At 66.6% G+C, this 922746-nt stretch carries 799 protein-coding genes, 7 tRNA genes, 5 pseudogenes and 5 riboswitches (2 of these 816 only partly in view); of the genes and pseudogenes, 362 read left to right on the top strand and 449 right to left on the bottom strand.

Going from position 1 to position 922746, the window contains the following annotated elements:
• The 9 genes from msbA to LF63_RS07265 all read right to left on the bottom strand — a co-directional run.
• A protein-coding gene (msbA, locus tag LF63_RS07305) for a lipid A export permease/ATP-binding protein MsbA (RefSeq protein ID WP_052394825.1) crosses the window boundary here: on the bottom strand, positions 1-1292 show its 5' portion. The gene continues 496 nt to the left of window position 1, outside the view; only the first 1292 of its 1788 coding nucleotides appear in the window; its start codon is at positions 1290-1292; its stop codon lies beyond the left edge, outside the window.
• Complete coding sequence (locus LF63_RS07300) at positions 1289-1720, bottom strand: ExbD/TolR family protein (RefSeq protein WP_043100676.1); 432 nt, start codon at positions 1718-1720, stop codon at positions 1289-1291. The genes msbA and LF63_RS07300 overlap by 4 nt, the downstream gene beginning before the upstream one ends.
• A gap of 9 nt (positions 1721-1729) precedes the next feature.
• Positions 1730-2395, bottom strand: coding sequence for a MotA/TolQ/ExbB proton channel family protein (locus LF63_RS07295; RefSeq protein ID WP_152569361.1), 666 nt, complete (start codon positions 2393-2395; stop codon positions 1730-1732).
• A gap of 107 nt (positions 2396-2502) precedes the next feature.
• Positions 2503-4752, bottom strand: a complete 2250-nt coding sequence (locus tag LF63_RS07290; RefSeq protein ID WP_161782331.1) for a DNA internalization-related competence protein ComEC/Rec2 — start codon at positions 4750-4752, stop codon at positions 2503-2505.
• A gap of 164 nt (positions 4753-4916) precedes the next feature.
• Positions 4917-5633, bottom strand: coding sequence for a lipoprotein-releasing ABC transporter ATP-binding protein LolD (gene lolD / locus LF63_RS07285; RefSeq protein WP_043100675.1), 717 nt, complete (start codon positions 5631-5633; stop codon positions 4917-4919).
• Positions 5634-5646: 13 nt separating this feature from the next.
• Entirely contained in the window at positions 5647-6888 is a 1242-nt protein-coding gene (locus LF63_RS07280) for a lipoprotein-releasing ABC transporter permease subunit (protein ID WP_043100673.1), read from the bottom strand.
• Positions 6889-6984: 96 nt separating this feature from the next.
• On the bottom strand, positions 6985-7347 hold the full coding sequence (locus LF63_RS07275; RefSeq protein WP_152569281.1) for a hypothetical protein: 363 nt from the start codon (positions 7345-7347) through the stop codon (positions 6985-6987).
• 31 nt (positions 7348-7378) lie between these two features.
• Positions 7379-7627 carry an FAD assembly factor SdhE gene (locus LF63_RS07270; protein WP_043100669.1) on the bottom strand — a complete coding sequence of 83 codons (249 nt, stop codon included), beginning with the start codon at positions 7625-7627 and terminating at the stop codon, positions 7379-7381.
• Positions 7628-8204: 577 nt separating this feature from the next.
• Positions 8205-10511 (bottom strand): GH92 family glycosyl hydrolase, encoded by a 2307-nt coding sequence (locus LF63_RS07265; protein WP_043103403.1) that lies wholly within the window; start codon positions 10509-10511, stop codon positions 8205-8207.
• Positions 10512-10772: 261 nt separating this feature from the next.
• Here LF63_RS07265 and LF63_RS07260 point away from each other — a divergent pair, with 261 nt between their 5' ends.
• The 7 genes and pseudogenes from LF63_RS07260 to LF63_RS07235 all read left to right on the top strand — a co-directional run bounded on the left by LF63_RS07260 (position 10773) and on the right by LF63_RS07235 (position 18843).
• Positions 10773-11795 (top strand): LacI family DNA-binding transcriptional regulator, encoded by a 1023-nt coding sequence (locus LF63_RS07260; protein ID WP_043100668.1) that lies wholly within the window; start codon positions 10773-10775, stop codon positions 11793-11795.
• A gap of 17 nt (positions 11796-11812) precedes the next feature.
• The gene (locus LF63_RS07255; protein ID WP_043100666.1) at positions 11813-13162 is read left to right on the top strand and encodes a sugar MFS transporter; all 1350 of its coding nucleotides are present in this window, start codon (positions 11813-11815) and stop codon (positions 13160-13162) included.
• Between the two features lie 13 nt (positions 13163-13175).
• Positions 13176-14156, top strand: coding sequence for a carbohydrate kinase family protein (locus LF63_RS07250; RefSeq protein WP_043100664.1), 981 nt, complete (start codon positions 13176-13178; stop codon positions 14154-14156).
• Positions 14153-14968, top strand: a pseudogene (locus LF63_RS16410) (AGE family epimerase/isomerase); the annotation flags it as partial. The gene LF63_RS07250 and the pseudogene LF63_RS16410, both read left to right, overlap by 4 nt.
• Positions 14969-15136: 168 nt before the next feature.
• A pseudogene (locus tag LF63_RS16405) lies at positions 15137-15520 on the top strand (AGE family epimerase/isomerase); the annotation flags it as partial.
• An 82-nt stretch (positions 15521-15602) separates the two neighbouring features.
• Positions 15603-18002, top strand: coding sequence for a GH92 family glycosyl hydrolase (locus LF63_RS07240; protein WP_043100660.1), 2400 nt, complete (start codon positions 15603-15605; stop codon positions 18000-18002).
• Positions 18003-18060: 58 nt separating this feature from the next.
• On the top strand, positions 18061-18843 hold the full coding sequence (locus tag LF63_RS07235; RefSeq protein WP_043103402.1) for a class I SAM-dependent methyltransferase: 783 nt from the start codon (positions 18061-18063) through the stop codon (positions 18841-18843).
• Between the two features lie 70 nt (positions 18844-18913).
• Here the strand turns inward: LF63_RS07235 and LF63_RS07230 are convergent, their stop codons facing one another.
• The 7 genes from LF63_RS07230 to LF63_RS15505 all read right to left on the bottom strand — a co-directional run bounded on the left by LF63_RS07230 (position 18914) and on the right by LF63_RS15505 (position 26752).
• Entirely contained in the window at positions 18914-19390 is a 477-nt protein-coding gene (locus LF63_RS07230; RefSeq protein ID WP_152569280.1) for a hypothetical protein, read from the bottom strand.
• 174 nt (positions 19391-19564) lie between these two features.
• Complete coding sequence (locus tag LF63_RS07225) at positions 19565-22957, bottom strand: GH92 family glycosyl hydrolase (RefSeq protein ID WP_081945257.1); 3393 nt, start codon at positions 22955-22957, stop codon at positions 19565-19567.
• A gap of 184 nt (positions 22958-23141) precedes the next feature.
• Entirely contained in the window at positions 23142-23927 is a 786-nt protein-coding gene (locus LF63_RS07220) for a succinate dehydrogenase iron-sulfur subunit (RefSeq protein WP_043100654.1), read from the bottom strand.
• A gap of 21 nt (positions 23928-23948) precedes the next feature.
• The gene (gene sdhA / locus LF63_RS07215) at positions 23949-25736 is read right to left on the bottom strand and encodes a succinate dehydrogenase flavoprotein subunit (protein ID WP_043100651.1); all 1788 of its coding nucleotides are present in this window, start codon (positions 25734-25736) and stop codon (positions 23949-23951) included.
• A gap of 10 nt (positions 25737-25746) precedes the next feature.
• Positions 25747-26130 carry a succinate dehydrogenase, hydrophobic membrane anchor protein gene (gene sdhD / locus LF63_RS07210; RefSeq protein WP_043100650.1) on the bottom strand — a complete coding sequence of 128 codons (384 nt, stop codon included), beginning with the start codon at positions 26128-26130 and terminating at the stop codon, positions 25747-25749.
• Entirely contained in the window at positions 26127-26519 is a 393-nt protein-coding gene (gene sdhC / locus LF63_RS07205; protein ID WP_043100647.1) for a succinate dehydrogenase, cytochrome b556 subunit, read from the bottom strand. The genes sdhD and sdhC overlap by 4 nt, the downstream gene beginning before the upstream one ends.
• A 65-nt stretch (positions 26520-26584) precedes the next feature.
• A complete protein-coding gene (locus LF63_RS15505) occupies positions 26585-26752 on the bottom strand; it encodes a DUF1674 domain-containing protein (RefSeq protein ID WP_081945132.1) in 168 nt (55 codons plus the stop codon).
• 111 nt (positions 26753-26863) lie between these two features.
• Between LF63_RS15505 and ygfZ the strand changes: the two genes are divergently transcribed.
• Complete coding sequence (ygfZ, locus tag LF63_RS07195) at positions 26864-27682, top strand: CAF17-like 4Fe-4S cluster assembly/insertion protein YgfZ (RefSeq protein ID WP_052394818.1); 819 nt, start codon at positions 26864-26866, stop codon at positions 27680-27682.
• A gap of 452 nt (positions 27683-28134) precedes the next feature.
• Positions 28135-28569, top strand: a complete 435-nt coding sequence (locus LF63_RS07190) for a cell wall hydrolase (protein ID WP_043100643.1) — start codon at positions 28135-28137, stop codon at positions 28567-28569.
• An 85-nt stretch (positions 28570-28654) separates the two neighbouring features.
• On the opposite strand, the gene LF63_RS07185 is transcribed toward LF63_RS07190, so the two are convergent.
• A complete protein-coding gene (locus LF63_RS07185; RefSeq protein WP_235205287.1) occupies positions 28655-29167 on the bottom strand; it encodes an outer membrane lipoprotein in 513 nt (170 codons plus the stop codon).
• Positions 29168-29233: 66 nt separating this feature from the next.
• Positions 29234-29773, bottom strand: coding sequence for a glycine zipper 2TM domain-containing protein (locus tag LF63_RS07180; protein ID WP_043100642.1), 540 nt, complete (start codon positions 29771-29773; stop codon positions 29234-29236).
• 185 nt (positions 29774-29958) lie between these two features.
• Here LF63_RS07180 and LF63_RS07175 point away from each other — a divergent pair, with 185 nt between their 5' ends.
• The 5 genes from LF63_RS07175 to LF63_RS07155 all read left to right on the top strand — a co-directional run bounded on the left by LF63_RS07175 (position 29959) and on the right by LF63_RS07155 (position 35684).
• Complete coding sequence (locus LF63_RS07175) at positions 29959-30750, top strand: TatD family hydrolase (RefSeq protein ID WP_184655027.1); 792 nt, start codon at positions 29959-29961, stop codon at positions 30748-30750.
• A 151-nt stretch (positions 30751-30901) separates the two neighbouring features.
• Entirely contained in the window at positions 30902-31393 is a 492-nt protein-coding gene (locus LF63_RS07170; RefSeq protein ID WP_161782330.1) for a MarR family transcriptional regulator, read from the top strand.
• A gap of 5 nt (positions 31394-31398) precedes the next feature.
• A complete protein-coding gene (locus LF63_RS07165; RefSeq protein ID WP_043100638.1) occupies positions 31399-32880 on the top strand; it encodes an efflux transporter outer membrane subunit in 1482 nt (493 codons plus the stop codon).
• Positions 32877-34067 (top strand): HlyD/EmrA/EmrK family protein, encoded by a 1191-nt coding sequence (locus LF63_RS07160; protein WP_043100636.1) that lies wholly within the window; start codon positions 32877-32879, stop codon positions 34065-34067. Before LF63_RS07165 ends, LF63_RS07160 begins: the two co-directional genes overlap by 4 nt.
• 69 nt (positions 34068-34136) lie before the next feature.
• Entirely contained in the window at positions 34137-35684 is a 1548-nt protein-coding gene (locus LF63_RS07155) for a DHA2 family efflux MFS transporter permease subunit (protein WP_043100635.1), read from the top strand.
• 59 nt (positions 35685-35743) lie between these two features.
• Here LF63_RS07155 and LF63_RS15500 read toward each other — a convergent pair whose 3' ends face one another.
• From LF63_RS15500 to rlmE, 5 genes are all read right to left on the bottom strand, one after another.
• Positions 35744-36373 carry an ATP-binding cassette domain-containing protein gene (locus LF63_RS15500; protein ID WP_081945131.1) on the bottom strand — a complete coding sequence of 210 codons (630 nt, stop codon included), beginning with the start codon at positions 36371-36373 and terminating at the stop codon, positions 35744-35746.
• On the bottom strand, positions 36370-37584 hold the full coding sequence (locus LF63_RS07145; protein WP_043100630.1) for a DUF6136 family protein: 1215 nt from the start codon (positions 37582-37584) through the stop codon (positions 36370-36372). Before LF63_RS07145 ends, LF63_RS15500 begins: the two co-directional genes overlap by 4 nt.
• Before the next feature lie 834 nt (positions 37585-38418).
• A complete protein-coding gene (locus LF63_RS07140; RefSeq protein WP_043100629.1) occupies positions 38419-41142 on the bottom strand; it encodes a coiled-coil domain-containing protein in 2724 nt (907 codons plus the stop codon).
• A 748-nt stretch (positions 41143-41890) separates the two neighbouring features.
• Positions 41891-43828, bottom strand: a complete 1938-nt coding sequence (ftsH, locus tag LF63_RS07135; RefSeq protein WP_184655029.1) for an ATP-dependent zinc metalloprotease FtsH — start codon at positions 43826-43828, stop codon at positions 41891-41893.
• A gap of 13 nt (positions 43829-43841) precedes the next feature.
• Positions 43842-44474 carry a 23S rRNA (uridine(2552)-2'-O)-methyltransferase RlmE gene (gene rlmE, locus LF63_RS07130; RefSeq protein ID WP_043100628.1) on the bottom strand — a complete coding sequence of 211 codons (633 nt, stop codon included), beginning with the start codon at positions 44472-44474 and terminating at the stop codon, positions 43842-43844.
• Positions 44475-44555: 81 nt separating this feature from the next.
• Here rlmE and LF63_RS07125 point away from each other — a divergent pair, with 81 nt between their 5' ends.
• Together LF63_RS07125 and LF63_RS07120 are read left to right on the top strand one after the other, a co-directional pair.
• Positions 44556-44885 (top strand): YhbY family RNA-binding protein, encoded by a 330-nt coding sequence (locus LF63_RS07125; protein ID WP_052394814.1) that lies wholly within the window; start codon positions 44556-44558, stop codon positions 44883-44885.
• A 34-nt stretch (positions 44886-44919) separates the two neighbouring features.
• The gene (locus tag LF63_RS07120; RefSeq protein ID WP_043100627.1) at positions 44920-45294 is read left to right on the top strand and encodes an Mth938-like domain-containing protein; all 375 of its coding nucleotides are present in this window, start codon (positions 44920-44922) and stop codon (positions 45292-45294) included.
• Positions 45295-45306: 12 nt separating this feature from the next.
• Here LF63_RS07120 and LF63_RS07115 read toward each other — a convergent pair whose 3' ends face one another.
• Both LF63_RS07115 and LF63_RS07110 read right to left on the bottom strand, forming a co-directional pair.
• A complete protein-coding gene (locus LF63_RS07115; RefSeq protein WP_235205286.1) occupies positions 45307-45933 on the bottom strand; it encodes a DUF998 domain-containing protein in 627 nt (208 codons plus the stop codon).
• Positions 45930-46850, bottom strand: coding sequence for a LysR family transcriptional regulator (locus LF63_RS07110; protein WP_043103385.1), 921 nt, complete (start codon positions 46848-46850; stop codon positions 45930-45932). Before LF63_RS07110 ends, LF63_RS07115 begins: the two co-directional genes overlap by 4 nt.
• A 107-nt stretch (positions 46851-46957) precedes the next feature.
• Here LF63_RS07110 and LF63_RS07105 point away from each other — a divergent pair, with 107 nt between their 5' ends.
• A complete protein-coding gene (locus LF63_RS07105) occupies positions 46958-47995 on the top strand; it encodes an aldo/keto reductase (protein WP_200877540.1) in 1038 nt (345 codons plus the stop codon).
• A 47-nt stretch (positions 47996-48042) separates the two neighbouring features.
• Here LF63_RS07105 and LF63_RS07100 read toward each other — a convergent pair whose 3' ends face one another.
• Complete coding sequence (locus LF63_RS07100; RefSeq protein WP_052394813.1) at positions 48043-48699, bottom strand: flavin reductase family protein; 657 nt, start codon at positions 48697-48699, stop codon at positions 48043-48045.
• Positions 48696-49400 (bottom strand): hypothetical protein, encoded by a 705-nt coding sequence (locus LF63_RS07095; protein ID WP_043100623.1) that lies wholly within the window; start codon positions 49398-49400, stop codon positions 48696-48698. The genes LF63_RS07100 and LF63_RS07095 overlap by 4 nt, the downstream gene beginning before the upstream one ends.
• A 190-nt stretch (positions 49401-49590) precedes the next feature.
• Between LF63_RS07095 and LF63_RS07090 the strand changes: the two genes are divergently transcribed.
• The 5 genes from LF63_RS07090 (at position 49591) to LF63_RS07070 (ending at position 56035) form a co-directional block, all read left to right on the top strand.
• Positions 49591-50586, top strand: a complete 996-nt coding sequence (locus tag LF63_RS07090; protein WP_043100622.1) for an LLM class flavin-dependent oxidoreductase — start codon at positions 49591-49593, stop codon at positions 50584-50586.
• 113 nt (positions 50587-50699) lie between these two features.
• Positions 50700-52319, top strand: a complete 1620-nt coding sequence (locus LF63_RS07085; protein WP_043100619.1) for a carboxylesterase/lipase family protein — start codon at positions 50700-50702, stop codon at positions 52317-52319.
• A 151-nt stretch (positions 52320-52470) separates the two neighbouring features.
• Positions 52471-53727 carry an HD-GYP domain-containing protein gene (locus LF63_RS07080; RefSeq protein WP_043100617.1) on the top strand — a complete coding sequence of 419 codons (1257 nt, stop codon included), beginning with the start codon at positions 52471-52473 and terminating at the stop codon, positions 53725-53727.
• Between the two features lie 7 nt (positions 53728-53734).
• Positions 53735-55066, top strand: a complete 1332-nt coding sequence (locus tag LF63_RS07075) for a putative bifunctional diguanylate cyclase/phosphodiesterase (RefSeq protein WP_043100615.1) — start codon at positions 53735-53737, stop codon at positions 55064-55066.
• Positions 55067-55282: 216 nt separating this feature from the next.
• Positions 55283-56035 (top strand): DNA/RNA non-specific endonuclease, encoded by a 753-nt coding sequence (locus tag LF63_RS07070; protein ID WP_043100613.1) that lies wholly within the window; start codon positions 55283-55285, stop codon positions 56033-56035.
• Between the two features lie 70 nt (positions 56036-56105).
• On the opposite strand, the gene LF63_RS07065 is transcribed toward LF63_RS07070, so the two are convergent.
• Entirely contained in the window at positions 56106-56561 is a 456-nt protein-coding gene (locus tag LF63_RS07065; protein ID WP_052394811.1) for an FKBP-type peptidyl-prolyl cis-trans isomerase, read from the bottom strand.
• Positions 56562-56767: 206 nt separating this feature from the next.
• Between LF63_RS07065 and LF63_RS07060 the strand changes: the two genes are divergently transcribed.
• Both LF63_RS07060 and LF63_RS07055 read left to right on the top strand, forming a co-directional pair.
• Positions 56768-58228, top strand: coding sequence for an alanine/glycine:cation symporter family protein (locus LF63_RS07060; RefSeq protein ID WP_043100611.1), 1461 nt, complete (start codon positions 56768-56770; stop codon positions 58226-58228).
• Positions 58229-58280: 52 nt separating this feature from the next.
• Positions 58281-59258 carry a zinc transporter ZntB gene (locus LF63_RS07055; RefSeq protein ID WP_043100610.1) on the top strand — a complete coding sequence of 326 codons (978 nt, stop codon included), beginning with the start codon at positions 58281-58283 and terminating at the stop codon, positions 59256-59258.
• A 45-nt stretch (positions 59259-59303) separates the two neighbouring features.
• Here LF63_RS07055 and LF63_RS07050 read toward each other — a convergent pair whose 3' ends face one another.
• Positions 59304-59768 (bottom strand): fasciclin domain-containing protein, encoded by a 465-nt coding sequence (locus tag LF63_RS07050; RefSeq protein ID WP_235205285.1) that lies wholly within the window; start codon positions 59766-59768, stop codon positions 59304-59306.
• A 308-nt stretch (positions 59769-60076) separates the two neighbouring features.
• Between LF63_RS07050 and LF63_RS07045 the strand changes: the two genes are divergently transcribed.
• Complete coding sequence (locus tag LF63_RS07045; RefSeq protein ID WP_043100606.1) at positions 60077-60934, top strand: UDP-2,3-diacylglucosamine diphosphatase; 858 nt, start codon at positions 60077-60079, stop codon at positions 60932-60934.
• A 59-nt stretch (positions 60935-60993) separates the two neighbouring features.
• Here LF63_RS07045 and LF63_RS07040 read toward each other — a convergent pair whose 3' ends face one another.
• The 4 genes from LF63_RS07040 to LF63_RS15820 form a co-directional block, all read right to left on the bottom strand.
• Positions 60994-61587, bottom strand: a complete 594-nt coding sequence (locus tag LF63_RS07040; RefSeq protein WP_052394809.1) for a hypothetical protein — start codon at positions 61585-61587, stop codon at positions 60994-60996.
• 76 nt (positions 61588-61663) lie between these two features.
• Positions 61664-62533, bottom strand: a complete 870-nt coding sequence (locus LF63_RS07035) for an alpha/beta hydrolase (protein ID WP_052394808.1) — start codon at positions 62531-62533, stop codon at positions 61664-61666.
• Between the two features lie 62 nt (positions 62534-62595).
• Positions 62596-63102, bottom strand: coding sequence for a GNAT family N-acetyltransferase (locus LF63_RS07030; protein ID WP_043100605.1), 507 nt, complete (start codon positions 63100-63102; stop codon positions 62596-62598).
• Positions 63103-63385: 283 nt separating this feature from the next.
• Entirely contained in the window at positions 63386-63940 is a 555-nt protein-coding gene (locus LF63_RS15820; RefSeq protein ID WP_152569279.1) for a hypothetical protein, read from the bottom strand.
• Between the two features lie 230 nt (positions 63941-64170).
• On the opposite strand from LF63_RS15820, the gene LF63_RS07025 reads away from it, so the two are divergent.
• Together LF63_RS07025 and LF63_RS07020 are read left to right on the top strand one after the other, a co-directional pair.
• Positions 64171-64632, top strand: coding sequence for a hypothetical protein (locus LF63_RS07025; RefSeq protein ID WP_043100603.1), 462 nt, complete (start codon positions 64171-64173; stop codon positions 64630-64632).
• A gap of 116 nt (positions 64633-64748) precedes the next feature.
• A complete protein-coding gene (locus LF63_RS07020; protein WP_200877539.1) occupies positions 64749-65687 on the top strand; it encodes an SGNH/GDSL hydrolase family protein in 939 nt (312 codons plus the stop codon).
• Positions 65688-65843: 156 nt separating this feature from the next.
• Here the strand turns inward: LF63_RS07020 and LF63_RS15245 are convergent, their stop codons facing one another.
• The gene (locus tag LF63_RS15245) at positions 65844-66302 is read right to left on the bottom strand and encodes a hypothetical protein (protein ID WP_152569278.1); all 459 of its coding nucleotides are present in this window, start codon (positions 66300-66302) and stop codon (positions 65844-65846) included.
• Between LF63_RS15245 and LF63_RS15815 the strand changes: the two genes are divergently transcribed.
• The gene (locus tag LF63_RS15815) at positions 66301-66516 is read left to right on the top strand and encodes a hypothetical protein (RefSeq protein ID WP_152569277.1); all 216 of its coding nucleotides are present in this window, start codon (positions 66301-66303) and stop codon (positions 66514-66516) included. The genes LF63_RS15245 and LF63_RS15815 overlap by 2 nt on opposite strands.
• Before the next feature lie 94 nt (positions 66517-66610).
• Here the strand turns inward: LF63_RS15815 and LF63_RS07010 are convergent, their stop codons facing one another.
• Complete coding sequence (locus LF63_RS07010) at positions 66611-68266, bottom strand: S8 family serine peptidase (protein WP_043100601.1); 1656 nt, start codon at positions 68264-68266, stop codon at positions 66611-66613.
• 323 nt (positions 68267-68589) lie between these two features.
• The gene (locus tag LF63_RS07005; protein WP_043100599.1) at positions 68590-68976 is read right to left on the bottom strand and encodes a YkgJ family cysteine cluster protein; all 387 of its coding nucleotides are present in this window, start codon (positions 68974-68976) and stop codon (positions 68590-68592) included.
• Positions 68977-69152: 176 nt separating this feature from the next.
• Between LF63_RS07005 and LF63_RS15240 the strand changes: the two genes are divergently transcribed.
• A complete protein-coding gene (locus tag LF63_RS15240; protein WP_052394805.1) occupies positions 69153-70280 on the top strand; it encodes a GGDEF domain-containing protein in 1128 nt (375 codons plus the stop codon).
• A 19-nt stretch (positions 70281-70299) separates the two neighbouring features.
• Here the strand turns inward: LF63_RS15240 and LF63_RS06995 are convergent, their stop codons facing one another.
• Positions 70300-71058 carry an endonuclease/exonuclease/phosphatase family protein gene (locus tag LF63_RS06995; RefSeq protein ID WP_152569359.1) on the bottom strand — a complete coding sequence of 253 codons (759 nt, stop codon included), beginning with the start codon at positions 71056-71058 and terminating at the stop codon, positions 70300-70302.
• A 600-nt stretch (positions 71059-71658) separates the two neighbouring features.
• Between LF63_RS06995 and bglX the strand changes: the two genes are divergently transcribed.
• Together bglX and LF63_RS06985 are read left to right on the top strand one after the other, a co-directional pair.
• Positions 71659-74061 (top strand): beta-glucosidase BglX, encoded by a 2403-nt coding sequence (gene bglX, locus LF63_RS06990; RefSeq protein ID WP_043100595.1) that lies wholly within the window; start codon positions 71659-71661, stop codon positions 74059-74061.
• Between the two features lie 112 nt (positions 74062-74173).
• On the top strand, positions 74174-74926 hold the full coding sequence (locus tag LF63_RS06985) for an alpha/beta fold hydrolase domain-containing protein (RefSeq protein WP_043100593.1): 753 nt from the start codon (positions 74174-74176) through the stop codon (positions 74924-74926).
• A gap of 108 nt (positions 74927-75034) precedes the next feature.
• Here the strand turns inward: LF63_RS06985 and LF63_RS15235 are convergent, their stop codons facing one another.
• Together LF63_RS15235 and LF63_RS15810 are read right to left on the bottom strand one after the other, a co-directional pair.
• Positions 75035-76144 (bottom strand): MvdC/MvdD family ATP grasp protein, encoded by a 1110-nt coding sequence (locus LF63_RS15235; RefSeq protein WP_152569276.1) that lies wholly within the window; start codon positions 76142-76144, stop codon positions 75035-75037.
• Positions 76145-76262: 118 nt separating this feature from the next.
• Entirely contained in the window at positions 76263-76523 is a 261-nt protein-coding gene (locus tag LF63_RS15810) for a hypothetical protein (RefSeq protein ID WP_152569275.1), read from the bottom strand.
• A gap of 407 nt (positions 76524-76930) precedes the next feature.
• Here LF63_RS15810 and LF63_RS06975 point away from each other — a divergent pair, with 407 nt between their 5' ends.
• The 3 genes from LF63_RS06975 to LF63_RS06965 all read left to right on the top strand — a co-directional run bounded on the left by LF63_RS06975 (position 76931) and on the right by LF63_RS06965 (position 79010).
• Positions 76931-78004 carry a hypothetical protein gene (locus LF63_RS06975; RefSeq protein ID WP_235205284.1) on the top strand — a complete coding sequence of 358 codons (1074 nt, stop codon included), beginning with the start codon at positions 76931-76933 and terminating at the stop codon, positions 78002-78004.
• The gene (locus LF63_RS06970; protein WP_043100589.1) at positions 77964-78389 is read left to right on the top strand and encodes a hypothetical protein; all 426 of its coding nucleotides are present in this window, start codon (positions 77964-77966) and stop codon (positions 78387-78389) included. The genes LF63_RS06975 and LF63_RS06970 overlap by 41 nt, the downstream gene beginning before the upstream one ends.
• Before the next feature lie 96 nt (positions 78390-78485).
• Positions 78486-79010: a protein tyrosine phosphatase family protein gene (locus LF63_RS06965; protein ID WP_235205283.1), complete on the top strand. Its 525-nt coding sequence runs from the start codon at positions 78486-78488 to the stop codon at positions 79008-79010.
• Between the two features lie 101 nt (positions 79011-79111).
• Here the strand turns inward: LF63_RS06965 and LF63_RS06960 are convergent, their stop codons facing one another.
• The 3 genes from LF63_RS06960 to soxR form a co-directional block, all read right to left on the bottom strand.
• Positions 79112-80035: a M14 family metallopeptidase gene (locus LF63_RS06960; protein ID WP_043100588.1), complete on the bottom strand. Its 924-nt coding sequence runs from the start codon at positions 80033-80035 to the stop codon at positions 79112-79114.
• Between the two features lie 96 nt (positions 80036-80131).
• Positions 80132-82261, bottom strand: coding sequence for a sulfatase-like hydrolase/transferase (locus LF63_RS06955; RefSeq protein WP_200877538.1), 2130 nt, complete (start codon positions 82259-82261; stop codon positions 80132-80134).
• 150 nt (positions 82262-82411) lie between these two features.
• Positions 82412-82870 carry a redox-sensitive transcriptional activator SoxR gene (gene soxR, locus LF63_RS06950; protein ID WP_043100586.1) on the bottom strand — a complete coding sequence of 153 codons (459 nt, stop codon included), beginning with the start codon at positions 82868-82870 and terminating at the stop codon, positions 82412-82414.
• Between the two features lie 97 nt (positions 82871-82967).
• On the opposite strand from soxR, the gene LF63_RS06945 reads away from it, so the two are divergent.
• From LF63_RS06945 to LF63_RS06935, 3 genes are all read left to right on the top strand, one after another.
• Positions 82968-83372, top strand: a complete 405-nt coding sequence (locus LF63_RS06945) for a hypothetical protein (RefSeq protein ID WP_152569273.1) — start codon at positions 82968-82970, stop codon at positions 83370-83372.
• A gap of 201 nt (positions 83373-83573) precedes the next feature.
• Positions 83574-84005: a hypothetical protein gene (locus LF63_RS06940; protein WP_043100584.1), complete on the top strand. Its 432-nt coding sequence runs from the start codon at positions 83574-83576 to the stop codon at positions 84003-84005.
• Positions 83995-84231, top strand: a complete 237-nt coding sequence (locus tag LF63_RS06935) for a helix-turn-helix transcriptional regulator (RefSeq protein WP_425477040.1) — start codon at positions 83995-83997, stop codon at positions 84229-84231. The genes LF63_RS06940 and LF63_RS06935 overlap by 11 nt, the downstream gene beginning before the upstream one ends.
• 19 nt (positions 84232-84250) lie before the next feature.
• Here LF63_RS06935 and LF63_RS06930 read toward each other — a convergent pair whose 3' ends face one another.
• From LF63_RS06930 to LF63_RS16040, 5 genes are all read right to left on the bottom strand, one after another.
• Complete coding sequence (locus tag LF63_RS06930; RefSeq protein WP_043100581.1) at positions 84251-85525, bottom strand: FAD-dependent oxidoreductase; 1275 nt, start codon at positions 85523-85525, stop codon at positions 84251-84253.
• Between the two features lie 102 nt (positions 85526-85627).
• Entirely contained in the window at positions 85628-87577 is a 1950-nt protein-coding gene (locus LF63_RS06925) for a M61 family metallopeptidase (protein ID WP_052394802.1), read from the bottom strand.
• 240 nt (positions 87578-87817) lie between these two features.
• Positions 87818-88381 (bottom strand): hypothetical protein, encoded by a 564-nt coding sequence (locus tag LF63_RS06920; RefSeq protein WP_043100580.1) that lies wholly within the window; start codon positions 88379-88381, stop codon positions 87818-87820.
• A 389-nt stretch (positions 88382-88770) separates the two neighbouring features.
• On the bottom strand, positions 88771-90183 hold the full coding sequence (locus tag LF63_RS06915; protein ID WP_043100578.1) for a serine hydrolase: 1413 nt from the start codon (positions 90181-90183) through the stop codon (positions 88771-88773).
• 19 nt (positions 90184-90202) lie between these two features.
• Positions 90203-90487: a hypothetical protein gene (locus LF63_RS16040; protein WP_161782329.1), complete on the bottom strand. Its 285-nt coding sequence runs from the start codon at positions 90485-90487 to the stop codon at positions 90203-90205.
• Between the two features lie 218 nt (positions 90488-90705).
• On the opposite strand from LF63_RS16040, the gene LF63_RS06910 reads away from it, so the two are divergent.
• The gene (locus tag LF63_RS06910; protein WP_152569271.1) at positions 90706-91458 is read left to right on the top strand and encodes an energy transducer TonB; all 753 of its coding nucleotides are present in this window, start codon (positions 90706-90708) and stop codon (positions 91456-91458) included.
• Positions 91459-91537: 79 nt separating this feature from the next.
• On the opposite strand, the gene LF63_RS06905 is transcribed toward LF63_RS06910, so the two are convergent.
• Positions 91538-92269, bottom strand: coding sequence for a DUF2884 family protein (locus LF63_RS06905; RefSeq protein ID WP_043100576.1), 732 nt, complete (start codon positions 92267-92269; stop codon positions 91538-91540).
• A 196-nt stretch (positions 92270-92465) separates the two neighbouring features.
• Here LF63_RS06905 and LF63_RS06900 point away from each other — a divergent pair, with 196 nt between their 5' ends.
• Entirely contained in the window at positions 92466-94775 is a 2310-nt protein-coding gene (locus LF63_RS06900) for a Tex family protein (protein ID WP_043100574.1), read from the top strand.
• A gap of 92 nt (positions 94776-94867) precedes the next feature.
• Here LF63_RS06900 and LF63_RS06895 read toward each other — a convergent pair whose 3' ends face one another.
• Positions 94868-96082, bottom strand: a complete 1215-nt coding sequence (locus LF63_RS06895) for a GAF domain-containing sensor histidine kinase (RefSeq protein ID WP_043100572.1) — start codon at positions 96080-96082, stop codon at positions 94868-94870.
• Between the two features lie 307 nt (positions 96083-96389).
• Between LF63_RS06895 and trxC the strand changes: the two genes are divergently transcribed.
• Together trxC and LF63_RS15960 are read left to right on the top strand one after the other, a co-directional pair.
• Positions 96390-96827, top strand: coding sequence for a thioredoxin TrxC (trxC, locus tag LF63_RS06890; protein WP_043100571.1), 438 nt, complete (start codon positions 96390-96392; stop codon positions 96825-96827).
• A gap of 65 nt (positions 96828-96892) precedes the next feature.
• Positions 96893-97039, top strand: a complete 147-nt coding sequence (locus tag LF63_RS15960) for a hypothetical protein (RefSeq protein ID WP_154662672.1) — start codon at positions 96893-96895, stop codon at positions 97037-97039.
• 118 nt (positions 97040-97157) lie between these two features.
• On the opposite strand, the gene LF63_RS06885 is transcribed toward LF63_RS15960, so the two are convergent.
• From LF63_RS06885 to LF63_RS06870, 4 genes are all read right to left on the bottom strand, one after another.
• Positions 97158-98297, bottom strand: coding sequence for a serine hydrolase domain-containing protein (locus LF63_RS06885; RefSeq protein ID WP_161782328.1), 1140 nt, complete (start codon positions 98295-98297; stop codon positions 97158-97160).
• 139 nt (positions 98298-98436) lie between these two features.
• Complete coding sequence (locus LF63_RS06880) at positions 98437-100002, bottom strand: M56 family metallopeptidase (protein WP_043100570.1); 1566 nt, start codon at positions 100000-100002, stop codon at positions 98437-98439.
• Positions 99999-100376: a BlaI/MecI/CopY family transcriptional regulator gene (locus LF63_RS06875; protein ID WP_043100569.1), complete on the bottom strand. Its 378-nt coding sequence runs from the start codon at positions 100374-100376 to the stop codon at positions 99999-100001. The genes LF63_RS06880 and LF63_RS06875 overlap by 4 nt, the downstream gene beginning before the upstream one ends.
• A 66-nt stretch (positions 100377-100442) precedes the next feature.
• Positions 100443-101387, bottom strand: a complete 945-nt coding sequence (locus tag LF63_RS06870) for a LysR family transcriptional regulator (RefSeq protein ID WP_043100568.1) — start codon at positions 101385-101387, stop codon at positions 100443-100445.
• 62 nt (positions 101388-101449) lie between these two features.
• On the opposite strand from LF63_RS06870, the gene LF63_RS06865 reads away from it, so the two are divergent.
• The gene (locus LF63_RS06865) at positions 101450-102229 is read left to right on the top strand and encodes an SDR family oxidoreductase (RefSeq protein ID WP_338047227.1); all 780 of its coding nucleotides are present in this window, start codon (positions 101450-101452) and stop codon (positions 102227-102229) included.
• Positions 102230-102492: 263 nt separating this feature from the next.
• Here the strand turns inward: LF63_RS06865 and LF63_RS06860 are convergent, their stop codons facing one another.
• Entirely contained in the window at positions 102493-103080 is a 588-nt protein-coding gene (locus LF63_RS06860) for a TetR/AcrR family transcriptional regulator (protein ID WP_043100566.1), read from the bottom strand.
• A gap of 84 nt (positions 103081-103164) precedes the next feature.
• Here LF63_RS06860 and LF63_RS06855 point away from each other — a divergent pair, with 84 nt between their 5' ends.
• Positions 103165-103920: an SDR family oxidoreductase gene (locus LF63_RS06855; RefSeq protein WP_043100564.1), complete on the top strand. Its 756-nt coding sequence runs from the start codon at positions 103165-103167 to the stop codon at positions 103918-103920.
• Positions 103921-104013: 93 nt separating this feature from the next.
• On the opposite strand, the gene LF63_RS06850 is transcribed toward LF63_RS06855, so the two are convergent.
• A complete protein-coding gene (locus LF63_RS06850) occupies positions 104014-105480 on the bottom strand; it encodes an MbnB/TglH/ChrH family RiPP precursor modification enzyme (RefSeq protein ID WP_052394794.1) in 1467 nt (488 codons plus the stop codon).
• Complete coding sequence (locus tag LF63_RS16035) at positions 105477-105713, bottom strand: hypothetical protein (protein WP_043100563.1); 237 nt, start codon at positions 105711-105713, stop codon at positions 105477-105479. The genes LF63_RS06850 and LF63_RS16035 overlap by 4 nt, the downstream gene beginning before the upstream one ends.
• Positions 105714-106113: 400 nt before the next feature.
• Between LF63_RS16035 and LF63_RS06840 the strand changes: the two genes are divergently transcribed.
• Positions 106114-108054, top strand: a complete 1941-nt coding sequence (locus LF63_RS06840) for a CocE/NonD family hydrolase (RefSeq protein ID WP_043100561.1) — start codon at positions 106114-106116, stop codon at positions 108052-108054.
• Positions 108055-108250: 196 nt separating this feature from the next.
• The gene (locus LF63_RS06835) at positions 108251-109006 is read left to right on the top strand and encodes a M90 family metallopeptidase (protein ID WP_043100559.1); all 756 of its coding nucleotides are present in this window, start codon (positions 108251-108253) and stop codon (positions 109004-109006) included.
• Between the two features lie 246 nt (positions 109007-109252).
• On the opposite strand, the gene LF63_RS15800 is transcribed toward LF63_RS06835, so the two are convergent.
• Complete coding sequence (locus tag LF63_RS15800) at positions 109253-110734, bottom strand: hypothetical protein (protein WP_152569181.1); 1482 nt, start codon at positions 110732-110734, stop codon at positions 109253-109255.
• 335 nt (positions 110735-111069) lie between these two features.
• On the opposite strand from LF63_RS15800, the gene LF63_RS06830 reads away from it, so the two are divergent.
• From LF63_RS06830 to LF63_RS15955, 4 genes are all read left to right on the top strand, one after another.
• Positions 111070-111378, top strand: coding sequence for a zinc-dependent peptidase (locus LF63_RS06830; protein ID WP_081945125.1), 309 nt, complete (start codon positions 111070-111072; stop codon positions 111376-111378).
• Positions 111378-111632: a DUF2256 domain-containing protein gene (locus LF63_RS16480; protein ID WP_425477061.1), complete on the top strand. Its 255-nt coding sequence runs from the start codon at positions 111378-111380 to the stop codon at positions 111630-111632. The genes LF63_RS06830 and LF63_RS16480 overlap by 1 nt, the downstream gene beginning before the upstream one ends.
• A 179-nt stretch (positions 111633-111811) precedes the next feature.
• Positions 111812-112138 carry a PadR family transcriptional regulator gene (locus tag LF63_RS06825; RefSeq protein WP_152569269.1) on the top strand — a complete coding sequence of 109 codons (327 nt, stop codon included), beginning with the start codon at positions 111812-111814 and terminating at the stop codon, positions 112136-112138.
• A gap of 62 nt (positions 112139-112200) precedes the next feature.
• Positions 112201-112371 (top strand): hypothetical protein, encoded by a 171-nt coding sequence (locus LF63_RS15955; protein ID WP_154662671.1) that lies wholly within the window; start codon positions 112201-112203, stop codon positions 112369-112371.
• A gap of 341 nt (positions 112372-112712) precedes the next feature.
• Here LF63_RS15955 and LF63_RS06820 read toward each other — a convergent pair whose 3' ends face one another.
• Entirely contained in the window at positions 112713-112907 is a 195-nt protein-coding gene (locus LF63_RS06820) for a hypothetical protein (protein ID WP_043100555.1), read from the bottom strand.
• A 366-nt stretch (positions 112908-113273) separates the two neighbouring features.
• Between LF63_RS06820 and LF63_RS06815 the strand changes: the two genes are divergently transcribed.
• Positions 113274-113696: an ankyrin repeat domain-containing protein gene (locus LF63_RS06815; RefSeq protein ID WP_043100553.1), complete on the top strand. Its 423-nt coding sequence runs from the start codon at positions 113274-113276 to the stop codon at positions 113694-113696.
• 457 nt (positions 113697-114153) lie between these two features.
• Here the strand turns inward: LF63_RS06815 and LF63_RS06810 are convergent, their stop codons facing one another.
• From LF63_RS06810 to LF63_RS06800, 3 genes are all read right to left on the bottom strand, one after another.
• Positions 114154-115212, bottom strand: coding sequence for a hypothetical protein (locus LF63_RS06810; protein ID WP_043100552.1), 1059 nt, complete (start codon positions 115210-115212; stop codon positions 114154-114156).
• A gap of 157 nt (positions 115213-115369) precedes the next feature.
• Positions 115370-116662, bottom strand: a complete 1293-nt coding sequence (locus LF63_RS06805) for an MFS transporter (protein WP_235205282.1) — start codon at positions 116660-116662, stop codon at positions 115370-115372.
• A gap of 813 nt (positions 116663-117475) precedes the next feature.
• Positions 117476-118612 (bottom strand): FG-GAP repeat domain-containing protein, encoded by a 1137-nt coding sequence (locus LF63_RS06800; protein WP_235205281.1) that lies wholly within the window; start codon positions 118610-118612, stop codon positions 117476-117478.
• A 500-nt stretch (positions 118613-119112) separates the two neighbouring features.
• Between LF63_RS06800 and LF63_RS16345 the strand changes: the two genes are divergently transcribed.
• Positions 119113-119823, top strand: coding sequence for an ESPR domain-containing protein (locus LF63_RS16345; RefSeq protein ID WP_052394792.1), 711 nt, complete (start codon positions 119113-119115; stop codon positions 119821-119823).
• A 151-nt stretch (positions 119824-119974) separates the two neighbouring features.
• Here the strand turns inward: LF63_RS16345 and LF63_RS16125 are convergent, their stop codons facing one another.
• On the bottom strand, positions 119975-120556 hold the full coding sequence (locus LF63_RS16125) for a hypothetical protein (RefSeq protein WP_184655163.1): 582 nt from the start codon (positions 120554-120556) through the stop codon (positions 119975-119977).
• A gap of 38 nt (positions 120557-120594) precedes the next feature.
• Between LF63_RS16125 and LF63_RS15795 the strand changes: the two genes are divergently transcribed.
• Both LF63_RS15795 and LF63_RS16120 read left to right on the top strand, forming a co-directional pair.
• Positions 120595-121521 carry a hypothetical protein gene (locus LF63_RS15795; protein ID WP_152569267.1) on the top strand — a complete coding sequence of 309 codons (927 nt, stop codon included), beginning with the start codon at positions 120595-120597 and terminating at the stop codon, positions 121519-121521.
• A complete protein-coding gene (locus LF63_RS16120) occupies positions 121503-121916 on the top strand; it encodes a hypothetical protein (RefSeq protein WP_043100549.1) in 414 nt (137 codons plus the stop codon). Before LF63_RS15795 ends, LF63_RS16120 begins: the two co-directional genes overlap by 19 nt.
• A 167-nt stretch (positions 121917-122083) precedes the next feature.
• On the opposite strand, the gene LF63_RS06785 is transcribed toward LF63_RS16120, so the two are convergent.
• The 3 genes from LF63_RS06785 to LF63_RS06775 form a co-directional block, all read right to left on the bottom strand.
• Positions 122084-123481 (bottom strand): serine hydrolase domain-containing protein, encoded by a 1398-nt coding sequence (locus LF63_RS06785; RefSeq protein ID WP_200877537.1) that lies wholly within the window; start codon positions 123479-123481, stop codon positions 122084-122086.
• 172 nt (positions 123482-123653) lie between these two features.
• The gene (locus tag LF63_RS06780) at positions 123654-124577 is read right to left on the bottom strand and encodes a hypothetical protein (protein WP_043100547.1); all 924 of its coding nucleotides are present in this window, start codon (positions 124575-124577) and stop codon (positions 123654-123656) included.
• A 405-nt stretch (positions 124578-124982) separates the two neighbouring features.
• A complete protein-coding gene (locus LF63_RS06775; protein ID WP_043100546.1) occupies positions 124983-126422 on the bottom strand; it encodes a hypothetical protein in 1440 nt (479 codons plus the stop codon).
• 482 nt (positions 126423-126904) lie between these two features.
• Here LF63_RS06775 and LF63_RS16115 point away from each other — a divergent pair, with 482 nt between their 5' ends.
• Together LF63_RS16115 and LF63_RS06770 are read left to right on the top strand one after the other, a co-directional pair.
• A complete protein-coding gene (locus tag LF63_RS16115) occupies positions 126905-127054 on the top strand; it encodes a hypothetical protein (protein WP_184655033.1) in 150 nt (49 codons plus the stop codon).
• Positions 127055-127265: 211 nt separating this feature from the next.
• Positions 127266-127703, top strand: a complete 438-nt coding sequence (locus LF63_RS06770; RefSeq protein WP_043100545.1) for a nuclear transport factor 2 family protein — start codon at positions 127266-127268, stop codon at positions 127701-127703.
• A gap of 28 nt (positions 127704-127731) precedes the next feature.
• On the opposite strand, the gene LF63_RS06765 is transcribed toward LF63_RS06770, so the two are convergent.
• The 7 genes from LF63_RS06765 to LF63_RS06750 all read right to left on the bottom strand — a co-directional run bounded on the left by LF63_RS06765 (position 127732) and on the right by LF63_RS06750 (position 136571).
• Positions 127732-128430 carry a transposase gene (locus LF63_RS06765; protein WP_043103345.1) on the bottom strand — a complete coding sequence of 233 codons (699 nt, stop codon included), beginning with the start codon at positions 128428-128430 and terminating at the stop codon, positions 127732-127734.
• Positions 128431-129464: 1034 nt separating this feature from the next.
• Positions 129465-129863 carry a hypothetical protein gene (locus LF63_RS15785; RefSeq protein ID WP_152569266.1) on the bottom strand — a complete coding sequence of 133 codons (399 nt, stop codon included), beginning with the start codon at positions 129861-129863 and terminating at the stop codon, positions 129465-129467.
• A 228-nt stretch (positions 129864-130091) separates the two neighbouring features.
• Complete coding sequence (locus LF63_RS15780) at positions 130092-130433, bottom strand: hypothetical protein (RefSeq protein WP_152569265.1); 342 nt, start codon at positions 130431-130433, stop codon at positions 130092-130094.
• A gap of 125 nt (positions 130434-130558) precedes the next feature.
• Positions 130559-131257 carry a hypothetical protein gene (locus tag LF63_RS15775; protein WP_152569264.1) on the bottom strand — a complete coding sequence of 233 codons (699 nt, stop codon included), beginning with the start codon at positions 131255-131257 and terminating at the stop codon, positions 130559-130561.
• A 202-nt stretch (positions 131258-131459) separates the two neighbouring features.
• Positions 131460-132071, bottom strand: coding sequence for a hypothetical protein (locus LF63_RS15770; RefSeq protein ID WP_152569263.1), 612 nt, complete (start codon positions 132069-132071; stop codon positions 131460-131462).
• A gap of 12 nt (positions 132072-132083) precedes the next feature.
• Entirely contained in the window at positions 132084-133034 is a 951-nt protein-coding gene (locus LF63_RS15765) for a hypothetical protein (protein ID WP_152569262.1), read from the bottom strand.
• Positions 133035-133097: 63 nt separating this feature from the next.
• Positions 133098-136571 (bottom strand): methylmalonyl-CoA mutase family protein, encoded by a 3474-nt coding sequence (locus tag LF63_RS06750; protein WP_043100539.1) that lies wholly within the window; start codon positions 136569-136571, stop codon positions 133098-133100.
• Between the two features lie 538 nt (positions 136572-137109).
• On the opposite strand from LF63_RS06750, the gene LF63_RS06745 reads away from it, so the two are divergent.
• The 3 genes from LF63_RS06745 (at position 137110) to LF63_RS06735 (ending at position 140001) form a co-directional block, all read left to right on the top strand.
• The gene (locus tag LF63_RS06745; protein WP_043100538.1) at positions 137110-137916 is read left to right on the top strand and encodes a M48 family metallopeptidase; all 807 of its coding nucleotides are present in this window, start codon (positions 137110-137112) and stop codon (positions 137914-137916) included.
• A gap of 201 nt (positions 137917-138117) precedes the next feature.
• Entirely contained in the window at positions 138118-138600 is a 483-nt protein-coding gene (locus tag LF63_RS16110) for a YXWGXW repeat-containing protein (RefSeq protein ID WP_043100536.1), read from the top strand.
• 297 nt (positions 138601-138897) lie between these two features.
• Positions 138898-140001, top strand: coding sequence for a Glu/Leu/Phe/Val dehydrogenase dimerization domain-containing protein (locus LF63_RS06735; RefSeq protein WP_043100534.1), 1104 nt, complete (start codon positions 138898-138900; stop codon positions 139999-140001).
• Positions 140002-140141: 140 nt separating this feature from the next.
• Here LF63_RS06735 and LF63_RS06730 read toward each other — a convergent pair whose 3' ends face one another.
• Together LF63_RS06730 and LF63_RS06725 are read right to left on the bottom strand one after the other, a co-directional pair.
• Positions 140142-140726, bottom strand: coding sequence for a hypothetical protein (locus tag LF63_RS06730; RefSeq protein ID WP_043100532.1), 585 nt, complete (start codon positions 140724-140726; stop codon positions 140142-140144).
• Between the two features lie 22 nt (positions 140727-140748).
• On the bottom strand, positions 140749-141477 hold the full coding sequence (locus tag LF63_RS06725) for a hypothetical protein (protein ID WP_052394787.1): 729 nt from the start codon (positions 141475-141477) through the stop codon (positions 140749-140751).
• Positions 141478-141749: 272 nt separating this feature from the next.
• On the opposite strand from LF63_RS06725, the gene yccS reads away from it, so the two are divergent.
• A complete protein-coding gene (gene yccS / locus LF63_RS06720) occupies positions 141750-143906 on the top strand; it encodes a YccS family putative transporter (RefSeq protein WP_043100531.1) in 2157 nt (718 codons plus the stop codon).
• 78 nt (positions 143907-143984) lie between these two features.
• A complete protein-coding gene (locus tag LF63_RS06715) occupies positions 143985-145142 on the top strand; it encodes an isovaleryl-CoA dehydrogenase (RefSeq protein ID WP_043100530.1) in 1158 nt (385 codons plus the stop codon).
• A gap of 180 nt (positions 145143-145322) precedes the next feature.
• Here LF63_RS06715 and LF63_RS06710 read toward each other — a convergent pair whose 3' ends face one another.
• Complete coding sequence (locus LF63_RS06710; protein ID WP_043100528.1) at positions 145323-148208, bottom strand: autotransporter serine protease; 2886 nt, start codon at positions 148206-148208, stop codon at positions 145323-145325.
• Positions 148209-148460: 252 nt separating this feature from the next.
• On the opposite strand from LF63_RS06710, the gene LF63_RS06705 reads away from it, so the two are divergent.
• Positions 148461-149636: a thiolase family protein gene (locus tag LF63_RS06705; protein WP_043100527.1), complete on the top strand. Its 1176-nt coding sequence runs from the start codon at positions 148461-148463 to the stop codon at positions 149634-149636.
• 137 nt (positions 149637-149773) lie between these two features.
• Positions 149774-150160: a hypothetical protein gene (locus tag LF63_RS06700; protein WP_043100526.1), complete on the top strand. Its 387-nt coding sequence runs from the start codon at positions 149774-149776 to the stop codon at positions 150158-150160.
• Between the two features lie 187 nt (positions 150161-150347).
• On the opposite strand, the gene LF63_RS06695 is transcribed toward LF63_RS06700, so the two are convergent.
• Entirely contained in the window at positions 150348-150605 is a 258-nt protein-coding gene (locus LF63_RS06695; RefSeq protein ID WP_043100525.1) for a hypothetical protein, read from the bottom strand.
• A gap of 178 nt (positions 150606-150783) precedes the next feature.
• On the opposite strand from LF63_RS06695, the gene LF63_RS06690 reads away from it, so the two are divergent.
• The 8 genes from LF63_RS06690 to LF63_RS06655 all read left to right on the top strand — a co-directional run bounded on the left by LF63_RS06690 (position 150784) and on the right by LF63_RS06655 (position 163276).
• Positions 150784-152391 (top strand): carboxyl transferase domain-containing protein, encoded by a 1608-nt coding sequence (locus LF63_RS06690; RefSeq protein WP_043100523.1) that lies wholly within the window; start codon positions 150784-150786, stop codon positions 152389-152391.
• Positions 152392-152430: 39 nt separating this feature from the next.
• Positions 152431-154119: an Hsp70 family protein gene (locus LF63_RS06685; RefSeq protein ID WP_043100521.1), complete on the top strand. Its 1689-nt coding sequence runs from the start codon at positions 152431-152433 to the stop codon at positions 154117-154119.
• Positions 154116-155579, top strand: coding sequence for a J domain-containing protein (locus LF63_RS06680; protein WP_043100519.1), 1464 nt, complete (start codon positions 154116-154118; stop codon positions 155577-155579). The genes LF63_RS06685 and LF63_RS06680 overlap by 4 nt, the downstream gene beginning before the upstream one ends.
• A 102-nt stretch (positions 155580-155681) precedes the next feature.
• On the top strand, positions 155682-157034 hold the full coding sequence (locus tag LF63_RS06675) for a TolC family protein (protein WP_235205280.1): 1353 nt from the start codon (positions 155682-155684) through the stop codon (positions 157032-157034).
• Positions 157031-158080 (top strand): efflux RND transporter periplasmic adaptor subunit, encoded by a 1050-nt coding sequence (locus LF63_RS06670; protein ID WP_043100518.1) that lies wholly within the window; start codon positions 157031-157033, stop codon positions 158078-158080. Before LF63_RS06675 ends, LF63_RS06670 begins: the two co-directional genes overlap by 4 nt.
• Positions 158077-161118, top strand: a complete 3042-nt coding sequence (locus LF63_RS06665) for an efflux RND transporter permease subunit (RefSeq protein WP_043100516.1) — start codon at positions 158077-158079, stop codon at positions 161116-161118. Before LF63_RS06670 ends, LF63_RS06665 begins: the two co-directional genes overlap by 4 nt.
• Positions 161119-161196: 78 nt before the next feature.
• Positions 161197-162366, top strand: coding sequence for a glycosyltransferase family 9 protein (locus tag LF63_RS06660; protein ID WP_081945123.1), 1170 nt, complete (start codon positions 161197-161199; stop codon positions 162364-162366).
• A 271-nt stretch (positions 162367-162637) separates the two neighbouring features.
• On the top strand, positions 162638-163276 hold the full coding sequence (locus LF63_RS06655) for a phosphatase PAP2 family protein (protein ID WP_052394783.1): 639 nt from the start codon (positions 162638-162640) through the stop codon (positions 163274-163276).
• Here LF63_RS06655 and LF63_RS06650 read toward each other — a convergent pair.
• From LF63_RS06650 to LF63_RS06625, 6 genes are all read right to left on the bottom strand, one after another.
• Complete coding sequence (locus tag LF63_RS06650; protein WP_043100515.1) at positions 163245-164675, bottom strand: sensor histidine kinase; 1431 nt, start codon at positions 164673-164675, stop codon at positions 163245-163247. The two genes, LF63_RS06655 and LF63_RS06650, sit on opposite strands and share 32 nt — an antisense overlap.
• On the bottom strand, positions 164672-165337 hold the full coding sequence (locus tag LF63_RS06645) for a response regulator transcription factor (protein ID WP_043100513.1): 666 nt from the start codon (positions 165335-165337) through the stop codon (positions 164672-164674). Before LF63_RS06645 ends, LF63_RS06650 begins: the two co-directional genes overlap by 4 nt.
• A 131-nt stretch (positions 165338-165468) precedes the next feature.
• Positions 165469-166356: a protease HtpX gene (htpX, locus tag LF63_RS06640; protein WP_043100511.1), complete on the bottom strand. Its 888-nt coding sequence runs from the start codon at positions 166354-166356 to the stop codon at positions 165469-165471.
• Between the two features lie 106 nt (positions 166357-166462).
• Complete coding sequence (locus LF63_RS06635; protein WP_043100509.1) at positions 166463-166771, bottom strand: DUF6587 family protein; 309 nt, start codon at positions 166769-166771, stop codon at positions 166463-166465.
• Entirely contained in the window at positions 166768-168615 is a 1848-nt protein-coding gene (gene feoB, locus LF63_RS06630) for a ferrous iron transporter B (protein ID WP_043100507.1), read from the bottom strand. The genes LF63_RS06635 and feoB overlap by 4 nt, the downstream gene beginning before the upstream one ends.
• Positions 168612-168857: a FeoA family protein gene (locus LF63_RS06625; protein WP_043103335.1), complete on the bottom strand. Its 246-nt coding sequence runs from the start codon at positions 168855-168857 to the stop codon at positions 168612-168614. Before LF63_RS06625 ends, feoB begins: the two co-directional genes overlap by 4 nt.
• 204 nt (positions 168858-169061) lie before the next feature.
• Here LF63_RS06625 and LF63_RS06620 point away from each other — a divergent pair, with 204 nt between their 5' ends.
• The 5 genes from LF63_RS06620 (at position 169062) to LF63_RS06600 (ending at position 175414) form a co-directional block, all read left to right on the top strand.
• Entirely contained in the window at positions 169062-169865 is an 804-nt protein-coding gene (locus LF63_RS06620) for an enoyl-CoA hydratase-related protein (protein WP_043100505.1), read from the top strand.
• 26 nt (positions 169866-169891) lie between these two features.
• Positions 169892-170389, top strand: a complete 498-nt coding sequence (locus LF63_RS06615; RefSeq protein ID WP_043103334.1) for a cupin domain-containing protein — start codon at positions 169892-169894, stop codon at positions 170387-170389.
• Complete coding sequence (locus tag LF63_RS06610; protein WP_043100504.1) at positions 170390-172393, top strand: acetyl/propionyl/methylcrotonyl-CoA carboxylase subunit alpha; 2004 nt, start codon at positions 170390-170392, stop codon at positions 172391-172393.
• Positions 172394-172611: 218 nt separating this feature from the next.
• Positions 172612-173514 (top strand): hydroxymethylglutaryl-CoA lyase, encoded by a 903-nt coding sequence (locus LF63_RS06605; RefSeq protein WP_043100503.1) that lies wholly within the window; start codon positions 172612-172614, stop codon positions 173512-173514.
• Between the two features lie 109 nt (positions 173515-173623).
• A complete protein-coding gene (locus tag LF63_RS06600; RefSeq protein WP_052394781.1) occupies positions 173624-175414 on the top strand; it encodes a putative bifunctional diguanylate cyclase/phosphodiesterase in 1791 nt (596 codons plus the stop codon).
• A gap of 39 nt (positions 175415-175453) precedes the next feature.
• On the opposite strand, the gene LF63_RS06595 is transcribed toward LF63_RS06600, so the two are convergent.
• The 3 genes from LF63_RS06595 to LF63_RS06585 form a co-directional block, all read right to left on the bottom strand.
• Complete coding sequence (locus LF63_RS06595) at positions 175454-177097, bottom strand: ShlB/FhaC/HecB family hemolysin secretion/activation protein (RefSeq protein WP_161782327.1); 1644 nt, start codon at positions 177095-177097, stop codon at positions 175454-175456.
• Positions 177098-177108: 11 nt separating this feature from the next.
• The gene (locus tag LF63_RS06590) at positions 177109-194421 is read right to left on the bottom strand and encodes a leukotoxin LktA family filamentous adhesin (RefSeq protein WP_081945121.1); all 17313 of its coding nucleotides are present in this window, start codon (positions 194419-194421) and stop codon (positions 177109-177111) included.
• 87 nt (positions 194422-194508) lie between these two features.
• Entirely contained in the window at positions 194509-195255 is a 747-nt protein-coding gene (locus tag LF63_RS06585) for a SapC family protein (protein ID WP_043100498.1), read from the bottom strand.
• Positions 195256-195473: 218 nt separating this feature from the next.
• Between LF63_RS06585 and LF63_RS06580 the strand changes: the two genes are divergently transcribed.
• The 7 genes from LF63_RS06580 (at position 195474) to LF63_RS06550 (ending at position 204234) form a co-directional block, all read left to right on the top strand.
• Complete coding sequence (locus tag LF63_RS06580) at positions 195474-196241, top strand: SDR family oxidoreductase (RefSeq protein WP_043100495.1); 768 nt, start codon at positions 195474-195476, stop codon at positions 196239-196241.
• 104 nt (positions 196242-196345) lie between these two features.
• Positions 196346-196909 (top strand): elongation factor P-like protein EfpL, encoded by a 564-nt coding sequence (efpL, locus tag LF63_RS06575; RefSeq protein WP_043100493.1) that lies wholly within the window; start codon positions 196346-196348, stop codon positions 196907-196909.
• Positions 196910-197031: 122 nt separating this feature from the next.
• Complete coding sequence (locus LF63_RS06570) at positions 197032-199092, top strand: FUSC family protein (RefSeq protein ID WP_043100491.1); 2061 nt, start codon at positions 197032-197034, stop codon at positions 199090-199092.
• 52 nt (positions 199093-199144) lie between these two features.
• Positions 199145-200167 (top strand): amidohydrolase family protein, encoded by a 1023-nt coding sequence (locus LF63_RS06565; protein WP_043100489.1) that lies wholly within the window; start codon positions 199145-199147, stop codon positions 200165-200167.
• 38 nt (positions 200168-200205) lie between these two features.
• Complete coding sequence (gene kynU / locus LF63_RS06560; protein WP_043100487.1) at positions 200206-201486, top strand: kynureninase; 1281 nt, start codon at positions 200206-200208, stop codon at positions 201484-201486.
• 119 nt (positions 201487-201605) lie between these two features.
• Positions 201606-203378, top strand: coding sequence for a gamma-glutamyltransferase (gene ggt, locus LF63_RS06555; RefSeq protein ID WP_043100486.1), 1773 nt, complete (start codon positions 201606-201608; stop codon positions 203376-203378).
• Positions 203379-203646: 268 nt separating this feature from the next.
• A complete protein-coding gene (locus tag LF63_RS06550; RefSeq protein ID WP_043100484.1) occupies positions 203647-204234 on the top strand; it encodes a hypothetical protein in 588 nt (195 codons plus the stop codon).
• A gap of 24 nt (positions 204235-204258) precedes the next feature.
• Here LF63_RS06550 and LF63_RS06545 read toward each other — a convergent pair whose 3' ends face one another.
• The 3 genes from LF63_RS06545 to LF63_RS06535 form a co-directional block, all read right to left on the bottom strand.
• Positions 204259-204717, bottom strand: coding sequence for a TspO/MBR family protein (locus LF63_RS06545; protein ID WP_043100483.1), 459 nt, complete (start codon positions 204715-204717; stop codon positions 204259-204261).
• 34 nt (positions 204718-204751) lie between these two features.
• Positions 204752-205273, bottom strand: coding sequence for a gluconokinase (locus LF63_RS06540; RefSeq protein ID WP_043100481.1), 522 nt, complete (start codon positions 205271-205273; stop codon positions 204752-204754).
• Between the two features lie 351 nt (positions 205274-205624).
• On the bottom strand, positions 205625-205858 hold the full coding sequence (locus LF63_RS06535; RefSeq protein ID WP_043100479.1) for a hypothetical protein: 234 nt from the start codon (positions 205856-205858) through the stop codon (positions 205625-205627).
• A 471-nt stretch (positions 205859-206329) separates the two neighbouring features.
• On the opposite strand from LF63_RS06535, the gene LF63_RS06530 reads away from it, so the two are divergent.
• The 4 genes and pseudogenes from LF63_RS06530 (at position 206330) to LF63_RS06515 (ending at position 209847) form a co-directional block, all read left to right on the top strand.
• Positions 206330-207310: an aldo/keto reductase gene (locus tag LF63_RS06530; protein WP_043100477.1), complete on the top strand. Its 981-nt coding sequence runs from the start codon at positions 206330-206332 to the stop codon at positions 207308-207310.
• 876 nt (positions 207311-208186) lie between these two features.
• Positions 208187-208294, top strand: a pseudogene (locus LF63_RS15485) (HU family DNA-binding protein); the annotation flags it as partial.
• A gap of 174 nt (positions 208295-208468) precedes the next feature.
• Positions 208469-208867, top strand: a complete 399-nt coding sequence (locus LF63_RS06520; protein WP_043100473.1) for a GFA family protein — start codon at positions 208469-208471, stop codon at positions 208865-208867.
• Positions 208868-208893: 26 nt separating this feature from the next.
• The gene (locus LF63_RS06515) at positions 208894-209847 is read left to right on the top strand and encodes an IS110 family RNA-guided transposase (protein ID WP_235205279.1); all 954 of its coding nucleotides are present in this window, start codon (positions 208894-208896) and stop codon (positions 209845-209847) included.
• Positions 209848-210321: 474 nt separating this feature from the next.
• Here the strand turns inward: LF63_RS06515 and LF63_RS15760 are convergent, their stop codons facing one another.
• From LF63_RS15760 to LF63_RS06450, 13 genes are all read right to left on the bottom strand, one after another.
• Positions 210322-210645, bottom strand: coding sequence for a hypothetical protein (locus tag LF63_RS15760; RefSeq protein WP_152569261.1), 324 nt, complete (start codon positions 210643-210645; stop codon positions 210322-210324).
• 577 nt (positions 210646-211222) lie between these two features.
• The gene (locus tag LF63_RS06510) at positions 211223-212494 is read right to left on the bottom strand and encodes a glutamate-5-semialdehyde dehydrogenase (protein ID WP_043100471.1); all 1272 of its coding nucleotides are present in this window, start codon (positions 212492-212494) and stop codon (positions 211223-211225) included.
• Entirely contained in the window at positions 212491-213666 is a 1176-nt protein-coding gene (gene proB / locus LF63_RS06505; protein ID WP_052394778.1) for a glutamate 5-kinase, read from the bottom strand. The genes LF63_RS06510 and proB overlap by 4 nt, the downstream gene beginning before the upstream one ends.
• A gap of 20 nt (positions 213667-213686) precedes the next feature.
• On the bottom strand, positions 213687-215000 hold the full coding sequence (gene argH, locus LF63_RS06500) for an argininosuccinate lyase (RefSeq protein ID WP_043100469.1): 1314 nt from the start codon (positions 214998-215000) through the stop codon (positions 213687-213689).
• 44 nt (positions 215001-215044) lie between these two features.
• Entirely contained in the window at positions 215045-215989 is a 945-nt protein-coding gene (gene argC / locus LF63_RS06495) for an N-acetyl-gamma-glutamyl-phosphate reductase (protein ID WP_043100467.1), read from the bottom strand.
• Positions 215986-216585, bottom strand: a complete 600-nt coding sequence (locus LF63_RS06490) for a GNAT family N-acetyltransferase (RefSeq protein ID WP_043100465.1) — start codon at positions 216583-216585, stop codon at positions 215986-215988. Before LF63_RS06490 ends, argC begins: the two co-directional genes overlap by 4 nt.
• On the bottom strand, positions 216582-217907 hold the full coding sequence (locus tag LF63_RS06485; RefSeq protein WP_043103325.1) for an acetylglutamate kinase: 1326 nt from the start codon (positions 217905-217907) through the stop codon (positions 216582-216584). Before LF63_RS06485 ends, LF63_RS06490 begins: the two co-directional genes overlap by 4 nt.
• 7 nt (positions 217908-217914) lie before the next feature.
• Positions 217915-219012, bottom strand: coding sequence for an acetylornithine deacetylase (locus LF63_RS06480; protein ID WP_043100463.1), 1098 nt, complete (start codon positions 219010-219012; stop codon positions 217915-217917).
• A 202-nt stretch (positions 219013-219214) separates the two neighbouring features.
• Positions 219215-220417, bottom strand: coding sequence for an argininosuccinate synthase (locus LF63_RS06475; protein ID WP_043100461.1), 1203 nt, complete (start codon positions 220415-220417; stop codon positions 219215-219217).
• A gap of 23 nt (positions 220418-220440) precedes the next feature.
• Positions 220441-220920 (bottom strand): OsmC family protein, encoded by a 480-nt coding sequence (locus LF63_RS06470; RefSeq protein WP_043100460.1) that lies wholly within the window; start codon positions 220918-220920, stop codon positions 220441-220443.
• On the bottom strand, positions 220917-221549 hold the full coding sequence (locus LF63_RS06465; protein ID WP_043100458.1) for an FMN-binding negative transcriptional regulator: 633 nt from the start codon (positions 221547-221549) through the stop codon (positions 220917-220919). Before LF63_RS06465 ends, LF63_RS06470 begins: the two co-directional genes overlap by 4 nt.
• Positions 221550-221556: 7 nt before the next feature.
• Complete coding sequence (locus LF63_RS06460; protein WP_043100456.1) at positions 221557-222570, bottom strand: N-acetylornithine carbamoyltransferase; 1014 nt, start codon at positions 222568-222570, stop codon at positions 221557-221559.
• A 359-nt stretch (positions 222571-222929) separates the two neighbouring features.
• The gene (locus LF63_RS06450; protein ID WP_043100452.1) at positions 222930-223457 is read right to left on the bottom strand and encodes a glycine zipper 2TM domain-containing protein; all 528 of its coding nucleotides are present in this window, start codon (positions 223455-223457) and stop codon (positions 222930-222932) included.
• A gap of 180 nt (positions 223458-223637) precedes the next feature.
• Between LF63_RS06450 and cysS the strand changes: the two genes are divergently transcribed.
• Complete coding sequence (cysS, locus tag LF63_RS06445; RefSeq protein WP_043103323.1) at positions 223638-225020, top strand: cysteine--tRNA ligase; 1383 nt, start codon at positions 223638-223640, stop codon at positions 225018-225020.
• Positions 225021-225062: 42 nt separating this feature from the next.
• The gene (locus LF63_RS06440; RefSeq protein WP_043100450.1) at positions 225063-225500 is read left to right on the top strand and encodes a SufE family protein; all 438 of its coding nucleotides are present in this window, start codon (positions 225063-225065) and stop codon (positions 225498-225500) included.
• A 90-nt stretch (positions 225501-225590) separates the two neighbouring features.
• Here LF63_RS06440 and dksA read toward each other — a convergent pair whose 3' ends face one another.
• Entirely contained in the window at positions 225591-226715 is a 1125-nt protein-coding gene (gene dksA / locus LF63_RS16475; RefSeq protein ID WP_081945120.1) for an RNA polymerase-binding protein DksA, read from the bottom strand.
• 110 nt (positions 226716-226825) lie between these two features.
• Here dksA and yidD point away from each other — a divergent pair, with 110 nt between their 5' ends.
• The gene (gene yidD / locus LF63_RS06425; RefSeq protein WP_184655115.1) at positions 226826-227086 is read left to right on the top strand and encodes a membrane protein insertion efficiency factor YidD; all 261 of its coding nucleotides are present in this window, start codon (positions 226826-226828) and stop codon (positions 227084-227086) included.
• A complete protein-coding gene (locus LF63_RS06420; protein WP_081945119.1) occupies positions 227083-227964 on the top strand; it encodes a M23 family metallopeptidase in 882 nt (293 codons plus the stop codon). Before yidD ends, LF63_RS06420 begins: the two co-directional genes overlap by 4 nt.
• Before the next feature lie 12 nt (positions 227965-227976).
• Here LF63_RS06420 and LF63_RS06415 read toward each other — a convergent pair whose 3' ends face one another.
• The 3 genes from LF63_RS06415 to LF63_RS06405 all read right to left on the bottom strand — a co-directional run bounded on the left by LF63_RS06415 (position 227977) and on the right by LF63_RS06405 (position 234743).
• Positions 227977-228861 carry a 5'-nucleotidase gene (locus LF63_RS06415; RefSeq protein ID WP_184655117.1) on the bottom strand — a complete coding sequence of 295 codons (885 nt, stop codon included), beginning with the start codon at positions 228859-228861 and terminating at the stop codon, positions 227977-227979.
• Between the two features lie 223 nt (positions 228862-229084).
• The gene (locus LF63_RS06410) at positions 229085-229843 is read right to left on the bottom strand and encodes an NAD kinase (protein WP_043103316.1); all 759 of its coding nucleotides are present in this window, start codon (positions 229841-229843) and stop codon (positions 229085-229087) included.
• Between the two features lie 40 nt (positions 229844-229883).
• Entirely contained in the window at positions 229884-234743 is a 4860-nt protein-coding gene (locus tag LF63_RS06405) for an NAD-glutamate dehydrogenase (protein WP_043100445.1), read from the bottom strand.
• A 422-nt stretch (positions 234744-235165) separates the two neighbouring features.
• On the opposite strand from LF63_RS06405, the gene LF63_RS06400 reads away from it, so the two are divergent.
• The 3 genes from LF63_RS06400 to LF63_RS06390 all read left to right on the top strand — a co-directional run bounded on the left by LF63_RS06400 (position 235166) and on the right by LF63_RS06390 (position 241490).
• Positions 235166-236917, top strand: a complete 1752-nt coding sequence (locus LF63_RS06400) for a sensor domain-containing diguanylate cyclase (RefSeq protein WP_052394775.1) — start codon at positions 235166-235168, stop codon at positions 236915-236917.
• Positions 236918-237125: 208 nt separating this feature from the next.
• Positions 237126-238307 (top strand): efflux RND transporter periplasmic adaptor subunit, encoded by a 1182-nt coding sequence (locus LF63_RS06395; protein ID WP_052394773.1) that lies wholly within the window; start codon positions 237126-237128, stop codon positions 238305-238307.
• A gap of 9 nt (positions 238308-238316) precedes the next feature.
• Positions 238317-241490 carry a multidrug efflux RND transporter permease subunit gene (locus LF63_RS06390; protein ID WP_043100443.1) on the top strand — a complete coding sequence of 1058 codons (3174 nt, stop codon included), beginning with the start codon at positions 238317-238319 and terminating at the stop codon, positions 241488-241490.
• Between the two features lie 79 nt (positions 241491-241569).
• Here the strand turns inward: LF63_RS06390 and fabG are convergent, their stop codons facing one another.
• The 5 genes from fabG to LF63_RS06365 form a co-directional block, all read right to left on the bottom strand.
• Positions 241570-242313 carry a 3-oxoacyl-ACP reductase FabG gene (fabG, locus tag LF63_RS06385; RefSeq protein ID WP_043100441.1) on the bottom strand — a complete coding sequence of 248 codons (744 nt, stop codon included), beginning with the start codon at positions 242311-242313 and terminating at the stop codon, positions 241570-241572.
• A gap of 49 nt (positions 242314-242362) precedes the next feature.
• Complete coding sequence (gene fabD / locus LF63_RS06380; protein WP_043100439.1) at positions 242363-243310, bottom strand: ACP S-malonyltransferase; 948 nt, start codon at positions 243308-243310, stop codon at positions 242363-242365.
• A 168-nt stretch (positions 243311-243478) separates the two neighbouring features.
• Positions 243479-244462, bottom strand: a complete 984-nt coding sequence (locus LF63_RS06375) for a beta-ketoacyl-ACP synthase III (RefSeq protein ID WP_043100437.1) — start codon at positions 244460-244462, stop codon at positions 243479-243481.
• 140 nt (positions 244463-244602) lie between these two features.
• Positions 244603-244797, bottom strand: a complete 195-nt coding sequence (gene rpmF / locus LF63_RS06370; protein WP_043100436.1) for a 50S ribosomal protein L32 — start codon at positions 244795-244797, stop codon at positions 244603-244605.
• 18 nt (positions 244798-244815) lie between these two features.
• Entirely contained in the window at positions 244816-245334 is a 519-nt protein-coding gene (locus LF63_RS06365) for a YceD family protein (protein WP_043100434.1), read from the bottom strand.
• A 115-nt stretch (positions 245335-245449) separates the two neighbouring features.
• On the opposite strand from LF63_RS06365, the gene LF63_RS06360 reads away from it, so the two are divergent.
• Both LF63_RS06360 and LF63_RS06355 read left to right on the top strand, forming a co-directional pair.
• Positions 245450-245908, top strand: coding sequence for a hypothetical protein (locus tag LF63_RS06360; RefSeq protein ID WP_043100431.1), 459 nt, complete (start codon positions 245450-245452; stop codon positions 245906-245908).
• Positions 245905-246498 carry a Maf family protein gene (locus tag LF63_RS06355; protein ID WP_043100429.1) on the top strand — a complete coding sequence of 198 codons (594 nt, stop codon included), beginning with the start codon at positions 245905-245907 and terminating at the stop codon, positions 246496-246498. Before LF63_RS06360 ends, LF63_RS06355 begins: the two co-directional genes overlap by 4 nt.
• A 16-nt stretch (positions 246499-246514) precedes the next feature.
• Here LF63_RS06355 and LF63_RS06350 read toward each other — a convergent pair whose 3' ends face one another.
• Positions 246515-248134 (bottom strand): glycosyltransferase family 39 protein, encoded by a 1620-nt coding sequence (locus LF63_RS06350; RefSeq protein ID WP_052394771.1) that lies wholly within the window; start codon positions 248132-248134, stop codon positions 246515-246517.
• A 41-nt stretch (positions 248135-248175) separates the two neighbouring features.
• On the opposite strand from LF63_RS06350, the gene LF63_RS06345 reads away from it, so the two are divergent.
• From LF63_RS06345 to LF63_RS06330, 4 genes are read left to right on the top strand one after another with little or no spacing between them, the layout of a single operon-like run.
• The gene (locus tag LF63_RS06345; RefSeq protein ID WP_043100427.1) at positions 248176-249117 is read left to right on the top strand and encodes an AAA family ATPase; all 942 of its coding nucleotides are present in this window, start codon (positions 248176-248178) and stop codon (positions 249115-249117) included.
• Positions 249118-249140: 23 nt separating this feature from the next.
• Entirely contained in the window at positions 249141-250100 is a 960-nt protein-coding gene (locus LF63_RS06340) for a DUF58 domain-containing protein (RefSeq protein WP_043103309.1), read from the top strand.
• Positions 250097-252103 (top strand): transglutaminase TgpA family protein, encoded by a 2007-nt coding sequence (locus LF63_RS06335; RefSeq protein WP_043100425.1) that lies wholly within the window; start codon positions 250097-250099, stop codon positions 252101-252103. The genes LF63_RS06340 and LF63_RS06335 overlap by 4 nt, the downstream gene beginning before the upstream one ends.
• A gap of 55 nt (positions 252104-252158) precedes the next feature.
• Complete coding sequence (locus LF63_RS06330; protein ID WP_052394768.1) at positions 252159-252758, top strand: Slp family lipoprotein; 600 nt, start codon at positions 252159-252161, stop codon at positions 252756-252758.
• A 74-nt stretch (positions 252759-252832) separates the two neighbouring features.
• Here the strand turns inward: LF63_RS06330 and LF63_RS06325 are convergent, their stop codons facing one another.
• From LF63_RS06325 to efp, 11 genes are all read right to left on the bottom strand, one after another.
• Complete coding sequence (locus LF63_RS06325) at positions 252833-255100, bottom strand: thiamine pyrophosphate-dependent enzyme (protein ID WP_043100423.1); 2268 nt, start codon at positions 255098-255100, stop codon at positions 252833-252835.
• Between the two features lie 39 nt (positions 255101-255139).
• The gene (locus LF63_RS06320; protein ID WP_043100421.1) at positions 255140-255742 is read right to left on the bottom strand and encodes a glutathione S-transferase family protein; all 603 of its coding nucleotides are present in this window, start codon (positions 255740-255742) and stop codon (positions 255140-255142) included.
• 62 nt (positions 255743-255804) lie between these two features.
• The gene (locus LF63_RS06315) at positions 255805-256350 is read right to left on the bottom strand and encodes a GNAT family N-acetyltransferase (protein WP_043100419.1); all 546 of its coding nucleotides are present in this window, start codon (positions 256348-256350) and stop codon (positions 255805-255807) included.
• Positions 256351-256357: 7 nt separating this feature from the next.
• Complete coding sequence (locus LF63_RS06310) at positions 256358-257527, bottom strand: acyl-CoA dehydrogenase family protein (protein ID WP_043100417.1); 1170 nt, start codon at positions 257525-257527, stop codon at positions 256358-256360.
• A gap of 71 nt (positions 257528-257598) precedes the next feature.
• A complete protein-coding gene (gene folE2, locus LF63_RS06305) occupies positions 257599-258555 on the bottom strand; it encodes a GTP cyclohydrolase FolE2 (RefSeq protein ID WP_043100416.1) in 957 nt (318 codons plus the stop codon).
• A gap of 119 nt (positions 258556-258674) precedes the next feature.
• Entirely contained in the window at positions 258675-259517 is an 843-nt protein-coding gene (locus LF63_RS06300) for an isoprenoid biosynthesis enzyme family protein (protein WP_043100414.1), read from the bottom strand.
• A complete protein-coding gene (gph, locus tag LF63_RS06295) occupies positions 259514-260191 on the bottom strand; it encodes a phosphoglycolate phosphatase (RefSeq protein ID WP_043100412.1) in 678 nt (225 codons plus the stop codon). The genes LF63_RS06300 and gph overlap by 4 nt, the downstream gene beginning before the upstream one ends.
• A complete protein-coding gene (gene ubiG / locus LF63_RS06290) occupies positions 260188-260892 on the bottom strand; it encodes a bifunctional 2-polyprenyl-6-hydroxyphenol methylase/3-demethylubiquinol 3-O-methyltransferase UbiG (protein ID WP_043100411.1) in 705 nt (234 codons plus the stop codon). Before ubiG ends, gph begins: the two co-directional genes overlap by 4 nt.
• Positions 260893-260926: 34 nt before the next feature.
• A complete protein-coding gene (locus LF63_RS06285) occupies positions 260927-261181 on the bottom strand; it encodes a YciI family protein (RefSeq protein ID WP_043100410.1) in 255 nt (84 codons plus the stop codon).
• Between the two features lie 11 nt (positions 261182-261192).
• Positions 261193-262524 carry a TRZ/ATZ family hydrolase gene (locus tag LF63_RS06280; protein ID WP_043100408.1) on the bottom strand — a complete coding sequence of 444 codons (1332 nt, stop codon included), beginning with the start codon at positions 262522-262524 and terminating at the stop codon, positions 261193-261195.
• A gap of 190 nt (positions 262525-262714) precedes the next feature.
• Positions 262715-263281, bottom strand: coding sequence for an elongation factor P (efp, locus tag LF63_RS06275; protein ID WP_043100407.1), 567 nt, complete (start codon positions 263279-263281; stop codon positions 262715-262717).
• 89 nt (positions 263282-263370) lie between these two features.
• Here efp and epmB point away from each other — a divergent pair, with 89 nt between their 5' ends.
• The 4 genes from epmB (at position 263371) to LF63_RS06255 (ending at position 268365) form a co-directional block, all read left to right on the top strand.
• The gene (epmB, locus tag LF63_RS06270; RefSeq protein WP_043100405.1) at positions 263371-264390 is read left to right on the top strand and encodes an EF-P beta-lysylation protein EpmB; all 1020 of its coding nucleotides are present in this window, start codon (positions 263371-263373) and stop codon (positions 264388-264390) included.
• Between the two features lie 137 nt (positions 264391-264527).
• Positions 264528-266585 (top strand): GGDEF/EAL domain-containing response regulator, encoded by a 2058-nt coding sequence (locus LF63_RS06265; protein WP_043100402.1) that lies wholly within the window; start codon positions 264528-264530, stop codon positions 266583-266585.
• Between the two features lie 158 nt (positions 266586-266743).
• Positions 266744-267130 (top strand): BlaI/MecI/CopY family transcriptional regulator, encoded by a 387-nt coding sequence (locus LF63_RS06260; RefSeq protein WP_043100400.1) that lies wholly within the window; start codon positions 266744-266746, stop codon positions 267128-267130.
• Positions 267127-268365: a M56 family metallopeptidase gene (locus LF63_RS06255; RefSeq protein WP_052394766.1), complete on the top strand. Its 1239-nt coding sequence runs from the start codon at positions 267127-267129 to the stop codon at positions 268363-268365. Before LF63_RS06260 ends, LF63_RS06255 begins: the two co-directional genes overlap by 4 nt.
• Before the next feature lie 130 nt (positions 268366-268495).
• On the opposite strand, the gene rplS is transcribed toward LF63_RS06255, so the two are convergent.
• The 8 genes from rplS to LF63_RS06215 form a co-directional block, all read right to left on the bottom strand.
• Complete coding sequence (gene rplS, locus LF63_RS06250) at positions 268496-268906, bottom strand: 50S ribosomal protein L19 (protein WP_043100398.1); 411 nt, start codon at positions 268904-268906, stop codon at positions 268496-268498.
• An 18-nt stretch (positions 268907-268924) separates the two neighbouring features.
• Positions 268925-269701, bottom strand: coding sequence for a tRNA (guanosine(37)-N1)-methyltransferase TrmD (gene trmD, locus LF63_RS06245; protein ID WP_043100396.1), 777 nt, complete (start codon positions 269699-269701; stop codon positions 268925-268927).
• Between the two features lie 81 nt (positions 269702-269782).
• The gene (gene rimM / locus LF63_RS06240; RefSeq protein WP_043100394.1) at positions 269783-270298 is read right to left on the bottom strand and encodes a ribosome maturation factor RimM; all 516 of its coding nucleotides are present in this window, start codon (positions 270296-270298) and stop codon (positions 269783-269785) included.
• Between the two features lie 2 nt (positions 270299-270300).
• Complete coding sequence (rpsP, locus tag LF63_RS06235; RefSeq protein ID WP_043100392.1) at positions 270301-270558, bottom strand: 30S ribosomal protein S16; 258 nt, start codon at positions 270556-270558, stop codon at positions 270301-270303.
• Between the two features lie 206 nt (positions 270559-270764).
• Positions 270765-271226 carry a GNAT family N-acetyltransferase gene (locus tag LF63_RS06230; RefSeq protein WP_043100391.1) on the bottom strand — a complete coding sequence of 154 codons (462 nt, stop codon included), beginning with the start codon at positions 271224-271226 and terminating at the stop codon, positions 270765-270767.
• Positions 271227-271245: 19 nt separating this feature from the next.
• Positions 271246-272619 carry a signal recognition particle protein gene (gene ffh / locus LF63_RS06225; protein ID WP_043100390.1) on the bottom strand — a complete coding sequence of 458 codons (1374 nt, stop codon included), beginning with the start codon at positions 272617-272619 and terminating at the stop codon, positions 271246-271248.
• A gap of 92 nt (positions 272620-272711) precedes the next feature.
• Positions 272712-273311 carry a response regulator gene (locus LF63_RS06220; protein WP_043100389.1) on the bottom strand — a complete coding sequence of 200 codons (600 nt, stop codon included), beginning with the start codon at positions 273309-273311 and terminating at the stop codon, positions 272712-272714.
• Between the two features lie 81 nt (positions 273312-273392).
• Positions 273393-273782 (bottom strand): RNA-binding S4 domain-containing protein, encoded by a 390-nt coding sequence (locus LF63_RS06215; RefSeq protein ID WP_043100388.1) that lies wholly within the window; start codon positions 273780-273782, stop codon positions 273393-273395.
• 44 nt (positions 273783-273826) lie between these two features.
• Between LF63_RS06215 and LF63_RS06210 the strand changes: the two genes are divergently transcribed.
• On the top strand, positions 273827-274252 hold the full coding sequence (locus tag LF63_RS06210) for a hypothetical protein (protein ID WP_043100387.1): 426 nt from the start codon (positions 273827-273829) through the stop codon (positions 274250-274252).
• A gap of 3 nt (positions 274253-274255) precedes the next feature.
• Here LF63_RS06210 and LF63_RS06205 read toward each other — a convergent pair whose 3' ends face one another.
• On the bottom strand, positions 274256-275158 hold the full coding sequence (locus LF63_RS06205; RefSeq protein WP_184655035.1) for an AEC family transporter: 903 nt from the start codon (positions 275156-275158) through the stop codon (positions 274256-274258).
• Positions 275159-275310: 152 nt separating this feature from the next.
• Positions 275311-276315: a YadA-like family protein gene (locus LF63_RS15210; protein WP_052394762.1), complete on the bottom strand. Its 1005-nt coding sequence runs from the start codon at positions 276313-276315 to the stop codon at positions 275311-275313.
• Positions 276316-276622: 307 nt separating this feature from the next.
• Here LF63_RS15210 and LF63_RS06195 point away from each other — a divergent pair, with 307 nt between their 5' ends.
• The 3 genes from LF63_RS06195 to pnuC all read left to right on the top strand — a co-directional run bounded on the left by LF63_RS06195 (position 276623) and on the right by pnuC (position 280681).
• Positions 276623-277738, top strand: a complete 1116-nt coding sequence (locus LF63_RS06195) for a phosphotransferase enzyme family protein (protein ID WP_043100386.1) — start codon at positions 276623-276625, stop codon at positions 277736-277738.
• Positions 277739-277783: 45 nt separating this feature from the next.
• Positions 277784-277881: riboswitch (TPP riboswitch) on the top strand.
• 56 nt (positions 277882-277937) lie between these two features.
• The gene (locus tag LF63_RS06190; RefSeq protein WP_043100384.1) at positions 277938-280103 is read left to right on the top strand and encodes a TonB-dependent siderophore receptor; all 2166 of its coding nucleotides are present in this window, start codon (positions 277938-277940) and stop codon (positions 280101-280103) included.
• Positions 280104-280105: 2 nt separating this feature from the next.
• Positions 280106-280681: a nicotinamide riboside transporter PnuC gene (gene pnuC / locus LF63_RS06185; RefSeq protein WP_043100383.1), complete on the top strand. Its 576-nt coding sequence runs from the start codon at positions 280106-280108 to the stop codon at positions 280679-280681.
• A 106-nt stretch (positions 280682-280787) separates the two neighbouring features.
• Here the strand turns inward: pnuC and LF63_RS06180 are convergent, their stop codons facing one another.
• Positions 280788-281357: an NUDIX hydrolase gene (locus LF63_RS06180; protein WP_043100381.1), complete on the bottom strand. Its 570-nt coding sequence runs from the start codon at positions 281355-281357 to the stop codon at positions 280788-280790.
• A gap of 152 nt (positions 281358-281509) precedes the next feature.
• Between LF63_RS06180 and LF63_RS06175 the strand changes: the two genes are divergently transcribed.
• Together LF63_RS06175 and LF63_RS06170 are read left to right on the top strand one after the other, a co-directional pair.
• On the top strand, positions 281510-283015 hold the full coding sequence (locus tag LF63_RS06175; protein WP_052394760.1) for an amino acid permease: 1506 nt from the start codon (positions 281510-281512) through the stop codon (positions 283013-283015).
• A gap of 63 nt (positions 283016-283078) precedes the next feature.
• A complete protein-coding gene (locus LF63_RS06170) occupies positions 283079-284539 on the top strand; it encodes an amino acid permease (RefSeq protein WP_043103297.1) in 1461 nt (486 codons plus the stop codon).
• Positions 284540-284966: 427 nt separating this feature from the next.
• On the opposite strand, the gene LF63_RS06165 is transcribed toward LF63_RS06170, so the two are convergent.
• Positions 284967-285302 carry a high-potential iron-sulfur protein gene (locus tag LF63_RS06165; RefSeq protein ID WP_200877536.1) on the bottom strand — a complete coding sequence of 112 codons (336 nt, stop codon included), beginning with the start codon at positions 285300-285302 and terminating at the stop codon, positions 284967-284969.
• 179 nt (positions 285303-285481) lie between these two features.
• Between LF63_RS06165 and LF63_RS06160 the strand changes: the two genes are divergently transcribed.
• The 6 genes from LF63_RS06160 (at position 285482) to LF63_RS06135 (ending at position 289523) form a co-directional block, all read left to right on the top strand.
• On the top strand, positions 285482-286123 hold the full coding sequence (locus tag LF63_RS06160; RefSeq protein ID WP_043100375.1) for a methylthioribulose 1-phosphate dehydratase: 642 nt from the start codon (positions 285482-285484) through the stop codon (positions 286121-286123).
• On the top strand, positions 286120-286683 hold the full coding sequence (locus tag LF63_RS06155; RefSeq protein WP_043100374.1) for a 1,2-dihydroxy-3-keto-5-methylthiopentene dioxygenase: 564 nt from the start codon (positions 286120-286122) through the stop codon (positions 286681-286683). Before LF63_RS06160 ends, LF63_RS06155 begins: the two co-directional genes overlap by 4 nt.
• Before the next feature lie 69 nt (positions 286684-286752).
• Entirely contained in the window at positions 286753-287439 is a 687-nt protein-coding gene (mtnC, locus tag LF63_RS06150) for an acireductone synthase (protein WP_043100373.1), read from the top strand.
• Between the two features lie 7 nt (positions 287440-287446).
• The gene (locus tag LF63_RS06145; protein WP_081945254.1) at positions 287447-288424 is read left to right on the top strand and encodes a C13 family peptidase; all 978 of its coding nucleotides are present in this window, start codon (positions 287447-287449) and stop codon (positions 288422-288424) included.
• 79 nt (positions 288425-288503) lie between these two features.
• Positions 288504-288908, top strand: a complete 405-nt coding sequence (locus LF63_RS06140) for a YidH family protein (RefSeq protein WP_052394758.1) — start codon at positions 288504-288506, stop codon at positions 288906-288908.
• A gap of 9 nt (positions 288909-288917) precedes the next feature.
• Positions 288918-289523, top strand: a complete 606-nt coding sequence (locus LF63_RS06135) for a glutathione S-transferase N-terminal domain-containing protein (RefSeq protein WP_043100368.1) — start codon at positions 288918-288920, stop codon at positions 289521-289523.
• 21 nt (positions 289524-289544) lie between these two features.
• Here LF63_RS06135 and LF63_RS06130 read toward each other — a convergent pair whose 3' ends face one another.
• The 11 genes from LF63_RS06130 to LF63_RS06080 all read right to left on the bottom strand — a co-directional run bounded on the left by LF63_RS06130 (position 289545) and on the right by LF63_RS06080 (position 298905).
• Positions 289545-290609 carry an NAD(P)H-dependent flavin oxidoreductase gene (locus tag LF63_RS06130; RefSeq protein WP_043100365.1) on the bottom strand — a complete coding sequence of 355 codons (1065 nt, stop codon included), beginning with the start codon at positions 290607-290609 and terminating at the stop codon, positions 289545-289547.
• 156 nt (positions 290610-290765) lie between these two features.
• Positions 290766-291323 (bottom strand): methyltransferase family protein, encoded by a 558-nt coding sequence (locus tag LF63_RS06125; protein ID WP_043100364.1) that lies wholly within the window; start codon positions 291321-291323, stop codon positions 290766-290768.
• Between the two features lie 88 nt (positions 291324-291411).
• Positions 291412-292041 (bottom strand): bifunctional phosphoribosyl-AMP cyclohydrolase/phosphoribosyl-ATP diphosphatase HisIE, encoded by a 630-nt coding sequence (gene hisIE, locus LF63_RS06120; RefSeq protein WP_043100362.1) that lies wholly within the window; start codon positions 292039-292041, stop codon positions 291412-291414.
• Positions 292042-292153: 112 nt separating this feature from the next.
• Positions 292154-292939 (bottom strand): imidazole glycerol phosphate synthase subunit HisF, encoded by a 786-nt coding sequence (gene hisF, locus LF63_RS06115; RefSeq protein ID WP_043100360.1) that lies wholly within the window; start codon positions 292937-292939, stop codon positions 292154-292156.
• Positions 292933-293661: a 1-(5-phosphoribosyl)-5-[(5-phosphoribosylamino)methylideneamino]imidazole-4-carboxamide isomerase gene (locus tag LF63_RS06110; protein ID WP_043100358.1), complete on the bottom strand. Its 729-nt coding sequence runs from the start codon at positions 293659-293661 to the stop codon at positions 292933-292935. The genes hisF and LF63_RS06110 overlap by 7 nt, the downstream gene beginning before the upstream one ends.
• A complete protein-coding gene (hisH, locus tag LF63_RS06105; RefSeq protein ID WP_043100356.1) occupies positions 293658-294251 on the bottom strand; it encodes an imidazole glycerol phosphate synthase subunit HisH in 594 nt (197 codons plus the stop codon). The genes LF63_RS06110 and hisH overlap by 4 nt, the downstream gene beginning before the upstream one ends.
• Positions 294251-295315 (bottom strand): bifunctional histidinol-phosphatase/imidazoleglycerol-phosphate dehydratase HisB, encoded by a 1065-nt coding sequence (hisB, locus tag LF63_RS06100; protein ID WP_043100354.1) that lies wholly within the window; start codon positions 295313-295315, stop codon positions 294251-294253. The genes hisH and hisB overlap by 1 nt, the downstream gene beginning before the upstream one ends.
• Positions 295312-296379, bottom strand: a complete 1068-nt coding sequence (gene hisC, locus LF63_RS06095) for a histidinol-phosphate transaminase (RefSeq protein ID WP_043100352.1) — start codon at positions 296377-296379, stop codon at positions 295312-295314. Before hisC ends, hisB begins: the two co-directional genes overlap by 4 nt.
• On the bottom strand, positions 296376-297683 hold the full coding sequence (gene hisD / locus LF63_RS06090; RefSeq protein ID WP_043100350.1) for a histidinol dehydrogenase: 1308 nt from the start codon (positions 297681-297683) through the stop codon (positions 296376-296378). The genes hisC and hisD overlap by 4 nt, the downstream gene beginning before the upstream one ends.
• Entirely contained in the window at positions 297680-298570 is an 891-nt protein-coding gene (gene hisG / locus LF63_RS06085; protein ID WP_043100349.1) for an ATP phosphoribosyltransferase, read from the bottom strand. The genes hisD and hisG overlap by 4 nt, the downstream gene beginning before the upstream one ends.
• Positions 298567-298905, bottom strand: coding sequence for a YerC/YecD family TrpR-related protein (locus LF63_RS06080; RefSeq protein WP_043100347.1), 339 nt, complete (start codon positions 298903-298905; stop codon positions 298567-298569). Before LF63_RS06080 ends, hisG begins: the two co-directional genes overlap by 4 nt.
• A gap of 595 nt (positions 298906-299500) precedes the next feature.
• Here LF63_RS06080 and LF63_RS06075 point away from each other — a divergent pair.
• A complete protein-coding gene (locus LF63_RS06075; protein WP_043100345.1) occupies positions 299501-300628 on the top strand; it encodes an FUSC family protein in 1128 nt (375 codons plus the stop codon).
• 114 nt (positions 300629-300742) lie between these two features.
• Here the strand turns inward: LF63_RS06075 and LF63_RS06070 are convergent, their stop codons facing one another.
• Positions 300743-302632: an HAL/PAL/TAL family ammonia-lyase gene (locus tag LF63_RS06070; RefSeq protein ID WP_043100342.1), complete on the bottom strand. Its 1890-nt coding sequence runs from the start codon at positions 302630-302632 to the stop codon at positions 300743-300745.
• 22 nt (positions 302633-302654) lie between these two features.
• Entirely contained in the window at positions 302655-304040 is a 1386-nt protein-coding gene (gene hisS, locus LF63_RS06065) for a histidine--tRNA ligase (RefSeq protein WP_043100340.1), read from the bottom strand.
• 156 nt (positions 304041-304196) lie between these two features.
• On the opposite strand from hisS, the gene LF63_RS06060 reads away from it, so the two are divergent.
• Positions 304197-304273, top strand: a tRNA-Pro gene (locus LF63_RS06060).
• An 88-nt stretch (positions 304274-304361) separates the two neighbouring features.
• Here the strand turns inward: LF63_RS06060 and LF63_RS06055 are convergent.
• From LF63_RS06055 to LF63_RS06010, 10 genes are all read right to left on the bottom strand, one after another.
• Positions 304362-304718, bottom strand: coding sequence for a PilZ domain-containing protein (locus LF63_RS06055; protein ID WP_043100338.1), 357 nt, complete (start codon positions 304716-304718; stop codon positions 304362-304364).
• 80 nt (positions 304719-304798) lie between these two features.
• The gene (locus tag LF63_RS06050) at positions 304799-305746 is read right to left on the bottom strand and encodes a PIG-L deacetylase family protein (RefSeq protein ID WP_052394756.1); all 948 of its coding nucleotides are present in this window, start codon (positions 305744-305746) and stop codon (positions 304799-304801) included.
• A gap of 19 nt (positions 305747-305765) precedes the next feature.
• Positions 305766-306701: a DNA polymerase III subunit delta' gene (gene holB, locus LF63_RS06045; protein ID WP_043103290.1), complete on the bottom strand. Its 936-nt coding sequence runs from the start codon at positions 306699-306701 to the stop codon at positions 305766-305768.
• Positions 306701-307336 carry a dTMP kinase gene (tmk, locus tag LF63_RS06040; protein ID WP_043100335.1) on the bottom strand — a complete coding sequence of 212 codons (636 nt, stop codon included), beginning with the start codon at positions 307334-307336 and terminating at the stop codon, positions 306701-306703. Before tmk ends, holB begins: the two co-directional genes overlap by 1 nt.
• Positions 307333-308379, bottom strand: coding sequence for an endolytic transglycosylase MltG (mltG, locus tag LF63_RS06035; protein WP_043100334.1), 1047 nt, complete (start codon positions 308377-308379; stop codon positions 307333-307335). The genes tmk and mltG overlap by 4 nt, the downstream gene beginning before the upstream one ends.
• Entirely contained in the window at positions 308376-309194 is an 819-nt protein-coding gene (gene pabC / locus LF63_RS06030; RefSeq protein ID WP_043100332.1) for an aminodeoxychorismate lyase, read from the bottom strand. Before pabC ends, mltG begins: the two co-directional genes overlap by 4 nt.
• On the bottom strand, positions 309191-310573 hold the full coding sequence (locus LF63_RS06025; protein WP_268746041.1) for an aminodeoxychorismate synthase component I: 1383 nt from the start codon (positions 310571-310573) through the stop codon (positions 309191-309193). Before LF63_RS06025 ends, pabC begins: the two co-directional genes overlap by 4 nt.
• A 158-nt stretch (positions 310574-310731) precedes the next feature.
• Positions 310732-311970, bottom strand: a complete 1239-nt coding sequence (gene fabF, locus LF63_RS06020) for a beta-ketoacyl-ACP synthase II (protein WP_043100330.1) — start codon at positions 311968-311970, stop codon at positions 310732-310734.
• A gap of 163 nt (positions 311971-312133) precedes the next feature.
• Complete coding sequence (gene acpP, locus LF63_RS06015; RefSeq protein ID WP_043100328.1) at positions 312134-312373, bottom strand: acyl carrier protein; 240 nt, start codon at positions 312371-312373, stop codon at positions 312134-312136.
• 181 nt (positions 312374-312554) lie between these two features.
• A complete protein-coding gene (locus LF63_RS06010) occupies positions 312555-313718 on the bottom strand; it encodes an acyl-CoA dehydrogenase family protein (RefSeq protein WP_043100326.1) in 1164 nt (387 codons plus the stop codon).
• Positions 313719-313923: 205 nt separating this feature from the next.
• On the opposite strand from LF63_RS06010, the gene LF63_RS06005 reads away from it, so the two are divergent.
• From LF63_RS06005 to metH, 3 genes are all read left to right on the top strand, one after another.
• Positions 313924-314850 (top strand): ArsR/SmtB family transcription factor, encoded by a 927-nt coding sequence (locus LF63_RS06005; protein ID WP_043100325.1) that lies wholly within the window; start codon positions 313924-313926, stop codon positions 314848-314850.
• A gap of 164 nt (positions 314851-315014) precedes the next feature.
• The gene (locus tag LF63_RS15755; protein WP_043100323.1) at positions 315015-316094 is read left to right on the top strand and encodes a homocysteine S-methyltransferase family protein; all 1080 of its coding nucleotides are present in this window, start codon (positions 315015-315017) and stop codon (positions 316092-316094) included.
• On the top strand, positions 316091-318775 hold the full coding sequence (gene metH, locus LF63_RS05995) for a methionine synthase (RefSeq protein WP_043100322.1): 2685 nt from the start codon (positions 316091-316093) through the stop codon (positions 318773-318775). Before LF63_RS15755 ends, metH begins: the two co-directional genes overlap by 4 nt.
• On the opposite strand, the gene LF63_RS05990 is transcribed toward metH, so the two are convergent.
• On the bottom strand, positions 318760-319116 hold the full coding sequence (locus LF63_RS05990; RefSeq protein WP_043100319.1) for a lipid-A-disaccharide synthase N-terminal domain-containing protein: 357 nt from the start codon (positions 319114-319116) through the stop codon (positions 318760-318762). The genes metH and LF63_RS05990 overlap by 16 nt on opposite strands.
• Before the next feature lie 136 nt (positions 319117-319252).
• On the opposite strand from LF63_RS05990, the gene LF63_RS05985 reads away from it, so the two are divergent.
• Positions 319253-319327: transfer RNA gene (locus tag LF63_RS05985), tRNA-Val, on the top strand.
• Between the two features lie 62 nt (positions 319328-319389).
• Here the strand turns inward: LF63_RS05985 and LF63_RS05980 are convergent.
• The 14 genes from LF63_RS05980 to murJ all read right to left on the bottom strand — a co-directional run bounded on the left by LF63_RS05980 (position 319390) and on the right by murJ (position 338362).
• Positions 319390-320739 (bottom strand): hypothetical protein, encoded by a 1350-nt coding sequence (locus LF63_RS05980; RefSeq protein ID WP_043100318.1) that lies wholly within the window; start codon positions 320737-320739, stop codon positions 319390-319392.
• A gap of 289 nt (positions 320740-321028) precedes the next feature.
• A complete protein-coding gene (locus LF63_RS05975) occupies positions 321029-323242 on the bottom strand; it encodes an LTA synthase family protein (RefSeq protein WP_043100317.1) in 2214 nt (737 codons plus the stop codon).
• 203 nt (positions 323243-323445) lie between these two features.
• Positions 323446-323934: a type IV pilin protein gene (locus tag LF63_RS05970; protein ID WP_152569260.1), complete on the bottom strand. Its 489-nt coding sequence runs from the start codon at positions 323932-323934 to the stop codon at positions 323446-323448.
• 12 nt (positions 323935-323946) lie between these two features.
• Positions 323947-327756: a pilus assembly protein gene (locus tag LF63_RS05965; protein ID WP_043100316.1), complete on the bottom strand. Its 3810-nt coding sequence runs from the start codon at positions 327754-327756 to the stop codon at positions 323947-323949.
• A 55-nt stretch (positions 327757-327811) separates the two neighbouring features.
• A complete protein-coding gene (locus LF63_RS05960; RefSeq protein WP_043100315.1) occupies positions 327812-328354 on the bottom strand; it encodes a pilus assembly PilX family protein in 543 nt (180 codons plus the stop codon).
• Between the two features lie 109 nt (positions 328355-328463).
• Entirely contained in the window at positions 328464-329540 is a 1077-nt protein-coding gene (locus LF63_RS05955; RefSeq protein ID WP_081945115.1) for a prepilin-type N-terminal cleavage/methylation domain-containing protein, read from the bottom strand.
• The gene (pilV, locus tag LF63_RS05950; protein WP_184655119.1) at positions 329537-330034 is read right to left on the bottom strand and encodes a type IV pilus modification protein PilV; all 498 of its coding nucleotides are present in this window, start codon (positions 330032-330034) and stop codon (positions 329537-329539) included. Before pilV ends, LF63_RS05955 begins: the two co-directional genes overlap by 4 nt.
• Positions 330034-330708, bottom strand: coding sequence for a GspH/FimT family pseudopilin (locus LF63_RS05945; RefSeq protein ID WP_235205276.1), 675 nt, complete (start codon positions 330706-330708; stop codon positions 330034-330036). Before LF63_RS05945 ends, pilV begins: the two co-directional genes overlap by 1 nt.
• Positions 330709-330889: 181 nt before the next feature.
• Positions 330890-330965, bottom strand: a tRNA-Thr gene (locus tag LF63_RS05940).
• Positions 330966-331041: 76 nt separating this feature from the next.
• Positions 331042-331986 carry a 4-hydroxy-3-methylbut-2-enyl diphosphate reductase gene (gene ispH, locus LF63_RS05935; protein WP_043100310.1) on the bottom strand — a complete coding sequence of 315 codons (945 nt, stop codon included), beginning with the start codon at positions 331984-331986 and terminating at the stop codon, positions 331042-331044.
• Positions 331987-332098: 112 nt separating this feature from the next.
• The gene (gene lspA / locus LF63_RS05930; RefSeq protein ID WP_043100308.1) at positions 332099-332599 is read right to left on the bottom strand and encodes a signal peptidase II; all 501 of its coding nucleotides are present in this window, start codon (positions 332597-332599) and stop codon (positions 332099-332101) included.
• A 133-nt stretch (positions 332600-332732) separates the two neighbouring features.
• Positions 332733-335597 carry an isoleucine--tRNA ligase gene (gene ileS, locus LF63_RS05925; protein ID WP_043100306.1) on the bottom strand — a complete coding sequence of 955 codons (2865 nt, stop codon included), beginning with the start codon at positions 335595-335597 and terminating at the stop codon, positions 332733-332735.
• Positions 335598-335732: 135 nt separating this feature from the next.
• A complete protein-coding gene (locus LF63_RS05920; protein ID WP_043100304.1) occupies positions 335733-336683 on the bottom strand; it encodes a bifunctional riboflavin kinase/FAD synthetase in 951 nt (316 codons plus the stop codon).
• 71 nt (positions 336684-336754) lie between these two features.
• Positions 336755-338362: a murein biosynthesis integral membrane protein MurJ gene (gene murJ / locus LF63_RS05915; RefSeq protein WP_043100302.1), complete on the bottom strand. Its 1608-nt coding sequence runs from the start codon at positions 338360-338362 to the stop codon at positions 336755-336757.
• A gap of 113 nt (positions 338363-338475) precedes the next feature.
• Between murJ and rpsT the strand changes: the two genes are divergently transcribed.
• Positions 338476-338739 carry a 30S ribosomal protein S20 gene (rpsT, locus tag LF63_RS05910; protein WP_043100300.1) on the top strand — a complete coding sequence of 88 codons (264 nt, stop codon included), beginning with the start codon at positions 338476-338478 and terminating at the stop codon, positions 338737-338739.
• A 98-nt stretch (positions 338740-338837) separates the two neighbouring features.
• Here the strand turns inward: rpsT and cgtA are convergent, their stop codons facing one another.
• The 4 genes from cgtA to LF63_RS05890 all read right to left on the bottom strand — a co-directional run bounded on the left by cgtA (position 338838) and on the right by LF63_RS05890 (position 341489).
• Positions 338838-339923 (bottom strand): Obg family GTPase CgtA, encoded by a 1086-nt coding sequence (cgtA, locus tag LF63_RS05905; RefSeq protein WP_043100298.1) that lies wholly within the window; start codon positions 339921-339923, stop codon positions 338838-338840.
• 276 nt (positions 339924-340199) lie between these two features.
• Positions 340200-340457, bottom strand: a complete 258-nt coding sequence (rpmA, locus tag LF63_RS05900) for a 50S ribosomal protein L27 (RefSeq protein ID WP_043100296.1) — start codon at positions 340455-340457, stop codon at positions 340200-340202.
• Between the two features lie 15 nt (positions 340458-340472).
• Positions 340473-340793 (bottom strand): 50S ribosomal protein L21, encoded by a 321-nt coding sequence (gene rplU / locus LF63_RS05895; protein ID WP_043100295.1) that lies wholly within the window; start codon positions 340791-340793, stop codon positions 340473-340475.
• A gap of 174 nt (positions 340794-340967) precedes the next feature.
• Positions 340968-341489, bottom strand: coding sequence for a DUF2059 domain-containing protein (locus LF63_RS05890; RefSeq protein ID WP_043100293.1), 522 nt, complete (start codon positions 341487-341489; stop codon positions 340968-340970).
• A 128-nt stretch (positions 341490-341617) separates the two neighbouring features.
• Here LF63_RS05890 and uvrA point away from each other — a divergent pair, with 128 nt between their 5' ends.
• The 5 genes from uvrA (at position 341618) to LF63_RS05865 (ending at position 347949) form a co-directional block, all read left to right on the top strand.
• On the top strand, positions 341618-344494 hold the full coding sequence (uvrA, locus tag LF63_RS05885) for an excinuclease ABC subunit UvrA (protein WP_043100292.1): 2877 nt from the start codon (positions 341618-341620) through the stop codon (positions 344492-344494).
• The gene (locus tag LF63_RS05880) at positions 344491-344907 is read left to right on the top strand and encodes an acyl-CoA thioesterase (protein WP_043100291.1); all 417 of its coding nucleotides are present in this window, start codon (positions 344491-344493) and stop codon (positions 344905-344907) included. The genes uvrA and LF63_RS05880 overlap by 4 nt, the downstream gene beginning before the upstream one ends.
• Positions 344908-344920: 13 nt before the next feature.
• The gene (locus LF63_RS15205) at positions 344921-345643 is read left to right on the top strand and encodes a GOLPH3/VPS74 family protein (protein WP_052394752.1); all 723 of its coding nucleotides are present in this window, start codon (positions 344921-344923) and stop codon (positions 345641-345643) included.
• A 73-nt stretch (positions 345644-345716) separates the two neighbouring features.
• A complete protein-coding gene (locus LF63_RS05870; protein ID WP_043100290.1) occupies positions 345717-347162 on the top strand; it encodes a DUF4139 domain-containing protein in 1446 nt (481 codons plus the stop codon).
• A 31-nt stretch (positions 347163-347193) separates the two neighbouring features.
• Positions 347194-347949: an enoyl-CoA hydratase/isomerase family protein gene (locus LF63_RS05865; RefSeq protein WP_043100289.1), complete on the top strand. Its 756-nt coding sequence runs from the start codon at positions 347194-347196 to the stop codon at positions 347947-347949.
• 72 nt (positions 347950-348021) lie between these two features.
• On the opposite strand, the gene LF63_RS05860 is transcribed toward LF63_RS05865, so the two are convergent.
• The 4 genes from LF63_RS05860 to LF63_RS05845 are packed head-to-tail and all read right to left on the bottom strand — an operon-like array spanning position 348022 to position 350430.
• On the bottom strand, positions 348022-348870 hold the full coding sequence (locus LF63_RS05860; protein ID WP_043100288.1) for a sulfurtransferase: 849 nt from the start codon (positions 348868-348870) through the stop codon (positions 348022-348024).
• Positions 348867-349475, bottom strand: coding sequence for a CoA pyrophosphatase (locus LF63_RS05855; RefSeq protein WP_043100287.1), 609 nt, complete (start codon positions 349473-349475; stop codon positions 348867-348869). Before LF63_RS05855 ends, LF63_RS05860 begins: the two co-directional genes overlap by 4 nt.
• The gene (locus tag LF63_RS16240) at positions 349475-349669 is read right to left on the bottom strand and encodes a DUF1289 domain-containing protein (protein WP_043100285.1); all 195 of its coding nucleotides are present in this window, start codon (positions 349667-349669) and stop codon (positions 349475-349477) included. The genes LF63_RS05855 and LF63_RS16240 overlap by 1 nt, the downstream gene beginning before the upstream one ends.
• 44 nt (positions 349670-349713) lie before the next feature.
• Complete coding sequence (locus LF63_RS05845) at positions 349714-350430, bottom strand: FKBP-type peptidyl-prolyl cis-trans isomerase (protein WP_043100284.1); 717 nt, start codon at positions 350428-350430, stop codon at positions 349714-349716.
• 156 nt (positions 350431-350586) lie between these two features.
• Here LF63_RS05845 and LF63_RS05840 point away from each other — a divergent pair, with 156 nt between their 5' ends.
• Positions 350587-351369, top strand: a complete 783-nt coding sequence (locus LF63_RS05840) for an enoyl-CoA hydratase-related protein (RefSeq protein WP_043100283.1) — start codon at positions 350587-350589, stop codon at positions 351367-351369.
• A 58-nt stretch (positions 351370-351427) separates the two neighbouring features.
• On the opposite strand, the gene LF63_RS05835 is transcribed toward LF63_RS05840, so the two are convergent.
• From LF63_RS05835 to LF63_RS05810, 6 genes are all read right to left on the bottom strand, one after another.
• Entirely contained in the window at positions 351428-352039 is a 612-nt protein-coding gene (locus LF63_RS05835) for a class I SAM-dependent methyltransferase (RefSeq protein ID WP_043100282.1), read from the bottom strand.
• A gap of 19 nt (positions 352040-352058) precedes the next feature.
• Positions 352059-352952 carry a DUF1684 domain-containing protein gene (locus LF63_RS05830; protein ID WP_043100280.1) on the bottom strand — a complete coding sequence of 298 codons (894 nt, stop codon included), beginning with the start codon at positions 352950-352952 and terminating at the stop codon, positions 352059-352061.
• 61 nt (positions 352953-353013) lie between these two features.
• Positions 353014-354852: a DNA mismatch repair endonuclease MutL gene (gene mutL / locus LF63_RS05825; RefSeq protein ID WP_043100278.1), complete on the bottom strand. Its 1839-nt coding sequence runs from the start codon at positions 354850-354852 to the stop codon at positions 353014-353016.
• 61 nt (positions 354853-354913) lie between these two features.
• Positions 354914-356209 carry an N-acetylmuramoyl-L-alanine amidase gene (locus LF63_RS05820; RefSeq protein WP_235205275.1) on the bottom strand — a complete coding sequence of 432 codons (1296 nt, stop codon included), beginning with the start codon at positions 356207-356209 and terminating at the stop codon, positions 354914-354916.
• A 245-nt stretch (positions 356210-356454) separates the two neighbouring features.
• Positions 356455-356934: a tRNA (adenosine(37)-N6)-threonylcarbamoyltransferase complex ATPase subunit type 1 TsaE gene (gene tsaE / locus LF63_RS05815; RefSeq protein ID WP_043100276.1), complete on the bottom strand. Its 480-nt coding sequence runs from the start codon at positions 356932-356934 to the stop codon at positions 356455-356457.
• Positions 356918-358393: a bifunctional ADP-dependent NAD(P)H-hydrate dehydratase/NAD(P)H-hydrate epimerase gene (locus LF63_RS05810; protein WP_043100275.1), complete on the bottom strand. Its 1476-nt coding sequence runs from the start codon at positions 358391-358393 to the stop codon at positions 356918-356920. Before LF63_RS05810 ends, tsaE begins: the two co-directional genes overlap by 17 nt.
• Positions 358394-358483: 90 nt before the next feature.
• Here LF63_RS05810 and queG point away from each other — a divergent pair, with 90 nt between their 5' ends.
• A complete protein-coding gene (gene queG, locus LF63_RS05805; protein ID WP_152569259.1) occupies positions 358484-359578 on the top strand; it encodes a tRNA epoxyqueuosine(34) reductase QueG in 1095 nt (364 codons plus the stop codon).
• Between the two features lies 1 nt (position 359579).
• On the opposite strand, the gene LF63_RS05800 is transcribed toward queG, so the two are convergent.
• The 6 genes from LF63_RS05800 to pcnB form a co-directional block, all read right to left on the bottom strand.
• Positions 359580-359918: a hypothetical protein gene (locus LF63_RS05800; protein ID WP_043100273.1), complete on the bottom strand. Its 339-nt coding sequence runs from the start codon at positions 359916-359918 to the stop codon at positions 359580-359582.
• Between the two features lie 101 nt (positions 359919-360019).
• On the bottom strand, positions 360020-360400 hold the full coding sequence (panD, locus tag LF63_RS05795; protein ID WP_043100272.1) for an aspartate 1-decarboxylase: 381 nt from the start codon (positions 360398-360400) through the stop codon (positions 360020-360022).
• A gap of 83 nt (positions 360401-360483) precedes the next feature.
• Complete coding sequence (panC, locus tag LF63_RS05790; protein ID WP_043100269.1) at positions 360484-361329, bottom strand: pantoate--beta-alanine ligase; 846 nt, start codon at positions 361327-361329, stop codon at positions 360484-360486.
• A 14-nt stretch (positions 361330-361343) separates the two neighbouring features.
• Positions 361344-362174, bottom strand: a complete 831-nt coding sequence (panB, locus tag LF63_RS05785) for a 3-methyl-2-oxobutanoate hydroxymethyltransferase (RefSeq protein WP_043100268.1) — start codon at positions 362172-362174, stop codon at positions 361344-361346.
• A gap of 89 nt (positions 362175-362263) precedes the next feature.
• Positions 362264-362758: a 2-amino-4-hydroxy-6-hydroxymethyldihydropteridine diphosphokinase gene (gene folK / locus LF63_RS05780; protein WP_043100266.1), complete on the bottom strand. Its 495-nt coding sequence runs from the start codon at positions 362756-362758 to the stop codon at positions 362264-362266.
• Positions 362755-364110 carry a polynucleotide adenylyltransferase PcnB gene (pcnB, locus tag LF63_RS05775; protein ID WP_043100264.1) on the bottom strand — a complete coding sequence of 452 codons (1356 nt, stop codon included), beginning with the start codon at positions 364108-364110 and terminating at the stop codon, positions 362755-362757. Before pcnB ends, folK begins: the two co-directional genes overlap by 4 nt.
• A gap of 82 nt (positions 364111-364192) precedes the next feature.
• Here pcnB and LF63_RS05770 point away from each other — a divergent pair.
• Positions 364193-364268: transfer RNA gene (locus tag LF63_RS05770), tRNA-Glu, on the top strand.
• A 150-nt stretch (positions 364269-364418) separates the two neighbouring features.
• A complete protein-coding gene (gene fdxA, locus LF63_RS05765) occupies positions 364419-364742 on the top strand; it encodes a ferredoxin FdxA (RefSeq protein WP_043100263.1) in 324 nt (107 codons plus the stop codon).
• Between the two features lie 59 nt (positions 364743-364801).
• On the opposite strand, the gene LF63_RS15200 is transcribed toward fdxA, so the two are convergent.
• Positions 364802-365368 carry a hypothetical protein gene (locus LF63_RS15200; RefSeq protein WP_052394751.1) on the bottom strand — a complete coding sequence of 189 codons (567 nt, stop codon included), beginning with the start codon at positions 365366-365368 and terminating at the stop codon, positions 364802-364804.
• Between the two features lie 23 nt (positions 365369-365391).
• Positions 365392-366285, bottom strand: coding sequence for a 4-hydroxy-tetrahydrodipicolinate synthase (dapA, locus tag LF63_RS05755; RefSeq protein ID WP_043103280.1), 894 nt, complete (start codon positions 366283-366285; stop codon positions 365392-365394).
• 143 nt (positions 366286-366428) lie between these two features.
• On the opposite strand from dapA, the gene LF63_RS05750 reads away from it, so the two are divergent.
• From LF63_RS05750 to LF63_RS05720, 7 genes are all read left to right on the top strand, one after another.
• Positions 366429-366998: a glycine cleavage system transcriptional repressor gene (locus tag LF63_RS05750; RefSeq protein ID WP_184655121.1), complete on the top strand. Its 570-nt coding sequence runs from the start codon at positions 366429-366431 to the stop codon at positions 366996-366998.
• Positions 366999-367027: 29 nt separating this feature from the next.
• On the top strand, positions 367028-367489 hold the full coding sequence (locus tag LF63_RS05745) for a peroxiredoxin (protein WP_043100261.1): 462 nt from the start codon (positions 367028-367030) through the stop codon (positions 367487-367489).
• Positions 367490-367583: 94 nt separating this feature from the next.
• Positions 367584-368963 (top strand): PhoH family protein, encoded by a 1380-nt coding sequence (locus tag LF63_RS05740; protein WP_043100259.1) that lies wholly within the window; start codon positions 367584-367586, stop codon positions 368961-368963.
• A gap of 258 nt (positions 368964-369221) precedes the next feature.
• The gene (locus tag LF63_RS05735; protein WP_043100257.1) at positions 369222-370151 is read left to right on the top strand and encodes an aspartyl/asparaginyl beta-hydroxylase domain-containing protein; all 930 of its coding nucleotides are present in this window, start codon (positions 369222-369224) and stop codon (positions 370149-370151) included.
• Positions 370136-370579 (top strand): VOC family protein, encoded by a 444-nt coding sequence (locus LF63_RS05730; RefSeq protein WP_235205274.1) that lies wholly within the window; start codon positions 370136-370138, stop codon positions 370577-370579. The genes LF63_RS05735 and LF63_RS05730 overlap by 16 nt, the downstream gene beginning before the upstream one ends.
• Entirely contained in the window at positions 370576-371040 is a 465-nt protein-coding gene (locus LF63_RS05725; protein ID WP_043100255.1) for a hypothetical protein, read from the top strand. The genes LF63_RS05730 and LF63_RS05725 overlap by 4 nt, the downstream gene beginning before the upstream one ends.
• A 139-nt stretch (positions 371041-371179) precedes the next feature.
• Complete coding sequence (locus LF63_RS05720) at positions 371180-372076, top strand: SPFH domain-containing protein (protein WP_043100253.1); 897 nt, start codon at positions 371180-371182, stop codon at positions 372074-372076.
• A 253-nt stretch (positions 372077-372329) separates the two neighbouring features.
• On the opposite strand, the gene LF63_RS05715 is transcribed toward LF63_RS05720, so the two are convergent.
• Positions 372330-373376, bottom strand: a complete 1047-nt coding sequence (locus LF63_RS05715) for an SDR family oxidoreductase (protein ID WP_043100251.1) — start codon at positions 373374-373376, stop codon at positions 372330-372332.
• A gap of 109 nt (positions 373377-373485) precedes the next feature.
• On the opposite strand from LF63_RS05715, the gene LF63_RS05710 reads away from it, so the two are divergent.
• The 3 genes from LF63_RS05710 to LF63_RS05700 all read left to right on the top strand — a co-directional run bounded on the left by LF63_RS05710 (position 373486) and on the right by LF63_RS05700 (position 375384).
• Positions 373486-374082, top strand: coding sequence for a TetR/AcrR family transcriptional regulator (locus tag LF63_RS05710; protein ID WP_043100249.1), 597 nt, complete (start codon positions 373486-373488; stop codon positions 374080-374082).
• A 425-nt stretch (positions 374083-374507) separates the two neighbouring features.
• Entirely contained in the window at positions 374508-374906 is a 399-nt protein-coding gene (locus tag LF63_RS05705) for an ArsR/SmtB family transcription factor (protein ID WP_200877535.1), read from the top strand.
• A 10-nt stretch (positions 374907-374916) separates the two neighbouring features.
• Positions 374917-375384 carry an SRPBCC family protein gene (locus LF63_RS05700; protein WP_200877534.1) on the top strand — a complete coding sequence of 156 codons (468 nt, stop codon included), beginning with the start codon at positions 374917-374919 and terminating at the stop codon, positions 375382-375384.
• Positions 375385-375510: 126 nt separating this feature from the next.
• Here the strand turns inward: LF63_RS05700 and LF63_RS05695 are convergent, their stop codons facing one another.
• The 3 genes from LF63_RS05695 to grxC all read right to left on the bottom strand — a co-directional run bounded on the left by LF63_RS05695 (position 375511) and on the right by grxC (position 377279).
• The gene (locus tag LF63_RS05695) at positions 375511-376521 is read right to left on the bottom strand and encodes an isocitrate dehydrogenase (RefSeq protein ID WP_043100244.1); all 1011 of its coding nucleotides are present in this window, start codon (positions 376519-376521) and stop codon (positions 375511-375513) included.
• Positions 376522-376662: 141 nt separating this feature from the next.
• Positions 376663-377019: a carboxymuconolactone decarboxylase family protein gene (locus tag LF63_RS05690; protein ID WP_043100242.1), complete on the bottom strand. Its 357-nt coding sequence runs from the start codon at positions 377017-377019 to the stop codon at positions 376663-376665.
• The gene (grxC, locus tag LF63_RS05685; protein WP_043100240.1) at positions 377016-377279 is read right to left on the bottom strand and encodes a glutaredoxin 3; all 264 of its coding nucleotides are present in this window, start codon (positions 377277-377279) and stop codon (positions 377016-377018) included. Before grxC ends, LF63_RS05690 begins: the two co-directional genes overlap by 4 nt.
• Positions 377280-377465: 186 nt before the next feature.
• Between grxC and LF63_RS05680 the strand changes: the two genes are divergently transcribed.
• The 9 genes from LF63_RS05680 (at position 377466) to LF63_RS05640 (ending at position 387801) form a co-directional block, all read left to right on the top strand.
• Positions 377466-379145: a beta-barrel assembly-enhancing protease gene (locus LF63_RS05680; RefSeq protein ID WP_052394749.1), complete on the top strand. Its 1680-nt coding sequence runs from the start codon at positions 377466-377468 to the stop codon at positions 379143-379145.
• 76 nt (positions 379146-379221) lie between these two features.
• Positions 379222-379911 carry a phosphate regulon transcriptional regulator PhoB gene (gene phoB, locus LF63_RS05675; RefSeq protein ID WP_043100238.1) on the top strand — a complete coding sequence of 230 codons (690 nt, stop codon included), beginning with the start codon at positions 379222-379224 and terminating at the stop codon, positions 379909-379911.
• An 8-nt stretch (positions 379912-379919) separates the two neighbouring features.
• Positions 379920-381173, top strand: a complete 1254-nt coding sequence (phoR, locus tag LF63_RS05670; protein ID WP_043100236.1) for a phosphate regulon sensor histidine kinase PhoR — start codon at positions 379920-379922, stop codon at positions 381171-381173.
• A gap of 38 nt (positions 381174-381211) precedes the next feature.
• Positions 381212-383338: a polyphosphate kinase 1 gene (ppk1, locus tag LF63_RS05665; RefSeq protein ID WP_043103272.1), complete on the top strand. Its 2127-nt coding sequence runs from the start codon at positions 381212-381214 to the stop codon at positions 383336-383338.
• Positions 383339-383347: 9 nt separating this feature from the next.
• Positions 383348-384919 (top strand): Ppx/GppA phosphatase family protein, encoded by a 1572-nt coding sequence (locus tag LF63_RS05660; protein WP_081945111.1) that lies wholly within the window; start codon positions 383348-383350, stop codon positions 384917-384919.
• Positions 384920-385003: 84 nt separating this feature from the next.
• A complete protein-coding gene (locus tag LF63_RS05655) occupies positions 385004-385723 on the top strand; it encodes a peptidylprolyl isomerase (protein ID WP_043100234.1) in 720 nt (239 codons plus the stop codon).
• Complete coding sequence (locus LF63_RS05650; RefSeq protein WP_043100232.1) at positions 385720-386451, top strand: UDP-2,3-diacylglucosamine diphosphatase; 732 nt, start codon at positions 385720-385722, stop codon at positions 386449-386451. The genes LF63_RS05655 and LF63_RS05650 overlap by 4 nt, the downstream gene beginning before the upstream one ends.
• 10 nt (positions 386452-386461) lie before the next feature.
• Positions 386462-386926 (top strand): YaiI/YqxD family protein, encoded by a 465-nt coding sequence (locus tag LF63_RS05645; RefSeq protein WP_043100229.1) that lies wholly within the window; start codon positions 386462-386464, stop codon positions 386924-386926.
• A 281-nt stretch (positions 386927-387207) separates the two neighbouring features.
• Positions 387208-387801, top strand: coding sequence for a YdeI/OmpD-associated family protein (locus LF63_RS05640; RefSeq protein ID WP_043100227.1), 594 nt, complete (start codon positions 387208-387210; stop codon positions 387799-387801).
• Between the two features lie 317 nt (positions 387802-388118).
• Here the strand turns inward: LF63_RS05640 and LF63_RS16470 are convergent, their stop codons facing one another.
• The 7 genes from LF63_RS16470 to folC all read right to left on the bottom strand — a co-directional run bounded on the left by LF63_RS16470 (position 388119) and on the right by folC (position 395828).
• The gene (locus LF63_RS16470) at positions 388119-388616 is read right to left on the bottom strand and encodes an HNH endonuclease (protein WP_081945110.1); all 498 of its coding nucleotides are present in this window, start codon (positions 388614-388616) and stop codon (positions 388119-388121) included.
• Between the two features lie 211 nt (positions 388617-388827).
• On the bottom strand, positions 388828-389433 hold the full coding sequence (locus LF63_RS15745) for a hypothetical protein (RefSeq protein ID WP_152569258.1): 606 nt from the start codon (positions 389431-389433) through the stop codon (positions 388828-388830).
• Positions 389434-390229: 796 nt separating this feature from the next.
• Positions 390230-391027: a ferritin-like domain-containing protein gene (locus LF63_RS05635; RefSeq protein ID WP_043100225.1), complete on the bottom strand. Its 798-nt coding sequence runs from the start codon at positions 391025-391027 to the stop codon at positions 390230-390232.
• A gap of 190 nt (positions 391028-391217) precedes the next feature.
• Positions 391218-392693, bottom strand: a complete 1476-nt coding sequence (purF, locus tag LF63_RS05630; RefSeq protein WP_043100223.1) for an amidophosphoribosyltransferase — start codon at positions 392691-392693, stop codon at positions 391218-391220.
• 189 nt (positions 392694-392882) lie between these two features.
• Positions 392883-393521, bottom strand: a complete 639-nt coding sequence (locus LF63_RS05625) for a CvpA family protein (RefSeq protein WP_043103268.1) — start codon at positions 393519-393521, stop codon at positions 392883-392885.
• 19 nt (positions 393522-393540) lie between these two features.
• Positions 393541-394506 carry an SPOR domain-containing protein gene (locus LF63_RS05620; protein ID WP_235205273.1) on the bottom strand — a complete coding sequence of 322 codons (966 nt, stop codon included), beginning with the start codon at positions 394504-394506 and terminating at the stop codon, positions 393541-393543.
• 50 nt (positions 394507-394556) lie between these two features.
• Positions 394557-395828, bottom strand: coding sequence for a bifunctional tetrahydrofolate synthase/dihydrofolate synthase (gene folC / locus LF63_RS05615; RefSeq protein ID WP_043103264.1), 1272 nt, complete (start codon positions 395826-395828; stop codon positions 394557-394559).
• Between the two features lie 82 nt (positions 395829-395910).
• Between folC and LF63_RS05610 the strand changes: the two genes are divergently transcribed.
• From LF63_RS05610 to LF63_RS16465, 4 genes are all read left to right on the top strand, one after another.
• A complete protein-coding gene (locus LF63_RS05610; protein WP_043100221.1) occupies positions 395911-396348 on the top strand; it encodes a nucleoside deaminase in 438 nt (145 codons plus the stop codon).
• 509 nt (positions 396349-396857) lie between these two features.
• Entirely contained in the window at positions 396858-397247 is a 390-nt protein-coding gene (locus tag LF63_RS05605; RefSeq protein WP_043100219.1) for a hypothetical protein, read from the top strand.
• Between the two features lie 111 nt (positions 397248-397358).
• On the top strand, positions 397359-398168 hold the full coding sequence (locus tag LF63_RS05600; protein ID WP_161782326.1) for a DUF4365 domain-containing protein: 810 nt from the start codon (positions 397359-397361) through the stop codon (positions 398166-398168).
• A 217-nt stretch (positions 398169-398385) separates the two neighbouring features.
• Positions 398386-399120 carry a DUF6988 family protein gene (locus LF63_RS16465; RefSeq protein ID WP_425477039.1) on the top strand — a complete coding sequence of 245 codons (735 nt, stop codon included), beginning with the start codon at positions 398386-398388 and terminating at the stop codon, positions 399118-399120.
• Between the two features lie 119 nt (positions 399121-399239).
• On the opposite strand, the gene LF63_RS05595 is transcribed toward LF63_RS16465, so the two are convergent.
• The 4 genes from LF63_RS05595 to LF63_RS05580 all read right to left on the bottom strand — a co-directional run bounded on the left by LF63_RS05595 (position 399240) and on the right by LF63_RS05580 (position 403684).
• Positions 399240-401759, bottom strand: a complete 2520-nt coding sequence (locus LF63_RS05595) for a heavy metal translocating P-type ATPase (protein ID WP_052394747.1) — start codon at positions 401757-401759, stop codon at positions 399240-399242.
• Positions 401756-402181: a heavy metal-responsive transcriptional regulator gene (locus LF63_RS05590; protein ID WP_043100216.1), complete on the bottom strand. Its 426-nt coding sequence runs from the start codon at positions 402179-402181 to the stop codon at positions 401756-401758. The genes LF63_RS05595 and LF63_RS05590 overlap by 4 nt, the downstream gene beginning before the upstream one ends.
• A gap of 55 nt (positions 402182-402236) precedes the next feature.
• Positions 402237-402434, bottom strand: a complete 198-nt coding sequence (locus LF63_RS05585) for a CsbD family protein (protein ID WP_043100214.1) — start codon at positions 402432-402434, stop codon at positions 402237-402239.
• 137 nt (positions 402435-402571) lie between these two features.
• Positions 402572-403684 carry an SLC13 family permease gene (locus LF63_RS05580; RefSeq protein ID WP_043103258.1) on the bottom strand — a complete coding sequence of 371 codons (1113 nt, stop codon included), beginning with the start codon at positions 403682-403684 and terminating at the stop codon, positions 402572-402574.
• A 107-nt stretch (positions 403685-403791) separates the two neighbouring features.
• Between LF63_RS05580 and LF63_RS05575 the strand changes: the two genes are divergently transcribed.
• Positions 403792-404802, top strand: coding sequence for a cation diffusion facilitator family transporter (locus LF63_RS05575; RefSeq protein WP_043100212.1), 1011 nt, complete (start codon positions 403792-403794; stop codon positions 404800-404802).
• Positions 404803-404832: 30 nt separating this feature from the next.
• On the opposite strand, the gene LF63_RS05570 is transcribed toward LF63_RS05575, so the two are convergent.
• From LF63_RS05570 to LF63_RS05555, 4 genes are all read right to left on the bottom strand, one after another.
• Positions 404833-405441, bottom strand: coding sequence for a c-type cytochrome (locus tag LF63_RS05570; protein ID WP_081945109.1), 609 nt, complete (start codon positions 405439-405441; stop codon positions 404833-404835).
• Between the two features lie 16 nt (positions 405442-405457).
• Positions 405458-406525, bottom strand: coding sequence for a copper resistance protein B (locus LF63_RS05565; RefSeq protein WP_152569257.1), 1068 nt, complete (start codon positions 406523-406525; stop codon positions 405458-405460).
• Complete coding sequence (locus tag LF63_RS05560) at positions 406522-408252, bottom strand: copper resistance system multicopper oxidase (RefSeq protein ID WP_043100210.1); 1731 nt, start codon at positions 408250-408252, stop codon at positions 406522-406524. The genes LF63_RS05565 and LF63_RS05560 overlap by 4 nt, the downstream gene beginning before the upstream one ends.
• Positions 408253-408342: 90 nt before the next feature.
• Positions 408343-408720 carry a hypothetical protein gene (locus LF63_RS05555; protein ID WP_184655037.1) on the bottom strand — a complete coding sequence of 126 codons (378 nt, stop codon included), beginning with the start codon at positions 408718-408720 and terminating at the stop codon, positions 408343-408345.
• 75 nt (positions 408721-408795) lie between these two features.
• Here LF63_RS05555 and LF63_RS05550 point away from each other — a divergent pair, with 75 nt between their 5' ends.
• Together LF63_RS05550 and LF63_RS05545 are read left to right on the top strand one after the other, a co-directional pair.
• Positions 408796-409644 (top strand): 23S rRNA (adenine(2030)-N(6))-methyltransferase RlmJ, encoded by an 849-nt coding sequence (locus tag LF63_RS05550; RefSeq protein WP_043100206.1) that lies wholly within the window; start codon positions 408796-408798, stop codon positions 409642-409644.
• Positions 409645-409708: 64 nt separating this feature from the next.
• Positions 409709-410260 (top strand): Slp family lipoprotein, encoded by a 552-nt coding sequence (locus tag LF63_RS05545; protein WP_052394743.1) that lies wholly within the window; start codon positions 409709-409711, stop codon positions 410258-410260.
• 4 nt (positions 410261-410264) lie between these two features.
• Here the strand turns inward: LF63_RS05545 and LF63_RS05540 are convergent, their stop codons facing one another.
• Entirely contained in the window at positions 410265-411173 is a 909-nt protein-coding gene (locus LF63_RS05540) for a cation diffusion facilitator family transporter (RefSeq protein WP_043100205.1), read from the bottom strand.
• A gap of 185 nt (positions 411174-411358) precedes the next feature.
• Between LF63_RS05540 and ccoN the strand changes: the two genes are divergently transcribed.
• The 10 genes from ccoN to LF63_RS05500 are packed head-to-tail and all read left to right on the top strand — an operon-like array spanning position 411359 to position 419651.
• Entirely contained in the window at positions 411359-412783 is a 1425-nt protein-coding gene (gene ccoN / locus LF63_RS05535; RefSeq protein WP_043100204.1) for a cytochrome-c oxidase, cbb3-type subunit I, read from the top strand.
• 10 nt (positions 412784-412793) lie between these two features.
• The gene (ccoO, locus tag LF63_RS05530) at positions 412794-413408 is read left to right on the top strand and encodes a cytochrome-c oxidase, cbb3-type subunit II (RefSeq protein WP_043100203.1); all 615 of its coding nucleotides are present in this window, start codon (positions 412794-412796) and stop codon (positions 413406-413408) included.
• Positions 413405-413557, top strand: coding sequence for a cbb3-type cytochrome oxidase subunit 3 (locus LF63_RS15740; protein WP_152569255.1), 153 nt, complete (start codon positions 413405-413407; stop codon positions 413555-413557). The genes ccoO and LF63_RS15740 overlap by 4 nt, the downstream gene beginning before the upstream one ends.
• Positions 413554-414459 (top strand): cytochrome-c oxidase, cbb3-type subunit III, encoded by a 906-nt coding sequence (ccoP, locus tag LF63_RS05525; RefSeq protein ID WP_043100202.1) that lies wholly within the window; start codon positions 413554-413556, stop codon positions 414457-414459. Before LF63_RS15740 ends, ccoP begins: the two co-directional genes overlap by 4 nt.
• Positions 414456-414749, top strand: coding sequence for a hypothetical protein (locus LF63_RS05520; protein WP_052394742.1), 294 nt, complete (start codon positions 414456-414458; stop codon positions 414747-414749). Before ccoP ends, LF63_RS05520 begins: the two co-directional genes overlap by 4 nt.
• Complete coding sequence (gene ccoG, locus LF63_RS05515; protein WP_052394740.1) at positions 414746-416179, top strand: cytochrome c oxidase accessory protein CcoG; 1434 nt, start codon at positions 414746-414748, stop codon at positions 416177-416179. The genes LF63_RS05520 and ccoG overlap by 4 nt, the downstream gene beginning before the upstream one ends.
• A complete protein-coding gene (locus LF63_RS15950) occupies positions 416176-416343 on the top strand; it encodes a hypothetical protein (RefSeq protein ID WP_154662670.1) in 168 nt (55 codons plus the stop codon). Before ccoG ends, LF63_RS15950 begins: the two co-directional genes overlap by 4 nt.
• A gap of 1 nt (position 416344) precedes the next feature.
• The gene (locus LF63_RS05510; RefSeq protein WP_052394738.1) at positions 416345-418768 is read left to right on the top strand and encodes a heavy metal translocating P-type ATPase; all 2424 of its coding nucleotides are present in this window, start codon (positions 416345-416347) and stop codon (positions 418766-418768) included.
• On the top strand, positions 418765-418929 hold the full coding sequence (gene ccoS / locus LF63_RS05505; RefSeq protein ID WP_043100201.1) for a cbb3-type cytochrome oxidase assembly protein CcoS: 165 nt from the start codon (positions 418765-418767) through the stop codon (positions 418927-418929). The genes LF63_RS05510 and ccoS overlap by 4 nt, the downstream gene beginning before the upstream one ends.
• On the top strand, positions 418926-419651 hold the full coding sequence (locus LF63_RS05500) for a sulfite exporter TauE/SafE family protein (protein ID WP_043100200.1): 726 nt from the start codon (positions 418926-418928) through the stop codon (positions 419649-419651). Before ccoS ends, LF63_RS05500 begins: the two co-directional genes overlap by 4 nt.
• A gap of 4 nt (positions 419652-419655) precedes the next feature.
• Here LF63_RS05500 and fnr read toward each other — a convergent pair whose 3' ends face one another.
• Positions 419656-420420, bottom strand: coding sequence for a fumarate/nitrate reduction transcriptional regulator Fnr (gene fnr / locus LF63_RS05495; RefSeq protein WP_043103243.1), 765 nt, complete (start codon positions 420418-420420; stop codon positions 419656-419658).
• Between the two features lie 145 nt (positions 420421-420565).
• Between fnr and LF63_RS05490 the strand changes: the two genes are divergently transcribed.
• From LF63_RS05490 to LF63_RS05465, 6 genes are all read left to right on the top strand, one after another.
• Positions 420566-421195: a GNAT family N-acetyltransferase gene (locus tag LF63_RS05490; RefSeq protein WP_235205272.1), complete on the top strand. Its 630-nt coding sequence runs from the start codon at positions 420566-420568 to the stop codon at positions 421193-421195.
• A 105-nt stretch (positions 421196-421300) separates the two neighbouring features.
• The gene (gene mfd / locus LF63_RS05485) at positions 421301-424762 is read left to right on the top strand and encodes a transcription-repair coupling factor (protein ID WP_043100198.1); all 3462 of its coding nucleotides are present in this window, start codon (positions 421301-421303) and stop codon (positions 424760-424762) included.
• 147 nt (positions 424763-424909) lie between these two features.
• A complete protein-coding gene (locus tag LF63_RS15195; protein ID WP_152569254.1) occupies positions 424910-425287 on the top strand; it encodes an EF-hand domain-containing protein in 378 nt (125 codons plus the stop codon).
• A 309-nt stretch (positions 425288-425596) separates the two neighbouring features.
• Complete coding sequence (locus LF63_RS05475) at positions 425597-426286, top strand: DUF4396 domain-containing protein (protein WP_043100197.1); 690 nt, start codon at positions 425597-425599, stop codon at positions 426284-426286.
• Between the two features lie 48 nt (positions 426287-426334).
• Positions 426335-426823: a GFA family protein gene (locus tag LF63_RS05470; protein ID WP_043100196.1), complete on the top strand. Its 489-nt coding sequence runs from the start codon at positions 426335-426337 to the stop codon at positions 426821-426823.
• A gap of 190 nt (positions 426824-427013) precedes the next feature.
• A complete protein-coding gene (locus tag LF63_RS05465) occupies positions 427014-428570 on the top strand; it encodes a M4 family metallopeptidase (protein WP_043100195.1) in 1557 nt (518 codons plus the stop codon).
• Between the two features lie 78 nt (positions 428571-428648).
• Here LF63_RS05465 and egtD read toward each other — a convergent pair whose 3' ends face one another.
• Positions 428649-429620 (bottom strand): L-histidine N(alpha)-methyltransferase, encoded by a 972-nt coding sequence (gene egtD / locus LF63_RS05460; protein ID WP_043100192.1) that lies wholly within the window; start codon positions 429618-429620, stop codon positions 428649-428651.
• Complete coding sequence (gene egtB / locus LF63_RS05455; protein WP_052394735.1) at positions 429617-430891, bottom strand: ergothioneine biosynthesis protein EgtB; 1275 nt, start codon at positions 430889-430891, stop codon at positions 429617-429619. Before egtB ends, egtD begins: the two co-directional genes overlap by 4 nt.
• Positions 430892-431043: 152 nt before the next feature.
• Here egtB and LF63_RS05450 point away from each other — a divergent pair, with 152 nt between their 5' ends.
• The gene (locus tag LF63_RS05450) at positions 431044-431508 is read left to right on the top strand and encodes a GNAT family N-acetyltransferase (RefSeq protein ID WP_043100190.1); all 465 of its coding nucleotides are present in this window, start codon (positions 431044-431046) and stop codon (positions 431506-431508) included.
• Positions 431509-431580: 72 nt separating this feature from the next.
• Here the strand turns inward: LF63_RS05450 and LF63_RS05445 are convergent, their stop codons facing one another.
• The 3 genes from LF63_RS05445 to LF63_RS05435 form a co-directional block, all read right to left on the bottom strand.
• Entirely contained in the window at positions 431581-431994 is a 414-nt protein-coding gene (locus LF63_RS05445) for a hypothetical protein (protein WP_043100188.1), read from the bottom strand.
• A gap of 72 nt (positions 431995-432066) precedes the next feature.
• On the bottom strand, positions 432067-434196 hold the full coding sequence (rlmKL, locus tag LF63_RS05440; protein ID WP_043100186.1) for a bifunctional 23S rRNA (guanine(2069)-N(7))-methyltransferase RlmK/23S rRNA (guanine(2445)-N(2))-methyltransferase RlmL: 2130 nt from the start codon (positions 434194-434196) through the stop codon (positions 432067-432069).
• A complete protein-coding gene (locus LF63_RS05435) occupies positions 434193-434714 on the bottom strand; it encodes an alpha/beta hydrolase (RefSeq protein ID WP_043100184.1) in 522 nt (173 codons plus the stop codon). The genes rlmKL and LF63_RS05435 overlap by 4 nt, the downstream gene beginning before the upstream one ends.
• A gap of 87 nt (positions 434715-434801) precedes the next feature.
• Here LF63_RS05435 and LF63_RS05430 point away from each other — a divergent pair, with 87 nt between their 5' ends.
• The 4 genes from LF63_RS05430 to LF63_RS05415 all read left to right on the top strand — a co-directional run bounded on the left by LF63_RS05430 (position 434802) and on the right by LF63_RS05415 (position 437493).
• Positions 434802-435368 carry an N-acetylmuramoyl-L-alanine amidase gene (locus tag LF63_RS05430; RefSeq protein WP_043103239.1) on the top strand — a complete coding sequence of 189 codons (567 nt, stop codon included), beginning with the start codon at positions 434802-434804 and terminating at the stop codon, positions 435366-435368.
• 51 nt (positions 435369-435419) lie between these two features.
• Positions 435420-436292 carry an acyl-CoA thioesterase gene (locus tag LF63_RS05425; protein WP_043100183.1) on the top strand — a complete coding sequence of 291 codons (873 nt, stop codon included), beginning with the start codon at positions 435420-435422 and terminating at the stop codon, positions 436290-436292.
• 21 nt (positions 436293-436313) lie between these two features.
• Positions 436314-436715, top strand: coding sequence for a putative signal transducing protein (locus tag LF63_RS05420; protein WP_043100181.1), 402 nt, complete (start codon positions 436314-436316; stop codon positions 436713-436715).
• Between the two features lie 70 nt (positions 436716-436785).
• Complete coding sequence (locus tag LF63_RS05415; protein ID WP_043100180.1) at positions 436786-437493, top strand: arginyltransferase; 708 nt, start codon at positions 436786-436788, stop codon at positions 437491-437493.
• A gap of 9 nt (positions 437494-437502) precedes the next feature.
• Here LF63_RS05415 and purT read toward each other — a convergent pair whose 3' ends face one another.
• Both purT and LF63_RS05405 read right to left on the bottom strand, forming a co-directional pair.
• A complete protein-coding gene (gene purT / locus LF63_RS05410) occupies positions 437503-438684 on the bottom strand; it encodes a formate-dependent phosphoribosylglycinamide formyltransferase (RefSeq protein WP_043100178.1) in 1182 nt (393 codons plus the stop codon).
• 58 nt (positions 438685-438742) lie between these two features.
• The gene (locus tag LF63_RS05405) at positions 438743-439120 is read right to left on the bottom strand and encodes a DUF423 domain-containing protein (protein WP_043100176.1); all 378 of its coding nucleotides are present in this window, start codon (positions 439118-439120) and stop codon (positions 438743-438745) included.
• Between the two features lie 52 nt (positions 439121-439172).
• Between LF63_RS05405 and LF63_RS05400 the strand changes: the two genes are divergently transcribed.
• Both LF63_RS05400 and LF63_RS05395 read left to right on the top strand, forming a co-directional pair.
• Complete coding sequence (locus tag LF63_RS05400; RefSeq protein ID WP_043100173.1) at positions 439173-439799, top strand: SCO family protein; 627 nt, start codon at positions 439173-439175, stop codon at positions 439797-439799.
• Between the two features lie 5 nt (positions 439800-439804).
• Complete coding sequence (locus LF63_RS05395) at positions 439805-440263, top strand: copper chaperone PCu(A)C (protein WP_043100171.1); 459 nt, start codon at positions 439805-439807, stop codon at positions 440261-440263.
• On the opposite strand, the gene LF63_RS05390 is transcribed toward LF63_RS05395, so the two are convergent.
• The 7 genes from LF63_RS05390 to LF63_RS05360 all read right to left on the bottom strand — a co-directional run bounded on the left by LF63_RS05390 (position 440253) and on the right by LF63_RS05360 (position 448445).
• Complete coding sequence (locus tag LF63_RS05390; RefSeq protein WP_043100169.1) at positions 440253-441098, bottom strand: cytochrome c oxidase assembly protein; 846 nt, start codon at positions 441096-441098, stop codon at positions 440253-440255. The two genes, LF63_RS05395 and LF63_RS05390, sit on opposite strands and share 11 nt — an antisense overlap.
• 59 nt (positions 441099-441157) lie before the next feature.
• Positions 441158-443002: a GldG family protein gene (locus LF63_RS05385; RefSeq protein ID WP_052394734.1), complete on the bottom strand. Its 1845-nt coding sequence runs from the start codon at positions 443000-443002 to the stop codon at positions 441158-441160.
• 2 nt (positions 443003-443004) lie between these two features.
• Complete coding sequence (locus tag LF63_RS05380; RefSeq protein WP_043100168.1) at positions 443005-443739, bottom strand: ABC transporter permease subunit; 735 nt, start codon at positions 443737-443739, stop codon at positions 443005-443007.
• Complete coding sequence (locus LF63_RS05375; RefSeq protein ID WP_043100166.1) at positions 443736-444671, bottom strand: ABC transporter ATP-binding protein; 936 nt, start codon at positions 444669-444671, stop codon at positions 443736-443738. Before LF63_RS05375 ends, LF63_RS05380 begins: the two co-directional genes overlap by 4 nt.
• A gap of 184 nt (positions 444672-444855) precedes the next feature.
• The gene (locus LF63_RS05370) at positions 444856-446340 is read right to left on the bottom strand and encodes an SRPBCC family protein (RefSeq protein WP_043100164.1); all 1485 of its coding nucleotides are present in this window, start codon (positions 446338-446340) and stop codon (positions 444856-444858) included.
• Positions 446341-446530: 190 nt separating this feature from the next.
• Entirely contained in the window at positions 446531-447172 is a 642-nt protein-coding gene (locus LF63_RS05365) for a response regulator (RefSeq protein ID WP_043100162.1), read from the bottom strand.
• A 52-nt stretch (positions 447173-447224) separates the two neighbouring features.
• Positions 447225-448445, bottom strand: a complete 1221-nt coding sequence (locus tag LF63_RS05360; protein WP_081945250.1) for a sensor histidine kinase — start codon at positions 448443-448445, stop codon at positions 447225-447227.
• Positions 448446-448693: 248 nt separating this feature from the next.
• Here LF63_RS05360 and LF63_RS05355 point away from each other — a divergent pair, with 248 nt between their 5' ends.
• Genes LF63_RS05355 through LF63_RS05335 form a run of 5 tightly spaced genes read left to right on the top strand, consistent with a single transcriptional unit; the run spans position 448694 to position 451707 of the window.
• Entirely contained in the window at positions 448694-449308 is a 615-nt protein-coding gene (locus LF63_RS05355) for a GNAT family N-acetyltransferase (protein ID WP_043100160.1), read from the top strand.
• Positions 449305-450075, top strand: a complete 771-nt coding sequence (gene minC / locus LF63_RS05350; RefSeq protein WP_043100158.1) for a septum site-determining protein MinC — start codon at positions 449305-449307, stop codon at positions 450073-450075. Before LF63_RS05355 ends, minC begins: the two co-directional genes overlap by 4 nt.
• Positions 450076-450126: 51 nt before the next feature.
• Positions 450127-450939 (top strand): septum site-determining protein MinD, encoded by an 813-nt coding sequence (gene minD, locus LF63_RS05345; RefSeq protein WP_043100156.1) that lies wholly within the window; start codon positions 450127-450129, stop codon positions 450937-450939.
• 2 nt (positions 450940-450941) lie between these two features.
• The gene (gene minE, locus LF63_RS05340) at positions 450942-451208 is read left to right on the top strand and encodes a cell division topological specificity factor MinE (RefSeq protein ID WP_043100154.1); all 267 of its coding nucleotides are present in this window, start codon (positions 450942-450944) and stop codon (positions 451206-451208) included.
• Positions 451195-451707, top strand: coding sequence for a hypothetical protein (locus LF63_RS05335; protein ID WP_043100152.1), 513 nt, complete (start codon positions 451195-451197; stop codon positions 451705-451707). The genes minE and LF63_RS05335 overlap by 14 nt, the downstream gene beginning before the upstream one ends.
• Before the next feature lie 22 nt (positions 451708-451729).
• Here the strand turns inward: LF63_RS05335 and LF63_RS05330 are convergent, their stop codons facing one another.
• On the bottom strand, positions 451730-452989 hold the full coding sequence (locus LF63_RS05330) for a multidrug effflux MFS transporter (RefSeq protein WP_052394730.1): 1260 nt from the start codon (positions 452987-452989) through the stop codon (positions 451730-451732).
• A gap of 110 nt (positions 452990-453099) precedes the next feature.
• Positions 453100-453175: riboswitch (Fluoride riboswitch) on the top strand.
• Between the two features lie 60 nt (positions 453176-453235).
• Here LF63_RS05330 and crcB point away from each other — a divergent pair.
• The 10 genes from crcB (at position 453236) to LF63_RS05280 (ending at position 463586) form a co-directional block, all read left to right on the top strand.
• A complete protein-coding gene (gene crcB / locus LF63_RS05325; RefSeq protein ID WP_043100150.1) occupies positions 453236-453622 on the top strand; it encodes a fluoride efflux transporter CrcB in 387 nt (128 codons plus the stop codon).
• A gap of 15 nt (positions 453623-453637) precedes the next feature.
• Positions 453638-453988 carry a DUF190 domain-containing protein gene (locus LF63_RS05320; protein ID WP_043103231.1) on the top strand — a complete coding sequence of 117 codons (351 nt, stop codon included), beginning with the start codon at positions 453638-453640 and terminating at the stop codon, positions 453986-453988.
• A 92-nt stretch (positions 453989-454080) separates the two neighbouring features.
• Positions 454081-455199 (top strand): cyclopropane fatty acyl phospholipid synthase, encoded by a 1119-nt coding sequence (gene cfa, locus LF63_RS05315; protein ID WP_043100148.1) that lies wholly within the window; start codon positions 454081-454083, stop codon positions 455197-455199.
• A gap of 67 nt (positions 455200-455266) precedes the next feature.
• Positions 455267-456148 carry a TraB/GumN family protein gene (locus LF63_RS05310; protein ID WP_043100147.1) on the top strand — a complete coding sequence of 294 codons (882 nt, stop codon included), beginning with the start codon at positions 455267-455269 and terminating at the stop codon, positions 456146-456148.
• A 63-nt stretch (positions 456149-456211) separates the two neighbouring features.
• On the top strand, positions 456212-458452 hold the full coding sequence (gene parC / locus LF63_RS05305) for a DNA topoisomerase IV subunit A (RefSeq protein WP_043100146.1): 2241 nt from the start codon (positions 456212-456214) through the stop codon (positions 458450-458452).
• Between the two features lie 170 nt (positions 458453-458622).
• Entirely contained in the window at positions 458623-461001 is a 2379-nt protein-coding gene (locus LF63_RS05300; RefSeq protein ID WP_043100144.1) for a penicillin acylase family protein, read from the top strand.
• Positions 461002-461503: 502 nt separating this feature from the next.
• Entirely contained in the window at positions 461504-461899 is a 396-nt protein-coding gene (locus tag LF63_RS05295; RefSeq protein WP_043100143.1) for a VOC family protein, read from the top strand.
• A gap of 257 nt (positions 461900-462156) precedes the next feature.
• On the top strand, positions 462157-462915 hold the full coding sequence (locus LF63_RS05290) for a hypothetical protein (protein WP_152569253.1): 759 nt from the start codon (positions 462157-462159) through the stop codon (positions 462913-462915).
• A gap of 72 nt (positions 462916-462987) precedes the next feature.
• Positions 462988-463239 (top strand): WYL domain-containing protein, encoded by a 252-nt coding sequence (locus LF63_RS05285; protein WP_043100139.1) that lies wholly within the window; start codon positions 462988-462990, stop codon positions 463237-463239.
• Positions 463240-463313: 74 nt separating this feature from the next.
• Positions 463314-463586: a hypothetical protein gene (locus tag LF63_RS05280; protein ID WP_043100137.1), complete on the top strand. Its 273-nt coding sequence runs from the start codon at positions 463314-463316 to the stop codon at positions 463584-463586.
• A gap of 492 nt (positions 463587-464078) precedes the next feature.
• Here LF63_RS05280 and LF63_RS05275 read toward each other — a convergent pair whose 3' ends face one another.
• Positions 464079-464735, bottom strand: a complete 657-nt coding sequence (locus LF63_RS05275) for a hypothetical protein (protein WP_043100135.1) — start codon at positions 464733-464735, stop codon at positions 464079-464081.
• A gap of 1 nt (position 464736) precedes the next feature.
• Positions 464737-465318, bottom strand: a complete 582-nt coding sequence (locus LF63_RS05270; protein ID WP_043100133.1) for a C39 family peptidase — start codon at positions 465316-465318, stop codon at positions 464737-464739.
• A 647-nt stretch (positions 465319-465965) separates the two neighbouring features.
• Between LF63_RS05270 and dbpA the strand changes: the two genes are divergently transcribed.
• Positions 465966-467360, top strand: coding sequence for an ATP-dependent RNA helicase DbpA (gene dbpA / locus LF63_RS05265; RefSeq protein ID WP_043100132.1), 1395 nt, complete (start codon positions 465966-465968; stop codon positions 467358-467360).
• A gap of 339 nt (positions 467361-467699) precedes the next feature.
• Here dbpA and LF63_RS05260 read toward each other — a convergent pair whose 3' ends face one another.
• Positions 467700-468188: an NUDIX hydrolase gene (locus tag LF63_RS05260; RefSeq protein ID WP_043100130.1), complete on the bottom strand. Its 489-nt coding sequence runs from the start codon at positions 468186-468188 to the stop codon at positions 467700-467702.
• A gap of 116 nt (positions 468189-468304) precedes the next feature.
• On the opposite strand from LF63_RS05260, the gene LF63_RS05255 reads away from it, so the two are divergent.
• The 4 genes from LF63_RS05255 (at position 468305) to dsbG (ending at position 473109) form a co-directional block, all read left to right on the top strand.
• Positions 468305-469117, top strand: coding sequence for a phosphodiester glycosidase family protein (locus LF63_RS05255; RefSeq protein WP_052394729.1), 813 nt, complete (start codon positions 468305-468307; stop codon positions 469115-469117).
• A 111-nt stretch (positions 469118-469228) separates the two neighbouring features.
• The gene (locus tag LF63_RS05250) at positions 469229-471202 is read left to right on the top strand and encodes a CocE/NonD family hydrolase (protein WP_235205271.1); all 1974 of its coding nucleotides are present in this window, start codon (positions 469229-469231) and stop codon (positions 471200-471202) included.
• Positions 471203-471496: 294 nt separating this feature from the next.
• Entirely contained in the window at positions 471497-472333 is an 837-nt protein-coding gene (locus LF63_RS05245; RefSeq protein ID WP_052394727.1) for a TlpA disulfide reductase family protein, read from the top strand.
• Positions 472330-473109 (top strand): thiol:disulfide interchange protein DsbG, encoded by a 780-nt coding sequence (gene dsbG / locus LF63_RS05240; protein ID WP_043100128.1) that lies wholly within the window; start codon positions 472330-472332, stop codon positions 473107-473109. The genes LF63_RS05245 and dsbG overlap by 4 nt, the downstream gene beginning before the upstream one ends.
• 12 nt (positions 473110-473121) lie before the next feature.
• Here dsbG and LF63_RS05235 read toward each other — a convergent pair whose 3' ends face one another.
• Both LF63_RS05235 and LF63_RS05230 read right to left on the bottom strand, forming a co-directional pair.
• Positions 473122-473919: an RsiV family protein gene (locus LF63_RS05235; protein WP_161782325.1), complete on the bottom strand. Its 798-nt coding sequence runs from the start codon at positions 473917-473919 to the stop codon at positions 473122-473124.
• 32 nt (positions 473920-473951) lie between these two features.
• Positions 473952-474728 (bottom strand): alpha/beta hydrolase, encoded by a 777-nt coding sequence (locus LF63_RS05230; protein ID WP_052394725.1) that lies wholly within the window; start codon positions 474726-474728, stop codon positions 473952-473954.
• Between the two features lie 222 nt (positions 474729-474950).
• Between LF63_RS05230 and LF63_RS05225 the strand changes: the two genes are divergently transcribed.
• Together LF63_RS05225 and LF63_RS05220 are read left to right on the top strand one after the other, a co-directional pair.
• A complete protein-coding gene (locus LF63_RS05225; RefSeq protein WP_043100123.1) occupies positions 474951-477128 on the top strand; it encodes a DUF1631 family protein in 2178 nt (725 codons plus the stop codon).
• Positions 477128-477487: a PilZ domain-containing protein gene (locus tag LF63_RS05220; RefSeq protein WP_043100121.1), complete on the top strand. Its 360-nt coding sequence runs from the start codon at positions 477128-477130 to the stop codon at positions 477485-477487. Before LF63_RS05225 ends, LF63_RS05220 begins: the two co-directional genes overlap by 1 nt.
• Positions 477488-477616: 129 nt before the next feature.
• On the opposite strand, the gene dapE is transcribed toward LF63_RS05220, so the two are convergent.
• From dapE to map, 8 genes are all read right to left on the bottom strand, one after another.
• On the bottom strand, positions 477617-478750 hold the full coding sequence (dapE, locus tag LF63_RS05215; protein WP_043100119.1) for a succinyl-diaminopimelate desuccinylase: 1134 nt from the start codon (positions 478748-478750) through the stop codon (positions 477617-477619).
• Positions 478751-478819: 69 nt separating this feature from the next.
• Complete coding sequence (locus tag LF63_RS05210) at positions 478820-479305, bottom strand: AAA family ATPase (RefSeq protein WP_081945102.1); 486 nt, start codon at positions 479303-479305, stop codon at positions 478820-478822.
• A 102-nt stretch (positions 479306-479407) separates the two neighbouring features.
• Positions 479408-480466, bottom strand: coding sequence for a VIT1/CCC1 transporter family protein (locus LF63_RS05205; RefSeq protein WP_043100117.1), 1059 nt, complete (start codon positions 480464-480466; stop codon positions 479408-479410).
• A gap of 3 nt (positions 480467-480469) precedes the next feature.
• Positions 480470-480826 (bottom strand): Spx/MgsR family RNA polymerase-binding regulatory protein, encoded by a 357-nt coding sequence (locus LF63_RS05200; protein WP_043100115.1) that lies wholly within the window; start codon positions 480824-480826, stop codon positions 480470-480472.
• On the bottom strand, positions 480823-481650 hold the full coding sequence (gene dapD / locus LF63_RS05195; protein WP_043100112.1) for a 2,3,4,5-tetrahydropyridine-2,6-dicarboxylate N-succinyltransferase: 828 nt from the start codon (positions 481648-481650) through the stop codon (positions 480823-480825). Before dapD ends, LF63_RS05200 begins: the two co-directional genes overlap by 4 nt.
• A gap of 135 nt (positions 481651-481785) precedes the next feature.
• Positions 481786-482391, bottom strand: a complete 606-nt coding sequence (locus tag LF63_RS05190) for a DsrE family protein (protein WP_043100110.1) — start codon at positions 482389-482391, stop codon at positions 481786-481788.
• An 82-nt stretch (positions 482392-482473) separates the two neighbouring features.
• On the bottom strand, positions 482474-485134 hold the full coding sequence (gene glnD, locus LF63_RS05185) for a [protein-PII] uridylyltransferase (protein ID WP_235205270.1): 2661 nt from the start codon (positions 485132-485134) through the stop codon (positions 482474-482476).
• Between the two features lie 88 nt (positions 485135-485222).
• Entirely contained in the window at positions 485223-485987 is a 765-nt protein-coding gene (gene map / locus LF63_RS05180; protein WP_043100105.1) for a type I methionyl aminopeptidase, read from the bottom strand.
• 346 nt (positions 485988-486333) lie between these two features.
• Between map and rpsB the strand changes: the two genes are divergently transcribed.
• From rpsB to LF63_RS05085, 19 genes are all read left to right on the top strand, one after another.
• The gene (gene rpsB / locus LF63_RS05175; RefSeq protein ID WP_043100103.1) at positions 486334-487203 is read left to right on the top strand and encodes a 30S ribosomal protein S2; all 870 of its coding nucleotides are present in this window, start codon (positions 486334-486336) and stop codon (positions 487201-487203) included.
• A 60-nt stretch (positions 487204-487263) separates the two neighbouring features.
• Positions 487264-488145, top strand: coding sequence for a translation elongation factor Ts (tsf, locus tag LF63_RS05170; protein ID WP_043100101.1), 882 nt, complete (start codon positions 487264-487266; stop codon positions 488143-488145).
• A gap of 152 nt (positions 488146-488297) precedes the next feature.
• Positions 488298-489023, top strand: a complete 726-nt coding sequence (pyrH, locus tag LF63_RS05165; protein WP_043100099.1) for a UMP kinase — start codon at positions 488298-488300, stop codon at positions 489021-489023.
• A gap of 97 nt (positions 489024-489120) precedes the next feature.
• Positions 489121-489678, top strand: a complete 558-nt coding sequence (gene frr / locus LF63_RS05160; RefSeq protein ID WP_043100097.1) for a ribosome recycling factor — start codon at positions 489121-489123, stop codon at positions 489676-489678.
• A 27-nt stretch (positions 489679-489705) separates the two neighbouring features.
• Complete coding sequence (gene uppS, locus LF63_RS05155; RefSeq protein WP_043100094.1) at positions 489706-490449, top strand: polyprenyl diphosphate synthase; 744 nt, start codon at positions 489706-489708, stop codon at positions 490447-490449.
• 20 nt (positions 490450-490469) lie between these two features.
• Positions 490470-491291, top strand: coding sequence for a phosphatidate cytidylyltransferase (locus LF63_RS05150; RefSeq protein WP_043100092.1), 822 nt, complete (start codon positions 490470-490472; stop codon positions 491289-491291).
• Positions 491292-491328: 37 nt separating this feature from the next.
• Complete coding sequence (locus LF63_RS05145) at positions 491329-492504, top strand: 1-deoxy-D-xylulose-5-phosphate reductoisomerase (protein WP_043100090.1); 1176 nt, start codon at positions 491329-491331, stop codon at positions 492502-492504.
• 69 nt (positions 492505-492573) lie between these two features.
• Complete coding sequence (rseP, locus tag LF63_RS05140; protein WP_043100089.1) at positions 492574-493920, top strand: RIP metalloprotease RseP; 1347 nt, start codon at positions 492574-492576, stop codon at positions 493918-493920.
• A 64-nt stretch (positions 493921-493984) separates the two neighbouring features.
• Positions 493985-496297, top strand: a complete 2313-nt coding sequence (gene bamA, locus LF63_RS05135) for an outer membrane protein assembly factor BamA (protein ID WP_043100087.1) — start codon at positions 493985-493987, stop codon at positions 496295-496297.
• 201 nt (positions 496298-496498) lie between these two features.
• Positions 496499-497518, top strand: a complete 1020-nt coding sequence (gene lpxD, locus LF63_RS05130) for a UDP-3-O-(3-hydroxymyristoyl)glucosamine N-acyltransferase (protein WP_043100085.1) — start codon at positions 496499-496501, stop codon at positions 497516-497518.
• On the top strand, positions 497511-497969 hold the full coding sequence (gene fabZ, locus LF63_RS05125; protein WP_043100083.1) for a 3-hydroxyacyl-ACP dehydratase FabZ: 459 nt from the start codon (positions 497511-497513) through the stop codon (positions 497967-497969). Before lpxD ends, fabZ begins: the two co-directional genes overlap by 8 nt.
• 10 nt (positions 497970-497979) lie before the next feature.
• Positions 497980-498753: an acyl-ACP--UDP-N-acetylglucosamine O-acyltransferase gene (gene lpxA, locus LF63_RS05120; protein ID WP_043103218.1), complete on the top strand. Its 774-nt coding sequence runs from the start codon at positions 497980-497982 to the stop codon at positions 498751-498753.
• 98 nt (positions 498754-498851) lie between these two features.
• A complete protein-coding gene (lpxB, locus tag LF63_RS05115; RefSeq protein WP_043100080.1) occupies positions 498852-500051 on the top strand; it encodes a lipid-A-disaccharide synthase in 1200 nt (399 codons plus the stop codon).
• 1 nt (position 500052) lies between these two features.
• Positions 500053-500676, top strand: coding sequence for a ribonuclease HII (rnhB, locus tag LF63_RS05110; RefSeq protein ID WP_052394722.1), 624 nt, complete (start codon positions 500053-500055; stop codon positions 500674-500676).
• 122 nt (positions 500677-500798) lie between these two features.
• On the top strand, positions 500799-501200 hold the full coding sequence (locus LF63_RS05105) for a hypothetical protein (protein ID WP_043100078.1): 402 nt from the start codon (positions 500799-500801) through the stop codon (positions 501198-501200).
• 165 nt (positions 501201-501365) lie between these two features.
• The gene (gene dnaE, locus LF63_RS05100; RefSeq protein WP_043100076.1) at positions 501366-504911 is read left to right on the top strand and encodes a DNA polymerase III subunit alpha; all 3546 of its coding nucleotides are present in this window, start codon (positions 501366-501368) and stop codon (positions 504909-504911) included.
• Between the two features lie 85 nt (positions 504912-504996).
• Positions 504997-505956: an acetyl-CoA carboxylase carboxyltransferase subunit alpha gene (locus LF63_RS05095; RefSeq protein WP_043100075.1), complete on the top strand. Its 960-nt coding sequence runs from the start codon at positions 504997-504999 to the stop codon at positions 505954-505956.
• A gap of 264 nt (positions 505957-506220) precedes the next feature.
• Positions 506221-507393: a hypothetical protein gene (locus LF63_RS05090; protein ID WP_043100073.1), complete on the top strand. Its 1173-nt coding sequence runs from the start codon at positions 506221-506223 to the stop codon at positions 507391-507393.
• A gap of 44 nt (positions 507394-507437) precedes the next feature.
• Positions 507438-508175, top strand: a complete 738-nt coding sequence (locus tag LF63_RS05085; RefSeq protein WP_043100071.1) for an NYN domain-containing protein — start codon at positions 507438-507440, stop codon at positions 508173-508175.
• 3 nt (positions 508176-508178) lie between these two features.
• Here LF63_RS05085 and LF63_RS05080 read toward each other — a convergent pair whose 3' ends face one another.
• Both LF63_RS05080 and LF63_RS05075 read right to left on the bottom strand, forming a co-directional pair.
• On the bottom strand, positions 508179-509771 hold the full coding sequence (locus tag LF63_RS05080) for a multicopper oxidase family protein (RefSeq protein WP_052394720.1): 1593 nt from the start codon (positions 509769-509771) through the stop codon (positions 508179-508181).
• 80 nt (positions 509772-509851) lie between these two features.
• Positions 509852-511519, bottom strand: coding sequence for a phospholipase C (locus LF63_RS05075; RefSeq protein WP_081945101.1), 1668 nt, complete (start codon positions 511517-511519; stop codon positions 509852-509854).
• A gap of 177 nt (positions 511520-511696) precedes the next feature.
• Between LF63_RS05075 and tilS the strand changes: the two genes are divergently transcribed.
• The 4 genes from tilS to ispA all read left to right on the top strand — a co-directional run bounded on the left by tilS (position 511697) and on the right by ispA (position 514765).
• A complete protein-coding gene (gene tilS / locus LF63_RS05070; RefSeq protein WP_043100070.1) occupies positions 511697-513004 on the top strand; it encodes a tRNA lysidine(34) synthetase TilS in 1308 nt (435 codons plus the stop codon).
• An 88-nt stretch (positions 513005-513092) separates the two neighbouring features.
• The gene (locus tag LF63_RS15190; protein ID WP_052394717.1) at positions 513093-513524 is read left to right on the top strand and encodes a hypothetical protein; all 432 of its coding nucleotides are present in this window, start codon (positions 513093-513095) and stop codon (positions 513522-513524) included.
• A gap of 91 nt (positions 513525-513615) precedes the next feature.
• A complete protein-coding gene (locus LF63_RS05060; RefSeq protein WP_043100068.1) occupies positions 513616-513882 on the top strand; it encodes an exodeoxyribonuclease VII small subunit in 267 nt (88 codons plus the stop codon).
• Positions 513863-514765, top strand: a complete 903-nt coding sequence (gene ispA / locus LF63_RS05055) for a (2E,6E)-farnesyl diphosphate synthase (RefSeq protein ID WP_043100066.1) — start codon at positions 513863-513865, stop codon at positions 514763-514765. Before LF63_RS05060 ends, ispA begins: the two co-directional genes overlap by 20 nt.
• A gap of 29 nt (positions 514766-514794) precedes the next feature.
• Here the strand turns inward: ispA and LF63_RS05050 are convergent, their stop codons facing one another.
• Positions 514795-515223, bottom strand: coding sequence for a DUF4870 domain-containing protein (locus LF63_RS05050; protein WP_043100064.1), 429 nt, complete (start codon positions 515221-515223; stop codon positions 514795-514797).
• A gap of 86 nt (positions 515224-515309) precedes the next feature.
• Positions 515310-516656, bottom strand: a complete 1347-nt coding sequence (gene pmbA / locus LF63_RS05045; RefSeq protein ID WP_043100063.1) for a metalloprotease PmbA — start codon at positions 516654-516656, stop codon at positions 515310-515312.
• A gap of 96 nt (positions 516657-516752) precedes the next feature.
• On the opposite strand from pmbA, the gene yjgA reads away from it, so the two are divergent.
• Complete coding sequence (gene yjgA, locus LF63_RS05040) at positions 516753-517283, top strand: ribosome biogenesis factor YjgA (RefSeq protein ID WP_043100062.1); 531 nt, start codon at positions 516753-516755, stop codon at positions 517281-517283.
• A 110-nt stretch (positions 517284-517393) separates the two neighbouring features.
• On the opposite strand, the gene LF63_RS05035 is transcribed toward yjgA, so the two are convergent.
• From LF63_RS05035 to LF63_RS05010, 6 genes are all read right to left on the bottom strand, one after another.
• Positions 517394-519010 carry a S53 family peptidase gene (locus LF63_RS05035; RefSeq protein ID WP_081945099.1) on the bottom strand — a complete coding sequence of 539 codons (1617 nt, stop codon included), beginning with the start codon at positions 519008-519010 and terminating at the stop codon, positions 517394-517396.
• A gap of 448 nt (positions 519011-519458) precedes the next feature.
• Entirely contained in the window at positions 519459-521039 is a 1581-nt protein-coding gene (locus LF63_RS05030) for a S53 family peptidase (RefSeq protein ID WP_081945098.1), read from the bottom strand.
• Between the two features lie 366 nt (positions 521040-521405).
• A complete protein-coding gene (tldD, locus tag LF63_RS05025; protein WP_043103202.1) occupies positions 521406-522851 on the bottom strand; it encodes a metalloprotease TldD in 1446 nt (481 codons plus the stop codon).
• Between the two features lie 102 nt (positions 522852-522953).
• On the bottom strand, positions 522954-526946 hold the full coding sequence (locus tag LF63_RS05020) for a YhdP family protein (protein WP_081945097.1): 3993 nt from the start codon (positions 526944-526946) through the stop codon (positions 522954-522956).
• 45 nt (positions 526947-526991) lie between these two features.
• Positions 526992-528482 (bottom strand): ribonuclease G, encoded by a 1491-nt coding sequence (gene rng / locus LF63_RS05015; protein WP_043100059.1) that lies wholly within the window; start codon positions 528480-528482, stop codon positions 526992-526994.
• A 152-nt stretch (positions 528483-528634) separates the two neighbouring features.
• Positions 528635-529216 carry a Maf family protein gene (locus LF63_RS05010; RefSeq protein WP_043100058.1) on the bottom strand — a complete coding sequence of 194 codons (582 nt, stop codon included), beginning with the start codon at positions 529214-529216 and terminating at the stop codon, positions 528635-528637.
• A 105-nt stretch (positions 529217-529321) separates the two neighbouring features.
• Between LF63_RS05010 and LF63_RS05005 the strand changes: the two genes are divergently transcribed.
• On the top strand, positions 529322-529558 hold the full coding sequence (locus tag LF63_RS05005; protein WP_152569251.1) for a hypothetical protein: 237 nt from the start codon (positions 529322-529324) through the stop codon (positions 529556-529558).
• A gap of 14 nt (positions 529559-529572) precedes the next feature.
• On the opposite strand, the gene rlmH is transcribed toward LF63_RS05005, so the two are convergent.
• The 6 genes from rlmH to leuS form a co-directional block, all read right to left on the bottom strand.
• Positions 529573-530043: a 23S rRNA (pseudouridine(1915)-N(3))-methyltransferase RlmH gene (gene rlmH, locus LF63_RS05000; protein WP_043100055.1), complete on the bottom strand. Its 471-nt coding sequence runs from the start codon at positions 530041-530043 to the stop codon at positions 529573-529575.
• Positions 530044-530166: 123 nt separating this feature from the next.
• Positions 530167-530583, bottom strand: coding sequence for a ribosome silencing factor (gene rsfS / locus LF63_RS04995; protein WP_200877533.1), 417 nt, complete (start codon positions 530581-530583; stop codon positions 530167-530169).
• A 76-nt stretch (positions 530584-530659) separates the two neighbouring features.
• A complete protein-coding gene (gene nadD, locus LF63_RS04990) occupies positions 530660-531295 on the bottom strand; it encodes a nicotinate-nucleotide adenylyltransferase (RefSeq protein ID WP_043100053.1) in 636 nt (211 codons plus the stop codon).
• Complete coding sequence (gene holA, locus LF63_RS04985) at positions 531292-532308, bottom strand: DNA polymerase III subunit delta (RefSeq protein ID WP_043100051.1); 1017 nt, start codon at positions 532306-532308, stop codon at positions 531292-531294. The genes nadD and holA overlap by 4 nt, the downstream gene beginning before the upstream one ends.
• Positions 532309-532320: 12 nt before the next feature.
• Positions 532321-532863, bottom strand: a complete 543-nt coding sequence (locus LF63_RS04980) for an LPS-assembly lipoprotein LptE (RefSeq protein ID WP_235205269.1) — start codon at positions 532861-532863, stop codon at positions 532321-532323.
• A 2-nt stretch (positions 532864-532865) separates the two neighbouring features.
• Positions 532866-535586, bottom strand: coding sequence for a leucine--tRNA ligase (gene leuS / locus LF63_RS04975; RefSeq protein ID WP_043100047.1), 2721 nt, complete (start codon positions 535584-535586; stop codon positions 532866-532868).
• A gap of 238 nt (positions 535587-535824) precedes the next feature.
• On the opposite strand from leuS, the gene LF63_RS04970 reads away from it, so the two are divergent.
• Both LF63_RS04970 and LF63_RS04965 read left to right on the top strand, forming a co-directional pair.
• Positions 535825-536682 carry an ATP-binding cassette domain-containing protein gene (locus LF63_RS04970; protein ID WP_235205268.1) on the top strand — a complete coding sequence of 286 codons (858 nt, stop codon included), beginning with the start codon at positions 535825-535827 and terminating at the stop codon, positions 536680-536682.
• Positions 536679-537452: an ABC transporter permease gene (locus LF63_RS04965; protein ID WP_043100042.1), complete on the top strand. Its 774-nt coding sequence runs from the start codon at positions 536679-536681 to the stop codon at positions 537450-537452. Before LF63_RS04970 ends, LF63_RS04965 begins: the two co-directional genes overlap by 4 nt.
• Positions 537453-537468: 16 nt before the next feature.
• On the opposite strand, the gene LF63_RS04960 is transcribed toward LF63_RS04965, so the two are convergent.
• Genes LF63_RS04960 through LF63_RS04945 form a run of 4 tightly spaced genes read right to left on the bottom strand, consistent with a single transcriptional unit; the run spans position 537469 to position 541013 of the window.
• A complete protein-coding gene (locus LF63_RS04960; protein WP_052394711.1) occupies positions 537469-538083 on the bottom strand; it encodes a PqiC family protein in 615 nt (204 codons plus the stop codon).
• Positions 538080-539756: a PqiB family protein gene (locus LF63_RS04955; protein WP_043100039.1), complete on the bottom strand. Its 1677-nt coding sequence runs from the start codon at positions 539754-539756 to the stop codon at positions 538080-538082. Before LF63_RS04955 ends, LF63_RS04960 begins: the two co-directional genes overlap by 4 nt.
• Positions 539749-540402, bottom strand: a complete 654-nt coding sequence (locus LF63_RS04950; protein WP_043100038.1) for a paraquat-inducible protein A — start codon at positions 540400-540402, stop codon at positions 539749-539751. Before LF63_RS04950 ends, LF63_RS04955 begins: the two co-directional genes overlap by 8 nt.
• Positions 540399-541013 carry a paraquat-inducible protein A gene (locus tag LF63_RS04945; protein ID WP_043100037.1) on the bottom strand — a complete coding sequence of 205 codons (615 nt, stop codon included), beginning with the start codon at positions 541011-541013 and terminating at the stop codon, positions 540399-540401. The genes LF63_RS04950 and LF63_RS04945 overlap by 4 nt, the downstream gene beginning before the upstream one ends.
• 131 nt (positions 541014-541144) lie before the next feature.
• Between LF63_RS04945 and trxA the strand changes: the two genes are divergently transcribed.
• Together trxA and LF63_RS04935 are read left to right on the top strand one after the other, a co-directional pair.
• Positions 541145-542017, top strand: coding sequence for a thioredoxin (gene trxA, locus LF63_RS04940; RefSeq protein ID WP_043100036.1), 873 nt, complete (start codon positions 541145-541147; stop codon positions 542015-542017).
• 187 nt (positions 542018-542204) lie between these two features.
• A complete protein-coding gene (locus LF63_RS04935; RefSeq protein ID WP_052394709.1) occupies positions 542205-542696 on the top strand; it encodes a DUF4442 domain-containing protein in 492 nt (163 codons plus the stop codon).
• Here the strand turns inward: LF63_RS04935 and LF63_RS04930 are convergent.
• Both LF63_RS04930 and LF63_RS04925 read right to left on the bottom strand, forming a co-directional pair.
• Positions 542693-543337 carry a hypothetical protein gene (locus tag LF63_RS04930; protein WP_043103194.1) on the bottom strand — a complete coding sequence of 215 codons (645 nt, stop codon included), beginning with the start codon at positions 543335-543337 and terminating at the stop codon, positions 542693-542695. The genes LF63_RS04935 and LF63_RS04930 overlap by 4 nt on opposite strands.
• Before the next feature lie 2 nt (positions 543338-543339).
• Positions 543340-543867, bottom strand: coding sequence for an RNA polymerase sigma factor (locus tag LF63_RS04925; RefSeq protein ID WP_043100035.1), 528 nt, complete (start codon positions 543865-543867; stop codon positions 543340-543342).
• 134 nt (positions 543868-544001) lie between these two features.
• Here LF63_RS04925 and LF63_RS04920 point away from each other — a divergent pair, with 134 nt between their 5' ends.
• The 5 genes from LF63_RS04920 to rapA all read left to right on the top strand — a co-directional run bounded on the left by LF63_RS04920 (position 544002) and on the right by rapA (position 553417).
• Entirely contained in the window at positions 544002-544688 is a 687-nt protein-coding gene (locus LF63_RS04920) for a DUF502 domain-containing protein (protein WP_043100034.1), read from the top strand.
• Between the two features lie 178 nt (positions 544689-544866).
• Complete coding sequence (locus LF63_RS04915; protein WP_043100033.1) at positions 544867-547002, top strand: M13 family metallopeptidase; 2136 nt, start codon at positions 544867-544869, stop codon at positions 547000-547002.
• 347 nt (positions 547003-547349) lie between these two features.
• Positions 547350-549707 carry a catecholate siderophore receptor Fiu gene (locus LF63_RS04910; RefSeq protein WP_043100032.1) on the top strand — a complete coding sequence of 786 codons (2358 nt, stop codon included), beginning with the start codon at positions 547350-547352 and terminating at the stop codon, positions 549705-549707.
• A gap of 15 nt (positions 549708-549722) precedes the next feature.
• Complete coding sequence (locus LF63_RS04905) at positions 549723-550400, top strand: Fe2+-dependent dioxygenase (protein ID WP_043100031.1); 678 nt, start codon at positions 549723-549725, stop codon at positions 550398-550400.
• Between the two features lie 176 nt (positions 550401-550576).
• The gene (gene rapA / locus LF63_RS04900) at positions 550577-553417 is read left to right on the top strand and encodes an RNA polymerase-associated protein RapA (RefSeq protein ID WP_043103191.1); all 2841 of its coding nucleotides are present in this window, start codon (positions 550577-550579) and stop codon (positions 553415-553417) included.
• A 75-nt stretch (positions 553418-553492) separates the two neighbouring features.
• On the opposite strand, the gene LF63_RS15185 is transcribed toward rapA, so the two are convergent.
• Together LF63_RS15185 and LF63_RS04890 are read right to left on the bottom strand one after the other, a co-directional pair.
• Entirely contained in the window at positions 553493-554101 is a 609-nt protein-coding gene (locus tag LF63_RS15185; protein ID WP_052394706.1) for a helix-turn-helix transcriptional regulator, read from the bottom strand.
• Between the two features lie 138 nt (positions 554102-554239).
• Positions 554240-554905, bottom strand: coding sequence for a rhomboid family intramembrane serine protease (locus LF63_RS04890; RefSeq protein ID WP_043100030.1), 666 nt, complete (start codon positions 554903-554905; stop codon positions 554240-554242).
• An 82-nt stretch (positions 554906-554987) separates the two neighbouring features.
• Between LF63_RS04890 and LF63_RS04885 the strand changes: the two genes are divergently transcribed.
• The gene (locus LF63_RS04885; protein ID WP_043100029.1) at positions 554988-555605 is read left to right on the top strand and encodes a 2OG-Fe(II) oxygenase; all 618 of its coding nucleotides are present in this window, start codon (positions 554988-554990) and stop codon (positions 555603-555605) included.
• Positions 555606-555701: 96 nt separating this feature from the next.
• Here the strand turns inward: LF63_RS04885 and LF63_RS04880 are convergent, their stop codons facing one another.
• Together LF63_RS04880 and LF63_RS04875 are read right to left on the bottom strand one after the other, a co-directional pair.
• Positions 555702-556397 (bottom strand): YggS family pyridoxal phosphate-dependent enzyme, encoded by a 696-nt coding sequence (locus LF63_RS04880; RefSeq protein ID WP_043100028.1) that lies wholly within the window; start codon positions 556395-556397, stop codon positions 555702-555704.
• 6 nt (positions 556398-556403) lie between these two features.
• Entirely contained in the window at positions 556404-557822 is a 1419-nt protein-coding gene (locus LF63_RS04875; RefSeq protein ID WP_043100027.1) for a M20 family metallopeptidase, read from the bottom strand.
• A gap of 220 nt (positions 557823-558042) precedes the next feature.
• Here LF63_RS04875 and LF63_RS04870 point away from each other — a divergent pair, with 220 nt between their 5' ends.
• From LF63_RS04870 to LF63_RS04860, 3 genes are all read left to right on the top strand, one after another.
• Positions 558043-558315, top strand: coding sequence for a ComEA family DNA-binding protein (locus LF63_RS04870; RefSeq protein WP_052394704.1), 273 nt, complete (start codon positions 558043-558045; stop codon positions 558313-558315).
• A 177-nt stretch (positions 558316-558492) separates the two neighbouring features.
• On the top strand, positions 558493-558954 hold the full coding sequence (locus tag LF63_RS04865; RefSeq protein ID WP_043100026.1) for an SET domain-containing protein: 462 nt from the start codon (positions 558493-558495) through the stop codon (positions 558952-558954).
• Positions 558955-558957: 3 nt separating this feature from the next.
• Entirely contained in the window at positions 558958-559497 is a 540-nt protein-coding gene (locus LF63_RS04860; RefSeq protein WP_043100025.1) for a GNAT family N-acetyltransferase, read from the top strand.
• A gap of 73 nt (positions 559498-559570) precedes the next feature.
• Here LF63_RS04860 and LF63_RS04855 read toward each other — a convergent pair whose 3' ends face one another.
• The 3 genes from LF63_RS04855 to LF63_RS16235 all read right to left on the bottom strand — a co-directional run bounded on the left by LF63_RS04855 (position 559571) and on the right by LF63_RS16235 (position 563111).
• Positions 559571-560473: a hypothetical protein gene (locus tag LF63_RS04855; protein WP_052394701.1), complete on the bottom strand. Its 903-nt coding sequence runs from the start codon at positions 560471-560473 to the stop codon at positions 559571-559573.
• A gap of 2 nt (positions 560474-560475) precedes the next feature.
• Positions 560476-562554 carry a M1 family metallopeptidase gene (locus tag LF63_RS04850; RefSeq protein WP_338047212.1) on the bottom strand — a complete coding sequence of 693 codons (2079 nt, stop codon included), beginning with the start codon at positions 562552-562554 and terminating at the stop codon, positions 560476-560478.
• Positions 562555-562937: 383 nt separating this feature from the next.
• Entirely contained in the window at positions 562938-563111 is a 174-nt protein-coding gene (locus LF63_RS16235) for a hypothetical protein (RefSeq protein WP_235205379.1), read from the bottom strand.
• Between LF63_RS16235 and LF63_RS04845 the strand changes: the two genes are divergently transcribed.
• The 10 genes from LF63_RS04845 to LF63_RS04800 all read left to right on the top strand — a co-directional run bounded on the left by LF63_RS04845 (position 563028) and on the right by LF63_RS04800 (position 572236).
• A complete protein-coding gene (locus LF63_RS04845) occupies positions 563028-563669 on the top strand; it encodes a response regulator (RefSeq protein ID WP_235205351.1) in 642 nt (213 codons plus the stop codon). The genes LF63_RS16235 and LF63_RS04845 overlap by 84 nt on opposite strands.
• A gap of 86 nt (positions 563670-563755) precedes the next feature.
• Positions 563756-565090 (top strand): sensor histidine kinase, encoded by a 1335-nt coding sequence (locus LF63_RS04840; protein WP_081945245.1) that lies wholly within the window; start codon positions 563756-563758, stop codon positions 565088-565090.
• 47 nt (positions 565091-565137) lie between these two features.
• On the top strand, positions 565138-566547 hold the full coding sequence (locus LF63_RS04835) for an efflux transporter outer membrane subunit (RefSeq protein WP_052394700.1): 1410 nt from the start codon (positions 565138-565140) through the stop codon (positions 566545-566547).
• Positions 566547-567677 (top strand): ABC transporter permease, encoded by a 1131-nt coding sequence (locus tag LF63_RS04830; RefSeq protein WP_043100021.1) that lies wholly within the window; start codon positions 566547-566549, stop codon positions 567675-567677. The genes LF63_RS04835 and LF63_RS04830 overlap by 1 nt, the downstream gene beginning before the upstream one ends.
• Before the next feature lie 4 nt (positions 567678-567681).
• The gene (locus LF63_RS04825; protein ID WP_043100018.1) at positions 567682-568419 is read left to right on the top strand and encodes an ABC transporter ATP-binding protein; all 738 of its coding nucleotides are present in this window, start codon (positions 567682-567684) and stop codon (positions 568417-568419) included.
• Positions 568416-569348, top strand: a complete 933-nt coding sequence (locus LF63_RS04820; protein ID WP_043100016.1) for an efflux RND transporter periplasmic adaptor subunit — start codon at positions 568416-568418, stop codon at positions 569346-569348. Before LF63_RS04825 ends, LF63_RS04820 begins: the two co-directional genes overlap by 4 nt.
• An 87-nt stretch (positions 569349-569435) precedes the next feature.
• The gene (locus LF63_RS04815; protein ID WP_043100014.1) at positions 569436-570278 is read left to right on the top strand and encodes an alpha/beta hydrolase; all 843 of its coding nucleotides are present in this window, start codon (positions 569436-569438) and stop codon (positions 570276-570278) included.
• 14 nt (positions 570279-570292) lie between these two features.
• Entirely contained in the window at positions 570293-570652 is a 360-nt protein-coding gene (locus LF63_RS04810; RefSeq protein ID WP_043100013.1) for a DMT family transporter, read from the top strand.
• On the top strand, positions 570649-571029 hold the full coding sequence (locus tag LF63_RS04805) for an EamA family transporter (RefSeq protein WP_043100011.1): 381 nt from the start codon (positions 570649-570651) through the stop codon (positions 571027-571029). Before LF63_RS04810 ends, LF63_RS04805 begins: the two co-directional genes overlap by 4 nt.
• Positions 571013-572236, top strand: coding sequence for an aminotransferase class I/II-fold pyridoxal phosphate-dependent enzyme (locus tag LF63_RS04800; RefSeq protein WP_043100009.1), 1224 nt, complete (start codon positions 571013-571015; stop codon positions 572234-572236). Before LF63_RS04805 ends, LF63_RS04800 begins: the two co-directional genes overlap by 17 nt.
• 7 nt (positions 572237-572243) lie before the next feature.
• Here LF63_RS04800 and LF63_RS04795 read toward each other — a convergent pair whose 3' ends face one another.
• Together LF63_RS04795 and LF63_RS04790 are read right to left on the bottom strand one after the other, a co-directional pair.
• Positions 572244-573116: an arginase family protein gene (locus LF63_RS04795; RefSeq protein WP_043100007.1), complete on the bottom strand. Its 873-nt coding sequence runs from the start codon at positions 573114-573116 to the stop codon at positions 572244-572246.
• On the bottom strand, positions 573097-574176 hold the full coding sequence (locus LF63_RS04790) for a peptidogalycan biosysnthesis protein (RefSeq protein WP_043100006.1): 1080 nt from the start codon (positions 574174-574176) through the stop codon (positions 573097-573099). Before LF63_RS04790 ends, LF63_RS04795 begins: the two co-directional genes overlap by 20 nt.
• Before the next feature lie 108 nt (positions 574177-574284).
• On the opposite strand from LF63_RS04790, the gene LF63_RS04785 reads away from it, so the two are divergent.
• Both LF63_RS04785 and LF63_RS04780 read left to right on the top strand, forming a co-directional pair.
• Positions 574285-574554 carry an acyl carrier protein gene (locus tag LF63_RS04785; RefSeq protein WP_043100004.1) on the top strand — a complete coding sequence of 90 codons (270 nt, stop codon included), beginning with the start codon at positions 574285-574287 and terminating at the stop codon, positions 574552-574554.
• Between the two features lie 41 nt (positions 574555-574595).
• Positions 574596-575816, top strand: coding sequence for a beta-ketoacyl-[acyl-carrier-protein] synthase family protein (locus tag LF63_RS04780; RefSeq protein WP_043100000.1), 1221 nt, complete (start codon positions 574596-574598; stop codon positions 575814-575816).
• Between the two features lie 90 nt (positions 575817-575906).
• On the opposite strand, the gene LF63_RS04775 is transcribed toward LF63_RS04780, so the two are convergent.
• The 13 genes from LF63_RS04775 to LF63_RS04715 form a co-directional block, all read right to left on the bottom strand.
• Positions 575907-577304 (bottom strand): aspartate aminotransferase family protein, encoded by a 1398-nt coding sequence (locus tag LF63_RS04775; protein WP_043099999.1) that lies wholly within the window; start codon positions 577302-577304, stop codon positions 575907-575909.
• Positions 577305-577315: 11 nt separating this feature from the next.
• A complete protein-coding gene (locus LF63_RS04770; protein WP_043099998.1) occupies positions 577316-578005 on the bottom strand; it encodes an MtnX-like HAD-IB family phosphatase in 690 nt (229 codons plus the stop codon).
• Positions 578006-578239: 234 nt separating this feature from the next.
• Complete coding sequence (locus LF63_RS04765; protein WP_043099996.1) at positions 578240-578560, bottom strand: non-heme iron oxygenase ferredoxin subunit; 321 nt, start codon at positions 578558-578560, stop codon at positions 578240-578242.
• On the bottom strand, positions 578557-579108 hold the full coding sequence (locus LF63_RS04760) for a GNAT family N-acetyltransferase (RefSeq protein ID WP_081945096.1): 552 nt from the start codon (positions 579106-579108) through the stop codon (positions 578557-578559). Before LF63_RS04760 ends, LF63_RS04765 begins: the two co-directional genes overlap by 4 nt.
• A gap of 52 nt (positions 579109-579160) precedes the next feature.
• A complete protein-coding gene (locus LF63_RS04755) occupies positions 579161-580945 on the bottom strand; it encodes an amidase (protein ID WP_043099992.1) in 1785 nt (594 codons plus the stop codon).
• A 159-nt stretch (positions 580946-581104) separates the two neighbouring features.
• Positions 581105-582349, bottom strand: coding sequence for a cysteine desulfurase (locus LF63_RS04750; RefSeq protein ID WP_043099991.1), 1245 nt, complete (start codon positions 582347-582349; stop codon positions 581105-581107).
• Positions 582346-582741 (bottom strand): cupin domain-containing protein, encoded by a 396-nt coding sequence (locus tag LF63_RS04745; protein ID WP_235205266.1) that lies wholly within the window; start codon positions 582739-582741, stop codon positions 582346-582348. Before LF63_RS04745 ends, LF63_RS04750 begins: the two co-directional genes overlap by 4 nt.
• The gene (gene sufD / locus LF63_RS04740; protein WP_081945095.1) at positions 582738-584063 is read right to left on the bottom strand and encodes a Fe-S cluster assembly protein SufD; all 1326 of its coding nucleotides are present in this window, start codon (positions 584061-584063) and stop codon (positions 582738-582740) included. The genes LF63_RS04745 and sufD overlap by 4 nt, the downstream gene beginning before the upstream one ends.
• A complete protein-coding gene (sufC, locus tag LF63_RS04735) occupies positions 584063-584827 on the bottom strand; it encodes a Fe-S cluster assembly ATPase SufC (RefSeq protein WP_043099990.1) in 765 nt (254 codons plus the stop codon). The genes sufD and sufC overlap by 1 nt, the downstream gene beginning before the upstream one ends.
• A 37-nt stretch (positions 584828-584864) precedes the next feature.
• Positions 584865-585509 (bottom strand): lysozyme inhibitor LprI family protein, encoded by a 645-nt coding sequence (locus LF63_RS15180; RefSeq protein WP_184655041.1) that lies wholly within the window; start codon positions 585507-585509, stop codon positions 584865-584867.
• Between the two features lie 23 nt (positions 585510-585532).
• Positions 585533-585883 (bottom strand): DUF3147 family protein, encoded by a 351-nt coding sequence (locus tag LF63_RS04725; protein ID WP_043099988.1) that lies wholly within the window; start codon positions 585881-585883, stop codon positions 585533-585535.
• Position 585884: 1 nt separating this feature from the next.
• A complete protein-coding gene (sufB, locus tag LF63_RS04720) occupies positions 585885-587357 on the bottom strand; it encodes a Fe-S cluster assembly protein SufB (RefSeq protein WP_043099986.1) in 1473 nt (490 codons plus the stop codon).
• Positions 587354-587812, bottom strand: coding sequence for an SUF system Fe-S cluster assembly regulator (locus LF63_RS04715; RefSeq protein ID WP_043099983.1), 459 nt, complete (start codon positions 587810-587812; stop codon positions 587354-587356). Before LF63_RS04715 ends, sufB begins: the two co-directional genes overlap by 4 nt.
• 232 nt (positions 587813-588044) lie before the next feature.
• On the opposite strand from LF63_RS04715, the gene LF63_RS04710 reads away from it, so the two are divergent.
• Both LF63_RS04710 and LF63_RS04705 read left to right on the top strand, forming a co-directional pair.
• The gene (locus LF63_RS04710) at positions 588045-588383 is read left to right on the top strand and encodes a P-II family nitrogen regulator (protein ID WP_043099981.1); all 339 of its coding nucleotides are present in this window, start codon (positions 588045-588047) and stop codon (positions 588381-588383) included.
• 20 nt (positions 588384-588403) lie between these two features.
• A complete protein-coding gene (locus LF63_RS04705) occupies positions 588404-589735 on the top strand; it encodes an ammonium transporter (RefSeq protein ID WP_043099979.1) in 1332 nt (443 codons plus the stop codon).
• A gap of 343 nt (positions 589736-590078) precedes the next feature.
• Here the strand turns inward: LF63_RS04705 and LF63_RS04700 are convergent, their stop codons facing one another.
• The 8 genes from LF63_RS04700 to LF63_RS04670 form a co-directional block, all read right to left on the bottom strand.
• Positions 590079-590441 (bottom strand): hypothetical protein, encoded by a 363-nt coding sequence (locus LF63_RS04700; protein ID WP_152569248.1) that lies wholly within the window; start codon positions 590439-590441, stop codon positions 590079-590081.
• 1345 nt (positions 590442-591786) lie between these two features.
• Positions 591787-592466, bottom strand: a 680-nt coding sequence (locus LF63_RS16460; protein ID WP_425477060.1) for a hemagglutinin repeat-containing protein, incomplete at its 3' end; no start/stop codon positions are given.
• Positions 592467-592521: 55 nt separating this feature from the next.
• A complete protein-coding gene (locus LF63_RS15470; RefSeq protein WP_081945093.1) occupies positions 592522-592971 on the bottom strand; it encodes a contact-dependent growth inhibition system immunity protein in 450 nt (149 codons plus the stop codon).
• A 2-nt stretch (positions 592972-592973) separates the two neighbouring features.
• Positions 592974-593381, bottom strand: coding sequence for an endonuclease toxin domain-containing protein (locus tag LF63_RS16455; protein WP_425477059.1), 408 nt, complete (start codon positions 593379-593381; stop codon positions 592974-592976).
• 1403 nt (positions 593382-594784) lie between these two features.
• Positions 594785-604329: hemagglutinin repeat-containing protein (locus LF63_RS16450; protein ID WP_425477058.1), on the bottom strand; the 9545-nt coding region annotated here is incomplete at its 3' end.
• A 218-nt stretch (positions 604330-604547) separates the two neighbouring features.
• Complete coding sequence (locus LF63_RS04680; RefSeq protein ID WP_161782324.1) at positions 604548-606197, bottom strand: ShlB/FhaC/HecB family hemolysin secretion/activation protein; 1650 nt, start codon at positions 606195-606197, stop codon at positions 604548-604550.
• A 334-nt stretch (positions 606198-606531) separates the two neighbouring features.
• Entirely contained in the window at positions 606532-607944 is a 1413-nt protein-coding gene (locus LF63_RS04675; RefSeq protein ID WP_043099967.1) for a mannose-1-phosphate guanylyltransferase/mannose-6-phosphate isomerase, read from the bottom strand.
• A 31-nt stretch (positions 607945-607975) separates the two neighbouring features.
• Positions 607976-609253, bottom strand: a complete 1278-nt coding sequence (locus LF63_RS04670; RefSeq protein WP_043099966.1) for a nucleotide sugar dehydrogenase — start codon at positions 609251-609253, stop codon at positions 607976-607978.
• A gap of 123 nt (positions 609254-609376) precedes the next feature.
• Here LF63_RS04670 and LF63_RS04665 point away from each other — a divergent pair, with 123 nt between their 5' ends.
• Complete coding sequence (locus tag LF63_RS04665; protein WP_043099965.1) at positions 609377-610417, top strand: aminoglycoside phosphotransferase family protein; 1041 nt, start codon at positions 609377-609379, stop codon at positions 610415-610417.
• A gap of 1 nt (position 610418) precedes the next feature.
• Positions 610419-611120 (top strand): N-acetylmuramate alpha-1-phosphate uridylyltransferase MurU, encoded by a 702-nt coding sequence (gene murU / locus LF63_RS04660; RefSeq protein WP_043099964.1) that lies wholly within the window; start codon positions 610419-610421, stop codon positions 611118-611120.
• A 1-nt stretch (position 611121) separates the two neighbouring features.
• Here the strand turns inward: murU and LF63_RS04655 are convergent, their stop codons facing one another.
• The 4 genes from LF63_RS04655 to wecB are packed head-to-tail and all read right to left on the bottom strand — an operon-like array spanning position 611122 to position 618365.
• On the bottom strand, positions 611122-612084 hold the full coding sequence (locus LF63_RS04655) for a DUF4434 domain-containing protein (RefSeq protein ID WP_052394694.1): 963 nt from the start codon (positions 612082-612084) through the stop codon (positions 611122-611124).
• Positions 612081-614999 (bottom strand): NfrA family protein, encoded by a 2919-nt coding sequence (locus LF63_RS04650; protein ID WP_152569246.1) that lies wholly within the window; start codon positions 614997-614999, stop codon positions 612081-612083. Before LF63_RS04650 ends, LF63_RS04655 begins: the two co-directional genes overlap by 4 nt.
• A gap of 2 nt (positions 615000-615001) precedes the next feature.
• Complete coding sequence (gene nfrB, locus LF63_RS04645) at positions 615002-617227, bottom strand: cyclic di-3',5'-guanylate-activated glycosyltransferase NfrB (RefSeq protein WP_043099959.1); 2226 nt, start codon at positions 617225-617227, stop codon at positions 615002-615004.
• 19 nt (positions 617228-617246) lie between these two features.
• Entirely contained in the window at positions 617247-618365 is a 1119-nt protein-coding gene (gene wecB / locus LF63_RS04640; RefSeq protein WP_043099957.1) for a non-hydrolyzing UDP-N-acetylglucosamine 2-epimerase, read from the bottom strand.
• 343 nt (positions 618366-618708) lie between these two features.
• On the opposite strand from wecB, the gene LF63_RS04635 reads away from it, so the two are divergent.
• Both LF63_RS04635 and LF63_RS04630 read left to right on the top strand, forming a co-directional pair.
• Positions 618709-620547 carry a DUF2334 domain-containing protein gene (locus LF63_RS04635; protein ID WP_221265667.1) on the top strand — a complete coding sequence of 613 codons (1839 nt, stop codon included), beginning with the start codon at positions 618709-618711 and terminating at the stop codon, positions 620545-620547.
• 127 nt (positions 620548-620674) lie between these two features.
• Positions 620675-621598 carry a 2OG-Fe(II) oxygenase gene (locus tag LF63_RS04630; protein ID WP_043099956.1) on the top strand — a complete coding sequence of 308 codons (924 nt, stop codon included), beginning with the start codon at positions 620675-620677 and terminating at the stop codon, positions 621596-621598.
• A gap of 107 nt (positions 621599-621705) precedes the next feature.
• Here the strand turns inward: LF63_RS04630 and secF are convergent, their stop codons facing one another.
• From secF to LF63_RS04585, 9 genes are all read right to left on the bottom strand, one after another.
• Positions 621706-622671, bottom strand: coding sequence for a protein translocase subunit SecF (secF, locus tag LF63_RS04625; RefSeq protein ID WP_043099954.1), 966 nt, complete (start codon positions 622669-622671; stop codon positions 621706-621708).
• 15 nt (positions 622672-622686) lie between these two features.
• Complete coding sequence (gene secD, locus LF63_RS04620) at positions 622687-624576, bottom strand: protein translocase subunit SecD (protein ID WP_043099953.1); 1890 nt, start codon at positions 624574-624576, stop codon at positions 622687-622689.
• Positions 624577-624651: 75 nt separating this feature from the next.
• Complete coding sequence (gene yajC, locus LF63_RS04615) at positions 624652-624996, bottom strand: preprotein translocase subunit YajC (RefSeq protein WP_052394693.1); 345 nt, start codon at positions 624994-624996, stop codon at positions 624652-624654.
• A 166-nt stretch (positions 624997-625162) separates the two neighbouring features.
• Positions 625163-626287 (bottom strand): tRNA guanosine(34) transglycosylase Tgt, encoded by a 1125-nt coding sequence (gene tgt, locus LF63_RS04610; RefSeq protein WP_043099952.1) that lies wholly within the window; start codon positions 626285-626287, stop codon positions 625163-625165.
• 854 nt (positions 626288-627141) lie between these two features.
• Positions 627142-628173, bottom strand: a complete 1032-nt coding sequence (gene queA, locus LF63_RS04605) for a tRNA preQ1(34) S-adenosylmethionine ribosyltransferase-isomerase QueA (RefSeq protein ID WP_043099950.1) — start codon at positions 628171-628173, stop codon at positions 627142-627144.
• Positions 628174-628509: 336 nt separating this feature from the next.
• Positions 628510-629112, bottom strand: coding sequence for a response regulator transcription factor (locus LF63_RS04600; RefSeq protein ID WP_043103164.1), 603 nt, complete (start codon positions 629110-629112; stop codon positions 628510-628512).
• Entirely contained in the window at positions 629109-630302 is a 1194-nt protein-coding gene (locus LF63_RS04595) for a sensor histidine kinase (protein WP_235205265.1), read from the bottom strand. The genes LF63_RS04600 and LF63_RS04595 overlap by 4 nt, the downstream gene beginning before the upstream one ends.
• Before the next feature lie 36 nt (positions 630303-630338).
• Positions 630339-631127: an ABC transporter permease gene (locus LF63_RS04590; protein WP_043099948.1), complete on the bottom strand. Its 789-nt coding sequence runs from the start codon at positions 631125-631127 to the stop codon at positions 630339-630341.
• Between the two features lies 1 nt (position 631128).
• Positions 631129-632058, bottom strand: a complete 930-nt coding sequence (locus LF63_RS04585) for an ABC transporter ATP-binding protein (protein ID WP_043103159.1) — start codon at positions 632056-632058, stop codon at positions 631129-631131.
• 216 nt (positions 632059-632274) lie between these two features.
• On the opposite strand from LF63_RS04585, the gene LF63_RS04580 reads away from it, so the two are divergent.
• From LF63_RS04580 to LF63_RS04565, 4 genes are all read left to right on the top strand, one after another.
• Positions 632275-633777, top strand: a complete 1503-nt coding sequence (locus LF63_RS04580) for an aminotransferase class III-fold pyridoxal phosphate-dependent enzyme (protein ID WP_043099946.1) — start codon at positions 632275-632277, stop codon at positions 633775-633777.
• Between the two features lie 145 nt (positions 633778-633922).
• On the top strand, positions 633923-634570 hold the full coding sequence (gene upp, locus LF63_RS04575) for a uracil phosphoribosyltransferase (protein WP_043099944.1): 648 nt from the start codon (positions 633923-633925) through the stop codon (positions 634568-634570).
• 113 nt (positions 634571-634683) lie between these two features.
• Positions 634684-637491, top strand: a complete 2808-nt coding sequence (locus tag LF63_RS04570) for a lamin tail domain-containing protein (RefSeq protein ID WP_081945089.1) — start codon at positions 634684-634686, stop codon at positions 637489-637491.
• Between the two features lie 206 nt (positions 637492-637697).
• On the top strand, positions 637698-637919 hold the full coding sequence (locus LF63_RS04565) for a hypothetical protein (RefSeq protein ID WP_043099942.1): 222 nt from the start codon (positions 637698-637700) through the stop codon (positions 637917-637919).
• 496 nt (positions 637920-638415) lie between these two features.
• Here LF63_RS04565 and pip read toward each other — a convergent pair whose 3' ends face one another.
• Positions 638416-639369: a prolyl aminopeptidase gene (gene pip / locus LF63_RS04560; protein WP_043099940.1), complete on the bottom strand. Its 954-nt coding sequence runs from the start codon at positions 639367-639369 to the stop codon at positions 638416-638418.
• A gap of 468 nt (positions 639370-639837) precedes the next feature.
• On the opposite strand from pip, the gene LF63_RS04555 reads away from it, so the two are divergent.
• Entirely contained in the window at positions 639838-640338 is a 501-nt protein-coding gene (locus LF63_RS04555; RefSeq protein ID WP_043099938.1) for a hypothetical protein, read from the top strand.
• A gap of 204 nt (positions 640339-640542) precedes the next feature.
• On the opposite strand, the gene LF63_RS04550 is transcribed toward LF63_RS04555, so the two are convergent.
• Positions 640543-641928 carry an FAD-binding oxidoreductase gene (locus LF63_RS04550; RefSeq protein ID WP_043103153.1) on the bottom strand — a complete coding sequence of 462 codons (1386 nt, stop codon included), beginning with the start codon at positions 641926-641928 and terminating at the stop codon, positions 640543-640545.
• A gap of 136 nt (positions 641929-642064) precedes the next feature.
• Between LF63_RS04550 and serA the strand changes: the two genes are divergently transcribed.
• The 4 genes from serA to LF63_RS04530 all read left to right on the top strand — a co-directional run bounded on the left by serA (position 642065) and on the right by LF63_RS04530 (position 648409).
• Positions 642065-643300, top strand: coding sequence for a phosphoglycerate dehydrogenase (serA, locus tag LF63_RS04545; RefSeq protein WP_043099936.1), 1236 nt, complete (start codon positions 642065-642067; stop codon positions 643298-643300).
• A gap of 31 nt (positions 643301-643331) precedes the next feature.
• Entirely contained in the window at positions 643332-643697 is a 366-nt protein-coding gene (locus LF63_RS04540) for a cupin domain-containing protein (RefSeq protein WP_043099935.1), read from the top strand.
• Between the two features lie 419 nt (positions 643698-644116).
• Positions 644117-647353, top strand: coding sequence for a response regulator (locus tag LF63_RS04535; protein WP_161782323.1), 3237 nt, complete (start codon positions 644117-644119; stop codon positions 647351-647353).
• A 3-nt stretch (positions 647354-647356) separates the two neighbouring features.
• The gene (locus tag LF63_RS04530) at positions 647357-648409 is read left to right on the top strand and encodes a response regulator (protein ID WP_052394689.1); all 1053 of its coding nucleotides are present in this window, start codon (positions 647357-647359) and stop codon (positions 648407-648409) included.
• A 103-nt stretch (positions 648410-648512) separates the two neighbouring features.
• Here the strand turns inward: LF63_RS04530 and LF63_RS04525 are convergent.
• The 14 genes and pseudogenes from LF63_RS04525 to LF63_RS04460 form a co-directional block, all read right to left on the bottom strand.
• A tRNA-Pro gene (locus LF63_RS04525) sits at positions 648513-648589 on the bottom strand.
• Positions 648590-648651: 62 nt separating this feature from the next.
• On the bottom strand, positions 648652-649008 hold the full coding sequence (locus tag LF63_RS04520) for a MerR family transcriptional regulator (RefSeq protein WP_043099933.1): 357 nt from the start codon (positions 649006-649008) through the stop codon (positions 648652-648654).
• Positions 648989-649288: an integration host factor subunit alpha gene (locus LF63_RS04515; RefSeq protein ID WP_043099931.1), complete on the bottom strand. Its 300-nt coding sequence runs from the start codon at positions 649286-649288 to the stop codon at positions 648989-648991. The genes LF63_RS04520 and LF63_RS04515 overlap by 20 nt, the downstream gene beginning before the upstream one ends.
• A 1-nt stretch (position 649289) precedes the next feature.
• Complete coding sequence (pheT, locus tag LF63_RS04510; protein WP_043099929.1) at positions 649290-651671, bottom strand: phenylalanine--tRNA ligase subunit beta; 2382 nt, start codon at positions 651669-651671, stop codon at positions 649290-649292.
• A gap of 88 nt (positions 651672-651759) precedes the next feature.
• Positions 651760-652755, bottom strand: a complete 996-nt coding sequence (pheS, locus tag LF63_RS04505) for a phenylalanine--tRNA ligase subunit alpha (protein WP_043099927.1) — start codon at positions 652753-652755, stop codon at positions 651760-651762.
• A gap of 131 nt (positions 652756-652886) precedes the next feature.
• Entirely contained in the window at positions 652887-653132 is a 246-nt protein-coding gene (locus LF63_RS16230) for a helix-hairpin-helix domain-containing protein (protein ID WP_268746050.1), read from the bottom strand.
• Positions 653133-653207: 75 nt separating this feature from the next.
• A pseudogene (gene rplT / locus LF63_RS16225) lies at positions 653208-653558 on the bottom strand (50S ribosomal protein L20); the annotation flags it as partial.
• A 19-nt stretch (positions 653559-653577) separates the two neighbouring features.
• Positions 653578-653775: a 50S ribosomal protein L35 gene (gene rpmI, locus LF63_RS04490; protein ID WP_043099924.1), complete on the bottom strand. Its 198-nt coding sequence runs from the start codon at positions 653773-653775 to the stop codon at positions 653578-653580.
• Positions 653776-653980: 205 nt separating this feature from the next.
• Positions 653981-654508 carry a translation initiation factor IF-3 gene (gene infC, locus LF63_RS04485; RefSeq protein WP_081945087.1) on the bottom strand — a complete coding sequence of 176 codons (528 nt, stop codon included), beginning with the start codon at positions 654506-654508 and terminating at the stop codon, positions 653981-653983.
• Positions 654509-654549: 41 nt separating this feature from the next.
• Positions 654550-656451, bottom strand: a complete 1902-nt coding sequence (thrS, locus tag LF63_RS04480; RefSeq protein WP_043099920.1) for a threonine--tRNA ligase — start codon at positions 656449-656451, stop codon at positions 654550-654552.
• A gap of 495 nt (positions 656452-656946) precedes the next feature.
• A complete protein-coding gene (locus tag LF63_RS04475; RefSeq protein WP_043099919.1) occupies positions 656947-658314 on the bottom strand; it encodes a porin family protein in 1368 nt (455 codons plus the stop codon).
• A gap of 74 nt (positions 658315-658388) precedes the next feature.
• Entirely contained in the window at positions 658389-659354 is a 966-nt protein-coding gene (locus LF63_RS04470) for a glycine betaine ABC transporter substrate-binding protein (RefSeq protein WP_043099918.1), read from the bottom strand.
• A gap of 36 nt (positions 659355-659390) precedes the next feature.
• Positions 659391-660242, bottom strand: coding sequence for an ABC transporter permease (locus LF63_RS04465; protein WP_043099917.1), 852 nt, complete (start codon positions 660240-660242; stop codon positions 659391-659393).
• Positions 660239-661453 (bottom strand): quaternary amine ABC transporter ATP-binding protein, encoded by a 1215-nt coding sequence (locus tag LF63_RS04460; protein ID WP_043099916.1) that lies wholly within the window; start codon positions 661451-661453, stop codon positions 660239-660241. The genes LF63_RS04465 and LF63_RS04460 overlap by 4 nt, the downstream gene beginning before the upstream one ends.
• 279 nt (positions 661454-661732) lie before the next feature.
• On the opposite strand from LF63_RS04460, the gene LF63_RS04455 reads away from it, so the two are divergent.
• Positions 661733-662737, top strand: a complete 1005-nt coding sequence (locus LF63_RS04455; RefSeq protein ID WP_043099915.1) for an NAD-dependent epimerase — start codon at positions 661733-661735, stop codon at positions 662735-662737.
• Positions 662738-662752: 15 nt separating this feature from the next.
• On the opposite strand, the gene recD is transcribed toward LF63_RS04455, so the two are convergent.
• The 3 genes from recD to recC are packed head-to-tail and all read right to left on the bottom strand — an operon-like array spanning position 662753 to position 671450.
• Entirely contained in the window at positions 662753-664603 is a 1851-nt protein-coding gene (recD, locus tag LF63_RS04450; protein ID WP_043099914.1) for an exodeoxyribonuclease V subunit alpha, read from the bottom strand.
• The gene (recB, locus tag LF63_RS04445; RefSeq protein ID WP_052394687.1) at positions 664600-668169 is read right to left on the bottom strand and encodes an exodeoxyribonuclease V subunit beta; all 3570 of its coding nucleotides are present in this window, start codon (positions 668167-668169) and stop codon (positions 664600-664602) included. Before recB ends, recD begins: the two co-directional genes overlap by 4 nt.
• The gene (recC, locus tag LF63_RS04440) at positions 668166-671450 is read right to left on the bottom strand and encodes an exodeoxyribonuclease V subunit gamma (protein WP_052394685.1); all 3285 of its coding nucleotides are present in this window, start codon (positions 671448-671450) and stop codon (positions 668166-668168) included. The genes recB and recC overlap by 4 nt, the downstream gene beginning before the upstream one ends.
• A 213-nt stretch (positions 671451-671663) precedes the next feature.
• Between recC and LF63_RS04435 the strand changes: the two genes are divergently transcribed.
• From LF63_RS04435 to cysK, 4 genes are all read left to right on the top strand, one after another.
• The gene (locus LF63_RS04435) at positions 671664-673457 is read left to right on the top strand and encodes an assimilatory sulfite reductase (NADPH) flavoprotein subunit (RefSeq protein WP_043099913.1); all 1794 of its coding nucleotides are present in this window, start codon (positions 671664-671666) and stop codon (positions 673455-673457) included.
• A gap of 15 nt (positions 673458-673472) precedes the next feature.
• Positions 673473-675164: an assimilatory sulfite reductase (NADPH) hemoprotein subunit gene (gene cysI, locus LF63_RS04430; protein WP_043099912.1), complete on the top strand. Its 1692-nt coding sequence runs from the start codon at positions 673473-673475 to the stop codon at positions 675162-675164.
• Positions 675161-675868 carry a phosphoadenylyl-sulfate reductase gene (locus LF63_RS04425; protein WP_043099911.1) on the top strand — a complete coding sequence of 236 codons (708 nt, stop codon included), beginning with the start codon at positions 675161-675163 and terminating at the stop codon, positions 675866-675868. The genes cysI and LF63_RS04425 overlap by 4 nt, the downstream gene beginning before the upstream one ends.
• Positions 675869-676030: 162 nt before the next feature.
• Complete coding sequence (gene cysK, locus LF63_RS04420) at positions 676031-676987, top strand: cysteine synthase A (RefSeq protein WP_043099910.1); 957 nt, start codon at positions 676031-676033, stop codon at positions 676985-676987.
• A gap of 19 nt (positions 676988-677006) precedes the next feature.
• Here cysK and LF63_RS04415 read toward each other — a convergent pair whose 3' ends face one another.
• From LF63_RS04415 to LF63_RS04385, 7 genes are all read right to left on the bottom strand, one after another.
• Positions 677007-679472 carry a cation-translocating P-type ATPase gene (locus tag LF63_RS04415; protein ID WP_052394683.1) on the bottom strand — a complete coding sequence of 822 codons (2466 nt, stop codon included), beginning with the start codon at positions 679470-679472 and terminating at the stop codon, positions 677007-677009.
• A gap of 327 nt (positions 679473-679799) precedes the next feature.
• The gene (gene cydC, locus LF63_RS04410) at positions 679800-681539 is read right to left on the bottom strand and encodes a thiol reductant ABC exporter subunit CydC (protein ID WP_043099909.1); all 1740 of its coding nucleotides are present in this window, start codon (positions 681537-681539) and stop codon (positions 679800-679802) included.
• Positions 681536-683269 carry a thiol reductant ABC exporter subunit CydD gene (cydD, locus tag LF63_RS04405; protein ID WP_161782321.1) on the bottom strand — a complete coding sequence of 578 codons (1734 nt, stop codon included), beginning with the start codon at positions 683267-683269 and terminating at the stop codon, positions 681536-681538. Before cydD ends, cydC begins: the two co-directional genes overlap by 4 nt.
• 70 nt (positions 683270-683339) lie before the next feature.
• Positions 683340-683546, bottom strand: coding sequence for a hypothetical protein (locus tag LF63_RS04400; protein WP_043099908.1), 207 nt, complete (start codon positions 683544-683546; stop codon positions 683340-683342).
• A 13-nt stretch (positions 683547-683559) separates the two neighbouring features.
• Complete coding sequence (gene cydB / locus LF63_RS04395) at positions 683560-684693, bottom strand: cytochrome d ubiquinol oxidase subunit II (RefSeq protein WP_043099907.1); 1134 nt, start codon at positions 684691-684693, stop codon at positions 683560-683562.
• A gap of 3 nt (positions 684694-684696) precedes the next feature.
• On the bottom strand, positions 684697-686265 hold the full coding sequence (locus LF63_RS04390; protein ID WP_043099906.1) for a cytochrome ubiquinol oxidase subunit I: 1569 nt from the start codon (positions 686263-686265) through the stop codon (positions 684697-684699).
• 254 nt (positions 686266-686519) lie between these two features.
• Positions 686520-687521: a LysR substrate-binding domain-containing protein gene (locus LF63_RS04385; RefSeq protein ID WP_043099905.1), complete on the bottom strand. Its 1002-nt coding sequence runs from the start codon at positions 687519-687521 to the stop codon at positions 686520-686522.
• Between the two features lie 360 nt (positions 687522-687881).
• On the opposite strand from LF63_RS04385, the gene cysG reads away from it, so the two are divergent.
• From cysG to LF63_RS04350, 7 genes are all read left to right on the top strand, one after another.
• Positions 687882-689303, top strand: coding sequence for a siroheme synthase CysG (gene cysG, locus LF63_RS04380; RefSeq protein ID WP_043099903.1), 1422 nt, complete (start codon positions 687882-687884; stop codon positions 689301-689303).
• 46 nt (positions 689304-689349) lie between these two features.
• Positions 689350-689985: a peroxiredoxin gene (locus LF63_RS04375; protein WP_043099902.1), complete on the top strand. Its 636-nt coding sequence runs from the start codon at positions 689350-689352 to the stop codon at positions 689983-689985.
• A 77-nt stretch (positions 689986-690062) separates the two neighbouring features.
• Entirely contained in the window at positions 690063-691115 is a 1053-nt protein-coding gene (locus LF63_RS04370) for a cysteine synthase A (RefSeq protein ID WP_043103133.1), read from the top strand.
• 101 nt (positions 691116-691216) lie between these two features.
• On the top strand, positions 691217-691552 hold the full coding sequence (locus LF63_RS04365) for a DUF2790 domain-containing protein (RefSeq protein WP_043099901.1): 336 nt from the start codon (positions 691217-691219) through the stop codon (positions 691550-691552).
• A 94-nt stretch (positions 691553-691646) separates the two neighbouring features.
• Positions 691647-692687 carry a dihydroorotase gene (pyrC, locus tag LF63_RS04360; protein ID WP_043103132.1) on the top strand — a complete coding sequence of 347 codons (1041 nt, stop codon included), beginning with the start codon at positions 691647-691649 and terminating at the stop codon, positions 692685-692687.
• Positions 692680-693927, top strand: a complete 1248-nt coding sequence (locus LF63_RS04355; protein WP_081945083.1) for a carbohydrate porin — start codon at positions 692680-692682, stop codon at positions 693925-693927. Before pyrC ends, LF63_RS04355 begins: the two co-directional genes overlap by 8 nt.
• Before the next feature lie 150 nt (positions 693928-694077).
• Positions 694078-698832 carry an EAL domain-containing protein gene (locus LF63_RS04350; RefSeq protein ID WP_043099897.1) on the top strand — a complete coding sequence of 1585 codons (4755 nt, stop codon included), beginning with the start codon at positions 694078-694080 and terminating at the stop codon, positions 698830-698832.
• Positions 698833-698893: 61 nt separating this feature from the next.
• On the opposite strand, the gene LF63_RS04345 is transcribed toward LF63_RS04350, so the two are convergent.
• A tRNA-Val gene (locus tag LF63_RS04345) sits at positions 698894-698968 on the bottom strand.
• A 46-nt stretch (positions 698969-699014) separates the two neighbouring features.
• On the bottom strand, positions 699015-701033 hold the full coding sequence (uvrB, locus tag LF63_RS04340) for an excinuclease ABC subunit UvrB (protein ID WP_043099895.1): 2019 nt from the start codon (positions 701031-701033) through the stop codon (positions 699015-699017).
• 148 nt (positions 701034-701181) lie between these two features.
• On the opposite strand from uvrB, the gene LF63_RS04335 reads away from it, so the two are divergent.
• Positions 701182-701712 carry a GspH/FimT family pseudopilin gene (locus LF63_RS04335; protein WP_052394679.1) on the top strand — a complete coding sequence of 177 codons (531 nt, stop codon included), beginning with the start codon at positions 701182-701184 and terminating at the stop codon, positions 701710-701712.
• A gap of 183 nt (positions 701713-701895) precedes the next feature.
• Here the strand turns inward: LF63_RS04335 and LF63_RS04330 are convergent.
• The 7 genes from LF63_RS04330 to grxD all read right to left on the bottom strand — a co-directional run bounded on the left by LF63_RS04330 (position 701896) and on the right by grxD (position 710771).
• Positions 701896-701972: transfer RNA gene (locus tag LF63_RS04330), tRNA-Asn, on the bottom strand.
• Positions 701973-702009: 37 nt separating this feature from the next.
• Positions 702010-703425: a nucleotide 5'-monophosphate nucleosidase PpnN gene (gene ppnN / locus LF63_RS04325; protein ID WP_043099893.1), complete on the bottom strand. Its 1416-nt coding sequence runs from the start codon at positions 703423-703425 to the stop codon at positions 702010-702012.
• Between the two features lie 187 nt (positions 703426-703612).
• On the bottom strand, positions 703613-706855 hold the full coding sequence (locus tag LF63_RS04320) for a TonB-dependent receptor (protein WP_043099891.1): 3243 nt from the start codon (positions 706853-706855) through the stop codon (positions 703613-703615).
• Positions 706856-707076: 221 nt separating this feature from the next.
• Complete coding sequence (gene olsF, locus LF63_RS04315) at positions 707077-708789, bottom strand: bifunctional ornithine lipid synthase OlsF (protein WP_043099889.1); 1713 nt, start codon at positions 708787-708789, stop codon at positions 707077-707079.
• 156 nt (positions 708790-708945) lie between these two features.
• Positions 708946-709545 (bottom strand): YhgN family NAAT transporter, encoded by a 600-nt coding sequence (locus LF63_RS04310; protein WP_043099888.1) that lies wholly within the window; start codon positions 709543-709545, stop codon positions 708946-708948.
• Between the two features lie 96 nt (positions 709546-709641).
• Positions 709642-710433: an SDR family NAD(P)-dependent oxidoreductase gene (locus tag LF63_RS04305; RefSeq protein ID WP_043099887.1), complete on the bottom strand. Its 792-nt coding sequence runs from the start codon at positions 710431-710433 to the stop codon at positions 709642-709644.
• On the bottom strand, positions 710430-710771 hold the full coding sequence (gene grxD, locus LF63_RS04300) for a Grx4 family monothiol glutaredoxin (RefSeq protein WP_043099886.1): 342 nt from the start codon (positions 710769-710771) through the stop codon (positions 710430-710432). The genes LF63_RS04305 and grxD overlap by 4 nt, the downstream gene beginning before the upstream one ends.
• A gap of 131 nt (positions 710772-710902) precedes the next feature.
• Between grxD and LF63_RS04295 the strand changes: the two genes are divergently transcribed.
• On the top strand, positions 710903-711481 hold the full coding sequence (locus LF63_RS04295) for a superoxide dismutase (RefSeq protein WP_043099885.1): 579 nt from the start codon (positions 710903-710905) through the stop codon (positions 711479-711481).
• An 80-nt stretch (positions 711482-711561) separates the two neighbouring features.
• On the opposite strand, the gene LF63_RS04290 is transcribed toward LF63_RS04295, so the two are convergent.
• The gene (locus LF63_RS04290) at positions 711562-712716 is read right to left on the bottom strand and encodes a 5-(carboxyamino)imidazole ribonucleotide synthase (RefSeq protein ID WP_043099884.1); all 1155 of its coding nucleotides are present in this window, start codon (positions 712714-712716) and stop codon (positions 711562-711564) included.
• On the bottom strand, positions 712713-713219 hold the full coding sequence (gene purE / locus LF63_RS04285) for a 5-(carboxyamino)imidazole ribonucleotide mutase (RefSeq protein ID WP_043099883.1): 507 nt from the start codon (positions 713217-713219) through the stop codon (positions 712713-712715). Before purE ends, LF63_RS04290 begins: the two co-directional genes overlap by 4 nt.
• Positions 713220-713253: 34 nt before the next feature.
• Here purE and LF63_RS04280 point away from each other — a divergent pair, with 34 nt between their 5' ends.
• From LF63_RS04280 to LF63_RS04265, 4 genes are all read left to right on the top strand, one after another.
• Positions 713254-713517 carry a Trm112 family protein gene (locus LF63_RS04280; RefSeq protein WP_043099882.1) on the top strand — a complete coding sequence of 88 codons (264 nt, stop codon included), beginning with the start codon at positions 713254-713256 and terminating at the stop codon, positions 713515-713517.
• A gap of 116 nt (positions 713518-713633) precedes the next feature.
• Positions 713634-715955 (top strand): DUF1631 domain-containing protein, encoded by a 2322-nt coding sequence (locus LF63_RS04275; protein ID WP_043099881.1) that lies wholly within the window; start codon positions 713634-713636, stop codon positions 715953-715955.
• Positions 715952-716842, top strand: coding sequence for a carboxylating nicotinate-nucleotide diphosphorylase (gene nadC, locus LF63_RS04270; protein WP_043099880.1), 891 nt, complete (start codon positions 715952-715954; stop codon positions 716840-716842). The genes LF63_RS04275 and nadC overlap by 4 nt, the downstream gene beginning before the upstream one ends.
• Positions 716843-716871: 29 nt before the next feature.
• Positions 716872-717240 (top strand): DUF3301 domain-containing protein, encoded by a 369-nt coding sequence (locus LF63_RS04265; RefSeq protein WP_052394678.1) that lies wholly within the window; start codon positions 716872-716874, stop codon positions 717238-717240.
• 46 nt (positions 717241-717286) lie between these two features.
• On the opposite strand, the gene LF63_RS04260 is transcribed toward LF63_RS04265, so the two are convergent.
• The 5 genes from LF63_RS04260 to petA form a co-directional block, all read right to left on the bottom strand.
• Positions 717287-717718 carry a ClpXP protease specificity-enhancing factor gene (locus tag LF63_RS04260; protein ID WP_043103127.1) on the bottom strand — a complete coding sequence of 144 codons (432 nt, stop codon included), beginning with the start codon at positions 717716-717718 and terminating at the stop codon, positions 717287-717289.
• A gap of 31 nt (positions 717719-717749) precedes the next feature.
• The gene (locus LF63_RS04255) at positions 717750-718373 is read right to left on the bottom strand and encodes a glutathione S-transferase N-terminal domain-containing protein (protein WP_043099879.1); all 624 of its coding nucleotides are present in this window, start codon (positions 718371-718373) and stop codon (positions 717750-717752) included.
• Between the two features lie 65 nt (positions 718374-718438).
• Entirely contained in the window at positions 718439-719182 is a 744-nt protein-coding gene (locus tag LF63_RS04250) for a cytochrome c1 (protein WP_043099878.1), read from the bottom strand.
• Positions 719175-720467 (bottom strand): cytochrome b, encoded by a 1293-nt coding sequence (locus tag LF63_RS04245; RefSeq protein ID WP_043099877.1) that lies wholly within the window; start codon positions 720465-720467, stop codon positions 719175-719177. Before LF63_RS04245 ends, LF63_RS04250 begins: the two co-directional genes overlap by 8 nt.
• Positions 720467-721072 carry a ubiquinol-cytochrome c reductase iron-sulfur subunit gene (gene petA / locus LF63_RS04240; RefSeq protein WP_043099876.1) on the bottom strand — a complete coding sequence of 202 codons (606 nt, stop codon included), beginning with the start codon at positions 721070-721072 and terminating at the stop codon, positions 720467-720469. The genes LF63_RS04245 and petA overlap by 1 nt, the downstream gene beginning before the upstream one ends.
• A gap of 187 nt (positions 721073-721259) precedes the next feature.
• Here petA and LF63_RS04235 point away from each other — a divergent pair, with 187 nt between their 5' ends.
• A complete protein-coding gene (locus tag LF63_RS04235) occupies positions 721260-722495 on the top strand; it encodes a S1C family serine protease (RefSeq protein WP_043099875.1) in 1236 nt (411 codons plus the stop codon).
• Positions 722496-722502: 7 nt separating this feature from the next.
• Here LF63_RS04235 and LF63_RS04230 read toward each other — a convergent pair whose 3' ends face one another.
• Positions 722503-723489: a lytic transglycosylase domain-containing protein gene (locus LF63_RS04230; RefSeq protein WP_052395172.1), complete on the bottom strand. Its 987-nt coding sequence runs from the start codon at positions 723487-723489 to the stop codon at positions 722503-722505.
• 168 nt (positions 723490-723657) lie between these two features.
• On the opposite strand from LF63_RS04230, the gene miaB reads away from it, so the two are divergent.
• Positions 723658-725004, top strand: coding sequence for a tRNA (N6-isopentenyl adenosine(37)-C2)-methylthiotransferase MiaB (gene miaB / locus LF63_RS04225; RefSeq protein ID WP_043099872.1), 1347 nt, complete (start codon positions 723658-723660; stop codon positions 725002-725004).
• A 149-nt stretch (positions 725005-725153) separates the two neighbouring features.
• Here the strand turns inward: miaB and LF63_RS04220 are convergent, their stop codons facing one another.
• The 4 genes from LF63_RS04220 to LF63_RS04205 are packed head-to-tail and all read right to left on the bottom strand — an operon-like array spanning position 725154 to position 728870.
• Positions 725154-726266 carry an ABC transporter permease gene (locus LF63_RS04220; RefSeq protein ID WP_043099870.1) on the bottom strand — a complete coding sequence of 371 codons (1113 nt, stop codon included), beginning with the start codon at positions 726264-726266 and terminating at the stop codon, positions 725154-725156.
• A complete protein-coding gene (locus tag LF63_RS04215) occupies positions 726263-727210 on the bottom strand; it encodes an ABC transporter ATP-binding protein (protein WP_043103125.1) in 948 nt (315 codons plus the stop codon). Before LF63_RS04215 ends, LF63_RS04220 begins: the two co-directional genes overlap by 4 nt.
• 20 nt (positions 727211-727230) lie before the next feature.
• Positions 727231-728199, bottom strand: a complete 969-nt coding sequence (locus tag LF63_RS04210) for an HlyD family secretion protein (RefSeq protein ID WP_043099867.1) — start codon at positions 728197-728199, stop codon at positions 727231-727233.
• A complete protein-coding gene (locus LF63_RS04205) occupies positions 728196-728870 on the bottom strand; it encodes a TetR/AcrR family transcriptional regulator (RefSeq protein ID WP_043099864.1) in 675 nt (224 codons plus the stop codon). Before LF63_RS04205 ends, LF63_RS04210 begins: the two co-directional genes overlap by 4 nt.
• A gap of 108 nt (positions 728871-728978) precedes the next feature.
• Between LF63_RS04205 and LF63_RS04200 the strand changes: the two genes are divergently transcribed.
• From LF63_RS04200 to corA, 6 genes are all read left to right on the top strand, one after another.
• A complete protein-coding gene (locus LF63_RS04200; RefSeq protein WP_043099862.1) occupies positions 728979-729962 on the top strand; it encodes a PhoH family protein in 984 nt (327 codons plus the stop codon).
• 6 nt (positions 729963-729968) lie between these two features.
• Complete coding sequence (gene ybeY / locus LF63_RS04195; protein WP_043099860.1) at positions 729969-730445, top strand: rRNA maturation RNase YbeY; 477 nt, start codon at positions 729969-729971, stop codon at positions 730443-730445.
• A gap of 80 nt (positions 730446-730525) precedes the next feature.
• A complete protein-coding gene (locus LF63_RS04190; RefSeq protein ID WP_043099857.1) occupies positions 730526-731851 on the top strand; it encodes a hypothetical protein in 1326 nt (441 codons plus the stop codon).
• A gap of 105 nt (positions 731852-731956) precedes the next feature.
• Positions 731957-732811: a CorC family transporter gene (locus LF63_RS04185; protein WP_043099855.1), complete on the top strand. Its 855-nt coding sequence runs from the start codon at positions 731957-731959 to the stop codon at positions 732809-732811.
• Positions 732812-732818: 7 nt separating this feature from the next.
• On the top strand, positions 732819-734060 hold the full coding sequence (locus LF63_RS04180; protein ID WP_052394676.1) for a lipoprotein N-acyltransferase Lnb domain-containing protein: 1242 nt from the start codon (positions 732819-732821) through the stop codon (positions 734058-734060).
• Between the two features lie 179 nt (positions 734061-734239).
• Positions 734240-735274 (top strand): magnesium/cobalt transporter CorA, encoded by a 1035-nt coding sequence (corA, locus tag LF63_RS04175; protein WP_081945081.1) that lies wholly within the window; start codon positions 734240-734242, stop codon positions 735272-735274.
• Positions 735275-735913: 639 nt separating this feature from the next.
• Here the strand turns inward: corA and tsaB are convergent.
• Together tsaB and LF63_RS04165 are read right to left on the bottom strand one after the other, a co-directional pair.
• Positions 735914-736609 (bottom strand): tRNA (adenosine(37)-N6)-threonylcarbamoyltransferase complex dimerization subunit type 1 TsaB, encoded by a 696-nt coding sequence (gene tsaB, locus LF63_RS04170; protein WP_043099854.1) that lies wholly within the window; start codon positions 736607-736609, stop codon positions 735914-735916.
• A gap of 81 nt (positions 736610-736690) precedes the next feature.
• Positions 736691-737065, bottom strand: a complete 375-nt coding sequence (locus LF63_RS04165) for a VOC family protein (RefSeq protein ID WP_043099851.1) — start codon at positions 737063-737065, stop codon at positions 736691-736693.
• Positions 737066-737169: 104 nt separating this feature from the next.
• Here LF63_RS04165 and LF63_RS04160 point away from each other — a divergent pair, with 104 nt between their 5' ends.
• On the top strand, positions 737170-737835 hold the full coding sequence (locus LF63_RS04160) for an O-methyltransferase (RefSeq protein WP_043099850.1): 666 nt from the start codon (positions 737170-737172) through the stop codon (positions 737833-737835).
• A gap of 7 nt (positions 737836-737842) precedes the next feature.
• On the opposite strand, the gene yoaA is transcribed toward LF63_RS04160, so the two are convergent.
• Positions 737843-739756, bottom strand: coding sequence for a DNA repair helicase YoaA (gene yoaA / locus LF63_RS04155; protein ID WP_043099848.1), 1914 nt, complete (start codon positions 739754-739756; stop codon positions 737843-737845).
• 46 nt (positions 739757-739802) lie between these two features.
• Positions 739803-740090: pseudogene (locus tag LF63_RS15465) on the bottom strand (tyrosine-type recombinase/integrase); the annotation flags it as partial.
• Positions 740091-740413: 323 nt separating this feature from the next.
• On the opposite strand from LF63_RS15465, the gene LF63_RS04150 reads away from it, so the two are divergent.
• The 5 genes from LF63_RS04150 to LF63_RS04125 all read left to right on the top strand — a co-directional run bounded on the left by LF63_RS04150 (position 740414) and on the right by LF63_RS04125 (position 743323).
• Entirely contained in the window at positions 740414-740833 is a 420-nt protein-coding gene (locus tag LF63_RS04150; protein ID WP_081945080.1) for a hypothetical protein, read from the top strand.
• A 380-nt stretch (positions 740834-741213) separates the two neighbouring features.
• On the top strand, positions 741214-741492 hold the full coding sequence (locus tag LF63_RS04140) for a hypothetical protein (protein WP_043099844.1): 279 nt from the start codon (positions 741214-741216) through the stop codon (positions 741490-741492).
• Positions 741493-741574: 82 nt separating this feature from the next.
• Positions 741575-741946 (top strand): hypothetical protein, encoded by a 372-nt coding sequence (locus tag LF63_RS04135; protein WP_043099842.1) that lies wholly within the window; start codon positions 741575-741577, stop codon positions 741944-741946.
• A gap of 281 nt (positions 741947-742227) precedes the next feature.
• The gene (locus tag LF63_RS04130; protein ID WP_043099840.1) at positions 742228-742716 is read left to right on the top strand and encodes a VOC family protein; all 489 of its coding nucleotides are present in this window, start codon (positions 742228-742230) and stop codon (positions 742714-742716) included.
• A gap of 121 nt (positions 742717-742837) precedes the next feature.
• A complete protein-coding gene (locus LF63_RS04125) occupies positions 742838-743323 on the top strand; it encodes a hypothetical protein (protein WP_052394675.1) in 486 nt (161 codons plus the stop codon).
• A 19-nt stretch (positions 743324-743342) separates the two neighbouring features.
• Here the strand turns inward: LF63_RS04125 and LF63_RS04120 are convergent, their stop codons facing one another.
• Together LF63_RS04120 and mrcB are read right to left on the bottom strand one after the other, a co-directional pair.
• Complete coding sequence (locus LF63_RS04120) at positions 743343-743864, bottom strand: tetratricopeptide repeat protein (RefSeq protein WP_052394670.1); 522 nt, start codon at positions 743862-743864, stop codon at positions 743343-743345.
• Complete coding sequence (gene mrcB, locus LF63_RS04115; RefSeq protein ID WP_043099835.1) at positions 743864-746182, bottom strand: penicillin-binding protein 1B; 2319 nt, start codon at positions 746180-746182, stop codon at positions 743864-743866. Before mrcB ends, LF63_RS04120 begins: the two co-directional genes overlap by 1 nt.
• A gap of 186 nt (positions 746183-746368) precedes the next feature.
• Between mrcB and LF63_RS04110 the strand changes: the two genes are divergently transcribed.
• Together LF63_RS04110 and LF63_RS04105 are read left to right on the top strand one after the other, a co-directional pair.
• Positions 746369-748480, top strand: coding sequence for a glycosyltransferase (locus LF63_RS04110; protein ID WP_081945079.1), 2112 nt, complete (start codon positions 746369-746371; stop codon positions 748478-748480).
• Positions 748481-748504: 24 nt separating this feature from the next.
• Positions 748505-749236 (top strand): 16S rRNA (uracil(1498)-N(3))-methyltransferase, encoded by a 732-nt coding sequence (locus LF63_RS04105; protein WP_043099833.1) that lies wholly within the window; start codon positions 748505-748507, stop codon positions 749234-749236.
• A gap of 14 nt (positions 749237-749250) precedes the next feature.
• On the opposite strand, the gene LF63_RS04100 is transcribed toward LF63_RS04105, so the two are convergent.
• The 7 genes from LF63_RS04100 to LF63_RS04070 all read right to left on the bottom strand — a co-directional run bounded on the left by LF63_RS04100 (position 749251) and on the right by LF63_RS04070 (position 761275).
• On the bottom strand, positions 749251-749721 hold the full coding sequence (locus LF63_RS04100) for a chemotaxis protein CheW (RefSeq protein ID WP_043099831.1): 471 nt from the start codon (positions 749719-749721) through the stop codon (positions 749251-749253).
• Positions 749718-751643: a chemotaxis protein CheB gene (locus LF63_RS04095; protein ID WP_043099830.1), complete on the bottom strand. Its 1926-nt coding sequence runs from the start codon at positions 751641-751643 to the stop codon at positions 749718-749720. The genes LF63_RS04100 and LF63_RS04095 overlap by 4 nt, the downstream gene beginning before the upstream one ends.
• 7 nt (positions 751644-751650) lie before the next feature.
• The gene (locus LF63_RS04090) at positions 751651-757722 is read right to left on the bottom strand and encodes a hybrid sensor histidine kinase/response regulator (RefSeq protein WP_043099828.1); all 6072 of its coding nucleotides are present in this window, start codon (positions 757720-757722) and stop codon (positions 751651-751653) included.
• A 188-nt stretch (positions 757723-757910) separates the two neighbouring features.
• Positions 757911-759935, bottom strand: coding sequence for a methyl-accepting chemotaxis protein (locus tag LF63_RS04085; protein WP_043099826.1), 2025 nt, complete (start codon positions 759933-759935; stop codon positions 757911-757913).
• A 34-nt stretch (positions 759936-759969) separates the two neighbouring features.
• Positions 759970-760512, bottom strand: a complete 543-nt coding sequence (locus LF63_RS04080) for a chemotaxis protein CheW (protein WP_043103109.1) — start codon at positions 760510-760512, stop codon at positions 759970-759972.
• 12 nt (positions 760513-760524) lie between these two features.
• Positions 760525-760890 carry a response regulator gene (locus LF63_RS04075; RefSeq protein WP_043099825.1) on the bottom strand — a complete coding sequence of 122 codons (366 nt, stop codon included), beginning with the start codon at positions 760888-760890 and terminating at the stop codon, positions 760525-760527.
• Between the two features lie 28 nt (positions 760891-760918).
• Positions 760919-761275, bottom strand: coding sequence for a response regulator (locus LF63_RS04070; protein ID WP_043099824.1), 357 nt, complete (start codon positions 761273-761275; stop codon positions 760919-760921).
• A 471-nt stretch (positions 761276-761746) separates the two neighbouring features.
• Between LF63_RS04070 and gshB the strand changes: the two genes are divergently transcribed.
• The 6 genes from gshB to LF63_RS04040 all read left to right on the top strand — a co-directional run bounded on the left by gshB (position 761747) and on the right by LF63_RS04040 (position 767577).
• Positions 761747-762694, top strand: coding sequence for a glutathione synthase (gshB, locus tag LF63_RS04065; protein WP_043099822.1), 948 nt, complete (start codon positions 761747-761749; stop codon positions 762692-762694).
• Positions 762691-763560 carry a cell envelope integrity TolA family protein gene (locus LF63_RS04060; protein WP_043099821.1) on the top strand — a complete coding sequence of 290 codons (870 nt, stop codon included), beginning with the start codon at positions 762691-762693 and terminating at the stop codon, positions 763558-763560. Before gshB ends, LF63_RS04060 begins: the two co-directional genes overlap by 4 nt.
• A gap of 68 nt (positions 763561-763628) precedes the next feature.
• Positions 763629-764192 (top strand): YqgE/AlgH family protein, encoded by a 564-nt coding sequence (locus tag LF63_RS04055; RefSeq protein ID WP_043099820.1) that lies wholly within the window; start codon positions 763629-763631, stop codon positions 764190-764192.
• Positions 764189-764617 (top strand): Holliday junction resolvase RuvX, encoded by a 429-nt coding sequence (gene ruvX / locus LF63_RS04050; protein ID WP_043099819.1) that lies wholly within the window; start codon positions 764189-764191, stop codon positions 764615-764617. The genes LF63_RS04055 and ruvX overlap by 4 nt, the downstream gene beginning before the upstream one ends.
• 190 nt (positions 764618-764807) lie before the next feature.
• Complete coding sequence (locus LF63_RS04045) at positions 764808-765734, top strand: aspartate carbamoyltransferase catalytic subunit (protein ID WP_043099818.1); 927 nt, start codon at positions 764808-764810, stop codon at positions 765732-765734.
• A 112-nt stretch (positions 765735-765846) separates the two neighbouring features.
• Positions 765847-767577 (top strand): hypothetical protein, encoded by a 1731-nt coding sequence (locus LF63_RS04040; RefSeq protein ID WP_043099817.1) that lies wholly within the window; start codon positions 765847-765849, stop codon positions 767575-767577.
• Between the two features lie 108 nt (positions 767578-767685).
• Here the strand turns inward: LF63_RS04040 and LF63_RS04035 are convergent, their stop codons facing one another.
• The gene (locus LF63_RS04035; RefSeq protein ID WP_043099815.1) at positions 767686-768837 is read right to left on the bottom strand and encodes a PilT/PilU family type 4a pilus ATPase; all 1152 of its coding nucleotides are present in this window, start codon (positions 768835-768837) and stop codon (positions 767686-767688) included.
• A gap of 154 nt (positions 768838-768991) precedes the next feature.
• Positions 768992-770029 carry a type IV pilus twitching motility protein PilT gene (locus LF63_RS04030; protein ID WP_043099812.1) on the bottom strand — a complete coding sequence of 346 codons (1038 nt, stop codon included), beginning with the start codon at positions 770027-770029 and terminating at the stop codon, positions 768992-768994.
• A gap of 263 nt (positions 770030-770292) precedes the next feature.
• Here LF63_RS04030 and proC point away from each other — a divergent pair, with 263 nt between their 5' ends.
• From proC to LF63_RS04015, 3 genes are all read left to right on the top strand, one after another.
• A complete protein-coding gene (proC, locus tag LF63_RS04025; protein WP_043099810.1) occupies positions 770293-771108 on the top strand; it encodes a pyrroline-5-carboxylate reductase in 816 nt (271 codons plus the stop codon).
• Positions 771109-771129: 21 nt separating this feature from the next.
• Complete coding sequence (locus tag LF63_RS04020; RefSeq protein WP_043099807.1) at positions 771130-771708, top strand: YggT family protein; 579 nt, start codon at positions 771130-771132, stop codon at positions 771706-771708.
• A gap of 61 nt (positions 771709-771769) precedes the next feature.
• Positions 771770-772216: a DUF4426 domain-containing protein gene (locus LF63_RS04015; RefSeq protein WP_043099805.1), complete on the top strand. Its 447-nt coding sequence runs from the start codon at positions 771770-771772 to the stop codon at positions 772214-772216.
• Between the two features lie 11 nt (positions 772217-772227).
• Here LF63_RS04015 and LF63_RS04010 read toward each other — a convergent pair whose 3' ends face one another.
• Positions 772228-773031, bottom strand: coding sequence for an ABC transporter substrate-binding protein (locus LF63_RS04010; RefSeq protein ID WP_081945077.1), 804 nt, complete (start codon positions 773029-773031; stop codon positions 772228-772230).
• Positions 773028-773615: a pyridoxamine 5'-phosphate oxidase gene (pdxH, locus tag LF63_RS04005; protein WP_043099801.1), complete on the bottom strand. Its 588-nt coding sequence runs from the start codon at positions 773613-773615 to the stop codon at positions 773028-773030. Before pdxH ends, LF63_RS04010 begins: the two co-directional genes overlap by 4 nt.
• A gap of 65 nt (positions 773616-773680) precedes the next feature.
• On the opposite strand from pdxH, the gene LF63_RS04000 reads away from it, so the two are divergent.
• Positions 773681-774535, top strand: coding sequence for a kinase (locus LF63_RS04000; protein ID WP_043099800.1), 855 nt, complete (start codon positions 773681-773683; stop codon positions 774533-774535).
• Between the two features lie 254 nt (positions 774536-774789).
• On the opposite strand, the gene LF63_RS03995 is transcribed toward LF63_RS04000, so the two are convergent.
• Both LF63_RS03995 and LF63_RS03990 read right to left on the bottom strand, forming a co-directional pair.
• On the bottom strand, positions 774790-774993 hold the full coding sequence (locus LF63_RS03995) for a dodecin family protein (protein ID WP_043099799.1): 204 nt from the start codon (positions 774991-774993) through the stop codon (positions 774790-774792).
• Positions 774994-775069: 76 nt separating this feature from the next.
• Positions 775070-775918 carry an SDR family oxidoreductase gene (locus LF63_RS03990; RefSeq protein ID WP_043099798.1) on the bottom strand — a complete coding sequence of 283 codons (849 nt, stop codon included), beginning with the start codon at positions 775916-775918 and terminating at the stop codon, positions 775070-775072.
• A 30-nt stretch (positions 775919-775948) separates the two neighbouring features.
• On the opposite strand from LF63_RS03990, the gene LF63_RS03985 reads away from it, so the two are divergent.
• The 7 genes from LF63_RS03985 (at position 775949) to LF63_RS16100 (ending at position 783087) form a co-directional block, all read left to right on the top strand.
• Positions 775949-776494: a shikimate kinase gene (locus LF63_RS03985; protein ID WP_043099797.1), complete on the top strand. Its 546-nt coding sequence runs from the start codon at positions 775949-775951 to the stop codon at positions 776492-776494.
• Positions 776491-777576, top strand: coding sequence for a 3-dehydroquinate synthase (aroB, locus tag LF63_RS03980; RefSeq protein WP_043099796.1), 1086 nt, complete (start codon positions 776491-776493; stop codon positions 777574-777576). The genes LF63_RS03985 and aroB overlap by 4 nt, the downstream gene beginning before the upstream one ends.
• A gap of 100 nt (positions 777577-777676) precedes the next feature.
• Entirely contained in the window at positions 777677-777922 is a 246-nt protein-coding gene (locus LF63_RS03975; protein WP_043103106.1) for a WGR domain-containing protein, read from the top strand.
• A 22-nt stretch (positions 777923-777944) separates the two neighbouring features.
• Complete coding sequence (gene hemE, locus LF63_RS03970; protein ID WP_043099794.1) at positions 777945-779009, top strand: uroporphyrinogen decarboxylase; 1065 nt, start codon at positions 777945-777947, stop codon at positions 779007-779009.
• A gap of 47 nt (positions 779010-779056) precedes the next feature.
• A complete protein-coding gene (locus LF63_RS15175; RefSeq protein WP_052394669.1) occupies positions 779057-779761 on the top strand; it encodes a DUF4328 domain-containing protein in 705 nt (234 codons plus the stop codon).
• Between the two features lie 102 nt (positions 779762-779863).
• A complete protein-coding gene (locus LF63_RS03960) occupies positions 779864-782782 on the top strand; it encodes a valine--tRNA ligase (RefSeq protein ID WP_043099792.1) in 2919 nt (972 codons plus the stop codon).
• A gap of 125 nt (positions 782783-782907) precedes the next feature.
• A complete protein-coding gene (locus tag LF63_RS16100; protein WP_200877532.1) occupies positions 782908-783087 on the top strand; it encodes a hypothetical protein in 180 nt (59 codons plus the stop codon).
• 54 nt (positions 783088-783141) lie between these two features.
• Here LF63_RS16100 and rimI read toward each other — a convergent pair whose 3' ends face one another.
• The 3 genes from rimI to pssA are packed head-to-tail and all read right to left on the bottom strand — an operon-like array spanning position 783142 to position 784982.
• Entirely contained in the window at positions 783142-783642 is a 501-nt protein-coding gene (rimI, locus tag LF63_RS03950) for a ribosomal protein S18-alanine N-acetyltransferase (protein WP_043099790.1), read from the bottom strand.
• A 54-nt stretch (positions 783643-783696) separates the two neighbouring features.
• Complete coding sequence (locus tag LF63_RS03945) at positions 783697-784185, bottom strand: hypothetical protein (RefSeq protein ID WP_043103103.1); 489 nt, start codon at positions 784183-784185, stop codon at positions 783697-783699.
• A gap of 8 nt (positions 784186-784193) precedes the next feature.
• Positions 784194-784982: a CDP-diacylglycerol--serine O-phosphatidyltransferase gene (gene pssA, locus LF63_RS03940; protein WP_043099788.1), complete on the bottom strand. Its 789-nt coding sequence runs from the start codon at positions 784980-784982 to the stop codon at positions 784194-784196.
• A gap of 258 nt (positions 784983-785240) precedes the next feature.
• Here pssA and LF63_RS15170 point away from each other — a divergent pair, with 258 nt between their 5' ends.
• The 3 genes from LF63_RS15170 to LF63_RS03925 all read left to right on the top strand — a co-directional run bounded on the left by LF63_RS15170 (position 785241) and on the right by LF63_RS03925 (position 788150).
• Positions 785241-785669, top strand: coding sequence for a DUF4124 domain-containing protein (locus LF63_RS15170; RefSeq protein WP_052394668.1), 429 nt, complete (start codon positions 785241-785243; stop codon positions 785667-785669).
• A 164-nt stretch (positions 785670-785833) separates the two neighbouring features.
• Positions 785834-787537 carry a proline--tRNA ligase gene (locus LF63_RS03930; RefSeq protein WP_043099786.1) on the top strand — a complete coding sequence of 568 codons (1704 nt, stop codon included), beginning with the start codon at positions 785834-785836 and terminating at the stop codon, positions 787535-787537.
• A gap of 280 nt (positions 787538-787817) precedes the next feature.
• Complete coding sequence (locus LF63_RS03925; protein ID WP_043099784.1) at positions 787818-788150, top strand: H-NS histone family protein; 333 nt, start codon at positions 787818-787820, stop codon at positions 788148-788150.
• Positions 788151-788241: 91 nt separating this feature from the next.
• Here the strand turns inward: LF63_RS03925 and LF63_RS03920 are convergent, their stop codons facing one another.
• The 20 genes from LF63_RS03920 to LF63_RS03825 form a co-directional block, all read right to left on the bottom strand.
• Positions 788242-789498, bottom strand: coding sequence for a threonine/serine exporter family protein (locus tag LF63_RS03920; RefSeq protein ID WP_043099783.1), 1257 nt, complete (start codon positions 789496-789498; stop codon positions 788242-788244).
• A 182-nt stretch (positions 789499-789680) separates the two neighbouring features.
• On the bottom strand, positions 789681-791057 hold the full coding sequence (locus LF63_RS03915) for a sensor histidine kinase (protein WP_043099781.1): 1377 nt from the start codon (positions 791055-791057) through the stop codon (positions 789681-789683).
• A gap of 28 nt (positions 791058-791085) precedes the next feature.
• Positions 791086-792426: a sigma-54-dependent transcriptional regulator gene (locus LF63_RS03910; protein WP_043099779.1), complete on the bottom strand. Its 1341-nt coding sequence runs from the start codon at positions 792424-792426 to the stop codon at positions 791086-791088.
• Positions 792427-792480: 54 nt separating this feature from the next.
• Positions 792481-793677 (bottom strand): alpha/beta fold hydrolase, encoded by a 1197-nt coding sequence (locus LF63_RS03905; RefSeq protein WP_235205264.1) that lies wholly within the window; start codon positions 793675-793677, stop codon positions 792481-792483.
• Between the two features lie 95 nt (positions 793678-793772).
• Positions 793773-795041 (bottom strand): ABC transporter permease, encoded by a 1269-nt coding sequence (locus LF63_RS03900; protein ID WP_052394659.1) that lies wholly within the window; start codon positions 795039-795041, stop codon positions 793773-793775.
• Between the two features lie 9 nt (positions 795042-795050).
• Complete coding sequence (locus LF63_RS03895; protein ID WP_043099774.1) at positions 795051-796352, bottom strand: ABC transporter permease; 1302 nt, start codon at positions 796350-796352, stop codon at positions 795051-795053.
• A 103-nt stretch (positions 796353-796455) separates the two neighbouring features.
• Entirely contained in the window at positions 796456-797694 is a 1239-nt protein-coding gene (locus LF63_RS15165) for an ABC transporter permease (RefSeq protein WP_052394657.1), read from the bottom strand.
• An 8-nt stretch (positions 797695-797702) separates the two neighbouring features.
• Positions 797703-799004 carry an ABC transporter permease gene (locus LF63_RS03885; protein WP_043099771.1) on the bottom strand — a complete coding sequence of 434 codons (1302 nt, stop codon included), beginning with the start codon at positions 799002-799004 and terminating at the stop codon, positions 797703-797705.
• Positions 799005-799007: 3 nt separating this feature from the next.
• Positions 799008-800207 (bottom strand): ABC transporter permease, encoded by a 1200-nt coding sequence (locus LF63_RS03880; protein WP_043103094.1) that lies wholly within the window; start codon positions 800205-800207, stop codon positions 799008-799010.
• An 8-nt stretch (positions 800208-800215) separates the two neighbouring features.
• Entirely contained in the window at positions 800216-801532 is a 1317-nt protein-coding gene (locus tag LF63_RS03875; RefSeq protein WP_043099769.1) for an ABC transporter permease, read from the bottom strand.
• 105 nt (positions 801533-801637) lie between these two features.
• Complete coding sequence (locus LF63_RS03870) at positions 801638-802870, bottom strand: ABC transporter permease (protein WP_043099767.1); 1233 nt, start codon at positions 802868-802870, stop codon at positions 801638-801640.
• 8 nt (positions 802871-802878) lie between these two features.
• A complete protein-coding gene (locus tag LF63_RS03865) occupies positions 802879-804198 on the bottom strand; it encodes an ABC transporter permease (protein WP_043099765.1) in 1320 nt (439 codons plus the stop codon).
• A gap of 25 nt (positions 804199-804223) precedes the next feature.
• Positions 804224-805435 (bottom strand): ABC transporter permease, encoded by a 1212-nt coding sequence (locus tag LF63_RS03860; RefSeq protein WP_043099763.1) that lies wholly within the window; start codon positions 805433-805435, stop codon positions 804224-804226.
• Positions 805436-805446: 11 nt separating this feature from the next.
• The gene (locus tag LF63_RS03855) at positions 805447-806757 is read right to left on the bottom strand and encodes an ABC transporter permease (protein WP_043098757.1); all 1311 of its coding nucleotides are present in this window, start codon (positions 806755-806757) and stop codon (positions 805447-805449) included.
• Positions 806758-806774: 17 nt separating this feature from the next.
• A complete protein-coding gene (locus tag LF63_RS03850; RefSeq protein ID WP_043099762.1) occupies positions 806775-808001 on the bottom strand; it encodes an ABC transporter permease in 1227 nt (408 codons plus the stop codon).
• Between the two features lies 1 nt (position 808002).
• Positions 808003-809301 carry an ABC transporter permease gene (locus LF63_RS03845; RefSeq protein ID WP_043099761.1) on the bottom strand — a complete coding sequence of 433 codons (1299 nt, stop codon included), beginning with the start codon at positions 809299-809301 and terminating at the stop codon, positions 808003-808005.
• A 112-nt stretch (positions 809302-809413) separates the two neighbouring features.
• Positions 809414-810637 carry an ABC transporter permease gene (locus LF63_RS03840; protein WP_043099759.1) on the bottom strand — a complete coding sequence of 408 codons (1224 nt, stop codon included), beginning with the start codon at positions 810635-810637 and terminating at the stop codon, positions 809414-809416.
• 16 nt (positions 810638-810653) lie between these two features.
• Positions 810654-811967 (bottom strand): ABC transporter permease, encoded by a 1314-nt coding sequence (locus LF63_RS03835; RefSeq protein ID WP_043099757.1) that lies wholly within the window; start codon positions 811965-811967, stop codon positions 810654-810656.
• A gap of 41 nt (positions 811968-812008) precedes the next feature.
• Positions 812009-812722, bottom strand: coding sequence for an ABC transporter ATP-binding protein (locus tag LF63_RS03830; RefSeq protein WP_043099756.1), 714 nt, complete (start codon positions 812720-812722; stop codon positions 812009-812011).
• Between the two features lie 59 nt (positions 812723-812781).
• A complete protein-coding gene (locus tag LF63_RS03825) occupies positions 812782-814050 on the bottom strand; it encodes an efflux RND transporter periplasmic adaptor subunit (RefSeq protein WP_043099754.1) in 1269 nt (422 codons plus the stop codon).
• 225 nt (positions 814051-814275) lie between these two features.
• Here LF63_RS03825 and LF63_RS03820 point away from each other — a divergent pair, with 225 nt between their 5' ends.
• From LF63_RS03820 to LF63_RS03810, 3 genes are read left to right on the top strand one after another with little or no spacing between them, the layout of a single operon-like run.
• Positions 814276-814866, top strand: a complete 591-nt coding sequence (locus LF63_RS03820) for an RNA polymerase sigma factor (protein WP_052394654.1) — start codon at positions 814276-814278, stop codon at positions 814864-814866.
• Positions 814863-815495 (top strand): hypothetical protein, encoded by a 633-nt coding sequence (locus LF63_RS03815; RefSeq protein ID WP_043099752.1) that lies wholly within the window; start codon positions 814863-814865, stop codon positions 815493-815495. The genes LF63_RS03820 and LF63_RS03815 overlap by 4 nt, the downstream gene beginning before the upstream one ends.
• A gap of 17 nt (positions 815496-815512) precedes the next feature.
• Positions 815513-816583 carry a PDZ domain-containing protein gene (locus LF63_RS03810; RefSeq protein ID WP_043099750.1) on the top strand — a complete coding sequence of 357 codons (1071 nt, stop codon included), beginning with the start codon at positions 815513-815515 and terminating at the stop codon, positions 816581-816583.
• 33 nt (positions 816584-816616) lie between these two features.
• Here the strand turns inward: LF63_RS03810 and LF63_RS15725 are convergent, their stop codons facing one another.
• From LF63_RS15725 to LF63_RS03795, 3 genes are all read right to left on the bottom strand, one after another.
• Positions 816617-817270, bottom strand: coding sequence for a hypothetical protein (locus tag LF63_RS15725; RefSeq protein WP_152569242.1), 654 nt, complete (start codon positions 817268-817270; stop codon positions 816617-816619).
• Between the two features lie 111 nt (positions 817271-817381).
• Complete coding sequence (gene hemP / locus LF63_RS03800) at positions 817382-817525, bottom strand: hemin uptake protein HemP (protein WP_235205349.1); 144 nt, start codon at positions 817523-817525, stop codon at positions 817382-817384.
• Between the two features lie 114 nt (positions 817526-817639).
• Positions 817640-818608, bottom strand: coding sequence for a potassium channel beta subunit family protein (locus tag LF63_RS03795; RefSeq protein WP_043099744.1), 969 nt, complete (start codon positions 818606-818608; stop codon positions 817640-817642).
• Positions 818609-818713: 105 nt separating this feature from the next.
• A riboswitch (yybP-ykoY riboswitch) is annotated at positions 818714-818822 on the top strand.
• Between the two features lie 88 nt (positions 818823-818910).
• Between LF63_RS03795 and LF63_RS03790 the strand changes: the two genes are divergently transcribed.
• Positions 818911-819480 (top strand): TMEM165/GDT1 family protein, encoded by a 570-nt coding sequence (locus LF63_RS03790; protein ID WP_043099742.1) that lies wholly within the window; start codon positions 818911-818913, stop codon positions 819478-819480.
• Positions 819481-819490: 10 nt separating this feature from the next.
• On the opposite strand, the gene LF63_RS03785 is transcribed toward LF63_RS03790, so the two are convergent.
• The 7 genes from LF63_RS03785 to LF63_RS03755 all read right to left on the bottom strand — a co-directional run bounded on the left by LF63_RS03785 (position 819491) and on the right by LF63_RS03755 (position 824776).
• Positions 819491-819991 carry a phosphatidylglycerophosphatase A family protein gene (locus LF63_RS03785; protein WP_043099740.1) on the bottom strand — a complete coding sequence of 167 codons (501 nt, stop codon included), beginning with the start codon at positions 819989-819991 and terminating at the stop codon, positions 819491-819493.
• The gene (thiL, locus tag LF63_RS03780) at positions 819988-820968 is read right to left on the bottom strand and encodes a thiamine-phosphate kinase (RefSeq protein ID WP_043099738.1); all 981 of its coding nucleotides are present in this window, start codon (positions 820966-820968) and stop codon (positions 819988-819990) included. Before thiL ends, LF63_RS03785 begins: the two co-directional genes overlap by 4 nt.
• 22 nt (positions 820969-820990) lie before the next feature.
• Positions 820991-821437, bottom strand: a complete 447-nt coding sequence (gene nusB / locus LF63_RS03775) for a transcription antitermination factor NusB (RefSeq protein WP_043099735.1) — start codon at positions 821435-821437, stop codon at positions 820991-820993.
• A gap of 5 nt (positions 821438-821442) precedes the next feature.
• Complete coding sequence (gene ribH, locus LF63_RS03770; protein ID WP_043099733.1) at positions 821443-821904, bottom strand: 6,7-dimethyl-8-ribityllumazine synthase; 462 nt, start codon at positions 821902-821904, stop codon at positions 821443-821445.
• A gap of 59 nt (positions 821905-821963) precedes the next feature.
• Positions 821964-822920, bottom strand: a complete 957-nt coding sequence (ldcA, locus tag LF63_RS03765) for a muramoyltetrapeptide carboxypeptidase (RefSeq protein ID WP_043099731.1) — start codon at positions 822918-822920, stop codon at positions 821964-821966.
• Positions 822921-823016: 96 nt separating this feature from the next.
• Complete coding sequence (gene ribBA / locus LF63_RS03760) at positions 823017-824108, bottom strand: bifunctional 3,4-dihydroxy-2-butanone-4-phosphate synthase/GTP cyclohydrolase II (protein WP_043099729.1); 1092 nt, start codon at positions 824106-824108, stop codon at positions 823017-823019.
• Between the two features lie 26 nt (positions 824109-824134).
• Positions 824135-824776: a riboflavin synthase gene (locus tag LF63_RS03755; protein WP_043099728.1), complete on the bottom strand. Its 642-nt coding sequence runs from the start codon at positions 824774-824776 to the stop codon at positions 824135-824137.
• Between the two features lie 132 nt (positions 824777-824908).
• Positions 824909-825053, bottom strand: a riboswitch (FMN riboswitch).
• A gap of 501 nt (positions 825054-825554) precedes the next feature.
• Between LF63_RS03755 and LF63_RS03750 the strand changes: the two genes are divergently transcribed.
• Both LF63_RS03750 and LF63_RS03740 read left to right on the top strand, forming a co-directional pair.
• Positions 825555-826472, top strand: coding sequence for a LytTR family DNA-binding domain-containing protein (locus tag LF63_RS03750; protein ID WP_081945073.1), 918 nt, complete (start codon positions 825555-825557; stop codon positions 826470-826472).
• 105 nt (positions 826473-826577) lie between these two features.
• Entirely contained in the window at positions 826578-828944 is a 2367-nt protein-coding gene (locus tag LF63_RS03740) for a CocE/NonD family hydrolase (protein ID WP_081945072.1), read from the top strand.
• A gap of 22 nt (positions 828945-828966) precedes the next feature.
• Here the strand turns inward: LF63_RS03740 and ribD are convergent, their stop codons facing one another.
• The 4 genes from ribD to glyA all read right to left on the bottom strand — a co-directional run bounded on the left by ribD (position 828967) and on the right by glyA (position 832270).
• Entirely contained in the window at positions 828967-830022 is a 1056-nt protein-coding gene (gene ribD / locus LF63_RS03735) for a bifunctional diaminohydroxyphosphoribosylaminopyrimidine deaminase/5-amino-6-(5-phosphoribosylamino)uracil reductase RibD (protein ID WP_043103085.1), read from the bottom strand.
• Positions 830023-830048: 26 nt separating this feature from the next.
• Positions 830049-830396: an antibiotic biosynthesis monooxygenase family protein gene (locus LF63_RS03730; protein WP_043099725.1), complete on the bottom strand. Its 348-nt coding sequence runs from the start codon at positions 830394-830396 to the stop codon at positions 830049-830051.
• The gene (nrdR, locus tag LF63_RS03725) at positions 830393-830911 is read right to left on the bottom strand and encodes a transcriptional regulator NrdR (RefSeq protein WP_043099724.1); all 519 of its coding nucleotides are present in this window, start codon (positions 830909-830911) and stop codon (positions 830393-830395) included. Before nrdR ends, LF63_RS03730 begins: the two co-directional genes overlap by 4 nt.
• A gap of 105 nt (positions 830912-831016) precedes the next feature.
• Complete coding sequence (glyA, locus tag LF63_RS03720) at positions 831017-832270, bottom strand: serine hydroxymethyltransferase (protein ID WP_043099723.1); 1254 nt, start codon at positions 832268-832270, stop codon at positions 831017-831019.
• A 162-nt stretch (positions 832271-832432) separates the two neighbouring features.
• Between glyA and LF63_RS03715 the strand changes: the two genes are divergently transcribed.
• The 6 genes from LF63_RS03715 (at position 832433) to pyrF (ending at position 838681) form a co-directional block, all read left to right on the top strand.
• Positions 832433-833431 (top strand): aldo/keto reductase, encoded by a 999-nt coding sequence (locus LF63_RS03715; RefSeq protein ID WP_043099722.1) that lies wholly within the window; start codon positions 832433-832435, stop codon positions 833429-833431.
• A 5-nt stretch (positions 833432-833436) separates the two neighbouring features.
• Positions 833437-834018: a TetR family transcriptional regulator gene (locus LF63_RS03710; protein WP_043099720.1), complete on the top strand. Its 582-nt coding sequence runs from the start codon at positions 833437-833439 to the stop codon at positions 834016-834018.
• A 161-nt stretch (positions 834019-834179) separates the two neighbouring features.
• Entirely contained in the window at positions 834180-835247 is a 1068-nt protein-coding gene (locus LF63_RS03705) for an alpha/beta hydrolase family protein (protein WP_043099718.1), read from the top strand.
• Between the two features lies 1 nt (position 835248).
• Complete coding sequence (locus LF63_RS03700; RefSeq protein WP_043099717.1) at positions 835249-835851, top strand: TetR/AcrR family transcriptional regulator; 603 nt, start codon at positions 835249-835251, stop codon at positions 835849-835851.
• Between the two features lie 133 nt (positions 835852-835984).
• Complete coding sequence (gene ettA / locus LF63_RS03695; RefSeq protein WP_043099716.1) at positions 835985-837646, top strand: energy-dependent translational throttle protein EttA; 1662 nt, start codon at positions 835985-835987, stop codon at positions 837644-837646.
• Between the two features lie 213 nt (positions 837647-837859).
• Entirely contained in the window at positions 837860-838681 is an 822-nt protein-coding gene (gene pyrF, locus LF63_RS03690; protein ID WP_043103082.1) for an orotidine-5'-phosphate decarboxylase, read from the top strand.
• Between the two features lie 32 nt (positions 838682-838713).
• On the opposite strand, the gene LF63_RS03685 is transcribed toward pyrF, so the two are convergent.
• The 15 genes from LF63_RS03685 to xerD form a co-directional block, all read right to left on the bottom strand.
• The gene (locus tag LF63_RS03685) at positions 838714-839712 is read right to left on the bottom strand and encodes a type II secretion system minor pseudopilin (protein WP_081945071.1); all 999 of its coding nucleotides are present in this window, start codon (positions 839710-839712) and stop codon (positions 838714-838716) included.
• Positions 839709-840392, bottom strand: a complete 684-nt coding sequence (locus tag LF63_RS03680) for a prepilin-type N-terminal cleavage/methylation domain-containing protein (RefSeq protein ID WP_043099715.1) — start codon at positions 840390-840392, stop codon at positions 839709-839711. The genes LF63_RS03685 and LF63_RS03680 overlap by 4 nt, the downstream gene beginning before the upstream one ends.
• Positions 840392-840808 carry a prepilin-type N-terminal cleavage/methylation domain-containing protein gene (locus LF63_RS03675; protein WP_052394649.1) on the bottom strand — a complete coding sequence of 139 codons (417 nt, stop codon included), beginning with the start codon at positions 840806-840808 and terminating at the stop codon, positions 840392-840394. The genes LF63_RS03680 and LF63_RS03675 overlap by 1 nt, the downstream gene beginning before the upstream one ends.
• Before the next feature lie 2 nt (positions 840809-840810).
• Complete coding sequence (locus LF63_RS03670) at positions 840811-841293, bottom strand: GspH/FimT family pseudopilin (protein ID WP_043099714.1); 483 nt, start codon at positions 841291-841293, stop codon at positions 840811-840813.
• A gap of 47 nt (positions 841294-841340) precedes the next feature.
• The gene (gene gspG / locus LF63_RS03665; RefSeq protein WP_268746035.1) at positions 841341-841781 is read right to left on the bottom strand and encodes a type II secretion system major pseudopilin GspG; all 441 of its coding nucleotides are present in this window, start codon (positions 841779-841781) and stop codon (positions 841341-841343) included.
• Positions 841782-841811: 30 nt separating this feature from the next.
• Positions 841812-843029, bottom strand: a complete 1218-nt coding sequence (gspF, locus tag LF63_RS03660) for a type II secretion system inner membrane protein GspF (RefSeq protein WP_043099713.1) — start codon at positions 843027-843029, stop codon at positions 841812-841814.
• 1 nt (position 843030) lies between these two features.
• Positions 843031-844770, bottom strand: coding sequence for a type II secretion system ATPase GspE (gene gspE / locus LF63_RS03655; protein WP_043099712.1), 1740 nt, complete (start codon positions 844768-844770; stop codon positions 843031-843033).
• 158 nt (positions 844771-844928) lie between these two features.
• The gene (gene def / locus LF63_RS03650; RefSeq protein WP_043099711.1) at positions 844929-845462 is read right to left on the bottom strand and encodes a peptide deformylase; all 534 of its coding nucleotides are present in this window, start codon (positions 845460-845462) and stop codon (positions 844929-844931) included.
• A 311-nt stretch (positions 845463-845773) separates the two neighbouring features.
• Complete coding sequence (locus tag LF63_RS03640) at positions 845774-848653, bottom strand: type 2 lanthipeptide synthetase LanM family protein (RefSeq protein WP_161782320.1); 2880 nt, start codon at positions 848651-848653, stop codon at positions 845774-845776.
• A gap of 146 nt (positions 848654-848799) precedes the next feature.
• Entirely contained in the window at positions 848800-848997 is a 198-nt protein-coding gene (locus LF63_RS03635; RefSeq protein WP_043099709.1) for a DUF6229 family protein, read from the bottom strand.
• A gap of 292 nt (positions 848998-849289) precedes the next feature.
• On the bottom strand, positions 849290-850093 hold the full coding sequence (locus tag LF63_RS03630) for a DUF4197 domain-containing protein (RefSeq protein WP_043099706.1): 804 nt from the start codon (positions 850091-850093) through the stop codon (positions 849290-849292).
• Positions 850094-850142: 49 nt separating this feature from the next.
• A complete protein-coding gene (locus LF63_RS03625) occupies positions 850143-851024 on the bottom strand; it encodes a glycosyltransferase family 2 protein (protein ID WP_043099704.1) in 882 nt (293 codons plus the stop codon).
• A gap of 145 nt (positions 851025-851169) precedes the next feature.
• On the bottom strand, positions 851170-855039 hold the full coding sequence (purL, locus tag LF63_RS03620) for a phosphoribosylformylglycinamidine synthase (protein ID WP_043099702.1): 3870 nt from the start codon (positions 855037-855039) through the stop codon (positions 851170-851172).
• A gap of 100 nt (positions 855040-855139) precedes the next feature.
• Positions 855140-855940, bottom strand: a complete 801-nt coding sequence (locus tag LF63_RS03615; RefSeq protein ID WP_052394646.1) for a thioredoxin fold domain-containing protein — start codon at positions 855938-855940, stop codon at positions 855140-855142.
• A gap of 297 nt (positions 855941-856237) precedes the next feature.
• Positions 856238-857149 carry a site-specific tyrosine recombinase XerD gene (gene xerD, locus LF63_RS03610; RefSeq protein ID WP_043103068.1) on the bottom strand — a complete coding sequence of 304 codons (912 nt, stop codon included), beginning with the start codon at positions 857147-857149 and terminating at the stop codon, positions 856238-856240.
• A 40-nt stretch (positions 857150-857189) separates the two neighbouring features.
• Between xerD and LF63_RS03605 the strand changes: the two genes are divergently transcribed.
• Positions 857190-857687 (top strand): RDD family protein, encoded by a 498-nt coding sequence (locus LF63_RS03605; protein ID WP_043099699.1) that lies wholly within the window; start codon positions 857190-857192, stop codon positions 857685-857687.
• A gap of 275 nt (positions 857688-857962) precedes the next feature.
• Here the strand turns inward: LF63_RS03605 and lptG are convergent, their stop codons facing one another.
• Both lptG and lptF read right to left on the bottom strand, forming a co-directional pair.
• The gene (lptG, locus tag LF63_RS03600) at positions 857963-859069 is read right to left on the bottom strand and encodes an LPS export ABC transporter permease LptG (RefSeq protein WP_425477032.1); all 1107 of its coding nucleotides are present in this window, start codon (positions 859067-859069) and stop codon (positions 857963-857965) included.
• A complete protein-coding gene (gene lptF, locus LF63_RS03595) occupies positions 859066-860178 on the bottom strand; it encodes an LPS export ABC transporter permease LptF (protein WP_043099697.1) in 1113 nt (370 codons plus the stop codon). The genes lptG and lptF overlap by 4 nt, the downstream gene beginning before the upstream one ends.
• A gap of 188 nt (positions 860179-860366) precedes the next feature.
• On the opposite strand from lptF, the gene LF63_RS03590 reads away from it, so the two are divergent.
• From LF63_RS03590 to LF63_RS03580, 3 genes are all read left to right on the top strand, one after another.
• Entirely contained in the window at positions 860367-861848 is a 1482-nt protein-coding gene (locus LF63_RS03590; RefSeq protein ID WP_043099695.1) for a leucyl aminopeptidase, read from the top strand.
• 118 nt (positions 861849-861966) lie between these two features.
• Entirely contained in the window at positions 861967-862389 is a 423-nt protein-coding gene (locus LF63_RS03585) for a DNA polymerase III subunit chi (RefSeq protein ID WP_043099694.1), read from the top strand.
• A 19-nt stretch (positions 862390-862408) separates the two neighbouring features.
• Positions 862409-862660, top strand: a complete 252-nt coding sequence (locus tag LF63_RS03580; protein ID WP_152569241.1) for a hypothetical protein — start codon at positions 862409-862411, stop codon at positions 862658-862660.
• Between the two features lie 16 nt (positions 862661-862676).
• Here the strand turns inward: LF63_RS03580 and LF63_RS03575 are convergent, their stop codons facing one another.
• On the bottom strand, positions 862677-866111 hold the full coding sequence (locus LF63_RS03575) for a hybrid sensor histidine kinase/response regulator (RefSeq protein ID WP_052394645.1): 3435 nt from the start codon (positions 866109-866111) through the stop codon (positions 862677-862679).
• Between the two features lie 239 nt (positions 866112-866350).
• Here LF63_RS03575 and LF63_RS03570 point away from each other — a divergent pair, with 239 nt between their 5' ends.
• Genes LF63_RS03570 through LF63_RS03550 form a run of 5 tightly spaced genes read left to right on the top strand, consistent with a single transcriptional unit; the run spans position 866351 to position 870977 of the window.
• Complete coding sequence (locus LF63_RS03570; RefSeq protein WP_043099689.1) at positions 866351-867820, top strand: GTPase domain-containing protein; 1470 nt, start codon at positions 866351-866353, stop codon at positions 867818-867820.
• Complete coding sequence (locus LF63_RS03565; RefSeq protein ID WP_235205263.1) at positions 867817-868515, top strand: YceI family protein; 699 nt, start codon at positions 867817-867819, stop codon at positions 868513-868515. The genes LF63_RS03570 and LF63_RS03565 overlap by 4 nt, the downstream gene beginning before the upstream one ends.
• A complete protein-coding gene (locus LF63_RS03560) occupies positions 868499-869074 on the top strand; it encodes a cytochrome b (protein WP_043099687.1) in 576 nt (191 codons plus the stop codon). The genes LF63_RS03565 and LF63_RS03560 overlap by 17 nt, the downstream gene beginning before the upstream one ends.
• Positions 869071-869619 carry a YceI family protein gene (locus tag LF63_RS03555; protein ID WP_043099684.1) on the top strand — a complete coding sequence of 183 codons (549 nt, stop codon included), beginning with the start codon at positions 869071-869073 and terminating at the stop codon, positions 869617-869619. The genes LF63_RS03560 and LF63_RS03555 overlap by 4 nt, the downstream gene beginning before the upstream one ends.
• A gap of 2 nt (positions 869620-869621) precedes the next feature.
• Positions 869622-870977 carry a GTP-binding protein gene (locus LF63_RS03550; protein ID WP_043103061.1) on the top strand — a complete coding sequence of 452 codons (1356 nt, stop codon included), beginning with the start codon at positions 869622-869624 and terminating at the stop codon, positions 870975-870977.
• A 690-nt stretch (positions 870978-871667) separates the two neighbouring features.
• On the opposite strand, the gene LF63_RS03545 is transcribed toward LF63_RS03550, so the two are convergent.
• Positions 871668-871901 (bottom strand): glutaredoxin family protein, encoded by a 234-nt coding sequence (locus LF63_RS03545; RefSeq protein WP_043103059.1) that lies wholly within the window; start codon positions 871899-871901, stop codon positions 871668-871670.
• Between the two features lie 66 nt (positions 871902-871967).
• Here LF63_RS03545 and LF63_RS03540 point away from each other — a divergent pair, with 66 nt between their 5' ends.
• Positions 871968-873350, top strand: a complete 1383-nt coding sequence (locus tag LF63_RS03540) for an L-serine ammonia-lyase (RefSeq protein ID WP_043099681.1) — start codon at positions 871968-871970, stop codon at positions 873348-873350.
• 120 nt (positions 873351-873470) lie between these two features.
• Here LF63_RS03540 and LF63_RS03535 read toward each other — a convergent pair whose 3' ends face one another.
• Positions 873471-876398: a ligand-binding sensor domain-containing diguanylate cyclase gene (locus LF63_RS03535; protein ID WP_161782319.1), complete on the bottom strand. Its 2928-nt coding sequence runs from the start codon at positions 876396-876398 to the stop codon at positions 873471-873473.
• Positions 876399-876621: 223 nt separating this feature from the next.
• Between LF63_RS03535 and LF63_RS03530 the strand changes: the two genes are divergently transcribed.
• Positions 876622-878292, top strand: a complete 1671-nt coding sequence (locus LF63_RS03530) for an APC family permease (protein WP_043099677.1) — start codon at positions 876622-876624, stop codon at positions 878290-878292.
• Positions 878293-878335: 43 nt separating this feature from the next.
• On the opposite strand, the gene LF63_RS03525 is transcribed toward LF63_RS03530, so the two are convergent.
• The 5 genes from LF63_RS03525 to metX form a co-directional block, all read right to left on the bottom strand.
• The gene (locus tag LF63_RS03525) at positions 878336-881308 is read right to left on the bottom strand and encodes a type 2 lanthipeptide synthetase LanM family protein (protein ID WP_081945066.1); all 2973 of its coding nucleotides are present in this window, start codon (positions 881306-881308) and stop codon (positions 878336-878338) included.
• A 6-nt stretch (positions 881309-881314) separates the two neighbouring features.
• Positions 881315-881503 (bottom strand): DUF6229 family protein, encoded by a 189-nt coding sequence (locus LF63_RS03520; RefSeq protein WP_043099676.1) that lies wholly within the window; start codon positions 881501-881503, stop codon positions 881315-881317.
• Positions 881504-881772: 269 nt separating this feature from the next.
• Entirely contained in the window at positions 881773-882864 is a 1092-nt protein-coding gene (locus tag LF63_RS03515; protein ID WP_043099674.1) for a homoserine dehydrogenase family protein, read from the bottom strand.
• The gene (gene metB / locus LF63_RS03510) at positions 882861-884051 is read right to left on the bottom strand and encodes a cystathionine gamma-synthase (RefSeq protein ID WP_043099672.1); all 1191 of its coding nucleotides are present in this window, start codon (positions 884049-884051) and stop codon (positions 882861-882863) included. Before metB ends, LF63_RS03515 begins: the two co-directional genes overlap by 4 nt.
• 1 nt (position 884052) lies before the next feature.
• Entirely contained in the window at positions 884053-885087 is a 1035-nt protein-coding gene (gene metX / locus LF63_RS03505) for a homoserine O-succinyltransferase MetX (RefSeq protein ID WP_043099670.1), read from the bottom strand.
• An 84-nt stretch (positions 885088-885171) separates the two neighbouring features.
• Positions 885172-885291: riboswitch (SAM riboswitch) on the bottom strand.
• 205 nt (positions 885292-885496) lie between these two features.
• Between metX and LF63_RS03500 the strand changes: the two genes are divergently transcribed.
• The 4 genes from LF63_RS03500 to LF63_RS03485 all read left to right on the top strand — a co-directional run bounded on the left by LF63_RS03500 (position 885497) and on the right by LF63_RS03485 (position 890289).
• Positions 885497-886630, top strand: coding sequence for a fatty acid desaturase family protein (locus tag LF63_RS03500; RefSeq protein WP_052394644.1), 1134 nt, complete (start codon positions 885497-885499; stop codon positions 886628-886630).
• 118 nt (positions 886631-886748) lie between these two features.
• A complete protein-coding gene (locus LF63_RS03495; RefSeq protein WP_043099669.1) occupies positions 886749-888356 on the top strand; it encodes a peptide chain release factor 3 in 1608 nt (535 codons plus the stop codon).
• A gap of 71 nt (positions 888357-888427) precedes the next feature.
• Complete coding sequence (locus LF63_RS03490; RefSeq protein ID WP_043099668.1) at positions 888428-889345, top strand: CPBP family intramembrane glutamic endopeptidase; 918 nt, start codon at positions 888428-888430, stop codon at positions 889343-889345.
• Between the two features lie 11 nt (positions 889346-889356).
• A complete protein-coding gene (locus LF63_RS03485) occupies positions 889357-890289 on the top strand; it encodes a CPBP family intramembrane glutamic endopeptidase (protein WP_043099667.1) in 933 nt (310 codons plus the stop codon).
• A 71-nt stretch (positions 890290-890360) separates the two neighbouring features.
• On the opposite strand, the gene LF63_RS03480 is transcribed toward LF63_RS03485, so the two are convergent.
• Entirely contained in the window at positions 890361-892847 is a 2487-nt protein-coding gene (locus tag LF63_RS03480; RefSeq protein ID WP_043099666.1) for an acyl-CoA dehydrogenase, read from the bottom strand.
• Positions 892848-892929: 82 nt separating this feature from the next.
• Complete coding sequence (locus LF63_RS03475) at positions 892930-893835, bottom strand: alpha/beta fold hydrolase (RefSeq protein ID WP_043099664.1); 906 nt, start codon at positions 893833-893835, stop codon at positions 892930-892932.
• 125 nt (positions 893836-893960) lie between these two features.
• On the opposite strand from LF63_RS03475, the gene LF63_RS03470 reads away from it, so the two are divergent.
• From LF63_RS03470 to LF63_RS03450, 5 genes are all read left to right on the top strand, one after another.
• Positions 893961-894539 (top strand): TetR/AcrR family transcriptional regulator, encoded by a 579-nt coding sequence (locus LF63_RS03470; RefSeq protein ID WP_043099661.1) that lies wholly within the window; start codon positions 893961-893963, stop codon positions 894537-894539.
• A gap of 141 nt (positions 894540-894680) precedes the next feature.
• Entirely contained in the window at positions 894681-896468 is a 1788-nt protein-coding gene (locus LF63_RS03465) for a phosphoenolpyruvate carboxykinase (GTP) (protein ID WP_043099659.1), read from the top strand.
• A gap of 107 nt (positions 896469-896575) precedes the next feature.
• Positions 896576-897124 (top strand): RNA polymerase sigma factor, encoded by a 549-nt coding sequence (locus tag LF63_RS03460; RefSeq protein WP_043099657.1) that lies wholly within the window; start codon positions 896576-896578, stop codon positions 897122-897124.
• Positions 897121-897546, top strand: a complete 426-nt coding sequence (locus tag LF63_RS03455; RefSeq protein ID WP_043099655.1) for a hypothetical protein — start codon at positions 897121-897123, stop codon at positions 897544-897546. The genes LF63_RS03460 and LF63_RS03455 overlap by 4 nt, the downstream gene beginning before the upstream one ends.
• Before the next feature lie 45 nt (positions 897547-897591).
• Positions 897592-898488, top strand: a complete 897-nt coding sequence (locus LF63_RS03450) for a DUF4097 family beta strand repeat-containing protein (protein WP_043099653.1) — start codon at positions 897592-897594, stop codon at positions 898486-898488.
• Between the two features lie 33 nt (positions 898489-898521).
• On the opposite strand, the gene LF63_RS03445 is transcribed toward LF63_RS03450, so the two are convergent.
• On the bottom strand, positions 898522-899505 hold the full coding sequence (locus tag LF63_RS03445; RefSeq protein WP_043099651.1) for a porin family protein: 984 nt from the start codon (positions 899503-899505) through the stop codon (positions 898522-898524).
• 245 nt (positions 899506-899750) lie between these two features.
• Between LF63_RS03445 and LF63_RS03440 the strand changes: the two genes are divergently transcribed.
• Entirely contained in the window at positions 899751-902642 is a 2892-nt protein-coding gene (locus tag LF63_RS03440) for a bifunctional diguanylate cyclase/phosphodiesterase (RefSeq protein ID WP_043099649.1), read from the top strand.
• Positions 902643-902651: 9 nt separating this feature from the next.
• Here the strand turns inward: LF63_RS03440 and hslO are convergent, their stop codons facing one another.
• Positions 902652-903551, bottom strand: coding sequence for an Hsp33 family molecular chaperone HslO (gene hslO, locus LF63_RS03435; RefSeq protein WP_043099647.1), 900 nt, complete (start codon positions 903549-903551; stop codon positions 902652-902654).
• A 114-nt stretch (positions 903552-903665) separates the two neighbouring features.
• On the opposite strand from hslO, the gene mtgA reads away from it, so the two are divergent.
• The 3 genes from mtgA (at position 903666) to LF63_RS03420 (ending at position 905910) form a co-directional block, all read left to right on the top strand.
• Positions 903666-904409, top strand: a complete 744-nt coding sequence (mtgA, locus tag LF63_RS03430; protein WP_043099646.1) for a monofunctional biosynthetic peptidoglycan transglycosylase — start codon at positions 903666-903668, stop codon at positions 904407-904409.
• Positions 904410-904446: 37 nt separating this feature from the next.
• Positions 904447-905418, top strand: a complete 972-nt coding sequence (locus tag LF63_RS03425; RefSeq protein WP_052394642.1) for a glycosyltransferase family 2 protein — start codon at positions 904447-904449, stop codon at positions 905416-905418.
• Between the two features lie 63 nt (positions 905419-905481).
• On the top strand, positions 905482-905910 hold the full coding sequence (locus tag LF63_RS03420; RefSeq protein ID WP_043099644.1) for a CBS domain-containing protein: 429 nt from the start codon (positions 905482-905484) through the stop codon (positions 905908-905910).
• Positions 905911-906149: 239 nt separating this feature from the next.
• Here the strand turns inward: LF63_RS03420 and LF63_RS03415 are convergent, their stop codons facing one another.
• The 3 genes from LF63_RS03415 to LF63_RS03405 are packed head-to-tail and all read right to left on the bottom strand — an operon-like array spanning position 906150 to position 910098.
• Complete coding sequence (locus tag LF63_RS03415) at positions 906150-907454, bottom strand: NTP/NDP exchange transporter (protein ID WP_161782318.1); 1305 nt, start codon at positions 907452-907454, stop codon at positions 906150-906152.
• Positions 907455-907470: 16 nt separating this feature from the next.
• Positions 907471-909465, bottom strand: coding sequence for a M48 family metallopeptidase (locus LF63_RS03410; protein ID WP_052394641.1), 1995 nt, complete (start codon positions 909463-909465; stop codon positions 907471-907473).
• A gap of 45 nt (positions 909466-909510) precedes the next feature.
• Complete coding sequence (locus LF63_RS03405) at positions 909511-910098, bottom strand: LemA family protein (protein WP_043099642.1); 588 nt, start codon at positions 910096-910098, stop codon at positions 909511-909513.
• A 51-nt stretch (positions 910099-910149) separates the two neighbouring features.
• On the opposite strand from LF63_RS03405, the gene LF63_RS03400 reads away from it, so the two are divergent.
• The gene (locus tag LF63_RS03400) at positions 910150-911385 is read left to right on the top strand and encodes a serine hydrolase domain-containing protein (protein ID WP_052394639.1); all 1236 of its coding nucleotides are present in this window, start codon (positions 910150-910152) and stop codon (positions 911383-911385) included.
• Positions 911386-911441: 56 nt separating this feature from the next.
• Here LF63_RS03400 and LF63_RS03395 read toward each other — a convergent pair whose 3' ends face one another.
• The 6 genes from LF63_RS03395 to LF63_RS03370 form a co-directional block, all read right to left on the bottom strand.
• A complete protein-coding gene (locus tag LF63_RS03395) occupies positions 911442-912461 on the bottom strand; it encodes an energy transducer TonB (RefSeq protein ID WP_043099640.1) in 1020 nt (339 codons plus the stop codon).
• 285 nt (positions 912462-912746) lie between these two features.
• Positions 912747-913529 (bottom strand): met regulon transcriptional regulator MetJ, encoded by a 783-nt coding sequence (gene metJ / locus LF63_RS16435; protein ID WP_081945243.1) that lies wholly within the window; start codon positions 913527-913529, stop codon positions 912747-912749.
• 373 nt (positions 913530-913902) lie between these two features.
• On the bottom strand, positions 913903-914298 hold the full coding sequence (gene gcvH / locus LF63_RS03385; RefSeq protein WP_043099638.1) for a glycine cleavage system protein GcvH: 396 nt from the start codon (positions 914296-914298) through the stop codon (positions 913903-913905).
• Positions 914299-914364: 66 nt separating this feature from the next.
• Entirely contained in the window at positions 914365-915465 is a 1101-nt protein-coding gene (gene gcvT, locus LF63_RS03380) for a glycine cleavage system aminomethyltransferase GcvT (protein WP_043099637.1), read from the bottom strand.
• A gap of 68 nt (positions 915466-915533) precedes the next feature.
• The gene (locus tag LF63_RS03375) at positions 915534-916145 is read right to left on the bottom strand and encodes an alpha-ketoglutarate-dependent dioxygenase AlkB family protein (protein WP_052394635.1); all 612 of its coding nucleotides are present in this window, start codon (positions 916143-916145) and stop codon (positions 915534-915536) included.
• Positions 916146-916160: 15 nt separating this feature from the next.
• Positions 916161-917573 (bottom strand): amidase, encoded by a 1413-nt coding sequence (locus LF63_RS03370; protein WP_043099635.1) that lies wholly within the window; start codon positions 917571-917573, stop codon positions 916161-916163.
• Positions 917574-917753: 180 nt separating this feature from the next.
• Between LF63_RS03370 and LF63_RS03365 the strand changes: the two genes are divergently transcribed.
• The 4 genes from LF63_RS03365 to LF63_RS03350 form a co-directional block, all read left to right on the top strand.
• Positions 917754-919370 (top strand): electron transfer flavoprotein-ubiquinone oxidoreductase, encoded by a 1617-nt coding sequence (locus tag LF63_RS03365; RefSeq protein WP_043099634.1) that lies wholly within the window; start codon positions 917754-917756, stop codon positions 919368-919370.
• 319 nt (positions 919371-919689) lie between these two features.
• Positions 919690-921777, top strand: a complete 2088-nt coding sequence (locus LF63_RS03360) for a glycoside hydrolase family 99-like domain-containing protein (RefSeq protein WP_043099632.1) — start codon at positions 919690-919692, stop codon at positions 921775-921777.
• A 118-nt stretch (positions 921778-921895) separates the two neighbouring features.
• On the top strand, positions 921896-922642 hold the full coding sequence (locus LF63_RS03355) for an electron transfer flavoprotein subunit beta/FixA family protein (RefSeq protein ID WP_043099630.1): 747 nt from the start codon (positions 921896-921898) through the stop codon (positions 922640-922642).
• Positions 922643-922730: 88 nt separating this feature from the next.
• On the top strand, positions 922731-922746 hold the 5' end (the start) of the coding sequence (locus tag LF63_RS03350) for an electron transfer flavoprotein subunit alpha/FixB family protein (protein WP_043099628.1). 929 nt of this gene lie beyond the right edge of the window; only the first 16 of its 945 coding nucleotides appear in the window; it begins with the start codon at positions 922731-922733; its stop codon lies beyond the right edge, outside the window.

Raw genomic sequence — 922746 nt, 5'->3', positions numbered from 1 at the left:
ACCACGCTCTGACCGACCCAGGCGATCTGCCGACGCAGCGACATCAGCGCGTAGTCGGCCAGCGGATGGCCGTCGAGCAGGACACGGCCGGCGTTCGGCTCGTAGAAGCGCGGCAGCAGGCTCACCAGCGTCGACTTGCCGCTGCCGGAGCGACCGACCAGCGCGGTCACCTTGCCGGCCGGGCAATGCAGCCGGATACCCTGCAGTGCCGATGCCGACGAGCCCGGGTAGTGCATGACCACGTCGTCGAACATCAGCTCGCCCTGGCTGCGCTCCACGGTACGTTGACCGTGATCGCTCTCGGGCGGCAGGTCCATCACCGCGAAAAGCTCCTCCGCCGCGGCCACGCCGCGCTGGATGTCCGACTGTACGTTGGTCAGCCGCTTCAGCGACGGCAGAATCGCGCCCATGGCGATGAGAAGCGTGGTGAAGGCGCCCGGCGTCAGGCTGTCGATGATGCCCGGACGCGTCGCCATGAACACGATCAACGCCAGCGACATCGCCGCCACGGTCTGCACGGTCGCGGACGACAGCGCGCTGGTCGAGGCCACTTTCAGATTCAACCGCCGCGCCGCCTGGGTGACCTGCTCGAAGCGATTGCGCTCGCGGGTCTGGCCGCCGTAGATCTTCACTTCGCGCTGACCGCCGACGACCTCGTCGACGGTGCCCGTGACCGAACCCATCACGTTCTGCACACGCCGCCCGATACGGCGATAGCGACGGCTGATGTAGGTCACCAGCAGCGCCACGAACGGCACCAGCACGAACAACGCCAGCGTCAGATAGGCGCTGGTCCACAGCATCAGGCCGACCATACCGATCACCGTCAGGCCGTCGGTGACGGCAACCTTGACCGCATTGGTGGACGCGTTGGCGACCTGTTCGGAGGTGTAGGTGATGCGCGCGATCTGATGCCCGGACGGTTCGCGATTGAAGAACGCCGAGGTCATGCGCAGGTAGGTATTGAAGATGTCCATGCGGATCTGCTGGACCACGTTGCGACCCACCACGGCGGTACCGTAATTCTCCATGTACGCACCGAAACCGCGCACCAGGAAGATCAGCACGATCCAGATCGGCATCCAGAAGATCGTGTGCGGGTCCTTCAGCGTGAACAGGTTGTCCAGCATCGGCTTGATGAGCTTGGTGAACAGCGTCAGACAGCCGGCGTCGATGACCATGCCGACAAGGCCCACGCTCGCCATGCCCCAATGTTGGCGCACGTAGCCCAGCAATCGCTTGTAGGTCGCCCAGGTACTCACTTCGGACGATGTGTCGGAACGGCTACTCACTGCGAATCGGACCCCTGATCTGGCGTAGTGGCGATGGACAGGCGCGTGAAGCCGAGCTGGCCCAGCGCATCCATCGCGGTGACTACGGCCTGATGTGGGGTCATGGCGTCGGCACGCAAGGTGACCGGCTGGTCGCGCTCGGAACCGGCGACGCTGCCGATGGCGCGCTTGAGCGCGTCCACGCCGGAGCCGAGCACCTGATTGCTGCCGACGTAGAAGTGTCCCTCGCGGTCGATGACCACGACCAGCGGATGCAACTGCGCCGTGGCGGTATCGGCGCTGGCCTTGGGCAGCGTGACCTGCATGCGCGAGTGGCGCACGAAGGTCGTGGTCAGCACGAAGAACATCAACAGCGTCAGCAGCACATCGATCAGCGGCACCACGCTGATCTCGAACTCGTCCCGCTTGCGGTCGCTAGCGATATGCACGACGAGGCCTCAGCGCGTAGCGCGCGCGGGGCGCGGCGTGGCCGTCGGAGCGGCGGCGGCGGCGCGAGGCGCACCGGCAGCGGGGCGCGGCGGCGTGGACAGGGTGTCCAGCAGCGCCGTCGCCTCGCGCTCCATGTCCATGCAGTAACCAGTCACGCGGCCACGGAAATAGCGATGCAGGATGTAGGCGGGAATCGCCACGATCAGGCCGGAAGCCGTGCAGATCAGCGCTTCGCCGATGCCGCCGGCCATCTTCATCGGATCGCCCACGCCACTGACCATCACCGCCAGGAACATGCGGATCAGGCCGATCACGGTGCCCAGCAGACCCAGCAGCGGACCGATCAGGGCAATGGTGCCGAGCGTGTTGAGGAACCGCTCCATGCGATGCGCGACGTGGCGGCCGGTGTCTTCCAGGCGCTCCTTGATCTCGTCGCGCGAACGGTTGCGCACCGCCAGCGCGGCCGCCAGCAACTCGCCCAGGGGCGAATTTTCGGCCAGGCTGCGCAGGTGAGTGGCGTCCAGCGAACGCGACTGCGCCCACTTGCGCACCTCGTCGCCAAGCCCCGGCGGCATCACCGTGCTGCGGCGCAGGCTCCAGAAACGTTCCAGGATGATCGCCAGGGCGATCGCCGAACACACCAGGATGGGCAGCATCCCCCAGCCGCCGGCCATGACAATATCGAGCACGGGGTCGATCTCCAGACACGAAAGTCGATGATCGCGCATCATAACAGCGACACGCCCCGGCCCTGTGAACCGGTTCATCGCTTTCGCAACGCCTATTCGCGCCAGTACGGGTGACGGTCCAGACGCCAGCGATGCGTGACCGTGGGCGTCCCCGCTGCGGGAAACCGCAACACCACGGCGCCGCTGCGCGCCGTGTTCAGGACCGGTACGCCGGCCTTCCGGTAGCGCGCCAGGACCTTGGGCCGCGGATGACCGAAGCGGTTCAGCCAGCCGGCCGAGACCACGGCCAGCTGTGGCCGCAGCGCGGCAAGGAAGGCCGCGGACGACGAGGTATTGCTGCCGTGATGCGGCACCACCAGCACCAGCGGCGCCCCCTTGTCGATCTGCCGCGCCACCAGCGGTTCCATGCGGCGCGTGATGTCGCCCGTCAGCAGCAGCCGCCCGCCGCGCCCCTCGATCAGCAGCACGCAGGAGCGATCATTGCCATGCAACAGCAACGGCCGCAATCGCGCGGGCGGACTCAGTACACGCATGCGCACGCCATCCCAGTGCCAGCGCTGGCCGGCTTGGCATGCCGGCATCGGCACCGGCATGCGATCCGGCTCGCCGCTGAGACGACGCGCATGCGGAAACGCCCGCACCACGGCGCGCGCACCGCCGGCATGGTCGTTGTCGCCGTGACTGATGACGACACGGTCGACCGGCCCGGCGCCATCGGCGCGGATGGCCGGCAGCACCGCCGCATCACCGAAGTTGAAACCCGAGGGATAGCGCGCACCGGTGTCGTAAACCAGCAGATGATGCCGGGTGCGCACCAGCACCGACAGTCCCTGCCCCACATCCAGCACCGTGGCGCGGAATGCACCGTCCGCGGGCGCGTGCAAGGCGGGCCAAGCCAGCGGCAGCCACAGCGCCAGACCCAGCCAGCGTCCGGGCACGCCGCGCGGGGCGAACAGCCACAACGCGCCGATACAGGCCAGCGCCAGCGCGCCGGCCGAGACCGCCGGCAGGTACCAGTGCGCGCCCGGCCATTGCGCCATCGCGGCGAGCACGCCCCACAGACGCCGCATGACCATGGAGGCCACCCGCCACAGAAATCCCGCAGCCGGCGGCGATACGGGCCACAGCGCCATGCCGGCCAGCGTCAACGGCACCGCCAGCGCACTGACCACCGGAATCGCGAACAGATTCGCCAGCAATCCCCACGGCGCGCCCTGCCCGAAGAACCAGGCTGTCAGCGGCAGCAAGGCGACGGTCATCAGCACCTGCGCCCGGCCCGTGCTGTGCAGCCAACCGCGAAGTCCCCGCGTGCGGCGGCGATCGAGCACGGAAAGCAGCAGCGCCACGGCGGCGAAGGACAGCCAGAATCCCGCCGAGAGCACCGACAGCGGGTCGAACAGCAGCACCGCCGCCAGCGCCAATGACCACGCCTGCAACGGATGCACGTAGCGACGACTGGCGCGCGCTGCCGCCAGCACCACGATCATCACCAGCGCACGCTGCGTCGGCAGCCCCAGGCCGGCCAGCGCGGCGTAGATCGCGGCCAGCACCATCGCCACCGCAGCCGCCGCGACGGGGCGCGGACATCGTCGGCCCAGCGCGGGCCACAGCCGCCAGAGTCCCTGCACCAGCGCCGCGCCCAGCAGGGCCGCGACCCCGATGTGGAAACCGGAGATCGCCAGCAGATGCGACACGCCATTCGCGCGCGCGATACGCCAGTCGCGATCCTTCAGCGCACGCTTGTCGCCGACACCCAGCGCACGCAACAGTCGCGCACCTCGCTGCGGACCGACGGCCGCGTCGATGGCCTGTGCGAAACGCGCTCGCAACCCGTCGATGCAAAGAGCACGACGACCGATCGCGCGATTCGGCCCACCGGCCCGCACGTAGCCCACGGCGGCGATGCGCGCCAGCAACGCCTGACGCTCGCCGTCGAAGGCGCCCGGATCGATGAAACCCCGCGGCCGCCGCAGTCGCACGCGAAGCCGCCAGCGCAAGCAAGGCTGCGCGGCAGTCGCAGGGGCGCGGTACCACGCCAGACGCAATCGTCCGTGCAGCGCGACCGGTGCACCGTGCAGTCGCGCCTTTTCGACCTGCAGCACAAAGCGGTCCGCGTCGGCGCGCACCTGCGGTAGACCCTCGACCACACCGACGACCTCGAAGTCCTGGCGTTCGAGCCGGCTCGGCAGACGTTGTTGCAGGACATGGCCGGCCCGCCACGCGCCATAGACGAAGGCCAGCACGATCCAGCAAGGACCGCGACACGCCGGCCATCGCCACAACACGAAGCCGGCCGCGATGGCGAGTCCGAGCAGACACCACACCGGCGGCAGCGCAGACATACACGCCACGAGCGTCGTACCGAACAGGAGACCCCACGCCAACGGAAGCGCGGCCAGCGCACGCGCGCACGGTGTCAGAATGTCGCGTCGGACATGCATCGCCCCTCCCTGGGCGTCTGCGCGCGGCGCGTCCTGCTCCGCTCAGCGCATCGAATGTCTGCGGATCAGGCGGCCTGGTTCGTCAGGGCGTGCATGCGACCGCCGGACAGCTCCAGTACCCGGTCCATGCGTGCCGCCAGACGACGGTCGTGGGTCACCAGCACGAAACTGGTGCCGATCTCGCGATTGAGTTCCAGCATCAGGTCGTAGACCTGGGCCGCGTTGTGCTCGTCGAGGTTGCCGGTCGGCTCGTCGCCGAGAATGCACGCCGGCTTGGTGACCAGCGCGCGCGCCACGGCACAGCGCTGGCGTTCGCCGCCGGACAGTTCGCCCGGCTTGTGTTCCATCCGCTGCGCCAGCCCGACACGATCCAGCAGGTAGCTGGCCCGTTCGCGGGCTTCGTCGATCGGCGTGTCGCGCACCAGCAACGGCATGCACACGTTTTCCAGCGCCGTGAATTCGGGCAGCAGATGATGGAACTGGTAGATGAAGCCCAGCGAGCGGTTGCGCAGATGGCCGCGCTGCGCATCCGACAGCGTGGACATCAGATGACCGTCGATCTCGACCTCGCCGCGCGTGAGCGTGTCCAGTCCGCCGACGATGTGCAGCAAGGTGCTCTTGCCCGCGCCGGACGCGCCGACGATGGCCAGCGTCTCGCCGCGACGGACTTCAAACGTCACGTCCTCGAGCACGTCGGCGCGCAGTGTGCCTTCCTTGTAGGTCTTGGCCACGTGCCGGGCCGCGACCACGATCTTGTGCGTATCCGCCTGGGGCGTCGTCATCGTCGTCTCCTGCTCATTCATAGCGCAGCGCCTGCGCCGGTTGCGTGCGCGACGCGCGCCACGCCGGATACAGGGTCGCCAACAGCGACAGCACGAAGGCAATGCCGGCGACCCAACCGACGTCGCTCCACTGCAGCCGGCTCGGCAACTCGCTGATGTAGTACACGTCCGGCGCCAGGAACTGCACGTGGAAGGTGTGCTCGATCCATTCGGCGATGGCCGGCAGATTCAGCGACAGGGTGACGCCGCAGACCACGCCAACCAGAATGCCCATCACGCCGACGAACAGTCCCTGCACCATGAACACGCCCATTACCGTGCGCGGCGTGATGCCCAGCGTGCGCAGGATGGCGATGTCGGACTGCTTGTCGGTCACCAGCATCACCAGCATCGACACCAGGTTGATCACCGCCACCAGCACGATCAGCGACAGGATCAGGAACATCACCTTCTTTTCCATCGCGATGGCCTTGAACAGGTTCGCGTTGGTCTGCATCCAGGTTTCGACGCGATAGACGCCGCCGAACTCGTCGCTGAGGTGTCGCGCCACGGCGCCGGCATGGAACAGATTGTCCAGATGCAGACGGATGCCGGTCGGCCCGCTCAAGCCGTACAGTTTCTCCGCGTCCTGCATGTTCATCAGCGCGAGACCGGAGTCGTACTGCTGCATGCCCAGCGCGAAGATGCCGCTGACGCGGAACGCGCGCAGCGTCGGCATCGCGCCCATCGGACCGCCGCGGTAGCGCGGCGCGAAGACGATCACCTTGTCGCCCACCGTCACGCCCAGCATCATCGCCAGTTCGTCGCCGATCACGATGTTCCACTTGCCCGGCTGCAGCGTGTCCAGCGAGCCATCGCGCATGTGCTTGTTGAAGTCGGACACCTGCGGTTCCAGCGAGGGCACGATGCCGCGCACGATGGCGCCGCTGGAACCGGCGCCCTGCACCAGCGCCTGCTGCTCGACGTAGGGGGCGGCGCCCTTCACGCGCGGATCGGCCTTGGCGATCTTCAACGCATGCGGCCAGTCCTGGATGCTGCTGCCGACGCCGGAAATCGTGGCCTGCGACACGGCGCCGAGAATGCGCGCGCGCAGCTGATAATCGAAACCGTTCATCACCGACATCACCGTGATCAGCGCGGTCACGCTCAGCGTCAGACCGATGATCGACACGCCGGAGATGAAGGAGATGAAATGATTGCGGCGTTTGGCGCGGCTGTAGCGCAGGCCGATGAACAGGGACAGCGGTCGGAACATGGGTATCCAGGAATAGGTGCGCGGCGAGTTCGATCAGACCGCGAAGATTCGGCAGAGTGCCCGAAAGCGGCAACCGGCGGCAAGCCGGCGAGCGCGTCAATGTTTGTCGGATTCAGCGGACAGACGTATCCGCAATCGCCGACGCGTGTCGGCATCCAGGTTGTCCGGCAGCAGCAAAAGCGCCTGCCGACGACGCGACGCCCAGCCGAGTCGGAGCACCAGCGAGCCGCCCAGCACACGCATGCCGAGCAGGCGCGCTTCCACGTCGCTGTCGTCAGCCAGCGCCAGCCGCCAACCGCCGTCGGCGCGCCACTGCACGCGACGCACCATCGGGCGCATCACTTCGAGGCATGCGCGCGCCGAATAAACCGCGATCAGCATCGTCAGCACAAGGCGCAGCCACCACATGGCGCCGCTGTCCAGCACCGCTACCACCGAAAGCAGGCTCAGTGCGGCCATCGCGCGCACGGGCCAGCGCGATGGCCGGTAGTCAAAGCCGATGCTGGGCGCGGATGACATCGATGATGGCCCGCCAGTCCGCCCGCGGCGCTTCACCGCGGCCGATGGTCCAGTCCCACAAATCCGGGTCCTGCACGTCGAGCAGTTCCTCGAACGCCTGCTGCGTGTCGGCATCGGCGTCGGGATAGCGGTTTTCCAGCCACCAGCCGTACAGCGCGTCCAGTTCCTTGGTGCCGCGGCGGCAGCGCCAGCGCAGGCGCGCCAGGGGCGTATTGCTCATGAGGGTCGATCCGGATGACGAACGATGGGTAAAGGATAGCGGCGCGACGGCGGGCTGTCGCAGTCGTCTTCGGTCGCATCGCTGTGTCGTCCGATGGCGACAGGATTCTGTGCGTGCATGCCGCCGGTCGTGTCTTCGACGCATGCCGGGCGTCACGAAAGGCGCTGGGTGCCTGCTTCCGCAGGCATGACGGAGAGGGGAAATGACGCGCTGTGTCGTGCCTTGCTGCCTTGCTGCCTTGCTGCCTTGCTGCCTGTTACCTGTTACCTGTTACCTGTTACCTGTTACCTGTTACCTGCTGCCTGTTACCTGCTGCCTGTTGCCTGATGTCTTGGGCCCTAATGCACATGGTGCGAACCATGTTTCCCGGCGCCCGAGATTCGCTTGTTCCGCGAACCTGCATATTCCGCCTGCGTACCACGCATCCACTTCCGTCATCTTTCGCCGACCAGCACGTTTCGCCTGCGCACCACGCACACCCTCGGCCGTCATCCCGGCGAAAGCCGGGACCCCGAGTCTTCCACGCAACCGGCCGGTACATCCCGGCCGTGCCTCATTTTCATGCGTAAAACGCCGGCTAGCGCGACGGATACGGTGTCATCGAATACGGACGCGCGGCGTCGGATGTCGCCCACTGCGTATTCGGCTTCGCCTGCATCTCGAAGGTCAACGTGCCGCCGGCAAGAATCTGTCCGTGTTCGATGTAGCTGCGTTCGAGCGGCTTGCCGTCGAGCAGCACCTTGCCGACGTACGGATGCGCGTCGTCCAGATGCCGGGCGACGATGGTGAAGGTCTTGCCGTTGGGCAGGTGCAAGACGGCCTTGTCCACGAACGGCCGCCCGATCACGTACTGGTTGCTGGCCGGCGCCACCGGATAGAAGCCCATCGCGGTGAAGAGGTACCAGGCCGACATCTGCCCCAGGTCGTCGTTGCCGGCCAGGCCGGTCGGCGTCGGCGCGTACTGGGTGTCCATGATCTGCTTGAGTCGCTGCTGCGTCTTCCACGGCGCGCCGGCGTAGTCGTACAGGTAGGCGATGTGATGGCTGGGCTCGTTGCCGTGCGCGTAGTAGCCGATCAGGCCGGAGATGTCCTCGACGTGCGCGAACTCCTTCGGATCGACCTTGGCCTCGAACACGTGGTCGAGCTTGGCGATCAGCTTGTCGTCGCCGCCAAGCACCGAGATCAGGCCGCCGATGTCCTGCGGCTCGTACCACGAGTACTGCCAGGCGTTGCCTTCGGTGTAGTCGCTGCCGTAGCCGGCCGCCGCCGGATCGAACGGCGTGCGGAAGTCGCCGTCGCTCTTGCGGGCGCGCAGGAAGCCGGTCTTGGGGTCGAACGAGTTGCGCCAGTAGCCGGCGCGCTTGGCGAAGCGCTTCTGCAACGCCTCGTCGCCCATCGCTCCGGCCATGCGCGAAATCGTCCAGTCGTCGAACGCGTACTCGACCGTCTTCGACGCCGCTTCCGGCACCTTGTCGATGGGCACGTAGCCGAGCTTCATGTACCAGCCCAGCCCGCCGTACGGCTTGTAGGTGGCGCTGGCGACCATCGCTTTCAGCGCGGCCTTGGTGTCGAAGCCGCGAATGCCCTTCATGTAGGCATCGGCGATCACCGGTACCGCGTGGTAGCCGATCATGCACCAGGTCTCCAGCCCCTGGTACGCCCACACCGGCAGGATGCCGAACGGGCTCGATTCCTGCGCCGCGACCAGCGACTGCACGAAGTTCGCCACGCGCTTGTTCGGCTGGATCAGCGTCATCAGCGGCTGCTGCGCGCGGTAGACGTCCCACAGCGACCAGGTCGAGTAGAAGGTGAAATCCTTGGCCTGATGGATGCCGTGGTCGGGACCGCGGTACTGGCCGTTGACGTCCATCGCCAGATTCGGCGCGATCATCGCGTGGTACATCGCGGTGTAGAAGTTCTTGCGCGTGGCCGCCGGCGCATCGACGTCGATGGCCGACAGCGCCTGTTCCCAGTCCTTGCGCGCTTCGGCGCGGCGGGCGTCGAAGTCCCAGCCCTTGCCGTCGACGTCCAGATTGGCGATGGCGTTGGCCTCGCTGACGGTGGAGATCGCCACCTTGACGATTAGCGGCTGCTCCAGCGTGCCGAAGTCGAACACGCCTTCCAGCGCGCGGCCGTCCACGGCATCGGTGTCGGCCGGCGAGTCGCCCGGCCCCTTGAAGCCCTTGTAGACGACATCCTGCTCGCGGTTCATCAGCTCGTGCGAGGTCATCGGGTGCGAGAAGCGGATGGCGAAGAACAGCTGCCGCCCCGGCGCCCAGCCGCGCGTCTCGCGCATGCCGGTGACGGTGCCGTCGGCGCGCACGCGCAGCCGTGCCCAGGACACCTTGCCCGGGTAGTCGTAGATGCTCGGGCGCAGGTCCAGCAGCACGTGCGCCGGTTCGCCCTTGTCGAAGGTGTAGCGATGCCAGCCGACGCGCTGGCCGGCCGTCAGTTCGACGCGGACATGATTGTCCGGCAGCGTCACGGCGTAGTAGCCGGCCTGCGCCGTCTCGGTGTCATGGCTGAAGCGCGAGCGGTAGCCGCTGCCGGGCTTGCCCGCCTCGCCGGCATCCAGCCGCACCTTGCCGCCGATCGGCATCAGCAGCACGTCACCCAGATCGGAGTGGCCGCTGCCGGAAAAGTGCGTATGCGAGAAACCGCGGATGGTCGTGTCGTCGTAGCGATAGCCCGCCGCCCATTTGTAGGCGTGCTTGAAGTCCGGCATTGCCGTGTCCGGACTGAGCTGGATCATGCCGAACGGCACCGTGGCGCCAGGGAAGGTATGCCCGTCGCCTCCCGTGCCGATCATCGGATCGACCTGCTTCCAGGCCGCCTGGCCCGGCGTGGACGTCATGCCCGGGGTCGTCATCAATATTCCTCCCATCAGCAGCCCGGCGCCCACGAAACGGACGCATCGACGAAAACGGTGCATACACGGCATGGCAACGGCCCCTTTTGTATCGTTCTAAATGCGACGCAAAGTAGCATGACGTTGCGTCTGCGACATGTTGCATTGCATGATGTCACGCGGACCTGTAAACGATATCAGCCGCAGGCCATTCAATCGTTCCAAACACCTTGTCGAACCTGTCATGCCCATTTCGTTCGTCCCACCGGTCGGCGCCGCCGCTCGCGACGGTGCCGCATGAACCAGCGTCGCGTCACGCTGGCCGACATCGCGCGTGGCTGCAAGGTCTCGCGCGCGACGGTGTCGCTGGTGTTGCGCAACAGTCCGCTGGTCGCCGCCGAGACGCGCAAGAAGGTCGAGGCTGAACTCAAGCGACAGGGCTACGTCTACAACCGCGCGGCGGCGAACCTGCGCCAACGCACGTCCTCCAGCGTGGCGCTGGTGGTCAACGATCTGTCCAATCCGTTCTTCGCCGAATTCGCCGCCGGCGTCGACGAAGCGCTCGGCGCGGCCGGCTTCGTCACCCTGCTCGGCAGCACCGGCGAGTCCACCGAACGCCAGCGCAAGGTCCTGGCCTCGCTGAGCGAACACGCACCGGCCGGCATCATCCTGTCGCCGGCCGAGCACAGCGACGGCAACGAGCTGCTGAAGATCGTCGGCACGCACACGCCGGTGCTGGTGTTCAACCGCAAGCTGCCGCACGCCCGCTGGGACTTCCTGGCGCTGGACAACCGCCGCGGCGCGCGGCTGGCGACCGAACACCTGCTGCAACTCGGCCATCGGCGCATCGCGTTCTTCGGCGGTCATGCCGATTCCAGCTCCTGCCGCGAACGTCGTCAGGGGCACGCGGACGCCATGCAGGCCGCCGGCATCGCCGTCGAGCCGCCATGGCTGATCGAGAGCGCGCCGACCCGCCTGCAGGCCGCCGCCCAGACCAGTGCGCTGTTCGTGCGCGATCCGGCGCCGACCGCCGCGGTCTGCTACAACGACGCCGTCGCGCTCGGCCTGATGCTGGGACTCCACGCCCGCGGCCGCCGCCCCGGACACGACTTCGCGGTGACCGGCTTCGACGACATCCCCGAAGCCGCCGTCTGCCTGCCGCCACTGACCACCGTCGCCACCGATCCGCGCGGCCGCGGACGCCAGGCGGCCGAGCGCATCCTGCAACGCGTTCGCCTCCCCGACACCACGCCCAGCGAACTGCACGCCGCCGCCGAACTGGTGGTGCGTGGCAGCACCTGCAAGCCACCTCATTCCTGACCGCAAGGTACCGATCGATGGCCTCCTTCTCGCCCGCTCCCACATCCGCACCGTCCGGCGCTCCCGGCGACAAGCGCTACACCTACTTCCCGGCCGCGCTGACCGTGCTGACCCTGGTCTTCTTCATGTGGGGTTTCCTGACCGCGCTGAACGACAGCCTGATCCCGCATCTGAAGGCCGCGTTCGAGCTCAGCTACACCAAGGTCATGCTGGTGCAGTTCACCTTCTTCGGCACCTACTTCCTGATGTCGCTGCCCAGCGGCTGGCTGGTCGAGCGTCTGGGCTTCAAGCTGGGCATCGTCACCGGACTGGGCATTGCCGGCGTCGGCGCGCTGGGCTTTCTGCCGGCGGCGCAATGGCACAACTATCCGGTCTTTCTCGGCGCGCTGTTCGTGCTGGCCAGCGGTATCACCGTGCTGCAGGTGGCCGCCAATCCCTACGTCACCCTGCTCGGCCCCGCGCGCACCGGCTCCAGTCGCCTGACGCTGGCGCAGACGCTGAATTCGCTGGGCACTACCCTGGCGCCGATCTTCGGCGGCTATCTGATTCTTTCGCATGCGGTGAAGAAGGCCAGCGAAGTGGCCACGATGTCCGCCACCGATCAGCTGCTCTACCGCAGCGAACAGGCACAGTCGGTGCAGATGCCCTACCTGGGCCTGGCGGCGGCGCTGTTCCTGCTGGCCGGCTTCGTGTGGCTGTTCCACCTGCCGACACTCAGCGACAACACCGGCCAGACCTCGTCGAGCAAGCAGGCGCTGCGCGAAACCCTGCGCGGCCTTGGCGAAGCACTGCGCATTCCGCATGTCGCCTTCGGCGTACTGGCGATCTTTTTCTACGTCGGCGCCGAGGTTTCCATCGGCAGCTTCATGATCAACTACATCTCGCGCCCGGACATCGGCAACATCAGCGAACAGACCGCTTCGCACTACGTGTCGTTCTACTGGGGCGGCGCGATGGTCGGCCGCTTCTTCGGCTCGTTTCTGCTGGCCTGGATCAATCCGCGCAAGATGCTGTCGTTCTTCGCCATCGTCGCCGGCGCGCTGCTGGTCACCACGATGCTGACCCATGGCGACGTCGCCATGATCAGCGTGATCGCCATCGGCCTGTTCAACTCGATCATGTTCCCGACCATTTTCGCGCTCGGCATCGAACGGCTGGGACCGCTGACCGACAAGGCATCGAGCCTGCTGATCATGGCCATCGTCGGCGGCGCGCTGGTGCCGCTGGGACAGGGATTCCTGGCCGACCGCTTCGGACTGCAGATTTCCTTCGTGCTGCCGTTGGTATGCTACGTCTACATCCTGTTCTACGGCCTCCGCGGATCCAGGATCCGCCAGGTTCCCGAAACCGCAACGCCCGCTCCATGACCCTCGGACAAGGATGACCATGCGCCCGATTCTCTGCTTCGGCGAGGCCCTGATCGACTTCCATCCGGAAGGCACGGACGACCATGGCTTCAGCCGCGCGTATGTGCCGTTCGCCGGCGGCGGCCAGGCCAATGTCGCCGTGGCCGTGGCGCGCCTGGGCGGGGCGGCGCAGTTCTGCGGCATGCTCAGCGAGGATCGTTTCGGCGACTTCCTGCTCGACTGTCTGCAGCGCGCCGGCGTGGATACCCGGCAGGTCGTGCGCACGGCCGACGCGCCGACCGCTCTGGCCTTCGTGCAACTGGACGCCCATGGCGAGCGCAGCTTCTCGTTCTACCGCCCGCCGTCGGCGGACATGCTGTTCCGCAGCGAGCACTTTCGCGACGACGCCTTCGACGACATCGCCCTGCTGCATGTCTGCTCGCTGAGCATGAGCGAACCCGAACTGGCCGAAGCCACCCGCGAAGGCATGCGACGCGCCGCGGCGACCCATGCGCTGGTGAGTTTCGACCTGAACCTGCGTCCCGCGCGCTGGGATCATCACGACGATCCGCGCCCGGTGATGTGGAGCGGCCTCGATCTGGCCGACGTGATCAAGCTCAGCGCCGAGGAGCTGGACTACCTCGCCGTCGATGGCGAAGAAGCCTTCCTCGAGCGTCTCTGGCAGGGCCGTCCGCGACTGCTGGTGGTGACCGACGGCGCCGCGCCGTTGCGCTGGTTCGCACGCGACGCGGAAGGCGAGTTGCCAGTCTTCGACAGCACGGTCGTCGACAGCACCGCCGCCGGCGATGCGTTCGTCGCCGGGCTGCTGCAGCGGCTGGTCGATCAGGACATCGATGCGCGAAACTTCGATGCGTTCATCACGGCATTGCCACAACTGCATGCAACACTTCGCTACGCCGCGGCGTGCGGCGCCATCACCGTCACACGCAGAGGTTCGTTCGCGGCCATGCCCACGGCACAAGAAGTTGAGACCTACATGGACGTGAGGCCATGACGCCCAAGCTGCCAGCAACGCCCGTACCGGATTTCCGTTCGCGCGAATTCCTGCGCCGCCACATCGCCGACACCATGGATTTCTACTATCCGCGATGCATCGATCCCGTGGGCGGCTACTTCCAGTACTTCCGCGACGACGGCAGCATCTACAACACGCGTCACCGGCACCTGGTCAGCAGCACACGCTTCGTCTTCAACTTCGCGATGGCCGCGCGCCACTTCGGCAGCACGCGCTTCGCCGAGGCCGCACGCCACGGCCTGAACTACCTGCGCGAAGTGCATCGCGACACCACCACCGGCGGCTACGTGTGGACGCTGTTCGACGGCCTGGCCGAAGACCGCACCAATCACTGCTACGGCGTCGCCTTCGTGATGCTGGCCTACGCCACCGCGCACAAGGCCGGTTCCGAACAGGCCGCCGAATGGATGGACGAGACCTGGCAGCTGCTGGAAGAGCGTTTCTGGGACGCCGACGCCGGTCTGTACCGCGACGAGGCCGACGCCGACTGGCACTTCTCCGCCTACCGCGGACAGAACGCCAACATGCACATGTGCGAGGCCATGCTGTGCGCCTACGAGGCCACCGGCCAGGCGCGCTACCTGGATCGCGCGCTGCTGCTCGCCGAGCACATGACCCAGCGTCAGGCCAAGCAAACCAACGGCCTGATCTGGGAACACTACGACGCCGACTGGAATGTCGACTGGGACTACAACCGCGACAATCCCAAGCACCTGTTCCGTCCGTGGGGCTTCCAGCCCGGTCATCAGACCGAATGGGCCAAGCTGCTGCTGATCCTGGATCGCTACTGCCACCGCCCGGCTTCCGAGCGCGGCCAGCCGGTCACGGTGCCCGGCTGGAACGAATCGCGGGTCGCGCGCGCCGACGCCAGTTCCATGCGATTCGAGTCGATGCGCGGCCCGGTGCTCGACCCGGTCGCCGACCGCGCCGCCGCGCCCAGGCCCGCCTACCCCGGCCTCGACTGGCTGCTGCCGACCGCGCGCCGCCTGTTCGACACCGCCGTTGCATTGGCCTGGGACAAGCAGTACGGCGGCCTGTGCTACGGCTTCGACCCGGACGGCAACATCTGCGACGACGACAAGTACTTCTGGGTCCAGGCCGAGACGCTGACCACCGCCGCGCTGCTGGCGCACCGCACCGACATGGACGCGTACTGGCTCTGGTACGAGCGCATCTGGACGTACGCCTGGCAGCACATGGTCGACCACCGCTACGGCGGCTGGTACCGCATTCTCGACCGCATGAACCAGAAGTACGACAACGAGAAAAGCCCGGCCGGCAAGACCGACTACCACACCATGGGCGCCTGCTACGAGGTGCTCAACGTGATCGGACCGCGCTGAATCCCTGCACGCGACGCCCTTCGGATCAGTCTTTCCGTTCAATTTTAGATCGATACAAATCGCTTCACGACGAGGTTCCGCCATGCAACGACTTCGCTCCCGCCTGCTTGTTTCCGCCATCGCCGCCCTGGCGCTCGCGAGCGGCGCCACGCTGGCCGCACCGGCCGCCACCACGCCGGCCGACGCGGTGCATCCGCTGATCGGCAGCCGCAACGGCGGCAACACCTTTCCCGGCGCGACCCTGCCCTTCGGCATGCTGCAGTGGAGCCCGGAGAACACGCGTGGCCACCATGTGCGCACCGCCGCGCCGGGCGGCTATCAGTACGACGCCACGCGCATCCGCGGTTTCAGCCTGACCCACCTGTCCGGCACCGGCTGCGCGGGCGCCAGCGGCGACGTGCCGTTCATGCCGATCACCGTGCCGGTGACCACCTCGCCCTCGGCCGACGCCAAGGACGCGCGCTACGCCAGCGACTTCCGGCACGCGGACGAGACCGCGCGCGCTGGCGACTACCGCGTGAAGCTCGCCAACGGCGTCGCCGTCGAACTCGCCGCTGCGCCGCGCAGCGGCATCGCGCGTTTCCGCTTTCCGGCCGGCAAGCCGGCCAACCTGCTGATCCGCGTCTCCGATTCGGAAGTCGGCAGCAGCGACGCGCAGGCCAAGATCGATCCGCGTACGCGCACCGTCAGCGGCTCGGTCACCAGCGGCAACTTCTGCGGCTACCTGGCCAAGGCCGACCAGCGCAGTTACTACACGCTGTACTTCGTGGCCCGCTTCGACCGCGCCTTCGCCGCTACCGGCACCTGGCGCGATGGCGCGGTGCATGCCGGCAGCACTTCCGCATCAGGCGGTACCACCTACGGTGCCAAGGGCTGGCCGCCGGTCGGCAAGGGTTCCGGCGCGTGGGTCGGCTTCGCCGGCAAGGGCGCGCGCGACGTGACCGTGCGTGTCGGCATTTCCTACGTCAGCCTGGCCAACGCGCGCGCCAATCTCGCCGCCGAGATCCCGCACGGAAGCAGCCTCGCGCAGGTGCGCGGCATGGCCCGCGACGCCTGGAACCGCGCGCTGGGCCGCATCGCCATCCAGGGCGGCACGCCGGCGCAACGCAGCGTGTTCTACACCGCGCTGTATCACGTCATGATGCATCCGAACCTGTACAGCGACGTCAACGGCGAATACCGCGGCTTCGATCAGATGACCCATCGTGTGCACGGCGCGCAGCAGGCGCAGTACGCGAATTTCTCCGGTTGGGACATCTACCGCTCACATCTGCAGTTGGTCACGCTGCTGGAACCGAAGCGCGCCAGCGACATCGCGCAGTCGCTGTTCAACCAGGCCCGGCAGAACCACGGCAAGTGGGATCGCTGGACCCACAACTCCGGCGGCACACACGTGATGAGCGGCGATCCGTCCGCGCCGGCCGTGGCCGACATCGTCGCCTTCGGCGGACGCGACTTCGACGTGAAGGCCGCCTACGCCTCGCTGAAGCACGCCGCCACCACGGTCACCGCACAGGATCTCAGCGACGCCGGCTGCAACGTCGAATGCGTCGGCCAGCGCCCCTCGCTGGACCAGTGGCTGAAGCTGCACTACATCGCCGCCAAGTCGCACGCCTGGGGCGGCGCGGGCGAAACGCTGGAAGACGCCACCGCCGACTTCGCGCTGTCGCAGCTCGCGGCGTACACGGGCGACGCCGAAGGTCACGCCAATTTCCTCACGCGGGCCGGCTACTGGCGCAACCTGTTCAACCCGCACGCCACGCCGGAAGGCGGCTACATCCAGAATCGCAACGCCGACGGCAGCTGGCCGGCCTTCACGCCGAGCACCGACGATGGCTTCGTCGAGGGCAGCGCGGCGGTCTATCTGTGGATGGTGCCGTTCGACGTGCACGGTCTGTTCGACGCGCTGGGCGGCAAGGCCGCCGCGACCCGTCGTCTGGACGCCTTCTTCCATCACAAGGACGGCCGCTGGGCGCTGACCGACGCCGGCCCGCTGCATGCCGAGCTCAACAACGAACCGTCGGTGGAAACGCCTTGGCTGTACGGCTACGCCGGCCAGCCATGGAAGACACAGGAAGCCGTGCGCATCGTCGAGAACACGCTGTGGAAGGATGCGCCGGACGGCATCCCCGGCAACGACGATCTGGGCGAGATGTCGTCCTGGTACGTGTGGGCCGCGCTGGGCATGTATCCGGAGATTCCCGGCCGTGCCGAACTCGTGCTCGGCAGCCCGCTGTTTCCTCATGCGGTCATCCATCGCCCGGGCGGCGACATCGTCATCGACGCGCCGCAGGCCGCGACGAACGCGCCCTACGTGCAGGCGCTGAAGGTCGACGGCGTCGCTCACGACAAACCGTGGCTGCCGGCCGACTTCGTGCAGCACGGCGGCCGGCTCGACTACACCCTCGGCACGCAACCGGACACGCGCTGGGGCAGCGCCGCGGACGCCGCGCCGCCGTCGTTTCAGCCACCGCGCAGCTAGGTCAGACGTTGGGTGGCATCGACGCATCGTGCAGGCGCATACTGCCTGCATGATGCGCATGAATCGATGGCTCACCCCCGCTCTCGTGGCCGGCTTCGCGCTGTGCCTGTCCCTCTCCACGCCCGTGCGCGCCGATCGCGGCCAGCCCGCCACGATCAAGGTGCCGGCCTACATCGCCAAGGCGCTGGCCGACCCGGCCCGCGCCAAGGACCAGGCCAACGACGACCGCCGCCGTCCCGGCCCAATCCTCGCGTTCGCCGGCGTCAAACCCGGTGACACCGTGATCGAACTCGTGCCCGGCGGCGGCTACTGGACGCGCATACTCAGCCAGATCGTCGGTCCCAAGGGCCACGTCTACACGGTGACGCCGTCGGAGTTCCTCAAGGTCTTCCCGACCGCCGCCGACAAGAGCAAGGCGCTCGCCGCCGACCCGCACTACGCCAACGTCACCGCGCTGGTGCAGCCGGCCGCCGGCATGAAGCTGCCGCACCGGGCCGATCTCGTGTTCACCGCCGAGAACGTGCACGACTACAACAACGCCTCGTTCGGCAGCCTGCCGCCGAAAGCCCTGGCCACCGAGATACGCGGCCTGCTGAAGTCCGGCGGCATCTTCCTGGTCAACGACCACGTGGCGCCGAAGGGTTCAGGGCTGTCCGACACCGACACGCTGCACCGCATCGATCCGGCCATCGTGAAGAAGCAGGTCACGGAAGCCGGCTTCACCTTCGTCGGCGCCAGCGACGTGCTGCGCAATCCCAAGGATCCGCACGACATCAAGGTCTTCGACCCGTCCATCCGCGGACACACCGACCAGTTCGTGTACAAGTTCCGCAAGCCCTGACGCGACCTGACCGCCCATGAAAAAGGCCCGCCGATGTGCGGGCCTTTTTCATGTCTGCGCATCCTGGCGATCAGCTGCGCGATGCCGCCTGCGAATGCTGCGCACTCCAGACTTCGCGCGAATGCGTCAGCATCGCCTGCACCTCGCCGACCGGCACCAGCGAGCGCTGCGCGAAACCGTCGGGGCCGCGACGCAGCACCGAACCGACCGCACGGATGTGCATCACGCCGTCGGTGTCGGGCACGAAGCGGAAATGCAGCGTCAGTTCGGGGGTGTACGGTCCGCGCTCCGCCTTGGTCGCTTCCGCCAGATAGGACGCCGGCGCACCGTCGACGCGCTTGCGGCAAGCCACCGAAGTGAGCGAGTCGTGCACGATGCCGAAACCATGCTGCTTGCAGTACTGCATCAGCACGTGATGCGCCTGCAGCCGCGACATGCCGTCGACGCTTTCATGCGCGATCATCGTCTGCGCGCCTGCCGCATGCGCGACGCCCGCACCCAGCGTGACCGCGGCCAGCGCCGCCAGGGCCATCCTTCTTCCGTACATGCCTCGTCCTCCATCCTGAGTGAGCTTGATGACGGTCAACGACGTGCGGATGCGACCGTCGCCACCATCATGACCATCATGCACCGATGACGGCCATCGCTCCAGTACGACCCGAGTCCTACATGGTCGGCACGTGCATCAACGTGTGCGCATGGCCCATGCATCGTCAGTGCTTCATGGTCGACCCAGCAACTCGATCTGCGACAGCGATGTCGGCTGGCCCGCCGCCGAACGCGCGAAACGCCAGCGGTAATACGTATAGGCGCCGACGTCGCTGACGCCGAACGTGCGCGTCTGCTGCGGCCATGCGAAGCGCTGTCGTTCGCGCGCATCGATGCGCACCCAATGCCGGCCGTCGCGAGAGCCGAACAGCTGCCACGAAACCGGCGCTTCCTGCGCATGCGAAGCCGAGGTCAGCGTGTACATGCGCACGCGTTGCGGATGGGCGAACCGCGCCTCCACGTCGCCGGAGCCGAGCTCGACATGCGTCTGCGAGGTGTTGTCGATCAACGCATGCGCCTGCGCGACATCGCCATCGAGCGTCACGGTGACGTGTCCGGCATCGAGCCGATCGACCAGCGGTTGCGGGCGCGCCGAACCGTGCGTGATCGACGGCAGCGCCTCGTCCGCCGCGGTGCCCCAACGCGACGGCTTCGGTCCCATGCGAAAATCCAGCACCGCGCCGTCGGCCAGATCGGCATGACGCAGCCAGGTCTTTGCGTATGGTTTGCCGTCGAGCGTGAGCGACTGGATGTAGCGGTTTTTGTCGCTGACGTTCGGCGCGTTGATGACGATGCGTTTGCCGTTCTCCAGATGGATGATCATCTTCGGAAAGTACGGCGCGCCGATGGCGTAAGTCGGCGTGCCCACGCGCAGCGGATAGAAACCGGCGACGCTGAACACGTACCAGGCCGACATCTCGCCGTTGTCCTCGTCGCCGGGATAGCCCTGACCGATGGCGCTGCCGTTGTACAGACGCGACAGCGCGTCGCGCACCTTGTCCTGGGTCTTCCACGGTTGGCCGGCGACGTCGTACATGTACAGGATGGCGTGCGCGGGCTGATTGCTGTGCGCGTACTGGCCCATGCGCACTTCGTGCGCCTCGCGCATCTCGTGAATGACGCCGCCGTAGGCGCCGACGTGGTAGATCGTCGGTGCGTCGAAGAACGCGTCCAGCTTCTTCGCCAGCCCGGCGCGACCGCCGTAGAGATTGGCCAGCCCCTGCCCGTCCTGCACCGCGTCGAAAGCCATGCCCCAGGCGTTGGTCTCGGTGTAGTCGCCGCCCCAGGCGTAGGGATCGAAATGCGCGGCATCGATACGCCAGTCGCCATCGGGTTTGCGTCCGACGAAGAAACCGGCCGCCTTGTCGAACAGATGCACGTAGCCCAGCGCGCGGCTCTCGAAGTAGCGCGCATCGTCGGCATAGTGCGCCGCGTACGGATCGTTCCTCGGCGGATGCGCGGCGAGATTCCGAGCCAGTTCGGCCAAACCGAAGTCGTTGAGGTAGCCGGCCATCGACCACGAAAAGCCTTCGTCGACGTCGTTCGCGGTGTAGCCGGTGAAGATGGAGCGGGCCAGCCCCTTGCGCCCGGCGCCCGGGATCGGGCTGACCACCGTCGCATCCTTCAGCGCGGCCCGATAGAAGCTGCGCACATCGAAGTTGTGCACGCCCTTGTTCCAGGCGTCGGCGAACGCCACGTCGGCACTGGTGCCGACCATCAGATCGGCATAACCCGGCGAGGACCAGCGCGCGATCCAACCGCCATCGCGGTACTGTTGCACGAAGCCGTCGATCATCTGCCCGGCCTCGTGCGGCGTCAGCAGCGCGTAGGCCGGCCAGGCCGTGCGGTAGGTGTCCCAGAAACCGTTGTTGACGTACGGCCGCCCCTTCACGATGCGCGCGCCAGTGTGCGTCGGGGTGTTCTTGCCCACCGGCGGCGAAAACGGGCTGGCGTAGCGCTCGTCGGGATGCGCCGCGGTGCCGACGTTCTCGAAAGCCTGGTTCGGATACAGGAACAGGCGGTAGAGGTTGGAATACAGCGTGACCTTGTCGCGGTAGGACGCGCCCGGCACTTCGATGCGGCCGAGCAAGGCATCCCAGCGCTGGCGTGCGGCGGCCTGTACCTGCGCGAAGTCGGTACCCGGGGGAATCTCGCGATCGAGGTTGCGTCGGGCCTGCGCGACGCTGATCAGCGAGGTACCGATGCGCATGGTCACCGTGCGCGAATCGTCCAGCGCGAAGCCGTACCAGGCAGCCACGTGATCGCGGCCATGCCCGGTCAGCCGTCCGCTCGCGCGCACCGGGCGGTCGAACGTGGCGTAGAAGAACAGGCGCGTGGCGCCGGTGGAGAGCCGACTGGCGACATCGGAGAAACCCTGGATCGTGCGCTGCTTCGGATCCAGCGTGATGCCGCCGTGATCGTTGACGTTGTCGAATACCAGTTGCGCGTGGTGGCCAGGAAAGCGGAAGCGCATCATCGCGGCATGGTCGCTCGGCGTCATCGCCGCGACGATGCCGTCGTCGAAGCGCACGCGGTACAGATACGGCCTGGCCGTCTCGTGATCGTGATCGAACGCCAGCGCGCGCGCCTTGCGATCCAGCGGCGGCGCGCCGTGCGCGACCATCGCCGGCATGACCTGGAAGGTCTGCCGGTCGCCCATCCACGGGCTGGGTTCGTGACTCAGCGAGAAGGCCTGGATGTGCGGGCGGTTTTGCGCGTCGTTACTCTCCTGATACTGGTAGATCCAGTTGGAGCCGGCATTCGTGGTCGGCGTCCAGAAATTGAAACCATGCGGCACGGCCGTAGCCGGGAAGGTGTTGCCGCGCGAGAAGTTGTAGTTGGCGTTGCTGCCGCGGCGGGTGTCGACGTAGCCGCTGGGCGAAGAAGGATGTGGTTCGCGAGCGGGACCGATGCGGATATCGTCGATGTAGCCATGGAAAGCCGCATGGCCGGCCGGCGGCTGCGCCACCAGCTCGATGTCCGTGATGACCTTGCCGTGGGCCACCGCGCCGAGATCGATGTCCAGCGCATTCCACTGGTCCTGGTACAAGGTGCGCGACGCGCCCTCGCCTCGTGCCGTGTAGGCCACCCGATGCTGATCGCGCGCGCCCAGTGCCGACAGCCGCGAACCGTCGGCGAAGCGCAGATCGACGATGACGTGCATCGCCGGCTGCGGATCCGGCGCATCGGCGTGTACCGGGAACAGCTTCCACGACAGATGCGTGTCTTGGGCCACCGCCACGCGTACGCGAAACAAGGTCCGCTCAGCGGCACGCCCCTCGGCCTGCTCCCGCCCTTCGTAGCGCAGCGCATGCGTGCCGGTGAATCCGGCTTCCGGCTTGGCCGTCAGCACTTCCGACGCACTCGGACCGCTTACGCGCCGTACGGACCACCCCGTCTGACGGGATCCCGCACCGGATGCGAGCGCGTCGGGTTTCTCGAAAGAAGTGTAAAAAACACTTTCAGTTGGCTGATTCGTATGGCAAAAAGCGGTCGGGACCAGCCCGAGGCTCGCAACCAGGAGTACTCCCGGTATCGCCCATGTACGCCATGGTCGCCGCCCCATGTCGACCGATGCGCGTGACCAGCGGGAGAAAATCGGATGGCTGTGCATGCGGTGTTCCTCCTTGGGCGGTGCCGGACAGGTGGCACAACACGAACTTGGATCGATCTAAATTACACCGAATAAAAAAGCGCGCAACCGCCCGAAGCGGTTCGCGCGCCGTGACACGACGCGCGAACCGACACGTTCAGGCGGAGCGACGCTCGACGATCAGCTTCTTGATCTCGGCGATCGCCTTGGCCGGGTTCAGCCCCTTCGGGCAGGTCCGCGCGCAGTTCATGATGGTGTGGCAGCGGTACAGCTTGAACGGATCTTCCAGATCATCCAGACGCTCGCCGGTGTCCTCGTCGCGCGAATCGGCGATCCAGCGGTAGGCCTGCAGCAGGATGGCCGGACCGAGGTACTTGTCGCCGTTCCACCAGTAGCTCGGGCAACTGGTCGAGCAACACGCGCACAGGATGCACTCGTACAGACCGTCCAGTTTCTTGCGATCCTCCGGCGACTGCAGACGCTCGGCGTCGGACGGCGCCGGACTCTGCGTGCGCAGCCACGGCTTGATCGAGGCGAACTGCGCGTAGAAATGCGTCAGGTCGGGCACCAGATCCTTGACCACCGGCATGTGCGGCAGCGGGTAGATGCTGACTTCCCCACCCTTGCAGTCGTCGATGGCCTTGGTGCAGGCCAGCGTGTTGGTGCCGTCGATGTTCATCGCGCAGCTGCCGCAGATGCCCTCGCGGCACGAACGGCGCAGGGTCAGCGTGGAGTCGATCTCGTTCTTGATCTTCAGCAGCGCGTCCAGAACCATCGGGCCGCAGCTCGCCATGTCCACCTCGAAGGTGTCCATGCGCGGGTTCTGGCCGTCGTCCGGACTCCAGCGGTAGATCTTGAAGGTACGCGGCTTCTTCGCGTCCTTCGCCGGATGATGCTTGCCGGGTTGAATCTTGGAATTCTTCGGTAGCGTGAACTCTGCCACGTTGCTTCTCCAGTCCGAAACTCAGTAGACGCGCTTCTTCGGCGGGACGGTCTCGACCTCGTCGCTGAGCGTATTCATGTGCACGGGGCGGAAGTCGAAGCTGGGCTTGCCCTTCTCGTCCACCGACACCAGCGTGTGCTTCATCCAGTGCTCGTCGTCGCGATCGGGGAAGTCCTCGCGCGCATGCGCGCCGCGCGACTCCTTGCGCTGCTCGGCCGAGTACATCGTGGCCACGGCCTGATCGAGCAGGTTGGACAGCTCCAGCGTCTCGACCAGATCCGAGTTCCACACCATCGAACGATCGCTGACGCGCACGTCCTCGAACGAAGCGTGAACCTGGGAAATCTTGTCGCAGCCTTCCTGCAGCGTTTCCTGCGTGCGGTACACCGCGGCGTCGCTCTGCATGGTCTTCTGCATCTTCATGCGGATATCCGCGGTCGCGGTGCCGCCGTTGGCATGACGCAGCTTGTCGAAGCGCGACAGCGCCTTGTCCAGCGCGCTGGACGGCAAGTCCTTGTGCGCGGCGCCGGGCTGGATGATCTCGGCACAGCGATGCGCCGCGGCGCGACCGAACACCACCAGGTCGAGCAGCGAGTTGGAACCCAGGCGATTGGCGCCGTGCACCGACACGCAGCCGGCTTCGCCGATGGCGAACAGGCCCGGCACCACGGCATCGGGATCGTCGCCCTTCTTGTGCACGACTTCGCCGTGATAGTTGGTCGGGATGCCGCCCATGTTGTAGTGCACGGTCGGCAGCACCGGGATCGGTTCCTTGGTCACGTCGACGCCAGCGAAGATGCGCGCGGTCTCGGCGATGCCCGGCAGGCGCTCGTGGATGACCTCGGGACCGAGGTGCATCAGGTTGAGGTAGGTGTGATCGGCGTTCTCGCCGACGCCGCGACCCTCGCGGATCTCGATGGTCTCGGCGCGCGACACCACGTCGCGCGAAGCCAGGTCCTTGGCGCTGGGCGCGTAGCGCTCCATGAAGCGCTCGCCCTTGGAGTTGGTCAGGTAGCCGCCCTCGCCGCGCACGCCTTCGGTGATCAGGCAGCCGGCGCCGTAGATGCCGGTCGGATGGAACTGCACGAATTCCAGATCCTGCAGCGGCAGGCCAGCGCGCAGCACCATGCCGCCGCCGTCGCCCGTGCAGGTATGCGCCGAGGTGCACGAGAAGTACGCACGGCCGTAACCGCCGGTCGCCAGCACCACCGCGTGACCGCGGAACACGTGCAGCGTGCCCTCGTTGAGATCGAGCGCCATGACGCCGCGACACACGCCTTCGTCGTCGAAGATCAGGTCGGTAGCGAAATACTCGATGAAGAACTGCGCATCGTGCGCCAGCGACTGCTGATACAGCGTGTGCAGGATCGCGTGGCCGGTACGGTCGGCCGCGGCGCAGGTGCGCTGTGCGGTGCCCTTGCCGTAATGCGTGGTCATGCCGCCGAACGGACGCTGGTAGATCTTGCCTTCCTCGGTGCGCGAGAACGGCACGCCGTAGTGCTCCAGCTCGATCACCGCTTCCGGCGCGTGCTTGCACATGTACTCGATCGCATCCTGGTCGCCGAGCCAGTCGCCGCCCTTGATGGTGTCGTAGAAGTGGAAGCGCCAGTCGTCCTCGCCCATGTTGCCCAGCGCGGCGGCGATGCCGCCCTGCGCCGCCACCGTGTGCGAGCGCGTCGGGAAGACCTTGGTCACGCAGGCCGCCTTGAGGCCTTTCTGCGCCAGACCGAACGTCGCGCGGAGACCGGCGCCGCCGGCGCCGACCACGATCACGTCGAACTTGTGTTGCTGAATCTTGTAGCTTTCCATGAATCTTCCTTTAGCCGGCGAGCGCGACGCGCAGGACCGCCAGCGCGCAGGCGAGCGCGAACAGGACGGCGAGAAGCTTGACCAGCACCATCAGGCTGACCTCGAGCCAGCGCGTGTGCACGTAGTCCTCGATCACCACCTGCAGACCGAGCTGCGCATGCCAGAACATGCTGGTGGTGAAGGCGATCATCAGCACCGCGTTCCACGGCTTGGCCAGCATCGCGTGGGCCGTGGCGAAATCGGCGTGCAGCATCGACAGCAGCGTCAGGACGAACCAGATCGACAGCACCACCAGCGCGACGGCCGTCATGCGCTGCATCCACCAGTGGCCGACGCCGGACTTGGCCGAGCCCAGACCGCGTGCACGTTGCAGAGGGTTGCGCAGATCGCTCACAGGACACCTCCAGCCATCAGGTATGCCCAGATCGCGACGGTCAGCAGCAGACTGACGACCACCGCCAGCCAGCTCGAACGCACGAACTGCGGAATCTCGTAGCCCATGCCGGCGTCCTGCAGCAGATGCCGCACGCCGTTGCACAGGTGGAACATCAGCGCCCAGGTCCAGCCCAGCAGCAGGATCAGACCGAACACGCTGCCGGTGAAGCCGGTGAAGCAACTCCAGGCGTCCGGCCCCGCGGCCAGCGCCGTCAGGCCCCACAACACCAGCAGCGCGCCGGCGACCAGGGCAATGCCGGTCGCGCGATGCAGAATCGAAGTCACCATCTGCACCTGCCAGCGGTAGATGCCGAGGTGCGGTGAAAGAGGTCGCCCGCTCTGTGCCATCGTGGCTATCCTTGTGTAAAGGGAATCGCTTGCGCGCCCATCGAAGCGACGCCGACGCGGAACATTCAGAAGTCGATGCAACGGCCGTTCTTCTCCCAGTCGCCGTAGCGGACAGGATCGGGACGGGGTTGCTCGTGCTTCGTGGGATCCGATGCCGGCACGACCTTCGCCGCTCCAGACGGCTTTGGCGTGGAGTCGCGGGAATCGGTCGGCGTGGGAGTCGTGTCGTTCATGGGCTTGGAAATGATCCTTAAAATCCTAATACCTGGCATGAACCAGCACAAGCTGAACACGCACGGCCGCGCTGCTCGAAGCGCGCACCATCCGCAGGAAACCACGCGCACATGACGCTTCACGAACCCGCTCCACTGCATACTTCCCTGCTCCGCATCGCGGGCGTCGACGCTTTGCGCTTCGCGCATGCGCAGTTCACCAGCCACGTGTCCTCGCTGGCCGTCGGCGCATGGCAATGGAGCGCATGGCTGGATGCACGCGGCCGGGTGCAGCAGTTGTTCCACCTGCTGCGTATCGACGAACACACCCTCCTGCTGGCGCTGCGCGGCGGCGACGCCGGAGCGATGGCCTCGCAACTGCAGCGTTTCGTGTTCCGCGACAAAGTGACGCTGGAAGCGCTGCCCTCGCGTTCGCTGCAGGCCGGCGCCGCCCTGCCCGCCGGCAGCGTGCAGTCCGTCGACGATGCACTGCATCTCGGGTTCGGCGATCGACGCCTTTGCCTGCTGCCGACGGAGGCGTCGCATGACACCACCTGGCGACGACAGGCCATCGCAAACGGCGAACCCTGGCTGCCGGATGCCGTGATCGGCACGCTGCTGCCGCCCGCGCTCAGCCTGCGCCGCCTGGGCGCTTTGAGTCTCGACAAGGGCTGCTTCCCGGGCCAGGAAATCGCCGCGCGCCTGCACTATCGCGGCGGCCACAAGCAGGTGCTGCTGCACGTGCAGCTTGCCGCGCCATGCGTGCCGGGAGACCGCGTATCCCTCGATGCGGGCGCGCCAGAAGCATCGGACGATGCATCGCTGCGGGTGCTCGACTGCATCGGTCGCGACGCGCTTGTCCTTGCACACGAACGCACGCAGATGCGACTCGAAAGCGAAGCGGCAACGCATGACGATGCGCCGCACATCGTGCGCGCATTCGGTGCATGAAACGTGATGCGCTACACGCAGCACCGTTAACTCAACATGAATATGACCGCCCTCGTGATTGACTCGATGCGGTCACTGAAGATAAATTTGCGTTATTCGATGACGTGATGGTGACAGTTTGCTTCGTCATCGAAGTGTGCGCGACGAACCGGATGATTCCGGATTGGCGCGACCCGGCAGCATGTTTCGCCGGCATGTAACGTTCGCATCGACGCGAACACCGATGTGCGGAGCCACCCATTCGCTCCCGCCATATGCCGTGCATCGGTACAAAGACTCCAACAACGTATGAATTCGGATCGGCGCTGCGCAGGAACGCGGCGTTCGTTTTGCGATGTGTGTGTGTGCACGTCGCGAAATCGGTAACGATCGGCAGACCGAACGAAACGGCTGCCGCTCAAGCGCGCGCATGGCCTGTACGGCATGACCGCACCTCTGAGGAGAATGCAACGATGAAACTCGCCTGGTTGCTGTGGATGACCTCCATGCTTCCGCAACCGCTCGCGGACCAGACTTGTCTGGCCACGACCGTGTACCTGGAAGCCCGCAGCGAATCGACGATCGGACAGTTTGCCGTCGCCGAGGTGGCCCTGCGCCGCCGCGAACGCGGCTACTACGGCAAGACCGTATGCGACGTGGTGCGCGCACCGCGTCAGTTCGCCCTTTCCACCACGCCCGAAAGCTTCCAGGTCACCAACCTGAAGGCCTTCACCAAAGCCTGGAAGATCGCCGGCGAAAGCATGGCCATCTGGAAACTTCCGCGGGCCGACCGCGTGATGGTGGTGCCCGGCGCGGATCACTTCGCCACCACCAGCATCTCGCCCAAGTGGGCCACACAGGCACCCTTGCGCACCATCGGCGAGCACGCGTTCTACGCGGCCAACTGATCGACCCGACCCGGTTCATGGGGAAAGAAAAAGCCCTCCCGAAAACGGGAGGGCTTTTTTGTGTCGCCACGTGCGTGAAACGCGATCAACGCATGTAGACGCGACCGTCGCTGATCTGCACGTAGTCGCCGTTGCGCACGCGCGGATCCTCGCGTTGGGTAACGGTCGCGGTACGACCGTCGTCCAGACGCACCACGACGCGATACGCCGGCACGTCGCCGCTGTTGCGCTTGGCCACCTCGTTGCCGACGGCGCCGCCGGCCACGGCACCGGCCACGGTGGCCGCCTTGCGGCCGTCACCCTTGCCGACCTGGTTGCCCAGCGCCGCACCCGCCACCGCGCCGATGATCGTGCCCAGCACGTGAGACTGATTGCCGCCAGACACATAGACCCGGCTCACGTCCTCGACCACGCCGCACTGATTGCTCGGGCAGCTGCGGCTGTTGCGGTAACCGTTACCGCCGCTGTAGCTCGTGCCGTATCCGGCACCGTTGCCGCCGGAGTTGTACGGCCCCGTGGCGCAACCGGCCAGCGCGAGCATGGACGTCGCCAGCGCAACGGGGATGAAGCGTCGCAAAGTACTCATCTTGATGGACATGAAACCTCCTTGGTGGGGATACCTTGGCGGTGGGGACGAATCGTCGATCCGTCGGCGATCACGCGATCAGTTGGACGAGACCACCGTGGTGCCCTGCTTGATCTCGACCGTGTCGCCCGGATTGTGGTCCATGCGGGTCGAATGCACCGTGCCGTCCGGCAGCTGGTACTTCACGTTGTAGCCGACCACGGTCGTCGACGGATTGTTGACCGTCTCGCACTTCTGCTCCTGCGTGGTGTAGGTGGCGTTCTCCTGATGATTCTCCTGCACCTTCTTGCCGGCGTAACCGCCAGCCACGGCGCCGGCGACGGTCGCCAGGGTCTTGCCCTTGCCGCCACCGACCTGATGGCCGAGCAGACCGCCCGCCACGGCGCCGATGGCCGTACCGGCGATCTGATGCTGATCCTTGACCGGCTTGTGATGCGTCACGGTCTCCTCGTGGCAGACCTGACGGGGATTGTTCGTGGTCTTCTTGATCGGCGTCGCGCTGACCACCTTGGCGTACTGCGGGCCTTCCGCACTGGCGTTGCGGTTGCATGCGGTCAAACCGCCCGCGGTGGCGATGGCGATGCCCGTGACGAGCGCCTTGGTAACGAACTTGTTCATCTCTAGCCTCCTGTTTTCATCCACGTGGAATGGATGCCTGATTGTTATGTGTTCAAATTCAAGCACTGCGGAACTGAACAACTCATAAGGTCCGCGTTAAATCCTGCAGCGAGGCATGCCTTCGCCGTACCCGCCTGCACGTGCCATTGGCCATAATGCCCGTGGTTACGCGACAGCGAGCGTACATGAACGGGACCGCAATCACGCTTTTCGACAGCCATACGCATCTGGACGACGCCGCGTTCGACGGCGATCGCTCCGCCATGCTGCAGCGGGCCGCCGCCGCTGGCGTCGTCGACATGCTCGTGGCTGCAACCGCGGCCAGGCACTGGCCGCGGTTGCGCGACCTCTGTGCGGCGTGCGAACACGGCGTCCGCCTGCATGCGGCCTATGGCCTGCATCCGATGTTCATGGCCGAACATCGGGACGAGGACCTCGCCTCCCTGGAACGCTGGCTGCGCGACGCATCGCCGGCCGCCGTCGGCGAATGCGGACTCGATTTCCAGGTCGGCATCGAACCCGAGCGTCAGCGCCGCTTCTTCGGTCATCAGATCGGCCTGGCGCGCGAACTCGATCTGCCGCTGGTCATTCATGCGCGCAAGGCGGTCGAAGAAGTCATCCTCACGCTGCGCCGCGAAGGTCCCGTGCGCGGCGTCGTGCACAGCTACGGCGGCAGTATCGAACAGGCGCGGCAGCTCTGGGATCTGGGCATCCACCTGGGACTCGGCGGACCGGTCACGCATGATCGCGCGCGCAAGCTGCACCGCCTGGCGGCAACGATGCCGCTGCAACAACTGCTGCTGGAAACCGACGCGCCCGATCAGCCCGGCGCCGCCCACCGGCAGCAGCGCAACGAACCGGCCTATCTGGTCGAAGTGCTCGACAGCATCGCAGCACTACGCGAAATGCCGCGCGAGGCTATCGCCCAGGCCACGCGCGACAACGCGCTGCGCCTGTTCGGCACCGCGCCAGCCTGACCATCTCCCCGCGAACCAGCCTTCCGGGTATCCGGAAGCGACGCCTCCATTCTTCCGGCTTGTAAACCAGTCAGCACACTTGTTAGGCTAATAGTTCACTAATGAACTATTCATTTCGGACATGAGCACCTTGCTCGACTCCTGCCAATCCATGAAAGCCGCCGTCTGCCGCGTCGCCGAACGCGTGCCCGACCTGCCGATCGACGACATCGTCCTGCTGCGGATGCTGCACATCGTCAACGCCGGCCTCGACCAGTCCGAGGAGCGCTGGCTGAAGCCCTACCAGCTCGGCAACAGCGAATTCCGCACGCTGATGATGCTGTTCAGCAGCCCGGAGCAGCAGGCGCATCCGTCCGACCTGTGCCAGTGGGCGTCACAGAAGCCGACCAACATGACACGCATCGTCGACACGCTGCTCGAACGCGGTCTGGTCACCCGTCGCTCCAGCGACGCGGATCGCCGCCGCATCATTCTCCAGGTGACGCCGGAAGGCTCGCAGTTGGTCCGCACCCTGCTGCCGAAACTGCAGCCGAACCTGAAAGCCCTGTTCTCCGCATTCACCCGGAGCGAATCCCGGCAGATGACCGTTCTGCTGGAAAAGCTGCTCCGCAACCTCGACGCCATGGATACCGTCCAGGAATGAACCCGATGACTCCCCCACGCGTATTCGCCGTCGCGCTCGCGACTTTGCTGCTGGGCGCCTGCGTCGGGGTGCCCGACAAGATCCGGCACACCGATCTGCGCACGCAGGCCCCGCTGGCTGGCCTGCCCGTCTCCGGATCGCAGAGCGCCTGGCCCGATGCCGACTGGTGGAAGCGCTACCGCGACCCGCAGCTCGACCGCCTGATCGACGACGCGCTGCGGGACGCCACCAGCCTCGCCGCCGCGCGCAGCCGCGTCAGCGCCGCGCGCGCCTCGGCCAAGCTGACCGCGGCGCAAGTCGGCCTGCGCATCAACGGCAACGTCCAGGTCGCCCGCCAGCGCCTCAGCGAGAACGGCCTGATCCCCTCGAAGTTCCTCGGCTTCACCTGGTACAACCAGGGCGACGTCGGCGTGCAGGGCAGCTACGACTTCGATCTGTGGGGCGGCAATCGCGCCGCGGTGCAGGCCGCCATCGGCCAGGTGCGCGCCGCAGCCGCCGAGCGCAGCGCCGCCGCGCTGGCGCTGCAGGTCGGCATCACCCGCACCTACTTCGGCTGGCAGGCCGATCAACATCGCCTGCAACTGGCCGAACAACTGGTGCGTGATCAGACCCGCCTGGTTCACGTGCTGGATGTACGCGTCAAGGCCGGTCTGGAACCGAACGACCGTCTGCAGCAGGCGCGCGCCAGCGTGGCCGCCGCACGGCAGCAAGTCGCGGCGCTGCGTGGCAGCGCGCAGATCCGTCGCGCCGTACTCGCCGCACTGATCGGCATCGCGCCGAAGCAGCTGCCCGAGCTCAAGGTACGTCCGCTGCCCGCGGCCAACACGACCCTGCCGGCCGACGCCGGCCTGGATCTGATCGCACGCCGCCCCGACATCGCCGCACGCCGCTGGCAAGTCGAGTCCGCGCTGCGCCAGACCGACGCGGCACGCGCCCAGTTCTTCCCGGACTTCAGCCTCAGCGCGATGGCCGGTTTCTCCAGCATCGACCTGGGCAAACTGCTGCACCCGGAAAGCCGCGTATTCGCGCTGACGCCCGCCCTGCACCTGCCGATCTTTGAAGGCGGCCTGCTGCGCGCAGGCTACGGCGTGTCCAAGGCGCAGTTGCAGGCGGCGGTTGCGCAGTACAACGACGCCGTGGTCAACGCCGCGCGCGAAGTCTCCACCCAGGTGCTGGACCTGCAGCGTCTGCGTGCCCAGCGTCACGAGCAACAGGCGCAATTGCAGGCCGTCAGCGCGTTGCAAGGCAATGCCGAAGCACGCCAGCGCCAGGGCCTCACCGACATCCAGCCCGTCCTGCAGGCCCGTGCGCAGGTGCTGCAGCAGCGCGATGCGCGCCTGCAGCTCACCGCCCAGGTCCTCGACGCCGATGTCGGTCTGATCCAGGCCCTCGGCGGCGGCTACCACCTCGAACACGCTCCGGCGACGGCCGATGACACGACCGCCCCGGCTCCTGCCACCTCTTCCGCGCGGAAACCGACCCTATGAGCGCCCAAGACGACAAGACGACCGACGCCAAGAACAACGGCGACGAGAACGCCGCCGGCAACGGCAAGCGCAAACGCATCCTGCTGATCATCGGCGGCGTGTTCGTACTGGCCGGCCTGATCTGGTTCCTGCTGTGGCTATTCGTGTTCTCGCAGCGTGAAGTCACCGACGACGCCTACGTCAAAGGCAACCAGGTCACGGTCAGCTCGCAGATTCCCGGCACGGTGGTCGCGGTGATGGCTGACGACACCGATCTGGTCCACGCCGGCCAGACGCTGGTCAAGCTCGACCGCACCGACACCGACGTCAACCTGGCCAAGGCGCGCAGCGCGCTGGCCGAAGCCGTGCGCCGCGTGCGTCAGGCCTTCGCCAACGCCGCCCAGGCCGACGCCGCCGTCGACGCGCGCAAGGTCGAACTGAGTCTGGCCCGCGCCGACCTCAAGCGCCGCGAGCCGCTGCTCAAGCAGCAGGCCGTGGCCCCCGAGGAAATGGCGCACCTGCGCGACCGTGTGCGCACCGCGCAGAGCGCGCTCGAAGTCGCCCAGCGCAACGCCACCGCCGCGCATGCCGCCATCGACGGCACCGACATCGAGCACAACCCGGCGGTGATGCAGGCGCGTGCCGCATTCCGCTCCGCGTGGCTCGCCGCGCATCGCACCGCCATCGTCGCGCCGGTCGACGGTTACGTCGCCCAGCGCAGCGTGCAGGTCGGCCAGCAGGTGCAGCCGGGCGCGCCGCTGATGCAGGTGATTCCGCTCAATAATCTGTGGGTCGAGGCCAACTTCAAGGAAGTGCAGCTGGCCCACATCCGCATCGGCCAGCCGGTCGAGATCAAGCCGGACATCTACGACGGTCTGGCCTTCCACGGCAAAGTCGTCGGCCTCGGCGCCGGCACCGGCAGCGCGTTCGCCCTGCTGCCGCCGCAGAATGCGTCGGGCAACTGGATCAAGGTGGTGCAGCGTGTGCCGGTGCGCATCTCGATCGACCCGAAGGAACTGCGCGAGCATCCGCTGCGCGTCGGCCTGTCCACCGAGGTCAACGTCGACACGCACAACCGCGACGGCCGCGTGCTGGCCCAGCAGCCGACGGATCAGGCGGTCTCGAAGACCGGCGTCTACGACCGCGATCTGACCGAAGCCAAGCGCGAGGCCGACGCCATCATCCAGGCCAATCTCGGCACCAAGTAACCGCGCCCCTCGCCTGCCGAACCACGGCGCGGCCACGGTCGCGCCGACTCACCGGGAACTCCGAACGCGATGTCCTCGAACGCACCAGCGCCGAACAAACCGCTGCATGGCACCCCGTTGGTGCTGCTCACGATCGCGATCTCCTTCGCCACCTTCATGGAGATTCTCGATCTGACCATCGTCAACGTCGCGGTGCCGCACATCGCCGGCGCGCTGGCGGTGAGTCCGCAGGAAGGCACCTGGGCGATCAGTTCCTACGCGCTGGCCAGCGCCATCATGCAGCCGCTGACCGGCTGGATCGCCAAACGCTTCGGCGAAGTGCGCACCTTCGTCACCGCGCTGTTGCTGTTCGTGACGTTCTCCATGCTCTGCGGCATGGCCACCAGCATGCCGATGCTGGTGATCTTCCGCCTGCTGCAGGGTGCCGGCTCCGGTCCGATGGTAGCGCTCTCGCTGGCTCTGCTGCTGGCCGCCTACCCGGTCGAACGCAAGGGCATGGCGCTGGCGATGTGGGCCATGACCGTGGTCATCGCGCCGATCTTCGGCCCCATCCTCGGCGGCTACATCACCGACAACCTGTCGTGGCCGTGGATCTTCTTCATCAACGTGCCAGTGGGCTTGCTGGCCGGCGCGGTGGTGTGGGGCATCATGCGCAAGCGCGAGACCAAGACGATCAAGGTGCCTATCGACATCGTCGGCCTGGGTCTGCTGGTGGTCGGCGTGGGCTGTCTGCAGTTCATGCTCGACAACGGCAACGACAAGGACTGGTTCTCCTCGCCGCTGATCACGACCCTGGGCATCATCGCGCTGGTCTGCCTGACCTTCCTGGTCGCCTGGGAACTGATGGCCAAGCACCCGATTGTCGACCTGTCGCTGTTCCGCAAGCGCAACTTCACCGTCGGCGTGATCGCCCTGGCGCTGGGCATGATGGCCTTCTTCGGCATCAACGTGGTGTTCCCGCTGTGGCTGCAGGTCAACCTCGACTACACCGCCACCTGGGCCGGTCTGGCGACGGCGCCGGTCGGCATCCTCGCCTTCTTGTTGTCACCGGTGATCGGCCGCAACATCGACCGGCTGGAACTGCGCGCGGTAGTGACGTTTTCGTTCGCCGTGTTCGCGATCACCTCGTACTGGTTCTCCACCTTCAACAACGACGCCTCGTTCGGCAGCCTCATCATGCCGCGCTTCGTCATGGGCCTGGCGATCCCCTGCTTCTTCATTCCGCTGAACCAGATCATTCTGTCGGGCCTGAAGGACCACGAAGTCGCCACCGCCTCGGGCCTGGCCAACTTCTTCCGCACCATGGCGTCGAGCGTATCCACGGCCGTCACCGTGACCCTGTGGCAACACCGCGCCGACTATCACCAGGCCATGCTCACCGAGCACGTCAACCACGCCAACCCGGCCGCGGAAAGCTACCTGCAAACCCTGCATGCCGGCGGCATCACCGGCGAACGCGCCTGGGCCGTGGTCGAACGCGTCATCACCCGCGAAGCGCTGACGCTGTCGGTCAATGACGTGTTCTGGTGCTGCGCCGTGCTGTTCGTATGCCTGATCCCGGTGCTGTGGTTCGCCAAGCCGCCGTTCGCCAGTGGTGGGGCGGAGACGATGCATTGAGTGGTGGCTTACGCGACCTAGAACCTGATGGGCTTTCTTTGTCAGCCCAACCTGCGAACCTAGGACACCGAAGGTACGCCAGTTTCACCTAATGTCAGCATACTGGCGGCCATCTCCCGAAAAGGAGCCACATGATGCGTCGAGACCAGCATGATCCGGTCGCGTTGATAATCTGCCAGCAGGGTCAGCAGCGCATCGCGTGACGCGGCGTCGATCTCGTTGATCGGTTCGTCGAACAGCATGACCGACGGTGCCGCGATCAGGGTCGCCGCCAGCAGAATTTTCTTGGCCATGCCGGCCGAAAGCGTCCCGAGCGGTGCATCGACAGCGTGACTCAGCTGCAGTTGCTCCAGCACGTGAGTCCGATATTCGAGTGAACGGCGACTCGACGGATACAGCGAAGTCACGAAGTCGATCAGCATGCCCGCACGCAGCCAGGGAATGGCAGGAGGCGCGCCCGGAGCCAGCAATACGCGATCTGAATGCCGCTTCATGGGTACATCGCCCAGGCGAATCACTCCGGTCATTGGCGACAACGCTCCGGCAATGGCTCGCAGCAGCGACGTCTTGCCAATTCCGTTGGGACCCACGACCAGATGCAGTCCTAAGCCGAACGTGCGTGTAAGCGCCCTCACCTGCCCGAACGGCAACGTCAGTTCATGCAAGCCAAGCGATTCGATGGAATTCATGAAAGCGCCGCCGTCAGAAAAATCAGTGTGAGTACGACATGCGCCGTCGGCATCAGCCACCGCATCGTGTCGCGCGTCCAGTTCGCGCTGAATGCGCCCAGTGCAAACAGTCCCGCATAGCCGAGCAGCGGATAACTAGGCAGAGCCGCATGAGACGTTCCAGGAGGCAACGCGCGGACCGCAGTCTGCCAGTACGCGCTCATGCAGAGCGAGAAAAGCACCACCGGCGGCAGTACGGCAAACCAAGTAACGCGCCTTCGGAATGCGCAGTGGCCTGCCAGGAAGTCCAGCCGCTCCAGCATCATGCCGCGCACAAGCACCGGCAATCGATACAACGCAGCCGACGCGATCGCCATCAAGCCGATCAGAAGCGCCGTGGCGAGACCGACGCTCGGCGCATGGCCTGCGAGCAGGGTCATCGCCAGCGCCCACGCACCAAGCAGATAGCCTCCTCGAACCACCAGCGACTCGCGTAAGGCATGCAAAGACACAGGCATGACCAGCGCGCTCGCCAGTGCGATACGCTCGAAGATCGCACGTGACCGGCCCGTTGATCGAAGCGCCTGAAACCGTGCCCGCCGTGGGCGAAAAGCGAACGTCATGGCGATAGCCGCTGTAACAAGCATGGCGACAGCACCGAGCACACTTTGCGGCCGGAACACCATCAACACAAGCATGGGTAAAACCATCACGGCAGCGCGACGATAGGCGTTGCGCAACAACAACACGTTTAACACCATGCCTGCGCCGACCATCACCAAGTACGACACGCTCGCCGACACCGCCTGCAGCGACGGACCCTGACTCCATAGCATGTAGAGCAGCCATATCAGCGGCAGCCAGAGCACCGAATAACATTGCATGACGATGCGCAAATCGGCGCGCCAGACGGCAGCATCGGGAATGGGCAACGCCGCAAGGAACGGCTCCGCATCACGCATGAAGATTGCCCCGTGCAGCAGCCACAACAACTCCAGTGTCACGCACTGCCAGCCAAGCAGAATGCCCAGCCGCTCGACCACTCCCACATGCGCGTGCATCAGCGCCATCAGACCATCGGCCAGAACGACCATCAAGCTAGCGATGGCAAACACGCCCGCACTACCGAAAAACCCCATGCCCACGACGGCGGTCTTTGCCATGCCGCGGAAGCGCTCGGCGAGCGATCTGCGGAAATGCAACTGGCGCAAGCGCGCGTAGCTCAGACTCATCCATGGCTCCGGAGATGCGATGTCCTCTCAGGTGAGGACCGGGAAAACATGCCCAGGTTCACTCCCGCCATGCCATCACACCATTTCTGGTCCACGACCACCGTGAAAATGGTTCCTGACAGCATTTTCGCCATTTTCGGGTAGGTGTTGGTGACTGCTTCGGGTCGCTCTCGGCTAATCGGATCATCCTCGGGTACTATCATGGCCGCGAGGGCGGCCCACGGCCAGAAGCGGCCGGTCGGTGGAGGAAATCACTCTCCACTCCACGCAAATCAAACGGTTGTCAGTGAACCTGGTCCCGTTCGTCTAAGCGCGACTTCGGATGATCGTCCCGGCGGTCGCAGACCGGAACGAGGTTGGCTCCAAGCCTGTGACTCTGAATGGCCTCGCCTGCCGGCCATCACGTAGCAGGCAGGACCGCACGCGGACCGAGCCACGAAGGGTTGGGACGAAAGAACCCGTGATTCTGTGTAGTGCAAGCGCGCACCTGGACGAATCCCGCGTTGACCGACGGGCACCTCCCCGGCAACAAGGAGACGGGCGTTTATGGCTCTATTGACGGGGCGGCGAAATGGTGACCCCGTCCTCGGCACAGTCAACGTCCAGTGGTGACGAGATTGCTTCTTGATGACCTTCAAGACCGCCGCTGAGGGCTAGCACACGCCATCGGTATCATTCTGCGCCGGACCCGCACCATATTAGGATCATGTAATGCGTCGGCCGGCGATGTTCGACCGTGCAGCACAACCATGCAGGCACCTGAATCAAACGCTTGCCTCAATGGCTGCTCCCGGGGATGCCGCTCTGGCGGCATCCCCGGGAGCTTGCTGCTGCTCAATACTGCTTGGCGTACACGATGCGGTAGCGCACCTTGGACGTTGCTTCCCAGTTGCGATTGGTCCTCAGTTCATCCACGGCATCTCTTTCCGCCCTGTCAGTCGATGTTCCGAAGCCCAAGCCGTAGAGGCGAATCGTGGCGCCTTTGTCGTCCTTGCCGTCCCATTCGATCACGACCAGCGCGCCAATCTGGTTTTCTCCATTGTGCATGCAGTGAGGAGTGCCGCTGTGCTCGGCGCCATACCTCTGGCGTGCCAGTTTGTCGGCTTTCAACGATGTGATGTGCGGGTCGTAGGCGTAGTAGTAAGCAACGTCGGTCGGGGTATTGTTGGCATTGCGCTCCGTAGCCACACAGACCGCGGCGCCACCGGGACCATCCGCGGAGGGGCGGGCTCCGGGCGCGGAGGTTGCCGGCGATGCCGTGCCAGCGCCAACTAGTGAGCCGGCGATGGTCGTGCTGCGCGGGTTCGCCAGGCGGTCGGTTTTGGCTTGGGCCTGGGCGATGGCACCCTGGAAGCCGAGGCGATTGGGTATCTTGCCGCCCGTATAGACCTTGGTATGCGCGGTCGTGTCGAGCGACTGCGACGGCATGGCGACCGGGACAATCATCTTGGTCTGAGGTGCGCTCATGACCGGCTTGGAGTTGGAGAAATAGGCTTGGTTGCGTGCCTTGACGTCCGCAATCTGGGCTTCAACAGCCTCGCGGCTTTCCCTCATGCTGCGTGCTATTGAGGCGGTTTCTGCCCGCCTGGCGGCGAGGTCCGCTTGCATCGAGGAATGCAGTCTGCTCATGAGCTGCGACATGGCCATTTGTTGGTTGTACTGCCGCTTGGCCTCCTGCACGCGACCAGCCATGTTGCGGATCTCTTTGGTGCGTTCGATGGCCTGGTTGTAATAGGTGTCGTCCAGCTGCTTCATAGAGGAGGAAAGGTCGTTATGGAATGTATCCAACGCTGACACCAGTTGTGCCATGCGTGCCGGGTCCGGCTGGCAGACACTGTTCTTCACATCTTTATAGCGCTTGAGGGCAGTCAGTCGTTGCCCGACATCCTCTTTCATCTTGACCAGATCATCCCAGACCTTATTCTGGAAATCCCACTCTGGCGTACTGTGGTGCGAATTCCTGATGAATTCGTCAACGGCCTCACCCAGGTCGGCCCAATCCCGTTGGTACCTGCGTTCGTAGTCTGCGAGGCGACCGTCGATATTTGGGTTGAAACGCAGCGCATCTTCCGCATTGCTGACCGCCGCAGTCATCTTGTCACAGACCTGCTGGTCACGGCCTTGGGTGGCAAAGGCAATCATTTTTTCTGAAAAGGGATCTTCACCCGTCCTCAGGGCGACGAGTGTGGCGGCCGGATCAACTGTCTTGCTCACCATGAAAGCATCAACATTCCAACGGTAAAAGTCCTGCTTGGGGAACTGGCCGCCAGTGAGCAGATAGCTGCTGCGGCGATTGATGTCCGACCAGACATTGATGGTGTACTGGTTATCGGACACCTGCGTCATCACGGTCAGCGGGAACACCGGCGCGGCCGGGTCACACTGGCCCGTCAGCACCACGATGCCTTCGGTCTTGCCCATGCACTGCCGGTTCGCGGGGAGCTGGCCGTTGATGACGATGTCCTTCAGGGAGGGTAGCGTCAGCACCGGTGTTGTCGAGAAGGTCTTCGAGTAAGGCACCAGATAGGTTTTTCCGGTCTCTGCGCTGTAGAGGAACGCCGATTCTCCGTCATTGACATGGGAACGAATGTGCAATTTATCGCCTAGCATCCTGGAAAAGTTATTTTTTTCCTTGATGGGATTGAAGGGCTTCAGTAGCAGGTGGTCCGGGTTGATTTTTCGCTCACGCAGAAGGTCTGCCAGCGAATAGGCGCGGGTGAACAGGAACCGGTTATTTTTCCCGCCATGGCCCCAGCCCCATGAATCAAGCGCGATCATGCGTGCGGGATGTGGCAGTAAAAATTCGAACTGGGGCAAACCGGAACCAAGGGTTTTGGTTCCGTTCTGGTTTGAAATTATGCGATCGGTTACCGCCCAGCGGGCCTCGTAACTATCCGGAGCATATTGAAGGGAATCGTACCAATAGTGGTTGATCAGATAATGCTTCCAGATCAACTTCCCAGAGGACTCCCTGGCCTCGGACATGCCCTCCACGAACAAGCCTAAATTACTGGGGTTTTGGCCAAACAGCTTTGACTTGTAAATCGTCGATCCAAACATTCCGGAAAAAACCCGCACGTCGCCATCTTCGGCCTGGACTTTTAAGCGCCCGACGTATGGCACTGGATCGCGCTTGCGCTTTTTCCAGCGCAGCATGTATCCGCTGAATTCTGCTTGGTTCCAGTCCGACCAAGGGTTGGTCTCAGTTTTATTCCTGACAAACGAATAAAGGTTCGACCGGGTGTTTAGCTCATGAATGCCGGCCCATCCCATCGCAGGCAGCGAGTAAGGGTGCCCGGGTTTGGTGAGCAATAGGTCAAATTCGCCTCTGTGCGCAATCAACAGAAGGCCATCGCCAGCGCTCTTGTACTGCGACAGGTCGACATCGTTAAGCGGCCGGTAGAGCGAGTCGACATCCCCGGCGGTCTTTTGCGGTGCGCTTGCAGAGTCGGCTTGCACCAGGCGATTCTCACTTGCGGTCCTGGACTGGGCTGTTGCGCAAAAGGCCAGCAGAATACAGACGAGTGCGGCGAGCGCTGGTCGAATCTGAATGAGCATGATCGATTATCCGTAAGTGTGCGTAATCAAGTGCCAGATCAGAGATCAGGCAAGGGTGCCAGCCGTAGGTGACAAGCACGGGGACCGACTGCAAAGGAGGCTTGAAGTCTGGTCGCCTTTCGCGAAGTCGACTCAGCTCACACAACGAGTACATCCCGAACCCCGCATACCAGACCTGACCCCAATGGTGTGCAGGCAGGTCGGAGTGGAGTTCGAAGCTGAACGTGTTGTTTCCCCTTTTCGCATCGGTGCCGACGCGTTTCCCCGTGCTCCGCGCAATCCGCACAGTGGGACTTGTGTCCGAAACCGCGCACCTTATGGAGCAATCTAAACAACTACCATGACATCGTCGTGGTTTCAAACGACTCATGTATGCTGATGAGCAACCTCGTGGAGGGGTGGGTCTTGCAGCCGATTCCACGCTCGGTCGACAGGGCGCTCAGTCAGGATCACTCTCCGCTGTTTTGTGTTCCATGCGTGATCTTGAAGTCGGCACCGCGAGCCAAGCGCTTACCCATGCTCATGGCTGATCACGTCAGGCAGACGCTCCAATGCATCCAGGTGAACAAGCCAGTGCGAGCAGCTCCAAATAAGAACGGAGCAAATAAAATAGGTTCGCCATGATCGACCGCTTCGGGTCGTAAGCCGTCTCCCAATGTCGAGCCACATGGTCTTCCCGGATTCATCCGCACACAAAAAAGGCGGCCAGAAGGCCGCCTTTTTTGTTTGTAGAGCAATCCCGCTGCACTCAACTCTGCGGTGCGGGATCACCGACCGGCTTGGTGCTGGCGCCAGCATCGCCGCCGCGCGGTGCGTTCGGGCGCTTGTCGTTGTCGGTGCCGCCCCAGTCGGCGGGCGGGCCCGGACGACGGCCTTCCATGATCTCGTTGATCTGATGGGCGTCGATGGTCTCGTACTGCAGCAGCGCCTCGGCCATCAGGTGCAGCTTGTCGAGATTATCGGTCAGCAGCTTGGTCGAGGTTTCGTAGGCGGTGTCGAGAATGTTGCGCACGACTTCGTCGATCTTGCGCGAAGTCTCGTCGGACACGCTCTTGTGCTGGGTGACGGAACGGCCCAGGAACACCTCGTCCTCGTCCTCGGCGTAGGTCACCGGACCCAGCTCGTCGGACAGACCCCACTTGGTGACCATGTTGCGAGCCATCTTGGTGGCGCGCTCGATGTCGTTGGAGGCGCCGGTGGTGACCTTGTCGCGACCGAAGATCAGTTCCTCGGCGACGCGGCCGCCGTACAGCGAGCACAGCTGCGAGCGGATGGCGACCTTGTTGATGCTGTAGCGGTCGCCTTCCGGCAGGTACATGGTCACGCCCAGCGCGCGACCGCGCGGGATGATGGTGACCTTGTAGACCGGATCGTGCTCGGGCACCAGACGGCCGACGATGGCGTGACCGGCCTCGTGGTAGGCAGTGAGCTTCTTCTCGTCCTCGCTCATCACCATCGAGCGGCGCTCAGCGCCCATCAGGATCTTGTCCTTGGCCTTCTCCATGTGGCTCATGCGCACTTCGCGCGCGTTCTCGCGCGCGGCGAACAGCGCCGCCTCGTTGACCAGGTTGGCCAGGTCCGCGCCGGAGAAGCCCGGCGTGCCGCGCGCGATCAGCATCGCGTCGACATCGGTGTGCAGCGGCACCTTGCGCAGATGCACCTTGAGGATCTGCTCGCGGCCCTTCACGTCCGGCAGGCCGACCACGACCTGACGGTCGAAGCGGCCCGGACGCAGCAGCGCGGGATCGAGCACATCGGGACGGTTGGTCGCGGCGATCACGATCACGCCCTCGCCGCCCTCGAAGCCGTCCATCTCGACCAGCAGCTGGTTGAGGGTCTGCTCGCGCTCGTCGTGACCGCCGCCCAGACCGGCGCCGCGATGGCGACCGACGGCATCGATCTCGTCGATGAAGATGATGCACGGCGCGTGCTTCTTGGCCTGCTCGAACATATCGCGCACGCGGCTGGCGCCGACGCCGACGAACATCTCGACGAAGTCGGAACCGGAAATCGAGAAGAACGGCACCTTGGCTTCGCCGGCGATGGCCTTGGCCAGCAGCGTCTTGCCGGTGCCGGGCTGGCCGACCATCAGCACGCCGCGCGGAATCTTGCCGCCCAGCTTCTGGAACTTGGAGGGATCGCGCAGGAACTCGACCAGCTCGCCGACCTCTTCCTTGGCCTCTTCGCAACCGGCCACGTCGGCGAAGGTCACCTTGACCTGGTCCTCGCCCTGCAGCTTGGCGCGCGACTTGCCGAAGCTCATCGCCCCGCGCGCACCGCCGCCCGACTGCATCTGGCGCATGAACCAGATCATGATGCCGATGAAGATGATGATCGGCAGCCAGTTGAGCAGCAGCGAGAACAGCGAGAAGCCGTTGTCGGACGGCTGCTGCTTCACACTGGCGCCGTTCTTGGTCAGGGTCTTGAGCAGATCGCTGCTGGTGATGCCGATCAGCGGCACCACCGTGGTGAACTGGCTGCCGTCCTTGAGCTTGCCCTTGACCACCGGCGGCGTGTCCGAACTGATCGTGGCCTCGGTAATGTTGTTGTTGTCCACCTGCTGGATGAACGCGGAGTAGCTGATCTGCTCGGTCCGGGCGGCGTTGTGGCTGAAGCTCTGGAACACGAGCACCAGGACTACGGCGATGATCAGCCAGAACAGCAGATTTTTGACCATTTCGTTCATGCGCATGTCTCGTTCAGTGGCCGGCCCGGGCGCGATGTCCCGTAGCCAGTGCATAGACTTCGCGCGAGCGCGCACGGGAAGCCTTCGGTTTTCGCATCGTCACGCGGTCAAAGCTGCCGCGCAAGTCTCTTAGGTAATCGTCGAAGCCCGCGCCCTGGAACAGCTTGATCAGGAACGCGCCGTCGGGTTTGAGCCAGTGCCGACAGAAGTCCAGCGCCAGCTCGGCCAGATCCATCGCCCGAATCTGGTCGGCGACAGCTACACCACTCATATTGGGGGCCATATCCGACAGCACAAGATCGACCGGATGACCGTCGAGTCGGCGTTCGAGTTCGGCCAGCACCGCGGCCTCGCGGAAATCGCCCTCGATGAAGTCCACGCCGCCGATGCCCTGCATCGGCAGGATGTCCAGCGCGATGATGCGACCGCTGTCGCCGAGCCGACGCTGCACCAGCTGCGACCAGCCGCCCGGCGCGGCGCCGAGATCGACCACGTGCATGCCCGGCTTCAGCAGCTGATCGCGATCGAGAAGCTCCTCCAGCTTGAAGGCCGCACGCGAACGCAAGCCTTCCGCCTGCGCGCGCTTGACGTAGGCGTCGTCGAAATGTTCCTTGAGCCAGCGGGAGCTGCTCTTGCTGCGGGCCATGGGGACGTCCGGTCAGCCTTGCGTGAGGCAGGCCATGATACCCTTTGCGCCCGCATTTCCGCGACCTCGAACCTGAACGACATGCCCGCTTCGACTCCTCCGCGCGCCGGCGCCGCCGCGCTCTCCGCCAGCCAGCGCCGCTATCTGCGCGGACTGTGCCACAACCTGCATCCGGTCATCCTGCTCGGCGCCAAGGGCGTCACCGAGGCCGTGATCAAGGAACTGAAGCTGGCGCTGGACCGTCACGAGCTGGTCAAGATCAAGCTTTCCGGCGGCGACAAGGACGAGCGTCGCGCGCAGATCGCGGAACTGACCGAGGCCACCGGCGCCGAAGTGGTGCAGGAAATCGGCCACACCGCCAGCATGTTCCTGCGCAACGAGGACGAACCGAAGCTCGCCCTGCCACGCTGAACCACGCTGCGACGAAATAACGCGGAGGATGCCCATGGAACTCTCGCTCGAACGTCCCGAGGACTTCCTGTACGTGCGCCGTGTCGAAGACGACGCCGTGACCATCGTCGACCGCCGCTTCACGCGCAGTCTGGTGCTGGCGCGCGATCAGGTGATCGAAGACTGGCCCGTGCGCGACGCCAAGAGCCTGCAGCCCGACGACGTGCAGGCGATCCTGGCGCTGAAGCCGGAAGTGGTGCTGCTGGGCACCGGTACCCGCCAGCAATTCCCGAACGCGGCCACTCTCGGTGCGTTCACGCGCAAGAACGTGGGCGTGGAAGTGATGGACAACGCCGCCGCCGCGCGCACGCACTCGGTGCTGGCCAGCGAGGGCCGCGACGTGGTCGTCGCCTTCATTCTTCCCGGTTGAAATTCAATCAAATCAATCGGCTGAGGCCACTTCCTCGTCCGCTTTCCGCCATAGCAGCCACGCCATCCAGGCCAGCCAGCCGAGGATGAGCACGATCAGCAGCTTCTGCGACAGACCGCGCGGCGCGCTGCGCCACAGCGCCTGCACCCACAGACCGACAAAACAAACGACCGCCCACGTCGACGCCACACCGGCATGACGCCGCCAGCGTGCGTCGTGGAACAGACGCCCGGCCAGCAGCAGCATCGCCACCGTGACGCACAGAAAGGTCGTCTGCGCGGCGATGCCGTGCACCAGTCCATGCAAGGTGGCCGGATGTGCGTAGGTGTTGGTGGTGGCGAAGGCGGTCACGCACAGCGCAACCCCGGCAAGCACGAACAGCGCCGCAGGCGTCGCGCGTCGCGCTGCGGGCGCCAGGGCGCGATACCAGCCCCACCCCAGCATCGCCAAAGCCAGCGCCAGCAGCACATAGGCCGCGCGCACCCAGACCGCGCCGGGACCGATCAGGTAGAAACTCAGCGGCACGCGGACCCAGTCCAGATCGCCTCGCAACCACTGCGCCGCGCCGCAGACGAGCGCGAACACCGCGACCGCCATCAGCGCAAAGCCGCCGACTCGTCGCACCGCAACCGTCTTCATGCCGCATTCTCCGCCGCCGCCAGCGGCAATGGATGCGCGTCAGCGAGCAGATCGAGAAAGGCGCGCGGCGCCTGATCCACCGGCAGCGCGCCGGTCTCGGCGGCATACGCCACCACCAGTTCCCAGCACAGTTCCGGTTCGGACAGCGGCACCACGGCCAGCGCCGGTCGCTGCGCCCTGGCGATCGATTCGGGCAGCAGCGCGATGCCCAGACCGTGCCGCACCAGTTCCAGCAGCGTGCCCAGATCGTTGACCTCGAACGCCGTATGCCGGTCGATGCCGGCTTCGAGGAAACCGCGATCGATCAGCCGACGCGTGCCCCAGTCGGCCTGGAAGTCCACGAACGGCTCCTCGCACAGCTCATCGAGCGCGCAACGCTTGCGCGTCGCCAGCGGATGCGCCGGCGCGCACACCAGCACCAGCGCGTCGCAGGCGATCATGCGCTTCTGGATGCCCGCGGGCGCTTCGCACAGCGTCAGAAAAGCGAGATCGAGCCGGCCGCTGCGGATCTTCTCCAGCAGATGCGATGCACTGCCCTGGCACAGACGAACGTCCACGCCAGCATGCTGCTGATAGAACCGCCCCAGCAGCGCCGGCAGATCGACGAACGACGGCAGGCTCTGCACCGAGCCGATGGACAGCTTGCCGCGCTGCAAACCCTGCACCGCCGCCACGGCCTCGCGCGCCGATGTCGCGGCTTCCAGCACCTCGCGCGCCTTGTCCAGGAAGACCCGACCGACTTCGGTCAAGCGCACCTGGCGCGTGTTGCGCACAAATAGTTGCGCATCGAGTTCGTCTTCGAGGCGCCGGATCGACGCCGACAGCGCCGACTGCACGATGTGCACGCGTCGCGATGCACGCGTGAAATGCCCTTCCTCGGCCACGGCCACGAAGTGCTGCAGCTGACGCAATTCCATGATGCGCTCCACCATCGTTCTATGCGATCAATGGTATCTGAATATGCCATTGGAAAGATCAAAAGCCGTCGCCGTATGGTGTGCGCTTCCCCACCTGGAGCATCCACATGGCCCAACCCCACATGGCCCCCGACAGCGAATCCCGTCCGCTGGTCCGACTAGGCACGACCGACATGCACATCACCCGCGTCGGCTTCGGCGCGTGGGCCATTGGCGGCGGCGACTGGGCTGTCGGCTGGGGCGATCAGGACGACAAGGATTCCATCGCCGCGATCCGGCACGCCGTCGACGCGGGCATCAACTGGATCGACACCGCCGCCGTGTACGGCCTGGGACATTCCGAGGACGTGGTGCGACGCGCGCTGGCGGACATCCCGGAACACGACCGGCCCTACGTGTTCACCAAGTGCGGCCTGACCTGGGACCCGAACGACCGCAAGGCGCCGCCGCGTCAGGTCGGCGCGCCGGACAGCCTGCGCCGCGAAGTCGACGCGTCCCTGCAACGGCTCGGTGTCGAACGCATCGATCTCTATCAGATGCATTGGCCGGCCAAGGACGGCACGCCGCTGGAGGTCTACTGGGAGACGCTGCTGGACCTGAAGAAGGAAGGCAAGGTGCGCGCCGTCGGCCTGTCCAACCACGACGCGAAACAGCTCGCAACCGCCGAAGCCATCGGCCACGTCGACACGCTGCAGCCGCCCTTCTCCGCCATCCGCCGCGACGCCGCCGCGCACGAACTGCCTTGGTGCAAGGCGCACGACACCGGCGTCATCGTCTACAGCCCGATGCAGTCCGGTCTGCTGACCGGGCGCTTCAGCATCGAGCGCGCGCAGCGCCTGCCCGAGGACGACTGGCGCTCGCGCAACCGCGAATTCACCGGCGAGCGACTCGTGCACAACCTGCGTCTGGCCGAGGCGATGCAACCGATCGCGGCCAAGCACGGCACCACCGTGCCGACGATCGCCGTCGCCTGGACCCTGGCCTGGCCCGGCGTCACCGGCGCCATCGTCGGCGCACGCAGTCCCGAACAGGTCGATGGCTGGGTCGATGCCGCGCATCTGCAACTGGATGCGGACGATCTGGCGACCCTCAGCGCGGCCATCGTGGCGACCGGCGTCGGCAGCGGCCCCTACACGCACGACTGACGCGCACCGCAGGTCGGCTCAACCGCATACGCCACATCGCTCCGCCGCTACGGCGCGCGACGATAGCGCTCGCGCGCTTCCTGCGGCGACCGCGGACGATGCATCTCGCGCATGGACGACGGACTCGTCACCGCATAGTCCGAAAGATACCCGGCGCGCTGCAGCAGACCGGCCGCCGCGGTATCGAACCGTCCCTCGCGCAGGAACGCCGTGTCGATGTGCACGGCCACGACCTGGCCGAACACGACGTAGCTGCCGGTCGTGGCGCCATCGATGTCCTTGAGCCGGATCACGTCGAGCACGCGGCACTCCAGCGCCGCCGGCGATTCGGCCACGCGGTCGACATCCACGCAACGGCACGGCGCGGGCGTCAGCCCCATCGCACGCAATTCGTCCTCGCCATGCGCGAAGTTCGCCGCCGAACCGTTCATGGCATCGGCCAACGCCTCCGTCGCGACGTTGTAGACGAACGCGCCGGTCGCCTGTGCATTGCGCACGGTGTCCTTGTAGCCGCTGCTGCCGAACGCCAGCACCGGCGGCGTGTCGCTGACTGCATTGAAGAAGCTGTATGGCGCCAGATTGCCGCGCCCCTGCGCGTCGCGCGTGGAAATCCAGCCGATCGGCCGCGGCGCCACGATGGCCTTGAACGGATCGTGCGGCAGACCGTGGCCCTGCGCGACTTCGTAGGAATAGGTGTCGTTCACTGCGTACTCTTGGTTGGGTCCGGGTTTGTAGGCGAACCATCCTGCCCGGCTTCGCGCTGGCGGATCAACGCCTCGCTCAGCCAGTGGATGTAACTCTGGCGGCGCATGCGTTGCAGAAAAATCACGCTGCCGAACAGATAAAAAGTGATAAGCAGCACGATCAACGCGACATGCACGGGATCGATGCGTACCGGCCACCAGGCATGAACATCCTTGAATTGCAGATACAGCGCGACGAGTAGCGGCAAGGGGCCAAGGCGATCGATGGGGCCGAACATCCAGTTCATCCCCTGCGTGAACGTCAGACTGCGATCACGCACGAACCGCAGATGCCGTTCCAGTTCCTGCGCGGGAAAACTACCGAGCCAGACCAGCACCGGCATAGCCTGCTCGAAGAACGCGTCCAACTCACGCGCATCGTTGCGCAACGGGTGACGGAACGGGTGCCAGTGATTGCGTAGAAACTGAAAGGACAAAACCAAGAGTCCCAGAATCTCAATAGAAAACCCCACCAGGGAAAGCACCCGTGCGGGCATGGCATGCAGATAGGTGGCCGCCCCGTATCCGACCACCACGCCAACCAGCAAAAGCGCCGTTCCCCAACGAGCCAGAAGGATGCTTTTCCTGGGTTCGTCACGCGTAGCGCCGAATGTCTCCAGACGCTGGTCGAGACTCTCGAACGTAAACGTCTCGGCATCCATGCATGCCCCCTACCCGTTGCTGCGGTCGCCCCCATGAGTCCGCACACGGCACACATGTTTGCACATGGAATGCCCGTCACGGTCTTTCGTTCCGGCGCACAAACGCCGCACGTCCGGCCACGGCATCCGGGCATTGGCCTCGTCCCGCATCGTCCCCATGTGAGGCCTAGGCTCTCCCCGGACGTACCGCATGACCCCCTTTTCCGTACTCGACCTGGCCCCGATCACCGAGGGCAGCGACGCCTCCCAGGCCTTCCGCAACACCGTCGATCTGGCGCGCCACGCCGAGGCGCTCGGTTACCGGCGCTACTGGCTGGCCGAACACCACAACATGCCCGGCATAGCCAGCGCTGCGACATCGGTCCTGATCGGTCATGTGGCGGCGGCCACTTCGACGATCCGCGTCGGTGCGGGCGGCATCATGCTGCCCAACCATTCGCCGCTGCAGGTGGCCGAGCAGTTCGGCACGCTCGCGGCGCTGCATCCGGGCCGTATCGATCTCGGTCTCGGCCGTGCGCCCGGCACCGACCACGCCACGGCGCGCGCGCTGCGTCGCTATTTCGACCAGGCCGATGCTTTCCCTGACGACGTGCTGGAACTGCTGAGCTACTTTGAACCGGCCGTGCCCGGTCAGTCGGTGCGCGCCGTGCCCGGCGCCGGTCTCGCGGTCCCGGTGTGGCTGCTGGGTTCGAGCCTGTTCAGCGCCCGTCTGGCGGCCCGTCTGGGCTTGCCGTTCGCCTTTGCCTCGCACTTCGCGCCAGACGCAATGGACGAAGCGCTGGCGGTGTACCGCCGCGATTTCCGTCCCTCGACGCGACTCGCCTCGCCGTACGCGATGCTCGGTATCAACGTGGTTGCCGCCGACACGGACGCCGAGGCCCGTCGACTGTTCACCACGCAGCAGCAGAGCTTCATCCGCCTGCGCCGCGGCACGCCGGGGCTGATTCCGCCGCCCATCGACGACATCGAGGCGTTCTGCACGCCGCAGGAACTTCATGGCCTGGAGCGCACGCTGGCCTGCGCCGCCGTCGGCTCGCCGGACACCGTGCGCGAACATCTCGGTGCCTTCATCGAGCGGCACAAGCCGGATGAACTGATCATGGTCGCGAACATCTTCGATCCTGACGCGCGCAAGCACTCCTACCGCATCGCGGCACAGGCACGAGACGATCTCTCCGCGACCTGAGGCCGCATACGAAAACCGACCGCCGCGAGCGCCGGGCACAGAAGCGGGCCGTGGCGACTTGCAAGCGTTTCCATGCGCGCGATACTGGACGTTCCCCACCCAGGAACGCACGCATGCCCCGACACGACACGTCCCGCTCCCGCCGTAGGCTACTGCCCATTCTGCTTGGTCTGACGGCGCTCGCACCCGGCCTTGCGCTTGCCGCTGCGCCACCGCGCGCCACGGTGCAGAGCGGCGTGCTGGAAGGCAAGCACATGCAGGTCGATGGCGTGACACTGAATGCGTTCCAAGGCATCCCTTACGCAGCACCGCCGGTCGGCACGCTGCGCTGGAAGCCGCCGCAGCCACAGGCGCACTGGAACGGTGTGCGCACGGCCACCGCTTTCGGGCCGCGCTGCATGCAGCGCGCCATCTTCAGCGACATGCGCTTCCGCTCGAACGGCATGAGCGAGGACTGCCTGTACCTCAACGTATGGGCGCCGGCCAACGCGAGCGGCAAGAAGCTGCCGGTATTGGTGTACTTCTTCGGCGGCGGCTTCATCGCCGGCGACGGCTCGGAATATCGCTACGACGGCGCGAGTCTGGCCGCACGCGGCATCGTCACGGTGACCGTCAACTACCGCCTGGGCGTATTCGGTTTCCTGGCCCTGCCCGCGCTCAGCGCCGAATCCCCACACCACGCCAGCGGCAACTACGGCCTGCTCGACCAGAACGCCGCGCTGCGCTGGGTGCGCGCCAACATCACGGCGTTCGGCGGCGATCCCAACCGCATCACCATCGGCGGTGAATCGGCCGGCTCGATCTCGGTGCATGCGCAGATGGCTTCGCCACTGTCGCGCAAGCTGATCGCCGGCGCCATCGGCGAGAGCGGCGCCCTGATCGCGCCGATTTCGCCACTGCCGTTGAGCGCCGCCGAACAGCGCGGCACGCAATTCATGAAACAGGTCGACGCCAACTCGCTCAAGGCGCTGCGTGCCATGCCGGCCCAGGCCCTGCTGCAGGCTACCGGCGCCAAGGACGCGGTGTCGTTCGACCCCGACATCGACGGCTATTTCCTCACGGAGCCGCCGGTCGACACCTTCGGCAAAGGTCAACAGGCGCGCGTGCCGCTGCTGGTCGGCTCCAATTCGCAAGAAGGGTTCTACACCGCCATCCTCAGGGACGCCGCGCCCACGCCCGCGAATTACAAAGCCGCGCTGCACAAGCTGTTCGGCGCTCAAGCGTCAGCGGCATTGAAGCTCTATCCGGGCCACAACGCGGCCCAGGTCAAACGCTCCGCCACGGCGCTGGCTGGCGACATGTTCATCGCCCACAGCACCTGGCGCTGGATGAACCAGCAGCGCCAGACCGGCAACGCGCCGGTGTACTACTACTACTTCGATCAGGCGCGCCCGCTGAAGCGCGACGCCAAACCCGGCGACGCCCCCGACCCGGGCGCCGTGCACAGCGGCGAGATCGAATATGCGCTGGGCAACCTGGACAGCAACCCCGTCTATGCCTGGACGGCCGCGGACCGCAAGGTCTCGCGCATCATGGAAAGCTACTTCGCGAACTTCATCCGGACCGGCGATCCCAACGGTCGCGGCCTGCCGGTCTGGCCTGCGGTACGCAAGGCGCGCGGTGGCCTGCTGCGGCAGCACATCGGCACGCCGACGCGGAGCTACCCGGATCAGAACACTGCCCGACAGCATTTCCTGACCACCTATTTCGCACACCGGCCCAGCGCTTTGTGAGTCCCGCAGATCGCCGCGTCCGTGCCCCGGACGCGGCGGCGGAACAGAGAGCCAGCACATTGACGCCACATGATTTTTTGCTTTGTTCCAGGCCGTGGCTGCGCTAGGCTTGAAGTGTTGAACAGGGGGTGGGTGTTCCCAACGGGTTCGAATGAACGCCTCAGAACAGGAATTCAAGATCAGCTCGAAAGGCCTGCAGGTGGGCATGTATGTGTCCCGGCTGGATCGTCCCTGGCTGGCAACGCGATATGCGCTGGAAGGTCGCCTGATCAGGTCGGAAACCGACGCGCATGAAATCGGCAAACTGTGCGCCTACGTCTATATCGACGCCTCGCGCGGCATTTCGCCCGATCCGCGGTACATCCTCATCGATCCGCCCGCGAAGTCGGCCCGCGAACAGGCGCGCCGGGAAATCCGCGCGTTGCGCAAGACCACGTGGACCGATACCCAGACCTTCGCCGAGGAAATACCGCAGGCGGAAAAGGCTCACCACGAAATCCGCGTAACGATCGACGAGGTCATGCAGGACCTGCAGCGCGGCCGCAATCTGCAACTCGACCGGCTGCGCGAGGGCGTGGATGCGATGATCGAATCGATCACGCGCAACCCGACCGCGTTCAGCTGGCTCAAAGAGATCAAGCGCAAGGACGGCTACGCTTATCACCATGCGCTGGCCTGCTCGGTCTGGGCCGCCAGCTTCGGCCGGCATCTCGGCCTCAACCGCGACGAGTTGTCCGAACTGGCGCTGGCCGGCCTGCTGTTCGACGTCGGCAAGTCTCGTGTCGACTCGCAGATCATGGTGTCGCACTCGCCCTACGACGACGTTCAGCATCAGACCATGCGCATGCATGTGCAGCACAGCCTGGACATCCTCAACGAGGCGTCGGGCGTGCAGGTCTCGCAACGCATCATCGACGCCGTGGCCACGCATCACGAGCGTCATGACGGCAGTGGCTACCCGCATGGACTGAAGAACGGCTCGATCCCGATGTTCGGCCGCATTCTCGGCCTGATCGACAGCTACGACGCCATGACCAACATCCGCCCGCACATGGGCAGCCGCTCGCCGCATCAGGCGGTGATGCACCTGTACGATGCGCGCGACCAGCTTTTCCAGGCCGAACTGGTCGAGCAGTTCATCCAGACCAGCGGCATCTATCCCACCGGTTCGCTGGTGGAGCTGACCGACGGACGCGTCGGCGTGGTCACCGCGGTGCACAGCCTGAAACGCCTGCGCCCGACCGTCATGCTGCTGCTCGATGCCGACAAACGCCCGCTGTCGGAATTCGCATCGCTCGATCTCGGGGCCCTGCCCGACGAAGAGGGGGGCCGCGCCGCACTGGCCATCCGTTCCGGTCTGCCGCAAGGCGCCTACGGCATCGATGCCAGCCAACTGTTCCTCGACTGAGCCGGGCATGATCGACGAACGGGATCTTCTTACCGGCCTGCCCTCGCGACGCGTGTTCCTGAAGCGGCTTGCTCAGCGCATCATCCGCACCAGTGAAATCCAGGGGAAAATGGCCCTGGTCGTGATCGATATTGCCGGCTTCACGCAGATCAATATCGCCCACGGTTACGAGGCCGGCGACCGCGCCCTGCGCCATCTCGCCGCACAACTGCGCGAGGTCGCGCGCACCGGCGATTTCGTCGCTCGCATCGGCGACAACCGTTTCGCGCTCGTGCTGACCCAGGTACTCAATCACGGCCATGTCGAGCTGGCGATCCACAAGCTGCAGCGGCTGCTGGAAACGCCGATGGAGGTCGGCGAACGGCAGGTGTCGCTGCGCATCAGGGCCGGTGCCGCGCTGTGTCCGGAGCACGCCAGCCATGCCGAATTCCTGATGCGCCAGGCGGAAACGGCGCTCATCGCCGCGCGTCGCGAGCACATGCCCTACAAGGTACTCGACATGCACGCCGCACCCAGCCTCGAACTGTCCGAGCAGTGGCAGCTCGAGATGGAGTTCGAGCATGCGATCGAGCGCGGCGAGTTGCGCATGCATTACCAGCCGCAGGTGCATCTGCGCAGCGGTCGTCCGATCGGTGCGGAGGCCCTGATGCGCTGGAATCGGCGGGACGGCGACCCCGTCTCGCCGGAAGTCTTCATTCCCATCGCCGAACGCATCGGCAAGATCAAGCCGCTGACCATCTGGGCGCTCAACACCGCGCTGCGGCAAGCCAGCGAGTGGCCGAAGGATCACGGATCGCTGTCGATCTCGCTGAACCTGCCGAGCGAATTGGCCATCCAGCCCGACCTGCCCGAACTGGTGCAGAACGCGCTGCAGCTGTGGGGCAAACCGCATATCCAGCTGATGCTGGAAATTTCCGAGCATTCGCTGATGGACCGGCACCGCGGTCGCGACATCCTGATGCAGCTGCGCGCGTTGGGCGTGCGCATCTCCATCGACGATTTCGGCACCGGCTATTCCTGCCTGGCCTACTTCAAGAGCATTCCCGCCGACGAGCTGAAGATCGACAAGTCCTTCATCGGCGAACTGTTGAGCGACGCGGCAAGCCTGGACATCACCGTGCTCATCATCGAACTCGCGCACCGCTTCGGCCTGAATGTGGTGGCCGAGGGGGTGGAGAACACGCGCACGCTGCAGGTGCTGCGCAACCATGGCTGCGAGATTGGCCAGGGCTACCTGTTCAGCCGTCCGTTGCCCGCCGCGGCCATGGCCGCCTGGCTGCGCGAACAGCCCCGAAGGCACGCTCCGGCCGTCTCGCCAAAACCTGTCGAACGCGGCTGAAAGCGCTTTACGAATCGCCGCCCGTCGCGCTGCGCGCATGACCGAGCGTCGCGCTTGCAAATTCCGCCGCCGCATGACTACGCCGCCGGAAAATCGTGTGCCGCATCACGCTTCCGCATCATTACGGTCGCGAACGCCGTACGGTCATCGCGCCATCACAAATCTGCAAACCGCACTGCCTAGCTTGACCGCTCCAACCACTCACGGAAGCGCGTCATGCAATGGATCCGTCTTGTTGCCGCCCTCGGTTTGCTGGCCGCTTCGGGCAGCGTGTTCGCCAGCACCGCCTGTCCCAACTTCTTCGTTGGCGGCGATGAACCGGCCATCGCGGCCTCGCTGACCACGCGCACCACCGAGGTCTGCCACACCGAATACGTCATCCTCGATTCGGGCGTTACCAAGGGACCGCTGTACTCGGCGCAGCACCTGACGGCCGCGCAAGTCGCCGGCGCCGAAGCCATCAGCCGCTATGGTTCGTTCCATCAGGAAAAGGGCATTCCCTACGCCGACCGCTCGCAGAGTTCGGATTACACCAACAGCGGCTACGACCGCGGCCACATGACGCCAGCCGGCGACGAATCCACGCTCGACAGCGAGTACGAGTCTTTCTCGATGGGCAACATCGTACCGCAGGTGCACACGCTCAACGCGGGCAACTGGGCCAGGATCGAGGCCGACGTGCGCGACCTGGCCACCCAGCTCGGCGAAGTCTACGTGGTCACCGGTCCGGCCTTCGCCGACAGCCACGTGCCGACCATCGGCACCCATCAAGTCTGGGTGCCCGAGTACACCTGGAAAGCCGTCTACGAGCCGGGCATCGGTGCTGGCGCTTACGTGTGCACCAACGACACCAAACAGACCTGCACCGTGGTGTCGATCGACGACATCACCGCGCTGACCGGCGTCGATCCGTTCCCGATGCTGTCCGGCTCGATCAAGGCCAACGCGATCAGTCTGCCGACGCCCTGAGGGCGCGCACGCATCAGGGAAGAACGCGCGACGGCGGCCACGGACGGCCGCCACTTTTTTGCCCACCGGATCAGCGCGTCTGCGCGTCGACCAGCTCGACGTCGAACACCAGCGACGCGCCGGGCGGAATCACGCCACCGGCGCCACGGTCGCCGTAGGCCAGTGCAGCGGGAATCAGCAGCGTGCGCTTGCCGCCCACGCGCATGCCGGCCACGCCCTGATCCCAGCCCGGAATCACCTGCCCTTCGCCCAGTACGAACGAGAACGGCGCGCTGCGGGTACGCGAGGTATCGAACTGGGTACCATGCTTGTCCGTCTTGCGGTCGTCGTAGAGCCAACCGGTGTACTGCACCAGCACGTCCATGCCGGGCTTGGCTTCCTTGCCCGTGCCGACAGCGCGGTCGATCACGGTCAACTTGTCGACCTGACCGTGCAGCTCGACCTTCGGCGGCGCCTTGCAGGCGGGAATCATCGCCAGCAACGCCAGCAGCGCGCTGCCGGCAAGAACGTTCTTCAACAGATGCATGATTCGCTCGCAATGGGCGGCGACGCTCGACGTCACCGCATGGAAACCCTGGTCGCGCCGACGGCGCGAAGCTCCGGAACCGTCCGGAAACTGCGAACGAGCATACCCAATGCACACGTTCGCCGCTGCCCACTCCAGCCGCTCGCACACGGCATCGGCATCAGGCACTCTAGCCCTCGAGAGGAGACGATTGGGGAATCATCTGCATGCAAGCCGTGATCGACACGTTGAACGACTGGATCTGGAGTCTGGCGCTGATTGTCCTGTGCCTGGGCGCCGGACTGTATTTCTCCATCCGCACCCGCTTCATGCAGGTACGCAGCCTCCGCGAGATGATGCGTCTGCTGTTCGCCGGCGGTTCGTCCAAGGCCGGGATCTCGTCGTTCCAGGCGCTGGCGATGTCGCTGTCCGGACGCGTCGGCGTGGGCAACATCGCCGGCGTCGCCACCGCGATCTTCTCCGGCGGCCCGGGCGCGGTGTTCTGGATGTGGGTGATGGCGCTGCTGGGCGCGTCGACGGCCTACGTCGAATCGACCCTGGCGCAGATCTACAAAGAGAAGGACGACGAAGGACGCTACCGCGGCGGCCCGGCGTACTTCATCGAAAAGGGCATGGGCCAGAAGTGGTACGCGTGGATTTTCGCCGTGGCGACCATCGTCTCGTGCGGCTTCCTGCTGCCCGGCGTGCAAGCCAGCGAAATCGCTGGCGGTCTGCAGAACGCCTGGGGCATCGAACCGTGGATCACCGCACTGGCGCTGATGGCGCTGCTGGCCTTCATCATCTTCGGCGGCGTTACCCGTATCGCGCATTTCGCGCAGGTGGTGGTGCCGTTCATGGCCATCGGCTACCTGCTGATCGCGTTGGTGATCCTGGGACTCAACGCCCACGCGCTGCCGAAGATGTTCAAGCTCATCATCGACAGCGCGTTCGGCGCCAACGCCATCTTCGGCGGCATGCTCGGCACGGCCATCGAATGGGGCGTCAAGCGCGGCATCTACTCCAACGAGGCCGGTCAGGGCACCGCGCCGCACGCGGCGGCCGCGGCCGAGGTTTCGCATCCCGCCAAACAGGGCTACGTGCAGGCCTTCTCGGTCTACATCGACACCCTGCTGGTGTGCTCGGCGACCGCCTTCATGATCCTGTCCACCGGCATGTACAACGTGCAGGCGCCGGACGGCCGCACGCTGTACGAGGGCCTGCCCGGCGTCGACGCCGGTGCCGGCTACGCGCAGTCGGCGGTGGAGACGCTGGCGCCCGGTTTCGGCGCCGGCTTCGTCGCGCTGGCGCTGCTGTTCTTCGCCTTCACCACGATCATGGCCTATTACTACATGGCCGAAACCAACATCGCCTACATCAACCGCAAGGTGCACCGTCCGTGGCTGACGTTTGCGCTGCGGCTGGCGATCCTCGCCGCCGTCGCCGTCGGCATTCTTCGCGCCGGCGGTTCGGCGTGGACGCTGGGCGACATCGGCGTGGGCGTGATGGCGTGGCTCAACATCGTCGCGATCCTGATCCTGCAACGCCCGGCGCTGCGCGCGCTGCGCGACTACGAGGCGCAGAAGAAGCAGGGCCTCGATCCCACCTTCGATCCCGAGGCGCTGGGCATCCGCAACGCGGATCTGTGGCGTGGTGCATCCGCGCCCAAGCCCGATGCAGGAGAGATCTGATCGCGCTATCGGGCTGCACTACACTGGGGGCAGCCCGACCGAGAACGCATCCATGGACGAACAAGAAGGCCTGATCTACGCCGGCATCCTCGACGGCAAAGGCGGCGCACGGCGCGTCGGCTGGAGCGACGTGACCGAATGGCGCGAAACCGACGGCCCGTTGTGGGTCCATCTCGACCATAGCCAGCCCGCCGCACGGCGCTGGGTGCTGGAACAGAGCGGTATCGACGAGTTCGCCGCACAAGCCCTGTTGAGCGAAGAAACCCGACCGCGCGCGACCAACATCGGCGACGCCACGCTGGTGTTCCTGCGCGGCGTGAATCTCAATCCCGGCTCGCAGCCCGAGGACATGGTCTCGATCCGCATCTGGATCGAGAAGCACCGCATCATCACCCTGCGTCGACGCACCCTGCTCTCGGTCACCGACGTGCTGCAGAGCTTCGACACCCATAACGGTCCCAAGAGCGCGAGCAGCTGCCTGGCCCGCGTGATCGGCCGCATGATCGCGCGCATGCAGAGCGTGATCGACGATCTTCAGGACCGTGCCGCGGAAGTCGAAGAAGACGTGCTGTCCGATCAGAGCGGCGCCGACCTGCGCAGCGTGCTGGCGTCGATCCGGCGCGAGACCATCACCCTGCGCCGCTATCTGTCTCCGCAGCGCGAGGCCATGACCCGTCTGTACGCCGATGAGCATCCCTGGATCGGTGCGCGCGAACGCAGCCGGCTACGCGAGTCCGCGGACCAACTGCAGCGTTACCTGGAAGATCTCGACTCGGTGCGCGACCGTGCGCTGGTCACGCACGAGGAACTGGCCAACCGCCTGTCCGAGCAGATGAACGCCCGCATCTACCTGCTCTCGCTGGTGGCCGCGCTGTTCCTGCCGCTGAGCTTTTTCACCGGCCTGCTCGGCATCAACGTCGGCGGCATTCCCGGCACCGACAACAAGGCCGCCTTCGCCATCGTGGTGCTGTTCCTGCTCGTGGTGATCGGACTGCAGCTGGCCTACTTCAAATCCCGCAAATGGTTCTGAGCTCGGTCCGCGCGCGATGCGTGCATCGCGCGCGGACCGGACAATTCAGATTTCCGGCGGCATCAGCACCGTATCGACCACGTGGATGACGCCGTTGCTGCTGTAGACATCGGCTCCGGTCACCGTGGCATCCGCCACGTAAAGCGTCCCGCCGCGTGCGCTGAGCGGCAGACTCGTGCCATGGAGCGTGTTGGCGGAATCCATGGTCATGGCCTGCGCGGACATGACCTTCCCTGCCACCACGTGATGCAGCAGAAGCGCACGCAGCTTGTCGCGGTTTTCCGGTTTGAGCAGATCGTCGACAGCGCCCGGCGGCAATTTCTCGAACGCTGCGTCGGTCGGCGCGAAGACCGTGTACGGACCCGAACCTCGCAATGTTTCGTCCAGTTCGGCCGCCTGGATGGCGGCCACCAGCGTGGCATGCTGGCCGGTGCTCATGGCGGTGGAGACAATGTCTTTCTTCTGATGGTGCTTGTCCCCTGCCATCGCGGGAACGGCGACAAACGCCAACAGCAGAAACGCGATGGACACAAGCTTGCGAAAGTGGGCATTCATGATGACGGAACTCCGAATCGTGCATGGATGGACACGTGCGCGGCGGACGCGACACGTTTGCCCAGATTGCTCGTGAAGCGCTTCCTGGCGCGTTAAAAATCCTTTCATAATCAATAAAATGAAAAGTCATTCGATCTAGACATTTCGGTCGAACGGGCCGCCAAAGCAAGCGCCCGGCGCAACACGATTGCAACCGCAGCGCCATCGTAGCGTTACCTGCGCCATCGATACTGGCACCCCGGTAGCCACCGGGGAGCTCCGCCATGTCGCGCACGACCTTCCGATCCGTCTTCCTCTCGGACGTGCATCTGGGCACGCCCGACTGCAAGGCCACCTACCTGCTCGACTTCCTGCGCAGCGTGCGTTGCGAGCAGCTGTATCTGGTCGGCGACATCATCGACCTGGAAGCGCTCTCGCGACGCCGCTGGTGGCACAGCGACCACAGCGAAGTGCTGCTGACGCTGCTCGACATGGCCCGCCGCGGTATCCGCGTCACCTACATCCCCGGCAACCACGACGCCATGCTGCGAGGATTGGCCGGCGAATCCTTCGGCGGCATCCGCATCGCGCTGGACGCGGAACACATCGGCGCGGACGGTCGCCGCTACCGTGTCAGCCACGGCGACGAATACGATCCCGAACATGTTGGTCGCGGCTGGATGCTGTGGCTGGGCGAGACGCTGCATCGCATGGTCTGCTGGACCAACCGCCGGCTGCACGCCTGGCGGCGGCGGCGCGCCAAGCCCTATCTGCCACTGTCGATCATCGTCAAGTCGCACATCGGCCGCGCGCTGGCCTACATCCGCGCCTACGAGGCTCGCGTGGCGGCTCGCGCACGCGCGGAGGGCTATGACGGCCACATCTGCGGGCACATCCATTTCGGTCACGTGCGCCGCATCGACGGCGTGCTGTACCTCAACGACGGCGACTGGGTGGAACACTGCACGGCGCTGGTCGAGGACCAGACCGGCGCCATGGAATTGCTGCACTGGTCGGACCACGCCACCGCGCTGGGACGCGCCAGCCGCGAGATCGTGCTGCCCTCGCCGGCCGCGGCGCTGGCGCTGGCGCCGCTGGCGGCCATGCAGCGCAATCTGGGCGAATTGCAGCGCAGCACCTGACATCGCCTGGCGTGCGCGCCGGCAGGCGGGTGTCGTGCCTGCCGGCGCGATGAAGCGGCTCAGCCGCCGTAACGACGCGGAATCGGCAAGTCGGCCCGCTCGGGTTGCCAGTAGATGGTCACCACCCACCAACGATGCCCGTCGTAGTACAGCTGGAAGCTGTTGATGCCGCGCTGGAACGGCTTGGCATCGGACTTCGCGTGGCGCGACGCGTACGTGCTGAACACCTGCGCGACCGCACCGTAGCGATCCACACTGCGATGCGTCTCGCGCTCGAAGAAGCCATGCTCGCGCATGTACGGTCCGGCCTTCTCGGCGAAGGTTTCCGGCGTCAGCGTGAGCGCGTGGTCGGCGCCCTGTTTGTCGCGCTGCACCGCAATCAAGCGCGCGCCAGGCAGGAACAGCGAGCGGAATCGATCCCAGTCGCGCGCCTGTCCGGCCGGGCCGGAAATGACGTCGTACACCGCATGCATGATGGCGTTCATCGACTTCACGTCGGACGCCCGCGCGGGCGGTGGCGCGGCAGGCTTGGCAGTCGCCTCGGCGGACGACGATGACGACGACGGCTGCTGCGCCAGCGCCGGATGCGGCGAGGCGCAAATCAGCGCCAGCGCGCCGGCCGCGACCCACGTTCGTATGGACGGTACATGCATGACAGGCTCTCCCCGGAATCGGTCCCGATACGGACCCATGCACCTATCTACGCCAACCGCGGCGTGAAGTCCCGTGTCATTGGGCATGGGCGTCCAGCAGCACGCGCAAGCCACGGGTGACGCCGGCCGGAAACACGCTGTTGTGCGTTTCCCGGTCCAGCACGCGCACCGCACCGTCAAAATGCTCGTAGCCATGTGCACGGATGCGCCGCAGCAGTTCGCGCGCATCGTCGACCATCGCATGACTCGGCGGCGGCTGATTCTCGTACGCGCCGATCACCATGTAGACGCGCGCCGGCAGATCCTTGTGCGTCTTTGCGTACGTCGCCTCGACATCGAAGATCGTCTTGTCGTCGTACCACAGCGACGGACTGACCAGCACGTAGTTGCGGAACGCCTCGGGGCGCGTCAGCAGCACGTAGGCGCCGAACAGGCCGCCGAAGGAATGACCGACGAAGGTGCGATCGCGCGGATCGGCGCGCCAGTGCTTCTGCACGTAGGCGAACAGCTCGTCGGTGATGAAACGCCGAAAGGCCGCTCCGCCGCCGGAAAGCCGCTGCATCGCCGGACCGTACCCACCCCTCAGCGTGTGTGTGGGCGTGTAGTCGCGCGTGCGGTTGCGACGATAGGCATCGAGATCGCCGATCCCGCCCGGATAGGCGATACCGACCACGATGACCGGCGGCATGTTGCCGCGGTCGGCGAAATGCGTCGTCACCGCGGTGACGATGGGAAACGCATAATCGGCATCGAGCGTGTAGACGACTGGATAGCGCTTGTCCGGATGCCGCACGTAATCGCGCGGCAGCGAGACATACAGCACGTAGCGCTGCCCGTTGACGTGACTGACGAGGGTAACGACCCGGGTATTCGGCAACGCGTAGGGTTTGGCACCGACCGTTAGCGGAAGGCCCAGCAGGAACAGTAGCGCCAGACGACGAAACATGGTCGGGACGTCTCCTTCAGCGCGAGATCATGACGCGGCCCGAACACCGGACCGATGCGGACCTAGGCCGCGGTCTCGGCATCCAGCTCGCGCAGATAAAACAGATTGCAGCCGAAATGGCCGGTCGCGCCCATGCGCGAGGGAATGCGCTTAAAGCCCGACTTCAGGTACAGCGCCTGCGCGCCGTCCATACCGGTCAGCGTCTCGATGTAGCACTGCCGGTAGCCGAGTTCGCGCGCCGCCTGTAGGCATCGCGTCATCAACGCACGGCCCGCGCCACGACCGCGCAGTTCGGGAAGGAAATACATCTTGCGCAGTTCGCAGATCGTGCCGTCATCGCCCTGCAGCTTGCCGATGCCGCCCCCGCCCATGACTTTGCCTTCGCACTCGACCACGAAATACGCCGAGCCGGGCGTGGCATAGGCGGCATGCATGCCGTCCACTTCGGGGTCGTGGATCGCGAACCCTTCGCCGCCCGCGCCGAATTCCGGCATCACGGCGCGGATCACGCCTGCCATGACTTCATTGTCGATGGGTTGGATGGGCCGGATATGGAAAGCTTCACTCATGACGCGCCGTGTGCTCGTTGGATATCAAATTCGAGAATCCGAACTATGACACAGCGTGGATAGCGTGAGTTCTACAATCCGTCTGGAGTACGTAGGCTAGGAAGCATCCGCGCCGCCCCGCCGAGTAGCCGATACGTCGGGGCTGCCGACAGAGCAACTGCCGATCAGTCTTGCGCGCACGAAGAATATGAACCGCGGTTTGTCGTGCCAACTCAATGCAGAAGCACAGGCGTCATCTGCATTGAGCGATTCAAGCAAGCGGTAAAAAAAAATCCTGCCCAAATTATCGGCTTGATGTTATGGGAAGCGAGGTGCTGGAGGGCAACTGAAGCGGGCCACCGAAACTCACAGTCGGCGATCCGGTAGCATACCGATTCGCCAGACGCAGTTGATGCTGCGATGTATGCACCCAGTACCACGAACCTGTAGGCATCTGCTTGCTGTTCACATAGGCAAAGTGCACGGCATAGTTGCCGTCCGGATTGGCCTCTGCCTTCAACTGCATGCTCATCAAGAGCTGACTGGTCACCGGTTTGCCATGCTCGCGCGCAGGAGTCTTGATCATCGCACTCAGCGTCTTAGACAAGAGATCCTTGTATTTCGGCGATAAACGGAAGGCGGGGTCGACCTCTGTTACTTTGCCGTGTGTATTTATCGTTACAAGCACGGGGATGACACGTTTGGATGCTTTGTCCGAAGGTGTCTTGTCGGAAGAAGGCGTAGCACCCAGCGACAGTGCTGGTGCAATAAATAGTGCCATCACAATGGCATACAGAACCCACTGAGAACAACGCTTATAGTGCCTTGAAAGCGATATGGAATGCGTATTTGTTTTCACTTGTCCTTCTCCTTAGCTACTCCCTCTGTCAAGTTACACCCAAGCCATGGCCGCTACAATTAAATATTCGTTAAAAAAATCAAACTTGGGCTTAGATTCTTTGCAGACGGAAATCGTTTGAAAACACGCCACGCACCTCAAGTTCGACTCACTACCAGGCTCCGGGAACTTCCTACCATGGGTTTCATCCAATGCCTTACACGGTCCTTCAAGCTTGTCACGGAGTCGGCATGAATCTGGAACGCACATTGATCGCATGCCTCGCATGCCTGACTACCGCACCTGCACTGGCGCAATCGGCCTCGCACAAACCGCTGAATCTCGAACTGCCGCCGTCATCGATCCCCGCCGCCAGCAGCACCGCTCCGGCACATGCGACCAGCGCCCCTGCGCATGCGACGAGTAGCGCCTCCTCGCAACCCGGCGTGTATTACGGCGATACCAGCGGTCGCGTCGCCAGCGACACGCAGGACGACACGCCCAGTTGCGACGACTCCACCTACAACCAACCGCAAGTACACGGCAGCGTGGGCGCGGGCGTCATGGCCGGCAGCCACATGAGCGGTTCCTACCAGAGCGGTCGCGTGAACCTGTCCCAGGCCTTCGGCGATTGCGATCATCCGCGTGGCGGCATGAGCATCTCCATCGGCGTCAGTCAGGGACACTTCGACGGGCCGCACGAGCGACGCTGAAGGCATCGAGCCACCCCTCGAAACCGCACGCGCCGGCCCGCATCGAGTCGAACTTCGGTATGCGATCATCGGTGAAGGCATCATGCCTTCCCCATTGCACGTCCCCGGAGTGACCCATGAGATCGATCCTGTTTCCAGCCCGCATCCATTCGCGTCCCCGACGCGAGCGCATGATGGCGTGCGTGCTGCTGATGCTGGCGTTGATGTCGCTCGCGGCTGTCGCCAACGCGGCACAAGATGCGCCGCAGCGCATCCTGTTCATCGGCAACAGTTTCACCTACGGCGCGCATTCGCCGGTCTGGCGCTACCGCGCCGACACCGTGCACGACCTCAACGGCGACGGCGTCGGCGGCGTGCCGGCCCTGTTCAAGCTGTTCACCGAGGAAGCCGGTCTGCACTACGACGTCAGCCTGGAGACCGACGCGGGGCAGACGCTGAAGTTCCATTTCGAGCATCGCGCCGACCGCTTCGACCGCGCCTGGGACCATGTGGTGATGCAGGAATACAGCACCCTGAGTCCGACGCAACCGGGCGATCCCCGGAACTTCCAGCGTTACGCGGACAAGCTTGCCGCGCTCTTCCACGCACGCAATCCGAAGGTCGACATCCGCCTGCTGGCAACCTGGTCGCGTCCGGATCAGACCTACCGCAAGGGCGGTCACTGGCACGGTCAGCCGATCCAGGCCATGGGTCGCGATCTGTACGCGGCCTACCGCCAGGTTGCCGACGGCAACCCCGCCATCGACGGCGTGATTCCGCTGGGGCTGGCCTTCAACCGCGCCATCGCGATGGGCGTGGCCGATCCGAATCCCTACGACGGCATCGCTTTCGGTCAGATCGACCTGTGGGCGTACGACCACTACCACGCCAGCACCTACGGCTATTACCTCGAGGCGCTGATGGATTTCGGCGCCATTACCGGCAAAGACCCACGCATGCTCGGGCGCGATGAGAAAGCCGCTCGGGAGCTTGGCATATCACCCGACCAGGCCCACGCCCTGCAAACGGTCGCTCAACGTCAATTGCACCTGGAAGCGCTTCGGAACCCGAAGTAAACCGGTCACTGCCAACCCAGCGGGCTTTGACATGAACCGGTGCAGCACATGGCCTGCCCCGCCACCGGAACCCTCCATTCATCGCAGGGCACCGAAGTGCCCTGCGTGAAGCTGGATGGACCGCACTACGCGACGGCGGCGCATCCATCGGTCTGTTTACCTGCCGGATGGCTGAGGACGCTGATAGTAGCCGGGCTGATGAATTTCCTGCGGCTGACCGAATTGCGTGTTACTGAGGTCCGAGGATGCATAGCGATTGGCAAGACGCAATTGACCGTGCGCCGTATGTACCCAGTACCAGGACCCTGTGGGCAGTGCTTTGCTGGATTGATAAGCAAAACGTACCGAATACTGGCCATTGTCGAGCTTGTTCGTCACAAGCTTCATGTTCAGGATCATCTGACTGCTGATCGGATGTCCGTGCTCCATGGCCGGCTTCTTGATCATGGCCGAAACCGTCTTTTCGAGGAGCCCCTGGAACTTGGGGTCCAACTTGACGCCCGATGAAACATCCGTGACCACGCCCTTGGAATTGACGGTCACCAGCGTCGGAATGACCTTCTGCCCGTCTTTCTTGTCCGTGCCGGATTTCGCCCCCGCCACCGAGATGCCCATGAAAAGCATCAAGAACACGGCAAGCGTGGAAACCATCACCGAATGGTTGCGTGGACTTTTTGCTAGAACGAAAAGCATCTTCCTGTATGCACTCATTACCTTCTCCTGCGAGTTCTCCCCCATTGCATGGCATATAACCACAGCCTCGGGATTGCAAGTCCTCTGTTCGGTGAAAATCCGTGCCTCGCGCGAAAACAATAATCCAGGCCCCTGAAAGAAAAACAATTTCGTCGAAAAATGCCATACACCAAAAAAAGAAGGCCCTGCGGAACAGGGCCTTCTCCGTATGCACCGAAAAGCGGGTCCGGTTACTGGACCACGCCGCCCGCGCCGTTACGGGTGCCGTTGATGGAGGCTTCCACGGCCGCCTGGGCATCCACGATGCCCGCACCGATGTAGTGGTGATTGTCCCGCAGCGAGAAGGACGGACGCATGGCCGTCTTGCGCAGGATCGCCAGCACCTGCAGCGGTTTCAGCGGCCGCAGACCAAGCGCCTTGCGCGCACTCTGCATCAGCGCCACCGTGCCGGCCACGTGCGGCGCGGCCTGAGACGTACCCGCGTAACCGGAATAACTGGTGCCCAGCGCCACCGGCGTGGTGGACCCATTGTTCAGCGCCTGCCAGACGAAGCCGTCGTAGGACACCACGCCCGTGGCCGGATCGTCGTCCTGATACACGCCACCGCCCGGCGCGGCGATCTCCACCGCCATGCCGTAGTTGGAGTAGTAGGCACGCTTGCCGGTGACGCCGGTCGCCGCGACCGTGATCACACCCGGGCAGCTCGCCGGCGAGTAGTTGCGCGCATCGTCGTTGCTGTTGCCGGCGGACACCACCACCACCGCGCCGAGCTGGTTGGCCACATGCACGGCCCAGCCGGTCGGATCATAGGTACGGCAGGTGCCGCCGCCGCCCAGGCTCAAGTTGATGACATCGGCCGGATACTGGTTGTCGGGCACGCCGTCGATGTGACCGCCCGCCGCCCACACGATGGCGTCGGCGATGTCGCTGGTGTAACCGCCGCAATGACCCAGCACGCGCACCGGCAGCACCTTCGCGTTGTAGGCGATGCCGGCCATGCCGCGCGCGTTGTTGGTCAGTTCCGCACCCGCCGTGCTGGCGACATGCGTGCCGTGCCAGGAGCTGCTTTCCGGCGGACGGCTCGGACTGGTGCAAGCCGACAACCAGGGCTCGGTCGTGGTCCAGTCGCCCAGATCCCAGCCGCCCGGAACGCGGTCGTCGGTCGGACGACCGGAGACGAAGGCATCGGAGATGAAGTCGTAACCGGCATCGGCCAGCGAGGTGTCGACGTCGACGTGCTGCGTGATGCCCGTGTCGAGCACCGCGATCACGACGTTGGAGCCGTCGGCGATGTCCCACGCGCCGCTGACGTTGGCGCCGCCGAGATTGGCGTCGCCGAAATAGGTGATCGCGCCATCCGGCGCCTTCAGGTGCCACTGGTAGAACGGGTAGTAGGTGTCGTTCGGCGTGAAGGCCGCCGGCTGGAACAGGTCGGGCGCCTTGATCAGCGGATCGCGATACATCATCACGTCCGGCGTCACGTCCAGCACGGACGGATCGGCGGCGATCTGACTCATCAATGCGGCCGCTTCGTTGCGATCCAGCTTGCGCGACGTGCGCACCAGATCGGAGCCAATCGCCAGCCGACGCTGGAACGAAGCCTGCACCGCTCCGAGCGCCTGGCCAGAGCCGGCGATTTTGGCCTTGTCCAGACCGGCGCGGCGCACGGCGCCGTCGATGTCCCGCATCATCACGGCCCGATCGCTGTGCTGCAGACTGCCGCTGCTGTAGGTAATGATGAAGCGATCGTAGTGGCCACTATCCTTCAGTGCGCTCACGTTCGCGCGCGTGCTGGGTGTGGCAGCCGATGCGGCCTGGGCGCTGACGGCACCCGCCAGGGCCAGTGAGACGAACAGGAGCGTCCTGGTCGCAAAACGCGTTCTCATGATGAATCCCCTCCAAAACGTTGGGAGACGGGGCCGAAAGTCGGCCCCGTCGCAGACGGCAAAATCGTGCGTGGTACCCAATGGCGGAAAAGAACGCCGGCCCCTGTTCCGACGGTCCGCGGCGATGCCGCAGACTCCTTTCTGTCACCGCGTTCGACACTAGATGAGCGGCATGGGATTGCAAGTGTGCCGCTCGCCGTACGTCGCACGGCCGAAAGACGAAAGCAGGCCGTTTGCCCTGCTCGCACAACAGGTTGCGTGATGCAGTTCCGCGAATTAGGCCGTACGGCCTAGTGCGCAAGGACTAGGTGCGGAACGCCGATTCAGGCCAGATGCGGAAGCGGGGTGATGCATGGATCGCTCGGCCCGATCCAGTCGTCGGGACGCAGCGGCGAAAGACCGTGCGCCTGGCGGGCGCGGTCGCACTGCGGACTCGGCTCGCCTTGCTCCCAAGCCGGGATCAAGGCGCGGCACACGGAAGGACGCTGCGCGTAGATCGAGCAGGAAGCGTCGCGTCCCACGTCGCCTAGCAAAGCCATGCAACGGGGCTGACGACGGTCGGTACCGCGCATCGCCAAGCGATGTGGGTCTAGCTTCACCGTCGACTCGGGAGGCACCACGCCGCCGAGAAATGCCTCGGCCTCCGACCAGTGGAAAGCCACACGGAAATAGGCGCAGCACGCGCCACAGCGCAGGCACGGATGACTCATGGTCGGCAGTTCAACCGCACCCCACGGCACGGAGCGGGCGGATTCTAGGCGGTTTGCGGTCGACTGGGAATCCTCTGGCCGACGCCTGGTCGGCGCCGGTTCACGCCGTGCGCAGGTACACCGAAGCACGACCGAAATCAGGGTAGACTTTCCCCAGCCCGTATGGGATTCCAGGTTTGAAGACATCCTTTCGTCTGCTGATCGCGGGCCTCGTCCTGCTGGCCTGCTGCATGCCGCTGCACACGCTTGCCGCGATGCAGGTGCCGCCTCCCCCGCCGCCGGGTGCACGACCGTATCCGCCGCCCCGCTGGCCGCCGCCACCACCACCGCCGCCGCATCATCATCCGTTTGCACCGCCGCAGACTCAGCCGACCGCTGCCGCGCCAAGCGTGCGACCGGAGCCGGTGACGCTTCCGGATGTGGATCGTTTCGTCATCGCGCCGCCACCGGCACAGACCACCGAGCCGCCGGCCACCCAGGCGCCGGCCGACGCCATGCAGACTCGCACGGAGAACGCACCAGCAAAGGTCTCCGTCATGGCAGCGCCCGCGTCGAGCACGCCCACATCTCCGACCGCACGTCACCGTACCGAGCTTCCGACCTGGGCGCTGCTGACGTTACTGGTGGTACTCGTGATCGGCGGATGGTTGTGGCGCCGAAGCCGCCGTCTGGCGCAAGAAACCGCTCGCCTGGCGCGCCAGCACCGCGCGTTGCAGAGCATCCATCACCGGCTGCGCAACGAGTCCGAACAACTGCGCCAGCAGGCTACCAACGACCCGCTGACCGGCGCGCTGAACCGCCAGGCCTTCGCCGGCGGACTGCGCGAAATGCTCGAACACCTTTCGCACTACGCCAAGCCGGTCCATCTGATCGTGCTCGATCTGGACCACTTCAAGGCCATCAACGATCGGCTCGGACATCTGGCCGGCGACCGCGCCCTGAAGCTGGTTACCGGCGTCGTGCACGAGCATCTGGACAGCGCCGACCTGTTCGGTCGTTTCGGCGGCGACGAGTTCCTGATCGCCAGCGCCGACCACGACGCTGCTTCTGCGCACGCTCTGGCCGAAGCCATCCGCGTGGCCGTCGACGCGGAAGCGCTGCGTCAGACGCCACCGTTAGAGGGGCTGACGTTGAGCATGGGACTGGCTCAGGCCGATCCGGACAGCGGCTATGCCGCGGACGCGCTGTTCGCACGCGCCGATGCGGCGCTTTACGAGGCTAAACGCCAGGGACGCAACCGGGTCGTGGTCGCGAATCCGCAGACTCCGGAGCGTCTGAACGCGTTTGCCGAGCGCCACCTCTGACACCCGGCCTCGCGCCGCATCAACCGCCGCTGGCTTGCAGCACGGTCAGCACCGGATAGTGATCGGAGGGATACACCGGACCGTCATGCGTGGTCACGGTGCGCACCGAACGCGGTGCGAAGCCGCGCACCAGAATCCAGTCGATGCGGCGATCGGGATGGCCGGTGAAGTTGTGGAAGGTCTTCGCCGGTCCGACATGCTTCGGAGCATGCAGCCATACGTCCTGCAGGGCGTGCGTCAGCTTGGCGTGCACGCGGCTGTCCGCCGCGCTGTTGAAGTCGCCGGTCAGGATCACGCGCGCCGTGGCCGGCAGCTTGGCGATGCGACCGAGAATCTCGTCGGCGCTGCGCAGGCGGGCCTCGACGTCTTGATCGCGATAGGGAAAATGCGTGTTGAAGTAGTAGAACGTGCCGCCGTGGTCACGAAAGCGGAAACGCGCCCACGTCACCATGCGCGGCAGCGGCTGTCCCCAGGTCTTGCTGCCGACCACGCTGGGCGTGTCCGACAACCAGAAGTCACCCGACTTCAGCACTTCGAGACGATCCGTGCGGTAGAACACGCCCATGTGCTCGCCCTTGGTGCCGCCTTCGCGCCCCTGTCCGAACCAGGCATAGCCAGGCAGATGCGCGGCGATGTAGGTGCCCTGCTCCTCGGTTAGTTCCTGCGTGCCGAGCACGTCCGGATGCTGGGTCTTGATGACCCGGACCAGCAACGCCCGCCGCTTGGGCCAGGCGTTGATGCCATCGCTGGCGACGGGCACGCGCACGTTGAAGGTCATCACGCGCAAGGGTTGCGAAGCCGCGCGTGAAACAGGCGCAACGGCCACGCCGAGTACGAATGCCACTACCAGAAGGACACGCAAGATACAGTCTGACACGGGGATCGACTCCGATTTGGCCACAGGAATCCCTACAAGCTACCACCACCATGGAGCATCCAGATGACGCTTCACGAGCGTCTGCATGCCATCGGGATGACGTTTCAAGGATGTCGTTCGGCACGGGCGACCTGACTCCTACCTTCGGGCCCGCCCATGCACAGGGAACGCACATGGCGCCTCGTACCGCCTCCCGATCACAAAGACACGCCCTTTCCGACGAGAAGCACGCGCCCCCTTGACCGGATGCCGCCTCTCCCGCGCATGCCCCGATCCCATATCGCCGCCCCTCCCATGCGGCATGCGTAGCAAGAAGCCCCATCAAAGGGCTTTTTGAACCGCTTTCGCTGCCATCGATTGCGCCAGTCGGCTACACTATGTAATCGTTTCCATAAGAAACCCTGGGGACGGCCAAAACGGCCTCTTCCCGAAAGAAAAAGGATGCGCGTCGCCGGGACGGCGGTGTGTGTCCGCCGCCGTCTGTGCATCGCTGGAGAAATGATGAAGACCCCTTCCCCGTTGACCGCTCGCCGCAAGGCGTCCCTTCTGTGCGCCGCGATGGGCTGTGCGCTGACGCTTTCCGCCGGCGCCCTGGCCCAGGCGCAACCGAGCGGGCCGACCCATGTCGCCGCGAAGCCCTCCAATGCGCAGCTCGCCTCGCCCGCGATCGAGCGCAAGGTGGATGCGCTGCTGAAGAAGATGACGCTGCGCGAGAAGATCGGTCAGCTGATGCAGTACAACGACGCCGGCTGTTCGGCGCCCACCACGGCCAACGCCGACAACCCGGCGATGGCCGCCAATCCGACCGCGCAGTGCGTCGACGCCATGAAGCTGGCGGCCGATGGCGGCATGGGTTCGATGCTCAACGTGGTCGGCGCCGAACGCACCGACAAGTTCCAGCGCGCCGCGGTCGAGAAAAGCCGGCTGCACATCCCCCTGCTGTTCGGCGCCGACGTGATCCACGGCTACCGCACCATCTATCCGGTGCCGCTGGGTCTGGCTTCTTCCTGGGATCCGCAGCTGGTGAAGGACCTCTCGCGCATGGCGGCCAGCGAAGCCACCACCGGTGGCGTGCGCTGGTTCTACTCGCCGATGGTCGACATCTCGCGCGACGCGCGCTGGGGACGCTCGGTCGAGGGCGCGGGCGAGGATCCCTACCTCGGCGCGGCGATGGCGCGCGCCTACATCCATGGCTATCAGGGCGACGACCTTTCCAAGCCCGACCACGTGGCCGCTTCGGTGAAGCACTTCGCCGCCTACGGCGCAGCCGAGGCCGGCCGCGAGTACAACACCACGGACATGTCCGACATCCGTCTGCGCCAGGTCTACCTGCCGCCGTACAAGGCAGCCATCGAGGCCGGCTCGGCCACCGTGATGAGCGCCTTCAACGCGCTCAACGGCGTGCCCGCCACCGCCGATCCGTACCTGCTGACCGACATCCTGCGCAAGGAATGGGGGTTCAACGGCTTCGTCGTCAGCGACTACACCGCGATCATGGAGCTCACGCATCACGGCATCGCCCTGACGCCAGCCGAAGCCAGCAGGAAAGCCATCGATGCCGGCACCGATGTCGACATGATGTCGCACTACTACGACACCCAACTGCCGACGCTGCTGAAAGAACACAAGGTGTCGATGGCGACGATCGACGAGGCCGTGCGCCGCGTGCTGCGGGTGAAGTTCGCGCTGGGCCTGTTCGAGCATCCCTACGCGCGCGGCACCGAGGTGACGCATGCCGTCGCCGCGCACCGCCCGCTGGTGCGCAAGGCCGCCGAGGAATCCTTCGTCCTGCTGAAGAACGCCAAGGTCGGCGCCACGCCGGTCCTGCCGTTGTCGTCGAACACCAAGACCGTCGCCTTGATCGGCCCGCTGAGCGACGACAGTAACCAGATGACCGGCGCCTGGGGCGGCGCCTACCGCCAGTCCGACGTGGTCACCGTGCGTCAGGCGCTCTCAGCGCGCATGAAGAAGCTCGGCGGTACGCTGCTGTTCGCCAAGGGCACCGACATCAAGGGCAACTCCACCGCCGGTTTCGCCGCCGCGCGCCAGGCCGCCGAAAAGGCCGACGTGGTGGTGATGGCGCTGGGCGAATCGGGCGACATGAGCGGTGAAGCCGGTTCGCGCGCGCATCTGGACCTGCCGGGCAACCAGCAGCAGTTGCTGGAAAGCATCGTCGCCACCGGCAAGCCGGTCGTGCTGCTGGTGTTTTCCGGTCGCCCGCTGGTGCTGGACTGGGCCGCCAAACACGTCCCGGCGATCATGGAAACCTGGTTCCCGGGCGTGGAAGCCGGCAACGCCATCGCCAACGTGCTGTTCGGCGACGTCTCGCCCAGCGGCAAGCTGCCGATGAGCTTCCCGCGCGCCGTCGGCCAGGAGCCTCTGTACTACAACCAGTTTCCCACCGGTCGTCCGCCGGGCAAGGCCGATCTCAGCCAGCCGCCGAAGGGCGACACACGATTCATCTCGCGCTACATCGACGTGCCCAATTCGGCGCTGTATCCGTTCGGCTGGGGCCTGACCTACAGCAGCTTCGCCTACACCGATGTGCACGTGTCGCGCGCGACGCTGCCACTGGCGCAGGCCAACCGTCCGGGTGCGAAGAATCTGGTCACGGTGACCGCGACGGTGAAGAACACCGGTTCGCGCACCGCCACCGACGTCGCGCAGCTGTACGTGCGCAACCTCGGCGCCAGCGTCGAGCAGCCGGTGCGCAGTCTCAAGGGCTTCCAGCGCGTGACGCTGAAGCCGGGCGAATCGCGCACGCTGACCTTCCACCTCGGCTTCCCCGAACTGTCGTTCTGGAACGTGCGCAGCAAGCAGGTGATCGAGGCGACCCATTACACCGTCTGGGTCGGCGACAGCTCGCTGGCCAGCCAGCAGGCGAGTTTCATCGTCACACCCTGAGCAGAGGCGTCATTCGCTTCTCCCGCGCTGCCGCATGCGGTAGCGCGGGAGAAGCTGACGCTGCCATGGCCCTGCGCTAGGCTGGAGTCCACTCCGCGAGCGCCTTCCGCCCATGAGCCGACGTCGTCCCCTGCGCATGCTGGCTGCCCTCACCGCCGCCTTTCTGCTGGGCGGCTGTGCGGCGGGCGGTGACATCACCCGACCGATCCCCACTGCCTACATCCCCGCACCCCAGCCCGCGCATCGTCTGGTGGTGATGCTGCCTGGACGCGGCGACGATCTGGCCGGTCTACAGCGGCACCGCATCGCCGCGCTGATCCAGCAACAATGGCCGGACGCGGACGTGATCCTGACCGGCCTGACCATGCCGTTCTACCTGCAGGGGCGCGCGCCGCAGCGCCTGCATGACGAGGTCATCGCGCCCGCGCTGGCACAACACCCGCATCGTCAGCTCTGGCTGATGGGCATTTCCCTCGGCGGCATGGGCGCCCTGCTCTACGACCGTGCCTATCCGAAGCAGGCGCACGGCCTACTGCTGCTTTCGCCCTACCTCGGCGACCGCGCGATCCGCCATGAAATCCAACACGCCGGCGGACTCGCACATTGGCAGCCCGGCCCGCCGCAACCGCTGACCTCGGCCACCTTCCAGCGCGAACTTTGGCGTTATCTGCAAGACTGGATCGACCGCCCGCAGCGCGCACGCACGACCTGGATCGCCTATGGCGCCAGCGAGCGCTTCCGCACATCCATCGCCCTGCTGACGCCCGTGCTGCCCGGCGACCACGTTCTGGAACGCCCCGGCCACCACAACTGGACCCTGTGGACACCAGCCGCGCGCCAGCTGCTGGAACGCGCAGGTCGTTGACGCGCGTTGTACGCGCGATCTGCGCGATCGACGCCGGGACTGCGACGAGGATCATCCAGTGGAAGCAACGCGCGCGTTTCCACCGCCTGTCCGCGCCGAAACGCCCGGCTATGACTCGAGAGCGCGATATTCGTCCGACATCACGTGCTTCAACTGCATCTGCACGATCTGCTGGTAATGATCGGTGCCCAGCCAGTCGGCGAAGTTGTAGCGCGTGCCGTCTTCCATCGCATAATCGCGGCGCCCCGTCGCCAGCAGCGCCGTGATGGCCTGCAGCAACGGCAGGTCGGGCACGGCTTCTTCGAGGAAGAGGAACTGTCCGGCCTGATTCACCTCGAGGAAATACGCTTCGCCGTCCTTGTCGACCACCAGATCGACGCAGCCGTAAATCAGCCCGAGACGCTTCATCAGTGCCCGCAGCTTCTCTTCGATCGCCGCCGGCAGCGTGCACGGTTCGATCAGAATGTCCTCGTCCATCATGTGCCCGCGCCAGTCGACGTAGGCCGGACCGGACTGTTTGCGCATGCGCACGCTGAAATAACGGTCGCCGATGATCGTGGTGCGCACATCGTAGGCCTTGTCGATGTACTGCTGGAAAATGCCCGGGCACATCTCGATGGAGGCATCGCCCGGAAGCACGCTGTCGCGATCGAGCAGCTTCACGCTCATGCTGTAGATACTGCCGCTGGATTCGCTTTTCCAGTTGTGCGGATAGAACGTCTTGTAGACCACGCGTGGCCACTTCGCGATCATGCGCCGCAACTCGTCAGCGTCGTTGCTGACCACGGTGTCCGGAAAGCGCAGCCCCAGCTCTCGCGCCACGCGCAACTGCACCAGCTTGTTTTCCGCGCGAATGGACGACATCGGATCATTCACCCACATGGCGTCGATCAGACCGTCGCCCAGGTATTTCACGTTGTCCTGAAAATGCCGCCATTGGCCCTCGATGAAGCCGCGGTCGGCCTCCATGCACGGCCCGGCCTCGGGATGCTGGGGACGTCGATACCAGACCGAACGGATTTGCCCGTTTTCAGCCTGGAAATCGGTGCTGTCGATACGCAGCTGATCGGCATCCACGTGGACACTCACCTTGGTGCCGTCGCCGGCCCGGACCGAGGGCGCGACTCGCGGTTGCAACCCCATGTCTTCGAGCGCCCAGCCAACTGCGGCCACGTGCGCATCGTCCGTCGGCGCGAAGATCAACACTTGCGGATTCATGCCCATACCTTTCGTTTATTCGATGCAAAAAGAATTCGATATCCAATATCCAAAAACGAAAATGCCTGCCCGTGCAACACGGACAGGCATCTTTCATGCGCAAATGCGCAGCGTCATATCAGGTACCATCGTCCCCGGCATCGCGCCAGCAGCACGGATCCGTGCCCGACGACAGGTAGCAGCCGGAAGCGAGCGTGCTCTGCACGGCTTCCTTGGTGAATTCGGAGGCAACGATACGCGCAAACGGGCGCGCCATGCCTTCTGCGGAAATGTTCGTTTCTGCGTTCTGCATTTCAAACACCTCATACTTTTCGACGGAAAGTAGCCGTTCCGCCACCGGCCTGACCGCGGACCGCGCATGCCATGCGTACGCATGCATGCACGAAACGCGAACAAACGGTTGCGTGAACACGGAGGGGAAAGAAGTGCGGGAAAATCCCGATGGGCCAGACATGCCACGAGGAGGGCATCGGCATCAGCGCTGTGGGCAGGCGATGCACGCAACGGCTTCATTCCCTGAACCTGGACGTCAACAAGCTCCTCCATGACACGTCGTGCGCAATCAACTTATGGATATCCTCAGGTTGATGTCAAGCGCTCACGCGGTTGCAGAAAACCCTTCATGCAGACCATGTGAAAAACTGCGGATCAATCCTCAGAATCCACGGCCAAGGCATTTTTCCGATGCTTGGCCGTTGCAACAAAAGACCCGAAGCGCCTCGAAAAGTTTCCCTCGGATGGGTGCCCCCGAAAAGGCGCGACACGATGCCGTGCTCCGCCCAGCGCTTGACCCGCCCGCTCGGACGCGAGTATGAATGCGACGAGCGAGGCATCAACGCATGCCGTCGCCACGCGGGGAAGTCCCGGCGCAGACGTCCGCGCCTGATTTCGCCTTCATCGTTCCGGGCCATTGGGGCAACCCCAAGACAGCACAAGGACACGCTCCAACCGCCCTCGGCTAAGGAGAGAGCCATGGGTACGTTGATCGCCAAGCACTACCGCACCACGCTTTTCGCGAAACTCGCCGACCACACCTACGTGGAATGCGGTGCCGGGGGCAAAACCTGGTCTTGCTGGGGAGGCAGTACCGGCGGCAAGGTGCTCCGATCGGGCACCGGCAGCACCAAGCGCGCGGACGAGATCGCCGGCGCCAAGGAACGTGCCGGCATCACCTGCTATCTGGTCAATGGCGTGTGCCATCAAGCCGCCAACCGCATCCTTCTGCCTGCACAGATCACGGTGCGCGGCGCGCGCGGATACTGGATATCGAGCTCGCTGTACGGCGTTTACGGCCGCGAGTCGGGTGTTCTCGGCATGTGCAAGGCGCCGTTCCACAAGCACCCGGACGTGAGCGGCGACCTCGACGCCTGCCGCGACGGAAAGCGCGCCGACATCGATGCCTCGCAGCCCGATGCCCGCGAACTCGCCTTTCTGAAGACCTCGCTGGAACTCACGCAGGAAGCGGAAAGCGCGGCCACGGCCAAGAGTCTGAATGCATCCGCGCTGCACGACCTGCAGGTCCGCATGTTCGACGAGCTGATGCGCTACCGTATCGGCGAGCACCTCGTGAACACCAAGTCGCACGACCACATGCTCGGCATGCGCCGCGAGATCGAGGAAAAGCACACCGAGATCGAGGCGACATTCGCCCCGAACGCGGAGAATGTCGACGCCTTCGTGGAGAACAACAACGCCCTCGCCGAGGAATTCCAGCGCCGTGCAGCGGATCTGCTCGACGACGAGACCTACGTCCGCCTTTTCGACCATCCCAAAGACGAGATTCTCGTCGTCGGCGATCCGGAGATCGCACGCCAAGCCTATGCCGACCGACCCCGCCCACCGCGACCGCGCAATCGCTGACTACGGTCCGCGCATCTCCGGCGAGGAATACGATCGCCGGGTGGTGGCTCTGCATGCGCATGCCGACGCGCCGGAAGGCCGACGGGATGCGCAGGCACTGCGCCGGGCGGAACTCGACATCACCATCGACCATCGTCTCGGCGTGCACTTCCCTGCGGAGCGTCGCGAAGCGCTGTGGCGCATCCAGCAGACATGGACGTCGCATCCGCTGCGCAGTCTGCTGGCATCGTTCGGCCGCGATCTGCTGCACGGCCGGCTGTCCGGTGCGTCGACGATACAGGCCAGGATGCTGGTACAACGCTATGCGGACGTGTTGAACCAGGAAGAGCTGTGCGCCTACTTCGATCTGGATGCCGACGAAGTGCGTTCATTGCTCGATGTGTGAACACGCGGCATCGAAACACCACGCATCGCGGACGCGTCGATGCGCGACCTGCTAGCGTACGTGACGACGAAGGAAACCGGAGACAACCTCATGCGCATGAGCTGGATTCTGATCGCCGTGCTTTGGCCGTTCGGCGCGATGTCGGCGTCGTCGCCTTCGCTTGAAGACATCGCTCACCTGAGTCAGCCTGCTCCGCATCGCATGGCTTCGGGCGCCATCGATGCCAAGGACCTTTCCCTGCTCAAGCAAGCCGGCATCGGCATGGTCATCAATCTGCGTACCGACCGCGAGACGCCGGACTTCGACGAAGCCGCCGCGGTGCGCGATGCCGGCATGGCCTATCGCCATCTCCCGATCGACGGCGCCAGTGGTCTGACCCGTGCCCATGTGGAGCGGCTCGACGTCCTACTGCGACAGGCCGGCGACACGCCGACCCTGGTGCATTGCGCTTCCAGCAACCGGGTCGGCGCCATGATCGCCTTGCGCGCCTTCTGGCTGCAGCACCGTTCGGCAGCCGACGCGCTTGCCGAGGGACGACGCTGGGGGCTGCGAAGCCTGGAGCCCATCGTACGCGAGCACCTCGGCCTGCCCGTCGAGGCACCGCATCGCGACGCACCGTAACGACGGCCGAATGGAACGTGCATCCATGCGTTTCGCATGGTCACCGGCTTGCTGCAACGCCGGCCACGGCTGCTTCGCTTCACGCGGCAGCGTCCGTTCGCTCAGCCCATGTCCGCCAGCGCATAGTCGATAGCGGCGATCACGGCGGCGACCTGGGCGTCGTTGCACTGCGCCGGCGTGGCCTGCGGACTGTCCGGATACACCTCGGTCGTGGTGCGCAGACGTGCGCCAGTGATGCCGGCGCACAGTCCGAGTTTGCGCAGCGGGTAGTTGATGACACCGGGACCCACCACCGGCGAACCGATGATCTCGCCGTGGGCGTCGGCCGGCGCGATGTGCGTGACCTTCGCCACGGCGTCGATGATCGCCTGCTGGAACGCCGGCTGCGGATCCTCGCTGTCGCCGACCAGATAGAAGCCGTCGGGAATCTCGCCCGGCTCGTACGGCACGCCATCGCGCGCGGCCAGCGCCGGGCGGAATTCGCTTTCGTCGGTATCCGTGGTCTCGTGCAGATCGATGTGCAACACGAAGCGATCGCGGTTCGGCGCAACCAGTTTCAGCAGCGCAGCGGATTCCGGCGCGGGGCTGTTCTCGCGGAAGGAACGATTGGGATCGATCGCGTAGGCGTTCCAGCGGTGAATGCGCTCGTACGCCCAGGGGCTGACGCAAGGCGCGACCAGCAGGTTGATGCGCCCGGCGTAGGCCTCCGCGTGCTGCTCCAGAAATTGCAGCGCACCGTGCACGCCGCTGGTCTCGTAGCCATGCACGCCGCCCGTCACCAGCACCAACGGCCGCTCGTCGCGCCAGTGCCGGTTGCGCACGGCGTACAGCGCGTGACGGTCCGGCGCATAGTCCAGCGCGCCGTATTCGGATACGTCGAAGCGATCGCGCAGCGCATCGATGCGTCGCACGACATCGTCCGCGTAGCTGCGCTTGCGGGTCTGTCGCGACAGCCACTGCGCTTTTTCGTCCGCCCCCCATGGGCGTCCGGGAGTGCCGATCGGATACGGAGCGGATTCGGTCATGGAATGCTCGCCTTCAGAAATGCCAAGGCGCTCACTTTAGCATTCGTCCCGAGCGGAACACGCGCAGCGCGCACCGCCCGGACACGATGATCGAACTTAGAGCCGGCCGCTCGGATGTGCGCTCGGATACGGCGAAAGCAGTGCGACTTCCTGACGCGTCAACTCGGCATGCAGCGCCTTGGCGGCCTCGACCACGGCCTGTTGCGTGAGCCCGTCGGGCAGCGCCTCGGCGGCAATCGGGGTGGGAAACGCGCCGTCGTAGATCACCAGATTGACGTACTCGGTCGGATCGAGCGCCAGGTTGTAGAGCTCCCACTGATCCGGCGCCGGCTTCGCGCTCCACGGATCGCAGTAGCGCACCAGCTTCCAGTCGCCCGAACGCAGCGCGCGCACATGCGCCGGCTGACACACGGGACCGGGCGAAAGCTCGGGCACGGGACGCGGCGCCTTGCCGTCGCGCAGCGCCTCGACCGCAGCCGAGAACACCGCGTACTGCCGCTGCGAGTTGATGTTGTGCGGATCGTCGTCGCGCGGCAGCGGCTCGGTGATCATGTCGTCGGTGGCGAACAGCACGCCGGCACGCTCGCGACCGTCGGGGCCGATCACCGGCCCGCCACCGGCAGTGACCACTTTCGTCAGATCCGCACCCGGCAGCGGCGCGGCCGGATGGGTCTTGGAAAGATTCCGGCGCGCGCGTTCGATCTGCTCCGGATGCGCGCCGGCGATTCCGAGCAGCGTGGGCAGCACGTCGATATGGCTGGTCTGTGCGTCGACGGCCATCGATGCGAGTTCGCCGTTGTACTGCTTCGAGCGGATCAGGAACGGCACATGCACGGTTTCCTGATACGCGCCGTGCCACTTCTCCATCATCATGCCGTGCGCGGCGCCGTACTCGCCGTGATCGGAGGCGAACACCACCACGGTGTTCTCGTCCATGCCGGTCTCTTCGAGCGTCTCCAGCACCTTCAGGATGTGCCGGTCGACCATCGAGATCATGTACGCGTAGTACTGCAGGAAACCGGTCGCTGCATCGTCCGCGCGCGGCTGCTGCTGGAACGGAATGGGCACGGCGAGCGCCGCCTTGACCGCCTCCTGCAACTGCGTCTCCGGGTCGCCGCCCATCGCCTCGGCGACCTGCAGCCCGGTCTTCGCCGCCAGCCCGAGACCGACCTTGTAGGCGTAGTCGAACTGCGCACGTGGCTTGTTGTTGGTCCACAGATTCTCGTTCTGCGTCGGCGATGCCGTGGCGCACGCCTGCGGCAGGCCGCGCGGATTCAGCGGAATCCGGAACGAGCCGTTCACCGGCACGGCACTGAACGTGCCCTGCTCCGGGATCGGCACCGACAACCCCGGACCGTAGGACTCCTGCGGCTGCGGCTCACCGCCCGGCGTCGACGGCGGAAAGGTCGGCTGGAGCATGCGCGGCAGCGTCGGATAGGTGGCGATGTCGTGCGGGTTGGTGAACGAGCACACCGCAAAGAACGGCCTCGGTTCCGGCACCGCGGGCGCCAGCGGCGCCTTGGCGCTCACGCGGCCGGTGCTGCGTGCGAACGGTACGCCCAGCGCGCGGGCACGCAGGAAGCTGCAAGCCAGATCGGCGAACTGATAGTCGCGATAGGCACCCATGTTGTTGGTCAGCGAGCCGTGCGGCTCGGGCCAGGACAGCTCCCAGTCGTCGAAACCGAAACCTTGCAGCGTATGCTCGGGCGGATCGCTGACATGCCACTTGCCGAAGTAGTGCGTGGTGTAGCCGATCTCGCGGAAATAGTCGCCGATGGTCGGCGCACCGTCGGCCTTCAGCCACGGGAAGTTCTGCGCGTCACCGCTCTTGAACAGGCCGTCGGTCTGGGTCACGCCGGTGCGCGGCCCGTACTGACCGGTCATGATGCTGGCGCGGCTGGGAATGCAGGCCGATTCGGCGATGGTGTGGTCGGTGAACACCACCGCGTGTTCGCGCAACTTGCAGAAGCCGGGGAAATACTGCGCCCAGGCATTGCGGGCCGGATCGATGTCGCCGATGAAGTCGAGCACCTGCTTGATGCCGTCCGCGAACCCCGCCTCGCCGTAGCCGCGGTTCGGATAGCGCAGCTGATCGACCATGATCATCAGGATGTTCGGCCGCGAGCGGCGTGCATCCATGACCGTCTCGGCCTTCGAGATCTTCGCGCCGTCCCGCGTTCCCGCACCATCGACGCCGGATGCGTCGACGCTGTTGTCGTCCTGCATATCGCTCCCTCCCTGGTTGAAGAATCCGTGCATTCCGTGGCCACGCCCGCCCGCCATTGCAGATGGCCGGACCATGATGCCGAAGGTACCCGCACCGCTGCACTGCGTCCAATCCCGCAGAATCGCACCGACGATCGCACACGCACAGACCTAGAGATGCTCGGCATCCAGAAGCCGAGGCCCACTGCCTTCCTGTCCCAGCGCATCCTGCGGATTGCGCAGCGGGCATTTCTTCAGCGACAGACAGCCGCAACCGATGCAGCCGCTTAACTGGTCGCGCAGCTGCATCAGGCGCTCGATGCGCGCGTCCAGTTCCTTGCGCCAATGCCGCGACAGTCGTCGCCAATCCTCGACCGTTGGGGTGCGCGCCTGCGGCAGCGTATCCAGTGCCTCCGCGATGGACGCGAGCGGGATACCGGTGCGCTGAGCGATGCGGATCACCGCTAGCCTGCGCAGCACGTCGCGCCGGTAGCGGCGCTGGTTGCCCGCATTGCGGCGGCTGTGGATCAGTCCCTTGCTTTCGTAGAAGTGGATCGCCGACACGCTCAGTCCGCTGCGCACCGCCACCTCGCCGACGCTGAGCAACGACGTCTTCGGTTTCGATTCCAAGACCTTGACCTCAAGTTAACCTGAGGTTTTATCGTGCCCTCGTCGCGCCAGTTCATCAAGCGCGATCCGTATCCATTCACACGACGAGGATCACGCCATGCCCCATATGCCATCACGCAGCCCACGCCTTCGAAGCGCATGGCTGCGTCTGCTGCGCGCGTACGCACCGCTGCGCGAACGCGGCATGCTGCTCGATCCGGCCCCGCACCACCCGGTCCGAGCGTATTCCATCGCACACGACCGCGATCGCCCGCCGGCGTCGGCAACGTCGTCCGCGCAGGAACTGCCGCTGGCGCAATTCCTGTCCAGGCTCCGGGAGTTGCAGAAAGCCGACAGCGAGCCTGCTCGACGCCGGGCCGAACAAGCGCTGCTGACGCTGGCGGAACCGCTGAAGTGCGCCGGCGTGTTCGAGCTGATCCGCATCGAACATCCCGCCATCGCGGCCATGGTGCGGGATCATCTGGCCGCGTTCGGTGGGTCGCCATCGCGCCGTTGCGCCTGACCACGGCGGCCGGAGCGACACCCGCGATCCGACGCGCTTGACCGACGTTTTCCCAGGACATCGCCCTGCAAAGGACCATCGCACGGTGCGGCGTGCGCGTGCGGCAGAGCCTGCTAACAGGCAATTGAGCGACTATTTTTGTTGGCATGATGTCAAATATAATTAACATTGCGTCGAACATTTCATTCATGGAGCGCTCGCATGTCCGCACTCGAGAAACGCGCATGGCTGATGATCCTCAGCATGTGCCCGGTCTACCAGGTGTACTTCGTCATCCAGTTCGTTTGGTCCGAGCGCTTGCCCACCTTTGGCGACCGCATCCTCTGTCTGGCCGTCGCCGGCACCCTGCACGCCCTTGCCTACGGCATCGGCCTGCTGATCGTGAAGCGCGGCGAATCGCATGCCGGCGAAAGCCCGATGCACGACGAACGCGACCGCGCCATCGACGGACGCGCCACGCGTGCGGCCTACTTCCTGCTGTTGGCGGGCATGCTCGTGGTCGGCGTGGTGATGCCGTTCGGCTACCGCGTCTGGGAACTCGTCAACGCGGCCCTGCTGTTCGTGGTGCTCAGCGAGACGCTGCGACATGTGCTGATCGTGGCCGGCTACCGGAGGATGCGTTTTGCCCACTGAAGGCATCGCCAACGACATCCGCCTGCTGCGCTTCATGGCGCAGGAGATGACCCAGTCCGAACTCGGCAAACGCGTGGGCCTGACGCGGCAGACCATCGCCGCCATCGAGCAAGGCCGCTACGCCCCTTCGCTGGCTGCCGCCTTCCGCATCGCCGACGTCTTCGGCAAGCGCATCGACGAAGTGTTCCACTGGCCCTACGCCGCGGAGCGAACGGAAACCACCTGACGACGCAGCGCGGAGCCCGCTAGCGGACACCCTCCGCGTCTGCGTGTGCGGAAGTTTCGTGCGGGGACGACAACGCTCGCGCAGCCAGCGCGTCGAGAAATCCGTCGCTCAGGGGCATCCGTCCCCACCAGCCGCGGCGCGTGCCCGTCAGCACGCGCAGCATCTGCCCTCGTCCACCCGGCCAGCGCGATAGCGGATGGAACAACGCATCGCGCAGCGCCGGTCCCCAGCGTCGGTCGGACTGGAACAGTGGCGTGAGCCAGCGACTCCAGAAGTGATAAATACCGAGGTGCGCGCGACGTTCGTGCTGATAGGCGGCCAAGGACTCGCCGACCGATGCATGCATGCGCAACGCATCGCGCAGCGCCAGCGCATCGAGGAGCGCCATGTTGACGCCCTGCCCGAGCTGCGGACTCATCGCATGCGCGGCGTCGCCGAGCAGCACGGCGCGATCGCGGAACCAGCTGCGCTGCACGGTATCGCGGTAGCGCGCCGGCGCCAGCGCATCCGTCACGGCGACGTCAGCCAACTGCGCTGCGGTCTCCGGCCACACCGACCGCAGTTCGCGCCGCCAGGACGGCGCATCGACCGCCTTCGCCAGCGCCGCGCCCGGCAGGCTCCAGAAAAAGCTCAGGCGTTTCGTCGGATCGCTCGGTCGCGTACCGACCGGCAGCATGCCGGCCATGGCGCGCGCCGCGACATAGCGCTGTTGCAGTTCGTCCGGCCACGACCACGCGCCTTGCTCGACCAGACACCACTGCGCGCCCCAGGGATACGCACGATCGAACCGTGCCGGCGCGACCTGGCTCCGCAGCTGCGAGGCTGAACCGTCGGCGACGACGATCAGGTCGAAGCCCTCGTGACGACGCCCCTGCGCGTCCGTCAGCACGCCCTGCTCCACATCCAACTGCGTGATCGCGCGACCGGCGTGCAGACAGCGCCCCTCGGTCCAGGCAGCGTCGAACAGTTCAAACAATGCGCCGCGCTGCAGACCCAGGCCAAACAGCCGGGCGTCCAGGTCGCCGTAGCGCATGTCCATCACTGCGCGCCCGCGCACCGTGCGGCCGAACAGTCGCCGGATCGGCGCGCCGTGTGCGAGCACGGCATCCAGCAGCCCCATCTCCCACAACACCTGCAGACCGACCGGCTGCAGCAGAAAGCCCGCACCCACCGGACCGGGTTGCGCCACGCGCTCGAACACCTCGACGCGATGGTCGTCGCGCGACAGCAGAATCGCGGCCGCCTGGCCGCCGCTGCCGTAGCCGATCACTGCAATACGCAACCCGCTTTTCATGCAGGCTCCCTTGCATGCATGGATTCGCAAACGCTGCGCGGGCGCATGCATCCCGCATGACGCATACCGAAGACGACGGGATGCGTCACGCGGACCTCGACACTACTTGCGCGGCGCGATGATGCGGCTCAGATAATCCGGCGTGCCCTTGATCCGCACCAGATGCGGGTACTTCAGGCCTTCGTGATAATCGACGTCGACCGTGCGAATGCCACCCTGATACTTGAAGGTCAGCCGGATCGGCGCGGTGGCGTCCTTGGCTGCGGCGATGGCGTCCTTCAGCACGCTGTCGGAATAGTCGTGCCCATTGACGGCGATCAGGGTCGCGCCGCTGCTGACGCCGGCCTTGAACGCGGGGCCGTCCCACAGCACGTCGTTGACCGTGGCGTCCTTGTTCATGGTCATGCCGATCGACCAGGCGTAGTTGTACAGGTGCCGCGACGACTGGTCGCTGTCGTCGTAGCGCTGCTCGTACGCGCTCTTCTGGTCGGTGTAGACCAGTTTCCAGCCGGCCGCCTCCAGACCGTCCAGCAGCGGCGGATTGCGCGCATCGATGTGCGCGCGCAGGAAGCTCGCCCAGTCGTACTTGGCCACGCCGTTCAGCGCCGCCACGACGTCGTCGAACGTGTAGGTGCGCGTCACGTAGCTGCCGTTGTCAATGCCGAAGAACGCCTGGGCGAAATCGTCGAGCGACTTGCGGTCATGCGTGAGCGCGCGCAGCTTGGCGTCCACGGCCAGCCAGACCATCTGCCCGGCGCTGTAGTACTCCTCGCTCATCTGCCAGTTGCGGTATGGCAGAGGTGCTCGGCGTGCGGCGGTGGGGTCGTTGGTAGTGTCTTCCAGCGTGCGCCACTGGAAGCCGGGTCGATCGCGGTCGTACTTGGCCGCGACGATGGCCAGCGCGTCGCGGAACTGCTGCGGCGACCACATGCCCGAGCGCGCCGTCAGCACGAAACCCCAGTACTGGGTCTGACCTTCATAGACCCACAGCAGCGAGTCGCCCATCGGCACGTTGAAGTTCGGCGTCCACAGATCCGCGCCGCGACGGAACTTGCCGTTCCACGAATGCGTGTACTCGTGCGCCAGCAGGTCGCGATCCGGCGCGCTGGCGTCCCAGTTCGTGAAATAGTCCGCGCCCAGACCGTTCTCGCTGGACTGGTGATGTTCGAGTCCGTTGCCCGCTAGATGATCGGACAGCGACAGCAGGAAGTCGTAATGATCGTAGTGATGCGAGCCGAACAGGCGCGTCGCCTGCGTCACCAGATCGCGATGCATGGTCACCTGCGCGGGCGTGAGTGCGAGGTCCTTCGGCGCATCGGCCACGATGTCCAGATGCACCGGCACCTTGGCGCCCGGCGCCAAGTCCACGCGCTTGAAGTAGCGGCCCGCGTAGATCGGCGAATCGACCAGGTTGTTGAAGGTCACCGGTTTGAAGGTAGTGGTATCGCCCGCGACCGACGCAGCGCGCAGCGCGCTGCCGAACTTCCAGCCGTCCGGCAGCGTCACGCTGGGCTGGAAGGTGATGCGGCGCGTGTAGTGCCCGGCCGGGTACAGCGCCATCTTGTTCCATTCCAGCATCAGCATGCGGTCGGTCATCTCGAAACCGCCCTGCCGGCTGGACAGGTACTGGAAATGCGCGTCGATGCTGGACACGCCCTGCGGCACGTCGACGTGGAAGGCATACACGTCGTACTCGTCGCGTGTCCACGTCAGCGGTTTGCCGTTGGCGCTGAGCTGCAGACCGGCCAGCATGGCCACCGGACCGGTCGGCGAGTGGTCGCCGGGAATCCAGGCCGGATAGAGCAGCGTGAGCTTGCCGGCCTGCACCGGAATCGTCTCGTGCACGCGGAAGATGCCCTGCGCGGTGTCGCTGGCATCGACACGCAACGCGATGGTGCCCGGATACGGCGTGTCCTGCGGCGGCGGCACCTGCGTCGTCCGAGCGCTCTGCGCCAGTGCGGAACCGGTGACGAAAACGAGCGCGGCAACGAGCGCGAACGGCATCAGCGCGCGTCGCACGCCGAAGCGTGCGGCAGTGGAAACGAAGGTCATGCGGGACTCCCGTGCGACATGCGAGGATGCGCCAAAGGTACCATCCCCGCGCATTGCGCAAACGCATCGTCGAGCATGGGATGGACGCAGGCGACTGCGCGAGCGAAACGCTTTCGCCTCAGCGTGCCGAACATATCGAAACCTCGCGCGCGCACGCCGCAGCCCGACGGATGCCGGGCCACGCACGCGCATCGGTCCATCCGGGCCGCGAGCGACAAGATCGCAGCCCGCCCCCTTCAGTCAGCTATGCGGCCACAGCCACATGAAGACCGCGCCGGTCACCAGCGCGTAGATCAGTCCGTCCACGGCATCCTTGAACACGGCGCGCCACGGCTGACCCCACCAGATGCCCATCGAGAACGAACCCGTCGCATAGGCCATCAAGGCCGCCAGCGCCGTCACGTGGAACACGCGATGGCCGTCGGCAGCGATCGGCAACGCCGCGGAGGCGATGAAGGCGCAGAACAGCGAGACGACCAGGCACAGCAGAAACCACTGCACCAGGCTGCGCAGCATGTTGGGCATGCCGTTGGCGCGCAGCAGCACGAAGCCGATCGGCCCCTGTTCGTATTTCTGCGCCGCCTCCGGCGTCTTCATGTCCTCCATCCGACAATACGGCACCACGTACATGCCAGGCTCGGGATCGCCGTCGCGAATCGCCGCGCGAACGGCGTCCTCGTTGGCGAAACCGCGGTAATCGGGCATATGCCAGAAGCGCAGCAGCATGTGCAGCACGCTGCTGGCGAAGAACACCGCCACGGCGGACAACGCGATGGGAAGCCATAGCTGAGCAAGCGACATCATGATCGACCCCTCCCTCAAACAGGCCTCGATGCGAGGCGGGTCTAATCTACACCGGTTGCGGGAGCCGCGCGGCCATCGGTTCCGATGAATGGAACGCGTGGATGAAGCATGCCATTTCCCGGCGGGACACACGACACCGCGCACCGTCATCCGAGCATGTGAGCCGCCGCATTCCCGATCATGCAGCGTCGGATGCCCGGAGCCATCGGCCGACCGATGCCGATGTCTGCGCACTGCTTCAGAACGTGATCGCAGATGCCCTGCGCATTGCCATGTCCTTGCTCGGTACGCGGAAGCTCCTCTGTATGGGCTGAGCGCCCACGCGCCGTGCATCCAGGACGTTGCCCGTGTGCGCGGCAAGCCCCGCACGGACTTGCTCGCCGAACCGTTCATTGCACGCGTTCGAACCGGTAGCCGTGATACTCCAGCGCCGTTGCATGTTTCGCGCCCTTGCCGAAATCGAAACGCACCACCTCGCCGCCGCCGGTCAGTTCGACGCGAAGGGCGGATCGGTTCGCGTCGTAGATCGTGGCGACACTCTGCGCCGCACCAATCGCTACGTGCAGGTGACCGTCCGAGAGCGTCCAGCGCATCGTGCCCAGCCACGGATTGGCATAGCGCCCGACGAAGGCGTCCAACGGTTGCTTCAGCGGCTCCCTCTCGCGCTGCCGTTCCAGCTTGCGATGCGCGGCAACTCGCCGGGCGAAGCTCGCCTTGCGCTTCAGGAGTCGAGCGAAGTCCGCGTCGTGCCGTGCCTGAGCCTTCGCATGTCCGTCGCGCAGACGGTCGTAGATGTAATCGGCCATCTCGTCGGCCGCGTACGGCACGCCGACGCCGTTGACCAGCACGATCACGCCGACGCCGGTGTCAGGCATGAACGACACGTGCGAGCGATATCCCGAGAAGGCGCCGAACCGGTGCACCAGCGTGTGCCCTTCGTAGCGACCGAGATCCCAGCCATACCCCCAGCCGTACCGGTGATACGGACCGAAATCGCGATCCTGCTGCGCGTGCTCGGCATGCGCAGTGGCGATCACCGCGGCCGGAAAGATGCGGCGTCCCTGCAGTCGACCTCCACTGGCCTGCACCGCGAGAAAACGGGCCAGATCGCGCGCCGTCGTGAAATAGCCGCCGGCGGCGTGCAGGTTGGCGTCGGTCTTGGCCAGCCGGATGCGCGCGAAGCCCTGCCCGTCCGCCTCGTGCGGCATGGCAATCCGGTCGCGCGCCAGTGTCGACACCCGCGCGGTGGTCTCGCGCATGCCCAGCGGTTCGAGTACGTCTTTTCGCACCACGGCCTTCCAACCGTCCCGCGCATGCGGCGCCAACGCCATGCCCAGCAGGTTGTACGGCAGATTGCGGTAGACGAACGCGCGTCCGGATTTCGACGGACCGCAATCGCGCATCAAGCGGATCAGCTGCGGCTGCGTGAACACGCCGCTGAAGGCAGTGCGGAACACCACCGGCATGCAGGCGTCGATGCCGTCGGTCATCGCCAGCAGCGAACGGATCGTGATGCGTTCGGCCTGCAGCGGCGGATGGAAACGCACGTCGTGGATGTAACGCGTTACCGGCGCATCCAGCGACATCCGCCCATGCGCGATCTCCAGCAGCACGGCCGTCGCGGTCAGCGCCTTGGTGGTGGACGCGATGTAGAACCGCGTGCCGTCATCCACTCGCCTTCCCGTGCCGATGTCCGCGACCCCGAAGCTGCCGGTGTAGACGACCCGGTCGCCACGCGTCACCGCGATCTGCATGCCCGGGAAAAAGCCGGCATCGATCATGCGCTGGGCGTAGCGCGCCACGTCCGTTCGCCAGGCGTGGTCAGCACGCGGAACCGGCGACGATGCACTGGCTGCCTGTGCCATGCGTCCAGGTGAAGACGCGGCCACAGTCGCGACACACATGCACAGCAAACAGATCGCCAAACTTGCCCGGACTCGTCTCATGATCATGACGAATGTGCTCCTTGGATCGAAAATGGATGCCCGATGCGCCGAGCGCGTCACGACGAACGTTGTGCGGGCATGTATGGATACCCATCACAGATACCCGCGCGCCGACAACGGTTGCACTGAAGCGCCGTGCCGCCTTTGCGATGCATGCCATGCACCGCCTCGAATCGGCACACGCCCGTGACACCACCGCATACTCGATCGACGCGGAAGCACTCGACGCTGTCACCGAATCGGCGGATCATCGAAGAGTCGTCACATGGAAAAGGATGTCGCATGAAAGCCTGTCGCATGGTCCTGTTCATGCTCATGGGTTGCAGCCTGACGTGGTCGACCGCGACCCGCGCGAATCCGCTGCATTACGAAGCCAGCATGGTGGTCAAGGGCGCGATCACGATTTCGCCTCAGGGGAGCGTCACTGCCTACACGCTGGAGCAGCCGGACAAGCTGCCCAAAGCCGTGACCGGACTGCTCGCCAAGGCCGTGCCGCACTGGCGCTTCGAGCCGGTGCGCAAGCACGGTACGCCTGTCGCCGCCGAGTCGCCGATGCGCGTCCGCATCGTGGCCGTGCCATTAGCCGACAAACGCTACGACGTGCGCGTCGCCTCGACTTGGTTTCCCGGCACGCCGTCGTCGCATTCGGCAGGTTTTCGCCGCGAACATCGCCAGCCGCCGCGCTATCCCGTCGAGATGGTCCGCAGCGGCGTCTCCGGTACCGCATTCTTGATCCTGCGCGTGGGTCGTGACGGAAACGTCGAAAAAGCCGCAGCCGAGCACGTGGACCTGATGACGCGCGGTGGCACCAAGCAGATGGCGCACTGGCGCGAGCTGTTCGCCCGCTCCGCGCTGAACGCCGCGCGCACCTGGCATTTCACGGTGCCGACCGAAGGCCCGAAAGCAAAGGCGCCCTACTGGGACGTGCGCGTTCCGGTCCGATATCGCTCGGGCAGGAACGGGCATCCGCCCATCAACGCCTACGGCTCGTGGACGCTTTTCATTCCGGGGCCGCTGCAACCCATTCCCTGGCGCGCGCGGCACACGGTCGCCGGCAAGCACGTCCCGGATGACATTCGAGACATGGGAATCGTCCAGAGACTACAGCGCCTGCCGGATGCAAGGAGTTGATCCTGCGCACAGGCGCTATGTGCGGCTCCGCATCAAACAACGCGCTCAAGCCTGGTTCGCACGCGGGAGCATGCACGACCTAGCGCGCGACCTCGACCAGATCGAGCCGCGCATCGCCGGGCAGCGCGGTGCCAAGACCGGACTCAAGAGCGTCGAGCTGCCGCACCGACGGACACAGCGCCTGCACCTGCGGGCGAAGCACCTGCAGTCGTTGCTGGATGCGCGCCTGCAGTGACGTGGTCAGGCCGGCGGCGCGGTCGCGCAGGGTTGCGGCGGCACCGAGATCGCCGTTCATCGCCGCCGTCATCGCCTGTCCGAGCAAGTCGTTGGCAAGCAGAGGCAGCAGATCGCCAACAGTCTGATTGACGTAGTTCTGAAACGCCGGCCCTTGCCAGTCGTGCGTGCTGTGGCTGCGCGCGATGCGTGCCTTCAGCTCGCGCACGTGCATGTCGATGCGCGCATCCAGTGCGGCGCTGTCGCCCTGCTCGCGCACGGTCGCCGCGGCCAGGTCGACGGCGCGGTCGGCGATGGCCTTGACCTTCGGTTCCAGCGACCTAACGATCTGCTCGAAGCGCTGGATGCGGCCGTGATCGGCGGCATCCAGCGCCACGTTCGCACCGTCCACCTGCAACGCGCCGCCCTGCATGCGCACGCGCTTCGGCGCGACCTGCGCGCGGTCGAAGACCACCGCCTGCGGCTCGATGGTGACGTCGTAACTGCTGCTGGCATGGCAGACGTCGAACAGGTCCTGCGCCTGTGCATCGGCGCAGCACAGGAGCGCCAGCATGATGAATGCGAGAAATCCGCGCATGTCGCGCTCCGCAACGGTGGATCGGAGTCGCCACCGTGGCAGCCCATGGGTCAATTGATGCTGAATGCGTGAAATCGATGCGCCGGATACCCGGTACATGGTCCGTCCGGCCATTGCAGTGAAAAGCCGATGCGGCTAGTTTCCTCCGGTTCCGCTGTTCCATCTTCACGCACAACCCAAGGACCCCACTGTCCCCATGCTCAGTATCGAACAACGCATCGCCGAAGACGTCGGCGCCCAGGCCGCGCAGGTGCGCGCCGCGGTGAACCTGCTCGACGACGGTGCGACCGTGCCCTTCATCGCCCGCTACCGCAAGGAAGTCACCGGCGGCCTGGACGACACCCAGCTGCGCCTGCTGGAGGAACGGCTGCGCTACCTGCGCGAGCTCGAGGACCGGCGCGCGAGCATCCTCGCCAGCGTGGGAGAACAGGGCAAGCTCAGCGACGCCCTGCGCGAACAGATCGAGAGCGCCGACACCAAGGCGCGGCTGGAAGACCTCTACCTGCCCTACAAGCCTAAGCGCCGCACCAAGGCGCAGATCGCGCGCGAAGCCGGTCTCGAACCGCTGGCGACGGCGCTGCGCGAAGACCCGTCCGTCGCGCCCGAAACACGGGCTGAAGCCTACGTCGATGCCGACAAGGGCGTGGCCGACGTCAAGGCCGCGCTGGACGGCGCACGCGCGATCCTGATGGAGACCATCGCCGAGGACGCCGCGCTGGTCGGCGAACTGCGCGACTGGCTGTGGAACGGCGGACGCATCCGTGCGCGCGTGCTCGAAGGCAAGGAGAACGAAGGCGCCAAGTTCAGCGACTACTTCGATCACGACGAAGCCATCGCGACCATCCCCTCGCATCGCCTGCTGGCGCTGATGCGCGCACGCAACGAAGGCATTCTCGAACTCGATCTGGCGCCGCCCGGCGTCGACGCCGAACAGGGCCACCGCGAAGGCGAAGCGCGCGTGGCGCGTCACGCTGGCATCGCCCAGCAAGGCCGCCCGGCCGATGCCTGGCTGGCCGACACGGTGCATCTGACCTGGCACGTGAAACTGCATCTGCACCTGAAGCTGGACCTGTTCGCCCGTGCCCGCGAAGCGGCCGAGGACGCCGCCATCGCGGTCTTCGGCGACAACCTCAAGGACCTGCTGCTGGCCGCGCCGGCCGGCCCGAAGGCGGTGATGGGTCTCGACCCCGGCATCCGCACCGGCGTCAAGGTGGCGGTGGTCGACGCCACCGGCAAGCTGCTCGACACCACGACGATCTACCCGCACGAACCGCGGCGGCAATGGGACGCGTCGGTCGCCGAACTCGGACGCCTGTGCCAGAAACATCAGGTCGCGCTGATCGCCATCGGCAACGGCACGGCCTCGCGCGAGACCGACAAGCTGGCGGGCGACGTCATCAAGAAGAACGCCACGCTGAAGCTGGCCAAGATCGTGGTCAGCGAAGCCGGTGCGTCGGTGTACTCGGCCTCGGAGACCGCCGCGCGCGAATTTCCGGACCTGGACGTGTCGCTGCGCGGCGCCGTCTCCATCGCGCGCCGCCTGCAGGACCCGCTGGCCGAACTGGTGAAGATCGAGCCCAAGGCCATCGGCGTGGGCCAGTACCAGCACGACGTCAACCAGTCGAAGCTGGCGCGCTCGCTGGACGCCTGCGTGGAGGACTGCGTGAACGGCGTCGGCGTGGACGTGAACACGGCATCCGCGCCGCTGCTGACGCGCGTGGCGGGCCTCTCGGCCAGCGTCGCCGAGAACGTGGTGCGCCATCGCGACGACCACGGCGCGTTCCGCTCGCGCAAGGCGCTGCTGGGCGTGCCGCGCCTGGGCGAAAAGGCCTTCGAGCAGTGCGCCGGCTTCCTGCGCATCGGCAACGGCGACAACCCGCTCGACGCCAGCGCGGTGCATCCGGAAGCCTATCCGGTGGTCGAACGCATCGTCGCTCGCTGCGGCCGCGAAGTGCGCGAGATCATCGGCGATGCGTCGTTCCTGCGCGGCCTGAAACCCGAGGACTACACCGACGACCGCTTCGGCGTGCCGACGGTGCGCGACATCCTCAGCGAGCTGGAGAAGCCCGGCCGCGACCCGCGTCCCGAATTCGTCACGCCCTCTTTCGCCGAAGGTGTGGAGGACATGAAGGATCTGGTGGTCGGCATGGTGCTCGAAGGCCGCGTCACCAACGTGGCCGCGTTCGGCGCCTTCGTCGACATCGGCGTGCATCAGGACGGCCTGGTGCACGTCTCGGCGCTGTCGCATCAGTACGTGAAGGACCCGCGCGACGTGGTCAAGGCCGGCGACATCGTCAAGGTCAAGGTGATGGAGGTCGACCTGCCGCGCAAGCGCATCGGCCTGTCGATGCGTCTCGACGACGTGCCCGGCGAAGCACGCAACACGCGCCCGACCCGCGACGAACGTCCGCGCGGCAAGAACCCGCGCAAGACGAACGCCGCGCCCTCGTCGGCACCGGCCAACAACGCGCTGGCCGCGGCGTTCGCCCGCGCCAAGAAGCACTGATCGAACCCGCGCCGGTCCACGCTCGCACACGATGCGTCGTGGACCGGCGCGAAGCGCACGGCGCGGATTCGCGAACGACGTCGCGAACGGATTTACCCGACCGCGATCACATGCCGCGGCGGCACGCAGACACTGAACGTCGTGCCCTTCCCCTCGCCGCACACCAGATGCAGTGGATAGCCGAGCATGTCGGCGGTGCTCTTGACGATGGACAGCCCCAGGCCGAGTCCGTCCGCATCCGGATCGAGCTGCCGGAACGCCTTGAAGATGTCCTCGCCGTCGGCCTCGGGAATGCCCTTGCCGGTATCGGTGACGTCGATCCACAGCCCTTCGTCGGCACGGCGACAGGCGATCGTGACCGAACCCTGCGGCGTGTACTTGATCGCGTTGCCGATCAGGTTGTCGAGAATCGTGCGCAGCATGCCGGGATGCGTGCGGATTTCCGCATCGATCACTCGCGCCCGCAGCGACAGCCCCTTGCGGCGGGCGGCAAACGACCAGCTGTCGGCGATCTCGGCGATCAACTCGTGCATGAACACGTTCTGCGGTTCGAGCGGTTCGTTCTCATCGTCCATACGCGAAGCCCGCGCCAGGTCGTCGAGATCCTGGCTCAGACGCAGGCCTTCCTTCTTCGCCACCTCGATGCGCTCGCGATCCTCCGGCGTGGCCGGCTGCAGCGCGTCGAGCATCATGCTCATGGTGGTCAGCGGCTGCTTCAGATCGTGACCGGCGATCGCCATCAGGCGTCCGCGGTAGCGATTCGAGCGCGAGGCCTCGATCAGCGCCTTGCGCAGTTCCAGATGGGTCATGACTTGACGGGCCAACGCGCGCAGCACGCGACGCTGCTCCATGTCGAGCTTGCGCGGCTGCGTGTCCAGCACGCACACGGTGCCCAGCGCATGGCCCTCGGCCGTCTTGATCACCGCGCCGGCATAGAACCGCACGCACGGACCGTTCGTCACCAGACGGTTGTGCACGAAGCGATCGTCCAGCAATGCGTCGGGAATCTCCATCAACTCGTCCTGCAGCAGCGCGTGCGCGCAGAACGACACTTCCACCGGCGTCTCGCGAATGCCCAGCCCGATCTCGGACTTGAACCACTGCCGATGCTCGTCGACCAGGCTGACCACCGCGATGGGCACCTTGCAGACCAGCGCGGCGATGCGCGTGATGTCCTCGAACGCGCCTTCCGCCGGCGTGTCCAGGATGTCGTACGAGCGCAGCACGGCCAGACGTGCGAGTGGTTCCGGCGACGCGGCGATCGCCCGATGATCGGAGGTGTGCTCAGTGGCGGTGGATGCGTCCATGATCCCCTCTTGCGCCGAGCCGCATCATGCGGCGGCATGTGTCATGCCGATGGTCGAAACCGACCTCGGACCGAAGCCGCAATGACGCGGGCCGAAATCGCGATGATGCCCCTTTTATACTCGCAATTCATGGGCATGAAAATCCCGCTTCAGCAGGACTTCCGGGCCCTCCGCAGCCCAAAAACGTCGTTGGCGCAGCGCACGGAAACAGGCTTGCCCGGGCGGCTCCGCCGGCTCGAGCAAACGCCCTCTTTTGCTGTGCGATTCCGCCCCAATCTTCTCGCCAACAGTCCAGCGGAATGCCGCCATGAACGCGTCCATGCACATCGTCTGCCCGCATTGCGAGGCCATCAATCGCGTGCCCGCCGAACGCCTCGGTGCCGCACCGTCATGCGGCAAGTGCCATCAGCCGCTGTTCCAGGGCGTGCCACTGGATGTCGACGCGGCGCGTTTCGAGAAACACCTGACGCGCAGCGACCTGCCGCTGCTGGTGGATTTCTGGGCGCCCTGGTGCGGGCCGTGCCGGATGATGGCGCCGGAATTCGTGCGCGCGGCGGGTCAGCTCGAACCGCGCATGCGTCTGCTCAAGGTCGATACCGAAGCCGTACCGGCGCTGGGCGCTCGCTACGGCATCCGCAGCATCCCGACCCTGATGCTGTTCCGCAACGGATGCGAAGTGGCGCGCCAGGCCGGCGCGATGAATGCATCCGGCATCGCGCAGTGGGCGCAGGGTCACGGCGTGTAGTCTCACGGAAGCAACGCCGGCAGAGGGATTCTCTCCGCGTGCGGCCCGATTGCGGGTCCGGCGATATGGGCGTACGAAGAAGGACGGGACGAGGTCGCATCGCGATCCAGCAGATCGACCTGCCCAAGAACAGTGGCTTCACGAACATCGGCGACGTGAAGCAGCGCAACACGGATATCCTCAAGACGCTGGGCAAGCTCAACGTCAAATAGACCGCATCGATTCGCGCGCACGGTTCGACGCGCCGCTACGGACACCATCGCCGAACATCTCCATGCACGGCGATGGCAGGCATCGCGGTCCGACTCGAACGAGCCGTTCGCGCTCAGGCTAACGCTTGTCCAGGTTGTACTGCTGGTGCAGGAAATTGGCCACGGGGAAGCAGTCCGGTCCGGTGCGGTTGGACAGCACGATGATGGTCTCGCCAGTCACCGGATACGTGCGCACGTCGGTGCAGATGCCCTCGGCGCCGCCGCCGTGCCCCCAGCGGAAATCGCGGGCCGGCACACCGGCACCGTAGCCGGTGGCGAAGAACCCCAGCCCCATGAACTTGCGGTAGGTCTTGGTGGCCTTGGCGAACAACGCAGGCGGCACCAGCTTCCCGCTCTCCAGCGCACGCACGAAGCGGTACATGTCGCGCGCCGTGGACACTTCACCGCCGGCGGGAAAACCGCGGTTGGGCAGCACTTCGCAGTTGGGTACGCGTTTTCCATCCACCGTGGTGTAGCCGACCGCAAGGTCCGGCACATGGGTGCTGCACTGGGCGAAACTGGTATGCGTCATGTCTGCCGGCACGAAGATGTGACGCTTCACGTAGGTGTCGAAATCCTCGCCCGACAGCACCTCGACCATGCGACCGAGTACGACGTAGCCGTAGTTGTCGTAGACCAGTTTGCTGCCCGGCTTGAACACCGGCGGACGATGATCCTCGAGCGCCACCATGTCGGCGACGCTGTGCATGCGTGCGCGGACGGCGGCGTTTTCCTTGCCGAACAACTGTGCGATGTCGCCCGCACCCGAGGTGTGGGTCAGCAATTCGCGGACCGTCACTTCATCGGCGAAACGCCGATTCGGATAATGCTTGAGGACCTGCCCGACACGCGTGTCGAACGAAAGCCGCCCCGCCGCGATCTGCTGCAGGATCGCCACCGTGGTGAACATCTTGCCGGCCGAGGCGAGATTGAAGCGCGTATGGATCGTCGCCAGGTCGCTGCGCTCGGCGTCGCGTTTGCCATACGCCTTGTCGAACAGCACCCGACCGTGGCGCGCGACCAGCACCACGCCGGAAAATTTCCCCGCCTGGGTCAGGCCTTGCGCAAAGCCGTCCAGTCGCGCCAGGGAGATCGCATAGGCCTCGTCCGGCCCGGCGGAAGGCGGCGCCGCCGCGGCCGTCGTCGACACGCCCAGGGCGACGACCAGACAGAGACTCCAACGGAAACCGATTCCTCGAACTACGCTGCATACGTGCATGGCATCACTCCCGGTACGTGGCATTACGGAGACAAAGCAACCCTGCGGCAGCCGCGCAAGGCCGCCGGTCGATCAGTGGAAGAAGGAGGCGACTCGCGTCCTGCGTGCCGTTCAGCCGCCTCGGTGGAAAGTTACGTCGTCATCGGTAACGGAAGGCTCTGGTCACCGTCCCATCTGCGGCCACCACCAGCGTCATGTGCTCGTCGCCATGGGCATGCCGCACCAGATACACGTCGTCGCCGAATCTGTTGACCCCGGTGAAGGTGTAGGACTGCACGGGTCCCAGTTTGGCGAGGTAGGCCTCGCGCGATGCCCGCTGCACGACGCGCGCGTGCGCCAGCCCTTCGCTCATGCCGGCGCCGCTCACGGGATCGCTGAGCAGCAATTTCAGCGCCTTCACGCTGCCGGGATAAGGCTTTTGCGCCTGGATGCGCTGATGCAGCGCGGCCTCGATGCGCTCGGCCTCGGCCCGGCTGGTACGCGGCACATCCAGCGCCGAGCGGCCCTTGTACTCGATGTCCAGACGGTCCGCCCGACCATCGGCCCCCATGCTGAACCGCACCACCGCGGGCTGTCCTTGCACGGCAAAGCGATCCGCGCCCAGCGGCACCGCATGCAGCGGCTTGGGCGCGGCGGCCTGGGCGCTGATGTCGAGCACCAGACCGTTGCCGGCGCGCGTCACCGCCACCCGCGAGATGTCGCTGACCTTGTAGAAGCCCGTGTAGCGATCCAGCGCCGAGGGCGTGAGCGTGACCGTCTGCTCGACGCCGGCCGCCGCGCCGTTGGGCGGCGTGACCTGTGCGGCGAAGGCCGCCATGCCCAGCGAGGCGGCCACGAGCAACAGCGCGGATACGCCGGCCCATCGCTTCGGCTGCATCAGCATCAGCTTGATCCGCTGCTCCAGAAACGAGCACGGTGCGGACATCGTCGGTCCCAGCGGGAGCGCCGACACCTGTCGCTCGCCCACCTGGATCAGCGTCTCGCAGTACTCGCCCAGGTGGCCGCCACCGCGTAGCACGCGGGCATCGCAGTCCACTTCGATGGCGTTGCGCAGGCGGCGGAACTGCCACCACATCATCGGATTCCACGGCATCAGCAACAGCAGCAGCAAAGCCTGTGCGAGCAGACGCGTGTCGCCGGCGTCGAGGTGGGAGCGCTCGTGCGCCAACACTGTGCGTTGCTGGCTCGCGGAATGCTCCAGCAGCCAGGCGGGAACCACGATCCGCGGCCGCAGCAGCCCGGCGACGGCCGGACCCACGTCGGGCGAAACCAGCACGCGTTCCCCGCATATTGTGGCTTCGACCCAGTCGCGCTTGCGTCGCTGCAAGCGCACGGCGCCGACCATCAGCATCAGCAGCATCGCCAACGACGCAGCCGCCCAGCCATCGCGTATCCAGATCCCGATGCGGTCGACGGCGTTCGGCGAGGCATCACTGCCCAGGTGCACCAGCAGCGCCGGCATCGGAATCGACGTGGCGTCGCGCAGCACGATAGGCGCGGGCGAGACGGCGCCGCTGCGAAGCATGTCCGGCACGCGAAACGAGACCGTCGCCATCGCCACCGGCATCGCCAGCGACCCGAGCAACGCGCCGAACCAGATCCAGCGCGTGACCCGACGCCGCACTCTGGCCGCACGCTCGGCAGCCAGCGCAGCACCACTCAGCGCGGCCGCCACCAGCACGGCATACACCATCCACGCGATCATTTCGGTGCGTCCTCATCCGTATGCTCGGCCAGCAACTGGCGCATGCGGCGGACCTGTTCCGCGTCGAGCTTCTTCTCCGAGACGAGATGCGAGAACAGCAGCTCGGTCGAGCCCTTGAACAGCTTGTCGGTGAGATGCTGCACTGCATTCTTGCGCGCCGCCTGCTGCTTCACGCTGGCGAAGAAGCGGTGGCCACGTCCAGCCGCTTCGTGACCGACATAGCCCTTGGCTTCCAGCGTGCGCAGCACCGTGAGCACGGTGGTGTAGGCCAACGGATCGGCCAATTGCTCGCGCACTTCGGCAACGGTGGAAGGTCCCTGCTCCCACAGCGTCTGCATCACGTCGGCCTCACGATCGGTGAGGGAAATCCTCATGCTCCGCTCCTTCTACTACATTTCTAGTAGATAGTAGGCGGAAAACGCCGGTTGTCAACTACATCTCTAGTAGATGCCGGCATTGCCCTGCGGATACGCGTCGCGGCAGACCGAGATCACGGTATCCCGAAACCATTGTTGCGCCGGATCGACGTCCATGCGCGGGTGCCACAACGCACACACCGTGAAGGAAGGCGTGGGCACGGGCAGATCGAAAGCCTGCAGTCCCGAATCGACGGCCGACTGTCCCTTCGGGGCATGGCCGAGACACGAGCGCGGCACCAGGGCCACCAGGTCCGAATGACGCGCGACACGCATCGCATGCGTGAATCCCGGCACGATGATACGAACATCCCGCTTCAGACCGAGGGCGTCGAGCGCATCGTCCACCGCCTCGCGCCACATGTCGTCCGGCGACGACGCCACGTGTCCGCAGGCTGCGTAGCGCTTCGGGGTGATCTTGCGGCCATGCAGCAAGGGATGGCCTGAACGCGCCACGCCCACGTAGTGATCGACGAACAAGGTGTCCACGCGCATCTCGGGCGTGGGCGCATCGACCACGCCGATCTCCAGATCGACCCGGCCCTCGCGCAACGGACCGGCATCCTTGTCCGGCTTGGGAGCGAAACGCAGGCGAACCCGCGGCGCGGCCGCCGTGACGGCCTGCAGCAACGGCACCGAAAAGAACTCGATGAACGCGTCATTGGCACGCAGCGTGAAGGTCGATTCGAGCGTCGCGAGATCGAGCGGATCGGACGACGGGCGCAGCAGCGTTTGCGCATGTCGGCTCACATCGCGCACGCGATCGCGCAATGCCGTGGCATGCGGCGTGGGCACCAATCCGCGTCCGGCGCGCACCAGCAAAGGGTCGCCGGTGACCGAACGCAGCCGCAGCAAGGTGCGACTCATCGCGGAGGTGCTCAGCCCCAGACGGCGCGCCGCGCGCGTGACGCTGCACTCGTCGAGCAGAACGTCGAGCGCCATCAGCAGATTCAGATCCACACGGTCCATGTCCCCAGCATACGCCGAAGTCGCTCCATCATGGCGTTTCATGCAACTTTTTGTTGCATCACTTGCGCCTGGCGCATTCATGGAAGGCATGCAAGGATCGCCCTCGCCTTTCGCCACGAGACCACCCCATGACCTCACCAACGGCCGAAAAACCCAGCATTCTCATCGCCGGAGCCTCTCGCGGCCTCGGTCACGCCCTGTCCGCAGCATTCGTGCAGCGGGGCTGGCGCGTCGTCGGCACCGTCCGCGATGCCGCCGCCGACACGCCCCTGCACCAACTGGCGAAACGCCATCCGGACCAGGTCGACATCGAGGCCCTCGACCTTTGCCGTCCGGAACAGATCGCCGCACTGGCGCGGAAGCTTTCGGGCCGACGCTTCGACATCCTGTTCGTCAACGCCGGAACCACCAATCGCGACCCGACGCAGACCATCGGCGAGGTGTCGACCGAGGAATTCATGCACGTCATGCACACCAATGCGCTCGGCCCGATGCGCGTGATCGAACGTCTCGAACATTGCGTGACCGCAACAGGACTGATCGGCGCGATGTCTTCCGGGCAGGGCAGCATCGGCAACAACGAACAGGGGCGGCGCGAGCTCTATCGTGGCAGCAAGGCCGCGCTGAACATGTTCATGCGCAGTTTCGCCGCGCGCCAGGCGGACACGGCGCGCGCGATGGTCCTGCTGGCACCGGGCTGGATTCGCACCGACCTCGGCGGCCCGAACGCGCCATTCAGCCTCGAAGAAACCGTCCCCGACCTGATCGACGTGCTGCTGTCCCGTCTCGGCACGCCTGGCCTGGCCTATCTCGACCGATTCGGCGAAACCGTGCCGTGGTGACTCCGGCGTCGGAAAGCCGCAGCGCCATGCATCGCATCCGAAACCGGACGCGAGCGGCGCGGTCATCCAGCGCGGCAGGAACTTGAAGACTGCGGTGCATCCATCGGCGCGCACGAACGTGAAAAGCGCGTACTCCACCTCGCCCACGCCGTGTCGGCTCATCCACGAACGGTCGATCGAACGCGCTCGCCCGCGGACTTCGGCAGATCGACCGCGTCCGGTCGGCCATTTGCACCCGCGACCGGCGTCACCGCCGCTCTTCGCTAATCGCCCTGCCGCTTGGCGCTTTCCAGCAGCCGTTCGGCCGCCCAGCGCGCCTGGCGAGCGCGCTCCATGCCATCCTGAAGCGCCGAGGCGACGGCGCCATCGAACAGGATCAGCAGCACGCCGGCGATGCGTTGCGGATCGTCGACACCCGCGGCGTCTGACCATTCGGTGAGGCGTTGCAGCAACCAGTTCCGCTGCTCGGCGGCGACGCGACGCGCCGGATGCTCGGCATCCGGAAGTTCACCGACGATGTGCTGCATCGGACAACCCCGGAAGTGCTCGCTGGCGACCCAGTCGACCAGGAAATCGAAGAAGCGCAGCACGCGCGCCTCCGGCGGCGCATCGCCCACATAGGTCTCGATGCCAGCTCGCGCCATGTCGGCCTTGCGTACCGCATAGGCGGCAATCAATTCATCTTTGCAGCCGAAGTTGGAATACAGCGACGCCTTGGCCGCGTTGGCTTCGGCCAGCACGCGGTCGATGCCCACCGCGCGCACGCCTTCCCGGTAGAACAGACGATCCGCGGCGTCGAGCAAACGCTCGCGCACCGGCGAATCCGAGGTCTGGGAAACGGGTTTGTTCATGCCGTTGACAATACAGACAGGTCTGTCTATAGTCAACGCCCCACAAAACAGACAGACCTGTCTGTTCATGCAATGGAGACACCCATGAGCTTTCCCCTTCAAGGCAAGACCGCGCTGGTGACCGGCGCCAATCGCGGCATCGGCGAGGCCATCGTCGATGCACTGGTCGCATCCGGTATCGGCAAGGTCTACGCCGCCGCCCGCAACACCGACGATCTGGCCGACCTGCTTCAACGTCACGGCGATGTCGTGGTGCCCCTGCCGTTGGACGTGACCGACCCGAAGCAGGTCGAGGCGGCCGCCGCGAAGGCGTCGGACACGCAACTGCTGGTCAACAACGCCGGCTTCGCCGGCCATGCCGGCGGCACGTATACGGACGCCGCCTGGATCGAATCGGGCCGCCGCGAGATGGAAGTGAACTTCTTCGGCACCTTCCAGCTTACCCAGGCCTTCGCGCCGGTGCTGGCCGCCAACGGCGGCGGCGCGGTGGTGAACATCGCCTCGGTCGCGTCGCTGGTCAGCTTCCCGCTGCTGCTCGCCTACAGCGCGTCCAAGGCCGCCGTGCATTCGCTGACGCAGTCCACGCGCCTGATGCTCAAGTCGCAGGGCACGCAGGTGTTCGGCGTCTACCCGGGACCGATCGATACCCGCATGGCCGAGAGCATCGACATGGACAAGGCGACGCCAGCCGACGCCGCGCGAGCGATCCTCGAAGGTATCGAGGGCGGTGTCGAGGAGATCTTCCCCGACCCGACCAGCCAAGGCATGGGCCAAGCCTTTCTGGCATCGCCCAAAGCGCTCGAACAGCAGGTCTCGGCGATGATGGACGAAGCGGCCTGACGCTCCCGCGCGCGGAGGGAAGCATCCTTCCGCGCGCATTGGTTGCGAGGAAAGTCTGCGTTGCGCCCTCCGTGACGGCGGCGATGCGATCGATCAGCCTGCCTCCAGCGGCGCACGCTCGACCGCCCGTGGCGTCACCTCCACCTCCACGTCGAGCGTGGGCAGAACCTCGGGTGCATGGCCCGCTTGCAAAGCCCGGATCAGCCGGTTCGGATCGCAGGTGAATGGCACCGTCTGCGCCTGACCGGAGATTTCCGCGCGGTGCGCCGCGAGCTCGAACGCCAGCAGTTCGTCGAGATGCGGCAACAGGTTCTGCGCGCTCAGGAACTGGGCAAATCCACGCGCCTCCTCGGACATGAAAGGCTCCGGCGACGCCCGCAGCCAGTACGCATGCAGCAAGGCCCTGAAACCGTCCTCACCCCGCGCCAGCAGGAGATAGCGCGTCGATAGCGGCAAGGATTCGGCCACCGTGCCCATGCGCACCGCATCGATCAAATCCCGGTAAATCTCGACTGCGGGATCGGCGATCGGCGCATCGACCTCCTGCGCACTGCGATCCACCGCTTGACGCAGGCGCGCCTCCCAAGCCTGTGGCGACGGCAGCGTCTGCGAATCCACGGCATGCGCGCTGCATGCGCAGCTGCCGGCATCCGCTGTCGCATCGCTCTGTCGCGCGTCGCGCAGTGACCAGATCTCGCGCAACATCGCGCCGCATTGCATCAGATCCGCCGCGTCGTAGCCGGCGCGCTGCAGATAATCCGGCATGATCTCGAACACCAGCGCATGCAGCGAAGGCAAGCGCGGCACGACGGACCGCGCCAGCGTCAGCAATGCCTGTGGCGGCAAATCGGAATGCGCATCCAGCCAGTAGCCCTTGTACGGCTGGCCGCCGGCGACGTGCATTTCCCACACGCGCTCGAGCGGCAACGCGTCCAGCACGGACGCGACCGACGCCCGGCCGTTGCGCTCGTTGGTCCACAGATTGTGCAGATCGAGCAGGATGCCGCAGTCGGCACGCTCGGCCACCGCGCCCCAGAACACGCCGTCGGGCAGCTCGCCGTCGAGCGGCCGCAGGTAGTTGACGCCCGTCTCGAAGGCGAACGGCAAACCGAAGGCATCCTGCAGCCGGTGGATGTTGTCGACCATCGTCGCCACCGACGCCCACGATTGCAGCGGCGGCATCAGAAAACCGAACGCGCGGCGAGCGCCCCCCTCGCCGGTCGCAAGCAGACTGGCGTGCTCGCTCCACCACGGCGGCCGCAACCGATCGAAGGTTTCCCGCAGCGCGGGAAGATGGCGCGCGTCGAACGATGCGCCGCCCCCCACGGCACAACCGACACTGTGAACCAGCACAGGACGCCGCTGCGCCTGCATGCGCTCGAAAGCGGCATCATGCAAGCGAAGCGGCCCGCCGCCCGTACCCGGTCCCGCCGTGACCGCATGCGTCCAGAAGGCCTGCGGCTCGACTTCGATCAGATCCCAGGCGGCCAGGCTCGATTCGATGCTTGCCTCGAGTCCCGGCAGCCAGACGATGCCGGCGCCGAGATCGGGAAGCTTCACTGACCGATCACGCTCGACTCGAACACTTTGCCCTTGATGTCGACCATGAAATTGCGCGTGATGTCCCAGCGGATGTCGTGCCCCGACGTGCAGGCCGGGCAACCCAGGCGCCCGAGAATGTCCTTCTGCACCTTGGAGAACTTGTCGAAGTTGTGCAGGATTTCGGCAGGCACGCTGACCCGAATGACGTTGGTCTTCTGCGGCGACAGCGGGTGCTTGATATCGATGGCCATGTTCGTCTCTCCCTATGCTTTTGCGAGTCCTTGACCCGATGAGGATCTGCTCTGGCACGGCGCGAACGGGGCGAGACGCGCCCACGAAGACGTCGTGCAGGCAGGTCACGAACACTACGCCGATGACGCGCCACGACAATCCACAGGAGGTCGTAGGAAGACGCCTACAGGAAAGCGGCGCAACGCCGCGCGATCGCGACGATGACGTGCGCCCTGTCGCATGCAGCACGGCGGAAACGGCATCGCGACCATCGCCGCGGTTGGCGTCATGCCCATCGCCGCAGGCTGCGCAAGACGTGACATCGACCACGACTTGCCAAAGCCCGCCCTGCTTTTTCATAGTGTCGGGATGCAACCGCGGATATCGACGCGCTGCATCCCGACGACGAGGACTCCTCCCATGAACAAAGCATTTCTGGCTTCGGCGCTTCTGGCGCTGACCGGTCTCTACGCATCGGCCGGCCTGGCCGCGCCGCCCGCCGACGCCGGCCACGATCGTGTCACCCCGGACATGATCCAGACCGGATCGGACATTCCCGCCCACTGGAAACAACCCGAAGGCAACTTCGACTACACCCGGCGCGAAGTGATGATCCCGATGCGCGACGGCGTGAAGCTGCACACGGTGATCCTGACCCCAAAGGACGCGAAGAACCTGCCGATCATCCTCAACCGCACGCCCTATCAGGCCGACGGTTGCGCGCCGAACAACAGTCCGCATCTGGTCGACGCGGTGTGGTCGGGCATGAAGGCCTGGGCCGACGGCAGCTTCATCATCGCGTGCCAGGACATCCGCGGTAAGTACGGTTCCGAAGGCAAGTACGTGATGACGCGTCCGCCGCGCGGCCCGCTCAATCCGACCAAGACCGACGACACCACCGACGCCTGGGACACCACCGACTGGCTGGTCAAGCACCTGAAGGATTCCAACGGCAAAGTCGGCATGATCGGCTCGTCCTACGACGGCTGGACCGTGGTCATGGCGCTGCTGCATCCGCATCCGGCACTGAAGGTCGCGGCCCCGGAAAGCCCGATGATCGACGGCTGGATGGGCGACGACTGGTATCACTACGGCGCGCTGCGTCAGATCAATCTGGACTACTTCACAGGCCAGATGACCGCGCGCGGATCGGGACAATCCGTGCCGCGCGAGAACTACGACGATTACACCAACTTCCTCGAAGCCGGTTCGGCCGGTGCCTACGCCGATGCCCACGGCTTCAAGCAGCTGCCGTGGTGGAACCGCTTCGCCGCACATCCGTCCTACGACGCCTTCTGGCAGTTGCAGGCGCTCGACAAGCTGGTCGCCAAGCATCCGTCCAACGTGCCGACCATGTGGCTGCAAGGCCTGTGGGATCAGGAGGACATCTATGGCGCCATCCATGCCTGGGAAGCGCTGAAGGAAGCCGGCCATGGCGCCAACAACCATCTGGTGATGGGGCCGTGGTGGCACAGCCAGATCAATCGCGATGGCTGGCACATCGGTCCGCTGAAGTGGCCGGGCAACACCACCGCGCAGTTCCGCCAGGACGTGATGGTGCCGTGGTTCAACCACTACCTGCGCGGCACGCCGATGAAGCAGCCGCTGCCCGAAGCGATGATCTACAACGCGGTCGAGCAGCACTGGGACCGCTTCAACGACTGGAAGGTGGCGAGCCGGCAGAAGCGCACGCCGCTGTACCTGCAGGCGAAGTTCGGCCTCGGCTTCGAGACGCCCGCCGGCGGCAGCGACAGCTACGTGTCCGATCCGGCCAAGCCCGTGCCGTACCTGCCGCGCCCGATTCCGGCCCATGACGAAGACCGCTGGCGCACCTGGCTGGTGCACGACCAGCGCTTCGTCGAAACGCGCCCGGACGTGCTGTCCTACGTCACGCCGGTGCTGACCAAGACCGTGACGGTCCAGGGTGCGCCGATCGCCGACCTCTACGCCAAGACCACCGGCACCGACGTCGACTTCGTGGTCAAGCTGATCGACGTCTATCCCGGCACGGTCGCGGGCGATCCGACGATGGGCGGCTACGAGCTGCCGGTATCGCTGGACATCTTCCGCGGCCGCTACCGCAAGAGCTTCGCGCACCCATCGCCGGTGCCGGCCAACCAGGTGCAGCAGTATCAATTCCGCCTACCCTCGGTGAACTACGAGTTCAAGCCCGGCCACCGCATCATGGTGCAGATCCAGTCGAGCCTGTTCCCGCTCTACGACCGCAACCCGCAGACGTACGTGCCGAACATCCTGTTCGCCAAGCCCTCCGACTACACCAAGGCGACGATCACCATCGAGCACGGTGCGCAGGGACGCAGCGCGGTGCTGTTGCCCGTGGTCGCAGGCACGGAGGACTGAGTTTCACGCCGGCTCGCGTTCGCGCAGGTCGGCGTTCCCGCTACACCGGCCGAATACGCCGGAACGGAGGCCACCTGCCCTGCGCATGGCCTCCGTTTTTTCATGCACGATTCGATGCTGCCCGGATCGCATCGCGCTTGAGAACCTGCAAGCGGACCCCGATCTTGAACCTCTCGTTGCCCGGCATCAGGTGACCATGTTCAACGCGATCCGCAACTGGCGCATCCGCCGCACGGTGGCCCGCCATCCCATTGCCGAACCGCTGTGGCGAGCCGCGCTCGAACGCTGCGCGCCGGCACGCCGACTGGGCGCGTCCGACCAGGCCACGCTGCGGGTGCTGGCCACCTTGTTCCTCGACCGCAAATCGCTGGAACCCGTGAAGGGCCTCGAACTCGACGAGGCCGACCGCGTTCTGCTCGCCACCCACGCCTGCCTGCCGATCCTGAAACTAGGCATGGACTGGTACGACGGCTGGCACAGCGTCATCGTCTATCCGGACGCCTTCATCCCGCGCCGCACGCGCATGGACGCCGCCGGCGTGGTCCATCAGACCCGCGAAGTGCTGGCCGGCGAAGCCTGGGGCCGCGGACCCGTGATCCTGTCCTGGGCGGACGTGCTCAACGTGCGCGAGAAACCCGGCCACAACGTGGTCGTGCACGAGATGGCGCACAAGCTGGACATGCTCAACGGCGACGCCAACGGTTTCCCTCCCCTGCACCGTCGCATGGACCGCCGCGTGTGGACCGACGTCTTCTCCAGCGCCTGGGACCGCCTGCGCGAAGCACGATCCCAGGGACTCGAACTGCCCCTCGACCCGTACGCCCTGACCAATCCGGCCGAATTCTTCGCCGTCGCCAGCGAACACTTCTTCGAAGATCCGGCTAACCTGCGACGTAACTTGCCGGAAGTCTATCGGCAACTCGAACTGTTCTATCAGCAGCACCCATACTAAACGATGCGGATACGGTCATCGCAATCCAGACGAAACATAGAGCCTGACCTCGACGACCTGCCGAACATTCCGGTATTTCAATGCCGGACAGTGAAAAGTGCTGGGCTTCACTCCGCTGCATCACGCGGGACTGCCATCAGAAAACTTGCGCCGGGACACTATATAGCTCCCGTGCCCCGACGCTTGCATCAACACAGGATGCTCGATCTCAATACTCGGCCACCGACACGCGCATTTCGAGCCAACTCACTGCGTAGCCATGGCGTACCCGAGAACACCTTCTCTAGTATAGCCCTCGCAGGTCGAACTGGTACTGACCAGATGATGCGAACCAGTATAACAACGGTATAGAGGAACCAGATTCGAAGCGGCACTGGCACTCCCATACGCATAGCCCACGAGTCCAAGATAAGTCTGGCTTTCGCAATTCGAGGACGGCGAGACAAAATAATCCGTGCTACCGGCAACACAACTGTACAAAGGTGTATTAGCGCCTGATTGCGGGGTCTCATAGAGGTACCCCAGAGTTTTGTCGAGCTTAAAAATGCTGGTATCAACGTAGCCGGTAGTCACCTCATACGTCGAGCCATAGGCATAACGTTCCAGAGCAAGCTTGGACGAATTCGGCGTCCAGATCGACCAGGCGATTTTCCAGTGCGATGTGCCTCCGGACTGCCCGCGTTGCGAAGAGGTCGAGTTCCAGGCCGGCCTCGGCAACGAGGTCGATACATACAACTCAATCTGAGGATAGCCGCCGGCATTTACATTGCCGTAAATGTCATGAAGGAAACTGGCAAGGAAGTTGCTCTCGGCACCAGTGAGACTTGTATCAATCGTGGACACCTGCTCCCACGAGGTCGTTCCAGTAAGTAGTGAACTGTTGGGAATACGGTAGACCACAACCCCAATCTGGCCACGCTCGGTCACACCACCAACCGTAGAAGGTGGCCTCGTCGACGTATCAAATGCCGCGTACCAATAACCTGTTTTGTAGTCGTAACCAGCATCGCCCCACGTGGGCGAGTGATAACTGGACTGCCCCATCGTGCCGACTTCATCCAGACCGTTTTCAGTAATCTCGCCCGTAACTGTAAAGTACACACCATCTGTGGATGTGGCCTTGTAATGATGGGCTCCGTGCTCGTAAAGCAACCAGATACCCGCTTTGCCATCGTGGTTATAAGCGGCAGGCTGTCCCATGCCGTAGGCATTGTTCTGTGCATCCTGCGACGTGTACATGATGACGGGCTGTGGATACTTCACCCATGAAACACCATCATTGGAAAATGCAACACCGATGCTATTGAGAGTTCCCGATGACTGACTCGTGCCGACGTAGTACATCGCATATGTATAGTTGAGGCCGTTACCGAAAGGATTCGTGAAGACGCCTTCGACCACTCTCGGATTGCATGTGAAAGCCGAATCCCAGGCTGCGGGCGTTTCCGCCAGCACCGTCTTGGGTCCTTGCACAATCGTCTGCGTACTGACGTCAATCGCTACGTACTGGATCGTGTCGGTATATTGCGAGGGATTATTCGGATTGATGGCCTGAGCGCACCACCAGAATTTTTGCACGCCGTTGCTCTCGATCACCGATGGCGAATAGTTGTAGACATTCGAAAGGCCAACAACCTGGCCACCGTACGTGGTCTTCCCGAAGGCGACGCCCGTCAAAACAGCAAAAGCGCAAATTGCCCAGAACAAACTCCTGATCGCACTATTCATCCTTGTACTTCTCCTTTGCAACCGTGACTACGCATGTCGAAAGCACACGCCTCATCCATAGTATGAAGTTTTATCACAGCCATAGAAACTGAAGTGATCCCATTTCGACCTTTCCAGCAGAGTATTCGACGGACTCATAGGTACGACGTTGATGAGCGCCGTCACCCTTCCCTGGCTCGATCACACACTGGATGTGATGTTCGAATAGAAGGTTGTACGTTCACCATACCCTGCACAATGGCGCTTATCACACTGGTCAGGGCTATCCATCTGTCTTGCCCTGCTGAGCACAAGCAAGGGCTTCACGCAGATTCTGCTAGGCGTACTTTGACTTGATGTCTACGTCATCGCCAAGGCGCAAAAAGCTCTACATGCTCAACGGCGACGCCAACGGCTTCCCGCCGCTGCACCGTCGCATGGACCGCCGCGTGTGGACCGACGTCTTCTCCAGCGCCTGGGACCGCCTGCGCGAAGCACGATCCCAGGGACTCGAACTGCCCCTCGACCCGTACGCCCTGACCAATCCGGCCGAATTCTTCGCCGTCGCCAGCGAGCACTTCTTCGAGCAACCGGCGCAGCTACAGGAGCACCTGCCCGAGGTCTACCGGCAATTGACGCTGTTCTATCGGCAGCACCCGCTGTGATGCCAAGGAGCGGGTGCGTGCGGTCGGCATGCATGGCGTTCCCTCATCGCGGTACCGTATCCGCACAGCGCATCGCAAACGTCCGGCTTTTCATGCATCGCAAAGCCCACCTGCCCAGCAAGATCTGTCCCGTCTGCCAGCGTCCGTTTGCATGGCGCAAAAAATGGGCGCGCGTATGGGACGAGGTGCGTTACTGCAGCGAACGTTGCCGTCGGCATGCTGCCGCCATGAGAGACATGGATCGGCACCGCTGAGTCGCGACCGAACGTCTCCACACCTTCCATCGTTCCCGCACGCCCGGCCCCGGGGATCAGTGCGGTGGCGCTCTTGCTCGTACATCCGCGCAAACCCATCGCATCCCCGTCATCCCGTTGCATACCGATGCCGGCGCTCCTGCATTGACATACATAGAACCTCAATGCATGATGCCGCTATGTTCGAGAAAGACCTCGTCGCTGCGACCTCGCGCACTTTCGTTCTCTCCATCCTCACGGAAGGCGATTCCTACGGCTACGAGATCATCCAGCGCGTCGCCGAGCTGACCGACGGCGCGCTGATCTGGACCGACGGCATGCTGTACCCCGTACTGCATCGCCTGGAAGACGGCGGGTGCGTGCGCTCGTACTGGCAGCCGTCGCCGACCGGACGCAAGCGCAAGTACTACGCACTCACCGACGTCGGGCGCGACGAACTCGACGACCGAAAGCGGCAATGGCGCGTGGCCAACGACGCTCTCCTCGCTCTATGGCCCGATGCATGACCCACGTCCGGAGCATCTGGCCGGATTCCGAACGACACGACCCAACTTCGCGGAGCAGACCCATGGATACCTTCGGCATCATCGCCTTCACCTTCGGACTGTCGGCGCTGGCCTTCAGCATCAAGAATCACGAACGCATCAATATCCTCGAGAAGAAGCTGAAGGATTTCGACGTCATCCCGCGTGAGTTCAGTTCCGAACCCAGACCCGGAAAGCCGAAACCGGACGCCTGAGCGAACGCTTCAGATCGGAGTTCCGTCTCGCGACCTGCGCCCGCTCGGGCGCAGCGCTGCTGAAATCCCGGTTCCGACAGGGATCGCGACGAGTACGGAATACCGACCGGGTCCGACACGCACCGGTCGGGCCAATCGCCGTGAAGAACCGGAGCACTCCAACGCGCAGCGCACCCAACGCCACGCGCTCGGCGTCGGCATTACACCAAGAAGCCCGCTGGAAACCGTTCGTGCGCGCGGCGTGAACGACCGAAACGCCTGCACACGAAGACGATGCATGCGCTTGCTGAAAAGGCCGGACCCAAAGATCCGGCCTTTTCAGACATCGGATCAACGATCCGTCATACGTCCAGACACTTCCAGTACACGCCGACGTCCGGGTCGGGCGAAATCACCAGAATGGCGTTCTGGCAGCCCGGCGGCGGCGGCGGAATGTCATAGCCCGGCAACGTCGATCCCGGAGCCGCGGCGGCCGTGGAGACGAAACCGCCGATGGTCAGCATGGCAAACGCGGCCATGATCAGAATCTTTTTCATACCCAGTCCTCCCTTACTCTTTCCGTGGCAAAGATGCTTCTGACTCGACAGACCGTCAGAAGAAGATTCTCGGCATGCCCGGATTCCATGCGGCATGCCCTGCCATCCAACTCGCCGGAGTCATCGAAGTCAAGGCGAGCCAGAAAACACTCAAACAGGTAGGCTGATGCGAACACGCCACATCCTGTATCACCCCGGATTCCGGTTCGCCTGAGAAAAGACATGCGAACGGGCGCAAGATCATGCTCGCCACACATCGCCATGATTCCGACATGTCTTACCGTCTTCACCCTGTGCCTGGGACTCACCTTGGCTGCAAGCGCGCCTGCACCGGCTGCGCAACAGGCACTGCACGCAAGACATCGCATGCATGACCCGAACGCCAAAGGGCCCAACCACTGGCCCGTCATCTTCGATGCGATCGAGGCCGAGGACCACGCCCGGGTCGAAGCACTGTTGAATGACGGAGCAGACATCGAGATCGCCGGCTTTCAGGGCGCCACACCCGTGCTAGCCGCAGCGATCATCGACGACTGGCCGATGGTGCTCTACCTCCTGCATCGTGGCGCGCGGGCGGATGTCGCAGACAGACGCGGATTCACTCTGCCCTACCTTGCTGCAACCAGTCGCGTCGACCTGCACAGCCGTTACGGCAAGGCACTGCTGGAGACACGCAAGATCCTCGATCAGCGAGGCCTCGCGCAGTACGGCTACGCGCCCGAGCAGGTCCGGCGGATGATGCACGAGGGCACCTGGCCGCCATTGTCGAATGAGAAACACCCATTCTGATACCGTTCCGTTCACGCATCGCGTCCGCCGATCCAAAAACAAAAAACGGCACTTGGGTCGTGGCGCAGCATGGACCTCCTGACGAGCAACACGGCGAACAAGGCGGAAGACTGGCCGCAAGCATGTGCTCGACGCGCGAGGCGTAGACCCACTGACAGACGACGATGACCGGGCTGTCGGCCGTATGGTATCGGGCTCTCCAACACATCGCGCGCAGGATTCAGAAGGACCCGCATACGATGCCGCCTCATGCACCGTTGAAGACGCCTGCTAACGCATCAAGATTCGGGACGCCGATGTCACGGCACATCAACGGCGTCAACCAGCATGACGCGCCCGTGTGGCCCGATCGAGAGCGCGCGGGACCTCCCGCTCAACGAAAGACATGCACGGGTCGTGACCCGATCTAGAGCAGGGCCATGCCAGCCCCGGGCAAAGCTCCACGATGAAGCGCCGCCTAAAGCGGCTTGAACTTCAACGCCAGAGGACTGCGCCGCAAGCGATACATCGCATCTTCGGGATGCGCACGCTGATGATGGCGAGCGCCCTTAGGGAACGTCACGCCATTGCCCATGTAACCGGTGACCGTCATCTTGCTGAAGCGGGATACCGCTTCCTTGGCGAACTCCGGCGCCAGGAACTTGGTGTTGCGCGCAGCGGAGACGCTCTTCGCGCTGGTGTCGTCCATCAGCGGAACCGACTGGCAGGCGGTGATGCGAAGGTCCTGGAACTCGGTCGACAGTCCCGCGTGCTCGAGGTGCTGAACCAGACCGCGCGGACTCAGCGACGGCCCCTGGATCGTGGGTTTGGCATAGATGCCCGGATTGGGTACGTCCTTGGACTCGGGCGTGCCATGCCCGAGCACGTACAGCTTGTCGTCCGCATGGACCCGCGAAAGCGGTTTCGACTTGTCGAACACCGAAGGATAGATATTGTCGTGCCTGACCAGCTCTTTCGGAAACAGGTTCGGCCACTGCTTGTTCCCGCTCGGCACGCGTACCTCGAACGAAGCCGTGGCATTGGCGATACGCGTTTCTTTCAACGACTGATATTGATCGGCGAAAAGCAACTTGTCGGTCTGAGCCATTACGTACTCATGCGGAAGGCTCAGATCATGGCGATCCTTCTCCTCCTGCAAGGCGATCTTGCGTTGCTCGTCACTCAGCGACTTGTTGTGGACAATCTGGCGCACGCGCATCTTGTGCGTCATCCCGGCCCTGACTACCTCGCTGTGATGCTGACGCATGACCGTGTCGGCGCGATCCAGCTTCTGCTTCCATTTGTGCAACCGCACCGCACGCTTGGCTTCGAGTGCGTTGGCGGCTTCCTCGGAAGGGGCGATCAGGGCATGAGCGGTTTTGCCCTTGGCGACCCGCACCATGTTCTCGCCGATTGCCGAATCGAGCGCGGCTTCGCCGCCGAACGGCGTGTAGAGATACGTCTTGCGTTCCCGCGCGGGCTTGATCGACGTGAAACCGCCGCCGCTGCGTGCCTTGCCGCTTCCGCTGGTATCCATGGACCTGCTTCCCTGCCGTCGATGCCGTGGTCGCCGAGATCGACCCGGCCGCGTGCGGCGGGCAGTCTGGCGTCAAACGACTATAGACCTGCGGCAGGCTCGCTTCCAGCGTTTGCAAAGGATCCGTGCGACATCGGGGACGCCCCCTTTCTGTCCATTACGTCACACGCTCTCCGGCCGCCACGCGAACGGATGTCACGCCCCAGGGCGAGGGCTGCATCCGCAGACGCAAACGACCTCCCTCTCGGACTAGCCGCATGTTCCGGTACTTGATCAGATAGGCCAGCGCCACCCCGGCGGACACGACGCCGGACAACCCACCGACACCCAGCGCCCAGCGTGCGCCGAAGTGGTCGACCACCCAGCCGACCATCGGCGCGCCGGCCGGCGTACCGCCCATGACCACGGCGATGCGCAGCGCCAGCACCCGCCCGCGCATGGCGCGCTCGGTGGTCAGCTGCATCATGGAGTTGCTGGCGGTCATGAAGGTCAGTGCGGCCAGACCCACGAAGAACAACACGACCGCGAACAGCATCGCATTGGGCATCATGGCCGCGAGCGCGACGCTCACGCCGAAGCCGGCCGCCGAGGCGCCCATCAGAAGCATGCCGGGAAACGGCCGACGCGCCGAAAGCAGCGCGCCGCACATGGTGCCCGCCGCCATCGCCGCGGACAGCAAACCGTACTGGCTGGCGCCGCCGTGGAACACCGTGACCGACATGGTCGAAATGAAAATGGCGAAATTGAAGCCGAAGGTGCCCAGCAGAAACAGCATCACCAGCACCGCCATCAGATCGGGACGCTGCCACACATAATGGAAACCCGAAAGATAACCGCCGCGCGTACGCTGCGGTTTCTCCTCGACCAGCAGTTCGTGCACGCGCAGACGCCCCAGCGCCACCATCATCAGGGCATAGGTGCCCGCGTTGACGATGAACAACCAACCTTCCCCGACCACGGCGATCAGCACGCCGGCAATCGCCGGACCGACCATGCGCGCCGCGTTGAAGGACGCCGAATTCAGGGCGACCGCATTGGACAGGATGTCATCGTCGACCAGATCCGACACGAACGCCTGCCGCGCCGGCGCATCGAACGCGGTGACGATACCCAGCAACAACGCAAAACCGTAGACCTGCCACAACTGCACCACACCGGTCAGCGTGACCACGCCCAGCCCCAGCGCCAACAGACCGGCCACGCCCTGGGTGACCAGCAACAACTTGCGGCGATCCAGATGATCGGCGGCGTACCCGCTGAGCGGCAGCAGCAACAGCGCCGGTCCGAACTGCAGCGCCATCACCGTACCCACCGCCGTTGCGCTGTGATGGGTCAGCACAGTCAGCACCAGCCAGTCCTGCCCGATCCGCTGCATCCAGGTGCCCACGTTGGACACCAGCGCCCCCCAGGACCACTGCCGGTAGTTGTAGCTGCGCAGGGAATGGAACATGCCGCTCATGAAGTGCCTGGCGATCGGCCGATGTAGCCGACGAGTGTACCCGGCTTGCAAGACCGGGAGTGCACGCAGATCGGGCGCACGAGAAGTACGCATCGTACCCTAGCGCGCATCGAGCGCCTGAAGAAGGTCGACACGCTGCTCTTCGGCGGTCGGCCTCCATGCCGCCACATACGGCTCGGCCGTCATTTCCGCAGCGATCAAATCTCGCCGCTACTTTTCTCAGGCCCGATTCTGCAGGACGGTAAGATTCATCCATGCACATGTCTCGACGCAGCCGATCGGCACACCTATACCGCGGGCATGGTACGTTCCGAAATGGAATTCGGCTTCCGCATTCCCCTGCGCGGCGGCCCTCCGATTCCAGAACAAGGCTTCGTCATCGTCCAGGGCCACGCCATACCCGTACGCTCGCCGAGCGCGAACTGCGTGTCGACGCTGATGGCCTACGTTTCAACCATCAACCTTTTCAGGGCTTGGCGGCTACCCTCGCCTGCCCGCTTGCACCCTCTGCGCAAGAACCGTCTCACCTACCACCATGTCCGCCGTTCTGATGGATCGATGCAAACCGGGCAGAGACATCAACGCAAGATGCACCACAGCGACACTGCGAATTCTTGCGCGTTTTCCGGACACAGGCGTCGATACGTTCATGCGTACGCTCGTCGGAGCGGTTGCGCTCCGACGTCACTTCTCGCATACAGCTTGATCTATTCCGGAAAGTACAAGTCCGCGCATCCGAAACTACAAGGACCAAGCACGGTGATTCGAATAAAAGAATCCTGACGCTTTTGTCACGCCTGTGGGTCAGCCTCCAGATGGTCCGAAATAAATCTGGTCGTTCCGGTACCACGGCGCTCCGACAACATACCAATCGATAGGAAGACTTTTGTAGAACGACGACGAGCTGAACGTGGGAGACTCAAAGTTGATATTACTCACTTCAACCACCTGCGGGTACGGCATGTAGTCACCTCGCCCCGTCATGATGGACATCGGGTGGGCAGAATATGTCCCGAACGGGCGGTAGTAGATTGCCCCAGAGCGATGCGAGTTGGGGAACCAACCTCCCGTCGTTCCGTCGTACAAGGTATTCGAAAGAACGTGACCCTGATCGTCCATCACCCGGTCCCAGCTGTAGCTTTCTTCATGTCCCTCTGTGGAATCAAGCGTAACCAGCCACAAAGAAGGATATTGATCATTTTCCTGCCCCATGATGAATGCTGCATCCAGATGATAAGTATCGCCAGCACGCGCAAGATTGCCGATGAAATAGGAATGAAAGCCTCCAGAGGACTGCGCATCCCAGTCATAGAAATCTCCGTCCTGCCCCTCCCAGACCAAGCTCGCGCGCCGGGCTTGGCCGAAATAGCCAATAGCTACAATCCGATAGCCCGGCGTAATGTCAAAGGTCCGGACCCCAATGCGCTTACTGCCGTTCATCAGCCAATAGCCGAACTGATGCGTCGCCTCGTTCTTCCAGAGCAGATCTGGATGCCCGTCACCGTTGATATCCACGGCGCCCAGCAATTTCCAGCCATCGGGATATGTACCGATCATCGTCGACCGGAAGCCGCTCCCACTCGAGGACCACAGATAGAGGTCGTCGTTCGCACTGGTCCATACCAGATCGACTCGATTGTCGCCGTTGAAGTCACCTAAGGCCCCGATCATGTAGCCCATGGTCACCTGAAAGGTGCGCAGCGCGGCTCGATGAAAGTCGCCGTTTGAGTCGATGGTCATCGTCCAGTAGCCGAACTGCGACGTCGTCGGATCGAACCAAAGCATGTCCGATACGCCATCTCCATCGATGTCATTGGGCACGTACGCACTTCCGGGCTGGACATTGGGCTGCAGCACGGGCATGTCGAAAAAGCTCGCGGACTGCGCATGCGCTGACGACATCGACACGACAAAGAAAAAGAAGACAACCACCCTCTTCATGTACATGTTCACCCCCTGGATAAAGACTCAGTTTAAAACAGATATGCAGCAATCCAATCAGAGAGCCTCTCTCCCTCGCGATGCGTTCAAGGACTGAGCTACCCGGAAGCCGCAAACCGAGAGCAAAGGAGATAACCAGATCAAGCAGACCACCATATCCATAACTCAGCCAGGCTCAGCAGTCTCGGTCTAAGTCCACGATATCGCTCGATGCACAACAACGAACGCGGTCCGTCTCAATGAGCTGCGGGAAGGGGTTGGCAGAGGTGACATCCGACCGATCATGACCAGTTTGCCCATCATACTCACGCGCACAGCTCCGACCTGAAGGTCACTATCGATGATGAGGCCGAGCCCCTTTGATCGACCATGCGTCAGCACACATGGCACTCCGACCCTGCATGCCCAGCGGATTCCGCGCCAGCACGGCATTTGCCTGACCGTACTCAATCAAGTCAACATGGCCCAATTGCCAGGATGCATCGTCCAGCAGGGGCGCCGTGAATCGGGTATATCGTCTCTTCTTCAATCGCGCGCTCGGCGTGGTCCAGGTCATCTCCGAATTGGGCAGTGCCCAGGGCCGGAGCGCCAGTCCCGCGACGGGACCATGGCGCCTCGCACGCCATGCCGCGGCGCCGCTGGTCACGGCGATCGCCTTGGCATTGGCGATACCCCTCTTGCCAGTGAATCCGGCCCACGACGCGGCCACGACCACCCTGACTACAACGACGGGTGCCAGCGACGGCACCGGAGGTACCGGCGGCAACGGCATCCCCACCAGCAAGGGCGGCAATGGCGGTGCAGGCGGTCAAGCGGGCACCGGCACGGCCACAAACCCCAGCTATGCCAATGCGGATGGCACGGGCGGCGCGGCGTACCGGGGCCCCGGCCTGCCTCAGACCCCCACGACACCGGGTTCCAGCGGCGGCGCGGGCGGCGCGGGCTACGGTGGTGCGGACGGTAACGGCGGCTACGGCTACGGCTACGGCTACGGTGGCGGTGGCGGCGGTCATTTCGGGCAAGGCATCACAGGCACGAGCACCTATCAGTTGCTCAGCGACGACACCCTCAGCGGGGGCTGCGGTGGCAACGGCAGCGACGGCGGCTATGTGCCCGGCCAACTCAATCGCAACACCGTTAGCGGTGAGACGGCGGTACCGGCGGTAGCGGCCATGGCAGCGATGGCACCTCCAGCGGCTACTACTTCTTGAGCAGCAGCGGCAGCAGCGGCGCGGGCATCACGGGAGACGACTTCACCCTGACCAATACCCCTACCGGTACCGCTGCCGGCGGTGCCGGAGGCGTCGGCGGCGCCGGTGGCTATGGCGGCAATGCCGTGGCCGGTTTCAACAGCAACGGGGGCTATTCCGGCTCCGGCTCCGGCAACGGTGGCGACGGCGGCAATGGCGGTGGCGGCGGGCCGGGGGCTCGGGCAACGGGTTCGGCCTGAGCAATGCCGGCACGCTGTCGGGCGGTGACGGCGGCAACGGCAGTGTCGGCGGCTCCGGTGGCGGTGATGCCATTTACACCAAGACCGATGGCGGCAATGGCGGCAATGGCGGTAACGGCGGCAACGGCGGTGTCGGCGGCAACTGCGGTATCGGCGGTGTCGGCGGCAACGGCGGTATCGGCGGCGCGGCCGCGACAGGCGACGATTTCACCGTGACCAACACCCGTACCATCACGGGCGGCAGTGGCGGAGATGGCGCGGACGGCGGCAAGGGTGGCCCCGGCGGGGGCTCCACGATCAGCAGCGGCGAAACCCGCGGTTACGACGGAGGAAGTGGCGGTAGCGGTGGCAATGGTGCTGCGGGCAGCGTGGCTGTCACGGGCAGCGGGTTCACCCTGACCAATGACGCCAGCATCGCCGGCGGCACAGGCGGCACGGGCGGCAGCGGCGGGAGTATGAGCGCCGACGGCGGCGCCGGTGGCATCGGTGCCCACGGCGCCACCACGGCAACGGCAACCAGGGCGGCAACGGCGTGGCGGGGGTCTCTGGCACCGGCTTCACCCTGACCAATGCCGGCACGATCACCGGCGGCCTGGGCGGTCAGAGCAGCGATGGCGGAGCCGGCGGCACCGGTGGCCAGGGCGGAAACGCGCAGAGCGGCGGCACCCCGGGCACCGGCGGTAGCGGTGGTGCCGGAGGCAACGGCGGTGATGGCGGCGCTGCCGGACGTCCCGGCAACGCCAGCGGCCTCTCGGGCAGCGGCTTCACCGTGACCAATACCGGCACCATCGCCGGCAACAATGGTGGCATCGGTGGGAGCGGCGGCAACGCCGGTGCGGGCGGAGACGGAGGCCTCGGCGGCCGTTTCTATTTAAGTAGTAGCCGCACACCCTCCGGCGCTGCTGGCGTTGCCGGGACGTCCGGCAGCGTGGGAGGCGCAGGCGCGGGTGGCGTCGGCATGGTCTCCACCGGCGACTCGACCCTCATCAACAGCGGCACCATCGCCGGCGGCATCGGCGATGCCGGCAATGGCGTCCAGGCCGATGCGGTGGATTTTCGGGGGGCAACAACACGCTCCGACTGCTGTCCGGCGCCCCCCCTGGTCGGCAACGTGGTCAGCACCAGCGGCAGCACCCACGGCGGCGACACGCTAGAACTCGGCGGCACGACGGATGCCACGCTGGACGGCACCCTCTCGGCCAGTGCGCCGACCAGCTTCCGGTACGCCTGTCTTCGCCGGCTTCACCACCCTGCTCAAGACCGGCACCAGCACCTGGACGATCACCGGCGCCAGCGGGACGACACCCAACGCCATCGCGAACTGGTCCGTGCAGGGCGGCATCCTGCAGGTCAACAGCAACTTCAACCCGGCCAGCAGCAACACCCTGACCATCGGCGTGCAGCCCACGTCCACCACGACGGCCACGGCGGGCGCGGACTATGGGTCAGCTTTCGGTGAGCGGCACCGCCGATCTCAACGGCGAAGGGCTCACCGTCGACGTGAACTCGGGCACCTACACCGTGGGCACCCAGTACACCATCGTGAAGGCGGGCAGCCTGACCGGCACCTTCGGTTCAGTGGCCTACAACCCGCTGTTCGCCAGCTACATCACTCTGCAGATCACCTACTCCGGCACGGATGCCCAGCTGACGCTGACGCCTACGCCGGGCTCAGGTTCCGGCTCAGGTTCTGGTACGGACCCTGGTACGGGCTCAGGCACAGGTTCTGGCACGGGTGGATCGTCCGGCGGTTCGTCCGGCAGCCCGTCCGGCGGCTCCACGGGTGGCGGCGACCTCGGTCCGGCGTTCACCACCGGCCAGGGCGTCGCCATTTCCGAAAGGCAACTCCAATGATCCAAACGGAGCGCATCATGGCGCGACGTTTTTGCCCTAGTCCTCCGGTTTCGTTTGCCAGAAAGAAAGCAGGGGTCAGGCGCACGGTCGACCGTGAAATCCATGACGTGCGGTCCGGATCTCTGCCGACGCTTTCGTGAGCCGAGCGCGAGTGCCATCTGCATCGTTTAGACTCTCGCCAGCCTGCCGGTGTACGCCAGTCCCAGCCTGAGCACCGCCCACAGCGGTCCGGTCACTGCGTTTGCAATCAGCGTCCAACCGAAATCGGGCTGAAACAGGAGCACGGTGCCGAGCGGCGCAGCATTCAGTGACGGCACAAGACGCAGACAGACCCACGCCGCGACCAGCGTGGTGAACAACGGAAACCACAGGCTGAACACACCGAACAACCCCGCCCTCGCCTTGGCTCGAAGTCGGTCACGGTAGCGCCACGCCCAAATCATGCTGAGAACGTAGAAGATCGGCAGAAGCACGAATCCGATGAACAGCAATTTCGGCGGCCATCGGGATCCCCCGCTGTCGTCCGTCAGACCCAATGCTCTGTCGGTAATGCCGTCGCGTAGCGGAGCGGTCTCGGCAAAGCCCAGGCCGCTCCCGGCGTTGACCAGCACGACCACCGCCTTCTTCCTGGTGGGCATCATCGTCGCGAGCGATTCAAATCCGGGACTCGCACCGGCGTGCCACACCGTTCCATGTCGGACGTCCACGAACCAGCCGAAACCGTAAAATGGCGACGCCTGGCTCGCCGGACGCATCATCCGCGCCTTGTCGGCGGCGCTCAGAATGTCGTCCTCGCCATTCATCATCATCTGCAGATAGCGCGCCAGATCGCTCGCACTGGCCACGATGCCGCCTTGCGGCGCCGTGGCGCGATCGGTCCTGTTGGTCGACATCGGTTGTTCGGTACCGAACCACGGCCGGTGCCCGGTCGCCATCGCCGCATGGGTTTCGCCATCGGCGACGAAGCTGTGCGTCATGCCGACCGGATGCAGAATGTGGGTCGTCACATAGGCTTGATAAGTCTGCCCGCTCACGACCTCGATCAGGCGGCCAAGTATCTGGTAATTGATGTTCGAGTAGGCCCACCGCGCTCCCGGTTTGTAGGCCGGCGTGACCGTTGCCAACTGCTCGACCCGATCCGCAAGCGCATCCTTGCCATCGGAGCGGCGTGCTGGCCTGGTGTTGCCCTGCATCGTGGAGAAGCCACTCGTGTGGCTGAGCAGCTGACGGATCGTGATGACGCCGCCGGGTCGACCAGAGAAGCCGTCGAGATAGTCCGACAGCTTCGCATCCAGATCGACCTTGCCCGCCTCGACGAGCTGCATCACGGCGAGCGCGGTAAAACTCTTGGAGATCGAACCCGTCAGAAAGGGCGTGTCCGGCGTGAGCTTCCTGTGGCCTCCGGCTCGCGCCACACCGCGCGCGCCCATCGACGCGATCTCGCCATGGGCCACGACGGCATAGGCGACACCGGGCATCCCGGAAGCAGGCATCTCGCGATCGAGAAAGCTGTCGATCGACCCTTCAGGGGCACTTGCACGCACCGTCGCGCTGAGGGCAAGCACAAGTATCCATAGCCATCGGCGCATCATCGCCCCTTCCCCATCACAGTCGAAACATCAGGTCTGGCCCCTGCTGAAACAGCGAAGGCGGTAGCGGAATCGTCTTCCGCCCCATGGCCCCACGTCCAGAGATTGCCCGTCGCTTTTCTACTGTCGCGGCACGCAAGCTGCCCAGTCAACCGACGTTGCCGCCCTTGGTGCCGCCACCGCCCGACGTTTTCGGCGGGGTGGCATCACGGGCTCTTGCGGACGTACTTCCCGTTGCCTTGGGCTCGGACGACGAAAGAGTGGCCGTCTGTACAGATGTAGTCGCCGAGGGACCGCTTGGTTGCCCGCGGGGCGATACCGGCGGCGTATGCGGTCGGACCATGAAACTGCGGCCGTCCTGTTCGATCTGGTCGTGATCGAAGAACTTGATACCGGTCGGTCGCCCAAGCGCTTGCTTCACGCTTTTGCCGTAGCTGCGTTCGACCTCGGCCATCTTTCCTTTTGGAAAGCCTCTGTAGTCGCTGATCTCCAGCCATGCCGGATCGTGATAGTCGCGGATCACGCCAAGGTCGATGTCGCTCTTGCCCTTTTTGCCTTTGTCGAACTCGGTGCCCTGCTTCATGCTGCGACCGGTGACCGAGCTGCCGGAAACGATGACCGTGCCCTCCCGATTCGCCTGCGCCACGGGACGTGTCAGATCCCTGAATTGCTGCATGCTCTCGAAGCCCAGGGGATACCCGCGTTCGCGGACGCCCGAATGGACGCCTTCGGGCCGGGTGAACGAGGGAGGCGGTATCGACGTGCCGGTCGACTTCGGTGCGCCCGTCCCTTGAAGCGCACGCTCCGAACTGGGCGACGCCACGTCGCCGGACGGCTTGAGTGTGACCGTGCTCATCGGGGCCAGGTCGGCGCTGCTCTTGCTTGCATCAGGCGCAAGTGTCGAGGATGTCGCAGAGGCATGCTGCAGGCGCTTCTGCGTGAATGCCTTCCAGGTATTGGCCGCGTTGGTCTGCGCATCTCCTACCGGCGAACCGCCGAGACTCGGGAAATTCGACGCAGGATGCGGCGCGTCGGTCGCAGACTTCTTCGTGACGGACAGGGTCTTGGACAACGGCCCACTGGGCTTGCTCGGAGACTCATGTCGCGTGGGGGGTGGAGAAAGCTTGCGGCCAGACAGCGGCGTCCCGGAATGCGAATCCGGCGCTTTCAACCCGTGCGTTCGACCCGAGCCGCCCTTGCTTCCGGACGAACCCTTGTTTCCTCTACCGCCGCCCTTCGGCATCATGCTTGCACTCTCCGGTCAACGCGAGACAACGCAGAAAAGCCCTCGGGAAATACGCGCCGCCCCGAAACAACAACAGGCGCTCGGTCGCCGCGATGTCCAGGCCATGATGGACACCAAGGCCCTATGCGCCGTCCTTTCCCACGCTCACCGCCGGCACAAAAACACGCGAAGAAGTCAGGTTCAAACCGGCATGAGTGAACCTGCCCCCGCGCCCCTCTTGATCGAAGGCATCTAGGCCTCGCCAGAGGTCATCTCGTGCGCCATGAGAAGCACGGCGAGTCGATTGACGAGGGGCGTCATCTGGTTGGCGGGCCGATGATCGCCACACTGGTCGATGGACACGTACGCGTCACAGCAACCGGGTGGATACACGGACTCTCCGAAGCTCTTCTCTGTCATCTGCTTCGCGGCACCGATCACGAGGGGCGCGTACCCGTCCACGACGGTGGGATCGGCGCGATAGGCCTGAAGGAGGTAGCGCATGAAGACTCCGTTGCCGGTCTGGTAGTCGCCATAGTCGCTACCACCGGGCGGCGAGGTGCCGTACGGGTTGTCATCGCCCAGGCGCAGCCATGGCAGCAAGAACATGCCCACGGCGCCGGACCCGAAGTATCGGCGCGGAGCGTACGCGCGCTCGAACACGGTCGAAACGATCAGGCGATAAGCGCCCGTTCCGCGCTGCGGCATCGTCCCGCCGGCTCGCTCCACTTCGCGCAAGAAACCAAGCAGGAGCCCTTGGTCTCCGGTCCATGCAAGTCGGGAGCAGTATCCGCCATCCCACGCCCGTCGACCTTCATACTCGTGGAAGGTCGACACCCGCTCGCGCACCAGAAACCTGGTAGGAGAAATCGTGAGCGCCAGGGACTCCTCACCGTAAGTGTCGTAAATCCAGCTCATGAACCAGCTCCACTGGTTCGTCCACGCATCCTGGCACGCCGCGAGATTCAGATCGGCCGCCTCGAAAAGGTCCCGGTAGGCGCCGCCCGCCCCCGCCAACGCCAGGCGGAGGGAAAGGATGGCGAAGAGCCCGTTGGTCACCGTGTTCTGGATGGGGGCGAGCGCCACGTCCGCTTCCGTGCAACCGGGATTCGCCGCGACCACATCCGGACTGTACGGATCCCGGATCGGCGCGTTCCACACGCCGCCCGGAGCATAGCGTGGCTTGCGCTCCCCTATCTGGCGAGCGGTCGGCTCGCCCGGAGACCAGGTGTCACGGATGTTGGCCCAGGCGTTCGGCGCACCGATCCGCCGGTCGGCCGAAGGATCGAAATCCTGCCACCCTTCGAGGTCCTTGAAAGGGAATGCGAGATTCGTCGGCTTCCTCGACCAGCCCGGCCCATGCATATACGTCCAGGCGTTGATCGCGGCCTTGACCAGTTCGTTGCGCTGTTTCGGGAAAATCCCCATCTCCGCGGCACGAAGCGTCGCGATGCCCACCCAGGCGAAATCGTCCCACCAATCGCCATTCTTGGTCGGAGAGACGGGTAGCAGAGGGTTCTGGATGATAGAACCGTCTTCGCCACGCGCCATGAAGTAATCGACCAGCGTGTCCAGAACCCATCCGGCCCGCCAGACGTTGTTGGAACCCTCCCACATCGGAAGGAGCTCATCGACCAAGCGGTCGGCCGCGGCCAGAAAAGGGGTAGAAGCATCTCGCTGGGAAGTCGCCATGGGTACGTTCCTTCGTGGGTTGGTAACACGTTCCGTCTGTTCCCGATGCTCCTTCGAGAAAGCCCCGCAGCCATTCACGCAAGCGCCGCAGGCCTGGTCCGCATGGAGCATCGCGATACAGCATGCGCCTTCGGCATCGCCCATGCCACAGGCATGTGCGACCCGGAGCACCCATGCCACGTGCCCATGGGGCAAGTCGCCCGAATCCTGTCCGCGCATCCATGCAAACGGGGCATGTGTACCCGGAACCATTTCGTTCCACGCGAGGGTCGCAAAGGCCCGCCCTGGACCGCCCCGCCCAGTTCAGACCTCGCGGAAGACCGCGAACCTCGCGCCCACCGAGCGAAGAGGATGAATTCCCTCCGCCCCCTTTTTGCCGTTGCAACGGCGTAGACTGGTTCAGCGACGTGTTTCCGGTGGCCGCGCGCGCAATCAATCCGTGTCCAGACCGCTTGTGTGCGACCATCTCCAAGGAGAACGAAATGAGCAAGGGTTTGAATGCAAAGAAAAACACGATGAAGAAACCGGCACTGACGCTCAAGGAAAAGCGCGCGGTCAAACACGCCAAGAAAGCGGACTCGCAAAGCGCGGTCGTCGCTGGCCTGGCCGCCACCGGCAAGCGACACGTCTAGCGTCTGAATGGTGTCAGAGCAAAAATGGTGTCAGGGATAATTACAATCAGTCATGCCCTGCGCTGGCGCAGGACGTCGATTCCGGGAGGTGATGTCAGGGCCATGCGCCGAACACGTCCCATGCAAATGAGTCTGTGCCCGGAACCGATCCTATTTCGGAACGTGGTGTAGCATCGCTACACGTACGTCTTACAACATCACAGGGAACGTCATGTCGTACCGACTCGCAGGACTCATCACCTTACTGGCTGCGGCACCCGTCTACTCGGCCACGGCGGCGACGTGTGGGACCACCACCGCAACCTCCAGCCCTGCCGAGGTCGTCCAAGCCCAGGTCGACGCCTACAACGCGCACGACATCGAGGCCTTTGTGGCCTGCTACGCCGAGGATGCCCGTGTTATCGACCTTTCCGGCAAGCGTCCCGAGGTGAAGGGTCAGGCTGCGCTCAAACAGACATTCGCCTTCCTGGGCAAGGTGCCCAAGAATTTCGGTGTGGACATCGTCAAACGCGTCGTCGATGGACCCGTGGTGATCGACCTGGAACACCTGCACGGTCTTCCGCCCGGCAAGCACGCACCCGATTCACTTGCCGTGTATGAAGTGCGCAACGGCAAGATCGTGAAACTGTGGTTCCCGCCGTCGACCTGATCCGGAGAAATGGTGTGGAGAAATGGTGTCAGGGACCATTTGAGCGATCACGCGGTCTCCCCGGCGGCCGGACCGCAGCGAACCGCCGGGTTCGTGCTTCCACCCACGCACGAAAACGATCCGTTCCAAGCGCCTTCTGTTGCTGAAGATACGTGCGGATCTCATGCACGACCTTATCCGGCAGTGCCTCGGTAAACAGCGCCTTGTACGCAGCCGCACGCTCGGCCGCGTCGGCGCCTAGTTCCAGATAACAGGCATGCGCGGTCAACAGCGGATCCACGCGCCCATCGGCATGCGCCCCGTAGCTCGACCAAGGATGATCGCTGGGGTCGGCCACCATCCATGCCCGCACGGGATTCAGCTCGATATAGCGCGAACAGGCCAGAAAGTAGCCATCCGAGTCCACCAGGCACGACTTGTACCGCCCTTCCCACAGCGTCCCGGTCCGGCCGTGCCGTCCGTTGAACAAACCCACGTAGTTCCGCGCAAAGGTATGCATCAGCCGCGACACCGCACCCTTCTCCTGCGGAGTCAGCAACAGATGCACGTGATTGTTCATCAGCACATAGGCATGCAGATGACAGCCGTAACGCAGCAACGCCTGACGCAGGCATTGCAGGTAGCGCTGACGGTCTTCATCGTCCAGAAAGCACGGCAGGCGGTTGTTGCCACGCTGCACGACGTGCTGTGGAATACCGGGAATATCGAGACGCGGTGATCGAGCCATGCAGCAAGCATCGCCCGACCCGATCATGGCGCACCATCAGAGCACACTGCTGCGCAACGTGCTCCATGCCCCCAAACGCATGTCAGAAATTGTCCCTGGCACCATTTTCCGGAACGCGCGCTAGGCGACCCCGCGTTCCAGGCCATGATCGAAAAAGCCCTGGGCCGCCCCGCCCGAGTCAGGCCCCGTGGACGCCCGCGAACCGCACACCCTCCACGCGAGGAGAATTAATTCCCTCCGCCCCCTATTCGCGCAATGCGCAATGGATAGACGGAACTCACTTTTCCGTCCGCTACGACGACTACCAGCCCCGGGCAGCTCACCGGGCTATGCTGGCAGGTGAAGTCCCACTCCACAGTCATGAGGTTTTTGTGCAAGTCCATGGCAAAGGACTCCTTCGCTAGGGATGCACCGTAGGCTGCGTAGGCCATGCATTCGGGATCGCCAACCCGTATGTCATGGGCGATTACGCGTCTGCCTTGGGCTTGGGTTAGGACGCCCGAAGAGACCAGGCCAGCGACTCGGGCTCGCGTCTCGGTCTCTGCAAACTTCGGTCCGAGCCATATACCGCATTGCTTTTGCGTTATGGATGATTCCGTCATATTCCACCCACTCGGGTAATAGCTTCGACTCCTTTGAGAAGCACAGCTACACAGAAGGGTGGCGCAAGCCATGAAAGTTATGAATCGACGCACTAGCGTGTCCTGCGTTTAGTGACAGATGAATATCGGCACGTTGAGTGCCATGCAAGCTACATATTAAGCGTACCGTTCAGCCCCTGCCCGCCGAAGAAGCCGGAGAACTCTGGCGTCCAAAAAACAGGATTCAGAAAAAATAGCGGGCAGAGCAGACTTCTTATCCTACCATCATGTAAAAGTGCACTCTGACCCCTGTTCTACTCTGTCCTACTCCGCCCCCTTTTTGGGCGAACCGCATACTCTGCGCGTGAGAAAAATTAATTCCCTCCGCACCCTATTCCGACCCTCATCGCACTGAGGAAACCAGCGCCCACCACTGGGCGCTGGCCAGAGAAATTAGCCTGATGATGCGCAGATCGCATAGACGCTCACATTGGCTGAGCTGACTATGCTGACTTGCCCATTCACTTGCCACCCATCGCCTGTATCGGTCGGTCGGCTGGCATAGATGGTGAAATTAGGGTTGATTATGTATCCAGTATAATTTTGTGGCGTCAAGTATTGTGTAGAGCCACCACCAGAATTCGACCCACTATTTATCTCTGAAAAGCCACCACCCGTAACCATATAGCCCGCCGGACAATAAACAGTGACTGTTGTTGGCCATGAGGCCGCTGGTACAACTTGTAATTGAGTGACGGTCACATAATTGGTAGCAAACACAGGCGCGCTAAAGGCTGCGACCATTATCGTGGCACTGATTGCCGAGCACTTCCTCAGAAGCTTTTGATTCATCACATGCATCTCCCTATGTATTTAACGGCAACGCGACATACGAACACACCCCCAGCCCTTGCCGCGATCAGGGTTGGGAGCTTGGTGCGACGAAAAAGAATCTCAAGGATTCTGCCAAAAGCATTTAAATACAACTTCTGCCACCCAGAACGCGCCAAACCCTTGAACGTCCGCGAAACACTCCTGCGCGCGAGAAGAATTAATTCCCTCCGCCCCCTATTGCCCCTCTTAAGGATCTACCACCTCACTAACTGTCCAGTAGCTAACGACACCGGCTATTGGACGCACTCTGGTCAGGCCATCAATCGTAACGTCCTCAACCATGACTTGATCGCCCGCATTCAAATTAGCGCAATCTCCAGATAGCATCGATTTTTCAACCAAAGACATTGCGGCATGCTTATCATGCTCTCCAAGTAGCTGAGTGATACGCTCGGATATTGCTCGTGTTCTGCAACCAAATGTCGATACTTTGATCTGGCTGACATGCGGTAATTCATCATCACTAGAATTAGCACATGCTGTAAGAGCACAGATGGATATCACGAGCATCATAATTAGTACTTTCACGCACTCCATTACCCCTGAGCCCTGTTCGCAGAAATTTCACCTAGAGAAAATTAGGAAAATGGGAACTAAGAAATGGTGTCGTGCGCGGTCTTCCAGAAATTGTCCCTGACACCTTTTTCCAAAATTTAAACCATTCTAATCTCTAACACGGTAGCGACTAACCATACAAACACCGCCGGGGCGATCCAAGCCAATAAAATCAAAGCCACAGAATAAATATTAGCAACAGATGCAATAGACAGCCCAAGAATAAGCTCAAAAAGCATGATTCCAAAAGCATTTCCATGCTCTCGAAGATGGCGATAAGATTCCACATATTCTTGCGTGGCAGGCTTTGAATTTGAACGAGTTACGGCCAACTTTCCATAAAAGTTGACCACAGGATCTAGTTTTTTCCAGAAAGCCTCACCTAGCATGCTTATTTGTATTGAAACAACAACCACAACACCCAGCAATGAGAGAGTTCGCCAGTCAAAAATCGTCATACCAAACGCGAAACGCATTATCAATATAGACACGACAGAAATTAAAAAAACCGCGAGACTTGCCCATGTGACCTTACCCCTCACATCGAGCAGCCCCCTGAGAGCGTGAAAACAAAAAAGCGGAGCACTAGCGATGTAACAAAATGCAAGCCCCAACCCTAAGTACATAACAAGACCATACCCCGTCAATGAAGACAGCGGCGTATTATCACCTTGCAGCACCGAATGCAGAATGTTGTCTTGATAACTATTCAAAACAACAAGTATGCCCGCACCAAAAATCGTGCCGACGAAATATCTAACAACATAATATTCCCACCACCTAGAGTCCTTTTTCACATTACCCCCAAGCCCAAGCCCTAAGACTGCCTAAACGCAATAAAGAGGAACAAGCGGAGAACTTATAGCTGACGAAGGGCACCAAACGACCATACCCCAAAATTGCCCCTGACACCATTTTTTCTAGCTGCACATCTAGACACAGAAGCACCCGTAGAAATTGTCCCTGACACCATTTTTCCCATTTTTTCGAACCGGCTTTTCAACCTTCGTCCGTTCCGTCACCTACCGGACCATCAATAACTTTAGGATCCGACCTGTGAGCCCTATCAACCATATAATACAGGCCATATACGGTTACAAAAAATATATTCCAAACAACAAATGCGTACATAAAAAGTATGGAAAAATGCAAGCACGAATTGATATGCATCAATCTAAATAGTGGCTCACATATTGATGCTATCAACCCCATCAAATACAAAGAAAAACTGGAAAATGCCAAATACCCAAATAGTGAGCATACAAACATTCGCCGTGTTACAACAACCCCCTCTTCTCTATCAATTTTTACCGAACCAAAGTATTTAAACCCAATAGGCTCTTGTTCAAGTGAGACACCGCGAACACCGAACACAGCTGCTAGTCCAGCCACGAAAAAGCCGGTAAGGATTTGCAATAACCCATTAATGGAGTGGACAAAACCATTATCCCCAAGTATTGCAACCCCCTTAGGCACAAAATAAAAAACAACGCAGGTTGCCAGTGAAAATATGGCAGGAAGCAAAATATCAATTGACAATTTATAATAATTGAAAAATTGATAGTATCTAAACGGCGAAACTACCTGTCTTAACACTCCATTTCTATTCATAGCTATTCAGCCTCAAGACGACTGAAGCGCATCGATCATTTTTTTCATGATCGAAGGTGAGACACCTGATTGATCATAATTTGCGTCAGCTTCAAGTTCGATTTTTTTCGTCTTAGTAACGAGATCCTCCAATGCATCCGAGCGCCGCGTCTGCATATCTACACTTACAAGCCTGCCATCAGTGTTCTCGTAAGAGGCTTTAACAAGCTCATATTCTTGATTATTGGCTTTTTTTCGGACACTATCCCAAATCGCATCAATTTTGTCACCAACTGCCGCACCTACCACAGCGACTTCGAGTCGCCTTTTCTTATCTTCTAGATAAATCGTTTCATCATTACCTTGTTTTGGTGGAAATGAATGAACAAGGGTGAAGCCTTTCAGAACGCCATTTGTCAGCTCATCCCTTATTGTCCCAACAACTTTTGGCTTGACCTCTATCGAACAGTGATAGCGTTCTTCTCGTCCCGACCTATCTTTGTAGCTTCCCCTCCCAAACTTTCGAGCCAAACTATTCAATATTGGCTCGATACGACTTGCCCCCAAACCCGTCGTTTCTTCCAATAAAGCGGGATACTTTTTCTTCTTTCCCTCTAATTTTGGCTTGAGCCTAATTACGAGATGGGCGGTAGACCGGTTGCCCTGAGTCGGGGTTTTTGGGTGCGGCTCGATATCACCATCTTCAAAATCTTCATACGCAACGTCAATTGCGTCTTTATCGATAAGACGAAAAAGTAAAACAGCGTACTTTTCATCGTCGGATAAAACCAAATCTACAAGACGCGCATGCTGCCTGGCTGTCGTTCTTGGAGTTCGCTGCAATGGCAATTTTTTTGAAATTGCGTCAATTACTTCATCTACTATCTTTTTTAATGAAATCTCGCTAACCAACGATGAAATAGGGCTTACACCTAAATTTACACTTACGAACCTTACCCATCTCTCCCTCTTTGCAGCGCGCATACCCCCTCCCTTACTTAGCTAGCTCAGCCATCACATCACTATCGCCACTCAGTGGAATGCAGATCACATATTCCGCCGATACTCCCCACCAACTTCATACAACGCATGAGAAATCTGCCCCAAGCTGTTGAACTTCACAGCCTCCATCAACTCCTCATACACATTCTTCCTCTCCCGCGCCGCCTTCTGCAACTTCGCGAGGCTATCCGCCTGTAGCGGATTCCGCGCTTCACCATACCGCTTCACATTGGCAATCTGCTGCGCTTTTTCGGCAGGCGTCGACCGAATCAACTCGATCTCGGTCGCCACCTCCCCCGCATGCTCCTTCGGCAGGAACGTATTCACCCCAATCAACGGCAACGAGCCATCATGCTTCTTGTGCTCGTAGTACATCGATTCTTCCTGAATCTTGCCACGCTGGTACATGGTGTCCATCGCCCCCAGCACGCCACCGCGCTCGCTGATGGCCTCGAACTCCTTGTAGACGGCTTCTTCGACGATGTCGGTCAGGGCGTCGACGATGAAACTGCCCTGCCACGGATTCTCGTTGAAGTTCAGCCCCAGCTCCTTGTTGATGATCATCTGGATCGCCACGGCGCGGCGCACGCTTTCCTCGGTCGGCGTGGTGATGGCTTCGTCGTAGGCGTTGGTATGCAGGCTGTTGCAGTTGTCGAACAGCGCGTACAGGGCCTGCAGCGTGGTGCGGATGTCGTTGAACTGGATTTCCTGCGCGTGCAGCGAACGGCCGGACGTCTGGATGTGGTACTTCAGCATCTGGCTGCGCTTGTTGGCGCCGTAGCGCTCGCGCATGGCGCGGGCCCAGATGCGGCGGGCGACGCGGCCGATGACGGTGTACTCCGGGTCCATGCCGTTGCTGAAGAAGAAGCTCAGGTTGGGCGCGAAGTCGTCGATGTTCATGCCTCGGGCGAGGTAGTACTCGACGATGGTGAAGCCGTTGGACAGCGTGAAGGCCAGCTGGCTGATCGGGTTCGCGCCGGCTTCGGCGATGTGGTAGCCGGAGATCGACACCGAGTAGAAGTTGCGCACGCCGTGGTCGACGAAGTACTGCTGGATGTCGCCCATCATGCGCAGGGCGAACTCGGTGCTGAAGATGCAGGTGTTCTGCGCCTGGTCTTCCTTGAGGATGTCGGCCTGCACGGTTCCGCGCACGACCTTGAGCGTGTCTTCTTTGATCTTCGCGTAGGTCTCGGCGTCGACGACTTCGTCGCCGGAGACGCCCAAGAGCCCCAGGCCCAGGCCATCGTTGCCGTCCGGGAGGTCACCCGAGTAGTGCGGACGGCCGTGCTCGGCGTAGATTTCCTCGACCTTGGTGCGCGCGGCCTCCCAGTGGCGGCTGTCTTCGCGCAGGTACTTCTCGACGTTCTGGTCGATGGCGGTGTTCATGAACATGGCCAGGATCATCGGCGCGGGGCCGTTGATGGTCATGGACACGGAGGTGGTGGGCGCGGACAGGTCGAAGCCGGAGTACAGCTTCTTCATGTCGTCCAGCGTGGCGATGGAGACGCCGGAGTTGCCGATCTTGCCGTAGATGTCCGGGCGCTCGGCCGGGTCTTCGCCGTACAGCGTGACCGAGTCGAAGGCGGTGGACAGGCGCGCGGCGGGCTGGCCGACCGACAGGTAGTGGAAGCGGCGGTTGGTCCGCTCGGGCGTGCCCTCGCCGGCGAACATGCGGATCGGGTCTTCGCCGGTGCGGCGGTACGGGTAGACGCCGCCGGTGTACGGGTAGGAACCGGGCAGGTTCTCGCGCATCAGGAATTTCAGGGTGTCGCCCCAGTCGCGGTAGGTCGGCGGCGCGACCTTCGGGATCTTCTGGTGGCTGAGCGATTCCTTGTAGTTCTCGACGCGGATGGTCTTGTCGCGGACCTTGTATTCGGTGACGTCCTCGGTGACCGATTTGTAGCGCTCCGGCCAGGCGCGCAGCAGGTCGACGGCCTCGCGGGACAGTTCCTTCAGCGCCTCGTTGTAGCGCTGGCGCAGGGTCAGCAGCGTGCGGTCGGCCTCGCCCTGCAGCGCGTCGGCGGCGTAGGCGTCGAACGGCTCGGGCAGCGCGTCGGCGTCGACTTCCTTCAGCGCCTCGTAGACGTTCTGCGCGGTGCTGGCGGCCTCGGCCTGCTGCTCGATGCCGCTGTTGATGCCGCGGCCCTGCTCGGCGATCTCGGCCAGATAGCGCACGCGCTGGCCCGGAATCAGCACGGTGGCGCGCGGTTCCTTGATGGTGGTGTCCAGCTCAGGCTGGAAGTTGCAGTGTTCGGAGCCGATGCCGGAGTCGCTGAGCTTCTCGCGCAGCAGACGGCACAGCTGGGTGAACATCCAAGTGACGCCCGGATCGTTGAACTGGCTGGCGATGGTCGGATAGACCGGCACCTGCTCGTCCGTGAGGTCGAACTTGGTGCGGTTGCGCTTCCACTGCTTGCGCACGTCGCGCAGCGCGTCCTCGGCGCCGCGGCGGTCGTACTTGTTGAGCACGATCAGCTCGGCGAAGTCGATCATGTCGATCTTCTCCAACTGGCTGGCCGCGCCGTAGTCGGACGTCATCACGTACATCGGGAAGTCGACCAGATCGACGATTTCCGAGTCGGACTGGCCGATGCCGGCGGTCTCGACGATGACCAGGTCGTAGGCCTGCGCCTTGAGGAAGGCGATGCAGTCGGTCAGCACCGTGTTGGTGGCCGCATGCGCGCGGCGCGTGGCCATGGAGCGCATGAACACGCGGTCCGAGCGCAGGCTGTTCATGCGGATGCGGTCGCCCAGCAGCGCGCCGCCGGAACGGCGACGGGTCGGGTCCACCGCCAGCACGGCGATGCGCATCTCCGGGAAGGCGTGCAGGAAGCGCAGCAGCAGTTCGTCGACCACGGACGACTTGCCGGCGCCGCCGGTGCCGGTCAGGCCCAGCACGGGCGTGTGCTGGCCGGCCATCTGCCATTCCTTGCGCAGCCGCGACAGCTCGCCCTCGGACAGCGCACCGTTTTCGATCGCGGACATCACCGCGCCGACGCCGATCTCGTGGCCGGTGTCCGGCTGCGCGGTCGGGGTGTCCTCGGCCTGGCGCTTGTCGCGCGCGGCCTTGGTGCGACGCATGACGTCCTCGATCATGGCCGTCAGGCCCAGGTGCATGCCGTCGTTGGGGTGGTAGATGCGTTCGACGCCGTACTCCTGCAGTTCGCGGATCTCTTCCGGCGTGATGGTGCCGCCGCCGCCGCCGAACACGCGGATGTGCGCGGCGCCGCGCTCTTTCAGCATGTCCACCATGTACTTGAAGTACTCGACGTGCCCGCCCTGGTAGGACGACAGCGCGATGGCGTCGGCGTCTTCCTGCAGCGCGGCGCGCACCACGTCCTCGACCGAGCGGTTGTGGCCCAGATGGATCACCTCCGCGCCCTGCGCCTGGATGATGCGGCGCATGATGTTGATGGCCGCGTCGTGGCCGTCGAACAGGCTGGCGGCGGTGACGAAGCGCAGCGGGGCGGCATCGGCCTGGGCGGCGCTCGCGGGGATCTGCTGGGCGGGCGTGCTCATGGAAACTCCAAAGTCGGAAAAATGCAGACCACCATTCTATCGCGGGCATGCGACGCAGACTTTTGTGCGACGCAGCATTCGCGATTGCCAGCGGGTGACCGGGCTGCGAGTCTTGCCTGGCTGCGGAGCGTCAGGGGGCTGCTTGTGCCGCGCGTCATGCGTGAATGTGCTTTTGGGGCTTTCGGGGTGCGGTTGCAGGCGCTGGGTCCCGGCTTGCGCCGGGATGACGACCGGAGGAATGCGGATTAGCCGGAACGCGCGATCCGAAGCGAAGTCGTCATGACGAAGAACCAAGCCCCGCGCGATCCGAAACGAAGCGGCCATGACGACGAACCAAGCCCCGCGCGATCCGAAGCGAAGCGGCCATGACGACGAACCGAGCCCCGCGCGATCCGAAGCGAAGCGGCCATGACGACGAACCGAGCCCCGCGCGATCCCAAGAGAACCGTCATCCCGGCGCAAGCCGGGACCCAGCGTCGGTCGAAAACGCATGCCATCCTGATGCACTATGGTGACCCGCCTCGGATGGAGCACGCACATGAAACGGCCCGCCCACCACCTGATCTGGATTGCTGTTGCGGTCATCTCCACGCTGACCGGCTGCGCGACCTCGCCGACCGGGCGCAAGCAGCTGATGGTCGTGTCGGACCAGCAGATGAGTCAGCTCGGCACGCAGGCCTTCCAGGAGATGGGCCGCAAGGGCAAGTTCGCCAACGCGCCACGTCAGCGCGCCTACGCGACCTGCGTGGCCAAGGCGTTGATCGCCGTACTGCCGCCGAAGTGGCGCAATCAGGACTGGCAGGTGCAGATCATCGACGAGGACAGCGCCAACGCCTTCGCCCTGCCCGGCGGGCGCATCGGCGTGAACAAGGGCATGTTCAAGATCGCCACCACGCAGGATCAGCTGGCGACCGTGCTCGGCCACGAGCTGGCGCACGTGGTGGCGCGGCACGGCGCGGAGCGCGTGTCGGACAACATGGCGGTCCAGGGCGCGGTACTGGCGGGCACGCTGTACGGCGCTTCGCGCGGCAACGACGCGGGACGGACCATGGCCGCGCTGGGTCTCGGCGCGGAAGTCGGCATCCTGCTGCCGTTCTCGCGCACGCAGGAATCGGAGGCCGACATCCTCGGCCAGCGCTACATGGCGCAGGCCGGCTTCGACCCGCGCGCGGCAGTGACGCTGTGGCAGAAGATGGGCCAGCAAGGCAGCAAGGTGCCGGCGTTCCTGTCCACCCATCCCGCGCCGAGCCAGCGCGCCGGCAAGCTGCAGCAGCAGGCGCAGCAACTGATGCCGGTGTATCAGCAGGCGCGCGCCAACGGGCATGCACCGAACTGCCGGATGTAGCGCCCTGCACCGCTCCGTCACGGATGCGCTGCGCGTCGGTTCGCGACGCGCGGCGGCAGGTTCGCGCTTCCGCGCTCTCCATGAATGCCGCTTCAGGTAGCTTGCGCGTGTCTGAACGGTCCGGCATGCAGCGTCAACGGCTGGCGCAACCGATCCGTTTTCGGGACTGCGGCTATCGACCGCCCTACGACGGAGCCCCTCATGAAAACATTCGGAAAACTCTCGCTGCTCACCGCCCTGGCCCTCGGTCTGGGCACGGTGGTCTCGATCCCGCAGGCGCAGGCCGGCACGCGGCTGTCGATCTCGGTCGGCATCGCTCCGCCGCCGATGCGTTACGAGCGCATGCCGCCGGCACGCGTCGGCTATTTCTGGGCGCCGGGCTACTGGCGCTGGAACAACGTGCGCTATGTGTGGATGCCGGGCAGCTGGCACCGCAACCGCGTGGGCTACGTGTACAGCCATCCGCGTTGGGTGCACCGCGACGGCCGCTGGGTATTCCAGCGTGCGGCCTGGAACCGCCATGTCGCATATCGCGCCTACAACCACGGCCGCTACGTGCAGCATCGCCGCGACCTGCGCCACGAGCGCCGTGTCGAGCATCGCGTCGAACGCCGGCATGATCGTCGTCACGACCGTCGCTACGATCGCCGCCACGACCGCCGCTACGACCGCGACGATCACTGAGTCGTCGACACGACGCGGCCCGACCGCCGCGAACCGGACGCCCGCCACCGCGCGGGCGTCTTTTTTTACCCCCGCACAAACGCGGCCGCATATGCCACAACCACGCCCCGACCGCAAACTGTCGCTGGCGACGACGAGGTACTACACTACGCGCCCATACGCCGGCCCCGCCCTGCAGCGCGGCCCATCAATGCACGTCAAATCAATCACCTAGCACCGAGAATTGACGCCCCTTCCCAGAGCTAACGCAGCCGTTCGCGGCGCTGCTTTGCCTGCTCACACGGAGTCTTGAGTCCGATGATTTTTGAAACAATCGCCAAAACCGGTCACGAGGAAGTCGTTTTCTGCCACAACAAGGATGTCGGGCTGAAAGCCATCATCGCCATCCACAACACGGTGCTGGGCCCGGCGCTGGGCGGCCTGCGCATGTGGCCGTACAAGACCGAGCAGGAAGCCGTGAACGACGTGCTGCGCCTGTCGCGCGGCATGACCTACAAGAACGCCGTGGCCGGCCTGAACCTGGGCGGCGGCAAGGCCGTCATCATCGGCGATCCGGCCGTCGACAAGTCCGAGGGCCTGTTCCGCGCCTTCGGCCGCTTCGTGAACTCGCTCAACGGCCGCTACATCACGGCCGAGGACGTCGGCATCGACGTCAACGACATGGAGTGGGTGTTCCGCGAGACCGAATTCGTGACCGGCGTGCATCAGGTGCACGGCGGTTCGGGCGATCCGTCGCCGTTCACCGCCTACGGCACGCTGCAGGGCGTGATGGCGTCGCTGAACTACAAGCACGGCAACGAGGACGTGGGCAAGTACAGCTTCGCCGTGCAGGGCTGCGGCCACGTCGGCAGCGAGTACATCAAGCTGCTGCGCGAACAGGGCGCCAAGGTGTTCGTCACCGACATCAACAAGGATGCGGTGCAGCGCTGCGTCGACGAGCTGGGCTGCGAGGCCGTGGGTCTGGACGAGATCTACGACGTCGACGCCGACGTCTACAGCCCGTGCGCGCTGGGCGGCACCGTCAACGAAGACACCATCGACCGCATCAAGGCGCCGATCATCTGCGGCGCGGCCAACAACCAGCTGGCCACCGACGAGATCGGCGACGAGCTGAAGAAGCGCGGCGTGGTGTACGCGCCGGACTACGCGGTCAACGCCGGTGGCGTGATGAACGTGTCGCTGGAGATCGACGGCTACAACCGCGAGCGCGCGATGCGCATGATGCGCACCGTGTATCACAACGTCAGCCGCATCTTCGAGATCGCCGAGCGCGATGACATCGCGACCTACAAGGCCGCCGACCGCATGGCCGAAGAGCGCATTGCCATCATCGGCAAGGTCAAGCTGCCGCTGATGGGCAACGGCGGTCCGCGCTTCCAGGGCCGCATGCGCGGTCAGTAAGCGACGGCATCACCAAGCCGCATCGAAAGGGGCGCCGCGAGGTGCCCCTTTTTCTTGATGCCGGGAACCTACGAAAGACTGCTTAGGCGCAACGCAACAAGCGCAGCATTCACTCAATACCCTAAACCGTCCCCTCTGCATCAATGACGCCACAGGGCACGATAGGTCTTGTTCCCGTCGAAATACGGCCCTTTGCTTTCGTCATCACGGAAACATAGGTGCTGCGTCCCATCCCGATCCTCGCATTGAGTGAACTCTGCTTTGGCGCGGGCGCTCATCTGTTCGGCCTGCGCACGCAGGTTAGCCACTTCTGCGCGCCGCGCCGCCAACTGATCCAACGACGGCACGAACACCCAGACACTCACGAGTACAGCCAGCCAAAGCGCGACCGATATCGCGCAGGCAAAAAGAAACCGCCCCCACCCAAGTCGCCGAAGCGCATGCCGATACGAATATGCGGCGAACTCCGCATCCTTCCGCGCCTGTTCCATCGCGCGGCGTGTCGGTTCAACGGAGGATTCGGCAACCTCGACGAATGTCTTTCGTAATGTCTGATCCCAATGACTCAGTTGCTTCGCATGCGCTTTGGAAAGACTCAGACAAAGAGCTTGCACCCGATGCATCTCGACCCGCATGGCATCCTGATCTTCTCGCGCAAGCTCCATCAGTCGACCTGCGATGTCATAGAGCTCTTGCAGGCGCGCTTCGTTTTCGGCTTCGGTCATGACGCCTCCTTGTTCAGAACGATCACCGTTCCAACCCGTGTCCTCGATCTCGCTTCATAGAATGTTCCCGGGACATGGATCTCGTCAGCTCACGCTGAAGTTTCTGATCCAATGCATGACTCCACTCCCGCGTCGTCATACGCAACGCGGACAAATCCTCAAGATAGGCATAAGCGAGACGACCCTCTGCATCGGACATCAGCAGCATCCCGCCGGACCCAATCGAACCCTCGCCCTGGAGACTACGCACAAGCTTCAGGTAGAAGGCCTCCTCCTCTCGCTGAGCAGCACGTACGGCAGGCTCCATGCGCGCACTTTCCGATACATCGGACGCGAATTTTTCGATGCAGCCGGCCATGGTCTGCGTAAGCGCATCATCGCTTGAAAAAGCGTCAAGGTAACTGGTGACTTTGATGGAAGCCGCATCCGGTTCCGTTTCGGAGAACTCGAGATACAAGTGCATGCGTCGTGACACGCGCTGCAATGCCGACTTGTCTTCGAGCGCCTTCGTCAACGTGACGTGCCTCACCGTCTCCTTGTTGAGGACAGCGCCCTTTCGCTTGAACTCGATGAGCCGACTCATCCCTGGGAACGTCATCAGGACGTCACCGAGAAGCGTGTCGGCCGGCGTTTGCTGAAGCAGATTTACTGCGCCTTGGTGTCCAACGCCATCGGCATGCTGACGCATGGCAAAACCAAGACCATAAAGAAAGTTTCCAATGATCACATTCTCGTAGATTTTGGGATGCATACAACGAGAAACCTCCGTGTGTAGGAGCGCTCCAACCCTCAGGGCGCGCGTTGCGAAAAAGACCGGTCACGAACAAACATCCAAGAACGCGAACTCCAGCCATGGTCTTGCCGTACTGGAAAAAATCACACCTACGCTCTGGCATGCGCGGCACAGACAAAGCGGTCCAGAATCGTCGACGTCCTTATGCACGACGTACGGACCGACCAAACTCGACACGCACGCATTGCGCTACGCTGCAGCCGATCCGCCGTACCGAGCCAATCCTATCCATGCTGCGCTTGCTATCCCACTTTAGAACCTCGGACCGCTTCGCCGATGCGTTGCGCGTGTTGCTGGCGATGCTCGGTGTGGCGCTGTACGGCGTGCTGGCGAAGCAGCCGCACGTGATGATCGGGCTGCTGCTGGGCGTGATCGCGGCGGCGCTGGCGGAAACCGAGGACGCCTGGCGGCGCAGGTTGCAGGCATTGATCGGCACACTGCTGTGCTTCCTGATCGCCGCGTTCGTGGTCGAGGCGCTGTTTGCCATGCCCTGGGCCTTTGCCGCGGCGCTGACGCTGGGCAGCTTTCTGCTGGTGATGCTGGGCGCGGCGAGTCCGCGCTACGCCACCATCGCCAGCGCCACGCTGCTGTTGGCGGTCTACACCATGATCGGCATGGATCAGCCCGGCGCGGCGCAGCTGCCGATCTGGCGCGAACCGCTGCTGCTGACCGCCGGCGCGGCCTGGTACGGCGTGCTGGCGACCGTGTGGAGCGCGTTGTTCGTACAGCATCCAGTACGCCAGTCGCTGGCGCGGCTGTACGACACGCTGGGCGCGTATCTGGACGCTAAGGCACAGCTGTTCGAGCCGATGCACGACCTGCCCGTCGCCGCCCTGCGCGCCGAACTGGCGCAGATCAACACGCGCGTGGTCGAGGCGCTCAACGACGCTCGCGGCACGCTGATCGACCGCCTCGATCGCCGTCGCCCGCATGCCGCGCTGGAACGTTCGCTGTCGCTGTATCTGGCCGCGCAGGATATCCACGAACGCGCCTCGTCCTCGCATTACCCCTACGAAGCGCTGGCCGAGGCGTTCTTCCACAGCGACGTGATGTTCCGCGGTCAGCGCCTGATGCGCGCGCTGGCGACGGCCTGCCGGGACCGCGCCAACGCCGAGCGCACCGGCAGCGCATTTCGCATGCCGCCGATGTTGCGCGGCATCGTGCACGACCTGCGCGCCTCCATCGACCGCCAGCGCCGTGCGCCCGAACCGCCCGCACCCGCCCTGCTGCAGGCGCTCGACCGCCTGGCCGACAACCTCGACCGCCTGCAGGAGCGCATCGCCTGCGCCGAGGCCGTCGAGGCCGAAACCGTGGACCGCAGCCTGCACGACCCCTCGCCGACCGGCCCCATCGAGGCGCTACGCCGCATCCGCGTGCAGATGACGCCCAGCTCGGCGCGCTTCCGTCACGCCCTGCGTCTGAGCCTGGCGATGCTGATCGGCTACCTGGTGCTGCGCGCCGTGCATCCCGAACAGGGCTACTGGATTCTGCTGACGGTGATGCTGGTGTGCCAACCCAGCCACGGCGCCACCCGCGTGCGCGTGCTGCAACGCGTCGGCGGCACGCTGATCGGTCTGCTGGTCGGCTGGGCGCTGCTGAAGCTGTTCCCCTCGCCGCATGCGCAACTGGTCGGCACGGTGGCGGCCAGCGTGCTGTTCTTCGTGACGCGCTTCCGTCGTTATCTGATCGCTTCGGCCGCAGTCACGGTGCTGGTGTTGCTGGCCTTCAACCAGGTCGGCAACGGCTTCGAGCTGATCGCGCCGCGACTGCTCGACACCGTGCTGGGCGGCGCGATCGCGGTGGCGGTGACGCTGCTGGTGCTGCCGGACTGGCGCGCGCGCGAACTGCAAGCGCTGTTCGCGGCGCTGCTGCGCGCGCAGGCGGCCTATCTGGAAGCCATCGCCGCGCAGTACGCCAGCGGCAAGCGCGACGATCTGCCGTATCGCCGCGCGCGACGCGACGCGCACAACGCCGACGCTGAACTCAGCGCGCATCTGACCCAGGCCCGCGACGACCCCGCCGGGCAGCACGCCGATGCCGATCTGGTCCTGCGAATGCTGGCCGCCAGCCAGACGTTGCTCGGCCATCTTTCCACGCTGGGCGCGCACCGGCATCGCCTGTCGGCCTCGGCCGACGCGGTCGCGCTGCAGGCGCAGGCCCGCGACCTCGCCACGCGCCTGCGCGCGCTGGCCGAACCGCAACGAGCGGACGCCAGGCCGGTCGCACACCACACCGCGGCCTGGGACGATGTCGATGTACCGCCCGGGGACGCCAGCCTGCAGCAGCGCGACGGTCGCCATTTGGTGATGGCGCAGTTGGGCCTTCTGTACCGGCAACTGCCTGTTCTGCAAGAACTTGCAACACAAACCCGGAACCCGTCGAGCTGAGTGCACCGACATGTCGCGGATGCTCCGACGGGGCTGCTGCGCTACCATGGGCGGCCCTATCCAAGGAGTCGGTCCGTTATGCGCCCTTTTTCCCTCGGTGACGATCTGGACATGCTGCGCGAGAGCGTGGCGGCCTTCGCGGAAAAGGAGATCGCCCCACGCGCGGACCGCATCGACCGCGAAAACGTGTTTCCCGAGGACCTGTGGCGCAAGCTCGGCGAGATGGGTCTGCTCGGCGTCACCGTCAGCGGCGAATACGGCGGTTCCGAGCTCGGCTACCTGGCACACCTGGTGGCGATGGAGGAAATCTCCCGCGCCTCGGGTTCGGTCGGCCTGTCCTACGGCGCGCACTCCAACCTGTGCGTCAACAACATCTTCCACAACGGCAGCAAGGCGCAGCTGGAGAAATACCTGCCCAAGCTGTGCTCGGGCGAATACGTCGGCGCGCTGGCGATGAGCGAACCCGGCGCGGGTTCCGACGTGGTCGGTTCGATGACCTGCCGCGCCGAGAAGAAGGGCGACGTGTGGGTCGCCAACGGCTCGAAGATGTGGATCACCAACGGTCCCGACGCCGACGTGCTGCTGGTCTACCTGCGCACCGCCGGCCGCGAGGCGGGCAGCCGCTGCATGACCGCCTTCATCGTCGAGAAAGGCATGCCGGGTTTCAGCACCGCGCAGAAGCTGGACAAGCTGGGCATGCGCGGCTCCAACACCTGCGAGCTGGTGTTCGAGAACTGCGAAATTCCCGAGGAGAACATCGTCGGCGAGATCAACGAAGGCGTGCGCGTGCTGATGAGCGGCCTGGACACCGAGCGCCTGGTGCTCTCGGGCGGCCCCATCGGCCTGATGCAGGCGGCGCTGGACATCACCCTGCCCTACGTGCGCGAGCGCAAGCAGTTCAACGCGCCCATCGGCACCTTCGGCATCATGCAGGCCAAGGTCGCCGACATGTACACCGCGCTGCAGTCCTCGCGCGCCTACGCCTACATGGTCGCGCAGCAGTTCGACGACAACGTGAAGTCGCGCATCGATCCGGCCTCGTGCCTGCTGAAGTGCTCGTCCGATGCGGTGCAGGTGGCGCTGGAGGCGATCCAGACGCTGGGCGGCAACGGCTACATCAACGAGTACCCGACCGGCCGCATCCTGCGCGATGCCAAGCTGTACGAGATCGGCGCCGGCACCAACGAAATTCGCCGCATGCTGATCGGCCGCGAGCTGTTCCACGGCAAGGCCTGAAAAGCAGGGAATCGGGATTGGGAAATCTTTAAAACACCGGCATGACGGCTGCCATTCCTGAGCGCACTTCCCAAACTCGTCATCCCGGCGACTGCATGGAACCACAGCGACAACCCTGCGCACATGAAAAGCCCGTGTTATGCAGCGCACGGGCTTTTCGAGTCACGGAAGCCGGCTAGGTCAGAACGCCAGGTTGAAGCGCGCCATCCACTGCCGTGCGCTCACGTGCTGGCCGACCTGGTAGTCGTAGCCGAGGTTCAGCGTCGTCTGCGGGTTGAGGTGCGCGTTCATGCCCACGCCGAACAAACCGCTGTAGCGCGACAGGCCGATGCCGACCAGCGGTCGCCAGTCCTGCACGCCGACGAAGCTCGCGTCGGTCACGTCGCCGCTGGACGCCAGGGTGCGCTGCCACTGCACGTGCGCGTTGAAGTCCACCGTCGGTCCGCTGGCGAAATCGACGCGATGCGCCGCGCGCAGGCCGACGCCGGCCTGCCAGCGGTCCGTGGTCTGCGCCGGCGACTGTAGGCCGAAACCGTAGGCGCCCTGTTCGGCGAAACGGTCGCGGCCGACCTGCGCATACTGCACGTCCACGTAGGGCGTCAGGCGGCTGCGGCCGCGGCTGAATTGCATGCCGCTCTCGCCGTAGGCGACGCGGTACTGGCCGTTGTAGAACGTCGACACCGGCATCCACGACGAACCCAGCAGCAGATCGCGGCGCACGTCCTGGCTGAAGTGGCCGAATCCGACACGGCCCTGCGTGTACCAGGCACCGCGCGTCCATCCCGCGTAGAACATGCCTTCGACGGTGCGGCTGCGGTCGCGGTCGGCGCGCGCCGTCAGGCGCTGGTCGCCCTGGCTCTGACCGAACGCGAAGCCGGCCACGCCGTGCTCGCCGAAGCGGCGGTCGCTGCCCACCAGCCAGCCGTCGAGCTGGAAGCCGACGCCATCGAAGCCGCTGCGCGCCATGGTTCCGCTGACGTCGAGCTGCCTGCTCCACACGCCGTAGCCGCCGTGCGCCAGCAGATCGTCGAAACGTTCGGACAGCGTGCGGCTGGAGGCGTCGATGGTCTGGAACGCCATCGCCGTGCTGACCGCATGCAGCTCGCCGGAAAGACTCTGCAGCGAGAGCTGCGCCGCCGACAGCGTCGGCGTGTGCTGGATCGCGCCGGCCGCCTGCACGAAGCCGCTGGCGACCGTGCCGCTGCCCGCAAAGCTGGCGTTGATCTGACTGAACGCCCCGTCCACGCGCTGCGCGCTGCCCATCACCGCCGGCTGCGCCGCGAAACCGGCCGAGGCCGCGGTGGTGGTGACGCTGAGACTGGTGGTGTCGACCCACACGTCGTTGACGTCGTACTGCACCGTGCTCGACAGGAACACGCCGCTGGCCAGGGTGAACGTGTCGAAGGTGCCGGTCACGCCGCCGGCGGCGGTCAGCAGATCCTGATGCGCGTTGCTGACGTAGCCCTGATCGGCGCCGACGATGTTCAGCTGACCGGCGAGCGTCGCGGTGCCGGTGACATCCAGGATGGAGCCGAGACTGAGCGAAAGCGTGCCGCTGGCGGTCTGGATGTAATTGCCGCCGACCGTGGCGTTGCCGCCGGCTACCAACACGAGTCCGGCGTTGCTGAGGTTACCAGCCACGCCGGACACGCCGACCGGTACCACGCTGGTGTCCGCGGCGTCGTACATGCCGGTCAGCGACGCGCCGTTGGCGACGCTGGCGTTGCCGGGCAGCACATGCGCCGACTGCAGCGTGCCGCCAAGCACCGAAGTGTCGCCCTGATAGGTATCGTTGCCGGCCAGCACCAGGGTGCCAGTGCCGCTCTTGCTCAAGCCGCCGGCGCCGACGATGTCGTTGGACCAGGTCGAGGTGCTGCCGTCGAAGTTCACCGAGACATCGCCCCAGGCGAAATTCGCCGGCCCCTTCACGGCCTTGCCCACGTCCAGCGCACCCCAGCCGAACACCGGATCGACGCCCGGCGCACCGAGGTCGGTGGCCGTGCCCAGCAGGGTTTGCCGCACCAGATCGTTGTCGAAGTACGGGAACGCCTGCCACACCACCGCGGCCGCGCCCGAGACTTCCGGCGCAGCGAATGACGTGCCTTCGACGATGTAGTACTTCAGCGGATTGGTGCTGGTCGTCGCCTGAGGATCGAGCACGATGACGTCACCCGGCGCGCTGATGCAGTAGTTCATCGCCTTGCCGCAGGCGTTCGAGTACGTGGCGAGCTGGGTCGAGTTGTTGCTGTCCAGCGCCGCCGCCGCAATCCAGCCGCGTTCGAGGTCAGGTCCCCAGTAGGGAATGGCTGCGGTGTCGCTGGGCTCGGGACTGCCGTGATCGCCGGCGCCGTTGTTGCCGGTGGCGAACACCACGATGCCGCCATGATCGACCACAAATGGCCGGTAGGCGGCGGCGAAGGCCTCGCCGACCTGCTGCGCGTGGGCCGGGTCCCAGTACAGTCCGCCCCAGGAGTTGTTCATCACCTGCACGCCGGCGTTGATGAGCGCCGGATTGAGGTAGGTCGCGAAGAAGTCCGCATCCGAGGCTTCGACGGCATTGCCCTGTCCGCTGCCGTCGTCCTTGGGCGGCGCGTCGCTGATGATGCGCGCGGACACCAGGTTCGCGTCGGGCGCGATGCCGCCGGGGAAGGAGGCATACGGACGCCCCGCCGCGATCTGCGATACCGCGGTGCCATGCCCGACGACATCGTCCTTGCTCAGATCGTTGGTGGTGCCATCCACGTAGATCAGCGAATCGATCACGCGGTTGAGCAGCGTGGGATGCTGCCGGTTGACGCCGGTGTCGACGATGCCGATGGTGACCCCTTGACCGGTGTACCCGGCCGCGTGCGCAGCGTAGGCGTTAGTCAGCGCCAGTTGGGCATCCAGGGGCGGCTGCGGCGAGGGAGCTGGAGCTGGAGCCGGCGCTGGAGAAGGCGCCGGAGCGGGCGAAGGCGCTGGCGCCTGCACGGGCGACGGGCGCACATTGCCGCCACCACCGCCACAACCGCCCAGACTCAAGGCGACGGCCACGGCCATCGCCCGACTGAGCGGGCGCACTCGCATCCTGTACCGCATCACGACCTCCCCACAAACCGCGTATCGCCGCGACATCTGCACCGGCTCCCGTCGCCAGTGTAAGCGCAGCCTTTGCGCATCAACAACATGAAGTCATGCCTTCGCGAGCAACCCCGAGCGCCGGCAGCGATGGCGTTCTCCAGCGCCGTCATTGCCGCTCACCCGGACGGGCCGTCATAATGCACGGCTACGCAGCCGTCTGGCTGCACCCTCATTTGAAGCAAACGCACGGAGCCTCTCATGTCCGACATCGTCATCGTGGGTGCCAAGCGCACCGCCATCGGCTCGTTCCTCGGCCAGTTCAGCGGCGTGCCGACGCCGACCCTGGGCGCGACCGCCATCGCCGCGGCCGTGGCGCAGTCCGGCGTCGCCGCACAGGATGTGTCCGAAGTGTTCATGGGCTGCGTGCTGCCGGCCAACCTGGGCCAGGCGCCCGCCCGCCAAGCGTCGATCGGCGCGGGCCTGCCGCTGTCGGCCGGCTGCACCACCGTCAACAAGGTGTGCGGCTCGGGCATGAAGGCGGTGATGCTGGGTCACGACCTGATCAAGGCCGGTTCGGCCTCGGTCGTCGTCGCTGGCGGCATGGAGTCGATGACCAACGCCCCGCACATGGTGCAGGCCCGCGCCGGCATTCGTTACGGCGACGGCAAGCTGGTCGACCACATGGCGTGGGACGGTCTGACCAACCCGTACGACGGCAAGGCCATGGGCGTGTTCGGCGAGAGCTGCGCGGACAAGTATCACTTCAGCCGCGAAGATCAGGACGCGTTCGCCATTGCCTCGGTCGAGCGCGCCCGCGCGGCGCAGGAAAGCCAGGCGTTCGACGCCGAGATCGTTCCGGTCACCGTCAAGGGTCGCAAGGGTGAAGTCAGCCACGACACCGACGAGCAGCCCGGCCGCAGCAGCATCGACAAGATTCCGACCCTGCGCCCGGCCTTCCGCAAGGAGAACGGCACCATCACCGCCGCCAGTGCGTCCAGCATTTCCGACGGCGCCGCCGCTCTGGTGCTGATGAGCGCGGACGAGGCCGGCAAGCGCGGCGCGACGCCGCTGGCGCGCATCGTCGCCCACGCCACCCATTCGCATGAGCCGGAATGGTTCACCACCGCACCGGTCGGCGCCATGCAGAAGGTGCTGGACAAGGCCGGTTGGAAGGTCGAGGACGTGGATCTGTTCGAGATCAACGAGGCCTTCGCCGTGGTCGCGATGGCCGCCATGAAGGAGCTGGGCATTCCGCACGACAAGGTCAACGTCAACGGTGGCGCCTGCGCGCTGGGTCACCCGATCGGCGCCAGCGGCGCACGCATCCTGGTCACCCTGCTCTATGCCATGAAGGCTCGCGGTCTGAAGCGCGGTATCGCCTCGCTGTGCATCGGCGGCGGCGAGGCCACGGCCGTCGCGATCGAGTGCGATTAAGAAACCCTGGAACCGGAGCACGATCTCCACAGGCCGTGGATATTTTCCGGTGGCGGCTTATATGGCGTCGTAGAAAAGAACGCGCTATTAATAGGCCGCCATTACGGCATTCCACGGCATCTCAAAGGAGAAGCTCAATGAAGTTCACGCGTATTCTCATCGCCTGCGCACTGCTCGTGCTGCTTGCCGCCTGCGGCAAGAGCACGTCGAACGACGCGCAGAACGCCCAGTCGGCGGCCGAACAGACCCAGCAGGCAGCGGATCAGGCGCAGCAGGCCGCAAGCACGGCGGCGGACAAGGCGCAGCAGGCGGCAGACACCGCCTCACAGGCCGCCAGCGCGGCTGCCGAGGCGGCGAGCGCTGCAGCCAAGGCGTCGTCTTCCGCGGCGGCGGCCTCGTCGTCGGCGCCGAGCATGGGCGACAAGATGGACGCCATGGCCAAGAAGGCGGGCGACAAGGTCGATTCCATGACCGAGAAGGCCAAGCAAGCGATCAAGAGCGATACCGGCGACTCCGGCAAGTAAACGCCGCTCCGGATAATCGCAAACCGGCCGCGTTAATCGCGGCCGGTTTTTTTATGCGTTCGGAAACCGTGTCCGTAACTGCAGCCGAAGCGCGCGCTACGTACACGCAAGTTTCATGAACGAATTCCATACTGCCTTGAGCCGGGATGCTCCACGGACCCATGGAACATGTTTGAATGATATGGCCTTACCCACCCACAGGATGGAGGACATCCATGAACGTTTCGCGTATCGCCCTTGCCGCCGCCATGATTGCCGCCCTCGGCGCCTGCAGCCACAAAAGCGACGACAGCGCCCAGCAGCCGGCGGCAGCTTCCACCGCAGCCATGACGCCGAGCAGCAACGCCGCCATGCAGCCGGCCACCCCGCCGGCCAGCATGTCCGCGCCGACGGAGCCCAGCTCGACGATGTCGGCGCAGGAACCGGCCAGCAGCAGCTCGGCCATGTCCGGCGACGACTCCGGCTCGGAAAACTGATTTTTTCGCACGTCTCCGCGCGCACGCTCTGAGCGTACGCGCCCATCGCGCCCGGATCGCCCAAGGCATTCGGGCGCGATGCGTTTTGGCCGTGGACGATCCGGCCCGTATCATGGGCGCTTCGCCGACGCAGCCAACGGACCTGCCATGCCCATTCTCGAATCCCGCATCGACCCGCGCTCGGACGACTTCCGCGACAACGCCGCGGCGCTCGGCGTCCTCGTCGACGACCTGAAACAGCAGCTGGATCGCGTCGCCCAGGGCGGCGGCGAGCGGGCGCGGCAAAAGCATCTCGACCGCGGCAAGCTGCTGGTGCGCGAGCGCATCCGCGCGCTGCTCGATCCGGGCGCACCGTTCCTGGAACTGTCCGCCTTCGCCGCGCACGGCATGTACGACGACGCAGCGCCCGCCGCCGGCGTGGTCACCGGCATCGGCCGCGTGCACGGTCAGGAAGTGGTGATCGTGGCCAACGACGCCACGGTCAAGGGCGGCACCTACTTCCCGATGACGGTGAAGAAGCACCTGCGCGCGCAGGAAGTGGCGCTGGAAAACCGCCTGCCCTGCATCTACCTGGTCGACTCGGGCGGCGCGTTCCTGCCGCTGCAGGACGAGGTGTTTCCGGACAAGGAGCACTTCGGCCGCATCTTCTACAACCAGGCGCGCATGTCCGGTCTGGGTATCCCGCAGATCGCCGTGGTGATGGGTTCGTGCACCGCCGGCGGCGCCTACGTGCCGGCGATGAGCGACGAGACCATCATCGTGCGCGAACAGGGCACCATCTTCCTCGGCGGCCCGCCGCTGGTGAAGGCCGCCACCGGCGAGGAAGTCGACGCCGAGGCGCTGGGCGGCGCCGACGTGCACACCGCGCAGTCGGGCGTGGCCGACCACTTCGCCGAGAACGACGCGCACGCGTTGTCCATCGCCCGCGACATCGTCGCCAGCCTCAACCGCACCAAGGCGATGCCGCTGGCCGTGCGCGCGCCGGTCGAGCCGAAGTTCGCCGCCGAGGAACTGTACGGCGTGATCCCGCAGGACACGCGCCGTCCGTTCGACATCCGCGAGGTGATCGCGCGCATCGTCGACGGCTCCGAGTTCCACGAGTTCAAGGCGCGCTACGGCAAGACCCTGGTGTGCGGCTTCGCGCACATCCATGGCTACCCGGTCGGCATCGTCGCCAACAACGGCATCCTGTTCGCCGAGAGCGCGCTCAAGGGCGCGCACTTCATCGAGCTGTGCAACCAGCGCAACGTGCCGCTGGTGTTCCTGCAGAACATCACCGGCTTCATGGTCGGCAAGAAGTACGAGAACGCCGGCATCGCCAAGGACGGGGCCAAGATGGTCACCGCCGTGGCCTGCTCGCACGTGCCCAAGTTCACCGTCATCATCGGCGGCAGTTTCGGCGCCGGCAACTACGCCATGTGCGGCCGCTCCTACGGCGCGCGCTTCCTGTGGACCTGGCCCAACGCGCGCATCAGCGTGATGGGCGGCGAACAGGCCGCCAGCGTGCTGGCGACGGTCAAGCGCGACGGCATCGAGGCGCGCGGCGGCGCGTGGAGCGCGGACGAGGAAGAGCAGTTCAAGGCGCCGATCCGCGAGCAGTACGAACGCCAGGGCCATCCCTATTACGCCAGCGCCCGCCTGTGGGACGACGGCGTGATCGACCCGGCCGATACGCGTCGCGTGCTGGGCCTGGCCATCTCCGCCTCGATGAACGCGCCGATCGAACCGCAACGCTACGGCGTTTTCCGCATGTAGCATCCACGCTTTGCACGCCACCGCACAGGGACCACAAGGATGATCGTCGGTATCGACCTCGGCACCACCAACTCGCTGATCGGCTGCTACGGCGAGTCGGGGCCGCGCCTTTTCGCCAATGCATTGGGCGAGTACCTCACGCCGTCCGCCGTCAGCGTCGACGAGGACGGACAGGTCATCGTCGGCCACGCGGCGCGCGACCGGCTGGTCAGCCATCCGGACAGCAGCGTGACCGGCTTCAAGCGCTGGATGGGTACGGCACGCGAGACCCGGCTCGGCGCGCGCAGCTTCCGTCCGGAGGAACTGTCCGCGCTGGTGTTGCGGGCGCTGCTGGCCGACGCCGACGCCGCGCTCGGCGAAAAAGTGACTCAGGCCGTGATCAGCGTGCCGGCGTATTTCTCCGACGCCCAGCGCCAGGCCACGCGCACGGCCGGCGAACTGGCCGGCATCCGCGTCGAACGCCTCATCAACGAACCGACCGCGGCCGCGCTGGCCTACGGGCTGCAGGAGAAACCCGACGGATCGCGCTTCCTGGTGTTCGATCTCGGCGGCGGCACCTTCGACGTGTCGATTCTGGAAATGTTCGAGGGCGTGGTCGAGGTGCATGCCAGCGCCGGCGACAACTTCCTCGGCGGCGACGATTTCCTCGACGCCCTGTTCCAGGCCTGCTGCACCGATCTGAAACTGGAGGCCAACGCCTTGTCGGCCGGACAGCGCGGCCAACTGCGGCGGAGGCTGGAACGGCTCAAGCGCGAACTCGGCCAGGGCGAGGCCTCGCTGCAGATGCAACTGGACGACCGCGCCCTGACGTGGTCCATCGACGCGCAACGCTTCGAGCGCCTGTGCGACCCGCTGGTGCAGCGCATGCGCGCGCCGCTGGAACGCGCGATGCGCGATGCCGAGCTGGGACCGGAGCAACTGCAGGACATCATTCTGGTCGGCGGCGCCAGCCGCATGCCGCTGGTGGCGCGACTGGTCTCACGCATGTTCGGCCGCCTGCCGCTGCGTCACGTCCATCCGGATCAGGCGGTGGCGCTCGGCGCGGGCGTGGCCGCCGGCATGAAGGCCCGCGACCGCCGTCTGGAAGAAGTGATCCTCACCGACATCTGTCCGTACACGCTGGGCACGGAAGTGGCCCGCCGCGACGAGCACGGCCACGTGCTGGACGGCTTCTTCGCGCCGATCATCCACCGCAACAGCACGGTGCCGGTCAGCCGCGAACAGAGCTTCCAGCCGATCCACGATCACCAGGAGAAGCTCAGCCTGGGCGTGTACCAGGGCGAAAGCCCGCTGGTCGCCAACAACGTCAAGCTCGGCCAGCTCGATCTCAAGCTCGACAAGCGCCTGGCCGCGGGCGAGAACAACGTGCTGGTGCGCTTCACCTACGACGTCAACGGCATTCTGCAGGTGGAAGCCACCATGCAGAGCACCGGCGAACGGCACGAACTGGTGCTGGAACAGAATCCGGGCGTGATGACGCCGGAAGAAGTGCGCGCGCGCCTGGAGGCGCTGACCGCGATCAAGATCCATCCCCGCAGCAAGCAGGAAAACCTCGCCCTGCTGGCGCGCGCCGAGCGGTTGTACGAGGAACACCTCGCCGCGCGCGAACAGCTGCAGCAGTGGATCATGCATTTCCGCGCCGCACTGGAAACCCAGGACGAGCAGCTGATCCGCGAACATCGCCGCGAACTCGACCAGGCGCTGCGCGCGCTGGAGCCGAACACGTGACGGTCTTCGAGTTGCTTGGTGTGACGCCCGATGCCGATGCGGCAACGATCAAGCGCGCCTATGCGAGCAAGCTGCGCGAGACGCGGCCGGACGACGATCCCGAAGGATTCCAGCGACTGCACGAGGCCTATCGCCTCGCCTTGCGACATCGTCAGTCGTCGGTCGAAACGGTCCCGACGCCGATGCAGCCCCCCGAGGCATCGCATGCGCCGACTCCGGCGCCGACCCAGAACGCGATCGCGCCTGCTGCCGTGTCGCCGTCCATCGACGCGGACGACGAGACGCCCATCGCACCGCCGGCGCCTCAGCCGCCGATGTTCGACCCGACCGCGCTCAGCCGGGAGGTCGTCGCCCACGCCTGCGACGACGATGCCGAGGCGTTCCGCCGCTGGTTGCAGCAATGCGAGGCCTTCTGGTCGCTACGCGTCAAACAGGCGGTCGGCGTCACGGCCATGCGCGCGCTGTACCGAAGCGAGCCGCCGATGCCGCAGGCAAACCAGGACGTGTTCCTGGAGTTCTTCGATCTGAACACGGCCCAGGCCGGTCACGACCCGCTGGCGCTGAGCCGGCTTCGCCAGCGCATGCAGATCGCCTGGGAGATGCAGCCCGAACATGCGCCGCAGCTGACCGACCGACTGTATCGCCAGAGCACGACCGCCAAGCGTCGCGAGAAGGTCTCCGCCATCGTGCATTCGGCCATCGAGTCGCTGCGGCGCCCGTTCCGGCGCTCGTCGCTGTTGCTGCAGGCGCTGCGCCCCTATCGCTGCTCGGCGATGCGCGACTTCATCCTCGGCACCAGCGGCGGCGATCCGGAAAACATGCCGACCGACATCGATCGTCGACCGCTGAAGTTCTGGCTCGACGCCGGCCACCGCTATCGCGTCAGTGCGGCACGTCTGCAGGTATTCGCCGCACGCAGCGTGCTGGCCATGACGATCGCGCTGCTGGTCTATGGTGTGGGCGTCCTGCTGAACCAGCCGGCCTTCGGCTTCGACCCTGCGGTCCGCCACGTCGGCAAACTGGTCGTCGTGTGCACGACGGTGCTGATCGCGCTGCCTTGGTTCTGGCTGGCCTGGCAGGGGCTCGATCAATGGCAGATCCAGCCGGAACCGCTGCCGGTACAGTGGCCCTGGCTATGCCTGATATTCATCCCGCTGCTGTCGATGGCGGGCGTGGCGCTCTCGCTGCTGGGCGTCGCCGCGTTTGGACTTCCATTGCTGGCGCTGGCCTGCATCCTGGCCTTGCGTCGCTTTCTGGTGCGCCGGCGCGGCGGACGGGCCATCTCGACGTACTGGATCCGTGTCGCCATCTGGATCATCGCCGTGAACTACGCGGCGCGTCTGGCCTCGTTGCATCTGCTGCCCATCCTCGCTCCGGCGGCGGCTCTGATCGCCTGCACGCTGTGGGGCGTCGATCTGTGGCAGCACCGCTATGCCCTGCGGGTGAGAAACGCCGCGTAGAACGACCAAACTAAGTTTGAACTAAGTCATGCGCCTTAGCGTAGGCGCATGTATTCACGACGGTTGTTACGCGCATTCGTCTGCTCCGCGGCAGGCGTGTTCATGGCGGGCTGCGCTCATTACGCGCCGAAACCGCTGGATGAACGCCCCGCGCCCACGGACGTCGCCACGCTGCGGGTTTCCGCCGCAGCGATGCCGATGCCTGCGCTGCGGCATCACCGCTTCGATCCCGGCGACGGTCTCGACATCACCGAAACCGCGATGCTGGCGGTCGCCAACAATCCGCATCTGCGTGTCCTGCGCGATCGGCTCGGCGTCGCTCGGGCGCAGGCGTTCGACGCCGGTCTGCTACCGGACCCGCAGCTGTCCGCCAGCCTCGACCGCCCGAGCGGTAGCGATCCGGCACTGACCCATGCCTTCGGACTGGGCCTGAGCATGGACCTCGGCGCCCTGCTCACCCGCTCTGCGCGTGTGACCGGCGCCCGCGCGACGCAGCGCCAGGTTCGTCTGGACCTGCTCTGGGCCGAATGGCAGACCATCGCCCAAGCGCGACGGCTGTTCGATCAGGTCGAGTCCCTGCGCGCGCAGCAGCAGCGCCTGCAACGCGAAGCGACAGCGCTGCACGGTTTCCAGGGCACGCTCGATCAAGCCTTGCGCGAAGGCAATCTCGATTATGCGGGCGCCAGTGCCGGTCTCGACGCCGTCGCCAACGTGCGCAACCGGTTGGCCGACACCACCCGCCAGCTCGACGACGCCGAACACGCCCTGCGCCTGCTGCTGGGTCTGGCGCCGGATGCACCGCTCCACCTGACCGGACCGGCCTGGCAGCCGCAACCGACCATGGCCCAGGTGAAAGCCGCGGACGCGCACCTGGCCCGACGCCGCCCCGATCTGCTGGCCCTGCAGGCCGGCTATGCGGCGCAGGAAGCGCAGGTCCGCACGGCCATCCTCGGACAGTTTCCCGACATCCAGGTGGGCTTCAACCGCGCGCGCGACACCAGCAACGTCTACACCAGCGGCATCAGCGTCGGCCTGTCCCTGCCGCTGTTCAACCGCAACCGCGGTCAGATCGCGATCGCTCGCGCCACGCGTCAAAGCATGGCCGACGATTACCGCGAACGGTTGCTGTCCACGCGCAGCGACATGCACCGCCTGCTCGCCGTGCTGAACACGCTGGACGCCCAGATCAAGGCCGCCCAGGCGCACGCCCGACAACTCGATCGCGCTGGCCAGGCCGCCACCGCTCGTTGGCACGACGGCACCCTGGACTGGCCGACCTGGCTGACCATCCGCGCCAGCGCGCTGGACGCCGACCTGCAACTCGACGATCTGCGCCAGCAGCGCGCCACGGCCTCGATCGCGCTGGAAACCCTGCTCGGCGGCGACTGGTCCGATGCCGGTCGCGCGGACGTCGCCGCGAACCAACGCATGCACAACACGGATGGACGCCCATGAACCGGCCCCGCTTTCTCGTCTTCGCAGGCTTCTCCCTGCTGGCCCTGCTGACCGGTTGCTCCTCCTCCGGCAACGATTCGATGACCGCCAGCGTGGCCATCACCACCGTCACCCCCACCCGACACAGCTTCCACGACAGCATCTCGGCCTGGGGACGCGCCGTGGCCGACAGCCGTCACCAGGAGCGTCTCGAACTGCCGCATGCCGGACGCATCGATGCCCTGTCGGTGATCCCTGGCGAGGCGGTCTCGAAAGGCCAGGCACTGCTGCGCATGCACACCGACCCGACTGCACGGCAGGCCTACCGCCAGGCCGAACACGACCTGACCCTCGCTCGCGGCCATCTCCAGCGCATGCAGAAGCTCTTCCGCGAACATCTGGCCACGCGCGAACAGGTCGCCAGCGCACAGCGCCAGCGCGATGACGCGCAGGCCGCGATGCAGGCGCAGCGCGCGCTGGGCAACGGTCAGACCGAATACGTGCTGCGCGCGCCCGGCGGCGGCGTGGTCACGGCGCTGCATGTGGAGCGTGGTCAATACGTCGCAGCCGATGCACTGCTGCTGGATTTCACGCCGGGTGCCGACCTGCGCGCGCAGCTGGGCGTCCCGCCGGACCTGGCCACGCGCATCCATGTCGGCATGCCGGTGCAGCTGCGTCCGGTGTACGGCAAGCATGGCAGCCACATGGGCACGGTCGACATGGTCGGCCACGCCATCGACCCAAGCAGCGGACTGGTACCGGTGTGGGCCACCATCCCGGCCGATATCGCCGCGCGCTGGGCGGTCGGCAGTCCGATCAGCGCACGTATCCAGACCACGCAGTTCGTCGCCTGGGCGGTACCCCGGGAAGCCGTGCTCGAGGACAAGCGCGGCCACTATCTGTTCCAGGCCAGCAAGGGCCACGCGCATCGTGTGGACGTGAAGGTCGTGCAACCCGACGGCGACACCGTCGGCGTCCGCGGCAAACTCGACGCCCACCTGCCGGTCATCGTGGCGGGCGCGTATGAGCTGTCCGACGGGGACGCCGTGCGCAAGGCCGGATCATGAAGATCACCGAATGGATGCGCCAACATCAACGTTCGCTGATGTTCCTCGCCCTCATGCTCACCGTGGGCGGCATCATGGCGGCCTTCCGCCTGCCGGTCTCGCTGTTCCCCGACGTATCGTTTCCACGCGTGCGCATCAGCCTCGACGCCGGCGACCGCCCTGCCAGCCAGATGGCCGTGCAGGTCACCACGCCGATCGAGGACGCGGTACGCAACGTGCGCGGCGTGCGCGATGTGCGCTCGACCACCAGCCGCGGCAGCGCCGAGATCCAGGCGCGTTTCGATTGGGGCTCGGACATGGGACGCGCCCTGCTGAACGTCAATTCGGCCGTCTCGCAAACCCTGCCCGACCTGCCCGCGGGCACGCGCGTGCAGACCGAACGCATGGATCCGATCACCTATCCGATCCTCGCCTACAGCCTGCGCTCGGACACGCTCAACCCCACCCAGTTGCACGATCTGGCCAAGTACCAGCTGCGCCCCCTGCTTTCGAGCATCGACGGCGTGGCGCACATCGGCGTGCAGGGCGGCACCGTCGGCGAATACCACGTCGACGTGGACATGAACCGACTGCGCGCGCACGGACTGACCCTCGCCGATCTCGACCACGCCGTGTCCGGCGCCGCCACCATCCGCGCGATGGGACGCATCCAGGACCACTACAAGCTGTTCCTGCTGCTGGCCAACAACCAGCCGGACACCCTGACTTCGCTGCGCGACATCGTGATACGCGCCGGTTCGGGCGGCATCGTGCATCTGGGCGACGTCGCCAACATCAAGCTCGATCACGTCCCGCAGTGGATTCGGGTCAAGGCCGACGGACACGATGCGGTGCTGCTGCAGGTCTACCAGCAGCCCTCGGCCAACAGCGTGCAGATCGCCAGAGAGGTGAAACAGCGCCTGGCCCACTACACCCTGCCGCCGCACGTGAAACTGGCCAGCTGGTACGACCAGACGCAGCTGGTCAAGGGCGCGGCCGCCAGCGTGCGCGACGCCATCGGCATCGGCGTGGTCCTGGCCGGCCTGGTGCTGCTGCTGTTCCTGCGCAACGCGCGGGTCATCCTGGTCGCCCTGATCGTGGTGCCCTCCGTGCTGGCGGTGACGGTGTTGCTGCTGTCCGTGCTGCACATGAGCTTCAACATGATGACGCTGGGCGGCATGGCGGCGGCCGTCGGCCTGATCGTCGACGACGTGATGGTGATGCTCGAACACATCATGCGCCGCATCCGCGACGGCGAGGGTCCGATTGCCTCGCGCATCACCCACGCCGCATGGGAATTCACGCGCCCGCTCACCGGCTCCAGCGCGGCCACGGTGGTCATCTTCCTGCCGCTGGCGTTCCTGTCCGGCGTGACGGGCGCCTTCTTCAAGGCGCTCTCGCTGACCATGGCCAGCGCGCTGATCATTTCCTGGCTCCTGAACTGGGTCGCGGTGCCGCTGCTGGCGAACTGGCTGATCGACGAACGCCACGCGCACGAACCCGAACCCAGCCGGCTGACCCGCCGCCTGCAGACCGGCTACGAACATCTGCTCGACAAGATGGTGCGTCGCCCGCTGCTGATTCTGCTCGCCGTGCTGCCGCTGCTGGCGCTGGGCGGACTGGCCTACACCCGCGTCAGCACCGGCTTCATGCCGCAGATGGACGAAGGCGGTTTCATCCTCGACTACATCTCCAAACCCGGCACCTCGCTGGTCGAAACCGACCGCCTGCTCGGGCAGGTGGAAAAGATCATCCAGGCCAATCCCAATGTGTCCACCTACTCCCGGCGCACGGGCCTGCAGCTCGGTGGCGGCCTGACCGAAGCCAACACCGGCGACTTCTTCATCCGGCTGAAGAACGGCAACCGACCGCCGATCGACACCGTCATGGAGAACATCCGGCTGCAGGTCGAACACAAGGTCCCGGGCCTGGACATCGAGCTTTCGCAGTTGATGGAAGACCTGATCGGCGATCTCACCGAAGTTCCACAACCCATTGAAATCAAGCTGTTCGGAGACCAACCGCAGAAACTTTCGAGTACAGCCATGCGAGTCGCCAAGGCCATCGGCAAGGTGCCCGGGGTGGTCGACGTGCGCAACGGCATCAACCCAGCCGGCGACGCGCTGGAAGTGCATGTCGATCCCGACCGCGCGGGCCTGATCGGCCTGACCCCGGACCAGGTCACCGCGCAGGTAGAACAGGCCGTCGGCGGCGTGGTCTCGGCCGAGCTGCCGCAGGGCCCGAAGATGACCGGCGTGCGCGTGTGGCTGCCGCGACACGACCACGCGCGGGTCGAGCAACTGGAATCGCTGCCGATCCGCGGCCACGACGGGCACGTCCTGCCGCTGTCGCAACTGGCCAAAGTGCAGGAGGTCAACGGCCAGCCCGAGATCGACCGCGACAACCTCAAGCGCATGGTCGCGGTGACCGCGCGCATCAACGGCCGCGGCCTCCGTTCGACCATCGCCGACGTGAAACATGTGCTGGCCCGTCAGGGCATGGTGCCGACCGGCATGTACTACCAGTTGGGCGGTCTCTACGCGCAGCAGCAGAAAGCCTTCCACGACCTGACCCTGGTGCTGCTGGCGGCCATCGCGCTGGTGTTCACGCTGTTGCTGTTCCTTTACGAGAGCTTCCGCGTGGCGCTGTCGATCATGCTCATGCCGCTGCTGGCGCTGTCGATGGTGTTCGTCGGTCTGTGGGCGACCGGCATCCAGCTCAACATCACCGCCATCATGGGCATGACCATGATCGTCGGCATCGTCACCGAACTGGCGATCTTCTACTTCTCCGAGTACGAGGATGCCCGCCAGCGCATGGAACCGCAGGAAGCGCGTCGCTACGCCGGTCGCCACCGCATGCGGCCGATCCTGATGTCGACCATCGCCGCCATGTTGACCCTGGCCCCGCTGGCGCTGGCCCTGGGCCGAGGTGCACAGATGCAGCAGCCGCTGGCCGTCGCCATCATCTCCGGCATGCTGGTGCAGGTGCCGCTGGTGCTGCTGGTGATGCCGGCCCTGCACGCCTGGCTCACCGAACGCGGCGCCACGCGCCGATAACGCTATGCATACATCCGCTAAGGCGGGCCTAAGTCTGCCCGCCTAGCCTTGCGCAAACCCGACACGCTCTCGGAATCCATGCGCGAACACGTCCTGCAACAGGTCATGCCCGAATCCTCCGGTATGGCCTTTATCGGTCGCGCGGAAAAGGAACGCCGCAAGATCCTCGCCAGCCTGCTTGGCCGCCGCTTGCGCGCCATCGACGCGCAACTGTGCGCACCAGGCGCTCTCCCCGTGCACGGCATCCACCGGATTCTGGTCTGCCGTCCCAACCATCGTCTCGGCAACACGGTGCTGATCAGCCCGCTGCTGCGCGAACTGGAAGCGCTGTATCCGGGCGCCGAGATCGACATTCTCGGCGCAGGTTGCGCGGCCGAAACGCTGTTCGGCACCCGTTTCCAGATCCGTCGCATCGTCAGCCTGCCACGCCGCATTCCGCGCCATCCGCTGCGCGCACTGCGTCTGATACGCAGCGTGACTCACGACCGCTACGACCTGGCGATCGACGCCTGCCTGCAATCCAACATGGGGCGACTGCTGCTGGGCGCCTGCTCGGCGCGCTACAAGATCGGCTTTCCCTACGACGCCGAGGCCGGCACGCCGCTGGCGAGCTACCATCACGGCTGCCCCGAGCACTTCGCGCTGCGCAACGTGCATCTGCTGCGCGTGGCCCTGGGCTGCGCCAGCACGCGCGAGTGGCCGCGTCTGCATGTCGGTCTGGACCCGTTGGAACTCACGCGCGGCAAGTGCGTGGTGGACGCCATTCTCGATTCGCCCGCCGATGCGCCGGAGCAACGACCGGTGCTGGGCATCTTCGCCAATGCGACCGGCGACAAACGCTATCCGGAAGACTGGTGGCAGGACTTCGTCGCTACGCTGCGCGAGCGGCAGCCGGACGTGCGCATCGTCGACATCCTCGCCGAACACGGTCTGTCGCAGCTTCCCGGCACGGCGCATCCGTTCTTCTCGCGCAACCTGCGCAAGCTGGCGGCGGTGCTGGCCAACCTCGACGGCTTCATCAGCGCCGACTGCGGCGTGATGCACCTGGCCAGCGCGGTGGGCACACCGACGCTGGGACTGTTCTCGCGCGACAACGCCGCCAAGTACGCGCCCTATGGCGACCTCAACCGCGCCATCCACACGCATGCCGAGATGTCCGGCGCGCAAGTGGCCGAGCAGGCCTCGCAGTGGATCGCTCGCCTGCACCGCGAGAGGCACGCCAGGCACGCATCGGCCTCGGCCGCGTGATCGCGCCACGTTCGACGCCACGGCATGCTTGGGCATACGTGGCGTCGGCGCCGGCTTCGCTGGCATAGCCGGTCGATGACGGGCGTGCATCGCGGTGCACGCATTCCGTTGTCGCATCCGTACAGCATCGACCCGCGCCGCTCGGGCAGACGATGGTGCCCCATGGCCGGCACGTGCCCACACCGACCTAAGCATTCGTAAAGCCTACCGGGCTACGTTCAGGGCACCCGAACCGCAACGACGCGCGCGACCGCGTCCGGAGCCTCTTGCCATGCGCCGCCTCGCCTTCGTTCTGCCGACCCTGGCCCTGTTGGCGTGCCTGTTCCACGCCGCCCCTGCCCACGCCTACGGCGGCGGTCCGCTGGGCATCGACCACAAGCTGCACTACGACAACAGCGGCATCTGGAAGCGCAGCACTCAGAAAGACCTGCAGTACGGCATGATCATCACCGTGATCGGCGGTTCCTTCGCCCTGGGCGACCAGAGCCGCCTGGGCGACACCTTCTGGCGTTCGCTGGACGCGATGACCTTCTCCGGCATCGCTTCGGCGGGCCTCAAGCTCGGCTTCCAGCGCAAGCGTCCCTCGCAGACGGACAACCCCAACGACTTCTTTCAGGGCAGCGGCTACCAGAGCTTCCCCAGCGGCGAGGTCGCCGCACTCAGCGGCGCGGTCACGCCCTTCATCGTGCGCTACGGCAGCGAGCATCCGGCCGTGTACGCACTCGCCCTGCTCCCGGCCTATGACGCGGTCGCGCGCATGAAGACCCACGGCCACTGGCAGACCGACGTGCTGGCCGGCGCGGCACTGGGCACCGGCATCGGCATCTGGGCCGCGCGACGCAAGAGTCCGCTGATCCTCGGCTGGCTACCGGGCGGTTTCAGCGTCGGCTTCGTGCATCGCTTCCAATGACGGCCGCCGCCCAGCGCAAGTCGGCGCGCAGGCGCTGATCGTCGTCGAGCACAAAGCTCAACTGCACATCCAGCGCACGCGCGGCGGCCATGGCCAGATTCAATCCCAGCCCGGCGTGCCCCTCGTTGTCGGCCGAGTGCTTGCGCCAGTGACGCCGCCCCAGGTGTGCGACTTCGTCCGCATCCAGTTCGGGAGCCGGATTGATCACACGCAGGCCGTCCGCGTCCCACGCCAGTTCCACGGTTGCCCCCTCGGGCGCGTACACCGCCGCGTTGCGCAGCAGGTTGCCGACGATGATGCGTAGCAACGAAGCATCGCTGCGCAGGAACACGGGCAGCGTCGTGGTCCGTTCGATGCGTACATGACGGCGCGTCAGCACATCGTCGAGCCCCGCCAACTGCTTCGACACCAGCGCCTCGATGTCGACGCGCTCGCACTCGAGTTTCTCCAGCCCGGCCTCCAGCCGCGTGAGCAGCAGCAGGCTGGACACCGTGTTCTCCAGTTCGCTGCCGATCACGCCGACGTCGGCCAGCAGATCCGCGAGCGGGCGTCCGCTGGGATAGCTGCGCTCGACATCGACCAGCGTGCGCAGCTCGGCCAGGCGCGTGCGCGTCTCGTGCGCCAGCGCGCTGGCGAAACGCCGCTCGCGCTGCATGCTGTCGTCCATCCGCGTCAGCACTTCGTTGAAACGCTGAGTCAGCGGCGTGAGTTCACGCGTGCGGGTCGGCGGCAACCGCTGGCCCGGCGCGTGCGGCCCGACATCGCGCATGTGCTCGGCGAGCGCGGACAACGGTTGCAGCCCTCGCCGCACGAGCCATGGCGAAAGCAGCAGGACCGCAATCAACGCCAGCATCGGCGTGATCAGCAGAATGCCGTCGATGGCGAACAGGATGCGGTCGAGCTGGGTGCGCGGCAGCAGCAGTAGCATGCGGCAATCGGGAATATCCATCGGCCGACCGGCCACCGCCGCGTGTTCGGCCGGCGCCGGGCGGAACCCGAACCAGACCGCGCGCTGCTGCACGCCGCCAGCGTCGATGTCGGTGAAATGCGGCTTGTCATCGGGCGTGTTGCGCCAGTCGAACGGATATCGCTCGGCCGCCGTCGGACTGCTGAAACGCTGGCCGTTGCTGCATTGCACGACATACGTGGTGCGCGCGTTGCCGAGCAGCAGATGCGAGGGCTCGCGCTGCAGTTCGTCCATGTCCAGTCCGTTCGGGCCGACTTCGACCAGGGCGGAAACCGCCTGCGCCTGTGACAGCAGACTGGCGTCGAAGCGCTGCTGCATCTCGGCGTCGACGAGCTGATCCATCGCGATCGCCGCCACGCCGAGCAGAAGGATGATGCTCACGCCGATCATCAACGCGATGCGCGAGGACAGCGAGTCGGGCCAGAGACTCACGGAATCAGATACCCGGCGCCGCGCCGCGTCTCGATCAGACGTTCCGGCGCGACCTGGTCGAGCTTGCGTCGCAGACCGAACACCAGCACCTCGATGCTGCGGTCGGACGCGGTCGAATCGCTGCCCGCCACCCGTTCGAGAATTTCGCCGCGGCTGAACACGCGTCCGCGATGGCGCGCCAGCAACGAAAGCAAAGCGAATTCACGCGGCGTCAACGAGAGTTCGCGGTCGCCGACGACGACGCAATGCGCACGCAGATCGATGCGCAACGGACCGACCTGCAGCACCGGCGCATGCGCCAGCGACGGGCGGCGCGCCAACGCATGCAGGCGCGCCAGCAACTCGTCGAAGGCGAACGGCTTGACCAGATAGTCGTCCGCGCCGACGTCCAGCGCGGCGACGCGGTCGGCTACCTGATCGCGCGCCGACAGCACCAGCACCTTGGGACGATGCTGCAGGGACGGCAGCGTGCGCAGCACGGTCATGCCGTCCATGCGCGGCATCATCAGGTCCAGCACCAGCAGTTCGTATTCGTAGGTGCGCAGGAAGTTCAGCCCTTCCGCACCGTCGACGGCGACGTCGACGGTAAAGCCCTCGGCCTGCAAACCGCGTTGCACGGTTTCACGCAGACGTTTGGAATCCTCGACCAGCAGCAGTTTCATGAAGTCGCCCGACCTGCACATTGATGCGCGCCATCCTGCCACGAGCGCGACGGACATCCCAGCAGTCCACGCGTCCAGGCGGCAGGTTTCGTTCCTCGATGTCGCCGCGCATCCGCGGCGACGTCATGGCATCACCCGGCTCGACGCAGCGCCTCGATGCGCTCGGCCAGTGGCGGATGGCTCATGAACAGGCGCTTCAACCCGCTGGCCAGATGGCCGGAGATGCCGAACGCCTGCATGTTCTTCGGCAGCGTCGATTCGCCGTAGCTGGCGCCGAGCCGCTGCAGCGCCGAGATCATGCGCTCGCGTCCGGCAAGCTTGGCGCCGGCCGCATCGGCACGGAACTCGCGGTAGCGCGAGAAGGCCATCACGATCATCGACGCGAACAGGCCGAAGATGATCTCCAGCACGATCACGATGATGAAATAGCCGATACCGCCGCCGCGATCGTCGCGACCGCCGCTGAGCCAGCTGTCGACCATGCGGCCGACGATGCGCGCCAGGAAGATCACGAACGTGTTCAGCACGCCCTGGATCAGCGCCAGCGTGACCATGTCGCCGTTGGCGACGTGCCCGATCTCGTGGCCGAGCACGGCCGAGACCTGGTCGCGATCCATGCCGTGCAGCAGCCCGGTGCTGACCGCGACCAGCGCATGATTGCGGCTGGCGCCGGTGGCGAACGCGTTCATCTCCGGCGCGTCGTAGACCGCCACCTCGGGCATGCCGATGCCGGCCGCCTGCGCATGCCGGCGCACGGTGTCCAGCAGCCAGCGCTCGGCGTCGTTGGAGGGCTGCGCGATCACCTGCGCGCCGGTGGTCATCTTCGCCATCCACTTGGACAGGGCCAGCGAGATCAGCGAACCGCCCATGCCGATCACCGCGGCGAAGATCAGCAGCGGCCCCATGCCGCCGTAGCCGCGCGAGGCCGCCCACACGTCCACCCCGAACAGATGGGCGACGATGCTGAGCAGCACCAGCACGGCCAGGTTGGTACCCAGGAAAAGAAGAATGCGGCGCATGATTCGGTCTCGTGTCGAAAGGAATTCGGCAGATCGAATATTTAGTCTTCGGCGTGGCCTTTCAAGTTCCGCGAAGACCGCCGCAAGGCATGCGGACAGGCGCGAATCAGGAGTGCTTGCGCGGACGGATGTGCAACGGCATCGGCGCGCTTGCTTCGATGTGCGGCGCGGGCGCGCAGCCGCCACAGGTACCGCAGCCGTCGCCGCTGCCGCAACCGCCGCTGCGCGCCTCCGCGGGTTGCAACCAGCGACCGATACGGCGCAGCAGGCGCCCGCGCTCGGGACGATCAAGCGCCGCCGACATCCGTCCGAGCGCGCGCCGCGTGATCTCCGGCGCCAGCTTGCGTGCGGCGAACGCCACGCTGTACAGCAGCAGCGCGCCGAGGACCAGGGACTGAACGATCTCGAAGCTCATGCGAACAACCTCGCGATCTGGTAGGTGATCAGCGATGCCAGATAGGCCAGGCCGAACAGGTAGCCCGCAGCCACCGCGACGTTGCGCCAGGAATTGGTCTCGCGACGGATCACCGCCAGCGTCGACATGCACTGCGGCGCGAACACGTACCAGGCCAGCAGCGACAGCGCCGTCGCCAACGACCACTGATGCGCGATCAGCACGCCCAGATGCGAGGCCACCGCGTCGTCGGTGCCGGACATGGCATACACCGTGCCCAGCGCGGACACCGCCACTTCGCGCGCGGCGAGGCCGGGGATCAGCGCGATGCAGATCTGCCAGTTGAAGCCGATCGGTGCGAACACGTGATGCAGCGCGTGACCGAGACGGCCGGCCAGGCTGTAGTCGATGGCCGGTCCGGTCGCGCCGGGCGGCGGCGCCGGGAAGCTGGACAGGAACCACAGCAGCACGGTCAGCGTCAGGATGATGCCGCCGACGCGACGCAGGAAGATTTTCACGCGCTGCCACAGGCCGAAGGCGACGTCGCGCACATGCGGAACGCGGTAGGCGGGCAGCTCCATCAGCAGCGCATGCTCGCTCTTGTCACGCCGCAGGTGCTTCATCACGTAGGCCACCACCAGCGCGCTGAGGATGCCGGCGAAATACAGCGCGAACAGCACCAGCCCCTGCAGATTGAACACGCCCCACACGCTGTGCTTGGGAATGAACGCGGCGATCAGCAGCGTGTACACCGGCAGTCGCGCCGAACAGGTCATCAGCGGCGCGACCAGGATGGTGGTCAGGCGGTCGCGCGGATCGGAGATCGAGCGCGTCGCCATGATGCCGGGGATGGCGCAGGCGAAGCTGGACAGCAGCGGAATGAAGGCGCGACCGGTGAGTCCGGCCTTGAACATCAGCCGATCGAGCAGAAACGCCGCGCGCGGCAGATAGCCGGATTCCTCCAGCGCCAGGATGAACAGGAACAGGATCAGGATCTGCGGCAGGAACACCAGCACCGTGCCCAGACCGCCGAAGATGCCGTCCTGCACCAGACTGTGCAGCGCGCTGTGCGCGGGCAGCAGACCGCCGACCCACGCACCCAGTGCGGACACGCCGGCGTCGATGCCGTTCATCAGCGGCTCGGCCCAGGAGAACACCGCCTGGAAGATGAAGAACATCAGCACGCCGAGAATCGCCAGCCCGAAGACCGGGTGCAGCACCCAGCGATCGATGGCGTCGTCGATGCGCGAGGCCATCGGCGGCATGCGCACGGCAGCGGCGATCAGGTCGCGCACCTGTTGATGCAGGTCGCGTTCGTCGTCCACGATCGAACCCGGCATGGCTTCGGACGGGTCCATCGTCTCGATGTGCTCGACCAGCGCCTTGGCGCCGCCGCGATGGATCGCCACGGTCTCGATCACCGGCACGCCCAGGCGGCGCTGCAGTTCGGCGACGTCGATGTCGATGCCGCGGCGGCGTGCGGCGTCCATCATGTTCAGGGCCAGCACCACCGGCCGGCCCATGCGCAGCACTTCCAGCACGAAGCGCAGATGCAGACGCAGGTTGGTGGCGTCGACCACGCACACGATCAGGTCCGGCGCCGCCTCGCCCGGATACGCGCCGCTGCAGATGTCGCGGGTGATGGCTTCGTCCGGACTGGCCGCATCGAAGCTGTAGGCGCCGGGCAGATCGAGCAGCTGGAAGCTGCGTCCGGATGGCGTCAGCAGCCGCCCTTCCTTGCGCTCGACGGTGACGCCGGCGTAGTTGGCGACCTTCTGCCGGCTGCCCGTGAGCAGGTTGAACAACGCCGTCTTGCCACAGTTCGGATTGCCGACCAGAGCGATGCGCAGACTGCTTGCCGTCATGCCGTCGCCTCCTGTCGCACGAGTACCCGCGCGGCTTCGTTGCGGCGCAGCGCGAAACGCGTGTACCCGACCTGCACCAGCAACGGGTCGCCGCCCAATGGCGCCCGCGCCACCACGCGCACCGTCTCGCCCACGACGAAACCCAGATCGCGCAAGCGGCGCGCGATCAGGTCATCGGGATGGGCGTCTTCGACAGTGTGGACCACAGCCTGGGCACCTTTCGGCAGATCGGAGAGTTGCACGGACATCCAGTCAAAATAAGAATGGTTCGCATTATAACTCGCCTTTGCGCACTTCGCGATGTGCGCGACAACACGCCACGGAACATCCCACCGAATTCCCGCACGCGTGCCTTTCGTGCCTGGTGCATGGGCGAAATCGGGCGGGGACGCTGCACGGGCGCTATCATGGGCGTCTTGCATCGTCCGGAAGGAGTCCGCAGCGCCATGTACGAAACTCTCGTCTCGGAACGTCGCGACGACGTGGCCCGCATCACGCTGAACCGCCCCGAACTGCACAACGCCTTCAACGCGGCGCTGGTGGCCGAATTGACCGAGGCGCTGGAAGCCGCCGAACGCGACCCGGCGGTGCAGGCCGTGCTGCTCACCGGCGCCGGCCCCAGCTTCTGCGCCGGCGCGGACACCCGCTGGATGCGTGGCATGGCCGCCGCCAGCGAGGCCGAGAACAAGGAAGATGCGCTGCGTCTGGCGCAGCTGCTGCGGCAGCTGAATTTCCTCGCCAAGCCGACCATCGCCTGCGTCAACGGTGCGGCCTTTGGCGGCGGCATCGGTCTGATCGCCTGCTGCGACATCGCCATCGGCAGCGCAAATGCCAGCTTCGGCCTGTCCGAGGTCAAGCTCGGTCTGGTGCCGGCGACGATCTCGCCGTACGTGGTCGCCGCCATCGGCCTGCGCCATGCGCGCCGATTGTTCGTGACCGGCGAAACCTTCGATGCCGAACACGCCACCGCCATCGGCCTGCTGCACGAGTGCGTGCCGGCGGACGCGTTGGACGACGCCGTGGAAAACGTGTGCAAGGCCATGCGCCGCGGCGGTCCGCTGGCGCGACGCGAGGCCAAGCGTCTGGCGCTGCGCATGGGCGGCATGGACGCGCGCGAAGCCGCTCATATCGACGCCGAGAACGCCGAACTGATCGCCCGCCTGCGCGTCAGCGAAGAGGGCCAGGAAGGACTCGGTGCATTCCTCGAAAAGCGCCGCGCTTCCTGGCGCGATGCGGCTTCCGACACATGACCGACGACACCCGCCCGGAGCATGCCATGCCCCCTCCGATCCTCAACCTGGACAACGTGCAACTGCGTGGTCTGGATGCGTCGAGCGGCGTTTCGCCCGAGCTGCCGCCCGGCTACGACGTGCGCTGGGGCGAGATCGCCAGCCGCATCGGCGCGCGCAAGCTGGGCTACAACCTGACCGTGGTCGCGCCGGGCAAGCGCAACTGCCCGTTCCACAGCCACCGCAGCGAAGAGGAGATGTTCTTCGTGCTGCAAGGCCGTGGCGAACTGCGCCTGGGCGATGCCCGTTATCCACTGCGCAAGGGCGACATCGTGGCCTGCCCGCCCGGCGGCCCCGAGACCGCGCACCAGATCATCAACACCGGCGACACCGAACTGCACTACCTGGCCGTCAGCACCATGGCCGACGTGGAAGTGTGCGAATACCCCGACTCGGGCAAGTTCGGCGCCTTTGCCGCCGGCGAACCGCGTTACCGCCACATCGGTCGCACCACGGACGCCCGCGACTACTGGGAAGGAGAGTAAATGTTCCGACGCATCCTGATCGCCAACCGCGGCGAGATCGCCTGCCGCGTGATCCGCACCTGCCGTCGTCTCGGCATCGAGACCGTCGCGGTCTATTCCGAAGCAGACGCCACCGCGCAGCACGTGCGCCAGGCCGACCTGGCCTGTCCCATCGGCGGGCCGCGACCGGCCGACTCCTACCTGCGCGCCGACGCCATCCTCGAAGCCGCCAGGCAGACCGGCGCGGAAGCCATCCATCCCGGCTACGGCTTCCTGTCCGAGAACGCGGCGTTCGCCCGCGCCTGCGCCGAGGCCGGCATCGTGTTCATCGGTCCCAAGCCCGAAAGCATCGAAGCCATGGGTTCCAAGGCCGAAGCCAAGGCACTGATGCAGCGGCACGACGTGCCGCTGGTGCCCGGCTATCACGGCGAGAACCAGGACACCGCACACCTGGCCGAACAGGCGCGCATCACCGGCTTCCCGCTGATGATCAAGGCCGCGGCCGGCGGCGGCGGCAAGGGTATGCGCATCGTGCGCGAGGAGAAGGACTTCGCCGACGCACTGGGCGCGGCGCAGCGCGAGGCGCAAAGCGGTTTCGGTGACGCGCGCGTGATCCTGGAGCGCTACGTCGAGCATCCGCGCCACATCGAGTTCCAGATCTTCGGCGACAACGAAGGCCACATCCTGCACCTCAACGAACGCGAGTGCTCCGCGCAGCGCCGCTATCAGAAGGTGCTGGAGGAGACGCCCTCGCCGTTCCTGACGCCGCAACGCCGCGCCGCGATGGGCAAGGCGGCGGTGGCGGCGGCCAAGGCCGTCGACTACGTCGGCGCCGGCACCGTCGAGTTCATCGTCGGTGCCGAGGGCGACTTCTACTTCATGGAAATGAACACGCGCCTGCAGGTCGAGCATCCGGTGACCGAGATGACGCTGGGGCTGGACCTGGTGGAATGGCAATTGCGCGTCGCCGCTGGCGAACCGTTGCCGTTGGAGCAGGCCCAGATCGAGGCCCAGGGCCACGCCATCGAAGTGCGCCTGTACGCCGAGGACCCGGAGCAGAACTTCCTGCCCGGCTCCGGCCGCCTGCAACGCCTGCGCCTGCCGCCCGCGTCGGCGCACGTGCGGCTGGACAGTGGCGTGGTCGAAGGCGACACGGTGACGATCTTCTACGATCCGATGATCGCCAAGCTGATCGTGCACGACAGCGACCGGCCGCGCGCCCTGCAGCGACTGCGCAGCGCGCTGGCGACGTGCGACATCGTCGGCCCGAAATCCAACGTCGCGTTCCTGGAACGGCTGGCGAACCATGCCAGCATCGTCGAGGGCACCATCGACACCGGTTACCTGGATCGCCATCTCGACGACTTCCTTGACCATGGCGAAGCAATCCCCGCCCTGGCCCTGCAGGCCGCGGCCACCGCGATGCTGCTGGAGGACGAATGCCGCGCCGCCGGTCGCACTGCCGCCGCCGACCCGCATTCGCCGTGGGCGCGCGCCGACGCCTGGCGCATCGGCCATGCCGGCAAGCGCATCGTCGCCCTGCTGCACGGCGGCGAGCGCATCGAGATCGAGGCGCACGGGCACGACGGCCGCTATCGCCTGACCGACACGACGCAGCCATCCATCGAGGTCACGCATGCCGCTCTGCTCGACGACGTGCTGATGCTGCACATCGACGGCACCGCGCATCGCCTGCCGCTGCAGCTCGAGCACGGTCGCGCCGTGCTGCATGTCGAGGGGCGTCGCTACGTGTTCGAGCACGCGCCCGCGTTCCAGTTCGGCGGCGAGGAAGCCGGCGGCGGCAACCGCGTGATCGCGCCGATGCCGGGCCGCATCGTGCTGGTCAAGGCCGCCGAGGGCGACGACGTGACCGAGGGCGACGAGCTGCTGGTGATGGAAGCGATGAAGATGGAGCTGTCGCTGAAAGCGCCGCGCGACGGTCGCATCGGGAAGATCGCCGCCAGCGAAGGCGAATTCGTCGAGGCCGACGCCGTGCTGGTGACTTTCGAGTCCGACGATGCCTGATCGAGCGTTCTGCACGAAGCAGCCTGTCCGATTCGGGACATTCACGGGTATGGATGGCATGCGATCCTCCCTGATCGCCCCGATCGGCTCCCCGACCGCAAAGTGCCTGCAGCGCTCCGCGGATGCATCCGGAGCGGCCATCCATGGCCGCACGGCTGGAGAAGCGTCGTCCTTGGGATCCTCTCGAAAAACATCGTGAACGGGACCATCCTGAACCTATGAACACCTTTCCGAAATCCGTACGCATCGTCGAAGTGGGCGCCCGCGACGGTCTGCAGAACGAGAAGACCGTCGTGCCGGCCGCCACCAAGATCGAACTGATCGATCGCCTGACCGCCTGCGGTCTGCAGACCATCGAGGCCACCAGCTTCGTCAGCCCCAAGTGGGTGCCGCAGCTGGCGGACGCCGCCGAGGTCTACACCGGCATCCACAAACGCGACGGCGTCGCCTATCCGGTGCTGGTGCCGAACGAAAAAGGCTACGACCGCGCGCGCGAGGTCGGGGTGACCGAGATCGCCGTGTTCAGTGCCGCCAGCGAGGCGTTCAACCGCAAGAACATCAACGCCTCCATCGACGAATCCATCGAACGCTTCCGCCCCGTGCTGGAGCGCGCGAAAGCGGATGGCGTGAAGGTGCGCGGCTACGTGTCGACCGTGCTCGGCTGTCCGTACCAGGGCGAGGTGCCGGTGTCCGACGTGGTGCGCGTGGCCGAGCGTCTGCATGCGCTGGGCTGCTACGAGATTTCCCTCGGCGACACCATCGGCGTGGGCACGCCCGAAAAGGCCCGCGCGATGCTGCGCGCGGTCGCCGAGGCCGTGCCGATGTCGGCGCTGGCCGTGCACTTCCACGATACCTACGGCCAGGCGCTGGCGAACCTCCATGCCTGCCTGGAGGAAGGCGTGAGCGTGGTCGACAGCGCCGTGTCCGGCACCGGCGGCTGCCCGTACGCCAAGGGCGCCACAGGCAACGTCGCCACCGAGGACGTCGCCTACATGCTCGCCGGCATGGGCATCGCCACCGGCATCGACCTGGATGCCCTGGTCGAGACCGGCTTGTGGCTGTCCGCGCAACTCGGCCGCGCGACCTCGAGCCGAGTCGCAAAGGCCAGATCAAGTCACTGAATTCAAAAGAGTTCAACGCTCGAAAAAAGCTGGACCGAAGCGCCAGGAACGGTGCTAGACTGAAAGCTCCCACATGGCAAGGGGGCCGTGGGTTGCACCGGCACCATGGATGCGCAAGAAGCTGCCTGACGAGGATCGCGCTGCATCTCCAGCGCACGACGTTGCTGGCGCCGTGCAACCGGTCGCGCGCGGCCCGGATGCCGACCGGGACCCGCTATCGCACGCCGCCGACCACGCCGCCCGCTTCCGCACCCTGCTCGACGCCGTTCCCGATGCCGTGACGCTGCACGACGCGCAGGGCGACATCGTCGACGCCAACACCGCGGCGGTGCGCATCTTCGGCTACCCGCTCGACCGGCTGCGCGGCATGAATGTGCGCGACCTCAACCCCAATCTGCCGGACGACCACATGACCGCGGTCATGCGCACGCACGGCGTCGACCAGACCTTCAGCGTGATCAGCGTGAACCGGCGCGCGGACGGCACCACGTTTCCGGTGGAAGTGCACTCGAATGTGTTCGTCGATGCCGGTCAGCCGCGCATCCTCGCCGTGGCGCGCGACATCAGCGAACGCGTCGAGGCCGAACGGCAGCTGCGGGTCTCGGCCGACCATCTGCGCAAGCAGGCGCGCGTCGATTCGCTAACCCGTCTGCCCAATCGCGACACCATGCTCGAAGCGATCCGCGAAGCCATCGACGGGGCGCGCGCGGAAGCCAGTCCCGCGGTGCTGTACATCGATCTGGATCGCTTCAAGATTCTCAACGACATGCTCGGCCACCATGCCGGCGATCGCCTGCTGCTGGCCACGGCCGAACGCCTGCGCATGTGCTGCGAGGGCGACGTGCGCTGCGGCCGCTACGGCAATGACGAATTCATCGTGCTGCTGCCGCGCGGCGCTTCGGCCCGGACGTGCGCGCAGCGCATCATCCGCGCCTTCGAGCGCCCCTTCCAGCTCGAGGGCGAGGCCTTCGTGCTGACCACTTCGATCGGCATCGCCCACTACCCGCAACACGGCGACAGCGCCGAACAACTGATCCAGCACGCCGACACGGCCATGCACGAGGCCAAGCGGCGCGGGCGGCACACCTACCGCGCCTTCGACAAAACCATGGGCGATCGCCTCGGCATGCGCAACCAGATCGAGGCGCAATTGCGCCTGGCGCTGGATCAGGGCGAACTGTGGCTGGCATTCCAGCCGAAAATCTCGCTGCATGACCGCCGCATTGTCGGCGCCGAAGCACTGTTGCGCTGGCGCAGCCGTCAGTTCGGCGACGTGCCGCCGACCGACTTCATTCCGCACGCGGAGAACTCCGGCGAGATCGTGCGCATCGGCGCCTGGGTCGTGCAGGAAGCCTGCCGCCAGCTGCGTGCCTGGCGCGACCAGGGCCTGATGCTCGAGCACATCGCGGTCAACGTGTCGTTCCGTCAGTTGCTGAGCGGCACCTTCAGCGACAGCGTGCAGGCCGCGCTGGACGCGCACGGACTCCCCGGCGACGCGCTGGAACTGGAAATGACCGAGCGCATCCTGATCGACGAAGCGCCGGACACGCTGGAGACATTCACCGCCCTGAAGAAGATGGGCGTGCGTCTGAGCATCGACGACTTCGGCGAGGGCTACTCCTCGTTCAACTACCTGCGTCACCTGCCCATCGACTGCGTGAAGATCAGCCACACCTTCATGCAGGGCATCCCCAGCCAGGCCTCGGACACGGCCATCTGCGAGGCCATCGTGCGCATCGCCGACAGCCTCGGGATGACCGTGGTCGCCGAGGGCGTGGAGAGCGAGGAACAGCTCGCGTTCCTCGAACGCATCGGCACCGACGATGCGCAGGGCTTCCTGTTCAGCCATCCACTGCAACCGGCGCAGATGGCGGACTTCATGCGCGACTGGAAAGCCTGACGCAAAAGCATCGCACCCGGCATGCCGGATGCGCCGAGGTCAGTCGAAATCGACGCTGAGCCGGAAATCGAAACGCACGCTGTCCTGCTGCGGCGTCACCGTGTCGAACGGCTTGGCCACGTCGGCGGAGGCGGTCAACCAACGATAGCGGTACATGCCGCCCAGACCCGCGCCCGAGATCGAACTGGCGTTCGGGTAGTTGGCGCGCACTTCACCGTGATCGGCAAAAACGAACAGATCCAGTTTTTCGCTGAACGCGCGATGCAGTTCGAGATCGACGTAGTAACCGCGCGGGCCGGCCAGCACGCCGCGCTCGTACCCGCGCACGCTGCCCGGGCCGCCGATCTGGAACAGGTTGGCCGACGGCAGGTTGGTGCCGGAACTGAACTGCCAACCGGCGTTGGCGCGCAGCGCCCAGTGCGACTTGCCCAGACGCTGAATCAGGAACGCGCTGCCCGGCGTGAGATTGAAATGGCTCTTGCCGAGCATCGGTTCGTCGGAATCCAGGCGCGTCACCAACTGGGTGATGTTCCAGCGCCGACCGTCGCTGCTGTGATCGATGCTGAGTCCGACCGTCGCCGAATGATTGGTGGTGTGCGCGATCTGCTTGCCGCCGATGCGCGTCACCGAGTCGCTGATGGTGTAGGCCGCCACGCCGCTCAACTGCGTCTGCAGCGTGGCGATGAACGGCTGCTTGTAATTGACCGACTTCACGGTCGAGGTGCCGGTGATGTTCAGATCGCGGAACGCACGGTCGAGGATGTTGATCTGACTGTGCGCCAGACTCACGCCGAGCCGCCCGTTGTTGACGAACAACGGCACCGAATACGAGATCGCACCGTCATTGCCGCCCTTGGCATGGGCGATGTTGCCTTCCAGCAGATCGTCGACGCCGAACAGTCCGTAGATGTGTCCCTGCAGACCGAAGCGATAGCGCCCCGTGCTGTCCACGCCGCCGTTGTCGACGAAGGCCACCAGGTCGTGCCGGTCCGGCTCCTGCACGGCCAGGTGGATGTCGGTCTGACCACGTTCGGCGCCCGGCGCCAGCAGCGCGCGCACTTCCAGATCGGTGGTTTCGTTGAGGTACACCAGGTTCTTGCGCAGCTGATCGGAGTCGACGATCTGACCCGGTTTCTGATCGACGCGGCGCAGGATGAAATCCTTGCGCACATGCTTGTCGCCGACCACCGTGATCTTGCCCAGACGGCCCTCGACCAGTTCAATGCGCACCACGCCATCCTGGATCGACTGATTCGGCAGGATCGCGCGCGCGGTGGTGATGTGTCGCGCCCGGTACAGATTGTTGACGCGGTCGAGCATCGCGTCGAGATCGGACTTGTGCAGCATGCGGCCGAGATACGGCTTGACTGCATCCTGCAACGCCTGCGCGCTCAGCAACGCGGACGTCGTGAAGTCGACGCGCTTGAGCACGAAGCCCGGACCACCTGCCGCGGTGGGCGTCTTCGAGGACGACGACTTCGCGGCCTTGTCGTCCAGCGGGTCCGTGGGCTTCTTCGGCTGGGTCTGCTGTTGCTCGTAGTAGCGCTGCAGACGCTGCGCATCGTTCTGCAGCGTGCTCGGCACGGTCTGCGCAGCCGCCTGCCCCGCGGCTGCGAGCAGACAAGCGCTCAGCGCGGACAGCGCCAGCACGCGCCGCGTCGTGGCGGATGGTTTCCGTTTCATGCGGGTGTTGATCATCGTGGAGCCTTGGTGTTGACGGGCGCGCCTTCGACGGAAGGATCCGGTTGCACCAGATCGCTGCCGTCGCTGTTCGTCCAGGTCGGCTTGAAACCGTCGATCCGGTCCTCGCCGCGTTCGTCGGTGTGCAGCGTCAACGCGCGACCGTTGTAGCGCAGCGCGGCATCGCCGTAGTAATCCGGCGCCACCCACAGATGGTCGGAGACGTAGTTCGGCGTCTGGATCTGATAGCCGTCGCCGTAGCGCACCACGAACGCATCGGTCAGCGTGTGCACGTCGTCCTGATAGAGCTTGAAGTCGTACGTCTTCTGCATCAGTTGCACGTCCGCCGGCACCAGCGCGGGGTCGTGCTGGTTCATGCGGATGCGCGCATCGGCCGTGTCGAGAGACAGGCTATTCTCGATGTGTCCCTGCTCGATGTGCACGCTGGGTGCGGTGGTCGCCAGCGCCGCGTTGACGGCGGCGAGACGGTCGATCATCCACTGCTGCGGCACCTCGGCATCGATGGTGATGCGCTGCGCCACGCCGTCCTGGAAACCGGTCAGGGCCGAATACAGCGGCTGCCCGGTCGAGGTCTGGCGGATGTGGGCATCGATGGTGTTGCCGGCAAGATTGATACGATCGCCGATGTTCGCCGCATCCAGACGGATCGCGCCGAAGGCCGAGACGAAGGCATCGCGCGTGGTCAGCGTATCCGCCGTGATGTCGCCCTTGCGCGCCAGCAGCGTGATGCTGTCCGGCGCTTCCAGCGAGGCGAAGCTCATGGTGTTCGCCGCCAGATCGATGCTGTGTCCGGCCTTGAGATCGTGCGCGGTCAGGTTGCCGCCGGCATCCATGATGATCGCGTTGGCGGCCGTGGCCGAACCCAGATCGATATTGCCGCCGGCGGTGACGTCGAGGTCGTGCCCGGCCAGGATGCGGTCGGCCTGAACGTTCGCGCCGGCCTGCAGCGTGACATCGGTCCCGGCCTGCATCGAACCGATGCGGATGGAACCGGCGGCGACGAACTTGATCCAGTCCGTCGCCGTGACCCCGCTGCCGTCGATATCGCCATGCAGCGACTGGCCGAACACGTGGCCGCCCGCATCGAGCGTGGCGAAGCTCATGTGCTGGCCGGACGTCATGTCCAGATCGCCGCCGGTCTTGACCGCGCCGGTCAGGCTCAGCGTGCCGGTCGCGTTCAGCGCGGCGTCGCCGCCGATGTCGAGCGTATCGGCATCGAGATTGCCGCCGCTGTCGGCCGACAGGTCGTTGCCGGTCGTCACCGCGCCGAGGCCGACCGCGCTGGCGCCGTGCAGCGTGGCGTCGGTGCCGACATCGAGCGTGTCGGCGTACAGGCCACGACCGGCTTCCATCGACAGATACGTGCCCGTCCTGACCGTGCCGGCGTGCGTATCGCCGCCAGAGACGATGCTGGCGAACGTGCCCGCATCGAGCGCCGTGACGTTCAGGTCGCCACCCGCCGACAACGCGGCCTCGGTGCCGCTCTTCAGCGTCGTGGCCGTCAGTTCACCGCCCGCGTTCATCGTCAGATCCTGGCCAGTCTGGATCGCGTCGACCGTGGTGTCGTGCGTCGAGGTCAACTGCGCGCGCCCGTCGGCCACTAGCGTGCCGCCGAGAATGTTGTCGCCCTGCAGCACGCTGTCGCCGCCCGAGGTCAGGCTGGTGTAGGACAACACGCCGCCCGCCGTCAGCGTGGCGTCGGTGCCGACGTCCAGCGTCGTCGCCGTCAGGTTGCCGCCGGCCTGCATCGCCAGATCCTGGCCGGTCTGGATCGAATCGACCGTGGTGTCGTGCGTCGAGGTCAGCTGCGCGCGGCCGCCAGCCACCAGCGTGCCGCCGAGGATGCGGTCGCCCTGCAGCACGCTATTGCCACCCGAAGTCAGGCCGGTGTAGGACAGCACCCCGCCCGCCGTCAGCGTGGCGTCGGTGCCGACGTACAGCGTCGTCGCCGTCAGGTTGCCGCCCGCCTGCATGTTCAGGAAGCTGCCGGTGTGCACCGTGTCGACGGTGGTGTCGGCGGTCGAGGTGAAGCTCGCCGAACCGCCCGCCTGCAGCGTCGTGCCATCGATGGCGTTGGCCTGCAGGATGCTGTCGCCGCCCGAGACCAGGTTGTCATAGGCCAGCGTGCCCTGTGCCGAGAGGTCCAGGTTGCCCTGCCCGGCCTGCAGGTCGGTGAAGCGCACGTCGCCGAGTCCGTGCAGCCAGATGCTGCCCTGGTCGCTGCTGCCCTGCAGCGTGTCCACGTCCACCACGATCGGCAACGCGGCGCTGCCGATGTCGTGGACCGCATGCAGATCGACCGTCGCGCCGCTGCGCGAGCGCAGATTCACCGCATCGCCGTTGCCCGCAATCGCGTCGCCGGCATCGAGCTGCACACCCGTGCCGCTGGTGGCCGTGCTGGCGACCAGACCCAGCGTCATGCTGCCGGTGCTGGTGAGTTTCGCCAGGCCGCCGCTGGACACTTCGCTGCCCGCGCCCATCGCCAGGCTGCCCGAGGACTGCAGAGTGATGTCGGACGCCGACTGCAGCAGGCCGCCATCGACCACGTTCATGGCCGGCGAGCCGCTGCCAATCAGCTTGGCGACGATGACGCCGGCCTGCGCGTCGATGTCCTTCAGCTGCATGCCGGTGACGCCGGTCAGGGTGATGTCGCCCTGCGTGCTGCGGACCGAACCTTCGGTGAAGCTGCCAGTGGCGCTCAGGGTGACGTCGCCGTCCGCCTGCACGTCGTCATAGCTGCCGTCGCCGCCGGCGGTAGACGTGATCGTGCCGCCGGTGGACGTCAGATGCTTGGCGTCGAGGTTGCCCAGTTCGGAGGTCAGCACCAGGTTGCCGCCGCTGGTGATCGTGCCCACGTGCAGGTTGCCCGTCGGCGAGTCGATGTTGACCGCACCGCCGGCGGTCGCATCGAGCGAACCGTCCGAGCCGACCTGCAGCTTCAGCGGCGCATCGACGCCGGTGCTGACGCTGCTGCGTCGACCGATGTCGCCGTCGGCGGTCAGCACGATGTCGCGGCCCTGAATGCTGAGGCTGTCCTGCTGCGCCAGGATGCTGCCGGTCGGCGCATCCAGCGACACCAGGCCGTTGGCGAACACGGTGCCGACGCGCAGGTCGCCGCTGAGCTGGCTCAGCAGCAGGTCGGTCGCGGCCGAGGCGTTGCGCAATTCGCCGCCGATCTGCACCGGCAGCGCGTCGCCCGCGCCGCCGCTGCTGTCGTTGCCCAGGCCGATGTAGCCGCCGCCGGCCGTCAGCAGCAGATCGCCGCCGGTGGTCAGCACCGGCTTGCTGGCATCGACGCCGTCGGCGGCGCCGATGCTGCCCGTGGCGGCCACGCGCATGTCGGTACCGGAACTGAAGCTGTCGAAGTGCAGATCGCCGTTGGCCTGCAGGTACACCGAGGCCGAGGCCGAGCCGGTGACCGTGCCGGTCGCCGTCACGTACAGCGGCATGGTCTGCGTCACCGACAGGTGGTCCAGCTTGTTCTGCAGGTCCGGATCGTTCGGCGAAATGACGTTGCCGCTGGCGTCGATCAGTTGCACGTCGCCGGGCGCGTTGGCCAGGCCCAGCGCGGTGATCTGCTGCGCCGTCAGCGCCGTCGCACTGCCCGCATACAGATCTTTCAGCGCCTGGTAGGTGATCGACAGTGGCGTGTCGGTACGGCCGATGCCGCCGTCGCCGGCGGTGAGCGTGATGTTCTTGCCGGAGATGTTGGGCGCGACCGTGCCCACGGTGCCGCCGGTCGGCGAACCGAGCGCGGCTTCGTTGATCGCCGAAGTCAGCTGCTCCTCGGTCCAGGTCGAATCCTGGGTCAGGTTCTTGTAGGCGTCGGAGGTCGGATCCAGCGTGAAGTTGAAGCTGGCGACCGGATCGCTGCCGGCGAACGCGCTCTGCGACTTCCAGTCCGCGCCGATGTAGGTGCCGAACTCGGAGACGATGGTCTGGTAGCGATCGCTGACGTACTGCTGCGTCAGGCTCGCCTTGGTCGCCGGATCGACGGCGCTGGATGCGTCCATGCCGTTGGCGGCCGCGGCCAGCGGCCAGTACAGGTCCACGGCATCGCTGTTCAGCGTGTACTGCCCGTTGCTGACCGTGCCGACCTTCAGCAACTGGTAGTACTGCGCGTAGCCCGCGTCCACCTGCTGCTCGATGGCCGCGATGGTGGTGTCGGCCGCCGCACCGTCGGTCAGGTGCAGCTGGTCCCAGATCTTCTTGGCCTGATCGGAGGACAAGGTCGAGTCCGCATCCAGCTGGCGCGCGTCGTAGATGCCGCCGTTGGGCGCGGCCAGCAGCACGTCGCCGTTTTCGGAAGTGACGCTGCCCACCCACACATCGCCGCCCGTATCGGAGATGGCGACATCGCCGACGCCGTGCGCATCGAGCTGTCCGCCCGAGGGCGCGCCGTTGGCCAGCGTGTCCGCATGGGTCTCGATGTTCAGCGGCGTGGCGATGCTGCCGATGCCGCCCTGCGTGCTGGTCAGGTTCACGTCGCGACCGATGACGTCGACGCTGTGGCCCGCGATGCCCACCAGCGAGCCGGTCGAGCGGATCAGCACGTCGCCGTAGCCCTGCGCACCGCTCGCCAGCGCGCTGAAGGCCTGCGCGCTGCTGCCGGAGTCCACGTTCAGCGAGATGTCGCCGCCGCCGGTGCTGGCGGTCAACGTGCTGCCCGGCGTGCTGTCGTGCGCGATCTTCACCTGCAGCGGATCGTTGACGCTGCCGATCTCGCCCGCGTCGGCGGCCAGCGCCAGGCTGTGCGTCCAGATCAGCGCCTTGTCGTTGGACTGGACGATGTCGCCCTGCGTGGCGTGCACGCTGGTCGGCCCGTTGGTGTTGGTGATCTGACCGCTGAGCAGAATGCTGTTGTCGGAGGTGATGTCGACGTTGTTCGACGCGCTGGTGACGAAGTTGATGTTGATCGGAAGATCGGCGCGCTGCGTGTCGGTGACGGTCAGCGTGCCCTGATACGGATAGATGAAGCCCCAGATCGAGGCCGCGTTGCCGCTGCCATCCGTGCCGCTTTGATGGGTTCCGTAATGGCAATTCCCGTCGCTGTCGCAACCGTGATAGGCCACATCCCAGTAGGCCGCCTGCTGGAACGAACCGCTGATCGAAAGTTGGTAGTCGTTGCCGGCCAGATCGACGTAGCCACTGCTGCCGTTTCCATCGATGAAGCGCGACGTGCCCAGGGCCCAGTGCTGACCGGCCGTGCCGCCGCTGGCGCTGGCCCAGTCCCAGTCGCCCAGCGACCAGGAATGATTGCCCGAAGTCCGGTCGTAGGAACGCGCGATGCTGGTGCTGGCCGTCCACTGGTACTCGACGCCGGCCTTGGGTGCGTATTGGGTGGTGTCGCTGACGTTGCCGACCAGACGTGCACTGGCATCGGTCCAGTCGGTCGCGCCGTTGTAGTTGTCGTAGATCTTGGCCGGCTCGCCGTTCTGGCTGACGTACCAGGTGACGACGTTCTTGCCCGCGTTGACGCCGGACGTCCAGGTCTTGAGCTTGTCGTCGACGGTAATCAGGCCGAGACCGCCGCTGCCGGCGAACACGTTCTGCACCACCAGCGGCACGCCGGTGGTGTTGTCGACCGTGACCGAACCGTAACCGCTGTTGACGTTGATGCTGCCCTGCGCCGTGCTGACGATCTTGCCGCTGAGGCTGACGCTGCCGCCGCCGGACGCGTTGACGTTGTCCAGGATCAACTGGTTGTTGACCACGTTGTAGGTCGCGCCGATCAGCTGGCTGGGTTGTCCGCCCACCAGCGTAAGCAGCGGTTGTCCGCTGCTGTCGGTGGTCAACCGGATGTTCGGATCGGTGATCAGTCCCTGCGCGTACTCCGCCTTCTTCTGCGCAATGAAATCCTTCAGCGCAGCGGTGGTCTGCACGGTCCACGTAGCCGGCGTGCCGGCGTTGATCGCGCCGTCGATGTCGATGTACTTGGCCTCGACGATGAACTTCTGACCGGTGTAGGCGCCGGTCGAACCGAGCTGATTGCCGGTGAATTTGCCGCTCTGCTGCAGCGCGATGGACGGGATCATCGGCACCGGACGGTTCAGCACCGAGGTGGTGCCGATCGGACCGCTGACGTTGCAGCCGTCGAGCGACTCCTCCGAACCCGAGCCGCCGGTGTGCGGCGCGCAGGAGCCATACAGCACCAGCACCTTGGCCTGCTCGTTCGATGCATGACTGGTGAAGTAGACGCCGTTGAGGCTGTAGTAGGACTCGGCGATCGCCGCCGCCGCATTGTCCGGACTGGAGATCGCGGCATCCAGAAACGCCTTGATCCAGCTGGAATTGAGATTGCTGGTCGGATCCGCGCCCGAGAACCACACGTCGCCGCTGGTCGGCTTGACCACAACGTAGCCGTTGGGCACGTAGACGTCCTGCGAGTTGGTCTGGATCTGGCCGCGTTCGAGCAGCGAGCCGGCCAGGTCCTTGATGTGCAGCGGACCGCCGAGGTTGATGACATCGCCGAGGATGATGCCCGGCGTCGGACCGCCCGGCGTCGACGGATAGGTCGAGTTGATGGTCACCGTCGGCAGCACGTCGGACGGTTCCTGATGCAGCGTCAGGCCGCCCAGCGAACTCGGGTTCGCGCCGCCGGAAACCAGCACGCTGCCGGAGCTGCCGAACGTCGTCTCGATCTTCGGAATGAACATGTAGTACGGGCTGGCGTTGTCGATCGTCACCGACGGCGCGCCCTGCGCCGTGATCGTGCCGCTGCCGCCGATGCTGGCGCCGTACAGGTAGACGTTGCCGCCGCCGACGAAGATCGGATCGAACAGGATGCCGCCGACGTTGGCATTGTCGATGCCGTTGTAGGTGCCGTCCGGCGTGCCGTTCAGCGTGTTCAGTTCCTGGGTCGGATTGAGGGTCTTGTCGACCATCACGTTGAACGGCGCGTTGGTGCCCGTGGAATCGACCGTACCGTCCGCGGCGATGCTCAGCTTGACCTTGTTGAACGCGCCGGCGACGACCGTGCCGTCGATGCCGGTCTGGGTCGTGCCCGTGCTGCTCTGATGATTGGAGTGCTGCGTGGCCGGAATGAAGCCCAGCTCGTAGCCGTGACCGGTGCCGTCGGTGCTGACCGTGGCGTCGCCCTGCACCGCGCCGATCGCGACGTCGCCGCCGCCCGTCACCGTGCTGCCGCTGCCCATGGTCAGCGTGGCGTTGCTGACGGTGTTGGCGGTCGCCGAAGCATGCGGAATGGCGATGAAGCCGCGCACGTAGGACTGCGACACCGCGGAAGGCGCGAGCTTGGTCTTGTGCAGACCGAGAATGTCGCGACCGGCGACGATGTCGGCCTCGTCGTAGCTCTTGATGTGCACGTTGCTGCCGACCTTCAGCGACTGGTCGGACTGCAGGTTGATGGTGGCGGACGAAGCGCCGACCGGCGCCGCGCCCCAGCTGTTGGATGTCGCCGTCGCCGCTACTTGGTCGAGCACGGTGTAGGTCGCGATGTTGGTGCGCCCGTAGCTCAGCAGGTGGCTGCCGTCGCCGACTTCGAGGTCGTTGTCGAACTGGCCGCCGACGTTGACCTTGGCGTTGGCGATCGGCACCGCGCCGCCGGTGCTGATGGTGGAGGCATCGGCCATGCCGCCGACCAGCGTGCCCGCGACCATCGAGATGTGGCCGATCACGCTCTCCGAGGCGTCCAGTCCCGAGGTCAACTGGACGTCGCTGCCGACCTTGAGGTTGTTGTGGGTGGTGACCTGGGTGTTGACGCTGGCCGCCGTACCGGTCACCACGCCGCCCGCGCCGCCGGTGGCGCCGACGTTGTGGCCGTCGGCGCTGGCCAGCGTGGTCTTGGCCAGCACGTCGATGTTGCCGCCGGTGGCCACGACCGTGCCATCGCCGATGGTGGCGTTGGTGGTGGTGTTGATGGTGTTGCTGACATCGGCGCCGCTGCCGCCGACCGCCGCGGCCAGCACCGAGTTGGCCTCGCCGCCGTACTCGACGTTCTGCGTGGCGCTGAGCTGGAAGCCGCTCAGGCTAGCCAGATCCAGGTGCTGTCCGACGCTGGCGCTGGAGGTCGACGTCGCGCTGGTGGTGGCCGACGCGCCGTTGCCGCTGACCAGACCGCCGCTGCCGGCCTTGCTGTAGGCGATGTTGGCATCCGAGCCGGCGGCAACCACGGACAGCGCGCCCGTCGTCGCCGCCGCGACCGGGTTGTTGCTGCTGTCCAGCAGGCCGTTGCCGAGCGTGGCGTTGAGCGTGGTGTTCGACGTCGCCTTGGCGACCGAGGCGCCCGCCGCGACCAGGCCGACGCTGACGCCCGTGGCGCTGGCGTTCTGATGCGTGTCGCTGGTGGCGGAGATCGATACCGAAGTGGTCGGCAGCGTGACGCTGTTGCCGACCGTCGCGTTGGCGCTGGCCGTGTCCGTCGCCGTGGCGGTGGACGCGTTGACGCCCAGCATGGCCGCACCCGCGCCGCCGCTGCTGGAGGCGTTCACGGTCGGCGATACCGAGGCGTCCACGGACAGCGTGCCCTGATGGAACACCGCATAGTCGGCGACCGAAGCCTCGACGCTGGCCGTCATGTCGGCCACGGCGACGTTGGCGCCGATGCCGCCGCCGATGCCGCCCACCGTGATACCGACCGCGCCGGCATTCATCACCGGATCGGCCGAGGCCGACACGGAAGTGCTGCCGACAGCGATGTCCGCTTGCGTGCCGATGTGCGCGGTGACGTGGCTGCTGTCGCTGGCCGTGGCGACCACGGCGCTGATCGCGGTCAAAATGCCGCCCGAACCCATCACGCCGTTGGCGGTGATCGCGCCGCTGTCGCTGGCCGACAGCGTCAGCGCGGCGAAGTTGTTGACGTCGGCGCTGTCGGCCAGGGTCGCGCTGACGGTGCTGGAACGGATCGCGTCGACCACGACCGCGCCTGCGACCACGCCGCCGACGTTGATGCCGTTGGGGTCCTTCTGGTTGGCGTTGCCGGCCAGCGAGGTGCTGGTGTCGGAAGCCTTCAGGCTCAGGGTGCCCTTGCCCGAGCGCGACGAGTTCAGCGTGCCGCCGGCGGTGGTCGACACCGTGTTATTGACGTCGCTGATGGCGACCGCCGCACCGACGCCGACCAGACCGCCGACGCCCGCGTAGGCCGTGGACTTGGCCGCCTTGCCGCCGTTGTAGTCGCCCGCGTCGGCATGGATCGCGATGCCGTAGCCGGCCGTGGCCGTGCCGCCGTCGACCGACGCCTGAATGTCGCTGTTGAGCGAGGTGTAGGCGACCGAGCCGCCCACGCCGACCACGCCCACCGCGCCGCTACCGGCGATGTTGTCGGTGTTGCTCTCGACGCTGGCGCCGACGTCGATGCCGTTGTTGGCGGTGACGCTGCCGCCGCTGATCTTGGCCTGCACGCCGTCGTTGCCGCCGAACGCGCTGTTGCCGCTGCCGGTGGCGCCGCCAAGGTTGTAGCTGGCGCTGCTGTTGATGCCGGCGAGGTCGCTGGAGGACAGCTGCGAATCGCTCAGGCCGTAGGACGACGGGTCGCTGTCCAGCTTGCTGCCCGAGGACAGGCTGTCGAGATTGTTGAGGTTGAGCTGGCCGTCCGCGGTCAAATCGTCGCCGGCCCCGCCGCCGCCGGTGATGTCGCCGGTACCGGCCACCACGACGCTGGCCGAGAGGCCGGTGCCGACCGCGCCGCCGCCGATCGCCACCGCGACCGACTGGATGTCGCGATCCGACTCGGCATGCACGTCCACGTTGCCGTGGTCGCCGTAGACCGGGCCGAACGCATGCACGGTGCTGTTCTGCACGGCAGCGCCGACGCTGGACTGCAGCAGCACCAGGTTCATGCCGCCGCCCGCGCCCACGAAGCCGCCGCCAAGCACGCCCGAGTAGGCGCTGATGAACTGCTGGTCGAGCGCGTCGACCGCCACATCGGCGGCGGTGACGCTGCTGCCGCCCTCGATGCTGGCATGCGTGTTGTTGGAGACCACGTTGACCACGGCGCCGCCGGCGATGCCGACGCTGCTGCCGCCGGCCGCGCCGACGACAATGCTCTGCGCCACGTTCTTGCTGTTCGCCTTGACGTTGACGCCGTTGCCGGCGGTCACGGTCGCGCCGCCGTCGATCTTGGCCGTGGTGGTGGTGCTGTCGACGTTGACGCCGGCCGCGCCGGCCAGTCCGGCCGCGCCGATGCCGATGCCCAGCGCGCCGGTGAACTGCGCGCTGACGGTGTCGCCCTGCGCCAGCACGTCGAGGCTGCCCGCGTCGAGCGAGCCGCCGTCCAGGGTCGCGGTGGTGCTGGCCTGGAACAGATTGACGCCGCCCGAAGCCGCGCCGCCGACGCCGCCGCTGACGCTGGCGCCGACCGCGGTCAGCAGCGACCACTGCTGCCCGACCGCATCCACGGCCGCCGCGCCCTGCGCGGAGACCGTCGAACCACTGAGCGTGGCCGAGGTGTCGACGTTGAAGACGTTGGTGGCCACGCTGCCGGTCGCCGAACCGCCGCCGGAACCGGCGACGTTGACGATGAAGTTGGCCTCGTACTGGCGGCTGCCCGCCGTCACGTCGACCTGCTGCGCGCTGGCGGCGTGCGTGTAGTAGACGCCGTTGTCGCCGATATCGGTGCCGCTGCCGCTCTGCACGGTGCGGTCAGCCTGGTTGATATTGGCGTCGGTGATGCTGGCGCTGGTGCTGCCGCCGACGATGTTCACGCCGACCTGCGCACTGACGGCCGCGCCGCCGCTGACGCTGGCGCCGATGCCGAGCGTGGCGATCGACTGCTGGTTGGCCGCGTTCACGGCGACGCCGTGCACGGACTTGGTCGACCCGGAAAGATCCGGCGCCAGGTAGTTGGTCGGATCGGAGATGCTCTTGGCGTTGGCGTCGCTCTTGGCGATGTCCAGCCCCGCCTGCAGTGCGTCGGCCTTGCTGGCCGCGCCGGCGTCGACGCTGAGCGCACTGCCGTTGCCGTAGGCGCTGACCGCGCTGTTGTCGATGCTGGCGTCGGTGCTGCCGTCGATCTTGTTGACCACCACGCCGATGCCGACGCCGGCGTCGCCGCCGATGGCCGCCTGACCGGCGAACACGTTGATGCCCTGCTGGTTGACGGCCAGCACGCCGACGTTGTCGCTGGCGATGACGTCGGCCTGATGGGCGATCGTCGCCGCGGTGGTGCCGCCGAGCAGATTGACCGCGACCGAGCCGCCAACCGCGGTCGAACCGCCGCCGGCCGCGCCCACGGCGATGGTGTTGACGTGCGAGGCGCTGCCGGTGCCCGCCTGCACCACCAGCTGCTGCGCCTTGTACACCGGGCCGGCGCTGCTGCCGTCGGCGCTGCCGAGGAAGGACGCGCGCGTGGTGGTGGCGATATTGTTCACCGACACCGCCGCGCCGACCGCGACCGAACCCGCGCCGCCGACCGCGCCGGACAGCGCGTTGATGGTGGCGTCGTTGTCGGCGCTCACCGTGGTCACGTTGGTGGAGACGACGCTGCTGTCGCTGGCGTCGCCGGCGGCGACGTTGGTCATCGTCGCGCTGATGCTGTTGTGGATGAGGTTGGTGGTGTCCGACGCGCTCACCGCGACGCTGCTGGCCGCGGAACCGGCCAGCGAGGCCGTGTCGATGGTGGTGCCCGCGTGCGCCTTGACGTCGGTGGTGTCGGTCACGTCGAGCGTCGCGTCGCTCAGGCTGGCCGAGGTCGAGCCGCCGACGTCGGCGATCGTCGCCGCCGCGCCCACGCCCACCGACTGGCCGATACCGATGCCGCCGGCGAGGCTGTAGATGCCCGCCGTGTTCTCGGCGTCGACGCTCAGACTGAGCGCCTGTGCAGCGGCCGCGGTGTCGACGCTGCCGTCGCTCTTCAGGCCGTAGACGTTGGCGACCGAGGCCGTCACGTCGCTGCTGATGAGGCTGGTGGTTTCCGCGCCGGCAACGCCCGCGCCCTGCGTGCCCACCGCGCCGGCCACCGACAACGCGTACTGCGTGCCGGTGCCGGACGCCTTCACGTTGACCGCGCCGGCCGACACGTTCAGACCGGCATCGGAAATGCCCGCTTGCGTGCTGTCGCCGATGTCGCTGACGCTGGCGGCCAGACCCACGGCCGCGCGGCCGCCGATGCTGACGCCACCGCTGAGCGCGTAGATGGTCGCGCTGTTGTCGGCGCCCAGGCTCAGCGAGCCTGCGGAAATCGCGCTGGCGTCGTCGATCAGGACCTGGTTGCTGTCGGCGGTCTGGTTCCAGCCGAACGACAGCGTCAGCGCGAAGCCCTTGCTGGCCGCGCCGGCCACCGCGCCGGCCATGATCAGCGCCGACTCGTCGGCGTTCATGGTGGCGTCGTTGCCGATGTCCAGCGTGGTGTTGCCGGCGTGCGTGGTGATGGTGTTGGCGATGTCGTTGTAGGTCACCGCGCCGCCCGCGGCGGCCTGCCCCTTGCCGATGGCGACGTTGCCCGCGAGGCTGTAGATCTTGGTGTCGTCCGAAGCTTCGGCCAGCAGGCTGTCGGCGTGGATGCTCGCGGTGTGGCCCGCCGTCGCGGCCGAACCGAGCAGGATGCTGTCGGTGTTGCCGACGATGTTGCTGGTGGCGCTGCCGAGACCGGCGAACTGGCCGCTGCTGACGCCCACGCCCACCGCCAGTCCGACGATGCGCGTATCGTCGTGCGCGCCGAGCTGCACCGAACCGGTGGTGTCGATGCTGGCGTCGTCGATGCGCACGGTGTGCGTGTTGTGCACGTTGTTGCCGACGTAGGACAGGCCGACGTTGTTGCCGCCGATCTGCACGGTGCCGGCAATGGCGATGATGGAGCTGCCGACGCCGCTGTCGCCCAGCGTCAGCGCATCGCTACCCGGCTGGCTCGGATCGCCGTCGGAACCGGCAGTCTGGTCGCCGCTGTGGTCGACGCTCGGCGCGTCCAGCGTGGAACCGCTGAAGTCGTAGCCCTCGGTGTCGCGGTCGCCGACGATGCTGTCCAGCTCGCTGATCGGCGCCACGGCGCTGGCCTGGATCAGCACGTCGCCGTCGAGGCCCAGACGCATGCCCGAATCGACCGAGGCCTGGGTGGTGTTGCCGATCTGCGTCCACACGATGGCGCCGGCGAGGCTGGCGCTGTTCTGACTGGCGCTGTAGCCGCCGGCAACCGAACCGGCGCCGATCAGCGAGGAATCGAGCGCGCGCAGGGTCAGGCTCTTGAAGCCGGCGATGTCGTTGTCGGTGGCCGCGCCGGTGTGGCCGGAAAGGTCGGCGCTGGTGGTGTTGCCGATGTCGGCGTAGGTGAAGCCGATGCCGACGTTGCCGCTGGTCGCGCCGCTCTTGTTGAAGTACAGGCTGCCGCCGCCCACGCCGATGCGCGAATGGTCGTAGGCCGTGACTTCGACGCTGCTGTCCGCCGCGCTGCCGGCGGTGAGCGTGCTGCCGCCCTCGATGCCGGCATGCGTGGTGTTGGCCGACTTGCCGATCGACACCGAGCCGGCGATGGTGGTCGAGGTGCCGTTGCTGGTGTTGGCCGCCACGCCCAGGGCGACGTCGACCTGCAGGCTGCCGTCGAGCGCGCGCACCACGGCGTGATCGATGTTGTTCAGGGTGCTGCCGGTGATCAGCGCCGTGGTGGTGTTGCCGACGCTGGAATACGCCACCGCACCGGCGATGGCGCCGGCGAAACCGCTCTTGCTCTGACTCAGCGCCGCCGCGCCGGAACCGCTGATCAGCGAGGCCTGATCCAGCGCCTGCACGGTGACGTCGGTGCCGCTGCTGCCGTTGTCGACGGTCACGCCCTGCAGTTCGGCATGCGCGCCGAGGTGGGCGATGTTGACGCTGGCCGAGCCGGACACGCCGATACCGAACTTGCCGCCCTTGGACTTGGACGTCTCTTCGTCGGCACCGCCCTTGCTCTTGCCGGTGCCGGCCGCCTTGTCCTTGAGCTTGTTGAGACTTTCCGAGGCGCTGCCGACGGCTTCCGAGGCACTGGAGATCTGCTCCATCACCTCGCCGGCCTTGTCCAGCATCGAGTCGCCGCTGCCATCGTCGCTGCCGCCGGCCAGGCTGGAGATGCCGTCCACAGCGGCCACGCCGGCCTGGAAGTTCTCGTTGACCGTCTTGATGTTCTCGATCAGCGAAGTCAGGCCTTCGCCGGTGCCCTGACCGCCGCTGCTCTCGCCCTCGCCGGTGTCGCCCGAGCTGCCCGATCCGCTGCTGGAACTGCCGTTCGAGCCGCCCTTCGAGCCGGCCAGCGACAGCGCGCCGGACTGGCCGCTGCTGACGGCGTTGACGTTCAGCGCATCGACGGCGAACGTGCCGCCGCTCTCGCTGGGCGCCGTCGCGCCGCCGGTCACAGCGGGATCGTCGGCGCGGTTGTCGCCGATCTTCGCCACGGTGTCGGTGGTGGTCTGGTTGATGCCGATGCTGATGCCGATGCTGGCTTCGCTGGACATCGCCAGCGCGCCGGACAGCGACCAGATCATCACCGGATTGCTAGCGACCACGTCCACGGCGCGCGCGTCGACGCTGCTGCCGGCGCTGATCGTAGCGTGCGTGGTGTCGTCGACGTCGGTGATCGCGACCGTGCCCTGGAAGGCCAGCGTGCCGCCCTTGCCGGAGATCGGGCTGAGCGCAATCATGCGGTCGGTGCTGGTGGCGTTGACCGCGACGTCGTTGTGGTCGCTGGTCAGGCTGGCGTCGCCGCCGACGCCGGCGATGGTGGTGTTCTTGTAGCCGGTGTAGTTGAACGCGCCGCCGATGGCGGCCTTGTCGCCCTTGGTGCTCTGCTTCCACGGCGTGATGTCGCCGACCAGGTTGAACAGCGTGACCGTGGTGTCCGCCTGCACGTCGATGGAATGCTCCCACTCCAGCGGCGAGGACAGCCATTCGACGTCCGATTCCCAGCTGTCCTGACCCGGCGTCGCCGCGGCCGCGGAGGTGGCGTGCAGCGTCGCGCCGTCGCCGACCCAGGCGGTGTTGCGATTGGTCATCGCGAAGTAGTTGACCGAACCGCCCACGGCCACCGGCGTGTCGCCGCCGGCGCTGGCGCTGGCGTAGCCGCTGACGCCGTTGGTGATGTCCTCCGGCGTGCTGCCGGCCAAGTCCTTCAGCGCCTTGGCGCCATCGACGAACTGGTCGAGGCTGCCGAACATGTTCTTGATCGCGTCGACGTTGTCGGCATTGCCGAAATACCAGTCGAACGGGATGTTGACGTTGGAGCCGACGCCGATGTTCTCGGCGGTGATGTCGGCGTTCTTGCCGATCGTCGCCGAGGCGTCGTGGCTGTAGTTGGCGTAGGCCACGGCCGCGGCCACGTCGACCGCGATCGGCTGACCCGAACCGTCGGTGTCGCCCTCGTCCGCCTTCGACACGGCGGCGCTGGTCGCGCCGTTGTGGATGCCCGCATCGGTGAGGTTGGAGTACACCGTGACGCTGCCTTCGGTGTCGATGGTGACGCCATCGCCGATGCTCGCGTGGGAGGTGTTCTTGCTGTCCGTGTAGGCCACGGCCGCGCCGAGGTGGAACGGCAAGGCGACGCTACCCGAACTGCCGTCGGCATTCAGACCGCCGTTGCTCTTGTTGGCCAACGTACCGCCAAGATCGGCGTTGGTGTCGGCGGTCTTGTCCTGGGTTTCGGCCGTGCTTTCGGCGCTGGTGCCGGTGCTGGCCGAAGTGGCATTCTTGCTGGTGTCGCTGCCGGCGGCGACGACCACGTCGCCATTGCCGCCCGCGATCACCGTCGGACTGCTGTTCAGCGCGGCGTTCGCGCTCACCGTCTGCAGGCTGACGGCGCCGGCGACGCCGACCGAGCCGGTGCTGGGACTGGTTTCGGCCTTGGCCTCGGTGGCGAAGCTGTTGCTGTTGTGTGCCAGCACCTGGATCGACTGCGCCTTGATGTCGCCGGCCAGCGTGCTGTCGGACTGCACTGCGGCCTGCGACCAGGCCACGGTAGTCGCCAGCGCCTGATCGCCGGCGACGGTGTCGGCCGAGACGTCCAGTTCGTTGTCGGTGTCCGAATTCACCGCCAGCGCGCCGCCCGCGTGCACGGAGGCGCCGCTGTCGACGTGGGTCGTGGCCTTGCTGTAGATCGCGCCGTACATGGCGCCGACCATCACCGGCGCGGCATTGGCTCCGGCTTCGGAGGTCGCCTCGGTGGCCGCCTTGGCCGCCGTCGACGACGACAGCGCGACGTCGCCCGCCGCCAGAATGCTGCCGGTGATGTTGACCGTGGCCACGGCCGAGGCGCGCACGTAGGCCACCTGGCCGAGCTTGTCGGAGGCGGCCAGATTGGCGTCCTGCGCAGCGGAAGCGAAGCCGTTCTCGGCCAGCGAATCCTGATCCTTGAACAGATCGCCGACCTGCCCGGTGGCCAGGTTCACGGTGTCGGCCTTGCTCTCCGGCGTCTTGTATTCGGCCGTCGCCTCGGCATGCGCGGTGGCCTGCACCAGCCCCCAGGTGCCGGCCGCGGCATGGCCCGCGCTGGGCGCGGTGGTGCTGCTGTCGGTGGTCAGCGTGCCGCTGACGTTGACCGTGGCCTTGGCGTCGGCGTCGCCGAACCCGGCTTCCTCGCTGGCGTCGACCACCAGACGGATGGTGTTGCCGTCGGAGACGATCACCGGATCGGTCTGTCCTGCGACGTTGACCGCCGTGGACAGCGTGTCCGTCGCGTCGCCCTGCACGTAGATCGTGCCGCTGACGTCGATGGCGGTCGCCCGCACGCGCACCGCACTGTTGGCGTTGATGGTGCCGTCGATGCAGATCATGCAGCCGCTGCCGGATGCCGCCTCGGGCTCCTGGCCGGTCAGCAGCAGGTTCACCGCCGTCGCGTCCGGGTCGACGTTGCCACTGCTGTCGAGCAGCGACGCCATGAAATCCGACGTCGGCGCGCTCAGCGACAGTGCGCCGACGTTCAGGGTCGCGCCGTTGCCGACCACGATGCCGTGCGGATCGGCGAAGAAGACGTTGCCGCCGATCTTGCTGCTGTTGCCGACGTAGCTGTTGAGGGTGCCGTTGATGACGGTCTGGCTGTCCCACACCAGGTTGACCAGATTCTTCGCGCCGGTCGGGACATGCATGTTGACCGTGTCGCCGCTGTCGAGCTGGAAATCGTGGAACGAGTTGAAGCCGGTGTTGCCGCTGGCGTTCAACGTCGTGGTGGTGACGTCGAAGGTGTTGTGGCCGGCCGCCGCGGAGGCGGCCACCGTGGTCGCGGTGCGGCCGTCCTTGTTGATGTTGCTGGCGGCCATCGCGCCCGCGGCATGACCCACGCCGAGCACGGCGGACATCGCCGCCACCAGGGACTTCAGTGCAAGCGGCTGCGCGGATTTTTCGGCAACACGTGTCGGAGTTCCCTTGCTCGAACGGAACGACAGACCGGTACGCATGATCTTTCCCCTGATGAATGACAAGCGGCACGGGGCCGCCTTGGCGCTGTGCGCCGATATTTCTGAATGGGCTATCGTGACGACCGGTCAGTGCAAGCCGCCCGTCCCTTTGTGTTTTCTGTCCATGCGCGCCGACAGCCGCTGCACGTTGGTCAGCGACATCAGGTGCACGTAGGCGAGTCCGAGCGCGCCGGACTTCGCCAATGTCTGCAGGCTCTTCGCGCCCAGGGCATTCAGGCGCGTTTCGTCGAGAATGCTGAAGCCGCTCAGCGTCGCCGGCTCGTTGCCCGGACGTTCGAGACGGATCACCTTCTCGACCAGCAGCTTGTGATGCGCGAACTGTTCCATGAAGGCGCGCGTGCGCTGCACGTCCTTCTGGTATTCGCCGAGGAATTCGATGGCGTGACGCAACATCGGCGATTCACTGCCGTCGGCCTGGAACAGCGGCAACGCGTCGTCGGCATCGTCGATCGCGGCCTCGTCGACGCAGACGGTCAAATCCTCGCCTGTCGCATGCTCGGCCACCACGAACGGGTAGCGGCGCAGGAAGGCCGGCACGTAGACCTCGTCGGCCCAGCGTCCGTCGGCTTCGACGAAAAGATTCTCGTCCTGGGTCAGCCCCAGCAACGCCGCCGGCATCATGGATGCGGTCGAGGCGCCGGCGAAGACGATCGGAAAGTCGCGCGCGGCCGCAGCGAACTCCGAGCCGACCAGCGGCACGGAATTGATCTGGCGTGCGAAGGAAAATTCCCCGACTGAGGGACGGACACGCAGGTTCCGATGACGGCTGCGATGGATCGGCACCGGCCGCTCGTAGACGAGCACCTGCTTCATGGTTCCCCCTTCCCCTGTACGCGCCGGAACGCCGCACGAACGCGGCCACTCCGACGGCCCCTGAAAATATGTGAACTGGATCACATATTTTGTGTGTTCAGGATACGTTTCGCCGTCTGCCAGCGCAAGCACCTTGAGGGGTGGAGCATGACCGGAGCGCTACATACGAGATACCGCCGTCAGTTACCATGGAGGTTTGCCAAGCAGGACGAAACGCCATGCAGCTCAACGATATCAAGGCCGTCATCACCGGCGGCGCCTCCGGACTCGGCAACGCCGTGGCCCGTCACCTGGTCGCCCACGGCGGCAAGGTCGCGCTGTTCGACGTCAACGAGGAGAAGGGACAGCAGGCCGCGGCCGATCTCGGCGACGCCGCGCGCTTCTACCGCACCGACGTGACTTCCGAGGACGGCGTCGTCGCCAACCTGGAAGCTGCCAGGCAGGCCATGGGCGGCCTCAACGCCGTGATCAACTGCGCCGGCATCCTCGGCGCCGGCCGCGTGCTCGGCCGCGAGGCGCCGATGCCGCTGAACAACTTCTCCACCACGGTGATGGTGAACCTGGTCGGCAGCTTCAACGTCGCCAAGTCCGCCGCCAACCTGATGCAGCACAACGAAGCGGGCGAGGACGGCGAGCGCGGCGTCATCATCAACACCGCCTCGGTAGCCGCCTACGAGGGCCAGATCGGCCAGGCCGCCTACTCGGCCTCCAAGGGCGGCGTGGTCGGCATGACCCTGCCGATGGCGCGCGAGCTGTCGCGCTTCGGCATCCGCGTGGCGACCATCGCGCCGGGCATCTTCTGGACCCCGATGGTCGACGGCATGCCCGAAGCCGTGCAGGAATCGTTGTCGGCGTCGATCCCGTTCCCGTCGCGCCTGGGCCGTCCCGAGGAGTATGCGGAACTGGCCGCCTTCATCCTCGCCAACCGCTACATCAACGGCGAGACCATCCGTCTCGACGGTGGCGTGCGGCTGCAGCCCAAGTAAGTCCGTCGAACGCCGCGGGCGGGAGGGCCTGGCGCCGCGCACGCGCGCTGCGCACAATACGCCTCCCGCCCGACCGGCCCCTTCCACCTCTTTACTCCGCATCCATGAAAGCTTCCGACATCAAGCGCGGCAACGTCGTCGAACACAACGGCATCGTCTACCAGGTCCGCGACATCGAGCGCAGCGCGCCGACCGCGCGCGGCGGCAACGTCACGTTCCGCTTCACCATGTATTCGGTGCCCGGCGCGCAGAAGTTCGACCTCAGCCTGCGTGCCGACGACGATCTCAAGGAAGTCGAACTGCTGCGTCGTCAGGCCAGCTATTCCTACAAGGACGGCGACGCTTTCGTGTTCATGGACGCCGAGGACTACACGCAATACCTGCTGCCGCCGGAACTGGTCGGCGACAGCGCCGGCTACATCGTCGACGGTCTGGAAGGCTGCTACGTGCAACTGATCGACGACGCGCCGGTGGGTCTGCAGGTGCCCGCGACGGTGACGCTGACCGTCGCCGACACCGCACCCGAACTGAAGGGCGCCAGCGCCACCAAACGCGCCAAGCCGGCCACGCTGGAAACCGGCCTGGAAATCCAGGTGCCCGAGTACATCACCGTCGGCGAGCGCGTCAGCGTCAACACCCTGACCGGCGAATTCGCCGGCCGCGCCTGACGCCCGACCCGCGGCAAGCATGAACGGCGCTTCACCGCGCGGCGCGATCGCTGCGCGGCGATGTCGCATCGCGTGGTGCGCATGACGCACAATGCGCGCTTCGACGCCATGTTCCGCGCCGCATGTCCCCCGCCTACTCGCTGCGCGCCAGCCTGCTGCACACGCTGACGCACTTCAAACGTCCCGACGTGCCGGTGCGCGTCGCCCTGCGCGCGGCGCTGCTGGTGGCCGGTCCGCTGGCCGTCGGCGTGGCCAGCGGGCATGCCGCGATCGGCCTGGGCCTCGGCGCGGGCGCCTTCAACGTCATCTTCTCCGATCAGCCGGGGCCGTACCGACAGCGCCTGACGCGCATCGTGCTGGCCTCGCTCGCCGCGGGCCTCGCCGCGCTGGCCGGCTTCCTGCTCGGCGCGCATCTGCCGTCGCTGCTGGCGGCCGTCGCCGTGTGCGGATTCCTCGGCGGCCTGCTGGTGGTGTTCGGCGCCGACATGGCGCGGGTCGGCATGATCAGCATGATCCTGCTGGTGATCGCCGCCGCCTCGCCGCTGCCCTGGTCGCAGGCGTGGCCGGCCAGTGCGCTGATCGCCGCCGGCGGCCTGCTGCTGGCCGTGGTGTCGGTGGCGGCATGGCCGTTGCAACGCTACCGGCCCGAACGGCAGGCGCTGGCGGCGATCTTCCGCGAACTCGCGCCGCTCGCCGCGCAACGCGAAAGCGACGAGGAAGCGCCGGCCTTGAGCGACGCCATCAACCGTCTGCAGCAGATGCTGCTCGGCCAGCATCCGGTGCGCGGTCGCGCGGTGGAGGCCTTGCGCGTGCTGGCCGAACTGGCCGAGCGCATGCGTCTGGAGCTGCTGGCCATCGATCAGCTGCGCCGTAACGCGCCGGCCGTCGACGAAGCCCTGCCCGTCGCCGTCCACGCGACGCTGACGCAACTCGCCGACGCGCTGGAACACGCCCAGGAGCCGGATGGCGCCGAGCGTGCCGCGCAGACGCTGCGCGCGCGCATCGACGATCTCGATGCCGCCTCGCCGCTGCGTCCTCGCCTGCTGGCCCTGCATGGTCAGCTGACCGCCGCCGTGCGCAACGCGCGCTGGGCCGGCAGCCGCGGCGAAATCCGCGCCCTGCGCAGCGAAGCGCATCTGCCGCGCGTGCTGCGCGGCGTGTCGCCGTGGGCCACGCTGCGCGCCAATCTCACGCTGCACTCGGCCGCCTTCCGCCACGCGCTGCGCTGCGCGGTCTGCCTGGCGCTGGCGCAATGGCTGGAGCGCACGCTCGGACTGCCGCGCGGCTACTGGCTGCCGATGACCGCCGCCATCGTGCTGCGCCCGGACTTCGCCGCCACCTTCAGCTTCGGCATGCTGCGCATCGTCGGCACCGTGCTCGGCCTGGTGCTGACCAGCCTGCTGCTGATGTCGGTGCCCGATGCGGTGTGGGCGCATGTGCTGCTGCTCGGCGTACTGGTGTTCGCGTTCCGCTACCTGGCCACCGCGCACTATGGACTGGCCGTCGCCGCGCTGACCGGCGCGGTGGTGATCCTGCTGTCGTTCGAGGGCAGCAATCCGGATGTCGCCGTGCTCGACCGCCTGCTCAACACTTCGCTGGGTTGCGGCCTTGCACTGACCGCCTACCTGGTCTGGCCGACCTGGGAACGCGGCCGCGCCCGCAACGCGCTGGCCGAGATGCTGCGCGCCTACGCCGACTACCTGGCGGCATTGACCCTGCGCGGCACGCGTCGACAACGCGACAACGCCCGCGCCGCCGCCCGTCTGGCGCGCAGCAATGCACAGGCCTCGCTGGAACGCCTGCGCGCCGAGCCCGGCGTGCCGTCCGCGTTGCGCCGCGGCGGCGATTCGCTGTTCGCCAACGGCAACCGGCTCGCGCGCACGGCGATGACGCTGGAAGCCGTGCTCATGGACTGCGAAGCGCACCCGGCGCGCGCGGCCTTCGACGACTATCTGACTCACATCGCCGCCACGGTGCGCGCGCTGTCCGAAGCCTGCGATACGCAGCGCAGCGTAGCGCTGCCCGATCTGCGCGCGCAGCAGCAGGCGCTGGCCGCCCGGCTCGGCGCGAGCGCCGATCCCGCCGACGCAAGCCTGATCGCGCTGAGCGATCGTCTGGCCGACAACGTCGACACCCTGCACCACGTGCTCGAACGCGAAATGCAGCCTTCCGCGACGGCCTGAACCGCCACGCAGCCGCGTGCAGCGAGACGCGTCAGCCTCTACACTGCCGCTCATGCTGAAGATCGACACCCACGCCCACATCCTGCCGCGGGACTGGCCGAATCTTGCGGAGAAGTACGGCGAGCCGCGCTTCCCGGTGATGACCCACAGCGCCGGCCGCCATCGCATCTACCGCGAGGGCAAGTTCTTCCGTCAGGTGTGGGAATCGGCCTTCGACGCCGAAGCGCGCATTGCCGACTACGCCGCGCACGGCGTCGACGTGCAGGTGGTCTCGACCGTGCCGGTGCTGTTCTCCTACTGGGCGCGCGGCAACCAGGCGCTGGAGCTGCACCGCTTCCTCAACGATCACGCCGCCGGCCTCTGTCGCGAATACCCGCGGCACATCGTCGGCATCGGCACCGTGCCGCTGCAATCGCCGACGCTGGCGATCCAGGAAATGGAGCGCTGCGTCGACCAGCTCGGCCTGGCCGGCGTGCAGATCGGTTCGCACTGCAACCAGTGGAACCTCGACGCACCGGAACTGCTGCCGTTCTTCGAGGCCGCCGCCGATCTGGGCGCGGCGATCATGATCCATCCGTGGGACATGATGGGCCGCGACACCATGCCCGACTACTGGCTGCCGTGGCTGGTCGGCATGCCGGCCGAACAGTCGCGCGCTGCCTGCAGCCTGATCTTCGGCGGCGTGCTGGAACGCCTGCCCAAGCTGCGCGTGATGTTCGCGCACGGCGGCGGCAGCTTCCCGTTCACCATCGGCCGCATCGAGCACGGCTTCAAGATGCGTCCGGACCTGGTGGCGAAGAACAATGCGCGCAATCCGCGCGAGTATCTGTCGCGCCTGTATTTCGATTCCTGCGTGCACGACCCGCAGGCGCTGGCCTACCTGCTCGACGTGGTCGGTCACGACCGCGTGATGCTCGGCACCGACTACCCGTTCCCGCTCGGCGAACAGGAACCGGGCTCGGGCATCGAGGCGCTGGAACTGGACGCATCGGCCAACGCGCGCCTGATGCACGGCACCGCGCTGGAATGGCTGGACCTGCCCAAGGCCCGCTTTGAACCCAAAGCGACGGCCTGACGCCCGCGCCCGCCCCAAGCCCACGAAACGGACGATTGATGACTGCACCCTACGAAGCTTCCCTGGCCTGGGCCGAAGCGGCCGACCGCGACGACCCGCTGCGCGAGTTCCGCGACCGCTTCCTGATTCCGCCGCACGCCGACGGCGACACGCTGTACTTCTGCGGCAACTCGCTGGGCCTGCAGCCGCGCAGCGTGCGCGAGGCGGTCAACGCCGAACTCGACTACTGGGGCGAGCTCGGTGTCGAGGGCCACTTCAAGGGCCGCCTGCCTTGGATGAACTACCACGAGTTCGTGCGCGAGGACCTGGCCGAACTGGTCGGCGCGGACCTGTCCGAAGTGGTGGCGATGAACACGCTGAGCGTGAACCTGCACCTGCTGATGGTCAGCTTCTACACGCCCACGCGCGAGCGCCACAAGATCCTGATCGAGGAAGGCGCGTTTCCCAGCGACCGCTACGCGGTGGAATCGCAGATCCGCTTCCACGGTTTCGATCCGGCCGAGTCGCTGATCGAGCTGGCCGCCGACGAGGCCAACGGCACCATCTCGATGCACGCCATCGAGCGCGCGCTGGCCGAACACGGCGACAGCACGGCCCTGGTGCTGATGCCCGGCATCCAGTACCGCACCGGCCAGGCCTTCGATCTGCCCGCGATCACGCGACTGGGTCATGCGCGCGGCTGCGTGGTCGGCTTCGATCTGGCGCACGCGGTCGGCAACCTGCCGCTGGCGCTGCACGACAGCGGCGCGGACTTCGCGGTGTGGTGCCACTACAAGTACCTCAACGGCGGCCCCGGCGCGGTCGGCGGCGCGTTCGTCCACGCGCGCCACGCACAGACGCGGCGTCCACGCTTCGCCGGCTGGTGGGGACACAACAAGGACACGCGCTTCCAGATGGGCCCGCACTTCGATCCCACGCCGGGCGCGGAAGGCTGGCAGCTGTCCAACCCGCCGATCCTGGCGCTGGTGCCGCTGCGCCTGTCGCTGCAGTTGTTCCATGAGGCGGGCATGGCGCGTCTGCGCGCGAAGTCCGAGCGTCTGACCGGCTATCTGGAATGGTTGGTCGACACGCAACTGCCGGACGTCCTCGAAGTGGTGACGCCGCGCGAACCCGCGCGCCGCGGCGCGCAGCTCTCGATCCGCGTGCTCGGCGGACGCACGCAGGGACGCGCCCTGTTCGAGCATCTGACCGAACGCGGCATCATCGGCGACTGGCGCGAACCGGACGTCATCCGCATCTCGCCCGTGCCGATGTACAACCGTTTCCGCGACTGCCTCGGTTTCGCCCAGGCCGTCGCCGAGTGGGCCGCGCAGCGCTGAAACCGCGAAGCCGGCCTCAAACAGCCGTTTGCACCGGTTTTCGCGGCACGCGAAAACTTGCGAAATCGCGCGGGATGTCCGAATGTCGGGAGATCGTCCCCGCGAGAACATTCCTCATCATGCGCAGTTTCCGCCACGTATTCGTTCCTCTGTTCCTGTTGCTTGCCGCGCCGCTGGCGCTGGCCAAGCCGCCGCAAAACCACAGCATTCCCGACACGGCGCTGGATGTCTCCGCGCCACCGACCACGCGCCAGGCGCTGGCCAGTGCGCAGCCGGTGCGCGCCAAGCACGCGATGGTGGTGTCGGCGCAGCATCTGGCGACCCAGGTCGGCCTGAAGATTCTCAAGCAAGGCGGCAACGCGGTCGACGCCGCCGTGGCCGTCGGCTACGCGCTGGCCGTGGTGCATCCGTGCTGCGGCAACATCGGCGGCGGCGGCTTCATGGTCGTGCACCTGAAGAACGGCAAGAACCTGTTCCTGGACTTCCGCGAGAAGGCGCCGCTGGCGGCCACCACGGACATGTATCAGGACAAGGACGGCAACGTGGTCGAGGGCCGCAGCACCAAGACCTACCTCGGCGTCGGCGTACCCGGCACCGTGATGGGCCTGGACAGCGCGCTGAAGAAGTACGGCACGATGTCGCTGAAGCAGGTCATCGATCCCGCCATCGCGCTGGCGCGCAAGGGCTACGTGCTGCAGCAGGGCGACATCAACATCATGGCCACGCACACCAAGCTGTTCGCGCAGTGGCCGAACGTGGCGGCGATCTTCCTGCATGACGGCAAGCCGTGGCAGGTCGGCGACCGCCTCAAGCAGCCGCAACTGGCGCACACGCTGGAGCTGATCCGCGACCACGGCACCAAGGCGTTCTATCGCGGCCCCATCGCGCACAAGCTGGCGGCGGCCAACAAGGCCAACGGCGGCCTGATTACCCTGAAGGACCTGGCCGACTACAGCGTGAAGTGGGACAAGCCCGTCACCTGCGACTACCGCGGCTACACCGTGGTGGCCGCCGCGCCGCCCAGCTCGGGCGGCGTGACGATCTGCCAGATTCTGGAAATCCTCGAACCCTACCCGCTGCACAAGTGGGGCTACGGCTCGCCCAAGGCCACGCACTACATCATCGAGGCCGAGCGCCGCGCCTTCGCCGACCGCAACACCTACCTCGGCGATCCGGCCTTCGTGCACAACCCCATCGACAAGCTGCTCGATCCGAAGCACATCGCCGAGATGCGCAGCACCATCCAGGACGACAAGGCCACGCCATCCAGCGACATCCACGGCAGCCTCGGCCCCGCCGAAGGCATGCACACCACGCACTTCTCGGTAGTCGACGCGCAGGGCAACGCGGTCAGCGTCACCTACACGCTGAACTACCTGTTCGGCATCAGCCAGATGGCGGGCGATACCGGCTTCTTCCTCAACAACGAGATGGACGACTTCACCTCCAAGCCCGGCGTGCCCAACACCTTCGGCCTGGTGCAAGGCAAGATCAACCAGATCGAGCCGGGCAAGCGTCCGCTCAGTTCGATGTCGCCGAGTCTGGTGCTCGATCCGCACGGCAAGCTGTTCATGGTCACCGGCAGCCCCGGCGGTTCGACCATCATCTCGACCACGATGGAAAGCATCGTCAACGTAATCGACTTCGGCATGAACATGCAGCAGGCCGTCGATGCGCCGCGCCTGCACATGCAGTGGCTGCCGGACGTGACCATGGTCGAACCGGGCCTGCTCAGCGCCGCCTCGCAGAGCGCGCTGGAAGCCATGGGTCACAAGTTCCACGAAATCCGTTCGTGGGGCGCCGACGAGGCCATTCTGCGCAACCCGAAGACCGGGCTGCTGGAAGGCGCCAACGACCGCCGTCGCCCGGCCGGACTGGCCGCCGGCTACTGACGCCGTTATCCCCCAGCCTTTTGCGGCCCGGCATCGATCCCGATGCCGGGCCGCTTCGTTGATGGCGCTCGCTGCCGAATAGTTTTACGATGAATTCGTTGAAAGTCATGTACGTAGGGAAGACGACATGCCGTACTCATCGACCTCATGGCCATTCTGTGCCTTGCTCCTCGCGCTTGGCGCAGCGTCCGCCGCACCGGCCCACACACCGCACGCGACATACGCCCCGCCGCCAACGCCCGCCACCGCCAGCACGCCGCAGACCGACTTGCCCAGCGTCGTGGTCGAAGCGCGTCCGTGGGAACGCCGTCACGGCGGCTATCTGATCTCCGGCGACTTCCGGGTCAACCCGAAGCTGCCGTACATGGTCTACCCGGGCCAGGCGCTGACCCACGGCGACGTACTCAGCGTCCAGCCGGTCAACCTGCAGGACAACGAATACCTGGTGCTGCAGGAATGCGTCACGCAGCGCTGCGACGAAGCGAAGATCGTGCGCGTGTGGAATACCAACGGCAGCATCGCCACGGCACCGCAGATGCATGCGGGCGACCGCATCATGATCCCGCACGAAAACAAGTATTTCATCTACCTCAAGCGTCTGCCGGAAGTGCCCTTCCATCCGTCCTGCGACGCCTGCGACACGCACTTCCGCAGCTTCGCCCTGTTCAGTCCGCCGCTCACGCTGATCCCCAACGGCCTGCTCAGCGCGCACTACCAGCACGAACTGGAAAAGACCGACCGCGAACCGCCGCAGAAAGTGGTATCGGAAAAGCACGAAGGCGCCACTTTCGTCATCACCTTCGACGGCGGCAGCACCGTGCGCATCAAGCGCATGCGGCCGGACAACGATGGCTGATGCACTGCCGGCCTGCCGCTTGCCTCAGACCGACGGATTCAGCTGCCAGAGCGCGACGTTCAGCACCAGGGCGAAACTGACCCAGGCCAGATACGGCGTCATCAGCCAGCCGGCCAGACGATCGCGGCGGAAAAAGGCAATCATCGTCGCCAGAATCGCCAGCCACAGCAGGCCGATCTCGATCGCGCCCGCGCCCAGCAGATGGCGGCCGAACACCACGTACGACCACAGCGCATTCAGCGCCAGCTGCACCAGCCACAACACCATCGCGCCGTCGAAACCGCGTCGCAGCCACGCGCGCCAGCCCGCCACGGCCATGCACAGGTACAGCAGCGTCCAGGCGATCGGGAACGCCAGGTTCGGCGGCGTGAACGTCGGTTTCTGCAGCTGCGCGTACCAGTCGCCGGGCATGAACAACGAGCCGGACGCGGCAGTCAACGTCACCAGCAAAAGACATACGACCAGAATCATCCATGTGCGCATGACGCGAATCACCTCGTGCGGGAATATCCGTCCGTCAATCTACGGCAGATCGGGAAACCGCATCCACCACATCGCGCACCAGTTCCTGCGCCGGCCGCTCGATCTCCAGACGCAGCGCCCGCTCGGGCGGCGATAGCGGCGCCTCCAGCGTAGCCAGCTGACTGTCGAGCAGATCCGCGGACATGAAGTGACCGCGCCGATCGGCAAGCCGCTGCGCCAACCGCTCGCGGCTGCAGTGCAGGTAGACGAACAGCACGTCCTCATGGCCGTCGGCGATGACGTCCCGATAAGCGCGACGCAGCGCCGAACACGAAATCACGCCACTACGATCCTGTGCGCGCCATTGTCGAACGGTCCGCGCCACGGCCTCTAGCCAGGGGCGCCGATCCGCATCGTCCAGCGGCACGCCGTGACGCATCTTCTCGACGTTGACGTCCGGATGCAGGTCGTCGCCCTCGACAAACGGCCAGTGCATGCGCTCGGCGATGGCATGCCCAAGCGTCGACTTGCCGCTGCCCGAAACGCCCATGCACACGATGTACCGTATGGCCGTCATGCAAACATGATTCCTGGAATCGAAGGCATGCCGGCAAACGCGTTGGTCCTTCGCAAAACGCCGCGCGCTCGGGCGCATGCGGAAACGCGTACGCGCCGCGATGACCGGAATCCGGCGACACGCGAACGCAGGCAGTCGCCGGGCCGTGCGGCTGACGCACATCGTTGCGATTGCCGATGGCATGCGGACATGCAGCGCAACCGATGCGAAATCGCCTCGTGAAAGGTCGGTTCGAGCCATTTTCGAGCGCGCGTTTGCCCGAGACGTCCGCAACCGAAACGTGCCCCGACCGGGGCACGCTTCGATCCAGCTAGAAAGAGGACGAAGGTCGGGATACGCGACCGACGCGGCTCACCGCATGGCCTCTTCGGTGACACGCTCATGAGCGTCCGTGATGTGCGCCCCGAATCGCTCGATATCGTCGAGGCATTCGTCGACGTGAATCCCCGGTCGAGTCTCGCCTTTGCGAATCTCGATGGTCTTGAACCATGTCCAGGGGGCGTACTTTGCCGGAAGATTCTCACCCGAGCGCTGAGGAGTGACTCCGAATATCCGGCCGATACCTTTGAAAACATGTGCTTGCATGTGTGTGCACCATAAGTTTTGGAAAGTGGGTTTTGAACACTTTTGAGTCCTCCTTATGGCTGCGGGAATGAATCCGAGCATGCCGACCGGTGCTTCGACCGGGCAGCAGGCGCCCACGTAGTTTCCCGAAAAAACGATGGCGTGGCTAGAACCCGCAGACGTCCTCGCGCTCACCGGGGCGGAGACGTTCCGAATCGAGGATCGATGCACGTCCTTCACACGCAGCCCTGAGCGGATGCCGCCGGCGACTTCACATCGAACTCATGCGGCAAACCTCGCCCCGAACTCACCATGCAGCGCCCCGGTCCGCGCCAGCAAGGTTCTGCGCTCAGGTACGCCGGTCGACCGCCGTCGCATACGGTGATCCTGTGTCACGCATCCGCATCGAAACCCTCACGGAATCCTGCAACACGCACGTTATGCTAGGTGAACCCACCTCGCGTTCCGGACACACCCGCAAGGAGCTTGCCCATGAACACCCGTGAACTTGGTCGCAGTGGCCTGCACGTCTCGGCCCTCGGCCTGGGCTGCATGGGCCTGACCCACGCTTACGGCCAACCCGTGGAAACCAAGGTCGGCGTCGACCTGTTGCGCGCCGCGGTGGATCGCGGCGTGACCTTCTTCGATACCGCCGAAGTGTACGGCCCCTACACCAACGAGGAACTGGTCGGTCAGGCCCTTGCGCCCGTGCGCGACAAAGTGGCAATCGCCACGAAGTTCGGCTTCGTCATCGGCGGCGAAGGCGGGCTGAACAGTCGTCCCGAACACATCCACGCCGTGGCCGACGCCTCGCTCAAGCGCCTGAAGACCGACCGCATCGATCTGTTCTACCAGCATCGCGTGGACCCCGATGTGCCCATCGAGGACGTCGCCGGCACCGTGCGCGAGCTGATCGCCGAGGGCAAGGTCAAGCATTTCGGCCTGTCCGAGGCCGGTGCGGACATCATCCGCCGCGCCCACGCCGTGCAGCCAGTCGCCGCCGTGCAGAGCGAATACTCGCTGTGGTGGCGCGAACCCGAACGCGACATCCTGCCCGTGCTGGAAGAACTCGGCATCGGCTTCGTGCCCTTCAGCCCGCTCGGTCGCGGCTTCCTCACCGGCGCCATCGACGCCAGCACCTCGTTCGCGAAAAACGACTTCCGCCAGAACCTGCCGCGCTTCAGCGAAGACGCCCGCAAGGCCAACCAGGGCCTGATCGATGCCCTGAGCGACATCGCCAAAGACAACCAGGCCACGCCGGCACAGATCGCCCTCGCCTGGCTGCTGGCACAGAAACCGTGGATCGTGCCGATCCCCGGCACCAGCAAGCTGCACCGACTGGAAGAAAACCTCGCCGCCGCCGACATCAAGCTGAGCCGCGCCAACCTCGACAGCATCCAGCAGGCGCTGGACCGCATCACCATCCACGGCGCGCGCTATCCCGAACATCTGGAAAAGCAGATCAACCGCTGACCGAGCCACAGGCCAAGTCACCCTTCATAGGTGAACCTGGAACCGTTTTATCGAGCCTCTAGTCAGCAGGGAAAATGTCCCTGACACCATTTTCGCTGGCGTAGCCAGTGGGCGGTCAGTTTGGTCAGTTTGAATGAGTTGTTATGTTGCAACTATAGCCTGCCTGAGAATGCCCGGAGCTCTCCAGCGTTTGCAAAACTCTGACCTCAACATTTCCCCTTCGACGCTATAAGGCAGAACAAGCTTGTTTGCGTTGGCTCCTACTAATGGGGAAAAGTGACCATCGCCACCATAGGCCAAGTAGTTGACGATAACACTGGCGCCGGAATATGAAACTTTGAGCAATGTTGATAGAGATACGGCAGGGTGCGCGCGAACCTTGCCTCTACCGTATGCCTCTTGTTCAAGAGGCTGCGGTGCATTGTCTGGGTAAGAATGGAATCGGACCTGAAGCCCGAAATGCTGAAGGGCCTCCGCTATAAGTACAGTGAATGTCCCAAATTTGTCGGTGTAACGACAGAGGCGAATGAGTTCTTGCGGATCAGCTGAAATTCCGTGTCGCGATAAAACTAGCCACGCGGACGCAAGCCCACATGGCCCCGAAAGCTGAGCCAGCTGAGATGGAACTTCTTCATCTGGCAGGTAGTTCTGGACTTGAAGCATAACGCTTGAGTTAAGCCGCCCCAAAGCGCGTAGCGGTTTGGGGTCGGCTTGGACGACTAGTTAGATCAGCCTTGCTCACGGTCCGGGCTTGGCGAGCTTGACCTGTTTGAATTGACGCCCTTGGCGATGGCAAAGCCTGACACCGCGGATAGCAACGGCAAGCCAGCCTCCGCAGAGATTGCCTTGAAAAATTGTCCCTGACACCATTTTCACAAGGGCAAGAACCCGTTCACCGGCCTGGAGCAGGTGTTCGCGGCCAAGCCGGCGACCGTCAAGGTCAAGGTGCGTCCGCTGAAGAAGCTCAAGGACACCGCGCTCTGATCGCGCCCTGCCCCCTGCAGCACCACGTGTTGCAGGGGGCAGTCGTCCCGCCCGCCACGCCCCGCAACGGGGCCCGCCGGGCCACCCCGCACCATCCATAACCGCCCCACCCGCCTCCCCACGCGCCATCGACTTGGCTTAAGGTGGCCCCACGCAGCAACAGCGGAGGCACCCATGCAAGGCGGATGCGTATGCGGCGCGGTGCGCTACACCGCAGGCGAGGCCCTGAGCCTGGTCAACTGCCACTGCCGCATGTGCCGCGGCATCAACGGCGGCGCCTTCAGCTCCTACGTGGTGGTGCACTCGGACGGCTTCGCCGCCCGCGGCGACACCCTCGCCCAGATCCAGGTCGGCGACAGCGCCATCAAGCACTTCTGCCGCCATTGCGGCACCCCCGTGTTCAACACCAACCCCGGCCGCTACCCGGGCTTCACCATGCTCTACCTGGGCACCGTGGAAGGCCACGAGGCCATGACACCCGCGGTGAATATCTACAGCAGCAGCAAGCTGGGGTGGGTGGATGCGCTGGGTGGGTTGCCGAGTTTTGAGGAAGGGCGGCAGCGTGGGGGATGAATCATGGGACTAGCTAAAGAGAGGAATTGTCCCTGACACCATTTTCTCTCATCCTGGCTGACTTCGAGCCCTACCGCGCCGAGCTGGCCAGCGTGGCCGTGGAGTCGACCTACAACGGGTACTGGCTGGTCGATGGACTGATCGACCACGGCTACGACGTACGCCTGGTGCACACCACGGCGGTGCCGCAATACGACGGCCTCAAGCACGGCAACGACCACTCCGATGCCCTGCATCTGGCCCAGCTACTGCGGCTGGGGCTGTTGCCCGAAGGCTATATCTACCCGCGCGCGCAACGCGCCACGCGTGATCTGCTGCGCCGGCGCTTCATGCTGGTGCGCCAGGCCGTGCAACTGATGCTGACGATCCAATCCAGCTTCAGCCGCAGCACCGGCAAGCAGCTGTCGGCCAACGCCCTGCGCCGCATCGCACCGGATGAGCTGGAAGCGCTATTCCCGGACGTGAGCACACGCTATGGCGTGCTTTTGCAGTACAAGCTGTGGCTGACGCTGCAGGAGCAGATCAGCAGCCTCGAGCAATGGGTCCGCAAGGATCTGGCCCGACCCGGTGACCTGATGCGCCTGCGCAGCGTGCCGGGCATCGGCCCGATCCTGGGTATGACCATCGCCTTGGAGACCGGCCCGATCGAACGCTTTGCCTCGGTGGGCGAGTACGCCTCGTACTGCCGCATGGTCGAGAGCGTGCGCCTGTCCAACGGCAAGAAGAAAGGACACGGCAACCGCACCACGGGCACTCCCTTCGGTCGCAAGAGCGGCAACCGCTACCTGTGCTGGGCGTACATCGAAGCGGCCAACTACGCGACCCGCTTCAACCCGCAAATCCGAAGCTGGTACGACCGCAAGAAAGCAACGAAGCACCGGGTGGTGGCGATCAAGGCCGTGGCGCACAAGCTGGCGCGGGCGTGCTACCACGTGCTCAGAGACAGCACCGAGTTTGATCCGAAGCGCGCCTTCGGCTGATCGTGCCGGCGGTCGCAGACCGGAACTGGTGTTTGGCTTTGAGCCAGTGACCCTGAATGGTCGTGACCGTCGGCCACCATGTAGCAGGCTGGACCGCACGCGGACCGAGCCACGAAGGGTTGGGACCTAGAGCCCGTCATCCTGTGCAGCGCAAGCGCGCACCTGGACGGATCCCGCGTTGACCGACGAGTGTTTGGCTGACAACCAGAACGGTGACTGGCGCGATCCTCGCGCCGAAAAAAACGCAGCGGAAGTCGGACCCATGGCTACGTGGCACCGATCTCCCCGGCAGCGGGGCGACGGGCGCTTATGGTTCTATTGACAGGCGGCGGCGAAATGGTGACACCTTTTTCTCATTTTCTCACCATTTTCAGACAATTGGTGAAGGCTAACACTGGAATTGAGCGGCGGCGTAGCCGTCCGCCTCGAATGAGTGGTTAGTCACAGACCATACGCGACTGATAAGCGAGCCACTCATGCTTTAAGCCAGTAGCCAAGAATAGTTCCTACTGCGCCAAACGCCCATTTTTGCTCCGCGTCGGAAGACCCCGTTCGGAGAATAATGAAAATTGAGCTTAATAGCACAATGAGTGATACCAAGACTCGCATTGCAAGATGAATTGCGGGAGCGGAATTGCGTCTCTGCGCGGCTTTTTTTCTGCCATGCGGCAGGTTTGGAGCGCTGTCGGCCGTCCTGGCTCGCACTACCTGACGCACCCTCTTCGACGCGAGCCAACGATGCATGGCGAAAAGAGCAATCAAGCCGCCAGCGATAAAGAACCATGGCAGTAGAGACATGAAGACTCCGATTGTTGACGCCTAACGCTTGAATTAAGCGGCGGCGGAGCCGTCCGCTTGGATGAGATGTTAGACGGCACCACGCGCGCTGCCGTCTTTGATGGCCGCAACAACTGCCGTGATCATGTCTCGTTGCACTTCGTGATGATCGCTTGTTACTGACAGCGATGTTTCGCAGTGCGGGCAGTTATAAGACACCGCATGGTTGTGAGTGTCATGGCCCATGACTACGACGCCGACGCTAACGACATAGGTGAACTCTTCTTTGCAGTATGGGCACAAGCTCATCGTGACCTCCTATGACGTCTAACTACAAGTAGACCCCACATCCGGGGCATAACACCGGATATTCAGGGAGCCCGAACGGACAGTCAAGGAAAAGTGCCCACACATTCAAGGTGTTGCTGACACCAGGCATTCTTTGCTCGCTGAACGGCGAGTGGATACATTCCAGATCCGGGGGCGTAAGTGAGTTATCGGTCGGAAGTGGCGGCGTAAAAGGGAACGTGCCAGACATAAGAAAACGCCTGCGCTCCGGGCGCAGGCGTTTGATCGATGGCTGCGGTTTTGCCCTGCCCTAGGCCGCCGCTTTGCTCTCGGCGTGGCGCACTTCACCATGACCGCGCAAGACAAAACGCTCAATGGTCAACGCCTCGGCGCCCATCGGGCCGTAGGCATGCAACCGCGTGGTGGAGATGCCGATTTCGGCACCCAGGCCCAGCTCGCCGCCGTCGGAGAAGCGCGACGAGGTGTTGATCATGACCACCGCCGCGCGCAGGGCGTGCACGAAGCGGTTAGCGACGGCTTCGTCTTCGGCGGCGATGACTTCGGTGTGGTCGGAGCCGTACTGGCGGATGTGGGCGATGGCGGCGTCGACGTCGTCGACCACGCGCACGGCGATCTTGAGGGACAGGAACTCGGTGGCGTAGTCCTCGTCGGTGGCTGCGTCCAGATCGGGGACGATCTTGTGCGAGGCTTCATCGCCGAGCACCTCGACGCCGTGCTTGCGCAGTGCTGCGACGGCGCGCGGCAGGAAGGTGTCGGCGACGTCCTTGCTGACCAGCAGGTTCTCCAGCGAGTTGCAGGCGGCCGGTCGCGTGGTCTTGCCGTCGATGAGGATGTCGAGCGCCTTGTCCAGATCGGCGCTGGCGTCGACGTACAGGTGACACACGCCCTTGTAGTGCTTGATGACGGGCACGCGCGCGTTCTCGTTGACGAAGCGGATCAGGCCTTCGCCGCCGCGCGGGATGAGCAAATCAAGGATGTCGTTGAGCTGCATCATTTCCATCATGGCTTCGCGGCTGAGGTCTTCCATCAGCGTCACGGCATGCTCGTCCAACCCGGCATCGCGTAGCGCCTTGCGCAGGCAGGCGGCGATGGCGGTGTTGGAACGCACGGCTTCCTTGCCGCCGCGCAGGATGACGCCGTTGCCGGCCTTCAGGCACAGCGCGGCGGCGTCGGCGGTGACGTTGGGGCGCGCCTCGTAGATCATGCCGACCACGCCCAGCGGCACGCGCACGCGCTCGATCTGGAAGCCCTTGTCGGAGGTGTGGCTCTCGGTCACCTCGCCGACCGGGTCCGGCAGGCTGGCGACGAAGCGCAGTGCGTCGGCGACGCCGGCCAGGCGCTTCTTGTCCAGCGCCAGGCGGTCGAGCATCGCTTCGCCGATGCCCTTCTCGCGCGCGGCCTTCATGTCCTCGGCGTTGGCGGCCAGAACAGTGGCGGCCTGCGCGTCGAGCTCATCGGCCATGGCGTGCAGCAGCGCATTCTTGTCGTGTTCGGAAAGTTCGGCCACCTGCACGGCGGCCTGCTTGCATTTCAGCGCGATGTCGCGCACGGAATCGGTCATGAAAATTCCACTCCTGTCGTATAGGCGTCCAGGGGATCGGTTCGCGCCAGATCGTCGCGATGCACGATGGAATCGCCGTAGCTGTAGCCGAGGCGTTCCTCGATGTCGCGCGTGTGGCAACCGTGGATCAGGTTGATCTCCGCGGCCCCGTATTGGGTGATGCCGCGGGCGATGCAACGCGAGCTGTCGTCGGTGATGATCTCGACCATGTCGCCGCGCTGGAATTCGCCGCTGGCTTCGATCACGCCTTTCGGCAGCAGCGAGGCGCCCTCTTCCACCAGGGCGCGCGCGGCGCCGGCGTCGACGCGGATGTAGCCGGACACGGCCGGCGTGTGGCGCAGCCAGTACTTGCGCGCCTGCAGCCGCGAGGACGTGCTGCGCAGCCGCGTGCCGCAAAGAATGTCCTGCGACAGCAGACGCGAGACTTCGCTGTCGCGACCGTTGAAGAGGATGGTCTCGATGCCGGCCGCCGAGGCTTTCTGCGCCGCTTCCAGCTTGGTGCGCATGCCGCCGGTGCCGACGCTGCTACCGGCCCCCGAAGCCATGTGCATGATCTCGGGAGTGATCTCGGGCACCTCGTCGATGGGTTCGGCGTTGGGGTTGGTGCGCGGGTTGCCGGTGTACAGGCCGTCGATGTCGGTGGCGATCAACAGCAGGTCGGCGTCGACCAGTGCCGCGACGATGGCGGCGAGGTTGTCGTTGTCGCCCAGCGTCAGCTCGTCGACGGCGACGGTGTCGTTCTCGTTGACCACCGGCAGCACGCCGTGACGCAGCAGCTCCTGCAGCGTGGCGCGCGCGTTGAGATAGCGGCGCCGGTTGCGCATGTCGTCATGCGTCAGCAGTACTTGCGCCAGCGGTCGGTCGAACAGGCGCTGCCACAGCGCGATGGTCTGCGTCTGCCCGAGCGCGGCCATGGCTTGTCGCGCGGCGCTGCTGGTGTCTTCGTCGGAATGGCCCTCCAGAAGCATGCGTCCGGCGGCGACCGCGCCGGACGAGACCAGCACGATCTCGCGACCGGCCGCATGGCAGGCGGAAATGAACTGCGCCAGGCCGAGCACGTACTGCGTGCTGAGTCCGCCGTCGTTGCCGGCCAGCAGACTGCTGCCGACCTTCAGCACGGCACGGTTCCAGGGAGGGACGGGTTGTTGCTTGAATTTCCTCGGTGTCGTCATGCGCCTTCAATGGGTGGCAATCAGTGTGCTTCGCGTTGCTTATCCTTAAGAGCCTTGAGGCGGTCGTGCAGGATTTCAAGGCCCAGCGCCGCTGCGCCGCCCGGAGAGACGCGCGCGGTCAGACTCGATTCAGGCGTTCGACCACTGCCGGTATCGCTGCCCGCCTCCGCCGCAGCGCGGTACGCGGTGCGGAACGGCACGCCCGCCGCGGCCTGTTCGATGGCGACGTCGGTGGCGTGCATCGACGGCTCGATGGCCGCGCGCATCGCCTCGCCGTTCCACTGCATGCGCGCCAGCAGATCGGGCATCAGGTCGAGTGCGCGCAGACCGTGCGTGAAGCCGTGCCACAGCGAACCCTTGCTCAGCTGCAAGTCGCGCTGATAGCCGCTGGGCAGCGACAGCAGCTGTTCGATCTCCACGCGCGCGGCGGCGACCGGCGCGTAGCTGGCGCGCAGCATTTCGACCACGTCGGGATTGCGCTTGTTGGGCATGATCGAACTGCCGGTGGTGTATTCGTCGGGCAGACGCACGAAGCCGAATTCGGCGGTGGTGAACAGCGACAGATCCCAGGCCAGACGCCGCAGATCCAGCAGCGTCGAAGCCAGCGCGTCCAGCGCACCGAGCTCGAACTTGCCGCGCGAAAGCTGCGCGTAGATCGGGCTGACCTGCATGCGCGCGAAGCCGAGCGCCTCGGTGGTGTAAGCACGATCCAGCGGCAGGTTCACGCCGTAGCCGGCGGCGGTGCCGAGCGGATTGGCGTCGAGCCAGTCGCGCGTGGTGCGGGCGCGCGCGGCGTTGTCGATAAAGCCTTCGGCGAAACCGGCGAACCACATCGCCGTCGACGACACCACCGCGCGCTGCAGGTGCGTGTAGCCCGGCAGCGGCAGCGATTCGCCGCCGGCACGCTGCAGACACACTTCGGCGATGGCGACGCACAGATCACTCAGGTCGTCCAGACGCTCCTTCAACCACAGCCGCGTGGCGACCAGCACCTGATCGTTGCGACTGCGGCCGGTGTGCACCTTGCGGCCGACGTCGCCGAGACGATCGACCAGACGCGCCTCGATCGCCGAGTGCCCGTCCTCGTGCGTGTCGTCGAGGATGAAGTCACCGTTGCGGAAATCCTCGGCCAGCGCGTCGAGCTCGCGCGTGATCGACGCGACTTCGTCCGCGCTCAGCACGTCGATGCGGCCCAGACCGGCCACGTGCGCCTTGCTGGCGGTGATGTCGTGCAGCAGGAACTCGCGGTCCAGCAGCACGTCGTCGCCGGCCAGGAATCGCATGATGCGCGCGTCCACGCGCACGCCGTCTTTTTGCCAAAGCAGATCGCTCATCGGGAATGCCTTCGTTGTGCCTGTTCGTTGCGTCGTGTCGAAATTCAGTGCGGGATGCCTTCCAGTTCCGGAAGGCTCAGCGCGCGATTGAGATTCTGCAGGGCCTGCGTCGCCGCGCCCTTGAGCAGGTTGTCCAGACAGGCCACGACCACCGCGCGACGACCGTCCGGCGCGACGCTGAGTCCACCGATGGCAGCGTAGTGCTGGCCGGCGATGCGGCTGACCCACGGCGCCTCGTCCTGCACGCGCACCAGCGGTTCGTCCCGGTAGCGGCTGCGGTAGCGCTGCATCAGTTCCTCGACGCTGCGCGAGCGGTCCAGATACAGGTTGCAGGTCACCGTGAGGCCGCGGAAGTGCGGCGCCACGTGCGGCATGAATTCGACCGGGATGCCGAGCTGGAAACTGCACTCGCGCTCGTGCATGTGATGCACCAGGCTGTACGGCATCAGGTTGTCGCGCAGCTGCTCGGGATCGTTGCGCGGCGACGGCGTGGTGCCCGCGCCGGAATAGCCGGACACGCCGAAGCAGACCGGCGGACCGACCAGCAGTTCCTTCATCGGCGCGACGGCAAGCTGGATCGCGGTGGCGTAGCAGCCGGGATTGCTGATGCGCTTCTCGCCGCGATAGCGCTCGCGGGTCAGTTCGGGCAGACCGTAGTACCAACCACGGTCGAAGCGGCGGTCGGCGGAGAGGTCCACCACCACGGTCTCCGGCGCCTGCGCATCGATCGCCTCGACGAACGGCGTCGAGGCGTCGTTGGGCAACGCCAGGATCACGGCGTCCGTACCCTGCGTCGCGGCCTCGTTGGCGTCCAGGCGCGTGTAGCGCAGATCGCCCTCGTAGCCGTCCACATGCGCGTCGACGCGCGCGCCGTCCAGCTCGCGCGAGGACACGAAGGCCAGCTCCAGCTGCGGATGGCCGGCGATCAGGCGGATCAGTTCGGCGCCGGTGTGGCCGCGTGCGCCGATGAGGCCGACGGTCTTGCTCATGAAACGTGTGCTCCCAGCAGATGATCGAGGTGACGGCGAATGGCCGGCCACTCGGCATCGATGATCGAGTAGACGACGGTGTCGCGGTAGCTGCCGTCGTCCATGCGCCGATGGTTGCGCAGCACGCCGTCGAGCTGCGCGCCCAGTCGTTCGATGGCGGCGCGCGAACGCCGATTCAAGCGATGCGTGCGCAGCTCGACGGCGGCGCATTGCAGGGTCTCGAACGCGTGCCCCAGCAGCAGCCGCTTGCAGGCGGTGTTGACCGCGCTGCGCTGCGCGCTGGCGGCGTACCAGGTCCAGCCGATCTCGACGCGCCGATTCACCGCGTCGGCATGACCGAGCCGCGTGCAGCCGACGACACGACCATCCTGCTTGCGCCGCACCACGAAGGCCTGCGCCGCGCCCTGCGCGGTGTCGGCCAGCGCTTCATCGATATAGGCGGCCATGCCCTCGGGCGTCGGCACCGACGTGAACCAGAGGTTCCACAGCGCGCCGTCGGACGCAGCCTCGACCAGCGCGTCGTGATGCGCGCGCGTCAGCGGTTCGAGTGCGACGTGGACGTCTTCCAGCGTCACCGGTTGCAGCCAGGCGCTCACGCAGCGTCCTCCAGCGTGGCCGGACGCTGCGCGCAATGCGCGACGCAGCGGGCGATGGCGTCGAAACCGTCCAGCCCGTACCAGAACACCTTCCAGTGCTCCTGCTTGAGACAACCGTCGGACTCGGCGTAGTAGAAGTGATTGACGACGTTGCCGTGCCGCGAACGCCAGAACAGGCGCGGATTGGCCTCGCGCATCACCTGCCACACCGCGCGGCCGATGCCCTCGCCCTGGGCGTCGTCGAGCACGGCGAACTTGTCCAGGTAGGCGAAGCCCTCTTCTTCGGTGAGGATCATCGCCGCGCGGTAGTTCTCGCTGATGTAGACGCGGTAGGGCTGGGTCCGCTCGAAGTAGTCCGCGGCCAGCCGGCGACGGAAGCTGGACTCGATCAGCGCGCGCAGACGCGAGATGTCGACGCCGTCCCAGCTGCCCTCGAACGTGAGCACGCGTTCGCCGCGTCGGATCAGCGTGCCCGAGCCCTTGTGCGTGAACAGCTCCTTGGCGAGCTGGCCCGGACGCGTGATCGATACCGACGAGGTCAGCGGCAGGTCGTCCAGCAGATGCTTGATCTGATCGATCTTCAGGCGCATGCCCGAGTGCAGCCACGGCTGCGCCATCAGATGCTCGTACTCGGTGCGCAGGTTGATCGAGTCGATGATCTCGCCGTGCTCGTCGAGCAGACCGCCGGTGCCGGTCAGGAACACGATCTTGTACGGCTGCAACGCGCGCACCAGTTCGTTGGCGGCGAAGTCGGCGTTGACGTTGAGGATCTGTCCTTCCGCGGTCTCGCCCAGCGAGGCGATCACCGGAATCGAACCGATACGCAGGCTGGCCTCGATCGGCGCCAAGTTCACGGCGTCGACACCGCCGACCAGGCCGAGGCGGTCGCGGTCCAGGAAGCTGGCCTCGAACACGCCGGACAGGATCGACGTGGCGCGCACGTCCATGTCCTGCAGCGCCTCGACCAGGCGCAGGTTCTGCGTCTGGAACACGCGACGCACGACTTCCAGCGCCTTTGGCGAGGTGACGCGCAGGCCGTCGACGGTCTGCTTCTCGATGCCGGCGGCGGTCATCTCCTCGTCGAGCTGCGGACCAGCGCCGTGCAGCACGATCGGCGTCAGCCCGACCTGCTGCAGGAACGACAGCGAGGAGATCAGCGCGTCGAGTTCGTCGCGCAGCACCGCGCCGCCGACCTTGACCACGGCGAAGCGTTTGGCGTCGAGCTGCGAGAAGCGCTTGAGATACTGCTGGATCTCCTTGGCGCTGCCCATCGAGGAGAGCAGACGGACGATCGTCTGTCGCGTGTTCTTGTGCGTATCCATCGTCGTCTTATGCATGTCCATCGTGAATGATGCGTTGCAGGTGACCGACGTAGGCGGCGAGCTGGTCCAGCGCCACCCATTCGTCGGCGGTGTGTGCCTGGGCGATGTCGCCCGGACCGAACACCATGGTCGTGTAGCCGGCCGCGGAGAACAGCGAGGCCTCGGTCCAGAAGTCGACCGCGTTGCCGATCGGCAGTCCGAGTTCGTCGGCCAGATCGCGCGCGGCGAGGCGACGCGACTCGGCGGCGGCAATGTCGCCGGCCGGCAGCGACGGGCCGCGGAAGGTCTCCTCGAATTCGGCCGGATGCGGATCGGCCAGATCGTGGAACGTCCTCAGCAGCGCGTCGGGGTCCATCGACGGCAGCGGCCGAAAGCCGAACTTGAGCTCCGCCTCGGGCGCGATGACATTGGCTTTGATGCCGCCCTCGATGCGGCCGAGGTTGAAACGCAGACCGGTCATGCCGCCGAAGCGGTGATGCGCCTGCGCCTCGACGTAGTCCAGCGCGCGGCTGCCCCAGCGCACGGCCTGATGCAGCGCGCTGTCGGACGCCTTCTGCTCGCCCGAGGCGTGTCCGGCACGGCCGGCGAAGCGCATGCGCACCGAGTGAATGCCGCGATGCGCGAGTACCGCCTCGCAGCGGGTCGGTTCGGCCACGATCACGGCTTCGTAGTCGTGCGGTTCGCGCACGAAGTTGGGCACGCAGCGCGCGTCGTTGGCTTCCTCATCGGTGGAGAACAGGAACGCGCAATCGCCCGCGCCCGCCTGCGCCACCGCCAGCATCGCCGCCGCCGCGCCCTTGATGTCGCAGGCGCCCAGCGCCGTCGCGCGGTCGTCGCCGATGCGCAGCTCGAACGGGCTGGCGGTCCAGCGCGGCGAATCCGGCACCGTGTCCAGATGCACGTTGAACAGCAGCCGCGGCGTGCCGCGCACGGCCAGCAGGCTGACCGCGCCCGCGCCGTGGTCGGTCAGCGTGCAGTCGAAGTCCGGCAGCTGCGCCTGCAGATAGTCGAAGATGCCGTCGGTGCCGATGGCACGCGGCGGGTTGCGCGTGTCGAAGCCGACCAGCGCCTTGAGGTGTTCGAGCGTGCTATCGAGAAGATTCATCCGTTGATATCCGTGATGGTCATCATTCGTTTCGTTATGGCTCGAAAGTCACTGGGTCCCGGCTTTCGCCGGGATGACGGCTGAAAAGCTATGTCGCCTTCATGGATAGCCCATCCTTCGGTCACACCTCGGGCATTCCCTTGGGTCGCACCACGGGCATTCCCTTCGGTCGTCATCCCGGCGCACGCCGGGACCCAGTGACTCACCCGCCTACTCCACGGTTCACTTCCGCCCACAGCGACGAACTCATGCCGAACAGCTTGATGAAGCCCTCGGCCTCTTCCACGCCCCAGTCGGCCGACTGCGCGTAGGTCGCGCCCTTGGCGTTGAGGATGTGCGGCGATTCGACGCCGACGGCATCGACCTTGGCGCCTTCGGTGCGCAGCGTGACGGTGCCGTTGACGCAGCGCTGGCTGGACGCCAGGAAGGCTTCCAGATCGGCCTTCAGCGGATCGTGGAAGAAGCCCTCGTAAACCAGTTCGACCCACTGCTTGGCCACCAGCGGCTTGAAGCGATTCTGCGCCTTCGACAGCACGGCTTCTTCCAGCGCGCGGTGCGCGGCCAGCAGCGCGAACAGGCCCGGCGCCTCGTACACGATGCGGCCCTTGAGACCGATGGTGGTGTCGCCGGTGTACAGGCCGCGACCGACGCCGTAGGCGGCGAACTGCCGGTTCAGGCGCGCCAGGATCTGATGTCCGGCCAGCGACTCGCCATCGACCGCCACCGCTTCGCCGTTGCGGAAGCTCAGCTTCACCTCCAGCGCTTCGGACGGCCATTCGGCGCGCGGCTTGCACCAGCCGCGAGCGCCTTCGCCCGGCGCCTGCCAGCGGTCGATCTCGCCGCCGGACAGGGTCACGCCGAGCAGGTTCTCGTTGATGGTGTAGCTCTGCTGCTTGGCGCGCACGCCGAAGCCGCGTTCTTCCAGATAGGCCTGCTCGTAGGCGCGGGTCTGGGTGTGCTCCTTCTGGATTTCGCGGATCGGCGCGACGATGTCGAAATCGCCCAGCGCCTTCACGGTCAGGTCGAAGCGCACCTGATCGTTGCCCATGCCGGTGCAACCGTGCGCGATGGCCTTGGTGCCCAGCTCGGCCGCGCGCTTCAGCGCCGCCTCGACGATCAGGTAGCGGTCGGAAACCAGCAGCGGATACTGGCCCTGATAGCCCTCGCCCGCCCACACGAACGGCTTGACGAAACCGTTCCAGATCGCCGGACCGCCGTCGATGGTCACATGACTGGCGACCCCGAGCTCTTCGGCGCGCTGTTCGATGAAGGCGCGCTCCTCGGCGTCCACGCCGCCGGTATCGGCGAACACGGTGTGCACGGCGTAGCCGCGCTCCTTCAGGTACGGCACGCAGAAGCTGGTGTCGAGGCCGCCGGAAAAGGCGAGGACGATGTCTTGGCTCATGAGGGGAATTCCTGGGGAACGGTTCAAGGGGAAGCGGTGTCGATGCGCGGCTCGCAGCGCACGGGGAAGTTGACGGAGTTGGCGATGAAGCAGGCGTGGTGTGCGTCTTCGTGCAGCGCCGCGGCGCGTTCGGCGTCGCTGCCGGCGGCGATGGTCACCTGCGGATGCAGCACGACTTCGACGAAGCGACCGGCGTTGCCTTCGGTGCGCATGACGCCCTCGGCACGGTCCTCGTAGGCGACGACCGTGACGCCGGCCGTGGTGGCCATGTGCAGGTAGGACAGCATGTGGCAGCTCGACAACGCCGCCACCAGCAGATCCTCGGGATTGTGCTTCGAGGCGTCGCCGCGGAAGGCGCGGTCCGACGAGGCCGCCAATTCGGGCTTGCCGTCGATGCGCAGCACGTGGTCGCGGCCGTAGGCGCGGTAGTCGCGCGTGCCCTCGCCGCGATTGCCGGTCCAGGCCAGTTCGACGGCGTAGCGATGCGTGTGCAGATCGCTCATTCGGACGTCTCCTTGCCGTAGCGCAGCATCAGCGTGGCCAGTGCCTCGTCGCGCTCGCCGGAGCGCTTGCGCAGCCCCTGGATGACGCCCACGCGGTTGCGCACGGGATGGTTCTGACTGAGTTTGAACTTGCCTTCCACGCGCTCGACGGCGATGTCCAGCCCGGCGATGCCCTTCAGCTGGGTCTCGATGTAGTCGGCCGGCGCCTCGTCGACGCTCCACGGCGTTTCCATGCCCAGTTCGTGACGGTCGGTGAGATCGGTCAGCAGACGCCGCAGCCAGCCATGGTCGTGGGTGACGCGGATGCGCCCGTGCACCTGCACCATGGCGTAGTTCCAGGTCGGCACCACGCGACCGTCCTCGTCGTCTTTGGTCGCGTACCAGCCGGGGCTGACGTAGCCGTCCGGACCGTGGAAGATCGCCAGCACCTCGGCGCCGTCGGCCTGCGCCAGTGGATTGCCGCGCGCGACGTGTCCGCGCAGACGGCCGTTGGCGCCCGGCAGCAGCGGCACGGGATTGGCGTGCATCCCGTTCGCGTCGGCGAGCACCAGCGTCGCGAACGGATAGCCCAGCATGATGTCCGCCAGCGCCTCGGCGCGCAGTTCCCTGAAATGTTCCGGTGCGTACATGCGTGCGTCAGCCCTGCCCGGCCAGCGCGGCCATGATCGCCTTCTGCACGTGCAGGCGGTTCTCGGCTTCGTCGATGGCGATGCAGGCCTGCGAGTCCATCACCGCGTCGGTCGCCTTGACGTTGCGGCGCAGCGGCAGGCAGTGGCTGAACACCGCGTCGTCGGTCATCGCCATCTTCGCCTCGTCGACGATGAAGTGCTTGTGCGCGTCGCGGATCGGCTTCTCCTGATCCCAGCGGCCGAAGTACGGAATCGCGCCCCAGCTCTTGGCGTAGACGACCTGCGCGCCGCTATAGGCTTCCTCGATGTCGTGACTCATGCGGAAACTGCCGCCGCTCTCGGCGGCGTTGTTCGCGCCGATGTCCATGTAGCGCGGGTCCAGCGCGTAGTCCGGCGTCGGGCACAGCAGGGTCACGTCCATGCCGAAACGGGTGGCGATGGTCAGCGCCGAATTGGCGACGGCGGTGTTGAGCGGCTTGGGATGGTAGGTCCAGGTCAGCACGTATTTCTTGCCGCGCAGATCGGTCGTGCCGAAGTGTTCCTGCAGCGCCATGATGTGCGCCATCTCCTGGCACGGATGCGTGATCGTCTCCATGTTCACCACCGGCACCGTGGCGTATTTCGCGAAGGACTTCAGCACGCGGTCCTGGCGATCGACCTGCCAGTCCTGGAATTTCGGGAAGGCGCGCACGCCGATCATGTCGACGTAGCGGCTGAGCACGCGCGCCACCTCGGCGATGTGCTCTTCGGCCTCGCCGTCCATCACCGAACCGACCTCGAACTCGATCGGCCATGCGTCCTTGCCCGGCGACAGCACGATCGCCTTGCCGCCCAACTGATGCGCGCCCAGCTCGAAACTGGTGCGGGTGCGCATCGACGGGTTGAAGAACAATAGCGCGATGGAGCGACCCTCGAGCGCGCGACCCTGCGGAGAACGCTTGAACGCGGCGGCCTGCGCCAGCAGCGCGTCGAGGTCGTCGCGCGACCAGTCCTGGGTGTTGAGAAAGTGGCGAAGGCTCATGGGGTATCCGTGTACGGGGAATGTTCGTGGGCCGGAAACAGGAAAACCCGGCGCGGGGCCGGGTTTTCGTCGTGATCGTCGAACAGCACGCGACAGCCTACCCGGCCGGAAACAAGCTTTCCGGTCGGCGCGCACGCGAGGTCATGCCGGCGGCCATGCGGGCGCTGGTCAGGATCGCGGGGGCGGCGGTATGGGACGGCTTCACGTGTCGTGCTCGTGGCATGGAACGCATAGAAGTACACGATCGGCCCGCCGCGCGCAAGACTTGGCGCATGCCCGGGCGGCGGACATGAGAAACGGCACGCGCTTCCGTCTGGAAGCGCGTGCCGTCGGGGACGACATCGCTGCGTCGGCTCCGGTCAGTCGACCGGCGAGACGCTGATGCGGATGCGCAGGCGGTCGCCCGGATCGTAGTCCAGACGCGACACGTAGACATCGCCGCGATAGCGGTACTCGACGTTGTAGCCGATCACGCGCCGTTCTTCGCTGACCGAATTGATGTTCTGGCAGCGCGTCTCGGTGCCTTCGTAGGTACGGGTGCCGCCGCCGCTGACGCGATTGCCGATGGCGCCGCCGGCAACCGCGCCGGCCACGGTCGCGGCCTTGCGGCCGTCACCCTTGCCGATGGTGTTGCCGAGCACGCCGCCGACCACCGCACCCAACAGGGTGCCGGCCGCGCTGCTGTGGCGCTCTTCGCGCACCACCGGCTGGTCGTAACACTGTTGCTGTGGCTGGTTGACCTGCACGGTGCGGTAGACGGGATCGACGCGAAGCACGTCGGCCCAGCCGTAGTGGGTGTTGCCGTTGCCGGGGGGCGGCGCATCCTGCGCAAACGCCGCCGTGCCGGACAGCAGGGCGATCAGCAGGAAGACGAATAGCTTTTTCATGGAGGACCTCGAACGAATGCGACGGTATCGCCCGTCGTGCTTCTCGTTTGAACGCATTGCACCAAAGCGAGCCTGAACGCACGCTTAGATCGGGATCTTCTGTGCCGATCGTTGGGACGAATTGCTAAGATCGTCCGCTCTGACCGTGACGGACCACCCCTTGCCATGCCCACCCGCGCCATGCCCATCCGCCTGCACAACACCCTGACCCGAAGCGTCGAGCCCTTTCAGCCACTGCAGCCGGAACAGGTCACGATGTACCTGTGCGGACCGACGGTCTACAACTACGTGCACATCGGCAATGCACGCGGCCCGGTGGTGTTCGACGTGCTGGTTCGGCTGCTGCGCCGGCACTATCCGAAGGTGGTGTTCGCCCGCAACATCACCGACGTCGACGACAAGATCAACGCCGCCGCCGGCACGGCCGGCGTGCCCATCGCCGAGATCACCGACAAGTACGCCGCTGCCTACCGCGAGGACATGGCCCGCTTGGGCGTCGGCGCGCCCGACATCGAACCGCACGCGACCCAGCACATGGCGCAGATCGTCGCCATGATCGAGCGCCTGATCGCCGACGGCCACGCCTACGCCGCCGAGGGGCACGTGCTGTTCGACGTCGATTCCTATGCCGAATACGGCGCGCTGTCGGGTCGGTCCACCGAGGAAATGATCGCCGGCGCACGCGTCGAGGTCGCGCCGTACAAGCGCCATCCGGCCGACTTCGTGCTGTGGAAGCCGTCCACCGACGATCTGCCCGGCTGGGACAGCCCGTGGGGCCGCGGCCGCCCCGGCTGGCACATCGAGTGCTCGGCGATGAGCGCCGCGCACCTGGGCGAAACCATCGACATCCACGCCGGCGGCGTCGACCTGACCTTCCCGCACCACGAGAACGAGATCGCGCAGAGCACCTGCGCGCACGGCGGCAAGGTGTTCGCGCGCTGGTGGCTGCACAACGGCATGCTGACGTTCGGCGGCCGCAAGATGTCGAAGTCGCTGGGCAACGTGCTGGAGCTGCACACCCTGCTCGACCAGCACCCGCCCGAAGCACTGCGCCTGCTGCTGCTGAAGGGACACTACCGCCAGCCGCTGGACTGGACCGACGAGGCGCTGGAGCAGTCCGTGCGCACGCTCGACGGTTGGTACGGCGTGCTGCGCGATCTGGCCGACGTGCAGACCGACGAAGCCGTGCAGCCGATCCCCGACGCCATCGAACAGGCGCTGTGCGACGACCTCAACACGCCCATCGCGCTGGCCGAACTGTCGGCGCTGGCCGACCAGGCGCGCAAAGCCGAGGGCGAGGACGCGCGCAAGGCGGCCAAATCCGCCCTGCTCGGCGCCGGCGCGGCGCTCGGTCTGCTGCAGCAGCCGGCCGAGGAATGGTTCCGTCAGGGCGCCGACAGCGTCGACGCGGAGCATGTCGAAGCGTTGATCGCCGCGCGCAACGAAGCGCGCGCCGGCAAGGACTGGGCCCGCGCCGATGCCATCCGCGACCAGCTCGCCTCGATGGGCGTGAGCATCGAGGACGGCGCCGATGGCACGCGCTGGAGCACGTTGCGTTCCTGAGCGTCGTTTCCGCCTGCGCCGCGTCTGCGCGATAATGCGCGCATGAATGACACCACCCCCAGCGCCGCGCAGGCGCAACAGGACATCGCCGACGAATTCGCCTTCTTCAGCGACTGGAGCGAGCGCTACCAGTACCTGATCGACCTCGGCCGCAAGCTGCCGGACTTCCCCGATGCGCTCAAGCGCGAGGAGTTCAAGGTGCACGGCTGCCAATCGCAGGTCTGGCTGGTGCCCGAGGGCGACGCCCGCTGCATGCGCTTCCGCGCGATCAGCGATTCGGCCATCGTTTCCGGACTGATCGCGCTGGTGCTGCGCGTCTACTCGGGCCGCGGCGCGCAGGAAATTCTCGACACCGAGCCGACCTACATCGAGGCCATCGGCCTGGCCAAGCACCTGTCGCCGACCCGCTCCAACGGTCTGGTGGCGATGCTGAAGACGCTCAAGGGCTACGCCGCCGAGGCACTGGCCGACGCCGCCTGACCGACGCCCGCTCGCTTTGCGCATCCCGCAACGACGAAAAGCCCCGCATCGAGCGGGGCTTTTCGTTGTCTTTCGTCGGCGATGCCGGAATCAGTCGCCCATCTGCTTCTGCAGATGCTCGCGACGTTCCTGGGCATCCAGCGACAGGGTCGCGATGGGACGTGCTTCCAGACGCTCGACACCGATCTCCTCGTCGGTTTCCTCGCAGAAACCGTAGCGGCCTTCCTCGATGCGGCGCAGGGCCTTGTCGATCTTGGAGATCAGCTTGCGGTAGCGATCGCGCGTGCGCAGTTCCAGCGAGTTCTCGGTCTCGCGCGTGGCGCGCTCGGCCTCGTCGCCGACATCGCGCACTTCGCCGCGCAGGTTGTCGATGGTCTGACGCGATTCCTCGACCAACTGGTCGCGCCAGGTGCGCAGCTTGTCGCGGAAGTACGCAAGCTGCTTGGGGTTCATGTATTCCTCGCTGCCGCTGGGCTTGTAGCCCTTCGGCAGATCGATGACGACGGTAGCCGGCAGCGCGTAGCGGCCGTCTTCCTTGGTAACGCTCGGTTCGTTGTTCGGTGCGACAATGGCCATGCGTGGACGTTCTTTCTGACTCTGCTTGCTCTTGCCCTTGCTCGGAGCCTTGGACGGCGATGCGGCCTTGCTGGCCGGTTTCGTCGCCTTGGCGCTGCTTTGCGAGGACGGAGACGGGGTGGAAGCGGACTTCTTGGAAGCCGCCTTGCGTGGGGTGGATGTCTTGCCGGCCGGCGATGCCTTGACCGCTGTCTTGCGTGCCGTGCTCTTGCCGGCCACGGGTTTCTTCGCGGCGGGCTTCTTCGATGCAGCGGATGGGGCCGGAGCCTTCTTCGCCGCGCTCTTCTTGGAAACGGTTTTCTTCGGCGCGACCTTTTTCGCCGCGGGTTTCTTGCTGGCCGCCTTCTTGGCGACGGTTTTTTTCGCGGCCGACTTCTTGACCGCAGGCTTCTTGCTCGCGGACTTCTTCGCCGCAGCGGGCCTCTTCGCGGCAACCTTCTTCGGCGCAGCCTTCTTGGCGGCGGCCTTCTTGACGACCTTCTTCGCTGCCGTCTTCTTGGCGGTCGACTTGCTGCCGCTCTTGGCTGCCTTGGTGGTGCTGGCCGCTACCGTACGCTTACGGGTTTTCGCGTCCCTATCTCGGGTCGCGGTCGTGGTCTTGCGTGCCTTACTGGAGGCACTACGCGTTGATTTCGCCATGCTCCCTCACCATTGTAGGTCGGCGGCCGGGTGTTATAGCCTAGTTCTCCGACACCAGCAACTGCCCTTCGGTTGATCTCCGGACAACTGTCGGATGCCCCCCGGAACCGATCTTGACCCGCATCATCCTTTTTCTTCTCGCCCTCTACAAGCGGCTGCTCAGCCCCTTGCTCGGGCAACGCTGCCGCTTCCACCCGACCTGCTCCGAATATGCGCGCGTCGCGGTGGCGCGGTTCGGTCCCCTGCGTGGCAGCATCCTGGCCGGCTGGCGCATTCTGCGCTGCCAGCCTTTGTGCAGCGGCGGCATGGATCCAGTCCCGCAAACCTTCAGACTAGCGCGTTGCCGCGCTCACGGAAAGGACGCCGCATGATCCGGTCCCGAAGCCGCTTGCGCCTACGACACCTGCTGGCAGCCAGCGCCCTTCTGCTACCCCTGCCGCAGGCCCGCGCGGCCGTCCTGCAGCTGCCGCGCGAAGTGCCGCAGGGCGGGCTGGTGATCGGCCGCGCGCCGGCGGCATGCCGGGTCAGCTACGACGGGCGCGACCTGCGCGTTGGCGCCGACGGACGGTTCGCGTTCGGCGTGGGTCGCGACGCGGAGGGTCCGCTGCAGGTCCGCAGCGCATGTCCGGGACATCCGCCGCAGGTCCAGCACATCGCGGTGCGCTCGCGCACCTGGCCGACCGAACGCGTCAATGGCGTGCCGCCGAAGACGGTGCGCCCGCCGCCGGCCATCGCCGCACGCATGGCCCGCGAGCGCAAGCTGGTCGCCGCCGCACGCACCCGCAACGACGCTCGCGAGGACTTCGAGGAAGGTTTCGTGTGGCCGGTGCACGGGCGCATCAGCGGTCGCTTCGGCAGTCAGCGCATCTACAACGGCGTGCCGCGCGCGCCGCATTCGGGCGTCGACATCGCCGTGCCGCGCGGCACGCCGGTCAAGGCGCCCGCGGCCGGCATCGTGACTCTGGCCAAGCGGCTGTATCTAAGCGGCAACACCGTCATCATCGATCACGGCTTCGGCGTCAGTTCGGTGATGCTGCACATGGACAAGCTGGACGTGACGCCGGGACAGCGCGTGCGCCAGGGCCAGATCGTCGGTTTGTCCGGCATGACCGGGCGCGCCACCGGCCCGCATGTGCACTGGGGCATGAACTGGTTCGGCGTGCGCCTGGATCCACGCATGGTCGCGCGCGAGCATCCTGCGAACACACATCGACAGGCACGCAGAAAATCAGCGCAAACCGCTGATTAAAAGGAAATAAGATCAGGCGTCTTCTTCCGTGTTCGAGACGCCGTGCGGCACATGTCCCGTCGCCACGTGGCGGCGCGTGGACTCCACGTTGGCCGGCGAATCGTCGAAGAAGATGTCGGCGCCGAAGGCATCCAGAAACGGCCCCTTGTCGCGTCCGCCCAGAAACAGCGCCTCGTCGATGCGCACGCCCCAGCGGCGCAGGGTGAGGATCACGCGCTTGTGCGCCGGCGCCGAGCGCGCCGTGACCAGCGCAGTGCGGATCGGCGAATCCTCGGCCGGAAATGCCGCCTGCAACCGATGCAGGGCCGCCAGGAAACCGCGGAACGGTCCCACCGAAAGCGGTTCTTCGGCGCGCTCGGTCTCGCTGCGATGAAAGGCTTCGAGCCCCTCCTCGCGCGACACGCGCTCGCCTTCGTCGCCGAAGATCACCGCGTCGCCGTCGAAGGCGATGCGCAGCTGCTCGCTGACCCGCGGCGGCGCGGTCGACGGCAGGATCGTCGCCGCGGCAACGCCCGCGCGCAGCGCCCGGCCCACGTCCTCGGCGTTGGCCGACAGGAACAGGTCGGCGCCGAACGGGCGGATGTAGTCCGAGGTCGGCGCGCCGCTGGTGAAGGCGGCGCGGGCGATGTTCAGCCCGTAGTGCTGGATCGAATTGAAGATGCGCAGCCCGGTGTCGCCGGAATTGCGCGACAGCAGGATCACTTCCACGGGCGGCTTGTCGCCGCTCAACGCATTCAGGCCGAGCAGTTTCTGCACCAGCGGAAACGCCACGCCGGGTGCCAGAATGTCGTTCTCGTGCTCGATCTGGAAGCTGCGGTAGGCGTCCAGCCCCTCGCGCTCGAACAACTCGTGACTGTCGCCCAGATCGAACAGCGCACGCGAGGAAATCGCCACCATCAGGCGGTCGTCGCGGACCGAGGTCGCGGAATGGGCGTTGGGTGACTGACTCAAGAGCGGTCCTGCTGGATGAGTGGGGCCATGCGGCGCGGGCAGCACGGATGCGCTCGACGGGCGCTGGCCTTCGTGAACGACGCCAATCCTGCGATGCTTCCTCGCACGCTGTCTGGCACGTCGGGAAGTGTAGTGCGCCGCACCGCCGATCGCGAGCGCAGCGCCCTGCTCAGAGCAGGAATTGCTCGTCGAGGATGCGCTGTTCGAGATTGTGTTCGGGATCGAACAGCAGACGCACCGCGTGCTGGCCGGACTGACGCACTTCCACGCTCAGCACGTTGCGCACTTCGTGATAGTCGGCCGTGGCGCTGATCGGGCGCTTGTCCGGGTCGAGGCTGCGCAGGCCGACGCGGGTCGTGTACGGCAGAATCGCGCCGCGCCAGCGCCGCGGACGAAACGGGCTGATCGGCGTCAGCGCCAGCACATTGGCGTCCAGCGGCAGAATCGGACCGTGCGCCGACAGGTTGTAGGCCGTCGAACCGGCCGGCGTGGAGACCAGGATGCCGTCGCACACCAGTTCGTCGAGCTTCTCGTCGCCGTTCAGGGTGATGCGCAGGTGCGCCGCCTGATTGCTCTGGCGCAGCAGCGAGACTTCGTTGAAGGCCAGCTCGACGCACTCCTCGCCGTCTGCCGTGGTCGCACGCATTTCCAGCGGATGCAGCACGGCCGGATGCGCGCGCGCCAGGCGCGACTCCAGGTCGTTGTCGCGGTACTGGTTCATCAGGAAACCCACCCGGCCCAGCTTCATGCCGTAGAACGGCTTGCCCAGGTCGAGGTACTGGTGCAGCGTGCGCAGCATGAAACCGTCGCCGCCGAGGGCGACGATAACGTCGGCCTCGTGCGGCGACACGGAACCATACTGCGCTAGCAGGTGCTCGGCCGCCTCGCGGGCGGCCGGCGCCTGACTGGCGACGATCGCGATCTGCATCGACAACGGTCCGGTCAGCGGCAACCTGTCCGAGCTTAACTCAGTGGAGCGGCATCTGCGCCAGCTGCGCCAGGCGACGCACCGCCACCGAGGCGATCGGATAGTCCGCGTTCTGGGTCAGGATGTCGGCCAGCATGGCGCGCGTGTGCCGCAGCGTCGCATCGTCGCGATCCAGCCACGCCGCCACCGCGTCCGCGCCGCGACGGTCGCCGGCGAAGCTCAGCACCTGCGCCGACAGGGCGCGATGCTGCTGGCTCAGTTCTTCCAGCAGCGAACCGCGCGCCTGTGCGTGCCAACTGCTCTCAACCGGCAGCGCCTCGATCTGCCCGCGCAGCCAGTCCAGATCCAGCGCGCCGGCCAGCCCGAAGAACACGCTGGCGACCTGCTCGACCGGCTTGTCGCTCTGCACCGACACCTCGGCCATGTCCAGACTCGAACGCAGCAGCGGAATCCGCGCCAGGCGCAAAGCCAGGTCGGCGGGCATGCCCAGACCTTCCCATTTCTCCTGCCCGGCCTCGAAATCGGAACGGCCGGTCGGCGTCAGCGCGCCCGGCAGCGCCTCGCGCAGCGCGCGCATGCTGGGATGGTAGCGTTCGACATTGGCAGCGATGTCCAGCGTGCCGCCGGGACGGGTCAGCAGCCAGCGGGTCAGGTGCCGCAGCAGGCCCCAGATGTGCAACATGGCGTCGATCTGGGTGTCTTCGGAAACCTTGCCGTCCATCGCCTCGATGTCGGCCCACAGTGCGCGCGCTTCGAGCATCTCGCGGGCCGCGGTGAAGGCCTTGGCGATCGCCGCGGGCGACTGGCCGGTGTCCTCGGCCATGCGCATCATGAAGGTCGCGCCCATGCGGTTGATGGTCGAATTGGTCACCGCGGTGGCGATGATCTCGCGCTTCAGGCGATGACGCTGCATGTGTTCGGCGTACGGCGTGCGCAGCGGCTCGGGGAAGTAACGGGCCAGCTCGCGCGACAGGTACGGATCTTCCGGCACGTCCGAATCCAGCAGCTGCTGGAACAGCTTCAGCTTGTCGTACGACAGCAGCACCGACAGCTCGGGCCGGGTCAGGCCCAGGCCACGCGTCTTGCGCTCGGTCAGCTCGGCGTCGCTGGGCAGCGACTCGACCTGGCGGTCGAGCAGGCCTTCGGCTTCCAGCGTGCGGATGAAGTGCGCCATCGAGCCGATGCGCTTGGCCGCCATGTGTTCCATCAGGGTGATGGCGTAGTTCTGGCGGTAGTTGTCCCACAGCACCAGGCGCTCGACTTCGTCGGTCATCGCCGCCAGCTGCTGGTTGCGACCGTCGGTGTCGAGCTCGCCGCGATGCACGGCATCGCCCAGCAGGATCTTGATGTTGACCTCGTGGTCGGACGTGTCCACGCCCGCCGAGTTGTCGATGAAGTCGGTGTTCAGCAGCACGCCGTTGAGCGCGGCCTCGATGCGGCCCTTCTGGGTCAGGCCCAGGTTGCCGCCCTCGCCCACCACCTTGCAGCGCAGCGCGTTGCCGTCGATGCGCAGTGCGTTGTTGGCGCGGTCGCCGGCGTCGGCATGCGTCTCGCTGGAGGCCTTCACATAGGTGCCGATGCCGCCGTTCCACAGCAGGTCGGCCGGCGCCTTGAGGATCGCGTTCATCAGCTCGTTGGGCGAAAGCTGCTCGACGTCGTTGCGCAGACCCAGCGCCTTGCGCACCGGCTCGGACACCGGGATCGACTTCGCCGAACGCGGCCATACGCCGCCGCCCTCGGAGATCAGGTTCTTGTCGTAGTCCTCCCAGCTCGAACGCGGCAGCTTGAACATGCGCTCGCGCTCGGCGAAGGACGTGGCCGCATCCGGATCCGGATCGAGGAAGATGTGGCGATGGTCGAACGCGGCCAGCAGGCGGATATGACGCGACAACAGCATGCCGTTGCCGAACACGTCGCCGGACATGTCGCCGACGCCGACGCAGGTGAAGTCCTCGCTCTGGCAGTCGCGGCCCAGCGCACGGAAGTGGCGCTTGACCGACTCCCACGCGCCCTTGGCGGTGATGCCCATGCCCTTGTGGTCGTAGCCGTTCGAGCCGCCCGAGGCAAAGGCGTCGCCGAGCCAGAAGCCGTGATCGACGGCGATGCCGTTGGCGATGTCGGAAAACGTCGCGGTGCCCTTGTCGGCAGCCACGACCAGGTACGGATCGTCGGCATCGTGACGGACCACATCCTGCGGCGGCACGACCTTGCCGTCGACGAGGTTGTCGGTGATGTCCAGCAGACCTTCGATGAACATGCGGTAGCAAGCCACGCCCTCGGCCTGGATCGCCTCGCGCTCGCCGCTCTCGGGCGGCTGCTTGACGAAGAAGCCGCCCTTCGAGCCGACCGGCACGATGACGGTGTTCTTGACCATCTGCGCCTTGACCAGACCCAGCACCTCGGTGCGGAAGTCCTCGCGACGGTCCGACCAGCGCAGGCCGCCGCGAGCGACCGCGCCGAAGCGCAGATGGATGCCTTCCACGCGCGGGCCGTAGACGAAGATTTCGCGGTACGGCACCGGCTTGGGCGCGTCGGGCACCAGCGAGGAATCGAACTTGAAGCTGATGTAGTGACGCGCGGCGCCGTCCGGACGCTGGAAGTAACCCGTGCGCAGGGTCGCGCGGATCACGTCCATGTAGCTCTTGATGATGCGCTCGTCATCGAGACTGGCGACGTCGTCCAGCAGCACCTTGATGGCCTGCCAGTAGGCATCGATCTGCTCGTCGCGACCCAGACGCAGCGCGCCGACCACGCGGTCGATGAACGCCGCACGGTCGCCGCTGAGCGATGCCGGCACCAGCGTTTCCATCTCGCGGCGCAGCTGTCCCTCGTGCGCGGCCAGCTCGTCCTCGCTGCGCGTCTCGCGGCGCGGGTCGAATTTGGCGTTGAACAGCTCCACCAGCAGATTGGCGATGCCGGGATAGCGGTTCAGCGTCTCCTCCATGTAGCTCTGCGAGAAGGCGATGCCGACCTGCTGCAGGTACTTGCAGTAGCCGCGCAGCATGGCGACCTGACGCCAGTGCAACAGCGCGCCGAGCACCAGACGGTTGAAGCCGTCGCTTTCGGCGTTGCCGCGCCACACGTTCTCGAAGGCGTCTTCGAAATGACCGCCGACCTGATCGACCGGGAACAGCAGGTCGCCGTCGGCGCGCACCTCGAAATCCTGGATGAACAGGCGCACGTCGTCCACGCGCATGTCGTAGACATGCTCGGTGAGCACGCGCAGGCCGAGGTTCTCCAGCTGCGGCAGCATGTCCGACAGCGGAATGTCGACACCGCGACGGTAGACCTTGAAGCGCAGCTGATCCGGCTGCTGCTGCGGCCGGTAGAACGACATGCGCACGGCCTGGTCGTCGTCCAGCTGCGCCAGCGCCTGCACGTCGGCGGCGGCGACATCGGCGGACACTTCCTCGATGTAGCCGGCCGGCAGCGCGGCGCCGTAACGGTTCGCCAGCGCCATGCCCTCGGCTTCGCCGAGCTCGTGCACCAGACTGTCGCGCAGGTCGTCCTGCCAGTTGCGCACGATGCCGACCAGCTCTTCTTCCAGCGCGGCGGTGTCGAAGCTCGGCACGTCGCCGGGTTTCGGGCGCACCACGACATGCAGGCGCGCCAGTGCGGCCTCGCCCATCAGCACGCTGGAATCGAGCGACTCGCCGTCCAGCGACTCGCACAGCATGCGCTCCAGACGATGACGCACCGTGGTGTTGAAGCGCTGACGCGGAATGAACGCCAGGCAGGAGAAGAAACGACCGTACTGGTCGCGGCGCACGAACAGGCGCGCACGCGCACGCTCCTTCAGTTCCAGCACGCCCATGGCGACGTCGAACAGCTCGTCGGGCGAACCCTGCAACAGTTCGTCGCGCGGCAGCGTCTCAAGGATGTGGCGCAGCGCCTTGCCGGAGTAGGCGTCGCGGCGCAGGCCGGAACGGCGCATCACCGACTCGTACTTCAGGCGCACCAGCGGCATCTCCTGCGGGCGCTTGGTGTACGCCGTGGAGGTGAACAGGCCGAGGAAGCGCTGCTCGGCGACCGGACGGCCCTCGGCGTCGAAACGCAGCACGCCGATGTAGTCCATGTAACCCGGGCGGTGCACGCGCGAGCGGGCATTGGTCTTGGTCAGGATGATCGCGTCCATCGCACCCGACTGCGGCAGCCGCGAGGCCACCAGCGTCTTCAGCGAACGCGGCGCGGTGGCGCGGCTGTCGTCGCGCAGAATGCCCTGCCCCGAATCCTTGACCGTGCGCAGGACTTCGTCGCCGTCGACATCGGCGACCTCGTACTCGCGATAGCCGAGGAAGGTGAAGTTGTCGTCCGCCGCCCATTGCAGGAAAGCCTGCGCCTCGGACACCGCGGCTTCGTCCAGCGGCAGTTCGCGGCGCGGCAGCTGCTCGGCGATGTCGAGCATCATGTCGCGCATGCTGCGCCAGTCCTCGACCGCGAGACGCACATCGGCCAGCGATGCTTCCAGGTCCTCGCGCAGACGTTTGCAGGCCTCGTCATCGGCCAGACGATCGATCTCCAGATGCATGACCGATTCATGCGCCTGGTCCACGCCTTCGCTACTGATCTCCTGCAGCGTGCCGGACTCGTCGCGATGCACGGCGAACACCGGGTGCACCACCATGTGCACCTCCAGTTCGGCGCGCGCGACGACCATGGTCAGCGTATCGACCAGGAACGGCATGTCGTCGGTGACCACCTGCACGGTGGTGCGCAGCCCGCCCCAGCCGGCCTGCTCGCGCTCCGGATTGAAGATGCGCAGATGCGCACGGCCATGATGCGGCCGCTGGCGCATGAAACCGTACAGTTCCACCAGCAGCGCCGCCCATTCCTCGGGCGCGTGCTGATCGCGGTCGATCTGCGCCATGCGCGAAAAGAATCCGTCCACGAGCACGCTCATCTGTGCGGGAACGACGTCTCCGGAACGGGCAGTCAGGTGTTCGACATGTTCACGGACTTGACCCAGGAAGCGGTCAACTTCCATGTGCTTGGCTTGATTCATGGTCAATTCTGCTTTAGGAAGCTAGGTAAGGGATGCGGATCTGAAGGGAGCAATGCGATCCGGCGCACGGAACGCGCGCAAACGACAGGACACTGTGAGCGCATGTTCACCGGAAACAGCCACTACGGTTCGACGGCCCAGGGACTGGGGCTGCGGCGGCAACGACGGCGCGTCCGATGGCTGCGAAAAACGCTGGCTACGGGACATGATCCAGATCGCTTACCCAGGCTGTGCATGAGGGGCCCGCCTGCCCTGCCAAAGCGCATGGGAGGCGGATCGAGATGGCAAGGATAGCTCCGCAGCCCCCGGCTGATCCAGCATTGCCCTCGCTGCTGATGGCGCATGGGCGTTCCCGACGCTTCCGTCGCCGTCTCGTTCTGATCGCCATCGCCGCCATCGCGCTGGTACTCGGACTGGCTTCCATCGTCGCCATCAACGCCCACACCTACCGCGAATACAACGGCTGGACTCGCCACTCCTACCAGGTTCAGGAACAACTGCTGCGCACCGGCCATGCGCTGCGCAGCGCCGAATCGGGGCTGCGCGGCTACCTGCTGACCAGCGACACCGACCAGTTGGACATCTTCTTCGCCCAGCTCCCCGACATCGATGCCAGCAGCGCGCTTCTGGTGCAGATGACCATCGACAGTCCGCAACAGCATGCGCGCGCCTTGAAGCTGCGCAGCATGCTGCTGACCCGGATCGCGGACATGCGGCACGTGATGTCGTCCTATCACCGGGGCGGCGCGGACGCCGCCCGTCAGTCGATGCGCGCGCAGCTGTCGGCACAATCGACGCATCCGATCGCCGCGCACATCGCGGCCATGGAGGCGGTCGAACAGAAACTGCTCAGCGAGCACGAGGCCCAGCGCCTGCACTCCGCCACGCTGGCGACCTGGTTCACCGTGGCCTGCCTGCTGTCCGGCGTCTTCCTGCTGGTCAGCGCGGTCATTCTGGTCATCCGCGAACAGCGCATCCGCCTGCGCTCGAACGACGAACTGGCCGCCGCCTACGCGCAACTGGCCGAAGCGCTGGAGGAGTCGCGCGGTCTGGCCGACCGCATGCATCGCCTGCATCTGCTCAGCGAATCCCTGCAGAACTGCCGCAGCATCCGCGAGGCGCTGCACATTCTCCCGCCGAGCCTGGAAGACATGCTGCCCGACACCGCCGGCGTCGTGGCGCTGATCAACGCCTCGCGCAATCTGGCCGAGAAAGTGGCCGAATGGGGGCGCCTGCGAATCCACAGCGAGGCCGTATTCACGCCCGACGACTGCTTGGCGCTGCGCCGCGGTCAGCCCTATCCGGGCACGGACACGCGCGTGAAGATCCGCTGCACGCATCTGAAGCCCGAACAGGCCGAGGACGCCGACGTCACATGGCTGTGCATTCCGCTGCTGACGCAGGGCGAGACGCTGGGCGTGCTGCATATCCAGCATATCGGCGAGATGCATGCCGAGGAGCATGACCTGGCCGTGACCCTGGGCGAACAGCTCGGCCTCATGCTGGGCAACCTGAAGCTGCAGGAGACGCTGCGCATCCAGTCTATCCGCGATCCGCTCACGGGGCTGTTCAACCGGCGCTACCTGGAAGTCTCGCTGAACCGGGAACTGCTGCGCAGCCGCCGCCACGGACGCAGCGTGGCGGTGATGATGCTGGACATGGATCACTTCAAGCGCTTCAACGACACCCACGGTCACGACGCCGGCGACGAACTGCTGCAGCAGTTCGCGGCGGTGCTGCGCGACAACATGCGCGCCGAGGACATCGCCTGCCGCTACGGCGGCGAGGAATTCGTGTTGATCCTGCCGGAAGTCGAACACGCCAGCGCCCTGCAGCGCGCCGAGGACATCCGGCAAGCGGTCGCCGCGATGAAGGTGCGTCACCAGGGCGCGCTGCTGGGCACCGTCACGGTCTCGATCGGCGTGGCCATGCAGGACACGCAGGGCAGCGAGCCGGGCACGCTGCTGCATGCCGCCGACCAGGCGCTCTATCGCGCCAAGAACGCCGGGCGCAACCGGATCGAGGTCGCCGCGGCCGCGGAAACCGCGACTATGACGAAAGACACGGATTGACGCCCTTCGGACGCATTCTTAAACTGCCCGGTATACCCGAGCGCAACCCTGTCCCCGCCTGCACCAGCGCCCACAACGCCGCCGCCACGCTCCGTTCATCCGGATCGTTCGCCGTGGGCCAACCTCGAACACATCCCCATCACCGGGCGCGGTTCGCTTCGGCCTCGATGTTTTTCTACTGATGCGTGTCTCGGCCCAAGGATTTCCGATGAACATGACGTGCTCGCGCACCCTCTCCATCTTCGCGCCGCTGCTGGCCGCGGCGCTGCTGGCCGCGTGTGGCGGCAAGTCGCAAAACGCCCATCAGATGCCGCCGGCGCAAGTCGGCGTCGAGGTCACCGCACCGCAGGCCGTGCCGCTGATACGCGATCTGGTCGGTCGGCTGTCCGCCTACCGTAGCGCCGACGTGCGCGCGCGGGTCAGTGGCGTGCTGCTGAAGCGCGACTACGACGAGGGCACCGAGGTCCACAAGGACCAGGTGCTGTTCCAGATCGATCCGGCGCCGCTGCAGGCCACGCTGGATTCGGCGCGCGCGGCGCTGGCCTCGGCCCAGGCCGACTACACCAACAATCACGTGGCCGCGAACCGCGCACGCGAACTGGCGCCGAAGGGCTTCGTGTCGCAGTCCGACCTGGACAACGCCGAGGCCGCCGAGCGCACCGCCGCCGCCGCGGTGAAGCAGGCGCGGGCCAACGTGGAGAGCGCGAAGATCAACCTCGGCTACGCCACCGTGCGCTCGCCGATCGACGGCCGCGCCGGCAAGCAGCAGGTGACCGAGGGCGCCCTGGTCGGACAGGGCAGCGCCACCCTGCTGACCACCGTCGACCAGATCGATCCGCTGTACGTGAACTTCACCATGAGCGTGGACGACCTGGACCGCCTGCGCCAGGCGCAAGCCCAGGGCAACGCCAGTCTGCTCAACACCAACCAGGCCAAGCTGCGCCTGACCCTGCCCGACGGCAGCGTCTATGGCCAGCCAGGTACGCTGGACTTCTCCGGCACCACGGTCGATCCCGACACCGGCGCGGTGGAACTGCGTGGCGTGATTCCGAATCCCGAGAAATCGCTGCTGCCCGGCATGTACGCACGCCTGAAAGTCACCTTCGGCACGCTGAAGAACGTCTACCTGGTGCCGGAACCGTCGCTGCAGCGCGACACCCGCGGCCCCTACGTGCTGGTGCTGGGCAAGGACGGCAAGGTCGAGTTGCACCGCGTGACCACGGCCGGCACGTACCAGAACCACTGGATCGTGACCAAGGGTCTGGACAAGGGCGAGCGCCTGATCGTCACCGGCATGGCCCACGCGCAGCCGGGGCAACCCGCGCAGGTCGCCAAGCCCAGTGCCGCCAAAGACTCCGCGAAAGACGCGCCGACCGCCGGCAAGCACTAAGGACCCGCCATGCCGAAATTCTTCATCGAACGGCCGATCTTCGCGTGGGTGATCGCGATCCTGATCTCGATCGGCGGCATCATCTCCATCGCCAACCTCGGCGTGGAGTCCTACCCGGACATCGCGCCGCCGACGGTCACCATCAGCGCCAGCTATCCCGGCGCCAGCGCGGAAACGGTCGAGAAGAGCGTCACCCAGGTCATCGAGCAGCAGCTGACCGGCATCGACAACCTGCTCTATTTCAGCTCCTCGTCCAGCTCGACCGGACGCATCAGCATCAACCTGACCTTCGCCGACGGCACCGATCCGGACATCGCCCAGGTGCAGGTGCAGAACAAGGTCTCGCTGGCCACGCCCCGCCTGCCTTCCGAGGTGGTGCAGCAGGGCGTGGTGGTGGCCAAGGCCAACAGCGGCTTCCTGATGGTCGTGGCGCTGCGTTCGCTGGACAACAAGCTCGACCGCAACGCCCTGAATGACGTCATCGCCTCGCGCGTGCTGGACCCGATCTCGCGTCTGCCCGGCGTGGGCAGCACGCGCCAGTTCGGTTCGCAGTACGCCATGCGCATCTGGCTGAACCCGGACAAGCTGCACGGCTACGGCCTGTCCGCGACCCAGGTGCTGGATGCGGTGCGTGCGCAGAACGTGCAGTTCGCGGCCGGCTCGATCGGTTCCTCGCCCTCCGAGCCCAACCAGGGCTACACCGCCACGGTGTCGGCGGAGAGCCGCTTCACCTCGCCCGATCAGTTCCGCAACATCGTGCTGCGCGCCAACAGCGACGGCACCACGGTGCGGCTGAAGGACGTCGCGCGCATCCAGTTCGGCCCCGAAAGCTACGGCTTCGACAGCGTCTACAACGGCAAGGCCACGGGCGCGTTCGCCATTCAGTTGCTGCCGGGCGCCAATGCCCTGACCGTGGCGCAGGAAGTCCGCGGCAAGATGAACGAGTTGCAGAGCAGCTTCCCGCAGAACGTCGACTGGTTCGTGCCTTACGACTCGACCAGCTTCGTGAAGATCTCCATCGACGAGGTCGTGCACACCCTGATCGAGGCGATCGTCCTCGTGTTCCTGGTGATGCTGCTGTTCCTGCAGAACTTCCGCGCCACGCTGATTCCGACCCTGGTGATCCCGGTGGCGCTGCTGGGCACCTTCCTCGGCATGCTGATCCTCGGCTTCACCATCAATCAGCTGACGCTGTTCGGCATGGTGCTGGCCATCGGCATCGTGGTCGACGACGCGATCGTGGTGATCGAGAACGTCGAACGCATCATGACCGAGGAAAATCTGCCGCCCAAGGAAGCCACCAAGAAGGCGATGATCCAGATCACCGGCGCGGTGGTGGCGATCTCGGTGGTGCTGGCGGCGGTATTCATTCCCAGCGCGCTGCAGGGCGGCAGCGTGGGCGCGATCTACCGCCAGTTCGCGCTGACCATCGCCCTGTCGATGGGCTTCTCGGCGTTCCTTGCGCTGTCGTTCACGCCGGCGCTGTGCGCGTCGATGCTGCAGCCGGAGCATCACAAGCCGAAGAACATCCTGTTCCGCAAGTTCAACGCGATGTTCGAGCGCATCACGCGCACCTATACCCATCATGTCGGCAAGGCCATCGGCCACGCGCCGCGCTGGATGGTGGTGTTCGTGCTGCTCACGATCCTGTGCGGCTTCCTGTTCACGCGTCTGCCCGGCAGCTTCCTGCCGCAGGAAGACCAGGGCTACGCCATGGCCATCGTGCAGCTGCCGCCGGGCGCGACCCTGCAGCGCACCAACAAGGTCATGACCCAGATGCGCGGGATTCTGCAGAAGGATCCCGCGGTGGAGGGCGTGTTCCAGATCTCCGGTTTCAGCTTCATGGGTGCGGGCGAGAACGCCGGCATGGTGTTCATGAAACTCAAGGACTGGTCCAAGCGCGACGTCACGGCCGAGCAGTTCATCCAGCGCACCAACGGTGAAATGGCGACGCAGATCCACGACGCCAACGTCTTCGTGGTCAATGTGCCCACCGTGCAGGGTCTGGGTCAGTTCGGCGGCTTCGATCTGTATCTGCAGGACCGCACTGGCAAGGGCTACGAGGCGCTGACCCAGGCGCGCAACATCCTGCTCGGCAAGGCCGCGCAGAATCCGGCGCTGAGCAACGTGCACCCCAACGCCCTGCCCGACTCGCCGCAGCTGCAGCTCAATGTCGACCGCATCAAGGCACAGTCGATGGGGCTGTCGGTCAGCGACGTGTACAACGCCATCCAGCTGATGCTGGCGCCGGTGTACGTCAACGACTTCTTCTACGAGGGCCGCGTCAAGCGCGTCATCATGCAGGCCGATGCGCCCTACCGCATGAACGAGGATGCGCTGTCGCATTTCTACACGCCCAGCTCCAAGGCCAGCGATCCGGCCAGCGGCGACGGCATGATTCCGCTATCCGGCGTGGTCAGCGCCAAGTGGTTCACCGGCCCGCCGGCGCGCAGCCGCTACAACGGCTATTCGGCCGTCGAGATCGTCGGCGATCCCGCCGCCGGCTACAGCTCCGGTCAGGCCATGGCTGCGATCCAGAACATCGTCGACAACGACCTGCCTCCGGGCTTCGGCATCGACTGGACCGGCCAGTCGTATCAGGAGATCGTCTCCGGCAACCAGGCGCCGCTGCTGTTCGGCCTGTCGATCATCGTGGTGTTTCTGGCCCTGGCCGCCCTGTACGAAAGCTGGTCGATACCGGTGTCGGTACTGTTGGTGGTGCCGCTGGGCGTGCTCGGCGCAGTGGTGGCGGCGCTGGCGCGCAGTCTGCCCAACGACGTGTACTTCAAGGTCGGCCTCATCACCATCATCGGTCTGGCGGCGAAGAACGCGATCCTGATCGTGGAGTTCGCCGTCGAGCAGCAGCAGGCCGGCAAGTCGCTGCGCGACGGCGTGGTCGAGGCGGCCCGCCTGCGTCTGCGACCGATCCTGATGACCTCGCTGGCGTTCATCCTCGGCGTGCTGCCGCTGGCGCTCTCGACCGGCGCCGGCGCCAATGCGCGTCACGCCATCGGCACCGGCGTCATCGGCGGCATGCTGTTCGCCACGTTCTTCGGTCTACTGCTGATTCCCGTGTTCTATGTCGCCATCCGCCGCCTGCTCGGCGACAAACTGGACTCGGAGACGGAGGACGGACCGCGTTCGGGCCAACCGCACAGCTTCGATTCCGACCCGCTCCGCTGATCGGCGCGCGTCATCGAAGCCACGAAAAAGGCCGCGGAGTTCCGCGGCCTTTTTCGTGGCGCGTCGAACGCGGCGCCGATCAGGGCATGTACATGCCGCCGTTGACGTGCAGCGTCTCGCCAGTGATGTACGAGGCGGCCGGCGAGGCCAGGAAGGCCACGGTGTTGGCGATGTCCTCCGGCGCGCCCAGACGGCCCAGGGCGATCTGGGTTTCCAGCGTGGCGCGCTGCGTCTCGTCAAGCGCCCGCGTCATGTCGGTGTCGATGAAGCCCGGCGCCACCACATTGACGGTGATGCCGCGCGAACCGACCTCGCGCGCCAGCGACTTGGAGAACGCGATGATGCCGGCCTTGGCCGCCGCGTAGTTGGTCTGCCCCGGATTGCCGGTGGTGCCGACCACCGAACCGATGTTGATGATGCGGCCCTTGCGCGCCTTCATCATGCCGCGCATGACGGCCTTGGAGGTACGGAAGACCGAAGTCAGATTGGTGGCGAGGATGTCGTTCCATTCCTCGTCCTTCATGCGCATCAGCAGCTGATCGCGGGTGATGCCGGCATTGTTGACCAGGATCGACACCGGGCCGAATTGCTTGCCGATCTCGCCGATCAGGGCATCGATGCCCTCGCCATCGGTGACGTTCAGAACGCGGCCCGCGCCGCCGAGCGGCTGCAGACGCGCATCGATGGTCGCCGCGCCATTGTCGCTGGTGGCCGTGCCGATCACCGTGGCGCCCTGCGCGGCCAGCGTGTCGGCGATCGCGGCGCCGATGCCGCGCGTGGCGCCCGTGACCAGGGCGATTTCGCCTTCGAGGGGCTTGCTCATGGTGGAGATCCTTTGTGCTCGATGATGGATGGCGGTGAAGTGGAGGCGCTCAGACCCACGCTTCGCGCGCGGCCTCGATGGTGTCCGGCGCACCCAGCGCACGGGCGTCCAGGCCGCGATCGATGCGTCGGGTCAGACCGGTCAGCACCTTGCCCGGACCGCATTCGCCCAGCGCGGTCGCGCCGGCGGCGGCCAGCGCCTGCACGCACTCGGTCCAGCGCACCGGCATGAACAGCTGACGGCGCAGCGCGTCGCGGATGGCGTCGAGATCGGGCTGCACGGCGGCATCGGCATTCTGTACCACCGGCAGCGTCGGCTCGCTCCAGGCGATGCTGGCCATGCGCTCGGCCAGCTGCTCGGCGGCCTCGCTCATCAGCGCGCAATGCGAAGGCACCGACATCGCGAGCTTCACGGCCTTCTTCACGCCTTCCTCGGCCAGCTTGGCCAGCGCGCGATCGACCGCTTCGGCATGGCCGGCGATGACCACCTGGCCCGGCGAGTTGTAGTTGGCCGGCGCGACCACCTGATCGCCGGCAACCTCGGCGCAGATTTCGGCGATGCGTGCGTCGTCGCCCCCCAGCACCGCGGCCATGCCGCCAACGCCGACCGGCACCGCGCTCTGCATCAGGCGACCGCGCTCGGCGACCAGCGCCGCGCCGTCGTGCAGCGACAGCGCGCCGGCGCACACCAGCGCCGTGTACTCGCCCAGGCTGTGCCCGGCCAGCTGCGCGGGACGCGCACCACCGAGCTTGTTCCACACACGCCATACCGCCACGCCCGCGGCCAACAGCGCCGGCTGGGTGTTCTCGGTGCGGTTGAGCGCGTCTTCGGGCCCCTGTTGCGACAACGCCCACAGATCGGCGCCGGTGCCTTCAGAGGCTTCCGCGAACGCGGTCTGGACTTCAGGATGCGCGGCGGCCAGTTCGGCGAGCATGCCGACGGACTGCGAACCCTGACCGGGAAAGACGAAGGCGAGAGATGCGGAAGTCGCTGTCATGGTGTTTTCTGCGTTTCTGGGATCACAAACCGTGAAGCATGCCAGCATTGGCCGCCGGGTTCAGCAGTCGGGCGTTTGAATCGGCCGCACATCACGGTTTCACGGCACCGAAACAACAACGGCCACCCTGCGGCGGCCGTTGCATGCGACGGGATGGGTGCGCCCGGATCAGTAGCGCAGCAGCGCCGAGGCCCAGGTGAAACCGCCGCCGAAGGCTTCCAGAAGCAGGTTCTGACCGCGCTGCACCTTGCCCGAGCACACGGCCTCGTCCAGCGCCAGCGGCACCGAGCCGGAGGACGTGTTGGCGTGCTTGTCGACGGTGACGATGACGCGATCCATCGACATCTTCAGACGCTTGGCCGTGGCCTCGATGATGCGCAGGTTGGCCTGGTGCGGGATCAACCAGTCGATATCCGACTCGTGCATGCCGGCCGCCGCCAGGGTCTCGCCGACCAGCGAGTCGAGGGTCTTGACCGCGACCTTGAACACTTCGCGCCCACTCATGTTGATGCGCACGCCGTGGTTGGGTTCGTCCTTGAAGCCGGCGGACACGCCGACCGGGTTGTACAGCAGATCCTTGTAGCCGCCGTCGGCATGCATGCAGGTGGCGAGGATGCCGGGCTCGTCGGAAGCCTCCAGCACCACCGCGCCGGCGCCGTCGCCGAACAGCACGCAGGTCTCGCGCTCGTTCCAGTCGACCATGCGGGTCAGCGTCTCGGCGCCGATCACCAGGGCTTTCCTGGTCTGACCGCTACGGATGAACTTGTCGGCCACGCCCAGGGCGTAGACGAAGCCCGAACAGGCAGCGTTGACGTCGAACGCGGCGCAGCCGTTGGCGCCCAGGCGATGCTGGATCAGGCAGGCGGTGGAGGGAAAGATGATGTCCGGCGTGGTCGTGCCGACGACGATCAGATCCAGATCGGAAGCCTTGACGCCGGCGCGTTCGAGCGCCTGCAGCGCGGCCCGGTAGCCCAGCTCGCCGGTGGTTTCCTCGGCGTTCGACACGCGACGTTCGCGGATGCCGGTGCGGGTGCGGATCCACTCGTCGCTGGTTTCGACCAGCTTCTCCAGATCGGCGTTGGTCACGACGCGCTCGGGGAGCGCGCTGCCGGTAGCGATGATGCGTGCGTACTTCAGGGTCTTATCCCCCATGCCAGCGGTGGAGCGGAAGCCGCTCCGTGTTCAGACCCTGCACTTTAACGCACCTTGCGGGCAATGCGGACCTGACGCCAAACGCAAAGCGGCGCGTTTCCGCGCCGCCCTGCACAAACTTTGCCGATCCCGAACGAAGCTTACTCTTCGTCGGCGATCTGATCGGCGCGGTCGATCACCTTGCGGCCACGGTAGTAGCCGTCCTTCGTCACGTGGTGACGACGGTGCACTTCGCCGCTGGTCGGGTCGGTGGACAGCTGCACGGGCTTCAGCGCGTCGTGCGCACGGCGCATGCCGCGGGTGGAAGGGGTTCTGCGGCTCTTCTGAACTGCCATGGTGCTTCTCCGGAAAAATCAGTGTTTCTTCAGTTCGCGCAAGACCGCGAACGGGTTTTCTCTGCTCTCGGCTTCCGGCTCGATCATCGGGCCGGCGCCGCGGCCCTCCTCGGGCCATTCGCTTGTCGGTGAAACCGGCACCAGAGGCACCGCCAACACCAGTTCGTCTTCGATCACCGCGGCCGGATCGATACGGCCGTCCGCGTCGACCAGCAACGGTTCGTACTCGGGCGCCAACGCCGCTTCCTCACGCTCGTGGGCGATCAGCCCCAGTCGCGCCTTGACGTCGACCGGTTGCACGAACGGCTCCAGCGTGCGCTGGCAGATCAGCGTCAGCGACGCCGACACCTCGACCAGCAAGGAAGCCGCGCCCAACTCGTTGCGCACGAATTCGAGCTTGTAGCGCGCCTCGCCCGCCTCGTCGGCCAGCAGGCTCTGCAGGCGCTTGAAACCGGCGATCAGAAGCGCACCCTCGAAGATGCGTCGTTCCTCGACCATGCGCCACGCGTCGACAAATGCTGGCAAGGACACGGACATATCCGCGCAATTCTAGGTCTGTTCCGCCCCCCAGTCAAACCCCGCAAAGCATGGCCCTGCGGCGCTTGCAGGCTGTGGCGCCGTGCACCACACTGAAGTCCGCACGCCCGGGGGAATGCACTTGAACCTGACCGCGCTGAGTCTCAGCGTTCTTCTGCTGCTGATCATCGTACTCGGACTGGCCTACTCCGGCCGGCAATTCCTGCGCGACCGTCGGCGCACGCGCTCGCTGGAAGCGCTTCTGCAGCACGCCGACGAGCTGGAAAACGACCTCAAGGAATGCCGCCGCCGGCTGCATCAGGCGCATGCGGTGATGTCGGTATCGCCGAACACGCCCAGCCCCGATGCCAACGAAGCGCGCGAAGCCGTGGATTCCGGCCTGCGTTCGCTGCTGCAGCATCGCTTGTGGATCCGCGATCACGCCGAAACGGCCAGCCAGAAGCAGCTCGACGAAGCCGTGCATGCGCTGGTGCAGGCACGGAGCCGGATGGAGCCGCAGCTGGCCGCCCTCGGTCGCGCCCAGCGCGACCTGGATCAGGCCGTGCGCGACCGCATCGAACGCGACAAGCCATGACTGCCCCGCCTCGCATCGTACTGGCCTCCACCTCACGCTACCGTGCGCAGCTGCTGCGACGCCTGCTGGACGAGATCGGTTGCGTCGCCCCGGGCGTGACCGAAACGCAGCGTGCCGGCGAAGCGCCTGCCGACCGCGCCGCCCGTCTGGCTACCGAGAAAGCGCGTGCAGTCGCCGCGAAAACGCGCGAAGCGCTGGTGATCGGTTCCGACCAGGTCGCCGACCTCGACGGCGCCATCCTCGACAAGCCCGGCGACGCAGCCACCGCACGCGCGCAACTGGCCGCCAGCAGCGGCCGCTGCGTGCATTTCCACACCGCCGTGTGCGTGATCGACACACGAGGCGGCGCAGCGATCGAGCATGCATTTCTGGACCGCACCGACGTGCATTTCCGCACGCTCGATGCCGATACCATCGCGCGCTACGTCAAGCGCGAGCAGCCACTGGACTGCGCCGGCAGCTTCAAGTGCGAAGGCCTGGGCATCAGCCTGTTCGAGCGCATCGACAGCGTCGATCCCACCGCGCTGATTGGCCTGCCCCTGATCGCTCTGGCGCGTGTCCTGCGCGAGTGCGGCGTACCGCTGCCCTGAGCAGCCTCCCGATGCGTTACGGCTGCTTCGCATCGCGCGTCGCCTCGCGGATGCGGTAGGCGTGTCGCCAGATGGTGCAGTCATCGCGCGGTCGCACCGGACCGAGCTGCGCCGGCACCGTGCCCAGGTAGAACGCGAAGCGCTTGCGCCCGCCATCCATGTGGAACGCTTCAAGCAACCTGGGCGCAAGGATGCGGCGGCACATCTGACCCAGAACGCGCGGCTGGTTGCGCGGGGACAACGCACTCTCCTCCAACGCCAGCAGCATCGGCGCGCCCGCGAAGCGGTGCCGCAAGGAAGCCTCGTCGAGCTGCCAGATGCGGATCTGCGGACTGCGCCCGTGCTTGACGTTCAGCGGACTGTCCAGCACGTAGATCGGACGCACGCCATCGAGCTGAAAATCGAGTTCCGACGCCAGCTTGAAGTTGTCCGCGACCAGCACCGTATCCGGCGGCATCGTTGGCAGCAAGCGCTTCACCGCCGCCGCGCTGCGGTCCCAGCCCACGAAGTTCGCGGGAAAAGCCTTCACGCCATGCAGCCAGGCCACGCCGCCAGGAAAACTCGCCAACATCAACCAGGTCAATAGTGCACCCTGCAAGACCGCAGCCAGCCACGCCGCGGCATGTACATAGACGCGCCTCCAACCTCTTATGCCCGCCAGCAGAGCCGGCAGAACGGCCAGCAGCGGCAGGTAGCCCGGCAGCGGCCAGTGCACGCGGAAACGGGTGTCGTCGGCAAACAGCCCGAACACGAAGTACGCCACGAGGAAGGTGCCGGCGACGACCGCGATCAGATCCCAGTCGCACGCACCGGACCGCGCGCGACGCACGCTCTTCCACCAGGCCCACAACAGCAGCAGATACAGCAGCGGCGTACATACCAGCGCCTGTTCGATCGGCTGCACCAGCGCATCGGCATGAAAATGCCACGGGTTGCGCTGCACCAGTTGGAACTCCAGCCCGGCGCCATCCTGATGCAGGTTGGACAGGATCAGCGGGATCAACCCCAGCGCCGCCACGCCGAGCGCGAGCCACAGCCCCGGACGGCGCCATTGCGCCCGCCCGCGCGAGGTAATCAGCATGAACGCCAGTCCGGCCAGCATCGCCATCGCCGCGCGGTAGTGCGTCATCCACGCCAGGGCCAGCGCCGCGCCGAGCAGCAGCCAATCGCGCCATCGGTCGCGGGACAGCGCCGCCTGCAGCGCCAGGCACGCCAACAGGATCGCCGCGGTCAGCGGTACGTCGGGCAAGGCCAGCACGCCCATCGAACCGGCCAGCGGCAACACCAGGCACCACAGACCGGCCTGCCAGCCGATACGCGCGTCGAACAGGCGGCGCGCCAGCAGCACGACCATCCACGGCAACGTCGCGCCCAGCAACAGGAACGGCCAGCGCATGCCGAGCAGTCCGTGACCGGCCAACGTCTCGCCGGCGCGAATCAACCACGCCGTCAACGGCGGAAGATCGCTGTAGCCCCAAGCCAGATGGCGGCTTTCCTGCCAGTAGAACGCCTCGTCCACGAACGGCGCCACCCGCGCGGCCACCACGCACTTCAGCGTCTGCAGAAGCGTGAACGCGATCAGGAACGCGGCTCGCCAGCGCGTGCCGCCGCTCGTTACACTGCCTTCATCGCGCAAGAGCCGCTCCTTCCGAACGCTGCGCCAGCCGGATTCCCATGATGGATGCCACCGCTCCCCAGCCCCGCACCGATCTCAACGCCGCGCTGCACGCCGCGCTCGACCAGATCAACCATGTCCTGCTGGGCAAGCCACAGCAGGTCCGCATGGCCGTGGCGGCCATCCTCGCCGGCGGCCACCTGCTGATCGAAGACGTGCCGGGCGTGGGCAAGACCACCCTCGCGCACGCCGTCGCCGCCACCTTCGATCTTGCTTTCCAGCGCATCCAGTTCACCAGCGATCTGCTTCCGTCCGACATTATCGGCGTCAGCGTCTACGAACGCGAGACGGACGCCTTCCGCTTCCATGCCGGCCCGATCTTCACCCAGCTACTGCTGGCCGACGAGATCAACCGCGCCACGCCGAAGACTCAGAGCGCGTTGCTCGAAGCGATGGCCGAGGGCCAGGTCACCATCGACGGCCGCACGCACACGCTGAAGCAGCCCTTCTACGTGGTGGCGACACAGAACCCGCTGGATCTGGCCGGCACGTTTCCGCTGCCCGATTCGCAACTGGACCGTTTCATGCTGCGGCTGAGCCTGGACTACCCCGATGCGCGCGCCGAGCGCGACCTGCTCGCCGGCGAAGACCGGCGCGACGTGCTGGCACGTCTGCAGCCGCGCCTCGACGCCGCCGACATCATGGCGCTGCGGCAGCGCGCGCATCAGGTCACCGCCAGTCCGGCGCTGCTCGACTATCTGCAGCGCCTGCTCGCCGCCAGCCGCCAGCACGATGACATCCGCGTCGGCCTGTCGCCGCGCGCAGGATTGGCGCTACTCGCCGGCGCACGTGCCTGGGCGCTGCTGGAAGGTCGACACTACGTGATTCCGGAAGACCTGCAGGCGCTGTTCGTGCCGGTCGCCGCGCATCGACTGATCCCCGGCAAGGGCGCAGGACGCGAAACGCTGGCGCGCGCGCTGCTGGACACGGTGGCCGTGGAATGAACTCATCGGGTCTCCGCGACGACGTGTCCGCGCCCACCCGACTCGATCGCCTACGCCAGCGCTTCGAACGCCGCCTGCCGGCCCTGACGCGCTTCAAGCGCCCGGAAACCCTGCCGATCGAACTCGGCCGCCGCCGCATCTACATCCTGCCTACCGGGTTCGGCACCGGCTTCGGCGCGGTGCTGATGGTGATGCTGATCGGCGCGCTGAACTACGCCAACAACTCGGCCCTGCTGCTGACGTGCCTACTCGGCGGCATCGCGGTCAACAGCATGCTGGTCGCGTTCCGCAATCTCGATGGACTGCGCCTGCTCGCGGTCCGTGCCGAGCCGGTCCTGGCCGGCGAAAAACTGCAGGTGCGTCTGCGCTTCGACACCCGCCGTCGCGTCCGCTCCGCCCTGCGTTTCGAGTGCGCCGGCCATGACGTGCACGCCAGCTTCACCGACACGCCAAGTACCGTGACGCTCGCGCTGTCCACACAGAAGCGCGGCTGGATGAAGCTGCCGCGGGTACGCGCCTCGACCACCTGGCCGTTCGGTCTGTTCCGCGCCTGGAGCTGGCTGCACCCGGACGTGGCGCTGCTGGTCTACCCCGCACCCGAAGCCCACGGACCGGCGGCGGCGGGCGTCGATGAGCATCATGCTCGCCGCAACCCGCGCGACGGCGACGAGCTGGCCGGTCTGCGCGACTACCGCGCCGGCGATCCGATCAAGCAGATCGCCTGGAAACTGTCCGCGCGGCACCATGAACTGCTGGTGCGCGAACTGGACCGCCCCGACGAACAGGACGCGCGCATGCTCGACTGGCGCCGTCTGCCCGGCCTGGGCTACGAGCAACGCATCGCCCGGCTGACGCGCTGGGTGATCGAGGCTCACGCCGGTGGCGACCGCTGGACCCTGCGCCTGCCGGACGCCGAACTGGGGCCAGGCAGCGGCAGCGAGCACTATCACCGCTGCCTGTCGGCACTGGCCCTGCTGCCATGATCCGCCGCCTGCGGTCCCGCCCCGCACGCACGCCGGCCGAGCCCACGCTGGACCGCCGCGCGTTCGATCTGCTGTGCCTGACCATGGCCACAGTGGTCGCCGTGCACGCCTCGCATCTGCCGATCTGGCTGAGCGCGGGACTGGGCCTGCTGCTGGCCGGGCGCTGGATGCAGCGTCGCTATCGCGGCGGACGCGTGTCCTGGCTGCTGCGCCTGCCGCTGACCCTGGCGCTGCCGGCCGGCGTGATCGCCCAGTACGGCACGCTGTTCGGCATGGAACCCGGCAGCGCGCTCATCGCCGGCATGCTGGTGCTGAAACTGCTCGAAACCGACCGCCCTCGCGATGCGCGGGTCGGCGTCGCCTTCGCCTGCTTCGGCCTCATGAGCGCCCTGCTGTTCAGCCAGACGCTGCTGCCGACGCTGTTCGTGGCGCTGGGCCTGGTGCCCGCGCTGGCCACCCTGGCGGCACTGGAACAGACCGCCGCTCCGCTGCACTGGCGCGGCCAGCTTGGCGCCGTGCTGCGCATGGCCGCGCTGGCGCTGCCGTTGGCGCTGGTCGCCTTTCTGTTCATCCCGCGTCTCAGTTCGCCGCTGTGGGGCGCGCCGTCCAACGGGCCGGCGCGGACCGGCGTTTCGGGCAGCATGGCGCCGGGCGACTTCACTCAATTGCTGGTCGACGACACGCCGGCCTTCCGGGTCAGTTTCGACGGCCCGCCACCGCCGCGCGCGGACCGCTACTTCCGCGGCCCCGTGCTGTGGCGCTTCGACGGTCGCCGCTGGACCACAGCACACGATGCTTCGCCGCATACGCCGGAAGCCCTTCGCCGTCCGCCCGAAGCCCTGCAGGTGCAAGGCGGCGTGTACCGCTACGAGGTCAATCTGCAGCCGACGCAACGGCATTGGCTGTTCGCCCTCGACACGCCCGTGGACGCGCCGCCGGACGCGCATTTCACCCAGGCACGCACCCTCTTGCACAAGGACCGCATCCGTTCGCTGTACAGCTACCGCATGCGCTCGAGCACCGTGCACGTGCTCGCGCCGCAGCTCGGCGCCGACGAGCGTCATCGCGCACTGCTGCTGCCGCAGGGATTCGATCCGCGGGCGCACGCGTTGGCCGAGACCTGGCGTCAGCGCTATGGCGACCGCCCCCAGGCCATCGTCGACGCCGCGCTCAAACTCTTTCACGACGGCGGCTTCAGCTACACCCTGACGCCGCCGCCCCTGGGACGCGACACGGTCGACGACTTCCTGTTCGCCACACGCCAGGGCTTTTGCGAACACTATGCCTCGGCCTTCACTTTCCTCATGCGCGCGGCGGGCATCCCGGCGCGCGTGGTCACCGGCTACCAGGGCGGCTACTGGAGTCCGATCGGCGATTATTTGCTGATCCGCCAGTCCGATGCCCACGCCTGGAGCGAAGTGTGGATGCCCCATCGCGGCTGGGTGCGTATCGACCCCACGGCGGCAGTGCGACCGGAACGCGTCGATCTCGGCTCCGCCTCAGCCGCCGGCGCATCGCGCGAGTGGTACCAGTCCGCATGGCTGCAAAACCTCCGCAACCGCTGGGACATTGTCAACCGATGGTGGAACCGAGCCGTTACCGGTTTCGACAACCTGCGCCAGCGCGGATTGCTGAAGCCGTTCGGCGTGAACGACGCCGACAGCAGCGCGTTGAGCGTGGCGCTGGCCATTGGCGTCAGCGTGTTGCTGGCGATCGGGCTGGGACTGGCGCTGTGGAAACGGCGTCTGCAGGACCCGCTGGATCGCGCGATGCGCTTGCTGCAACAACGCTTGGCGCGGGCGGGTGTGACACGCGGCATCGCCGAAGGGCCGCGCGACTATCTGCAACGCGCCGCACGGGAACTGCCTCATGAACGCGACCGACTGGATGGACTGCTGCGTGACTACCTGGACTTGCGATACGCGCGTGCAGAAGCGGAAACTGTCGCCATCCGCCATTTCACTCGCCGCGTGCGGGAATTTACGCCCCGTCGCGCGGTCTAACCACCGACGAATGCCCTCCCCCGCATTCGCCTATTCGCCCCGCATGGAGACTGTCATGTCCAGCTGGAAACTCGCCCTCGTCGCTGCCGGTGCGCTGACGCTCGGCGCCTGCGCCACCATTCCCAAACCGCTGGAGGGCACCTACGCACCGGTGACCCCGCAGGCAGCACGTAGCGGCGCCAACAACACCGCGCAGGTGCGCTGGGGCGGACAGATCATCCGTACCGAACCGGAAGCCGGCCACACCTGTTTCTACGTACTCGCGCATCCGCTCGACGCCAGCGCCCGCCCGCGCGTGGACGCCACCGGCGAAGGCCGCTTCGTGGCCTGTCACAGCGGCTTCTACGACCCAGAGATCTTCGTGCGCGGTCGCGAAGTCACCTTCACCGGCACCCTGCACGGCATCGTCTCGGAAAAGGTCGGCTCCTACGACTACCCCTACCCGCGCCTGGAAGCCCAGACCGTCTACCTGTGGCCGAAGCGTCCGCGCTACACCACCGTGTATCGCGATCCGTTCTACGACCCGTTCTGGGGCCCGTCGCCGTTCTGGGGTTCCGGCTATTGGGGTCCGTACTACTACCCTTACGGACCGCGCGTGATCGTGGTGCCGCAGAAGCAGCGCCTCGCGCCGACCGTGATCAACAAAGGCAAGTAGGCACCAACGTGCTGCATGAAAAAAGCCGGCTCGCGCCGGCTTTTTTCATGCCTGCGATCCGCACACCGGGCGGTTCAGGCCAGCGCTGCCGCCGCGGTCACCACATCCTTCTCCGCCGGCAGCACGCAGAACGCGGCACCCGCCAGCGGCGTGAAAGTGTCCGCGCCGGTCACGCGTCGCAACGGCGTGGCGCCGTATCCGGCCTCGACGATCGCCGTGACCACGCCCTCGCCCACGCCGCCGGAACGACGGCCCTCGTCGAGCACGATGACGCGCTTCGCGCCCTTGGCCTGCCCGGCAATGAAGCTCTCGTTGAGCGGCGCCAGCCAGCGCAGATCGACCACCCGCGTCTTCCAGCCCTGCGCCTGCGCGATCGTCTTCGCCGCGCGCAGCGCCATCGGCACACCGTTGCCGTAGGTGAAGATCACCAGATCCTCCGCCTCGGCGTCGTACACGCGGCCCTCGCCCAGCGGCATCGCTTCGCCCGGCGCGGGGTAGGCGTACTGCCATGCGCCGTCGCCGGGTTCGTACAGGTCCTTGGTCATGTACAGCGCGATCGGTTCGAGGAACGCGCAGACACGGCCATCGACCTTGGCCAGCGCCATCAGCGTGCGCAGCATGGTGACCGCATCGTCGCCGCGCGAGGGACAGCCAACCACCAGACCGGGAATGTCGCGCAGCGCGGTGATCGAGTTGTCGTTGTGGAAATGGCCGCCGAAACCCTTCTGGTAGCCCAGGCTGGCCACACGCATGACCATCGGATTGCGGTACTGGTCGTTGGAGAAGAACTGCAGGCTCGACGCTTCGCCGCGGATCTGGTCGCAGGCGTTGTGGAAATACGCCAGATACTGAATTTCGGGGATCGGCAGGAAGCCGAGATTGGCGTATCCCTGCGCGAGACCGAGGATGGTGGTCTCATCGAGCAGCGTGTTGAACACGCGCGCGCCGCGGAACGCCTTGTACAGACCCTTGGTGACGGTATACACGCCGCCCTTCTGCGCCACGTCCTCGCCGAAGATCAGCGCCTGGTCGTACTTCGCCATCAGCTCGTGCAGCGCCTGGTTGATCTGGATCGCCAGATGCCGCGGCGGCTGACGCTCGGGCAGCTTGTTCTCGCCGCCGTGCACCTCCACGCGGCGCGCGTCGAAATCGGCGCGCTCGGCTTCGGCACGCACGGCCTCCGGCGTGTACGGCGCCAGCGGACGCACCACGTCCTCCAGGGTCTCCAGCTTCGGCGATCCGTCCGCTTGTTCGGCCGCCTCGAAGCAGCGCTTGCGCGTGCGCTCGTACAGGTCCAGCACTTGCTCCCGCGAATACAGCCCGGACTCCAGCGCGATGGCCGCCGAACGCAACAACGGATCGGTGGCTTCGAGCGCCACCAGTTCCTCGATCGAGCGCCACTCGATCTCGAAGTCGGTGCCGGCATGGCCCATCACGCGGCAGGTGTTGAGATGCAGGAACGTCGGCCGACGCGTGCGACGGCAATGCTCGACGGCGCGCGCGACGCCGGCGTAACCGTGCGCCAGGTCCAGGCCGTCGGCGTAGAAATAATCGAGGTTGGAGCGGCGCTGGAAATTGCTGGCGATCCAGCCGCCCGGCGTTTTCACCGAGATGCCGATACCGTTGTCTTCGCATACGAACAGCACCGGCCCCGGCAATTTCTGGTACGCGGCCCAGGCCGCGGCATTGAAGGCCGTCTGCGCCGTGGCGTGGTTGCTCGAAGCATCGCCGAACGAGCAGATCGTGATCGAATCGTCGGGAATCGGCAGCGCGTGTCCGAGGCGCACCGCCTGGTCGATCGCCATCGCCGTGCCGAAGGCCTTGGGCAGATGCGAGGCGATGGTCGAGGTCTGCGGCAACACCCACAACGGTTTGCTGCCCCACACCTTGTGCCGGCCGCCGGACGCCGGGTCTTCCTTGCTGGCGGCGAACGACAGCGCCGAGTCGCGCACCGGGTCGATGCCCGGCAACTTGCGCGAACGCTCGGCCATGAAGGCGCCGGAGCGGTAATGCAGGAACGCCGGATCGGTGTGCCGCGTCAGCCGCGCAATCATCGCGTTGCCTTCGTGACCGGACGAACCGATGGTGTAGAACACCTTGTTCTGCACCCGCAACACGCGCGCCATCAGGTCCAGATGACGGCTGATCAGCTGCGACTCGAACAGCTCACGGAAACCGTGCGCGCTCAGTTCGCTACCTGGAAGCACCGGCGCGTCGTCGGCCGGCGCGGCGTTGACCTCGCCCTGCCAGTGCTGCACGAACTCGGCGAAGTTCTGATCGACGATCTCGGCGCGATTGAAACCCTTGTGGCGCGCGGCGATGGTGCGGGAAGACGTGGTCATGTCGGGATCGATATCCGTTTCAGGTAGAACGCGGCAGGCTCAGGCCTGCATGGCAGTGAATCCGGGTTGCGCGCGCACGCGGTCGAGCCAGGCGCGCAGTTGTGCGTAGGCGTCCAGCTCGATGCCGCCATCGGGCGCGCAATGGGTGTAGGCGAACAGCGCGATGTCGGCGACGCCATAGCTGACGCCACTGAACCAGGCGTGTTCGCTCAGATGACGTTCCATCACGCGCAATGCGGCGTGGCCGCGCTCACGCAAGGCCGGCAAGTCGGCGTGCCGGGGATGGTCCAGCGGCAGCCAACGGGCGATGAAGCGCGCCACCGCGATGGCCGGTTCGTGGCTGTATTGCTCGAAGAACATCCACTGCAGCGCGCCCGCGCGTTGCCAGCGATCCGCGCTCAGGTAGGGCGTGCCTTCGGCGAGATAACAAAGGATCGCGTTCGATTCGGCCAGACAGCGCCCGTCGTCGAGCTGCAGCACCGGCACCTTGCCGTTGGCGTTGAGCGCGGCGAAGGCCGGCGTACGAGTCTGTCCGCCGGCCACGTCCGTCTCGACCCAGCGGTAGTCGATGCCAAGCTGATCGAGCAACAGCTGCACCTTGTAGCAGTTGCCCGATGCGCGCATGCCGTGGACGGTGTACATGGTTACTCCTCAGCGCAATGGCGAACGAGCGGGGTTCATGCGCGGCGCGCGGTCGCGAAGACTCATGCGTCCCCGCGCCTCCGCGTACGCCACTCGTCGCGCGACTGGCCCCATACGTCGATGGTCTTGTCGTCATAGGGTTCGGGCAGCTTTGCGGTACCCAGGCGACGCGAACCGAGCTTTCGCGCGACACCCTGCGAGGCGATGTTGTCGGGCGCGATGGAATGGATCACGCGATCCCAGCCCAATACATCGAAGGCGAAATCCATGCTCGCCGTCGCGCCTTCGCTGGCATAGCCCTTGCCCCAGGCATCGCGCACGATGCCCCAGCCGACTTCGGGACCCGGCCAGCCCTCGGGGAACCACGGACCCAGCCGGCCGATCCAGCGGCCGGAGGCTTTCTCGATCACCGAGAACATGGAGAAACCCTGGATATCCCAGGCGCCGGCGAGCTGCAGGAATCCGCGCCATGCCACCGCACGCGTCTGCGGCCCGCCGATGAAATGCGAGGCTTCCTCGTCGGCCATGTTGGCGGCGTAGGCGTCGAAGTCCTCGCGCAGCGGTCGGCGCAGGATCAGACGCTCGGTTTCGATGCGCGGGCGGTCCATGCGCGGCTCAAAACGCGTTGATGCCGGTCAGCTCGCGGCCGACCACCAGCTGATGCACGGTCTCGGTGCCCTCGTAGGTGATGACCGATTCCAGGTTCAGCGCATGGCGGATGGCCGCATGCTCGGTGGTGATGCCGGCGCCGCCGAGCACATCGCGGCACTCGCGCGCGATGTCGATGGCCATGCGCACGTTGTTCCACTTGGCCAGCGAGACCTGCGTCGGCTGCAGCGCGCCAGCATCCTTCAGACGGCCGAGCTGCAACGAGATCAACTGCGCGGCGGTGATGCGGCGCGCCATGTCGGCCAGCTTCAGCTGAATGGCCTGATTGGCGCTCAGCGAGCGACCGAACAGCATGCGCTCGGCGGTGTAGTCCAGCGCTTCCTTCAGGCACGCCTGGGCGGCGCCGATCGGGCCCCAGGTGATGCCGTAGCGGGCCTGCGTCAGGCAGCCCAGCGGCCCCTTCAGGCCCTTGACGCTGGGCAGCAGCGCATCGCCCGGCACGCGCACGTCGTCGAGGAACAGCGCCGAGGTCACCGAGGCGCGCAGGCTCATCTTCTTGTGCACTTCCTGCGCGGTGAAACCCTTGGTATCGGTGGGCACGATGAAGCCACGGATGCCGTCGTCGGTCTGCGCCCAGACGATGGCGATGTGCGCGAGATTGCCGTTGGTGATCCACATCTTGGCGCCGTTGAGCACCCAGTCGTCGCCGTCCTTCTTGGCCACGGTCTTCATGTTGGCCGGATCGGAACCGCCGTGCGGCTCGGTCAGGCCGAAACAGCCGATGATCTCGCCGGCAGCCATCTTCGGCAGGTAGCGCTGCTTCTGCTCTTCGCTACCGTAGGCGAAGATCGGGTACATGCACAGCGAACTCTGCACCGAGGCAAAGCTGCGCAGGCCGGAATCGCCGCGCTCCAGCTCCTGGCAGATCAGGCCGTAGCAGACGCCGTTCATGCCGGCGCCGCCGTACGCCTCGGGAATGGTCGCGCCGAGCAGGCCCAGCCCGGCAATTTCGGGAATCAGCTCGTGCGGAAAGCGGCCCTGATCGAAGCAGTCACCGATGATCGGCAACACCTTCTCGTCGGTGAAACGGGCGACGCTGTCCTGCACCATGCGCTCCTCGTCGGAGAGCAGCGAACGGACATCGTACAGATCGAGCGGATTGAGACGGGCGGCCATGCGGGCTCCGGATAACGGTCGATGAAACCGCCATTGTAACGCCGCTGAAAACGCAGCGCCCGGTTTCCGCGTCAGTCGTCGAACGCGCTGCCGCGGTAGCCGCCGTCGACGCCCTTGCTGGCATGCGCCACGGCGTCGTGCGGGTGCAGGCTCTCGTGATGCGCCACGCGCACGGCGAAGTCGGCGATGCGCTCGTCGGCGTCCAGCGCGGCCTGGATGCGGCGCGCGGCGTCTTCGCAGAACATCAGGTTCTGGCCGTTGGCCAGGGCGAACGCCTGCTCGTCCTCGCGCTTCACCGCGGTCTGCACCGGCGTGCCGAGGGCATGCTCGACGCGATCGATGATGGACTCCAGATCGAAACCGAACGCCGGCGCCATGCGCAGACGCAGGCTCGCCGTGCTGCGCTGCGCGTGCGGCGTCGCGACCATGCCCTGCTCGCTGCCCAGCCAGGCCAGCACCGCCTCGCGGTCCAGTGCGGTGTCGGCGCCGAAATCGGTGGCGAACTGCTGCTGAATCAACTGCCGCGACAGCGCGGCCGAAGCCGGGCACGTCGAGGAATAGACGATGTCGACCGCCAGCTCCACGTCGACTTGACCGTCGCGCATGATCGCGGTGACGGTGACCGGATAACTGCGCCAGCCGCTGTGATCGCTCTTCAGCGCGCTGCGGCGCAGCAGATGCTCGAAACGAATGCGCAGACGCGCCCGGTCGGAAAGATCGGCATGGGTGTCGAGGAAGCCGTGCAGCAGCTTGCGCAGCATGCACGGCGCCAGCGGCTCGGCGGTCAGCGCCTGTTCCACCAGCAGGTACAGGCGCGACATGTGAATGCCGCGCGCTTCCGGACGATGCAGATTCACGTGAGCGTCGACGCGCGCCGCGACGCGCTGCGTCTGGCCGTCGGCGTCGGTCACCAGCAGCGGCGCCTGGATGCTGTCCATGCCGACCCAGTCCAGCGTGCCGGCCACCTGGGCTTGCGCCTGGTGGGCGACGTCGGAGAGTGCGCGTGCGGTGTTGTCGTCGTTGGCCATGGGTCGTCGAATCCTCGAAACAGCGAGCGCGGCGCTAAAAAAGCGCCGTGGTGCAGAACCTTACGCGAAATGGGGACGGTTTGCGCCGGTGCAATGCGCGCACGCGGCGAACGCTGCGTTCAGTCGCCGCTCTGTCGCCGCCAGTCGCGGGCCGCAGCCCAGGCGCGAAATACGCTGCCGGGCGCCGGCTTCACGCGCGCTTCGCGCAGGCGCGCCAGTGGGTCGGCGTTGCGGCGGGCACGGCGCAGCAAGCGTTTATTTTCGCGCATTTGCAGGCCGCGGAACAGGGTCAGCGGCAATGAGGCCTTATCCGTCGCCTGCATCAGCTTCGCGATGTCGTCGAGCTGATCGCGCACGGCGGCCCGGCGCGCCTCGCTGTCGTGCTGCAGCGAGGCGCGATCCAGGCCGTGCCGCGCCAGGCGAGCCATCGGCAACGGCAGCCGTTCGCGCGTTTCGGCGACATCGAGCTGGATCAGGTCGTGCAGCAGATGATCGGCGACCGCGACGTCGGAGGCGCGCGCCGCCTTGGTCGCGTCGCCGAACCACCAGGCGGATTCCAGCCGCGCCAACGCGCCGTGCAGCGCCTCGGCGCGTGCGCGCTGTTCGCCGAAATCGCTTGCGCTGGGCCATTCGTGCTGCGCCATCGCCGCCTGGATCGGCGCCAGCCAGTCGGCCAGCTCGATCCGCTCGATCTGCGGCGCGGCGAACAGGATCTGCGTCAACGGGTGACGCCCGCCGCTGGCGGCCGCGCCGGCCAGTTCCTCGGCCCACCAGTTAAGTTTCACCTGCGCGACGTGCGCCTCGTGGATGCCGTAGGCGGCGTCGATCCATTCCTGCTCCAGCGCGGCCAGGGCCAGATGGCCGGCCTGCGCGGAAGCATCCAGAAACGGCAGCGCCAGCCGCTGTGCAGGCTGCGCCTGCAACCACTTCTGCAGATAGCTGTGCAGCGCATCCTCGCTCACGCGGGCACCTTCAGGCCCAGCAGCGCATGCAGTGCGGCCGCGCTGTCGGCCACCGCGTCGGCGCCCCAGGTATGCGGATCGCCGCCATCGAGATACCCCCAGGCCGCGGCGACGGTGAACAGCCCCGCATCCCGGCCCGCCTGCACGTCGCGCTCGTCATCGCCGACGAACACCGCCTGCCGCGGGTCGATGCCGGCCTGTTCGCAGGCCAGCCGCACCGGCGCGGGATCGGGCTTGCGCACGCTTAGGGTGTCGCCGCACACGATGGCCGCGGCGCGCGCCGTCATGCCGATCCGTTCGAGCAGCGGCTCGGCGAGAAAACCGGCCTTGTTGGTGACGATGCCCCACGGCACGCCCGCGCCTTCCAGCGCTTCGAGCAGCGCCGGCACGCCGTCGAACGGCGGCGAATCCGCGCCCATGCAGTCGGCGTAGTAGGCCAGGTAACGTGGCAGCAGCGCCTCGACCTGATCCTCATCCAGACCTTCGATGCCGGCGCGCAGAATGGCGCGCCCACCGCGCGACACGACCTGTCGCACCGGCGCGTAGTCGGGCTCGGGAAAGCCCTTTTCCAGACACAGCTCACGCAGCGCCTCGTACAAATCGGGCGCACTGTCGAGCAATGTGCCGTCAAGGTCGAACAGCACGCCGGACAACGGAGCGGGCGGCGCCCTCATGCCGGCTTGTGCGCCGCGAGGATGTAGTTCACGGCCATGGAAGTGCCGAGCGAAGCCTTTCGATTCAAAGGGTTGTATTTCAAACCGCTGACCTCGTCGAGCTCCATGCCGTGCGCGCGCAGGCTGCGCGCCAGCTCCGAGGGACGCAGGAACTGCGCGTAGTGATGGGTGCCGCGCGGCAGCATCCTGAGCACGTACTCGGCGCCCAGGATCGCCGCACCGAACGCCGCCGGCGTGCGGTTGAGCGTGGACAGGAACAGCTTGCCGCCCGGCTTCAGCATCGTCGCCAGATCGGCGATCAGCGCGTGCGGGTCGGGCACGTGCTCGATCAGCTCCATGCAGCACACGGCATCGAACGACGCCGGTTCCGCCGCGGCCAGTTCGGCCGAGGACTGCACGCGGTAGTCCACCTTCAGATTCGACTCGTGCAGGTGCAGACGCGCCACGTCGATGACGGCCTGCCCCAGATCGATGCCGACCACGTCGGCGCCGGCCGCCGCCAGCGACTCGCTGAGCAGACCGCCGCCGCAACCGACGTCGGCCACGCGCGCGCCAGCCAGACGCATGCGCTCGGCGACAAAAGCCGTACGCACCGGATTGAGGTCGTGCAGCGGGCGCGACTCGCCGTCCGGGTCCCACCAGCGCGAAGCCAGCTTGTCGAATCGGGCGATTTCCTCGGCGCGGACGTTGGCAGTGGTCATGACGGGAAGCGTTCCGGAACGTGTTGCGTGCATTCTAGCCGGTCATCCACTCGTGCACGGTGACCGTCGACGCATGGGACAGATGCAGCGGGTCCTCGAACGCCAGCGCTTGCGCCTGTTCCAGATCGTCCGCCCGCAGCACGTAGGCGCCGCCCGTCTGATCCGCGAAGCCGCCCGCCAGTTCCAGTCGGCCGGCCTCGCGCAGGTCGTCGAGAAAATGGCGGTGCGCGTCGATCAGGCCGGCGTCGAAGCACGGCGTGCGCATCACGGTGACGAGGAAGCGTTTCATCGGACGAAGACTCAGATGGCAGCGATGCGACCGCGCCAGGCTTCGACGCGCTCCAGCAGATCCGGCACGTCCATGCCGATCAACTCACGGTCGGCCAGCTTGCGCTGTCCGGCGATCCACACGTCGCTGACCTGATGCCGGCCGGTGGCATAGACCAGCTGCGAAGCCACGTCGTACAGCGGCCGCGACTCCAGCGCATCCAGACGCACCGCAGCCAGATCGGCCTGCTTGCCCGGCTCGATGGAGCCGATCCGCTCGCCCAGACCCATCGCGCGAGCGCCATGCAGCGTGGCCGCGCGCAGCGCGAACGCGGCGTCGAAAGCATCGGCCTTGTGCGCTACCGCCTTGGCCAGCTGCGCCGCGACACGCATCTCGCCGAACATGTCGAGATCGTTGTTGGAGGCACAGCCGTCGGTGCCGATGGCCAGGTTCACGCCCGCCTCGCGGAATTTCTCCGCCGGGCAGAAACCGGACGCCAGCTTCAGGTTCGACTCCGGGCAGTGCACCACCGACACGCCGGCTTCGGCGCAGGCGGCGATCTCGGCGTCGGTCACCGCGGTCATGTGCACGGCGATCAGGCGATCGTTGACGAGGCCCAGCTTCTGTAGCCGCTGGAACGGACGCAGGCCGCTCTCGCGCTTGGCATCGTCGACTTCCTTCTGCGTCTCGTGCAGGTGCAGATGCACCGGAATGTCGAGCTGATCGGCCAGCACGCGAATGCGCTCGAAGCTTTCGTCGGACACCGTGTACGGCGCATGCGGCACGAAGGCGCTGGTCAGCAGCTTGTTGCCGCGCAGTTCGTCATGCACGGTCAGCGCGCGCTCGAAATATTCGTCGCGCGTCTTCGCCCACGGACTGGGAAATTCGATCACCGGCAAACCGACCACCGCACGGAAACCGTAACGCTTGTACGTTGCGGCGATGGCATCGGGGAAGAAGTAGTTCTCGTTGGCGCAGGTGGTGCCGCCGCGCAGCATCTCGGCGATGGCCAGCTCGACGCCGTCGCGGATGAACTCCGGCCCCATCACCTTGCCTTCGACCGGCCAGATGTGTTCCTCCAGCCAGGTCATCAGCGGCAGGTCATCGGCCAGGCCGCGCAGCAGCGTCATCGGGTTGTGCGTGTGCGCGTTGACGAGACCGGGGATCAAAGCGTGCGCCGGCAGCTTCACGGTCTGCTTCGGCGCGTAGGCCGCGCGGGCCTCGTCGATGGGCAGCAGGGCGACGATGACGTCGTCCCGCACGACCACGGCATGGTGTTCGAGCACCACGCCGTGCGGCTCCACCGGCACCACCCAGCGGGCCTCGATCAGCAGGTCGACGGATTGGGCGGCGGCTTCGTTCACGGGCACCTCGACGGGAGCTTCACGATGATGGCGGCTTGCCGGCGCAACCGGGTCGGCGCGGCGCGGCAGGAGCGGATGTCTGTCGTTCGCGCATGCCCCGGCGCGAACGCTGCGGGACTGCGTGCCCGACCGGATCCGACCTGCGCCGGATCCGTGTCGGCGCCGCAGGCCATGCCTGCGGCCAACCGGATTACTTCACGCGGCTGACGTACTCGCCGCTGCGGGTATCGACCTTGATGATCTCTTCCTGGTTCACGAACAGCGGCACGCGGACCACGGCGCCGGTCTCCAGGGTCGCCGGCTTGCCGCCGCCGCCGGAGGTGTCGCCGCGCACGCCGGGATCGGTCTCGGTGATCTTCAGTTCGACGAAGTTCGGCGGCGTCACCGACAGCGGCGCGCCGTTCCACAGTGTGACCACGCAGTCTTCCTCGCCCTTCAGCCACTGGGCGGTGTCACCGATGGCGGTCTTGTCGGCCTGGTGCTGCTCGAAGGTGTTCGGCTCCATGAAGTGCCAGAACTCGCCGTCCGAGTAGAGGAACTGCATGTCGGTGTCGATCACGTCGGCGCCCTCGACCGTCTCGTTGGCCTTCAGGGTCTTCTCGACCACGCGACCGTTCTTGAGGTTGCGGATGCGGATGCGGGTGAAGGCCTGCCCCTTGCCGGGCTTGATGAATTCGGCCTCGACGATGGTGTAGGGGTCGCCGTCGACCAGAATCTTCAGCCCGTTCTTGACGTCGTTCAGACCATAGGTGGCCATGCGGTTGCTCCGATACGAAAAAGCCGCGCGTCGCGGCTACAATGGAAACCTTTCGAGCGACGCGCCATACGCCGCCCCCAAGACCGCCCATGATAACCGCAAGCCCCCTGTCTTCGCAGCAACCGCCGTCCGAGGACTGGCGTCGACACTGGCGCGCATCGGTGACCGACGCACGCGAACTGCTGGCCCTGCTCGACCTGCATGCCCTGGCCGACAGCCTGCCCGCGGACGACGCCGGATTCGCCGTGCGCGTGCCGCGCGGCTTCGTCGCCCGCATGCGTCCCGGCGACCCGCGCGATCCGCTGCTGCTGCAGGTGTTGCCGCAGCTGGCCGAGACTGCGCCCGCGCCGGGCTACACGACCGACGCCGTCGGCGACATGGATGCACGCGCCGCGCACGGCGTGCTGCACAAGTACCACGGCCGTGCGCTGCTGATCGCCAGTGGCGCCTGCGCCATCAACTGCCGCTACTGCTTCCGTCGCCATTTCCCCTACGGCGAGGAGATCGCCGCCGCCGCGGGCTGGCGCGAGGCGCTGGCCTATCTGCAAACGCACCCGGACGTCGAGGAGCTGATCCTGTCCGGCGGCGACCCGCTGGCGCTGTCCACCGCCAAGTTGGCCGAACTGACCGAGCGCCTGCGCGAGCTGCCGCACGTGCGCCGGCTGCGCCTGCACACGCGCCTGCCCGTGGTGTTGCCCGAGCGTATCGACGATGCGCTGCTGCGCTGGCTGGACGGCATCGATCTGCAGAAAGTCGTGATCCTGCACGCCAACCACGCCCAGGAGCTGGATGCCCACGTCGAGGCGGCCTGCCGGCGACTGCGCGACGCCGGCGTCACCCTGCTCAACCAGTCGGTGCTGCTGCGCGGCGTCAACGACGACGGCGATGCGCTGTGCGCCCTGTCTTCGCGGCTGTTCGCATGCGGCGTGCTGCCCTACTACCTGCATCAGCTCGACCGGGTGCAGGGCGCCGCGCACTTCGAGGTCGACGATGCGCGCGCGCTGGACCTTGTGACGCACATGCGCGACCGCCTGCCCGGCTTCCTGCTTCCACGCCTGGTGCGCGAGGTTGCAGGCGACCCGGCCAAACGCGCGATCGACCGGCCGTAACGCGATTTCTACGGCGTCGGACATGGATGTCTGATAGCGTGGGAACCTCGCTGGCAATGGTTGTACGAATGGAGTACAACCGCACCTTGATGCACTGCGGCATGCGGCCGCTCCCCACGGAACCCATACCCCCCGGCATGAAGCAGAACAACGTCATCCGCATCCTGTTCATCGAGGACTCGGTCGAGAACGCCGAGCAGACGATCAGCCTGCTGCGCAACCACGGCATCGCCGTGCGCCCCGCGCAAGCCACCAACGAGGCTGAACTCGAACACGCACTGCAGGAGCTGGTGCCGGATCTGGTGATGGTCAACCCGAACGTGCGCGATCTGCAGATCACCGAGATCGCGCGCTATCTGGAGGCCACCGGCAAGGACTTCGCGCTGACCGGCATCGTCGACGAAATAAGCAACGAAGTGGTCTCCAAGCTGTTCGCCGCGAAAGTGCGCAGCGTCGCCCTGCGTTCGGAACCGGAGCAGGCGCTGATGGTGATCCGGCGCGAGTTCGATGCACTGAGCACACGCCGCTCGGTGCGTCAGCTGGAAGCGTCGCTGCGCGAATCCGAGCGCCGTTGCGACGCCCTGCTCGACTCCTCCCGCGACGCCATCGCCTACGTGCACGAAGGCATGCACGTGCGCGCCAACCGCGCCTACCTGGAAATGTTCGGCTACGAGAGCTTCGACGACATCGAAGGCCTGACCCTGCTCGACATGGTCGCCAGCGAGAACGCCGACGACTTCAAGGCGCTGCTGAAGCGCCTTTCGCGCGGCGAGAAACCGCCCAAGCGCGTCGAACTGAAGGCCATCAATGGCAGCGGCGAAAGCTTCGATGCTTCGGCCGAATTCGCCCAGGCCACGTTCGAGGGCGAGCCCTGCCTGCAGATCATCTTCCGTCGCAAGGCCGTCAGCCCCGAACTGATCGAGCAACTGCAGCGCGACAGCGTGACCGGCATGTACAACCGTTCGCGCATGCTGGAGATGATCGAAGACGCCGTCAGCGATGCCGCCAAGGGCAGCGGCCATCAGGCGCTGCTGCTGATCGAGCCGGACAACTGGAAATCCATCATCGAAGGCATTGGCCTGGCCAACACCGACGCGCTGATGGCCGCGCTCGCCGAGCGCATCGAAACCAAGCTCTCCGACAACGAACACGCCGGACGCCTGGGTGACCACACGCTCGGCATCCTGCTCACCGAGCACACCGACAGCCAGGTGCAGACGCTGGTCGACGCGCTGCTGTCGGTCGGCGACGAAGGCATCATCGAAGCCGGGCAGCATTCCATCACCCTGCATCTGAGCGTCGGCGGCACCCTGCTGGGCGAGAAGAACGCCAACACGCGGGAGCTGCTCGAACAAGCCGGCAACGCCCTGCACAGCGCACAGACCCAGGGCGGCCACCGCAGCGAAATCTACGATCCGGCCGCCAGCGAGAAGGAAGAAGCCGCACGCGAACAGCATTGGCTGGAACTGGTCGAGCAAGCACTCGAGGACGACGGTTTCATCCTCTACCAGCAGCAGATCATCAGCCTGCAGGACGCCGAGGGCGAGTTCTCGGAAATCCTGCTGCGCATGAACGGTCCCAATGGCGAGGTCCTGCCACGCTACTTCCTGCCGGTGGCCGAACGCGCCGGACTGATGCCGAAGATCGACCGCTGGGTGCTGGGCCAGGTCATCGAAATGCTGACCGAGAGCGCGCGCGAGAAGCGTATCGCCACCTACTTCGTGAAGCTGACGCCGCAGTCGTTGCAGGATGCCACGCTGATGCCCTGGTTGAGCAAGCGCATCGCCGACGCCGGTCTGCGCCCCGGTTCACTGGTGGTGGAGATGCCAGAGAGCAAGGTGCTGACCACGCTGAAGCCGGCGCAGGATTTCGTCAACGCCCTCAAGGAAACCGGCGCCAAGTTCGCACTGGAACAGTTCGGCTCCGGCCTCAACTCCTTCCAGGTGCTGCAGCATGTCGACGCCGACTACCTGAAGATCGACCGCAGCTACATGAACAAGCTGACGCAGAACCCGGAGAACCGCGACAAGATCGCCGACATCTGCCTGAAGGCGCAAAAAGCCGGCAAGCTGACCGTGGCCGAGTGGGTCGAGGATGCGGCCAGCACCCCGCTGCTATTCGCCTGCGGCGTCGACTTCGTGCAGGGCAACTTCCTGCAGGAACCGGAAAAGATCATCGCCTACGACCTGGCCTGAGGCCGGTCCTCGGCCGTAGCCCCGCACGGGGCTGCCTGACTGCTCCCCTGCGGACATCGCGCTCCTTCGCACGACACGCTGCTGCCTTCTCACAGCTCGCTTGACACAAAAGATTACGTGTGTAATCTGAAAGCAACTTGATTACATGTGTAATAGAAATGCCCAGGATCACCATCAGCGAAGCCGAGAGCCGGGTCATGCATGTGCTTTGGTCGCAGTCGCCGCTCAGCGCGGACGATGTCGTGGCCGCCCTGGCCGACCATACCGACTGGCATGACAAGACCATCCGCACCCTGCTCAACCGCCTGCTGCGCAAAGGTGCGCTGACGCACGAGCGCGACGGTCGACGCTATCTCTACAGACCCGCCGTACGCCGCGAGGACTATGTCAGCCAGGAAAGCCGCAGCCTGATCGATCGCCTCTTCGGCGGCCGCGTCGCGCCGATGCTCGCGCACTTCCGCGAACACGAGGCGCTCAGCGACGACGACATCGCCGCGCTGCGCAAACTGCTCGACGACATCGATCGCGAGGAGGACGGCGCATGAGCCCGCTGCCGATCACGATGCTGCTGGGCTTCACTGGCGGACTGGTGCTGACCCTAGCGCTGCGTCGCGCACTACGCCGCCATTTCGGCGCCCGTCACGCGTACACAGCCTGGCTGCTGCCGATCGTCACCGGGCTTGCTCCGTGTCTCCCGAGTGCCGCATGGACACCGGACTGGAGCATGACGCTGCCGACGCTGCGCATCGCCAGTGGACCGGTCACGAACAGTGGCTCGTCCACGCATGCCGCGATCTGGCTGGCGCTGGCCTGGGCGACTGTCGCCAGCTTCCGCATGGTTCGGCTGCTGTGGCAGTTCATGCGCGTTCGCCGGGCCATGCATCCGCTGCCCGACGCCTTGCGGCAGGAATGGCAACGCGTCCTGCCGACCTCTCCCATGGCGCGGATACGCCTGCACCCGCTCGGCCCTGCGGTGATCGCGGGCTGGCCCAGTCGCATGCTGCTGCCTGTCGATTTCACGACGCGCTTCGATCGCCGCCAACAGCGCCTGATCCTGCTGCACGAGCAGACGCACCTGCGCCGTGGCGACGCCTGGTGGAACCTGCTGGCCGAAACGCTGTGCGCCCTGCTTTGGTTCCACCCGCTGGTCGGGTTCGCGCGCAACCGCTTCCGCACCGACCAGGAACTGGCGTGCGATGCCTGCGTGCTGCGCGCTCATCCGCAGGACCGACGCGATTACGCCCACGCGCTGCTGCGGGGCATCGAACGGCCGGCTGTTCCGGCGCTGGCCGCCTGGCTCGACGAGCCGCATCTGAAGGAGAGATTGCTCATGATCCACAACCGCGCCCATCACACCACCGCACGCACCCGCGGCGGCCTCGTCGTGCTGACCCTGCTGATCGCCTGCAGCGCCTTCGCCGCGCACGCCATGCAGGCCTCCGGCCATGCGGATGAAGCCGTCACGAAGCCGGTCGTGTTCAGCAAGAACCACATGCCGCCGGCGCCGATCTATCCGGAATCGGCGAAAAAGAACCGTCAGGAAGGCACCGTCATCGTGCTGGCCAAGGTCGGCACGGACGGGCGAATCCTCAGCGCCAAACCCGAACCGGGCAAGGTCGCGCCGGCCCTGGTCGATGCCGCCGTCAAGGCCGTGTCGTCGTGGACGGTGAAACCCGCGCGCGACGCCAAGGGCAACGCCGTCGTCGCCTGGGTGAAGATTCCGATCAAGTTTGCCCTGGGCAAGGATCAGGACGCCGGCAAGAAACCCGCTTCGACCTGAACGCCGAACCCATTCCGCACGAGGCGGACCGCCAAGGAACACGCCACGAAAAGTCAGGACGACAGGCACGCAAAAAGGCCGCGCAGATGCACTGCGCGGCCTTTTTCGTAGGCATCGCCGGCTGGCGGGCTTACTCGGAAGCAGCGGCCTTGGCGGCAGCTTCGGCCTTGGAAGCAGCCTTGATGGCCTGCGCCGCGGCGATGTCTTCCTTGATGCGGGCCGCCTTACCTTCCAGACCACGCAGGTGGTACAGCTTGGCGCCACGCACCTTGCCCTTGCGCTTGACCTCGACGGAGTCGATCTGCGCGCTGTGCGACTGGAACACGCGCTCGACGCCGGTGCCGTGCGACATCTTGCGCACGGTGAAGGCCGAATGCAGGCCGCGGTTGCGCTTGGCGATGACGACGCCCTCGAACGCCTGCACGCGCTCGCGGTTGCCTTCCTTCACCTTCACGTTGACCACGACCGTGTCGCCGGTACCGAAGTCCGGCAGCTTGCGGGTCATCTGCTCGGATTCGAACTGTTCAATGATCTTGTTCATGGCATACCACCGATGTTTTCAGTCCTGGGGCCCGGTCCCGGCCTCAAGGTGTTGTGCCGCGAAATGCTCGCGACGGAATTCGTCCAGCAATGCGCGGGATTCCTCATCCAGCACGCACTGCGCCAGCAGGTCGGGTCGACGCAACCAGGTCCGTCCCAGCGACTGCTTGCGGCGCCAGCGGCGTATGGCCGCGTGATCCCCGCCCAGCAGCACCGGCGGCACCGTCCCCAGCGCGTCCGTCTCCGGCCGCGTGTAGTGGGGGCAGTCCAGCAGGCCGTCCGAGAACGAGTCCTGCTGCGCCGACTGCGCATCGTTCAATGCGCCGTCCTGCAACCGGCCCACGGCGTCGATCACGACCGCCGCGGCCAGCTCGCCGCCGGACAACACGTAGTCGCCGACGGAAATCTCTTCGTCCACCTCGTGCGCCAGCAGGCGTTCGTCCACGCCCTCGTAGCGCCCGCAGAGCAGTGCCACGCGCGGCCTCGCGGCCAGCTTGCGCACCCTGTCCTGCGTCAGCCGCGCTCCCTGCGGACTGAGGTAGACCACGTGCGTCGGTTCGTCCGACGCCTCCCGCAGCGCGCCGAACAGCGCGCGCAACGGTTCGATCATCATCACCATGCCCGGACCGCCACCGAAGGTGCGTCCGTCCACGGTGCGGTAGTTGTCGGTGGCATAGTCGCGCGGGTTCCAGGTTTCCACCTGCAACAGGCCGCGTTGCTGCGCTCGCCCGACCACGCCGACTTCGCTGCACTGCCGGACGAAATCGGGAAACAGCGTGATGACGTCGATCCGCATGTCGTCCCACCGTCCCGGCAGCCGCGTGCCGCCTTCTACCGTTTGCCGCGGCGCATGCGCCGCGTCGTTCCATCCCGTTCGTCAGAACTCCGGGTCCCAGTCGACTTCGATGCGCTTGGCGTCGAGATCGATGGACACCACGTAGGTTTCCAGCACGAACGGAACCAGATGTTCCTTGCCGCCGCCGCGCACCACCATCACATCGTTGGCACCGGTAGCGAAAAGATGGTGCACGCGCCCCAGCGGAACGCCTTGCGTGGTCACGACCTCGAGGCCCTCCAGGTCGCACCAGTAATACGTGCCGTCTTCCGGTTCAGGCAGCGCCTCGCGTGGAACGAGGATGTCGCTGCCGATCCATTCGGCGGCCTGGTCACGATCTTCGATACCGGGCAGCTGGGCGATCACACCCTTGCCCTGCTCGCGTCCCGTGACGCCTTCCATCTCCGTTTCCGTACCCGGCGCTTTGACGAGCAGCCAGGGTTGGTAGTCGAAGATGCGCGCGCGCGGTTCGGTCCACGATTCCAGCTTGACCGCACCGCGTACGCCCGACAGTCCGACGATGCGCCCCACCGGGACGCGCCGACCGACGTCGGTCATGCTCAGGCAGCAGCCTGCTGCTTGCCGGCTTCCTTCAGCAGGGCGCGGACCTTGTCGGTCATCTGTGCACCCTTGGACACCCAGGCGTTGGCCTTGTCCACGTCCAGCTCCAGACGCTTGTCGGCACCCGACGCCACCGGATTGTAGAAGCCCAGACGCTCAATGTTGCGGCCGTCGCGCTTGTTGCGCTGATCGGTCACGACGATGTGGTAGAACGGACGGCCCTTGGCGCCGCCGCGCGCAAGACGAATCTTAACCATTGATTTCAACTCCGAAGTTGCCGGACACCCGGCAGCCGCACGCGACGGTGCGTGGTAAACGCGACATTTTAACGGAAAATCGCGAAAAAGGAAGGCCTTTCGGCATCCCGAAAGAACCAGCAAGCACACTCGGACTGCATCCAAGCGCCGAATGGCCGATGGGCCTGCACAACATCCATGATCGCACTACCAGAAATCGCCTTCTCTCAAGCGACTTCGTATACCTTGCAGACGATGCCGTCCTCGTGACGATGGACCCGAAAGCCCAGCGCTCCGTAGTAGTCCAGGGCCACGTCGTTGTCGGCGCCGATATATGCCTCGATCCGCTCCAGACCCGCCGCATGCGCAGCATCCCGGATCGCCGCGAAGAGACCCCGACCGACGCCTTTTCGCGCCGCGCTCGGACGGACATGCGTACCGATGATGCCCCAGCCGACCGGCGTCCCGTACGAATTGCCTTCCCGAGCCCGCTTCAGAGACTGCAGACCGAGTATCCGGCCATCGTCATCGACGGCCACGGAACACTGAACGCGGTCGGGATCGACGATGTAATGCCTCAGGACGAATGCCGCATCCCCCGGCTTCGTGCGTTTTCCCGCAGCGACAAGCTCTTCGAGCACATCGCTGATCGCCTCGGCATCGTCAGGAATCGCTCCCCGAACGTTCACGACAGCATCCGACGAGCGCTCAGCGCATCGGCGGCATGCCGCCGCGCATGCCCTTCATCGCACCGCGCATCTGACGCATCAGGCCCTTGCCGCCGCCCTTGCCGAACTTGGACATCATCTTCGACATCTGCATGTACTGCTTCAGCAGGCGATTGACGTCGGCCGGCTGCGTGCCGGAACCGCGCGCCACGCGCGCCTTGCGCGAGCCCTTCAGCAGATCCGGGTGACGACGCTCCTTCTGCGTCATCGAATTGATGATGGCGATCATGCGCTTGACCTCGCCATCGTTGGCCTTCTGCTTGACGGCCTCCGGCAGCTGCCCCATGCCCGGCATCTTGTCCATCAGGCCGGCCAGACCGCCCATGTTCATCATCTGCTCGAGCTGGTCGCGCATGTCGACCAGATCGAAGCGCTTGCCCTTCATGACCTTCTTGGCGAGGTTCTGGGCTTTCTCGTGATCGACCTTGCGCTCGACCTCCTCGACCAGGCTGAGCACGTCGCCCATGCCGAGAATGCGCTGCGCCACGCGATCCGGATGGAACGGTTCCAGCGCGTCGGTCTTCTCGCCGGCGCCCAGGAACTTGATCGGCTTGCCGGTGATGTGGCGCACCGACAGCGCCGCGCCGCCGCGGGCATCGCCATCGGTCTTGGTTAGCACCACGCCGGTCAGCGGCAGCGCATCGGCGAAGGCCTTGGCGGTGTTGGCCGCATCCTGACCGGTCATGGCGTCGACCGTGAACAGGGTCTCGATCGGATTCAGCGCCGCGTGCAGGCGCTGGATCTCCTCCATCATCTTCTCGTCGACGTGCAGACGACCGGCGGTATCGACGATCAGCACGTCGACCAGCTCGCGCTTGGCGGCGGCGACGGCGTTCCTGGCGATGTCGACCGGGTCCTGACCCGCCTCGGACGGGAAGAAAGCCACGCCGACCTGCTCGGCCAGCGTCTGCAGCTGCGCGATGGCGGCCGGACGGTAGACGTCGCAGCTGACCACCATCACCTTCTTCTTCTGCCGCTCGCCGAGCAGGCGCGCCAGCTTGGCCACGGTCGTGGTCTTGCCCGCGCCTTGCAGACCCGCCATCAGCACCACGGCCGGCGGCTGCGCCGCCAGATCGAGGGCCTCGTTGGTCTGCCCCATCACCGCGGTCAGTTCGTCGCTGACCACCTTCACCAGGGCCTGGCCCGGCGTCAGGCTTTTCAGCACCTCCTGGCCGACGGCGCGCATCTTCACGCGGTCGACGAGCGCCTGCACCACCGGCAGGGCAACGTCGGCCTCGAGCAGCGCGATGCGCACCTCGCGCAGACTTTCCTGGATGTTTTCCTCGGTCAGACGGCCGCGGCCGCGCAGGCGCTGGACGGTCGAGGACAGGCGTTGGCTAAGCGATTCAAACATGGGGCGGACTGGCGTGCCGGAAACGTCCAAGTATAGCGGACTGGAGCGCACATACGTCGCACCCGCGCATCGCGTTCAGGTGCAACGAGCCATCAGACGCGCGACGCATCGCCGGCCGCATCGCCATCCACGCCGGCCAGATCCCCCGGATCGGGCATCGCCACGTCGGGAATCGCGGCCATTTCCTCTTCGGACATGCTCGACAGCGCCGCCGGACTGATGTCCTCCTGCCGAGCCACCATGCGCCCGGATTCCACCAGGCGGCGGATGCGGTCGAACACTTCCGCGCGACCGAACGGCTTCTTCATGAAGTCGTCGGCGCCGAAGCGCTGCACGTAGAACTGTTCGGTGGCCTGCACGTTGCCGCTGATCATCACGATGGGAATGTCGCGGGTGCGCTCGTCGTGGCGCAGCGCGCGCAGCACCATGAAGCCGTTCATGCCCGGCAGCACGATGTCGAGGAAGATCAACGCGGGACGCTCGCTGCGCGCCAGTTCCAGCGCCTGCTCGCCATTCTCTGCCGGCAATACGGCATAGCCGTCCTGGATGAGCAGCTTGGCCAGCACGGCGCGGATGGTCGACGAATCGTCGACCACCATCACGCAGGCGCCCGCCTCGGCCTGCAAGCGCGGCTGCTGACGACGGTCGGCCTGCCCTCCCAGCAAGCGTCGGAACACATTGATCGAAGGCATGACCGCGCCTCCCCTCCTGATTGCGATCCACAGTGTGCGTGTCCGCGCAGCTCGGCGCAATCGGACATGCGAACGATGCCGTCAGCTCTGTTCCTTGATGCGGCGCAGCTGACGCCGCGCCTGCTTGTCGGGTTTCCCCTGCGGCGCGACCGGCCGCGACAGGCGGCGCATCTCGCGCTGCTCCTCGCGCGCCTGTCGGCTCGACTCGCTCTCGCGATAGAGCGTTTGCGCCACGCGCGCCGGACCGCGCACCGCGGACACCGCCAGCACCTCGACCTCGAACCGCTCCTCGCCACGCGTGACGCGCAGGCGATCGCCGATCTTGATCATGCGCGAGGGTTTGCACGGACCGTCGTTGTGCTCGACCTTGCCGCCATCGATGGCCTCGCGGCTCAAGCGGCGAGTCTTGAAGAAGCGCGCGGCCCACAGCCAGAGATCCGCGCGCACCGTGTCGTTGTTCGATTCGGTCATGACTGGATTATGCTGGATCGCGACCCGCGCATCAGGAAACGGACATGGATCTCGGCTTCGACCCGAAATGGCTGATCGTGGCGCTGCCGCTGATCGTCGCGGCATGGAAATGGCTGCGCAGCCACAACGACACCACCCTCGCCCCACCCGCCGCGCCGACCACGGATGCGGACATCCAGCGCCTGGTCGACGAGGGTCGCACCATCGAGGCCATCAAGGCCATTCGCCAGAAATACGGTTACGGCCTGCAGCAGGCCAAGACGCACTTCGACGCGCTGCAGGCCAGGCGGTCGCCACGCCCGAACACCGACCCGACGGTGTCGCCCGCGAACGACGCGGACATCCAGCGCCTGGTGCGCGACGGGCGCGCCATCGAAGCGATCAAGGCGATTCGCGAGAAACATCACTGCAGCTTGCAGCAAGCCAAGGCCTACTACGACGCGCTCCGCGCCACGCAGGGTCGGACCTGAAATTCAGCCGGGCAGCAGCAGATCGCCCAGCGGCACGGTCAGCAGCGAAAGCACGATGCCGATACCGAGGATGCTGTTGGCCAGGTCGGTATCCAGCTCGTATTCGCTGACCAGGATCGCGGCCGAGATCATCGGCGCCATCGCCGCTTCCAGCACGCCGACCGTCAGCACCAGACCGTGCAGCCCCGACGCCAGCCCGAGCGCCAGGCACAGCAAGGGACCGATCAGCAGCTTCCAGCCCAGACCGCCGGCAATCACGCCCGCCTGACCGCGCACGCCGCCGAGATGGAATTGCATGCCGACCGCGAACAGCGCCAACGGCGTCAACGTCGCGCCCAGCGGCGACAGCACCTGATCCACCATCGGCGGCCAACCGCCCAGCAGACCCACGACGATGCCCAGCAGCAGCGCCAGGAACGCCGGGAAGGTGAAGATCTTGCGCAGCACGTGATGCGGATGCGGCGTGCGCCCGGCATACAGCGAGGCGACCACGATGGCGGCCGAGGCCAGCAGTGGAAACGTACCCAGCTGATCGGCGACGACCGCCAGCTTCAAGCCTTCCTCGCCGTGCAGCGCATGCACCAACGGGTAGCCCATGAAGCTGGTGTTGCCCAGACCGCAGACCAGTACCAGCGTGCCGGTCCGCGCCCGCGACCAGCCGCGCCAGCGACCGACCAGGGCGAACAGCAGCCAGGCGCCGAAGAACACCAGCCACGAAGCCGCGATGGGAAACCACAGCGCTGCCTGGAAACGCAGCTTCGGAATCAGCTCCAGCACGATCGCCGGCAGGGCCACGTACAGCACCCACCAGTTCAGCGCGCGCGCCATGCCCTCGGGCGGACGCGCCAGACGCGCCACCAGCGCACCCAGCAGCAAGCATATGAACAGCAGAAGCAGTGCGCCCATGGACATCCGGCATGCAAACCAAGCCTGTCATTGAACACCAAGGCCGCGCATGCGCCAACCGTGCGCAAAAAAAGCCTGCGCGGATCGATCCACGGCCGATCCGCGCAGGCAGGACGTCCGCGCCCATTCAGGGCAGGCGCGGGAACGTCGAATCACCAGCCGGTGCTGACGCCGAAGCCCGCCGTGCTCTGGCCGCTGCTGAAGGCCGCGCCGAGGGTGAAGGTCGAACGGCTGCCCAGATTGCGCTGATAGCCGAACGACACGGCCTGCTGGCCGCCCTGGAAACCGACGCCGACCGCGACGCGGTTGGGCGTGCGTCCGCCCGCGGCGCTGGCCGTCATCTGCGCCATGGCCGTGCTCATCGCGCCGCTGCGGTTCAGATGCCGGTTGGTGCGGTCGATGCGCTGGAATACGTCGTCCTTGAAACGGCTGTAGTCGAGCGTGATGTCCTGCACGCGCATGTCGGTGTAGGCATTGGCTTGGCTCAGCGTCTGCGTCGACTGTGCATTGCTGTAGCTCTGCGCCGCGGACAGCGTGGCGGCATCGCCGGCATCGGCGTAGCTCTGCGCGGTGGAAAGCGTCGCTGCGTCACCTGCATCCGCATAAGCCGCCGCGGAAGTCGTGACGCTCTGCGCGGTGGCATGGAGCTGATCCAGATTGACCGCATCGGTGCCGTCGACCGCAGTCGAGACGTTGGTCAGGCGACGCTCGCTGCCGCTGGCGCCGAAAGACACCGTGTTCAGACCGGAGCTCTGCGCGCCGAAGCCCATCATCATCGCGCCGCCGGAACCCGCGTCGATGCGGAACACGCTGTCGCTGGCCGAGCCGTCCGCGCCACGGTCCTGGATCATGAAGTAGTTGGCGCCGCCATTGTTGGAATCGTTGACCACGATGCCCCAGTCATTGGTCGGAAACGAGCCCGTGGAGCTGGTGTCGTTGAAATCGATGCGCAGGTTGTTCTCCTTCAGGCGCAGCGTGTCGAAACCGAAGTTCTCGTTGTTGACGCAATCCACGCCCACGCACTGACTGCCCTGCACGATCTGATCGTCCGGCACGACATCGTCTGCAAGCGCGATACCCGGTGCGCCCAAGGCGACGCACAGACTGGTGAACAGAACGACTCGACCGAAGCGACGGCCCGGAACGGCGACTTTCATGGTATTCCCCTGATGACGGCACGCGCGAGATGGCGGACCGCCGACGCGCGTGCCAAGCGCCCGCGGTAAACGCAGGCGCACGCGCCGACCCGGCATGAAGATGCCGATCTCAACCCGCGCAGACGTTTCCCCTTTCGATCACGAATGCGATCTGCGTCTCACTTTGTAGGCATGCAGCGCACCGGCAATGTATCGTTTGGTTTATGCGCGCCCGATCGGCGCGCCCGTCCGCACGCCGCACGGCCATGGTTTCCAGCACGCGCCGCTGCCGGGATAATCCTCGCTTCTCCTAATCGCACCGGATGTCATGAGCCATCGAGTCCACGGTCTCGCCGATGACGATGTCGCGCCCGACTGGCCCGCACTGACGCACGAGGAAATCGCGCAGGTCCTGGCGGCCTTCGGATTCACCGCGACGGACGCGGCGACCTGGCGCAGTCCACGCCCCCTGTCGGCCGCCGCTCTGGCGTCGACCACGGACGGCGTCGTCTTCGTCAAGCGCCATCATCGCAATGTGCGCTCGCCGGAAAGTTTGCGTGAGGAGCATCGCTTCATTGCCCATCTGCGCGCGCACGACATGCCGATTCCTCGCGTGTTCGAGGACCGCGCAGGCGACACCGCGCACGCAAGCGACGGGTGGGTCTACGAAGTGCACGCCCGCGCACGCGGCGCGGACCTGTACCGCGAAGCGATTTCCTGGTCGCCGCTGCGCCGCCTCGATCACGCACGCGCCGCCGGCGCCATGCTCGCGCGACTGCATCGCGCCGCCGAGCACTACCGCGCAGCGCAGCGCAGCACGCACATACTGGTCGCGCGCGACGACCTGCTGCGCGCCGACGACCCCATCGCCACGCTGGAACGCCAGCTCGACGAGCGTCCCGGCCTCGCCGCCTATCTGGACCCACGTCCATGGCGCGAGGATTTCGCACGCTGGATATTGCCGCGACATGCGCGGCTGCAACCGTTGCTCCGCGATCGCCCTCGCGCGTGGGCGCACAACGACTGGCACGCCTCCAATCTGTGCTGGAGCGACGATGGCCGGGTCGCCGAGGTGGTCGACTTCGGCCTGTGTTCGCCGACCGGCGCGCTGTTCGACCTCGCCACCGCGATCGAACGCAACGCCATCGCCTGGCTGGAGCTCGCGCGCGGCGCCGATGCCGTGTTCGTCGACTCGGCGCGGGCATTGATCGACGGCTATGCCGCCATCGCACCGCTGACCGATGACGACCGCCGCGCGCTGGCCGAACTGCTGCCGCTGGTACACGTGGAATTCGCACTGTCCGAGGTGGAGTACTTCCAGGCCGTGACCGGCTCCACGGCCAACGCCGACGTCGCCTACGACACGTTCCTGCTCGGCCACACGCGCTGGTTCGACAGCGCGCACGCACAGCCGCTGCTCGACGCCATTCGGCGCGGCGCGTGAGCAGCGCGCTTTGCGCACGCATCGATCCGTGTTCCAATACGCGTCTTCGTGAAGCGGGGGTGCCTGGCGTACGGCCGGGCTGAGAGAGTCCCTTGGAACCTGATCCGGTTGATACCGGCGTAGGGAGCTTCGACAGGCGCAGTCCGTCCGGACTGTGCGGTCGCCGTCGCTTCGTGTCCATCGAACCGACGAGTCGACCATGTCCCGAAACGCTCCCCGCACCGCCCTGTTCCTCGCCCTGCTCGCCGCCGGCGTCACCGCCCATGCGCAGGATGCCGCGCACGCACAGTCTTCGGCCACGCCGCTGGCCCCGGTCAGCGTGCAGGCCGCGCCCGAACGTCACGGCGCCAGCGTCGGCAGCATCGACGGTGCGTCGCTACACGACACACCAGCCAGCGTCAGCGTGATCGACCGCCGCCAACTCGACGACCGCCAGCCGCGCAGCATCAGCGACCTGGCCAAGCTCGACGCCTCCATGGGCGACAGCTACGCATCGGTCGGCTACTACCAGGACACCACCATCCGCGGCTACGCGCTGGACCTGGCTACCGGCTTCCGCATCAACGACCTGACCGTCGCCGGCGCACAGCGCTTCGGCCTGGAGAACAAGCAGAGCGTGCAGATACTGAAAGGCCTGGCCGGTCTCGATGCCGGCGTGGTCGCGCCGGGCGGCGTGGTCAACTTCGTCACCAAGCGCCCGGCCAAGGTGCGCAGCGTGACGCTGGGCACCGACTCGTACGGTTCGCGCTACACCGCGGTCGACCTCGGCGGCTGGCTGACGCCGACCTTCGGCCTGCGCTTCAACGGCGCCTGGGAAGGCATCCACAGCTACGTCGACCATGCCAACGGCCGCCGTAACTTCTACGCGCTGGCCGCGGACTGGAAGATCAGCGACCGCGCCGTGCTGCGCCTGGACAGCGACTACCAGACCGTCGCCCAGCGTTCGGTCTCCGGCTATCAGCTGCTCGGCGGCACCACGCTTCCGGCCCATCCCAGCCGCACCCAGATGCTCGGCTACGAGCCGTGGCAGCTGCCGGTCGGCATCGAGTCCAGCAACACCAGCGCGCGACTGGACTACCACTTCAGCGACCAGTGGAACCTGCGCCTGGCCGCCGGCCACAGCCGCAGCGTGATCCAGGACAACGTCGCCTTCGCCTACGGCTGCTTCTACACCGCCGCCTGCGCCAACGGCGCCACGCCCGGCAACTATTTCGCGCCGAACGGCGACTACGACATCTACGACTACCGCAGCCCCGACGACACCCGCAACAACGACGAGGCCAAGGCGACCCTGATCGGCCACGTCGAGACCGGCGCCCTGCGCCACACCCTGAGCCTGGGCGTGGATGCCTTCCGTCGCACCGTCGATCAGCGCCCGGACGTGTACGACTACGTCGGCAGCGCCAACATCGACCAGCGCAATCCGCCGGTGTACGCGCCGTCGCCGAACCAGCCCGGTCCGTCCGCGCGTCGCCTGACCAGCTGGCAGCGTTCCGCGCTGGCGCAGGATCGCGTGCAGTTCGGCGACCACTGGCAGGTGCTGGCCGGCGCGCGCTTCCTGCGTCTGGACGAACGCGCCTACGACAGCGCCGGCGCGCCCGAGCGCCATACGCGCTTCAGCCAGACCCTGCCGCAGGCCGCCGTGCTGTGGCAGCCGACCGACGACGTGACCGGCTACGTCAGCTACAGCGAGAGCCTTTCGCTGGGCCAGGAAGCTCCGTACTGGACCAGCAACGACGGCGAAATCCTGCCGCCGCTGCTGTCGCGCCAGATCGAGACCGGCGTGAAGGTCGACACCGACGAGGGCGTGTCGCTGAGCGCCGCGCTGTTCCGCATCCGCCGCCCCTACCAGTTCGCGCAGCCGGACGCCTCCGCCGCCGGTTACACCTTCGTGCAGCGCGGCCAGGCCGTGCACACCGGTCTGGAACTGGGCGCGCACGGGCAAGTGACCGACCACCTGCGCATCGACGCCAGCGCCGCCTGGCTGCGCGCCCGCGCACAAAACACCGGCACGCCGTCGTACGAGGGACACCAGGTCGTCAACGTGCCGGCGCTGCGCACCTCCGTGTTCGCCGAGTACACGCTGCCGGCGCTGCCGAAGCTGGCCCTGCTCGGCGGCTGGCGCTACAGCGGCGCCAAGGCTGCGACCGCCGACGACCGCACCCGCGTCAGCGCCTACAACGTGTTCGATGCCGGCCTGCGCTACCGTGGTCGCTTCATGGATCACGCGCTGACCTGGCGGCTGATGGTGAACAACGTATTCGACCGCTTCTACTGGCGCGACACCGGCAGCGCCTTCGGCGACTACTACCTGTTCCCGAGCGCGCCGCGCCTGGCGCGCCTGTCCGTCACCTGGGACTTCTGACGGTGACCTGGCTCGAACTGTTCGGTTCGGCGCTCAGCATCTGGGCCGTCTGGCTGACGGCCCGCAGGCGCATGCTGAGCTTCCCCATCGGCATGCTGTCGGTGATCGTGTATGCGTGGATCTTCGTGCAGGCGAAGCTGTATTCGGACACGCTGCTGCAGGTCCTGTTCGCCGGCTTCATCGTCTACGGCTGGGTGCGCTGGATGCGCAATCTGGACGACGACGGCCGCGTGCGCATCGCACCGCTGCCGTTGCGTCGCGCGCGCAACAGCGTGGCGGTCGGCGTGCTCGGCGCGGTGCTGCTGGGCTGGAGCATGCATCGCTACACCGACGCCGCACTGCCTTGGCTGGACGCCGCGCTGACCGCCTTCAGCCTGGTCGCGCAGTACTGGCAGGATCGTCGCCACACCGCCGCCTGGTGGCTGTGGATCGTGGTCGACACGATCTACATCGGCGAATACGTCTATAAGAACTTGTACATCACCTCGGCGCTGTACGCTGTGTTCGTCGGTCTGGCCGTGATGGGCTTGCGCGCCTGGCAGCAGGCCGGTCGGGACGCCCTGCTGCAGCCGTCCTGACGCAGATGGACCCGCCTGCCGAGCGGACGCGCCGGGCGCTCAGCCCGGCGTGGCCGCGTATGCGTTACCGCGATCCAGCCAGCGCTGCGCCAGACGCGCCGGGCGCTCAGCCCGGCGTGGCCGCGTATGCGTTACCGCGATCCAGCCAGCGCTGCGCCATGCGCCGCAGGGAGCCGTCCAGCGTCGGATCGGCGGCGATGTCGGCAATGTCTCGCCAGGCCAGCGCGTTCGACTCTTCATTGATGGACACGCGCTCGTCATCGCCGGCACGAAGCACGTAGCGCACGTCGTAGTGCCAATGTTCGGGCTCGACGCCGCGCGCGGGAATGCGGTGGCGGTCTAGATCGTAGATACCGCCCTCGACGGCCAGACCCCGCACGCCGGTTTCTTCTTCCGCCTCGCGCAGCGCCACGCGCTTCAGATCGACATCGCCATCGGCATGCCCGCCCGGCTGCAGCCAGCGGTCGAGCTTGCGGTGATGCATCAGCAGCGCGCGCCGGCCGTTACGGCTGACCAGCCAGCACGAAGCCGTGAAGTGCCCTTCCCGCCGCGCGCGCTCGAACGCGTGCACGCCGTCCTCGGCCAGGGTCAGGAACAGCGCTGCGGTTTCGCGATCGGCGGTTGTTTCGGCGTAGGCGCGCAGCGCCGCGCGCAGATCGTCCAGGTCGTGGGGCATCGGTTTGCCTTGCAAAAACGGGCAGCCTGCCCGTTCCGGACAAAGTCGGCAAGCATGTGCCGGCCATGACTTCTGTCCTTGTACGGGTGTCGGGAGTTTGGCATGGTACGCCGGCTATGCCGCGCAATCGTGGCAGTATGCACAGAACAAGAATGAAGCAGGCGCAACATGGCTTGCGTCGTCGCGCTCACTCGGGGAGACCATCGTCCATGAAGAACCTGTTCATCACCAAGCCGGTGCATGCCGAACCACACGTGGTGGCCGGCGAGGAAGTGTCACTGGCCAAGACACTGAATTGGCGCCACCTCATCATGCTGGGCATCGGCGCCGTGATCGGCGCAGGTATCTTCGTCATCACCGGCACCGCGGCCGCCGAGCATGCCGGCCCGGCCATCATCCTCAGCTTCGTCTTCGCCGGCATCGCCTGCGCCTTCGCGGCCCTGTGCTACGCCGAATTCTCGGCGATGATCCCGGTCTCCGGCAGCGCCTACAGCTATACCTACTCGACGCTCGGCGAAGCCGTGGCGTGGTTCGTCGGCTGGAGTCTGGTGCTGGAATACCTGTTCGCCGCCTCCACGGTGGCGGTCGGCTGGGCCGGCTACACGCTGAGCTTCCTGGATCAGTTCGGCCTGCACCTGCCGGCCGCGCTGCGCGAAGCGCCCTTCACCTTCAAGCACGAAGAATTCGTCTGGACCGGTGCCTGGTTCAACCTGCCGGCAGTGCTGATCATCGGCGCCATCGCCATGCTCTGCTATCGCGGCATCAAGGAATCGGCCACGGTCAACGCCGTCATCGTGGCGCTGAAGGTCGGCGTGGTGCTGCTGGTGGTGATCTTCGGCGCGCATTACGTGCATCCGGACAACTGGCACCCGTTCATTCCGGAGAACCAGGCCCCGGGCGTCTACGGCTGGTCCGGCGTGTTCCGCGGCGCTTCGATCGTGTTCTTCGCCTACATCGGCTTCGATGCCGTCTCCACCGCGGCGCAGGAAGTGAAGAACCCGCAGCGCGACATGCCCATCGGCATCATGGGTTCGCTGTTCATCTGCACGCTGCTGTACATCGCGATGGCCGCGGTGCTGACCGGCATGCTGCCCTACACCAAGCTCGGCACCGCCGAGCCGGTCGCCACGGCGCTGGCCGCGGTGCCGCAGCTTGCCTGGCTGAAGACCGCCGCCGAACTGGCCGCCATCGCCGGCCTGAGCACGGTGATCCTGGTGATGATGATGGGCCAGCCGCGCATCTTCTACGCCATGGCCAACGACGGCCTGCTGCCGAAGACCTTCGGCAAGGTGCATCCGAAGTTCCGCACGCCGCACCGCGCTACGGTGATCGTCGCCGTGATTGCCGCCGTCATGGCCGCCTTCCTGCCGATCAGCCTGCTCGGCGACGTGGTGTCGATGGGCACCCTGGTGGCCTTCGCCACGGTGTCGGCCGGCGTGCTGATCCTGCGCTATACCCAGCCGGACCTGAAGCGCTCGTTCCGCGTGCCCATGGCCATCCTGGTCTGCCCGCTGGGCGTGCTCGCCTGCCTGGCGCTGATCTGGATCATGCCACTGCGCAACTGGCTGATTCTTCTGGTATGGACCGTGATCGGCTTCGTGGTCTATTTCAGCTACGGCTACAAGCACAGCAAGCTGCGCAAGGCGCAGCAGTCGTAATCGTCGCGACGCCGGCCCCGTGCCGGCGTCCCGTCTTCACGCCATCCGGTACCGCCCATGTCCATGCTGCACCAGTTGTTCGCCCGCAAAACCTCGTTCCGCGACGATGACGACACGCACGGCCCGGGGCTCAGGCGCACGCTGGGACCATGGGGCATCACCGCGCTGGGCATCGGCGCGGTGATCGGCACCGGCATCTTTGTGGTCACTGGCACGGCGGCGGCCGAGCATGCCGGTCCGGCGGTGCTGATCTCGTTCATCCTGGCCGCGATCTGCAGCGGCTTCTCGGCGCTGTGCTACGCCGAATTCGCCACCCTCATCCCGATCTCGGGCAGCTCCTATTCCTACGCCTACGCCACGCTGGGCGAGATCGTGGCCTGGTTCATCGGCTGGAACATGGTGCTGGAATACGGCATCTCGGCCTCGGCGGTCGCCACCAGCTGGACCGGCTACTTCAGCAGCATGCTGCACGATTTCTTCGGCATCCAGTTGCCCGCGGCGCTGACCAACGCACCGCTGGCCTTCACCGACGGACACCTGGTGGGCACCGGCGCACTGTTCAACCTGCCCGCCGTGGCCATCGTGCTGGCGCTGACCTGGCTGTGCTACATCGGCATCCGCGAATCCTCGGGACTCAACGCGGTGATGGTGCTGCTCAAGGTGGGCCTGATCCTGGCCATCATCATCGCCGGCGCACGCTACGTGGACACGTCCCACTGGCATCCGTTCATTCCCGAATCGCAGGGGCACGACAAGTACGGCTGGTCCGGTATCTTCCGCGGCGCGGCGATGGTGTTCTTCGCCTATATCGGTTTCGAGGCCACCTCGACGGCCGCGCAGGAGTGCAAGAACCCGCAGCGCGACCTGCCCTTCGGCATCATCGTCTCGCTGGTGTTGTGCACGCTGCTGTATCTGGGCATGGCCGCCGTGATGACGGGCCTGGTGCCGTATTCGCTGCTCGATACCGCCGATCCGGTCATCACCGCCATCCGCGGCCACTCGGAACTGAACTGGCTGCGTCCGCTGGTCGAAGTCGGCGCGCTGATCGGCCTGTCCTCGGTGATTCTGGTGATGATCATCGCGCAGCCGCGCATCTTCATGATCATGGCGCGCGACGGCATGCTGCCGAAGGTGTTCGCCAAGGTGCATCCGCGTTATCGCACGCCGCACATCAATACCCTGATCACCGGCTTCGGCATCGCCGTGCTGGCGGCGATCTTCCCGCTGGACCTGCTGGCCGACCTGACCTCGATGGGCACGCTGATCGCCTTCACCGCCGTCTGCGCGGGCGTGCTGATCCTGCGCTACACCGCGCCGGACCTGAAGCGCACCTTCCGCGTGCCGTGGGCGCCGCTGATGTGCTCGGCGGGCGTGCTCAGCTGCCTGTTCCTGCTGTCGCAGATGAACTGGTTCAACTGGACCCTGATGGCGGTCTGGACCGTGATCGGCCTGGCGATCTATTTCGGCTTCGGCTACCGCCACAGCCACCTCCGCCGGCCCGGAATCGTTGGCGAAAACCAGTGAACATACGCAAGGGTATGGAATGCCCGGCTTCGAGATCAGCTGACATTTCAATGCCAGGGCACTGATTTTGAAGACCTTTCAAAATCGCCGACCGATTTAACGCAACGATAACTGGCTGCGGCCAGTACTGGGGAGTATCATCCCCAGTCCGCGGGTTATTCACTTGGCAGTGGGCCCCGGAATGCCGCTCGGGCGCGTCTGGCGGGTCAGCTCCTCAGCCAGGCGCGCTCGGGTAGCACCTTTCCTCGCCCGATTCGGGCACCCCCATCCTCTCCCGCAATGCGCTCCATGCGCATGCTTTCGCGCGTGCAGGCGACACACGCCGCTACCTCACTACCGCGTCGCCCCCGACCCGCAGACGCGACGAAGGCCGGACAAGCCGGCCTTCGCGAACAACGATGACGGCGACGCAGGTACGCGCCGGCGATCAGGCCTTCGGTTGATGCGACACGCACCAGCCCTTGGCGCTGACGTCCTTGCCGGGGAACAGCTGACACGGCCCCCAGGCAGCGCCCGCCTTGCCCTGGTAGAACTGGCAATTGGAACAATCGTCGCCGGCCTTGTGCTTCGGGTTGCTGGTCTTGGTGTTGTCCTCGACATAACCGAGCGCCTGCGCAGTGCCATCGGACGGCGACAGATGCGGCAGATCGGCGGCTCGCGCCAGACGCGGCATGATGCCCGCCACCGCCGCCACGGCAGCGGTGCCGGCCGCGACCTTGAGGAAATGTCGCCGGGATTCGATCATGGAGTCCTTGCTAGTCATCGTGACACCTCGCTGGGAAGAAAACGTGTGCGGCGGCGGTCGAGTCTGCCGCAATCGGACCGATAGTACACCCAGTTTTCGTGCATATCCTGAACGGTGAGAATGGCTTGCATTCAGCATTTGCGCACGCTTTCCGCGTGCTATGATTCGCCCCTGTTTGGACGTCCAAATATCACCGCATGAGCGCATCCCCCACCTACGATTCCGCGCAGCTCGCCGCATGCGCCACGGCCATCGCCGACGCCGCGCGCGAATTCGCCGCGCTGGGCTGGACGCCGGCCACCAGCAGCAACTTCTCCATGCGCCTGGACGACGCGCACGTGGCGATCACGGTGTCCGGACGCGACAAGGGTCGCCTGGGCGCGGACGACATCATGGTCGTGGACATGCAGGATCGACCGGTCGGCACCGACCTGCGCCCGTCCGCGGAAACCGCGCTGCACACACAGATTTACCGCCGTTTTCCGGACACGCGCGCCGTGCTGCACACGCATTCGCGCACGCAGAGCGTGGCCTCGCGCCTGTTCGGCAAGGAAGGTCGCGTGCGTCTGCAGGGCTGGGAACTGCAGAAGGCGATCAGCGGCCACACCTCGCACGAGAGCACCCTGGACATCCCGGTGTTCCCCAACACCCAGCACATGCCCGAACTGACGGCGCGCATCGACGCCTGGCTGGATACCGGTCGGCCGCTGCATGCCTACCTGATCGACGGCCATGGCCTGTACGCCTGGGGCCGCAGCATGGACGAGGCCCGCCGTCACCTGGAAGCACTGGAATTCCTGCTCGGCTGCGAGCTGGACCTGAGGAGACTGTCTTCATGAGCCGCCTGCGTATCTACGACGAAAACCGCGGCGACGCGGCGCTGTCCGAACACCTCGATCATGCAGAGATCGCCCGCGAACTGAACCGCGTCGGCGTGCGCTTCGAGCAGTGGGAAGCTGCCCATCCGATCGCGCCGGGCGCGGCGCCGGACGACGTCATCGCTGCCTACCGCGAGGACATCGATCACCTGATGGCCAACGAGGGCTACCAGGCCGTCGACGTCATCAGCCTGCAACCGGATCACCCGGAACGCGCCACCCTGCGCAAGAAATTCCTCGACGAGCACACCCACAGCGAGGACGAAGTGCGCTTCTTCGTCGCCGGCGCCGGCCAGTTCACGCTGCACATCGAGGGCAAGGTCTACGAGGTCCTGTGCGAAGCTGGCGACCTGATCGGCGTGCCCGACGGCACCCGTCACTGGTTCGACATGAGCGAAGCGCCCTACTTCGTCGCCATCCGCCTGTTCACCAACCCGGCGGGCTGGGTCGCCAACTTCACCGGCGAGGACATCGCCGAGCGCTTCCCGCGCATGACGCCGCACGCCTCCGCGGCGCACTGACGCCGCAACGACGAGACGCCGAACGCGGCGAGGCGCTATGCTCGCCGCTGGTTCCCATTCGCGCACGCCATGTCCGCCATCCGCGCCATCGTCACCGACATCGAAGGCACCACCAGCTCGATCCGCTTCGTGCACGAGGTGCTGTTTCCCTATGCCCGCAAGCGCCTGCCCGCGTTCGTCGAGACCCACGCCGACAAACCAGAAGTACAGCACTGGCTCAGCGAGGCCGCGCGCGAGGCCGGCTTCATCGAGGCATCGCGCAACGAGGTCATCGACCTGCTGATCGGCTGGATCGACAGCGACCGCAAAGCCACCTCGCTGAAGGCGCTGCAGGGTCTGATCTGGGCCGAAGGCTACGCCAGCGGCGACTATCTCGGCCACGTCTACCCCGAGGTCGCCGATCGCCTGCGCGCCTGGCATGCCGCCGGCATCCGCCTGTACGTGTATTCCTCCGGCTCGGTGGAGGCGCAGAAGCTGCTGTTCGGTCACAGCGAGGCCGGCGACCTGACGCCGCTGTTCAGCGGCTACTTCGACACCCGCACCGGGCCGAAACGCGAGACGGCCTCCTACGCGCGCATCCTCGAAGTCCTCGACGAACCCGGCGACCAGGTGCTGTTCCTGTCCGACGTGGTGGCCGAACTCGACGCCGCGCGCGCCGCCGGCATGCGCACCACGCAACTGTGCCGACCGCCGGAGACCTGCCCGACCCCGGCGACGCACCCCTGCGTGGCCGACTTCGACGCCGTCGAGGCGTGACGTGCGCATGCGACTGCGCGGACTGCTGATCGGCGCCCTCGGCGCGCTGTTCGCCCTCGGCGCGTCGCACCTCGTCACGCGCGCGCAGGCGCAACATGCCCAGACGCCTGCCGACGCGGCATCGTCCGCACCGGCCGCACCCGACCCGTGGGCGCACTGGCCCGAGAACGGCCCCACGCCGGAACAGGTGATGTACGCCCAACCGCGCCTGATGCGCGAGGCCGTGGCCCGACTGAAGCCGCAGGACCCACACAAGATCGACCTGTACCTGATCGCCTTCGCCGGCGACGGCAGCGAGAACGTGTTCCGCAACGAAGCCCAATACGCGGCCAGACTGTTCGCGCAGCGCTTCGGCGCACAGGGCCACACCCTGGTGCTAGAGAACAACCCGGCCACGCTGGAACGCGCGCCGCTGGCGAACTGGAGCAACCTGGAAACCGCCCTGACCGCCGTGCACAAGGCAATGGACCCGAAGCAGGACATTCTGGTGCTGTACCTGACCAGTCACGGCAGCGCCGACCACTACCTGCTGGTCGACATGGACCCGATCCCGCTCGATCAGATCGGCGCGAAAGATCTGGCCGGCATCCTGGCCGAGCATGCCTTCCGCTGGAAGGTGGTGGTGGTCAACGCCTGCTATTCCGGCGGTTTCGTGCCGCCGCTGCAAGGCGCGGGCACGCTGGTGATGACCGCCGCGCGCACCGACCGCAGCTCGTTCGGCTGCGGCAGCGAATCGCAAATCACCTACTTCGGCGACGCCTTCCTGGCGCACGCGCTGAACCGCACCGACGACTTCATCGCGGCCTTCGACATGGCACGCAAGCGCATCGCCGGCTGGGAAAAACGCGACGACCTGACGCCGTCCGAACCACAGATCGCCGTCGGTCCCGGCATCCGGGCGCAGCTGGCGGCCTGGCGCGCCCAGGTTCGCATCGGCAAACCGCTTCCGTTCGCGCCGCCGGCGTCCGCGTCGACGGCGCCCTGATGTCCGCGCCCGGACGCCGCTTGCCGCGGCGCGCAACGCCGCCTACGGTAGATGGCATGTCCACGACACGGAACACGCGATGACCGACGAACACGAAGACACCTCGCTGGAACTGTCGCGCAAGCTGGTCGTGCTGTCCGCCGAGCGCACGTTGTCGTCGTGGATTCGCACCGCGCTGTCGCTGATGGCGCTGGGGTTCGTGATCGACCGCTTCGGCCTGATCCTTCACCGGCTGCCGTCCTCGGGCACGCACGCGCCACTGTATCCGCGCATGCTGTCGACCTGGGGCGGCTCGATCCTGGTCGGCATGGGCGTGCTGATGACGCTCGCCGCTGGCATCCGCTACCTGCATTTCGCCCGCGGCTACCGCCGCGAACACCGCACCGCGCTCGGTCCGAGCCTGCACATGGGCGCGCTGTTCGCGCTGCTGCTGGCCGCCTTCGGCACCGCGCTGATCGTGCTGCTAATCGCCGTCCTGCCCTGAGAACCCGCCATGAAACTGTATGTCAGCCTGACCTCGCCGTTCGCCCGCAAGGTGCGCGTCGGCGTCGCCGAGAAAGGCCTTGCCGAACGCATCGAGCAAATCGTTGTCGATCCGTGGAACGACGACGGCACCCTGACCGCCGCCAACCCGCTGTCGCAGGTGCCGGCGCTGCAACTGGACGACGGCCTGGCGCTGACCGACAGCAACACCATCCTCGGCTGGCTCGACCGTGCCTTCCCGCAACCGTCGCTGTGGCCGCACGACCCGCAGGCACGCACGCACGCCGAAGCCATCGCCGCCCTGGCGCAGACGCTGCTCGAATACACCGTGTTCCTGGTGATCGAAGGCCGCCGCCCGGCGGAAACGCGCAGTGCGCCGCTGATCGAACGTCGCACCCAGGGCATCCTGCGCGGCGTCGCGGCCCTGGAAACGCGTTTCCACGCCAGCACCGGTCACTTCCACGCCGACAGCATCGGCGTAGCCTGCGCCCTGGCCTACCTGGACTTCCGCCAGCCGCAACTCGACTGGCGCGCGCAGGCGCCGAAACTCGCCGAATGGTCCGCCTGGGCCGCGCGGCGTGCTTCGATGCGCGACACCGCGCCGCCGCCGGCCTGACCCATATCGACCGACGCGACCTCAGGCCTGACGCCACTCCGCCACCAACCGCTCGACCAGCGCGCCGGCCGGCATCGCTCGCGACGCGGCCGCACCTTCGCCGGCCCAGCGCACCGCAAAATCGTCGCGGCCCCGCGCATGGGCGGCGGCATGGAGCTGCTTGGTGGCGTCGTACGTCAGCGGATAGTCCGGCACCGGCGGGCTGTCTGCCGCCTCGGCATGCGTCACCAGGCGATTGACGAAACCGCGCGCGGGACGCCCGGAAAGCACCGAAGTCATCCTCGTCTGCCCTGCATGCGCTTCGCCGAGCGCCTGGCGATAGCCTGCATCCGCCGCCGACTCCGGGCACCCCACAAATGCCGTGCCCAGCTGCACGCCGGACGCGCCGAGATCGAACATGGCGCGCATGGCGCGTCCGTCCATGATGCCGCCCGCCGCGATCACCGGCAGAGCCAGCTCGCGCACAAGCAGGCGAACCAGCTCGGCCGTCGACTGCCGCCGGTCCAGCGCCCGGGGATCGAACACGCCGCGATGCCCACCCGCCTCGAACCCCTGCGCGACCACCGCATCGATGCCGGCGCGCTCGATCCGGCGCGCCTCGTCGATATCGGTCGCCGTCGCCAGCGTGCGTACGCCGGCCTCGCGCAGCGCCTGCACAAACGCGGTCTCGGGCAAGCCGAAATGGAAACTGACCACGGCCGGACGCTGTTCGAGCAGCATGTGCTGCACTTCTGGAGACTGCAGAAACGACGGATAGATTTCCTGCAGCCCCGACGGCGGCTCCGCGCCCACCTCGGCATAGAGATCGGCCAGATGCGCCAGCCAGGCACGCTCCTGGGCCGGATCGCGTCGCGCCGGCGCATGGCAGAACACGTTGACGTTGAAGGGCCGCGCGGTGAGCGCGCGAGTCGCCTCGATCTGCGCCCGCGCCTTCGCACAGCTGCTGGCGCCGATACCCAGCGCACCGAGTGCACCGGCCTCGCTCACGGCCGCTGCCAACGGCGGCGTCGACACCCCAGCCATCGGCGCCTGAAGAATGGGGTGTTCGATCCCCAGCATGCGCGTCACGCGCTCGTAGGCAGGCATCGTCTCTCCTTGCCGGATATTCCGTGCGTCGTGTCCGTGCGGCATGCGCGAACACGCAACGATCGTCGACGCATTCTAGCGCGTGGCTGGACGCACGCATGGCGACTCACACCGAACCGGCACCGCGGCATCAACCACGCCGCGCGCCCATCGCGTTCAGAACAGGAACGGCACCAATGCACGCGTGCGGCGACGGTAGTCGCGATAGGCGTCGCCGAACGTCTCGATCATCCAGCGTTCCTCCAGGCGGATCTTGTAGAGGAAACCCGCCAGCACGATCGCCACGGCGACCAGGCCGCGCCACTGGTCCATCGCCAGGGCGCTGCCGAGGAACGCGAACAGGACACCCGTGTAGATCGGATGGCGCACGAATCGGTAAGGGCCGCTGCGGACCAATTCATGGTCGGCCTTGACCTGCACCGAGGCGCTCCAGTTGCGGCCGATGTACAGGCGCGCCCACACGGCGAACGCCAGCCCGGCCCAGGTCAGGCCGAGACCGATGGCGAAGAAGGGAGGCCGGTAGGTCACGACCTCGCCTTCCAGCACATGGCCGGGAAGATGGTGCGCGGTCATCAGCACGGCCGCGACGATCAGCGGCAACGTATGCACGGACCAGGTGCCGGCGCTCTCGCGCCGCTGCGTACGCTTGGACCAGGCCCAAAGCAGCAGCCAGATCAGCAACCACGCCATCCAGGAAAGACTGAAAGGATTCATCACGCGACTCCGGGCATTGACGCGTCGAGTGTGCGCCGCGCAGCGGTCCGCGCCCAGTGACGCCTGTCACCCAGCGCGCGTGAGGTCTTCAGTCGGCATGCCGCTCGCGCAAGCGCGCCGCCACGTCGGCCAGTCCAAGATTCCGCGCGCGCAGCAGCACCAGCAAGTGATAGAGGAGATCCGCGCCCTCGCCGAGCAATGCGTCGTCATCCTCGGCCACGGCCGCCAGCGCGGTTTCGACGCCCTCTTCGCCGACCTTCTGCGCGATGCGGCGAATGCCGGCGTCGAACAGACGCGTGGTGTAGCTGTGCTCCGGCAGTTCCGCATGACGACGCATCACCAGGGCGTCGAGCTGGCCGAGGAACGCGAGTTCGGGTGCGCTGCCGTCGCCGAAGCAGCTGTCGGTGCCGAGGTGGCAGGTTGGTCCGTGCGGGACCGCGCGCACCAGCAGCGTGTCGCGGTCGCAATCGGCCTCGATGGCCTTCAGGTCGAGCACGTTGCCGGAGCTCTCGCCCTTGGTCCACAGACGCTGTTTGCTGCGGCTGTAGAACGTCACGCGGCCGCTTTGCAAGGTGGCGTCGAGGGCTTCGCGGTTCATGTAGCCAAGCATCAGCACGCGGCCGTCGCGCCAGTGCTGGACGATGACCGGCAGCAGGCCGTCGCCCTTGTCCCAGTCCAGGCGCGACGGATCGAAGGAAATGGATGCGGCGTGTTTCATGGCGTCCACCAGGCTGTGACGTTGAGTGAAGTGTAAACGGGCCGCGCGTCACGGCCATCCTGCTTTGGTTCGATGTGCGAATCTGCCGCATGCGGCGCTTGCCGCACGGCGTTCAATCCGCGGACCGCGTTTCGCGCACCGGCACGCCATGTTCCGCCAGTTGGCGCTTGAGGTCGGGAATCGCGATGTCGCCGGCATGGAACACGCTGGCCGCCAGCGCCGCATCGACGCCCGCCTCGCGGAACACGTCGACGAAGTGACGCACCGCGCCCGCGCCGCCCGACGCCACTAGCGGCACCGTGCAGATCTCACGCACGCTGGCCAGTTGTTCGAGGTCGTAGCCATCGCGCACGCCGTCGCTGCCCATGCAGTTCAGCACGATCTCGCCCGCGCCGCGCTGTTGCGCCTCGCGCACCCAGTCCAGCGTGTCGCGAGCCAGCGCGCGGGTACGGTCGGGATCGCCGCTGTACTGGCGCACGCGCCAGCGACCGTCCTCGTCGCGCAGGCTGTCGATGCCGACCACCACGCACTGCACGCCGAACGCCTGCGACAGCTCATCGATCAGCGTCGGCCGTTCCAGCGCCGGCGAGTTCACCGACACCTTGTCGGCGCCGGCGTAGAGCACTTCGCGTGCATCCTCCACGCTGCGGATGCCGCCGGCCACGCAAAACGGGATGTCCAGCACGCGCGCCACGCGTTCGACCCAGTCGCGGTCCACGCGGCGGCCCTCGGGACTGGCGGTGATGTCGTAGAACACCAGCTCGTCGGCACCGGCGTCGCGGTAGCGCAGCGCCAGCTCGACGATGCCGCCCATCACCACGTGATCGCGGAAACGCACGCCTTTGACGACCTTGCCCTCGCGCACGTCGAGGCAGGGAATGATGCGCCGCGTCAGCACGACAACGCCTCGCCCAGGGTGAAACGCCCTTCCAGCAGCGCACGCCCGAGCACGATGCCGGCCGCGCCCGCGTCGCGCGCCGCGCGCACGTCGTCGAGCGCGCGCGCACCGCCGGAAACCTGCACCTGCAATGCCGGCGCAATGTCCCGAAGATGGCGCAGCAGCGAAAGATTCGGACCGGACATCGTGCCGTCGCGGTCGATGTCCGTGCACAGCAGATGCCGCGCGCCGGCGGCGGCGAAATGCGGCGCCAGCTCGTCGAGCGTGGCGTCCTCGTCCTGCTCCCAGCCGGCGCTGGGCAGGCACCATTCGCCATCGCGCCAGCGCGTGTCCAGCGCCAGCGTCAGGCGCTCGCTGCCGAAGCGGTCCAGCCAGTCGATGACGCGCTGCGGATCGCGCACCGCCACGCTGCCGACCACCACGCGCTCGACGCCGGCATCGAACAGGCGACGCACGTCGTCCTCACCGCGCACGCCGCCGCCGGCCTGCACCTTCAGGCCCGAATGCGCCAGCGCGGTCAGCGTCGTCAGATTCACCGGCTGCCCACTGCGCGCGCCGTCCAGGTCGACCACGTGCAGCCACTCGGCACCGGCCCCGGCGTATTCGTGCGCCAGTTGCAGCGGCTCGATGGCGTAATTCTTCTGCCGCGCGTAGTCGCCCTGATACAGCCGCACCACGCGGCCTTCGCGAAGATCGATGGCGGGATAGACCGTGAAATTCATAGCGAAAGAAAGTTCTCCAGCAGACGCGCGCCGACGTTCGCCGAGCGCTCGGGATGGAATTGCATGCCGCAGAAGTTGTCCTTGCGGACCACCGCCGCGAACGGTGCGCCGTGTTCGCTGGACGCCAGCACGTGCGGTCCCGGCGCGGCCGCATAGCTGTGCACGAAATAGGCGAAGTCGCCATCGTTGACGCCACGCAGCAGCGGATCGTCGCGCTCGATGCACAGACGGTTCCAGCCCATGTGCGGCACGCGCAAGCCGGTCTCGCGCGGGAAGTGACGCACCTCGCCCGGCACCACGCCGAGACACGCGGTATCGCCCTCCTCGGAATGCGCGAACAGCAGTTGCATGCCCAGGCAGACGCCGAGCACGGGCTGTTCGAGTTCGCGGATCAGGCGATCCAGACCGTTCGCGCGCAGCCGCGCCATGCCCGGACCGGCCGCGCCGACGCCCGGCAGGATCACGTGACTGGCCGCGCGGATGCGCGCCGGATCGTCGCTCATCGCCGCGTCCACGCCCAGGCGCTGCAGCGCGTAGCGGACTGAGCCGATGTTGGTGCCGCCGGCGTCGATCAGGACCACATCGGCCATCACAGCGCTCCCTTGGTGCTGGGCAGCGCATCGCCTTCGCGGCGCAGCGCCTGGCGCAGCGTGCGCGCCACGGCCTTGAAGCAGCCTTCGACCATATGGTGCGCGTTCTCGCCGCGCACGCTCAGATGCAGGTTCGCGCCCAGGGTCTCGCACAGCGAACGGAAGAAGTGCGGCACCATCTCGGTCGACAGTTCACCGACCCGCTCGCGCGGGAAGTCTCCGTCGAACTCGAACCATGGCCGACCGGACAGATCCAGCGCGGCGCTGGCCAGGGTCTCGTCCATCGGCAGCGTGAAACCGTAGCGGCCGATGCCGCGTTTGTCGCCCAGCGCCGTGCGCAGCGCCTGCCCCAGCGCCAGCGCGCTGTCTTCGACGGTGTGGTGTTCGTCGACATGCAGATCGCCCTCGCAAGTCAGCGTCAGGGCGAAGCCGCCGTGCTTGCCAATCTGTTCGAGCATGTGGTCGAAGTAGCCGATGCCGGTGGCGATCCTCGGCTCGGCGGCCTCGTCCAGGTCGACGCGCACGCGAATGCGGGTCTCGCGCGTGTTGCGCGTCACCTCCGCGATCCGCGGCGCATCGCACAACGCATGCGCGACCGCCATCCAGCCGATGCCCTCGGGACCGACGCGGAAGCCCTGTACGCCGAGGTTGACGGCGAACTGCAGGTCGGTCTCGCGATCGCCGACCATCGCCGAGGCGGCGCGACTCCAGCCATCGTCGGCCAGGTAGTGACGCATCATGCCGGTGCCCGGCTTGCGCGTGTCCAGCCCGTCCTGCGGGAAGCTGCGGTCGATCAGGACCTCGTGGAAACGGATGCCCTGCGAAGCCAGCAGACGCAGCAGCAGATCGTGCGGACCGTCGAAATCGGCCTGCGGGAAACTCGCCGTGCCGAGTCCGTCCTGGTTGGTGACCATGACCAGCTCGTAGCCCGCCGCCACGCAGCGCCGCAGAGCCGGAATCACGTCGGGCAGCAGCGCCAGTTTCTCGAAGCGGTCGATCTGCTCGTCGGCCGGCTCCTCGATCAGGCAGCCGTCGCGATCGACGAAGAGAATCTTGCGGCTCATGCGGCCTCCGCGCAGCGATGGAGGACGTCCAGCAGCCGGGCGTTTTCTTCCGGCGTGCCGATGGAAAACCGCAGGCAACCGGCCAGACCCGGATAGCGACCGACGTCGCGCACCACGATACCCTGCGCCAGCAGCGCGCGGTACACGCCGGGCGCATCGTCCAGGGACACGGTGAGGAAATTCGCACGCGACGGGTACACCGCGCGCACGCCGGGCACCGTCGGCAGGATCGCCGCCAGGCGCTCGCGTTCGGCGACGATGGTGGCGACGCGTTCGCCCGTCTGTCGCTGGGCGGTTTCGTCCAGCGCCGCCAGCGCCGCCTGCACACATGGCGTCGGCAGCGGATACGGCGGCATGATCCGGCGCAGCAGCGCGATCACGTCGGCATCGGCCAGCAGCGCGCCGATGCGCGCGCCGGCCAGCGCCCAGGCTTTCGACAGCGTGCGCAGCACGCCGAGATTGGCATGCTGGCCGAGCAAGGTCGCCGCGCTCTCGGCCTCGGCGAATTCGATGTAGGCCTCGTCGACGATGACCAGCGCGCGACCGTCCAGCGCAGACGCCAGCCGTGCGATGTCCGCCTGCGGCACCAGGCCGCCCGTCGGGTTGTTCGGCGAACACACGAACAGCAGCTTCACCGCCGGCGACAGTCCAGCCAGCACGGCGTCGACGTCGAGCCCGAAGTCCGCGTCCAGCGGCAGCGTCTCCACCGCCGCGCCCTGCACACCGGCGCAGACCGCGTACATGCCGAACGTCGGCGGACTGACCGCGATGGCGTCCACGCCCGGCCGACAGAACGCGCGCACCAGCAGGTCGATGGCTTCGTCGCTGCCGCGGCCGATCAGCATCTGCTCCGGACGCACGCCGTACACGGCCGCCATGCGCTCGCGCAACGCCGCGGGTTGCGGGTCGGGATAGCGATTCAGGCCCTGACCGTCGTCGCCCACCGGCGGCCACGGCGATTCGTTGGCGTTGAGCATGATGGCCGCGCCCTGCGCCTCCATCCGCGCCGAGGAATACGGCGTCAGCGCGCGCACTTCCGGTCGCGCCAGATCGAGCACGTTCATGCCGTCGCCTCCAGTGCCGCCAGACGCAGCCGCACCGCCTGCGCGTGGGCCTCCAGACCTTCGGCCTCGGCCAGCGTCACCGCGCACGCGCCGATGCCGCGCAGGCCGTCGCCGGACAGCTCCTGCACCGTGATCTGCTTCTGGAAGCTGGCCACCGACACGCCGCTCCAGGCGCGCGCGTGGCCGTAGGTCGGCAGCACGTGATTGGTGCCGCTGCAGTAGTCGCCGACCGATTCCGGCGACCACGCGCCGAGGAAGATCGAACCGGCGCTGTCGATCTGCGCGAGCAGTGCGCGCGGGTCGGCGACATTGAGAATGAGGTGTTCCGGTGCGTAGGCGTTGCTGACCTCGACCGCCTGCGCCAGCGAGGCGACGCGGATCACGCGACTGGCGGACAGCGCCTTCCGCGCGGTATCCGCGCGCGGCAGCCGCGCTACCTGGCGCTCGACCTCGGCCACCACGGCGTCGGCCTGTTCGCGCGCGTCGGTCAGCAGCAACACCTGCGAATCCGGCCCGTGTTCGGCCTGCGACAGCAGGTCCGCCGCGACGAAACACGGATCGGCGTCGGCGTCGGCGATCACCAGCACTTCGGACGGACCGGCCGGCATGTCGATCGCCGGACCGCCGGGCACGGCGCTGACCTGCTGCTTGGCTTCGGTCACCCAGCCGTTGCCGGGGCCAAACAGTTTGTCGCAACGCGGCACGCTCTCGGTACCCAGCGCCATCGCGGCGATCGCCTGCGCGCCGCCGAGACGGAACACGCGTTCGATGCCGCACAACCGCGCCGCGTACAGCACCGCCAGATCGACGCTGCCGTCCGCGCGCGGCGGCGTGCACAGCACGACCTCGCGGCAACCGGCCAACTGCGCCGGCACGCCCAGCATCAATGCCGTCGAAGGTAGCGGCGCCGTGCCGGCCGGCACGTACAAGCCGACCCGCGTCACCGGCCGCAGCACGCGCTCGCAAACCACGCCGGGAGCCGTCTCGACACGCACCGGCTGCGGTGCGGCAGCGCGGTGAAAGGCTTCGATACGCGCACGCGCATCGGCAATGGCCTTTTTCAGTGCCACGTCGAGCGACGCTTCCGCGACATCGAATGCCTCGCCCGGCACCGCCAGGGCATCGAGTTCGCAGCCGTCCAGCTGCGCCGTCCATCGCTTCAGCGCTGCATCGCCCTCTTGCGCGACCTGCGCGATGATCCGCGCCACGGCCTGCGCGCGTTCGGCGTTCTGCGCCTGGGCCGGACGTTGCAGCAAGGCGTTGCGGGTCTCCGCATCCAGCGCATTCCAGTCGACGATATTCATGCCAGCATCATCTCCACCGGCAACACCAGCATGCCCTGCGCGCCGGCGCGCTTCATCGCTTCCAGATCCTGCCAGCTGACGTTACCGCTGCACACGCACTGCAAGGCGATGTCGTCCGGGCGACCCTCGATGGTTGTCACCGTCGGCAGCGGTCGCCCCGGCAACAGGTCCACGATGGCGGCCAGCGCGGCGCGCGGCGCCTTCAGCATCAGCAGGCGCGATTCGCGCACGTTCAGCACGCCGTCCAGACGGCGCAGCAGCAGTTCGATCAGGTCGCCGCGCTCGTCGCGCGGCATCTCCGCGGCGCCGGCCAGCACCGCCTCGCTCTGCATGATGACGGCGGTCTCGCGCAGCTGGTTGGCGGCCAGCGTCGCGCCGCTGGAAACCAGATCGCAGATCAGGTCGGCCGTGCCCAGACGCGGCGCAATCTCGACCGAACCGGACAGCGTGACGATCTGTGCATCGACTTCGTTGCGCCGCAGCCAGTCGGCCAACTGGTTCGGATAGGTGGTGGCGATACGCTTGCCGGCCAGCTGCTGCGGTCCCGTCCACGCCTCGTCCTGCGGCAGCGCGATGGACAGGCGGCAGCCGCCGAAACCGAGCGCGCGCAGTTCGCGATACGGCATCTCGCCCGGCGTCGCCAGCGCGGCCTCGTCGAGCACGTTGCGGCCGACCACGCCGAGGTCGCACACGCCGTCGGCGATCAGACCGGGGATGTCGTCGTCGCGGACCAGCAGCAGATCCACGGCCATGTTCTCGCCGAAGCAGAACAGTTTGTCGCGGCTGCTGCGGAACTTCAGCCCGCAACGGCTCAGCAATTCACGGGACGGGTCGCCCAGGCGACCGGATTTCTGCACGGCGATGCGCAGTCGATCTCGCGGCATCATGCGCGGACTCCTTCGGAAGATGGGGCAGCCTTGGCGCTGCGTGCCGAGGCCGCGGCGAGATAACCGCCGTTGCCCTGGTTGATGAAACGCGCGACGCGGCCGATGGTGGTGATGCTCACCGCCGTGCGCTCGTGGATGTCGCGATAGGTGCGTCCTTCCAGCACCAGCGGCACCACGCTCCAGCGGTCGGTCAGCGCCTCCAGCTCGGCCGGCGTGCACAGGTCGCGCAGGAAGGCGCGCATCTCCTCCACCGTCTCCAGCGACAGCAGCGCCTTGCACAGGCCAGTCTCGACCTTCTTGCGCGACAGCTTCGGTTCCAGGTTGCGACGTTTCATAATGTATTAACGCGTTAGTATATTGTGTTGCGTGCATTCTAGGGACGACCGTTCGACGACGCAAGCGCCTGTCTGAACGAGGTCGCATGACACGTTCATCCACAGCGCGTGTGGACAGCGGTGTACAGGCCTGTGGACAAGTGGACCGACACGCTTTGCGAACAGACACCTACACCTCACTGCTCAATCCATAACCAGCGGCAACCGGAAAAACGCGAGGCCACGCGATGCTCCCGCCGACCTCGATGCAGGCGCATCGATCCCTTCATCCACAGGCGATGTGAACAACGCGGTATAAGGCTGTGGACAAGTCGAACGATGCGCTTTGCGAACAGGCACATGCACCGCGCTGATCAAATCGTGGTCAGCAGAACGCGCGATCCGCATGTCTGTGATCAGCGTGCATGTGCGTAAAAATGAAGGAGACGCCATGCGTTCATCCACAGGCGATGTGGACAGCGCTGTACAGGGTTGTGGACAAGTGCGACGACGTGCTTTGCGAACAAGCACATGCACCTCGCTGCGCACTTCGTGACCAGTCACGGGGACGCGTTGCTCGGCTACACTCGGGACTCTCTTCACTGACCGCCCACGCATGCGCCGCCACCGGTCGACCGCCGCCCTCACCCGCACGTTCGGTCTGCTCGCCGCCGAATTGCGGACCTTGCACTGGCGCGGTCCTCGCGCACTGCTGGCGGCGCAGACCGTAGCCTCGGTGCTGCTCGCGGTCTCGCTCGCCGACCTGTTCCGCCTGACCGACCGCTGGTGGGTCGCGATCAGCGCCTACGTGGTGATGCGCGCCGACTGGTCGACCTCCTGGCGGCGCGGCGTGCAGCGCATGGCGGGTACGATCGGCGGCGCGGTCGCCTGCCTGTTACTGGCCTACGGCACCCGTGGGTCGACGACCGGCTTCGTGCTTCTGCTCGCGCTGATCGCCGGCGTCGGCGTCTACATGGCGCTGGGAAGCACGCGTAGCTACGGCTGGCTGCTCGCCACGATCACGGCCTGCCTGATCCTGGCCGAGGCAAACACGCAGCACGCGCTCTGGCACATTGCACTGCTGCGCGTAGCCGACGTCGCCGTCGGCACGACGGCCTGCATCCTGATCGCCGGTCTGGTGCATCTGCTGCGCCCGCACTGGCATCTTCCCCTGCTGGACGCGGAACGCGACGAGCCCTCGCCAGCCGATCCACACACACCGCAGGCACGGCGGCGACGAGCCTGGCAGGCGCTGCCGGCGGCATGCAGCGTCGGCATCCTGGCAACGGCGCATGCGCTGTATCCGATGCCGGCCTTCCCGCAGATGCTGGTGACCGTCGTGGTGCTGCCGATGATTCCGCTGCGTACACTGCTGCAACGCGACTTCGGCGAAGCGGCGGTCGGGTTGCGCATGGCCAATCGCCTGTTGGGCTGCCTGCTCGCCGCCCTGCTCGCCCTCGCGCTGCTGCCCTGGGCGGGCGGTCATCCGGTGCTATTCCTGCCAGCGCTGGCCGTCGGCGTGTGGCTGGCTTCGCATATCCACAGCGGACACGAGGACACGCGCTACATCGGTCTGCAGTTCGGCATCGCGTTCCTAATGGTGTTCGTGCAGGACCACGCCTGGACCGGCGAACTGCGCCCCGCACTGATGCGCCTGGCCGGCATTCTCGGCGGCGTGCTGATGCTCGCCGTGCTGCGACTGGCGCTAGCCCGGGCGCGCCGTTCATGGCTGGCGCGTCGTTGAGCCGCTTGTCCACAGCGCTTGTGCGCAGCTCTGGGAAAAGCCTGTGGACAACCGCATTTTTCCCTTTGCGATCAGGACGCCGCAGCACCCTGCGCAAGGTTTGACCAGGCGCGATCAGTCCAGCAGTTCACCCGATGCGACCAAGTCGCACACGCGCTGCACATCGCCATCCATCGGACGGTCGCTGCGCAGGAAATCGATCTTGCCGCGCAGCCGTTGCAGCACGCGCCGCACCGCCACGCCGGCATGGAACTCGCCGGCTTCGGCCAGTGCCTTCATCAGGCCGCGCACTTCCTCGACGAACTGCGCATGCTGCGGATGCCCTTCGCGCGGCGCACCGGCAATCTTGGCCGCCAGCAAGGTCCAGTCGCCCTGCCCGGCCAGTTCGCGCGCGGCGTTGAGCATGTCCTGGCGGTATTCCAGTGCCTGCGCCGCGGTGTACAGCTCCAGCGCCAGCGCGTGACCGAGGTCCTCGGTCATCTCCAGCACGTGGCGCGCCTCGTTGGCGCCCATCGACACGTGGTCCTCGGCATTGGCGCTGGTCGGCACCGAATACACCGACGCTGGATGCGCGCGCGTGGCCAGGTCGTTGACCAGGGCGGCGGCGGTGTATTGCACGATCATGAAGCCGGAATCGGTGGCGTCCTCGTTGCCGGTCAGGAACGCCGGCAGGCCGTCGTTGTTGGCCGGGTCGACCAGCTTGTTGAGACGTCGTTCGGAAATCGACGCCAGCACCGGAATCGCCGCCTTCACGTAGCTCATGGCCAGCGCCAGCGGCATGCCGTGGAAGTGACCGGCGGAAATCACCTGGTCCTCGATGTAGCGCGGGTTCTCCGCGTCCGGGAACACCAGCGGATTGTCGGTGACGGCGTTCAATTCGACATCGATCACGCGGCAGGCCTGCGCCACCGCGTCACGCACCGCGCCGTGCACCTGCGGGATGCAGCGCAGGCAATAAGCGTCCTGCGGCTGATGCTTCTTGCCGCCCTTGAACGGCAGGAAGCGGCTGTAGAAGGCCTCGCGGCCGTGACGCTGGTTGGCCGGCACCCAGTCCCAGCACAGGTCGAAGCGATGCGCCTGCGCTTGCGGCGTGTTCCACGCCTCGACTGTCCACGGACGGAACTTCGGCACCAGATGATAGGGGATGTCGACCAGGGTCGACTCGGCCAGCAGCGCGCGCAGGCGCTGCGCGGTCTCGACCTGGCCGGGATGCGGACGCAGCGCGTGTACTTCCTCGCGCAGCGCGCCGCTGCGGCCGGCGAAAGCATCCAGCGACATCGCGGCGGCGACGTCGGCGGTTTCCAGCAGCTGTTGCATCTTCTGCAGCGCCAGCACCGCGGTGGCCAGCATCTGCGTGGTGCCGTTGTTCAACGCCAGACCTTCCTTGAAGGACAGGCGGATCGGTTCCAGCCCGGCCTTCGCCAGCGCCTCGGCGCCGGGCATGCGCTCGCCGTCGACGAAGGCCTCGCCGCCGCCCAGCAGCACGATAGCCAGATGCGACAGCGGCGCCAGATCGCCGGACGCGCCGACCGAACCCTTCTGCGGGATCACTGGAATCACGCCACGGTTGAGCAATGCCGCCAGCGCCTGCAGCGTCTGCACGCGAATGCCCGAATGCCCGCGCATCAGCGTGTTGATGCGGATCACCAGCATCGCCCGCACCACCTCGACCGCGAACGGCGCGCCCACGCACACCGCGTGGGTGACGATGAGGTTGTGCTGCAGCTCCTCCATCAGCGTGCCTTCCGGCGCATCGGGATGGCCGCCGGGCAGCTCGTCGCGGGCGCGGTGCGCGCCCAGCAGACGGTCGGCGTTGCTGCCGAAACCCGTGGTGACGCCGTAGATCGGCTCGCCGCAATCGACCTTCTCGGCGAGAAAGTCGGCAGTGCGCTGCACGCGCTGCAACTGGGTCTCGTCGAGGGTGACGCCCGCGCCCGCCGCGACCTGCGCGACCTGCGCGCGGGTCAGGCTGAGGCCGTCGAGATGAATCGTGTTCGCGCTCATGTCCGCACTCCGTCGCCGACGCTCAGTCGCGCGCCACCGGCATCACCGCCGCCTGCTCCAGCTCCACGCGCAGAGCCTTGATCAGCTCCTCGCGCTTGACCTCGAACTGGTCGTTGCGGCGCATGTCCTTGACCGTGACCGTACCCTTGGCCAGCTCCTCGTCGCCCAGCACCAGCACGAAGCGGATGCCGGCGCGGTCGGCGTACTTGAACTGCTTGCCGAGCTTGCCGCCTTCCATCACCGTCTCGGTGGCGATGCCGCCAGCGCGCAGCTCATTGGCCAGCGCCAGGTAGTCGGCCAGATGCGCCTCGTCCATCTGCGTGACCAGCGCCTGCACCGTGCTGTCGGCGGTGGCGATCAGACCGGCCTCGCGCAGTTGCCAGAACAGGCGCGTGGCGCCGATGGAGATGCCCACGCCGGGCAGGTGCGACTTGGTGTACTGACCGGCCAGGTTGTCGTAACGGCCGCCGGAGCAGATCGAACCGATCTCCGGATGCTCGTCCAGCGTGGTCTCGTAGACCATGCCGGTGTAGTAGTCGAGACCGCGCGCGATCGACAGGTTCAGCGCGAAACGGTTCTCCGGCACGCCGAGATCGCGCACCATGGTCAGCACCTGCTTCAGCTCGTCGCGGCCCTGCTCGAAGGTGTCGCTGCCCGCACCCAGCGCGTCCAGCTTGTCGACGGCATCGGCCAGCGACGTCGAACGAACCTGCACGAACTGCAGGATCTTCGCGACCACGTCCTCGGCCAGACCGAAGCCTTCGCCGGTCAGGGTCGCGCGCACGGCGTCGGCGCCGCGCTTGTCCAGCTTGTCGACCTCGCGTAGCACCAGCATCTGCTGTTCGCCGTCGGCGATGCCCAGCCCCTCGAAGAAGCCGCGCATCAGCTTGCGGTGATTGAGCTGGATGGTGAACGGACCGATCGCCAGCTCGCGGAACACGCTGTGGATGACGGCCGGAATCTCGGCGTCGTAGCGGGTCGAGAGGTGATCCTTGCCGATCACGTCGATGTCGCACTGGTAGAACTCGCGGAAGCGGCCGCGCTGGGCGCGCTCGCCACGGTACACGCGCTGGATCTGGTAGCGGCGGAACGGGAAGCTCAGCTCGCGTTCGTGCTCGGCGACGTAGCGCGCCAGCGGCACGGTGAGATCGAAGCGCAACGCCAGCTCCGGCTGACCGTCTTTTTCCAGTGCGCCCGTGGATTGCACGAAGTAGACCTGGCGCTCGGTCTCGCCGCCGGACTTGGTCAGCAGCACCTGACTGAATTCCATCACCGGCGTCTCGATGGGCAGGAAGCCGAAGAGCCGATAGTTGCGGGCGATGACGTCCAGCATGCGCTGGAAGGCGATCTGTTCGCGCGGCAGCAATTCGAGCACGCCGGGCATGGTTCGGGCCTGGGTCTGCGCCATGGGTTCCTCTTCACGGAATGACGACGGTGGAATCGGGCCCGTAGGGCCTCGCTGCAAGCCGCTTAGCGTAGCAGAGTCCGCGGCCGGATTCGGTACCGGGCCTGCACGAGAGTGTTGCCAGTTCGATTCGGTGTCGTTATCATGCGCGGCTCCCGTCGGGGTGTAGCTCAGCCTGGTAGAGCGCTACGTTCGGGACGTAGAAGTCGCAGGTTCAAATCCTGTCTCCCCGACCAATCGATTGCACACGAAAAAGCCCGGCTTCGCGCCGGGCTTTTTCGTGTGCGGACGTTTCGTGCGCGGACGTCGCTTCCGTGCGAAACCTTACATGGTCTGCGTGGCGCGATCGGCGCTGAGCATGCCGCCGAGGATCGATTCGATCTTGGTGCGCGCGGTCTCGCCGTCGGCGCTGTCGTTGAACTGGATGCCGATGCCGGCCGTGCGGTTGCCCTGCGCGCCGACCGGGGTGATCCAGACCACCTTGCCGGCCACCGACAGGCGCTCGTTGATCTCGGCCAGGCTGAGCAGCAGCACCACCTCGTCGCCGAGATCGTAGCGCTGCGCCGTGGGCACGAACAGGCCGCCGCCCTTCAGGAACGGCATGTAGGCGTTGTACAACGCCCCGCGATCCTTGATCTTCAGCGACAGGATGCCCTGCCGCGCTGCGCCTGCCACACTCATGGACTGTCTCCGGTTGCGCGACAAGCTTCTGTCATCGCCGCGCCGGGGTCAACTGCGCCGGCGGCGGCGCATGCGCCGGATCACACCAGCGGTGCCCAGCCCCAGCGGTCGAAGATCCACAGCCCGCGACGCGCGGTGTCCAGCCGCGCATAGACCGGTCCGTGCCCGCATGCAGCGTCCGGAAGCCGCAGCGTCCAGCCCTGCGCGGCCTGCGTCAGCGGCGCATCGGCCCACGACCAGCGGCGCGCGCCGCCGTCCCAGACCACGGTCAGACGCAGACGTGAACGTCCGACGCGGGGCAACGACCAGGGCAGACGCACGCTCGGGGGCGGTGCGACGGGTCGGTCGCAACGGTGAAAATGTTCCTCTGACGACGCGAATGCCAGCATGCGGCCTCGGCTGAGCGCGGTCTGGCTGGCGTGTTCCAGAATCGCCTCGCGCTTGCGCGCCTGCGTGGCCGCATCCAACTCGACGCGGATCGCCGCGGCCGGATCGCTGCGACCGTGAAGCACGTAGTCCAGACACAGCGGCGTCAGACCGGCCCGATGCAGCGCCAATTGCAGCAGCACGTGAGCCGCGCCGTGGTCGGGATGACGATCGGCCAGCCCGGGCAACAGCAGCACGTCCGGACGCAGTGCGCGCAGTCGCTCCGTCAACAAAGCCAGTGCCGCACCCTGCGGGTCGGCCGCACGCTCGCCGATGCCGAGGTCGGGCCAGCCCCAGCGCTCGACGACCGCATCGGACAAGCCGAGTCTGGCCAGCCCCGCGCGCGATTCACCGCAGCGGCGCGCGCCCCAGCGGGCGCGTGCGGCGGCGTCGATGCGCAGACGCCGCTCCAGGCAGCGTTGCGGCCAGGGATTGTTCTCGCCGTCGCTGAGCTGCCAGATGTGAAGCCTGGCACCGGATCGCGCGGCCAGTGGCAGAAGACCGCCGGCGGCCAGCACCTCGTCGTCCGGATGCGGCGCGATCAGCAGCCAGATCGTGTCCGGGCGCAGGCAGGCGTCGAGGTCCGGGCAAGACGTGACCATCGCGACGTGGCGACCGGAATCAGCGCCAGGCGCCGAGCAGTTCCAGCAGCAGCAGATCCTTGCGCAACGGGCCGCGTAGGGCGTCGCGCGCGCGATTGGCGCGGGCGTACCAGTCGGCCAGCTCCGTCGTGCTCAGCTGCGAACCGAGCGGCGTGCGTGCGCCGGTCGCGCGATGGCGCAACTCGTCCACGGCCGCCTGCGCCGCGAACCACAGCCGCTGCTCCGGTGCATCGTCCATCCAGCGCGCCGCCAACGTGCCGGCTTCGCCGCGCCCTTCGGCCAGCGCGCGCAGATCGGCGCGCACCTGCTTGCGCTGCGCCAGCGCATCTTGCTCGGCCCAGCGCTGCGCCAGGCCTGGGTTGCCGCCGGCGGCTTCCAGCGCGGCAGCCGCATCCTGAACGCCCTTCCGCTGCAACCAGGCCAACGCGGCCTCGGTCTCGGGCAGACGGAATTCCGTGCGCTGGCAACGGCTGCGGATCGTGGCGGGCAAGCGCCAGGGTTCGTCGGCCACCAGGATCAGCACGCTGGACGCGCTGGGTTCCTCCAGCGTCTTCAGCAGGGCGTTGGCGGCGGCGGCGTTCATGGCGTCCGCCGGATCGATGCAGGCGACCTGCCAGCCGCCGAACTGGCTGGCCTTGCTCAGACGCTCGGACAGCGTGCGAATCTGGCGCACCACGATGTCCCGGCGTGGCGTGCCGTCGGGACGCTCCTCCAGCGACACCGCGATGCGGTCGGGATGCGTGCCGGCGTCCAGCAGCAGACAGGCGCGGCAGCTGCCGCAGGCGTCGCCGTCGACCGGCTGCGTGCACAGCAGCGCACGCTGCAGACGCTCGCTGAAGGCGCGCTTATCCAGGCCGGACGGCCCACTCAGCAGCAGCGCATGCGGCAGGGCCTTGCGCTGTCGCCGCTGCAGTAGGCGCTGCCACGGCTCGGCATGCCAGGGCGGCGCGTCGATCATGCCTTGCTCCCAGCCAGCAGCGGCTCCAACGCCGCCATGGCGTCTGCGAGCACCTGCTGCGGCGATTGCGTGGCGTCGATCACGCGGAAGCGCTGCGGCTGCTCGGCCGCGCGCTGCAGGTAGGCTGCGCGGATGCGCTCGAAGAAACCGTCGCCTTCGCGTTCGATGCGGTCGCTGTCCTCGCCGCGGCCGGCGGCGCGCGCGCGACCGGTGTCGACAGGAATATCGAGCAAAAGCGTCAGATCGGGCTGCAGGCCGTCGGCGGCCCAACGCTCCAGGTCGGCGATGCGTTCGCGCGGCTGACCGCGCCCGCCGCCCTGGTAGGCATAGCTGGCATCGGTAAAGCGGTCGCAGACCACCCACTGCCCCGCCGTCAGCGCCGGACGGATGGATTCGCGCACCAGTTGCGCGCGCGCGGCAAACATCAGCAGCAATTCGGATTCGGCGCACATGCCGCGCAGCGCCGGATCGAGCACCAGCGCGCGCACGCCCTCGCCCAGCGCGGTGCCGCCCGGCTCGCGCGTGAACAGCGGCTCGATGCCGCGTTCGGCCAGATACGCGCGCAGCCCCTGCAGCAGAGTGCTCTTGCCGGCGCCCTCGCCGCCTTCCAGCGTGATCAGGCGACCGCTCACGGCTTGCCTCCCGGGCAACGCTTGAGCTGGTAGCAGCGCACCGCACGGTCGTGCTGCGCCAGCGTGTCCGAGAAAGCGTGCGAGCCGTCGCCCTTGGCCACGAAGTACAGCGCCTCGCCGTCGGCCGGATGCAGCGCGGCCTCGATGGCCGGCTTGCCCGGCAGCGCGATCGGCGTCGGCGGCAGGCCCGGGTGCACGTAGGTGTTGTACGGCGTGTCGGTTTCCAGATCGCGCTTGCGGATGTTGCCGTGGTAGGCGTCACCCATGCCGTAGATGACGGTGGGATCGGTCTGCAGCAGCATGCCGCGACGCAGGCGACGCACGAACACGCCGGCGATGCGCGGCCGCTCGTCGGCGCGGCCGGTCTCCTTCTCCACGATGGAGGCCAGGATCAGCGCCTGGTACGGCGTCTTCAGCGGCAGGTTTTCGGCGCGGCTGGCCCAGGCCTGCTTCAGCAGCGTGTTCATGTCGCGGTAGGCGCGTTTGAGAATGTCCAGATCGCTGTCGCCGCGCACGAAGGCGTAGGTCTCGGGCAGGAAGCGGCCTTCGGGCTTCTCGTCGCCGGCGCCGACGCGCTGCATGATCTGCGCATCGGTCATCGACGCGGTCTCGTGCTTGAGCACCGGCGCCTGGTCGAGCGCCTGACGCAACTCGTGGAAATTCCAGCCGTCGACGATGGTGAAGCGGTGCTGCACCACCCGCGCGTTGGCCATGTCCTCCAGCAGCTGACGCGGCGTCATGCCCGGACGCAGGGCGTATTCGCCGGCATGCAGGTCACGGGTCACGTGCATACGCTCGGCCAGCATGCGCCAGAACCAGTGCGGCGCGGCGCTGAGCTTGCGCGCCTGCAGCTCATCGACGATGCGATTGAAGCCCGCGCCGCGCGGAATCACGATGCTGGGTTCGTCCTTGCGGATCGCCATCGACGCATCGGCGAAACGATTGACCTCGTTCCACACCACGCCGGCCGCCGCCACCGCGCCGACCACCAGCACGATGAACAGAATCCAGAGCTTGGTGCCGCCACGCATGCGCCGCCTCATGCGCGCAGCTCCAGCAGACGGTCGACATGCGCCTGCATGGCGCGCGTGTCGTCGCCCACCGGCAGACGGCGCCCGGCCAGGTCGCCCACCGGCAGAATGCCGCGCACGCTGGAACTCAGAAACACTTCTTCGGCTTGCATCAACGCTCCCATCTCGATCGTTCCGATCCGGCATCGCGGCCACTGCGCCAGCACCTCGGCACGCGCCACGCCGGCCACGCCGCAGGTCTCGACGGACGGCGTGATCCAGTCACCGTCGATGCGCGCGAACAGATTGGCCGCGGTCGCGCAGACCACCGCTCCGTCCATGCTGCGCATCAGTCCCTCGACGATGTCCGGATCGCGCCACTCGGCCCGCGCCAGCACCTGCTCCAGCCGGTTCAGATGCTTGAGTCCGGCCAGCGCCGGCTGCACGGCCAGACGCGTATCGCAGAAGCGTACCCGGATTCCGGCATCGCTCCAATGCGCGGGGCGCAACGGAGCCGGCGCAGCCGTGACAATGCGCGTGCAGCGCGGCGTCTCGGGCGGCAGATAACCGCGCTCGCCGCCGCCGCGCGTCAAGGTGATGCGCACCACGCTGGGACCATAAGCCTGCGTCAGCGCGGCCACGTCCTCTCGTAGCGCCTCGGTATCGGGCGACGGCATGCCGAGACGCTCGCAGCCGTGGGCGAGACGCTGCATGTGCCGCGCCCACAGCGGCGCTCGTCCGTCGATCACGCGCACGGTCTCGAACAGGCCGTCGCCGTAACGCAGTCCGCGGTCGTCGGCAGGCACCTGCTGCGTTTCGCGGCCGTCGATCAGGCAGCGCAGGCTCATGCGTCCACGCCCAGCGCGCGCAGCAGACCGCGCGCCTTGTGCCGCGTCTCTTCCAGCTCGGCCTCGGCTTGCGAGTCGACCACGATGCCGGCGCCGGCGCGCAGTTCGATGCGCCGATCGAACAGGCTCAGGGTGCGGATCAGGATGTTCAAGTCCATGTCGCCGTTGCGGTCCAGATAGCCCATCGCGCCGGTGTAGGCGCCGCGGCCGACGCCCTCCAGTTCGGCGATGATCTCCATGCAGCGCACCTTCGGGCAACCGGTGATGGTGCCGCCCGGAAACGTGGCCGCGATCACCTGCCCCGGCGTGACGCCCTCGCGCAGACGGCCGCGCACGTTGGACACAATGTGATGCACGTGCGCGTAGCTTTCCACCGTCATCAGCTCGTCGACCTCGACGCTGCCCGGCGCGCACACGCGGCCGAGGTCGTTGCGTTCCAGATCGATCAGCATGATGTGCTCGGCGCGCTCCTTGGGATGCCCGACCAGCTCGTCGATGCGCGCGCGCTCGTCGTCGCCGGCGAAGCGCGGCCGCGTGCCGGCGATGGGCCGGGTCTGCACCGCCGCGCCGCGCACCTCGACCAAACGCTCGGGCGAGGAACTGGCGACCGCCCAGTCGGCGTCCTGCCACAGCCCGGCAAACGGCGCGGGATTGGCTGCGCGCAGGGTCGCGTAGACCTGCGCCGGCGTCACCGGCACCTGCGGATGCGCCTGCCAGCGCCGCGACAGGTTGACCTGGAACACATCGCCACTGCGCAGGTAATCGTGCACGCGGGCGACGCCGTCCAGAAAGCGCGCCGGCGCATCTTCGTCCACCGACGCGTGCCATGCCTCGGCAGGCACGGTCGCGGTCGCCTGAAGATCGGCTTCCAGCACTTGCAGCAAGGCGCCATGCCCGGCCTCGGCGACCAGCAGCGTGCGCTGCCGCTGATGATCGACGAGGATCGCGGCCGGCGTGCGCAGCGCCACCGCGACCGGCTGCGGACCGGAGGCCGGCGGCAGCTGCAGGCGCGGTTCGATCTGTCCGATCAGCTCGTAGGCCAGCATCAAGGCCCAGCCGCCGTGGAACGGCAGTCCGTCGTCGCCGCGCGGCGTGCGCGCGTCGCGCCAGGCCGCATCCAGCGCATCGAGAAAGTCGCCGTCGAACGCGTCGCCGTCGATCCGCGTGGCGCCTTCGGCATCCAGCACCAGGTGCGACTGCGGAAACGCCAGCAGCAGATCCCAGCGCGCCTGCGCCGGGCCGTGCGCGACACTTTCCAGCAGGCACGGATAGCGCGCGGGCATCGCCGCGGCCAGCGGCAGCAGGTCGCGCACACCCGGGACCTCGCGCACCTGGAAGGCGGACGTTGGAGTGAGCATGGCATCGGGCATGACGTGCATGGCGTTCGGGCGTGTGCGCAGGTCCGCAAGCGTAACGCAGCCGTACCCCGCGAGGCGTGAACGGCTGCGTCGGGCAAAAAAAACCGCTCGTCCGTGCGTAACGGGCGAGCGGTTGCGATCGCGCCGGATCGCCGCTAGGACGACCCGGCTTGTCGGCCTCAGGCGCGCTTGAACACCAGCGAACCGTTGGTGCCGCCGAACCCGAACGAGTTCGACACCACCACGTCGACCTTGGCCTCGCGTGCGGTGTGCGGCACGAAGTCCAGGTCGCAGCCCTCGCCCGGATTGTCCAGGTTGATGGTCGGCGGAATGATGTTGTCGCGCAGCGCCAGCACCGAGAAGATGGCCTCGACGCCGCCGGCCGCGCCCAGCAGATGGCCGGTCATCGACTTGGTCGAGCTCATCATCAGCTTGTAGGCGTGATCGCCGAACACCGACTTGGCGGCCATCACTTCGGCCAGATCGCCCTGTGGCGTGGAGGTGCCGTGGGCGTTGATGTACTCGACCTGCTCCGGGTTCAGACCGGCATCGTCGATGGCGTGCTTCATGCAGCGCGCCGCGCCTTCGCCGCCTTCGCTCGGGGCGGTCATGTGGTAGGCGTCGCCGCTCATGCCGAAACCGACCAGCTCGCAGTAGATGTTCGCGCCACGCGCCTTGGCCGCTTCGTACTCTTCCAGCATCAGCACGCCGGAACCGTCGGCCAGCACAAAGCCATCACGGCCGGCATCCCACGGACGGCTGGCGCCGTGCGGATCGTCGTTGCGCGTGGACATCGCGCGCGCCGAGCAGAAGCCGCCCACGGCCGTGCCGGTGGTGGCGAACTCGGCGCCGCCGGCCAGCATCGCGTCGGCTTCGCCGTACTGGATCATGCGCATGGCCAGGCCGATGTTGTGCGTGGCCGTGGTGCATGCCGTGACGCAGGCGATGTTCGGCCCCTTCAGGCCCAGCATGATCGACAGCTGGCCGGAAACCATGTTGATGATCGAGCTGGGCACGAAGAACGGCGAGATCTTGCGCACGCCGCGCTCGTGGAAGTCGATCGAGGTACGCTCGATGGTGTGCAGGCCGCCGATGCCGGCGCCCACGGCCGCACCGATGCGATCGGAGTTGGCCTCGCTCACCTCGAAGCCAGAATCCTTCAGCGCCTGGATGCCCGCTGCCACGCCGTAGTGGATGAACGGGTCCATCTTCTTGATGTCCTTGGGCGCGATGTACTGCGCAGGATCGAAGTCGCGGACCTCGCCCGAGATGCGGGTGGGAAACGTGCTGGCATCGAAATGGGTGATGTCGCCGATGCCGCTGTTGCCGGCGGTGATGTTGGCCCAGGAGGTGGCCACGTCGTTGCCGACGGGACTGACCATACCCAGACCGGTAACTACCACGCGTCGCTTGCTCATGCTTGTCTTCCGTCGTTAGCTGCTCGGCTCAGAACCATACGCCGAAGAACGTTACCGGATGCGCAAACGCAAACTGCGCCGTGTGGCGCAGTTTGTGTCTGTGTTTCGGCTCGATGCTGGGCCGCGCGCGATGGTGTTGCGCGACGGGCCCGGCCCGGCTGCATCAGGACTTGACGTGCGCCTGGATGTAGTCGACCGCCTGCTGCACCGTGGTGATCTTCTCGGCTTCCTCGTCGGGAATTTCCGTCTCGAACTCTTCCTCGAGCGCCATGACAAGCTCGACGGTGTCCAGGGAATCGGCACCCAGGTCGTCCACGAACGACGCGTTCGAGGTGACCTCGTCTTCCTTCACGCCAAGCTGTTCAACAACGATCTTCTTGACGCGCTCTTCAATGGTGCTCATGTGTACTTGCCTCCCGAGGGAATGAATCCGGCGCATTGTAGTGGCAAAGATCAATGCTCGCCAGCATGTCCGGACTTTAACGAAACCCGTCGTTACGACGGTGATGGACGAAAGTGGGTATTGTCGCGCAAAACGCCGCCGCTGGCGACTGCCTTACCATGCGGCGGCGTACGATCGCGGATCAGCGCAGACCGGTCTCGTTGCGAGCGATGACCATGCGCTGGATTTCGCTGGTGCCTTCGTAGATCTCGGTGATCTTGGCATCGCGGAAATAGCGCTCCAGCGGCATCTCCTTGGAGTAACCCATGCCGCCGTGGATCTGGATCGCCTGATGGGTAATCCACATCGCCGTTTCCGACGCCACCAGCTTGGCCATCGAGGCCTCGTTGCCGAAACGGCCGCCGGTCTTGGCGACTTCCTGCTTGGTCCACGCCGCGCGCAGCGTCAGCAGCATGGCCGCATCGAGCTTGCACTTCATGTCGGCGATCTTGGACTGCGTCATCTGGAACGCGCCGATGGGCTGACCGAACGCCTTGCGCTCGCGCGACCAGTCCAGCGTGGCTTCGTACGCGGCGCGGGCGATGCCCAGCGCCTGCGAGGCGATGCCGATGCGGCCGGCATCCAGCACGCCCATGGCGATCTTGAAGCCCTGGCCTTCCTCGCCGAGCAGATTCTCGACCGGACACTTGTAATCGACGAACTCGATCTCGCAGGTGGCCGAGGCGCGGATACCCAGCTTCGGCTCGGTCTTGCCGCGATGGAAGCCTTCCTTCTCGGTATCGATGATGAACGCGCTCACGCCCTTGGCGCCGATGCCCGGCTTGGTGATGGCGAACAGCACGATGTACTTGGCCACCGGGCCGGAGGTGATCCAGCTCTTCTTGCCGTTGATGACGAAGTGCGTGCCGTCCTCGCTCTTCACCGCGCGCGTGTGCATGTTGGACGCATCCGAACCCGACTGCGGCTCGGTCAGCGCATAGGCGCCAATGGCCTCGCCGGTGGCGATGGCCTTCACATAGGTCTGCTTCTGCGCCTCGGTGCCATGGGTGAGGATGCCGTTGCAGAACAGCGAATTGTTCACCGACATGATGGTCGAATGCGCGGCGTCGGCCGCGGCGACCTCGATCATGGCCAGCACGTAGGAGATCGGGTCCATGCCCGCGCCGCCGTACTCGCTGGGCACCTCGATGCCCATCAGGCCCATCTGCCCCATCTCGCGGATGTTATCCAGCGGAAACTCGCCGGAGGCGTCGAACTGGGCCGCCACCGGCGCGATGCGCTTCTGCGCGAACTCGCGGGCGATGGACTGAATCGAAAGCTGGTCGTCGTTGAAACTGAAATCCATGGATCCTCCTGCGTCGCCCGGGGGCGGCGTGGTGTGGCGGGGAAAACGTTGGCGCGTCGGTCCGACCAAAGGACTGCGCCGCAGCAGAACATTATACCGCGTCCGCCGCCATGCTTGCCTGCGCAAAGGTTTGCCGGGTTGACGCCCCGGCGAGGGCCGCATACGCTTACATTATCTTTGCATCGCGATATAAGGATGTAACACCATGGACCTGTCCACGGCGTCGAGTTTGCTGCGCCTGCTGGCCGACCCCACGCGGGTACGCCTGCTGGCCCTGCTCGAACGCGAGGAACTGACGGTCGCCGAGTTGGCTGCCGTGCTGCAATTGGCGCAGCCGCGCGTGTCCACGCACCTGGCCAAGCTGAAGGAAGCCGGCCTGGTGCGCGACCGCCGCGCCGGCGTGTCGGCCTATTATCGCGCAAGCACCGAATTCGATGCCGGCGAGCAGGCGTTGCTCGGCGCGCTGCGCGAAGGCGTGGACGACGCCCTGCTCGACACCGACGCCCGCAATCTTCCCGTGGTGCTGGCCCAGCGCGCCCGCGAACAGGGCTGGGCCGACACGGTGGCCGGCGACATGGAGCGCCACTACTCGCCGGGCCGCACCTGGGAAACCCTGGCCCGCGCCCTGCTGCAGTTGCTGGAGACCGGCGACGTGCTCGACATCGCCTCCGGCGATGGCGTCACCGCCGAACTGCTGGCCCCACACGCACGCTCGATCGTCTGCATCGACGCCAGCGAACGCGTCACCGCCGCCGCGCGCAAGCGCCTGAAGCCGTTCGCCAACGTCGAGGTGCGTCACGGCGACATGCACGATCTCGGCATGCACGAACAAGTCGACCTGGTCCTGATGCTGCACGCGCTGACCTACGCCGAGCGTCCGGCCATCGCCGTCGCCGAAGCCGCCAAGGCGCTGCGTCCGGGTGGCCGCCTGCTTGCGGTCACCCTCGCCCGCCACGGCCACGAGGCCGCGGTCGATCCGTTCGGACATCGGAACATGGGCTTCAAGCGCGAGGAGCTGAGCAAGTTCGCGACCCGCGCTGGACTGGATGTCGTGCAGTGCGAACGCATCTCGCGCGAGCGCAAACCACCCTATTTTGAAGTGCTGTGCCTGCTGGCGCGCAAGCCGAGCTGAGCCACCGCCATGCCGCACGTGCCCCTAACCTCCGTCATCCCGGCGCAAGCCGGGACCCAGAGTCTTTCCCCGAACATCTGGCGTTGCAGGATTCCGGCTTGCGCCGGGGTGACGGAACGCTAGGCATCATCATCGAATTTTTTGCTCACCGAATATCTTCTGCCATGACCCACGTACTTCCCTGGCTCCATCCCGACCGCGCCCAGCAGCTCCAAGCGGCGCTCGACACGCGTATCCTGCTGCTCGACGGCGCCATGGGCACCATGCTGCAAGGCCACCGCCTGGACGAGTCCGGCTATCGCGGCGAACGTTTCGCGCACGGCTGCGACGGCCGTCACGACCACGTGCACGACGCCTCCTGCGCGCGCGAACTGAAGGGCAACAACGACCTGCTCAGCCTGTCGCAGCCGGACATCATTCGCGGCATCCATGCCGCCTACCTGGACGCCGGTGCGGACCTGGTCGAGACCAACACCTTCAACGCCACCCGCATCAGCCAGTCCGACTACCGCATGGAAGCGCTGGTGCACGAGCTGAACGCCGAGGGTGCGAAGCTGGCGCGCGCCGCTTGCGAAGCCGCCGAGCGCAAGGACCCGTCGCGCCCACGCTTCGCCGTCGGCGTGCTGGGTCCGACCAGCCGCACGGCGTCGATCTCGCCCGACGTCAACGACCCGGGCTTCCGCAACGTCAGCTTCGAGGAGCTGGTGGACAACTACACCGAGGCCACCGACGGCCTGATCGAGGGCGGCGCCGACCTCATCATGGTCGAGACCGTGTTCGACACGCTCAACGCCAAGGCCGCGCTATTCGCCATCGACGCGGAATTCCGTCGTCGCGGCGGACGCCTGCCGCTGATGATCTCCGGCACCATCACCGACAAGTCCGGCCGCACGCTCTCGGGGCAGACGCCGGAGGCCTTCTACATCGCCCTGGCCCACGCGCGGCCGCTGTCGATCGGCTTCAATTGCGCGCTCGGCGCGGACGAACTGCGCCCGCATGTGCAATCGCTGGCGTCGCTGGCCGAATGCCGCATCAGCACGCACCCCAATGCCGGCCTGCCCAACGCCTTCGGCGAGTACGACGAGACGCCGGAACAGATGGCGCGCACGCTGGGCGGCTTTGCCGAGGAGGGCCTGTTGGACATCGTCGGCGGCTGCTGCGGCACCTCGCCGGAGCACATCGCGGCGATCGCCGCCGCCGTGCGCGAACATGCGCCGCGCAGCCGCGTGCGGGAGGCCGCATGACGCGCCGCCTGACCCGTCTGTCCGGACTGGAGCCGCTGGTCCTGACGCCCGACCTGAACTTCGTCAACGTCGGCGAACGCACCAACGTCACCGGCTCGGCGCGCTTCCGCAACCTGATCAAGGAGGAGCGCTTCGAGGAAGCCGTCGACGTGGCGCGCCAGCAGGTCGAGAACGGCGCGCAGATCATCGACGTCAACATGGACGAGGGCCTGATCGATTCGGAAGCCGCGATGGTGCGCTTCCTCAACCTGATCGCCTCCGAACCCGACATCGCCCGCGTGCCGGTGATGATCGATTCGTCCAAGTGGAGCGTGATCGAGGCCGGCCTGCGCTGCCTGCAGGGCAAGGGCGTGGTCAACTCGATCTCGCTGAAGGAAGGCGAGGACGCCTTTCTCGAACACGCCCGCAAGATCATGCAGTACGGCGCCGCCGCCGTGGTGATGGCGTTCGACGAGGACGGCCAGGCCGACAGCCTGGAGCGCAAGGTGGCGATCTGCTCGCGCGCCCATGCGCTGCTGACGGAGAAACTCGACTTCCCGCCCGAAGACATCATCTTCGACCCCAACATCTTCGCCATCGCCACCGGCATCGAGGAACACGACAACTACGCCGTCGACTTCATCGAGGCCGCGCGCGAACTGAAGAAGCGCTTTCCCGAGAGCCACGTCTCCGGCGGTCTGTCCAACGTGTCGTTCTCGTTCCGCGGCAACAACACCGTGCGCGAGGCGATCCATTCGGTGTTCCTGTACCACGCCATCGCCGCCGGCATGGACATGGGCATCGTCAACGCCGGCGCGCTGGCGATCTACGACGACCTGGATCCCGAACTGCGCGAAGCGGTCGAGGACGTGGTGCTGAATCGCCGCAAGGACGGTACCGAACGCCTGCTCGCCCTCGCCGAGCGCTTTAAGGACGACAAGACCGAGGCGAAGGTCGAAAACCTCGCCTGGCGCGAAAAACCGGTGTCCGAGCGCCTGTCGCACGCGCTGGTGCACGGCATCGACCAGTACGTCATCGACGACACCGAGGAAGCGCGCCAGCAGTCTTCCCGACCGCTCGACGTGATCGAGGGTCCGCTGATGGCCGGCATGAACGTGGTCGGCGACCTGTTCGGCGCCGGCAAGATGTTTCTGCCGCAGGTGGTCAAGTCCGCGCGGGTGATGAAGAAAGCCGTCGCACACCTGATTCCCTACATCGAGGAAGAGAAGGCACGCACCGGCGACGCCGGCAAGAACAACGGCACCATCATCATGGCCACGGTCAAGGGCGACGTGCATGACATCGGCAAGAACATCGTCGGCGTGGTCCTGCGCTGCAACAACTTCGAGGTCATCGATCTCGGCGTCATGGTGCCGGCGCAGAAGATTCTCGAAACCGCGCGCGAGCACAACGCCGACATCATCGGTCTGTCCGGCCTGATCACGCCGTCGCTGGAAGAAATGAGCCAGGTGGCGAAGGAAATGCAGCGGCAGGATTTCCGCGTGCCGCTGCTGATCGGCGGCGCCACCACCTCGCGCGCGCACACGGCGCTGCGCATCGAACCGCACTACAACGCCGGCACGGTGTGGGTGAAGGACGCCTCGCGCGCCGTCGGCGTGGCACAGTCGCTGGTCAGCAAGGATGCCGTGGAGGCGTTTCTCGAAAAGATACGCGCCGAATACGCCGAGGTCCGCGAACGTCACAAGAGCCGTGGCGAAGGCAAGAAACTGGTCACCCTGCAGCAGGCGCGCGACCGCGCCTGGACGCGCGACTGGACCGCCTACGATCCCCCGGCGCCGAAGCAACCCGGCGTGCATGTGTTCGACGACTACGACCTGGCCGAACTGCGCACCTACATCGACTGGACGCCGTTCTTCCAGGCCTGGGAGCTGGCCGGCCGCTTCCCCGCCATCCTCGACGACGCCGTCGTCGGGGCGCAGGCGCGCGAGCTGTACGAGGACGCGCAGTCCATGCTGGACCGCCTGATCGCCGAGAAGTGGCTGCGCGCCCGCGCCGCGATCGGATTCTGGCCCGCGCAGCGCGTGGGCGACGACGTCGAGGTCGACACCGGCGCGGAGGCACCGACCACCCTGCACTTCCTGCGCCAGCAGGCCGACAAGCCCGTCGAGCGCCCGAATCTGTGCCTGGCCGACTTCATCGCGCCGGCCGACGCCGGCAAACCGGACTGGATCGGCGGCTTCGCCGTCACCGCGGGTATCGGCATCGAGGAACACGTGGCTCGCTTCGAGGCCGACAACGACGACTATTCATCGATCCTGCTCAAGGCGCTTGCCGACCGTCTGGCCGAAGCCTTCGCCGAACGCATGCACCAGCGCGTACGCACCGAATTCTGGGGCCACGCCGTGGACGAGCAGCTCGACAACGAAGCGCTGATCGCCGAGAACTACCGCGGCATCCGACCCGCTCCCGGCTATCCGGCCTGCCCCGACCACACCGAGAAAACCACGCTGTTCGAGCTGCTGGACGTCACCGCCCGCACCGGCATCGAACTGACCGAAGGCTTCGCCATGTATCCGGCCGCCGCGGTCTCCGGCTGGTACTTCGCACATCCGGACAGCCAGTACTTCGTGGTCGGCAATCTCACCCGCGAGCAGGTTGCCGACTACGCTCGCCGCAAGGGGTGGAGCCAGAGCGAAGCCGAGCGCTGGCTGGCCGCGAACCTCGCCTACGAGCCGGACTGAGCCGGCTCGGACGCCTTTGCCTTGCGCGACTTCAGGTCGCGCGTGTGCACGATGAGGTTGTAGACCGACACCACCACCGGGAACGTGTTGGAAAGAATGCCGACCGAATCGTTCTTGCCGAAGATGAAGTACGCCAGCAGCAAGGCGCTACCGCACACCGACAGCCACCAGAACGCCAGCGGCATCACCACGCGCCGGTGCTTGCGGGTGTAGTACATCTGCACGAACCAGCGACTGGTGAACATCGCCATGCCGAGAAAGCCGATGGCCTTCCAGGGCGTGACTTCAAAGCTCTGCAGGGCCTCGAGGATGTGCTGCAGATGTTGGTGGAGTTGGTCCATGGCGACGCGGCTCGGGGGAAGAATCCGCGCAAGTGTACCAACGCCGACACCCGCATGGACGCCCGCCGTCGCCGGAATCGCACACCGACCCATTGACCTCGGACGCATGTCTGCGTAGACTTGCGCGCTCTCTATCGGGCGGTTAGCTCAGCGGTAGAGCACTGCCTTCACACGGCAGGTGTCACAAGTTCGATCCTTGTACCGCCCACCATCTTCAGCACCGAAAAGGCCACCCATCGCGGGTGGCCTTTTCGTTTGCCCGGATCGCGGAAATTACTTCAGCTCTCCGGCGGCCGGCGCACGCTCGACCTTGAACACGCGCTGGTGCGGGGCGGGACCGCGCAGCATCGTCTTCTTCAGCTTGGCCGCCTTCTGGCAGGCGTTGCCGCCGTCGACGAAGACGCCGCCCTGATTGCACTTCCAGTCGTAGAAATTGGCCATGGCACCGGCCAGCTGCAGGCTGTAGTCGGTGCTCTGCGCACCCTTGTCGAACGGTACGCCCGCTTCCTCGTTCTGGAACCAGCGCATCCATTCCTTGGAGCCGACCGGCGGAATCTTGCTCTTTTCCTGGAAGGTCGGATTCATCGGCGACAGCTGCGGATACTCCGCCGTCATGTGGCAGCTCATGCACGAGCTCAACGGGTTGTCGACCGGGCCGTCGACGCGGCCGTTCCAGCCCAGATGGGTCGGCGGCAGCTCCTTGCCCGGATTGATCGCCGCTTCCTTGATGTTCGGATTGATGCGGGTCTCGGTCGGCGTCGGGTTGTCGTACTCGCTGCCGGTCAGCTCGGGATCGTTGCCCCACATCACGCCCAGCGGCACCAGGTTCTCCCAGCTCGGCTTGCCGCTGACGGCGCCGTTGTACTGGAAGGTGCCGAACAACCAGCCCGTGCCGGGCACGCGCGAATCGCGCACCGCGAAGTCCATCTGGATCAGCGCCAGTTTCTTCACCGAACGGTCAGCGGAATCGAAGGTGTTGGTGACGTAGGCCTGCCACAGCACCGGGTTCTGCAGGAACGGCACGTTCTTGTAGTCGATGTCGGCGAACAGCGCCTTGCAGACCACGGTGCCGTCATGGAAGCTGTTCGGCTCGGACGTGTACGAGGCGTCCGGCTTCTGCGGATTCTTCCAGACTTCGCCGATGGTGTAGGCGCCGATGGCGTTGTAGACGCCAACCGCGTAGGTCTGGCCGGAGTCGGTCTGCGTCGAGGCCAGCTGCTTGGGCTGGATCGGCGCTTCCTTGGTCAGCCCGTGGATGCCTTCGCGGCCCAATGCGCCGTAGTGCTGCCACGGCATGTGGTACCAGTGACGCACCGGGTTCTTCTGCACATCCCAGTTGGTCTCGGCGTTGCCGGCCAGACAGTACTGCTTCACTGCTGCCAGGTACGGCTTCCAGCTGTCGTAGTTATTGGTCAGCTTGGACGGCAGCAGCGTGAAGAATGCCGGCTTGCCGCTCGGCAGGGTCTGCGGATAGTTCTGGCTGAGCTGGAACAGCGGGCCGCTGTATTCGCTGGACGGCGGCTGGTAGCCGAAATCCGGAAACGTGCCGGCGCTGGCCACGCCGGTCGCCAGCAACGCCACCAGGCCGAGGCGGGCAAAGGTTCTGCTTCGTGCAGTGTGCATGTCTTACCTCCCGTGTAAGTGATCCCAAGAATGACCGTCCAGGTCAGGGAAAGCACACCGCTTCGATGTATCCGCATCGGGGGACGGGGTTGCATGCGGTCCAGCCGGCACGCGATCTTGCATACGCGCGGACCACGACACGTTGCGACTCCGTTCCCGACACCCCTCCCTGGGCATGGCCCGCGTTTCCTCGCCTTGCTTGCGAAGGCTGGTCGCGCGCGCCTTTGTCGCACGGACGTCCTCCGCGCGCAAGCTTCCTCGTGCGCGGAGGGGCATTCCTCAGAACGCTTCAGGGCTGTGTCGTGGACGCCGCCGGTGCCGGTGCGAACGCCGAGGCCGCCGTGGCGGGCATCGCCGCGGAAGCCGCCGGCGCCGGCAGCGGCGCGACCGGCGTGGCGTCGCTGGCACGCCACTTCATCTGCCCGTTGTGGAAGGTCTCGTAGGCCACCTGGTACGACGCGATCGCTTCGTCCACCTGTGCCTGGTCGACCGACGCCACCGGCTTGACGTCGCCGTTGGCGAAGTTCGGCGTCACCTGCTCGACTTCCTTGCGCGGCGACAGGATCGTCAGGGTGTCGCCCTTCAGATAGCCCAGCCGCTGATAAGTCGACGGAAACGCGCGCTCGCGTTCGTCCGGCGCCAGCTTGAACACGTCGTAGCCGAAGAAACGGCTGCGGTAGCTGAAGTGCAGCAGGCCCAGCAACGTCGGCGGAATGTCCATCTGCGCCATCATCCGGTTCACCACCTGCGGCTTGAACTGCGCCGGCGCGTAGATGATCAGCGGGATGTGATAGTGATTGACCGGAATCTCCGCGCTACCCGCGCTATGCGCGCAGTGGTCGGCGGTGATCACGAACACCGTGTCGTCGAAATACGACTTCTTACGCATGCGCTGGATGAAGTCGTTGATCGCCCAATCGGTGTAGCGGAGCGCGCCGAAGCGGGTCTTCTGCTGCCCCTTCACGCGCCCCTCGGGGAAAGTGTACGGGCGATGATTCGACGTGGTCATGATGTGCAGGAAGAACGGCTTGCCCTGCTTGTGGATCTTGTCCATCTGCAGCATCGCCAACGAGAACAGATCCTCGTCGGACACGCCCCACACGTTCTCGCTGTGAATCTTCATGTCGGCCGGAATCGCGCGACGGTCGACCGCCTTGTAGCCGTTGGCGGCGAAGAACGGATTCATGTTGTCGAATTCGCCGTAGCCGCCGTACACGAACTCGGACACGTAGCCGTGCTGATTGAAGATGTCGGCCAGCGAGAACAGACCGCCATTGTTTTTCTGCTTGACCAGCGAGTCGCCCGGCGTCGGCGGCACCGACAGCGACAACGCTTCCAGGCCGCGCACCGTACGCGTGCCGTTGGCGTACATGCGCGTGAAGAACATGCTCTCGTCGGCCAGCTTGTCCAGGTGCGGCGTCAGGTTGTACTTGTTGCCGAAATGGGCCATGTAGCGACCGGACAGGCTCTCGACGCTGATCAGCACCACGTTGAGATGCTTCTCCGGACCCGGATTGCGGATGGCGCGGGTCAGGTCGCGCGGATCGTCGCTGACGTAGGTCGCATCCGGCGTCTTCAGCATCTTGCGCACGGTGGCGTAGGCCTGGTCGTCCGGCAGCGTCTTGTAGAACTGATCGAAGTTGAGCTGATCGGCGCGGAAGGCGGCGAAGAACTGGTAGATGCCGTTGCCGCCCAGATCGTTGACGTAGCGGTTGGCGGTCTGGTTGCGCATGTTGGCATTGACCAGGAATACCGAAAGCACGGTCGCGGCCAGCCAGCCCAGCACCACCACGGTCCGGCCGGCGAAGGTGCTGCCATCGTCGCGGGCGCGCAGCGTGCGGCGGCTGAAGAACATCACCGCCAGCGCGATCAGCGCGATGATCGTCAGCCAAAGACCGACCGGATACGACTCCTCGATGTTGCCGACCACTTCGCGCGTGTAGACCAGGTAATCGACCGCGATGAAGTTGAAGCGCGCACTGAACTCGTTCCAGAACGTCCATTCGGCCGCGGCGATGAACAGCATGGCGAACATCAGGATCGCGCAGAAGCCGTACAGCACCGTTCTGCCCGTGCGCGAGGTGTAGGTGAAGGCCGTCAGCGGCAGCATGAACAGGAACGGGATCAGCACCGGCCACGCCACCTTCAGCGTGGCGTGATAGGCCAGGTGCAGACCCAGCAGCACGGCCCCGCAGATCGCGACCAGCAACAGCGTCACCGCGAACCAGCGCAGGCCACCCGACAGACGCCCAGGCCGGGTCGGCACCAGCCAAAGGAACAGCACCATCGGCCATGCGAAGTACAGGAAGGCGACGAGGTCGTAACCCAAGCCGACCGCGAAGATGTAGAGCCAGTAGAGCGGACTCGCCGGCACACCGTCCCCGGTCTTGACCAGCAGGACAAGACGGGTCAGGAACGAGATGACCAGGAAGCAGATGCCCAGCCATACCAGAGGGCGAAAACGCTGACGAAGCGGATGAGGAGATGCGAAATGTCGGCTCATGGGGACCCTGCTTCGGATACAAATATCCGCCCATCATACGCCGACCTCGCCATGCGTTGCCCTGGCCCGATCACAGAATCATTGCAGGTACATAACAGGCACGATGTCCGCCCTGTTTGCGCCGCATGAAAAAGCCATCGCCCTGGAACGGGCGATGGCTTTGGAAAAACGATCGGCCGCCACTCAGCGGCGGCCGCACAGGGCTACCAGCATTCGTCCAGCGTCCCGGTACCGCTCTTGGTGCGCGTTCCCGACTGATCCAAGGTCAACGTGCCGCACTGGGTATCGCGGCTCTGCTGCGTGCCTTGGGGAGTGGCTTGGAGCGTGTACTTGCTCGATGACGATGTGGCCGGATCAAGGCTGTATGCGTAGTTGTTGCCCGTCTGCGATGCCGTCGCACAATCCAGACTGTACTTCGGCGGCGCCGCCGAACTCCCAGAAGCCGGGTAACTGAGGCTCGTGGTGTAGGCGCGTTCCATGTAGTTGGAGTACTCGGACAGACACCCCTCCGCGGCCACCCTGTTGGTCTTGGTGACATGCTTGATGTACGAGGGAATCGCGATGGCCGACAGAATCGCGATGATCGCCACAACGACCATCAACTCGACCAGGCTGAAACCATCCGCCCGAAACGCGACGCTCGATCCTCTTGCCTGCGGCATGTCGCCCATTCGCAGCAACTCTGATTTCATCTTCGCTCCCCCTTATTGAGTCGTCAGCTCACGCCACGAAACACGAACCGTCTGACCCGAGTTTCCGGACGTCTTGCGCTTGAGAATACTCAGATCGTTGTTGTCCAGGTTCGTATACATGTTGTTGCCGACGAAGATCGGATTGTTCGGCGAAGACTGATAACCGAGACCCGCGCTGGCGTAGGTCTTGCCGCCGACCGTGATGCTGTCGCCCGCGTTCACGCTTCCGTCGCCATTGACATCGAAGAAGTTGGACTGCGGATTCGTACCGGTGAACGGGTCGATGGCCATGATCCAACCGCGTCCTGAAGGATTGCACGGATCGGTGGCGAGCGGGATGCGCGTGGTACCCAACAACAGGCTGCCCTGGAACTGGTTGGTCGTCACCATGCGCTCGCCTTCCGGCATGTACGTGGTCGTAGTCGTACCGGTCGTCGAATCCGTGGTGGTCACCGGCGTTTCCAGATCGATGAACCAACCGGATTTGCCCGTCATGTCCGGCGTGGTCGGCGCCGGCGTGATCGCACGCGCCGGAAGGATGGCCGGCGTGACGCTGTCGTCGCCGGGCGTTTCGGCCACAATGTAGCGCTGCTGGAGCGAGCTGCGCCCGTTCGTGAGCAGATTGCTGATCAACTTCGGCGTCTTGGTGTCGACGATGATGCCGTACCAACTCTGCACCGAAAGATCGTTGAGGTCGCCGGCATTCAGGTATTGACCGGTCCCGAAGAACAGCCAGCGATCACCGGTGTCGGGGTTCCTGCCAGCCAGCATGCCTGACGTGATCGGCTGCGCCTTGCTTCCGTCGGTGGCCGTGAACAGAAGCGTGCCGGTGGGCGGCGTACTGCTCGTGTAATTGAGCTTGAAGGACCAGACATTGCCGTGCAGGTCGCCCGCGTAAGCCGTCGTGCCGAGACCGTTGCTGATGTCGTCGATCCAGACTACCGGAGCCGCCAGACCATTGTTGGCGGTGGTATCGGACGTGGGATAGACCGTCATGGCGCCGGTGGAAATGTCGAACTGCAGCAACGCGGAGACACCCTTGGTGCTGTTGTAGCCGTTGCCCATGATCACCGACCACTGACCGTTGGCTGTCTGGGCGATGACGGGTTTGCCGGTCATCTGACCGATGTAGTCGCTTCCCGTCTTGCCGTCGCCTGCAGAACGTTCCCACAGGAACTGGATCGAGGCCGGATTGGTAACATCCAGCGCATAGACCGCCTTGGCCGTACCCCGACCGGTGGTGCCCACCAGCACGGTGTGCCAAGCACTGCCGTAGTACACGTTGGCCGCGGTCAGTTCGCCGTCGTTGAAATATTGATGCGGTACGGTCGGCGAACCGTAGTCGGGGTCCGCAAGGTTCTTGATTCCGTCGGTGATGACGGCGGCGGGCATGTACGCATAGGTTTCCTTGCCGCTGCCAGCGTCGAAGGCGTGCAGCATGCCGTCGTTGCTGGCCACATACATCTCGGGAGTGCGGTTGAGCTTTGCGGTAACGAAACTGTCGTAGTCAGCGCTGCCCGTGAAGGTCTGGTTGTAGAAATCGTTCGCGCTCGGTGCGCCGATGTAGATCGGCTGCGAACTGACGATGTCTCCCAGCGGCGTGGAACGGTTTCGATAACCCGTGCCGCTGGCCACGTTCTTCTGCTCGTTGGTCGGATCGCCGCGCAGATAATCGAGAATAGCCTGCTGCTCGGTTGCATTGCTGCCCAGAGCGGACTGTTCCGCGCTGGAAAGCGACGAGATGTCCTTGAACGCGACAGCCTGCCCGGTGGAGGGATTGTAGGTGTAGATATTTCGACTCGCTGCCGAAGGAATGTTCTGCGCCGCATTCCAGCTCGGGTCCTTGGCGACATCGCCGGTTACCGGGTCGAGCGGATAGGCGCGAAGATCGCCTTCCCACTTCTCGGTGACGTAGACGGCCTGATAGGTCACCGTTCCCGTCTTCAGCTCCGTGGAGTTGGCCGCCAGGCTGGAACCCGAACCATTGCGGGACCTGGCGCGCGCCAGTGCATCCTTGATGGCGTTGGCAAAGTCCTTCGAATTCTTTGCGGAGTAGAAACCGCCATGGCCGTTGATGCCAGCATGCGCCAGGTCGGCGATGTTGTTGATCGAATTCCCAGTCGGCGTCGGCCAGCTGAAGTTAGCGATCGGATACAGCGCGTTGCCGTTTGCATCCGTGGCGTTTGGATGATCGGCCCAGTCCTGAATGGTTTCGATGCTCGTACCTGACGGCTTGATGCCGACGGGATCGAAACCGAGACCCAAGGTGAACGTGACCATGTGCTGCCAGAAAGCCGGATCCTGACCATTGGCCGGCACCGGCACCTCGTTCGACACGCTGGTGCGCAAATCCGTTTTCCAGTATTTCATGGCGACATCGGCCAGCGTATCGGACTGGTCATCCGAATAAGGCTGCGCTACCGTGTAGGTATTGGCAGTCTTGCCGTCCGGACTAGTGACCGGATCGCCAGCCGAACCATCCGCATTCCCGATGACGGTACTGGGCGCACTGCCGTTCCAGAAGCCATCCGTCGTCAAAATCGTGTAGGACTGCCGGCATGTCAGTTCGGTCGTATCCGTGCCGGATGTCTGCCACGGCTGCGCCGTCTCGTAATACTGGCCCACTGCGTCCAACGCTTTGCGCAACGGCGTAGAATTGTTCGGACTGATATTGGCCAGCCAATCCCAGAGATAGGCCTTCTGCGTGCCCGAAGATCCATCGCCAAACGGCTGGACCTGCGCAATGTAGTCGGAATTGAAAGTTGTGTAGTGCCCGGTTGCCTTGATGTCGGTGATATTGCGGTTGTTGATGGAACCGAAACCGATACGGAAATCGGGCGTGATGTTCGAGAACGAGTTCATCACGCCGCTCTTCGCCATCAGGATGCGCGTGCGGTAGTACGAGAACCAGTTGGCCACGTTCTGCTGCGTATAGGCACTGAAATCGCAATCGCTTCCCAGCGCCGCGGCTACGGCGCAGTCGGCCGAATTCTTGCCTACATAGTGGCGGGTATACGGACCGCCCACAGGTCCAGTGGTGTACGTGAACAGGTAAGCGTCGACATCCTGGGACCGCACGCACTTGCCTGACGTAGCGTCATAGCTTCCCCCGGAGGGACAGGTGTTGTTCGTGGTCGGCGAATAATAGGTGTACGTGATCTCGACATGAACGCACTGCTGCTGTCGGTTGGAATAATAATCGCCCTGATTGCACTTGGGATTCCAGTACGATCCCCGCGCGTCATAGAGGGTATACGACCTTTCCTCGTGTTGGCACTTCCCGCTGTTGGTGCCACTGGTGATCAAAGTGTCCCCACCATTGCACCCGGGGACCGGGTCATAGGTGGCATCCACCGTGGCTTGCAGGTATTCGTAGTAACGATAGCTACCGTAATACTGGGTCACATCCTGAGTGCCATAGGACGTGTGGAATCCATCGATGTACGCGGTGCCCAGCGGATTGTTGGCGTCTGAACCTGAGTCGGGGTAATACGATCCGTCCGCTTTCGGCGGCGGCGAGTAGATCTGCCCCGGATCGTAATAGGTTCCGTTGACGAGGGAATCGCGCAGACCATCCGACGATCGATCGGCCAGATAGTTCCAATCAGGCATGTAGTCGGAGGCCATCGAGCCAGAGTCGTCGAGCATGAGCACCATGTTCGGCGGCAACGGACGCTGGATCACCAGAGGCTCCTGGTCGACCGTGACCGCAGCCTGCGCCGTGACGAAGGGCGCGCCAGCCATCCACACTACAAGGCCGATTCCGAGAAGTTTGCGCAGAAAGTGCGCAGGCTTGCCGATGGAAGGGAAACGGATGTTCATGACGATATCGCTCTCTGGATAATCCCATGCGTTCGCACGCGGGACGTTGGACCGCTTATCCGCGCTTGATGACGGCCTGCAAGGTAACGATGGCTCGATTGTCGGTCGTGTTGCTGTCGCCCGGATCGCCGCTGCGTGCGGTGATCCGGTAGTAGGTGGACGTGATCGATGCACCCTGCACGCCCGCATTGCGGGAATTGGCGGTCTGGTTGAAGCCCGTGTTCTGCGAAGCGTCGCTCCAGTTGCCCATGTCCTCGATCACGTACTGAGGTTGCCCGGTCGCTGCGGAGCCGATCACGTACTGACCAGGGGCGGTACCTGATTGCACAGAGTGGATGTCGCTTGCCGTGATCGCCGAATCCTCGAACGGATTCGCACCGCACACCGTGCCGCCCGTCTGGCAGTTGCGCGCAATCAGATTCGGACTGGTGGCAATGAGGTCGGACGCCGCTCGCATGGCGGCCTCGGCGTTCTGCAGGGCCACCTGACGGTCGTACATGTTGGAGGCCAGTTTCTGTTGCACGATGGTGCCGCGCACGGCGGCAAAACCGACCAGCGTGATCACCACCAGCAGCAACAGGGCGATGACCAGCGCCACGCCGCGCTGCCTGCCGGCACCCCGCAAATACGACGTACGCCTGCGGAAACGCGGACTGGATGGAAGGACGCGAGCACCCGCTGCAATGGCGAAAGTCTTGGCATGCATCTCAGTTCACCCGATTGCGGATAGTAGTGGTGGACCAGAAATCGCGTTCGATGGGCTTGTATCCGACACCGGCACGGGTGTCGCTGCTCGTGACGAACAAATGGACGCGCACGGCATCCACGGCACTCCAATCGGTAATCGAAGCCGCGGAGAGGAAACTGCTGTTACCAGCCTGGTGATAGGCGATTTTCATACCGGTGACGCCACGCACCATTTCCTGCGGCGTGGGTGTCGGAACTCCGGCCTTGTTCACCACGCTGGTACGGAACAACGAGGTCCCGTTGTCGTTGTTGTTGCCGACGAACCAATCCACCGCGCTGAACTTCGCAATCTGCGAATTTTGATCGAAGGTATAGCCGTTGCCGTTACCGTTGCCGTCGCAATTGGTGGGATAACCCAGTCCCTTGCTGCAGTTGCCGGGTGAAGTCTTGTTGCCCTGGTTATGCACCAGCTCGACATTGCTGCTGTTCTGGACGGTGATCTGCACAATGGCCGCGTGGTCGTAGTCGCACACGACGATGATGTCGCCGCTCTGCAGGGACGTGGTCGTCTTATTGAGCTTGAAGTTGGCCGAATTGCTGGAAGGCGTGGAAGCCACGCTCAGGCCGGAACCCTCGATGCCCAGCAACTGGATGGAATCGCTGGTGGCGATGCGCTCGTTCACCGCCGTGCCCGTGGCGACGGCTGGGTCGGTCTGCGTGGAATCATAGCCGTGCACGGCGTTGCTCCACGTGGTGTACCAGTCCTGGCTCGGGTCGTAGCCCGACGGGTTGTTCGGGCCATTGTTCAGCACATTCGCCACGCGCCCGTTGTTGTTGCAGCCGTTCAGTCCTGCCTGCCGGATGTCGCGGGCCAGAAGCTCGAAGGCCACGCGCGCATTGGTCTGCACGTCACTAAGGGCCTGGTTGGTCTGATAGGTCCGCGAGCTGGCCAGAAACACGCTGCCGGCACCGGCGATGACCACGAGGCCAAGCACCATCGCGATCATCAATTCGATCAGGCTGAAGCCCCCGCTATGCTTTGCAAGACCTTGTCCGGCCGCAACGGCTCGGCGACGGTTTTCCGGATACGCGTTCATAGGATGGCCTTGGTCTTGAGGGTCTGGTTCGCATCGCCACCTACGCCAGCGCGGCTGTCATCGAACTGGATCGTGATGGTGCAGACACCCTGGTTATTGCAATTCACCGTGCCGCTCGTCGTGGCCAGGGCGCCGCCCAGATCCTTCCGCAACTGGGCACACCACGTTTTCAGCTGATCCCCCGCGAATCCCGAAGCCGTGGTCGAGCATGTGTCGGCCTTGATCGTGCCGTTGTAGGCGCCGGCCTTGGCCTGCGTCAGATCGGCGCGCATGGCGTCGAGAATCGAGTAACTGTCCACCGTGGCCAGACTGCGCGACATGGCGCTGTTGTTGGTCGAGAGCGACATGGCCAGCAAGGCGCCGACACCGAGAAAACCGATCGAAAGCACTAACAGGGCGATCATGACTTCGATCAGGCCGACGCCCTGCTGAGATGCACGCCTGCGCGCAGTCCAAAGACTCCGACGGGCTATGCGGAGCAGCGATGAACGCATCATGGGCAGGTCCCCTTGCTTTTCTGGGTTTGGACGATCGTGCCGCCGATCACGAAAATCTGGCGATGGTTGTCGGAACTGAGCTTGTCGGTGCAGATGTCGACGACGACGCTCGACCCCAACGCCGTGCCGTCCGGCTCCACGCCCATGCCCTGACCGTTGAACCGCACCGCCTTCAGGTCGCCGCTGAACTGCAGCGGCGCGGTGACCTTGATCTCGGGCGCGTGCGCGATGAAGACAGTTTTCTTGGTGGCGTCCTGCAACAACACGGCCGCACCCGTACCGGCCGTCGTGCACTGGGCGCCGAGGGTGTCGCTTCCGTTCTCGGTGCTGTTGTTGCTGCAGAACTGCGCGTAGTTGTTGCGCTTGATCGCCTCCATGCGCGCGGTGTTGATCGAGTCGACCATTTCGGAAGCCGCCGCATTCAGGCGATTGGAGAGCGTGATGTTCCTGAAGCTGGGCACGGCGATGGCGACCAGCACGGCGGCCACCGCGACCGTGATCATCAATTCCACGAGCGTGAAGCCGTTCGAGACACGCCGGTCGCACCATCGCGCGCTTGTGCGCGACGTGCCTGAGATCGCCGTATTCGCGGCTTGGCGACGTGCGTGACGCTGCGTAGTCAAATGGATCATCGATCCGAACCCCTGATCTGTATACCCCGCATACAGCATAGACAGGAGCGCACGGGTTTCCAGCGGCTATCGGACGAATGGCGGCTTTTGCCCGACCAGCGGCGCATCGCATGGCCAAACCTGTGGCGCGCGTCACACGGATGCTGTCCGCACGGCCATTCGCACACCACCCCAAAAACAGAACGGGCGTCCACGCGGGACGCCCGTTCTGTCTTGAATCTGGTGCCGTTGAGAGGAGTCGAACCTCCGACCTACTGATTACGAATCAGTTGCTCTACCAACTGAGCTACAACGGCAGCGGCAAAGAGGCGAGATTCTAGGCGGGTGGGCGCGATCACGCAAGCCGGATGTGCCGACACAGCCTGTTCGGGATCAGCCTTCGGCCTGACGCAGCTCGCGCGGCAGGGCAAAGGTGATGCTCTCCGGCTCGCCGTCGAGCTCGCGCACGCTGTCGCCGCCGTGCGCGCGCAGCCAGGCGATGACTTCCTGCACCAGGTTCTCCGGCGCCGAGGCGCCTGCGGTCAAACCCACCCGCGCAGCGCCGGCCAGCCAGGACGGATCGATGTGCTCGGCGCCGTCGATCAGGTACGCCGGCGTGCCTTCCTTCTGCGCCAGCTCGCGCAGACGGTTGGAGTTGGAACTATTGACCGAACCCACCACCAGCATCACGTCGACCGCGTCGGCCAGTCGGCGCACGGCGTCCTGGCGGTTCTGCGTGGCGTAGCAGATGTCGTCCTTGCGCGGCCCCTCGATGCTCGGAAAACGCTCGCGCAGCGCGGCGATGATGGCCTTGGTGTCGTCGACCGACAGCGTGGTCTGGGTGACATAGGCCAGGTTGTCGGGCGTGGCCGGCGTCAGCGCCTGCACGTCGTCGACCGACTCCACCAGCAGAATCTCGCCCGTATTGGCCGGGTTCCACTGCCCCATCGTGCCCTCGACCTCGGGATGGCCGGCATGGCCGATCAGCACCACGCTGCGGCCCTGCCGCCCCAGTCGCGCGACCTCCATGTGCACCTTGGTGACCAGCGGACAGGTCGCGTCGAACACCTTCAGCTGGCGCGCATCGGCCTCCTCGCGCACGGCCTTGGACACGCCGTGGGCGCTGAAGATGACGGTGGCGTCGTCCGGCACCTCGTGCAGCTCGTCGACGAACACCGCGCCCTTGCGCTTGAGGTTGTCGACCACGTAGCGGTTGTGCACCACTTCGTGACGCACGTAGATCGGCGCGCCGTAGGATTCCAGCGCACGCTCGACGATGGCGATGGCGCGATCCACGCCGGCGCAGAAACCGCGGGGATTGGCGAGAACAATATCCATGAAGCAACCTGACGATCATGAGGAGCGCGCCGACGGATACAGCGCGCGGTAGGCCGTTTTAGTGTACTGCAGCCGAGGCAACGGCCGGCGGCGGCCGTTCGGCCGCTTCGATTCACTTCGACCGGTGCGCAGGGCCGCCGAACATGCCGAAACCGATCAACAGCACCGCACCGACGAAAATCGACGAATCGGCCAGATTGAAGGCCGGATAGGCCCAGCGACCGAAATACAGCAGCACGAAGTCGGTGACCTGCCCGGCATGCAGCCGATCCACGAGATTACCCAGCGCGCCACCGATGATCAGCGCCAGCGGCAGCGCCGTACGCCAGTCGCGGCGGGGCGTACGCGCCATCCAGACCGCGAGACCGGTACTGATCGCCAGCGCCAGCACGGTGAAGAACCAGCGCTGCCAGCCGCTGCCGTCGGCCAGAAAGCTGAAAGCGGCGCCCTTGTTGAAGGCGAGCGTCCAGTACCAGAACCCGGAAACGACCGGAATCTGCTGGCCGGGAAGGATGCTCGAACGCACCCACAGCTTGCTCAGCTGATCCAGCACGATGACCACGCCGGTCAGCCACAGCCAGCTCAGCGCATTGGGTTTGGGCAGCTTGCTCATCGAAAATCCTGGTTGATCGGCGGCATCGCGACCGAGAGTGCCGGCCGGGCCGCGGTGCAGCACATGCGCTGCAAGCCATGACCCGGCAGAAAGCGGAACCGGCCTGCGTCCGTCGACACAGACGTGGGCCGCATCAGAACCAGCGACGCTCCTCGCCGCCGGCGTCGACGTTCTGCACGCAGCGCCCGCACAGCTCGGGGTGCTCGGGATGGCTGCCCACGTCCGGACGGTGATGCCAGCAGCGCACGCACTTGAGGGCGCTGCTCGGCGTTGCGGAAACCCAGGCCTCGCCCTCGTCCAGCTCGACGCGCTCGGCGCCGTCGCCACGGGCATCCAGGGCCGCCAGCTTCACGTCGGACGTGATGAAGAAAAAGCGCAGCTCCGCGGCCATGTCGGCGTAGCGATCCAGCAGATCCTTGTCGAGATACAGCGTGACCTCGGCCTGCAGCGACGCGCCGATGTCGCCGGCCTTGCGCATGCCTTCCAGCACGCGCGAAGCGGTCTCGCGGATGGCAAGCAGATCGGCCCAGTAGCGGCGCTGTTCGGCGCTGTCCTGCTGCGCCGCCAGACCGTCGTACCAGGTCTCGAACAGCACGCTTTCGCCGCGCTCGCCCGGCATGTGCTGCCACACTTCCTCGGCGGTGAAGCTCAGCACCGGCGCCAGCCAGCGCACCAGCGCTTCGAGGATGCGGAACATCGCGCTCTGTGCCGAACGGCGGCCCAGGCTGTCGGCCTGCATCGTGTACAGGCGGTCCTTGGTCATGTCCAGGTACAGCGCGCCCATCTCGTTGGTGCAGAAATTCTGCACGCGCTGCACGATCTCGGGGAAGTCACAGCGCTCGTAGGCGCCGGTGACGGCCTGCTGCACGTCATGCGCCACCTGCATCGCCCACTGGTCCAGCGGCAGACATTGTTCGACCGGCAACAGATCGGTCGTCGGATCGAAGCCCGCCAGATTGCCGAGCAGGAAGCGGCAGGTGTTGCGGATGCGGCGGTAACTGTCGGCGACGCGCTTGAGGATTTCGTCGGAGACGGCCATCTCGTTGCGGTAGTCGGCCGCGGCCACCCACAGACGCAGAATGTCGGCGCCGAGCGTGTCGAACACCTTCTGCGGCGCGACCACGTTGCCCAGCGACTTGGACATCTTGCGGCCGTTCTGGTCGACCGTGAAGCCATGCGTCAGCACCGCGTCGTACGGCGCGCGACCGTGCATGGCCGCCGAGGTCAGCAGCGAGGACTGGAACCAGCCGCGATGCTGGTCCGAGCCTTCCAGGTACATCACGCGGTATTCCTCGGCGTCGCCGGCCTGCAATTCAGGACGCTGGTCGATGACGCAGGCGTGGGTGACGCCGGAGTCGAACCACACGTCGAGCACGTCGGTGACCTTCTCGTAATCGGCCGCCTCGTCGCCCAGCAGTTCGGCCGGATCGAGCGTGTCCCACACGTCGATGCCGTGCTTCTCCACGCGCTGCGCGACCTGCTCCAGCAGCTCGATGCTGTCCGGGTGCGGTTCCTGGGTCTGCTTGTGCACGAACAGCGCGATCGGCACGCCCCAGGTGCGCTGACGCGAGATGCACCAGTCGGGACGGCCCTCGACCATGCCGGCGATGCGCTCCTGGCCCCAGCTCGGTACCCAGCGCACGCTCTTGATGGCGGTCAGCGCGGTGTCGCGCAGCCCTTCCTTCTCCATGCTGATGAACCACTGCGGCGTGGCGCGGAACGCCACCGGCGTCTTGTGCCGCCAGCAGTGCGGGTAGCTGTGCTCGATCTCGACGAAGGCGAGCAACTTGTGGCGCTCACGCAGCAGCTCGACGATGGCCGCGTTGGCCTTCCAGATGTGCTGGCCCTCGAACAGCGGCGTGCCCGGCAGGTACACGCCGCGCGCGTCCACCGGATTCAGCACGTTGGCCGGATACTTGTCGACCAGCCCGTAGCGGCGCGAGACGATGAAGTCGTCGGCACCGTGACCGGCGGCGGTATGCACCGCGCCGGTGCCGTCCTCGGCCGACACGTGGTCGCCGAGGATGACGGGAATCTCGCGCTCGTAGAACGGATGCGCCAGCAGCTGGTTTTCCAGCCGGGCGCCGCTCGCTCGACCGAGGACCGTGACGTTCTCGACGCCGTAGCGGGCCGCGACCGATTCGGCCAGCGCCTCGGCCACGGCCAGCAGCACGCGACGACCGTCGCGCGCCGGGCCTTCGATCAGCACGTACTCCAGATCGGAACCGACGCTGACCGCGAGGCTGGCCGGCAGCGTCCACGGCGTGGTGGTCCAGATCGGCATGGCGACGACGGCGTCGCCCGCCTCGGCGCCGAACAGCGCGGCGAAGCCCTGCGGATCGAGCGCGTCGTAGGCCACGTCGATGGCCGGCGAGCGCTTGTCGGCGTACTCGATTTCGGCCTCGGCCAGCGCCGAACCGCAGTCGAAGCACCAGTGCACCGGCTTGAAGCCGCGGATCACGTGGTCATTGCCGACAATGCGCGCCAGCGCGCGCAGCATGTCCGCCTCGAAACGGAAGTCCATCGTGCGGTACGGCGTGTCCCAATCGCCCAGCACGCCCAGGCGCTTGAAGCCCTCGCGCTGCTGATCGACCTGCTCGGCGGCGTACTCGCGGCATTTCTGGCGGAAGGCGGCGGCGTCGAGCTTGTCGCCCGGCTTGCCGTGCTTCTTCTCCACCGCGATCTCGATGGGCAGGCCGTGGCAGTCCCAGCCGGGCACGTACGGCGCGCGATAACCCGCCAGCAAATGCGACTTGACCACGATGTCCTTGAGCACCTTGTTGACCGCGTGACCGATATGGATCGCGCCGTTGGCGTACGGCGGGCCGTCGTGCAGCACGAACACGCGCTTGCGCTCGGCGGTGCGCTGCTGGATCTGCGCATAGCGGTCGGCCTGCGCCCATGCCTCGAGCCACGACGGCTCGCGTTGCGGCAGGTTGCCGCGCATCGGAAATTCCGTCTGCGGCAGATGGATGGTGCTCTTGTAGTCCTTGCTCATCGACAACTCGAATCCGGGTCGGTGTGGTTTTGCCCCATCAGGGCAGATTCCCACATCGTCAACAATGGACAATATGGAATAAACGAAACGGCATCTTTGACGACGCGCCTGCGCAAGGCAAGCCCGCCGGGTGTTTCAGGCTCCCTCGGCCGGCGCGATGCCCAGCACGGCGCGCGCGGCCGCAGCGTCGCGGTCCATCTGCGCGACCAGCGCGTCGAGGTCGTCGAACTTGGCCTCGTCGCGCAGATGCTCGACGAATTCGACGCGGATGCGGCGACCGTAGAGATCTTCGTCGAAATCGAACAGATGCGCTTCCAGTAATGGTTGCGCCAGATGGTTCACGGTCGGGCGCACGCCAAGGCTGGCCACGCCGGGCAGCCCCAGCCGGCCGTCGTCCAGATCGACGCGCACCGCGAAGATGCCCTGCAGCGGCGTCACGCGCGGACCCAGTGGCACGTTGGCCGTGGGATAGCCCAGCGTGCGCCCCAGCTTCTCGCCTTCGACCACGTGACCGCTGATCGCGAAGGGACGGCCCAGCAGCCGCGCGGCATGGGCGAACTGGCCGTCGGCCAGGGCCTTGCGGATGGCGCTGGAGGACACCTGTTCGCCGTCGATCTGCTGCGCGGGCATCGCATTCGCCGTGAACCCCAGCGCCGCGCCCATGCGTTCGAGCAGCGCGAAGTCGCCGGCGCGCTTGTGACCGAAGCGGAAATCGCCGCCCACCCACACCTCGCGCGCCGCCACGCGCTGCACCAGCACCGTGCGCACGAAATCCTCGGCCGTCATCGCCGTCAGCGCGGCATTGAAGCGCAGCAGCAGGACGCGATCCATGCCGGCCTCGCGCAACCCGACCAGTTTCTCGCGCACGGACGCCAGACGCGGCACCGGCACGGGCGAGAAAAAGGCGCGTGGCAGCGGCTCGAAGCTGATCGCCGTCGCCGCCACGCCAAGCGCGTCGGCGCGCTCGCGCACGCGCGCCAGCAGCGCGCGATGGCCGCGATGCAGCCCGTCGAACGCGCCCACGGTGACGACGCTGCCGCCCGGGGCCACGCACGGCCCGGCGACGTCCCGGTAAACCTCAGTCATCGCGCCAGTATAGCGGTCCTGTCCAGCGCATCCCACGGCCGACGCGAATGCGTCGCCGTCGCCGCGCCCTCTCATGCGCCGCGCAGGTCGCGCAAGCGGAAACCGCCGGCAAACAACGCGCCCGCGTAGGCCGTCGCGCCGGCCGCCACCATCGCGGCCAGCCGCCAGATGCGCGTCCAGGTCGGCTCGGTCGTCCAGCCGCCCCAGTGCTCGCGTCCCAGCCACAGCACCGCCGCCATCACCGCGCAGGCCAGCGTCACCCGCAGCAGATGCCGCAGCCAGCCCGGCTGACGCTGGAACACGCCGGCGCGCCGCAGGCCGTGCCACAACAGCGCCAACTGCAGGTAGCTGGACAGAGCGCTGGCGATGCCGAGCGCCATGTGCAGGCCCGGCACCTGGGCGATGCCGTCCAGCCAGCCGACCTGCCGCGCTGCGGCGGGCGCCCACCACACGAACAGCAGCGCGATGAAGCTCAGCGCCAGCGCCATGTTCGCGATCAGCACCGCCACGCTGATCCGCATCGGCGTGCGCGTGTCCTGGCGCGAATAGAACGCCGGCAGCAGCACCTTGACCAGCGCGAACGCGGGCAGACCGGACACGAATGCCATGATCGACAGCGTCGCCATGTGCGTGTCGAAGGCATTGAACTTGCCGTGCTGGAACAGCGTGGCGATCAGCGGCGTGGACAGCATCAGCAGCGCCACCATAGCCGGCAAGGCGATCAGCAGCGCGATGCGCAAGCCCCAGTCCAGCGAACGCGAATAACCGTCGCCGTTCTTGTCGACGAAATGGCGCGACAGCGCCGGCAGGATCACCGTGCCCAGCGCCACGCCGAACACGCCCAGCGGCAGTTCCAGAAAACGCGTGGACAGCGACAGCCAGCTCTGCGAGCCGGTCAGCAGGAACGAGGCGATCACCGTGTCCAGCAGCAGGTTGACCTGATAGATCGAGGAGCTGAACAGGGTCGGCAGCATCAGCCGCATGATCCGGCGCACGTCCGGATGACGCCAGCCCCAGCGCGGCCGCGTCAGCAATCCGATGCGGCGCAGCGAGGGCACCAGGAAGATCAATTGCACCACGCCGCCGGCCAGCACCGCCCAGCCCATCGCCATGATCGGCACCTGCAGACGCGGTGCCAGCCACACGGCGCCGGCGATCATGCACAGGTTCAGCAGCACCGGCGCGAAGGCCGGCATGGCGAAGCGGTCGAAACTGTTCAGCGCGCCGCCGACCATCGCCGTCAACGACACGAACCACAGGAACGGGAACGTCAGCCTCAGCAGATCGATGGTCAGATCCAGCTTATGCGGCTGATCCAGCGAACCCGGCGCGAACAGCGAGGCCACCTGCGGCGCGAAGAAGATGCCCAGCGCCGTGACCACCAGCAGCACGCCGCCCAGCGTGCCGGAGACGCGCCCCATCAGCGCCTTCAGGTCCTCGTGACTGCGGGTTTCCTTGATCTCGGTGAACACCGGCACGAAAGCGGTCGAAAACGAGCCTTCGGCGAACAGGCGACGCATGAAATTGGGAATGCGGAACGCCACCCAGAACGCATCGGTGGCTGCATTGGCGCCGAACGCGGCGTTGATGGCGATGTCGCGCACCAGGCCGAACACGCGCGAAAGCATGGTCACGCTGCTGAACGACAGCACCCCGCGCAGGAGACTGGACTTTTTCATGCCCTCAGTTCTCCCTGCCCCATCAAGGGAGTAGCCACCAAACCATTGACTGCATTATTATCTCGCCCCATAATTAGCGTCTTTTTCCACGCCAACAGATTCGGAGTCATCCCTTGGCCAACATCAAGTCCGCAAAGAAGCGCGCGCGCCAGTCCGAGCAGTCGCGTATGCGCAACGTCAGCGCGCGCTCCATGATGCGCACTGCCCTGAAGAAGGTCGTCAAGGCGATCGAAGCCAACGACAAGGCCGCTGCGACGGAAGCGTTCCAGAACGCCGCGCCGCTGCTGGATCGCTACGCCTCGCGTGGTCTGATCCACAAGAACAAGGCCGCTCGCCACAAGAGCCGCCTGAACGCGAAGATTCACGCCCTGGGCTGATCCAGCCTCGAGCGTGCAAGCGAAAAAGCCGGCGCGAGCCGGCTTTTTTGTGGTCCGGCGCAGGCACGCGAACACGCGGAGACCCGGCAGCGCAGGACTCACGAACGCGGCTCCTCGCCCGCCTCGCCGCGCATGCGCACGTCGTCCCGGGCCTCGGCCGCCTCGCGCGCCTGCACGCGCTGGGCATCGAAGAAGCGCTGCGCCTGCAGACAGACCTCGCGCGTACCCTCGCGACCGACCGCGGAAATCAGGAACCAGGGCTGCGACCAGCCCAGCGCATCGACGATCTCCTGCGCCCGGACCGCGCGCTCGTCCTCGGGCAGCAGGTCGGCCTTGTTCAGCACCAGCCAGCGCGGGCGTTGCAGCAGTGCCGGATCGAACTGCTCCAGCTCGGCCTCGATCGCGCGCACCTGCGCCACCGGATCGGCACCGTCCATCGGCGCCATGTCGACTAGGTGCAGCAGCAGGCTGGTACGGGCCACGTGACGCAGGAACTGCATACCCAGGCCGGCGCCGTCGGCCGCGCCCTCGATCAGACCGGGAATGTCGGCCACCACGAAACTGCGGTCGGCCTCGACGCGCACCACGCCCAGACCGGGATGCAGCGTGGTGAACGGGTAGTCGGCCACGCGCGGCGTCGCCGCGGACACGGCGCGGATGAAGGTCGACTTGCCGGCGTTGGGGAACCCCAGCAGACCCACGTCGGCCAGCAGCTTGAGTTCGAGCTTGAGCTCGCGCTCCTCGCCCGTCGTGCCCGGCGTGGACTGCCGCGGCGCGCGATTGACCGAACTCTTGAAGTGCATGTTGCCAAGGCCGCCCTTGCCGCCCTGCGCGACCAGCAGACGCTGCTCGTGCGCGGTCAGATCGCCGATGATCTCGTCGGTCTCGACGTTGGTGATGACCGTGCCCACCGGCACGCGCACCACAATGTCCTCGCCGCCCTTGCCGTACATCTGGCTGCCCATGCCGTCCTGGCCACGCGGCGCCTTGAACACGCGCTGATGGCGGAAGTCGATCAGCGTGTTGAGACCTTCGTCGGCCTCCAGCCACACCGACCCACCGCGGCCGCCGTCGCCGCCGTCCGGACCGCCGAACGGGATGTACTTCTCGCGGCGGAAGCTGACGCAGCCGTTGCCGCCGTTGCCGGCCTTGACCCTGATGTTGGCTTCGTCGACGAATTTCATGGATGACAGTGACCGCGGGAAGAAGGTGGAAAGTGCAGGATCGCCGCGCAAGCGGACATCCTTGGTAGCAAGCCGGCATCGAGAAAGCGCGACATCCCGCAGCACGGAGACGGCGCAGACCTGCGACCGGATAAAGAGTAACGCGAAGCGCCGTCGCCGCGACACGCCGGGACGGAGCCGGGATTTCGGCCCACCCACGACGCGCGTCGAGTCTCGCCCAACGAAAAGCCCCGCGCATGGCGGGGCTCTGTCGCGTCGATGGCGATGTCCGGGCAATCAGGCCTGGACGACGCTCACGAACTTGCGGTTCTTGTCGCCGCGGGTCTTGAACTCGACGGTGCCGTCGACCAGCGCGAACAGCGTGTGATCGCGCCCCAGACCGACGCCGGTGCCGGCGTGGAACTTGGTGCCGCGCTGACGCACGATGATGTTGCCGGCCTCGACCGCCTGACCGCCGTAGATCTTCACGCCCAGGTATTTCGGGTTGGAGTCGCGGCCGTTGCGGCTGGAACCTACGCCCTTTTTATGTGCCATGGTGTCTGACTCCTCTTACTTCGAGCCGCCGGCGATGCCGGTGATCTCGATTTCGGTGTAATGCTGACGGTGGCCCTGCTGCTTCTTGTGGTGCTTGCGGCGGCGGAACTTGACGATGCGGACCTTCTTGCCGCGGCCGTGCGAAAGAATCTTCGCGCTGACCGTGGCGCCCTCGATGATCGGCGCGCCGACCGTCACGTTCTCGCCTTCGCCGACCAGCAGGACCTGGTCGAATTCGATGGTGCTGTCCACTTCGGCTTCGAGCTTCTCCACGCGCAGGTATTCGCCCTGCATCACGCGGTACTGCTTGCCGCCGGTCTTGATGACTGCGTACATGATGGTGATCCTTCTGTAGTTCTTATTCCGGGGTCTCGCGAACCGTTGCGGCCCCGTTCGGTGATTCGCGTCTTGCGCGAACCCGCGATTTTAGCGGCGAGGGGCTTGCCGACGCAAGCCCCTGATTCGCGTGGAATGTCGCCCGCCTGCCGCGGCGGCAGGCGGGCGAAGGCGTTACTTGCCGCCGGACTGGGCGTCCGACTTGGTCGCCGGACACTTGCCGTCGGCGGTGATGGTGCCGTCCTTCTTCAGCTTGGCGACCATCTCCTGCATGCGGGTCTTGCCCCAGGACTGGCCGATCTGCATCGACTCGCGCATGGTCTCGGGCATCTCGTGGATCACCTTCTGGCCCAGCGGAGTGCGGTAGAACTTCAGCAGCCCGGCCATGTCGCTCTCGGTGAAGTGCTTCTGGTAGATCGGCACCAGCTTGTCGATCAAGTCCTGCTCGGCCTTCTGGCCGGCGAAATCGTTCCAGTAGCTGGCCGGCACGCACGGCAGCGCCTGCTGCATGAAGCCCGACATGCGGCTGTTCATCTGCTCCATCATGCCGTGCATCATCTTGCCGCTGCCGGTGACTTCGAGCAGCTGGCGCACCTGCGCGGGCGTCGCCTGCTTGGGCTGCGCCTGGGCCACGCCGGCGGTCGCGAGGGAAAAGATCAGAGCGGCGGCCATGCCGGACGCGGTAAAGGCTTTCATGCGGTCTCTCCTTGGGTGGATGCCATGGTGCCGTCGCAGGCTTTGCGACGACTTCGCATTGATATAGTAACGGTTCGGCCGCATCTCCGGTGTCGGCTTTCACCCACATCACCTTTCCGGAACGTCGCATGAGCCCGATCCGCATCCGCGGTGCGCGTACGCACAACCTGAAGAACCTGGACCTGGACCTGCCACGCGACAAGCTGATCGTGATCACCGGCCTGTCCGGCTCAGGCAAGTCCTCGCTGGCTTTCGACACCGTGTATGCCGAGGGTCAGCGCCGCTACGTCGAATCGCTGTCGGCGTACGCGCGGCAGTTCCTGTCGATGATGGAGAAACCCGATGTCGACAGCATCGAGGGTCTGTCGCCGGCGATCTCCATCGAGCAGAAAGCCACCTCGCACAACCCGCGCTCGACGGTCGGCACCATCACCGAGGTGCACGACTACCTGCGCCTGCTGTTCGCCCGCGTCGGCAGCCCGCGCTGTCCCGACCACGGCACGCCGCTGGAAGCGCAGACCGTGAGCCAGATGGTCGACGCCACGCTGGCGCTGGACGCCGACAAGCGCTGGATGCTGCTGGCGCCGGTGATCCGCGAGCGCAAGGGCGAGCACGCGCAGATCTTCGAGCAACTGCGCGCGCAGGGTTTCGTGCGCGCCCGCGTCGACGGCCACGTGCACGAACTGGACAGCGTGCCGCCGCTGGAACTGCGTAAGAAGCACACCATCGAAGCGGTGATCGACCGCTTCCGCCCGCGCGCCGAACTGAAGCAGCGCCTGGCCGAATCCTTCGAGACCGCGCTACGCCTGGGCGACGGGCTGGCCATCGTCGCCGATCTCGACGATGCGGACGCGCCCGAGCACCTGTTCTCCTCGCGCTACGCCTGCCCGATCTGCGACTACGCGCTGCCCGAGCTGGAACCGCGACTGTTCTCGTTCAACTCGCCGATCGGCGCCTGCCCGGCCTGCGACGGCCTCGGCGTGAACCAGGTATTCGACGCCGCGCGCGTGGTGCGTCATCCCGAACTGTCGCTGGCCGGCGGCGCGGTGCGCGGCTGGGACCGCCGCAACGCGCACTACTTCCAGCTGATCCTGTCGCTGGCCAAACACTACGGCTTCGACGTCGACACGCCGTGGAACGAGCTGCCGCAGAAGGTGCAGGACGCGGTGATGAACGGCTCCGGCGGCGAAGCGATCGCCTTCCGCTATCTGACCGAGCGCGGCGGCAAGGTCACTCGCGAGCACGCCTTCGAGGGCATCCTGCCGAATCTGGAACGCCGCTATCGCGAGACCGAATCCTCGGCCGTGCGCGAGGAACTGTCGCGTTACATCGCCGAGAAGCCGTGCAGCGAATGTGGCGGCCAGCGCCTGAACCGCTCGGCGCGCAACGTGTTCGTGGCCGAACGCACCCTGCCCGAAATCGGCGCCGATTCCATCGAGGCGGCGGAGAACTTCTTCGAGCAGCTGACCCTGGACGGCTGGCGCGGCGAGATCGCGACCAAGATCGTCAAGGAGATCCGCAAGCGTCTGAAGTTCCTGGTCGACGTCGGACTGGATTACCTCACGCTGGACCGCAAGGCCGACTCGCTGTCCGGCGGCGAGGCCCAGCGCATCCGCCTGGCCAGCCAGATCGGCGCCGGCCTGGTCGGCGTAATGTACGTGCTGGACGAGCCCTCCATCGGCCTGCACCAGCGCGACAACGAGCGCCTGCTGGGCACGCTGACGCGCCTGCGCGATCTGGGCAACACCGTGATCGTGGTCGAGCACGACGAGGACGCCATCCGCGCCGCCGACCACATCCTCGACATCGGCCCCGGCGCGGGCGTGCACGGCGGCGAGATCGTCGCCGAGGGCACGCTGAAGGACGTGCTGAAGTCCGAGCGCTCGGTCACCGGCCAGTTCCTGTCCGGCCAGCGCGGCATCGAGGTGCCGGAGCAGCGCCGCGAACCGGACGAACAACTGTGGCTGCGCCTGCGCGGCGCGTCCGGCAACAATCTGCAGAAGGTCGATCTGGACATTCCCGCCGGCCTGTTCACCTGCGTCACCGGCGTGTCCGGCTCGGGCAAGTCGACGCTGATCAACGACACCCTGTTCCGCCTCATCGCCGCCGAACTCAACGGCACCAGCACCGAACCGGCGGCCTACGAGAGCGTCGAGGGCCTGGATCTGTTCGACAAGGTGGTCGACATCGACCAGTCGCCGATCGGCCGCACGCCGCGCTCCAATCCGGCCACCTACACCGGCCTGTTCACGCCGCTGCGCGAGTTGTTTGCGCAGGTGCCCGAGTCCCGCGCTCGCGGCTACAAGCCGGGCCGCTTCAGCTTCAACGTGCGCGGTGGCCGCTGCGAGGCCTGCCAGGGCGACGGCCTGATCAAGGTCGAGATGCACTTCCTGCCCGACGTCTACGTGCCCTGCGACGTGTGCCACGGCAAACGCTACAACCGCGAAACGCTGGAAATCCTGTACAAGGGCCACACCATCGCCGACGTCCTGGAGATGACCATCGAGGAAGCGCTGGAGCTGTTCGAGCCGGTGCCGGTGATCGCTCGCAAGCTGCAGACGCTGCGCGCGGTGGGCCTCGATTACATCAAGCTGGGCCAGAGCGCGACCACGCTGTCGGGCGGCGAGGCGCAGCGCGTGAAGCTGTCGCGCGAGCTGTCCAAGCGCGACACCGGCCGCACGCTGTACATCCTCGACGAACCGACCACCGGCTTGCACTTCCACGACATCGAGCAGCTGCTCGACGTGCTGCACCAGCTGGTCGACAACGGCAGCACCGTGGTGGTGATCGAGCACAACCTGGACGTCATCAAGACCGCCGACTGGATCGTCGATCTGGGTCCCGAAGGCGGCGCCGGCGGCGGTCGCATCATCGCCTCGGGCACGCCCGAGGACGTCGCGGCCAGCAAGGATTCGCACACCGGACGCTTCCTCAAGCCCTACCTGAAGACGGCGGCGCCGAAGGCATCCGCCAAGAAAGCCACCAAGAAACGGAAACGCGCATGACCGACGCCACGCCCGCCCCGCTGTTCACCGCACCCATCGAGGTGCGCTGGCGCGACCTGGACGCCTTCAACCACGTCAACAACGCGATGTACCTGACCTACCTGGAACAGGCGCGCCTGGACTGGCTGCAGCATCTGCCCGACGACTGGATGGACGCGCACGCGAAACCGGTGATGGCCGCCAGCGAGCTCAACTACCGCGCGCCGATCCACTGGCCGGCGCAGGTCGAGGTGCAGCTGTTCTGCGAGCGCCTGGGCAACAGTTCGATGACGCTGGGCCATCGCATCGTCGACGGCAAGGACGGCCGCCTGTACTGCGACGGCCGCGTGACCCTGGTGTGGATCGATCCCGCCAAGGGCACCTCGGTTGCGCTGCCCGCGGCGATTCGCGAAGCTGTCGACAACGCTCGCTGAATCCGGTTTCGCCATGAAGACCGATACCGCCGATCTGCTGCTGGCCGAGGAGCTGCTGCTCCTGGCGCTCGACGACGAACGCGGCCGCGTGCTGCCGCAGGCGCAGATCGCCATCGACTTCGGCCTCACCGGCGCCCTGCTGATGGAGCTGACGCTGCACGGCGCGCTGGCGCTGGACGGCAAGCGCATCACCGTCGACCGTGTTCCGCAGGAGCTTCCGCCGCTGCTGCGGGAAACGGCGCAGGCGCTGCACGACAAGCCCGGCAAGTCCCTCAGCTACTGGATGCAGCATTTGCGTCGCGCGCTGCCGCACCTGCGTCAGCGCCTGATCGACGGACTGGTGGCGCGCGGCACGTTGGAAAAACACGAATCGCGCGTGCTGTGGGTGTTCCGGCTCACGCGCTACCCGGAACGCGACGGTCATGCCGAGCACGACATCCGCCAGCGCCTCGACGCCGTGCTGCTGCACGGCAACGCCGCCGATCCGCGCACGCACATGCTGGCCCGCCTGGCCGAAAGCTGTCGTCTGATCGACGCACTGTATCCGCGCGATCAACGCGCACGTGCAAAGAAACAGCTGAAGACGCTCGACGACCTGCCCCTGGCCGACAGCGTCGGCGCCGCCACCCAGCAGGCGGTGCAGGCCGCCACCGCCGCGGCGGCGATGGTGGCGATCACGGCGGCGACGTCCGCGGCCACCGCATCGGCCTGCAGCGCCGCCTCCAGCAGCTGCTGAGTGGCGCACGGCACACCCCCGATTCAGTCCGGCCCGCTATGATGGGCGCCGGTCCATCTCGGAGGTCGCCACCATGCAACGCGTTCTGCTCTCGCTGGCTCTGGCCGGCGTTCTCGTCACCCCGGTCGCACTGGCTACCGACGGCCCGGACCTGACACTCTACCGCAGCAACGACAACAGCCTGTTCCAGTCCGGCGCGCAGTCGATCGACAGCGGCTATGCGGTGATCCGCGAGCAGCGCAACCTGGGCTACGCCAAGGGTGCGCAGGACCTGACCATCGGCAACCTGCCCAGTTACCTCGAACCGGAAGCGGTCACGCTGAGCTTCGGCTCGGACCACGTGAAAGTCCTGTCGCAGCGCCTGCTGCTGTCGCAGGGCCACAACGGCGCGCTGATCGGCCAGATCGGCAAGCAGGTCAGCGTCATCGGCGACAACGGCCAGACCCTGGTGCAAGGGCAGCTGGAAAGCGTCGGCCACGACGGCAGCCTGGTCATCGGCGGCGACGTGTTCGGCCCGACCGTGGTGCAGCAGTACAGCGCGGTCAAGTTGCTCAACGGCGAGATCGGCGGCGGCTCGCGCCTGATCGTGCATGTGCAGGCCGACAACGACGGCCACAGCAACGCGGTGCTGACCTACCCGACCCACGGTCTCGGCTGGCGCGCCGCCTACACCGCCACCCTGCAACCCGGCAACAGTTGCCGCATGCGTCTGCGCGCGCAGGCCAGCATCGCCAACCGCAGCGGCCGCGACTGGAATGACGCCGACATCAAGCTGGTCGCCGGCCAGCCGAACATCGGCGGCAACAACGGCGGCCCGCGCCCGGCGATGATGAGCTTCCGCGCCAAGAGCGAGGCCGCGCCGATGCCGCAGCAGGGCACGCTGGACGCCTATCGCACGTTCGCCCTGCCCGGTAGCGTCGACCTGCCCGACAACAGCGTCACCCTGACGCCGCTGTACGCGCCGCGCATGCTCGACTGCCAGCGCACCTGGACGTTCGAGAACGGCAACGCCTGGACGCCCTCACGCCCCATGACCAACGCCTCGATGGACGCCAATGCCACCCAGGGAGCCATCGCCAGCGTGCTGCAGTTCCAGGCGCCCGACACCCTGCCCGAGGGCCACATGCGCGTGCTGACCGCGGACAAGGACGGCGCGCTGGAATTCATCGGCGAAGGCAGCGTGGCCGACACGCCCGAGCATGCGCAGGTGCGTCTGACGCTGGGCTCGGCGTTCGATCTGCGCGCACAACGCGAGCGCACCAGCTTCAACTACGACAAGGCCGAACGCCGCATCGACGAAGGTTTCCGCATCACCCTGACCAACACCGGCGACAACGCGCGCACGGTCAGCGTGATCGAACATCCCACGCGCTGGACGCAGTGGACGCTGACCTCGTCCAGCGAACAGCCTGCGCGGCAGACGCCGGACACGCTGGAATTCCACGTCGACGTGCCGGCCCACGGCACCGCGACGCTGGACTATGCCGTGCGCTACCAATGGACCTCGGCGGAGGATTGATCCCCCCGTTCGACCGCAGCTGGAGAATCCCATGCTCGACATCACCACCCGCGAAGGCGTCGCCGAACTCCGCCTCCACCGTCCGCCGGTCAACGCGCTGGATCCGGCACTGATCACGCGCCTGCGCCACGGCATCGAGGAAGCCGTGTCCGGCGGCGCGCGCGGCCTGCTGCTGACCGGCAGTCAGGGCATGTTCTCGGCCGGACTGGACGTACCGACCCTGCTGACTCTGGACCGCAACGGCATGCGCGCCTTCTGGCGCGAATTCTTCGCCCTGTGCGGCACACTGGCGCGGCTGCCGATTCCATCCGTCGCCGCCGTCTCCGGCCACAGTCCCGCCGGCGGCGCCGTGCTGGCGCTGTTCTGCGACTACCGCGTGATGGCGCGCGGTCCGTTCCGCATCGGTCTCAACGAGGTGCAGGTCGGCCTGACCGTGCCTGACTGCATCCAACTGGCGCTGCGTCGCGTGGTCGGCGCCTACCGCGCCGAGCGCCTGCTGGTGGCCGGCAACATGCTGACCTCCGAGGAAGCCCTGGCCTGCGGCTTCGTCGACGAACTGGCGCCGGTCGAGGAAGTGGTGGTGCGCGCACAACATTGGATACATGCACTGCTGGCATTGCCGCAGCAAGCCATGCGCAACACCCGCGCCATTGCGCGTGCGGATCTGGCGGCCGCCTTCGCCGACCTCGATGCCCTGCCGGTCGAGGACTTCCTCGACGGCTGGTTCAGCGACGAGACGCAAAGCGTGCTGAAGGCGCTGGTCGCACAACTCAAGAGCAAGAAATGATGTTCTGCGCCGCCGCGGATTCGCGGCGGCGCAAGGCTCGCCGCACGCAAGGCATCGCGCGCGGCGACAGCCTCAGGCTTCGCCCTTCGCCACCGGCCGCTCAGGGTCGCTGATCCAGCCGCTCCAGGAAGGCGCGTACAGACGCGCGCCGGGCAGCCCCGCATGCGCCATCGCCAGCAGGTTGTGGCAGGCGGTGACGCCGGAACCGCACATGTGCACGCTATGCTCCGGGGGACGTCCGGCCAGCAGCCGCTCGAAGTCCGCGCGCAGATCCTCGGGTGCGCGAAACCGGCCGTTGGCGCCGAGATTGTCGGCAAACGGACGATTGACCGCGCCGGGCACGTGACCGCCAACGCGATCGAGCGGCTCGACTTCGCCGCGAAAACGCGGCGCGGCGCGCGCGTCGACCAGCGTTACCGCACCGTCGGCCAGCGCCTGTTGCAGCGCCGCCGAATCCATCGCCGCCTGCGGATCGAGGCGCGCCTCGACCGTGCTCGGCGCGCGCTCGACCGCGCCTGTCTGCAGGGTACCGCCCGCCTCGCGCCAGGCGTTCAAGCCGCCGTCCAGCACCGCGGCCTTCGCACCGAGGCTGCGCATCATCCACCACAGCCGCGCGGCCATCGCGCCGCCAACGGTGTCGTAGGCGACCACCGTCAACTCGGGCCTCCAGCCCCAGCGCTCCAATGTGCGCGCGAAGGCATCCGGCTCGGGCAACGGATGACGGCCCAGCCCCTGCGGAATCTTGTCCAGATCGGAAAGGTCTTCGTCGAGGCTGGCGTAGACTGCACCCGGGAGATGACCGGCAAGATAGGCGCGCCGTCCCTGTTGCGGGTCGGCCAGATCGAAGCGGCAATCGACAATCAGCACCTCGTCGGCGTTGCGCGCCATCAGTTCATGCGCGGCGATCAATGGACGACTCATGGCAACACTCCCATCCGGACAAGCAGGTTGGTCAACATCGCGGCCGTGGCGCCCCAGATGCGGTGCGGGCCGTAGCGGAACTCCGCCATCTCGCGCGCCTGGCCGCGGTACTGCATGGTGTAGCGCTGCAGGTTGGCCGGATCGAGCAGGAACGCCAGCGGCACCTCGAACACTTCGTCCACCTCGCCCGGCTCGGGCCGCCACGGCGGACGCTGCGGCGACACCAGCGCCACCACTGGGGTGACGGCGAAGCCGCTGACGGTCTCGAAGCAATCCAGAAAGCCCACCGGTTGCACGTGGCTGCGCGGCAGGCCGATTTCCTCCTCGGTCTCGCGCAGCGCGGCGTCGATGGCGTCGCTGTCGTCGGCATCCACACGGCCGCCCGGAAACGCCACCTGCCCTGCGTGCCGGGCCAGATGCTCGGTGCGCCGCGTCAGTACCACACTGGGCTGCGCCGCATCGATCACCGGCACGAGCACAGCGGCCGGAGTCAGCGGCGCATCGCCGATCAGATCGCTCATCGTGGCGTGGTTCCAGCCCGGCAGACCCGGCGGCTCGCTCAACGGCCGCAGCGCCTGACGCCATGCATCGGAACGCGGGTGCATCAGTCCGTCCAACGCTTCGGCAGCTCCTCGCGCATCAGGTGCAGACGCTCGTCGCGCGACATCGCGCCCCAGTGCATGATTTCCTCGACGCTGCGCTTGCAGCCCACGCAGAAGCCGCTCGCGTCGAGCCGGCACACCTTCACGCAGGGGGTCAGCGGTTCGCGTTCGTCGAGGCTTCGGGCTTGCGGCATCATCCCGATATGCTAGCGCAGTTGCGCGCCGCACAGGCGTGCAGCGGTCACTTCACGCCCAGCAGCTCGATCTCGAACACCAGCACTTCGTTGGGGCCGATGCGCGGCAGTTGGCCGCGTGCGCCGTAGGCCTGCGTGGGCGGAATCCAGACCTTCCACTTGCCGCCCACGCGCATGCGCGGCAGCACGTCCTTCCAGCCGGGCAGCATGCGATCGACCGGGAACGTCACCGGACGACCGTGGGCGTAGGAACTGTCGAATTCCATGCCGTCGATCAGCGCACCGCGGTAGTTGGCGACCACGGTGCTCTTCAGCGTCGGATGCGCGCCGGTGCCCTTGCGCAGCACCTTGTACTGCACGCCCGAGGGCAGCGTCACCACACCGACCTGCGAACGGTTCTGCGCCATGAAACGGCTGGATTCGGCGGCGTTGGCCACCGCCAGCTTGTGGAAGCCTTCCTCGGCGCGCTCGTGCAGCTGCTGGCCGAGCAGGTTCAGCTGCTCGCGCATCTGCGCCGCCGGCACCTTCGGCGCACGGCCGGCATAGGCATCGCGCAGCGCACGCACCAGCATGTCGATGTCGAAGGTGCTCTTGCCCTGGGCGACGCGGGTGCCGATCTGATAGCCCACCGCGTACGACGCCTTGGTCCGGTCGATACCGGCCGGCGTCGTGGACGGCGACGCCTTCTGCGCGCCTCCTCCACCCTGCGCCCACGCCAGCGTCGGCATGACGAGCAGTGCGATCAGGGCAAAACGTGGGTTCATCGATGCATCCGCCTCGGGCGTTCCGGTCCGCCCACCATGGTAAGCCAAGCGTGTCGCACCCCGCATGCGCGAGGCAACGACCCTTTGTTCAGATCGCAATCGCGGGCGGATGGTTCCCCGCTGATACCATGCACGTTTTCTCACCGGAGTCCGATCATGGCCTACCGCAACCTGCTGACCCACGACGAAGGCGCCGTGCGCACCATCACGGTCAACCGTCCGGACAAACTCAATGCGCTCAATCTCGACACCCTCAACGAACTGACCCTGGCGTTCGGCCAGGCGGCGCAGGACGACGCCGTGCGCGTGGTGGTGCTGACCGGCGCTGGCGACAAGGCCTTCGTGGCCGGCGCGGACATCGCCGAGATGAACGCCTACACGCCGACCCAGGCGCTGTCGTTCTCGCGCATCGGCCAGGCGCTGATGCTGACGATCGAGCGACTGGGCAAGCCCGTCGTCGCGCGCATTCCCGGCTACGCGCTGGGCGGCGGCATGGAGCTGGCGATGGCCTGCCACCTGCGCATCGCCTCGAACAAGGCCAAGTTCGGTCAGCCGGAAATCAACCTCGGCCTGATCCCCGGCTTCGGCGGCACCCAGCGTCTGCTGCGCCTGGCCGGTCGCGGCGCGGCGCTGGAGCTGTGTCTGACCGGCAAGCAGATCGACGCCGCCCGCGCCCATGCACTGGGCGTGGTGACCGAAGTCGTGGAGCCGGAGCAACTGGACACGGCGGTGAAGGCCGTGGCCGAAGCGCTGTCCGTGGCCGCGCCGCGCGCGGCGGCCGGCATTCTCGATGCCGTGCTGGGTGGCGGCGAGTGCGCCATCGAACAGGGTCTGGACTACGAAAGCCAGGGTTTCGCGCTGTGCTTCGCCACCGAGGATATGCGCGAAGGCACCAGCGCGTTTCTGGAACGCCGCAAGCCGCAGTTCAAGGGGCGCTGAAGCACACCCTTCGCTGCAAACCCGCGCCGCGATGCCGTGGCGCGGTTCTCTGCCTTGCTCAGACCGTCGCGCGCTGCGCCAGCCAGATGGTCAACCCGCCGCACGTCGTATCCTCGGGGCAATGGTCCAATACCATGAAGCCGTGTTCGTGCAACAACGCGCGATACGCCTCGGTGTCCAGGCTGGCATGGTACAGCGGCTCGCCGCGGAACGTTCCCATCGCCACACCGTGCTCGGTACCGCTGGTGAACATCAGCGGCGCGCCGGGCGCGGCATGACGGGCGAACACCGCGAACATGGCGCGCTGATCCTCGTGCGCGAGATGGAAAAAGCTGTTCCACGCCAGCACGCCATCGAAGCGACGCCGGAGATCCAGGCCGCGCATGTCGGCATGCACCCAGTGCTGGTCCGGGAAACGCTGCTGGCTCAGCGCGACCATCGCCGCCGCGCCGTCCACGCCGGTCACGGCCCGGCCCTGCTCGATCAGATACGCCGCCACCGGCTCGCCACAGCCACAGCCGAGATCGAGCACCTCGCCCGAAGCCGGCACCATCGCCAGAAAGCGATCCATCCAGCCCCGTTCGTCGAACCGCGTGCGCAGGCGGTCGCTTTGCCAGGCCGCCGCGTGGCGCTGGTAGAGGTCGAGAATGCGCTCGGCGTGCGTGGTCACGGCGGCGGAACGCGGCGACTCAGCCTTCGCCGCCCTTGTAGACCTTCTCGCCGGCGGTAACGCGGAAGCCGAGCCGATTCTCTGGCGGCGCCAGCGGACAGGTCGCGTACGGCGTGAACGCGCACGGCGGGTTGTAGGCCTTGTTGAAGTCGATCACGACATGGCCGTTCTCGGGCTTGTCGATGTACAGGAAGCGCGCCGCGCCGTAGGTTTCCTTGCCGCTGGTGGCGTCGGCGAAGACCAGGAAGTACTGGCTGTCGCCGGGCACTTCGATCACCGGGTACAGCGTGTAGTCGTGTCCCTGGTAGGTGAACTCGGCCTTGCCCGGCACCGGAAAGGTGTCGACCGCGCCGATCTCGTTGCCCATCTGCAGCGTGTGCGGCTTGGCGTACGGCACCCACTTGGCGACGATGCGCAGCGACGGGTCGATCGGGAAATGGTCGATGCCGGCGAAATGCGTGCGCGTGGGCGCCGCGCTGTCCTTCACGCGCAAGCCCTTCTTGCCGTTGCGCGCGATCAGGTAGAACTCGGTGGTGCCGAAGCGCACCGTGGTCGGATCGTCGTGACTGTCGTCGAGCAGCGTGGCGCGACGCACGTGCTTGCCGTCGATGGTCGCGTGCGCGTCCGGCGCCAGCTCGATCGTCACCGTGCCGTCCTTGCGCCAGTCGACGGTGCCCAGATGCGCCGGCGCCGAAGCGATGACGATGGCGTTGTCCTTGGCACTGCCGATGGTATTGCGGCCCTGCTCCAGCCACGGCAGCCCGACCAGGCTGAGCCAGCCGTAGGGCGCGGTCAGGCGCTCCACGCGCTGCGCGCGCCAGTGTTCGATCTGCTGGGTGTACGACGGGGCGTCGGCGGCTTGCACGGTGGCGACTCCGAGAACGGCGATGAAAAAGAGGCTGGCGCGAAACATGGACGATCTCCGGCTACGGACCGTTCGAGTATAGGCCCTGCGGGAGCCGTTCAAGCGCGAATCAGCGTCCGCGATTGAACAGGCGATCCAACTCGTGCATGCCCAGTTGCACCCAGGTCGGCCGCCCGTGGTTGCACTGACCGGAGCGCTCGGTGGCTTCCATGTCGCGCAGCAGCGCGTTCATCTCAGCCACGCTCAGACGGCGACCGGCGCGCACGGAACCGTGGCAGGCCATCGTCGACAGCAGTTCGTTCTCCAGCTCTTCGAGCTTGCGCGAGCTGCCGTGCTGGGCCAGTTCGCCGAGCACGTCGCGGGTCAGCTGCGACACGTCCGCGCCTTCCAGCAGCGCGGGAATGCGGCGCACGGTGATCTGGTTCGGGCCGCTGCGCGACAGTTCCAGTCCCCAACCGGCCAGTGCCTCGGCGTGTTCCTCGGCCGCCTCGGCCTCGCGCGCCGAAACCGCCAGCGCCAGCGGCACCAGCAGCATCTGCGTGCGCAGTCCGCTGCCGCTGCGCGCGTTTTTCATGCGCTCGTAGGTGATGCGCTCGTGCGCAGCGTGCATGTCGACCAGCACCAGCCCATGCGCGTTCTCGGCCAGCACGAAGATGCTCTTGAGCTGCGCCAGCGCGTAGCCGAGCGGCGGGATGTCCGCATCGTCGGTCGACGCCGGCAAACCGCGCTGCGGCGCCTCGCCGACCAGCGCCTGATAGTCGGCCAGCGGCGCCTCGCGCACGCCCAGCGACAGGCCGGCCTGGCTGCGCCAAACGCCGCCATTGTGCGCACGCCCGCCACCACCGCTGCCGCCGAACATGGCGGGCGACGCGGCCGGGATCGAGCCATCGGCCACGGACTGCGTACCGGCCAGCGGCGCGACCGGCTGCGACATCACGCTGCCCGCGCGCGTCTCCGACAACGCCTCGTGCAGCGTGCGAAACAGGAAATCGTGCACCAGGCGCTGCTCGCGGAAGCGCACTTCGCTCTTGGCCGGATGCACGTTGACGTCGACGCCGGCCGGATCGAGTTCGAGGAACAGCACGAAGGCGGGATGCCGGCCGTGGAACAGCACGTCGGCATAGGCCTGACGCACCGCGTGCGCGACCACCTTGTCGCGCACCATGCGGCCGTTGACGTAGAAATATTGCTGATCGGCCTGGCTGCGCGCGGCCGTGGGCAGTCCGACCCAGCCGGACAGGCGCATGCCTGCGGCGGCATGGTCGATGCGCAGGCTAGCTTCGGTGAACGTTTCGCCCAGCACTTCGCCGACACGCGCCAGCGCCGCGCGCTCGTCGGCGGCCGGTCGCAGCAAGCGCACCTGCCGCCCGTTGTGGCTGAGCCGGAACTCGACATGCTCGTGCACCAGCGAGAGCGTCTTCAGCAACTCGTCGATGCGGCCGAACTCGGTGCGTTCGGTGCGCAGGAACTTGCGCCGCGCCGGCACGTTGTAGAACAGGTCGCGCACGTCGACGCTGCTGCCTGGCGGATGCGGCGCGGGGCGCGAGTCGCCGATGGCGCCGCCGTCGACCTCGATGCGGAACGCGGCATCGGTGTCGCGCGGACGCGAGGTCAGCGCGAAGCGCGACACCGAAGCGATCGAGGCCAGCGCCTCGCCGCGGAAACCCATGGTGGCGACGTGTTCGAGGTCGTCGAAGCTGCCGATCTTGCTGGTCGCGTGCGAAGCCACTGCCAGCGGCAGCTGCTCGGGCGCGATGCCGCCGCCGTCGTCGCGCACGCAGATGCGCCGCGCGCCGCCGGCCTCGATCTCCACCTCGATGCGCCGCGCGCCGGCGTCGAGACTGTTCTCGACCAGTTCCTTGACCACCGACGCCGGCCGCTCGATCACCTCGCCGGCGGCAATCTGGTTGATCAGTTCGGGCGGAAGCGGACGGATGTTGGAGGGCATGACGGACTCGCAGGGTACGAGTCGCCAAGGATACCAGCGCGGCACGCCGGTTCGGGGCGGATCAGCCCGCCGGAATCGCCAGCATGCTGCCGGCGCGGACCATGTTGCCGTCCAGGTTGTTGGCGTTCTTGATGGCGTCCATGCTGACGCCGTACTGGTGCGCGATGCCCGACAGCGTTTCGCCGCTGCTCACCTTGTGCAGATCCTGCACGTTGGCATCCGCGCGCGAGGGCGCATCGACGGAGGCGGTGGCATCCGTGGTCGAGGCGATCTGCATGCCGTGCTTCTTCGCCCACTGCGCGGCAAACCACGTGCCCTGCGGCGGCGTGGTGGTGAAGTAGCGGTCCAGCCCCTTGAGAATGGCGTCCGCCATCTTCTGCCGGTACGACGAGGAACGCAGCAGACGCTCGTCGTGGCGATTGCTGATGAAGGCCGTCTCGACCAGGATCGACGGCACGTCCGGCGAACGCAACACGACGAAGTTGGCGTGCTGCACGCTGGGCTTGTACAGCGGAATGATGCCCTTCAGCGCGCCGAGCACATCGTGCCCGACCTGCTTGCTGGCCTGCATGCTGGCGCCCTGCGACAGGTCCAACAGGACCGAGGCGAGCGTATGGCTGCGGTTGTCCAGCGACACGCCAATCAGATCGGACGCGTTCTCGCTGCGCGCCAGCCACTTGCCGGCCTCGCTTTCCTTGCCGTGCGTGGACAGCACCCACACCGACGCGCCGCGCGCCGAACAGTGGTTCGGGCACGAGTTGGCGTGGATGGACACGAACATGTCGGCCTTGTGCTGGCGCGCGATCTCGAAGCGGCGCTCCAGCGGAATGTAGGTATCGTCGTCGCGGGTCAGGATGGCCTTCATGCCCGGCTGCTTGTTGACCAGCGCCGCCAGTCGCTTGGCGATGGCCAGCGTGACCGTCTTTTCCTCCAACCCGCCGCGACCGTGCGCGCCGGAGTCCTTGCCGCCATGACCGGGATCGATCGCGATCAGCACCTTGCGCTCGCCGACCGGCGCCGTGCGCCGCACGATGGCGCGACCGGCATCCGACGACGGATACAGGTCCAGCACCAGCCGATGGCTGTTGCCGCCGGCGGGATCGAGCAGGAAGCTCTTCACCTGCACGCCCGCCTTCATGTCGAGCACGACGCGCACGCCGTGCTTGCCATGCTTGCCGGTGCGCACGTCCTTCAGCAGTCCGTTCGCGCCCGGCGACTGGAAGCCGCTGGCGAGACGCGCATCGTCGAAGTCGAGCACCACGCGATCCGGATTCTTCAGCTGGAACAGCTTGTAGTCGAGCGAGGACGACAGCTCGAACACCGCGCGGGTGTGCTGATCGCTGGTGGACATGCGCATGGCGCGCACCTGTCCCGCGCCGGACGCATACGCCGGGCGCAGGGCGACCGTCGCCGCTACGGCGAGCAGAAAAACAAGCAGTGGCCGGCACACTTCGCGCATGGTGCGTTTGATACCCCAAACGCGACCGGGAATCAAGCCCTTTTCCCTTTTGAATCCGCCACCTGCGCCAACTTTGTCAGAAGTTACCTTCGTTCAGGACGGTATCTTCGGAGCTTGCGGGAGCGGAAGATTCAAATGGATTATCAATAAGTTAAATCAGAAACCACCCGCTCGCCGCGTGCGCTCGCCGGCTGCAGGCGCAGACGCCGCGCCGCGTCGGCATGCTCGAAACGCAGATGCAGATCGGCGGCCGGCAAGGCACCGGCGCCGCGCTGCGGCCACTCGACGAGAATCACGGCGCCCGGGTCGGCCAGCGCATCGAGGCCCAGCCATTCCAGCTCGCCGGGATCGGCGATGCGGTACAGATCCAGATGCCAGGCAGCGCGCCCATCGGCCAGCGTGTAGGGCTCGATCAGGCTGTAGGTCGGGCTCTTGATGCGCTCGCCGGCACCCAGCGCGGAAAGGAAGGCGCGCGCGAGCGAGGTCTTGCCCGCGCCGAGGTCGCCGTGCAGATAGATCACCAGTCCGCCGTTTCCACTGGCGGCGGCCAGCGCGCGGCCGAACGCCTCGGTGGCGTCGGGGTCGGCCAGCATCAGGGCATCCGGCTCAGTTCGGATCGGCATTGAGCAACTCGCGCAACGGTAGGAAAAGATCGGAGGCCAGCAAACCGCGTTCGCCACCGGCCGCCGCGGCATGATCGCCGGCCCGCGCGTGCAAGCCAACCCCCAGGCAGGCGGCGTCCCACGGCGACAGGCCCTGCGCGAGCAGCGCCGCGATGATGCCGGTGAGCACGTCACCCATGCCGCCGGCCGCCATGCCGGGATTGCCCCACGGACAGACCGCTACCCGGCCTTCGGGCGTGGCGATCAGGCTGCCGCTGCCCTTCAGCGCGACCACGGCGCGGTAGCGCGCAGCCAACTCGCGCACGGCGGCGAAGCGGTCGGCCTGGATCGTCGCCGTATCGGTCTGCAGCAGCCGCGCCGCCTCGCCCGGATGCGGCGTCAGCACGCAACGTGCCGGCAGCGGCGCGGGATGCGCGGCCAGCAGATTGAGCGCGTCGGCGTCGACGACCTGAGGCAGATCGCAGTCCAGCGCGGCCTGCCACAACGCACGCCCCCAGTCGCCCTGCCCCAGACCGGGACCGATCGCCAGCACGCTGGCCTGGCGCAGTATCGGCGCGAGGTCGGCTTGCTGCTCGACCGCATGCGCCATCAGTTCCGGGCGCGCCGCATTCAGCGCGCCGATGTGCGCGGCGCGCGTGGCCACGCTGACCAGTCCCGCGCCGGCGCGCAGAGCGGCTTCCGAACACAGCCGGATGGCGCCGCCGGTGCCGGCGTCGCCGCCCAGCGCCAGCACATGACCGTTGCTGCCCTTGTGGCTATTGCGTCGCCTCGGCGGCAGGCCGTGCGCGCGCAACAGCTCCGCGTCGGGTGGCGGCGAGGTCGGTTCCGGCAGTTCCAGTCGGTCCAGGTGCAACGCGCCGCAACAGTCGCCGGCGTCGGCCGTGAACAGTCCGCGCTTGTGCGCCACGAAGGTCACGGTGGCCGCGGCGCGCACGCAGGGATCGCGCGCCACGCCGGTATCGGCGTCCAGGCCGGAAGGCACGTCGAGTGCCAGGATCGGACGTCCGCTGGCGTTGGCCCACGCGATCCACTGCGCTGCCGCCCCTTCCGGCGCGCGACTCAATCCGGTGCCGAACAGACCGTCGACGATGACGTCGAACCGCTCCCGCGAACAGGCCTCGACCGCGCCGGCACGAACGCCGCCGGCGTCCTCGAACGCACGCCGCGCCAGCAGCGCATCGCCCTGCGCCGTATCGCTCAGCGTCGCGGCACGCACCTCGAATCCAGCCTGCAACGCCAGCGCGCCGAGCAGAAAAGCATCGCCGCCGTTGTTGCCCGGCCCGCACAGCAGCAGCAGCCTGCGCGCCTGCGGCCAGCGCGTGCGCAACACGCCGAACGCGGCATGCGCGGCGCGCTGCATCAGGGTGAAACCGGGCACGCCCCATTGCTCGATGGCATGCCGGTCCTGCGCGCGCACCTGCGCCGCCGTGTACAACGCGCGCGACATCGGGACACTCATGTCGAAGAAACCCTCAGGGACATGCATGAAGCGTAGCAACGATGGCTTGCAGGGGGCAGTGCATCGACGCGACCCACTACAATGCCGCGCATGCCCGACTTGCCCGCCCACCTCGACCCGCACGCCCTCGTCGCCGACATCCGGGACTGGGCCAAGGCGCTCGGCTTCAGCGCGCTGGGCGTGGCCGGCACATCGCTGCGCGAGGACGAGGCGCATCTCGAAGACTGGCTGGCGCAGGGCCTGCACGGCGAGATGGCGTACATGCAGCGTCACGGCCGCAAGCGCAGCCGTCCCGACGAACTGGAGCCGGGCACGCGCCGTGTGATCTGCGTGCGCATGGACTACATGCCGCCCGGCGTGCGCGGCGCGTGGAGTGTGATCGAGGACGACCAGCGCGGCTACGTGGCGCGCTACGCGCTGGGCCGCGACTACCACAAACTGATGCGCCTCCGGCTGCAGAAACTGGCCGACCGCATCGCCGACGCCGTCGGTCCGTTCGGCTACCGCGCCTTCGTCGATTCCGCGCCGGTGCTGGAAAAAGCGCTGGCGCGCGACGCAGGCCTGGGCTGGATCGGCAAGCACACGCTGCTGCTCAGCCGCGACGCCAGCTCCTGGTTCCTGCTCGGTGAACTGTTCACCGACCTGCCGCTGCCGCTGGACGAGCCGGCCAGCGCGCACTGCGGCTCCTGTCGGCGCTGCATCGACATCTGTCCGACGCAGGCCATCGTCGCGCCGTACCGGCTGGATGCGCGGCGCTGCATTTCCTACCTGACGATCGAACTGAAGGGCGCGATTCCGGAACCGCTGCGCGCACCGATGGGCAATCGCATCTTCGGCTGCGACGATTGCCAGCTGGTGTGCCCGTGGAACAAGTTCGCGCAGCAGGCGACCGAGCCCGACTTCGCGCCACGCCACGGTCTGGACGGCGCGAAACTCACCGAACTGTTCGCCTGGGACGAGGAAACCTTCCTGCAGCGCACGCAGGGCATGGCAATCCGCCGCACCGGTTACGAGGGCTGGCTGCGCAACATCGCCGTCGCGCTCGGCAACGCCGCGCCCTCGCCCGCCGTGGTCGATGCGCTGCAGGCGCGCGCCGATCATCCGTCCGCGCTGGTGCGCGAACACGTCGCATGGGCGCTGCGCGAGCAGCAGGGAAAGCGATCGAAGGCCGAAGCCGCCGACTGAATCAGGCGCCGATCAACCAGCCCGGCATGCGCTCGGGTGCGCCGTACCAGCCCCATTGACGCAGGCGCTGCATGATCGCGTCGTGGCTGTCGGCGACATGACGTTCCAGACCGAGCACGGTATAGGCCCAGGCCTCGCGCAGCAGTTCTTCGCCGTAGTCGCCGATCTGACCGGACTGACCGAACAGCAGCATGCCGCGCGGCGAGCCGAAACCCTCGATCCACAGATCCGCCACCAGACACTTCGCCGAAGGCAGCAGCACCACGCGCCACGGCGTGACGTGGAGTTCCAGCTCGCGTGCGGCGTGCTGCCAGGTCTGAACGAAGCGACTGTCGGGCATGCGCGGACGTGCTCGGCCAACGGATGTTGGCTTCAGTACACGGTGCCGCGCGGGGAAATGCAAGCGTTTCGTGGCCGGCCGGCGCCGGCCCGCGCTGGCGCTCAGGCCGCCTGCTTGGGAATCGAGGTATTGGTGTGGCTGATGCGGTTGTCGGCGTCGACGTAGACCAGCTGCGGCTTGTAGTCGGCCAGCTCGGCTTCGTCCAGAGTCACGAACGCGGCGATGATGATGAGATCACCAGCCTGCGCGCTGCGCGCGGCGCTGCCGTTGACGGAGATGATGCCGGAGCCTTCCTCGGCGCGCAGCGCGTAGGTCACGAAACGCTGCCCGCTGTTGATGTTCCAGGCATGGATCTGCTCGTACTCGCGGATGCCGGACGCGTCCAGCAGATCGCCGTCGATGGCGATCGAACCTTCGTAGTGCAGTTCCGCGTGCGTGACAGTGGCGCGGTGAATCTTGGCCTTGAGCATGTTCAGATGCATGACGTCGCCTCGACGGATGCGGTGTTGGGGAAAGGAGAAAGTATAGCGGCTGGACGCATTCGCTGCCGTATGTACGCGCGGCGTCAGTCCAGCAGCAGGTTGTCGATCAGGCGGGTCGAACCCAGCCGCGCCGCGATCAGCGCGACCAGATGCTCGCGTTCGCCGTGCTCCGGCAGCGCCAGATCGGCGCTGCGGCGCACGGCCGCGTAATCCGGCTCGAAACCGAGCTCGCGCAACTGCGCGGCGGCCTCCTGCTCGATGGCCTGTGGCGAACGCCCCGCCACATGCCAGACCTTCATGGCCTGCAGCGTGCGATGGATGCCCACGGCGCGCTGGCGTTCCTCGGGCGACAGGTACTGGTTGCGCGAACTCATCGCCAGTCCGTCGCTTTCGCGCACGATCGGCGCGGCCAGCACCGTGACCGGCAGACCGAGGTCGCGCACGAAGCGCTCGATTACCCGCAGCTGCTGGAAATCCTTCTGCCCGAACACGGCCACGTCCGGCTGCACCAGGTTGAACAGTTTGCAGACCACGGTCGCCATGCCGTCGAAATGGCCAGGGCGATGCGCGCCTTCCAGCGTTTCCGTCAGACGCGGCACCTGCACGCGCACGGAGTGCTCGGGGCCGAACGGATACATGGTTTCGACGCTGGGCGCGAACACCAGGTCGCAGTCGTGCTCGGCCAGCCCGACCTGATCCTGCGCCAGCGTGCGCGGATAGCGCTCGAAGTCCTCGCCGGGACCGAACTGGGTCGGATTGACGAACACGCTGGCGACCACGCGATCGCAGCGCGCACGCGCCTGCTTCAGCAGCGAGAAATGGCCTTCGTGGAGATTGCCCATCGTGGGCACCAGGCCCACGGCCTGACCGCTGGCGCGCCAGCCGCGCACGGCGGCGCGCAGGGCCTGGATTTCGGTGACGGTCTGCATCGGTGGCGCCCGGCTCAGTACTGGTGTTCGGCCGCGGGGAAACGACCATCGCGCACATCGTCGGCGAAGGCGGCCATGGCCTCGACCACGGAACCGCGACCGGCCAGGAAATCCTTGCTGAACTTGGGACGCTTGCCCGGCGTGATGCCCAACATGTCGTACACCACCAGCACCTGGCCGTCGGTATCCGCGCCGGCGCCGATGCCGATGGTGGGAATATCCAGTTCGCGGGTGATGCGCGCGGCCAGTTCGGCAGGCACTGCTTCCAGCACCAGCAACTGCGCGCCCGCGGCGGCGACGGCATGGGCGTCGGCCAGGATCTGCTCGGCGACGGCCTCCTCGCGCCCCTGCACGCGGTAGCCGCCGAGGCGATGCACGGACTGCGGCGTCAGCCCCAGATGCGCGCACACCGGCACGTTGCGCTCGACCAGCGCCTCGATCACGCCGCAGATGTGACCGGCGCCTTCCAGCTTGACCATCGCCGCGCCGCCCTCGCCCATCAGCCGGCGCGCGGCCTCCAGCGCGAACGCCGGATCGCGGTCGCTCATGAACGGCAGGTCGGCCACCAGCAGCGCCTTGGACAGCCCGCGCGACACCGCCGCGGTGTGGTAGACGGTCTGGTCCAGCGTCACCGGCAGCGTGCTGGCATGGCCCTGCACCACCATGCCCAGCGAATCGCCGACCAAGACGACGTCGATGCCGGCCTCATCCGCACGCGCGGCAAAGCTGGCGTCGTACGCGGTGAGCATGACGATCTTGCGGCCATCGTCCTTCATCGCGCGCAAGGCGGGCGCAGTGACGGGCTTGCGGTCGGCGTGGGCGTTCTCGGTGTACACGTGAGGCATTCTCGCGCTGAGGAATTCGATTATCGGGGGAGGGTCGGCCGGCACTCAAGCGAGTGCGTCGCACAACGCGCAGCCGGTGGTCCCGGGTGTCATGTGGGCGGCGGCAGCCGCTTGCAAGCGCTGGCGTCGATTTTCTTCAGCAGCGCGTCGACCCGGCCCTGCCCCGGCACGTCCAGCGCGGGATCGAGCTCGGCCAGCGGCAGCAGCACGAAAGCGCGTTCGGCGATGCGCGGGTGCGGCACGCTCAGACCCGGCTCGTCGATCACGCGGTCGCCGTACAGCAGCAGGTCCAGATCCAGCGTACGCGGTCCCCAGCGCTGGCCGTCGCGGGTGCGTCCGGCCTGACGTTCGATCTCCAGCAGCGCCTGCATCAGCGCCCACGGGTCGAGCGCGGTGTCCAGCGCCGCTGCGGCGTTGATGAAATCCGGCTGGTCGGTCACGCCCCACGGCGGCGTCAGGTACAGCGACGAGCGTTTGCGCACGCGCGTGTCCGGCAGCGCATCCAACGCCGCGAACGCTTCGCGCACGCGCGCCTGCGGATCGCCCTGGTTGCCGCCCAGAGCCACGTACGCGCGCACGCTCACTCCGCCGAATCGCTGCCGCCGGCCTTGCGGCGACCACCGCGCCGACGTCGGCGCTTGCGCGTGCCGCTGCCGCTCTTGCCGCCGCGCGACGACGGAACGAGTTGCTCGGCCAGCTGATCGGTCGGCTGCTCCTGCGCCGTCGTCCACCACTGGCCCTGCTCGCGGATGTCGTCCGATTCGCCGGCACGCAGCAGCAGGAAATCGTAGGCCGCGCGGAAACGCGGATGCTCCAGCAGACGGAACACGCGCTTGCGCGTGCGTTGCGCGAAGCGCGGCTGCAGCGTCCAGATGTCCTCCATCACGTGCGTGAAGCGACGCGGGATGGCCACATGCTGCGTCTGGTTCGCGATGACGCGATGCGCGGCGCGCTGCCAGGCCAGCGCCGGCGCGATGCCGTCGTCGATCAACGCCTGCGCCTGGGCACGGACATCGCCCCACAGCAGCACCGCGAACAGGAACGCCGGGGTGACCGGCTTGTCCTCCGCGACGCGTGCATCGGTGTTGGCCATGCCCTGCTCGATCATCGACAGCAGTTCGTCGTCGCCGCCGTCGAGCGCCCTGGCCGTGGCCGGGAACAGCGGCGCCAGCAAGCCGTAACGACGCAGCATGCGGAAACTCTTCAGCGCATAGCCGGCCATGAACAATTTCAGCGACTCGTCGAACAGCCGCGCCGGCGCGGCCTCGCCCAACAACGATGCCAGTTCCGCGAACGGCGCCGAAGCGGAGGGGTCGATGTCGAAGTCCAGCTTCGCGGCCAGACGCGCCGCGCGCAGCATGCGCACCGGGTCCTCGCGGTAGCGGGTCTCGGGATCGCCGATCAAGTGCAGCACGCGATCGTGCAGGTCCTGCATGCCACCGACGTCGTCGCGGACGCTGAAGTCGGCGATGTCGTAGTACATGGCGTTGACGCGGAAATCGCGCCGCAAGGCGTCTTCCTCGATGCTGCCCCAGATGTTGTCGCGCACGATGCGGCCGTCGACGATGTGACGGTCGCCGTCAGTCTCGCCATCGCCGGCTTCGCCGCTGCCGCGGAACGTCGCCACCTCGATGATCTCGCGCCCGAACACGACATGCGCGAGGCGGAAGCGGCGTCCGATCAGGCGGCAATTGCGGAACAGCTTGCGCACCTGCTCGGGCGTGGCGTCGGTGGCCACGTCGAAATCCTTCGGCTGCACCCCGATCAGCAGATCGCGCACGGCGCCGCCGACCAGCAACGCGCGGTAACCGGCCTCGTGCAGCGTGTACAGCACGCGCAGTGCCGCTTTGCTGATGTTGCGCCGGGAGACCGTGTGCTGGTCGCGGGGGATGATGCGCGTCGAGGGCGCGGAGATGTTCGATTTCTCTGGATTCAAGCGATCAGTTTCCTCGTGGGCCGCAAATCAGGCATTGCCCGGCGGCATATTTCCGTTATACTACCGCGCCTCGCGTCACAGCGCTCCCTTCGTCTAGTGGCCTAGGACACCGCCCTCTCAAGGCGGGAACACGAGTTCGAGTCTCGTAGGGAGCGCCACTTAACTTTTGCGATCATCCCTGATCGCCGCTGAAAGCCTCTTGCGGCTAGCTTCAGGATGCGCGCAATGGATGCGACTCCGGAAGCGCCCATCCCTGGGCGCACTCCTTGAGAAGCGTCGTTACCATCTGCATCATCGGGGCAAACTTCATGACCTTCGTCGTTGTCGACAGCTGCATCAAGTGCAAGTACACCGACTGCGTCGAGGTCTGTCCCGTCGACGCCTTCCACGAAGGCCCGAACTTCCTTGCGATCAACCCGGACGAGTGCATCGACTGCACCCTGTGCGAGCCGGAGTGCCCGGTCAACGCGATCTATCCCGAGGACGACGTGCCGGCGGGACAGGAGCAATTCACCGAGCTCAACGCCGAGCTGTGCAAGACCTGGCCGGTGATCACCGAGCGCAAGGATCCGCCGCCCGACGCGGCCGAATGGGAAAACAAGCCCAACAAGCTTCCCCTGCTGGAACGCTGACACCGGACAAAACAAAACGCCGCCCATCGGGCGGCGTTTTCGTTGTGCGCCCAGCGGACTCAGCCGCCCAGCCGTGCGCGCAGCGCCCCCATCAGTCGCCCGACCAGCTGCGGATCGCCCGAGGCGCTCACGGTGCTGCCGCCGGCCGCGTCGGCCTTGACCTGCACCAGCACGGTCGACTTGGTCTTCTCGCTGGACGAACTGTCCGAAGAGGTGTCGCTCGGCGCATTCTGCGTGTTGCTGAAATGGCGCTGCAGGAAGCCCTGGTTCGAGCCCAGCTCCATCTTCGAGTCCATCGCCACCTGGTAGGTGTGCTCGGCGTCGTTCTGGTTGGCGATGCTGCCGATGTCGCCGTTGCCCAGGGCGAGACCGACGCGCTTGTAGGCGCTGTCCACGTCGCCCGGCAGATGCAGCGTCCCGGGACGGGCGTTCGCATCGGTCTGCTCGTGCTGTGCGTTCACGGTCGGGATGGTCAACGCCTCGCTGACATTGGGGCGGTCCATGTTCGGCGGAATCTCCAGCGGATTCTCCTGCTTGGCCTTCTGCCAGGATTTGCTGGAACGGAACAGGCCGCAACCGGAAAGCAGCACGGTGCTCAGCACGAGGGCGACGAGAATCTTCTTCATGTGGATATCCGTTGAAAGTCGTGTCAGTCCGCAGACGCCAGGGGCGTCAGACGGGCCAGTGTATCGCGTATGGCCGCCAGGTCCGAGTCGCCCTGCAGCGCCTCCAGCGGCAGACGCAGACTGCCGTCGCCGATCCCCAGCGCGGCAAGGCCCGCTTTCACCGGAATCGGATTCGGCGCGCAGTCCAGCGCCTGCAGCAACGGCATTAGCGCCTGCGCCCGCTCGCGCGCCAGCGCATGATCGCCGCCGCCGGCCGCATCGCACATGGCGCGGAACGCCCGGGGAACCAGGTTCGCCACCACCGAGATCGTACCGGCGGCGCCCGCCAGCATGGCCTCGACGGCGCTGCCGTCGTCTCCGGACAGATAGACGAAATCCTCGCCCGCAAGTTCCGCGATGGCCTGGATGCGCGCCACGTCGGAGCGCGCTTCCTTGATGCCGACGATGCGCTCGTGGCCGCGCAGGGCCGCTACCGTCTCCGGCAGCATGTCGCAGGCGGTGCGCGTGGGCACGTTGTACAGGATGACCGGCAACCCGCCCTGCTCGGCGACTTCGGTGAAATGGCGGATCAAGCCGGACTGGGTCGGACGCACGTAGTACGGCGTCACCACCAGCGCCGCGTCCGCGCCGAGATCGGCGGCGTGGCGAGTCAGATGGATCGTCTTGGCCGTACCCGCCTCGCCGGTGCCGGCGATGACCGGCACGCGGCCATCCACCCGCTTGACCGCGAGCGTCAGCAGACGGTCGTATTCGTCGGCTTCGAGAAAATGCGCCTCGCCGGTCGAACCGGCCACCACCAGCGCCTGGGTGCCGCCTTCGATCTGCTGTTCGATCAGGCGCTCGAAGGCCTCGGTATCGAGTGCGCCGGCCGCCTGGAAAGGCGTCGCCAGGGCGCAGATGCTTCCGCTGAGTTTCAACGCGTGAACCTTGATGGACAATGTCGGCGATGTTACTTGGGATGCTTCGGACAAGTCCACGCATCCCTTGCAGGCTCCGCTTGCAGGCAAGTAAGCTCGAACCGTGCGCGGCCGCCGGCTCGCGCCCGCTGACTCAGGTATCCATGGTCTTGAACCGCAGCATCACGCAGCGCCCCGGGGGCGAAAACCAACTGCTCGTGCAGACGCTTTCACCGGCCTCTCGCTCGCCCCTGATGACCCTCGTTCGACGCATCGCCGACGCCGGCTGCAATCTGGCCGACACGCGCGTGTCCACGCTCGGCAGCGACGTCTGCGTGATCCTGCTGGCGCAGGGCAGCTGGGACGCCGTGGCCAAGCTGGAAACCGGGCTGGACAAACTGGCGCGCGAGCAGACCGACCTGCACCTGATGCACTACCGCACCCAGGCGCGCGCCGCGCAGACGCACCTGCTGCCGTACCTGGTCGAGGTGATCGCCGCCGACCGCAGCGGCGTGCTGGCAGACGTCATCGAGTTCTTCACGCGCAACGGCATCAGCATCGAACAGCTGACCTCGATGCGCTATCAGGCCATGCAGACCGGCGCCGGCATGTTCCAGGCGCAGATCACCATCGGCATTCCCGCCGACAGCCACATCGCGACCCTGCGCGACGACTTCCTGGAACTGTGCGACCGCCTCAATCTCGACGCCATCATGGACCCGGTGAAATTCTGAAACACGAACCTGGTATCAAGGAGCACGCAATGATCGAAGTCGGCAAGACCGTTCCCGCACTCGAAGGCCAGACCGGCGACGGCGGCGCGCTGTCGCTGAAGGATCTGCGCGGCAAGTGGGTGGTCGTCTACTTCTACCCGAAGGACAACACCCCGGGCTGCACCAACGAATCCAAAGACTTCCGCGACCTCTACGCCAAGTTCAAGCGTCGCGGCGCCGAGATCGTCGGCGTGTCGCGCGATTCGGTGAAGTCGCACGCCAATTTCGCCGCCAAGCACGAGCTGCCGTTCCCGCTGGTCTCCGATCCGGACGAGACCTGGTGCAAGACCTTCGACGTGATCCACGAGAAGAACCTCTACGGCAAGGTCCACATGGGCGTGGTGCGCAGCACCTTCCTGATCGATCCGAAGGGCAAACTGCAACACGAATGGCGCAAGGTGAAGGTCCCCGGCCACGCCCAGGCCGTGCTGGACGAAGTGCCCACGAAGTGACTATCCGCTCCTACCTGCCCGTCGCCTGCCGCGGTTGCCGCCGCGGCCGGGCGGCGTGGTGCTGTCCGTCTTCCGACCCAAGCGAGGTTCGTGCATGACCCGAGGCAAGCGCATCTACGCCCTGGACACCAACGTGCTGCTGCATGATCCAACCGCCCTGTTCCGCTTCGAGGAACACGACGTGTTCATCCCCATGACTGTGCTGGAGGAACTGGACGAGAAGAAGAAAGGCGGTTCGGAAGTAGCCCGCAACGCGCGTCAAGCCAGCCGCTTCCTCAACGAACTGATCGAACGCGGCAACGGCCGCGGCATCGCCGAGGGCCTGGAGCTGAGCAGCCCCGAAGGTCTCAATCTGCGCCGTGACGACAAGGTCGGCCGGCTGTATTTCCAGCACCGCTCCGAGCGCACCCACGGCAAGGCCGACAACCAGATCCTCTCCGCCGTGGAGGAAGTACGCGAGCAGCATCCGGACGCTTCCGTCGCGCTGGTCACCAAGGACATCAACCTCCGCATCAAGGCGACCATCGCCGGCATCCACGCCGAGGACTACGAGAACGACCGCGCGCTGGACGACTTCTCGCTGCTCTACACCGGCTCGACCGAACTGCCGGAGGACTTCTGGGATCGTCATCCCGAGCTGCGCTCGTGGACCGAGAAGGGCCAAACCTGGTACGAGGTCAAACCGTCCGAGGACGAACGCTGGCATCCCAACCAGTGCTTGTACCTGCCCGGCGAGAACAGCGTCGAGATGCGCGTGTTCGAGGTCGCCGACGACAAGGTGCGCATGGTGCTGATGAACGACCACACGCACGCCAACCACAGCGTCTGGGGCATCGCCGCGCGCAACCGCGAGCAGAACTTCGCGCTCAACGTGCTGATGGACCCGGAGATCGACTTCGTCACCCTGCTCGGCAACGCCGGCACCGGCAAGACGCTCATCACCCTGGCCGCGGGCCTGGCGCAGGTGATGGACCAGCAGCGCTACCGCGAGATCATCATGACCCGCGCCACGGTCTCGGTCGGCGAGGACATCGGCTTTCTGCCCGGCACCGAGGAAGAGAAGATGACGCCGTGGATGGGCGCGCTGACCGACAACCTGGAAGTGCTCACCGACGGCGAGGAAGGCGGCAGCTGGGGGCGCGCGGCGACCAACGACCTGCTCGCCTCGCGCATCAAGATCCGCTCGCTGAACTTCATGCGCGGACGCACCTTCCTCAACCGCTACCTCATCATCGACGAGGCGCAGAACCTGACCTCCAAGCAGATGAAGACGCTGATCACGCGCGCCGGCCCCGGCACCAAGATTGTCTGTCTGGGCAACGTCGAGCAGATCGACACGCCGTACCTGACCGAGACCACCTCGGGCCTGACCTACGCCGTCGACCGCTTCAAGGACTGGCCGCACTCGGCGCACATCACCCTGCGCCGCGGCGAGCGCTCGCGACTGGCGGACTTCGCGGCCGAGGCGCTCTGAAAAAAGGAACGCACAAACCCGTACTGCCAGACCGAGATCGAACACGACAAATCTCATGGTCGTCATCCCGGCGAAAGCCGGGACCCAGTGCCTCCGATGCAAGCCCCTGGGTTCCCGCTTCCGCGGGAATGACGACCGGAATACATCGCAGCGAAGCCAAGCTATTCCGACTGTTCCGCCGCTCGTTCGACGCTGGTATCCGCACATGGATAGTGCGCGTAAAATGAATGCGGACACCCGCATCTTCAGGCCACGCCCGTGACTCCGCGCCTCATCCTCTTCCTGGTCCTCGCCGCCTTCGTGCTGTGCGTGCTGCTGGTGCACCTGCGCGGCCGCGCAAAGCTGCGCTTCGACCGCCAACTGGTGGACCATTCGGCGCTCTTCGCGCCGTACAACTTGCTGATGTACGCGTTCTCCGCGGTACCGGCCACGCCGATCCTCGACCGCGCCGGCTTCCCGCAGCTGGACCTGCTGAAGGACCACTGGCGCACCATCCGCGAAGAGGCTTCGCACCTGTTCGATCAGGGCTTCATCCGCGCGGCGGAGAAGAAGAACGACGCCAGCTTCAACTCGTTCTTCAAGCAGGGCTGGAAGCGGTTCTACCTGAAGTGGTACGGCGAGGCGCTGCCCTCGGCCGAGGCGCTGTGCCCGCAAACCGTCGAACTGCTGAACCGCCTGCCCAACGTGAAGGCGGCGATGTTCGCGCTGCTGCCGCCGGGCAGCAAGCTCAACCCGCACCGCGACCCGTTCGCCGGCTCGCTGCGCTACCACCTAGGCCTGATCACGCCCAACTCCGACGACTGCCGCATCTTCGTCGACGGCCAGATGCACGCCTGGCGCGACGGCGAGGATGTGGTGTTCGACGAGACCTACGTGCACTGGGCCGAGAACAAGACCGACCAGACCCGCGTGATCCTGTTCTGCGACGTGGTCCGCCCGCTGCGCACACGCGTGATGGAAGCGATCAACAAGCGCGTCAGCGCCTTCATGGGCCGCATCACCGCCTCGCCCAACGAGGAAAGCGACAGCACCGGCATCATCAACCGCCTGTACGCGTTCAACCACAGCGTCGGCCAGCACAGCAAGTCGCTGAAGCGACGCTGGCCGCGCGCCTTTCGCGTGAGCAAATACGCGCTGATCCTGATCGTGCTGTGGCTGATCTTCCTGGCGCCGTGGCCGTTCCGTTGAACGCCGCGACACGCGAACTGCAGCCGTTCCACCTCGCCTTCCCGGTGACTTCGCTGGAGCAGGCGCGCGCCTTCTACGGAGAACTGCTCGGCTGCCCCGAGGGCCGCAGTTCGGAGCACTGGGTCGACTTCGATTTCTTCGGCCACCAGATCGTCGCGCATCTAGCACCGCAGCAAGCGACGCCGCATCGCAACACCGTCGACGGCGATGACGTGCCGGTACCGCACTTCGGTGTGGTGCTGGACATGGATGCCTGGGAGGCACTGGCCGCACGCCTGCGTGCTGCCGGCTGCGACTTCGTGATCGCGCCGCACATCCGCTTCCGCGGCCAGCCCGGCGAGCAGGCCACGATGTTCCTGCTCGATCCCTGCGGCAACGCGTTGGAGTTCAAGGCGTTTGCGGATCGCAGCCAGTTGTTCGCGACATGAAGCAGTTGCACGCCTTTGTACGCACGCTACTCGCGATACTGGCCGCTGCCGCCGTCCCAGCCCTGTTGTTCGGCATCGAAGGCAATGCGGCATTCATAGCTTTCATCCTGGCATTGGCGTGGATCCTCGTACTGGGTCTGCCCACCTTTCTCATCCTCAAAGGACGCGGTTGCGTACGCTGGTGGTCGGCGCTGCTCAGCGGTTTCCTGCTCGCGGCGATACCCGTCGCACTGCTGGGATGGCCCTACTTTCCCGGCAATGGCACGTCTTACAGCGGATGGGATGGGCATGGCATGGTCGATTTCGTCGTGAACGGCATTCCCACGCACGCAGGCTGGATACAATATTTCACCAGCACACTTGGTTCCGGCGCTCTGGGCAGTACCTCTGCACTGGCCTTCTGGTTGGTGTGGCGACTGAGCGGAAACCGAGAGACGAAGCCCGCGAACAACGCATCGTGATACCTCAGAAAATCATCCTTGCTTAACACTCAAACGCACATGATCCCCGCCTGATATGGTTTGCGGCTGAGGCCGGTGCGGTGCCGGTCGCATGGGGGTGGGTCTTCGTCCTGAAGCCCCAAGAAAGGAGTTCAACGTCATGTCTCAACCACTTCGCCGGGTCGGCAACCAGCTGCCGCTCGGCAAGCTCGCGATCGCGCTGATCGTCGTCATCCTGCTCTACAACAGCTTCTTCGTGGTCAAGCCCAGCGACGAAGCGGGCGTCCGCTGGCTGGGCGGCACGGTCATCACCAAGCAACCGCTGGATACCGGCCTGCACTTCAAGGTGCCGTTCCTGGAGGACGTCGACCGCCTGCAGACCTCGCGCAGCGTCTACACGCTCAACAACCTGTCGGTCTACACCAACGACAACCAGTCGGTCGAGCTGAGCATCAGCGTGATCTACGAGATTCCCAGCGCGTCGGTGCTGAACCTGCTCTACCACGTGGGCCGGTCCGGCAACGTGGACATCGACGACACGATCCTGCCGGTCGTGCGCGACCGGGCGCTGGCGGCGTTCGCGCAGTACAACACGCTGAACATCTCCGACGAGCGCGCCAAGATCAGCGCCAAGATGAAGTCGGAAATCTCCGAGGCCCTGCACCGCCTGTTCGGCATCCAGGTCATCGACGTGCAGCTGACCGGCATCAAGTATTCGCCGGTGTTCGTCGCCTCGGTCGAAGCCGCGGTGAAGGCCAAGGCCGATGCCGTGCGCGCGCAGAACACCGTGCTGCAGAAGAAATACGAAGGCGAGCAGAAGACCGTCACCGCCACCGCCGAGGCGCAGGCGCGCATCGCCCGTGCCAAGGGCGAGGCGCAATCGATCATCCTCGAAGCCGACGCCCAGGCCAAGGCCATCAAGACCGTTGGCGACGCCCTGCGCGTCAACCCGCAGTACGTGCGCTACTACGGCATCAAACACTGGAACGGCGTGATGCCGCAGGTGGTCGGCAGCAAGGGCACTCTACCGATGATCGATCTGGGCAAACATCCGTGAACTGCCCCGGCACCGTGATGGCGACAGTCGTCACGGTGCCGGGTATTTCCTCGGTGATGCTGTAGCTGGCGTCGGCTCGAAGGCTCTTCCAGAAGCGTTACACGGCACTGCGTCGGCGTGCCCGATGGCGCTGCGAACCCGATACGGCCGCCGTCATCCCATCCATGACCTGAGGGTCAGGGTCGAAACGATGTCGAGTGACCGCGTGTCCAGCGTCTCTCGGTCACCGCTCCTCGCGGTCTTGCCCGCGAATCTATTCGACCGTCGATTCGAGTCCTTCGACGAGGCCGAGACGAATCAGGCTTTCCGCCGTCGCCACGATGGCCTCCTCGCGGGGACGTGGCGACCAGCCGAGCATTCGTATCGCCTTGGCGCTGGTGGCATTCAAGTTGCGTCCCAGCAACGGCACCGCGCCGCGCAGTGTCGGGTCCTTCACGGCCCCCTCACGGATCACTGCATCCGGCAACTCGCGCGTGTCCACGTTGCGTGCAGCGTCGCCCATCCGTTGCTTCAGCACCTTGGCGACATCGGACAACCACAGACTTTCGCCAGCGATCGCCAGAAAGCGTTCGCCGTTCGCCTCGGGAGCGGTCATGGCGCGCACGTGCAAGTCCGCCACATCGCGCACGTCCACGAAACCGCTGTTGATCCTGGGACTGCCGGGCTGTCCCTCCAACAGGTTCTTGATCAGACGGATGGAATGCGCGTAATCCGCGCCCAGCACCGGGCCGAGTACGGCTGTCGGATTCACTACAGTCAGCTCCAGGCCCTTGCCTTCGTGCGCGATAAAGTCCCATGCGGCCCGCTCGGAGAGCGTCTTCGATTTCTGATACGGCCAGATGTTGTCGGCCGTCAGGTCGCTCCAATCGGTCTCGTCGAACGGCCGATCCATGTCGCCGTGACCCGCGCAGATCGCGCCGAAGGCCGAAGTCAGGACGACCCGCTGGACGCCCGCGTCCCGCGCCGCGCGCAGTACGCGCAAGTTGCCGTCGACGGCCGGCCGGATCCATTCGTCCTCCGACGTCTGCGTGCCGGTCGGCGTGGGCGAGGCGCCATGCAGGACATAGCTGCAACCTGCGACCGCATCGTTCCAGCCTTCATCGGAGACGAGATCGGCTTCGACAAACGACAACCGCTCGCCCGGCTCGGCGCCGCCGACGTTCAGCTGTTGCCGCACTTCGCCTTCACGCGTCATCGAGCGCACCGTGGTTCGCACCCGATAGCCCGCTTCGAGCAACGCAAGAATGCAGTGCTGCGCGATGAAACCCGTGCCGCCGGTGACCAGAACCGTGCTGTTCATGCTTCATGTTCTCCAACCCGCCTCACCGGGAGTTCAGTGATCCAAACGAGTTTGTATACACTTGTATACATCCAATGGCGAAATATGTCTACGCATGTATACTTCAGCCATGAAAACACCCTCAAAAACTGCTGCGCCGCCACGACGCAGAGACGCCGAAGCCACCCGCGAGGCCATCCTCGTTTCTGCACGCAAGGCCTTCGCCGCGTCCGGCTACGACGGCGCCGGATTGCGGGAGATCGCAGCGGGCGCCGGCGTCACGGCGATGATGGTGAACCGCTATTTCGGCTCCAAGGAACACCTGTTCGCGGAGGTCGTGGAGCAGACCATGACCCAGGGCAGCCTGATCGCCGGCGGCATCATGGATCACCCGCGTCCCGGCCATGCCCTCGCGGAAGCCCTGGTCAAGATGACCCGTGCCGATGTCACACCCGTCGATGGTTTCCTGATCACTCTGCACTCGGCATCGAGTGCCGCGGCCGCTGACATCGGTCGCGAGAAGATCGACGCACATCACCTGAAAACCGTGACCCGCGCGCTGCACGGGAAGCGACAAGCCGAACGCGCGGCCTTGATCCTGGCGGTGATCTCGGGCTTCCAGGTCATGCGGCAAATGATCGCGTTGCCTGCCCTGGCGAATGCCGATGAAGACGTTCTGGTCCGGCTGCTCGCGGGGGTGTTCGACCGGCTGATCGACCCGGCCTGAAAAGCACAGAACGGCGCACGACGAGTGCATGGATGCACGCTGCACTCGGTCGAGTGAAGCAGGACTCGAACGCGCCGAAGACGTGGTTGCCCGCCACGGTCTTTCCGTCTGCATCAAGCGCACCGTGCCTACACGTGATGCGCTTCCCGGCCATGCCAACGCGGCCTGCGGCCCTGTCTCCGGCATGGCGCGGTGATCGGCGGCGAACGTCCATGCATCGTGGGCCGATTCAGGCGTCTCTCGCCGGTCCAGATGTTCGAGCCTGAAGGCGACCGCGAGGAACCGCGCGTGAGGATCGACCGCGCAGTCACCGGCCATGCCCGTCACCTCACCGCCATCCGCCACATCGACCACGCGCAGCATGCCTCGTCGAGGTTTGGCGTGGCACAGCGCTTCGTGCCATTCGCGCCCTCGAAACCCCCCTCTTGCAAATCACCGATGCGCGGCATACAGTGAACCATATGGTTCACCATCAAGCCCGTCTCGACACCACGTTCGCCGCACTCGCCGATGTCACGCGACGTGGCGTGCTGGAGCAGCTCCGCCATGCGGACGCCTCGATCAGCGATCTTGCCCAACGGTTCGAGATGACCCTCACGGGCATGAAGAAGCACGTCACCGTGCTGGAGCGGGCGGGACTCGTGATCACGGAAAAAGTCGGACGCGTACGAACCTGCAGACTCGGCACGCACCAACTGGAAGAAGAGGCCGCCTGGATCGCGCGGCATCAAGAGCTCTGGAGCGCACGCTTCGACGCGCTGGACGAAATGGTCGAGCACCTCAAACACAAGGAGAAGACAGATGTCCGCAACAAGAGAACCTAGCTCCGCCGCCATGAAGCGCACCCTCGTGGAGCGCAAGTCCGACCTCGAACTCGTCGTGACGCGAACCTTCGATGCCCCGGCGCATATCGTCTTCGAGGCGTGGAGCAACGCCGCGTTGTTCCAGCGTTGGTGGGTGCCGAAATCGGCGGGCCTGACGCTGCTCTCGTGCGAGATGGATGTACGCACCGGGGGCACGTATCGCCTCGTGTTCCGTCACCCGATGTCCGAACAACCGATGGCGTTCTTCGGCACGTACCAGGAGGTGACGCCGAACGAGCGCATCGTCTGGACCAACGAGGAAAGCGACGAGGGCGCCGTGACCACGGTGACGTTCGAGGAAGAGGCCGGCAAGACGCGGGTCACCTTCCACGAACGCTACCCGACGAAAGCGGCTCTCGAGGAAGCCATCGCCGGTTCGGCCGAAGGCCTGCCCGAGCAGTTCGCGCAGTTGGACGAATTGCTCGCGGACGGATGCTGAGCGCACCGCGGCAGACGGCGCCGGAGACCCTTTCGTCGCCCCGAACCTGCTGCCCTGCTGCAATCTTCCGCCACGAAAAAGGCCGCGCATATGCGCGGCCTTTTCGGTGTCGGCGATGTGGGCCGATCAGCCCTTGACGCGCTCCACCAGCGCATCGGCAAAGCTGTCCGTGGTGCCGCTGCCGCCGAGGTCCGGCGTGGTGCGGTCGCCGGCGGCGAGCGTTTCGCGGATGGCGGTGCGGATCCTGGTGCCCTTCTCGGCCATGCCCAGGTGGTCGAGCATGTCGGCGGCCGCCAGCAGCAGCGCGCAGGGATTGGCCACGCCCTTGCCGGCGATGTCCGGCGCGGAACCGTGCACGGCCTCGAAGATCGCCGCCTCGGCACCGATGTTGGAGCCCGGCGCCAGACCCAGACCGCCGACCAGACCGGCGCACAGGTCGGAGAGGATGTCGCCGAACAGGTTGGTGGTGACGATCACGTCGAACTGCTCCGGACGCATCACCAGCTGCATGCAGGTGTTGTCGACGATCAGCTCGTTGAACTCGATGTCCGGGTATTCCTTGGCGATCTCGCGCGCCACGTTCAGGAACAGGCCCGACGTGGTCTTCATGATGTTCGCCTTGTGCACCGCGGTGACCTTCTTGCGGCCCTTGCTGCGCGCCATCTCGAAGGCGTAGCGCACGATGCGGTTGCAGCCGCGGCGCGTGGTGCGGATCATCGACGAAGCGGTCTCGCCGTCTTCGGACAGGGTCTGCCCCTCGGACAGGTACGCGCCCTCGGTGTTCTCGCGCACCGTGATGATGTCGATGTTCTCGAAGCGCGCCTTGGTGCCCGGGAAGCTGATCGCCGGACGCACGTTGGCGTACAGGTCGAAGTGACGGCGCAGCTGCACGTTGATCGAGGAGAAGCCGCCGCCGACCGGCGTGGTCAGCGGGCTCTTCAGCGCGATGCTGTGCTTGGCGATGGTGTCCAGCGTGGCGGCCGGCAGCAGTTCCCCATGCTTCTCCAGCGCCTCCATGCCGGCCTCGACGAATTCGTAGTCCAGACCGCAGTCCAGGGCATCGAGGACGCGCAGGGTGGCGTTCATGATTTCGGGGCCGATACCGTCCCCTCGAATCACGGCAATGGTCTTGCTCATGGGAAACTCCTTGACGACGCGCTGTCTCGCGCGTGTGGCGACACGGACCGCGCGAAACGGGGTGCGACAGGCGGGGGCATGCCTGTCGCGCGCGGCATCAGCCGCCCATTATAGCGTGCTTGTGTGAATACTTGCCGCCGATCAGTCCGATGCGGCGCTCCGCTCCAGCTCGTCCAGCGCATCCACGGCGCGGCGCAGGTGCGGAATGACGATGGAACCGCCCACCACCAGACCGACCTGGAACACCTCGAAGAACTCGTCGCGGTTGACGCCGGCCGCATGGGCCTGATTGATGTGGTAGCGGATGCAGTCGTCGCAGCGCAGCACCATCGAGGCGACCAGGCCCAGCATTTCCTTGGTCTTCACGTCCAGCGCGCCGTCGCGGTAGGTCTGCGAATCCAGCGAGAAGAAGCGCTTCACGACCTGGTTGTCCTGCTCCAGGATGCGCTTGTTCATGCGCTCGCGGAAATCCGCGAAGGCGTCGTTGTTCTCGCTCATGCGCTGGCTTCCAGCAGGGTCGCCAACTCGCCGCTACGGTCGGCGGCGGCGAGGTCGTCGAAACCGCCCACGTGGGCGCCGTTGACGAAGATCTGCGGCACGGTGCGGCGTCCCTGGCTGCGGTCGAGCATTTCACGCAGGCGCGCCGGATCGGTGTCGATGCGGATTTCCTGCCATTCCAGCCCCTTGGATTTCAAAAGATTCTTGGCCGCCACGCAGTACGGGCAGACGGCCGTGGTGTACATCTGGATGTCAGGCATCGCGAAAGCTTCCTCGGTGTCATGGCAATGCCTACAAGATGCGGCTGCGCGCGCCGATTAACAAGGGCGAACCGGCCGCCGCGCACACGCTGGCCGGTGAACCGGGGCTGGGGTATCGTGGTCGAACCTCAGGACACGCGCGCCGTCACGGCGCATCCGGCCCGTTTTCGACCTTCGCGACCGCCCATGTCCCTACGCTCACCGTTGCTCGCCCTGTTCATCGCCAGTCTCAGCTTCGCTGCCGGGGCGCAGGATCGCGATGTGCGTCTGCCGGATCTGGGCAGCTCCGCCGGTGCGCTGATCTCGCCGCAGGAGGCCTCGCAATACGGCGCGGCGATGCTGCATCAGATGCGCGCGCTGCACATGGTGCTGGACGATCCGCAGGCCAACGAGTACCTCAACAGCGTCGGCTACCGTCTGGTCGCCGCCAGCGACGATCCGAAGCAGAAATTCACCTTTTTCGTGGTCCGCGACCAGGAGATCAACGCCTTCGCCGCTCCCGGTGGCTACATCGGCGTCAACGCCGGCCTCATCACCATTGCCCAGAACGAAAGCGAACTGGCCGGCGTGATGGCCCACGAGATCGGCCACATCTCCCAGCATCACCTGGAGCGCGCCTTCGAGGCCTCGAAAAAGGATGCCCCGCTGATGGCGCTGGTGCTGCTCGGCGCCATCGCCGCCGGCACCACCGGGCACAACAGCGGCGACGCCGGCATGGCCGTGCTGGCCGGCGGCCAGGGCCTGCTGGCACAGCGGCAGATCAACTTCACCCGTTCCGACGAGGCCGAGGCCGACCGCGTCGGCATCCAGACCCTGGCGCGCGCCGGCTACAACCCGGAAGCGATGGCCGATTTCTTCCAGCGCATGGAAGACACGCTGCGCCCCGGCAGCGGCGGCGTCTCCGTGCCCGAACTGCTGCAGACCCATCCGGTGACCGCCGCGCGCATCAGCGACGCCCGCGCCCGCGCCCGCGCGCTCGAAGAGCAGATGAAGAAGCAGCCGCATCCCCAGCTCAATGCAGCGACGCTGGAAAACAGCACCGTGCCGCTGCCCTTCGTGAAGACCCCCGACGTACTGATCCAGCCGCAACGCAGCGGACACAAAGCCGACACCGAACTGTCATTGTTCAAGCTGATGCGCGAACGCGTGCGGGTGCTCAGCGGCGACGCCAACACGCTGCTGGACTACTACGCCGGCAACCTGCCGCGGAAGGATTTCGACACGCCGTGGAACCGCTACGGCTACGCGCTGACCCTGATCCGGACCGGCCAGCCCGCCAAAGCCGTCCGCCAACTGCAGCCGCTGCTGAAGCAGTATCCCGGCAACACCACGCTGCGCCTGGCGCTGGCCAACGCGGAATTCCAGAATGGGCAGCACGATGCCGCCTTCGCGCAGTACGCGTCGCTGTCGGCCAACGCGCCGGACGATCACGCCATCGCCATCGCCTACGCCCATGCGCTGACCCAGGCCGGCACCAAGGCACAGGCGCGCAAGGCCGAGGACATGCTGCGTCCGATGCTCGACGACAGCGAGGACCCGGACCTCTACACCAGCTACGCCCGCGCCAGCGAGAAGGCCGACATGCCGGTGCGCGCCGGCGAAGCCTACGCCTACGCCAGCTACCTCTCCGGCCGACCGTTCGACGCCATGCAGCAGTTCCGCCGCCTGCTCGACCGCCCCGACCTGAACTATTACCAGCGCGCCCGCATCAACGCGCACATCGCCCAGCTGACGCCGCTGCTGATGGAACTGCGCAAGCGCAAGATCGATACGCCCGACCGCGATCCGGACGGGCGTTCGCCCTTGCAGGGCGAGCGCGCCATGGGCTCGGCATCGCAATTATGTTTCAGCCTGACATGCGGATAACGCGGATTGTCATCGCGCGGTAACACTGGGACGCTGCAATAATCGTGTCACAGCCCAACAAGGCAGGGAACGAGGCGTGCACAAGCGCATCCTGATCGTCGAAGATGAAGCCTCCATCCGGGAGATGGTGGCGTTCGCCGTCCGCAAGGCGGACATGGAGCCGATCCACGCCGAAGACGCGCAGGCCGCACAGCTGGCCATCGCCGATACGGTGCCGGATCTGGTGCTGCTGGACTGGATGCTGCCCGGCACCAGCGGTCTGGAATTCGCCCGCCGCATGCGGCGCGAAGAACTGACCCGCGAGGTGCCGATCATCATGCTGACCGCGCGCGGCGAGGAAATGGATCGCGTCAGCGGTCTGGAAGCCGGCGTCGACGACTACGTGGTCAAGCCGTTCTCCACCCGCGAGCTGATCGCCCGCATCAAGGCCGTGCTGCGGCGCAGCCACGGCGACGACGAAGCCGGCATGATCGAGATCGGCGGCCTGCGCCTGGACGGCCCCGCGCACCGCGTGTTCGCGGGCGAGGAGCCGGTGCGCATCGGCCCGACCGAATACCGCCTGCTGTACTTCTTCATGACGCATCCCGAACGCGTGTACTCACGCTCGCAGCTGCTCGATCACGTATGGGGCGGCAGCGTCTACGTCGAGGAGCGCACGGTCGACGTGCACATCCGCCGCCTGCGCAAGGCGCTCGAACCGTGGAAACTGGACAACCTCGTGCAGACCGTGCGCGGCGCCGGCTACCGCTTCTCGGGCAACGTGTGAAGCGCAGCATGTCCGTCCCCGGCTTCGCCGCCACCGCCGCCAGCGTGATCGGCGGCGTGATCCTGGCCACCCTGCTCGGCGCGGCGATCGGCCAGACGCTGCTGTGCCTGTCGCTGGCGGCGCTGATCGCGGCGGCCGTGCTGCTGGTGCGCGTGCACCGCCTCGGCGTGGCGGTCGAGAACAGCCGCTTCATTCCCGACGCCCGCTACGAACGTCTGCGCCTGCGCTCGCGCCGACTGTCGCTGCAACTACGCGACCTGCGCAACGCCGCCGCCGCCCTACCCGACGCCGCCGTGCTGCTGGACGGCGAAGGCCGCATCCGCTGGTTCAACCACGCCAGCGAAGACCTGCTCGGTCTGCGCCGGCCGCAGGACCGCGGCACGCTGCTGATCGAACGCCTGCGCGAGAGCACGCTCGGCCCCTGGCTGGAGAGCGGCGCCGAGAAACCGCTCAACGACGTGCCGGCGCCGAATCGCCCGGCGCTGCGCCTGGGCATGGTGATGATGCCGTTCGGCCACCATCAGCGGCTGATGCTGGGCCGCGACATCAGCGACCTGATGCGCCTGGAGCAAGTGCGTCAGGACTTCGTCGCCAACGTCTCGCACGAACTGCGCACGCCGCTGACGGTGATCCACGGCTACCTGGAACTGCTCGATCCCGAGGACCAGCCCGAACTGGCGCCGGTGATCGCCGAGATGCGCGTGCAGTCCGAGCGTATGGGCCAGATCGTCGAGGACCTGCTGATGCTGTCGCGCCTGGAGACGCACCAGCCGCTGCAGGAAGAGCACGTCGCCATGCGTCCGCTACTGGCGACGCTGCGCAAGGAGGCCCTGGCGCTGAGCCACGGCCGCCACCACATCGAACTGCAGGAACGCACCGACACCGACCTGTACGGTTCCGTGCGCGAGCTGCACAGCGCGTTCTCCAACCTGGTCTCGAACGCCGTGCGCTACACGCCCACGCAGGGCCGCATCACGCTGATCTGGGAACGCACCGACGAAGGCGCGCGCTTCACCGTCGAGGACACCGGCTACGGCATCCCCGCCAACCATCTGGCGCGCCTGACCGAGCGCTTCTACCGCGTCTCGTCCAGCCGCTCGCGCGACACCGGCGGCACCGGACTCGGGCTGTCCATCGTCAAGCACGTGCTGAACCGCCACCAGGCGCAGTTGCACATCGAGAGCGAACCCGGCCACGGCTCGCGCTTCAGCTGCCGCTTCGGCTCCATGCGCCTGCTCAAGCCGATACGTCTGGACGCCTGAACGGCGTGCCATCCCCGCGTCATCATTCCGGGGCTATGATGGACCCGAACCGCCAGGATTTCCCCGTGAACGCCGCGCCCGAACACGCCCGTACCGCCGCCCTGCCCGACGACCTGCAGCAGCCGGAGCTGTACATCAACCGCGAGCTGGCCGCGCTGGAATTCAACTTCCGCGTGCTGGCGCAGGCGCGCGACCCGGACGTGCCGCTGCTCGAACGCCTGCGTTTCCTGTGCATCACCAACACCAACCTCGATGAATTCTTCGAGGTGCGCGTGGCCGCGCTGCGCCATCACTTCGCCTTCGGCGACGCCATCCCCGGTCCCGACCGCATGGCCGCGCGCGAGGTGCTGGACCAGATCCGCGAACGCGCCCTGGAACTGACCGCCGAACAGTACGTGGTCTGGCACGAGGAACTTCTGCCTGCGCTCGAAGCCGAGGGCATCCGCTTCGTCAGTCGGCGCGACTGGAGCGACAAGCAGCAGCGCTGGCTGAAGGGCTACTTCCAGAACGAGATCCTGCCGGTGCTGTCGCCGCTGGGCCTGGACCCGGCGCACCCGTTTCCGCGCATCCTCAACAAGAGCCTGAACCTGGCCGTGACCCTGGAAGGCCGCGACGCCTTCGGCCGCGAGGGACACATGGCCCTGGTGCGCGCGCCGCGCTCGCTGCCGCGCATCATCCGCCTGCCCGACGAGGTCGCCGAGGGCGAGCACGACTTCGTGTTCCTGTCCGGCCTGCTGCATCACTTCGCCGACGACATGTTCCCCGGCTTCCACGTGAAGGGTTCGTACCAGTTCCGCGTCACCCGCAACAGCGAGCTGATCGTCGACGAGGACGAAGTCGAGAACCTGGCCTCGGCACTGTCCGAGGAATTGGCCGGGCGCGGCTATGCGATGCCGGTGCGGCTGGAAATCGCCAGCGACTGCCCGAAACCGATCACCGACCTGCTGACCGCCAACTTCGGCCTCGGCGAGCACGACGTGTACCGCTGCGACGGTCCGGTCAACCTCAACCGCGTGGTCGCCATCTACGACATGATCGAACGGCCGGACCTGAAGTTCGCGCCGTTCACGCCGCGTCTGGCGCCGGCGGTGACCCATCACACCAGCCTGTTCGAGGCCGTGGCCCAGCGCGACATCCTGCTGCATCAGCCGTACGACGCCTTCCAGACCGTGGTCGAACTGCTGCGCCAGGCCGCGCACGATCCGCAGGTGCTGGCGATCAAGCAGACCCTGTATCGCGTCGGCATCGAGTCGCCGCTGATCGATCTGCTGGTGCAGGCCGCGCGCAACGGCAAGGACGTCACCGTCGTGGTCGAGCTGCGCGCGCGCTTCGACGAGGCCGCCAACATCGAGCTGGCCACGCGCCTGCAGGAAGCCGGCGTGCAGGTCGTGTACGGCATCGTCGGTCACAAGACCCACGCCAAGATGCTGCTGATCGTGCGCCGCGAGGACGGCCGCCTGCGCCGCTACGCGCACCTCAGCACCGGCAATTACCACACCGGCACCTCGCGGGTGTACACGGACCTGTCGCTGATCACCGCGCATCCGGAGATCGGCGAGGACATGCACAACATCTTCCAGCAGCTGTCCGGGCTGGGCCAGGTCGCCAAGCTCAAGCGCCTGCTGCAATCGCCGTTCAGCCTGCACCAGGGCGTGCTCGAACGCATCGACCGTGAGATCGCGCACGCCGAGGCGGGACGCCCCGCGCGCATCATCGCGCGCATGAACGCCATCAACGAGCCCAGCGTGGTCGAGGCCCTGTACCGCGCCTCGCGCGCCGGCGTCGAGATCGACCTGATCGTGCGCGGCGCGTGCACGCTGCGGCCGGGACTGCCCGGCGTGTCCGACACCATCCGCGTGCGCTCGATCGTCGGCCGCTTCCTCGAACACAGCCGCGTGTACTGGTTCGCCAACGGCGGCGATGCGGAGCTGTACTGCTCCAGCGCCGACTGGATGGAGCGCAACCTGCGCCATCGCATCGAGGTAGCTTTCCCGATCCTGGACCCGGAGCTGGCCCAGCGCGTCTACGACGAGGCGCTGATCAACTATCTGCAGGACAATACCCAGGCCTGGCTGCTCAACGCCGACGGCCGCTACACGCGCACCGCGCCGGGCGACGCGCCCGCGCACAGCGCGCAGAAATCGTTGCTCACTCCACTGGGCTGAACGGCCTGCATGGACGGCCTCGGCGTGTCATCATCCGCGGATGAACGCAAGGAACGGTCCGTGAGCGACACCGGCGACACTCTCCGCGACGGCGACCTGCTAGCCGCCGCCGATCTGGGATCGAACAGTTTTCACCTGGTCGTGGCGCGTTACGACAAGGGCACGCCGCGCATCATCGACCGCGTACGCGAGAGCGTGCGGCTGGCCGCCGGCGTGCGCAACGACGGCACGCTCGACCCCGACTACCTGCAACGCGCGCTGGACTGTCTGGCCCGCTTCGGACAGCGCATCGCCGGCATTTCCGGCGCCCACGTGCGCGCCATCGCCACCAACGCCGTGCGTCAGCTGGCCGATCCGGAAGGCTTTCTTGAGCAGGCTGAGCAGGCGCTCGGACAGCCGGTGGAAGTGGTCTCGGGCCGCGAGGAAGGCCGCCTGATCTTTCTCGGCGTCAGCCACGGTCTGCCGCGCTCCAAGCAGCGCCGACTGGTGATCGACGTCGGCGGCGGCAGCACCGAGTTCATCGTCGGCCGCGGGCTGGAACCGCTGCAGACCGAGAGCATCCAGGTCGGCTGCGTAGCCTCGACGCTGCGCTTCTTTCCCGACGGCGCGCTGACCGCCGAGCGCTGGCAGCGCGCGCAGGACGAAATCGGCCTGCAGCTGCAGCAATTCGCCGCCGACTACCGCGAGCTGGGCTGGAGCGAAACCATCGGCTCGTCCGGCACCGCCAAGGCCATCGGCCTGATGGTGCAGACCCTGAAACTATCCGACGACGGCGTGCGCGCCGAACATCTGGCGGCGCTGCGCGAGCACCTGCTGAGAGCCGGCCATATCGACGCCATCGATCTGCCGGCGCTCAGCCCCGAGCGCGCGCCGATCATCGCCGGCGGCGTGGCCGTGCTGGAAGCGGCCTTCCGCGCGCTCGGCATCCGCCGCATGCAGGTCTGCGAGATCGCCATGCGCGAAGGCGTGTTGTGGGACCTGGTCGGCCGCAGCAGCGACCGCGACCCGCGCATTGCCAGCATCCGCTCGCTGGCCGCGCGCTACGCCGTCGACACAGCCCAGGCCGCGCGCGTCGAAGACACCGCGCTGCTGCTGTTCGAGCAGGCCGGCGCGGGCTGGTCGTTCCATCCGGGCGAGCGCGAATGGCTGAGCTGGGCCGCGCGCGTGCACGAGATCGGTCTGTCGATCGCGCACAGCCAGCATCACGTGCACGCCGGGTACATCCTGCGCCACGCCGACCTCGCCGGCTTCTCGCGCCAGGAACAGGAGCTGCTGGCGGCCATCGTGCAGGGCCACCGACGCAAGCCCGACCCGGCGCTGTTCGACGCCCTGCCCGTGCGCTACCGCAGCCTGGCGCGCCGCGTCGCCGCCCTGCTGCGTCTGGCCGTGCTGCTGCGCCGCGCGCGCCGCGAGCAGAAGCTGCCGACCCTGCATCTGCGCACCGACAGCGAACGCATCGCACTGCGCCTGCCGCGCGCATGGCTGCAGCGGCATCCGCTCACCGCCACCGACCTAGAACGCGAAGCGCCATACATGGCCGACCTCGGCATCCGTCTGGAACTGCATGCCGACCGCGGCTGAACGCGCGGCGCGCAAACACCGCCACCGGCGCGCACGCCGGGTATCATGACCGCTCCGCCGCGCCCGAACCAACGATTCCACGCCATGCAAAGAATCCTGCTCGCCCTCGCCCTGATCCTGCTTCCGACCGCGCTGCTGGCGCAGCAGGACGCCCCCGCATCGGCTTCGTCCACGGCAGCAAACGCGCCCGTGCCGCGTCCCGAAGTGCAACTGCACACCAGCCAGGGCGACATCACGCTGGAACTGTTCCCGGACAAGTCGCCCAAGAGCGTGGCCAATTTTCTGCAGTACGTGCGCGACGGTTTCTACGACGGCACCGTGTTCCACCGCGTCATCGACGGCTACCTGATCCAGGGCGGCCTGTATACGCGTGAACTGACGCCCAAGCGCACCCGCGCGCCGGTGCAGGCGGAAGCCGACAACGGCCTGTCCAACCTGCGCGGCACCATCGCCGTGGCGCGCGGCGCGGACCCGGATTCGGGCACCGCGCAGTTCTTCATCAACCTGGTCGACAACCGTCGCCTCGACTACACCAGCGACCAGAGCGGCCTGACCTGGGGCTACACCGTGTTCGGCAAGGTCATCAAGGGCATGGACGTGGTCGACAAGATCGCCAAGCTGCCCACGCACCCGCAGGGTCCCTTCGCCGGCGACGTGCCCAAGCCGCTGGTAGTCATCGAGAGCGCCAAGGTGATCGGCGAGGAAGCGCCGGCCGCGGCCGCCAGCGCGGCGGAGCCCGCGCAGGCCCAGAGCGCCGCGAAAAAGCCCGCGCCGACCAAGCCCGCCGCCAAGAAGAAGTCATGAGCACCCTGTTCATCTCCGACCTGCACCTGGACGACAGCCGCCCGCACATCACCGCGCTGTTCGAGCGCTACCTCGCCAGCGACGAAGTGCGCGGAGCCGATGCGCTGTACATCCTCGGCGACCTGGTCGAGGCCTGGGTCGGCGACGACGACGATGCCGAACTGCCGTCGCGCATCGCCCGCGCCACCCGCGCCGTGCGCGACGCCGGCGTGCCGGTGTACTTCATGCACGGCAACCGCGACTTCCTGCTCGGCGAGGCGTTCGCCGAACGCGCCGGCCTGACCCTGCTGGACGATCCCACCGTGCACGCGCTGTACGGCACGCCGACCCTGCTCATGCACGGCGACCTGCTGTGCACCGACGACACCGTCTACCAGCAAGTGCGCGCCAATGTGCGCACGCCCGAGTGGAAGGCGCAGGTGCTGGCCACGCCGCTGGAAGCGCGCCGCGCGCTGGCGGCGAAATCGCGCGCCGAAAGCCAGGCGCACACCGGCAGCACCGGCGAGACCATCATGGACGTCAACCAGGACGCCGTCGAAGCCGCCATGCGCAAGGCCGGCGTCATCACGCTGATCCACGGCCACACCCACCGCCCGGACGTGCACGATCTCGACCTCGACGGCAAGCACGCGCAGCGCATCGTGCTGGGCGACTGGTACGAGCAAGGCTCGGTGCTGCGCGTCGACGCCGACGGCATCGACCTGCGCGGCCTGCCGCTGGCCGACTGAGCGCAGCGCGATGCACATCTGGGTCGACGCCGACGCCTGCCCCGTCGTCATCCGCGACATCCTGTTCCGCGCCGCCGAACGCACCGGCGTCGAACTGACGCTCGTCGCCAACCGCTGGATCAAGACGCCGGCCGCGCGCAACATCCGTGCGGTGCAGGTGGAGGCCGGATTCGACGTCGCCGACAACGAAATCGTGCATCGCGTGTCCGCCGGCGATCTGGTCGTGACGGCCGACATCCCGCTCGCCGCCGAAGTCGTCGCCAAGAACGCCGTGGCCCTGAACCCGCGCGGCGAACGCTACACGGCGGAGAACATCCGCGAACGCCTGAACATGCGCGACTTCATGGACACGCTGCGCGCCAGCGGCATCGACACCGGCGGCCAATCGGCGCTCGGCACCCGCGACCGGCAGGCCTTCGCCAATCAGCTCGATCAATTGCTGGCTCAATCTCGACCGACCTCGCGCCGCGACTGAGGCGTCTACGGGTCGCACGAAGCGCGTCACAGCAGGACGGAAACCGCCTGCCTGACGATCCTCTCGCTCTACGGACATCCCCGGTCGCAGGTGAACACCGTCCGTTGCACAGCCGTCGAATCATCGGACACTCATGGCGCAGGATGGACATCGTCCCTCGCGCAGGCCAGCCGTTCGCCAGTCTCAAGCAGGACAGCCCCCGCCCGCCTGACAAACCCAGGCGCTTGCCGAATGCCCACCGCCGTAGCAGGCTGGGCATTCCGCCACGTCACGACTCCGCCATGGCCGCCACCGACCCGCGCGTCGACGCCTACATCGCCAAGTCCGCCGACTTCGCCCGCCCGATCCTCGAACACCTGCGCGCCGTCGCGCACGCCGCCGACAAGGACATCGAGGAAACCATCAAATGGGGCATGCCCTGCTTCACCGTCGACGGCGGCATCGTCTGCAACATGGCCGCGTTCAAGCAACACTGCGCGTTCAACCTCTGGCACGGCAAGCAGGTACTCGGCGAAAGCGCGGACGACGCGATGGGCCAGTTCGGCCGCATCCAGAAGAAAGCCGACCTGCCGCCGAAAAAGGAACTCGTCACCCTGCTCAAACAAGCCGTGCGTCTACGCCGCGAAGGCACCGCCGCACCACGCAAACGCGCCGCCAAACCGGAAGCCCCCGTCCCCGACGACCTCGCCGCCGCCCTGAAACTGAAGAAACACGCCAAGGCCCGCGCCACCTTCGAGGGTTTCCCGCCCGGCCAGCGCCGCGAGTACATCGAATGGATCACCGAAGCCAAGCGCGAAGCCACCCGCGAAAAACGCCTCGCGACCACGCTGGAATGGCTCGCCGAAGGCAAGCAGCGCAACTGGAAATACATGTAGCGGGTGCAGCCCTCCCTAAGCCCTAAGCCCGAAACTCGGAGCCAAGCGAACTTCCGCGTGACTCGCCCTACGGACTCAAACAGGTGTAAGTGCACCTGGAACCGTTTTCAGTTCCAGCGATGATTTACTCGGTCACTTACCGCGTGGACTGCATGCACGAAATGTCAGACGGCCACAATGCCGGAGACTTGCGAAAGAAATTTCGCCAGAACATGAACGGTTCAGAACGATTCCAGAACGGTTCCAGGTGTACTTCGAAGCCTTTGCCGCTCCGATTCAAACGGGCGCATGTGTACCTGGAACCGTTTTTGCAACTTTTAGCCCTCACGCACCCTTTGGTCAACCTGATATAAAACCCAAGCCCAAGTTGCAGGATTAATTTTGCCCTGACCCCAGTGCCTACTAGTTTTTGGGAAAATTTCCTCAAGAACACTCCGCATTCTCTGCCTAATATCATCGGTGTCCTCAAGACCTAAAAATGGCTTTCCACGATAGATGAGCTCGTATTCCCGAAGCCCGCGCTCTTGCCAGTAGGTCCCATAAAATGGAACGGCATGCGCGCGGAGCCAGACCCACATGAACTCTGGGTCAGCAACATTAGGGGCTTCTGCATGACACTGAGCACACAGAAGCACCAAATTGCTAGGACTTTCATCGCCACCCAATGAACGAGGAATAATGTGGCAACGCTGCAGCATGCGCTTGTGCGCACATCGCCAGCACAGCTTTTCAGCTTCAGCCCAGTCGACTGATAGGCCGCACTCGCTTTGGTGTTCGGCCCAATAATTTACGATGTCGCGACGAGTCGCATCCATACAATCTAACACCTAAAAAAATCAAACCGTCCCTGACACCACTTTACGTTAGAACGGTGACTGGCGCGATCCTCGTGCCGAAAAAACAGCGGAAGTCGGACCCATAGCTACGTGGCACCGATCTCCCCGACAGCGGGGCGACGGGCGCTTATGGTTCTATTGACAGGCGGCGGCGAAATGGTGACACCATTTGCAGAAAGTATTCAATATACTACTCACCCCCGAGAGTTAGGCTTGTGAAAGTAGGGTCGGATGGCATATGCCAAAACTCATCATAGAAAGCACTTGCCAAAGGCCCAGCCCTTTCTCCCAAGAGCTTGTTTAAGCGATATATTGAATGCCGCTTAACAAAGATGATGAGCTTGGCATGGCGCCTTTTTTCACGAGAAAAAATGACTTGTATCGTACCCATCCATTTCTCGGCCATACGAGCTTGCGCAAACATGTAACAGAGTGCTGCAATTTCTGCAGGCAGCCCATTTTGTAGACCAATCTCAATAGCGTTTACCTCACTGGGTTTGCGCAGTAATGACTGAAGATATGAGAAGTCGAACGTATCACTGGCTCCCTCCATAATCACGTAGTTAAGGTCTGACGTGAAGTCCGATTCGTACTTTTCTTCTGTGCCCACAACTCCCCCTGCCGTCTGACGCCTGAGCTCAGCCGCCGGCAGCCCGCGTAGCGGGATGACGGTCGGCTGCAGCGAATTGTTAGGCCTCACTTCCCCAGCCCACCGCTGGTAGCCGTATTGCGGGAACGCCCTGCTGCCAGAGCTCAATCTTGGTTTTGCCGTGAACCCGCGAAGCGTCTTTTGCATGGGAGACGCAAATGTAATTTATCCAATCTTGGGCTTCCGCAATTGGCTTGTTGATTGACAGGACCAAACTGTCTTCAATTGTTCTTAGGTCTCTAATGCCTCCTTGAAACCCACTTGTTACATCAACCAACTTAATACCAAGCATCTCAGCGTCACTTGCCAATGAAGGGAACACCGCTTGAACCGTACGAGGAATGGTGAGTAGGACAGGTAGCCCATGAAATAGATAATCGGCTTTACGGCCCCAAGCCCTACCCAGAAAGTCTTGAGCGGTCGGAACTGAAGGGCAAAACGCAATCTCCGAGTAGAATACGCCGCTGCAATGATCTCGAAGGGAATATATGACCATGTGCCTTCGCGCGGATGCGCGTGTTTCGGAGAGTGAAATCTCCATCGGCTTTTTCTGGTACTTCAGCGCGCCGTCTTTTGAAGCATAGTAGTGCTTTGACACCGCTACTGTAAGCTGGTGAACATGGTTCGGATGATCGCTTCGGTATGAATTTATCATGCGATATGTAGTGTTGTGAGGCCTAACTTAAATTCGACCCCCTAATCGGGGTGTTGCAACAAGTATGCACGCCGCTCCTCACGGGAACAATCAGCGAAACCTTACAAGAAATCATTGGGTTGGCTTCTTTCCGGCAAGAACCCTGCTCATCGCTGCGTGTGTTGTTATGCGACGGAATACAAGGTGTATAAGTTACGCGGACGAATCAGAGGGTGTAACGGACCGCAACCTGCTGAAATAGCTGGACACCGCGTCTGCGTGCGCGCGCATCGGGCAGGTCGGCCCAGGTCAGAGCCCGGCTTCGAGCGCTTCGAGCTCAGCTTCGTCGAAGCCGGCTTCACGACGCGCATCATGATTGAACGGCCCGCGCAGGTTGCTGCCCATGTATTCCTGTAGCAACTTCCGGAAGGTGGCGCGTGGTTCCAGGCCGTCGCGCTCGCAGCACCAGCGGAACCAGCGGCTGCCGAAGGCGACGTGGGCGACTTCTTCGCGCAGGATCACTTCGAGCACGGCGACGGTGGCATCGTCACCGACGCGTTGCAGGCGTTCGATCATGCCCGGCGTGACGTCCAGGCCGCGTGCTTCGAGTACGCGCGGGACCAGGGCCATGCGCGCGGCGTCGCTGTGGGCGGTTTTCTCGGCCATGTCCCACAGGCCGTTGTGGGCGTCGAAATCGCCGTAGGCGTGGCCCAACTCCGCTAGTCGCGCGGACAGCATCGCGAAGTGCCGCGCTTCGTCGTGCGCGACGCTGGCCCAGTCGCGGTAGTACTGCGCGGGCATGCCGCGGAAGCGGTAGACCGCGTCCCAGGCCAGGTTGATGGCGTTGAATTCGATGTGCGCGACGGCATGCACTAGCGCGACGCGACCTTCAATGGTGCCTAAGCCGCGCTGCGCGAGTTCGCGCGGATGCACCAGGCGCGGGCGCTCGGGACGGCCGGCCGCGATCGGCTGCGGCGGGGGTGCGTCGGGATCGGGCGTCAGCTCGCCGCGCTGCAGGGCAGCCCAGGCCGCATGCGTCAGACGCAGTTTCTCCTGCGGATCGGCGCAATCAAGGCACTGCTTAGCGGTGGCGTGAAGGTCGGACATGCAAGGCAAACGTGGCGGCGGGCCGGGCAGGCATGGAACGCCAAGGATATACGGACGAGACCGAAGCAACAGGTCATCCGGCAGCTCGCGCACGAGACGCTGGGTTCCTGCCTACGCAGGAATGACGGTCATGATACAGCGCGTCACGCCTGCAGCCTCACACGCCACTTCGCCCTCGCTGCAACCTCGCTCAGGCGCTGCGCAGCTTGGCCTTGGCTTCGTCCGAGCGCAGCATTTCGATCTGTGCCAGGTAGGCCGGATCGACGCCGGTGATGTACTCGCCCGAGAAGCACGAGGTGTCGAAGTGCTTCAGCGACTCGTTGCCGTCGGCGACCGACCAGATCAGGTCTTCCAGGTCCTGGTAGATCAGGCGATCGGCGCCGATCAGACGCTGCACTTCGTCCACGCTGCGGCCGGCGGCGATCAGCTCGGACGCGGCCGGCATGTCGATGCCGTAGACGTTCGGGAAGCGCACCGGCGGCGCGGCCGAGGCCACGTAGACCTTGCGCGCGCCGGCCTCGCGGGCCATCTGGATGATCTGCCGCGAAGTGGTGCCGCGGACGATGGAGTCGTCCACCAGCAGCACGTTCTTCTTGCGGAATTCCAGGTCGATGGCGTTGAGCTTGCGGCGCACCGACTGCACGCGCTCGCCCTGCCCCGGCATGATGAAGGTGCGGCCGATGTAGCGGTTCTTGACGAAGCCTTCGCGGAACGGCACGCCAAGCTCCATCGCCAGCGTGCTGGCGGCGGTGCGCGAGGTGTCGGGAATCGGGATCACCGCGTCGATGTCGTGGTCCGGCCACTCGCGCAGGATCTTCTCGCCCAGCTTCTCGCCCATGCGCAGGCGCGCCTTGTACACCGACACGTCCTCGATCATCGAGTCCGGGCGCGCCAGGTAGACGTATTCGAAGATGCACGGCGAATGCACCGCGCCCTCGGCGCAGTGACGGGTCGTGATGCGACCGTTCTCGCTGATGATGACGGCCTCGCCCGGCGCCACGTCGCGCATGAACTTGAAGCCGAGGATGTCCAGCGCCACCGACTCCGAGGCCACCGCGTACTCGCGACCGTTCGGCGTCTCGCGCTCGCCCAGCACCAGCGGACGGATGCCGTGCGGATCGCGGAACGCGACCAGGCCGTAGCCCAGGATCAGGCCGACGCAGGCGTAGCCGCCGCTGGCGCGCGCGTGCACGCCGGCTACGGCCTTGAAGATGTGATCCGGCGTCAGCTGCATGCGCTCCTGGATCTGCAGCTCGTGCGCCAGGATGTTGAGCAGGATTTCCGAATCGGAATTGGTGTTGATGTGGCGACGGTCCTGCTCGAACATCTCGCGGCTCAGCGCCTCGGTGTTGACCAGATTGCCGTTGTGCGCGAAGGCGATGCCGTACGGCGAGTTGACGTAGAACGGCTGCGCCTCGTCGACGTCCTCGCTGCCCGCCGTCGGATAACGGCAGTGGCCGATGCCGATGTGGCCGCGCAGCTTGTCCATCGCCTTCTGCGTGAACACGTCGCGCACCAGGCCCTTCTGCTTGTGCAGGCGCAGCCGGGCGCCGTCCACGGTGGCGATGCCGGCGGCGTCCTGTCCGCGGTGCTGCAGCACGGTCAGGCCGTCGTACAGGGCCGACGCCACGTTCGCGGTGCCGACGATTCCGATGATTCCACACATGAGCAGGCGTTCTCTGAAGCTGGGGCGGTGGCGGAGGACGGTGCATCCCGTCGCGCATCCGCAGGCGCTGGATCGAGCCGCGCCTCGCGGGCGGGGCGTATTGTACGACCAAGCGGCACCCGGCCGCATGGTCGATCGCAATCGGCTTCCCTGTCCGTGTGCGCGGCATCCCGCCGCCGTATCGGTGCGCTAGAGGTTCTGCGTGCTCGTCGGCAACGGTCGCGGCGTTGCTGGCGCGCTCGACGGCGACGCCGCCCGAACCGCCCCGGCCATGCCGGAAAGCCCGGTCTGCACGGCCTGCGGCAGACGCTCGGCCGCCGTGGGCAGCGTCGGTTGATGGTCCGGATGCACGTAGCGGCGCACGCTATCCGGCAGCCGCTGGGCCAGCCAGTCGGCAACCACCTGCGCCTGCCCCAGCAGCACCGACTGCTTCCACCACGGGTCGCGCGAAAACGGCGTGAATCCGAGCAGGAACACCGCCAGCGTCACCAGCAGCACGCCGCGCACGAAGCCGAAACCCATGCCCAGCAGGCGGTCGGTGCCGGACAGACCCGTGCTCTCGACCAGCCGCGCGATGACGAAACGCACCAACGCGCCCAGCAACAGCACGGCCAGGAAGCACAGGCCGTAGCCCACCAGCATGCGCGCCGAAGGCAGATCGATGCTGTGCTCGAAATAGCCCGCCACGCTCGGCCCGAACAGCCAGGCGACCCAGAACGCGGCGATCCAGATCACCAGCGCCATGACTTCGGACACGAAACCGCGCCACAGGCCGATCAGCACCGACAGTGCGATCACGCCCAGCACGACGTAATCGGCCCAGTTCATGGCGTCGAGCGTCTGCACGTCAGGGCACGGTGACGACGACGCCGGCCAGTTTCAGCTTGGACTTCAGGTCGCCGCGGATTTTCTCGGCATCGGCGCGCTGGGTCTGCGGTCCGACCCGCACGCGCCACAGCGTGCGTCCGCCGCTGCGCACGTCGTCGACGTAGCCGTCGAAACCGGCCTTGCGCAACTTGTCGCGCAGCGCGGTCGCATCGGCCTGATGGCTGTAGGCGCCGATCTGCACGGCCCAGCCGCCGGCGCGTCCGGCCGGCAGCGCGCTGGCCGGCGCATCGCCGGACTGGTCATGCGCACTCGCGACGACGCTGGCCGGCGCTCCCGGAATGGCCTGCTTCAGACGCAGACGCGCGGTCTCGGCCGCGGCGCGCGTGGAGAACGGTCCGGCGCTGATGCGCGCACCGGGCTTGCCGGCGATCGTCACCTTGTCGGTCTTCACGCCATAGCCCAGCTTGCGCACGCGCTCGACCAGGCTGCGCGCGTTGGCCGTGTCGCTGTATGCACCGAGACTGACCGTGTACGCACCGTTGGCCGCCTGACCGGGAGCCGAAGTCGGCGCCGGAGCGGTCGGTTTCGGTGCGGGCTTGGTGGCGGGCGGCGTCGCGGCAGGCGGCGTGGGAGCGCTCTGCTGCGGCGGGGTGGCGGGAGGGTTCTGCACCGGCATCGGCGCGGGACGCTGATCGTTCTCCGGATGCACGTCCTGCGGAGCCCGCGACGGAATGTCGACCGTGGCCAGCTGATCCCCGCCGGCCGCCGTGGAGGCCGCGGCCGGCATGGCGGAACTCGCCGGCGGCGCGACGCTCATGGTGCGCGTGGTCAGCTCCTGATCCGGCGAAGCCGGCAGCGCCAGACTGAGGGTCTTGCCGTTGTCGGTCTGCGGCGATCCGCCGGAGAAGAACATCGGCACGATGATGACAGCAAGCGCGATCAGTACCAGAGCACCGATCAAGCGCGTTTTCAGAGCGGGTTCCATGTGCATCCCCGTTGGCGCGATGCGGGAATTATACCTGTCGCGCGACGGTGTTACGGGTTCGGCGCGGACGGGCCGTTCATGCGCCGTAACACTGCGGCGACCAGGAAGAACGAACCGAAGGCCACGATGCGCGCCGGCGCGGCGCGATGCGCGGCACGCAAGGCGCCGGCAACGTCGTCGTGGGCGTCGTAGGCCGCCTTGTCCGGCAGCGCCAACGCGGCCGCCTGCGCGGACAGCCCGCGCGGGGTCTCGGCGCTCAGCGACGCCAGGTGCCAGCGCGCGATGCGGTCGCCGAGCGCGGCGTACACACCGCCCACGTCCTTGTCGTCGAGCGCGCCGAACACCGCATGCACGGGGCCGTCGACCGGATGACGATCCAGCCACTGCGCCAGCTCGCGCGCGGCCTGCGGGTTGTGCGCCACGTCGACGATCAGTTCGGGCGACGCCGCCAGCCGCTGCAACCGGCCGCGCACCCGCGCCGTGCGCACGCCCTCTGCCAGCGCATGTTCGGTGCACGGCAGCGCCTCGCCGAGCGCGTGCAACACGGCGATGGCCGCAGCAGCGTTGCTCAACTGCGCCGGCGCATCCAGCGCCGGATACGGCAGCGTCAGGCGCGTGCCGTCGCGATGCTGCCAGCGCCAATCCTGCGCATCGCGATGCACGTGATAGTCGACGCCGTTGCGCTGCATCCGCGCGCCGATCCGGCGCACGGTCGCCAGCAGCGCCTCGGGCGGGTCCAGCTCGCCAACGATCAACGGCCGGTCGGCGCGCGCGATGCCGGCCTTCTCGACGCCGATACTGTCGCGGTCCGGTCCCAGCCAGCTCTGGTGATCCAGGTCCACCGTGGTGACGATGGCCGCGTCGGCATCGACGACGTTGGTCGCGTCCAGGCGTCCGCCGAGGCCGACTTCCAGCAGCGCCACATCGAGATCGGCGCGCGCGAACAGGTCCAGCGCGGCCAGGGTGCCGAACTCGAAATAGGTCAGCTCGATCTCGCCGCGCGCTTGCTCGATGCGCTCGAAGGCCGCGCACAGCTCGGCATCGGAAGCATCCGCGCCGTCGATGCGCACGCGCTCGTTGTAGACCAGCAGATGCGGCGAGGTGTACGCGCCGACGCGATAGCCCGCTGCCTTCAGCATGGCTTCGAGGAACGCCACGGTCGAACCCTTGCCGTTGGTACCGCCGACGATCACGCTGCGCGGCGCGTTCGGCGCACCCATGCGCTGCCAGACTTCGCGCACCCGGTCGAGACCGAGATCAATCTCGCGCGGATGCACGCGCAGTTGGTAATCGAGCCATTCGTCGAGGGTGCGCTTCGTCATGGCGCGAAGTGTAACGGGGATGTGCGCGCACATGCCGCTTCGCGCTACCGTGCGCACATCGCCACGCCACGGAACGAACATCATGGACACCTTCATGCAAGCCGCCATCGAGGAAGCCCGCCAGGGACGCGACGAAGGCGGCATTCCGATCGGCTCGGTGATCGTGCACGAGGGCCGCATCCTCGGTCGCGGCCACAACCGCCGCGTGCAGCAGGGCAGCGCGATCCTGCACGGCGAAATGGACGCCTTCGAGAACGCCGGCCGCCAGCCCGCCGCGGTCTACCGCGAAGCGACGCTCTACACCACGCTGTCGCCCTGCTCCATGTGCAGCGGCGCGATCCTGCTGTACGGCATCCGTCACGTCATCGTCGGCGAAAACCAGACCTTCATGGGCGAAGAAGCGCTGCTGCGCTCGCGCGGCGTGCGCGTGGAGGTGCTCGACGACGCCACCTGCATCGGGATGATGCGCGACTTCATCGCGGCCAAACCGGAGTTGTGGAACGAGGACATCGGTGTCTAACCACACTCCCGAACGCAGCATTTCACGACCGGATGCAGATCCGTAGCCACTACCGGAAAATCGATTGATGCACCCCATCGGATCTGCGTGCCTGTGGATTCGGCCTGTAAGGCTAGTTGGGAGTATGTTGGACGTCGTCTCACGACCCGAAGCGGTCGTTGGCTAGGTACGCAACGCTTCACCTCACGTCACGGCACATCGCGAGCCATCCCGGGCGCTCGGAACTGAGGCGGTTCAACAACATAGGGGCTGTTACACCCTCTGATCTGCGGGTGTAACTCATACGCCCGCAGATCCGCCGCATAATATCCTGCGACGTCCTCGCCGCAGGAGACCCGATTCTTAGCTAAGCTACTGAAACTGTGTAGGACCTCCCGGATTGTTCGCACGGGCGACCCGCTCCATACTGGGCGCAACGCTCCACTTAGGGGCGTCTAATTGGCGTTATGTATCTTTGGCGACTACGAGCACCTTCACTTCCGATAAATTCGACATTCAAGGAGTAAATAATGGAAGAAAATTTCCATGCATCCGTTCAATACAATGATCTAAAAGGCAGCTCTGCGGCTGACGACGCTGATATGGTTGACGCTGCAAAGTTCCTAATGCAGAACGGCCATATCACCGAAGGCGAGTATGTGATTGGCATCTCCATGTGGGCTGGTGAGAATCATGGCAGCCACAGAGATCCCGTAAGCGTCAGGTTCCTCGTATCGCCTTTGGATGATGCGGACAATATTCCCGACATGATCCGGTCCGCCTCAGACCCGCTCAAGGTTAAAGAGATTCGACTGGACATGAATCTCGTGGATTTCTTCGCACTGTTCAAGCGGTTCGAAGTGACGCTCTCAAACGGTGGCCTTGTCGAAGGGCGTACGCTCCAGGTGAGCGGCACATAACAACTCGTTCAAACCGACCGACCACTGGCTACGCCAGCGGTCGGCACCTTAACTCCAGCGTTAACTTCTTAGATGAGAACTCAAGCGCACATCGTCGATTCCAGGGCCGTCATGGCCGTCATGGCGCATTTGCCGGATCACTGGGTGGTACGAGAACTCACCGAACGCGACTATGGTATCGATCTGTTGGTGGAAATTTTTGCGCCGGGCTTGAAAGATGCGAATGGCAAAGATGCTTTCGCCGCGACTGGATCCGTGTTCCATATTCAGATCAAGGGCACTGAAGGGGCGCTTGAGTCGGTCCGAGCGGGAACAATTAATTACTGCATCGACAAAAAATCGCTCTCCTATGTGGAGAAATTCAGTATCCCGTTTTTCCTGTTTCGCGTGAGCGTCGCAGATCCGCAGAAGATTTATTTTCTTTGGATTCAGCGTTACATCAAGGATGTCATGGACCGAGAGACGCCTATGTGGCGTGAGGACAAGGAAGATTCAATAACAGTTCGAATTCCTTCAGAAAATAAGCTCCCAGACGGAATAAATAAAATTGAAGGAATCGCATTTCGCCCGAAGTACTTGGAGGAGCTTGCCGAGTTCTCCGAGATATACGGTGATATCGGAGACAGAATTGAAGCCATTCGCTCTGGCACGCACGACGTCAACGAGGATGTGATATCAGACCTCAAAAATCGTGCATATCGTGCCCGAAGGCTCAATGTGCTCCTTACGCGCAATGAATGCTGTATCAATAGGCAGAGCGTTGATGAATTGATCCAGTACATCATTGGCCTCGACACGCCGGCAGGTCGTGGTACGCAACCTCCAGAGGAGCATAATTTCGAGATGCTTGCACAAAGCATGACCGGGATGGACATGGTGGAGAATTTTGTTTTGGAAAACGATGCTCTTTCGGCGTACTAATCAGCACGAAGCTAACAAATGGTTGCAGGCGACGTTTGACCCGCTGCGCACCACTCTTCCGCAAGGGCACGCATCGCCTCAAACGCATCTGAACCACGGCGTTGACCGTCCGCTCCTAGCCGGAGGCCGCCCTTGCCGACGGAGCGAGCCCCGATCATGCTGCGAGGGGCGGTTTCCAACCCGAAGCGGTCATTACAACGACTGAACCTTAAATCTTATGTCGCCGCACAAACGTGAGGGAGCTGATCTTATGGGGCAGCAGTCCCAAAAGTTGGCGCAGAGGATTTCGCAGTCCAGAGCCCAAAACGATCGAGTGAAGTCCTTGTTGCCACAGAGGGCTGCGCCGTCGCTCCGAACAAACTTTGCGCGGTGTGCGATAGACCTTGCTCAAGAACACCATTCAGGGCTCATCAGAGTTGCTGAAGCCGAAGAATATGGCACGGCGGGGGCACTACTGCGACCGATACTCGAAGCCTCGACCGCTGCATTTTGGCTTATGTATGTGGCGAACTGCGATGTGATACGAGCGCTCCCGACAAACGCGGTCGAGGACGCCACCGCAGATATTCCAATGTTGGGTGACATGGCTAAAGCGCTGATCCCGACATTTCCGCCGATCCAAACGATTGTTGACGGTCTCAAGAAAGGTGGTCGGGCGAAGTGGCTACACAAATACACTCACGGCGGCACCCCACAGCTGACACGACGCAATTCTGGGTGGAGAGAAGACGAGCGAATGCTCATACTGATCAGAGCTGACCTGTTCGGGATCCTTGCTGCTTGCTTAGAAACGGTAATCGCTTCAAATCCTGCCTTGAGCGCGTATGCGTTTGGCCGAAGGGATGAGCTTAGCGACGAGATGCATATTCGCTTCAGCACACCCAAGGTTCACCAACAACCACACTCGCTACCCGCTCCCTTGACTGAAGGATGCGGCCCACCATTTAGATGACGATAGGGATCTGCCTTCCCGATAAGGGGTCCGGTAGGCGGCCGCTTCTGGCCGACTCCCGCCATATGTGATGAAGAACCTGCGCCCTCACACGCCAGCCCACCCGCAGACTACGCCTCTCAATCCAGCTCTACTCGCCTCAACCGCAAAGCGTTGCTAACCACCGACACCGACGACAGGCTCATCGCCAGCGCCGCGATCATCGGCGACAGCAGCAGGCCGAACCACGGATACAGCACGCCGGCGGCCAGCGGCACGCCGAGGGCGTTGTAGATGAAGGCGAAGAACAGGTTCTGACGGATGTTGCGCACGGTCGCGCGCGACAGCGTACGTGCGCGGCGCAGGCCGCCGAGGTCGCCTTTCACCAGCGTCACCTGCGCGCTTTCCATGGCTACGTCGGTGCCGCTGCCCATGGCGATGCCGACGTCGGCGGCGGCCAGCGCGGGGGCGTCGTTGATGCCGTCGCCGGCCATCGCCACGCGGTGTCCGTTCGCCTTCAGCGCCTTGACCGCTTCGGCCTTGTCTTCGGGAGAAAGGCCGGCCTGCACGTCGTCGATGCCGAGCGCGTCGGCGACGGCCTTCGCCGTGGTGGCGTTGTCGCCGGTGAGCATGCGCAGAGTCAGGCCCTCGGCATGCAGTGCCTTGACCGCCTCGACCGCGCCCTCGCGAATGCGGTCGGCGACGGCCAGCAGGGCCAGCACGCGGCGGTCGTCCCCGAGGAACATCACCGTAGCGCCGTCCGCGCGCAGCGCTTCGGCGCGCTGCTCGACGGCTTCGTCCATGTCCACTTCGTGCTCGCGCAGCAGGCGCGCATTGCCCAGCATCACGCGCTGGCCGTCGATGTGGCCCAGTACGCCGCGACCCGTCGGCGCCTGGAAGTCCTCGACGTCGGGAAGCTTCAGGTTCGCCTCCTCGGCCGCGGCCAGGATCGCGCGCGCCAGCGGATGTTCGCTGGAACGTTCCAGCGCAGCGGCCAGCGCCAGCGCGCGGTCGCGATTGGTGTCGCCCAGCGCGACCACGTCGCGCAGCGACGGCTTGCCTTCGGTCAGCGTGCCGGTCTTGTCCATGACCAGCATGTCGACGTCGCGCAGCGCCTCGATGGCGCCGGCGTCACGGAACAGCACACCGTGCTGCGCGCCGCGTCCGCTGGCGACCATGATCGAGATCGGCGTCGCCAGGCCCAGCGCGCACGGACAGGCGATCACCAGCACCGACACCGCCGCCACCAGCGCGTGCGCCAGGCGCGGATCGGGACCGATCAGCGTCCACGTCACGAAGGCCAGTGCCGCGACGGTCACCACCGCCGGCACGAACCACGCCGCGACCTTGTCGGCGATGCGCTGCAGCGGCGCCTTGCTGCGCTGTGCCTGCGCCACCAGCGCGACGATCTGCGACAGCATGGTCTCGCCGCCGACTTTCCGCGCGCGCATCACCAGACCGCCGTCCTGATTGACGGTGCCGCCGGTGAGCGCGTCGCCGGCCTGCTTGGCGACCGGCAGCGGTTCGCCGGTCAGCATGGATTCGTCGACGTGACTGGCGCCGTCGATCACCTCGCCGTCGACCGGCACCTTCTCGCCCGGCCGCACGCGCAGCCGGTCGCCGACCTTGACGTCATCCAGCGATACGTCCTGTTCCTTGCCGTCCTCGCCGATGCGGCGCGCGGTCTTCGGCGCAAGATTGAGCAGCGCCTTCAGCGCATCGCCGGTACGACGTCGCGCGCGCAGTTCGAGAAAGTCGCCGAGCGTGACCAGGGTGACGATGACCGCCGCCGACTCGAAGTACACGCCGACGTGTCCCTGTTCGTCGCGGAAGCCCGCCGGGAACAGCTGCGGAAACAGGAACGCCACCGCGCTGTAGACCCAGGTCACGCCGGTGCCCAGCGCGATCAGCGTGTACATGTTCGGGTTCCAAGGCTTCAGCGAGTTCCAGCCGCGCTTGAAGAAGCTGGCGCCGCCCCACAGCACGACCACGCTGGCGAGCACGGCTTCCACCCAGGCGCCGACTGCCGACCACGGCGCGGGCAGGTGCACGTCGAACGCATGCGGCACCATCGCCAGCAGGAACACCGGAATCGTCAGCACCACCAGCGTCCAGAACTTGCGCGACATCGCCTGCAGCTCGCCGCCGTCATCGTCATCGTCGTCGGCGCTCGGCATCATCGGCTCCAGCGCCATGCCGCACTTGGGACAGTCGCCCGGCCCCTGCTGCTGGATTTCCGGGTGCATCGGGCAGGTGTACATCGCGTTCTTCGGCGCGGCCGGCTGCGCCGGCGCCGGTCCCAGCCAGCGCTCGGGATCGGCCTCGAACTTCTCGCGGCAGCCCGCCGAACAGAAGTGATAGGTGTGATCGTCGTGCGTGGCCGAATGCTTCGGCGCGTCCGGATCGGTACGCATGCCGCAGACCGGGTCCATGCGGCCCTTGTCGATTTCGCGATGACGACCCTTGGCGCGAATAGTCTCGGGGTCGTCCTGGAACTTGTGCATGCAGCCGTCGCCGCAGAAGAAGTAGCGGCGGCCTTTGTGATCGACGTGGCGATGCGAATCCAGCGCCACGCGCATGCCGCAGTTGGGATCGACGGCGTGCGCGTCGTCGAACGGAAAGGCGATCTTCGGGGTTTCGGTGCGCGCGTCGTGGCTCATGACGCCTCCTTGGCGGACAGCGCCTTGAGAATCGGACATTGCGCCAGCTCGCCGTGACCGGGGCAGGCATCGATCAGCTTCTTCAACCCGCGCTGCATGCGCTTGAGTTCGCGGATGCGGTGCTCGACGTCGTCGAGTCGTTCCTGCGCACGCGCCTTCACGCCGGCCACCCCGCGGTTGCGATCGGTGGACAGCGCCAGCAGCTCGCGGATGTCGTCGAGGCTGAAGCCCAGCTCCTTGGCGCGACGGATGAAGCGCAGCTGGGCGATGGCCGAAACGTCGTAGTCGCGGTAGCCCGAAGCGCGCCGACGCGGCTCGGGCAACAGGCCTTCGCGCTCGTAGTAGCGGATGGTATCGACGCCGACGCCGGCCTCGCGGGCCGCCGCGCCGATGCGGTAACGGGGGGTGGGCAGCGTATCCATGCGGAGAGTCTAAACCCTGGACCATGGTCCAGAGTCAAGACTTCCGCGGTCGCGACTACATCTTCACTTCAAAGCGCTTGACCTGTTCCTCGGCTTCGCCGCGAGCGATGCCGTAGCGCTCCTGGATCTTACCGATCAGATAATCGCGATGACCTTCGGCCACGTCCAGATCGTCATCCGTGAGCTTGCCCCATTCCTTCTTGAACGTGCCCTTCCACTGCTTCCACTGACCTTTGATGCGATCTTCGTTCATGGCGCGTGTCTCCTTGTGTGGGGAATGCACGGCCGTCCGACCGTACTCATTCATTGCAACAGGCGAGACATGAACCTGCGATGGCGCAGCCGGTTTTCGGGCGATTCGCGTTCAGCGCGCAGTGAAGTGCTGTGGGCTCACGGATGCAGCAGCCACCACGACAGCGCCAGCACCACGAGGAAGTACGGCACCGAAACGCGATGGAACACGCGCCAGGCCGCGGCACTGCCTTCCAGCCGCAGGGCGATGAGGTTGGCCAGCGAGCCGATTGCCAGTCCCGCGCCGCCGATGTTGACCGCCACCGCCAGCCACAGGGGATCGGGCACGCGATGCATCAACGCCACCGTGGCCGGCACGTTGCTGACCACCTGCGACAGCAGCGCGCCGGTGAACAGCGTGATCTCGGGACGCTGCAGATGCAGATGCGACATCGCGCCCTGCACCATCGGCAGTTCCGCCAGATGCCCGAGTCCGAGCAGCATCAACGCGATGCTCGCCATCAGCGACCAGTCCAGCCGCGCCAACGCGCCGCGCCGCACGATCGCCAGCACGAACAACACGAGCAGCAGAGCGACCGTCTCGTAGCCGCCCTCCAGCAGCACCAGCAGCGCGAGCAACAGCACCGTGCTGACCACCGCCAGACGGCGATCGAACGGCGTGCGCTGCGGCGGCGCATCCACGCGTTCCAGCGCCCGTCGCGGAATCAGCCCCCACAGCGCCGCGAACAGGCATACCGCCATGATGCCCACCACCGGGGCCATCGCGGCGACGAAATGCAGCATGCCCACGCCCGACTGTCGCCACAGCAACAGGTTCTGCGGGTTGCCGATGGGACTCAGCGTTGACCCCGCATTCACCGCCAGCGCCACCAGGGCGACCACGCGCAGGCGTGGCAAGGCGGCCAGTTCGCACAAGGCCAGCGCCAACGGCAACACCAGGAACAGGCTGACGTCGTTGGTCAGCAGCATCGCCGCCGCGGCCGACAGCAGCAGCAACAGCGACACCAGCGCGCGCTGCGAGCGCACCCGTGCCAGCATGCGGCGCGCCAGCCGCTGCACCAGGCCGCTCTCGCGCATGGCCTGGGCCACCGCCAGCAGCGCCAGCAGACTGCCCAGCGCGCGCGGGTCCAGCCAGCGCGCCCAGTCGTGCCACGGTCGCGGATCGATCAGCGCCAGCGCCACGGTAAGGACGCAAAGAAGCGCCGGCATCCAGTGCCGGCGCAGCAGGTCGGTCGCCCGGGTCGTGCGCATGTGCATCGCGTCAGCATATCGCCTGCGATGGGCGGAATGTCATGTCATAACACTGCGCAGTCGGCGTATGCTCGCGCCACCGAAGCCGCCTGCATGCGAGGACCGCGTTGCACGCTCACCATCACGATCACTCCGGCCATGACCACGATCTTCACGATCACGGCCATCACGATCACGGCCATCACGGGCACGACCACCACGCGCATGGCGTCGCCGCCGATGCCGACCGTCGCTACCTGACGCTCGCCCTGCTGCTGCTCAGCGGCTACATGGTGCTGGAGGTCGTGGCCGGCATCCTGGCCTCGTCGCTGGCGTTGATCTCGGACGCCGGCCACATGCTCACCGACGTCGCCGCCATTGCTCTCGCGCTGGTCGCCATGCGTCTGGCGAAGCGGCCCGCGGACGGCCATTTCACCTTCGGCTTCAAGCGCGCCGAGATTCTCAGCGCGCAGGCCAACGGCATCACCCTGCTGCTGCTGTCGGGCTGGTTCATCATCGAAGCGGTGTACCGCCTGTTCGATCCGCCGCAGGTCGCGGGCCGCTGGGTGTTCTTCGTCGCCCTGGCCGGCATCGCCGTGAACCTGCTGGCGGTGTGGATCATGAGCAAGGCCAACCGCCGCAGCCTCAATGTCGAAGGCAGCTTCCAGCACATCCTCACCGACCTGTACGCCTTCGTCGCCACCGCCGTGGCCGGCGCGGTGATCTGGGCGACCGGCTGGAACCGCGTCGACGCGCTGGCCGCGCTGGTCGTCGCGGCGCTCATGCTGCGCGCGGGCTACGGACTGGTGCGCGATTCCGGCCGCGTGTTCCTCGAAGCCGCACCGCGCGACCTGCACCCGGAAACCATCGCCGAGGCGATCCTGGCGATGCCGCACGTCAACCGGCTGGACGACCTGCACGTGTGGGAAGTCACCTCGGAAATGCCGGCGCTGTCCGCGCACGTGCTGGTCAGCCACGAAGTCGACTGCCACGACACCCGCCGCGACATCGAGCGCATGCTGCAGCAGCGCTTCGGCATCACCCACACCACGCTGCAGACCGACCATTGCGCCGAAGGCGAACCGGCTGCCGCGCCCTGCGCGTTCGAGCGCGGCCACCCTCGGCACGAACACGCTTGAACGAGGCCGGCACGCGGCCGGCCCACCCGCTCAAGGCGCGCTGGATGCTGGCGCTGGCGCTGACGCGCTTCGACTCGCGGACGAGGCCGCCGCAGGTTCCGACGACGCGTGATCGTGCGGCGCGTCGTCGTCATCGTCCGCCGCACCCGCGGTGAGCGCCTGGTACTGCGCGGCACTCAGGCCCGGCTGCTTCTCCAGATAGGCCACCATCGCCCAGATCTTGTGATCGTCGTGGGTCTTGCCCCACGCCGGCATGGCGGTCATCTTGACGCCGTGCTTGATAACCCAGAACGCCTCCGCCGGCTCCGGCGCGAAACGCGTCAGGTCCGGCGGCTGCGGGTACAGCCCGGTGCGCAGCTCGGAATCGTGCATGCCGGGCGCCAGATGGCAACCGGTGCACATCTCGCGGTAGTGCGCCGCGCCCAGACGGATCAGCGCCGGATCGTCGAGATCGGGGATGTCGGTGATCTTCGCCGCCCGCGTGTCGATCGAACGCTCGCGCAACACCGCGATGGCCTTGCGCGTGACCGTCCAGTGCGGCGCGTCCGCGCCGATGTCGTACAGGCCCGAGTAGACCCACGCCCCCAGCGCGACCGCACCGAGGACGACGACCAGGATCAGGGAACCGATCCATTTCATGTTGATGCTCCTTCGTTCAGAACCAAAGCCGCACGCCGGCGACCCACTTTCGTTCCAGCACCGGCTCGCCCTGGCGACGCGCCAGTCCGGCCGAGGCACCCAGTCGACGCGTCCAGGCCACGCCGACATAGGGCGCGAACCGGCGTCGTATCTCGTAGCGCAGACGCAGTCCCATGTCGGCGCTGGACACGCCGCGCGCGATGCCGCGCGCCGGATCGTCCTTGCCGTAGGCGTTGAGTTCGACCTTCGGCGTCAGGATCAGGCGCTGCGTGAACAGCACGTCGTACTCGACCTCGACACGCGCCGCGGTGCGCCCAGACGGTCCGGCGTAGAGTTCCGCCTGCACGTCGAACCAGTACGGCGCCAACCCCTGCACGCCGAACGCCGCCCACGTGCGCGAAGGTCCGTCGCCGCCGTCCTGACGCACGCCGAGTCGGGTGTCCCAGTACGCGCTGACCGCATGACTCCACAGCGCCTCGACGCGGCTGTCGTGAACGCGGCCGCCACTGGATTCGGCCTCGAAGGCCAGCACCGCGCGATCGAGATCGCCGCCGTACCAGGCCTGACCTTCCAGCGCCGCGCCGTCCGCGTGATCGGTGTGCACGTATTCGAGGCGATCCACGGAAAGCATGCCGAAGCGGCTGTCGCCGTGCATGTGCACGTCGTGGTCGGGCGCAAAGGAAAGGCCGTCCGAGTAGTCGGGGTCGCGTGCGTCCGGCGGCGCGCTGCCGCCCTGCATCGCCCCCATCGACATGCCCTGCATGGCGTCGCCGCCGGCCTGCTTCATGGCGGGCATGGTCGAGGGCGGCGATGCCTGATGGGACGCGTGCGCCCCATCCCCGGACATGTGCATGCCGGGCATGGCGGCGGCATGGTGGCTGTCCGCGTGAGTGGACGACGACGATGCCTTCGCGGGCGCCGTCGTGGTGTCCATCGATGCATGCGACGTCATCGGCATGCCTTGCATGGGCGGCATGGCGCTGGACGCCGCGGCAGGCGCGTCCTGGGCCTGCGCGGGAAGCATCGCCATCGATGCCGCGCACGACACCAGCCCCGCCCACAGAAAACGATGCGCGCGGCTCATGACACCACCACCTCGCGGAACATGCCCGCCTCCATGTGGTAGAGCAGATGGCAGTGATAGGCCCAGCGGCCCAGCGCATCGGCACTGACCCGGTAACGCACCCGCTGCGCCGGCTGCACGCTGATCGTGTGCTTGCGCACCTGGAACGATCCGTCCGGCGCTTCCAGCTCGCTCCACATGCCGTGCAGGTGAATCGGGTGGGTCATCATGGTGTCGTTGACCAGGGTCACCCGCAGATGCTCGCCATAGCGGAAATGCAGCGGCTTGGCGTCGGCGAACTTCTGGCCGTCGAACGACCACATGTAGCGCTCCATGTTGCCGGTCAGGTGCAGCTCGATGTCGCGTCCCGGCTCGCGCGTGTCGACGGGGCCGCCGAGGGTGTGCAGGTCGGCGTAGGTCAGCACCTTGCGACCGTTGCCGCGCAGGCCGATGCCGGGGTCATCTATGTTGTCGCGCGGGTGATCCACGCGCATGTCCACGCCCGGACCGTATTCGGTGCGCGCGTGATGCGCCGGCGGATCGGCGGGCATCGACATGCCGTGCATCGCATGTCCATCGTGCATGCCGCCCGGCATCGCCATCGCGCCCATCATGTCGACCATCGCCAACTGCGCGCGCGGGTCCATCGCCGGCACCTCGGCCTGCATGCCCGTGCGCGGCGCCAGCGTGCCGCGCGCATAGCCGGTGCGATCCATCGACTGCGCGAAGATGGTGTAGGCGCGGTCGTCCGACGGCTCGACAATGACGTCGTAGGTTTCGGCCACGGCGATGCGGAATTCATCCACCGAGACCGGTTCGACGTCCTGGCCGTCGGCCGCGACCACGGTCATCTTCAGGCCCGGAATGCGCACGTCGAAGAAGCTCATCGCCGAACCGTTGATGAAGCGCAGACGCACCTTCTCGCCGCGCGAGAACAGGCCGGTCCAGTTGCCGTTCGGCGTGTGGCCGTTCATCAGGTAGGTGTAGGTATAGCCGGTGACGTCGGACAGGTCGGCCGGGCTCATGCGCATGCGGTTCCACATCTTCCGCTTCGCCAGCGCTTGCTGCAGGCCCAGGCGCTTCATGTCGCGCAGGAACTCGGGCGCGGTCGGCTCGGCGAAGTTGTAGAAGTCGCTGTGTTTTTTCAGCGTGGCGAAGATCGACCACGGGTCCTCGTCGGTCCAGTCGTTGAGCATGACCACGTAGTCGCGCTCGGTCGGATGCCGCTCGCCGCCTTCCGGTTCGACCACCAGCGGACCGTACAGGCCGGTCTGCTCCTGAAAACCGGAATGACTGTGGTACCAGTAGGTGCCGCTCTGGCGCAGCTTGAAACGGTAGGTGAAGGTCTCGCCCGGCGCGATGCCGGGAAAGCTGAGACCGGGCACGCCGTCCATGTCCGCGGGCAGCAGGATGCCGTGCCAGTGGATGGACGTCGGCACGCGCAAGCGGTTGCGCACCTGAATCGTCACCGTGTCGCCCTGCTTCCAGCGCAGCAGCGGTCCGGGCACGGAGCCGTTGATCGCGGTGGCAATGCGTGCACGGCCGGTGTAATCGACCGGCAGCTCGCCGATGTCGAGAGCGAAGCGGGTGCCGCGCAGCTGGGCAAGACCGTACGGCTTAGCCGCCGCCATCGCACGCGGCGCGCGCAGCAGACCGAGGCCAGCGGCTGCGCCACCGAGCGCGAGGCCTTGCACGAAACGGCGTCGGGTCAGGGCCGCCGCTGGCGGCCGCTGTCGGAAATCGGACATATCGCAAATCTCCTTGTGCGGGCCCATCGAAGCCAGGCCCGGAAGCGCACACCGCCAAGGGTGCGCGCGCTCAGGGGTAGAGCGGGAGATTCAGACGCGTGGAGGTCGCAATGGCGGCGGTGCAAGCGGTCCGGACCAGTCCGGCATCTGCGTCGACCAGGTTTGTGTCGCATGCCTCGGCAGCGCGGGCCACGGTCCCTGCGCCATGACCACCACGCCGCCGCAGGTCAGCGCGCAGCCGCAGGCATGCAGACAACCGCCGTCGTGACCGGCGCCGCCGCAGCACGGCATGCCGCACGGCGCACCCGCGTGCGCGTGCATCTGCGCTATCGCGCCATGCATGGACGAGGCATGTGCGGTGCGCGCACCCGCCAGCGTCGGCAGCGTCGCCATCAACAGCCAGGCAAACAGCGCCAGCGCCGTCAGACGCGGCGCATGCGACAATCGCTGGAGGGACAAGGTACGCACAGCGCTAGCGTACTTCGCTCCGACCTTCCGCTCAACGCTGGACCCGGGTCCAACCTCGCCGCGCATGACCTCCGAATGAATTATCGCCACGCCTACCATGCCGGCAATTTCGCCGACGTTCTCAAGCATTGCGTCCTGATCGCACTGATCGAGGCGCTGCAGGCCAAGCCCAAGCCGCTGTGCTACATCGACACGCACGCCGGCGCCGGTCGCTACGACCTGTCCGGCGAGGCCGCGCGCAAGACCTCCGAGGCCGCGGCCGGCATCGGTCGCCTGCGCGCCCTGCGCGGACGCCAGCCGCTGCTGGATCGCTACCTCGATCTGGTCGCCGCCGAAGGGGCCAACCACTACCCCGGATCGCCGCGCATCGCCGCCCGTCTGCTGCGCGCCGACGACGCCGCCCAGGTCTGCGAGCTGCTGCCCGAGGAAGCCGCGAAACTGCGTGCCCTGTTCCGCGACGACCGCCGCATCCACGTGCACGAACGCGACGGCTACGCCGCACTCAAGGCGCTGCTGCCGCCCGCGCAGAAGCGTGGCCTGGTGCTGATCGATCCGCCGTTCGAGGAACAGATCGGCGAATACGCGCGCATCCAGGCGTCGCTGGACACCGCGCTGACGCGCTGGCCGAACGGCGTCTATGCGGTGTGGTATCCGATCAAGCAGGGGCGCGACCTGCAGCCGTTCCGCCGCTGGCTGCGCCGGTGCGCGGCGAAGACCGTGCTCGACGTGGAACTGCTGATCCGTCCGGATCACGTGCCGGAACGCCTCAACGGCGCCGGCATGGCGCTGCTCAACCCGCCCTGGCGACTGGATGCGACGCTGGAACCCGTGCTGCGCCTGCTCGCCAAACAGCTCGCGGCCGAGGGCGAAGACGGCACGGCGCGGCTGAACTGGCTGAAAACCGAGGACGGCACCTCGGTCTGAACCGCTTGCCGTCCGCCCCGCTTGGGCTAAGCTGACGGCACGCTCGCGCGCACAGGAAACGACCATGAACCGCTTCGCCCGTCTTCTTCCGAGCCTCGCCGTCGTCGCATGGCTGGCGCTCGTCGCCGGCTGTGCGCCCGCGCCGATCTACACCGTCGCGCCCGGCACCGCGGCGGTCACGCCGATGCAGGTCGCGCAGACGCCCGAGCAATACCAGGATCAGCCGGTGATCTGGGGTGGCACGGTGGTACGCGTGGAAAACTTCACCGACCACACCGACGTCGAGATGCTGGCCTACCCGCTGGACCGCTCGCAGCGGCCGCGGATCAGCCGCGACAAGGGCATCGGCCGCTTCATCGCCGTGCTGCCCGGCTACGTCGAGCCGCTGACGCTGCCGCCGGGTTCGCCGGTGACCGTGCGCGGCACGCTGGACGGCGTGCATTCCGGCAAGGTCGGCGAAGCCAGCTACGTGTTCCCGCGCGTGAAGGTGGAACAGCACCACGTCTGGACGGCCGAGGAAATGCGTCAGGGACACCCCAACATCAGCTTCGGCATGGGTGTCGGCGTCGGTAGCGGCGGCGGCAGTGGCGTCGGCGTGGGCGTCGGCGTGCACTGAACCGTCAGTCGTCGACGTCCGGCTCGAAGAAACACCAGCGCACCGCCTCGAAGCGTGCGCGAAAATCCCGCTCCACGGCGTTGATGTCGTCCACCTGCGCCCGACCGGACGCCGCCGCGCGCATGCGCGCCTTGATCGCCACCATCACGTCCGGCCCCATGTGCAGCGTCAGCAGGTTGTAGACGCACTCGATTTCCGGTCGCTCGCGCAGGAAGCCAAGCATCGCCTCGCGCTGCTTCGGCTCGACGCCGTGGCCGATCAACAGGCCCTTCACCTCGACCGCGACCAGCACGGCCACCACCACCAGCAGCACGCCGATGGCGATGGTGCCCAGCGCGTCGAACAGCAGGTTGCCGGTGAGCATGGTCGCCAACACCGCCAGCAGCGCCAGCAGCAGGCCCAGCAGCGCGGCGGAATCCTCGCCGAAGATCACCAGCAGCTCGCTGGAACGGCTTTCGCGGAACCACTGCCAGAGGTTGCGATCGCCCTGCTCCTTGCGCACTTCCTGCAGACAGCCGCGCATCGAGATGCCCTCGGCGAGAAGGCCGAAGATCAGCACGCCAACCGCCAGCCACGGCCAGCTCAGCGGTTCCGGATGGGTCAGCTTGTGCACGCCTTCGTAGATCGAGAACACGCCGCCGACGCTGAACAGCAGGATCGCCACCAGAAACGACCAGAAGTACAGCGCGCGGCCCCAGCCCAGCGGGTAATCGTCCGACGGCGGCCGCTTGGCCTGGCGCATGCCCAGCAGCAGCAGGCCCTGATTGCCGCAGTCGGCCAGCGAATGCACGGCCTCGGCCAGCATCGCGCCGGAGCCGGTGATCAGCGCCGCCGCCAGCTTGGCGACGAAGATCGCGAAGTTCGCGCCCAGCGCCAGCAGGACGGCCTTCAGGGAATTGGCGTGACCGGACATCGGCAACCTTCGCTTCGCGTCGACAACAGCGCTGCAGTGTAGCCGGAGCGGCGTTCGGCCGTCCGCTTCCGGCCAGCGCGCGGGCCGAAATGGCATCACTCGATGCGCAATTGACCAGCGTCAAGATTCCCCCACCGCATCCTCCCTAGAGTCACGGCCGATGCGCAATCATTTTGGGGAACCGCATGGACTCAACCAAGACCTATAACGACAAGGTCGTACGGCAATTCACCGCCGCGACGATCCTGTGGGGCGTGGTCGGGATGCTGGTCGGCCTGTACATTGCCGCCCAGCTGGCCTGGCCCGCGCTCAATTTCGACATCCCGTACCTGACCTTCAGCCGCCTGCGGCCGCTGCACACCAGTGCGGTGATCTTCGCCTTCGGCGGCAGCGCGCTGATGGGCACCGCCTTCTACGTGGTGCAGCGCACCTGCCAGGTGCGGCTGATCAGCGACAAACTGGCGGCCTTCACCTTCTGGGGCTGGCAGCTGGTGATCGTGCTGGTGGCGATCACCTACCCGCTGGGCATCACCCAGAGCAAGGAATACGCCGAGCCGGAGTGGTTCATCGACATCATCATCACGGTGGTGTGGGTGGCGTTCGCGATCGTGTTCTTCGGCACCCTGGCCAAGCGCCGCGTGAAGCACATCTACGTCGCGAACTGGTTCTACGGCGCCTTCATCATCACCATCGCAGTGCTGCACATCGTCAACAACATCGCCATCCCGGTGTCGTGGACGAAGTCCTACATCGTCTACTCCGGCGCGGTCGACGCCATGGTGCAGTGGTGGTACGGCCACAACGCCGTGGGCTTCTTCCTCACCGCCGGCTTCCTGGCGATGATGTACTACTTCGTGCCCAAGCAGGCCGAGCGCCCGATCTATTCCTACCGCCTGTCGGTGGTGCACTTCTGGGCGCTGATCGCCATCTACATGTGGGCCGGCCCGCATCACCTGATGTACACGGCGCTGCCCGACTGGGCGCAGTCGCTGGGCATGGTGTTCTCGCTGATCCTGCTGGCGCCGTCGTGGGGCGGCATGCTCAACGGCATCCTCACGCTGTCCGGCGCGTGGCACAAGCTGCGCACCGATCCGGTCCTGAAGTTCATGATCGTGTCGCTGTCGTTCTACGGCATGTCGACCTTCGAGGGACCGATGATGTCGATCAAGACGGTCAACTCGCTGTCGCACTACACCGACTGGACCATCGGCCACGTGCACTCGGGCGCGCTGGGCTGGGTGGGTTTCATCACCATGGGTTCGCTGTACTGCCTGATCCCGCGTCTGTACGGCCGCAAGCAGATGTACTCGCAGAAGCTGGTCGAGACGCACTTCTGGGTGGCGACCATCGGCGTGGTGATCTACATCGCCGCGATGTGGATGGCCGGCGTGATGCAGGGCCTGATGTGGCGCGCGACCAACGACGACGGGACGCTGACGTACACCTTCATCGAGTCGCTCAAGCAGACCTACCCGTTCTACTACGCGCGCTTCTTCGGCGGCCTGCTGTACCTGAGCGGCATGCTGATGATGGCCTGGAATACCTGGATGACGTGGCGCACTTCGCGCGAACCCGCGCCGGCGCTGATTCCCACCGCCGTGCACGCCTGAGGAGCCCGCCATGCTGCATGCAAAGATCGAAAAGAACGTGGGCCTGATGGCCGTGCTGATCGCCGTCGCGATCAGCTTCGGCGGCCTGGCCGAGATCGTGCCGCTGATGTTCGAGGCCAACGCGACCCAGCCGGTGCCGGGCCTGAAGCCGCCGGCCGCGCTGGAGCTGGCCGGCCGCGACGTGTACGTCCGCGAGGGTTGCTACAACTGCCATTCGCAGATGATCCGCACGCTGTCGTTCGAGACCCAGCGCTACGGCCACTACTCGGTGGCTGGCGAGTCGGTCTACGACCACCCGTTCCTGTGGGGCTCCAAGCGCACCGGCCCGGACCTGGCGCGCGTCGGCGCGCGCTACAGCGACGACTGGCACCGCGTCCATCTGATGAACCCGCGCGACGTGGTGCCGGAATCGAACATGCCCGGTTTCCCCTGGCTGGCCGAACGTCCGCTGGACGCCGCGGAGATCGCCTCGCACATGCGCGGCCTGCGCCGCATCGGCGATCCGTACACCGATGCCGACATCGCCGCGATCCCCGACGCGGTCAAGGGCAAGACCGAGATGGACGCCCTGATCGCCTACCTGCAAAGCCTGGGCACGCACGGCCCCAAGGAGGAGACGCCATGATTTCCGGCATCCTGACCGCCCTGCTCATGATCCTGTTCATCGGGGTCGCCGCCTGGGCCTACAGCGCGCATCAGAAGCCGCGCTTCCGCGAAGCCGAGATGCTTCCGCTGATCGAGGACGCGCGGGAAACGACGGAGGACCAGGCATGAGCATGTTCTGGAGCATCTTCGTGATGGTCCTGGTGACCATCAACGTGGTCGGCGCCATCTGGCTGCTGTTCGGCAACGCCAAGAGCGCGCCGGGCGAGACCACCGGCCACACCTGGGACGAAAACCTGACCGAGTACAACAAGCCGCTGCCGATGTGGTGGATCGGGCTGTTCGTGCTGTCGGTCGCCTTCGGCATCGGCTACCTGGTGCTGTATCCGGGCTTCGGCGCGGTCAAGGGCAGTCTGGACTGGACCTCGGTCAAGCAGCACGACGCGCACGTGGCCGAGGCCAACGCGCGCCTGGAGAAGCTGTTCGCGCAGTTCCGCGACGTGCCGATGGCCAAGCTCGTCGACGACCCGAAGGCGCTGGGCATCGGCCACAACGTGTTCGCCAACAACTGCGCGATGTGCCACGGCTCGGACGCGCGCGGCGCGCGCGGCTTCCCCAACCTGACCGACAACGACTGGCTGTACGGCGGCGATCCGCAGACCGTGATCGCCACCATCACCCACGGCCGCAACGGCGTGATGCCGGCATGGGGCGCCGTGGTCGGTGATCAGGGCGTGACCGAACTGGCCCACTACGTGCGCGAGCTGTCCGGGCAGTCGCACGACGCCAGCCTCGCCGAGGCCGGCAAGACACGCTACATGACGCTCTGCATCGCTTGCCACGGCCCCACCGGCAAGGGCAATCCGGCGCTGGGCGCGCCCAACCTGACCGATGCCACCTGGCTGTACGGCGGCGACCTGGCGACCATCGAGGCGACCATCCGCAACGGCCGCAACGGTCACATGCCGGCCTGGGACAAGACCCTCGGACCGGACCGCATCCGTATGGCCGCGGCGTGGGTGCTGGCGCAGTCCAAACGCGCGCCGGCCGACACCGCGGAGGCCGCGCAGTGATCTCCCCGCGCGTGTCCGCACCGACGTCGCGTCTGCCGCTCGCGGCGCGCGTCGGTGCGGTGGCGTGGCCATCGTTCTTCGCGGCGGGGGTCGCGACCATGGTGTTCTTCGCCGTGGTCGACCCCGCGCGCCTGGCCACGATCACCTGGCCGACGCTCGACGTGAGCCGTGGTGTCGGCTACACGCTCGGCTTCTTCATGTTCTGGGCCTGCACGCTGGCCTCGAGCCTGTTCACGTCGCTGTTGCTGAAACCCCGCGACGACGTCGCGGCGGACGACGAGGACGCATGAACGAATCGATTCCCCTGAAGCTGGTCGACGGCGACGAAGGCACGCTCTACGCGCGCCAGCCCAAGGTCTATCCGCGCGAGATCAAGGGCCGCTTCCAGCGCCTGCGCAACGCCGCCGTGCTGTGGCTGCTGGGCATGTTCTACGTGTTCCCGTGGCTGAACTGGGACGGCCGGCAAATGGTGCTGTTCGACCTGCCGCACCGCAAGTTCTACATCCTCGGCCTGACTTTCTGGCCGCAGGACTTCTTCTTCATGGCCTGGCTGCTGATCATGGCCGGGCTGTCGCTGTTCTTCTTCACCGCGCTCGCCGGCCGCCTCTGGTGCGGCTACGCCTGTCCGCAAACCGTGTGGACCGAGGCGTTCCTGTGGATCGAGCGCAAGATCGAGGGCGATCGCAACCAGCGCATGCGTCTGGACAAGGCGTCGTGGAGCGCGGCCAAGCTGACGCGCAAAGGCCTCAAGCAGCTGGCCTGGATCGCCTTCGCGCTGTGGACCGGTTTCACCTTCGTCGGTTTCTTCACGCCGATCCGCGAGCTGGCCGGCGAAGTCGCGCACTTCGATCTGGGCGGCTGGGAGATGTTCTGGATCGCGTTCTACGGCTTCGCCACCTACGGCAACGCCGGCTTTCTGCGCGAGCAGGTGTGCAAGTACATGTGCCCCTACGCGCGCTTCCAGGGCGCGATGTTCGACCGCGACACGCTGATCATCAGTTACGACGAACCGCGCGGCGAAGACCGCGGCCACCGCAAGCGCGGCACGCCGAGCGTGCTGGCATGGACGGACAAGGACGGCGAGCGCCCCGCACTGGGCGACTGCATCGACTGTCAGGCCTGCGTGCAGGTCTGCCCGACCGGCATCGACATCCGCCACGGCCTGCAGGTCGGCTGCATCGCCTGCGCGGCATGCATCGACGCCTGCGACGCCGTCATGGACAAGATGGACTACCCGCGCGGACTGATCCGCTACACCACCGAGCACGCGATGGAAGGCAAGCCCAGCCGCGTGCTGCGCGTGCGCACGCTGCTGTACGCGACGGTGCTGCTGATCCTGGCCGGCGCGTTCGCCTGGAGCATCGGCCATCGCAGCATGCTGCTGGCCGAAGTGCTTCGCGACCGCAATGCGCTGTGGCGCGTGGGACCCGCTGGCAGCATCGAGAACAGCTACACCCTGAAACTGGTCAACAAGAGCGACCGGCCCATGACGTTGACCCTGAGCCTGCGGGGCGACACGCCGCTGGCCGTGATCGGCAGCGAGCGACTCGACATCGCCGCCGGCGAAGTCGCCTCCGTACCGGTCACGCTGCGCGCGCCGGCCGGCAGCGTGCACGGTCGACAGCGCGTGACGCTGCAGGTACGCACGGCCGACCCGCAGTCAGCCACCCATCCCGCCGCCGACGTGACGACGGCCTTCTTCGCACCGAGTACGCCATGAACACACCCACGCTTCCCTGGTACCGCGTCCCCGAGGTCTGGCTGATGATCGCGCTGCTCGGCGCGGCCGTGGCCGGCGGCATCTCCACACTGGTCATCGCCGAACGCCTGCCGGACGCGCAGATCCATCATGCGGATACGCAGGGCCGGCTGCACGGTCGCTGACATGACGCCGACCTGCTTCCACTGCGGCGAACCGGTACCGTCCGACTGCACCCTCACGGTGCACACGAACGGCGTCGACGCGCCCGTCTGCTGCCGCGGCTGCGAGGCGGCGGCGACCTGGATTCAGGGGTTGGGCCTGTCCGACTATTACCGTCTGCGCAGCGAACCGGCCGAACGCGCCGAGACGCTGGCCGATTTCGGCGCCTGGGACCGCCCGGCAATGGCGCGACTGCACGTGCGCATGCACGCCGCCGACCGCGCCGAGGTGGTGGTGCTGGTCGACGGCATGCGCTGCGCCGCCTGCGGCTGGCTGATCGAACGCGCGCTGGGCGCCGAACCGGGCGTGCGCGAGGTCGGCGTCAACGCGCCAGCGCGCCGGGTGCGGCTGGTGTTCGATCCGCGCGATACGCCGTTGTCGCACCTGCTCACGGCGCTGGCGCGGCTCGGCTACGACCCGCATCCGCTCGACCTGGCCGCACTCGATGCGCTGCGCCAGCGCGAGAGCCGCGACGCGCTCAAGCGCCTGGTGGTCGCCGGACTCGGCACCATGCAGGCGATGATGTACGCGGTGGCGCTGTACGCCGGCCAGTTCGACGGCATGGACGTCGCCACGCGCGACTTCTTCCGCTGGCTCGGCTTCCTGGTCACCACGCCGGTGGTGCTGTACGCCGCCCGCCCCTTCTTCGCCGGCGCGCTGCGCGAGCTGCGCGCGCGGCATCTGTCGATGGATACGCCGGTGGCGCTAGCCATCGCGCTGATCTATCTGGCCAGCCTGATCGCCACGCTGGGTCGCAGCGGCGAGATCTACTTCGATTCGGTGAGCATGTTCGTACTGTTCCTGCTCGGCGCGCGCTACGTGGAAATGCGTGCACGCCACCGTGCCGGAGATCTGGTCGATGCCCTCGCGCGCCTGCAGCCGGCCACCGCCGAACGCGTGGCCGACGGCGGCGGCAGCGAAACGGTCGGCGTGCACGAACTGCAGGCCGGCGACCGCGTGCGCGTGGCGGCCGGCGCCGGCGTGCCGGCCGATGGCGTGCTGCTGGACAGCGCATGCCACGTCGACGAATCGCTGCTCACCGGCGAATCCACCCCGCGTCGCCGTCTGTGCGGCGACACGCTGATGGCCGGCACGCTGCTGCAGGACGGCCCGGTCGAGTTGCGCGTGACCCAGGTCGGCGCCGACACGGTCCTGGCCGGCATCGTGCGCATGATCACCCGCGCTGCCAGCGACAAGCCGGCGCTGGCGCGCGTGGCCGACGAGCACGCGCGACGCTTCGTCCTGCGCACGCTGGCGCTGACCGCGCTGACCGCGGCGGCCTGGAGCGTGTTCGATCCGGCCCGTGCCTTCGACGCCGCCATCGCCGTGCTGGTCATCAGCTGCCCGTGCGCGTTCGCGCTGGCGGTACCCGCGGCGTTGACCCGCGCCGTCGCCGTACTCGCGCGCCGCGGCGTGCTGGTGGTCGACGGCGATGCACTGGAACGACTCGCACAGGTCGACACCGTCGTGTTCGACAAGACCGGCACCCTGACCGTGCCCGCGCTCGATCGCGCACGAAGCGAAGCCAGGCGCGGCGATCTGGACGCCGCGCTGCGCATCGCCGCCGCCCTGGAACAGGCCAGCACGCACCCGCTGGCGCGCGCCCTGCGCGCCGCCGCCGGCGACGCGACGCTACCGACGGTGCGCGAACGCCATGAAAACGCCGGCGCGGGCGTGGAAGGCGTGATCGACGGCATGCGCTACCGTCTCGGCCGCGCGGACTGGAACGGCGAGACCGACGACGAACGTCTGGTGCTGTGCGACCAACACGGCACGCTCGCGCGCTTCGCCATGCACGAGCGTCCGCGCGTCGAGGCCGCCGCCACCGTGGCCGCCCTGCACGACGCCGACCTGCACGTGGTGCTGCTCAGCGGCGATCGCCGCGAACGCGTGGCGCGCATCGCCGAAGCGCTGGACATCGACGACTGGCAGGCCGAGGCGACGCCGGCCGACAAGCTGGCAGGTCTGCATCGACTGCGGCAGGAAGGCGGCGTGGTGGCGATGGTCGGCGACGGCATCAACGATGCGCCGGTGCTGGCCGGCGCCGACGTCGCCGTGGCGCTGGGCAGCGGCGCGGCCCTGGCCCAGGCCAGCAGCGGCCTGCTGCTGGCCGGCGACCGTCTGGACCGACTGCTGCAGGCGCGCACGGTGGCCCGCGAGATGCTTGCGGCCACGCGCCGCAATCTGCGCTGGGCGATCGGCTACAACCTCGCCGCGGTGCCGCTGGCCGCGCTGGGTCTGGTGCCGCCGTGGCTGGCCGCCATCGGCATGTCCGCCAGTTCGCTGCTGGTGTTGCTGCAGTCGCTGCGCATCGGCCGCCGCTCGACGCAACCCGCATCGACGGGCAAGACTACCGTCGCCGCCGTGTCCCGCGAGGCGCTCGCATGAACGTGATCCTGCTGCTGATTCCGCTGAGCATGGTGCTGCTGGGCGCCGGCGTGTGGGCCTTCTTCTGGGCCGTGAATCACGCCCAGTTCGACGACCTCGATACGCCGGCCCTGATGCCGCTGGCCGACGATGCGCAGGAACCGGAGGAACCCGCACCGTGACCGGCTCGCTGACCATCGCCGCCGCCGCACTGCTGGGACTGGCCGGCTCCGGTCATTGCGCCCTGATGTGCGGCGGTATCGCGCACGCGCTAGGCCTGGCGACGCAGCGTCGCGCGGACGGCCGTCCGCGCCGCGCACTGCTGCTGGCCTATCAGGGCGGTCGTATCGGCGGCTACGCGCTGGCCGGCCTGCTGCTGGGCAGCGTCGGCGCCGCGCTGTACGGGTGGCTGGACGACGCAACGCTGCGCATCGGCCTGCGCGTGCTGATGGCCACAGCCTTCGTCGTAATCGGCCTCGGTCTGTGGTCGGGCCGCGGCGTGCTCGACCGCATCGCCGGCACCCGCGTGTGGGCATGGCTGTCGCCGCGCATGCGCCGTCTGCTACCGGTCGACAGCGTGCCGAAAGCCTGGGCGCTGGGCATGGCCTGGGGCTGGATGCCGTGTGGTTTCGTCTACACCGTTCTGCTGCTGGCCTGGACCAGCATGGACCCGTGGGTCAGCGCCGCCACCATGACCGCGTTCGGCCTCGGCACGCTGCCGGCCGTGCTCGGCGTATCGCTGGGCGCGGACGCGGTGGCGCGCATGGCCGGCGCCAAGCTGCGCCGGGGCACCGCCGTGGTCATGCTGGCGATGGCCGTGCTGACACTGGCTGGACCATGGCTGGCGCCGCTGGGCATGCCCGACGCGCTGCTGCCGTTCGACTGCGTGGCGCGCAGCGCATGAAGGTTCAGGACGAGGACGCGGACTTCAGCATGCCGTCCGCCGCATCGCCAGCGTGCGCCAGCGCGCGCAGCGCGTCCATGTCGCGGATGTGCACGATGCGGCGCTCCACGTCCAGGACGCCGGCGCTCTGGAAACGTCCCATCAGCCGGCTCACGGTCTCGATCACCAGACCAAGGTAGTTGGCGATGTCCTGGCGCGACATGCTGAGGTTCAGCTCCAGCGGATCCAGTCCCAGACGTCGACGACGCTCGGACAGGCTGTGCAGGAAGATCGCCAGCCGCGCCGGCGCCTGCCGCCGCCCCATCATCACCATGTGCTCCTGCTCGCGCGCGAACTCGTCGCTCATGACCCGGTACAGCTGCTGCTGCAGACCGGGCAGCTTCGAGGCCACATTCGAGAGTTCGTTGAACGGCACCTCGCACACCATCGAACGCTCCAGCGCCTGGGCGTTGCAACGGTGCACCTCGGACGGCAGCGCGTCGAGACCGAGCAGATCGCCGGGAAAGTGGAAGCCGAGCACCTGATGGTCGCCGTCGGGCAGATCGACGAAGGTCTTGAACGAACCCGAGCGCACGACGTAGAGCTTGGACTGCCGTCCGCCGGTGTCGAACAGGGTGGTGCCGCGGTCGGCCGGCTTGCGCTGCTGCACCAGCTCATCCAGCCGCGTCAGTCCCTCGGCGCCGATGGACGCAGGCAGGCACAGCTGCGCCAGCGCGCAGGATGCGCACGACTTGCGCAATGCATTGAAATCGATCACTGCCGAAGCCACGTCGCGTTCCCTGACCGCCGATACGGTCATCACCATAACCATTTGTGGACCATCCCGCCACGTTCGCTTGATCGCGACTGAACGCCGCAGGCGATAGGCCCTGTGGACAGTGGACAGTCTCTCGTGACACCCTCAAACTATACGCATGAGTATGGTGCATGTCTTGCCCAACGATCGCGCCTTTCCGATGCCGGTGCAGGCCATGACCCTGCCGCCGCGGAGCCACACGCGTTACGCGCAGGTCGCGGCTCGTCGCGACAAGGACAAGGGCGAACAGGTGCAACTCATGGACGGCCGCACACTGCACCTGCGCCCGATCCGGGCAGACGACGTCGACGCCATGCGCCGCTGCTTCACGCGCCTGCATCCGGACGAGGTGCGCATGCGCTTCATGCAGGCCATGCGCGAGCTGCCGATGCCGCTGGCGCAGCGCCTCTGCACGCTCGACCCGGCCCAGGCCGCGGCATTCGTGCTGATGGACGAAACCACGCAGCCGGCCGAACTGCGCGGCGTGGGCCGCATCCATGTCGACACGGCCACCAACAGCGCCGAATTCGCGGTACTGGTGGAACGCGCCTGGACCGGCAAGGGACTGGGCTGGCTGCTGATGCACCGCCTGATCGAGGAAAGCCGGCGGCGCGGGCTGAGCGAACTGTGGGGCCACGTGCTGGTCGACAACCGCCCGATGCTGGACCTGTGCCGCGAACTGGGCTTCCGCCACCGCCTGTCCATCGACGAACCCGGCATGCGCCTGCTCAGCCTCGCACTGGACTGAGCACCGACCCGCACGCCGCGCGACCCGGCGACTGCTAACATCGACGCCTTGACCTCATCACGCGCTGGGCCGAACAGGCCTCCGGCGCTGCCGTGCATTGTCCCTATGACCACAAGCCTGATCCAACCGCCCCTGCCGACCAGTCCCAAACAACGCCGTTTCTGGACCACGCCGGACGGCGCATCCATGGCGCTGGCCGTGGTCGACGCCGCACGCGCGCATGACGGTCTGGTGGTCGTGGCGGTACGCGACAACCTGCGCGCGCATCAGCTGGAACAGGAACTGGAGGTCTTCGCCGGCGACCTGCCGGTGCTGCATTTCCCCGACTGGGAAACCCTGCCCTACGACCTGTTCAGCCCGCACCCGGAAATCGTCTCGCGGCGCATCGCCACGCTGTACCGACTGCCGACCGCGACCCGCGGCGTGCTGGTGGTACCGGTCTTCACGCTGATGCAGCGCCTCGCGCCGCGCAGCTACGTCGCCGGCAGCGGCCTGTCCATCCGCGTCGGCCAGACGCTGACCATCGCCGACGAGCAGCAGCGCATGGAAGCGGCCGGGTACCGCCACGTGCCGCAGGTCGGCGATCCGGGCGAGTTCGCGGTGCGCGGCGCGCTGATCGACATCTTCCCAATGGGCGCGACCGAGCCTTACCGCATCGAACTGTTCGACGAGGAAATCGAGTCGATCCGCAGCTTCGACCCGGAGACGCAGCTGTCCGCGCACAAGGTCGAGTCGGTCGAACTGCTGCCGGCGCGCGAGTTCCCGCTGACCGACCACGCCACGCGCGACTTCCGCAACCGCCTGCGCGAACGCTTTCCCATCGATGTGCGCCGCTGTCCGGTCTACCAGGACATCAAGCAGGGCGTCGCACCGGGCGGCATCGAATATTTCCTGCCGCTGTTCTTCGAGACCACCGAAACCCTGTTCGACTATCTCGCCGAGAACGCCTTGTTCGTGCTCGGCGAGCGCGCCATGGAATCGGCGGACGCTTTCTGGACGCAGGTCGGCGAACGTCACGAGCAGCGCGCGCACGACATCGAACGGCCGATCCTGTCGCCCGAGGATCTGTACCTGCCGCCGGAACATCTGCGCGAACAGCTGAACCTGCAGTTGCGCGTGGAGCTGGTCGACAAGGATCACAAGCACGCCCAGTCCCTGGGCACCCAGCCCGCGCCGAACCTGCCGCTCAACCACCGCGGCGAGGAAGCCGGCGCGGCGCTCAGACATTTCCTCGACGCCTATCCGGGCCGCGTGCTGATCGCCACCGATTCGGCCGGCCGTCGCGAGGCGCTGTACGACCAGCTCGGCGCGCTCGGCATCCACCCGCAACCGACCGACAGCTGGCGCAGCTTCGCCGATGCCGAGGGCACGGACGCGCCGAAGCTCGCCATCACCGTGGCCGAACTGGAACAGGGTTTCGCGCTGACCAAGCCGGCGCTGACGGTGCTGACCGAACGCGAACTGCTGGGCGAGCGCGTGCGTCAGGAACGCCGCGGCCGGCGCACCGCCACGCGCGACCCCGACACCATCATCCGCGACCTCACCGAGTTGGAGATCGGTTCGCCGATCGTGCATCTCGACCACGGCGTCGGCCGCTACCGCGGGCTGACTTCGCTGGACGTCGGCGACACCGCCAACGAATTCCTGGTCATCGAGTACGCCAAGGAAGCCAAGCTCTATGTGCCGGTCGCGCAGCTCGGACTGGTCAGCCGCTACACCGGCACCGCGCCGGAACTGGCGCCGCTGCATTCGCTGGGCGGCGACGCCTGGGAGAAGGCGCGCAAGAAGGCCGCCGAGAAGGTCCGCGACGTCGCCGCCGAGCTGCTCGCCATCTACGCCCAGCGCGAGGCGCGCAAGGGCGCGGCGATGCCCATCGACCGCGTGATGTACGCCGACTTCGCCGCCAACTTCCCGTTCGAGGAAACGCCGGACCAGCGCAACGCCATCGAAGCCGTGCTGAACGATCTGGCCGCGCCGAAGCCGATGGACCGCGTGGTCTGCGGCGACGTCGGCTTCGGCAAGACCGAGGTCGCGCTGCGCGCCGCCTTCGTCACCGCTGCCGCCGGCCGTCAGGTCGCGGTGCTGGTGCCGACCACCCTGCTCGCGCAGCAGCACTACCAGAACTTCGCCGACCGTTTCGCCGACTGGCCGATGCGGGTCGAGGTGCTGTCGCGCTTCCGCGCCAAGAAAGACGTCGACGCCGCGCTGCAGGGCATCGCCGACGGCAAGGTCGACATCATCATCGGCACCCACAAGCTGTTGCAGAAGGACGTGAAGTTCAAGGATCTGGGCCTGGTCATCGTCGACGAGGAACAGCGCTTCGGTGTGCGGCAGAAAGAGGCGCTGAAGAAGTTGCGCGCCGAGGTCGATCTGCTCACGCTGACCGCCACGCCGATCCCGCGCACGCTGAACATGTCGATGAACGGCCTGCGCGATCTGTCCATCATCGCCACGCCGCCCGCGCATCGCATGGCGGTGAAGACGCTGATCAGCGAGTACGATCCGGCGATGGTGCGCGAAGCCGTGCAGCGCGAGCTGGCGCGCGGCGGGCAGATCTACTTTTTGCACAACAACGTCGACACCATCGAGCGCACCGCGCGCGAGCTGGAAGAACTGCTGCCGGACGCCCGCGTGCGCGTCGCCCACGGCCAGATGCCCGAGCGCGAGCTGGAACAGGTGATGCTGGACTTCCACCGCCAGCGCTTCCACATCCTGGTGTGCACCACCATCATCGAGACCGGCATCGACATCCCGACGGCCAACACCATCGTCATCGACCGCGCCGACCGCTTCGGCCTGGCCCAGCTGCATCAGCTGCGCGGCCGCGTCGGACGCTCGCACCATCGCGCCTACGCCTACCTGATCGTGCCCGACCGCAAGGCCATCAGCGCCGATGCGGCCAAGCGCCTGGAAGCGCTGGCTTCGCTGGAAGAACTCGGCGCCGGCTTCACCCTGGCCACGCACGATCTGGAAATCCGCGGCGCCGGCGAACTGCTCGGCGACGAACAGTCCGGCCAGATCCAGCAGATCGGCTTCGGCCTGTACACCGAACTGCTGGAACGCGCGGTCAAGGCGCTGCGCAGCGGCAAGGTGCCGGACTTCGACCTGACCTCCGATCACGAAGCCGAGGTCGAACTGCATCTGCCGGCGCTGATCCCCGACGACTACCTGCCCGACGTGCACACGCGCCTGACGCTGTACAAGCGCATCGCCAGCGCACGCGACAGCGACGCCCTGCGCGAATTGCAGGTGGAAATGGTCGACCGCTTCGGCCTGCTGCCCGACGCCGTCAAGCAGCTGTTCGCCGTCACCGAACTGAAGCTACGCGCCACGCCGATGGGCATTCGCAAGCTGGAATTCGGACCCGCCGGCGGCCGCATCCTGTTCCACGAAAATCCCGAGATCGACCCGATGGCGATCATCCGCCTGATCCAGGGACAGCCGCGCGTGTACAAGCTCGACGGCCAGGACAAGCTGCGCGTGACGCTCGAATTGCCCGGCGCCGCGGAACGCCTGCGCACCGCGCACGATCTGCTCAACACGCTCGGCGCACGCAAGGCCGCGTGAAGCGGACGCGTGCCGTCTGCTTGAACGGCAGCTGATCCCGGATGACCGCGGCGGCGAATCCTTGCCGACAGGCACGGTCCAAGCGATGAACGCGCGGCGATTGCGTGTGCCGCGCGCGACTCCCCCGTCTCGCAAGGAGCATGTGCCATGTCCACTCAACCGATGCTTCGTCTATCCCTCTCCGCCGCGCTCGGCCTGGTCCTGATCGGCAGTGCCGGCGCCGCGCTGGCGCAGAGTGCGCCACCGGCGTCCGACATGACGCCGACACCGGCCACGCAGCAGGCCGTCTATCACACCAAGCAGGGCACGCTGATCATCAAGAGCACGATGCCCGCGCCGCCGCATTACGGGCCGGCGCCGGACTTCGCCAAACTCGACGTCAACCACAACGGTCGACTGAGTTCGGATGAAGCCAATGCCTACGCACCGCTGGCGAACGACTTCCTGTACGTCAGTCACGGCGCCAAGACGATCTCGCGCCGCGAGTACCAGCGCTGGGTGAAGGCCCGCTCGACGACGACCTGACGCGTCGTCCCGTTCGATATGCGCATCACGGCCGCGGCGTTCACGCGTCGCGGCCGTGACTCTCCGCCGCCCGTGCGTCCTCGAAGCGAACGCGCATGGCTGTTCGCCGTTGCCTCCAACCGTTTGCGCTTGCCGTGGCCGGCGCGCCGGCACGACCGATCCCGTGCGCCCGGGGTATGTCGTGGATGACATTTTTTGCGGACGTCTGGACGCCCGGAAAAGCATCCACGGCTCTGACGCCTGCCGGATTCACCGTCGATTGCAGAGCCGCGCGTTACCCTGCGCGTTCATTCATGCAAAGGAGCTGCCATGCCTGACGGGCTGATGTTCCTGGCCGAGTGTTCGCTTGCACTTGCCGTCGCCTGCGCCGTGTGGATCGCGTGGGACATTCTGCGCGGCTACCGCCAGCACATGGCGATCATGAATCTGGTCTGGCCGATCACCGCGCTCTACGCTGGCCCATTCGCCGTGTGGGGCTATCTGCGCGTCGGTCGACTGCACAGCGAACGCGGGCGACGCGAAGCCGAGGCGCGCGGTCGCGGCGACGACAAAGGCGGACCGCTGCGCCACGCCGCGCTCGCTGCCACGCACTGCGGCAGCGGTTGCACGCTGGCGGACCTGCTGGTCGAATCGGCGCTGATCGCGCTGCCGCTGTCGCTGTTCGGCAGCGAGGTCGCCGCCGCCTGGGCGCTGGACTACGTATTCGCCTTCGCCATCGGCATCGCCTTCCAGTATTTCAGCATCCGGCCAATGAGCGACAAGCCGCCGCTGGCCGTGCTCAAGGCCGCATTCAAGGCCGACGCACTGTCGCTGACCTCGTGGCAGACCGGCATGTACGGCTGGATGGCCATCGCCCTGTTCGTGCTGTTCCCCGCCGGTCTGCCGAAGACGGGCGCGGTGTTCTGGTTCATGATGCAGATCGCCATGCTGGCCGGATTCGCCACCGCGATGCCGGTGAACGCATGGTTGATCCGACGCGGCATCAAGGAGCCGATGTAAGCGTTCCTCGCGCCGGACACCGATTCCGCCCATCGACGGAGATGCATCATGAAACTGGAAGGTTCCTGTCATTGCGGCCGCGTGCGCTTCAGCTGCGAGGCCTACGCGCCGGTGCCGTACATGCACTGCTACTGCTCGATCTGCCGCAAGACCGCCGGCGGCGGCGGCTTCGCGATCAACCTCGGCGCACACGCCGAAAGCCTGAAGGTCGAGGGCCGCGAACACCTGTCCGTGTACCAGGCCGAACTGCGCGACGAAGACGGCGACACGCGCACCAGCAGCGGCCAGCGTCATTTCTGCCGCCACTGCGGCAGCGCCCTGTGGCTGTACGACCCGACCTGGCCCGAGCTGGTGCATCCGCACGCCTCGGCCATCGACACCCCGCTGCCCGAGGCACCCGAACGCGTGCACATCATGCTCGACTCCAAACCCGCCTGGGTGCCGGTTCCACACGGGCCGCAGGACGCGCATTTCCCCGAATATCCGTCCGAATCGCTGCGCGAATGGCATGCCCGCCACCGTCTGCTCGACGCCTAGCCGAGACTCGAAAACCTACTCAATCTGAGGAGTTGCAGTGCAGCGTGACGTGTATGCCGGCACCATGCAAAGGTGAAACGTCGACGCCACGCAGCTGCAACATTCGCTGTCCCTGAGGCATCGACGAAGCGTGGTCGCGCTGGGGAGAGACTCGCGACCACAGACTTTCGGATCGGGAGGAAATCCATACATGTTGCAGAAGAAACTTGCCTGCGCCGTCGTCGGCGCACTGGGCGTGTTCAGCGTAGCCATGGCCGCCGCCGCACCGGGGAATGTGCGCATGGGCGCCATGGGCCATGTCAATGACCGCGCCCTGGCGCAGGGCATGGGCCTGAGCGCCGACGCGTCCCTGATGCCTGGTCATTCCGCGCGCACCGCGCACGGTACCCTGAAGACCCGTGAGCACCAGATGTTCCGCGGCGTGCCGGTCTACGGCCGCAGCATCGTCGTCGAACGCGACGCCTCGGGCGCGGTCATGAGCGTGACCGGTCATGTCGCCCAGGGCCTGGGCCTGGCCTCGGTGCGCCCGACCCTGAGCGGCGGCGATGCCGTGCAGCGTCTGCGCAACCATGCCGGCCTGCTGCCGCTGGGCATCGGCGTCCACGGCGTCCGCGACGCCGATCTGCGCAACGTGCAGAGCAAACTGTTCGTCTATGCCGAAGGCGCCAAGCCGCGTCTGGCCTACCTGACGTCGTTCTTCAACGACAGCAACGGCAAGCCAATGCGTCCGATGGCGCTGATCGACGCCAACACCGGCGACGTGATCGAAAGCTGGGACGGCCTGACCACCAAGGGCAAGCCCGGCGGTGGCGGCGGTGGCGGCACCCAGACGCCGACCACGGCCACCGGCCCCGGCGGCAACCAGAAGACGGGCCAGTATTTCTACGGCACCGACTACGCCGCGCTGCAGGTCCAGCAGTCGGGAAGCACCTGCTACATGCAGAATCCCAACGTGCAGACCTACGACATGGGACAGAGCCGCAACCGCGTCTCGCTGTGGACCTTCGCCTGCTCGTACAGCGACGGCGACGGCATCAACGGCGCGTACTCGCCGATCAACGATGCGCACCACTTCGGCGGCGTCGTGCACGACATGTACAACGACTGGTTCGGCGCACCGCCGCTCAACCAGGTGCTGAAGATGTACGTGCATTACAACCGCAACTACGAGAACGCCTTCTGGGACGGCTCGGAGATGGTCTTCGGCGACGGCGCCAGCCATTTCTACCCGCTGGTGTCGCTGGACGTGACCAGCCATGAAATCAGCCATGGCTTCACCGAGCAGAACTCGGGCCTGCAGTACTCCGGCCAGTCCGGCGGCATGAACGAGGCCTTCTCGGACATGGCCGGCGAAGCCGCCGAGTACTACGACCGCGGCAGCAACGACTTCGAGGTCGGCGCCGACATCGTCAAGCCGGGCACCAGCCTGGGCAACGCGCTGCGCTACATGTGCAACCCGACCCAGGACGGCGCCTCGATCGACAATGCCGCCGATTACTACAGCGGCCTGGACGTGCATTACTCCAGCGGCGTGTACAACAAGGCATTCTGCGATCTGGCCCAGACCAACGGCTGGAACACGAAGATGGCCTTCGAGGTGTTCAAGCGCGCCAATCAGCTGTACTGGACGTCCACCGCGACGTTCAACAGCGGCGCCTGCGGCGTGGAGAACGCCGCCGACGACTACGGCTACTCGCGCAGCGACGTGACGGCCGCCTTCGCCGGCGTAGGCGTGAGCTGCCAGTAATCCGGGCAGACGCGCGACGGAAAAAGGCCGGCGTCATGCCGGCCTTTTTCTTTGCCTGTCGCCCCGTTCGTACCGGACTCAGGCAGGCTCCAGATACTGCAGGCTGAACAGATCCTCGGGGTCGGTCCAGACCTGCGCCACACGCAGGCCAGCTTCGGCCGCCAGCCGCGCGAACGATGCGCGCGAATACTTGCAGCTGTACTCGACCAGGATCGAATCGCCGGCGTCGAAATGGAACGTGCGGTCCTCGATGTGCACGTCCTGTTCGCGCAGGCTGTCGATGTGCGTCTCGATGCGCTCGGTCTGCGGATTGAAACGCGCCCGATGCGCGAAGCCGTCGACATCGAAGTCCGCGCCCAGGGTGCGATTGATGTGCGCGAGCATGTTCAGCGTGAACGCGGCCGTGACGCCCGCCGCATCGTTGTAGGCCGCCTCGATGATCGCGGGATCCTTGAGCAGATCGACGCCGACCAGCGCCGCGCCGCCCGCCCCCATCTCCTCGCGCATCTGCCGCAACAGGCGCACGGCCGCCGACGTCTCGAAATTGCCGATGGTCGATCCCGGAAAGTAGATGACGGTGCGCCGCTGCGTGCGTTCCGGCGCGGGCAGCGTGATCGGCTGCGTGAAGTCGGCGCACACCGGCAGCATCTGGATGTCCGGAAAATCGTCGGCCAGACCTTCGACGCTGGTCATCAAGGCGCTGCGCGAAATCTCCACCGGCATGTACGCCACCGGCGCATGCAGATGCTGCAGCAGCAGGCGCGTCTTGATGCCGCTGCCGCTGCCGTACTCGACCAGCAGCGCCTCCGGACCGAGCGTGTCGGCGATCTGCGGCAGGTGCGCCTGCATCAACGCCAATTCGGCACGCGTCAGGTAGTACTCCGGCTGCTCGCAGATGCGCTCGAACAGACGCGAACCGCGCGCATCGTAGAAGTATTTCGAGGGCAGCCGCCGAGGCTGCCGCGAAAGTCCGTCCAGCACGTCGCCGAGCATGTCGTCGGCGCTGGGCTGAAGGTCGTGGAGTTGCGCGGCCAGTGCGGCAGGCGTCATGCGTCGCGTCCCAGTCGGATCCCGCTGAATTGCCAGCGGCTGGCGGGATAGAAGAAGTTCCGGTAGCTGGCCCGGATGTGGTCGGCGGGCGTCACGCAGGAACCGCCGCGCAGCACCCACTGCCCGCACATGAACTTGCCGTTGTACTCGCCCAGCGTGCCCGGCAACGGCCGGAAACCCGGATAGCTGACGTATGGACTGGACGTCCATTCCCAGACGTCGCCGAACAGCTGCAGCGGCGCATCTTCGTCGGCGTCGTCCGGCGCCGCGCACGGATGCAGCAAGCCGCGATCGCGCAGATTGCCCTGCGTCGGACCGCGCTCGGCGGCCAGCACCTCCCACTCGGCCTCGGTCGGCAGCCGCGCGCCGGACCAGCGCGCGAAGGCATCGGCCTCGAAATAGCTCACGTGCGCGACCGGCGCATGCGGATCGAGCGCGCGCAGTCCGCCCAGGGTGAAGGCGCTCTGCAGATCTTCGCTCCAGTACAGCGGTCGGTCCCAACCCTCGCGCTGCACCACGTCCCAGCCCTCGGACATCCACAGCGTCGGCGTGCGGTAGCCGCCGTCGCGAATGAAGGCGAGGTACTCGGCGTTGCTGACCGGGCGCTGCGCGATGGCGTGCGGATGCAGCAGCTCGCGATGGCGCGGACGCTCGTTGTCGTAGGCGAAGCCGGCGGCCGGCGCGCCGGTCTCGAACAGTCCCTCGCGTCCGCGCAGAAAACGCAGCGGACGCGCCCGGCCGGGTGGCGGCGCGGGCAGTTCGGCATAGGCCGGCAGCAGCGGATTGCAGGCGAACAGATGCTTGATGTCGGTCAGCAGCAATTCCTGATGCTGCTGCTCGTGATGCAGTCCGATCACGACGATGGCCGCAGTGTCGTCGTCGACGCCGGCCTGCAGTCGCGCACGCACGCGCTCGTCGACCCGCTGCCGGAAATCGACGACCTCCTGCAAGGATGGCCGCGTGATCAGTCCGCGCTGCGGCCGCGCGTGCATCGGACCGGCCGTCTGGTAGTAGGAGTTGAACAGGTAGTGCCAGTCCGCGTGCAGCGGCTCGTAGCCGTCGTCGCGGCACAGCACGAATTTCTCGAAGAACCAGGTGGTATGCGCCAGATGCCATTTGGCGGGGCTGGCGTCGGGCATCGACTGCGCCACGGTGTCTTCCGGCGACAGCGTGGCGCACAGCGCCATCGTCGCATCGCGCACCCGCGCGTAGTGCGCGTCCAGTGTCTCGACAGGCTTCATGCCCTTGGGCGATTCGGGTTGGGCGTTCATCCGATGCGCTCGCTGCGTGCATCCGGTGGATGCGCGTCCGACGACCCTACCAGAGCCGCCTGAACGGTACAAAAGACACGGCAGCGAAACGCGAACCGCGCCCACCCGCGGGCGTGTAGGCTTGGCATCGGATACCTGCACAGGAACGCATCATGTCGCCGACGCTCCGCATCCGTCAGGGCCTGCTCGACGATCTCGACACGCTGACGCCCCTGTTCGACGCCTACCGCCGCTTCTACGAGCAACCCGGCGATCTGGACCGTGCCCGCGCGTTTCTGCGCGAACGTCTGGCGTTGCGCGAATCGGTGATCTTCCTCGCCGAGCGCCTGGATGGAGACACGCCCCGCGCCATCGGTTTCACGCAGCTGTTCCCGGGGTTCTCCTCCGTCGCCGCGCGCCGCCTGTGGATTCTCAACGATCTGTTCGTGATGCCCGAGGCGCGCGCCGCCGGCGTCGGCCGCGCGCTGCTGGAACGCGCCCGCGAACATGCTCGCGTCACCGGCACGTGCCGTCTGACGCTGTCGACGGTGCGGGACAACACGCGCGCCCAGGGACTCTATGAACGCTTCGGTTTCATGCGCGATGCGGACCTGCACTACGCGCTGGCCATCGACTGAACCTGCGCGCGCGAACCCAACGAAAAAGCCCGGCGCGTGCCGGGCTTTTCGAGAACGTGGCGTGACGAGAACTCAGTTGTCGTCGTCGTAGGAATCGTCGCGACCGATGTAGCGCGTCTGGTACGGATCGCTGTACACCGTGCGGCTCTCGTAGACCCGCTCCACCGGCACGTCGCGGTAGATCACGCGAGTGCGCGAATACACGACCGGAGGGTTGTCGTAGTACACGACGCGCGGCTGCGTGGCGTTGACCACGAGACTGGTCAGCGCACCCACCACCACGGCACCGGCGACCCAGCGACCGAAGTGGTCGCGATGGTAGTAGTGATGGCCGTAGCCGCCGTGATAGCGCACGGCATGACCGTAGTAGCCGCCGCGATAGTGATAACCGCCGTGACGGCCGTGTCCGGCGAACGCGCTCGGCGCGACGACCATGGCGGCCACGGCCGCGGCGCAGGCGATGGATTTGACGAGAGTGCTGCTCATGTCGGTTCTCCGCAATCTGGCGTCGAGATTGGTCGGCTGGCGCTGAATCGAAACTGAAGGGTGCAGGAACCCTCAGGACCGCCGGGTCAGCAGCCAGCAGCCGTGAATGTCGCCGCGCCGCGCGAAATCGAACGGAATCGACGCGGCGCTCCAGTCCTGGATCGCGAAGGTGCTCGAAAGCGCCTGCTCATCCAGCTTGAAACGCCTGAAATTGTTGGAAAAAACCAGTACGCCATCGTCTTCCAGACGCGCCGCGCAGGCTTCCAGCAGCGCCACGTGATCGCGCTGCACGTCGAAATCGGCCTCGGTGCGCTTGGAGTTGGAGAAGGTCGGCGGATCGACGTAGATCAGGCCGTAGCGGCTGCGGTCCTCGCGCAGCCAGGTCATGGCGTCGGCCTGCGCCAGACGATGCGCCGCGCCGGTGAAGCCGTTCAGCGCCAGATTGCGCGAGGCCCAGTCCAGGTAGGTGGCGGAAAGGTCGACGCTGACCGTCTCGCGCGCGCCGCCGGCCGCGGCATACACCGAGGCGGTGGCCGTGTAGGCGAACAGGTTCAGGAAGCGTCGCCCCCTGGCCAGTTCGCGCAGCTTCGCGCGCACCAGGCGATGATCGAGAAACAAGCCGGTGTCGAGGTAGTCGGTCAGGTTGACCAGGAAGCGCAGACCGCCCTCGCCCACTTCGACAGTCTCGCCGCGCTGATCGAACTGACCGTACTTGGAGCCGCCCTTGCCGCGACGACGCTGCTTGACCGCGATGCGCTCGCGCGGCACCTCGAAGACTTCGGACACCACGCGCACCGCCTCACGCACCCGACCCGCGGCGACGTGTTCGGGCACGTCGGCAGGCGCGCGGTATTCCTGCAGGTGCAGCCAGTCCTCGTACACGTCGATGGCGAACGCGTATTCGGGCAAATCCTGATCGTAGGCGCGGAAGCAGGTGATGCCTTCGCGGGTCAGGCGCTTGCGCAGATGCTTGAGGTTCTTGCGCAGACGGTTGGCCAGCATCTGCGCCGATTCGGACAACGGTTTCGGCGTCGGCGCGGGCGCATCGGTCGCGCGCAGCGAGAACGTCACCAGCGTGGTTTCCAGCGCGCCGTTGTACAGCGTGTAGCGCTTGTCGGCGCGCACGCCCAGCGCGCTGCCGAGTTCGGCGTCGCCGCACAGCACCGCGGCGCGCCAGCCGGGATAGCGCTCGCGCAGCACCGCGCCCAGTTCGTGATACAGCGCCGGCAGCCGGTCGCGATCGCCCAGACGCTCGCCGTACGGCGGGTTGGTCACGATCAGGCCGCCGGCATCGCCCTCGGCCGGCGGCAGATGCGCGACGTCGTGGCGCTCGAGGCGCACGAATCCGGCCACGCCCGCCGCCTGCGCGTTGCGCACGGCGATGCGCAGCACGCGCTCGTCCTGATCGCTGCCGAAGAAACACGGACGCAGCGCGCGCAGGCCTTCGTCGGCGCGCGCCTGCGCCTCGGCCTTCAAACGCTGCCATAGCGCGTCGTTGTGTCCGCGCCAGCCGAGGAAACCGAAATAGTCGCGATGCAGACCGGGCGCGACGTCGGCCGCCATCCAGGCCGCCTCGATCAGCAGCGTGCCGGAGCCACACATCGGATCGACCAGCGCGCCGCCCTCGGCGTAGATGCGCGGCCACTGCGCGCGCAGCAGCATGGCCGCCGCCAGGTTCTCCTTCAGCGGCGCTTCGCCCTGCCCGCTGCGCCAGCCGCGGCGATGCAGCGGCGTGCCGGAAAGATCCAGCGACAGCGCCGCCTGATTGCGTTTCAGGCGCAGATGCACGCGCACGTCCGGGCGCTCGGTGTCGACCGACGGACGCGCACCGGTTTCCTCGCGGAACTGATCGACGATGGCGTCCTTGACCCGCTGCGCCGCATAGCGGTTGTGCCGCACCGTGCTGCGCGAGACCACTGCCTCGACCGCCAGCGTGCCGTTCGCGGCCAGATGCGGCGCCCAGTCCACGCCGCGCACGCCGTCGTACAGCGCCTGCTCGTCGGCGGCCTCGAACTGCACCAGCGGCCACAGCACGCGACTGGCCAGACGCGAATGCAGGCAGGCGCGGTAGGCCATCTCCAGATCGCCCTCGACGTGCACGCCGGCCAGAGCCTCGTGTGCGGACGCCGCGCCCAGCGCGAGCATTTCGTCGCGCAGCAGGTATTCCAGGCCGCGCGGACAGCTGACAAAGAAATCGCTCACGCCGAAAGGTGCTCCAGAAAGAGGCGGAACTGATGGTCGATCGTCGCCACGTGATCGGACAGACGATGGCCGTCGGCGACCAGCAGCGCCGGCATGCCGACGCGGTCGGCGAAGGCCAGCGCGGCGTCGGCCGGACACAGCTCGTCGGCGAAGCCATGGATCAGCATCGACGGCACGTCGCGCGCCATGTCGAATTGCGGCTCCGCGCCGGGCAGACCGACCGGCAGCGCCATCAGGAACAAGGCGCGGCACGGCGCCTGCAGCGACGCCAGTCCGGACACGAACGCGCCCATGCTCGAACCGACCAGGATCGGCGGCTGCGGCGCGGCGTGGATGCGCTCGACCAAGCGCGCGACGCGCGGCGCGACCGAAGCCGCCTCGCCCAGCGCGTCGCAGTCGCGGTAGTCCGGACGCTCGGTGGAATAGCCCAGCGCCTCGGCGGTGTCGGCCAGCACGCTGACCTTGGTCGCCTGCGGCCCGCTGCCGGTGCCGTGGGAGAGAATGACGTGACCGCGCATGCGCGCTCCGATGCGGTGGACGGATCGCACATTGTAGCCGCTGCGGCCGTCATGACGCGGCCGCGGCTACATGCGACACTGCCGGCCATGCCGATGCCGCCCCCGCCCATCCACGATCAGCCGCTGCCCTACGTGAGCCATCTGGACGCACGCCCGGCCAGCGCCGTCGACCTGGTGGTGATCCACTGCACCGAACTGCCCGACCTCGCCACCGCGCGGCGCTATGGCGAAAAGGTGCTGTACGCCTCCGGCACCGGCAACAGCGGCCACTTCTACATCGACCGCGACGGCCGCGTGTATCGCTACGTGCCGGGCACCCGGGTCGCCAACCACACGCGCGGCTACAACGAGCGCGCCATCGGCATCGAACTGGTCAACGTCGGCCGCTACCCGGACTGGCTGGACAGCCGCCACCAGACCATGACCCAGCCCTACACCGCCGCGCAGATCGCCAGTCTGCGCGCCTTGCTGGGCCAGTTGCGCAAGGACTACCCGAACCTGCACTGGATCGCCGGTCACGAGGACCTGGACACCACGATGGTGCCGGCCAGCGACGACCCGTCCATCGAAGTGCATCGCAAGCGCGATCCCGGCCCGCAGTTCCCCTGGCCGCGCGTGCTCGAAGGCCTGCCGCTGCAACGTCTGCACCCCTGAGCGAAGCCGCGTCCCGTTATACTTCGGGGCATTCCCGCACCCGGATGTCCCATGAGCAACAAGCACGTCGCCGAGCTGGTCGAGCTGCTGCGGCTGGAGCGCCTTGAAGACAACCTGTTCCGCGGCCAGAGCCGCGACATCGGCACGCGCTTCGTGTTCGGCGGCCAGGTGCTCGGACAGGCGCTGTCGGCCGCGCAGCAGACCGTCGAACCGGACCGCCAGGCACATTCCCTGCACGCCTACTTCCTGCGCGCCGGCGACATCGAGGCGCCGATCGTGTATTCGGTCGAACGCGCCCGCGACGGCCACAGCTTCTCCTCGCGCCGCGTGGTCGCCATCCAGCACGGCAAGCCGATCCTCAACTGCGCGGTGTCGTTCCAGATCGCCGAGGACGGCTTCGAGCACCAGACCTCGATGCCGGAGGTGCCCGCGCCGGAAGACATCATCCCGCAGGACCCGCTGCCGCCGGAGGAATTCGCCAAACTGCCGGTGAAGTTGCAGCGATGGCTGGGCGCGGACCGTCCGTTCGAGTTCCGCCAGGTCTGGCCGCGCGACGAGATACACCCGGCCAAGCGTCCGCCCTACCAGCACATCTGGTTCCGCCTGACCGCACCGGTGCCGGACACCACGGCCGACCAGCAGCGCGCGCTGCTGGCCTACGCCTCGGATTTCCACCTGATCGGCACCACCACGCTGCCGCACGGCATTTCCTACATCAGCCACAACGTGCAGATGGCCAGCCTCGACCACGCGATGTGGTTCCACCGCCCGTTCCGTGTCGACGAGTGGCTGCTGTACTCGTTCGACAGCCCCACCGCGCAGGGCGCGCGCGGCCTGGCGCGCGGCATGATCTTCAGCCGCGACGGCAAGCTGGTGGCCTCGACCGCGCAGGAAGGCCTGGTGCGCCTGCGCGACGACGACTGAGCCACGGAGTATCCTTGTCCCATGCGTGAGATCTATACCTCCCCCCGAGAAGAAAACATCAACCGCGTGGTCGCCATGCTCGCCGAGCACGGCATCGAGACCAAGATCAACAACCGCGCGTCCTACCAGCGTTCCAGCTACGCCCGCTTCAGCTACACGCGACCGGGCGATACCCAGCAATGGCCGCAGGTGGAGGTGCGTTTCGCCGACGATCTGCCCAAGGCCCGCGCGCTGCTGCGCGAAGCGGGCCTGGAACCGCTGACGCGCCACGCCGACGTGCTGGCCGCCTCGCGCGCCAGCAACAGCGCCGAACGCGCCATCCTCCGCCGCAAGTCCGCCGTGCGCCGCGCGCGCACCATCGCCTTCGCCGCCATCGTCGCCGTGATCGCGCTGATGGTGCTGCGCATGACGTTCTCGCACTGATCCCCACAGCACTGGACGCGGCCCGCGGCGGTCGTCGTAGACTGTTGGCGAACTCCGCCGGACCGATCCGATGCGCTCCGAACGCATTCGCCTGTTCCTGACCCTGCCCCACGCCTGCGGCTATTACAGCGACCGCGCGGCGCAGAACCTGGTGCTCGATCCGGCCGCGCCGAACCTGGATCGCCTGTATCCCGGCGCGCTCGCGCAGGGCTTCCGCCGCGCCGGCGGGCATCTGTACCGCCCACGCTGCGCGCGCTGCCAAGCCTGCGTGCCGTGCCGCGTGCCGGTGCAGACCTTCACGCCCGACCGCAGCCAGCGCCGCTGCGCCAGGCGCAACGCCGATCTCACCCTGCATCCGACCGAGCCGGTCTACACCGAAGAACGCTTCGCGCTGTACAAGCGTTACCTGCGCAGCCGTCATCCCGGCGGCGGCATGGACGAAGCCGAACCGGAGGATTTCCGACACTTCCTCAGCGCGCCGTGGAGTCCCACGCTGTTTCTGGAGATGCGCAAGGACGGCAAGCTGCTCGGCGTCGCCGTCACCGACGTCTGCGTCAGCGGCCTGTCGGCGGTCTACACCTTCTTCGACCCAGACGCCTCGGCGCGCAGCCTGGGCACCTTCGGCATTCTCAGCCAGATCGAACTGGCCCGGGAACGCGGCCTGGAATACCTGTATCTGGGCTACTGGATCGAAGGCCACCCGAAGATGGACTACAAGCGGCGCTTCCGCCCGCTGGAAGTCCTGCGCGAAGACCAGTGGGTGCCGCTGGACGAGTGATCCCCGCGATCAGAACGTAACCCGGATGCACGCCGCCGCCGTGCGCGCCTTGGCGCGCGCGTCCTCGATATCCTCGCCGCGCGCCAGCGTCACCGCCATGCGCCGGCGACCGGACACCTCCGGCTTGCCGAACACGCGCAGCGCGGTGTCGGGGGCGGCCAGCGCCTCGTCGAGACCGTGGTAGACCGGATGCCGGCCCTCGCCCTCGACCAGCACCGCGCAGGACGCCGATGGACCGAAGCTGCGGATCGCGGGAATCGGCAGGCCGAGGATCGCTCGCGCATGCAGTGCGAACTCGGACAGATCCTGCGAGATCAGCGTGACCAGCCCGGTGTCGTGCGGCCGCGGGCTGACCTCGGAGAAAATCACCGTGTCGCCGCGTACGAAGCATTCGACGCCGAACAGACCGACGCCGCCGAGCGCCTCGGTCATGGTGCCGGCGATGCGCTCGGCCCCGACGCGCGCGGCCTCGCTCATCGGCTGCGGCTGCCACGATTCGCGGTAGTCGCCGTCTTCCTGCACATGGCCGATCGGCGCGCAGAAGGACGTGCCGTCGCGATGACGCACGGTCAGCAGCGTGATCTCGTAGTCGAAGGCGACGAAGCCCTCGACGATCACCCGTCCCTGCCCGGCGCGTCCGCCAGACTGCGCGTAGTCCCAGGCCGGACCGATGTCCTCGCGCGTGCGCAGCACGCTCTGACCCTTGCCCGACGAACTCATCACTGGCTTGACCACGCACGGCAGGCCAATCGCCTCGATGGCCTGCTCGTATTCCTCGCGCGTGCCGCAGAAGCGGTACGGCGACGTCGGCAGGCCCAGCTCCTCGGCCGCCAGCCGGCGGATGCCCTCGCGGTCCATGGTCAGCCGCGCGGCGCGCGCGGTGGGAATCACGTGCAGGCCCTCGCGCTCCATCGCTTCCAGCGTCGGGGTGTGGATGGCCTCGATCTCGGGCACCACCAGGTCCGGCTTCTCCAGCTCGATCAGGCGGCGCAGCGCTTCGCCGTCGAGCATGTCGATGACGTGGCTGCGGTGCGCGACCTGCATGGCCGGTGCGTGGGCGTAGCGATCCACGGCGATCACCTCGACCGCGAACCGCTGCAGTTCGATCGCCACTTCCTTGCCGAGTTCGCCCGAACCCAGCAACAGCACGCGCGTGGCGCGTTCGCTCAAGGGGGTGCCCAGTGCTTTCATGATGCCTCCACAGACGATCGCCGCATTGTAGCCGGCTACACGAATGCGGCGCGCCTCGTCAGCGACGCGCGCGCATCGACCAGCCCAGCGCCAGCCAGCCGACCACGAAGGCGATGCCGCCGAACGGCGTGACGATGCCAACCCAGCGCGGCGCACCGAGCGCCAGCGCATAGAGGCTGCCGCTGAACAGCACGATGCCCAGCGCGAAGGCGATCCGCGCCGTCTTCGACGCCCGCCCGCGGTGCGCCAGCCCCACCGTCAGCGCGAGCGCCAGCACGTGCCAGAACTGGTACTGCACGGCGGTTTCCCAGATCTGCATGTGCTGCGCGTCCAGCGTGGCGCGCAGGCCGTGCGCACCGAACGCGCCCAGCAGCACCGCGCTGGCGCCGGCGACGGCCACCAGCCAGCCGCCCAGGAAAGGGACAGAATGTCGCACGCGTCGGCTCCCGAAACGAAAACCCGGCCATCTTGGCGTATCCTGACCGGCCATGAACAGCCCTCGACTTCCTGTCCGCCGCACGGGCCTGCTGATCGGCCTGATCGCGACCCTGATCGCCGCGGCCCTCCTGGCCGGTTGCCACAGCGCACCGAAGCTGAAATTCCGCCTCACCGACGTCACCGGCCACCTGCCCGACCTGCAGTTCCAGCTGACCGACGACAACGGTAAGACCGTCACCGCCAAGGACTACCTCGGCAAGGTCACGATGCTGTACTTCGGCTACACGCACTGCCCCGACGTATGCCCGCTGACGCTGACCCGCGTGCACGTGGTGATGCAGCGTCTGGGCAAGCAGGCCGACGACGCGCGCTTCCTGTTCGTCACGGTCGATCCCGCGCGCGACACGGTGCCGGTGCTGCATCAGTACGTGAACGCATTCGACGCGCATGCCGTCGGCCTCACCGGCACCCGCGCGCAGATTCGCGCGCTGGCCAAGCGTTACCGCGCCGCGTTCGACCGTGGCAAGGAAGCCAAGAACGGCGGCTACGAGGTCAACCACAGCTCGGCGATCTACGTCTTCGACCGCCAGGGCCGCGCCCGCGTACTGGCCACGCCGGCCACCAGCAACGACGACCTGGTGCACGACCTGCACCTGCTGCTCAACACCGGAGACTGATCGATATGCGCATCTGCAAGACGCTCGCCCTCGCGTTGGCGTTCGCACTCGGACTGCCCGCGCTGGCCCAGGCCAAGGACAGCGACGCCGTGCATGTCCGCGCGGCCTGGATTCGCGTCCTGCCGGGCGCGCTGCCCAACGCCGGTTACGCCGTGCTGCACAACGACGGCGACCGCGCGGTGAAGCTGGTCGGTGCCAGCAGCCCGGCCTACTCCACCGTCATGCTGCATCAGAGCAGCGAGTCCGGCGGCGTCTCGCGCATGCGCATGGTGCCAAGCCTCACCATCCCGGCGCATGGCAAGGTCGAATTCGCGCCCGGCGGCTACCACCTGATGCTGATGCAGGCCGTGCATCCGGTGAAGCCCGGCACACAGGTGGCCTTGCAGCTGCGCTTCGCCGACGGCAGCACGCTGCACGCCGACTTCCTGGCGCGTCCGGCCAACGCCACCGGCGTCAGCGACTGACGCGACCGCGCACGCGGCGCTTCGGCAAACGGCCGCGCGCCGACAACGACATCCAGTTGCGCAACGCGATCAACGCCGCGATCACGCTCATCATCGCGCTGGGAATCCACAGCACCAGACCGCCGATCAGCTGCGAAGTCATGGTGCTGATGGACGGAAAGGCGCGGCCGCAGATGTCGTAGATCGGATACAGATCGTGACGCGCGAAGGTGACCATCGCGCCGATCAAAATCTGCGGCACCGCCACCGCCAGCGCGATCAGCACGCGCACGCCCGGCGCCAGTCGCGCCGGCGGACTCGGCCGGCGATCCAGCACCAGCCACCAGAACATCAGGCCGTCGACGGTCACGCTCCAGTTCATCACCCGGTACCAGCGCCAGTCGAGCATCGCCACGAAGTGGATCGACGGCCACAGCCACAGGTAGATGACGCCGAAGAACAGCACCGACGCCACCCATGGATTCAACAGCACGTCGAACAGCACGTGCCATGCCGTGCTGGCCTGCATGCGCGCCAGGCCCCGGCTGCGCCAGCGCAGCGGCAGACCGGCGCGCAGCACCGGCCCGGGCGCGGACAGCGCGATCAGGAACGGCCCCAGGTGATGCAGGGCCAGATGCTGGATGCGGTGGATGAAGAATTCGCGTTCGGCGTAGTAATCCACGTAGGTGTGCAGCGCCACATAGATCAGTCCCAGACCGATCCAGAACGCCAACTGCCGCGCGAAACCCGGCGCACGCCGCCGCGCGCCGCGCACGTACAGCAGCGCGGCGATCGCGCAGCAGACGACCACCGTCGGCGAGAATTCCCAGGGTTCCAACCAGTGCAGCACGCTCATCCGATCCATTACACCAGAGTCGTCACCGGATCGGCACCGCGCAGACCGCGCGTGCGCCCTTATGTCGCATTGCGCTTGCCGCTGCGGCGCTGACGCAGCAGACCGTAGAGCAGGCCGAACAGCATCACCAGCAGCGGCATCAGCAGGATGTTGACCGCCTTCACGCGCATGCCCAGGGCGTCGATCTCCGCGTCCAGCTGATGCTGCACGTCGCGCAGCTGACGCCGGATCGACAGCTTGCGCTTGAGCGCTTTCTCCAACTGCACCTTGACCTTCTGGTCGGGCTGCGCGGCGTTCTTGTCCGGCTGCAACTTGGCCAGCTCCTGCTCGGTGGCGGCCAGCTCGTTCTCCAGCGCTTTCTCGCGGTTGTGGAACTTCACGTCGGCCGCGCGACGCAAGCCCTGCACGCGCGTGAACGGTCGCTGCGAGATGGCCCGGCCGCGGATCGACAGCAGCGCCGACGAACCGCCGAGGTTGTCGAGGATGTTGGCGACGAAGTCGCCGTTGCTGGCGAAGGCGCTCAGCAGCTGCTCGCCGAGGAACGGCGTGCGCCGCACCCACAGGCGGTCGGACAGCAGATCGGTGTCGGCCACCAGGATCACCTGTCCCGGCTTGGCCATGCGATCCAGATGCCCCGGTCCCTTGCGCTGCGGAAAGGCGCTTTGGAACTGTCCGCGCAGGCGCGCCGCGATGACGTAATGCTCGCCGGTCGGCCGGTAATCCTGATACAGCTCGGTCGGATCGGCGGTGTCGCGCACGCGATCGGCGGACACCGGCATGGCCTCGCCGCTGCTCTGCACCAGCGGGAACAGGCGCGAATCGGTGTTGCGCGCCAGCTCGAAATAACCGCTGCTCGACACGTCGATGTTCTGCAGGCTGGCGGTGATCACGTCGCGATGGTTGAGGTCGCGCGAACCGAGTCCGAGCACCGCGAAATCACGCACCGGGGCCGAGTTGTCACCCAGGGAAATGGTCAGCGCGCGGGCACGGTCCAGCACCACGCGGTCGGGATCGTAGACCACGCCCCAGGCGCGGAACAGGCGCGGCAGGTTGGAGCTGCTGCCGGCCGCCGTGCCGGCCAGCGAGCCGACCGGAAGCGCATCCATCTCCGCATCGGGATCGACGAACACCGCCAGATGGCCGCCATGCATCACGTACTGGTCGATGGCGTACAGCTCGTCGTCGCTCAGGTCCTTCGGGTGCACGATCATCAACACGCTGAGCTTGTCGTTGATCTGCGACGGGTCGTTCGCGTCCAGCATGTGCACGTCGAACAACTGGTGCAGCTGCCGCATCACCGCCCACGGCTGCGTGCCGCTGATCGCGCTGCCGTCGATGGGCAAGGTGCTGAGAATGCCGATGCGCGGCTTGTTCGGCACGTCCAGCTCGTAGACCAGACGGGTGATGTTGTATTCCAGGAACGCTTCCTGGTTCGGATCGAAGAACGGGATCGACAGCTCGACCCCGCTGGCCGTGCGCCCCGCCAGTCCGAAGAACACGCGTTCGCCGTTGCTGCCGCCGGGCATCGCCGTCAGCCCCGCGCCAAGCGCGCGGTCCTCGTCGTCCGAGTACGGCACCGGGTCCACCACCGACAAGTGCACGCGCCCGTGCGAGCGCATGACCATCTCCTGCAGCAGTTCGCGCACCCGTTGCTCGTAGCTGCGCAGCTGCGGCAGGTCGCGGGTGGCGTGACGCGAGAAATACAGCGTCAGGCGCACCGGCCGGTGCAGACCGTCGAGAATCTGCTGGGTACCCGGCGACAGGCTGTACAGATGATCGGAGGTCAGATCCACCCGCACACCACGCATCCACAAGGTGCTGGAGAACACGATCGCGATGAACAGCGCCGCCAGCGCAACCAGCCCCAGGCGCAGAAGGAACGAGCGGCGAACCAGCGTACGCATGCTCAATCCCCTCGCTTCAACTGCAGCACCAGCACACCCGCCCACAACCAGATCACGATCGAGGCCATGAAGTAGACCAGGTCCTGCACGTCGAGCACGCCGCGCGCGATGGCGCGAAAATGGGCCAGGATGCTGAATTCCGACACCATGGCAATGAGGTTGGTCGGTACGCCGCCGGCCAGCATGTCCTGAATCGCCGGCAGGCCGACAAGCACCAGGATGAAGCACACCGCCGCCGTGAGAATGAACGCCACCACCTGACTGCGCGTCAGCGCCGATATGCAGCAGCCCACGGCGATGAAACTGCCCGCCATCAGCCAACTGCCGAGATAACCGGCGAGAATCACGCCGTTGTCCGGATTGCCCAGGTAGTTCACCGTGAGCCACATCGGGAAGCTGAGCGCCAGCGCCAGCGCGACGAACGCCCAGGCGGCGAGGAACTTGCCCAGCATCGCCTGCGTCACGCTGATCGGCAGCGTCAGCAGCAGCTCCAGCGTGCCGCTCTTGCGCTCCTCGGCCCACAGCCGCATGGTCAGCGCCGGCGCGAACACCAGATACAGCCAGGGATGGAAATCGAAGAACGGCTGCAGATCGGCCAGGCCGCGCTCGTAGAAGTCGCCGACGTAGAACGTCAGCACGCCGGCCATGAACAGGAAGATGACCAGAAAGACGTAGGCCAGCGGCGTCACGAAGTAGCTGCGCAGTTCGCGGCGCATGATCGCCAGGATCGCACTCATGGCTCGCTCCCGGCCGCGCGGACCGTCATGCTGCGGAAGACCTCCTCCAGTCGCCCGCGTTCGAGCTGGATCTCGTTGACCTTCAGGCCCTGCGCCCGCAACAGCTCCTGCACCGGCTCAAGCAACTGCTTGCCCGGTTCGGGCAGCACCGTGACGCGGCCGTCGAGCGGATCGACCTCGACCGCCGCCACACCGGGCATGCGTTCGAGCATGGCCTTGGCCACGCCCGCGCCGGCGGCACTGAACGAGACCGCGCCGTGGTAGCGCGAACGCAGTTCCAGTTCGGCCGGGGTAGCGTCGGCCAGCAAGCGTCCGCGCGCCACGATCAGTACGCGGTTGCACAGCGCGTGCACTTCTTCGAGCAGGTGCGTGGAGATCAGAATCGTGCGCTTGCGCGCCATGGCGTCGATCAGCGCGCGCACCTCGCGCTTCTGGTTCGGATCCAGTCCGTCCGTCGGCTCGTCCAGCATCAGCACATCCGGCTCGTGCAGGATCGCGCGCGCCAGACCGACGCGGCGGCGAAAGCCCTTGGAGAGCGTGTCGATGGTCGTGTGCAGCACGTCGTGGAGGTCCAGGTGCTCGACCGCCGCGTCGAGGTGCCGACGCAATTCGCCACCGCGCAGTCCGCGCACACGACCGACGAAGCCAAGGAACTCGTACACGGTCAGTTCGCCGTAGCTGGGGGCGCCCTCGGGCAGGTAGCCCAGCACGCGCTTGGCCGCCAGCGGCGACTTGCGCACGTCATGGCCGCACACGCGTGCCGTGCCCGCCGATGGCGCGATGAAACCGCTGATCATGCGCATGACGGTGGACTTGCCGGCTCCGTTCGGCCCCAGCAGCCCGACCACCTCGCCGGGTTCGGCGCGGAAGCTCAGGTCGTCGACCGCGGTCAGGCGGCCGTAGCGACGCGTCAGGTGTTCGGCTTCGATCATCGGGCAGCGTTCTTCATGCGGGGCGCATGCACCCGGGCAATGTACCGTATGCCGCGCGAGGAACAAACGGCGGAATCAGACATGAGCCCGCGACGCGCCCTCACATCGCATCCGCATGCATGCCCATAAAAAAACGGACCCTCCCGACGGGAGAGTCCGTTTTTCGTGGCTTCGACCGAACGCCTCAGTTGGCGCTTTCGGCATCCGCAGGCGCATCGCTGCTGGCTGCGGCGGCCGCGCTGCTGGCGCTGGCCGGCGCACTGCTGGCATCAGCCGGCGCGCTGCTGGCGGACTGCGGCTGGTCGGTCAGACCGGCTTCCTGCTCCGGCGTCTCCTTCGGCGCATCGGTCACCGGCAGGAAGACGTCGAACGTCTGCTCGTCGTACAGAACCTCGCTGCCGTCCGGCTTCTTCGACTCGTACGCCACCATCTGCTTGTCGTAGAAACGATGCATCACGGTATCGGTGGCGTAGCCGTGCGTGGCCGCATAGGCTTCAAGCTTCAGGCGGGTCGGCGGAATGCCGGCCGGATTGCCGGTCCAGCTCGCCTCGAGGGCGCGACCGCCAAAGGCCAGCATGCCGCGGACATTCTTGTCGACGATCAGGTGACCGTACTTGTCACGGCTGCCCGGCTTGGGACCGGTGTCCTCGTCGGCCTTGTCGCCCTTGCCCTTCTTGCCGTCGGCCTTGGCCATCTTGTCGGCGCTGGCCGCAGCGGCAGGCTCGGCGGCGGAAGCACTCATCGCGGCGCTGGCGTCGGCGGCCGGCGCGCTGGAGGCGCTGTTCGGATTCTCCAGCGTCGGCACGACCGGGGCGGTCAGCGCGTAGTCCTGACCGTCGATCTTCAGCGTGCTGGTGTCGATCGGCACCGCGACGTCGAACTTGTAGCTCTGGTCGCCGTAGTTGGTCGTGAAGATGATGCGCGGACCGGCCTGCTTGACGCCCAGCTTCTTCATGGCGTCCTGGATCTGCGTCATCGCGGTGGCCGTCGCGGCATCGACTTCGGTGAGGTTGCGCTTGGCTTCCGTCGACACGTACAGCACCGGCTGTTCCGGCGTATCCACCAGCTTCGGATTCAGGTCGTCGTACATGATGTTCGGCACGCCGGCCAGCATGTCCTGCACGTTGCCGAGGCTGTACTGCACCATCGAATCCGGGGTGCCGTGGATGTACAGGTTCGAATAGCGGTCCAGCAGGTTCCAGCCGTAGTCGACGTCATAGCTCCAGGTCACCTTGACCAGGCGCTTGCCGCGACCGGCGCGTTCCATGTCGATGGTGAAACGCTTGTTGTGGCCCGGCCAGTCGTTCTGCACCTTCCAGACGATGGTGGCGCTGCCCTGGTCGGCCACGTCGGCAAAGCCGGGGTCGGCGGAGACGATCTCCAGACGACCGTTGCCGACCTTGGGCACGTTGCTGGTCCAGCTGATGGCCGCGCCCGGACCGTAGGCCTTGCCTTCGAGCGAGTAGGTCAGGCTCGGGTCATAGGCGCGCAGCACCGCGTAGTCCTTGAACCGGCGGAAATTGTTGAAGACATCGTATACGTCACGAATGTCCTTGCTGACCATGGTCGTGCGCTGCACATGGCCGGTACTGGGCATGAGAACGCCCACCACCACGGCGAGAACGGCCACGATGATCAGGGCGGTGATGAATTCTAAAACACGCGTCATTCGACAAGTCTCCGAACGTGATACCGGTGCGCGCCTTCCCGGCCCTGGCCGGTCGAAGGCACATCCAACTATAGCGGCGCGCCGTTCCCAAGGTGCGACACCGAAGTCACCGATGGTACTGGTTCACGCTGCGCCGGGCTAGGGGCTGGGAAAAATTCCGTGCAGACGGCGCCGAGACCGGGTTGACGGCTCAGACGATCCCCAGTTCCAGCGCCTTCAGCACCGCGCGGGTGCGATCGCGCACACCCAGTTTGGACAGGATGTTGGACACGTGATTCTTCACCGTGCCCTCCGCCACACGCAGAGAATTGGCAATTTCCTTGTTGCTGTAGCCGCCGGCGAGCAGTCGCAGGATTTCCGTCTCACGCTCCGTGAGAGGGTCCGGCTGTTCGAGACTGCTGAAATCGTTCTGGATGCGGCCGACGCCGGCCTTGAGTCGCTGCGTCACCACCGGCGCGACCAGCGAACCGCCGCCGGCGACCGTGCGTACGGCCTCCACCAGCTGCTCCAGAGAGACGTCCTTGAGCAGGTAGCCGCGCGCGCCGGCCTTGAGACCGGCCAGCACCAGCTGATCGTCGTCGAACGTGGTCAGAATCACCGTCGGCGGCAACGTGTCGTTGGCCGACAGCCGCTGCAGCACCTCGATGCCGGTCATCTTCGGCATGCGCAGATCCAGCAGCACCACGTCGGGCTTGAGCTTGGGAATCTGCTCGACCGCTTCGGCGCCGTCGGCGCATTCGGCCACGACCTGCACGTCCTCGGCCAGATCCAGCAGCGAGCGGATGCCCTGCCGCACCAGATTCTGATCGTCGACCAGACAGACTGAAATCATGGGTTCTCCTCGCAACCAGTCATGGTGTATCGGGCCTCATGCCCTTCCGAATTCATGCCACACCCGGCGTTTCCGGACGCGCGCTGACGCCAGGCAGGCCCACCTCCGGCTCCAGCGGAAACCAGGCGCTGAGATGGAAACCGCGGGCCTGCGGGCGTGGAATGTCGAGACGACCGCCGACCTCGGCCAGGCGTTCGCGCATGCCGGTCAGACCGTTGCCTTCCTGTTCGAGTTGCGGCGCGCCGCGACCATCGTCGCGCGCGTCCAGTCGCAGGCCGCCGTCGGCGGTGCGTTCGATATGCAGCCACAGATTGCTGGCGTGCGCGTGCCGCACGGTGTTGGTCAGCACTTCCTGCACGCAGCGCAGCAGTACCTGGGCGCGCTGCGGGTCCTCCACCGCGAAGCGTGGCGGCATCTTCAGGTGCACGTTCAGGCTCGGCACGCCCTCGATCAGGCTGCGCAGGGCGTGCGTGAGATCCAGCTCGGCGTCCTGACGCAACTCGCTGACCACCTCGCGCACGTCGGCCAGCAGCTGCTTGGCGGTGCCCTGCGCCTTGCGCACGTGATCGGCCGCCGGCGGCTGCGCCAGATGGCTGGCCACTTCCAGGTTCAGGCTCAGGGCGGTCAGATGATGACCGACCAGATCATGCAATTCGCGCGAGATGCGCATGCGTTCGGCGATGCGGCTGGATTCGGCCAGCAACGCCCGGGTGGCGCGCAATTCGGAATTGAGCTGGCGCTGGCGCTCGCGCTCCTCGGCCTGCTGACTGGCCACCAGGGCGACCACGAAGGCCAGCGCGGAAATGCCCAGATACAGGCTCGACTGCAGCAATGCCGGACCGATGCTGTGCTGGTACTCGGGAAACAGCGAGAACATCACCACCATGCCCAGGTTCTGCAGCACGATCAGGACCACGCCCATCCAGATCGGCAGCAGCAGCGGCAGCACCACGGCGATCACCACCATCAGCATGGCCGGCAGGCCGCTGTGGCTGACCCAGCCGATCACGATCGAGGCCAGGATCATGATCGCCAGCCCCAGCACTTTCAGCGGCCAGAATCGCCGCGAGCCGAAATTTCGCGTCAGCAGCCAGTAGATGACGCCGAACAGCACGTAGCACACCGCCCAGATCAGCAACGCCATGTTGGGACGCTGCAGCATGCTCAGGCGCTGATCCGCCCAGGTCGACACCAGCGGCACACCCACGCACAGGTAGGTGAACAGGGCTGCATAGCGCAGCATGCTGGTGTGATTGAGCTTGATACCGAACATGACCTGCATCATAGACGCCACAGGGGGCGACGCAATCGGTCCGAAGTCATGGAAGCGGCCACGACAGAATCTGAACATGGCCTGCGTCATGATGCCTCACGGCGGCCGCGTCCATGCGATAATGCGCGCTGCAGCGGCGCCACGGGCGCTGCCGGATTCCATGGCATCGAACCCGTTCGGGGGAGCGATGCGCGAACATCACCGCGACGCCTAGCGACGCGGCACCGAGACATACAAGCGGAGTAGCAATGGTCCTGGCCGTCCGTGACGTGTGCGAGCACGACCTGGATGCGGTCCTGGCAGTCAACAACGCTGCCGGCGAAGGCATCCTTCCCATGAGCAAGGCGCAACTGCGCCACTTCTTCGACACCGCCGACTATTTCCGCGTGGCCGAGGCCGACGGCACCATCGCCGGCTTCCTCGTCGCCATGCGCGAAAACGCCGATCATGACAGTCCCAACTTCCTCTGGTTCCGCGAGCGGCTGCCGCGCTTTCTCTATGTCGACCGCATCGTGATCGCCCGCAACAACCGCCGTCACGGCCTGGGCCGCGTGTTCTACAGCGACGTGCAGAGCTACGCGGAAGTGCGCGTGCCGCAGCTGACCTGCGAGGTCTTCCTGGAACCGCGCGACGACGCCACGCTGCTGTTCCACGGCAGCTTCGGCTTCCACGAGGTCGGCCAGCAGCGCATGCCCGGCAGCGACCGTCCGGTCAGCCTGCTGAGCAAGGACCTGTGCAGCTACGACTTCGTGCGCGAACGGTATCTGGACCAGGGCGGCCTGCCCGACCTGCCCTGGCTGGGCGAACGCCCGCGTGCCGGCAGCGCCGACACGCAACGCGCCGTGGGGAACCCGCACGCATGAATGCCGTGAATCCTTCGCTGGAAGCCGCGTGCGACCTGCGCTTCGGTCAGGTCGGCATCGCCTGCGTGCGCGTACGCCAGGCCGACGCCGCCGCCATCTGCGGCGAACTCGAACGCCGCGTGCAGGCCGCGCCGCAGCTGTTCCAGCGCACCGCCGTGGTGCTGGACCTCAGCCATCTCTCCGAACTGCCCGACGATGGCATGGTCGACGCCATGCTCGAAGCCATCCGCACCGCCGGCATGCTGCCGGTCGGCCTGGCCTACGGCACCAAGGAAACCGAGGCGCTGGCCGAGCGCATGCATCTGCCCCTGATCGCCAAGTTCCGCAGCGCCTACGAGCGCGGCGACGGCACCGTCACTGCCGCGGCGCCGGTCGCGGCCACGCCGGCCGCGGCATCCGCGGCGCAGGCGACCGTGCACAGCGGCGACGGCGCACCCGCCCCGCGCGGCCAATACCACGACGGCCAGGTACGCTCCGGTCAGCAGGTCTACGCGCGCGAACGCGACCTGGTGGTCAACGGCGTGGTCGCCAACGCCGCCGAAGTCATCGCCGACGGCTCCATCCACGTCTACGGCACCCTGCGCGGCCGCGCCCTGGCCGGTGCGCAGGGCGACGAGGACGCACGCATCTTCTGCTCGGACTTCCGTGCCGAACTGGTATCCATCGCCGGTCAGTACCGCGTGTTCGAGCAACTGCCCGACGACATCGCCGGCAAGGCGGTACAGTGCCGTCTGGATGGTGACAAACTGCTCATCGAACCCCTTTGATCCTTCCACCGAACGAAAACAGGGCAACCCCCGAATTCTGGAGATACCCACTTGACTGAGATCCTCGTTGTCACTTCCGGCAAGGGCGGCGTCGGCAAGACCACCACCAGCGCATCGCTGGCCACCGGTCTGGCTCAACTCGGCAAGAAGGTTGCCGTGATCGACTTCGATGTCGGTCTGCGCAACCTCGACCTCATCATGGGCTGCGAACGCCGCGTGGTGTACGACTTCGTCAACGTCATCCAGGGCGAAGCGACCCTGAAGCAGGCGCTGATCCGCGACAAGCGCATGGACAACCTCTACGTGCTCGCCGCCTCGCAGACACGCGACAAGGACGCGCTGACGCAGGAAGGCGTGGAAAAGGTCCTCAAGGGCCTGGAAGAGGAAAAATTCGACTACGTGGTCTGCGACTCGCCCGCCGGCATCGAGAAGGGCGCGCACCTGGCCATGTACTTCGCCGATCAGGCCGTGGTCGTGGTCAACCCGGAAGTGTCCTCGGTGCGCGACTCGGACCGTATCCTCGGCCTGCTCGCCAGCAAGACCCGTCACGCCGAAAGCGGCAGCGGCGAAGTGCGCCAGCATCTGCTGCTGAGTCGCTACAACCCGGTCCGCGTGGCCGCCGGCGAGATGCTCAGCGTCAAGGACGTCGAGGAAATCCTCGGCATCTCGGTGGTCGGCGTGATTCCCGAATCCGAGCAGGTCCTGGCCGCCTCCAACGCCGGCGTGCCGGTGATCCTCGACAACGAGTCCCTCGCCGGCCAGGCCTATCAGGACACGGTCGCCCGCATTCTCGGCGAGGAGCGCCCGCTGCGCTTCATCGACGTGCAGCGCAAGGGGCTGCTCAAGCGGATGTTCGGAGGTTGATGATGGGTATCCTGGATTTTCTTCGCGCCAAGCCGAAAAATTCCGCCAACGTGGCCCGCGAGCGCCTGCGCATCATCGTCGCGCAGGAACGCAGCACCCGCGGCGGCCCGGACTACCTGCCGCTGCTGCGCAGCGAACTGCTGGAAGTGATCCGCAAGTACGTGCACGTCGAACCCGACGCCGTCAACGTGGTGCTCGAGTCCGACAGCGGTCACGACGTGCTGGAACTGTCCGTGGCCCTGCCCGAAACGGAACATGACAACCCCTGAAGAGGCTGCGGCGGAGGCTCGGGAGGCATCCGTCCTCCGCGTCGCCGACATCGCGTTCGACGACGCGCGAAGCCTGCTCGCGCGTCATGGGCTGCAGTTGCACCGCGTGACCGACGGCGCGCCCATTCCCGGCAGTTACTGGGGCGCACCCGAGGCCGGCATCATCGGTACGCAGGTCTACGTGCGCGGCGACACGCCCGTGCACTCGATGCTGCACGAAGCCGGTCATCTGATCGTATTGCCCGCCGAACGCCGCACGCAGGTGCACACCGACGCCACCGACTCCATCGAGGAAGAGGACGCCACCTGCTACCTGCAGATCCTGCTGGCCGACGCGCTGCCCGGCGTCGGACGCGAACGCCTGATGCGCGACATGGACGCCTGGGGCTACAGCTTCCGACTCGGCAGCACGCAAGCCTGGTTCGATCACGACGCGGACAACGCACGCGCCTGGCTGGCCCGACGCGGCTTGTTGCCGGCGTCCTGCGTCGCCGCCTGAACCTGCGTCCTCGACGAACCGATCAGGCCGGTTCCACCGCCTCGCTTTCCGCCGGCACCGCGTCCGGTCCGGCCGTCGGATGCAGGCGCCGCAGCGAACGTTCGCAGCGGTACCAGGCGATCCAGCCGATGGCGCTCAGGATGGACGCCCCCCACGCCAGTTCCGCCATCGACGCCGAAAGCAGCGGCGAGAACAGACCCGCCACCACGGCGTTGAACAGCAGGCTCAGGCCCGCCTGCACCGCCGACACCGCACCGCGCCGCTGCGGGAAACGGTCCAGCAGCAACAGCGTCAAGGTGGGAAACGCCAGCTGCACGCCGATGCCCTGCAGCGCCAGCGGCGCCATCGACCACGGCACCGAAGGCCGCGGCAACGCGTAGGCCAGCGTCACATGCGCCACGCAAGCCACCAGCATCAGCAGATAACCCAGACGAATCGTGCGCCGCGCGCTGATGCGTCCGGCCAGTTGACCGGACAGCGCGCTGCCGCCCATCAGACCGATCACCACCGGTACGAACAGCCAGGGAAAACCGTGCGCGTCCAGCCCCAGGTGCTGGCGCACGATCACCGGCGCCGAGGCGATGTACAGGAACAGACCGCTGAAATTGACCGTGGCCGCAATCGTCAACTGCCAGAAACGGCTGTCGCCGAGGATGGCCCGGTATCCCGCCAGCAGCGGTCGCGGCGCGAAGCGGGTGCGCGCGGCGTGCGGATGCGATTCGGCCAGCAACAGCGCGCAGGCCAGCGCCATCAGCCAGGCGAAGCCGCTCAATCCCCAGAAGATCGCGCGCCAGCCGCTGACGCCGAGGACCAGCGCACCCACCATCGGTGCGATCGCCGGCGCGATGCTGAAGATCATCAGCGCGCGCGCCAGCAGCCGCTGCGCCGCCGCGCCTTCCAGCCGGTCGCGCACCACCGCGCGTCCGACCACGATGCCCGCACCCGCGCACAGCCCTTGCAGACCGCGGAACGTCAGCAGCATGGCGAAGGAACCGGCCAGCGCCGCGCCCATCGACGCCACGCCGTAGCACAGCATGCCGATCACGATCACCGGCTTGCGTCCGTAAGCATCGGACAGGGCGCCGTGGAACAGGCTCATGGCCGCATACGCCAGCAGGTACACGCTGACGGTCTGCTGCATCGCGTCCGCGCCGACGCCGAACTCCGCGCCGATGCGGTCGAAGGCCGGAAAGATCGCGTCGATCGAGAACGGCCCGATCATCGACAGGGCCGCCAGCAGCACGGCCAGCACGCCGTAGCGCTGGGAATCGGTTCGGGTCATGGGCAGCTCGCGTGGACCGGTCGTCGATTGTAGCGGCCACGCGCGCTGCGCGCCGGACAGGTGACGCCCACGCCGTTCGCCGGCTACTATAGGGACACGACCTCCGTTCCGGAGGCCGGGGAGATGGCATGCCTCCCGTCCGCCATGCGGATGAACCGCCCCAGGGCTGATGATGCCTGTTCCGTCGATCCCCGCGCCGACTGCGACGCGGGTTTTCGTTGGCTGACAGGATCACGAGGAGCTCCGATGGGCATCACGGCAATCATCGCCATCTTCTGCGGCGCCGGCCTCGGCGCACTGCTGCGCTACTGGCTCGGACTGATGTTCAACTCGGTCTTTCCCACGCTACCGCTGGGCACGCTGGCCGCCAACCTGCTGGGCGGCCTGCTGATGGGCATCGCACTCGGCGCATTCGCGCACTACCGGACGCTTCCGGCCGAAGTGCAATTGATGATCGGCACGGGCTTCCTGGGCGGTCTGACCACCTTCTCGACCTTCTCGGCCGAAGCCACCAACCTGCTGCTGCGCCAGCAATACATGTGGTTCGCGGGGCATGTCGCGGTGCACGTGGTCGGTTCGATCACGATGACCATCGTCGGCATGGCCTTGATCCGCACCCTGCTGCGCGCTTGAATGGAGACCTGCCGCATGAACGCAACCGAGACGATGCATCTGCAAGGCGTCAATCTGCGCTTCTACGTCCACAGCAACGCCAAGCACAAGGGCCGGCTGCTGTACGAGTGGATCCTCGAACAGGCCCGTGACCAGGGACTGGCCGGCGGCTCCGCGTTCCGCGCCATCGCCGGCTTCGGCCGCCACGGCGTGCTGCACGAGGAAAGCTTCTTTGAACTGGCCGGCGACCTGCCGGTGCGCGTCGAGTTCGTGCTGCGCGAATCGGAGGCCGAGCAGCTGCTGAAGACCGTGCGCGAAGCCGGCGCGGCGCTGGTCTACACGAGTTCACCCATCGAGATCGGCGTGCTCGGAGGCGACGACGACTGACCGCGAGTCCGACGCCTCGTACACGCCCGCCCCCGATCCGTCGCCGCGCGCCCCTCGAGGATACGCGGTGACGACCATCCGAGGAGATTCCTGTGAGCGAGGATTCACTGAAAGAGCGCGCCATCGACCTGCTGGCGAAGGCCGACATCCACCTCGACGGTCCCGCGCCGACCGACATCCGCGTGCATGATCCGCGGCTCTACGCGCGCGTCTTCGCGCACGGTTCGCTCGGTCTGGGCGAGGCCTACATGGAAGGCTGGTGGGACGCCGAAGACCTGCCCGGATTCTTCACCCGCATCCTCGGCGCGCAGCTGGACCGCGAACTGAAGACGCTGGACACGCTGATCGCCCACCTCAAGGCGCGCTTCATCAATCTGCAACGCGGCGAACACGCCTTCGAGATCGGCAAGGCCCACTACGACCTGGGCAACGACCTGTTCCAGGCCATGCTCGGCAAGCGTCTGGTCTACTCCTGCGGCTACTGGGCCGAAGCCGACAATCTCGACGACGCGCAGGAAGCCAAGCTCGACCTCGTGTGCCGCAAGCTGAAGCTGAAGCCGGGCATGCGCGTGCTGGACATCGGCTGCGGCTGGGGCGAGGCGCTGAAGTACGCCGCCGAGCGCTACGGCGTGCAAGGCGTCGGCGTGACCGTGTCGCAGGAACAGGCCGAATTCGCGCGCGAGCTGTGCGCCGGCCTGCCGGTCGAGATTCGCCTGCAGGACTATCGCGACGTCGACGAGACCTTCGACGCGATCTACTCCATCGGCATGTTCGAGCACGTCGGCGGCAAGAACTACCGCAGCTACTTCGAGATGGTGCGTCGCTGCCTGAAGCCGGACGGCCTGTCGGTGCTGCACACCATCGGCAGCAACGGCGCGCCGGCGCAGCCGGACCCGTGGATCGAGAAGTACATCTTCCCCAACTCCATGATCCCCGCCGCGAGCCAGGTCGCCTCGGCGCTGGAGGAGTTGTTCGTAGTCGAGGACTGGCACAACTTCGGCCCCGACTACGACCGCACGCTGATGGCGTGGAAGGACCGCTTCGACGCCGCCTGGCCGCAGCTTTCGGTGAACTACGACGAGACTTTCCGTCGCATGTGGCACTTCTATCTGGCCACCTCCGCCGCGGTGTTCCGCTCGCGCCGCGACCAGCTCTGGCAACTGACGCTGAGTCCGGACGGCGTGCCCGGCGGCTACCGCGTTCCGCGTTGACCGTCGCCGGCCGCGCGCCGCACGAATCGGCTAAAGTACGCGAAACGTCGTCCACCGAAGGACTGCCATGACGCTTCTACAACGTTTCGCGCGCTTTGCCGTGCTCGCACTGAGCCTGCTGGCGCTGCCAGGCGTCACGCTGGCGCAGCCCGCGCTGTGGGTCGCGCAAAGCGGCGAAAGCACGCTGTACCTGTTCGGCACGGTACACCTGCTGCCCGACCACACCGACTGGCGCAGCAAGCAGCTGGACAAGGCGCTCGACGCCAGCCAGACGCTGTACATCGAGCTGACCGACGACAACCAGGCCAACGTGCAGATGCTGGCGCTGAAGTACGGCCTGGATCTCTCGCGCCCGCTGTCCAGCAAGGTGAACGCTGCCGACATGACGCGCCTGCAGCGCGCGGCGCAGGTCGCCGGTCTGCCCGGCGGCGAGGCCACGCTGGAACCGATGCGGCCGTGGCTGGCCGGGCTCACGCTCAGCGTCGCACCGCTGCTCAAGGCCGGCATGGACCCCAACAGCGGCGTCGACAAGCAGCTCAAGGCGCAGTTCGAGAAGGCCGGTAAGCCGGTCAAGGGCCTGGAAACCTCCGAGCAGCAGATCCGCTTCTTCGCCGACATGCCGCCGGCGATGGAACTCGCCTTCCTGCGCAGCGTGCTGAAGGATTTCGGTTCCGCCAAGAAGGATCTCAACGAACTGATCGGCTACTGGCAGAACGGCAACGTCGATGCCATCGCGCAAAAGGCCGATCTGAAGCTGCGCAAGGACGACCCCGCGCTGTACAAGCGCCTGATCGCCGACCGCAACGCGCGCTGGGGCGAGAAACTGCACACCATCATGCAGACACCCGGCGTCTATTTCGTCGCCGTCGGCGCCGCGCATCTGGCCGGTCCCGACAGCGTGCAGAAACAGCTGGCCGCGCTCGGCATCCAGGCCAAGCGTCTGCCCTGACCACCTCCCCGTGCGCGCCCCGCAGCGCGCCGAACCCACGCATCGACACAGCAGAACCCACGCATGAACCTGCAAGCCAACTACGAACAGATTCCGCTCAAGGAATACGCCGAACGCGCCTACCTCGACTACTCCATGTACGTCGTGCTGGATCGCGCCCTGCCCTTCGTCGGCGACGGCCTGAAGCCGGTGCAGCGACGCATCATCTACGCCATGAGCGAACTGGGTCTGGCCGCGAGCGCCAAGCCGAAGAAATCCGCGCGCACCGTCGGTGACGTGATCGGCAAGTTCCATCCGCACGGCGACAGCGCCTGCTACGAGGCGATGGTGCTGATGGCGCAGCCGTTCTCGTACCGCTACCCGCTGATCGACGGCCAGGGCAACTTCGGCTCTTCGGACGATCCCAAGAGCTTCGCGGCGATGCGCTACACCGAGTCCAAGCTGCACCCGATCGCGGAAGTGCTGCTGGGCGAACTCGGTCAGGGCACGGTCGATTTCACGCCGAATTTCGACGGCACGCTGGAAGAACCGTCGTGGCTGCCCGCGCGTCTGCCGCACGTGCTGTTGAACGGCTCCACCGGCATCGCCGTCGGCATGGCGACCGACATCCCGCCGCACAACCTGCGCGAGATCGCCGCCGCCACGATCCGTCTGCTGGAAGATCCGAAAGCCAGTGTCGCCGACCTGTGCGAACACGTGAAAGGCCCGGACTTCCCCACCGCCTCCGAGATCATCACTCCGCGCGAGGCGCTGCTGGAAATCTACGAAAAGGGCACCGGTTCGGTGCGCGCGCGCGCCATCTACCGCGAGGAAAACGGCAACGTCGTCATCACCGCGCTACCGCATCAGGTCAGCCCGTCCAAGGTGCTGGAGCAGATTGCCGCGCAGATGCGCGCCAAGAAGCTGCCGATGCTGGAGGACCTGCGCGACGAGTCCGACCACGAGAACCCGGTGCGCCTGGTGCTGGTGCCGCGCTCCTCGCGCGTGGACACCGAAGGCATGATGCAGCACCTGTTCGCGACCACCGATCTGGAAAAGAGCTTCCGCGTCAATCTCAACATGATCGGCCTGGACGGACGCCCGCAGGTGAAGGACCTGCGCACCATCCTCGGCGAATGGCTGAAGTTCCGCACCGCCACGGTGACGCGTCGCCTGGAGCATCGCCTGGCCAAGGTCGAGCGTCGCCTGCACCTGCTCGAAGGCTTGCGCATCGCCTTCCTCAACATCGACGAAGTCATCCGCATCATCCGCACCGAGGAAGAACCCAAGCCGGTGCTGATGGAACGTTTCGGACTGAGCGTCGATCAGGCCGAATACATCCTCGAGACCAAGCTGCGCCAGCTGGCGCGTCTCGAGGAAATGAAGATCAATGCCGAGACCGACAAGCTCGAGGAAGAGCGCGCGCGCATCAACGTGCTGCTGAAATCGCCGACCAAGCTCAAGCGCCTGATCCGCGACGAGATCACCGCTGACGCCGAGAAGTTCGGCGACGCGCGCCGTTCGCCGCTGGTCGAGCGCGAAGTCGCGCAGGCGCTGGACGAGAGCGACCTGGTCGCCTCCGAACCGGTCACCGTGGTGCTGTCGCAGAAGGGCTGGGTGCGCGCGGCCAAGGGCCACGACGTCGACGCCGAAGGACTCAACTACCGCGAGGGCGACGCACTGAGCTGCGCCGTGCCCAGCCGCACCAACCAGCAGGTCGCCTTCGTCGATTCCACCGGCCGCAGCTACTCGACCCTGGCGCACACCCTGCCCTCGGCGCGCGGCAACGGCGAACCGCTGACCGGCCGCTTCAGCCCGCCCGCCGGCGCGCGCTTCGACGCCATGGCCAGCGGCGTCAACGACACGCGTCTGGTGCTGGCCAGCGACTTCGGCTACGGCTTCGTCACCCGCTTCGAGTCGATGCTGTCGAACAAGAAGGCCGGCAAGCAGCTCATCAACCTGCCCGACGGCGCGCACGTGCTGCCGCCGCCGATCACCGCCGAGCCGTCGCGCGACCGCATCGTCGTCGCCACCACCGCCGGCCATCTGCTGATGTTCTCGGTCGCCGAACTGCCGGAGCTGGACAAGGGCAAGGGCAACAAGCTCATCAGCATTCCCAAGGACAAGCTCGAAAGCGGCGAGGAACGCGTCGCCGGCGTCACCGTGGTCGCGGAAGGCAGCGGCGAAGTCACCCTGTTCGCCGGCCAGCGCAAACTGACCCTGAAATGGTCGGAACTGGTCGAGTACGGCGGCAACCGCGCCACCCGCGGCGGCCTGCTGCCGCGCGGCCTGCGCCGCGTCGACCGCCTCGTCACCAGCGGCTGAAACACGCCCGATCGCACATGCATCCGGTCGCGCAGCGCGCCGGATGCATGTGCAACGTACCCTTGCATCGACGGCCCAGTGCGCGATGATGAGCGCCTGGGGACATCGTCATGGGGTCGCCCCGCGCTGAACGCGCGTTGCGCGCTCGGCCGGGCAAAGGAAGCGCGCGGATGAAACGTTGGATCAAGCGGATACTGGCCGGGATCGTCGTCCTGGTCCTGATCGTGGCTGCCGTCGGCTACGGCCTGTTCGCAGGCAGTGAGGCGAAACTGGACGGCCATGTGCGCGTCAAGGGGCTGTCCGCGCCCGTTGTCATCGCCCGCGACCACCTCGGCGTCGCCACCATCACCGCCGACAATCGCACCGACCTCGCCTACGCGCTGGGCTTCGAGCACGCCCAGGAACGCTTCTTCCAGATGGACCTGCAACGGCGCATGGCCGCCGGCGAGCTGGCGGCGTTGGTCGGTCCGGCCGCGCTGAAGCTGGACCTCGACCATCGCCGCCACCGCTTCCGCGAACGCGACCGCGCGCTGATCGCCAACCTGCCGCCGGAACAGCACGCGCTGCTGGTCGCCTACCGCGACGGCGTCAACGCCGGCCTAGAGAAACTGCGCGTGCGGCCGTGGGAATACCTGCTGTTGCGCGCCAAACCGAAGCCGTGGCGCATCGAGGACACCTTCCTCACCGTCGACGCGATGTTTCTCGACCTCAACCGCAACGGCGACGATCTGCGCGAGATGGACATCGAACGCCTGCGCAAGGCGTTGCCGCGCCCGGTCGCCGACCTGCTGATGGCGCGCTCGCCGCGCTGGGAAGCGCCGCTGCAGGGCGATCCCTCGCCCGCGCCCGTGCTGCCCGACGCCAACGTCTTCACCTTGCGCAATGCGGCGCCAGCCCCGACCGGCAGCGCCGCGATGGTCGGCCCCGACGCGGCCTTCCCCGGCAGCAACAATTTCGCCGTGGCCGGCAGCCTGACCGGTAGCGGCGCCATCGTCGCCAACGACATGCATCTGAGCCTGCGCGTGCCCAACATCTGGTTCCGCGCCCAGTTGCGCTACAAGAACGACGTCGGCGCACCCGTGGTGCTGAATGGCCTCACCCTGCCCGGCACGCCCATGCTGATCGACGGCAGCAACGGTCACATCGCCTGGGCCTTCACCAACTCCTACGGCGACTGGCAAGACTGGGTGCGCGTCGATCTCGACCCGAAGAACCCGAACCGCTACCGCACGCCGGACGGATGGGCGACGATTCAGGACCACCAGGAAACCATCCAGGTCAAAGGCGAAACCGCCCGCACGCTGACCGTGCGCGAGACGCGCTGGGGACCGATCATGGGCAAGGACTTGGACGGCACGCCGCTGGCGCTGTCCTGGATCGCCCACCTGCCACGCACGCACAACCTCAATCTGCTCAAGCTCGAACAAATCGACACCGTGCACGAAGCGCTGCTGGTCGCGCCGACCATCGGCATGCCGCCGCAGAACTTCGTCGTCGGCGACGCCGCCGGCCACATCGGCTGGACCGTCACCGGCAACGCGCTGCCGCTGCGCTCGGGCTTCGACCCGCTGGTGCCGGCCGACTGGTCGGTGCAGGGCACGGGCTGGATCGGCTTCGCCTCGCCGCTGCAATTCCCGCGCATCGAGGACCCGGTCGACGGCCGCCTCTGGACCGCCAACAACCGCACCACCTCCGGCGACTGGCTGGCGCTGCTCGGCGACGGCGGCTTCGACCGCGGCGCACGCGCGCAGCAGATCCGCGACGACCTCAACGCCCGCAACCGCTTCACCACCGAAAGCATGCTGGCCATCCAGCTCGACGACCGCGCCGTGTTCCTGACCCGCTGGCAGCAACTGCTGCAGGACGTGCTCCAGCGCCACGACGAAGTGCATCTGGACGCCCTGCAGCAGCTGACTGCGCACTGGCAAGGCCGCGCCAGCATCGGCAGCGTCGACTACCGTCTGGTGCGCGCCTTCCGCGAGCAGGTCGTCGAACGCGTGCTGGCACCGTTCGTCGCCCGCGTGCGCAAGAAGTACCCGGACTTCAAGCTGCCCATGCACAGCGAAGCTACCGTCTGGGCCATGATCCAGCAGCGCCCGATGAATCTGCTCGACCCGCGCTACGCGGATTGGGACGCCCTGCTGCTCGACGCCGCGCAGGCCGTGAACCAGGACCTCGGCAGCCGCCCCGGCGGACTCGCCGCGCAGACCTGGGGCGCCCGCAACACCGCCGCCATCCAGCACCCGCTGGCGCGCGTGCTGCCCAGCTTCCTCGCCCGCCGCCTGTCGATGCCCGCGCAACCGCTGCCCGGCGACCACGACATGCCGCGCGTGCAGACACCGGACTTCGGCGCCTCGGAACGCTTCGGCATCATGCCGGGGCACGAGGCGCGGTCGTATCTGCACATGCCCGGCGGGCAGAGCGACCATCCGCTGTCGCCGTTTTTCGGGGCGGGGCATGAGGCCTGGGTGCATGGGCGGCCTACGCCGCTTTTGCCGGGGCCGGTGGAGTATTCGTTGACGTTGGAGCCTGCGGGTTCGGGGAGCTGAGTCGTCATCCGCGACCGGGGTGCTTTGGGTGAACCGCTTTGCTCGCGAACAGCGTGCTTTGCGCATCCCCGATGCGTTTCGGTTCCGCTCGCCTGACGGCGCGCGTGTTCCTTTTCTTGCTTGTCCAAGAAAAGGAACCAAAAGAAAGACACCCCAGCGTTCGCGCCCTACGCGCCTGCGGCGCTGCGGGTTCGCTCCGGGTTCCGGGGGTTCGCCGACAGCACATCCTGTGCTGACGACGAACTGGCACACATCCCTGTGCGCCACCCTGCGGGCCTGATCCTCCACCCTCCGCCGCTACCGGAGGGGATGGGAAAACTCGCATGTTGAAAATCTACGGGCTTGATGTGTCGACATGCATAGGTTGGACTGCGTTTGCAAAACCAGCGCCTATGAGGCGCTGTCGTCCGGAATAGCTGCCTGCAATCAGGGCGAACGGGATTTTGCGTCTGTGTAATGAACCCGTTTAGGGTGCGGGACATCGGCCGTGGGGAGGACGGCAATGAAGCGCACATGGACCATCATCGGCGTCCGCGACGTCGCCCGAAGCTTCGCGTGGTACCGCCAACTGCTCGGCCTGCCCGAAGCCGTCCCGGCCCACGACTACTTCGGCCAGCTGTGCGACACCGACGGCACCGTCCTGCTCTGCCTGCACGCCTGGGGCGACCACGACCACCCTTCCCTGCAAAGCCCCGACCACGCCACGCCCGGCAACGGCCTGCTGCTGTTCTTCCGCGTCGACGACTTCGACGCCACCCTCCAGCGCGCCCGCAACCTCGTCCCGCAACTCGAAGAAGAACCTCACCTCAACCCGGGACCGCAGACGCTCGAATTCTCTTTACGCGACCTAGACGGATACTTCGTCACGATCAATGAACTCGGTGGACTCCGTAAATGAACCTGGAACCGTTTTTAATGAGCTACTAGATGCCGTTACCGACCCATTGCGGTCAGTCATAGGGTTTGCCAGGACTGCCGAAAGTAACCAAGCGCCTGGTACACATCAGCAATTGCTCAGGATGAAGAAATTGTCCCTGACACCAACTCTAAACCCTCTGAATCAACGTAGAAATAACCGAGTTGTTGGAGATCACGACTAGGGGCATACTGAACACAACACCCCATTTCGGGGATCTAATTATAGTTAGGCTTGCCGTGAAAGATCCTTACGACTCTCTGGTTCCCATCTTTCGCGGTGAACGAATTCCGCCACGAGTTCAGCAACATGGCACTGGCGTCTACTTCAAACTAAACAGCGATGTGTATCTGTTGACGGCCGCACATGTCATCGACGGGTCAGAGCCCGGGCAACTTCTGGTTCCGGGTCCCGATGGCCTTGTTCCAATAGCGGGCAGCATGTATGCGTCATTCATTGCGGATGAAGACCGGAAGGGGGACAACGCGGACTTCGCACTGTTCAAGCTGGGGGCGCAATGCAAGAAAGCTCTGAACCACCACTTCAGCGCATTGCCGCAGACTAGAACAGAACTACTTAACACAAGTTTGGAGTTGGGTTGCTGCTCGATTTCCGGGTACCCCGTAAGCAAAGGCACAAACAAGAGTGGGCAGCTATCTTCCGAGATCTACAGCTTCCGCGGCGTTGCCGCTAAAGCCACAACCTACGAGAAGCTTGGCTTGGACCCTTCGGCGAATATCATCGTGCACTATGACCGTTCCCGTGCCGTTTACCCAGGTACTCTTCAGCCCTTCCCAGGCCCGGCGCTGCGGGGTGTGAGCGGTGGCGCCATTTTCAGCTGGCCCAAAGAACACGCGTTGAGCGATGACTGGTCAATTCCATCGCTCGTTGGCATATTTCACACGTATCACAAAGATGAAGGGCTTGCCGTCGGTTCACTGCTGATGCCATACATAGCAACAATTGGCCTCATGCAAATGAAGGGCGGGCAAGCCTAACAATTCGTTCAAGCCGACGCCGCTTCGCGACGCGGCTTAACTCAAGCGCTAGAACTCACAGGAGGGAATCTCATGAGCATCAAAGAAACCATTGCATCAGCTGGCCGGAACCTGCATACGATTATCATCACGGCCCGCGAGGATGACGGGAGCACCGAGACACGTGAGGCGGAGCCATACAGCTATCGTATAACCGGTGGAACGGAAAAGTTCTTCTGCTACGACATCGCCAAAGGTGGCACCAGGAACTTTCACGTAAACAAGATTATTTCCGTCGAGGAGACTAATAACTCCTTTACGCCGCGCTGGGAAGTCGAGGTGTGATTTATAACAAGTTACTTAAGCCGAAGTCGCCTCGCGGCTCGGCTTGATTCAGGCGTTAGCCATCGGGGGACATCATGAACAAGCATGGGGCAATACTGATTGCGGCGTTCGTACTTACGGCATTCGCCGCACCCGCATTCGCAGACTGCGAGGACGGGCACTGGGTCAAAAGCGTTTCCTCTGACGGGCAAATTGTCGTATTGGAAGATGGCTCCGTTTGGCAGGTGGACAGCGCAGACGCGATCGATTCTGCACTCTGGCTACCAACGACAAACATCGTCGCGTGCGATGACAAACTCATCAACACAGATGATGGTGAAACGGTAGAAGCTGTCAGAATCCACTGATGCGGCTGACCATTCTCCCGCCTAAAGGGGACTGCCTAAAGGCCGGTGCCTAAACGGGACGGAGGCAATTAATCGCTGCCTAAGGACTCAATCTGCGCCCTTCCCCTTCGGTAGCGGCGGAGGGTGGAGGATCAGGCCCGCAGGGTGGCGCACAGGGATGTGCGCCAGTTCGTCGTCAGGTCAGGATGACCTGTCGGCGAACCCCCGGAACCCGGAGCGAACCCGTAGGAGCGTAGCTCCGAAGGGCGCGGACGCTGGGGTGTCCTTGTCTTGGTTACTTCTATTGGACAAGCAATAGAAGTAACTCGGCCGGCGTCAGCCGGACGAAACCCAACGCCCCAGAAGACAGGCAGGCACATCGTCCCCATATTGATTTGCATACAGAAAAGGGGCAGGAAAACGTATCTCGACACACGTCCCCTGCCCCTTTCACTATGGCGCACAAGTCCACACTAGCCGCGTGGCTCTCCGATCACCGAACCATACGTCCCGTCAGTTCGGCGCATCCGTATTGAGCGTCACGGCAGCACGCTGCAGAACCACAAAAACCTGCTCAGCCGGCATCGCCTTCCCGGCACGAAACTCGAAGCGCGCATCGTCGATGATCGGCGTCAGCAGCAACCCTCCGTCCCGCCTGTGGCCCACGAAGTAGGTCTTCAGCGCAGGCACCCGCACGATGAAGTCGCCTTCTTCGCCGCGATACTGCGAGAAGGCGCGCGCCAGCGCGGCGCTGCCGAAATCGGTCGCGCCCCAGCCGCCGCCATACTGCGTGACCGCCAACGATGAGACCACGCGCTGCCGGGCGGTCAGCGGGTAGAACATCTTGTGCTCGTCGGTGAGCAGATCCGCGCCGCTCTGCCTGCGGTACTTCTTCAAGGCATCCAGGCGCACGATATAGATCTCCATCGGGCGATCCAGCGCGGCTTCCTTGACTTCATCCAGCGAGGAAAAACCCATGCCCCGGTAGTTCTGTTCGGTGATCAGCTGGCGCAAGGTGACCAGGCCGGCCTGTGCGGCTTCCTGCGCGGTGGCGCTTGGCTTGGCCTGGGACATTTCCTGGCCGTGCTGCGTGCCGTTGAGTACACCGCCCTGACAGGAGGAAGCCGTCAGGACGACGAAAAGCATCAGGCATGAAATGGCGTATCGCATGTCACTGCCCTCCCTGGTAGGTGATGTTGTAGAAGTCATCCCAATGCGTGTGGTCGGTGTCGCTGACGTAACGCGCATAAGTGATGATCTTCTCCGTGCCGCCACTGATCGTGTTGAGGTTGGTGTAGGGCTCGGGGTCGTTGATGTAGACGTAGCGGACGTTGTTCACGGTCATGTAGCCGTGCAGCACCATCATGTGTCCCCCGGAACCCAGCCAGTGCCAGGAAAAGGCCACCGGTTTCTTCGCGCAGTAGATCTGTTGCTTGACCTGGTCCCAGGTCAGCGCGGTATTGCTGGTGCGCGTGGCCGTGAAACCGTACTTGGAGTACTCGGGCCAGCCGCCTTGATTGCAGCTTCCCGAGTTGCTCACGCAGCAGGACGTCAAGCCGAATCGCTTGTTCGCCTCCACGCATTGCGCCACGTCGTGACCGAAATAGCGCATGGTCATTTGCCCGCTCGCAGCCCAGCACCAGTTGCTGGCTTGCTGCGGCAAGGGCGGAACGTTGACAGTCGCGACCAAGGGCGGCGTGCAGCAGCCGGCCAGCCATACCGTCGCGATGAGAAGCAGGATCAGATTTTTCATGAGTCCACCTCGCGGATACCCGCATGGAATGGATATCAGGCGTGCAGAGGGGTGCATGGCCGTGGCGACCTGTCAGGCAATCGCTTTGCGCGATGCCGCCCGATACGGATCACGAGGAACGTCGTCGTTCGATGAAGTGACCGCACTGCACACATCCTTGTTGCAAAACCAGATGTCCAGGCTGTCGTCCTGGCGCGGCACTGCGAGGTTCCATCGCGCCAAGCGGCATCGTTGAACGCCGTCATGCTAGGCGTGCAAGAGACCTGACACCATCTCGCAGATGGAGTAGGTCCCGGCCTACGCTGGAGACGAACAAGGCTTACGCGATTCCGGCAAGTAACGCGCGGCAAAGCAGCCCGGCGAAGAAGACAGAAGGCAAAGGGGGACGGAGGCAATGAAATCCTACCGAATCGCCCGGCCTGCAACCCTTCCCCTTCGGTAGCGGCGGAGGGTGGAGGATCCGGCCCGCAGAGTGATGCTCTGATGGCAAGCGGCCCAGGTTCCCCCCCCGTTTGAATCGGGTTCGGCTTGCCGACACCCTCGATCAGGGCACGTTTGACGAGTACACGCCGTGACCGCCAGATGCCCGATGGACGGCCACGGCTCAAGGTGCTCGGAGCCACTGCGGATTGATGCGATCATGTCGCATGACCGCCTTCACTTCCCTCCCCCTCAAGCCCGCGCTGCTCGACAGCGTGGCGACCCTTGGCTATGCCGAGATGACCCCGGTGCAGGCACGCGGCCTGCCGCCGATCCTGGATGGTCGCGATGTGATCGCGCAGGCCGTGACCGGCAGCGGCAAGACGGCGGCGTTCGGGCTGGGGCTGCTGCAGGCGCTGGATGCGGACACGATCCGGTTGCAGGCGCTGGTGCTGTGCCCGACGCGCGAACTGGCCGATCAGGTCAGCAAGACCGTCCGCAGGCTGGCGGCCAACATTCCCAACGTGAAGGTGCTGACCTTGTGCGGCGGCATGCCGCTGGGGCCGCAACTGGCCTCGCTGACGCACGACCCGCATATCGTGGTCGGCACCCCAGGACGCGTGCAGGAGCATCTCAAGCGACAGAGCCTGCACGGCGGAGGCATCAAGATGCTGGTGCTGGACGAGGCCGACCGCATGCTGGACATGGGCTTCGGTGAGGCCATCGACGACATCGTCGGGCGCATCGCCAAGAACCATCAGACCCTGCTTTTTTCGGCCACGTATCCCGACGCGATCCGTGCCGTCAGCACGCGTCTGCAGCGCGATCCAGTGACGGTGACCGTGGATGCGCCGGCCGCGCAACAGCCGGCCATCGAGCAGCGCTTTCACGAAGTCGACCCCGCGCGCAAGGCCGACGCGCTGGCACAGCTGCTGTCCGCCGCGCACGAGCGCAGTGCCGAAGGCGCGCATGCGCTGGTGTTCTGCAACATGCGTCGCGACGTGGACGCCGTGGCCAGGGACCTGGATCAGCGCGGATTCTCTGCGCTGGCCCTGCACGGCGATATGGATCAGCGCGACCGCGAGGAAGTGCTGGTGCGCTTCGCCAACCGCAGTTGTGCCGTGCTGGTGGCCACGGACGTGGCCGCGCGCGGACTCGACATCATCGGTCTGCCGCTGGTCATCAGCTATGACGTGGCCCACGACCCCGACACCCATGTGCATCGCATCGGCCGCACCGCCCGCGCCGGCGAGAGCGGCGTAGCCATCACCCTGTGCACGCCGCGCGAAAGGCCCAAGACCCTGAACATCGAGGAGATGCAGGGCCAGCCGCTGCCATGGCGTCCGCTGAAACTGGCGCCACCATCCGCCAAGACCCTGCACCTGGCGCCGATGAAAACGGTGGTGATCGATGCCGGCCGCCGGGACAAGCTGCGCCCCGGCGACATCCTCGGCGCGCTGACCGGCGAGGCCGGCCTGAAGGCCGAGGCCATCGGCAAGATCGACGTCTACGCCACCCGCGCCTACGTCGCCATCCGCCGCGATCTCGCCGGCAAGGCGCTGCAGCGACTACGCGACGGCCGCATCAAGGGACGCAACTTCCGCGTTCGCGCGCTGGGCTGATCTACAGCGGTATATCGGTCCCATGCGTCCAAGGGACGCAGGCTGTTCCTTCGCGGCTGAAGGGGCGGAGGAAATGCGTGCCTGTCGAATCCTCCGACTCCGAGCCTTAGCCCTGCGGTAGCGGCGGAGGGTGGGCCCACAGGGTGGCGCACAGAGATGTGCAGCAGACGCCCCAGAACCCGAAGAAAACCTGGGGTCCGCAGGGCGGGAAGGCACGGACGCTGACGGCGACCTTGTCTTGGTGACTTCCATGGGACAAGCTCAAGCCGTCACTTGGACGGCGCAGCCGGACGAAACTCAAGGACCACACGCCTCGGTAAGAACCCTGCGAATCGAAACTCAGAACCGACTGAACGCCCATGACTGCATTCGCCCGTTCGTGTAAGGCATCACCCCATGAAACGGCCGCGGATCGTCGTCGAACACCAGCGGCAGGAAATGCCGATCCCCTTCCCACATCGGCAACTCCATCAGCCGCGCGCGCGGCACCCATTCCAGCGTGCCTTCGTGGTTGCCCTCGTGCGGTTCGCCCTCGAAACCGTCGATCAGGAAGATGAAGCCCAGCCAGTCCTCGCCGTGCTTGCCGAAGCCCGGCCAGCTGATGGTGCCGCGCAGTTGCATCGACACGCATTCGATGCCCGACTCCTCGCGAATCTCGCGGCGCATGCCGGCGGCGACGTCCTCGTTCGGCTCCAGCTTGCCGCCGAGGCCGTTGTATTTGCCCAGATGATGGTCATCCTTGCGCGCGTTGCGATGGATCATCAGCACCCGTTCGCGGTCGGGCGAGAGGACGTAGCCAAGCGTACCGATGATGGGCGTATAGGGCATGACGGGGACCGCGCGAAAAGCCCCATTCTAGCGCACGCGTCGGAAGCCTCCGTCGAACATGAACGGTTCCGACAGGCCCGCTTGCGCGGCCTTCCGCCGAACGCGACCATGCAGCCATGAACCGTTTTACGCCCCCTGCCCGCCGTCGCGTCCTGCGTCGCATGCTGCCCGCCCTGCTGCTGTGCTTGACGGCGCTGGCGGGCTGCGGTTCGCGCGCGGCGCAAACCGGCGAGCAGGTGCGCTTCGACGGCGCGGCGTACCGCGTGGTGACGGTCGACTTGCGTCACAGCGAACTGACGCTGCACTGGCGCAACCCGGACACCGGCCAGCCGTTTGCTGGCATCGACGCGCTGCGCGACTGGGGCAAGCAGCACGGCAAAATCCTGCGCTTCGCGGCCAACGCCGGCATCTACGATCACAAGGGCGCGCCGCTGGGACTGTACGTCGAGCACGGCAAGGTGCTGAAACCGCTCAACACCGCGCACGGCGACCCCAGCGCGGGCAACTTTTCCCTGCAGCCCAACGGCGTGTTCCTGATCGACCGGCAGAACCACGCCCGCGTGCTGAGCACCGACGACTACCGCGCCCAGCATCCCGATCCACGCCTCGCCACGCAATCCGGCCCGATGCTGGTCATCGACGGCGCGCTCAATCCACATTTCCTGGCCGATTCCAGCAGCCTGAAATGGCGCAGCGGCGTCTGCGCACCCACGCCCGACCGGGTGGTGTTCGCGATCAGTGAAACGCCGGTGAATTTCCACGCCTTCGCGCGGCTGTTCCGCGAGAAGCTGGGCTGCCGCGACGCGCTGTATCTGGACGGCACCATCTCGCAGTTCTACGACCACGGCGACTACTTCGGCCCGCCGCTGTTCATGACCAAGCCCTACGCGGGCATGTTTGCAGTGTTCGAGGACGCCAAGGACTCCTGATCGGCCGAAAACCGACCTGCGTCACGCCTCCGGCGTTACGTAACGCCCCCCGATGCATGCGGACCGGAACCGCGCTATGTTTGCGTTCGGTCGTTCATTCAGGGGTAGTCCGTGAAACGTTCCCTCCGCCATTTCTGTACCGCATTGATCGTTGGCGGTTGCCTGACGATCGCCTCCCAGGCGGCTGTCGCGCTGCGACCGCTGTATCCGCAACTGAAGAGCGAGACGCCGACGCAGTTCAAGCCGTCGCGCGAGGCCTTCGACTACACCATCCGCGACGTGATGATCCCGATGCGCGACGGCGTGCACCTGCATACGGTCATCGTGATCCCGAAGGGGGCCAAGGACGCACCGATCCTGCTCACGCGCACACCGTACGACGCCTCCGGCATGGTCACGCACATGGTCGACGGGCACCAGAGCGCGCACATGGGACCCGCGTTGCAGGGCTACGACAACGCGGTCGACACCATCATCGACGGCGGCTACATCCGCGTGATCCAGGACATCCGCGGCAAGTACGGATCGGAAGGCGACTACGTGATGAACCGGCCGCTGCGCGGGCCGCTCAACGACACGCCGGTGGACGAATCGACCGATACCTGGGACACCATCGACTGGCTGGTGAAGCACCTGCCCGAGAGCAACGGCAAGGTCGGCATCCTGGGCATTTCTTATGACGGCTTCGAGCCGCTGATGGCGCTGGTGCACCCGCACCCGGCCTTGAAGGTGTCGGTGCCGATGAATCCGATGGTCGACGGCTGGATGGGCGACGACTGGTTCCACCACGGCGCGTTCCGTCAGCAGAACATGCCGTACATCTACGAACAGGAAGCCACGCGCGACAACACCCAGCACTGGTGGAGCGCGTTCCACGACGACTACGACCTGTACATGCACTACGGCTCGGCCGGCGCGATGGGCAAGGCCTACGGCATGGAGCAGCTGGGCTTCTGGAACAAGATCGTCGAACACCCGGCCTACGACAGTTTCTGGCAGCAGCAGGCGATGGACAAGGTGCTGGCCAAGCAGCCGCTGAAGGTGCCGGTGATGCTGGTGCACAGCCTGTGGGACCAGGAGGACATCTACGGCGCGCCGGCCGTGTACCGCGCGCTGAAGCCCAAGGACACGCACAACGACATGGTCTACCTGGTGATGGGGCCGTGGCACCACGGCCAGGAGATCGAGGACGCCTCCTCGCTGGGCGCGCTGAAGTTCGGCAGCGACACCGGCGCCTACTTCCGCAAGCACATCCTGGCGCCGTTCCTGGCGCATTACCTGAAGGACGACGCTCCGCCGAATCCGGTCGCGCCGGTCACCGCCTACCGCACCGGCGCCAACCGCTGGGAGCGCCTGCAGTCGTGGCCGTCCGGCTGTGCCAGCGGCTGCTCGATCCAGGCGACGCCGTTCTACCTGCACGCCGACGGCAAGGCCGGTTTTGCCGCGCCCACCGCGTCGGAAGCCAAGGACACCAGCTACGTCTCCGATCCGGCCAAGCCGGTGCCTTACCGCGCACGCCCGAGCCAGCCGGTCGGCTATGACGGCGGTCTGACCTGGCCGCAGTGGCTGGTCGACGATCAGCGCACGTTCTCCGGCCGCACCGACGTGGCGACCTTCGTCTCGCCGGTGCTCGACCATGACGTCACCATCGCCGGCATGCCCAAGGTGCATCTGGTCGCATCGACCAGCGGCAGCGACTCGGACTGGGTGGTGAAGCTGATCGACGTGTACCCGGACCAGGTCGCCGGCGACCCGCAGATGGGCGGCTACCAGCTGGCCGTGGCGATGGACATCTTCCGCGGCCGCTATCGCGAGAGCTACGCCCATCCGCAGCCGCTGACGCCGAACAAACCGCTGCTGTACCGCTTCGATCTGCCCACGGCGAACCACATGTTCCGCAAGGGTCACCGCATCATGGTGCAGGTGCAGTCGAGCTGGTTCCCGCTGTACGACCGCAACCCGCAGACCTACGTGAAGAACATCTTCTTCGCCAAGCCGTCCGACTACGTGAAAGCCACGCAGCGCATCTACCACGCGCCGGGCGAGGCCAGCTACGTCGAGCTGCCGATGGTCGAGAAGCGCTGACGAGGACATCAGCATCGACCGTCATGGCGTCCTGTCGTGACGGTCGATGCATCTCGCGCCCGACACACATTCAACCGTGCCGGGGCTCGCTCGATGCCTCGCTCGACACGCAACGGAGCATCCACGGATCGACCGCGTACCCGCATGCCGCACGGAATCCGGCAAGCGACATGACGTCACACGGCTTCACGCGCCGAACCGCGAACCTCTAGGATGTACCTTTGTCACTCGTCCGGTTCCCCACCATCGTGCCGCTACGTCGCCCGCTCCACATCACGGATCGAACCTGCCCCCATGAATAAGGGCGTGGCCATCGGCCCCTTTCTGTTCCAGGCGCCGCTGCTGGTGCTGCTGGCCGCCGTGGCAGTAGCCATGATCGCGGCGGGCTCGATGGAAAAGCGTCGCGGCGTGGCCGTGCAGACGCCGCTGTGGATCGCCTTGCTGATCGCCCTGCTGGTCGCGCGACTGGGTTTCGTGGTGCGCCGCTGGCCCGACTATGCGTCGCAACCGTGGAGCATCCTGAACGTGCGCGACGGCGGCTTTCTGGCCTGGCCGGGCGTGGTCGCGCTGCTGATCGTGCTCGGCCTGTTCATGGCGCGACGGCGCGCGCTGCGCGTGCCGCTGGCCGCGGCCGGAGGATTCGGTCTGGCCGTCTGGCTGGTCGTGACGCTGGCGGTGACGCAGCTCTCGGCCGCCATGCAGCGCCCGCTGCCCGACCTGACCCTGCACACGCTCGACGGCGCATCGGTCTCCCTGAAAGATTTCCGCGGTCAGCCGACGGTCGTCAACCTGTGGGCGACCTGGTGCCCGCCGTGCCGACGCGAGATGCCAATGCTGATCGACGCGCAGGCGCGCATGCCCGGCACGCATGTCGTGTTCGTCGACCAGGCCGAATCGCCGGCCACGGTGCGCGCCTATCTGCAACAGCTTCCGCACGCGCCGAGAAACGTGCTGATCGACGACGCGCAGCAACTGGCGAAGCACTTCGACCTGCGTGGCACGCCGACCACGCTGTTCGTCGATGCCGATGGCATCGTGCGCAACATCCATGTCGGCGAACTGTCCGCCGCGACCCTGGCCGAAGGCCTGTCGCACACCGCCCCCTCCCATGTCCCCGGAGCGTCTCCTTGAAATCGAACACCTTGCTCTCGCTGGCCCTGCTGGGCCTGTTCCTAGCGCTGACCGGTTGCGCGCGCGCAGCTGACACGCAGCCGACCGCGTATCCCGCCCCCGTGCGCGCGCTGAAATCCGCCGGCATCGAGATCCGCGGCACCATGCCCGCCCCGGACGGCTTCAAGGGCTTCATCGGCGTCTACCGCGGTCAGCCGATGCCGGTCTACCTGCTGCCCGACGGCAAGCACACGGTGGTCGGCAACCTGTTCGCCGCGGACGGCTCGGACCTGACCCGCGACGCCTTCGCCCAGCACGCGATGGCCGGCCTGGGCAAGAACGCCTGGTCGAAACTGCAGAAGGCAGACTGGATCGCCGAGGGACCCAAGGGCGCCAAACGCGTCGTCTACGTGTTCACCGATACCGAGTGCCCGTATTGCCATCGCCTGTGGAGCGCGATCCGGCCGCAGGTGAACAAGGGCGAGGTGCAGGTGCGCTACCTGCTGGTCGCGGTCATCAAGCAGCAGAGCCTGCCGCGCGCAGTGTCGGTGCTCGACGCGCCCGATCCGATCAAGGCCTTCGCGCGCAACGAGAAGGACTTCCGCGACAGCCCGATCAAGCTGGCCGCGAAGATTCCGTCGGCGACGCGCGACAAGATCGCCGCGAACATCGCCCTGATGCAGGAGTTCGGCCTGCAGGGCACGCCGGGCATCGTCTATCAGGATGCGCAGGGGCGCGTGCAGACGGTCAGCGGCGTGCCCTCGGACGCAGGACTCAAGGCGATCTTCGGCCCCTGAGGTCGGACGCCATCAGGGCGCCAGACCGAACGCGCCCCGGTACGCAGGCTTCAGCAGTGTCGCGAACGTCTGCACCGGCACGCGCACGGTCTGCGCGCCATACACGTAGGGCGCCACCTGATAGGGCGGAAACACCAGCACCAGGGACGGCGGCGAGGCCAGACCTCCGCCGTCGATCAGAAAACCCTTGAAGTTTTGCGCGGTCGGCTGCGTGCCCGCATCGATCATCGCGCGCATGTTGTCCTGCCATGCCTTGCGCGCCTTGGCCGGCGTCTTGTCGCCGCCCGGCACCTTGTCCAGCAGCTTCGCATAGAGCGCCTTGCGCGCAGCCTCGGAAAGCCACGCCCGCGCCCTGGCGGGATCGGTGAACAGATCGTCCAGCGTCACCAGCCGGGCATGCTGCATGTCGAACACGAACGTAGCGTCCAGCGGGATCGGATGCGCGCCGCCGGTATCCATCATCCCCTGCTCGCGCACGCTGACGAACACCGGTGTGCGTGCGGCGACCGTGTAGTCGATCATCAGCTGCAGCGGGCGGCGCGCCTCGGCAGGCAGCGACGACACATTCGGCAAGGCCCTCATCAGTTCCGCACGCGCCGCCTGCGTACGCTCGTGCAACGTATGCATGAGCACATCGGCTTCGGGTGACAGCGGTGGATAGGTGACGTCGATGCGATAGCGCGCGTTGCTGACATGCAGTTCCAGCGGCGTCGACGAACTCGAAGCCGCCGCCAGAGAGCCCGCCGTGGCAGCCGTATCCGACGAAGGCGAACGCTGACATGCCGCAAGCGTCACGGCGAAGATCAGCATGGCAAACATGCGAGCGAAGCAAGCCACCATGCTCAGCGGGCTCCCGCAGCCGAAGCCGGCACATCGCCGACCTTGCGCAGAAACGCCTCGAAGCTGGCCAGATTGGCCTTGCAGCCATCCGGATCGCGCGCGCAGACCAGGGTCGACGCGCCGTGCACGCCGGACGCCGGTCGATACCGCGTAATGTTGGCGCCATGCGCATCGCGCAGCACCTCGTCCACGCGCTCCGACTCGGCCGGATCGGTAGTGACGTAAAGCGGCACCGTCACCTTCGCCGCCGCCTGCTTGACGAGATTCTTGTCGGCGAAATACTCGCCCGGCGAAAAGCTCGCTACCGCCGTGATCGCCTGCGGATGCCTGGCCGCCAACAGCAGCACCAGCGACGAGGTATAGGAACTGCCAACCGCGACGATGGTGCGATATCCGCGCGCCCGCGCCCAGGTCAGCGCCGCTTCCAGATCCGGCAGCGCTTCGAGATAGCTCGCGGAATGCCCCAGCTTCACCACCGTGCGGTTGCGGCCGCCGAACAGGCTTCCGCCCGAGCGCTGATCGATCGCCAGCGTGTCGTAGCCGAGCTTCGTGAACGTGGCAATCAGCGGGTCGTATTCGTGGCGGCTGGCCCCGGCCTGATGGAACAACAGGAGCAGACGGCCCGCATGTCCGACGGCGGATGTAGCGGTGCCATACACGGTGACGCCGTCCTTCGCGGTCAGCGTCACCGACCGACCGGCCGCGGACGCCGCCAAGGGAATCAGCAACAGCGCAAGCGACAGGCCGCGCACGAAACCGGAGATCCATTTGTTCGACATGGGCCGCCCCATCTTTCGGTGTTGAGTCGTTGCATGCTACACCGCCTCCGGCAGCCCCCAGCGTGCGCCCTCACCCGAGCATGAGGCCTGACCCGAGCGACAGCGGCGGCTCGATCCGGCGCACCACACCCTGTCAGAAATCTGAACCAGACACGTCGTTCCGGACAAAACTTTCTCAGTAGGCATACACTGAAACCGTCAAATCATCGACGCGAGGGCGCCATGCATCATGAGCCATCGAGTTCGGAGGGACGGACGAACACGCACCGGACCGCTGCAGCCGGGTCGGAACGGAGCAAACGACTACTCACAGAACTGCGCACCCAATGCAGCGCATGGCTGAACGAGCCTCTCGAACGCGGCCTGACGCATTTCGGTCACCAACTGCAGGAACTGGCCAACGGCAGCCGCAGTCACCTGGATCAGCAGAGCTACCTCGACACCATGTCGCGCCTACGCGAACACAGACAGGCGTTCGACCAGCAGTTCACCGCCAGCATCGACAAGGCCTTCGACCAACTCGGCGCGCAGGCGGGCAAGGTCTCCGCCTCCGCGCCCCGCACGCTCAGCCTACTCGACACCATGACGCACGACCTGGATGCCGCGCTGGACCAGCTGGTCGCGCGCAGCAAGGTCCGCGGCGGCCAGGAGCTGATCGAACTGGGTTACCGCATCGCGGTGCTGCTGGGCACGGCGCCGGTGGAGAGCAGCGAGCTTCCGGTCGGTCCCCAGGCCATGGCGCGCGCTTTCCGCGACGCTAGCAACGCACTGAAGATGCCCACCGCACACGAGCTGCTGCTGCTGCAGAGTCTGGAAAGCAGCCTGATCGATGAACTCGCCTCGCTGCATGCGCTGGTCAACACGCATCTGCGCGAGGCGGGCATCCTGCCGGGCCTCCGTCCGTTCGCCCTGCCACGCGATCCATCGCGGCAGAGCGGCACGCGGAAAGCCTCCACGGCCGCCGTCGCCCCGACGCCGGCCGCGAGCATCCGTGCCGAACCTGCGGCGAGCGAAACGCCTTCGCACAAAACCGCCGCGGGCAAGCCTTCCGCCGGCACGTCTGCGGAAGGCCGCGTCAGCAACGACCAATTGCAGGCCGCGTTGACCGCCTTGCAGGAACACTTCGCCCAGGTCGACGAACGGACCTGGTTCGAATTGAACCAGCCCAAGCGCCTGCGCGAGGAACTGCTGCTGCAGCTCAACGCCAGGCGCTCGGCGCAGACCGGGCACGTGGACCTCGACGCCGAGCAGGAATACACCCTGGAGATGATCGTGCGGCTGTTCGCGAAGATCGCACAGCAACTGCCGCAGACCCTCGACGCCCAGTCGCTGCTGTACGACCTGCAGCTTCCGCTGCTGCGCGTCGCCCTGCGCGATCCGAGCTTCTTCGAACAGCACCGGCATCCGGCGCGTCAGGTGCTCGGCCGGATTACCGAGATCGCCCGCGACTGGCTCGACGACGCCAGCGAATCGCCGCACCACGAATTGCGCATCGACCTGGAAGCGCTGATCGTGCATGCCGGGCGCGCTGCTCCGGAGGCGGCGGTGTATGAAAAACTGCTGGAGGGTATCGAACGGCAAGTGGCGCGCCTGCAACACGAAACGCAGCTGGTCGAGGAACAGCAGGTCGATGCCATGCGCGGACTGGAGCGCCTGGAGGAAGCCCGTCACCGCACCGCCGAACTGCTGAGTGAACGCGTCGCCGCCTCACCACGCCAGCAGGCGGCGCTGCAGCAGATGCACCGCAGTTGGATGGATGTGATGTCGCTGACCCTGCTGCGCAACGGCGAGGACAGCACCGCGTTCAAGAACCGCCTCTACGCGACCGAACAGGTGCTCGGCATCCGGCCGCTGGATCATGCCGACATGCTGCGACAGGAACTGGAGATCGGACTTCGTCAGATCGGCATGCCCGCCGATGAGATTGACCCGGTCGTGAGCCGCATGATCGAGGCCGGCCGGGCCGCGCAGCGTCGTCCGGGGCCGGACACCGATCACGCGCCGGCAAGCGTCGAGACGCCGCCTTCCGCGATCGGCGCGGCCAACGACGCCGCCGCGTTCGGTTCCTCGCTCAAGGCCAGTCCCGAAGTGCTTCGCATCCATCGACACCTGCGCACCTTGCCGGCCGGGGTGTGGTTCGAATTCCGGGGTCCCGCGGGCACGCAGGGCATCCAGCGCAGGCTCGCGTGGTACTCGCCACTGACCGGACACAGCCTGTTCGTCACCCGCAGCGGCCGACGCGCGCAGGAACTCGGCGAACTCAAGCTGGCCCAGGCCATCGCCGCCGGTCATATCCGTGAACTGACGGATATCCATGAGAACGTGGTTGATCAGGCCTGGCGCATCGTCACCCGCGAGCAAGGCCTGCACCCGCCGACCAGCCACCGGGGAGGCGCTTGATGCACATCGGCCAGGACACCCAGCAACGCGACGATCGCCGGGCTCACCGCAAGTCGGTGGAATCGACCGAACCGGTAATCAACGTCATCACCGGTCTGTCCATGGGGCACATCGGCAACATGTCTCGGACCGGCGTGATGCTGATCGGCGCCACGCGCCCGGACAGCAATGCGATCTACCAGATCATCCTGCCCTTGCCCCTCAAGAACGGTACCACGCTGAACATCGAGGTCGGCGTGCAGGAACAGTGGCACGATCAGGCCGCGTCCACGGATCAGTACTGGGTCGGCTACCGCATCGTCGCTATCAGCGACGAAGACCACGCCCGGCTGCAGAACTGGCTGGAGTTGCCGGAATAGGCGCAACCCGTCCGGCTCGCCGAGGCGATCGGTGTTCTTCGTGCGCCCAGCGCAAATAAGCTGTAACGGATGCGTCCACCGTTCCGACCCAGGGTGCCGTTGTGCGCCTCGCTGTGATGCACCGATGCGTTACGCCAGCAGGCGTTCGGCGATCGCTTCGTACAGCGCCGGAAGACGTTCCAGATCGGCGACCGCGACGCATTCGTCGACCTTGTGAATGGTGGCGTTGACTGGCCCGAGTTCGACCACCTCGACGCCCAGCGGCGCGATGAAGCGTCCGTCCGAGGTGCCGCCGCCGGTGCTCTGTTCCGGCTCGACGCCGGCCCGTTCGCGGCAGACGGCGACCACCGTCTCGCGCAATCGGCCATTCGGCGGCGACAGGAACGGACGGCCGGAATCGTGCCAGCGAATCTGCCAGTCGAGGCCGTGCCGGTCGAGGATCGCCTCGGCGCGCGCGCGCAGTTGCTCGGCGGTGCTGGCCGTGCTGTAGCGGAAGTTGAACAGCGCTTCGAGCGTGCCGGGAATGACGTTGTTGGCGCCGGTGCCGGCATGGAGGTTGGACACCTGCAGCGAGGTCGGCGGGAAATCGTCGTTGCCGTCGTCCCAGTGCTCGGCCACCAATTCGGCCAGCGCGGGCGCGAAGCGATGAATGGGATTGTCGGCCTTGTGCGGATAGGCCACGTGACCCTGCACGCCGCGCACCGTCAGCGTGGCCGACAGCGAGCCGCGCCGACCGACGCGGATCAGATCGCCCAGCGCATCCTTCGCCGAAGGTTCGCCAACCACGCACCAGTCGATGCGTTCGCCGCGCTGCGCGAAGGCTTCGGCGACCTTGCGCACGCCGTCGATGGCGTCGCCTTCCTCGTCGCTGGTCAGCAGCAGCGCGAGCCGGCCCGCGTGATCGGGGTGCGCGGCGACGAACGATTCCAGCGCCACCACCATCGCGGCGACGCTGCCTTTCATGTCCGCCGCGCCGCGACCGTACAGCACGCCATCACGAACCGTCGGCTCGAACGGCGGCGTGGCCCAGGCGTCTTCCGGGCCGCTCGGCACCACGTCGGTATGGCCGAGGAACGCCAGTGTCGGCGCATCGTCCGCGCCATGCGTGGCCCACAGGTTGTCGACGTCGCCGAAGCGCAGGCGCTCGATGCGGAAACCGGCGCGTGCCAGACGTTCGGCGATCAGGTCCTGGCAGCCTTCATCGTCCGGCGTCACGGAGCGGCGGCGGATCAGTTCGCAGGTGAGGTCGAGCACGTCGGACATGGAAAGCACACGCAAGCGGAAGTACCGCGCCGAGGCTGACGCAAGGCGGCACGTCGCGCAAGTCCGGTATCAGTCCGGCGACGGCAGCGTGGTGTATTCGGTCTTGTCGCCCGCGTGCGCGTCGAACAGGCGACGGTGCGCGGCGTACGACCAGGCGTCGTCGCGCTCGTAGTAGCCGCGCACCCAGGTCTGCAGCGATTCCAGCATCGCATCCTGCTGTTCGGGCGTGGCGTACTTGTGCGGCTCCCATGGCCGCCGTCGGTTGTTCGCCAGGCAGGCCTCGCACCCGGGATGGAGGAAGATCAGTTCCGTGCAGGCATGCGCCGCATGCTCGACAAGGTCGCCGTAGCAACCCTCGACGACCCAACTCGCATGCTGCGCGAGGAAGGCGTCGAGATCGGCGCGCACCGCATCCATCGGACGCGCCTCGGCGATGCGTCCGGGTTCCCAGACGATGGTGTCCATATCCAAATGCGCGCAACCGTGGCGCGCGGCCAGCGCCTTCGCCAGCGTGCTCTTGCCCGAGCCGGAATTGCCGAAGATCAGAATGCGCACGATGTCCCTCCATGCATGCGAACGGGCCGGCCTAACCGGGAACGCGGATCGCATCGCCCCGCGGAATCGCCGTGCAACCGCGACCCGACGCCGCGGGCGCGGTCAGCTCAGCACCGCACCGAGCGCGTGACCGAGCAGCCAGGTGACGCCGGCCGCGGCCGTGGTGATGACGAACTGTCGCGTGATCGAGAAGCCGACGTGGCGACCGGTGAACAGCGACGTCGCCGCCGCGATCAGCGCCAGCCCGGCGGCGGCCGCGATCACGCTGCCGACCAGCGCGGCGCGACCGTGCAGGAACAGGTACGGCGCGACCGGAAACGCCGCACCCAGCGCGAACAGCGCGAACGACGACATCGCCGCGCTCCACGCCGACCCGCCCAGATCTTCCGGATCCACGCCCATGTCCTCGCGCACCAGCAGATCCAGCGCCGAGCGCGGACTCTCGATCAGCTGCGCGGCCATGGTCTCGGCGGCGGCTTCGCCCAGCCCCTTGTCGCGGTAGATCGCGGCGATGCGCTGGCGCACGTCCTCGGGCGCGACCGCCAGCCGCTCGGCGCGCGCGGTGATCTGCGCCTGGTAGAACTCGCGCGAGCTGTTCACCGACAGCCACTCGCCCAGCGCCATCGAGCAGGCGCCAGCGACCAGTCCGGCCAGTCCCGCCAGCAGCACGGCGTGATCGGCCACCGCGGCACCGGCCATGCCCATCACCAGACTGACGTTGGACACCAGACCGTCGTTGGCGCCCAGCACCGCCGCGCGCAGCGTGTTGCCGTCCTGCCCGCGCAGGCCGGTACGCGGCAAGGCGTGGCCGGCGTCGCGGAAATGGTCGCGGTAGTCCTGCCGGTCGACCGGCGTGGCGTGATGGTCGGCATGCGTGATGCGGGCCACCGTCGGCATCACGAAATCACTGCCGAAACGCTCCGCCAGCCACAGCAGCATGCGCACGCGAATGCTTGCCCGATGCTCCGGAGACGCCACGCCGAGTTCCTTCAGCTGATCGACCCAGAACGCGGCGTTGGCGCACTCCGCCTTGGCAATGCGACGGTAGGCACGCGCCGCGCGCGCATCGTCGCTGAGCGCGGCCAGGCCCTCGTACAGCGCGGCGTTGTCGCGCTCGATGCGCAGGTTGGTCAGATAACGGCGGATCACGGCGCGTTTCATGGTTCAGCGTCCGAACAACTGCTTGAACAGGTTGTCCTTGAAGCCGACGCTGACGCGACCGTCGTCCAGCACCACCACCGGACGACGCACCAGCGCGGGGTATTCCTTGATGAGCAGCGTCCACTCCGGATCGCTACCCGGGTTCTTGCGCTGCGGCAGCAGATTGCGCCAGGTGGTCGAGGCCTTGTTGACCAGCTTCTCCCAGCCACCGAGCTGACCGGCCCAGTCCTTCAGCGTGGCGGCCGGCACCGGGTTCTCGCGATAGTCGACAAAGCTGTACTCGACCTCGAAGCGGTCCAGCCACTTGCGCGCCTTGCGGCAGGTGTCGCAGGTCTTCAGGCCGTAGACGGTGACGCTCATTGCGCGCTCCTCAGCAGCTCGTTGATGCCGGTCTTGGCGCGCGTCTTGGCGTCGACCTGCTTGACGATCACCGCCGCGTACAGACTGTGCGAACCGTCCTTGGCCGGCAGGCTGCCGGCAACGACCACGCTGCCGGCCGGCACGCGGCCGTAGCTGACTTCGCCGGTGGCGCGATGGTAGATGCGCGTGGACTGGCCCAGGAACACGCCCATGCCGATCACGCTGCCCTGCTCGACCACGACGCCCTCGACCACTTCCGAACGCGCGCCGATGAAGCAGTGATCCTCAATGATGGTCGGACCGGCCTGCAACGGTTCCAGCACGCCGCCGATGCCGACGCCGCCGGACAGGTGCACGTGTGCGCCGATCTGCGCGCAGGAGCCGACCGTGGCCCAGGTGTCGACCATCGTGCCCTCGCCCACGTGCGCGCCGATGTTGACGTAGCTCGGCATCAGCACGGCGTCTTTGGCGATGTGCGCGCCGCGGCGCACCAGCGCGCCCGGCACCACGCGTGCGCCGAGGTTGAGCAGTTCGTCATGGTCGCCCAACGGGAAGCGCAACGGCACCTTGTCGAACGCCTGCGCCGGACCGCCGTCGACCACCCGATTGCCGTTGATGCGGAAGTACAGCAGCACGGCCTTCTTCAGCCACTGGTGCACGGTCCAGTCGCCGTTGTCCGCGCGCGTGGCGACGCGTCGCTCGCCGGATTCGAGCAGGTCCAGCGCCTGCTCCACGGCCGGACGGATATGCGTCTCGATCTCGCTCTGGGTCAGTTCGTTGCGGCGCTCGAAGGCGTCGTCGATGAGGGCTTCGATGGAAGACATGCGCGGAGGGTACCCGTGGTGCTCGGAACAAGCTGCAAAGAGTACACGCAAGCGCCCCGCCTGTGACCGGGGCGCAGATGCGAAACGGCCGTCGCGAGGCACGCGACGGCCGTCACAAACGCCGCTGGATGCGCGTTACAGCTGCATGTAGGTGTAGCCGCGATGGCCGTAGATCACCGGATCGGTCAGCGCCGACAGCGTGACCGTGACGCTGGGATCGATGTCGCTGTTCTTCAGCCCCATCTCGGCCATGGCCTGACTGCAGATCATCAGCTTCACGCCGGCTTTCTTCAGCGCGCGCAGGATCGGCAGGTTCGGATTCTCTCCCTTGCCCTTCTTGTCGAAGAATTTGCGGTAGGCCGCGTTGGTCAGCGCGGTGGCGCCGACCTGACGATCCAGCACGGCCACGATGTGCACGTGGTCCTGCGGCACCTTGGCGTAGCCCATCAGATTCACCAGCCGCGCCAGACGGTTCAGCGAACCGAGCTGGTGGCCGGACGACGGATCGCCGGTGACGACGTCGACCAGAATCTTGTAGTCGGCGTTCGGGTCCGGCTGCATGTCGGCGCCCGGATTGGGGTGCACGCCGCCGAACTTCGGAATCACCGGGTAGACCCAGGTCACGTCCGACGCGCCCTTGTGCATCGGGGCATGGTGAGGCTCGGCCGCGAACGAGGTCGTCGACAACATCCACAGTCCGGCCGCCAACAACAGCGACCCTTGCACGCGCCTGATCTTCATATCCTCTCCCTCGGTGAACGTCATGTGGCGACAGATCGCCCGAACGATACGCTGCAGTCGCGTCATCGCAAAGTCGGCGCGCTCAGGAAGCGCGTCGCTGCGGACCGACCAGGGGCAGCAGCGCATCGCGCAGCCGCTCCTGCATGGCCGCATCGAGCGGCGCGTTGTCGCCGTCGGTGAGCTGGAAGAAATCCTCCACGCGCTCGCCGAAGGTGGCGATGCGCGCGTCGTGCACGCGCACGCCGACCTCGACGAAGGCCTGCGCGACCACCGCCAGCAGACCCGGACGATCGCTGCAGACCAGCGCCAGCTGCGTGCGCGCGGCAGCGGCGTCGGCGGTGAATTCGATGCGCGGCGCCATCTGGAAATGCCGCTGCCGTCGCGACAGGTTGCGCTTGGCCGGTTGCGCACGCGCCGGCTTGGCCAGGGCTCGCGCCAGCCGCACGCGCAGATCCTCGGCGCGTTCCAGGCTGGCCGGTTCTTGGCTCTCGGACTCCAGCAGCAGGAACGTGTCCAGCGCCATGCCGGTGTTGGAGCCGAGCACGCGCGCCTGCACCACCGAGAAGCGCATGCGGTCGAGCATCGCGGTCACGGTGGCGAACAGGCCGTCGCGGTCCGGCGCGTACACGAACACCTCGGTGCAGCCGCGCACCGAGAACGGATGCACGTCGACCAACGGCAACGCACCCTCCGCCTTGAGGATCGCCGCAGTCTGCCAGGCGACCTGCTCCGGCCGATGGCGCAGGAAGCTGAGATCGGGAAAGTCGGCCCACACGTGCGCCACGTCGTCGGCATCGAAACCGTCGTCCAGCAGCATCGACAGCGCGCGTTCGCGGCAGTCGCGCACGCGCGCCTCGGCGCGCAGCGGCAATGCCAGGTCCGAGCGCAGCGCATAGCGCGCGGCGACGTAGAGGTCGGCCAGCAGGCGATCCTTCCACGAGTTCCATAGCTTCGGGCTGGTGCCGATGATGTCGGCGATGGTCAGCAGGTACAGATGGTCCAGATGTTCCCAGTCGCCGACTTCGGTGGCGAAGCGATGCACCACGTCGGGATCGGTGATGTCCTGGCGCTGCGCGGTGGTACTCATCAGCAGATGCCAGCGCACCAGCCAGGCGACCAGTGCGCCGTCCTCGTCGGAGATGCCCAGGCGCTTGCAGAAATCGCGCGCGTCGGACTCGCCCAGTACCGAATGATCGCCGCCGCGTCCCTTGGCGATGTCGTGGAACAGCGCCGCCAGCAGCAGGATTTCCGGGCGGTCCAGCGTGGCCCATATTTCGCAGGCGATGGGAAACTCGCGGCGCGCCTGTGGATCGGCGAAACGCGCCACGTTGCGCAGCACGCGCATGGTGTGTTCGTCCACGGTGTAGACGTGGAACAGGTCGTACTGCATGCGTCCGACCACGCGCGCGAACGGCGGCAGAATCGCCGCCAGCAGGCCGAAGCGGTTCATCCGCCACAGCGCCTCGACGGCCGGCGCGCCACGATGCAGCAGCGTACGCAGAGCGTCCATCACGGCGGGGTCTTCGCCGATCTCGGTGCCGCGCTCGGCCACGGCCTGCTGGATGCGGCGCATGGTCTCGGCGGTGAAGCCGACCAGTTCGGGATGATCCAGGCGCAGCACGAAGCCCTCGATCAGCGCCGCGGGGCGACGCAGGAACAGGTCCGCGTCGCGCGGCTGCAGGCGCGTGCCCAGGCGCATGAAGTCCTCGTTCAGCGGCTGCGGTTCGACATCGGGTTCGAGCAGCTCCTCGAAACGCTCGCCGAGCTGCACGCCGAGACGCTCGACCACGGTCGCGGCCCGGTAGTAACCCTGCATGAACTGCTCGACGCCCAGGTTCTTCGCGTGCTCGTCCTCGAACCCGAGACGCGCGGCCAGCGCGCGCTGGTAGTCGAACAGCAGGCGCTCTTCGGCACGACCCGCTTCCAGATGCAGCGCGAAGCGATAACGCTGCAGCGTCGCCTCGGCGGCGGCGATGGCCTCGTGTTCGGCCGGATCGAGCAGGCCTTCGGCGGCCATGGCGTCGAAGTCGCCGACGCCGGCCACGCGTCGCCCGAGCCAGCGCATCAGATCCAGCGTGCGCAGGCCGCCGGGGCCGTCCTTGAGATTGGGTTCCAGGTTGTGCGCGGTGTCGTCGTGGCGAGCGTGGCGCTCGGCCTGTTCGGCCAGCTTGGCTTCCAGGAAGCGCTGCGGCGGCCACAGCGACGGATCGTCGACGATGGCGTCGTAGTCCGCTTGCATCATGCGGTCGCCGGCCAGCCAGCGGCCTTCGATCATGCTGGTGAACACGCTGACGTCCTCGGCGGCCAGCGCGCGGCACTGCGCCACATCGCGCACGGCGCTACCGGGCTTCAAGCCGATGTCCCAGAGACAGGCGAAGAACCGTTGCAGCGCCGGCGCCTGGCGCTCACGCGCGCGCGGCGTCACCAGCACCAGCAAGTCGACGTCCGAATGCGGAAACAGCAGGCCGCGCCCGAAACCGCCGACCGCGAACAGCGATACCCCCTCGGGCGCACCGAGAAAGGCCGTCCACACGTGCACCAGCACGCGCTCGACCAGCACCGTGCGGCGGCGCGCCAGCGCGCCTGCTTCGACGCCGGCGGCGAACGACGTAGCCAGGGCGCGATCGGTGTCGGCGATCAGCAGCCGCAGTGCGCGTCGCGCATCCGCCGACACGCCCGAGCGCGGAATCGCGCGCGGCAGACGCGGCAACGAGGGCAACAGGCGGCGAGGCGATTCGGGCACGTGGGCAGGCGCGTCTCGTGAGGAACGAGGAGTTAAAGCGGAATGCGGCGCGGGCGCAAGCCACCGCAGTCCGCGCGGACGCGACGGCTCAGGCGTCCGGCCAGGGTGTCAGTATCTCGAAGCCGTCGTCGGTCACGGCGATGGTGTGCTCCCACTGCGCCGACAGCGAATGGTCCTTGGTGACCACGGTCCAGCCGTCCGGCAACGAGCGCGTGGCGGCCTTGCCGGCATTGACCATCGGCTCGACGGTGAAGGTCATGCCCTTTTCCAGCTTCAGGCCGGCGCCGGGCTTGCCGTAGTGCAGCACCTGCGGCTCGTCGTGGTAGATCTTGCCGATGCCGTGGCCGCAGTATTCGCGCACGATCGAGAACCCGGCCGCCTCGGCATGCTTCTGGATGGCATGGCCGACGTCGCCCAGGGTCGCGCCCGGGCGCACCGCCTCGATACCCTTCATCATGGCCTCGAAGGTGATGTCGACCAGCCGCTTGGCGCGCACGCTCGGCGTGCCGGCGATGAACATGCGACTGGTGTCGCCGTGCCAGCCGTCCTTGATGACGGTGACGTCGCAATTGACGATGTCGCCGTCCTTCAGCACCTTGCCGGCATTCGGAATGCCGTGGCAGATGACGTGATTGACCGAAGTGCACAGCGTCTTCGGAAAGCCGCGGTAGCCGACGTTGGCCGGCACGGCCTTCTGCACGTTGACGATGTGCTCGTAGGCGATGCGGTCCAGGTCCTCGGTGGTCACGCCCGGCTGGACATGCTCCTTGAGCACGGCCAGCACTTCGGCGGCAAGGCGTCCGGCGACGCGCATCTTCTCGATTTCTTCGGGGGTCTTGGGTACTGCGGGCATACGCCGAATCCTGTCTTTTCCGGGTCCGCCGCGGCCGTTCGGGCCGGCCGGGCGGCAAAAAAGGGTTTTCCGAACCGTTTCAGCTGCTTGTGGAAGGCTTCCGCATGCAGCTACAATTGACCGGTTCTGTCGCCGCCGAGTGCCCTCATGGCCTCTGCGGCGCGCGGAGCGAAAGACGATTGTAACCCCAGTGCGGGATACTCGTCGGGCCGGAGGCGAAATGGTTCGCACCGGCACACTACAACGCCACACACGCATCGACACCGGTTTCGGGGTGCCCTGCCCGCTTTTCAAGCGCCAGGGTCGAGGTCGGGGATGCGTGGAGGTTCAACCCCAGGAGTACAACATGCCTCAAGTCACCATGCGCCAGATGCTGGAAGCTGGCGTTCATTTCGGTCACCAGACCCGTTACTGGAACCCGAAGATGGGTCCGTACATCTTCGGCGCGCGCGGCAAGATCCACATCGTCAACCTCGAGAAGACGCTGCCGCTGTTCAACGACGCCATGAACTACGTGTCGGGCCTGGCGCAGAAGCGCGGCACGATGCTGTTCGTCGGCACCAAGCGCGCCGCGCGCGAAGCCATCGCCGACGAGGCCGCCCGCTGCGGCATGCCGTTCGTTTCGCAGCGCTGGCTGGGCGGCATGCTCACCAACTTCCGCACCGTCAAGCAGTCGGTCTCGCGCCTGAAGGAACTGGAAGAAGCCGAAACCGACGGCACCTTCGAGAAGCTGGTCAAGCACGAAGTGCTGTCCCTGCGCCGCGAGCGCGAGAAGCTGGAGCGTTCGCTGGGCGGCATCAAGGACATGAATCGTCTGCCGGACGCGCTGTTCGTGATCGACATCGGCCACGAGGACATCGCCGTGCAGGAAGCCCGCAAGCTGGGCATCCCGGTGATCGCCGTGGTCGACACCAACTACGACCCGAGCCTGGTGGACTACGCCATCCCGGGCAACGATGACGCCATCCGCGCCATCCAGCTGTACACCCGCGCCGCCGCCGACGCCGTGCTGGAAGGCAAGGCCGCTTCGCCGGCCGCCGCCCAGGGCGACGGCAACGAGTTCGTCGAGCTGGACGCCGAGGGCAACCCGGTGATGAAGGCCGACGACAAGAAGAAGGACCCGGCCAAGAAGGCCGCAGCCAAGAAGCCGGCCGCGAAGAAGCCCGCCAAGGCCGACGACAAGGCCGAAGCCGCCGCGTCCGAAGACAGCGAATAAGCCATTCACGGCGCCCGTGCCATGTCGGCCGGGCGCCCGCAAGAACATCGAGGAAATCCGATGCAGATCAGTGCACAACAGGTCAAGGAACTGCGCGAGCGCTCCGGCGCCGGCATGATGGAATGCAAGAAAGCTCTGGTCGAGAACCAGGGCGACATCGACACGGCCATGGAGTGGCTGCGCAAGCAGGGTCTGGCCAAGGCCGACAAGAAGGCCGGCCGCGTGGCCGCGGAAGGTCGCATCGTCGCGGCGCAGGACGGCAGCAAGGCGGTCCTGGTCGAAGTCAACTGCGAGACCGACTTCGTGGCCAAGGACGAGAACTTCCTGACCTTCAGCGACAACGTCGCCAAGGTGGCCCTGGAATCGGGCGCCGCCGACGTCGACGCGCTGAAGGCCGCCGCCTACCCGGGCAGCAGCGACAGCGTCGAGGACACCGCCAAGGGCCTGATCGCCAAGATCGGCGAGAACATCCAGGTGCGTCGCATGGCGCGCGTGGAAGCCGACGGCGTGATCGGCAGCTACATCCACGGCGGCCGCATCGGCGTGCTGGTGGCCCTGAAGGGCGGTTCCGAGGAACTGGCCAAGGGCATCGCCATGCACGTGGCGGCGATGAATCCGAACTACATCACTCCGGACGACGTCCCGGCCGAGGTGCTGGAGAAGGAAAAGGAAATCGCCCTGGCGCAGATGACCGACAAGGACAAGGCCAAGCCGGCCGACATCCAGGAAAAGATGATCCAGGGCAAGCTGCGCAAGCTGTGCGCGGAGCAGTCGCTGACCGGTCAGTCCTACGTCATGGACACCAACAGCAGCGTCGGCGACGTGCTGAAGAAGGAAGGCGCCGAGATCCTGGCCGTCGAGCGTCTCGCCGTCGGCGAGGGCATCGAGAAGGCCGAGGACGACTTCGCCGCCGAGGTGATGAAGCAGGCCGGCCTGGCCTGATTCATCCGCCATCGAAGCACCCGGAAGGGCCGCGCATGTCGCGGCCCTTCTTTTTTGTCCGCGGCATTTCGTCCGCGACGCCGAAACGGACTGCTACGGCGCGCCCGCATCCGCTACAATCTCGGCGTTTGCTCGCCTCCTGGAAATCGCCCATGTCCGACGCCGCGCCGAAGTATCGCCGCATCCTGCTGAAACTCTCCGGTGAGGCCCTGATGGGCGAAGAGGACTACGGGATCGACCCGAAGGTCATCGGCCGACTCGCCGACGAGATCATCGAGGCGAGCAAGGCGGGCGTGCAGATCGGCGTGGTCATCGGCGGCGGCAACATCTTCCGCGGCGCCGGCCTGGCCGCGGCCGGCATGGACCGCGTCACCGGCGACCACATGGGCATGCTGGCGACCGTCATCAACGCCCTGGCGATGCAGGACGCGCTGGAGAAGCGCGGCGCGTACGCCCGCGTGATGAGCGCCATCCAGATCCACGACGTGTGCGAGGACTACATCCTGCGCCGCGCCGTGCGCCACATCGAGAAAGGCCGCATCGCGATCTTCGCCGCCGGCACCGGCAATCCGTTCTTCACCACCGACTCGGCGGCCGCGTTGCGCGCCATCGAGCTGAACGCCGATCTGCTGCTGAAGGCCACCAAGGTCGATGGGGTCTACACCGCCGATCCGGCCAAGCACAGCGACGCCGAGCGCTTCGAGACGCTGACCTACGACGAGGTCATCGAGCGCAAGCTGGCGGTGATGGACACCGCCGCCATCGCCCTGTGCCGCGATCACGGCATGCCGCTGCGCATCTACGACCAGACCCAGCCGGGCAACCTCGGCCGCATCCTGCGCGGCGAGCCGATCGGCACCCTGGTCGAAGCCGCCTGAACCCGCGCCGCAGCCGCGGCGAACCCGTTTCCGACACGCCGGCCGCGGGCCGGCGCGCTGCTATACTCGCCGGATCGCCCGGCCTTTGGAGTCCTGCATGATCAACGACATCAAGAACGATGCTGAAACCCGCATGGGCAAGAGCGTCGAGTCGCTCAGGCACGAACTGCAGCGCCTGCGCACCGGCCGCGCCAGCGTGGCGCTGGTCGAAGGCATCAAGGTGCCCTACTACGGCGCCGAGATGCCGTTGACCCAGGTCGCCGGCGTCGCCGTCACCGACGGCCGTTCGCTGACCATCACGCCGTGGGAAAAGGAGATGGTCGCCCCTATCGAGAAGGCGATCATGGCCTCCGACATCGGCATCACGCCGAACACCGCGGGCATGGTCATCCGCCTCAACCTGCCGCCGCTGACCGAAGAGCGCCGCAAGGAGCTGGCCAAGCACGTCGCCGGCGAGGGCGAGAACGCCAAGATCGCCATCCGCAACATCCGTCGCGACGCGCTGCATCAGGTCAAGGAACTGGAAAAAGCCAAGGAAATCAGCGAGGACGACGAGCGCCGCGCCGAGGAAGAAATCCAGCGTCTGACCGATCGCTTCGTCAAGGAAGTCGACGCCGTGGCGCAGGCCAAGGAAGAGGAGCTGATGGCGGTCTGACGCCATCGCGCTCCATCCTCCGCCGCCATGCCCACCGACACGCCCAGCCTGCCGCGCCATGTCGCCATCATCATGGACGGCAACGGCCGCTGGGCCGAGCAACGCCGTCAGCCGCGCAGTTTCGGCCACCGCGCCGGCCAGAAGGCCGTGCGCCAGACCATCGAGCACTGCGTGCGGCGAGGCATCGGCGCGCTGACGCTGTTCGCCTTCTCCAGCGAGAACTGGCGTCGCCCGGAGACCGAGGTGTCCGCGCTCATGACGCTGTTCCTGAAGGCGCTGGACAAGGAAGTCGACCAGCTGCACGCCAACGGCGTGCGCCTGCGCTTCATCGGCGACCTGTCGCGCTTCGACGCGCCCTTGCGCGAACGCATGCTGGCCGCGCAGACGCGCACCGCGGAGAACGCGAAGCTGCACGTCAACGTGGCGGTGAACTACGGCGGCCACTGGGACATCGCGCAGGCCGCGCGCGCGCTCGCCGAAGCCGTCGCCCGTGGCGAACTGGAAGCCTCCGCCATCGACGCCGACGCCCTGGCCGCGAAGGTATGCCTGGCCGACCAGCCGCCCCCCGACCTTTTCATCCGCACCGGCGGCGAACAGCGGATCAGCAATTTCCTGCTGTGGCAGCTGGCCTATACGGAGCTGGTGTTCACGGATACGCTGTGGCCGGACTTCGACGCCGAGTGCCTGGACGCGGCGCTCGACGATTACGCCGGCCGCCAGCGCCGCTTCGGCCGCACCGGCGCGCAAGTCGCCGACATCGCCGCGACCTGACCTAGGGACGACCGTATCGCATGCTCGTACAGCGCATCCTCACTGCCCTGCTCCTCATTCCGCTTGCTCTGGCGGTGATGCTGCTGCCGCCGACCTGGCTGTTCGGCGTCATCGTCGGCCTCGTGTTCCTGGCTGCACAGTGGGAGTGGACGCGTCTGTGCGGCGTGCGCAAGCGCGCAACGCGCGCGGCCTGGCTGCTGCTGACGCTGATCCTGCTCGGCGTGCTATGGACGCTGCGCACGCATCCATGGGCCTGGACGCTGGGCGTCGCCGTGGGCGTGCTGTGGTGGCTGACCAGCCTGCTGTGGCTGCGCAACTACAGCTTCGCGGCCGCGCCGACGCGCGAGAATGCGCTGCTGAAACTACTGGTCGGCCTGCTGATCTTCGTGCCCGCCTGGTTGGCCCTGATCGGCATGCACGGCCAGCCGCACGGCCCGTGGTGGGTGCTGCTGGCGATCCTGATCGTCTGGGCCGCCGACACCGGCGCGTATTTCTCCGGCCGCCTGTTCGGCAAGCGCAAGCTGGCGCCGCGCATCAGCCCGGGCAAGACCTGGGCCGGCGTCTACGGGGCGCTGGCGCTGGGCGGCGCGGTCAGCGTGGTCGGCGGCTGGCTGCTGCACGTGCGCCATCCGGCCGCGTTGCTGGGCATGCTGTTGCTGGGCGTGGTCACGGTGGCCGCCTCGATCCTGGGCGACCTGATCGAAAGCCTGTTCAAGCGTCAGGCCGACATCAAGGATTCCGGCACGCTGTTCCCGGGCCACGGTGGCCTGCTCGACCGTCTGGACAGCGTGTTCGCGGCGCTGCCGGCGTTCGTCATCGTCAAGCTGCTGCTGGGGCTGTGATGCGTTCGCGAGCGGCACGATCCGCGAAGGCGGGCGCATGAGGACGCTGGCGATCTTCGGCGCCACCGGTTCGATCGGCGGCAGCACGCTGGACGTGGTCGCGCGCCATCCCGATCGCTTCCGCGTTGGCGTCCTCGCCGCGCATCGCAACAGCGAAAAGCTGGCACAACTGTGCGCGCAGTTCCGGCCGCAGATGGCCATCCTGGCCGATTCGGCGATGGAAGCCGATCTGCGCCGACGCCTGGACGCCGCGCATGTCGCCTGCGAAGTGCGCTCCGGCATGGACGCCATCCGCGAGGCCGCCGCCGATCCGTTGTGCGACACCGTCGTCGCCGCCATCGTCGGCGCGGCCGGTCTCGACTCCACGCTCGCCGCCGCGCGCGCCGGCAAGCGTCTGCTGCTGGCGAACAAGGAATCGGTGGTGATGGCCGGCGCGCTGCTGATGCAGGCGCTGCACGAAGGCGGTGGCGAGCTGATCCCGGTCGATTCCGAGCACAACGCCATCTTCCAGTGCCTGCCCGGCGAGCGCCCCGCCCTGGCTTCGGCCGGCGTGCGCAAGCTGATCCTGACCGCTTCCGGCGGTCCGTTCCGCGGCCGCAGCCGCAAGGACCTGCACGCCATCACGCCCGCCCAGGCCTGCGCGCATCCGAACTGGAGCATGGGCCGCAAGATTTCGGTCGACTCGGCCACGCTGATGAACAAGGGCCTGGAAGTCATCGAGGCGCACCACCTGTTCGGCGCGTCGCCCGACATCATCGATGTGGTCGTGCACCGGCAGAGCCTGGTGCATTCGCTGGTCGAGTACGCCGACGGCTCGGTCCTGGCGCAACTGGGCAATCCGGACATGCGCACGGCGCTGGCGCATGCGCTGGCTTGGCCCGAGCGCATCGAGGCCGGCGTGCCGCCGCTGGACCTCGCCGCCGCCGCACGCCTCGATTTCGAGCCGCCCGACACCGACACCTTCCGCTGCCTCGACCTGGCCTTCCAGGCACTGCGCGAGGGCGGTGACGCCACCACGCTGCTGAACGCTGCCAACGAAGTGGCCGTGGCCGCATTTCTGGAAGGAACGCTGCCGTTCCTGGGCATTGCCGACGTCATCGAGCAAGTCCTTGCGGAACTGCCCGCCGAACCCGTGGTCGATATCCCGACACTCAGGGCGCGTGATCTCATGGCTCGCGATACGGCCCGCCGTTGTATCGGCGGACGCTGCTAAGCTACACCGATCACGCCGCCCCGCGCGGTGTACCTCCGTTCTGCTGCTGATTCACGACCTGACGACTGCATGAGCACATTTTTTGGTTCCGTATGGTGGCTGATCGTCACCCTCGGCCTGCTGGTGACCTTCCACGAGTTCGGTCACTTCTGGGTGGCACGTCGCTGTGGCGTGAAAGTGCTGCGCTTCTCGGTCGGTTTCGGCCGCGCGATCTGGAGCCGCATCGGCCGTGACGGCACCGAATACCGCATCGCCATGATTCCGCTCGGCGGCTACGTGAAGATGCTCGACGCCCGCGAAGGCGACGTGCCGGACGACCAGAAGGACCAGGAGTTCACCGGCAAGAGCGTGTGGAAACGCATCGCCATCGTCGCCGCCGGACCGGGCTTCAACCTGATCTTCGCCGTGGCCGCATTCTGGCTGATGTTCGTGATCGGCAAGCCGGATGCCGTGCCCGTGCTCGCCGCGCCGCCGGCGCAGACGCTGGCGGCCCAGGCCGGCATCCAGAGCGGCGACCGGATCCTGGCCGTCGACGGCCGCAAGGTCGTGACCTGGAGCGGCGCGCTCGATGCCATCTCCGAGGACGCACTGCTGCGTCATCCCTCGCACCTGCTGATACGCCGCAACGGCAACGAGCTTCCTTTCACGCTACCGCTGGACCAGTTGCCCGCCGACGTTGCCGTGAACACCTCGTTCGACCGCATCGGCCTGCTCCCGGGCGGCGTGCCGCCCGTGGTCGGCAAGCTCGAACCCGATAGCGCGGCGCTGCAAGCAGGCATCCGCAGCGGCGACCGCGTGCTCAGCGTCGACGGCGAGCCGGTCCGCGAATTCACCGACATCGGCACGCTGATCCAGGCCGCCATGAAGCATGCCGATACCGTCACGCTGGGCCTGCGGCGCGACGGACGCGATCTGAGCGTGAAGCTGCAGCCGAAGCACGATACGACCGGCGACCCGACCCGCTGGATCATCGGCATCTACCCGGCCGCGTCGAAGCTCGAAACCGCGACGCTCCGTTACGGACCGGTCACGGCGCTCGACAAGGCCTTCGGCGCCACCTGGGACAAGACCGCGACCACCTTCCAGATGATCGGTCGCATCCTCACCGGCCAGGCCTCGGCGCGCAATCTGTCCGGCGTCATCACCATCGCCCGCGTCGCCAATGCCTCGGCCCAGATGGGGCTGAGCTGGTTCCTCGGCTTCCTCGGACTGGTGTCGCTGAGTCTGGCCGTGATCAACCTGCTGCCGATTCCCGTCTTGGACGGCGGGCACCTGCTGTATTACCTTATCGAGCTGGTCAAGGGCAGCCCGGTCAGCGAACGCACCATGATTGCTGGCCAGATGGTCGGCCTCGCCGTGCTCGCCTGCCTGGTCGGTCTGGCTCTGTACAACGATATTCTCGGACTCTCGTCTTGAACCGAGGCTCCTATTCGCCGCGGCCTGGAGCCGCGTACTTGCGCATCACCCACTGGAATCGACGATGAAGCGTATCGCCGCCCTGATCCTGCTCGCCTCCATGACCGCCAAGGCCGTGGCCATGCAGCCGTTCACGATCTCCGACATCCGAGTCGACGGCCTGCAGCGCATCGCTGCCGGCACCGTCTATAGCTATCTGCCGGTCGCCAAGGGCGACACGCTGACCGAGAGCAATGCCAAGCAGTCCATCAAGGCACTGTTCGATACCGGCTTCTTCAGCGACGTGGAGCTCGAACGCCAGGGCGACATCCTGGTGATCAAGGTGGTCGAACGTCCGTCGATCGCCAAGCTCAACATCCGCGGCAACAAGGCCATCAAGACCGATGACCTGAAGAAAGGCCTGAAGCAGATCGGCCTGGTCGAAGGCGACACCTTCGACCCGCTGGCGCTGCGTCGCGTGCAGGACGAACTGATCACGCAGTACTACAACCGCGGCAAGTACAACGTCTCGGTGAAGACGCACGTCACCCGCCTGGACCGCAACCGCGTGTCGCTCGACATCGTGGTGCGCGAAGGCGAGACGGCCCGCATCAAGGCCATCAACATCGTCGGCAACACCGCTTTCAGCGACAAGCAGATTCGCGACGGCTTCGAGTCCGACACCAGCAACTGGCTGTCCTGGTACACCAAGGACGACCAGTACTCGAAGGAAAAACTCTCCGGCGACCTGAAGAAGCTCGATTCGTACTACATGGATCGCGGCTACGCGGACTTCAACGTCAACTCGACGCAGGTGATGATCAGTCCCGACAAGCGCAAGATGTACATCACCGCCAGCATCAAGCAGGGCGAGGTGTACAAGATCTCCGGCGTGCACCTGCTCGGCAACCTGATCCTGCCCGAGAAGACCATTCGCTCGCTGGTGTTCATGAAGAAGGGCGACACCTTCAACCGCTACCTGGTCGAGCAAAGCAAGAAGGCCATCAAGAGCGTGCTGTCCAACATCGGCTATGCCTTCGCCGAGGTACAGGTGGTACCCAAGCTGGACAAGGAAAAACGCACCGCCGACATGACGTTCTACGTCAAGCCGGGCAAGCGCGTGTACGTGCGCCGCATCAACTTCCAGGGCAATACCAAGACCCAGGATTCGGTGCTGCGTCGCGAGATGCGCCAGCTCGAGGGTTCCTGGTACAGCCAGGCCGCCATCGACGCCTCGAAGCGCCGCCTGCAGACGCTGGGCTACTTCAAGGACGACGTGAAGGTCGACACCCAGCGCGTCCCGGGCACGGACGACGAGGTCGATCTCAACGTCAAGGTCGAGGAGAAGTCCTCCGGCAGCCTGATGTTCGGCGTGGGCTACTCGCAGTATTCCGGCGTGATCTTCAGCGCCTCGGTTTCGCAGAACAACTTCCTCGGCAGCGGCGACAAGTTCTCCGTGGCCGTGCAAAAGAGCAACTACTATTCGCAAATCCAGCTCGGCTACGTCAATCCGTATCTGACCGACGACGGCGTCAGCATCGGCTACAACGCCACCTACAGCAAGCTGGACTACGGCAACACCGACTTCGCCAACTACACCAACAGCACGCGCTCGTTCTCGACCACGATCGGCGTGCCGGTGAGCGAGGTCGACCGCCTGCAGTTCGGCCTGGGCGTCACCAGCAACAAGATCAACCTGTATCCGGGCTACTCGCCGCAGCAGCTGATCGACTACCAGAACCTGATCGGCAACAAGACGATCCATTCCTGGACCGGCACCATCGGCTACTCGCGCGACACCCGCAACTACTACTGGGCGCCGACACGCGGCGGCGTGGAATCGCTGTCCGTGAGCGCGGCCCTGCCCGGCTCCACCGTGCAGTACTGGAAGGCTTACTACCACGGCAACCATTACTGGCCCGTGGGCGGCGGCTTCGTGCTGCTGCTGGACGGCCAGCTCGGCTACGGCAAGACCTACGGCAAGGACAAGCAATACGACTTCCCGTTCTGGGAGAACTACTACGCAGGCGGCGTGCAGGACGTCCGCGGTTACCAGGACAACACTCTGGGTCCGCGCGCCTACGTGCCGGCCTACGGCTATGCGCAGCCGATCGGCGGCGCCTTCAAGGTCAAGGGCACGGCGCAGATGTTCCTGCCGATCCCCGCGCTGAAGGACGTCAGCACCGCGCGCGTGGCCGCGTTCGTCGACGTCGGCAATGTATACAAGGACTACAACTCCTTCGATGCCAGTCAACTGCGCGCCTCCTACGGATTGTCGCTGCAATGGCAGGCGCCGATCGGTCCGCTGGTGATCAGCTTCGCCGTGCCGTTCCGCGACCAGCCGCAGGACCATCGCTACGAAGAACGTCTGCAGTTCACCTTCGGCAACCAGTTCTAAGTCGTTCCGAGCGCCGTACGACGCGATCGGAACCGCCCTTTGCGGGGCGGTTCCGGGCGAACAAGGCCTTCTGGTCGTAGAATCCGGGTCCGTCGTCGCGCGCACATGCGCCGGCGATGCCCGTGGTGCGATGACGCGGACGAGCGCGTCGGCCACGGATGACCTTCATCGCTTCGCCGTTCGACGGCAGGGGAGTACCGTGTGAGCAGTTTCACGCTGGCCGAACTGGCCGAACGATTCGACCTGCACGTCCAGGGAGATACCGCGACGCGCATCGAGGGCGTCGGCACGCTGGCCTCGGCCGGACCGGGCCAGCTGACCTTCCTGGCCAATGCACGCTACACCGCACAGATGCAGGAAACGCACGCGTCCGCCGTGGTGCTCGCCGCCGACGCTGCCGAGTCCTGCCCCACGCCGGCCCTGATCGCGCGCGATCCGTACCTCGCCTTCGCCAAGATCGCCGCGCTGTTCGAGAAGCGCGCCGCGGCCGAACCCGGCATCCATCCGACCGCCGTCGTCGCCGACAGTGCCATCGTCGCCGAGACGGCCAGCATCGGCCCCTACTGCGTGATCGAGGACAACGCGCGCGTCGAGGACGGCGCCGTGCTCGGCCCCTATTGCATGGTCGGACCGGACTGCGTGGTTGGCGCGCAGTCGCGCCTGATCGCACGCGTGACCCTGGTCATCCGCGTGCGCCTCGGCCGCCGCGTGCAGGTGCACCCGGGCGCGGTGATCGGCGCCGACGGCTTCGGCATCGCCGTGGACGCGGGGCACTGGACCAAGGTGCCGCAGCTCGGCGGCGTGCGCATCGGCGACGACTGCGAGATCGGCGCCAACACCACCATCGACCGCGGCGCACTGGAAGACACCGTGCTGGCCGAGGACGTGCGTCTGGACAACCAGATCCAGGTCGCCCACAACGTCAGCATCGGCGCGCACACGGCCATGGCCGGTTGCAGCGCGGTGGCCGGCAGCGCGAAAATCGGTAGTTGGTGCCTGATCGGCGGCAACGCCGGCATCCTCGGGCATCTGGAAGTGACCGACCGGGTTACCATTACCGCCAAGAGCCTGGTGACGCATTCGATTCGCGAACCGGGCGAATATTCATCCGGCGTGCCGCTGCAAGACAATCGTCTGTGGCGCCGCAATGCCGCACGCTTCAAGAAGCTGGACGAGTACGCGCGCCGCCTCACGGCGCTGGAAAGGAAAGATCATGAGTGACACCGTCAACCTGCCGGTCAACGTGGAGCATATCCAGGAGCTCCTGCCGCACCGCTATCCCTTTCTTCTGGTCGATCGCGTGATCGAACTGGAACCCGGCGAGCGTGTCGTCGCGATCAAGAACGTGACCATCAACGAACCGTTCTTCCAGGGTCATTTCCCGAACCACCCGGTCATGCCCGGCGTGCTGGTGATCGAGGCCATGGCCCAGGCCGCCGGTACACTGATCATGCTCAGCAGCAAGAGCGACTCCGACACCAAACCGCTGTTCTATCTGGCCAAGATCGACAAGGCGCGCTTCGCCGCCAAGGTGGTGCCGGGCGACCAGCTGCGCCTGGAAGTGCGTCTGAAGCGCATGCTGCGCGGCATGGGCCTGTTCGAGGCCCGCGCGGTGGTGGACGGCAACGAAGTGGCCAGCTGCGAACTGATGTGCGCCGGCCGCGCCGAGTGAGGTGACCGCGATGATTCACGCCAGCGCCCAGATCGACCCCAAGGCCCGCCTTGCCGACGACGTTCAGGTCGGCGCGTTCAGCGTCATCGGCGCGGATGTCGAGATCGGCGCCGGCACGATCATCGGGCCGCATGTGGTCATCGAAGGGCCGACCCGCATCGGCAAGAACAACCACGTCCATTCCTTCGCCTCGATCGGCGGCGACGCCCAGGACAAGAAGTTTCATGGAGAGCATGCCGAACTGATCATCGGCGACAACAACGTCTTTCGCGAATTCGTCACCGTCAACCGCGGCACCGGCGACGGCGGCGGCGCGACCCGCATCGGCAACGACAACTGGTTCCTGGCCTACGTGCACATCGCCCACGACTGCCAGGTCGGGAACCACACGGTGTTCTCCAACAACGCCTCGCTGGCCGGTCACGTGGAAGTCGGCGACTGGGTCATCATGGCCGGCTTCAGCGGCGTGCATCAGTTCTGCAAGATCGGCGAGCATGCCTTTGTCGGCATGGGTTGCCTGGTCGGCGCCGACGTGCCGCCGTTCGTCATCATGGGCAAGCAGGAACACGGCCGCCCGCGCGGCATCAACAGCGAAGGCCTGAAGCGTCGCGGTTTCGAGCCGGAGCGCATCGCCACCATCCGTCGCGCCTACCGCACGCTGTACATGGCCGGCCTGCCGCTGGCCGAAGCGCGCGAACGGCTGAACGAACAGGCCGATTCGAGCGACGACGTGAAGGCGATGCTCGACTTCATCGCCCGCAGCGAACGCTCGCTGAAACGCTGATCCGTGCGCCGTCCCCGCGACGGTGCAGCATGAACCCTCTGCAACCTGCGCCGCCCCCGCGCGCGACGGCAGCGGCGATGTCCCGTATTCTCTGAAGGATGAGCGAAACACTTCACGAAGCCCGCACGGGCGCGGACGCGCCGACCCTCGTCGTGATCGCCGGCGAAGCCTCCGGTGACCAGCTCGGCGGCGCGCTGATCCGTGCCCTGCGCCAACGTTATCCGGACGCACGCATCGTCGGCGTCGGCGGTCCGCAGATGCAGGCCGCCGGCTTCGAGGCCTGGCACGACATCCACGAACTGTCGGTGATGGGCTTCCTGGAAGTGCTCAAGCACCTGCCGCGCCTGCTGAAGCTGCGCCGCAGCCTGATCCAGCGCATCGCCGCGCTGCGCCCCGACATCGTCATCGGCATCGATGCACCGGACTTCAATCTCGGCCTCGAACGCGCGCTCAAGCAGCGCGGGCTGCGCACCGTGCACTACGTCAGCCCGTCCGTGTGGGCGTGGCGCGAGAAACGTGCGGAGAAGATCGGCCGCAGCGCCGACCGCGTGCTGTGCCTGTTCCCGATGGAGCCCGAGATCTACGCACGGCATGGCGTCGACGCGCGCTTCGTCGGCCATCCACTGGCCGACCGCTTCCCGCTGGTCGCCGACCGTATCGGCGCACGCGACACGCTGGGACTGACGCACGATGCGCCGGTGCTGGCCGTGCTGCCCGGCAGCCGCGGTTCCGAAGTCGAGCGTCTCGGACAAGTGTTCCTGGAAGCCGCGGCGCGCGTGGCGCAGGCCCTGCCCGGCCTGCGCATCGTGGTGCCCGCGGCCAATGCGCGCTGCCGCGAAGCGCTGCAGCAACTGATCGCGAGAGCACCGAACGCGCCGCTGACCCTGCTCGACGGCCAGGCCCACGAGGCCATGCTGGCCGCCGACGTCGTGCTGCTGGCCTCCGGCACCGCCACGCTGGAAGCGATGCTGGCCAAGCGTCCGATGGTGGTCGGCTACCGCGTCGCGCCGCTGACCTACCGCTTCGTGCAGGCGCTGAAGCTGATCAAGACCGACACCTTCGCCCTGCCCAACATCCTCGCCGGTCAGCGCCTGGTGCCGGAACTGATGCAGGACGACTGCACCGTAGACAAGGTGTCCGCGGCGGTACTCGACCTGTTCCGCGACAGCCAGCGCCGCGGCGCCATCGTTGCCGCCTTCGAGGCGCTGCACCGCGAACTGCACGGACAGCAGGACGGCAGCGCCGCCGAACAGGCCGCAACCGCCATCGCCGAACTGCTGCCCGAGCGCGTACGCTGACATGCCCCGCCGCCGCCCCGTCAGCGCGCGCCTGGATCCCGGGCTGCGCATCGCCGGCATCGACGAAGCCGGACGCGGGCCGCTGGCCGGGCCGGTCGTGGTCGCCGCGGTGATCCTCGACCCGGCGCGCGCGATCCGTGGCCTGGACGATTCCAAGCAGCTCAGCGAGGCCAGGCGCGAGACGCTCTACGCGCGCATCGTGGAACGCGCGCTGGCTTGGCGCATCGTGTTCGTCGAATGCGCGCAGATCGACCGCATCAACATCTACCAGGCCACCTTGCACGGCATGCGCGAGGCCGCGCGCGGACTGGATCCCGCGGCCGAGTACCTGCTGGTCGACGGCAACAAGCTGCCCGACAATCTGCCCTGCGAGGCGCAGGCCGTGATCGGCGGCGACGCGCTCGAACCCAGCATCGGCGCGGCCTCGATCCTGGCCAAGGTGGCGCGCGATCGACACATGCAGGCGCTGGACGCGCGCTATCCCGGCTACGGCTTCGCACGCCACAAAGGCTACGGCGTTCCCGAACATCTGCAGGCGCTGCAGCGTCTGGGACCGTGCCCCGAACACCGCCGCAGCTTCGCGCCGGTGCGCAAACTGCTCGAACCCGGCCTGTTCGACACGTGACTTGCGCCCTATTCCACACCCTCGCGATCGGAGTACAGTGAACCCACGGACCGAGGTTTTCTGCCGCACGCGGCGACGACGGGATCGGCATGCCGCTGCGGCTCCACACGAGGAGCCTGGCCATGAACGTATCCGAATCTCGCTCGCCCGCATCCGACGCCCACCCGCTCAACCTGCGCGAGCTCGCACCGCACCTGCGCGCCATGCTTGCCGACGAGGACTGGCTGCCCGCTTGCCAGGACCTCGACAAGCTCGACGAGCTGCTCTACCGCATCGACACCGAGCCGTCCTGCGGCAATGAAGTGCCCGACCCCGACGTCGCCTTGCTGATCGCCGCGCATCAGGACTTCTGCCGTTTCCGCCGTGCGATGGCTGCGCGGCTGAACACGCCGGACGACACGCCGCTGCACATCACGCCGGACGAATGGCTGCAACTGCGGCTGCGCCACGGCCGAGCGCCCGAGAGCCTGGAACCCTACGCGAACTACCGCGCCGAGGAAGATCGCTTCCACGTCGTCGACTGAAGTCCGTGCGCATGCCGCAGATGCGGCGCGCACGCCACGGCCGGGCATCGCCGGGTTAGGATATGCGCCGCTTCGGCCGCCGCGGCGACGCACGATCCGCCGATCGGAGCAGCCATCGCGCCGTCGAGGCACTACACTGTCTGGAAGCTCCCAGTCCGCGTCGCGATGCCCAGCCGTTTCGTTCATCTGCACACCCACAGCGAGTACTCGCTGGTCGACTCGACCATCCGCGTCAAGGCGCTGGTGGAGTCCTGCGCACGCGCCGACATGCCGGCCGTGGCGTTGACCGACGACAGCAATCTGTTCGCGCTGGTGAAGTTCTATCGCGCCGCCTACGCGGCCGGGGTGAAGCCGGTCGCCGGTTGCGATCTGTGGGTAACCGAAGCGGACGACCCGCGGCCGTGGCGACTGACCCTGCTGTGCCAGCACGAACAGGGCTACCGCAATCTGTGCCGCCTGGTGTCGCGCGCCTGGCTGGAAGGCCAGCACGGCGGTCGCGCCATGATCGAATCGTCGTGGCTGCAACAGGCCGGCGAGGGCCTGATCGCCGTCGCCGGCCGCGAAAGCCTGTTCGCGCGCCACAGCGCCAGCGGCGGTCCGGACGCCGCGCGCGACGCGCTGGACCGCATGCGCGCGCTGTTCGACGAACGCCTGTACCTGGAACTGACCCGCACCCGCCGCGACGACGAACCGGCCTGGAACCAGTCCGCGCTGCACCTGGCCGGCGCGCTGGACCTGCCGGTCATCGCCAGCAACGACGTGCGCTTCCTGCGTCGCGAGGACTTCGAGGCGCACGAAGCGCGCGTGTGCATCCGCCAGGGCCGCGTGCTGGCCGATCCGCGCCGTCCGCGCGAGTACAGCGAAGAGCAGTACCTGAAGCCGCCCGAGGACATGGAAGCGTTGTTCGAGGACGTACCCGAAGCGCTGGAAAACACGCTGGAACTGGCCAAGCGCTGCAACCTCGAACTGAGCTTCGGCACCTACTACCTACCGGCGTTCCCGGTGCCCGAGGGCCACGACCTCGACAGTTTCATCCGCGCCGAGGCGCGCACGGGACTGGATCAGCGACTGCAGACGCACCCGCTGGCGCCGGGCCACACCCGCGAAGACTACGACGCGCGCCTGGAACGCGAACTCGACGTCATCATCTCGATGGGCTTCCCCGGCTACTTCCTGATCGTGGCCGACTTCATCCAGTGGGGCAAAGACCACGACATTCCGGTCGGTCCCGGCCGCGGTTCCGGCGCTGGCTCGCTGGTGGCCTGGGCGCTGAAGATCACCGATCTGGATCCGCTGCCCTACGACCTGCTGTTCGAGCGCTTCCTGAACCCCGAGCGCGTGTCGATGCCCGACTTCGACATCGACTTCTGCATGGACCGCCGCGACGAGGTCATCGACTACGTCGCGCGCAAGTACGGCCGCGACAAGGTCAGCCAGATCATCACCTACGGCACCATGGCGGCGAAGGCCGTGGTGCGCGATTCCGGCCGCGTGCTGGGCATGGGCTACGGCCATGTCGACGGCATCGCCAAGCTGATCCCCAACACCCTGGGTATCAGCCTGGACGATGCGCTGGGGCGTTCGGAGAAATCCAAGTCCAACGCCGATCTGGTCTCGACCGAACTGATCCAGCGCTACGAGAACGAGGACGAAGTCCGCGAACTCATCGACCTGGCGCTGAAGCTGGAGGATCTGACCCGCAACGCCGGCAAGCACGCCGGCGGCGTAGTCATCGCACCGACCCCGCTGACCGACTTCTCGCCGCTGTACGCCGAAGAAGGCGGCGGCGGCGTGGTCACCCAGTTCGACAAGAACGACGTCGAGGACGTCGGCCTGGTGAAGTTCGACTTCCTCGGCCTGCGCACGCTGACCATCATCGACTGGGCGGTGAAGGCGATCAACGCGCGCCGCGCTGCCGCTGGCGAGGACGCGCTGGACCTGACCCAGTTGCCGCTGGACGACCCCGAAACCTACGCCCTGTTCGCGCGCGGCGACACGGTCGCGGTGTTCCAGTTCGAGTCGCGCGGCATGCGCGAGCTGCTCAAGCGCGCGCAGCCGGACACGTTCGAGGACATCATCGCCCTGGCCGCGCTGTTCCGTCCCGGCCCGCTGGGCTCGGGGATGGACCGCGACTGGACCGACCGCAAGCACGGGCTGGCCGAAGTCAGCTACCCGCATCCGTCGCTGGAACCGGTGCTCAAACCCACCTACGGCGTCATCGTCTATCAGGAACAGGTGATGCAGATCGCCCAGGTCCTGGCCGGCTACTCGCTGGGCGGCGCCGACCTGCTGCGCCGCGCGATGGGCAAGAAGAAGCCCGAGGAGATGGCCAAGCAGCGCGCCATCTTCGAGGAAGGCGCGGCCAAGAACGGCATCGACGCGCAGGTCGCGACCTCCATCTTCGACCTGATGGAGAAATTCGCCGAGTACGGCTTCAACAAGTCGCACTCGGCCGCCTACGCGCTGGTCGCCTACCAGACCGCCTGGCTGAAGCGGCACTACCCCGCCGAGTTCATGGCCGCGACGCTGTCGTCGGACATGGACAACACCGACAAGGTGGTCAACTTCCTCGACGAGTGCAAGGCCATCGGCCTCACCGTGCTGCCGCCCGACGTCAATGCCTCGGTGTACAAGTTCGAGGCGGTCGAACCGCGCGTGGTGCGCTACGGCATCGGAGCGATCAAGGGCGTCGGCGAAGGCATCTGCCAGGCCATCGTCGCCGAGCGCGAACAGGGCGGTCGCTACACCGACCTGGCCGATTTCTGCCGCCGCGTCGCGCCGGGCAAGCTCAACAAGCGCGTGCTGGAAGCGCTGACCCTGTCCGGCGCGCTCGACGCGCTGGCGCCAACCCGCGCCAGCCTGATGCTGCAGCTGCCGGAGGCCATGAAGGCCGCCGAGCAGCACCTGCGCAACCTCGACGCCGGCCAGCACGACATCTTCGGCGGCGGAGGCGGCGGCGCGTCCGTGGTCGAGGTCGAGCTGAAGGAAGCGCCGGAATGGCCGCTGGAGCAGTTGCTCAGCGGCGAACGCGACACGCTGGGGCACTACCTTTCCGGCCATCCCACCGATCCGTGGAAGAGCGTGCTGGAGCAACTGGCGACCTGCCCACTGGAAGAGATTCCTGAGCGCTACCAACCCGCACCATCGTTCGGCGGCGGCGAGGACGGCGGCAACCGCTACCGTCGCGGCAAGGGCACGCCGTGGGTCGTCGCCGGCATCGTCACCGCGGTGCGCCGGCGCGGCGAGACCGCCGCCTTCGTGCGCCTGGAGGACGCCGGCGGCGCGGTCGAACTGAGCTTCTTCCGCGAAGCCCTCAACGAATTCGCGCCGCTGCTGGTGCGCGATGCGCTGCTGGTGGTCGAAGGCGACCTGTCCATCGACGACTTCTCCGGCGGCTATCAGGTGCGCGCGCGTCAGGTCTGGGGCCTCAACGACGCCTGCGAGCGACTCGCGCGCCTGCTGCGCGTGCGCGTGAACGGCATCGACGCCAACTTCGTCACGCATCTCAAGGATGCACTGGGCGACTACCGCGGCGGCCCGACCCCGCTGGTGCTGTCCGGCTACCGCAACGGCATCGGCCAGGCCGACATCGAACTCGGCCGCGAGTGGCGCGTGCGCGCGCAGCCCGATCTGCTGCGCAGCCTGCGCGCCCTGCCCGGCGTGCTGGACGCGGAACTGCGCCTGTCGCGACCCAGTCCGGGCGGATCGTGACCCGTTCGCAGAATGCGCGCACGGCTGTCGCCCAGCGCCCCGGTCCAGCTATACTTTGGCCTTTACACACTCGAACACGCGCCGAATGAACGCGAACTTCCTCGATTTCGAACAACCGATCGCCGAGCTGGACGCGAAGATCGAAGAGCTGCGCCACGCCAGCCACGGACAGGCTTTCGACATCGACGAGGAGGTCGCGCGCCTGCGCGGCAAGCTGAAGACCAAGACCGCGGAAATCTTCAAGAACCTGACCCCGTGGCAGGTGTGCCAGATTTCGCGCCATCCGATGCGTCCGTACACGCTCGACTACATCGGCGTGATGTGCGAGGAATTCCACGAGCTGGCCGGCGACCGCGCCTACGCCGACGACGGCGCCATCGTCGGCGGCCTAGGCCGCATCAACGGCCGTTCGGTGATGATCATCGGCCACCAGAAGGCACGCGACACCAAGGGCAAGATCCGTCGCAACTTCGGCATGCCGCGTCCGGAGGGCTACCGCAAGGCCCTGCGCCTGATGAAGCTGGCCGAACGCTTCAACCTGCCGCTGCTGACTCTGATCGACACCATGGGCGCCTACCCCGGCGTCGGCGCCGAGGAACGCGGCCAGAGCGAGGCCATCGCCCGCAACCTGCTGGAAATGGCCGAACTGAAGGTGCCGATCGTTTGCACCGTGATCGGCGAAGGCGGCTCCGGCGGCGCGCTGGCCATCGGCGTCGGCGACCGCATCAACATGCTGCAGTATTCGACCTACTCGGTGATCACGCCGGAAGGCTGCGCCTCGATCCTGTGGAAGAGCGCGGAAAAGGCCAAGATCGCCGCCGAGGCGCTGCAGATGACCGCGCAGCAGCTGATGGAACTGGGCCTGATCGACAAGATCCTGCGCGAGCCGCTGGGCGGCGCCCACCGCAACCCGCACAGCACCGGCATCCGTCTGAAGACCATGCTGCTCAACCAGCTGGACGAACTCGAGGCACTGCCGACGCAGGACCTGCTCGAAAAGCGCTACCAGCGCCTGCGCAGCTTCGGCGCCTACAGCGGACACTGAGCGGCGCGACCGGTTCGAGGGTCGCCGCGAAATACGAACACCTCTCGACAGACGCCTCGCGAGCATGCAGCGTCGCCGATGCGCCGCGCTTGAAGCGCGCACGTCTCCCGCCTAGAGTCGCTGCATATCTTGGCTGCGAGGACCTGCAACATGCGCTTGGGCACGACGCTGGTTTGGATCGTACTGACGTGCGCCGCGTGCACGCCCGCACACGCAGTACCTGCGTCCTCGCCGCCCGACCACGCCGCTTCCGCGAGCGCGACCGTGCCGTCGATCCGCTCGCCGCAAGCGCTGCAACGCTATCTCAAGACGACGCCGCCCGACGCCTCGCCGCTGCGGGCCTTTTCGCCCGGCGCACGCCAACGCTTTCTCGCCTCGCTGAAGTTCGGCGCCCGAGGCCTGGGTGGATTCAGCATGGACGACCTCGACCATGAGCTGACGCACGCGCAGGCGGTCCGCGTGCTCGCGCTGTTCGGTGCACAGGACTATGCCGACGGCGTCGGCGTGTCCGTCCAGCGACGCGCACGCATCGAACGCGAGTGGCGGACGGAAGCGCGCAAGCGCGGATGTTCCGTGCAGACCTGCCCGGAGAGCGCCGTCGAGCGGCGCTATGACGAACTGCTTCGGACGCACGCCGACAACGGGCACTCCGATGCCGAACGCTCCGCGCGATTCCGCCAGCGCTACGCGCGTCTGTTTGATCGCTACCAACACGCATCCACACTGCGGACCGTCAGCGATCCGGACCTGCGTCTGCTGAAACGCGCCGCCGAGCATGTGCTGTTCTACGCCCCCGTAGAACCCTATCTGACGCAGCTGCGCATGGACCTGTCCGAGATGCGCCACCGCGGCATGACCGAGGACCGCGACTTCACCCCGCTGTACCAGGGCTACGTCGCCGGACGACAGTTCGACGCCGCCACCCGCCTGCGCGAACGGCATCCCGGCATGGACGTGGCGCCCTTGCCCGCATGGCGTACGCATGCGCCGTTGAAGAAAGATCGACCCACGGCGATCGCGCTGAGCGCCGACGGCCGCAGCATGACGCGCACCGCTTTCGACCTGGACGCACCGCTGCGCATCGTGGTGGTGGCCTCGTGCCACTTCTCACAGGACGTCGCCCGCGCCGTCGCCGCAGACGCACGGCTGCGCCCGATCTTCCAGCGCCACGCCATCTGGCTCGCCAGCCAGCAGGACACCATTGCCGACGCGCAACGCTGGAACCGCATGTTTCCGGATCAGCCCATCCACATCGCCTGGAACAACCGCGAATGGGCCATGCTCGACAACTGGGCGATGCCGACCTTCTACGTGTTCCGGCACGGCCGGCTGGTGGATCAGTGGGCGGGTGCGGACATGCCCGCGCTGCGCGCGCACCTGCGCAAGGACGGCGTGCTGTCGGCGTCGCTGAAGTCGGCGCCGGCGTCACGTCCCTGAGCGCAACGCGTTACCATCGCCGAAACCCGCACGGAACGAACCTCATGGCTCACGCCCGACTGGCTGTCCTGATCGACGCCGACAACGCGCAACCGGCCATCGTCGAAGGCCTGCTGGCCGAGGTCGCCAAATACGGCACCGCGCACGTCAAGCGCATCTACGGCGACTGGACCGGCACCCACCTGAAAGGCTGGAAGGAGACGCTGCTGACGCACTCGATCCAGCCGATCCAGCAGTTCGGTTACACGCGCGGCAAGAACGCCACCGACTCGGCGATGATCATCGACGCCATGGACCTGCTCTACACCGAGCGCTTCGAGGGCTTCTGCATCGTCTCCAGCGACAGCGACTTCACCCGCCTGGCCGCGCGCATCCGCGAGTCCGGGCTGACCGTGTACGGCTTCGGCGAGCGCAAGACGCCGGACCCGTTCGTGGCCGCCTGCGACAAGTTCATCTACACCGACGTGCTGACCTCGGCGACCGACGACGAAGCCGACGGCCCGGTCAAGCGCATGAGCACGAAGGAACTGCGCCAGGACGCGAAGCTGGTCAATCTGATCCGCAATGCCGTGGAGGCTGCCTCCGACGACGGCGGCTGGGCTGGACTCGGCGCCGTCGGGCAGATGATCAGCAAGCAGTCGCCCGACTTCGACTCCCGCAACTACGGCTACGGCAAGCTTAGCGATCTGGTGTCCGGCATCGGCCTGTTCGACACCGAGCAACGGCAGATCGGCAACGGCAAGGCGCTGTTCGTGCGCCGCAAGCCCTCGCGCAAGCGCTGACGCTCACGCCTTCGGCAGCACCTCGAACGGACGCATCATCTCGTTGGCGGCGTGTTCGAGGATGTGGCAGTGCCACACGTAGCGCCCGGCGTAGCCGTCGAACGGCACGATGATGCGCGTGACCATGCCGCCGTGCGCCTGCGCCACGTCCTTCCAGCCGCGCTCGTTCGGCGCCGGCGCCTGCGGCGTGCCGGTGTAGCGGAGTTCGCCGCGGCTGCGGTAGGCGAAGCTGTCGAAGCGACGACGTTCCAGGATCTGGAAGCGCACCATGTGCAGGTGGATCGGGTGCGAGTCGTCGGTCATGTTGATGAGATTCCAGATCTCGACATCGCCCAGATGCGGCGTCTCGGTCACCTTGTCGTGCCAGTACTTGCCGTTCAGCAGCATCTTCATCGGCAGACCCGAGGGCTGCTCGTATTCGTTCAGCGCCAGGTTGCGCTCGCGCACGGCGCGCGTCGCGGTCAGACGCGGTACGTCGCGCAGCACCGACGGCACCCGGCTGTCGTCGCGACGGCCACTGTCGGCGACGCGGAACTGCAGGATGCCGCGTGCATCGCCGTCGTTGGTCAGTCGGACCTGCTTTCCCGCCAGCGGCGCGAAGTCGACGATCAGATCGGCGCGCTCGGCTGGCGCCAGCACCAGCTGATCGACCTCGACCGGTGCGTGCAGTAACCCCTGATCGCTGCCGATCTGGATCAACGGACGCCCGTCGGACAGGCGCAAGCGGAAGAAGCGTCCGTTGGCGCCGTTGACCACGCGCAGACGGTAGCGGCGCGGTTCGACGTCCAGATATGGCAGCAGCGCGCCGTTGACCAGCACCGCGTTGCCGAACACCTCCGGCACCCACGGCGACTTGGGATCGTCGGATACCGGGTAATGCAGTTGCCCCTGCGCGGTGATCAGTCGATCGCACAGCACCAGCGGCAGCTCGTGTTCGCCGTGCGGAAGATGCAACGCGTCCTCATGTGCATCGCGCACCAGGCAAAGGCCCATCATGCCGGCGTAGTGGTTGAGCCGCGCCACGCCCATCGCGTGATCGTGGTACCACAAGGTCGTGGCCTCCTGATCCAGCGGATAGCGGTAGGTCTGCGACTGTCCCGGCACACGCGTATCGGTCGGCCAGCCGTCGCTGTCGGGCGGCGTGCGGCCGCCATGCAGATGCGTGACCGTGCGCACGTCGGGCTGACCCTTGTTCGACCCCATCAGGGTGTGGTCGACAGGCAGGAAGTGCGTCGACGGCAAGGCATTGACCCATTCCACCGTCATGCCCTGCCCGGCGCGCACGTCCAGCGTCGGGCCCGGCGAGCCGTGGCCGTAGACCCATAGGCGCGCCGGCGGCAGGTCGCGGTGCAGCTTCGCGTGCACCTGACGTTGCTCGATGCGGTAGTGCGGCACGGACACACCATCGACGCGCACAAGCCGTTCCGGCCGCTGCACCAGCGGCCGCGGCAGCGGATCGACGAACGCGCGCAGCGTGCGCGGATCGATCAGGGCCGGCACGGCCGAGGCGGCGTTCGGCGTCGCGCGCAGACGCACCCACGGCGCCGCGCCGGCCAGCAGTCCGGCTTGCAGAAAATGACGACGCGTCAGCGGCATGCGGCACTCCGTTGGAAAATCGGGACCCGCGCCGCCAGCGCGACGCGGGTCATTTTCGTACGCGAACCCGTGCAGTCCGATCAGCCGTGCGCGTCGTGCAGCGGCGGGCGGATCGCGGCGGGGCCGACCGGCAAGCCCGTCTGCGGGTCCAGGAACAGGCGACGCATGTGCGGGCGACGGAAGTCGAACAGGCCCATCAGCGAACCGGCGCGTTCGTCGAACGAACCCTGCCCGATGCGCTGGCCGTGCAGCCAGTTGTCCTCGATGAAGCGCGTGATCGAGGTCTGGTCCAGCACCGCGTGATCGACATAGTTCTCGCGCGCCCACGGCGAAATCACCAGCAGCGGCAGACGCGGGCCGTAGCCGCAACGTCCCATCGCATGCGTGGTGGACGGATCGACGCCCGGCAGGATGTCGCCGCTGCCGCACACGCCCTCGCCATCCAGCGCGTCCTGGTCGCCGCGCGACGCGTTGACGATCGGCGAGCGCTGATGGTCGTACCAGCCGTCGGAATCGTCGTAGGCGATCACCACGGCCGTGTTGCGCCACTGCGGCTGCTTCTGCAGGAAGTTCAGCACCTTCACCACGAAGGCCTGCTCGTCCAGCGGATCGGAGTAGCCGGCATGACCGTCCTGGTACGCCGGCGCCTTGAGGAAGGTCACCGCCGGGAAGTTGCCGGCGCGCACCGCCGCGAAGAAGTCGTGCGTGTCGTACTGGTGGTTCGCCGCATCGCCGGCGCGGCCGATCATGTGCACCGAGGTCGGACGCACGTGTTCCGGATTGGCCGTCGAGGCGTAGTACTGGAACGGCTCGTGATGCGGGATGTAGTCGGCCTGCGTGACGTGGGTGACGTCCGAGGTTGTGGTGCGCTGGCAACCGGTGCTGCCGTCGGCATTGCTGCGGGTCAGGTCGAAACCGCCCTCGAACCAGCCCCAGCTGACGTCGGCCATGTTCAGCAGGTCGCCGATGTTGCGGCTTCCCATGCGCACCTGGTTGCGGGTCGGCGAGGAGCAGGCGTCGCCGATCGGATCGGCGTCGGCGATCAGGGTCAGGCCGCCGTGGCCGTCGTCGGTCTCGTCGCCGGTGCCGTTGAGATGCTCGACGACGCCGTTGGTCTGACCCGAGATCAGGTTGATCGCGCCGGGCGTGGACGGACCGAACGTGGTGCCGTAGGCGTTGTCACTCATCGCGAAGCGCTGGGCGTAGTTCCACAGGGCGGTGACGGTGTTGCCGTCGTAGTAGCCCATCACCAGGCCCTTGGTGTTCTCCGGCGCATCGGTGCCCGGCGGCGGACCGCTGCTGCCGGTGGCGAACGGGAAGCGATCCATCTTGCCGCCATCGAAGGCGACCTGTTCGGCCAGATAGTTGTGATCCTGGTCGGCGGTGGCCGCCTGGCTGCGATCCAGACGGAACGGATTGACCGCGCCGTCGCCGTTGACCGGATTGGACGCATTCGGATTATCGTGCAGCAGCGCGGCGTCCAGACCGTTGATGGCCGGCGTGCCCGGACGCGCGTGGAAGGCCGGTTCGCCGGCCGGATTCTCGGCGTTGGGGTAGGTGCCGAAGTAGTGATCGAACGAGACGTTCTCCTGGAAGATCACCACCAGATGCTTGATCGGCGTGGCCGTGTGCAGGTGATGCGCATCCGGACGATGCCGATGCACGGCACCGTGGGACAGAGCGACCGTGAGCGACGACAACGCCGCCAGTCCAGCCGATACGCACCCCACGAGCAACTTGCTTGCCATGAGAGATAAACCTCCTTGATTGGGTTCGGAACCGTGCGGTTCCGGCGCGAGGTTGCCTGGATACCCCCTCATGGAAGCTTCTCCTTTGAACATGACATGCCGATGATGTTTGCAGCGGACGACCGCCGCGAACGATAAACTGTGCATCGAATCACAGCCGCGCACGAATCGCCAGCGATGCCGTCATCCCTGTCCTCCCAGCTCGATGCCGCCTGGTCGCGGGCCGGTCATCCGCCGCTGTGCGTGGCGTTCAGCGGCGGACGCGATTCGCTGGCGCTGCTGCACGCGCTGGCGTCGTTGCGCACCGCCCAGCGTAGCCTACGCGCCGTGCACGTGAATCACGGCCTGCATGCCGACAGCGATGCCTGGGCGGCCTCCTGCGCACGCTGGTGCGCGCAATGGGACGTGCCTCTGGAGATCGTGACCGTGCAGGTGGATCTGCGCGGCGAAGGACTGGAAGCGGCGGCGCGCACGGCGCGCTATGCGGCCTTCGCCGACATCCTGCGCGCAGGCGAGCGGCTGGTCACGGCCCATCACCGCGACGATCAGGCCGAAACCGTGCTGCTCAAGCTGCTGCGCGGCGCCGGTCCGCACGGTCTCGGCGGCATGCGCGAACTGCGGTCCCTGGGGCGCGGACAACTGTGGCGGCCGCTGCTGGCGACCCCGCGCGAGCGCCTGCACGCCTACGCCCGCGCGCAGGGACTGCACGGCATCGACGACCCCGCCAACGCCGACCCCAGGCACGCGCGCAGCTTCCTGCGCCAGACGATTCTTCCGCAACTGCACCGGCACTGGCCGGAAGCCGAGCGCGCACTCGCACATGCCGCGAACCTGCAACGCGAACAGGCCGACTTCATCGACCAGCATGCCGCCTCGGCGCTCGACACGCTCTGCCGCGCGAACGACCGCAGCATGGACGCCGCGGGCTGGCTGGCGCTGCATCCGGCTCTGCGCGCTTGCGTGCTGGAACGCTGGCTGCATGAACTCGACCTGCCCGCGCCGACCACGGCGCAACGGCACGAGCTGGAGCGACAGATGCGCGAAGCCGCGGCCGACCGCCTGCCGCGGATCGCCTGGCCCGGTGCGGAAGTCCGCCTGTGGCGCCAGCGCCTGTACGCGATGCGTCCGCAGGCGCCACTCTCGGGCGCATGGTCCACGCACTGGCACGGCGCGCGGCTGGCACTGCCCGATAGCGGTGCGCTGTACTGGCACGGATCGACGACCGATGCGACCGCGTTTCCCACCATCCGCGTCGACCTGAACGTTCGCGGCCTGCATTTCCGCCCTCACGGCGACCGCCACACCCGCGCGCTGCGCGACCTGTTCCAGCAGGCCGCCGTACCGCCGTGGCTGCGCCGACGCTGCCCGATCCTCTACACGCCGGACGGCGCACTGCTCGGCGTCGCCGACCTGTGGACCACCGACGCCGGGGCGGCGCTGTTCGGGGAATTCGACCTGTGGCCGCGCTGGCAGCGCGAAACCTGAACGGCGCTTGGCGTTCCAACCCGCCATTCAGGCTGCGTACGAGGTGACTCGCCTTTCATGGCCCCCGGACTCCCACCGGAGAACGCTCATGAAAACCGCTTCGCGCATGCTGACCCTGATCGCCCTTCCGCTTCTGTTTGCCGGCACGGCCAGCGTGGCCATGGCCGACCCGCCGCCGTGGGCGCCGGCGCACGGCTATCGAGCCAAGCATCATTACGTGTACTACCCGAATGGCGAGATCTACTACGCACCGGAGCGACGCATGTGGTTCTGGCTGTCCGGCGACGGCTGGCAGGCTGGGGTCGCGCTGCCCTCGGCGCTGCGCGCCTACGTCCGCGTCGGCGGCGTGAACATCGACCTCGACGCCACGCGCCCGTACGAACGCCACACCTACGTGGTCGATCGCTACGGCGGTCACCGGGTCCGCTGGCACGACCGCGATCGTGATCGCGAGCGTCACCATCGCTACGACCGTGACGACTACGACCGCGACGACCGCCGCGGACACGACCGGCACTGATCGTCCACTGACGTGTCCGACCGCGCCGGGTCCGCAGCCGCGGGCCCGGCGCAATTGATTCGGGGGCGGAGCTGCGCTAGCGTTTGCGCCCATGGCAAAGCCCTCCGCAAGCACTCCTTCCGCCGAAACCGATCAGATCGAGCGTTTCGAGCACTCGCTCAACGAACTCGAGCAACTGGTCGGCCGCATGGAGGACGGCGAACTCTCGCTGGACGAATCCCTGCAGTCGTTCGAGCGCGGCGTGGCGCTGTACCGCGATTGCGAGAGCGCGCTGAAGCAGGCTCGACTGCGCGTCAGCAAACTGCTCGACCCCGAAGATCCCGACAGCGCCGAAGCTCTTGAACCCGAAGCCCCCTGAGCACGCGGACACGTTGCAGACGCTCACGGCACGCGCCAACCACGCGCTCGAGCAACTGTTCCCCGCCATCGAGACGGACGACGTCCTGCAGGACGCGATGCGCTATGCCGTGCTCGGCGGCGGCAAGCGCCTGCGTCCGTTGCTGACCTACGCCGCCGGCCGCGCCGTCGGCGACGACGGTCCGGCGCTAGACGCGCCGGCCTGCGCCGTCGAACTGATCCATGCCTATTCGCTGGTGCACGACGACCTGCCGGCGATGGACGACGACGACCTGCGCCGCGGCCGTCCCACCTGTCACGTGGCCTACGGCGAAGCCATGGCCATTCTCGCCGGCGACGCGCTGCAGGCGCTGGCCTTCGAGCTGCTTGCCCGCGACCGGCAACCCACCGTCAGCGACGCCACCCGCGTGACCATGTTGCGCGTGCTGGGCACGGCCTGCGGCGCGCAGGGCATGGCGGGCGGTCAGGCCGTCGACCTCAACGCCACCGGCAAGCGCCTGGACGTGCCGGCGCTGGAACGCATGCATGCCTTGAAGACCGGCGCGCTGATCCGCGCCTCGGTGCGCCTGGGCGCGCTCGCAGGCGGCTGCACGGATACACGGACGCTAGACGCGCTCGATCGCTACGCCCACGCCGTGGGGCTGGCGTTCCAGGTGCGCGACGACATTCTCGACGTCGAGGCCGACACCGAAGCGCTGGGCAAGACCGCCGGCAAGGACGCGGCCCAGGACAAGTCCACGTTCCCGTCCCTGCTCGGCATGCAGGCTTCGCGCCAGCGTCTGCGCGAACTGACCGAGGAAGCCCGGGAAGCGGTCGCCTTTCTCGGCGCGCCGGCGTCCCTGCTGGCGACGCTAGCGCGGTACGCCGCCGAACGCGGAAACTGAAGCGTTCCGCGTCCGGCGGCGCCTGTTGTCTACTTGATCAGTCGCAACGTCAACGGATAGCGGTAATACACGCCTTCGTTGGCCTTGACCGTGGCCAGGATCACGAAGACCAGCGCCACCAGCGGAACGATCCAGACCAGCAGAAAACCGATCAACACCAGCATCAGCAGGAAACTGACCAGCATGGCCAGCGTCACGGTGATCTGGAAATTCAGCGCCTCCTTGCCCTGGTCGTCAACGAACGGCATCGTGTCCTTCTTGATTAACCAGACCACCAGCGGACCGATGATGTTGCCGAAGGGAATGATCAGTCCGGCGAACGCCGCCAGGTGCGCGAACATGCCCCACTGACGCTGTTCGGGGGTCATGCCCGATGCGGCGGGTTCGGCGGCAGGCGGCGCCGACGGGGGCGGTGCCGGCGGCGGGGTCGGGGGCATCTGATCGGATGGGGTGTTCATGGGTGCGTCCTCTCCTCCTCGTAGGTACGCACTCACTCTCGGCCAGCGCCCGAGCAGGTGTCAAGAGTGGGAAGTCACGTCTCCGGTCATTCGCCAGCGACGGTCATCCGGTCCACCAGGATCGATCCCGTCAGGGTCGATGCGCGGGTATCCACGTCCGCGCCGACCGCGCGGATGCCCGCGAACATGTCGCGCAGATTCGCCGCCACCGTGATCTCCTCGACCGGGTACGCGATCTCGCCATTCTCGACCCAGAAACCGGATGCGCCGCGGGAATAGTCGCCGGTGATCAGGGACACGCCCTGCCCCATGACCTCGGTCAGCAGCAGACCGGTGCCGAGGCGCTGGAGCATGGCCTGGAAATCCTCCCCGCGGTGGCCAACCACCAGATTGGTCGGACCGTCCGCGCTGCCGGTGCTGACCAGGCCGAGCTTGCGCGCCGAATAGCTGCCCAGCACGTAGCGCTGCAGCACGCCTTCGCGAATCAGCGCCGCCTCCGAAGGGGCGACGCCCTCGGAGTCGAAGTTCGACGACGCCTGTCCACGCAGCAGGCGCGGACGTTCGTCGATCGAGAACCACTCGGGCAGGATGCGCTTGCCGATGTGGTCCTGCAGGAAACTGGCGCGTCGGTACAGCAGGCCGCCGCTGACCGCGCCGACCAGGTGACCGATCAGGCCGCGCGCCACGCTCGGCGCATACAGCACCGGGCACTGCCGCGTCGACAGCGTGCGCGCGCCGCAGCGTGCCAGCGTGCGTCGGGCCGCCTCGCGCCCCACGTCCTCGACGTCCATCCACTGTTCGGTGCTGCGCGCCGTGTCGTACCAGTAGTCGCGTTGCATCTGGCCGCCGGTACCCGCGATCAGCGAGCAGGACATGGTGTGCCGCGTGGCCGACTCGCGCCCGAGGAAACCATGCGAATTGGCGTAGACCCCGAGACTGGAACCGGTATTGACCGCGGCGCCCTCGGAGTTGGTGATGCCCTGCATCGCGCGTCCGGCATCTTCGATGCGCTGCGCCAGCTCGGTCAGTTCGTCGACGCTGGCTGCCCACGGATGCCACAGATCCAGGTCCGGAAAATCGGTCGCCATGCGCTCCGCGTCGGCCAGGCCGGCACAGGCATCCTCTTCGGTGTAGCGCGCGATCGCGCAAGCCTGCTCGATGGTGGCCTGGATCGACTCCGACCGCAGATCCGCCGTGCTGGCCGATCCCTTGCGCCGACCGAAGTACACGGTCAGGCCGAAGCCCCGATCCTGGGTGCGCTCGACGGTTTCGACTTCGCCCATGCGCACGTTCACGCTCAGGCCGGCATCCACGCTGGCCGAGACCTCGGCCTGACTCGCGCCGGCCGCGCGGGCGCGCGCGACGACGTCCTCGGCCAATTGCGACAAACGGTCCAGTTCGGCGGCATGGGTGTGCGGCACGACAGCGTTCATGGGCGCTCCTTGGATGGCAGATCGGGCATTGTCTCACGAAGCGCCGTGCGCCACGGCGCGCAATGCGGGACAATGGCGCTCCGCTCTTGTCGAAACATGCCCGTGACTACCGGCGAACACGATTCTCTCGATCCACAGGAATTCGGCCCCAGCCGCAGCCAGCGTCGTCGCGACGCCCTGGCCGTGCTGACGCTGGCCGAACAACTGGTCGGCCTGACACCCAATCGCCTCGCGCAGATCGAATTGCCCGACGATGTGCGTGCGGAAATCGCCAACGTGCGCAGCATCCGCGCGTACGGCGCACGCAAGCGGCAGATGGCGTACCTGGCCAAGCTGATGCGTCGTCACGACGAGGACGCCTTCGTGCCCGCGCTGGCGGCGCTGGGCGAGAACCGCGAGCGCAGCCGTCAGGAACATGCCGCCCTGCAACGTCTGGAAACGCTGCGCGAGCGCCTGATCGAGGACGACGAGGCGCTGTCGGCTCTGATCGCGGAACACCCGCAGGTCGATCGCCAGCATCTGCGCTCGCTGATCCGCCGCGCACGCAGCGAACGCGAGGCGAACAAGCCGCCGCGCGCCTTCCGCGACCTGTTCCGCACCCTGAAGGAACTGCTCGGCGACGCCTGACAACACCACGGCGCCGCGCACGCACGCGACGGCATGCACTGCACACGACCAAGCCGAGGCGCGGGGGCGTTTCCGCAACGCTCCACCCGCGCCCCAGCGACGTCATGCGGTTACAGTTGAGCGTTCAGCGCGCTCACGTCGATGCTGCCGAAACCACTGGCGTAATCCCAGCCCGTCGATGCCGACTCCGCGCCGTTGCTGCCGTTGACGATGTCGTGATAGACGCTCGTCGATACGGAATACAGGTGCGGACCGGCGAAGCCCAGCCCCGGATGCGAAGCCAGCATGCGCGCCCAGGTCGCCGCGAACAGCGGAGCGGCCAGGCTGGTGCCGCCATACTGCGCATTGCTGCCGTTGACGATGATGATCGAACCGGAATTCGGATCGGCATCGAAGGCCACGTCGGCCACGTCACGCATGCTGTCGCCCTGCGTCTGCCAACTCGGCTTCGGCTCGACCGTGCTCGGGCTGCCGCCGGCGTCCGACCACAGCGTCGCATCGACCCAGCCATTCGACGAGGAGGTGCCCACCGTGGTGCCGCTGACGGCGATCACGTAGGGCGAACTGGCCGGATAGCTCGGCGTGCTGCCGAACGGCAGGCTGCCCAGCCCGAGCGGCAGGCTCGCACACTCGTTGGCGCCGCTGTCGCCGGTGGAGATCGAGAATGTCTGGCCCTGCGCCACGCCCATCGCCAGAATCTGATCGTCGGCGGCCATCGAGCCGTCCTGATAGGCCGAGGTCTCGCACTCGCCCAGGGACACGTTCACCACCTGCGCCTGATCGTCGCTGACCGCCTTGTTGAAGGCCGCGGTCAGGTCGCTGTTGCTGAGCGAGGTAGCGGCGTAGAAGATCAGCTTGTTGACGCCGCCCGACATCGCCAGGATGTCCTGGCTGTCCAGATCCCACTCGGCCGTGCCGCTGGTGTCGGTGCCCTGCGCGCCGGGATACACGATCTGCACGTTCGGCGTCGCCAGACCGTGGCTGGCGACGAACTGGTTCAGATCCTGCAGCGTGGCGCTCATGTCGCCATCGGAGATGATGCCGACGTTGACCGAGGTAGCCGCGGGCGTGCTGCCTACATCGTAGATGGTCGGGAATTCGCTAGGGTCATGACCGGTCACGGTGCCGGACGGATGGCTTCCGCCGCCAAACAGGCCCTGCGTGCCCGCCTGACCTTGCAGCATGACGTGCGGCCGCGCCACCGTCTGCAGACCGATGACCGACAGCACCGAACCGGCGATGGACGACGGCACCTGCGCGGCACTCGTGTTGGCGAACGCGTGACGACCATGCGCGGTGGTCACGGAAACCAGCGAAGTATGGAAGGCGGACTGCGCACGCGCGGCGTCGCCGTCGGCCGACACCAGCATGCGGTTAGCCGACACGCTGATGTTGGTGAAGCCCTGGCCCTTCAGGTAATCCACCACCGACTGCACCTGCGCGGTGGTCGGGGCGAACTCGTCGATCACCTCCTGCGCGCTCATCGGCGCATGCGCCGTGGCGGCCAGCTTCTGCAACTCGGCCTGGTTGCGCGCTTTCAGCGCAATCGTCACGTGCACGGGCGTATCCAGCGCCGCCGCGCCATGCACTTCCATGTCCGACGCCAACGCGTGGGCACCGGTGGCCGTGGCGGCCCAATGGGCGGATCCGGCCCAGGCCGGCACGGCCGTCGTCAGCGCCAGCGCCGCGGTGACAGCGACATGCAACGAAAGACTCTTTCTGTTCATGAGACATCCCTCCAGAAAATTGGATCGCGACACGCTGAGGGACGCCCCCCTTTCCGGACGGACATCACGCCAGCACGCTGTCCCGGGTTCCCGTGGTGGCATCCATTGCCGACGCATCGCCATCGAAGGCGAAGATCGACCTGCCGGAACACCTCCGAACCTAGCAATCTTCACGGTGAGTACGGACACGATTTCGGCAAAAAACATCGCTCATGGCGAATCTCGCCGCGCGAACGCACGATGACGAACGGCATGGCCCGGCCTATCGCGCACCTCGCACGGCAAGGGCCTCATGCGTGCAAGCGCGATGCTCGGCGGCATGTCCCACTGCCGGATCGACAACAAACATCATGGCCTCCAGCACGAGGTCCTCTCACCGCATGCTGGACACGAAAAAGGGCGCGTGTCTCGCGACGCGCGCCCTTCGACTTTCCGCTGTTTCGACCGATTACAGGCTCGAATTCAACGCACTGACGTTGATGCTGCCGAAGCCGCTGGCGAAGTCCCAGCCGGCCGTAGCCGTCTCGCCGCCGTTGCTGCCCGACGTCACGTCGTGATAGACGCTGGTCGACACCGTGTACAGATGCGGACCGGCGAAGCCCAGTCCCGGATGCGAAGCCAACATGCGCGCCCAGGTCGCCGCGAACAGCGGAGCGGCCAGGCTGGTGCCGCCATACTGCGCATTGCTGCCGTTGACGATGATGATCGAACCGGAATTCGGATCGGCGTCGAAGGCCACGTCGGCGACGTCACGCATGCTGTCGCCCTGCGTCTGCCAGCTCGGCTTCGGCTCGACCGTGCTCGGGCTGCCGCCGGCGTCGGCCCACAGGGTCTCGTCGGCCCAGTTGCCCGAGGACGTGGTGCCCAGCGTGGTGCCGCTGACCGCGATCACGTTCGGCGAGCTGGCCGGATAGCTCGGCGTGGTGCCCTTCGGACCGCCGCCCGAGCATTCGTTGGAGCCGTTGTCGCCGGTGGAGATCGAGAATGTCTGGCCCTGCGCCACGCCCATCGCCAGAATCTGGTCGTCGGCGGCCATCGAACCGTCCTGGTAGGCATAGGTCTCGCATTCGCCCAGGGACACGTTCACCACCTGCGCCTGATCGTCGCTGACCGCCTTGTTGAAGGCCGCGGTCAGGTCGCTGTTGCTGAGCGAGGTGGCGGCGTAGAAGATCAGCTTGTTGACGCCGCCCGACATCGCCAGGATGTCCTGGCTGTCCAGATCCCACTCGGCCGTGCCGCTGGTGTCGGTGCCCTGCGCGCCGGGATACACGATCTGCACATTCGGCGTGGCCAGGCCATTGGTGGTCACGAACTGGTTGATGTCCTGCAGGGTGGCGCTCATGTCGCCGTCGGAAATGATGCCGACGTTGATCGAGGTCGCCGCCGGCGTGCTACCGACGTTGTAGATGGTCGGGAACGCAGTCGGGTTGTGACCGGTCACCGTACCGGTGCTGCCACCACCACTGCCCGGGCGACCCTTGAACATCACGTGCGGACGCGCGGCGGTCTGCAGACCGATCACCGACAGCACCGAACCGGCGATGGACGACGGCACCTGCGCGGCACTCGTGTTGGCGAACGCGTGACGGCCATGCGCGGTGGTCACGGAAACCAGCGAAGTGTGGAAGGCGGACTGCGCACGCGCAGCGTCGCCGTCGGCCGACACCAGCATGCGGTTAGCCGACACGCTGATGTTGGTGAAGCCCTGGCCCTTCAGGTAATCCACCACCGACTGCACCTGCGCGGTGGTCGGGGCAAACTCATTGATCACATCCTGAGCGCTCATTGGCGCATGCGCCGTGGCGGCCAGCTTCTGCAGCTCGGCCTGGTTGCGGGCCTTCAGCGCGATCGTCACGTGCACCGGGGTATCCAGCGCCGCCGCGCCGTGCACTTTCGCACCCGCCGCCAGCACATGGGCGTGGGTCGCCGTCGCAGCCCAGTGGGCGGATCCGGCCCAGGCCGGCACCACCGCGGTCAGCGCCAGCGCGGCGCCCATGGCCAAGCTCAACGAAGCTTTCTTCATACGCATGTAACACTCCTCCGGAATACTTTCGCAATACGAACGAATGACCCTTGCCCAGTAGAGGCAAAGGCTTGGATAGGCAGTGTCCGGGTCCCTTTGGAATCGTGCTCACTGGCGCAACGAGAACATCGCATCGCGATGTCGTATGCGCACCGGAACCTCACCCTGAAGCCGAAACTAGCATGCACTCAGGGGGAGGACGGGCACGTTTTCGGCAAAGATGCGACGCAGGCGCTCCTGCGCGTCATGCACGGATGGGTGGACGATACCGAAAGGGAGGCAGCCCCGAGCGAATCGCTTGGCTGCGAAAAATAAACATGTATTTCAATGCACTACAGAACAAAACGGCGATGACGTCGCCGTTGGCCATGATCAGGATGCGGTGCCGCCGACGGTCATCGCATCCACGCGCAGCGTCGGCTGACCGACGCCCACCGGCACGCCCTGGCCTTCCTTGCCGCACACACCGATGCCTTCGTCCAGGGCCAGATCGTTGCCGATCATGGACACGCGATGCAGCACCTCCGGGCCGGAGCCGATCAGCGTCGCGCCCTTGACCGGGCGCGTGACCTTGCCGTCCTCGATCAGGTAGGCCTCGGCGGCGGAGAACACGAACTTGCCGCTGGTGATGTCGACCTGGCCGCCGCCGAAATTCACCGCGTACAGACCGCGCTTGACCGAACGGATGATTTCCTCGGGATCGTGCGTGCCCGCGCGCATGTAGGTATTGGTCATGCGCGGCATCGGCAGATGCGCGAACGACTCGCGCCGCCCGTTGCCGGTCGGTGTCATGCCCATCAGGCGGGCGTTGAGCTTGTCCTGCATGTAGCCGACCAGGATGCCGTCCTCGATCAGCGGCGTGCAGTGGGTCGGCGTGCCCTCGTCGTCGACGCTGAGCGAGCCGCGGCGACCTTCCAGCGTGCCGTCGTCGACCACGGTCACGCCCGGCGCGGCCACGCGCTCGCCGATGCGCCCGGAGAACGCCGAGCTGCCCTTGCGGTTGAAGTCGCCTTCCAGACCGTGGCCGATAGCCTCGTGCAGCAGCACGCCCGGCCAGCCGGGTCCCAGCACGACCGGCATGCTGCCGGCCGGCGCGTCCACGGCATCCAGGTTGACCAGCGCCTGACGCACCGCCTCGGCGGCCCAATGGCGCGCCTTGCCGCTGTCCAGCAGACGACGGTAGTCGTAGCGTCCGCCGCCACCGGCCGAACCCTGTTCGCGGCGACCGTCCTGTTCGGCGATCACCTGCACATTCAGGCGTACCAGCGGGCGCACGTCCGCGGCCAGCGTACCGTCCGAAGCCGCCACCAGAATCGTGTCCACGGTACCGGCCAGGCTCACCACGACCTGACGCACGCGTGGATCGATGCTGCGCGCGTAGGCATCGACCTCGCGCAGCACGCGGATCTTCTCCTCGTTGGGCAGGCTGTCGATCGGATCGACCGCGGGATACAGCGCACGCGCCGAGCGCACGGCCAGCGGCTGACTCTGGCCGGACCCGCTGGATGCGATGGCCCGCGCGGAACCGGCCGCCTCCAGCAGCTGCGGCAGGACGATGTCGTCGGCGTAGGCGAAGCCGGTCTTCTCGCCGCTGATCGCACGCACGCCCACGCCCTGCTCGATGTTGTGGTTGCCGTCGCGAACGATGCCATCCTCCAGCAACCAGGACTCGCTGCGGGCATGCTGGAAATACAGATCGGCGGCATCCACCGAGGGACCCATCAGGCGCGCGAACACCCGTTCCAGATCGTTGACACCCAGACCGCCGGGCTTCAGCAGGCGATGTTCGGCGTGGGCCAGCGGGTGTTCCTGCGTCATGATGGATTCCATGCGTTCGGGTACATCGATCAGATGGGGGCGGCGCGGGCCGCATGAAAGGCCATTGTAGTTGGCGGAGACCTGTCGCCGTCCAGCCGTGGCTCAGACGGGTCTGCCGGCGGCGGTCGAACTCGTCGCCGGCGCCGCGGCGGAGGACGGCGTCGCGGGCCGCGGTGCGGAGCTAGTCGACGCCGGCATCGGCGGCATGGCGGGCGCCTGCGTGGAACCTGCCGGCGCGGGCGGCGAGGTCACCGCCTCAGGGCTCGGCACGTTCTTCTCCAGCAGCGTGATCTTCGGATGATCCCAGCTTCCGGTCAGGCTGTAGCGCGCGCTCGCGGCCTTGTTCAATCCGCGCCCCAGCAACCCCTGCACCGCGAGACCGGCGGCCGCGCCGACCGGCCCGCCGGCGAGCGCACCGACCACCGGCAAACTGTTGCCGATGTGCGGCACCACCAGGATGCGCTGGTCGTAGGTCTTGTCGCGCAGGTTGGTGGCGCCGGTGATGCTGATGTCGGCGGCCGAACCCTTCAGGCGCAGATCGTCGGTGCGCGCAAAGCCATCGGCCAGCTGGAAGCGACCCTTGATCGAATCGAAGCCGAAGCCCTTGCCGAACACGTCGCCGAAATCCAGCGACAGGCGGCGCGGCAGTTCCGTCAGCGCCATCAGGCCGAACAGGCGACCGACGCCCGGCTGTACTTCGGGGATGCGCCCCTTGCTGACTTCGACGTCGAGCGTGCCGTTCATGCGCTGCAACGCCAGCGAGGACGGCTCGCCCGGCCACGTCGCCTGCAAGTGCGCGCGCGTGCGCCCGCCCTCGAACAGCCCGCCGAAGCCCAGCGCCTTGAGCAGGCTGCCCAGGTTCTCGGCGCCGAAGTCGATGGTCATGCGGGTATGGCTATCGGTGGCGCTGCCGTTCCAGTCGCCGCTGGCCATGATCTGCACGTCGCTGTTGTGCGTGCGCAGCTGATCGATGTGCATGCCCTTGGCCGTGGGCCAGCTCTCGAAGCGTGCGTCGCCCAGGTGCGCCTGACCCAACCGCAGATCGCCGACCGATACGTGCAGCGGCGGCACCTCGGACGGCGCGATGCCGGTGTCGGAAAAATTCTCGCTGGGCGCACCGGCCCCGGCACTCGCCGCCGGGGCCGGTGCGGCCGCGCGCTCCTGCCGAAACTTGGCGTCGGCCGCGGCCGATTCATCGGGCCAGTACAGGCGATCCAGCCGTGCCAGCACGCCGCGCTTGGCCAGGTCGGTGGTCGGCAGCGTCAGGCTGCCCTTGGCCTGCGGACCGTCCAACTGCATCAGTATCTGCCCGGTCTGCGGTGTCAGGCGCAGGCGCAGATCGTCGAAGGTCGCGCCAAACACGTGCGCATGCGCGGCGCTGACATCGACACCGTCCAGCGAGGGTCCGCCGGTGCCGTCGCCGCCACGCGCGGCCAACGCCCGCTGCAACCAGCCGGAGACATCCAGCTCGTCGCCGTGACCGCTGACGCGGATGCCGCTGGTCGGCAGCGCCGTCGGCTGGGTTGTGCCGAGCGCCACGGCCAGCGCCAGCGGTCCGCCGTCGTCGGTCGGCAGTTTGGCCCAGGCCTGCACCTTGTCGCCGAGCGCCACGCGCAGGTCCCCGCCGCTGACCGGCAGCTGCAGCGAAAGATGCAGCGGAAGCGCATCCTGCGCCGGCTTGTTCAGCGGTGCGGGCAGTTTCAGGGCCACGCCCTGCAGCGACGAATCGATGTGCAGCGTCTGCTGCAGATCCTGCGCATCCGCGTGCGCGATGTCGAAGCCGATGGTGAAGTCGGCGTCGCCCTTGGCCACCTCGGTCAGCGCCTGCAGCGACGACCGCCCCTGCACCAGCGTGGCGATGTCGTAATGACCGCGCATGCTCACACTGACCGGACGCGCCGGATCGCCGGTAGCGCCGCTGCCGAGCGCGAGGTCCAGCTGCGAGGGCACGCCGTTGAACTGCGCCTGCAGGTTCTGTCCGCGCAGCCCGTGTCCGTCGAAGCGCAACGCGCCGGTCAGCTTGCCCAGGTGCAGGCCCCAGTCGGTATTGTCGACATCGACGCCGCGAATGCGCGCGCTGCCGGCCAGGGTGAAATCCTTGCTGTCCTTGAACGGCAGCACCAGGCTGAAATCGAAATCGCCGCTGCCGCCCAATTTGAGCTGGCGCAGCGCGGACGCCTGCTCGGCGGCGATCGGGCTGTTGCGGGCGAAATCCAGCATGCTCGCGCCCGTGCCGGCACCCTCGACGCTGAGCACCAGTTCGGCGTCGCTGAACTTCGGAATCGCGGCCACGGCCATGCTTGCCTTGTTGCCACGCGATTGACCGGCATCGGCGCGCACCAGCATGCCGTCGTCGACGAAACTGGCAATGGCGTGCACGCCCTCCGCTCGCGGCCAGTTCGGACTGTACTGCAGCACCAGATCGTTGATCTCGCCGCGCGCCTCGAAGCGACCTTCGTGCTGATGGAACGGCCAGTCCTTGAGATCGCCGCGCAGCAGGGCCTCGGCATGGGTCAGCTCGCCAGACACCAACGATCGATCCAGCCATTGCACGGTGCTGGCCGGCATCCCGTCGATCGGCCAGAACTGCTTGGCGGCGACCACGTCGGTCTTGCTCAGGGCCACGTACAGATTCATGAACGGCTTGCCGCCGGCATCCGGAATGCGCACCTGACCGCGTGCCTGACCGCCGAAGCCCGCGCCGCCGAAGCTCAGTTTGCCGGTGCCGATGTGCCAGGCATCGCCCGCCTGCCAAACCGCCACGTCGCCCTGCAGCTGCTGGAACGTCACCGGCTTGCGGAACGTGCCGGGCATGCGCAGCGTCGCGGCCTGATCCGGCAGTTCCAGCAACAGCGCCTCGGCATCGCCGAACAGCCGTCCATGCAGCGGCCCGATGCCGGGCTTGCCCAGCCCGGGATCCAGCGCGAGCTGCGAGAACGAGGCATCCACGGACTGCACGCCGCCGGAGGCGGTCCACTGCAGCGCCGCCCGATCCAGCGTCCCGCGCGGATGGGCGGCCAGCAGCCAGCGCGCCAGCGACGGCGGCAGCGACGGCGCCTGCGCCACCAGCGGCAGCAACGGCGCGAGATCGAGGTTGCGTGCGCGCGCGCGCACGCTGCGGTCCGACCCGGCGCCCTGCAGTTCCACCCACAACGCCGCGCCCTGCGGACCGGCGTAGCGCAACCGCAAACCGTCGCCCTGCCGTTGCAGACCGTACAGACCCTGCACGTGCGCCACCTGCGTGCGCCCGGCCGGGCCGTGCATGTCCACCCCGCTCAGATTCATGCGCGTGATCTGCTCGACCACGCGCGCCTGCTTCCACTGCAGCCACACTTGCAGGCTGCCGTGTCCGCCGTCGATGCCGTAACCGCCCAGTTCGATGCCGGAGGCCAGCTGGCCGAGATCGACCTGCTCGCCGTCGACATAGACGGTGCCACTGTCCGCGCCCAGGTCGAGACGACCGGCGACATTCAACCCATGCGTGACGCTGGGCCGACGCACGCGACCGGCGAAGCGCAGCACGTTGCCGCTGTTGCTGACCCGCAGCGCGTCGGCGCGCAGCTTCCAGTCCCGCTGCGTGCGCGCGTCGTGAATGTTCAGCTGCAGCCCCTGCAGCGTCAGGCTGCCCGGCAGCTGGCTGAGGTCGAGCTTCTGCTGCGCCGCGTCGCCGCCAGCCGCGCCGAAACCGGCCACGCTCCAGACGCCATCGGCGCTGCGATCCAGATCCAGCCGCACATCGACCAGGCGCAGGTTGACCAGGCTGCGTCGCGGAATCAGCAGCGCGCCGAAATCGAGTTTCACGTCGGCCACGGGCAGTCGCAGCGGCGCGCCATTCTGGCCGCCGATGCGCACATCGTGCAGCACCAGCAACGGACCGGACGGCTGCCAGTGCCCGTCCATCGAGGCAAACCGCACCGGCTGATGCAGACGGGCGCTGAGCATCGCGGCGACACGATCCGGGTAACGTGCCGCCAGCGGCAGCAGCACCTGCACCAGACCGATCAGCACGGCCAGCGCGATCAGCCCGACGCAGATCAGTCCACCGATGACGAAGCGCAGCCGGCGCAGACGTTGCCGCCAGGTCTTGTTCACCATGCACCCGCCTGCCGGATCGGGCGACAGCGGTTCAGCGACACGCGCTCAGAGCAGAACCACATCGAATCGTTCCTGCGCGTAGTGGTCCTCGGCCTGGAAGGTGATGGTCTTGCCGATGAATTCCTCCAGTTCGGCGACACCGACCGACTCTTCTTCCAGGATGCGGTCGACCACCACCGGACTGGCCAGCACCATCAGCTTCTCGGCGTCGAACTGGCGCACGGCGCGGGTGATCTCGCGGAAAATCTCGTAGGTCACCGTCTCCGGCGTCTTCAGCGTGCCGCGGCCGTCGCAAGCCGGACACGGTTCGCACAGCTGGTATTCCAGGCTCTTGGTGGTGCGCTTGCGCGTCATCTCCACCAGCCCCAGCGCCGACATCGGATACACCGTGGTCTTGGCGTGATCGCGCGCCAGGGCCTTCTCCAGCGTGCGCAGCACCTGCCGTTTGTGCTCTTCGTCGACCATGTCGATGAAGTCGATGATGATGATGCCGCCGAGATTGCGCAGCCGCAGCTGACGCGCCGCCGCCTGCGCGGCTTCCAGGTTGGTGCGGTAGACCGTCTCTTCCAGATTGCGCGAACCGAGGTAGGCGCCGGTGTTGACGTCGATGGTGGTCATCGCCTCGGTCTGATCGACCACCAGATGCCCGCCCGATTTCAGCGGCACCTCGCGGCGCAGCGCGCGCTGGATCTCGTCCTCGGCGCCGTACAGATCGAAGATCGGTCGTTCGCCGTCGTAGTGCTCGATGCGCTCGTCCAGTTCGGGCATGAACTTGTGCACGAACTTGCAGACCTTGTCGTAGGTCTCGCGCGAATCCACGCGTACCTTCTCGATGCCCTCGTGCAGCAGGTCGCGCAGCGCGCGCAGCGGCAGCGAGAGCTCCTCGTAGACGCGCTCGCCGACCTTGCTGCTGGCGATGTTCTCCTGCACCACGCGCCAGACCTTGCCCAGGTAGGTCACGTCGAAGGCCAGCGCGGTCGCCGACTGGCCTTCCGCATTGGTGCGCACGATGTAGCCCAGCGGGTCCTCGCCGATCAGGTCGCCGAGGATGTCCTTCAGGCGCTGGCGTTCGTCCTCGTCCTCGATCCGCACCGACACGCCCAGCGTCTTGGCGTAGGGCAGCAGCACCAGATAGCGCGACGGAATCGACAGGTGCGCGGACAGGCGCGCGCCCTTGCTGCTGATCGGGTCGCGGATGACCTGCACCACGATCTCCTGCCCTTCGTGCACCAGGCTGGAAATGGACGGCGCGCCACCGTTGCCGTTGTTCTGTGCGGGAACGCTGTCGCCGTTGCCCGCGGACACAGCGGGACGCACGATGTCCGAGGCGTGCAGGAACGCCGCGCGCTCCAGCCCGATATCCACGAACGCCGCCTGCATGCCGGGCATCACCCGCTGCACACGGCCCTTGTACACGTTGCCGACGTAGCCGCGGCGCGAAGCGCGCTCGAGGTATACCTCCTGCATCATGCCGTTTTCGACCACCGCCACCCGGGTCTCCCGGGGCGTGACGTTGATCAGGATTTCTTCACTCACCGACTGAACTCCCTCCGCGCTGCATCGTTATAGCCGGTGCGTGCGGAACCTGTCGACGCATGCGGCTCACCGGGGCCCGGTAGCGCGACGCGGCGCACGTGTCTCGTTGTATATGGACCTCGACGAAGGAAGCGCGGTTCCTGGGCGTGCACTCATGCATCGCCGGGCGCCCACAGTCCGGCCTCGCGCAACAGCATCGCGGTTTCGTGCAGAGGCAGGCCCATCACCGCCGAATAGCTGCCGGAAAGATGCTCGACGAAGGCCGCGGCGCGCCCCTGGATCGCGTAGCCGCCGGCCTTGCCGAACGATTCGCCGGTGCCGACGTAGGCGGCGATGTCGTCCTCGGACATGCGCGCCAGACGCACCTCGGACACGCACGTCGCCTCGCGCTCGAAGGCCGCCGCGCCCAGCAGCCAGACGCTGGAGATCACCCGATGCGTCGCACCGGCCAGCTTGCGCAGCATCGCGCAGGCCTGCGCCGCGTCCTGCGGCTTGCCGAACACTTCGTCGCCGAGCACGACCTCGGTGTCCGAGCCCAGCACCCAGGCGTCTTCCGCGTCGACCGTCTGCAGCCCCGCACGTGCCTTGTCGCGCGCCACGCGGCGCACGTAGGCCTCGGGCGATTCGCTTGCGGCGCGGCGTTCCGGCACGTCGACATCGACCACGCGGAACGCCGCGCCGATCTGTTCGAGCAATTGCCGACGACGCGGCGACTTGGAGGCGAGATAGAGCATCCGACCAGCATACTGAGCGCAGACCACGCGCGCCAGAAAGAAGCTGCTAATCTTCAGGGTGGGGAATAAAGAGAGGTCGAAGGGATGCGCATCCCGGAAAAAACCGTGCTGGCCGTGAGCGGCGTGCTGTTGCTGCTGTCCACCGTGCAGAACGCCGTCAGCGTGTTCGACGGCGCCACCATGTCGCAGATCCACACTCTGGCTGCCTCGCAGAAGCACGATGCGGGCGCTTTCGTGCTCGGCTACGAGAGCGGGCTGGGGCTGGTCATCCTGATCAAGCTGCTGTGCGGACTGGCGCTGCTCGGACTGCTGCTGCGGCGCGCCCGCGAAACGCGCCGCTGAGCGCCGCGCGCCGTTCAGGCGCGGTGGTAGGGGTGGCCCGCGGCGATCATCGCCGCGCGATACAGCTGTTCGACCAGCACCAGCCGCACCAGCATGTGCGGCAACGTCAGCGCGCCCAGCGACCAGCGCTGATCGGCACGTTCCAGCACGGCTGGCGCATGTCCGTCCGGGCCGCCGATCAGAAACGCCAGGTCGCGCCCGCTCATGCGCCAGTCGGACAGATGCCCAGCCAATTGCTCGCTGGACCAGACCTTGCCGCGACCGTCCAGCGCCACGACATGTGTGTCGCGCGGCAGCGCCGCCAGCACGGCCTTGGCCTCGTCGTCGATGGCGCGCTGCACGTCGCGCCCCTTGCCGCGCGCGCCGGGACGGATCTCGACCAACTCCAACGGCAATTCGTGCGAGAGTCGCTTGGCGTATTCGGCAAAGCCCTCGCTCACCCACGAGGGCATGCGCTCGCCGACGGACAGGATGCGTGTATGCATGGGCGCGTCACGGAAGCGGAAGAAAATCGGCGCGGACGCAGGACGCCCGATCCGATGCCGCGGCGTCGCGCGCCGCAGCCGTGGATGCACGCGCGACGCGAACAGCGTCGCCGTGCGTCTCGCTCAGTCGGCCTGGCGCTGGGCCTCGGGCGCGTCGTCATCCTCGATGCCGTCGCCGACGGTCCACAGGCGTTCCAGCCCGTAGAACTCGCGGATGCGCGGCAGCATGACGTGGATGATGATGTCGCCCAGATCGACCAGCACCCATTCGGCCTCGGCCTGTCCTTCCACGCCGAGCGGCAGCACGCCCGCCTGCTTGGCGAACTTGATGACCTCGTCGGCGATGGATTTGACGTGCCGGCTGGACGTGCCGGAAGCGATGATCAGCAGATCGGCGATGGAGGTCTTGCCGCGAACGTCGATCTCGATGACGTCCTTGGCCTTCAGGTCCTCCAGCGCGGCAACGACGCGGTTGCGCAGCAGCTGATCGGAGGGGTGGGCGGAAACGGTGGCTTGAGCGGATGGTTGGCTTGCAGACAAGTGGCATGCACCTCGGTCAGACGCGCCGGTCGGCGCGTTCGCCGGCAGTATAACGCCAGCCGCGCACCGTCGTGTTTCAATCGCGATAGACGTTCAGCAGCGCCGGATCGCGCAGCAGCGCCTGCGGCAGCAGGTAGCGCGGTTCGCGCCCGGCGGCCAGTTGCGCGCGCACCGCGCTGGCGGAGATGTCCAGCGCGGTGACGGGCACGTCGATGACGCGACCGTGCGCGGAGGCATGAATCTCCTCGCGACGGTCGGTGCGGCGCGCGCGCACCGCCTCGCGCAGCGTCTCGCTGCCGTCCGCACGCACGCCCGGCCGGGTCAGCACGCCGATGTGCGCCAGTTGGAACAGCTGCCGCCAGCGATCCCAGCGATCCAGGCCGGCGAAAGCGTCGGCGCCGACCAACAGCACCAGCGGCTGCGTCGACCCGAACTCGGCGCGCAGGTCGAGCAGCGTATCGACGCTGTAGGACGGCCCCTCGCGGTCCAGCTCACGGGTGTCCATGCGCAGCCGGTCCTGCCCTTCCAGCGCGGCGCGCAGCAGGGCCACGCGCTGCTCGGCGCTGGCGCGGGTCGGCGGTCGATGCGGCGGCACGCGGGCCGGCATCATGCGCACCTCGGCATCCAGGTACTCGGCCGCTTCCCACGCCGCGCGCAAATGACCCAGATGCACCGGATCGAAGGTGCCGCCGAAGATCGCGATCGGCTTCATGCGTCGGCCAGGCTGCGCGTACCGCGCGGATCGGCGATGCGCGCGACCAGGCGCTGGGTCTCGCGCCACGGATCGCCGCCTTCGCGGCCCTTGGTCATGCGGTCGATGCGCGCGGCCTGCGCCAGGCAGGACTGCCAGTGCTCGCGCGGGGCGCGGCGCAGCGCCTGACGGAACAGCTGCTCGCGCGCCTGCCACAGATGCTCGGCGCGGGCCTGCGCGGCGAAGTCGCTGGCCGCCGCCAGACGCAGGGCGATCTGCAGCTGACTGACCAGCCAGCCCAGCATCGGAATCAGCTCCTCGCCCTCGGCCTGCAGACCGCGCATCACGCGCAGCGCGCGCGGGGCATCGCCCCCGAAGGCCGCGTCGCTGAGTCGGAAGATGTCGTAACGGGCACTGTCGGCGACCAGGCTTTCCATGGTCGCGGCGTCCATGCGTCCGCCCTGATGCAGCAGCGCCAGCTTGTCGACTTCCTGCGCGGCGGCCAGCAGATTGCCCTCGACGCGCTCGGCCAGCAGCGCCAGCGCCGCCGGCTGGGCCTGGATGCCGTGCCGCGCCAGGCGCGCACCGATCCAGGACGGCATCTCCTGCGCACGCGGCGGCCAGAACACGACGTGCACGCCGGCCTTGTCCAGCGCCTTGGTCCAGGCGCCCTCGTGTTTCTTCGACCAGGTCACGCAGGTCACCAGCAGCACCGTGTCGGGCGGCAGGTCCTCGCAGAACGCGGTCAGCGCCTTGGCCCCGTCGCGCCCCGGCTTGCCGGTCGGCAGGCGCAGGTCGATCAGGCGACGGCTGGCGAACAGCGACATGCCGGCCGCGGCGCGCGCCAGATCGTCCCAGTCGAAGCCCGACTCGACGCTCAGCACCTCGCGCTCGGTGTAGCCCAGCTCGCGGGCGCGGGCGCGCAGGGCGTCGGCCGCTTCCAGCACCAGCATTTCCTCGCCGACCAGCAGGTAGACCGGCTGCAGGGCATCGGTCTTGAGCTGTTGCGGCCAGCGGGCGGCGGGAACGGGCATGGGCGGCGCGGGTCAGCCTGCCGTGGCGGACGAGGCCGCGGTTGCCGGCACGGCGGCACGCTCGGCGGCGGCGCGGAGATGGAACTGGATCGCCTGTACCGCGTCGCTGGTGAGGCTGTTGTGAATCTCCTCGGTCTGCGATTCGGTGCCGACCGGCTGCGTGGCGTCGTAGGTGAATTCGCGCGACAGCTCGATCCTCTGCAGCGGCACGATCGTCTTGCCCTGGCTGTCGACCACGTCGAAGCGGACTTGATAGCGCACCTCGTACTCGCCGACACGGGCACGGCCAGTGAAGGTCAGCGCGGTCTGACGGAAGCGCGCCACGGGCACGCGGAACTCGGCCACGCCCGGTCCGGACTGATCGACCAGGGTCGCGCCCGCGATCTCCAGCGTGCGCGCCAGTTCGCGTTGCAGATCGCCGCCGCCGTTGACGGTGAGGTGGATCTTTTCCATCCCCGGCGGCAGCTGCGCGCCGCGCCGCAGATGGAAGCCGCAGGCGCTCAGCAAAAGCGCCAGGCCGGCACACAGGGAAACACGCAACCAGCGCTTGTCCATCTTCATCCCACCACGATGTTGACGATTTTTCCGGGCACGACGATGACCTTGCGCACGGTCTTGCCCTCGGTGAAGGCTTGCACACCCGGCAGGTCCTGCGCCAGTCGCTCGATGTCCTCGCGCGGCGCATCGACGGCCACCTCGACGGTGCCGCGCAGTTTGCCGTTGACCTGCACGGCCAGCGTCACCGCGTCACGCTTGAGCGCGTCCTCGTCGACGGCGGGCCACGGCTGGTCCTCGATCAGCGTCTCGGCATGGCCCAGCAACTGCCACAGCGCGTGGCTGGTATGCGGCGTGATCGGGTTCAGCAGCAGCACCATGGTCTGCAGCACCTCGTGCCGCACCGCCCGACCCTGGTCGCTCATGTCGCCGAACTTGCCGACGTGATTGAGCAGTTCCATCAGCGCGGCGATGGCGGTGTTGAAACTCTGCCGGCGGCCGTAGTCGTCGCCGACCTTGCGGATGGTCTCGTGCAGCTGCCGGCGCAGGTCTTTCTGCGCGCCGTCCAGCGCGGCCGGATCGACCTCGGGATGATCCGGCTGCGCCACGTGGGTGGCCACTTCGCGCCAGAACCGGCGCAGGAAGCGCGCCATGCCCTCGACGCCCGCCTCGTTCCATTCCAGCGACTGCTCGGGCGGCGCGGCGAACATCGAGAACAGACGCACGGTATCGGCGCCGTACTTGTCGATCATCACCTGCGGATCGACGCCGTTGTTCTTCGACTTGGACATCTTCTCGGTGCCGCCGATGCGCACCGGCCGGCCGTCGGCGGCCAGCACCGCACCGGTCACGTGCCCTTTCTCATCGCGCTGGACCGCCACCTCGGCCGGATTGAACCAGTGCCTGGAACCGTCGTCCTGCTCGCGATAGAAGGTGTCGGCCACGACCATGCCCTGGCACAGCAGGCGCGTGGCCGGCTCGTCCGACGTCACCAGCCCCGCGTCGCGCAGAAGCTTGTGATAGAAGCGGAAATACAGCAGGTGCAGGATCGCGTGCTCGATGCCGCCGATGTACTGATCGACCGGCAGCCAGTAGTCGGCACGCCCGTCAACCTGGGTGGCCGCGCCCGGACTGGTGTAGCGCGCGTAGTACCAGCTCGACTCCATGAAGGTGTCGAAGGTGTCGGTCTCGCGCTCGGCCGGTCCGCCGCACTTCGGGCAGGTGGTCTTGCGCCACTCCGGGTCGGCCTTGATCGGCGACTTCACGCCGGTGAAGGCCACGTCCTCGGGCAGCACCACCGGCAGTTGGTCCTCGGGCACCGGCACGGCATCGCAGGTCGGGCAGTACACGATCGGGATCGGGCAGCCCCAGTAGCGCTGGCGGCTGACGCCCCAGTCGCGCAGACGCCAGTTGACCTTGCGCGCGCCGCGACCGTCGGCCTCCAGCTTCGCGGCGATGGCGTCGAACGCGCCCTGGAAGTCCAGGCCGTCGAAGTCGCCGGAGTTGACCAGCGTGCCGTACTCGGTGAACGCCGCCTCGTTGAGCACGCGATGCTCGAAGGACTCCACCACGCGCACCGCGGTGTTGGCGTCGTAGGCATCGGTATGCGTGCCCCGCAGCGCATTGCGCAGCGGATCGGCGCCGACGCCGGCGGCCAGATCGTGCTGCAGTTCCCTCAGCGCATCGACCACGCCGGCGTCGACCACCACCATCTTGATCGGCAGGCCGTACTGCTGCGCGAACTCGTGATCGCGCTCGTCATGGCCCGGCACCGCCATCACCGCGCCGGTGCCGTAGCCCATCAGTACGAAGTTGGCGACCCAGATCGGCAGCGTCTCGCCGGTCAGCGGATGCACGACCTCCAGGCCGGTGTCCATGCCGCGCTTTTCCTGCGTCTCCAGCTCGGCCTCGGACGTGCCGCCCTGGCGGCAGGTCTCGATGAATTCGGCCAGCTTGGCGTTGTCCTTCGCCGCCTGCATCGCCAGCGGATGCTCGGCGGCGACGGCGACGTAGGTCGCGCCCATCAACGTGTCCGGGCGCGTGGTGAACACGGTCAGCGAGACATCGCTGTCGGCCACGTCGAAACGGATTTCCAGGCCTTCGGAACGGCCGATCCAGTTGCGCTGCATGGTCTTGACCGCGTCGGGCCAGCCCGGCAGCGTGTCCAGTCCGTCGAGAAGTTCCTGCGCGTAGTCGGTGATCTTCAGGAACCACTGCGGAATCTCGCGCTTCTCGACCAGCGCGCCGGTGCGCCAGCCGCGACCGTCGATGACCTGCTCGTTGGCCAGCACGGTCTGATCGACCGGGTCCCAGTTCACCACCGAGTTCTTGCGGTAGGCCAGGCCCTTCTCGAACAGGCGCACGAACATGCGCTGCTCGTGCACGTAGTAGTCCGGATCGCAGGTGGCGAACTCGCGCGACCAGTCGTAGGCGAAGCCCATGCGCGCGAACTGGCCGCGCATGTGTTCGATATTCGAGCGCGTCCACTTGGCCGGCGCGGTGTTGTGCTTGATCGCGGCGTTCTCGGCCGGCAGGCCGAAGGCGTCCCAGCCCATCGGCTGCAGCACGTTGCGGCCCTGCATGCGCTGGAAACGGCTGATGACGTCGCCGATGGTGTAGTTGCGCACGTGCCCCATGTGCAGCGCGCCGGACGGGTACGGCAGCATCGAGAGGCAGTAGAACTTCGGCTTCGACGCATCCTCGCGCACCTCGAAGGCGTGCGTGCGTTTCCAGAAATCCTGAGCGGCGGTTTCCACCGTCCGCGGTTCGTAGGTGTCGGACATACCGTTGATCTTCGAAAAAGGCGATGCGCAGCGGGCCTGCGACAGGACCGTGCAGCGTACCGCAGCGCCCGGAGAGCGCCAAGCCTGCCGATGCGCAGGCTTGTGGCCGCTGAATCGCTCTCGGTAGGGTGTGACACAGATCCATCGCGCGAGGGGGCGGCACACAAGACCGCCGGGGGTAGACATGCAGGCCATCGAGACACGGGATTTGTCACGCCGCTTCGCCGGCGGATACGGCGTGCAGACGCTGGACCTGGCGGTGCCGCAGGGGGCGATCTACGGTTTCCTCGGACCCAACGGCGCCGGCAAGACCACCTCGATCCGCCTGCTGCTCGGCCTGCTGCGGTCGCAGCGCGGCGCGATCCGCCTGTTCGGCGAAACCCTGACGCGCGCCGACCGCCGCGCGCTGCGCCATGTCGGCGCGATGGTCGAATCGCCTTCGCTGTACCCGCACCTCAGCGCGCGCGAGAACCTGGACGTGGGCCGCCGCCTGCTCGGCCTGCCGCGCACGCGCATCGACGCCGTGCTGGACATCGTCGACCTGCGCAGCGAAGCCGAGCGCCGCGTCAGCGCCTACTCCATGGGCATGCGTCAGCGACTCGGCATCGCCCAGGCCCTGCTCGGCGAACCGCGCCTGCTGCTGCTCGACGAACCGACCAACGGCCTCGACCCGGCCGGCATCGTCGCCATGCGCGGCTTCATCCAGCGCATGGCGCGCGAACTCGGGCTGACGGTGTTCCTGTCCAGTCACCTGCTGGGCGAGGTCGAGCAGATCGCCACCCATGTCGGCGTGATCGATCACGGCCGGCTGCTGTTCCAGGGGCCGCAGTCCGCGCTGCGCGCGCACTACGGCGAGCGCCTGGAGATCGGCTGCACGGACGGTCCGCGCGCCTGCGTCGAACTGCAGGCCGACGGCGAAGCCGCCACGCTCGACGCGAACGGACGGGTGCTGATCGCCGACCCGCGCCGGCCCGACCACGACATCAACCGCCTGCTGGTCGAACGCGGCCATGCCGTCCACCATGTCGCCCGCAGCCGGCGCTCGCTGGAGACGCTGTTTCTGGAACTCACCGCCGACCGCGAGGACGCCGCATGAACGCTCTGCTGCGCGCGCTGCACGCCGAAACGCTCAAGCTGCGTCACACCCTGGCGCTGTGGATGGTGCTGCTGGCACCGCTGGCCATCGCACTGCTGATGGTGCTGGAAATCCTCACCGTGCAGGCACGTGGCGGGCATGCGACCGGCAAGGCCAGCGACCCGGTCCAGGCCTGGTACAACCTGGGCCGCGCGCTGTTCTCGCTGTGGACACTACTGATGCTGCCGCTGTTCGTGACGCTGCAGGCGGCGCTGCTGGCCGGCCTGGAGCACGGCAACCGGCAGTGGAAGCATTTGCTGGCGATGCCGACGCCACGCGTCGTGCACTACCTCGCCAAGCTGCTGATCCTGGCCGGCATGGTGATCGCGGCGGAACTGATCCTGCTGGCGCTGACGCCGCTGGCGGGCTGGCTGCTCGCGCTGCTCTCGCCGGATGCCGGCATGCACGGCATGCCGCACCTGGGACGCCTGCTGCCGCCGGTCGCCGCCAGCCTCGCCGCCAGCGCCCTGATGGTGGCGATCCAGGGCTGGGTGGCGCTGCGCTGGCGTAGCTTCACCGTCGCCGTCGCGGTCGGCATCGTGGCGACCATCGCCGGCTTCATCATCGGTCAGTCGGCGCGCTTCGGCACCTGGTTCCCGTGGACGCTGCCGATCCAGGCCTTCGCCGGCACGGGTCAGCACGCCACGCTCGCCGCGCTGCTCGGCGTCGGCGGCGGCCTCATGTTCACGGCGCTGGCGCTGCTGGACCTGTTGCTGCTCGACAGCGACTGAGCGCCGCTGCATCGCCCTAGCGCGGGCAGCTCGGCGTATCGCCCGCGACCATCGATCGCACCACGTCGGCGATGCGCTCGGACAGCGCCGCCAGCGCCTGCTGGTGACCGTGCACCAGCGCGGCATAACCGTCGCCGACCGGCTCCTTGATCGTGCTGGCACAGCTCATCGTCGACCCGCCCGCTCCCTTCGCTCCATGCTCGCGCACGCTCCAGGCGGCGTCGATCTGCGCGTACTGACCGGCCACCGACTCGAAGCGGCGCACGTCGAGCTTGATGCGGAAAACGGTGCCCGTGTCGGCCTGCGGCAAACCGTAGACATCCACGGCGCCGAGATCGCGACCGAGCCGATCGGACACCGCCGCGCGGATCTGGTCCCCCAGCGGACCGATCCACTGCTCGCCTTCCAGCAGCGCCACGCGATCGTCGCTCTGCCGCACCACCAGTTGCGGCTGGTCGACCTGGGCCGGAATCGTCACCGGCAGCACCGCGATGCGGTAGGCCGCCGCCGGCGCAGACGCCGATGTCGTCGTCTGCGGCAGCAAAGTGAAGAACTGCGTCGGCGCCGAGGCGCAGGCGGTCAGCGCCAGCACCAGAACGGCCGGAACCATTGAACGCAAGCGTGAACTCATGGCTGCTTCTCCTTGCTCGCCGGCGCGGGCGGCGCTTCTGGCGGCGGCGCGTTGTTGCGTTTGCCGCGCAGCAACGCCTCGGGATGACGTCCCAGATAATCGGTCAGCACGCGCAGCGAACGTGCGGCGCGTTGCACCTGCAACAGCGTCTGCCCTAGGTTCTGCTGCAGCGGCGAGTCGCCGGACAGGCTGCCGTCCAGCGAACGCAGCGTCGTCTGTGCCTGCTTCAGAGTTTCGCTCGCCTGCGGCGCCAGCTTGCCGTTGAGCTGCTTGAGCAGCGCATCAATGCCCTGCAGGCTCTGATCCAGATGCTGGCCGATGCGGTCGAACGGTACCTTGTCCAGACGGTCGGCGATGTGCGCCACCTGCTCCTGGATGCGGTCGAAACTGCCCGGCACGGTGGGCACGCGCAACGGCCGCTGCTTGGGATCGAGTTCCTGGTGCGGATCGTTGGGGAAGAAGTCCAGCGCCACGTACAGCTGCCCGGTCAGCAGATTGCCGCTGCGCAGCTGCGCGCGCAGTCCGTGCTTGATCAGCACGGCCAGCCCCAGCCCCGGATTCTTCTCGTAGGCATCGCCGATGCGCTTGGCGAACTGCTCGTGCGCGCGGCCCAGGCGCTGCGGATAGATCACCGCGGTGACGTCGACCGGGAAACGCTTCTTCACCGGATCGTACTCGACGCTGATGCGCTTGACCTCGCCGATCGAGATGCCCTCGAAATCGACCGTCGCGCCCTTGGCCAGACCGCGCACCGACTGATGGAAGCGCATGTGCAGCCACAACGGCGGTCCGTCCGGCGGCTGCATGGCCTTGTCGCGGCTGTCGAACAGTTCAAAATGCGTGCTCGCCGTGGCGCGCTTGTCGTTGCGCACGTAATCCGGCGCCTGGAAGGCGATGCCGCCGGCCACCACGGTCGCCAGCGACTCGGTGTTGACCTTCAGCCCGCCCGCATCGACCGCGACGTTCACGCCGCTGGCGTTCCAGAACCGAGTCTGGTCGGTGACGTAGCGGTCGTAGGGTGCATCGACGAATACCTGCAGCTGCACGCCCTTGCCATCCTCGTCGAGCCGGTAGCTGACCACGCGTCCAACCTGGATGCGGCGGAAATACACCGGCGAACCGATGTCCAGCGAACCCAGGTCGTCGCTGTCGAGCGTGAAGGTGCTGCCCGGCTCGCCGTGGGTCAGCGGCGGCGGCGTTTCCAGGCCCTTGAATCGCCTGCGTTCCTCGTGACGATCGCCGCTCTCGGTATCGGCGCCGATGTACGCGCCGGAGAACAGCGTGCTGAGTCCGGACACGCCGCCCAACCCGACGCGCGGCCGCACCACCCAGAACCGGCTGCCGTCGCTGGCGAAATAGTCGTAGCGTTTTTCCAGGTCCACGCGCACCAGCACGGTGCCGCGGTCCTTGCTCAGCGCCACGGTGTGCACCTTGCCGATCACCACGTTCTTGAACTTGACCTGGGTCTTGCCGGGCTCGATGCCCTCGGCCGTCTTGAAGCTGATGGTGATGGTCGGGCCTTCCGACATCAGCGCATGCACGACCAGCGACAGGCCGACCACCGCCGCCACCACCGGCACCAGCCAGATCAGCGGTAGCTGCCAGCGCCTGCGCCGCGCGATCTGCGGCGCGGGCAGGTCGTTGGTGTCCCCGTGCGACTCGCGCTCAGTCATGCTCGACTTCCTCTGCTTTCCCGTCGTCCACGGACTCGGCGTGGTCCCAGATGAGCCGCGGATCGAAACTCATCGAGGCCAGCATGGTAAGCACAACCACCAGTCCGAAGTACACCACGCCCGGCCCCGGATCGACCTGGGTGAGCTGGAACCGCACCAGCGCCACCAGCAGGGTGACCACGAACACGTCGAGCATCGACCAGTAGCCGATGCCCTCCACCAGGCGAAAAAGGTGGGCGCGGCCGCGCGCGCGCCAGGCCTTGCGTCGCTGCACGCTGATCAGCAGCACCAGCAACGCCGCGAACTTCATCAGCGGGACCATGATCGACGCCACGAACACGATCACCGCCAGGTCCCATGAACCGGCGCGCCACAGTTCGGCGACGCCGCTGAGGATGGTGTTGCTCTCGCTGCCGAACAGCGAGCCGGTGCGCATGATCGGCAGCAGGTTGGCGGGGATGTACAGAATCATCGCCGCCAGCAGCAGCGCCCAGGTGCGCGCCAGGCTGTCCGGCTTGCGCCGATGCAGACGCGCGCCGCAGCGTGAGCAGCAGATGTCGCCCTGTACGTGGCGACACAGCTGACCGCAGCAATGGCAGGCCACGATGCCCAGTTCGCTTGCGGTGGAAATGCGCGGTTCGCTCATCCGCAGCACTCCCGCTTCAACAGCCAGATGCGGCGCACGTCGAACGAGGCCACCAGCGCCAGCAACACGGTCAGCGCGGCGAAGGCCCAGATGCCCGGCTGCAGGATCACCTCGAAGATGTCGCCCACCTTCACCACCGCCACCAGCGTGCCGAGCATGAACACCTCGACCATGCTCCACGGACGGATCGCGTGCAGCACGCGCATGATGGGAATGAAGCCCGGCGGCAACCGCCCGGCGCGCAGGAACCCCAGCACCCAGCCGAACAGCAGCACCTGCAGCATCGGGAAGAAGAACAGCATCAGCGCCGCCAGCACCGACACCACGCCAACGCCGTCGTTCCAGGTCGCGACGATGGCCTGCCACAACGTCGCCGAACTGGCGTGGCCGTTGAGTTCCAGCGTCACGATCGGCCAGACGTTGGCGATGAAGAACGTGATCGCCGCCGCCAGCGCCAGCGCGAACATGCTGTCCAGGCTGAGCCACGGGCGTCGGTACAGCACCGCCTGACAGCGCACGCAGCGCGCCACTTCGCCGCGCGCGAGTTCGTGCTTGCGATGCACCGCATCGCAATGTTCGCAAATCACCAGACTGTGGGCGGACGGCTCCATGAGCGCCGATTATCCATCAAGCGCGCGCGTCACGCTGAGCGCAAGCCGAACGCCGACTCGCGCCGCATGCGGCCTTGATTTGCCGCCGATCGCCCCGACCTGATGCAGCATCACTTCATCCCGGAGCTCCCGTGAGCACGAACGCACACGTTTTCGACGTCACCCCGGAAAACTTCGAGAGCGACGTCCTGCAGGCGTCCATGCAGACCCCGATCCTGATCGACTTCTGGGCCACCTGGTGCGCGCCCTGCAAGGCGCTCGGCCCGCTGCTGGAGAAACTCGCCGCGGAATACAACGGCGCGTTCCGCTTGGCCAAGATCGACGTCGACGCCAACCAGGAGCTGGCCGGCATGTTCGGCATCCGCAGCGTGCCCACCGTGGCGCTGCTGATCGACGGCCGCCCGGTCGACGGCTTCGCCGGCGCGCTGCCGGAAGGCCAGCTGCGCGAATTCCTGGCCAAGCACGTCGAGCCGGCCTCGCTGATCGAGACGCCGGACAACATGCAGGATGCAGTGGAGGACACCGCGACCGAATCCGCCGCCGACGCCGTGCAGCGCATCCGCGCCGAGATGGCCGCGCGCCCGGACGACGAAAGCCTGAAGCTCGACCTGGCCCTGGCGCAGCTGCGCGCCGGCGACTTCGAGGCGGCACGCAGCGCGCTCGACGCCCTGCCCGCCAACCTCGCCACCGACGACCGCGCGGCGCGTTTGCGCGGCCAGTTGCAGCTGGCCGAGGCGCTCGACGAGGCGCCGGATGCCGACACGCTGCGCCAGCGCATCGAACGCGATGCCGACGACTGGGCCGCGCGCGACCTGCTCGGCGTGCGCCTGGTGCTGAGCGATGCACCGGCGGAGGGGCTGGACCAGTTCCTGCACATCCTGCGTCACCAGCGCGACTGGAACGAAGGCCTCGCGCGCCAGCGCCTGCTCGCCGCGTTCCAGATCCTCGACGACGCGGCGCTGGTGGGCGACTACCGTCGACGCATGGCCTCGACCCTGTTCTGAACCGGTGCCGGGCGACCCTGCGCTCGCCCGAACGCATTCTCGAATGTTGTCTCATGGGTGCGCGGCGCGCGGCGCATGCGCTCCGTCGCCCATGCGGCGCGCTGGCCGGCTCGACATCTGGACAGGATGACAATCGACCATACGCGAAGGTATGGTTGGCATACCCTCCACCGCACGACCACTGCACATGCGCGCCCGCACGCTTCGCCGTCTGCTCAATCTCTGGCCGCCGTTCCTGTGCAACGGCATCCGCGTGCGCGCCATCGAAGCGGACTGGAGCGAGGCGCGGGTGACGTTGAAGCTGCGTCCGTGGAACCGCAACTACGTCGGCACCCAGTTCGGCGGCAACCTGTTCTCGATGACCGACCCGTTCTGGATGCTGCTGACGATGCAGCGTCTGGGCAAGGACTACTACGTGTGGGACAAGGCCGGCGCCATCGACTTCGTCGCGCCCGGCCGCACCAACGTGCACGCGCACTTCCGGCTGACGCAGGCGATGGTCGATGACCTGCGCAGCGCCGCCGCGGACGGCGGCAAGGTGCTGCGCTGGTTCGACATCGACGTCGTCGACGATGCCGGTGAACTGGTGGCGCGCGTGCGCAAGCAGCTGTACGTGCGCCGCAAGCCGCATGCGCGCAACGCCGCGGATGCCGTCCAAGCGACGTCGCCCGACGCCTAATCGCGAAGGAAACCTTCCAGCTCATCCAGCGCCTGCCGCGCGCGCTGCACGCTGGTGCCGGCCGCGCGAGCCTCGATCCGCGCGCCGTAGCCATGCCGCCGCGCGAACCATACGGCCATCGCCAGCAGACCGACGCTGACCAGCACGCTCGACACCGCCCACCACATCAGGCCCGGTCCCCAGGCATGGAAACCGGTCGTCGCCAGCGCGCAGATCAGGCCCGGCACCCAGATGAAACTGCCGACCACCGCATGCACGGGCGACTCCACGCGCACGCGCCACTGCCGCAGGTCGGCCAGCTGACGCTGTATCGTCGCCACTGGCGCGCCGTAGTCGATCCGCCGCAGCAGCGCCAGCACGCGCGCCGACGTCATCACCAGCAGCAGGCCAAAGCCCTGCATTAGCAGGCCGCTGATCAGCAGCAGAAACGCGCCGCGATGCGCCACCCAGAAACCGACCGCCCAGGTCGCCAGCAGCACGCCGAGCAGCAGTTGCAGGGACTGACCCCAGACCAGCGGGCGCAGACCTCGATGCAACTTGTCGATGCGACTTTCGCGGAACAACTGCAGTTGCAGGGTGCGCTGCTGCGCGAGCTGCCGGTCGAACATCTGCCAGGCCATCTTCATGTCATTGGTGTCCACGGTCATGCTCCGATGTCTTGGTGGGGTTGCATGCGCTGGCGAAGCTCGCGCGTGATCCGATGCAGCTTGGTGCCGACGTTGCTGGTGCTGATGCCGAGAATCTCGGCGATCTCCGCATGACTGCGGTCTTCCAGATACAGCAGCATCAGCGCGCGATGCAGGGGATCGAGTGTCCCGATCAGGCGATGCATGCACTCGATGCGCGCATCCGGTTCGTGCACCGGCGTGCCGCCGTCGAGATGTTCCAGATGTGTATCCTCGAGCGGCACGGTGCGCGTCGCGGCGACCTGCGTCTGTCGCCGCACATGGGAAATGGCCACGTTCAGCGCGACCCGGTACAGCCAGGTCGAGAATTTCGCGCGCGCGTGGTCGTAGCGGGCGAAGGAACGCCAGGCCTGGGTGCAGATTTCCTGCTCCAGGTCGTCGCGATCGTGCGTCCGGTGCGCGTACGTCGCCGCCACCTTGAACACGATGCGCTGGTGCTCCGCCAGCCATCGCGTGAACTCCGTTTGTCGTCGTCGTGCGCTCATGATGCGTGTCGTCCCCGGCATTCCACCCATGATTCGCACGGCGCGCGACTTCATCACAACACGCCCAGCGACTGCGCCGCTGCAGATATCGCCAATGTGCCTACAATGACGCTCTCCCGTGCCGAGTACCGACGATGCGTCCGCTACGCCTCAAACGCTATCTGCTCACCGGTCTGCTGACCTTCCTGCCGCTGTGGATCACCTGGCTGGTGTTCTCGTTCGTGCTGGGATTGCTGGCCAGTATCGGCACGCCGCTGGTCAACGCCATCCTGAATGCGATGAGCCTGGTCGCGCCACATCTCGCGCAGGCGCTGAGCGTACGCTGGCTGCTGAACATCCTCGCACTGCTGTTCACCGTGGTCGGCCTGTATCTGCTCGGCTGGCTGGCCAGTCGCGTGATCGGCCAGCGCATGCTCAGCGCCTTCGACACGCTGCTCGAACGGATTCCGCTGGTGCAGACCATCTATGGCGGCACCAAGAAGCTCATGAACGTGCTGCAGACGCGCCCGGATCAGGTGCAACGCGTGGTGCTGGTGGATTTTCCGCGCGAGGGCATGAAGGTGGTCGGGTTCGTCACCCGCGTCATGCGCGAGGAAGGCAGCAACCGGGAAATGGCCGCGGTGTACATCCCGACCACGCCCAATCCGACCGGCGGCTACCTCGAAGTGGTGCCGGTCGATCAGCTGACCCCGACCGACTGGACCATGGACCAGGCCATGGCCTTCATCATCTCCGGCGGCGCCGTCGCGCCGGACACCCTGCCGAGCCTTTCCAGCAGCCGCCGGGCAGCCCAGACGCCGGCTCCGCCGACCTCCGCCTGAAGCCCGCCATGCAGGCCGGTTGCAGCCCCGCCGCACGATACACCCCTGACCTTCGACACTGTATGCTCGCGTGACTTCTGTCCTAGTCTGGCAACCCTGAATGCGTGCGCCACGGGGGCACTGCGCACGCCTTCGCACTTCCCTGTCTGACCGCCCTTATCCGGAGGAGAACCCTTAGATGAACAAGCACATGCTGAAACCGCTGGCGCTGGCCGTGAGCCTGACGCTGGCCGCGACCGCCTGCAGCAAGGGCGGCGACGACAGCGCCAAGCAGCCCGCGCCCGCACCCGCCAAGGCCGCCACTGTCGCCAAGATGTCGAGTGCGCCGGCCAGCGCCTCCACCGCGCCGGTGTTCAACATCGCGGACCTGGACAACAACATCAACGCGTGCACCGATTTCAACGGGTTCGTCAACGCGAAATGGGTGAAGGCCAATCCGATTCCGGCCGATCAGACCTCGTGGGGTTCGTTCAACGAACTGCGCGAGAAGAGCCTGCAGGACCAGCATCAGCTGGTCGAAGACGCCGCCAAGGACGCGGACAGCGCGCCGGCCGGCTCCATCGAACAGAAGATCGGCTGGCTGTACAGCTCGGCCCTCAACATGGACGCGCGCAACAAGGCCGGCTTCGATCCGATCAAGCCCGACCTGGCCTCGATCGACGCGATCACCTCGCGCAAGGACCTGCAGCCGTGGCTGGACCAGTCCTTCGCCAAGGGTGACGGCCGCGTGTTCAACTTCGGCTCCGACGCCGACTTCAAGAACGCCAAGCTGCAGATCGCCTACACCTTCCAGAGCGGCCTGGGCCTGCCGACGCCGGCCTACTACACCGACGCCAAGTACAAGGACGTCCGTGACGCCTACGTGAAGTACCTCGGCAAGCTGTTCGAGCTGACCGGCGACAAGCCGGCCGAGGCGAAGAAGCAGGCCGACCTGGCCATGAAGTTCGAGACCGAGCTGGCCAAGCATTCGATTCCGCGCGTCCAGCTGCGCGATCCGAAGAACCAGTACCACTTCGTGTCCGTTGCCGACGCCAACAAGGTCACCCCGCACTTCAACTGGGACACCTTCTTCAAGTCGCAGGGCGTGACCGTCGACAAGGGCTTCTCGCTGTCGCAGCCGAAGTTCTTCAAGGAATTCGACCACCTGCTGGCGACCGCGCCGCTGGACGAGTGGAAGGCCTATCTCAAGGTCCACACCATCTCCGGCGCCGCCGACGCGCTGTCGCAGCCGTTCGTCGACGCCAGCTTCGACTTCTACGGCAAGACCCTCAGCGGCCAGCCGCAGCAGAAGGCCGACTGGAAGCGTGCGCTCGGCGCCGTCAACGGCTCCATGGGCCAGGCCCTGGGTCAGCTGTACGTGAAGAAGTACTTCCCGCCCGAAGCCAAGGAACGCGCCGACCAACTGGTGCACAACGTGCTGGCGGCGCTGAAGAACCGCATCGAGAATCTCGACTGGATGAGCGCCGAGACCAAGCAGAAGGCGCTGGACAAGTGGTCCAAGTTCCTGCCGAAGATCGGCTATCCGGATCAGTGGCGCAGTTGGGACGGCCTGAGCATCAGCAAGGACAACTACTACGCCAACCTCGAGGCGGCGCAGAAGTTCAACTACGACTACGACATCGCCAAGATCGGCAAGCCCACCGACCGCAAGGAGTGGGGCATGACGCCGCAGACGGTGAACGCGTACTACAACCCGACCGACAACACGATCAACTTCCCGGCCGCGATCCTGCAGCCGCCGTTCTTCTATGCCAACGGTGACGACGCCATCAACTACGGCGGCATCGGCGCGGTGATCGGTCACGAGTCCAGCCACGGCTTCGACGACCAGGGCAGCCAGTTCGACGGCAACGGCAACCTGGACAACTGGTGGACCAAGGCCGACCGCAAGGCGTTCGACGCGCGCACCGACAAGCTGGTCAAGCAGTTCGATGCCTACACCCCGCTGCCGGATCACCCGGACCTGCACGTCAACGGCAAGCTGACCCTGGGCGAGAACATCGCCGATCTGGGCGGCCTCAACATCGCCTACGACGCCCTGCAGACCGCGCTGAAGAACCACCCGAAGGAAGCCAGCGAAAAGATCGACGGCTACACCGAGGACCAGCGCTTCTTCCTGAACTGGGCCCGCGTGTGGCGCGGCGAGATTCGTCCCAAGCGCCAGATGGTGTTGCTGAACGCCGATCCGCACGCGCCGATGCAGTTCCGCGCCATCGGTGCGCCGTCGAACATGACGGCCTTCGCCACGGCGTTCCAGTGCAAGCCCGGCGACAAGATGGTCCGCTCCGGCGACCAGCAGGTGAAGATCTGGTAACACCGACGGCTGTCCGCAGCGCATCCCGCGCTGCGGATCGCTTCTTCCAGGGCGCCGCTTCGTGCGGCGCCCTTTTTTATGCCCGGATGACACGCCCTCCGCGCCCGGCAAGGTTCGGGACACGCAAGCCGCAAGCGTTCGAGCCGAATCGCGGCATGAATTGATGTTGCGAATCATTCTCATTGATACTATATTTCGTCTCAAGCAGACGCCGTCCCAAGCGCGCGCCTGCTCTGCCTTTCACGATCTCTGCCTGCACCAGCCGGATGCGCACGCGCGCATGCATGCCATCACGCGGGCGCGGCGTACTCGTTCGCGAGACGCCACGACAACAAGGAATCTTGCGCATGGCTGCCATCAAGAGCCGCAAACACGTACGCCCCCGCTTCACCGCCGACGCCCCCCGCCCCACCTCGCACGGCCTGAGCTGCATGCTTGGCGCCCTCGCCTTCGGCCTGCCCGCCGTGGCCCTGAGCGCGCACGCGGCGACGCCGGAACACGCCAACCCCGACACCGCCGCCGCCATCGCGCAGGCGAAGAAGCTGCCGAGCGTGTCGGTCAAGGCCTCGCCGCTGCCGGGGTACCTCGTCGACAAGTCCGCCTCGGACAAGTACACCCAGCCGCTGCTGGACACCACGCAGACCCTGCAGGTGATCTCCAGCGACCTGTTCAACCAGCAGGGCGCGACCACGCTCACCGACGTGCTGCGCAACAGCCCCGGCGTGGGCACGTTCTACGTCGGCGAGAACGGCAGCACCGAAACCGGCGACGCGATCTACATGCGCGGTTTCGACAGCTCCGGCAGCATCTTCGTCGACGGTGTGCGCGATCTCGGCGCCATCTCGCGCGACGTGTTCAACATCGATCAGGTCGAGGTGTTGAAGGGGCCGGCCGGCACCGACAACGGCCGCACCGCGCCGACCGGGGCCATCGACATGATCACCAAGCAGCCGATGGCCGCCGACGCCACCTCGGCCTCGCTGAGCTACGGCAGCGGCGACCGCCGGCGCGCGACCATCGACTGGAACCGCCAGACCGGCGAACACAGCGCGTTCCGCCTGAACCTGATGGGCCAGCGCAGCGGCGTGCCCGGCCGCGACCGCGTCGAGAACGACCGTTGGGGCTTCGCGCCATCGCTGGCCTTCGGTCTGGATACGCCGACCCGCGTCTACATCGACTACCTGCACGTGAAGCAGAACAACGTGCCCGACGGCGGCGTCTCCACCATCGGCCTGCCCGGCTACAGCAGTCCCGATCCGGCGCGCCCGCAACTGGCCGACGCGCCGGCCGTGGACCCGAGCAACTTCTACGGCACCACCGCCGACCACGACGACGTGCGTGCGGACATGTTCACGGTGCGCGTCGAGCACGATTTCGCCGGCGGCGCGGCGCTGCGCAACACCACGCGCTGGGGCCGCACGAAGCAGGACTACCTGCTGTCCTCGTTCATGAGCACCGCCAGTTACCTGCAGACGCCAGACCTGTCCGATCCGTCGACCTGGACCATGCGTCGCCTGCCGAACTTCCGCGACCAGAAGAACACCATCGCCACCAACCAGACCCACCTGACCTGGACGCTGAACACCGGCGCGATCGAGCACGACTTCAGCGCCGGCATCGAGCTGACGCGCGAGGAGCTGAGCACCGTGGCGCGGGCCGCGCTGGGCGACGGCAGCTGGCCCGCGGTCAGCGTGTACGACCCGAGTCCGTACGTCGGCGCGCTGAACTACGGCGAGACCGGCGGCTGGAGCAAGGGCCGCACCGACACCGTCTCCGCGTACCTGTTCGACACCATGAAGTTCGGCCCGCGCTGGCAGCTCAACCTCGGCGCGCGCCTGGATCACTACACCACCGACTTCCACAGCGTCGCACCCTGCGGCGGCCGTCGCGGCCCGGACTGCGGCAGCCTCGCGGAAGGCACGCCGGTCACCGATCTGGACACGCGCCTGCAGGGCAACCTGCCGAACTGGAAGGTCGGTCTGCTGTACAAGCCGACCGACAACGGCAGCCTGTACGCCAACATCGCCGTGTCGCAGCAACCGCCGGGCGGCGATACCCTCGCGCTCAGCTCACGCCCGAACAACGCCGCCAACCCCGACTTCGACCCGCAGAAGGCGCACACCGCCGAGCTGGGCACGAAGTGGAACCTGGTCGATGACCGCCTGCTGCTGACCGCCGCCGTCTACCGCACCGTGGTCACCAACCAGGTCGAACAGGACCCGGTCGACCTGCAGTACGTGCAGACCGGCCGTAAGCGCGTGCAGGGCGTGGAGCTAAGCGCGGTCGGCAAGCTGACCGAGAACTGGGCGCTCAGCGCCGGCTACACCACCATGGACGCCACCGTCACGCGCGGCGACGCCGTCGCCAACGACGGCTCCGACGACCTCGCCTACACGCCGACGCGCGCCTTCACCGCGTGGACCACCTATCACCTGCCGTTCGACCTCACCATCGGCGGCGGCGCACGCTACAACGGCGCGCTCAAGCGCGGCCACGACGGCGCGGTGGGCACGCCGGAATTCACCCGCGCATACTGGGTGTTCGACGCCGTGGCCAGCTACCCGGTCAGCCGTCACGTGGACCTGCGACTGAACGTCGACAACCTGTTCGACAAGCGCTATGTCGCCGCCATCAACAAGAGCGGATATCGCTACACGCCCGGCACGCCGCGCGCCGCTATGCTGACCGTCAACGTCCGCTACTGATCCCGGTACCGCGTCATGCTCATCCACATCCCCGGCCTGCTCACCCCCGAACAGACGACGGCCATGCGCCGTCGTCTGCAAGCCGCGGACTGGGCCGACGGTCGCGAGACCGTCGGCGCGCAAGGCGCGCAGGTCAAGCGCAACGAACAACTCGCCGAACGCTCTCCATTGCGCCAGGAACTGGCCACCGAGGTGTTACAGGCGCTGGGCCGCAATCCGCTGTTCCACGCCGCCGCGCTGCCGCACCGCATCCTGCCGCCGCGCTTCAACCGTTACACCGGCGGCGGCACCTACGGCGACCACGTCGACGGCGCGGTGATGCGTCTGGCCGACGGCACGCAACTGCGCAGCGACATCGCCTGCACCCTGTTCCTCGACGAACCGGAACGCTACGACGGCGGCGAACTGATCGTCGGCGACACCTACGGCGAGCACGAAGTGAAGCTGCCGGCCGGCGATCTGATCGTGTACCCGGCCAGCAGCATCCATCGCGTCGCGCCGGTCACGCGCGGCGCCCGTCTGGCGGCGTTCTTCTGGGTGCAGAGCCTGATCCGCGACGACAGCCAGCGCCGCACCCTGCTGGAACTCGACACCGCGATCCAGACGCTGACCCGCGAAGACGCCGACCGCGGCGCGCTGCTGCAACTGACCGCCGTCTACCACAACCTGCTCCGCGCCTGGTCCGAAACCTGAGTCCCGGCCAGGCCGTGCGCAGGTCGAGCACGAGCCGCGAACGCACTGCCCCACCTTCGTGTCGACCCCGAAAATCCGCCTTCTGACCGGCTCGCACTCGCTCGCGCACGGCGCTACGCTTTCCTCCGCGCGCCCAAGCGCGGATAATGGCGGGTTTAGCGAACTCGCGAGTGCTGATGTTCAAACCCGGTCAACGCTGGATCTCCACTGCCGAACCCGAATTGGGGCTCGGCACCGTCCTGCGCGTCGAGGGACGCGGCGTGCAGATGCTCTTCACCAAGGCCGGTGTGCTGCGCCCCTACGCCCAGGATTCCGCGCCGCTGGTGCGCGCCGAATTCCGCGTCGGCCAGCGCGTGGCCGGCAAGGGCATCGCCTTCGTCGTCGAGCGCATCGAGGAAGAGGACGGCCTGCTGGTCTACCGCGGCGAAGGCCGTCAGCTGCACGAAGGTCAACTCGACGACGAGCAGAGCATCTCGCAGGCCGACGAACGCCTGACCGGCGGCCGCGTCGATCCGGTGGCGCAGTTCGAGCTGCGCCTGGACGCTCTGAAGCGGCGCGCCGCGGCCCGTCGCTCGCCCGCCTGGGGTTTGAAGTCCGCGCGCATCGATCTGATTCCGCACCAGCTGCGCGTCGCCGGCATGGCCGCCTCGCGTCCCGCACCGCGGGTGCTGCTGGCCGACGAGGTCGGTCTGGGCAAGACCATCGAAGCCGGCATGATCGTCGCCCGCCAGATCGCCTCCGGCCGCGCCACGCGCGTGCTAGTGCTGCTGCCGGACGCGCTCATCAACCAGTGGTTCGTGGAGCTGCTGCGCCGCTTCAATCTCGCCTTCGCGATCTTTGACGAAGAGCGCTGCGAGGCCATCGAGCAAGCCGGTGACGGCCGCAATCCGTTCGAGGACGAGCAGTGGGTGATCGCTGGCTTCGGCCTGTTCGACGAATCACCCAAGCGCCGCGAGCAGTTGCTGGCGACCGGCTGGGACCTGCTGATCGTCGACGAAGCGCATCATCTGGAATGGTCGCCCGAGGGCGCCAGTCCTCGCTACGCCATGGTCGAACAGCTGGCCGCGTCCAGCCCGGGCGTGGTGCTGCTGACGGCGACGCCGGAACAGCTCGGTCGCAGCGGACACTTCGCCCGTCTGCGCCTGCTCGATCCCGCCCGCTACCACGACCTGGATGCCTACCTGCGCGAATCGGACGGCTTCGTCGCCCTCTCGCGCATCGCCGACAAGCTGGCCGAGAGCGCCACGCTGGACGACGCCGAGCGCACCCTGCTCGCCGAACAGCTGCAGGACGACGAGGACGCCCAGGCGCTGCTGGAGGTCTACCCGCAGGCCGACAGCGGCGATGCGCTGCTGAACACCCTCATCGACCGCCACGGCACCGGCCGCGTGATGTTCCGCAATCGTCGCGCCAGCGTCGGCGGCTTTCCCAAGCGTCTGCCGGAGCTGCGCGTGCTGGCCGCCGACGCGCTGGACGAAACCGAACGCCAGGCCCTGCTGGCCGAATTCCACGCCGACATCCAGCAGCCGCCGGCGAGCCTGGAGTACGACTACACCAACGACCCGCGCATCGACGACCTGCTGACCCTGCTCGAAGCGCATCCGCAGGAGAAGTTCCTGCTCATCTGCCGCACCCGCGCCAAGGTGCTGGCGATCGAGGAAACCCTGCGCACGCGCAGCGGCGTCGGCGTGGCGCGCTTCCACGAGGACCTCAGCCTGCTGCAGCGCGACCGCAACGCCGCGTGGTTCGCGCAGGCCGACGGCGCACGCCTGCTGCTGTGCTCGGAGATCGGTTCCGAAGGCCGCAACTTCCAGTTCGCGCATCATCTGGTGCTGTGGGATCTGCCGCTGGACCCGGACCTGCTGGAACAGCGCATCGGCCGCCTCGACCGCATCGGTCAGAGCCGCGACATCGCGATCCACGTGCCGGTGATCGCCGACAGCGCGCAGCACATGCTGGCGCGCTGGCACCACGAGGCCGTGAACGGTCTGCAGGAAAGTCCGGCCGACGGCCGCGAGCTGCTGCGCCGCTTCGGCGGCACGCTGGCGTCACTGGCCGAGGCCCACGCGCGCGACGGCGGCGGTCGCGATCAGGAGCTGGACGTGCTGATCGACGAAACCCGCGCCGCGCACCGCGAACTGGCCGCGATGATGCAGGACGGCCGCGACCGCCTGCTGGAACTGGCCGCGCAGCGCGCGCCGCAGGCCGACGCGCTGGAACAGGCATTGAGCGAAGCCGACGGCGACGCCGTGCGCGACACCTTCATCCAGCGCCTGCTGGAACACTTCGGCGTGCACATCGACGAACTCGACGTCGACAGCGTGCTGCTCGATCCCGAATACCTCGCCACCGACGCCTTCCCGGGTCTCGGCGACGGCCCGCAGTCGGCCACCTTCAGCCGCCGCGCCGCGCTGTCGCGCGAGGATCTGACGCTGCTGCGCCCGGATCATCCGATGGTCGCCGGCGCGATCGATCTGCTGCTGTCCTCGGAAAGCGGCAACGCAGCGTTCCTGGTCGACGGCAAGCTGCCGCCGCGCAGCGTGCTGCTGCAGGCGGTGTTCGTGCTCGAATGCATCGCCGACCGCCATCTCGACGCCGAACGCTTCCTGCCGCCGACGCCGCTGATCGCCACCGTCGACACCCGCCTGCAGGCGCGCAACGGCTTCGAACCTTCCGACGAAGCGCTGCAGCGCGCCGCCGAACGCAAGTCGGATCTGGGCCGCTACCGCAAGTTCATCGCGCAGCTGGTGCCGCCGATGCTCGAACGCGCGGAACAAGTCGCCCGCGCCGAAGCCGACACGCTGGCACAGAACGCTGCCGCCGATGCGCGCACCACGCTGGGCGAGGAACTGCAACGGCTGCGTGCGCTCAAGCGCGTGAATCCCGGTGTGCGCGACGAGGAAATCGCCCAGCTCGCCACCGAACTGGCCGCGCTGGAACAGGCCCTGCCGCAGGCGCGACTGCGCCTGGATGCCGTACGTCTGGTGGCGAGCCCCGATTTCCTCGCGCTGCGCTGACGCAGCACACCCCTTCCCTCACCGGAAGGGGCCGTGATCGGAGCGAACGCACGCGCCGCGACGGACGCGCGTGCTCTACCGCCGCGCGCTGACCGAACGGGTCGCGCATTGAAGCTCCCGTACCGCCATCACCACCAGCGCCGCACCGGCGGCACCGATCACGGACAGGTGCCAGGACGGCACACGGTCGCTCGCGATCGCGTAGATCAATCCAATCGCAAGAAGCGTCACCAGCGGCATCCCCATCGCCGCCAGCGCCAGGGCGATGTATCGCCGCTTTCTGACCAGGTCCACGAACGCCGGCAGGATCATCAGAACGCCGACGAGCGTCATTAGCACCATGAGGGTCAGGAACAGGCTGGATTGCGCCATCGTGAGCGGCCGCGCCGCTTCGATGATGACGGCCACGGTGATGATGGCGATACCCAGAAACAGTGGGTGGTATGCGAACGCCGATGTCGTGCTCGCAGGGACGGCCGGTTCATTCTGCAACTCGATCAGGCAGACCTCGAAGGTCGCCGCGAGACTTACGGCCGACGCCATCGAGGCGATGCCCTTCGCCTCCACGCGCTGGATCGTCCGCAGGCTCAGCCCCGACGCAATGGCCAGCTGATCCTGGGACCATCCGCGCTCGGTGCGCAGTCGACGAATGACGGAAGAAGAAACTTTCATGTCGTGTTCCATGGCAAGGCTCCGGCGGCGAAAGGGCCCCCGGAAGCTTGCTGTCGAAGCCAGTCTAGCGCGACGACAGTTTGCCGCCAGTCGCCGTCAGCGAACCGCCACTCGCTCGCGATCGCGCCCGCATGCGCGCTGCCGGCCCCGTCAGCGCATCAGCCGCCGCTTCGGCTTGATCGGGAACTTGCCGCGCCAGTACTGGATCAGCAGGAAGCCGCCCAGCATGCCGCCGAGGTGCGCGAAATGCGCGATGCCGGCCTGTGTGCCCAGCACGCCGTTGATCAGCTCGATCGCGCCGTAGCCGGTCACGAACATCCACGCCGGCAGCTCGATGGGCGGAAAGATCAACATCAACCGCTCGTGCGGGAAAAACATGCCGAACGCCAGCAGTACGCCGAAGATGCCGCCGGACGCGCCGATGGTCGGGTAGAAACCGCCGGTGAAGAAATGCACCACGGCCAGCTGCGCCAGCGCGGCGATGATCACGCAGACGAAGTAATAGATCAGGAAATTACGCGCGCCCAGCGCATGCTCGATGGCGCCGCCGAACAGGAACAGGCCGTACATGTTCAGCGCGATGTGCCAGAAGCCGCCGTGCAGGAAGCCATAGGTCACCACCTGCCAGACCTGGAAGCCGACGTGCACCACGTTGCCGGACGGCGTCATGCCGGTCTGCTCCGGCCCCAGCGGCCACAGCGCGAAGTACTGCGAGAGCATCAGGCTCGTGTTGTCGTGCACCAGCAGTTGCAGCAGGAACACGGCTACATTGGCGATCAGCAGGGCCCGGGTGGCCTTGGGCAGGTCGAAAGACATGGAATCTCCAGTTGCAAACGGCGGCAATGAGCGTATTGTGCGCGCCCGCGCCGCCTCATCGTGCGGCATAGGTGTTCTATAGATGGGCACGATGCCTTTGGAGTTCCAGCCCGTGGCCGAAGCCATCGAGCGCGACGGCTGGTGCGTGTGCGACGATCTGTTCGATCCGGCGCTGATCGAGGCGCTGGCGGACGAATGCCGCGAACTCGATGCGTTGTCCCGACTCAAGCCCGCCGCGGTCGGCCGTGGCGGGCGTCGCCGGCTGGCCGCCGCCGTGCGCAGCGACCGCACGCATTGGCTGGACGACACCTTCAGCGAAGCGCAGACCGCCTTCCTCGCGCGCATGCTGAGCCTGCGCGACGCGCTGAACCGGCGCCTGCTGCTGGGCCTGCACGAACTGGAGGCGCACTACGCCGTCTATCCCGCGGGCGCCTACTACGACCGCCATCGCGACCGTTTCCGCGACGACGACGCGCGCGTGCTGTCCACCGTGCTCTACCTCAACCGCGACTGGAGCGAGGCCGACGCCGGCCACCTGCGCCTGTACCTGCCCGACGGCACGCATCACGACGTGCTGCCGCAGACCGGCCGCCTGGCGCTGTTCCTGTCGGCGGACTTCGATCACGAGGTGCTGGCGCCGACACGCCCGCGCATGAGCATCGCCGGCTGGTTCCGGCAGCGCGACTTCGGCGTGACGTGACACGCGCAGCGGCAGGACCCCTTCTCGGGTGACACCCGAACGGGACGCCCGCGCTCTCTCTGTACCGCAAGCAGAACCGCACGAACCGGCTCCGCATCAGAGCGCTTGGCGCGCGCCGAAGATTGCGGTGCCGATGCGCACCTCGGTGCTGCCCTCGGCGATGGCCAGCTCGAAATCGCCGCTCATGCCCATCGACAGGCGCGGCAGCTCGAAACCCTGTTCCTGGGCCTGATCGCGCAATCGGCGCAGATCGCGAAAGCAGCTGCGCACGGCCTGTGCATCGTCGGACTGGATCGCCATCGTCATCAGGCCGCGCACTTGCAGACGCGGGAAATCGCGCAGCGCGGTCAGGAACGCGATCAACTTCTCGGGCGGCAAGCCGAACTTGCTCGGCTCGGGCGAAGTCTTCACCTGCACCAGCACGTCCAGCACACGATCCTCGATCTCCAGCCGATGCTGCAGCGCCTCGGCCAGATCCATGCGGTCCAGCGACTGCACTTCGCTCGCCAGCTGCGCGACGTACTTGGCCTTGTTGGTCTGCAGATGACCGATGACCACCCAGGCGATATCACACCCGGGCAGCGCCGCGGCCTTGTCGCGGATTTCCTGCACGCGGTTCTCGCCGAAGCGATGCAGGCCCAGCGACAGGGCCTGCTCGATCGCCGTCGGCGGATGGGTCTTGCTGACCGGAAGAATCGCGACCTCCGCGGGATCGCGACCCGCCGTCCGGCAGGCCGCATCCACCCGGGCGCGCACGGCACGCCAGCGGTCGGCGAGCGTGTCCGCCGTCATGGCGCCTCAGGCACCCTGGACGTAGTGCCGCGCCAGCACGTCGGCGACCACCATGGTCACGCGCTTGCCGGTCGGGATGTGCAGGAACTCGTTCGGGCCGTGGGCATTCGAGTGCGGACCCAGCACGCCGGTAATCAGGAACTGTGCGTCCGGGAACTTCTCGCCCAGCATGCCCATGAACGGGATGCTGCCGCCCTCGCCCATGTAGGCTGCGGGCTTGCCGTAGTAACTCTCGGACGCCTGCGACACCGCATCGGCCAGCCACTGCGACAGTGCCGGCGCGTTCCAGCCGCCGCCGTTCTTCTCCAGCGTGAACTTCACCTTGGCACCGTACGGCGGGTCCTTCTCCAGCAGTTCCTTGACGAACTTGCCGGCGCGCTCGCCGTTCAGCGTCGGCGGCAAGCGCAGGCTGAGCTTGGCCGCCGTGCCCGGACGCAGCACGTTGCCGGCGCTCTTCAGCGGCGGCAGACCGTCGATGCCGGTCACCGCCAGCTGCGGCCGCCAGGTGCGGTTGAGGATCAACTCGACCAGGTCGTCGGTGACCGGCCCCATGCCGTCCACGTACGGGAACTTGTCGTAGACCTCGCTGCCGAGGATGTCGGCGCACTGGCCGGCCTGCTCGCGGCGCCCGGCGGGAATCTCGACGTACAGCTCATCCGGCTTGATGCGTCCGCTGGTCTCGTCTTCCAGACGCGAGATCAGATCGCGCAGGATGCGGAAGCTGTCCGGCACCACGCCAGACGCATCGCCCGAATGCACACCTTCGGTCAGCACTTCCACCGACAGCTCGCCGCCGGTCATGCCGCGCAGCGACGTGGTCAGCCACAGCTGATCGTAGTTGGCGCAGCCCGAATCCAGGCACACCACCAGCGACGGGCTGCCGATGCGGTCGGCCAGATGATCGACGTAGAACGGCAGGTCGTAGCTGCCGGACTCCTCGCAGGCCTCGATCAGCACCACGCAGCGCGCGTGCTTCACGCCCTGATCGTGCAGCGCCAGCAGCGCGGTCAGCGAACCGAAGATGGCGTAGCCGTCGTCCGCGCCGCCGCGGCCATACAGCTTGTCGCCCTTGATGACGGGCTTCCACGGACCAAGGTCATCGGCCCAGCCGGTCATCTCCGGCTGCTTGTCGAGATGGCCGTACAGCACCACGGTGTCGTCGCCTTCGCCCGGCACGTCGATGTAGATCAGCGGCGTGCGGCCTTGCAGACGCACGACTTCCAGCGTGGCGCCCGGCAGCTGGTCCAGCTTGGAGCGCGCCCAGCGCTCCATCAGCGCCACGGCGTCGTCCATGTAGCCGTGCTCGACCCACTCGGCATCGAACATCGGCGACTTGTTCGGAATCTTGATGTACTCGACCAGCTGCGGCACGACCTCGTCGTCCCACATGCCTTCAACGAAGGACTGGATGCGGCTGCTGTCCATAGATCGACTCCACGAAATTCGGCAAACCCCGATTGTATCAGTCTCCGCCGGGCGCGCAGATGGCGCCTACAGCCGGCGTAAAGCAAGGCTGACACAGGCGCAGGACCGCGGCCGACCGGCGCACTCGGTCGCGACCGGCAGCAAGGCGATACGCGGCGACGGCATCATGGCTCCGCGACACGGGGACGTGTCCATCCCATTCACACACAAGGAGGTTTCCATGCTGCGCAAACTCGCCACGCTCGCGTTCGCCCTGAGCTTCACCCTGCCCGCGCTGGCCGCGACGCCGGTCAACGTCAATACCGCCGATGCGGCCACCATCGCCAGTTCGCTGGACGGCGTGGGTCCGGCCAAGGCGAAGGCCATCGTCGCCTATCGCAAGGCGCACGGCCGCTTCAAGAGCGTCGACGACCTGACCAAGGTCAAGGGCATCGGCCAGGCCACCCTGGCGCACAACCGCAAGGACATCCGCCTGGGCGACAGCAAGAAATAAGCGCATCCGACGGCGCGACTCGCCCTTCGCGTCGTCGCTCGCCGGCCACGGATGGCCGGTGCCGGACCTGCCGGCCCGCAGGTCCCGCCGGAGACGCCCAGGATGGCGCGTCTCCGGCATTGCGCATGCTTCCGGGGAAGCCTAGACTCGCTCGCCCGCCACCGCTCCGGAACGCGCATGATCGTGCCCCGCTATCGCATCGCCGCCTCGCGCATTCCCGGGGCCGGCCAGGGTCTGTTTCTGGAAGAGGCCGTGAGCGCAGGCGACATTCTCACCGCACCGGACGCCATCGACCGCACCTGGCGACTTGCCGAGATCGAGAACTCCGCGGAGCTGCAGGCGCTGGCGCATGCCCGCGCGCGCTGGTTCGAGGACCGCTACACCGTGTCTCCGGAGTGGCCCGACGAGTGCTACGTGAACCACAGTTTCCAGCCGACCGGGCTGTGGCATCTGGGTTTCATCTTCGCCACGGCCGACCTCGCCGCCGACACCGAAATCACGGTCGACTATCGGCACCTGCTGGCGCCGGGCGAGGAAGAAGGGTTCAATGACGCACTCACCGGTGAGAAGATCGTCGGATACACTTGGCCGCAAAGCCTGGCCGTCTCGACCCGGGCGCTGGCCGCGCTGATCGCTTAGCTCATGACCGACATCCCCATTCTGGAAACCCCTCGCCTGCGCCTGACCGCGCTGGCCGAACGGCATTTCGATGCCTACGCGGACATGCTGGCCGACCCGGAGAGCACGCGCTACGTCGGCAGCGGCGTGCCGCTGGACCGCATGAATGCGTGGCGCTCGATGGCGATGCTGCTGGGCCACTGGACCCTGCGCGGCTTCGGCATGTGGGCGGTGGAGCGCCGCGAGGACGATGTCTTCGTCGGTCGCGTGGGTTTGATGTTTCCCGAGGGCTGGCCCAGCATCGAACTCGGCTGGATGCTGCGCCCCGAACACCGTGGAAACGGGTATGCGACGGAAGCCGGTCACGCCGCGCTCGACTATGCCTGGCAGCGCCTGCACATCCCGCGCGTGATCAGCCTGGTGCGCAACGGCAACGAGGCTTCCGACCGCGTGGCCAAGCGCCTCGGCGGCGAATTCGTGGAGTCGATCGACTTCCACGGCAGCCCGACCCACGTGTTCGCCTACTACTCGCCGCAGCGCGACGCCGCCGAAAGCGCCAAGTAGGTTCCACGACGCCAAACAAAACGGCCGCCCGGATTCCGGACGGCCGTTTTGCTTTCATGCATGGCTGCCCGGTTCAGGCCGGCGCAACGCCCTTGCTCGCGGACGAAGGCGTCGCCTTGGCAACCGAACCCATCGCGGCCAGACGCGCCGTGCGCATCCAGGCCATCGCCGCGACCGTCAGCAGCGTCGCCAGCAGGGCCAGCGAAGCGCCGCCCCAGCCCACGGCCGTCACGTGCACGCGCCACAGCCCCAGCAGGAACGCGATCGCGAATCCGACCACGGTCACTGCGAGATACAGGCCCAGCGTCACCAGCGGTCGCTTGAACACCAGCGCGATGCCGCTGAAGAAAGCCCGCGTCGCCGAACGCATGCCCGGCTCGGCCACGATGCGTCCGCGTCCGGCTTCGATCATGCTCTGCGCGATCACCAGCAGCACGATCATCGCCGTATTGGCGACATGACGGGCGAAATCGGCCTGCGATTCCAGGACCGCCGCATCGGCCTGATGGTCGGCCCACGCGAATCCCAACCTACCGAGCATGAAAGCGACGCCGTACAGCAGCAGCGCCCACAGCATGAAGCGGAACAGGCGCCAGTACTCGCTGAGGCCACCGTGCATCAGCTCGCCGAACCCGGCGTGGCGCGACGCGCGCACCGCGGTCACGGACATGCCGATCAGGAACGGCGACATCAACAGCGTCAGCAGCATGCCCAGGGCCGCCGCCGCACCGATGGCCGGCATGCCGTGACGGCCGATCTGCACGATCACGTCGGTCATCGGCAGACCGTGGAAGCTTTGCGCCCATGCACTGGCGTGCACTGAGTGGTCGAGCAGGTTCGACAACATGGCGTGCAGCGGCCGCGCCGCGATCAGCGCGGGAATCAGCGTGAACAGGAACCACAGCAGCAGCAGCTTCCACTGCAGTGCGGCAGCGAGGGCGCGCGGAAACGCACCGAATCCGACTCGTCGTTTCATGGTCATAGCGTCCCCACGAAGGTGTAGAAGCTCTGCAGCAGTGCCTGCGCATCGGCGGCCCAGCGACTCGAAGCGCTGCCGTTCTTCTTCACGCTGTAGCTGTCGTTGAGCTTGTTGGCGTCGAGATACAGCGGGCGATCGGGATCGAGCTCGGCGGAAACCGCCTTCACCGGCTTGAGGAAGGTGAATCGCTTCCAGCGGCTGTCGTCATCCCACTTCACGGTCTCGCTGCTGCCATCGGCGAACTTCACCTCCAGCGTGCGCGGAAGCGGCGCGCCGGTGCGGCGCACGGTGACGGTGCTCAGCCACGGATACGGACCGCCGTGCTTGGCGTCCTTGTGCGCCTTCTTCCAGGCCTCGCGCGCATCGGCAATCTGCTTGTCCACCTCGCTCTCGGTGATGGTCACGCGCTTGCCATCCTTGACCACCGTACCGGCCTGCGGCAGCTGCTCCGCACTGTCCACGTCGACCACGCTCGCATCCACGCGCTGCGTGCCGTAGACCTGCGCATCGAAGATCTGATGGATCAACGCCGGCTGCCCGGTGCCCTCGGCCAGCGCATCGCGCAGATCGGCGGCGCTGGGATGACGGAACTTCCAGCGCTCGTAATACAGCTTCATCGCCTTCGCCATCGCGTCGCGACCGACCAGATTCTCGATCGTGCGCATGGTCGAGGCGGTGCGCGAATACACCGAGCCGTAGCTGGAATTGGACAGACGATCCCAGGAGTTCGCGTCCAGCGAATCGGACGGGAAGTTGATGCCCAGCACGCCGCTCGCACGCTCGTAGGCGTACGGCGGAATCGCCGGATCGATGCCGAGCTTCTTCATCAGGGGCGACGCGGCATGGATGTCCTGCTTGCGATCGGTCAGCATGCGCTGATCCCAGTACTCGTTCATGCCTTCGTCGAGCATCGGCTCCTCGAACTCGTTGGAACCGAGAATGCCCATGAAGTAGCCGTGTCCGAATTCGTGGATGGTCACGAAATCGATCATGTACTGACTGGTGGTGCCCTTGGTGTACTCCTCCGAATTCTCCGCGGTGAAGAACGTCGGATACTCCATGCCGCCCGCCTCGCTGGCGTTGTATGGCGGAATCACGGCGGTCACCGTCTTGTACGGATACGGACCGAGCGTCTTGGAGAAATACGTCAGCGCATCCGTGGTCGCCTTCATGGTCGGCTCGGCCACCACCTCGAACTCGGGCGGATAGATCACCCGCACCTTGACCTGCGGGCTGCCCGGACCGGTCCACGTGGTGTCCATGGTCTTGTAGCCGGGCGCGGCGACCCAGGCGAAGTCCTCGACGTCGGTCTGCTGGAAGTGATACGTGACCTTGCCGTCCGCATCGACCGGCGCGCTGGCCTCGTGACCGACGGCGCCGACGGTGTAGCCCTTCGGCACGGTCAGCTTCACGTCGTAGTTGCCGTAGTCGGCGTAGAACTCGCTGTGATAGTGGAACTCATGCGCGTTCCAGCGCACCTCCGTGGCGCCGCGCTCGCCGGGCAGTTCCAGCACCGCGATCTTCGGGAACCACTGCGCGACCAGATGGAACTTGCCCCACCAGCCGGTGCGCTCGACCACGCGCGGCAGCTGGTCGTGGAAATCCACGTTCAGCGTCAGCGTGCCGTGCGCGGGGACCGGCTGCGGCAGATCCATCTCGACCACGGTGTGATCGGTCTTCGGGCCGTCGTCGGGCTGCACGAAGCGCCAGGCGACGTCCTGCCCGTTCTGCTGCACCTTCTTCAGGTCGATGTAGCCCCACTCGCCCTTCTTCAGCTTGGCCGCGCCGCGCGAATGTCCGCTGCCGGAGAACGTGCGGCGCTCGGTGAAGAACGTGCTGCCCGGCCCCTCGAACGCGTTGAGGTACATGTGCAGGTAGATCTTGTCGATCGGACGGTCGCTGCGGTTGCGCCAGGTCATCACCTGGTGCGCATCGACCGTGTGCTTGTCCGGATCGAGCGTGGCTTCGATGGTGTAGCTGGTCACGCGGTTGGACAGCGTGGCGTCGGCGGGCGTACGTGCGCCGCCCCAGGCGTCCGGCGAACTGGCCGTGCGGATGTTGGCCGCATGCGGCGACACGAAAGGAATCGGCGTCGATGCGGCGGAGCCGGCGGCCGCTGGAGCCGAGGTCGCCGCGGCAGGAGCCGGCGGCGGTGGTGCGGCCAGAGCCGCGGCGGGCAGGCCGATGCAACAAACGGCCACCCACGCCCGTGAAATGGTGCGAATCATGCGAGACATTGGTTCCCCCGATGCTCAGGATGCGATATCCAGTGCCGCACGCGCGGCACAGCGCTTCCATACTGCGCCGATGCCATGCCATGGGCAACGGGTCAAAGGTCATGCACGCACGGACATGTAGACACCCCGGGCAGGCTTGTACAGAATCCTAAGGAATGACTAAGTTTGACTTAAGCTTGTCCCCTTAAGCTGCGTGCGATGCGTCCGTTCCGGATGCAGAACGCCTATCCGCGATTCCCCATCGCATCCCCTGGCAAGGTCGCGACACATTGCGAGTTCTGGTTGCTGAAGACGATGCCGCCATTGCCGCCGGATTGAGCGCCGGCTTGCGTGAAAGCGGCCACCATGTCGATCACGTCGATTCCGGCCGACAGGCCGATTCCGCCCTGCACGATCATGCCTATGATTTCCTGGTGCTCGATCTGGGCCTGCCCGGCATGGACGGCGCCGAGGTGCTGCGGCGACTGCGACTGCGCGGCAGCGAACTGTCGGTGCTGGTGGTGACCGCGCGCGACGACGTCGACGAGCGCGTGCGCGTGCTCGATCTCGGCGCCGACGACTACCTGGTCAAACCCTTTGCCTTGAACGAATTCGCGGCGCGCACCCGTGCGCTGCTGCGTCGGCGCACCCACCACGGCACGCCCGAATTCAGCGTGGGACAGTTGCGCCTCGACCTTCCCGGCCGCCGCGCCTGGGTCGGCGCCGAGCCGCTGGAACTCACCGCGCGCGAATTCGGCCTGATCGAGGCCCTGGCGCTGCGCCAGGATCGGCTCATCAGTCGCGCGCAGCTGATCGAATCCTTGTGCAGTTGGGACCAGGACCTCACCGACAACGGACTGGACATCGCCGTGCACCGACTGCGCCGCAAGCTGCGCGGCAGCGGCGCGCGCGTGCGCACCGTGCGCGGACTCGGTTACCTGCTCGAGGAAGGCGACGACGCGAAGGACGGCGCGTGACCGTGTCCACCGCCACTGCACCGACGGCGACCACGCCGCGGCGGCCGAGCCTGCGCCGACGCCTGCTCGCGTTCCTGCTGATTCCCATGCTCGTCCTGCTGCTGCTGGACGCGCTGCTGACCTACACCGTGGCGCTGTCGTACTCCAACCACGTGCACGACCGCGACTTGGCCGGCGACGCGCAGTCGCTGGCCGCGTTGCTGCAGCATGACGCGGTACCGGGCGAGATTTCCTCGCAGGCTCGTTTCCTGCTCGACTACGATCCGGACGGACGCAGCTACTACAGCATCCGCAGCCGCCTGCATGGGCCGGTCAGCGGCAACGCCGCACTGGAGATGCACGGCGTTCAAGCCCACGTCGATCAGGCCCCGACCCTGTTCGACAGCCGCCTGGGACACACGCCCCTGCGGGCGGCAACCGTGGCGATCACCGATCCGCGGAACCCGCAAGACGTGCTTGAAATCACCGTTGCCGAAACGCTGCACGACCGTCACATGGTGGCGCGCGAGATTCTGCTGCTCAGCGTCCCGCTGCAGCTGCTGCTTATCGTGCTGCTGCTGGGACTGGCCTGGCTCGGCGTGAACGTCGGCCTGCGCGGCCTCGAACCGCTGACCGACCGGCTGGCGCGACGCGAGCACACGCTGGCGCCGATCGACGACAGCGACGTACCCAAGGAGCTGTTGCCGCTGACGCGCACCATCGACAACCTGTTCACGCGGCTGCGCGAACTGATGGCGTTGCAGGACCGCTTCATCGCCGACGCCGCGCACCAGCTGCGCACGCCGCTGACCGGTTTGGCGCTGCATGTCGAGCGCGCGCAGGCGCATGCCAACAATCCCGTGTTGCGCGATGCCCTGCATCACATCGGCCGCCTGAACGGTCGCGCCGCGCGCACCGCGCGCCAGTTGCTGGCACTGACGCGCGCGCAGACGCCCCACCCCGAGGACGAACGCATGACCACGCTCGACCTCGCCACGCTGCTGCCCGACGCCGTCGGCGACCGCGTGCACGAGGCCATCGCCGCCGGCGTGGATCTCGGCTACGAAGGCACGACCGCCCCGCTGCAGGTGCGCGGCAATGCCGGCGCGCTGCGCGAATTGCTGGACAACCTGCTCGACAATGCCCTGCGCTACACGCCCCGCGAAGGCTCGGTCACGGTGCGTCTGCATCCGGCCGATCATGAACACGGCGCTGGCTTCAGCGTCGAGGACGACGGCCCTGGCGTGCCCGACGAATGGTTGCCGCGCCTCGGCGAGCGGTTCTTCCGCGTACCGTCCTCGCACGAGGACGGTACCGGCCTCGGACTGGCCATTGTGCAACGCATTGCGGAACGTCATGCCGCCACCGTGGTCTATGCTCGCTCTCCGTCCGGAGGATTACTGGTGAACGTCCACTTTCCCGCCGCGGGCATCGATGCATGAATGCAACCGGCGCCCCATCCCTACGCGCCCGTCCGCGACGGCATGCCATGCTCGCGCGCGGCAGCCTGATGGCAGCCGCGGCGTTGGCGACGCTGCTCGCCGGCTGCGTCCGCACGCCGATGCCGAAGCTGGACCAGCACCTGCCGGCGCAATGGCGACATGCCGCCGCAGCCTCCCGTCCGCCGGTGGACCTGCACCGCTGGTGGCAGGCGTTCCACGATCCGATGCTCGACCGGCTGGTCGACGAGGCCCTCGAAAACAATCTCGACGTAGCCATCGCCCGCCAGCACCTGCGCGCCGAGCGCGCGCTCTACGGGTCGCGCAACGCTCCGGTCGCGCCCAACCTCCGCGCGCGCACCGACGACCCCATCGATCCCGACGCCGAGTCCTCCTATTTCGTGGTCGGCTTCGACGCCACCTGGGAGCTGGGCCTGTTCGGACGCACCAAGGCACTCGATCGCATCGCCACGAGCCACGTGCTGCAGGCGCGCACCACGCTGCGTGAGGCGCGCGTGTCGCTGGTCGCCGAAGTGGTGCGCGAGACGATCGCGCTGCGCTCGGCGCAGAGCAGCGAACGCAGCCTGGAACGCGTGCTGCAGGCGCGCCAACGACAGGCTGCGTTGACGCGTCGCCGCGTGGCGCTGCGGCTCTCCGACCGCATGGACCAGACCCAGGCCGACGCCGCCGTGGCCACGGCGCGCGCCGCCCTCGCGCAGCCGCGCATGCAAGCCGACCACGCGGCGCAACGACTGGCCCTGTTGCTGGGGCGCAGCGAACCCGATCCGGCCTGGCTGAAGCCCGGCCCGCAGCCGCGACTGGGACCGACCGGCCCCGTCGCCGCGCCCGCCTCGCTGCTGCGCACGCGCCCCGGCATCGCGCACGCCGAAGCCAACGTGCTGGAAGCGGCGGGCGAACTCGGTATCGCGCGCGCCGACCTGTACCCGCGCATCGGCTTCGGCGCGTCCCTGCTGTGGTCGACCAAGATCGCCACCTATAGACGCGACCCCGGGACCAACGCCATCGGTACCGTGGGTCCGATCCTCGACATCCCGCTGTTCGACTGGGGCATGCGCGTGTCGCACGAGCACGCCCAGTCGCATCGTCTCCAGGCCGCCGCGCTGGCCTACCGCAAGGCGGTGCTGACCGGCGCGGCCGAAGTCGAGGATGCGCTGGGCGACCTGCAGCAGCAGCGTGAGCGCGAACAGGCCGAAGCGCAGGCCGTGGCCGACTGGAAGCAGACCGTGGACGCGCAGCGCGTGCGTCGTCGACTTGGCCTGTCCAGCGACCTCGATACCGTGAACGCCCAGATACAGCATGCCGAGGCCGAGCTGTCCCTGATCGCCGCACGGCAGGATCGCGACCTCGCCTACGTCGCGCTGTACAAGGCGCTCGGCGGCGCACCGCCGTTGCCCGCCCGCGATGACCGCGTGAACACGGCCCGTCCGGAGCGCAAGTGATGGTGTCGCTGGCGCGCAAGACCCTGCTCTACGAGTGGCGGCGTTTCCTGCCCGCCGTGCTGGCCGTGGGCTTCGCCGGTCTGCTGCAGCTGCTGCAGGCCGCGCTGGTGCTCGGCATCTTCGGCGGCGCGGCGGTCTACATCACCGGCTCCAGCGCCGATCTGTGGGTCGGCTATCCCGGCACCCAGAGCGTCGACCAGGGGCGCGCGATCTCGCCCGACGTGGCGTCGCTGCTGTACATGAATCCCGAGGTGGAACGCGTCGAGCCGTTCCTGTGGGTCGACGGCGACTGGCGCGGCGGCGGCACCGGCGGCGTATCGGTGTTCGTGTCGGGCATCGACCCGGGCCCCAACGGCCTGATGTTCGCGCACGCGCTGGCGCCGAATCTGCGCGCGCGCCTGCGCGAACCCGACGCCGTGATCGTCGACCGCGCCGACCTGTCCAAACTCGGCGTCGGCATCGGCGGCAGCGCCAGTATCAACGGTCATCGTGTGCTCGTGGTCGGCGTCGCCAGCGGCCTGCGCGCGCTGGGCGGCGTCAATGTAGTCGCCTCGCTGGACACGGCGCGTCGGCTCGACAACGATCCGAGCGACGCCGGCCGTCCGACCTATCTGGTCGCCCGCCTGCACGATCCGGCCCAAGCCGCAAAAGTGGCCCAGACGCTCAACGGCAACCACGGCTTCGGCCCCTATCGCGTATGGACGGCGCAACGCTTCGCGCGCCGCACCATGCTGTTCTGGCTGTTCGACACCGGCGCCGGCGCCGGCGTGCTGTTCCTGGCCGGCATCGTGTTTCTGGTCGGCGCGGTCATCACCAGTCAGGCGCTGGCGGCGGCCGTGGTCGGCTCGATCCGCGAATACGCCACGCTCAATGCGCTCGGCGTGGGCGTGCGCGCGCTGCGCTGGGTGATTCTCGAAGAGGCCCTCTGGGTGGGCGCACTCGGCCTGGGCGGCGCGGCGCTGCTCGGCGGCGTGCTGATCGCGCTGGCGCGCCGCGAAGACGTGCCGGTCGTGCTCAATGCACCGGTGACCCTGGCCTGCGTGATCCTGGTGCTGGCGCTGGCCCTGGTGTCCGGCCTCGGTTCGATGCGCAGCCTGCGCCGCGCCGATCCAGCGACGTTGCTGAGGTGAACGGATGAACGTCTCCGCCACACCCGCGCTGGAAGCACGCGACGTGCACAAGTCGTTCCGTGCCGGGCGCATCGTTTCGACCGTACTCGACGGTCTCTCGCTGAGCGTCGATGCCGGCGAACTGACCCTGATCTGCGGCCCCTCGGGCTGCGGCAAGAGCACGCTGCTGTCGATCCTCAGCGGACTGCAGCCGGCCGACGCCGGACAGGTCAGCGCGCTGGGCCAGCCGCTCGACGGCCTCGACAAACGCGCGCTGGAACGCTTCCGACTGCTGCACACCGGTTTCGTGTTCCAGGGTTTCAACCTGTTTCCCGCGCTGACCGCCTACGAGCAGGTCGCGCTGCCGCTGGGCTACCTCGGCCTGAAACGCGACACCGCGCGCGAGCGCGCCGAGGCCGCGCTGATCGAAGTCGGCCTGCAGTCGCGCATGCATCTGCGCCCGGCCGAACTCTCCGGCGGCGAGAAGCAGCGCGTCGCCATCGCCCGCGCACTGGCCAAGGAGCCGGCGCTGCTGTTCGCCGACGAACCGACCAGCTCGCTCGACGCCGCCAACGGGCAGATGGTCATCGACATGTTGCATCGCATTGCGCGGCACCACGGCACCACCGTGCTCTGCGTCAGCCACGATCCGCGCCTGATCGGCCACGCCGATCGCCTGCTCACCATGGAAGACGGCCGTATTCTGGAAGATCGGCGCACGCCGCCCAAGGTCGTCGCCAAACCCACTGGAACGTCCCGATGATTCGATCGCAGATTCTTTTGCCGACCCTGATCGCATGCGCGCTCGGCGCGCTTGCCGGCTGCTCGAAGGCGTCTCCGGACGCCGCGACGCCGACGCACACCGCAGCGCCGGCCGCTCGCTACGTGGCAGTGGCCCGCGGCAAGGTCGATGTCGAGGCCGGTCTGCTGTCCATGGACGCTTCCGTCGCCGGCGTGGTGGACCGCGTCGACGTGCACATTGGCGATCACGTCAAGCGTGGGCAGACGCTCGCGACCCTGCACGACGAGGATGCGCGCGCCGCCGTCACCGTGGCTCGTGGCTCGCTGGAGCAGGCGCGCGCGCAGGAGAAACTGACCGCCGCGCAACTGACCGCCGCCAAGCGGCTGGCGAACACCATGGCCAAGGCCGCGGCGGCCGGCGCGGACTCCGGACAACACGCCACCGACGCCGCCGACCGCGTCGCCGAACTGAACGCGCACCTCGAAGCCGCGCACGCCGCCGTCGACGTGGCGAAGGGGCATGTGCAGCAGGCCGAACGCGCATTGCAACTGCATACCTTGTATGCGCCGCGCGATGCCGAAATCGTCGATGTCGACACGCAGCCGGGCGAGACGGTATCGCCGCAGTCCGGACCGCTGTTCCAATTGCTGCCGGATGCGCCGCGCATCGTCATGGCCGAGCTCGACAGCGCCTTCGCCGACCGCGTGCACGCCGGCATGCAAGCCGAAGTCGTGCTCGACGACGACAGCGCGCAGTCGCTGGGCCGCGCCCGCGTGATCGAGGTCGGTCAGGTGTTCGAGGCCTCGCGCCTGGACGACGACGCGGCTCAGCACGGCCACGCCCGCACCGTGCGCTGCCTGCTGCGTTTCGACAAACCCGTCGCGCGCCGCATCGGTCAACGCGTCCTGGTGCGGTTCCTGCCCGACGCGACGTCGTCCCGCACGCCCTGACCCCACGCCCTGAAAGGTTGCCGAAACCGCCGCATGCCAGCCTCGGTGCGGCACTGTGCGCCTTTCTCCTCCGTTCGCGAAACCTCCATGATCGAAAAGGTCGACTTCCAGTTCGAGGGCGGACCCCACGGGGTGCTGCTGATCCACGGCCTGACCGGCACGCCGGCCGAGATGCGCCTGCTCGGCAAGGGCTTGCACCGCGCGGGCTTCACCGTGCACGGCATGCAGCTGGCCGGCCATTGTGGCGACGACAATGACTTGCTCGCCACCGACTGGAAGGACTGGTACGCCAGCGTGCAGGCCGCGGCCGACGCGCTGGAACAACGCTGCTCGCGCGTGTTCGTGGCCGGCCTGTCGATGGGCGCGTTACTTGCGCTGCTGCTGGCCGCCGACCGCCCCAACCGCGTGCATGGCGTGGGCGTCCTCGGCGCCACGTTCCGCTACGACGGCTGGAGCATTCCCCGCCTCGGCCGCCTGTCCTTCCTGCTGCCGCTGCTGAAACGGCTCGGCATCGGCCGCCATCGCAGCTTCATGGAACAGCCGCCCTACGGCCTGCGCGACGAGCGCATCCGCGCCACCGTCAGCGCGGCCATGCTCGGCGGCGACAGCGCGGCCGCGGGTCTGCCCGGCAATCCCTGGCACGCGCTGGCCGACATGTACACACTGGCCGCGCGCACGCGGCGACGACTGCCCGATGTCGTCGCGCCGTGCTTCATCGCCCACGCCACCGAGGACGACGTCGCCAGCCTGAAGTCGAATGCGCGTCTGGTCGAACGGCGCGTGTCCGGCCCGGTGGAAATGCTGCCGCTGGACGACAGCTACCACATGATCACCATCGACCGGCAACGACGCCTGCTGCACGCCCGCCTGGGCGCGTTCTTCGCCCGCCATGCCGGCAGCGAACCGCTGCCGCTGGCGAGCGTGGCCTGATCGCCGAGGCGCCGATGTCCACGCACGTCTTCGCGCTGTGGCTGCTGACGGTGGTGTTCGACACCGTCGGCCAGCTGTCCTTCAAGGCCGCCGCCGGCGATCCCGAGGCCGGCGACGGCCTGGCCCGCTGGAAGCACATGCTGGCGCGCCCGTGGCTGTGGCTCGGCGGCGCCTGCTACGTGTTCGAGTTCCTCGCCTGGATCGCCTTCCTGACCCTGGTGCCGCTGGGCCGCGGCCTGCTGCTTGGATGCATCAACATCGTCGCGATCATGCTCGCCGGTCGATGGCTGTTCGGCGAACGGCTGACGCGCATGCGCGTGACCGGCATCCTGCTCATCACCATCGGCGTGGCGCTGGTCGGAGCCGGGCTGTGAAGCGCTTCTACGTGATCGGTTTCGGCGCCCTGCTGGCCTTTGACACGCTGGCGCAGATCAGTTTCAAGCTGGCCGGCATGCACGCGTTGCCGCTGCAGGCCGACGCCGCCTGGCTGCTGCGCCTGTTCAGCGGACCGTGGGTATACGGCGCGATCGCGGGCTACGTCGGCGCGTTCTTCACCTGGATGACGCTGCTCAAGCATGCGCCGATCGGTCCGGCCTTCGCCGCGTCGCATCTGGAAGTGGTCACCGGCCTGCTGCTCGCCGTGCCGATCTTCGGCGAGCGCATCGGTCTCCTGCAGGCGATCGGCGCCGTCATCATCGTCGCCGGCATCCTCTGCCTCGCGCAGGGCGAAGGCGATGCGGCGGAAGACTGACGCCCGCGAGATACCGCCCACGGCCGGCCTGCCCTTGCGGCTCGGCGATCTCCGCGGCGGCCAGCCCGCGCTGGCGCAGGTCCTCGCGCCGTACAGCGGCTGCGAGGACGCGTTGCTCACCTGCTCGGGCACGGCGGCGCTGGTCGTCGCCCTGCGCATGCTCGCGCAGCGCAGCGAGCGACGCGAAGTGATCGTGCCCGCCTACACCTGTCCGCTGGTCGCCATCGCCGTCGCGCACTGCGGCTTGCGCCTGCGCCTGTGCGACACGCAGCCCGGTCACTTCGCGATGGATCCCGACGCGCTACATGCGCAACTCGGACCGCAGACGCTGGCCGTGATACCGGCGCATCTGGGCGGACGCCCGGTCGACCTCGGCACGGTCTGCGACATGGCCCTCGCCGCCGGCGCAACCGTGATCGAGGATGCCGCGCAATCCCTGGGCGCGCGCCATGCCGACGGCACGCCCAGCGGCCTGGCCGGCGACATCGGCCTGTTCAGTCTGGCCGCGGGCAAGGGCTTGAGCACCTACGAAGGCGGCCTGCTGGTCGCACGCACGCCGCAGACGCGCGAAGCCCTGCGGGAAACCGCGCAGCGCGAACTGCCCGTGCGCGCGGGCTGGGAGCTGCGCCGCAGCCTGGAGCTACTCGGCTACTGGGCGCTCTATCGACCGCGCGGCCTGCGCCTGGCCTACGGCGCACCCTTGCGACGCGCGCTGCGCCGCGACGATCCGGTCGGCGCGGTCGGCGACCGCTTTTCGATGCGCATCCCGCTGCACCGGCTGGGCCGCTGGCGACAGGCCGTGGCCACCCGCGCGGCGGCGCGTCTGCCGGCCTTTCTCGAACAGACCCGAGCACAGGCGATGCGGCGTCTGCCGCGACTGGCCGCGATCCCCGGACTGCGCGTACTCGACGATGCCTCGGGCGCACACGGCACCTGGCCGTTCTTCCTGCTCGTGTGCGAAACCGCAGCGATGCGCGATGCCGTCATGCGTGCGCTGTGGACGGCCGGACTCGGCGTCAGCCGGCTGTTCATCCACGCCCTGTCGGACTACCCGGACCTGCGCGCGATCCTGCCCGACGACGACTGCCCGCAAGCGCGCGACTTCGCGGCGCGCAGTTTCACCGTCAGCAACAGTCCTTGGTTGCGGGACGATGCGTTCGAGCGCATCGTGAAAACGCTGGAGACGGTGACCGCACAGCGCGACTGAGCGCGCCTCACGCCCGCCGCGCGGTGTCGATGGTGCGCAACAGCCGACGATTGACCGCATGCTGCTGCGCCTGCCATGCGCGCAGCTCGGCGCCCGGGATCGACGGCTGCCGATCCAGCGCGGACAACGCACGCTTCCACCAGTGCGCATAGCGCGCCACCGACACCTCGCCGGTGATGTCGCTGCCCACGATGCGACCGCGCAGGTCGCGGATCGCGGCGTGCAGATCGTCCTCGCGCATGCAGCCCTGGTCCCAGTTGGTGCGCGCGTCCTCGGGACTCAGCACGTCCTTGTCGATGGACAGATAGATCGGCGTGTCGCGTTGCGCCATCTCGGCCTGGAAGGCCTGCAGCAGCGCATGTGCGTCGTCGAAATTGCGGAACGCGGATCCCATGCCCAGCGCCCGCGCCCAGCCGGTGCGCGCGCCGATCGACCAATAGGTCAGGCGACCGCGACGCAGCGGACGCAGACGGTTCTCCCAGGCATGCATGGGACCGATGTCCGACGAGGTGATGCCGACCACATGCACATGCAGCACGTTGGGCAGCGCGGCGACGTCGTGCACCCACGACCCGCAATGCACGCCGAAGACGAAGCGCATGTTGTCGGGGTGGTTGTCGAACACCACCACCTCCAGCGGCCCGCGCTGCGCGGCGATGCGCTCGATCAGGGGCACGCTCAGGTGATGGAAGTCGCCGCTGCCGGTGAACACGGTGCCCGCTTCGTTCGGCAGCAGTTCGCGCATGCGCTCGCCGAAGGCGCGCAGCCGGCGCTGACTGCAGGCGAAGCGCAGATCGTCGCACCAGTGCGCCAGCGGCACCACGACGGCACGCTCCAGCGTGTCCACCGAACCATCCAGATCAAGCACGATCGGGCGCATGAGCGGCCTGCTCCTCGTGCCAGCGACGGTCGCTTTCAAAGTGACCGGAAATCCGCTGCAGCAACGTGCGCAGCAACGGGTTGCGCGGACGCACCGCGTGCCGCGTGAACGTCATGTGCGCGCCCAGGTGCGCCTTCACCTGCGGGTCCGTCCAGCCGGCGATGTAGCGCTTGAGTCCGTGCTGTCGTGCGTATTCGAGATTGTGCATCCAGCTCACCGCGTAGAGGTTGCATTCGCGCGCCTGCGGGTAGGCGAAGCCCACGTACTTGTCCACCAGCGCGTGCCGATGCCGGTAGCAGAGATTCCAGCCGATCATCCGTCCATCGCGTCGATACACGAACACGATGCCGCCGCTCGTCCGATCCTGGAACAGGGCGTGGAAGAACGGCGCGGTGAGACGGTCGAAGTGCGTCTCGCTCTGCGCGAACACGGCTTCGTACAGCTGCATGAATTCGGCCAGCACCTGCGGATCGCGAAAACGCGCGTCGCCGGTCGCCACGGCTTCTACCTGCAGCTGCTCGCGTGCACGCAGTTTGCGCCGGATATCCTTGCGTGCACCTTTCGACAGCCGCGCGAGGTACTCGTCGGCGTCGGCGAAATCGATCGGCACCCAGGCCAGCGCCTGCCCTTCCAGCAGCACGAATCCCTGCTGCGCGCAGGCCTCGGCGAAAGCGTCGCACCAGGCATTCTCGTCCGCATCCAGCAGCGGCGAGGCCTGCGGAATGTCCTTCACGATCAGGAACGGGCACTCCCGACCGTGCGCCTGCCGCAACGTGGCGGCCAGTGTCTGCGGATCGGCCGCGCCGGGCAGCCAGGCGTATTCGGTCACCGTGGTGCCCACGAAGCGCGTGCGCGGACGCAGCCAGCGCGACCAAAAGCGGTAGCCGGGCAGCCCCCGAACGCGTCGTTGCAGCGCCGGCTCGGCCGTGGTCAGCAGATCGAACGGCGCGATGAAGGCGGGCACGTCGCCCGCCACCGTGTCCGCCGCGAAATGCTCCGGCGGATGGCGCATGAACTGCTCCACCAGGGTTTCGGGTTCCAGTTGTGCTACGAAAGGCATGTGCAAGATTGGCCAACTAGATTGCGAGATATCACACGGCTCCGATGCCGCGCCCGTGCCGCTCCCGGTACGCCTCGGCATCGCGGCGACCCACGACGGAGTCCCGACATGAACGCATCCGTACAAGAGCAGGTTTTCAAGATCATCGCCGAACACGGCAAAGTCGACGTCGACCAGGTCAAACCCGAGTCGACGCTGAAGGATCTCAACATCGCTTCGCTGGAGGCGATCGAGATCATCTTCGACATCGAAGAGCACTTCGACATCAACATGCCCGACCGCGATCCCGATTTCGACGCCGATTCGGCCAAGGGGCTGGTCGACGCCGTCGAGGAAGCGCTGGCCGCCAAGCAGAACGGCGCGGACGCGCAGGCCTGATCGACCCCGCATCCCGCGCCCCCGGCACACAGGAAACATACATGCGACGTATCGTCATCACCGGCATGGGCGCGATCAGCGCCTGTGGCATGGGCGCCGAGCCGCTCTGGCAGGCCATGCGCGACGGCCGCAGCGCGATCGCGCCGCTGGTCTCGCCCGATCCCGACGCGCAAATGCGCATCAAGGTCGCCGCGCAACTGCGCGACTTCGATCCCGAGGCGCATTTCGACAGCGCGCGCCTGAGCCTGCTCGACCGCACCGGCCAGATGTGCCTGGTCGCCGCGCGCGAGGCGGTTGCCCACGCCGGCATCGACTTCACCAAGAACGGTCTGGCGGCGCGCACGGCCACGGTGATCGGCACCGGCGTCGGCGGCGAGATCGCACGCGACGAACAGGCCCGAAAGGTTCACGGCGAAGGCTCTTCGCGCGTGCATCCGCTGTCCATCGTGCGCATGATGCCGAACGCGCCCGCCAGTCATCTCAGCATCGAATTCGGCGTCACCGGACCGGCCTTCGGCGTGGTCAGCGCCTGCGCGTCCTCGAACCACGCCGTGATCCAGGCCGCCGCCATGCTGCGCAGCGGCCTCGCCGACGCCGCACTCGTCGGCGGCACCGAATCGTGCTTCAGCCTGCCCGGCCTGCGGGCCTGGGAAGCCATGCGCGTGGTCGCCGACGACACCTGCCGCCCGTTCTGCAAGCAGCGCCGCGGCATGGTGCTGGGCGAAGGCGCCGGCGTATTCGTCCTGGAAACGCTGGAGCACGCCCGGGCCCGTGGCGCAACGATCCTGGCCGAGCTGGCCGGGTTCGGCATGAGCGCGGACGCTGGCGACATCGTCGCGCCCTCCGCGGACGGCGCGGCGCAAGCCATCCGTGCCGCACTCGACGACGCCGGTCTGGCGCCGGAACAAGTCGGCTACATCAACGCCCACGGCACCGCGACGCCGGCCAACGATCCGACCGAGACACGCGCCATCCGCCAGGTCTTCGGCACGCATGCCGATCGTCTCGCCGTGTCCTCGACCAAGGGCGTGCACGGCCACGCGCTCGGCGCCGCCGGCGCGCTGGAGTTGATTGCGGCCATCGGCGCACTGCGCGAAGACATCCTGCCGCCCACGGCGAACTTCATCGACGCCGATCCCGCCTGCGACCTGGACTACATTCCCAACACGGCGCGCACGCAACGCGTGGACGCCGTGCTGTCCAACTCGTTCGCCTTCGGCGGCCTCAACGCCGTACTGGCGCTGCGCCGCTGCGAAGACTGAACCTGCGGTTTCGTCGCCCATGGCAAAGCCCCGGCGCGAACGCCGGGGCTGACTAGCGGATTCCCCCATCATGCCTTGCACCGAGCGCGCTCAGGCAGCGCGCTTGGCCTTGGTCAGCAGCTGATCCAGCAGCGCGATGCCGAGGTCGATCTCCTCGGTGGTGATGTGCAACGACGGCGCCAGCGTGATGACGTTCTTGTAGTAGCCGCCGATGTCGAGCACCAGACCGATCTTCTTGCCGTTGTGCTCCAGGTCGCCGGCCAGGCCGATGTCGACCATGCGATCGACCAGCGCCTTGTTCGGCGTGAAGCCGTCCTCGGTGCAGATCTCGGCGCGCAGCGCCAGGCCCAGACCGTCGACGTCGCCGATTTCCTTGTGGCGCTTCTGCAGGTCCTTCAGACCCTCGAGGAAGTGCGCGCCCTTGGCCATGACCATGGCTTCGTAATCGGTCTCGTGCATCATCTTCATCGCCTCCAGGCCGACCGCGGTGCCCAGCGGATTGGCGTTGAAGGTCGAGTGCGTGGAACCCGGCGGGAACACGGTCGGGTTGATCAGTTCCTCGCGCGCCCACAGGCCGGACAGCGGGTTCAGACCGTTGGTCAGCGCCTTGCCGAACACGATCACGTCCGGCGTCACGCCGAAATGCTCGATCGACCACAGCTTGCCGGTGCGGAAGAAACCCATCTGGATCTCGTCGGTGACCATCAGCACGCCGTACTGATCGAGCACCTTCTTCAGACCCTTGAAGTAGTTCATCGGCGGGACGATGTAGCCGCCCGTGCCCTGCAACGGCTCGACATAGAACGCCGCGTACTCGCACTCGCCGACCTTGGGGTCCCACACGCCGTGATATTCGGTCTCGAACAGGCGCGCGAATTCGGCCACCAGATGCTCGCCGTACTCTTCCTTGTCCATGCCCTTCGGGCGACGGAACGGATACGGGTACGGCAGGAACATCGCGCGCTCGCCGAAATGGCCGTAGCGGCGGCGGTAACGGTAGCTGGAGGTGATCGCCGAAGCGCCCAGGGTACGGCCGTGATAGCCGCCCTCGAAGGCGAACATCAGGCTCTTGCCCTTCTTGAAGTTGCGGATGATCTTCAGCGAATCCTCGACCGCCTGCGCACCGCCGACGTTGAAATGCACGCGACCCGGCAGGCCGAACTTGCGCTCGGCATCGACGGCGATGGCGCGGGCCAGCTCGATCTTCTCGCGATGCAGGTACTGGCTGGCGACCTGCGGCAGGTGGTCGATCTGGCGCTTCAGGGCGTTGTTCAGGCGCTCGTTGGCGTAGCCGAAATTGACCGCCGAGTACCACATCTGCAGGTCCAGGAACGGCGTGCCGGACGGGTCGTACATGTAGCTGCCTTCGCAGCGCTCGAACAGCTTGGGCGGATCGGTGTAATGAACGGTGTCGCCGAACGAACAGTACTTCGCTTCGTCGGCCAGCAGGGCCGCGTCGGCGTCGGGCGCGATCTCGGGGACGCGCATTGCAACGGTATTCATGCCAGATGGACTCGCAGGGGGAAGAGTTCGGGGAGGGTGTCGCCGACCAGCTCGGGCAGCGTGTCGAGCAACGCGCACGCATCGGAGAAATCGACGATGGGCCGGTGCGGGATGCCCGCGCGGCGGCAATGGGTGATCAGTTTCTTCTTGGCGAACACGAAGTCGGCCACGCCGGACACGCAGAAATCCGACAGGCCGTCGCCGATCATCAGCACGCGGTCGTGGCCGCGCGCAATCGCGCACTTGCAGGTACCGCTGGCTTCGCCGCAGGCCGCGTCGGCATGCGGCGAAGCCAACTGCCAACCGCGGGTGCCATCGTGCAGCAGGCGGTTGGCGCGGATCGGCAGATCGCTCAGCCCGTGCCGCGCGAGGATGCGGCGGATCGCGTAGTCGAGACCGTCGCTGACGATCTGCACCGGCATGCCCTGGCGACGGGCCTCGGCCACGAAACCGGGGAACGCGGGATCGATCGGCAACGCGTCGAGCACGGCATCGACCTCGTCCAGCGAGGCGTCGATCAACGCCACCTGCGCCGTCATGCACTCGCGCGAACCGATCGCGCCGTCGCGCCAGCGCGCTTCGATCGCCTCCCACTCGGGAAGCGCGAAACGGCTCAGCAGCGCATCGGTGACGTCGTCGAGGGCGATGGTGCCGTCGAAGTCACAAAGAATGGTCCAGTCGTGCAAGGCAGCGGTTCCGGGCTGTTCGTCAGGCTTTCAGCCTAGAACCGCATTCTTTCGGCGCCCTTTCCGGTGGCATCCGCCCCACGAGTCCGCTCAGGCGGACTTCAGGCGAACCTGCTGCAGCGCGTGAGAAAGCGCCGCGCCTTGGCAAGCCGGAACCTCCGTACGCATGGCTCCTTTGCCATGCGCCTCGCCAGCCGTCGCCGATGGCCGGTCATCAGACCCGCGCGGCGAGCTTCAATCGAAGCGGTCGTCGCGCGTCCACAGCACACCGTTTTCCTGCTTCACCGGAAAGCAGGCGATCGGCTCGTAGGCGGGCGGGCAGGTCGGCCGGCCCGAGCGCACGTCGAAACGCGCGCCGTGGCGCGGACATTCGACCTCGAAGCCGTGCACCTCGCCGCCGGCGAGATCGCCGCCGTCGTGCGTGCAGGTGTCCTCGACCGCGTAGAAATCGCCGTCGATGTTGTACACCGCGATGGGCGTGTCGCCGTCCCAGACCACCTTGAACTCGCCCGGCAGCAGTTCGCCGCTGGGGCCGATCTCGATCCAGTCGCTCATGCGGCGTGCTCCGTCGTCAGCGGCTTGCGCAGCCACTCGAAGCGCAGATCCTCGCGCTTGGGAATGCCGAAGCGCTCGTCGCCATAGGGGAACGGTGCGTACTCGCCGGTGCGGCGGTAACCGCGGCGTTCGTACCAGGCGATCAGGTCGTCGCGCACGTCGATCACGGTCATGCGCACTTCGCGGCAGCCCATGTCCGTCTGCAGGCGTCGCTCGGCCTCGGCCAGCACCGCGCGCCCGAGCCCGCCGCCCTGGCGTCCCGGCTGCACGGCGAACATGCCGAAGTAGCCAAAATCACCCTTGCGCTCGATGTGGCAGCAGGCCAGCAGCACGCCGTCCTGTTCGGCCAGCAGCACCTGGCTGGCGTCGCGCTCGATGTCCGCGATCACGCCTTCGGGGTCGATGCGCTGGCCGTCGAGCAGGTCCGCCTCGGTGGTCCAGCCGACGCGACTGGCGTCGCCGCGGTAGGCCGATTCGACCAGCGTCACGATGGCGGGAATGTCCTCGCGCACCGCCGCGCGAAAGGCTAGGGATGTCGGATTCGTCATGCTTGCCATGATAGCGTCCGCGCGGCCGGATCGGCCATGCGGACGCCGCCGGTCAGAAGCCGGGCGGACGCTCGTGGGCCACCTTCAGCTTGCGCTCCATGGCCAGGCCGACGCGGGCGATGGTGCCTTCCTCGAACAGGCGACCGACCAGGGTCACGCCGTACGGCACCCGTCGCGGCGGATCGAAGCGCGGCAGCGGATGCGCCGGATCGGGCGCCCAGTCGCTGCGCGCCTGCTTCACGTGCACGAAACCCGTGCGCAGCGTCAGCGACGGCTGCCCGGTCATGTTGCCGATCACCAGCATCTCGTCGCGCAACGACGGCACCAATAGCAGATCGACGTCGGCCATCAGCGTGGCCATCGCCTGCGCCACCTTGCGCCGCAGACGATCGGCCTGCACGTAATCCACGGCCGACAGGAAACGCGATTCGCGGAACAGGTTGGGCCAGGCGTCGGACGTCTGCACGGTGAGCTTGGCGTCCTCGCCGCTGAGCGTCAGTTCCTCGAATGCAGCCGCGGCTTCGGCGAACAGCAGCAGGTTGAGCGAGTCGTAGGGCCAATCCGGCAGCGCGACCGGCGTCGCCTCAAGACCGAGTTCGCGCAGCGTCTGCAGCGCGGCGCGGTCGGCGTCGGTGGCCTGCTTCATCCAATCGGGGAAATAACCGACCTTCAGCCCCTTCACCGTCGCGCCCGCGTCGTAGTCGAGCCGGCTGGGCAGGCTGTACACGTCTCCGGCATCGGGACCGGACAGCGCGTGCAGCACCAGCATGGTGTCGTCGACCGAGCGCGTCAGCGGGCCGAGCTTGTCCATGGTCCAGCACAACGTCATCGCCCCCGTGCGCGGCACGCGGCCGAAGGTCGGACGCAGACCGGTGACGCCGCAGCGCATGGCCGGATCGATGATGCTGCCCTGCGTTTCGCTGCCGATCGCGAACGCCACCAGACCAGCCGCCGTGGCCGAACCGGGCCCGGCGCTGGAGCCGCCGGAGCCCTCCTCGGGCAGCCACGGATTCATGGTCTGGCCGCCGAACCAGATGTCGTTGAGCGCCAGCGCGCCCATGCTCAGCTTTGCCAGCAACACGGCGCCGGCTTCGTCGAGACGCTTCACCACCGCCGCGTCCTCCGTCGGGACACGGTCGCGGAACGGCTCGGCGCCGTAGGTGGTGCGGATGCCGGCGGTGTCGAGCAGGTCCTTGCCTCCCCACGGGATACCGTGCAGCGGACCGCGGTAGCGACCGGCGGCAATCTCGCGATCGGCGCGGCGCGCCTGCTTCAGCGCGTGTTCTTCCAGCAGCGTGATGACGCAGCGCAGCTTCGGATCGAAGCGCTTGATGCGGGCGATGTAGATTCTGGTCAGGCGTTCGGAAGTGAGCTTGCCGCTGCGAATCCACTGCCCCAGCCGACCGACCGAGGCGAACGCGATGTCCGCGTCGTGCGCGGGCAGCGGACCGGCATCGACGGCGGCCGGACGAAAACGGTCCACGGACGGCCCGACCGCGTGACCGGGCAACTGCGGGTTCCACACCGTAGCCGGCGCCAGATCGTCTTCGAGCGTTACCTTGTTGGGACCGGTGCGTCGCTCCAGCACGCCCGCCATCGCGGTGCGCCAACTGGATGCCGCCTGCTCGCGCTGGGCCGCGCTCATGCGCACCTGCACCAGCTTCTCGGCCTCGGCGAAAGTCAGCTCGGTCACCTGCGGACCCGTGCCCGCGCCGGTATTGAAAGCCGGCGCCGTGCCGGGCACGTCCTGCGCGGCCTGGGCCTTGAGCTTGAGCGCCGCGAAGGCGCCGAGCACGCCAATGGGCAGACGGGTAAGGAACTGACGACGCGATTTCATGGGCTTCCCCGCGGAGGCGCGTACCGTTCCCAGCGTCACGCAGACCGGCCACTGGACGACGCGCCGGTGATCGGTAACGCCCGCATCCCTGGGCTGCGTGCTTCCGGCCGGCTTTCGAGCTTCAGAGCATACCCCAAGCCCGGGGGACCGGATCGATGCTCAGGCCAGCAGCTTGCGCACTTTCGTCAGGGCCTCGACGAAGCGGTCGATCTCCTCGCGGGTGTTGTAGAACGCCATCGAGGCGCGCGCCGTGGCCGGCACGCCGTAGAAGTCCATCAGCGGATGCGCGCAGTGATGCCCCGAGCGTACCGCCACGCCTTCGAGGTCGAGCATGGTCGCCATATCGTGCGACTGCACGCCATCGATCAGGAACGAAATCACCGCCGCCTTGTGCGCGGCCTCGCCGAAGATGCGCAGGCCCGGCACCTGCTTCAGCGCGTCGGTGGCGTATTCGAGCAGTGCGTGCTCGGTGGCGTCGATGCGCGCCATGCCGAGTCCGGACAGGTACTCCGCCGCCGCGCCCAGACCGATGAAACCGGCGATGTTGGGCGTGCCGGCCTCGAACTTGTGCGGCGGGTCGGCAAACACGGTGCCCGAGAAGCGCACCTTGCGGATCATGTCGCCGCCGCCGAAGAACGGCGGCATGGCTTCGAGATGCTCCGCTCGCGCCCACAGCACGCCGGTGCCGGTCGGACCGGCCATCTTGTGACCGGTGACGGCGTAGAAGTCGCAGCCGATGGACTTCACGTCCAGCGGCAGATGCGGCGCGGCCTGCGAGCCGTCGATCAGCGAGGCGATGCCGCGCTCGCGACAGGCCTTGGCCAGTTCGCGCACCGGATTGATGGTGCCCAATACGTTGGAGACGTGGGTGAACGCCGCCAGCTTCACGTCCGGCGTCAGCAGCTCGACGAACCGCTCGACGAGAAGCTCGCCGGCTTCGTTGATCGGCGCCACCTTCAGCGTCGCGCCCGTGCGCTCGCAGACCAGCTGCCACGGCACGATGTTGGCGTGGTGCTCCATCGTCGTGACCAGGATGCTGTCGCCCGGCTGCAGGCGCGGCAGCGCGTAGCTGTAGGCCACCAGGTTGATCGCGTGCGTGGTGCCGGACGTGAACACCAGCTCGTCGCGGCTGTTGGCGCCGAGGAACTTCGCCAGCGTGTCGCGCGCGCCCTCGTAGGCCGTCGTGGCCTCTTCGCCGAGCGCGTGCACGGCGCGCGCCACGTTGGCGTTGTATTGACTGTAGTAGGCGTCGACCGCCTCGATCACCGCACGCGGCTTCTGCCCGGTGTTGGCGCTGTCCAGGTACACCAGCGGCTTGCCGTGCACCTCGCGCGCGAGCACCGGGAAGTCGGGGCGGACGACGGCGGGGTCGAGCAGCGGGGGCGTGGCAGGCATGGCATTCATGGCGGACTCGCAGGAAAGACGAAGGCGTCGGCCTCGGCCACGGTTTCGCGATCGCCGTGGCTCTTCGGCGCGGATACGACGAGAAAGCGTACCGCAGCCTCGGACGCGTTGCGCAGACAATGTGTCGCACCCGGCGGCACGTGCAGGCCCTGTCCGGCGCGCAGCACATGCTCGACGCCTTCCAGCTCCATCGTCGCCTCGCCTTCCAGCACGTAGAAGAACTGGCGCGCGCGGGTGTGCCGATGACGCGTTTCGCTGGCGCCCGGCGGCACGCGCTCCTCGATCACGCTGAGATCGTCGCCGGCCAGCAGATGCCAGCCGTCGCAGACCTCGCCCCAGCGGTAGTGCGGCGCGGTCCGCGCATCGATCACGCCGGGCGCGCGCTTGCTCACGCGTCCGTTCCGCTGCCCGGCAGACGCGCGACCAGACGCTGCCCCAGATACTCGCGCAGGGCTTCGTGATCGAGATCGTCCAGCGCCGCGCGGCAGAACGCCTGAGTCAGCAGCGCGCGCGCCGCGTCGACGGGGATGCCGCGCGAGCGCAGGTAGAACAGCGAACGCTCGTCGAGCTGGCCGACCGTGGCGCCGTGTGCGGCCATCACCTCGTCGGCGTAGATTTCCAGCACCGGCTGGGTGTCGATCTCGGCATGCGGCGACAGCAGCAGGTTCTTGTTGCTGAGCGCGGCGTCGGTGCCGTCGGCACCCTCGGCCACCGTGATCGCGCCGTGGAACACGCCGCGACCGCGCTGATCGGCGACGCCGCGCCACAGCGCATCGCTGGCGGTGTTCTTCGCCACGTGACGGATATCCAGACGCGTATCCAGATGCTGCCGACCGCGCGGCACGAACGCGCCGCGCGTGTCGAGTCGTGCGCCCTCGCCGCGCAGCTCGGCGTCCAGTTCGCGGCGCGCCAGGCCGCCGCCCAGCTCCAGGGCATGCAGCCGCAGCTGCGCGTCGGCGTCGAGCCGCAGGCGGTCGCGACGGATCAGCAGCGCCTCGTCGGCACATTCCTGCAGACCGATCCACGCCAGCTTCGACCGTGCATGCAGCACCACGTCGCTGACCTGCGTGCCCAGATGACGATGCGCGCCCACGCCGGCGTGATGCTCGACCAGCGTCAGCGACGCGCCCTCGCCCAGCTCGACGATGTGCCGTGCGTGCCAGGCCAGATCGTCGTCCGCCGGCACGCCCACTTGCAGCAGGTGCACCGGCGCGTCGATCTGCGCGCCGGGTGCGACGCACAGCACCATGCCGTCGGTCGCGAACGCGGCGTTGAGGCGCGCGAAGGCATCGGCCGACGCCTCGCCACCGCGACTCAGGAAAAACCGCAGCGGCTCGGCATCCTCGACCAGCGCCTGCGACAGCGGACGCAGGCTCAAACCTTCCGGCAGCGCGTCCAGCGACGACAGATCGGCGCGGAACACGCCGTGCACGAAAACCAGTCGCGGACCGTCCACGCCCGGCAGGCGCAGCGCTTCGATATCCACGGCGCGCGACGCCGCATCCGCATCGCCGGCGAGGAACGCACGCCGTTCGAGCGCACGCAACGCGGTGTACTTCCAGGCCTCGTTGCGCGCGCCTGGCAAACCATCGCGCACGAAGGCCTCCAGCTGCTCGCGACGCGCGGCATCCAGCCAGGCCAGGCCAGCACCCGGCAGACGCGCCAGCGTCTCCGTCGCATGCGCGGCCAGGGCCTCGACGAACGGCGACGCCATCACGCCGCTCCCGCCGGCTCGCCGTGATCGGCGACCCACGCGTAGCCGTGCGCTTCCAGCTTCTTCGCCAGTTCCTTGTCGCCGCTCTCGACGATGCGGCCGTCGGCCAACACGTGCACGTAATCCGGTTCGATGTAGTCGAGCAGTCGCTGGTAATGCGTGATCAGCAAGAACGAGCGCTGCGGATCGCGCTGCGCGTTGACGCCCTCGGCGACCTGCTTCAGCGCGTCGATGTCCAGGCCCGAGTCGGTCTCGTCGAGGATCGCCAGCTTCGGTTCCAGCAGCGCCATCTGGAAGATCTCGTTGCGCTTCTTCTCGCCGCCGGAGAAACCTTCGTTGACGGCGCGGTTGAGCAGGTCCGGCGACAGCTTCATGATCTTCAGCTTTTCGCGCACGATCTTCAGGAACTCCATCGAGTCCAGCTCCGCCTCGCCGCGCGCCTTGCGCTGCGCGTTGTAGGCCGCGCGCAGGAAGTAGGTGTTGTTCACGCCGGGAATCTCGACCGGGTACTGGAACGCCAGGAACACGCCGGCCGCGGCACGCTCCTCCGGCTCCAGCGCCAGCAAGTCCTGGCCCATGAAGGTGACCGAGCCTTCGGTGACCTCGTAGCCATCGCGCCCGGAGAGCACGTTGCCCAGCGTCGATTTGCCGGCGCCGTTGGGTCCCATGATGGCGTGCACCTCGCCCGCGCCGATGTCCAGGGACAGGCCCTTGAGGATGTCCTTGCCCTCGACGCGAGCGTGCAGATTCTCGATTTTCAGCATGTTCTTCTCAACTCGAATGTTCGTTGTCGCCAGGGCCTCAAAAGGCCTGCAGATAACTCGCCAGAGCGAGGGCGCGCGCCCTCGGCAGCGCCAGTCGCTTGTGCATCGCGATCACCGGCCAGATCGTGCCCGAGCGGTGTCCGTACAGATCGCTCAGCGCGTCGAACTGCGCGTCGCGGTAGTGCAACCACTGCCGCTGTGCCACGCGCATCGACTGCTTGGCCTTGGCGTCGATGTCGGGGTCCTTCGACGCCATGAAGCGGCGGTACCACAGATTCATCTGTGCATCCCAGCGGTGGTAGCCCTCGCCGTAGCAGGCCACGATGTCGCGCGTGCTGACGGCCTTCTTCAGACAGACGTCCAGCAAGCGATCGATCGGCTGCGTCTTCAGACCGTCCAGCACCGTCACCGACTTGCCGCTGACCGGATCGACCAGCACCGTGCCGGTCTTCTCCGCATAGGCCAACCGCAGCGGTTTGCCCTTCGGCCAGGCGTCGACCTGCTTCCAGGTCAGCCCGTCGTACATCACTTCCAGATTCATCGTGTCCGCGCCGTCGCGCACGATCACGCGCGACGGATCGTGATCGGCCTCGAACTGCACGGACTGCTGCCACGCCCAGGTATCGGACGCCGCGGCATGGCCGGCAAACGACACCGCGCACATCGCGAGAAGCGGCACCATCGCCTTCATCGCATCCACTCCGTTCACAGCAACTGGACGCCGAAGCGCCGCACCACCAGCGCGAACAGCAGGAAGATCAACACCGTGCCGACGCAGAACGCCAGCATCGACCACACGAAACCCCAACGCTGCAGCATCCACGGAAACACCAGGAACATCGGCAGCGTCGGGATCACGTACCAGAACGTGTAGTACGCGTAGTTGCCGATGGTCTGCGTGCTGCGGTGCTCGACGTGCATCCACACCAGCGCCAGCAGGCTGACCAGCGGCAACGCGCCGATCAGCGCGCCGACGCGACCGCTGCGGCGCGCGATCTCGGAGATCGCCACCACCACCGCCGCAGTGACCAGGTATTTGACGATCAGGTACGGCATCTCAGCCCACCGCGCCTTCCAGCGACACTTCCAGCAGCTTCTTGGCCTCGACCGCGAATTCCATCGGCAGCTCGCGAAAGACCTGCTTGCAGAAACCGTCGACGATCATCGACACCGCGTTCTCCTCGTCCAGACCGCGCGAGCGACAGTAGAACAACTGATCGTCGGAAATCTTGGACGTGGTGGCCTCGTGCTCGACGATGGCCGTCGGATTCTTCACTTCCATGTACGGGAAGGTGTGCGCGCCGCAGGTCTTGCCGATCAGCAGCGAGTCGCACTGCGTGTAGTTGCGCGCGCCCTCGGCGCCCTTCTCGATCTTGACCAGGCCGCGGTAGGCGTTGGAACTCTTGCCCGCGCTGATGCCCTTGGACACGATCTTCGAGCGCGTGCCCTTGCCGACGTGGATCATCTTGGTGCCGGTGTCGGCCTGCTGGTGATGATGCGTCAGCGCCACCGAATAGAACTCGCCCACCGAACGGTCGCCGCGCAGCACGCAGCTCGGATACTTCCAGGTGATCGCCGAGCCGGTCTCGACCTGGGTCCAGGAAATCTTGGAATCGTCGCCGCGGCAGTCGCCGCGCTTGGTGACGAAGTTGTAGATGCCGCCGACGCCGTTCTCGTCGCCCGGATACCAGTTCTGCACGGTCGAATACTTGATGCTCGCCTTCTCCAGCGCGACCAGCTCGACCACCGCCGCGTGCAGCTGGTTCTCGTCGCGCATCGGCGCGGTGCAGCCTTCCAGGTACGAAACGTAGGCCTCGTCCTCGGCGATGATCAGGGTGCGCTCGAACTGGCCGGTATGGCCGGCATTGATGCGGAAGTACGTGGACAGCTCCATCGGGCAGCGCACGCCCTTGGGAATGAACACGAACGAGCCGTCGGAGAACACCGCCGAATTCAGCGCCGCGAAGTAGTTGTCGCCGGTCGGCACGACCGTGCCAAGGTACTCGCGCACCAGTTCCGGGTGTTCCTTGATCGCTTCGCTCATCGAGCAGAAGATCACGCCGGCCTCGGCCAGTTCCTTGCGGAAGGTGGTGCCGACGGACACCGAATCGAACACCGCATCCACGGCCACGCCGGCCAGACGCGCGCGCTCGTGCAGAGGCACGCCGAGCTTGTCGTAGGTCTCCAGCAGCTTCGGGTCGACCTCGTCCAGCGACTTCGGCCGGTTCTTCGGCGCGGCGTAGTAGCTGATCGCCTGGAAATCGATCGGCGACAGCTTCAGCTTGGCCCAGTCCGGCATCGGCATGGTCAGCCAGTGGCGATAGGCTTCCAGCCGCCACTCGGTCATCCACTCCGGCTCTTCCTTCAGCGCCGACAGCGCGCGGATGATGTCCTCGTTGAGGCCGGCCGGCAGGCTGTCGGTCTCGATGTCGGTGATGAAGCCCGCGCCGTAGCGGCGCGAGAGCGCCTCGACGACTTCGGGGTTGTTCTCGCGAAGCGTGGCTACGTTGTCGCTGCGTTCGGCGGTCATGTGGGGGATTTCCGTGATTCGGCGGGCCGCGGCGCGAAGTGCACCGGCTGCGGCGCCGGTTCCAGCATTTCGGCCAGGGTCATGGCGCGCAGGGCCTGCGCCACCACCGTGTTGATGCGCTGCCAGTTGCCGCGCACCGTGCAATAGGATTCGTGATCGCAATGGCCGACGCTGACGCTGCATTCGGTCATGCTCAGCGGGCCTTCCATCGCCTCGACGATCTCGGCCAGGTTGATCCGCTCGGCCTCGCGCGCCAGGCGGTAGCCGCCGTTGGCGCCGCGGAACGATTCCACCAAACCGGCGTGACCGAGCGTCTTCAGCAACTTGCTGACCGTCGGCAATTCCAGGCGTGCTTCCTCGGCGATCTGCACAGCGCTGAGCACCTCGCCCGGCTGCGAGGCCAGGCAAGTCATCACCACGGTGGCGTAATCGGTCAGGCGGCTGACGCGGAGCATGCGGTTCGGCGGCGGCTAAAACGTACCAAAATGGTACGGATTGAGCCTGCGCGGGTCAATCGAAACCCCGCCCCAGCTTGGTGCAACCACGCCAGCGACATGTGCGCAGCATGGTGCAAATCGATTCGGCAGCCAATGAAAACCATTGCAAATCCTTGATTTTCATGAATACAACGCGTGGCACACCTCGTGCAAGAGCGACTGCAGACGCTACCGCTACCGGGGAACAACGATGAAATGGGTCACCGTCATCATCAAGCCGTTCAAGCTCGACGACGTGCGCGAAGCGCTCGCCGAAGTCGGCGTGCAGGGACTGACCGTCACCGAGGTGAAGGGCTTCGGTCGACAGAAAGGCCACACCGAGCTCTACCGCGGCGCGGAATACGTGGTCGATTTCCTGCCGAAACTGAAACTCGAGATCGCGCTCAGCGACGACATCCTCGAACAGGCGGTGGAAGCCATCGTCGGCGCGGCGCGCACCGGCAAGGTCGGCGACGGCAAGGTGTTCGTGTCCGACCTCGAACAGGTGATCCGCATCCGCACTTCCGAAACCGACATCGACGCGCTGTGAGCGCACGCCGAGGACACGCCATGAAACTCCGTACCCTCTCCGTCCGCGCATCGCTGTTCGTGCTGCTGCTCGCACTCGCGCCGGCCGCGCTGGCGCAGGCCACGACGCCCGCCCTCGACACCGGCGACACCGCCTGGATGCTCACCGCCACCTTCCTGGTGCTGATGATGACGATCCCCGGCCTGGCTCTGTTCTACGGCGGCATGGTGCGCGCCAAAAACGTGCTGTCGGTGCTGATGCAGTGCTTCGCCATCACCGCCCTGGTCAGCGTGCTGTGGATCGTCTACGGCTACAGCCTGGCCTTCGACACCACCGGCATGATTGCCGACACCGTCAACCTGCACTCGGTCATCGGCAGCCTCAAACAGGCCATGCTGGCCGGCATCCAGCCATCGAGCCTGTACGGCACCGTGCCGACCAGCGTGTTCGTGATGTTCCAGATGACCTTCGCCATCATCACCCCGGCGCTGATCGTCGGCGCGGTGGCCGAGCGCATGAAATTCACCGCGCTGCTGTGGTTCGTCGGCCTGTGGTTCACCATCGTCTACGTGCCGATGGCGCACATGGTCTGGGGCGGTCCCGGCTCGCTGCTGGGCGGCTGGGGCGTGCTCGACTTCGCCGGCGGCACCGTGGTGCACATCAACGCCGGCATCGCCGGCCTGGTCGCCTGCCTGGTGATCGGCAAGCGCCACGGCTATCCGCACGTGGCGATGGCGCCGCACAACCTCGGCTACACGCTGATGGGCGCGAGCATGCTGTGGCTGGGCTGGTTCGGTTTCAACGCCGGCTCGGCCGTTGCGGCGAACGGCTCGGCCGGCATGGCCATGCTGGTCACGCAGATCGCCACCGCCGCCGCCGCGCTGGGCTGGATGATCGCCGAATGGCTGCGCCACGGCCGCCCGAGCATGCTCGGCATCGCCTCGGGCGCGGTGGCCGGACTGGTCGCCGTCACGCCCGCCGCCGGCACCGCCGGACCGGGCGGCGCACTGGTGCTGGGTCTGGTGACCGGCGTCATCTGTTTCTTCTCCGCCACCAGCCTGAAACGCAAGCTCGGTTACGACGACTCGCTGGACGTGTTCGGCGTCCACGCCGTCGCCGGCATCGTCGGCGCCCTGCTGACCGGCCCGCTGGCCGCCGCGGTGTTCGGCGGCTACGGCAACGTCGCCGGACCGTGGTCGCAGCTGTGGATCCAGTGCAAGGGCGTGGCCTTCACGGTGGTGTGGAGCGGCGTGCTGACCCTGGTGATCCTCAAGCTGATCGGCTGGACCATCGGCCTGCGCGTCGACCAGGAAGAAGAGCAGCTCGGCCTCGATCTCGCCCTGCACGAAGAGCGTGGTTACAACCTGAGCTGACGGGCATCGGACCGTTCGCTATAACCGCGCAGGCACCCGCACCGGGAGCCTGCGCGCGGCGCATGACCGAATCGATACTGAATCGCAATCGGGGGGCAAGGCTTTGCCTGATCAAGCCGCGCGCACATGTTATGCGAGCATCGCCGTGAATGTTGACGGTGCTGCCGCTGATATCAGCTCAGAGATTCCAACTCCATCCACTCGAACACCCACAAGTGCGCCCAGGATATCTACTCCTATCCAACGACTCTCGATTGAGCATGTCGATTTCCGAAAAGTTGTATCAATAAAGCATAAAATGCGCAAAAAAATATAATACGGACGAGACAACTTTCTTAAAATACTAAAGCGATAAGGTCACACAATGATTCTTCGCTGCCGCATCAACAAGAAAATCGCGAAACCTCACCAACTCCGACAGCAAAGACTCTCTTGGTACACTTATTTTCAAGAACCCCTGCTCGGGCGTCCAGCGATATACGAATTCAATATCGCTCACTCCCAAGTTTTGCAAAAAGGAAACCTTCACATCCAAAGCTTCAACGATTGCGTTGACTATCGGCACGTCAGCATCATCTTCCTCAAATTGATCGAACATTGTGCCGTGCCTTGCATTGAAATCAAACCAGAATTTAGACGAGAACAGCCACTCCGAAAGTGGACCGGACAAATGTATCTTCCCTCCCTCATTTTTCATGGAAGCCATGGAATTTTGCATTGTCATGACATCACCCTTATTTAACCGGATCGGTATTATTGAAGTGCGTCAAGGCATTTCTCACATCCCGCGGAACGCCCGTTTGCGTTGTTTTGTTCGGACCAACTAGAGGGACGTTGTTCGGTATTGCATTACCACTCTGATCAAGATACTGACCAGCCGCATTCCGCACACGATAGTAATTACCAGCATTGTCATACACTACAGACGCACCCGTGGTTGAATTCGTGTAGATTGTTTTTCCGGATACCGTGTATGTTATCGCCGGATTCGATCCCGCAATGCTCTCTACGGTTTCGTTCAACGACCCACTCGACCAATTGCCACCATATTTGGCCGCTCTCGTTGCGCCCTGAGAATTATAAACCGGCGCATCGAGCCCATCTGCGGCATTCGACGCCGCACCGTCTTGACTTGTTACCGATGCCTTTGGGGAATAAACTGGCGCTTCGTTTGCTGCTCCCATGTACCCGCTGGCACCACCACTTAGCTCATCCGCAGTTCCCGCGATAGTGACGCTTCCGTCAACCGTGGACTGAGCCTCCGGCATCGGGCTGACCCAATTTATCCTAACCCCACTAAAACCAGTCGACGCGCTGCCTTCCGCCGCACCAACGCCCTCAGTTATGGCGGAACCTGTCGACGCATAATAGGGCGTCGCGGCTTCACCCGCGGCAGCACCGGCCGCCCCCCCCCCCCCTGTAGCACATTGCCTCCACCAAGCGCCGCTACGGCTGCACCGACGACCGCATGCGTGACCGTGGCTTGCCCGCTTCCTGCCTTCCAGCCTTCTTTGTGCTCCAGATCACCGGCGGCACGCATACCCACGTAGCCGGCAACCTGACCCGCTTCCTGATTCTCGGCCACCTTCTGCGCATCGAAGATGGTCTTCAGGCCCTGTGCGTCGATGTCCGGGTTGCGGTCCAGACCCGAAAGGTCCTGACCGGGGTTGTCGCGGATATCGACGGTGCCTTGCGCGATGCCTGAGTGGGTGACGCTGTGTTCGCTCTTGCCCTGCGGGATGCTGCCGCTGGGCGTGAAGCCGCTCATGTTGCTGGCATTGCCGGTGCCGTAGCCCCCGCCGACGCTGGCGCTCCAGGCGCTGTAGTCGGCTTCGTTCTGGATGTCGGAGTAGCTCAGGCTGCCGGTCGAGAACAGGTTCCTGGACGGATCGGCCGTGCTGGCGATGACGCCGCCGGTCAGATCGGTGTGGTGTCCGACGCTGATGTCGTAACCGCCGTCGCCCGCGGCGATGCCGCTGGTCTGGGTGACGCTCTTGTACTTCGAGTCGGTCTGCGCGGCGCTGGCCGAACCACTGACACCCGCTCCGCCNGCCGTGCTGGCGATGACGCCGCCGGTCAGATCGGTGTGGTGTCCGACGCTGATGTCGTAACCGCCGTCGCCCGCGGCGATGCCGCTGGTCTGGGTGACGCTCTTGTACTTCGAGTCGGTCTGCGCGGCGCTGGCCGAACCACTGACACCCGCTCCGCCGCCGCTGAAGCCGTAGACGACGGTCACGCTACCCTGCCAGTTGTTGCTGGCGTAGTCGTTGGTGTCCTGCTCGCTGGCGATGTGGAGATCGTGACCGATGTCGGCCAGGACCGTGTTGCCGGTCGCCTGCGCGCCCTGGATGGTGGCGTCGTTCCCGGCGAACAGGTTCAGCGTGTCATCGGCGCCAATCTGCGTATCCAGGTGCGTCGTGCCGTTGCCGTGGGTGCGGCCCTTGCCGCCGTTGACGGTGGCGTAAATGCCGGTGGTCTGACCGATGCTGACGCCGACTTCGCCACCAGCGTTCGCCTGCGACTGGCTCTGCGTGTGCTGCTCGGCCTGACTGAGCAGGTTGAGATCGTGGCTGGCCGAGAGGCTCACGTTCTGGCCGTGCACCTGGCTGCCGATGACGTTCAGGTCACCGTTCGTCGCGGTGATGGTGACGTCGCCCTGGCTCTGGATATGGCTGCCGTAGGCGACGTCGTCGTGGCTGTCGGCATGGCTGTTGACGGTACTGGCGCCGATGCCGACTCAAGTGCACCTGGAACCATCATACTGAACTTATAGAGATGAGATATCGCTATCCAACACTTTGATTTAAAGCATTGCGCACAGCCTGCCCGATTTCCTCATCGGAAGCAGACTCAGGAAGCCTTACATCAGTACCCGGAATGGGCTCATAACACCCTACTCCATACTGTCGATCGGCCCCGATAATAATTTCCCCTTGAACAAACGCAACAGTGGGGCATTTAGTGTTACGGTAAAGGGCTTTCCTTGTTTTCACACCCCGTAGCTCCATATGCTTGGCCTCCCCATCCTTGTAGTTGGGCAGCGGAATATTTCTGCCGCGCATCAAAGCGCCACGTATAACCTCACCTAACTTCTTATTGGAAACCTCGCGAAGGGAAAGCCGCGAGACAGGAATATCCCAGTCTATCATGACCCCCGCCCCCGGCCCGGAACGAGTTCCGATTATCAGGTCGTCATCGCCATGCAGATAAACAAAGGCCCCGTAGCTTTTTAGCATGACTATTTCACCGCCCTAATATTAAGATTAATGTGATTTTGCTTAGCGTAATCCATAGCACGTTGAAGCTGCTGCAACTGAGCCGGCGTGGGATTCGGCGACACCGCTAATTCGATAGTCCGATTGGGCACCTGCTCCCCAAGAACCTTGAACCCAGCTTTTTCATCTCGCGTGAAATTCACCGCCGCATCCACATATTTCTTGAGCGTGTAGTACACCGACGAAGGATTGTTCGTGTAACCAGGCATCTCTAGATTCATCGCCTTGCAACTTACCGCGAGCCCACACGAAAAATCGAATCCATCGAACGTTTTGAAATTGTTTGTAGGTGGAGCAGTGAGATCTTGCTTCCGAAGAACGTAACTTTCCCAAGTGTATCCTGGACTTATCGTATCTACGCTGCTCCACATAGAGCGGCCGTCACCAGTGACGCTCAGCACACCCGGCGAGGGAGCAACACCCAGCTTCGCTATGCCATAGCCCATAGCCGCTTGCAGCACAGCCCCCCCAGCCATGCCGCCCTCGACTTGGCCAGCAGGCGCAAAGTTACCTTGTTGCGCTTGATAGAACACCGCACCCATGTTCTGCTGCTGCGTGTTCATCCAGCCTTGCGGATCCTCAAACATCTGCTGAGTGGAATGCACTCCATCAACAAAGTTTGCAGGATTGAGAACCCCCGCGAGACCTTTCAACAACCCACCTGTCCAATCGGACACCTGACTCATACCAAGAGTCGGAACTTTAATAGGCTGCGGGTTGTTGCTGAATATCGTTGGATCATTCCGCTGATAGGGAGCGGATACTCCAAAGAGTGGCACAGGCTGACCTTCCTGATCGTACCCAATCGTCGGATTGCCTTGAGAAAGTGCGTAGTTTTGCAGGAAACTCTGAGCTTCCTGCATAGCTGCTAAGTTGTAGTGTGAATTACTAGCTTCTGTTCTATCCAGCATGACAATTGCGGCACCTTCAAGAATCTTTGCCGCTAACTCCACACTCATCCCTGGATGTTCGGCAGCATATTGCTTCGCCAAAACATCATCGATGATATGTTTCTCGTCCTTGCTCGGATCACTGCTCCGATGCAGCTGGCGGTTGTACTGTTCCCCGTCCAGTGCCGTCACTGCACCCGCACCGCCGCCTGCCGCTCCGCCGATGCCCAGGCTGGCCAGACTCATCAGCGCCTTGCCCTCAGCACTATCGGCACCGATCGAGCCGTCATTCAGTTGATCCTGCAAATAACCGCTCGTCGCCTCGCTGGCGCCAGCACCCACGGCGCCCTGCAAGGCGTTACCACCGCCCATTGCAGCCACGGCCGCACCGACAACTGCATGCGTGGCTGTCGCCTGCTTGCTTCCTGTGGTCCAGCCTTCATGTCGCTCGATATCACCTGCCGCGCGCATGCCGACGTAGCCCGCAACCTGACCCGCTTCCTGATTCTCGGCCACCTTCTGCGCATCGAAGATGGTCTTCAGGCCCTGTGCGTCGATGTCCGGGTTGCGGTCCAGACCCGAAAGGTCCTGACCGGGGTTGTCGCGGATATCGACGGTGCCTTGCGCGATGCCGGCGTGGGTGACGCTGCTTGAGCTCTTGCCCTGCGGGATGCTGCCACTTGGCTGGAACCCCGTCATACCGCTGGCATTGCCCGTGCCGTAGCCGCCGCCGACGCTAGCGCTCCAGGCGCTGTAGTCAGCTTCGTTCTGCAGGTCCGAGTAGCTCAGGCTGCCGGTGGAGAACAGGTTCCTGGACGGATCGGCCGTGCTGGCGATGACGCCGCCGGTCAGATCAGTGTGATGCCCGACGCTGATGTCGTAGNTCGCGGATATCGACGGTGCCTTGCGCGATGCCGGCGTGGGTGACGCTGCTTGAGCTCTTGCCCTGCGGGATGCTGCCACTTGGCTGGAACCCCGTCATACCGCTGGCATTGCCCGTGCCGTAGCCGCCGCCGACGCTAGCGCTCCAGGCGCTGTAGTCAGCTTCGTTCTGCAGGTCCGAGTAGCTCAGGCTGCCGGTGGAGAACAGGTTCCTGGACGGATCGGCCGTGCTGGCGATGACGCCGCCGGTCAGATCAGTGTGATGCCCGACGCTGATGTCGTAGCCGCCGTCGCCCGCGGCGATGCCGCTGGTCTGGGTGACGCTCTTGTACTTCGAGTCGGTCTGCGCGGCGCTGGCTGAACCACTGACGCCCGCTCCGCCGCCGCTGAAGCCGTAGACGACGGTCACGCTACCCTGCCAGTTGTTGCTGGCGTAGTCGTTGGTGTCCTGCTCGCTGGCGATGTGGAGATCGTGACCGATGTCGGCCAGGACCGTGTTGCCGGTCGCCTGCGCGCCCTGGATGGTGGCGTCGTTCCCGGCGAACAGGTTCAGCGTGTCATCGGCGCCAATCTGCGTATCCAGGTGCGTCGTGCCGTTGCCGTGGGTGCGGCCCTTGCCGCCGTTGACTGTGGCGTAAATGCCGGTGGTCTGACCGATGCTGACGCCGACTTCGCCACCAGCGTTCGCCTGCGACTGGCTCTGCGTGTGCTGCTCGGCCTGACTGAGCAGGTTGAGATCGTGGCTGGCCGAGAGGCTCACGTTCTGGCCGTGCACCTGGCTGCCGATGACGTTCAGGTCACCGTTCGTCGCGGCGATGGTGACGTCGCCCTGGCTCTGGATATGGCTGCCGTAGGCGACGTCGTCATGGCTGTCGGCGTGACTGTTGACGGTGCTGGCGCCGATGCCGATGCGCAGGCTGGTTCCCGTACCCGTCGCACTACCCTGCTTGGCACTCTGACTACCGCCTTTGTAGGCATCGTGCGCTGCATACCCTGCTTGTACGGCGTACAGCGCCTTCAGTCGCTTGTTGTCGGTATGCCCCGCCGCCTTGCCGGAAGCGTAGGCCGACTCGGCCTGTCCCACGACACCGCCGGAAAGCCCCGCCATGATGCCGCCGGTATGCTGCGACTGCGACTGGTGCGTGTCGACACTGCCGACCGCGGCATCGATGGTGACGTTCTGGCCGACGATGGCGGTGCCGGTCTGGCTAAGCACGTCGCTGCCGGTGATATGCACGTCGTGGCCCGCGGTCAGCGTGACCGAGCCGTCGCTGCTGCCAATCAGGCTACCGGTCGGCGTGACATCGGTTTCGCTGGCTTTCTGCGTGCCCTTGGAGATGCCGAACATGCCGTGCAGACCGCTGCGCTGAGCGCCGGTGGTGCGGTTCTTGAAGCTGTGGCTCTCGCTGTGGGTGCTGGTCGCGGTGCCGATATTGAGATCGTGACCGGCAGCCATCACCACGTCGTGCGTGGCGGCGACCTGCGCACCCTGCGTGTCGATGTCGTTGCCCGCGACCACGCTCACGCTGTCGCCGCTGACCGCCGTGCCGTAGGCGGTCCGATCCGCGCTGCTGTCGCTCTGCGAGCTGCTGCGGCGCGTGAACAAGTCGCCCTTCGAGGTACCGGTCAGGACGCCCATGCCGCCACCGCGCTTGGTGGTCGTGCGTTCGTGCTGCTCGTCGTGGGTATCCGTGGCCGCGCCCAGCTCCACGTTGTGTCCCGCGCCCAGTACCACGGCCTGATCCGCACCGATCTGCGCGCCCTGCGTGGTCAGATCGTGACCCGCCGTGACGCTGACGTTGACGCCGCTGAGACTGGTGCCGACGGCGACGCTGTCCTGCGTGGCGTCGTGGGTCGTCGTGCTGGAGCTGGACAGGACACCGTTGTGGCGGCTGTAGCTGTACTGCTCCGTCGTGTGCTGTTCGGCGCCGGCATTCAGATGCACGTCGTGCGTCGCCGAGACGCTGACGTTGCCCTGTTCGCTGTAGGCGCTGGTCGCCGTCAGGTTGGCATCGCGCCCGGCCTGCAGTACCACGCCCTGGGTACCGCTTAGGCTGGTGCCGCGCAGGGTGTCGTCGCTGCGGCTCTGCGTGCTGGAATGATGTCCGTGTTCCTGCCCGCTGCCCTGGATCGTGGTGTCGGTCACCGCCTGCAGGTTCAGGTCACGGCCGGCGCCGACGGCCGCTACACCGCCGGCCGTGACCTGTGCCCCCTGGGAGTTGACGTCGCGGCCGGCGATGACCGTGACGTCATGTCCTGCCTGCAATTGAGCCACATCGTGCGTGAGATGGGTCACCATCTGCATGCCGTGGCTGTCGCCGCCCTGATGCGCCATGGCGCCGAGATCGATGTCGCGCCCGGCCAGAAGACCGATGTCGTGGCCCGCGCTGAGATGCGCTGCTGTGACGTTGAGGTCACGCGCCGCCGACAGCTGCAGATCCTGACCGGCGCTCACCGCCGTGCTGCTCAGGCTGAGATCGCGCCCGGCACTGACGAACAGGTTGCCGCCGGCGCTGATCGCACCCGGCAGCGACGCGGAGAGGTCTGTCGCCGATACCGGCATCGAAAGTCCGCTCAGGTTCGCGATACCCAGCACCGAAGCGGCCTGCAGACCGCTGCGTATGTCGTTGCCAGCCACCAGGCTGACATTGCCGCCGGCGTGGATGCTGCCGCCGTTGAGGATGTTCTGCGCGGAGGTGATGCCCAGATCGCCGCCGGCGTCGATGCTGCCGCTGTTGAGCAGATTGCCCGCATGCAGGACCGCGTTCTGACTGGCCTGGATGCTGCCGTTGTTCTGGATTTCGCCATCGGCATTCAATTCGACGTTGGTGCCGGCGATCTGCGCGCCGCCCTGCGTCATGGCCTTGGCGTGCGCCGCACTCAGGTAGACCACGGGCACCAGGACCTGCTGTCCGTCGACGTCCTCGCTGACCAACCACACCATGTCCTCGGTCAGACTGGCCATCTGCTCGGCCGTCAGAGCCACGCCTACGGTGAGGTCGAACGACGAGGCCTGCTGGATGCCCGCATCCATCAAGTCGCGGTATTGCGCAAGCGCATCCGTGTCACCGGAAAGGAATCGACGTCCGGTCAGCTCGGTGATCTGATCGAGTACCTGACGCTGCTCGTAGAAGCCGTCGCCCAGACGCTTGCCGACATCGGCCGGACTCAGGCCTAGGTGATCGAGCAGATAATCGCTGCTGATGAATTGGCTGTAGTCGGCGAAGCGCGGATCGGTTTCGATCAGGTAACTGCTGTTCGGATTACGGTCGATGCTGTATAGGCCCGATTGCGGCAATTGCAGATGCGCGTCGGATCCGCCCAGGGCCAATATCGACTGCGGCGGCAGAACCTGCCCGTTCCCGGCCTGATCCGCGGAAGCCTGCGAACCGCTCACGCCGGTACGACCTGCAGCGACAGCGACATCGCCGCCCCCCGCCGAAGCCCCTGCCGCCTGGCCCAGCGAAACCTTGCCCGCGCCGACCGAACCGCCACCGACCGAACCCACACTGCCGGATGCGCCGCCGGTGATCGTGCTGCCGCCGGTGTTCGCACCGAGGCCGATGGCGCCATGCACGGGCTGTCCATCGGCGTTGACCACGGTGTTGTTGATGGTGTGCGCCTGGATCGAGACGGTCTGCCCCGCCGTCATGCTGGCGGAAAGACCTGCACCCGGTGCGATCTGAATCCAGCCGTTGTTGCCGGAAGGATCCAGCGCCACGGTCGAGGTGCTGACCTCGGTCGGTCGATACTGGATTGGTGGCTGTCCGGACTCGCGATTGGAATACCAGCGGCTGCCCTTGTAGTCGCCGTCCACGGCGTACACGGTCTCGCTGCGCACCTGTGCCGACGGCGCCCACGCGATGTTCTGCACGGTCTCGCCGCCCACGCTTCCGCCGCCGCCGGCACCGTTGGCGCCGTTGATGAACAGGTTTCGGCCTGCGGCGATGGTCGAGGCATCGTTGAGCACCGAACCGCCGATGCGGATATCGCGTCCGGCCAACAGGCGACTGGACGCACTGGCGTCGACCAGCCGCTGTACGGACTGGACGGTCTCCGTCAGCGTCTTGTGGCCGGAGTCGCCGTAATAGCCCATCGGGCCGCAACGCAACGCGTGACCATTCGTGCTCATGGTGGCGTACTGCGCACACCAGGCCACGGCGATGGGATCGGTGGTCCAGTCGAACGTGGTCGAGCTGGTGGTGGTATTGCTCGCCTGTTCGGTGGAAGTGAGCACGTGCGTCGTGGTGTTGACCACGCGGCGCTCATTGGTCAGTTGCTGAGCCGCGACCTGGATGTCGCCGTCGGCTTCGATGTCGCCGGAACGGTTGATGATCGCCGCGCTCCGGCCCAAAGCCGCATCGGCGGCGAGGGTTAGATCGCCGGTGGTGAAAATGGTGGCGTCACGATTGAGCAGGGTGCCTGACACATACAGCGCGATGCTGTCGGTCGCGGCGATCAATGCGCTCTGATAGGCCGCATTGCCGGTCGCCGTGCCCAGGTCCGCACCATTGTCGAGACGCTGAGCATGCGCGGTGATCTGCCCGCCGATCAGCGTGCCCGTGTTGAGCAGGTAATTGGCCGTGAGATTCACGCTGTCGCCTTCCACGCGACCGGCGTTGTTCAGCGTCTGCGTGGCGACGAGGGTGGTGTCGACGCTGTCGATGACGGCGCCTGCCGCGTTGTCGATCGTGGCTGCGTGCACCGCCAGTGTACCGACCGCCTGCAGATGCGCATTCTGCGAGTTGGTGAAGGTGCCGCCGACATTCAGCGTCAGGTTGCGGTTAGCCTTGAGCGCGTTGCCCTGGCCGTTGACGTAGCTGCCGGGCAAGTCGAGCAGAAGATCGCGACCGGCCACTACGCGACCGTCGCCGCTGAGCGCACTCAGATGCAGGTTCAGGTCCTGGCCGGCATCGAGATCGCCGCCAGCGTTGCTGACGTTGCCGATGCTCAACGCCAGCGTGCCGGCGGCGCCGAACTGTCCGCTGGTGTTGGTCAAGCCCGCACCGGCATGAGTCCAGTCGATGTCGTGTGCGGCATAGACCGTACCGCCACTGTTGTTGATGCCGGCGAGCTTAAACGTGAGATCGCTGGCGGACACCAGACGACCGGATTGCCGGTTGTCGAGCTGCCCGGCCGAGAGATCGACCACGCCCTGACCGCCCAGCGTGCCGCCGCGATTGTCGACATTCTGCTGGATCGCAATCGTCGTTGCGCCCTGCCCGGCATTGGCGAGGCGGCCACCGCTGTTGTCGAGACTGACGGCATGCACCGAGAGGCTGGCGCCGCTCTGCGCCGCACCCGATTCGATGCGGCCCGCGTGATTGCCGAGCGCGCCGGCCACCTGCAGGTTCACCGAACCCTGTGCCTGCAGCGCGCCCGAGGCGTTGTTCAACGCTCCCTGCACCACCGCCGCGAGCATGTCGCCGGCGTAGACCTGGCCGGCATTCGTCCAGGCCCCGGCGTGCACCGTCACCGATCCGTTGCTGCCGATGAAACCGCCAGTACCGCCGTTCAGCAGGCCGTCGACGGTCACGGTCAGTGACTGCGTACCGACCGCCTTGATGAATCCGCCGGCATTCTCCAGCGTTGCGGACTGGATCGTCGCGCCCTGCTGCGCCTGCAGGGTTCCCGCGCTGTTGTCGATGTCGTGACCGGCGGAGACGTCGAGTTGCCGTGCGACAACGCTGCCACCTGCGTTGTCGAGATTGTCGCCCTGCAGCTGCACTGCATCAGCCGCCTCGATCGTACCGGCTCGATTGTCCACGCTGCCGTTCGCCTGCAACTGCAGCGCGCCGTTGCCGGCGATGGTTCCGGCCTGATTGACTAGCGCGCCATCGCTGGTCAGCGTGAACAGTCCGGTACCTGCGTGCTGCAGCTGGCCCTGGCTATTGTCGATGGATGCCGCGTGCACGCTCAGGTTCGCGGCGTTCGTGGCCAGCGTTCCGTAGGCGTTGTCGAAGGCGCCGGCGAATCGAAGATCGAGATCGCCCGTGCCGCTCTGCAGCAGCGTGCCGTGGCGATTGTCGACGCCCGACACATGCAGCCCGAGAACGTCCGCGCTCATCTGACCGCCGTCGCTGACCGCGCTACCGCCGTTGATCCATGAACCGCTCGCCGTGAGATCGGCGCTACCGTTCGCCTGAAGCCGGGCGCTGCGCGTGACGATGTCGCCGCTGGTCGCGACCAGCGTCAGATCGCCGCCAGCGCGGGCCTGCGCGCCGGACAGATCCAGGCTCGACCCGCTGAAGTCGAGATCGCCACCCGCCAGAAGACTGCCGCCGGCGGCCAGCGACTGGCTCGCCGTCACGGTGAGTTGTCCATTGGCGCCGAGACTGCCGTCGCTGGCGAGGCCTGCCGCCCACGTGCCGTTGCCTTGCGTGCGCGCCGCCTGCGCGTCGACGTCGCCCTGCGCGGCCAGCACGCCGGCGTTGTCCAGCAGGCCACCGACCGTCCAGTCGAGCGTGCCGCCGGCGTAGGTGGTGCCGGTATTGCTGGCGTCGCCTGCCACCGTGGCACGAAGTGCGCCTGCGCTGCGCAGCACACCGGCATTGTCCAGCGAACCCGCATCCACAACCAGGCCGAGTGCACCGTAGATGCTGCCGGCATGCTGCAGCAGACCGCCCACCGTCACCTGCGCCTGCTGCGCGGCGTAGATGACGCCGTCGGCCCCGATGTACACATCACCTGCGTTCTGCACAGACAACGCGCCACCGGACTGGATGACACCGTCGCTGTGCGCGTGGCCGTTGCCGCGCATGTCCAGATCGCCGGCGGCGACAAGCTGCGCACCTTGCGCGTTGTCGACATCATTGGCGACCACGGCTAGCGCATCGCCCGCCTTGATCGACCCCTGATTGTCGAGCGTGTCGACCTGCAGGCCCAGCGAGGCGCCGCTCTGCATCTGCCCCTGGTTCTGCAGCGTGGCAGCGTTGAGCTGCATGCCGGCACCGCTGACCACTACGCCACCGGTCTGCAGCGTATTGGCGATCGTCAGTGTGACGGCCTGCGCGGCACTGAGCGTGCCGCTGTTGCCGAGCGCAGCGGCATCCAACTGCAGATCGCCCTGGTCGGACTGGATCGTGCCGTCGTTGTTCAATGCCTGCGCGACCGTCAAGGCGACCTTGCCGCGCGCTTCGAGCTGCCCGGACTGCGCGATGGCGTCAGCCGATACCTGCGCACTCCCGCCGGCATACAGATCGCTGGTCGCGCCGGCCTGCAACGCGCCGGCCACGACCAGCGCGAGATCGCCATCGATGGCGTAGAGGTGTCCCTGGTTGTCGAGTGTGCCGCCCACCTGCAGTTGCGCGTCCTGCTGCGCTTCGATGGCACCCTGCGAGGAGGCATCGCCCTGCGTGGTCAGCGACAGCGAACCCAGACTGGTTAGGGTGCCGGCGTTCGTCAGCGAACCCGCGTGGATGGTCTGTGTGCGACCGGCCTGCAACGTACCGTCGTTGTTCAAGGCCTGCGTCAGGTGCAGGTCGAGATCATGGCCGGCATACAGCAACGCGCCCGACGCATTGTCGAGCGTCCCGGCTTGCGTCAGGGTCAAATCGGTTCCGGCCTGCAGCGTGCCGGCGTTCTCGATCTGTCCGGCATCGGCCAGCGTCAGTGCGCCGTCGGCCAGCATCTTGGCCTGCGCGTCATTGATGAGGTCGGTACCGCCGAGCCAGGCATCGCCCTTGGCGTGCAACACGCCCTGGTTGTGCAGCGTGTCCGCCTGGACATGCAGCTGCGTGCCACTCTGCACCTGGCCAAGGTTGTCGAAGGTACCGGCGTCGACTGCGACATCCTGCGCACCGACGATGACGCCGTCATTGACCAGATGGCGATCGGTCTGCAGGGCCAGTGAGCCCTGCGCACTGAGCGCTCCCGCGTTGCCGATGCTTTCGGCCTGCACGGACAACGCGCCCTGGTCCGTCTGGATCTGGCCCTGGTTGTCGAACAGACCACCGACATGCAATGCACTGCCGGCACCGGCTTCGATGTGGCCTGCGTTGCTCAAGCTCGCCGTCGTGGCAAGCACCTGACCGGAGGCGTACGCGTCGCCAGCCGAGAGATGGCTCCAATCGCCCGTGACATCGATATCGAGATCGCCGCCGAGCGCGTACAACGCGCCGCCGCTCTGCAGACTGAGTCCCTGCAGCATCAGCGACTGTGCTGCCTGCACGGTGCCATCGGTCACCAGCGCACCGCCCGCCTGAAGCTGCGCACGGCCGCCGGATACGACCTTGCCGGTGCTGGAAAGCGTGTCCGTTGCCTGCAGCGCGATATCGCCGTTGGCGAGCAGTTGGCCGCGGTTGTCGAGACTGGCCGCCGTCAAGCCGAGTGCACCATGGTCCGCCTGCAGCACACCGCTGTTGGCGACTGCGCCGGCCGAGGTCACCGACAATGTCTGCCCAGCTTCGATCGCGCCGACGTTGCGCACACTGCCCGCGTGCAGTTCGATGGCACCGCCGGAGGCCATCGACGCGCCCACATCCTGGCTCACATCCCCGCCTGCGTGCAGGCTGAGGCTGCCGCCGGCCGACTGGATCTGACCATGATTGCGGATGGCACCGTCCGCCCGCAGGCTCAAGGCGCTATCGCTGTACACGGTGCCGCTTAGATCGAGGGCGCTTGCCTGCACCGCCAGTACATGCGCCGCCAGCACGCCGGCGGACTGCACCTGCTGTGGCGTCGTGATCTGCAGCGTTCCGGTCGCCGTGGTGGAACCGTCCAGCACGATCTCGCCAGCGTTGGTCAACGTGAAATCGCCATTCTGCGCGGCGATCTCGCCCTCGCTGTTCACGCCGACGCCCGTCTCGGTGCCGACCAGGTGAATCACATTGGCATACATGCCGCCGAGAGCGGCGACGTCGATGCCGACGCCGGGCGCGTCGCCCTCGCCGTCGATGCGCTGGGTGGACAGGTCGCCATAGGCGATCCGGTTGGCGCCGGCCACCACGTTCAGACGCTTCGCCCAGAGCTTGGCGTTGAGGTCGATGGTGCGAGCGAGCAGGTCGACGCGATCGATGCCGCTGGCATCCAGTCCGCTGCCGCCGATGTGGATGCCGCCGCGCACCACACGGAACGCCGCCAGACTGCCGTCGCCGCCGAACACCGGGGTGCCGGTGGTGAGCACGCCGCGCGGCGTATTGATGAAGCCGCAGCCGTTGCAGCTGATGCCGTTGGGATTGGCGATGATGAGTTCGGCCGCGGGACCCGCAACTTCCATGTAGCCGTTGAGCTGGCTGGCCTTGGTCGAGGTGACCTCGTTGAGGATGATGCTTGCGGAGCCGCTGCTGCCGAGTTGGCTGTTGCCATAGATGTAACCGGCCAGCTTCGTGTTGGAGATCTGCGCGCTGTTGTTGAAGATCAGACCACGCGAATCGACGTCGAGCTGATCGTAGGTGTTGTGCGACACGCCCTTGGCGTTCGGCGCGACGATGTTGACCACCGGCGTGCCGTTCGGCGCCTGCACGACCTGCGCCGTCTTGCCGTCATGCGCCACCGGCGTGACTTGCGCCTGGACGGCTGCCGGCCACCCGATCGCCCAGACCAGCATCGCCACGCCGAGTGCACGCGATGCCCGACGCCGGGCGCGCTGCAACGACGGCGTGGTCGGATTCGAGAACGATTGCATCTGCGTACTGGCCTTCATCGTGTATCTCCTGGCGTCCCTCGGGACGCATGGCCGCGAACAGCCCCCTGTCGCGACATCGCCGGGCGGCCTTCCGAACCGCCCCTTGTCGTTGGCGACCGCTGTTCCCGGTCGCTGTCGTTCTAGTACTGGTAGACCACCTGCATGCCGGCCGCCGGCGTGCGCGTGGAGAAACCGCTCGGCGCAAGCAGCGCCCAGCCGGCGAAAAAGTCCCAACTGAATCCGTAACGGCCGCCACGGGTGCCGATGAAGGCGCCGCTCAGCGCGTGCCCGCCGCGCAGCGCGCTCGGTCCGCCGACCTGACCGACATCGACGCCACCGTAGAGACTGATGCCGCTACGCCCCAGCGGCAGCGTCAGGCTGTTGCGCCAGAAGTAGCCACGCTCGGCGCCGAGCGTCTGTTCGCCATCGAATCCGCGCACGGTGTAGCGTCCGCCGATGGTGATGAAATCTTCGGCGTACAAGCGGTCGCCGCTGTACTGCGCATGCAGCGTGCTGGACCACAGCCAGGGCCGGTTGCCCCACGTGAACGGCAGGCTGAGGCTGGCGTCGAAGGTGTCGATGACGGTGTGGAACGTCGGCGCCCCGTGCGGCAGGCCCGGCGCATCGCGCTGCCCGCCGAACCACGGCACGCCGCGATGCTGCGCAAGGCTGAGATCGAGTTGGGCGCGACCGAGATAGCGCCGTTGCAGGATCGCCAGTTCCACCCCGCGCGTATGCCGCCGCTGGACCTCGATCTCCACACCTTCGATGCTGCTGTGCGCTTCGCGGCTGCTGAGCGTCAACCGCAACGACGTGCGGCTGGATGCATCGCGGAACACCATGCGCGTCGCGGAGAGCGCCTGGGTGCGCGAGCGCCCGGTGCTTTCGAAGGTCTGCTGCGCACCCTCGATTTGCTGGTGATAGCCGTAGCCGGAGGAATCGAAGGCGAAGGTCCAGTCGCCCCACGGCACGCTGTAGCGGAAGTGGTTATTGCGCGTGCCCTTGCGCCACGCGTTGCTGCCCACGTAGTAGCCGACGCCCATGCTGAAGAGGTCGTTGATGCCCAGCGGCTGATCGACGGCCAGCTGCACGCCGCCCTGCTGTCTCCCGGTCGCTTCCGAACCGGCGTCGTCGTAGTTGAAACCGACGCGCACGCGATGCGTGCGCCGGACGTTCAGCACCAAATCGGACACGCCGGGCCGATCGCCGGGCGCGATATCGATGCGCACATCCTGCGAAGGCACCCGCTTCATCTGTTCGAGTCCCTGCTCGATGGCGCGCAGGTTGAGCAGATCGCCCGGGCGCAACGGGAAAGCGCTGCGCCAGTCGGCGTGCACCGACCCCTTGGCGAAACGAATGCGGCCGACCGTGCCGGGCACCAGCAGCAGGCGCAGCTCGCCGCGAGACAGATCCTGCTGCGGCACCAGCAGGCGCGTGGTCACGTAGCCACGCGCCAGGATCAGGTCCGACGCCCGATGCATGATGCGCTCCAGCCCCTGCTGCCCGACGCAGCGACCTGCGTAGCGGTCCAGATAGCGTGCTAGCCAGGGGAACGCGGCCACGCGCGGTCCCGTCAGAGTCAGGCGATGCAGCGTGAAACACGGCGTTTCCCGCGGCAGATCGAGCCGGTGGTAGTCGGTATGGCGAGCCGTCTGCAGACGAACATCCGGCGCGGCGCGTTGCTGCTCACGCTGCTGCGCCTCGCGCTGATCGCGCTGACGTTGTTCCTGCTGCTGCGGCTGCGCGACCTGTTGCGCGTGCGCCGGGCGCACGAAAGCGCACGCGCCCATCAAGGCGCATGCGATACCGAAATACGCATACATGGACTTCGTGCGGCTGCGCCCGCAACGCTCCGAAGCCGAGCCCCCTGTGTACTGCATGGCTCCTGCCGTTCAATCCGTTTTTGTGAGCCGCGCCTCGTGCGCGGCGATTCCGTGGACTATTTTATACGATAAGCCCTATGTAACGCGATCATGAAAACCTGAAATATGAATGGCTCGCAGGTAGGCGCGCGTCGCGAATGGCTGTCGGAATGACCCTACAAGAGCAGGCTTGCAGGGACGTTTCTCGTCTGAAGAACCACGCGAGGCCCGATCCGGATCGCGCGGCCAACGGGAGTGCGCTTCAGTTCGAGCGACCGTAGATATCCTCGAAACGCACGATGTCGTCCTCGCCCAGGTAACTGCCGGACTGCACCTCGATCAGCTCCAGCGGCACCCGCCCGGGATTCTCCAGACGGTGCTTGGTGCCGACGGGAATGAAGGTCGACTCGTTCTCGCCGAGAATGAACACATCGTCTCCGCGCGTGACGCGTGCGGTGCCGCTGACCACGATCCAGTGCTCGGCGCGATGGTGATGCATTTGCAAGCTCAGCGCCGCGCCCGGCTTCACGGTGATGCGCTTGACCTGGAAGCGTTCGGCCATGTCCACCGAATCGTAGGAACCCCACGGCCGATACACCTTGCGATGCAGCACCGCCTCGCTGCGCGCATCGCCCTTCAGGCGCTCGACGATCTGCTTGACCTCCTGCACGCGATCGCGATGCGCGACCAGCAGGGCGTCGTCGGTGTCGACCACCACGGTGTCGTCGAGGCCGATCATCGCCACCAGACGGCGCTCGCTCCAGGCGTAGCTGTTGCGGCAGTCGATCGCCATCACGTCGCCGTGGTGCGCGTTGCCGTCGCCGTCCTGCGCGGCCACCTCCCACAGCGCCGCCCAGGAACCGACGTCGTTCCAGCCGGCTTCGATGGGCAACACTTCGGCGGCTTCGGTCTTCTCCATCACCGCGTAGTCGATGGAGTCGGATGGACAGGCCTCGAAGGCAGCCTGGTCCAGGCGCAGGAAATCGCTGTCCCGGGAAGCCTTGTCGAAGGCTTCGCGGCAGGCCGCCAGCATGTCCGGCTGGTGCTTTTCCAGTTCGTGCAGATAGCGCGAGGCACGGAACAGGAACATGCCGCTGTTCCAGAAATAGGCGCCGGAAGCCAGATAGGCTTCGGCCGTGTCCGCGTCCGGCTTCTCGACGAAGCGCTCGACCGAGCGCACGCCTTCGCCCGGCGCGGCCTTGATGTAGCCGTAACCGGTCTCCGGCGCGGTCGGCACGATGCCGAAGGTGATCAGCGCGCCTTCCGACGCGCGCGGCGCGGCGGCCTGCACGGCCGCGCGGAAGGCGTCTTCGTCGGCGATCACGTGGTCGGACGGAAGCACCAGCAGCAGCGGATCGGCGCCCTCGCGCGTGGCCTGCAGCGCGGCCGCGGCGATGGCCGGCGCGGTGTTGCGCGCGACCGGCTCCAGCACGATCGCCGACGGCGTGCAGCCGACCTGACGCAGCTGTTCGGCGACCATGAAACGGTGGTTCTCGTTGGTCACCACCAACGGCGCGCCTTCGCGCACCAGCGACGCCACGCGCAGCCAGGTGGCCTGCAGCATGGAGTGCTCGCCGGCCAGCGCGAGGAACTGCTTCGGATAGCCCTCGCGCGACAGCGGCCACAGGCGTGTGCCGGAACCACCGGACAGCAGGACAGGGATCAGGTCATTCATGCGTAGTACTACGTTCCGTTCGTGAGTGCGATCAGAGCCGCCCGTCGACATCCTCGATCGGGAACAGGCCCTTGACGTCATACAGCACGGCGCCCGGCTTGCCGAACGCGCGCACGCCCTGCGCGCCCAGTTCGGCGAACTGGCGGTGCGCCACGGCCAGGATTACCGCATCGTAGACCCCCGCCTGCGGTTCGGCCACCGGCGCAATGCCGCACTCGGTGCGCGCCTCGTCCGGTTCGGCCCAGGGGTCGTACACGTCGACGTTGGCGTGCGCGTCTTCCAGCTCGTGGATCAGGTCCACTACGCGCGTGTTGCGCAAGTCCGGGCAGTTTTCCTTGAAGGTCAGGCCCAGCACCAGAATGCGCGCGTCGACCACGTGCATGCGACGGCGCGACAGCAGGCGGATCACGCGGTTGGCGACGTAGCGACCCATGCCGCTGTTGATGCGGCGCGCAGCCAGGATCAGGTCCGGATGGTAGCCGCTGATCTGCGCGCGGTAGGTCAGGTAATACGGGTCCACGCCGATGCAGTGGCCGCCGACCAGACCGGGACGGAACGGCAGGAAGTTCCACTTCGTGCCCGCCGCCGCCAGCACCTGCTGCGTGTCGATGTCCAGACGATGAAACAACATCGCCAGCTCGTTCACCAGCGCGATGTTGACGTCACGCTGCACGTTCTCGATCACCTTGGCCGCCTCGGCCACGCGGATCGATTCGGCGCGGTGCGTGCCGGCGTGGATGATGCGCTGATACAGCTCGTCGACGAAGGCGGCGACCTCGGGCGTGGAGCCAGAAGTGATCTTGCGGATGTCGCCGACGCGACGCTCGCGGTCGCCCGGATTGATGCGTTCCGGGCTGTAACCGCAGGCGAAATCCTCGTTGAAGCGCAACCCGGACACCTGCTCCAGGATCGGCACGCAGACCTCCTCGGTCGTACCTGGATACACCGTGGATTCGTAGATCACCACGTCGCCGACCTTGAGCACCGCACCGAGCATCGCGCTGGCCTCGCGCAGCGGCGTGAGGTCCGGGCGCTGAGCCTCGTCGATGGGCGTGGGCACGGTGACGATGAACACGTTGCAACTGCGCAGGTCCTCGCGGTCGGCGCTGTAGCGCAGCCCCTTGGCCGCCTGCAGTTCCTCGGCGTCGACTTCCAGCGTGTGGTCGTGTCCGCTGCGCAGCTCCTCGACCCGGGGCGCATGGATGTCGAATCCCAGCACCTCGTCCCCGCGACCGAATTCGATCGCCAGCGGCAGGCCGACATAGCCCAGACCAACGACGGCGATACGTGGCTTTTCAGGCAGTTGCATGCTGAACCCCCTCGCGAAAGTGGCAAGAGTACACGAAGCGCGGGCCGCTCGAACCTGTCGCGGCTATCGGCAGCATCGGCGCGAACCGCTATTCTCGGGACCGTTTCCGCCGCGCGAAGCCCCATGTCCGCTCTTCCCGACACCGAACGCAGCCGCCAATGCCTCCGCTGGACGCGGCAGAGGCTGGACGATGCCGGCGCCACGCTGGAGATCGCCTCGGCCGACGCCAGCTTCCGCAGCTATTACCGCGCGCACAGCGGCGGGCGCAGTCTGATCGTGATGGACGCGCCGCCGGACCAGGAGGACATCGCGCCCTGGCTGGCCATCGGCGAGCGTCTGCGCGCGGCCGGTCTGCACGCTCCCGAAGTGTTGGCGGCCGACGTCGCGCAAGGTTTCGTGCTGATGGGCGACCTCGGCTCCACGCACTACCTGGACGTGCTCGACGAGGGCAATGTCGACGCTCTCTACGGCGAGGCGATGGACGCGCTGGCGCGCATGCAGACCCGACTCGATACGGACGCGCTGCCTCCCTACGACGAGGCGTTCCTGGTCCGCGAGATGGAACTGCTGCCGACCTGGTTTCTCGAACGCCACCTCGGCCTGACGCCGGACTGCGGCCAGTGGGACGTGCTGGAGCTGGCGTTCCGGCGCATGGCCGTCAGCGCGCTGGCGCAGCCGAAGGTGTTCGTGCACCGCGACTTCCACAGCCGCAACCTGCTGGTCGTCGACGACAACGGCCCCGGCATCATCGACTTCCAGGGCGCGCTGGCCGGACCGCTGACCTACGACCTGGCCTCGCTGCTGCGCGACTGCTACATCGCCTGGGACCGCGAGCGGGTCGAAGCCTGGACCGAAAGCTACCGCGCGCGACTGCGCGCCGCCGGCACGCTGTCCGCCGAGGTCGATGCCACGCGCTTCCTGCGCTGGTTCGACCTGATCGGCCTGCAGCGCCACGTGAAGGTGCTGGGCATCTTCTGTCGTCTGCACTACCGCGACGGCAAGCACGGTTATCTGCGCGACCTGCCGCGCGTGCTCGACTACGTGCTCGATGTCGCCGGGCGTCATGCCGAACTGCACGACTTCGCCGAGCTGCTGCGCCGCGCCGTCAGCGACCGCGACCTGACCCAGCCGCGCGACGAAACCACCGCCGGGCCGACCGACTGACATGCGCGCGCTGATCTTCGCCGCCGGTCTGGGCACGCGCATGCGTCCGCTCACCGACCGCACGCCGAAGCCGCTGCTGTGCGTCGGCGGCAAGCCGCTGATCGTCTGGCATCTGGAAAAGCTCGCCGCGCGCGGCGTACGCGAGGTGGTGATCAACACGGCCCACCTCGGCGCGCTGTTCCCGCAGACGCTGGGCGACGGCGCGCGCTGGAACCTGCGCATCCACTACGCGCACGAGGGTGACGCGCCGCTGGAGACTGGCGGCGGCATACTGCACGCCCTGCCCCGACTGGGCGACGCGCCGTTCCTGGTGGTCAACGGCGACGTCTGGACCGACTTCGACTTCGCCCGGTTGCCGGACGCGCCGCGCGACCTCGCGCATCTGCTGCTGGTCGACAACCCGGTGCATCACCCGCAAGGCGATTTCCGTCTCGACGCCGAACACACGCTGCACGACGACGGCGAACCGCGCCTGACCTTCGCCGGCATCGGCGTCTACCGTCCGCAGCTGCTCGACGGCTGGCGGCAGGTCATCGGCGAGCGCGACGGCGCGACGATGCAACCGCCGCGTTTCGCACTCGCCCCGCTGCTGCGCGCGGCCATGCGCGAAGGCCGCATCGACGGCCAGCACCACGCCGGACGCTGGACCGACGTGGGCACGCCGGAACGCCTGCGCGAACTCGACGCCAGCCTGCGGGGCTGAATCAGGAACCGTCCGCCCAATCGCCGTGCGGCGTCGGCGCGTACCCGGCGGCCTTGCGGTCGGCCTCGCGGATCGCCTGCATGCCCGGCAGATAGCGCATCTCGAAGTACACATTGTCGCCCGCGCACGGCGCCCGCTGCGTCAGCGCGGTGCGCGCGGCCTCGCCGGACAGCGGGCGCGCGGCGAAGCGCTCGTCGTCGCCGGTCTGCTCGAACAGCTCGTACACCACGCCATGCGCAAGACGCGCGTCGCATTGCTGCAAGGGCCGCAGATACAGTGCGCGCTCGTTCGACGTCAGCCGTCCGGTGCCGGAGCCGTCCTGCACCCACACCCGCACGCCGGTCCGACCGAGTTCGCGCAACAGTTCGGCGTAGGCGCCCGGCGCCATGTGCCCGGCGAAAAACGTGCTGAGGTAGACGGGCACGTCGCGCACCTGCCGCAGGCTGCGCACTTCCTCGCGCAGATGCTTCAGCAGCACGGCGCGTGCGGCACGGTCGCGCCAGCGCAGGTCATCCACTTCCAGCGGCAGGTACCAGGCCGTCACGGCCTCGGGCGGCAATCGCTGCAGCCAGCTTCGGGCCAGCGCGCGGTCGGTGCGGGCCAGCGTGCGCAGATACGGTTCCAACTGCGCCGCGGCAACCTGCTGCCGGGTGAAGAACGCGGGATCGGCGCCCAGTCCGACGATCAATTGCAGTCCGGCGGCCTGCGCCTGCCGCAGACGCGCTTCCAGCCAGGCCCGCTCGCGGGCCTCGGTGAAGGCGTCGCCGTAGGCCACCCACTGCACCGCCAGCGTGTCGAAGCCGAGCGCGCGCACGCGTCGGAACAATGGCGGCCAGTCGGCCTCGGGCACGGCCGCGTCCGCGCTCTGCGGCTGGTAGAACAGCACCTTCGGCGCGGACCAGGCCGGCGCATGCAGCGCGCACGCCAGGATCAGGAGCAAACCGAGCGCGCCGCGGCGGATCACCAGTGTTTCCCCACGGTCAGGTACACCGCGTTGCGTTCCGGCAGGTAGCTGGTGAACGCATGCTGCACTTCGACGCCGATGCTGAAGCGGTGCCGATAGGCGTCGTAGCGGCTTTCGCCGTACCAGACGTTCCAGCGCACGCCCACGCCCACGCGCACGTCACGCCCGAAGCCGGCGCCATGTGCGCGATCCAGTCCGTTGAACTGCGCATGCGCGTAGGGTTCCAGGGTCTGACCGGCGGCGAGGCGACGATGCAGACTGACGCGGTAATCGGCCGTCACCGCGGTCTGCGAGCTGCGCAGGTAATGCGCCAGATCCAGGTACAGGTTCTGCGTGGCCCACCAGCGCGTGGCCGGCCGCCAGTCCTGGTTGTAGCGGTCGCGGAACGCCGTCGAGTAGCTGAAGCGCGCCATCGTGTCGCCGCGCGTATCCGGATGGTTGTCGAGCGGCGCCTGTTGTTCCAGCGACAGCACCGCGTTGTGCGCGCGCCACGGTTTCCAGTGCAGGCCGACGCCGAGCATCGGCGCATGCGTGGGCCACACGTCGCCGCTGCGTCCGCTGCCGGCGAAGACGCGCGCATACGCCGACAGCCCGCCCGCACGCTCGTTGCGCCACGCATCGTCGAGCCGGTACTGCGCTTCGGCCTGGAAATAGCTGCGGTAGGACACACCCGGCGCAATCGGGTTGGCGGCCGAACTCGTGGTGTCGCCGAGGATCAGATCGGCATCGACACTCCAGCGCCGACCCAGGTCTTCGTGCAGGCGACGCAGGGCGAAGCGCTGCTGCGACTGTGCGATGTCCTGCGCATCGCTCTGCTCGGCATCGAAACGATCAATGGCCAGCGCCGCGTAGTGCCGTGCCGCCATCCGATCGCCGCGCGCCTGATTGAGATACATCAACTGACGGATCAGCGTGTCGTCGCCGGGCATCGACGCACGCGCCCGCTCGAACTGCTCGATGGCCGGACCGACCGCGCCGCGCTGCAGATGCGCGTAGCCGATGCGCCGCGCCAGCACGGCATCCTGCGGCGTCATCGCCTGCGCCTGCAGCAGGGCGCGCAATGCGGCTTCGTCTTCGCCGCGACGCTCCTGCACATCGGCCAGAGCCACGTAGTACGCGGCATCCGGGCGGATCGCGATCGCCTTGCGCAGCGCGTCGACGGCCACCGACGAAGTCTCGGGTTCGGCACGCGCCACCAGCCACCAGTAGCGATCGTTGACCGCATCGACCGCGCCTTCGCGCGCCGCGTAAGCCTGCAACCAGGTCCGCGCTTCCTCGCGATGTCCGGCTTCCAGGGCGGTGGTCGCCGCCGCCAGCAGATCCTCGTCGCGCAGTTGCTCCGGCGGCAGGGCGCGCCAGACCGACATCGCCGTCGCCATGTCCTGTGCGGCGAAGGCCTGGTACGCCAGCGCCCGTGCGCTGTCGGCATCGCCCTGCAAACGATGCGCCTGTGCGTAGGCGTGCTGCGCGAGGCCGGGCTGTGTGGCGCGATAGCAGTCCGCCAGTGCGCGCCACGCCATCGCCGGCGCCTCGCCATCGAGGCCACCCATCGCGGCGCGCAGTCCCTCGCAATCGTGCAGCGCCACCCACACGCGCAGTTGACCCGCGTGTCGCTGCGCATCCTGCAACGGCGTGCGCAGACGAACACGCTCGGACACGCCGAACGCCTCGGGATGCGAGGCCGCCAGCACGGCCAGACGCGCGAACAGCGGGTCGGGATCGGCCGTCCCGGCGAACGGATAGGACTCCATCAGCAACGTCGCCGCCTGCGCCTCGGCGCCGGCTTCGAGCAGTCGGTAGCTGGACACGTCCAGCGAAGCCGCGCCACCCGGCGCATCGCGCGTCGCCCGCGCATGCATCAGCGCCTCGTCATGGCGGGCTCGCTGCAGGGCGACCTCGAAGCGTTGCTCGCGAAAACCATTTTGCGGCAAGCGCTGCAACAGGCTCTCCGCCAACGGCCACTGCGCGTCGTGCATCGCCTGCGGCAGCACCAGACCCGCATGCAGACGACGCCCGGCCGGCGTGCGCGGACGATACTCGCGCAGCAGCGACGGTTGCAGGCGCACTACCCGCTGCAGCAGGTAGATCCATGCTTTCTCCTGCGTTTCGTCCTCGAACCTCGGCGGGCTCGAACGCAGGTAGCCGGCCAGCACGTTCCAGTCGCCGCGCCGCGCCAGCAACTGCGCCAGCGCCAGACGCTGCGCCGCCGCATCCAGACCGCCGCGTTCCTGCAGCGCCTGCGCACGCTGCGGTCGATCCAGCACCAGCAGCACGTTGAACCACTGCTCGCCTTCGGCACGGCTGAGCGCGCCCTGCCGTTCCAGCGCCTCGAACTGACGCGCCGCCAGCGGCATGTCGCCGACATGGATGGCTCGCTGCGCCAGCGAGCGGCGCAGCGACAACCCTTCCGGGGCGTTCGCGAACGTCTCGTCCTCCAGCTCATGTTCGGCACGCTGAAGCTCGCCGCTGCGCAGGGCCTCGAAACCGCGCTGGGCGCGACACACCGGAGAATCGTGACGCGCGCAGTCGACCTTTGCCGTGGCGAGGTCCAGCGCCTGCAGCGCCGCCAGCAGCCGCGGATCGGCCGGTGTCGCCAGCAGCTGCTCGACCAGCACGCCACGCGCGCGCTGCGCTTCGCCGAAACGTTGATACGCCGTGGCCAGATCCAGCGCCGTGCCGACGCTGCGCGGCGCCAGACCGCGCGCCTGCTCGAATTCGGACATGGCGCGCGCCGCGTCGCCACGCTGCATGGCCTCGTGCGCGCGCTGCTGATGCGGATAGATCAGGAAGCGGCGGTAGGCGCTGACGTCGTCGTAACGCGTCGAGGTCGACGCCGACGCCGCGGGGGTCTGCTGAGCCTGCGCGCCGCCCGCTGCCAGCGTGAGCAGCACGGCGATGCAGAGGGTACGCCGCACGATCATCCTCTCGCCCCCGCCGCCTGCGCCAACGGTGGCGCGCAGACATCGTCGATCAGATCCTCGATCTGCGGCTGCAGAGCGTCCTGCACGGCCAGCGCATGCTGCAACGTGTCGCCATCGATGACGCCCTGCTCGACCAGAAAATCGCCGAGTCGCTGCGCGCTGCGCGCGTGGTTGAGCAGCATCGCGCGCAGCACGATCTCGTCCAGGCAGCCCCGCGCCACCAACACTTCGCCGAGCATGACCTGACGCGACACGTAGCGCTCCCAAAGGGCGTTCGCCTGTTCGCGGCGCAGGCGCCCCGAACGCACGGCCTGGTCGAGCGTCTGCACCGCCGCCGCATCGCCCGCATGCGCGTGCCAGTGACGCAGCCCGACCGTCACCTGCCCCTTGTGCGCCAGCACGTAGCGGACCGGACCACCGAGTTTGCGCGCCAGCGCCGCCAGCGACACCGGGTCGATGTAGGACTCGCTGGCCAGCACCAGAGCCTTGCCCTCGACGCGCAACGGCAGCACCGCGTAATGCAGCGCGATGTGCGCCGGTACCCGCGCGATGATCGCCTCGTCGATGGCATGCGCGTCGACCGACTCGCAAGGCACGCCAATCTGCTCGGCCATCGGCCGCGCCAGTTGTTCGGGACGCAGCAAACCGGCGTGGATCAGCGAACTGCACAGATGCAGGCCGTCGATGCGGTGATGCGTGGCGTGCTGCAACTGCGCTTGGCTCAACGCCCCCTGCGCGACCAGCACGTCCTCCAGCGCCTGCAGCCCGCGCCGACCGTCGCCAAGACTGGGAAAATCGTGCGTGGTCTTGTCCCACGCAACGCGCCGCGGGTCGCCACACTGGATGATCTGCGCGATCGCGCGACAGTTGGCGAGGAAATTGATGAGATTGCCCCACAGCAGGCGCGGCACCGACAGCAGCCCCTGCGCCAGTCCGTAATATCCGGACACGAAGATCACCCGCTGCAGCATGCGGTTGGCCATCAGCAGCAGGTTCGCCAGCAGCAGCGCGTGGAACCACCAACCGCCCGTGAAGATCGACAGGAACTTCGGCGAATCCGTCCATAGCGCCTGTACCAGCCACAGGATCGCCAGCTGCAGCAGGATCAGCATCGCCGCGAAGCTGACGAAGTTGTTGAGCGCGCCCTTGCGGTCGCGCCACAGGAAATAGTCGAGGATCGGCTTGCCGGTCCAGCCGTGGGTCCGGTAGCCCTGGTAGACGATGCCGATGATCCAGCGCGACTTCTGCCGCACCGCGGTCGACAGCCGGTCCGGGAAATACTCGCGCACGCAGATCACGTTGGACTCGCGACGGCTGTCGCCGAAATGCCGCACCTTGCCCTGCGAGCCGTTCATGTCGAACACGGGAAAGCGCGCGAAGATCTCCTGCATGCCGCGCTGTTTCAGGCGCAGACCGATGTCGTAGTCCTCGGTCAGGCTCTGCACGTCGAAGGCGATGCCGTTGCCCTCCTCGATCAGCGCCAGCACCGCGCGCCGGCTGAAGCAGGTACCGACGCCGGCGCTGGGCACCTGTCCGGCCAGCGCCTCGCGCACCGGCACGTCCTTGCCGTGCAGCTCGGCGAACTCGTCGAGGTAGTGCAGACTGGTGAAGTTCGCCCACTGCCGCTCGAACGGATACACCGGCACCTGGATCAGGTCCTTGCGCTCGACCAGGTAGTTGAACAGGCGCAACTCCATCGCCGACAGCACGTCCTCGGCGTCGTGCAAAATGAAGCCGGCGAAGGCGATTCGGGCCTGCGACTCGAAACGCAGGATCGCATCCAGCACGTTGTTCAGGCAGTCCGCCTTGCTGGTCGGACCGGGACGCGCGCACACCACCTTGTGCACGTTGGGAAAACGCGCGCAGACGGCATCGACGTCACGCTGCGTATCCTCGTCGTTCGGATAGGTGCCGACGAAGATGTGGTAATTCTCGTAGTCCAGCGTGGTCGCGGCCAGCTCGGCCATGTGTCCGATCACGCCGGTCTCCTGCCAGGCCGGCACCATGATCGCCAGCGGTTTCTCCGCCGGCGCGAGCAACGCTTGATAGGCCATGCGCTCAGAGCGCCGGTACACCGTCAGCGAACGCCAGCCGCGCCGCACCCAGTACACGAGGTCGATGAACAGATCGTCGAGGCCGCTGATCAGCATCAGCAGCGCGACCACGATCACGACCAGACTCAGACCGAACAGGTAGGTCGAGAAGACATCCACCAGCGACATGACGCATCTCCCCGATCGCTCATGCCACCGTCGCCATCGACGCGGCGTCCGCCGTGCCCAGCGCGTGGCGCAGGACCCGCTCGATATGACTGCAGGCGTTGCCGTCGCCGAACGGATTGCCGGCGTGACACATGCGCAGGTAGGCGTCGCGGTCGTTCCACAAGGCCTCGACCTGCGCCGCGATGCGCTCGCTCTGCGTGCCGGCCAGACTGGCGCAGCCGCGCTCGATGGCTTCCGGCCGTTCGGTCTCGTTGCGCAGTACCAGCACCGGCACGCCGAAGGTCGGCGCTTCCTCCTGCAGACCGCCGGAATCGGTCAGCACCAGCCAGGCGTCGATCAGCGCCTGCTGCATCTGCAGGTAGTCCATCGGCGGCGTCAGCAGGACATTGTCGAGGCCGCCGAGGATGCCGTGCACCGGCCGCTGCACCACCGGGTTGAGGTGCACCGGAAACAGCACCGGCAGATCCGGATGCCGACGCGCCACGTCCGCCACCGCGCGGCAGATGGCTTCCATGTCGCTGCCCCAGTTCTCGCGGCGGTGCGCGGTCACCAGCAGATGTCCGCGCCCCTTCACGCTACGGCGGATGCGGCGATGCTTGACCACCCACTGCTGCGCGTCGATCACCGTGTTGCCGGTGACCGTGACCTGCGATGCGTCGATGCCCTCGTCGTGCAGCGCGGCGGCGGCACGGTCGGTCGGCGCGAAGTGGAACCGCGTGATGCGGCTGATCATCTGCCGCAGCCCTTCCTCGGGGAACGGACGCTGCAGGTTTCCCGTACGCAGGCCGGCCTCGACATGGGCAACCGGCACACGCTGGTAGAACGAGGTCACCGCGCCGAGATAGGTGCTCTCGGTATCGCCTTGCACCACCGTCAACGACCAGTTGCGCGAGGCCAGGATGGCGTCCAGTTGCAGGCGACAGCGGGCGCTGAATTCGGCCAGACTTTCGCCGCCGCGCATCAGCGCGACGTCCGGCAGGATATCGAAGCACTCGTGCATCTGCCGCGCCATCGCGTCGTGCTGGCCGGTATGCAACCAGCACGGTCGCGCCCAGGATGTCGCCCGCAGCGCGTGGTACAGCGGCGCGAGCTTGATCACCTCCGGCCGCGTTCCCGAAATCATCAGAATGTCATGCATGGCCTTTGCCTCCTCATGAGGTGATCGTTCCCCCCATGACGTCCCGGTCAACTCGCTTTCACGGCCTTCCGGCGACTCCTTCGCTGGCTTGGATACGGACCATGCCGTGGCACGAGACACCGACTTCGCTCGGAACCTCCGAATCGTTCGAAGGGGCATTGAGTATCCGTGGATCGACGCGACATTTCGCCTGTCGAATCGTTCTATATCCAACGGGGGTAAAGCCAAGACGGGTTTTCTGGCGCAGACTCTTTCGTCACGAAGTTCCGCTTGCGGACGCGCGGCTCGCGACCTGCGCCTGCCCTGCGGAACGACCCACACACCGCTCCATGAGGACGCCGCCATGTCTGGTCCAGCACCCGCTTCCCGCGCACTCCGCCGCCATGTCCGACGCGTTTGGCTGACGGCACTGATCGTGCTGCTCGCCGCGCCGGCACTTTCCCTCGCCAAGCCGCCGCCGCATGCGCACGGAACCGGCGTGATGCTGCCGCTCGCACCGGGTGGCTCGATCGCCAACCGCACCCTGCCCGCACCGCCGGCGCCACACAGCGCCACGCTGCCGACGCAACGACCTGCGCTCGGCAGCGCGCTGCGACTGCAGACGCCGCAGACGTTCTCCATGCTGTGGTCGCCGTCGGTGCTGCCCGTGTCGGCACCCGCGTTCTTCGCCGCGGCACCCGGCGCCGACGCCGAACGCAACACGCTGATCCTCTACGACAGCACCGGCGCCTGGGCCTGGCTCGGCGAGGCCTACGCGGTGCAGACCGGCAACCTGGTCTCGCACGCCAGTCGCTACACCATGCATCCGGCCATCGATTACGTGGCCGGCGAAATGGACGGCTATACGGGCATGATCTACATCGGCTCGACCTACGACGAACCGCTGCCCACCGCCCTGCTCGACGACGTGCTGGCCACCGACAAGCCGGTGCTGTGGATGAACAGCAACATCTGGCAGCTCAGCCAGCGCGCCGGCGACTTCGGCACGCGCTTCGGCTGGATGCCGCTGTTCTACAACTTCGACGAAGCACTGACGGTGAACTACAAGGGCGTCGCCCTGACCCGCAGCGCGTTGGCCGTGCCGTCGGGACTGCTGCAGACCTCGATCCTCGACCCGACCCGCGCCGAGGCCATCGCCACCATCACCGACAGCAACGGCGCGACGGCCCCTTGGGCCACGCGCGCGGGCCACTTCACCTACATCGGCGAGATTCCCTTCAGCTACGTCGGCTCGGACGACCGCTACCTCGCCGCGGTGGACCTCATCGGCCAGGTGGCCGACCCGAACATGCCCGACCGCAATCGCGCGCTGGTGCGCATCGAGGACGTCGGACCCGACGCCAATCCGAACCAGCTACGGCGCATCGCCGACTACCTCTACAGTCGCGGCGTGCCCTTCAGCGTGGCGGTGTACACGCACTACAAGGACCCGAACGGCGTCTACAACGACGGCGTATCGGTCAGCCAGACCATGTCGTCACGGTCATCGCGCCGCGTGCGTGACGCCCTGCAATACATGGTCGCCCGCGGCGGCACCCTGCTGATGCACGGCTACACCCATCAGTACGAGAACGTGCCCAATCCCTACAGCGGCGTCAGCGCCGACGACTTCGAGTTCTACCGCTCGCACATCAGCGCCGACGACTACGTGATTTACGACCAGCCGCCCGCCGAGGACTCGGCTGCCTGGGCGCAGAGCCGCATCGCGGCCGCCTTCGCCGAATTCGCGGCTTCCGGCCTGCCGACACCGACCATCTTCGAGTTCCCGCACTACGCCGGCTCGGCCACCGACTATCAGGTCGTGCATCAGAACTTCGGCGTCCGCTACGACCGCGGCCTGTACGCCGCCGGCTGGTGTCCGGGTGGCGCCTGCGGCAGCGGCACCCCGGACTACACGCGCATCTACGGCCAGTTCTTCCCGTACGCGGTGCGCGACATCTTCGGCTCGCTGGTGCTGCCGGAAAGCCTGGGCAACATCGAACCGGAGGAAGTGAACCATCACCCGCCGCGCTCGGTGCAGGACATCCTCGCCAGCGCGCAGCGCAACACCGTGGTGAAGGACAACGTGCAGAGCTTCTTCTTCCATCCCTACCTGCCACTGAGCCAGCTGCGCCAGCTGGTGCAGGGCATCCAGGGCATGGGCTACCAGTTCGTGTCGCCGGAATCGCTCAAGGACGGCTGACCGACCGCGACCGCGCGACGACGCCACGCCGCGCCCCTCTGCGCGGCGTGGCGTTTCCTGACAGCCGCTCGCGCGAATGGCAGAATGCCTCTTTTGACGCCGTTCCGGCCGAGGCCTCCGCGACCGCATGGACGCTTCCAACGCACTCCACCCGATCCATCCCGCCGTGCTCGAACGCACGCCGCAACTTGCGGCCGAGTTCGCCGAAGGCGTGCCCTTCCGTCACGTCGTGATGAACGACTTCCTGACCCCGTCCGCAGTGGAACCGCTGCTGGCGCAATTCCCGCCTTTCGAAGCCCGCAACGCCATGGGCGATACCGGCAACGTCGGCGGCAAGGCCACCGTTCCCGGCATCCGCCGGCTCGGCGACGCCTACGCCGCACTCGACGACCTGATCCGCTCGTCCGCGTTTCTCGACTGGCTCTCGCAGGTCACCGGCATTCCGAACCTGCTCTACGATCCCTACTACCTCGGCGGCGGCACGCACGAGAACTTGCACGGCCAGGGACTCGAACCGCACATCGATTTCAACTACCACCCGTCCGAACGCTGGCATCGACGGCTGAACCTGATCCTCTACCTCAACCCAGAATGGTCGCCGGACTGGGGTGGCGCGCTCGAACTGTTCTCTGCGCCCCGGGACCGTGCACCGGAGCGAAGCGTCGCGCCGCTGCTCAACACCTGCGTGCTGTTCGAGACCACCGAACACAGCTGGCACGGCTTCGACACCGTGCGTCTGCCCGCCGACGTCGAGGGCGTCTCGCGCAAGTCGATCGCGCTGTACTTCTACACCGACGACCGGCCCGCCGAGGAAACCGCACCCAAGCACACCACGATCTACCGGCAGAAGGGACTGCCCGAGTGGTGTGAGGAAGGCGCGCAGCTCGACGCCTCACGCATCGAGGAGTTGCGCATGCTGCTCGCCCGCCGCGATGCCCACGCCGACCACCTCTACGCCGAGAACAGCCGCCTGCTGCAGGCGCAGGAAAAAGGACTGGTCGGGCAACTGCTGTACCTGCTCAAGCGCGCCTACGTGCGGGCGCGCCGCTGACGAAAGCGCGACAACGCGTCGCCACATACGTCCATCGCCACAAACGAAAACGGAGCGGGTCGCAACGACCCGCTCCGTTCTTTTTTAGCGTACGCCCGACGGGACCGTCAGGGACGTCGCGCCAGTTCCGGATTGTCCTTGCTCACCGGCATCAGGTCCTTCTTCGACACGCCCAGCCACAGCAGGATGGGGCTGGCGATGAAGATCGAGGACAGCGTGCCGATCAGGATGCCGATCAGCATGGTGATGGCGAAGCCATGCACGGCCGGACCGCCGAAGAAGTACAGCGCGGCCATGGTGATCGCCGTGAACAGCGACGTGATGATGGTTCGCGACAGCGTGTTGTTGATCGAGCGGTTGAGCACTTCCTCCGGCTCGGCCTTGCGCGCCAGGCGGAACAGTTCGCGCACGCGGTCGAACACCACGACCTTGTCGTTGATCGAGTAGCCGACCACCGCCAGCACCGAGGCCAGTACGGTGAGGTCGAACTCGCGCCCCGTCAGGGCGATGATGCCGACCGTGACCAGGGCGTCATGCACCTCGGTCACCACCGCGGCGATCGCGAAGCGTCGCTCGAAGCGGATCCACAGGTAGCCCATGATGCCGATGATGACGAAGATCACCGCGTAGATGCCGCTGGTGCGCAACTCGGCGCCGACCTGCGGACCGACGAAGTCGGGCGGACGATTCAGGGCGACGTCGCTGCGCTTGACCTTCAGCGCAGTGAGCACGTCCTTGGCGACCCGCTCGGCGTCGGTCTTGCCGTCCGACTTCACCGCGGCCGGATCGGACTTCGGCTGCAGACGGATCGACAGGTTGGTGGAGTTGCCCAGGCTCTGCACCACGGCGCGGTCGAAACCGCCCGCGGTCAGCGCCGCACGCACGTCGCCGATATCGACCGGCTTGTCGTACTTGACCTCGACCAGCACACCGCCGGTGAAGTCCATGCCGTAGTTCAGGCCGCGCGTGGCGATGATGAAAATCGAACCCAGCATCAGCAACACGGCCAGCACGATCGAAATCTTGCGCAGACCGAGGAAGTTGACGTTGCTGTTGTGATTGAAAATTTCCATGGAGCTTCCCGGCCTTTAGACGGAGAGGGTCTTCAGCTTGCGCCGACCGTGAATGAGTGCCGTGATCGCATGCGTGACCGTCACCGAGGTGAACATCGAGGTCAGGATGCCGATGAACAGCGTGACGCCGAAACCGCGGATCGGACCCGAACCCATGGTCATCAGCGCCATCGCCGCCAGCAGATGGGTGACGTTGGCGTCGAGAATCGTCGCCCACGCCTTCTCGTAGCCGGCGCGGATAGACGCGTGCGGCGTCGAACCGTTGCGCAGTTCCTCGCGCACGCGTTCGCAGATCAGCACGTTGGAGTCGATGGCCATGCCCAGCGTCAGCACGATACCGGCGATGCCCGGCATGGTCAGCGTGACGCCGATCATCGACATCACCGCCACCAGCAGCACCAGGTTCAGCACCAGGGCGATGTCGGCGACCAGTCCGAACAGCTTGTAGTAGATCAGCGCCGCCAGCAGCACCAGGCTGAGGCCCAGGATCACCGCGCTCACACCCTTGCGGATGTTGTCGCGGCCGAGGCTGGGGCCGATCACGTGCTGTTCGACGAAGGTCATCGGCGCGGCCAGCGAACCGGCCTTCAGCAGCAGCGCCAGGTCCGAAGCTTCCTTCGGGCTGTCCAGACCGGTGGTGGAGAACTGCCGTCCAAACACGCCGTTGACCGTGGCGTAGGAAATCACGCGCTCGCTGGTCTTGAAGCTGTGCTCTTCCTTGCCGTCGACCATCTTGGTCTGCGGGATATGGTCGATGTAGACCACCGCCATCGGCTTGCCGACGTTGGACTCGGTGAACGTGCGCATGCTCTTGGCGCCGGCCGCGTTCAACGTCACCTGCACTTCCGGCGAACCCTGCTGCTGGTCGAAGCCGGAGTTGGCGTTGGTCAGCTCGTCGCCGGTGACGATGATCTGCTTGCTGAGCAGGCAGCCCTGCGGACAGGCCTTGCCGTAGTACAGACGCGCGTCCGGCGGCACGATGCCCTTCTGCTCGGCATCGACGACGCGCTGATCGGGGTACATCGCGATGCCGGCGCGGTATTCCAGCGACGCCTGGGCGCCGAGGATGCGCTTGGCTTCCGCGGTGTCCTGGATGCCGGCCAGATCGACCACGATGCGGCTGTTGCCCTGCTGCTGCACCAGCGGCTCGGACACGCCCAGCGCGTTGACGCGGTTGCGCAGCGTGGACAGGTTCTGGCGGATGGTGTTCTGCGCCAGCTCGCGCAGCTTGTCCGGCTTGATCTGCATGTTCAGCACGAAGCGGTTGCTGGTGCTCGGGCCGTTGCTGATGTTCAGATCCGGATATTCGGTGCCGATGGCGTCCATCGCCGCCGAACGGTCGGCATCCGAACGCAGCACGGCGACCACGCCGTTGCCGCTGTGCGAGACCGACACGTAGCGGATGTTCTTCTCGCGCAACAGCTGACGCACGTTGCCCACGTACACCTGCTCCTGCCGCTGACGCACGCCGCTCTGATCGACCTGCATCAGGAAGTGCACGCCGCCCTGCAGATCGAGACCCAGCGGCATGGAATTGGCATGTATCGCGCGCAGCCACGACGGCACCGTGCTGGCGAGGTTGGGCGCGACCACGTACTGGTCGCCCATGCCGTTCTTCAGCGCGTCGACCGCCTTGGCCTGCACATCATCGGACTTGAACCGCACCAGCAGGCGCTTGCTGCCCTGCTGGGCATCGCCGCTGATGGCGATCTTGTCCCAGGTCAGCTGGTGCTGCTTGAGGATGCTCTCGACCTTGTCTTTCATCGAGGCATCGATCTGGGCGCCGCGGTTGGCGGAAATCTGTACGGCGGGCTGCGGCGGAAACACGTTCGGCAGCGCGTACAGAAGCCCCAGCAGCAGTACCACCACTACCAGCGCGTATTTCCAGCGTGGGAAATCACTCATGCCTAAATTCCAATGGATGCCGGAACCCGCGCCCCGGCGCTTGCATCAGGCCGGCACGCGCCGGCCATCCCCTTCTTACGCCGATTTCAGCGTACCCTTCGGCAGCACCTGCGCGATCGCGCCGCGCTGCACCTTGATCTGCACGCCTTCGGCGACCTCGACGGTCACGAACGACTCGCCCATCTCGGCGATGCGACCGGCCACGCCGCCATTGGTGACCACTTCGTCGCCCTTGCCCAGGGCCGCCACCATGGCGCGATGCTCCTTCTGCCGCTTCATCTGCGGGCGGATCATCATGAAGTACATCAGGCCGAACAGGACCACCATCATGATGATGAAGCCCATGCCGCCACCCGCCTGACCGGCGCTGCCACCGGCAGCGGCGCCCTGCAGGAACGCCGCGGAAATGAAAACGCTCATAATTTTTCTCGCAAGTTGCGGTCGGTAAAGGAAATCTTTCCGGACCGGTAAAAAGACCCCGGATTATGCCACGAGCCTCGTCCGGTTGCATGAGGCCGGACGACCGGGGACTCCGACCCGGCCCGCGCGTGCGGGTTCCGCCCGACGCGCGGAAACGTGGTCCGGATCAGGCCGCGCCGGCGCGCCGCTCCGCATAGAACCCGGCGACGAAGTCGTCCAGCGCCCCCGCGGCGATGGCGTCCCGCAGCCCCTGCATCAGGCGCTGGTAGTGGCGCAGGTTGTGCATGGTCGCCAGTTGGCTGCCCAGCATCTCGTTGCAGCGGTCCAGGTGCCGCAGATAGGCGCGACTGAAGCCGCTGCGGCAGGTGTAGCAGTCGCAGCCTTCCTCGATGACCCGCGTATCGCGGGCGAACTTGGCGTTGCGGATGCGCAGGGTGCCGCCGCGGGTGAACAGGAAGCCGTTGCGGGCGTTGCGGGTCGGCATCACGCAATCGAACATGTCGATGCCGCGGCGCACGGCTTCGACAATGTCCTCGGGTCGCCCCACGCCCATCAGATAACGCGGCTTGTCGGTCGGCAGCAGCGGCACCGTGTGATCCAGCGTGCGATTGCGCTCGTCCTCCGGCTCGCCCACGGCCAAGCCGCCGACCGCGTAGCCGTCGAAGCCGATGTCGATCAGCCCCTTCGCCGAGCGCGTGCGCAGCGATTCGTACACGCCGCCCTGCACGATGCCGAACAGGTTGTTGGGATTGCCCAGATCGTCGAACGCACGCCGCGAGCGCGCAGCCCAGCGCAGCGACAACTCCATCGAATCGGCTGCCTGCTTCTCCGTCGCCGGATACGGCGTGCACTCGTCGAAGATCATCGCCACGTCGGAATCCAGCACCCGCTGGATGCGCATGGACTCCTCGGGCGACAGGAACACCTTCGAGCCGTCCACGGGCGAGGCGAAGGTCACGCCTTCCTCGGTGATCTTGCGCTTGTGCGCCAGCGAGAACACCTGGAAGCCGCCCGAGTCGGTGAGAATCGGGCCGTCCCAGCCGATCATCCGGTGCAGGCCGCCGAAATCGCCGATGACGTCCAGCCCCGGCCGCAGGAACAGGTGGAAAGTGTTGCCGAGAATCATCTGCGCGCCGATCTCGGTCAGATCGCGCGGCGTCATCGCCTTCACGGTGCCGTAGGTGCCCACAGGCATGAACGCGGGCGTCTCGACGCTGCCGCGCGGGAAGGTCATGCGGCCGCGGCGGGCCGCGCCGTCGGTGGCCTGGAGATCGAATTTCAGGGAAGACATCGGAGCATTATCGCGGGGCGGAAGCGGTTCGTCATGTGGTCTTCGGCATGTTGGCGCATTTCTGCTCCCAACAAATTTGCCTGCGACCGGAGACTCCAAATTTCTGAGGCCGGTGACCTGCTGGGTTAGCCGATTGAATTGCAGGGTGCGGCTAGGGTTTCGACCGCCTTCCGGCGGCCGAGTGACTTCTCTTTGCTTGTCCAAAGAGAAGTCACCAAGAGAAACGACACCCCGCGTCCGCGCCTTCCGGCCCTGCGGGCCTCCAGGTTCGCTCCGGGTTCCGGGGGTGCGTCGACAGCACTTCCTGTGCTGACGACGCACTGGCGCACGTCCCTGTGCGCCACCCTGCGGGCCTGATCCTCCACCCTCCGCCGCTACCGAAGGGGATCAGGAGCGCGCACCGCTATGCGCGTTCAGCAGCGAGCGCTGATGGCGTCAGGAAGCTTTGCATGGGGCCGGAACACCGCATGATGCCGGCTTTCCACCTTGCCGTGGATCGCGGTGAGGGTGTGGAGGAAAGACCCGCAGGGCGGCCGGCAGGGACGCCGGCCGGTTTGTCGTCAGGCCAGGGATGGCCTGTCGACAAACTCCCGGAACACCCTCACGCACCCGCAGCGCCGCAGGCGCGGAGGGCGCAATCCCCGGCTGCCCTTCTTTTGGTTCCGTTTTCTTGGGCAAGCAAGAAAATGAACCCGGTCGGCGCCAGCCGAACGGAACCCGAGGGGTCGATGAAACGGCATCGCGGCTGAGTCCATGCCTAACCCGACAAAGAATTCGCGCCCATGCCCCCGAAACCGGGATGGCAATCGCGCCGATCCCATTGAGCGTTCTGAGGGCGACAATTAACAGTCGGATCAAACACCCTGCGGCAAAATCAGCATCGCATCGCCATACGAGAAGAACCGGTACTCCGCCTCCACCGCATGCCGATAAGCATCGAGCATGAACTCGCGACCGGCCAGCGCCGAGACCAGCATCAGCAGGGTCGATTCGGGCAGATGGAAGTTGGTCAGCAGGCCGTCGATGCTGGTAATGCGGTAGCCGGGGAAGATGAAGATCTGCGTCTCGCCGGCGAACGGGCGTAGTTCGCCTTCGACCGTGGCGCTTTCCAGCGCGCGCACGACCGTAGTGCCGACGGCGATGACGCGGCCGCCGGCGGCGCGGGTGCGGTGGATCTTCTCGATCAGCTGGGCGCCGACGTTGAGCCACTCGCGGTGCATGTGGTGATCTTCGATGCGCTCGGCGCGCATCGGCTGGAACGTGCCGGCGCCCACGTGCAGGGTCACGTAGCCGCTGTCGACGCCGCGTGCGCGCAATGCTTCCAGCAGCGCATCGTCGAAATGCAGACCCGCGGTCGGCGCGGCCACGGCGCCGGGCTCGCGCGCGAACACGGTCTGGTAGCGCTCGGCATCCTCGGCGCTGTCTGCACGTTCGATATACGGCGGCAGCGGCATGTGTCCGACGCGCAGCAGCACCTTTTCCAGCGGCTCGTCGGTGTCGAAGCGCAGACGGAAGAATGCATCCTCGCGCCCCAGCACCTCGACCGGCGTGCCGTCGTCGAGCAGGATGCGGCTGCCCGCGGCCGGCTTCTTGCTGACGCGCATCTGCGCCCGCGCCTCGTGCGCGCCGGTCACGCGTTCGAGCAGAATCTCCACCGCGCCGCCGGTCTCCTTGCGTCCGAACAGGCGCGCCGGCAGCACGCGGGTGTCGTTGAACACCAGCAGATCGCCTTCGCGCAGGAAGTCAGGCAACGCGCGCACGCCGCTGTCCTGCCAACGCTTGTGCGGCACGTCCAGCACCAGCATGCGGCTGGCCGAACGCTCGGCCAACGGGGCCTGCGCAATCAGGCGCTGCGGCAGGTCGAAATGGAAATCGGATTTCTTCATGAAGCCGGGAATCGGGAATCGGGAATCGGGAATCGGGAATCGGGAATCGGGAATCGGGAATCGGGAATCGGGAATCGGGAAGGATACTAGGTCGTCATCCCGGCGAACGCCGGGACCCAGCGCCTTGTCGGTACCATCGCGTCACTGGATCCCGGCGTTCGCCGGGATGACGATCATAAGGGACCGTGGCAGGGACGAAGACCATGCCCGCCGGTTCCGGGGCCGTGGATGTCCCTGCGAGCGCGGCGGATGCTCCGGCCGATCACGGGAAGCGTCCCGTACACGAAAGCGGATCGTACAACGCCCGCGCAGCATGAAGGGCAGCGCTCGGCGAAACTACAGCCAGCCCTTCTGCCGCGCCAGCCGGTACGCCTCGATGCGATTGCCGACGCCGAGCTTGCCGATGGCCTCGGACAGGTAATTGCGCACGGTGCCATGCGACAGGTTCATGCGCGCGGCGATGTCGCCGGCCGACAGCCCCTCGCCGGCCAGACGCAGCGCCTGCCGCTCGCGATCGCTGAGCGGGTCGGCTTCGGACCAGGCCTCGATGGCCAGCTCCGGATCGATGGCGCGGCCGCCGCGATGCACCACGCGCAGCGATTCGGCGAGCTTTTCCGCCGGCGCGTCCTTCAGCAGATAGCCGGACACCCCCGCATCGAGCGCGCGCCGCAGGAAGCCGGGACGCGCGAACGTGGTCACGATCACCACCTTCACCGGCAGCGCGTGGCGCTGGATACGCTGTGCGAGTTCCAGCCCGGTCATCCCCGGCATTTCGATGTCGGTGACCAGCAGATCCGGCTTCAAGCGCTGCAGTGCGCGCCAGGCGGCCTCTCCGTCGGCGGCCGAGTCGAGCACCTCGATGTCCGACTCCATGTTCAGCAGCGCCGCCAGCGCGCCGCGTACCAGCGCTTGGTCCTCGGCCAGCAGAACGCGCATCATGACCATCGCTCTTGCGGCATGGTCAGCGGCTCCGGCATCGCCTCGACCGACGTGTCCGCACGCGGCGCGGCATCACGCGCCGGCAGCGGCACCGTGACGTGCAGCGTCGTGCCCTGATCGCGCGGCGAGTCGACACGCAAGGCGCCGCCCAGCGCCTCCACGCGCTCGCGCATGCCGGCAAGGCCGTTGCCGAACGCATCCAGGCCGCCGCGTCCGTCGTCGCGAATGCACAGATGCAACACGCCCCGCTCCACGCTCATTTCGACGTCCGCCCGCGTGGCGTGGGCGTGACGCGCGATGTTGGTAACGGCCTCGCGCACCACCAGCGCCAGCACCGCCTCGATGTCGGCCGGCAGCGCTTGGCCCGATGGCTCGTAGCGCATCACGACGCCGAGGGTCTCCAGCATCAGATGCGCCGAGGCCAGCTCCGCGGCCAGATCGGTGGCGCGGATGCCGGTCACTGCGGCGCGCACCTCGGCCAGCGCCTTGCGCGCGATGCCCTCGGCGTCGGCGAGTTCGCGCCGGGCCGCTTCGTGATCGCGATCGAACAGCTTGCGCGAGAGTTCCAGCTTGAGCGTGATCAACGACAGGGTGTGCCCGAGCAAATCATGCAGATCGCGCCCGATGCGCTCCCGTTCCGCCGTTGCCGCCAACCGCCGCACCTCGTCCTGCGACAGCCGCTGCGCCGCGTTCTTCTGCATGTTCAGGCGTCCGGCCAGACTGCCCGAAGCGGCACTCACGCAGACCGCCGCCATCAGCACCATGGCGAACCACGGAATCCCCAGCCACCAGGCTTCGAGCAGTGTCACCAGCACGATGGTCGCGATGCGCATGCCCGTCGCGCGCAGCGACCCTTCGTACGGCACGTACACACACGCGAAGACCGTGTAGCTCCATGCCGAAGGGTTGTACGGCAGGGACAGGATGGCCAGCATCGCCATCCCCGCGACATAGATATTCACCTCGCGATACGGACGCACGTTCACCAACGCGAACAGCAGCACGAACAGCGGATATCCCGCGGCGACCGACCACCAGAAACTGGCATGCACGCCACTGCTGACCAGCGGCGTCACGAAGATCCACAGCGACCACAGCAGATTCAGCGCATGCAGGCGCGGATTGCTGCCGCCATGACGCAGTTTCTGCGCCATGGAGTCCGGCGCCGGACGCAGAAAGGCGGGCCACATGGTCGATTCTCCCGACGGGTTCATGCCCATGCTACTTCAGCCGTAACGACGCAGGCGACGCGCCGCCAGCATCAGCAGACCGGCGGCCACGCCGAGCAGCACCAGCGCATGCGTCCCCACCGGCTGGTGCGAGAGACCGACCGCGCGCTGGGCGATGGCGTTGAGGTGGTAGCTCGGCCACACCGGCGCGATCGCACCGAGCCAATGCGGCATCGCGCTGAGCGGGAACCACAGCCCGGACAGGAACGACATCGGCAGGTACACCAGATTCAGCAGACCGGGCGCGCCCTGCCCCTTGATCAGCGTGCCGACGAACATGCCCAGCGCGCAGAACGGCAGCACGCCGAGCACGCCCATCGCCAGCAGCGCCAGCATCTGCGCGGCACTGAGCGGCACGTGCGCGGCGAACACGCTCAGCAGCAGCATCAGCGTCACCACCACGCCGGCCGCCACCATCGCCATCACCATCTTGCCGAGCAGGTACGCGCCCGACGGCATCGGCAACGCGCGCTTGAGCGTCAGCAGACCGCCGTCGCGCTCCAGCGCCAGCGACACGCCGAAACCGAACAGGCCCGGCCCCATCACGCCGAAGGTGCTGTAGCTGGCCAGCAGATAGCGCGCGGCGTCCGGATGGCCGTGATTCATCAGCACGCCGAACATCAGGTAGAACACGGTCGGGAACAGCGTCAGCGGCAGCATGAAGCCGGGATTGCGCAGGTAACGCAGGCACTCGCTGCGGATTTCGGCCAGGTACGCGCCGAACACCCGCGGCATCGGCATGCCGCCGTCGGCGGGCGCGGTCATCGAAGTCGTCACGGTCTGCATCTCAGGCCACCTCGCGTTCGTCGTCGGTGCGCGCCGCTTCGGCGTCGCGGGTCAGTTCGGTGAAGGCCTCGGCCAGTCCGGCGCGCTGCACTTCCAGATCGCGCAGGTCGGCGTCGGCGGCGAGCAGCTGACGCACCACGGTCTCGGCCTCCGGCGTGGCGATGTGCAGGCAGCGGTCGCGTTGCTGCACCTCGCTGACGTGCGGCCAGGCCAGGACCTGATCGCTGCTCAGCGACGTCACGCAGCGGATACGCTTGACCGCGACCCGCGCGCGCAGGTCGTCGACCGTGCCCTCGTGAATCACCCGCCCCTGCGCCATCACGCTGACGCGATCGGCCAGCGCTTCGGCCTCTTCCAGATAATGCGTGGTCAGCACCACGGCGTAGCCTTCGCCGACCAGCGCGCGCATCGCCGCCCACAGCCGCTGCCGCGCGTCGATGTCCATGCCCACGGTCGGCTCGTCCAGAAACAGCAGTTGCGGTCGCCCGCACAGCGCCAGCGCGAACTGCACGCGGCGCTGCTGACCGCCGGACAGCTTGCCATAGGGACGATCGAGCAGATCCTCGATCCCGGCCAGCGTGGCGCTGTCGGCCAGACTGCGCGGGCTCGGGTAGTAGCTGGCGGTCAGACGCAGCAGCTCGCGCACGCGCAGCGTCAGCGGCAGCACCGCCGACTGCAGCATCACGCCGATGCGCCGGCGCGCCTCGATGCGCTGCGGGTCCAGCCCGAACAGCTCGGCGCGGCCGCGGTCGGGCCGGATCAGCCCGAGCAGCAGCGCGATGGACGTACTCTTGCCGGCGCCGTTGGGACCGAGCGCGGCCAGCAGTTCGCCGGGCCGGACCTCCAGATCGATGTCGTTCAAGGCCTGCACGCGGCCGTAGCGTTTGCTTACGCCGCGCAATGCGGCCACGCAGGATGCGGATGTGTTCATGGGTTTGCCCTCCTTGGTCGCCATCATCGCGAGCGCTCCGTTCGGGCGGCAGTCGCCGACATCATCCGCCGCGCATGACAGGCGTCATGCGCGGTCCGGGGGTGTCGCCGAACCCGGCGTCATGCTATGCTCTGGAGATATTTTTCTTTATCAATAGGGACTTAGCGCCGCAACAGCACCACGCCGCGCTACCCACCACTTGGAGGAGAGACAGGTATGGGTCCGATCGAGATGCTGCGCGAGATGCGCGATTTCGGCGGTGCGCAACGCACCACGGGGCTGGACGACGCCACCATCGAGCGCTTCGCCGCCCGCGATCCGGCGCTGGCCGGCGCCATCGAGGACGCGCTGGCGCGCCATCGCGAGCTGCGCGCGGAATTCGGGGATTTCCTGAAGCTGGACGAGAACGACCAGCTGCAGCAGGCCCAGGCCGGCTTCATCAATTTCTACCCGGACGACGCCATCAATCCGTACATGCCGGCCGCCGCGCGCGGTCCGTGGATCGTCACGCTGAAGGGCGCCGTGGTGCACGACAACGGCGGCTACGGCATGCTTGGCTTCGGCCACAACAACCCGGCCGTGCACGCCGCGCTGAGCAAGCCGCAGGTGATGGCCAACGTGATGACGCCGAGCATCGCGCAAATGCGCCTCGCCGCCGCGCTGAACCAGGAAATCGGCCGCAACCGCGAGGGCGGCAACCCGTACGCCAAGTTCCTGTGCCTGAACTCCGGCTCCGAGGCCGTCGGCCTGGCTGGCCGCTTCGCCGACATCAACAGCAAGGAAATGACCGCCGAGGGCGGCAAGCACGCCGGCCGCAAGATCAAGCGCCTGGCCGTGCGCGGCGCCTTCCACGGCCGCACCAGCCTGCCGGCGAAGTACTCCGATTCGACCCGCGCCACCTACCTGAAGTATCTGGCCAGCTTCGCCGTGGCCGATCAGGAACTCATCATCGTCGAACCCTACGACGTGCAGCAGCTCAAGGACGCGTTCGCCGAAGCCGACAAGCAGGGCTGGCACATCGAGGCCATGTTCCTGGAGCCGGTGATGGGCGAAGGCGATCCGGGCCGCGCGGTGACGCCGGCGTTCTACGCCGCCGCGCGCGAGCTGACCAAGGCCCACGGCACCCTGCTGCTGATCGACTCGATCCAGGCCGGCCTGCGCACGCAAGGCGTGCTGTCGCTCGTCGACTACCCGGGCTTCGAGCATCTGGAAGCGCCGGACATGGAGACCTACTCCAAGGCCCTCAACGCGGGCCAGTATCCGCTGTCCGTGCTGGCCGTGAACGAGCGCACCGCGCAGCTCTACCGCAAGGGCGTGTACGGCAACACCATGACCGCCAACCCGCGCGCGCTGGACGTGGCCTGCGCCACGCTGGCGCAGCTCGACGACAGCGTGCGCGAGAACATCCGCGTGCGCGGCCAGCAGTTCGTCGAGCGCCTGAATCAGCTCAAGGACGAACTCGACGGTCTGATCACCAAGGTGCAGGGCACCGGCCTGCTGTTCTCGTGCGAATTGAACCCGAGCTTCAAGTGCTACGGCGGCAACTCCACCGAGGAATATCTGCGCGAGCACGGCCTGGGCGTGATCCACGGCGGCACCAACTCGCTGCGCTTCACCCCGCACTTCAACGTGACCGAGGCCGAGATCGACCTGATCATCGAGCGCGTGCGCCACGCGCTGCTGGAAGGGCCGCGCAAGCAGAACGCCGAAGCCGCCTGATCGCGTCACACGCATACGGCACCATGCAGGGCGCGCCGGTCCTTCCGGCGCGCCCTTTGCATGTCCGCGTCGCGGACGCACCAAGCCCCGCGCTGGCACTATGCTTGTGCCGACGCAGCTCACGACCCTCACGGAACACGCCCACATGAAGATCGTCGAAGTCGACCACCCGCTGATCCGCCACAAGCTCGGCCTGATGCGCCAGGCGGACCTCAGCACCAAGCATTTCCGCGAACTGGCCGGCGAGATCGCCGCCCTGCTCACCTACGAGGCCACGCGCGACCTCGAAACCGAGGACACCGAGGTCGAAGGCTGGGCCGGACCGGTCACCGTGCGCCGCATCAAGGGCCGCAAGATCACCGTGGTACCGATCCTGCGCGCCGGTCTGGGCATGCTGCCCGGCGTGCTGGACATGATCCCGGCGGCAAAGGTCAGCGTGGTCGGCCTGCAGCGCGACGAGACCACGCACCAGCCGACCACCTACTACGAGAAGCTGACCGGCCGCATGGACGAGCGCACGGCCATGATCGTCGACCCGATGCTGGCCACCGCCGGCACCCTGATCGCCACCGTCGACATGCTCAAGGCCGCCGGCTGCAAGCGCATCAAGGGCCTGTTCCTGGTCGCCGCGCCGGAAGGGCTGGACCGCGTGATCGCCACGCATCCGGACATCGAGATCTACACCGCGGCCATCGACGAGCGGCTCAACGAGAATCGCTATATCCTGCCGGGACTGGGCGATGCCGGCGATCGCATCTTCGGCACGCGGCAGGACCACGCCGCATCCGCCTGAGCCGTCGGACAGGGACCTGCACGCTGAAGGACGCAGCGTCACACCGACGTAAGATAGTCGACCTATCTTGGGGGAGATAGGTCTTTCAACATGGACTCTTGGGGAGGTTGAACATGAGACTCAACGGACGTTGCGCCGCCATCGGCGCAGCCTTGGCGATGCTTTGCGCGGTCATGCCCGCGATGGCGTCGGATCTGACCATCAGCCAGTTCCGCGTGCGCGGACCGTCGGGCGGCAACGACGAATTCGTCGAACTGCACAACGGCGGCGCGTCCGCGGTGGACGTGAGCGGCTACGCATTCCAGGCATCGAACGCCTCCGGCACCGTCGGCACCCGCGCCACGCTGCCCTCCGGCACCACCATCGCGCCGGGCTGCTTCCTGCTGCTGACCAACACCGCCAGCAACGGCTACTCCGGCAGCGTCGCCGGCGACATCGACTACAAGACCGGCGTGACCGACACCGGCGGCCTGGCCCTGACCGACGCCAGCGGCAACATCATCGACCAGGTCGGTCTGAGCTCCGGCTCAGCCTTCGGCGAAGGCACCCGCCTGAGCTCGCTGGGTTCGACCAACGCCGACCGCAGTTACGCGCGCAAGGCCAACGCCAACGGCGCCATCCAGGACACCGACGACAACGCGACCGACTTCGCGCTGCAGCAGCCGTCCGATCCGCACAACGCGGCCAGCACCTGCACCGCCGTCGGCTTCAGCGTCTCGGTGGCCGACGCCTCCGTGACCGAAGGCGACAGCGGCGACCGCGCCATGCAGTTCACCCTCACCCTGAGCGAGCCGGCGCCGACCGCGGGCGCCAGCGTGCGCGTGACCACGGCCGACGACACCGCCACCGTGGCCGACCACGACTACGATGCGCTCGACCAGGTCGTCAGCTTCGCGCCGGGCGCGACCACGGCCACCGTCGACGTCACCGTGCACGGCGACACCAAGGTCGAGTCCGACGAGGACTTCTTCCTGCGCCTCAGCGACGCCTCGACCGGCCTGTCCATCGGCAACGGCCAGGCCATCGGCGCGATCCTCAACGACGACATCGCCACGGTCGAGATCTTCGACATCCAGGGCAGCGGCAGCGCCTCGCCATACGATGGCCAGAAGGTGCGCACGCTGGACAACATCGTCACCGCGGTCGGCCCGAACGGCTTCTTCATCCAGACGCCGGATGCGCGCGACGACCACAACCGCCTGACCTCGAACGGCGTCTACGTCTACACCGGCAGCGCGCCGACCGTCGCCGTCGGCGATGCGGTCGACGTGGTCGCCCGCGTGTCCGAGTACTACGACCTGACCGAGCTGGGCAGCGCCACGGTCACCGTCGACAGCCACGACAACGCCCTGCCCGCCGCCGTCGTGTTCGACAAGAACACGCCGTCCAGCGATCCAGCGCATCTGTCGTGCGGCGACACCAACTTCGAGTGCTTTGAAGGCATGCGCGTGACCGTCGCCGACGGCATCGTCGACCGCGGCAACCAGAGCTACAGCGGCGACCGCTACGCCGAGTTCTTCGCCAGCGCCGGCGGCGTGCGTTCGCTGCGCAGCCAGGGCGTGCCCTACGGCGACCAGCCGTCGGACGTGAACTCCGGCGTGTGGGACGGCAACCCGGAAGTGTTCGAGGTCGATGCCGACGCGCTGGGCACCGTGCCCAACGGCACTGGCTACAACGGCGGCTCGCGCTTCACCGCGACCGGCGTGATGAGCTACGACTACGGCGACTACGAACTGTGGCCGTCGTCGATCCAGGTCACCCACGACAACCCGATGCCGCGCCCGGTACACGACCGCGTCGGCATGGGCACGCTGCGCCTGGGCAACTTCAACCTGCTGCGCCTGTGCGACACCGTGGCCGGCAACACCACCTACACCTGCGGCGACCGCGGCGAACCGACCGAAGCGGAACTGGCGATCAAGCTGCAGCGCCTGTCGCAGTACATCGGCGGCGTGCTGAAGACGCCGGACGTGCTGTCGGTGGAGGAAGTGGAGAACATCGGCGTGCTGCAGCAGCTGGCCGATCAGCTCAACAGCGACTGGGGCACGAACTACACGCCGTATCTGGTCGAAGGCCATGATCCGAGCGGCATCGACATCGGCTTCCTGGTGCGCAGCGAGCGCGTCATGGTGACCGGCATCCAGCAGCTGGGCGGCGACACCACCTGGACCGATCCGGCCAGCGGCCAGACCGCGTTCCTGCAGGACCGTCCGCCGCTGCTGCTGGAAGGCCGCCTGCGCGGCCCGGGCAGCTTCGCCTTCCACGTGCTGGCCGTGCATCCGAAGTCGCGCATCGGCGTCGACAGCGGCAGCAGCGCCGACCGCAACCGCGAGAAGCGCTTCGAGCAGGCCAAGGAAACCGCGCAGTTCGTGCAGGCCCTGCAGAGCGACCCACGCTACCGCAACATGCCGCTGATCGTGATGGGCGACTTCAACGCCTACCAGTTCACCGACGGCTGGGTCGACGTGGTCGGCGCCATCGCCGGCACCTACGACGACAGCGCCAATCTGCTGGACCTGGGCGGCAACATCGTCCGTCCGGCGCTGTGGAACGCCGTGCAGTCGGTGCCGGAGAACGATCGCTACTCGTTCCTCTACACCGAGCAGCTGGGCGCGATCCAGGGCTACGCCACGCGTGACGTGCCGGTGATGCAGGTGCTCGACCAGGCGCTGCTGAACACCGTGGCCAAGCATTACTTCGAGCGCTTCGAGTACGGCCGCGGCGACCTCGACGCACCGGACGAGACCGAGTACCAGGCCTACAACGCCACCGGTCTGGAGAAGGCCGTCGGCGTGTCCGACCACGACGGCTTCGTGCTCGACCTGGCGCGTCCTCACGGCCCGCACGGTCACGGCTGGTGGGGGCGCGAGCACGGCCATCACCACGATCGCGACCACGGCCATGGACACCACGGCCACTGAGTCGCGAGCGGACTTCGTCCGATCCATCTGGGGCCCGCCACTCGGCGGGCCCTTTTTGTGCGCGGGCCGCCGCGCCTTGCCGCGCCTACATCCGCTTCGATGAACGAGAGCTAAAAAGATTTCGCGGGGGGATGTTCGGGAAATATCCTCAGGCGTAGGATTCCAGTCGCCGGCAATCCCGCCGGTTCCTTTTCGGGTATCCCTCGATGTCGATCAAGACCAAGATCACGGCCGTCGCCGCCGCCGCCCTGTTCTGCACCGCGTTCATGGCCCAGCCGGTTCTGGCCGCCGCCACGCAGGCCAAGCCGGCCGCCGCCGCCAAGAAAGCCGTGCATCACAAGAAGGCGCATCATCATCACAAGATGGCCAAGCATCACGCCAAGAGCGCGAAGAAGGCTGGCGCCAAGGCGACGACCGCCAAGAAGTGATCCCGGTCGCGCTTCGTGCGCGCCACCGGTGCGACGCTCTGCATGCGCCGCATTCGACTGAACGCCCGGTTCCGCCGGGCGTTCAGCGTTTCAGGGGTAGCGCAGAGCGTGACAGTCGACGACCGTACCGCACCGAGACCGCACCGACGCTGCACTGGCACCACCCCGACGCTGCGTAGCACCACCCCGACGCTGCGTAGCACCACCTCGACACTGCACTAACATCACACCGGCACCGCACTAGCATCACCCCGACACCGCACTAGCATCACCCCGACACCGCACTAGCATCACCCCGACACCGCACTGGCGTCACACCAGCGCCGCATCGCATGGCGCCGGCACTGACCTGCGAAGAAGCCCCATCCTGGCGTCATTCCTGCGAAAGCAGGAACCCAGCGACTTTCAGACGCAAGGAGAAAGCTAAAGCCACTGGGTCCCGGCTTCCACCGGGATGACGACCGGAGCCCCCCCGGATGGATAGCGCCTCCACCACTCAGCGAAAACGATCCGTCGCCTCGATCAACTCATGCAGAATGCCCGGCTCGAAGCTGGAATGGCCCGCATCCTGCACGATGCGCAGGTCCGCCTGCGGCCAGGCGCGATGCAGGTCCCAGGCGCTGCGCATCGGACACACCACGTCATAACGCCCCTGCACGATCACGGCCGGAATCCCGGCCAGCCGATCCGCGTTGCGCAGCAGCTGATCGTCGTGCTCGAAGAAGCCGCCGTGCACGAAGTAGTGGCACTCGATGCGCGCGAAGGCGGTGGCAAAGGCATCGCCGCCCGCCGTGTCGATGTAGTCCTGATTCGGCTGCAGGAAGCTGCCGCCCGCCTCCCACACCGACCACGCCTTGGCCGCGGCCAGCTGCGTGGCGCGGTCGTCGCTGGTCAGACGGCGGTAATAGGCGCTCATCATGTCGCCGCGCTCGACCTCGGGAATGGCCGCCACATAGGTTTCCCAGGCGTCCGGATAGATCGCGTCGGCACCCTTCTGATAGAACCACTCCAGCTCCCAGCGCCGCAGCATGAAAATGCCGCGCAACACCAGCTCGCTGACCTTGTCCGGATGCGTCTCGGCATACGCCAGCGCCAGCGTCGACCCCCACGAACCGCCGAACACCTGCCAGCGATCGACGCCCAGATGCTCGCGCAGCCGCTCGATGTCGGCGACCAGATGCCAGGTGGTGTTCTCGGTCAGCTCCGCATGCGGCGTCGAACGCCCGCAACCGCGCTGATCGAACAGAATGATGCGGTACGCCTCCGGATCGAAGAACCGCCGGCAATCCGCATTGCAGCCACCGCCCGGCCCGCCGTGCAGGAACACCACCGGCTTGCCATCCGGATTGCCGCACTGCTCGTAGTACAGCGTGTGCAGCCCCGAGACCGGCAGCATGCCGCTGTCGTAGGGCTCGATTTCCGGGTACAGAGTGCGGCGGTCACTGGCCATGAATGGCTCCATCGTCGGGTACGAAAGAGCCAAGGATACCGCGCTTGTTGCATGGCTTTGAAACTGCGCATACTACGAGAGCCAATGAAGATGAACCGCTATGCCTCGATCTGTCGTGATCGACGAAGCAATACAAACCCTAAAATCGCAATCCAAAGCGGATGTCGTCCTGCTGGATCATCTTGCTCTTCCTCAAGCGAATCGCCGCGCGTTGCTCTTCACATACAACATCAAGCGTTCCAACAACTCGCTGCCTGTTACACTCCTAATATATGCCGCCGTAACTAATACACTCTCGCTGCTAACGCATAACACACCAGAGCAGCAACGACGGCAGCAGATACAGCACGAGCCAAGCCACTGAATGACCCTAGGATTCCCATGATTGATGCCACCGCGATCACGATCACGATCATACTGAGTGCAACACCCCGTTTAGGGAATCTAATCTAAGTTAGGCCTCATCGCATGCGCAGCTATACCTTCTTGACCCCGCTTGCCGTGAATCTCGCCATTGCCCTGCTGATTCTTGCCGGCAGGAAGAAACATAGCCGCCTATCGGGCGAGGGCGACAACGAGGTATTTTTCTTTCCTCGGCCGTACAGCTTACTGTGCGCCTTTTTCGCGGTTCTTTATGCAATTATCCCATTCGTTCCTAGGCTCCGTGGCAACGCTAATCAGGTGATGTGGTTCATTGCTTGGCTCTCGATCTCCGCCACCCACCTTCTCGCTGGTCTATTCTTCTCGCACTACAAGGTAGTGCTTGGTCGCGAGACCTTTTCCGTTGGCACGTTTTGGACGCGGACGTTCCGACTTTCCGACATAACAAGCACCCGTTTGATCGAAGGCAGGAGTCCCGAGTACATTGTTTTTCTAAGGAACGGCGGCAAGCTTCGTTTTTCCGGTCTCTTGGCGGATTTTGATCGCTTGACCGTATGCCTTGGCCCGTCAGCCAAGCATCAGACCTAACAATTCGTTCAAGCGGAAGCTCGCGGCGCTACCATGCCGATGAAAACGGGAGCAGGTTCACTTTCGGGTCGACCGCTCTGGCCAGCTCTTGCTATGACACCACCGGGAAGCAACCTGGTGGAGCAACTACAGCCACTGATTCGATAAGTCAGCATTCCAATCCCATGCTGCTATCGGTTTAAAACCCCGAAAGCAGCAATGCGCTCAGCTATCGAACAACTTCCCCGGATTCAGAATCCCGTGCGGGTCGAACACGCGCTTCATCTGCCGCATCAGTTCGATCTCGGCGGGCGTGCGGATCGTGTCCAGGTAGGGTTTCTTCAGCAACCCCACGCCGTGCTCGGCGGAGATGCTGCCGCCGTGGCGCTGCAGCACTTCGCACAGCATGCCGGTGACGCGGCCGCATTCGGTGACGAAGTCCTGCATCGCCATCGCCTCGGGACGCAGCACGCTGATGTGCAGGTTGCCGTCGCCGATGTGGCCGTACCAGACCACCTCGAAATCCGGGTATTCGCGGGCGAACAGGGCCTGCATGTCGGCCAGGAAGGCCGGCACGCGGGACACGCGTACCGAGACGTCGTTCTTGTACGGCGTGCGGGACGCCAGCGATTCGGTGATGCCTTCGCGCAGGTGCCACAGCTCCGCCGCCTGCGTTTCGCTCTGCGCCATCACGCCGTCGATCAGCCAGCCCTGCTCGGCGCCGTGCTCGAACGCGGCCAGGGCGGCCTCGCTCGTGGCTTCGTCCGGCGTTTCGTATTCGACCAGCACGTAGTACGGCGCTTCGCTATCGAACGGACGCTTGCCGCCATGCGCCAGCACGTGAGCCAGCGCCTTGTCGGTGAAAAACTCGAACGCGGTTAGCGGCAGGCGCGCGCGGAACATGGCGAAGGCCTGCATCAGGCTGTCCATGTCGGGCACCGCCATGACCATCACCTGCGGCGCGCGCGGCGGATCGGTCAGGCGCATGGTGGCCTCGACGATCAGGCCCAGCGTGCCTTCGGAGCCGGCGAACAGATGACGCAGGTCGTAACCGGTGGCGTTCTTGACCAGGCCGCGATTGCATTCCAGCACTTCGCCGGTGCCGGTGACGACCTTCACCCCCGCCAGCCAGTCGCGCGTCAGGCCGTAGCGGATGACCTTGATGCCGCCGGCGTTGGTGGCGATGTTGCCGCCGATCTGGCTGGAGCCGCGGCTGCCGAAGTCGACCGGGTAGTACAGCCCTTTCTCGCGCGCCGCCTGTTGCAGCGTCTCGGTGATCACGCCGGCCTCGACGGTCAGGGTGCGATCGATGGGATCGAAGTCGAGGATGCGATGCATGCGCTGCATCGACACCACCACCTCACCGTGCATCGCCACCGCGCCGCCGGACAGGCCGGTGCGTCCGCCCGAGGGCACCAGCGCGACGTTCTGTTCGACCGCCCAGCGCACCAGCGCCTGCACTTCCTCGACGCTTTCCGGCAGCGCCACGGCCAGCGGCGCCGGCGGGTACTGGCGGGTCCAGTCGCGACCGTAGTGTTCCAGATCGGAAGGCTCGGTCAGCACGCGCTCGGACGGGAGCAGGTGGCGCAGGGAAGCGAGGACGTCGGACATGGCGATGATCGGCGCGGAATCGAAACCCCGAGTGTACGTCACGCGATGCGCGTCACCCGCGACGAATCGTCATTTCCGCCGCCGCCCACGCTTCTGGCATAGTCGGCACTTCACCCTGCCCACAGCCCTCCGAGCCATGCCCAAGACCTCGTTTCCGCGCGAAGACCTGAAGATTCTGCTGCTGGAAGGCGTCAGCCCGACCGCGGTCGAGGCCTTCAAGGCCGCCGGATACACGCGCATCGAATACCACGACAAGGCGCTGCCGCACGACGAACTGCTGACGGCGATCGAGGACGCACACATGGTCGGCCTGCGCTCGCGCACGCAGCTGACCGACGAGGTCATCGGCCACGCGCGCCGCCTGTTCGCGGTCGGCTGCTTCTGCATCGGCACCAACCAGGTGCGACTGGATACCGCGCGCCTGCGCGGCATTCCGGTGTTCAACGCGCCCTACTCCAATACCCGCAGCGTGGCCGAACTGGTGCTGGCCGAGACCATCCTGCTGATGCGTCGCATTCCCGAGCGCAACGCCGCCGCCCACCGCGGCGACTGGCTGAAGACCGCCGACGGCAGCTTCGAGGTGCGCGGCAAGACGCTGGGCATCGTCGGCTACGGCCACATCGGCACCCAGGTCGGCGTGCTGGCCGAGTCGCTGGGCATGCGCGTGCTGTATCACGACATCGAGCCCAAACTGATGCTCGGCAATGCGCAATGCGCGGACAGCCTGAACGCGCTGCTGGCCGCGTCCGACGTGGTCACGCTGCACGTGCCGCAGACGCCGGAAACCGCCAACATGATCGGCGCGGACGAGATCGCGGCCATGCGCCCCGGCAGCATGCTGATCAATGCCTCGCGCGGCAACGTGGTCGATATCGATGCCCTCGCCGCCGCCCTGCGTAGCGGTCATCTGGCCGGCGCCGCGGTCGACGTGTTCCCGCGCGAACCCAAGAGCAAGGGCGAGGAGTTCGTCTCGCCACTGCGCGAATTCGACAACGTGCTGCTGACCCCGCACGTCGGCGGCAGCACGCAGGAAGCGCAGGCCAACATCGGCCAGGAAGTCGCCGCCAAGCTGATCCGCTACAGCGACAACGGCTCCACGCTGTCGGCCGTCAACTTCCCCGAAGTGGCGCTGCCCGGCCACCCGGACAGCCGCCGCCTGCTGCACATCCATCGCAACGTGCCGGGCATGCTGTCGCGGGTCAACGAAGTGTGCTCGCGCGACGACATCAACATCGACGGCCAGTACCTGCAGACCGACGGCGAGATCGGCTACGTGGTCATCGACATCAGCGCCACCGAGGCGGCCGCCGAGAGCATCAAGGAGCAGCTGGCCGCCATCGACGGCACCCTGCGCACCCGCCTGCTGTACTGAGTCCGCGCGCTGACGCGCAGGAGGTGCCGCCGTGCACGATGTGGTCAATCTGGCCGAAAAACTCGCGAAGATCGACGCGCACTGGTCGCCGCGCGTCGTCGCCGAGCTCAACGACTACCAGCTGAAGCTGGTGAAGCTGCAGGGAGCGTTCGTCTGGCACCGGCATGCCGACACCGACGAGCTGTTCCTGGTGATCCAAGGCCGCATGGGCATCCGTCTGCGCGACGGCGAAGTCCGTCTCGAAAGCGGCGAACTGTACGTCGTGCCGCGCGGTGTCGAGCATCAGCCCTACGCCGAGGACGAATGCCAGGTGCTGCTGATCGAACCGCGCGGCGTGGTCAACACCGGCGACGCCGAGGATACATCGCTGCAGGCTGAGAACGACCGCTGGATCTGAAACCCGCCGACCATGCGACGACCGTGACGCATGCATCGCAGGGCATGAGCGACGCCTAGCCACCGTCGACCGCAGATCTGCCGCAACACATGTGCAACCGTCCGCCACCGCGCCCGCAGGCGTGCAGGACGCCTTCGCACGTGCGCATCGCCCCCCTTCGCCAGCACATGAACCGGTAACTCGACCGATTCGCTTGCCCATGCACACATTCGGAAACGACATCGGCCATTCGGAAGATTCCCTTGTTCATCCAACGGTTAGGAGTGTATGGTGCAAAAAAGGCAATAAGGAAATAGCCACTCTAGCCGGTCCGAATCAAGCGAAAACCGTTCTGTTCGACTGCGGGGATGCCGAGAGTGCGACAAGGAAAAGTTCGTTCGTCTTTGCTTACGTTCGCTGCGTTGACGCTAGGCGCCGCAGTGATCATCCTCGTCGGCGGACGACTCTATGCGAACGCCGAACTGCAAGCGACGCAGCATCGCTACGAGTCCGATGATCGCGAAGCCCTGCAGGTGGCGGCTTATGCGCTGAACCAGAAAATGACTTCTGCGGTGACGGACGTGAAATACCTCGCCGACCTGCCGCGTCTGCACCTGACCGCCGCCGCCCCCTCCACGGACAACCTCGACCTGCTGGCGAAGAACTTCGCCGCTTACATGAATATCCGCGGGAATTTCGACCAGGTTCGCTGGATCGACGATAGCGGTCACGAACGCCTGCGCCTGAACTTCGTCAACGGCCGCGCGCAACGTGTGCCCGACGATGCCTTGCAGAACAAGGCCGATCGTCCCTACTTCACCGACACCATGGGCCTCACCGGAAAGGCGATCTATGTCTCGCCACTCGACCTGAACGTCGAACACGGGCGCATTGAAGTGCCGCACAAGCCGGTCATACGGCTGGCCACACCGGTGCTCGATCCGCAACATCAGCGACACGGCATTCTGGTGGTCAACTATCTCGGCGACCGCCTGCTCGACACCTTTGTCCGGGCCCCGGGTAGCAAAGGCAAGCGCTTGATGCTGGTCAATGCGAACGGGTACTGGATCAGGGGTCCGACGCAGCAGGACGAATGGGGATTCATGTTCGGCCGCAAGATCACCCTGGGCACAAGCCATCCGGAACTCTGGAATGCAGTACGCACCGGTTCCAGCGGCCAATTCAGCCGGAAAGACGGACTGTGGAGCTGGCGCGTCATCCATCCCGTCGGGGACGTCGACTCCGGTTTCAGGAGCGATGCCGGTACACCGGTTTCCATCCACACCCAGGGCACCTACGCCTGGTACGCGCTCCTGAACCTCCCGCCTGACACCCTGGCCGAAGCCCGCCACCGGATATGGACATCCACCGCACTCGTGATGGGTTTCGGCTTTCTGTGCGCGCTTCTGGTCAACTTGTGGGTGGCGCGTTCGCAGCTGAAGATCGCGCGCCTGAACGAAAATCTGGAAGAACGCGCCCGGGCGGCGGAGGTCGCCAGCGAGGCCAAGGCCAACTTCCTCGCCAACATGAGTCATGAAGTGCGCACGCCGATGAACGCGATCCTCGGCCTGGCCTATTTGCTGGAAAAATCCGAACTGCCGAGCGAGGCGCGCAAGCTGGTACGCAAGATTCGCGGGGCGGGGCGCTCGCTGCTGGGTATCGTCAACGACATCCTCGACTTTTCCAAGATCGAAGCCGGACGCCTGAAGCTCGAACATGTCGAGTTCCGCCTCAGCGAGGTGCTGGACAACGTTTCGACAGTGATGTCCAGCACTGCCGTGGACAAGGAGCTGGACCTGATCGTCTCGCCGCCGCTGGGCGTGGATCATCTGCTCGGCGACGCCCTGCGACTGGAACAGATCCTGATCAATCTCACTAGCAACGCGATCAAGTTCACCCAAAGCGGGCACGTCGAGATCAAGATCAACGTCGAACCGAGCGAACCCGATGCCGACCCGCAAAGCGTGCAATTGCGCTTCGCCGTGCTCGACACCGGCATCGGCATCACGGCCGAGCAGCAGAAGGAAATCTTCGCGCCCTTCACCCAGGCGGACGATTCCACGACGCGCCGTTTCGGCGGCACCGGCCTGGGACTGGCGATCACGCGGCAACTGGTCGCCATGATGGGCGGCGAACTTCACGTCCAGAGCATGCCCGGCATCGGCAGCGAATTCTGGTTTGCATTGCGCTTCGATCGCGCCCAGGTCTCGCAACCATCGGCGCCGGAGATGGTGCATGTCGACGTGCTGATGGCCGACGACAACCCCATGGCGCGAGACGCCCTGCGCATCACCGCCTTGTCCCTGGGCTGGAATCCGAAACTGGCGTCGTCCGGCGACGACGCCATACGGCTGGCCGCAGACAACCGTTGCGACGTCATCGTGCTGGACTGGATGATGCCGGGCACGGACGGACTGGCCGCAGCCAGCGCGATTCGCCGTCAAGCGCGTAACGGACGGTTGCCCATCATCATCATGGTCACCGCGCATTCGCGCGAAGCGCTACTCGCCGCTCCGGGCTACGAGGCGGTGGACGCGATACTGGCCAAGCCTGTCACCGCATCGAGTCTGTACGACACGGTGGCAACCGCCATGCGCAAGCACCATGTCGACGATGACAAACCGGCGCCGCCGCCGATACAACACATGCGCCTGCAGGGCCTGCGCATCCTGGTGGTTGACGACAGCGACATCAATCGCGACATCGCCAAACGCATCTTCGCCGGTGAAGGCGCCGACGTCGCCCTGGCCGAGGACGGACGCCAGGCCATCGACTGGTTGCAGGCCCATGTCGAGGATGTCGATGTGGTGCTGATGGATATCCAGATGCCGGTGATGGACGGCTGCGAGGCGACACGCATCATCCGCAGCACGCCCAGCCTGGCCGCCTTGCCCGTCATCGCGCTCACCGCGGGCGCCTTCAAGAGTCACCAGGCGGCGGCCCGCGAAGCCGGCGTCGACGATTTCATCAGCAAGCCGTTCGATGTCGACTCCGCAATCGCGTTGATCCGCGGCATCTGCGCACATCAGACGGCCGCACACCCCGCAACGGGCGCGAGGCCGCGCACGGAGCACCACGCCATCCGCGCAACGCACGGCAAATTGCCCGGACTGGACGTCGAACGCGGACTTACGCTGTGGCTGGAGGAAGACGTTTATCGCAAGTATCTGCGCAAGTTCGCGCGCGAGCACGGCGCAGACTTCATCGAATCGATGCGCCGGGCGACGGCTTCCGAAGCCGCAGGCATGGCCCACAAGATCGCCGGCACCGCCGGGCATCTCGCACTTGTCGACGTCGCCGAAATCGCGCGCGGCATGGAACGCGCCCTACGCGATGGCGAGAGTGGAACAGCGGATGTCGAGCGCCTCCGCGAAGCGCTGGAAACCGCAAGAACGTCGATCGCACGCTACGCACCGGAGTCTCCGGCTGAAACCGACGCGAACGACGACGCGGACATCGACCGCGATGCCGTGACGGCACTGCTGCGCGAAGCGCTCGCCGTGCTGTCTCGCGACACGACACAAGGCATGCGCCCGCTTCTGGCCGAACTGGACAAGCGACTCCCGGCCGGCCGCATGAGGGACCTGCGCACATGCGTGGAGAACTTCGACTTCCGCGGCGGCGAGGCGGCCGTCCGCGCACTCGCCGCCGAACTCAGCATCATGGAGGGAATCTGAGCCATGGCCAACGAATCCATTCTCATCGTCGACGACGAACCGCAGAATCTGGCCGTGCTGCAGCAGATTCTCGACGACGATTACCTTCTCGTGTTCGCCCGCAGCGGCACCGAAGCGCTGGAAGCGGCGCGCAAGCACGCGCCCGACCTGGTCCTGATGGACGTACAAATGCCGAACATGGACGGTTATACGGCCTGTCGACAACTGAAGGCCGATCCGGCCACTGTGTCCATTCCGGTGATCTTCGTGACCACGCTGTCGGACATCGGCAACGAGACCGCCGGCTTCCAGGCCGGCGCGGTGGACTACATCATCAAACCGATATCGTCCGCCGTGGTCCGCGCCCGCGTGCATACGCACCTTTCGCTGGTGCAGGCAACATTGCTCGAACGCAGCTACCACGACGCCATCCATATGCTGGGCGAGGCCGGGCACTACAACGACCTCGACACAGGCGTACACATCTGGCGCATGGCCGCCTACTCGGCGGCACTGGCTGAGGCCGCCGGCTGGGGGCCGCAGCGACGCCGTCTGCTCGAACTGGCCGCGCCGATGCACGACACCGGCAAGATCGGCATCCCCGATTCGATCCTGCGCAAGCCCGGCCCGCTCGATGCCGACGAATGGAAGGTGATGCGCACGCATACACGCATCGGCCACGACATCCTGGCCAAGAGCGACGCCCCCGTCTTTCGACTGGCGGCGGAGATTGCCCTGCGGCACCACGAATGGTGGGACGGCAGCGGCTACCCCGACGGTCTGGCGGAACGCGCCATTCCCGAGTCGGCACGGATCGTCGCCATCGCCGATACGTTCGACGCGCTGACCATGGACCGCCCGTACAAACAGGCCTGGCCGGTCGGTCAGGCCATGGCCCGGCTACGGCAAGACGCCGGCAGCCACTTCGAGCCCCGCCTGGTACGCATCTTCGACAACATCCTGCCGCTGATTCTCGACATCAAATCGAGCTGGGATGCCAGAGACCGGATCACCGCGCAGCCTATCGGCCCCCAGTACGCCCATCTGCGCCGTCTGGTCGCACCGATGGCTTCCTGAGAGCCTCTCGTCTGACTCGCCTCGCCCGATAAAGAAGAGCGTCTTCCGGGCACAAAAAAAGCGCTCCAGAGAGCGCTTTTTCCGATGTCGTGCTTGCCGCGAATGGTCGGGGCGGCGAGATTCGAACTCGCGACCCCTACAACCCCATTGTAGTGCGCTACCAGGCTGCGCTACGCCCCGACGGGCGGCAAACAAGAGGCGCGATTCTAGCCGATTGCGCCGAAGAACGATAGCGGCTGCGATCAGTGGCGCAGAATATCGAGGACTTCTTCCAGCTCCATGCGCACCTGATGCACGATCTGCTGCGACAGGCTGGACTCGACCTGGGCCTCGCCGCCTTCCAGTCGCGCACGCGCGCCAGTGATGGTGAAACCCTGTTCGTACAGCAACGAACGGATCTGACGAATCATCAGCACGTCGTGGCGCTGGTAATAGCGCCGATTGCCACGGCGCTTGACCGGCTTCAGGGCCGGGAACTCCTGTTCCCAGTACCGCAGCACGTGCGGCTTCACGGCGCAGAGCTCGCTGACCTCACCGATGGTGAAGTAGCGCTTGGCCGGGATGACGGGGAGTTCTGCGTTACTGCCTGGGTCCAGCATAGCCTTCGACTCGCACCTTGAGCTTCTGGCCCGGACGGAACGTCACCACACGACGGGCGGAGATGGGAATTTCCTCGCCGGTCTTCGGGTTACGCCCGGGACGCTGATTCTTCTGGCGCAGATCGAAGTTGCCGAAACCCGACAGCTTGACCTGCTCCCCCTTTTCGAGCGCTTCGCGAACGGCTTCGAAGAACGCATCGACGAATTCTTTCGCTTCGCGCTTGTTCAAGCCTACGTCCTGAAACAGCCGCTCGGCCATGTCTGCCTTGGTCAGCGCCATTTCACCCTCGCAGTCGCGCCATGCAATCGCGTTCCAGCGCAGCCAACGCATCGGCTACGCACTGGTCCGCGTCCTCGTCCGTAAGAGTGCGTGAAGCGTCCTGTAAAATCAAGCCCATAGCGAGGCTTTTGCGTCCATCACCCAAACCTTTGCCAGCGTAGCGGTCAAACACCAGCAATTGCGCCAATCGTGCGCCCAACGTGGCGCGAACGCAGGCTTCCACGGCGCCCCAGGACACCGTGTCCGACAATTCCACGGCCAGGTCGCGCCGCACCGACGGATAACGCGAAACAGGCTGCGCATGCGGCAGAGTACGCGGCTGCAGTATCGGCAGATGCAGTTGTCCGACCAGCACGCCCGCGTCCAGGTCCAGCGCACTCGTCAGACGCGGATGCAGTTCGCCGATGTAGCCGGCGACCTTGCCGTCGCGCAGCACGCGCGCGCCGCGCCCCGGATGCAGCCAGTGCGGCAGCGCCTCGGCGTCGAAACTCCAGGCCTGCGGGTCGGCGCACAGCGCCAGCACCGACTCCAGGTCGCCCTTCAGATCGTGAAAGTCGACCGCCCGCGACGGCTGCCCCCATTGCTCGGCATGCGCCGCGCCGCTGGCGACCAGCGCCAGTTCCGCGGTTTCGACGGGCGCGTCCGCGCCGGCCTTGAAGACGTTGCCCAGCTCGAACAGACGCACGCGCGACTGCTGCCGCGCGCGATTGCGGCGCAGCGCCTCGATCAAGCCCGGCAGCAGCGAAGGCCGCATCACCGCCAGATCGGCCGACAACGGATTGGCCAGCGCCACGGTGTCGGCGTCCAGGCCCCAGTCCTGCAGCAGTTCGGCCTTCACGAAAGCCATGCAGATGGCTTCCTGATAACCGCGCGCGGCCAGCTGAAGCCCCAGATCGAGCGGTTTCAGACGGCCTTCCGGATCGGCTTGCAGCGCCAGCTCGCCGCTGGGCGCGTGGGTCGGAATGTGCTCGTAGCCGTGGATGCGGATGACTTCTTCGATGAGGTCTTCTTCGCGCTCGATATCGAAACGATGACTCGGCGGACGCGCACGCCAGCCGTCGGCCGTGTCCTCGACCTCGCACTGCAGCGCTTCGAGCATGCGGTGCACGGCCGTGTCTTCGATACGCAGACCCAGCACGCGTTCCAGTCGTGCGCGACGCAACGACACGACCTCGCGCACCGGCAGATCCTCGACGCGCTCGGCGCCGAGCAGCGGCCCGGCCTTGCCGCCGGCCAGTTCCCGCAGCAACGCGCTGGCGCGCTCCAGCGCCTGCCGCGGCAGCTCCGGATCGACGCCGCGCTCGAAGCGGTGCGAGGCATCGGTGTGCAAACCCAGCTTGCGCGCGCGACCGCTGATCGCGGTGGGCGCGAAGTGCGCGCTCTCCAGGAACACATTGCGAGTGGCGTCGGTGACGCTGGACGCCAGGCCGCCCATGATGCCGGCCACGGCCAGCGGCGCGGCCTCGTCGGCGATCAGCAGGAACTCGGGCGTCAAGGTGACTTCGGTGCCGTCGAGCAGAGTCAGCGGTTCGCCGTCCCGCGCGTGGCGCACCACGATCGCGCCCTGCAGCCGATCATTGTCGAAGGCGTGCAACGGCTGCCCGGTTTCCAGCATGACGTAGTTGGTGACATCGACCACCACGCTGATCGGACGCAGGCCCGCGCGGCGCAGGCGCTCGGCCATCCACAGCGGCGTCGGCGCCGACGGGTCGATGCCCTCGACGATGCGGCCCAGGTAGCGCGGACAGTCGGCGCCGGCGTCCAGGCGCACTTCGCGCGAGGCTTCGCCGTCGATGGCGACGGCCGACGGCGGCTCGATCTTCAGCGTGCTGTCGAACTGCGCGGCGACGTCGCGCGCCAGCCCCCACATGCCCAGGCAGTCGGGACGGTTCGGCGTCAGGCCGATCTCGATGGCGGCGTCCGGCAGCCCCAGCAACTCGGCGAAGGGCGCGCCGGTGCGGGCATCGGCCGGCAGCTCCATCAGGCCGGAAGCGTCGCTGTCCACGCCCAGCTCCTTGGCCGAACACAGCATGCCCGACGATTCCACGCCGCGCAGCTTGGCCTTCTTGATCTTGATGCCGCCCGGCAGCGTCGCGCCGACCGTGGCCAGCGGCGCCTTCAGGCCGACGCGGGCGTTCGGCGCGCCGCAGACGATCTGCAGCGGTGCGTCCAATCCCGCCTCGACGGTGCAGACCTGCAGGCGGTCTGCGTCCGGATGCGGTTCGGCGGCGACGATTTCGCCGACCACCACGCCGTCCAGCGACTCGCCCAGCAACTCGACGTCCTCGACTTCGAGGCCAGCCATAGTCAGCCGTCGCAACAGGGCGTCCCGATCCGCCGGGATGTCCACCAGTTCACGCAGCCATTTCTCGGAAAATTTCATGTGTAGCGCCGCAATTCTGTATCAGGGTCGGAAGTGCGCGCGGAGTGGCGCGCCGTGGTTGCGCGCGAGGTCGCCCCCGCGCGGCCGTTCACGCAAACTGCCGCAGAAAACGCAGGTCGTTCTCGAAGAAGGCGCGCAGATCGGTCACGCCGTAGCGCAGCATGGCGAAGCGCTCGACGCCGAGGCCGAACGCGAAGCCGGTGTAGCGTTCCGGATCGATGCCGCAGTTGCGCAGCACGTTCGGATGCACCATGCCGCAGCCCAGCACTTCCATCCAGCGCTCGCTGCCGTCGTCGGTCTCCCAGCGGATGTCCAGCTCGGCCGACGGCTCAGTGAACGGGAAGAAGCTGGGCCGGAAGCGCATCTCGAAGTCGCGCTCGAAGAACGCGCGCACGAAGGTCGCCAGCGTGCCCTTCAGGTCGGCGAAACTGGAGGTCTCGTCGACCAGCAGGCCCTCGATCTGATGGAACATCGGCGAGTGCGTCTGATCCGAATCGCTGCGGTAGACCTTGCCCGGGGCGATGATGCGCACCGGCGGCTGGCGATCCTTCAGCGTGCGAATCTGCACCGGCGAGGTGTGCGTGCGCAGCAGACGGCCGTCGGGGAAGTAGAAGGTGTCGTGCATGGTCCGCGCCGGATGATTCGGCGGGAAGTTCAGTGCCTCGAAGTTGTGCCAGTCGTCCTCGATCTCGGGACCGTCGGCGCGCTGATAGCCCAGGCGCTCGAAGATGTCGGCAATGCGCTCGAGCGCGCGCGTGACCGGGTGCAGACCGGCGCGGTCGCCATCGCGGCCCGGCAGGGTCACGTCGATGCGCTCGGACGCCAGGCGCTGCGCCAGCGCGGCTTCCTGCAGGGCGTCGCGGCGGGCGTCCAGCGCCTCGCCGACGCGGACCTTGGCCTGATTGATGGCCGCGCCCGCCGCCTTGCGCTCCTCCGGCGCCAGCTTGCCCAGCGTCTTCAGCTGCGCGGTAATGCTGCCCGACTTGCCCAGCAGCGAGACGCGCAGCGCCTGCAGCGCGTCCAGCGCGTCGGTTCGTTCGATGTCCGCGAGCGCGTCGCGGACCAGGGTTTCGATATCGCTCATCGATCTGGGACCTTGTGGGTTCCTTGCGAGCGGGCCGTCCGCCCCCTCCAAACGCATGCGGGGAAGGACTCGCGCCCTTCCCCGCATGAGGATACTGCTTCGATCGCCGCCGTGGCGGCAATGTCACTGGCTCAGGCGACGCGACCGCCCTTGAGCTCGTCCTGCAGCGCTTTCAGCTCGTCAAACTTGCCTTCGGCGGCCAGCTTGGCCTGCTGCGGCCAGGTGCCCGGATCGTGGGAGGCATAACGGCTGCCGGCTTCGTGCAGGATTTCGCCGAGCTTCTCGACGCTGGTGTCGGCCAGCTTGGCGTAGGTGTCCACGCCCTGGCCCGCCAGCAGTTCGCCGATCTTCGGGCCGATGCCCTCGATCTTGGTCAGGTCGTCGCCCTTGGCGGCGGCCTTCTTCGGCGCAGCGGCCTTCTTCGCGGCCGGCTTCGGCGCGGCCTTGCCTTCCAGCGCGGCCTTGGCCTGCGCGGCGATGGCGCCGAAGGCCTTGATGTCGTGCACGGCGATGTCGGCCAGGACCTTGCGGTCAACCTCGATGCCGGCCTTGTTCAGACCGTTGATCAGGCGGCTGTACGACAGATCGAACATGCGCGCGGCGGCGTTGATACGCACGATCCACAGCGAACGGAACTGACGCTTCTTCTGCTTGCGGCCGATGTAGGCGTACTGGCCGGCCTTGATGACGGCCTGGTTGGCTACGCGATACACCTTGCGGCGGGCGTTGTAGTAGCCCTTCGCGCGACCGATGATTTTCTTGTGACGACGACGGGCGATAACGCCCCGCTTGACTCGTGCCATGGTGGTCTACTCCTGATCCTTACGCGTAGGGCAGCATGCGGGCGACGGACTTGCTGTCGCAGTCGCGCACGTGGTTGGGAGCGCGGAGGCCGCGCTTACGCTTGGTCGACTTCTTGGTCAGGATGTGCGACTTGAAGGCATGGCCGGCCTTGAACTTGCCGGTCGCCGTCTTGCGGAACCGCTTGGCAGCGGCCCGGTTGGTCTTGATCTTGGGCATGATGATTCCCTTGTCTCGTTTCTTCGACTGACCCCGGCGGCCACTGCGTGGCGCTTTCCGTCCTGCCCGGATCGGCTTGTCATGACCCGTCCATATCGGGCCGAACTGCGGATTTTACTATGAATACTGCGCGCGAGGGAAGCCTCGCACGCTACCGCCTCCGCGAGGGCTCGCGGAGACGAATGTCAGGCGTCCAGCCGAGACTTCAGGAAGTCTTCGGCGGCGCCAGCATCATCACCATCAGACGGCCTTCCTGGCGCGGAAACTGCTCGACCACGCCGTTCTCGCCGACATCCTGCTGCACGCGCGAAGCCAGCTCGCGACCGAGTTCCTGATGCGCCATCTCGCGTCCGCGGAAGCGAATGGTCACCTTGACCTTGTCGCCTTCCTCGAGGAAACGCAGGATGTTGCGCAGCTTGATCTGGTAATCGCCCACGTCCGTGTTCGGACGGAACTTGATTTCCTTGATCTCGATCTTCTTGGTCTTCTTGCGCGCCGCGTTGGCCTTTTTCTGCTGCTCGAACTTGTACTTGCCGAAGTCCATGATGCGGCAGACCGGCGGTTCGGCGTTGGGCTGGATTTCCACCAGGTCCAGGCCGGCTTCCTCGGCCATTTCCAACGCTTCGTCGCGGCTTACGATACCGACCTGCTCGCCTTCGGCGTCGATGACGCGAACCTTGGGCACGCGGATTTCGTGATTGCGACGATTACGCTTGTTGTCAGGGGTGGCGATACCTCGTCCTCCAAATGATGCTCAAGAATGACCGTGGCCGATCAGCGTCGACCCTCGGTCTCCAGCCGCGCGGCGAAATCCGCCAGCGGCATGCTGCCCAGATCCTCACCCGAGCGGCTACGCACGGAAACGGCGCCTGCCTCCTTCTCGCGGTCGCCCACGACCAGGAGATACGGCACCTTCGACAGCGTATGTTCGCGGATTTTATAGCCGACTTTTTCGTTGCGCAAATCCGCTTCCACACGGAAGCCTTTCTCGACAAGGACTTGCGCCACCTCGGCGGCGAAGTCCGCCTGTGCATCGGTGATGTTCATCACCACCGCTTGCACCGGCGCCAGCCAGGCCGGGAACTGGCCTGCATGATGTTCGATCAGGATACCGATGAAGCGCTCCATCGAACCCACGATGGCGCGATGCAACATCACCGGATGCCGACGCTGACTGTGTTCGTCCACATACTCCGCGCCCAGACGCTCGGGCATGGAGAAATCCACCTGCATGGTGCCGACCTGCCAGCCGCGGCCGATCGAGTCACGCATATGGTACTCGATCTTCGGGCCGTAGAACGCGCCCTCGCCCGGCAGCTCGTCCCACTCGACGCCGGCGGCGCGCAAGGCGCTGCGCAGGGCTTCCTCCGAAGCATCCCAGACTTCGTCCGCGCCGATGCGGTCCTCGGGACGCAGCGCGATCTTCATCTCGATGTGCTCGAAGCCGAAATCGCCGTACACCTTCATCGCCTGGGCGTGGAAGGCGGTCACCTCGGCCTCGATCTGCTCGGGCGTGCAGAAGATGTGGCCGTCGTCCTGGGTGAAGGCGCGCACACGCATCAGGCCATGCAGCGCGCCGGACGGCTCGTTGCGGTGGCAGCCGCCGAACTCGCCGTAGCGGATCGGCAGGTCGCGATAGCTGTGCAGACCGGCATTGTAGATCTGCACGTGACCCGGGCAGTTCATCGGCTTCACCGCGTAGGTGTGCTTCTCCGACTCGGTGAAGAACATGTTGTCCTTGTAGTTGTCCCAGTGGCCGGATTTCTTCCACAGCGACACGTCGAGGATCTGCGGGCCGCGCACTTCCTTGTAGCCGGAGTCGCGGTACACCTTGCGCATGTACTGCTCGACCTGCTGCCACAGCGCCCAGCCCTTCGGGTGCCAGAACACCATGCCCGGACCTTCTTCCTGCTGGTGGAACAGGCCCATGGCCTTGCCGATCTTGCGGTGGTCGCGTTTCTCGGCTTCTTCCAACTGGGTCAGGTAGGCCTTGAGCTGCTTGTCGTTGACCCACGCGGTGCCGTAGATGCGCGTCAGCATCGCGTTGTCCGAATCGCCGCGCCAGTAGGCGCCGGCCACCTTCATCAGCTTGAACGCGCGCAGCTTGCCAGTGTCGGGCACGTGCGGACCGCGGCAAAGGTCGGTGAATTCGCCCTGGCTGTAGAGCGAAAGCTCCTCGTTGGCCGGGATCGACTCGATGATCTCGGCCTTGTACTCCTCGCCCATGTCGCGGAAGAACCTCACCGCATCGTCGCGCGACTTCACGCTGCGCTCGACCGGCAGCTTCTCGTCGACGATCTTCTTCATCTCCGCCTCGATCTTTTCCAGATCTTCCGGCGTGAAGGGACGCTCGTAGGCGAAGTCGTAGTAGAAGCCGTTGTCGATGACCGGACCGATGGTGACCTGCGCGCCCGGATACAGGCGCTGCACGGCCTGCGCCAGCAGATGCGCGGTCGAGTGGCGCAGGATCTCCAGCGCCTCGGGGCTCTTGTCGGTGACGATTTCCAGGCCGGCGTCGCGATCGATGCGATAGCTGGCGTCGACCAGCTTGCCGTCGACCTTGCCGGCCAACGTGGCCTTGGCCAGACCGGCGCCGATGGAGGCGGCCACATCCTGCACGGACACGGGGTGTTCAAACGGCCGCTTGCTGCCGTCGGGAAGAGTAATTTCAATCATGGTCGGAACATTTCTGCGAGCAATAAAAAAGGGCGCGCAGCGCCCCATGGTGGAAGCCCAGCGCGAAGATTCAATGTCGGGAGTTCGTAGTGTCCATGTCGCACACTCGACCTGCAGTTACCTGCCGGCCACCTTGTTCATGTTTCGGATGGAGTGAAAGCTAGCCCGGCACCTGCATCGTGTCAACGACGCAGCGGCACCTGTGACGCATCCACCTGCTTTGCCCGGCACGGAACCATGCAGCTCTTGCTTCTCTCTGTGCCGTGCAACGGGAAGTATTGCATTGACGCAGTTCGGTCGATGCGTACTTGCGCGTAGTGACTACGACACGCAGCCCTTGAAGACTTCGGAATCCTCGTTGGGGCTTGTCGCGAGCATTTTTTCTGTCGTCATCCCGGCGAATGCCGGGACCCAGCGACTTTCTCGACGGATCGAAAGTCACTGGGTTCCTGCTTGCGCAGGAATGACGACCCCGTAGGTCGTTCACCCCGGCCCTCAGAAATAAAACCCGAAGTTCACGTTGAAGCGATGCTCGACCTTGCCGTCGCCGGCCATGCTGCCGCCGATGAACGGCTGGTTGCGCGCGGTGACGAAATCGAAATAGGTGTACAGATCGCCCGCCGACACGCCGACGCCGAGGATGTTCATGAAGGTGCTCGGCAGCATGCCGGACTTGTTGGTGATCAACGAGTAGTCGTTGTAGAAGTCCAGCCCCTTGATCGGTCCCCATCGCACCGGCTGGTGATATTTCACGTTGAAGGTGTAGGAATCGGCCTTGGCCGGAATGGAGTCGTAGAACGCGTAGGCGCCCACGGCCAGCAGGTCGCCGCCGCCGTCGACGTTGTAGTCGTAGCGCGATGCCTGCGCCTGGAGGTTCCAACGCTTGTAGGTCGTGTTCATGTGCAGCGCGTAGGCCGAGTAGCTACCGACGCTGGAGGCCGGACCTTCCAGCCCACCGTGCAGGCCCGACGCGCCCAGCTCGACCTTGAGATCGTCGTTGGGCGTGAAGGTGTAAGCGACGCGCGCAGCGGCCGTGTTCGCGCTGGCGATCGGGTGCTGCGGATCGTCGTAGATGCCCTCGCCCGCACCGCGCACGCCGACCACGTTGTACGAATAGCTGTCGGAGCGGTTGCTGACGTAACCGTCGATGCCGCCCATGCCGTCGTTCTTGAAGAACGCCAGCTGCACGTTCCACGGATCGCCCGAATACACGTACTCGACGCCCATGTGGTAGGTGTCTTCCAGCCCCAGGTAATAGTTCGAGCTGAAGAAGTAGTTGTGCGAGTTGTACGGCTGGTTGCCGAACGGGATGCGCGTCAGACCCACCTGCAACTGCTGGTGCTTGCTGAAGTCATAGCCCAGCCAAGCGTATTTCACCGCGCTCATGTACTGGAACCAGCGCCACTCGGCCTGCAACTCGATGTCGTCGACCTTGCCGCGAAAGTTCAGGCGGAAGATGTCGAAATCGGCGTCGCCGGTGCGGTGGACATTGCTCTTGTTGTAGTCCTCGTAGCTGTACTGGAAGCGCATGGCGCCGCCGACGGTGATGCCGTTCTTCTTTTTCTTCTCGACCTTGGCGACCTTGGCCTGGGTCTTCTTGCTGTCTTCGGCCAGCGTGTCCAGCTTCTTGCGCGTGTCGGACGACTGTTGCTGCGTGGCCGCCTGCTGGGCCCGCATGTCGTCGAGCTGCTTCTGCAACCTGTCGATCTGCTTCTGCATGGCGCGGATGCGCGCCGTCATGTCGGCCTGCCTGGATGGCTTGTCGTTCTTCTGGCCGGTCGTACCGGAAGCGGCCGCGTAGGGCGCAGCCAGCGCTGCGGCGATGCCGATGGCCAGCGCGCAGGCACGGGTGGATGCGTTCATGGCGATCCCCTTTTTCGATTGGATGCATGCCGGGCGACGCTGCTCAGCCGCCCGGCGCTCGGGTCAACCCGATCTCACTGGGCCGTGCCGGTGTCGGCCATGCCCTTGGTGTCGGCGCTGCCGGTCCAGGCGTCTACCTTGTCGGGATGCGCGGCGACCCACTGTTTGGCGGCCGATGCCGGATCGCTGCCCGGCTCGCGCGCGGCAGCCATGACTTGCTGCATGTCGCCGGCCGTCCAGTGAAAACCGTCGAGGATGGCGTAGGCGCCCGGATCGCTGGTCTGCAGCCCCTTGCGCGCCAGGGTGTCGATGCTCTCGGCGTCGCCATAGATGTTCTTCGGATCGGCCAGATACTTCAGCTTCCAGCGCGCCCACATCCAGTGCGGCGTCCAGCCGGTCACGACGATCCACTTGTGCTCGTCGATGGCGCTCTTCAGCGCGGCGGTCATGGTCGCGCCGCTACCGGCCACCAGCTTCAGCGGCAGGCCGTACTGCTTGATCACCTTCTGCGTCAGATCCATCTCGCCCGCGCCGGGATCGATGCCGACGATGCGGTCGTCGAACTTGTCGGCATTCGCCTTGAGCTGCTCGATGCTGTCGATGCTGACGTAATCCGGCACCACCAGACCGAGCTTGGTGCCCTGCATGTTCGGACCGAGATTGTCCAGACGATCCTTGGTCTTGGCGTAGTAGTTGGCCTGTGTGGTCGGCAGCCAGGCACACACGGTGGCGTCGGCGTCGCCATTGGCGATGGCCGAATACATGGCCGCGCCGCTGACCGACACGGCGTCCACCGTGTAGCCCTTCTGCTCCAGCGCGGCTTTCACCACGTTGGTCGCGGCGGTGCAGCTGGACCACTCGACGTAGGCCAGCTTGACGTGCCCGCCGGACGCCGCCGGCTTGGCGCTCGCCGTGGCCGCGGACGAAGACGATGCGCCGGCGTGATCGCTCGACGAGCCGCCGTTGTTGGAACAGGCGGCCAGCGCCAATGCGGCAACCGCCATAGCGCAGGTAGTGCGTAGGGATGGGGTGCGGTTCATGGAATCGCTCCTTGGCTTCAGGGGGAAAAACGTGAATCAGTGCGCGCTCGCCACCTTGGAACTGCGGCCGACGCGCTGCGTGATGCGGTCGAGGATCATGGCCAGGATCACGATCGCGATGCCGGACTCGAAGCCCTTGCCGGGCTCCAGACGCTGAATCGCCTGCCAGACTTCGCCGCCAAGTCCGCCGGCGCCGATCATGGCCGCGATCACCACCATCGACAGCGCCAGCATGATGGTCTGGTTGACGCCGGCCATGATGGTCGGCACCGCCATTGGCAGCTGCACCTTGAACAGCTTCTGCTTGCGCGTGGAGCCGAAGGCGTCGGCCGCCTCGATCAGGTCGGCCGGCACCTGACGGATGCCGAGCGCGGTCAGGCGGATGGTCGGCGGCGTGGAGAAGATCACCGTGGCCACGCTGGCCGAGACCGCGCCGAGGCCGAAGAACGGAATGGCGGGGATCAGATAGACGAAGGCCGGCATGGTCTGCATGAAGTCCAGCACCGGCATCACGATCCTCGACGTGCGCTTGCTCAGCGCCGCGGCGATGCCCAGCGGCAAACCGATGGCGACCGCGATCAGGGTCGAGATCAGCACCAGGGTGAAGGTCTCCACCGTCGGCTGCCACAGGCGGAGATTCCACAGGAACAGCAACCCCGCCAGGGTCAGGATGCCGACGCGCCGCCCGGCGACACGCCAGCCGACGGCCGCGACGATGAGGATCAGCAGCCACGGCGGCACGAACAGCAGGCCGCTGACGATGGCGTCGATGACCGCCGAGATGGCGTGACTGAGCGCCTGCGTCAGCCACGAAAAATGCTGCGTCAGCCAGTCGAGGGCGACATCGATGCCGTGCGCGAGAGGAAACTTGGGAATCGAGGGAATCATGCCGCGTCGCTCCTTTCCGCATCCGAAACGGAGGTGTCGTTGTTCTCGGCCAGCGCGGTCAGCACCGCCGCGCGGGTCACCACGCCGAGCACCTTATTGTTCTCGTCGATGACGGGCAGCAGCCAGCGCCAGTCGGCCAGAATGCCGATCACGCTCATCAGCGGCTCGGTGGGCGGCACCGAGGGCGTTTCCTCGACCAGGGCGCCGATGGTCTCGACGCCGTCCTTCACCGCCTGACTGGCGGCTTCGGCGCTGATCGAGCCGATCAGGGTGTAATCGCGGTTCACCACCAGCAGGCTGGCGTAGTTCTCGTCGGCCATCTTGCGCAGCACCGTGCGCGGCCCGTCGTTCGGGAACGCCAGCACGCGCGCACGCTGCAGCACCGACTGCGCGGTCAGCACCCGCGACATGTCGACGTTCTCGACGAAGCGCTCGACGTAGGCATTGGCGGGATTATTGAGGATGTCCTCGGGCGTGCCGATCTGCACCACCCGGCCGTCCTTCATCAGCACGATGCGATCGCCGACCTGCAGCGCCTCGTCCAGATCATGCGTGATGAACACGATGGTCTTCTTCACGCGCTGCTGAAGCTGCATCATCTCGTGCTGCATGTCGCGCCGGATCAGCGGATCGAGCGCGCTGAAGGCTTCGTCCATCAGCAGGATGTCGGGCTCCACGGCCAGCGCGCGCGCCAGCCCGACGCGCTGCTGCATGCCGCCGCTGAGCTGGCCCGGATAGGCATCGGCCCAGCCCTTCAGACCGACCAGTTCCAGCGCCTCGTTGGCGCGGCGACGGCGCTCATCGGGATCGATGCCCTGAATCTCCAGACCGTAGGCTGCGTTGTCCACCACCGTGCGGTGCGGGAACAGCGCGAAATGCTGGAACACCATGCTGATCTTGGTCTGACGCAGCTTGAGCAAGTGCTCGCGATCGAACCGCGTGATGTCGTCGCCGTCGATGAAGATGTGCCCGCGCGTGGGCTCGTTGAGGCGGTTCAGGCAGCGGATCAGCGTCGACTTGCCGCTGCCGCTGAGCCCCATCACCACCAGGAACTCGCCCTCCTGTACCTCGAAGGACACGTCGGCAATGCCGACTGCCTGGCCGGTCTCGCGAATCTCGGCGTTGCTCTTGCCCTCGTCGAGCATGCGCAATCCCTGCTCGGGATGCGGCCCGAAGATCTTGGTGAGCTTCTCCACCCGGATTTTGGTCATCGTCTGCTGCCCCTTCCGCTGGACGGAGCACGTCCGAGTCGGTACACCGCCTAGGACCGCAGAAAACAACGACCGCAACAGACGCCGCACGACTGGCCGGCTCGTTTGTGGGATGACCCACCGTAGTACCTCCGCCAGGCCGCCACAACCTTGACGGCCCGCGAATGTCGCTTCAGCTCACGCTCCAATGCCGCCACAGCCATCGCGCGCATGAAGGCGTGGCTCGCGACGATAGACGCTAGAATAGGTGCACTGATCGACGACTCTGGACCCTCAACGATGCGGATTCTGGTGACCGGCACGGCGGGCTTCATCGGTGCGGCGCTGGCCGAGGCCCTGCTGGCGCGCGGCGACGACGTGCTCGGGATCGACAACCACAACGACTACTACGATCCGGCGCTGAAGCAGGCGCGCCTGGACCGCTTTGGCGAACATCCGCGCTACCAGCATCGGCGCATCGACCTGGCCGACCTGGCCGCGGTGCAGGACGCCTTCGACGGTTTCCGTCCGCAGCGCGTGGCGCACCTGGCCGCGCAGGCCGGCGTGCGCTACTCGCTGAAGAATCCGCACGCCTACGTGCAGAGCAACGTGGTCGGCTTCGTCAACGTGCTCGAAGCCTGCCGCCACGGCGACGTCGAGCATCTGGTCTACGCCTCGTCCAGCTCGGTCTACGGCGACAACCGCACGATGCCGTTCTCGACCCGCCACGCCGTCGATCACCCGGTCAGTCTGTACGCGGCCACCAAGCGCGCCGACGAGCTGATGGCGCACACCTACAGCCACCTGTACCGCCTGCCGACCACCGGCCTGCGCTTCTTCACCGTGTACGGCCCGTGGGGACGTCCGGACATGTCGCCGATGCTGTTCGCCGAGCGCATCCTGCGCGGCGAGACCATCGACGTGTTCAACCACGGCCACCACAGCCGCGACTTCACCTACATCGACGACATCGTCGAGGGCGTGATCCGCTGCCTCGATCACCCGGCGCAACCCGATCCCGACTACGACCCGGAGCATCCAGTCAGCGACCGCTCCAGCGCGCCGTGGCGGCTGTACAACATCGGCCACGGCAAGCCAGTGCAGCTGCTGCGCTTCATCGAGCTGCTGGAACAGCACCTGGGTCGCGAAGCGAACAAGAACCTGCTGCCGATGCAGCCCGGCGACGTGGCCGACACCTGGGCCGACGTCGAGGCGCTGCGGCGCGACGTCGGCTACGCGCCGTCGACGCCGATCGAGACCGGCGTCGAACGCTTCGTGGCGTGGTACCGCGGCTACTACGGCTGACGTCCGCGCACGGACTCAATCCAGCGGCGCGCCCAGCCGCTCGGCCAATCCGCTGAAACGGCGCGTGCTGCGCGCGACGGTGCGCTGCAGGGTGTCCGGCGTGGCGATCAGCGTCACCTCGCGGCGCGCGCGCGTGACCGCCGTGTACAGCAGCTCGCGGCCGAGCACGCGCGTGTCGTGCGGCGGCAGCACGATGTCCACGGCGTCGAATTCCGAGCCCTGACTCTTGTGGATGGTCATGGCGTAGGCGCTCTCGCACTCCGGCAGCGCGGCCAGCGCCAGCCTGCGCACGCTGCCGTCGGCGGCCGGGAACCACGCGCGCAGCACGCCGTCCGCATCGGCCAGCACCACACCGACGTCGCCATTGAACAACTCCGTGCCGTAGTCGTTGCGCGTCACCAGCAGCAGCCGTCCGGGGTACCAACGCTGCTCGGCCGCCGTGCCCGTGCGTTGCCGCAGCACCTGCTCGAAAGCCGCGTTGATGGCCTGACTGCCCCATGCGCCGTCGCGCATCGCCGTCAGCACACGCTGACGCGACGCCAGCGTCAGCGCCTCGACCGGATCACGGCAGGCTGCCAGGACCAGCGCGTCTGGAAGATGCCGATCGACCAGCGCATCGAGCGGACGCTGCGCAGCCTCGGCATCCAGACGCACTTGCGCGAATGCCTCGGCATCCAGCCCTCGGCACAGCGCATCGCCGTCGCCGGCGCGGATCAGCGCGGCCACTTGCCCCAGCCCGCTGTCGCCGTCGAAGCGGTGGGACCGATGCAGTTCCACCACGGCGTCGGCGAACGGCGGCGCGTCCGCGCTGGCCTCGACCGCCGCGCCCGTCACTGCCTCGATCAGTTGCGCGCGCGCCGGCGACACCGCACCCTCGCCCGCCGCCGCGCACACCGCGGCCAGCACGTTGCCGGCCTCGACCGAAGCCAACTGATCGCGGTCGCCCAGCAGCACCAGGCGTGCGCCCTCCGGCAGTGCATCCAGCAGGCGCGCCATCAGCGGCAGATCGACCATCGACACCTCATCCACCACCACCATATCGGTGTCCAGCGGATAGCCGGCGTGATGCCGGAAACGGGTGCTGCCGCGACGCACGCCGAGCAGGCGGTGCAAGGTCGAGGCAGAGGTCGGCAACGCCGCGCGCACCGCCGGTTCGATCGGCAGTCCGGCCACGCGCTCGCGCAACGACTCGCTGAGCCGCGCCGCCGCCTTGCCGGTCGGCGCGGCCAGATGGATGCGCGGCGCGGGCTCGCCGGCCGCCAGGCGCAGGCCGGTCCACGCCGCCAGCAGCCACAACACGGTGGTGGTCTTGCCGGTGCCCGGCCCGCCGGTGATGACGGTGAGCGGCGAGACCAGACCGGTCAGCGCTGCCAGCGCCTGACGGTCCGGCAGCTCGGCGTCGAAGCTGAAGAACGGAGTCAATGCCGCGCGCAGCGCCTGCGGCTCCACGCTCTGCGGCGTCTGCGCCAACAAGCCGCGCAGCACCCGCGCGACCGCGCCCTCGTGATGGAAATAGCGGCCCAGCCAGACGCGCTCGTCGTCATACAGCAGCGGCGCCACCGCCGCATCGGCCGCCGGCGCGGCCCAGCGGCTGTCGCGCAGCGCAGCCTGCAGCGTGACGAGGTCCGGCAACGTCGGTAGCGGCGCGTCCTCGGCGCCGGTTTCGGCCAGCACGTCGGCGAGCTGCGCCAGCGGCAGGCAACTATGCCCCTGTGCGACCGCCCGCGATGCCGCCGCCGCCAGCAAGCCCAGCGCCGGATCGATCTGCGGGTCCAGATCCAGCAGACAGCGCCCGATCTCGACGTCGAGCGGACGCAGCGCGCCGCGCTCGTGCAGCCGCATCAGCAGTTCCTCGCGCGCGCTCATGCCGCACCTCCGGGCGCGCGCAGCAGGGCATCCATCGCCTGCACCAGTTCCGGCGCGGGACGATCCGCGTAGACACCATGATCGCGCGGCCCCACGCCCATGCCGCGCAGGAACAGGTAGCGCACGCCGCCGAAATCGCGCGCGTAGTCGTAGGCGTCGCCGCGCACCTGGGTCAGCCAGCGGTGCAGGGCCACGGTGTAGATCAGGTACTGCAGGTCGTAGTCGCTGTCGCGCACCGCCTGATGCATGGCTTCCGGCGCGTAATCCGCGACGCGTTCGCCGAGATGGTTGGTCTTGTAGTCGGCGATCCACCAGCGCCCGTCGTGCACGAACACCAGGTCGATCAGGCCGTTCATCAGGCCGGCCAGACGCGTGCCGACATGGGCAAACTGTTCGCGCTGCAGCTGGTAACCGTGCGCGTGCAGCAGCGCCAGCAGTTCGCGCGGATCGACGCCGGAGATGCCGAAGTCGAAGGCCATCTCGGCGCGGCGTTCGGATGGCGGCAGCGCGGCCAGACAGAGATCGTCGACGATCGGCGTACGCAGGGTGCGCTGCAGCAGTCCGATCACCGTGCGCTGCGCCGCCGGCGTGGTGAACCCTTCCGCCGCCAGCGCGCGCGCGACGATCTCGCGCTCCGCTTCGGGCAGCGCGGCGTCCGCATCGCCCCAGGCGGCGAAATCGATGTGTTCGAGGATGTCGTGCACGGCGCTGCCGAAACGGCTGCCGTGCAGTCCGGTCGCCAGCGCCGGCACGCGCGCGTCCTCGACGTCCGGCGGAACGAGCGGCGCGTGGCCGAAGCCATCGGCATGCCCGCCCTCGGCCAGACGCGTGAAACTGTGGCTGCGCCAGTCGCGATCCAGCGCGCGCTCGAACCGACGCGCGCGCAGATTCGCGGCGGCCGCAACGGCGGGACGCGCGCTCGCCACCGGCTCCGGAAGCGCGCACTCGACCGCATGGCCTTGCGCGTTCTGCAGCAGGGCGTCCGTGCCGTCCGGCAGCACCCAGTCGAGCACGCGTCCGGCGAATTTCTTCTCCGGCGCATCGATGCTCAGCCAGCAGGCATGGCGCGCACGCGTGACGCCGACGTAGAGCTTGCGCACGCCTTCGGCCAGTTCCTCGCGCTGCGCCGCGGCCATCGCCGCATCGTCATCGGCATCGCGCCCGCCCGAAGCGCTGGCGATGAAGCGCTGCACCAGCGCATCGCCCTCGTGGTAGCGGGCGAAGCCGCCCTTCTTCGGTACGCGCGCCTGCATCAGTGCAGCGAACGGCATGAACACCAGATCGAACTCCAGGCCCTTGCTGGCGTGGATGGTCATGATCTGCACGCGTTCGGCGTCGCTTTCCAGGCGCAGTTGCTCGTCTTCGTTGTCGGCGTCGGCCAGGGCCATGCGCCGCGCCAGCCAGTCGCGCTGGGCATGCGTGCTGGACAGCCGGCGCGCCTCGGCCTGCATGGCGTCGCCCAGCTGCATCAGGTTGCTCAGGCAGCGCTCGCCATCGCGTTCGGCCAGCAGTCGCCGCGCATGACGTTCGCCGAGACGTTCCAGCATCGCCAGCACGCCGCGCTCGTGCCAGCGCGTGCGCAGATCGTCGAGTTCGTCGCGCCAGGCGGCGTCGTGATCGTGCATGGTCTGCAAGTCGCTGAGCGTACGACCGAGCAGGTGCGTGCTCAGCGCCGCGCGCGCCAGCCCCGCATGACGCGGCGCCAGCAAGGCGTCGAGCACGCGGCACAGTTCGACGGCTTGCTGCGTGGCGAACACGCTTTCGCGTCGCAGGCACACCGCCGGCACGCCGCGTGCGGCCAGCGCGTCCTGCATGCGCATCGCCTGCCGGTTGGCGTCGACCAGCACGGCGATGCTGCCCGGCTGCAGCGGATGGCCGTCGAGCCGCATGCCGTCCGCTGCCAGCGCCTGCGCGATGACGCTGGCGCAGCAATCCGCCAGCGCCGCGTCCAGCGCATCCGCACCGCTGGGCGACTTCTCGGCCGGCAGCCGCCACAGCGTCAGCGGCGGCACGGGCTGTTCCTGATTCCGCAAGAGGCCGTCCGCAACGCGACCGCCCGGCGCGACCGGATCGAACGCGATGCCGTTCTCGACGAACACATCCTCACGCGCGCCGAACAGCGCGGCATGCGCCGTCAGCAGCCCGGGGGCCGAGCGGAAGTTGCGATCCAGCGACCAGTGCGCCGCGGCCATCCGCTTGGCGCGCAGGTACGCATGCACGTCGCCGCCGCGGAATCCGTAGATGGCCTGCTTGGGATCGCCGATGCAGAACAGCGTGCCGGACTCGGCGTACAGGCGACGGAAGATGTCGAACTGGCGCGCATCGGTGTCCTGGAATTCGTCGACCAGCGCGACCGGATACTGCGCCTGCAGCGCCTGCCGCAGACGCGCGCCGCGCGCGCGGTCGTCCAGGCCGCGATGCACCCATTCGATCTGGTCGGCGTAGGACAGGCGCGACAGATCGCGCTTGCGCGTCGCCAGCCAGGTGCGCGCCTCATCGAGCACCGCGTGCAGCACGCGCGGCACCTGGGCCTGCACCTGCGCCGTCCGCGCCTGCTCGACACGCAGCCATTCGTCGATGGCGGCGAATGCGGCGTGGCCCTCGAACGGCGGCATGTTCTTCTTCACCGCGCCGGCGATCTTCTCGCCGGCGAATTTCTCCAGCAGCTTCGTCGACGGCCAGCCGCCGCCGGCGAGCTGGCGCGCCAGGTCCCGCAGCGCGTCGAGGCTGTCGGGCTTGTAGCTGCGCGCGTTCAGATGACCCGCGTCCAGCGCCGCGCGGAACACGCCGATGGCGTCTTCGCCGGATTCGATCCAGCGCTGACGCAGCGTCGCCTGCGCGGCCTCCAATGCATCCGGCGCCAGCCTCGTCACCGCGTCTTCGGCGATGGGCAACGGTTCGATGCGCCCGTGGAATTCGACCAGACGCTGCAGCGTCTTCGCCAGCGCCTCGGGCGTCGCGCCGAGCAGGCGCAGGGCGTCGCGTGCGGCGGCGTCCTCGTGATCGCCCCAGCGCAGCCAGGCATCGGCGGCGAACGACGCCAGCAGATCGTCGTCGGACGGTTCCAGCACCCGCGTCTCGCTGACGCCATCGATCAGCGATGCATGCTCGCCGAGTACGCGCTGACAGAAACCGTGGATGGTGAAGATCGCCGCTTCGTCCATGCGCGTGACCGCTTCGCGCAGACGACGCGCCATCGAGGCGGCGGTCTCCTCGCCATGCGCCAGGGTCCGCGTCAGCAGGGTCCAGGCCCAGGCTTGCTCGTCCCGCAGCGGTTCGGACGGCTCCGCGTCGATGCCGAACGCCGGCAGCGACGCCACCTGCGCGCACACGGCCAGGCGTTGACGCAGGCGCTGACGCAGTTCTTCGGTGGCCGCCTTGGTGAAGGTCATCACCAGGATCTGTCGCGTCTGCAGCTGCTTCTCGACCACCAGCCGCGCGTACAGACCGGCGATGGTGTAGGTCTTGCCGGTGCCGGCGCTGGCCTCGATCTGCTGCACGCCGTCGAGCGGCACGCGCAACGCCATGTCCGTGTCGAAGGTGTGCTGCTTGGCGTTTCCGCTCACGGCGCGCCTCCGTCCTTCAGGGCGCGGCACAAGGGCATGTGCACGCGCGCGACGAGCGACTCGAAGCGCTGCTGCAGCGGGCCTTCGTCGAACAGCGCCTGACCGCGCAGCGCCAGCGCGAACCACGCATCGGTCGATTCGGCATAGCCCTGGTAGCCGCCGAGCCAGGCGCGCTGCGCGGCCTGCCGCGCCGGTTCGAGCGCATCGTCCTCGACATGCTTGCCGGCCCAGGCGAACGCGGTCCGCAACGGAATCGGCAACGCCTCGCGCCGACCTTCGCGATAAATCGCCAGACACTCCGCGAGCAGCGCACGCGCCTGCGCCGCATCCGGCAGACGCGGTCGCCACGGCAGCCGCCAGTCGAAACGGTCGCTGTCGCGACCCCAGGCCAGCGCGTCCGGCGCCGCCTCCAGCGCCCGCGCGACCAGCGCGCCCAGCCACCACTGCATCCAGCCCGACGGGCTGTGCGCACTACCGATCCAGACTCCGTATCCGCCATCGTGCAGCCCCCCGAGCACGCCGGCCAGCACGCCGCTCTCGCCCAGATCGAGCCGGAAGCGCAGACCCGGTTGCGGCGGATGCGCCTGTCGCCAGGCCTGCCAGTCGCGCAGCCCCGGCCCCAGCGTCTGCATGGTTTCGCGGTAGGCCGCTTCGCCCCAGGACAACGGCGGCAGCAGCGCCCGCGCACGCAGCGCGTTCAGCCGTTGCTCCGGTGCCATCACGCTCATGTCGTCGGCCAGCACGCGATCGAGGCGATGTCGCTGCAAGGGTTCGAGCGTCAACGGCTCGCGCTCGTCCACGCTCGCCAGATCGTCCGCCAGCACGATGCCGGCCCGACCGCGCAGGAACGCTTCGGCCGGATTGCGGAAGAACCGCTGCAGTTCGGCCAGCTCGACCGTCGGTTCGTCCTCGTCCACCAGCCAGGGGACGTCGGCGAAGACGCTCGTCGCCGCGTCGCGCGGACCGGGCTGCGCCGCGTCCAGCCATTCGCTGCGGTAGGTGAACACGTTCGGATCGCGCGCCGCCGCGTCGTCGGCCATGAACAGCCGCGTCGAGAAGGTCTGCATCGGGTGCCGCGTGACCAGCGCCTGACACGCGGCGCCGGCATCGACGAAATAGCCCTCGCAGACGTGATCGAGCAGTTCGCTGAGCACCACCGACGGTTCGATCGGCGTGCCCTTGCGCAGGTCGACGCCGGTGTAGCTGAGGTAGAGCTGGCGCTGCGCCGCCATCAGGGTCTGCAGGAACAGGTAGCGGTCGTCCTCGCGCACCGAGCGGTCGCCGGGCAGCCGCCGTCCCGCCAGCATGCGGTTCATCGCGTCGGCCGGATCGCGGCGCGGGAACGCCTCGGCATCCATGCCCAGCACGCAGATCAGCTTGAACGGCACGTTGCGCAGCGGCACCAGGCCGCAGACGCTGACGCCGCCGGCCAGAAAGCGCTGCTGGGGCGTGTTGTCGCGCCACTGCTCCTGCACGAAGGCGCGCACCGTGCGCCAGTCCAGCGCACGCGCGTAGCCCGCGGCGGCGCTGTGTTCGGCCAGCGCCCGCAAGGCCCCGCGCACCGCTTCCAGCGCGCGCTCCTCGTCGCGTCCTTCAGGCGACGGCACCAGTCGGTCGAGTGCGCCATTGAGCAGGGCCTGCCAGTCCGACGCGGTCTGCGGACGACGCTGCGCCTCGCGCAGATCGCGCAGCAGGCGCTGCACCGCGAACAGCGCGCCCAGCGCCGCGCTGTCGCCGCCCTCGATGTCGGTCAGCGGCGCGACGCCATGCAATAGCGCGTCATGCGCCGCGTCGCCGCTCATGTAGCCCAGCAGCAGGCGACGACGGCCGAAGCGCCAGCTGTATTCCTCGAACGCCGGCACGCCGTGCGCGGCGCGGTCGTCCGCGTCCTCGCCCCAGCGGATGCCGGCATCCTGCGTCCACGCGGCGAGCGTCTCCAGCACGTCCTCGTCCAGACCGAAGCCACGCAGCACCGCCGGCACGGCGAGCACGTCCAGCACCTCGACCGCCGTCAGGCGCGAGGCCGGCAACTCCAGCAGACGCTGGAACAGACCGATCAGCGCGTGCGTGTCGGCCATCGAGCGATCCGCCACGGTCCACGGAATGCGTCGCGGATCGTCCGGCGACAGCGCGCCGAACACCGCCTCGACGCACGGCGCGTAGCGCGCCAGATCGGGCACCATCACCGCGATGTCGCGCGGTTGCAGGTCCGGGTCGCGCTGCAGCCGGTCGAGCAACTGGTCGTGCAGCACCTGCACTTCGCGCAACGGCGAGTGGCACACATGCACCTGCAGCGAGCGATCCGCCGGATCGGGCGCATCGCGCCGCGCGGCCGGATCCGGCGCCTGCAGCACGATCACGTCGGCCTGCACGCGCTGCAACAGCGTGTCGCGTGGCAGATCGTCGTCGTCCGCCAGCGTTTCGACGTCGGGCTGCACGTGTTCGTAGGAAAACAGCTGGGCCACGAAATCGCGACCCACGCCGCCCAGCGACACCAGCAGCCGATTGTCCGGTTCGGCGAACAGGCTCTCACCCGCTTCCAGCCGCGACGCGCAGGCGCGGCGATCCGGCAGATCGCCCCAGTATTCGCGGCACGGGGTCGGCATGAAGAAGTGCAGCTCGCAGTGGCGGCCCAGCACGCCGAGCACGCGCAGCACATCCGGCGACACATTGATGATGCCGAACGCGAACAGCCGCGCCGGCAACCCGGCCGGCGCGGGCGCGTCCGCACGCGCATGCCGCGTCAGGAAGTCGCCGAGCAGATGGCTGCGCGAGGTGGCGTCGTCGCGCGTCAGGCAGCGCCAGAGTTCGGCCTGCGGATCGTCGCGCTCCTCGCCGCGCGCCCAGGCCTCCAGCAGGTCTCGTCGATAGCCCTGGTAGCGCTCGTACAGCTGCGCCAGATGACCGGACAGCTCGAAGCCGCGCAGGTCATCATCGCTTTCGCCAAGCAGGCCACGCACGGCGGTCGGCGCGGCCGGATCGCGCAGCCAGCCGAGAATGCGCCAGCGCAGCACCTCGCGGTCGAAGGTCGACACGGACGGCAGATTCGCGTCCTCCGCGCGCAGCAGACGCCACACCAGCTTGGCCGGCTCGATGAATTCCAGGTTGGCGGCAATGCCGTGCCGTTGCGCCAGCCGCTGCACCAGCCAGCGTTGCAGCCCGCGCTGCGGCACCAGCACGGTCTGCGGTTGCAGCAGCTGCGCCGGATCGCGGCGCGCAAGCAGATCGGCCAGCGTGTCGGCCAGATCGTCCAGGCGGGTGTCGTAATGCAGGTGGAACATGCGTGGGCGTCGGTCCTGACAACTCGCGGCAACCTGCCAAAGCCTATCCCATCCGCCCGCCTTCGCGGCGTCTCGCGGGATGCGACCGGGCACATCGGAGCACATGCCCCAAACGCATACCGGCATGCCCGCTGCTCCTTTCCGCCGCACCCGACCGCGCGCCTACGATGCAGACTTTCCGCCACCCGGACATTCGGACGTCCAAACACGATCATGTCTGCGCTCACGCCCACGCCGCTCCCCGACGACAAGGCCGCCCTCGTTTCCCAACTGGTGGAAGGTCTTCGTCCCGAAACCCTGCAATGGTTGTCCGGTTACATGGCCGGTGCGGCCGCGCTGCTGCATGGCGCACCGCAGGCGAATCCTTCCGCCCCGGCAGTCGGCTCGGACAGCGAGCGTCTGACCATCGTCTACGGCAGCCAGACCGGCAACGCCGAACGCATCGCACGGCAGCTTGCCGACAGCGTCGAACGACAGGGACTGCCGGTGCGTCTGCTGCGCGCCGACGTCTATCCGCAACGCGAACTCAAGCGCGAGCGCCTGCTGTACGTGATCGTCAGCACCCAGGGCGAAGGCGAACCGCCGGACGACGCCCGCGACCTGATCGCCTTTCTCGACAGCCGCCGCGCGCCGAAACTGCCCGACCTGCGCTTCGCCGTGCTCGGTCTCGGCGACTCCAGCTATCCGGACTTCTGCGCCATCGGCCGACGCCTCGACGCGCGCCTGGCCGAACTCGGCGCCACGCGCCTGCATCCGTGCGCCGACGCCGACGTCGACATCGAGACCGTCGCCGCGCCCTGGCAACAAGCCGCACTCGACACGGCGCGCGACACCCTCGGCGAGCGCGCTGCGCCACGCGCCACCGTCACGCCGCTGCGTCCGCGCGCGGCCGGCTGGTCGCGCGAGAAGCCCTTCGCCGCCGAAGTGCTGCTCAACCAGCCCATCGTCGCCCGCGACAGCGGCAAGGATGTGCGCCACATCGAACTGTCGCTGGAAGGCAGCGGCCTGCACTATGAGCCCGGCGACGCTCTGGGCGTGTGGCCAACGCAGGACGCGCGTCTGGTCGACGCCGTACTCGCCACGCTTCGTCTCGACGGCGACGCCGAGGTCGAGCACGGCGACGAGCGTCTGCCGCTGTCACGCTGGCTCGGCGAACGCTGCGAGCTGACCGTGCTGACGCGCCCGTTCCTGTCCGCGCACGCCAAACGCGGCGGCCATCGCGACTTGCACGCGCTGCTGGAACCCGGCGCGCGCGACGAACTCGCTCGCCTACTCGACACGCGGCAACTGATCGACCTGCTGCACAGCCACGGCGCCGACTGGGACGCCGCCGCGCTGGTCGCGGCGCTGAGGCCGCTGGCGCCGCGGCTGTACTCGATTGCTTCGAGCCAGCGCGTGGTCGAGGACGAAGTGCACCTGACCGTGGCCAACGTGCGCTACCGCCACGGCGAACAGGATCGCTGGGGCGCGGCCTCGCGCTTCCTCGACACCCGCAGCGAAGGCGACACGGTGCCGGTGTTCGTCGAATCCAACACGCGTTTCCGGCTGCCCGCCGACCACGACCGGGACCTCGTCATGATCGGCCCCGGCACCGGCGTGGCGCCGTTCCGCGCGTTCCTGCAGGAGCGCGAGGCGCAGGGCGCGCGCGGCCGCCACTGGCTGTTTTTCGGCAACCCGCACCGCCGCACCGACTTCCTCTACCAGCTGGAATGGCAGGCGGCGCGCAAGCGCGGCGCACTGCAGCGCCTGGACGTGGCCTTCTCGCGCGACCAGGCCGATAAGGTCTACGTGCAGCATCGCCTGCGCGAGCACGGCCGCGAACTGTGCGACTGGATCGAGCACGGCGCGCACCTGTACGTGTGCGGCGACGCCTCGCGCATGGCGCGCGACGTCGACGCCGCGCTGATCGACATCCTCGCCGTCCATGGCGGCCGTTCGCGCGAGGACGCCGAAGCACACCTGCGTCAGCTGATGACCGACGGCCACTACGCCCGCGACGTCTACTGAATCCGGACACCCACGATGAACGCACCCCTGACCGACATGGAGCGTCTGAAGCGCGAGAGCCGCCACCTGCGCGGAAGCATCGCCGAGGACCTGGCCGATCCGCTGAGCGGGGCCATCAGCGACGACGCCAACCTGCTGCTGAAATTCCACGGCAGCTACCAGCAGGACGACCGCGACGTGCGCGAGGATCGCCGCCAGCGCAAGCTGGAGCCGGACTACCAGTTCATGATCCGCGCGCGCCTGCCCGGCGGCGTGCTGACGCCGGCGCAGTGGTTGGCCTTCGACGCCATCGCCCGCGAACACGCCAACGGCACGCTGCGCATCACCACGCGCCAGACCTTCCAGCTGCACGGCGTCATCAAGACCGAACTCAAGCCGACCATGGCCGCCATCCACGCCGCGCTGATGGACACTCTGGCCGCGTGCGGCGACGTCAACCGCAACGTGGTGGCATCGGCCAATCCGGTCGAATCGGCCGCACACGCCGAGGCGCATGCCTGGGCCGTGCGCCTGTCCGAGCACCTGATGCCGGCCACCCGCGCGTACCACGAGATCTGGCTGGACGGCGAGAAGGTCGACAGCACGCAGGAGACCGAACCGCTGTATGGCGAGACCTACCTGCCGCGCAAGTTCAAGATCGGTCTGGCCGTGCCGCCGGACAACGACATCGACGTGTTCGCGCAGGACCTCGGCCTGATCGCCATCGTCGAGGACGGCGCGCTGACCGGCTTCAACGTCGCCGTCGGCGGCGGCATGGGCGCGACCCACGGCCACGCCGACACCTACCCGCAACTGGCCGACGTGATCGGCTTCGTCACGCCCGATCAGTTGCTGGACGCGGCCTGGCACACGGTCGCCATCCAGCGCGATTTCGGCGACCGCACGAACCGCAAGCACGCGCGTTTCAAGTACACGCTGGACGATCGCGGACTGGACTGGTTCAAGGCCGAATTGGAATCTCGCCTGGGCTTCGCTTTGCAGCCGGCGCGGCCGTACGCGTTCACCCACAACGGCGACCGCTACGGCTGGACCGAGGGCGCCGACGGCCGCTGGCACCTGACCCTGCAGATCGAGTCCGGCCGCGTCGCCGATCGCGGCGAGGCGCGCCTGATGACCGGCCTGCGCGCCATCGCCGAGGTGCACGACGGCGACCTGCGCATGACCTGCAACCAGAACGTGATCGTCGCCGGCGTGGCTCCGGAACGGCGCGCCGCCATCGACGCGCTGGTCGCCGAGCACGGCCTCGACGGCTACCGTCGCGGCAGCGCCATCCGTCGCCACGCCGTCGCCTGCGTCGCGCTGCCGACCTGCGCCATGGCGATGGCCGAGAGCGAACGTTACCTGCCCGAACTGCTGCCGAAGATCGAGGCGCTGCTGGACCGTCACGGCCTGCTCGACGAACCCATCCTGCTGCGCCTGTCCGGCTGCCCCAACGGCTGCTCGCGGCCGTACCTGGGCGAGATCGCGCTGGTCGGCCGCGCGCTGGGTCGCTACGACCTGCGCCTGGGCGCGGACTTTGCCGGTCAGCGGTTGAACGCGGTGCACCGCGAGAACGTCGACGAGTCCGTCATCCTCGATGCGCTCGACGCGCTGTTCGCACGCTTCGCCGACGAGCGCATGGATCGCGAGCACTTCGGCGACTTCCTGGTGCGCAGCGGCGTGGTCGAACCGCCGCCGCGGCGCATCCCGCTGGCGCAGATCGCATGAACGCGCCCGCGCTCGACCGCGACGATCTGGCCGGACTCAACGCCTGGCTGCGCGACCGCGACGCCGACACCCGCGTCGACTGGGCGCTACGCACCCTGCCCGGCGTGCACGTGCTGTCGTCCAGCTTCGGCGCGCAGGCGGCGGCCTCGCTGCACCTGCTGACGCAGCATCGGCCACGCATACCGGTGGTGCTGATCGATACCGGCTACCTGTTCGCCGAGACCTACGCCTTCGTCGACCGTCTGCGCGAGCGGCTGGACCTGAACCTGCGCGTGGCCCGCCCCGCGCTGTCGCCAACCTGGCTGGAAGCGCGCCACGGGCGACTGTGGGAACAGGGCGAAGCCGGCCTGGACCGCTACAACCGTCTGGCCAAGATCGAACCGATGCAGCGCATGCTGGCCGAACTCGACGCCGGCACCTGGTTTGCCGGTCTGCGCCGCAGCCAGTCCGACTCGCGCGCCGATACGCCCTTCGTCGAACGCCGCAACGGACGTTGGAAAGTGCACCCCATCGCCGACTGGAGCGACCGCGACGTCGGTCTGTACCTGCAACGCCACGACCTGCCCTACCACCCGCTGTGGGACGAAGGTTACGTCTCCATCGGCGACGTGCACACCACCCGCCGCTGGCAGCCGGGCATGCGCGAGGAGGACACGCGCTTCTTCGGCCTCAAGCGCGAATGCGGACTGCACCTGGACGTTTGACATGCATGAACCCGCGCTGACATCGGCTGCGCGGCCGATGCCCATCCGCGCCAAGAGCGCGCACAATGGGCGTCCGGCGGTATCCGCCACCCCCGACGTTCCTGCATGCGTCCCGGCCCTTCGGCCGCCTCGATCGCCCCTTGCCACGTTCGGAGAACACCCATGATCCACGAAAGCATTCTCGACACCATCGGCCACACGCCCATCGTGCGGCTGCACCGCATGGCGCCCGAAGGCCGCGAACTGTTCGTGAAAGTCGAATCCTTCAACCCCGGCGGATCGGTCAAGGACCGCCTCGCCCTGGCCATCATCCTCGACGCCGAGCGCCGCGGCACGCTGCAACCCGGCCAGACCGTCATCGAGGCCACCAGCGGCAACACCGGCATCGCGCTGGCGATGGTCTGCGCCGCGCGCGGCTATCCGTTCGTCGCGGTGATGGCCGATTCGTTCTCCATTGAGCGCCGCAAGCTGATGCGCGCCTACGGTGCCAAGGTCATCCTCACGCCCGCCGCCGAACGCGGCACCGGCATGGTGAAAAAGGCCGAAGCCCTGGCCAAGCAGCACGGCTGGTTCCTGGCGCGGCAATTCGAGAATGCGGCCAACCCGTCCTACCACCGCAACACCACCGCCGCCGAAATCCTGCGCGACTTCGCCAACCGCCGCCTGGACGTGTTCGTCAGCGGCTGGGGTACCGGCGGCACGCTGACCGGCGTCGGCGAGATGCTCAAGGCCGCGCGACCCGAGGTGCGCATCGTCACCACCGAACCGGCGGTCGCCGCGTTGCTGGCCGGCAAGGAATGGAATTCGCACAAGATCCAGGGCTGGACGCCCGATTTCGTGCCCGAGGTACTCAACCGCGACGTGCCGGACGACGACATCACCGTCACCGACGACGAGGCCATCGCCACCGCCCGACGGCTGGCGCGCGAGGAAGGCATCTTCGTGGGCATCTCCGCCGGCGGCACCCTGGCGGCGGCGCTGAAGGCCGCGGAGAAAACCGAACCCGGCGCGGCGATCCTGGCGATGCTGCCGGACACCGGCGAACGCTACCTCAGCACGCCGTTGTTCGAGGGCGTGCCGGACGGCTCGGACGACGAGTGGCTCGCCAGCCTGGATTGACGCAGACCGTCGCCGCGACTCACGAGGTGCCCGCGCCGCGGGCGCTCCCATGGAACAGCGCGGCGACCGCGCCGACCAGCACGCCGCCAGTCAGCGCCAGTAGCCAGTCGTCGGCATGCAGCGGCTGCAACTGCAATGTCGTCGCCAGCGCAGGGATCGTCAGCAGCACGACGGCCGAAGCCAGCGCCGCCAGCGGCACGATGCGGGCGGCTCGGGTGCGTCCGCGCCCCAGGGCCAGCGTCACCGATACGCTGGCGACGATCAGCACCAGCAGCGCCATGCTGCGCGCGTGCACGGCGCTGCCGGAAGATTCCAGACTGTAGGCGTAGCCGACGCCCACCAGCGCGGTCAGCGCCAGACCGCCGCCGATCACCACCGCCCATTCACGGGCCCCGAAGAACCGCAGCCGCCTCGTTCTCTGCACCTGCCGCAGCCGCACACGGGCGGGCAACTGCTGGAAGGCCAGCAGCGCCGTCGGATGGATGATCAGCTCCAGCCATACGACGTGGATCGGCAGATACAGTAGCGGCAAGCCCAACCAGGGCACGAAGGCCGCCGTCAGCACCAGCGGCATGTGAATCATCAGCAGGTAGGCGAAGCTCAGCTTCAGATTGCCGAAAAGCTGACGGCCCTCGGCGATGGCCTCGACCAGGGTGCCGAAGTTGTCGTCGAGCAGCACCACCGGCGCCACCTCGGAGGCCGTGCGCGTGCCGCGCCGCCCCATGGCGATGCCGATGTCGGCCGCCTGCAGCGCGGGTACGTCGTTGACCCCGTCGCCGGTCACCGCCACCACCTCGCCTTCCGCCTGCAGGGCGCGCACGATCTCCAGCTTGTGCATCGGCAGACAGCGCGCCACCGCGTCGAGACCCGACAGCGCCGCAACGCCGTCCCGGCGCAACTCGCGCACCAGATCCTCGCCCAGGCGCACCGTCGGCGCCGCACCGCCGAGCCCGGCCTCGGCGGCGATCGCGCGCGCCGTGAGCGGATGGTCGCCGGTGATCATGAGCACGCGGATGCCGGCTTGACGCGTTTCGGCCACCGCCTCCGCGACGCCCTCGCGCAGCGGATCGGCGAAGCCCAGCAGACCGGCGAACACATATTCGCGATCGGGCTCCCCGCCAGGCCAGGCTGGCAGCGCGCGCCGGGCGCAGGCGATGACCTTGTAACCGCGCGCCGCCCACTCGCCGGCGCGTGCGCTCCAGACTTCGAGCGCTTCCGTCGACAGCGTGCACATCGCCAGCACGGTCTCGGGCGCGCCCTTCGCCACGGCCTCGAAACGTCCGTCGCCGAGCGCGAAGACCGCCACCTCCCGGCGCGCTTTCTCGGTGAACGGAAACGTCGCCACGCGTTGGCCGTCGACTCCGCCGGCGCGTTCGAGAATGGCCGTGTCCATGGGGTCGGCGCTGTCGACGCGGCTGGCGCGCGCCGCCACGCGCAGCAAGGCGGCCTCGTCGCTGTCCGCCGCCGGCTGCAAGGTGCGCAGCCGCAGAAGTCCCTCGGTCAAGGTGCCCGTCTTGTCGGTGCAGATCGCACTGACGCGGCCGATGTTTTCCACCGCCACGGCCCGCTGCACCAAGGCACCGCGACGCGCCAGTCGCCACACGCCCACGCCGAGGAAGGCGGTCAGGACTACCGGAAATTCCTCGGGCAGCGCGGCGACCGCCAGCGTCAACGCACTGACCACCGCGTCGAGCAGACCGTGCCCCTGATACCAGCGCGCCAGCGCCAGCGCCATGCACATCAGCACCGCGACCGCGAGCAGCGCGGTCACCAGCGACGACAGCGCCTGCTGCAGCGGCGTGCGCTGCTGCGGACCGGCCTGCGCCAGACGCACGATGCCTCCGTACAGCGTGCGTGCGCCGGTCTCGATCACGCGCAGTTGCAGGGAACCGGTCAGTAGCCGCGTGCCGGCCGCACCCCAGTGCCGATCCTCGATCTCGGCGTCCGCGGGCATCTCGCCCGTCCAGGCTTGCTTGCGGCAGGGCAGCGATTCGCCGGTGAGCGCGGATTCGTCGAGTTGCAGATGCTCCCCGGCGACGATCACGCCGTCCGCGGGCAGGTATTCGGACGCCTCCACCTGTACCAGGTCGCCCGGCACCAGATCGACCGTGTCCACCTCGACCAGGCGATGGTCGCGCCACACGCGACTGCGCATGGCGAGCCGGCTGGCCAGACCTTCCACGCTGGCACGGCTGCGTCGATGCAGATACGCGTCCATGCCCAGGATCGGCAGCAGTGCCAGTCCGAGCACCACCGCCTCGGTGCGGTTGCCGAGCACGGCGAACAGCAGCGAGATGCCGAGCAGGAACCACGGCATCGGATCGCGCGCGCTGTCGCGCAGCACCTCGCGCCAGCCGGCGCGACGCGACGCGAACATGTCGTTGCGGCCGAAGCGCGCACGCCGCGCCTCCACCTCGGCGCGATCCAAACCGCGCGACGGGTCCGCCGACGAACTCCAGCGCTCAGGCGATACGCGATGCTTCATAGGCCGCTCTCCACCGACTTCGCCGCCCGCAAGCCCAGCGACTGCACGGGCTGCCCCCAAGCGGATTCCCACATCGAAACGGATGCCATGCGCGTGCACCTCCCCGGTTGGCGATGCCTACCCTGTCGACGAGTCGCAGCGTAGCGCACCTGCGCTCGGGGATGCCGCACGAACCGATCGACATAGCCATAAGCCGAGGCCGCCGTCGCGCGAGCGTGGCAACCACGTTGCATCCACGCCGGACACGTCGCCGACCGCCGCGCCAACTTCCGCGAAAAAGCGCATGAGGCCACCGAGACCGGCGCGGACATCCCGACACGGGCCGTCTCAGTGCAGCGTGGACGAACGGCCGGAACGAAGCACCGCCGAGGACGCCGCCATCGCCTCCTCGGCCACGATGCGCCCCCGCTCCATGCGCACCCGCCGGTCGACCAGGTGCGACAAGCCTTCCAGCCGGTGCGTGATGAGCAGCACCGTGCGGCCTTCGGCCAGGGTCGCCAGCGCGCCCATCAGCGACTGCGCGGTGGCGGCATCGAGGCCCTCGGTCGGCTCGTCCAGCAGCAGGATCGGGCGATCCGCCAGCAGCGCGCGCGCGATGGCCACCCGCCGTGCCTCGCCGCCCGACAGATGCGCGCCGCCCTCGCCCAGCCAGGTGTCGTATCCATCCGGCAGCGCCGCGACGACGTCGCTCAGCTGCGCCGCGTGCACGGCGGCCTCGATCTGCGCGCGCGTCGCGTCGGGGCGCGCCACGCGCAGGTTCTCGATCAGCGTGGCGTCGAACAGATGCGTGCGCTGCTCGACCACGGCGATGGCGGCGCGTACGTCGTCCGCCGCATATTCGGTGATGGAACGTCCGCCCCAGACGATGCGCCCACTCTCGAAAGGCTGGAACCGCAACAGTGCCGCCGCGAGGCTGCTCTTGCCCGCGCCCGAAGCGCCGGTCACGGCCACGCGACTGCCGAACGGAAGTGCCAGGTCCACCCCGTCCAGCGCCCACGGCGCATCCTCGGCATAGCGAAGCCGCACGCCGCGGAAGGCGATGTCCGGCTTGGCCGGTGGCTCGGCTGGCGCCGCCGGATCCTCGACCGCCGGTTCGGCGTCGACCAGTTCAAACACCCGCGCCGCCGCGGCCCGGGTCGCGCCCCAGCGCGTGAAGGCCTCGGGCAGCACAGCCAGCACCTCGAACGCCGCCAGTCCCAGCAGCACCAGCATGACCACATCCGGACCGGCCAGCGTGTGGGCGCGCGCCGCGGCCGCGCCCAGCAACAGGGTTCCCGCCGCCACCGTCTGCGCCAGCAGCGGTATCAGCGACTGACCGCGTTCCTGCAGGGCGTCCAGATGCGCCAGTCGCGCCTGCTGTTCGTCGGTCAGCACATGAATGCGTGTCTCGCGCGCCGCATCGGCGCCGTACAGGCGCAGCTCGGCCGCACCACGCACCAGATCGCCGACCGCTGCGCGCAAAGCCGCTTCGTCACGCACCATCGCCTCGGCCGGCGCGCGACTGCGTACGATCAACCAGCGAGGCAGCAGCACGGCCGCCGCCGTTGCCGCGATCAGCGTCAGCAACGCCACCGGCCAGGCATAGGCCGCCTGCACCGCCAGCACCAACGGCAGCGCCAGCAGCGCGACGACGATGGGGATGCCAATGCCCAGATAGGCGTGTTCGAGCCGATCCACGTCGGCGCGCAACCGCGAGAACAAATCCGCATGGCCGAGAAACCCGGTCCGCGCCGGCGCCAGCGGCAGCAGACGGTCGAACAGCCACAGCCGCAGACGCGACAGCACGCGCAGGGTGGCCTCGTGATTCACCAGCCGCTCGACATAACGCCCGCCAGTGCGCAACAGCGCCATCGCGCGGATCAGCGCGGCCGGCGTGTAGTAGTTCAGCACCGCGCCGGTCGCGCCGGCCAGCGCCATGCTGGCGATGAAATGTCCCGCGATCGCCATCAGGGCGATGCCGGCCAGCGTGCTGATCAGGGACACCAGCACGCCCAGCAGCATCCATCTGCGCTGACGGCCCAGCACGCGCCAGAAGCGTCGCAGCGGCCCCGTTGCCGGCGCGCTCATGCGGCTTCCTCGTTCTGCAGCAGGCGGAAGAACGCGCCCCGGTCGGCAAGCAACTGTGCCGGCGTACCCGCCTCGATCACACGCCCGGCCGCCATCACCACGACCTGATCGGCCGTGCGCGCCGCGTCCAGACGATGCGCCACCTGCACCACCGTCCGTCCGCGCCGAAGTTCGGCGATCGCCTGCTGCACCGCATGCGCGGATGCCTCGTCCAGATGCTGCGTCGGTTCGTCGAGCAGCAGCAGCGGCGCATCGCGCAGCCAGGCCCGCGCCAGCGCGACGCGCTGCGCCTGACCGCCGGACAGGCCGTAGCCGTGCTCGCCCAACGGGGTGGCCCATCCCTGCGGCAGATCGCGCAGCACCGCGTCGAGGCCGGCGGCGCGCGCGGCGCGCTCCAGGGCCATGTCGTCCGCGTCGGGACGCGCCAAGCGCACATTGTCGCGCAGCGTGCCGACGAACAGGTGCGGCCGCTGCGGCAACCAGGCGATGCGCGCGCACCATGCCTGCGCATCGAACGCATCCAGCGCATGCCCATCGACCCGCACCGTGCCCCGCGACGGCGCATGGAATCCCATCAGCAACTGCAGCAGGCTGCTCTTGCCCGAGCCGCTGGCGCCGACCACCACGGTCGTGCTGCCCGCGGCAAGATGCAGCGTGACGCCATCCAGCCCGGCGCGACCGGGCGCGTATTCAAAACGCACGTCCTCGAGTTCGATGCACGGCGGATGCATCGGCGCGTCCACTGCCGGCGAAGGGGTAGACACCGGCGCGTGACCGGGCGGCACACGCGTCAGCAGCGCGGCCAGATCGCCCGCGGCCGAGACCGCATCCATGCGCGCATGCCGCAACGCACCCAGGGCACGCAGCGGCAGAAAGAATTCCGGCGCCAGCAGCAGCACGAACATGCCGTGCGTGAACGCCACGTCGCCCCACATCAGGCGGAAACCAACCAGCACCGCGACCACCGCGATGCTCACCATGGCGAAGAACTCCAGCACCAGCGACGACAGGAACGCCACGCGCAGCACCGACATCGTCTCGCGACGATAGGCCTCGCTGCGTTCCGCCAACAGCACGCGGCGGCGCGCGCCGGCACCGAACAGGCGCAGCGTCACCAGCCCCTGCAGGCTGTCGAAGAATTGATTGCCCAGACGCAACAGGGTGACCCAGCGGCGCTGGCTGGCCCGCTCGGCCACGCCGCCCAGCAACACCATGAACAGCGGCACCAGGGGCGCCGTCACCAGCATCACCAACCCCGCGACCCAGTCCGCCGGGAACGCCGCGACCAGGACGATCAGCGGCAACAGCACGGCGGCGGCCTTTTGCGGAAGATAGCGCGCATAGTACGGCGCCAATGCGTCCACGCCATCGACGGTTCGCGTGATGAGATCGGCGCTCGACTGCCGCGCCAGCCATGCGGGTCCGCGCGCGCGGAACGCCTCAAGCACCCGCTTGCGCACATCCGCGACCACGCGACGACCGGCCTCGAAGCCGAACCGGCGCGCCTGCACGGCGCACGCCGCGCGCACCAGGGCCAGCAACACGAATCCGGCGGCGGCGGGCAGCACGTCGCGTACGTTGGCGTTCTGCAGGAGCATCGCGTTCAGCGCCCAGGCCAGCAGGCCCGCCTGCACGCACAGCAGTACCGTACCGGCGGCCCCCAGACCCATGGCGGACAACAACCAGCGTCGGACGCCCCCCTGCTGCTGCGTCAGCCAGTCATTCGCCACCGACGCGACATCCGCCTTCACGGATGCCGCGTCCGAAGCCTTCGCCCGCGCAGCGGGCGGTTCATCCATGTCAGCGTGCGTCATCCGCGACCGACTGCGGTGCATGTTCATCCTGGACATCGAGCATCGCTCCACCCGCCGCCGCACACAGCACGATGGTGGCCGTGCCCAGCAACCAGGCGAAGTACCACGGACCCAGCTCGCCCAGCACGATGGCCAGGAAGATCGCCACCATCGCCAGCGCCAGGAGCAGCAGGAAAATAATCGTACGTTTCATCCTCGCGTCTCCTTCAGTACGCGTGTTCGTCGGCGGCGACGTGCTCGGGCCGCACCTTGCCGCGCATCACGTAGAACGCCCAACTGGTGTACCAGACCACCAGCGGCACGAACACCACGGTGAATCCGACCATCCAGGTCAACGTCAACTGGCTCGAGGTCGCGTTCCACACCGTCAAGCTCTGCGACGGCTCGCTGCTCGACGGCATCATGAACGGGAACATCGCCGCGCCGACCGTGCCGATCACGCCGATCCAGCCCAGCGCGCCCGACCACCAGCCTAGGTGCGAACGCCCCGCGCGCGCCGCCAGCGCGGCGCCGATCACGCCGGCGAAGCCGACCAGCGGCACCAGCCACAGCACCGGATGCGCGCTGTAGTTGCCGAACCACGCACCCGCGGCTCGCGTCACGCTCTGCTGCATCGGCGTCTGTGCCAGGTTGCCCGACGGACCGCTGAGCAACTGGAAGCCGTCGATGGCGTGCACCCACACACCGCCCAGGGCAAACAGCACCACGGCCACCGCAGCGGCGACCACGACCAGCTTGCGCGCACGCTGGAACATCGCGTCCTCGGCGCCGTTCATCACCGTCAACCCGCCCATCATCGCCGACAGCGCCACCGACAGCACGCCGCACAGGATCGCGAACGGGTTGAACAGGGCCAGGAAGCTGCCGGTGTAGAACGAGGTCAGGTTCCAGCTGAAGTGGAACGGCACGCCCTGCAGGATATTGCCGATGGCCGCGCCGAACACCAGCATCGGCAGGAAGCCGCTGACGAACAACGACCAGTCCCACACGTTGCGCCAGCGCGCCGACGGCATCTTGCTGCGGTACTCGAAGCCCAGTGGGCGCACGATCATGCTCCACAGCAGCAGCAGCATGACTACGTAGAAGCCCGAGAAGGCCGTGGCGTAGATCAGCGGGAACGCCGCGAACACCGCGCCGCCGCCGAGGATGAACCACACCTGGTTGCCGTCCCAATGCGGGCCGATGATGTTCAGCGCCACGCGGCGCTCCAGGTCGTTGCGGCCGACGTAGCGCAGGATCGTGCCCACGCCCATGTCCATGCCGACCATCACCGCCAGGCCCATCAGCAGCACGCCCAGCAGCAACCACCAGACCACTTTCAGAATCAGATAGATTTCCATGGATCAAGCCTCCGCATTCGCCGTGGTCAAGGTCGGCGACGGCTTGGCATCGCCGTGGTCGTCGGGTCCCCTGCGTATCGCGCGCACCATCAGGAACATCTCCACCGCGATGAAGACGCTGTAGATCAGCACGAAACCGGCCAGCGAGAACACCATGTAGGTGACGCTGTGGGTCGAAGCCGACATCCACGTCGGCAACACGCCGTACACCGTCCACGGCTGCCGGCCCAGTTCGGCGACCAGCCAGCCCGCCTCGTTGGCGATGAACGGCACCGGGATCATCCACGGCGCGATCTTCAGGAACCAGCGCCGCCGCTCGACGTTGTTGCGCAGCGAGAAGATCACCGCGAGGATGAAGAACGCCAGCATCGCGAAGCCCGCCGCGACCATGGTGCGGAACGACCAGAACACCGGCGCCACCGGCGGAATCGTCGCCTTGGCGGCTGCATCGACGTCGGCGTCCGTGACCTTGCTCAGATCATGCTGGTAGCCCTGCACCAGGAAGCCGTAGCCGAGATCGTCCTGATGCTGGCGGAAGGTCGCCAACGCGGTCTGGTCGTCGGGGTTCTTCGATAGCGCCTGCAGGGCCTGCACGGCCGGGATGCCGTTGCGGATGCGCTGCTTGGCCATCGTTTCGAGCTGATCCACGCCCGGCACCGTGCCGTCCACCGAATGCGTGACCAGCAGCGACAGCGCGTAGGGAATCTGCAGCTCGCCGTGGTTGGTCTGGTCCTTCTGCGACGGGAACGCGACCACGTTGAACGGCATCGGCCCCTGTTCGGTCTTCCACAGGGCCTCCATCGCCGCCAGCTTGGTCGGCTGCGCCTGACCGCCGACGAAGCCCAGCGCGTCGCCCAGCGTGATGACGCCGAGCGTGGCCAGGATGCCGAAGATCGCCGCCACCCGGAACGAGCGCCGCGCCAGTTCGGTATGCCGCTTGCGCAGCAGGTAGAACGCGCTGATGCCGCACACGAAGATCGCCGCGGTGACGTAGCCGGCGATGGACGTGTGCACGAACTTCGCCTGCGCGTCGTGGCTGAAGATCAGGTCGGTGAAGCTGCTCAGCTCCATGCGCATCGTGTGCGGATTGAACGAGGCGCCCTGCGGCGTCTGCATGAAGCTGTTGGCGATCAGGATCCACAGCGCCGACAGGTTCGAGCCCAGCGCCACCAGGTAGGTCACGGCCAGATGCTGACCGCGCTTGAGGCGATCCCAGCCGAACACCATGATGCCGACGAAGGTCGACTCCATGAAGAACGCCATCAGACCCTCGATGGCCAGCGGCGCACCGAAGATGTCGCCGACGAAGCTCGAGTAGAACGACCAGTTGGTGCCGAACTCGAACTCCATGGTGAGGCCGGTGGCCACGCCGATGGCGAAGTTGATGAGGAAGAGCTTGCCCCAGAACTGCGCCATGTCCTTGTAGATCTTGCGGCCCGTGGTGACGTAGATCGTCTCCATGGCGGCCAGCAGGAAGGACAAGCCCAGCGTAAGGGGTACGAAAAGGAAGTGATACAACGCGGTGGCGGCGAATTGCCATCGCGAGAGTTCGACAACGGTCGAATCGATCATCGTGGGTTCCCTGGTAGCCAGTCTGTTCGCCAGCGGGGAAGCCCCCGGACCGGCGACAACGCAAACACCCTACTCTCTTGGATGTCGGGCTGCAGCCTACTCCAAGGACGTGGCGTCAACTCGTGACAGAATGTCGCGAATGGCGTGTATCTGAGCGGGAGTTGACTCAGGTCAACTTCGGCAAGACATCGACGCGGCGCGACCATCCGGAACCTCGCTCCGAATGGCCGCGCCCGCCGATGGCCGTGACGCGACTACGCCGTCGCGTGGATGCGCGTGACGTCGCGCTGCAGCTCGCTCCAGTGCGGCGGCTCGGGCCAGTCGGGCTCGATGTCGCCACTGAGCGCGGCTTGCAGATCGCGGCGATCGAGGTGCGGCGCGAACTGTTCGACCAGGTCCAGCGTATAGCTGCGCAGCACGCGATCGCGACGCAGCACCAGCCAGGTGGTGCAATCCGGCAGCAGGTGCGCGGCATCGAGCACCTGCAATTCGCGGTTGTCCTCGGGACGGATCGCCATCTCGGCCAGCACGCCCACACCGAGGCCGGCGCGCACGTAGGTCTTGATGAGATCGGCGTCGCTGGACGTACAGGCGAACAGCGGGCGCATGCCCGCGGCCTGGAAGGCCTGCTGCAGCGAGGACTCCGGACGCAGCGAGGAGTCGTAGCTGACCAGCGGCTGCCCGGCCAGATCGCCCAGGCGCAGCGGTCGGCTCAGGCGCGCCAGCGCATGGCCGCGCGGCACCACGACGGTGCGTCGCCAGTTGTACAGCGGCACGGCCAGTCCGCCCAGCGGCGCCGGACCGCTGCTGCTGATGATGGCCAGGTCGGCCTGTCCGCCGGCGAACAGGCCCTGGATCTGCGCGTCGCCGTGCGGACGCAGATGCAGGCCCACGCGCGGATGCTTGCGGCCGAAGGCGGCAATCGCGGAAGGCAGCACGAAACGTGCCTGGGTATGGGTGGTGAGCACGGTCAGATCGCCGTGCGCGTCGCCGCGCAGGTTGGCCGCGAGTGCGCGGATGCTGCGGGCTTCTTCGAGAATGGCGCGAGCGCGGGCGATGACTTGCTGCCCCGCCGGGGTGACCGACTTCAGGCTCTTGCCCTTGCGCGCGAACAATTGGAAGCCGAGTTCGCCTTCCAGCTGCTTGAGCTGCTTGCTGACGCCAGGTTGCGTGGCGTGGATGCGCTCGGCGGCTAGGGTGATGTTCAGGCCGGAATCGGCGATGGAAACGATATAACGGAGCTGTGTGAGTGTCATGAGGGCTGTTCCGAAGGTGGGCGTTGGCGGTGGTGGCGGGGGCCTGCATACATGCGCCAGCAATAATTGGTATTCGTAGTGCAAATGCTGATGTTTAGACGTTTCATGGTGTTTCCCTCGTAAAAACCGGCACCGCGCCGGTTATGCACCTCGAACATATCAGCAGTTTGCATAACGGTCCACTGCCCTCGTTTGGACGTCTATCAATCCAAACCGGACAATCGCATGCGTCATGCCCTGCGCGCATATCGGAACAGCAAGCCCTCATTTCACCGCCCGCGGACCGCGGCGTAGGGTGAAGCTCCGCATGCCGGAACCTCCGGGCATGCGCCGTTTTCACCCGTTCGAGTGGTCCGTGTCATGCCTCTGTATCCGCTGTTCGCCGACCTGCGAGATCGCCCTGTCCTGGTGGTGGGCGGCGGTCCGGTGGCCGAACGCAAGGCGGCGGCGCTGATCGTCGCCGGTGCGCGCGTCCGGGTCGGCGCACCGGAACTGACGGCGTCGCTGCGCGCCCGGGTCGAGGCCGGCGAAGTGCGCTGGATCGAAGGCACGTTCACCGGCGCCTGGCTCGACGAGGCCTGGCTGGTGGTCGCGGCCACCGGCGATCGCCGCGTCAACCGCGCCATCGCCGCCGCGGCCGAGGATCGCTGCATCCTGGTCAACGTGGTCGACGATCCGGCGCTGTGCAGCTTTCACGTGCCGGCGCTGGTCCGGCGCGGCCTGCTGACCCTCGCCATCTCCTCGGCCGGCCAGGCTCCGGTGCTGGCCAGCCGCCTGCGCGCGCGCCTCGAAACCGTGCTCGACGAATCGCTCGGCGCGCTGTCCGAACTGGCCGGACGCTACCGCCTGCGCATTCGCGAAGCTTTTCCGGACGTGACACAGCGTCGCCGCTTCTACGCCTGGCTGCTGGACGGCCCGGTCGCGCCGCTGCTGGGCCGACACCGGGAGGCCGAGGCCCTGCGCACCCTGGAGCAGGCGCTACAGACACCGCACGCTATCGCGCGCGCCGGACGCGTGACGCTGGTCGGCGCGGGTCCCGGCGATCCCGGCCTGCTGACGCTGAAGGCGCTGCGTGCCCTGCAGCGCGCCGACGTCATCGTGCACGACCGCCTGGTCGATGCGGCGATTCTGGATCTGGCCCGGCGCGATGCCGAGCGCATCGACGTCGGCAAGCGCAGCGGCGAGGACCACGCCGCAACCCAGCGCCGCATCCATGATCTGCTCCACGCGCATGCCGCCGCCGGACGCCATGTGGTGCGTCTGAAGGGCGGCGATCCGTTCGTGTTCGGCCGCGGCGGCGAGGAGCTGGAGTTTCTGCGCGCGCGCGGCGTCGACTACGAAGTCGTGCCCGGCGTCAGCGCCGCGATGGCCTGCGCCGCCTACGCCGGCATCCCGCTGACCCATCGCGAACACGCCCAGTCCGTGCATCTGCTGACTGCGCACTGCAAGGACTCCATCGACACCCTGGACTGGCGCGCCCTTGCCCGCGAACGCCAGACGCTGGCGCTGTACATGGGCGTGGCGCAACTGGAACACCTGACCGAGCGCATGCTCGCGCACGGCCGCGACGGCGACACGCCGTTCGCGCTGGTCGAGAACGGCTCGCGCCCCGGACAACGCGTCGTCACCGGCTGTCTGCGCGACCTGCCCGCGCTGGCACGCCGACACGACGTGCGCGCCCCGGCCATGCTGATCCTGGGCGAAGTCGCCGCGCTGGCGCCGCAACTGGCCTGGTTCGGCGCCGCGATCCACCCCGACACCGATCTCGCCGACGCCGCCTGAACGCGGCCGTCGATCTTCCCTTCCGACCCGACAAAGGAACCCGACCATGAGTCTGCCACTGGGCGAAACCGCTCCCGATTTCACCGCCGATTCCACCCAAGGAACGATCCGCTTCCACGACTGGAGCGGCAACCGCTGGATCGTGTTCTTCTCGCATCCCAAGGACTTCACGCCGGTCTGCACCACCGAGCTGGGCGAGTTCGCGCGCCGCAAGGACGAGTTCGAGCGCCGCAACGCGCTGCTGCTCGGCCTCTCGGTGGATTCGGTGGACGATCACCAACGCTGGTCGCAGGACGTCGCCGACGTCGGCGGCGCGGCACCGGACTATCCGCTGCTGGCCGATCCCGACCTGGCGGTCGCCAAGCTGTACGGCATGTTTCACCCCAAGGCCGATCCCAAGGTCACCGTGCGCTCGGTGTTCATCATCGACCCGCAGAAGAAGGTGCGCCTGACCCTGACCTATCCGCCCAGCGCCGGCCGCAACGTCGACGAGGTCCTGCGCGTGCTCGACTCACTGCAGTTGACCGACGGCAAGCAGCTGACCACGCCGGTCGGCTGGGAGCCGGGCGATGACGTCATCATCGCGCCCTCGGTATCGGACGAGGAAGCGCGCAAGCGCTACCCGGACGGCTGGCGCGCGCTGAAACCCTACTTGCGCCTGATTCCCGCCGACCGCGCCTGAGGCAGACCGCAACCGCGATGCCGTCCGCGGATCGCGGTTGCGGATACCGACGCAGCACCCATATCGGAACCATGAACATGCACGCCCTCGCCCGCCCGCACGACACCCAAGCCATCCGCCCGAACGACCTGTCCGCGGTGATCGGCCACACCCCGCTGATCCGCCTGCACGCGGCCAGCGAAGCCACTGGCTGCGAGATTCTGGGCAAGGCCGAATTCATGAATCCCGGCGGCTCGATCAAGGACCGCACCGCGCTGGGCCTGCTCGACGACGCCGAACGCCGCGGCCTGATCCGTCCCGGCGGCACCCTGGTCGAGGGCACCGCCGGCAACACCGGCATCGGTCTGGCGCTGGTCGGCAACAGTCGCGGCTACCGCACCCTCATCGTGATGCCGGAAACGCAGAGCGCGGAGAAGATCGCCGCCCTGCGCATGACCGGCGCCGAGGTGCGCCTGGTGCCGGCCGTGCCGTACAAGGACCCGGGCCACTACGCCCACCGCGCCCGCGCCCTGGCCGAAGCCATGAACGCCGCCGACACGCGCAGCGCCTGGTTCGCCGACCAGTTCGACAACACCGCCAATCGCGACTTCCACGAGACCAGTACCGGCCCGGAAATCTGGGCCCAGACCGGCGGCGCCGTGGACGGCTTCGTCTGCGCCACCGGCACCGGCGGCACCCTGGCCGGCGTCGGTCGTGCGCTGAAGGCGCGCAAGCCGGGCGTGCGCATCGCTCTGGCCGACCCGGCCGGTTCGGCGCTGGCCAATTACGTCAACCACGGCGAGCTGAGGTCCGAAGGCAGCTCCATCAGCGAGGGCATCGGTTCCAGCCGCGTCACCGCCAACTTCGCCGGCGCGCCAATCGATCTGGCCTGGAACATCCCGGACACCGAATCGGTCCCCCTGCTGCACGCGCTGCTGACCGAGGAAGGGCTGTGCCTGGGCGGCTCCAGCGGCGTCAACATCGCCGGCGCGATCCGCCTGGCGCGCGAATTGGGCCCTGGCCACACCATCGTCACGATGCTGTGCGACTCCGGCACGCGCTATCCGCGCAAACTGTTCAACCCGGCGCTGCTGCGCGAAAAAGGCATTCCGGTGCCGGACTGGCTGCAGCGGGCCTTCCCGCCAAGCTGAACGGTTCCCCTGCGCCGCGCGGCGGTCGGTCAACGATCGACGCGCCGACGCCGTTCTTGCTCGCGAAGGCCCGCCGACGCGGGTCGGGACGAGGACCGCTCATGAAAACCACTCTGATCGCCGCCTTCGGCGCCCTGTGTCTGCTCGCCAGCAGCGTCACGCTGGCCCACGACTTCGGCGACCGCGTGCAACAGCGCATGCAGCAGCATGGCCAGCGCATCGATCACCGCCTGGATCGTCGCGCCAACCGCGTCGACCGACGCACGGACCGCCGCTCGAACCGTCTGGCTGCGCACGGTCACCTGCGCGCGGCGCAGCGCGTGGCGCTGCACGGCGACCGCAAGGCCCATCGCCTGGATCGTCGCGGCGACCGCATCGAACACCGCTGGGACCGCCGCGGCGCGCGCTTCGACCGTCGCTGGGATCGTCGTCACTGAGCGCTGTTCCGGCCACACCGCATCGAGAAGGCGCGGCGCCCTGCCGCGCCTTTTCCATGCCAGCCCGTGCGCCACAAGCGGCTACACTATGCGCATGAGCGCAACCGAACTGACCCTGACCCGCCCCGACGACTGGCATCTGCACGTGCGTGACGGCGCACTGCTGGCCGCCGTGCTGCCGGACACCGCGCGCCGCTTCGGCCGCGCCATCATCATGCCCAACCTGAAGCCGCCGGTGGCCAGCGTGGCGCAGGCGCGCGACTACCGCGACCGCATTCTCGCCGCCTTGCCGGAAGGATCGCGTTTCCAGCCGCTGATGACGCTCTATCTGACCGAGACCACCACGCCCGACGACATCGTCGAGGCGCGCGAAAGCGGTATCGTGCACGCGGTGAAGTACTACCCGGCCGGCGCCACCACCAATGCCGCCAGCGGCGTCACCGATCTTCGCCGCGTCTATCCCGTGCTGGAAGCCATGCAGAAGCACGGCCTGCCGCTGCTGATGCACGGCGAGGTCACCGACCACGCGGTGGACATGTTCGACCGCGAGCCGGTGTTCGTCGAACGCCACCTCGCGCCGCTGCAGCAGGACTTTCCCGAGCTGCGCATGGTGCTGGAGCACATCACCACGCGCGAGGCCGCGCAGTTCGTGCAGGCCGCGCCGGCGCACGTCGGCGCGACGATCACGCCGCAGCATCTGCTGATGAACCGCAATGCGATCTTCGTCGGCGGCCTGCGTCCGCATCACTACTGTCTGCCGGTGCTGAAGCGCGAGACGCACCGCCAAGCGCTGGTGGCCGCGGCCGTCGGCGGCGACCCGAGCTTCTTCCTCGGCACCGACAGCGCGCCGCATCCGCGCCACGCCAAGGAAAGCGCGTGCGGCTGCGCCGGCATCTACTCCGCGCACGCCGGTATCGAGTTCTACGCCGAGGCCTTCGAGGCCGCCGGCGCGCTGGACAAGCTGGAAGGCTTCGCCAGCTTCCACGGCGCGGACTTCTACGGCCTGCCGCGCAACACCGACACCATCACGCTGCGCAAGACGCCCTGGACCGTGCCCGACGAAGTCGATTTCGGCGGCGTACCGGGCGTGCCGCTGCGCGCTGGCGAAGCGTTGGGCTGGCGACTCGATGACTGAAGCGGGACGCGCTGCCGGCGCTGCGCTGGCGATGCTGCTCGCGCTCGCGCTGAGCGGCGCGGCGCAAGCAGGCGACGCCACACCGCCGTCGCACACCACGCTGACCTACGACGGCGCGGCCATCGCCAACCTCGGTGGCGGCCTGCGCCGCGACACGGCCTATGTCGGCAACCTTCGCCTGGACAGCACCTTCGACCTCGACCGCATCGCCGGCTGGCCGCAGACCACCGCCTACGTCAACGCCATGTGGCTGCACGGCGGACAGCCGGACGCCTTCATCGGCGACGCACAAGGCGTCAGCAACCTCACCGCGCCGCCGGGCGTGGTGCTGGAGGAAGCCTGGATCCAGCGCAACTTCAACGCGCACGGCGTGTCCCTGCTGGCCGGCAAGTACGACGTCAACAGCGAGTTCTACACGCTGCAATCCGCCAACCTGTTCCTCAACAGCTCGTTCGGCGTCGGCCCCGAATTCGCGCAGAGCGGCATCGACGGCCCGTCGATCTATCCGCGCACCGCGCTCGGCGTGCGCGTGGCCTACAAGCCCTCGCCGGGCGTGATCCTGCGTACCGCCGTGATGGACGGCGTGCCGGTCCAGCGCGAAGGTCATCGCTACGACGCCTTCGCGCCCGGCGACGGCCTGCTGGTGGTGTCCGAACTCGCCCTGCTGAACCGTCCCGAACATGCACTCGAAGGCGACGCCCGCCTGCGCACTGGCCGCGACGCGAATCTGCCGCCCTACCAGGCCAAGCTGGCCCTCGGCGTGTGGCACTACACCACCGACTTCGTACCGCTCGACTCCGCATCGACGACGGCGCGCAGACACGGCGCCACCGGCTACTACGCGATCGCCGGCGGTGTGCTCGCGCGTGACCGGACACACGACGCACGCGCCTTGTCAGGCTTCGTGCAGTTCGGCGTGGGCGATCCCGGCGTGAACCGCTTTGGACGCTACATGGGCTTGGGTGCGGTGCTTTCGGCGCCGCTGCCCGGACGCGACACCGACGAGTTGGGGTTGGCCGTAGCGCGCGCCCGCGACGGCATCGACTACCGCCGCCTGCAGACCGGTGCAGCCCGTACCACCGCGACCGAGACCACCTGGGAAGCGAGCTATCTGGCTCAGGTATCTCCGTGGCTGGCGGTCCAGCCGGACCTGCAGTACGTGGTGCATCCCAATGCCGATGCCTCGGTGCCGAATGCCTGGGTCTTCAGCCTACGTTTCGAACTCTCGTACGATCTTTGAGATTCGCGGAAAGACTGCGGACGAAGCTGTCTCAAGAATCCGGGAGACGTCATCGGGTCGATGAGCCAAGCGTGTTCCTATCGAACAGACAGCGTGCGATGATGCTTCGCGTGTTTTAAGGGACCCACCATTTCGGTGTCTGAGCGAGCCATGGATTCGATGGCAGATTCGCAGGTCAGCACGTTGCTCGACCTGCAACGTGAGTTATTGGCGGTGGTCGCCCGCCCCGGCGCCCTGCGGCAACGCCTGGACCAGCTCTGTCTTCTTATCGAGCATGCCCTCGACGGCTGGATCGCCACCGTCATGCAGCTCGACCATGCGACGGGACGCCTGCGCTTCGTCAGCGTGCCGACGGCGCCGGACGATCTCCTTGCCCAGCTCGACCAGGCACAACCGGGCGATGGTCACGGTTCCTGCGCCTACGCCGCCTGGAAGAACCAACCGACCTACGTGAGCAATGCAACGCAGGACCCTCACTGGGCCGCACTGCGGGATGTCGCCGTATCGTTCGGCGTGCACTCGTGCTGGTCGACTCCCGTGCACGACCGCGCGCAGAACCTCGTGGGCACGTTCGCGCTCACCTCGCTGCGCGCGGGCCCGCCCGGCGAGTACCAGCAACACCTGCTGGAACTGGGAGCGATCGGCGCCGGATTGATCTTCGACCAAGAAAACGAAGCGCTCCTGCAGACCGCTGAAGAACGGGCCGCGCGCCGATTGGCACTGGTCACGGGCACCACGCCCAACGGCATCATGTTCACCGATGCCCATGGCAACATCGAATGGGTCAATGCCGGCGCGCTGGAACTGCTCGAACGCACGGCGGCCGACATCGTCGGCAAGAACCTGTGCGCGGTCCTGGATCAGGGCGCCGAAACACCCGAACTGAAGCAAGCGCTTCAGGCCGTCGACAGCGGCGAATCGTTTGCCGGAACGCTGCGGCTGCGACGGCCATCGGGCAAGACATGGGCAGCGCAGATCACCTGCACCCCAAGACACACGGAGCACAGTGGCACGACCGAAGGCGCCGTGGTGATGCTGATCGATGTCAGCGCGCTGCAACGGCTATCCGAATTCAACCTTCTGCTGGCCCATGTCGACACCGCCCTGTCGCGAATCAACGACCCCGGAGAACTGCTGCAGCTGATCTGCGACCTGACCATCCGGCACGCCGGACTGAGCCTGGTCTGGATCGGCCGACCCAACGCGGAAACCGGTTGGTTTGAAGCGATGGCCGCTGCCGGTCCCGATCGCGACTATCTCGATGCGGTGAAGATTTCCAGCAACATGGACCTCCCCGAGGGCCGTGGCCCTTGCGGCCTGACCTGGAACGACGGCCAAAGCCGCTTCGACTGCTCGTTCGAGGAAACCGAGCTCAAGCCCTGGGCGGAACCAGCGCGCGAGTGGGGGTTCGCCGCCATCGCGGTGCTGCCGATCCACCGGGCGGGCCGGCTCTGGGCGCTGCTGTGCGTCTACCATTCCGAACTGCACTCGTTCGACCCGACACTGCAGTATCTGCTGCAAACCTTGTCGATGAACATCTCCTCCGGTCTGGACCGCATCGATCTGGCCGACCGCGAGCGCGAAAGCCAGGCCTTGAACCAGTCCATGCTGGAAAGCGCCACGGTCGGCGTGGTGCTGACCCGCAACAATGTCGTGTTGCACGCCAATCGTCGCGCGGCGGAAATCCTCGGAGCCGCCGACGCCGTCGCACTGGAAGGCCACAGCGCATCCGAGTTCTATGACCAGTCGGAACATGGCCGCTGGCTCGCGGAACAGACCCGCAGGGCCTTCGACAACGATCGGCGGGCCATCATCGAAATTCCGGCACGACGGATGGATGGCGAACGGATATGGCTGCGTCTGGAAGGTGCGCCGTTCCATCACCAGGACTACGACGAAATCTGGAGCCTGATCGATCAGACCGAACAGCACCGGGCCATGGACCAGCAGGAACTCATGGCCAACGCACTGGCTTCGGTGCAGGAAGGTGTGATCATCACGGACACCCAACAGCGCATCGTCTACATCAACCAGGCCTTCCGTGACCTCACCGGGTACGACTTCGGTCAGGTGCGTGGCGGCAACTACAGCCTGCTGCAGGGTCCCGAAACCGATAAAGGCACGATCCGGCGCATTCACGCCACACTGCAGGACGAAAGCGAATTCGTCGGAGACATCCTCAATTACCGCAAGGATGGCAGTACATTCTGGAGTCTGCTGACCATCAATCCGCTGCGCGACAGCCAGGGCTGCCTCAGCCATTACGTCTGGGTACAGCGGGACATCACCGACCTGCGCCGCCTGACCGCGCGCATGGAATATCTGGCCTTCCACGACGAACTCACCGGACTGCCCAACCGGCGCGCGCTGGAACACTATCTGGCCGATGCCCTGCCCCGGGCGATGACCGACCATCACGTCATCGCCGTGGCCATCATCGACCTGGACGACTTCAAGATCATCAACGACACCCACGGCCATGTCACTGGCGATCACCTGCTCAACGACCTGGCCCAGGCTATCAAGCCGCAGCTGACCGAACACGATTTCTTCGCCCGGCTGGGCAGCGATGAATTCGTGGTTGTATTCCACGAGTCGTCCCCGCGCCACGCAGAACATCGATTGCAGAAGCGCTTTGCCAGCATCGGCCAATGTCTGCGCACACCGTTCGACGCCGGGTCGGGACAGTCCATATACATCGGGCTGAGCATGGGCGTAGCGCTTGCGCCCCGTCACGCTACCGAGGGCGGCATGCTGCTGCGGCTGGCCGATGAGGCCCTGCTCAAGGCCAAGCGGCACAAGCTTGAGCGCGCAAACTGGTGGTCCATTCACGGAGAAGTGGACGATCAGGAAGCATTCGCATCCATCGCCCCGTACGGCAAGGACGCCGCCGACGTGCTGGATGCCGTGCACCCGCACCTGACCGGAACCTTGAAGCACCTGGTCGAGAGCTTCTACGCGCTGGTGCTTGCCGACCCGCATGCCGGACGATTGCTCGGCAATCTGCATGCCGGGGACGTCGAACACCTCAAGAAGCGTCAGCTCGCGCACATGCAATTGCTGACCGCCGCAAGCGCTACCCGCAAGAATCTGATCGAGGCCAGTCAGCGCGCCGGACGCATCCATGCGCTGATCGGCATCGACAGCGTCCTGCTGATACGCTGGATGTCCGTCTACCATGAAAATCTGACGCGACAGTGCAACACGCTGCCGATCAGCAAGCGTCTGCGCCATTCCCTGGTGCAACTGCTCGACCATCGCCTGCAGGACGACATGCAGGCGCAACTGGAAGCGCAGACGAATGTGCAGGATCGCTACGCGGCGATCATTGACCAGTTCATGCCCGACCGGGGTTCGGGCTGGAACGACGCCATCAGCCTGGAAGTGCGCCTGCTGGCGCGGCTGCCCGGCATGACCGGCGTCATGGTCCTGCGGCAGAGCGGGTCGGACACCTACAACATCGAATACAGCGCCGGAAGCGCCACTCGCGCCATCGCCACGGTACTGGCCGCAACGTACGGAGTACACGACACCGCGCACCTCGCACCACCCGAAGAAAGCCTGCTGTCGAAAGCCTGGCACACCGCGAAAATTCTCACCTGCCCCGCCCTGAACGCCACGGACACCGCCATCGCTCTAGCCTTGCCACCGACCCTGGCGCGCATCGACGTGCGCGCCGCGAGTTGCATTCCGGTGATGGACGAACAGCATCTGCCCGTGGCGCTGTTGCTGCTGCTGGGACACTACCCGAACCAGTTTGAAAGCAAGCAAATGCAGCATTTCCTGCGCAACCTGCAGTTGCGCGGCAACGAGATCTGGCAGCGCAGCATGCGTCCGTCGCCGCCGGTCTCCTACGAGCAGGCCGCGGCGTTCCGGCGCCGCCTGTTCAAGGACGGTCTGTGCATGCTGCTGCAGCCGATCGTCGACCTGCATACCGGACGCCTGATCAAGGTCGAGGCGCTGGCCCGGCTGACCATGGAGAACGGCGCACTGCTCGGGCCGGATATCTTCCTTCCCCTGTTGCGCAATGCCGAACTCGACACCCTTTTTCAGCGCGGGCTGGACATGGCGCTCGGCGACCTCGTCGCGCTGGAGCGGCAGGGCCTGCACATCAATCTCACGCTGAACATTTCACCGCACACGCTTGCCGAACCCGAGTGCCGAGCCTGGGTGAGCGATGCCCTGGAGCGCCACGGCGTGCCGCCACAGCGTCTGTTCCTCGAGATTCTGGAAAATCAGCGGGTGGATCGCCAAGCGCGCGACGATGGCGTGCGGCGTCTGGTCGAACTGGGCGTGCGCTTCGCCATCGACGATCTGGGTTCGGGCTACAGCAGTCTGCGCAGGCTGGCCAGCCTGCCCTTCGATGCGGTGAAAGTCGACCAGGATCTTCTCGCCCGATTGCATATCGACCCGGTGCAGTCGATCACGCTGATCAGCGCGGTGGTTCAGATCGGACGGGATTTCGGTTGCGAGGTCATCGCCGAGGGCCTGGAAGATTCCGGCATGATCGAAGTCGCGCAGATGCTGGGGGCCGGCATGGGACAGGGATATGCCATCGCCCGACCGATGAAGGCCGCGGAACTCCCCGACTGGAACCGGCAATTCACCCTCGACTCGCGCAGCTACGATCCGAAGACGCCGCTCGGCGGGCTGACGTTCCAGTGGATTTCCCTGCGTCACGAGTCGCTGCATACGGCGGCATTGGAAGACTGCCCACTGACGCGCCTGATGGAATGCAGCAACCGGAAGGACATCGGCGATGCCAGATCGCTTCACGCTGCCGTGCACGATGACCCGAACGACCGCAACGCCGCGCGCAGATTGCTCGACTGGATGCAGGCATGCATTCGCGGCCCGCTTGCCGAGGCGCAGGACGGCGCCAACGAAAAAGGCCCTCCCGACTGATTCGGAAAGGCCTTTTCGGGTTGCTCGAAAGGTACTCTTGGGACTGTTCGAGCAACGAAAGTGGTGGGCGGTACAAGGATCGAACTTGTGACCCCTACCATGTCAAGGTAGTGCTCTACCGCTGAGCTAACCGCCCAAGAGCCGCGCATTGTAGCCGAGCGTCCGGGGCACCACAAGCGGTTTCAGTGCAGCGCTTCCTGCTTGATGCGGGCGATCTCGTCGCGCAGCCGCGCGGCGGACTCGAACTCCAGGTCCTGGGCGTGCTGGTACATCTGCGCTTCCAGCTTCTTCAGCTGCGCGGCGACCTGCGCGGCGCTCATCGCGGCGTAATCCGGACGGTCCTCCGCCACCTTGCGCAATGCCTCGCGGCCACGGCCGCGCTTGCGCCCGGAGTCGCCGTGCGCGCCCTCCATGACGTCGGCGATGCGGCGTTCGATGGTCTTCGGCGTGATGCCGTGTTCGGCGTTGTAGGCGATCTGCTTCTCGCGGCGACGCGCGGTCTCCTCCATCGCCGCCTGCATCGAACGGGTGACCTCGTCGGCGTACAGGATCGCCTTGCCGCGCACGTTGCGGGCCGCGCGGCCGATGGTCTGGATCAGCGAACCGGTGGAACGCAGAAAGCCCTCCTTGTCGGCATCCAGAATCGCTACCAGCGACACCTCGGGCATATCCAGACCCTCGCGCAGCAGGTTGATGCCGACCAGCACGTCGAACTCGCCCAGGCGCAGATCGCGGATGATCTCGCTTCGCTCGATAGTGTCGATATCCGAATGCAGGTAGCGCACGCGCACGTCGTGCTCGGCCAGGTATTCGGTCAGGTTCTCGGCCATGCGCTTGGTCAGCGTGGTGATGAGCACGCGGTCGCCGTCGGCCACGCGCTTGCGGATTTCGCCCAGCACGTCGTCGACCTGCGAGCGTACCGGCCGCACCTCGACTTCGGGATCGATCAGGCCGGTCGGACGCACCACCAGCTCGACCACGTTGCCGTCGTCATGCGCCGCCTCGTAGCGGCTCGGCGTGGCGGAGACGAAGATGCGCCGCGGCGCGCGCTCCTCCCACTCCTCGAAGCGCAGCGGGCGGTTGTCCAGCGCCGAGGGCAGACGGAAGCCGAACTCGACCAGGGTCTCCTTGCGCGAACGATCGCCCTTGTACATGGCGCCGATCTGCGGAATGGTCACGTGCGATTCGTCCAGCACCAGCAACGCGTCCGGCGGCAGGTAGTCGAACAGCGTCGGCGGCGGCTCGCCCGGCCCGCGCCGGGTCAGATGTCGCGAGTAGTTCTCGATGCCCTGGCAGTAGCCGACCTCGGCCATCATCTCGATGTCGAAGCGGGTGCGCTGATCCAGGCGCTGCGCCTCCACCAGCTTGTTGGCCTTGTACAACACCTCGAGGCGCTCCTTGAGCTCCTCCTTGATGGTGTCGATGGCGTTGAGCACGCTTTCGCGGGTGCTGGCGTAGTGCGTCTTCGGATACACCGTGTAGCGCGGCACCTTGCGTTGCACTTCGCCCGTGAGCGGATCGAACAGGGCCAGATTCTCGACCTCGCCGTCGAACAGCTCGATGCGCAGCGCCTCGGTGTCCGACTCGGCCGGGAACACGTCGATGATCTCCCCGCGCACGCGATAGGTGCCGCGACGCAGTTCGGTCTCGTTGCGGCTGTACTGCAGCTCGGTCAACTGGCGCAGCAGCTTGCGCTGATCGATGTGCTCGCCGACCGACAGAATCAGGCGCAGGCTCAGGTAGTCCTCGGGGTCGCCCAGGCCGTAGATGGCCGACACCGTGGCCACGATCAGCGCGTCCGGACGCGACAGCAGCGACTTGGTCGCGGCCAGACGCATCTGCTCGATGTGATCGTTGATCGAGGCATCCTTCTCGATGAAGGTGTCCGACGCCGCCACGTAGGCCTCGGGCTGATAGTAGTCGTAGTAGCTGACGAAGTACTCCACCGCATTGTGCGGGAAGAACTCCTTGAACTCGCCGTACAGCTGCGCGGCCAGCGTCTTGTTCGGCGCCATCACCAGCGTCGGCTTCTGCACCTGCTCGATGACGTTGGCGATGGTGAAGGTCTTGCCCGAACCGGTCACGCCCAGCAGCGTCTGCGCGGCCAGGCCGGCCTCGAAGTTCGCCACCAGCTTGTCGATGGCCTGCGGCTGATCGCCGGATGGCTTGTAGGGCGACACCAGTTGGAAACGTTCGCTCATGCCTACGGACCTGCGTCAAAGGACTTCAAGTATACGGACCCCGCCCACGCGCCTGTGCGTCGCCACCCACGCATGCCCTGCCTCGGAACCGATACCGGCATGAGCGCGATGGTCTCAGCATGAAGGGCGGTTCGCAGGGAACGCAGACATGCACGCAATTCGACGCCGCACGGGCGGGTTCACGCTGGTCGAACAGATCATCGCGCTGGCCATCGCCGCCGTACTGATCGGTGCGGCCGTCCCATCAATGTCAGGGCTGTTGCAGCGCAATCAAGCCCGCATCGCCGCCGATGCGCTGACCCGCGCACTGCACGCGACGCGCCTGCTGGCCATCGAGCGCGATCGGCACGCGCTGTTCTGCGCCAGCGACGACGGCCGTCGCTGCAGCGGGAGCCATGCCTGGCAGCACGGCTGGCTGATCGCGCTCGACCAGGACGGCGATGGCCAACCGGATGGCACCCCGCTGCGCGTGCAGCCCGCGCTGCACGGCCTGCGCATCGTCGGCAGCCGCCATCGCACCCGCATCCGCTTCCATGCCGACGGCAGCGCGCCCGGCAGCAATCTCACGCTGCGAATCTGCCCGGACAAGGGTAGCGCCACGTCCGTGACCGCCATCGTGGTGTCGAACGCCGGACGCATCCGCGTGCAACGCAGTCCGGCCACGCGCTGCAAGGTCTGAGTGCCGCCGCGTCGGCAACTCCACGCGAATCGTTCGTCTTTTCCACGAGCGAGAAGCCGGGGCGGGCACGAATTCTGCCGACTGTGCAGCGTACTGCGGTGGCGCGAACCGGCGCGCCGCGCGCAGCACCGGATCGCGCAAAAGACGAAGGCCCTGCGCGATGCGCAGGGCCTTCGATTGATCTGGCGCCCGAACTTGGACTCGAACCAAGGACCCCCAGATTAACAGTCTAGTGCTCTAACCAGCTGAGCTATTCGGGCAGCGAGCTGCGTATTTTTGCTGCCGAGCGCCGATCTGTCAAGCCGGCGCTGCATTTTCTCCGTGCGCGACGCGGTAGCACGGCTCGTAAGCCGTGCCGCCAGGCAGTTTCATGCGCTGCTGGTCGACGAACGCCTTCAGCAGCGTGTCCAGCGCGCGCATGATCTCCGGGTCGCCGTCGATGCGGAACGGGCCGTGCAGCTCGATCGCACGCATGCCCTCTTCCTTGACGTTGCCGGCCACGATGCCCGAGAACGCACGCCGCAGGTCGGCGGCCAGCTCGTGCTGCGCGCGGTCGCGGCGGATGCGCAATCCGGCCATCGCCTCGTGCGTCGGCGCGAACGGCTGCTGGAACGCATACGGAATGTGCAACGACCAGTTGAAGAAGAACGCATCCTTGGTGTCCAGACGATAATTGCGCACCTTCTCCAGGCCGCGCACCATGCTGCGCGCGACCGCCGCCGGATCGCCGATGATGATCTCGTAACGCTCGGCCACGGCATCGCCCAGCGCCAGACGCAGGAAACGGTCGATCTGCTCGAAGTAGGCGGCCGAACTGGCCGGCCCGCTGAAGATCAGCGGGAACGGGATTTCGCGGTTCTGCGGATGCAGCAGAATGCCCAACAGATACAGAATCTCCTCGGCCGTGCCCACGCCGCCCGGGAACACGATGATGCCGTGCCCCATGCGTACGAAGGCCTCCAGGCGCTTCTCGATGTCCGGCATGATCACCAGGTGATTGACGATCGGATTCGGCGACTCGGCCGCGATGATGCCCGGCTCGGTGATGCCGATGTAGCGGTTCTTGCGCCGGCGCTGTTTGGCGTGGGCGATCGTGGCGCCCTTCATCGGCCCCTTCATCGCGCCGGGGCCGCAACCGGTGCAGATGTCCAGCAAGCGAAGGCCGAGCTGGTAGCCGACTGCCTTGGTGTAGTCGTATTCGTGGCGCGAGATCGAATGTCCGCCCCAGCACACGACCAGATTCGGATCGATGTGCGTGCGCAGGATGCGCGCGTTGCGCAGGATCTCGAAGGCGATCTGGGTCAGGCCCTCCGAGCCGGCCTCGGTGAACTCGCGCGGCGCGATCTGCGTGGCGACGTAGACAATGTCACGCACCACCGCCACCAGCAGTTCGTTGATGCCGCGGATGATCTGGCCGTCGACGAAGGCCTGCGCCGGCGCGTTCTTCAGCTCGATCTTGATGCCGCGTTCCTGCTGCAACACTTCGATGTCGAAATCCGGGTACTGCTCCAGCATGCCGCGCGGGTCGTCGCTGAGGCTGCCGGAAGTCAGCACGGCCAGTGCGCAGCGGCGCAGCAGCGCATGCAGACCGGAACTGCTGGCATCGCGCAGACGCGCGACTTCATTGCGGGAAAGGATGTCGAGGCCGCCGGCGGGCGAGATGCGCGCGCTGACGGTTCCGGAGCCGGGCTGGCCGGCGTACGAGTCGTTCACGTGTAGGGTGCTCCTTTGACGCCTGCAGCGCAGTCGAAGACGGTACCGACGGCAGCCGTGACGTCCCGCAAGCTTTGCGGGCGAATCCGCATAGGTCAAGCCTCGGTTGCATTCTCGACGACTGCGCCCGGGCAAAAAAAAGCCGGCGCCCTCGCGGACGCCGGCCGATGGACTGCGAACAGACCGATTAGAACGTGTACTTCAGCGTCAGCATGGCCGACCAGCGCGAAACCACGCGAGTCGGGTTGCCGCCGGCGTCGTAGGTCTCTTCCTGCTGCGGCTGGTAGTTGCCGTTCTTGTCGGTGGGCAGGTAGTAGACGTACTGGCCCTGCGCATTCAGGCCGTCGTAGCCAGCCAGCGTGCGCGTGTCGTAGCCACCCACGTAACGAACGTCGCCCCACTTCTTGTTGAGCATGTTCAGGAAGTTGTAGACGTCGAGGCGGATGATGCCCTTGTTGCCCTTGAACAGGCCCGGAATCTCCTGCTGGACGCTCAGGTTCATCGTGTTCACCCAGGAATTGCGGGCTTCGTTTATGCCGGCAATCTGACCGCGGTGACCCGCCAGATACGGATCGCTGTCGATGAAGTTCTGGAACTGCTGCACCACCTTGGCGCTGGCCGAACCGTAGCTCACCTTGGCGTCGTTCAGGGTCGGGATGTAGATCGGATCCTCGTAGGTCACGCCGTCACCGTTGACGTCACCCGAGAAGATCCAGGTGTACGGCAGACCGCTGTGGCCCGTGTAGAAGGCCGACACCATGGTGTTGTAGTTGCCGAAGAAGGCATGACGCCAGGTCGCGCCCAGCTTCACGCTCACCGGGATACTGCGCTCGGCGGTGCTGGCGATCTCCTGGTTCGGGTTCACGCGCGCCCAGTACTTGTAGCCCGAGGATGCCTGCGAGCTGCCCGCCGGATTCACTTCGGTGGCATGGGTGTAGGTGAACGCGGCGCTGGCCGACCAGTCGTCGGCGAACGGCTTGGACAACGCCAAGGTCAGGCTGTCGGTCTTGCCCTTGCTGGTGTTGCTGAGCTCGGTCGACAGGCTGTAGAACGCCGGATCGGCATTGGCGTAACGACTACCCGAACCCGTGGTCGGATTGGACCAGAACTGCTGGCGGCCGTCCGGCAGGGTGCCGGTCGGGGCACCGATGTTCAGGGCACGGTAGAAGATCGCGTTGTTGGCCTGGGTGTGCTGATACTCGATCGATCCGATCAGCCCCATCCACGGCAGCTCGCGATCCAGAGCCAGGCTGGCCTTCCACACGGTCGGCAGCTTGAAGTCGGACGAGATCGTGTCGACGTCCATCTGCGAGGCGCTCGGGCCACCGGCCGGAATGTTCTGGTTGAACGCATCCGGGCTGAACGCAGCCTGGGTCGGGTCGTACACCGTGTAGGTCGAGACCGTCATGCCGTTGTTCTGGTACGGATTGGTCAGCCACACCGCCGGCGGGAAGGTTTGGAACAAACCGAAGCCGCCGCGCAGCTGCGTCATGCGCTCGGTGTCGAAGGTGTAGTTGAACGAGAAGCGCGGCTCGATGACCTTGTTCTTCCAACCCAGCGTGTTGTTGTTCGGGTAACCGAAGGTCTGCTCGAACTGCGCGTTGTAGATCGGCTTCTTGTTGGCCTTCGGGATGTCCACGCGGACGCCGTACTGGATCGACAGGTTGTCGTTGACCTGCCAGGTGTCCTGCAGGAACGGGCTGTACTGGGTGTACGTCCACTCCGCGGCGACGTCGTTGAGCGTGTAGCCCGCGGCCGGCTGGTACAGGTTGTACGAGTAGTAGTTGCCCGCCTGGAAGTCGGCGATGCTGCTGAACACGTACGCGCCGAACTCGGTGCGACCGAACAGGTTGTAGATCTTGTTGCGCTCGGCGTAGATACCACCCTTGATCGTGTGATCGCCGGCGTAGTACGTACCCGCCCAGAACAGCGTGGTCTTCTTGGTGTCGATCTTGTTGTAGTGACGGTACTGCTCTTCGCCCAGGTACACGCTCGGCGAAGTGTAGCGGCCGTCCACGTAGACCTGCACCTGCGGCGCCTGATACGGCACCTGGGTGTCCTGCGTGTAGTGCTGGTAGCCGATCTTGGTCTCGGTGGAGAAGTTGTCCGACCAATCGTCGAAGAACTGCAGCGAGACGTTGTCGGTCTTGATGGCCTTCGTGTACATGTAGGTACTCAGGCCGATCGAGTTCGACGAGTTGCCGAGGATCTGCGGCAGCGTTTCCTTGGTCTTGTTGAACGACAGGCTCACGCGATGATTGTCGGTGACGTTCCAGTCGATCTTGCCCAGGTAGCGCTTGTCTTCCAGGGTCACGGCGCTGGCGCCGCCGAAGGTGCCCGGCTGCAGGCCCACGCTCTTGGCCGCGTCGATGACCTTCTGCACGTCGCCCGGCGACAGCTTGTTGGAAGTGGACGGGCCGTTACCCAGGCTGTAGTCCAGACCGTTGGCCGAATCGGCACCGATGCCGGTGACCTTCTGCTTCTCGGCGGACAGGAAGAAGAACAGCTTGTCCTTGATGATCGGACCGCCGATCGTGAAACCGGTCGTCGTGTTCTTCTTAAAGCCGTTGTACTTGTAGCCCGGGTTGCTGGAATCCAGCCAGCCCGCGTCACCGACCATCTTGTCGGCGTTCTGGTAGACGTAGTAGACCGAACCGTGGAACTCGTTCGTGCCCGACTTGGTCACCGCGTTGATGTCGGCGCCGACGGTGTCGGAGGCCACGTCGTAGTTCGACGTCGAGATGTTGTACTCGGCGATGGTGTCCTGCGAGATCGGCGAGTTCTGGTACGGCAGGCCGTTCGCGTTCAGGCCGAACGGGTCGCCCACGCCGACGCCATCGACCTGAATGTTGTTGAAGCGGTTCGGCAGGCCCATGGCCGAGATCGAGCCGTCGCCCTGATCGGTCACGTTGATGCGCGGATCCAGACGAGCGACGTCGTCGATCGAGCGGTTGGCGGCCGGGTTGGCTTCCAGTTCACGCTGCGAGACGTTGGTCGACAGACCCTTGTTGTCCGGGTTGAAGACCTGGGTGAGCGCCGAGTCGGTCACGGTGACCGTGCCCAGCTGCTGCGCGTTCGCCGTGCCGGCGCCCAGCGTCAGATTGACCGCGGAGACCTGACCCAGCTGCAGGTAGATGTTGTCCTTTTCACCCTGCGACAGACCGGACTTGGTGACGGTGATGTCGAACGGACCGCCGACGCGCAGGCCCTGCGCGGTGTAACGGCCGTCGGCATTGGTGGTGACGACCTTGGTGGTGCCCGACGGCTCGTGCACGATCTGCACGGTGGCGTTGGCGACAGGCTGACCCTGCGCATCGACCACACGACCGCTGACGCCGGCCGAAGTAACGTTCTGGGCCATCGCCGGCGCTGCCGCCAGCAGCGTCGCGATCGCCAGAGGCAACGCACGCGCTCGAATGTTTCTCATCATTGTGATTTCCCCACTCGCAACAAGAAGCTGGACTCGAAAGATAAACACCAGGACAGCGGCTGCGACGGCATCCGCCAGCATCAGCTTGCATCTGTCCCCTAATGGCACCCGCACGGCGCCTACCAACCGCGCTGGTTAATGGTAGTTTAACACCAACGCGATGACATTTTTATGTCGCTCTGTCATCGGATCCGACCGCCATCCATGCGGCGCTTTGACGCTCAGTTCTTGCCCAGATAGCGCGCGCGCTTGGCCGGCTTCAGATGCGCGAGATCGAGCATGACCAGGCCGTCCACGCATCCGGAAAAACCAGGATCTTCGCCGAAATCCAGGAACTGGACGCCCTCGGGTTCGACCAGATCGACGTACTGGCGGTACAGCACCGGCATGGTCACGCCGAGCGCATCGAGATGATGTCGCAGGCGTCCCAGACCGATGCTCGGCTCCAGACCGTCCAGCTCGCGCCGCACGCCGTCGACGATCTCCGGCGAGATCACGAACGGCCGCCGCGCGCTGGCCAGACCGGCGCGACCGAAATAATGCTGATGCGCGGCCACGATCCATTCGCGCGCTTCGCGCGGCAGACTGACCGACATGCTGACCGGGCCGAACAGGAAGCGCAGCTCCGGATGTTTTTGCAGATACAGACCGATGCCGCGCCACAACTGATCCAGCGCGCGCGAGCGCCAGTAGGCCGGCGCAATGAAGCTGCGGCCGAGTTCCAGGCCCTGTGCCAGGTGCGTCTCGCTGCGTTCGGTGTAATCGAACAGGCTGGCGCTGTACAAACCCGCCAGACCGCGCTCGGCGAGAATGCGGCCGCCGTGACCGAAACGGTAGGCGCCGACGACCTTGGATTCCTGGGGGTCCCAGAGCACCAGATGCTCGTACCAGGCGTCGTACTGATCCAGATCGCAGCGCAGGCCCGTGCCCTCGCCGACGCGGCGGAACGTCAGTTCACGCAGACGACCGATCTCGCGCAGCACCGTGCTGTTCTCGCTGCCGGGCAGCAGCCAGGCCTGCTTGCCGTCGGCCAGATCGGCCAGCAACTCGCCTTGGGCGGCCAGCTCCGCGGCTACGGCCTCGGCCGGCTCGGCATGCGCCAGCGGCGCCTGACCGCCGAAAATCAGTCCGCGCCCGCGCGCCAGTCGGTAGACATGGCGGCGCATCAGTCGAGCCGCCGTTTCCGGATGGTCCTCGCTGCGCTGTTTCAACTCGTCGGCGCCGATCAGCGCGCCGATGCCGAGACCGATGCGACGCAGCCGGCGGTTTACCGCCTCGCGCGGCAGCATCGCAGTCGCCAGCGGCTTGGCCAGCATGGACATGCCGTAGAAAGCGGCCGAATTGCGCGCTGCGATATGCACCGGAAGCACCGACGCACCGCTGCGCTTGGCCATGCGTGCGAAGCCGCCGGACCAGGCGCCGTCGCGAACGCCGGCCGGCCCCATGCGCGAGACTTCGCCGGCGGGAAAGACGATCAGCGCCTGCCCCTCGTCGAGCGCGCGATAAATGCCGCGCAGCCGCGAAGCCGCGCCCTTGCCGAACACGTCCACCGGCAGCAGCAGCGGTCGCAGCCCGGGCATCATGCCGAGAATGTCGTTGCCGAGAATGCGCACGTCCTTGCGCACCGAGCCGACCGTCTTCAACAGGGCCAGTGCGTCGATCATGCCGAGCGGATGGTTGGCGACGATCAGCAACGCGCCTTCGGACGGCACGTGTTCGAGTTCGCGCGGCGTCACGTGACAGGTCACGCCGAGATTGCGCAAGCCCTGCTCGACGAAGTCGAACCCTTCCAGGCCTTCCAGCGAACGCAGGGTGCGATTGAAATCCTCTTCGGCCGCCAGACGACCCAGTAGCCCCGCAACCGGCTTGCGGATGCGCGGATGGTTCGCCAGCCAGGGCAGGCGCGACTTCAGAGTTTCTTCGACGCTGAGCATGACCGTACCTCCCAATCTGCGCAGCTACTGTGGCAATGCCATGTTACAGAAGCTCTACAGCATGCGGGACCGATGATGACAGTCCCGAACGTCTTCCATACGCCACAGTATGCACGAACGCGCGGACCCCGATCCAGCCCCCTCCGCGGCCGCCCGTCAGAACCCGGCCGCCTTGAAATACGCCGCCACGCCGGCCAGGAACATCTGCACCGAAAGGGCGATCAGCAGCATGCCCATGAGCCGCTCCAGCGCGGTCAGCACGCTCTCGCCGAGCCAGCGGAACAGGTAGGTGGCGCTGAGCAGGATGACCGAGGTCGCCAGCCAGGCCAGAAACAGCGCGATGCCCCACTCCATCAGCCGTCCCGGCTGGTTGTTGGCCAGCAGCAGCAGCGCGGCCATCGCCGAGGGACCGGCCACGCCGGGAATCGCCATCGGCACGATGAACGGCTCGCCCTCGCCCGGCTTGCCGAAGATGCCGCCGTCGGCCGGCGGAAACACCATGCGGATGCCGATCAGGAACAGCACGATGCCGCCGCCGATGCTGACCGATTCCTGCTTCAGCTGCAGCAGACTGAGGATGTACTGCCCGCCGACCAGGAACGCCGCCAGCACCGCCAGCGCGATCAGCAACTCGCGAATCACCACCCAGCGCCGGCGCTGCGGCGGCACGTGCTTGAGCAGGCTCAGGAAGAACGGGATGTTGCCCAGCGGATCCATGATCAGGAACAACAGGAGTCCGGCGGACAGCGGGGTCATGTGGGCTTCCATCGACGTTTCCGCAGGTAGTGGGCAATCGACATGCCGTGAGTGGCGCTGGACGCCGTGGAAGAATACGCCAGTCGGACGCGCGGATCAGGCGACGTCGGACGCGCGCTCGGCATCCTGCGGACGCAGATCGATAATCGCGCCCCGCGCCGCCGCGCCCTGTGCGGACAGCAGATGCACCACCGCCTGCGCCGTGGCCTCCGGCGTCGGATGTTTCATGGTGTCTTCGCCGAACCACGCCATGCGCCGCAGCGACGTGCGCATCGGCCCCGGCAGCAGCACATGCACGCGCAGCGTCGAATCGTCGGTTTCGTCATGCAGAATCGACGCCATGCGTTCGACCGCGGCCTTGCTGACGCCGTAGGCGCCCCAGTGCGCGCGGCCCATGCGCTGCGGATCGTCGGTGACGAAGATCACTGCGCTGTCCTCGGCCGCCTGCATCAGCGGCATGCAGGATTGGGTCAGCGCGAACGGCGCGGACACGTTGACCTGCAGCACTTTCAGCCATTCGTCAGGCTTGTGCATCGCCATCGGCGTCAGGCCCTCGAACATCACCGCGCAGTGCACCAGGCCATCGAGTCGACCGAGTTCACGCTGCAGCGCGGCGACGATCTCGTCGAAGTCGTTGGGCGTGGCCGTTTCCAGGTTCATCGGCGCGATCGCCGGCTGCGCGCCGCCGGCCTCGACCAGCGCGTCGTAGAGTTTTTCCAGTTCACGCTTGCGCTTGCCGATCAGCACCGGCGTCGCGCCGGCCGCGGATACCGCATGCGCCACCGCGCTGCCGAGTCCGCCCGTGGCGCCGGTGACGACGATCACGCGGCCTTCGAGCGGCCGCTCGCCGAGTGGCGGATGCGCCGAGAGGCGGCGCATCGGCATCATGCCGGGTCTCCCTGCACCGCAGCGGCCTGCTGCAGATCGACCACCATGCGCTCGAGCTGTCCCGAAGCTTTCAGGTCCTCGACGATGTCGCAGCCGCCGATCAGCTCGCCCTGGATGTAGAGCTGCGGAAACGTCGGCCAGTTACCGAAATGCGGCAGGCTGGCGCGCACCGACGGATCCTCCAGCACGTTGACCGCGTGGAACCGCGCACCGACGCTGTTCAGCGCATCGACGGCGCGGCTGGAGAAGCCGCACATCGGAAACGTGGGCGTGCCCTTCATGAACAGCACGATGGGCTGTTCGTCGACGAGGGTCTTGATGCGATCGAGAACGTCCATAGATTGATTAGTCTTACAATGATCGACGGGCGCATCGCGCCAAAGCCGTCATTGTATCGCGGCCGGGCACCGCCTGCGCGGCCCGCCGCAACGCCGCATCGACCCATTCAAGCCCAACAGGAGTAGCCAGCATGGCGATCGAGCTTCCCGCGCTTCCCTTCGACAAAAACGCCCTTGAGCCGCACATCTCGGCCGAGACCCTGGACTTCCACTACGGCAAGCATCATCAGGCCTACGTCACCAAGCTGAATGGCATGATCGAAGGCTCCGAGTTCGCCGACATGAGCCTGGAAGACATCATCAAGAAGTCCTCCGGCGGCATGTTCAACAACGCCGCCCAGGTCTGGAACCACACCTTCTACTGGCATTCGCTGAGCCCGAACGGCGGCGGCGACCCGTCCGGCAAGCTGGCCGACGCGCTGACCAAGACGTTCGGTTCGGTGGAGAAGTTCCGCGAGGAATTCAGCACCGCCGCGGCCGGCAACTTCGGCTCGGGCTGGACCTGGCTGGTGCAGCGTCCGGACGGTTCGCTGGCCATCGTCAACACGTCCAACGCGGCCACGCCGATCACCGGCGACGACAAGCCGCTGCTGACCATCGACGTGTGGGAACACGCCTACTACATCGACTACCGCAACGCCCGCCCGAAGTACGTCGAGGCGTTCTGGAACCTGGTCAACTGGGACTTCGCCGCCAGCAACATGGCCTGATCCCGGCGCGGTTCCAGCGCATGAAAAAACCGGCCCTCGCGGCCGGTTTTTTCATGTCCGCACAGGGCGCAACAAGCGACTCAGGACACCGGAAGGTCGAGCAGCGGCGAGGCCTGCTCGACGCGATCCAGCGCCTGCGCCAACGCCTCCACGCGGGTGCGCAGCGTGGCGAAGTCGGCCGCGCAGACCGTGGCGTGCCCGACCTTGCGCCCGGGCCGCGAAGACTTGCCGTAGTCGTGCCAGTGCACGTCGCCCACGGCCAGTGCGGGCGCCACCGGCGGCATCGCGCCGATCCAGTTGAACATGACGCTGCAGCCGCGCGCCGAGGTATCGCCCAGCGGCAGTCCCAGCACCGCGCGCACGTGATTCTGGAACTGGCTGGTGACGGCGCCATCGTAGGTCCAGTGACCGGAATTGTGCACGCGCGGCGCCATCTCGTTGCCGAGCACGCGACCGTCCTTGACGAACAATTCCAGCGCGAACACGCCGACATAGTCGAGACGCTCGGCCAACGTGCGTGCGTGCGCGAAGGCGCTGTCCGCGATGGCGTCGGCGCCCGGCGCGGGCGCCAGACTCAGCGACAAGATGCCGTCGGCATGCCAGTTGCGCGTCAACGGCCAGGTCCGGAATTCGCCGTCGCGACCGCGCACGGCGATCACCGAGACCTCGTAGTCGAACGGCACGAAGGCTTCCAGGATCAGGCCGTGCTGCGCGGCCTGCTCGCCCAGCGCCGCCCAGGCCGCATCGGCGTCGACGGCATCGCGCAGCCGGAACTGGCCCTTGCCGTCGTAGCCCAGACGACGCGTCTTCAGAATCGCCGGCGCGCCGATCTCGTGCAGGGCGCGATCCAGATCCGCGCGGGTGTCGACCGCGGCGAAACGCGCGGTGTCCAGGCCGATGTCGCGGAACAGCGTCTTCTCGGCCATCCGATCCTGCGCCACCGCCAGCGCGCGCGGCCCCGGATGGACCTGCACGTGCTCGGTCAGCCACTGCGCGGTCTCGGCCGGCACGTTCTCGAAATCGAAGGTGGCGACGTCGATCGCCTCGGCGAACGGCGCCAGCGCATCGAGGTCGTTCCAGTCCGCGCGCCGGGTCGGCGCGAGTTGCGCGGCGCACGGCGTGTCCGCGGGGTCGACGATACGGAACGTCACGCCCAGCGGCGCGCCCTCCAGCACCATCATCCGTGCCAGCTGACCGCCGCCGAGAATACCCAGAACCGGTTTGCGCTCGCTCATGCTGACCTCGGATCGGGGCGATCGAGCACGTCCTGCGTCTGCGTCGCCCGGAACGCGTCCAGCGCCTCGGCCACGGCCGGATCGGTCAACGCCAGCACCGCCGCGGCCAGCAGCGCGGCGTTACCCGCGCCGGCCTTGCCGATCGCCAGCGTGCCGACCGGAATGCCGGTGGGCATCTGTGCGATCGAAAGCAGCGAATCCATGCCGTTCAGCGCCTTCGACTGCACCGGCACGCCGAACACCGGCACCCGGGTCTTGGCCGCCAGCATGCCCGGCAGGTGCGCCGCGCCGCCGGCGCCGGCGATGATCACCTGCAAGCCGCGCTCGACCGCCTGCTCGGCGTACTGGAACAACAGATCGGGCGTGCGATGCGCGGACACCACACGGGTTTCATGGGCGATGCCGAGCCGTTCCAGCAGGGCCACAGCGTGCTGCATGGTTTCCCAGTCGGATCGGGAACCCATGACCACGCCGACGCGTGGTGCGGAGGGGGTCGAAGTCATGGTCGGTCCATCCAAAAGAAGCTATTGTAATGGCATGGACAAGCACCTGCTCGATATCCTCTGCTGCCCGGTCAGCAAAACCCCCGTCCGCCCCCTGCAGACGGGCGAACTGGAACGACTGAATCAAGCCATTGCACGCGGCGAAGTCGACACCGTGGCCGGCGCGCGCGTGGAAGCGGCGCTGACGGCCGGTCTGGTGACCACCGACGGGCGCGTCGTCTATCGCATCGAAGACGACATTCCGGTCATGTTGCCCGAGGAAGGCATCGGCACCACCCAGCTGCGCGAGGGCCTCTGAACGGGTCTCGCGGCGCACCCCTGACAAGACAACGTGAACGGCCTCACGTTTTGCAATTTCCGTTGGACGACAATGTTAACCATGGGCGCGTGTGCGGCGTCCCGATGGAATCCGCCATGAACAACGTCAACGAACGCAGCCATCTCAGCAACATCGTCGATCTGGCCGAACGCAGCGGCAGCATCGCCAACGACCCGCGCAACGAGCGCGTCGGCGAGCTGCTGGCTTCCGTGCGCGGCGTCAGCACACGCCATCTGATGAGCCTGATGGGCAGCATGTTCGACAATGTCGACGATGCCCTGTTCGACCTCGCCGAGAAGGCCGAGAACAACGCCGTGCAGACGCAGTACTTCGACGGCATGCGCGACGTGCGCAAGAAGCGGCCGCTGATCGAGCGCAGCTTCATCGACATGATCACCGGCGCGTTTTCCAAGCTGGCCGGCGGCCAGCGCCACGCCCACGGCGAAACGCAGAACGAACAGCGCGCCTTCGGCGGTTCGCCGGAACTGTCACTGGTGGACGAGCGCGACCTGGAAGAATCGCTCGCGGTCACCAGCATGACCAGCAAGGCCGAGGGCCGTCTCTCGCACAGCCTGTTCGCGGTCAACCAGCGCCTGACCGTGATCTGCGGCGGCACCAAGGTCGACAACGTCGACAATCCCATCGGCCCGGCCACGCTGACCCGCTCGTTCGGCGAGGCCATGAGCGAGCTGAAGGTCGAGGTCCGCGTCAAGCTGATCGTGTTCAAGCTGTTCGAGCGCTACGTGCTGAACAACCTCGAACCGCTGTACGAGGAAATCAACCACACCCTGATCCAGGCCGGCGTGCTGCCGCAGCTTCGCACGCCCGGCGCCAAGCGATCGACGACGACGCAGCCGCGCCCGCAGCAGCGCAACGAAGCGAATGCCGCGCAGGACGTCGAGGGCGACGACAACGACAACTCGATGCTGCGCACCAAGCTGGTCGAAACGTTGCAGTCGCTGCTGGCCGAGCGTCGCCAGACCTACGGTTACGGACAACCGGCCATGGGCAACAGCGGTCCCTCGCTGAGCCCGGCGGAGTTGCTCGGCGCGCTGTCGGTGCTGCAGGGCGAAGTGGCCCGCAGCACGGTCTCGATGCCGACGCAGATTCCCATCGACACCACGCTGTCGGCGGAGGACGTGCGTCTGCTGAAGGAACAGCTGGTGCGCCAGATCAGCCATCTGCGCGGCGAGGCCAAGTCCTACGTTTCCGGCGCCGATGAGGACACCATCGACCTCATCAGCATGCTGTTCGAGTACATCCTGCAGGATCACAACCTGCCGATGGAGATGCAGGTGCTGCTGGCGCGCCTGCAGATTCCGTATCTGAAGGCGGCCATTCTCGACCGCCGGCTGTTCGCGCACGCCAATCACCCGGCGCGCCGCCTGCTCGACGAGCTGGCCGAGGCCGCCAAGAGCTGGTCGGCCGAATCCGACCGCGATCAGCGCCTGCTGGGCAAGGTCCGCAGCGTGGTGGAAACCCTGCTGTCCGACTTCGACGACGACATCGAGGTCTTCAACCGCCAGCTGGACGAATTCCGCAAGTTCCTCGACGGCAGCAACCGTCGCGCGCAACTGGCCGAACAGCGCGCCGCCGAAGCCACTCGCGGTCGCGAGAAGCTGCAGCAGGCGCGTCGCCGCGCCGCGCAGGAAATCCTCTCGCGCATCGACGGTCGCGAACTGCCGGCGCTGGTCAACGGCATCCTCACCCGCGCCTGGGCCAACTACCTGGTGCTGACGCTGCTGCGTCACGGCGAGGAATCCAAGGAATTCCGTGTCGGGTTGCGCTTCGTCGACGACTTCGTGTGGAGCGTCGGACCGATCCGCAGCGACGTCGAACGCGCGCGCCTGAACCAACTGCTGCCGCTGCTGGAAAAGTCGCTGCGTCACGGCCTGGCCACGGTCGCCTTCCAGGATGCCGACGTCGAAAACCTGATGCGGCAGCTGAACACGCTCTACAACGGACAGCTGAACCTGCGCGAGGAAGTCGCGGTCGCGCAAACGGTCAGCGAAGCCATGCCGATTCCCGACAGCATGGAAGCCATCGCCACGCCGGAAACCCTCAGCGAAACCGAGGAGACCGCGAAGCCGGCCGTGCAACCCGACAGCCCCGAAGTGCAGCGCGTGCGCGCGCTAAAGGTCGGCACCTGGGTGGAGTTCCAGGCCGATAGCGAGCGCCCGGAACGCGCCAAGCTTTCCTGGATCAGTCCGATCAGCGGCAAATACCTGTTCGTCAACCGCCGCGGTCTGAAGGTGGCCGACAAGACGCTGGATCAGTTCGCCAGCGAGCTGGCCTCCGGGCAGACCGTGGTTCTCGAGGAACTGCCGCTGTTCGACCGTGCGCTGGATGCCATCGTCGAACGTCTGCGCACGTCGCAGTCCACGCCCAACGCCGAAGCGCCGAAGCCCAACGCATGAGCTCGACCGATCGCGACTCCACGCCCGCGCTGCCTGCGGGCGACGTCATCGCGCGTGATGTCGAGCACGCCCTGAGCGAAGACCTCGGCAGCGGCGACGCCACTGCCGACCTGCTGCCCGCCGACGCCCATGCGCATGCGCAACTGCTGTGCCGCGACGAAGCCGTGATTGCCGGTCGTGCCTGGTTCGACGCCTGTTTCCACCGACTCGATCCCGACATCGCCATCGCATGGACGGTACGCGACGGCGAACGCGTCGCGCCGGACACGGTGCTGTGTCGTCTGCAGGGCAACGCACGCGCACTGGTCAGCGCCGAACGCACGGCGCTGAACTTCCTGCAGACCCTGTCCGGCACCGCCACCCGCACCGCACGCTACGTCGCCGCAGTGGCGGGCACGGGCACGCGCATCCTCGACACGCGCAAGACCCTGCCCGGCCTGCGTCTGGCACAGAAATACGCGGTGCGCTGCGGCGGTGGCCACAATCACCGCATCGGCCTCTACGACGCCATCCTGATCAAGGAAAACCACATTGCCGCAGCCGGCGGGCTGCGCGAGGCCGTGCTAGCGGCGCGCGCCCGGCATCCGCAGCTGTTGCTCGAAGTCGAGGTCGAGAACCTCGACGAACTGGAACAGGCACTCGCGGCCGGCGTCGACCGCGTCATGCTCGACGAATTCGGGCCGGACATGCTCGATCGCGCCGTCGCCCGCGCAAAGGGCAAGGTGGAACTGGAAGTCTCGGGCGGCGTCGATCTCGATTCGATCGGCGCCATCGCGCAACGCGGCGTGGACTACATTTCGGTCGGCGCGCTGACCAAGCACGTGCACGCCGTGGACCTTTCCTTCCGCGTGCACATGCGTGACGGATCGCCGCTTCCGCACTTGTGAGCGCCCCGGGGCGCACCCACAATAGCGCCATGACCTACGAATGGCTGTTCCTGCTCGCGTTGATGGCCGTGATCGGCCTGTGGCTGTCCGCCATGCGCAGCCGAGAGCTCGCGCTACGCGCCGCGCGCAGTATCTGCAAGGCGCAATCCGTGCAGCTTCTCGACGAGAGCGTCGGCCTTTCCGGCCTGCGTCTGCGCCGCGGCGAAGGCCTGCCGCAATGGATGCTCCGCTACGCCTTCGAGGTCAGCCTGAACGGCCAGGACCGCCACGCCGGCCATCTGTGGATGGTAAGCGGACGCGTGGTCGACCTGCACACCGAATGGCCCACGCCCGAAGCCTCCGCAGGCGCGGAGACGCAGGTGGTCGATCTGATGCAGCGGGTGCGCCGACTGCATTGAGCTGAGCGCGGCGCTTTTCCGCCGCGCCGCGCCGAACGCGAACGACTTATTTGATGACGCGCAGATGCGGCGCGCCACGACGCGGCTTGCCGTCGCCCTCGTCACCGCTGCCGTCCGCATCGGAAGCCGGCGACGGCTCGACCGAACCGTCATCCGGCGGCGGCGGATCGGCATCCTCGGGGAACATCATGCCCTGGCCGTTCTCCTGGGCGTAGATCGCCAGCACGGCCGACACCGGGAAGCTGACCGACTGGCTGACGCCGGAAAAGCGCGCACTGAAGCTGATGCGGTCGTTGCCCAGGTCGAGATTGGCCACCGCGCGCATGGCGATGTTGAGCACGACCTGGCCGTCCTTGATGACGTGCGACGGGACCTGCACGCCGGCGCGCGTGGCGTCGACCAGCACGTACGGCGTAAGGCCGTTGTCCGTCACCCAGTCGTAAATCGCCCGCAGCAGGTACGGACGGTTGGAATTCATGCCGTGATGTTCGGTGGTGGTGCTCACTAGCTCACTCGACCATGAGTCGTTCTTCGTCGCTCAGGCTTCGTGCGAAGCCCTGGCTGTGGAAAATGCGCTCGCCGTAATCGGTAATCACCTTGCCTTCACGCCCCAGCTTCACACCCAGGGCCTGCAGACGCCAGATCACCGGAACCACCAGACAGTCGGCCAGGCTCAATTCCGGATTCAGGAAGAACTTGGCCGCCTTGAACAGCGGACGGGCGGCGAGCAATTGTTCGCGCAGATGCTTGCGCGCGGTATCCGCCTTGCGGCCGCCCTGCCCGATGGTCTCGATCAGCGGCAGCCAGTCGTGCTCGATGCACACCATCGCCAGACGCAACCGTGCGCGTGACAGCGGATCGATCGGCATCAGCGGCGGATGCGGGTAGCGTTCGTCCAGATACTCGCAGATCACCGCGGTATCGTGCAGCACCAGATCGCGGTCGACCAGCGTCGGCAACGTACCATACGGATTGAGATCGTGCAGATCTTCCGGCAGCTTGTCCGGATGGACCACGACCCGGTCGTAGACCACGCCCTTGGCGGCAAGCACCATGCGCACACGATGACACTGCACGGCATCGGCGGATGTGAACAGTGTAAGTATGGTGCGATTGCGAACGCTAGATACCATGGCGACCCCCCCCCTCGAAAAGCAAATCGGCGTTCGAGCGCTCCCCCGCGCCCGAACGCCGTCGATCAGTGGACGTCCTTCCAGTACTCGTGCTTGAGCAGGTAGGCCAGGAACGTGAATGCAGCCAGATACAGAAGCACCCAGATACCCATCGACTCGCGCTTGAGCGCCGCCGGCTCCGACACATAGGTCAGGAACGCCGTCAGGTCGCGCGTGGCCGCGTGGAACTGCTCGGGCGACATGCGGCCCGGCTGCTCCAGCTTCAGGCCGGTGACGATCTCGCTGCCGTCGGCCGCCTTGCCCTTCTCCGCCACCTGCAGACCCTGCAGCTCCCACAGCGGGTTCGGCATCGAGGCATTCGGGAACACCGTGTTGTTCCAGCCCACCGGACGCTCGGGGTCGAGGTAGAACGAGTTCAGGTAGCTGTAGACGTAATCCGAACCCTTTTCGGCCACCTTCAGCGACAGATCCGGCGGAGCCTTGCCGAACCACTTCGCCGCATCCGCCTCGGGCATGGCCGCGATGGCGTGACCCTGGAACTTGGCGCCGGTGAAGTTGAGGTTGTTCATCACCTCTTTCTCGGTCAGGCCAAGATCCTCGGCCATGCGCGAGTAGCGCATGAAGTGCAGCGAATGGCAGCCGGAACAGTAGTTGAAGTACAGCCGGGCGCCGCGCTGCAGCGAGGCCTTGTCCTTCAGGCTGACGTGCGCCGACATCAGCTCGCCGCCGCCCTCCGAAGCCTGCGCGGAGACCGCGCCCAGCAGCAGAGACAGCGACAGGGCAATGAAGAAGAAAACGCGCTTAGTCATGTGTCGTCACCCGTTCCGGAACCGGCTTGGTCTTCTCGAGGCCGAAGTACGTGTAGACCCAGAGGAAGACGAAGAATCCGAAGTACACCAGCACCCAGAACCGGCCGAACAGGTTCTCGATGGACGTGATGTCCGCATTGGCACCGAAGATCATCGGAATGGCCTCGGCGGTGACTTCCGCACCGACCAGACCCAGACTGATGAACGACACCGCGAACAGCGCCAGCGCGATCTTGTAGCCGGTGCCGCGGTAACGGATCGACTTGACCTGGCCGCGATCGATCCACGGCGTCAGGAACAGCAGGATGATCGCGCCGAACATCGTCAGCACGCCGGGCAGCTTGAACGGGATCATGCGCAGAATCGCGTAGAACGGCGTGAAGTACCACACCGGCTTGATCGCCGCGGGCGTGACCAGGTGGTTCGCCGGCACGAAGTTGTCGTGCTCCAGGAACCAGCCGCCCATGCCCGGCGCGAAGAAGATGATGAACGCGCAGATCAGCAGGAACATGCCGACGCCGAACAGATCCTTCACCGTGTAGTACGGATGGAACGGGATGCCGTCCAGCGGGATGCCCTTCTCGTTCTTCTTCTTCTTGATCTCGACGCCGTCGGGGTTGTTCGAGCCGACTTCGTGCAGCGCGGCCAGATGCAGCACCACCAGCAGCAGCAGCACGATCGGCAGCGCCACCACATGCAACGAGAAGAAGCGGTTCAGCGTGGCGTCGGCCGGCGAGAAGTCGCCCATGATCCAGTGCACCAGCGTCTCGCCGACGACCGGAATCGCGCCGAACAGCGAGATGATCACCTTGGCGCCCCAGAACGACATGTTGCCCCACGGCAGCACGTAGCCCATGAAGGCCTCGGCCATCAGCACCAGGAAGATCAGCATGCCGAGAATCCACACCAGTTCGCGCGGCTTCTTGTACGAGCCGTACATCAGGCCGCGGAACATGTGCAGGTACACCACGACGAAGAACATCGACGCGCCGGTGGTGTGCATGTAGCGGATCAGCCAGCCCCAGTCGACGTCGCGCATGATGTAGTACACGGACGCGAACGCTTCGGAGGTGCCCGGGAACACTTCCAGCGCGCTGGGCTTGTAGAACATCGCCAGGAAGATGCCGGTCAGGATCTGGTTGACCAGCACCAGCATCGCCAGCGACCCGAAGTAGTACATGACGTTGAAGTTCTTCGGCGCGTAGTACTCCGTCATGTGCTTGCGGTACATCGGCGCAAGCCCGGGAGCGCGCTCGTTGAACCAGCGTGCGATTGCTCCGGCCATCAGGAAGCCTCCTTCGGATCGACACCGATCTGGATGTGCGTGTCATCCATGAAGTGATACGGCGGAATGACCATGTTCATCGGCGCCGGCACGCCGTCGTAGACACGACCGGCGATGTCGTAGCGCGACTTGTGGCAGGGGCAGTAGAAGCCGCTCTTCCAATCCGGATCGAACGGTTCCGGGCCGACTTTGGGCTTGTAGTCGGGGACGCAACCCAGATGCGTGCAGATACCGATCATGACCAGCCACTCGGGCTTGATCGAACGATGCGGATTCTTCGCGTAGGCAGGCTGCTGACTGGTGACGTCGCAGTTGGGATCCTTCAGACGGCTCTCGACGTCCTTCGTGGTCAGCGTCGCCACCTGCTCCTTGGTCCGGTTGACCACGAACACCGGGACGCTGCGCCAGCCGTAACGAACCATCTGCCCGGACTCGACCTTGCTGATGTCCGCCACCACCGGTGCACCGGCGGCCTTGGCTCGCGCGCTGGGTTCCCACGATTTAATAAAAGGTACGGCTGCCGCGACGACTCCCACGCCACCCACCACTGCTGTGGTAGCGGTCAGGAACCGGCGACGACCGTGATCGACGACTTCATTCGCCATCAGGCTCTCCGGAACTTGTGCCATTGAGGTTACGTTGGGGCATCCCCCCCAAAATCGCGTTAGTGTAGCGTCAGGGTCAGATGCGTACAATCGGACCGCGCTTTTCGACTGTGGCGATGCGGCTCCTCATGGCCGGCCGACAGCACGCACGACCGTCCGTTTTTCTCACAAGCCGTTGTCCGCACGCATGAATCGAGTCGCCCGCACGATCGCCTTCATCGCCCGTTTCGTCCTGATCGGGCTGGCGCTCGCGTTCGTGATCGCGCTGATCTGGCCGCAAAGCGGCGACGCCCTGCGCGCCCGCCTGGGGCTGACGCCCGCCGCGCCCGCCTCCGTCGCCCGCCCCGTCGACAGCTCCGAACCCAACGACGCCGACCATGCCCAGACGCTGCAAGCGCCTGCCGCCCCCAGTTCCTACGCCAGCGCCGTTGCCCGTGCGGCGCCGTCGGTGGTCAACATCTACGCCAACCGCATGGTCACCGAACAACCGGTGCTGCGTTATTCCGATCCGTCGCTGCAGCGCATCCTCGGCGACATTCCGACCGGCCCGGCGCAGCGCCGCCGCGAGCAGAACCTGGGCTCGGGCGTGATCCTCAGCAGCAGCGGCTACGTGCTCACCAACAATCACGTCATCGCTGGCGCGCAGAACATCCAGGTACTGCTGTACGACGGCCGCGTGGCCGAGGCCAGCGTGGTCGGCTCGGACCCGGACACCGATCTGGCCGTGCTCAAGGTCAACGCCAGCGACCTGCCCGCGATCCATCTCGCCAAACGTCCGATCCGCGTCGGCGACGTGGTGCTCGCCATCGGCAATCCGTTCGGCATCGGCCAGACCGTGACCATGGGCATCGTCAGCGCCATCGGTCGTCAGCTCAACGCGGTCAGTCCGGAGGACTTCATCCAGACCGACGCCGCCATCAACTTCGGCAATTCCGGCGGCGCGCTGGTCAATGCGCGCGGCAACCTGGTCGGCATCAACACCGCCCTGCTCGGCCGCGCCAGCGGCGCCGAAGGCATCAGCTTCGCCATTCCCGCGGGCACGGCCAAGAACGTGCTGGACCAGATCATCAGCACCGGGCACGTGGTGCGCGGCTGGCTCGGCATCGAATACACCAGCGTGCCGATCAGCGCCAACAGCGGCCTGCCGCCGGCCGCGCGCGGCGTGTGGGTGACGGATGTGTATCCGGGCGGCCCGGCCGCCGAAGCCGGCATCCAGGCCGGCGACGTGCTGCTGCAAATCGGCACGCAGGACATCGTCGACCCGTCCTCGCTGCGCCACCGCGAGATCGCCATGAAGCCGGGCACGAAAGTAAAGGTATCGGGCCTGCGCGCAGGCCGGCCGTTCAGCACCACGCTGACACTGACCCAGCGTCCGCCGCTCAGCGTGCTGGCGCCGCAGCAACAGCAGCAGCAAGGTCAGTAAACAATCCTCAGCCCGCGTGCCCCGCGCCGGTCGACGCCACCGCGTCGCTGTGCTGCATGGCCTGACGGTAGCGCTGATGCAGCGTCGTGACGCGCTTCACGTAGACCTCGGTTTCCGCGTAGGGCGGCACGCCGCCGTACTTCTGCACGGCCTCGGGACCGGCGTTGTAGGCGGCGGCGGCGAGACGGTCGTCGCCGTTGAACGTCTTCAACAACTGCGCCAGGTAGCGCGCGCCGCCCTCGATGTTCTGCGTGGCGTCGAAGGCGTCCTGCACGCCCATGTCGCTGGCCGTCGCCGGCATAAGCTGCATGAGTCCCTGCGCCCCCTTGTTGGAAAGCGCGCGCGGATTGAACGCGCTCTCGGCATGGATGATCGCGCGCAGCAGCGCCGGATCGACGTCGTAGCGGCTGGCCGCCAGACGAATGGCGTCGGCGTAGGCACTCAGACGCAAGGGCACGTGCGCCCAGTCGATGCGCGAATGCACATCGCAGGCCGCGCAGGTGGCGATGTAGGTGAACAACGTCTGGGTCCGCGCCTGCCGGGCTTGTCGCCCGCGCGGGCGAACGTTGGTGTACTCGATGCTGCCGTCGGCACGCACCACCTTATATACGGCCCCGCGCAGCACGCGGGTGCCGGCCTTGCGGTTGATCGCAGGCAGGCTCGGCGTCGACGACGCGGTACCTTCGCGGTACTGCCAGCCGGTCGCGGCCGGCGGGCTAGCCGACGACTTGGCGGACGAGGATGCCTTGCGCTCGGGACTTCCGCCTTCGTCCGCAGGCATACGGATACGGTGGCAATCGCGGTAGCCGGTCTTGCTGGTGGTGAACACCGTCTCGCCGCTACTGCCGGTGCAGCGATACATGCCGCTCGCCTGCCCGGGCCACGCCCACGCGCAGGCAAGCAGCAGCGTCGCCAGCAGACAGAGGCGGCGAAGATACGGGAAGGTGGGGGCCGGGCGGCCGCCGCTTCCCCCACGGCGAACGGCAGTGACCATGCGCCAAGTCTGCGCTTTCATTGGTATTTTGCCAAGTGCAGCCGATCACGCTTCGGGCACGAGGCGGCGCAGTAAAGCCTCGCCGGCCGTAGCGTCCGGCGGCGTCACTGGCGAAGCCTCCGCACCCGGCGTACACTGCGCTGTTCACTGATAACCCATTGAATCGCCATGAGCGGCAAGCTTTTCATCAAGACCCACGGCTGCCAGATGAACGAGTACGACTCGACCAAGATGGTCGACGTGCTGAAGGCCGCGCACGGGCTGGAACTGACCGACGACGCCTCCGAGGCCGACGTCATCCTGATCAACACCTGCTCGATCCGCGAGAAGGCGCAGGAGAAGGTATTCAGCCAGCTCGGACGCTGGAAGCAGCTCAAGGCGAAGAACGACAAGGTGGTGATCGGCGTCGGCGGCTGCGTGGCCAGTCAGGAAGGCGACGCCATCGTCAAGCGCGCGCCGTTCGTGGATCTGGTGTTCGGTCCGCAGACCCTGCACCGCCTGCCGGAGATGATCGCGGCCAAGCGCGAGAGCGGTCGCCCGCAGGTCGACATCTCCTTCCCCGAGATCGAGAAGTTCGACGCCCTGCCCGAGCCGCGCGCCGAGGGCCCGACCGCGTTCGTGTCGATCATGGAAGGCTGCTCCAAATACTGCTCGTACTGCGTGGTGCCCTACACCCGCGGCGAGGAAATCTCGCGCCCGTTCGACGACGTCGTCGGCGAGGTCGCGATGCTCGCCGAGCAGGGTGTGAAGGAAGTGAACCTGCTGGGCCAGAACGTCAACGCCTACCGCGGCCCGATGCACGACGGCGGCATCGCCGACCTGGCGCTGCTGATCCACGCCATCGCCGAGATCGACGGCATCGGCCGCATCCGCTTCACCACCTCGCATCCGGTCGAGTTCTCCGACTCGCTGATCGAGGCCTACGCCAACGTGCCGCAGCTGGCCAACTACCTGCACCTGCCGGTACAGGCCGGCTCGGACCGCATCCTGGCGGCGATGAAGCGCGGCTACACGGCGCTGGAATACAAGCAGCGCATCCGCAAGCTGCGCCAGGCGCGTCCGGACATTTCCATCAGCTCGGACTTCATCGTCGGCTTCCCCGGCGAGACCGACCGCGACTTCGAGCAGACCATGAAGCTGATCGAGGACATCGGCTTCGACAACAGCTTCTCCTTCATCTACTCGCGCCGCCCCGGCACGCCGGCCAGCAACCTGCCCGACGACACCAGCGACGCGGTCAAGAGCGAACGCCTGCAGCGTCTGCAGGCCGCCATCAACGCCAACGCCAAGACCATCAGCGAGTCGATGGTCGGCACGGTGCAGACGGTGCTGGTCGAGGGACCGAGCAAGAAGAGCCCGAACGAGATGACCGGCCGCACCGAGAACATGCGCTTCGTCAACTTCCCGGGCGACGCGCGCATGAAGGGCCAGTTCGTCGACGTGCTCATCACCGAGGCCATGGCCAACTCGCTGCGCGGCCGCGTGCACCTGGGCGACGACCAGCAGGTCGCCTGACCCCGGACCGCTAGAAGCCGACCGTCATTCCGGCGCAAGCCGGAACCCAGGGCCTTTCGCTCCGAAAACAGCCGCTAGGTCCCGGCTTGCGCCGGGATGACGAAACGAAAAGCGCGCACTCTTATCTGGATAGCGTGCTCGAACCGCAGCTAGTCCAGCCGCTTGCGAAACTGCGCGATCGCCACGGTCATCATCACCGCGGTAAAGCCGACCAGCGCCAGCACGTCCGGCCACAGTTCCCACAGCCCCGCGCCGCGCAGCATCACGCCGCGGATCAGGCGCAGGAAATGCGTCAGCGGCAGCACTTCGGCGATCCACTGCGCCACCTTCGGCATGCCCGCGAACGGGAACATGAAGCCCGACAGCAGGATCGACGGCAGGAACACGAAGATCATCATCTGCGTGGCCTGGAACTGCGACTTGGCCTTGGTCGAGATCAGCAGACCCAACGCCAGATTCGCCACGATCAGCAGGATCGCGGCGACGAACACGTCGACCAGCCAGCCGCGCACCGGCACCGCGAACAGCCACACGCCCAGCGCCAGGATCAGGCAGGTCTGCACCAGACCGATGATGACGTAGGGCAGCACCTTGCCCACCATCAGCTCGCTGCGCGTGAGCGGCGTGGCGATCAGCAACTCCATGTTGCCGCGCTCGCGCTCACGGACAATGGCGATGGCGGTGAACAGCACCATGGTCATGGTCAGGATCACGCCGATCAGGCCGGGCACAATGTTGACCGCCGAGCGCCGCTCCGGGTTGTAGAAAGCCACCACGCGGATGTGCCCTTCCGGCGGCGTGCTGGTCGGCGGCGCGCGCAGATCGGGCAGCGTGTCGTCGGTGATCGGCACCTGTGCCAGCTGGCGCGCCGCGCTCTGCACCGCGGTGTCGCTGCCGTCGACCAGGATCTGCGCCACCGCGCGCCCTTCCGCGCGACGTCGTTCGTAGTCGCGCGGAATCACGATGCCGACGCTGATGCGCCCCTTGCGCAACAGCGTCATCAGCTGTTCGGGCGTATCCGCGCGCTCGCTGGGTTCGACCACGCCGGTCGCCAGCATGTCCATGACCAGCGCGCGCGAGGCGCTGGTGTGCGCCTGGTCGACGATGCCCGCGGGCAGGCCGCGCAGATTCAGATTGATGGCGTAGCCGAACAGGATCAGCTGGAACACCGGAATGCCCAGGATCATCGCCAGCGTGATGCGGTCGCGGCGCATCTGCCGCAGCTCCTTGAGGACGATGGCCCACAGCCGACGCGCGTTCATGCCGCCTCCCGCGCGCGGCCGTCGTGGGTCGCCGCCACGAATACGTCTTCGAGGTTGGGATCGGACGGCGTGCACGAGGCGTCCGGATCGACCTCGTGCACGGTGGCCTGAATGCGTTCGCGCAAGGCGTCCATCGATGCGGCGTCGACCGCGTCTAGCGCCTCGGTAAGCACGCGCAGACTGGCGCCGATCTGCGCGGCGCTGAGCACGCCCGGCAACGACGCCAGCGCATGCTGGACCCGGCGCGGACGCGTCGACACGACGATGAAAGAGCGACCCTTCAGCGCCGCCGTCATCTGCGCTGGCGTGCCGTCGCCGACCAGCCGCCCGCGGTCGAGAATCGCCAGCCGATGGCAGCGTTCGGCCTCGTCCATGTAGTGCGTGGAGACCAGCAGCGTGGTGCCGGCGTCGGCCAGCTCGAACAGTTTCTCCCAGAAGTCGCGGCGCGACTCGGGATCGACCGCGCTGGTCGGCTCGTCGAGGAACAGCAGCTGCGGTTCGTGGATCACCGCCGCGGCCAGCGCCAGGCGCTGCTTCTGACCGCCGCTCAAGGTGCCGGCGAGCTGCTTCTGACGATCCTCGAAATGGTATTGCTCGATCAGCGTGTCGATGCGCTGCCCCGTCTGTGCACGCGGCACGCCCTGCACCGCGGCCATGAATTCCAGGTTCTCGCGCACGGTGAGGTCCTCGAACAGCGAGAACTTCTGCGTCATGTAGCCGATGTGCCGACGCAGTTCCTCGGCCTGCGCGGGCACCTTCAGGCCCAGCACCTCGATCTCGCCCTCGCTCGGCGTCAGCAGCCCGCACAGCATGCGGATGGTGGTCGACTTGCCCGAACCGTTCGGCCCCAGGAAGCCGTACACGCGCTGTCGCGGCACCGACAGGTCGACGTGATCCACCGCCACCAGTTCGCCGAAGCGCCGCGTCAAACCGCGAGCGCGGATCGCCGGTTCGGCCTCGGTGTTCACCGCTTCGCCTCCGGCAGCGTCACCTGCACCGGCAGACCCGCCGGCAGGTCGCGCGCGTCCGGCCACAGCGCGACTTCGGCCAGATAGCTCAAGCGCGCCGCATCCTCGCCGTTGAGCGCGTAGTACGGCGTGTAGACCGGTTCGCGACGGATCGTGCGCACGCGGCCGGTGATCGCCTTGTCGCGTCCATCGACGTGCACCGTCACCCGCTCGCCGTCGCGCACGCTGGCGCGCAGCGGTTCGGGCACGTAGATGCGCGCGTACGGCGCATCGCCGACCAGCATCACCGCCAGCGGCGCGCCGACGGGCGGCTGATCGCCGAGACGGTACGGCAGGCTGTCGACGATGCCGTCGCGCGGCGCGACGATGCGCAGCTTGTCCAGGTACACCCGCTGCGCCCGCGCCTGTTCGCGCGCCGCGGCGAGGGCCGCGCGGGTCTGCGCGATCTGTTCCGGACGCGTGCCGTGCAGCAGCACGTCCAGCGCCGCGCGCGCCGCCGCAGCCTGCGCCTGTGCACGCTCGGCGGCGGCGCGGGCCTGATCGACATCGGACGCGGAGACGTAGTCCGAACCGCCCAGCGGCTTCACCCGCGCATAGTAATCACGAGCCTGCTGCGCCTGCGCCTGCGCCGCGGCGAGGTTGGCGCGCGCCTGCGCGATGTCTTCCTTGCGCGGTCCGTTCTCAAGCTGTTCGAGCAGGGCCTGCTGCTGGCGGATGCGTGCCTCGTCCGCGTCCAGGGTCGCCTGCGTCTGCGCAGGGTCCAGTTCCAGCAGCAACTGCCCCTTGCGCACCCGCTGCCCTTCGCGCACGTCGATGCGCATCAGACGCTCCGACGCCACCGCCGGCAAGGTGATGCGGTCGTATTCCAGCGTGCCCAGCGCGCGCGGCGTGTCGCGGCCGCAGCCGGCGGTCAGCAAGGTGATCGCCGCCAACGCGACCGCCGTCACGATCGATGAAATCTTCATGCGACGCCTCCGAAATCCAGTTGCAGGCCCTGCGAGAGCAAGCCCAGCGCATGTTCCGCGAGCACGTCGCTGGTCGATGCCTCAAGATTGAAAATCTGCTCCCAGATCGGCGCGCCGGCCGCCGGGAACAGCGTCAATCCCACCAGCGAAACCACCAGCAGGCGCGGATCGAGATGCGCGGGCAGCCGCCCCGCCCGCTGCGCTGCCGCCAGCCGCTCGGCCAGCATGTGCGGCATTTTCGGCGCCAGCTCGTGCACCAGCAGCGCGCGCAACGCACCGCCCTCGCACAGCACCTCGCGCACCCACAGCGGCGGCAGCCACGGATGCGTGCGGATCACCTCGCCCAGACCGCGCACAAAGCCGCCGATCAGCTTCGCCGGATCGTCACCGGCCTCCTGCAGGCGCTCCTGCACCTTCGCCAGCGCCGGCAGCAGACGCTCGCCGATCATCGCCTGCACCAGACGCTCCTTGTCGCCGAAGTAGTAGTGCAGCATCGCTGGCGTCACTCCTGCGGCGTCGGCGATGGAACGCAGCGAGGCCGCGCCGATGCCGACGCGCACGAAGCGCTGGATCGCCGCATCGAGCAGCGCTTCGCGCAGATCGCGATCGTCGCCGCTGGGGCGGCCCGCGCCGCGCGTGCGCCGGCGCTTTCGGGGAATCGAAGTCGTCATGCGCACAAATTAATTCAATGATTAATTGAAAGCAATCGCGCCGCCACGAACCGCGACACGTTGCCGTCGCGATGGCCCCATGCCGTCTCGCGCGCTACCCTTCGCGGAATGACCAAGCTCAACCAACACGATTTCGCCCTCGATCCCGTCGACAACGCCCGCCTCGCCAACCTGTGCGGCCCGTTCGACGAGCACCTGCGCCAGATCGAACTGCGCCTCGGCGTGGAGATCAACAACCGCGGCAACATCTTCCGCGTGATCGGCGAGGATGCCGCCATCGCCGCCACGGAGAAGGTCCTGCGCGCGCTGTACGAAGCGACCGAGACCGAAGCGCTGACCGGCCCTGCGGTAAACCTGCACCTGAGCGAATCCGGCGTCGAAGCACTCGGCGAGGACCTGGCCGAGGAAACCCAGGAAGTCGTCATCAAGGTCAAGCGCGGCGTGATTCGCGGTCGCGGCCCGAACCAGGCGCGCTACTTGCACGCCATCGCCACCAACGACATCAACTTCGGCATCGGCCCGGCCGGCACCGGCAAGACCTACCTGGCCGTCGCCAGCGCGGTCGAAGCACTCGAAGCCAACCGCGTGCAGCGCGTGCTGCTGGTGCGTCCGGCGGTCGAGGCTGGCGAGAAACTCGGCTTCCTGCCCGGCGACCTGAGCCAGAAGGTCGATCCCTACCTGCGCCCACTGTACGACGCCCTGTACGAGATGCTCGGCTTCGAGCGCGTGGCCAAGCTGATCGAGCGCAACGTCATCGAGATCGCGCCGCTGGCCTACATGCGCGGACGCACGCTGAACGATTCCTACGTCATTCTCGACGAGGCGCAGAACACCACTGTCGAACAGATGAAGATGTTCCTGACCCGCATCGGCTTCGGCTCGGTAACGGTCATCACTGGCGACGTGACTCAGGTCGACCTGCCGCGCCACGCGCGCTCGGGCCTGCGCCACGCCATCGAGGTGCTGCGCGGCGTCGACGGCATCAGCTTCACCTTCTTCACCGCGCGCGACGTGGTGCGCCATCCGCTGGTCGCACGCATCGTGCGCGCCTACGAGGCCGCCGAGCGCGCCGACGGCGACGAACGGAACTGACCCACGATGAGCGACGCACGCGCCGAGCCGCGGGTCCATCTGGGCTATGCCGTCGCCCGACGCGGCGTGCCGGCACCATCGAGCTTCCGCGCCTGGGTGGCCGCGGCGCTGCGCGGCGCGCGGCGGCGCAAGCCGGCCGAGCTGTCGATCCGCATCGTCGACGCCGACGAAGGCCGCGCGCTCAACGCCGCTTACCGCGACAAGGACTACGCCACCAACGTGCTGTCCTTCCCGGCCGAACTGCCGCCCGGCATCGACCTGCCGCTGATCGGCGACCTGGTGATCTGCGCCCCTGTGGTCACCCGCGAAGCCACCGAACAGGACAAGCCCGCGCGCGAGCACTGGGCGCACATGACCGTGCACGGCGTGTTGCACCTGCTCGGCTACGATCACATCGAGGATGCCGAAGCCGAACGCATGGAAGCGCTGGAAACGCGCATTCTGGCGGGCCTGGGCATCGACGATCCCTACCGGCCGCGTTGACGCGCCACGCGGATCGCGACAGTCTCGACGCATGCGTCTGCGCACTCCGGCAGGCGCGCCGCCCTGCCCGGGATTGCCCCATGCATCGACAGCTCGGTCCGCGACGTTTCCAACCGCGCAAGGCTCGGCAAGTCGCCGCGCTGTTCGGCATGCTCCTCATGGCCACCGGCGTGCATGCCAGCCCCTCACCCAACGTTCGTCAGCAGCTGTACGACGCTACTTGCCGCGCCTTGCGCAACGCCGCGCAGGCCGTGCCCGGCAACGGCCCCATGCTGCTGCCCAGCTACCCCACACTCGACGCCGGAGCCGAGCACCAACGCTCATTGCGCCGCGTGGCGTTCGTGTACGACAACGCTCTGGCAGGCATCGCCCTCACCGCCTGCGGCGCGCCGCGGCAGGCCCAGCGCATCGCCGACGCCCTGCTCCGCGCAACGGCGCACGATACAAGCTACGACGACGGCCGCCTCCGCAATGCCTACCGCGCCGGACCGTTGACGCAGGACAAGGCTGTGCTCAGCGGCTACTGGGACGAGCGCAGCAAGCAATGGGTGCAGGACGCCTACCAGGTCGGCACCGCGACCGGCAACGTGGCCTGGGCGGCGCTGCTGTTCCTGACTGTCTACGAACATACGCACGCACCGCGCTACCTGGACGCTGCCGTCGGCCAGTTGCGATGGATTCGCACGCATGCCTTCGATCCCGACAAGCCGCTGGGCTACGAAGGCGGCCGCTACGGTTTCGACGGCCGGCAGCAGCGGCAACGCTGGAAATCCACCGAGCACAACCTCGACGTCCATGCTGCCGCGACCTGGGCTTCACGCTACCGCAAGCAACCGGCGCTGAAGCACATGGCCGACAACGCGGGCCGCTTCGTGCAGACGATGTGGCACGCCCCCGAGCACCGCTTCTACATCGGCACGCGCGAAGACGGCGCGACGCCCTCGCGCGAACTGTCGGCGCTGGACGCACAGATCTGGCCACTGCTGGCGTTTCCGCATCGTCCGCCCACCTGGAACCGGGTCTGGACGTGGGTCGAGGCGCATCACCGCGCGGGAAACGGCTACGGCTTCCGCGGAGAGCCGGACGGTCTGTGGACCGAAGGCACCGCGCAGGCCGCCGACGCCATCCAAGCCTCGGGCCGCACGCCGCCCACCGCACTGTGGCGCACACTGCTGGCCCAGCGCGCCGACGACGGACTGCTCTACGCCACTCCGCAGCCGCGCATCGCCACCGGCCTGGCCATCGGGCCCGACAGCACCCACGCGGACTTCTACTACTACCACCTGCCGCACCTCGGCGCGACGGCCTGGGCCACACTGGCCGCGGATGGTTGGAATCCGTTCACGGGCCGGCGCATGACACCAGCCACGCTTCCCGCAAGCATGCGCGCGGCGCCGCGGAAATGATCCGTCACCCCACGCGGAAACCACGCACGAACAGCGAGTTAGGACACATCACGGCTTTGCGCTAGAATCGGCGACTACCTGCACACGAAGAACCGCGCAAAAGGCATGAACGAGGACCCCGGAAGTACCAACGGCCCAACCCACAAATCCTGGTGGGATCGTCTGGGCCATCTCTTCTCCGGTGAACTGCGCAGCCGCGACGAGCTGCTCGAGGAACTGCGCGCCGCGCAGAGCAACGGCCTGCTGACCAGCGACACGCTGGGCATGGTCGAGGGTGCGCTCAGGGTCACCGAAATGGACGTCGACGACGTCATGATTCCGCGCGTGCAGATGGTGATGATCCCGGCCCATGCGCCGCTCAAGGACATCATCGACACCGTGGTCGAATCCGGCCACTCGCGCTTCCCCGTGCATGGCGAGGACAAGGACGACATCCTCGGCATCCTGCTGGCCAAGGACCTGCTCAAGCATTTCGGCGACGGCGAGAATTTCGACATCCGCACGCTGCTGCGTCCGGCGGTGCTGATTCCCGAGTCGATGCGCCTGAACGTGCTGCTGGCCGAATTCCGCCTCAGCCACAACCACATGGCGCTGGTGGTGGACGAATACGGCGGCGTCGCCGGCCTGGTCACCATCGAGGACGTGCTGGAGGAGATCGTCGGCGAGATCGACGACGAGCACGACGACGAGGAACCGCCGGTGATGATCCAGACGCTGTCCGACGGCGGCTACCTGGTCAGTGCGCTGACGCCGATCGCCGACTTCAACGACACCGTCGGCACCGCCTTCAGCGACGAGGAGTTCGACACCATCGGCGGCATGATCACCGCCGAGTTCGGCCACCTGCCGGAAACCGGTGAGGAAACCGAACTGGACGGGCTGCTGTTCCACGTCACCCAGTCCGACGACCGCCGCGTGCACCAGTTCCGGGTGCAGCCGCAGACCGCCGAGACGGACTGACCCGCACATGCGGCGCAACGCCATCGAAGCTTCCGGCCTGCGCCGGTTCCGTACCCTGCTGACCTTGCTCGCGCTGCTGCTGGCCGGCGCGGCACTGCCGGCCTGGAGCGGCGTACGCGACGCGCCGGGCAAGGACCTGCAGGTCGCGCTCATCACCTACGGTCCGGGCGCGATCTACTGGGAACGCTTCGGCCACGACGCCATCGAGATTCGCGACACCGTCAGCGGCGAGTCCGTGAACTTCAACTACGGCGTGTTCGATTTCGACCAGAAGGACTTCCTGCTCAACTTCGCGCGCGGCCGCATGAACTACATGATGGACGCCGAGCGCAGCGCGCCGGAAATCGGCTGGTACGTCGAGCAGCATCGCTCGGTGCGCCGCCAGATGCTGAACCTGAGCGCGGCGCAGGCGGCGCAGCTGCGCGACTTCCTGCTGTGGAACCTGCGCCCCGAGAACCTGCACTACCGCTACGACTACTACACCAGCAACTGCACCACCAAGGTGCGCGACGCCTTCGACCGCGTGCTCGGCGGCCAGTTGGAGAAGCAGCTCGCCGCGCGAACGGGCGGCCAGACCTACCGCCAGCAGACCGACCGGCTGATGGCCGCGCAGCCGTGGCTGATGCTGCTGCTCGACCTCGGTCTCAGCCACTATGCCGACCGACCGCTGAACGCCTGGCAAGAAAGCTTCCTGCCGGTGGTGTTGGCCGATCAGCTCACGCACGCGCGCATTCGCGACGCCGCCGGCGACCGGCCGCTGATCGCCAGCGATACGATGCTGGCGCCGAACGGGCTCACCCCGCCGCCCGCGACGGCGCCGGACCTGCGCCTGCCGCTGCTCGCCGCCGGCGCCGCACTGGGCCTCGCACTCTTGCTGCTTGGACGCTCCAAGCGCCGCGCCGCGCGCATCGGCTTCGGTGTGCTGGCGACGCTGTGGCTGCTACTGGCCGGACTCGCCGGACTGTTCATGCTGGCGCTGTGGACGCTGACCACGCATGTCGCCGGCTGGGCCAACGCCAACCTGCTGCTGTTCAATCCGCTGGCATGGGGCCTGTTCGCCGCGGTCTGGCGGACGCGGGCATCGCGACGCGCGCACCTGCTCGCCTGGATCATCGCCGCGCTCGCGGCGCTGGCGTTGCTCGGCAACCTGACCGGCCTGCTGATGCAGCGCAATCTGCCGTGGATCCTGCTCGCGCTGCCGGTATGGGCGGCGATCCTGCACACGCTGCGTCGACGCAACGCCGCCTGAGCAACGCCTCGCCGGAAGCTTCCTCCGACGCTGCGTCACTTGCGGCAGCAGGTCGCGGACGCGCACCTCGCCGAAACCGCGCGCCATGCGCTCGAACCGTGCGCGCACGGCGGCACGCGCTGAATCCGCCCTGCACCGCGCCCTGTCGCAGATTGCCATGCCTTACGGGCAGCGGCATCATGCAAGGCATGTCCGAACCGCTCACCATGCCCGCGCAGCACGCCTCGGCGAACGGCGAACGCACCTCCATCGTCAACTGCGTGGCCTATCACCGTACCGGCAAGCGCGTCGGCGACATCCCGCTGGAACGCATCGGCGAGGCCATGAAGGACCCGGATACCTTCGTCTGGGTCGGCCTGCACGAACCCGACGAAGCCCTGCTGGAACGCCTGCAGGAAGAATTCGACCTGCACGATCTGGCCATCGAGGACGCGCACTACGCACACCAGCGCACCAAGATCGAAACCTACGGCGATTCGCTGTTCATCGTGGTGCAGACCGCGCAACCGGTGCAGGGCCGCATCGCCTTCGGCGAAACGCATATCTTCCTCGGCCGCCGCTACCTCATCACCGTGCGCCACGGCGCTTCGCTCAGCTACGCGCCAGTGCGGCGCAGTTGCGAAGTCGCGCCCGAGCTGCTGGCGCTGGGACCGAGCTACGGGCTGTATTCGATCCTCGACTTCATCGTCGACAACTACATGCCCATCGTGCGCGACTTCCGCGAAGAACTGCTGGAACTCGAACAGGACGTCTTCGCCGAGACCTACAAGCGCACCACCATCAAGCGCCTGTACGACATGCAACGCGAACTGATGAACCTGCGCCTGGCGGTCGCGCCGCTGCAGGACGTCACCAACCAGCTGGTGCGCCTGCATCCGAACCTGATCCACGAAGAGACGCGTGTGTACTTCCGAGATGTCTACGACCACGTATTTCGCGTCAACGAGGCCACCAACGCCATGCGCGAAATGCTCGGCGCGGCCATCAACGTGAACATGTCGCTGGTCACGCTGGGCCAGAACGAGGTGATGAAGAAGCTGGCCGGCTGGGCCGCCATGCTGGCTACGCCGACCCTGGTCACCAGTTGGTACGGCATGAACTTCCATCACATGCCCGAGCTGAACAAGCCGTGGGCCTATCCCGGCATGATCGTGCTGACGATCTCGTTGATGGGCGGCGTGTACTGGGTGCTCAAGCGCTCGCGCTGGCTGTGACGCACGCGCCGCAACCGCGGCACACGGCATGCAATCCGCCCACCGCGCACGCTGCACCACTCATCACACATCACGCAAAAACGTTGCCTCGCCCTCTGAAGAATTCATCTCCAGACGCACGCCTCGTACGACCACCATGCCCGTGAAAGCAGGCACCCAGCGCCTTGCCCGTAGTACAGCTGCATCCCGCACCACAAGAAAGCTCTCGTTCGTCGCTCCGATGTAGATCGCATCTCCGCGCGTCCCTACACGACCGTCATGCCTGCGAAAGCAGGCACCCAGCGCCTTTGCCCGCAGTACAGCGGCGTCCCGCACGCCAAGAAAACTCTCGTTCGTCGCTCCGGTGTAGATCGCATCTCCGCGCGTCCCTACACGACCGTCATGCCTACAAAAGCAGGCACCCAGCGCCTTGCCCGCAGTACAGCTGCATCCGCCCCCCAAGAAAGCTCTCGTTCGTCGCTCCGGTGTAGATCGCATCTCCACGCATCCCCTACACGACCGTCATGCCTGCGAAAGCAGGCACCCAGCGCCTTGTGCGCAACACACCGAAAGACGTGCACTCGCAACCGTCGCCGGATGACGGTCGAGGTGTTCGGAACATCGTGATCGGCGATGGAAACCGCGGGGCGGCGAACGGCTCTAGCTTTTTGCCGCAGCGCGCTCGGCGATGGTCAGCGCCACCTTGTCGCGCAGATAGACCGGCAGGACCTGCTCCGGCGTCAGCGTGTCGCCCGCCGCGAAGCGCGGTGCCGCCAGTCGTGCCACATGCCGCGCCTGCGGGTAGCGATCCGCATCCGTCGACCGCGGTGTGCCCAGGCGCGCGGCCAGCCCTTCGCCGTAGACGCCCCAACCGGTGCCGACGACGTGGCATGCATCCAGCGTCAGCGCCGGTTGCCAGAGGTCCGGCGGACACACCACTTCCTCGCCACATGGCTTCAACAGGCCGTCGGCATCGCGCTCGAACGAAGCCGCATAGATTTCGCCCATGCGCGCATCGATCACCGCCGTCACGGGCGCGTCGTCCTGCGGTGCCTCCATCGCCAGCGCCGCCAGCGACGACACCGTGACCACGGGAAGCTCCAGCGCCAGCGCCAACCCCTGCGCCAGCGACACCGCCAGCCGCACGCCCGTGAACGAACCGGGACCGCGCCCGACGGCGATGCCGTCCACATCGGCGCGTGCCAGACCGGCTTCGGCAAGCACGGCCTCGGCCATCGGCAAGGCCAGTTCGGCGTGCCGACGCGGCGCCAGTTCGCTGCGCTCGAATAGCGCATCGCCGCGCAGCAGCGCGACGGAGCAGGACTCGGTGGCGGTTTCCAGGGCGAGAATGTTCATCGCGCTATTGTGGCATCCGCTGCCGCCCCCGCCCAGCCTGCGCCAGGCGGTTGCTCCCGCGGACGACGACAGGCGCGAGCGTCAGTCGCCGGCAGGCGGTTGCCACAGTTCGACGCGGGTACCTTCCGGGTCCATCACCCAGCCGAACTTGCCGAATTCGCTCTCCTCGACGCGATCCTCGACGGGTTGTCCGGCCTCGCGCAACTGCGCCAGCAGGGCATCCAGATCGTCGACGCGGAAATTGACCATGAACGGCTTGTCGCTGGGCGCGAAATAGGTGGTGTCTTCCTTGAACGGCGACCACAACATGTAACCCGGTCGCGAAGCGTCCTCGGGGTACATCGCCCCGCCCCATTCGCCGATGTCCAGCCCCAGGTGTTCGCGATACCACGCCGACAGCGCCTGCGGATCGCGCGCCTTGAAAAAGATACCGCCCAGACCAGTCACCTTCGCCATGACCGCACTCCTTGAACTGTGAATGTCAGGATGTCCCCGCCTTATAACTTAAACGCGGCGCACGTGCAGGAAACCGAAAGTCATACCCGTCACCGGAGACACCCATGAACGAACCGAACTGGAGCGCCGTCGACGCCTATCTGGCCGACCGCACCCACGCGACCGACGCCATGCTCGACGCGGTGCTGCGCACCAACGAAGAAGCCGGCCTGCCCTGCATCGACGTCTCGCCGCTGCAGGGCCGCTTCCTGCAGCTGGTGACCCGCATGTGCGGTGCGCGCAAGGTGCTGGAGATCGGCACGCTCGGCGGCTACTCGACCCTCTGCATAGCGCGCGGACTGCCCGACGACGGCCACGTGACCACGCTGGAATTCGATCCCCGACACGCCGAAGTGGCGCGCGCCAATCTGCAGTCGGCCGGATTCGCCGAGCGCGTGGACGTGCGCGTCGGCGCGGCGCTGGACACGCTGCCCGCACTGGAACGTGAAGGTCGTGGCCCATTCGACTTGATCTTCATCGACGCGTACAAGACCCACAATGCGGACTACCTGCAATGGGCTCTGCGCCTGTCGCGTCCGGGCACCGTCGTCATTCTCGACAATGTGGTTCGCCAGGGGCATGTACTGGACGCCGACAGCGACTCGCCGAGCGTGCGCGGCACGCGTCGCGCGCTGGACCTGATCGCCGCCGAACCGCGCCTGACCGCCACCGCCCTGCAGACCGTCGGCAGCAAGGACTGGGACGGCTTCGCGATGGCGATCGTCGACTGAGCGACATTCAGGCGAAGAACGCCTGTACGTCCTCCAGCGCATGCGTGCGCGGCATCGGCGGCAGGCTGGCCAGGAACAGCCGGCCGTAGCCCTTGCTGCGCAGGCGCGGATCGCACAGCACCAGCACGCCGCGGTCGTGCACGTCGCGGATCAGCCGGCCCGCGCCCTGCTTCAGCGCGATCACCGCGCTGGGCACCTGCCAGCCCATGAACGGGTTGACGCCGGCCTGCTGCATCGCCTCCAGCCGCGCCTGCAGCACCGGATCGTCGGGCGCGGCGAACGGCAGTTTGTCGATCACCACCACCGACAACGCTTCGCCCGCCACGTCCACGCCCTCCCAGAAACTGGCCGCGCCCAGCAGCACGCCGTGGCCGGAATGGCGAAAATCCTCCAGCAACTGATGCCGAGGCGCCGTGCCCTGCACGAACAACGGCCACGGCACGCGGTCCGCCAGCAGATCGGCGGCGCGCTGCAGCGCGCGATGCGAGGTGAACAGCAGGAAAGCGCGACCGTTCGAGGCTTCGAGCACCGGCAGCACGGCTTCGATCACGCGCTCGGTATAACCATCCTCGCGCGGTTCGGGCAGCGATTCGGGCAAGTAGCACAGCGCCTGACGGGCATAGTCGAACGGACTGTCCAGCGCCAGTTCGACCGGGTCGACCAACCCCAGTTGCTCCGAAAAATGGCTGAAATTGCCCGCCACCGACAAGGTCGCCGAGGTATGAATCCACGCCGCCTGCGATGCCTCGCGCATCGCCTTCAGCGGCGTCGCCAGATCCAGCGGCGTGGCGTGCAGGGCGAAACCGCGACCGCTTAGCTCGTACCAGCGCACTTCACCCTCGCTGTCGCGCTCGTCGATGCGCGCCAGTCGCGCCGACAGCGTCTCGGCGCGCTCATGCACGTTGCTGAGCCCGCGCGAACGCTCGGCCTGACTGGCCAGCGCGTCGGCCAAGTCCTCCAGCGTGTGCTGCAGCTTCTGCAGCGCCTCGACCGCCGCATCCTGACGCAGCAGCGTCGCCATGGCGCCGCGCGACGGCAGACGGTCCACCGCCAGGCGCAGCGTGCGGATCGCCTCCTGCAGGGCTTCGCACGGTTCCAGCAGGACGCTGGTCGCACCGGTCACGCCGCCGCCCTCGGTCAGCGCATCGCGCGCCAACTCGGTCAGCTGCCGCGCGCTCACCGAATGCGAGAAAAACTGGCCGGCCAGCTCCGGCAACTGATGCGCCTCGTCCAGAATGAAGGCGTGCGCGCCCGGAAGAATCTCGCCGAAGCCTTCCTGCTTCAGCGCCAGATCGGCCAGCAACAGGTGATGATTGACCACCACCACGTCGGCGTCCGCCGCCTCGCGCCGCGCCTTGAACACGTGGCAATCATCGAAGAACGGACACTCGCTGCCGAGGCAGTTCTCCGTGGTCGAAGTCACGCGCGGCCACAGCGGCGATTCCTCCGGCACCTCGGCCAGCTCCATGCGGTCGCCGCGTCGCGTGCGCGCCGACCACGCGCGGATCGTCGCCAGCTGCTGCGTCTCCGTGCGGCTGGCAAAGCTGCCCTCGCGCACGGCCTGATCGAGCCGGTACAGACACAGATAATTGGCGCGCCCCTTCAGCAAACTCGCTTTCACGCGCGCATCCAGCACCGAACGCACGCGCGGCAGATCGCGGAAGAACAGCTGATCCTGCAACGCCTTGGTGCCGGTCGAAACGATGACGCGCTTGCCCGAGGTCAGCGCCGGCACCAGATACGCGAACGTCTTGCCCGTGCCGGTGCCCGCCTCGGCCACCAGCATCTCGCCCTGATCGATAGCCTCGGCCACCACCCGCGCCATCGCCTGCTGCGCTTCGCGCGGCGCGAAATTCGGCACCTCGCGCGCGAACGGCCCGTCCGCACCGAGCAGCCCGGCCACCTCTTCGTATGCATCCATCGCGCCAGTATCGCCGAGGCGCGCACATGGGGGAACCATGCCGCGCTCATGAACGATCGAGCGGACTGAGCGCGCCCTGCCCGCCCCGGTTCAGCACGTGTATGTAGACCGCGTGGTCGTCACATCCTTGTGTCCGAATCCTGCCTCTACCGTTCGAATATCGCACCCGTCCTCGATCCGGTGCGTGGCAAAGAATTGGCGCAGCGTATGACACGTAGCCGGCTTGTGAATCCGCGCCGCCTGCCGGACCGGCTTCAACGCACGCTGGCAGGCCCGATTCATCTACGTGGTGCCGGCGATCCGCTCCATCGCGCGGATCGCGGCTTCTTCTCGCAAGAAGCCGATGATCTGTTCTTCGGAAAAGCGCTTTTTCACGTCCAATCTCCTTCGCTTGGGGGTTGGCCCCCAAATCGCGGCGCTACTCGAACTGGGGGACGTCGGAGAAACAGATGATGAAGCCTCGCGTTCAGCGATGTTCTCCCTGCGAGCCGCACATGTAGAAGCCTCCTACTCTGATGTAGCCGATGGCTTTGAAAATGCGGCCCTTATCCGCGACTTTTTGCGTGTCTTAAACTATGCCGCTACGTTCAATATGCCTTGGTTAACGTTCGGCCAATCACGTACCTAACTCGGGCGTTAGGCCCCGCAGAGAGAATCGTGAACATCTTGAAGACTGGCCTCATCTACTTCCTATTCGTGTTCGGCACGGGCTTCGCGCTGGCATTCGTTCGCATTCCTTTCCTCGTACCCACTTTCGGGGTCCGCACCGCCGAGCTCATGGAAACTCCGATCATGCTCGCGGCCATCATCTGGGCCTCCCGGCGTCTGGCACGGCAACACCCGGAACTTTCGCGCCGGGGGCGATTGGCGGCCGGCTGTATCGCGTTCGTCTGTCTAGGTACCGCAGAGCTTGTGGTTGCCTATTTCATTGGCGCTCGCTCTCCCAGTCAGTACATCGCCACTCGTGACCCGGTGTCCGGTAGCATCTACTTGGCCTCGCTCGTTTTCTTTGCCGTGGCGCCCGCTTTGTGGAACAACCGGTCGGTGCCTGACAACTTATCCAAGCGGGCACGCTGACGCATGCCGCTTATCTCAAGCGCTAAACACCAGGGGCAAGAATGCGCATATCGAGGCAGTTTCGCCAAACACTGATCGGCACCACGGCAGTTAGTGTGCTCTTTGGCGCGCTCTGCGCTCTCGGAAGCTTCGCGTTCTACTCCGAGTACGGTCCGCGCATTGCGGGCGCGCCGCACGACGCGTGGGCAAACACGTTCCACGCCATCGACACGTTCTTCTGGGTTACAGTCGGCAGCGTTGTCGCATTCGGCCTCCTGCCATCAGCCGTTTCGTTCGCTCTGTGCAAGCTCCTCCGCAAGGCGTCTAACCCATCGCCCTAGCGGACACGCTGACGCGTGCTGCTTACTTCAAACATTAGGCATACAAAAAGGGGGATCAATATGCTCGCGGAATACAAAACCAAGACAAATATCGGTGTGGGCCTCGGCATCATTGGACAGATCATCGGCCGCACGCTCATAGACTCGAAGGCTACAGGCGAAATACTGCTTGGCACTGTCGTCATCTTGGCAGCAATCATCGTATTCATTTGGGGCTGCGCCCAGTACGCAAAGGCAAAGGGCCACTCTGGCTGGTTTGGACTCTTTGGTCTCCTTAGCATCATTGGGTTGCTCGTACTGTTTTTTCTTCCCGACAGGCGCAAGGTTGTGCGTGCCTAACGCGTCATCCAGGCGGACGCGCCGACACCTGCCGTGGACTTCTTCCGAACCGGTTCAAGCCTTCGCCCGAGATGGTTCGCCGATGAAAACAACAGCTGCATTGCTCGTGCTTTGGAGCGCGCTTGGCGCTGCCCGTGCCACCGCAGGCTGCCCGGTCACGGAACACGACCTGCTCGGCGCGTGGAACGTGCAGGGCAAGGCCGGCTTTTTCGAGGCGTTCGAGCTCGAAGTCGCGTCGGGCACGCATGTGTTCGACTCCTGGCTGCATCAGCGACCCGACCTGTCCCAAGCAAACTGGAAACTGGAGCACTGCCAGTTGATCGTCGAACCCCGGGACGGTGACATCGGCACCTTCCGGTTCAAGATTCTCGGCCTCACGAACGGCAGGCTTCGACTGTACGATGCGTCGACGCGCACCGAGTCCGTGTATGTGCGGGTGCCGGACAATAGTTAGGCAGGCTTTTCCGGACGGGGTATCAACCACGCATCAGCAGGGCATCCATGCATGATGCGAAGCCTGCGGATGGAAAAGCACCGTGCACCGCGCGCCGGAACAAACCATCCACGCGGCGCATCGCCCGGCCTTACGAGGTATCGCGGAACGACCGTTGCGTGTTCTAGGCTAGCTGGTGGCGGGCGCTGGAATCGGTTCGCAAGCCCCAAGCAACGACGCTTGGCGGGACCATATGCCCGAGACCGAAAGCAGCCCAGCCCTCATGCCAATGGAGAGGTGACATGACCCGACAAGCCCGCAACACGATTTGCCTGTGGTACGACGGCGACGCCGAGGAAGCGGCGCGCTTCTACGCGGAGACGTTTCCCGACTCGTCCGTCGACGCGGTGCACCGCGCACCTGGGGATTATCCGTCCGGACAGCAGGGCGATGTCCTGACGGTCTCCTTCACGGTGCTGGGCATTCCCTGCCTCGGACTCAACGGCGGACCGCATTTCAAGCACTGCGAGGCCTTCTCTTTCCAGGTCGCCACGGCCGATCAGGAGGAGACCGACCGCTACTGGAACGCGATCGTCGGCAACGGCGGCGAGGAAAGCGCTTGCGGCTGGTGCAAGGATCGCTGGGGACTGTCGTGGCAAATCACGCCGCGCGCGCTGACCGAAGCGATCACCGATCCGGACCCCGCCGCCGCCAAGCGCGCGTTCGAGGCGATGATGGAGATGCGCAAGATCGACATCGCGACCATCGAAGCGGCGCGACGCGGTGCCTAGGTCTTCACGGGAAACCACCGCGGAGTTATCGATGCAAGCAAGGTCTCCAAGCCCGCTGTGGCGGCCCCTCGGCTATGTCGCGATCGGAACCTTCGCGCTGCTTTCGATTCCATGGACCGCCATGCACTGGCACGCCAGCGGCGTACATTGGAGTTCGGGCGACTTCGTGGTCGCCGGCGGCCTGCTGTTCGGCACCGGATGCGCCTACGTGCTGCTGGCCCGCCATCGCGGTCGCACGGCCTATCGCGCGGCCAGCGCCATCGCTTTGCTGACACTGCTGATGCTGGTGTGGGCCAATCTCGCCGTCGGCATCCTCGGCACAGAGGCCGATCCAGCAAATCTGATGTACGCGGGCGTGGTGGGCGTGGCGGTGATCGGCGCCCTGCTCGCGCGCTTCCGGGCGCGGGGCATGGCCTGGGCGCTCGTGGCTGCGGCCTTGCTGCTGACCGTCATCGCCGTCGTGGCGCTGACCGCGGGACTCGCTGTGCCCCGGGACAACCCTCTGCCGACGCTGATGGCGCACGGCATCTTCATCGCGTTGCTGCTCACTGCCGCCTGGCTCTATCGTCGCGCGGCGCGCGACGCTTCGGACACGCGCCCGGACTGATCCGGAGCGCATCGCCGCACTACATGCGGACGACGCCCTTCACGCGACACGCCGCACGCTGCTTGCGCGCCGCGGCCTCGCCCGCCGGGTCCTGCGCCAGCTTGCGCATCTCCAGAATCGTCTGCCAGTTGCGCGCGCACAGCGCGCCCAGCTTCGGGCCGTAGTTCCACGACGCCCGCGCAAGCTGCTCGGCATGGTCGAAATGATGCAGTCGAATGGCCATCTCGGCGCGATCCTGCAGGATGTCCGGCGCGCGCGGCTCTTCCTGCAGGGCCTTGTCGAGCTGTGTCGCCGCCTGCGTGTACTGCCCAGCCGCGGCGTCCTTCTGCGCCGCGTCAACCAGGGCTTCCGTGCTTGGCTCGCGCAGCGGCGTGACGCGCACGGCCGAGTCGTCGCTGCGACCCGCCGCCTGGATCGAGGCCACGATGTCCTGCGCCGACGGCGGCGACGTCGGTGGAGCGGACGGTGACGTCGTGGCGCACGCGGCCAGCAGGCATGCGGTCACGGCGGAAGTCAGTGCGGCGCGGAGGAAGGTCGTCATCACGGCGTTCCGTTGGTCGAGGAGCCCTGCGCGTCGTCGTGATGGAATGCATCGCGCACGCGCTGCCAGAAGCATCCATCGTGGTCGGTCGGAACATAACCGGAGATGAAGGGCAGCCGACGCGCATCGTCGCATTGCGGATCGGTCTCGTGGCCGGTCTTCGGGTTGATCCATGCGTACTGCAACTGACTGCCGCCATCCAGGGTCAACGGCTGCGTGGGCAGCTCGCGGAACAGCTCGCGCCATACCTTCAGCGCACCGGAGGCACCCCACAGCCCGGTGCTCTTGTTGTCGTCGCGACCGACCCAGACCACGGCCAGACGGTCGCCCGTGAAGCCGGCGAACCAGCTGTCGCGCTGCATGTCGCTGGTGCCGGTCTTGCCTGCCGCATGCAGCCAGCCCAGTCCGCTGTCGTTGATCGAATGCGCCGTGCCGCGCACCGCCACCTGCTGCATGGCGTAGGTGATTAGCTGCACCGCGGCGTGATACTCGCCCTGCCCCGGTTGCACCTCGTAGCGCTTGATGGTCTTGCCGTGTTCGTCCAGCACGCCGCGCACCGCGAGCAGCGGCAGCGCATGACCGCCAGAGGCGAGGTACTGGTACAGATGCGCGACCTGCGCCGGCGACAAGTCCACCGCGCCGAGTAGCAGCGACGGGTTCGGGTTGATGTCGCTGAGTCCGAACGACTGCAGAAAACGCCGGATGCGGTCGACGCCGACCTGCATGCCCAGATGCACCGTCGCCAGATTCCACGAATTGACCAGGGCGTCGATCAGCGGCACTTCGCCGTGCGCAACATGATCGTCATTCTGCGGCGACCAGACCGTGCCGTTGGGCTGCTTGAGGTTGACCGGCTCGTCCTGCAACGGCGTGGCCAGCGACCAGTTGCCGGGCTGCGCCAGCGCCACCAGATACACGAACGGCTTGATCACCGAACCGACCGGCCGCCGCGCGTCCAGCGCGCGATTGAAGCCTGGCTGGCCGGGATCGCGACCGCCGACCATCGCCAGCACCTGACCATTGTTGGCATCGGTCACGACGGCCGCCGCCTGCAGCTCGTCGCCGCGCTTGCCCATGCCGTCGAGCGTGCGTTCGATGGCCTTTTCCGTGTAGATCTGCGCGGCCGGGTCGAGCGTGGTGAAAATCGACAAGCCGTCCTTGCGCAGCGTGTCCTCGTCGAAATCGGTGGTGATCTGCGCACGCACCAGGTCCATGAACGCGGGGAAGCGGTCGCGCGCCAATTGCGGCGTGGCGATCACGCCGAGCGGCTGTGCTTGTGCCTGCTTCATCACGGCCTCGCTGATGAGGCCGGTGGTGTGGAATTCCTGCAGCACCAGATTGCGCCGCGTCAGCGCGCGCTGCGGATAGCGTCGCGGGTCGTAGTAGCTCGGTCCGCGCACCAGGCCGACCAGCAGGGCGATCTCCTGCGGGCGCAGCGTCTGCAGGCGGCGTCCGAAGTAGAACTCGCTGGCGGCGGCGAAACCGTGCACGGCCTGATTGCCGCGCTGTCCCAGGAACACCTCGTTGACGTAGGCCTGCAGTATGCGGCCCTTGTCGTAGTGCGCTTCGATCAGCATCGACAGCAGCGCCTCGTTGAACTTGCGCACGAGGTTGCGGTTGCGGGTCAGGAACAGATTGCGCACCAGCTGCTGGGTCAGCGTCGAACCGCCTTGCACCACCTGGCCGGCGCGCAGATTGGCCCACATGGCGCGCGCGATGGCGCTGAAGTCGATGCCGAAGTGATGCTTGAAGTCGCGGTCTTCGACCGCCTGCAGACCGGAAACCAGCAGTAACGGCACCTGTTTGAGCTGCACGATGCGGCGCTCTTCCTGTTCCGCGCCGTACAGCGTGGCGATGCGCGCCGGATCCAGATGCGTCAGCTTGACGGCCCTGCCGTTGTCGACGCGGTTCAACGTGCGGATGGTGTCGCCGGACAGCGTGACCCGCACCCGCTGTGGCAGCTCGCCGCCTTCGGGGCCGGCGTAACCGCGCGAGGAAATCACGAACGCATCGCCGCCGCCGGTCCAGGTGCCGGGCACGCGCCCTTCCTTGTCGTGCGTGTAGCCGGCGAAGGTCAGCTCCAACTTCAGTGCATCCGGTTTCATCGGCTCGCCGACCTGCAAGGGCAGCGGGCGCGCGTACACGCGCGTGGGCACCGAGAACACCAGGTCGTTGAAGCGCGCCTGCACGCGTGCGTTCAGAATCAGCGTGTACGGCAGCAGGAAACCGATGCCGACGCCCAGGCCTAGCCAGAACGGGACGCGCAGCCAAGGCCAGACGGCGCGGAACAGGGATCGGGTGCGGGAGAAGGCAGTCAAGGCGTGATTCGGGACGTCGGTGGATGAGGCGGTTTGGGCAAGTGTACGTGGCCGCGTCGCAGCGTGCGCGACACCCGTTCAGCTGCGGGATACGCAGGCACCGCGTCGTTTGCCCGTACAATGCCTGATCGGCAAGGGCACGGAGAGGCAATGCGCGGGCAACAACATGGCCGGAATCTGGCGGCAATGCTGAGCTGGCGCCTGCGTCGCCTGCGCAATACGTTGCAACGGCTTCGGCTCAGTCTGGGACAACGCGGCTGGCGCGGCACGATGGCGCGGATCGCACAGGAATTCCGTCCACGCCCTGTACTGGATGAGCGTCTGCCGATCGAACCGATCGACGTGCCGTTCGCACCGTTCTCGCTGCCCACCGCCACCGAAGCGCCGCAGGTTTCGGTCATCATCCCGGTGCACGGCAAGCGCGCCTACACCGTGGCCTGCCTGCGTGCCATGGCGCGCCACGGCGCAGCCGCGTCGTTCGAGGTCATCGTGGTCGATGACGCCTCGCCCGACGATACATCCACCGTGCTGGCCCAGATCGATGGCCTGCGCGTCATCACGCATGCGAGCAACCAGGGCTTCGTCGGCAGCTGCAACGACGGCGCCGCCGCCGCCCGCGGCGACCATCTGCTGTTCCTCAACAACGACACGCAGGTCACCCCGGGCTGGCTCGATGCGCTGCTGGCCTGCATGCGCGAGGAGCGCGACTGCGGCATCGTCGGCAGTCGGCTCGTGTACCCGGACGGACGCCTGCAGGAAGCCGGCGGCGTGGTGTTCGACGACGGCCACGGCCACAACCTCGGTCGCTTCGAGTCGCGCGACGATCCCCGTTTCCGCTTCCGGCGCGAAGTCGATTACGTGTCCGGTGCCAGCCTGCTGATTCCGCGTGCGTTGTTCGCGCAGGTCGGCGGTTTCGCGCAAGTCTACGCGCCGGCCTATTACGAAGACACCGACCTGGCCTTCGCCGTCCGCGCCGCCGGCAAGCGCGTGCTGTACGAGCCTTCCAGCCTTGTCGTGCATTTCGAGGGCATCACGGCCGGCACCGACCCCGAGCGCGGCATCAAGCGGCACCAGATCGTCAACCGCGAGCGCTTCGTCGAGCGCCACCGCGCCGCTCTGCGTTCGCACCCGTCCGCACAAGCACCGATCGAGACGGCGTTGCACCGTTACGCACGCGGACGCATCCTGGTGATCGACGCGATGACGCCCGAGCCAGCGCGCGATTCCGGTTCCCTGCGCCTGACGGCGCTGTTCGAGCTCCTGCACGAAATGGGCTGGCAGGTGCTGTTCGCGCCGGACGATGGCCGCGCCACACCGGCGCAGATCGATGCGCTCGGCACACTGGGCGTGCAGGTGCTGTGTCAACCTGCGGTGCGTCGCGTGCCGGACTGGCTGCAACGTCACGGCGATGCGCTGGACGCGGTCATGCTCTGCCGCGCCGGTACGGCCGCCACATACCTGCCCTTGGTGCGTCGCGCAGCACCCCGGGCGCGCGTGCTGTTCGATACCGTGGACCTGCATTTTCTGCGCGAAGCCCGCGCCGCGGCGGTTGTCGGACAAACGGGACTGCAACGCCAGGCCGAGGCTTCCCGCCGGCGCGAGCTGGCCCTGATCGCGTCCAGCGACGTCACCTTCGTGGTCAGCCCGGTCGAACGCGACCTGCTGAACGAGGCCGCACCGGCCGCTCGCGTCGAGCTGCTGTCCAACATCCATGCGCTGCACGGCCGTCGCGCCGGATTCGCGGCGCGCAAGGACCTGGTCTTCCTCGGCGGTTTCGGGCATCCGCCCAATGCCGACGCGGTGCGCTGGTTCGTGCGCGACATCCTGCCGCGTCTGCAACGCCACGTACCGCCGCTGCATCTGCATGTGCTCGGCGACGTGTCCGACGAGGCACGCCGTGAACTCACGGGCCCTCAGGTGACCCTGCATGGGCGCGTCGACGACCTCGCACCGTTCATGGACGGCTGCCGTGTCTCGGTAGCGCCGTTGCGTTTCGGCGCGGGCGTGAAGGGCAAGGTGAACATGGCCATGAGCTACGGGCTGCCGGTCGTCGCCACGCCGATCGCGGCCGAGGGCATGCAGCTGACCGACGGCCTCGACGTGCGCATCGGCGAGGATGCACAGGCCTTCGCCGACGCCCTGCTCGACCTCTACGACGACGAAGCACAGTGGCTGCGCCTGTCCGACGGCGGTCTGGACAACGTGCGCCGCCACTTCTCGCCCGAGGCGGCCGCGAAGACGCTGCACCGCGTGCTCGACGACGCCGCTACCGCCGCGCATGCAAAGACGGTAGCTTAGCCCGATCCCATCGCCACGTTCGCCATGCGCCGCATCCGCCTTCACGTCGACCTGCCGCTTCAAGCCCACACGCGCATCGCCCTGCCCGACAGCGCCGCCGAGCACGCCGTGCGCGTGCTGCGGATGCGTGACGGCGACCCCGTGACGCTGTTCAACGGCGACGGACACGATTACGAGGGCGCATTGGAGAACGTCGGCAAACGCAACGCCGATGTCGCGCTGCACGAGGCGACCCCGGTGGCGAACGAGTCGCCGCTGACGCTTACGCTGGCGCAAGCCATCGCCCGCGGCGAGAAGATGGACTGGATCGTGCAGAAGGCTACCGAACTGGGCGTGACACGCATCGTGCCGCTGCATACCGAACGCAGTGAAGTGCGTCTGGACGAACGGCGTGCCGAAAAGCGACTCGCGCACTGGCAAGCCGTGGCAATCAGCGCCTGCGAACAATCCGGGCGCGCTCGTGTTCCGCTGATCGAGCCGGCGCAGTCGTTGACGACATGGCTGGGAGCACTGCAAGGCGATGCGGCACGCCTGGCCTTGCTGCCCGAACAAGGCAAGCGCACACGCGATCTGACGCTCACCGCATCCGCCGCGCTACTGGCGGTCGGTCCCGAAGGCGGCTGGGGCGAACGCGACCTGGACGCGCTGCGCGGCGCCGGTTTTCAGGCGCTGCAATTGGGGCCGCGCGTGCTGCGCACGGAAACCGCCGGTCTGACGGGACTGGCGGCGCTGCAAACGCAGTTCGGCGATCTCTGACGCGAGGCGTCGGTTCAGACGCTTTCCAGCGCCTCGGCGATTTTCCGCTCGATGGTGCCGAGGTCGGGAATATACGCCTCGTCGTCACGCACCATGACCTGCGTGCTGATGCCTTCGGGAAGCGTCTCCGGGTCACCGGTCGGCAGAATCACGTCGTCGCTCAGTGCGGTCAGGCGCGGGAAGCCCTGCGTCACCATCGCGAAGAACGGCATGCGCGGATTGCCGCCCAGCGCCTTGATGATGGCGACGCGCGAGTTCAGCGCGCCCTCGGCCTTCGGCCAGCCGACCAGGCCCGGAAACGACACCAGCGGCACGCGCCAGCCGCGCCAGTTCACCCGACCGAGCATCCAGTCCGGCGAACCCTCCACCGGTTCCGGCGTGGACATGGTGATGACCTCGCTGACGCTGGCGTTGGGCAGCAGCAGACGACCGCCGCTCACCGTGATGAGAACGCCCCGGATTTCGCGTGGCAGCGCTTGGTTCATGACAATACCTCGAGCAGTCGTGCAGCCAGCCCGGCGGACGAGCCGGTGTATTGCGCCAGCTGCTCTTCGCAGATGACCGAAACCATCGTGTTGTCGGTGCAGTCGGCCGGATCCAGCGTCCATACGCGGCCGCCACAGTCGTTGATGGCCTGCGCGCCGGCCAGCGCGTCGATGGCGTCGCCGGCCAGTACCACGGCCATGGCGTCCGCACCCATCTCCTGTGCGACCATCGTCATGCTCAGATCGATCGACGGATTGGCCAGCGGCTGCTCGGCGGTGTCCAGCAGCTGGATGCGACCCTGGCGTTCCAGCGCGGATTGCTTGCCGAGCGGGACCAGCAGCAGCTCGCCGTGGCGCACGCGATCCACGTTCTCCGGCACGCGTACGCGAAGCACCTTGCTGACTTCACCCAGTTCGCGGGCCAGGGCCTGAAGATCGTCGCCGCTCTGCTGATGCACGACGCCAATCATCACGGCTTCGGGCATGCGATGCAGCGCCGCAACGAAGTCGCGCAGACTCGCACGCGCCTCCGCACTGCTACCGGCCGCCACCACCACCGCGCGACGGATGCCCTCGCCGTGGCCATCGAGCATCATCTCGTGGCCGCTGTCACTCATCATCTTCGGCGCAATGGCCTGTTCGATCGGCTCCAGCTCCAGGCTGAAATGCGGTTCGATACTCGCCGCGCCATCTTCCGATTCGGCGTCGGGCGCCAGGTAGTCGGAAGCCGACATCTTCTCGATGCCGAAATCCGCCGGATCCACCTTGTCGACGGCGGCCGGTGCAGCCGCGGGCGACGCATCGAACGTATCCAGATCGAAATCCACCAGGTCCCAGTCCGGGGCCTTCGGCGGCTCGACCTTGGTCGGCGCGGCGGTATCGCTGTGCGTCGTCCCCTGATCGTCGAGGTCGAGCAAGGTATACGGACTGCCCTTGGGCTGCATCTGTCGATCTTCGACGATGACGTCCTTGGTCCGCTCGCGATCGGGAGCGGCGTCCTCTTCGTCGTCCGCCGCGTCTTCTTGCGGACGCGTCGCCACGTCGCCGAGCTGGGCCGGATCGAAATCCGGCGCCGGCGCATCCTCGCCGGTGGCCATTGCCTCGTCGAACATGCGCAGGGCATCTTCCAGGCCATCGTCGGCGCCGGTGTCGAATGCGATGCCTTCGTCCAGATGCGGCGAAACATCGCCGGCGATGGGCTCAGGCGCCGATTCGGAAGCATCCTCGACCGGTACCGCCGACACGGCAACATCGGGAATCGCCTCGATGGCCTCCTGATCGGCCTCGCTGACGTCGCCCTCGTCGAGTTCGAGATCGATGCTCGGCTGCGGCGATGCCGGAGCGTCGCCGGCATCGAGTTGTCCCAGCAGATCGCCGTCCTCGGCCAGCAGCGCTTCCAGTTCGGCGGTCAACGCGTCCGATTCGGCCGCGCTCGTGGCCTCCGACGCATCCGCGTCGGGCGGCGTGTCGGATTCGATGTGCGGCGCTTCGGGCATCGCCTCGTCGGGCAGCAGCATCTCGGTCGGATGCGCCTCGACCGGACGCGCTTCCGCCGGACGCGGCGGATCGACGTCGAGTGCGTTCACCAGCTTGGCCGCGAGATGACGCGCCCAGCGCGCCTGATCCCAGCCGGACAAGCCACTGGAAGCCTCGGCCTCGTTGAAGACGATGCGCTGGCGATCCTCGTCGAAGATGTCGTAGAGCGCGTCGAGATGCTCTTCGACCGTGGCGTCGAGATTGACCACCACGACTTCGGCGCCCTTGCCGGCCAGATCCTCACGCGTGGCCTTCGTCGCCGGCCCTTCGTGCACGATGCGCGCGCCGACATCCATCAGCGCCTGACGCAGGTGGGCGCTGAGGTCGGCGTCCTCGAACAGGAGCGCGACGCCCGGGCCGCTGTTCGTGGTGTTCGTGGAACTCATGCCGTGCTCACTCCGCGGAATCGCCCAGAAGCTCACGAATGTTCGCGATCAGATCGGCTTCCTGGTAGGGCTTGCCGAGGTAGCGCTCGACGCCGATATCCAGCGCACGCTGACGATGCTTCTCGCCGGTACGCGAGGTGATCATGATGATCGGCACGTCCTTCAGGCGCGGGTCGTTCTTCATGTAGGTCGCCAGCTCGTAGCCGTCCATGCGCGGCATCTCGATGTCGAGCAGCATGACGTCGGGCACGCGCTCCTGCAGCTTCTCGACCGCGTCCATGCCGTCCTTCGCCGTGCTGACCTCGTAGTCGTGACGCTCCAGAATACGGCCGCTGACCTTGCGCATGGTGATCGAATCGTCGACCACCATGACCAGCGGATTGACGCGTTGCTCGGACTGCGCGGTGGGCAGCTTGGCCTGCAGTGCAGCCTCGTCCTGCGCCTCGGCGTGCTGCTTGAGCGCCACGCCGTGACGCACCAGCGGCGCCAGATCCAGAATCATCACGACCGAACCGTCGCCCATGATGGTGGCGCCGAAGATGCCCGGCACCGAGCTGATCTGCGGACCGACGGACTTCACCACGATTTCGCGCGAACCGATCACGCTGTCGATGCGCACGGCGGCCCGGAGGTCGCCGCTTCGCGCCAGCAGCAGCGGCGGTTGCATGTCGTCGACGAGATGACCGGCCGGCACGTCCAGCAGCTGCGCCAGATCGTGGATGCCGTAATCCTCGCCGGCGTAGGTGAACGTCGGATTCTCCTCGCTCAGGCGGCGCTTCAGTTCCTCGCGGCTGATGCGCGCCACACCCTGCACCGAGGTCATCGGCAAGGCGAAGGTCAGTTCGCCGACCTTGACCATGATGGCCTGCGTCACCGCCAGCGTGAACGGCAGACGGATGTTGAAGGTGGTGCCCTGGCCACGCTGCGAGTCGATGGTCAGCGTGCCGCCCATCTGCTTGATTTCGTTGGCAACCACGTCCATGCCGACGCCACGTCCGGCGAGCTGGGTCACCGACTGCGCGGTGGAGAAACCGCTCTCCAGGATGAACCCGAACAGGTCGCGGTCGGACAGCTTCGCGTCCTCGCGCAGCAGTCCGCGCTCGATGGCCTTGCGGCGGATCGCGTCGCGATCGATGCCGGCGCCGTCGTCCTGCACGCGGATCAGTACTTCGGTGGAATCGCGGCTCACGTCGATGGCGACCGTGCCCTCGGCCGGCTTGCCGACCCTGGCGCGATCGTCCGGCGACTCGATGCCGTGCGCCAGCGCATTGCGCATCATGTGCTCGAACGGTGCCTTCATGCGCTCGAGCAGGTTGCGGTCCATTTCGCCGTGGGCGCCAGTCACGCGCAGTTGCGCGCGCTTGCCCACTTCGGTCGACGCCTGACGCAGCGTGCGGCGCAGGGTCGGCACCATGGAGTCGAACGGCACCATGCGCGTGCGCATGAGACCTTCCTGCAAGTCCGAACTCACTCGCGACTGCTGCAGCAGCAGCGTCTCGGACTGGCGCGTGATGTCGTCGAGCATGGTCTGCAGCGACACCAGATCGGCCACGGACTCGGCCAGCGCACGCGAATACTGCTGCAGCTGCGAGAAGCGGTCCAGCTCCAGCGGATCGAAGCTGGCCTGGCCGGCGTCCTCGTTCTCGCGCTGGTAGCGGGCGATGATCTGCGCTTCGGTTTCGATTTCCAGCTTGCGCAGCTGATCGCGCAGACGGTCGACGGTCTGCTCGAACTCGACCAGGTTGTAGCGGTAACTGCTGACCTGCTGTTCCAGGCGTGCGCGGTAGATCGACACCTCGCCGGCGTAGTTGACCAGCGAGTCGAGCAGTTCGGCACGGACGCGGATCATTTCCTGCGGCGCGCGCGACAGCTCCTCTTCGTCGATCAGCGGCGGCGGGCGGCGGCGCGGCGGCTCGGCGGCCACCGGCTCGCTCGGTGTCGGAGCGCTCTCCACGACGACTTCCGCGGATTCGGGTTCTTCCGTCGTGCCCGGAGCGACCGCGACGACCTTCTCGCCGCGCGCCAGTGCCTCGAAGTAGGCAATCGCCTTGTCCGGCATGGCGACGGCCTGACCGTTGCCGACGCGCTGCACCAGCGCATGCAGACGGTCGAAGCCGCGCTCCAGCGATTCGATGGTGATGGGGTCGATGCTGGCGTGACCGGCATCCACCGCCTCCAGCAGCGTTTCCATCGCGTGGCCGAGGCCACCGATTTCCTCGAGGCTGGCCATGCGCGCACCGCCCTTCAGCGTATGCAGATCGCGCTTCAGGTCGACCATGTACTCGCGGGCCTGCGGGGCTTCGCGCAGCTTGGCCATGACGCTGTCGGAATGGTCGAGAATGTCGCGACCTTCCTCGATGAAGATTTCCAGCAGATCGGCGTCGAGGTCAGGCTTGTCCAGCGCGCCCTCGGGCTGCGGGTCGTCGGGAAACGCGTAGTCCTCCGGCAAGTCGCCCAGTGCGGACGTCGCCGGGGCAGGCGCCGGCGCAGACTCGGCGGTGACGGTCTGCGCGGTGGCGGCCCGATCTTCCTCGCTGTCGGCGAACACTTCGGGTTCGGCCGACGGTTCCGCGGCCGCATCCTCGGCATGAGTGTCGGCGTCTTCGGCGAACGCCTCGACCAGCGTTGTGTCGGCGGGTTCCGCCGCGTCGACCGCTTCGTCCTCGGCGGACAGCTCCGGGGCTTCCTCTGTCGATGCCGAGGTTTCTTCTTGCGTTTCTTCTTGCGTGTCTTCCGGCAAGTCTTCCCGCGCGTCTTCGACCTGCGTGTGCGTGTCTTCGACGTCGGTCTCGGTCAACGCATCCTCGAGCGAGATCGTCGCCGCGGGCGTCTCGTCCGCTTCGTCCTCGTCGCCCAGGGTCAATGGCTGCGCGTCGTCCGTCGTCAGGTCAGGCTCGATGAGCGAGTCCGACGACAACGCCGACGCCATCTCGGCTTCGAGACGGGCCATGTCGAACGTGTCTTCTTCCGCATGCTCTTCCGCCGCCACGTTTTCCGGCTGGCTCGCCTCGGTCTCGAACGCGTCTTCCGCCTCGGACACAGCTTCGTCCAGCAGGTCGTGACCGTAGACCACGTGCGCCAGGTTCGGCTCGGCCAGCGTGTCGCGCAGGGCGCACAAACGTTGCACCAGCGCGGCCGTTTCCGGCAACAGCGGTTCGGAGGCATCGAACTGCGCGGCGACCTGTTCGGTCACCTGCACGGCTTCTCGCATCGCCGCGCAGCCCTCGCGCGGCATCAGCGTTTCGCTCGCGCGCAGGCGCTTGAGGTAGCCCTCCAGCGGCGACAGCACTTCGGACAGCAGCGGCACTTCGACCATCGCGATGGCGCCGTGCATGGTGTGCACCGCGCGCAGTAGCGGCTCGTTGACCTTCAGCTCGCCGTCGCCCGCGGTCTCCAGCGCGGTCTGTACCGTCTCCAGATGCTGCGCGATCTCGCTGCGCAGGATTTCCAGCAACACCGGGTCCATCGGCGGCAGCGCCGGCATGGCCATCATGTCGTCGTCCGCGACGCGCCCGGACGCCTCGTCCCCATGCGTCGTGTCGACGAATGCGGCGGCCGGGATGTCCTCGACTTCGGTCTGCACGCGCGGCACGCGGCGCTTGACGATGCGCTTCACGCGCTCGCCCGTCGGCTTCAGTTCGGCCTCGACATCCAGCGATTCGCCGGCAGCCAGTCGCTCGGCCACTTCCATGATCTTGGACAGCGGCGCCGTCGGCGCGGCATCGCCGCGCAACGCGCCCAGCAACTGCGGCAGCGCGGCCACGGCATGATCGATCAGCGCCACCACCTTCGCATCCGGCGCGATGGAGCCGTCGAGCACGCGGTTGAGCATGTTCTCGACCTTCCAGCTGAACTCGCCGAGCACGCGGGCGCCGACCAGGCGGCCGGAACCCTTCAGCGTGTGGAAGGCGCGCCGGATCGGCGTCAGCCGGTCATGGTCCTCGGGTTTCTGCTTCCAGCTGTCCAGTCGCTGCTGCAAGCCTTCGATCTCTTCTTCGACCTCTTCCAGGAAGACTTCGCGGATTTCGGCGTCGATCTCGTCGGTGGTGCCCTGGAAACCGGCCTCGGCAGCCAGCGGATCGGGCGCGAAACCGTCTTCCTCGATTTCTTCCTCGATCTCGATCCAGTCGTCGCTCTCCGGCATGCCGGTGGCTTCGGTGTCGGTCAGGTGCAGGCCCGTGACATCCTGGGCCCGCTCGTCGAGCTGGGCGGCTTCGCCGATCACCAGGTCGTGCAGGTCCGCGCCCGGCGCAACGCTGACCGTCTCGGTCAGGTTCTCGCTCGGCGCGGCGGCTTCGGTCGTCTCCGTCGCGGCCGTCGGCTCGTCCGCCGCGGCAGGCTCGGGCGCACGCCGCGGCGGCACCGGCCAGTAGCCGAGATCCCGCAGCGCCTGTTCGGCCACATCGAGGATGTGTTCGAGACCGCCGCGACGATCGCGTGCCGCCTCGAGGTAGTACTCCAGGGAAGCCAGCGCGTCGGCCAGCTTGTCCATCTGTTCGGTGGTCGGGATGCGCTTCTCGATGACCAGTTCGTTGTCGATGAAGCGGCCCACGCCGTCCAGCAGTTCGCCCGGGCGCTCCTCGCCCAGCATGCGCATGGCGCCGGCGATCTCGCTGAGCGTGTTCGGCGCGCCTTCGAGATGCTGGTGGTCCCACGGCGACTCGATGAAGGCCACGATGGCGTCCTTCACCTTGCCCAGACTGCCGACCGATTCGCGCATCAGCGTGCCGAGCACCTGACGCGCCTCGCTGCGCGGCAGCATGGTCTCGAATGCGTCCTCGTCGTCCTCGCTCGGTTCGCCCTGGCCGCCATCGGCGCCGAGGCTTTCGATGTGGTCGTCCAGCGACGCTTCCACGTACAGCAAGGCGCCGGCCACATCGAGCAGGGTTTCCTCGTCCGCCGGGCGCGTGCCGGACGCGATGTCCTGCACGATGCGCCGTTGCTCGCCGACCACGCGGCGCGGCACGTTCAGGCCCAGCATGCCGAGGGTATCGGCCACGCGGTCGAGCAGATCGGCCTGTCCCGAGAACTGCGCGGGATCGCCGCTCGGCTGGCGCAGATAGAGGTCCAGCGCATCCTTGACGCGCAGCAGATCCTCCTTGATGGCCTGCGAAACGGTGTCGAGCAGAACGCGGTTGTGACCGGTCATCGAACTGCGCGCATGCTCGACTTCGGCAGCATCCGGCAGCAGGTGGTTGAGACCGTAGGTCTGGCCAATCGCGGCCAGACGCTGCGAGCCCGGAGTCGCGCGCGCCACGTAGTACAGCAGTTGCCGCGCCAGCTCGACCGGGTGGCCGTCGGCCAGCGCGATTTCGCCTTCGTCGATCAGCACGCGGATCGCGCGATCGACGCGACCGATCAGCTGCTTGACCTCGGCCGAATGTTCTTCCAGGTGCCCCTCGATCATGCCGTCGAGCACACCGGCGGTGATCCACCACAGACGGCGACCGGCGACGCTGTGGCACTTGCCCGCCAGCGCATCCATCGTGTCGCGCATCTGCGCCAGGCTCTGCTTGCCGCCCTGGCCGCGGAACCAGGCCAGCAGCGGTTGCTGGAACTGCTGACGCAACTCGGTCACGGCGCGCTTCTGCGCCTCCGGCGACATCGGCACCGGCACGCCCGGCGCGGACGCCGGCAGCGGTGCGTCGAGGTTCGGCGTGAACAGCACCGACTCGTGCAGCGATTCCGCGCCGCGGCTGCTGCGCAGTTCGTTGAGCAGAGGCAACAGCACCACAGAGACGTCGCGATGGCTGCTCTGCAGGCGTTCCAGATAGTCCGGCAGCTGCACCAGACCGCCCATCAGGGCGGAATAGGCTTCGTCGCGGTTCTCGACCTTGTTGTCGAGCAGCGCAGCGACCAGCTGCTCCATCTCCTGCACCACCATCGCCGCGCCGTACAGCTCGACCATGCGCAGCGTGCCCTGCACCTGGTGCAGGACCTCGGCGCAGGTGCGCATCAGGCCGCTGTCCGGGTTCTCGACATACGCCTCGAGCGAATCGCGGGCGCGCTGAAGCGCCTCGTCAAGCTCGGACTTGACCCAGTTCAGCGTGGTGAAATCGATGTCGTCTTCTAGTCTCATGCGCTCTCGCGCCCCCTTTGGCGAGGCTCCAGACAAGTTACTGGACGATGTCCTGCAACGTGTTTGAACATGCCTACACCTCCGCAACGCTTGTTTCCGGGAATCACCGCGCATTCACGGCGATTCGTTATGTTGTGCGGGGGTTCGGCCTTGGTTCGAGCCCCTCCGTCATGCTGTTTCGGCGACGATCAGGCGGGCAGCTTGAAGTCGGCCACCGAACGGCGCAGGTCGTTGGCGAGCTGGGCCAGGTTGCCGATCGATTCGGCCGTCTGGCTCGCGCCCATCGAGGTCTGCGACGTGATTTCCTGAATCGAGTTCATGGTCGTGGTGATGTTGGTCGCCGCCGAGGACTGCTGGCGCGCCGCCACCGAGATGCCGTTAATGAGTTCGGCCAGATCGTTCGACACGCGCTCGATGTCGCCCAGTGCGGTACCGGCGTCCTCGGCCTTGCGGGCACCGGACACCACCTCCGCGGTGGTCTGTTCCATCGAACTGACCGCCTCGTTGGTATCGGACTGAATGGTCTGCACCAGCGTTTCGATTCGCTTGGTGGCGTTGGCGGAACGTTCTGCGAGGCGCTGGACTTCATCGGCCACGACCGCGAAGCCGCGACCCGCCTCACCCGCCGAGGCCGCCTGAATGGCGGCGTTCAGGGCCAGAATGTTGGTCTGTTCGGCAATGTCGTTGATCAGTTCGACGATCGAACCGATTTCCTGCGACGACTCACCCAGTCGCTTGATTCGCTTCGAGGTTTCCTGAATCTGATCGCGGATCGAGTCCATGCCTTCGATGGTCTCGCGCACCACGGCGGCGCCGCGCGAAGCGATTTGCACCGACTTCTGCGCCACGTCGGCCGACTCGGCGGAGTTCTTCGACACCTGGTCGATGGACGTGGCCATGTCGGAAATGGCGGCCGATGCGGACGTGATCTGCTGCGCCTGGTGCTCGGCGGCCTCGGCCAGGTGCATGGCGGTGGCCTGCGTCTCCTGGGCGGCGGCCGACACCTGCACGGCGGTCTCGTTAATCGTCGTCACAAGGGACCGGAGGGCTTCCACGGCGAAGTTCACCGAGTCGGCGATGGCGCCGGTGATGTCCTCGGTCACGGTGGCCTTCACGGTCAGGTCGCCTTCGGCCAGCGAGCCCATCTCGTCCAGCAGGCGCATGATGGCCTCCTGGTTACGCTGGTTCAGCTCGTTGGTGACCTGCAGGCGGCGCTTCTGCTCGCGGCCCTGCGAGAACACCAACTGGATGGCGAACAGCACCGCGCCGGCGGCGGCGATCAGGCCCAGCCAGATGTTCGGAAACAGGCGCGCGGTCGGCAGCTTGCCGATGGCGGTGGAGACGTCGTTGGCGCGCAGCAGCACGGTCTGCGAATCCAGCGAAGCCTGGTTGCCTGCGCCCTTCACGGCCTGCAGGTTGGCGGCGGCGGAGACCAGCTTGTTGACCGGGTCCTGCAACGCCGTCCACTTGGTTTCGATGTCGTCCAGAATCTTGCGCGCATTGGCGTTGCTCATGGCGCGCACGCCGACGTCGCTGTTGCCCTTGATCAAACCGTCCAGCACCGCGCCGTACAGCTGCGCGTCGCGGGAGAGGCCGTCCGCGGCGCCCTGGGAGTTCTCGCCGCCCTGCAGGATTTCCTGCACGCGGCGCATCATGCGGTCAGCCAGCACCAGCTGGCGGGATGCGGTGTAGGTCTGCGACGAGCTGCCGTTCTGCTGCAGGATGTTGACGACCTGCTCCATGCTGGAGTTCAGCACCGGCATCTGCTGGGTGAAGGTGGACGCCTTCTGCGACGAATCCACGACCAGGCCGCGGTTCGAGAGAATCTTGCTAATGTCGCCGTCGAGCTGACTCCAGGCGTTGCTCAGCGATTTCACCTGGCGGCTGGTGATGGCGTTCTCGCCATAGGCCGGCAGGTCGCTCTGCGCATCGCCCTTGAGCAGATGCTGCACGTCCACATCGATGGCGTTGCGCGTCGACTGCAGTTCCTTGAACGAGTCGATGTTGCCGCTGGAGGACTCCAGCGCGTACTTGGCGGTCTGCTGCGAGAGCACCTGGATCTGGGTGGTCAGAGCCACCGCCTGGCGTTCTTCGCTGTTCTTGCGGTTCAGCAGGTAGAAGTTGCCCGCCGCAATGATGATCATCAATGCAAGCAGGATAATCACGCCGATGTTGCTGCGCTCCTTACCAGAACCCCCCGTTGTCGTACTCATAGCCTTACCTCACCCATCGACATGGAATTGCGCATCACAGCGCCGCCTGCAAAAAGTCCGGAGCCCGCGTCAGCCGGTTCATGCTGAACATGCCGATGCGCTGCTCGCCTACGGTTGCGTTGTCGCTCACGAAACGGGCGACACGTTCGTCTTCTTCTTCGTATGCCGCATCGCGATGTTCGTCGCCGATGCTGCGTTGTCCGATGATCTCGTCCACCAGCAGACCGACGTTACCGCCATGCTGGCGCACCAGCAGCAGACGGCTGCGGTCGGTGGCCTGCGTGCGCTGGTCGAACAGGAAGCGCCCCAGATCGACCACCGGCACCAGGTTGCCGCGGATGTTGGCGATACCGAGCATCCAGTCGCGCGTGCCCGGCACGTGCGTCAGCGGCTGGTTGACCAGCAGTTCGCTGATCTCGCCGATGCTGCTGGCGAACAGGCGCTTGCCCACGCGGAAGCAGATCCCGCGCCACAGGCCCGGGTTCTCGATTTGCTCGGGCTCGCCGGCCACGTGCGCCAGACTGCGGCGCTCGTAATCGGCCAGCTGCTCGAAGGGCGTGAATGCCGTTGAGTTCATCGCCTCGCTCATTTATGCGGCCAGCAACTTCTCGATCCGCGCCAACAGCTCTTTCTCGCTGACCGGCTTGGTCATGAAGTCGCGCGCGCCCTGACGCAGTCCCCACACGCGGTCGGTTTCCATCGACTTAGTGGTGATGATCAGGATCGGAACGTCCTTGGTCGCCGGGTCGCGATTGAGCATGCGCGTAGCCTGGAAACCGTTCATGCCCGGCATGATCACATCCATGATCACCATGTCCGGCATGTCCTGCTTGACCTTTTCGATGCCTTCTTCGGCACTGTTGGCGCTGGACACCTGATGCCCGGCCTTTTCGAGTTGCATCGTGAACACGCGGATGTCGGTCGGCGAGTCGTCGATGATGAGTATGTTTGCCATGAAAGCCCCTGTGCTCTCTATGCCGATCTCACGCCGTCACGGCGTGGCGACGAATGGCTTCGAGCAATTCGTCGCGCGTGAATGGTTTGGTCAGGTACTGCTCGGCACCGACAATGCGGCCACGCGCCTTGTCGAACAGGCCGTCCTTTGAACTGAGCATGATGACGGGGGTGGCGCGGAACTGGCGGTTGTTCTTGATCAACGCGCACGTCTGATAGCCGTCCAGGCGCGGCATCATGATGTCCACGAAGACGATCTGCGGTTTCAGATCGGAGATTTTCGACAGCGCCTCGAAGCCGTCCACTGCGGTCTGCACGTCGCAGCCTTCTTTCTTCAGCAAGGTCTCCGCAGTACGGCGAATGGTCTTGGAGTCGTCGATGACCATCACCCGCAGCCCGGCCAGGCTGCCTTTTTCGACAGAGTCGTTCACTTACCGCCCCCCTGCGGCCCGGTCGAGGGCTCGGGAATATTCGTAATCATGATCGTCAGCAGCAATCCTGAGTCGGCGTCCCGCGCGCACGTCCGCCCGTGTACCCCAGACGGCGCCAAAGCGCACGAAACAGCCGGATTCTAGGCTGTTTAACGCTTGTTTATGAAAATTGTCAAGTTGAAGCTGCAAGCGTTTGTTGCCCAAAGCCTTACGTGCATCCACCCCGATACAGGCTTCAGTCACCCCCGATCACGTTACCAGACTTTCACGACTTCGGGCATGCCCGGACACACCCGCCCCGTCCCAACGAGGTACTGCAAGAACGGGGCCAAGCGCGCGTAGCATGCGACACTGCGGCCGACTTGCCTGCCGCCGCACGAGGACGGCAAGCTACCCGCCCCCCGCCTTCCATACCCAGGAACCGCCATGCCGCTCGTTGTTGCCGTACTGATGGACCCGATACAGTCCATCAAGATCGCCAAGGATTCGACCTTCGCGATGCTGCTGGAAGCGCAGCGTCGCGGCCACAGCCTGTTGTACATGGAGCAGGGCGACCTGGCCGTGCGCGACGGCAAGGCCTGGGCGCGCATGGCGCCGCTTGAGGTCCGCGACGACGCCAAGGGCTGGTTCACCCTGGGCGGCGCCGCGTGGCGTCCGCTGACCGACGCCGACATCGTGCTGGAACGCAAGGACCCGCCGGTCGACGCGCAATTCATCTACGACAGCATGATTCTGGAACTGGCCGAGCGCGAGGGCGTGCGCGTGGTCAATCGCCCGCAGGCGTTGCGCGACTGCAACGAAAAGCTCTACGCCCTGCAGTTTCCTCAGTGCTGCGCGCCGACGCTGGTCGCGCGCGAACCCGACGCTCTGCGTCAGTTCGTGTCGGAACACGACCAGGTCGTGCTCAAGCCGCTGGACGGCATGGGCGGTCGCGGCATTTTCCGCAGCCACCGCGGCGACCCGAACCTGAACTCGATCCTGGAAACCCTGACCGTCGATGGCACGCGCCTGGCCATCGCGCAGCGCTTCATTCCAGAGATCACCGCCGGCGACAAGCGCATCCTGGTCGTCGACGGCGAACCGGTTCCCTACGCGCTGGCGCGCATTCCGCAGGGCGACGAATTCCGCGGCAACCTCGCCGCCGGCGGCCGCGGCGAGGGCGTGCCGCTGAGCGATCGCGATCGCTGGATCGTGGAACAGGTCGCGCCGGACCTGCGCCGCCGTGGCCTGACCTTCGTCGGCCTCGACGTCATCGGCGACTACCTGACCGAGATCAACGTCACATCTCCCACCTGCATCCGCGAACTCGACGCGCAGTTCGGGCTTACCATTGCAGGCCTGATGTTCGACGCCATCGAGAAAAACCTTTCGTGAGTTCCACTGCGCGCGGGCCCGGCAGTGCCGACATGCTCGGCGCGACCCTGCTGTTTTCCCTGCTGCTGCACGGCCTGGTCGTGCTCGGCATCAGTTTCGCCTATCCGAAACCCAAGGCGCGGCTGCCGGCGCTCGACGTCACCCTGCTCAACACCGCCAATCAGAAAGCGCCGGACAAGGCCGACTTCCTGGCCCAGGCGAACAACCAGGGCGGCGGCGAAAGCGACCGCGCGCACCGCCCTTCGCAGCCATTCTCCACACCGCTGCCGAAACCCGATCCCGGCGTCGCGCCGCGCCCGATCCAGCCGGCCGCCCCGCCGCCCAGCGAAGCCAGCCGCGCGCATCTGGTCACCACCACCGGCGATTCGCCGCAGAGCATCGACAGCAGCAGCGACCGTCACGCCCACCCGGACACCGAACTGCAGCCGGATCGCGTGGCGATCCAGCGCCGTCTGGAAATGGCGCGCCTGGCCGCGCAGATCCGCGCCGAGAAATCGCGCCTGGCCAAGCGGCCGAAGATCAAGTACATCAACTCCAGCACGCGCCAGTACGCCTACGCGGCCTACATGCAGGCATGGGCTTCGCGCGTCGAACGCGTGGGCACGCTGAACTTCCCCGACGCCGCCCGCACCGGCCGCTACAGCGGCAGTCTGATTCTCACCGTGGTGCTGCGCCGCGACGGTTCCATCAAGCGCATCGCGGTGATCGAGAGTTCCGGCCGCAAGATCCTCGACGACGCGGCCGTGCGCATCGTGCGCATGGCCGCGCCGTTCCCGCCGATCCCGCGCACGGGCGAGCATTTCGACGAACTCAACATCACCCGCACCTACCAGTTCCTGCGCGGCGGCACGCTGCAGACCCGCTGACCCCGGACGGCGAAATGTGAACGCGCCGTATCGACACGTTTAACGTGCGCGCCCGGTACAATGCAGCCATGGAAAGCCCCCACACCCTTGCCGGCCAGTTCCTGATCGCCATGCCGGCCCTGACCGACCCGCATTTCTCGCGTGGCGTGGCGATGCTGTGCCAGCACGGCGAGGACGGCGCCATCGGTCTGCTCATCAATCGCCTGTCCGAATTCAGCCTCGGCGACGTGCTGGCGCAGATGCAGCTGGAATGCCGCGAGCCGCGCATCGCCGAGATGCCCGTGCTCCTCGGCGGACCGGTGCAGCCCGAACGCGGCTTCGTGCTGCACACCGGCGAGGGGCACTGGGAATCCAGCTACCGCATCAACGCCTCCTGGTCGGTCACCACCTCACGCGACATCCTGGTCGCCATGGCCGCCGGCGAGGGCCCCTCGCGCGCCGTGGTTGCGCTCGGCTACGCCGGCTGGGACGCAGGTCAGCTCGAGAACGAGCTGATGGAAAATGCTTGGCTGACCGCCGAAGCCGACGCCCGCATCGTGTTCGACGCGCCGCTGGAAGAACGTTGGATAGATGCCGCCGGACTGGTCGGTGTCGACCCGACCCAGCTGACCGGTTACGCCGGCCACGCATGAGCTGCATCCTCGGTTTCGACGTCGGCACCCGCCTGATCGGCGTCGCCGTGGGCAATCGCCTCACCGCTACCGCACGCGCACTCGATGTGGTCGCGGTGCGAGGAGGCGAACCGAACTGGGACAAACTCGACCGTCTGTTCCGTGAATGGCAGCCCGAAGCGGTCGTGGTCGGCCTGCCGCTCACCCTCGACGGCGAAGAACAGCCGATGACGCGCACCGCCCGCGCCTTCGCCAACCGCCTGCGCAAACGCTACGGACTCACCCCGCACCTGTGCGACGAACGCAACAGCTCGCAGGAAGCCGCCCGCAGCTTCGCCGACGCCCGCCGCGCCGGCGCCCGACGCCGCAGCGACGGACAGCGCATCGACGCCGATGCCGCCGCCGTCATTCTCGAACGTTGGTTGCATGGCGAAGATCACGACTAGAAGATCACGACTAGGATCCCTTGCATCGATCCTCGACATCCGCCTTGCGCTATCCGGCAAACTTCAATTGAAAAGCGGGGCCACATGGTCTAGATGCGATATGCCCATCCTGGTTTGACGCAACCATTCAGACGCTGCAAGTCGCCGCCCACGCGCCTACAATGTGCCGACTTCGCCCGCCCGGATTTCCATGAGCACGCGCCTGCATCACCTCATTTCGCTGGCCCAACTCGATCGCGCCTGCATCACCCGCCTGCTCGACCGCGCCGAGCGCATGCGCGATGCCAGTCTGCACGGCACGCGCAAGCTCGACCTGCTGCACGGGCGCACGGTGCTGAATCTGTTCTTCGAGCCGTCCACCCGCACGCGCACTTCGTTCGAGCTGGCCGCGCGGCGGCTCGGCGCCGACGTGGTGAACTTCGACATCGCGCGTTCGTCGACCAACAAGGGCGAGACGCTGCTCGACACCCTGCACACGCTGGAAGCGATGCATCTGGACGCCATCATCGTGCGCCATCGCGAGACCGGCACGCCGGAGTTCATGGTGCGTCACGCCATGAGCGGCGTATCCGTGATCAATGCCGGCGACGGCAACCACGCGCACCCGACCCAGGGCCTGCTCGACGCGCTGACCATCCGCCAGCATCGCCCCGACTTCAACAACCTCACCGTCACCATCTGCGGCGACATTCGCCACTCGCGCGTGGCGCGCTCGGACATCCACGCATTCACCGCGCTGGGTGTGCGCGAGTTGCGTCTGTGCGGTCCCGAGTCGCTGCTTCCGGAGCCGGACGACGTGCCGCAGGGCCACTTCACCGAGGATTTCGACGCGGCTGTCGAAGGCGCCGACGTCATCATCATGCTGCGCCTGCAGAAGGAGCGCATGGCCGCCACGCTGCTTCCCGACGAATCCGCCTACTTCGAGCGCTTCGGCCTCAACAGCGAGCGTCTGAAGCGCGCCGCACCCGGCTGCCTGGTCATGCACCCGGGCCCGATCAACCGCGGCATCGAAATCGCACCAGACGTTGCCGACGGCGCACAGTCGCGCATTCTCGAGCAGGTCGGCAACGGCGTGTTCGTGCGCATGGCCGTGCTGGCCGAGGTGCTCGGCCGCTGAGCCGGATCGGCGCCCGGCTAGGCCGAATGGCCCATTACACCTGTCACTGTTCGATCCATGGACCGCATGCATAATGCGGACAGGGATCATTGCATTCGCCTGGGGGTACATCATGAAAGGGAAACTTCGCGCGCTGAGCGGCGCGCTGCTCGTCGTCACACTTGCCGCGTGCAGTCACAAGGCATCCGACACACCGCTGTCCTACGTGCCGGACAACACGCCGTATCTGATCGCCAATCTCAAGCCGATGCCGGCCGACGTGCGCGCGGCCATCTACAAGCAGGCCGATCAGCAACTGCAGATGCAGGTCGACCAGATCCGCATGGGCACCGAGAAACTGAAGGCAAAGGACCCCAAGCTCGCGGCCCTGCTCAACGTGTTCGCCGATGAATTCGACGGCCGCACCCTGGAACAAGGCATCCAGCACATGGGCCTGGACCCGGACGGCCTGTCCGCCCTGTACGGCCTGGGCATGAGCCCGGTCATGCGCTTCCAGCTCAGCGATCCCAAGGCCTACGAAGGCTTCGTCGCGCGCATCGAGAAAGCGCTCGGCGCCTCGCTGACCCAGGGCACGCTGGACAAGGTCACCTATCGCTACGCCGACTTCGGCGACAAGGCGAAGCTGCGCTTCCTCTCCTCCGTGCAGGACAAGAAGGCCGTGCTGGCGCTGCTGCCGGCCGACGCCTCGCCCGACATGATGCGCATGGCGCTGGGCCTGAAGCATCCGGACAAGAGCGTCCAGGACACCGATCGGGTGGAGAAGCTCGCCGATGCCAAGGGTTACAAGCCCTACTCGGTCAGCTACATCGACTTCCGCCAGTGGCCCGCACTGATCGCCGGCGAGAAGGACCCGATGGTCAAGGCGCTGCTGGCCAATGCGCCGGAGGCTGCGGCCAAGCTGCCAGCCAGCTGCGAAGCCGACTTCGCGCGCATGGCCGCGCGTGTGCCGATGGTCAGCTTCGGCCTGACCACGGTCGAACCCAAGCACATCGGCTACCGCGTCAACATCGCGCTGGCGTCGGACATCGCCAAGACCTTTGCCGGCATCGACATCGGTCTGCCCGGCATGGACAGCAAGAACGCGGCGCCCCTCGACGTCACGTTCGGCATGCCGGTGAAGGAGTTCCGCAGCTTCTGGATGGCGCAGGCCGATGCCGTGGCCGCCAAGCCGTTTACCTGCCCCGCGCTGGTCAAGCTCAACGAAGGCTTCGGCAAGCTGCGCATGGCGGTGCAGAAGACGGCCGTGCCGCCGATCAACGACCTGCGCGGTCTGCGTCTGATGATCGATCGCCTGGAGATACCCGCCGCCGGCAGCAGCAGCAAGATTCCCGACGTTGCCGGTCGCGTGCTGATCGCCTCGGACAATCCGGAAGGCATGCTGGCGATGGCGCAGATGGGCGTCCCGGCGCTCAGCACCATGAAGCTCGACAAGAACGGCAAGCCGGTCGCCCTGCCCGCGGACCTGACCAAGATGGCCGGCAGCACGCCCGCCTGGGCCGCGATGACCGACCATCTGCTGGGCCTGGCCGTGGGAACGGGCGAGGAACAGCGCCTGGCCGACGACATGAAGGCTTCGGCCGGCTCCACCGGCACGCTGCTGGCCTTCCGCATGGATGGCTCGATGTACCGCAAGTGGATCGACCTGATGGCCGACAAGGCCACCGCGTCGATGCAGGGCGCGATCGCCAACAGCGACGACCCCGAAGCCGCCGCGCAGGCCAAGCAGACCGCCAAGCAGATGCAGCAGATGAAGGATCAGGCCAAGCGTATCGACAACGTGATCGAGACCTTCCACGCCGACGACGACGGCGTGACCGTCGATGCGGACGTGTGGCATCACTGACCCGGCCCGTTCCGGACATGAAAAAGGGCGCCGCGTGCGCCCTTTTTCATGTCCCGTCGATGTGCGGTCGGTCACCGAGCCGCTCCGGGCCGAGGCCCGGCGTCTCGCTCAGAAGCGGTGCACGCGGTCTTCCTCGGAATCGACCAGTTCCACACCGTCCATGCCCTGACTGAGGCTGTTGGCGTCGCCGCCCTGCGCCAGCTTGATCTTCAGGCGCACTTCGTTGGCGCTGTCGGCATGACGCAGCGCGTCCTCGTAGCTGATCTCGCCCGCGTGATAGAGCTCGACCAGGCTCTGGTCGAAGGTCTTCATGCCCAGGTTGTTGGACTCCTTCATCACGTCCTTGAGCTTGTGCACGTCGCCCTGGCGGATGTAGTCCTGCACCAGCGGCGTGCCCAGCATGACCTCCATCGCCACTCGACGCGCCTTGCCGTCCGGCGTCGGAATCAGCTGCTGCGCGACGATGCCCTTGAGGTTCAGCGACAGATCCATGAACAACTGCTGGCGCCGGTCCTCGGGGAAGAAGTGGATGATGCGGTCGATGGCCTGGTTGGCGTTGTTGGCGTGCAGGGTGCACAGACACAGATGGCCGGTCTCGGCGAAGTTGATGGCGTGCTCCATCGTCTCGCGGGTACGCACCTCGCCGATCAGGATCACGTCCGGCGCCTGGCGCAACGTGTTCTTCAGCGCGTTATCCCAGGAATCGGTGTCGATGCCGACCTCGCGCTGCGTGATGATGCAGCCTTCGTGCTTGTGCACGTATTCGATCGGGTCCTCGATGGTGATGATGTGGCCGGTCGAATTCTGGTTACGGTGACCGACCATCGCCGCCAGCGAGGTCGACTTGCCGGTGCCGGTGGCGCCGACGAAGATGATGATGCCGCGCTTGGTCATCGCCAACTGCTTGATGATCGGCGGCAGGCCCAGTTCGTCGGTGGTCGGAATCTTGCTCTCGATGCGACGCAGCACCATGCCCACGCAGTTGCGCTGGTAGAAGCACGAGACACGGAAGCGGCCCACGCCCTGCGCGGAAATCGCGAACTGGCACTCGTGGGTCTTCTCGAACTCCTCGCGCTGGTTTGGCGTCATGATGTTGAGCACCATGTCGCGCGACTGCTGCGCCGTGAGCGGCTGCTGAGTCACCGGCACGATACGTCCGTTGACCTTGATGGAGGGAGACACGCCGGCGGTGATGAAAAGGTCCGAGGCCTTCTTGTGCACCATCAGCTTGAGGAAGGAGGAAAAGTCGATTTCGGCCATGATGAAGGCTCCCGCGAGTACCGGTTTGCCGTTCGGCGCCGCGCCCTTGCGGACCGCTGCGCCGCGCGGCGAGGCCGGCGCCCCGCTCGCTTGGATTGTGCCCCGAGTGTAGTGCGTTCACGCGGCCGGATTCGGGACGCCGGCCGCGATGGAATCAGCGGAAGATTTCCTTGTTCTTGGCGTAGGCGCGGGCCTGCTCGCGCGTGACCACGCCACGCTTCACCAGGTCCTGCAGGCACTGGTCCAGGGTCTGCATGCCGTACTGCTGACCGGTCTGGATCGCCGAGTACATCTGCGCCACCTTGTCCTCGCGGATCAGGTTGCGGATGGCGGGGATGCCGACCATGATCTCGTGCGCCGCGATACGGCCGCCGCCGACCTTCTTCAGCAGCGACTGCGCGATGACCGCGCGCAGCGACTCGGACAGCATCGAGCGCACCATCGGCTTTTCGCCGGACGGGAACACGTCGATGATGCGGTCGATGGTCTTGGCCGCCGAGCTGGTATGCAGCGTGGCGAACACCAGATGGCCCGTCTCCGCGGCGGTCAGCGCCAGTCGGATGGTCTCCAGGTCGCGCAACTCGCCGACCAGGATGACGTCCGGATCCTCGCGCAGCGCCGAGCGCAGCGCCTCGTTGAAGCCATGCGTGTCGCGGTGCACTTCGCGCTGGTTGATCAGGCACTTCTGCGAGGTGTGCACGAATTCGATCGGGTCCTCGACCGAGAGGATGTGACCGTATTCGTTCTTGTTGATGTGATCGATCATCGCCGCCAGCGTGGTCGACTTGCCCGAGCCGGTCGGACCGGTGACCAGAATCAGACCCTGCGGCTGCTCGATCAGCTCGCGGAAGATCGGCGGGCAGCCGAGGTCTTCCAGCGTCAGCACTTCCGACGGAATGGTACGGAACACCGACGCCGCGCCGCGCTGCTGGTTGAAGGCGTTGACGCGGAAACGCGCCAGACCGGGAATCTCGAACGAGAAGTCGACTTCGAGGAATTCCTCGTAATCGCGACGCTGCTTGTCCGACATGATGTCGTACATCAGCGCATGCACCTGCTTGTGATCGAAGGCCGGCGTGTTGATGCGGCGCACGTCGCCGTCGACGCGGATCATCGGCGGCAGACCGGCGGACAGATGCAAGTCCGAGGCCTTGTTCTTGACCGAAAAGGCCAGCAGTTCGGCAATGTCCATGCAGACTCCCCCTTGCGGAGACATTTCTATGGCGGTCGACCGGCGGCGTGGCCGACAGTCGTTATCTTGGGATCAGTATAACCACGGGCCGCGAACGTGTGTGCGTACATGTACCGCAGTGCAACAAGCGATTTGGGACCTTGCGCCCAATCCGGATACTCTGGTGCATTGCACGCCGCCGCGCAGCGCCCGACCTCATCCTGAAGGGCTTCGGGAAACGCTGCGCCCAGGCGGTCGGAACACGATCAAAGAGGAGTCACGGCATGCAGAACATCACCTTCATCGGCGGCGGCAACATGGCACGCAGCCTGGTCGGCGGATTGATCGGCACCGGCGTCGATCCCAGGCAGATCGCCATTGCCGAACCGCGCGCGGAAGCCCGTGAGGAACTGGAACGCGACTTCGGCGTACGCACCTTCGCCGACGGCCGGGACGCGGTCGAGGGCGCCGAGGTCGTGGTCCTGGCGGTCAAGCCGCAGATCCTGCCGGGCGTGTGCAAGGAACTGGCCGGGGCCGTGTCGACGGCGAAGCCGCTGATCGTCTCGATCGCCGCCGGCATCCGCACCGACCAGCTGCAGCGCTGGCTCGGCGAAGGCACCGCCGTGGTGCGCTGCATGCCCAACACCCCGGCGCTGATCGGCGCGGGCGCGACCGGCCTGTTCGCCACCGACAGCGTCGACACTATCCAGCGCGAGCAGGCCGAAACCCTGCTGCAGACGGCCGGCGTCACCGCCTGGGTCGAAGACGAGGCGCAGATCGACACCGTCACCGGCATCGCCGGTTCCGCTCCGGCCTACTACTTCCTGCTGGTCGAGGCGCTGGAAGACGCCGCCGTGGCGCGCGGCCTTTCGCGCGAGGTGGCGCGCAAGCTGGCCGCGCAAACCTGCATGGGCGCCGGTCGCATGATGGTCGAAAGCGGCGAATCGCCCGACGCGCTGCGCAAGCGCGTGACCTCGCCCAACGGCACCACGCAGGCGGCGCTGGAAAGCCTCAACGGCGACGGCATCCGCCAGATCGTCGCGCGCGCGGTCGACGCCTGCGCGGATCGCGGCGCGGCGCTGGCCCAGGAAAACGACTGACGAATCCCGGAGCCGCATGCCATGAGCTACTTCCTGCAGGCCGCCCAGCTGATCCTCGAATTCGTCTTCGGGGCCGTGGCCACGCTATTCCTGCTGCGCATGATCGCCGAAGCCGCGCGCGTGCAGTTCCACAACCCAATCAGCCAGTTCGTCTACCGCAGCACCAACCCCGTGCTGGCGCCGCTGCGGCGGGTGCTGCGCAACTGGCGCAACATCAACCTGGCGGCGATCGCGGTCGCCTGGCTGGCGGAGCTGGTCAAGCTGGGCCTGGAGTTTCTGCTCGCCGGCGGCCTGCCGAACCCGGCGGGCTGGCTGCTGTTGGGCTTCGGTCAGCTGCTGGACCTGTTCCTGTTGGTCTACATCGTGCTGATCTTCGTGTGGTCGCTGGGCAGCCTGCTCGGCGGCGATCCGGGGCATCCGCTGCTGCGCTTCGTGGCGCAGTTGGTGGAACCGCCGATGCGTCCTCTGCGTCGGCGCATGCCGACTCTGGGCGGCCTGGATTTCTCGCCGGCCGTGGCGATCCTGGTGCTGATGCTGCTGCGCATCCTGGTCGCCGGTCCGCTGATCGGCTACGCCAGCAGCCTCATCGTCGGCGCTTGACGCGCAGGCGCGCCGGGGCGGCGTTACCATGAGAGCCCCATCGTCCTCTCGGAGTCCGCTCATGCGCTCGACCCGCTTCCGCGTAGCGTTCGGTCTGATCGCCGGCTGCCTGTTGTCGACCGCCGCCCTCGCGGGGAACGGCGTCTGGACGCAGGGCGATCTGCAGATCCGCTACAACGCCCTGCCCGCCACGGCGCTGCCGGCGTCCTCGGCGCAGCAGCTCGGCGTCAAGCACGACAGCCATCAGGGACTGCTGAACATCCTCGTGACGCGAGGCAAGGACGGCGCGGAGACCAGTCTTCCCGCCGACATCCAGGCGCGCGCCATGACCGAGGCCGGATCGCCGGTGCGCATCCGCGTGCGCGAAGTGAAGGACGACAACGGCATCTCCTATCTGGGCGTCTTCACGATCCGCCACAGCGGCACACTGCGCTTCGACCTGGACGTGACGCCGCGCGGCGCCGCCTCGCAGCACATCCAGTTCCAGCACGCGTTCGTCGTCGACTGAACGCTCCGCACTCAGGCGTGGCGTTCGGCCCAACGCCGGATGATCGCGTGCAGAGCGTCCAGGCCGTCGAACAGACAGGCCGGACCGGGCTGCAGGATGATCGGCGACTTCACCTCGTGCAGCTCGCCGTCGCGGACCGCGGGCACCTCGGCCCAGCCCGGACGTCGCGCGACCTTCTCCGGCCGGAACCGCTTGCCGCACCACGAACCGATGACGATGTCCGGCGCGCGCCGCGCGGCTTCGGTGTCGTCGGCCAGGATGCGATCCTTCGCCAGCGACTGGGCCGCGAGTTCGGGAAAGATGTCGTCGCCGCCGGCGATACGGATCAGCTCGGCGACCCAGCGGATGCCGCTGATGGCCGGCTCGTCCCACTCCTCGAAGTAGACCTTCGGCCGTCGCGGCAAGGCCGCGGCGGCTTCGCGCACGGAGGCGATGTGCGCTTCGGCGCGCGCCGCATAGGCATTCGCCTTGTCGGGCACGCCAACCATGCCGCCAAGACGCCGGATGTAGCCGAGAATGCCCTCGACGCTGCGATGGTTGCTGATCCAGACCTCGACACCGGCCTTGATGAGCGCCTGCGCGATGTCGGCCTGGATGTCGGAGAAGCCGATCGCCAGATCGGGTTCCAGCGCCAGGATGCGGTCCAGCTTGGCGCTGGTGAAGGCCGAGACCTTGGGCTTCTCCCGGCGCGCCTCGGGCGGGCGCACGGTGAACCCGGAAATCCCCACGATGCGCGCCTGTTCGCCGAGCGCGTACAGCGTCTCGGTGGGCTCCTCGGTCAGGCAGACGATGCGTTGCGGGAACGGATCGGTCACGGATACAGCAGACTGGAGGTCCAGGTCTTGCCGGCGCGCTGCCAGCGTACGCGTTCGTGCAGGCGGAACTGGCCGGCGTACCAGAACTCGATGGTGTCGGCGACCACGAGGTAACCGCCCCAGTGCGGCGGTCGCGGCACGTCGCGCCCTTCGTATTCCTGCTCGAACTGCGCCACGCGCGCCTCGAAGGTGGCGCGATCCGGCAGCGGACGCGACTGCAGCGACGCCCAGGCGCCGATCTGGCTGCCGCGCGGACGACCGGCGAAGTACTCGTCGGACTCGGTCTCGGACAGACGCTCGACGCGCCCCTGCACGCGCACCTGCACGCCGTCGCGGATGTGCTTCCAGTGGAACGTCAGCGCTACCTGCGGATGCGCGGCGATCTGTTCGGCCTTGGCGCTCTCGTAGTTCGTGAAGAAGCGGAAGCCGCGCTCGTCCACGCCCTTCAGCAGCACGATGCGGCCGTGCACGCGCCCGTCGGGCGTGGCCGTGGAGAGGTTCATGGCGGTCGGCTCGGGGTCGATCGAGCTGCGCGCCTCCTCAAGCAGACCGCGGAAGGTAGCAAGTATTTCTTCGTTGAGCATGGGTGCGAATGTCGTGGATGAGGCGACGCGGCTATGCTGCCGGACAGGCGCGGTCATCGGTGGGAATGATGTCAAAGCGGGATGCTAGCACGGCGCTCGACGCCCTCGCGCAGCGGCTGTTGGAAATATTTTCAAATCAAGTGCTTGCCGAACCGAGACCGTATCTTCTCGGTCTCTCCGGTCTGCAGGGCTGCGGCAAGAGCACGCTGGCGCGCACCTTGGTGCGTCAGGCCCGCGGTCGCGGCTGGCCGGCGCAGACGCTGTCGCTGGACGACGGCTATCTCGGACGTCGCGCCCGCGCGCGCCTGGCCGCGCGCGCTCACCCCCTGCTGGCCACGCGCGGCGTGCCCGGTACGCACGATCTGCGCTTGCTGCACGAGACGCTGGATACGCTTGCCGACGCCTCGGCAGCGCACCCGGTCGCGCTGCCGCGCTTCGACAAGGGTCACGACACTCGCAAGCCGCCCTCGCGCTGGCCGCAGGTGCGCGTGCCGCCGCGGCTGATCGTGCTGGAAGGCTGGTGCGTCGGCGTGCCGCCGCAATCCGAAGCGGCGCTGCATGCGCCGATCAACGCGCTGGAACGCGATGAAGACGCGGACGGCCGCTGGCGTCGCCACGTCAACGACGCCCTGACCGATATGCAGGACCTGTGGAAGCGACTGGACGCCCTGATCGTGCTGCAGGCGCCGGACTGGCCCACGGTCTGCCGCTGGCGCGCCGAAGCCGAGCGGCCGCTGCGCGAACGCGAGGCCCCGCACGCCATGGACGACGCGCAACTGCGGCGCTTCATGCAGCACTACGAACGCCTCAGCCGGCATGCGCTGCACAGCCTGCCCGCGCGTGCGGACGTGCTGATCCGCCTCGACGCCGCACGTCGAGTGACTGCAATTCGCACCCGCCCGTCCCTAGGGATGCTCTGAACCCACCTACGCAGGCGACAGGACATCCAGAAGCCTCGCAGAATGTGCGCGCGACACTGCGCAGACGGCCTGGGCAAGCCATGCGCGTGACCCTGCAGGCCTTCCGGACACCACGCCGAACCGTGGATTCAAATGCCTGGGTCCGCCATGTCTGCGCGAACGCCGTCTCGACACCAGCTCGCGCCTTCGCCGACGCACCACGCGCGCGCAGACGCGCACGGCACAGTGACGCCTACGCAGGTTGGTTCAGTTCCCTAGTCGACGACGAAGGTGACGCGCATGTTCACGCGCCACTCCTGCACCGAGCCCTTGGCGTCGGTGACGCACTTGATGTCGTTGACCCAGGCGCCCTGGATGCCCTTGATCGACTCGGAGGCCTTGCTCAATCCCTGCTGCACGGCGTCCTCGATGCCCTTCGGCGAGGACGCGCTCAATTCGATGACCTTGGCGACTTGCATGGCGATGCTCCTGCACGTGCGGAACGGCCCGCGCCTGTGTCGGCGAGCCGGCGGAATCCCCCCGCTCCGTGGAACCTCAGCCTGCGCGCGCCTGGATGAGCGCTCGATGGCCCGCGCGCGCGTCGGGCCAGCATGGCACAAAACCGCTGGCGCGCAAGCGCGCGTTGGACAGCCGCTTGTTGCCGATCCCCGAGGGCGCATCGCCTGTCGGCGGCGGCGGCGGCGCGCCCAGCAGCTCGGCGAGTTCGCCGTACAGCACATCCAGCGGCAGCGGCGTGTCGTCGACGCCAAGGTACAGGTCTTGCGGCGCGTCCAGGGTCAGCAGATGCGCGATGGCGCCAGCCGCGTCGTCGACGTGGATGCGGTTGGCCCAGAACGGCGTCGCCGGCACCCGCGCCTGCCCCGCCTGCAAACGACGCAGCAGCGACTCGCGACCCGGCCCGTACAATCCGGCCAGACGCAGCACGGTCGCGGGCAACCCGCGTGCCGCCAGACGCCGCTCGCCTTCGAGCAGGATCGAGCCATTGAAGCCGGGCGGCTGCGGCGGCGTGTCTTCGTCCACCCAGTCGCCGCCATGATCGCCGTAGACCGCGCTGGACGACACATACACGACGCGCCGCAACGCCGCGGTGTCGAGCGCATCGAGCAGGCGTTCCAGGCCATCGACGAACACGCGGCGATAGGCCTCCGGCGTGCGCGTGTCGGGCGTGGGCAGGTACACCAGTTGCTCGATGCCCTCGGGCAAGGCCGCAAGACTGGCGACGTCGGCCAGATCGGCGCGCACCGCGACGACGCCCGTCGGCAGCGGCGCCGACGAACGACGCAGACCGAACACCGTCGCGCCACGCGCCTGCAACACGGCCGCGGCGCGGCTGCCGACGTCGCCGCAACCGGCGATCAACACGCGCGGCGCAGGGACGTCCATTCGTTTCGCGGAGGCTGCTAGCATCGCCGTATGAACCCTTCGTCGAACCTGTTCCTGGTCGGCCCGTCCGGGGCCGGGAAGACGTCCATCGGACGACGTCTGGCCGATCACTACGGCCTGACGTTCCTGGACCTGGACCGCGAGATCGAGGAACACACCGGCGTCGATGTCTCGACCATCTTCGAGATCGAGGGCGAAGCCGGATTCCGCCACCGCGAGGCCGTCATTCTCGAAGAGTGTAGCCGGCGCGAGCAGGTGCTGCTGGCCACCGGCGCCGGCGCGATCCTCGACGCCGACAGCCGCGAGCATCTGCGCCAGCGCGGTTTCGTGATCTGGCTGCAGGCCAGCGTCGACCAGCAGCTCAAGCGCCTGCAGTACGATCGCGCCCGACCGTTGCTGGCCGGCGTCGACCGACGCCAGCGCCTCAGGGACATGGCCGACCGCCGCAATCCGCTCTACGCCGAGATCGCCGAACTGGCGATCATCGGCCAGAACGAACGCGTGCAGCGCGCCTTCGCCCGCTGCCGCACCCGCATCGACGAACACTGGCAACGCCTGCAGACTTCCACGACATGAATGCTCCGCACACCCTGCACGTCGGTCTCGGCGACCGCAGTTACCCGATCCTCATCGGCCCCGGCCTGCTCGACGCCGGCGCGGACTGGCGCACGCACATCCACGGTCGGCACGTGCTGGTGGTCAGCAACGAGATGATCGCGCCTTTGTACCTGTCCCGCGTGATGGCGCAGCTGGGCGGCCTGCACGCCGACGCACTGGTGCTGCCGGACGGCGAGGCCTACAAGACGCTGGACCAGATCGCGCGCGTGCTCGAGGCGCTGGCCACGCTCGGGGCCTCGCGCGACGCCTGCGTGATCGCCCTCGGCGGCGGCGTGATCGGCGACATGGCCGGCTTCGCCGCCGCCTGCTGGATGCGCGGCATCGATTTCCTGCAGATGCCGACCACGCTGCTGGCGATGGTCGACTCCTCGGTCGGCGGCAAGACCGGCGTCAACCTGCCGGCCGGCAAGAATCTGGTCGGCGCGTTTCACCAGCCCTGCGCCGTGGTCGCCGATACCGACACGCTGGATACGCTGCCCGACCGCGAATACCGCGCTGGCCTGGCCGAAGTGGTCAAATACGGCGCGCTGGGCGATGCCGACTTTCTCACGTGGCTGGAGGCGCGGACCGAGGCCCTGAACCGTCGCGACACCGCCGCGGTGACCGAGGCCATCGCCCGCTGCTGCGCGCACAAGGCCGCCATTGTCGCCCGCGACGAGACCGAGCGCGGCGAACGCGCCCTGCTCAACCTCGGCCACACCTTCGGTCACGCGCTGGAAACCGAGTGCGGCTACGGCACCCTGCTGCACGGCGAGGCCGTCGCCATCGGCATGTGCCAGGCGGCCGCGCTGTCGGCGCGCCTGGGCATGGCCGAGGCCGCCGATGGCGAGCGACTGGCGCGCCTGCTGCAGGCGCTGCATCTGCCCGTCGCGCCGCCGCAGGGACTGGATGCCGAAGCGCTGCTGGCACACATGCGTCTGGACAAGAAGAATCTGGGCGGCCGGCTGCGGCTGATCCTGTGGCGCGGCATCGGCCGGGCAGAGATCGTCGCCGACGTCGACGAGAGCGACGTGCGCGCCGTGCTCGAAACCGCCGCCTGAACGCGGTCGACGCAACGACGACACCGACGCCGGATCGCTGCCCGCCGTCCCATGCTCTACAATGGACGGCTACATCGACCGCCCCGAGCGACTGCCGTTCATGCGCATCTACATGCAGACCAACGCGGAAGCCGGCGAAACGCCGCGCTACGTGCAGCTGACGCTGGAGCAGGACCTGCTCGGCGGCTGGATTCTGCTGCGCGAATCCGGCCGCCAGGGCGGCCGCGCCACGCTGCGCCGCGAGGTCTTCCTCGAAGACAAAGACGCCATCGCGGCGTTCGAGAAGACGCGCGACAGCCAGATCAAGCGCGGCTACCGCGTGGTCTTCACCCAGGGCGCGGCCTGACGCCGCCGCACGGAATGTCCGCATGACCGAACTGAAGAACGACCGCTTCCTGCGCGCCCTGCGCCGCCAGCCGACCGACACCACGCCGGTCTGGATCATGCGTCAGGCAGGCCGCTATCTGCCGGAATACCGCGCCACGCGCGAAAAGGCCGGCAGCTTCATGGCCCTGGCGCAGAACCCCGAGCTGGCCTGCGAAGTCACGCTGCAGCCGCTGGATCGCTTCGAGCTGGATGCGGCGATCCTGTTCTCCGACATCCTCACCATTCCCGATGCGATGGGTCTGGGCCTCACCTTCGTCGCCGGCGAAGGACCGAAATTCGAGCGCCCGCTGCGCAGCGCCGCCGACATCGCGCGGCTGACCGTGCCCGACATGGACGGCGAACTGCGCTACGTGATGGACGCGGTGCGCCTGATCCGCCGCGAGCTGCACGGCCGCGTGCCGCTGATCGGCTTCTCCGGCAGCCCCTGGACCCTGGCCTGCTACATGATCGAGGGCGAAGGTTCGCGCGATTTCGCCCGCGCCAAGGCGCTGGCCTGGAACGATCCCGCGACGATGCACCGCCTGCTCGACACGCTGGCGCAGTCCGTCGCGACCTACCTCGCCGCCCAGGCCGAAGCCGGCGCGCAGGCGCTGATGGTGTTCGACACCTGGGGCGGCCTGCTCTCGCCGCCCATGTTCCACGAATTCTCGCTGCGCTACCTGGCCCGCATCGTCGAGCTGCTGCAAGCCGACGCGCATGCGCGCGAACTGCCGGTGGTGCTGTTCTCCAAGGGCGCCAGCGCGCACCTGGAAGCGATGGCCGACACCGGCTGCGCCGCGCTGGGTCTGGACTGGACCATCGGCCTGGACGAAGCCCGCCGCCGCGTCGGTGCGCGCGTCGCGCTGCAGGGCAATCTCGATCCGTCGGTGCTGCACGCCTCGCCCGACATCATCCGTCGCGAAGTGGCGTCCGCCATCGACGCCTTCGGCGCGCATCCCGGCCACGTGTTCAACCTCGGACACGGCGTCACGCCAGGCGTCGACCCGGAGCACGTCAAGGTGCTGGTCGATGCCGTGCACGAAGCCGGACGTCGCATCCGCCACTAGCGCGAACGCGCCCCCTGTTATATTCCGGCCCAGGAAAGGGGGAAATCATGGGCGCGTACACCTTCAGCAATCCCAAGCCGCTCGCCTGGGCGGTTTGCATGCTTGCCGTCGTCTACGGCCTGTTGACGCTGACCCAGTTCGGCAACGACCTGTACCTGCACCTCCTGATTTCGCGAGCGCTCGAACACGACCCGGGCGCGCAGTATGCGCTGTCGCAGCACTTCCACCCGCTTGCCGCCAACGAGCGCGTACTTCTCCTGAGCAAGCAGCTTCTGTTCGTGCTCAACGGCATCCTTTTCCTGGTCTGGCTGTACCGGGCAGCGGCCAACATCCGAGCGCTCGGAGCGCGGGCGCTTGAGTACACCCCCGGCTGGTGCGTGGGCTGGTTCTTCGTTCCCTTCGCGAACCTGTTCATACCCTGCCTAGTCGTACAGGAAGTGTGGATGACCAGTCACGACCCCAGCGAACGCACTGCCTCGGCCAGCGCTATCCCGGTCGTGACATGGTGGGTGCTGCGGATCGTGACGACCGTCATGGTGTACATCGCGAGTTCGATGCTGCACTCGCACGATCCGGACACCGCGCGGTCGGGCATCGTGCTGACCTTGGCGCATCTGCTTCTGCATGTCGTTTCCACGGTATTTTTCATCTACATCGTCTGGAAAACCAGCCAACTCCAGGCAGGGTATGCACTCACCGAATACGCGCTCGAACTGGACGATGCACCCGAGCCGCCCCCGCTGAACGCCTGAGGGCACGCGCCTGCGCTTGGGCCAACGCCCCCGGCCCCGTACAATCACGGACTTTTCCCGCTTTCTCCGCGCCGAGCCTCCGGCGCCCGCCCGAGTCCGTCCATGGAAAAGAGTTTCGAACCCGCGCAGATCGAGTCCAAGTGGTATGACCGCTGGGAAGCCGACGGCTGCTTCAAGCCGACCGGCAAGGGCGATCCGTACTGCATTCTGCTGCCGCCGCCGAACGTCACCGGCACGCTGCACATGGGTCACGCGTTCCAGCAGACGGTGATGGACATGCTGATCCGCTACCGGCGCATGCGCGGCGACAACACCCTGTGGCAGGTCGGCAGCGACCACGCCGGCATCGCCACGCAGAAGATCGTCGAGAATCAGCTGGCCGCGCAGAACACCGACAAGCACGCGCTGGGCCGCGAAGCCTTCATCGACCGGGTGTGGCAGTGGAAGGAGGAATCCGGCTCCACCATCACCCATCAGATGCGCCGGCTGGGCGTGGCCGCCGACTGGTCGCGCGAGCGCTTCACCATGGACGAGGGACTCTCGGCCGCGGTGCGCAAGGTGTTCATCGAGTGGTACCGCGCCGGCCTGATCTACCGCGGCAACCGCCTGGTCAACTGGGACCCGGCGCTGGGCACGGCGGTGTCGGATTTGGAGGTCAACAACGTCGAGCGCGACGGCCACATGTGGTCGATCCGCTACCCGGTGGCCGGCAGCGACGAGTCGGTGACCATCGCCACCACGCGTCCGGAAACCATGCTCGGCGACGTCGCCGTGGCCGTGCACCCCGAGGACGAGCGCTACGCGCACCTGATCGGCAAGACGCTGGTGCTGCCGCTTGTCGGCCGCGAGATTCCGGTCATCGCCGACGAGTACGTCGATCGCGAATTCGGCACCGGTTGCGTGAAGATCACCCCGGCGCACGACTTCAACGATTACGAGATCGGCAAGCGGCACGGACTGAAGCCAATCAACATCTTTAATCTACAGGCCGAAGTCCTCGGTGGGCCTGACGATGCAAAAGATGCCCGCACCAAGACTTCTGTTCTAGAAGCGCTTGACATGGGAGTTGAAGCAGCAAACTCGCTGAACAACATCCCTGAAAAATACCGCGGTCTGGATCGCTACGACGCACGCAAATTGATCGTTGCTGATCTTGATGAGGCAGGCCTATTGGTCGAGACCAAGCCGCACAAGCTGCAGGTCCCTGTCAGCCAGCGCTCGGACGCCGTGATCGAGCCGATGCTGACCGACCAGTGGTTCGTCGACCTGACCTCCGACACGCTGCCCGACGGTCGTCCGGGCGGACGCAAGGCGATCACCGAACCGGCGTTGGAAGCGGTGACCTCGGGACAGATCAACTTCGTGCCCGAAAACTGGACCACCACCTACACGCAGTGGCTGGAGAACATCCAGGACTGGTGCATCAGCCGCCAGCTGTGGTGGGGCCACCGCATTCCGGCCTGGTACGACGAGGCCGGCAACATCTTCGTCGGTGAGGACGAGGCCGATGCGCGCGCCCACGCCACGACCGCGCCGGTCGGCGCGCTGCGTCAGGACGAAGACGTGCTCGACACCTGGTTCAGCTCGGCGCTGTGGCCGTTCTCGACCATGGGCTGGCCGGCCGACGGCCCGGTCCGCAACGAGCGCGGCGAGATTGTCGCCGACTGGGCGCAGGACAAAATCTACCTCCCCAGCGCGGTGCTGGTCACCGGCTTCGACATCATCTTCTTCTGGGTCGCGCGCATGGTGATGGCGACCAAGTACTTCGTCGGCGAAGCGCCGTTCCGCACCGTCTACATCAACGCCATCGTGCGCGATGCCGAAGGCCAGAAGATGTCCAAGTCCAAGGGCAACACCCTGGACCCGCTGGACCTGATCGACGGCATCGAGCTGGAACCGCTGGTGGAAAAATCCACCAAGTCGCTGCTGATCCCGCAGGTGCGCGAGAAGGTCGAGAAACGCATCCGCAAGGATTACCCCGAAGGCATTCCCGCCATCGGCACCGACGCGCTGCGCTTCACCTTCGCCGCGCTGGCCAGCTACAGCCGCACGATCAACTTCGACATCAGCCGCGCCGAGGGCTACAAGGCGTTCTGCAACAAGCTGTGGAACGCGGCCCGCTTCGTGCTGATGAACCTGCCCGAAGGCGAGATCGCCGCGCCCGCCGGCGCGCCGGCCACCGAGGCCGAGCGCTGGATTCTCACGCGCCTGAAGCAGACCCTGACCGAGGCCGAGCAGCACTTCGCCAACTACCGCTTCGACCATCTGGCGCAGAGCCTGTACGCGTTCGTCTGGAACGAGTATTGCGACTGGTTCCTGGAACTGGCCAAGCCGGCGCTGCAGGGCGACGACGAAGCCGCGGCAACCTCGACCCGGCGCACCCTGCTGGTGGTGCTGGAATCGGTGCTGCGCGCGCTGCACCCGATCGTCCCGTTCATCACCGAGGAGATCTGGCAGTCGGTCGCGCCGCGCCTGGGCCTGAGCGAAAAGCACCTCATGGACCGCGCCTGGCCGGAGGCTGCTGCGATCCACGCCGACACCGAGGCGACCGCCGAGATCGAGTGGTTCAAGGCCGTGCTGTCGGGCATGCGCAAGATCCGCGCGGAGATGAACATCGCGCCGGGCAAGACGATTCCGCTGCTGCTGGCCGACGGCGACGCCAGCGATCGCACTCGCGCGGCCAAGTTCGCGGCGCAGATCGCCTTCCTAGGCCGCGCCGAGATGCCGGTCTGGCTGGACGCCGACGCCGAGGAACCGGCGGCGGCCGCGGCCGTGGTTGGCAACCTGCGCGTACTGATTCCGCTGGCCGGGCTGATCGACCTCGATGCCGAGAAGGCGCGCCTGGAGAAGGAAATCGCGCGTATCGACAAGGAAATCGCCAAGTGCGAGGGCAAGCTCGGCAACGCCCGCTTCGTCGACAACGCGCCGGCCGAGGTGGTCGCGCAGGAGCGTCAGCGTCTGACGGAATGGAGCGCCCAGCGCGAGGCCCTGCGCGAACAGGCCGTGCGCCTGAGCGGCTGATCTACGCCGATGCCGCCGGTCGTCTTCTCGAACTGCGCCTGCGCCTGCTCGAAGAAGATGCCGACGCGGCCGACGCCCGTGCCACGGTCGAACTCGATCCGTCTTCCTTGGGCCGGCTTTCGCGCATGGACGCGATGCAGCAGCAGATGGCGCTGGCCGAACAGCGCCGTCGCCAGCAGAGCCTGAAACGCATCCAGACGGCTCTGCGTCGGATCGCGGACGGCAGCTACGGCGCACGCATCGCCTGTGGCGAACCCGTCACCGAAGCCCGCGGCACATGGACTCCGCGATCACACGCTGTCTGAGCTGCGCTTCGTCACGCGAGAGAGCGTCCTCGCCGCGCCGCTGACGCAGCGCGTCTAGCCGGCCGAATCGGGCGCCTCCAGCTGATCGGGCACCAGCTTGTGCATCATCACGATGGCGTCCTCGCGACCCTGCGCGGCAGGGTAGTAGCGTGGCCGGCGACCGATCTCGACGAAATCGTGATCGAGATACAGCTTGTGCGCGGCCACGTTCGACGGCCGCACCTCCAGGAACACCCGCGACGCACCGTGCCAGCGCGCCAGGTCCAGCAATCGCCGCAACATGCGCCGGCCATGCCCCATGCCCTGATGCTGCGGGTCGACGCACAGATTCAGCACGTGCGCTTCGCCGGCGGCCGCGGAAAGGATGCCGTAACCGACCACCTCGCCCGGCCAGGCCAGCACCCAGCACGCGTGACCGGCCTTCATGCAGTCGCGGAAGATGCCCGGACTCCACGGGAACTCGTAAGCCTCCCGCTCGATCAGGGTGACTTGCGGGAGATCCTCGCGCCGCATCATGCGGATACGCGGCAGGTTGGGAGCGACGACGGCGGCCATGCGGCGATTATGCGACGACGCGCGCCACCTGCCCAGCGCGAGGTCGCGGAGCGCTCAGTGCGCGCGCATCCGCCGCCGCAGCGCCTTCAGCGCCAGCCACAGTCGGCGCTTGGACGCGCCGGCATGCAGGGCCTCGGGCAGATCCAGCAGCACGATCTCGGCCGCATGCATGACGTCGGCGTCGAGCACGTGGCCCAGCGCGCGAGCCTGGGCGTCGCCGAAAGCGAGATAGGCGCGCGCCGTGGGCGGCGTATCCAGTACACCCTCGGTCGATACCGAAAACCGCGGCGCCCGCGCGAAATCGGCGCCGAAGGCATGCATGCTGCGACCGATCAGATCCAGCGTGCGCGGCGGACACCCCGCCGGCAGCAGCAGCACGCAAGGCACGGTGGCGCCCGCGGCACGCGGCGTGGCCGTGGGTGCCACCGCCGCTTCGATGATCGAGGGCTCGGCGGGAACGGCTTCCACGCCGCGCGGCGCGCGCAGACGGTAGGGTGTCACGCCCAGCGCGCGCAGCCGTTCGTGGCGGGAGGCGGTCGCCATCATGCGTCTCAGGCCGCCGGCGGTTCGCCGCGCCGGGCGCGCCGGCGACGCGTCGTGACGCGACCCCACAGCGTCATCACCGGCCCGGAAATCACGTACAGACCGAACACGGCTAGCAGCACGTGCGGCGGATCGATCGCCAGCAGCACCAGGACCAGCAGCGCCGAAATCACCCACAGGAACGGCACGCGATCGGACTTGGGCCAGGCCTTGAAGCTGAAGTAGCGCACGTTGCTGACCATCAGCAATCCGGCGATCACGATCAGGAACGGCGTGATGAAGCAGACCTGCGCGCCGCTGACGCCATCCCGCTCCATGCTCCACACGAAGGACATGCACAGCGCCGCCGCCGCAGGACTGGCCAGCCCCTGGAAGTAGCGCTTGTCGGCCACCCCGACCTGGGTATTGAAACGCGCCAGGCGCAAGGCGCCGCAGGCGGCATAGATAAAGGCCGCGGCCCAGCCGATCTTGCCCCACAGCGGTCCGTAGGCGCGCAATTCCGACAACGACCACGTGTACATCACCAGCGACGGCGCCAGCCCGAAGCTGACCAGGTCCGACAACGAGTCGTACTGCACGCCGAAATCGCTCTGCGTGCCGGTCATACGTGCCACGCGGCCGTCCATGCTGTCCAGCAGCGCGGCCACGAACACGGCCACGCACGCCGACACGAAATGCCCGCCGATGCCGGACACGATGGCGAAAAAGCCGGAGAACATGGCTCCGGTGGTGAAAAGGTTCGGCAGCAGGTAGATCCCGCGATGGCGCGGCGGGCGGACGGTAGGCGTGTCGCTCATGCGCTTGTGTCGACTCCGAGATATAGGCGTCGGCACAGTGTAAACCATTGCCGGGCGTGGGCCGCACGCCCCCAAAACGAACCCGCGCCCGAAACCATTTCCGGCCCGAGGTGCCCATGCCGGTTGGGTGCGCCGCCTCACAAACGGCAGAAAATACCGGTGTTTGCCCTTCCCTCGAACCGCGCACTGTGCGTACCATTCGGAACAATATCGACGGCACACCCGCGTGCCGCCTAGTTTCCGGCACGGAGATAGATCATGCGAGGCACGCTGCCCACCCTGCTGACGACGTTGCTCCTGGCACTACCCATGCTCGCCAGCGCCCAGGTCTACAAGTGGACGGATGCGAACGGCACCGCGCACTTCTCCGACTCGCCGCCTCCGCAGGGCGTGAAGTACGAGAACATCAAAACCCGCGCCGATGCGGATCAACCGCGCATCGACAGAGAGGCGACCGCCTCGGATTCCGGCAGCGAGACCAAGGCAGACTCCGCCAAGGACAGTGGACGCTCGGTGCAACTGCGGCGCTTCTGCGCCCAGCTGCAATCCAACATCGCACTGCTGAAATCCTCGCAGTCGGTGCAGCGCCTGGACAGTGAGGGCAAGACCACTCCGGTCGACGAAAAGGCCCGCGCGCAGCAGTTGCAGCAACAGCAGCAGCGTTACAACGCGTACTGCAGCAACTGACGCACGCTTTCCGGCACATATCGCGCCAGGTGTCGTCAACGCTATAATCGACCGTTCAGCCTGTCCCGGCATGCGGCTGCGCAAGCCCGTGATCGTGATCGGAAAATGCCGACGATCGCACAACGCGCAAAGCAACCGGGCCACTCCTACCACGGACCGATTGCATGCGCCTGAGCCAGTTTCACCTCGCCACCGTCAAGGAAGTACCCGCCGACGCGGAAGTCGCCAGCCACCGGCTGATGCTGCGCGCCGGCATGCTGCGCAAACTCGCCGCCGGTATCTACACCTGGACGCCGCTCGGCCTGCGCGTGCTGCGCAAGGTCGAAACTGTGGTGCGCGAGGAGATGAACCGCGCCGGCGCCATCGAGATGCTGATGCCCTCGATCCAGCCGCGCGAACTGTGGGAAGAGACCCAGCGCTGGGAAAAGTTCGGCGGTCAGTTGCTGAAGCTCAAGGATCGCCGGGAGCAGGAATACTGCTACGGCCCCACGCATGAGGAAGTCATCACCGACTTCGCGCGCCAGGAATTGAAAAGCTACAAGCAGCTGCCGATCAACTTCTACCAGATCCAGACCAAGTTCCGCGACGAGATTCGTCCGCGCTTCGGCGTCATGCGCGCCCGCGAATTCATGATGAAGGACGCCTACTCCTTCCATCTCACGCCCGAGTCGCTGGCCGCCACCTACGGGGTCATGTACGGCGCCTACGGGCGCATCTTCGACCGCCTGGGTCTGCGCTTCCGCGCGGTGCAGGCCGACACCGGCGCCATCGGCGGCAACGCCAGCCATGAATTCCAGGTGCTGGCCGAATCCGGCGAGGACGCGATCGCCTGGAGCGACGGTTCCGACTACGCCGCCAACGTGGAACTGGCCGAGGCCCTCGCGCCCCGCGTCGAGCGTCCCGAACCCGCCGCCGAGCTGCAGCGCGTGGACACTCCTGCGCGCAAGACCATGGACGAGGTTTCGACCTTCCTGTCGGTCTCGCCCGACCAGTGCGTGAAGACCATCCTGGTGCGCGGCGAACAAGGACTGGTCGCACTGTGCGTGCGTGGCGACCACGAGATCAACGAGGTCAAGGCCGCCAAGCTGGAAGAACTGCCTGGTGCATCGGTACTCGCCGACGAGGCCGAAATCCTCAAGGCGACCGGCACCCGTCCCGGCTTCATCGGCCCCGTCGGTCTGCCGGACGAGATTCCGGTCATCGTCGACCGCAGCGCCGCGGCGCTGGCCGATTTCGTCTGCGGCGGCAACGCCGTGGACACGCATTACACCGGCGCGAACTGGAATCGCGATGCGCGCATCACGCGCATCGCCGATCTGCGCAAGGTCGTCGACGGCGACCCCTCGCCGGACGGCGAAGGCACCCTGCACATTGCCCGCGGCATCGAAGTCGGCCACGTGTTCCAGCTCGGCGGCCGCTACGCCGAAGCAATGAACGCCACCGTGCTCGACGAGAACGGCAAGGCCCGCGCCATGCTGATGGGTTGCTACGGCATCGGCGTGAGCCGCATCGTCGCCGCCGCTATCGAGCAAAATCACGACGACCGCGGCATCGTCTGGCCCGAGCCGATGGCGCCGTGGACCGTGGCGATCTGCGTCATCGGATCGCGCAACGGCACCCAAGCGCAGGACGCCGCGCAGGCGCTGTATGACGAACTGACCGGTCACGGCCTCGAAGTGCTGCTCGACGACCGCGGCCTACGCCCCGGCCCGATGTTCGCGGACATGGAGCTGATCGGTATTCCGCATCGCATCGTCGTCAGCGAACGCGGTCTGGAAGCCGGTACGTTCGAATACCGTCATCGCCGCGATACTGAAAATCGCGCATTGACTCGCGCGGAACTGATGGAACGCCTGCTCGGCGCATAATGCACATAACCGGAAAACATCGCGGCGAATACGCCTTGAGCTTCGTGTCGTGCATTCCATTACCGCCGCGATAAACCATCCGGAAAACCATCGCCAGCCTGTCGAAACGAGCGCCCGGATCTCCTCACAATGAGGAACGGGCGTGATTTTCAGACAGTGTGCGTTCATTAAAACGTATTATTTTTTGCATTACATTCGGATATCCGGCAGAATCCGCCTGCACAACGGCTTATGTTCTGCATTCACAACCGTCCCTACCCCCAAACATTCGGAGTCATTTATGGCCGTCGATCTCAAGAAGCTCAATCAGACTCAGCTCAACGACCTCATCAGCAAGGCGGAGTCGCGCAAGCAGGAGCTGGAAAAGGAAAAGCTGGTCAAGGTGCGTGAAAAAGTCACCAAGCTGCTCAAGGACGAAGGCTTTACGTTCGAAGAAGTGTTCGGCACTCGCGGTGCCGGCCGCCGTACCCGTCGCAGCACCGGCAAGGTGCCGCCGAAGTACAGCAACCCGGACGATCCGAGCCAGACCTGGTCCGGCCGCGGCAAGCGTCCGCGCTGGTTCAATGCCGCGCTCAAGGCCGGCAAGAAGGAAAAGGATTTGCTGATCAAGTAATCCGATCCCGGATTCTCAATCAGCGACATCATGGAAAGCGCCGGTCATGCCGGCGCTTTCTTTTTTCTCATGACGTCGGTTTGCCGCACGCTCAGAGCGAACGGCGCGGCGCGATCAGCAAATCCCCGAACAGCAGTCCCGCCACCAGGGCCACCAACAGGGTCACCAGCAAAATCGCGGTTTCGGTGCCGCTGTGCACATTGCGCTGCGCCAGATAGGTCAGCGTCTGATAACCGACGCTTCCGGGCACCAGCAGGATAATGCCCGGCTCGCGCACCAGCGAACCCGGACGATGCGCAAAGCGCGCATACAAATTGCCCGCCGCACCCAGTACCAGGCCACCCGTGAATACACCGAATGCCGGACCGAATTGCGCACCCGCCTCGCGAGCGACGACATAACCGAGCATGGCCGACAGCGCGACCAGCAACCAATCGCGACGGGCCGCCAGAAAGACCAGCGCGAAACCGAAAGTACCCAGCACCAGCGACGGCCATTGCACCCAAGCCGGCAGCGGCGGCATCGTCGGCAGGGGGAGCTTCAGACCGAACCACGAGCTGGCGGCAAATACCACCATCGCACCGAAAATCAGCTTCAGCATCGACGCCAGCGCACCGAACAAGCGCGACACGCCGGACGCCAGATGCTGCGCGGACAGCTCGCGCACGGCGGCGGTCAGCATCATGCCCGGCACCAGCACGATCAAAGCGGAGAGCACGACAACGTTCACCCGCAACGGCACCAGCCAGGCGCTGACCAGACTGGCGCCCAGCGCCGCGAGCAAGGCCGACAGCGCCTCGCCGGCCAGCGCCACGCGCGGATGCCGCGCGGCCAGCAGCATCACGGCGCCGATCATGCCGCCGAGCAACGCGGCCGTCAGGGCATCGGCCCAGGAGCCGCGCATCAGTACCGCAAAGCCGAACACCGACAGCGCGAACCCGAACACCATGCCGAGCTGCTGCGCGCGCGTCAGCGGTTTGGACATGTGCCGCAGATGCCGCGCGCCTTCCTCGAGCCCGATCCGTCCCTCGATCACCCCATCGGCGATGGCGTCGACTTCGCACAGACGCGACAGATTCACGTCGCCGGGCGGCATGCGGATGACCTGCGTCACCTGCGCAATGGCGTCGTCGCCCTGCGCCTGATCGGCGAAGGAAAGGATGATGGCGGTCGGACTCGACCAGACCTCCGCGCGCAGCCCGAGCCGCAACGATGCGCTGCTGACGGCCTCTTCCAGCCGCGGCGCGGCCGTGCCGTACTGATGCAGACGGCGGGTCAGTTCGATCAGGAAGGCGATGCGCGTGTTGAGCGCCGCGGTCGTGAACGAAGGCAGTTCCTGCATGCTCATGCGTTTCCCCGCACCGGGCCTGCGCCGCCATGCCAGCATGCGGCCGGTTCACGCGCCGATGCCGTGCGTGCGTGCGTGCGGAACTGCTTCATGACTCCACCCTGGACGATCCGATCATCCGCGAAGTATAGGCGATCGAGCCGTATCGTCCGGGCACGCGGAAAACCGCACGGAACGCGGTATCAGGCGTCGTTCATCGGCAACAGAAGCGTCACCCGCAAGCCGCCGTGCCGACGGTTGGACAGACTCAGACGACCGCCGTGGGCCTCGGTGATTTCGCGCGCCAGTGCGAGTCCGAGTCCGGTGCCCGAACGCTTGGTCGAATAGAACGGCAGCAGGGCCTGGGCCAGCACGGCCTCGCTCATGCCAGGACCGCGATCGGCCACTTCGATGCGCCACGCCTGGCCGACCTCGGCGATGGACAACGTCACCTCGTCCTCGTCCGTGCCCGACTCGTGCGCATTCTTGACCAGGTTGATCAATGCCTGCTCCACCTGCCCCGCATCGAAGCGGCCGTCGCGCTCGGGCAGCTCGCCGCACAGGCGGAACGTGCAATGCAAAGACAACGCTTCGATGAAGGCACCCCACGCCACAGGCTCGATGCGCGGCGTCGGCAGCTTCGCCACGTCGGCATAGCCGCTGATGAAGTGATGCAAATGCTTGGCACGCTCGGAGATGCTGGAAAACACGCCCGGGAGACGTTCCCGGTCGCCGCGGCGCGCCAGTTCGGCGCCGGAGTGCGCCAGCGAAGAAATCGGCGCCAGCGAGTTGTTGAGTTCATGACTGATCACGCGGATGACGCGCTTCCAGGTCGCCACTTCCTGACGCGAGAGTTCGCGCGTCATGCGTCGGAACAAATACAGATGATGCGGTCGTCCCTGCAACCGGAAGGCGCGCTGGGAAATGTGGAAGGTCTCTTCGGCACCGTCCATTTCCACCGGAAACAGCGCGTCGCGACCGCTCTCGACAATCTCCCGCAGCGCATCCGATCCGCTGCGCAGCAGCGCGTCGAAACGCACGCCCTCCAGTGACTTGCCCTCGTTGAACAGCTGCCGTGCGGCAATGTTGGCGTACGTCACGTACTGGTGGTTGTCGGTCAGGATCAGCGCCACCGGCGTCTTCTGCACCACGGTATCGAGCAGCAGCTCGCGCTGCACCAGGTGCTGACGCTGCTCGCGCAGGGTGTGCCCGAGTTCGTTGTGCATGCGGATGAGATCGCCGATCTCGTCCTTGCGTCGGGTGGCGATGGAAAAGCCGAAATCGCCGTCGCGGTAACTGACGACCGCGCCTTCCAGCGCCCGCAGCAGACGCAGGAACGGGCGCGTCAGACGGCTGCCCAGCCACATCGCGATCGGCACCAGCAGCAGCAGCGTGATCAGCAGGCCGCCGAGCGGCGTACGCAACCAACCGACGTCGACATGCGACTGCATCAACTCCGCCGCCGCCGCGATCAGCTGCGGCAAAGGCCACTGGGTCACTCCCGCATAGACCAGCGCGCCGGTCAGCGTGGCCACGCCGACCAGCAGCGCCATGCGACCCTGCAGCGATTTCAAGCGCATGCGAACGCGCTCCGACGCAGCACCGTCGTCACGTCTCGATTCCGTAGCGCTGCATGCGTCGATACAGCGCCTGGCGGGACAGTCCAAGCGCCTGCGCGGCGCGACTGATCACACCGGCGTGCCGGTCCAGCGCCTGCTTGACCGCATCCGAACTGGGCTCGTCCAGATTGCGCCAGGTCGGCGCGGCATCGTCCAGCTCCGGCAGATTGAGATGGCGCGGCTGGATCGCTTCGTCGCGCACCAGCAGGCAGGCGCGATCGATGGCGTTCTTCAGCTCGCGCACGTTGCCGGGCCAGCTGTGCAACGAGAGCGCCTCGCGCGCTTCGTCGGAAAGCTCGGCGCGACCGCCGAGGAAATGCTCGGCCAGCGGCAGGATGTCGTCGCTGCGTTCGTTGAGCGGCGGCAGGTTCACCTCGATCACGTTGAGCCGGTAGTACAGATCCTCGCGGAAGCTGCCCTCGGCGATCATCGTCTTGAGATCCGCATTGGTCGCGCTGACCACGCGCACCCGCGCGCTGCGCGTGCGTCCGGACCCCAGGCGCTCGAACTGCCCGGTCTCCAGCACGCGCAGCAGCTTGACCTGGCCCGACAGCGGCAGATTGCCGATCTCGTCGAGGAACAGCGTGCCGCCATCGGCCAACTCGAAGCGACCTTCGCGCGCCTTGTTGGCGCCGGTGTACGCGCCAGCGTCGGCGCCGAACAGTTCGGCCTCGATCAGCTCACCCGGCAGCGCGCCGCAGTTGACCGCCACGAACGGCCCGTCGCGCACCGGCGAATTCAGATGCACGATGCGCGCGATGCGCTCCTTGCCCGCGCCGTTGGGGCCGGTGACCAGCACCGGCACGTCCGAACGCGCCACCTGACAGGCCAGCTCGACCGTGCGCGCCGTGGCCTCGGCCGCGAACACCATGCCGTCGAGATCGTAGCGCCCGACCAGTTGTTCCTGATGCCGACGACGCTCGTGCCGCGTGCGGGTAACCTCGCGCGTGGACTCGGACAGCTCCAGCAGGTTCTCCACCGTGGTCAACAACTTGCTGTCGTCCCACGGCTTGGCCACGTAGTCGGCGGCGCCGGCCTTGACCAGTTCCACCGCCGTTTCCAGGTGCGTCCACGCCGTCAGCAGGATCACCGGCAGGTCCGGATGCTGTTCGCGGATCGAACGAAACAGCGCCACGCCTTCCTCGCCCGAGGTGGTGTCGGCGCTGAAGTTCATGTCCTGGATGACCACATCGACGCGATCGCGCGCCAGGACAGCCAGCCCCTCCCCCTGACTCGAGGCGATCAGCGGACGGATATCGTGCAACGACAACAGCAGCGACAGCGCTTCGCCGACGGCCGGATTGTCGTCAATGATCAGGACGGTTCTCATTTTGCTCCGATGCATACCCTGTTGGATGCGCCAAAGCGCAAAAGCGTTGCCATCTTAACGCGACGAATGCATGGAATGATCTCCAGCCGTACTTCCGGCCGGTATGCCCGTCCCGCGGACGACCTCCCCGGGCGCCGCATCGCCGACGCGCTGCGCATAGGGCAACACATCGTCGACCAGATGCACCAGGAAACGCCCCGGCTGCTCCTGCATCACCATATGCGCGGAATCGGCGAAGATCACCATGCGCTTGGACGGCGCGTGCAGCTTCGCGAACCAGCGTTCGGCCAGCACGTGCGAGGTGGTCTCGTCGTGCGCGCCGACGAACAACACCACGGGACACCGGAAGTGCGTGACGCGATCGAAGTCGATGTCATTGAGCTGTCCGAGCAGGTGATGCAGCGAAAACAGGCTGCCCTTGCCGATGGCATCCAGGTCCTTTTCGCTGTAAGCCGGCGAGAGTTCCCATGCACGGGCATCGAAGCGGAAATTCCGACGCCCCAGCGCCAGACCGCCGTAGTAGGACTCCCACTTGCTGCGAACGGCCACTCGCGGCACGGTCAGGGCCTTGCGGCCCGGATAGGGTTCGATGGACTGCAGTTCCCGGATCGCCTTCGCGTTGCCGTCGGCTTTCGCCGCATCCAGCGCAAAGGCGAAGCCGGCGCGTTCGTTGGCGCGCATGTTCACCAACTGACCGACGCCGATGTAAGCGTAGAACCAGTCCGGATGTCGCTGCGCCAGACGCACGCCCAGCACCGAGCCCCATGAATGCCCCATCAGGAAAATCCGGCGCTTGTGGAAACGCTTGCGCAGGTACTGCACCACCTGCGCGGCGTCGTCGGTCATGCCGTCGATGGTCATGCCCGGCGCCATGGCGGCCTCGCTGTTGAGCGCATAGGTCTTGCCCGTGCCGCGCTGGTCCCATTCGACCACGGTGAAGTAGTCCTCCCAGGGTGACTGGAAGGTCCACGCCAGCGGCATGTCGGGCGACGCCGGCCCGCCATGCAGGAACAGCAGAATCGGATTGCGCGTGTCGCGACCGCGGATCTGCAATGCCTGGCGGATGCCGTTGATCGGCACCGCCACGTTCTCCTCGATGCCGCGCGGCGACACGATCTTCTGGTTGTCGGCGATGATGGCCACGGCCTTGGCGCGCGTCATCGCATCGGACGCGGTTTCGGCATGCGCCGGCCTCCCGACGCCAGCCACCAGGATCAGCACGAGGACCAGCATGGCGGGAAATCGGTTCATCAATGTATGCATGCGTTCTCCAGAATGGGGGTGTGCCGATCATGGATACGCCGCAGCGACCGCAGGTTGCACGCAGGCGCGTTTCTGCAGCGCGATCAGACGCTGCGCGTCGCCACCACCGGCGGCACGCGCGCGGCGCGCCGGGCGGGGGCCAGCACGGCAAGCTGGCCAAGCAGACACAACGCGAGCGCCCCCACCGGCAGATAAAACCATGGCAGTCGTGGCAACTCGTAATGGCGCATCAGCCACAGATTCAGCGCGATCGCCAGCAACATGCCGAGCATGGCGCCAGCACCGACGATGAGAAAATTCTCGGTCTGGAAATAGTGCAGGATGTTGCCCCGCGAGGCACCGATGGCTCGCCGGATGCCGATGGTGCGCGTGCGTTGCTGCACCCAGAAACTGGCCAGCCCGGCGATCCCCAGCGCGGTGACGAACAACAAACCCAGCGCCGAGGCCAGCAGCAGACGAATCATCGTGGTATCGCCACGAAAATAGTCTTCGCGCATGCGCGTATAGGTTTGCGCATCGTCGGTGGAAATCTGACGGTTCGGCTTGTTCTTGTTGAGCGTAGCCACGGCCTCTTCCATCACCTTGCTCCGCTGCGACGGTTCGCTGCGCAAGGCAAACAATGCGCGTCCTTCATTCGGCTCCACGGGCAACAAGGCCGACTGCTCGTCGCTGCCATCATCGGACACATTGGCCTTGTGCAGGTGCGCAACCACGCCCACGATGCGCGTCGGTTGTCCACTCATCAGGCCACCGCCGAAATACACGTCGCGACCGACGACATGATCGGGATGCTCGGGATACAACCGCCGCGCATAGTCCCGCGTGACGATCATGGCCGATACCGTCTCGGCCTGGCCCGGAGGTTTGCCCGGTACATAGTCGCCGGCCTCGAATTCGCGCCCGGCGACCAGCTTCAGCCCTAGCGTGCGAAACGTGCCCGGGGTGCCGACATAGACGTCCGCTCCGGCACAACCGGGCACCTTGAGGGAGTTCGCCTTCATCGCTGCCTGCGCCGCAGCAAGTGATGTGCATCCACCCGAACCGTGCTCGCTGTGCGAAAAGGGCACGTTGGAAATCAACGCCGCCGATTTGACCCCGTCCAGCCTGCGCAACATGGCCAGGTCGGCCTTGTGCAAAGCCAACGGATTGGCGCCGGCATCCAGATCATCGACGTTCACCAGCGACAAGGTGTTCTCATCCAGCCCGCTGAGGGTGGTCACCCGCTGTATCCGCTGGGCAATCAGGAACACCGCGTTCGTGATGATGGCGCAGGTGAAGGCCACCTGTAGCATCAGCAACAGCGCGGTCAATTTATGATGCTTGAGTGAAGCGAGTATGGGCTGCAGCTGCATGGTCACTCCCTACAGTGCTTTCAATTGCAAGGCCGGCGCGATGCGACAGGCACGCCATGCGGGCAGCAAACCGGCAAGGGTGCTGACAAGGATGGCCAGCACGACCGTGGCAACCAGCATTTCACCGTTCATCTGTGCCAGATGGGCGTAATCGTTGGGCCGTTGACGCACGGCCCACAGGCCCAACTCGGCCAGGCCGATGCCGAGCATGCCGCCGCCCAGTCCAAGCAACGCCGATTCGACACCCAACTGACGGAAGACGTCGCGGCGCCGCGCACCCAGGGCACGGCGCACGCTGATCTCGCCGCCCTTGCGCAGGAACTTGGCCAACAGCAACGCCACGATATTGACCAGACACACGAACAAAAAGCCCAGTGCCAGCCAGGTTTGCAGCATCACGTCGCCCGGCACCAGGCCCTCGCGATGCAGCCACTGCATCAGGCCATAGAGCCTGGCGTCGCTCGCCGGGCGTTCATACCGCCCCAGCTCTTTCTGCTTCGCGGAATAGTTGACAAGGAACCGTTGATAGGCGCCCACCTGCGCCGGCGTATCGAGTTCGACCCAGAACGCCAGCCAGCTCACCTCCGGACTGGTCAACGACGAGTCTTTACCCCAACCGTTGCCCCAGTTGACGCTCAGCTGCAAGGACATAGCCGTCGACAAGGGCAGGAAAAACTGGTCGCCACTGTCAAAATCGGTGCCGATCATGGCGTAGAACAGCGGTTGCGGCTGCCAGTTCTCGGTAACACCCACCACCTGGAAATCATGGCCGCCCAGATGTGCCGTCCTGCCAACGACCGAGGTCGTCCCGAACAATCGGTCGGCCAGCTTTTTGGTCAGCACCACCACCGGCGCCGCGCCCGTATCATCGTGCTCCGACCACGCACGCCCGGCCACGAACGGCACCCCGAACATGGTGAAGAAATCGCGGGTGGTGAAACTGCCGCCCACGGACTTGGGCTGCACTCCGGAGCGATCGGAGCGCGCCGTCAGGTAGCCCCGCGCCATGGCTGCCTGACGCACGCCCTTGTGCGCTTCGAGCAACGCCTTGGCATCCGGCCAGGTCAACCCCGTTGTGGGTCCGCCGACCTTGCCCGGTTCGTCGTGGTAGCTCAGCGGCAACGGATTCAGATAAGGCCGATACACATGCGCGCTTCGCCCCGGCAGCGGATCGCGCGTCATGACATTGAGCACGGTCAGCATGGTCATGGATGCACCAATGCCCAGTCCGATGGCCAACACCATCAGCGCGGTCATGATCCAGTTGCGTTTGAGACTGCGCAGCGCCAGGTCGAGGTAGTAGCCAAACATCACCGAACTCCTCCCGGCAAGAAAAATGTCCGCCATGTACCTCTGGCGTGCAGAGCCGGCACTGCACGCCGGACTCGGAGAGCATGACCTTTTCCCATGTACATCAGACGCTCCTTGTGGCCACCACCGGCGGCACGCGCGACGCGCGACGCGCCGGTCCCAGCACCGCCAGCTGCCCGAACACAACCAGCACCAGCGCACCGGCCGCCCACGCTGCCAGCGGCGGCGAGGTCAGCTCGAAATGCCTGCGCAGCCATTCGGCCACGATCAGCCCCAGCAGCACCCCCAGCACAGCGCCGGCGCAGACCACCAGAAAATTCTCGAACTGGTACTGACGCAGGATGTCGCCGCGCCGCGCGCCCAGCGCGCGCTGGATGCCGATCTCACGCGTGCGCTTCTGCACCCAGAAGCCGCTGAGTCCGGTGATGCCCAGCACCACCACGATCGACACCGTGCCCAGCACGGTCAGCAGCAACCACGATGCGACCGTGTTGCCGTGCAGACGCGCGGCGCGCGCATCCTCGTAGCGTTCGACTTTCATCGTTTGCGGATTGTGCATGCCCAGCGCCGTGCCCAGCACCTCGGGCAGCCGTTTCATGACGGCGTCGCGCTGCGCCGGCTTCACGCGCACCATGAAGCTCACGATGCCGAAATCGTCCATCCGCAGCGGCAGCATCAGCACCGCGTGCACGCTTGGCCCGGTGATCTGGCTGGACAGCGTGTCGCTGAACACGCCGACGATGCGCAGCGGATCACGGCCCTTGGACGGCTTGGGCGACATCCAGATTTCCTGACCGACGGCATCGCCATCGGGAAACAGGCGCTGCGCCAGCGTGTCCGAAATCAGCGCGGCGCGAGTCTGCTGGTACATCTTGATGAAGCTTCCCGTCATGTAGTCGCTGTCGCTGAAATCGCGCCCACGAAGAACGTGCAGGCCCAACGTATCGACAAGATGATCGCCGCCGAAGACATCCGCATCGACGCTGCGACCGCTGCGGGCATCGGTCGGCGTGGCCCGGACCAGCATGCCGCCCACCGACATCGGCGTACCCATGCCGCTGCTGACCGCGATCACCCCTGGTATGGCGCGCACCGCACGCTCGGCCGAGTCGAGGCTCGCATACGACCACTGGTCCTGACCGGCATCCTGCGAGTTCAACTGATGCGTCAGCAGCAGCGCGCCTTCGGGCACGCCGGTGGCGGCGAGGATCGGCGCCATCTGCTGCTGCAGCAGACTGCCCGTGTTGACCAGAACCACCAGCGCGAACACAACCTGTGCGACCACCAGCAAAGGCATGAATCCATTGCGCTTCAAGGTCTTCAGCATCAGCATCCCGCCCATCTCGACTCCTAGTTCTGCTTGACCTGAAGCGCCGGCGGCACCACCGCGGCGCGCCAGGCGGGGTACACGCCTACCGCCAGCCCCGTCAGCACGGTCGCGGCGCACAAGGCGATGAACGTGCCGGGATGAAATCGGATCAACGCGGCGTAGGGAATGCTTTGCGTGCGCATCAGCGCGAATGCGCCCAACATCAGCGGCAGCGCGATCGCGCCAGCCACGGCCGAAAGGCTGCCGGACTCGATCAGATGCTGGAAAAACACGTCGCGTCGCGACGCACCCAGCGCACGACGCACGCCCAATTCCGCCCCGCGACGCAGGAAGCGCGCCGCCAGCACGCCTGCAGCGTTGAGCAGACACAGCGCCAGGAACGCGAGCGCGACCCAGACGTAAGCCCGCACGCTGTCGGGCACGGTGTGCTGCAGCACGAGCCATTCACGCACGGTCAGCAGGCTCGGTTGATACACCACCGGGGTCACGCCCGGCGGCGGCTTGTCGAAATCCTGCGCCACCTGCGTGGCGGTCTGCAGCAGACGCTGTCGCTGCGTGGCGTCCAGGTCGTACGCCCATAGCTGACTGAAGCTGCATTGCTTCCAGGCGTCGCTCATGTTCCCCAGCGGACAGCTCATCTGCCCCATCTGCATATCCACGCCGTCGCCGGCCGAGAACGGTGCCATGACCTGCGCCATGCCGCGCGCATACTGCTTGCGATTCTGCGCATAGAACTTGAGCGCGGGCGCCCAGTTCGCGTGCACGCCGATGATGCGGAAACGCTTGTCGTCGATGCGGATACTCTTGCCGAGCACGTTATCGGTGCCGAACAGGCGTTGCGCGGTGGCGACATCGATGACCGCCACCGGAGAGCCATCGTGATCGTCCGCCGCCGTCCACCACTGCCCGCGCAGCAACTCGATACCGAACACCGCAGGGATGCGCGAAGTCGCGAACATCACTGCCGTCTCGGCGTCTCCTGCTGCATCCGTCGGTGCTGTCGCGGGCTGCACACGCGTCGTGCCATAGGCCACCGCGGCCAGCGTCTGATCCTGCAGCCGATCCACGACCTGCTGCACGAGGCTTGCCTGCATCACGGCCCGCAGCGGGTCGGGCTTCTCGTCCTTGGTGCGGAACATCACCGTGCGCGTCTCGCCATGCCGCCCCGCCACCGGATCGGCCGTCAGCGCATGAAAGACGGCCAGCACGCTCATGCAGGACGCCAGTCCCAGCGCCATCACGACCACCACCATCGCGCTGGTTCGCGGATGCCGACGCATGCCGCGCCAGGCCAGATGCCATGCGTAACGTCCTCGGGCCATGCGTCACGCGCTCCTCGTCGCCACCACCGGCGGCACGCGCGAAGCGCGCAGTGCCGGGCCGAATACGGCCAGCTGGCTCAGTCCCCACAGAACCGCTGCACCCACCAGCAGATAGATCGGCGGCAACTGCGGCAACTCGAACCGGTGCATCAGGAAGAGATTGAGCCCGTAGGTACATATCGCTCCGAGCAGCACGCCGCCGCTGACGATGAGAAAGTTCTCCAGTTGGAAATAGCGCAGAATGTCGCCGCGCGTCGCACCCAGCGCCCGCCGCATGCCGATCTGCCGACGGCGCTGCTGCACCCAGAAGTTGGCCAGCCCGGTCACGCCCAGCGTGGTCACGATCATCAGGATCAGCACGATGGCGAGAAGCATGCGCCCGACCGCCAGATCGCTGCGGAAATAGTGCTCGCGCATCTGCTCGAAGGTCATCACGCGGTTCTGCACATGCTGCGGATCGGCCTTGCTCAGTGCGATCGCAGCCTGCTTCAACACGCTGTCCAGTTGCTCGGGACGGCTGCGGATGATGAACCCGCCGCCCATGTGCCCCTTGCCCACGCCGTACTCGATCACCGCCGAGTAATCGTCGTCCTCGTGCCCCGTGATTCGACCGCGCAGATGATCGACCACGCCGATCACGCGCAACGTGGCGTTGCCATCGTAGAACAGTTGCCCCAACGCACTGCCGTCCGGGAACAGCCGCTGCGCCAGCGCACGCGTGACCAGCACCGGAAACTGTGTGTGCTCGTCCATCTGTCCCATCACCGGCACTTCACTGCGCTCGAAGTCGCGGCCTTCGACCACATGCAGGCCGAGCGTCTTGCTCAACCCTCGACTGCCCTCGAACTCGTAGATGCGCGCCACGCGGTGAAGGCGATCCACATGCGCGAAGGCCGCATCGCGCTCCACGTACCACAGCGGCGGGCCGCCGTAGGCCGCAGCCTCCACGCCGGGCACCCCGCGCAGCGCCGCCAGATCGCCAGCCGTCGTGCTCGCGCTCTTGGCGCCGATCACGCCGATGCTCTGAATGAAGCCGATCTGGTTCTCGGCCACGCCGGTCGGCGTGTGCGCGCGACGGATGCCGTCGTGGACGATGAAGACCAGGTTGCCGAGCACCGCCATGGTCAGCGCGATCTCCAGCACCAGCAGGGTCACTGCGGCGCGATGACTCTTCAGCGCCGCGAGTATGGGTCGAATTTGCATCATCGCGTTCATAGGGACTTCACCTGCAGGGCGGGCGTGACACGCGCGGCACGCAGGGACGGCCACACGCCGGCCAGCAACGCGGCCACCAGCGACAGCGCCAGGGCCGCCCCGAGCATGGAAAGATCCAGATGCGCGGAGGCCGCGAAACTGACCGGCTGCTGGCGCACCATCCACAGCCCCAGCCAGGCCAGCGGCAATCCGCACAGTCCGCCGGCGACGCCGATCACGCCGGCTTCGACCAGGCATTGCGCGAACACATCGCGACGCGATGCGCCGAGCGCACGACGCACGCCGATCTCACCCGACTTGCGCAGGAACTTGGCGACCATCAGACCGATGGTGTTGAGCATGCAGATCAGGAACACGCCGAAGGCAATCCAGGTCTGCATGCGCACCATGACCGGGATCACGCGCTTGTAGTCGAGCCAGTCGAGCAAGCCGCGCAGACGCACGTTCGGCGCGCGCTCGAAGCGTCCCAGCTCGTGCTGCTGCAGGCTGTACTGTCTCAGCGCCGAACGGTAGCTGGCGACCTGCGCCGGGGAATCGAGCTGCACCCACAGCTGCGCCCAGGTGCACTGCGGCGCCTTGGGATTGTGCTGGCCCGCATTGGCGTCGTTGCCCCAGCAGCGCATGGACCCGTAGCCGTAGTCCTGCGGCAGGTCGATCCAGGTGAAGAACGGCAGGTACATGTCCGCGGCCTTGCCGTAGGGACCGTCGTCGTTGTTGATGTCGTAGAAGCGCGGTTGCGGATGCCACGGGCCGATCACGCCGATCACGCGAAAGGTCTTGGTGGCGATCACCATCTGCTTGCCGACGCTGTCGGCGCCGCCGAACAGCTTGTCGTTCAAGGCGCTCGACAGCACCACCACGCGCGCATGTTGCGCATCGTCCTGCGCCGTCCAGCCGCTGCCGTAGACGAACGGCACGTCGAACATCGAGAAAAAATCGGCGGTGGTGGCGCGGTCCGACTGCATCGCCAGCAGACTGTCGCCGCGCATGGCACGTGCGGGCAGCCAGTTGCCGTCCATCAGCACGCGCGGATAGCTGCCGGGAAGGTGGAACAGGTTCTGCGCGTCGACCCAGGTCAGGTCGTCGGGCGGCTCCGCGTCCGCGCCCGGCAGATCCTTCGGCCGCGGGTCCACCTGCGGATGGAACAGCACACCGCTGCGCTGCGGAAGCGGATCGCCGGAAAGGTTGTGCAGCACCGTCAACATCGTGATCGACGCACCGATGCCGAGCGCGATCGCCAACACCATCAGTGCCGCCAGCATCTTGTGACGCCGCAGGCTGCGCAGCGCCAAATCCATGTAGTAACCGAGCATGTCCTCACACCCCTCCCGATGCCGGATGCGGTGCGAACCGTCCGGGTGTTCCGATCTGGCGATCGCGGACGCGACCGCCTTCCCTGTTCCAGCGCAGCAGTCTCATCACACGCTCCTTGTCGCTACCACCGGCGGCACGCGCGACGCGCGCAGTGCCGGCGACAGCACGGCCAGCTGACCCAGGACCAACAGCAGCGCGGCGCCGATGGGCAGATAGCTCCACGGCAGGCGCGGCAGTTCGTAGTGATGCATCAGCCACAGGTTCACGGCATAGGCCGCGATCAGTCCCAGCAGCGTGCCGACGCCGACCAGGAGCAGGTTCTCCGCCTGCAGATAGCGCAGGATGTCGCTGCGCCGCGCGCCCAGTGCGCGGCGGATGCCGATCTGGCGGGTGCGCTGCTGCACCCAGTAGGCCGTCAGACCCATGATGCCGGCCAGGGTCACGATCAACACGATCAGACACACACCCGCCAGCAGCCACACCGAGGCGCGGTACTGGGCCAATGCCTCGTCGCGCAGCGTGCCGTACATGTCGTAGGACGGATCGATACCGCGCACCATGCCGTCGCCGAGCATGCGCTGGATGACTTTCTCGACCTGCTTGCGCACCTGCTGCGGATCGGCGTCCGGCGCGACGCGCACGCCGATCGCCGGCAACGACCAGGACGAGGGAATGCCGGGGAACAGCATCACGTTGTCCAGGTTGCGCTGCGAACCATCGCCAAAGTCGTTGCGCATCAGATGCCCGACCACGCCGACGACCGTGCGCACGGCCGGATCCTTGTCGCCCAACTGCAGCGTCTGGCCCAATGCCTTCTGGCCCGGAAACAACCTGTTCGCCAGCGATTGGGTGATGATCGCCGGTCCGTCCTGGTGCATGCCGACACCGTGGTTTTGCACGGCGTCTTCCTCGGCGGTGAAGTCGCGCCCGGCCACCAGGTGCAGGCCCAGCGTCTTCACCAGGTGATCGCCGATGTACATCGCGGTATCCGCGCGCGTGTCGCGACCGACGCCCTGCACACGCCCATTCATGCGCGCATTCAGCACCATCGGCAGCGAACCGGCCACGCTGACCGACGTCACGCCCGGCACGCCGCGCAGGGCGCGTTCGGTATCGCGCATGCGGCTGGTCTCCCACGGCTGCCCGCGCGAAACGATGTTGGACGCGATGATGAGATGATTCGGCTGACCGATGCCATCGGGCACCAGCATCGGCTTCAATCGCTGCTGCAGCAGAAACAGCGCGTTGCAGGCGATGGCGCAGGCCAGCGCGACCTGCAGCACGACCAGCAACGGCATCAAGCGGTGACGAAACAGCGGAGCGAGCAAATGGCGCACGAGGACTCCTAGGCAACCTTGATCTGCAGCGCCGGCGGCTGCCGGCACACGCGCCAGGCCGGCAGGATGCCGACCACCAGACCCACCAGCAGCGACAACGCCGCCAGCACCGCGAACGCGCCCGGACTGAAGCGGGCGGCTTCCGCATACGCCACCGGCTGCATGCGCACGACCCACAGCCCGAGCAGCGTCAACGGCAGAGCGAGCAAACCGCCCGCGACACCGAGCACGCCGGCCTCGACGAGGTGCTGCATGAACACATGACGACGCGACGCGCCGAGCGCGCGCCGGATCGCCACGTGCCCCTGGCGACGCAGAAAGCGCGCCGCCAGCAGGCCGGCCACGTTGACCATGCACAGCAACAGGAAGCCGCCCGCCAGCATCACGTTCAAGCCGACGTCGCCCGGAATCGCCTTCAGGCGATCCATCCAGGCCTGGGTCACGAACAGCTTCGCCTGCGGCGGATGCACATAGCGCCCCGCCTGATGCTGAGCCTGCGCGTAGCGGGCGAGAAAATCGCGATAGGTCGTCACGTGCGCCGGCGTGCGCAGCGACACCCAGGTTTCGATCCAGCGGCACTGCGCGACGTTGGTGGACTGGAAATTGACCACCGGCGCACCCTTGGCGCACTTGCCGGAGTTCAGCGGCCCGACGCCGTTGTCCAGCGCCGCACCGACCGGCACGAAGAAACGCATGTCCTGACCGAGCGGGCTGCCCGCGTTCTGCGTCAGCCCGAGGAACTGCGTGCGCGATTTCCACGGCGCCGTCACGCCGATGACGCGGAACGTGCCGGTGCCCATCGAGACGCTGCGTCCGACGGCGTTGCTGGTACCGAACAACCGTTCGGCCAGCTTGGCGTCGATCACCACCACCGGCGCATGCGCGGCCTGTTCGGCCTCGCTCCACGGTCGTCCGTAGCGGAACGGCACGCCGAGCGTCGTCAGTAGCGACCCGTAACCGATGATGCCGACCACGCGATCGGACTGCTTGCCGTCGGTCGTGCTCACCTGCGCCAGACTCTGTGCCTGCGCGAACTGGCCGTCGGCGCGATGCGCGTCGACCAGCGCCTTGGCGTCGCGCAGATTCAGCAGGCTCTGCGGTTTGGCGTAGGGCTCGTCATCGGCGTCGCCCTGCGTGCGCGAATCCATCGTGACCACGTACAGATGATCGCTGATGCCGGGCAGCGGCTCACCCGACAACGCGGCGAAGATCGTCGTCGCCGTCATGCACGAAGCGATGCCGATGGCCATGGTCAGCACCACCAGCAGCATCATCGACACGTTCTGACGACAGCGCCGCCATGCCAGTTCCAGGTAGTACGCAAACATCTCTAGCCCTTTCCCCTGAAGTCGTTCACACCGAGCGCGTCGCCACCACCGGCGGCACGCGCGAGGCGCGCAGCGCCGGACCGAGCACGGCCAACTGGCCGATCAGCCACAGCGCGACCGCGCCGACCGGCAGGTAGATCCACGGCAGCCGCGGCAGTTCGTAGTGCTGCATGAGGTACATGTTCAACGCCCAGGACAACGCCATGCCCAGCGCGATCCCGAGCGTGGCGATCAGGAAATTCTCGGTGTGGAAATAGCGCAGGATGTTGGCCCGGGTCGCGCCGATGGCCCGACGGATACCGATCTGCCGACGTCGCTGCCTGACCCAGAAACTGCTCAACCCCACGATGCCGAACGCCGTAACGGCCAGCATCACCAGGCACACCAGCACCAGCACCCACACCATCGATCTCGTGGCGGTGAACGCCTTGTCGCGCAGCTGCGTGAAGGTCTGGCCCCGGATCACCGTATGGGGCGCCAGCGCGTACAGTTTTGCCTCGGCCGCGCGCAACACGCGCTGACGATCTTGCGGCGCGCTGCGCACCACATACTGCGTCATCGCCGGATCCGCCCCGAGCGGGAAGAAGGTGGCGTAATACGCATAGCTCTGCCCGATCGTGGCGCTGCCGGGACGAGCGACATCAGCGACAACGCCGATGACGATAAAGTCATGCTCGCCACCGACCCACAGCTGTCGTCCCAATGCCGGTCGACCGGGCCATAGGCGCTGTGCCAGCGCCCGAGTGACGATCACGACATGCCCGCTCGGCATCATGCCGCCGCGAAGCAGGCTGCCGGCATATTCATCGTCATGGAAGAAGCGACCTTCGACGAGCCTCAGACCAAGCACCTGCGGAGCATCCCGGCCGATCATGTAGCGTGCCGCGCCGGGAGTCGCCTTGCTTTCCGCACTGGCCGACACGTTGTCGACGCCCGAGCCGTTCCCGAAAGGGATGGCGGTCACGCCCGCGGCGCCAGTGACGCCCGGAATGCTGCGCAAGGCGGCGAGATTGCGCGGGATGTCGGTGCTGGCCATCCGCGGATCGCTGCCGTCGACGCCGATGACCGTCAGATGGCTTTCATCCACGGCGTTGCGCATGCCGAGCTCGGCGGCGCGATGGCCGATGATGAACACGGCGTTGCAGAACACGGCGCACGCCAGGGCGATTTCCAGCACGATCAGCGCAACGGGAATCTTGTGCTTGCGCAGGCTGGCGAAGATCGGAGCGATATCCATGAAGGCGCCTCTCATACCGATTTCAGTTGCGGCGCAGGAACCACGGCGCAGGCACGCCATGCGGGCAGCAACCCCGCGATGAGGCTGGCAACCAGGGCCACCGCGAAGGTCGCGGCGAACATGGGCAAATCGAGGTAGGCAAGGTGCGCATAGGGCGCGGGCTGGTGCCGAATCACCAGCAGCCCGAACTCGGCGAATGCAAGGCCCAGCACGCCGCCGGCGATACCGACGATGGCCGATTCCACCATGTACTGCGCGAAGATCGTGCGGCGAATGGCGCCCATGGCGCGACGCACGCCGATCTCGCGCGAACGCCACAGGCACTTGGCCAGCAGCAGTCCCACGGTATTGACGATGCAGATCAGCAGGAACCCGAAAGCCAGATTGGTCTGCAGCCGCAAGTCGTCGGGCACCACCTTCTGACGATCGAGAAATCCCGTCAGGCTGAACAGCCAGACCTCGGGATGATGCAGCCGCCCCAGGGCGATCTGCTGCTGCACATAATGCGAAAGGAACCGCTTGTAGGCACGTGCGCCGGATACCTGCGCGAATTCCACCCACAGGTTGACCCAGGCGCACGGCGCGGTTTCCAGATGCGCCACGTTGCCCGGTGCCCAGCAACTGTAGCCGGCCGGTTTCATGCCATCGGCGCGTGCCGACTGCAAGGGCAGATACACGGCGTCGCCATCGCCATAGGCGTCCTCGCCGAAAGTCAGTGCGTAGAAGCGCGGCTGCGGCGCCCACGGCTTCAGCACGCCGAGGATGCGATAGTCGTGATCGTTGACGCGCAGCATCTTGCCGACGCTGTTGCCGCCGCCGAACAGCCGGTCGTTGAGGGCGCTGGATATGACCACGACGCGAGCCTGATTCTCCGCATCCTGTGTACTCCAGCCACCGCCGTACGCGAACGGCGCGCCGAACATGGCGAAAAACTCCGGCGTGGTCATGACGCCCTGGCCATAGAAGGAATGCGCTCCCGGCTGCGTCGGATCGATCTTGGCCTTGGTCGATGCCGTCACCGCCTGCCGACGGGCCTTGTGCGCATGCAGCAGACTCATCGCATCCGTGTAGGACATCAGATTGCCCCACCACCGCGGCATGCCGTCGGCGGGCGTCGCATTTTCGGCCGGCCACGGATTGACGACGGGCGTAAACAGACGTGCGCTGCGGGTGGGAAGCGGGTCGCCCGAGAGCAACTTCAGCACGGTCAGCATCGTGATCGAAGCACCGATCCCCAGCCCCAACGTCAACACCATCAGCGCAGTGAGCGCCCGATTGCGCCTGAAGCTGCGGACAGCCAATTGGAGATAGTAGAAAAACATCGTCCGAATCCTTGGCGTTACACCGAGCGCGTCGCCACCACCGGCGGCACGCGCGAGGCGCGCAGCGCCGGACCGAGCACGGCCAACTGGCCGATCAGCCACAGCGCGACCGCGCCGACCGGCAGGTAGATCCACGGCAGCCGCGGCAACTCGTAGTGCTGCATCAGGAACAGATTGATGCCCCAGGCCAGCGCCATGCCGAGCGCGATGCCGATGGTCGCCAGCAGGAAGTTCTCGGTCTGGAAGTAGCGCAGGATGTTGCTCTGCGTCGCGCCGAGCGCACGCCGCACGCCGATGGTGCGGCGGCGCTGCGCCACCCAGAAGCTGGCCAGGCCGACGATGCCCAACGCCGTGACCGTCAGCAGCGCGATGATCACGCCGACCAGCGTGCCGGCCATCGCGCGATCGTTGCGGAAGAAGTCCGAGCGGATTTCGTCGAAGGTCTTCTTCCCCAGAATGATCCGGTGCGGATCGAGCTCGCGCAGCTTCTTCGCCGCCGCCTCCAGCACCTGGTGACGCTGCGTCGGATCGACACGCAGCACGAAGCGGTTGGCATTGTTGCCGTTCATGCGCAGGGGGAACATCATCGACCACTGCGCCGCGTCGTCGCCGAGGAACAGCGAGGGTCGCACCAGATCCTTGACCACACCGACCACGCGCACCCCGACGTCGGCGAAATAGAGCTTCTTGCCCAACGCGCTCTCGCCCGGCCACAGCCGCTCGGCCAGCGCCTTGGTGATGATCACCGAGCTGGTCTGCTTGCGCACCAGATCGAGATCCTTCAGCACGGCGTCGTAGTCCATGTATTCGTCAGGACGGAAGTCCCGACCCGCCACCAGCTGCGAACCGAACGTCTGGATCATGTTCTCGCCCATGTACTGCGTCGCGTTGAGCGTTGGCAGCTTCTGATTCAGCGACAGCTTGATGCTGGTATTCGAGGAACTGTTGGTAAACGGCACCTGGCTGACCAGCGCCGCGTCCTTCACGCCGGGAATGCGGCGCAGCGCGGCCAGGTCCTCGGCGGTGCGTGCCTTGGCGTCCTCGGTCGGTGCGATGTTGGCCACCTGCACCATGACCAGTTGGTTTTCCGCCACGCCGCTGGGCATGTCCATGCGTTCCAGCCGCTGGCTGATCAGGAACACCGCGTTGCAGACGATGGCGCAGGTCAGCGCGATCTCCGCCACCAGCAGGAAAGCGGTGATCTTGTGCCGACGCAGGGTCGAGAGAATCGGTCCGAGTTCCATGTCAGTTGCTCTTCAGTTGCAGGGCGGGAGTGACCAGGCAGGCGCGCCAGGCCGGCAGCAGACCGGCCAGCAGCGTCGCGCCGACGGCCAACAGGAAGGTGCCGGCCAGCATTTCCAGATCGAGATGCGCGAGCTGCGCGTAGCTGGACGGCTGCAGGCGCACCAGCCACAGGCCGAGCAGCGCCAGCAGCAGACCGCCGATACCGCCGACCAGACCGACCGCGCCGGCCTCCACCAGCAACTGCGCGAACACCGTGCGACGCGACGCACCGAGCGCGCGCCGCACGCCGAGCTCGCTGGCGCGACGCAGGAACTTGGCCAGCATCAGACCGATGGTGTTGACGAGGCACACCACCAGGAAGCCCAGTGCCAGCCACATCTGCAGATGCACGTCCGAAGGCACCACCTTGTTGTAGTCCAGCCACTGCATCAGATCGCGCAGATGCACGTTGGGCTCGCGCTGGAAACGTCCCAGCGACTTCTGCTGCTGGGAATAATTGACCAGGTACTGCTTGTACGCCGCGGCCTTGGCCGGCGTGTCCAGCTCGACCCAGAACTGCAGCCAGGTGCAGTTGGCGGTCTTCATGTCGGTGTTGGCGGAATTGCTCCAGCAGTCGCGCGAACCGTTGGTCGGAAATTTCAGGTCGACCGCCGTCGTCAGCGGCATGTACAGGCCCTCGCTGTCCGAGTAGTTGCCGGTCATCAGGTCGTAGAAATGCGGCGTGGGACGCCAGGTGTCGATCACGCCGACGATGCGGAAATCCTTGCCGCCGATGTGCATGACCTTGCCGGTGCTGTCGGCGCCGCCGTACAGCTTTTCGTTGAGCTTGCGCGACAGCACGACCACGCGCGCGCTGGCGTCGTCGTCCTGCGGACTCCACGGATGGCCGTACAGGAACGGTACGTCGAATATCGGAAAGAACCCGCGGGTGGTAAAGCGCGCGTCCTCGAAGAACGGTTCGATGGACGCGTTGGACGGCTGGATGGCGCCCGCACCGCCGGTCATCAACACCTGACGGTCGGCGCGCGCGGCGTGCAGCAGGTTCATGCCGTCGATCCAGCTCACCTGCTTAGGCGGCTCCTCGTCCGGACGCATACCGTCCAGGTCGCGGGGATCGAGCTGCGGGTAGTACAGCTTGGCGCTCTTGTTCGGCATCGGATCGCCGGACAGCACGTGCAGGACCGTCAGAGTGGTCATCGACGCGCCGATGCCGAGCGCGATCGCCAGCACCATCAGCGCGGTGAGTACCTTGTTGCGCTTCAGGCTGCGCAGCGCCAGATCCAGGTAGTAGGCAAACATCATCGTTCTCCGCCGGCGTATCCGCGCAGCACGCGCGCACGCTTGGTCAAGTGGATGCGCATCGCCGAGTCCGGTCCGGGCATACGCGCGATGGCTGGCCTCGTATCCATGCTCAGACCGTGCGCGTGGCCACCACCGGCGGCACGCGCGAAGCGCGTATGGCCGGGGCCAGCACGGCCGCCTGTCCCAGCGCCAGCAGCACGATCACGCCGCTGACGATCCAGGGCCACGACAACCGCTGCATCTCGAAGGTGTTCATCAGCCACTGGTTCATGCCCACCGCCAGCAGCATGCCCAGCACCACGCCGGTGGCGCCGATCAGCAGGTTCTCGGTGAGGAAGTAGCTGAGGATGTCGCGCCGGGTCGCGCCCAGCGCGCGGCGCACGCCGATCTGCTTGCGCCGCTGACCGACCCAGAAACTGGTCAGACCGACGATGCCGGCCGCGGTGATGCCCAGCAGCACGACGCAGATCACGCCCATCAGGATCGCCATGCCGCGGTCGCTCTGGTAGGCCTCCTGACGCATCTGCGCGAAGGTCACGACGCCATCGTCATCGGGAATCACGCGCATGCGGTCGGACGCCAGCAGGGCGGCCGGCGCCGAGTGCAGTACCTTGTCGATCTGACCGTCCTTCGCACGGATGACGAAATTGGTGCCGCTCGCCATCAGCCGCCTCGGCACCAGGGTGGAACGCCCCTCCCAGTTCGCGGCCCAGCCGCCGACCCAGGGCACCTGCAGACGAGCCACGACGCCGACGATGATGCTGGGCTTGTTACCCAGATAGACGCGTTTGCCGACCGCATCTCCATCGGGGAAAAACTTGTCCGCCACCGCGCGGGTGACGATCACCTGCGGTGGATCCAATCCATCGTGCTGCATCTGGTCGACGACTTCGCTGGAACGGAAATTGCGACCCGCGACCAGTTTCAGACCCAGCGTGTCGAGGGTGTGGTCATCCGCGAAATAGATCGCCGTCTGGACACGCTCGCCCTTGCCGCCCGGCTTCAGGCCTATCCCCGTGGACCAGCCGCCGTTGCTCAACGGTGTCGAATTGGTCGCGTAGGCGTCGGCCACGCCCGGCAGACGACGCAGGGTATCCAGGTCCGTCTGCATCAGCGAACCGACATGCTTGTCGTCGACGCCGACCCACTGGTTCTGCAGGCGGATCAGATGGGCTTCGTCGATACCCGTGCTGCGGGTCAGCATGGTGATGCGCTGCTGGATGATGAACAGCGCATTGCAGACGATGGCCAGCGTGAGCGCGATCTGCACCGCGATCAGGATCGTGCCGGCCTTGTGATGACGTAGCGCGGAGAGAATGGGTTTGATCTGCATGGTCGCGTCTCCCCGATCAGTTGGATTTCAGCTGCCAGGCGGGCTGCACCCGCGCGGCGCGCCAAGTGGGATAGAACGCGGCCAGCACCGTGGCGACCACCGCCACCAGCAGCGTCAGCGCAATCAGGGACACGTCCACCCGCGCCAGTCTGGCGATGTCCGGATCGAACACCATGCCGATTCCGAGCACGCCGCCCGCCGTCAGCAACAGACCGAGCACGCCGCCGGCGACACCGACCATGGCCGCCTCGGCCAGAAACTGGCGATAGACTTCGCCGCGCGAAGCACCCAACGCCCGACGCACGCCGATTTCCGGCGCCCGACGCATGAACTTGGCCAGCAGCAATCCGATGGTGTTGACCAGGCACACCACCAGGAAGCCCATGGCGACCAGCAGCGACACCTGCGACTCCTGCGGCACCACGTGCTGGTCCGCGAGCCACTGCGTCACGTTGTACAGGCGCACGTTGGGAGCCCAGTCGAACCGCCCGGCCTGCTGCTGCTGCGCGGCGTAGGCATGCAGGTAGTTTTTGTAGCGCGCCGCCGCAGCCGCATCGGGAAGCTCGACCCAGTACGACAGCCAGATGCATTCCGAGTGCAGCCAGCCATCCCAGCCCGGCGCGACGCGGCCGTTGCAGTTGTTGTTGCCCCACGTGGGAATCTGCAGATCCACCGCACGCGTGAAGGGAATCCACACTTCGGGCGGATCGGCCGCGAAGCCGCCCGTGTTGTTCACGTCGTAGAAGCGCGGCTGCGGGTTCCATGCGCGCGTGACGCCCGCGATCCGGTAGCGGTTGCCCTCGATGTCGATGCTTCGACCCACGCTGTTGGCGCCGCCGAACAGACGCTGATTGATCTTCTCTCCGATCACCGCGACCGGCGCGTGCCGGGCATCGTCGTCGGCCGGCCAGGCCCCGCCATACTTGAACGGCACCCCGAACATCGGGAAGAAGTCGGCATAGGTCGCGTATCCGTACACGCGGAACGGCTTGGCTTTCGGATCGGCAGGGATCACCGAAAGACCCAGCGGGTACGACACCGTCTGCATCACGCCCTTGCCGTCCTTCATCAGGGCCGCGGCATCGGTGTAGTCCATGGCATTCGGAGGATCGTCACTGGTGCGCCCGTTCGCGTGTCCCCAGTTGTCGATCAGCGGCTTGTACAACTGCGCGGACTTGTCCGGAATGGGATTGCCCGACACCGCGCGGAACACCGCGTACGTGGTCATTGACGCCGCCACGCCGAAGCCGATCGCCAGCACCATCAGCGAGGTCAGCATCGGGTTGCGGCGCAGACTGCGCAGTCCCAGTCTCAGGTAGTAGGCAAGCATCGCATGAGTCCAGTGGGGAGAGGACGGCAACCGGGTCCGGGTCAGACGTGCGAAGACGCGGCGTGTTCGGCGTGGAAGCGCGGATCCTCGGCGATATCCACTTCCTGGCCGTCGATGATGTGCACGTTGCGCTGCGCGCGCGCCGCCAGCTCCGGATCGTGGGTGACCATGACGATGGTGGCGCCTTCGCGATGGATGTCTTCGAGCAGCTCCATCACGCCGCGTGCCATCTGCGTGTCCAGGTTGCCGGTCGGTTCGTCGGCGAGCAGCAGACGCGGACTGCCGGCCAGGGCTCGGGCGATGGCGACACGCTGCTGCTGGCCGCCGGACAGCTCGGCCGGATAGTGCTTCAGTCGCGAAGCGAGGCCCACGCGCTCCAGCGCGTCCATGATGCGCTGCTTGCGCTCGGCCGCCTTCATGCCGCGGTAGCGCAGCGGCACTTCCACGTTGTCGAACACGTTGAGATCGGGAATCAGGTTGAAGGCCTGGAAGATGAAGCCGATCTTCTCGTTGCGGATCTTCGAGCGGGCGTTGTCGTTGAGGCCGCTGACGTCGACGCCGTCGAGCAGGTATTCGCCGCCCGTGAAGGTCTCCAGCAGACCGGCGATGGTCAGGAAGGTGGTCTTGCCGGAACCGGACGGACCGGTGACGGCGACGAACTCGCCTTCCTTCACGTCGATGTTGAAATCGCGAAGCGCGTAGGTCTCCACGACTTCGGTGCGATAGACCTTGGACAGGTGGGTCATCTTCAGCATGGTGGATGCATCCTTCGGTGGTAGTGGTGTCACGTCCCCGCGCGCGCGGGACGCCGGAATCAGTCGCTGATCGCCACGCGCGCGGCGTTGTTGAAGTTGTCGGTGCCCGAGATCACGACCTTGTCGCCGACCTTCAGGCCTTGCAGGATTTCGACCTTGTCGATCGAACTGGCGCCGACGCGGATCGGCGTCTTCACCGCGATGCCGTCATGCACGACGTAGGCGTAGCGGCCGCCGGATTCGTCGACGAAGGAACCGCGCGCCACGGTCAGCACGTTGTCGCGCTTGTCCAGCACGATGCGCACCGACAGCCGCTGGTTCTGGCGCAGATGCTCGGGCTTGGCGCCCTCGAAGCGCACGCGCGCGGCCACCTCGCCGTTGACGACCTCGGGCGAGATCGCGCTGACCTGACCGTTCCAGGAACTGCCGTTGCCGCTGATGCGCGCCGGCATGCCGACGCCGAGATCGCGGGCGAAGCTCTCCGGCACCTTGACCTCGACCTCGAGCGCGGACAGGTCGATGACGCTGAGCAACTGGGCATCCTTGGCCACGGTGGCGCGCGGCGCCACGAACAGCTGACCGATCTGGCCGTTCACCGGCGAACGCACGTTGAGTTCGTCGACCTGACGTTCCAGGTCCTGCACCAGCAGCGCCTGACGCTCATGCGCGAGCTTCTTCGCCTTGACGTCGAAACCGAGGCTGTCGCGGTTGAGGTCGAGATCGCTCTGCGCATGCTTGAGCTTGATCTGCGCCTTCTCCAGCGCATCCTTCGCATGGTCGACGTCCGATTGCGTGAAGGCACCATTCTTGAATGCCTGCGCGTAACGGCCGTAGTCGCGGTTGGCGCTCTGTACGTCGATCTTCGCCGTCTCGACCGCCTGTTCCAGCTGACCGCGCTGCTTGCGCGCGTCGATCTTGGCGCGCTGGTAGTCCACTTCCATGGCGTCGAGGTTGGACTCTTCCTGCGCCAGCTTGTTCTTCAGTTCGGGGCTGTCGATCACCGCCAGCACCTGCCCCTGCTTCACCGTGTCGCCGGCGTGCACTTTCAGCGCCACCATGCCGGGCGAATTGGCGTACAGCGTCGGACGCACCGCGGCGACGACGCGGCCATCGGCCGCGATGTCATTGACGAACGGGCCGCGCTTGACCGTGGCGAAGGACAGCCGCGAAGCGCTCACCGAACTCGACGCCGAAAGCATGTGCTTGATGCCCGGCACCAGCAGCGCGATCACCACCACGGCGGCGATTGCGATGGCAGCCAGAACCATTCGGCGGCGTTTGGGGTGGACCTCGACCAGACGATCCTGCGCGGATGTATCTCGAATCATGTAGTTAATCCCCGGCGCGTATAGAGCGCGTTTGCCGTAATACTCAGCAAGCCCCGTGCCAATCCCCGGACAAACACATAAATGGCTGTTTATGAACGAAAAGCAATCAAACCGACCCATGCGAAACATGTGTCCGCGGACACTTCCCGGACACCGCGGGCGAGCACCGCCGGCCATGACGCATGACCGCTGCGACCCTTTTCGCATCTGGCGCATCATGTAGACGTGAACCCGAATTCGACATTCCGGCAAGACCTGCCCGACAGCCTCGTCGCCCGCTTCCGCGCCGGCGATCTGGATGCCTTCGAGCAGATTTATCGCCGCTTCGAGCGCCCCGCCTTCACGCTGGCGCTGCGCCTGACCGGTCAGCGCGAGAGCGCGCAGGAAGTGCTGCAGGACGCCATGCTCAAGGCCTTCGAGCGCGTGCAGCAGTTCCGCGGCGACGCGCCGTTCTGGGGCTGGCTGCGCCGGCTGGTCGTCAACGAGGCGCTGATGCTGCTGCGCAAGCGTGGACGCTTCGACGATGCGCCGTTCGACGAGGACGCGTTCGCCGATCACGCGCCCGGTCCGTGGCAGCACGCCGACGCACAGAATCTCGAACGCGCCCTGGCCGAGCTGCCGGATACCGCGCGCGCGGTGCTGTGGCTGTACCACGTCGAAGGCTACACGCACGTCGAGATCGCCGAGCAATTCGGACGCACCGTGAGTTTTTCCAAGTCGCAGGTCGCGCGCGGCACGCAACGCCTGCGCGAACTGCTGCACCTCGAACCGGGCTTCGCGCCCTGCCTGATCCACGCCGCAGGCAATGCATCATGAACATGTTCCCTCCCCATCCCGACGCCCATCACGATCCGGACGGCCTGCGCCAGGCGCTGTCGCGTCTGCCCGAGCATTCGCCGCAGGCAGGCACCTGGGCCACGATCCAGGCGCGCGCCGTTGCGCGTCGCCGCACGCGTCAGCGCCTGCGCCGCATGCTTCCGCTCGCCGCGGCCGCCAGCCTGCTGTTGGCGCTGGGGCTGCCGACACTGCTTGACCAAGATGCCACCCCGCCTGGCACGCAAACCGCCACGCAGCCGACGACGCTACATACCGTACAGACATCCACGCCCGCGATCCGTCACGCGACGTCCACCACCCAAACCGCGCCGGCGACGCTGGCTGCGCTGCAGAGTCGCTCCATGCGCATGGAGCAGTGGCTGTCGGAACTGCGCGCCGGCGGAGCGCCGCTGCAAGGTCCCGCGCTGGCACGCGCCGTCGATCTGCAGGACCGCATCGGTCTGGTCGACCTGCAGCTGTCCGCACCCAGCGACGCCGCCGCGCGCAAGACGCTGTGGCAGCAGCGCGTGAACCTGCTGCAGGACCTGGCAATGCTGCGCGTCAGCCAGTCGCCGGTTTCCGATCAACACGCCATGGCCGAAAGCCGCGGCGCCGCCCTTCAACTGTGAACCCGAGGAGACACCTCATGTACCGACGCATCCTCTGCTCCGCCACGCTGGCGCTGGCCGCGTTCGCGGTCCAGGCCGCGCCGCCGCCGGCCAAGGCACCCGTCGCCGACGCCAGCGACCAGGCCCAGCTGCAGGCCGAATTCCGCCAGCTGCAGTCGCAGATGAACGAACTCGGCGAGCGCATGGGCAAGCTGGCCGTGCGCATGCACGCCGACGACGATCCCAAGGTCTTCGCCTACCGCTTCATGGCCGATCCCGACCGCGGCATGCTGGGTCTGGTGATGATGCCCACGGCCAAGGGCCTGAAGATCGCGGCGGTCACGCCGGGTTCGTCGGCCGAGAAAGCCGGCGTGAAGGCCGGCGACCTGATCGTCGCCGTCGACGGCAAACCGACGGCCACCTCGAACGGCGCAGTGGTCGACGCCTCGCACACCGCCATGCTGCAGGACCTGAAGATCGGCCAGAAGGTCACGCTGAAGCTGGATCGCGACGGCCGCACCCGCACCGTGCATGTCACCGCGCAGCGTCACGACGGTCCGGACTGGCAGCGCGCGCTGGCCATGAACGACATGCGCTGGCACGACAAGGGACCGGGCAACGTCGACGTCGAGCGCATCATCGTCAACGCCCGCGACAAGATCGGCAAGCTGCGCACGCACCGCATGATGTTCTTCGGCACGCCGTTCTGGGGCCTGAACCTGACCTCGATGAACAAGGACCTCGGCCGCTACTTCGGCACCGAGAAGGGTGCGCTGGTGCTGTCGACCGACGCCGACCGCTACCCCGGACTGAAGGCCGGCGACGTCATCACTCGCGTCGACGGTCGCGACATCGACGATCCCGAGGACGTGATGCGCGCCGTGCACGAGCACAAGGGCGACAGCTTGCTGAAGCTCGCGGTGCGTCGTCACAACCGCATGGTCGACGTGAGCATGAAGGCGCCGTCGATCGACGCCATTCTGCCGCCGCTGCCGCCCGCACCGCCGGTGCCGCCGAAGGCGCCGCCGGTTCCGCCAGCACCGCCGCCGAGCACCATGCCGTCCCCGCCGCCGGTGCCTCCGGCACCGCCCGTGCCGTCGGATGACTGATCGTCCCCGCGATGAGGCCGCCTTCGGGCGGTCTCATCGCATGTCGGGCTCGCTTCGGCAGGAACGCGGGACACCCAGATGCCATTGCCGCGCGCGTTCGAGCGCGCGCTCGCGTCCGAGCCGGGACACCGGCGCATCGTCCATGCCCAGCCAGAGCTGATCGGCCCACACGTGCAGGTGGAACTGCACGATCGCGACCCGTCCATGCGAACCGCCGCGCAGTCCCCGAAGCCACGCCGCGCGCTGCGCGCATCCGCGCAGCTCGGCATGCGCGACCGTCTCGGATAGATGCCGCTGCAGGCGATCCCATGCGCAGTAGTCGCTGTCGGGCAGCAGCACGATGCGCATCCAGGCAACACCGTCGACATCCGAACATTCGAGCCATTCGCAGGGACCGTCGCTATCCAGATGCACGCGACCCTGCACCCGCCGCGTGCCCGGCAGCGCCGCCAGCCAGGGGTGCGTCGGCCACAGCCGGCACGGTGACGATGTCGGCGCCCGCTTCGGCCGCTCGACGACATGGCACAGCACCGCACCCAGACTCGGCAGCGCCGCCAGGGGCGCCCCGTAGTCGATGCGTCCCTGCCTCGGCCGCGTGCATGGAAACAGCGGATGGCTCGACTCCATCATCGATGGCGCGTCGGAGCCGACACGGGCGGCGGAATCATGATCGTCAAAGACAGGCATGCGCGCTCCGGCGTGCGGATGAATCGCAGGCTGGCGCGGCATGGGGAGGTGCCTGGCTGGCGGCGAACGTATCGGCGTCGCCTGTCGTCGGTCGACGGGCGACGTCTTGGATTACTTGGTCAGGATCAACTTGTCGTTTCGCGTCACGCGCAGGTGGTATTCGCTGCCGTGATGCTCGATGACCAGCTCGCGTGCGCCGTCGAGCAGGCGGCCGCTGGCCACCCGCTGCACGGCTGAGGTTTTCACGGCGCGCACCGCATGTGGCGTGGCCGAGGGTTGAATGGGCTTGTGCGACAACACGGGCGTTCTCCGTTGAGCGTTCGCCTCAAATGATAACGATTCTCATTTGATGGTCAAGCCCATCGTGCCTCAACCTCGCAAGATCGCCTCCACGCGCTGCATCACGGAAGCCTCCAGACGCTCGACCAGCGCCATCGCTTCGAGGTTTTCCTTCAGTTGCGCGGGCTTGCTGGCCCCGAGCATCACGGTCGAGACGTGCGGGTTCTTCAGGCACCAGGCCAGCGCGAACTGCGCCGGCGGCATGCCCAGCTCCTGCGCGAGATCGGCCACGGCATTGGCCTTCTGCAGACGCTGCGGATCTTCCATCACCGCCTCGCGCAGCCACTCGTAACCCGGCAGATTCAGACGCGAATCGTCCGGCACGCCATCGCGGTATTTGCCGGTCAGCAGACCCGACGCCAGCGGCGACCAGATCGTCGTGCCCATGCCGAAGTCCTTGTACAGCGACGCGTATTCGTCCTCGACGCGCTCGCGATGCAGAAGGTTGTACTGCGGCTGCTCCATGCTCGGCGCGTGCAGGTGGTGCGCGCGGGCGATCTCGTGCGCCTGGCGGATGCGCTCGGCCGGCCACTCCGACGTACCCCAGTACAGCACCTTGCCCTGGCGGATCAGGGTGTCCATGGCGAACACGGTTTCCTCGACCGGCGTGTCCTCGTCGGGGCGGTGGCAGAAGTACAGGTCCAGGTAATCGACCTTGAGGCGCTTCAGCGCCTGGTCGCAGGCCTCGCGCACGTGCTTGCGCGAGAGGCCGCGCTGGGTCGGCGCCGGGTGTTCGACCGCACCGAAGTAGACCTTGCTCGACACGCAGTAGCTGTCGCGCGGCCAGTCCAGATCCTTCAGCGCCTTGCCCATCACGCGTTCGGCGTCGCCGGCGGCGTAGGTTTCGGCGTTGTCGAAGAAGTTGACGCCGTGGTCGCGCGCCATCGCCAGCAGTTCGACCGCCTGCTTGCGGCCGACCTGACGACCGAACGTGACCCAGGCGCCGTAGGACAGCGCGGAAAGTTTCAGGCCGGTACGGCCCAGGCGACGGTATTCCATGACATCGACCTCGAAGAGTGAAACCGGGCCTCAGTATGCGCCCGACCGGCGGAATCTTCGGTGAAGTAGGCATTTGCAAGCCCCGCTCGGGTGCATTAGGCTTGCGCCCGCTCCATCGGGGAGTAGCCGACCGGCGACGACATGCGTCGGGGCGCGCGTCAACACACTTGATCGACCGATCATGGCGCGCGCGATGCGGAGCCCATCCGCTTCCGGCAAGACCGCTGGTTCTCACGCAACGACCCGACCGGGGCGCGGCGTGCGAATCATCGCGTCCTTCGTCCCCGGTCCCAGGAGTCTGCATGCAAACTTTCCTCATCGCCGCCGCCACCGTCGCGTTGGCCGAAGTCGGCGACAAGACCCAATTGCTCTCGCTGATCCTCGCGGCGCGCTACCGCAAGCCGTGGCCGATCTGCATCGGCATTCTGATCGCCACCCTCGTCAATCATGCCCTGGCCGGCTTCGTCGGCGAACTGCTCGCGCGCTGGCTGACGCCGCAGGTGCTGCACTGGGTGGTGGTCGCCTCGCTGCTGGCGATGGCCGTGTGGATCCTGATCCCCGACCGCATGGAAGAAGACGAAGGCAAGGACAAGCCGCGCCACGGCGTGATGGTGGCGACGATCATCGCCTTCTTCCTGGCCGAGATGGGCGACAAGACGCAGATCGCCACCGTGGTGCTGGCGGCGCAGTATCACCCGCTGTGGCAGGTCGTGGCCGGCACCACCGTGGGCATGCTGCTGGCCAACGTACCGGTGGTGTGGCTGGGCTCGCGTTTCGCCAACCGGCTGCCGCTGCGCGCCACGCGTCTGGCATCGGCCGTGCTGTTCGCGGGTCTGGCGATCTGGACGCTGTGGAGCGGCGCGAAGGTATAACGCGCTGGCGTCAGTGCAGGAAATACAGGATAGCGGCCAGCACGATGGCCGCGAACGCGCCGGCCACCACGTCATCCAGCATCACGCCGATGCCGCCCTTCACGCGGGCGTCGAGCCAGCGGATCGGCCACGGCTTGAGCACGTCGAAGAAGCGGAACAGGGCGAAGCCGGCGAGCACCGCCCACCACGGCGCGGCCAGCGCCGGCAGCAGCGCGATCCATTGGCCGATCACTTCGTCCCAGACCAGGGCGCGGTGATCGGACACGCCGATGCGCCGCCCGCTCTCGCCACATGCCCACAGGCCGATGGCAAAGCCGACGATCAGCACCAGCCCCCAGGCCGGCGCGCCGATGTCGCGCATGAACCACCACGGCACGATCGCCAGCGCCGAACCGACGGTGCCCTGCGCGACCGGCGCGAGGCCCGCGCCGAAGAACAGCGCCAGCCAGCCGGCCGGATGCGTGAGCAACGCCGTGCGCTGCGTCGATGTGAGCGAAGTGCGAGCGGTCATGTGCGGAAATGATCCCATCCGGAGGCCGATGCGGTCACGCGGCGCCCGTCCGCGTCGTGTAGTGCCACGCCTTCCTCGGCGACGATGCGGCCGATGCGGGCCGCGCCGCAGCCCTGCCGCGCAAGGTCGGCGACGATGCGGGCGGCGTGTTCGGGCGCGGCGGTGAAACACAGTTCGTAGTCGTCGCCGCCGGTCAGCGCGAAGTCGCGCGCGTTGTCGGCGAACAGGGTGAGCAACGCCGAGGACAGCGGCAAGGCGTCGACATCGAGCGAAGCACCCACGCCGCTCGCCTTGCACAGATGACCGAGGTCGGCGAGCAGGCCGTCGGACACGTCGATGCAGGCGCTCGCGACCTCGCGCAGCCATTGCCCCGCGGCCACGCGCGGCGACGGACGATTGAGCCGCTCGATCAGCGCCTTGCGACTGTCGACCGCGCTTGTCAGCAGGCGATCGGCATCGTCGCGCTGGCGATCCAGACAGGCCAGCCCCGCCGCGGCATCGCCCAGCGTGCCGGTGACGAAGATCGCATCGCCCGGCTTCGCGCCGCTGCGTCGCAGCGCCTGCTCCTCATGCACGAAACCATGCACGGTGACGCTGACGGCCAGCGTTCCACGCGTGGTGTCGCCGCCGACCAGCGCCAGACGATGCGGCTCGGCCAGCGCCATGAAACCGTCCAGAAACCCCTCGACAAAGCGGCGATCCGCGCGCGGCAGACTCAACGACAGCAGCGCCCAGGCCGGCGTCGCGCCCATCGCCGCGAGATCGGAAAGATTGACCGCCAGCGCTTTCCAGCCGATGTCGGCCGGCGCGGTGCCGAGCGGAAAATGCACGCCTTCGAGCAGCGTGTCGACGGCCACCGCCAACGCATGGCCGGGCGGCGGACGCAGCAGCGCGGCGTCGTCGCCGATACCCAGCAGCACGTCCTCGCGCCGCGTCGCGCTGCGCGCGCGAATGGCCTCGATCAGATCGAATTCCATGACGCCCGCGCAGGGGACGCGCTCAGGCGCCGCCCTGCTTCTCCAGCCGACGCCAGTCCTGCGCCAGCTTGTCGAGCACGCCGTTGACGTAGGTGTGACCGTGGTCGGCGCCGAAACGCTTGGTCACTTCGACCGCCTCGTTGATGACCACGCGGTACGGCACGTCGGGCCGGAACTTGAGTTCGTAGGCCGCCAGACGCAGCGCCGCGCGCTCGATCGGATCGACCTGCTCGACCGGGCGATCCAGATGCGGCGTGATGCCGGCATCGAGCTCGGCCACGTGCGCGGCCACGCCCTTCAGCAGGTCCTCGAAGTACTCCAGGTCCGCCACTTCCATGTCCTGTTCGTGACGGAACTGCGCGATCACCTTGTCGATGCCGGCGTCGTTCATCTGCCAGGCGTAGATCGCCTGCAGCGCGCGACGGCGCGAGCGCGAACGGGCAGCCGGGTCGATGCCGTCGGTACGCATCGCGGTCACAGCTTCGCGTACAAGTTGACCATCTCCAACGCCGCCAGCGCGGCGTCGGCACCCTTGTTGCCGGCCTTGGTGCCGGAGCGCTCGATGGCTTGCTCGATGGTGTCGGTGGTCAGCACGCCGAAGGCCACCGGCACGCCGCTGTCGTTCGCAGCGGCAGCCAGGCCCTTGGCGGCTTCGCCGGCCACGTAGTCGAAATGCGGCGTGGAACCGCGGATCACCGCGCCCAGCGCGATCACCGCGGCGTACTCGCCCGACGTCGCCAGGCGGCGCGCGGCCAGCGGAATTTCCCATGCGCCGGGCACGCGGATCAGGTCGATGGCGTCGTCGGCCACGCCGTGACGCACCAGCGCGTCGCGCGCGCCCTGCACCAGGGCCTCGACGACAAATCCGTTGAAACGGCCGGCCACCAGGGCAAAACGGCCTTTCGGCGTGGCGAAATCGCCTTCGATGATGTTCATGTTTCTCTCATGCTCCAGAACGTGGGCAGGCCCGCGCGGGACCGCCCATTGTACGTCTTTTAGATCGCCGACTGGGCGGCCGGCGCGGCGGCGGCCAGGAACGGGTACCCGGAAAAGGCCAGCTCCGCGCGCCCGCCTTCGTGCACGCGCAGGCGCGAGCGGCTGCCGACCGGCAGGGTCAGCTTGTCGCGGCAATGGCCGAACGGCAGACCGCCGATGACCGGCACGTCGGTGATGCTGCGCAGTTGACTGACCACGGCGCGCAAATCGTAGGCCGGATCGTATTCGTCGCCGCGGTAGCCGGAAAAATCGCCGAGCAGGATCGCACGCTGGCGATCCAGCACGCCGCTGAGCTTGAGCTGGTAGAGCAGCCGCTCGATCCGGTAGACCGGCTCGAACACGTCCTCGATGAACAGGATGCCGTTGTCGACCTCCGGCAGGTACGGCGTGCCGAGCAGGCTGCACACCACCGCCAGATTGCCGCCCCACAGCATGCCGTGCACGTCGATGCCGGTCTCGGCACGCGTCTCCCACGTCACGCGCCGCGACGGCGCGCGCACGGTGTTCCAGAAATGTTCGATGGTGAAGCCGCTGGTCGACTGACCGCCGAAATCGTAGGCCAGCATGGGGCCGGCGAAGCTGACCACGTCGGCGCGCGCGTTCAGCGCCAGGTTGATGGCCGTGAAGTCGCTGTGACCGACCAGCACGCACAGGCTGCCGGCCAGCCGCGCGCGCAGCGCTTCGTAGTCCAGCAGCGGCAGGATGCGATGCGCGCCGTAGCCGCCACGCACGGCCATCACCACATCCGGCAGAGGCACATCGGGATCGCCCAGGCGATTGATCTCCTCGGCGCGTACGGCGTCGCTGCCGGCAAAGCGCAGATAGCGCCGCAACCCGGCCTCGGCGCCGAGCACGCGATGCCCGGCACGCTGCAGGCGATCGACGCCACGCTGCACGGCTTGCGGATCGGCGAAGCCGGAAGGCGCGACCAGCTGGATGGTCAGGGACGATGTCATGTCGCGTTCGGGGTCGGTGCGGGGAGCGCTCGGGCAAAGGCTAGCAGCTTGCGGCCCGTCGCGCGCACGCCTGCGCGCACGAAGGCGCGAAGCGACTCACACATGCTCGACCACTTCCAGACCGAAACCGCCCAGACCGACCAGCTTGCGCGGCGTGCCCAGCACGCGCAGACGATGCACGCCGAGGTCGGCCAGGATCTGCGCACCGAGACCGAGCTGACGCCATTCCTGCTGCTGCGCATCCTCGTCCTCGCGCTGCGGCGCGCGGCCTTCCAGGCGCGCCATCAACGCATCGGCGGTGTCCGCACCGGACAGCACCAGCAGCACGCCGCGCTGCTCTTCGGCGATGCGGCGCAGCGCGGCGGTGACCGTCAACCCCAGGTCGTCGCGCTTGAGATGCAGCACGTCGGACAGCGTGTTGCGCATGTGCACGCGGGTCAGCACCGGCGCGTCGTCGTCGACCGTACCGCGCACCAAGGCGAAATGCAGACCGTGATCGAGCAGGTCGCGATAGGCCACCAGACGGAACGTCCCGGCTTCGGTGTCGACCTCGGACTCGTGCACGCGCTCGACCGTCTTTTCGGTCTCCATGCGGTAGCTGATGAGGTCGGCGATGGTGCCGATCTTCAGGCCATGCTTGGCGGCGAAGGCTTCCAGTTCCGGACGCCGCGCCATCGAGCCGTCCTCGTGCAGCACTTCGACCAGCACGCCAGCCGGCTCCAGCCCGGCCAGACCGGCCAGATCGGCCGCCGCTTCGGTGTGTCCGGCGCGGCGCAGTACGCCGCCCGGCTGCGCGGTCAGCGGGAAGATGTGGCCCGGCTGGGTCAGGTCCGCGGGACGCGCGTCGGCCTTCACCGCCGCCTGCACCGTGCGCGCGCGGTCGTAGGCGGAAATGCCCGTGGTCACGCCCTCGGCTGCCTCGATGGAGACGGTGAAATTGGTGTGGTACGGTGAGGTATTGTCGCTGACCATCGGCTTCAGGCCGAGCTGTCGGCAGCGCTGCTCGGTCAGCGCCAGGCAGACCAGACCGCGCGCCTCGCGCACCATGAAGTTGATGTCCTCGGGGCGCACCATGGATGCGGCCATGATCAGGTCGCCTTCGTTCTCGCGATCCTCGTCGTCGAGAATCACGACCATGCGGCCGGCGCGGATGTCCTCGAGCAGTTCGGGGATGGTGTTGAATGCCATGTTCGTCGTTCCTCGCTTCGCGCCGATCAGGCGAAGCCGTGCTTGTTCAGGAAATCCGCGTCGATGCCGCCGCCCTGGCCCGCGCCGAGCAGACGCTCGACATAGCGCGCGACCACATCCACTTCGAGGTTCACGGCATCGCCGACGCGGCGCTGGGCGAAGGTGGTGTGTTCGACCGTGTGCGGAATCAGATTGACGCCGAAACGCACGTCGTCGACCTCGTTCACGGTCAGACTGGTGCCGTCGATGGTGATCGAGCCCTTGTGCGCGATGTAGCGCGCGAGGTCCTTCGGCACCTCGAACGTCCAGCGCTGCGAGCGCGCGTCGGCGGTCACCGAGACCACCTTGCCGAGCCCGTCGACGTGACCGGACACCAGATGCCCGCCCAGCCGGTCGGCCAGACGCAGCGCCTTTTCCAGATTGACCGGATCGCCGCGCTTGAGCCGCCCCAGCGTGGTCAGCGACAGCGACTCGTTGGACACATCGGCGGCGAACCCGCCGTCATCGAGCGCCACCGCGGTCAGACAGCAACCGGCCACGGCGATGGAATCGCCGAGCTGCACATCGGAAAGATCGAGCGCGCCGGTGTCGATGGACAAACGCACGTCGCCGCCGCGCCGTTCGAGACCGCGCACGCGGCCCACGGCCTGGATGATGCCGGTGAACATGTCAGCGCCCTCCCCGTCGGAAGGCGCAAGCGGAACTTGCAGAGATGGTTTTCATGAAACGTTTCCCGTCGTGTGGATGGACGAAAAACGCCTCAAGGCACGAGGCTGCGCCACCGCGCGAGGCAGTGACGTGGCCGTCTTCTTTCATCCGGACTGTAACCGTCGGCTCCGGACTTGGACCGGATCTGCTGACCTCACGAAACCTCGTGAGCGCTCGCGGGCTCGTGCCGTGGCACCTACCGCCGGTGGGGACTTCCACCCCGCCCTGAAGACGTTCATGCCGACTCGGTCGGCTCTGCGAGAATAGCATGAACCACTCCGTCTCCCGCCGCCCCGGGTAGCCCATGGTTTCATTCGTCGGCCATGGACGCGGCCAGAAAATCGACCAGGCAGCGCACCGGACACTCGCGGTCGGCGCCGGGTAGCCAGAGCTGGTGCACCGGCGAATCGCTCAACGACCCGCCCTGCGACAGGTCCTCAGCGATCAGTGCATCGGCCGTGTAGCCGCAGCGGCATCCTCTGGCACGGCATGAACGACAACCTGATCCCCGTCGCCGCTGCCCGCGTATTCGCCAGTCGCTCCCGCATGGCGAGATGCACTTACCGCCCGGCATGGGCACATGCTTCTCGCCAACGAAAGTGTGACGACACAGATGATGGAGCGACTGTTGCCGATCGATGCCTTGCTGCCCGCGGCATCCGGGCAACAGAGCGCTCTCGAAGCCGCGGCCGCCCTGCCTGTTGCTGAAACAGAGAGGCCACGGGTATAACTCGGCACATGACTCCCCGGCATGCTTCCAGCGCCGACGAAACGGTTTCTGCGATCGATCCTCCGGACATGGGCCCAATCTCAGACGCCCGCGACGAGGTTCCGCCGACGGACTGGACGATCGGCAGCCACCGGTTCGATGCCATCGCCATCGTGATCGTGTTCGTCGCATACAGCGTCACTCTTTACGTTGCGCGCGCCTCGGGGGTCGGCGAAGCCCTGCTCGGCGGACTGGCCAATGCGGTCCCGGTTGCACTCTTCGGAGGCCTGGCCCGTCGGCTGATTCTTCGGCGGCTGATCCACGGGAGCGGCCTGCGTCAGGTGCTGGGACACATCGGGTTGTGCGCGGCGTTCTCGGTGCTCGCGCTGTGGATGCTCACCATCCTGCTCGGCATGATGAACGACCTGTCCATGGTGAGCTTCAGGGTCACGCCCTTCCCCACGCGGGCGAGCGCCTGGCAGTTGCTGGAGAACGCGACGATCTACGGCCTGATCGCCATGCTTGCCTATCTGCAGACGTGGCGACCGGTCAAGGCTCCGGCCTCCACCCATCCGGCATCCGGTACAGACACATCGGAATTGCTGTCATCACCGTCCGATGAAACGACGCGACACTTCATCCGGCTCGGTGAGGACATTCTTCCGATCGATCTGGACCGGATCGTCTGCATCACCGGTGCAGACGACTATACCGAGGTGACCACACCGGACCAGACCCACCTGGTGAAGATGACGCTGACCGAATTCTCCCGCACGCTCGATCCAGGCAAATTCCTGCGTGTGCACCGGTCCGCCATCGTGAATCTGCATCGGGTCGCGCGTGCCGAATCGGCCGGCGGCGGACGCATGCTGGTGCACATGACCACAGGCCAGACCATCAAGGCGAGCCGCGCGGGTTCGCAACTGCTGCGCACCCGCATTCTCTGAACCGACACCGGTGACGGTTCACCTGCCGAGCGTGTCCATTGGCCGATTTTTCTCCGGCGCGGCCACCGGCGTCGTTACCGTGCGGCCTCCACACGGAGATTCCGCATGCCCCCGAGATTCTCGATCCGCATCCTGACGCTGACCGCCCTTCTGTGCACAGGCGCAGCGCCGGCGGCCGCCCTTGCACACCGAGCCCTTTCACCGCCCCCCTCAATACCGACGCTCCGGCTGCCGTCCGACGTCACCGTGCAGACGGCGGCGCCGGTCATGAGAACACTGGCCCGGGCGCTACTCCGGCAAAGCGACCCCGCTCGGGACCGGGAGACCCGTCTCGACAACCGGTTCCGGCTGCTGTCCGTGGCGGGCAAGCCGGAACAGGCTCGGGCAACGCTGGCTGCCCTGCGGCAGCTTCGATTGCGCCGCCACGCCATGCAGGCAGACGCGCGTGACCTGCCATTCGTCATCCTCGCCCTGGCACGCGCGCACGGGCCGCTGTCCGCGCCACGCTTTGCCGACGCGTTCCACCAGGTGGTGACACCTCTGGATAACCGCACAGCCAGTCTGGTCGTGCGCGCCATCGACCTCAATCCGGTCTATTACCCCTTCGCGGAACGTTTCAGGCAGGCCCTGGACACGGCCAGGAAGTCATCCCGGTTGTCCGTCACCGACGCCATCGCGCTGGTGCGCGCCTACCAGCTGTATGACGCCTATCTCGCCTTCCAGCAATACGCGAGGCCGCTGATCGACGCCGAGGATGCCCGCCGGTACCGGATCCGCAAAGTACAGGTGAAGACCCATGACGGCGCCAGCATCTCGGTGCTGGTCGTTCGCCCCCGCAACACGCATGACAAGCTACCCGCACTGCTCAACTTCACCATCTACGCCGATCCCCGATTCAGCCTGAGCGAGGCGCGCCGCAGCGCGGCGAACGGCTATGTCGGCGTGGAAGGCTACACACGCGGCAAGGCGCACAGCCCGGACAGGCCGGTGGCCTACGAGCACGATGGCCGGGATGCCGACGCGGTCATCGATTGGATCGCACGCCAGCCGTGGAGCGATGGCCGCGTGGGCATGTACGGCGGCAGTTACGAGGGCTTCACCCAATGGGCCGCGGCCAAGCATCTGCCGCGGGCACTGAAGGCGCTGATGCCCTCGGTCGCTGCCGCACCGGGGATCGACGTCCCGATGGAAGGCAACGTGTTCCAGACCTTCGCCTACTACTGGCCGCTGTATACGTTGACCAACAAGACGGTGAACAACCGCATGCTGACCGACCAGGCACGCTGGCGACGAATGCAATGGCGCTGGTATGCCGAGGGCAAGCCCTACCGCGACCTGCCGCGGATCGACGGCACGCCCAATCCGACCTTCGAACGCTGGCTCGACCACCCGTCCTACGACGGCTACTGGCGGTCGATGATTCCGTACCGCAAGGATTTCGCGAAGATCGACATCCCCGTCCTCACCACGACGGGCTATTACGACGGCGGCCAGATCAGTGCGCTGTACTACTACCGCCAGCAACGCAGGTACGCACCGAACGCCGAGAGCTACCTCCTGATCGGCCCCTACGATCATGTCGCCGGGCAGCGCGGCACCATCGACATGCTGGGCGAACCGCGCGACGTCATCGATGGCTACCGCATCGACCCGGTCGCGCACATCGATCTGGGCGCCCTCCGCTACGCCTGGTTCGACTATGTGTTCAAGCACGGCCCCAAACCGGCCGTACTGAAGAGTCGGGTCAACTTCGAGGTCATGGGGGCCAACACCTGGCGGCACACCGAATCCATCGCAGCCATGCACGATGAAGAGCGACGTTTTTTCCTGCGTCCGGCGCGAAGCCCGGGGAGCCGCCATCGTCTTGCCGCGACGCCTCGACACGATGCGGTCACGCCGCTGACAGTCGATCTGGCCGAACGCGACAAGCAGGATCCCTTCACCGAATTCGGCCGCATCGTCACCCGCAGGATCGACCGCTGGAACGGCCTGGTCTTTGAAAGCGCACCGTTCCGACACGACGTGCAGTTCAGCGGCCTGTTCGAGGGGCATTTCGATGTCACCGCGAACAAGCGCGATTTCGACTTCGAAGTGGATCTCTATGAGCAGCGCCCGGACGGCCGCTACGTCCGACTCTCGTACTACATGGCGCGCGCCAGCTACGTGAAGGACCGCACGACGCGGCACCTGCTCACACCCGGTGCGCGCACTCGGCTCGACTTCACTGCAGGACGCCTGACCAGCCGCCAGTTGCGCAAGGGAAGCCGCCTGATCGCGGTGCTCAGCGTGATCAAGACGCCTTTCGCGCAGATCAACTACGGAACCGGCAAGGATGTCAGCGACGAGCGTCTCGCCGATGCAGGAACACCGCTGAAACTGCTGTGGCACGGCGACAGCGCGCTCGACATTCCGCTCTGGCGCGGCGCCCCGCCGCCTGCAAGCCACCTCCCGCCAAAACACGAGACCCCGTAGCGAAGGATCGCCCGCGATCGCGTCAGGACTTCGGTCGCAACCTCAACCGCAAGTCCTCGCCCAGCACACGCCGATCCAGCACCGCCAGTTGCCACCGCCGCGCCATGTCGTCGAGCGGTGGCAGCGCCATCAGCGGTCGCGCGCGATCGCCGAGCAGCACCGGCGCGACGTAGAGCAGCAGTTCGTCTGCCAGGCCGGCGGCGAACAGTGCACCGCAGAGTGTCGGGCCCGCCTCGACATGCAATTCGTTGACGCCGCGTCCGGCGAGCATGCCGAGGACGACATCCAGATCGAGGCCGGTGTCGGTCTCCGGCACTTCGGCGCATTCGACCGCATCGAAACGCTGATCGGGTGTCGCCAAGGGCCCGTGCAGCACCAGCGTCGGCGCGCTGCCGTCGAGCAGATTTGCGCCCCGAGGGGTGCGCAGGGCGCGATCCAGCACCACGCGCAGCGGCGGCACGTGCGGCACGTCGTCCAGGCGCACCGTGAGGCGCGGATCGTCGGCCAGCGCGGTGCCGCTGCCGGTGAGAATCGCCGAGCTGCGCGCGCGCCAGCGCTGCACGTCGTGGCGGGCCGCTTCGCCGGTGATCCACTTGGACGTGCCGTCGGCCAGCGCGGTGCGGCCGTCCAGACTCATCGCCAGCTTCACGCGCACGAACGGTCGCCCGCGCTCGATGCGATGGAAGAATCCGATGTTGAGTTCGCGCGCGGCGTCGCGCATCAGGCCCGCCTCGACCACGATGCCCGCATCGCGCAGACGCTGCAGCCCCGCGCCGACCGCCTGCGAGGTGTCCTCGGAGGCCATCACCACGCGCGCCACGCCCGCCGCGATCAGCGCATCGGCGCACGGCGGCGTGCGGCCGTGCAGACCGCAGGGTTCCAATGTGACGTAGGCCGTCGCGCCGCGCGCGCGCTCACCGGCGTCGCGCAGGGCATACACCTCGGCATGCGGCTCGCCGGCGCGCTCGTGCCAGCCCTCGCCGACGACTTCTTCGCCGTGCGCGATGACGCAGCCGACGCGCGGGTTCGGCTGGGTCGTGTACAGGCCGCGCTCGGCTAGGCGCAGCGCGCGCGCCATGAGCGCGTGATCGAGTGCGCTGAAGTTCACACGATCTCCTCCAGCGCCCAGTCGTCGATCAATGCATCCATTTCAAGCGCGGGCAGACGTTCGAGCACCGCGGCTTCGGCGCGCGCCTGCATGGCGGCGCCCTGCGCATCGGCACGCGCATCGAAGCGGTCGAAAAATGCCTTGCGCGCCGCGCGCGACGGCCACCGGGCAATCGCCACGTAACTGCCGTCCTCGGCGCGGAACAGCGAGGAGCCGCCCGAGCCTTCGGCCCGCGCCGCATCCGTGATGCGCTGCCAGTTGGCGATGAAATCGGCCTCGAAGCCCGGCTTCAGACGCCAGCGGTAGATGACGACGAAGCCGCCGCGGCCGGCCGCGACGTTCACGACTTCTCGCCGCGCTTGCCCGCCTCGCCCAGCAGCGGCAGTTGCAGTCCCTGCAGCTCGGGCAGATCGCGCTCGAGCTTCTCGATTTCCTCGCGGAACGCGTGCACGTCCTCGAAGCGGCGATAGACCGAAGCGAAGCGCACGTAGCCGACCTGGTCGAGCTTCTTCAGCTCGCGCATGACCAGTTCGCCGACCTGACGCGAAGCCACCTCGCGCTCGCCGCTGCGACGTAGGTCGTTGATGATGGTGTGCACGGAAGTATCGACATCGTCGCTGGCCACTGGACGCTTCTGCAGCGCGCGCTGGAAGCTGACGCGCAGCTTGCGCTCGTCGAAGGTCTCGCGGCGGTCGTCGCTCTTGACGATGGCCGGCAGCTTCAGCTCGGCGGTCTCGAAGGTGTTGAAGCGCTCGCCGCAGGACGGACACTCGCGACGGCGGCGCACGGTGGCGCCGTCGTCGGCAAGGCGCGAGTCGATCACGCGCGTGTCTTCGTGCTGGCAGAACGGGCAATGCATCAAGGTGCCGTGATCGGGGATTCGGGATTCGGGATTCGCAAAAGCGGGAGGTCGGATTCGTGCGCGTGCACGAATATCGAATCCCGAATGACGAATCCCGGCCGCTTATCCATACACCGGATACTTCTTGCACTGCGCCGTGACCTTCTCGCGCACGGCGGCGATGACGCTTTCGTCCTGATGCGCGTCGAGCACGTCGCACATCCAGCCGGCCAGCTCCACGCAGTCGGCCTCGGTGTAGCCGCGCGTGGTGACCGCCGGGGTGCCGATGCGCAGGCCCGAGGTCACGAACGGCGACTGCGGGTCGTTGGGCACGGTGTTCTTGTTGACCGTGATGTGGGCGCGACCCAGCGCGGCTTCCGCATCCTTGCCGGTGAGGTCGCGGCCGATCAGGTCGACCAGCACCAGATGGTTCTCGGTGCCGCCGGAGACGACCTTGTAACCGCGCGCCATCAGCGTCTTCGCCATCGCCTTGGCGTTGGTCACGACCTGCTGCTGGTAGGCCTTGAAGCCCGGTTCCAGCGCTTCCTTGAAGGCCACTGCCTTGGCCGCGATGACGTGCATCAGCGGGCCGCCCTGGATGCCGGGGAAGACGATGGACTGCAGTTTCTTGACCAGTTCCTCACTCGGGTTCTTGGCCACGATCAGACCGCCGCGCGGACCGCGCAGGGTCTTGTGCGTGGTCGAGGTGACCACGTGCGCGTGCGGCAGCGGGCTCGGGTACACGCCCGCGGCGACCAGACCGGCGATGTGCGCCATGTCCACGAACAAGTACGCGCCCACCTTGTCGGCAATGGCGCGGAAACGCGCCCAGTCCAGCACCTGCGAATAGGCGCTGAAGCCGGCGACGATCATCTTCGGCTTGTGTTCGACGGCCAGGCGCTCGACTTCGTCGTAATCGACCAGACCCTGATCGTTCACGCCGTACTGCACGGCGTTGAGGATCTTGCCGGACAGGTTCGGCTTGGCGCCGTGGGTCAGATGGCCGCCGTGCGCCAGGCTCATGCCGAGAATGGTGTCGCCCGGCTGCAGCAGCGCGAAGTACACCGCCTGGTTGGCCTGCGAACCAGAGTGCGGCTGCACGTTGGCATAGTCGCAGTCGTACAACGCCTTCAGGCGATCGATCGCCAGCGCCTCGGCGACGTCGACGTATTCGCAGCCGCCGTAGTAGCGCTTGCCGGGATAGCCCTCGGCGTATTTGTTGGTCAGCACGGACCCCTGGGCTTCCATGACGCGCGGGCTGGCGTAGTTTTCCGAAGCGATCAGCTCGACGTGGTCTTCCTGGCGCTGCGCCTCGTCGGCGATGGCCTTGGCGAGCGCGTCGTCGAAACCGGCGATGGTCATGGATTTGGCGAACATACTGGGGTTCCGTGGTGTGCAAAGCACCAAGTATAGCGGTCCTGCGCGGGTCGAAGCAGGGTCCGACCGGCCTTGTCGGCATAACATGAATGACAAATATTGATTTTTGTCATTCATTGCGACATGCTGCGCCTCCACCTCCACCACCTCTGGAGATCACGCATGCAACGACGCGACCTCTCATCCCACGGTCCCTCGGTCTCCGCGCTCGGCCTGGGCTGCATGGGCATGTCCGACCTGTACGGCAAAGCGCCGGACCGCCGCGAATCCATCGCCACCATCCATGCCGCGCTCGACGCCGGCATCGATCTGCTCGACACCGGCGACTTCTACGGCATGGGCCACAACGAGATGCTGCTCGGCGAAGCCCTGGCCGGCGTCCCGCGCGAGCGCTACAAGCTCAGCGTGAAGTTCGGCGCGCAGCGCGGCCCGGACGGCGCCTGGCTGGGCTACGACGCCCGTCCGCAGGCGGTGAAGACCGCCGTGGCCTATTCGCTGAAGCGCCTGCGTACCGACTACCTCGACATCTACCGCCCCGCGCGCCTGGACCCGAACGTGCCGATCGAGGACACCATGGGCGCCATCGCCGAGCTGATCGAAGCCGGCTACGTGCGTCAGGCCGGCCTGTCCGAAGTCGGTGCCGAGACGATCCGTCGCGCGCATGCGGTCACGCCCGTCGCCGATCTGCAGATCGAGTACTCGCTGATCTCGCGCGGCATCGAGGACGCCATCCTGCCCGCCTGCCGCGAGCTGGGCATCGGCATCACCGCTTACGGCGTGCTCGCGCGCGGATTGATCAGCGGGCACTGGACGAAGAACCGCGACACCGATGCGCGCGACTTCCGCCAGCACAGCCCGCGCTTTCAGGGCGAGAACCTGGAACACAATCTGGCGCTGGTCGAAAAGCTGCGCGCGATCGCCGAGGACAAGGGCGTCAGCGTGGCGCAGATCGCCATCGCCTGGGTGCTGGCGCGCGGCGCGGACATCGTGCCGCTGGTCGGCGCGCGCAGCCGCTCGCGTCTGCAGGAATCGCTGGCCGCGCTCGACGTACACTTGGGCGCAGATGAACTGGCAGCCATCGAGTCGGCGGTGCCGCGCGATGCCGCGGCGGGCGAACGCTACGCCAAGCCGCAGATGGCCACGCTCGACAGCGAGAAATAACTCCGATGGCAGACGCGCCACTGACCCGCGAACGCATTCTCGAAGCCGCCGAGGAGGTGCTTCGACGGTACGGCCCGACCAAGGCCACCGTGGTGGACGTGGCGCGCGCGCTCGAGGTCAGCCATGGCACCGTGTACCGCCACTTCGCCAGCAAGGCGGCGCTGCGCGACGCGATCCTGCGCGCCTGGCTGGAGCGCATCGACGCGCAGTTGGCCGCCGTTGCCGACGGCCCGGGCACGCCGCCGGAGCGCCTGGCGAACTGGTTGCGCACGCTGCGCAACTGCAAACGCGCCAAGGTCGTCGACGAACCGGAGCTGTTCGCCACTTACGGCGCGTTGGCTGCCGAGGCGCGCGAGGTCGTCGACGAACATGTCGCCGAGATGACGGGGCAGTTGCAGCGCATCCTGGCCGATGGCATGGCCCGTGGCGATTTCGCCGAGACCGATCCGGTCACTGCGGCGCTGGCCGTTTTCGACGCCACCGTGCGCTTCCATCATCCAGCCATGGCCTACCTGTGGCAGCAGCCCGGCGAAGACGCCGCCTTCGAGTCCGTGCTGGACACCCTGCTGCGCGGCCTGCGCGGCTGAATCGCGCTGCGCGATTCGGGACACGACGGGCAGCGGAAGCCCGTCACCGCCGCCGCCACGCGTGAACTCCGCAAGACATGGCCATCCTCTACCGGGTGCTTGCACGCATATTACGTACGACGTACCGTACAATGTACGACAATTCACTCACGGCTCTCACCATGTCGACCGCACGCACGCTGTCCCGGCTCACTCTCCTGTTCGCCCTGCTCTTTCCCCTGTCCGCACTGGCTTCCGGCATCACCGGTGTCGGCATATCGGCCATCAAGGTCACCGACCCGGTCAGCGGCAAACTGGCGGACGGGTATGTGTTCTACCCGTCGACGCAGCCGGTCCGAGGCACGACGCCCCTCGGCCCCTACAACGTGGCGGCCACCCCGAACGCCCCGGCGATCCCGGGCGCCAGGCCCATGGTGGTGATCTCGCACGGCAACGGCGGCAGCGACCTGGGGCATCACGACCTGGCCACGTACCTGGCCAGTCACGGGTTCGTCGTGGCCACGTTCAATCAACTCGGCGACTATTTCCGCGACACCAGCAAGGTCGGCACGATCGACGTGCTCGCCGGCCGTCCGATACAGGTGAAGGCCGTCATCACCATGCTGCTCCACGATCCGCGCTGGAAACGCCTGATCGACCCGAACCGCATCGGCGTCGCCGGCTTCTCGGCAGGTGGATACACCGGTCTGATGCTGGCCGGAGCCCGGCCGCGCTTCAGCCGCTTCATCGCCTTCTGCGATCGCTACCGGCAGGACAACGAAGTGTGCGGCAAGCGCAGGCAATTCGAAGCGGCAGCCGCACGACAGGGCAAGACGCCGACTCAGGTGTTCGAGGACATGCAGGGACAACTGGGCCGCTACGGCGCGACAGCCGATCCACGCGTCAAGGCGGTCTTTGCGATGGCGCCGCTCAGCCTGATCTTCGGCAAGCACGGCTTCGATCACGTGCGCACGCCCATCTTTCTCTACTACGGCCAGCACGACAGCGTGCTGCCGCCGGAAGCCAATGCCAGGCACATCGCCCCGCTGATCAAGACGCTCTACGCGATCAAGCAGGTGCCGCATGCCGATCACTGGGTGTTCCTGTCGCCCTGCTCGGCCGAACTGGCCCGGGACATCCGTCCGCTGTGCACCGACCCGCCCGGCGTGGACCGCGCCAAGGTGCATGCGCAGGTCGATGCCGACGCCCTGGCGTTCTTCCGCAAGACCCTGGGCGTGAAGGGCCTCTGACGTGCCGCGCGCACTGAGCGAACAGGAAACCGAAGCCTTCCGCGAGCGGCTCTGCAAGGCCGCTGCACACCTGTACGTGGAGGAAGGCCCGGCCGCCGTCACCCTGCGGCGGCTGGCCCGCGAGCTGGGCGTCGGCACCATGACGCCCTACCGCTATTTCGACAACAAGGAAGCGATCATCACGGCGGTGCGCGTGCGCGGTCTGAACCGCTTCTCCGAAGCGCTGGAACAGGCGCTGGACACGCCCGGCGACGGCCACGCGCGCAGCATCGCCGTACGCGACGCCTACATCGCCTTCGCCCGCGAGAACACGGCCACCTATCGGCTGATGTTCGAATATCCGGAAACCCGACGCGACGACCCCGCCTACAAGAAAGCGCACGAACGCATGTGGCGCACCATTCGCGCACATGTGGACGTGATGATCGAGGAAGGCATCGTCGAGGCCGACGCTCCCATCTTCGGACACCAGATCTGGGCCGCGCTTCATGGTGCGGTCATGCTGGAAATCGCCGGCATGCTGCCGGAAGGCTTCGACGCTGCCTCGCTGCATGCGCGCACGGCCGGCACACTGTTCGACGCGGCCGGCCCGAAGGCTTCCTGAGACTGCCCTCCGGCCAAAATCCACGCGCCCGGCGTCATCGGAATGCCGCGCAACCCGCTATAATGAGTGGTTTATACCATTCCAATCGCACCGCCCGCCCTTGGCCCGCGTCGTGCACCCCGCCGGAGGCTCCATGCAGTACATCTACACCATGAACGGAGTCAGCAAGACCGTTCCCCCGCAGCGCCAGATCATCAAGGACATCTCGCTGAGCTTCTTCCCCGGCGCCAAGATCGGCCTGCTGGGTCTGAACGGCGCGGGCAAGTCCACGGTGCTCCGCATCATGGCGGGCGTCGACACCGACTTCCAGGGCGAGGCGCGTCCGGCGCCGGACATCAAGGTCGGCTACCTGGCGCAGGAGCCGGAACTGGACCCGGAAAAGACCGTGCGCGAAGTCGTCGAGGAAGGCGTCGGCGAGATCCTGCAGGCGCAGGCGCGGCTGGAAGAGGTCTACGCCGCCTACGCCGAGGAAGGCGCGGACTTCGACAAGCTGGCTGAGGAACAGCAGAAGCTGGAGAACATCCTCGCCGCCAACGACGCGCATGCGCTGGAACGTCAGCTCGAAGTCGCCGCGGACGCCCTGCGCATCCCGCCGTGGGACGCCAAGGTCGGTCCGCTGTCCGGCGGCGAGAAGCGCCGCGTGGCGCTGTGCCGTCTACTGCTGTCCAAGCCGGACATGCTGCTGCTCGACGAGCCCACCAACCATCTGGACGCCGAGTCGGTCGACTGGCTGGAGAACTTCCTGCGCGACTTCGCCGGCACCGTCGTGGCGGTCACCCATGACCGCTACTTCCTCGACAACGCCGCCGAGTGGATTCTCGAACTGGACCGCGGCCGCGGCATTCCCTGGAAGGGCAACTACACCTCGTGGCTGGAGCAGAAAGACGAGCGCCTGGCGCAGGAAGCCGCGCAGGAGAAGGCCCGCCAGAAGGCCATCAAGCGCGAGCTGGAATGGGTGCGCTCGGCGAAGAAGGGTCGTCAGTCCAAGGGCAAGGCGCGTCTGCAGCGCTTCGAGGAACTGAACGCGGTCGAGTACCAGAAGCGCAACGAGACCAACGAAATCTTCATTCCGCCGGGCGAGCGTCTGGGCAACGAGGTGATCGAATTCAAGGGCGTGTCCAAGGCCTTCGGCGACCGCCTACTGATCGACAACCTGTCGTTCAAGATTCCGCCGGGCGCCATCGTCGGCGTGATCGGCCCGAACGGCGCCGGCAAGTCGACGCTGTTCAAGATGATCACCGGTGCGGAGACGCCCGACTCCGGCGAGGTCAAGCTCGGCCACACCGTCAAGCTGGCCTACGTCGACCAGTCGCGCGATGCGCTGGAAGGCGACAACAACGTGTGGCAGGAAGTCTCCGGCGGTTCGGACATCATCACCATCGGCAACTTCGAGATCCAGTCGCGCGCCTACATCGGCCGCTTCAACTTCAAGGGCACCGATCAGCAGAAGCGCGTGGGCAACCTGTCCGGCGGCGAACGCGGCCGTCTGCACATGGCCAAGACCCTGCTGCAGGGCGGCAACGTGCTGCTGCTCGACGAACCGTCCAACGATCTGGACGTCGAGACCCTGCGCGCGCTGGAGGACGGCATCCTGGAATTCCCCGGTTGCGCCCTCGTGATCAGCCATGACCGCTGGTTCCTGGACCGCATCGCCACGCACATCATCGCCTTCGAGGGCGACTCGCACGTCGAGTTCTTCCCCGGCAACTACGGCGAGTACGAAGCCGACAAGAAGCGCCGTCTCGGCGACGAAGCGGCGCGTCCGCATCGCATGCGCTACAAGAAGCTGGTCTGAGATCGGAACAGTCATGGTGGGGGCGAACGGAACACGTCCCCACCGATGAAAACCTACCTGATCGTCCTTCCTGCGAAAGCAGGAACCCAGTGACTCCATCGCACGGATATGCATCAGGCACTGGGTCCCGGCGTGCGCCGGGATGACGGTCGTACCCCTTTGTGCGAGGTGGAGCGACGCATCGTTCACCACGCCGCCGACACGGGAGCGACCATGAACTTCATGCAGGCCCTGCGCACACGCTGGAACGATGCCGACACCCTGGTCTGCGTCGGCCTCGATCCCGATCCGGCGCGCTTCCCCGCCGCCATGGGCGACGATCCCGATGCGGTGTTCGCCTTCTGCCGCGCCATCGTCGACGCCACCGCCGACCTGGCCTGCGCGTTCAAGCCGCAGATCGCGCACTTCGCCGCGCTGCGCGCCGAGGATGCGCTGGAACGCCTGATTGCACACATCCACGAGACCCATCCCGGCGTGCCGGTGATCCTCGACGCCAAGCGCGGCGACATCGGTTCCACCGCGCAGCGCTACGTGGTCGAGGCCTTCGAGCGCTACGACGCCGATGCGGTGACGCTGAATCCGTACCTCGGCCGCGATTCGATCCAGCCGTTCCTGGACCGCGCCGACAAAGGCGTGATCCTGCTGTGCCGCACCTCCAATCCGGGCGGCGCGGACTTCCAGAATCTCGGCTGCGGCGGCCGGCCGCTGTATCAGCGCGTGGCCGAGACCATCGCCCGCGACTGGAATGCGCACGGCAACTGCGCGCTGGTCACCGGCGCGACCTTCCCCGAGGAGCTGGGGCAGGTGCGCCGCATCGTCGGCGACCTGCCGCTACTAGTGCCGGGCATCGGCGCGCAGGGCGGCGACGTCGAGGCGGTGCTGCGCGAAGGCGCGGACGCGCATGGCGCGGGGCTGATGATCAGCTCCTCGCGCGCCATTCTCTACGCCAGTTCGGGCGAGGATTTCGCGGCGGCGGCGCGCACCGCCACGCAGGCGCTGCGCGACCAGATCAACACCTGCCGCACGCAGGCCTGATCACGGCGCGGCTGACCGCGCACACGCCCCGTTCAGGACGCGCCCAGGCGCAGTCCGCCGCCGTCTTTCGACCCGGCCCCGTTCTGGCCGGACGACGAACCGCGACCCGACGCATCGCGCGCGCCGGGCGTCTCCTGACCGACATCACCCTGTCGCCAATGCAGGATGCGGTACGGCGCACCGCCCGTGGGCATGCCGCCGAAGCGCACCACCGCGTCGACCGCGGCGCGCGCGCCATTGGGCAGCGTCGCCTCGGCGTGGATGTCCTGGGTGTTGCCGTTGCTGCCGCCCATCGCGGTCATGCCGCCGAGAATCGCGGTCGGCGCCGGCGCCGCCGCGCTGTCGCGCTGCTGGCGCAACTGGATGTACTGCCCGGCCTTGTCGGCGTCCATGCCGGGCAGCGCCTGCAGCACCAGTGCCGGCGCGCTGCCGACGTTGGGCGTGTTGCGCCCCGACCACACCGTGATGGCCGGCGCCAGCTTCTGGTACAGCGCCGGTGTCATGCCCAGCACCATCTGCAGTTCCTCGATGGTGACGAACGGACCGTTGCGCGGACCGTAGTCGCGCCCGGCCTGTTCGTACTGCGCCCGCTCGGCGCCGTGCGGGCGCGTGGCGTCGTCGGCGTCGCGCCAGTCCTGCACCGCCTCGCTGAGCGCCTCGGCCTTGTCGTCATCCAGTCCGGCCGCGTGGAACAGGCCGGTCAGTAGCTCGGGCGTGGCGGCGTTGAGGTCGACCTTGCCGCTCTCGTCGGTCAAGGTCACGCGCACCACGGCGTTGTCGAAACGGAACGTGTACGGCCGGCCGTCGGCGATCCAGCGCTGCTTCGGATCGGATTCGCGCAGACCGTAGACGGCCCGGGCGATACCGGCCTCGGCCGCGTAACGCGCGCGCGTCTGGTCGAACTGATAGCGCGCCTGCAGTCCTTCGGTGCGCGTGGTCACCGCGTAGGCGGCCAGCATGATGGTCAGCAGCGCCGTGGCCCACAGCACCACCAGCAACGCCACGCCGCGCTGTGCGGATCGCCGCCTCATGGCTGCGACCCCGGCGGGCGCAGGATGCGGCGCAGTAAGCCGCCGGTGCCAATGACCGCGCTGGCGTCGACGCGGATCGGCGCGACCAATTGCGGCCAGACGCCCTTGTCCAGCTTCAGGTCCAGGCGCACCAGCGCCGGCGTGCGGTCGGTGTCCTCCCAGCGCTGCAGCCAGTCGGTGGGCTTGCGCAGTTTGTCGAAGCCGCGGAAGTCGAACTGTCCGCTCTGAATGCCGGTCAGCAGCACCTGCGGCTTGCCCAGCGGCTGCGGCTTGCCGCCGTCCGGCGGCAGCAGCGAGAACGAGACCTGCAACCGATAGCCGTCGCCCTGTTTCTCCGGCACCAGTTCGACGGTCTGCAACTGCGGCCCGAGCTTGCCCAGGTAGCCCGGCAGCGGCGCGACGAACTGCAGTTTGTCCGGACTGCCGGTGAACACGATCGCACCGCCGTCCGGATCGGCCGCCCACGGCTGACGCACCGCCTGCGCCAGCTCGCGGCGCAGGAAGTCCTGCGTCGAGCGCACCGCATCGGTGCGCTCGACGAAACGCTGTCCGGAACGCACGCTCAAGGTCGCCGAGTGGATGCCCGACCACACCGCCAGCAACAGCAGCGACAACAGCACCATCGCCGCCAGCACTTCCAGCAGCGTGAAGCCTCTCGCGTGGCGTGCGCGCAGTCGCATCACGGCAGCCCCGACGGATTGTAACGACCCGGATCCTGCGCGCGCAGCGTGCAGAAACGCGCCTGTCGCTGGTGTCCGCCCTGCGCCCACAGCACGGTCAGATCGAGGCGGAACATGTTCATCTGCACCGGCACCTTGCCGGGATTCGGCGGCTGCCAGCGCTGCGCCTGCAGCTGCCAGTGGAAGTTCTTGTCGCAGCGCCCCTGGATCACGCCCGCGCGGATCGGCTTCAACACAAAGGCGCTGTCCATCGCCGACTGCGCGCATAGCGCCGCGCGCGTATGCGCATCGGCGTTGACGGCCAGGCGCGAGGCGTTGCCCATCGTGGTCAGCAGCGCGGCAAAGGCCAGCGACAGCAGCACAATGGCCGCGATGACCTCGATCAGCGTGAATCCTCGCGGACGCGCGACGCGCATGCTTAGCCTCCGGCCCGCGTCTCGACCACGGCCACGCTGCCGGTCAGCCAGGCCACGTTGATGTGCCATTCGCGCTGACCGTGACTGAGCGTGATGCGCCCGCCGGTCGAACTGCCGTCGGGGAAAAAGCGAATGTTGCCGGTATGCGCGTTGACGCGATCCTCGACCGCGCTGGTCAGCGCCAGCGCCATGCCGCCGGGCAGCTGCACCATCGGTCGGCCCGGCGCCTGGTAGGTGTGCTGGGCGACGTCCACGCTGAGGGTTTCCTGCTTGCCGTGGACGATGGCCTGCGCCCGCGTGTAACGCAGCGCGGCCGCCAGGTCGGCGCTGGCGCTGCGGATGCGCGCCGAGGTCAGACCGCGGGTGACGGAGATCGCCACCACGGTCGCGGCGATGCTGATCAGGATGATGACGACCAGCATCTCCAGCAGAGTGAAGCCGGACGCGCCGGCGCGCCCCGTCACGCGATGCCGGGCATGCCGCATCCCGACCCGTCCGGGCCCGGCGACATGCCGACGGCATCGCGCGTGGATCATTCCCAGTTACCCACGTCCTTGCTCATGCCGGTGCCGCCCGGACGACCGTCCTGACCGTAGAAGATCACGTCGTAGTCGCCGTGGTCGCCCGGCACCTTGTAGCCGAATGCGTGGCCCCACGGGTCCTTCAGCTGCTTGGCCTTGAGGTATGGACCCAGCCAGTCGGAGGCGCCGGACGGCTTGGTCACCAGCGCGTCGAGGGTCGGCGGCGGCGAACCGTTGTCCATCGCGTAGCGCTGGATGGCGGTATCGATGGCCGTCAGCTGCGCCTTGCCCGCGCCGTACTTGCCCTTGTCCAGGCTCTTGCCGACCTGGGTGTAGACGATGGTGCCGATGATGCCGATCAACACGATCACCGCCAGCATTTCCAGCAGCGTGAAGCCGCCGCTGCGCGCCGCGCGCGGGTGACGCATCCGTTGCATCGCTTGCTTGTTCATCTGGAATCCTCGTTCTGCGAATGAAAAGGGTCAGCCGATGTTGCTGGTCAGGCTCAGCAGCGGCATCAGGATCGCCGCCATGATGAAGGCGACCATCACGGTCATCACCACCGTCAGCGCCGGCACCAGCGCCGCCAGCAGGCGGTCGATCGAGCGTTTGGACTCGAGGTCGAACGTGTCGGCCACCTTCAGCAGCATGTCGTCGATGGCGCCGGCTTCCTCGCCCACCTGCACCATCTGCAGCGCCAGCCGCGGGAACTGCTTGGACTCGGCCAGCGCGACGCCCAGACCCGCGCCGCCCTTGACCGCCTCGGCGGCCTTGGTCAGCGCGTACTCCAGCGCTGTGTTGCGCGTGACCTGCCGGGTGATGTTGAGCGCCGTCATCATCGGCACGCCGTTCTTCAGCAGCGTGCCGAGCGTGCGCGCGATGCGCGCGGTCTCGACCTTCAGCAGCACCGGTCCGAGCACGCGCATGCGCAGCCGCCATGCATCGAACCCGCGTCGCGTGTCCGCGTCGCGCAGGCGCATGCGCAGGAAGAAAACGCCGCCGACCAGCAGCAACAGCATCAGCCACCAGCCGCTCTGCATCACGTTGCCGATGCCGAGGACGATCTTGGTCATCAGCGGAATTGGCACGTTCATGTCCTGGAAGATCGGCACGAACTGCGGCACCACGTAGGTCAGCAGCAACAGCAGCGAGCCGACCACGCCGACCATCAGGAAGGCCGGATAGATCAGCGCATTGACCACGCTGGAACGCAGCGCCTGCGCGCGCTCCAGGTAATCGGCCAGCCGGCGCAGGGTGACGTCCAGCGATCCGCCGGCCTCGCCTGCGCGCACCAGGCTGACGTACAGACGCGGAAACGCGCCGTGCTCCTCGTCCAGCGCCTGCGACAGCGTGCCGCCGCCGCGCACGCGTTCGCGCACGCGCTCGACCAGCTTCTTCGCGCGCTCGCCCTCGGGCAGATCGAGCAGGATGCCGAGCGCGCGATCCAGCGGCTGGCCCGCGCCGAGCAGCGTGGCGAGCTGATGGGTGAACTGCGCCAGCTGGTCGCCGTTGAACGGGCCGCGCTGGAACAGCGAGGCGAACATCGGCGCACCGCCGCCGGCGTCGGCCGGCTTGGCTTCGAGCGGCGTGTGGCCCTGGTCCTGCAGGCGCACCACCACGTCCTCGACGCTGGCCGCCTCCATCAGTCCCTGCAGCACCTCGCCGGACGCGCTGATCGCGCGATAGCGGAACTGCGCCATCTCAGCCTTCCTGCGTCACGCGCAGGACCTCCTCGATGGTGGTGGCGCCGTGCACGGCCTTGGCCAGACCGTCCTCGTACATGGTGCGCATGCCTTCCTCGCGCGCGGCGCGCTCGATGTCGGCGTCGGAGGCGTGCTGCATCACCAGACGGCGCAGCGGGTCGCTCATGGTGAGGAATTCGACGATGGCCTGTCGGCCGCGGTAGCCGGTCGGGTTGGCATCGCTGCGGCCCGGTTTCCACAACCGGACCGGGCGTTCATCGGTGAAGCGCTCCAACTGGAACTGCTTGACCACTTCGGGCAGCGCCTCGTACGGCTCGGCCAGTTCGGTGTCCAGGTGCCGCACCAGACGCTGTGCCAGGATGCCGTTGATGGTCGAGGTCAACAGGTAGTCCTCCACGCCCATGTCGAGCAGGCGGGTGATGCCGCCGGCGGCCGAATTGGTATGCAGCGTCGACAGCACCAGATGGCCGGTCAGCGCCGACTGGATGGCGATGCGGCAGGTCTCCAGATCGCGCATTTCGCCGATCATGATGACGTCCGGATCCTGGCGCACGATGGAGCGCAGCGCGCCGGCGAAGTCCAGTCCGATGGACGGCTTCACCTGAATCTGGTTGATGCCTTCGAGCTGGTATTCGACCGGGTCCTCGACGGTGATGATCTTCACGTCCGGCGTGTTGATCTGCGACAGCGCCGTGTACAGCGTGGTGGTCTTGCCCGAACCGGTCGGGCCGGTCACCAGCAGGATGCCGTGCGGGCGTTCCAGCACATCGGTGAAGCGGCGCGTGAAATCGTCGGTGAAGCCGAGCCGGGCGAAGTCGAAGACCACGGCCTCACGGTCGAGGATACGCATCACCACCGACTCGCCGAAGCTGGTCGGCACGGTGGACACGCGCAGGTCCAGCTCCTTGCCCTGTACGCGCAGCATGATGCGGCCGTCCTGCGGCAGGCGGCGCTCGGCGATGTTCAGGCGCGCCATGATCTTCACGCGGCTGATCACCGCGGCGGTGGAACTGGCCGGCGGCGCTTCCACCTCGTGCAGCACGCCGTCGATGCGGTAGCGCACCTTCAGGCGGTTCTCGAACGGTTCGATGTGGATGTCCGACGCGCGCTGCTCGACGGCGCGCTGGATGACCAGGTTGACCAGACGGATGACCGGCGCCTCGGAGGCCAGGTCGCGCAGATGTTCGACATCTTCCTCGTCGGACACGCCGCCTTCCATGTTCTCCACGATGGTGCCCATGGCCGAGCGGCCCTGACCGTAATAGCGCTCGATCAGGTCGTCGACCTCGCTGCGCAGACCCACGCGCAGGGCGATGGCGCGACCGGTGGCCAACGCCACGGCCTGCGCCGGATACGGATCGCCCGGATCGGCCACCATCAGGCCAATCGCTTGCTCGTCCTCGACCGTGACCGGCACCACGTGGTGCTGGCGCAGGAAACGCACTGACATCTCGACGTCGGTCGGCGGCATCTCCGGCGCATCGGCAGACGCCAGCAGCGGCACGCCGAGCAGTTCGGCCCAGGCCTCGGCCAGATTGCGCTCGGACACCAGACCCAGGCGCGCCAGCAGCGACGTCAGCGTGCCCTCGGGCGCTTCCTCGTGCAGCCGGCGCGCACGGCCAAGATCGGCCTCCTTCAGCGAGCCGCGCTCGACCAGCAGCGCGCACACGCGCGCCTGATCCGTGTTGCTGTCGGCGCGGGTGGCCGCGTCGATCGATGGCAGTGCAGCTGCCGACATTCCTACATCCTCCCCGAAACCGTCGCTGCGACGACAAGGCATCCTGCTTGCGAAAAGCGCAGCAGGCATAGGTATCACATGGCGGCGGCCAGCGCGAGGCCGCCCCTTCGGCCGTCGTGCAAGCTGTGGCCGGTTCCGCAGCTTCCGGACGCGGACGCTCAGGCCTCCAACGCGGGATCGAGTTCCGGAAACAGCACGTCGATGAAGCCGAACTTGCTGAAATCCGTGATCCGCGACGGGTACAGCCGGCCGATCAGATGATCGCACTCATGCTGCACCACGCGCGCATGAAAGCCCTCGGCCTCGCGCTCGATGGGCGCGCCGGTCGGGCCGTATCCGGTATAGGCGATGCGCCGATGGCGATCCACCATGCCGCGCAGCCCCGGTACCGAAAGACAGCCTTCCCAGCCTTCTTCCATCTCGTCAGACAACGGCGTGAGGACGGGGTTCACCAGAATGGTGCGCGGCACGGCCACCGCGTCCGGATAACGTGCGCTGTGCTCGAAACCGAAGATCACTACCTGCAGATCCACCCCGATCTGGGGCGCGGCCAGACCCACGCCGCCGGCATGCTGCATGGTGTCGAACATGTCGGCCACCAACGCATGCAGCTCCGGCGTGTCGAAGGCCGACACCGGCTTGGCCACGCGCAACAGGCGCGGATCGCCCATTTTCAGGATGTCGCGGATCATGACCTACTCCAAGCTCCAAACATCCAGGCAGCTCGCGAGCCGCTCAACGCAGAGAACGCGCAAATCCAAAAAGACCGCCCGTTCCACAAGAAAGCCGATGATCCACCCCGCACACAATGAATGAACTACCGGCAGGCTGGCATGCACCGTCATAGGCCGGTCCGCCAGAGGCGCGACCATCGTAGCGCAGCAGCTTCGCCGCCGTATCACCATGTGACACGACCCATTTCCCTGCTCTCGTGCAGGCTGGCATCTCGGTGTCTCCAAGTCACGCTTGCCGCCGACCTGTGGTCGGGCCTGAAAGCTCCGACTCACGAAGAGGTTGCGGTCTGCACCTGATGCGCGCGGTCCGTCGCCCACGGCACGCTTTCGACACCTGCTCCGAACATGGTTTGCGTGACCTCCATCTGCAGCGCCGAAGGCAGCTCGTGCTCGTCGCTCATCCGACACAAGCCATGCACGATGCCGGACAGTCCGGTCATGAGGCCAGGAACAAAGAGCGATTCAGTCAGTTGGCGCTCGTCCGCTGCGATATGGCGCACCTGCGACAGCACGATACGATCACCGTGATCCCGCGCCTGCTTCCCCGTCTCCAGACCCGACCGCGCAGCCCGAGCCAGCAATTCGCGCATGCCGATGCTGCCATGACAAAGATTCGGCCGCAGATGCCATCCTTGTTCCAAGGCACTTTCCACGGCCAACCAGAACGTTTCGAGAAACCCCTTGCCACCCGTGCGCGCATGCAGGTCGCTCGCGGCCAGGCCGATGCCAATGGCGCCGTGGCACCAGGCACTGGCGCACACTGCGTCTTCAGGGGTCCGCATGTCGCGCCAGGCGCCCTGTACCTGATCGTAGAGCGTACTTTCGAATGCGAAGGCGCACTCGGCAAGCTGCATCCAGCGATATCGATCGGCGGCTGTGCCCGCACGACTTAGCGACAGACGCGCCAGCGCCCACCCAATACCCGTGGCGCCGTGAGCGAAACCGCCAATGGGCGTCTTGAAGGACGGGCTATTCCAGCGTGCTCCGCGAGCATCGACGACCGCCGCTGCAGCGACGGTTCGACCGATCGATGCCGCCTGCTCGAACCATTGCATATCGCCGGTCACTTCACCGAGTTGCAGCAATGGCAGAATCAAACCGGCCTCGCCCGCTATCAGATCGAATTCGCGTGGCGCATCGCCTTCATCGCAACTCAACGCTCGCGCATGCCCGATCGCATGATCGAGAAATTCGGGACGCTCCAGATGGGTATATAAGGTCAGCCAAGCCAGAATCCTCGAACCGGCGCCGTTGAAGCCACCGCCACGCGGAGGCGTGGAAACACGCTCCATCGACCGCCATGCCGTGATGACTTCTTCCAGCGTCTGCTCGACCCCGTCGACTTCGGGCACGCGGCCACAGACCATTTCGTGCCTGTAGCCGGCGAGCGCGTAGGCGATCCCGCCGAGACCGTTGTAGAAATCGGCATGCAACGGCTCGATCATCCAGCCATTGAGTCCACGCACCGGGCACACCCACAAGGGACTTCCATGCCGGCCAGGGATCGCCAGCTTTTGCAATCGGCGTACAGCCCACGCCGCAAGCCGGCGACGCTCGGCTTCTGGATCATCGATCTCGGACAGACTCCCATCCACGACCGCGCGTCTTCGCGATGTGCCGTGTTGGACGGCGGTGTCCCGATTCAATACCGCCGCAACCATGGATGCGCGCAGAATCATCTCCTGAGCCGACATGGCCTGACTGCGCCACAGTCGCAAGGCAGTCTCCAAGCGTGCGTCGTCCACCGTGGACCGATAGACCGGTACGTCTCGTATTTCCAGGGAACGCAGCTCCTGCTCGATCTGCTCTTGAGTCAGGTCGGCATGCCCCCCGAGAATCTCCTCCGCGCGAGCCCGTGCCTTGTCCGGCTGATGCAAGGACGCCGGATGCCAGAGCATGCGCTTGACCTCACTGTAGACGTGAGTGGGGCGGTACAGATCGCGCACACGGCAGCCTCGGAAATCCACCAAAAGCCCGGCCAGCCGCCCTGCAGCATCCAGACTACGCAGCATGTCACTGGTTTGCGCAAACCCCTCGAGAATCCGTTCGGCGTACGCCATGAAGCGGTTTTCCGGAGTCGGCAGGCTTCTGGGCGCATCCAACTTGATCGTCCCCGGCGCAATACGCGCCTGTGCCGTTCCCTCGCCGACCAGGACCGGGGCGGCAACTTCGGACGTGCCGTCGCCAGACGCCGCCATGCTCGAATGATCCACGCCCCCCAGGGCCTCGAATGACGATCGGTAGGGTGCAATGCCACTGCGCAGCACCGAGAGGGAAAGCAACCGTGCGGCCTCCGCTTGAATTCCTTCCTCGTCGTCCTGCATCAGGGCGTCGCGACCAAACAGGCATTCCGGATCGACGATGACGGGTACCGGCCCGCAAGCGATCAGATTCTCGCAATGGATGTCCGACCCGGACAGAAGGTGCAACACGGCGATCCATCGCCCAAGGTTGAAGTAGAACTGGGAAACCTCGGCCTCACCATCGCAAAAGCGGTGCACCGTGAATTCAGTCCAACCGTACTCGCCGCAATCCAGCGCTCGGGGAACGCGAATGCGGGCATGGTCGCCAGGAAATACACGTTGCAGAAAAGCATCCAGCGCCACATCCAGTCGCAAGGGGCGCGGCTTGTACATCAGCATGCCGTCCGCAAATTCGAGGCGGGCCACTGTATGGCCGCGATCGTGCGCATCACCCAGCCCCACATGCAGCGCCGTGAGGTTGCGGCAATCCATGCCGAAATGGACTTGCAGCCGTTCGCGATCGGCAAGGACGCGCTCGATCATGACTTGCAACGCCATGCGCCGATCGTTCAGCACACACGCCAATCGTTCTCGCAGAACGGGATAGCGAACATCCAGGTGACGGGCAAAATCCGGCTGCTCCGCCATGCGCACAAAAGCTCTGAATTGGCTATCCGAATCGCCTTTGGGGAGCTGTTCCATCAATTGCGCGGCATGGAGTTCCAGCAACAGGACACGCAGCAACGAGGCATTTGCCTCGGACTGCAGCGCCTCGAAACCGGTCTTGCGGAGCACCGCCCGCGCAGACGCATCCAAACCCCGGGCCTGTTCGAGAAAGACGTCGAAACGCGCGCAATCATCCGCCGCGAATACATCCAGCACGCTCGAAAACGAATTCGTCGACATCCGGCTCTCCCTGCCCTGCACACGCATGCATGCAATCTCATGCGTTCCATCAGACATCCATGAAAAAGCGCAGCTGGTTGCCCGGCTGCGCTCTGAGGATCACGACCTCTCGGTCGAGTCGCACATCACGTATGCGACTACTTCGATCAACCGAAGCAATACTGCGCGACAATGGTGTCGCAGCGAAGCGGGCCGGTATTCAGCACACCGTATTCCCTGGTGTTGCCTACCGCCTTCAGGTCAACGTTGCTGACCGTGAACAGCGACCCCGCCGGATTGCCCTTGCCACCAGCCGCAGTGTCGCCCTGGAGCCACGAGGTAACGATGGATTCTGCATTGGACATTTCATCTCTCCTTGATCTGAAATTGAATGTTTGCGGAATGCATGGCCTGGGTAAACTTCCTTGCCAGTTTCCGCCTTTCTGCTTTACGCCGCGACCATCCTCATGTCAAGGATGCGGCGGCGCCAGCCATGAAAAACGCCATGCGCTTCACGTTTGACTTCAAGCTCGAACGCCCAGCACCAACAAACGGAAGACCGACACAGGGCAACGACAAGCCCCCGACACTCGAACAAGAACCTATCAACGGCGCAAGCAACACGCGCCCGGGTAACTGCCACCGCGCGGTGTGTACTCAGCGGCTACCGAACACTTTCTTCAACAGATCCGTCGTGCGCGCTGCCGGGTTCTGGCGGATGGACTGCTCCTCGTTGCCGATGGTCTTGAACAGGCCGTTCAGGGCCTCGTCGGTGACGTAGGTATCGAGGTCCATGTCCTTGGAGGCACCGGACTTGCCCAGCATCGACAGCGCCGAGCCCAGCGTGCCGCCGGTGGAACCTGCCATCAGCGACTTGTAGCGCTGGGTGACGCCGACGCTGTCGGTCGCCCTGGCCACGATGGGACGGATGCGCTCGGCCAGCTTGGGGCCGGCGACACGACGGAAGTAGTCGGTGGCCGCATGGTCGCCGCCGCCGAGAATGGCGCGGGCGTCCTGCAGCGTCATCTGCCGGATGGCGTCGCCGAACAGGTCCGCCACCTGCGGCACGGCCTTCTCGGCGGCGCGATTCATGCTGAGCTGGAAGGCATCGACCTTGTCGCCCTGCCCTAGTTGCCGGGCCAGCTTCGCGGCCTGCTGCAACTTGCCGGGCAGCGGGATGCGCACACCCGGATTGCCCCAGAAGCCGTCTTTGCGTCCGAGCGAGTTGATGGCGCGCGTCGTGCCCTTGGCCAGCGCTTCCTTGAGGCCGCCGACCACCTCGCTGTTGGACAGGTTCGCCGCCGACGTCGATGCGGACTTGCCCTTGATCTGGTTCAGCAGGTCCTTCCAGCTCTGCGGCGATGCGGCGGCCGCGGACGGCGAAGCGGGCGCAGCCGACACGGGCAACGCGACGATGGCGAGACCCAGGGACAACGCAAAGGTCGATCGGAGGATGTTCATCGTGGTCTGCCGCTGCGGAGATGTCCGCAGTGTACGCCGCCGGGCGCGATCAGCCAGGACGACGACGCGAGGCCATGAGCTTCGGCACGCTCAGCAGGAAATGCGCCCACAGCCCGAACCACACGAACAGCGCCGTGAATGGGTTGCGCGCGGCCGGATCGAACTTGCGGAACCAGCGCCACATGCCGGCGTGCTTGTGTCGGCTGACGAAGACCGGGCGATGCCGGCTGGAACCGCCGCCGGCGTGCACCACGCGCACGTCGCCCGCCAGCAGGACTTCGTAGCCGACGTCGCGCATGCGGCGGCACAGGTCGAGGTCCTCGCAATGCAGGAAGTAGCCAGTATCGAAGCCCTGGACGCGTTCGTAGGCGCGTCGTTTGACCAGCATCAGCGCACCGGAGACGGCCTCTTCCACGCTGACGCCTTCGGGCATCGGGCCGTGCACGTACACGCCTTCGCGCGCATCGTCGCGATCCGGCGCATCCTGACCGCGCATGGTGGCAAGCGCGCGGGCCAGCAGCGGATCGCGACGACGCGAGGCCGGATCGATTTCGCCCTGCTCGTCGCAGATGACCGCGCCGATCAAGCCGCCCTGCAGATGCGAGTCCAGTGCCTCGCGCAGACGACGCACGGTATCGGACGCAAGCAGGCAGTCGGGATTGAGGATCAGCACGTAACCGCCATCCGCCTGTGCGACGCCGAGATTGACGGCGGCGCCGAAGCCCAGGTTGGCGCGGTTGTAAAGCACGCGAAAACGATGATCCTCGCTGCGCGCGCGGGCGACCGCCTCGGGCACCCCGTCGACGGACCCGTTGTCGACCAGGATCACTTCGACCGGCACATCGCTGTCCAGCGCGCGCGCCACGCATGCACGCGTCGACGCACCGCTATCGGCGGTGACGATGATGATGCTGGTCAGTCCTTCCTGCATGACGCTCCATCCTGTCCCTGCGGTCGCCGCGCGACGATGGATGCGGCGCGGACGATATCGATGCTACCGCCTCGGCGCACGCGGGACCATGCCGGTCCGGCGTGCGTGTCAGGAGCGCTTCAGTCGCCGGTGTATCGGCGTGCCGTTATTCGCCAACCCAGGCGCGCGCGTTGCGGAACATGCGCATCCACGGCGAATCCTCGCCCCACTCCGGCGGACGCCACGACATCTGCACGCTGCGGAACACGCGTTCCGGGTGCGGCATCATGATCAGCACGCGGCCGTCGGCGGCGGTGAAACCGGTCAGGCCGCCCGGCGATCCGTTCGGGTTGAGCGGATAGCGCTCGGTGGGCGCGCCGCGGTCGTCGACGTAGCGCAGGCAGCCGTGGCTCTTGGACGGGCTGCACGAACGCGGGAAGTCGGCGCGCCCTTCGCCGTGCGCCACCACCACGGGAATGCGCGAACCGGCCATGCCCTGCAGGAAGATGCTGTCGGAGTTGAGAACCTCGACGGTGGCCAGGCGCGCCTCGTACTGCTCGGAGGTGTTGCGCAGGAATTCCGGCCAGTGCTGCGCGCCGGGAATGATGTCCTTGAGATGCGAGAACATCTGGCAGCCGTTGCACACGCCGAGCGCGAAACGCGAACCGTCGGCGAGGAAGCGCTCGAACTGCGGACGCAGGTGATCGTTGTACAGGATCGTCGTGGCCCAGCCACGGCCCGCGCCCAACACGTCGCCGTAGGAGAAGCCGCCGCACGCGGCCACGCCGTTGAAGGCGTCGAGGAAGCGACGGCTCGCCAGCAGGTCGGACATGTGCACGTCGACGGCCTCGAAGCCGGCGCGGTCGAAGGCCGCGGCCATCTCGACCTGACCGTTCACGCCCTGCTCGCGCAGGATCGCCACGCGCGGACGCTTGCCGGTGGCGATCATCGGCGCGGCCACGTTGTCGCTCGGGTCGAAGCTCAGCGAGGGCTGGATGCCGCGGTCGTTGTCGTCGATGCGCCACTCCAGCTCGGCATCGGCGCACTCGGGATGATCGCGGCGACGCTGCATCGCGTGGCTGGTCTCGCTCCAGGCCTTGAACTGCTCCTGCCAGTTCCACTTGGCGAACACGTCGGTACCCAGGAACAGCTTGATGCCCAGCTTCTGCCGCGGTTCGCCGATGCGGTGGCCAAGATCGGTCAGACCGTGCTTGGCGAGCAGGGCCTCGAACGCCTCTCGCTGCGCGCGCGGCACCTGCAGCACCGCGCCCAGTTCCTCGTTGAACAACGCGCGCAGGGTGGCGTCGGCCCAGCCTTCCAGCTGGATTTCCAGACCGCAGTGGCCAGCGAAGGCCATTTCCAGCAGCGTGACGATGACGCCGCCGTCGGAACGGTCGTGATAGGCCAGCACCATGTCGCTGGCGTTGGCTTCCTGCACCAGATCGAACAGCGCCTTCAGGCGCGCGGGATCGTCCAGGTCCGGCGGCACGCCGCCGCCGCGGTTGAAGGCTTGCGTCAGCGCCGAGGCGCCCAGGCGATCGCGGCCGGCGCCGAGATCGATCAGCCACAGATCCGAATCGCCCCGGTCCATGCGCAGCTGCGGCGTCAGCGCCTTGCGCACGTCCTCGACGCGGGCGAAGCCGGTGACCACCAGCGAGACCGGCGCCACGGTGCGCTGCTCGCCGGCCTGCGGGTCGTTCCACACGGTCTGCATGGACATCGAGTCCTTGCCGACCGGAATCGAGATGCCCAGCTGCGGACACAGTTCCATCGCCACCGCGTGCACGGCGTCGAACAGCGCCGCGTCCTCGCCCGGATGGTTGACCGCGGCCATCCAGTTCGCGGACAGGCGGATGTTGCCGAGTTCGCCGATGGGCGCCGCGGCCAGATTGGTGATGGCCTCGCCGACCGCGATGCGCGCGGCGTCGGCGCTGGACAACAGCGCCACCGGCGCGCGCTCGGCCATCGCCATCGCCTCGCCGGCATAGCCGTCGAAATCAAGCAGGGTCACGGCGCAATCGGCCACCGGCACCTGCCACGGACCGACCATCGGATCGCGCGCGCACAGGCCGCCGACGCTGCGGTCGCCGATGGTGATGAGGAACGACTTGCTGCCGACCACCGGCATGCGCAGCACGCGGCTCAGCGCCTCGCCCAGCTCGATGCCGGACAGGTCGGGCACCAGGTCCACGCGCGGCGTGTAGCGCTTGGCGTCGCGATGCATACGCGGCGGCTTGCCGAACAGCGTGTCCATAGACAGATCGATCACGCGGATGTCGCGCACGCTGTCGTGCACGCGCAGATGCTCCTCGGCGGTCGCTTCGCCGACCACGGCCAGCGGGCAGCGCTCGCGCACGCAGATCGCTTCCAGCGTCGCCAGATCGTCCGGACGCACGGCCATCACGTAGCGTTCCTGCGACTCGTTGCACCACACCTGCATCGGCGTCAACGACGGGTCGTCGCAGGGAATCTTCGACAGATCGATGTCGCCGCCCAGATCGGCGTCGTGCAGGATTTCGGGAATCGCGTTGGACAGGCCGCCCGCGCCGACGTCGTGGATGCTGACGATCGGATTGCGCTCGCCGCGCGCCCAGCACTGGTCGATGACTTCCTGACAGCGGCGCTCCATCTCCGGGTTGTCGCGCTGCACCGAGGCGAAGTCCAGTTCGTCGCTGGAGCTGCCGCCGGCCATCGACGAGGCGGCGCCGCCGCCCAGGCCGATCAGCATCGCCGGACCGCCCAACACCACGACCTTGTCGCCCGGCTGCACCTTGCCCTTGGCCACGTGCTGACGGCGGATGTTGGCCAGGCCGCCGGCGATCATGATCGGCTTGTCGTAGCCGCGGCGCACGCCGGGCTTGCCGTTCTCGGTCTCGAAGGTGCGGAAGTAGCCGCCCAGGCACGGACGGCCGAATTCGTTGTTGTACGCGGCCGCGCCCAGCGGGCCGTCACGCATGATCTCGAACGCGGTGGCGAAACGCTCGGGCAGCGGACGCTCGTTTTCCCACGGTCGCGGCAGGCCCGGAATGCGCAGATGCGAGACCGAGAAGCCGGTCAGTCCGGCCTTGGGTTTGCCGCCGCGTCCGGTCGCGCCTTCGTCGCGGATTTCGCCGCCGGCGCCGGTGCCCGCGCCCGGCCACGGCGCGATGGCGGTCGGATGGTTGTGCGTCTCCACCTTGATGGCGAAGTCGATGTCTTCCTCGGTGGCGCGCCAGACGCCGTCCTCGGAACCGGCGAAGAAGCGCTTGCCGAGGCCGCCGGCGATCACCGCCGCGTTGTCCGAATAAGCCGACAGCGTGTGCGCGGGCGACTTCTCGTGGGTGTTGCGGATCATGCCGAACAGGGTCACGTCCTGTGCGTCTTCGTCGACGTTCCAGGTGGCGTTGAAGACCTTGTGGCGGCAGTGCTCGGAATTGGCCTGCGCGAACATCATCAGTTCGGCATCGCTGGGATCGCGATCCATCTCGGCGTAGCGCGCCGCGAGGTAGTCGATCTCGTCGTCGGCCAGGGCCAGGCCCAGCTCGCGGTTGGCGGCGATCAGCGCGTCGTGCGCCGCGTCACCCAGCGTCACGCGTTCCAGTGCGCCGGGCTCGCCGTGCAGGAACAGGCCCTCGGCCTCGCTCGGCGCGGACAGCACCGACTGCGTCATCGGGTCGTGCAGCTGCGCGAGCATCGCGCGCTCGTCGTCGCTGCCGGCTTCCGGGCGTTGATCGATCAGGTAGGCCACGCCGCGTTCGACGCGCACTACGTCCAGGCCGGCTTCGCGCACGATGTCGGTGGCCTTGCTCGACCACGGCGAGATGGTGCCCAGACGCGGCGTCACCCACAGCGACGCCTCGGCGAGTTCGCCTTCCTTCGCCGCCAGCACCGCACGCAGACGCTCCTGCGCCGCCGCGTCGAGCGCGGGACCGGTCTCCACGAAATAGACGAACCAGGCCGAACGCACGCGCAGCCCGCGCTCGATCGCGCCGAGCCGTGCGTTGATCTGGTCGAGGCGGAACGGGGAAAGGGCACTGTGCCCGTCGAGAGCAATCATGTGCTTGCTGCGCCAAGGAAAACCGCCATTCTACCGGACTCCCGACGCCGCCAACACCACCCTGCGACAAACGGTGCGGAAAGCCGCACCGGGACGCCGTTCAGCGCTGCGCGGCACCCTTGGCCGCTGCACCGGCGCCGCCCGACTGCTGCTCGCGCACCTGCTGGAGCACCTGCAACAGCTGCTGCGGATTCAGGTAGCCGCCGATCACCGAGCCGTCCTCGGCGATCAGCGTGGGCGTGCCGTCGACGCCGATGCGCTCGCCGAGGTGGTACTCGCGCGCAATCGGATTCGGGCACGTCGCCGAGGGGATGCTCTCGCCGGCCTTGGCCTCGTTGAACGCCTGCTTGCGATCCTTGGCGCACCACACCGACACCGCCTTGGCGTAGGACGGCGTGTCGCGCCCGCTGGGCACCGCCTTGATGCCCGAGCGCGGCCAGAACAGGTACTGCACCGCGATGCCCTCGGCGTTGTAGGCCGCCATGTGCTGATGGAACACGCGGCAGTAGCCACAGTCGAGATCGGTGAACACCGTCACCGTGTACTTCGGGTGCGGCGGCGCGTAGATCACCCGATCGCTGGCCGGCACCGTCGCCAGCGCCTGCAGACGGATCGCCTTCATTTCGTTTTCGGTGAGGTTGCTGCGCTGCTGCGCGTCGAACAACTGGCCAGCCATGACGTACTTGCCGTCGGCGCTGACGTAGACGATCTTGCCGTGCACCAGCGCCTGATAGAAACCGGGCATCGGCGCCGCGCGGATATCGGTTGGCTGCGCGTCCGGCGCCAGACGGGCCAGCGCCGCCGTCACGGTCTTCGGCGCATCATCGGTCGTGGCGGCCATCGCGACCGCCGTCATCAGGCTGAGCGCCAGCGCGGCAAGGATCGGCAGTTTGCGCAACATGGGCATTCTCGCGTGTCGGCGCGGCGCATGGCGAGATCGGACCGCCCGCGCGCCGCTGGAAAAAGGGACTCGATTGTCGCACGCCGACGCTTCACGGCAACCGTGGCGTGGCGCACGACATCTACGCCGTATGCCGCAGAACCGCAGGCAGCGTCGACATCCACGGGAGCCTGCGAGTGAATGTCCCATGGAACATGGTGGATCGGTGTGGTTACCGCGCCACCGAAGCACCGACCGCCCCTGAAGACCAGCGGCCTCAGCGTGACGACGGTATGCCCAGACCACGCCCTGTACGATTCAGCCGCGCGGGTGGTGCTGCGCGTGCAGGCGCTTGAGTCCTTCGCGCGCGACCAGGGTGTAAATCTGCGTGGTGCTGAGCGCGCTGTGGCCCAGCAGCATCTGCAGGGCACGCAGGTCCGCGCCGTGATTGAGCAGATGCGTGGCGAAGGAATGCCGCAGCACGTGCGGCGAGATGCGCTTGGCGGTGATGCCGACCTGCATCGCGTAGCGCTTGACCAGCGTCCAGAACATCTGCCGCGTCATCGCCGCGGCGCGGTTGGACAGGAACAGCGCCACCGGCTGCCGCCCGCGCGCCAGCGTCGGACGCGCTTCGCGCAGGTAGCGCTCGATCCAGTCCAGCGCGGTTTCGCCGACCGGAATCAGACGTTCCTTTTCGCCCTTGCCGGTGACGCGCAGCACGCCCTGGCGCACATTCAGCCCCGCGATCGGCAGGTTCACCAGCTCCGACACGCGCAGCCCGGAGGCGTACATCAGTTCCAGCATCGCGCGGTCGCGCAAGCCCAGCGGCGTGCCGACGTCGGGCGCGGTCAGCAGCGCCTCCACCTCGCGCTCGGCCAGCGCCTTGGGCAGGCTGCGCGGCAGCTTCGGACGCTGCAGCATCAGCGTCGGGTCCTCGAAGCCGGGGCGGAAACGCGCCAGGTGTGCGTAGTAACGGCGGAACGTGGTCTGCCGCCGCGCCATGCTGCGCGCGGAGACGCGCTGCGCACCGAGATAGCCCGAGAGGTCGGCGCGTGTAGCGCGTTCCAGCGTCGTGCCGCGGCCGTTCAGCCAGCGCGCCAGACCTTCCAGATCGCGGCGATAGGCGTCCAGCGTGCGCGCGGCCAGACCGTCTTCCGACCACAGCCGTTCGATGAAGGCGTCGATGCTGTCGCGGTCCACATCGGCGATACTGTCGGTCTTGTCCGTCATGATCGCGATGCTGGATGCAAGCAGGCATCCGCGCAAGCCTATGAACGAAACCGTCCCTCCTTCCGACCTGCCCGCGCCGTTCTGGCGGCGCCTGCTGGCGCTCGCCTACGAACTGCTGGCGGTGCTGGCGATCCTGTTCGTGACCGACATGGCCTGCCTGCTGCTCACGCGCGGCCAGCTCGATCCGCACGCCTGGTGGTATCGCGCCGTGCTGCTGCTGGCGCTGGCGGCCTACTTCCTGCTGTCGTGGACGCGCGGCGGCCAGAGCCTGGGCATGCGGCCCTGGCGGCTGTACCTGCGCACCGATGCGGGCGCGATTCCGACGTGGCCTCACGCCGCGCTGCGCTTTGCGATCCTGATCGCGCCGTTGACGCTGCTGGCGATCGCACCATGGGCCGGCGCGAAAGCCGCGATGGCCGTGCCGTTCGCGGTATGGGCGCTGTCCCTGCTGACGGCTCTGATCGACCGCCGGCGACGCGCGCTGCACGACATCCTCGCCGGCACCTGGATCGTGTACCGGCCCATACCGAAAGCCTGAGCCGACATCGCATCCACGCCGCGCAGCGTTCGCTCGCGATGGCGCAAGCGCGGCTAGAGCACATCGAACGGACGAAAGCCCGCCGTGCTGAAGGCCACGCGTATCGACGCGCATGGGAACCACGGTTGCGTGGCAGCCGGCAGACAGCCTTGGCGCGATGCGCTCGACCCGGACACCCGGCTCGGGTGCGCCGTCAACAACGAGGCACGATGCGTTTCACCCATACACCCGACTCGGGCACGCCGTCGACGACGCGGCAACGTCGCTGATGCGCGCTAACCGTGTCGCCGGAAATACAGCGTCGCCACGATCACCAGCACCATCGCAGGCAGCAGGTTCGCCAGCATCGGCGACAGGCCGTACACGGTGCCGAAGTTGGTCATCGACTGCTGCAGGAAGTACCAGGCGATGGCCAGCAGCACGCCGATGAACAGGCGCTTGCCGAGGCCGCCGGAACGCAGTGCGCCGAACGCGAACGGCATCGCGCAGAGCACCAGCACCAGCACGTTCAGCGGATACAGCGCGTGCGACCAGAACGACACCGCGTAAGCGCCCGGATTCTGCCCGTTGGCGCGCAGGTACTGCATGTTGGCGTACAGGTCGCGCATCGACAGGTACTGTGGATGCACGATGGACTGCTCCAGCACGCGCGCGTCGAGATGCGTTTTCCACGGCTCCGAGGCGACTTCGCGCGAGTGCACGCCATCGGCGTCCAGCGTATTGATGCGCAGGTCTTTCAACGTCCAGTCGCGACCGTCGTTCTCGGCGCTCTTGGCGTGGCGGAATTCCGTCAGCTGGCCGCTGTCGTCGAAGCTGAATACGCGCACGTCGACCAGCTGCACACGCTGATGGCCGTCCTCGCGCACCGCCTGCGCACCCTTGGCATTGACCACGTCGCCGCCGTCGCGCGCCCACAAGCCGCTGCGCGTGGTCAGGCCGATGTTGTCCGAGTGCAAGGCCAGCTGGATCGCCTGTGCGCGCTGGTCGCCGGCCGGCGCCAGGGTTTCGCCGATCAGCATCACCGCCAGCGTCAGCACCGCGACCACCGCCGTCACCGAGGCGGCGATGCGCAGCTTGGACATGCCTGCCGCGCGCAGCGCGGTCAGTTCGCCGCTGCCGGCCAGACCGCCCAGACCGAGCAGGCCGCCGATCAGCGCGGCATTGCCGAAATGCTCGTACATGCGCCGCGGAATGGTGTCGGCGATGTAGATCGCGGCCTTGCTCAGCGTGTAGCCATGCTGGCCGACGTGGCCGAGCTGCTTGAGAAACTGGCCCAGCGTGTCGAAGCCGACCAGGATCAGCCACACGATCGCCAGCGTGCTGAGCACGGTGGTCGCGATCAGGCGGTCGACCCGCTTCACGTTCGGCATCGGCAGCCTCATGCGGACGAGCCCTTCACGCGCCAGGCGCTGAACTGACGCCGGAACATCCACAGCGCGCCCAGCGTGACCAGAATGTGCAGCACCCACATCGGCGCACTGTTGCTGACCGTGCCGCGGTCGATCAGGGCGCGTCCCAGCGACAGCAGCAGGAAGTAGAGAAAATACGCCAGCACCGCCAGCAGCAGACGGCCGTAACGCGCCTCGCGCGGCGATTGACGCGACAGCGGCAGCGCCAGCAGCAGCAGCACCAGCGCGGTGGCGGGCGCAGCGGTGCGCCAGGCGAGTTCGGCGCGCGCATCGACGTTGTCCGACGCGATCAGGTCCATCGTGCCGACGCTGCTCAGCGGATCCTCGTCGTCGTCGCTCTGCGGGCGCACCTCGGACAGCGCCACATCGTTGCGCTGATAGCGCATGCGCTGCCAATTCTCGTGGCCGAGCGGCACCTGGAACTGCCAGCCGTCCAGCAGCGCCAGATAGCGGCCGTGGGTCTCGCTGCCCTGGTACAACTCGCCGCGCTTGGCGGTGATCAGCTTGACCCGCGCCGGATGCGTGTCGGTGGCGGCCTCGTCGCTGGCCAGGAACACCTGATCCAGCTTGGTCCCCTTGCGGTTCATGCCGGCGACGAAGATCACGCCGCCCTTGCCCGGCAGCTCGGTGAAACGGCCGGCGTCGAGACCCGCGGCGATCACCGAGCGGTTGGCGTCGGCCACCAGCTGATCGGCGGTGCGCGCCGACAGCGGCCCCAGCCACAGCGACACCACCGCGATCAGGATCGTCGCTGGGATGCCCAGCATCAGCGTCGGGCGCATCAGTCCGCGCGGACCCATGCCGGCGGCCGCCAGCACATGCATCTCGCTGTCGCGCCACATCCGGCCCAGCGCCACCAGCACGCCGAGGAACAGCGACAGCGGCAGCAGGCCGGGCAGCGCGTTGACGATGCGCAGCCCCAGCACCTGGAACATCACGCTGGCCGGAAAGCTGCCGTTGGCGACCTGCTGCAGCACGCGCGCGAAGGTGCCGCCGGTGAAGATCACCAGCAGCACGATGGTGGTGGCGAGCACGCTCAGAACGAGTTCGCGCAGGAAGTAGCGGTCGAGAATGCGCAGCATGCGATAATGGTGGGCAATGGTTCGCGACGCGACGTGTGCGCGCGGTCGAAAGCGAAGTGTAGCCGGTCCGACGCCTTGTCGGCAGGGCAGCCTCCGGCACGGCCACCCGGCGTTCATCCGGACCGCGCAGACCGTCCCCGCACGTCGCCGCGTCTCCCCGATTCCCGAATCGCAACAAAGGACATCCCATGACCCTGCAACTGAGCCTGGCCTCCGGCGCCCCCGAATCCATCGACACGCCCTGCGTGATCGTCGGCGTGTACACCAACGGCGTGCTGTCGACCGCCGCTGCCGCCATCGACGCCGCCTCCGGCGGTGCGCTGAAGCGCCGCATCGACGGCGGCGACATCAGCGGCAAGCCCGGCACCGTGCACACGCTGTACGACCTGAGCGGCGTCAAGGCCGAGCGCGTGATGACGGTCGGCCTCGGCGTGCAGGCGGAATTCGACGCCAGCCGCTTCCAGCAAGCCTGCCGCGCCGCCGGCAAGGCCGCGTCCGCACTGTCCGTCGGCAGCGCCGCCACCTGGCTGAGCGCGCTCGACGTGCCCGGCAAGGACGCGGCCTGGTGCGTGCGTACCGCCGCGCTGGCCTTCGACCACGCCGCCTATCGCTACACCGCGACCTTCCAGGCCGGTCCGGACGCGAAGGACACCAAGCTGAAGTCGCTGGCGCTGGCCGGCGAAGGCCAGGACACCGCGCTGGCGCAGGCCGCGGGCATGGCCGAGGGCGTGCGCTTCGCGCGTCACCTGGGCAACATGCCGCCGAACATCTGCGTGCCGGCGTGGATCGCCGAGCAGGCCACCGAGTTCGCGCACGCCCATGACGGCGTCGAGATCGAAGTGCTCGAACGCGAGCAGATGGAAGCGCTCGGCATGCATTCGCTGCTGGCTGTCGCGCGCGGCTCGGCCAACCCGCCGCGCCTGATCGTGCTGAAATGGAACGGCGGCAAGGACGGCGACAAGCCTTACGCCTTCGTCGGCAAGGGCGTCACCTTCGACGCCGGCGGCCTGAACATCAAGCCGACCGGTTCGATGGAAGAGATGAAGTTCGACATGTGCGGCGCGGCCGGCGTGCTCGGCGGCTTCGTCGCCGCGGTGAAGATGAAGCTGCCGCTGAACCTGGTCTGCGTGGTGCCCTCGGTCGAGAACATGACCGACGGCAACGCGTACCGCCCCAGCGACGTGCTCAACACCATGTCCGGGCAGACCGTCGAGGTGCTCAACACCGACGCCGAGGGCCGCCTGATCCTGTGCGACGCACTGACCTACGTGCAGCGCTTCGAGCCGCAGGCGATCGTCGATGCCGCGACCCTGACCGGCGCCTGCGTGATCGCCCTGGGCAGCCACGCCACCGGCCTGATGAGCAAGCACGACGACCTGGCCGAGGAACTGCTGGCCGCCGGCGAACAGACGCTCGACCGCGCCTGGCGCCTGCCGCTGTGGAACGAGTACCAGAAGCAGCTGGAATCGGCCTTCGCCGACTTCGCCAACATCGGCGGCCGCCCGGCCGGCGCGATCACCGCTGGCTGCTTCCTGTCGCGCTTCGTCGAGGGCCAGCGCTGGGCGCACCTGGACATCGCCGGCACCGCCTGGGAATCGGGCCGCAAGGGCCTGGCCAGCGGCCGTCCGGTGTCGCTGCTGGCGCAGTGGCTGATCGACCGCTGCGCGTGATGCCGACGGCGGGCCGGGCCGTCCGCGCCCGGTCCGCACCGACCGCGCCGCCGATGCCGCATCGGGCGGCGGCGCTGCTATCCTCGAACGTCACCTTCCTCGCCACTCGCCGACTGCCATGCCGCGCGCCGACTTCTATCTGATCGACAAGCCGCAATTCCGCGAGAACCCGCTGCTGCTGGTCTGCAAGCTGGCCCAGCACGCCTATTCGGCGCAGCAGCCGACGCTGATCCTGACCCGCGACTTCGCCCAGGCCGAGGCGCTCGACGGCGTGCTGTGGGAGTTCGACGAGGACGCCTTCATTCCGCACCAGCTCGCCGGCGACGAAGACGACGCCGGCACCGCGGTGCTGATCGTGCCGCCGGGCGAGGACACGGCCGACCGGCCGCTGGTCATCAACCTGCGCGACAGCGTGCCGTCGGGCCGCTACGACCGCGTGCTGGAAGTGGTCGCCGCCGACCCCGACGCCCGCACCGGCTCGCGCGAGCGCTGGCGCGAGTATCAGCGCCTCGGTTTCGAGCTGCACAAGCACGACATGTGACGGCGCATCGGCGCGCCTCGTGAAACCGACGCTCGAACAGCACCAAGCGTTCATGGCTCACCGCGTGCTCGAAGGCCTGCGGTTCGACTTCCTCGATGCGGTCGACATCGTCGCTGGCGAACATGCCGGACACACCGGATCCGTGCTTGGCCTGCTCACCATCGACGACGAAGTGCGTTACCTGATCGAACTTCACAGCGGATTCGACGCCCCGGTGCGCGAGGCGAATCTGCGCCTGCGTGCGGCAACGTCCGAGCACGGCGAGGGCTGACGCGTCGCTGCGTTCGTCAGTCCAGCAGTTCGGCCAGCGCCGCCTGCAGACTCGCGCCGCTGACCGGCTTGCGCAGGAAACCGTCCATGCCCGCGTCGCGTGCGCGCTCTTCCTCGTCGCCGCCGGAGCGCGCGGTGATGGCGAGAATGGGCAGGCGCGTATCCGTCTCGCGGCCGCGCAACATGCGCGCGACGCCGAATCCGTCCAGCCCCGGCAGATCCAGATCCAGCAGCAACGCGTCGAAGCGGTGATTTTCCAGCTCGGCCAGTCCCGCCAATCCGTCCGGCGCATGCCGCACGCGATGTCCGGCCGCTTCCAGCAAGCCACGGATCACGCCGGCGATGGTGACGTCATCCTCGATCAGCAACAGATCGTGCGTGGCGGCCTTCGCCGAGGTCGGTGCATCCGGCGCGGATTCGCTTTCGACGGCCGGCAGCGGCAGCCAGACCCGGAACGTGCTGCCCTGCGCACCCGACGCAAGCAGCTCGCAGCGGCCCTGCATCAGGTAGGTCAGCTCGCGGCAGATGGCCAGCCCCAGGCCGCTGCCGGAACTGCGCTGCGGACCGTCTGCCTGTTCGTAGCGCTGAAACAGCCGCCGGCGATCCTCGTCGTCGATGCCCGGCCCAGTGTCGGACACCGTGATCCGCAGACCGCCGTCGACCCAGTCCATGCCCATCTCGACATGACCGCGTTCGGTGAATTTCAGCGCGTTGTTCACCAGGTTCAGCAGGATCTGCTTGATGCGCAGCGCATCGCCGCGCAGGCGCGCCGGCACGCCTTCGCCGATGTGCGAGACGAGTTGCAGCCCCTTGTTCTCGGCCACACCGCGTTCGAGCTGCATGACATCGCCGAGCACGTCGCGCGGATCGAACGCCGCGATGTCCAGCTCCAGACGCCCGGCCTCGATGCGCGCCATGTCCAGCGCCTCGTTGACCAGACGCAGCAGCAGCGTGCCCGAACGCTGGATGGCCACGGCGTATTCGCGCTGTCGCGGCTGCAACGGCGAATGCAGCAGCAGCTCGGCCATGCCCAGCACGCCGGTCATCGGGGTGCGGATTTCATGGCCCAGCGTCGCCAGAAAGCTGGTCTTGGCGGCGCTGGCCTGCTCGGCGAGAATGCGCTCGCGCTCCGCCATCTGCATCCGATGGCGCTGCTCGACGCGCGACCGGCCCAGATGCCAGGCCAGCCAGAACAAGAGCGCCGCCAGCATCGCGTAGGCCAGCCAGGCCCACCAGGCCAGCCACGGTGGACGGTCGACGGCGATCTGCAACGGCGACAGCTCGGTCCACACGCCGCTCGGTCCGGCGGCCTCGATGTGCAGGCTGTACGCACCGTGCGACAGCCCGGTGAAGTCGCGCTCACCGCGCGTGCCGGTATCGACCCAGCCCGAGTCCAGCCCCTGCAGGCGGAAGCGATAGTGGTTGCGAGAGGGATCGAGATAGGACACCGCCTGCGCCATCACGTGCAGCTCGTGATCGTTCCAGCGCAGATGCAGCGGTCGTCCGTCGATCGGCAGCGAAAGCGTGCGGTCCGCGCGTTTGACCGTGATCCGCGACAGCATCAGTTTCGGCGCACTCGGCTGATCGTGCATGGCGTCCGGATTCCAGCCGACGATGCCGCGGTTAGTGCCCGAATACATGCTGCCGTCCGGCATGCGCGAAATCGTGTGACTGCTGAATTCCGGACTGGGCAAACCGTCCTCGACGCCGTAGAAATGAAAGCGGCCGGTGTCGGGATCGAAGCGCCACAGGCCGGTGCGGCTGGTCATCCAGATGCGTCCCGCATCGTCGCTGGCGATGGCCATGACGCTCATGCCCGGCCAGCCCTTGTCCAAACCCACCTCGCGATCCTTCATGGCATCGCCGGCGGCGTCGAGCCGGTAATGCTCCATGCTGTCCTCGCGCACCAGCCAGAAACCGTTCGCGTCGAACACGAACTTCAGCACGCGCCCGGGAGTCACGCCCGGCACGTCGACGAACTCGCCGGAGTCCGGATCGAGCCGCGCCAGACCGCCCATGCTGGAGCGCCAGAGCTGTCCCTGGTGCATGGCGAGCCGGGTGGTGTCGCGATCCGCCACGGTGCCATCGCGCGTCTTGATCTCGCGCATGGCAAGCGTCTTGCGGTCGATCCGCAGGACGCCACCCGACGGCATGGCGGCATACGCATTGCCCTGCGCATCCGCAACGATGCGGTTCGTGCCGTCGACCATGTCCGCATTCGGAAGCCGCTGCAATCGGCCCTGGCCGTACAGCGCCAAACCGTTGTTCAACGCAAACCAGAGTTGCCCCTGACCGGCATCGGCCATGCCGGTCACGGCGTAGTGACCGGCCTGCGCCGGCATGTGCTGCACGACGCCCTCGGACAGATCGATGCTGTCCAGCCGTTCACCGGGCCCGCCGACCAGCAGATGTCCGTGCCAGGCCACCTGCGAGAGCACCCGACCGATGCTCAGGCTGTTCGCCAGCCCAGGCTGATGGCGGAACACCGTGAACTGGCGCCAGCGCGGACTCAGGTAAGCCACCCCGTTGTCGCGGGTGGTCACCCACAGGCCGCCTTCCTGATCGAACATCAGCTTCCAGACCAGCGCGCCCGGCACGCCGTCCAGCAACTCCTGGTGCATGGGAAACTTGCGATGACGGCCATCCGGCCCGACCCAGACAAGGCCGTGCGTAGTGCCTACCCACAGACCGCCATCCAGACCGCGAGCCGTCATCGTCGTGGTGGTGGCGTGGAACAGATCGCTCAGCATGGGATAGGCCTTGCCGTCCGCATGCAACTGGAACAGTCCCTGATTGGTCGACAGCCGCCAGTGGCCGGGCTCGCCGTCGATGCTCCACACCCGGGGCGGCTTGTCGACACCGACGAAAGCGACGTGCGCGATGCTGCCGTCGCTGCGCAGACGATCCAGGCCACGCATGCTGCCGACCAGCAACGTGCCGTCGTCGAGCGCGCGCAGGGACAGCACGATGTCCGACGCCAGGCTGCCGGGGTCGTCGGCGCGATGACGAAAATGCTCGAAATGGCCGTCGGGACGCAGGCGGTCCAGACCACGCGAATACACGCTGACCCAGATCGAGCCGTCCTTGCCCTCCGCCAGCGCGCCGATGTCATTGCCGGCCAGACTGTCCGGATCGCCGTCCTTGTGCCGCCAGATGCGGAAATCCCCGGTCGCCGGCCGGTACCGGTTCAGACCGGTACCCTCACCGCCCAGCCACAGCCGCTGACGATGATCGACCAGCAACGCCGACACGTCGTTGGTGGCCAGCGAATGCGGCTTGCGCGGGTCGTGCCGGAAGACCTTGAAATGGGCGCTGTCGAAGCGCAGCAGACCGTTGTCGGTGCCCATCCAGATCACGCCACGCGCATCCTGCGCGATGGTGTAGACATTACTGCTGGACACGCCCTCGGCCACGCCGTAGTAGCGGAACTGCGGCGTCGGAATCGGCCGCATGTGCGCAGCCCTGCCCGGGTCCGTCGCCGCCGGCGAACCGTGGACCGTCGGCGCAACGGCCAAAGCCAGCGCCCACAACGCGTTCCACCAGACAGACCGATCCACGTCACCCCCTTCCTTGCGAACCCGGCGTTCCACACCCCGCCAGCGATCGATCATAGCCGCTGGGCCGCCCGCGGTCATCGCGGGCCGATCCATCCGCACTTGCGCGGTCGCGCGCAAACGCCAACCATGCCCGCATGAACCGCCGTTTCCGCCTCCTGCTCGCGGCGCTGGCCTGCGCTGCCCTGTTGTGGCTGCTGCTGGCCGCGGCCGAGCGCGCGCTGAGCCTGGCGCAGCGCTTCCTGACCCTGCCGCCCTGGCTGCAGTGGACGCTGGGCATCGCCCTGGCGCTGTTCGCGCTGGCCGCGACGCTGATCGCCTGGATGCTGCTGCGACCGCGCCGACGCAAATCGCGCCCCCTCGAAGCACCGAGCCGCGCCCAGCTGGACGCCCGCATCGCCCTCCTGGAACACGACGGCGCGAACGCCGGCGCGCTGCGCGCCGAACTGCGCGACCTGGATGCGCGCGGCGCCAGCGGACGTTTCTATGTGGCGGTGTTCGGCGAAATATCGGCGGGCAAATCCAGCCTGGTCACCGCGCTGGCGCCGGATGCGGCGTTGCCCACGGACGTGCGCGGCGGCACCACGCGCAGCGTGCGCCATGTCGACGCCGTTCTCGCCGACGGCACCCCGGTGACGTTGGCCGACGTGCCCGGCACCCGCGAGACCGACGGCGAGCACCGCGAACAGCTCGCCCGCCATGAAGCCCTGCGCGCCCACGTCGTGGTGTATCTGACCGACGGCGACCTCCAGCGCAGCCAGGGCGAGGAAGTGGCCTGGCTGGCCAGCTTCGGCAAACCGCTGCTGCTGGCGCTGAACAAGAGCGACCGCTTCGCGCCCGAGGAGCGCGAGCAGTTGCTCGCCTCGCTCCGCCGCCGAGTGCCGGAGGCCGCGGCCGTGGTCGCCATCCGCGCCGGCGGCAGCGAACGCTTCGAGCGACGCCTGGACGACGGCAGCCGCGAGCGCATCGAGCGCCGCGCCGTGGCCGACGTCGACGCGCTGACCCAGGCGCTGCAGCGGCTCTTGCATCGCGCCGGGACCGATCTGGAGCCAGCCCGCGAGCGCGCCGTGCTGGCGCGCGTGGACCGCGATGCGCACGCCGCGGAAACCGCGCTGCGCCAGCAACAGGCGGAGGCGGCTGTGCGTCGCTACGCACGCCGTGCGGTGGTCGGCGCGATGGCCGCGATCGCGCCCGGCAGCGATCTCATCATCCAGGGCGCGCTGGCCACGGGACTGGTGCGCGAGCTGTGCCGCATCCACGACGTGCCGGTCAGCGACGTGCAGATCGAGGCCTTCCTGCAGCGCGCGCGCCTGACCGTGCGCACCAGCGCCTCGCTGGTGCTGGCCATCGCCGGCAACGCACTCAAGGCGTTCCCCGGCCTGGGCACGCTCGGCGGCGGCGTGCTGCATGCGTTCGCCTACGCGCTGATTTTCGACAGCCTGGGCAAGGCGCTCTCGGCGACACTGGCCGAACGCCATGCGCTGGACGCGGACGCCGCCGACACGCGCCTGAAGCAATGGCTGAGCGAGCGCGGCGGCGAGCGCCTGAAGCGTCTCGCGCATCTCACCGTGGACGCCGCGCGGCAGCGCGACGATGCAGCGGAATGAACAATCCGTTCACCCGACACGTACTGGAAGCGGCCTCATGGATCGGCCACACTGATCGCGTCATGTCGATCCGTCGCCGCCTCGCCTGTGTCCTGCTGCTCGCGCTGACCCCGATCGGCGCGCAGGCCGCGTCGCACTTGTATCGTTTCGATCCAGTGCATTCGCAGATTCTGTTCAGCATCAGCCACAACGGTTATTCGCATGCCCTGGGACGGCTGCACATCGCCCGCGGCTGGCTGCGCTTCGACCCCGACGACTGGTCCACGGCGCAGACCGAGCTGGACATCGACGTCGGCAGCGTCGACATGGGCGATGCCGGATGGAGCCGCACCGTGCGCGAGCGCAGCCTGCTCGACGCCAAGGCGCATCCGACTGCGCATTTCGTCAGCACCTCGGTGCGCAAGACCGGCGACGACATTGGCACGATCGACGGCAAGCTGACGCTGCGCGGCGTGACCCGACCGGTGCAGATTCAGGTCCGCCTGAACCGGATCGGCCGGACCATCTTCGAGATGAAGACCGTGGCCGGCTTCTCCGGCAGCGCGCAGCTGGACCGCAACGCCTTCGGCATCACCCGCAATCCCGGCTCGATCGGCCGCACCGTCACCGTGCGGCTGGAGATCGAAGCGCTACGCGACGACGACGCGCGTCGCCAGTACACCCAGGAGACGACCGCCCGTGCCGATACGCAATGAATCCGACCGCTGGGGCGCCGTGCCGCAGCTGTTCCACTGGTTGATCGTGCTGCTGATCCTGGGCCAGGGCGCGCTCGGTCTGGTCATGGTCGAACTGCCCAAGCGTCCCAGCGTGTTCGCGATCTACAACCTGCACAAGTCGATCGGATTGACGATCCTCGCGCTGGCCGTGCTGCGCCTGCTCTGGCGCGTATTCGACCGCCGTCCGAAACCGCTGCCGATGCCGCGCTGGCAGCATCTGGGCGCGGAAATCATGCACTGGGCGCTGTACGTGCTGCTGTTCGCGGTGCCGCTGTCGGGCTGGCTGTTCGACTCGGCCACCGGCCTGCGGCCGCTGTTCTGGTGGGGCGTGCTGCGCATGCCGAGCCTGACCGGCGGCGCCGCGCCGCACCTGCGCGATCTGTTCGAGGAACTGCACGAAATGCTGTTCTGGGCACTCATCGCGCTGGCCGTACTGCACGCCGCTGCCGCCATCAAGCACCATGTCATCGACCGCGACGACACCCTGCGCCGCATGCTGCCCTGGGGACGTCGCGCATCAAGGAAATCGAACCCATGAAACGACTTCTTCCCCTGCTCCTGCTCGCTACTCTGCCGCTGGCCGCGCACGCCGCCGACTGGAAGGTCGACGCCGCCAAGAGCACCCTCGGATTCTCCGGCAGCTACCAGGGCGATGCCTTCCATGGCGTGTTCAAGCAGTTCGACGCCGCCATCCGCTACGACCCGCAGCACCTGGACGCCGCGAAGTTCGACGTCACCGTGAAGCTGGCCAGCGTCGACACCCAGAGCAGCGAGCGCGACGAAACGCTGACCGGCAGCGATTTCTTCGATACCGGCAACTTCGCCACCGCGCACTTCGTCACCACCGCGTTCCATCGCGCCGCCGACGGCAGCGTCACCGCCGACGGCACCCTGGACCTGCACGGCGTCAAGAAGCCGGTCACGCTGAAAGTCAGCTTCGCGCCCGACGGCCAGAACGCCACGCTGGACGTGGATACCACGCTGAACCGTCTCGACTTCAAGCTCGGCGACAGCGCCGACTGGGACGCGGTGAGCAAGTCGATTCCGGTCCACGCCCACCTGCTGCTGCACGCCGGCTCTTGAAGCTGACCGAGCGGCTGCGGCGTCTGCTGCGCGGCGCGGATCGCGCGGATGCGCCGCAAGTCCCCGCGCCCAGAGCCGTGTCGGCCGACGCCCGCGTCGCCGACAGCCTGCGCGCACTGCTCGACGATCGCGCCGTGCCCGAAGCCGTGCGCAGCGAGTTGGCGCACGATTTCGATCGCGTCGAACGCATGCTCGACAAACTCGAACGCGGCGAACTGCACGTCGCCGTGTTCGGTCGCGTCTCCGCCGGCAAGTCGGCGCTGGGCAACGCCCTGCTCGGCCATGAAGCCTTCCGCGTCGGCGTCCTGCATGGCACCACCACCCAGGCCGCGCACGCGCCGCTCGACGAGGCCGCGGCGCCGGGACTGGTGCTGATCGACACCCCCGGCATCAACGAACTGGATGGCGAGGCGCGCGAGCGCCTGGCCTTCGACGTGGCCGAGGTCAGCGATCTGGTGGTGTTCGTCGCCGACGCCGACCTCACCCGCGACGAACTCGACGCCCTGAAACTGCTGGCCGGCACCCAGCGCCCGCTGCTGCTGGCGCTGAACAAGATCGACCGCTACGGCGACGACGAACAACAGACCCTGCTGGCGCATCTGCGCGCCAAGACGGAAAAGCTGGTGCGCGCCGAGGACGTGATCCCGGTCGCCGCGCTGCCCGCGCCGCAGCGCATCGTCGAGACCGACGCCGCAGGCCGCGAACACGTCTCCGAACAGCCCCGTCCGCCGCAAATCGCCGCGCTACGCGAACGCCTGCTGGCGATTGCCGAACGCGAGGGCAAGACGCTGTCGGCGATCAACGCCGGCCTGTTCGCCGGTCGCCTCAGCGACCAGCTCACCGCGCGCATCGCCGAGACGCGCCGCGCACTGGCAACGCGCGTGATCCGTCAATACTGCATCGCCAAGGGCGTGGCGGTGGCGCTGAACCCGATCCCGGTCGCCGATCTGCTGGCCGCGGCCGGCCTCGACGCGGCGATGGTGGTGCAACTCTCGCGCGTCTACGGGCTGCCGCTGACGCGGCGCGAATCGGGCCGCCTGGTCGCCACCATCTGCGCACAGTTGGCGGCGCTGATGGGCGCGATCTGGGGCGTGCAACTGGTGTCTTCGGCGCTGAAGGGACTGAGCGCCGGCCTGTCGACCGTGGTCACGGCCGCCGCGCAGGGCGCGCTGGCCTGGTACGCCACGGTGCTGATCGGCCGCGTCGCGGAGCAGTACCTCATCCACGGCAAAAGCTGGGGCGAACAGGGCGCCAAGCGCGCCGTCGCCGACATCGTGCGCGACCTGGACCGCGACTCGATCCTGCGCGAGGCGCGCGAGGAAATCCTCCAGCGCCTGAAAACGCGGAACCGCACGTAGACCGGGCCTTCGCTTTGCCGGGCCGCCTTTGCGCAAGACAGATGCCCGCCCCCGCACATACGGCGCGCCGGGCCTCGCTACGGCGCAGCGCGGACTCCGCCCGCTGCCACGCGCTGCACCAAGACGCCGGATGCCGGCCTGCGCCGGCATGACGATCCCATGTGAGGACCCTCGGAAACCTCTTGGGTCCGCTCGTTCTCGGACCTTGGCGAGCGCGCCCTTCGGTCGCCCCGCAGGTACTTTCTTCGACCGCACCACAGGCACTTCCTTCGGTCGCACCACGGGCACTTCCTTCGGTCGCACCAAAGCATTCCCACGGGTCATCAGACGCTGGATCCCGGCCTGCGCCGGTCAGAGGCATGACCTTCGATCACACTATCGGTAATTCCTTCGGTCGCCCACGGCACGCCCCTCGGCCGCACTACAGGCATGTCTCTCGGCCGCACCACGGGCACTTCCTTCGGTCGCACCACGGGCACTCCCTTCGGCCGCACCACAGGCACTCCCTTCGGTCGCACCATGGGCACTTCCTTCGGTCGTCATCCCGGCGCAAGCCGGGACCCAGCGCCTTGAGTGGCCACACAGGAGAGACCGCTCAAGGCCTGCATCCGGCAACGCGATCGCGGCGGACGGAATCCGCCCAATGTTTGTGCAAAGCGCGATGGCGATGCGCGGTGGAACCGCCGCCGTTCAGCCTCCGGCGACCAGCGCCTCGACCGCTGCGGCGTCGAACGGCCAATCCAGCTCGCGGCCGCTGACGGCGTGCCGCAGCACGGGCACGCGCGTGCCGTAACGGGCTTCCAGCGCCGCGTCGTCGTCCACCCACAAGCTGACGAAATCCGGCGCGCGCGCCGCCGCCATCACCTCCAGCGCCTGGTCGCAGAGATGGCAATCGTCGCGCTGGAAGAGAATCAGTTCGGGCAAACGGTTCATTCGGGGCCGGTGCTGCTCGTACAATCCCTATTTTAGCGAACCCGCCGGACTGCACCCATGGCTGTCAGCATTTTCGACCTGTTCAAGATCGGCATCGGGCCGTCTTCCTCGCACACCGTGGGGCCGATGCGTGCCGCCGCGCGCTTCGGCGAGCACTGGCTGCGCGACCAGGGCCTGCTGGACAAGGTCGCGCGAGTGCGCTGCGAACTGCACGGTTCGCTGGCCATGACCGGCCGCGGCCACGGCACCGACAAGGCCGTGCTGCTGGGCTTCGAGGGGCAGTGGCCGGACCGCGTCGATCCCGATGCCATTCCGCAGATTCTCGAACGCATCCGCGACAGCGGCCGCATCTGCCTGCTCGGCACGCACGAGATCGACTTCAACGAGAAGCGCGACCTGGTCTTCAACAAGCGCCAGAAGCTGCCGTTCCACACCAACGGCATGCGCTTCAAGGCCTTCGATGCCGACGGCAACGAGCTGGCCAGCCGCGAGTACTACTCGGTCGGCGGCGGTTTCGTGGTCAACCACGACGAGGCCGCCGAGGACCGCATCGTCGCCGACACCACCCCGCAGCCGTACGAGTTCTCCACCGGCGACGAACTGCTGGCGCTGTGCGCCAAGCACGACAAGTCCATCGCCGCGATCATGCTGGAGAACGAGAAGGTCTGGCGCAGCGAAGCCGAGATTCGCGAAGGGCTGCTGACCATCTGGCAGGCCATGCAGGACTGCGTCGCGCGCGGCGTGCGTTCGCCCGGCGAGCTGCCCGGCGGCCTGCACGTGTCGCGCCGCGCGCCGGCCATGTATGCCGAGCTGCGCGACCGCCCCGAGGCCTCGCTGAAGGACCCGCTGAGCATCCTCGACTGGGTCAATCTGTACGCACTGGCGGTGAACGAGGAGAACGCCGCGGGCGGTCGCGTGGTCACCGCGCCGACCAACGGCGCGGCCGGCATCATTCCCGCCGTGCTGCACTACTACGACCGCTTCCAGCCGCGCTCGGACGAGAACGGCGTGCTGGAATTCCTGCTCACCGCGGGCGCCATCGGCATTCTGTACAAGGAGAACGCGTCGATCTCCGGCGCCGAAGTCGGCTGCCAGGGCGAGGTCGGCGTGGCCTGCTCGATGGCGGCCGGCGGCCTGGCCGCGGCGCTGGGCGCGACACCGAGCCAGGTCGAGAACGCCGCGGAGATCGGCATGGAGCACAACCTCGGTCTGACCTGCGATCCGATCGGCGGCCTGGTGCAGATTCCCTGCATCGAGCGCAACGCGATGGCCTCGGTCAAGGCGATCAACGCCAGCCGCATGGCGCTGCGCAGCGACGGCAAGCACCGCGTGTCGCTGGACAAGGTGATCCGCACCATGCGCGACACCGGCCGCGACATGAAGGACAAGTACAAGGAAACCTCGCGCGGCGGCCTGGCCGTCAACGTCATCGAGTGCTGACCCGCGAAGGCGGAACGCCTGCCTCGCGCAACCGCGATGCAGGCCAAACCGAATCCCCGCCCGCCAGCTTCGCATCCTCGACGACAGCATGAGGCCGTCGCGGGCGAAGCCGGCGAACCGCTAGTCGGCGCGTTCGACTCGTGCGCGTCCGGCCTGCTTAGCGCGGTACAGCGCGGCGTCCGCGCGCCGCAGCAGGCTGCCGACGTCGTCGCCATGACGCGCCCAGGCGACACCGATGGAACAGGTCACGCGCAGGCGGTGCTCGCCGTCGGTGTAGTGCCCTTCGAGCAGCGTCGCGAAACGCTTGGCGAGACCGGCGTCGCCATCGACCAGTCCCGGCCAGACCGCCAGCAGCTCCTCGCCGCCGTAGCGGCCCAGCGCGGCATCGGCCGGCGCCAGTCGCCGCAGCCGCTGCGCGCACTGCACCAGCACCGCGTCGCCGGTGAGGTGGCCGTAGGTGTCGTTGACCTGCTTGAAGTGATCCAGATCGAACAGCGCCACGGCCACCGGTCGCCCCTCGAACTGCGTGCCCAGCAACGCCTCGACCAGAATCTCGACCACCGCGCCGCGATTGAGCAGGCCGGTCAGCGCATCGTGGCTGGCCTCGTACTGCAACGCCTGGCGCGCGGCCTCGAGTTCGCGCTTGTCCGCCTCCAGCTCACGCGTGCGCTCGGCCACCATGCATTCCAGCAACAACTGCCTGCGCAGCAGATGCGCGCTGCGCAGACGCCACAGCATCAGCACCGCCAGCAGCGCCAGCAACACGTAACCGGCGCGCGCCCAGCCCGTGCGCCACCATGGCGGCACGATGTCGATGCCGAAGGCGGTGATCGGCGAGCGCAGGCGCAGATCGGGGTCCACGACCCGCGCCTGGAAACGATAGCTGCCGGGCGCCAGCGACGCGTAGCGCAACAAGTGGGACGCCGACGACTCCCAGGCGCCGCCGTCGGCGTCGCCGGCCAAGAGGCGGTATTCGATCGACGCACTGTCCGCATGCGCATCGCCGACCGTCGCCAGCGCCACCGTCAGCGCCTTGCGGTTCCAGGGCCGCCGCAGCGACTCGCCCGGCGGCTCGACGTGGGTGCCGTAGCGCACCTGCAGGATCACCGGCGCCGGCAATGCCGTCGGATGCATCGCCTGCGGTTGCAGCAGATGCGACACGCCGCCGCTGGTGCCGAACCAGATCGAGCCATCGCTGTCCTGATGGAACGCATGCGGCGACATGTCGTCCCAGACCAGTCCGTCGCTGCGGTCGAAGCGTCGCCAGCGTTCGCCGTCGAAACGATCCACTCCAGCATCGCCGGCCACCCACAGCTGACCCGAGCGATCCACGTCCAGCGCATAGATCATGCCCTGACGCAGCAGCGGATCGTTGACCACGCGCAGCGCCATGCTCCCGTCCGCATCGGGACGCGCCGTGTACAGACCGCCCGCGACCGCGGCCAACCACCATCGGCCATCGCCGGTGCGCGCCACATCGACGAAACCGCCGACCGGCGCTGGCTGCGTGCGCACACGCCGGAACGCACCGGCCGCGAAACGCAGCAAACCGTGACTGGTGGCGAACCACAGATCGCCGCTGGCGTCGGCGGCGACGTCGAAATAGTTGGTGTCGTCGGGCAGACCGGTCGCCATGCGCTGCGCATGCGGCTGCGCCGCATCGGGATCGTCGATCCGCCACAAGCTTCCGTGGGTGCCGAACCACAATCGCCCGCGCGCATCGAACCGACCGAATTTCGCCCAGCCCGCGCCACTCGCCACTTGCAGCGCCTTGTGCGTATCCAGGTCGTAGCGCACCACCCGTCCCTGGTTGAACACGATCCACATGCAGCGCCCGCGGGGCAGCAAGGCGATGGCGTCCATCCAGTCCGCCCGGCGCAGCGCCGGCGGCCACGGCGTGAGCTTCTCCGCACCTGGCTCCAGCAAGTTGCCGTGCCGCTGATTGCCCAACCACAGGCGGCCGTCCGCATCGCGGGCGATGGCCCAGGTCGGCGCGCTGTCCAGCCCCTGCGCCGCCAGCCAGTTGCGGAAACGACCGTAGCCACGCCAGCGCAGCACGCCGCGGCCGCCGGTCGCCAGCCACACCGCGCCGGCCGGATCGAACACCAGGTCGCGGATCTGCGCGGCCTGCAGGCCGCGGTCGTCGGCAAAGCGCATCCAGTGCGCGCCATCCCAGCGGCTGAGGTGTCCGGCCGTACCCGCCAGCACGCGGCCCCGATCGTCGCTGGTCAGCGTTTCGACCGGATCGGTGCTGTCGATCGCGCGGAAACGATCGCTGCTCGCCGGCAATTGCAGCAAATGATGCATGCCGCCGACCCAGAGAGCGCCGGCAGGGTCGCGATAGAGCGTGATCCACTGGTCCGTGGGCACGCCGCGCGCGGCGCCCCAGAACGCCAGCGCACCGCTCGCCGTGCGCGTGCACAGACGTGCACCGCAGGTCGTCCACAAACGTTCGCGCAGCCACAGCACCGGACCGTCGGTCAGCACACCTTCGCGCAACGCCTGCGGCCACGGCACCGTGCGCACCTGCCCGGCGGCATCCACATGCACCAGCCGTCGCTGATGACGCACATAAACACCGTCCGCGCCGTCATCGGCGATGCGCCGCAGATCGTCCACGGGGATGTCGGCGACGCGACGGACGCGGCCGTCCTGCCACACGTAGAGTCCCTGCGCGGCGCCGATCCAGATGCGTCCGTCCGGGGCCTGATGCAGATCGTTGACGCGCAGACGCGCGAGATCGAGGCCATCGCCCGCATGCCCCTCGACGGGCATGAAATCGCGACCGTCGAAACGGTACAGCCCCTTGTCGGTGCCTACCCACAACACGCCGCGGCGGTCGCGCAGCAGCACGTTGGCCGCCAGGCTGCGCAGCCCCTGATCCTGCGCGAAGGTCTGCATGGCGACGATGCGCGGCGCGGCGTCGCTCTGCGCCCACGCGGAGGTTCCGAGGAGCGCGGACAGCAGCAGAGCCGCACTCGCCAGCCAGCGCGATGCCCGTTGGACGGGCAGCTCGCTTGCTCCCGTGCACACTCGGTCCCGCCGCATGTTCAGGTCTCCCGTCTCGCCGATGTGAGGTCGGCGAAGTGACGGTATCCGTTCCCAGTACTGTCGCCCTGCGAAGATTGTGCACGATGCGGACCGGCTTCGCATATCCGCCAAGGCATCGGATCGATATGACCTGCGGCACGGGACAGTCGTCGTCGGCTCTGAAACAATGGGCTGATTTGTGCCCGCCGATTTGCCCGGCGACCGGAACCAAGGAATCTACATGACCCAAGACACCTCGATCCGCCGCGACGTCGGCCCGTGGGCGCTGATGTTCACCGGCCTGGGCTCGATCATCGGCTCCGGCTGGCTGTTCGGTGCCTGGAATGCCGCCAAGCTGGCCGGACCCGGCGCCATCTGGGCCTGGCTGCTGGGCGCCGCCATCATCATGAGCATCGCACTGACCTACGCCGAACTGGGCGCGATGTTCCCCGAGACCGGCGGCATGGTGCGCTACGGTCACTACTCGCACGGTTCGCTGGTCGGCTTCATCGCCGCGTGGTCGAACTGGATCGCAATCGTCTCGGTGATTCCGGTCGAAGCCGAAGCCTCGATCCAGTACATGGCCGGCTGGAAATGGGAATGGGCGCAAAACCTCTATCACGAGGTGCCCGGCCAGCACGGCGAACTAAGCCACCTGGGCCTGTCCCTGGCCGCGCTGCTGGTGCTGATGTACTTCCTGCTGAACTTCTGGAGCGTGAAGCTGTTCGCGCGCTCCAACAGCGCCATCACCATCGTCAAGCTGATCATTCCCGCCGTCACCGGCATCGGCCTAATCGCCAGCGGCTTCCATCACGAGAACTTCAGCGTCGGCATCAACGGCGGTTCGCACACCAACGACTTCGCGGCCATCCTGACGGCCGTCGCCACCGCCGGCATCGTGTTCAGCTTCAACGGCTTCCAGAGTCCGGTGAACCTGGCCGGCGAGGCGCGCAATCCCGGGCGCAGCATTCCGTTCGCCATCGTCGGCGCGATCGTGCTGGCGACCATCGTCTACGTGCTGCTGCAGGTCGCCTATCTCGGCTCGGTGCCGCAGCAGATGCTGGCGAAGGCCGGCTGGCACGGCATCGATTTCAGCTCGCCGTTCGCCGAACTGGCCGTCATCGTCAATCTGAATTGGCTGGCGATCCTGCTCTACGCCGACGCCTTCGTCAGCCCCAGCGGCACCGGCATGACCTACACCGCGTCCACCGCGCGCATGCTGTACGGCATGGAGCGCAACGGCACGCTGCCGAAGCTGTTCGGCCGCATCCATCCGAAGTGGGGCGTGCCGCGCCCGGCGATGTGGCTGAACCTGGTCGTGGCCTACGTGTTCCTGTTCTTCTTCCGCGGCTGGGATTCGCTGGCGGCGGTGATCTCGGTGGCGACGATCATCTCCTACCTGACCGGCCCGGTCAGCGTGATGACCCTGCGCCGCACCGCACCGGAACTGAAGCGGCCGTTCCGCCTGCACGGGCTGTCGATCATCGCCGGCATCGCCTTCATCATGTCCGCCGAGCTGCTGTACTGGGCCAAGTGGCCGCTGACCGGACAGATCATCCTGCTGATCGTGGTGGCCCTGCCGATCTACCTGTACTACCAGCACAAGCAGCAGTGGCACGACTTCGGCCGGCAGATGAAGGGCGCCTGGTGGCTGGTCTGCTACCTCATCGTGCTGGCCACGATGTCGTACATCGGCAGCGCCAAGTTCGGCGGCCTCGACTACATTCCGTACGGCTGGGACCTGGCCGTGGTCGCGGTGATCGGACTGATCTTCTTCCTGTGGGGCGTGAAGTCCGGCTGGCGCACGCCGTCGGTCGAGGCCATCCGCATCGAGGCGCACGAGCATCCGGACGCCATCCTGGTGCCGCCGGAGGAAGACGAAGCCGAAGCCATCGTTTCGCGGCTGCACTGAACGTTTTGCGCTTCAACGACGCCCTGACGCGGCACTGCCCGCGTCAGGGCGTTTCCGTTTCGGCCACGGCCGAACGGATCGCGGCATCGGACCGCGTCGTGCGCTCCGCCACGGAGACCGCCGCCTCCAGACCGTCGCCCGGCAGCAGCAACGAGGGCAGATCGCTCTCCGGATGCATGCGCAGCAGTTGCCACGCCATGCCGCCCTCGCCCGGCAGCAGCCCCGGCGAGAACGTGTCGCGGGTCATGCCGCAGGAGACGCCGTGATCCTCGACGCCGGTGAGCAACGCGGCGTCCAGTGAGGCCAGCGTCACGCCGGCCGGTCCCTCGCCGGCGCGGATCGCCGTGCGCAGCAACTCCCACGAACCGGCGTCGCCGTGGCACAGGCAGTGGTTCCAGCCCATGCCCAGCCGCCACGTGGCCGCCGCCGCGCGTCGCAACGTGCGGCGCGTTTCGGGGCGTTGCCACGACGGATCGAGATGCGCATGCGCCAGGCCGATGCCGACGGCGCCGTGGCACCACGCCGCGGCGCTGCGGAAACCCTCGATCATGCGCAGATCGAGCCAGTTGCCTTCGTCGCCATCGTAGAGATGCGCTTCAAAGGCGAACGCCGCCTGCGCCGTTTCGCGGTGCGCGACGTTTCCGCCCGCACGCGCCAGATGCTCCAGCGCCCAGGCCACGCCGGTCACGCCGTGCGCGAAACCGCCGATGCCGTCGGGCCAGCTCGGATTCTTCCAGTGCGCGCGGCCGTCCTCGCGCAGCGCCTGCGCGCAGAGTTCATCGCCCATGTTCGCCGCGAGCGTGGCGTAGCGCGTCTGCCCGCTGTGCGCCGCCAACGCCTGCAGGATCGGGATCGCGCCGGCGCGCCCGATGAGCAGATCGTGGGCTTCGGGTGCCGCGGCGGCCGCCTCGGCCATGCCGTCGGCGACCCGACAGGCGCGCTCCAGCGCACTCGCATCGTCCATGCCCCACGCATGCAGCAGCAACCGCGCCCAGACCTGCGAGGCCAGCCCGAAGTACGCGCCCACCGACGGCGGTCGCATCTTCACGCCCTCCGCACGCATGCGCGCGTTGCGCGCTTCGCCCAGATCGAGCGTATGACGAACGCGCGCGAGCAGATCGTCCATGCCCGCCAGCTCGTCGACACGACCGGCGCGCATCTCGCGCAGGTAACCGGCCACGAGTACCGCCATGCCGGACATGCCGCCGTAGAGGTCGGGACCGAGTGGACGCACCGACCAGCCGGTGGCCGGATCGAACGTCGGCGCGATCCACGCCACGCTGCCGTCGTCGGCCTCGATGGCGTGGGTGCGCAGGCGCTGCATCATCTCGCGCAGCCGTGCGCGCCGACGCGCGTCGAGATCGGCATGGCGCACCTGCTCGCGCGCCGGCCACAAGGAGGTATCCGAAGGACTCCAGCCGTCGTTGACATAGGCGCTGACCAGGGCCGAGCGGATGACTTGCCGCTCCAGCTCCATGTCCATCCCGCGCCAGTGCGCCAGCGCCGCGTCGATGCGCGGACCGGTGTCGCGCCAGCGCGTGCCGCGCGGCCCCTCGATTCGGCCGTCGCGCACGCGGGTGGTGAAGTACGGGATGTCGCCCTCTTCAAGATCGTCGATCTCGGCCTCGATGATGTCGGCCTGACCGGGTGCGCTCGACACGTTCTGCGCCATGCGCGCGAGCAGATCCCGTGCGCGCTCGCGCGCGGGCGCTTCGCGGTGCAACGACACCGGATGCCACAGCATGCGCGCCAGCTGCGCATACACCTCGGTCGCCCGCGTCACGACCCGCACGCGGCACGCGGCGAAGTCCTGCAGCATCGGCTGCAGCGCCGCGGCGCCATCCAGGCGCTGCAGCGTGGCGGTCATGGCGTCGAAGGCGTCCAGCACGTGCGGCCAGTATTGCGCCAGCGCCGGCTCCGGACTGGGATGATTCTGCGCAATCGGCGCATCGACCCACACCTCGCCCAGGCGGGCGCGATCGGTGCCGGCGTCGACGATGTCCGATTGCTGCATGCGCGGCTGCTGTCCGGGCAGCGAACCGGCGGCGGAAGTATCCACGCCCTTCCAGCCCAATCCCGCGCCGCGCCCCGGCAGAATGCCCACGCCCATCGCCGTGCCGGCGATGCGCTCGGCAGCGCGATCCATCGCCGCACCAAAGCCCGAGTCCCGGGCCGGCGCGGGCGGCGTGAACAAGGTCTCGCAGTCGATCACCACCGGACTCGGTCCGCAGGCGATCATGTTTTCGGCGTGCATGTCGGTGCCGCCGAGCAAGCGCATCACCGCCAGCCAGTGACCGAGTCCGCGATAGAACGCGCGCAGTTCGTCATCGCCTTCCGCATAGCGGTGCGCGACGTGCGCGCTCCAGCCGTAGCCGTCGGCGCAGATCACCTCGGGCACGCGCATGCTGCTGGGCGCGTCGTGCCGGGCGATCAGGGTGTCGATGAAGGCGCGCAGCGACGCATCGATGCGCAGCGAACGCGGTTTGTAGAGCAAACGACCGCCATCGCAGCGCAACAGCACCACGCTGCGTCCGTGCAAATGCGTGTCGCCAGCGCCGAAGCCGATCTCGCGCAGTCGCCCGACCGGCCTGCCGCACAGCGGAGCGAGCGTGTCGCGATCCTTCGCCCAGCGACGCGCCAGTTCCAGCGCGGCCTGGCAGCGGCCGTCGATCAAGATGTCGAGGCGGCGCCGCAGCGTCGGGTAGTGCGCATGCATGCTTTCCCAAAATTCGATCCGGGAAGCCTTGCGCAGAAAATCCTGCCAGCGCGCTTCGGTATCGTCGCCCTGCAGCTGGCCGTTCTCACGCGCCGCGTTGAGTTCGAGCAGCAGCAGCCGACCGAGCTTGCGATGCAGCGTGACCAGCAGCGACTCGCGCGCGGCGGCGTGCAGCGCCTCCTGTTCTTCGGGCTCGAATCCGGGGATTCGTGCGGCCTGGACTGCCAGCCCCTCCAGTGCAGGCAGGAGCAGACAGCCCAGGGCCGCGTCGAAGTCAGGGGCGTCCTTGGGAGACGCCACGACCTCTTAGCAGCAGTAGCGCGTGTACGATCCGGTACACGCCGTGCCGCAGCCGTTCAGCGTGATGACGCTGGCCTCGCCGGCGATGTCGGACTCGACAAAGCCGTCACCGGCAAACAGCGGGCCCGCCGGGTTGTTCACGCCGGCTTCTTCGCGCCACTGCGCCGCGGTGTCGATCGGGTTCTCGTTGCTCATGATTCGCCTCCTGCAAAAATGAAGTTGAGAACTTCGCGCACGAAGAGGCATTGGCTGAAGGCGTCAGAACCCGAACTCGAAGACGACGCGCGGGACTACCGCTTCCTGTAACGCTTCCGGCACGCGAACGGGACGCACTGCCTGCGCCCCGTCCCGAAGCTAGCAAGGTTTCGGCGCGCTTGTATAGCGATAGCCGTCACACCTGCACACCTTCTGCGCAAACGCATGCAAGCGCCTACACGCATTCGGAAATTTTCCGCTTTGCGGGTTCAGGAAAGCGCCAGTACGTCGCCAAGCAACGCCTGCGCCGTGACCTCCGCGCCAGCGCCCGGACCCTGGATCACCAGCGGCTGCGCACGGTAACGCGCGGTGGTGAACGCGAACAGATTGTCGGTGCCGCGAAGGCCGTTGGCGGGATGCTCCTCGGACACCGCGCGCAGGCCGACGCGCGCCGCGCCATCGCGGTCCAACTGCGCCAGATAGCGCAGCCGCTGACCGCGCGATGCCGCCGTAACGTAGCGCTCGGCGAACACGGCGTCGAGAGCATCGGCGTGCTGCAGGAATTCTTCCACCGACAGCCCGCGCAGCGTCTCGGGCACGAGGTTCTCCACCTCGATATCGCCGGGCTCCAGATCGAATCCGGCGCTGCGCGCGAGGATCAGCAGCTTGCGCGCCACGTCCTGACCGGACAGATCGGCGCGTGGATCCGGCTCGCTGTAGCCGAGCTCGCGCGCATGCCGAAGCAGTTCGGAGAACGGCGCGGTGCCGTCGTAGCGACTGAACAGCCACGACAACGAACCCGAAAACACGCCCTCCAGATTCAACAGCTCGTCGCCGCAGGCACGCAGACGACGCACGGTCGAGATCACCGGCAAGCCGGCGCCCACGGTCGCCGCGTCGCCGTAACAGGTCCGACCGCGTTCACGACCATCGGCCAACGCGTTCCAGCCTTCCAGCGCACCGCCAGCCGCGGCCTTGTTGGCGGTCACGACGTGATAGCCGCGCGCCAGCCATTCGGCATGCGCGGCGGCCAGCACGTCGCTGGCGGTGGCGTCGATGATGACCTTGATCGACGCATCGCTGGCATCGAGGGCAGCCAGCAGCGCGGCATCGTCGCGGCAATCGCCGCCGCGGTCGAGGTTGTCGCGCACGCGCCGATCGGCCAGACGGGCGGGGTCGGTGGTCTGCCAGCGCGAATTGGCCGCGCCGACCAGACGCAGCCGCGCGCCCGCCGGCGTGTTCAGCAGACGCAGCCACGCGCCGCCGACCACGCCCGTACCGAACAGCACCACGGCGATATCGTCCTGCTGCGCATCCGCACGATCCTGAATCGTCGACGCCTCCGCGAACACCGCATTCATGCCGATGCCGCCGGTTTGCGCGCCTGCACGCGCTGCGCGCGCTCGAGCCCGGCGGTGAGGTCGGCAACCAGATCGTCGGCACTTTCGATGCCCACCGAAAGCCGCAGCAGGGTGTCGGCGATGCCCGCCGTGCGCCGCGCCTCGGGCGCCATCGAGGCGTGCGTCATGCTGGCCGGATGCGCGACCAGGCTCTCCACGCCGCCCAGCGATTCGGCCAGCGAGAAATATTCCAGACCGTCCAGAAAGGCGCGGATCGCTCCCTCGCCGCCCTGCAACTCGAAGCTGAGCATGGCGCCGAAACCGCGCTGCTGGCGCGCCGCCAGCGCATGCTGCGGATGCGTCGCCAGCCCCGGGTAGTAGACCCGCGCCACGGCCGGATGGTCGTCCAGCAACGCGGCGATGCGCTCGGCGTTCTCCTGGTGCACGCGCAGGCGCGCATCCAGCGTGCGCAGACCGCGCAGGGTCAGGAAGCTGTCGAACGGCGCGCCGGTCAGACCCAGACAATTGGCCCACCATTTCAGTTGCTCGGCCAGCTCCGGCGTGCGTGCGACGACCGCGCCGCCGACCACGTCACTGTGGCCGTTGATGTACTTGGTGGTCGAATGCAGCACCACGTCCGCACCCAGTGTCAACGGCTGCTGCAGCGCCGGCGACAGGAAGGTGTTGTCGACCAGACACAATGCGCCGACGGCATGCGCCGCCTGCGCCACGTGACGCACGTCGGTGATGCGCAGCAGCGGATTCGACGGCGTCTCGACCCAGACCAGATCCGGCTTGCGCGCCAGGCCTTCGCCCAGGCTCGCCGGGTCGGTGAGGTCGGCGAAGATCACCTCGAAGCGGCCCTTCTTCGCCCAAGCGTCGAGCAGTCGCCAGGTGCCGCCGTAGCAATCGTGCGCAGCCAGCACGCGACCGCCGGCCGGCACCAGTTCCAGCGCCAGCGCCACGGCGGCCATGCCGCTGGCCGTGACCACCGCGCCCGCGCCCTGCTCCAGCTCGGCCAGCGCCTCGGCCAGCAGGTCGCGCGTCGGATTGCCGCTGCGCGAATAGTCGTAGGCGCGCTTCTGGCCGAAGCCGGCGAAGCTGTAGTTGGTCGACAGATGCAACGGCGGCACCACCGCGCCGTGCTGCGTGTCGGATTCGATGCCGGCGCGCACGGCGCGCGTGGCGGATGAAGCGGAAGTGCTCATGTCAGGCTCCACAACAGGCTTGCAGGGTGTCGCGCAGCAACGGCGCGAGCTGGGCGGGTTCCTTCAGGAATCCGTCGTGTCCATAAACGGTCTGGATGACTTCGAGCGTGGCCGGCGCGCCCAGCGCGCGCTGCAGGGCGCACAGGTCGGCCAGCGGCACCAGGCGGTCGGAGGCGAAGCCGATCAGCGTGGTCGGCACGCGCACGGTCGACGGATCGACGTCGTGCAGATCGATGGACTCGGACAACGACAGGTAACGCTGCGCATCGAAGCGTTCGACGAAACGCTTGCCGTTGTGTTCCAGCCAGTCCTCGACCGGCAGACGGAAACGGCCGTCGGCGAAACGCGCCTCGCCGGCGAAGCGCGCGGCGAATTCTTCGCTGCCACGATAGGTGGTCAGCGCCAGTTGGCGCGCCAGTGCCAGCGCCTGATCGACTTCGCCGGTGCGCAGACCGAAGCGGACGATCTCGCGCTGCACCGAACGCTGCGCGGTCGCCAGCGGATGCGGACGATGGGCGCCGGCCAGCGCCACCAGACGACCCAGGCGATGCGCATGACGCGCCGCGAACGCCAGACCGACCATCGCGCCATACGAGGCGCCGATGTAGGCCTCCGCGCGGCCGATCTGCAAAGCGTCCAGCAACGCCGCCAGGGCGTCGGCCTGATCCGCGGTGGATACGGCCGAAGCACCCAGATCGGACGCGCCCAGCCAGTCGATCGCCAGCACGCGGCAGCGGCGCAGATCCAGCGCGCGGTCGACGCCCACCAGCGCCTGCCACCAGCCTTCGTCCGGATGCGTCTCGCTGGAACAGACGTCGCGGTCGGCCGAGATGCCGCCCTGCACGATCACCGTCGGCGCACCCGGCGCGCCGGTCCACAGGTAGCGCACCGACACCTCGCGCGCGCCCTCGGCGTAACGCGGCGTCAGGCGGATGCGGCGCACCTGGCGCTGGCAGTGGAAATCGTGGCGCTCGACACCGACCGCCTCGCTGCACGAGGCGGTCGGTTCGGCGGTGGGGACGGCTTGAAGAGTCATGCGGCGCTCCGGCGTGTCGGCATCGACCTGCGGAGCACCGGATCGGAATCGCCGCACCCCAGATGGACGAAGCCGGGGTGCGTCGACTCATCTCTCGGTGAGCGCTTCGCGCTCCCGCAGGAGTTGGCACCGTGCGGAACCTTGCGGTATCCGCGGGTTGCCCCGGCTTCGTCGGGCCTGTCCCTCAGCCGGTCTCGATGAGTGTTTCGATGAACTCTATAGCCGTAAACGGCATGTGTCAATAGACGTCTATACGTCCATATTCAAAAACGACATGATCTGTTTGAACGAACATGCGGATGCCTGCGACGCATGTCCTGCGCCGCAGGAAAACCCGTGCATCGCTCGTCTGAACATCCGCATGACCTCGGACGGGGTACGATGGGACTCCCCATCAGACGATGTACCCATGTCCCGCAACGCAGCATCGCGACACGGCCCGGCGACCGATTCATCGCCCACGGGCCGAGAGGCGGGACCGCTCCGCTTCAACGGCGACAACGCCTTTCATCGCGAACTCAAGCGTCGCGTGCTGGCGGATTTGCGCGACCGCGGCTGTGACCCGCGCGACAGCGGGCGCATGTATGCGAAGACCGCAATCATCCTGACCGCCTTCGCTCTGACCTACACCGCCCTGGTGTTTTTGGCGCAGACCTGGTGGCAGGCGCTGCCGCTGGCCGTGGCGCTGGGCGCGGCGACCGCCGGCATCGGCTTCAACATCATGCATGACGGCGGTCACCTGGCCTATTCCAAACGGCGCTGGGTCAACCGGCTGATGGCGATGACCCTGGACCTGGTCGGCGGCAGTTCCTACATCTGGCAATGGAAGCACGGCCGCTTCCATCACACCTGGGTGAATGTCGACGGCCACGACAGCGACATCGATCTGGGCGTACTGGCGCGCCTGTCGCCCGGCCAGCGCCGGCGTCCGTGGCACCGCTGGCAGCATCTGTATCTTTGGCCGCTGTACGCCGTGACCGTGCTGCGCTGGCATCTGTACGGCGACTTCCGCGACCTGCTCACCGGCACCATCGGCACCCGATCCTTCGCGCGCCCGCGCGGTGCGGATCTGGCCGTGTTCGTGCTCGGCAAGCTGGCGTTCTTCATGCTCGCCTTCGGCCTGCCCCTGCTGTTCCATCCGTGGACCGCGGTCGTGGCCGGCTACGCGGTGGTGGCCGCCGTCTCCGGCCTGCTGCTGGCGCTGGTCTTCCAGATGGCGCACGTCGTGGAAGCGGCGGCGTTCCCGACCCCGGTCGGCGAGGCGCCGCACCTGGACACACCGTGGGCCGTGCACCAGCTGCACACCACCGTCAATTTCGCGCCGCACAACCGGGTGCTGTCCTGGCTGATCGGCGGCCTCAACTTCCAGGTCGAACACCACCTGTTCCCGCATATCGCCCATGTGCACTACCCGGCGGTGGCGCGCGTGGTGGAGCGGACCTGCCGCGAATTCGGACTGCCATACCACGTCAGCCCGTCGTTCGCCGCCAGCATTGCCTCGCATTACCGGTGGCTGCACAGGATGAGCCTGCGCCCCGCCTGATGGGGCCGCGCACTTCGACCGCTCCGACCGGTTCATGCGCCGGAGGCACCTTGCGCGCAGATGCGCGCGGGGTCGGCGGCGCGCTATCATGGGTGGTTTAACGCTGCGGCCCACGCCCATGTCCAGCCACCGCACCGAAACCGCGCGTCGGCGCACCTTCGCCATCGTCAGCCATCCTGACGCGGGCAAGACCACGCTGACCGAAAAACTGCTGCTGTTCGGCGGCGCGATCCAGATGGCCGGCTCGGTGAAGAGCCGCAAGGCCGCGCGCCACGCCACCTCCGACTGGATGGCGCTGGAGAAGGAACGCGGCATCTCCGTGACGTCCTCGGTGATGCAGTTCCCCTACGGCGGCAAGATCGTCAACCTGCTCGACACGCCGGGCCACGCCGACTTCTCGGAAGACACCTACCGCGTGCTCACCGCGGTCGATTCGGCACTGATGGTGATCGACTGCGCCAAGGGCGTGGAGGAGCGCACCATCAAGCTGATGGAAGTCTGCCGTCTGCGCACCACGCCGATCATGACCTTCATCAACAAGCTCGACCGCGAGGGCCGCTCGCCGCTGGAGCTGTTCGACGAGGTCGAATCGGTGCTGGGCATCCAGTGCGCGCCGATCACCTGGCCCATCGGCATGGGCAAGCGCCTGAAGGGCGTCTATCACCTGGTGCGCGACGAGGTGTACCTGTACGAGGCCGGCAAGAACTACGAGCGCCAGGACGCCAAGGTGCTGAAGGGCCTCGACCACCCGGAACTGGAAGCCGCACTGGGCGCCGAGGCGCTGTCCGAGCTGCGCGACGAGCTGGAACTGGTCACCGGCGCGGTCGAGCCCTTCGACCCGGCGCAGTATCTCGCCGGCAAGCAGACGCCGGTGTTCTTCGGCTCCGCCGTGAACAACTTCGGCGTGCAGCTGCTGCTGGACTTCTTCGTCGAGCACGCGCCCGGCCCGCAGCCGCGCGCGACCACCACGCGCGAGGTCGACGCCGACGAGGAGAAGCTCAGCGGCTTCGTGTTCAAGATCCAGGCCAACATGGACCCTGCGCACCGCGACCGCGTGGCCTTCATGCGCGTGTGCTCGGGCACCTACTCGGCCGGCATGAAGATGCTGCAGACGCGCACCGGCAAGGACGTGCGCATCGCCAACGCGCTGACCTTCATGGCCTCCGACCGCGACATCGTCGACACCGCCTACCCGGGCGACGTGATCGGCCTGCACAACCACGGCACCATCTCCATCGGCGACACCTTCACCGAGGGCGAGGCGCTGAACTTCACCGGCATCCCCAACTTCGCGCCGGAGCTGTTCCGCCGCGCGCGGCTGCGCGATCCGCTGAAGATGAAGGCCCTGCAGAAGGGGCTGGCACAGCTGTCCGAGGAGGGCGCCACGCAGTTCTTCCGTCCGCTGATGTCGAACGACCTGATCCTCGGCGCGGTCGGCGTACTGCAGTTCGACGTGGTCGCCTACCGCCTGAAGGACGAATACGGCGTGGAAGCGGCGTTCGACAACGTCACCGTGGCCACCGCGCGCTGGATCTACTGCGACGACGAGAAGATGCTGGAACAGTTCCGCGAGAAGAACGCGCAGCACCTGGCACTGGACGCCTCCGGCGCGCTGGTCTACCTGGCGCCGACTCGCGTGAACCTGCAACTGACGCAGGAACGCTGGCCGGACGTGACCTTCGCCGCCACCCGCGAACACGCCAGTTCGGTCGAGGTAAACGGATAGGACATCGGTCGCCTTCCCCGGGAGGCCAGCGGTTGCTACGCTCGACCGTATCCATCAGGGGAGGGTTACGCATGCGAGACTGGAATCTGGCGTTTCGTACACCGAGCGAAGCACCGGGCTGGCAACGCTGGCTGGTGTATTCCGCGTTGGCGCGCGTGCTGATCTTCGCCGCACTGGTATTCGTCTTCGGCTTCCTCGTCCTGATCGGCCTACACGCTCTCGGCTGGAGCATGAAGACCGCTCCGCCGGATATCAAGGGCTGGTCTCAGCTGATCGTCCGAACAGTACCGACGGTATTCGCCTATCTGATCCTGACCCGTCTCATCGAACGGCGATGGCCTGCGGAGCTAGCCTGGCGCAAATTGCCCGCGCATGCGTCGGCGGGGCTCGTCCTCGGCACGATTCTGCTGTGCACGGTCGTCGGTGTGCTCTGGCTCGCCGGCAGCTACCACGTGCTGGATACCGGTGGCGAAGTGCACTGGCTGGCCGAGATCCTCACCGTCGGCCTTGGCGCCGGCATCAGCGAAGAAATCGTTTTTCGCGGCGTGCTGTACCGCATTGTCGAGGAAAGTCTGGGCACCTGGATCGCCTTGCTGGTCTCGGCGCTCGCCTTCGGCGCGATCCACTTGGGCAACCCCAACGCGACCCTGTGGAGCGGTACGGCCATCGCCATCGAAGCCGGCGTGTTGTTCGGGCTGGTCTATCACGTGACCCGATCGCTGTGGTTCTGCATGGGCCTGCATGCGGCATGGAACCTCATGGAAGGACCGGTCTTGGGTACCTCGGTCTCGGGTCTGCCCGCACAGGGATGGGTTCACGCCCAGATGAGCGGCCCGGACTGGCTCAGCGGCGGCAGCTTCGGTCCGGAAGCCTCTCTGGTCACGCCACTGTGCAGCCTGGCGCTGGCCGGCGTGTTCCTCTTCATCGCGCTGCGCCGCAGCAGCATCGTGCCGCCATTCTGGGCGCGGCGCGCGGCCGTGGCTTCCTGACGCAGACCGCCATGACCCACCCTGTTCCGGCCTTCGTCACGCCGCCGGAAGCCAACGCATGGGCGCGTTGGCTCTGGTATTCGCCGCTAGCGCGCATTGTGTTCTTCGTGTTGCTATTCGCACTGTTCAGCACCCTGGCCGCCGCGCTGGCGGGACACGTCGAATGGGCCTTCGGGCCGATCCGCAACGGCCAGTCCGAACCTGGTTTCGCGTCCCTGATGCTGCGCACCGTTCCCGGCCTACTGGCCTACCTCGTGCTCGTGCGGGGCGTGGAACGTCGCTGGCCCTCGGAGCTGGGCACGCGCCGACTGTTTCGCCATGTGCTGCTGGGACTGGGACTCGGCGCGCTGGTGATCGGACTGAGCCTCGGTACGCTGTGGCTGCTGGGCGTCTACCGCGCGACCGGCATCGGCGGCCACGTGGACTGGCTCAATGCCTTCGTGTTCTATGCGCTCAGCGCCGGCGTGTTCGAGGAGATCGCATTCCGCGGCGTCTTGTTCCGCATCGTCGAGGAAGGCCTCGGCACCTGGGCCGCGCTGCTGACATCGGCGCTGGCCTTCGGCGCCGCGCACCTGGCCAATCCGAACGCGACGCTGTGGAGCGCGCTGGCCATCGCCGTGGAGGCCGGACTGCTGTTCGGGCTGGTCTATCACCTGACGCGCTCGTTGTGGGCCACGATCAGCCTGCACGCCTCGTGGAACATGCTGGAAGGCCCGGTGCTGGGGACATCGGTTTCCGGGCTGCCTGCGCACGGCTGGGTACACACGCGGATGCAGGGCGCGAACCTGCTGACCGGTGGGCCGTTCGGTCCCGAGGCCTCGCTGGTGATGATGCTCGTCGCCCTGGCCATCAGCGTGGCGCTGATCGTGCTCGCCCGACGCCGCGGCATCTGGCTCGCGCCAAGCTGGACGCGCCGCGCCCGTGGCGCTCCGGGCACGATCTAGCTCACACCCACCCGACAGGCGAAAAAAAACGGCCCGCAGCGCATCGCCGCGGGCCGTTCCGTTTCCTGCACTCAGGCGGCGCGCTTGCCGCTCTTGTCGCCGGAGGCGCCTTCCTTGCCCTTGCGCACCTTGGCCGCGACCAGCTCCGACGGATCGAAATCGTCGACGTTGATGAACTCGAGCGTGGCCTCCTGCACCTTCTGCAGCAGCTTGCGCTCGGCCTCGCTGATGGCGCCCAGCTGCTCGGCCTGCAGCAGTTGCTCGGCGTACTCGTGCGCGGTGATCTGGCCGCTCTTCAGCGCCTTGACGAACTTGCGCTCGACCGGCTCGGCGGCGATCACGTCCGGCAGCAGCGCGTTCATGCGACCGATGGCGTTGTTTGCGGTCGGCGTCATGAACGACCACTCCAGCAGACGCGTGCGCGCTTCGTTCGGGCTCATCAGCAGCGCCGCGACGCGATGGCCGAGACGATCCGACGGCGGCACTTCGCGGCGACCGAACGGAAACACCAGCGCACGCAGCACCCAGGCCACCGGACGCACCGGGAAGTTGCGGATCACGCCGTCCAGCGCCATCTGCATCTTCCACACGCAGGCGTGGAACGCCCAAGCCAGCAGCGGACGGTCGGCCTCGGGACGACCGCTGTCCTCATAGCGCTTGAGCATCGCGCTGGCGATGTACAGGTAGCTGAGCACGTCGCCCAGACGCGCCGACAGCTTCTCCTTGAACTTCAAACGCCCGCCCAGCACGCCCATCGACACGTCGGCGCACAGCGCCAGCGCGGCGGAGTAGCGATTGAGCTTGCGGTAGTAGCGGCGGGTGTATTCGTCGCCCGGTGCCTTGCCGATCTTGGCGTGGGTCAGGCCCAGCGTGAACGCGCGCACGGCGTTGGAGAAACCGAAGCCGATATGGCCGAACAGCGCCGCGTCGAAGGTCTTCAGGCGCTCTTTCTTGTCCTCGATGGACAACGCCTGCATTTCCTTCAGCACGTACGGATGACAGCGGATCGCGCCCTGACCGAAGATCATCAGGCTGCGCGTCATGATGTTCGCGCCTTCCACCGTGATGGCGATGGGCACGCCCTGCCAGGCGCGGCCCAGGTAGTTCGATGGGCCGAGCTGCACGCCCTTGCCGCCGTGCACGTCCATGGCGTCGCGCGAGACCTCGCGGCCCCACTCGGTGGCATGGTACTTGGCGATGGCCGACGGCACCGCCGGCTTCTCGCCGCGGTCGACGGCGGCCGCCGTGGCGCGCGACAACGCGGCCGTGGCGTAGGTATAGCCGCCAATGCGCGCCAGCGCTTCCTCGACGCCCTCGAAGCGACCGATGGCCAGGCCGAACTGCTTGCGGATGCGCGCGTAGGCGCCCGTCGCCGCGCTGGCCGCGCGCACGCCGCCGGTGGCGTTGGACGGCAGCGAGATGGCGCGACCGACCGACAGGCACTCGACCAGCATGCGCCAGCCGTGACCGGCCATGTGCGGACCGCCGATCAGCGTCGACAGCGGCACGAACACGTCCTTGCCGCGCACCGGACCGTTCTGGAACGGCACGTTCAGCGGCAGATGGCGGCGGCCGACTTCCAGTCCCTCGGTCTCGCGCGGAATCAGCGCCAGCGTGATGCCCAGATCCTCGGTCTCGCCGAGCAGGTGCTCGGGGTCGTACATGCGGAACGCCAGACCGACGATGGTCGCGACCGGCGCCAGCGTGATGTAGCGCTTGTCGAAGGTCAGGCGGATGCCCAGCACTTCCTCGCCCTCATGCATCTGCTTGCAGACGATGCCGAAATCGGGAATCGAGGTGGCGTCGGAACCGGCGGTCGGACCGGTCAGCGCGAAGCACGGAATCTCGCGACCGTCGGCCAGGCGCGGCAGGAAGTGGTCCTTCTGCGCCTCGCTGCCGTAGTGCAGCAGCAGCTCGGCCGGACCCAGCGAGTTGGGCACGGCGATGGTCGAGGCCGCCGTCGAACAGATGCTGGCGACCTTCTGCAGCACCGCCGAATGCGCCAGCGCCGAAAACTCCAGGCCGCCGTAGCGCTTCGGAATGATCATGCCGAAGAACTTGTTCTGCTTGATGAAGGCCCAGACCTCCGGCGGCAGATCGGCCAGCTCGTGAGTCACCTGCCAGTCGTCGAGCATGCCGCACAGCTCTTCCACGGGTCCATCGAGGAAAGCCTGCTCCTCGGCGGACAACTCGGGCTTGGGCTGCTTGAGCAGTTCGGACCAGTCCGGCTTGCCGGAGAACAGCTCGCCCTCGAAACCGACGGTGCCGGCCTCCAGCGCGGTCTGCTCGGTATCGGACAGCTTCGGCGTGACCTTGGCGAACATCTTCAGCAGCGGCGCGCTGATGCGTGCGCGGCGGAAGCCGTCGAGATTCAGCGGTACCGCGATCAGGCCGAACACGATCAGCGTGACCACGGTGGCGACCGGCGCATAGGCGATCAGGCCGAACACCACGATGGCGGCGGCGGTGACCGCGGTCCAGATACGCAGCCCCGTGCGCTGGTAGGCGCATATGCCGGAGGCGATCAGGGCGGCCAGAAGAGGAATGATGGCAGACATGTCTATCACCTGTGTTGCTCGTTGCCGGCCCGGTCGGGCCGCACGTTCATCGTGCCACGACGGCGAGGCCGCCACGGCGGTTTCAGGCCGTTCCCGAAGGCCGGCCGTTCATGGGTTGCATCGTCTCCGCGCCGAGACCGATGAAATCGGCGATGGCGCGGGTGAAAGCATCGTTGGCGTCGCCGGCGACCATGTGCGTGGCGCGCGGCAGTTCGATGTGCCGTGCGTGCGGCACCAGTTCGAGGAATTCGTCGATGGTCTGCGGCGAGACCACGTCGCTGCGGCCGCCGGAAAGCAGCAGCACCGGCAGCTTCACGCGGCGCGTGGCCTCGATCAGGCGCGGCTGATGACGTTCGCCCTCTTCGGCGATCGGCGCCAGCATGCGCGGATCCCAGTGCCAGCGCAGGCGGCCGTCTTCGCCGCGCCGCAGCAGCGGCTGCAGCTGGGCCGCGCTCTTGCGCCCGCGCCGGTGCGGCAGATAGGCGGCGATGGCCTGCGCGGCCTCGTCGTAATCGCCGAAGCCGTCCGGCCAGGCGCGCATGAAATCGAGAATGCGCTCCACGCCCGAGGTCTCCCAGCGCGGAGTGATGTCCACCAGCACCAGCGCCGAGAACGGCGGCGTCTCCGACTCGCCCGCGACGGCCAACCCCAGCAGGCCGCCCATCGAGGCGCCGACCAAGATCGGTTTCTGCGGCTGCGCGTCGGCCACGGTGCGCAGGTCATCGAAGAACTGCTGCATGTGGTAGCCGTCGTCCGGGCGACCGCTGAGGCCGTGCCCGCGCGCGTCGAACCCGACGCAGCGGCAGCCGGTCGCGGCCAGCGCGTCGGCCGTCGCCGACCAGGCATGGCGGGTCTGGCCGAAGCCATGCGCGAACAGCACGCATGGCGCGCCTTGCGGGTTGCGGATTTCGCCGGCCAAGCGCACCCCGTCCGCACTGTCGAAGTGCGTATCCAGGGTCTGTTCGCGCGGGCTGCCGAAATCCACCATACGCATGAGTATGTGAGCGCCGGGGTCGCGCTGTCAATGCGCATGCGTATGGTAACGATCCAAGCCCACCATGCGCCGGCGCACGTAGTGATTGCATCCCGCCCCGGAGCGGCTAGCATGAACGCATGAACGCCCGACAGAAGACCGAACGCACGCGCCTGTCCGCCGAGGACTGGGAACATGGCGCCCTGGAGCTGATCGCCGAAAGCGGCGTGAACGCGCTGGCCGTGGAAGCCCTGGCGCGTCGTCTGGGCGTGACCAAGGGCAGCTTCTACTGGCACTTCCGCAACCGCGAAGCGCTGTTGCTGGCGGCGCTGGAGCGCTGGGAGCAGCACGACGAAGCCGACGTGCTGGCGCAGATCGAACCCATCGACGACCCGCGCGAACGCCTGCGCGAAATCTTCCATCGCGTCGCCCGCGAAGTGCAGTCGCACCGCATCTACGCCGCTTTGCTGAAGGCGCTGGATCACCCCGTGGTGCTGCCGCTGATGACCCGCGTCTCGCAGCGCCGCATCCAGTTCCTGACCGAAGCCTACCTGCAGGCGGCCATGCCGCCGAAGCAGGCTGGCCACCGCGCCCGATTGGCCTACGCTGCCTTCGTCGGGTTCCTGCAACTGAACCTTGCGCTGGGCATGCCGCGCCTCAGCCACGAGGAATTCGACGCCTACGTCGAGCACGTGGCCGAAACGCTGATTCCGCACTAGCACTCGACTGCAAACGTTTCCATGTGAATCGTGCGACAACACGCCCTGCACGCGCTTGTTGCAATAGCGTGACCGGGCGACTACCGTTCCGCCTTTCTCGCGCATATGCGCCCCGGTTATGGCTACGCGGACGGGACCGTCATGACGAGCACGCTGGCATCGCTCAATCAGTGGGTGGACGAAGTCGCCACACTGACCACCCCTGACAAGATCCACTGGTGCGACGGCTCGGAAGCCGAAAACCAGGCGCTGGTCGAGCTCATGCTCGAACGCGGCGATCTGATCGAACTGAATCAGGACACCCATCCGGGCTGCTATCTGCACCGCTCCGATCCGAAGGACGTGGCGCGCGTGGAGAAGCTGACCCTGGTCTGCCACCCGGACCGCGAGGACGCCGGCCCCAACAATCAGTGGCTGGCGCCCGACGAAGCGCACGCACGCATCGACGCCCTGTTCGAAGGCTGCATGAAGGGCCGCACGATGTACGTGGTGCCCTACTGCATGGGCCCCATCGGTTCGCCGATCGCGCGCTGCGGCGTGGAGATCACCGACAGCCCGTACGTGGTCGCCAACATGCGCATCATGACGCGCATGGGCAAGGCCGCGCAGGAGCGCATCGAGCGCGAAGGCACGTTCGTGAAGGGCCTGCATTCGACCGGCGAGCTCGATCCCGAGCGCCGCTGGATCATGCATTTCCCGGAAGAGCTGAGCATCAAGTCCTACGGCTCCGGCTACGGCGGCAACGCGCTGTTGGGCAAGAAATGCCACGCGCTGCGCATCGCCAGTCACCAGGCCCGCACCGAGGGCTGGCTGGCCGAGCACATGCTGATCGTCGGCATCCAGAATCCGGCCGGCGAAATCCACTACGTCGCCGCCGCGTTCCCTTCGGCCTGCGGCAAGACCAATCTGGCGATGCTGATTCCGCCCGAGGGCTACCGCAACAACGGCTGGAAGATCTGGACCGTCGGCGACGACATCTGCTGGATGACGCCGAGCGAGGACGGTCGCCTGTGGGCGATCAACCCCGAGGCCGGCTACTTCGGCGTGGCGCCAGGCACCAGCAAGAAGACCAACCCGAACGCGCTGGCGATGCTGAATCGCAACGCCATCTTCACCAACGTGGCGGTCACCGCGGACATGCAGCCGTGGTGGGAAGGCCTGCCCGACGGCACGCCGGTCAAGGACTGGCAGGGGCGCGACGTCGACGCCGCCAACGGCCCGGCCGCGCATCCCAATTCCCGCTTCACCGTCTCCGCCAGCCAGTGCCCGAGCTGGTCGCCGGAAGCCGAATCCGCGCAAGGCGTGCCGATCTCGGCCATCGTCTTCGGCGGTCGCCGGCAATCGCTGGTGCCGCTGGTGTTCGAGGCCCGCGACTGGACCCACGGCGTGCTGGTCGGCGCCTCGATGGCCTCGGAGACCACCGCCGCGGCCACCGGCCAGGTCGGCGTGGTGCGCCGCGATCCGATGGCGATGAAGCCGTTCTGCGGCTACAACTTCGCCGACTACTTCGCGCACTGGCTGTCGTTCGACACGCCGGAGGCGAAGCTGCCGAAGATCTTCCACGTCAACTGGTTCCGCAAGAACGCCGACGGCAAGTTCCTGTGGCCAGGCTTCGGCGAGAACATGCGCGTGCTGGAGTGGATGCTCAAGCGCGTCACCGGCCAGGCCGAAGGCATCGACTCGCCGATCGGCACCTTGCCCGCCGACGGCGAACTGAATCTCGATGGCCTGGGCCTGGACGACGCCGCCATCGCCGAGCTGTTCGCGGTCGACCGCGACGGCTGGCGCGACGAGATGGTCGCCATCGGCGAGTACCTGGACAGCTACGGCGCGCGCATGCCGGAGGCCCTGAAGGCCGAACGCCAGCGCGTCGCCGATGCGCTGGAAATGGCCGGAACCGCGCCGGCACGCAAGAAGGCTGTCTCCTAGGCCGAGCCATCGCCGCCCCGAGCCGGGGCGGCGATGCAAACCCATTTGCCGCGGGATGCATCAAAGCTGGCACGATGAACGCCAGTTGCCTCCTTCAACCCGCGAACATGCCCGCAGACGCCGCTACCGAGACGTCCGACAGCGATCTGGTGCGCGCCGCCGTGCGCGGCGAGACCCGCGCCTTCGAGACGCTCTACCGTCGTCACGTGCCGCGCATCTACGGCACCGTCCTGCGCCTGTCCGGATTTGACCACGGCCGCGCCGAGGAGCTGGTGCAGGAGGCCTTCGTCACCGCCTGGCGCAAGCTCGACGGCTTCCGCCATCAGAGCGCTTTCGGCACCTGGATGTATCGCCTGGCCGTGAATACGGCGCTGATGGCGGTCCGCTCGCGCAACGCCGATCCGGTCACCGACCTCGACAGCGATCAGCTGCCGGAGAGCGGCGAGGAGCCTTTCTGCCCCGCCGAACGCGAAGAACTGGAACGCGCCATCGCGACGCTGCCGCCGCGCGCCCGCGCGGTGCTGGTGCTGCACGACGTCGAGGGCTGGAAGCATGGTGATATCGCCGAGGAACTGGGCATCGCCAGCGGCACCTCGAAAGCCCAATTGCATCGTGCGCGCGCACTGTTGCGCGACGCGCTGGGAGAACGACCATGAACGAATTTGAATGGCAGCGTCAGACCCGCGACCTGCGCCGGCCGCACGCGCCGCAGCGCGACCTGTGGTCCGGCATCGCCGCGCAACTCGAACCGCGCGCATCCGCACCATCGGCGCCGCGCGCATGGCTGCCGTCCTTGGCCGCCGCCGCGATGATCCTGATCGGCCTGCTCATGGGCACGGCCCTGCTGCGCGCGCCGACCTCGCTCTACGACGGCGCGCGCCTGGCTAGCGATCACAGCCAGCGCTGGAAGCCTCACGATCCACGCCTGGCCGGCGCGGCGATCGAATTCCTGGCCGCCGACAGCGAAATCCGCCTGGCCCTGAAGCAAGCCCCGGACGCCGACTTCCTGCGGCGCATCCAGCACCGCACGCAGGCCCAGCAATGGCGTCTGCAGCGCTATGCGCAACGCGCACCCTGACCCCATCCAGACATCGAGAAACACGCTCCCCGAGGAGGACACACCATGAAACGACTGATTCTGCTTCCGCTGCTGCTGTTCAGCGCCGCCGCGCTGGCCGGCACCCCCATCGACCAGACCCGCGACGTCGCCGCCGACGGTCACGTCAAGATCGTCAACGTGAAGGGCGCCATCCGCGTCAGCACCTGGGATCGCAACCAGGTGCACGTCACCGGCACGCTCGGCACCGGTTCGCCCGGCCTGGAGATCGAGAAGGACGGCGACGCCCTGGTGATCAAGGTGAAGACGCCGAACAAGTCCGGCCTGTTCCACTGGAACGGCGACGACAACATGGAGCCGAGCACGCTGGACGTGCAGGTGCCGCGCGGCGCCTCCGTCGCAGTCGATGCGGTCAGCGCGACCACCGACATCCGCGGCCTGTCCGGCGGCACCGTCGACGTCAACAGCGTGAGCGGCGACGTGCGCATCGATGCCGACAGTCCGAAGGTCAGCGTCGACGCCGTGAGCGCCCGCGTGGAACTGTCCGGCGCCATGCAGCAGGCCGACATCCAGACCGTCAGCGGCGACATCATTGCACCCAAGGTCGCGCAGCGCGGCGACCTGGAGACCGTGTCCGGCGAGATTCACCTGCACGGCGGCCCGTTCGACCGCATCTCGATGAATACCGTCTCCGGCGACGTGGACGTCGACGGCAGCCTGCAGAAGAATGGCCGCATCGAGGTCGATTCGGTCAGCGGCGACGTCAAGCTGCGCCTGCCGGGGTCGCTCTCCGCGCACATGCGCGTGTCGACCTTCAGTGGCGACATCCACTCCGCCTTCGGTCAGGTCGTGGAGAAGGCGCACGGCCCCGGCTCCTCGCTCGACAGTCGCATCGGCCAAGGCGACGGCAGCATCGATGTGCAGACCTTCAGCGGTGACGTGAAGGTCGAGAAGAACGACTGAGGAAGCACACCCGCCCGGAGCGGACGGTGGCGATTACAGATCCTGGTGGTACTGCACGTACGGGATCCGCGACCGATCCGGCTCCGGGCCTTCGACCGGAACGGGCGCCTGGCCCGAGGACCACAGATTCTGCGCACCGAAGCGCAGTTCGCCCTGCCACGGCAGACGCCAGGTGACGCCGAGATCGATGGTGGTCCAGTGACGCTCCGGGCCCATCAGCTGCGTATCGCCCGAACCCGGGACCGGTTGCAGCATGCGACCGGTGATGCGACCGCTCAGCGGACCGCTGTCGACGCCCAGGCTCAGCGACTGCTGGCCGAGCGCGCTGACGCCGAGCAGGTTGCCCGGAAGCAGACGAATCTTGCCGACGCTGGCACCCAGATCGATGCCGGTCTCGCTGCCCAGCGCCACGCGACCGCGCGCAGCGAAGTTGGTGCTGCTGTCCAGCGACCACAGCGGTATCGACGCGGTCGGAGACTGCGGCAGCACGCGCGGCAACAGCGGCGAAGTCTGCGTATTCGCACGACTGCCGTTGAACATCACGTCGAAACGGTAGCCGCTGCCGCTGTAGCTGGCCCCGACTTCACCGCTCAGCAGACGCGCCGCGTTCAACGTGCTCGCATCGGGGCAGCCGACGCCGTCCGCCGGCGTGCAGGTGCGACTCGCCGCGGGCATCAGCCAGTTGCGCTGCGCCAGTTGGGCGTAGGCCGCCACATGCGGGCCGAGATCGTAGCGCAGCCCGGAGCTGTAACTCTGGCTGACGTCGACGACGCGGAAATCGAGTGCGCCCGGCGTATTGTCCTGCGCGCTGTCGGACGAGCCGACCAGCGCCAGCATGCGGCCGTCGGCATCGCGCCACAGCGGCAGCAGCATGTTGCCCTGACCGTCCACGCGCTGCAGGCTGCGGTAGGCGGCGACATGCTCGGCCGCAGCCTGGGTCGGGGAAACGCCGTCCAGCGTCTGTCCTGCCGCAATCAGCGGCACGAACATCAACAAACTGGTAAGCCATTTGCGCATCAGCGCCCCCGGATCATGTCGATTCTCTGACCGCGCGCGGGCAAGTACGGTTCCTCGCGCGGCATCCCTCGGGTCCGATTATACGCATCTTTACCTTTTACTAACAGATGACCGAGGTCGCAGTTCATTCAGCCGAACCCTGCGTATCACATATTGTGAGACATGGCGCACAGTCGCATTCCGATGCGGCATTCGCACAAACGCCGGTATACACTGCCGAAGCCGATTTCCGTCACCGTGTAGACATGACCTCAGCTGCCCAAACCCGCGCTGCCACGCCGGTTCTGTCCGAGGCGAAGGCGCTGCACCACATGATCGAACGCCTGTTCGACAGCAAGGACGCCCAGACGGTGGCGGACATCGTGACGGCGGCGCTGGCGCAGGTCGAGGATCTGCAGGTCTACTGGCAGGACGACCCGCGCGAATCCGCCGAGGAAAGCCTGCAGCACGTCTCCACGCTGCGGCTGGGACACGATCCGCGCGGACAACGCACCTTGATGGTGCGATTACCGCACGATCTCGGCGCAGACGACCGCGCTCAGCTGTCCTGGCTGGCCAAGCTCGTGGACGTACGCCTGCACCAGCAGGCCGAGCTCAGCCACCTCTACACGGCCGTGTCGCGTCTGGCCCAGGCCGAGCGACTGCAGCGTGCGCTGTTCGCGATCGCCAACCAGGCCAGCGCCCTGCACGACATGAACGAGACCATGCACGCGCTGCACGGCATCGTCGGCACGCTGATGTACGCGGAGAACTTCTACATCGCGCTGTACGACGCCCAGCGCGACGCGCTGCGCTTCGCCTATTTCGCCGACACCACCGACACCGATCCGCCGGCGCCCGACGCCTATCTGTCGATGGACAGCATCCGCGAGAGCGTGACCTGGCATCTGATCCGCGAAGGCCATGCGCTGTACGGCAATCTCGACCAGATCAGCGCGCAAGTGCAAGGCGAACTGCACCCAACCGGGCCCTCGCCGGTCGACTGGCTAGGCGTGCCGCTGATGCGCGGCAACGAAGTCGTCGGCGGTCTGGTGGTGCAGAGCTACCACGAACACGCGCGTTACACCGAGCAGGATCGCGAGCTGCTGGCCTACGTGGCCCAGCACGTGCAGACCGCGCTCGAGCGGCGCGAAGCGCATGCCGATCTGGAACGGCGCGTGGCCGAACGCACCGAAGCGCTGCGCGACGCCAATCGCGTGCTGCAGCAGCAGGTGATCGAGCGCCAGCGCGGCGAGCGTTTGCAGGCGGCGCTGTTCCGCATTGCCGAACTGGCCAACACCACCGAGAGCCTGGACGACTTCTACGCCGCCGTGCACCGCGTGGTCGGCGGCCTGCTGTACGCCCGCAACTTCTACATCGCCCTGCTGAGCGACGATGGCCGCAAGCTCGACTTCCCGTACTCGGTGGACGAGATCGACAACGAGCGCCGGCAGCGCTCGCTGGGCCGCGGCCTCACCGAATACGTGCTGCGCCACGGCGAGGCCCTGCTGGCCGACCGCACGCGCATGTCGGACATGACCCAGGAGCGCGAACTGGTCCCCAGCGGCACCAACGCCTTCTGCTGGTTGGGCGTGCCGCTGATCTGCGAGGAAAAGACCGTCGGCGTACTGGCCGTGCAAAGCTATACGCCCGAATACGTCTACCGGAAACCGGATCAGGAACTGCTGACCTTCGTCGGCTACCACATCGCCAACGCCCTGCAGCGCAAGCGCAGCGCGGAATCGCTGAAGAAGGCCTATTCGAGTCTGGAACGCCGCGTCACCGAGCGCACGCGCGCGCTGGCGCTGGCCAACCGCGACCTGCGCGAACAGATCGCCGAACGCGAACGCATCGAGCGGCGGCTGAAGTACGAGACCCTGCACGACGCCCTCACCGGACTGCCCAACCGCGCCCTGCTGCTGCAGCGACTGGAACAGGCACTGCGCCGCTTCCACGAGGACGAAAGCCGGCGCTTCGCTGTGCTGTTCATCGACCTGGACCGCTTCAAGGTCATCAACGACTCGGTCGGCCACCTGATCGGCGACGACCTGCTGTTCCAGGTCGGCGGCCGCATCCGCACCTGCGTGAAGAGCGACGACATCGTGGCGCGCCTGGGCGGCGACGAGTTCGCGGTGCTGCTGGAAAGCGTCAGCGACGAACCGGCCGTCTACCGCGTGGCGCAGCGCATCATCGCCGAGCTCAACAATCCGATCCGCATCGGCGGCAAGGAAATGTTCACCTCGGCCTCGATCGGCATCACACTGTCCGCACCGCACTACCGGCGCGCCGAGGAACTGCTGCGCGACGCCGACTCGGCCATGTACAGCGCCAAGGCCTCGGGCCGCCACCGCGCAGCCTGGTTCGACGACCGCCTGCGCCGCAACGCGCTGTCGGTGCTGGAAATCGAGGGCGACCTGCGCCGCGCGCTGACGCGCAACGAATTCGAGCCGTTCTTCCAGCCCATCGTGCGCCTGGACGACGGCGAGGTGCTCGGCTACGAGGCGCTGATGCGCTGGCGCCACCCCGAGCGCGGCCTGCTGCTGCCCGGCGCCTTCCTCACCGTGGCCGAGGAAAGCGGTTGCATCGAGGCCATCGACTGGCAGATCTTCGAGCAGGTCTTCGCCGATGCGCCGAAGCTCACGCGCAACGGCGCGTTCGTCAGCATCAACGTGTCCGGCCGCCATCTGCGCGTGAAGGACATCGACCGCCGGCTGCTGGAGCAGCTCGACATGCACCGCGTGGCGCCGCAGAACCTGCGCATCGAGGTCACCGAACGCACGCTGCTGGAAAATCCCGAGCAGATCAAGCTGACCCTGGACCGCCTGCGCGGCCACGGCATCGCCGTGGCGCTGGACGACTTCGGCACCGGCTACTCGTCGCTGAGCTACCTGCACCAGTACCCGATCGGGGTGCTGAAGATCGACCGTTCCTTCACCGCCCGCATCGAATCCGACGAGAGCTCCGACACGCAGGGGCCGGCCATCTTCCGCGCCATCCAGGCGCTGGCCGACTCGATGCAGATGCAGGTCATCGTCGAGGGCGTGGAAACCGAGAAGCAGCGCGATCTGCTGCTGCAACTCGGTTGCCGTTTCGGCCAGGGCTTCCTGTATTCGGGCGCCGAGCCGATCGACTACTGGGTCGCCGCCGACGCCTCCTGAAGCCGTATCTCAGTGACTGCGCGTCGAGGCCGGCGCCGCCGGCGTCTCGCTGAACAGCCGCTCGATGTCGATGCGATCGTAGTGGTACTGCGCCGCGCAGAATTCGCAGGTCACCTCGACCACGCCCGCATTGGCTTCCAGCGCGGCGTCGGCTTCCTCGCTGCCCAGCGCGCGCAGCATGGCCTCCACGCGCTGCGCCGAACAGCTGCAGCCGAACGCCAACGCGCGCGGCTCGAACAGGCGCACGTTTTCCTCGTGATACAGGCGATACAGCAGCGTCTCCACGGGCAGTTCCAGCAGCTCCTGCTCGCTCAGCGTGGCAGTCAGATGCAGCACACGGTCCCAACCGTCGGCATCGACCGCTGCGCCCGTGCCGCCCTCGGAGGGCATGCGCTGCAACAGCAGCCCGGCCGCGCCGTGTTCGCCCACGGCCAGCACCAGACGCGCCGGCAACTGCTCGGAGCGCTCGAAATAACCTTCCAGCGCCGCGCCCAGGCGCGCACTGTCCAGCGGCACCAGGCCCTGATAGCGGTGCCCGGTCTCGACGTTGCCGATGGTGATGGCCAGCGTCGCGCCCGGCAGCGCCGACAGATCGATGTCGCCGTCCGCGCCGGCAGCCTCGTCGTGCCGCGCCAGACCGCGCAGGCGACCGGCATCGGTGCATTCGGTGAACAGCAGGCGCAGGTCGCCCTGGCTCTTGAGCTCCAGCGACAGCGCGCCGTCGAACTTGATCTGTCCGGTCAGCAGCGCGCTGGCGGTCAGGCTCTCGCCCAGCAGACGACGCACGGCCTGCGGATAGTCGGCCCGACCGGCCACTTCGCTCCAGCTGTCGTTGAGGCGCACCACCACGCCACGCACGCCAGCGCGTTCGAGCAGGAATCGGTGCAGCACATCGCGTTCTTCAGTCACGTCGGATCCTCCAAAGCGCCCCAATCTGGGGACGCCGGCGCAGGTTCGCAAGGTTGTCGCGAGACAGGATAACGGCTCGGCGAACGTTCACGCGCTTGCTTTACACTGCCCCGGATGAAATCGGCCAAGCGTCCCCTGTGGAAACGACTCCTGCGCGGCGTCCTGTGGGCGCTGCTGATCTGGTTTGCGGTGACTGAATCGATGGTGCTGATCCTGCGCTTCGTGCCGCCGTGGACCAGCGCCTTCATGGTCGAGCGCCAGCTCAGCGCCTGGTGGCACGGCGAAAAGGATTTCCACCTGCGCTACCGCTGGGTGCCGTGGTCGAAGATCAGCAAGCAGGTGCCGCTGGCGATGGTCGCCTCCGAGGACCAGAAGTTTCCGTTCCACCACGGCTTCGACGTGGCCTCGATCCAGAAAGCCATCGACACCGCCGAGGACGGCGGTCGCCTGCGCGGCGCCAGCACCATCAGCCAGCAGACCGCGAAGAACCTGTTCCTGTGGGGCGGACGCAGTTTCGTGCGCAAGGGCCTGGAAGCCTATTTCACCGTCCTGCTGGAAGCGAGCTGGCCGAAGCGGCGGATTCTGGAGGTCTACGTCAACATCGCCGAACTCGGCAATGGCATCTACGGCGTCGACGCCGCCAGCCACGCTTACTGGCACACCGATCCGTCGCAACTGAACAGCTACCAGGGCGCGCTGCTGGCTGCCGTGCTGCCGAACCCGCGGCGCCTGCACGCCGACCGCCCGTCGGCGTACGTCGCGCGCCGCGTCGCCTGGATCCAGCAGCAGATGGCGCAACTGGGCGGCACCGCCTACGTGACCGAGAAGCATCCGCCGCGACCCCGCGCCCAGCCGTGATCCCGCGCGGACTGCTGCGCATGGCAGAATCGAGGTCATGACCGATACCGCCGCTTCCACGCTGACCGTCGTGGCGCCCGCCTACAACGAAGCGCAGGGACTGCCCGCCTTCCATGCCCGCCTGTGCGAAGTGCTGGACGCGCTCGACCTGCGCACCCGGGTGCTGTACGTCGACGACGGCAGCCGCGACGGCACCTGGGAGGCGATCCGCACCCTCGCCGCTAACGACCCGCGCACCGACGGCCTGCGCCTGTCGCGCAACTTCGGCAAGGAAGCGGCGCTCAGCGCCGGTCTCGATCATGCCGACGCCGACGCCGTGGTGGTCATCGACACCGACCTGCAGGACCCGCCGGAGCTGATCCCGCAGTTGGTCGAGCAGTGGCGCGCCGGCTTCGACGTGGTCTACGCCACGCGCAGCGCACGCGAGGGCGAAAGCCGCTTCAAGCGCTTCACCGCAGCGGCCTTCTACCGCGTGATGGAACGGCTTTCGGACACGCCGCTGCCGCGCGACACCGGCGACTTCCGCCTGCTCTCGCGGCAGGCCGTGCTGGCGCTGCGCGAACTGCGCGAACGCCAGCGCTTCATGAAAGGCCTGTTCGCCTGGATCGGCTACCGCCAGACCGGCGTCAGCTACCGCCGCCATGCGCGCCACGAAGGCCGCAGCAAATGGAATTACTGGCGCCTGCTGAACCTCGCGGTGGAAGGCATCACCTCGTTCTCCGTGGCGCCGCTGCGGCTGGCCACCTGGATCGGTTTCGGCTCGTCCGTGCTGGCTTTCGCCTACGGCGCCTGGGTGCTGCTGAAGGCGCTGATCTGGGGCGACCCGGTGCGCGGCTACCCAACCCTGATCCTGGTCATCCTGTTCCTCGGCGGCGTGCAGTTGCTGGCGCTGGGCGTGATCGGCGAATACCTCGGCCGCATGTATGCCGAAAGCAAGCAGCGGCCGCTGTATTTCGTGCAGGATCGCCTGTCGTCCGACGCGCCCGCCGCAGTCCGCGACGACCCGTGACCCGACCGCCGGGATCGCGCTAGACTCGGAGCCGACCGCCATCGGCCGCCACGGGAGCAGCGCATGCAGCACGTCAGGCATCTGTTGGAATCGAAGGGCCATCAAGTCTACAGCGTGCAGTCGGACGCCAACGTCCTCGACGCCATCAAGCAGATGGCCGAACACGGCGTCGGCGCCCTGCTGGTGATGCGCGGCGAGACCCTGGCCGGCATCGTTTCCGAGCGCGACTATGCGCGCAAGATCATTCTCCGCGGTCGTTCCTCATCGACCACGCCCGTCAGCGAGATCATGAGCGCCAATGTGCTCACCATCGGCCTCGACGCCAGCGTCGAGGAGTGCATGCGTCTGTGCACCGACAGCCGCGTGCGCCACCTGCCCGTTCTCGATGGCGGACGCATCGTCGGCGTGCTGTCGATCGGCGATCTGGTCAAGGCGGTGATCGACGACCAGGCGCAGGAGATCGAGCAGTTGCAGCGCTACATCGTCAGCTGAGCGAGCGCATCGCGACGAACGTCGCCAAGCTGAACAGGAACCGCGAGAGCCGCCCCGGCCACGTCATCCCGGTGAAAGCCGGGACGCCGTGCCTTTGGCTTTTCGGCGGTGCGAAAGGCGCTGGACTCCCGCCTGCGCAGGCATGACGACCCCAGGGTGTGCCTTTGGCGTGACTGGCAGGTCTGCCTGCGCTGCGACCGTAGCAAACGTCCGCGACAGGGCTTCCCCGGAATGTCTGCTCAGACCGAACCCGTGCCGTCGCGCTGCCCGGCCTCGCCGTCGTCCGCGGCCTCGGCACCGACCGAACGCCCGGCGCGGAAACCGACCCAGACCGCGATCATCGAGAAGCCCGCGCTGATCGCGGCCAGCCCGCTCAGCGCCACAGCGGCATCGCGCAGCAGATTGATGCCGCTGGTCACGACCAGATCGCCGAACCGCCACACCGCGGTCTCGACGAAATTCTTGCCCTTGTAGCGCGTCTCCCTCGCGCTGCGCGTGTACAAGGCATCGCTGGCCGGCTTCAGCATGCCGTACTGCGTGCCGCGCACGACGACCTGCAGCACCAGCACCAGCGAGATGCCGACGCCCCAAATCTCGGCATGCGACCCGAGGATGGCCACCAGCACCAGCAGAGCGCAGTTGACCAGCGCGGGAATCACGATGCCCCACGCCATGCCGAGACGCTTCAGCACCCAACGCGTCACGCTGACCTGCATCAGCACGCCAAGCGCGTTGATCGCAAGATCCAGATGCGCATACATCTCGGTGCGCGCGGCATCGCTCACGTAATGCGCCTTGGCGTAATCGGCCACCAGCGCGTAGGCCACCGTGCCGACGCCGTCGCTCAACAACATCAGCAAGGCCATGTAGCGCAGGAACGGTTGCGTGAAGACGTACTTCACGCCCGCCAGCAACGAGCCGCCGATCGCCGCCGCCGTGGTCGCCGCGGCCTGCTCCGCCTCGGCCGAGACCGCCAGCAGAAGCTGCATCGACAGGCCGAGCAGCAAGGCCGACACCAGCAGCAGCGGCGCCACGCCGACCAGATTCACCATCAGCGAGGTGATGAGCGGCCCGGCGATCGCGCCCGCCATGCCGCCCAGCGCGATCAGCGGAAACAGACGTCGCGCCTGCTGACTGGTCCAGACATCCGCCATCAGACTCCAGAACAGCGACACCACGAACAGGTTGAACACGCTGCCCCAGACGAAGAACACCGTGCCCAGCACCCGTGCGCCGATCCGGTCCTGAAACATGAAGGCCGGCACGAAGGCCAACTGGCAAACGATGAAAAAGCTGAAGCTCCACAGCATCAGCTGCCGCCGCGGAAACCGCGCGACCAGCCAGCCGATCAGCGGCGTCAGCAGCAGCGTGGCGACGAACGTGGCGCCGTAGAACAACGGCAGCGAGATCGAGCCCACCGCGCCGCTGAGCTGATCGCGAACCGGACGAATGATGTAATAGGCGGTCAGGATCAGGAAGAAGCAGGTCGCGGACAGCAGCAACGGCCGCACTTCGCGGGCATCTCGGATATCGGGGCGTTCCATGGTCTGAGCGTGCGCATCACGCGGTATGCGCGTCCTCGTCCTCGTCGGCGAAGGTGGTCAGGTGCTGCAGCAGCGGCGGCAGCGGGCAATGCAGGGCGGCGCAGATCACGCGCAGCAGTTCGGCTTCGGCGATGCTGATGTGGTCGTCCTCGGCCACGGCCATCGTCAAACCGCGCACCACCAGTTCCTTGTCCAGCGGGTGGATGCGGTCCAGATGCTGCAGCGCGCGATCCATCGCGGCCTGCCAGTCGTCGGGCACGACGAAGTCAGCGCGCGCATTGGGCAACGCTTCGTGCATGGCGCGCGCCCAGGCCCGACGCGCGGCGTCGCTATCGTCGTGTCCCTGATGCGCGACGATCGCGCACAGCGATGCATAGTCGTCCTGCACCTGGCGCAGACGCCGCATGCCGGGCACGAAGCCGTTCGACGGATCCAGCGCATCGGTCAGCATCAGGCGCAGCAACTTGACCAGGCAATACTCATGCAGGCTGATGCGCTGGTCCGCACGCACCATGATGTCCAGGGTCTGCTGCAGTTGCATGAGGCGCGGGCGTGGCTGCCGCTTGAGCTGCGGAAACGCCAACGCCACCAGCGGCAGGTGCAGCATCGGGTGCAGGATCGACAACGCCGGCAGTAGCGCTTCCACGCCCTCGGCGGCGTCGCTGCCGAAGCTGCTGTCGACCTGCAGCAACTGCGCGTCGCGCACCCGCGGGTCGTCGCCCACGGCCAGCGCCAGCACCAGGTCCAGCGCGCCGGAAGCATCGTGCGCCGCCTGCATCAGCGCGTCGGGCAGCTGGCGCTGCAGCTGCCCCGCCGCGTGCATGTCCTGCATGCCGGGACGCCCGACTCGCGCGCTGACCGCATGTGCCTGCACCGGCATCGGACGATCGCGGCGCGGCAACGGCGCGGGATCGCTCGCCTCGACCGCCGCCCCTGCGACCATCGTCGGCATGAAACCGGAGATCGAGGCCGAGGCGTCCTCCCCGTGGCGTGCCCGCTGCGGCTGCATCCAGGCGCGCGCCAACTGCTGAATTTCCTTCTCGTCGTAGGCCACGCCGAGCGCGCGGATGCGTTCGGGCAGCGGCGGATGGGTCGCAAACAGGCTCGAAAACCGCCCCGGCTCGCCGAACAGCATGTGCGCTACTTCCTGACTGTTCGCGGCCTGCAGCTGCGAACCTTCCGCCATCGCCGCGATCTTCTTCAGCGCGCCGGCGATGCCGCGCGTCTGCCGGGTGAACTGCACCGCCGAGGCATCGGCCAGCGACTCGCGCGAACGCGCCACCGCGGCCTGGATCAAGCGCCCGAAGAAGAAACCGATGTAGCCGACCAGCAGCAAAGCCAGACCGATCAACGCCACATAGGCCGTGTTGCCCTTGCGCGTGCGCACGCGACCGCCGGAGTACATCAGGATACGGCCGACGATGCCGATGACCAGGATGCCGAACAGCAGTCCCATCAGACGGATGTTCAGCCGCATGTCGCCGTTGAGCACGTGGCTGAACTCGTGCGCGATCACGCCCTGCAGTTCGTCGCGGGTCAGGCGATCCAGGCAGCCCTGGGTCACGCACACCGCAGCGTCGGACGGCGTGTAGCCGGCGGCGAAGGCATTGATGCCAGGTTCGGATTCGAGCACGAAGATATCCGGCACCGGCACCGAGGAGGCGATGGCGATCTCCTCGATCACGTTGCGCAGTTTGCGCCAGGCCGGGTTGGTGGTGTCCGGCGATACCGCCGTGGCGCCCATGCTGCGCGCCACCGCCGCACCGCCGCCGCGCAGACTGAGCGTGCGTGACAGCGAGGCCAGACCGATCAGGGCCAGCACGCCGAAGCTGATCAGCGCCAGCGAACCCGCGTCGATGCCCAGCCCGTCCTCGGTCGCGCGACCGTAGCCGATCAGCACCAGCACCACCACGTCCACCGCCGCGATCACGGCCAGCACCGCGAGCACGAACAGCGCCACCAGCCAGCGGCTGCTGCGGCGCACCCGGGCTTGCTGTGCGAAGAAGTCCACGCAGCTAGATCCGCGCGGACACCGGCGGGAACGGCGCCGGAGGCATCAGGTGAACGACACCTGCGGCGCCTGCTTGGCGGCGGGGTCCTCGAGCTTCAGCGGTTCGGCCGCGTTGAAGCCGAAGTTGCCGGCGATCAGGGTGTTGGGAAACACCTCGCGGCGGTTGTTGTAGGTCATCACGGCGTCGTTGTAGGCCTGGCGCGCGAAGGCGATGCGGTTCTCCGTCGAGGCCAGTTCCTCGGACAGCTGCATCATGTTCTGGTTGGCCTTCAGGTCCGGGTAGGACTCGGACAGCGCGAACAGTCGGCCCAGGGTCTGGGTCAGCATGTTCTCCGCTCCGGACAGCTTCTGCATGGCTTGCGGATCGCCCGGGTTGGCCTTGGCGCCAGCCAGACCGGACATCGCGCCGTTGCGCGCCTGGATGACTGCTTCCAGCGTTTCGCGTTCGTGCTTGAGATAGCCCTTGGCGGTCTCGACCAGATTCGGGATCAGGTCGTGCCGCCGCGTCAGCTGCACGTCGATCTGTGCGAAGGCGTTCTTGTAACCGTTACGGGCACGCACCAGACCGTTGTAGATGCCGACGAGGTACACCACAATCAGCACCACGATGATCAGAATTATGATGCCAGTCATCGATCGTCTCCCACCCTGCGCAATGCAGTTAGCAACGCGAAGCAGCATAGCATGACCACCCGCTCGATCTTCCCGTTTCTGGCGTCGTTTGCGGCGGCGGCAACCTTGCTGATACCCGCCCCCATCCACGCCCGCCCCACCGTGCACTCGACCGCCCGCGAAGCTCGGGTCACCGCCGCACAACTGCGCGCCTCACTGGAGGCCTACGACGGCTGGCTGATCGAGTTGAAGCAACACGACGACATCGCCGGCCTGGCGACCGCCGTGATTGCCGACGGCCATGTCGCCTACGAGCGCACGCTGGGCTACGCCGACGTGCAGGCCGGTACGCGCGTCACGCCCAACACCGTGTTCCGCATCGCCTCGCTGTCGAAGGCCTTCGCCTCGGCGCTGACCGGCCTGCTGGTCGACAACGGCAGTCTCGCCTGGAATACCCGACTGACCGACGTCCTGCCGTTCTTCGACCTGAGCGACAGCGGCGCCACGCAGCAGGCGACCGTCGCCGACATCCTCGGCCAGCGCCTCGGTCTGCCGCGCAACACCTACGACTTGCAGCTCGAAGCCAACATCCCGTACCCGCAGTTGGCGCGCGAACTCGACCAGGTGAATCTGCGCTGCCAGGTCGGCACGTGCTACAGCTACCAGAACGTCGCCTTCAGCCTGATCGGCGACGTCATCCATGCGCGCACCGGCGATTTCTACGGCCACGAAGTGGAGCGCCGCCTGTTTCTTCCGCTGGGCATGAGCACGGCCACCTACGGTCTGCAGGGACTGGAAAACAGCGCCAGCTGGGCGCGCCCGCACCGCCACACCCGCGCGGGATGGCGTGCGTTCACGCCACGCGAAACCTATTACCGCGTGGCCCCCGCCGCCGGCGTCAACGCCAGCCTGCGCGACATGGAGCAATGGCTGATCGCACAGATGGGCGGGCGGCCCGACGTGCTGCCCCACGCGCTGCTGCGCACGCTACACACCCCCGGCGTCGCCACGCGCAGCGAGTTGTACGCCACGCCCTGGCGACGCGCGCGCCTGAAGGATGCGCACTACGCGCTGGGGTGGCGTGTGTACGACTACGCCGGGCAGACGCTGATCTTCCACGCCGGCGCAGTCAACGGCTACCGCGCCATGATCGGCTTCCTGCCCGAACAGAAGGTCGGCATCGTGATGTTGTGGAACGCCGGTACGCCACGCCCGGCCGGTCTGTTCCCGATGTTCCTCGATCGCCTGCTCGGCCTGCAGGCCCGCGACTGGGCGAACCTGGAACGCCGCACGCGTTCGCGTCGCTGAAACGAACGAGGGCGGCTCGCGCCGCCCTCGTTCATGCCTTTGCGTGCAAGCAGCGATTACTGCGCGCCACCCAACGTGAAGTTGAGGCGGCGACGCATCGTCACCGGGAACGGCTTGCCGTTGTTCAACGCCGGTCGATATTTCCAGCGCTCGACCGCCGTCACTGCCGCGCGATCGAACACGTGCTTGGGCTGGGCATCGACGACCGTAGCGTCGGTGACGTTGCCCGAGTCATCGACCGTGAACTGCACGTCCACCCAACCTTCCTGACGGCGACGCAGGGCCGTACTCGGATAACGCGGATTCACGCTGCTGACCAGCACGGCGTCCTGAATCCTGGGCTGAGCCGTCTGCTGCGGCTGCGACTGCGCCGGTTTCTCCGCCTGTGCCGTCTGCTGCTTCGGCTGCTCCGGTGCGGCCTTATCGGCGGCGGCCTGTGCTGCCGCTTCCTCCTGCTGCTTGCGTGCGGCCTCGGCCGCCTGCTGCTGCCGCTGCGACGCCTGCTGCTTGGCCAGCAGATCGGCCTGCGCTTGCTGCTGTTCCTTGGTCGCCGTCTTGCGCTGGGCGTCCAGCTTGGAACGCAGAATGGTCAGCGTGTAGTTGTCCGGATCGGCCTTGGCCAGCAGGTCGATCTCGCGCTGCGCCTCGTCGAAGTTGCGGTTGTTGATGTCCTGCTCGGCGGCGTTGGCGCCGAACGGGAAGGTTTCGCGCAACGCTTCCTTGGCCACCTGATTGTCCGGCTGACGCTCGAGCACCTTGAGGTAGAACTCGAAGGCATTGTTGCCCTGCGGCGAAAGCAGACGCTCCTCGCGGACGGCCTTGCCGGCTTCCGAGAGCAGCTCATCGGTCGACATCGCCGACACGTTGGCCGGCGGCGGCGTAGTCTTCGCGGCGGCCTGCTTCTTGACGACCGTCTGCGCAGGACTGGAGCCTTCGGTGGCCTCCATGTGCGGGCGATACACGAGAAACCAGCCTGCCGCGATGATCACGATCACGATCAGGCCGGAGAAGATCAAGCTGGACGAAGCCGCGCCTCGCGCGCGGCGGCGGTTTGATATAGACATTCGGGTATCCATGGTCACTCGCTATGTTGCTACCAGATACCCGCGCCCCCTGTAGTTCCCCTGATGAAGAACCCAGACCCTGCGGTCTGTTGCAGCGCGGATTCCCGAACAAGGTACCCCTATCACGCGCCACTGCCAATAGCTAAGCCATTCTTTTGACAGGTCGATGACGCTTGGCCGGGACGAGAAAACGAAATGCCCCGGAAATCCGGGGCAAATGCAGAGGCTCTGCATGCTTCCTGCGCTGGGCAGCCGCAGGAAGCCGTCGTGGCGAACCACGCTGTTTTCGTCGTTTTCTTACTTGCGCGTACGGCTGGCACGCGACATGCGTGCAGGGGCCGTGGTCTTCGCTGCCGGTGCCGGCGCCTTGGGGGCCGTCTTCTTGGCAGCCTTCTTCGCCGCCGGCTTCTTGGCGACCTTCTTCACGGCCTTTTTGGCCGCTTTCTTGGCTGCCGGCTTCTTGGCAACCTTCTTCGTGGCCTTCTTGGCCGTAGCCTTCTTGGCCGCAGCCTTCTTCGCGACCTTCTTGGTCGCCTTCTTGGCAACGGTCTTCTTGGCAGCCTTCTTCACCGTCTTCTTGGCGGCAGCCTTCTTGGCCGGCGCGCGCTTGGTGGTGGATTTACGGGCGGCAGCAGCCTTCTTCACGGTCTTCTTGGCAGCCTTGCGCGCAGTCTTCTTGACGGCGGTCTTCTTGGCGGCGGCCTTCTTCACCGTGGCCTTCTTGGCGGCGGTCTTCTTCACGACCTTCTTGGCAGCGGCTTTCTTGGCCGGAGCCTTTTTGGCCGGAGCCTTCTTGGCGGCTTTTTTCGCAGCCGGTTTCTTCGCAGCTTTCTTCGTCGTAGCCATGATTCGTCTCAGCTCCTCATCAGTTGGCAGTGGTTGCCCAGTAAAGGCATGTAGAAAAGCCTCAACCAGCAGGTCGCTGTTGGTCGCGTGCCTGAGGTTGTTCACCTGGCGGCGAGTACGTTCGTCGGAGAGCAGACGCAGCACATGAAGTGGAATGGAGACGGTCACCTTGCGCACCGCCCCCGCCTTCTTGCCGTGATCAACATACGGCTTGATGTACTTGTTTCCCGCCATCTTCAAAACCATTCCGCCATTGGCCGCAAAAACTAGACCCGTAGAAACGTGGTGTCAATAAAATTCACGCATCAAATCGTCGCTGCAGAACGCCTTCATTCAGCGCGCCGCGCCGCTCGCTGCAGCCTTTCGCGAGCATCCGAAGATCGAAAACACAATCTTCAAATAGACGTCTAGACGTATTTACGTAAATTCCTGAAATCGGTAAAGCATCGAACGTCAACGCGCAAACCGCGCCGCGGCGAATTCTCGCGACGCTTCCGAAACCCGCGCCAGACAAGCGAAAACGCCGCCGGCACGGGACCGGCGGCGTCAACGCTGTACGTGAAACGCGACGCGAACGAGCGCGCGCAACGCTCCGAAAAGACGGGATTCAGTGATCCTCGTCCTCGATCAATTCGGCATAGGCCTCGGGATCGAGCAGTTCGTCCAGTTCGCTCTTGTCGTCCGGACGAACGACAAAAATCCATCCTTCGCCGAACGCATCTTCGTTGATCGATTCGGGGCTGTCGTCGAGCGCTTCGTTGACCGCGACCACTTCACCGTTCACCGGCGAGTACACGTCCGACGCCGCCTTGACCGACTCGACCACGGCGCAACCGTTGTCGGGACCGACGCGCGAACCGATCTCGGGAAGCTCGACGTAGACCAGGTCGCCGAGCTGACTCTGCGCGTGGTCGGAAATGCCCACACGCACCAGGCCGTCGTCTTCGAGACGCGCCCATTCGTGGGACTTCAGAAATTTCAGGTCGCCGGGAATCTCGCTCATGGGTCGGTCCTGTCGGGTGTCGGTGGATGAATGAATTCTAGTGCCTGGCGCATCGCGCAGGCGAGTTCAGATGCCTTCGCGCGGCTTGCCGTCGCGCACGAACGGATACTTGACCACGCGGACGGGCAGTTCGCGGTTGCGGATCGCCACGCGCACGTCGCCCAGTTCCCCGGTCGGCACGCGCGCCAGCGCGATCGCCTTGCCCAGCGTCGGCGAGAAGCTGCCGGAGAGGACTTCGCCTTCGCCGGCGTCGGTCAGCACGACCTGGCCATGACGCAGCACGCCTTTCTCGTCGAGCACGAGGCCGACCATGCGCCGCTTCACGCCCTGTTCCTTCTGCGCTTCCAGCGCACCGCGGCCGATGAAGTCGCGCTCTTCGTCCATGGCAACGGTCCAGCCCAGTCCGGCTTCCCACGGCGACACGTCCTCGTCCATGTCCTGACCGTAGAGATTCATGCCCGCCTCAAGACGCAGCGTGTCGCGCGCGCCGAGTCCGGCCGGACGTACGCCGGCCTCGACCAGCGCCTGCCACAATTCGACCGCGTGCTCCTCCGGCACCATCACCTCGAAGCCGTCTTCGCCGGTGTAGCCGGTACGCGCCACGAACAGCGGCACACCGTGCAGCGCCTGCGCGGCGGCGGCGTGGAACTTGCCCATCGCCTCGATGCGTTCGCGATCGACTTCGGCCAGCAGGCCGATCAGCTTGCCGCGCGCACTCGGTCCCTGCACCGCGATCATCGCGAAGTCGCTGCGCTCGCGCACCTCGACGTCGAAGGCCTTCGCCTGGCGCGCGATCCATTCGAGGTCCTTCTCGCGCGTGGCCGCGTTGACCACGACGCGGAAGAAGTGTTCGCCCAGGTAGTAGACGATCAGATCGTCGATGACGCCGCCGCGCTCGTTGAGCATGCAGGTGTACAGCGCCTTGCCGTGTTCGGTCAGCTTGTCGACGCTGTTGGCCAGCAGACGGTGCAGGAAATCGCGCACGCGCTCGCCGTGCAGGTCGACCACGGTCATGTGCGAGACGTCGAACATGCCGGCGTCCTGACGCACGGCGTGATGCTCCTCGATCTGCGAGCCGTAGTTGATCGGCATGTCCCAGCCGCCGAAGTCGACCATGCGCGCGCCCAGCGCACGGTGCGCCTCGTTGAGAACGGTCTTTGCGGTCATGCCTGTCGCCATCGTGAAATCAGGGCGGGCATTATCGCCGCCCTGCACGGGCAATTCCAAGGGCGGCGTCAGACGATGCGGCGAAATGTCAGATTCAGACGCGCCTGCGTCACGCGGCGGCTGCGCGGAAGCGCGTGGCGATAACGGCGCTGGGTCGCGCCGGCCATGCACAGCAGGCTGCCGTGCGGGAGATCCAGATCGAGCTTCGCATCCGAGCCGTCGCGGGCGCGCAGCCGGAAGCGACGCTGCGCGCCGAGACTGACGCTGGCGATGATCGGGTCGGGCCCCAACTCCGGCTCGTCGTCGCTGTGCCAGCCCATCGCGTCGTCGCCATCGCGATAGAGATTGACCAACACGCTATTGAACGTGGCGGCGCAGGCCACCTGCACGCGCTCGCGCAGCGCTGACAGCGCCGGCGTCCACGGCTGTGGCGCGAAGCGTGCGCCCGAATAGCGATAGCTCGCGCCGGGATCGCCGACCCAGCAGCTCAGGCGCGGCGCATCGACTTCGCGTCCGAACAGACGCAGGCGATGCTGCGTGAACGGAATGTCGGCCTGCAATCGATGCAGCAACGGGTCCGCTTCGCCCGCTTCCAGCCAATGTGGCCACAGCGTGAGTTCCGCACCCGGCAGCGACGGATGCAGGCAGAGATCGCGATCGGCCAGCAGTCCGCCCTGCATCACATGCAACCTGCCTCAGGCGCTGCGCGTGGGTTCGACGGGATACACCGGCTCGGCGTCCAGGCTGGCCGCGCACACCTGCGCCAGTTCCAGCAGGCGCAAATCCGAACCGCGCGGACCGACGAACTGCAGACCGGCCGGCAGCCCGGATGCCGTCACGCCCATCGGGATGCTTACCGCCGGGCAACCGGCGAGGCTGGCGAAGCTGGTCAGATCGGCCTGATTCGCCGGCACCGGCGCGTCCAGCGCGAACGCCGTCTGCGGCGTGGTCGGCAGCACCAGCACGTCGACCTGCGCGAACAACCGCCGCATCTTCAACACCGCCGCATCCAGCACGCGGTCGGCGGCGGCGTAGTCGGCGGCGCTGCACGACTGCGCATAGGCGATCATGGAGCGGAAATCGTCCGACACCGGGTGCGCCGTGTCCGCCAGGTCGCCGGCGAAGGTGCCGAGCATCTCGGCTTCCATCAGCAGCAAGCCCGCGCGCCGGGTGCGCGCGAAATCCCAGTCGGAGAAATCGACGGTCTGCCGCTCACCGAGCTCGAACGGAAGGCGCCCGATGACTGCGTCGAACACATCGGCCACCTCGCCCTCGACCCCGATCGCACGCAGATCCGGCAGCAGGCCGCAGCGCAGACGCCCCGGCTCCCAGTCGGGTGGCGAAAACGCCACGCGGCGATGACGCGAGCGCGGATCGTCGGCGTCGTAACCGGCCAACACCTGCAGCAGCACCGTGAGGTCGTCGACGCTGCGCGCCAGCAGACCGACCGCATCGAGACGACGCGCCGCCGGCACCACGCCGCGCGCGGATATTTCGCCATGCGTCGGCTTCAGCGCATAGACGCCACAGTAACTCGCGGGGATGCGCACCGAACCGAGACTGTCGGTGCCGATGGCCACCGTGGCCAGGCCCGCCGCCACCGCCGCGGCGGAGCCGCCGGAGGAACCGCCCGCCGTGAAACCCGGACGATGCGGATTGTGCGTGGCGCCGTCATGCGGATTGTGCGTGACCGCGCCGAGCGCGCCCTCGTCCATGTTGGTCTTGCCCAGCATCACCGCGCCAGCGGCGCGCAGGCGCGAAACCACGTGTGCATCCTGCGTGGCATCTTTCTCGCCGCGTCCGGGCAGACCGGCGCGGGTGGGCCAGCCGGCGATGTCGATGTTGTCCTTGATCGCGACGGGAATACCGTCCAGCCGGCCGATCACGCTTTCCTGGCGGCGCTTCTCGGCGCCGACGACTTGATCCTGCACCAGGCCCGGACGCAGGTCGACGAAGGCATTCAGCTGCGGATCGAGGCGCTCGATGGCCTCCATGTAGGCATCGGCCAGCAGTTGCGGACGCGTGCGGCCGATCGCCAACCAGTGCAGTAGCTGGCACATGCTGGCGCGACGCAGATCGCTGGCTGTCGGGGACGGTGTGGTGTTCATGGGACTCCCGTGGCACGGACCGCCCGTGCGGCCCATTTCCATGAACGCGCAAATTCGCGCGCAACGCAAGCATTTGCCGGCCGGGCCGCGAACACGGACAATTATCGTCTGCCCGCGCTGTCGCGCGATCGCACGGCGCTGTCCGCGTCGCGCGCCATCCACGTCCACACGGAGCCTGTCATGAGCGAACGCGAAACGATGGAATACGACGTCATCACCGTGGGCGCAGGCCCGGCGGGGCTGGCGTTCGCGATCCGACTCAAGCAGCTCAAGCCGGATCTCAGCGTGTGCGTGATCGAGAAGGCCTCGACCGTCGGCGCGCAGATATTGTCCGGCGCGGTGATCGAACCGGAGCCGCTGAACGCGCTGCTGCCGGACTGGGGCAAGAACCCGCCGCCGATCTGCGTGCCGGTGACCGAAGACGAATTCTGGATGCTGCGCGACCACGAGAACGCCAGCAAGCTGCCGACGCCGCCGCAGATGCACAACCACGGCAACTACATCGTCAGCCTCGGCGCGCTGTGCGCGTGGCTGGCGCCGCAGGCCGAGGCCCTGGGCGTGGACATCTTCCCCGGCTTCGCCGCCGCCGAACCGGTGTTCGACGAAACCGGCGCCGTGGCCGGCGTGCGCATCGGCGACATGGGCGTGGCGCGCGACGGTTCCGAGAAGCCCGGCTACACCCAGGGCATCGACATCAAGGCCAAGGTGACCGCGCTGGCCGAAGGCTGCCGCGGGCACCTGTCCAAGCAGCTCATCAAGAAGTTTGGGCTGGACAAGGACAGCGATCCGCAGACCTACGGCATCGGCATGAAGGAGCTGTGGCAGGTGCCCGAGGGCCGCGTCACGCCGGGCAAGGTCGTGCATACGCTGGGCTGGCCGCTGGACCCGAAGACCTACGGCGGCAGCTTCATCTATCACCTGGACAACAACCGCGTCGCCATCGGCTTCGTCGCCGGCCTCGACTACGAAGACCCGAACTTCTCGCCGTTCGAGGCGTTCCAGCAACTCAAGCACCACCCGAAGGTGAAGACGCTACTGGAAGGCGGACAGATCCTGTCCGGCGGCGCGCGCGCCCTGGTCGAGGGTGGCTACCAGTCGCTGCCGAAGGTGGAGATGCCCGGCGCACTGCTGATCGGCGACGCCGCCGGCCTGCTCAACGTGCCCAAGATCAAGGGCACGCATCAGGCCATCCGCTCCGGCATGCTGGCCGCCGAGCACGTCGCCAAGAGCGGCGGCGCGGAAGGCTTCGACCACGTGCTGCGCCACTCCGGCGTGATGGCGGAGCTGAAGAAGGTGCGCAACATCCGCCCCGGCTTCCACAAGGGTCTGTGGTTCGGTATGTTCAACGCCGCCTGGGAAACGCTCACCGGCGGCCTGTCGCCATGGACACTGCGCAACCGCGCCGACTGGTCGTCGCTGCAGAAGCTGGGCCGCTACGAAAGCCCGAAGCGCGACTACGTGGACCGCGACCTACCGCCGCGCGATCGTCTCGCGAGCGTCTACTTCGCCGCCACCGAGCACGACGAAGACCAGCCCGTGCACCTGAAGGTGTCCGACACCGACGTCTGCGTGACGAAGTGCGCCGAGGAATACGGCAACCCGTGCACGCGCTTCTGCCCGGCCAACGTCTACGAAATCGTCGAGGACAGCATGCCCGACGGAAGCAGCGGCAAGCGCCTGCAGATCAACGCCGCCAACTGCGTCCACTGCAAGACCTGCGATATCAAGGATCCCTACCAGATCATCAACTGGGTGACGCCGGAAGGCGGTTCGGGGCCGAGTTACCAGAACCTGTGATCGTCGCGTCGCGCGAAAGCTCGCGCGACATCGTTCCGCCACACGCATGACCGAACCGCGCGCCTCGCACGAGCGCGCGTTGCGGGGGTGCGACCCGTACTGCGGTGACGATTCCGCCAGCGCTGTGACTCGCACGAGCATGACCGGACCGGGCCCAATCGGCACGATGCCCTGCGAGGAACACTCCACGCAGGCGATCTCACACTCGCGTGCGTCATCGGCTCATCGCTGCAGACGACTGACCCACTGTTTCACGGGCGTTCCCTCGACCACCATCCGGCGATGCGAGCAGAAACCTCATGAGCGGTACACTTGCGCGATGACGAGCCGTATTCCATCGCCCTTGCGTCACGCGCTGTTCCACGCGCTGCGCTTCGGCTTCCGCCTTCTGCCCTTGCGCCAGGCCACGCGCGACCGCTGGCGTCGACGCTTTCTCGACCGTCATGCCGCGTTCGTACCGGATGGTCCGCGCGGGCGCACGCCCAATACCGAAGCCGTCCAGTACGGCGTCGCCCACTATCGCGCAGGCGAACCGGCGATCGGACACGTTCCACACCGGCCCGGCACCCTGCCCTCCCCGATGCCGGCCACACTGGTGGCCTTCTACCTGCCACAGTTCCATCCGATTCCGGAAAACGACGCGTGGTGGGGCGAGGGCTTCACCGAGTGGCGCAACGTGGCTCGCGCTCTTCCGCAATTCGAGGGCCACGCCCAACCGCGCCTGCCTGGCGCCTTGGGCTTCTACGATCTGCGCATCAAGGATGCGATGCGCAAGCAAATGCAGCTTGCCCGCGAGTACGGTATCGGTGCGTTCTGCTTCTATCACTACTGGTTCGGCGGCAAACGCTTGTTGCAGGCCCCTGCCGAACAATGGCTGACCGATACATCGCTGGACCTTCCGATCTGCCTTTGCTGGGCCAATGAAAACTGGTCGCGCCGCTGGGACGGACGCGGCGACGACATCCTGATGGCGCAGGAGCACAGCCCGCAGGACGATCTCGCGTTCATCGCCGACATCGCGCCGTATCTGCGCGATGCGCGCTACGTTCGCGTGGAGGGCAAGCCGCTACTGCTGGTCTACCGCGCGGGCCTGCTGCCCGACGCCGCCGGCACCGCACAACGCTGGCGGACATGGTGCCGCGCTAACGGCATCGGCGAGATCATGCTCGCCTGCGTGGAGGGATTCGAGCAACCCGATCCGCGCGACATCGGTTTCGACGCGGCCGTCGAATTTCCTCCCAACATGGCCACACCGACCAACATCACCGCGCGCCAGCGTCTGATCAACCCGGCGTACCGTGGCCAGGTTCTGGATTGGCGCGAACTGGCACGCGAAGTCGGCCGTCGCCCGATGCCGAGTTATCTCCTGTTTCCAGGCGTGAATCCCGGCTGGGACAATGAGCCGCGCCGCAGCGGACGCGGACGCGTCTACGCCCATGCTTCGCCCCGGGGCTACCGTGACTGGCTGCAGCAGACCATCCAGCAACGTGCCGACACATTGCCGGCCTCGCGTCGCCTGATCTTCATCAACGCCTGGAACGAATGGGCCGAAGGCGCCGTGCTGGAACCCGATGCACGCCTCGGACATGCCTGGCTTAACGCCACGCGCGAAGCACTGCGAAGAGCCAGTGTCCAGCAGCCCACCGTGGCCACACGCCCCTGCGCCGTCATACACGTCTGGTACCCGGAACTGCTCGACGAGATCGTCGAAGCCCTGCGCGCCAGCGGTTTGGATTGGCGCATCGTCATCACCACTGCGCACGAACGCAAGCAAGCCGTACACAAGCGCATCGAAGCGCTTGCGCTCGAATGCGAAGTGCGTAGCTTTCCGAACCACGGCCGAGATATCCTGCCGTTCCTGCACGTAGCCGGAACCTTGCTAGACGAAGGTGAGGACACGGTCCTAAAGCTGCACACCAAACGGTCCACGCATCGTCGCGACGGCGATGTCTGGCGTCGCGAATTGCTGGACCGCCTGCTGGCTGTGCACCGCGCGCACGCCATCTATGCATCATTCGTCGAAGACAAATCACTGGGGCTGGTGGCGGCCGAAGGACACGTACAGCCGCTGCACTATTTCTGGGGCGCGAACCACGACACCGTGGACTACCTGTGCACCCGACTCGGTATCCCCTCACCCGATGCCGAGCGGGACCGCTTTGTGGCCGGTAGCATGCTCTGGCTGCGTCTAGACGCCATCCGTCTCTTGCTCGACGCGCACCTGGATTCCTGGGAATTCGAACCCGAGGCCGGCCAGGTCGACGGCACGTTCGCCCACGCCGTCGAGCGCGTATTGCTGCTGGCCTCGAACGCGGCCGGCTTTCGTCTCGGCATCGCCGCCGACATCGCTGGCGAACCCCGAGACGGCGCGCAGGAGTCCTACCCTTACGCGCGTCGTGACCCGTGAAGCTCGGCCTCCTGAAGCCCGGTTCAGGCTTCCCCGCCACTCGGGTTAGAATAAGCGTTTGAATTCACGGTGCCCGCGGTTGCGGGACCCCGAACCCGAGAGATCGAAGGAATCGCTGATGAAGATCCTGGTCGGCTACAAGCGCGTCGTGGACTACAACGTGCGCGTGCAGGTCAAGCCGGACGGCTCCGGCGTCGCCACCGACGGCGTCAAGCTGTCCGCCAACCCGTTCGACGACATCGCCCTGGAAGAAGCGCTGCGCCTGCGCGAGAAAGGTGTGGCCGAGGAAGTCGTCATCGTCGGCATCGGCCCGGCGGACCTGACGGCACACCTGCGCAACGGTCTGGCGATGGGCGCCAATCGCGCCATCCACGTCACCACCGACGGCGCGCCGCAGCCGCTGACCGCCGCGCGCACCTTCCTCAAGCTCATCGAGAAGGAATCGCCGGACCTGGTGATCCTCGGCAAGCAAGCCATCGACGACGATGCCAACCAGACCGGCCAGATGCTGGCCGCGCTGTGGGGTCGTCCGCAGGCCACCTTCGCCAGCGAACTGGCGATTGCCGACGGCAAGGCCACGGTGACCCGCGAGGTCGATGCCGGCCTGGAGACCATCGAGGCCGAACTGCCGGCCGTGATCACCACCGACCTGCGCCTGAACGAGCCGCGCTTCATCAAGCTGCCGGACATCATGAAGGCCAAGTCCAAGCCCATCGACGTGATCGAGTTCGACAGCCTCGGCGTCGACAGCGGCGACCACCTCAAGACCGCGAACTACGCCCCGCCGCCGAAGCGCAGCAAGGGCGAGATGGTCGAGGACGCCGCCGGCCTGGTGGCCGCGCTGAAGCAGAAGGGCCTGCTGTAACGGCACGCATGTTCCGCCTCGCTCCGGGCCGGCCGCGCATCGCGCCGCCCGCAGAGCGAAGCCTCACGAGACACGAAGGACAATCATCATGAGCAAGATCCTGG

The sequence above is a fragment of the Oleiagrimonas soli genome (assembly GCF_000761445.1).
Lineage (GTDB): Bacteria > Pseudomonadota > Gammaproteobacteria > Xanthomonadales > Rhodanobacteraceae > Oleiagrimonas > Oleiagrimonas soli.
Note: the sequence above shows the minus strand (reverse complement) of the source record. Positions and strands in the feature narration are given on the sequence as shown.

Coding starts and splice junctions, on each gene's coding strand:
- LF63_RS04950 (WP_043100038.1), bottom strand. CDS start 540,402: ATGAGCGAACCGCGCATTTCCACCGCAAGCGAACTGGGCATCGTGGCC.
- LF63_RS06855 (WP_043100564.1), top strand. CDS start 103,165: ATGAGCTTTCCCCTTCAAGGCAAGACCGCGCTGGTGACCGGCGCCAAT.
- LF63_RS06690 (WP_043100523.1), top strand. CDS start 150,784: ATGCCCATTCTCGAATCCCGCATCGACCCGCGCTCGGACGACTTCCGC.
- thiL (WP_043099738.1), bottom strand. CDS start 820,968: ATGGAATTCGATCTGATCGAGGCCATTCGCGCGCGCAGCGCGACGCGG.
- LF63_RS03680 (WP_043099715.1), bottom strand. CDS start 840,392: ATGCGACTGCGCGCACGCCACGCGAGAGGCTTCACGCTGCTGGAAGTG.
- LF63_RS06615 (WP_043103334.1), top strand. CDS start 169,892: ATGCCCCCTCCGATCCTCAACCTGGACAACGTGCAACTGCGTGGTCTG.
- ribBA (WP_043099729.1), bottom strand. CDS start 824,108: ATGGCATTCAACACCATCCCCGAACTGCTCGAGGACATCCGCGCCGGC.
- ccoS (WP_043100201.1), top strand. CDS start 418,765: ATGAACGTGATCCTGCTGCTGATTCCGCTGAGCATGGTGCTGCTGGGC.
- LF63_RS04460 (WP_043099916.1), bottom strand. CDS start 661,453: ATGACCAAAATCCGGGTGGAGAAGCTCACCAAGATCTTCGGGCCGCAT.
- LF63_RS07045 (WP_043100606.1), top strand. CDS start 60,077: ATGTCGCGCACGACCTTCCGATCCGTCTTCCTCTCGGACGTGCATCTG.
- LF63_RS05920 (WP_043100304.1), bottom strand. CDS start 336,683: ATGACTGAGGTTTACCGGGACGTCGCCGGGCCGTGCGTGGCCCCGGGC.
- LF63_RS05640 (WP_043100227.1), top strand. CDS start 387,208: ATGGCCGCCACCGACCCGCGCGTCGACGCCTACATCGCCAAGTCCGCC.
- LF63_RS04555 (WP_043099938.1), top strand. CDS start 639,838: ATGCGCAGCTATACCTTCTTGACCCCGCTTGCCGTGAATCTCGCCATT.
- LF63_RS06335 (WP_043100425.1), top strand. CDS start 250,097: ATGATCCGCCGCCTGCGGTCCCGCCCCGCACGCACGCCGGCCGAGCCC.
- LF63_RS15200 (WP_052394751.1), bottom strand. CDS start 365,368: ATGAAGAAGATTCTCGTCGCCCTCGTGCTGAGCACCGTGCTGCTTTCC.
- LF63_RS07235 (WP_043103402.1), top strand. CDS start 18,061: ATGAATCGATGGCTCACCCCCGCTCTCGTGGCCGGCTTCGCGCTGTGC.
- LF63_RS05715 (WP_043100251.1), bottom strand. CDS start 373,376: ATGAACAGCACGGTTCTGGTCACCGGCGGCACGGGTTTCATCGCGCAG.
- LF63_RS03670 (WP_043099714.1), bottom strand. CDS start 841,293: ATGCGGCATGCCCGGCATCGCGTGACGGGGCGCGCCGGCGCGTCCGGC.
- LF63_RS16480 (WP_425477061.1), top strand. CDS start 111,378: ATGCCAAGGAGCGGGTGCGTGCGGTCGGCATGCATGGCGTTCCCTCAT.
- LF63_RS06470 (WP_043100460.1), bottom strand. CDS start 220,920: ATGAGCGATCTGCACACGCATCGCTACGCCGTCGAACTGGCCTGGACC.
- panB (WP_043100268.1), bottom strand. CDS start 362,174: ATGCCTCACGTGTACACCGAGAACGCCCACGCCGACCGCAAGCCCGTC.
- LF63_RS03375 (WP_052394635.1), bottom strand. CDS start 916,145: ATGCAGGGCGGACTGCTGGCCGATCGCGATCTCTGCCTGCATCCGTCG.
- lspA (WP_043100308.1), bottom strand. CDS start 332,599: ATGAGCAAGCTGCCCAAACCCAATGCGCTGAGCTGGCTGTGGCTGACC.
- LF63_RS04075 (WP_043099825.1), bottom strand. CDS start 760,890: ATGGCAAACATACTCATCATCGACGACTCGCCGACCGACATCCGCGTG.
- grxC (WP_043100240.1), bottom strand. CDS start 377,279: ATGCCTGACATCCAGATGTACACCACGGCCGTCTGCCCGTACTGCGTG.
- LF63_RS16035 (WP_043100563.1), bottom strand. CDS start 105,713: ATGGCCATCGATATCAAGCACCCGCTGTCGCCGCAGAAGACCAACGTC.
- rimI (WP_043099790.1), bottom strand. CDS start 783,642: ATGGCCGCCGTCGTCGCTCCCAACCTGCCGCGTATCCGCATGATGCGG.
- LF63_RS03630 (WP_043099706.1), bottom strand. CDS start 850,093: ATGAACATCCTCCGATCGACCTTTGCGTTGTCCCTGGGTCTCGCCATC.
- LF63_RS06540 (WP_043100481.1), bottom strand. CDS start 205,273: ATGACGGCCATACGGTACATCGTGTGCATGGGCGTTTCGGGCAGCGGC.
- LF63_RS05955 (WP_081945115.1), bottom strand. CDS start 329,540: ATGAACGCGTATCCGGAAAACCGTCGCCGAGCCGTTGCGGCCGGACAA.
- LF63_RS04780 (WP_043100000.1), top strand. CDS start 574,596: ATGCGACGTATCGTCATCACCGGCATGGGCGCGATCAGCGCCTGTGGC.
- LF63_RS04600 (WP_043103164.1), bottom strand. CDS start 629,112: ATGATGCGCGTTCTGCTGGCCGAGGACCAAGCGCTGGTACGCGGCGCG.
- LF63_RS05430 (WP_043103239.1), top strand. CDS start 434,802: ATGCCGATGCCGCCCCCGCCCATCCACGATCAGCCGCTGCCCTACGTG.
- LF63_RS06835 (WP_043100559.1), top strand. CDS start 108,251: ATGTTCAACGCGATCCGCAACTGGCGCATCCGCCGCACGGTGGCCCGC.
- LF63_RS06965 (WP_235205283.1), top strand. CDS start 78,486: ATGAGCTGGATTCTGATCGCCGTGCTTTGGCCGTTCGGCGCGATGTCG.
- LF63_RS06395 (WP_052394773.1), top strand. CDS start 237,126: ATGAACATGACGTGCTCGCGCACCCTCTCCATCTTCGCGCCGCTGCTG.
- LF63_RS03995 (WP_043099799.1), bottom strand. CDS start 774,993: ATGCAAGTCGCCAAGGTCATCGAATTGAGCGCGTCCTCGCCGAAGGGC.
- LF63_RS05865 (WP_043100289.1), top strand. CDS start 347,194: ATGCTCGACATCACCACCCGCGAAGGCGTCGCCGAACTCCGCCTCCAC.
- LF63_RS15770 (WP_152569263.1), bottom strand. CDS start 132,071: ATGAATAGAAATGGAGTGTTAAGACAGGTAGTTTCGCCGTTTAGATAC.
- LF63_RS05220 (WP_043100121.1), top strand. CDS start 477,128: ATGCACATCGGCCAGGACACCCAGCAACGCGACGATCGCCGGGCTCAC.
- crcB (WP_043100150.1), top strand. CDS start 453,236: ATGGGCATCACGGCAATCATCGCCATCTTCTGCGGCGCCGGCCTCGGC.
- LF63_RS06635 (WP_043100509.1), bottom strand. CDS start 166,771: ATGAGCTTCGAGATCGTTCAGTCCCTGGTCCTCGGCGCGCTGCTGCTG.
- LF63_RS05645 (WP_043100229.1), top strand. CDS start 386,462: ATGCACATCTGGGTCGACGCCGACGCCTGCCCCGTCGTCATCCGCGAC.
- hisIE (WP_043100362.1), bottom strand. CDS start 292,041: ATGAAACACGCCGCATCCATTTCCTTCGATCCGTCGCGCCTGGACTGG.
- LF63_RS05375 (WP_043100166.1), bottom strand. CDS start 444,671: ATGATCGAAGCCGAACACCTGACGCGTCGCTACGGCCGCCTGACCGCG.
- LF63_RS06800 (WP_235205281.1), bottom strand. CDS start 118,612: ATGAAGAGGGTGGTTGTCTTCTTTTTCTTTGTCGTGTCGATGTCGTCA.
- yajC (WP_052394693.1), bottom strand. CDS start 624,996: ATGAGCGTTTTCATTTCCGCGGCGTTCCTGCAGGGCGCCGCTGCCGGT.
- egtD (WP_043100192.1), bottom strand. CDS start 429,620: ATGACGCCTGCCGCACTGGCCGCGCAACTCCACGACCTTCAGCCCAGC.
- LF63_RS07095 (WP_043100623.1), bottom strand. CDS start 49,400: ATGGATGCCGAGACGTTTACGTTCGAGAGTCTCGACCAGCGTCTGGAG.
- LF63_RS06510 (WP_043100471.1), bottom strand. CDS start 212,494: ATGACCGATTCCGTGCGCGACATCGCGCTGAAATGCAAGCAGGCCGCC.
- LF63_RS06695 (WP_043100525.1), bottom strand. CDS start 150,605: ATGGCCGAGCTGCTGCTGGCCGGTTCCTGCGCCGACATCGTCGAGCTG.
- LF63_RS06450 (WP_043100452.1), bottom strand. CDS start 223,457: ATGAAAAAGCTATTCGTCTTCCTGCTGATCGCCCTGCTGTCCGGCACG.
- LF63_RS05470 (WP_043100196.1), top strand. CDS start 426,335: ATGAAACTGGAAGGTTCCTGTCATTGCGGCCGCGTGCGCTTCAGCTGC.
- LF63_RS04585 (WP_043103159.1), bottom strand. CDS start 632,058: ATGAACACATCCGCATCCTGCGTGGCCGCATTGCGCGGCGTAAGCAAA.
- LF63_RS05245 (WP_052394727.1), top strand. CDS start 471,497: ATGAATAAGGGCGTGGCCATCGGCCCCTTTCTGTTCCAGGCGCCGCTG.
- ybeY (WP_043099860.1), top strand. CDS start 729,969: ATGAGCGACGCACGCGCCGAGCCGCGGGTCCATCTGGGCTATGCCGTC.
- pmbA (WP_043100063.1), bottom strand. CDS start 516,656: ATGAACGCTGTCGTGCCGCACACCCATGCCGCCGAACTGGACCGTTTG.
- LF63_RS07275 (WP_152569281.1), bottom strand. CDS start 7,347: ATGGCCGCACTGAGCCTGCTTTCGGTGGTAGCGGTGCTGGACAGCGGC.
- LF63_RS15765 (WP_152569262.1), bottom strand. CDS start 133,034: ATGCGCGCTGCAAAGAGGGAGAGATGGGTAAGGTTCGTAAGTGTAAAT.
- LF63_RS06220 (WP_043100389.1), bottom strand. CDS start 273,311: ATGCCTTCGATCAATGTGTTCCGACGCTTGCTGGGAGGGCAGGCCGAC.
- LF63_RS06465 (WP_043100458.1), bottom strand. CDS start 221,549: ATGTACGCACCGGAACATTTCAGGGAACTGCGCGCCGAGGCGCTGGCG.
- LF63_RS05580 (WP_043103258.1), bottom strand. CDS start 403,684: ATGCGCACGACCCGGGCGACCGACCTGCTGCGCCGGCACTGGATGCCG.
- LF63_RS16120 (WP_043100549.1), top strand. CDS start 121,503: ATGGGTCAGCTTTCGGTGAGCGGCACCGCCGATCTCAACGGCGAAGGG.
- LF63_RS05880 (WP_043100291.1), top strand. CDS start 344,491: ATGACCGACGCCACGCCCGCCCCGCTGTTCACCGCACCCATCGAGGTG.
- LF63_RS06660 (WP_081945123.1), top strand. CDS start 161,197: ATGCGCGAACACGTCCTGCAACAGGTCATGCCCGAATCCTCCGGTATG.
- LF63_RS03915 (WP_043099781.1), bottom strand. CDS start 791,057: ATGCGCTTGAAATCGCTGCAGGGTCGCATGGCGCTGCTGGTCGGCGTG.
- LF63_RS04095 (WP_043099830.1), bottom strand. CDS start 751,643: ATGAGTTCCACGAACACCACGAACAGCGGCCCGGGCGTCGCGCTCCTG.
- LF63_RS03795 (WP_043099744.1), bottom strand. CDS start 818,608: ATGGAATACCGTCGCCTGGGCCGTACCGGCCTGAAACTTTCCGCGCTG.
- LF63_RS04105 (WP_043099833.1), top strand. CDS start 748,505: ATGCGCCGCATCCGCCTTCACGTCGACCTGCCGCTTCAAGCCCACACG.
- LF63_RS04670 (WP_043099966.1), bottom strand. CDS start 609,253: ATGCAACTGCCTGAAAAGCCACGTATCGCCGTCGTTGGTCTGGGCTAT.
- panC (WP_043100269.1), bottom strand. CDS start 361,329: ATGCAGACCGTCACCGAAATCCAGGCCCTGCGCGCCGCCGTGCGCGGC.
- cgtA (WP_043100298.1), bottom strand. CDS start 339,923: ATGAAATTCGTCGACGAAGCCAACATCAGGGTCAAGGCCGGCAACGGC.
- LF63_RS04055 (WP_043099820.1), top strand. CDS start 763,629: ATGGAAAGCCCCCACACCCTTGCCGGCCAGTTCCTGATCGCCATGCCG.
- LF63_RS03400 (WP_052394639.1), top strand. CDS start 910,150: ATGACCACCCGCTCGATCTTCCCGTTTCTGGCGTCGTTTGCGGCGGCG.
- pabC (WP_043100332.1), bottom strand. CDS start 309,194: ATGAGCCTGCGCTGCCTGATCGACGGCCGCGAAACGCAGCAGGTGCCT.
- LF63_RS03460 (WP_043099657.1), top strand. CDS start 896,576: ATGCCCGCAGACGCCGCTACCGAGACGTCCGACAGCGATCTGGTGCGC.
- LF63_RS15500 (WP_081945131.1), bottom strand. CDS start 36,373: ATGAATTCCATCGAATCGCTTGGCTTGCATGAACTGACGTTGCCGTTC.
- LF63_RS05010 (WP_043100058.1), bottom strand. CDS start 529,216: ATGCTCTATCTCGCCTCCAAGTCGCCGCGTCGTCGGCAATTGCTCGAA.
- dksA (WP_081945120.1), bottom strand. CDS start 226,715: ATGGCGAAATCAACGCGTAGTGCCTCCAGTAAGGCACGCAAGACCACG.
- gshB (WP_043099822.1), top strand. CDS start 761,747: ATGCCGCTCGTTGTTGCCGTACTGATGGACCCGATACAGTCCATCAAG.
- cysI (WP_043099912.1), top strand. CDS start 673,473: ATGAACGCACCCCTGACCGACATGGAGCGTCTGAAGCGCGAGAGCCGC.
- LF63_RS04100 (WP_043099831.1), bottom strand. CDS start 749,721: ATGAACCAAGCGCTGCCACGCGAAATCCGGGGCGTTCTCATCACGGTG.
- LF63_RS06330 (WP_052394768.1), top strand. CDS start 252,159: ATGTCCAGCTGGAAACTCGCCCTCGTCGCTGCCGGTGCGCTGACGCTC.
- LF63_RS04810 (WP_043100013.1), top strand. CDS start 570,293: ATGTCCACGCACGTCTTCGCGCTGTGGCTGCTGACGGTGGTGTTCGAC.
- ileS (WP_043100306.1), bottom strand. CDS start 335,597: ATGAGCAAGGACTACAAGAGCACCATCCATCTGCCGCAGACGGAATTT.
- LF63_RS04530 (WP_052394689.1), top strand. CDS start 647,357: ATGGCCAACGAATCCATTCTCATCGTCGACGACGAACCGCAGAATCTG.
- fabG (WP_043100441.1), bottom strand. CDS start 242,313: ATGAGCAAGCCCCTCGAAGGCGAAATCGCCCTGGTCACGGGCGCCACG.
- uvrB (WP_043099895.1), bottom strand. CDS start 701,033: ATGAGCGAACGTTTCCAACTGGTGTCGCCCTACAAGCCATCCGGCGAT.
- tilS (WP_043100070.1), top strand. CDS start 511,697: ATGCCGTCATCCCTGTCCTCCCAGCTCGATGCCGCCTGGTCGCGGGCC.
- LF63_RS03640 (WP_161782320.1), bottom strand. CDS start 848,653: ATGTCGACGAATTCGTTTTCGAGCGTGCTGGATGTATTCGCGGCGGAT.
- lpxA (WP_043103218.1), top strand. CDS start 497,980: ATGATTCACGCCAGCGCCCAGATCGACCCCAAGGCCCGCCTTGCCGAC.
- LF63_RS03815 (WP_043099752.1), top strand. CDS start 814,863: ATGAACATGTTCCCTCCCCATCCCGACGCCCATCACGATCCGGACGGC.
- minC (WP_043100158.1), top strand. CDS start 449,305: ATGAATGCCGTGAATCCTTCGCTGGAAGCCGCGTGCGACCTGCGCTTC.
- LF63_RS03500 (WP_052394644.1), top strand. CDS start 885,497: ATGTCCCGCAACGCAGCATCGCGACACGGCCCGGCGACCGATTCATCG.
- LF63_RS05105 (WP_043100078.1), top strand. CDS start 500,799: ATGAACGTATCCGAATCTCGCTCGCCCGCATCCGACGCCCACCCGCTC.
- LF63_RS04470 (WP_043099918.1), bottom strand. CDS start 659,354: ATGAACCGCACCCCATCCCTACGCACTACCTGCGCTATGGCGGTTGCC.
- LF63_RS04915 (WP_043100033.1), top strand. CDS start 544,867: ATGAACAAGCACATGCTGAAACCGCTGGCGCTGGCCGTGAGCCTGACG.
- LF63_RS04755 (WP_043099992.1), bottom strand. CDS start 580,945: ATGAAATCGCGTCGTCAGTTCCTTACCCGTCTGCCCATTGGCGTGCTC.
- LF63_RS05330 (WP_052394730.1), bottom strand. CDS start 452,989: ATGACCCGAACCGATTCCCAGCGCTACGGCGTGCTGGCCGTGCTGCTG.
- LF63_RS05380 (WP_043100168.1), bottom strand. CDS start 443,739: ATGAGTGCGATCCTGGCGATCATGCGCCGCGAACTGCGCAGCTACTTC.
- bglX (WP_043100595.1), top strand. CDS start 71,659: ATGAAGACCCCTTCCCCGTTGACCGCTCGCCGCAAGGCGTCCCTTCTG.
- LF63_RS05080 (WP_052394720.1), bottom strand. CDS start 509,771: ATGCCGCTGACGCGTCGTCATTTTCTGCAAGCCGGACTGCTGGCCGGC.
- ggt (WP_043100486.1), top strand. CDS start 201,606: ATGCGCAGTTTCCGCCACGTATTCGTTCCTCTGTTCCTGTTGCTTGCC.
- LF63_RS04880 (WP_043100028.1), bottom strand. CDS start 556,397: ATGACGGCGGACACGCTCGCCGACCGCTGGCGTGCCGTGCGCGCCCGG.
- LF63_RS03790 (WP_043099742.1), top strand. CDS start 818,911: ATGCAAACTTTCCTCATCGCCGCCGCCACCGTCGCGTTGGCCGAAGTC.
- LF63_RS04945 (WP_043100037.1), bottom strand. CDS start 541,013: ATGGAGCCGTCCGCCCACAGTCTGGTGATTTGCGAACATTGCGATGCG.
- LF63_RS03685 (WP_081945071.1), bottom strand. CDS start 839,712: ATGAGGCGGCGATCCGCACAGCGCGGCGTGGCGTTGCTGGTGGTGCTG.
- LF63_RS05145 (WP_043100090.1), top strand. CDS start 491,329: ATGAGGACGCTGGCGATCTTCGGCGCCACCGGTTCGATCGGCGGCAGC.
- LF63_RS06075 (WP_043100345.1), top strand. CDS start 299,501: ATGCGCCGCCACCGGTCGACCGCCGCCCTCACCCGCACGTTCGGTCTG.
- LF63_RS04815 (WP_043100014.1), top strand. CDS start 569,436: ATGATCGAAAAGGTCGACTTCCAGTTCGAGGGCGGACCCCACGGGGTG.
- LF63_RS03910 (WP_043099779.1), bottom strand. CDS start 792,426: ATGAGAACCGTCCTGATCATTGACGACAATCCGGCCGTCGGCGAAGCG.
- gspF (WP_043099713.1), bottom strand. CDS start 843,029: ATGGCGCAGTTCCGCTATCGCGCGATCAGCGCGTCCGGCGAGGTGCTG.
- LF63_RS07115 (WP_235205286.1), bottom strand. CDS start 45,933: ATGAAGACGGTTGCGGTGCGACGAGTCGGCGGCTTTGCGCTGATGGCG.
- LF63_RS06460 (WP_043100456.1), bottom strand. CDS start 222,570: ATGAGCCTTCGCCACTTTCTCAACACCCAGGACTGGTCGCGCGACGAC.
- LF63_RS07190 (WP_043100643.1), top strand. CDS start 28,135: ATGAAACTCGCCTGGTTGCTGTGGATGACCTCCATGCTTCCGCAACCG.
- LF63_RS03360 (WP_043099632.1), top strand. CDS start 919,690: ATGACGAGCCGTATTCCATCGCCCTTGCGTCACGCGCTGTTCCACGCG.
- LF63_RS06645 (WP_043100513.1), bottom strand. CDS start 165,337: ATGAAACTGCTGCTGGTCGAGGATTCCAAACGTCTGCGTGAAACCGTG.
- LF63_RS06610 (WP_043100504.1), top strand. CDS start 170,390: ATGTTCCGACGCATCCTGATCGCCAACCGCGGCGAGATCGCCTGCCGC.
- pyrC (WP_043103132.1), top strand. CDS start 691,647: ATGAGCGCAACCGAACTGACCCTGACCCGCCCCGACGACTGGCATCTG.
- LF63_RS15195 (WP_152569254.1), top strand. CDS start 424,910: ATGTCCACTCAACCGATGCTTCGTCTATCCCTCTCCGCCGCGCTCGGC.
- LF63_RS03925 (WP_043099784.1), top strand. CDS start 787,818: ATGGCCGTCGATCTCAAGAAGCTCAATCAGACTCAGCTCAACGACCTC.
- LF63_RS15180 (WP_184655041.1), bottom strand. CDS start 585,509: ATGGTGCCGCTTCTCGCGATGTGCGCGGTGTCGTTTGCCGGCCATGCC.
- cysK (WP_043099910.1), top strand. CDS start 676,031: ATGATCCACGAAAGCATTCTCGACACCATCGGCCACACGCCCATCGTG.
- LF63_RS06585 (WP_043100498.1), bottom strand. CDS start 195,255: ATGAAGCAGGTGCTCGTCTACGAGCGGCCGGTGCCGATCCATCGCAGC.
- LF63_RS03440 (WP_043099649.1), top strand. CDS start 899,751: ATGACCTCAGCTGCCCAAACCCGCGCTGCCACGCCGGTTCTGTCCGAG.
- LF63_RS03530 (WP_043099677.1), top strand. CDS start 876,622: ATGACCCAAGACACCTCGATCCGCCGCGACGTCGGCCCGTGGGCGCTG.
- LF63_RS06415 (WP_184655117.1), bottom strand. CDS start 228,861: ATGGTGGCGATTTCCTCGCGTGCGCTGTTCGATCTGGGCGACAGTCAC.
- LF63_RS06315 (WP_043100419.1), bottom strand. CDS start 256,350: ATGGACCGCCCGCGCATCGAAACCGAGCGTCTGATCCTGCGCCGACCG.
- LF63_RS03875 (WP_043099769.1), bottom strand. CDS start 801,532: ATGCTCGGTTACTACATGGATTTGGCGCTGCGCAGCCTGCGGCGTCAC.
- LF63_RS03540 (WP_043099681.1), top strand. CDS start 871,968: ATGGCTGTCAGCATTTTCGACCTGTTCAAGATCGGCATCGGGCCGTCT.
- LF63_RS03480 (WP_043099666.1), bottom strand. CDS start 892,847: ATGTCTGCCATCATTCCTCTTCTGGCCGCCCTGATCGCCTCCGGCATA.
- LF63_RS04235 (WP_043099875.1), top strand. CDS start 721,260: ATGAATCGAGTCGCCCGCACGATCGCCTTCATCGCCCGTTTCGTCCTG.
- LF63_RS15960 (WP_154662672.1), top strand. CDS start 96,893: ATGGGCGTACGAAGAAGGACGGGACGAGGTCGCATCGCGATCCAGCAG.
- LF63_RS06070 (WP_043100342.1), bottom strand. CDS start 302,632: ATGAGCGCGAACACGATTCATCTCGACGGCCTCAGCCTGACCCGCGCG.
- sufD (WP_081945095.1), bottom strand. CDS start 584,063: ATGGCGTCGCCGTTCGTCGAGGCCCTGGCCGCGCATGCGACGGAGACG.
- LF63_RS04800 (WP_043100009.1), top strand. CDS start 571,013: ATGCGGCGGAAGACTGACGCCCGCGAGATACCGCCCACGGCCGGCCTG.
- LF63_RS05750 (WP_184655121.1), top strand. CDS start 366,429: ATGGTCTTGAACCGCAGCATCACGCAGCGCCCCGGGGGCGAAAACCAA.
- LF63_RS07290 (WP_161782331.1), bottom strand. CDS start 4,752: ATGTCTGCGCTGCCGCCGGTGTGGTGTCTGCTCGGACTCGCCATCGCG.
- LF63_RS04705 (WP_043099979.1), top strand. CDS start 588,404: ATGAAACTCCGTACCCTCTCCGTCCGCGCATCGCTGTTCGTGCTGCTG.
- rplS (WP_043100398.1), bottom strand. CDS start 268,906: ATGAACAAGATCATTGAACAGTTCGAATCCGAGCAGATGACCCGCAAG.
- LF63_RS03605 (WP_043099699.1), top strand. CDS start 857,190: ATGAACGAAACCGTCCCTCCTTCCGACCTGCCCGCGCCGTTCTGGCGG.
- LF63_RS03635 (WP_043099709.1), bottom strand. CDS start 848,997: ATGTCCAATGCAGAATCCATCGTTACCTCGTGGCTCCAGGGCGACACT.
- LF63_RS04700 (WP_152569248.1), bottom strand. CDS start 590,441: ATGGCTTCCATGAAAAATGAGGGAGGGAAGATACATTTGTCCGGTCCA.
- sdhA (WP_043100651.1), bottom strand. CDS start 25,736: ATGGAAAGCTACAAGATTCAGCAACACAAGTTCGACGTGATCGTGGTC.
- LF63_RS06320 (WP_043100421.1), bottom strand. CDS start 255,742: ATGTACACCGTCCACGGCATGCGCGCATCGGGCAACTGCTACAAGGTG.
- LF63_RS04520 (WP_043099933.1), bottom strand. CDS start 649,008: ATGCTGGACCCAGGCAGTAACGCAGAACTCCCCGTCATCCCGGCCAAG.
- LF63_RS03535 (WP_161782319.1), bottom strand. CDS start 876,398: ATGCGGCGGGACCGAGTGTGCACGGGAGCAAGCGAGCTGCCCGTCCAA.
- LF63_RS05680 (WP_052394749.1), top strand. CDS start 377,466: ATGTCCCTACGCTCACCGTTGCTCGCCCTGTTCATCGCCAGTCTCAGC.
- LF63_RS07090 (WP_043100622.1), top strand. CDS start 49,591: ATGACCCCCTTTTCCGTACTCGACCTGGCCCCGATCACCGAGGGCAGC.
- LF63_RS04565 (WP_043099942.1), top strand. CDS start 637,698: ATGTCGATCAAGACCAAGATCACGGCCGTCGCCGCCGCCGCCCTGTTC.
- LF63_RS04905 (WP_043100031.1), top strand. CDS start 549,723: ATGCTCATCCACATCCCCGGCCTGCTCACCCCCGAACAGACGACGGCC.
- LF63_RS05190 (WP_043100110.1), bottom strand. CDS start 482,391: ATGAAGATCAGGCGCGTGCAAGGGTCGCTGTTGTTGGCGGCCGGACTG.
- LF63_RS06860 (WP_043100566.1), bottom strand. CDS start 103,080: ATGAACAAACCCGTTTCCCAGACCTCGGATTCGCCGGTGCGCGAGCGT.
- LF63_RS04350 (WP_043099897.1), top strand. CDS start 694,078: ATGGATTCGATGGCAGATTCGCAGGTCAGCACGTTGCTCGACCTGCAA.
- map (WP_043100105.1), bottom strand. CDS start 485,987: ATGCCCGCAGTACCCAAGACCCCCGAAGAAATCGAGAAGATGCGCGTC.
- ribH (WP_043099733.1), bottom strand. CDS start 821,904: ATGAACATCATCGAAGGCGATTTCGCCACGCCGAAAGGCCGTTTTGCC.
- LF63_RS04130 (WP_043099840.1), top strand. CDS start 742,228: ATGACCCGACAAGCCCGCAACACGATTTGCCTGTGGTACGACGGCGAC.
- LF63_RS03590 (WP_043099695.1), top strand. CDS start 860,367: ATGACCCTGCAACTGAGCCTGGCCTCCGGCGCCCCCGAATCCATCGAC.
- dapD (WP_043100112.1), bottom strand. CDS start 481,650: ATGTCTTCCATCGAAGCCCTCATCGACGACGCCTTCGAGCGCCGCAAC.
- LF63_RS05595 (WP_052394747.1), bottom strand. CDS start 401,759: ATGAGCCACGACGCGCGCACCGAAACCCCGAAGATCGCCTTTCCGTTC.
- LF63_RS06770 (WP_043100545.1), top strand. CDS start 127,266: ATGTCGTACCGACTCGCAGGACTCATCACCTTACTGGCTGCGGCACCC.
- LF63_RS05395 (WP_043100171.1), top strand. CDS start 439,805: ATGCGCATCTGCAAGACGCTCGCCCTCGCGTTGGCGTTCGCACTCGGA.
- LF63_RS15190 (WP_052394717.1), top strand. CDS start 513,093: ATGAAAACCGCTTCGCGCATGCTGACCCTGATCGCCCTTCCGCTTCTG.
- LF63_RS05590 (WP_043100216.1), bottom strand. CDS start 402,181: ATGGATACGCTGCCCACCCCCCGTTACCGCATCGGCGCGGCGGCCCGC.
- LF63_RS07080 (WP_043100617.1), top strand. CDS start 52,471: ATGAACGCCTCAGAACAGGAATTCAAGATCAGCTCGAAAGGCCTGCAG.
- LF63_RS05970 (WP_152569260.1), bottom strand. CDS start 323,934: ATGAAATCAGAGTTGCTGCGAATGGGCGACATGCCGCAGGCAAGAGGA.
- LF63_RS06475 (WP_043100461.1), bottom strand. CDS start 220,417: ATGAGCCAAGACATCGTCCTCGCCTTTTCCGGCGGCCTCGACACCAGC.
- corA (WP_081945081.1), top strand. CDS start 734,240: ATGCAAGGCATGTCCGAACCGCTCACCATGCCCGCGCAGCACGCCTCG.
- nadC (WP_043099880.1), top strand. CDS start 715,952: ATGAGCTCGACCGATCGCGACTCCACGCCCGCGCTGCCTGCGGGCGAC.
- LF63_RS05605 (WP_043100219.1), top strand. CDS start 396,858: ATGGAAGAAAATTTCCATGCATCCGTTCAATACAATGATCTAAAAGGC.
- LF63_RS16040 (WP_161782329.1), bottom strand. CDS start 90,487: ATGGCATGCATCGCAAAGGCGGCACGGCGCTTCAGTGCAACCGTTGTC.
- LF63_RS06910 (WP_152569271.1), top strand. CDS start 90,706: ATGGTGGTCAAGGGCGCGATCACGATTTCGCCTCAGGGGAGCGTCACT.
- pheT (WP_043099929.1), bottom strand. CDS start 651,671: ATGAAATTTTCCGAGAAATGGCTGCGTGAACTGGTGGACATCCCGGCG.
- LF63_RS03900 (WP_052394659.1), bottom strand. CDS start 795,041: ATGCAGCTGCAGCCCATACTCGCTTCACTCAAGCATCATAAATTGACC.
- LF63_RS03785 (WP_043099740.1), bottom strand. CDS start 819,991: ATGACCGCTCGCACTTCGCTCACATCGACGCAGCGCACGGCGTTGCTC.
- LF63_RS04775 (WP_043099999.1), bottom strand. CDS start 577,304: ATGCGCGTCCCCGAGATCGCGCCCGACGCCGACGCGGCCCTGCTGGCC.
- nrdR (WP_043099724.1), bottom strand. CDS start 830,911: ATGCATTGCCCGTTCTGCCAGCACGAAGACACGCGCGTGATCGACTCG.
- ldcA (WP_043099731.1), bottom strand. CDS start 822,920: ATGACATCGTCCCTGACCATCCAGCTGGTCGCGCCTTCCGGCTTCGCC.
- LF63_RS03895 (WP_043099774.1), bottom strand. CDS start 796,352: ATGTTTGGCTACTACCTCGACCTGGCGCTGCGCAGTCTCAAACGCAAC.
- LF63_RS05465 (WP_043100195.1), top strand. CDS start 427,014: ATGTTGCAGAAGAAACTTGCCTGCGCCGTCGTCGGCGCACTGGGCGTG.
- gspE (WP_043099712.1), bottom strand. CDS start 844,770: ATGTCGGCAGCTGCACTGCCATCGATCGACGCGGCCACCCGCGCCGAC.
- LF63_RS05450 (WP_043100190.1), top strand. CDS start 431,044: ATGTCGCCGACGCTCCGCATCCGTCAGGGCCTGCTCGACGATCTCGAC.
- LF63_RS15740 (WP_152569255.1), top strand. CDS start 413,405: ATGATTTCCGGCATCCTGACCGCCCTGCTCATGATCCTGTTCATCGGG.
- LF63_RS05980 (WP_043100318.1), bottom strand. CDS start 320,739: ATGCACACTGCACGAAGCAGAACCTTTGCCCGCCTCGGCCTGGTGGCG.
- LF63_RS05355 (WP_043100160.1), top strand. CDS start 448,694: ATGGTCCTGGCCGTCCGTGACGTGTGCGAGCACGACCTGGATGCGGTC.
- nadD (WP_043100053.1), bottom strand. CDS start 531,295: ATGAAGCCGATCGCGATCTTCGGCGGCACCTTCGATCCGGTGCATCTG.
- LF63_RS06900 (WP_043100574.1), top strand. CDS start 92,466: ATGCTCAGTATCGAACAACGCATCGCCGAAGACGTCGGCGCCCAGGCC.
- LF63_RS04750 (WP_043099991.1), bottom strand. CDS start 582,349: ATGAATGCCATGCCTGCCACGCCCCCGCTGCTCGACCCCGCCGTCGTC.
- LF63_RS04020 (WP_043099807.1), top strand. CDS start 771,130: ATGAGCTACTTCCTGCAGGCCGCCCAGCTGATCCTCGAATTCGTCTTC.
- LF63_RS04165 (WP_043099851.1), bottom strand. CDS start 737,065: ATGGCGAAGGTGACTGGTCTGGGCGGTATCTTTTTCAAGGCGCGCGAT.
- secF (WP_043099954.1), bottom strand. CDS start 622,671: ATGGAAATTTTCAATCACAACAGCAACGTCAACTTCCTCGGTCTGCGC.
- LF63_RS05370 (WP_043100164.1), bottom strand. CDS start 446,340: ATGACGCGTGTTTTAGAATTCATCACCGCCCTGATCATCGTGGCCGTT.
- LF63_RS07065 (WP_052394811.1), bottom strand. CDS start 56,561: ATGCATCTGTTGAAGAACGTTCTTGCCGGCAGCGCGCTGCTGGCGTTG.
- LF63_RS03905 (WP_235205264.1), bottom strand. CDS start 793,677: ATGAACCGATTTCCCGCCATGCTGGTCCTCGTGCTGATCCTGGTGGCT.
- LF63_RS04305 (WP_043099887.1), bottom strand. CDS start 710,433: ATGATGCCGATGCGCCGCCTCTCGGCGCATCCGCCACTCGGCGAGCGG.
- LF63_RS05260 (WP_043100130.1), bottom strand. CDS start 468,188: ATGCCCTATACGCCCATCATCGGTACGCTTGGCTACGTCCTCTCGCCC.
- LF63_RS06345 (WP_043100427.1), top strand. CDS start 248,176: ATGGATGCCACCGCTCCCCAGCCCCGCACCGATCTCAACGCCGCGCTG.
- LF63_RS03715 (WP_043099722.1), top strand. CDS start 832,433: ATGCAACGACGCGACCTCTCATCCCACGGTCCCTCGGTCTCCGCGCTC.
- LF63_RS05560 (WP_043100210.1), bottom strand. CDS start 408,252: ATGTCCGATTTCCGACAGCGGCCGCCAGCGGCGGCCCTGACCCGACGC.
- phoR (WP_043100236.1), top strand. CDS start 379,920: ATGTCCGTCCCCGGCTTCGCCGCCACCGCCGCCAGCGTGATCGGCGGC.
- LF63_RS06155 (WP_043100374.1), top strand. CDS start 286,120: ATGAGCCGCCTGCGTATCTACGACGAAAACCGCGGCGACGCGGCGCTG.
- LF63_RS07165 (WP_043100638.1), top strand. CDS start 31,399: ATGACTCCCCCACGCGTATTCGCCGTCGCGCTCGCGACTTTGCTGCTG.
- LF63_RS04320 (WP_043099891.1), bottom strand. CDS start 706,855: ATGATGAGAAACATTCGAGCGCGTGCGTTGCCTCTGGCGATCGCGACG.
- argC (WP_043100467.1), bottom strand. CDS start 215,989: ATGAGCAAGACCGTCGGCCTCATCGGCGCACGCGGCCACACCGGCGCC.
- queG (WP_152569259.1), top strand. CDS start 358,484: ATGCCCGACTTGCCCGCCCACCTCGACCCGCACGCCCTCGTCGCCGAC.
- LF63_RS06050 (WP_052394756.1), bottom strand. CDS start 305,746: ATGGTCACGTCTTGCCCGGACCTCGACGCCTGCCTGCGCCCGGACACG.
- ettA (WP_043099716.1), top strand. CDS start 835,985: ATGCAGTACATCTACACCATGAACGGAGTCAGCAAGACCGTTCCCCCG.
- LF63_RS06420 (WP_081945119.1), top strand. CDS start 227,083: ATGATCCGGTCCCGAAGCCGCTTGCGCCTACGACACCTGCTGGCAGCC.
- glyA (WP_043099723.1), bottom strand. CDS start 832,270: ATGTTCGCCAAATCCATGACCATCGCCGGTTTCGACGACGCGCTCGCC.
- ffh (WP_043100390.1), bottom strand. CDS start 272,619: ATGTTTGAATCGCTTAGCCAACGCCTGTCCTCGACCGTCCAGCGCCTG.
- LF63_RS04400 (WP_043099908.1), bottom strand. CDS start 683,546: ATGAAACGTACGATTATTTTCCTGCTGCTCCTGGCGCTGGCGATGGTG.
- rnhB (WP_052394722.1), top strand. CDS start 500,053: ATGCCCCGCCGCCGCCCCGTCAGCGCGCGCCTGGATCCCGGGCTGCGC.
- LF63_RS04275 (WP_043099881.1), top strand. CDS start 713,634: ATGAACAACGTCAACGAACGCAGCCATCTCAGCAACATCGTCGATCTG.
- LF63_RS06520 (WP_043100473.1), top strand. CDS start 208,469: ATGCAAGGCGGATGCGTATGCGGCGCGGTGCGCTACACCGCAGGCGAG.
- LF63_RS06685 (WP_043100521.1), top strand. CDS start 152,431: ATGATCGTCGGTATCGACCTCGGCACCACCAACTCGCTGATCGGCTGC.
- LF63_RS05310 (WP_043100147.1), top strand. CDS start 455,267: ATGACGCTTCTACAACGTTTCGCGCGCTTTGCCGTGCTCGCACTGAGC.
- aroB (WP_043099796.1), top strand. CDS start 776,491: ATGAATGCTCCGCACACCCTGCACGTCGGTCTCGGCGACCGCAGTTAC.
- LF63_RS04185 (WP_043099855.1), top strand. CDS start 731,957: ATGAACGAGGACCCCGGAAGTACCAACGGCCCAACCCACAAATCCTGG.
- rpmA (WP_043100296.1), bottom strand. CDS start 340,457: ATGGCACATAAAAAGGGCGTAGGTTCCAGCCGCAACGGCCGCGACTCC.
- purT (WP_043100178.1), bottom strand. CDS start 438,684: ATGAAAGCACTGGGCACCCCCTTGAGCGAACGCGCCACGCGCGTGCTG.
- LF63_RS07055 (WP_043100610.1), top strand. CDS start 58,281: ATGGACGAACAAGAAGGCCTGATCTACGCCGGCATCCTCGACGGCAAA.
- rseP (WP_043100089.1), top strand. CDS start 492,574: ATGAGCACATTTTTTGGTTCCGTATGGTGGCTGATCGTCACCCTCGGC.
- LF63_RS16455 (WP_425477059.1), bottom strand. CDS start 593,381: ATGTGGAGCAGCGTAGATACGATAAGTCCAGGATACACTTGGGAAAGT.
- LF63_RS07295 (WP_152569361.1), bottom strand. CDS start 2,395: ATGGCCGGCGGCTGGGGGATGCTGCCCATCCTGGTGTGTTCGGCGATC.
- LF63_RS06285 (WP_043100410.1), bottom strand. CDS start 261,181: ATGAAACGCTTCCTCGTCACCGTGATGCGCACGCCGTGCTTCGACGCC.
- hisG (WP_043100349.1), bottom strand. CDS start 298,570: ATGATGCCGCGAGATCGACTGCGCATCGCCGTGCAGAAATCCGGTCGC.
- efpL (WP_043100493.1), top strand. CDS start 196,346: ATGAAAGCTTCCGACATCAAGCGCGGCAACGTCGTCGAACACAACGGC.
- gspG (WP_268746035.1), bottom strand. CDS start 841,781: ATGAACAAGCAAGCGATGCAACGGATGCGTCACCCGCGCGCGGCGCGC.
- LF63_RS07030 (WP_043100605.1), bottom strand. CDS start 63,102: ATGAGTGAAGCTTTCCATATCCGGCCCATCCAACCCATCGACAATGAA.
- LF63_RS06705 (WP_043100527.1), top strand. CDS start 148,461: ATGTCCGACATCGTCATCGTGGGTGCCAAGCGCACCGCCATCGGCTCG.
- LF63_RS05820 (WP_235205275.1), bottom strand. CDS start 356,209: ATGCGCATGTCCACCAGCGATCAGCACACCCGCGCGGTGTTCGAGCTG.
- LF63_RS04370 (WP_043103133.1), top strand. CDS start 690,063: ATGCACGCCCTCGCCCGCCCGCACGACACCCAAGCCATCCGCCCGAAC.
- LF63_RS05415 (WP_043100180.1), top strand. CDS start 436,786: ATGCGCTCCGAACGCATTCGCCTGTTCCTGACCCTGCCCCACGCCTGC.
- uppS (WP_043100094.1), top strand. CDS start 489,706: ATGCCCACCGACACGCCCAGCCTGCCGCGCCATGTCGCCATCATCATG.
- LF63_RS15170 (WP_052394668.1), top strand. CDS start 785,241: ATGCGAGGCACGCTGCCCACCCTGCTGACGACGTTGCTCCTGGCACTA.
- gcvH (WP_043099638.1), bottom strand. CDS start 914,298: ATGAGCGAGATTCCCGGCGACCTGAAATTTCTGAAGTCCCACGAATGG.
- LF63_RS04255 (WP_043099879.1), bottom strand. CDS start 718,373: ATGGTATCTAGCGTTCGCAATCGCACCATACTTACACTGTTCACATCC.
- LF63_RS06730 (WP_043100532.1), bottom strand. CDS start 140,726: ATGACCGAAGCCGAAAACGAAGCGCGCCTGCAAGAGCTCTATGACATC.
- LF63_RS04265 (WP_052394678.1), top strand. CDS start 716,872: ATGACCTACGAATGGCTGTTCCTGCTCGCGTTGATGGCCGTGATCGGC.
- LF63_RS03450 (WP_043099653.1), top strand. CDS start 897,592: ATGAAACGACTGATTCTGCTTCCGCTGCTGCTGTTCAGCGCCGCCGCG.
- LF63_RS16235 (WP_235205379.1), bottom strand. CDS start 563,111: ATGATCGTGCAGGGCGGAATCGGCCTGTCGGCCGGAATCGACGTGATC.
- LF63_RS07250 (WP_043100664.1), top strand. CDS start 13,176: ATGACCATGCGCCCGATTCTCTGCTTCGGCGAGGCCCTGATCGACTTC.
- cysG (WP_043099903.1), top strand. CDS start 687,882: ATGCCTCTGTATCCGCTGTTCGCCGACCTGCGAGATCGCCCTGTCCTG.
- LF63_RS03565 (WP_235205263.1), top strand. CDS start 867,817: ATGAACAATCCGTTCACCCGACACGTACTGGAAGCGGCCTCATGGATC.
- LF63_RS05360 (WP_081945250.1), bottom strand. CDS start 448,445: ATGTTCGGTATCAAGCTCAATCACACCAGCATGCTGCGCTATGCAGCC.
- LF63_RS06765 (WP_043103345.1), bottom strand. CDS start 128,430: ATGGCTCGATCACCGCGTCTCGATATTCCCGGTATTCCACAGCACGTC.
- LF63_RS07085 (WP_043100619.1), top strand. CDS start 50,700: ATGCCCCGACACGACACGTCCCGCTCCCGCCGTAGGCTACTGCCCATT.
- LF63_RS04110 (WP_081945079.1), top strand. CDS start 746,369: ATGCTGAGCTGGCGCCTGCGTCGCCTGCGCAATACGTTGCAACGGCTT.
- queA (WP_043099950.1), bottom strand. CDS start 628,173: ATGAAGAAATCCGATTTCCATTTCGACCTGCCGCAGCGCCTGATTGCG.
- tsaB (WP_043099854.1), bottom strand. CDS start 736,609: ATGAACATTCTCGCCCTGGAAACCGCCACCGAGTCCTGCTCCGTCGCG.
- efp (WP_043100407.1), bottom strand. CDS start 263,281: ATGGCCACCTATGGTCTGAACGACGTCAAGAACGGGCTGAAGATTCTG.
- LF63_RS06565 (WP_043100489.1), top strand. CDS start 199,145: ATGCTGAAGATCGACACCCACGCCCACATCCTGCCGCGGGACTGGCCG.
- LF63_RS06160 (WP_043100375.1), top strand. CDS start 285,482: ATGAGCGCATCCCCCACCTACGATTCCGCGCAGCTCGCCGCATGCGCC.
- LF63_RS04125 (WP_052394675.1), top strand. CDS start 742,838: ATGCACTGGCACGCCAGCGGCGTACATTGGAGTTCGGGCGACTTCGTG.
- LF63_RS15800 (WP_152569181.1), bottom strand. CDS start 110,734: ATGAATAGTGCGATCAGGAGTTTGTTCTGGGCAATTTGCGCTTTTGCT.
- LF63_RS06665 (WP_043100516.1), top strand. CDS start 158,077: ATGAAGATCACCGAATGGATGCGCCAACATCAACGTTCGCTGATGTTC.
- LF63_RS07075 (WP_043100615.1), top strand. CDS start 53,735: ATGATCGACGAACGGGATCTTCTTACCGGCCTGCCCTCGCGACGCGTG.
- LF63_RS06750 (WP_043100539.1), bottom strand. CDS start 136,571: ATGAGCACGCCCGCCCAGCAGATCCCCGCGAGCGCCGCCCAGGCCGAT.
- LF63_RS06440 (WP_043100450.1), top strand. CDS start 225,063: ATGAATGACACCACCCCCAGCGCCGCGCAGGCGCAACAGGACATCGCC.
- LF63_RS05060 (WP_043100068.1), top strand. CDS start 513,616: ATGGCAAAGCCCTCCGCAAGCACTCCTTCCGCCGAAACCGATCAGATC.
- bamA (WP_043100087.1), top strand. CDS start 493,985: ATGAAGCGTATCGCCGCCCTGATCCTGCTCGCCTCCATGACCGCCAAG.
- murU (WP_043099964.1), top strand. CDS start 610,419: ATGCGCGCGCTGATCTTCGCCGCCGGTCTGGGCACGCGCATGCGTCCG.
- metH (WP_043100322.1), top strand. CDS start 316,091: ATGACGCGCCGCCTGACCCGTCTGTCCGGACTGGAGCCGCTGGTCCTG.
- LF63_RS04825 (WP_043100018.1), top strand. CDS start 567,682: ATGAACGTCTCCGCCACACCCGCGCTGGAAGCACGCGACGTGCACAAG.
- LF63_RS03520 (WP_043099676.1), bottom strand. CDS start 881,503: ATGAGCAACGAGAACCCGATCGACACCGCGGCGCAGTGGCGCGAAGAA.
- LF63_RS07025 (WP_043100603.1), top strand. CDS start 64,171: ATGAATCTGGAACGCACATTGATCGCATGCCTCGCATGCCTGACTACC.
- LF63_RS04910 (WP_043100032.1), top strand. CDS start 547,350: ATGGCTGCCATCAAGAGCCGCAAACACGTACGCCCCCGCTTCACCGCC.
- LF63_RS06110 (WP_043100358.1), bottom strand. CDS start 293,661: ATGAATTTCACGGTCTATCCCGCCATCGATCTTCGCGAAGGCCGCGTG.
- LF63_RS04045 (WP_043099818.1), top strand. CDS start 764,808: ATGAGCACGCGCCTGCATCACCTCATTTCGCTGGCCCAACTCGATCGC.
- ccoO (WP_043100203.1), top strand. CDS start 412,794: ATGCTGCATGCAAAGATCGAAAAGAACGTGGGCCTGATGGCCGTGCTG.
- LF63_RS06715 (WP_043100530.1), top strand. CDS start 143,985: ATGCGCCCTTTTTCCCTCGGTGACGATCTGGACATGCTGCGCGAGAGC.
- LF63_RS03710 (WP_043099720.1), top strand. CDS start 833,437: ATGGCAGACGCGCCACTGACCCGCGAACGCATTCTCGAAGCCGCCGAG.
- fabZ (WP_043100083.1), top strand. CDS start 497,511: ATGAGTGACACCGTCAACCTGCCGGTCAACGTGGAGCATATCCAGGAG.
- LF63_RS05295 (WP_043100143.1), top strand. CDS start 461,504: ATGAAGCGCACATGGACCATCATCGGCGTCCGCGACGTCGCCCGAAGC.
- LF63_RS03495 (WP_043099669.1), top strand. CDS start 886,749: ATGTCCAGCCACCGCACCGAAACCGCGCGTCGGCGCACCTTCGCCATC.
- LF63_RS06005 (WP_043100325.1), top strand. CDS start 313,924: ATGGACCTGTCCACGGCGTCGAGTTTGCTGCGCCTGCTGGCCGACCCC.
- LF63_RS03625 (WP_043099704.1), bottom strand. CDS start 851,024: ATGCAGGAAGGACTGACCAGCATCATCATCGTCACCGCCGATAGCGGT.
- LF63_RS15785 (WP_152569266.1), bottom strand. CDS start 129,863: ATGAATCAAAAGCTTCTGAGGAAGTGCTCGGCAATCAGTGCCACGATA.
- LF63_RS05975 (WP_043100317.1), bottom strand. CDS start 323,242: ATGAGCCGACATTTCGCATCTCCTCATCCGCTTCGTCAGCGTTTTCGC.
- LF63_RS04860 (WP_043100025.1), top strand. CDS start 558,958: ATGACCGACATCCCCATTCTGGAAACCCCTCGCCTGCGCCTGACCGCG.
- LF63_RS16470 (WP_081945110.1), bottom strand. CDS start 388,616: ATGGATGCGACTCGTCGCGACATCGTAAATTATTGGGCCGAACACCAA.
- argH (WP_043100469.1), bottom strand. CDS start 215,000: ATGAGCGATCTGCTTTGGCAAAAAGACGGCGTGCGCGTGGACGCGCGC.
- LF63_RS03840 (WP_043099759.1), bottom strand. CDS start 810,637: ATGCAGATCAAACCCATTCTCTCCGCGCTACGTCATCACAAGGCCGGC.
- LF63_RS05720 (WP_043100253.1), top strand. CDS start 371,180: ATGTCTCAACCACTTCGCCGGGTCGGCAACCAGCTGCCGCTCGGCAAG.
- LF63_RS05945 (WP_235205276.1), bottom strand. CDS start 330,708: ATGCTGTATGCGGGGTATACAGATCAGGGGTTCGGATCGATGATCCAT.
- LF63_RS06135 (WP_043100368.1), top strand. CDS start 288,918: ATGAAACTGTATGTCAGCCTGACCTCGCCGTTCGCCCGCAAGGTGCGC.
- LF63_RS07180 (WP_043100642.1), bottom strand. CDS start 29,773: ATGAACAAGTTCGTTACCAAGGCGCTCGTCACGGGCATCGCCATCGCC.
- LF63_RS07155 (WP_043100635.1), top strand. CDS start 34,137: ATGTCCTCGAACGCACCAGCGCCGAACAAACCGCTGCATGGCACCCCG.
- LF63_RS03855 (WP_043098757.1), bottom strand. CDS start 806,757: ATGTTTTTCTACTATCTCCAATTGGCTGTCCGCAGCTTCAGGCGCAAT.
- LF63_RS15815 (WP_152569277.1), top strand. CDS start 66,301: ATGAAAAGCATCAAGAACACGGCAAGCGTGGAAACCATCACCGAATGG.
- LF63_RS04885 (WP_043100029.1), top strand. CDS start 554,988: ATGGGCACGATGCCTTTGGAGTTCCAGCCCGTGGCCGAAGCCATCGAG.
- yjgA (WP_043100062.1), top strand. CDS start 516,753: ATGCCCGTGACTACCGGCGAACACGATTCTCTCGATCCACAGGAATTC.
- LF63_RS05445 (WP_043100188.1), bottom strand. CDS start 431,994: ATGAGCAGCACTCTCGTCAAATCCATCGCCTGCGCCGCGGCCGTGGCC.
- LF63_RS07170 (WP_161782330.1), top strand. CDS start 30,902: ATGAAAGCCGCCGTCTGCCGCGTCGCCGAACGCGTGCCCGACCTGCCG.
- mutL (WP_043100278.1), bottom strand. CDS start 354,852: ATGCCCTCCAACATCCGTCCGCTTCCGCCCGAACTGATCAACCAGATT.
- LF63_RS05845 (WP_043100284.1), bottom strand. CDS start 350,430: ATGAACCCACGTTTTGCCCTGATCGCACTGCTCGTCATGCCGACGCTG.
- hisD (WP_043100350.1), bottom strand. CDS start 297,683: ATGAATATCGTCGACTGGAATGCGCTGGATGCGGAGACCCGCAACGCC.
- metB (WP_043099672.1), bottom strand. CDS start 884,051: ATGAGCACTTCCGCTTCATCCGCCACGCGCGCCGTGCGCGCCGGCATC.
- LF63_RS05990 (WP_043100319.1), bottom strand. CDS start 319,116: ATGGACCAACTCCACCAACATCTGCAGCACATCCTCGAGGCCCTGCAG.
- pip (WP_043099940.1), bottom strand. CDS start 639,369: ATGGCCAGTGACCGCCGCACTCTGTACCCGGAAATCGAGCCCTACGAC.
- LF63_RS06820 (WP_043100555.1), bottom strand. CDS start 112,907: ATGAAAAAGATTCTGATCATGGCCGCGTTTGCCATGCTGACCATCGGC.
- pilV (WP_184655119.1), bottom strand. CDS start 330,034: ATGCGTTCATCGCTGCTCCGCATAGCCCGTCGGAGTCTTTGGACTGCG.
- LF63_RS04875 (WP_043100027.1), bottom strand. CDS start 557,822: ATGGACAGCAGCCGCATCCAGTCCTTCGTTGAAGGCATGTGGGACGAC.
- LF63_RS06955 (WP_200877538.1), bottom strand. CDS start 82,261: ATGCAGGACGACAACAGCGTCGACGCATCCGGCGTCGATGGTGCGGGA.
- LF63_RS04070 (WP_043099824.1), bottom strand. CDS start 761,275: ATGGTCATCGACGACTCCAAGACCATTCGCCGTACTGCGGAGACCTTG.
- LF63_RS06215 (WP_043100388.1), bottom strand. CDS start 273,782: ATGACCGAATCGAACAACGACACGGTGCGCGCGGATCTCTGGCTGTGG.
- LF63_RS05390 (WP_043100169.1), bottom strand. CDS start 441,098: ATGAGCGTGCTGCACTGGTTGGAACCCTGGGAATTCTCGCCGACGGTG.
- LF63_RS03485 (WP_043099667.1), top strand. CDS start 889,357: ATGACCCACCCTGTTCCGGCCTTCGTCACGCCGCCGGAAGCCAACGCA.
- LF63_RS06805 (WP_235205282.1), bottom strand. CDS start 116,662: ATGTTCCATTCCCTGCGCAGCTACAACTACCGGCAGTGGTCCTGGGGG.
- LF63_RS07145 (WP_043100630.1), bottom strand. CDS start 37,584: ATGAGTCTGAGCTACGCGCGCTTGCGCCAGTTGCATTTCCGCAGATCG.
- LF63_RS05620 (WP_235205273.1), bottom strand. CDS start 394,506: ATGGAACCCGCTCTGAAAACGCGCTTGATCGGTGCTCTGGTACTGATC.
- LF63_RS04855 (WP_052394701.1), bottom strand. CDS start 560,473: ATGAAACGACGAGTCGGATTCGGTGCGTTTCCGCGCGCCCTCGCTGCC.
- LF63_RS15810 (WP_152569275.1), bottom strand. CDS start 76,523: ATGCATGCGTACGCATGGCATGCGCGGTCCGCGGTCAGGCCGGTGGCG.
- LF63_RS04980 (WP_235205269.1), bottom strand. CDS start 532,863: ATGGACAAGCGCTGGTTGCGTGTTTCCCTGTGTGCCGGCCTGGCGCTT.
- LF63_RS04665 (WP_043099965.1), top strand. CDS start 609,377: ATGTCCGCTCTTCCCGACACCGAACGCAGCCGCCAATGCCTCCGCTGG.
- LF63_RS07020 (WP_200877539.1), top strand. CDS start 64,749: ATGAGATCGATCCTGTTTCCAGCCCGCATCCATTCGCGTCCCCGACGC.
- LF63_RS16100 (WP_200877532.1), top strand. CDS start 782,908: ATGGACGCGATGCAGCAGCAGATGGCGCTGGCCGAACAGCGCCGTCGC.
- LF63_RS04710 (WP_043099981.1), top strand. CDS start 588,045: ATGAAATGGGTCACCGTCATCATCAAGCCGTTCAAGCTCGACGACGTG.
- LF63_RS07140 (WP_043100629.1), bottom strand. CDS start 41,142: ATGCTCATTCAGATTCGACCAGCGCTCGCCGCACTCGTCTGTATTCTG.
- LF63_RS03860 (WP_043099763.1), bottom strand. CDS start 805,435: ATGGATATCGCTCCGATCTTCGCCAGCCTGCGCAAGCACAAGATTCCC.
- LF63_RS03405 (WP_043099642.1), bottom strand. CDS start 910,098: ATGACTGGCATCATAATTCTGATCATCGTGGTGCTGATTGTGGTGTAC.
- LF63_RS05095 (WP_043100075.1), top strand. CDS start 504,997: ATGAACGCGAACTTCCTCGATTTCGAACAACCGATCGCCGAGCTGGAC.
- rpsP (WP_043100392.1), bottom strand. CDS start 270,558: ATGGTTAAGATTCGTCTTGCGCGCGGCGGCGCCAAGGGCCGTCCGTTC.
- LF63_RS04955 (WP_043100039.1), bottom strand. CDS start 539,756: ATGACTGAGCGCGAGTCGCACGGGGACACCAACGACCTGCCCGCGCCG.
- ubiG (WP_043100411.1), bottom strand. CDS start 260,892: ATGACCACTGCCAACGTCCGCGCCGAGGAAATCGCCCGATTCGACAAG.
- LF63_RS03830 (WP_043099756.1), bottom strand. CDS start 812,722: ATGCTGAAGATGACCCACCTGTCCAAGGTCTATCGCACCGAAGTCGTG.
- LF63_RS05475 (WP_043100197.1), top strand. CDS start 425,597: ATGCCTGACGGGCTGATGTTCCTGGCCGAGTGTTCGCTTGCACTTGCC.
- LF63_RS06930 (WP_043100581.1), bottom strand. CDS start 85,525: ATGAAAAGCGGGTTGCGTATTGCAGTGATCGGCTACGGCAGCGGCGGC.
- LF63_RS03880 (WP_043103094.1), bottom strand. CDS start 800,207: ATGCAAATTCGACCCATACTCGCGGCGCTGAAGAGTCATCGCGCCGCA.
- LF63_RS15950 (WP_154662670.1), top strand. CDS start 416,176: ATGAACACACCCACGCTTCCCTGGTACCGCGTCCCCGAGGTCTGGCTG.
- LF63_RS03615 (WP_052394646.1), bottom strand. CDS start 855,940: ATGTTGCGCAAACTGCCGATCCTTGCCGCGCTGGCGCTCAGCCTGATG.
- LF63_RS06825 (WP_152569269.1), top strand. CDS start 111,812: ATGTTCGAGAAAGACCTCGTCGCTGCGACCTCGCGCACTTTCGTTCTC.
- LF63_RS06700 (WP_043100526.1), top strand. CDS start 149,774: ATGAAGTTCACGCGTATTCTCATCGCCTGCGCACTGCTCGTGCTGCTT.
- LF63_RS04635 (WP_221265667.1), top strand. CDS start 618,709: ATGTCTGGTCCAGCACCCGCTTCCCGCGCACTCCGCCGCCATGTCCGA.
- hisC (WP_043100352.1), bottom strand. CDS start 296,379: ATGAACGTGCTCGATCTGGCGCGACCGGAAGTGCGCGCGCTGACGCCG.
- LF63_RS07260 (WP_043100668.1), top strand. CDS start 10,773: ATGAACCAGCGTCGCGTCACGCTGGCCGACATCGCGCGTGGCTGCAAG.
- kynU (WP_043100487.1), top strand. CDS start 200,206: ATGACTGCACCCTACGAAGCTTCCCTGGCCTGGGCCGAAGCGGCCGAC.
- LF63_RS07070 (WP_043100613.1), top strand. CDS start 55,283: ATGCAATGGATCCGTCTTGTTGCCGCCCTCGGTTTGCTGGCCGCTTCG.
- LF63_RS06360 (WP_043100431.1), top strand. CDS start 245,450: ATGCACTTGAACCTGACCGCGCTGAGTCTCAGCGTTCTTCTGCTGCTG.
- LF63_RS03975 (WP_043103106.1), top strand. CDS start 777,677: ATGCGCATCTACATGCAGACCAACGCGGAAGCCGGCGAAACGCCGCGC.
- LF63_RS15505 (WP_081945132.1), bottom strand. CDS start 26,752: ATGAACGACACGACTCCCACGCCGACCGATTCCCGCGACTCCACGCCA.
- LF63_RS05660 (WP_081945111.1), top strand. CDS start 383,348: ATGGACGGCCTCGGCGTGTCATCATCCGCGGATGAACGCAAGGAACGG.
- LF63_RS05550 (WP_043100206.1), top strand. CDS start 408,796: ATGAATTATCGCCACGCCTACCATGCCGGCAATTTCGCCGACGTTCTC.
- LF63_RS06870 (WP_043100568.1), bottom strand. CDS start 101,387: ATGGACCGTGTGGATCTGAATCTGCTGATGGCGCTCGACGTTCTGCTC.
- LF63_RS05565 (WP_152569257.1), bottom strand. CDS start 406,525: ATGAGCCGCGCGCATCGTTTTCTGTGGGCGGGGCTGGTGTCGTGCGCG.
- tldD (WP_043103202.1), bottom strand. CDS start 522,851: ATGACGCAGGAACACCCGCTGGCCCACGCCGAACATCGCCTGCTGAAG.
- LF63_RS04180 (WP_052394676.1), top strand. CDS start 732,819: ATGCGGCGCAACGCCATCGAAGCTTCCGGCCTGCGCCGGTTCCGTACC.
- mltG (WP_043100334.1), bottom strand. CDS start 308,379: ATGAGGCGGCGCATGCGTGGCGGCACCAAGCTCTGGATTCTGTTCATC.
- LF63_RS05510 (WP_052394738.1), top strand. CDS start 416,345: ATGACGCCGACCTGCTTCCACTGCGGCGAACCGGTACCGTCCGACTGC.
- LF63_RS04210 (WP_043099867.1), bottom strand. CDS start 728,199: ATGAAGATTTCATCGATCGTGACGGCGGTCGCGTTGGCGGCGATCACC.
- LF63_RS06945 (WP_152569273.1), top strand. CDS start 82,968: ATGCCCCATATGCCATCACGCAGCCCACGCCTTCGAAGCGCATGGCTG.
- ppk1 (WP_043103272.1), top strand. CDS start 381,212: ATGGACCCGAACCGCCAGGATTTCCCCGTGAACGCCGCGCCCGAACAC.
- LF63_RS04260 (WP_043103127.1), bottom strand. CDS start 717,718: ATGAATTCCAACCGTCCGTACCTGCTGCGGGCGATTTACGACTGGGTG.
- LF63_RS05600 (WP_161782326.1), top strand. CDS start 397,359: ATGGCCGTCATGGCGCATTTGCCGGATCACTGGGTGGTACGAGAACTC.
- LF63_RS07120 (WP_043100627.1), top strand. CDS start 44,920: ATGGAACTCTCGCTCGAACGTCCCGAGGACTTCCTGTACGTGCGCCGT.
- LF63_RS03575 (WP_052394645.1), bottom strand. CDS start 866,111: ATGCGGCCGATTCCGACGCCGCAGTTCCGCTACTACGGCGTGGCCGAG.
- LF63_RS04550 (WP_043103153.1), bottom strand. CDS start 641,928: ATGTCCGACGTCCTCGCTTCCCTGCGCCACCTGCTCCCGTCCGAGCGC.
- LF63_RS05635 (WP_043100225.1), bottom strand. CDS start 391,027: ATGTCCGACCTTCACGCCACCGCTAAGCAGTGCCTTGATTGCGCCGAT.
- LF63_RS04475 (WP_043099919.1), bottom strand. CDS start 658,314: ATGAACGCATCCACCCGTGCCTGCGCGCTGGCCATCGGCATCGCCGCA.
- cydC (WP_043099909.1), bottom strand. CDS start 681,539: ATGAGCGCGCCGGCAACGGGGCCGCTGCGACGCTTCTGGCGCGTGCTG.
- LF63_RS05855 (WP_043100287.1), bottom strand. CDS start 349,475: ATGCACCCGCGTTCCGATGCATGGCGTCAGGCGCTGCGGCCGTTGAGC.
- LF63_RS04085 (WP_043099826.1), bottom strand. CDS start 759,935: ATGAGTACGACAACGGGGGGTTCTGGTAAGGAGCGCAGCAACATCGGC.
- LF63_RS07010 (WP_043100601.1), bottom strand. CDS start 68,266: ATGAGAACGCGTTTTGCGACCAGGACGCTCCTGTTCGTCTCACTGGCC.
- rpmI (WP_043099924.1), bottom strand. CDS start 653,775: ATGCCCAAGATCAAGACCAACCGGGCCGCTGCCAAGCGGTTCCGCAAG.
- LF63_RS03370 (WP_043099635.1), bottom strand. CDS start 917,573: ATGAACACCACACCGTCCCCGACAGCCAGCGATCTGCGTCGCGCCAGC.
- LF63_RS06390 (WP_043100443.1), top strand. CDS start 238,317: ATGCCGAAATTCTTCATCGAACGGCCGATCTTCGCGTGGGTGATCGCG.
- recC (WP_052394685.1), bottom strand. CDS start 671,450: ATGTTCCACCTGCATTACGACACCCGCCTGGACGATCTGGCCGACACG.
- LF63_RS03445 (WP_043099651.1), bottom strand. CDS start 899,505: ATGCGCAAATGGCTTACCAGTTTGTTGATGTTCGTGCCGCTGATTGCG.
- hisH (WP_043100356.1), bottom strand. CDS start 294,251: ATGGCCGATGTGGTCCTGATCGACGCCGGCGGCACCAACATCGGCTCA.
- rplU (WP_043100295.1), bottom strand. CDS start 340,793: ATGTACGCAGTCATCAAGACCGGCGGCAAGCAGTACCGCGTGATGCAG.
- LF63_RS04935 (WP_052394709.1), top strand. CDS start 542,205: ATGCGCGCCCGCACGCTTCGCCGTCTGCTCAATCTCTGGCCGCCGTTC.
- LF63_RS03570 (WP_043099689.1), top strand. CDS start 866,351: ATGAACCGCCGTTTCCGCCTCCTGCTCGCGGCGCTGGCCTGCGCTGCC.
- LF63_RS06485 (WP_043103325.1), bottom strand. CDS start 217,907: ATGGATACGCACAAGAACACGCGACAGACGATCGTCCGTCTGCTCTCC.
- LF63_RS05710 (WP_043100249.1), top strand. CDS start 373,486: ATGAAAACACCCTCAAAAACTGCTGCGCCGCCACGACGCAGAGACGCC.
- LF63_RS04830 (WP_043100021.1), top strand. CDS start 566,547: ATGGTGTCGCTGGCGCGCAAGACCCTGCTCTACGAGTGGCGGCGTTTC.
- LF63_RS05540 (WP_043100205.1), bottom strand. CDS start 411,173: ATGTCCGGTCACGCCAATTCCCTGAAGGCCGTCCTGCTGGCGCTGGGC.
- LF63_RS06010 (WP_043100326.1), bottom strand. CDS start 313,718: ATGGATTTCAGTTTCAACGACGACCAGCTTTCGATTCAGTCCATCGCC.
- LF63_RS06140 (WP_052394758.1), top strand. CDS start 288,504: ATGACCGACGAACACGAAGACACCTCGCTGGAACTGTCGCGCAAGCTG.
- LF63_RS06480 (WP_043100463.1), bottom strand. CDS start 219,012: ATGAATCTTCTCGATAGCACGCTCGAACACCTCAAGGCGCTGGTCGGC.
- proC (WP_043099810.1), top strand. CDS start 770,293: ATGCAGAACATCACCTTCATCGGCGGCGGCAACATGGCACGCAGCCTG.
- LF63_RS05335 (WP_043100152.1), top strand. CDS start 451,195: ATGACAACCCCTGAAGAGGCTGCGGCGGAGGCTCGGGAGGCATCCGTC.
- LF63_RS04220 (WP_043099870.1), bottom strand. CDS start 726,266: ATGAACGCGCGTCGGCTGTGGGCCATCGTCCTCAAGGAGCTGCGGCAG.
- LF63_RS06375 (WP_043100437.1), bottom strand. CDS start 244,462: ATGGGGGATAAGACCCTGAAGTACGCACGCATCATCGCTACCGGCAGC.
- LF63_RS07280 (WP_043100673.1), bottom strand. CDS start 6,888: ATGTTCCGACCGCTGTCCCTGTTCATCGGCCTGCGCTACAGCCGCGCC.
- parC (WP_043100146.1), top strand. CDS start 456,212: ATGAACCTGCAAGCCAACTACGAACAGATTCCGCTCAAGGAATACGCC.
- LF63_RS05035 (WP_081945099.1), bottom strand. CDS start 519,010: ATGAACAGAAAGAGTCTTTCGTTGCATGTCGCTGTCACCGCGGCGCTG.
- LF63_RS06880 (WP_043100570.1), bottom strand. CDS start 100,002: ATGATCGCGTGGATGGTGTATGCCGTGCTGGTGGCGGCCGCGCTGAGT.
- LF63_RS04080 (WP_043103109.1), bottom strand. CDS start 760,512: ATGAACTCAACGGCATTCACGCCCTTCGAGCAGCTGGCCGATTACGAG.
- rpsB (WP_043100103.1), top strand. CDS start 486,334: ATGCCTCAAGTCACCATGCGCCAGATGCTGGAAGCTGGCGTTCATTTC.
- miaB (WP_043099872.1), top strand. CDS start 723,658: ATGAGCGGCAAGCTTTTCATCAAGACCCACGGCTGCCAGATGAACGAG.
- LF63_RS03515 (WP_043099674.1), bottom strand. CDS start 882,864: ATGAATGCGGTGTTCGCGGAGGCGTCGACGATTCAGGATCGTGCGGAT.
- LF63_RS05700 (WP_200877534.1), top strand. CDS start 374,917: ATGAAGCGCACCCTCGTGGAGCGCAAGTCCGACCTCGAACTCGTCGTG.
- LF63_RS03475 (WP_043099664.1), bottom strand. CDS start 893,835: ATGGTGGATTTCGGCAGCCCGCGCGAACAGACCCTGGATACGCACTTC.
- LF63_RS03555 (WP_043099684.1), top strand. CDS start 869,071: ATGAAACGACTTCTTCCCCTGCTCCTGCTCGCTACTCTGCCGCTGGCC.
- thrS (WP_043099920.1), bottom strand. CDS start 656,451: ATGATTGAAATTACTCTTCCCGACGGCAGCAAGCGGCCGTTTGAACAC.
- LF63_RS07230 (WP_152569280.1), bottom strand. CDS start 19,390: ATGTACGGAAGAAGGATGGCCCTGGCGGCGCTGGCCGCGGTCACGCTG.
- LF63_RS06170 (WP_043103297.1), top strand. CDS start 283,079: ATGCTGCACCAGTTGTTCGCCCGCAAAACCTCGTTCCGCGACGATGAC.
- LF63_RS05610 (WP_043100221.1), top strand. CDS start 395,911: ATGGACACCTTCATGCAAGCCGCCATCGAGGAAGCCCGCCAGGGACGC.
- LF63_RS06190 (WP_043100384.1), top strand. CDS start 277,938: ATGTCCCGAAACGCTCCCCGCACCGCCCTGTTCCTCGCCCTGCTCGCC.
- LF63_RS03755 (WP_043099728.1), bottom strand. CDS start 824,776: ATGTTCACCGGCATCATCCAGGCCGTGGGCCGCGTGCGCGGTCTCGAA.
- LF63_RS07175 (WP_184655027.1), top strand. CDS start 29,959: ATGAACGGGACCGCAATCACGCTTTTCGACAGCCATACGCATCTGGAC.
- LF63_RS04890 (WP_043100030.1), bottom strand. CDS start 554,905: ATGTCTTTCGACCTGCCCAAGGCCACCCGGGCCCTGCTGATCGCCAAT.
- LF63_RS15745 (WP_152569258.1), bottom strand. CDS start 389,433: ATGCAAAAGACGCTTCGCGGGTTCACGGCAAAACCAAGATTGAGCTCT.
- LF63_RS07270 (WP_043100669.1), bottom strand. CDS start 7,627: ATGAGCAATACGCCCCTGGCGCGCCTGCGCTGGCGCTGCCGCCGCGGC.
- LF63_RS04835 (WP_052394700.1), top strand. CDS start 565,138: ATGCTCGCGCGCGGCAGCCTGATGGCAGCCGCGGCGTTGGCGACGCTG.
- LF63_RS06365 (WP_043100434.1), bottom strand. CDS start 245,334: ATGTCCGTGTCCTTGCCAGCATTTGTCGACGCGTGGCGCATGGTCGAG.
- grxD (WP_043099886.1), bottom strand. CDS start 710,771: ATGGACGTTCTCGATCGCATCAAGACCCTCGTCGACGAACAGCCCATC.
- LF63_RS05655 (WP_043100234.1), top strand. CDS start 385,004: ATGCAAAGAATCCTGCTCGCCCTCGCCCTGATCCTGCTTCCGACCGCG.
- LF63_RS05740 (WP_043100259.1), top strand. CDS start 367,584: ATGACCCGAGGCAAGCGCATCTACGCCCTGGACACCAACGTGCTGCTG.
- LF63_RS06145 (WP_081945254.1), top strand. CDS start 287,447: ATGCGACTGCGCGGACTGCTGATCGGCGCCCTCGGCGCGCTGTTCGCC.
- LF63_RS05545 (WP_052394743.1), top strand. CDS start 409,709: ATGAACCGCTTCGCCCGTCTTCTTCCGAGCCTCGCCGTCGTCGCATGG.
- trmD (WP_043100396.1), bottom strand. CDS start 269,701: ATGCGGATCGACGTCATCACGCTGTTTCCCGATTTCGTCCGGCAGTGC.
- LF63_RS06175 (WP_052394760.1), top strand. CDS start 281,510: ATGAAGCAGGCGCAACATGGCTTGCGTCGTCGCGCTCACTCGGGGAGA.
- sufC (WP_043099990.1), bottom strand. CDS start 584,827: ATGCTGAAAATCGAGAATCTGCACGCTCGCGTCGAGGGCAAGGACATC.
- folC (WP_043103264.1), bottom strand. CDS start 395,828: ATGACGAAGCGCACCCTCGACGAATGGCTCGATTACCAACTGCGCGTG.
- recD (WP_043099914.1), bottom strand. CDS start 664,603: ATGAGCGCGCGCGAGGAACTGCTGATGCGGCTGCACGAGCGCGGCGCG.
- LF63_RS05625 (WP_043103268.1), bottom strand. CDS start 393,521: ATGAACTGGGCCGATTACGTCGTGCTGGGCGTGATCGCACTGTCGGTG.
- LF63_RS05365 (WP_043100162.1), bottom strand. CDS start 447,172: ATGATTTCAGTCTGTCTGGTCGACGATCAGAATCTGGTGCGGCAGGGC.
- mfd (WP_043100198.1), top strand. CDS start 421,301: ATGACCACAAGCCTGATCCAACCGCCCCTGCCGACCAGTCCCAAACAA.
- lpxB (WP_043100080.1), top strand. CDS start 498,852: ATGAGCGAAACACTTCACGAAGCCCGCACGGGCGCGGACGCGCCGACC.
- htpX (WP_043100511.1), bottom strand. CDS start 166,356: ATGCGCCGCATTCTTCTTTTCCTGGGTACCAACCTGGCCGTGCTGGTG.
- murJ (WP_043100302.1), bottom strand. CDS start 338,362: ATGAAAAAGTCCAGTCTCCTGCGCGGGGTGCTGTCGTTCAGCAGCGTG.
- gcvT (WP_043099637.1), bottom strand. CDS start 915,465: ATGACCGCAAAGACCGTTCTCAACGAGGCGCACCGTGCGCTGGGCGCG.
- LF63_RS06055 (WP_043100338.1), bottom strand. CDS start 304,718: ATGAGTGTGGCAGGCGCAGCGCGGCAGGGCATCCTGTCGCTGAAGATC.
- LF63_RS04230 (WP_052395172.1), bottom strand. CDS start 723,489: ATGGTCACTGCCGTTCGCCGTGGGGGAAGCGGCGGCCGCCCGGCCCCC.
- minE (WP_043100154.1), top strand. CDS start 450,942: ATGGGTATCCTGGATTTTCTTCGCGCCAAGCCGAAAAATTCCGCCAAC.
- LF63_RS06535 (WP_043100479.1), bottom strand. CDS start 205,858: ATGCAAGCACATGTTTTCAAAGGTATCGGCCGGATATTCGGAGTCACT.
- rimM (WP_043100394.1), bottom strand. CDS start 270,298: ATGACCGACGTCGGTCGGCGCGTCCCGGTGGGGCGCATCGTCGGACTG.
- LF63_RS05235 (WP_161782325.1), bottom strand. CDS start 473,919: ATGCTGATCTTCGCCGTGACGCTTGCGGCATGTCAGCGTTCGCCTTCG.
- trxC (WP_043100571.1), top strand. CDS start 96,390: ATGAACGCGTCCATGCACATCGTCTGCCCGCATTGCGAGGCCATCAAT.
- LF63_RS04590 (WP_043099948.1), bottom strand. CDS start 631,127: ATGCAGACCGTGACGACTTCGATGACCGCGCCCGCCGACGGCGGCATG.
- LF63_RS06595 (WP_161782327.1), bottom strand. CDS start 177,097: ATGAAACGGAAACCATCCGCCACGACGCGGCGCGTGCTGGCGCTGTCC.
- LF63_RS06580 (WP_043100495.1), top strand. CDS start 195,474: ATGCAGCTCAACGATATCAAGGCCGTCATCACCGGCGGCGCCTCCGGA.
- LF63_RS04725 (WP_043099988.1), bottom strand. CDS start 585,883: ATGCCGTACCTGATCGTCAAATACCTGGTCACTGCGGCGGTGGTGGTG.
- LF63_RS03585 (WP_043099694.1), top strand. CDS start 861,967: ATGCCGCGCGCCGACTTCTATCTGATCGACAAGCCGCAATTCCGCGAG.
- LF63_RS16240 (WP_043100285.1), bottom strand. CDS start 349,669: ATGATGCCGCAAGCCCGAAGCCTCGACGAACGCGAACCGCTGACCCCC.
- LF63_RS04965 (WP_043100042.1), top strand. CDS start 536,679: ATGAACGCTCTGCTGCGCGCGCTGCACGCCGAAACGCTCAAGCTGCGT.
- LF63_RS06205 (WP_184655035.1), bottom strand. CDS start 275,158: ATGGGCGCACTGCTTCTGCTGTTCATATGCTTGCTGCTGGGTGCGCTG.
- LF63_RS05075 (WP_081945101.1), bottom strand. CDS start 511,519: ATGGCAAGCAAGTTGCTCGTGGGGTGCGTATCGGCTGGACTGGCGGCG.
- mtgA (WP_043099646.1), top strand. CDS start 903,666: ATGAAATCGGCCAAGCGTCCCCTGTGGAAACGACTCCTGCGCGGCGTC.
- LF63_RS04035 (WP_043099815.1), bottom strand. CDS start 768,837: ATGGCCGAAATCGACTTTTCCTCCTTCCTCAAGCTGATGGTGCACAAG.
- LF63_RS06125 (WP_043100364.1), bottom strand. CDS start 291,323: ATGAATCCTTTCAGTCTTTCCTGGATGGCGTGGTTGCTGATCTGGCTG.
- nusB (WP_043099735.1), bottom strand. CDS start 821,437: ATGCGTACCGACGGCATCGACCCGGCTGCCCGTTCGCGCTCGCGCCGT.
- LF63_RS04375 (WP_043099902.1), top strand. CDS start 689,350: ATGAGTCTGCCACTGGGCGAAACCGCTCCCGATTTCACCGCCGATTCC.
- LF63_RS06260 (WP_043100400.1), top strand. CDS start 266,744: ATGCCCAGGATCACCATCAGCGAAGCCGAGAGCCGGGTCATGCATGTG.
- LF63_RS05830 (WP_043100280.1), bottom strand. CDS start 352,952: ATGTTTCGCGCCAGCCTCTTTTTCATCGCCGTTCTCGGAGTCGCCACC.
- olsF (WP_043099889.1), bottom strand. CDS start 708,789: ATGCTCAGCGTCGAAGAAACTCTGAAGTCGCGCCTGCCCTGGCTGGCG.
- LF63_RS03960 (WP_043099792.1), top strand. CDS start 779,864: ATGGAAAAGAGTTTCGAACCCGCGCAGATCGAGTCCAAGTGGTATGAC.
- LF63_RS15235 (WP_152569276.1), bottom strand. CDS start 76,144: ATGAATCCGCAAGTGTTGATCTTCGCGCCGACGGACGATGCGCACGTG.
- LF63_RS04865 (WP_043100026.1), top strand. CDS start 558,493: ATGATCGTGCCCCGCTATCGCATCGCCGCCTCGCGCATTCCCGGGGCC.
- LF63_RS03885 (WP_043099771.1), bottom strand. CDS start 799,004: ATGGCCCGAGGACGTTACGCATGGCATCTGGCCTGGCGCGGCATGCGT.
- proB (WP_052394778.1), bottom strand. CDS start 213,666: ATGACGACACCGAGGAAATTCAAGCAACAACCCGTCCCTCCCTGGAAC.
- LF63_RS07225 (WP_081945257.1), bottom strand. CDS start 22,957: ATGGGGCGGCGACCATGGCGTACATGGGCGATACCGGGAGTACTCCTG.
- LF63_RS06920 (WP_043100580.1), bottom strand. CDS start 88,381: ATGATGTCGCTTGCTCAGCTATGGCTTCCCATCGCGTTGTCCGCCGTG.
- LF63_RS06605 (WP_043100503.1), top strand. CDS start 172,612: ATGAACACCTTTCCGAAATCCGTACGCATCGTCGAAGTGGGCGCCCGC.
- sdhC (WP_043100647.1), bottom strand. CDS start 26,519: ATGGCACAGAGCGGGCGACCTCTTTCACCGCACCTCGGCATCTACCGC.
- LF63_RS06745 (WP_043100538.1), top strand. CDS start 137,110: ATGAAACGGCCCGCCCACCACCTGATCTGGATTGCTGTTGCGGTCATC.
- secD (WP_043099953.1), bottom strand. CDS start 624,576: ATGAGTGATTTCCCACGCTGGAAATACGCGCTGGTAGTGGTGGTACTG.
- LF63_RS05280 (WP_043100137.1), top strand. CDS start 463,314: ATGAACAAGCATGGGGCAATACTGATTGCGGCGTTCGTACTTACGGCA.
- tsaE (WP_043100276.1), bottom strand. CDS start 356,934: ATGCCGATCCGAACTGAGCCGGATGCCCTGATGCTGGCCGACCCCGAC.
- LF63_RS04680 (WP_161782324.1), bottom strand. CDS start 606,197: ATGGGCGCGTGCGCTTTCGTGCGCCCGGCGCACGCGCAACAGGTCGCG.
- LF63_RS06180 (WP_043100381.1), bottom strand. CDS start 281,357: ATGCCCCACGACCTGGACGATCTGCGCGCGGCGCTGCGCGCCTACGCC.
- LF63_RS06545 (WP_043100483.1), bottom strand. CDS start 204,717: ATGCGCACATGGATGATTCTGGTCGTATGTCTTTTGCTGGTGACGTTG.
- LF63_RS06570 (WP_043100491.1), top strand. CDS start 197,032: ATGTCCCCCGCCTACTCGCTGCGCGCCAGCCTGCTGCACACGCTGACG.
- LF63_RS05420 (WP_043100181.1), top strand. CDS start 436,314: ATGCGTGAGATCTATACCTCCCCCCGAGAAGAAAACATCAACCGCGTG.
- LF63_RS06265 (WP_043100402.1), top strand. CDS start 264,528: ATGAAGCAGAACAACGTCATCCGCATCCTGTTCATCGAGGACTCGGTC.
- LF63_RS04465 (WP_043099917.1), bottom strand. CDS start 660,242: ATGATTCCCTCGATTCCCAAGTTTCCTCTCGCGCACGGCATCGATGTC.
- LF63_RS04365 (WP_043099901.1), top strand. CDS start 691,217: ATGAAAACCACTCTGATCGCCGCCTTCGGCGCCCTGTGTCTGCTCGCC.
- LF63_RS05870 (WP_043100290.1), top strand. CDS start 345,717: ATGCAACGCGTTCTGCTCTCGCTGGCTCTGGCCGGCGTTCTCGTCACC.
- epmB (WP_043100405.1), top strand. CDS start 263,371: ATGATAACCGCAAGCCCCCTGTCTTCGCAGCAACCGCCGTCCGAGGAC.
- LF63_RS04015 (WP_043099805.1), top strand. CDS start 771,770: ATGCGCTCGACCCGCTTCCGCGTAGCGTTCGGTCTGATCGCCGGCTGC.
- sufB (WP_043099986.1), bottom strand. CDS start 587,357: ATGACCGCCGAACGCAGCGACAACGTAGCCACGCTTCGCGAGAACAAC.
- ccoN (WP_043100204.1), top strand. CDS start 411,359: ATGGACTCAACCAAGACCTATAACGACAAGGTCGTACGGCAATTCACC.
- LF63_RS06775 (WP_043100546.1), bottom strand. CDS start 126,422: ATGGCGACTTCCCAGCGAGATGCTTCTACCCCTTTTCTGGCCGCGGCC.
- LF63_RS04820 (WP_043100016.1), top strand. CDS start 568,416: ATGATTCGATCGCAGATTCTTTTGCCGACCCTGATCGCATGCGCGCTC.
- fabD (WP_043100439.1), bottom strand. CDS start 243,310: ATGACAGCGACTTCCGCATCTCTCGCCTTCGTCTTTCCCGGTCAGGGT.
- LF63_RS05650 (WP_043100232.1), top strand. CDS start 385,720: ATGAGCACCCTGTTCATCTCCGACCTGCACCTGGACGACAGCCGCCCG.
- LF63_RS03490 (WP_043099668.1), top strand. CDS start 888,428: ATGCGAGACTGGAATCTGGCGTTTCGTACACCGAGCGAAGCACCGGGC.
- LF63_RS03675 (WP_052394649.1), bottom strand. CDS start 840,808: ATGCGCGTCGCGCGTCCGCGAGGATTCACGCTGATCGAGGTCATCGCG.
- xerD (WP_043103068.1), bottom strand. CDS start 857,149: ATGACGGACAAGACCGACAGTATCGCCGATGTGGACCGCGACAGCATC.
- LF63_RS05020 (WP_081945097.1), bottom strand. CDS start 526,946: ATGGTGAACAAGACCTGGCGGCAACGTCTGCGCCGGCTGCGCTTCGTC.
- LF63_RS05255 (WP_052394729.1), top strand. CDS start 468,305: ATGAACCGTTTTACGCCCCCTGCCCGCCGTCGCGTCCTGCGTCGCATG.
- LF63_RS05585 (WP_043100214.1), bottom strand. CDS start 402,434: ATGAACGAAGATCGCATCAAAGGTCAGTGGAAGCAGTGGAAGGGCACG.
- LF63_RS03415 (WP_161782318.1), bottom strand. CDS start 907,454: ATGGAACGCCCCGATATCCGAGATGCCCGCGAAGTGCGGCCGTTGCTG.
- LF63_RS04675 (WP_043099967.1), bottom strand. CDS start 607,944: ATGAATGACCTGATCCCTGTCCTGCTGTCCGGTGGTTCCGGCACACGC.
- LF63_RS05425 (WP_043100183.1), top strand. CDS start 435,420: ATGAGCAACAAGCACGTCGCCGAGCTGGTCGAGCTGCTGCGGCTGGAG.
- cysS (WP_043103323.1), top strand. CDS start 223,638: ATGCCCATCCGCCTGCACAACACCCTGACCCGAAGCGTCGAGCCCTTT.
- LF63_RS03425 (WP_052394642.1), top strand. CDS start 904,447: ATGACCGATACCGCCGCTTCCACGCTGACCGTCGTGGCGCCCGCCTAC.
- LF63_RS04425 (WP_043099911.1), top strand. CDS start 675,161: ATGAACGCGCCCGCGCTCGACCGCGACGATCTGGCCGGACTCAACGCC.
- LF63_RS04335 (WP_052394679.1), top strand. CDS start 701,182: ATGCACGCAATTCGACGCCGCACGGGCGGGTTCACGCTGGTCGAACAG.
- uvrA (WP_043100292.1), top strand. CDS start 341,618: ATGAGCCCGATCCGCATCCGCGGTGCGCGTACGCACAACCTGAAGAAC.
- LF63_RS06985 (WP_043100593.1), top strand. CDS start 74,174: ATGAGCCGACGTCGTCCCCTGCGCATGCTGGCTGCCCTCACCGCCGCC.
- lptF (WP_043099697.1), bottom strand. CDS start 860,178: ATGCTGCGCATTCTCGACCGCTACTTCCTGCGCGAACTCGTTCTGAGC.
- yccS (WP_043100531.1), top strand. CDS start 141,750: ATGCTGCGCTTGCTATCCCACTTTAGAACCTCGGACCGCTTCGCCGAT.
- purL (WP_043099702.1), bottom strand. CDS start 855,039: ATGATTGCTCTCGACGGGCACAGTGCCCTTTCCCCGTTCCGCCTCGAC.
- LF63_RS06655 (WP_052394783.1), top strand. CDS start 162,638: ATGCGCCGCCTCGCCTTCGTTCTGCCGACCCTGGCCCTGTTGGCGTGC.
- LF63_RS06025 (WP_268746041.1), bottom strand. CDS start 310,573: ATGCACGTCATGCCCGATGCCATGCTCACTCCAACGTCCGCCTTCCAG.
- LF63_RS15470 (WP_081945093.1), bottom strand. CDS start 592,971: ATGCTAAAAAGCTACGGGGCCTTTGTTTATCTGCATGGCGATGACGAC.
- LF63_RS05320 (WP_043103231.1), top strand. CDS start 453,638: ATGAACGCAACCGAGACGATGCATCTGCAAGGCGTCAATCTGCGCTTC.
- LF63_RS06940 (WP_043100584.1), top strand. CDS start 83,574: ATGTCCGCACTCGAGAAACGCGCATGGCTGATGATCCTCAGCATGTGC.
- LF63_RS03420 (WP_043099644.1), top strand. CDS start 905,482: ATGCAGCACGTCAGGCATCTGTTGGAATCGAAGGGCCATCAAGTCTAC.
- LF63_RS15725 (WP_152569242.1), bottom strand. CDS start 817,270: ATGCCTGTCTTTGACGATCATGATTCCGCCGCCCGTGTCGGCTCCGAC.
- LF63_RS15760 (WP_152569261.1), bottom strand. CDS start 210,645: ATGTCTCTACTGCCATGGTTCTTTATCGCTGGCGGCTTGATTGCTCTT.
- LF63_RS04580 (WP_043099946.1), top strand. CDS start 632,275: ATGGGTCCGATCGAGATGCTGCGCGAGATGCGCGATTTCGGCGGTGCG.
- LF63_RS03985 (WP_043099797.1), top strand. CDS start 775,949: ATGAACCCTTCGTCGAACCTGTTCCTGGTCGGCCCGTCCGGGGCCGGG.
- LF63_RS04245 (WP_043099877.1), bottom strand. CDS start 720,467: ATGGCCGGAGCAATCGCACGCTGGTTCAACGAGCGCGCTCCCGGGCTT.
- LF63_RS06830 (WP_081945125.1), top strand. CDS start 111,070: ATGTCTACGTCATCGCCAAGGCGCAAAAAGCTCTACATGCTCAACGGC.
- LF63_RS05030 (WP_081945098.1), bottom strand. CDS start 521,039: ATGCGTATGAAGAAAGCTTCGTTGAGCTTGGCCATGGGCGCCGCGCTG.
- LF63_RS06325 (WP_043100423.1), bottom strand. CDS start 255,100: ATGACCACGTCTTCCCGCACCATCGCCGCGCGCCACAAGGGTTTCAAT.
- LF63_RS04435 (WP_043099913.1), top strand. CDS start 671,664: ATGTCTGCGCTCACGCCCACGCCGCTCCCCGACGACAAGGCCGCCCTC.
- LF63_RS15205 (WP_052394752.1), top strand. CDS start 344,921: ATGAAGACCGATACCGCCGATCTGCTGCTGGCCGAGGAGCTGCTGCTC.
- LF63_RS06080 (WP_043100347.1), bottom strand. CDS start 298,905: ATGAAACGTCGCAACCTGGAACCGAAGCTGTCGCGCAAGAAGGTCGAG.
- tgt (WP_043099952.1), bottom strand. CDS start 626,287: ATGTCTTCCCTGAAATTCGATCTCCAGGCCACCGACGGCGCGGCCCGC.
- metJ (WP_081945243.1), bottom strand. CDS start 913,529: ATGGCGGGAAACAAGTACATCAAGCCGTATGTTGATCACGGCAAGAAG.
- LF63_RS06840 (WP_043100561.1), top strand. CDS start 106,114: ATGAACAAAGCATTTCTGGCTTCGGCGCTTCTGGCGCTGACCGGTCTC.
- LF63_RS15755 (WP_043100323.1), top strand. CDS start 315,015: ATGACCCACGTACTTCCCTGGCTCCATCCCGACCGCGCCCAGCAGCTC.
- LF63_RS06735 (WP_043100534.1), top strand. CDS start 138,898: ATGATTTTTGAAACAATCGCCAAAACCGGTCACGAGGAAGTCGTTTTC.
- LF63_RS04160 (WP_043099850.1), top strand. CDS start 737,170: ATGAACGAACCGAACTGGAGCGCCGTCGACGCCTATCTGGCCGACCGC.
- LF63_RS05205 (WP_043100117.1), bottom strand. CDS start 480,466: ATGAAACGCGCCGTGATCCGCCGTTATCTGACCAACCTGCGCATCGAG.
- LF63_RS05435 (WP_043100184.1), bottom strand. CDS start 434,714: ATGCGCGGTCACGTCATTCTCTCCCACGGCACCGGCAGCGGGCCGCAG.
- LF63_RS05570 (WP_081945109.1), bottom strand. CDS start 405,441: ATGAAATGGATCGGTTCCCTGATCCTGGTCGTCGTCCTCGGTGCGGTC.
- LF63_RS06255 (WP_052394766.1), top strand. CDS start 267,127: ATGAGCCCGCTGCCGATCACGATGCTGCTGGGCTTCACTGGCGGACTG.
- LF63_RS04280 (WP_043099882.1), top strand. CDS start 713,254: ATGGACAAGCACCTGCTCGATATCCTCTGCTGCCCGGTCAGCAAAACC.
- LF63_RS16465 (WP_425477039.1), top strand. CDS start 398,386: ATGTCGCCGCACAAACGTGAGGGAGCTGATCTTATGGGGCAGCAGTCC.
- ispH (WP_043100310.1), bottom strand. CDS start 331,986: ATGGATATTGTTCTCGCCAATCCCCGCGGTTTCTGCGCCGGCGTGGAT.
- LF63_RS06875 (WP_043100569.1), bottom strand. CDS start 100,376: ATGAGGATTTCCCTCACCGATCGTGAGGCCGACGTGATGCAGACGCTG.
- LF63_RS04785 (WP_043100004.1), top strand. CDS start 574,285: ATGAACGCATCCGTACAAGAGCAGGTTTTCAAGATCATCGCCGAACAC.
- pssA (WP_043099788.1), bottom strand. CDS start 784,982: ATGAGCGACACGCCTACCGTCCGCCCGCCGCGCCATCGCGGGATCTAC.
- hisB (WP_043100354.1), bottom strand. CDS start 295,315: ATGAGCCGCAAGATTCTCTTCGTCGATCGCGACGGCTGCCTGATCGAG.
- holA (WP_043100051.1), bottom strand. CDS start 532,308: ATGCCCGTTCCCGCCGCCCGCTGGCCGCAACAGCTCAAGACCGATGCC.
- pyrH (WP_043100099.1), top strand. CDS start 488,298: ATGTCCGACGCCGCGCCGAAGTATCGCCGCATCCTGCTGAAACTCTCC.
- frr (WP_043100097.1), top strand. CDS start 489,121: ATGATCAACGACATCAAGAACGATGCTGAAACCCGCATGGGCAAGAGC.
- LF63_RS03930 (WP_043099786.1), top strand. CDS start 785,834: ATGCGCCTGAGCCAGTTTCACCTCGCCACCGTCAAGGAAGTACCCGCC.
- LF63_RS03465 (WP_043099659.1), top strand. CDS start 894,681: ATGACGAGCACGCTGGCATCGCTCAATCAGTGGGTGGACGAAGTCGCC.
- LF63_RS06600 (WP_052394781.1), top strand. CDS start 173,624: ATGCGCAAGAAGCTGCCTGACGAGGATCGCGCTGCATCTCCAGCGCAC.
- LF63_RS05385 (WP_052394734.1), bottom strand. CDS start 443,002: ATGCGTACGCTGGTTCGCCGCTCGTTCCTTCTGCGCCTGGGGCTGGTT.
- serA (WP_043099936.1), top strand. CDS start 642,065: ATGCCCAAGACCTCGTTTCCGCGCGAAGACCTGAAGATTCTGCTGCTG.
- LF63_RS03920 (WP_043099783.1), bottom strand. CDS start 789,498: ATGAGCATGCAGGAACTGCCTTCGTTCACGACCGCGGCGCTCAACACG.
- LF63_RS06410 (WP_043103316.1), bottom strand. CDS start 229,843: ATGCAGATCGCGATCGTCGCCAGTCAGGCGCCGGCCGCCCGCGAGGCG.
- LF63_RS06710 (WP_043100528.1), bottom strand. CDS start 148,208: ATGCGAGTGCGCCCGCTCAGTCGGGCGATGGCCGTGGCCGTCGCCTTG.
- LF63_RS06355 (WP_043100429.1), top strand. CDS start 245,905: ATGACTGCCCCGCCTCGCATCGTACTGGCCTCCACCTCACGCTACCGT.
- LF63_RS15245 (WP_152569278.1), bottom strand. CDS start 66,302: ATGGGCATCTCGGTGGCGGGGGCGAAATCCGGCACGGACAAGAAAGAC.
- ruvX (WP_043099819.1), top strand. CDS start 764,189: ATGAGCTGCATCCTCGGTTTCGACGTCGGCACCCGCCTGATCGGCGTC.
- LF63_RS05490 (WP_235205272.1), top strand. CDS start 420,566: ATGAGTATGGTGCATGTCTTGCCCAACGATCGCGCCTTTCCGATGCCG.
- mtnC (WP_043100373.1), top strand. CDS start 286,753: ATGTCCGCCATCCGCGCCATCGTCACCGACATCGAAGGCACCACCAGC.
- tsf (WP_043100101.1), top strand. CDS start 487,264: ATGCAGATCAGTGCACAACAGGTCAAGGAACTGCGCGAGCGCTCCGGC.
- LF63_RS07160 (WP_043100636.1), top strand. CDS start 32,877: ATGAGCGCCCAAGACGACAAGACGACCGACGCCAAGAACAACGGCGAC.
- LF63_RS03740 (WP_081945072.1), top strand. CDS start 826,578: ATGCCCCCGAGATTCTCGATCCGCATCCTGACGCTGACCGCCCTTCTG.
- LF63_RS06925 (WP_052394802.1), bottom strand. CDS start 87,577: ATGACCTTCGTTTCCACTGCCGCACGCTTCGGCGTGCGACGCGCGCTG.
- pdxH (WP_043099801.1), bottom strand. CDS start 773,615: ATGCTCAACGAAGAAATACTTGCTACCTTCCGCGGTCTGCTTGAGGAG.
- folE2 (WP_043100416.1), bottom strand. CDS start 258,555: ATGGCCAACGACGACAACACCGCACGCGCACTCTCCGACGTCGCCCAC.
- LF63_RS06530 (WP_043100477.1), top strand. CDS start 206,330: ATGAACACCCGTGAACTTGGTCGCAGTGGCCTGCACGTCTCGGCCCTC.
- LF63_RS06995 (WP_152569359.1), bottom strand. CDS start 71,058: ATGACCTTCAACGTGCGCGTGCCCGTCGCCAGCGATGGCATCAACGCC.
- LF63_RS04760 (WP_081945096.1), bottom strand. CDS start 579,108: ATGACGAATCCGACATCCCTAGCCTTTCGCGCGGCGGTGCGCGAGGAC.
- LF63_RS07040 (WP_052394809.1), bottom strand. CDS start 61,587: ATGCATGTACCGTCCATACGAACGTGGGTCGCGGCCGGCGCGCTGGCG.
- LF63_RS03845 (WP_043099761.1), bottom strand. CDS start 809,301: ATGTTTGCCTACTACCTGGATCTGGCGCTGCGCAGCCTGAAGCGCAAC.
- LF63_RS05965 (WP_043100316.1), bottom strand. CDS start 327,756: ATGAACATCCGTTTCCCTTCCATCGGCAAGCCTGCGCACTTTCTGCGC.
- LF63_RS06905 (WP_043100576.1), bottom strand. CDS start 92,269: ATGCGCGGATTTCTCGCATTCATCATGCTGGCGCTCCTGTGCTGCGCC.
- def (WP_043099711.1), bottom strand. CDS start 845,462: ATGATCCGCGACATCCTGAAAATGGGCGATCCGCGCCTGTTGCGCGTG.
- LF63_RS04135 (WP_043099842.1), top strand. CDS start 741,575: ATGAAAACAACAGCTGCATTGCTCGTGCTTTGGAGCGCGCTTGGCGCT.
- LF63_RS07060 (WP_043100611.1), top strand. CDS start 56,768: ATGCAAGCCGTGATCGACACGTTGAACGACTGGATCTGGAGTCTGGCG.
- LF63_RS15165 (WP_052394657.1), bottom strand. CDS start 797,694: ATGGGCGGGATGCTGATGCTGAAGACCTTGAAGCGCAATGGATTCATG.
- LF63_RS04795 (WP_043100007.1), bottom strand. CDS start 573,116: ATGCGCCCGATCGTGCTTGATCTGGATGGTTCGGTGGACACGCTGGAG.
- LF63_RS04920 (WP_043100034.1), top strand. CDS start 544,002: ATGCGTCCGCTACGCCTCAAACGCTATCTGCTCACCGGTCTGCTGACC.
- LF63_RS05200 (WP_043100115.1), bottom strand. CDS start 480,826: ATGAGCGTCACCGTCTACGGCCTGAAGACCTGCGACACCTGCCGCAAG.
- LF63_RS06670 (WP_043100518.1), top strand. CDS start 157,031: ATGAACCGGCCCCGCTTTCTCGTCTTCGCAGGCTTCTCCCTGCTGGCC.
- LF63_RS06810 (WP_043100552.1), bottom strand. CDS start 115,212: ATGGATACCAGCGGAAGCGGCAAGGCACGCAGCGGCGGCGGTTTCACG.
- wecB (WP_043099957.1), bottom strand. CDS start 618,365: ATGCATGACATTCTGATGATTTCGGGAACGCGGCCGGAGGTGATCAAG.
- LF63_RS06130 (WP_043100365.1), bottom strand. CDS start 290,609: ATGCCTGCCTACGAGCGCGTGACGCGCATGCTGGGGATCGAACACCCC.
- nfrB (WP_043099959.1), bottom strand. CDS start 617,227: ATGTCGCTGGTGGATGTCTTCTCGACCTACCTGTTCGGTCTGAGTCTG.
- upp (WP_043099944.1), top strand. CDS start 633,923: ATGAAGATCGTCGAAGTCGACCACCCGCTGATCCGCCACAAGCTCGGC.
- LF63_RS05085 (WP_043100071.1), top strand. CDS start 507,438: ATGGCTCACGCCCGACTGGCTGTCCTGATCGACGCCGACAACGCGCAA.
- LF63_RS06620 (WP_043100505.1), top strand. CDS start 169,062: ATGTACGAAACTCTCGTCTCGGAACGTCGCGACGACGTGGCCCGCATC.
- LF63_RS07035 (WP_052394808.1), bottom strand. CDS start 62,533: ATGTTTCGTCGTCTGGCGCTACTGTTCCTGCTGGGCCTTCCGCTAACG.
- LF63_RS05285 (WP_043100139.1), top strand. CDS start 462,988: ATGAGCATCAAAGAAACCATTGCATCAGCTGGCCGGAACCTGCATACG.
- LF63_RS04295 (WP_043099885.1), top strand. CDS start 710,903: ATGGCGATCGAGCTTCCCGCGCTTCCCTTCGACAAAAACGCCCTTGAG.
- dnaE (WP_043100076.1), top strand. CDS start 501,366: ATGCCCAGCCGTTTCGTTCATCTGCACACCCACAGCGAGTACTCGCTG.
- fdxA (WP_043100263.1), top strand. CDS start 364,419: ATGACCTTCGTCGTTGTCGACAGCTGCATCAAGTGCAAGTACACCGAC.
- ccoP (WP_043100202.1), top strand. CDS start 413,554: ATGAGCATGTTCTGGAGCATCTTCGTGATGGTCCTGGTGACCATCAAC.
- LF63_RS05695 (WP_043100244.1), bottom strand. CDS start 376,521: ATGAGCAAGACCATTGCCGTGATTCGAGGGGACGGTATCGGCCCCGAA.
- LF63_RS05275 (WP_043100135.1), bottom strand. CDS start 464,735: ATGCGATACGCCATTTCATGCCTGATGCTTTTCGTCGTCCTGACGGCT.
- LF63_RS04415 (WP_052394683.1), bottom strand. CDS start 679,472: ATGAAGCATCGCGTATCGCCTGAGCGCTGGAGTTCGTCGGCGGACCCG.
- LF63_RS07185 (WP_235205287.1), bottom strand. CDS start 29,167: ATGTCCATCAAGATGAGTACTTTGCGACGCTTCATCCCCGTTGCGCTG.
- LF63_RS03705 (WP_043099718.1), top strand. CDS start 834,180: ATGTCGACCGCACGCACGCTGTCCCGGCTCACTCTCCTGTTCGCCCTG.
- LF63_RS04570 (WP_081945089.1), top strand. CDS start 634,684: ATGAGACTCAACGGACGTTGCGCCGCCATCGGCGCAGCCTTGGCGATG.
- LF63_RS05725 (WP_043100255.1), top strand. CDS start 370,576: ATGAAGCAGTTGCACGCCTTTGTACGCACGCTACTCGCGATACTGGCC.
- rlmE (WP_043100628.1), bottom strand. CDS start 44,474: ATGGCCCGCAGCAAGAGCAGCTCCCGCTGGCTCAAGGAACATTTCGAC.
- ygfZ (WP_052394818.1), top strand. CDS start 26,864: ATGACGCTTCACGAACCCGCTCCACTGCATACTTCCCTGCTCCGCATC.
- LF63_RS06815 (WP_043100553.1), top strand. CDS start 113,274: ATGCATGACCCGAACGCCAAAGGGCCCAACCACTGGCCCGTCATCTTC.
- LF63_RS05050 (WP_043100064.1), bottom strand. CDS start 515,223: ATGAACACCCCATCCGATCAGATGCCCCCGACCCCGCCGCCGGCACCG.
- LF63_RS04840 (WP_081945245.1), top strand. CDS start 563,756: ATGCTCGTCCTGCTGCTGCTGGACGCGCTGCTGACCTACACCGTGGCG.
- pyrF (WP_043103082.1), top strand. CDS start 837,860: ATGAACTTCATGCAGGCCCTGCGCACACGCTGGAACGATGCCGACACC.
- LF63_RS03810 (WP_043099750.1), top strand. CDS start 815,513: ATGTACCGACGCATCCTCTGCTCCGCCACGCTGGCGCTGGCCGCGTTC.
- LF63_RS03750 (WP_081945073.1), top strand. CDS start 825,555: ATGACTCCCCGGCATGCTTCCAGCGCCGACGAAACGGTTTCTGCGATC.
- LF63_RS15955 (WP_154662671.1), top strand. CDS start 112,201: ATGGATACCTTCGGCATCATCGCCTTCACCTTCGGACTGTCGGCGCTG.
- LF63_RS15175 (WP_052394669.1), top strand. CDS start 779,057: ATGGGCGCGTACACCTTCAGCAATCCCAAGCCGCTCGCCTGGGCGGTT.
- LF63_RS03355 (WP_043099630.1), top strand. CDS start 921,896: ATGAAGATCCTGGTCGGCTACAAGCGCGTCGTGGACTACAACGTGCGC.
- ftsH (WP_184655029.1), bottom strand. CDS start 43,828: ATGAACGAAATGGTCAAAAATCTGCTGTTCTGGCTGATCATCGCCGTA.
- LF63_RS04190 (WP_043099857.1), top strand. CDS start 730,526: ATGCATCGACAGCTCGGTCCGCGACGTTTCCAACCGCGCAAGGCTCGG.
- LF63_RS06725 (WP_052394787.1), bottom strand. CDS start 141,477: ATGCATCCCAAAATCTACGAGAATGTGATCATTGGAAACTTTCTTTAT.
- lolD (WP_043100675.1), bottom strand. CDS start 5,633: ATGACGACGCCCCAGGCGGATACGCACAAGATCGTGGTCGCGGCCCGG.
- LF63_RS16115 (WP_184655033.1), top strand. CDS start 126,905: ATGAGCAAGGGTTTGAATGCAAAGAAAAACACGATGAAGAAACCGGCA.
- LF63_RS07110 (WP_043103385.1), bottom strand. CDS start 46,850: ATGGAATTGCGTCAGCTGCAGCACTTCGTGGCCGTGGCCGAGGAAGGG.
- LF63_RS04925 (WP_043100035.1), bottom strand. CDS start 543,867: ATGAGCGCACGACGACGACAAACGGAGTTCACGCGATGGCTGGCGGAG.
- ribD (WP_043103085.1), bottom strand. CDS start 830,022: ATGGCGCGCGCGCTGCGCCTAGCCGAGCGCGGCCTGTACACGACCCAG.
- LF63_RS05400 (WP_043100173.1), top strand. CDS start 439,173: ATGAACAGCCCTCGACTTCCTGTCCGCCGCACGGGCCTGCTGATCGGC.
- LF63_RS05225 (WP_043100123.1), top strand. CDS start 474,951: ATGCATCATGAGCCATCGAGTTCGGAGGGACGGACGAACACGCACCGG.
- LF63_RS04310 (WP_043099888.1), bottom strand. CDS start 709,545: ATGACCCCGCTGTCCGCCGGACTCCTGTTGTTCCTGATCATGGATCCG.
- LF63_RS03990 (WP_043099798.1), bottom strand. CDS start 775,918: ATGGACGTCCCTGCGCCGCGCGTGTTGATCGCCGGTTGCGGCGACGTC.
- LF63_RS06885 (WP_161782328.1), bottom strand. CDS start 98,297: ATGCACGTATGCAGCGTAGTTCGAGGAATCGGTTTCCGTTGGAGTCTC.
- cydB (WP_043099907.1), bottom strand. CDS start 684,693: ATGGAAATCTATCTGATTCTGAAAGTGGTCTGGTGGTTGCTGCTGGGC.
- pheS (WP_043099927.1), bottom strand. CDS start 652,755: ATGAGCGATATCGAAACCCTGGTCCGCGACGCGCTCGCGGACATCGAA.
- LF63_RS03365 (WP_043099634.1), top strand. CDS start 917,754: ATGAGCGAACGCGAAACGATGGAATACGACGTCATCACCGTGGGCGCA.
- LF63_RS04765 (WP_043099996.1), bottom strand. CDS start 578,560: ATGAGCGACTGGATCGAGATCGGCCCCAGCGGCGAACTGCTGCCGGGC.
- LF63_RS03455 (WP_043099655.1), top strand. CDS start 897,121: ATGAACGAATTTGAATGGCAGCGTCAGACCCGCGACCTGCGCCGGCCG.
- LF63_RS04595 (WP_235205265.1), bottom strand. CDS start 630,302: ATGTGGCCCGCCTTTCTGCGTCCGGCGCCGGACTCCATGGCGCAGAAA.
- LF63_RS06675 (WP_235205280.1), top strand. CDS start 155,682: ATGGCGGGCTGCGCTCATTACGCGCCGAAACCGCTGGATGAACGCCCC.
- LF63_RS04140 (WP_043099844.1), top strand. CDS start 741,214: ATGCTCGCGGAATACAAAACCAAGACAAATATCGGTGTGGGCCTCGGC.
- LF63_RS04870 (WP_052394704.1), top strand. CDS start 558,043: ATGCTGCGCAAACTCGCCACGCTCGCGTTCGCCCTGAGCTTCACCCTG.
- petA (WP_043099876.1), bottom strand. CDS start 721,072: ATGGCGAATGAAGTCGTCGATCACGGTCGTCGCCGGTTCCTGACCGCT.
- LF63_RS07240 (WP_043100660.1), top strand. CDS start 15,603: ATGCAACGACTTCGCTCCCGCCTGCTTGTTTCCGCCATCGCCGCCCTG.
- rapA (WP_043103191.1), top strand. CDS start 550,577: ATGTTCAAACCCGGTCAACGCTGGATCTCCACTGCCGAACCCGAATTG.
- LF63_RS07125 (WP_052394814.1), top strand. CDS start 44,556: ATGCCCGCTTCGACTCCTCCGCGCGCCGGCGCCGCCGCGCTCTCCGCC.
- acpP (WP_043100328.1), bottom strand. CDS start 312,373: ATGAGCACCATTGAAGAGCGCGTCAAGAAGATCGTTGTTGAACAGCTT.
- LF63_RS04200 (WP_043099862.1), top strand. CDS start 728,979: ATGACCAAGCTCAACCAACACGATTTCGCCCTCGATCCCGTCGACAAC.
- LF63_RS03835 (WP_043099757.1), bottom strand. CDS start 811,967: ATGCTTGCCTACTACCTGAGACTGGGACTGCGCAGTCTGCGCCGCAAC.
- hisS (WP_043100340.1), bottom strand. CDS start 304,040: ATGGCGCAGACCCAGGCCCGAACCATGCCCGGCGTGCTCGAATTGCTG.
- LF63_RS04515 (WP_043099931.1), bottom strand. CDS start 649,288: ATGGCGCTGACCAAGGCAGACATGGCCGAGCGGCTGTTTCAGGACGTA.
- LF63_RS05230 (WP_052394725.1), bottom strand. CDS start 474,728: ATGTCGAACAAATGGATCTCCGGTTTCGTGCGCGGCCTGTCGCTTGCG.
- gph (WP_043100412.1), bottom strand. CDS start 260,191: ATGAGGGCGCCGCCCGCTCCGTTGTCCGGCGTGCTGTTCGACCTTGAC.
- LF63_RS06310 (WP_043100417.1), bottom strand. CDS start 257,527: ATGGCCGCCCGTCTCAATCCGCTCGATCTGTACGATGTCCGTTCGCTG.
- LF63_RS06895 (WP_043100572.1), bottom strand. CDS start 96,082: ATGGACGCATCCACCGCCACTGAGCACACCTCCGATCATCGGGCGATC.
- LF63_RS05810 (WP_043100275.1), bottom strand. CDS start 358,393: ATGAGTGTCCCGATGTCGCGCGCGTTGTACACGGCGGCGCAGGTGCGC.
- dapE (WP_043100119.1), bottom strand. CDS start 478,750: ATGTCCGACGTGCTCGACCTCACCTGCGAACTGATCCGCCGCCGCTCC.
- LF63_RS06590 (WP_081945121.1), bottom strand. CDS start 194,421: ATGCGTACCGGTCTGTCGTTCCGTTCGAGCAAGGGAACTCCGACACGT.
- LF63_RS05890 (WP_043100293.1), bottom strand. CDS start 341,489: ATGAAAGCCTTTACCGCGTCCGGCATGGCCGCCGCTCTGATCTTTTCC.
- LF63_RS04355 (WP_081945083.1), top strand. CDS start 692,680: ATGACTGAAGCGGGACGCGCTGCCGGCGCTGCGCTGGCGATGCTGCTC.
- rpmF (WP_043100436.1), bottom strand. CDS start 244,797: ATGGCAGTTCAGAAGAGCCGCAGAACCCCTTCCACCCGCGGCATGCGC.
- leuS (WP_043100047.1), bottom strand. CDS start 535,586: ATGTCCGACACCTACGAACCGCGGACGGTGGAAACCGCCGCTCAGGAT.
- LF63_RS07005 (WP_043100599.1), bottom strand. CDS start 68,976: ATGAGTCATCCGTGCCTGCGCTGTGGCGCGTGCTGCGCCTATTTCCGT.
- LF63_RS15185 (WP_052394706.1), bottom strand. CDS start 554,101: ATGGAACACGACATGAAAGTTTCTTCTTCCGTCATTCGTCGACTGCGC.
- LF63_RS03865 (WP_043099765.1), bottom strand. CDS start 804,198: ATGTTTGCGTACTACCTGGAACTGGCATGGCGGCGCTGTCGTCAGAAC.
- LF63_RS06210 (WP_043100387.1), top strand. CDS start 273,827: ATGGATCTCGGCTTCGACCCGAAATGGCTGATCGTGGCGCTGCCGCTG.
- purE (WP_043099883.1), bottom strand. CDS start 713,219: ATGACTTCGACCCCCTCCGCACCACGCGTCGGCGTGGTCATGGGTTCC.
- LF63_RS03945 (WP_043103103.1), bottom strand. CDS start 784,185: ATGGCGACCGCCTCCCGCCACGAACGGCTGCGCGCGCTGGGCGTGACA.
- LF63_RS05840 (WP_043100283.1), top strand. CDS start 350,587: ATGGCCTACCGCAACCTGCTGACCCACGACGAAGGCGCCGTGCGCACC.
- LF63_RS04120 (WP_052394670.1), bottom strand. CDS start 743,864: ATGACGACCTTCCTCCGCGCCGCACTGACTTCCGCCGTGACCGCATGC.
- LF63_RS07105 (WP_200877540.1), top strand. CDS start 46,958: ATGGCCCAACCCCACATGGCCCCCGACAGCGAATCCCGTCCGCTGGTC.
- LF63_RS07255 (WP_043100666.1), top strand. CDS start 11,813: ATGGCCTCCTTCTCGCCCGCTCCCACATCCGCACCGTCCGGCGCTCCC.
- LF63_RS04030 (WP_043099812.1), bottom strand. CDS start 770,029: ATGGACATTGCCGAACTGCTGGCCTTTTCGGTCAAGAACAAGGCCTCG.
- LF63_RS04250 (WP_043099878.1), bottom strand. CDS start 719,182: ATGACTAAGCGCGTTTTCTTCTTCATTGCCCTGTCGCTGTCTCTGCTG.
- LF63_RS04000 (WP_043099800.1), top strand. CDS start 773,681: ATGATGTCAAAGCGGGATGCTAGCACGGCGCTCGACGCCCTCGCGCAG.
- LF63_RS07265 (WP_043103403.1), bottom strand. CDS start 10,511: ATGGGAGGAATATTGATGACGACCCCGGGCATGACGTCCACGCCGGGC.
- LF63_RS06970 (WP_043100589.1), top strand. CDS start 77,964: ATGCCGACCGACCCCGCCCACCGCGACCGCGCAATCGCTGACTACGGT.
- LF63_RS04455 (WP_043099915.1), top strand. CDS start 661,733: ATGCGGATTCTGGTGACCGGCACGGCGGGCTTCATCGGTGCGGCGCTG.
- lptG (WP_425477032.1), bottom strand. CDS start 859,069: ATGAGGCTGCCGATGCCGAACGTGAAGCGGGTCGACCGCCTGATCGCG.
- LF63_RS04205 (WP_043099864.1), bottom strand. CDS start 728,870: ATGACGACTTCGATTCCCCGAAAGCGCCGGCGCACGCGCGGCGCGGGC.
- LF63_RS05690 (WP_043100242.1), bottom strand. CDS start 377,019: ATGAGCGAGAACAACGACGCCTTCGCGGATTTCCGCGAGCGCATGAAC.
- LF63_RS05270 (WP_043100133.1), bottom strand. CDS start 465,318: ATGAAAAATCTGATCCTGCTTCTCATCGCGACGGTATGGCTGGCCGGC.
- dbpA (WP_043100132.1), top strand. CDS start 465,966: ATGACCGCCTTCACTTCCCTCCCCCTCAAGCCCGCGCTGCTCGACAGC.
- LF63_RS05745 (WP_043100261.1), top strand. CDS start 367,028: ATGATCGAAGTCGGCAAGACCGTTCCCGCACTCGAAGGCCAGACCGGC.
- LF63_RS05150 (WP_043100092.1), top strand. CDS start 490,470: ATGCTCGTACAGCGCATCCTCACTGCCCTGCTCCTCATTCCGCTTGCT.
- LF63_RS05300 (WP_043100144.1), top strand. CDS start 458,623: ATGAAACGTTGGATCAAGCGGATACTGGCCGGGATCGTCGTCCTGGTC.
- LF63_RS06195 (WP_043100386.1), top strand. CDS start 276,623: ATGAGCCATCGAGTCCACGGTCTCGCCGATGACGATGTCGCGCCCGAC.
- LF63_RS06960 (WP_043100588.1), bottom strand. CDS start 80,035: ATGACCGAATCCGCTCCGTATCCGATCGGCACTCCCGGACGCCCATGG.
- LF63_RS04040 (WP_043099817.1), top strand. CDS start 765,847: ATGAAAGGGAAACTTCGCGCGCTGAGCGGCGCGCTGCTCGTCGTCACA.
- fabF (WP_043100330.1), bottom strand. CDS start 311,970: ATGAGCAAGCGACGCGTGGTAGTTACCGGTCTGGGTATGGTCAGTCCC.
- LF63_RS04790 (WP_043100006.1), bottom strand. CDS start 574,176: ATGCCTTTCGTAGCACAACTGGAACCCGAAACCCTGGTGGAGCAGTTC.
- LF63_RS03825 (WP_043099754.1), bottom strand. CDS start 814,050: ATGATTCGAGATACATCCGCGCAGGATCGTCTGGTCGAGGTCCACCCC.
- LF63_RS06165 (WP_200877536.1), bottom strand. CDS start 285,302: ATGACTAGCAAGGACTCCATGATCGAATCCCGGCGACATTTCCTCAAG.
- LF63_RS03850 (WP_043099762.1), bottom strand. CDS start 808,001: ATGGAACTCGGACCGATTCTCTCGACCCTGCGTCGGCACAAGATCACC.
- yoaA (WP_043099848.1), bottom strand. CDS start 739,756: ATGGATGCATACGAAGAGGTGGCCGGGCTGCTCGGTGCGGACGGGCCG.
- LF63_RS15210 (WP_052394762.1), bottom strand. CDS start 276,315: ATGAAAGTCGCCGTTCCGGGCCGTCGCTTCGGTCGAGTCGTTCTGTTC.
- LF63_RS03395 (WP_043099640.1), bottom strand. CDS start 912,461: ATGGATACCCGAATGTCTATATCAAACCGCCGCCGCGCGCGAGGCGCG.
- LF63_RS04390 (WP_043099906.1), bottom strand. CDS start 686,265: ATGATCGATTCGACCGTTGTCGAACTCTCGCGATGGCAATTCGCCGCC.
- LF63_RS04715 (WP_043099983.1), bottom strand. CDS start 587,812: ATGCTCCGCGTCAGCCGCCTGACCGATTACGCCACCGTGGTGATGACT.
- LF63_RS04090 (WP_043099828.1), bottom strand. CDS start 757,722: ATGAGACTAGAAGACGACATCGATTTCACCACGCTGAACTGGGTCAAG.
- LF63_RS06405 (WP_043100445.1), bottom strand. CDS start 234,743: ATGAGCGTGCTCGTGGACGGATTCTTTTCGCGCATGGCGCAGATCGAC.
- egtB (WP_052394735.1), bottom strand. CDS start 430,891: ATGAACGCCCAACCCGAATCGCCCAAGGGCATGAAGCCTGTCGAGACA.
- purF (WP_043100223.1), bottom strand. CDS start 392,693: ATGTGTGGAATCATCGGAATCGTCGGCACCGCGAACGTGGCGTCGGCC.
- rlmH (WP_043100055.1), bottom strand. CDS start 530,043: ATGCATACACGCATCCTGTCCGTCGGCGAGCGCATGCCCTCGTGGGTG.
- LF63_RS04630 (WP_043099956.1), top strand. CDS start 620,675: ATGGACGCTTCCAACGCACTCCACCCGATCCATCCCGCCGTGCTCGAA.
- feoB (WP_043100507.1), bottom strand. CDS start 168,615: ATGACGGCAAGCAGTCTGCGCATCGCTCTGGTCGGCAATCCGAACTGT.
- panD (WP_043100272.1), bottom strand. CDS start 360,400: ATGCATCTGAACATGCTCAAGGCCAAGATTCACCGCGCCACTGTCACG.
- LF63_RS05800 (WP_043100273.1), bottom strand. CDS start 359,918: ATGCCCGACAGTCGCTTCGTTCAGACCTGGCAGCACGCCGCACGCGAG.
- metX (WP_043099670.1), bottom strand. CDS start 885,087: ATGACTCTTCAAGCCGTCCCCACCGCCGAACCGACCGCCTCGTGCAGC.
- LF63_RS04290 (WP_043099884.1), bottom strand. CDS start 712,716: ATGAGCGAGCGCAAACCGGTTCTGGGTATTCTCGGCGGCGGTCAGCTG.
- LF63_RS04960 (WP_052394711.1), bottom strand. CDS start 538,083: ATGAGTTCACGCTTGCGTTCAATGGTTCCGGCCGTTCTGGTGCTGGCG.
- LF63_RS04385 (WP_043099905.1), bottom strand. CDS start 687,521: ATGACACTCACACAGCTCCGTTATATCGTTTCCATCGCCGATTCCGGC.
- LF63_RS16110 (WP_043100536.1), top strand. CDS start 138,118: ATGAAAACATTCGGAAAACTCTCGCTGCTCACCGCCCTGGCCCTCGGT.
- ccoG (WP_052394740.1), top strand. CDS start 414,746: ATGAACGAATCGATTCCCCTGAAGCTGGTCGACGGCGACGAAGGCACG.
- LF63_RS03470 (WP_043099661.1), top strand. CDS start 893,961: ATGAACGCCCGACAGAAGACCGAACGCACGCGCCTGTCCGCCGAGGAC.
- LF63_RS05860 (WP_043100288.1), bottom strand. CDS start 348,870: ATGAGTCGTCCATTGATCGCCGCGCATGAACTGATGGCGCGCAACGCC.
- hemE (WP_043099794.1), top strand. CDS start 777,945: ATGACCGAACTGAAGAACGACCGCTTCCTGCGCGCCCTGCGCCGCCAG.